The sequence below is a fragment of the Vibrio sp. sp1 genome, from assembly GCF_016920955.1.
In the GTDB taxonomy this organism is placed as follows: domain Bacteria; phylum Pseudomonadota; class Gammaproteobacteria; order Enterobacterales; family Vibrionaceae; genus Vibrio; species Vibrio alginolyticus.
Map to the genome: position 1 here is coordinate 1326170 of NZ_CP060589.1, position 922746 is coordinate 2248915.

Below are 922746 nucleotides of genomic sequence, written 5' to 3' on the forward strand. Positions count from 1 at the left end.
AGAGCTCATCTATTGAAGCGGATGGAAAATCTCGACGACTCACTAAGCCGCCGCATAGCGAGATAGAAAGATAATCTATTTCACGTAGGCCAATTGGCTCAAAATTAGTTTGTTCTACCGCGTCAGCAAAACGCGTAAAGTGCTGTTTGATGGTCTCGCTGCTTTGATCAGCTTTAAATATGAACGCCCATTCACCAACCCCAATACTATAAAGCTGCAAAGCCGTTGGCATGCCGAAACGCTTTCGTAGTCGATTCGTAAAGTGCATTGAGAGATCTTTGAGTAATTGATCTCCCACTCGGTAGCCGTATTTTTCGTTGATATGACTAAAGTTAAGTAGCTTTAGAGTCAACAAATGCTCATCCAAATCGATGTTACTCAGCCGCTCTTGCAATGCGACCCGGTTTTGTAATCCCGTGCGACTGTCGCGTCGATAGCTTTCTTGTAACTTGCGCGTTTGGCGATCGAGTTGATATCCCATATGCGCGTTCATATGGTTGAGATCGCCGATCGCATTTCGAATCAAGCTAAACAGCGGTGAAATAGAGGAGCTAACGGGCGACTTAGGCAAGTTCAATGTTTGCACTTCGTCTCCCTCTCGCATCGCTAAATACGTCAGGCTGTGATGAAGAATTTCGGGCTGACCAATACCACCATGCAGCTCCCCCATACAGTAACTACCAAACGTCGTCGCAATATCTTTGAATGCTTGGACTTCGTCGCTGCTGTCAATAAAGTCTAACCGTGACGCGCAGTTAAAAATCATCACGACTTCAGGTTGGTGCATGGCTAACTCAACCACACCATGCCGCACTTGCTCGAGCGTTAACGAGGGATGGTTATAGCAAAATTGCACTTCGTCACCAAGACACCAGGGCCTGTCGAAGCTCATACTGCCATCAGCGTGTAGCTCCGTTACCGTACAAACTTCCTTTCGCCCTAAGCTTTCTCGATATAAAGGAAAGCTGAGCAGTTGACTCAGCGTCACGTCATGGCCATCCGCCAAGTAACGCTTGTATACGTCCAGCGCTTTCTTCTCACCTAAACAATACAAGCGCGTTCCTTTTGCATGAGTGACTTTGTGTGGCATGCCAATCGGGTTCCATTCCGAATACGCATCAGTCCATAGCTTCAAAGTATCACTGTGCAAAGCTACGGCAACCACGGCATTATCGTAAACTCGGTTTTGATATAGCACCCAGCAGCCATCGTCAATACTCTGCGCCAACCCTCCAGAAATCACTACTTCTTCACTGGCGAAGGTTTGAAACAAGGGATAGTCACGTCGTTCAATTTGCACAGCAAAGCTGAGGATCACCTGTGAATTATGCTGCATTAGAAGAGAGCGCTTGAGCTCCCCGCCATCAATGTCAGGGGAGTAAGAGTATGTTTGTACCGCAGAAGTCAGCGTGGTTTGCTCAAATTCAATCACACTCACTAGGCAACCAGAGGTAAATATCTCCCCTTCCAGAATCACATTACGCGTACTATGCCCCATAACATGAGCATTCGGCAGCGACGACAAAACGGCGTCTGCAAGTGTGGTCGTAATTTCGCGCGATTGCGTCGACAATATTTGTACTAAATATTGTTTATCTGAGGAAGTCGGAAAAGTGACTAAAAAGTCATTCAGTTGACTGACATCGTGAACCAGTTTTGAAAAAGCTCGCATGGACCTACCACTGCCGTAACACTATCTTCACCACGACGTGTGGCGTTACTATTTTTATTTAATAGAGAATAATTTACGTGGCTTTGCGCTGCTTTTCTAGACACAAAATGAGATTAGAATGGATTAATGCGAAAGCAATTAAAAAAGTGTGAGTAACGGCTGCAAACTATTGATTTCAATATCAGGTAAAGTACGTGTTTTTGAATGGTTAATGACATTTTTATTCATATCATTAAACCAACAGGCTGCAAAACCAGCCAACTTTGCACCATGCACATCCGTGGTTAGATGATCACCGACATGCAGAATATTCTCCGCAGGGATATCCAAGAATCGCTTCGCTTTAGTAAACATATCGGTTGCGGGTTTCGCCAATCCATCTGGTCCTGCTTTAAGTACCTGTTGGAAATAAGGCGTAAGACCGATGCGGTCTAAATCCACATTACCGTTGGTGATTGCCACCAACGGGATGTGCTGCGTGAGTTCCTCCAGTACATCGAGGCTTTGCTGCGGCACTTCAAAACAGTTACGCCAGTCTAACGCAACGTCTACTGCGGCTTTCGCGGCGGCATGTGCTGCGTCTTCGTCGTAGCCTACTTGGGAGAAAGCTTGCTGAAGTTGCACTAAACGCCATAAAGTGACATCGCTCTTCAGCTCGGGTTGTTGTTGCACAACTCGCTGTTTGAGAGCAAACCAATCCGCTTTGTTCATATGAGCAACCGCTGGATGATGGTGCTTGAGCCAAGATAGCAACTCACGCTCCATGCGAACGATCACAGGATAGTTGTCATAGAGGGTATCATCTAGGTCAAAGGTCATTGCCTTAATAGGCTCGATACGGCGATAAAATTTCATACTTCGGCTCACTCCCCGTTTCTTTTGCGTGCGCGTGGGTGGGCTTGGTCGTAGGCTTGCGCCAAATGTTGGAAATCCAAGTGCGTGTAGATTTGGGTCGTCGAAATGTTCTCGTGCCCTAAAAGCTCCTGCACCGCACGTAAGTTATTGCTTGATTCGAGCATATGTGTCGCAAATGAGTGACGCAATTTATGCGGACTAATATGGCTTGCGACAGACTGTTTCTGCCCCCATTCAGCCATGCGCTTTTGCACGCTACGATGCGAAATACGCGTTCCGAGCTTAGATACAAACAAGGCGGGCTCACCTGGAGCGGCTAAATCACCACGAACGCGTAACCACTTCCCGACCCACTCGGTTGCCATCCCAGAGAACGGTACTTTACGTTCTTTATCGCCTTTACCAATAACACGAAGCTCACCACTACGCAGTTGTACATCACGTACATCCACACCCACCAACTCAGCCAAACGTAAGCCGGCGCCGTACATCAGCTCCATCATGGCGCGATCGCGCACAGCCAACGGGTCGTCCTCGTTGACTTCAAGTAATTGGCTCACTTCGTCAACATCGAGGTTTTTGGGCAACGGGCGTTTTTTGCGAGGTGCTGAAACCCCTTTGGCTGGGTTAGCCGACATCTCGCCACGCAGAATAAGGAAATCGAAAAAGCTACGCAGCGATGAGAGGCGCGTTGCCAAACTGCTGGCTTTCATGCCTTCTCGCATGCCCTTACCTGCTAATTGGCGCACCCAACCAGCATCCACTTGAGACCAATCTTTGAGCCCCATTTCAGCTAGGTGCTGCGCCATTGTTTCTAGCTGCTGTTTGTAATTGCGCTGAGTATGTAGGCTAAGCCCCTTTTCGCTTCGTAAGAATTCATAGAAGCGCTCAAGAGGCTTTTGCAGATTATTTGGCAGAGGAGTGTTGGGAGTTGTCGTCATCGTAACTTTGCCATACCAGTGTTTGAGCGAGATGTGCCACTACTAATGATAGGTGACGCAAAAACAAGGTATCCATATCTGGCTGAAAATGGCCGCCATCTTCACTAGAAAAAGCAAGCACGCCCAGTGTTTGCTGTTTCACGAGCGGTAGTACCACATAGGACCCCATTTCCGGCACTTCCATGTTGCCAAACAAAGCTTCACGATCCACTTTGCGAAGACGTCCTAAGTACGCATCTTTGCCATTTAAGTGAGTGGTCGCAAAGCGTTGATAACTTTCCTTACTCAATTGAATCGATGCGTCGCATTGACTAAACAATCGAACAAACGCACGTAAGCCCAATGCTTTGGCTTTCTCTTCGATAGAGTGAATGACTTGTTTAAAGTCACCACACTTTAGAATCTGCCCCTGCAAATCCATAAATTCGTAAAAGGTGCGATCATTGTTCGCCGCAAGCGACATTAGTGTAGTGATCTCTTCCTCTAACTCTTCAATGCGCTGACGTTGGCGATTCATTTGGATGTGTACCAAAGATACCGCGCCTAAGTCTGAGTGTGGGAAAGATAAACGATCCACAAGCTCTGGACGCTGCACAAAAAAATCGGGATGATCTTTGAGGTACTCGGCCACCACTTCAGCCGTTAAGGCATCTGCTTCTACTTGAGACAAACCGTTTCCTTTTTCTTCTACTAGCAAGACAATTGACCATCAAATACATGCGTTGTAGGTCCGGTCATAAACAACGGCTTACCCGGACCTTGCCACGCAATTCGCAGTTCACCACCTGGTAGAGAAACCTTAACGTTTTCATCCAACAAGCCCTGCAGAATCCCAACCGCTACCGCCGCGCAAGCGCCGCTACCACAAGCTTGTGTTTCACCTGCGCCTCGCTCGTAAACTCGAAGACGAATATGGTCACGACTCACCACCTGCATAAAGCCAGCGTTGACGCGCTCTGGGAAACGCTCGTGCGACTCAAGCAGCGGGCCTAATGTATCGACATCAGCAGTATCCACGTCATCGACCACCGTCACCACATGCGGGTTACCCATGCTTACCGCGCCACAGAACAGCGTTTTTTCACCAGCGCGCATGATGTAAGTTTTCTCTTTTTGCTTCGCTTTGAAAGGAATTTTGTTCGGTTCAAACTCTGGCACGCCCATGTTGACCGTCACTTCCCCATCATCTTCGATGTTGAGAATCATCTTTCCTTTCTTGGTGCTTACGCTGATGCTGTATTTATTGGTCAGCCCCTTCAAGCGAACAAAGCGGGCAAAACAGCGTGCACCGTTACCACACTGTTCAACTTCACTACCATCGGCATTAAAAATCCGATAATGGAAGTCGGTTTCAGGGTCGTAAGGGGCCTCTACCACAAGCAATTGGTCAAAACCAACGCCAGTATGACGATCCGCCAAGCGGCGGATCAGGTCTTGCGAGAAAAACACGTTCTGGGTAATACAGTCGACGACCATGAAGTCGTTGCCCAAACCGTGCATTTTGGAAAAGTGGAAATGCATTTGTTGTGTGTTACTCCGGTAGAATCTGTTCCAGCTGCCACAAACTGGTCAGCTCCTCACGCTGGCGAACTAAGTGGCTTTGTTTACCGTCCACCATCACTTCTGCCGCTCGGGTACGAGTATTGTAGTTCGAAGACATCACAAAACCATAGGCACCTGCTGAACGAACCGCGAGTAGATCACCTTCTTGCAAAACGAGTGCGCGATCTTTACCCAAGAAGTCGCCGGTTTCACAAATAGGACCAACCAAGTCGTAAGTCTGAGCTTCACCCTTTCGCGGTGAAACTGGCACAATATCTTGCCATGCTTGGTATAGCGCAGGACGCATCAAGTCGTTCATTGCAGCGTCGATAATCGCAAAGTTTTTATGCTCAGTATGTTTTAAAAACTCAACACGCGTTAGCAAGATACCTGCGTTCGCAGCAATTGCACGGCCTGGCTCAAAGATCAGCTCCAAGTCTTGGTGATTTTCAAGACGGCCTAGTAACGCTTTGGCGTAATCAGAAGGCTGAGGTGGTAATTCATCACGATAGACCACACCCAAACCGCCACCGACATCAAGATGGCGAATGTTAATGCCTTGCGCTTTTAAATCATCAATCAGAGCTAATAAACGGTCTGTCGCGTCGATAAATGGGTCTATATTGGTCAGCTGAGAACCAATGTGGCAGTCGATACCTTGCACATTCAAGTTAGGCAGGCTTTGCGCGAATTTATAAACATCTGGCGCACGATCAAACGCAATGCCGAATTTATTGTCGCGAAGACCAGTCGAAATGTAAGGGTGTGTTTTCGCGTCGACATCTGGATTGATACGAAGAGAAATTGGCGCAATCACACCAAGCTCACCCGCAACCTTGTTCAAACGTTCTAGCTCTGGCTCAGATTCAACGTTGAAACATTTGATACCTAGCTCAAGAGCGCGCTTCATCTCTGCCGATGTTTTACCAACACCAGAGAAAACGACTTTTTTCGGATCACCGCCTGCGGCAATCACACGCTCAAGTTCACCACCCGACACGATGTCAAAACCCGATCCCAAACGCGCTAGCGTGTTCAATACGCCTAAGTTTGAGTTGGCTTTCACCGCGTAGCAAACCAGGTGAGGATGCTGACCCACAGCACTATCAAACGCCTTCCAATGGCGCTCTAGCGTGGCTCGAGAATATACGTAAAGAGGAGTGCCATATTGCTCTGCAAGAGCTTGAAGTGGGACGTCTTCGGCCCAAAGCTGGCCATCATCCTGATAGTTGAAGTAATCCAAAATTCGCTTCCCTTATTTTATTCGACTGCTGAACCCTAATTTCACCCTAAGGTGCGGTTATTTATTGTGATTGCTCATTCTGTTGAGTGTCATCTGGAATGTATAGTGAGCCAGACTGACCACACCCCGCTAAGGTCGCGGCAACCATCACAAACAACACAGTAACTAATTTTTTCATTTCGCATATCGTGATTATTGAATCAATGCCCCCTATAATCGCACCACACTCAGGAAAAGCAATAGGATAGACGGATGAACGATACTGAATTTCATCAACTGGTGGATGCGCAGATGCAAATCATCGAAGAATCCATCGATGATTCAGGCGCAGACATTGATTACGAAGTCACTGGCAACGTAATGACATTGGAATTTGAAGACCGCAGCCAAATCATCATTAATCGCCAAGAGCCGATGCATGAGATCTGGCTAGCGTCCAAATCTGGTGGTTTCCACTTCAAACTTATTGAAGGTAAATGGACCTGCTCAAAAACGGGTATGGAGCTATTTGAAATGGTGAAGCAAGAATGTGAAAAGCACGCGGGCGAAGCCATTGATTGGGCATAATTCTGGTCAATCGTCACCAAAACAAAAAGAGCACCGAAGTGCTCTTTTTGTTTATTGATACGGGTTTAATTACGCGTTCACAGTTTTGGTCGGGCGACTCGGTGAACAACCGTCATTACGGTAAGGAATGATATACGCATTCCCCTCTTCAGGGTGAATAATTTGATAGTACTGAGGCAGGTTAAAGTTAATAAACTTAGACGCGACGCGACTATCGTCTTTTACCGACGTGTAGAAGCTGTTTACAGACGAAATCATTTCATCTTTAGAGCCGCTAAATTGGTGATACACTTCCACTTGATTTGACTCATCCAACACATAAATATTGAAGCCATCTTCGTTATCTTCAAAGAAGAACTGCACCAGACCTTCACTGGCAAACCCATCCACCGCTTCCGGCATTTGATATTCTTGCTCACGATCGAGCATTAACAGCGGCGAGCCTTTGAGTTTGTTAGTAGAAATGCTGCGGTAGAAATCGATGGAATTTTCTAGCTTCTGCACCGACACACCACGACGTTCAAAGAACAACCCATAAGTCTGGTTACCAAGACGCATCGCTTTAAAGCGGCGGCGTTTCTCTTGCTCTACTGGTTTCAAGCGTAAGTCGATACATTCAGCTAAAAGCTGGTAAACCATATTACGCATCACACCACGCATGTTCTTCGCATAGCAGAACACATCCACTGATTCTGGTGGCAACGCATCTTGGTGCATTTTGCCCAAAATGGTTTTCAGTGCATCCAGCATCGCCGTTTCCCCTTTGAAATGCAGCGTACGCACTTCATGCCAAGAGTTACGGTAAACAAGGTCAACACTGCCGACTAAATTTTTATGTTCTGGACCAAAGCTAAAAATATCGGTGTTCTTAACATCCACTTTCAGCGAACGACCAGAAAGTTCAGACGTCGGATCATTTTCGAAGTTGATGAACATCGCAAGCTGGCTTATTTCACAAGGACTCGCTAGCGCCTGCATAGATGGACGACGCTTACGCAACGCAAAAGTATTTCGTAAGTCACTCACCATTTGGTAAAACTTATCAATATCTAGCTGCGCTTCACGTACCACGGCATGTAAACGAGTCGATTCAGTGATCAAGCCATTGAAGAATGCCCAAGCAACCAACTTACTCAAGTATTCATGATGCTCTAGATATGGTTGCCCCAAAATGCGGTGCGCAATAAGCGGTTGTTTATAGAGGTACCAACCAGACTTGTTTACCCCCCCTTTTTTCACTTCGATAAAGCTCAAGTCAGGCTCGTGCAGATCAGGTGAAATCTGTGGGTTTAGTAACGTTACTTTGCCCGGCAATACTTCAAAAGCAGCGTAGAGTTTACGGGCCAAAATACTGATGTCTTGCGGACTGATAGCAGAAGTGATGTCGTTACGACGCGCAAATTGAATCAAGTTACGGTAGCTTTGCATCAACGCATCCAGCAATGCATGATGTACCACCTTTACTTGTTCAACCTTCCAATTACGGCGGTCATCGAGCTCTGCAACGACACTGGCATCCCAATTCCATTTTGCAATCATATCGCTCAGTGCTTCACGACGCCAAGCTACTGAGCCAATATTCGGCTCACGAGATAGTTTTTCATGGGTTTTGAGATAGAAACAGCGACGCACCAAATCCAAACGTGTATCGTCTTGAATTCGCTCTAAGTAACGGGTTACTTTTTCCAACATTAAGTAGTACGCATCCATGCCATAGAGGTCAGGCTCATGGGCAAAGAAACGACGCTTAGTGTCGATACTTAACAATTGAGTATGCGGGTATTCCCACGAGTAAGCTTCTAGCAAGATGGCTTTTAATACCGATTTGTAGGGAGAGTCGATGCTTTTGTATAACTGCCACAAGTTCGAGCCGAAGTATTCTTCAGCAGGAATGCAGTTCAATTTACCAAAGTCGATCCATTCACTACAGTCGATGTAACCATCACTGCACAGTTGAGAAACGTACTCGTCGTAACACTCTTCCATTTCTGGCGGCACGATTTGCCATAACAAACGCTGTCCGGCAATACGCACCGCACTACGATAGAATTCATCTAGCAAAAGTAAGTGCTGAGATGAACCACAGTTATCACCTGTCATCTCCTCAGAATGATTGCTTCTAAAGCGCTCTTTATCCATTAAGAAAAAGTTCGCTTCCACGCCTTTGCTTTGTGCCCAATCCGTGATGAGTAAGCATTTATTGGTCAATAACTCGCGTTCGTCACAATCCATCTCTGGTGAGATACACACCCAAATATCCAAATCACTGGAAGTACTTTGACCAATCGAGGAGGTACTGCCCATGGTGTACAAACCCAATATAGCGGGCTTTTCTACCGTCTTGAGCGGCTGACCAATGGCAAGTTGAATATCATCTATGAATTGTTGCTGAATGCTATTTAGTTCAAGCCCATGCACACCAAAAGGGACATCGGCATCATAATAGCCAGGAATTACAGGATGGTTGTAGTTCAACAAGGCAGGAATCAAATGGAAGACTTGCTGGCTTTGCGAATCCATAAGCGCCAGCGCGCGATCAACTCGCTGCTGATTCAAATTATCTAGTCGCTGGATGATTTTTTGGGTGTAAGCCTGCAAGGGGAATTCCTTGGTTGAACAATCACGAAAATCTGCTGACGTTTTAAACCAAAATGGTTTAAAAACGTGATCAATTTAACACTTTTATTGGTGCGGGTAAAGCTTCACGCCCGCGTATCACTCTGGATACAAAACCATACTTTAGTCACAAAATTAATCGCGCGGTAGTGTCGCTCTTATTACCTATTACTAATAATAGTCCTTAGTCTAATTGAGAATCCAGTCACACTATTTTCATAACGTCATGTAATTCCATTCATAGCCTTCAGAGATAACGAACTAACAGTAAGCATTTCTTGATGAGAATGGTAGGATAAACCCAAATCCAAACAGCATTGAGAAGATCATGACACAATCCACACCGATTCGCATTGCAACTCGAAAAAGCCCTCTTGCTTTATGGCAAGCTTACTTTGTTAAAGACGCCCTTCAAGCCGCTCACCCTGGCTTGGAAGTCGAGTTAGTAACCATGGTGACCAAAGGTGACGTGATTTTAGATACACCACTAGCAAAAGTTGGCGGCAAAGGCTTGTTCGTAAAAGAGCTTGAAGTCGCGATGCTAGAAGGACGCGCAGACCTCGCCGTTCACTCAATGAAAGACGTACCCGTCGATTTCCCAGAAGGCCTTGGCCTCGTGACCATTTGTGAGCGTGAAGATCCTCGTGATGCCTTCGTCTCTAATACCTATAGCCACATTGATGAGCTCCCTCAAGGTGCCGTGGTTGGTACTTGCAGTTTGCGCCGTCAATGCCAACTGAAAGAATATCGTCCGGACATCATCATCAAAGAGCTTCGCGGTAATGTGGGCACTCGCCTTGGTAAGTTAGATGCGGGTGAGTATGATGCAATCATTCTTGCTGCGGCTGGCCTCAAACGATTGAAGCTTGAAGAACGCATTCGTAGCTTTATCGAACCAGAGCAATCACTACCAGCGGTAGGCCAAGGTGCTGTCGGTATTGAGTGCCGCCTTGACGATGAAAGACTGCTTAAGCTGCTTGAGCCACTTAACCACCAAGACACCGTAGACCGCGTTTTGTGTGAGCGCGCAATGAACCTTACGCTAGAAGGCGGCTGTCAGGTACCTATCGGCAGCTATGCCCTGCTAGACGGCGACAACATTTGGCTACGCGCATTAGTTGGCGAACCAGATGGCAGCGAAATTGTGCGTGGTGAAATTCGTGGCCATCGTAAAGATGGCGAAGCATTAGGAGTGCAGCTAGCCAATGAGCTGCTAGATAACGGCGCTCGTGAAATCCTAACTAAGCTGTACGCAGATCACGAATAACCATGGCAGTGTTGGTCACTCGGCCGGGAGAGCAAGGCAACGCGCTTTGCTCTCTGCTCGAAAGGCACGGCATTTCCGCATATCACCATCCTCTGATCGACATTGTCGCCGATCTCACGGACACGCACCTCTCTAAACATCTACATCAAGCTCAAATTGTTATCGCTGTTAGTCGACATGCAGTGCAATGTGCACAGCAAATCTTAGCCAGCAACGGGATGTCATGGCCGAAACAAGCTATTTACCTTGCCGTTGGTCAAAAAACAGCACACTATTTAAGCAAATGTACCCAACAGAAAGTACACTATCCCCAAGTCAGTGATAGTGAACACTTATTGCGACTGCCAGAGCTCAACAATGTGGCACAACAACAAGTTCTTATCCTTCGTGGTAACGGCGGAAGAGAGCTGATCAAAGATGCATTGGTGAGGCGTGGCGCAAAAGTTCACTATAGTGAGACTTACAAGAGAGAATTCATCCCATTCGATCCAGTAAGCTGTATCTCACTATGGAAAAACCTACAAATTAACCAGATTATTGTCACCAGTGGTGAACAACTGGATTATTTGTGCAGCCAATTGACGTCGGAGCAATTGACTTGGCTTAATCAACAAGAGTTGTATATCCCCAGTCAGCGTATCGCTGACATCGCAATTCAAAGGGGGTTCACTCGCGTGAGATGCACGGGAAGCGCATCCAACCAAGAATTACTGGCGGCTCTCCAGCCCTAGCTACACAGGATATAGGCATGACAAGTAAAAATAACGACCAAAAAAATAACGATAAAAACCTTTCCGAAGAAACCTCATCGGCACCGCTAGTCGAAAAAACCACATCGCAGCAGGATGCGGACCTTAAAAAAGAGCAACCACAAGCGGCCGAGCCCCCAAAAACAGCAGAGCCAACCAAAGTCGAGTTTGAAGAAAAACAAGGTAAACGCGGTGTCAAACTAGGCACGGTCGCTATCATCTTATCGATTATTTTTGGCGGTGGCCTCGCGTACAAGCTGCATCAACAGCAAGCCGATTACCAAGCGCAGATCGCCCAACTAAAAAGTCAGCTAGAAAGCACTCAAGCTTCCATGAAGCAAGAGCTCAGCCGGGTACAAGAAGAAACCATCGAGAAAGCAACAACCGTGACACACAAAGCGGAAGTGGTACTTGGACAGCAACAGAAGAGCATTGAAAGCTTACAGCTCGCCGTTGCCGATGTGAAAGGTCGTCGACCAAACGACTGGCTATTGGCGGAAGCCGATTACCTCGTCAAATTAGCCGGCCGTAAATTGTTCTTAGAGCACGATGTAGAAAGCGCGACTCAACTGATGGAAAGTGCAGACCAACGCATTGCAGCGCTGAATGACCCTAGTCTCGTCAAACTACGTAAAGCAATGGCAAACGATATCACCAAACTTCGCACTATCCCGCTAATTGACCGTGATGGATTGGTACTACGCTTAACTGCCCTGCAACAGCAAGTAGACAAGCTCCCTCTCGCCAATGCACTGCTACCTGAAGCTGAAGCCGTAGAAAACACTGAAGTGTCTGAAGATATCGCAAACTGGCAAGATAACTTAATGACCTCTTTGAAGGACTTTTCAGAAAACTTCATTACCTTCCGCACGCGCGATGGTAACGTCATTCCACTGCTTTCTCCTGAGCAACACTTTTACCTGAAAGAAAACATCAAAGCCAAATTGGAAACGGCAATAAAAGCGGTGTACCAAGAACAAGGTGAAATTTACACCACATCTCTAAAAACAGCCGACAAATGGGCATTAGCTTTCTTCAACCAAGACGATAATTCCGTTAAAGAGTTCAACAAAACGGTTAACCTGCTAAGTCAGCAAAATATTCAAGTGGAATACCCAACAAAACTGCAAAGTCAGTCTCAACTATCAGATGTCATCCGTGAACGCCTACGTCGTGAAGTCACAACGATGACAGGCATGGAGGATAAGTAATGTTTCGTCTTATTTTCCTATTTGTTGTACTAGGCGCAGGACTATTTGTTGGCACCCAGTTTTCTGGTCAGCAAGGCTATGTACTCATCTCCATTGCCGAGAAAACGATCGAGATGAGCGTAACGACATTAGTGGTTTTCGTTATCGCAGCACTCGCAGGTCTTTTTCTGCTTGAGTACCTGATTAAGAAGTTAGTTTATGCTAGTTCTACAACATGGAACTACTTCAGTGTTCGCAAAATGCGCCATTCCCGCCGATACACCAATGAAGGCATTATTAAACTTCTAGAAGGTGACTGGAAAGGTGCTGAGAAAAAAGTAACTCGCTGGGCAAATCATCACGATATGCCGCTGCTTTGCTACTTAGTTGCCTCTGAAGCCGCACAAGGTCAAGGTGATAAAGCAAAACGAGATCACTATCTAGAGCTAGCGAGCCAACAAGAGAATGCCCATCTCGCAGTAGAGCTGACTCGAGCGAAACAATTTATCCGCGACAACGAGTTCGAGTCCGCTTTCGATACCTTGCAATCGTTAAAAAGTCAGTATGCGAGTAACTCTATTGTATTGAACTTGCTGAAAACAACGTACATGCAGCTAAAGTTGTGGCAACCTCTTATTGACCTCTTGCCACAACTAACCAAAGCAAAACTCATCTCGGACGAAGAACATGCAGAGCTGATTCAAAAGGCGCAGTGCGGCTTACTCCATGAAGTAGCGCAGCAACAGGGTAGCGAAGGGCTAATCTCCCATTGGAATAGCCTCTCACGTAAAGTGAAACAAGACACACACCTCGTTGCCTGTTTTGCTCGAGAACTCATCACACGAAAAGCTGATGCAGAAGCCTTTACCGTGCTAAAAGAAGCATTAAAAAAACAACCAGCCCCAGAGCTTTATCAACTACTGCCAGATCTAAATCTGCCAGATACCCACCCTGTCGTGGTCTTCTTAGAGGGAGTAGTGAAGAAAGAACCGGATAACGCCGCTGCCCATAGCGCATTAGCGCACTTCTATTTCCGTCAAGAGAAGTGGCAAGAAGCCCAGGATCACTTTGAGATCGCCTTAAAGCTTCGCTCTGACGTCTCTGACTATGCATTCCTAGCAGACACACTAGAGAAGCAAAATCTAACCAAAGCTGCTCACGAAGTCTCTCGTAAAGCTCTCACGCTCGTACAGAATGACTAACTTAAGATGACCTAACCAAGCCGACAGCTTACCTGTCGGCTTTTTTATTGCCTGCTATTAACCCTTCAGTCCTTAGTCATCAATATGTTTATCCAATTCATTGGCTCCCAAGTAGTTCTCAACTTCCTAGCAACTCACTATCGTTTCACTTTCCTCTTCTCTTTGACTACTCTGATCCTGTCATTCCAGCAGAATCCAAAACAATTTTAAAAAATGCAGGAATACGTAACTTTAGCCTGTTGATGTATGGTTTTAAGACGTAGCTAGATTTAGGCAATAGAGCACACGCGTCGCTAGACTGAGTAAAACAAAAAGATACATCAGTGAAACAGTGGCTATTTGAGTATGCTTATTTGTTCGGTCTATCCGGTAAAAGGGGCTAGAGAAGCAATGGTAGTGCTTTAAGAGAACGATAAGGCAATAGATGGTTCAACACCTTAACAAAGCATCTCCAACAACCTTATCGGGACAGCATGCAGTGATGAGGATGAACAGCTTTAGAGGCAACTGCACTTCTTAGCAAAAATCAAAACGTCACAACCAATACCAATACCGATACCGATACCGATACCGATACCGATACCGATGTTACTTAGTCCAAAAGTAGATCGCATATGGAATTGATTTTTGGCAAGCACAGATAGAGTAATAAAGATGTGCGGAAATGAAAAAAGCCTCGCTATTTCTAGCGAGGCTTCTTATTAGTGGCGGAGAGATAGGGATTTGAACCCTAGATACGCTATTAACGTATGCCGGTTTTCAAGACCGGTGCTTTCAACCACTCAGCCATCTCTCCACAAATTGTCATCAACAGATTAGTACACTGATGATGTTGTTACTTGTCTATGCAAATAACGATATTTAAAGCCTGGCGATGTCCTACTCTCACATGGGGAAGCCCCACACTACCATCGGCGCTATTTCGTTTCACTTCTGAGTTCGGCATGGAAATCAGGTGGGTCCAAAACGCTATGGTCGCCAAGCAAATTCTTTAATTCGGAAAGCTGTTTTTTTAATTCTCGTTCTTACACATTCAATGTTCTTTCATTGAGTCCATCAAAACCCCTTGGGTGTTGTATGGTTAAGCCTCACGGGCAATTAGTACAGGTTAGCTCAACGCCTCACAACGCTTACACACCCTGCCTATCAACGTCGTAGTCTACGACAACCCTTTAGGATACTTAAAGTATCAGGGAGAACTCATCTCAAGGCTCGCTTCCCGCTTAGATGCTTTCAGCGGTTATCGATCCCGAACTTAGCTACCGGGCAATGCGTCTGGCGACACAACCCGAACACCAGAGGTTCGTCCACTCCGGTCCTCTCGTACTAGGAGCAGCCCCTTTCAATTCTCCAACGCCCACGGCAGATAGGGACCGAACTGTCTCACGACGTTCTAAACCCAGCTCGCGTACCACTTTAAATGGCGAACAGCCATACCCTTGGGACCGACTTCAGCCCCAGGATGTGATGAGCCGACATCGAGGTGCCAAACACCGCCGTCGATATGAACTCTTGGGCGGTATCAGCCTGTTATCCCCGGAGTACCTTTTATCCGTTGAGCGATGGCCCTTCCATTCAGAACCACCGGATCACTATGACCTGCTTTCGCACCTGCTCGAATTGTCATTCTCGCAGTCAAGCGGGCTTATGCCATTGCACTAACCTCACGATGTCCAACCGTGATTAGCCCACCTTCGTGCTCCTCCGTTACGCTTTGGGAGGAGACCGCCCCAGTCAAACTACCCACCAGGCACTGTCCGCAACCCCGATAAGGGGTCGACGTTAGAACATCAACACTACAAGGGTGGTATTTCAAGGACGGCTCCACGCAATCTAGCGACTGCGTTTCAAAGCCTCCCACCTATCCTACACATGTAGGGTCAATGTTCAGTGCCAAGCTGTAGTAAAGGTTCACGGGGTCTTTCCGTCTAGCCGCGGGTACACTGCATCTTCACAGCGATTTCAATTTCACTGAGTCTCGGGTGGAGACAGCGTGGCCATCATTACGCCATTCGTGCAGGTCGGAACTTACCCGACAAGGAATTTCGCTACCTTAGGACCGTTATAGTTACGGCCGCCGTTTACCGGGGCTTCGATCAAGAGCTTCGACCGAAGTCTAACCCCATCAATTAACCTTCCGGCACCGGGCAGGCGTCACACCGTATACGTCATCTTGCGATTTTGCACAGTGCTGTGTTTTTAATAAACAGTTGCAGCCACCTGGTATCTGCGACTCTCAATAGCTCCATCCGCGAGGGACTTCACCGTCGAGAGCGTACCTTCTCCCGAAGTTACGGTACCATTTTGCCTAGTTCCTTCACCCGAGTTCTCTCAAGCGCCTTGGTATTCTCTACCCGACCACCTGTGTCGGTTTGGGGTACGATTCCTTACAATCTGAAGCTTAGAGGCTTTTCCTGGAAGCATGGCATCAATGACTTCACATCCGTAGATGCTCGACGTCGTGTCTCAGCCTTAAGAGAAACCGGATTTACCTAATTTCTCAGCCTACGCACTTGAACCTGGACAACCGTCGCCAGGCCCACCTAGCCTTCTCCGTCCCCCCATCGCAATTGTAAGAAGTACGGGAATATTAACCCGTTTCCCATCGACTACGCCTTTCGGCCTCGCCTTAGGGGTCGACTTACCCTGCCCCGATTAACGTTGGACAGGAACCCTTGGTCTTCCGGCGAGGAGGTTTTTCACCCCCTTTATCGTTACTCATGTCAGCATTCGCACTTCTGATACGTCCAGCATGCGTTACCACACACCTTCAACCGCTTACAGAACGCTCCCCTACCCAATATACAAAAGTATATTGCCGCAGCTTCGGTTTACTACTTAGCCCCGTTACATCTTCCGCGCAGGCCGACTCGACCAGTGAGCTATTACGCTTTCTTTAAATGATGGCTGCTTCTAAGCCAACATCCTGGCTGTCTGAGCCTTCCCACATCGTTTCCCACTTAGTAGTAATTTGGGACCTTAGCTGGCGGTCTGGGTTGTTTCCCTCTCCACGACGGACGTTAGCACCCGCCGTGTGTCTCCCGGATAGTACTTACTGGTATTCGGAGTTTGCAAAGGGTTGGTAAGTCGGGATGACCCCCTAGCCTTAACAGTGCTCTACCCCCAGTAGTATTCGTCCGAGGCGCTACCTAAATAGCTTTCGGGGAGAACCAGCTATCTCCAGGTTTGATTGGCCTTTCACCCCTAGCCACAAGTCATCCGCTAATTTTTCAACATTAGTCGGTTCGGTCCTCCAGTTGATGTTACTCAACCTTCAACCTGCCCATGGCTAGATCACCTGGTTTCGGGTCTATATCCAGAGACTGAACGCCCAGTTAAGACTCGGTTTCCCTACGGCTCCCCTAGATGGTTAACCTTGCCACTGAATATAAGTCGCTGACCCATTATACAAAAGGTACGCAGTCACAGGACAAAGCCTGCTCCTACTGCTTGTACGTACACGGTTTCAGGTTCTATTTCACTCCCCTCACAGGGGTTCTTTTCGCCTTTCCCTCACGGTACTGGTTCACTATCGGTCAGTCAGTAGTATTTAGCCTTGGAGGATGGTCCCCCCATATTCAGACAGGATATCACGTGTCCCGCCCTACTCGATTTCACTGAACACACGTCGTCAACTACGGGACTATCACCCTGTATCGTCGGCCTTTCCAGGCTGTTCGTCTAACGCGTGTAAAGCTTAAGGGCTAGTCCAATTTCGCTCGCCGCTACTTTCGGAATCTCGGTTGATTTCTTTTCCTCGGGGTACTTAGATGTTTCAGTTCCCCCGGTTCGCTCTGTTGAGCTATGTATTCACTCAACAGTAATACCTTATGGTATTGGGTTTCCCCATTCGGAAATCCCAGACTCAAATGGTTTTTACTACCTAATCTGGGCTTATCGCAAGTTAATACGTCCTTCATCGCCTCTGACTGCCAAGGCATCCACCGTGTACGCTTAGTCACTTAACCATACAACCCGAAGGAGTTTCGAGTTGATGTTCAAATCACCAAAGTTGTCTCTCATTATTTGAATGAGCGAGAGACATATCGATTTTGCCGGACTCATCTCTTTACCTTCATTTTTAGAAAAAATGAAAACAAAAAGCCAAGAACACTTGAATGTGTTTTTTGGTGTTTGTCTTAAAGACAAACATTGAGAACTTTACAAACAACAATAAATTGTTGTTTTGTCAGCTTTCCAAATTGTTAAAGAGCTAGATTTTCTGATGAAAACCATTTTTAAATATTCTTTTTTAAGAACACTTAAAGATGGTGGAGCTATGCGGGATCGAACCGCAGACCTCCTGCGTGCAAGGCAGGCGCTCTCCCAGCTGAGCTATAGCCCCATCAAGGTGTCGATACTGTCGCCAATTCCTTGGGAAAGAAATTGGTGGGTCTGAGTGGACTCGAACCACCGACCTCTCGCTTATCAGGCGAACGCTCTAACCACCTGAGCTACAGACCCAGTATCGTCTCTTTACTTTATAAACCGTATCAATCTGTGTGAACACTCATCGCAATAATCATCGTATAAGGAGGTGATCCAGCGCCAGGTTCCCCTAGCGCTACCTTGTTACGACTTCACCCCAGTCATGAACCACAAAGTGGTAAGCGTCCCCCCGAAGGTTAAACTACCTACTTCTTTTGCAGCCCACTCCCATGGTGTGACGGGCGGTGTGTACAAGGCCCGGGAACGTATTCACCGTGGCATTCTGATCCACGATTACTAGCGATTCCGACTTCATGGAGTCGAGTTGCAGACTCCAATCCGGACTACGACGCACTTTTTGGGATTCGCTCACTTTCGCAAGTTGGCCGCCCTCTGTATGCGCCATTGTAGCACGTGTGTAGCCCTACTCGTAAGGGCCATGATGACTTGACGTCGTCCCCACCTTCCTCCGGTTTATCACCGGCAGTCTCCCTGGAGTTCCCGACATTACTCGCTGGCAAACAAGGATAAGGGTTGCGCTCGTTGCGGGACTTAACCCAACATTTCACAACACGAGCTGACGACAGCCATGCAGCACCTGTCTCAGAGTTCCCGAAGGCACCAATCCATCTCTGGAAAGTTCTCTGGATGTCAAGAGTAGGTAAGGTTCTTCGCGTTGCATCGAATTAAACCACATGCTCCACCGCTTGTGCGGGCCCCCGTCAATTCATTTGAGTTTTAATCTTGCGACCGTACTCCCCAGGCGGTCTACTTAACGCGTTAGCTCCGAAAGCCACGGCTCAAGGCCACAACCTCCAAGTAGACATCGTTTACGGCGTGGACTACCAGGGTATCTAATCCTGTTTGCTCCCCACGCTTTCGCATCTGAGTGTCAGTATCTGTCCAGGGGGCCGCCTTCGCCACCGGTATTCCTTCAGATCTCTACGCATTTCACCGCTACACCTGAAATTCTACCCCCCTCTACAGTACTCTAGTCTGCCAGTTTCAAATGCTATTCCGAGGTTGAGCCCCGGGCTTTCACATCTGACTTAACAAACCACCTGCATGCGCTTTACGCCCAGTAATTCCGATTAACGCTCGCACCCTCCGTATTACCGCGGCTGCTGGCACGGAGTTAGCCGGTGCTTCTTCTGTCGCTAACGTCAAATGATAGTGCTATTAACACTACCACCTTCCTCACGACTGAAAGTGCTTTACAACCCGAAGGCCTTCTTCACACACGCGGCATGGCTGCATCAGGCTTGCGCCCATTGTGCAATATTCCCCACTGCTGCCTCCCGTAGGAGTCTGGACCGTGTCTCAGTTCCAGTGTGGCTGATCATCCTCTCAGACCAGCTAGGGATCGTCGCCTTGGTGAGCCCTTACCTCACCAACTAGCTAATCCCACCTAGGCATATCCTGACGCGAGAGGCCCGAAGGTCCCCCTCTTTGGCCCGTAGGCATCATGCGGTATTAGCCATCGTTTCCAATGGTTATCCCCCACATCAGGGCAATTTCCTAGGCATTACTCACCCGTCCGCCGCTCGACGCCGTTATCGTTCCCCGAAGGTTCAGATAACTCGTTTCCGCTCGACTTGCATGTGTTAGGCCTGCCGCCAGCGTTCAATCTGAGCCATGATCAAACTCTTCAATTTAAGATTTTGTTCGGCTCAATGAATACTGAACATTACATAACGTAATGTTTGAATTGACTGTGCTGAATCCGAAGATTCAATGGTCACTTCGTTTCATTGAAACCTAATTTGATACCGAGGTATCTAATTGGATTATCATCAACGAGTGCCCACACAGATTGATAGGTCTATATTGTTAAAGAGCTTGCTTTGCGAGAAGTTTTTCTCTCAAAGCGGAGGTGCATTCTAACGAGATAATTGAGAGTGTCAAACACTTTTTTTCAATTTTATTTTTCGTAGAAGCTTTCACCTCTCCGACCCTGCTGAAGCCTTATCGCGTCTGCCGTGTCGGTGGATGCGCATTATAGGGAACTCAGATCCGTTCGCAACCCTTTTTTGAAAAAAAATGGAAAAAAATGACTGTTCGATGACTATTTCATCAAAAAAGCAAAAAAGAGGGTAAAAAACCCTCTTTTTCTGCCTTAAAAGCCGTATTTAAATGAATGCGTACGCGTCTGCGAACATACGTTCGCTCTTCGCTTTCTTGTTCTGAGTGAACTGTTCACGTGCTGCGCCAGCCATTTCAAAACGACCTGCAATATAGATATCGTAGTTTTCTAAGCTTTCGAAATCTTCAGCTACAGCTTGTAGCACGTTACCAACTTTACCTTGCCAGTCTGCAGGAGCTTCTTCTACTACTGGCACAAAATGAACATTGGCAAACTTGTCGGCAATCTCGACCAGTTCGTCTTTAGCATAAAGCTGGCAGTTATCGCGCGCCCCCCAATATAAATAGATAGGATTGGTTTTATTCTGCGCTACGCAATGATCCAGAATCGAACGTACGTAACTAAAACCTGTACCACCAGCGATCAATAACAGCGGGCGTTCACTATCTTCTTGAACCCAAGCATCGCCATGTGGCGCATCAATTTCAATCTGACCATCAGTTTCAAGCGCCGCTTGCATTGCTTCGACAACTTCTTGTGCATAAGCGTTGTGTTCCGCCGCACCGATGTGCAGTTCAAGTTCACCTTCATGACGACAAGGACTGCTTGCGATAGAGAAAGGACGTTTGTCTTTTTCACCCATCACCACCATTAGGTACTGACCCGCTTTAAAAGGCACTGGTGATTCTGGATGAAGAAGGATTTGGTAAGTATTACAAGCTAACGGCTGAATAGACTTTACTTTACATTGGATGGTCATGGTGTTCCTCTCGCTTACTCGTCAAAAGTAAGCACTAAATTACTTTCTGTATAGGCTTGGCAAGGGAATATCCAACCTTGCTGTTGCTCTTTTTCGGTTAGCATAGGTTCGAGGTGATAGCTCACCTCGCCCGTTAGCTTTTTACACATGCACATGGCGCAAGCGCCAACTTGGCAACGGTGTGGGAAGCGAATATTGTTGTTGAGCGCAGCTTCTAACACCGTCTCCCCTTCTTTTACTTGGAATGTAACGTCCATTGGTAGAAGGTGGACTTGATGACTCATAGAATACCTAACTGGTCCCAAATCTCATCGACTTTAGCCACAAGTTTAGGATCTTTTTTGATAGGCGTACCCCACTCGCGCGTGACTTCAGATTCGAACTTGTTGGTCGCATCCAGTCCTAATTTGGATGAACTCTCAGTCTTACCAAGCACTTGAATCGTGTCTCTATCTGGGTCCATTCGAGTTGTCACCGCCCAAATGATGTCATTCCAATCTCGTGCATTAACGTCATCGTCGCACAAAATGATGAATTTGTTATCCGTGTACTGAGCAAAGAAGCCCCATAGATGTTCCATCAATTCTTGGGATTGACCAGCTTGGTCTTTCTTCATAGTCACGACAGCAAATTGGTTGTTTGCTGTAACTGGAAGATAGACGTCAACAATCTCAGGGCGTTGCTGTTTCAACTCATTTAGTTCTGCTTCGGTAATCGCTTTGCTGTCTCGCTCAGTGACCTCGGTTCGCGTCGCCAGCTCGGCATCCCATTTAATGGTCGCATCCAAGCCCATTTTGGAGCCAAGCCCAACCACTGGTGAAGCAAAGTCGAGCGAGTCGATTGGCGTGTTATCTATCATCAAGGTATCACGTACAGGATCCATATGCTCTGACATGGCTTTCACGACATCATTCCAATCTCGTGCGTTTACCGATTCATCGCACACAATAACAAACTTGGTATACATGAATTGACGTAAGAAAGACCACACGCCCATCATTACGCGCTTGGCATGTCCTGGGTACTGCTTCTTCATGGTGACGACGGCCATTCGGTACGAACAACCTTCTGGCGGTAGATAGAAGTCTTCAATCTCTGGGAATTGCTTTTGCAGAATAGGTACAAACACTTCGTTTAATGCCACACCCAATACAGCTGGTTCATCTGGCGGACGACCTGTGTAGGTGCTGTGATAAATAGGGTCTTTACGCATAGTAATGTGCGTAATAGTAAATACGTGGTGCTTTTCTTTTTCGTTATAGTAGCCAGTGTGGTCACCGTAAGGACCTTCATCAGCAAACTCGTTCGGGTCGATATAGCCTTCCATCACGATTTCCGCGCTCGCTGGCACTTCCAAATCGTTGCTGACTGACTTCACGACTTCCGTTTTGCTTCCACGTAGCAAACCTGCAAATGCGTATTCCGATAGCGTATCTGGCACTGGTGTTACTGCGCCAAGAATGGTTGCTGGGTCTGCACCAAACGCGACCGAAACTGGGAAAGGTTTACCTGGGTTGGTTTCCATCCAATCGCGCAGATCAAGCGCACCACCACGATGGGCTAACCAACGCATGATGATTTTGTTCTTGGCAATTTTCTGCTGACGGTAAATGCCTAGGTTCTGACGTTTCTTATTTGGACCTTTGGTTACGGTTAAGCCCCAAGTAAGCAGCGGCGCTACATCTTCTGCCCAGCAGCTCATTACCGGAATTTTATCCAAGTCGACTTCATCACCTTGCCAAACAATGTCTTGGCATGGTGCTTTACGTAAACGCTTAGCCGGCATGTTCAATACTTGTTTGAACACAGGCAGTTTTTCTAAAGCGTCTTTGAAGCCTTTTGGTGGCTCAGGTTCTTTTAAATAAGCCAGCAGCTTACCGACTTCTCTTAATTCTTTAACGTCTTCACGTCCCATACCGATTGCGACACGCTCTGGTGTACCAAACAGGTTAGTCAAAACAGGTACGTCGTAGCCGATTGGGTTCTCAAACAACAGCGCAGGTCCACCAGCACGCAAGGTGCGGTCGCTGATTTCTGTCATTTCATAAGCGGGATCGACAGGGTGAGTGATGCGTTTAAGTCGACCTTTCTGTTCTAGGTGGTCGATAAATTCGCGTAAATCCTTAAAACTCATAGGCCTTCATGCTGGCTGATTAAACTGTCCGCAGTATAACAAATAGGAGGACTCTAAGATCCTCCTATTTTGTGTGGGTATGTGAGCCAGATTACTTTAATACTTGTTCAATCTGCCGAGTCTTTATCTGATGGTTCGAAGATACTAACTCTTCCAACCAGGTTTGATGCCCTTGTTGAGCAAGCTCTCGAGCAACCATGGTTGCTTCTTCTGATAACGCCATTTTTCTAACTAGAAACTGCTTTACTTGCGGAGATAGAGGGTTAGATTTTGTAAGTAGACTAATAGCTTCTGGCTTGAGTGATGGGTTAACTGTGGCATTCATCAATTGCTGAATGGAAAAAACGTCTCCAACCGCAGCTAAACGCTCAAGTTCGGACTGGCTGTTGTAATCAGCTTTCATCCGCCAGAGTAAGTTGTACACTTCCTCATCCTGACTAACTTGTGCCAACCTGACTATCACGGCCGTCGATGGTAACCAACTGGTCACATTTGCTTTGGTTAACTGGGCCGCTAATGCAGCAAGCGCATTGGGTGATAAGCCGTCTAACTCTCGAATCAAAAGCGCTTCACGCGCTTGAGCTTGTTGAGATGGCCCTGCAAGCCATTGCTTTAAGTTAAGCTCTCTTCGTTCAGCTTGTAAGACAAAGTCCAAGGTACTTTGGTCTTGTTTCCAACGCTTAATCAAGCGACTCGCAATAACGGGAAAGTTAAAAGCGGGTACACTAAATTCATACCCATCACCTCGCTCTAACACTTGATAAGTCGGGGTCATACGGATCTGGGACTCAACAAACAGAGCCATTCGAGGCGTGAGAATCACATCTTGCTTTTCAAGCTTTTCCAATAATTGAAAGCGCACCACCTCTTGTTGAGGCAAAGCAAGTCGATCAAGGGCAAATTTAAGCGAGTCGACTTCATCTCTGACAGCGTAATCAAGCAGTTCAGAGACTTTAGCCTGTATTTGAGTATCCTGAAGCCACTGCTCTACTACAGACTCATGCATTTCCTTGGCAGATAATGTCGCAGGTAGAGTGATAAGTGACAAGCTCAGGAGTAATGACGACAACATTCCTTGTTGCATGTTAACCTCCCGATAACATTTCCTTCATTCTGATACTTCTATCGGGAGAAAGCAATAAAAAAGCCACCGATATACGGTGGCTTTTCGCAGAATGACTTATCTGAGACTATTGACGACGCATCGCATCGAAGAACTCATCGTTGGTCTTCGTCATCGCTAGCTTATCGATTAGGAATTCCATTGCGTCGATTTCGCCCATTGGGTGAACGATCTTACGCAGAATCCACATCTTCTGTAGTTCGTCAGTCTTCGTCAGTAGCTCTTCACGACGTGTACCTGAGCGGTTGAAGTCAATCGCAGGGAATACACGCTTCTCAGCAATCTTACGGTTCAAGTGCAGTTCCATGTTACCTGTACCCTTGAACTCTTCGTAGATAACTTCATCCATTTTAGAACCAGTATCTACTAGTGCCGTTGCGATGATAGTTAGGCTGCCGCCTTCTTCTACGTTACGTGCAGCACCGAAGAAACGCTTAGGACGATGTAATGCGTTTGCATCCACACCACCTGTTAGTACTTTACCTGATGAAGGCACTACGGTGTTGTAAGCACGAGCTAGGCGAGTGATAGAGTCAAGCAAGATAACCACGTCTTTCTTATGTTCAACAAGACGTTTTGCCTTCTCGATTACCATTTCCGCTACTTGTACGTGACGAGATGCTGGCTCATCGAAAGTCGACGCAACCACTTCACCTTTAACTAGGCGCTGCATCTCAGTTACTTCTTCTGGACGTTCGTCGATAAGAAGAACCATCAACTCACACTCTGGGTGGTTGTACGCGATGCTTTGCGCGATGTTTTGCAGAAGCATTGTTTTACCCGCTTTAGGCGGAGCAACAATCAGACCACGTTGACCTTTACCGATTGGCGATGCCAAGTCTAAAACACGTGCTGTAATGTCTTCTGTTGAACCGTTACCACGCTCCATAACCATGCGCTCATTCGCATGTAGAGGGGTAAGGTTTTCAAATAGGATCTTGTTACGGGCGTTGTCTGGTTTATCGTCGTTAACGGTATTGACTTTTAGAAGGGCAAAGTAACGTTCACCGTCTTTTGGTGGACGAATTTTGCCAGCTATAGAGTCACCAGTACGTAGGTTAAAGCGACGAATCTGACTTGGTGATACGTAGATATCGTCCGGACCCGCAAGGTATGAACTATCTGCACTGCGTAGGAAACCAAAGCCGTCTTGCAGAATTTCCAGAACCCCATCGCCAAAGATGTCTTCGCCGCCTTTAGCGTGCGCTTTTAAAATCGCGAAGATGATGTCTTGTTTTCTTAAGCGAGCTAGGTTCTCTAATCCTAAGCTTTCGCCCAGTTTTACAAGGTCAGACACAGGTCTGTTCTTCAGTTCGGTAAGGTTCATGGTGGTGGATTCTTGTTTAGTCAAAATAAGATCTGTTTTCTAGTTAAGATGGATTTGGTCTCAGGATCGACCAAGAAGAGAAATTTGTTCAATTAACGCGCGATAAGTTAGCACTAATTAGTATTCTAGTCCAGAGTTAGAAAAACAAAACCGTGCATTGTAACTTTGCACGGTTTTATCTGTAATCACTTGGTGATTATAAGTTTGCGTCTAGGAACTCTTTTAGTTGAGTTTTAGACAGAGCACCTACTTTCGTTGCCGCTACGTTACCATCTTTAAATAGTAATAGCGTTGGAATGCCGCGAATACCAAACTTAGGTGGTGTACCTGCGTTATGGTCGATGTTTAGTTTACCGATAGTGAGTTTGCCTTCGTACTCGTCTGCGATTTCGTCCAAAATAGGAGCGATCATTTTACAAGGACCACACCATTCTGCCCAAAAATCCACTAGAACCGGGCCTGCAGCGTTGATTACATCGTTTTCAAAACCGTCATCAGTTAGCTGCAAAATCTTATCACTCATCTTCCACTCCAATGTGTTTTTCGAAACTGGTTGGATGATAACCAGTAATTAGATGCCCTATTGGAATGTATTTACTTTCGTATTGCAAGCTTTAGCTGATATTCTATAGCCATGAAAAAGACGCATATCACAGAGCAAAAGTTCGCCGATTTGGGCTTAAAGCCCCAAGTTATTGAAGGATTGGACAAAAAAGGGTTCGAATTTTGTACCCCTATCCAAGCCTTGGCGTTGCCGGTCCTGCTCACCGGCCAAGACATCGCAGGCCAGGCCCAAACGGGTACTGGTAAAACGCTCGCGTTTCTTACTGCTACGTTCAACCACCTTCTGACGACTCCGGAACATGAAGGTCGTAAGCCTACACAGCCACGCGCAATTATTATGGCGCCAACACGTGAGCTCGCTATTCAGATTTACAATGATGCAGAATCATTAACTGAAAGCACAGGTCTAAAAACCGCTCTAGCTTACGGTGGTGAAAGCTACGACAAGCAACTTGCGAAACTGCAAGACGGCGTAGATATTCTGATCGGAACAACAGGCCGTATCATCGATTTCTACAAACAGCGCGTATTTAACCTCAACAACATTCAAGCTGTTGTTCTGGACGAAGCCGACCGCATGTTCGATCTTGGCTTTATTAAAGACATTCGCTTCTTGTTCCGTCGTATGCCTGAGCCAAAAGAGCGTTTGAACATGCTGTTCTCAGCAACGCTGTCTTACCGCGTTCAAGAACTGGCATTCGAACACATGAATACTCCTGAGCATGTCGTTGTCGAACCAGAACAAAAAACTGGCCACCGTATCCAGGAAGAGCTTTTCTATCCTTCGAATGAAGACAAAATGGCGCTGCTTCAAACACTAATTGAAGAAGAGTGGCCAGATCGCGCTATCATTTTTGCCAATACCAAGCATAAGTGTGAATCGGTTTGGGGACATTTGGCTGCCGATGGACACCGTGTAGGCCTTCTTACTGGCGATGTACCGCAGAAGAAGCGTGAGAAGATTCTTGAGCAATTCACCAAAGGTGATGTCGACATCTTAGTTGCAACTGACGTTGCAGCGCGTGGCCTGCATATTCCTCAGGTAACGCACGTTTTCAACTACGACCTTCCTGACGACTGTGAAGATTATGTTCACCGTATTGGCCGTACTGGTCGCGCTGGTGCGAGCGGCCATTCGATCAGTTTTGCTTGTGAAGAGTACGCGGTTAACCTACCAGCAATCGAAGAATACATTGAGCATACAATCCCAGTTTCAGAGTACGATTCGTCGGCACTGATTCAAGATCTACCGGCTCCGATTCGTATGCGTGCACCACGCAACCAACAGCGCCGCACGAATACTGGCGGTACCCGTTCTGGTTCTGGTAACCGTAAGCCGCAGGGACGTCGTCCACGCCAACCGCGTCAATCGGCACCAAAACAATCGTAATAGGAAACTGAGTTCGTTTATGAGTCAAGCAGGATCATCACCGCTATATGCCGCCATCGACCTCGGGTCGAACAGTTTTCACATGCTCGTTGTGCGTCACATCGATGGCAGCGTTCAAACAATGGCTAAAATTAAGCGCAAAGTTCGTCTAGCAGCGGGCTTAGATGAACATAATTCTCTTAGTATGGAAGCTATGCAGCGAGGATGGGACTGCTTAAGTCTATTTGCGGAACGCTTGCAGGACATTCCTAAACAAAACATTCGCATCGTCGGTACTGCAACATTACGTACCGCGACCAATGTAGATGTGTTTTTAGAAAAGGCTAACCAAATTCTAGGCCAGCCTATCGAAGTGATTACTGGTGAAGAAGAAGCTGCCACTATCTATAAAGGTGTCGCTCACACCTCTGGCGGTAGTGGTCGTCGCCTTGTAGTCGATATCGGTGGAGCAAGTACCGAACTGATTATCGGTGAAGGTTTCGAAGCCAAAGCACTGACCAGCTTAAAAATGGGCTGCGTGACTTGGCTTGAAAACTTCTTTAAAGATCGCCAATTGAATGCTCGTAACTTTGACGCGGCAATTGAAGGAGCGAAACAGACCATCCAGCCGATTTTAGAACGTTATACAGAAATTGGTTGGGATGTGTGCGTTGGTGCATCAGGCACTGTTCAGGCATTGCAAGAGATAATGCTGGCGCAAGGCATGGACGAAGTAATCACTCACTCCAAACTCAAGCGTCTACAGAAGCAAGCCATGTTGGCCGACCATTTAGAAGAGCTCGATATTGAAGGCTTAACACTTGAGCGCGCATTAGTGTTCCCTAGTGGCCTCTCTATTTTGATTGCCGTTTTTGAATTGCTTGAAATCGATGCTATGACACTGGCTGGCGGCGCACTACGCGAAGGCTTAGTGTATGAGATGGTTGAAGAGCTTCGTCAAGAAGACATTCGTGCCCGCACTATCGCTAGCGTACAAAATCGTTATCAGCTCGATCACCAATACGGTGAACAAGTCGCTACTCTGGCACACACGCTTTTACAGCAAGCTGGGGGCGATGAGTGGATTACAGAGCCTCAGGGCAAGATATTACTCGAGACCGCCGCAAAACTGCATGAAATTGGCTTAACTATCGATTTCAAAAAAGGCGGAGAGCATAGTGCTTACTTGCTGCAGAATTTGGATCTGCCTGGTTACACGCGCGCGCAGAAGTTCTTTATTGGTGAAGTGGCTCGTCGCTATCGCGAACAACTCACTTCTTTACCTGAGCAGCATGCATTATCAGGCTCAAGTGCCAAACGAGTATTGAGACTATTGCGTCTTGCGGTTCTGCTCAGCCATCGTCGCAATCCTGATCTAGAGCCAAATGTGACTCTAACGGTTGAAGGCGACAATCTAACGTTACACATTGATGCGCAATGGCTAGAGAAAAACCCACTGACTGCGGCTGAGTTGGAAATTGAATCCAACCGTCAGACAGACATCGGCTGGCCATTAAATATCGTAGCAAAATAAGCGAATATCACTGCCTTACAATACTAAAGCCCAGGCGTTCGCTTGGGCTTTTTTGCTTCTACTTCCCCTACAAAACGTGCTGCCCAGCAAAAATCTCAGCTTCTCCGCTCTACATCGAAAAACAGCCATGCTTTATTGATAAACACAATTTAGCCAACCAAGATGCACCATCATGAAAACCGTTTTAATGACTGGCTTAACTGGCACCCTCGCCCCAAAAGTCGCTCATCAGTTTCACCTACGCGGCTGGAACATATTGGAATGGAATCACCATCAAATCCCGCCAGATGATCCAGAGCAAAGTGAGCAATTTTGGCAGCAACACCCCATTGATGCGGCGTGCCATATGGCGATGGGGAGTGAAGCGTGGGCAGCGTGGCTTGGTGAGCACTGCAAACAACGCAACATTCCTTACCTCTTTGTCAGCACAGCAATGGTATTTGATGCCACAAAAAACGGGCCTTATGGCATCTTTGAAGAAAGAAACACCCAAGATGATTACGGCAAATACAAAGTTCGTTGTGAAGATGCAATCTGGCAAGCAAATCCAGATGCGATGATTGCTCGAATCGGTTGGCAACTCCATCACCAAGCAGAAGGCAATAACATGTTGGCGCATCTCGATCGCCAATATGAAGAGAATGGCGTTATTACCGCTAGCACGGCTTGGTATCCGGCGACTTCTCATATGGACGATACTGCACTCGCCTTTTTGCAGCTTATTGAGCGGAACGAAGCCGGTTTATACCATCTTGATAGCAACTTAAAGGATAAGTGGAACTTCTACGAACTCGTTTGTGCGCTCAAGCAGCATTACAACAAGCCATGGCAAGTACTGCCAAGCAACGACTATCACCATGACCAACGTCTAGCAGATGAACGAATCGCCTTGCCGCCATTGAGTGAACGTTTCAACAAGCCAGAGCAAATCCAGCAAGCCGGCATCATAGGGATCAACTGGGGACGCACGCACATTCCCCACTATCGAAACAATGGTGTATCGGTCACAACGTTATGCGCCAACCAAATAGAACCGCTTCAGCAAGCCTGCAGTGAAGAAGCAATCCCAAAGGCAGAAACGAACATCAGCGCACTCAAACAACTCGATGTCGTGACCATCGCGACACCTGCGCATACTCATGCAGAGATCATAAAGACGTTAGGTTCAACCAAGCTGATTTGTGAAAAGCCATTGGTGGGATTGAATTCCGACATCACTCACTGGCAGCAACCGAACTCCAACCTATTGGTTAATTACGCCTTTGCTCAGCTAGAGACCGCCAAGACGATAGAGAAATGGCTCACCTCGCAAACCCAACCTTGTGTGGTCAATCTAATCACCCAAGTTAACCTACCGGGCACCTTCACGCTCAAAGAGTGGTTTCTTGAAACGGCAAGTCACCCTATATCTTGGTTGCTGCACTGCTTCGGAGACTACTCTCAGTCAACACTGATTGAGGAAAACGGCCAACTGATCGTTGAGCTGCAATGTGGCGACCACCAGCTAATGTTTGTATTTGAATTAGCAGGTGAGCCGGGCATCGAGCACAATCTAACGATTCAATCCAACCAGACCTTAACCAGCAAAGGCTACTACCGTGTCGGCGAAAAATGGCGTTTCGAGCCCATTCTCGTTAATGGCAACGCGATAAATGATGGAGAGTACAGCGAATCTGATTGCTGGCAGGACGCCAATCAACGCAGTGTCGGTTTGATGCTGGCGATGTTCAATCAAAGCATCAGTTGGGAGAACGGCCTGCAACTTGGCGCCTTCGATGCGCAAAAAGCCATTTTGATTGAGAAGATGCTCCGTTAGCCATTTCACCAACTAGCTTCCTCTACGTTCCGTAACTTCGATAAAAAGGTCTCACTCGGGACTTTTTTATTGCTCATTTTTACCTTCGTACAGCTTAGGGAGCTTTTGGACACCCATGATCTAATTGCTCTCCACGCTGTACAAAACCCTCTAAATCCCAGTAAGCAGGTACAAAAAAGCCGCTTGATTTAAGCAAGCGGCTTTCGGGGTTCCCACTGATATTAAGACTGAACGCTTGTCGTCACCTTAAAGTCAGGGTTCACCGCAGTCAGCTTCTTAATTAGGTAATTCAGTAGTACGCCATACATAGGAACGAACAGACCAAGACTGATAATCAGTTTGAAGCCGTAATCCACCAGCGCGATTTCCGTCCAATGCTCCGCCATAAATGGATCTGGGCTTTGGTAGAACGCAATGGCGAAGAAAGCGATGGTATCAAGTGCATTACCGAAAAGCGTTGAACACGTTGGTGCCACCCACCATTGCTTCATTTGACGTAAGCGGTTGAACACGTGCACATCCATGATCTGACCAAGTAGGTACGCCATGAAACTAGCAATCGCGATACGAGCAACGAATAAGTTAAATTCCCCTAGGTGACCAAAACCTTGGAATTGACCTTCGAAGAACACCACCGATAAGAAGTAAGACACAGCCAACGCAGGCAACATCACTAAGAAGATGATCTTACGCGCCAACTGAGCTCCGAAAATACGCACAGTTAAGTCAGTCGCTAAGAAGATAAATGGGAAAGTGAATGCACCCCAAGTGGTATGGAAACCGAAAATAGTAAACGGTAGCTGAACTAGGTAATTGCTAGATGCAATAATGACTAGGTGGAATAGAACCAGATAGATAAGGGCGTTGCGCTGCTGCGCAGGGGTAAAGTTACTCATGCGATACCTTTTTAGTTTGGTTTGGGGGTGAGGGAACCCAAATCGAGTCACTGAATAAAGTGGCTCTTACCAACAATGTAAAATGAAAAATAAACTGGCTTGGCTCATTCTGAGCGAAGCGGTGGGCGATTATACATTAACCACTTTTCGCCGCAAGTCGTCTGTTTTACGCAAACGTTTGAGCATAAAAAAGGGTGTTTCATGTGAAACACCCTTTCAAGAAAAATTCTATTTTTAGAAACCGCGCTGGAACAATCCTGCAAGATAATCCAACTCTTCCCTGCTCTCTTCAATCGCTAAAGCTTCAAACCAAATCGCTTCGCTGTAATGCTCTGCTTTCATAAACAGTCGGCAACCTTCAAAATCGATCAGCCAAGAGTGAATGTCCGCATCCCACTGCTTTTCCACCACAGTAGCAGAAAGCAAGCCGACTAAACGCTCACCTAAGGCAGGAAAACTATCAAGGTCAAAGCTCGGCGCGGTAATGATTAAGCGCCCTTCTTGTGCCATGTAGTCCGCTAAGCCAAATTCCTTTTGCATCTTGGTTCCTTATCCGTGGTGAGTAATGTGTTCTTGAATCAAATCGAGGAATGGGTCGGCGTACTTCTCTAGTTTGCGCTGACCAACGCCGCTAACTGCCAGCATTTCGCCGTAAGACGTTGGCAGAATTTCCGCCATATCAATCAGAGTCGCATCACTAAAGACCACGTATGGTGGCAAACCATCTTCATCAGCAATCGACTTACGCAGCTTACGTAACTTAGCAAACAGCTTTTTGTCGTAGTTCTTGCTGGTCAGTTTATCTGATTTCGCCGCACGTGCTGCAGTGTCTAAACGTGGAACCGCTAACTCCAGAGTCACATCGCCACGTAGCAGCGGACGCGCTTCTTCGGTAAGTTGCAGCGTTGAGTTACGCGTGATGTTTTGGAACAACAGCCCTTTGTGGATTAATTGACGGAAGATACTCACCCAGTAATCGTGGCTGTGATCGCGCCCTATCGCGTAGGTAGAAATCTTATCGTGCCCGTTTTCACGTACACGAATATTTTGCATGCCACGTAGCACTTCTACCACGTAACCCATACCAAAGCTTTGATTAACACGGTACACACAAGACAACGCCTTACGTGCTTCTTCTGTTGCATCAAAGTGCTTCGGTGGATCTAAGCAAATATCGCAGTTGCCACATGGCTTCTCACGATACTCACCAAAGTAATTCAATAGCACCTGACGACGACAAGTCTGCGCCTCAGCAAAGGCACTCATCGCATTCAGTTTGTGGGTTTCCACCTGCTTCTGTGGACCATCGTCTTTCTCATCCAACATACGGCGCAGCCAACTGATGTCCGCTGGGTCATACAACATCATCGCTTCTGCAGGTAAACCATCACGCCCTGCACGACCCGTTTCCTGGTAGTAAGACTCGATGTTGCGCGGGATATCAAAGTGAACCACAAAACGCACGTTTGGTTTGTTGATGCCCATACCGAATGCCACGGTCGCCACTACAATTTGGATGTCATCACGTTGGAAAGCTTCTTGAACGTAAGCGCGCTCATCAGCGTCCATACCTGCGTGATAACCAGCAGCACGAATGTGGTTGTTGCACAGCTTCTCGGTCACCATCTCAACTTTCTTACGGCTACCACAATAGATGATGCCGCAGTTACCCTTTTGGGTTTCCAGATAACGAACGATTTGCGAAACCGGCTTGTGCTTCTCAACTAAGTTGTAGCGAATGTTAGGACGGTCGAAGCTGCCTAGGTAAACCTCTGGATTATTCAGTTGCAGACGCTCAAGAATATCTCGGCGCGTTGCATCATCCGCCGTCGCCGTCAGCGCCATAAATGGCACATGGGAAAACTGCTGCTTAAGTTGACCAAGCGCGGCATATTCTGGACGGAAATCGTGTCCCCACTGGGAAATACAATGCGCTTCATCGACAGCAATCATCGATAGCGGCAAGTTTTCCAAGCGCTCAATGAAATCACGCATCAATACGCGTTCTGGCGAGACGTACACCAACTTAAGATGACCAGTGTGCATGCGGTTATACACGCTGAGCAGCTCTTCACGAGGCATGGTCGAGTTAATGCACTCAGCCGCTACACCGTTGGCTTTAAGCTGGTCCACTTGGTCCTTCATCAGCGAGATAAGCGGAGAAATGACCAAAGTAATGCCAGAGCGAACCAAAGCAGGAATTTGATAACACAGCGACTTACCGCCACCCGTAGGCAGGATAACTAAGCTGTCGCGACCTTCTACCGCAGCATCAATCACCAACTGCTGACCATCACGGAACTCTTGGTAACCAAACACATCCTCCAACACACGTTGAGGCGTTACAGGCGAATCAGATTGTTCGGCTAACAAGGTCGAGGTCATGAAAAGTCTCAGATTGGGTCTTAAAAAAGAGGTGCTTATGCATACCACTGGCACACAAAGTGAGGGCACATTGTAATGGGGTTTCATGGTGAATAAAACCGCAAATTGTTAGGTGTTTCGCATCACGACTCGTATACTGATTTTCTGCTCTATAAAACACACAATTAGGTGACACTTCATGACACCAGAAGACGAACAACAACGCGCGCGGCAAGGCATCTTGCTAGCGATTGGTGCGTATACCATGTGGGGCATTGCGCCGATGTACTTTAAGTCCATCGCACAAGTATCTCCTTTGGAAATTCTAAGCCACCGAGTGATATGGTCTTTCTTTTTGCTTGCTGCACTCCTCCATTTTGGCCGTCACTGGCGCTCGGCTTACCACATCGCGAAAGACAAAACGAAAATCGCTTACCTGATCGCAAGTTCCATGTTAATTGGCGGCAATTGGTTGATTTTCATTTGGGCGGTAAACTCGAATCATATGCTCGACGCCAGCTTAGGTTATTACATTAACCCATTAATCAATGTCTTGCTCGGCATGGTATTTTTGGGAGAGCGACTGCGCAAATTACAGTGGTTCGCGGTTGTATTGGCAGGTTGTGGCGTACTCGTTCAACTGATTGTATTTGGCTCCGTACCTGTTGTTGCGATGGCGTTAGCAATGAGCTTCGGCTTTTATGGCTTATTAAGAAAGAAAGTCAGTGTCGATGCAAAAACTGGCTTGTTTATCGAGACATTACTTCTGCTGCCGGTGGCCGCTGTTTATTTGCTTTTTATTGCCGATACACCAACCTCAAATATGCTTACGAATCCACTTACGTTAAATAGTTTGTTGATCGCTGCTGGGGTTATAACAACCCTGCCACTGCTGTGCTTTACGGGTGCAGCAACAAGACTCAAATTATCGACTTTGGGCTTTTTCCAATATATAGGCCCAAGCTTAATGTTTTTACTTGCAGTATTGATGTATGGCGAACCCTTTACCATGGATAAAGCGATCACTTTCGTCTTTATTTGGGGAGCACTAGTCGTGTTTAGCTTTGATGGATTACGTAATAACCGTCGCTCACGCCGAATCGTTCAGCCACAGTGATCGTTTTTTACAAGACAAGTTAGAAATTGCCAGATAAGCTTGGTCATAATGTGACCAAGCTTTTTTATTTAATGGAACATATTCAGTACTACGCAACCGACCATGACAACTTGAGTCTAATAGAGGCGAAATACCAGAAATTTGCTTTTCAAAGGCATTACCATCTGGATTTTCATCTCGGCCTGATCACGCATGGTGCGCAGAAGTTCCAATATCAAGGTAACAACCACCAAGTTGGTCACGGGCAAATTGTGATTATGCCGCCGGATGAGCTGCACGACGGGCAATCTAAGCTCGAGAGTGGCTACGAAGTAAATGTGTTTGCGATCGAACCTCTCCTATTGAGCGATCTGGCTGATCTTAAGCAAAACGGTCAAATAATACACTTCAACGAACTGATCATCTCGGATCCCCAAATATTTTCACAACTTAGTAACTTACACGGGCTACTTCGTCGTGAAAACCTCAGCCAACTCACTAAAGATTGCCTTCCTTTTGAAGGATTTAACCAACTTTTTGATCGCTACGGATCGCTTGAGCGACAAAAAGTGGTGCCGCTAGGAAATCAATCACTTGGGACGTTAAAAGATTATCTAATGGCGAACCTCGACCAAGCAGTGCGTTTGGATTCACTTTCAGAGCTGTGCCAACTGAGCCCCACTCAGTTCCAGCGCCACTTTAAAGCGCAAACAGGCATGACGCCTTACGCATGGTTCGCGCGCCTGCGCCTTGAACAAGGCATGAAGTTACTGCAAGCTGGTCAATGTGGTACCGACGTCGCTCATCAAATCGGTTTCTACGATCAAGCGCATTTCAGCAAAGCGTTTAAACAGACCTACGGCGTTTCCCCTTCTCAAGTGGCTCGTTAATTTCATTTACCGAGAAAGCTGTCAGTTTTTTACAAGCGCCACAGGTGACTTACCACGACAATAGCCGCATTGGTTAAATTTGAGATGTGTTATGAATGAATCCACCATATTGCTGACACTCGCCAGCATTCACTTTATTGCCCTAATGAGTCCAGGTCCGGACTTTGCGCTGGTCGTACAAAACGCGACGCGTCATGGTCGTCAAACTGGCTTGTACATTGCGTTGGGATTGTCCGTCGGTATTTTGCTGCACTCTTTGTTCAGCCTGACAGGTGTGAGTTTTGTCGTCCACCAGCACCCCGTGCTGTATTCCGTGGTACAACTGCTCGGTGGTAGTTACCTGCTCTACTTAGGAATTGGCGCATTGCGTGCCGTGATCTCGATGATCCAAAACCCACTGACGGATCAACCTAAGAAGCAAAATAACCTAGTGATCAGCAATAAGCGTCAAGCGTTTGCTATAGGGTTTGCGACCAACATTCTTAACCCAAAAGCCCTGGTGTTCTTTGTCAGTTTGATGTCGAGTTTAGTCCCAGCAGGTATGTCGATTACTGGCAAAGGTATTGCACTGGTCATCCTGTTTGGCTTGTCGCTATTCTGGTTCTCTAGCCTTGCATGGATGCTGTCGACACAGCGCTTACAGCGTAAATTACAACAAGCAGGTATCTACATCGACGGTCTATGCGGCGTGGTATTTACTCTCGTGGGCGGCAGTATTCTATACCAAACTATCAATACTTTTATCGGATAAAGTACTGATTTAAAAGCGTAGCACAATCGACATTTCTAAGATTGCTGACTCGACGTGACTCTCCATAACTGCCAAGCTCAAAGCACAAAACTGGCAACATGGAGAGTCATCATGCATTGGACGTTCAACCGACTCGTGACCACGGGTCTTTTTCTTACTTCCCCACTAATCTTATCTACCTCAGTCTTTGCTAACCAAGCAGCAGATGCAGTTGCGCCGGAGCACAGCACTGGCTTCGAGCAAAAACAATTGATCAAAGCGAAAGATTATATGGTTACCGCAGCCAACCCACTTGCCACCCAAGCTGGGGCAGACGTTCTTGCACAAGGTGGTAATGCTATTGATGCTATGGTTGCCGTGCAGCTGATGCTGGGCTTAGTAGAACCCCAATCTTCAGGCATTGGTGGTGGCGCCTTCTTAGTGTATTGGGACAGTGAGAAACAAAAACTGACTACGTATGATGGACGCGAAACCGCACCGCTCGCCGCAACGCCGAAACTCTTCCTAGATGACAAAGGACAACCACTGCAATTTTACGATGCGGTTGTCGGTGGGCGTTCCGTTGCCACTCCTGGTACAGTGAAACTGCTGTGGGACACGCACCAGAAATACGGCAAGTTGGAATGGAAGAAGATAATCCAACCCGTGATTACCTTGGCTGAGCAAGGTTTCGAAGTCAGTCCTCGCCTCGCGAGTCTGATTGAAAAAGATGCCAAGCGCCTATCTCGCTTCCCTGCGACTAAGGCTTACTTCTTCAATCCAGATGGCTCACCAAAAGCCGAAGGCACGTTGTTGAAGAACCCTGAATACGCGCAAACTCTGACGGCAATTGCAGAGCAAGGAGCAAAAGCTTTCTATCAAGGCGATATCGCCACAGACATCATCAAGACAGTACAGAATGCACCGGGCAATCCTGGCGTATTGGCACAACCTGACTTTGATGCGTTCCAAATCAAGCAACGTGAGCCGGTTTGTGCGGCTTATCAAAGCTATGATATCTGCGGCATGGGACCACCTAGCTCTGGCGCATTGACGGTTGGACAGATTCTCGCGATCACCGAGCAATACGATCTTAAAGGTTGGGGAGCCGAAAGCGCGAAATCATGGCAAGTGATCGCCGATGCATCGCGCCTTGCGTTCGCGGATCGTGGTAAATACATGGCTGACCAAGATTATGTGCCAATGCCAACCGAAGGCTTGCTTGATAAAGATTATCTCAAACAACGTGCTGATCTCATTCAAGTCGGTAAAGCCTTGAGTAAGGCTGAAGCCGGTAATCCTCCTTGGTCGCACGCCATGAACTTAAGCATGGACCAATCGATCGAGCTGCCTTCCACCAGCCATTTCAATATCGTCGATAAGCAAGGCAATGTGGTTTCAATGACAACAACCATCGAGAATGCCTTTGGCTCACGCTTGATGGTACGCGGCTTCTTGCTCAATAACGAACTGACCGATTTCTCTTTCCGCACGCATCAAGATGGTGTGCCAATCGCAAACCGATTAGAACCGGGAAAACGCCCACGTTCATCTATGGCACCAACCATTATGATGAAGGATGACAAGCCTTACATGGCAATTGGCTCACCGGGTGGCAGCCGCATTATTGGTTACGTCGCACAAGCCATTATCGCCCACACGCAATGGGATATGGACATCCAAAGCGCGATTAATCAGCCACGATTGCTGAACCGTTTTGGCACCTTAGATATTGAGCAAGGTACCGCCGCAGAGGGCTTACAGCCTGCTCTGGAGAAGATGGGCTTTAAAACCGATGTTCGGGATTTGAACTCTGGTCTGCATGCGATACGAATAACAAAAGACGGTCTTGAAGGCGCTGCGGATCCAAGACGTGAAGGTGCCGCTATCGGGCAGTAAGAGTCTTTCGCTCGACCCCTTGTGCGAGATCTCTCACAAAGGGTTGAGCAAACCTCTCTTTTTTAATGGTAAAACCGTACAGAAAAGAGCATAAGCCATTGAATTTGATACTCATGTATCTTTTTTGAACGCTAAGAGAGTTAAAAAATGTGAGATTAGCCCGTTGTTGGAAATCGTTAAACACGTAATATTAAACCTGTCGGAAGGATGCTGACACGGAACAGGAAACACCACGGACTTGGTGAACTTCAGGAAGAAGAAACGGTTATTCAGGATGAATAGTCGGGCATGGATTGCAAAATTGGACATTGAACGGAATCAATAGTGACTAGGATGGTTGCTACTAAGGACGGGAAATGGACACCTCTGGACGAGGCAAGGATTTGAACATCAGGATGATGTCAGGGACACCGCTCAGGGAACAAGTGATGAGAGCTAACGAGGATAGTTAGCAGACCAGGATAAGGTCATTAAGGACACCGCTAGGAAGGCGACGTAAGGATTAAGCTGACGGATTCAGCACACTATCATGGATTAGATGCATGGAGCACTCTTAGTAGCCGGATTGCTGCGAGTAAGACTATAACCCCGATGGGCGCAAGCCCTCGGGGTTTTTCTTTGCCTAAAGTTTTTCTTAGCAGCTCTTCTGAAAGCAGACATTCACCCACAACGCCCACCTTTCACTTCAAACGGTATAGTTAAATCGCGCTTTCGAAATCCATTTATCATTCCATTTTTTCCTACGTTAGCGACACCAAAACTGCACAAACAAAAAGAGCCGCCGAAGCAGCTCTTAAGTTGATGATACCAATCACAGTAAATAAGTGATCAGAAATAGCGTAGGGAAAATGCTTGAGAACAAGGCGCAATTTTTCGATAAGTAGTTATTCTACAATCAAAAATTGCAACGCAGTTATCGAGTATTTTAACAAGCTAGAATGACCAGTTATTTACTACGATTGGTATGAGTTTTGGTCAAGCCTTACAGTTTCTCTAGTCGTGCGTAAGCAGTTACCAACCATTTGATGCCTTCACCGTTAAAGGCAATCTGTACACGGCTTTGTGGACCACTGCCTTCGAAGTTGATGATGGTGCCTTCACCAAACTTTGGATGCATCACACGAGAACCTAGCGTAAAGCCGGTTTCATTAAAGCTCTCTTTCACAACAGTTTGGCTAAATCGACCACTGCTTGAAGGACGGCTAACTTGCGCCTTCATTCGTACTTCATCTAAACAAGTTTCTGGCAGTTCACGGATAAAGCGAGACGGTTTATGGTATTTATCCTGACCGTACAAACGACGCATTTCAGCATAAGTGATGTACAGTTTCTGCATTGCACGGGTCATGCCTACGTAACACAGACGGCGTTCTTCTTCTAAGCGCCCTGCTTCTTCTGCCGACATTTGGCTTGGGAACATGCCTTCTTCCACACCGACCATAAACACCAATGGGAACTCTAGACCTTTCGCACTGTGTAATGTCATGAGCTGAACCGCATCTTCAAATTCGTCCGCTTGTCCTTCGCCCGCTTCTAGTGCTGCGTGGGTTAGGAATGCCGTCAGCAGTGACATGTCTTCGGCTTCTTCTGGTTTCTCGAATTGGCGAGTTGCGGTCACCAATTCCTCCAAGTTCTCAATACGTGCCTTAGACTTTTCACCCTTCTCTTGCTCGTACATCGCGAACAAGCCCGAGTATTTAATCACATGGTCAGTTTGGTGATGCAGCGGCATCTCTAAGGTGTCGTCTTCTAGCGCGGTGACAAGCTCGATAAAACGGCTCAGAGCACCAGCAGCGCGACCAGCAAGCACCTTCTCGTCCAACATTGCCACACTCGCTTCCCACATGGTGCAACCACGATCACGAGCCGCAAAGCGGATGGTTTCAAGCGTCTTATCGCCCAAACCACGCGTTGGCGTATTCACCACACGTTCAAACGCCGCATCATCGTTACGGTTGGCAATCAGACGCATGTAGCTCAAGGCATCTTTGATTTCCTGACGTTCGAAGAATCGCATGCCGCCGTAGATACGGTAAGGCAGACCGGCTTGAATTAACGCTTCTTCCAGAACACGCGACTGGGCGTTGTTACGGTAAAGCATCGCAGCGTCATTCAGAGCACCGCCCTTGTCTTGCCACTCTTTGATTTTGTTCACCGCAAAACGGGCTTCATCTAATTCGTTGTAAGCGCTGTAAACCGAGATAGGCTCACCGACCACGCCATCCGTCCACAACTCTTTACCCATACGCTCGGTGTTATTCGCAATCAGGGTGTTAGATGCTTCCAGAATGGTCTTAGTGGAACGGTAGTTTTGCTCAAGACGAATGGTATTTACGCTTGGGAATTCGAGTGTAAACTTCTCAATGTTCTCGACTTTTGCACCACGCCAGCCATAAATCGACTGGTCGTCATCACCTACGATCATCACGTGACACTCAGGACCCGCCATCATACGTAGCCAAGCATATTGAATGTTGTTGGTATCTTGGAACTCATCCACCAAGATGTGCTTAAAGCGTGCTTGGTAGTGTTCACGAACGAACTTGTTATCACGCAGTAGCTCATGTGCGCGCAGCAAGATTTCCGCAAAATCGACTAAACCAGCACGATCACACGCTTCTTGGTAAGCGGTGTACAACTGCAGATATGTCTTGGTTACTGGATCATGGTACGCATCAATGTGCGACGGACGCAGACCTTCGTCTTTCTTACCGTTAATCCACCATGCCACTTGGCGTGCAGGCCATTGCTTCTCATCGAGGTTTTGCGCTTTGATCAAACGCTTTAGCAGACGCTGCTGGTCGTCACTGTCAATGATTTGGAAATCTTCCGGTAGCTTGGCATCAAGATAGTGTGCACGCAGAATACGGTGACAAATGCCGTGGAAAGTACCATTCCACATACCGCCTGCACTGCCCATCATTAGCTCTTCGATACGTCCACGCATCTCTGCCGCCGCCTTATTGGTAAAGGTTACCGACATAATTGAGAACGGAGAAGCTTGCTCGACCGACATCAGCCAAGCGATACGGTGAACAAGAACGCGTGTCTTACCACTTCCTGCGCCAGCAAGAACGAGCAAGTTTTCTAGAGGTGCTGCAACGGCTTCACGCTGTTTATCGTTCAAACCGTCGAGTAATAGAGATGGATCCATCATGATGAGAGCTACTGGTTATTTATACATAAAAACCGATTATAACCTAAACAACCGGGTGCTGTTTAGACAAAACTTGATAAAAAAATCGATGTTTTTTTGCCCAACACATCAATTAGTTATACCTATTTGACCCTACAAACCCATTTACTTCAGAAATTTTTCTGAAAGTTTTTTAGCCAGTTTCCTATCTTTTAAGTTAAGCAAGTTGATAACAAAAACGCCAAAACAGGCGATTCATCTTGCCAACTTAAAGTAAAGGAAATCATTCAGAGGAATTTATTATGAAAAAGTCGAATCTAGCTGTTACTGCTGCTGTTACTGGTCTTCTAGCTCTTGGTGGCACAATGCTAACTGCAGCTCCAGCTGTCGCTGCTGAAAAAGAAAAGTGCTATGGCGTTTCTAAAGCAGGTAAAAACGACTGTGCAACAAAAAGCAGCTCATGCGCTGGTACTTCTAAAGAAGATAACCAAAAAGACGCATTCGTAGTCGTACCAAAAGGTCTTTGTGACAAACTCGCTGGCGGTAGCACTTCTTCTTCATAATCTTTTATCGCTAGCTATTGTGAGGATGCGTTGACGCTCAACCAACGCAAAGCCAAGACGCATCCTTCTCTTCCCGCACGATTTGAAAAGGAGTTTCACGTGAAACACCACACCTTCCACGACCTTGTTGGAGTTGGATTAAGAACCCCTCACCTCGATTACTTTAGCCAAAACCAACCCGAGTTGTCTTGGTTAGAAATCCACAGTGAAAACTATTTCCAACCCAATGCAACAGAGCGCCATCAGCTACAAACGCTTCGCGAGCAATATCAAATTAGCTGCCACGGTATTGGTTTGTCGCTAGGTTCGGTGGAACGTGTTAGTCAAAAGCATCTTGCGCAACTTAAAGCACTGATTGACTCAATCGACCCAATCCTTGTTTCTGACCATTTAAGTTGGAGTGAAAACGGCGGTCACTACTTTAATGACCTGCTTCCACTTCCGTATACGGAAGAAGCGCTCAACGTGTTCACTCGTAACGTGAATGAAGTGCAGGAATATTTGCAACGCGAGATCTTGATAGAGAACCCATCTAGTTATGTGAAGTTTCAACATTCGACCATCAGCGAATGGGAGTTTCTTACCGAAGTGCAAAAGCGCACTGACTGTCGTTTATTGCTCGATTTAAACAATGTTTATGTTTCGGCGTTCAACCACGGTTTTGATTGCGACACATACCTAGATGCGATTCCAGCCGACAAAGTGGATGAGATTCACTTGGCAGGTTTTACCATCAAACAACTCGACAAAGGTGAGATATGGATTGATACCCATAGCCGCCCGGTTAGCGATGAAGTTTGGCAGTTGTTTTCACAGTGGACAAAAAAACACGGTCCACGTCATACGTTGATTGAATGGGATTTGGATATCCCCGCGCCAGAAGTCTTGCTCGAAGAAGCGCAGAAAGCATCACAACTGCTGTTGCAAGGCACACTTCCAAGTGAACAAAGCGAACCAAGGAAGGCATCATGAATCTAGCCACCTTACAAAGCCAGTTTGCTAAAGCCCTGCACTATCAAGCGCTCGGTGAAGACTGCGATATTGCCAGTGATGAGTTTACCGCTGATGAACGCATACAAATTTACCGCAATAACTTTATCGTCAGCTTAAGCGAAGTGTTGTCCGCGACCTACCCGATGGTTGAAGCGCTGCTTGGTGAAGAATGCTTTGAACAGATAGCTCGCCAGCATGTTCTTTCTTACCCATTAGAAGAAGGAAATGTGGTGCATTATGGCGAAGGCTTTCAAGACACCATCATGCAGTTTAGTCAGGTGATCGCACAAGCACCTTACAGCCCTGAAGTCGCACGCTTCGAGTGGCATATCGACCTAGCTCGTCAAGCACAGTATGAACAGTCCAATGCAGCAGAATTAAAACCGCTTGCGTTACTTGGCGAAGTGAGTGAAGAGCAACAACCCGCTTTAGTCTTACACCTTAAAAAGGGCTGCCGCAACTTTGACTCCAACTACGCAGTATTCGATCTATTTAGCGCGATTCAAACTGGGCAATTCGAACAACTTAATATCAACCAATTACAGCAAGGTGTCATCTCGATTCAAGCCAATGGAGAAGCCTTGTGTCACGCACTCGATGCCGATGTGTTCCAACTGCTGCAATGTTTAGAGCAGAAGCAGAGTTTGAGCGAAATACCTGAAGTTTTACTCGCTCATCTCAATCGCATCATGGCACTCGATATTGTTGACGGCTTTACATTGCAATCAATCTAAGGAGCACTCTATGACGGACACGGTTAAAAACTTAGTGAATCGGTACGATGATTTAATCAGTACCTTACAAGCAAGCTTTGTCCCTTTACTACTTCTCTTTTGTCGCTTTTGGGTTGCTTGGGTGTTCTTCAATTCAGGACTAATCAAAATCTCATCTTGGGATAGCACGCTGTACTTATTTGAGCTGGAATACCAAGTGCCAATCTTGCCATGGGAATTGGCGGCTTATTTAGGTACGGCTGCGGAGTTGGTTCTACCGGTGTTCTTGGCACTAGGATTGATTACCCGCCCGATGGCAGCAATGCTGTTTGTGTTCAACATCATCGCAGTGATCTCTTACCCACTGTTGTGGGAGAAAGGTTTTTATGACCACCAACTTTGGGGATTGATGATTCTTATCGTAATCGTATGGGGGCCAGGACCGCTGTCTTTGGACCACATCCTGAAAAAGAAAATGACGAGCTAAAAAAATCCCCGCATCATGCGGGGATTTTTTATTATTTATTCAAGTAAGCCAGTAGCTCTTCTGCTGAGATACCTTGCTGAGCGAGGTCTTTTGCCATCTGCTCGACTTGTTCATCTTTGCGTGACTCAATCACTTGCTGAAATTGGTACACGATATCACGCAAAATTGGCAGAGGTACTTGTTTCGCCGCACTACGAATACGCTCGGAGCTTTGATTACCCAGCTCATTAAGCAACTTGCCAAACATCACCTTTTCTGGTGAATCTTCCATTTGCTCTAGAATACGAGCCATTTCATACGTGGTTAACGACATTACTTTTTGAGTTCCGTTATGGTGTCAGGAAAAGTCTGAGTGACAAATATACACGCCTTACTTACATTGGAAAATACTAAATTACACTGATTTACGCTTTCGCAAAGCTCGAGTGCCAGTTCTTCCCTGCTTTTGTAAACAGAACGACCAACGCAGGTAATAGGACCCACATATGAATTGCAATCAAGGTTTGCGGATCCAGAGATAAGCGTTGCAGCGTACCCACCAACAAACCAGAGCCACTCATTTGGAACAATCCAAGCAGTGCAGCTGCCGTGCCCGCCTTATCACCAAACGGTTCTAACGCTTTCCCTGCCGCTGCACCCAGAATGAATGCAAAACCTACAGAAGACATGAAGATAGGTAGCATGAAAGAAAGCGCGGTATTCTGACCATTCATCACTAGCATGATCACACCAGCGAGACCCAGAGTTGAGATCCCGGTGACCAAGGTGTTGTGAGTTCCAACGCGCTCCATAAACTTAGGCGCCAGCATACATGCCGCAATGTTTATCACCGCATTTACACCAAACCAGAAAGTGAATTCATTCATCGACAGCCCCATCCCCGTCATCAATACCGACGGTGCTGAGGTAACGTAAGCAAGAATAACCGCCATCGCCATCAAGCATAATGACGCATGGAAAACAAAAGATGGTGTGCTAAGCACTGCCCAATACCGACTAAGCTTAAACACGGCTTGCTTTTCTGTTGACGGGTTAGTCTCTTTCATCATGAAAAACATCAATGATCCAGACACCACAGCAAAACCAGCCATAAAGCTAAAGTTAGCACGCCAGTCAAATTGCTGAGTTAACCAGCTACCTAGAATTGGAGCTAAAGCCGGAATAAAACAAATCGCACCGTTAAGGTAGCTGATCATTTTGCCGCTTTTTTCCGGGCCAAAAATATCGCGAACTGTTGCAAAGGCTGCTACCGATGTCGCACACGCACCTAAGCCTTGTAGCAGTCGGGAAACCAACATCCACTCAATATTTTGAGCACTCCACGCCAATAAAGCGCTCATCGCGTAAATGGTGATACCGCCCAATGCAACAGTTCGACGTCCGAGTTTATCTGCTAAGGGACCTGCGAATAGCTGACCAACACCCATAGCAAATAAGAACCAAGTGATCGTGTCTTGTGCTAGCGCATTATCGACCTGAAAAGTGGAAGCAATAAGAGGTAAAGCAGGTAGATAAATATCAATCGCTAAAGGACTAAAAAGAACCAAAAGGGTCAATAACGCCATCTGTTTTTTACTATTAGAAAACTGGCTAGACACACAACACTCCGAATTGGATAAAGAACTTTGGGTAAAGCTTAATCATCTGATGATATGAATGGAAATGATGTATAATCATGAGCATTATTCCTCAGAGGAAATTCACTGTGAATGTCGAAAAACTGGCTCGTATCGATTTAAATCTATTGGTCTGCTTTAAAGTGCTGATTGAAGAGTTAAACGTTACTCGTGCGGCCCACCGATTGTGCTTAAGCCAATCTGCCGTAAGTAAATCACTGGCTAAACTGCGCATTCAATTTGATGACCCTCTTTTCACTCGAAACTCACATGGATTAACACCTACGCCGCGCGCATTGTTTCTTAAACCGAAACTGGATCTGTTGATAAATCAGTTAGAAGTGCTGACTCAACCCGAAGAGTTTTCTCCGCAAAGCAGTGAATACCGTTTTCAAATAGCAGCGGTAGAGAGTGTCTACCCTCTCATTCTACCCCATTTCTTACCGGCGATTTTTCAACAAGCACCTGGCGTGACAATTAGCACACACCCGTGGTCGGATAATACATTTAAAATGCTTCAACGCGGCGAACTGGATTTAGGCTTAACTGGAAAAGATATCGATATAAACGATGCCAAGCTGACTCTTCAACCACCCGATGACATTTGCGAGTTGGAAATTTATCGTGATTACCAAATGTGCATTATTCGCAAAAACCACCCTGCGCTAAAACAACCTTGGAATCTGGAAGCCTATCTCGCCCTACGCCATGTACAGGTGCGTTGTGATGGCAACGACCGTTGGTTGCTAGATTATCGCCTTGCAGATATTGGCGCCGACCGCGATATTGCCGTCACTGTGCCCGACTTTAACAGTGCCGCAAGTTTATGTTCATACACCGACTTTATCTTTACTGCGCCAAGTCATTTTGTGCAACTTGCGGCCAAACAGCTTGATTTGGTCGTGCTGCCACTACCGTTAGAATTCCCACCTATGGCTTACACTTTATTCTGGCACCGAGATAGAGAAAACGACCCTGCATTAGGCTGGCTACGTACGATGATCACACAAAAAACCGATCACCTTAGATAAAAACACCGCACTCAATTTGCGCTTAGCGGCTAAAATGAGTAGCTTAACTGTCGTAGTCCTTTTTGGCTCATCTATGGCCTAGTTGTACTCCGACTCTATTGAAGTGATTGCGAACCTCAATGGAATCGTAAACTGCATGAAGCAGATGGAAACAGCTCCCACACCTGAGCATGAAGGAGCGGTAATTTGAAGGAATAACACAGATGCACAACGATACCCAAAGCCGCGTGAATGCAATTCGCGAATGGCTAGCACAACATAATATTGATGCCCTACTTGTCCCTCATGAAGACGAGTACTTGGGTGAATACGTACCAGCGCACAACGAGCGTTTACATTGGCTAACTGGCTTTACTGGTTCTGCTGGTGCTGCGGTAATCACCAAAGACAAAGCCGCTATCTTTGTTGATGGTCGCTACACAGTACAAGTAACAAAGCAGGTTCCTGCTGATCTATTCGAATACCGTCACTTGATTGAAGAGCCTGCACTAGATTGGATTAAAGACCATCTTGCAAATGGCGCGTCTGTGGCAATCGACCCTCGCATGCACAACGCTGCTTGGCTAGACATGGCACAAGCAAAACTTGCTGGCGCACTTGAGCTTAAGATTCTCGATAGCAACCCAATTGATGAACTGTGGCACGACCGCCCTGCTCCTGTGGTTTCTGATGTTCGCCTAATGGCAACAGAAGCAGTTGGTCAGTCAAGTGAAAGCAAACGCCAAGAAATCGCAGAGCTCGTGAAAAAAGCCGGTGCAGACAGCGCAGTGATCACAGCACTTGATTCTATCTGTTGGTTACTCAACGTTCGTGGTCTTGATGTATCACGTCTACCAGTTCTGCTTTCTCACGCGATTCTGCACTCAGACTCAAGCGTGGAATACTTCCTAGATCCTGCTCGCCTACCTGCTGAGTTTGACGCTCATGTTGGTGCCGGCGTGACGGTTCATCACCCAGAAGCATTGCAAGCACGACTAGAAAACCTAACTGGCAAGAATGTACTGGTTGACCCTGCGACAAGTAACGCGTGGTTTAAGCTGGTGCTTCAAAACGCAGGCGCATCTGTGGTGAGTAAAGCTGACCCATGCCTAATGCCAAAAGCGGCGAAGAACTCAGTTGAAATCGCAGGCATGAAAGCATGTCATATCCGTGATGGCGTAGCGATGAGTAAGTTCCTATCTTGGTTAGATACTGAAGTGGCTGCTGGTAACCTGCATGATGAAGCGACACTGGCGGACAAACTGGAAGCATTTCGTAGCGAAGACCCGACACTTATGGATCTTAGCTTTGATACCATTTCAGCGGCAGGCGGCAACGCGGCCATGTGTCACTACAATCACGAAAACCAACCTGAACCTGGCAAGCTAGAACTGAACACGCTTTACCTAGTGGATTCAGGCGGTCAGTACCTAGATGGCACGACAGACATCACGCGTACAATTGCGATCGGTCAGCCTTCACAAGAGATGATTAAACAATTCACTCTCGCACTAAAAGGTCACATCGGTGTTGCTCGTGCACGCTTCCCGAAAGGCACACGTGGTTACCAAATCGATACGCTAGCTCGTCAGCACCTGTGGGCGGAAGGCTACGATTACGACCACGGTACTGGTCACGGTGTTGGTCACTTCCTAAGTGTTCATGAAGGTCCGGCGAGCATTTCGAAGAAGCAAATCGACGTGCCTCTAACAGAAGGTATGGTGCTATCCAACGAGCCAGGTTACTACCGTGCGGATGCGTTTGGTATCCGTATCGAGAACCTAGAGCTTGTTGTTGAAACCCCAACTAACGGTGACTTCCCTGTTCTGTCATTCGAGTCGCTAACACGCTGTCCAATCGACAAGCGCAACATCAATGTTGATATGCTAACTCGTCCAGAGCTTGCTTGGTTGAATGATTACCATCAGAAGGTATGGGATGAGATCAGCCCACTTGTTGAGGGTGATGTGAAAGAGTGGCTTCGTCAAGCAACGCTACCAGTAGCACACAGCTAGAAGCTAGAAGCTAGAAGCTAGAAAAAAGTAGAGGGTTGATGTTTTGCATCAACCCTCTTTTCTTTACTTATGTTTCACGTGAAACATAACGATGACCAGTGTCTTTATTTGCTGATTAACCAGAATACGCCGAGTGCCAATCTCGCCATACAGGGTCAAACCCTTTGGCTCGAATCATATCTTCCACAGAACCTGCGCTTCGCTCATCACTGATCTCAAACTGCTCGAGTTCAACATCATCCATCGCATAACCACCCGGCTGAGTTTTCGATGCAGCAGACATACTGGTAATGCCTAAAGGCAATGCGTTATCTCTAAACTTCGGTGACTCACGAGTCGATAATGACAACTCCACTTCTGGATTCAACAAACGATAAGCGCAAATCAGCTGAACAAGTTGCTTATCCGTCATGACTGATTTGGGTTGGAGCGCACCCTCACAAGGACGCAAACGCGGGAAAGAAATCGAGTAACGAGTCTGCCAATACGTGCGCTCAAGATAGTCCAAGTGCGCTGCCACATAAAAACAGTCGGTACGCCACTCTTCCAACCCTATTAAAGCACCAATACCGATCTTATCGATGCCCGCCTTTGCAAGACGATCGGGTGTATCCAATCGGTATTCGAAATCCATCTTGTTGCCACGCAAATGGTGCTCGGCGTAAGTCGAAGGATGATACGTTTCTTGATAGACCATCACCGCATCCAAACCCAATGTCTTGAGCTCAGCGTATTCGTCTTGATCAAGTGGCTGTACTTCCATCGCCAAATAGTTAAAGCGCTTCTTAATCATAGGCACCATTTCGCGGAAGTATTTCATACCCACTTTAGTTTCGTGCTCGCCAGTCACCAGCAATACGCTATCAAACTTCATGCGTTTAATGGCTTCAACCTCTGCAACCACTTCGTCCCGATTCAAGGTACGACGTTTGATTCTGTTCTCCATCGAGAAGCCACAATAAGTACAAACATTGGCGCACAAGTTAGAAAGGTACAATGGAATATAAAGCGACATGGTATTGCCAAAACGCTTGCGAGTTGCCGAGTATGACAACTGCGCCATTTGCTCTAAGTACGCTTCAGCCGCTGGTGAAATTAGCGCTTTAAAGTCTTCCAAATCACGCTTGGGTTTATTCAATGCTCGCTCGACGTCTTTTGCCGTTTTCGCATAGATCGACATCGAAATGTCATCCCAATTAAGCTGCTTAAATTGTTCAACGAAGCTCATGTTTTCCTCGCTTATTAGCTAAATCAATCTAGGGCTAAAGCTCATCTAGGAATGACGTCAGTGGACTCGACGCAACCGCATGAGAAACCTTACCAGCAAGTCCGGCTTCATAAGCCATACGCCCCGACTCTACCGCCAACTTAAATGCCTTCGCCATCGCAACAGGATCGCTCGAAGCTGCAATAGCAGTATTAACGAGAACGGCATCCGCGCCCATTTCCATCGCACGCGCGGCATGTGAAGGAGCACCGATACCCGCATCGACAACCACAGGAACATTAGCTTGGTCGATAATGATCTCTAGGAAATCGTGAGAAACTATCCCTTTGTTGGAACCGATCGGTGCACCTAATGGCATGACCGCAGCACAGCCCACTTCCTCCAATCGTTTACACAGAACTGGGTCAGCATGACAATAAGGAAGCACAATGAAGCCTTCACGAACCAGTTGTTCAGCGGCTGCAAGTGTCTCAATTGGATCGGGCATCAAGTACTTCGGGTCTGGATGAATTTCCAGTTTTAGCCAGTTTGTACCTAACGCTTCTCGCGCCAGTTGCGCAGCAAACACAGCATCTTTAGCATTCTTTGCACCTGAGGTGTTCGGCAATAAGTTCACACCCGATTGTACTAACGGCAGCAAAATATCGTCTTGTTGGTCGTTCACATCGACACGCTTCAACGCCATGGTCGCAAGTTGAGATCCCGACACTTGAATCGCTTCTGCCATTAATCGGCTGTTGGCAAACTTCCCTGTTCCCGTGAACAGTCTTGATTCGAATTGTTTATCACCAATTTTAAGCATCGACGTTAACCCCCTGCGATCGCTTGAAACAAAGAGATGCTATCTCCCTGTGAAAGAACTGTGCTAGCCCACTCACTGCGCGGCACAACATTGTTGTTAATTGCAAAAACACAGCCCATTTCAGGCAGCGCAAATTGACTAATGATTTGCTGTAGATTCGACTCACTAGCAACTTGATGTGACTGGTCATTGATGACAATAGTGATCACATCTAAGTCAGCAGCGATCATTTGTGTTGTTTGTTGTTCTGATAACGTCATTGCTTCCAACTCTCTTAATTCTGCCCATTGCTCGTAAGCTAAATCTGAGCACACACTTGGCACTGTTTGTCTTTGCTTATCGCCATGGTTTGCCATTGCATTTTCAACCCATCAAACAGATGCAACTTGGCAGTCTCGACATGAAACTTTCCCGTCGCCAGTTTTTGAATTGCCGCTATCGCTTGGTAGTTACCAAGTGTGCCCACCACCGGACCGACGACACCGCTCTCACTGCATTTTTGACTTTGTGGTAATTCGTCAAACGGATACAAACAGCGGTAACAGGCTTTACTCTGCGCTTCTTGTTCACTTGGTGTTTGGTAATCAAAGACAGCGAATTGTCCTTGCCAACCAATTGCTGCCGCCGAGATGAGCGGCGTATTTTGCTCGAAACAAACTTGGTTAATTAGCTGGCGCGTTGGCATGTTATCGGTGCAGTCGAGCACCACATCCGCTAGCATCACCTCAAGCTGCAGTTGTGCTTTGTCTAATCGCTTATTGAGAGCTCGAATTTGGACCATAGAATTAAGTTCGGCCAGTTGCTTTACAGTCGCTTTTGTTTTCGCAACTTGGAGGTCTTGTTCACGATAAATGATCTGACGTTGTAGGTTACTGCTATCAACGTCATCGTCATCAACCACAACCAATTTACCAACCCCCGCTGACGCCAAGTACAAACTCGCTGCGCTCCCCAATCCACCACAACCGATGATCAGAACATGCGATTTGCTCAAACGCTCTTGCCCAACTTCGGCAATTTCAGGCAGAGCGACTTGACGCTGATAGCGAAGGAACTGCTTATCCGTGAGCATGCTCGCCTCTCTTGCTATGCGCCAACTCACTATTCTGATCAGTAAACATTAGCTGTCTTTCGTTCATCAGTTGTGCGAAGAACTCGATGACGGATTGAGGTGATTCTGCCAACGTAATAGCACGCACTACTGCTAAGCTAGAAACACCTGTTTGCCAAACTTGGTCTGCATTAGATTGGTCAATACCACCAATCGCGACCGTCGGAAAGCCAAGCACATGGTCACTAACTGCTTTGTCTTTTGAAGGGCGGAAAGCAGCCTCTGTATTTGTATAAGGAATGCTATCAATCAGCTTTTGATACAGCGCCAAGCGCACCAAACCTTGTGGCTTCGATGGCATCTGTTTAGTGGTGGTTGGGAAAATATGCCCTAGTGCGATGTAGCTAGGATGAATTTGTACGATGCGCAGTAGTTCATAATAACCATGAGTAGAAAGACCAAGATGAATACCCGCTTTAGTTAGCTGAGCTAAATTCGATTCTTCTATGTCTTCTTGTCCTAGGTGAACACCATAAGCGCCATGCTTGATTGCCAACTGCCAATAGTCATTGATGAACACTTGTGCTTGATACTGACGACCTAGCTCAATTGCTCGAATGATCTGTTGTTCTAAATCGGCTTGTTGTGGGTTCTTGATTCGCAGTTGAATAGTGTTGATGCCTAGTGGCAGTAGACGCTCAATCCAAGCAACATCATCAACGACTGGATAGAGCCCTAGACTTTGCTTAGTTAGAGTTGGAAAGCTAACGCTCTCACCTTGTGCAGACCAACCAACTTGAATACCTAGTCGGTTATCCTCCAGTACAGGTGTGGGGAAATCATCAAATTGGGCAGCCCACTGAGTAGTTCGTCCCTCGTCAAGGTTGTCATTAAACAGTGTTTCACGTGAAACATTCGCTTGTTGAGTTAGCATTCCTCGAGCAAGTGTTAACGCATCTTCGATAGGAAAATCGAGTACTGTCAGCGTTACTATCCAAGCAAGATGATGTTCGGGATCGAACATTGCGTTGAATTTGGACTTAACGGAAAGCGCTCTCACTTCGTTGTTAATTGGGTGACGCCAGATATCAAGCTGAAGCACTTTCTCCTTTTCATCGGATACCTGCGTATCAGCAATGCCAATATAAATCGCTTTCGACGGTTGCTTAGCACACGCTTCTACCGACAAAGCAGAGCGGTAATAGAGCACAAATGAACTCTCATGCTCAGAGTCATAACCATCAATAAGGTCTGTCGTTATGTGCGTAGTCTGTTGGTCACGAACAAGCTGAATAGATTGAGTTGGGCTCACACCCAACTCAATGTCTTCAATGTTAAAACCCTGTTCTTTCGCCAACAACAAACATTGCTGAACTAAACCTGTCAGTTCAATCAATGATGACGGAATAAGGATTTTGCTCATTAGCCACTTACCTCGGCATGTGCTGCTGGGTGGTATAACTCAGAACCTGTATCTCTAAATTCTTGCGATTTCTGACGCATCCCCTCAAGAGGATCATCCAGCATTTTGATCGATATAGCTTGGTCCGCAGCAACTTGCTCAGTATCTTTTGCGTACTCTCGTACCTCTTGCGAAATCTTCATAGAGCAGAACTTTGGTCCGCACATCGAACAGAAGTGAGCAACTTTTCCAGACTCTTGAGGCAAGGTTTCATCATGGAAAGCACGCGCGGTATCTGGGTCGAGCGACAAGTTAAATTGGTCTTCCCAGCGGAACTCGAAGCGAGCTTTAGAAAGCGCGTTATCACGAACTTGTGCACCAGGGTGTCCTTTCGCCAAATCAGCGGCGTGCGCAGCAAGCTTGTAAGTGATCATGCCTACTTTCACGTCTTCTTTGTTTGGTAAACCAAGATGCTCTTTAGGAGTTACGTAGCAAAGCATTGCACAGCCATACCAACCAATCATGGCAGCGCCAATACCTGAAGTAATATGGTCGTAACCAGGAGCGACGTCTGTCGTCAATGGACCAAGAGTATAGAAAGGAGCCTCATGACAGTGCTCTAACTGCTCTTCCATGTTCTCTTTGATCATATGCATTGGAACATGACCAGGGCCTTCAATAATCACCTGTACGTCGTATTCCCACGCAACCTTGGTCAATTCGCCAAGAGTACGAAGCTCTGCAAATTGCGCTTCATCGTTAGCATCAGCAACCGAGCCAGGACGCAGACCATCACCAAGAGATAGTGCGACATCGTACTTAGCACAGATTTCACAGATCTCTCGGAAGTGAGTATATAAGAAGCTTTCTTGGTGATGCGCTAAACACCATTTCGCGATGATAGAACCACCACGAGAGACGATGCCAGTAACGCGTTTTGCCGTCATCGGTACATAGCGCAGTAGTAAACCGGCATGGATGGTGAAGTAATCAACGCCCTGCTCTGCTTGCTCGATCAGAGTATCGCGCATCACTTCCCAGTTAAGGTTTTCCGCCACACCATTCACTTTCTCAAGCGCTTGATACATTGGTACGGTACCGATCGGAACTGGACTGTTACGTAGAATCCACTCGCGAGTTTCGTGAATATTACGTCCAGTAGAGAGATCCATAACGGTATCTCCACCCCAGCGCGTTGCCCACACTAGTTTCTCTACTTCTTCTTCAATCGAAGAAGTGACCGATGAGTTACCGATGTTGGCGTTCACTTTGACCAAAAAGTTACGTCCAATGATCATTGGTTCGGATTCTGGGTGGTTGATATTGGAAGGGATAATCGCGCGACCTTCGGCGACTTCTTTACGCACAAACTCGGCGGTAATGTCTTTTGGAAGATTCGCTCCAAAGCTTTGACCCGGATGCTGTTGATTCAGCACTTCATCGCGGTATTGAGCACGCCCCATATTTTCACGCAGGGCGATGTATTCCATTTCTGGGGTGATTATACCTTTGCGAGCATAGTGCAATTGGGTCACACAATGGCCATCTTTGGCACGTCGAATACGTGGTAGATTACCGTAACGAAGATCGTCTAGTGTTTCGTCTTCTAAGCGTTCTTTGGTGTACACCGAGCTTACTTCATCAAGTAGCTCAGTATCGGCACGCTCTTCAATCCACCCTTCTCTCAGCTTAGGTAAGCCGCTATAGAGGTCTATGGTGTGCTCTGGATCTGTGTATACACCCGAGGTATCGTAAACGCGTACTGGCTCATTAGGCTCGAAAATAGGCGCTTCTTTTGTGCCTCCAATAAGGCTATCAGCGAGTGATATTTCACGCATTGGCACACGAATATCTGGACGTGAGCCTTCTACGTAGACTTTGCTTGAATTGGGGTACGGTTGTACCGAGAGTGTATCAATGAACTGTTTTGCTTCCAGTCTCGCTTGTTTGCGACTCGACATAGCATTTTTCCTTGCTTTGTTATACTAGATAAAAAGTAATTGGATAAAAATGCTTGGCGGATAGATGCGACAAGAGGAGTCAAATTAAGGCTAGTTAAAGCTTACGATATTTGCCTGTAACAACATTCGACTTTTGATAGATCAACCAGAAAGAGCTCCGGTGTGAATATCTTCTCTTGTTCCCTTCGCAGATTCTAATCTGATCAGGTTCAACGGATCCCGAATTAACGGTCTCAGCCTTATGGCACTCCGACAAGTGATGTCAGTATATAAAAACGGCTTGGTGAAACCAAGCCGACCTGTTCAATTTTTAACTACTTTGCTAGCTGCGCATCAATAATTGAAAGCCTATCCACGCCGCTGAAATACTTAACACGACATTCAACAATACGTTCAACCCCATCTTAAAGAAAGCGCCCTGCTGCATAAGCAAAACATTATCCATCGAGAAGGTGGAAAACGTCGTTAGTGCGCCTAAAAAACCCAAGCCAATCACTTGTCGCCAAGGTTCCGTTGCCAAAAGTTCATTATCGAAAGCTGCTATCAATAAGCCCATCATAAATGAGCCAACAACGTTAACGGTTAACGTACCATATGGAAAACCACGCCCCAATAAAATGACACAAAGTTCAGAAATTAAGTAACGAGAACATGCACCAAATGCACCACCCAATGCAATAAAACCCAAAACGGATAGTTGTCCCATAATTCCCCCAGAAAAGTTAATGGCGACATTGTAATCAAATTTACGGCAATAGTGATTATACAATCTTAGAATTCAGCAAATTATAGCGCTTAAAACTTATCAAGATTTAAAAAGTTACAGGAGTCACTTTACTTCAATATAACCCATCAACCCCGTCTTCATGTGTTCGATCACATGACAATGGTACATCCAACGTCCAGGGTTATCTGCAACAAATGCCGCTTTCGCACTGCCGTTTTTTCCAAGCAAGACCGTATCGGTATGAAACGGTTCGTCGAGTTTTTTTCCATCTAACTCAAGAACCGTAAATGTGTGTCCATGAAGGTGAATAGGATGATGATATTGGGTGACGTTCTTTAGGTTGAAGATATAGGTTTTTCCCATCTCCAATGTTGAAAGGGGCGCTGGAATATTATCTTTGCTCATTCCCTCCCAAGCCCGTTTGTTCATCAGCCAGAATTTAGGTATCGCTTTGCCCGATTTATCAGCAGGAGTGATCGCCCCCTCCCACTCAAACACATAATCGATTTGCTCTGCATTTTTCAAATCGAGAGCTGGCACAGGGTTGAGAGGTAATAAAGGCAGTTTCTAGTTGTTCGACAGGTCAGACTCAACAACGTCAAACTCGCACAAAGGGAATGGGAAGCGTCCTTTCATTTGACGCACATAAACACGTTTTCCAACCTTCGGAGCAATCAATCCGATATCTAACCTCATTCCTGGACCAATTTTGTGCTGAGTGAGCTTATAAGGCGTTTTAACAGGATTACCATCAATAGCAATAACCCAAGCCTCTGCACCTTCAATAGCGATCGGGTAAGTAATGGTATTATCGACATTAGCAATTCTTAATCGCGTAGTGGCATTCTGCTTCAGCGTATAAACAGGTTCATGCACACCATTGACGCTACTCCACTCTCCGGGAGTCCCCATACGAGCGCTCAAGCGCGGCACCATAAGGTTCTTCCACTGACCTAGTTTGTCTAAATGCCAATGCTTGAGGACGACCTCATGCTCTTCATCAAACTGAACCGGCTCTGCCTCTTCAACGACAATTAGCCCGACTAAGCCCATACCAAGCTGCTTCACACTATTCATATGTGGGTGATACCAAAATGTGCCCGCATCTGGTGGTGTAAATTCATAAACGAATGTTTCACCTGGCATGATAGGCTGCTGGCTCAAGAAAGGGACACCATCCATTTCAATAGGGATTCGCAAGCCATGCCAGTGGATTGTAGTCGGCTCTGAAAGCTTGTTAGTAAACCGAATTATAACTTTCTCGCCTTGGCGACAACGAATCACAGGCGCTGGAATCGAACCATTAAATGCGAGTACGTCTGTGTTAAACCCAGGGACCAATTCTGCAGTAGAAGGCTCTGCAGTGATATCGTATATATATTTCCCCTGCTTATTAGTGCTCCTAGATAGAGAACATGCAGGTAGAACGGCAAGCGCGGAGATTGCTAAGGATGATTGAAGAAAGCGTCGACGAGATATATCCATACATAGTTACTCATTAATCCAGATCGGTTGAGTGTAACTAAATATAAATAGTGATTCCCCTTTATTATTAAAATTTCGGGCCACTGATCATTACAGCTAACTGTAGTTTCGTTCGTTCAGTAGATTAAATGCTGCCAAAGTACAGCAGAAAGCCATACTTACGGGATAAGAGTAGAAATAAGCTGTAATAATGAGAAGAAACCAGATACAAAAAAGGCTCTGACCTAAGCCAGAGCCTGATATGTGGCAGGGGTGGAGAGATTCGAACTCCCAACACGCGGATTTGGAATCCGCTGCTCTGCCAATTGGAGCTACACCCCTATAGAATTTTCATATTCTAGATTTGACAAAACCTCGCATAAGCGAGGTTGTCGATATTAAGTGGCGGAGTGGACGGGACTCGAACCCGCGACCCCCGGCGTGACAGGCCGGTATTCTAACCAACTGAACTACCACTCCGCAGTGGTATCACTCGCTTTAATAAGCAAGTGTCCGCTTTTGTCTTCACTTTTCGAAAAAGTGAAAATAAAACTAAAGCCTGGCGATGTCCTACTCTCACATGGGGAAGCCCCACACTACCATCGGCGCTATTTCGTTTCACTTCTGAGTTCGGCATGGAAATCAGGTGGGTCCAAAACGCTATGGTCGCCAAGCAAATTCTTTAATCTGGAAAGCTGTTTTTAATTCTCGTTCTTACACATTCAATGTTCTTTCATTGAGTCCATCAAAACCCCTTGGGTGTTGTATGGTTAAGCCTCACGGGCAATTAGTACAGGTTAGCTCAACGCCTCACAACGCTTACACACCCTGCCTATCAACGTCGTAGTCTACGACAACCCTTTAGGATACTTAAAGTATCAGGGAGAACTCATCTCAAGGCTCGCTTCCCGCTTAGATGCTTTCAGCGGTTATCGATCCCGAACTTAGCTACCGGGCAATGCGTCTGGCGACACAACCCGAACACCAGAGGTTCGTCCACTCCGGTCCTCTCGTACTAGGAGCAGCCCCTTTCAATTCTCCAACGCCCACGGCAGATAGGGACCGAACTGTCTCACGACGTTCTAAACCCAGCTCGCGTACCACTTTAAATGGCGAACAGCCATACCCTTGGGACCGACTTCAGCCCCAGGATGTGATGAGCCGACATCGAGGTGCCAAACACCGCCGTCGATATGAACTCTTGGGCGGTATCAGCCTGTTATCCCCGGAGTACCTTTTATCCGTTGAGCGATGGCCCTTCCATTCAGAACCACCGGATCACTATGACCTGCTTTCGCACCTGCTCGAATTGTCATTCTCGCAGTCAAGCGGGCTTATGCCATTGCACTAACCTCACGATGTCCAACCGTGATTAGCCCACCTTCGTGCTCCTCCGTTACGCTTTGGGAGGAGACCGCCCCAGTCAAACTACCCACCAGGCACTGTCCGCAACCCCGATAAGGGGTCGACGTTAGAACATCAACACTACAAGGGTGGTATTTCAAGGACGGCTCCACGCAATCTAGCGACTGCGTTTCAAAGCCTCCCACCTATCCTACACATGTAGGGTCAATGTTCAGTGCCAAGCTGTAGTAAAGGTTCACGGGGTCTTTCCGTCTAGCCGCGGGTACACTGCATCTTCACAGCGATTTCAATTTCACTGAGTCTCGGGTGGAGACAGCGTGGCCATCATTACGCCATTCGTGCAGGTCGGAACTTACCCGACAAGGAATTTCGCTACCTTAGGACCGTTATAGTTACGGCCGCCGTTTACCGGGGCTTCGATCAAGAGCTTCGACCGAAGTCTAACCCCATCAATTAACCTTCCGGCACCGGGCAGGCGTCACACCGTATACGTCATCTTGCGATTTTGCACAGTGCTGTGTTTTTAATAAACAGTTGCAGCCACCTGGTATCTGCGACTCTCAATAGCTCCATCCGCGAGGGACTTCACCGTCGAGAGCGTACCTTCTCCCGAAGTTACGGTACCATTTTGCCTAGTTCCTTCACCCGAGTTCTCTCAAGCGCCTTGGTATTCTCTACCCGACCACCTGTGTCGGTTTGGGGTACGATTCCTTACAATCTGAAGCTTAGAGGCTTTTCCTGGAAGCATGGCATCAATGACTTCACATCCGTAGATGCTCGACGTCGTGTCTCAGCCTTAAGAGAAACCGGATTTACCTAATTTCTCAGCCTACGCACTTGAACCTGGACAACCGTCGCCAGGCCCACCTAGCCTTCTCCGTCCCCCCATCGCAATTGTAAGAAGTACGGGAATATTAACCCGTTTCCCATCGACTACGCCTTTCGGCCTCGCCTTAGGGGTCGACTTACCCTGCCCCGATTAACGTTGGACAGGAACCCTTGGTCTTCCGGCGAGGAGGTTTTTCACCCCCTTTATCGTTACTCATGTCAGCATTCGCACTTCTGATACGTCCACCATGCGTTACCACACACCTTCAACCGCTTACAGAACGCTCCCCTACCCAATATACAAAAGTATATTGCCGCAGCTTCGGTTTACTACTTAGCCCCGTTACATCTTCCGCGCAGGCCGACTCGACCAGTGAGCTATTACGCTTTCTTTAAATGATGGCTGCTTCTAAGCCAACATCCTGGCTGTCTGAGCCTTCCCACATCGTTTCCCACTTAGTAGTAATTTGGGACCTTAGCTGGCGGTCTGGGTTGTTTCCCTCTCCACGACGGACGTTAGCACCCGCCGTGTGTCTCCCGGATAGTACTTACTGGTATTCGGAGTTTGCAAAGGGTTGGTAAGTCGGGATGACCCCCTAGCCTTAACAGTGCTCTACCCCCAGTAGTATTCGTCCGAGGCGCTACCTAAATAGCTTTCGGGGAGAACCAGCTATCTCCAGGTTTGATTGGCCTTTCACCCCTAGCCACAAGTCATCCGCTAATTTTTCAACATTAGTCGGTTCGGTCCTCCAGTTGATGTTACTCAACCTTCAACCTGCCCATGGCTAGATCACCTGGTTTCGGGTCTATATCCAGAGACTGAACGCCCAGTTAAGACTCGGTTTCCCTACGGCTCCCCTAGATGGTTAACCTTGCCACTGAATATAAGTCGCTGACCCATTATACAAAAGGTACGCAGTCACAGGACAAGCCTGCTCCTACTGCTTGTACGTACACGGTTTCAGGTTCTATTTCACTCCCCTCACAGGGGTTCTTTTCGCCTTTCCCTCACGGTACTGGTTCACTATCGGTCAGTCAGTAGTATTTAGCCTTGGAGGATGGTCCCCCCATATTCAGACAGGATATCACGTGTCCCGCCCTACTCGATTTCACTGAACACACGTCGTCAACTACGGGACTATCACCCTGTATCGTCGGCCTTTCCAGGCTGTTCGTCTAACGCGTGTAAAGCTTAAGGGCTAGTCCAATTTCGCTCGCCGCTACTTTCGGAATCTCGGTTGATTTCTTTTCCTCGGGGTACTTAGATGTTTCAGTTCCCCCGGTTCGCCCTGTTGAGCTATGTATTCACTCAACAGTAATACCTTATGGTATTGGGTTTCCCCATTCGGAAATCCCAGACTCAAATGGTTTTTACTACCTAATCTGGGCTTATCGCAAGTTAATACGTCCTTCATCGCCTCTGACTGCCAAGGCATCCACCGTGTACGCTTAGTCACTTAACCATACAACCCGAAGGAGTTTCGAGTTGATGTTCAAATCACCAAAGTTGTCTCTCATTATTTGAATGAGCGAGAGACATTCGATTTTGCCGGACTCAATTTCGAATAATCACTGTAAAAGTGATATTCCCAAGAACACTTGAATGTGTTTTTTGGTGTTTGTCATAAAGACAAACATTGAGAACTTTACAAACAATCTTAAAGATTGTTTTGTCAGCTTTCCAAATTGTTAAAGAGCTATGTTGCTTCACAAGGAAGTTACATTTTCTAAAGACTTTCAGAGTCAAAAACACCAACCAGTATCAATTGCTTGTTCTGGTTTGGACGTTTTATTCCAAAAATACTTAGAGAATGGTGGGCGATACCGGGCTCGAACCAGTGACCCCCTGCTTGTAAGGCAGGTGCTCTCCCAACTGAGCTAATCGCCCACATTGTTTTGATTTCCGTGGAAGGAAATGGTGGGTCGTGCAGGATTCGAACCTGCGACCAATTGATTAAAAGTCAACTGCTCTACCAACTGAGCTAACGACCCAATGGTATCCCGTAGGGGAGTCGAACCCCTGTTACCGCCGTGAAAGGGCGGTGTCCTAGGCCTCTAGACGAACGGGACACTAAGTGAACATCTTGGGGGATGTTCTATCTCTTAAACTTCATAAACCGTATCAATCTGTGTGAACACTCATCGCAATAATCATCGTTTAAGGAGGTGATCCAGCGCCAGGTTCCCCTAGCGCTACCTTGTTACGACTTCACCCCAGTCATGAACCACAAAGTGGTAAGCGTCCCCCCGAAGGTTAAACTACCTACTTCTTTTGCAGCCCACTCCCATGGTGTGACGGGCGGTGTGTACAAGGCCCGGGAACGTATTCACCGTGGCATTCTGATCCACGATTACTAGCGATTCCGACTTCATGGAGTCGAGTTGCAGACTCCAATCCGGACTACGACGCACTTTTTGGGATTCGCTCACTCTCGCAAGTTGGCCGCCCTCTGTATGCGCCATTGTAGCACGTGTGTAGCCCTACTCGTAAGGGCCATGATGACTTGACGTCGTCCCCACCTTCCTCCGGTTTATCACCGGCAGTCTCCCTGGAGTTCCCGACATTACTCGCTGGCAAACAAGGATAAGGGTTGCGCTCGTTGCGGGACTTAACCCAACATTTCACAACACGAGCTGACGACAGCCATGCAGCACCTGTCTCAGAGTTCCCGAAGGCACCAATCCATCTCTGGAAAGTTCTCTGGATGTCAAGAGTAGGTAAGGTTCTTCGCGTTGCATCGAATTAAACCACATGCTCCACCGCTTGTGCGGGCCCCCGTCAATTCATTTGAGTTTTAATCTTGCGACCGTACTCCCCAGGCGGTCTACTTAACGCGTTAGCTCCGAAAGCCACGGCTCAAGGCCACAACCTCCAAGTAGACATCGTTTACGGCGTGGACTACCAGGGTATCTAATCCTGTTTGCTCCCCACGCTTTCGCATCTGAGTGTCAGTATCTGTCCAGGGGGCCGCCTTCGCCACCGGTATTCCTTCAGATCTCTACGCATTTCACCGCTACACCTGAAATTCTACCCCCTCTACAGTACTCTAGTCTGCCAGTTTCAAATGCTATTCCGAGGTTGAGCCCCGGGCTTTCACATCTGACTTAACAAACCACCTGCATGCGCTTTACGCCCAGTAATTCCGATTAACGCTCGCACCCTCCGTATTACCGCGGCTGCTGGCACGGAGTTAGCCGGTGCTTCTTCTGTCGCTAACGTCAAATGATAGTGCTATTAACACTACCACCTTCCTCACGACTGAAAGTGCTTTACAACCCGAAGGCCTTCTTCACACACGCGGCATGGCTGCATCAGGCTTGCGCCCATTGTGCAATATTCCCCACTGCTGCCTCCCGTAGGAGTCTGGACCGTGTCTCAGTTCCAGTGTGGCTGATCATCCTCTCAGACCAGCTAGGGATCGTCGCCTTGGTGAGCCCTTACCTCACCAACTAGCTAATCCCACCTAGGCATATCCTGACGCGAGAGGCCCGAAGGTCCCCCTCTTTGGCCCGTAGGCATCATGCGGTATTAGCCATCGTTTCCAATGGTTATCCCCCACATCAGGGCAATTTCCTAGGCATTACTCACCCGTCCGCCGCTCGACGCCGTTATCGTTCCCCGAAGGTTCAGATAACTCGTTTCCGCTCGACTTGCATGTGTTAGGCCTGCCGCCAGCGTTCAATCTGAGCCATGATCAAACTCTTCAATTTAAGATTTTGTTCGGCTCAATGAATACTGAACATTACATAACGTAATGTTTGAATTGACTGTGCTGAATCTTTCGATTCAATGGTCACTTCGTATCATTGAAACCTAAATTGTTTCCGAAGAAACTATTTGGATTATCATCAACGAGTGCCCACACAGATTGATAGGTCTATATTGTTAAAGAGCTTTCCTGTTGAGCTTCGCTCAAAACAGGACGGCCATTTTAGCGAGTTAAAGTTTAGTGTCAATCACTTTTTTCAAACTTTCTTCAAGCGTTTCCGCTTGGCTAATTTGGCTTGCTAACTTGGCTCTTACTTTCGAAACTTAAGCTTCGAAGCGTTGCCGTGTCAGCGAGGTGGCATTATAGAGATTGCGATCACATTGGCAAGCCCTTTTTCTCGTTTTTTTTGATTTTTTTATCGTTTGGGTGTTTTTTATTCTAAAAGGCGAGTTTTCACTACTATTCTACCTCCATACACCCTGTAATCGCCCTGAATAAGGAAAAAAGATGAGCTCAATGAGAAGCTACAAAGGTATAAAGCCTGAACTTGGTGAGCGTGTTTACGTTGACCCAACCTCTGTTTTAGTCGGTGATATCCGAATTGGCGATGATTCTAGCATTTGGCCATTGGTAGCAGCGCGAGGCGATGTAAACCACATTCACATTGGTGATCGAACGAATATTCAAGATGGCAGTGTTTTGCATGTCACCCATAAGAACGCTGAAAACCCAAACGGCTACCCATTGATTATTGGTAATGACGTTACGATTGGCCACAAAGTGATGCTGCACGGTTGTCAGATCCACGATCGTGTTTTGGTTGGTATGGGAGCTATTGTTTTAGATGCTGTTGTAATTGAGTCAGAGGTGATGATCGGAGCAGGCAGTTTAGTGCCACCTGGGAAAGTATTAGAAAGTGGCTACTTATATGTTGGAAGCCCAGTAAAACAAGCTCGCCCTCTATCAGAAAAAGAACGAGCTTTCTTGCAAAAGTCTGCCAACAACTATGTGCAAAACAAAAACGACTACTTAAATGAAGTAAAAGACTTGAACTAAAGCCCTGTTAACCGATGATGATATGGCCTTCTTCGTTGAAGGCTTCATCTTCTATTAGCTCTTCAGCCATTTCTTCTAGGTCGAATCGGTAATCAGTAAACACTTTAATTGCCGCTTGCTCAGTTTCAATCAGTGAACCACTGAGCTTTTCTAACTTTTGTTTCGTCACAAAGCACTCTATTAGTGCGCCTGATTGTTGCGCCGAAAAGTTTACCGATTGTGATACTTCATCCCATGATTGAATATCTGGGAATAAGATGGATTGATTCATCGCTTATTGACCTTCAAGGTTCTTTCTTAGTTCTCTGAGAATTTGTTTGGCACCAGGACGTAAGCCACGCCAGAGCATAAAGCTTTCCGCAGCCTGCCCAACTAACATTCCAAGACCATCATACGCATGAGCGGCGCCATTATCTTTTGCCCATAAGTTAAAGCTCGTCACCCCTTTGCCATAAATCATGTCATAGCTTGTACTGTTAGCGGCAAAGATGGAGGATGAAATAGTCGGCAGTTCACCACTAAGAGAAGCGGATGTGGAGTTAATGATGACATCATACTCTTCATCAATACTTGCCATCTCTTTGGCGAGGATAGGACCGTGAGAGACAAACAGCTCTGCGAGCTCTTGTGCTTTACTAAAGGTACGGTTGGTAATGGTTAAAGAGGTCGGCTTTTGATCGAGTAGTGGCTTAATAACACCACGAGCTGCACCACCAGCACCAATAATTAGGATTCGCGCACCTTCCAATACAACCTGATGCTGAAGCAGATCTTGCACTAAACCTGCACCATCAGTGTTGTCACCGATGATTTCACCATCGTCTAACTTCTTGAGGGTATTTACCGCGCCTGCTAACTGAGCCCGTTCTGTCAATCGACTAGCAAATTGATAAGCATCTTCTTTAAATGGCATAGTGATGTTGCACCCCTTGCCACCTTCAGCAAAAAACACCTTCGCCGCGTCAATAAAACCATCAACAGGTGCACTTTCTGCGGTATACACCAAAGATTGATTAGTTTGACGAGCAAACAAGGTGTGAATGAATGGCGACTTACTGTGTCCGATAGGATTACCAAACACGGCATAGCGATCGATTTGCTGGGTCATTTCCTTACCTTTGTTCCTTACTTAGATATAGAGAAAACAGGGCCACCTGATTACAGATGACCCTATCACTATCTATCTATATAGAAAAGGAGATTCCGTGCTTACCACTCTCGGGGCGTTAGGTATCGCTCGTAAAGTTCAGCTTCTGGCGATCCCGCTTCTGGCTCGTAGCAGTACTCCCAGCGAGCGAGCGGCGGCATTGACATCAGAATCGACTCAGTACGCCCACCACTTTGTAAACCAAATAAGGTGCCACGGTCATACACTAAGTTGAACTCTACGTAACGGCCGCGACGATATAGTTGGAATTCACGCTCACGCTCACCATACTTGAACTCTTTACGACGAGAAACGATCGGCAAGTAAGCCTGGCAATAGCCTTCACCCACTGCTTTGATGTAAGCAAAACACTTATCAAATTCCCACTGGTTTAGATCATCAAAGAACAAACCGCCAACACCGCGAGTTTCATTACGATGTGGTAGGAAGAAGTATTTGTCACACCATGCTTTATGCTCTTGGTAAACATCGTCACCAAATGGCGCACAAAGCAGTTTTGCAGTGTCGTGCCATGATTGGCAATCTTCTTCAAATGGATAGAACGGCGTTAGGTCAAAACCACCACCAAACCACCAAATTGGGTCTTCGCCATCTTTTTCTGCAATAAAGAAGCGGACATTGGCGTGTGAAGTCGGTACATAAGGGTTTTTAGGGTGAATAACCAAAGAAACACCCATCGCTTCAAAACGACGACCCGCTAGCTCTGGGCGATGCGCTGTCGCAGATGCTGGCATTTCTTTCCCTTCCACATGCGAGAAGTTCACGCCTCCCTGCTCGAAAACAAGGCCATCACGCAAAACACGTGAGCGACCACCGCCACCCAGACGCTCTCCTTTTTCACGTTGCCATGCATCTTCGACAAAGACGGCCTTTCCATCTTCTTGTTCTAACTGCTGACAAATGGAGTCCTGAAGTGACATCAAGAACTGCTTTACGGCGTGCTTATCGATCGCTGACATACGTTATTACCTATTACGTGAAACCTAATGATGGCTGGCTAGCAGGGTTAACCCTGTCTTAATATTTGTGAAGTTTTGGCGTCACGAATCTCGCTGGGTTTATCACGACCGCTGGTCTCGCCACGAAGAATGGCGACCAGCTTATCACCCAACTGCTCTTCGACTTCTTCCGTGGTCATACACGGTGGTAAGCTGGAGAGATTCGCGCTGGTAGAGGTTAACGGCTTTCCGAATGCATTACACATTTTTTGCACCAAAGGATGATCAGTCACACGAACCGCAATTGAATCAAACTGCCCTGAAACCCAGTTGGATACTTTATCGCTCGCTGGCATGATCCAAGTGTATGGGCCTGGCCAAGTGGCATGAACAGTCTGTAATTGTTCTTCAGTCAACTGAGATTCATCAATATAAGGCAAAAGCTGATCATAACTTGCCGCGATTAGAATCAGCCCTTTTTCTACCGGACGCTGCTTGAGCTCTAATAGCTTTTGAATTGCTTCTGGGTTATCTGGATCACATCCGACACCAAAAACCCCTTCTGTTGGATAGGCAATCACTTCGCCTTGCTTGAGTGCGTTGAGCACTTGTTCAAAGTTATCCACCGATTACTTCCTATTTGTTTGACTGTGTTGTTTTCACTAAGTGTACAAATATTCACTCTCAGACACTAAAGCAATTTTTTTATAAAATGTATCAATAGCGCCAACAACAAGACGCAAACGTTTGCTTGAGATAAAAATCCCCGTATAATGCGCACAAATTTATAGCTCACCTAATTTTTGCAGCTTAAAGGAGTTTGAGATGAAAGTCGGTATCATCATGGGTTCTAAATCCGATTGGCCAACCATGAAACTAGCAGCGGACATGCTAGATCAATTTGGCGTGCCTTACGAAACAAAAGTCGTGTCAGCACACCGAACTCCTCAATTACTGGCTGACTACGCTAGTGGCGCAAAAGAACGCGGCATCAAAGTTATCATCGCAGGCGCAGGTGGTGCAGCCCACCTACCAGGTATGGCGGCGGCGTTTACTAGTTTGCCAGTGCTTGGGGTTCCCGTTCAGTCTCGTGCACTGAAAGGTATGGATTCACTGCTCTCTATTGTACAGATGCCAAAGGGAGTTGCGGTTGGTACATTGGCGATTGGCGAAGCGGGCGCAGCAAACGCCGGTATCCTAGCAGCGCAAATCCTAGGCACTCATGATGAAAACATCATGGCGAAGGTAGAAGCATTCCGTAATGAGCAAACGGAAACAGTTCTCGCAAATCCAAACCCTGCAGAGGATTAATCAGATGCATGTACTGGTTCTTGGTGCGGGTCAGTTGGCTCGTATGATGTCTCTGGCTGGTGCGCCACTGAATATTCAAATTTCAGCTTACGATGTCAGCAGCGGTGATGTCGTTCACCCTTTAACTCAACAGGTACTTGGCCATGGCTTGGAAAATGCGATTACGCAAGTTGATGTGATTACTGCCGAGTTCGAGCATATTCCACATGACGTGCTAAAGGTTTGCGAAGCGAGCGGCAAGTTCCTACCAAGTACGCAAGCCATCAAAGCAGGTGGTGATCGCCGTATTGAAAAAGCACTGCTTGATGATGCTGGCGTGCGCAACGCGAAATACTACGTCATTGAAACTCGTGAAGACTTTGAGCGCGCAATTGAACACGTTGGTATGCCAATGGTTCTGAAAAGTGCATTGGGTGGCTACGATGGTAAAGGCCAATGGCGCTTAAAAGAAGCTTCTCAAGTCGACGACATTTGGACTGAGATGGCAGAGTGCATCGCGGCAACACCAACTCAAGCGATTGTTGCTGAAGAGTTTGTTCCTTTTAACCGCGAAGTATCACTAGTTGGTGCTCGAAGCAAAGATGGAAATGTGGAAGTGTACCCTCTGGCAGAGAATGTTCACACCAACGGTGTATTGAGTCTTTCTACTGCGATTGATGCGCCAGAGTTACAGGAACAAGCAAAGCAAATGTTCACGGCTGTCGCAGATAGCCTAGATTACGTTGGCGTATTAGCGCTTGAGTTCTTTGATGTCGATGGGGCACTTTTAGTGAATGAGATTGCTCCACGCGTGCACAACTCTGGTCACTGGACACAGCAAGGTGCAGAAACGTGTCAGTTTGAAAACCATCTGCGCGCAGTATGCGGCTTACCATTAGGTAGTACGAAATTGGTTCGTGAAACCTCAATGGTGAATATTCTTGGTGAAGATACGTTGCCAGAAACACTGCTCGCCATGGATGGTTGTCACATCCATTGGTACGGCAAAGAGAAGCGCGAAGGGCGCAAAATGGGTCACATCAACGTATGCGGTGACTACCCAGGAGAATTGCACCGTAGGTTGTGCGCTCTCGCGAAGGTCTTAGATCCAATGACATTCCCAGCCGTGCACGAGTTTGCGAAACAAGCACAACGCTAAAATCTAGCCCCAAAAACCACAAAGGGTCGCACGATGCGACCCTTTTTAATTCCTTTGATGTATTTACCCTTGTTGAGTGTGCTGGCACTTACGGTTGGCACATTGCAATTTCACACCACTGGCGAGTTTCTTCTCCACCAACAACGTAAAACCACATTCTTCGCACCTCCCCTTTACCGGAGGGAGATTCACTGCAAATTTGCATTTAGGGTAGTTATCACATGCGTAGAAAGTTTTACCAAAACGCGTCTTACGTTCAACTAAATGACCTTTACCGCATTCAGGACACGCGTGGTGCTCTTGCGACTGCTTTTCTGGCTCAGGTTGATTAATCGACTCAATATGATGACAAGCCGGGTAATGGCTACAACCAACGAACATACCGTAGCGCCCTTGGCGGAGAACCAACTCATTGCCACACTCAGGACAAGGCACACCCAACTCTTTCACGATGTGCCCATCATTGCTGTGTAGCGGTTTAATGTAATCACAGCTTGGGTAATGGTTACAGCCGAGAAATGGGCCATGTTTTCCGTGCTTGAGAGTCAGCTCACCACCACATTTTGGACACGGCTCGTGTTCCAAAGCGTGTTCATGGGCAGAGAAAAGGGTGTTGTCGATTTTACTACTCATACTTACCGTTTCGTGAAAAACACACAAAAAGACAAACTCGCGTTTATTCTAGCTAAACTCGAACTTGCCCAGATGGTTAGTGAAGAATCCCTTGTTCCTTGGTGTACAACAGCTCTTCCATTAGCGTGTAAGCGTTTTCGTTGCCAGGCACATTAAACAGCACCATCAGAATGATCCATTTGAGGTCTTCAAGCTCAAACTCACTCGTTTCTAATCCCATCACTCGGTCAATCACCATTTCGCGAGTTTCTGTGGTTAACACATTGATTTGCTCGAGAAACAATAGAAATCCTCGGCATTCCAAATCTAAACGCTGCGTCTCTTTCGCTGTGTAGATACGAGTTGATGACGAAGCCATGCAAGTCGAGATTGCAGAAGAGGTGTCACTTTGCTGCAATGCGGCAAGCTCTTCTAACCAGACAAGGGCTTTGTAGATATCTTTTTGTTGGAAGCCTGCACGAAGCAACTCTTCTTCCAACTCGTCTTGTTCGACCTGTAACTCTGCATCGCTATGGATGTAGGTTTCGAATAGATACATCAGTATATCCATCATCATAGCTAGCCCCTCCCCTTTCGAATATAGCCACCTGAAACCGCAACGACATGCCCAGAGAGTTCTAACTCTAAGAGCTGCATCATGACTTCTTGGACAGGTATATTGGTCCTGTTTGCAAGAATATCAACCGGTGTAGCTTCACTTCCTACGTTAGCTAACAGCTGAGGAAATGGCAATTCTTCTTCATCATTTAACGTAGAAAATAAATCGGTACTCTGATTAATAGACCAATCAAGCAAGGACTGTATTTCATCTAAGACATCTTTCGTCTTTTCTACGAGGCAAGCGCCATGACGTATCAACTGGTTTCCACCGCAGGCATTGGGGGCATTGATTGACGCTGGCAGCGCAAATACTTCTCGACCTTGCTCAAGCGCGTAACGAGCTGTAATTAACGAGCCGCTCTTTTTCGCCGCCTCGACGACCAGTACACCAAGCGATAATCCACTAATAATACGATTACGACGCGGGAAGTTTTCTGGGCGCGGCTTGGCATTAGGCCGAAACTCAGACACCAAAGCCCCATGTTCAATAACACGTTGCGCTAAACCACGATGACGTGCCGGATAAATATTTGCTAAGCCAGATCCTAGCACCGCAATCGTCTTACCACCCGCTTGCAACGCACCATCATGCGCATGACCATCAATGCCTAAAGCGAGACCACTGGTGACAATAAAATCGTGCTGAACAAACTCTGCAGCAAACTGACGTGCATGCTGTAATCCATCAAAACTCGCATTTCGACTGCCAACCATCGCGATTTGTGGCTGAGAGAGACAAGTAGGGTTTCCTTGAACAAAAAGTAGAGGTGGCGGTGCAACGATTTGTTTGAGTTGAGGTGGATAACGCGGGTCAGTCAGTGTCAGGATATGATGATTTGTAGAAGCCTCAAGCCAGCTTAAACAAGCATCGACTTCTTTATCTGTTGAAGCCCAAGCTTGAATTTGCTTAGTTGTTAACCCAAGTTGTTGTAGCTGTTCAGGAGAGAAGTTTACGATGTTACGTGGCGTGTCTCTTGCCAGTAGCTTATTCATTTTGACGCCGCCAATGCCTGGTAAACAACTCAGTTTTAACCAGGCAGCGAGATCATCGTTATTTCGTCGATTCATCGATGGTTAATTCGTCCGCCAACGGTGACACCACCGAAATATCTTGGTTAATGGGTTTAGTACTGTTAGTGATCAGTGCCAAGCTAAAGTACTCATAAGGACGAATGACCAGCAACTCACCAACTTTGCTTTGAGGCAAAGTAATTTTCTTATCAAGCACGCCAAACTCTTTCTTGAACTCATCGCCGTCTTTGTAAACTGGGTGCGCGTCTTCTTTTAAATCAAACACACTGCCTTGCTTCAGATTGTCTGACGTGCCTTTATCAATCACCACGACTTGGTTAGTTGAACTAAAGCGAATGCCTTCGATATTACCTAGCAACTTTGCAGAACTGCCTTGTGGCGACGGCAGCGGATAGAACGTAGTCGTGAAGTCAGTATTCTCAACCGATTGATTTGGCAACGCGATATCGTTACGTAGGATTTCTTGCATTTGCGATGTAAGCTTCAAACCTGAATAATCACTCGAAGCTTCAACGAGCTCGCCTTTGGCAATCAAACGCAGCGCGGTAATCTCTTCGGACACATCGTCACGCGAAAAGGTAGCTACTGGTCGGTAAATAGCCCAACCTGTCGCGGTCTGATTGCCATTGATATACAGCACATCTTCTGCAGTCAGATACTTACTGCCTTTGCTGCTACCCATCACTTTTGCTGCTCTGTTCAACGAATCTTTATCTAGCAACCGATCCGATTGAAGGTAAGGCATCACCAAACCTTCCGCAACGGTTGGTACGGCTTTCTTTTCTGTGATGCGAGCTTTCGGGCTCAGCTTCTTAACCGGTTTTAGGCTCAACACGGGCTGACCGTTAATCCACACCAAAGACAGCTTGTCTCCGGGATAAATTAAATGAGGGTTATCGATTTCCGGGTTTACTTGCCATAAACGAGGCCACAACCACGGGCTATCTAAGTACATGGCCGAAATATCCCATAGCGTATCGCCCTTCACGACTACATACGTTTGTGGCGCATCATCTTTAACAGTCAGTGGGTTCGCATCCACATTTGCTACAGCGTTGAAAGAGAAAAGTAGCGGCAACGTAACACTGGCAACGTTGCGGAAAATTCGATTCATGACCCTCGTCCTTGGTCTATTAAGCAGGAACCAGAATGGAAATTGGTGCAAGGATGCTGTCATTTAGGCTATAAAATGTCTAGAATTGAGCCAACAAGGTTTGTGCTGTTTCGGCACAGTTCAATATTTCGAGTGAATATGTCTGTATTACAAGTATTAACATTCCCGGATGATCGCCTGCGCACAGTCGCAAAGCCTGTTGAAGCGGTGACCCCTGAGATTCAAAAAATCGTCGATGACATGATTGAAACCATGTACGACGAAGAAGGTATTGGCCTTGCTGCAACGCAGGTTGATATCCACAAACGTATCGTAGTGATTGATATTTCAGAAACTCGCGATGAGCCGATGGTGCTAATCAACCCTGAGATTCTGGAAAAGCGTGGCGAAGATGGCATCGAAGAAGGCTGTCTGTCGGTACCAGGTGCGCGCGCACTTGTGCCTCGCGCTGCAGAAGTTACCGTTAAAGCACTGGATCGTGATGGCAAAGAGTTCACCTTTGAAGCCGACGACCTGCTAGCGATTTGTGTTCAACACGAGCTTGATCACCTACAAGGTAAGCTGTTCGTGGATTACCTATCGCCACTGAAACGCAAACGCATTCAGGACAAGCTAGCGAAAATCAAACGCTTTAACGAGAAGCAGCAAAACGCTTAATCTCGAACCATACCAATTAGAAGGAAGTCTACCTTGAGTCAGTCTTTACGAATTGTCTTTGCAGGTACTCCGGATTTCGCCGCCCGTCACTTGGCGGCGTTGTTGTCTTCGGAGCATGAAGTCATCGCGGTTTACACAAACCCAGATCGTCCAGCGGGTCGTGGCAAAAAATTGGCTGCGCCACCGGTAAAACAACTGGCGCTAGAACACAATATCCCGGTTTACCAACCTGAAAGCTTTAAGTCCGACGAAGCGAAACAAGAACTTGCCGATCTGAACGCCGACCTCATGGTTGTCGTGGCGTACGGTATGCTGCTGCCACAAGCGGTTCTTGATACCCCTAAACTGGGTTGTATCAACGTACATGGTTCTATCCTACCTCGTTGGCGTGGTGCGGCTCCAATCCAACGCTCTATTTGGGCGGGCGATGCAGAAACTGGCGTAACCATCATGCAGATGGACATCGGTCTCGACACTGGTGATATGCTGAAGATTGCAACTCTGCCAATCGAAGCGACAGATACCAGCGCTTCAATGTACGAAAAATTGGCTGAGCTTGGTCCAGAAGCCCTGATTGACTGCCTAGCAGACATTGCTGCGGGTAAAGCAGTGCCAGTGAAGCAAGACGATGAGCTAGCGAACTATGCGAAAAAACTCAGCAAAGAAGAAGCACGCATCAACTGGAACGACGATGCGGCGCACATTGAGCGCTGCGTTCGTGCATTTAACCCATGGCCAATGAGCCACTTTGAGGCGGCAGAAAACAGCATCAAAGTATGGCAAAGCCGTGTGGCAGAGCAAACCAGTGACAAGCCAGCCGGCACCATCGTGCAAGCAGATAAAACCGGTATTTATGTTGCGACAGGCAACGGCGTACTGGTGCTAGAGCAACTGCAAGTTCCTGGCAAAAAAGCCATGTCAGTTCAGGATATTCTGAATTCGCGTGCGGCTTGGTTTGAAGTTGGCACTCTGCTGGTTTAAGCCATACTAGGGGTTATTATCCCCAATTATACGAACTTTTAGAGGGCAGAGATGCCCTCCTTTACTTTAAGGTACTCATCATGAATGTTCGCGCTGCGGCTGCTAACGTCCTGTATCTTGTCGTCGACAAGGGCCACTCACTTTCAAGCGCTCTTCCAGCGGCTCAACAAACGGTACGACCTCGTGACCACGCTCTGTTACAAGAGATCTGTTACGGTGCGCTACGTTACCTACCTCGCCTAGAAATGATCGCAAACCAATTGATGGATAAGCCGCTAAAAGGCAAACAACGTGTATTCCATCACCTAATTCTGGTTGGTATTTACCAACTGAGCTTCATGCGCATTCCTGCGCACGCAGCTGTCGGTGAAACGGTTGAAGGCACTAAAGAGCTGAAAGGTCCTCGTCTGCGTGGTTTGATTAACGCTGTATTGCGTAACTACCAGCGCAACCAAGAAGAACTCGACCAAATGGCCGTCAGCAACAACGCTGGCAAGTACGGTCACCCAAGCTGGTTACTAAAACTGCTGCAAGAGGCCTACCCACAGCAATGGGAAAGCATAGTTGAAGCGAACAACCAAAAAGCACCAATGTGGCTCCGTGTAAATCACCAACACCACACTCGAAATGAATACCTTGCGCTGCTCAAAAATGAAAACATTGATAGCACGCCACACACAGAAGCAATGGACGCCATAAAATTGGCCGCACCATGTGACGTGATGAAGCTACCTGGTTTTGATAAAGGTTGGGTTTCGGTACAAGATGCGGCGGCGCAGCTTTCGATCAACTACCTAAAACCACAAGACGGCGAACTGATTTTAGATTGCTGTGCTGCGCCAGGTGGCAAGACTGCGCACATTCTAGAGCGCACGTCGGGCAGTGAAGTGGTCGCGATTGACTGCGACGACACACGCTTGAAACGTGTGCATGAAAACCTGAAGCGTCTCAACCTTCAGGCAAAAGTGGTTTGCGGTGATGCGCGTAATCCACAAGAATGGTGGCAAGGCGAGCAATTTGATCGCATTTTGCTGGATGCCCCATGTTCTGCGACTGGCGTGATTCGTCGTCACCCAGACATCAAATGGCTACGTCGTGCAGACGACATCGCCGCATTAGCAGAGCTGCAAAGTGAAATTTTTGATGCCATGTGGACGCAACTGAAGCCCGGCGGCACCATGGTTTACGCGACTTGTTCAATCACACCGCAAGAAAACGTGGAGCAAGTAAAAGCGTTTTTAGCACGTACCGCGGATGCGCAACTGCTGGATTCTGATCCCGACCAGCCTGGTCGTCAAATTCTACCAGGCGAAGAAGATATGGATGGTTTCTACTACGCAGTGCTAACTAAAACACACGCGTAACAGCATGCTAAATAGGGCGATTGAAGTGATTTCAATCGCCTTTTTCAGATACGAGAAAAGAGTATGAAGATCATTATTCTTGGTGCAGGTCAGGTTGGCGGCACACTGGCAGAAAACCTAGTGGGTGAAAACAACGACATCACCATCGTCGACAATAATGCCGACCGACTGCGTGAATTGCAGGACAAATACGACCTGCGTGTGGTCAATGGCCATGCGAGCCACCCAGACGTGCTGCATGAAGCTGGCGCGCAAGACGCCGATATGCTCGTCGCAGTAACCAACACTGATGAAACCAACATGGCTGCCTGTCAGGTCGCGTTCACTCTATTCAATACCCCAAACCGCGTTGCACGTATTCGCTCTCCAGAATACTTGGCAGAAAAAGAAGCCCTGTTTAAATCTGGCGCTATTCCTGTTGATCACCTTATCGCACCAGAAGAACTCGTCACGAGCTACATCGAACGTCTGATCCAATACCCAGGCGCGCTGCAAGTGGTGAGCTTTGCTGAACAGAAAGTCAGCCTAGTGGCGGTGAAAGCCTACTATGGTGGCCCGCTGGTGGGTAATGCGCTGTCTGCTTTGCGTGAGCACATGCCGCACATCGATACCCGTGTGGCGGCTATTTTCCGCCAGGGTCGCCCGATTCGCCCACAAGGCACCACGATTATTGAAGCCGACGATGAAGTGTTCTTCGTTGCAGCAAGTAATCATATTCGCTCAGTGATGAGTGAGCTTCAGCGCCTAGAAAAACCGTACCGCCGCATCATGATTGTTGGCGGGGGTAACATCGGCGCAAGCTTGGCTAAACGCCTAGAGCAAACTTACAGCGTGAAGCTGATTGAGCGTAACTACCAGCGTGCAGAAAAGCTCTCTGAGCAACTAGAAAACACCATCGTGTTCTGCGGTGATGCGGCAGACCAAGAGCTTCTCTCGGAAGAGAACATCGACCAAGTCGACGTTTTCATCGCGCTGACCAACGAAGATGAAACCAACATCATGTCTGCAATGTTGGCAAAACGCATGGGCGCTAAAAAAGTGATGGTGCTGATCCAACGTGGCGCTTATGTAGACCTGGTACAAGGCGGCGTAATTGATGTAGCAATCTCACCTCAGCAAGCCACTATTTCAGCCTTGCTAACGCACGTTCGTCGCGCTGATATCGTAAACGTATCCTCACTTCGCCGCGGCGCTGCGGAAGCGATTGAAGCCGTCGCTCACGGTGATGAAAGTACATCTAAAGTGGTTGGACGTGCGATTGGAGATATAAAGCTTCCACCTGGGACCACCATTGGTGCTATCGTTCGTGGCGAAGAAGTTCTTATTGCCCACGACCGTACGGTCATCGAGCAGGATGACCATGTGGTGATGTTCCTGGTCAACAAAAAATACGTATCAGACGTCGAAGCGCTATTCCAGCCGAGTCCATTCTTCCTCTAGGATTTTCCTATGGTCAACTTACGTCCCGTACTGTTTGTTATCGGGCTGGTTTTATCCAAACTGGCCCTGTTTATGTACGTGCCGACTTTGGTCGCTTTCTTTACCGGTACGGGGGGATTCCTCGATTTCGCCCAAGCCGTTGTGATCACGCACCTTGCCGCCTTCATCTGCCTAACGATAGGTCGAACCGCCAAGTTCAAACTCAGCGTACGCGATATGTTCCTCATCACCAGTTTGGTTTGGACCATCGCGAGTGCGTTTGCCGCTTTGCCATTTGTGTTTATCAACCACATCAGCTTCACCGACGCCTACTTCGAAACGATGTCGGGTATCACCACGACGGGCTCAACGGTGCTCAGTGGCCTAGACAACATGGCGCCGAGCATATTGTTGTGGCGCTCTATTTTACAGTGGCTTGGTGGCATTGGTTTTATCGTGATGGCGGTAGCAGTGCTACCTATGCTGAATGTCGGTGGTATGAAGCTATTCCAAACCGAATCATCAGATTGGTCGGATAAAAGTAGTCCAAGAGCGAAAACGGTCGCCAAAAACATCGTAGCGGTATATTTAATGCTAACAGGCCTATGTATTTTGGGCTACTTGATCACCGGCATGAACCTGTTCGAAGCAATCAACCATGCCTTTACTACGCTATCGACGGGTGGATACTCTACATCTGATGGGTCAATGAACCACTTCTCTAATGGCGCACATTGGGTGGCCACTACCTTTATGTTCTTAGGTGGTTTGCCGTTTTTGCTCTTTATCGCCGCATTACGTAAACGCCGTATTGATGTGTTGGTTAACGACGCTCAAGTTAGAGGATTTGCGTACCTGTTCGTATTCTCAAGCTTAGTGATTTCAGCTTGGCTAGTGATTCGAGATGGGTACACCATTTTGGATGCCCTGCGAGTGTCGATGTTTAATATTGTCTCTGTCGTCACCACAACTGGCTTTGGCTTAGAAGACTTCACCGCATGGGGCGCATTACCCACCACTCTTTTCGCATTCTTAATGATGGCGGGAGCATGCTCAGGATCAACGTCTGGCGGGATCAAAATCTTCCGCTTCCAAATTGCGATGACGCTGCTAAACAAACAAATGATGAAGTTGATTCACCCTTCAGGGGTGTTTGTACAGCGTTATAACCAGCGACCGGTGAATGATGATATTGTTCGCTCAGTGGTGGCATTTGGCTTGATGTTTTTTATCACCATTATCTTTATCGCAGGTTGTTTAAGTGCTCTTGGCCTCGACCCTGTGACCAGTATTTCTGGCTCAATCACCGCCGTTGCCAATGTTGGCCCTGGTATGGGTAGTGTGATTGGCCCGACAGGCAACTTCGCGCCTCTGCCCGATACTGCCAAATGGCTCTTAAGCTTTGGGATGTTAATGGGCCGCTTGGAAATTCTGACTATTCTTGTACTGTTCTTTCCTGCGTTTTGGCGCCGCTAAGCAGACTCTAATTAAAAGGTATAACAATGAAAACATGGATTACTCTGGCGACCCTACTTGCCGCCTCATCCACATACGCCGCCGAGGTCATCACTTTAGCCGATGGTCGAGAAGTGAAGTTGAACGATGACTTTACCTGGGAGTACGTCATGAAAAAACCGGCGCAGCAAGCGACGGAGACACAAACAACAGCAAGCGTAGTTGAAACAATCGCAGCTCCTGCGATTGCGACAATTCCTGTGGTAACGAAAACCGTTGGCACGACCGTGGTGGTAAACGCCAAAAAGCCAACCATGCAGCTATCAGATTCAGGTGTGGATGTATTGATTGGTTCAGCAAGCTATCAAAGCGGTGAGCTTATTTTGCCTACATCAATCACTAACCAAAGCTCTCAATCTGTCATTCAAGTAGAAGTTGAGGTGCAAGTGTTTGATATGTCTGGTCAGCAACTGGCAAAAGAAAACGTGACGGTTTGGCAATCCATCAAGCGCATGGCGGATACCTACCTGCGACCACAGCAAGCGGAACAAGGTAAGAGCATTAAATTGGCTGTACCGCAATCACAGCAATACCAGTTTTCTGCCAAAGTGCTAGAGGTAAAAACTCGCTAATACGTGTTTAATATTCTTTGTTGAGCCTATCGGCTAGATAGGCTCAACAAAGTAATAAATAGCAAAGAAATGGCACACGCAGCCAGCCAAAACAAAGCCGTGCCAAATCGCATGGTTAAAGGGAATGCGCTTCGCAACGTAGAAAATCACGCCCAGTGAATACACAACTCCACCAGCAGCAAGCAGTGTAAGTCCGCCGACATCCAAGTTGATCGCCAACTGATAAATCACAATCAACGATAACCATCCCATCACCAAATACGTCATCAAAGAAAGCTTTTTAAATCGATAGACGAACGCAACTTTCATGATGATGCCGATCAACGCAATGCTCCAAATAACGATCATCAACCCAAATGCTAGAGGTGTTCTTAAGCTGACTAACAAGAAAGGGGTATAGCTGCCTGCTATCAAAAGATAAATAGCACAGTGGTCGAAGGTTTTTAGCCAACGTTTCGCTTTGGGATGAGGGATCGCATGATAGAGCGTCGAGGCCAAAAATAGCACGATAATACTCGCACCATAAATCGCCATACTGGTAAGCGTTAAAGTGTCAGCTTGATGGTCTATGGCTTTAACTAACAGCAGTATCAAGCCAACAATACCAAAAATCATCCCTATACCGTGGGTGATGGTATTGGCCAGTTCTTCACGTTGACTGTATTGAGGTTTCTGCAGCTCGGACATCAATGCGCCTATACTAGAGTTTGAAATTTGCTCTAGTATGGCACATTAGGCTTACACGTGTAAGCTTAAATTAAGACTCATGAACGGCAGTAGTTTGATCGAGATAATTGAGTACCAGTTCGCCAACTTGATCTGGCTTAGTCGTGGCAGGAATGGTCAGCTCTCGCTTGAGTTTGCCACTACCCAGTAAGCTCGCGAGCATGCCACCTTGCCCCTTGCGTGTGCGGTCAACTTCAAACCATAACTTGAGCTCTTGCTCACTGCGGTGGGCAACAAATTCTAATTCGCGCCACACGCCGTGGTAAGGTCCGTCGGTTGGCACCAGCTCAAACTCTTGCACAAATGGTAGATCGAATCCTTTCACTTCCTCGCATTCCACCTGGCGAATTCGTAAACCTTGCGCTTCAAATGCAGATAGTACCGCATCCATCAGTGGATCAGGTCGAACGGTGAGGATGTCTTTATCAGTCGGATCCAAAGCAGCAGCAACGTCTAAGCCGGTTTCTAACCATACTTTGGCATCACCAATGGTGACAGGCGTGTTCCAAGGCACATCGAGCTTAACATCGAAGGTACGCTCTTCGCCGGAATGGATGGTAAATGCGTAAGGGAGACTCCACTTAGCAAGCACATGAGTTTGAGGTACTCGGCGCATGCTGTGTCCTTCTCGCGCACCACGGTCATCAGGGGCTTCTGCGATGTAGCGGCAACAGAGTTTTAAATCAATGTTGTCGATCGCTTGTTCAGTCGCACCACCATATACATGGATCGACACATCCACACTTTGACCTGGGTATAGCACGTCTTGGTTTAAGATTGAGTCGACCTTCGCGCTCCCAATCCCAAAACTGGCAAGTGTCTTCTTCAAAAATGACATAGGCACCTCCTTCATCGAGATCTCATACTACTACTGCTGATCGTGGGATCAAACAAAAATTGCCTCGAACATCGCGACAAAATGACAAAATCTAAACAATTCAATTGCTCAACTATCGACCAATTATTACAAGGATGCTAATCTTACACTTGATATGCATGCATATCGGTATTCCTGACTCATTAACTGGATTGGCGAGAGCCAGAAGAGTGATTCTTCAATCTTGTTGGAGCCTAGCTCATAATGATTCAGGCCATTACATCGGCAATGGATATGCCTGACAGTTAGGTAAATTAATGCGCCCAACAACAGTCAGGTTCGCACACACTAATACTAGTGCAATGCGCCGCCGCAGTGGCTTTACTACTGCACCAAAGGCAAAGCAAGTTGCGCCAGCAATGACATTGGTTGAGAAGATAGCAATGATGTCGAGTGTTCCGGCCAAAGTTATCAAAGCAGCTTAATCAAAAGCGCGGCGCTAGCTGCGCTTTTTTTTTTGCACGCGACTCATAAAGCTTCAAAGACTTAGAACAAACTACAGTGAAAGAGATAGTTTTTCCTATTTGGTCTTCGCAAAGCAATTTGGTACCTTTACTGCTAATTACACCTATAAATTCTGTGGAGAAAGAAATGAAGTGTCATCGCATTGAAGAGCTGCTTGAGCTACTAGAGCCTGAATGGCATAAAGATCAAGAGCTGAACCTCTTGCAGTTCATCGTTAAGCTGGCAAAAGAAGCAGGCTACAAAGGAAAGCTAGAAGATCTGACCGACGATGTACTGATCTACCACCTTAAAATGCGTAATAGCAGCAAAGATGAAATGATCCCTGGACTCAAAAAAGACCAAGAGGACGATTTTAAAACGGCGATCCTACGCGCTCGTGGCATCATCAAATAACCAGCTCAACAGCCAGTATTCTTTAAGCGACTCTCTCTGTGAGTCGCTTTTTTATAACCAAAGTTTTTAGTCCCACAATTGGTTATAACTGTTCAGCCAATTATCAGGTTAACTGTACTGATTTTTGTTGTTAAACATTGACTGCGTTAAAGAAACGGAATTGTTATTGATTGTATAATCGCCGTTCATCAGTATTTACTAAAATAATTATGTTCGGTCATCTTTATGACGGAACGAGCAGCAATGTCATCGAGCGACATCAATAGAAATGACGCCGTACATTATAAAAGCCTAAGAAGGATGAGTGCATGAGTCAGGACAAGATCGATATCAAAGATGTGACTCCTAAAACCTATAATCCCAAAACCCATAAAGGAAACGGGGATCGGTTTAACCCAAGTAATCGCATCTATGTACGCGAAAGCAAAGGGACTTACCAGAAACTACGTCGTTACGGTGGTTGGTTCTTACTACTTCTCTTCGCTTTGATACCGTGGATTCCTTACGGTGAACGTCAAGCGATCTTACTTGATATTGGCAACCAGCAGTTCAACTTTTTCGGTACCACCCTGTACCCACAAGATCTTACCCTACTCGCCTTGCTGTTTGTGATCGCGGCGTTTGGGTTGTTCTTTATTACCACCTTCTTAGGTCGGGTTTGGTGTGGCTATCTCTGCCCACAAACCGTCTGGACCTTCATGTATATCTGGTTTGAAGAGAAGCTCGAAGGTAGTGCCAATAAACGCCGTAAACAAGACTCCAATAAGCTGACGGCGAATTTAGCGATGCGTAAAACCGTCAAACATATAGCTTGGTTTGCCATTGCACTCGCCACTGGTTTTACTTTTGTTGGCTACTTCGTACCAATGAAGCAATTGGTTATCGACTTTTTCACCTTTAACGCCAACTTCTGGCCCGTCTTTTGGGTAATGTTCTTTGCCATTTGTACTTATGGTAATGCTGGTTGGATGCGTTCCATCATGTGTATTCACATGTGTCCTTACGCGCGCTTCCAGTCTGCCATGTTTGATAAAGACACCTTCATCGTTGGCTACGATGCAAAACGTGGGGAAAAACGTGGCCCACGTCCGCGTAAAGCCGATCCAAAGCAACTTGGTTTGGGTGATTGTATTGATTGTGATTTGTGTGTGCAGGTGTGCCCAACAGGTATCGATATTCGTGACGGCTTGCAGTATGAATGTATCAACTGTGGCGCCTGTATTGATGCGTGTGATAACACCATGGATCGCATGGGCTACGAGAAAGGCCTAATTAGTTATACCACCGAGCATCGCTTATCGGGTAAGAGTACCAAAGTCATGCGTCCGAAGCTGCTAGGCTATGGTGCCGTACTACTCGTCATGGTCGGTCTTTTCTTTGCCCAAATTGCAGCGGTAGACCCAGCCGGCATGAGTGTTATTCGCGACCGTAACCAACTGTTCCGCGTTAATGGCTCGGGAGAAGTAGAAAACACCTACACCCTCAAGGTGATCAACAAAACTCAGCAAGTGCAAGAGTACTCGTTGGATGTTGAAGGGCTATCCGATGTAAGCTGGTATGGTAAGCAGACAATTCAGGTCCAGCCAGGTGAGGTATTGAACCTGCCAATGAGTCTTGGTGCCGATCCTGACAAGCTAAACTCTGCGATTACGACAATTCAGTTTATACTCACCGATAAGAGCAACGAATTCACTATTGAAGTAGAAAGCCGTTTTATTAAAAAACTATAGCGCTACTTCAGTGACTAACGGAAAAAGGCTCAGTAATGAGCCTTTTTGTTTATATGTCCCAAAGTATGTTTAACTTTGACGCCCTTACCCCAGACTTTATGTGGTACGCGTTAGAAAGCATCGGCGTTCGCGCAGAATCAGGCTTTCTTCCCCTCAATAGCTACGAAAACCGTGTTTATCAATTCACTGACGAAGAGCGTCGTCGTTATGTCGTCAAGTTTTACCGTCCTGAACGTTGGAGCAATGAACAGATCCAAGAGGAACACGACTTTACTTTAGAACTGATTGGCAATGAGATCCCCGTCGCACCACCTGTGCGCATCAACGGTGAAACCCTGCATCACTATCAAGGCTATGCTTTTGCGCTGTTTGATAGCGTGGGTGGTCGCCAATACGAGGTTGACAATTTAGATCAGCTCGAAGGTGTAGGGCGTTTCCTTGGCCGAATCCATAAAGTCGGCAGCCGCCAAGCCTTCCAACATCGTCCTACTATTGGCTTACAAGAATACCTGTATCAACCAAGAGAGATTCTGCAAAACGCCAATATGATTCCAATGCACTTGGAGAACAGCTTCTTCAATGACTTGGATATGCTGATCAAATCAATTGAAAGCCACTGGCAAGAAGGCTTCAATATCATTCGTTTGCATGGCGATTGCCACCCAGGCAATATTTTGTGGCGAGATGGCCCTATGTTTGTTGATTTGGATGACGCTCGTGACGGCCCTGCAGTACAAGACTTATGGATGCTATTGAACGGTGAACGCCAAGACAAACTGATGCAGTTGGATATTGTTTTAGAGGCTTACCAAGAGTTTTGCGACTTTAATCCTGCAGAATTGAAACTAATCGAGCCACTTCGCGGTCTACGAATGGTGCACTATATGGCATGGCTAGCAAAACGTTGGCATGACCCTGCATTTCCTCTCGCTTTTCCATGGTTTAATGAGCCAAAATACTGGGAAGGTCAGGTCCTTGCATTTAAAGAGCAGATCGCCGCTTTAGAAGAAGCACCGCTGTCTTTAATGCCTCAATGGTAAGTCAGGCCAAAAATTCAAAAATGGAGATATTTCGATGAAAAAACTGTTCGCACTGTTTTCTATGCTGATATTAAGCCTGTCGGCACATGCAGCGCAATTCAAAGAAGGTGAACATTACAAAGTATTGGATCTTGAGGCATCAAAAAAACCTCTTGTGACGGAGTTTTTCTCTTTCTACTGCCCGCACTGTAATAGCTTTGAACCAGTTATCCAGCAACTGAAAAAGCAGTTGCCAGAAGGTACTAAGCTATTAAAAAACCACGTTTCTTTCATGGGTGGCAACATGGGCCCATCAATGAGCAAAGCCTACGCGACCATGGTTGCACTAAAAGTGGAAGACAAAATGGTGCCAGTGATGTTTAACCGCATCCACAATCTAAAGAAAGCACCACGTAATGATGAAGAACTTCGTCAAATCTTCCTTGATGAAGGTGTAGATGCGAAAAAATTCGATTCTGCATTCAAAGGCTTCGCGGTTGATTCAATGGTTCGCCGTATGGACAAGCAATTTGAAAACAGCGGTCTAACCGGCGTTCCTGCGGTTATCGTTAACAACAAATACCTAGTTCAAGCACAAAGCATCAAAACGATGGATGAGTACTTCTCTCTGGTGAACTACTTGCTGACACTAAAATAAGCACATCGATATCAATCAAAAGGGGAACACGTCGCTCCCCTTTTGTTTATTTGTAAATCTCTTGTAGCAACCGATCTTTTTCTTGCCACACATCCCCCAACCATTGCTGAAATTGTCGCTTATAGGGCTTATCGTTGAAGTAATCACCAAGCACTCTTTCATCAACGGGTAACACATTTACACGCACAACCACCTTGCTCATGCGGCCCATCAATAAATCCTTGAACGGTTTATGCGTATTTTCTGGGTACGCCAACGTAACGTCGATAATGCTCTCGAACTGCTCCCCCATCGCCGCTAACGTGTACGCAATCCCGCCCGACTTTGGTTGCAGCAAATATTGATAGTTTGCTTTACTCTTACGCTGCTTTTCTTCGGTAAATCGGGTTCCTTCGACATAGTTAACCACTGTGGTTGGAGTGTGTTTGAATTTAGCGCACGAGCGACGTGTCGTCTCTAAATCTTTACCTCGCTTATGAGGGTTGCGGATCAGATACTCTCGCGAATAGCGACGCATAAATGGCATATCGAGCGCCCAACACGCCATCCCGATGAAAGGCACATACAGCAGTTGTTGCTTGAGGAAAAACTTCGGCATGGGAATACGGTCTTTAAACACGCAGCAAAGCACAACAATATCTGTCCAACTGAGATGGTTACTGATCAGCAGATACCACCCGTCTTTTTTAAGCGCTTCACCGCCCTGAACATCCCACTCAACACGGTTAGATACCGCCAGAATGCACGCATTAACGGTAGCCCATAACCACATCACCTTATTGGCACAAACGGTCGCTAGTGCTTTTAGCTTTACGCCAGGAAGCAATATTTTAAATACAGCGATAACACAAATTGCGAGTGAACAAACCGCAGAATTGAGAATCACAAAAGAAGCGTTAAAAAAAAATAACAAATATGCCAACATGATAGTCAAACAACAGTGATAATGTGTGAAGAATAAAACAGCGTGTAATTATACTGCGCCTTTGCCACATTGGAACATGCGTGGAAATGGTCAGATTTGTTACCGCAACCAATATGTGCACCATTCATTCGACAACAAGGAGATAACGAATGAAACCAAGGCTACTTCTCTTGCCTTTGGCCTTTGTCGTCAGTTCTGCTCAGGCTCAACTCGCTGAAACCGCGGGTTTTGGCGGTGAAATTTCGCTGAATGCCGGATTCATATCATCAGAATCCAATTTCAATACAGAAAATAGTAACACCATCGATTCTCTCGATAAGCGTGCCGATAGTGACAGTTCCGTTATCGCTGCACCGCTAGGGAGTGTGACATACACCTTTGGTAGCCGACTCAACCACCAAGTTTACGCCGGTACCACACGCTCAGATGTCGCCGTAGGTACACTCGCTTTTCAGTTGGGCTATCAACACGAGCTACAATCTGGCACCGTGCTCGATGTTTCCTATCTGCCGACGGTACTCAAAGGCGAAACTTGGCGCAACCCTTATCAAGTAGGAACCGCACGTAAAGAGACGGATGTTGACGGCAATGCGTATCGCTTTCAGATCAAAGGGTTAATTGATAAGAACTTCAACCTTGATCTTGCTTATGCTGATAAAGACATCGAGCAGGAGGAAGTGACAGACCACTCACTTGCTCGCGATGCTAACCTTTACTATGTCAAAGGCGACTATCGCATTCCACTCAACCAAACGTCTATGTTGCAACCCGCTTTCACCTACATCAATCAAGATGCCGACGGTAAAGCGGAGTCATTTGATTCGTACGGATTGGACATTAGCTGGTTTAAATTTATCAACCGCCATCGATTGGCCCTTACCGCGGGTTATGCATGGAGAGACTATCAAGCCGCTAGCCAAACTTTTGCTAAAACACGAAATGACGACACCATTAGCCTATTTGCGGCCTACGAATATCAAAACGTATTTGACTGGCAAGACTGGTCGTTCATTTCTTTAGCCGGCTATAGCCAAACTGACTCGAATATCACGTTTTATGAGGAGAAAGAGTACCTATTGTCGCTTGGTCTCAACTACACCTTCTAACGTCCTTCATCGCAACAAGGCGCTCACAACACTTGTTGCGATGACATTTTGCATGTCTCTATACCGCTTGCGCCGTAAGCTGTTTCAGCAAACGGTCCATCGCTCGATACCCAAGTGCTTCAGCCAAGTGCGTTCGTTCAATTTGCTCCGCCCCATCCAGATCGGCGATTGTTCGCGCCACTTTGATAATACGATGATACGCACGAATCGAGAGTCCTAAACGATGCAAAGCGGTCTCAAGAAACTCAGCATCACTCTTATGCAAGGGACAAAACGCCTCAATTTCTCGACTACCTAGCAGTGCATTGACCTTACCACTGCGGTTTAGCATATTGTTACGCGCATGGCTCACACGCGCTTTTACGATAGCAGTCGGCTCACCGCGATCACCTCCTTCTGCTAATGTCCCTTTGGGCAAAGCTGGGATTTCTAAAGACATATCAAAGCGATCTAACAGTGGTCCAGATAATCGACCAAGGTAGCGCAAAATAGCTTGTGGATTGGTGCGCGCTTGATTGCCTTCGTAATATCCTGTCGGGCTTGGGTTCAATGCTCCAACTAATTGGAAACGAGCCGGAAAGCGTGTTTTACCTTGCGCTCGAGAGATAATGATCTCGCCAGATTCGAGCGGTTCGCGTAACGAGTCCAGAACTTTACGATCAAATTCGGGCATTTCATCGAGAAACAATAACCCGTTGTGGGCTAAAGAGATCTCCCCTGGTCTGGGTACCGAACCACCGCCGACTAATGCCGCCATTGAACTTGAATGATGCGGAGAACGAAACGGACGCGACTTCCAGTTATGCTCATTAATTTCACTCTGAGTCAACGATGCCACCGAAGCGGTTTCCATTGCTTCTTCGTCACTCATTTCCGGTAATAAGTCACACAAACGCGAAGCCAACATCGTTTTTCCAGTACCTGGCGGGCCAAGGAAAAGTAAGTTGTGGTTTCCAGCGGCAGCAATCTCCAGTGCTCGCTTACCTTGTTGTTGGCCAATAATATCTTGTAAGTCTCGACCATGTTTTTCGATCGTTTTTCGCTTAGGCGTTTGAAAAAGATTCAGTCGATGTTGACCACAAAGCTCGGCACATACTTCCAGTAATGATTGGGCCGATTTATGTTGTTCCTTCCCCACCAGCGCCGCCTGATCGCCATTCACATGTGGGACGACCAAATGACGTTGAATCTTACTGGCTTCCAGCGCAGCAGGCAGCACACCTTTTACAGGTCTCAGACCACCAGATAGTGCTAACTCACCCACAAATTCGTAGTTTTTGAGCTTATCTGTCGCGATTTGCTCCGAAGCGGCCAAAATTCCCAATGCAATAGGAAGATCAAAACGTCCTCCCTCCTTGGGTAGATCTGCCGGAGCCAAGTTCACGGTGATCCGCTTAGCAGGAAATTGAAAGTTAGAATTAATGATCGCACTGCGTACGCGATCTTTGGACTCTTTTACCGTTGTCTCTGGCAAGCCTACTAAGGTAATAGTCGGTAGCATTTACCTTTCTGCTTCACAACAAATAGTAATTGACCTACTCAACTCTATTTCTATAATGCCGGAAGCAGTCCAAGTTAACTAAAAGGTACTGCTATCATGAACACCATACGACCTCTCGTATCGCTACGCTCTCCAACCGCATACTCCTACATCCGTTTTTCCAGTGCAATCCAAGCACAAGGCGACAGCCTCAGAAGACAAACCAAGTTAGCCCAAGAGTATTGTCAGAAGCACTCTTTAACGCTCTCAGAACAATCTTTTACTGACCTTGGCGTATCTGCATTCAACTCAGCAAACACCAACGAAGACAATGGATTAGGGCAATTCCTTAAAGCCTTGGAACAAGGTGTCATCCCTAGTGGTTCGTTCTTGCTGGTGGAGTCATTAGACCGCCTTAGTCGCGCAAAAGTACAAACAGCACTACGCCAACTACTAAACATCATCGAATACGGAATCACAGTAGTAACTCTCATCGACAACCGTACTTACAGCAGCGAATCAGAAACTACAGACCTAATCATATCCCTCGCTGTAATGGAGCGTGCTCACAACGAATCTAAGACTAAATCAGAACGTATCAAAGCTGCTTGGGCAAACAAACGAGCAAACCCAACTACCACCAATAGGACTAGCCTTGCTCCTTTCTGGTTAAAGCTCAATAAGGACAAGCGCACATACACAGTCATTGAGAAAAATGCTGAAACAGTCCGTCGAATCTTCCAAATGTCGATTAATGGTCACGGGATTATCGGTATTGCAAGAAAACTCAACGAAGAAAAGATCCCCTCACCAAAAGGTGGCTCTTGGTCTAACACTTCAATCTGCCGTATTCTTAACTCTAAAGCTGTCATTGGAGAATACACACCGAACATTGGCAGAACTTCTACTAATACGCCCATCAGTGATTACTACCCATCAATAATTGATGAGAGTACATTCTATCTTTCTCAGAGCCGTAAAGCTGAACGTTCGAAACCAAAGTCAGCAGGAAGAAAGACAACCTTTCCCAACGTATTCAATCAAGTTGCAAAGTGTGGTGTGTGTGGGGCTACGATGTACTACGACAACAAAAGTCCTACCCTCAAATACTTAACTTGTCGTGAGTTCAAGAAGAAGAACTGCACAAATAGACCTATCCGCATTGAGTTCATGCACAAGTTCATCATTGAGCAGTATCTATTACCTAAAAACTTCCAACACCACATCAATATGACCACGGAAACTAGTAAACAGGGAGATTCAATTTCATCTATTGAGGAAAAAATCAAAGAAGAAGAACAAGCCCTAAACCAGTTAATGAAGATTGCGAAAAACCTTACCAGTCACATTGCCATTCAGCATATGGAAAACCGAGACAGGAAGATCATGCAATTAAAAGAAGAACTAGAAGAAACCAAAGCGCAACAAGCAGAAGTTACTTTAACTCCAAGAATCGGATTTAAGCAGGCACAGCAGCTTGTAGCTAACGCACTTCAAATGGAAGTTAACGACAAGAAACCTAATTGTACCGACCCAGAACTAATCCGCGAATACCGAGTAACTTTGAATAGGAGCCTTAAGGATGTATTCAACTTTCTGAGAATCCATAATTTGAAATCAGCCTCTGAGATAACAGTTGAATGCAACCAATTAACATATGCAATAGATAGAAAGAGCTTGAAACTTATCCACGAAAACTTATACTGGAAATCAAAAGTGTGATACAAATCACATTCCAATCAAGTTGGTAAAGTTTTTTTGACATCTCCTAAAACGCGCTGTATGCGATTTTAAGGGCTATAGTTTAATTTTTAATAGTTGGATTTAGGTTAGTGCATTTGTAACGTCTAATTGCGCTGTACACGTTATTTAATTATTTAATTTTTGGTATTGCAATGCCAAATCAAATCCGTATCATACGCGCCTCGTAAACTAGTTGACCTAAAGAACAACTCAAATTATTTTAGTTTCCGAGCGCTGTAGTAATAATGCTACACCAGCATATTCTCTGCGTTCCTCAGAACAATTAATTCTAATACGACACTCGGGATAGTCTACTATTTCAAGTGTACTAAGCATCAAGCTAGCCCCTTGATGTTTTAAGGTTAGTTACACGAATTAGCCCTTCGAGTAACAATGGATAACCAGTCGGATGAGTAGAAGCATTTCGACTTAAAATAAGCTAAGCCTGCCGTTCCCAAGTTCGGCGGGCTTTTTGCGTCCAAAAAAAACTTGACAAAGAACCCATACTTATGGCAAGCTATTAAGTATGAGCACTGCTATTCATATTTTTTGACGTGTATTTGGGCTAAATACATGGGGCTACTAAATGATATGAAGAACAAAACGCTTTGCTCTTAACAGGTGAGTGGCTCTCGCCTGACATTCACTTCTACCTAGACAAAAAGTCTAGAAACAAATTTGGGAGGGCTATTATGCCTTATTTAAACAGTGGTTCTGTGACTACCCTAAAGTCACAAACAATCCTATTGCCTGCTCACTATGGGTACACACCTAAGTTTTTGACCGACCAAGAAGAAGCAATTCTTCAAACCAAGGTCTCAAACCCTGCTTTCAAGACTATGATCTCTGCCATCCACAATCAGGCAGGTATCCAATCTGACAAGTTGTCCGAATTGACTGGTGTAACTAACATCGCTCAATATCGCGTACGCCTGAACAAGCAATTACAGAAATACGGGCTTGAAGCCAAATGTTTCAAAGTACCGGGTCTCCCGCGTAGCGCAGACTTTTTCCACTGGTACTTTGTCGAGTATATGCCTCTTTCGAATCAACAACCCGCTCAAAAGTTGGAGTTCGACCAGAAGCCTGCTAACGAAGATACGTTGCAGTAACACTCACCCCCTTTTAGTTCAAGCCCTATAAGATTAAGCACTACAACTAGCCATTGTGGTGCTTCCTTTCATCTTTACGGTTTAGCCTTAATGTTGTTCCATTTGCCTAGACGACTCTTACACTTCACATAACCCTTGTTGTCAGACTTTAATACTCGTCTCGTCATGATGTTACGTACAGCTTTAGTCCTTTGGTTCTGCTCATAATTTGGGTGATCTTCTAACTGAACCCACTCAGCACTTAGAGCAATATCTAGCTCAGCCAAAACATCTACGTTCTCATGTAAATCAAGCACTAATCGTAGCTGTTCAATAGCCGCTACCGCTTGTTTATTAGTTAACATTCATTACTCCCTGTAATTTCTTAAACGCTTCCTGCGTTTGTATATTTAGAATAGATAGAGCTATTTCAAAGCCCTATCCGAATTGTTTTCACCCCTTGTTCCCCAATGTAGATGTGCAGCAGCAAAACATCTTCCATTGTCGCATTTGTGCCTAGCTACACGCTGCTCACCTATTTGAATTGTCTCTTTGTTGACAGCCAAACATACCCAGCGATAAAGGGGCATACGCACCCCTTCATGACTCCACATTGGACGGTTTTCACCATTCCAGTGATTACAACCTGTGTACTCGCACTCATGGACTTCTGTACCATGAGCGTTGATAAAAGCGGCAACTGCATCGATGCCATCTTGAGGAGTGAGCACCGTCTCAGCCGACGAGCCGAGCAGCCGACCAGTTTCCAACCCACTGATTCCTTCATCTAAAGCATTAGAACGGTCGGTCATAATCTTCACCCCCATGCTCTCGGATAAGATTCGCCACATCTGGCGCACTCATTTCAGGACGGATACCGACCTCATATCCCCTTGGTGTAATCATCCAATCAGAGCCTCGACCTTGAGGTAACTTCCATTCTTTCTGAACTTCGGTGTAACCGTGACCCACCATTATTCGCATCTGTTCAGCCTTGCCGATTCTTTTACCTTCCCAGACAATCGAACGCTTAACCACAAGGCATTCACCAACATCGAAGCCTGTCTTGAACCAGTCCTCATTGTTACTAACGCTGCCTTTTTGAAGTAATAACTTCTCAGGCGTATCTGGTGCTGTGAATCGATCCCAGCCACTCAAATCTACTTTCTGTAATAACCACAGCAATTTGCTTTCAACCTTGCTGTCAGTTTCAATCCAATCCCTAACCCTCTGAACTAAATGACCTTGCTCACTGTTATCTGGATGGTCGCCATTCTGCCTAGGGTTGTTCCATTCAACATTGATACACATCCATCGCCTATCCCCTGCCTCAACCCAAATTGGCTGTGACCTGTTGCTGGTGGCAAGAATAGAAACATGATTATCAATCTTCTTGGCATCTTTACCCTTAGCTTCAACCCAGAAATTTGGTTCTGTTATCATCTGTTTTAGGTGATTGGCAAACCCAAAACCGTCATAGTAGACCTCATCAAAAACACACAATGTCTTACCTTCTAAGCCACTTTTGAACCGTCCAGTTACGAAGTTAACTGGGTCTTCTGGTTTCAATGTGTAGATGCCCAAAAGCTTATCCATAGCCAGTTGAAGCGTCCCTTTACCAGTGCCTTTGCTCTCGCCATACAGCAACATTGCAAACAAACTACGCTGCCTTGGAAATAGAACAGCATTAGCTACCCACCTCTCAATAAGCTCCCGTTTACTCTCACTGCCACCAGCTAGAAACAACAAGTATTCATCCCACATTGTCATTTCTTCTGGCAATGGCTCGATTGGTGCAAAAGCCACAGGTTGCCAGTAGTTCAGATAGTTGTAAGCGTTCTTGTTATGTATCAACCCTCTCTCTGGTTCAAAACAAAGATCATGTACAGACAAAAAGCCATCTTCTGTATTAGCTTTTTCTATCATTGTTTTTAAGACTGCATCGACTGGACGACACTCTTTACCAACAACAACAGACCAACCTGTACTTTCTACCCAGTGGTTTAAATCTGAACGCTGATAAGGTTTGTAATTGTCCTCTACATCCAGAAAACCACGATGTTCACGAGAATAGACATACTTACTCTGAAGCGCTTTGATTAGAGCCTTCTCAGGGGCATCATCTAACTTCAAAATAGTATTCCTAAGTAGCGATTGATTAATGGCTATTTGGTGTGTTGCTTCGCTTATTGCGCTTAGTAGTCTCATAGTTTGTGCCTCCCTTGGCATTCTGTTTTAGTTCCTTCTTAATTAAACGATTGATGAAAATTGTTGTGCTAACGCCTTGCGACTCAGCGGTATCAATCACATCCTGTTTGAACTCATCCCATACATGAACTCTCATTGTGTTTTACCTCCGTGTTTATGAACTGGCACTTTGTCACCAAATTCGTCTATCGTTACTCGCTGGTTAATTCCAACTTCTTTGTTTTTCAACAACTCACGATCACACTCTGCTTTCTTTTGCCGTGTATATCGGGTTGCTCTTGATGCTCTAATCATCCAACTGAACCTCCTATTTTCAGAGTTAAAGATTTAAGAGACAGAGAAAGAAGAAATGATTGTTTCTAATCAATATTTCTCTTATCCCTTATCTCTATATACAAAGTAAGCAGCTGATTTGTGACAGCTTTTTCTTACCTTTTCCTACTTCTTGTAAACGAAGTAACTAGCTAATCTGTGACACTTTTTCCTTACCTTTTCTGAATTTCAGGCACAAAAAAAGCGCCCACTAGGACGCCTTTATAGGGTTCTGGTTGTATTTGGCAAGACACTAAACTTGTTTGTGTGCCACAACTCCAGAGTACAATTTAACAACTTTTTGTGTGTTTATAGCCGACGAGCCGACCTACTTTTAATCCACTAACTTTCATCGGCTAAGGCTGGATTTCACGCTTAACTTTGTAGAAAGTAGTTTTACCAATACCAGTGATAGACATTATTTCAGAAGGCTTTGAGCCCTGTTCTAGCAGCTGTTTTACCTGATCTTTCACATCATCGCTGGTAGGTTTACGACCTTTGTATTTACCTTCTTTTTTCGCCTTAGCAATGCCTTCTCGTTGACGTTCTAGCATAACCTCACGCTCAAACTGAGCAACTGCACCAAACACATTCAACATTAGCTTGCCTTGTGGTGTTGCAGTATCTAGCCCCATATCAGCAATACGAAGTTCTACACCCTTGCTTTCCAGTTGCTTCTGAATGTCACAGAGATTAGCAACGCTACGAGCAAGACGGTCTAGCTTAGTGACAACTAAAGTATCTCCTTCACGACAGTAATCAATGCACTCTCGTAACACTTCCCTCTCAGCGACAGAGCTCACTTGCTCAGAGAAAGCTTTATCAACACCAAGTTTGTCTAGCTCTCTGATTTGAGCCTCTAGTCCTGCTTCTTGTTCAACTGTAGAAGTACGCGCATAACCAATTAACATGAGTTCACCAATGACGTTTAGTTCGTATTACATTTAAGATCTTAAACGAAATAAGTTCATAAATACAACACCCAACCCTAAACGAACTGTTTCGGTGTATTACAAAAAGGTTCAACTAGGGCAAGGTCTAAACGAACAATTCTAGGTGCAGAATCGTGCCTGATAGATTGCTTTGAAGGGGGGAGAGGGGGGATTCTAGATTGTAAGTTTAAATAGAAACACTCACTTCTACCGCGAGCATTTTCAAACGCTTTCCTTCAAAGAAAACTTAGTCCTTTTTGAAACTTGATGTATCTAATCTACTTTTCAGTGATTAACTCTTTTCCAATCCTTTTCTACCAGCTTCGATTGATTGATAACCAAGATAAAGACAAGCAATCAACAAACTACTTGAGTGATCATTGATAAATCTATTCTGTTTTTACAGGCTAATAACAGCGTTTTCAGTATGCGGGCTTCCCCCTTTTGGGAAACTAGTGTGTGTACATCCCCCACATACCCCGACACTGCATTTCAAATGTTTACCTACTTTTTCTACCGTAACTAAGGCTAAAAATAGGGAGTAACACCTACATTTTCTGGTTAGTAGATAGAGCACACACTCCCGATTAAAAGCCACAAAAGACGGTTAGTGGGAGCATGATGCTAACGTATCTATACTGCTGTTCGGGTAAGAACTCCAAAAATGACCAAGGTAAAAAATGCGAATCCGCCAATAACTATTTTTTCATCAGCCTTAAACTCTTCTTCGATGGTGCTAAACAAAGCCACTAACACTATCGAAACAATGCCAATAAGCAGAACCGATGAATGAGGTAACTTATGAGTAAAATATAGCATTTTAGCTACCATTAACCCTACGATACTGGTTATTAGGCTTTGTAACCCAGACATTAAATTGAATAGTCTCACCTTAGCCCAGCTCAATTTATTACAACTAGAACTGACCAGATAAGCTGCTGACGCAATGCCCAATAGAAATGGCACTATTAGAAGTGTTAACTCACCAATCGCTTCATTGAAGATTTTCGTTATATTTTGGTTTAGGTTAAGAGCATTATCCAAACATGCCAGCACCACCAATGAGCCCAAAATTAGAAAGACGGAGCTAAATACTGTATCAACAAGCGAGCCCCAAAAGTTACTTAACCACCTACATAGGAACTTTTTATTTGGAGAGCCATCCTTATCCGACCCGCTGTTTTGTGCTTTGTCATCATTCGTTGTTTCTGTCATTTATGAATTCCATATCTAATAATAAACCAGCATCATATCAGAGAATAAAAGCCAACCATATCATATAGATCCATCAATAAAGCCAAATCCATTCCTTTATGCAATAACTAAGGTAGTAATCCTCTGTATCCCAGTCTTGTAACTACGCCGTCTTGCCATAGTTGCCACTATTTCCATTGTTGCCACTTCTATATAGTCACTCATTATTGAACCCGAAGAGACCTTAAATTCATTACTTTATTAATAAGGTAAATGTTGCCAACAATAGTAAACCCTGGCATGCCGTTGCTGATATGAACTTCTACACTAACCGATGGCGCTTGCACCCCGACGCTTGCTCGACTATGAATGATTGCCAGCCCCATACGTTCCTCAATTTTTTTGAACACTCTGTAAACAAATGTTTTATCTAGTTGGTTATGTTATATACCGCGTCCCAATTGAGAGTTAATGTGAAAAAAGAATGACTTTTTGCTTGTCATGCAGCGGAATTGTGTGATACCACTAATGACGCAAACAATTTCGTAGAACATTACACAACATTTTTTAACGAAAAAAGAACGACAGACAGATGAACCTTTTCGCTCATATCAACGCACTGCTAGCCCTGATTATCGTGGTCATTATTGGCACCGCGCGGGGTATTGTGGGCGAAAGGTAACCACAAATTACAGAAAACCCCCGCACTGAAAAGTCCGGGGGTTTTTTTACAACTACAAGTTGTCATCTGTCTAACCCTCGGACAGTTTAACGGGAAGAATGGGAGTGCACATGAAGTGCAATAAATATGGCAATCGCTACGAGCCACAACGTAGCAAAGGAGGTTTACGATGACTGGTGCACAACTTGTCGTAGCCGCTTTAAGACAGCAAGGCATCGAAACCGTTTTTGGCTACCCCGGCGGGGCCATCATGCCAATCTATGATGCTTTGTATGACGGTGGGGTGGAACACATCCTATGCCGTCACGAGCAAGGGGCCGCTATGGCTGCTATCGGGATGGCTCGTTCCACTCAAGACGTTGCTGTGTGCATGGCAACTTCCGGCCCAGGAGCCACTAACCTTGTTACCGGCCTTGCCGACGCTTTCCTTGACTCCGTACCTCTAGTTGCCATCACAGGCCAGGTTGCTAGCTCTCATATCGGTACCGATGCATTCCAAGAAATGGATGTGATCGGAATGTCCCTAGCCTGTACTAAGCACAGCTATCTCGTGACTGAAATTGAAGATCTAGCTCCGACACTTGCCGAAGCCTTTGAGGTCGCAAAAACCGGTCGTCCGGGTCCTGTCATTGTCGATATCGCCAAAGACGTTCAACTCGCTCAAGCACCCACAGACCTTCTTCCTCCATACATAGCACCAGCAATCGAAGATGTCAGCGCTGAAGATATCAAACGTGCGCAAGATGTGCTGGCAGCATCAACTCGCCCAGTGTTGTATGTTGGTGGTGGCGTGCAACTTGCGAAAGCAACCGATGCAGTACGCGAATTTCTTCGCTTAAACCCAATGCCTGCAGTTAGCACATTAAAAGGCCTCGGTACCATTGAACGCCATGATCCTCACTATCTTGGTATGTTGGGTATGCACGGCACCAAAGCCGCCAATCTAGTGGTTCAAGAAGCTGATCTATTGATCGTGGTTGGCGCGCGTTTTGATGACCGTGTGACGGGTAAGCTCGACACGTTTGCACCAAATGCGAAAGTGATTCACATCGACATTGATGCTGCGGAGATTCATAAACTGCGCCACGCCAACGCACCATTACGTGGCGACATCAACACCATTCTTCCTCAGCTAGAGCTGACTCAAGATATTTCACCGTGGGTTCATCACAGTGAAAGTCTGCGCAGCGGCTTTAAGTGGCGTTACGACCACCCGGGCGAGTTAATCTACGCACCGCTATTGCTTAAACAACTGTCTGACATGATGCCAGATAGCTCAATTGTCTCGACCGACGTCGGTCAGCACCAGATGTGGGCAGCGCAACATATCCAGCCACGCGAACCACAAAATTTTATCACTTCTGCTGGCCTTGGCACCATGGGCTTTGGCTTGCCAGCGGCGATGGGTGCTGCAGTCGCACGTCCTGATGATCAGTCTATCCTTATTACAGGTGACGGTTCATTTATGATGAACGTTCAGGAATTGGGCACGCTGAAGCGTCGTCAGATTCCAGTGAAGATTGTCCTTCTTAATAACCAACGTCTTGGCATGGTTCGCCAATGGCAGTCATTGTTCTTTGACGGTCGCCACAGTGAAACCATTCTTGATGACAACCCAGATTTCGTGATGTTAGCAAAAGCGTTCGATATCCCGGGCAAAACCATCACCAAGAAAGAAGAAGTCGAACCTGCTCTCAAAGAGATGCTAGCGAGTGAAACTTCTTACATGCTTCACGTTTTGATTGATGAAGAAGAAAACGTGTGGCCATTGGTGCCACCTGGCGCATCAAACAGTGATATGTTGGAAAATACATAGGAGACAATCGCATGGACAGATATTTACTCGACATCAAAGCCGATGACAAACCGGTACTGTTGGAGCGCGTTCTACGTGTGATTCGTCACCGAGGTTTCGTGATCAAACAAGTCGCTGCTACGCAAAACCACGAAAGCAAAGTAGCCAGCGTCGAGATCATCGTCGACAGCGATCGACCAATCTCGTTTTTGATCAATCAAATAGAGAAGTTGTGGGACGTTCGTAAGGTTGAGGTGCTAAAAATCCGCAACGATGAACTGCCAAATCACAACTTACAACAACACGTAAGTGCATAAGGAAGGCAACAAATGGCAACGAAAACTGCAGATTTCATTTGGTTTAATGGTGAGATGGTTCCATGGGCAGAGGCGAACGTTCACGTTCTGACTCACGCAATGCACTATGGTACATCCGTGTTTGAAGGCGTGCGCTGTTACAACACACCAAAAGGCCCAATTGTCTTCCGTCACCGTGAGCATGCACAACGTCTAAAAGATTCTGCCAAGATTTACCGCTTTCCGATCCCTTTCTCTGTAGAGGAAATCATGGAAGCGACCCGCGAAACACTGCGCCAAAACAAACTCGACAGCGCTTACATTCGTCCATTGGGTTTTGTCGGTAATGTTGGCTTAGGCGTATGTCCACCAGTTGGCACTGAGATGGATCTAATCATTGCAGCATTTCCTTGGGGCTCTTACTTAGGCGAAGAAGCGCTAGAAAAAGGTGTCGATGCGATGATTTCAAGCTGGAATCGCGCTGCGCCAAACACCATCCCAACTGCGGCTAAAGCAGGCGGTAACTACCTATCTTCACTACTGGTTGGTGGTGAAGCGCGTCGTCACGGTTACGACGAAGGTATTGCGCTAAGCGTAGATGGTTACCTATCGGAAGGGGCTGGTGAAAACATCTTCGTTATCAAAGATGGCGTAATCGCCACACCACCAGCAACTAGCGCGATTCTACCGGGCATCACTCGTGACTCGATCATGACAATTGCACGCGATAAAGGCTACGAAGTACGTGAAGCGAACATTGCTCGTGAAGCCCTTTACCTTGCCGATGAAGTCTTCATGACAGGTACTGCGGCTGAGATTGTACCAGTGGCAACCATCGACAAGATTGAAGTGGGCACTGGTAAGCGCGGCCCTATCACTAAAGAACTACAAGCAGCCTACTTTGGCCTATTTGACGGCACCACGGAAGATAAGTGGGGCTGGTTAGACTATGTGTACCCAGAACAGAAGTAAGAAGGATTAGGAAATGCCAAAATATAGATCAGCAACCACCACACATGGTCGTAACATGGCGGGTGCACGAGCACTGTGGCGTGCAACGGGTGTGAAAGAAGAAGACTTCGGTAAACCAATCATCGCCGTTGTAAACTCGTTTACTCAATTTGTTCCGGGTCACGTACACCTGAAAGACATGGGTCAGCTTGTAGCACGTGAAATCGAAAAAGCTGGCGGTATTGCGAAAGAATTCAACACCATCGCGGTTGATGATGGTATCGCAATGGGTCACGGCGGCATGCTGTACTCACTGCCTTCACGCGAACTGATCGCAGACTCAGTAGAATACATGGTCAACGCGCACTGTGCCGATGCCATGGTATGTATCTCTAACTGTGACAAAATCACTCCAGGAATGTTGATGGCATCTATGCGTCTTAACATCCCTGTTATCTTTGTTTCTGGTGGTCCAATGGAAGCGGGTAAAACCAAGCTTTCTGATCAGATCATCAAACTAGACCTTGTAGATGCGATGATCCAAGGCGCGGATCCAAAAGTGTCTGATGAGCAAAGCGAGCAGATCGAACGCAGCGCATGTCCAACGTGTGGATCGTGTTCAGGCATGTTCACTGCAAACTCAATGAACTGTCTAACGGAAGCACTGGGTCTTTCTCAACCAGGTAACGGTTCTATGCTGGCAACGCACGCAGACCGTGAACAGCTGTTCCTTAATGCAGGTCGTCGCATCGTTGAACTGACTCGTCGTTACTACGAGCAAGATGACGAATCAGCACTGCCACGCAACATCGCTACGTTTGATGCGTTCGAAAATGCGATGGCACTGGATATTGCAATGGGTGGCTCAACCAACACCATTTTGCACCTGTTGGCTGCAGCGCAAGAAGGTGAAGTGGATTTCGATATGGAAGATATCGATCGCCTATCACGCCAAGTACCACACCTATGTAAAGTGGCACCATCTACCCAGAAATATCACATGGAAGACGTACACCGCGCTGGTGGCGTCATGGCAATTCTTGGTGAGTTAGATCGTGCAGGTCTTCTACACAATGATGCGCGCACCGTGCTTGGCCTTTCGATGAAAGAGCAGCTGGCGAAATACGACATCATCCAAACTGAAGACGAAGAAGTACTTAAGTTCTACCGCGCAGGTCCCGCGGGAATTCGTACTACTCAAGCGTTCTCACAAGATTGCCGCTGGGATCGCCTTGATGACGACCGTGCGGAAGGCTGTATTCGTACTATCGATCATGCCTTTAGCCAAGAAGGTGGCCTAGCCGTTCTATCAGGCAACATCGCATTAGATGGTTGTATCGTTAAGACTGCTGGTGTGGATGAGAGCATTCATAAATTCACTGGCCCAGCCGTAGTTTTCGAAAGCCAAGAAGACGCCGTAGAAGGCATCTTAGGCGGCAAAGTAAAAGCAGGCGACGTGGTTGTTATCCGTTACGAAGGCCCTAAAGGTGGTCCGGGCATGCAAGAAATGCTTTACCCAACCACTTATCTAAAATCGATGGGCCTTGGCAAAGAGTGTGCACTTCTGACTGACGGCCGTTTCTCTGGCGGCACATCAGGTCTGTCAATCGGTCACGCCTCTCCTGAAGCAGCAAACGGCGGTGCAATTGGCCTGGTAAAAGAAGGCGATATGATTGCAATTGATATTCCAAACCGTTCAATTTCACTCCAAGTGTCTGAACAAGAACTTGCTGAGCGCCGTGCAAAACAAGACGAACTAGGCTGGAAACCAGTTGACCGCCAACGTGAAGTTTCATTTGCACTCAAAGCGTACGCGAGTATGGCAACCAGTGCTGACAAGGGTGCAGTACGAGACAAGTCGAAGCTAGAGGGCTAGCAATGATGGAAGCTCAACCCGAAAAACAAGTGAACCAAACTGGCGCAGATTATCTGCGCCAAATCCTTCGCGCACCTGTTTATGAAGTAGCAACAGTGACGCCACTGCAAGAAATGCCTCGTTTATCTGCACGTATCGGGAATAACGTGCAGATCAAGCGTGAAGATCGCCAACCCGTACACTCGTTCAAATTGCGCGGTGCATACAACATGGTGGCGAGTTTATCTGAAGCACAAAAAGCCGCTGGTGTCATTGCAGCATCGGCAGGTAACCACGCTCAAGGCATGGCGCTCTCTGGTACTAAGCTAGGCATCAAAACCACCATCGTGATGCCTAAAACCACACCAGACATCAAAGTCGATGCGGTACGTGGCTTCGGTGGCAATGTAGTGCTGCACGGCAGCAACTTTGATGAGGCAAAAGCGGAAGCGGAACGCCTTTCTGATCTGCATGGGTACACATTTGTCCCTCCTTTCGATCACCCACTGGTGATTGCAGGTCAAGGCACCATCGGCATGGAAATGCTGCAGCAAAATGGTCACCTTGATTACATCTTCGTCCCTGTCGGTGGTGGCGGTTTGGCTGCCGGTGTTGCGGTACTCGTGAAGCAGCTCATGCCAGAAATCAAAGTGATTGCGGTCGAGCCAGAAGATTCTTCATGCCTCAAAGCGGCATTGGATGCAGGTGAACCAGTAGTATTAGACCAGGTCAGCATGTTTGCCGATGGCGTTGCAGTAAAACGCATTGGTGAAGAGACGTTTCGTCTATGCCAAAAGTACATTGATGGCCATATTGCAGTCTCTAGCGATGAAATCTGCGCAGCAGTAAAAGACATCTTTGAAGACACCCGTGCGATTGCAGAGCCTTCTGGCGCGCTTGCTCTGGCGGGTTTGAAGAAGTTTGCTGAACAGAACAAGCTGAAAGACAAAAACCTAGGTACGGTATTGTCTGGCGCAAACACCAACTTCCACGGTCTGCGTTATGTTTCTGAACGCTGCGAGCTTGGTGAAAAACGTGAAGGTCTGCTTGCCGTCACCATCCCTGAGCGTCAAGGTGCTTTCTTTGAGTTCTGTAATCTCATTGGCGGCCGTGCCGTGACAGAGTTTAACTACCGCTACAACGATGACGCATTGGCAAATATCTTTGTCGGTGTGCGTTTGCAAGGCGGTCAGGAAGAGCTAGAACATATCATTCACGACTTACGTGATGGTGGCTACCCAGTGGTTGACCTGTCTGATGATGAAATGGCGAAACTGCACGTGCGCTACATGATTGGTGGTAAGCCGTCTAAGCCGCTTAAAGAGCGCCTCTACAGCTTTGAATTCCCAGAGTACCCTGGGGCGCTACTTAAGTTCTTAAGCACACTCGGCACACACTGGAATATCAGTTTGTTCAACTACCGTAACCACGGCGCTGACTACGGACGTGTTTTATGTGGTTTCGAGTTAGATGAAAGCGATTTAGCTCAGTTTTCTGCACATTTACGTGAACTTGGCTATCAATGCAAAGACGAGACAGACAACCCATCGTATAAGTTTTTCTTGTCATAAAACGCCACATTTTAAACATATCAATGAAAACACCTCGCTAATGCGAGGTGTTTTTTATGACTGTAACCAATCTTTATGTAGCTGATTAGGCGACCCAAGATAGTCCACCATCCACTGGATCAATTTATGATTATCATCTTTGCGCCATACTAAGCAGCAGTGACTGAGCGGTTTATCATCCGGCATGACCTTCTCCACCAGCACACCATCATTGATTAAGGGTGTTGCAATATGACGTGGCATGTAACCCACGCCCACCCCATTTTTTAAACATTCAATCGCACTATACCAATTGGGCAATAATAATCGGCGCTGTTGCGGATAATGGCCAGTATGGCGTTTTGGCAGCACGTTCGAAGTATCATCAAGACAGATCGCCGGAAATTGACTCACAAACGCTTCAGTAAGCACTTGTTGTCGAACGCAAGGATGAGCGGGTGACATTACAAATGCCCAATCTAATACGCCCATATCTTTGACTTCAAAATCTCCCCCAACGGGAACCGCAGATGTCGCGCCAACGACAATGTCGGCTCGACCTTGTGCTATGGCTTCCCAAGAACCATTGAAGACCTCCATATTGATCTGCAATTCAGCAAATTCAAACTCGCGATAGAAATCTTCCACCAAAGGTTTGAGTTTTTCTAACTTCACCACGTTATCTAAGGTCAGCTTTAACGTGCTTTTCCATCCTTGAGCCGCTCGCCGCGTTTGTGCTTTCACCTCTTCCATTTGACGCAGCAAAGAGCGCGCCTCGGCCATAAAAAGTTCACCCGCTGGAGTTAGCTCGACTTTCCTTGGTAAACGTCGAAACAGCACCACATCTAAATCTTGCTCGACCTGCCTTACTCCATAGCTGATGGCTGAGGGGACTTTATGCAATACCTCAGCCGCAGCGGTGAAACTGCCTAAACGGGCAACCGTATCCAGCATTTCCAAAGACGCTTTAGAGAACATGATTTAACCTTTCAAAAAATTTGATTGATAACCAACAATTTTAGCGTTTTATTTTCTCAAAATCGAAAAATAGAATAATAAGGTAAATAAATCAGGGTTGGCGCCAACTGATGTTGATTAAAAAATGATTAAATAATTTGACTGGTTGAATCATGAAAATCTCAAAACTACAGCTCATTTATCTGGCAGCATTATCGATGCTTGGCTTCGTTGCTACCGATATGTATCTGCCAGCATTCAAAGCGATGGAAATCGACTTTGCAACAGGCCCTGAGCAAATTGCGCTCTCTTTAACGGTATTCCTCGTTGGTATGGCGATTGGCCAGCTAATGTGGGGATTGGCATCCGATAAATTTGGCCATCGTAATACACTCGCAGCCGGGTTGGTGCTATTTACTATCGCGTCATTCGGTTTGGCTTTCTGTGATCAAGTATGGCAACTACTCACACTGCGCTTTATCCAAGCTATCGGTGTGTGTGCACCAGCCGTGATCTGGCAGGCTATGGTCATTAAGCGCTACTCAAGCAGTAGCCAACAAATTTTTGCGACAATCATGCCACTCGTCGCGCTATCACCAGCACTAGCACCTCAATTAGGGGTTGTGTTGGCAGATAACTTCGGCTGGCACAGTATCTTTATTACGCTAACACTGGTTGGTGTCTTTTTGGTCTTTGCGACCATGGCACAAAAAGACGAGAAAGCAGAAATCAAACAAACCAGTATGTCTGCCGACATCAAAGCGCTACTGAGTTCTAAAAAATACCTTGGCAACGTGTTTATGTTTGCGACGGCTTCAGCTGCATTCTTTGCTTACCTAACTGGGATGCCAGAAATCATGGCGCAACTGGGCTACGAAGCAAAAGATATTGGTTTGAGCTTTATCCCACAAACCATCGCGTTTATGGCTGGTGGCTACTTAGGTAAAGTAGGCGTTCGAAAATTTGGTGATGAAAAGGTTCTGCGCCAACTGATTGGCCTATTTAGTGTCGCGGCATTAATGATTTTCATTGCTTCACAGTGGGAGCTGTCATCGATTTGGCCTATTCTTGCGCCATTCTGTTTGATTGCCGTCGCTAACGGCGCGCTGTACCCAATCGTGGTAAACCGTGCACTGGCCAGCGCACAACAGAGCCCTGCAACAGCAGCAGGTCTGCAAAACAGCCTGCAAATCTGTGTAAGTAGCTTCTCAAGTGCATTGGTAGCCGCAATGGCAAGCCAAGCTCAGATGGTTACTGGCATCGCAATCATCATCTGTATGGGTGGGCTGTGGATGGGATACATTCTGTCGAATCGCGAATTATCCAAGCACTTTACGACTCCTGACAACGCCCGAGTCGTGAGTGAAGACGAACTTTAATCGTTCAGATAATAAAAAGAGCCGTGCAATGCGGCTCTTTCTGTTTATAAGCTTTTCAACCCCCACTTCTTGGCAGTCTGCTTAAAAAAGCCTTGAGTCTTTTTCAACTCTACCCAGTGATTGATATAATTAATCCATACTTGATCGTCTTGCGGCAACAACATAGCAATTGGGGTTGGTTTACGCGGTGCGGTCACTGGCACTATCGCCAACTGTTTAAACTTATCCACCAACGTCGCTGCTTCCACATTGGACGTCACCGATACATCGGCCCTGCGAGCTAGTAGTTCTTGGAAGTCGCGCGCTGGCGCTTCAATAACAATATGTTGAGCAGACGGGAAGAATTCTTTCACCATTTTTTCTTGTACCGTACCTAACGTCGCCGCGACTTTTACTTCTGGTTTATTAAAATCCGCCCAATCAGAGAATTTGGCGAGATCTTTCTTTTGCACCACAGGTACAAAGGCAAGGTAGAAATACGGCTGGCTGTATCCAGCTACTTTCGCGCGCGACATGTTCAGAGATGCGCTGCCAGTAATATCGTATTTGTTGGCGGTAATGCCATTAACTAGCGTCTTCCAATCCGTGGGAACATACTCCACTTTTACACCGAGATCTTTAGCAAGTTCTGTTGTTACATCGATATCGAAGCCACGATAACTGTTTGTCGCAGGGTCTTTCATCGTCATCGGATTCCAATCTCCCGTCGTTCCAACTCGGAGTACGCCATTGTCTAAAATGGATTGAAGACGGCTTTCAGCGTGAGCGACTTGAGTCGCAGCAAGCAAACACATTCCTAGCACTAGTAAAATCTTTCTCATTTTTATTCCCTTAAAAATAATGACCTTATACGGTTTAATAATTAACCTTTATTAGAGCTCTACTGATAACATAGCAGCAACAAAGGAAGTTTTTTAGTTAATTCAGGGAGTAAATGTGACGTTTCGAACTCTATGGCTATTTTCATTGCTATTACTCACTGGTTGTTCAGATTATCAATGGGGCTGGTATGTACTTGACCCTTCGACGGATCAAGGGCTCACCAATCTAAAGTTTTTAATCGCTGGGTTTAATGACACCATTCAGGTATCACTCCTCAGTATGTTATTTGCGATGAGCTTGGGCCTGATCGTTGCGTTACCCGCTCTGTCGGACTCTGCCTATCTGAAGTGGATAAACCGTATTTATGTCGAGGTGATCCGTTCAGTGCCAGTTTTAGTCTTACTACTTTGGGTGTATTACGGCATGCCTACGCTATTGGATGTCTCACTCAATCACTTTTGGGCGGGTGTTATTGCACTGACTATCGCTGAGAGTGCGTTTATGGCGGAAGTGTTTCGCGGTGGGATACAAGCTATCAGCCGTGGCCAGCATGAAGCAGCTGAGTCTTTGGGCTTAAGCTATTGGCAAAAGATGCGCTTGGTAATTCTTCCCCAAGCGTTTCGACAAATCCTCCCTCCACTGGGCAATCAATTTGTCTACATCCTCAAGATGAGTTCTTTAGTCAGTGTGATTGGTTTAAGCGATCTCACTCGCCGTGCTAATGAGCTGGTGGTGAATGAGTACTTACCCCTAGAGATTTATACCTTCCTCGTTTTGGAGTACTTGTTACTCATCCTATTTGTATCTCAAGCCGTTCGTTGGCTCGAAAAACGTATTGCTATTCCTAGTTACTAACGATGAAGCCTGAGCTAGAAACAACAAAGCCGCACTTGTTGAGCGGCTTTGACAATATAGCGATAGAGTGCAGGTATTGCTTATTTCTGTTTTACAGGACGCTGCCAGCCAGTAATTTTGCGCTCTTTGACGCGAGTAATTACTAACTCACCTTCTTCAACATCTTTTGTTAGTGTCGTGCCTGCACCGATGGTTGCGCCATCAGCGATAGTGACAGGCGCCACCAGCTGGCTATCAGAACCAACAAAAACATCATTACCGATGATGGTTTTAAACTTGTTCGCACCATCGTAGTTACAAGTGATAGTACCTGCACCGATGTTAGTACGTTGACCGATCTCTGCATCACCTAAGTAAGTTAGGTGGTTCGCTTTTGAACCTTCTCCGATGCGCGCATTTTTCACTTCAACGAAGTTACCCACATGGGAATCGTTACGCATTTCAGCACCAGGACGAAGGCGAGTAAATGGACCAACCGTACATTCTTCACCAACCGTTGCACCTTCAATCACACTGTAAGGGCGAACGATGGTGTTGTCGTCGATTTCACAATCTTTCAGTACACAACCCGCACCGATAACCACGTTATCACCCAGTGAAACTTTACCTTCGACGATAACATTCACGTCGATTTCACAGTCCATACCGCACTGTAACTCACCACGCAAATCAAAGCGTGCTGGATCGCGTAGCATGACACCTTGCTCTAGTAGCTTCTGAGCTTGCATTGACTGGAAAGCACGCTCTAGACGAGCAAGCTGTGCGCGGTCGTTGACCCCTTCCACCTCAATGGCATTGACTGGGTGTACTGCCTCAACGGCACGACCTTCATCGTGTGCAGCTGCAATAACGTCAGTTAGGTAGTATTCGCCTTGTGCGTTGTTGTTGTTTAAGCCAGACAACCAACGCTTAAGATCCCCACCAGTCGCAACCATCACGCCAGTGTTGATCTCTTTAATTTGTTTTTGTTCTTCTGTTGCATCTTTTTGCTCAACGATCGCCACAACAGGACCATTCTTACGGATAATACGACCATAGCCTGTCGGGTTATCTAGAATCACTGTTAGTAGTGCAATACCGCCAGTTGGCTGTGCATCTAATAGGTTTTCAATCGTTTCAGCTGAAATCAGTGGAACATCACCGTAAAGCACCAGTACTTTTTCATCGTCTTCAAACTTCGGAGACGCTTGATCAACCGCATGACCTGTCCCTAACTGCTCCGCTTGAAGCACCCAATTTACAGGCTCTTCTGCAAGAGTGGTTTGCATTTGATCACCACCGTGACCAAAGACCAAGTGGATGTTTTGTGCGCCAAGACCTGTACATGTATCGATAACATGTTTTGCCATTGGCTTGCCTGCCAAAGTGTGTAGCACTTTAGGCATGTTCGAATGCATACGGGTACCTTTACCCGCTGCAAGAATCACAGCACTGAATTTCATTGATAACCTATTGACGTTTTATGTTAATTGGCCGTTATTTTAAACAGCTCTTTTAAAATAGTTAATGGAGTAAGGTAAATTTCCAACTAAAATTAATCAAAAAGGCGACCAATTGGCCGCCTTTTTTCATGCAACGTTGCTAATTGAGCTTAGCGACGCTTTTTTGTCAGCTCGATAACTCGTAGCTGAGCAATGGCTTTAGCCAGTTCACTGGCCGCTTGTGCGAAGTCCATGTCACCATGCTGATTCTGGATTTGCTCCTCAGCGCGGCGTTTGGCTTCTTCTGCCTTCGCTGCGTCTAGCTCTTCACCACGGATAGCTGTATCAGCTAGTACAGTCGCTGTACCAGGCTGAATCTCTACCATACCACCAGAAACATAAATAATTTCTTCGTGGCCGTGCTGTTTCACAATACGCACCATACCAGGCTTGATAGCGGTCAGCAGCGGTGTGTGACCATGGAAAATACCAAGTTCACCTTCGCTACCGGTCACCTGAAACGTTTCAACACGACCAGAGAAGATTTTCTTCTCAGCGCTTACTACGTCTAGGTGAAAGGTTATTGCTGCCATATCGCCTCCTAGTTAGCCTTATAGCTTCTTCGCATTCTCAATAGCATCGTCGATGCTACCGCAGTACATAAATGCCTGCTCAGGAATGTCGTCGTATTCACCAGCTAGTAGACCTTTAAAGCCACGTAGAGTCTCTTTTAGAGGTACGTAAATACCAGGGTCACCTGTAAATACTTCTGCTACGTGGTAAGGCTGAGTTAGGAAACGCTCAATCTTACGTGCACGAGATACAACTTGCTTATCTTCTTCAGATAGCTCGTCCATACCTAGGATAGCAATGATATCTTTCAGCTCTTTGTAGCGCTGAAGAGTCTGCTGAACACCACGAGCAACTTCGTAGTGATCTTGACCAACGACTAGTGGATCAAGCATACGAGATGTTGAATCTAGCGGGTCGATCGCAGGGTATAGACCCATTGCAGCGATGTTACGGTTAAGTACAACCGTTGCATCCAAGTGCGCGAACGTTGTTGCTGGAGACGGGTCAGTCAAGTCATCCGCTGGTACGTATACCGCCTGTACAGACGTGATAGAACCTGATTTCGTTGACGTGATACGCTCCTGAAGTACACCCATCTCTTCTGCAAGAGTTGGCTGGTAACCTACCGCAGAAGGCATACGACCTAGTAGTGCTGATACCTCTGTACCTGCAAGTGTGTAACGGTAGATGTTATCAATGAACAGTAGTACGTCACGACCTTCGTCACGGAAACGCTCTGCCATTGTTAGACCAGTCAGTGCAACACGTAGACGGTTACCTGGTGGCTCGTTCATCTGACCGTAAACCATCGCTACTTTTGATTCTTCAGGCTTCTCAACGTTTACAACGCCCGCTTCCTGCATCTCGTAGTAGAAATCGTTACCTTCACGAGTACGCTCACCAACACCAGCAAATACTGATAGACCTGAGTGCTGTAGTGCGATGTTGTTGATAAGTTCCATCATGTTAACGGTCTTACCTACACCTGCACCACCGAATAGACCGATTTTACCACCCTTAGCGAATGGACAAATTAGGTCGATTACTTTAACGCCCGTTTCTAGAAGTGCAATTTCGTTTGATTGCTCTTCGTAGCTTGGTGCACTACGGTGGATAGAGTAAACCTCTTCCGCACCCACTTCACCACGCTCGTCAATCGCGTCACCTAGGACGTTCATGATACGACCTAGAGTTTTAGTACCTACTGGTACTGAAATTGGAGCGCCAGTGTTAACCACTTCTACTCCACGACGTAAACCATCAGAGCTACCCATTACGATACAACGAACTACGCCACCGCCTAGCTGTTGTTGAACTTCAAGAACTAGACGCTCTTTTGAGTCCGTTACGTTTAGAGCGTCATATACACTAGGTACATTGCTCTGTGGGAACTCTACGTCGACTACCGCACCGATGATCTGTACGATCTTACCTGTAGCCATCGTTAATCCTCTAAACTATTTCGTTTTACCTAAGCTTAAACCGCAGCTGCACCACCAACGATTTCTGATAGTTCTTGTGTAATCGCAGCCTGACGGGCTTTGTTGTACACAAGTTCCAAATCGTCAATCAAACTGGTTGCGTTATCCGTTGCAGCCTTCATCGCAATCATTCGAGCCGCTTGCTCACAAGCAAGGTTCTCAACCACACCTTGGTATACCTGAGACTCTACGTAACGCACTAATAGCGTATCCAGTAGAGGTTTTGGTTCAGGCTCATAGATGTAGTCCCATGAATGCTCACGCTGCATCTCTTCGCTGTCCGATTTAGGCAAAGGTAGCAATTGATCGATCGTTGGTTGCTGAACCATAGTATTAACAAACTTGTTGAATACTACATATAGACGGTCCAGTTCACCTTCATCGTATTTCTTCAGCATTACGCCAACAGAGCCGATTAGGTCTTGTAGGCTTGGATTATCTCCAAGACCAGAAACCTGTGCCGCAACTTTTGCGCCACCATGTTTAAAGAAAGCTGTTGCTTTTGAGCCAACAACGGCTAGCTCAATCTCAGCACCTTTCTCTCTCCATGCTTGCATGTCTGTAACGGCTTTTTTGAACACGTTAATGTTCAAACCACCACACAGACCACGGTCTGTCGAAACGATGATGTAACCAACACGTTTAGCTTCACGCTCTTCTAGGTACGGATGACGGTACTCTAGGTTTGCGTTAGCCACATGACCGATCACTTTACGCATTGTTTCAGCGTATGGACGAGAAGCTTCCATTGCATCTTGAGAACGACGCATTTTTGAAGCTGCTACCATTTCCATCGCTTTCGTAATTTTCTGAGTGCTTTTAACACTACCGATTTTATTACGTATCTCTTTTGCGCCGGCCATCGTTACTCTCCGTTAGTTGGTGGCAGAAACTGCCACCGACCTAATTACCAAGTTTGGGTTGCTTTGAAGTCGTCAGTCAGTTTCTTCAACTGAGCTTCGATTTCATCGTTGTAAGCGCCAGACTTGTCGATCTCAGCTGCTAGTTCAGCGTATTGACCGCGAGCGTACGATAGTAGAGCCGCCTCGAAATCTAGAACTTTGTTAAGTTCTACATCATCAAGGTAACCGCGCTCTGCCGCGAAGATAGTTAGAGCTTGGTCAAATACAGACATTGGAGCGTACTGCTTCTGCTTCATTAGTTCTGTAACTTTTTGACCATGGTCTAGCTGTTTCTTCGTTGCGTCATCAAGGTCAGAAGAGAACTGAGCAAATGCCGCTAGTTCACGGTATGCAGCTAGTGCTGTACGGATACCACCTGATAGTTTCTTGATGATTTTCGTCTGAGCTGAACCACCTACACGAGATACTGAGATACCAGGGTCAACAGCAGGACGAACACCAGCGTTGAATAGCTCAGTTTGTAGGAAGATCTGACCATCGGTAATCGAGATTACGTTAGTCGGTACGAATGCTGAAACGTCACCTGCTTGAGTTTCGATGATAGGAAGAGCAGTCAAAGAACCAGTCTTACCTTTCACTTCACCGTTAGTGAAACGCTCTACGTACTCTTCGTTTACACGAGCTGCACGCTCTAGTAGACGCGAGTGTAAGTAGAATACGTCACCTGGGAATGCCTCACGGCCTGGTGGACGTTTAAGTAGTAGAGAGATCTGACGGTAAGCTACCGCTTGCTTAGATAGATCATCGTAAACAATCAGTGCGTCTTCACCGCGATCGCGGAAGTATTCACCCATCGCACAACCTGCGTAAGGCGCTAGGTATTGAAGCGCTGCAGATTCAGAAGCTGATGCAACTACAACGATAGTATTTTGTAGTGCGCCGTGCTCTTCTAGTTTGCGAACAACGTTAGCGATAGTCGATGCTTTCTGACCGATTGCTACGTAGATAGAGAAAATACCAGAGTCTTTCTGGTTGATGATCGCGTCGATCGCCAGTGCTGTTTTACCAATCTGACGGTCACCGATGATAAGCTCACGCTGACCACGACCGATTGGGATCATTGAGTCAACTGACTTATAACCAGTTTGCACAGGTTGGTCTACCGATTTACGGTCGATTACACCTGGTGCGATCACTTCTACAGGCGAAGTCATTTTCGCTTCGATTGGACCTTTACCATCGATAGGCTCACCCAGCGTATTTACTACGCGGCCTAGTAGTTCTGGACCAACTGGCACTTCAAGAATGCGGCCAGTACCTGTAACTTTCATGCCTTCCTTAAGGTCAGCATATGGGCCCATTACAACCGCACCAACCGAGTCACGCTCAAGGTTAAGTGCCAGTGCATAACGGCCACCCGGTAATTCAATCATTTCACCTTGCATCACGTCCGCTAGGCCGTGGATGCGGATGATACCATCGCTTACCGATACGATAGTACCCTCGTTGCGAGCTTCACTAACAACTTCGAAAGATTCGATACGTTGTTTGATCAGATCGCTAATTTCCGTGGAATTAAGTTGCATGCTCCAATCCCCATTAAGACTGCAATGCATCGCTCAGGCGGTTCAAACGACCACGCGCTGAGTCATCGATGACTAGGTCTCCGGCTCGAATAATAACCCCACCAAGTAGGGTCTCATCTACACTGCAATTCAGCTTCACTTTGCGTTCAAGACGCTTTTCAAGTTTGCTGCCAATGTTTGCAAGTTGTTCATCAGAAAGCTCTGTTGCTGAAATTACTTCAACATCAATTTCTTTCTCATGTTCTTTTTTCAGAGTAAAAAACTCCGTGCAAACATCAGGAAGGGCCGCTAAACGACCATTCTCAGCCATTACCTTCAAAAGGTTTTGACCGTGCGCATCAACTTGTTCGCCGCAAACTGCAACAAAAATTTCTGCCATTTTGTCAGCAGAAACCGAACCCGTTAGTAGTTCGTTCATTTGTTCGTTTTTGGCCACTTCAGCAGCAAAAGATAACATTTGGCCCCATTGGTCCAACTGGTCTTTCTCTAAAGCAAAGTCGAAGGCTGCTTTAGCATAGGGGCGTGCGATAGTAGTCAAATCAGACATATGCGCCCCCAGACTTAAAGTTTTGCAGTAATGTTGTCGAGAATATCTTTTTGCGCATCTTTATCGATAGAACGCTCAAGGATTTTCTCAGCACCAGCTACAGCCAGAGTAGCAACTTGTTTGCGCAGCTCATCGCGTGCACGATTGCGTTCAGCTTCAAGTTCTGCTTCTGCTTGCGCTAGGATTTTCTGGCGTTCTGCCTGAGCTTCCTCGCGAGCTTCATCAAGAATTTGAGACTTACGCTTGTTCGCTTGTTCGATGATCTCAGTTGCTGTGCGCTTCGCTTCTTTCAATTGATCAGAAGCGTTGGCTTGTGCTAGATCCAAGTCTTTCGCAGCACGTTCTGCTGCTTGAAGACCATCAGCAATTTTCTTCTGACGCTCTTCGATCGCTTGCATCAATGGTGGCCATACATACTTCATGCAGAACCACACAAATAGTGCGAACGAGATTGCTTGACCTAGCAGAGTTGCGTTTATGTTCACAACAGCTACTCCCTTTTAAGAATCAACTACAAAAATACAATTAACAGAGTTGTTAATTAGCCTGCTAGTTGACCCACAAATGGGTTTGCGAAAGTGAATAGTAGCGCGATTACGATACCGATCATTGGAACCGCATCAAGTAGACCCGCGATGATGAACATCTTAACTTGTAGCATAGGAGCCATTTCTGGTTGACGTGCAGCACCTTCTAGGAATTTACCACCTAGCAGTGCGAAACCAATCGCTGTACCAAGAGAAGCAAGACCGACGATAATACCTACGGCGATTGCAGAAAAGCTCAGTAAAGTTTCCATTACTATCTCCAATTTATAGTTGTTGGCTTAGTGCCCAAATAAAAAGCTTTAAAAAAATTAATGATCAGGATCTTCGTGTGCCATTGACAGGTAAACAATTGTCAACATCATGAATACGAAGGCTTGAATCGTAATAACCAAGATATGGAAGATTGCCCACGGTAGTGAACCCATCCATTGTAAGTACCATGGTAGCATTGCCGCACAAAGAATGAATACAACCTCACCCGCGAACATGTTACCGAATAGACGCATACCGAGTGATAGAGGTTTCGCTAATAGCGATACCACTTCAATTAGTAGGTTAAACGGAATCATCAGTGGGTGATTGAATGGATGTAGTGCAAGTTCTTTTGCGAATCCACCTAGACCTTTTACTTTGATGCTGTAGTAAATCATCAATGCAAAAACGCCTAGAGCCATAGCCATGGTGATATTCACATCAGCAGACGGTACAACCTTAAGGTAAGGGATACCTAGCCAATGCTCTGCTGGGTATGGTAAGAAGTCGATAGGAACTAAGTCCATCACGTTCATCAAAAATACCCAACAAAAGATAGTCAGTGCTAAAGGCGCGATCAGTGGGTTGCGTCCATGGAACGTGTCTTTGACGTTATCGGCGACAAATTCAACGATCATTTCTACAGCACACTGAAGCTTACCCGGTACACCCGCTGTTGTTCTCTTTGCTACTTTGTAAAAAATTCCGAGGAAAATTAAACCAGTAAACCAAGAAAAAAACAGGCTATCGATATGTACGTTCCAGAAACTTGTCTCCGACCCTACTAAACCCAACTTGTATAGCGATAGGTTAGAAAGGTGGTGGGCAATGTAACCGGACGATGTTAGCGCTTCACCTGGCGCAGCCATAACTCATCCTATTTTTTGTTGTTAATGAATAGCACTGGTGCACAGATATTAATACCTAGTACCAGCAAATAGGTTAGTTTGAGGGGAACAAGTTCCACCTGCATATACATGTAGGCAACATAGAACAGTGCAACCGTGATGAGAATTTTCAGTACTTCACCCGTATAGAAGGAAGCAGCGATGCGCTTGGCAGCGCGAGCTCCACTAAACATGAAAGCACACAGCGCGAATACTGCATTGGCAACAACAAAAATGCCTCCGCCAATCAGCGCTGAAAATCCCCAGTCAGGATTTATGGCTACCGCCATTCCTGCTGCCACAAAAATAACCGCGCCAGACTGGATCATTAACAATTGCCTTGCGAGCTCTCGTCCTGGTCTAGCTAACGCAGCTACCATGTATTCGTACCTCTAGTAATATCCACTTCGCACTTAACTCTCTGTGCTGGGAAATTGGCGAAAATTATACGTTCAGTTCAACGTAAAGCAATTCGATTGCATCAAAAACTTACAGTTTTGTTTACAAAACGACAACTTTCGCACAAAATTCGATTAATTAGATTAATTGACCTAAATCAATTATCTCATCTAGGCCTCAAGCTTGGCAATTAGTTGGTCCAATTTGTGAGGCTCATCAAGACTTATCGTCAATTTCGCTTTTCCGTTTGCAGAACGGGTAAGAGAAACTTTTGCATCAAGCAGCTGACTCAATTTATGCGACATTTGCTCGGCTTCGGTATCCTCTTGTTGCCCTTTTTGCTCATTTTGTGGGGCTAAGCACTTTTTTACTAACTGTTCGGTTTGGCGAACAGTCATTTGCTTCTTAGCCACTTGTTGAGCTACTTCGACTTGCTGTTCGCCTTCTAACGCTAACAGAGCTCGAGCATGACCCATTTCCAATTTTTTATCTGCAACCAGACCTTTTACATCAACTTCCAACTGATTCAGACGTAATAGGTTACTCACCGTCGTTCTTGATTTACCAATCACATCGGCCACTTGCTGATGTGTCAGCGTGAATTCATCTTGTAGACGCTCAAGCGCTTGGGCTTCCTCAATCACATTCAAGTCTTCACGTTGAATGTTTTCAATCAACGCCATAGCGATGGCGGCACGATCTTCAACTTTTTTCACCAAACACGGCACGCGCTTTAAACCCGCCTGCCTTGCAGCACGCCAGCGGCGCTCACCTGCGATGATCTCAAACTGACCATTTTCGACCTGGCGAACCACGATTGGTTGAATAATGCCTTGTGATTGAATCGAAGCCGCTAGTTCTTCTAGCGCTTCAGGCGCCATATCTTTACGCGGTTGGTATACGCCCGGCTGCAATTGACCAATCGCTAAATCGGTTAACTCACCGTCTGCCGATAATTCTTGGCTATGCGATGCAATATGCTGTTTTTCACGAGCAAACGAACTGGTCGACAATAACGCATCCAGTCCTTTTCCGAGACCACGCTTAGACATGGGATTGAATTCCTTAGGTTAGAGTTAAACTGGGATTTCTTCGCGGCGGAGCATTTCGCCCGCTAGAGCAAGATACGCTTTGGCACCTGCGGAGTACTTATCGTAGTACATTGCAGGCTTACCGTGACTTGGCGCTTCAGCCAAACGAACATTACGTGGAATGACAGTACGGTAAACTTTATTCCCAAAGTGTTTTTTAAGTTGATCGGATACTTCATTCGATAAGCGGTTGCGTGGGTCGTACATGGTACGCAATAAACCTTCGATTTTTAGGTTCTCATTGACCACGGCCGCTAACTTGCTGATTGTATCCATAAGAGCAGTTAAACCTTCTAACGCAAAGTATTCACATTGCATCGGCACCAGCACAGAGTCAGCTGCCGCCATCGCATTGATTGTAAGAAGGTTTAGAGAAGGAGGACAATCAATAAAGATGAAATCATAGTTATCGCGAACTGACGACAATGCATTTTTTAGACGCACTTCACGAGCGAAAACTTCCATCAATTTGATTTCTGCCGCGGTTACGTCTCCGTTCGCCGCGATCAAATCATACTTCCCTGTTGTTTGGGTACAAACGACTTGATCGAACGGTGTATCTTCGACCAAAAGATCGTATGCGGTGGCGTCGACCATATACTTATCCACGCCACTGGCCATCGTAGCATTGCCTTGCGGGTCGAGATCGATCACCAAAACCTTGCGCTTTGTTGCCGCCATCGAAGCCGCTAAGTTAATGCACGTTGTTGTTTTGCCGACCCCACCTTTCTGGTTGGCGATTGCTACAATTTTACCCACGATTACCTCGCTAATTTTCCTTGCGCGATAAGATTACTAGATGACGATCACCTTCCAACTCAGGAACAGCCAAAGATATGATCTCTGTCACACTGCACCATTCAGGAAGCTGATCCATTTCATCTTTAGGGTGCTGTCCTTTCAGCGCTAGAAACACCCCGTGCTCTTGTTTCGGCAAATGGTGGCACCATTCCACCATGTCTATCATTGAAGCAAAAGCTCGACTCAAAACGCCATCAAATTTTTCTTCAGGTTGGAATTCTTCGACACGACTTTGAATTGGTGTCACGTTTTTCAGCCCTAATGTGTGCACGACTTGCTTGATAAAACGGATGCGTTTGCCAAGACTATCGAGCAAAAAGAAGGTTTTCTCAGGGTTCATGATTGCCAAAGGGATGCCCGGTAACCCCGGACCAGTACCAACATCAATGAAGCGCTCACCGGACAGGTGTGCGCTTACAACGATACTATCAAGAATATGTTTCACTAACATATCAAGCGGATCACGTACCGATGTTAAATTGTACGCTTTGTTCCATTTGTCGAGCAGTTCAACATAACCAACTAACTGCTCTCGTTGCTGTTCTGACACTTCCAAATCGGTTTTCGCGATCAGTGAATCCAACTTTGTTCGCAATGCGCTCATTATTCTTCCTCACCTTTCTTCAGCAAACCATGCTTTTTCAAGTGAACAAGTAGAATAGAAATTGCAGCAGGCGTAATACCAGAAATGCGTGATGCAATACCGATGCTCTCTGGTTTGGCCTCGCTCAGTTTAGCAACGACTTCGTTTGATAAACCTTTTACATCGCGGTAATCCAAATCAGCAGGTAACTTGGTATTTTCGTGACGCAGTGATTTTTCGATCTCTTCCTGCTGACGCTTGATGTAACCATCGTATTTCACTTGAATTTCAACTTGCTCAGCCGCTTGCTGATCTTCAAGAGCAGGAGCAAACGCTTCAAGTTGCGTCAGTTGCGAATAAGTGATCTCTGGACGACGCAGAAGATCCTCACCACTCGCTTCACGGGCCATTGGGGTTTTCAGCAGCTTGTTCAACTCATCAACCCCCTCTGACTTCGGATTCATCCACGTTGCTTTCAAACGCTGACGCTCCGTTTCCATATTGTTGATTTTCTCGTTAAAGCGAGCCCAACGAACATCATCAATCAAGCCTAGCTCGCGCGCTTTTTCCGTTAAACGTAAATCGGCGTTATCTTCACGAAGTAGCAGGCGGTATTCCGCACGAGAAGTGAACATGCGGTACGGCTCTTTGGTACCCATGGTCGATAAGTCATCAATCAACACGCCCATGTAAGCTTGGTCACGACGTGGGCTCCAGCCTTCTTTGTCTTGGCTAAACAAGCTTGCGTTTAGGCCCGCCATCAAGCCTTGCGCTGCGGCTTCTTCGTAGCCAGTCGTACCATTAATCTGGCCAGCAAAGAACAAACCATGGATGAACTTCGTCTCGTACGTTTGCTTCAAATCACGTGGATCGAAGAAATCGTATTCAATCGCATAACCTGGGCGAACGATGTGTGCATTTTCAAACCCTTTCATTGAGCGCACGATTTGTACTTGCACATCAAATGGCAAGCTGGTCGAGATACCATTAGGGTATAACTCGTGCGTGGTTAGGCCTTCTGGCTCAATGAAGATTTGGTGGCTGTTTTTGTCAGCGAAACGCATCACTTTGTCTTCAATAGACGGACAGTAACGCGGACCAATACCTTCAATCACACCTGCGTACATTGGACTGCGATCCAAGTTACTACGGATCACATCGTGAGTTTGTTCATTGGTGTGGGTGATGAAACATGGAATCTGACGCGGATGCTGTTCACGTTTGCCCATGAACGAGAATACAGGAGTTGGGTTATCACCGTGCTGAGCTTCTAGCACTGAAAAATCAACAGTACGAGCATCAATGCGCGGTGGAGTACCTGTTTTTAAACGATCCACACGGAACGGCAGTTCACGCAGTCGATCCGCTAATGCGATCGATGGTGGATCCCCGGCACGACCACCAGACGAGCTTTCCATACCTATGTGGATCTTACCACCAAGGAAGGTACCCACGGTTAGCACAACGGCTTTCGCATGGAAGCGAAGTCCCATTTGAGTTACCACACCAACTGCGCGATCTTGTTCAACAATCAGATCATCAACTGATTGCTGGAACAACGTTAAGTTAGGCGCATTTTCTAATGCATTACGAACGTACGCTTTGTACAGAGCGCGATCGGCTTGAGCTCGAGTTGCTCGTACTGCAGGACCTTTGGAGGCATTTAGTGTACGAAACTGAATACCTGCATGGTCGATGGCTTCAGCCATCAAACCGCCCATAGCATCTACTTCTTTTACTAAGTGACCTTTACCAATACCACCGATCGCCGGATTACAAGACATCTGGCCTAATGTATCGATGTTATGGGTAAGGAGAAGCGTTTTTTGTCCTGTGCGTGCAGATGCGAGCGCGGCTTCCGTTCCTGCGTGTCCGCCACCGACAACAATGACGTCAAAGTTTTCGTGATAAAGCATGAACTGACCTCAGGTATTCAAAGGGATTTAATGGACAGATAAAGGAGCCGTATTTTACCTGCTTTATGCCAGAGAGAAAAACGTTTTCTCGTTTTATCCGTTTTAAGCTTCAAGATAAATATATATAAGATCTATATATATGATCTTTTATTAGATCTACTATTAGGATCGACCGTTTCTGTGGATAACCTAAAAATGATCAACAAGATCATGGATCTTCTTTGGATCATATCTTGTGATCATGATTGGATCAGATCGAGGATTACCTGGGATCAAAAGTGGTGGTTATACACAGGGGATAAAATTGATCAAAGTTGTTATTGGGATAACTAAAGGAAAATCACTGGATCTTATTGTAGTTATCCACAGTCTGTTTGGTTGGTTTTTGAGCGGTTAAACAAAATAATTTGGTGGGAGTTATTCACATGGGAGAAAACAGAGCCGAATTTCGACTCTGTTGAAGGGAAGTCGTGAGTTTAAAAACGTTCGATATTCTCTTTTAACCACATCTCTGCGGCGTCTTCTGGCACATCATGGCTCAGTACATCGATTTTAAAGCAATCTGCGAGAGGGGTTGCACCAATATCCTCTAATAAATCATAAGCGTGTTGACCAGCGGCACAGAACGTATCGTAGCTAGAGTCACCAATCGCAATCACCGCAAATTTTACATCAGTCATTTTTGGCGGTGTATTTTGTAATGCTGCGATAAAAGGTTGGATATTATCAGGATACTCACCAGCTCCATGTGTAGAGGTGATCACCAACCACGTACCTTGATTTTCGATATCACTGAGGGAAGGCTGGTTGTGGATCGTTGTTTCAAATCCATTCTCGTTGAGTAGATCACTCAGGTGATCCCCTACGTATTCTGCGCCACCTAACGTGCTGCCTGTAATAATGTGGATCATACTTCTTCCTTATTGAATGCGACGGCTAAAGCTCATGGATGGCTTGCCGTACAAAAAGAAACGCGGTGTGAGTTAAGCTCAGCACCGCGCGTTCGATTATTTACTTCCCGATACAGAATGAAGAGAAGATTCGTCCCAGTAAGTCGTCAGAACTGAACTCACCGGTAATCTCATTGAGATGTTGTTGGGTGATGCGTAGCTCTTCAGCCAATATTTCACCAGCCATATAGCCTTCAAGCTGCTCCTGGCCTATTTGAAGGTGCTGTGCGGCACGTTCTAATGCATCGAGATGACGACGACGAGCCATAAACCCACCTTCACTGTTGCCAGAGAAGCCCATACACTCCTTGAGATGATCGCGCAGAGCTTCAACCCCTGCACCAGTCTTCGCTGACAAACGGATAAGGGTAGGGTTATTGACGTGGCAGATCCCCATATCTTCACCCGTTTGATCCGCTTTATTACGGATCACAGTTATACCAATGTTGTCTGGTAGGCGATCCACAAAATCTGGCCAGATATCTTTCGGATCGGTGGCATCGGTTGTCGTGCCATCCACCATGAACAACACGCGGTCTGCTTGGGCTATTTCATCCCACGCGCGTTCGATACCGATTTTCTCTACTTCATCGGAAGCATCACGCAAACCTGCTGTATCAATGATGTGTAGTGGCATGCCATCAATATGGATATGCTCACGCAGTACATCACGCGTGGTTCCTGCGATGTCGGTTACGATTGCAGATTCTTTACCCGATAGCGCGTTCAGTAGGCTTGATTTGCCCGCATTTGGACGACCCGCAATCACGACTTTCATCCCTTCACGCATAATAGCGCCTTGGTTAGCTTCTTTGCGCACCGCATCTAGGTTGTCGATGATGGCTTGTAGGTCACCAGCCACTTTACCGTCGGCCAAAAAGTCGATCTCTTCTTCAGGGAAGTCGATGGCTGCTTCAACATAGATACGCAAATGAATCAGCGACTCAACTAAGGTATTAATGCGGCCTGAAAATGCGCCCTGTAAGGATTGCAGTGCCGATTTTGCTGCTTCTTCAGAACTGGCATCAATGAGGTCTGCGATCGCCTCGGCTTGAGCGAGGTCGAGTTTATCGTTCAGAAATGCGCGTTCAGAGAACTCACCAGGGCGAGCAGCTCGAATACCATCTATACCTAGAATGCGGTTTATCAGCATATCCATCACGACAGGGCCGCCATGGCCTTGCAGCTCAAGTACGTCTTCACCGGTAAATGAATGCGGGTTAGGGAAGTACAGTGCGATGCCCTGATCAAGCACAGTGCCATCTTCTGACTTAAACGGCAGGTACTCTGCGTAGCGGGGCTTTAGTGTTTTGCCAGTGACTTCTAACGCCACTTGGTTGGCTTTAGGGCCAGAAACTCGAATAATACCGACACCGCCACGACCAGGCGCGGTCGCTTGAGCGACAATCGTATCTGTAGTCATAATTTTGCCTTTTGAGCTGGGCTATAGGGAAGATACCTAGGGAGCCATCACAATTAATTAGCTGAATTGTAATCAGCCAAAAACAAAAAGGCGACCTTTTGGCCGCCTTTCTCAATCATTTCCTAAAAGGTTACTTGCTGTGTAAGCCTTTTTTCTCTAATCCTTTGTAGATCAGAGTTTGCTGGATAAGCGTTACGATGTTCGACACCAACCAGTATAGAACGAGACCTGATGGGAAGAACAAGAAGAAGAAGGTAAACATAACCGGCATAAAGGTCATGATCTTCTGCTGCATTGGATCCGTTACCGTTGTCGGGCTCATCTTCTGGATTAGGAACATAGACGCACCCATCAATAGCGGCAGGATGTAGTAAGGGTCCTGCGCTGAAAGGTCATGAATCCAACCGAAGAATGGTGAGTGACGTAGCTCTACCGATTCCATTAGCGCCCAGTATAGTGCGATGAAAATAGGCATCTGTAGGATAAGAGGTAAACAGCCACCTAGTGGGTTCACTTTCTCTTTCTTGTACAGTTCCATCATTTCTTGGCTCATGCGCTGACGGTCATCACCGATACGCTCACGCATTGCTTGCAGCTTAGGCTGTAGCATGCGCATTTTCGCCATAGACGTGTATTGCGCTTTTGTTAGTGGGTACATTGCACCACGAACGATGAAGGTCAGACAGATGATTGCCACACCCCAGTTACCAACAAAGCTCTGGATGAATGAAAGCAACATATGAAGAGGCTTCGCAATGAACCATAACCAGCCGTAGTCCACTACTAGGTCTAGGTTAGGTGCCACTTCTGCCATTTCATCTTGCAGTTTTGGACCAACCCAAAGTGTTGCTTCAAACTTAGCCTGATCGCCTGTTGCGATAGTTTTGTTTGGCATACGAACGCCGATGTCGCCTAGGTTGCCAATTACACGAGTGTATAGGTTAGTACCTGGTTCGTTACGTGGGATCCAAGCTGCGGCAAAGTAGTGCTGAATCATTGCTGCCCAACCTTGGCCATCGGCTAGGTTAAGAGACAGGTTGCGATCCTGCATATCATCAAAGCTGTACTTCTTGTAACGCGTATCTTCTGTTGAGTATGCGCCACCACGGTAAGTAGGCATTGTGATGCTACCACCATCGTCCATTAGGTTTTGACGTAGGTGAGCGTACATACCAAATGTTGCGTTGTTGCCTGAGTTGTTCACTACATCGTATTCAACATTAAGCGCGTAGCTGCCGCGTTTAAAGATGTAAGTTTTGGTGTATTCGATGCCGTTTGCAGTGAATGTCATCGGAACGCGAAGTTCATCTTGACCGTCAGCCATTGTGAAGCTGTCTGCACTTACGTTGTAGTGAGGGCGATTTGTGCTGCTCAAGTCGATACCTTGAGGACCCACTAGACCGCTTTGAGCGATAAATTGGTGACCTTGAGCGTCTTTAAGCAGAACAAAGGAATCTGATGAATCTAACTCAGCAGAGTATTCGTTAAGGTTGGCATGTACCACATCGCCACCAACGGTGTCGATCGACAGAGTTAAAACATCAGTCGTTACTGTGATAGTTTTTGCAGAAGCTTGCTGTTGACCAGGAACTGGGTCAAGTTCATCAGCAAAAGATGGTGCAGGTAGAGTGCTGCTTGATTGAGCCTGTTCAACTGCTTGAGGTTCTGGATTCTTTGCAACTTGCCATTGTTGAAACAGCAAAAAAGAAACCAGGGCCAAACCGATGAGCAGGATATTACGTTGAGAATCCATCGTTAGTTATCTCTGTCTTGTTTTTGGACTGGTGGAACGGGGTCATACCCCCCTTCATTCAAAGGGTGGCATTTTAATAGACGTTTGCCTGATAACCAACATCCTTTTACAAAACCGTGAGCTCTCAAAGCTTCTAGCGCGTAAGTGGAACAGGTTGGTGTGAACCGGCAACGAGGACCAATCAAAGGGCTGATAAACCAGCGATACAGATAAACGAGCCCAATGGCTATCCACGTGAAGGGCGAGACAGGCGTTGCCATAGCTTATCAAACAACTTAAAAATTTCCTCATTGCTTAAATCTTGCGCGCTTTTCTTCGCAATCACAACAAAATCTTTGTTTGGAAGCTGATGTTGATTGTTACGAAAGCTTTCACGAGCCAAACGCTTAAATCGGTTACGACCGACAGCCGTTTTGATTTGCTTTTTGGGAACCGCTAAACCTAATCGTGGGTGAGAAAGTTTGTTATTGCGAGCAATGATGGTGAAATGAGGCGAGCCAGCTCGATGAGCTTGCTGGAAGACGTTTTGATAATGCTCGGGAGTTAACAAACGTAACTCCCGATTAAACGCGTACGTGTTCAAAATAAACTAGCGATTATTTTGATAGGCGCGCACGGCCTTTTGCACGACGTGCGTTGATAACTTTACGACCGTTCTTAGTTGCCATGCGAGCACGGAAGCCGTGAGTACGCTTGCGCTTTAGAACTGTAGGTTGAAAAGTGCGTTTCATGATAATTACCTTTACTGATCAGTAGTTTTAGGTTCTTGTTAAACCCGGCGTGGGTATTTGCTTTCTTATATAAAGAAGCTCTTTATATAGAGAAGGACAACCGACGCCTCTCAACAAAGAGGCGGAATTGTAATCACACTCACATAATGTGTCAATGACTCAATGAGTACGAAATTCCGGCCGGGCGATTATACGTAGTGTGAGTAAAATCTCAAGGATCAATCGATCCTGATGCTTGATCGTTACTCTATTCCTACTTGGTTAAGGAATTTTTTCAAACGAGGATCTTGTGGATTATCGAAGATATCCTGTGGAGAACCTTGCTCAACGATATTGCCTTCCGCCATGAAGATCACTCTATCAGCTACTTCTTTCGCGAATTGCATCTCGTGCGTCACCACCAGCATGGTTTGATGCTGATTAGCTAACTTCTTCATTAATGAGAGAACTTCACCGACCCATTCAGGATCCAGCGCAGAAGTTGGTTCGTCAAACAACAGCAGTTCTGGTTGCAGCGCCATCGCTCGGCCGATACCCACACGTTGTTGTTGGCCGCCAGATAATGCCGCTGGATAACTATCGCCTTTATCCCCAAGGCCGATGTCATCCAGAATTTGTTGCGCTCGTTTGAGAGCATCGGCTTTTTTCCAACCTCGAACGGTCACTAGACCTTCGGCAATGTTCTGGCGCGCATTCATGTGGGCAAACAGGGCATAGTTTTGGAACACAAAGCCAGTTCGACGACGCAGCGCTAATACTTCGGCTTTAGTGTGTTTTTGAGTATCAACGGAGATGTCATCTATCGTGATACGACCTTCATCTGCTTGTTCTAGAAAGTTCACCGTACGCAGCAAGGTTGATTTACCCGTACCACTTGAGCCGATAATCACGATGATCTCACCTTGCTTAATATCGAGGTCGATGCCTTTCAGCACTTCAGTCTCACCAAAACGTTTGTGAATATTTTCTAACTTAATCATCGTACGTACGCCTTATTCAGTTTTGCTTCTGCCCAGATTTGTACGCGAGTCAGAATCACCACCACGCCCCAGTAAATAAGAGCAACCGCAAGGAAAGCTTCAAAGAAACGGAAACTTGATGAGGCTTCCATCTGTGCTTTCGCCATGATTTCGGCCACACCAAGCGTGAAAGCAAGAGACGTTGACTTGATCATATCGATGAAATAGTTCATCAATGAAGGCAGTGCGACACGCGTTGCTTGAGGTAAAATCACTCGGCGCATTGCTTGGGATGTCGTCATACCGACCGATAAGCTCGCTTCCATTTGGCTGCGATCAATGCCAATAATGGCGGCACGAATACTTTCCGCCATATAAGCGGCAAAGTGCAGCGTTAAACCGATAACCGCTGCTGAAAAGGCGTCGATACCGACCATCAATGGAAAAATTTGCGGTAAGCCGTAATAGAGCAGGAAAAGCTGAACCAACAGTGGGGTGCCACGGAAGAAGCTGATGTACAGTTGGCTTAATTGATCCAGAACTGGCAGTTTAAATACGCGAATATTGGCTAAAATGACGGATAAAATCAGCGAAAACACCAATCCCCATGTCGCCATTTCCATGGTTGTGCCAAGATATTTCAGCAATATCGGCAGCAGTTCCAACATGTAATTAAAGTCAAATCCCATACGGCTTACCTAAAGGCTAGAGAAAAGAAAAGGTGGAAAACAAGTTCCACCTTTACGTAAGTTTATTTTAGTCCGAGAGTGATACCACTTTGCGGCCTAAAGTACAAAGAGTTCTTATTTCGTGATGTCAGCGCCAAACCACTTCACGGAAATTTTCTCTACTGTACCATCTGCGCGCATCTCAGCCAGTGCTTTGTTTACTTCTTCTTGCAGCTTACGACCTTTCTCGTTGTCAACGAAAGGCCATGCGTTTTGAATGGTCTCAAACGGTTCGCCGGCCAATTCCAGAGGAAGGCCAGTTTTCTTAATCAGCTCTAACGCAGAAAGACGATCCATTACAAACGCGTCTGCACGACCGAGCGCCACGTCATGTTCGATACCTGTGTCGTACGTTTTAATGTTGATCTTGCCGTCTTTGTCGTATTGACGCAGCAGTTGCTCAAAGTTAGAGCCTAGGTTCACCGCAACGGTTTTGCCCGCAAGATCGTCAACATCTTTGATGCTGTCGTTGCCTTTACGCACGGTAATTTGTGCGCCATCTACAACGTAAGGGTCAGCAAATAGGTATTTAGCTTTACGCTCATCAGTCATGGTGATTTGGTTGGAGATCGTATCGATACGACCAGTTTCTAAAAGACCAAATAAACCAGAGAAGTTGGCTGTTACGTATTCGATTTTGTAATCGTTACGTTTACCGATTTCATCCCACATGTCGACTTCAAAGCCTTGTAGCTTGTCTTGCTTTACAAAAGTAAACGGGAAGTAGCGACCTGACATACCAACTTTGACTTCAGTAGCGGCTTGTACGGTTGCTGCCGACAGTGTAATGGCTGCAACGGCAACCTTAATCCAGTTTTTCATAATACATCTCCATAATTTTATGGTTGGAAATACTACTGTTAGTTAGCTCAATTAAATAAATAACCAAGAGCAATAACCTAGACCTGTGAGTTATTAGATAATAGAAGAAGAATGTTAAATGTGACGAAAATGCGAACTGAACCTAGCGAAATGATCGACAAAATCAGCATTGGGAATAAAATAATACACAGACTTATCACCAATCGCTCGATCTTGTGAATTTTGCCCAATTGTGGATCGTTGTGTGGGCAAATTTGGGGCAAGGTGTGTTGATCTCATCAAGTTTGCAGAAATAATTGTGAATAACTTGGATCTTATTCACTGGATCGTCGATCAATCGCTGGCGATCTTGGTTATCAACAGGTAAAATTGCCAGTCTTTTCCGATAATTCAATTACTCAGTGGGGGCACCGTGTCATCTTCGCTTTGGCTGCAATGTTTGCAGCAGCTTCAAGAAGAGCTACCAGCTACAGAATTCAGCATGTGGGTTCGTCCGCTACAAGCGGAGCTCAATGACAATACTCTCACTCTATTCGCGCCAAACCGCTTTGTGTTGGACTGGGTGCGTGATAAGTATCTGAACAATATTACTCGCTTACTGCAGGAATACTGCGGTGGCGATATTCCTAACTTACGTTTTGAAGTGGGGAGCCGACCTGTCTCTGCACCAAAACCAGCGCCGACACGTACGCCTGCAGATGTGGCTGCCGAGTCATCTGCACCTGCGCAATTACAGGCGCGTAAGCCAGTACACAAAACCTGGGATGACGACGCTCAAGCGATTGCGGCTATCAATCACCGCTCAAACATGAACCCAAAACACAAGTTCGATAACTTTGTTGAAGGTAAGTCGAACCAACTGGGTTTGGCTGCGGCGCGTCAGGTATCGGATAACCCAGGTGCAGCTTACAACCCACTATTCCTATACGGCGGCACGGGTTTGGGTAAAACCCACTTATTGCATGCGGTGGGTAACGCGATTGTGGATAACAACCCGAACGCAAAAGTGGTCTACATGCACTCAGAACGTTTTGTGCAAGACATGGTGAAAGCGCTGCAAAACAATGCGATTGAAGAATTCAAACGCTACTACCGCAGCGTGGATGCGCTCCTTATCGATGACATCCAATTCTTTGCTAATAAAGAACGTTCACAAGAAGAATTCTTCCATACCTTCAACGCACTATTGGAAGGTAATCAGCAGATCATTCTAACGTCTGACCGTTATCCTAAAGAAATTAATGGCGTTGAAGATCGTCTTAAATCTCGCTTTGGTTGGGGTCTTACTGTTGCGATCGAGCCGCCTGAGCTTGAAACGCGTGTGGCGATCTTGATGAAAAAAGCTGAAGATCACCAAATCCACCTTGCTGATGAAGTGGCATTCTTCATTGCCAAGCGTCTGCGTTCGAACGTTCGTGAGCTAGAAGGTGCACTGAACCGTGTTATTGCGAACGCGAACTTTACTGGCCGTCCAATTACGATTGATTTTGTTCGTGAAGCGCTGCGCGATCTGCTTGCTCTACAAGAGAAGCTTGTGACAATCGATAACATTCAAAAGACAGTGGCGGAATACTACAAGATTAAAGTAGCGGACTTGCTGTCTAAGCGTCGTTCTCGTTCTGTAGCGCGTCCTCGTCAGCTGGCTATGGCGTTAGCAAAAGAGCTAACCAACCACAGTTTGCCTGAAATTGGCGATGCGTTTGGGGGCCGCGATCATACGACCGTACTTCATGCTTGTCGCAAGATTGAGCAGCTGCGTGAAGAGAGCCACGACATTAAAGAAGATTACTCTAACTTGATTCGCACCCTGTCTTCGTAATCGGTTAGAATAACGGTATTCTAAGCAAATCATTTATTGAGCTGACAGCGTAAAGAGCCAAGCATGAAATTTACCATTGAACGTAGTCATTTAATCAAACCGCTACAGCAGGTTTCGGGCGCTTTAGGTGGCCGACCAACTCTGCCAATCCTGGGTAACCTACTTCTTAAAGTAGAAGAGAACGTATTGTCGATGACGGCAACCGATCTTGAAGTAGAGTTAGTAAGCAAAGTGACGCTAGAAGGTGATTTTGAAGCGGGCAGCATTACCGTTCCTTCTCGTAAGTTTCTCGATATCTGCCGTGGTTTACCGGACGATGCGATCATCACATTTGTATTAGAAGGTGATCGCGTACAAGTTCGCTCTGGTCGCAGCCGTTTCTCGTTGGCAACGCTTCCTGCGAACGATTTCCCTAATATTGAAGACTGGCAAAGCGAAGTGGAAGTATCACTGAGCCAAGCTGATTTACGTACGCTGATCGACAAAACTCAGTTCTCGATGGCGAATCAAGACGTTCGTTACTACCTCAACGGCATGTTGTTTGAAATTGACGGCACCACGCTACGCAGCGTGGCGACGGACGGCCACCGTATGGCGGTATCGCAAACTCAGCTAGGTGCGGACTTTGCGCAGAAGCAAATCATCGTGCCACGCAAAGGTGTGCAAGAATTAGTAAAGTTGATGGATGCGCCAGAGCAGCCCGTAGTACTTCAGATCGGTAGCTCCAATGTTCGTGCTGAGGTGAATAACTTTACTTTTACCTCTAAGTTGGTTGATGGTCGTTTCCCTGATTACCGCCGTGTATTGCCTCAGAGCACCAATAAGACCCTAATAGCAAGTTGTGACGAGTTGCGCCAAGCCTTCTCTCGTGCTGCGATTCTTTCCAACGAAAAATTCCGTGGCGTGCGTGTGAATCTGGCTGATACTGAAATGCGCATAACCGCGAATAACCCAGAACAAGAAGAAGCGGAAGAGATGCTTGATGTAACCTTTGAAGGTGACGCCATCGAAATCGGCTTTAACGTAAGCTATGTGCTTGATGTTCTGAACACGTTGCGTTGTGAAAATGTACGTGTGTCGATGTCGGATGCTAACGCTAGCGCGTTGATTGAAAATGCCGACGATGATAGTGCCATGTACGTGGTGATGCCAATTCGTCTATAAGCCAACTGAATGCCTCTTTCTCGTCTCATCATTCAGCAGTTTCGAAACATTAAAGCCTGTGATATTGAGTTATCAGCAGGCTTTAACTTTCTTATCGGGCCGAACGGCAGCGGTAAAACCAGTGTCTTAGAAGCGGTTTATCTGCTCGGGCATGGCCGCTCATTCAAGAGCTCTCTCACCGGACGAGTGATACAAAATGAGTGTGACGAACTGTTTGTTCATGGTCGTTTTTTGAACTCGGATCAATTTGAGCTACCTATCGGCATTAATAAGCAGCGTGATGGCTCAACAGAGGTTAAAATAGGCGGTCAATCTGGACAAAAATTAGCGCAGTTGGCACAAGTTCTGCCTCTGCAGTTGATACACCCAGAAGGGTTTGATTTACTGACAGATGGCCCTAAACATCGTCGTGCGTTTATTGATTGGGGCGTGTTTCATACCGAGCCCGCTTTTTATCAAGCATGGGGAAGGTTCAAGCGCCTGAACAAGCAGCGCAACGCGTTGTTGAAAACCGCCAATAGTTATCGTGAGCTCAGTTATTGGGATCAGGAAATGGCAGGGTTGGCTGAAAACATCAGCCAATGGCGAGCAAGTTACATCGAGCAGATGAAAACCGTCGCAGAAACTATCTGTCAGACATTTTTGCCAGAATTTGAGATCCAATTGAAGTATTATCGTGGCTGGGATAAAGACACTCCATACCACGAGATACTAGAAAAGAATTTTGAGCGTGATCAGGCATTGGGATACACCTTTAGTGGCCCAAACAAAGCTGATTTGCGCATTAAAGTGAACGGAACGCCCGTTGAAGATGTTCTGTCACGCGGTCAATTAAAACTCATGGTGTGTGCATTGCGTGTAGCGCAAGGGCAACACCTGACAGAGATGGCCGGTAAACAATGCATTTACCTAATTGATGACTTCGCGTCGGAATTAGATAGCCAACGTCGCAAGCGTCTTGCTGACTGCTTAAAAGAGACGGGCGCACAAGTATTTGTAAGCTCTATCACTGAAAGCCAAATCGCCGATATGTTGGACGATAACGGTAAATTGTTTCATGTGGAACATGGCAGGATAGAGTCAAACTAGAAGAGAGAAACTCATGTCTGAAAATTACGATTCATCGAGTATTAAGGTACTGAAGGGTCTGGATGCGGTACGTAAGCGTCCAGGAATGTACATCGGCGATACGGACGACGGCACCGGCCTTCACCACATGGTTTTCGAGGTGGTGGATAACTCAATTGATGAAGCGTTGGCAGGTCACTGTAAAGACATCGTTGTGACAATTCATGAGGATAACTCGGTTTCCGTTAGCGATGATGGTCGTGGCATTCCAACAGAAATCCACTCAGAGGAAAATGTCTCTGCAGCAGAAGTAATCATGACGGTTCTTCACGCGGGTGGTAAGTTCGACGATAACTCATACAAAGTATCGGGTGGTCTTCACGGGGTAGGTGTTTCAGTAGTAAACGCACTATCAGAGAAAGTTGAGCTAACGATTCATCGTGGTGGCCATATCCATACGCAAACCTACCGCCATGGTGAGCCTCAAGCGCCACTAGCCGTTGTGGGTGATACGGATAAAACCGGTACACAAATTCGTTTCTGGCCAAGTGCCGAGACGTTCTCTAACACAGAGTTCCACTATGACATTCTGGCGAAGCGCCTGCGTGAACTGTCATTCCTGAACTCTGGTGTGTCGATCAAATTGGTTGATGAACGTGAAGCAGACAAACATGATCACTTCATGTATGAAGGTGGTATTCAAGCGTTCGTTGATCACCTAAACACCAACAAAACGCCAATCATCGAAAAAATCTTCCACTTTAACTCTGAGCGTGAAGACGGCATTTCAGTTGAAGTGGCGATGCAATGGAACGATGGTTTCCAAGAGAACATCTTCTGCTTTACCAACAATATCCCACAGCGTGATGGTGGTACTCACCTTGCTGGTTTCCGTGCTGCGCTAACACGTACATTGAACAGCTTTATGGATAAAGAAGGTTTCTCGAAGAAAGCGAAAACAGCGACTTCAGGCGACGATGCGCGTGAAGGTCTAACTGCGGTTGTTTCGGTGAAAGTGCCTGATCCTAAGTTCTCAAGCCAAACAAAAGACAAACTGGTTTCTTCTGAAGTGAAATCAGCTGTTGAGTCTGCAATGGGTGAAAAACTGTCTGAGTTCCTGATTGAGAACCCGACAGAAGCGAAGATGGTTTGTTCGAAAATCATCGATGCAGCACGTGCTCGTGAAGCAGCGCGTAAAGCTCGTGAAATGACGCGCCGTAAAGGTGCGCTAGACCTAGCTGGCCTTCCAGGTAAACTTGCAGACTGTCAGGAAAAAGATCCGGCACTCTCTGAACTATACATAGTGGAGGGTGATTCGGCAGGCGGCTCCGCAAAACAAGGCCGTAACCGTAAGAACCAAGCAATCCTACCGCTAAAAGGTAAGATTCTTAACGTAGAAAAAGCACGTTTCGACAAGATGCTATCTTCTCAAGAAGTAGCAACACTGATCACCGCACTAGGTTGTGGTATCGGTCGTGACGAGTACAACCCGGACAAGCTTCGTTACCACAACATCATCATCATGACCGATGCCGATGTCGATGGTTCGCACATCCGTACGCTACTGTTGACCTTCTTCTACCGTCAAATGCCAGAGCTTATCGAGCGTGGTTACGTGTACATCGCTCAGCCACCACTATACAAAGTGAAAAAAGGCAAACAAGAGCAGTACATCAAAGATGAAGAAGCGATGAACCAATACCAAGTATCATTAGCTCTGGATAATGCATCGCTACACGTAAACGCAGAAGCACCTGCACTGGCTGGTGAAGCACTAGAGAAGCTTGTTCAACAGTACAATGCGGGTATTAAACTGGCGGAACGTATGAGCCGTCGCTACCCAAGTGCTTTGGTAAACGAGTTGATTTACACTCCTCGCCTAACGCCAGAGCAATGCCATGACGCATCAGTTGTGGAAGCTTGGACGAAGCAGCTTATTGAACAGCTGAATGCGAAAGAAGTGGGTGCAAGCCAGTACAGCTACGAAGTTGAGCAGCACGAAGAGCTAGGCTTAAACTTGCCTAAGATTGTGGTTCGTACTCACGGCGTGACGCACGAACATGCAATTAGCATCGACTTCCTAAACTCGAAAGAGTACGGCAAGTTGGCTGATCTATCAGAAGCACTTGATGGACTTCTGGAAGAAGGCGCGTACATCAAACGTGGTGAGCGTACTATGCCAGTGGCAAACTTTGCAGAAGCGCTTGACTGGTTAGTGAAAGAGTCAATGCGTGGCTTAAGCCGTCAGCGCTACAAAGGTCTAGGTGAGATGAACCCAGACCAACTTTGGGAAACCACCATGGACCCAGAAACTCGTCGTATGATGCAGGTAACGATTGAAGATGCGGTAGGTGCAGATCAACTGTTCACTACGCTAATGGGTGACCAAGTAGAACCTCGTCGTAACTTCATCGAAGAGAACGCACTGAAAGTAGCGAACCTAGACGTATAACGACACTGTTCGTGATAGTAAAAAGCAGCGAGAAATCGCTGCTTTTTTTGTTGTACCACCAGCTAAAATCGCCACTTTCTGCTAAAGCGGATGTTTTTCTGGTACTAACTGCCAACAACCCGATCAAGCCTGCCATTTTATTTCTGTTTTCTTTTTTTCTCGCCATTTTGTTCGCTTGAGCGTTTTTGCTTTCTTTTTTCTGCTCGCTATAGTGCTGAAGAGCTGATGAATAAGGAGACTAAGAAAATGGTGATGACTTTCCTGAACTAAGCCGGAAGTGATGCACTTCCGGTTCAATGCACTGAATTTATTTGTAAGACAAGGCATTAAGAAGGAAATAATCATGTTTGAACGCTGGTTCTCAGCGTACTGCTTGGCGCTGCGAACTTGGTGGTTAACCAGTCGCTTTTTAACCTATCAATCACCACTAAGGTTGTTATCGCTATTTGAAATCTGCGAGCAACAAGCCCATTGCCGTAACCGAGCTCGTATTGCGGTTGGGGACACGGTTCGCTTAGTGGATGTTGAACGCGCCTATCAATATCGCATGACATTGGTCAGCTCGCGTAAGGGGCAACCCATGACAGGTATGCTCGCGGTCGATTCTTATTTGGGGTCTCGACTGTTAGGTCGAGCTAAAAATGATGCGCTCGAAGTGGAAATTTTTAATCAGCGACGCTGCTTTGTGATTACTGAAATTGTTCATCAATCGCAGCCACCAGCTCAGAAAATGCTGTGTGGTTGTCTGTTGTGCCAATAAATAGAGGTGAAGTCATGAGTAAGAAAGAAAAGAAACAACCGCAGTTGAGTCTAAAAGAAAAGCGCAAACTAAAGCAGGAAAAGGCGGCAGAAAAGGACGTTGTAAAAGCGCGTAAATCCTCCCGCAAGTAAAGTGTAGATTGAGCCCCCCAGAACGGCGGGCTTTTTATCACAGATCGCGAAGTGATGAGGAACTAAGCTGTTCAAGGGGATAGTGGATGCTTTAAAAATTTTTTATTTTTTCCCTTGAAAGTCATTTTTGACGACCTTATATCTAGTTACGAAGAGGGTGACTGGCTTGCTAGAGACTAGAAGACCAGCCATCTGAAATCGCTAAAACGAGATCGCTCAGAAGAGGATATGGCGTTTTAGCACACAACTTAAACCTTTAGATTCAATATCATGTCTCCGAGCCAAACCAAGGCCAGTGGAATGATAAGAATCTCTTAGTTCGGCGTTGGTTTTTGCATAAACACGCCAGTAGGATGAAACTCATCTGAACTAAGACTATTGCTTAATTAAGAGGATAGATTTATGCGTAATGTAGATTTCTCACCACTATACCGTAATGCAATTGGCTTTGATCGTCTGCTAAACCTGATGGAAGCGAATACAGCGAAAAATACTTCTGGCGGTTACCCTCCATACAACATTGAGCAAAAAGACGAGCACAACTACCGTATTACTATGGCCGTTGCTGGCTTTGCTGAAGAACAGCTCGATCTGACTCAAAACGAAAACATGTTGATTGTAAAGGGCGAACGTAAAGCCGAAGAAGGCAAAAACTATGTTTACCAAGGTATTGCAGAACGTGATTTTGAACGTAAATTCCAGCTAGCGGATTACGTAAAAGTTGTCGGTGCATCAATGGAAAACGGTCTGCTTCATATCGATTTAGTTCGTGAAATCCCTGAAGCCATGCAACCACGTAAGATTGCTATCGGTGGTAACAACCTGATTGAGAACAACTAATCAGTTAACCACCCGGTTATAGAATGAGAAAGAGCGCCATATGGGCGCTCTTTTTAGTTTGGGGGTTTTCAAATCCGCTATTTCAAAGCCGTAATTTCAAAGAGAAGAACGGCTGAGTTCAATCCGTCTATTTACCTTCGCGGTAAGCCTTTTCCACTTCTTCAGCGATAATCGCAATGCCTTTTTGCATCATCTCATCATCTTGAACGTAGTTCATACGCAGGCATTGGTGCGCGTGATCCCACTCGTCTTGCTGACCAATAAAGAAATATTCACCAGGGACAATCAATACGCCACGCGCTTTCAAGCGTTGGTACAGTTCCATTGTTGTGATTGGCAGTTCATCAAACCATAACCACAAGAAGATAGCGCCTTCCGGCTTGTGGATGCGGAATCGCTCATCGGTAATTGCTTGTTGGAGCAGTTCAACCGCACGTTGTGATTTTTGCTTGTAGAACGGCTTAATCACCTCTGAACTCAGTTTAAGCAGATCACCTTTGCCAATTATATGGTTTGCCAGCGCTGGACCAACACTGCCCGGCGCTAGGCTGATGATGCCGTTCATATTGGTTAACGCTTGAGTGATTTCTTCACTCGCAATCACAATGCCACAACGCACACCTGGCAAGCCAAGTTTAGATAGGCTCATGCATAGGATGGTGTTTTCATTCCAGAACGGTTCGACATCTTCAAAGATGATGTTCGGGAAAGGTAGACCGTAGGCATTATCGATGATCAGCGGGATGTTGTTCTCACGTGCTAGCTTGTCCAGCTTACGTACTTCTTCGTCTGTCAGTACATTACCCGTTGGGTTGGTTGGACGAGATGCACAGATTGCCGCAACAGAGTCGTCGACGGTTAGCTGCTCAAAATCGACGTGGTATTTAAACAGACCGTTATCTAACAGCTCGATTTCTGGGTGGTAAGAGATAAAGATATCTTCATCAATGCCTGCATCACCATAACCGATATACTCAGGTGCGATAGGCAGTAGCACTTTCTTATGCGAACCATCTGGCTGTTTACCTGCCAACAAGTTGAACAAGTAGAAAAAGCCACTTTGGCTGCCGTTAGTTAGGCTGATGTTTTTTTCTGAAATATCCCAGCCGTAAGTTTCACGGAATAACTGAGCTAGCGCTTTGACGAACGCGTCTTTACCCTGCGGGCCATCGTAGTTGGCGAGGGCGGCGACGAGCTCCCCACTGGCGAGCATTTCCTCACTGGCTTGGTGAAAGTAATCGAGCATGGCAGGAATGGCGGCAGGATTACCTCCACCGAGCATGATGGCACCTGGTGTGCGCAGACCATCATTCAAATCGTCCATTAACTGCGTAATACCTGAATACTGATTAAATTTTTCACCAAACTTTGAGAACTGCATGCTGACTTATACCTAATTCATTGTGATTGCTTTGTGTATGTTTATGCCGATGTTTTATCGGCTTATCGAGTAATCCTTGACCTTACCTCAATGTGTAATTAACGCAAAGTGTGAATTAAGCCGAAAAAGAAAAAAGTGCGTCATCAGACCAGAGGAACGAGACAAAAGGGCAAAAAGAACAATAAAAAAGGGAAGCTTATGCTTCCCTTGCTGGTGGAGAGAGTGTGATTTACTCACCGGTGTAAACAATCAACACCTTGTCGTCTTGGTATTGGCGTTCAAACGCGTAGTAACCTTCTTGGTTGCGAGTGATGTGCTTACCTTGAGCAACTGCTGGGTGGCGTTTACGGAATTCACCCAACTTTTGCCAATGTTTCAGTAGATCTTCTCGCTCGCCATGAATCTTATCCCATGGCATATCTGAGCGTGTGCCTTGGTGGGCGTCTGAACCAGTAATGCCAAAATCACGAGCTATCTCATCACCGTAATAGATTTGTACTGCACCGGGAGCCAGCATCAGAGCATTCGCGGCACGTGCTTGGTCATCAAAGCTGCGACTGCGCGCTGACCAAAACAGCTGTGTATCGTGTGAAGATAGGTAGCTCAACACGTTGAACTCAGGATCGGTATTGATGCGTTCTGCATAGCGGCGGTAATCATTATCAAGTTGAGCGAAACACTTCAGCGCTTTTGGTGCTACGTCAGATTGGAACTCGAAGTTGATGATGGAATCGAAGCCGTTATCGAAATACGGGCTTTTCACCACGCTGTGTGCCCACACTTCACCCGTCATCCAGAAAGGTAAGTCATCCAAGGCTTTGTCCGGGTTGTTTTGCTTCCACTGGGCAAGCGCTTGGGTGGTGCTGGCTTTCAGCTCTGCCCACGCTTCCATTTCAACGTGTTTTGCGGTGTCGACACGGAAGCCGTCAATGCCGTAGTCACGTACCCAATCGGATAACCAGGTAATCAGGTGTTCACGTGGGGTTTGCAGCTCATCTTGCGCATTGGTGTCTTTATTGCGGAAGAAGTTTGGTAGTCCGGTTTTCTGAGTCGATTCGGTTTTTAGATCCGGTAGGTAGTTCAAAGACATGGTGATGTCGTTGTAGCCCGGAGCATCGTAGTCACCAATGTCGGTGCGGATCCAATCTTTGCCCCACCATTTATCCCACGCTTCGCTATCACCGTATTTGATGTAATCGTTGAAGCTGTGCCAGCTTTGTCCTGATTTTGGCTGCCAGTCGGTCCATTTTTCACCAAGGACTTCTTTGGCTTCTTGGTCATCAAGGTAAAGCTGACCAAATCCGAATTCCTGCATGTCTGCTAATGTTGCATAACCTGTGTGGTTCATGACCACATCCCAAATCACGCGGATACCTTTCTTGTGGGCGGTATCGACGAAGGTTCTGAGTTCATCTTCGGTACCCATGTTGGCATCAAGCTTGGTCCAGTCTTGATGGTAGTAGCCGTGGTAGCCGTAGTGCTTAAAGTCGCCTTTATCGCCGCCGCCAACCCAGCCGTGGATTTGTTCCAGTGGTGAGGTTATCCAGATAGCATTCACACCAAGTGATTCGATGTAATCGAGTTTTTTCGTCAGACCCGCTAAGTCACCACCGTGGAAGGTACCAATCTCATATTTTCCGTCTTTACTGCGACCGTAGCTGTTGTCGTTGTCAGGGTTGCCATTGTAGAAGCGGTCAGTCATGACGAAGTACACTGTTGCGTTATCCCAGCTGAACGGTTTGTCGGCTTGCTGTTCAACTTCTTCTAGCAGCAATAGACCTTGGCTCATAGGACCCGGTTGCATGGTGACGCTGCCATTGGCGACAGTGGTTTCTTGTTCGGTTAAGGCATCACGAACGACAGCGCCATCATTAAAGGTTTGAGCAACGTTGATGGTTTTTGGCGTGTCAGTTGCGACAGGGCAAGAGTAGGTGATGTCCTGACTTTGTTTTGGTTTAATTTTTACCGTCAGTTCGTTGGTGGTTGGATTGAGCGTAAATTGATAGGTATTGGCTTTGAAGATGCGCAGCGGCATTTGTGCATCAGTGGCGCAATTATCCATTTTTAATGGACGATTGAACTTAATGCGATCTTCTTCTGCTAGGGCAAAGCTACTTCCACAGCTTTGATTACTGTCGGCAATGGTAAAGGTGTAGCTGCCTTTTTCGAGTTTTTGCTCGGCGACAAGTAAGCCCTGTGAGTTTTCCTCAAAAACAGCGGTATCATCACCAACGCTTAATACGATGGCATTTTCTGGAATCTGGCTGCAGGCGCTCAGTAGACCGATAGAGAGTGCGAGAATTGTTTTTTTCATTGTGTCCTTCCCCCGAATAAACAGTCCAGTTATAGCAAAACTGTGCCTCTACAATCCGAGCTCTATACCAACAAGTTAAACGCGTCTCACCCTACAAATTTTAGTCTTGTTCACAAAATGAATAATAAGCGTCACCTTCATCGGTTTGAAGGCAACAAAAAAGGGAAGCATCTGCTTCCCTTTTACTTATTTCTTAATCACTTCGAAGAGTAATGAATTACTTTTGAAGCAAAGAAATGTCTGCGATCTGTAGGAACAGGTTACGCAGGTTGTTCAGTAGTGTCAGACGGTTCTTCTTAAGTGCTTCGTCGTCTGCCATTACCATTACGTTATCAAAGAACGCATCAACTGGTTCACGTAGGTCAGCTAGCTTGCTTAGGGCTTCTTGGTAGTTACCTGTAGCAAATGCTGGCTCTAGCGCTTCAGTCATTACTTCAACGCTTTCTGCTAGTGCTTTCTCTGCGTCTTCTTGTAGAAGTGCTAGGTCGATGTCTGCTGCTAGTTCGCCGTCGAATTTCGCTAGGATATTACCTACACGTTTGTTCGCTGCTGCTAGAGACTCTGCTGCTTCTAGTTCACGGAAGTGAGAAACCGCTTTAACTCGTTGGTCGAAGTCTGCTGGTTTCGTCGGACGACGAGCTAGAACCGCTTGAATGATGTCTACGCTGAAGCCTTCGTCTTGGTACCAAGCACGGAAACGACCAAGCATAAACTCGATAACGTCTTGTTCAACGTTGTCGTTGGTTAGGCGGTCGCCGAACAGTGACTTCGCTTTCGCTACTAGGTCAACAAGATCTAGGTTGTAGCCGTATTCAACGATGATACGTAGTACACCTAGAGATGCGCGGCGTAGTGCGAATGGATCGCTGCCTTTAGGCGCTTGACCAATACCGAAGATACCTACGATAGTGTCTAGCTTGTCTGCCATTGCAACTGCAGTTGAAACACCGTTTGATGGCAGTTCATCACCTGCGAAACGAGGCATGTATTGCTCGTTCAGTGCTACTGCAACTTCTTCTGCTTCACCGTCGTGGCGAGCGTAGTGCATACCCATAACGCCTTGAGTATCCGTGAATTCGAATACCATTGAGGTCATTAGGTCACATTTTGCTAGTAGACCAGCACGCTTTGACTTCTCAACGTCAGCACCGATTTGCTCAGCAATGTAGCCAGCAAGTTCAGTGATGCGGTCTGTTTTGTCTTTGATCGTACCCAGTTGCTTTTGGAAGATCGCTTGTTCTAGTTCTGGCAGACGGTCGATAAGCGGACGCTTACGGTCTGTGTTGAAGAAGAACTCTGCGTCAGCAAGACGAGGACGAACCACTTTCTCGTTACCTTCGATTACGTAACGAGGCTCTTTTGATTCGATGTTCGATACGAAGATGAAGTTAGGTAGTAGCTTCTTGTTTTCATCGTAGACAGGGAAGTACTTCTGGTCACCCTTCATGGTGTAAACCAACGCTTCAGAAGGCACTTTTAGGAACTCTTCTTCAAACTTCGCTGTTAGTACTACTGGCCATTCAACCAGAGACGTTACTTCTTCTACTAGGTCATCTTCTAGATCAGCGATACCGCCAACCGCTGCTGCCGCTTTTTGTGCGTCAGCTAGGATGATTGCTTTACGCGCTTCGTAATCTGCCATTACTTTACCGCGCTCTTCTAGAATCGCAGGGTATTGCTCAGCAGAATCGATAGTGAACTCTTGCTCACCCATGAAGCGGTGACCACGGATAGTGCGGTCTGAAGCGACACCAAGGATCTCGCCTTCGATTAGGTCGCTGCCCATTAGCATGGTTAGCGTCTTAACTGGACGGATAAATTGAGTCGTTTTGTTACCCCAACGCATTGGTTTTGCGATAGGTAGGTTTGCTAGTGCTTTCGCTGCAAGTTCAACTACGATCTCAGACGTTGGCTGACCTTTCACTTCTTGTTTGAACAGTAGCCATTCACCTTTGTCTGTTACCATGCGCTCTGCTCGGTCAACCGTGATGCCACAACCGCGTGCCCAGCCTTGAGCCGCTTTTGTTGGGTTGCCTTCCGCGTCAAATGCTGCAGAAACCGCAGGACCACGCTTCTCAACAACTTTGTCAGACTGGCTGTCTGCTAGTGCTGCCACTTTAAGTGCAAGACGACGAGGTGCCGCGAACCATTTCACGCCTTCGTGAGCAAGCTCAGCGCCTTTTAGTTCTGCTTCGAAGTTTGCTGCGAATGCTTCAGCTAGAGTGCGAAGTTGCGTTGGTGGTAGCTCTTCTGTACCTAGCTCGATTAGAAATTCTTTTGCCATGTTACTCTACCCCTTACGCTTGTTCTTTCTTACACATTGGGAAGCCAAGAGCTTCACGCGATGCGTAGTATGCTTCTGCAACTGCTTTCGTCAGGTTGCGGATGCGTAGGATGTAACGTTGGCGTTCAGTTACTGAGATCGCTTTACGTGCGTCTAGTAGGTTGAATGCGTGACCCGCTTTTAGAATGCGCTCGTAAGCAGGTAGTGGCAGTGGCTTTTCAAGCTCAAGCAGCTCTTTACACTCTTTTTCACACTGTTCGAAGAAGCCAAATAGGAATTCAACGTCTGCGTGCTCGAAGTTGTAAGTTGATTGCTCTACTTCGTTTTGGTGGAAGATGTCACCGTAAGTCACTTTGCTGCCGTCTGGTGCGATGTTCCAAACTAGGTCGTAAACAGAGTCTACTTCTTGGATGTACATTGCTAGACGTTCGATACCGTAAGTGATCTCACCAGTTACTGGCTTACACTCAAGACCACCAACTTGCTGGAAGTAAGTAAACTGAGTCACTTCCATGCCGTTTAGCCAAACTTCCCAGCCCAGACCCCATGCGCCTAGTGTTGGGTTTTCCCAGTTATCTTCTACGAAACGGATGTCGTGTACAAGAGGGTCAATACCAAGAACTTCAAGGGAGCCAAGGTACAACTCTTGAATATTGTCAGGCGATGGTTTTAGCGCTACTTGGAATTGGTAGTAGTGCTGAAGACGGTTAGGGTTTTCACCGTAACGGCCATCAGTAGGACGACGTGAAGGTTGTACGTAAGCTGTCGACATTGGCTCTGGGCCAAGCGCTCGTAGACAGGTCATTGGGTGAGAGGTACCCGCACCCACTTCCATATCTAGCGGTTGAACAATGGTACAACCATTTTGAGCCCAATAATCCTGCAGCGCGAGGATCATTCCCTGGAAGGTTTTGATATCGTATTTTTGCATAAGTCAGGTTCGCGCGATTCTCTTGTTACTCGTTAATTCGTCATCTATGCCGAGTTTTTCAACTCTAACAACGGCGATAAAGAGTAATTACGGTTGAATAAATTAACAATCTAGTATAACCAGATATTGAGCATGGGAGTAGAGCTAATCTTGATTAATTCGTGGGCGATTTTCTCCTTTAATGAATTTTTACCGCGTTATCTGCTGTATTTTTCCTAAAAGGGAGTTTTTGCCTGCTTTGGCTCTTGAGAAGCGCAACAAAGGTGGCTAGAATTGCGCCTGTCTTTGGGGAGTAGCTTACCTGATGAAGTTTCTGTTTCATCTGGTTCGTCCGTCAACATAATTGGTGCAAAATCACCATGGCGTTCGAGACTTGAAGCCTTTCAAGTTTAGCAAGACCTTAGACAAATCATCACGAACCGGGGTAGGGGCGTGAGGTTTGTCTTCGGTTAAAAATAATAATCCCTGCCCCAATGAGCATGTCGTGAGCGTTTTAGCTATTTCAATTACTACTGTAGCGTTAGCAGAAATTGGCGATAAGACCCAATTGCTATCTCTATTACTCGCAAGTCGTTACCGAAAACCAATCCCAATTATTGCAGCAATCTTTTTGGCAACTATTGCCAACCACGCTTTGGCTGCATGGTTAGGTGTGGTTGTCGCAGACTATCTATCACCTGAGATTTTAAAGTGGGTGCTGGTGGTCAGTTTTGTCGCGATGGCGGCTTGGGTTCTGATCCCGGACAAACTGGATGATGACGAACAGATTTCTAATCGAGGCCCATTTATTGCCAGCTTTATCGCGTTCTTCGTTGCGGAGATAGGCGATAAAACTCAGATCGCCACTTCCATCTTAGGGGCGCAATACGCGGATGCGTTAAGTTTGGTGATTATCGGTACCACAATCGGTATGCTGCTGGCGAATGTTCCTGTGGTCCTGATTGGTAAATTGTCGGCCGACAAGATGCCTTTAGGGCTGATCCGTAAAATCACCGCATTTTTGTTTATTGCTCTGGCAATAGGGGCTGCACTGTTCTGATTTTTTGCACGTGAAATGATGTGAGTTATCAATCATTAGTGGCGTGCTGCGCGAGTTCAAACTCTGACTCTAAATCGTTCCGTTGCGTGACGGATGACATATAAGTGTCATACTTGTCATGGTAGTTTAATGGTGTGAATGATAGCGAGAGGGCAAGTTTATGCTTACACGTTACATGGGGATGTCCCCGAAGAGTCAGAGTTATTTATTCACTTTTGGTTTAGCGCTGTGTTTACTAGCGATGGTGCTAACTGATATGTGGTTACCGATTGTAGCAGGATCGTTCGTTCTTACTGGATTGACAGTAGAAGCGTGGATTCGTGTCGCTCACATCATTCCTATGCATGAAGAGATGCGGGCAATGAAGAAACAACTTAACAAGCTCCAATCAGAAGTTCGCACACTCGAATACGACGAATAAACAAACGGCAGCCAATATAGGCTGCCGTTTTTAGTTCGACCAGATTATTCCAATCCTTTCTTGATCAGGTACTGATACGGAACTTGCTCCGTTTGCGCCGCAACTAATTGGTGGTCCATAAAGCGGCAGAAACTCGGAATGTCTCGAGTCGTGGATGGATCGTCTGCTTTGACCAGCAAAATCTCACCATCTTGCATGTTGCGAATTGTCTTCCTGACCATCATCACTGGCTCTGGGCAGCGCAGTCCTTCCGCCTCTAATGTCTTGTTTGCCAGTTCAGGATTAAAGCTCATAGTGTGATTCTCGTAACTAACTGAGCGTTGAATTTTACTTTCGTTGAAAAAATATTCAATAACCACTTGGCAAACCGAATTTTTTGTTTTACCTTGAATTAACAATTTGGTAACAACTGGCAAGGGAGAGGCAATGTTAACAGCGTTAGACAGACTTACGATTTACTCAGTGCTGTGTTTTATCTCGTTTTGTGCATTGGTACTCAGGACGCCAGCTGACACCTCTTTGACGCCTCTTGTAGGCATGGTTGCCACTATTATTGGGATTTGGATCGAGATGCGCAGATGGTCTGGTGCATCTGAGCAAGAAAATTAGCGCTTCTTGCTTGGATCAGAATGCTTTTAATAACGCTCACCTATTTTTTACCGACACTTCATTCCGACACTATCCCCATTTTTCTTGGGCTTCCCCGCTGAAAGGCGGGATTTTTTTTGCCTAAAGAGTACAATTTACCCAAACACATACAAAATAAGTGGCTAATTCGTGGAACTGGAAGACATCTATCGCCGAGATTTAAATTTACTGGTTGCGTTGCGAGTACTGATAGAAGAAAACAGTGTCAGTAAGGCGGCAACACGTCTGAACTTGAGTCAATCGGCAATGAGTCGTGTGCTTGGTCGTCTGCGTGACTTATTGGGAGATCCGCTGTTTACTCGTCAGGGACAGCATTTGATCCCAACTCAGAAAGCGTTAGAGATCGATCGCTCATTGGGCGAGCCATTAGAGTCTTTACGTCAGTTGTTATCTCCGGTTGAGTTTGACCCATTGCAATGCGTGCAGACTTTCAACATCGTGACCACCGACTATGCCATGCAAACGATCTTACCGTTCGCTTTGCCGAGAATTTACCAAGAAGCGCCGAATGTGTCGTTTAACTTCTTGCCACTGCAACACGACCGCTTATCTGATCAATTAACATATGAAGGTGCAGACTTAGCGATTTGTCGCCCGACAGGCCCAGTGGAGCCTCTACGCAGTGAAGTGTTGGGGCGAGTGGGGGTGCTGTGTATGCTTTCAAAACAGCATCCATTAGCGGATAAAGAAATGAGCTTGGATGATTATCTGAGTCATCCACATGCCATGATCGCCATCAGTGATGGTGTTAAGGCACTGATCGAACAAGCTTTGATGGAGAAACCTAAGCGTAAAATGGTTCTGCGGGCTTATCATTTAGAAGCCGCATTGGCGATCATGGATACCTTGCCAATTATCATCACAGTGCCAGCGGACTTGGCGTATCTGGTTGCCGAGCGTTATGACTTGGTGGTGAAACCGTTACCATTCCAATTCACGCCGTTTGAATACTCGATGATTTGGCATGCGCGTTGCGAGCATTCTCCCGCTCAAGAATGGTTAAGAACGATTGTGCGTGAAGAGTGTAGCCGTCTGATAGCTAAACGTATCGAAGATATGGGACTGAACTGCTAACAAAAAAGAGCCAGCAATGCCGGCTCTTCGTCTGTTTACACTGAGTCAGTGTTTATAGCTTGATAACCACACGACCCGTTACTTGACCGTTGGTGATGTCTTCTGCATATTTCGGTGCTTCAGCAAGAGCAACTTCAGTACACGCTTGCTCGAAGTAGCTGTCTGGTAGTAGCTCGACCAGCTTTTCCCATGCAGCGATACGTTTCTCTGTTGGGCACATTACTGAGTCCACACCTTGTAGGCGAACATTACGTAGGATGAACGGCATCACTGTGGTTGGTAGATCAAAACCACCTGCAAGACCACAAGCTGCAACTGCACTGTTGTAATCCATTTGCGCCAATACTTTAGCCAGTACTTTGCTGCCTACAGTATCAACCGCACCTGCCCATACTTGCTTTTCAAGTGGACGTGCTGGTTCTTCAAATTCAGTACGGTCGATGATGCGGCTAGCACCTAGTTTTTCAAGTAGCGGGCCATTTTTTTCTACACGACCTGTCACTGCAGCAACTTTGTAGCCAAGCTGTGCTAGAAGCGTTACTGCGACTGAGCCTACACCGCCACTTGCGCCAGTTACAAGGATTTCACCATTTTCAGGTTTGATGCCTGCATCAAGCAGTGCTTGAACACATAGCATGCCTGTGAAACCAGCAGTACCAACCATCATTGCTTTCTTGCTATCTAGACCTTTTGGTAGTGGTACTAGCCAATCTGCTTTTAGACGAGCACGCTGAGACATACCACCCCAGTGGTTTTCACCCACGCCCCAGCCAGTAAGGACAACTTTGTCACCAGCTTGGTAGCGGTCGTCTTCTGAGCTTACTACCGTACCTGCTAAGTCAATACCTGGCACCATCGGGAAGTTACGGATGATTTTACCTTTACCTGTGATCGCAAGGCCGTCTTTGTAGTTTAACGATGAGTAATCAACGTCAATCAGAACGTCGCCTTCAGGCAGTTGTGTTTCATCGATTTGCTCGATGTTAGCGATAGTACGTTTGTCTTCTTGATTTAGAACTAGAGCATTAAACATAAGGTTCTCCGATTGTGCGGTAGCATGACTCTGGGTCACATGCAGCAAGATATCAACTGGTCTAAGTGTATGTCTTCTTTGTCTATGAATAAAATGAAACTTGAGCATTTAATGTATGCTCTTCATGCATGTTTGATGTAAAACAAAAAGGGCGACATCAATTGTCGCCCTTAAGTGTAATACTAAAAATTTTAGTACTAGTTCATTTGCTTATGATTGTTGGCTCGATCACTACAACAACGTCTTGAACTGTTATGGTCGTTCAAATACTGTCGCAATGCCCTGACCCAAACCGATACACATGGTGGCCAGACCGTATTTCGCGTCTTTCGCTTCCATTAGGTTGATCAACGTTGTTGAGATACGTGAACCAGAACAGCCTAGTGGATGACCCAATGCTATCGCACCACCGTTAAGGTTGACCTTCTCATCCATAACATCAAGCAGGCCTAAGTCTTTAGCACACGGCAGAGACTGCGCGGCAAATGCTTCGTTTAGCTCAACCACATCCATGTCTTCAATTGAAAGACCGGCACGCTTGAGCGCTTTTTTCGTCGCAGGTACAGGACCGTAACCCATAATAGAAGGATCGCAGCCCGCAATGGCCATGCCTTTAATACGTGCACGAATCTTCAAGCCAAGTTCATTAGCTTTCTCTTCACTCATGATCAACATCGCTGATGCACCATCGGACAGAGCCGATGATGTACCGGCTGTTACTGTACCGTTTGCAGGGTCGAACACTGGGCGAAGTTGAGATAGACCTTCAACGGATGTTTCAGGGCGAATCACTTCATCGTAATCTAGAGTGAACAGGGTGCCGTCAGCGGCGTGGCCTTCAATTGGTAGAATTTCGTTTTTAAAACGACCCTCTACGGTTGCTGCGTGCGCACGAGCGTGAGAGCGAGCGGCAAACTCGTCTTGTTGCTCACGGCTAATGCCATGTAATTTACCAAGCATTTCAGCCGTTAAGCCCATCATGCCCGCAGCTTTTGCTACGTTCTTTGACATACCTGGGTGAAAGTCTACACCGTGGTTCATTGGCACATGCCCCATGTGCTCAACGCCACCAATTAGGCAGATTTCAGCATCGCCAGTCATGATGGCACGTGTACCGTCGTGAAGCGCTTGCATTGATGAACCACACAAGCGGTTCACCGTCACGGCGCCAATTTCAATCGGCAGGCCCGCGAGTAGCGCGGCATTACGTGCAACGTTAAAGCCTTGCTCTAGTGTTTGCTGTACACAGCCCCAGTAGATGTCTTCAATCTCGCTTGGGTTCACTTGTGGGTTACGCGCAAGAATGCCTTTCATTAGGCGCGCAGATAGATCTTCTGCTCGTGTATGACGGAAAGCACCACCTTTAGAGCGACCCATTGGAGTACGTAGACAATCGACTACGACAACATTTCTTGTTTGATTAGTCATTTTAGAATCCCTCCTTAGATAGAACCTTGCTGTTGTGCACCGTAAAAGCTTTCACCTTTCGCCGCCATATCAATCAGCATTTGCGGTACTTGGTACATCGCACCTAGCTCGGCGTGTTGTTTTGCCATTTCAACGTATTCAGCAATACCCACGCTGTCTAGATAGCGGAATACGCCACCGCGGAATGGAGGGAAACCAAGACCATAAACCAATGCCATATCTGCTTCCTGCGGAGTCGCGATGATGCCTTCTTGTAGGCACAGCACCACTTCGTTGATCATTGGAATCATCATACGTTGAATGATGGTCTGATCGTCAAAGTCCTGCTTATCGGCACAAACGTCAGCAAGTACCGGTAAGATCGCTTCGGAGAAGGTTTTCTTCGGCTTACCTTTTTTATCTATGGTGTAGCTGTAGAAGCCATTACCATTTTTCTGACCATATTTGTCTGCTTCGAACAGTGCATCAATCGCATCACGACCTTGTTTACCCATACGCTCAGGGAAACCGTCAGCCATCACAGCTTGTGCGTGGTGCGCGGTATCAATGCCGACTACGTCAAGCAAGTACGCCGGTCCCATCGGCCAGCCAAACTTACGCTCCATGACTTTGTCGATTTTCGTAAAGTCAGCACCATCACGAAGTAGCATGCTGAAGCCGCCAAAGTATGGGAACAATACGCGGTTAACGAAGAACCCTGGGCAGTCATTAACGACAATTGGTGATTTGCCCATTTTTGCAGCATACGCCACAACACGATTGATGGTTTCATCAGAGGTGTGCTCACCACGGATGATCTCAACAAGAGGCATACGATGCACTGGGTTGAAGAAGTGCATACCACAGAAGTTTTCTGGGCGTTTTAGTGATTTTGCCAATAGGTTGATAGGAATCGTCGAGGTGTTTGAGGTGATAACGGTGTCGTCACCGACATGGGATTCAACTTCACTTAAAACTGCTGCTTTTACTTTCGGGTTTTCAACGACAGCTTCAACAACCACATCAGAGTTTTCAATACCTGCGTAATGTAAGCTCGGTGTGATTGACGCTAAAATACCCGCCATCTTAAAGCCATCAATGCGACCGCGAGATAAGCGTTTATTCAGCAGCTTAGATGCTTCAGTCATGCCTAGGTCGAGCGACGCTTGTGCGATGTCTTTCATCAAGACTGGCACACCTTTTAGCGCTGATTGGTAAGCAATGCCGCCACCCATGATACCTGCACCTAATACGGCTGCACGTTGCGTGTCTTTACTTGCTGACTTCGCTGCTTTTTTCGCAATGCCTTTGATGTATTGATCATTAAGGAATAGGCCAACGAGTGATTTTGCTTCTTCCGATTTAGCCAATTTCACGAAGTGCTTACGTTCAATGTCTAACGCTTCATTACGTGCAAAGCGAGCACCTTCTTCAATCGTGATAACGGCTGTCATTGGGGCAGGGTAGTGAGGACCTGCTTTTTGTGCCACCAGACCCTTCGCCATGGTGAAGCTCATCATTGATTCAAGCTTACTCAGCGTTAGCGGAGATGTTTTCTGTGCTCGGCGTGCTTGCCAGTCAAGTTTCTCGTTAATTGCAGAGTTAAGAGTTTGTAGTGCTGATTCGTATAAAGCATCAGTCTCTACAACTGCATCGAGTAAGCCAATTTTCAATGCTTCATCAGCTCGGCATGCTTTACCTTGGGTGATGATTTCCATTGCGCTGTCTGCGCCAATAACGCGAGGTAAGCGTACACAACCACCAAAGCCTGGCATGATTCCCAGTTTCGTTTCTGGTAGGCCGATGCTGGTGGTTTTGTCACCAATACGCATGTCTGTTGCTAGCACACATTCACAACCGCCACCAAGAGCGTGGCCTTTGATCACTGAAATGGTCGGAACGGGTAAGTCTTCTAATTTGTTAAAGATGCTATTAGCAAATTGCAGCCATTGGTCGAGCTCGGCATCCGTTTTAGCAAACAGACCTAAAAACTCGGTAATGTCTGCGCCTACAATGAATGCGTCTTTATCTGAAGTGAGCAACAACCCCTTGAGGCCTTGATGGGCAATGAGCGCATCAAGAGCTTTATCTAGCGATTCCAATGTCGCTAGGTCGAGTTTGTTGACGGATTTTGGAGAGCAGAAGCTTAGCTCTGCAATACCATCTTGTATTTCCTTTACCTGTAGGGTTTCGGCTTGGTAAATCATTGTCTATCTCCATGACATACAATCGTGGATTGTCTGTATACCTATTTCAACGACGCCGTGTACCTCGGCAAATAGGTATCGAGGAAGTCGTTTTATTTTTGTTCTGGTTTGACCAGTAAAGTTAGTTTGGATCGTGGATTGTCTAATTTCAATACATTTTTTAAACAAGTGTTTAACATTGTGCGCTGTGGCAGATCTTATGCGACGGGTAAATCACACTCGTGATAGACTTCAGGCAAATAGACCTGAATCCATAATCCTATGAATGACAAGCCTTATCTGATTCCAGCAGAGCCCGCTCAATTTGAAGAAGAAATTAAAAAGAGCGTCTTCATTACTTATTTGGCACACACGCCAAGTATCGAAGCAGCAAAAGCATTTGTTGATCAAATCAAAGCTAAACACGCTGATGCCAGACATAACTGTTGGGGCTTTGTTGCTGGTCGCCCGGAAGATTCAATGAAATGGGGCTTTAGTGATGATGGGGAGCCGTCCGGAACAGCAGGCAAACCAATCCTGGCGCAGCTGTCTGGATCTGGGGTGGGGGAGATCACGGCTGTGGTCACGCGATACTCTGGTGGAATCAAGTTAGGTACAGGCGGCTTGGTTAAAGCGTATGGGGGTGGGGTTCAACAAGCGCTCAAGCTGCTTCAAACTATTGAGAAAAAAATAACCACAAAGCTCAGACTAACGTTAGACTATGGGTTTATGCCGATCGCACAATCAATCATGCCGCAATTTGGTGCGATAGAAGTCGAGGCTGAATACAGCGATCAGGTCGTATTAGTGGTGGAAATTGAGCTTCGAGAAGTGAGCGCGTTTACCCAAGCAATCATCAATAAAAGCGGGGCAAAGGCAATTGTCACTCCGCTAGACGGACAATAATGAAAAACAGGAAGCAACAGGGACAGCTTCGCTAGTCAATTTATCCATGCAATTTCGTTCAATTATTCGAATCGTCGGGCTACTGCTCGCACTCTTTAGTGTCACTATGCTTGCGCCAGCACTCGTTGCGCTGATCTATCGAGATGGTGCTGGTGTGCCTTTTGTCACGACATTTTTTGTTCTGCTGTTTTGTGGGGCCGTTTGTTGGTACCCAAACCGCAGGTATAAGCACGAGCTTAAAGCTCGAGATGGCTTTCTTATTGTCGTCTTATTCTGGACAGTACTTGGCAGTGCAGGCTCGATCCCCTTTCTCATTGCTGACAATCCGAACGTCTCAGTGACAGATGCGTTTTTTGAATCGTTTTCTGCTCTCACGACGACCGGGGCGACCGTTATTGTTGGTTTGGATGAGTTACCTAAAGCGATTCTATTCTATCGACAGTTACTGCAGTGGTTCGGCGGTATGGGAATCATCGTATTAGCGGTGGCGATTTTGCCAGTACTTGGCATCGGTGGTATGCAGCTTTACCGCGCCGAGATCCCAGGTCCAGTCAAGGATACTAAAGTGACGCCGCGCATAGCAGAAACTGCTAAGGCGCTTTGGTACATCTATTTGAGTCTGACTATCGCCTGTGCTTCGGCTTTTTGGTTAGCTGGTATGACGCCATTTGATGCCATCAGTCACAGCTTTTCCACCATTGCCATTGGTGGCTTCTCTACCCACGATGCCAGCATCGGATACTTTGATAGTTACGCGATTAACCTGATTACGGTGGTTTTTCTGCTTATATCTGCATGTAATTACACACTGCACTTTGCTGCATTTGCATCAGGTGGCGTACATCCCAAGTATTACTGGAAAGATCCTGAGTTTCGCGCCTTCTTGTTTATTCAAGTGCTGCTATTTATCATTTGCTTTCTATTATTACTGAAACATCACTCTTACACATCGACATACGATGCTTTCGATCAGGCTCTGTTCCAAACCGTATCAATATCCACAACAGCGGGCTTTACGACAACAGGTTTTGCGGATTGGCCGCTCTTCTTACCTGTGCTGTTATTGTTCTCTTCCTTTATAGGTGGTTGTGCTGGTTCAACAGGCGGCGGCATGAAAGTGATCCGTATCCTGCTTCTTACCTTACAAGGTGCGCGTGAACTAAAACGTTTAGTCCATCCACGCGCGGTTTACACCATCAAAGTAGGTGGCAGTGCCCTACCGCAACGTGTTGTCGATGCGGTTTGGGGCTTCTTCTCCGCATACGCATTGGTATTTGTGGTTTGTATGTTGGGGTTGATTGCAACAGGAATGGATGAGCTCAGTGCGTTCTCGGCGGTGGCTGCGACTCTGAACAACCTCGGTCCTGGCTTGGGAGAAGTAGCGCTGCACTTTGGTGATGTTAACGACAAAGCAAAATGGGTATTGATAGTTTCTATGCTGTTTGGTCGTTTGGAAATCTTTACCTTACTTATTCTACTTACGCCGACGTTTTGGCGTAGCTAAGGGGAAATCGTGGCAAAAGCATTATTTCTATACTCTTCCCGCGAAGGGCAGACTAAAAAAATTCTCCACTATATAGATGAACAACTTCCAGACTTCGATTGTGAGCTGGTGGATTTACATAATGTCGAGACGATTGACTTCAGCCAATACGACAGAGTATTGATAGGCGCCTCTATTCGCTATGGCCATCTTAATAAAAAGCTATACCAGTTTATTGAGCGAAACCTCAATCAATTGGAGCAAAATAAAGTGGCATTTTTCTGCGTAAACCTAACCGCTCGTAAAGAGGACCAAGGAAAGGATACACCTGAAGGTAGTGCTTACATTCGCAAGTTCCTAATTAAGTCGCCTTGGAAACCAACGCTAATCGGTGTTTTTGCTGGTGCACTTTATTACCCACGTTACAGCTGGTTCGACAGAACTATGATTAGGTTCATTATGTCGATGACGGGTGGCGAAACTGATACGACCAAAGAGGTGGAGTACACCAATTGGGAAAAAGTGGCTCTTTTCGCAGATAAATTCAGAGAACTGTAGAAATAACGTGCTCTTTTGACCGCTTTTGATGCAAATTTATCCGAACGATAAAAAAATCAAAAAAAACGAGAAAAAGGGCTTGCCAATGTGATCGCAATCTCTATAATGCCACCTCGCTGACACGGCAACGCTTCGAAGCTTAAGTTTCGAAAGTAAGAAGCCAAGTTAGCAAGCCAAATTAGCCAAGCGGAAACGCTTGAAGAAAGTTTGAAAAAGTGATTGACACTAAACTTTAACTCGCTAAAATGGCCGTCCTGTTTTGAGCAAAGCTCAACAGGAAAGCTCTTTAACAATATAGACCTATCAATCTGTGTGGGCACTCGTTGATGATAATCCAATTAGAAGCTTCGGCTTCAAATTAGGTTTCAATGAAACGAAGTGACCATTGAATCGAAAGATTCAGCACAGTCAATTCAAACATTACTTATGTAATGTTCAGTATTCATTGAGCCAAACAAAATCTTAAATTGAAGAGTTTGATCATGGCTCAGATTGAACGCTGGCGGCAGGCCTAACACATGCAAGTCGAGCGGAAACGAGTTATCTGAACCTTCGGGGAACGATAACGGCGTCGAGCGGCGGACGGGTGAGTAATGCCTAGGAAATTGCCCTGATGTGGGGGATAACCATTGGAAACGATGGCTAATACCGCATGATGCCTACGGGCCAAAGAGGGGGACCTTCGGGCCTCTCGCGTCAGGATATGCCTAGGTGGGATTAGCTAGTTGGTGAGGTAAGGGCTCACCAAGGCGACGATCCCTAGCTGGTCTGAGAGGATGATCAGCCACACTGGAACTGAGACACGGTCCAGACTCCTACGGGAGGCAGCAGTGGGGAATATTGCACAATGGGCGCAAGCCTGATGCAGCCATGCCGCGTGTGTGAAGAAGGCCTTCGGGTTGTAAAGCACTTTCAGTCGTGAGGAAGGTGGTAGTGTTAATAGCACTATCATTTGACGTTAGCGACAGAAGAAGCACCGGCTAACTCCGTGCCAGCAGCCGCGGTAATACGGAGGGTGCGAGCGTTAATCGGAATTACTGGGCGTAAAGCGCATGCAGGTGGTTTGTTAAGTCAGATGTGAAAGCCCGGGGCTCAACCTCGGAATAGCATTTGAAACTGGCAGACTAGAGTACTGTAGAGGGGGGTAGAATTTCAGGTGTAGCGGTGAAATGCGTAGAGATCTGAAGGAATACCGGTGGCGAAGGCGGCCCCCTGGACAGATACTGACACTCAGATGCGAAAGCGTGGGGAGCAAACAGGATTAGATACCCTGGTAGTCCACGCCGTAAACGATGTCTACTTGGAGGTTGTGGCCTTGAGCCGTGGCTTTCGGAGCTAACGCGTTAAGTAGACCGCCTGGGGAGTACGGTCGCAAGATTAAAACTCAAATGAATTGACGGGGGCCCGCACAAGCGGTGGAGCATGTGGTTTAATTCGATGCAACGCGAAGAACCTTACCTACTCTTGACATCCAGAGAACTTTCCAGAGATGGATTGGTGCCTTCGGGAACTCTGAGACAGGTGCTGCATGGCTGTCGTCAGCTCGTGTTGTGAAATGTTGGGTTAAGTCCCGCAACGAGCGCAACCCTTATCCTTGTTTGCCAGCGAGTAATGTCGGGAACTCCAGGGAGACTGCCGGTGATAAACCGGAGGAAGGTGGGGACGACGTCAAGTCATCATGGCCCTTACGAGTAGGGCTACACACGTGCTACAATGGCGCATACAGAGGGCGGCCAACTTGCGAGAGTGAGCGAATCCCAAAAAGTGCGTCGTAGTCCGGATTGGAGTCTGCAACTCGACTCCATGAAGTCGGAATCGCTAGTAATCGTGGATCAGAATGCCACGGTGAATACGTTCCCGGGCCTTGTACACACCGCCCGTCACACCATGGGAGTGGGCTGCAAAAGAAGTAGGTAGTTTAACCTTCGGGGGGACGCTTACCACTTTGTGGTTCATGACTGGGGTGAAGTCGTAACAAGGTAGCGCTAGGGGAACCTGGCGCTGGATCACCTCCTTATACGATGATTATTGCGATGAGTGTTCACACAGATTGATACGGTTTATGAAGTTTAAGAGATAGAACATCCCCCAAGATGTTCACTTAGTGTCCCGTTCGTCTAGAGGCCTAGGACACCGCCCTTTCACGGCGGTAACAGGGGTTCGACTCCCCTACGGGATACCATTGGGTCGTTAGCTCAGTTGGTAGAGCAGTTGACTTTTAATCAATTGGTCGCAGGTTCGAATCCTGCACGACCCACCATTTCCTTCCACGGAAATCAAAACAATGTGGGCGATTAGCTCAGTTGGGAGAGCACCTGCCTTACAAGCAGGGGGTCACTGGTTCGAGCCCGGTATCGCCCACCATTCTCTAAGTATTTTTGGAATAAAACGTCCAAACCAGAACAAGCAATTGATACTGGTTGGTATTTTTGATTCTGAAAGTCTTTAGAAAATGTAACTTCCTTGTGAAGCAACATAGCTCTTTAACAATTTGGAAAGCTGACAAAACAATCTTTAAGATTGTTTGTAAAGTTCTCAATGTTTGTCTTTAAGACAAACACCAAAAAACACATTCAAGTGTTCTTGGGAATATCACTTTACAGTGATTATTCGAAATTGAGTCCGGCAAAATCGAAATGTCTCTCGCTCATTCAAATAATGAGAGACAACTTTGGTGATTTGAACATCAACTCGAAACTCCTTCGGGTTGTATGGTTAAGTGACTAAGCGTACACGGTGGATGCCTTGGCAGTCAGAGGCGATGAAGGACGTATTAACTTGCGATAAGCCCAGATTAGGTAGTAAAAACCATTTGAGTCTGGGATTTCCGAATGGGGAAACCCAATACCATAAGGTATTACTGTTGAGTGAATACATAGCTCAACAGGGCGAACCGGGGGAACTGAAACATCTAAGTACCCCGAGGAAAAGAAATCAACCGAGATTCCGAAAGTAGCGGCGAGCGAAATTGGACTAGCCCTTAAGCTTTACACGCGTTAGACGAACAGCCTGGAAAGGCCGACGATACAGGGTGATAGTCCCGTAGTTGACGACGTGTGTTCAGTGAAATCGAGTAGGGCGGGACACGTGATATCCTGTCTGAATATGGGGGGACCATCCTCCAAGGCTAAATACTACTGACTGACCGATAGTGAACCAGTACCGTGAGGGAAAGGCGAAAAGAACCCCTGTGAGGGGAGTGAAATAGAACCTGAAACCGTGTACGTACAAGCAGTAGGAGCAGGCTTTGTCCTGTGACTGCGTACCTTTTGTATAATGGGTCAGCGACTTATATTCAGTGGCAAGGTTAACCATCTAGGGGAGCCGTAGGGAAACCGAGTCTTAACTGGGCGTTCAGTCTCTGGATATAGACCCGAAACCAGGTGATCTAGCCATGGGCAGGTTGAAGGTTGAGTAACATCAACTGGAGGACCGAACCGACTAATGTTGAAAAATTAGCGGATGACTTGTGGCTAGGGGTGAAAGGCCAATCAAACCTGGAGATAGCTGGTTCTCCCCGAAAGCTATTTAGGTAGCGCCTCGGACGAATACTACTGGGGGTAGAGCACTGTTAAGGCTAGGGGGTCATCCCGACTTACCAACCCTTTGCAAACTCCGAATACCAGTAAGTACTATCCGGGAGACACACGGCGGGTGCTAACGTCCGTCGTGGAGAGGGAAACAACCCAGACCGCCAGCTAAGGTCCCAAATTACTACTAAGTGGGAAACGATGTGGGAAGGCTCAGACAGCCAGGATGTTGGCTTAGAAGCAGCCATCATTTAAAGAAAGCGTAATAGCTCACTGGTCGAGTCGGCCTGCGCGGAAGATGTAACGGGGCTAAGTAGTAAACCGAAGCTGCGGCAATATACTTTTGTATATTGGGTAGGGGAGCGTTCTGTAAGCGGTTGAAGGTGTGTGGTAACGCATGCTGGACGTATCAGAAGTGCGAATGCTGACATGAGTAACGATAAAGGGGGTGAAAAACCTCCTCGCCGGAAGACCAAGGGTTCCTGTCCAACGTTAATCGGGGCAGGGTAAGTCGACCCCTAAGGCGAGGCCGAAAGGCGTAGTCGATGGGAAACGGGTTAATATTCCCGTACTTCTTACAATTGCGATGGGGGGACGGAGAAGGCTAGGTGGGCCTGGCGACGGTTGTCCAGGTTCAAGTGCGTAGGCTGAAGAGTTAGGTAAATCCGGCTCTTTCTAAGGCTGAGACACGACGTCGAGCTACTACGGTAGTGAAGTCATTGATGCCATGCTTCCAGGAAAAGCCTCTAAGCTTCAGATTGTAAGGAATCGTACCCCAAACCGACACAGGTGGTCGGGTAGAGAATACCAAGGCGCTTGAGAGAACTCGGGTGAAGGAACTAGGCAAAATGGTACCGTAACTTCGGGAGAAGGTACGCTCTCGACGGTGAAGTCCCTCGCGGATGGAGCTATTGAGAGTCGCAGATACCAGGTGGCTGCAACTGTTTATTAAAAACACAGCACTGTGCAAAATCGCAAGATGACGTATACGGTGTGACGCCTGCCCGGTGCCGGAAGGTTAATTGATGGGGTTAGACTTCGGTCGAAGCTCTTGATCGAAGCCCCGGTAAACGGCGGCCGTAACTATAACGGTCCTAAGGTAGCGAAATTCCTTGTCGGGTAAGTTCCGACCTGCACGAATGGCGTAATGATGGCCACGCTGTCTCCACCCGAGACTCAGTGAAATTGAAATCGCTGTGAAGATGCAGTGTACCCGCGGCTAGACGGAAAGACCCCGTGAACCTTTACTACAGCTTGGCACTGAACATTGACCCTACATGTGTAGGATAGGTGGGAGGCTTTGAAACGCAGTCGCTAGATTGCGTGGAGCCGTCCTTGAAATACCACCCTTGTAGTGTTGATGTTCTAACGTCGACCCCTTATCGGGGTTGCGGACAGTGCCTGGTGGGTAGTTTGACTGGGGCGGTCTCCTCCCAAAGCGTAACGGAGGAGCACGAAGGTGGGCTAATCACGGTTGGACATCGTGAGGTTAGTGCAATGGCATAAGCCCGCTTGACTGCGAGAATGACAATTCGAGCAGGTGCGAAAGCAGGTCATAGTGATCCGGTGGTTCTGAATGGAAGGGCCATCGCTCAACGGATAAAAGGTACTCCGGGGATAACAGGCTGATACCGCCCAAGAGTTCATATCGACGGCGGTGTTTGGCACCTCGATGTCGGCTCATCACATCCTGGGGCTGAAGTCGGTCCCAAGGGTATGGCTGTTCGCCATTTAAAGTGGTACGCGAGCTGGGTTTAGAACGTCGTGAGACAGTTCGGTCCCTATCTGCCGTGGGCGTTGGAGAATTGAAAGGGGCTGCTCCTAGTACGAGAGGACCGGAGTGGACGAACCTCTGGTGTTCGGGTTGTGTCGCCAGACGCATTGCCCGGTAGCTAAGTTCGGGATCGATAACCGCTGAAAGCATCTAAGCGGGAAGCGAGCCTTGAGATGAGTTCTCCCTGATACTTTAAGTATCCTAAAGGGTTGTCGTAGACTACGACGTTGATAGGCAGGGTGTGTAAGCGTTGTGAGGCGTTGAGCTAACCTGTACTAATTGCCCGTGAGGCTTAACCATACAACACCCAAGGGGTTTTGATGGACTCAATGAAAGAACATTGAATGTGTAAGAACGAGAATTAAAAAAACAGCTTTCCGAATTAAAGAATTTGCTTGGCGACCATAGCGTTTTGGACCCACCTGATTTCCATGCCGAACTCAGAAGTGAAACGAAATAGCGCCGATGGTAGTGTGGGGCTTCCCCATGTGAGAGTAGGACATCGCCAGGCTTTAAATTTAAGAAGCCCGCTCGAAAGAGCGGGCTTTTTTGCATCTATAGAGTTTTAAAATTAGCTCACTTTATACCTAAAAAGTGTTCATCTAAGGTGCGATATACTTGCTCTCTGCAACCTTCCAAAAGGCTTTAACAAGCGGATTCTCCAGCTGAGTTTTGTTGCAGCAAACACCAAGTTTAAAAGGTTTAATTGGTAAGACTTTTAAACGATTTATCTTTTCTCTTACCGGACTGTTGTTGATTACAACATCAGGTGCGATACCTACTCCACACCCCAATGCAACCATACTTACGATGGCTTCATGTCCGGAGGTTTGTGCGTAGATCTTTGGCTTTATTTTCATTTGTTTGAGCCAAGTATTGGCCCTGTCCCTTGCCGTTCCTGCTTCTGGGAGTATGAATGGAATGACCGACCAGTCTGGTTTTTCTTTTTGTAGCTCTTCAGCAAACGCACTAACCCCAACAGGTACGATGACAGAAAGTGGGATTTCACTGATCGTTTCAAATGCGATTTTATTTGGCATCTGTTCTGACTTGGCTGATATGGCAATATCGGCTTCATCTGCTAGTATTTTGTCGATCGCTTGAGCTGGATCGCCGGTTGATAGTTTGAACTCAATGAAAGGGTTCTGAATACGAAAGTCAGAGATTAGCTCCGGAAGATGGCTGTAGCTTGCAGTAACAGAACAAAAGAGACGGATTTCTCCTTTCAATTCATCCTCGGTTCCTTTCAGGTGACTCTGATACTGCTGCCATTCGCCAAGAATCTTTAAGGCAACTGGGACTAGCTTTTTACCTTGGATAGTTAAATCAACGCTACGGTTGTCGCGTAAAAACAATTGTTGGCTGGTTTCCTCCTCTAATTTTTGTATCTGTCGGCTTAAGGCTGAAGGGCTAATATGCATTGCCGCTGCGGTCTTGGCGAAACTTTTACTCTCACAGAGATGAATGAAAAGTTGCAGGCTTTTGATATTCATTAAATTTTCATTTCCATGTTGCATAAATTGCAATAACTAATTGTGAATATATCACTTTAAGCAATCTCATGTCTGTTTTAGTATGAAGTTATTCGGTAAGGCAATTACTGACCTCAATGGAAGAATCTCAAAGGAGCACCCAGATGGCTAATTATTTCAATACCCTAAACTTGCGCGAGCAGTTGGACCAATTAGGTCGTTGTCGTTTTATGGACCGCAGTGAGTTCGCTTCAGAAGCGGATTATCTGAAAGGTAAGAAAGTAGTCATTGTAGGTTGTGGTGCTCAAGGTCTTAACCAAGGTCTGAACATGCGCGACTCTGGTCTAGACGTTGCTTATGCGCTTCGCCAAGCCGCGATTGATGAGCAACGCCAGTCATTCAAAAACGCAAAAGACAACGGTTTTGAGGTAGGTAGCTACGAAACGCTAATTCCACAAGCTGATCTAGTAGTAAACCTTACTCCAGATAAGCAGCACACAAACGTTGTTGAGACGGTAATGCCGTTAATGAAAGAAGGCGCAGCACTAGGTTACTCTCACGGTTTCAACGTTGTTGAAGAAGGCATGCAAATCCGTAAAGACCTAACGGTAGTAATGGTTGCACCTAAATGTCCAGGTACGGAAGTTCGTGAAGAATACAAGCGCGGTTTCGGTGTACCGACTCTTATCGCTGTTCACCCAGAGAACGACCCAAAAGGTGAAGGTTGGGATATCGCGAAAGCTTGGGCTGCAGCAACAGGTGGTCACCGTGCAGGCTGTCTAGAGTCTTCTTTTGTTGCTGAGGTGAAATCTGACCTAATGGGTGAGCAAACTATCCTTTGTGGCATGCTACAGGCTGGCTCTATCGTATGTTACGAGAAGATGATTGCTGATGGTATCGATCCTGGCTACGCTGGTAAGCTTCTTCAATACGGTTGGGAAACCATCACTGAAGCACTGAAGTTTGGTGGTATCACTCACATGATGGATCGCCTAACTAACCCTGCAAAAGTGAAAGCATTTGAGCTTTCTGAAGAGCTAAAAGAACTGATGCGTCCGCTATACAACAAGCACATGGATGACATCATCACCGGTCACTTCTCTAGCACTATGATGGCTGACTGGGCAAACGACGATGCAAATCTACTAGGCTGGCGTGCAGAAACAGGTGAAACTGCTTTCGAAAACTACCCAGAAACTGACGTAGAAATCTCTGAGCAAGAGTACTTCGATAACGGTATCTTGATGGTTGCTATGGTTCGTGCGGGTGTTGAGCTAGCATTCGAAGCGATGACGGCATCTGGCATCATCGATGAGTCTGCTTACTACGAGTCTCTACACGAGCTGCCACTTATCGCAAACACTATCGCACGTAAGCGTTTATACGAGATGAACGTGGTTATCTCAGACACTGCGGAATACGGTAACTACCTGTTCGCTAACGTAGCAACGCCGCTTCTACGTGAGAAGTTTATGCCAGCCGTAAATACTGACGTAATTGGTAAAGGTTTAGGTGAAACGTCTAACCAAGTGGATAACGCGACTCTTATCGCTGTGAATGAAACAATCCGTAACCACCCTGTAGAGTACATCGGTGAAGAGCTACGTGGTTACATGACTGATATGAAGCGTATCGCGGTGGGCGGCTAAATGACTCCATTTCGGTGTCGAAGGTGCTCGTTTACTATCGTAAAGTCCGCGCCTTCTCCTAGAAATGAAACCTTAATACAGCGTAATTTACTTAGTCTCAAGTAACGCAGTAGATAAACTCCAGGCAGACTGGAGTGATAAATACAAAATAAAACACAACATCTAATCAAAAGGCTTGGTCGCCGTTGACCAAGCCTTTTTGTTTTTAGCCGATTTATCTGCGCGCCGATAAGAAAAACGCTCCTTTGTGAGGAGCGCTTTGATACTTATTTTTCAGCAAGCTTTTCTTCAAGTTGCGCCAACTTCTGTTCCATTTCTGTTAGCTTTTGACGTGTACGTAGTAAAACTTGAGTTTGAACATCAAACTCTTCGCGACTTACAACATCTAGCTTGTTTAGCTGGCCTTGGATTACTTGACGAACTTTCTGATCGACATCAGAGCCCAATTCTTTTACAGGTTGAGGCATTGAGTCGTGAATCTGTTTAGCAATTTGCTCTAATTTCTTTGGGTCAAACATAGTGGCTAAAACTCCTTTTGATTTGTCCTCATTTTAAGTAAATGATACGTGAAAGTCGCCACTTAGATGGCAAAAAAGAGAGCGGCAATAAAAAAGGCCACCGAAGTGACCTTTTTGAATGCCTTAATAGCTTATCTGTTATCCGCTAATTCACGATGAGCTGCTTTCGCTTCGTCAACTCGCGCTAACTTCTCCAAGTCTTTGTCTTCAACAAATACTGGCAGAGGTTTGTGTTTTTCAGCTAGGTAGCTGTAAATCACAGGTAGCACGAATAGTGTGAACAGTGTACCGATTGCAAGGCCAGCAACGATGACGATACCGATACTGAAACGTTGCGCGGCACCTGCACCTGTTGCGTACATCAGTGGGATCAGACCTGCGATCATCGCTGCAGTGGTCATTAGGATAGGGCGAAGACGCACTTTCGCAGCTTCCATCACCGCATCAATACGAGACCGTTTATTATGTAACTGCTCTTCTTTGGCGACTTCACAGATCAAGATACCGTGCTTGGTTATTAGGCCGACCAGCGTGATCAAACCAACCTGCGAGTAGATGTTCATCGAGGCTGTACCCCAGGCCAATGCGATCAAGGCACCACAGATTGCCAGAGGTACAGATACCATGATGACAATAGGATCGCGGAGTGATTCAAATTGAATCGCCAGAACGAGGAAGATGATCGCAAGTGCAAGACCAAAGGTTGCATACAAGGCACTACCTTCCGTTACAAACTGACGAGATTCGCCCATGTAATCATGGTTATACCCTGCAGGCAGTTTGGTTTGTGCAATATTTTCAAACCAATTAACTGCATCCCCCATCGAAACACCAGGGCCTGTAACAGCACCCACAGTTGCTGAGTTTAGCTGGTTGAAGTGTGGCAAAGAGCGAGGCTCTGCCACCACATCAATGGTAATCAGACTACCTAATGGAACCGCTTTACCATCCACAGAGCGTACATAGTAGTTCTTCATCGATTCTGGGTTTAGACGCCATTTACGCTCAACCTGAGGAATTACCTCATAAGAGCGGCCATTTAGGTCGATACGGTTTACATAACCATCTGCCATCATGGTGCTGAGGGTGATACCAATGTCTTGCATAGTCACACCGTAGGCACCTGCTTTGTCTTTATCGATCTTGATCTTCATCGTTGCAGAATCATATTTCAGATCCAGATCGGAATAGACAAACATTGGACTGCTTGCTACTTCCGACAGAATGTCATTTGCAACGGTAAACAAACTTTCAAAGTTGTTTGGCGTTGTAATTACGAACTGTACAGGAAGGCCTGAACCAGCACCTGGTAGCTCCGGCATTTCGTAGGCAGCAATAGACATTCCCGGAATGCTCGAAACAAGCCCGCCAACACGCTGTTTGATTTCTGCTTGGCTCGCTTCTCGTTCGCCCCATGGTTTGAGTGTAGCTAAACCAAACGCTTGGTTAGAATCCGGTACACCGTTAAATACCTGAGCGTATTCCACTTCTGGTTGATCAGAGAGAATCTTATTCACATCATCCATGGTGTTTTGGATGTAGTCCAAATTCGAATTTGATGGTGCGGTCCCTATGAGTACTACAACACCTTTATCTTCAGATGGAGCTAGCTCGCTAGGAATAAACTTGAATAGGACTGGTAAACTTGCGAATACAATTATCGCAAACACGATCACCACTGGTCGGCTAGCCATTATTGCTTTTAACATGCTTGCGTAGCGATTAGTCATGCCATCAAGTACATGGTGAACTTTTTGCTCAAACTTGCTTGGCTTCTCGTTCGCCTTCAGCATCTTCGAACACATCATTGGTGATAGTGTCAAAGCGATGATGCCGGATACGAATACTGAACCTGCCAGTGTCAAAGCGAACTCTTTGAACAATGAGCCGGTGATACCACCCATCAACGCGATCGGCGCGTACACTGCACCTAGCGTCAATGTCATCGCGATAACTGGAACCGCAATTTCACGCGTACCAATAATTGCAGCTCGGAATGGCGATTCCCCTTCTTTGATGTGACGGTCAACGTTTTCTAGTACAACGATCGCGTCATCCACCACCAGACCGATGGCAAGCACCATCGCCAGTAGCGTCATCAAGTTCCAAGAGAAACCCATTGCCTGCATCACCATTGCCACACCAATCAATGAAAGTGGAATGGTCACGATAGGAATGATTACCGCGCGGAATGAGCCCAGGAACAGTGTGATAACCACAAGTACGATTACTGCTGCTTCAAGAATCGTTTTCACTACTTCGTGAATCGATTCGTTGATGGCGATAGTTGAGTCGTACATTACGTTCATTTTGATGTTACTTGGTAGGTTGCGCTCAAGCTGAGGCAACAGTTCAAGTACGTCTGCTGCAATGTTGATTGGGTTAGCACTTGGCGCTGCATTGATCGCTGCAACCACAGCCTCTTGACCGTTTGCACTTGCGCGATAAACGTCGTGACTCTTCTCTAGCGTTACTTTAGCGATATCACCTAGGCGGATGACATCCCCTTCACCAGTTTTCACGACCAATGCTTCAAGTTCAGCAACGTTTGATACCTGAGTATCTGCGCTACCGTTATAAAGTACGAACTCACCCGTCGCTTGACCGGTTGCAGATTGGTAGTTGTTGGCGTTAAGAACGCTCATCACATCCGTAGCGGTCAACTTCAAAGCGCCCATTTTGGCAGGATCTAGCCATACGCGCAGTGCGTACTTCATACCACCATACAGGTCAACTTTGGATACACCGTTTACAGTGAACAACTGCGGGTTGATTACACGCTCAAGGTAGTCAGTGATCTGGCTTGAAGATAACTCGTCACTCGTAAAGCCGATGTACAGTACCGCCGTTGTCGAACCTGTCGACATGGTTACGGTTGGATCTTCGGCTTCTTTTGGAAGCTGAGAACGTACTGAGTTCGTTTTCGCTAAGATATCAGCCAATGCTGCATTCGGGTCAGTATTCAACTTCATGTTGACAGTAATGGTTGATTTACCTAGTACCGATTGCGAAGTCATGTAATCAATATTATCGGCTTGCGCCACCGCTTGCTCCAATGGCTGAGTAATAAAGCCTTGGATCAAGTTGGCACTTGCACCGTAGTAACTGGTGGTCACGGTGACCACCGTATTCGTCATTTCAGGGTACTCACGAACTTGCATTTTGAACACCGCTTGCAAACCAAGCAATGCAATCAAAAAGCTGATCGATACCGCTAAAACTGGACGTTTTATAAAAACATCTGTAAAGCGCATGATGCCTCCAACTTAAAGCATTGGTGTTTCAGCAGGTGGGGTAGTTGCATCGCTTTCGACAATGCTTACTTTCGCATGGTTACTCAAACGGACTTGACCCGATGTCACTACCACATCACCTGGCTTCACGCCTTCTAGAATGTGTGCGATATCTTTAGAGCGTTCGCCAACTTTTACCACATGCTGCTTAACGCGTTTTTCGCCATCTTCTTCTGTTACGATGTAAACATTGTCGCCATATAGCGTAAATGTGATCGCGGTTTGAGGTAGAGTGACCTGATTTTCTAACTTAGGCAGAATGATGTTTGCACGCGCGAACATACCACTACGCAGTTTGCCGTCACTGTTAGGGATATCCGCTTGAACTTGAATCAAACCACTTTGTACGTTTACAGCTGGTTCAATCGCAGAAATAGACCCTTTGAAAGGTTGGTCTGGATAAGCGTCAACAAAGATATCCACTTCTTGGTCGATATTGATACGTGAAATATCGGTTTGCGGCACGGTAAAGCGTAAACGCATCACGCTGGTGTCTTCCAGGCGAACAATATCGGTACCCGCTTGTAGGTACTGACCTAGGTACACGTTACGAATACCTACTACACCATCAAATGGCGCTTTGATTTCGCGTCGGTCGATGGTCGCTTTCAAGCTTTCAATGTCCGCTTTTAAGGAGAAGTAGTTCGCTTCTGCTTCGTCATACGCTTCTTTAGAAATAGAGCCTTTTTTAAATAGCCCTTGGTAGCGTTTGTATTTCGCTTCTGCTGCTGGCAACTTGGCTTGCGAGCTCTTTAAATTCGCTTTCTCAACGTCAGAGTCAAGCAGTACTAGTGGCTGACCTGCTTTGACTTGAGTACCGGAATCAAATGCGATTTTATCGATAACACCGCTCGTTTCGTTCGCTACCGTCACGCCTTGATTTGGCTCGATAAAACCAATTGCCTCGATGACTGGTACCCAATCCACCGCTTGCACTTCAGTTACGGTTACTGGGAATGCTGGTTCAGGGCGATTGGCAAACTGCTCCATTTTGTCTTTGATATCAATTAGTCTGTATGTAACAACGCTACCAAAAAGTAATAAAACAATTGATAGCATCAAAATCCACTTTTTCATTCTATTAAGAACTCCAAGTTAGTGTTTAATAATTGCATCCCAACTGGCTTCAATAGCGGCCTCTAATGCCGTCTTATCCAGTTGATAAAATCCCAAAGCGTGTTTCCGAGCAAGTGCAACACTTGCCTCAAAACTTAATCCAGAAAGTACTTCGTTATCGAGAAGCTTGAATACTCCCTCGTCTTTACCCTGATTAAAAAGAAGATCTACTTGGGCAAACATTTGTCTCTCAAGTTCCCGAGCTTTGCTACTATTTGAATAGGGTAAAGATTCATATTGGACTCGGTTGCTGATCGCACTTAAGTTCGAGCTCGCTAGATTCCAAATATTGAGCCACATGGTTCGATAACGCTGTTTTAAAGGCATCTCTTCACTAACACCTAGTTGCACCGCAGTAGCAACACGCTTAGCAACGTTAAGGCGTAGTTCCTCTAAAAGATGTTCTTTATCTGAGAAATAACGGTAAATCGTCCCTGCTGCGACACCTGCCTCATTGGCGAGCTTTTGCATGGAAAGCCCTTGAAAGCCAGATTCAGCAATGAGTTGTTCAGCAGCGACTAAGATTTGTTCTCGTTTATCTACAGCAGGGTTATCCTTCATAATGTCACCCTTTAGTGAATGAACGTTCATTCATTATAGCTTAAATACCCGCCATTTATGCAACAGAATATTGCACTTAATAGGTGTAAAAATTACAAGAAATCAGCATAGCTTTCACGAGGCCACCCCTTTATCATAGGCGCCACATTCATCACCCGCAGAGAATTTCTATGAAGCTGAACCCTAGTCAAGATGAAGCCGTGAAATACGTGTCTGGTCCATGCCTAGTGCTAGCTGGTGCTGGCTCGGGCAAAACTCGTGTTATTACCAATAAAATCGCTTATCTGGTTCAGCAATGTGGTTACAAAGCGCGTAACATTGCGGCGGTGACGTTTACCAACAAAGCAGCACGTGAAATGAAGGAGCGTGTAGGTCAAACGTTAGGGAAAGGTGAGTCTAAAGGTTTGATGGTATCAACATTCCACACTTTAGGATTGAACATCATCAAGCGTGAGTACAAGCATTTAGGGTTGAAAGCGGGCTTCTCACTGTTTGATGACCAAGACCAGCTAGCGCTGCTCAAAGAACTTACCGAAAAGCAGCTTGATGGTGATAAAGATCTGCTACGTCAGCTTCTGAGTTGTATTTCCAACTGGAAAAACGACATGTTGACGCCAGAGCAAGCCAAAGCGCGTGCGCAAGGTGAACAGCAACAATTGTTTGCGTTCTGTTTTGATATGTACCAAAAGCAAATGAAAGCCTATAACGCGCTCGATTTTGATGACCTAATTTTGATGCCCGTTTTACTCTTACGTAATCATGAAGACGTTCGTCAGCGTTGGCAGAATCGTATCCGTTACCTACTGGTTGACGAGTATCAAGATACCAACACGAGTCAGTATGAGCTGGTCAAATTAATTGTCGGTGAACGTGGGCGATTGACGGTCGTAGGGGATGACGATCAGTCTATTTATTCATGGCGTGGTGCGAAACCTCAGAACCTCGTGTTGCTGGGTGAAGATTATCCGAATTTGCGTTTGATAAAGCTAGAGCAAAACTACCGTTCAACGAGTCGAATCCTGCGTGCGGCCAACATTTTGATAGCTAACAACCCTCACGTCTATGAGAAGTCCCTGTTCTCTGAAATTCCTGACGGTGAAAAACTCAAAGTGTTGTTGGCTAAAAATGAAGAGCATGAAGCAGAGCGCGTAACGGGTGAACTAATTGCGCATAAGTTCCTAAACCGTACCGAATATAAAGATTATGCGATTCTATATCGTGGTAACCACCAATCACGTTTGATTGAAAAGTCTCTGATGCAAAACCGTGTACCGTATAAAATTTCTGGCGGCACCTCGTTTTTTGCGCGCGCAGAGATTAAAGACATCATGGCGTATTTGCGCGTTTTGGTTAATCCGGATGACGACAATGCATTTTTGCGCATTGTGAACACTCCACGACGTGAAATTGGCCCAGTGACGTTAGAGAAGTTAGGCAGTTATGCCAATATGCGAGGGAAGAGCCTGTTTGAGTCGAGCTTTGAAATGGGGCTCGAACAGCACCTAACGGGACGTGGCCTAGAAAACCTGCGTCGTTTCACCCAATGGCTAGTGGCGATTGCTGATCAAGCTGAGCGTGGTGATACCGTCGAAGCGGTTCGTTCGCTAGTTCGTGATATCCATTATGAAGATTGGCTATACGAAACTTCAGCAAGTCCGAAAGCCGCTGAAATGAGAATGAAGAACGTTTCTGATCTTTATTCATGGATAGTGGCGGACCTAGAGGGTGACAACTACGATCAAGAAGAGAAAACGTTAAAAGAAGTCGTTCAACGTTTGACCTTGCGTGACATGATGGAGCGCGGTGAAGAAGATGAAGACAGTGATGCAGTACAACTGATGACCTTGCACGCATCAAAAGGCCTTGAGTTCCCATATGTATACTTAATTGGGTCCGAAGAAGGTATTTTACCGCACCAAACCAGTATTGATGAAGATAACGTGGAAGAAGAGCGTCGCCTGATGTACGTTGGTATTACTCGCGCGCAACGTGAACTGACTTTCACTATGTGCAAAGAGCGTCGACAGTTCGGCGAGTTGATCAAACCGACTCAAAGCCGCTTTTTGGATGAGTTACCATTTGATGACGTTGAATGGGAAGTAAACAAAAAGCCAGTATCAGCGGAAGAACGTATGGCGAAAGGTCAAGCACACATTGCCAATATTCGAGCAATGTTTAAGAAGTAAAGTAACCTTGTTCTCACTGATTAAAAACAAAAAGGCTTGCCAACTGGCAAGCCTTTTTCGTTGATGTCTTTACTTATAGACCTTCAATCATGTGGTCAATTGCTGCGATGATTTCATCGTCAGAACAGTCCATACAGGTTCCTTTGGCTGGCATCGCATTGAAGCCTTCTAATGCGTGCTTCACTAACGTATCTTTGCCTTGTGCAATACGCGGTGCCCAATCATCGGCATTACCTGTTTTAGGTGCGCCGTTTACACCAGATGCGTGACAAGCAATACAAAAAGTACCATAAACTGTGGCGCCATCACGTGGACCGGTTGGTTCTTCTTTCACTGGCTCAGAACCTGCTAGATAAACATCACCGACAGGTTGGATGCGTTCTGCGATCGCATCGTATTCAGTTTGGCTGATGTCAGAAGCTAAAGCTGCCGTAGAAAACGTTAAGGCAGCGAACAAAACGCTAATCATTTGTCGAGACATATCCATTAAACCCACTTCACATTCCCGAGGTAAGTGACTTACCTATTTATATAGTTAGAGTATTAATGCCGAGCAGAGAAATCATTAAATTCCACTGAATGGCATAGAATGATTAGACAACTTGGTTGCAGCTGTTAAATCAATGTAAATAATGGGTGATTATATCCCGATAACTTGTTGCAATAAACAACAAGTTATCCATGACAGGGCGTGAATCACATCAAAAATCCACTTTAACGGAAGATAACTGTCGAAAAAGAGACCAAACGATAAAAAAAGTAAAAAAAGTACTAGACGGCATAGTGTGATATCCGTATTATTCCACTCCGCCGATAGGGCATGCGCCCGTAGCTCAGTTGGATAGAGCGTTGGCCTCCGGAGCCAAAGGTCGAAGGTTCGAATCCTTTCGGGCGTACCATTGCCTCGGAGGATACATCGGTAAAAATCAGTGGTGGCTATAGCTCAGTTGGTAGAGCCCCGGATTGTGATTCCGGTTGTCGCGAGTTCAAGTCTCGTTAGCCACCCCATTCTTTCTTTTTTAGATTGAATGCGGTAGCATTGCTCCCAATCTTGATTCAATCAAGATAAAACATCGTCGGTGAATAGCGCAGCTTGGTAGCGCATCTGGTTTGGGACCAGAGGGTCGGGGGTTCGAATCCCTCTTCACCGACCACTATTTAGTTTATGGCTCGAATAGAGCGGTAAACAGCAAAAATTGATGGTGGCTATAGCTCAGTTGGTAGAGCCCTGGATTGTGATTCCGGTGGTCGCGAGTTCGAATCTCGTTAGCCACCCCATTAATTAAGGTGACTTCTTAGTTGAAGTGTCCTGTCTGATTTGAGAAAATCAGAAAATACAGTTCGGTGAATAGCGCAGCTTGGTAGCGCATCTGGTTTGGGACCAGAGGGTCGGGGGTTCGAATCCCTCTTCACCGACCACTATTTAAAGCCTCAGTCGAAAGACTGGGGCTTTTTTACATTTAAAATTTAGAGTGTAGGGACCTGAGGGGCGTGGGCTAGAGCACCAGCCCGGTGTAACGTCAGTCCGCAGGGAGCCCTGCCGCGTCGAATCCTCTTTACCGACCACTATTAGAAAGCTTGCTTTTTAGCAGGCTTTCGTCGTTTTAGAGTTTATGATCTCGCTTGGACTGTATTAGTCGGTAATGTATGAATGGATTTGAACCCAAGTGGGGTTCGCCTGAAGTTAGAATTCGGCTCTTCACCGACCGCTATTTAGAGCCTCAGTCGAAAGACTGGGGCTTTTTTGCATCTCTCCTGAAAAGAATCGGCATTCCATTTCAATTTTCCCCAAAAGTGTACAGCTCTAGGGGCTTTTGACCACCTATGATCTAAATGCTTTTCGAGCTGACAAAATAAACCCCAGAGCAGTGTCTGGGGTTTGTAGTTTTCTAATCCGCTGCTTTTATTGGGCGAGTGTTTTAAGGATTTCTTTTACTTCTACCGTTTTTTGGATTTCAAAACTTGGCGTTATATCCGTTGAGTTACTTGCGCCTGTCGCATTCACCCACACACTCAAAATGCCCATATTGTTAGCGCCAGCAATGTCGGCAGGTAAAGAGTCGCCCACGTGTAGAGCCTCTTCTGGTTTTACTTCGACCAAGTCGAGCGCTTTTTGGAAAATACTTGTAGCAGGTTTCTCTTCTGGCTCTTCTCCTCCCACAATAATATGGTCCACCCAGTTGCTCATTTGTGTCGCGTTTAATTTAGGGTGTTGAGAAAAAATCGGGCCGTTAGTGATCACGACGAGTTTGTAATGTTGACGAAGGTCGCTGAGCATTTCTTTTACACCAGGGAAGAAGGTGAACGCGCCCATACGTGCAGAGTCAAAGTAGTCTTGAGCTTGTTGAGCCTCTTTTGCAGTGATGCTGACGCCTTGCTCCGCCAAGATGTTTTGGATCAGGCCACAACGGAAGGCATTTTCATCGGGTAGCAGAGCCACAAGGTGAGGGAACTCAGCATTCAGCTTTTTGTATACACCCTGTAAGTAGCGCTGCAAAAACGCTTTTGGCTCGGTAACTTGTGGGTAGGTCTTATGAATCCAAGTTGTAAACGCTTGTCCTGCAACTTTATCGGCTTGTGACGTTGCACATAAAGTCTCGTCCATATCAAAAAAAATCGCTTTAAGCACAGGGGCTCCTTTTATTTACGGCTTGGCTTTGACACTGTTTATCTATTATCCCACTCTCAATTGTGTCGTAAAGGGTTAAAACAGGCGAGTTTTCTTATGACGTACGAATGAGGATAGCGGTTTAGTCAATAAACCGCTTAAGTGGCGCATAATCTGCGTTGGAGCAGGATTTGTGTGGTTTTGCTGTTTTGTTCACGTTTTGACCTATCCTTTATCTTCCTAAGTTTGGCTTTTTGTATTTGCCGACTATTTTATTAATAGTTTTTTATGTTGAAAAAACACTTTTTGCATATGATATTGTTTGTTAAATGTTAATAAATGCACATGAATAATATGGTTAATGATCTTGTTTAGCTCATGTTTACTTTTAGAGCATTTTTCTAGTTTTATTGGTGCATGACGCACAAAAATAGTGTGATATGAAAATGGTTAAATACTTGTTAATGCATTTTTATTCGCTAATTGTGCGTTTATTTAATGTTTTTTCGGCGGAATATACTTTAATTGTTGCTTTTTTGTGTGATTTTTGCCAAATTATTTCCGCATTAAGATTTCAGAGTATTATTCTGAATTTGAACGGATTCATTCAGGTGATGAATGGTGCCTTTGGCGCGATTCGATACCACAGACAAGGCAGTAGAGGTCTGAAATGTCACTATTAGAAGTGAAAAACCTTCGTATTGAATACCCATCCCGACACGGCGTTCACGCTGCCGTGAAATCACTTTCTTTTCATATTGAACGTGGTGAAATCGTGGGTGTTGTTGGCGAATCAGGTGCGGGTAAATCCACCGTTGGTAACGCCGTTATTGATTTGCTTAGCCCTCCAGGTCGCGTTGCTAGCGGTGATGTATTCCTGGATGGAGAAAAAATTTCTGGCCTATCACCAGAAGCGATGCGTAAGGTTCGCGGCTCGAAAATAGGTTTTATTTTCCAAGATCCGATGACCTCGCTCAATCCACTTTTTACTGTTGAGCAACAGCTGAAAGAGACGATCCACGCCAACATGAAGGTCTCTGATGAAGAGGCGTATCAGCGCGCGCTTTCTCTTATGCAGCAGGTTGGTATTCCGCAACCAGAAAACCGCTTAAAACAGTACCCGCACCAATTCTCTGGTGGTATGCGTCAGCGTGTTGTCATTGCCATTGCTTTGGCTGGTGAGCCTGATCTCATCATTGCGGACGAACCAACTACGGCGTTAGACGTTTCTATCCAAGACCAAATCCTCAATTTGATCCGCGAGCTGTGTATCAAGAACAATGTCGGCTGTATGTTGGTTACTCACGATATGGGTGTCGTCTCCAACGTCACCGATCGCGTGGCGGTAATGTATCGTGGTGACTTGGTGGAGTTTGGACCAACAGCCAAAGTATTGGGCGATCCTGATCACTCTTATACTCGCAGTCTAATTTCAGCGGTACCACGTTCAGACAGAAAGCTAGATCGTTTCCCGTTAGTAAGCTATATCGAAGAAGCGGCGGAAATGGAGCCACTCGATATCAAGAACCACTGGTTAGGACAAAGCCAAGATGAGCGTGAGTACACTGGCCCGCTTTTGGACGTGAAGAACGTCAATCTTCGCTTTGTTACCAAAGACTCTTTGTTCGAGAGCCGCCGAGAATACGTGCAAGCATCTAATAATGTGAGCTTTGAAGTGCACGAAGGCGAAACCTTTGGTTTGGTGGGCGAGTCTGGTTCAGGTAAATCGACCATTGCACGTGTGATTGCTGGTTTATACCAACCTAACTCTGGTCAGGTGAAATTCGAGGGCATTGACCTGACCGCTTTAACCTCTGAGAAAGAGCGCCGCCCGATGCGTCGTCAAATGCAGATGGTGTTCCAAAACCCATATACTTCAATGAACCCTCGTATGAAGGTATTCGATATTATTGCTGAGCCAATCCGTTTCCATAAATTGACGAAAAACGAGTCGGAAACTCGCCAAATCGTGAATGACCTATTGGATCATGTTGGTTTGGGTCGAATGGCTGGGCTTAAGTACCCTCATGAATTCTCCGGTGGTCAGCGTCAGCGTATTTCTATTGCGCGTGCGTTGGCGACTCGTCCTCGACTTTTGATTTGTGATGAACCGACCTCAGCACTGGACGTATCGGTACAGGCACAAATTCTAAACTTGCTGAAAGATCTGCAAAGTGAGCTGAACTTGACTATGTTGTTTATCAGCCACGATTTACCTGTTATTCGTCAGATGTGTGACCGAGTAGGTGTGATGCAAATGGGTACACTTTTAGAAGTGGCACCAACAGAACAGTTATTCACGGCACCTCAACACGAATACAGCAAAAAATTGATTTCTCTGATGCCGGAGTTTACTGGCTTGCGAGAAGAGATCGAAACGGCATAAACCAAGCAATTCGCTTGGCTAACCTTTAGTCATAACAAAGACGCAAACACAACAACAAGGGATCCGTATCCCCGCATGAAGGAGTTATGCAAATGAAAACCATGAAAAGCAAATTAGCAGTGGCGCTAATGGCTGCGGGCCTAAGCTTTAACGCAATGGCAGCAGATATCAAAGTTGGCTATGCAGCTGACCCAGTATCGCTTGACCCACATGAGCAGCTATCAGGTGGCACACTGCAAATGTCACACATGGTATTTGATCCGTTGGTTCGCTTTACTCAAAAAATGGATTTCGAGCCTCGCCTAGCGGAAAGTTGGGAACGTATTAACGATACGACTGTTCGTTTCAAACTGCGTGAAGGTGTGAAATTCCATTCTGGCAATACTCTAACTGCTGACGACGTCGTGTGGACGTTCCAGCGTTTACAAAGCTCTCCTGACTTTAAAAACATCTTCGACCCGTACGAGAAAATCGTCAAAGTGGACGACAACACGTTCGATCTTGTAACTAAAGGTCCTTACCCACTAGTGCTGCAAACCGCAACGTACATTTTCCCAATGGACAGCAAGTTCTACACTGGCAAAACTGCGGACGGCAAAGACAAGTCTGAGCTAGTGAAGCACGGTAACTCATTTGCATCGACTAACGTATCTGGCACGGGTCCATTCATTGTGACTTCACGTGAACAGGGCGTAAAAGTGGAATTTGAACGCTTTAAAGATTACTGGGACAAAGAGTCGAAAGGTAACGTTGATAAGCTAACGCTTGTGCCAATCAAAGAAGACGCAACTCGTGTAGCAGCGCTGCTTTCTGGCGGTGTTGACATGATTCACCCTGTAGCGCCAAACGACCACAAACGCGTTGAAGATGCTGACGGCATCGACCTAGTTACGCTACCTGGTACTCGTATCATCACGTTCCAACTAAACCAAAACAGCAACGAAGCATTGAAAGACGTTCGCGTTCGCCAAGCGATTGTTCACGCAATCAATAACGAAGGTATCGTGAAGAAAATCATGAAAGGCTTCGCAACGGCCGCTGGTCAGCAAAGCCCGGCAGGTTACGTAGGTCACGATGACAAACTGGTTCCTCGCTACGATTTGAAGAAAGCGAAAGAACTGATGAAAGAAGCGGGTTACGAAAACGGCCTGACGCTAACGATGATCGCACCAAACAACCGTTACGTGAATGATGCGAAAGTAGCACAAGCGGCAGCGGCAATGTTGTCTAAGATCGGTATCAAGGTTGATCTGAAGACCATGCCAAAAGCGCAATACTGGCCAGAGTTCGACAAGTGTGCGGCAGACATGCTGATGATCGGTTGGCACTCAGATACAGAAGACTCAGCGAACTTCAACGAGTTCCTAACGATGACTCGTAACGAAGAAACCGGTCGTGGTCAGTACAACTGTGGTTACTACTCAAACCCAGAAATGGACAAAGTGGTTGAAGCTGCGAACGTAGAAACGGATCCTGCGAAACGTGCAGAAATGCTGAAAGGTGTAGAAGCAACACTATACAACGACGCAGCATTCGTACCGCTACACTGGCAAAGTGAAGCGTGGGGTGCGAAGTCTAACGTGAAAGCGGCAGACATCGTTAACCCAATGGTAATGCCTTACTTCGGTGACCTAGTGGTTGAATAATCACGGTTAGTCGACTTTGAGGAGGGATGGATTTCCCTCCTCAACTTAAAGCACTCGACTCAGTTTTGTTTCAGTCGGATTGAGTGGGTTATTTAGACTGAATTTTCTCTCTAATTTAGAGATCTATGGATAGTTAAGGGGCAAGGAATGTTTTCGTTTCTGGTCAAGCGCCTGTTTCAGGCACTGATAGTGATGTTTGTGATCAGTTTGGTGGCGTTTGCCATTCAGGACAACCTGGGTGATCCGCTGCGTGAGCTTGTAGGTCAGTCGGTTTCGGAATCGGAGCGTCAAGCGCTACGCGACGACTTGGGCCTGAACGATCCCTTTATCACAAAGTACACGCGCTTTGTGGGTAATGCACTGCAAGGTGATTTGGGTACCTCATATTTTTTCAAGCGACCTGCGGTTGAGGTGATCCTCGATAAGCTGGTGGCAACATTAGAGCTCGTGTTTGGCGCGACGCTCATCATTATCGTTTTCTCTATACCACTCGGGGTGTATTCCGCGATTCACCCGAAGAGTGTCTTTACCAAATTTGTTATGGCGATGAGTAGTGTCGGCATCTCGATTCCGGTGTTCCTAACCGCAATCATGCTGATGTACGTCTTCTCCATCGAACTCGGCTGGCTGCCTTCCTATGGGCGAGGTGAAACCGCTAACGTACTCGGTTGGGAATCTGGCTTCTTTACCATTGATGGTATCAAGCACCTCATCCTACCTTGTATTGCGCTAGCGTCTATCATGCTGCCGTTGTTCATCCGTTTGGTACGTTCAGAAATGCTGGAAGTACTGAGTTCGGAATACATTAAGTTCGCCAAAGCAAAAGGTTTGAACTTACAAAAGATTTATTACCAACATGCACTTAAGAACACCATGCTACCAGTATTGACGGTAGGTGGCGTGCAGATTGGTACCATGGTGGCCTACACCATTCTTACTGAAACCGTGTTCCAATGGCCGGGCACTGGCTTCCTTTTCCTAGAGGCAATCAACCGTGTAGATACACCGCTGATCACTGCCTACGTTATCTTTGTTGGTCTGATCTTCGTGGTAACCAATACCATCGTTGACTTGCTGTACGGCATCATCAACCCAACTGTGAACCTAACTGGAAAAGGAGCTTAATCATGAGCCAATCAAATTTAACACCAGCTCCTGCTCCATCAGCGTGGCAGCGTTTCAAAGAGTCAGATTTTCTGTATTACTTCAAACGCGACAAAGTGGCGATGGCGAGTTTTACCGTCTTTATGATGTTCTTAGTATTGGCATTGGCTGCACCGATTCTTGCGCCAACAGACCCGTACGATCTGACGTCTATCGACATCATGGATTCTGAGTTGCCACCTTCGTGGATGGAAGATGGCGATGAGCGCTTTGTGTTGGGTACTGACGAGCAAGGTCGCGATATTTTATCGACCATTCTTTACGGTTCTCGTTTGTCTTTGACGATCGGCTTTTTAGCCGTCGGTCTTCAGTTGATTCTGGGTATCATCATTGGTTTGTCGGCGGGTTACTTCGGTGGTCGTATCGATAGCTTCTTGATGCGCTTTGCGGATGTTCAACTATCGTTCTCGACCATGATGGTCGCGATCATCGTCTCTGCAATCTTTAAAGCCAGCTTTGGCAGTGATTTTTACAGCCAATATGCGGTGGTCATGCTGGTGGTGATCATCGGTGTGGCAGAATGGCCGCAATACGCACGGACTATTCGTGCCTCGGTATTGGCAGAGAAGAAGAAAGAATACGTCGAAGCGGCGCGTGTGATGGGCTTTAAAGCGCCGCGAATCATGTTCCGTCACATTCTGCCGAACTGTCTATCGCCAATCTTGGTTATCTCGACGGTACAGGTAGCGAACGCGATCATGTCGGAAGCGGCGCTGTCATTCCTAGGCTTAGGTCTGCCAGTCGATCAGCCTTCTCTGGGTGCGCTAATCAGCATCGGCTTTAACTACATCTTCTCTGGTGCATGGTGGATTACTGCTTTCCCTGGCATCGTGCTCGTAACATTGGTTTTGGTTATCAACCTGTTGGGCGACTGGCTACGTGATGTATTCAACCCGAAACTGTACAAAGGATAAGAATTTTCCCACCAAGCGTTGTAAATTCGCTTAATTCCTTCCTAAACTGAGAGCCGGATGCAAATTCCGGCTCTTTTTTTGCTAGTTATTCTTTGTTCACATTTTTTTGGCGCTTTTCCGCCATGATGACCTTACCCACTAATTTAGAGTGAAGTGTATGGAAATGAAGAAGGCACAACACCCATCTCGTATCTTCCAAGCAAGCCTAGCTTTCGGCTTGTTGCTGGTATGCGCCCAGTTTTCTAGCCCAGTATCGGCGGAGGAGTTCCTTTGCCAAGCCACTCAAGCCAGCGAGAAAGAATTACCGATGCTTGAGAAAACGTGCCCAATTGGTAACGGAGTATGGGGAAAGAAAGTGCCGCAGGGGGGCAACTACCTTTACTGGATTCAATGCGGATTGCTACCCAAGCCTATGTCTCTCGCGAAAGCTAAGCCTCTCTATAGTAAAATCACGACCGACGTATGGATGAAGCCTGAATCCAAAGGCTATCGCTGTTTGATTGGACCTTACAAGGCATTGTCTGATGCGAGGGATGACTTACGAGGAGTCAAAACCTTGTCGAATTACAAAGAGGCGTTCATCCGAGTGGTTGGGAAAGGGACGAAACAACCAGTAACACCACCTACACCTAAATCTACTGTATCGTCGAAATCAGCCGCATCTTCGGTTAAGCCAACACCGACGGTGACCCCGAAACCCGCGCCAGTTCCTGCTGTGCGAGCTGATACCGACGCCTTTAAAGCGCGGGCAGAGAAGCCAGATACCAAGGCAAAAAGTTCACGTGATAGCTCTTCGTCTACGCCTGTTGCTAAGACCAAAGCGAAGCCAATTGTCACTGGAAATGATGACATTGAAGTTCGGTTGAGAACTTCAGTACAGGGCAAAACGTACGTGGTCCCATATTTACTCGATCACCATAATCAGTTTTACATGGAACATGGTAAGCCGTGGAACCGCCTCAACTACGAAAACTCGCACAAAGTATGTCAGCAACTGGGTATGAGCTTAGCTAACCCTGCAGAGTTTAAAGCGCTGAGGGCGTCTGGGGTGATGGAAAAAAATCAATGGCCACTGCAACTGCCGTATTGGGGCAAAGATAAGAAAGGTTTGTTCGCCGATCGTGAGCCCAATCAGCTCACCGGGACCTCATTATTGAACGTGGTGTGCGTGAAATAACGACTCAGATATTGTGGTCAAAATATAGAAGAAAGCCCCGAGTTCGGGGCTTTTTTGCGGTCTCAAATATTATCGCTATTTGAGTGGCGTTTCTTTGTGATGCGTTTGCTAATACGCTCTACCACTGATATTCATCTCATTTTGCGAATTATTTTCACTGAACTTGTCGACAGAGAGTCTATTCGTCATAATGTTACTTGTAACATTACTGATAAATCACATATTTATGGCTCAACAGAATAAGAAAACTCGTACGACATTGCAGGATGTCGCAGACCAGGTTGGCGTCACGAAGATGACCGTTTCACGCTATATGCGTAACCCTGAATCGGTGGCAGAAAAGACTCGTGCTAAGATTGCGACTGCGATTGAAGAGATGGGTTACATCGAAAACCGTGCACCGGCGATGTTGTCAAAGTCCTCCAGTAAAGCCATTGGTATTTTACTGCCGTCTTTGTCCAACCAAATTTTTGCTTCCTTTGTTCAGGGCATAGAGATGGTGACCAAAGCCAATGGCTATGAGACGCTTTTAGCGCATTTTAGCTACGATGAGCTTGAAGAAGAGCGTAAGATCGCGTCATTACTCTCTTATCAAGTCGATGGACTTATTCTAACTGAAAGCCATCACACGCCGCGTACATTACAGATGATCAAAAATGCGGGCATTCCGGTGGTCGAAACCATGGAACTGCCATCGGAGCCGATTGATATGGCGGTTGGACTCGATCATGAAGATGCGTCGTACGCCGTGGTTAAGCAGATGCTAGATACGGGGAAGCGTACAATCGTCTATTTTGGCGCGCGTCTGGATACGCGAACCAAATTGCGGATGCAAGGTTACGATCGCGCGATGACAGAAGCAGGGCTAGAACCCAAACATGTATTAACTGGTGATCATTCTAGTTTTTCTTTAGCGCATGATTTGCTCGAACGCGCACTGGAAACGCACCCAACGCTCGATGGGGTGTTCTGTACCAACGATGACATCGCAATTGGCACCATGCTGAGTGCGCAGCAACGTGGCATTCAAGTTCCACAGAAATTGGCAGTGGCGGGCTATAACGCGCTGGATATCGGTCAAACCATCAGCCCGAAACTGACCAGCGTTGATACGCCGCGTTTCCAAATTGGTGTAAAGAGCGCAGAGCTATTAATTGCGCGCCTGAAAGGCGAAACGCAAGAAGAAAAAGTCTTCGATATGGGGTATCAGATCACGTCGGGAGAGAGTGTTTAACTAATTGTTAACTGCTCTTTGTATTCGCTCATCAATGGTATTGGTAGGTTAGGGTATGGCACATCAGCTGGATGCATTGGATCTCAACTTAATGCGTTTATTAAAAGCCGTGGTGGAAAACCGCAGCATCAAGCTGGCCGCAATGCAGCTTGGCATTTCTCAACCGAGCGCCAGCCGCGGTGTGATGAAGTTGAAGCAAGTGTTTGATGACCCGCTTTTTGTGCGTAAAGCACATGGGGTAGAGCCATCACCCATGGCGATTCGTCTCGCCGCCGAGTTCGACAATATGGTTGCGCCACTGGAAAAAGTGGTGCAAGAATTTGAAGTGTTCGACCCACTGCAATACCAAGGGCAGATTGCGATTGTAACTGATCCTTATTTGATGGATGAACAAGGGCAGCGACTGCTCACTGGTTGTCATCGAGCCTTTCCCAAAGCGCACTTTGCTTTTTCCAGCTGGAATACTTACTCGCACGATGAAATGTTAGAAGGCGAGCACGATTACTGCATTCTTGACCAAGAGACCGAGCTGTCGAAAGACATTTACATGCGCCCGTTATTCGTTGAAAAACGGGTGATTTTGGCGCGCAAAAATCACCCAACGTTGTCGAAAGTCAGCAATGATTGGGACACGGTGTCCAAACTACCACTCGTCTCTTTGCCTGCGCCAGCGTCATATAAACCGCTTTGTACCGTGGAGTCCGAGTATCGACGCATGGGTTATGAGCCAGTAGTGTTACTGAAGTCCTATAATTTGCGTTTGGCTTGCCAAATGTTGCAAGAAACCGACGCGATTATGTATGCCAGTCAAAGCTCGGCATTGTTGATGCCAGAACTCGCCTCTTACGCAATGCCACCCGTTAATCGTGAGTTTAGCCAGTTTGTTGTCTCTGGCGGTTTCCTTCAAACCAACCGCAACCATCCTTTGCACAGACACCTACATAAAGTGGTGCGACAAACCCTCAACACGCCTCTGATTTTTACGCAGTGATGTCACTTTATGGCATCGGCTGAATGAGAGTAGATGCTTTAACCTTATCAATATTGTGTGATTACATAGACAACTTACTTCTTAAGATATTCAAAAATGAATATCTCAATTACCTGTCTCTTTTTCCTACCCAGCGCTAACCTTATCTCAAATAGTCAGGAGAAGTGGCTCATTTTTATCTTTTTAACTTTTTGAATGTCGATACAGGTACGCGGCATTCACCATTCTCCGTTATGCATTTTTTTAATTTCTGATGGAGGATTAATCATGCTAGTTGCACGTCTATTTTTATTGCTCGCCATCGTTGCCGAAGTGGCTGGCACCAGCACTATGTCTCTTATCGGACAAGGGCACGGGTGGTGGGGCTACATCGTAATGTATGTGCTGATCGCAATCTCTTACTACTTTCTCGCGTTTGCCGCGAAGAAAATATCGATAGGTGTGGCATACGCTGTTTGGGAAGGGTTAGGTATCTCGTTGATCACCGTGGTGTCGATCATCGCCTTTGATGCCAACTTAAACCATCAAGAATTGTTTGGTTTGATGTTAGCCGTTGTTGGCATTGTGTGTGTGACCTTAGGGGAATCACATGGTCAACCTAACGCCAAGAAAAATGCCGATAAACCGGCAAAAGAACGTTCATTTTCTACTAGTACAAGGTGCGAATCATGAGTCAATTTTTTACGATGTCATTTGGATTTGTCGTGATGGCTGCCTTGGTCGATATCATGGCCAATATGGCGCTGACACGCTCAAAAGGTTTTAAATATAAAGGCTGGGGCATTGCGGCGATTGTGTTGGTACTGACAGCATTCACGCTGTTGGCACAAGCGGTGAAAGAGATCGACTTAGCCATTGCTTATGCCTCTTGGGGTGCGATCGGTATCTTGGGTACCGCAGTAGGTGGAGCCTTGCTGTTTAAGCAGAAACTCAAACCAATCGGCTGGTTTGGTATCTTTGTGGTGATTGCTGCGGTCGTAGTGATGAAGACCGCTTGATGTAATTTACTGAATGCTAGATATCGTCATTCTGAGCAGCAAGAGACGAGTGTGATTCAGAATCTACCAACACAAAAGTGTTTCGGCAGAGGTGTTTTCTCTGGATTCACAGCACCTTGATAGTAGATTCCTGATCTCGCCTAGGCTCGTCGGAATGACGGATTCATTTTTTTAGAAAGAGCAGTGACCAATCCTAAAGCTCGTGATTCAGAATCTACCAACAAAAAGTGCAGTGGCAGAGGAGTTTTCTCTAGCTTCACAACACGTTGATAGTAGATTCCTGATCTCGCCTAGGCTCGTCGGAATGACGAGGTCTTTCTTCTCGCCTTAAACAATAAAGCTTGCGCCTTCTTCTGCACTCGATACGTTTTGGCGGATCACGCTAAACAAGCCTCGTCCCCAAGTTTGTTGGGTCGATTCGGTATCGAAATGAATCAACTCGCGACCAGTGGTGTCGCTTAAGTTGTTCAGTTCGCCCGTTTGGCAATCAAGGCGAATCAAATCACCGTTGCGCACCAAACCAATCGCGCCACCACGAATGGCTTCTGGAGAAACGTGAATCGCAGACGGAATTTTACCGGATGCACCAGATAAACGACCGTCCGTCACTAGCGCGACTTTAAAGCCCGCTTTTTGCACGTTCCCTAAAATTGGCATCAGCTTGTGCAGTTCAGGCATGCCATTTGCCGCTGGGCCGTTGTGTGTGACCACAACGATGCAGTCTTTGTTCAGCTCGCCACGTTTGTACGCGGCCTCCACTTCGTGTTGGCATTGGAATACGATCGCAGGTGCCACAATCACGCGTTGCTCTTCTTTCACCGCAGACACTTTCACCACGGCTTTGCCCAAGTTACCGTGAAGTACGCGAGTGCCGCCGGTGTTTTGGAAAGTGGCGTCTGGTTTGGCGATCACGTCACCGTCTTGGCTGCCTTGGCACGGTGTCCAAGTCAGTTGGCCATCGACAAGGCTCGGCAGCGTCATTTGGTCTTCAAATTCACCAAACACGGGTTTCACATCGCGATGCAAAAGCTCGGATTGGTTCAAGCGGTGCAATAACGCGGGCACGCCCCCCGCGTCTTGGAACGCGTTCATATCGGCTGGGCCGTTCGGGTAAACGCGAGCTAACAAAGGAACCACATCCGACAGATCGCTGATGTCTTGCCACGTGAGCAAGATGCCAGCAGCACGCGCCACGGCGATCATATGAATGGTGTGATTGGTACTGCCGCCAGATGCGAGTAGAGCGATGATGCCGTTGACCAAGCTCTTTTCTGTGACCACTTCTGCCAACGGACGGAAGTGTGCAGAACCCGCCGTCATTGAGGCGATTTTCAGAGCCGCGTGATCGGTTAACGCTTTACGCAGTTGGGTATGGGGATGGATGAATGCCGAACCTGGCAGCATCAAGCCCATGGCTTCGAACACCAACTGGTTGGTGTTGGCTGTGCCGTAAAACGTACACGTCCCCGCAGAGTGGTAAGCGCGACACTCCATATCCAGCAGAGCGTCTTTGCCGACTTCACCCGCTGCGTATTTTTGGCGCACGTCGACTTTCTCTTCGTTGCTGATGCCTGTTGCCATCAGACCCGCTGGTACAAACGCAGTCGGTAGGTGCGCGTAAGACAGCGCGCCCATCAGTTGCCCCGGGGCGATTTTGTCACAGATGCCAAGCAGTAATGTGGCATCAAAGACATTGTGGCTCAAAGACAACGCCGTTGATTGCGCAATTAAGTCACGCGAAAACAGCGACATATCCATGCCTGCTTGACCTTGAGTCACCCCATCGCACATCGCTGGCACACAACCTGCGACTTGCGCTGTATGGCCGTAGTCCGCCAGTACTTGTTTGATTTGCGCTGGATAGTCTTGGTACGGCTGGTGGGCGCTCAACATGTCGTTGTAGGCGCTGATCAGCGCGAGATTGGCATGAGTAAAATCGAGAATATTTTTCTTTTCAGAAGAGCAAGAAGCGGCGACTGCATGGGCTAAGTTACCACAAGATAAACCAACACGGCCTTTGCCAGCTTCGGCTTGCACTTCGGTGCGAGCAAGAAAGGCAGCGCGCGCTTCGCGGCTGCGCTCGGTCAAGCGTTGTGTGACCTCAATAACAACAGAGTGAGTCATTACGCCACCTCGATCGCTTGCATTTTGATTAGCTCAGTAGCAGAGCGTTCCACCACGTCGCTGATGTCTCCGTCGATACTGACGATCAGAGTTTGAGGCTCGTTGTCTGGGCGCTCTAGTGTCTCGAATTGGCTCTTCACCATGTTTTCTTTCATGAAGTGGCCTTTGCGCATACGCATGCGATTAAGGATCAACTCCCTATCGCCATCAAGGAACAGGAAGGTCACGTTGTCGTTGCCTTCGCGGATCTGATCGCGGTAAATCTTTTTCAGTGCTGAACAGACAATAATGCCGTGTTCGTTTTTGCTTTCTAGGCTGTACGCCGCATCACGAATGCGTTCTAGCCATGGCTTGCGATCATCATCGTTCAGAGGCTGGCCCGATGCCATTTTCTGAATGTTCGCTCGTGGATGAAGATCATCACCATCAATGAATTTACGCCCTAGCTTTTTCGCTAGATGCTCACCAATTGTGCTTTTACCACTAGCACAAACGCCCATAACGATGACACTACTACCAGCCATAACTTATCCTCATAACCAAATTTGCGCGTGATCTCAATTTTTGAATTCACTTTAAAATATGGGTTTATCTTATTCATGTTATCGGTAACATGTTACCGGTAACTGAAATAAATGTGAACCATAACACAAACAATAATTCTTAAAGGTGAACCTATGGAGCAATTAACCCAAGCCCCAGATCCTACGTTCCTACTGACGATTGCAGGCCTTGCCATTGCAGCGTTACTCGTTCTGATCATTAAACTGAAAGTCCATGCTTTTGCTTCCCTTACTATGGTGAGTTTAGGCACAGCAATCGCCACTGGCGTTCCTTCTGAGAAAGTCGTATCGACCATGATGGGCGGCTTCGGCGGCACACTGGCTTCCGTAGCATTGCTGGTTGGTCTTGGTGCGATGATCGGTAAAATTCTTGAAGTGACTGGCGGTGCGAAAGTGCTGGCAGACACTTTGATTGGTCGCTTTGGTAAAGAGCGCGCACCATTTGCTTTGGGCGTCGCTTCATTACTGTTTGGCTTCCCAATCTTCTTCGATGCTGGCCTTGTAGTGATGATGCCAATCATCCTCAGTGTGGCGGCTCGTTTTGGTGGCTCACCAATTAAATACGCGTTGCCTGCAGCTGGTGCTTTTGCGGTTATGCACGCGTTTGTTCCACCACATCCAGGTCCGGTTGCAGCGGCCGAATTCCTTGGCGCAAACATCGGTCTGTTATTGGTGGTGGGTATTCTGGTAGCTATTCCAACTTGGTACCTTGGCGCTTACCTATTTGGTTTGTACGCGGGCAAAAAATTCGATATCCCACTATCTAAAGCCTTCTTTAATGGCGAAGCGATGGTGGATGAGCGCAACGCACCAAAATTTGGCACGGTTATGACCATCCTTGTGCTGCCAGTCCTGCTAATCTGTTTGGATACGGTATTGAACACACTGGCGGTTGCGGGTGTGATTGATGGTAAAACGGCACTGGTTGAGTTCCTACGTATGCTAGGTAAAACCCCAGTTGCGTTGCTGATCACTTTGATTGTCTGTCTGGCTGTGTTTGCCAAAGACTACGGCATGGCAAAACTAGAAAAATTATGTGGTGAGTCATTGGCTCCTATCTGTGGTGTTATCCTAGTAACGGGTGCAGGTGGCATGTTTGGCGGCGTACTGCGCTCAAGCGGTATTGGTGATGCACTGGCTGACGTTCTTACAGACACAGGTATGCCTGTGATTGTGGCGGCGTTTGTGATTTCAACTTGTCTGCGTGTTGCTCAAGGCTCGGCAACCGTAGCGCTAACCACTACGGCGGCTCTTATCGCGCCAGTAGTGGCAGCATCAACAGGTTTGAGTGAACTCGACCTTTGCTTTATCGTAATCGCGATTGCGGGTGGTGCAACGGTACTGTCTCACTTCAATGACTCTGGTTTCTGGTTGGTATCTCGTCTGCTTGAGATGGATGAGAAAACCACATTAAAAACTTGGACGGTAATGGAAACGTTACTTGGCGGTATCGCGTTTATTATCGTCGCAACATTAAGCTTTATTCTTTAGAGGTTCCCCATGACAACACTTGAACAACGATTAAGAGAAATCAAAATCGTCCCAGTTATCGCAATCAACGACGTAGCACACGCTCTGCCACTGGCAAAAGTGTTGGTAGAAAACGGTTTACCATGTGCGGAAGTGACATTCCGCACCGAAGCGGCGGCGGAGTCGATTCGCATCATGCGTGAAGCGTACCCAGAACTGTTGATTGGCGCGGGCACCGTTCTGACCACAGAACAAGTGGATATCGCAATCGAAGCGGGCGTGGACTTTATCGTTAGCCCAGGCTTCAACCCAACCACAGTGAAATACTGTCAGCAACGTGGTGTGACTATCGTACCGGGTGTAAACAACCCAAGCTTGGTTGAGCAAGCGATGGAAATGGGTCTGCGTACGTTGAAGTTCTTCCCTGCTGAGCCATCAGGCGGCGTAAACATGCTGAAAGCACTGACGGCGGTTTACCCAGTTGAATTCATGCCAACAGGTGGCGTAAGCCCATCCAACGTGGAAGATTACCTAGCGCTGAAATCGGTTGTAGCTTGTGGCGGTACGTGGATGGTGCCAACCGCAATGATGGACAACGGCGATTGGGAAGGCATTGCTGAATTGGTTCGCGCAGTTAAGTAAAACGCACAAACGGCTCCGAAATGCCCCCGAACGTTGGGAAACGTGATACGAAAAAGGGTCATCAAGTAACTTGATGACCCTTTTTCTTTTTGGGATGAAACGGCTTTAGAAGTGATGCTTCATAAAGCGCTTAATAAAGCGAATGAAATCGGCTTCGGCTAGCTTCGCGCACTTCAATGTTTGGGCGTGAGACAGTTCTACATCACCCAAACCTTCTGCCATGTTGGTGATCGCACACACTGCCAATACGGGTAAGCCGCAATGCGCCGCAGAAATCACTTCTGGCACGACCGACATGCCCACTACATCACCACCGATGATTTGCATCATGCGGATTTCGGCTGCGGTCTCAAAGTTGGGGCCTGTGTAAGAGACAAACACACCTTCATTCAGGTGAATGCCATTGGCTTTGCCGACTTCAAACGCTTCTGCGCGCAGGTCTTTGTCGTACGCATTGGCGAGGCTGAAGAACCTCGGGCCGTACTCTTCATCATTCGGACCGATCATTGGCGATTCAGGCATGGTATTGATGTGGTCATGAAATACCACCAGAGAACCGACGTCGATGCGTTCAGGGCGAAGTGAGCCTGCCGCGTTGGTGACGAGCAGAAACTCACAGCCCAGCTTTTTAAAGGTGCGCACGGGCGTGGTCATGACCTTCATTGAGCCGTGTTCGTAGTAGTGACCGCGACCTTTCATGCACACTACGTCTACGCCGCCCATGGTACCAAGCACCAACTCACCAGAGTGGCCTTGCACGGTACTAACCGGAAAGCCTTCGAGCTCTTCGTATGGAATGACCACTTTGTCTTGTAGTTCGTCTGCCAATACGCCTAAGCCAGAGCCTAAAATAAACGCCGCTTTAGGTTGGAAGTTTGGTTTGCGTTCGCGAATGGTTTGTAGCGCGCCGATTACTGGATCGTGATTCATGTTAGTCACCTTCTGGTTGTGTGTTGATTCCATTGTGTGACTTTCTGCGCTGGTTATCTTTGCTTTATTCGCTACTATCATCCTTAAAAAGAGGATGATGAAATTCGCTAGGACTCAATGCATGAAGTCAGAACCATTTGAGCGCGTGACGCTGAAGATGCTGCGTTACTTTTACGAGGTCGCACAAACCAAGTATTTCACTAAGGCGGCTGAGAATCTCAATATCACCAATTCGCCGTTGAGCAATCGCATCAAAGAGTTGGAAGAGGTGCTTAACGTCAAACTGTTTGAGCGCGATTCAAGAAATGTCATGCTGACGGAGGCCGGGCGATTGTTGGAGTCCAAATGCCAACTGATTTTTCAGACCTTGGATGTCTCGCTCAATCAAGTGCAGCAAGTGGGGTTGAACCAGAGAAATATCCTGCGAGTTGGTGTGGTAAGTAGCGCATTTTGGGGCGGATTTGATCGTCTGTTACAGCGCTTCCATGCTGAGCATGACACTTATCACGCCGACATTTTTGACCTTAACCCAGAGACGCAAAAGAAGCATCTGAGCGAGAAGAAAATCGATGTGGGCATTGTGCGTTTTGCTGATGCACTCAACATTTATCCGTATCAGTCGGTATCTTTGGGCAAAGATGTGTTTGTGGTGGCGGTGTCGGAGCAACATGAGTTAGCCAGCAAATCTTTGCTGCGGCTCCAAGATTTAAAGACGTGTGAGTTTGCGTTTATGAGTTTGGCGAATTCTGCCTCGGCAAACTTCATCATCAATGCCTGTCTGCAAGAAGGCTTTTCACCCCATATTGGCAAACAAGTGGTGGAGCCAAGCACCTTGATGGCATATGTAGCAAACAGCAATACCGTGACGTTGGTTCCGTCGACGTTTTCTCAGCATCATTGGCATGGGATTCGTTTTATCAAGCTGAAAGAGTCACTGCGTGCAGACTTGTGTCTGATTCATGATGGTAAGCAGGAGAGTGCTATTAAAGCCGAGTTTATTCGCACATTATTAGAGAATGCGAGTTAAGCATGGGATAACAAAAAAAGGTCATCCTAAGATGACCTTTTCAAATGATTCACTGAAATCAGCAATGCGATTAGAGCGTAATTAACGCATCGTTACGAACTCTTCAGAGCCCGTTGGGTGGATAGCCACAACAGAGTCGAAGTCTGCTTTGGTTGCGCCCATCTTCATTGCTACGCCGAAGCCTTGGATCATTTCATCTACCGTGAAACCGATGCCGTGTAGGCCAACAACCGTTTCTTCTTCGCCCGCACATACAAGCTTCATCTTACATGGTTGACGGTGCTTAGTAACAGCGGTGTACATCGCAGTAAAGCCAGATGTGTAGACTTTGATGTTGTCTTTGCCGTACTTCTCTTCTGCTTCTTGCGTTGTAAGACCGATAGTGCCGATTGGTGGGTGGCTAAATACCACAGTTGGTACCAAATCGTAGTCCATCTTCGCGTTTGGTTTGTTGTTGAACAAACGCTCAGAAAGTTGACGACCCGCTTTCACTGCTACTGGCGTTAGCTCGATACCGCCTTCCATGATGTCACCCACACAGTAGATGCCTTTCACGTTGGTTTCTTGGTATTCGTCTACCTTGATGTAGCCTTTTTCGTTCGTTGCCACACCGGTTGACGCTAGGTTGATTGCGTCTGTCGCAGGGTGACGACCGATTGCCCAAATCAGTTGGTCAACGTTTTGGCTTTCACCGTTTTCTAGGTGCAGAGTTAGGCTGCCATCGGCTTCTTTTACCACTTCTTTTGGTACAGAGTGGGTGTGCAGTTTTGGACCTTCTGCGTCCATCACTTCAACCAACGTATCGATGATCATTGGATCGAAGCTACGTAGTGGTGACTCTTTACGTACGAACAGGTGTGTTTCTGTACCTAGCGCGTGCAGTACGCCAGCAATTTCAACTGCGATGTAGCCTGCGCCCACAACCGCAACGCGTTTTGGTTGCTCTGCTAGGTCGAAGAAGCCGTTTGAATCGATGCCGTATTCAGCGCCTGGAATGTTTGGAATAGTAGGACGACCACCAACCGCGATCAGGATGTGATCTGCTGTGTAGTGTTCACCGTTTACTTCGACAGTTTTTTCGTCAACAAACTTAGCAAAGCCTTTAATCACGTTTACTTTATTGTTGCCAAGAACGCGATCGTAAGATTGGTGAATACGACCAATGTACGCCTGACGGCTCTCAACCAGTTTGCTCCAGTTGAAACCTTTGACGTCGACATCAAAACCGTAATCTTCTGCGTACAGGTTCATTGCTTCTGCGATTTGCGCGCCATGCCACATCACTTTTTTCGGTACACAACCTACGTTTACACAGGTACCGCCAAGGTCTTGAGCTTCGATTAGCGCAACTTTCGCGCCGTACATCGCCGCACGGTTTGCAGATGCGATGCCGCCACTGCCGCCACCGATACAGATATAGTCAAAATGAGTCGCCATTACTTTCTCCAAGAGCTTATAAATTTTATCTGGTACATAGATAGATTGGGATGACCTTGTCCGAACTCAATGCCACCGTTATCCCACTATCATAAATCGAATTCGACTAATTCCTAAATGGGAAAAAGCGACAATACTTATGACAAATAGCGATGAGAGGCACAAAAAGAAGAATAAGCACGACTGGAGGGAGAAGGTGAGAGCATAAAAAAGCGCAACGAGAATATCGTTGCGCTTGAAGATATCGGTACTGAAGTGCTTACTCTGGCACAATCCAGTCCACTTTCCAGTGGCCAGTTGCTGGTGCAATCGCGTCTTGCAGGAATGGCAGAATCTCTTTCATCTGGCTTTCCAGTTTCCATGGCGGGTTAATCACAATCATGCCGGATGCCGTCATGCCGCGCTCGTTGGTATCTGGTGCAACACCTAACTCGATTTGCAGAATTTTACGAATGCCCAGTGCTTCCAAGCCTTCGATCATATCTTCGATGTCGTGACGGTTTACCACTGGGTACCAAATCGCGTAGATACCGGTTGCCCAACGTTTATGGCTCTGATGAATCGCTCGTACCACATCGCGGTACTCTTTCGCGAGTTCGTATGGTGGGTCAATCAGCACCAAACCACGACGCTCTTGTGGCGGTAAGCTTGCTTTGAGGCGTTGGAATCCGTCTTCTTTGAAGATGCTCACTTGGCGATCACGATGGAATTCTTGCTCTAACAATGGGTGATCGGCCGGGTGCAACTCGGTCAGCACCATGCGATCTTGTGGGCGGATTTGCGCGCGCGCTACACGTGGTGAGCCTGGGTAGTAACGCAGCTTCTCGCCGTTGTTGAGCACTTTAATGGCATCGATGTAGCTTTTGATGTCTTCAGGAGTGCTTGGGTTATCCCAAATACGTGCGATGCCTTGTTTGTATTCGCCCGTTTTTTCAGACCATTCGTGAGTCAGATCGTAACGGCCCACACCCGAGTGGGTATCGTGATAAACGAATGGCTTATCTTTTTGTTTCAGCGCATCAAGAATGAGGCTTTGAACGATGTGTTTGACCACGTCGGCATGGTTGCCAGCGTGGAAGCTGTGGCGGTAACTTAACAAATTAAACTCTCGAAACACTCTTTGGCTGAGTGTGGTCTGTGATTTTCACTCTATGGCGGTATTATACTCAAGTAACTTAAAGATGTAGAACTTCCAATCAAATCTGTTCCTCTGATAAGGGGACGCTATTGAAATTTCTTTAAGTCACCCACACTTACTATTGGTAATCGAATTGAACTAGGTGAGTTTCTCGCACTCAAAAGGGTGTGAAATTTCATTTAGGTATAACAAGACTCAAGGACAGAGTAGCGCTGGTTGACTATATGATGGTCATCGCGGCATAGAGAAAGGGAACGGAGCTCCCCCAATCCATGTTGCTGGCTCGTCTGTACATTGAGTTGGCCTATCTACACAAAATAGACAGGCAATCACAGAGTCAAAACACAAAAGGAATTATTCATGTCTAATCCTCTTCTGACGTTTACGGACCTACCTCCGTTTTCTCAAATTAAACCAGAACACATCAAGCCAGCCGTTGAGCAAGCGATTGCTGACTGCCGAGCAAAAATCGATGAAGTTCTACAAGACAACGCTCACCCAACTTGGGACAGTGTGATTGCGCCAATTGAAGAAGCGGATGATCGCTTAAGCCGCATCTGGTCGCCAGTGGGTCACATGAACTCGGTAGTGAACAGCGAAGAGCTACGTGAAGCTTACGAAAGTTGCCTACCAATTTTGTCAGAGTACGGCACTTGGGTTGGTCAGCATAAAGGGTTGTACGAAGCGTACAAAACCATCAAAGCGAGCGAAGAATTTGCAACGTTAACTCGTGCCCAGCAGAAAACCATCACTGATGCACTGCGTGATTTCGAGTTATCAGGCATTGGTTTGCCATCCGATGAGCAGCACCGTTACGGCGAGATCAGCAAACGTATGTCTGAGCTGAGCTCTAAATTCTCTAACAATGTGCTGGATGCCACCATGGGTTGGACCAAGCACATCACAGACGAGAAAGACCTAGCAGGTATGCCAGAATCGGCGCTGGCAGCAGCGAAAGCTGCCGCAGAAGCAAAAGAGTTAGATGGTTACCTCATTACGCTAGATATCCCATCTTACCTACCTGTCATGACGTACTGCGATAACCAAGAGTTGCGTAAAGAAGTGTACGAAGCGTACGTGACGCGCGCTTCTGATCGAGGTCCAAACGCAGGCAAATGGGATAACTCAGAAATCATTACTGAGCAGCTAAAACTGCGCCATGAAATTTCACGTATGCTAGGTTTCAATACTTACAGTGAAAAGTCGTTAGCAACAAAGATGGCTGAAACGCCTGATCAAGTGCTGGGCTTCCTGAATGACCTAGCGACACGAGCGAAACCGCAAGGTGAACGTGAAGTCGAAGAGTTACGTCAGTTTGCGAAAAGTGAGTTTGGTGTTGAAGAGCTGAACGTTTGGGATATCGCTTACTACAGCGAGAAACAAAAGCAGCACCTGTTCCAAATTTCGGATGAAGAACTGCGCCCATACTTCCCAGAGTCAAAAGTCGTGAGCGGTCTGTTTGAAGTGCTAAACCGCGTGTTTGGCATGACCGTTACTGAGCGCGAAGGCGTAGACACTTGGCATGAGTCCGTGCGCTTTTTCGATATCTTTGATGCTGAAGGCACACTCCGTGGCAGTTTCTACCTAGATCTCTACGCTCGTGAACACAAACGTGGCGGCGCGTGGATGGATGATTGTCGTGGTCGTCGCGTTACGCTATCTGGCGAGCTGCAAACGCCGGTTGCGTATCTAACGTGTAACTTCAACCGTCCAGTGGGCGACAAACCAGCACTGTTCACGCACGATGAAGTCGTGACGCTATTCCATGAGTTTGGTCATGGAATCCACCACATGTTGACGCAAGTTGATACAGGTGCTGTTTCAGGTATTAATGGCGTGCCTTGGGATGCGGTTGAGCTACCAAGTCAGTTCCTAGAAAACTGGTGTTGGGAAGAGGATGCGCTGGCGTTCATTTCTGGTCACTATGAGACAGGTGAGCCGCTACCTAAAGCGATGCTAGACAAAATGCTCGCAGCGAAAAACTTCCAATCTGCGATGGGTATTTTGCGTCAGCTAGAATTCGGCTTGTTCGACTTCACGCTTCACACCGAATATGACCCAGAAGTGGGTGCGCGTGTACTGGAAACTCTGGCGAAAGTGAAAGAGAAAGTCGCGGTAGTTCCTGCGGTTGAGTGGGCGCGTTTCTCACACAGCTTCGGCCATATTTTTGCTGGTGGCTACAGTGCGGGTTACTACAGCTACCTGTGGGCTGAAGTGCTGTCGTCAGACGCGTATTCTCGCTTTGAAGAAGAAGGCATCTTCAACAAAGAGACGGGCCTAAGCTTCCTGAACAACATCCTAGAAATGGGGGGCAGTGAAGAGCCAATGGAGCTGTTTAAGCGCTTCCGTGGCCGCGAGCCACAAATCGATGCACTGTTGCGCCATTCGGGTATTGCGGCGTAAATTGAGCAAAAAACATCAAGGCCAACCGAACGGTTGGCCTTTTTTGTACATTTTTTATAAAAAATTTTACGGATTTACGTTTCGGTTGATCGGGTTCTGCAACGATATCAATGTCTCCGTGGACTGAACCTCATCAATGGCTTGCAGCTTGTCGATCAGTACAAATTGCAGCTCTTCAATCGATTTGCACATCAATTTGACGAATATGTTATACGCGCCCGTGGTGTAGTAAGCTTCAACGACTTCGTCGAGCGCGTTGAGTTTTTCTAACGCGGAGTGGTAATCACGAGCTGCATTGAGGTTAATACCAATAAAGCAGCACACATCATAGCCAAGCTTTTTAGTATTGATGATCACCTCCGTTCCTTCGATGATGTCCGCCGACTTCATCTTCTCGATACGCACATGGATAGTGGCAGGGCTGACATCGAACTGCTTTGCCATTTCTGCGTAGGGCGTTCTGGCGTCAGCCATCAGTGTTTTTAATATTGCGCGGTCAAGGTCGTCGAGTTTCGGTAGGCTCGCATTCATACTATGATTTCCGTTAGGGATAGAGTTTTACCTCCCTTTTATACTCATAGCGGATAGGATTCACAAGGTTTGGCAGGAGTAACTGCGGGTTAACTCCGAGCTATGGAGATAATGTGCAGCGTTTTCTGGTTATTGCCGCGCTATGTTGGAGCGCGTTTGCTACGGCCTCAGATCCGAAGGTGTTGGTCGTGCACTCCTATCATCAGGGTTTTTTCTGGACGGACTCCATACAGCGAGGCATCGAGCAACAGCTGGGCGATCGAGCGCTGGACATGCGTGTGCTCTATCTAGACTCGAAACGTAACCAGAGTGAGCAGTTTTTTGCACAACTAAAATCCTTATATCTTACGAAATTACGCAAAGAGCGATTCGATGCCATTTTAGTGAGCGATAACAATGCGCTTGAACTCATGCAGCGTTTAGCCCCAATCATCAAAGACACCCCAGTTATATTTAACGGCATTAATAACTACCATCCTTCTTTACATCGTTCTCTGAATGCAACCGGAGTCATGGAAGATGTCGATTTGGAAGCGAATCTCGCTCTTATTGAGCGCTTACATCCGAACTACACACAAGTTCTCATCGTCAGTGACCACTCGGTGACCGGTGAGGTGTTGCGTTATCAAATCGACAATTTTGTCCTCAAGTTCCCGCAATATCGAGACAAAATCGTACAACTTGTCCCAGACAGCATCATCGATCTAAAACAACAAGTCGCAAAACTGAGTTCCGATAAAGTCGTCTTGTTCTGGACCTATTACCGAGATAAACAAGGTATGGTTGGCAGCGAGCGTGACTGGGTTGGTGTCAACAAAGTCTCAAACGCGCCGCTGTTTATGGTGCATGACATTGGTTTGGGTCATGGCGCAGTTGGAGGGGTTATTCAAAGTGGTTATCGGCATGGTATTGAGAGCGCAGAGATGCTTGAGTTCGTTTTGGATAACCCTGATCAGCCTCTGCCTGCCGTGAAAAAAAGTGATTCTGAAATAAAGCTCGATTACCAAGCGGTAGCGCGTTGGGGATTGGGGGCTGAACAAGAGGTTTCTGCGGTATTTTTTAATAAGCCAATGAAGCTTTCTGAACGTTTTGCCAAGGAAATTCGCCTGTTTGGTAGCCTGTTTGTGGTGATGTCGGTGGTCATTTTGCTGATGGGTTATTATTTACAGCGGATGCGTCGAAGTGAGAGCGCTGCGCGAGAAAGCCAGGCTATTCTAGAATCGATTTTCGATCAGAGCATGCAGTATATGGGCATTTTGGATGCCAACGGTGTGCTTAAATCGGGCAACGATCACCTTCAATCCTTACTTTATCACAAAGGACTGCGTTTAGACCGACCACTTTGGTTTCATCCCAACTGGAGTGAGAAAGCCCAAGCGCTGCTAGAGGAGTATTTCCATGCGCCTCACCATCAAGTGTCGACGTTTGAAGCTGAAATTTGGAGTAAAGAACACGGCGCCTTGGTATTAGAAGTTTCGCTCAAGCCTTTTTCTCAGCAAGTAGGGAATCATAAGCAATACTTGTTTGAAGCGCGCGATATTACCAGTCGTAAATTGATGGAGGACAAGCTCTACCAACGTGAGTCAACTCTACGCAACTATTACGAGCAGCAGCCTGTGATGATGGTGACGCTTGATAGTAATAACCGAATTCAAGAAGTGAATCGATTTGCTCAACTACTTCTTGGCTACAAACCGATGGACATGCTCGGACATCGCCTGAGGGAGTTCTATTTTGATGACAAAGTGCTGTTCCCTCGCCAAGTGTTATTGCAACCCAACCAGCAAGTGCATGGTGTTTGGCGACGTGAAGTCGAGTATCGTCATGCAAATGGTCATCGTGTTTGGGTGCGCGAGAATATTCGTCCGCTGAGTGAATCTGAGCAACTGCTGATTGTGGGCGAAGATATTACCGAAACCAAACTGCTCTCCGAGAAATTGGAATACCAAGCTCGCTATGACTTACTGACGGGGACTTACAACAGAAACCATTTTGAACTAGAGCTTAAGACCGCACTGTGCGAAGTGGACAGCCATCGTCGAGTCCACGCCATGTTGTACCTCGACTTAGATCAACTAAAAGTCCTCAATGATACGGTTGGGCATGATGCAGGTGATGCGGCGATTCAATTCTGCGCCAGTATGCTGGAAGGCGTTCTGCCGTACAATTCCATCTTGGCTCGAATGGGAGGCGATGAGTTTGCGGTGTTACTCAAAGACTGTGACGAATATGGCGCCATCAATATTGCCAAACTGATCATCTCGACACTAAGCGAACACCTCTTTATTTGGGAAGACACACGCCTGTTCATCAGTTGCTCAATTGGTATCCGTATCATCGATCATACCGCTGATACGCCACAAATGGTGCATGCTCAAGCAGACTCTGCTTGTCACGCCGCTAAAGAGCAAGGCCGTAACCGCTATAATCTATTCAGCTTAGATAACGAAGAGTTGCAGCGTCGTCAGATGGAAATGCAGAGCGTCAATTTGGTGCATGAGGCATTGTCGAATCAACGTTTAGAACTGTTTGCTCAACCGATAAAAAGCTTACAAAAGCACGAGACTCAAATGTATTTTGAGATTTTGGTGCGTATTCGCAATGGGTACGGTGATTATGTTTCTCCTGCGCTGTTTATCCCTGCTTCCGAGCGCTACAACATTGCCCATTGGATTGATAAGCAGGTTATTACTCAAACGCTAGAGTGGTTTGAACAGCGTCCTGAGGTGGTTGAACAGCTTGGTCGCTGTTCGATAAACCTTTCAGGTCAATCTATGGGGAATCAAGAGTTTATTGACTTCTTATTGGAGCGATTGGAAAGTTCGACTCTGCCGTGTGAAAAAATCTGCTTAGAAATCACCGAGACAGCGGCGATGAGCAATCTGGATCAAGCCATTGAGCTGTTTACCAAGCTAAAGGCTTTGGGTTGTATGATTGCATTGGATGATTTCGGATCTGGATTGTCTTCATTTGGCTACTTAAAGAAACTTCCTGTCGATATCGTGAAAATTGATGGTCTTTTCGTGCAAGATATCAACGTAAATGAAATGGACCGCGTGATGGTTCGTTCAATCAATGACTTGGCGAAGCAACTAGGTAAAGTGACGGTGGCGGAGTTTGTCGAAAATGACCAGGTTATGCAGCATTTGATAGACCTCGGTGTGGACTACGGTCAAGGCTACGGTATTGGTCATCCTAAGCCGCTTTCTGAGCTAGTGGAGCAACTGACGGTTGTATAACCTCTGCGTAGCAAGCTCAACCTAGCATTAATAGGTAACTTAGGTATACACTCAGCGCCAGTTACCTCGATTTTTATTGGAGCCTCCTTTTGCAACTGCAATTGATCTGTGAAAACCCGTCTCAACAATCTCATCTTGATGAACTCGCTGCGCGTTGGCAGCTGTCACACACTGACGATAGCGATTTTGCTTTGGTGCTAACCACCGAGCGTTTGGAGCTACGTAAAGTGGATGAGCCAAAGCTGGGTGCAATCTTTGTGGATTTGATTGGTGGTGCGGTAGGTCATCGTCGCAAGTTCGGTGGTGGTAAAGGCCAAGCAATTGCGAAAGCTGCGGGGTTGAACAAAGGGGCAACGCCAACCGTGTTAGACGGCACGGCAGGTCTTGGTCGTGATGCGTTTGTGCTCGCCTCGCTAGGTTGTAAAGTGCAGATGGTCGAGCGTCATCCAGTCGTAGCGGCTTTGTTAGATGATGGCTTGGATCGAGCGAAACAAGACCCAGAAATCGGCACCTGGGTATCTGAGCGCATGTCGCTAATCCATGCTTCTAGCCATGATGCGCTGGAACAATTGGCGCAAGATAAAGACTTTGTCCAGCCAGATGTGGTGTATCTTGACCCGATGTATCCGCACCCAGAAAATAAAAAGAAGTCGGCGCTCGTAAAAAAAGAAATGCGCGTTTTCCAATCGTTGGTTGGCGCCGATTTGGACGCCGATGGTCTGCTAGAACCAGCCATGGCGTTAGCCACAAAGCGTGTAGTAGTTAAACGCCCAGACTATGCTAACTGGCTGAACGAGAAAAAACCGACCATGGCGATTGAAACGAAAAAAAATCGCTTCGATGTCTACGTTAAAGCATCGATGGCATAACTTCCTGACGGCTCAACTTTTCTTGTCACAGTACGGTGTGTCGTGCTGTGACTCAGCCTCTCTTTCCTCGTCTCTATTGATAGTTTTCTCTTGCTAATTCCCTTCCCTGACTGTATATCTAACTAAGAATTATTATTATTTCACTTGTTGTGATGCGGTCGATAACTGGGAAGCTGGAGTAGTAGAATGGCTAAACGTTTATGTAAAATGAGTCGCAAACAGATCGCGGCAGAACTTGGTGATATCCATCGTTTAGTTGTCGCACCAAAATTCGTTTGTCGTTCTTGCGCACGCTCTTCATCGGCCAAAGATACCCTTTGTAAGCCAGCCGCAATTCCTCCACAAAAATGCCAAGACAAGCCATTGAGTGAGCAACAAGCATGTGGCTTATTGGTTGAAGCTCTGCCAGCACAAGCGATTCCAGTGATCACTAAACAAAGCAACGAAAAAGCCGCGATTGTGAGGCGTGTTGTTGAGCGTGTGAAAGAGAAAAAACAAGCCGAAAAATCTCCGGAGCCAGTAAGAGCCGACGCACCAGTATGGTTTGATTTAGCGGATAAAAAATCGCTCAAGAAAGCGAAAAAAACACTGAAAAAGCACTATAAGCAGCAAAAGAAGTTGCTAAAAGTGGCGAAAAAACAACAAAAGTTACTTAAGCGTCAGCGCAAGCTTGAAGCGCGCAATGCGAAACTAGAAGTGTTGCTGCCAACGCCACCTAATGCTTTGATAAACGCAATCTCACAAGCCAAAGTGCATTAATCAAACAAAAAACGCTCTCCAGTCGGAGAGCGTTTTTTATTGCTGGAATATTTGTTAGTAGCGATGGCGTTACTTATTGGCGTAGCTCATTTCGACGCGCTTTTTCACCCAGGTTTCGTTAATCCATAGGGATAGCATGATGATCGCACCGCCAATGGCGAGTCGCATGACATCAACATCGCGGTTCCAAATCACAATGTTTACAATCAAGCCCGCCGGAACCAATGCATTGTTCATTACTGCCAGTGCACCTGCGTTCACCATAGTCGCGCCTTTGTTCCAAGCAAAGTAACCAAAACCAGAAGCAATCAACCCAAGGTATGTCAGAATGCCCCATTGCGTTGTAGTGGTTGGTAGTTTGTCGAGGTTACCCATGAGCGCGAAAGCCACGGTTGCTACACAAAGTGCACCTAAGTAGAAGTAGCCAAACACGGTGTGTTGTGGCAAATCGACGGGTTCACTCTCCATGATATATTTGTAGCCCACCTGACCGATGGCAAAGCAGAGGTTTGCTCCTTGTACGACCAAAAAGCCCAGTAGGAAATCTTCATTAATGCCTGCAAATTTAATCCAGGCGGCACCAAATACGGCTATTGCAGCGGTAACTAAGTACCAAGGTGAAAAGCGACCTTTCAAGAAGTCATAGATTAGCGTGACGTAAATGGGTGTGAATACGGTGAACAGCAATACTTCTGGCACGGAAAGGAGCAAAAAAGATTGGTAGTAGAAGCAATACATCAAACCGAGCTGGAAGCCACCGACGGTCATCAGTTTCGCGATTAGGGATTTGCTAACGCCACGGAATTTCAAAAAGGGAATGAAAACCAGGCTCGCCAGTGCCACGCGCATGAACACCGAGAACCAAGAATCAACCTGACCGGCGAGGTAAACGCCGATCAGGCTAAATGAGAATGCCCAAAGTAGGGTAACTGCGGATAGATAAGCCATGGATGAGAATCTTTATCAACAACAAATGTGCCCGCAGTCTAACCAAGTTTTATCGTTGCGCCAATCAGTCTTTTAGCGGTACGACCAGCATATCGACTGGTGAGCAGTTAATCAGCTGTCGAGTCGAAGATAGAATCTTGCTCCAGAAATCTTGGTGATGACCACAAACCACCAAATCGATACTGTAGTCTTGAATGGTATCGCACAGCTCATTACTCAAATCGCCACTACCGACTAAAGTATGGGCAATTGGGTATTGCGCATATTCAGCGAAGTTTGCCAATTGTGTGCGCGATGCTTCCATTGCTTGATGTTGCGCTTCTGCCATATTGATATCGATAAGCCCGGTGTAGAGTTCTGCGTAGTTCACGTCGATGTGAATAAAAGAGACTTTCGCATCCAGAGGTTTAGCCAGTGATACGGCTTTCTTAATCAACACTTTACTGTCGTCTGAAAGGTCGACTGCCACAAGTATGTGTTTGTAACTCATATTGCTATCTCCTTGTAAGGTCATAGTTTTAGATTAGCACCAACCCCAAAAAAAATTTGCTGAAGTGATCTCATATCGGTGCCGTAGGTACAAAGTCTTGTCTCAGTAATCATGTTATAGTGGCGTTGTACCCAAGTGACTTTGATATGCTGAAATAAGCGTAGTGTTACTGACTAGAGTTGAAGTGAAACTTCGCCGTGTCTGCCGGACCAAGCTATTCTCGCAGCGTCACTTATTTCGAGGTTACTTGGGTATATTGCATGCACAATAATAGGAGTTAACATGCTGTCTCAAACTATGGTCGAACAATTGAATGAGCAAATTAACCTAGAATTTTTCTCATCCAATCTATACTTACAAATGAGTGCTTGGTGTGAAGACAAAGGTTTTGAAGGTGCGGCTGAATTTTTACGCGCTCACGCCGTAGAAGAAATGGAGCACATGCAACGCCTATTCACTTACGTGAGTGAAACTGGCTCAATGCCAATCTTAGGCGCTATTGATGCGCCAAAGCATGACTTTGCGAGCCTAGGTGACGTTTTCCGCGAGACATTTGAACATGAGCAAATGATCACGGAAAAAATCAACAAACTGGCGCACGTTGCATTTACTAGCCAAGACTACTCAACGTTTAACTTCCTACAGTGGTACGTGTCAGAACAGCACGAAGAAGAGAAGTTGTTTAAAGGGATTTTAGATAAGATCGAACTGGTAGGTGAAGACGGTAAAGCGTTGTTCTTCATTGACAAAGATCTAGCACAAATGGCGAAAGAAGGTTCATCTTCAATCATGGATGCTCCAGCTGCGTAAACGCGTTTTGGGACGTTGTAAGTAGCGGGTAAAGACGAAGTGTTGGTCGTCTTTTTCTCTTGAGCATTGTTGAAGATGTAGGGAGGAAAAGATGATCAGTGGAGACACAATCTTATTTGCGCTAATGGTGGTAACTGGAGTTAATATGGTCCGGTATCTCACCGCTCTTCGTTCTCTAATTTATATCATGCGTGAAGCGCATCCGCTGTTATATCAGCAAGTTGATGGTAATGGTTTTTTTACCACTCATGGAAATGTCACCAAGCAGGTGAGGTTGTATCACTACATTAAAAGTAAAGAATATCATCATCACCACGATGAAATTTTTACTGGTAAGTGTGAAAGAGTGCGTGAATTGTTTGTTCTATCGACCGCGTTGCTCGGCGTGACGCTACTTGCGGCCTTCATTCTCTAAGAGTCAATAATCCAGAAGTTGTTCTGTCTGAGATTTTGCGGACATACAGAGCGCTTAGAGTTTAAGCGCTTTTCCCTTTCGGTATTTGTCGGTAGAATGTCGCGCCTAGAAAGCAAGGATGTGCAATGTGCACATCCTTTTTTATTTTGATTCGATACCAATCAGTCTAAGAGCTACCGATGAGTAAGAAATTTGATGTTGTTGTAATTGGCGCAGGCGCAGCAGGTTTAATGTGTGCTGCAGAAGCAGGCAAGCGAGGCCGCTGTGTTTTGGTGCTCGATCATGCTAAAAAGCCAGGACGTAAAATCCTTATCTCGGGCGGTGGTCGTTGTAACTTCACTAACTACGACGTTTCAGCTAATCACTATTTGTGTCAAAACCCGCACTTTGTTAAGTCGGCGCTCTCCCAATACACTAACTGGGATTTCATCTCGATGGTGTGTAAACATGGCATTGAGTTCGAAGAGCGTGATCACGGCCAGTTGTTTTGTGTCGATGCATTTACGGCCAAAGATATCGTGAAGATGTTGTTAGCTGAGTGTGACATGCCGAACATCGAACAGCGTTACCAATGCGATGTTCATTCGATTGAAAAAATTGATGAAGGCTTTCGTTTGCATGCTGGCACTGAGATTGTCGAATGTGAGTCTTTAGTTATCGCAACAGGTGGCTTGTCGATGCCAAAACTGGGGGCGACACCATTTGGTTATAAAGTCGCGGAACAATTTGGTCTTCGAGTTATCCCAACCACGGCAGGGCTTGTACCATTTACTCTGCATAAAGAAGACAAAGAAGACTTTGCTGAGTTATCTGGTATCGCGGTACCTGCGGAAATTACGGCTGAAGATGGCACCATGTTCAAAGAAGCCCTGTTGTTCACACATCGTGGGTTATCTGGTCCAGCAGTGTTACAGATTTCTTCATTCTGGCGGGCCGGACAAAAGGTGTTGATCAATCTTGTGCCAAACGATGATGTTGCTGAGTTATTAGAACGCAGTCGTGAGAAGCATCCAAATCAGTCACTCAAGAATACGCTTGCCAAAGTGCTGCCTAAGCGTCTGGTTGAAGTCTTAATTGAACGTAAAGAGCTAGTCGATAAACCGCTAAAACAGTTCAATCAAAAGGAGCTTGCGGCGATTGTGGAGCGTCTAGAGCATTGGGATATCGCCCCGAATGGCACTGAAGGCTACCGAACTGCGGAAGTGACACTCGGCGGTGTCGATACTGATCACTTATCCTCGAAAACCATGGAATGCAAAGACATTAAAGGGCTTTATTTTATTGGTGAAGTGATGGATGTGACTGGTTGGCTAGGGGGCTACAATTTTCAGTGGTGCTGGTCGAGCGGCTTTGTTGCGGGGCAGTGGGTTTAATCAAACACCAAACGCAGCCTAACTGCATAAAAGATAAGATACAAAAAGAGCACTGAATAAAAGTCAGTGCTCTTTTTGTATTCCCATAGCGAGTTACTCGTCTTGATACTTTTCGAGTTTGTTATAGAGCGTTTTCACGCTAATGCCTAACTCCTGCGCTGATTCCGTTTTATTGCCTTGATTCTCTTCAAGGGTATTGAGAATGGCGGCTTTTTCTAGCTCTTCTAGCGAAACGCCCGCCGGAACAAGGTCTTCGATGCTGGTGCCTGTCTCCAATGGTGGTGTGTCGAAGATAAGGTGTTCATCTCGGATGGTGTCATCAGCCAAAATAAATGCACGCTCGATCGTGTGTTTGAGCTCACGGACATTACCTGGCCAGTCGTGTGCAGCGATTTTTTGGATCGCAGAGTCAAGAATCGTTTTGGTTTTTGCCTCATTGGCGTTGCGGTGCGCGATAAAGTGCTTGGCCAGACCGACGATATCACCGCCTCGTTCTCGCAGTGGCGGTATCGTTAATGGGAAATGCGATAAGCGGAAAAACAGATCTTCACGCAGGAACTGCTCCTCAATGGCGATTTTAGGATCACGGTTTGTAGCAGCAATGATGCGAGTATTAGCGATATGAACCGTATTACTGCCAACTGGGCGATACTCTCCGGTTTCCAAAACACGCAATAGCTTCACTTGATGCTCGATAGGCATCTCGGTGATTTCATCTAAAAATAGGGTGCCGCCCTCTGCCTGCTTAAATACACCTTGGTGAGTTTTATTTGCTCCGGTAAAAGCGCCTTTCTCATGGCCAAACAGTTCGCTATCAACTAATTCAGGGCTAATGGCACCACAGTTAATCGCTATAAAGGGCTGTTGTTTACGCTCACTCGCTAAGTGGATGGTCTGCGCCACCAGTTCTTTGCCTGATCCACTTTCACCGACAATAAGGACGTTGGCTTCTGTTTTAGCAACGCGCCTGATCATACGATAGAGCTGATGCATCGGAGAGGAAGAGCCGACCAAAAGACCAAATTGGTCAAGATCGCTGGTGGACACTTTACGCCCTTGATCTTGTTTGTGTTGATAGTACTGGCTGACTTCACTCAGGGTGTCCGTCAGAATGGCAATATCAACGGGCTTTCTGTAGTGAAAAATAGCACCCAAGTTCATCAGCTTATCCAAGTTCTCGTTTGGAGCGCCAGAGCTAATGATGATCAAGTCCATATCGTAGATGTCTTCGATATTAGAAAGACGTTGATAATCTGCACTAGTAAAGTGGGCGACTTCAACAATCGCAACTTCCGGTTTGAGTTGTAGGAAATCTTCAATCCATTGGTCTGCGGCATCGATGTCATGCAGACGAAATTTGTTCAGTTCCTGGCAAGAAGCGATGGCATTTTTAAGTGATGGATCTTGTATTCTTAGAAACAGGCTTGGCATCGACATAGAAATGTCCTCTTTACTATGACAGAAACAATGTACGTGGATTATTCTCACTTCACAAGACAAAATATTGTCAGCATAGATTTAAGGATTTGTTCGGTATTTTTATGTTGTTAGCCCCTTTTTGATATATATCGGTGAGAGCCATCAGTAGATATTTCCTTTTGTTCAGATTTTTATTTTTAAAATAATAAGTTTGCTATTAATTGATTCTGGGGAAATAGCCTTTCTGTTTTATCAGGTTATTTAGGCACAAGTGACGGAGGCTTTATCACCGATTAAAAATTACATTTTTTACGTGTAAATAATTCATGCTTATACTTTATTGCTCATCTCATTTTTACCTCTTTCCTTTATTAGTCAATTAAAAACAATGAGTTATAAAGTTGGCACATGGTTTGCTCCTAGGGAAGTGCAACGTCAATAAAGGAGAATTACCATGAATAACATCGCAGCTAAAATTGTACTTACGTCAGTTCTTGCTACTTCATCTACAGCAGTCTTAGCGAGTGATAAATGGGAAAAAGAATCCATGGACGCTTGGCTAGATGGTAAAGCTGAAACCACACTACTGCTAAACAGCAATCTCAACTCTTTTGATATCAATACCGATGTAGAGAATCAGGTCGTTACCCTTTCTGGTTCGGTAAACAATGATCTTGAAAAATCACTTGCCGAAGAGCTTGTTACTGGTCTTGATGGTGTGAAAAAAGTAAACAACGAATTGTCAGTAGTGAATGAAGGCAAGAAAGAAACTGATTCAGAAGCTTTAGCTACACTGACCGATTCTAAAATCACGACTATAGTTAAAACGCGCCTACTAATGGATACCAATGTGAGTGGTACGGATATTGATGTAACGACAGAACGCAAAACGGTAACGTTGGCAGGTAAAGTTAATTCAGATGCGGAGCATGATCTTGCAATTTCAATTGCAAATAACACCAATGACGTAAATAAGGTGATTGATAAGCTAGAAGTGGTTCAATAATAGCGAGCCGAGTGATTTAACCCACTTTTATTAGGAGGTAACACTATGGTTCGTTGGATGTTTATTTTTCTGGCACTGGCACTAATTTCTGCACTATTAGGCTTTACCGGTATTGCAGGAGCTGCTGCCTCTATCGCGCAAGTGATATTTTACCTATTCCTATTGTCATTAATTGTATCAATAGTGATTGTTCTGCTGGGAAGAAAAAACGTAAATAGATAGGAGATTCCATGCGACTTACGTCATTTGTTTACCGTATCGCCGCAGTATTCGGTTTGGTGTTTGCGTTGGCAGCTTGTAGTGAAGAAGGGCCAATGGAACAGGCCGGCAAAAAGATAGATGAAGCCGCCGAAGAAACCCAAAATGCGATTGAAGATGAATGTGAAAACATTAAAGAAAATCTAAACGCTGAAGACCAAGACTGTTAGCCGAATCAGGTTAGGTTTTTTACGCATAGCTATGTAAGAGAGGGGCGGTCAATAACCGCCCTTCCTTTTGTCCCAATTGTTTACAATCAGATAAGGAGTCAAAGATGAAAAACATATTTGATGTACTGAAAGAGAGTCATGAAAAGCAACGCCTTTTACTCGATGCTCTGATGGAAACGTCTGGAGATTCCCCCGCTCGTGAAGAGTTTTATCACAACCTTAAAGAGGAACTCGAACAGCACGCAGCGGCAGAAGAGCGGTTTTTCTACGCGCCTTTAATAGATAGTGATAAGACCATTGATCTCACTCGCCATGGCATCGCAGAGCATCATGAAATTGATAAAGTGATTGCACAGCTTGATGCAACCGATATGAGCTCGCCAGCGTGGCTCAACCTAATGAAAACCTTGCGTCACAAAGTGTTGCACCATCTTGAGGAAGAAGAGCAGCGTTTCTTCCAGTTAGCCGGTAAGGTAATGACCGATAAGCAGAAAATGAAACTAGCGGATGGTTATGTTGAAGAGATGGTAAGCTAGGTAGAGTGTTGGACCTTTTCGTGCCATTTCGGCACGGGAAGGCACTCAATCAAGGCGTTTACTAAAGTTCATGTATCCAAGCTCAATCCCCCGCGTATTCTAACTTCCACTAAAAAGTGCACTCGCTGAAGGCAAGGAGAGCGAATGTTTATCATCAAATATTATATTCTTGGCGCTCTGATCAGTTTATTGGCCGCTATCTATACGCCTCAAATTATCGTTAGTTTGCTGTTCTTATGGATATCGCTTTCTTTAGCGTTGGTCAGCGTAGCCTACGTATTCGACATTCCCTCTATTTTTAGAAAAAACCAAGATGGCAAGATTGTCAGGTGGATTCGCTGGGCATTCATCCCATTTCTATTGGGGGCTAGAGCGTATAACGCCTGGGAAAGACGGCGTGATACAGTGCCTCCAATCCAAAAAGTCAGCGACAATTTATACCTATCTCGCCGTTTGTTTCAGAGTGACTTAGATTTTCTCGAATCCAATGAAATCTCTTGTATTGTCGATGTCACCGCAGAATTTGCAGGCCTTGAAAGTGCGATGACCGACAAGCAGTTTCATTACCTTTCGATTCCGGTACTCGACCACAAAGCCCCAACGCTAGAGCGCCTTCGCCATGCGATTAACTGGATTGATACTCAAATCTCGTGCTCGCGGGCAGTGGTTGTGCATTGTGCGTTAGGGCGTGGTCGTTCAGTGTTTGTTGTGGCGGCGTATTTACTGAGCAAAGACCCGTCACTGACGGTTGAATCCGTGATGAAAAAAATCAATGACGTACGCAGTACCGCGAGATTGAATAAATTACAGATTAGAACGTTACGAGCGATCAGTGAAAAAGGCGTACTAGGGCTGGATCAATCCACTTGGATGGTGGTTAACCCTGTTGCAGGTGGCGGAAAATGGGAGGAAAACGAACAGCACCTGATTCGTGAACTAACCAAAAAATATCGCTTGAGTATTCATCAAACCACCACAAACCTCAGCGCCGAGCAGCTAACACAACAGGCAAAAGAAAGTGGAGCTAAGCAAATCATCGTAGCTGGTGGCGATGGCACAGTAACAGAGGTGGCGAGCCAATTGGTGGATACCGACCTAAAACTCGGTATTGTTCCGCTCGGAACTGCCAATGCGTTATGTCATGTGCTCTATGGCGTTGGCGCAAAATTCTCACCGGTCGAAAAAGCGTGTGAAGCGTTGCTTGGCGGACACTGCCAACGTATTGATACTGCGGAATGTAATCAGCGGCTTATTTTATTGGTCTTAGGCATTGGGCTAGAACAGAAAATGATCGAGCACGCTCAGCGAGAAGAGAAAAATGTTTTTGGACAACTCGCTTACCTCACCGGCTTTTTTAATGCTGTAGTGGCGGAAGAAACGCAAGCTTTAACCGTATCGTTAGACGCTCCAACTGAAGATGGAAACCACGACAAGAATACACAAACGCTTGACGTCCATAGTTTTGTCGTTGCGAATATCGCTCCATTTAGTACGTTGCTTGCCCAAGGTGGTGATGCGCCGCAGCCTGATGATGGCAAGCTGCATATCACATATTTAGATAACACCGAGTCTTTAGGCGGACGTCTTATCGCCTTGTCGGATCTGACATTAACGAGCGTAGGCGCACAGGAAGAATCGACACATTTTCAATACGCGACGGCTCAGAGCGTCACTATTTCTGCGAATAAACCGATTGAATATGTGATTGATGGTGAACTGTATTCTGATGAGCAACTGGCAATCAAGCTGCGTCCAAAGTCATTGAACGTATTTGTTCCAAGCCAGAGACGTAAATCAGCTTCGCTTTAACACAGATAATCCGCGGATAACGCGCCATTTGCTTCGTATTCTACATGGCGCTTTTTCTGTGCTGTTTGATGATTTGGTGTGCGTCGTAAAAAGGCTATCAAGGTCGCTGCGTAGATGCAGCGGCTTTTGTCTATCTGCACCTTTTTATTAGGTTGATTGGGGATGAGGGTTAAACAAAGTGAAGAAAGAAGGGCGAGTATAATTACTCACCCTGAGGTAAGTGCTTTTCAATTTCATCGTTTTCAACTTGTAAAGCAGCTAACCAATAAGAAACAAGTGCGGTTAAGTTGGTGTCGTCAATGGCTCTAAGCAGGGCTTTTAAATCATCTAACAGTAATTTATTCATAAAATGCATTTCTTTGTAATTACCTAGCTCGGCAACGCCGTATTCGGTGGCATTTTCTGCAATGAATTGTTCACCATCTTGGTCGAAAAACAGCTTCGCCATCTTTTTGATCATCACTTTTTCTATTTTCACGAATCGATATGCCGCTCTTGCGAGTGTCATATGTGATTGCGGGTTAACGAGAGGCAAACACGTTTGGCGATGGTGTGTCATTTTTACGAGTAGCTCCCTTACTCGATTGTTATCCAATGTCATAGTGACCTCTTTATTTGTGATTATTGTCGTGGGACATTTCTCGTGACGGTTATGTTAATGCGCCTGTGGGCTTGTCAGAAATGGCCAAAGCAAGTTGGCCATTTCTTTGCTCAATACCGAGCTTTATTGCAAGGGCGACCACCAGGTTTTAGCTAATAAGGCTGATGCTGCTGAGTTTTTCTTTGCAACTTTTTATATCGCTACGAACTTTCAGCAGAACCGAGTTATCCGCCTGCTCTGGGTGGGAAGTAATCAAATTCTCAATCTCTTTGAGTACCTTGCTTTCGACACCTTCAAGCTGTTCTAAATACATTGACTCTTTGTCAGAGGACACTTCCTTCATCACGTCGCTGTAGACCTCACGCGCCTTGATGGTGTAGGAAACCGGAGTGTCGTCGGCAGATTCTTCATTGTTACTTGCTAGAGAGTAGGGAGTGAGCTCAATGACTGCACGCTCACGTACTCTGAGCAGTTCTACCAACACATTATTCAAGGAAGTGTTGTCGATGTTCTCGATGGCCTTGTTGTAAATTTCATTTCCGCTTTCGATAAGCTCAATGATTGAGGCGATGTTTTCATTTTTCATATGCCACTCCTTATTTACTGGTGATAGGGGTGTTTGAGTGTATGGAATACAAACACGATGTTTCGTCTTCAGTTGCAGGTTGTATGCCAATGAACTTTAAGTCTTATTAATCAGTGACTTAATATCTTGTTTTGCAATAACTTGCTAACAGTCGGTAAGGCGCTAAGAAAAAATTACAAGAATGGCGGGGAAAGCCTGGAAAGAATTACACGTACAGATACGGCTTTTTATCGAAATAAAAATAAAATCAATAAAAAACAATAGCTTAAAATTCTGGCATGGATATGGCTTTGTAGGGAGTAAGTGAGGTCAAACATTGTTTCACTTGATTCACTATTCAACTCATTAATGGAGGCTAGTTATGGCTACTACAAAAGAAAGCACAGTAAAACCTCAAGAGCAGTTAGAAGAAGCATATCACTTAGCGGAACAAGCCACGACGGAAGCCGTTGGCGCGATGAAAGACCAAGCCAAAGAGAAGCTGGATGTCGGTGCACAGCAAGTTCAGCAGGCGACTAAGTCGGCAGAAAATGTAATCAAGGAGCGCCCATTGCTGAGCATAGGCTGTGCCTTCCTTGCTGGTTGGGCGGTTTCGAAGCTGATCAAATAATAGTGGTTACCAAGGATTAAGCCACACAACAGAAAGGCGAGGCTTCACATGAATAACTCAGGGCAAGTTACCAATCAGCAATCAGGCTCGGCGGCTTCAGACAGCGGCCGAGCCCCTGATGGGGCAGAAGAACAGGATATCCAACAAACCATTAATGGTTTGAGCAGCATTCTTGCGCAATTGGACCAACTGACGAAATCGCTAAAAGCATGGTCAGGTTCAACGTTGGATTTGTTCCTCTTGGAGATGAAAGTTAACGTGTCCGCAGTGCGTCAGATTTTGCTGTGTACCGTTGTTTTTACCCTATTGTCGGTATTGTTCGTATTCAGTTTGTGCCTTGCCTCTGGGGTGGTGGCTTATCAGTTAACTGCCAACGTATATGTTGCCGTGGGTGTATTTATCACATCATTAGGCTTGGCATTATTTGCTTTAGCCTGGTGGCAGAAGCGTTTAGTTGGATTTCTTGGATTCAAAAATACGACAGAACAATTACAGGAGGGGTGGGATGCGCTCGCTACAAAAGCTCAATCGAGCCATGCGGATCAAGCGGATGGAAGGTAAAGCGTCTCTAGAGCAATGCTGTTTGTCGATGGAAATGTTCACGTTTACCACCAAGAAGTTTGTGAGAGAAAACCCTTGGACGACATTAGGCATTAGTGCTGTCGTTGCCGTTACCGCAGCAAAAGCAGGTCGATTGTCTCGACTGACTTCTTCTATTTCGTCAATGGGGCTATTGGTTAGCAGCGTGTCTGATATTACCGATTCGCTCACAAAGCCGGTCGCGGCAGCTTCTCTGGATGAGTCAGATGCGGAGCAAAATGGAAATGCAGCAACACAAGTAAGCAACGCTGCGACGACAGAGGGCGAACCACTCTAATAGCGGATTTCACCGCAAAATTTTCTTACCGATTCTGAGCTTATTATGACAGCGAAATTGAACATTCCTGCCAACACTGCGATTGGTGCAACGCTTCTCGTCCTGTTACTCGTCCCAGGGCTGTATTTTGCCAAGCCAATATTGTTACCTATTGTGCTTAGCACCTTTATTTCTCTGCTGTGCAGCCCTTTCATTAATTATCTTGAAGACAAAGGCTTACCACGTGCTATTACCGTCGTGTTGACGCTGTCATTCCTCGTTGGCGCTTCAATTATTGGTCTTGCCGCCATGTCGGAGCCCGCCAAGCAATGGTGGTCTGAGCTGCCCAGTATCGTGAAAAATGTGTCGCAAGAAGTAAGCGAAGTTACTAAAGTTTCGGCTGATCACCTTAATACTCCATTGAATATCGCCAACGATATGAGTATGGATGAGGTCGGGAACAACACCGTATTTTCTTTGGTAAAAACGCTCGCGACCACTACGCCGACGATTTTGACACAAGCGATGATCGTGCTGTTTATGGTTTACTTTATGCTCAATCATGGACGAAGCTTATTTCGAAAGTCAGTGTCTTACCTACATGGGTTCGCCAAACAGCGCCAAGCGATTGAGTTGGTCAAAGCGCTACAGAAAGACCTATCTCGATACATTGGCACCATCACTTTAGTGAATGCGGGGCTGGGGTTGAGTGTTGGGGCCGTGTTTTTTGTTCTAGGCCTTGAAGATCCATTTCTATGGGGCGCATTTGCAGGCGTGATGAATTTTGCGCCGTACCTCGGCCCTGTCATATCCATGGTGAGCTTTGGCTTTGTTGCTTATCTTCAGTTGGAGTCGGTCAGTTTTATGCTGACGGTGGTGTCTATCTATTTACTGCTCAATTTGATTGAAAGTCAGTTTGTTACACCAACACTATTGGGGAAAAGGTTTAACTTAAACCCGTTAGTGATTTTTGTTTGGCTTGTTTTTTGGGGCTGGCTTTGGGGCGGAATGGGACTATTGATCGGTGTGCCGTTGCTGGTTTGTATCAATATTTTGGTTGATCGTCTAGAGCTATGCCAATCAACCCAAAATCAAGCAAAACAAATCACCTCCGCGGACGTGGCACCGCGAGAGTGACTTGAGGATCAAGCTGGTTCAACGAAACAGTTTTTCAGCGCTCACTGGCTGACTAAACAAATATCCCTGACCATAAATACAGCCTTTTTCGAATAAATAATCGGCTTGTTCCCGAGTTTCTATCCCTTCCGCGACGACTTTCAACGACAGCGTTTTTCCCATGGCAATAATGGCATTCACAATCGCGTTGCTGTCGCTATTACTTGGGACATCACTGACAAATGAGCGGTCAATTTTCAGTTTGTTGATTGGCAAACCTTTCAAGTAAGACAAAGACGAATAGCCAGTTCCAAAGTCATCCAGAGAAATCTCAATACCCAGTTCTCGTAATTGATTTAACGATGCAATGGCTTGTTGAGGGTCGATCAGTAAAAAGCTCTCTGTGATCTCCAAATCTAACCGTTGGGCAGGGTATCCGGTGTTATCGAGGATAGTACTTAATCGCTGAATGAAATTTGACTGCTGAAGCTGCAACGCAGAAACATTGACGGCGATTTTGCCAAACTCGATGCCTTGGTCCAGCCAAGCATTACCTTGCAAACAAGCTTGTTGTAACACCCACTCACCAATGCTTTGAATCAGCCCTGTTTTTTCTGCAATTGGAATAAAGTCTGCTGGTGGTACAAGGCCAAACTCTGGATGCTGCCAGCGTAATAAAGCTTCCACGCCGACAATCGTATTTTGTTCCAAATTGTATTGCGGTTGGAATTCTAACCGGAGTTGTTGTTTTTCTATTGCTTGATGCAAAGCGGATTGAATGCGTACATGGGATACGGATTTATCGGTCAAATCCGGTGAGTAAAACGCGTAGCCGTTGCGTCCATTTTTCTTCGCTAAGTACATCGCAGTGTCTGCGTTTTTCAGTAAGGTTTCACTGTCTTGACCATCTCTTGGGTACAAGGCAATACCAATACTGGTCGAGACACGAAGTGAGTCGTGATTTGCTAAGTCGAATGGTTGCTGGAATACGCTTAGAATATCGCCGACGGTTTCCAGTAAGGCAACATCACTATGGATGTCTGGCAAAATAATCACAAATTCATCGCCGCCAATACGAGCCACATGCGCATTGAGGTGAAGCACATCTTGCAGACGAATCGCTAACTTAGACAGCAATTGGTCACCACAGAAGTGGCCCATGCTATCGTTGATGTGTTTGAAATGGTCGATATCTAAGAATAGGGTGGCAAACGTCTGCTGGTTTTTGTGTCCGGTTTCGATGTGTTGTTCGAGTAAGCTGAGTAAATGGGTGCGATTAGGTAGATTGGTTAATGGATCGTAAAAAGCCATGCGCTGCAGCTTTTCTTCGTGTGCCTTACGCACAGAGATATCTTCAAACACACAAATGTAGTTAATAAGGTGGTTTTTATCGTCCATTACGGCGCTAATGGTCGCTAATTGCGGATAAATGCTGCCATCTTTCTTTCTGTTGATGAATTCGCCTTTCCATTGGCCTTTGTTTTCGAGTTGATGCCACAACTGTTGATAGAAACCTTGATCATGATGGCCTGAGCGCAGAATTCGTGGGTTTTTTCCTATCACCTCTTCAGAGCGGTAGCCTGTAATTTGGGTAAAAGCCGTGTTTACATCAATGATGTTGGCATTGCGGTCTGTAATGACCATGCCTTCTTGCGAATTGTTGAAAATTTGGGACGCTAAGGAGAGCTGCGTTTCTACCATTTTTCGGCGGGTGATGTTACGTGTCATCCCCAGAATGCCGATTAAGTTTCCCGCATGATCACGGACAGGAGACTTAATGGTTTCTAGCCAAGTGGGGTTATTGTTTTCATCAATTTGACGGCATTCTTCAACAATATTTTGCGTGCCCGTGGCTACCACCAATTTATCGGCATCAATGAATTTTTCCGCACGTTCATGGCTAAACAGAGCAAAATCGTCTTTTCCAATGATTTCACTGTTGGTTTTTTGCCACGCATTTTCTACGCTTCGGTTGGTCATCGAATAAAGGCCATCCATGCCTTTTATCCATACGTGGTCTTCAAGGCAGTCGATAAACTCTTGTAGTGTTGGTGTTGGCTTTATTTCCGCGCTTTGATGTCGCGTTTGTTCTTGCTGCCAGTGCAAGTTGATATCAAAGCTGATCCGCCCCGCCATTGCGCTTAGCCATGCCGAAACAACCGTTGATTGATCATTAGGGTGAGTCAGTGTCAGTACGGCAAGCAATTCGCCATTAGGTAGCCAAATCGGTCCAATGCTCAAGGTTTGCTCTTCAAAGGGGGTATGGCTAACTGTAAAATCTGTCGGCGTAAAGTGATCGACAACTTGCGTTATCACATCGATGATAGCACGATGATTTTGGGTTGAGGTGGACACCTCAGTCGATAGCCACTGCTGAGTATCGCTCAGAGTATAAAGCTGTCCCTGAGCTTGAGTTACATCACAGCATTGTCGCAGAACGTGTTGCCAGTCTGCCATCAAAGGCGAAGGAATAGCGAAGCGAAACATAATTAATAACGAGTCCTAAATCGCCCAAAGGTAATTATATTAGAATCTAGCGTAAGCTATTGGGCTTTGTGAGTATCGTATCCAACGCGTAGCTAAATCCTAGCAGCGTAAAGTGCTTTCTATCATTAAAATGTTATCTATATCTCTTTTTTATCCAACTTATTGCATCGTTTTTTAGGGCTTTTGATAGGTGATTAAGAAGCGTTTACCGCTTTGGTTTTCTTGCCCCATGAGACTTGCTGAATGACTAAGCCACTGATGATCAATACCAGGCCAATCAAGGTTGAAGGATGAATTTCTTCGCCGATGATGGTAGCTAACAACATGAGTGAGATAAATGGAGAAGCAAAGATCAGATTACTGATACGCGCGGTGTTTTGCGTTGATTTGAGTGCGCTCAGCCACAAAACGAAAGTGATCCCCATTTCAAACAGTCCGACATACGTCACCGCTGCCCAGCCTTTAGCTGAGATCATCTGCCAGTCAGCACCTTCATAAAGACTTAAACCAATGGCGAATGGAATAGCGACCAAAAAGCCGAGCAGAACGCCAACCACAGGGTCGGCCTTATTTTTGGTATTTAAAATCCAGTAACCGGCCCACAGCAGTGTTGATAGCAGCGCAAGACCAACACCCAACGGGCTCTCAAATTCCATGCCTAAAAGATTGCCTTGTGTGGCAATCACTATCACGCCGACATAACTAAAACCGCAAGCCAGCCAGTCCTTACCACGGATCTTTTGTCCTAAGAAAACAGCGGCCATTAGCGTTAAGGTGATGGCCCAGCTGTAGTTGATCGCTTGAGCCTGAGATGCGGGCAGCAAGTCATATGCTTTGAACAGAATAACGTAATACGCCAAAGGGTTAATCAACCCAAGCAGTAGGTAATACCAAGGGTTTGAGAAAAATGTAGCGCTTAACTGGCCCAGTTTACCTTGCACACCACAGATTACTGTTAGTGCAATCGCAGAGACGATGCTGGCAATGCATAGCATTTGAATCGGCGTAAATTCTGCCAGCGTGAGTTTAAATGCGGTTGCAACGGTAGACCAAAGTAATACTGCTGAGAGCCCAAATCCTAGGGCGCGACGCTCGTTCATGATGCCTCTGCGTGATGATGTGCCGCTCGGTTTGGATAATTTGAGCGGAAGAAAGAATATTATAGGAAGGCCTAGTGTATGCGAGGATTTTTCATCCAACAAACTGGACATTTATCCAGTGTCTAAATACCATTGTTATAGATACAAAACACAGGCTAACTCGCTATTATGCAATGGATTCTTGAGTACCAATCTCTCATTCTCTCTTCTCTTTGTGCTGCCACGCTTAGTGGTGTCGCTGCCGGTTGGTGGGTGAAACAGCGTTTTATCACCCAAACTCAGCTTCTCGAGCAACAACTTGTTTCAGAAAAACAGCTTCATCAACAGCAACTTGAACAGGTCAAGCAAAGCCTTGCCGATGCTCAGCAAGAGTTGGATGAGTTAGATGATGAGCGCGATAAAGCCGCGTTTGAAGTGCGTCAAACGCACGGAAAGCTGATGGCAGCTATGGAAAAACTGCGTTACTTCGAGGCTGTAAAGCAAGAGCGCCAGCAATACTTTGATGAGCTTGGTCAAATGCGTGAACACAAATCACGTCTAGAAACGCAGCTGCGTGAACAGCAAGCTCGCCATGAGCAAATTAACCAAGCTAATGCCGAAAAACTGCAAATTTTAGAACAAGCGGAAGCACGCTTGAAACAACAATTTGAGCACTTGGCCAACCAATTGTTTGAAGAAAAAACCGCGAAGGTCGATTTGCAAAACCGTCAGAGTTTAGAAGGCTTGTTGTCACCGCTTAGAGAACAGTTAGAAGGGTTCAAAAAGCACGTTAATGACAGCTTTAGCCAAGAAGCTAAAGAGCGCCATACCTTAGTGCATGAGCTGAAAAACCTGCAACGTTTGAACGAGCAAATGACGCGCGAAGCGGTTAATTTGACCCAAGCGTTGAAAGGGGACAACAAACAGCAAGGTAACTGGGGCGAAGTGGTGCTCGCTAGGGTACTTGCCGAATCTGGCTTGCGTGAAGGGCACGAATATCAGACTCAGGTGAACTTACAAAATGAAGCAGGCAAGCGTTACCAACCTGATGTCATTGTTCATCTCCCACAAAACAAACAAGTGGTTGTGGATTCTAAAATGGCGCTGGTTGCCTATGAGCGCTACTTCAACGCTGAAACTGATGCTGAGCGCGATCAGGCTTTGAATGCGCATTTAGCCGCTCTACGTGCACATATCAAAGGGTTAAGCATGAAGGACTACCACAAACTCAAAGGTATTCAGAGTTTGGACTATGTTCTGATGTTTATCCCGGTTGAGCCGGCGTTCCAAGTCGCGATTCAAGCCGATCCAAGTTTGATCAAAGACGCGATGGAGCAAAACATCATTTTGGTGAGCCCAACAACGTTGCTGGTGGCACTGCGCACCATTGATAATCTATGGCGCAATGAACGCCAAAATGAAAACGCCAAAATGATTGCGCAGCGTGCGACAAAACTCTACGACAAATTACGATTGTTTGTAGACGACATGGAGGGGCTCGGTGGTGCGCTGGATAAGGCGAATCAAAGCTATCAAGGTGCGATGAACAAGCTTGCCACAGGGCGCGGAAATGTGATTCGCCAAGCCGAAAGCTTTAAACACTTGGGAGTTGAAATTAAACGACCGATTTCTTCCGACCTCGCGCAGTTAGCGCAGAGTGATGCATTTTCAGAAAATGACCCGTTAGTAGAAAGACATCCGGCTGAGGATAAAGTAAACTAATCGCCCGCAGTGCAGTGGGCGATTTTATTTGTCAACAAACGCCCCGTAGAGGAAAGCGCTGCCTAAGAGGAATTAGAATGACGGACACAAGTTTGCAATCCAATACAGCGTTAGAGAATGAAACCACTCACTTTGGTTTCTCTACAGTGGCAAAAGACGAAAAAGTGACTAAGGTTGCCGAAGTATTCCACTCCGTGGCAACAAAATACGACATCATGAATGACCTGATGTCTGGTGGTATTCACCGCCTTTGGAAGCGCTTCACTATCGATTGTAGTGGTGCTCGCCCTGGCCAACGTATTCTTGACCTAGGTGGTGGTACGGGTGATTTGACGGCGAAATTCTCGCGCATTGTTGGCGATGAAGGCCATGTCATCCTTGCCGATATCAATAACTCAATGCTTAACGTTGGTCGCGATAAACTGCGTGACAACGGTATTGTGGGTAACGTGCATTACGTTCAAGCCAACGCAGAAGAACTGCCGTTCCCTGATGATTATTTTGATGTCATCACCATCAGTTTTTGTTTGCGTAATGTGACAGACAAAGACAAAGCGCTTCGTTCAATGTTCCGCGTACTGAAGCCAGGCGGCCGTCTATTGGTGTTGGAATTTTCAAAACCAGTGCTAGAGCCGTTATCGAAAGTATACGACGCATATTCATTCCACTTGTTGCCGAGAATCGGTGAGCTAGTTGCGAATGACTCAGAGAGTTACCGCTACCTAGCGGAGTCAATCCGTATGCATCCAGACCAAGAAACGCTGGAAGGCATGATGCAAGACGCAGGTTTTGAAAACACCAAATACTACAACTTAACTGGTGGTATTGTGGCTTTGCATCGCGGTTATAAATTCTAAGGGTTAACGGCATGCCATTTGAACCACTTATCACCGCTGTGATTGAAACGTCACTGAATACACTGATCAAAGACGACCCTGCATTGGGCCGTCGTTTAGCGCGTCTAAAAGGTCAAGTTATTCAAGTTCACCTGAAAGAGATCAATAAAACACTGACATTTGTTTTTAGTCAGCAAATTGATGTGCTTGGTCATTACGAAGGGCAGCCTAACTGCTATCTATCGCTCAACTTGAGTGTGTTACCAGAGCTGCGCGATCAGGCCAACATCACTCGTCTTATTAAACAAGATAAACTTGAACTCGAAGGCGATATTCAATTGGCGCAGAAATTCTCTCAGTTGATGGTGGATTGCAAACCAGATGTTGAAGAGTGGTTGTCTCGCGTGACTGGCGATGTCGCCGCACATACCTTTGTGCAAGGCTCAAAAAACATCGGCAACTTTCTTGCGTCTCAAGCAGAAAAACACCAACGTCATCTTGCGCAAGTAGTGACTGAAGAATGGAAACTGGCTCCCGCTCCGTTAGAAGTGGCCTATTTCTGCGACCAAGTTGATGAGGTTCGCAGCCAGGCTTCTCGCATTGAAGCTCGTTTAACGGCTTTGCTGAATAAGCTGGATGCAGATAAGCCTGCATTGGAGAAACCATGACGCCAGCAGAACTAAAGCGCTTATACCACATCGCCAAAGTACAACTGGAATACGGCTTAGATGAGCTGCTTCCCGATCACCAACTGACCAAAGCGCCGCTTTTACTGCGCAAAAGCTTGTTTTGGATTAAGAACAAGCACCCAGAAAAACCACTCGGTGAACGTCTGCGTTTAGCACTGCAAGAGCTGGGGCCGGTTTGGATTAAGTTCGGTCAGATGATGTCGACGCGCCGTGACTTATTTCCTCCGCATATCGCTGATCCCCTAGCTTTACTTCAAGACCAAGTCGCGCCTTTTGATGGCGAGTTGGCAAAAAAGCAGATGGAGCAAGCATTAGGTGGTCCGTTAGAAAAATGGTTTACCGAGTTTGATATCAAACCACTGGCGTCTGCGTCGATTGCTCAGGTACATACTGCGCGCATAAAAGACACTAACCAAGAAGTGGTATTAAAGGTTATCCGCCCAGATATTCGCCCAGTCATTGATTCAGATCTAAAACTGATGCACCGAATGGCGCGTATAGTCGCCGGAGCGATGCCTGAAGCACGTCGTTTAAAACCAGTTGAAGTCGTGCGTGAGTACGAGAAAACCCTGCTTGATGAACTCGACTTGCGACGTGAGGCGGCGAATGCCATTCAGTTGCGCCGCAACTTTGAGGGCAGCGAAGAATTGTATGTTCCTGAAGTTTTTCCCGACTTCAGTAATGAAACTGTCATGGTTTCTGAGCGAATATATGGCATTCAAGTCTCTGATATTGAAGGCTTGAAAGCAAATGGCACCAATATGAAATTGCTCGCGGAACGCGGTGTGAGTGTGTTCTTCACTCAGGTGTTCCGAGACAGCTTTTTCCATGCCGATATGCATCCGGGTAATGTGTTCGTCAAACCCGAACATCCAGAGAACCCAATGTGGATAGGGCTAGATTGCGGAATCGTTGGTACACTTAATAGCGAAGACAAGCGTTATCTGGCGGAAAACTTCCTGGCGTTTTTCAATCGTGACTACCGCCGAGTGGCGGAGTTACATGTGGATTCAGGGTGGGTGCCTGCGGATACCAATGTCGATGAGTTTGAGTTCGCGATTCGCATTGTGTGTGAGCCTATTTTTGCTAAGCCATTGTGCGAAATCTCCTTTGGTCATGTGTTGTTGAATTTGTTCAACACGGCACGTCGATTCAATATGGAGGTTCAGCCACAGCTTGTACTGTTGCAAAAAACGCTGTTGTACGTGGAAGGGCTTGGTAGGCAGCTATATCCTCAACTTGATTTGTGGGAGACCGCAAAACCATTCCTGGAGGAATGGATGATGAATCAAGTTGGGCCGCAAGCTCTAGTGAATGCGATTAAAGACCGCGCACCATTTTGGGCAGAGAAATTACCTGAACTGCCAGAGCTACTTTACGATAGCCTGAAACAAGGTAAAGCGATGAATCAACGTATGGATCAGCTTTATCAAGGGTATCGCCAGAGCAAGCGCCAGCAGGCGACAGGAAAGTTTTTGTTTGGCGTTGGCGCGACTTTAGTCGTATGCTCGGCAATATTGGTGAACGATGCTTTTGAGCAGCTTTCGTTGGCCTGCGGTATCGCAGGTGTCACATTTTGGCTGCTTAGTTGGCGAGCTTATCGTCAATAGACGTTAAACTCTTGAAATATTTTTGTTTGTTTAAAGACCCGAGGTAAAGAGAATGGGTGGTATCAGTGTTTGGCAACTTCTAATCATTGCTGTAATTGTTGTATTGCTATTCGGAACAAAGAAACTACGCGGTATCGGTGGCGATCTGGGTGGTGCCGTTAAGGGCTTCAAAAAAGCGATGAGCGAAGATGAACCTGCGAAAAATGACAAAGACGCAGACTTCGAACCAAAAAGTCTAGAAGAGCAGCAGAAAAAAGAAGCTGCTCCTGAAACGAAAAAAGACAAAGAGCAGGCGTAAAACGTGTTTGATATCGGTTTTTGGGAACTGGTATTAATATCTGTTGTTGGTCTGGTCGTTCTTGGGCCGGAGCGTTTGCCTCATGCTATTCGCAGCGTGTCTCGCTTTATCGGTGCCGCTAAGAGTATGGCAAATAGCGTCAAAGACGAATTGTCACACGAGCTGAAAGTCCAAGAGCTGCAAGAAAACTTGCGCAAAGCAGAACAAATGGGGATGGATGATTTATCCCCTGAGTTGAAATCTTCAGTTGAAGAGTTGAAGAAGGCAGCGCAATCTGTAAATCGTCCTTACGCAAAGAACACCGATTCAGAGGCTGAGCCTGTAAAAACAGAGCCAGCAGCAGAAAAGGTAGAGAAAGCGGAAGAGAGCAAGGTTACAGCGGCAGATAAGAAAGCCGAATAGTCTCATTAGGAGGAGCTACTAGTGATTGGTAGCTCCTTTTTGATCTGGTTTTTAATAAGAGGTTTGCCATGTCTACCGTCGAGCAGACACAACCTTTAATTAGTCATTTGTTGGAGCTTCGCAACCGACTACTGCGCTCAATCCTCGCAGTGTTGGTCGTGTTTGTCGGACTAATTTATTTCTCTAACCACATTTACGAGTTTGTTTCCGCACCTTTAGTAGAACGTCTACCTGAAGGCGCGACCATGATTGCTACGGATGTAGCGTCACCTTTTTTTACGCCACTTAAGCTGACGTTAATTGCTTCGGTATTTATTGCGGTGCCGTTTATTTTGTATCAAGTTTGGGCCTTTGTAGCGCCAGGTTTGTACAAGCATGAACGTCGATTGATCATGCCACTGCTGTTCTCTAGTTCGCTATTGTTCTACTGTGGAGTGGCATTTGCCTACTTCGTGGTATTTCCATTGGTGTTTGGCTTCTTTACCGCCATCTCTCTTGGTGGAGTAGAGTTTGCAACTGATATCTCGAGTTATCTCGACTTTGTGCTGGCGCTATTTATGGCGTTTGGTATCGCATTTGAGGTGCCTGTTGCGATTATTTTGTTGTGTTGGACTGGGGCCACTACACCAGAAGATTTAAGACAGAAACGTCCTTATATTATAGTGGCTGCGTTTGTCGTAGGTATGGTGTTAACGCCACCAGACATGATCTCGCAAACCTTACTCGCTATTCCGATGTGTTTACTGTTTGAAGTCGGTTTGTTCTTCGCGCGTTTTTATACTCGTCGAAGCGAAGAAGTAGAAGCGGAAACCGAAGAATAAGGCTAATCTAGATGTGAAAAGCGGCTCAATTGAGCCGCTTTTTTTGCGGTTGGTTTTTTCTTGGGCTAATTACTTAACTTTCATGACGTAACCACATTTTGTGCATACGTATACTTCCTTGATGCCCAGCAGCTTTTGAAAAAAACTGCGCGGTACGCGTTGTAAGTAAGCACCATGTGTACACACTTCAACTTCCATATTCATGCTGTTTTACATTTGTGCTAATTAATGGGCGTAAATCAGTATAGAAAAATAATGTGTCGAGTTGTCGACAGTTTTGCAAAGCGGACGAAGTAAAGTGACGATATGAGAAGTAAGTAGAGTTGCTAGTTAATTATTATGTTTATCAATAATTTTGTATGGATTGTTCTACTATTTCAACGGGTTGAATCGTTCATTCAATAGTTTAGGTGATAAAAAAGCGACGTTGATTTCGTCGCTTTTTTCAATTCTCGTGTGCCGTCCTAAATAAGGTTGACACTTTCTACCCCCAAAATTGGAGAGTGTTATGAAATCAACAACTAAAAGAACTCAGCGCGATTACTCCCTCGCTTTTAAACTCACTGTAGTTGATGAGGTTGAAAAAGGAAGCCTCACTTACAAACAAGCCCAAGAGAAGTATGGCATCCAAGGTTGCTCTACGGTTTTGGTTTGGCTTCGTAAGCATGGTCGACTAGATTGGTCTAAAGGGACACCTAACTTTATGTCCAAAGGAGACTCTATGGCCGAGTTCAATTTACCTCCTACACCAGAGCAACGTATTAAAGAGCTTGAGAAGCAGCTCGAAGATGCTCAACTCAAAGCCGACTTCTTTGAAGCTGTCGTGAACGTTATGGAACGTGACTATGGTGTTAGAGTGACAAAAAAGCACAAAGAAGCGTTGTCCAAGAGAAAACCATAGTAGGTTTGAGCGTTACGAAGTTTTGTCAGTTAGTACAAATCTCTCGCCAAGCTTATTATAAGCAATGCCAAACTCAATCTCGTTGTGAACATCATGAGCATGCTGTCATTGGCTTTGTCCGTGAAGTCAGGCTGAAGCAGCCACGCATTGGCACGCGTAAACTGAAGTTCTTAGCAGCAACAAAGGGCATTCAAATAGGTCGCGATAAGCTCTTTGAACTTCTCAGAAAGCATCGGCTGTTAGTGAGAGCAAGACGAGCCTATCACCGAACGACTGACAGCCGTCATCGATTTTTCTGTCACCCAAACAAAGTGAAAGATGGGCTGACACCAACGAAGCCAGAACAACTGTGGGTTGCTGATATTACTTACTTGCCAACTCAAAATGGAGAGAGTTATCTCAGCTTGGTTACAGACGCTTATTCAAGGAAGATTGTTGGTTTTTATGTGGATGACAACATGAAAACTCAATCAGTTAAGCGGGCATTTATCTCAGCTCTCAGGCAACGGCAGAGTGAAGAAAAGCTAATACACCACTCAGATAGAGGCTCACAATACTGTTCGAAGGAATATCAAGATATCCATAAGAAACATAGAGTGACTTGCTCAATGACAGACGGGTATGACTGTTATCAGAATGCTTTAGCTGAGCGTGTAAATGGGATACTCAAAATGGAGCTCTTGCTGAAGAAACCGAAAGATCTGAAAGAAGCAAGGACGATGGTAGCAGAGTCCGTAGATATCTATAATCAAATGAGGCCTCATACGGCTTTAAAATACAAAACGCCCGATGAAGTACATCGAGCGTTTTAGTTAAAAAGTGTCAACCCATATCAGGACGGGTCATCGTGAATTAAATATTAAACAGCTTTTTGGCATTCTCAGTCGTTATGGCATCGATGGTTGCGATGTCGACATCACGCAAGTCGGCAACACGTTGTGCAACGAGAGAAGTGTAGGCTGGTTCATTACGTTTACCACGGTGTGGCACAGGCGCTAAATATGGACAGTCGGTTTCTAAAATGACCCACTGCATATCCAAATGTGGAATGACTTTATCCATCCCGCCATTCTTAAAGGTCGATACGCCACCCAAGCCTAAGTGGAAGCCTAGCTCATTGATTGCTTGCGCTTCTTCTAAGCTGCCTCCAAAACAGTGGAATACACCACGCAGACGACCATCTTGCTCTTGTCTTAGCAAAGTGAGTGTTTCTTCAATCGAATCACGAGTGTGGATAACGACTGGTAAGTCCATCTCTTTTGCCCAGTTAAGTTGAGCTACGAACGCCATTTCTTGCTCAGCACGATAGGTTTTATCCCAATACAGGTCGATACCGATTTCGCCCACCGCAATAAACTTGTGTTTCTCAAACCAACCGCGGATGATCTCCAACGTTTGTTCAACATTGCTGTCCACATAACAAGGGTGGAGTCCCATCATTGAGTGGCACACGTCAGGATATGCCGCTTCGGTTTGTAGCATGGGCTCAATAGAGTCCAGATCGATGTTTGGCAACAGGATTTTATTAATGCCTTGCGTTAAGGCGCGTTGTACTACTTCATCGCGGTCGTTATCAAATTCGCTAGCATAGATGTGCGCGTGGGTATCGATCATCGTTACTCTCTGTGCTTCATGGTTGGTTTCGTATTCGAAGTATACTTGAGTGTGAGTGCTGGGTCATTTTCAGTTTTTTTCATTACCTTTTTCCAGATTGTCACTCGCAACATGCATCAAGAGTGATATGATTTTGTTCACCAGATGATTTGATCATCATAACCGTCCAGACAAGGAGAAAATGGTGTCTGTATCAATTCAAGGTCCATTCCCTGCACGCCGTATGCGTCGTTTACGTAAGCACGATTTTAGTCGTCGTTTGATGGCTGAGAACCAACTTTCTGTTAATGATCTGATTTACCCAATGTTCATTCTTATGGGTAAAGATCGTCGTGAGAGCGTGGAGTCCATGCCGGGTGTAGAGCGTTTGTCGATTGATTTAATGCTAGAAGAAGCACAATACCTTGCAAATCTAGGCGTTCCAGCAATCGCGCTTTTCCCTGTCGTAAACCAAGACGCTAAAAGCTTATGTGCTACTGAAGCCTACAACCCAGAAGGTTTGGTTCAGCGAGCAGTACGAGCACTTAAAGAACACATTCCTCAAATTGGTGTAATCACAGACGTGGCACTCGACCCATTCACGACACATGGCCAAGACGGCATCATCGATGAAGATGGCTACGTAATGAATGATGAAACCACAGAAGTATTGGTTAAGCAGGCTTTGTCTCATGCAGAAGCGGGTGCTGACGTAGTCGCGCCTTCAGACATGATGGATGGCCGAATTGGTAAGATCCGCGAAGCATTAGAAAACGCGGGCTACATTCATACTCAAATCATGGCTTACTCGGCTAAGTACGCATCGAACTACTACGGACCATTCCGTGATGCGGTTGGCTCTTCTTCAAATCTAAAAGGCGGCAACAAGAAAAACTACCAAATGGACCCAGCAAACATTGATGAAGCGATTCACGAAGTGGCGCTAGACATCAATGAAGGTGCGGACATGGTGATGGTTAAACCTGGTATGCCATACTTAGATGTAGTTCGCCGAGTAAAAACTGAACTTCAAGTACCGACATTTGCTTATCAAGTCTCTGGCGAGTACGCGATGCATAAAGCGGCGATCATGAATGGCTGGCTCAAAGAGCGTGAAATTGTGATGGAATCACTATTGTGCTTCAAACGTGCAGGTGCAGATGGCATCTTAACGTACTTTGCGAAAGACGTTGCTGAGTGGTTGGCAGAAGAGAATGCACAAACTACTCAACACCTAAATCGTACTCCGGAAGCGACAGAAGAGTAATTATCGCTCAGTGAGAAATACCAGACCAACAAGAGTTGTTCGTCTGTATATACCCAAGTAACCTCAGGCGGATTACAACAGTAACAATCCAAGGTGCTTGGGTATTTTTATTTTGGAGAAGAGAATAATGACAATGCTGATTCGTGAAGGCACATTGGAAGAAGCACTTCAAGTTGTGGCGCGTGTTACCGAGTTTTCGAAAGGAGAAACGGTAGACTCCATGACTCAACGTTTAGAAGAGAAAAACAGTTTAATCCTCGTTGCAGAAAAAAATGGCACGATTGTCGGCTTCAAAATAGGTTACGAATTAGAGGATGGTGTTTTCTATAGCTGGTTAGGTGGTGTTGTCCCTGAAGCTCGAAATGAAGGCGTGGCACAACTGCTTTTGGAAGCTCAAGAGGATTGGGTGGCAGAACAAGGCTACAACACATTAAAAGTGAAATCTCGAAACCAGTTTCCGGCTATGCTTCGCTTGTTATTGAGAAATGGCTATATAATTGAAAATTTTGAAGAAAAAGTAAATCTTCGAGAATCTCGAGTGCATTTCATTAAAGCAATGTGAAAATAAATGAGATTTTTTCTCATTTAACTGTTGACTACGAAATGAGAATCATTATTATTAAATCTGTCTTAGGGAATGAGGAAAGTTCACAAGGACGTTGAGTGACTTATTAACAGAAGTTAATTAACTGAAAGTTGAGAAGTGATGAAACATTTTTCCGAGAACTTGCACGAATTCTTTTTGACACGACATTGCTCACATTGCTTCCAGTGTAATTTATAGCTTCTTGGTTAAGCTGCTCTATTTACAGAATTTGCTTTACCACTTCTGCTAGGCGACCCCATTCGGGTCGCTTTTTTCTTTTCTACGATTTCTATTTGACGTCACTATTAATATCTTTTCCACATGCGATGATCATTTTAGGATCGTTGATCTTCTCGCCGTTATGCGAATTTGTTGTTATTAATCAATGGTTTGGGTTGGTGTTTTCTTGTGTTTTTTGTTATTGGATAACCAGTGGATAATTTCTATAAACAGAGTTATCCACAGGAGGTGGTGTTTTCGTGAATAAAGTCGGAAAAATTTACGCGACCTAGATCGAGCGAACAAGATAGATTCAGATCAGCAGTCATGGCATCCTAGGCAGATCTCTCAAGTACTGAATTGGATACAGACAATTATGGCAAGTATTCCTGAAAATCCGTTGATCCTTATCGACGGCTCTTCTTACCTATATCGCGCTTTTCACGCCTACCCGGGCACCATGAGCAATGGTGAAATTCCAACTAATGCCGTTTACGGCGTCGTGAACATGTTACGCAGCATGATGCGTCAGTTTGCGTCTGAGCGCATCGCGGTGGTTTTCGATGCAAAGGGAAAAACCTTTCGTGATGATATGTATGCAGAATACAAAGCGAATCGTCCGCCAATGCCGGATGACCTGCGTTGTCAAATTGAACCATTACACAATGTTATTCGTGCAATGGGTTTGCCGCTGATCTGTGTTCCTGGCGTCGAGGCGGATGACGTCATCGGTACGTTAGCATACCAAGCATCACAAAAGGGCATGCCTGTATTGATCAGTACTGGTGATAAAGACATGGCGCAGCTAGTGGATGATAACATTACCTTGATCAACACCATGACGAACGTCGTAATGGATCGTGAAGGTGTGGTTGAAAAGTTTGGCATTCCACCTGAGTTGATCATCGACTACTTAGCACTGATGGGCGATAAAGTAGATAACATTCCTGGTGTACCGGGTGTCGGTGATAAAACAGCGACCGCACTACTGCAAGGTATTGGTGGTCTGACGAAGTTGTATGAAAACCTCGATGATATTGCAGGGCTTGGTTTCCGTGGTTCTAAAACCATGGCGAAAAAGCTCATCGACAACAAAGAAAATGCCATGCTTTCGTATGAGCTCGCGACCATCAAATTGGATGTTGAGCTTGAGGAAACGCCAGAATCATTGCTGAAAGCGGAACCAAATAAAGACGAATTAGTGAAGCTGTATGGCCAACTGACGTTTAAATCTTGGTTGAATGAACTACTTGAAGGCGGTTCTGGATCTGTGGAGGCCGTAGAGCTTGCAGGATCTTCACAAGCTTCTTCTTCTCAAGCCGAGATGGAAACTTCTGCGGTAACAATCGATCGCAGCCAATATGAAACAATTCTGGATAAAGAAACCTTCAATGCTTGGCTAGATAAACTTCAAACGGCTGAGCTGTTTGCATTTGATACGGAGACCGATAACCTAGATTACATGCTAGCGAATCTAGTTGGTTTGTCATTCGCTGTCGATGAAGGTATTGCGGCTTATGTGCCAGTTGCACATGACTATTTAGATGCGCCTGAACAGCTTGATCGTGATTGGGTACTAGAACAGCTGAAGCCAATTCTTGAAGATGCAGCGAAAGCAAAAGTCGGTCAAAACTTAAAGTATGATGCGTCTGTACTCGCTCGTTACGACATTGAGCTAAAAGGTATTAAGCACGACACGATGTTGGAATCGTATATCTACAACAGTGTCGGCGGTAAACACGATATGGACAGCTTGGCGCTTCGCTTCCTACAGCACAGCTGCATTTCTTTTGAGCAAATTGCAGGTAAAGGCAAAAATCAGCTTACGTTTAACCAAATCGAACTGGAACAAGCATCGCCATACGCGGCAGAAGATGCGGATGTGACCCTTCGTCTGCACAATCGCTTGTTTGCTAATATCGAGCAGGATGAAAGCCTGAAGACAGTTTACGAAGAGATTGAAATGCCGTTGGTGCCAGTTCTTTCGCGCATTGAACGCACTGGGGTCTTTATCGATGAAATGAAGCTGAGTGCGCAGTCGGTCGAGATTACCGCTCGCCTTGATGAGCTTGAAAAGAAAGCGTACGAAATTGCAGAGCAAGAGTTTAACATGAACTCGCCAAAGCAATTACAAGCCATCCTATTTGAAAAAATGGGTTTACCGGTTGTGAAGAAAACGCCATCAGGCACACCATCGACGAATGAAGAAGTTCTGCAAGAACTCGCGCTAGACTACCCACTACCAAAACTGATTTTGGAATACCGTGGTTTGGCGAAGCTAAAATCAACTTACACCGACAAACTGCCGAAGATGATCAACCCATCAACGGGGCGCGTGCATACTTCTTACCACCAAGCAGTGACTGCAACGGGTCGTCTATCTTCTACTGATCCGAACTTACAGAACATTCCAATTCGTAACGAAGCTGGCCGTCGTATTCGTCAAGCGTTTGTCGCGCCATCAGGGCATAAAATCTTAGCGGTCGACTACTCGCAAATCGAACTGCGCATCATGGCGCACCTTTCTGGCGACCAAGCTTTATTGAATGCATTCCGTGATGGCAAAGATATCCACGCGGCAACCGCAGCAGAAATCATGGGTGTTTCTATTGAGGACGTTTCAAGTGAGCAACGTCGTCGTGCGAAAGCGGTTAATTTCGGTCTTATTTACGGCATGAGTGCGTTTGGTTTGGCGAAGCAATTAGGCATTCCTCGTGGTGAGGCTCAAGCGTACATGGATACATACTTTGAACGTTACCCAGGCGTGATGCAGTACATGGAAGACACACGCAGCACAGCAGCAGATAAAGGGTATGTTGAAACGATTTTTGGTCGACGTTTGCATTTGCCAGAAATCAAATCGCGCAACGGGATGCGTCGTAAAGCTGCTGAACGTGCGGCAATCAACGCACCAATGCAAGGTACGGCAGCGGACATCATTAAGAAAGCGATGCTGTTGGTTGATCAGTGGATTCAGGAAGAAGGCAATGGTCGTGTGAAGTTATTAATGCAAGTACACGATGAATTGGTCTTTGAAGTTGAAGAGTCATCATTGTCCGAAATTGAAAGTAAAGTACAGAAATTGATGGAATCTGCAGCAGAGCTAAAAGTACCGTTGGTTGCAGAAGCAGGTCACGGTGATAACTGGGATCAAGCTCATTAGTCACTTTTAGACCAAAATAACCAATTAATTATGAGCCAGCGCACAAACGCTGGATTTTTTTTGAGATTAAAAAAGCTAGCGCAAAGTTAACTTTGATGTTGCTTAATAAAAATTTCATGAAAAAAAACTACAAAAATTCTTTGCAATTCTGACCAATTGTTGTACATTAATACTCGTAGGGTACAGAGGTAAGATGTTCTATCTTTCAGACCTTTTGTTTCACGTTATTGGATTAGGCTGATTCAGCCGCCCCAGTCAGTTTTTGACTGGGGCGTTTTTTATTGGGCGAAAGAAAATTATTCTTTTGGATCAGCAGCTTAAAGTTAGCCTTCAAAAACCTTCTTTTTTGACCTTTCTAAGTCACTGCAAAATCTCGATTTTTCCTTCAAATTTATTGCGTTATTCATCCTGTAAATTTACGCCAGTCACACTATTATTTTTTCTTGAAAGAAACTAAGTTACATCTTTTTGAAGATTTGCTTGGCTTAACTGTCTGAATTGTAACGCTATTGGGTGTTTTTGGAGTGAATGTTTGGTGATACACAGGAAACAAGAGCGCTTTTTAACCTATTGAAATCGAATCTCAGTTCAGCAATGCTTCGTCACATAACAATAATTACCAATTTTTCTCTCCCGTTATCCCTGCCAGGAAGGCGGGGATTTTTATTGCCTGTTATTTAGTTCAGATAAACAAAAGCCCCACCAAATGGCAGGGCCGTGTCGAAGAAATTTAACAAATATTGTTAATTATTCTTCATCGCTCGCTGGTATCTCTTGTTCGTCTTCTTCTATCAGGTGTGCTAGTGCTGGTGCAAACCAGGTATCCAGTTTTGCACGTAGCTGATCGACACCTAATCCTTTCAGTGAAGAGAACACATCAACAGAAACGTCACCACCGAAAGTTTCTACTTGCTTACGAACTTTCAGTAGAGTTTGTTTGCGTGCACCACTTTTTAGTTTATCTGCTTTGGTTAGCAAAACTTGCACAGGAATGTGGCTATCGATGGCCCAGAAAATCATTTGTTGGTCGAGATCTTTCATTGGATGACGAATGTCCATTAGAACCACTAAGCCTTTTAGGCACTCGCGTTTCTGTAGGTATTCACCCAAAGATTTCTGCCATTTGTTTTTCATCTCTACCGGTACTTGAGCAAAACCGTATCCAGGTAGATCGACAATGTGACAACCTTCTTCTACTTTGAAAAGGTTGATTAATTGCGTACGACCAGGTGTCTTTGATGTCTTGGCTAAGCTTTTTTGATTAGTTAGACGGTTAAGTGCACTCGATTTACCAGCGTTTGAGCGTCCTGCAAACGCAATTTCGACACCTTCGTCTTCCGGCAGGTGACGAATATCGGGTGCGCTGGTGATGAAATGCGTATTTTGGTAATGAATTTTTACGCTCACTGTTAACTCCATCTCGACTTTGTGTAGTCGATTGATTACTTTTTTGTGAAAATGTGTAAAATAACCGTGCTCGGCATAAGGTCGCCTATTGTACCATGAGTGTACGCGGTATGTTCACATTCCGTGGTACTGGAAGCTTGATAATTATAATGGAATGTCATGAAGAAATTAGCGCTAATTTTGAGTCTTTTAGCCAGTTGCTCAGTATGGGCCCAAGGTAATATTGAGGCTGGTAAAGCAAAATCACAAACCTGTGTCGCCTGTCACGGAGCAGATGGCAACAGTGCAATAACAACGTACCCGAAACTCGCAGGCCAACACGCTAAGTATCTTGAGAAGCAGTTAAAAGAACTTAAGCTAGGCATGACAAGTGGTGGTAAACAAGGTCGTTACGATCCTGTAATGAGTGGTATGGCAATGCCACTGAGCGATGAAGATATCGCAGACCTATCTGCTTACTACGCTTCGCTACCAGTTTCAGAAAACTCAACACCTGAAGATGTAGTAGCAAAAGGCAAAACGCTTTATACCGCTGGTGATGCCGAGCGTGGCCTAACCGCATGTATTGCATGTCATGGTCCTCGTGGCAATGGTACTGAGCTTTCAGGTTTCCCGAAAATTTCTGGTCAGCATGCTGACTACATCAAAGCTCAGCTAGAAAAATTCCGTGATGGCGACCGTGGTAATGATATGAATGCCATGATGCGCGACATCGCGAAGAAAATGACAGACGAAGATATCGAAGTGCTGTCTAAATACGTTGGCGGTCTGCACTAATATACCTAAATCGCTCAAGATCCTGCATCTTGAGCTGGTTGGGTAGATGTCCCTACATCGTTCGAGCAACTTGTACAAAAATGCCCTAGTAAATCCACTAGGGCATTTTTGTTCGTGATAGATATCACAGTCGAGTTTGGATACGAAAGCGATAGTTGGCTCGGCAGTTTGTGAGACATTTGCCATACTTGATGTTGACTTTTTCTTGTTAGTGTTTTTAAGTTTTTGATTAAATGATAATTTTGATTTTTTAGAAAAATAGGCGGATTTTTTTTCAACCCATTACTTGTGAGTATAACGGGATGGCGTAAAGTAGAAGTCGTTCACAGGGGGTGAATGTAAGGATTTAAGACCACGGTTTAGGTCTCCAAGGATGTAGCTCGGATGCTTGGTGATTTAGAAAGGGATTTAGATAGGTAGGGAGCCTATCAGATAAGGATGGTCATCTCGTCTGACGGTTAAGACAGTGAAACGGATCAGGCACAGGAAGTTGCTCAGTAGACAGGAAGTAAACGGATAGCCAAAATTCATCAGGAAGATGAAAAACAACTCTTTTTGGCAGGGAAAGCTCTAAAAACAAAGGGATCATTGGTGCACCAAATGTGTGCAACACAGTTTCGCCAATTGATGGCACTTAGAAAGCGACAGTCTGACTGTCGCTTTTTTTATATCCGTTGACTTGCTCAGTCGTAACTTGAATTGATATTACTGCACTTATTTAGCTTTATAGGTTGTAAACAAAGTTTTTTAACAAAAATTGCTGAAAAAATACTCAACAACACTCCAATCCGAGTTCACTTTCTGGTATGTTTCGCATCCCTGTTTGAGGAAGTCAGCATGCATACCTGTCCTTTATGCCAAAATCAGCGCACTCACCATTATTTTGAAGATAAGCGTCGTGAATATCTTCAATGTGAGCAGTGCAGCTTGGTATTCGTAAATCCAGACCAACGTTTGGATGCGGAAAGCGAAAAAGCTCACTATGATTTGCATGAGAACAACCCCGATGATTTGGGTTACCGACGCTTTTTGTCGCGTATTGCTGACCCGATCACAGAGCGAATTTCTCCACAATCAAATGGTATCGACTTTGGTTGTGGTCCTGGCCCAACGCTCTCCTTGATGCTGGAAGAGGCGGGGCACAACATGGCGTTGTACGATCTCTACTACCACCCTGATACGTCGGTTTTAGAAAAAACGTACGACTTCATGACAGCAACAGAGGTGATAGAGCACCTCTACCACCCAGATTTGGTGTGGAAGCAATGGTTGAATTTAGTTAAGCCAGGGGGCTGGATAGGCCTGATGACGAAAATGGTCATCGACGTGGAGGCTTTCAAATCATGGCATTATAAGAACGATCTCACTCACGTAGTGTTCTTTAGTCGTGACACGTTCCAGTTCCTAGCAGAGCGGGATAAGCTCGAACTCGAATTTATTGGTAATGATGTAATTTTACTGAGGAAACCCCAGTAATGAGCCGTAGTAAAAAATCTAGAAAACCGGGTGCCGCTGGTGCACCTGAGTTTGTTGTAACTCGTAACCGTACAGAATCTGATGTGGAAGGCCGCTTACGCAAGCGTGCTAAAAAGCGTAAAGGTCTGAAAACGGGTAACCGTAACTCAGAAGTTAACGAGCAGAAAAAGCAAGCTGCTGCACAAAATCGCGACCCGCGCTTAGGCAGCAAAAAGAAAATACCTCTGATTGTTGAACCTGCGAAGAAAATGACGAAGCAAGAGCGTCGTTTGTCGGCAGAGCAAGAACTAGAGATGCTAGAAAATGACGCGCAATTGAACGTGTTGCTAGACCGTATTGAAGCGGGTGAAAACCTGGGCACAGGTCTACAGAAATTCGTCGATGAGAAACTCGATCGCATTGAGAAGCTAATGGACCAACTAGGTTTGTTGGAACCTGAAGAAGAGGAAGACTTCACTGCACCTGCTGAGAAAAGCACGCGCAACGATGATGACTTGCTGGCAGATTTCGACGACATTAATTTCGACGACTATAAAGGATAATTAAGCTATGAATGTAACCTTATTAGCTATTGCTGGTGTTGTGATTATCATCGCACTCGCTTCTTATGCAGGTTACCTTCTGCTTCAATTGAAAAAGCAAAAGGAATTGCAGCTGAAGCATCAAAAATTGGCGATAGACAAACGTAACGCCAACATTTTTGAGAATGTGCATACCTTGTGTCAGGCGGGCATTCAAGGGCAGTGCGATTTATCTGAAATCAGTATCCGTGTGTATAACATCATGGATTATGTACAAGGTGAAGACCGCGTTGATTTCGATAAAACGTACCCTGCGATTTCTGAGCTTTACCACATAGTGAAAGATATGGCGCGTGGCGAAGAACGCCAACAACTTGCCAAGAAAGAGCGTATGCAACAGAACTTGACGCGTCATAAAGCGGAAAGCCGCCTCACTGATGCGATTATTGAGGAGCTCAAAGTGTTGCAGAAAAACGTCCAGCCACTGAATAATCAAATCAATATTCAGATGATTTAAGCGCGACCCCCAATAGTCTCCTTATGGCTAATGGGGGTATCGTGATCACGCTAGCACTTCTTTAGTTTTATACTTAAAAAGCCAGTCGGCGTTGCCACGCTTGTCATCGTCGTATGGCAAAATAGCGGCTCTGAATATCGGGTGACGGCTTTCGTTGCCCTAGCATTTAACGGAAAGTACCACCATGTCGAATCAACACACTGAATCGAAACAGCAAATAGTCTGGGATCAAGCGGTATTGGATAAGTACAACTATTCCGGGCCTCGTTATACGTCGTACCCAACGGCGCTGGAGTTTCATGAAGCGTTCACCATTTCTGATTATGATATGGCATGCACTCAATACCCAGAACGCCCATTATCGCTGTACGTACACATTCCGTTCTGTCACAAGCTTTGTTACTACTGTGGATGTAATAAAGTCATTACGCGCCACTCGCACAAAGCGGATGAATACCTCGACGTGCTTGAACACGAAATTCGTCAACGTGCTGCATTACTTGTTGGTCGCACCGTGACGCAATTGCATTTTGGTGGTGGTACACCGACGTTTCTCTCTGAAAAGCAAATCACGCGTGTAATGAGCCTGCTACGCCAAGAGTTTACTTTTAGTAGCGATGCTGAAATCAGTATCGAGGTTGACCCGCGTGAAATCGAGCTGATCATGCTGGATCATCTGCGTAGTGAAGGCTTCAATCGCTTGAGCATCGGTGTTCAGGACTTCAACAAAGAAGTGCAAAAACTGGTGAATCGTGAGCAAGATGAAGAGTTCATCGTTGCGATGGTTGCGCGCGCAAAAGAGTTAGGCTTTCGTTCGACGAACCTAGATTTGATTTACGGTTTACCGAAGCAGACCAAAGAATCTTTTGCCAAGACTCTAGAACAAGTGCTAGAGATGCAGCCGGGCCGTCTATCCGTGTTTAACTACGCGCACATGCCACAGCTATTTGCAGCGCAGCGTAAGATTAAAGACGAAGACCTGCCAAAGGCAGAAGAGAAGATGGCGATTCTGCAAGACACCATCGCGACACTGACCGGTGCTGGCTACCAATTTATCGGTATGGACCACTTTGCTTTGCCGGACGATGAACTTGCTGTTGCCCAGCGCGAAGGTATTTTGCATCGCAATTTCCAAGGCTACACCACACAAGGTGAATGTGACTTGGTTGGCTTTGGTGTTTCTGCAATCTCGATGATCGGCGATGCGTACGCGCAAAACCAGAAAGAGCTGAAGAAATACTACGCTCAAGTCAACGAACTTCGTCACGCTCTATGGAAAGGGGTCTCTCTGGACTCCGATGATTTGCTCCGTCGCGAAGTGATTAAGCAGCTGATTTGTAACTTCAAGTTAGACAAGAAAGCCATTGAGTCTGAGTTTAAAGTGAGGTTTGAACAGTACTTTAAAGAAGATTTGCAGCTACTTCAGACCTTTATTAACGATGAGCTGGTGGAAGTGGATGATAATGAAATTCGTGTGACGCTGCGAGGTCGTTTGTTGATCCGTAATATTTGTATGAGCTTCGATAAATACCTACGAGCAAAGGCACGTCAGCAACAGTTCTCTCGTGTTATTTAATCAGAGATACAGATTCAAGATATAAAAAATGCCAGCAGATGCTGGCATTTTTTTATGTTTTCGCTGGATTTAAGCGCGATCTTTTACTTTTTCTCTCAGTTCCGATTTTTCTGCTTCTGAAAGGAACGCAATCTCAAGGCCATTGATTTGCGCTTGGCGAATCTGGTCTTGGCTCAGGCCAGCGGCTGGTGCCGCTACTTCGTATTCGTATGGCAGTTCGATGCCTTCAACCGCTGGATCGTCAGTGTTCAAACACGCAAGAACGCCATGCTCTAGGAACTGCTTGAGAGGGTGGTTTTCTAGCGTTTCTACCGTACTTGTTTGGTAGTTTGACGTCAGGCAAGATTCAATACCAATGCGGTTTTCTGTTAGGTAATCCATCAGTTTTGGATCGTGAATCGCTTTTACGCCGTGACCGATACGAGTTGCGCCCAGCTCATTGATTGCTTGCCACATGCTCTCTGCACCTGCTGCTTCACCAGCATGGACCGTTACCCCAAGGCCAGCATCGCGTACTTGCTTGAAGTGAGACACAAAGCGATCACCCGGTTGGCCTAGCTCGTCACCCGCAAGGTCAACGGCAACGATGTGATCTTTCTGGCTCAGAATGCCGTCCAGTTCTTGTTGACATGCGTCAGTACCAAATGTACGACTCATGATACCGATCAGGTTGGCTTTCACGCCAAAATCGCGCATACCCGCTTGCACACCGTCCACGACGGCTTCAACAACCCCCGCTACTGGCAGTTTGTGTTTCATCGCCATGTAGTAAGGAGAGAAACGCAGCTCAGCGTAATCGATTTGTGCATTTAGCGCGTCTTCTACGTTTTCGTACGCGACACGACGACACGCATCTAGGTCGCCCAGTACCGCAACACCCCAGTCGAGCTTAGAAAGGAAAGCAACAAGAGAGGGTTCCGCTTCGACAATTTGAACGTGAGGAGTGAGAGACTCAATATCGTACGCTGGTAGGGCAATGCCAAACTTTTGGCCTAGCTCAAGAATCGTTTTAGTACGAATGTTACCGTCGAGGTGACGGTGCAAATCAGTAAGAGGAAGGTTCTTCGTTATCATTTTGTCGATCCGGATAGTTATGAACTGGAACAGGGCCCAAACATCATCTGTGACAATACATGGGTAAGATTTGCAGTTAAGTATAAATAACAGTTGGGTAGATTGTCAGTAGAGGATGACTAGGAAATCAACGATTCTCGCTCTTTTCTACTTCATGTTCACCAAATGTGTTGGCCATTCTTCTAGTGGCATAGGGCGGCTGTAGTAGAAGCCTTGCACCTGATTACAGCCTAAAGAGCGCAGTAATTGTGCTTGATTGCTATCCTCGACACCTTCCGCGACGACATTAGTTTTGAGACCTGCTGTGATATTGATGACGGCAGCGACGACTGAACTGTTTAAGTTTTCTTGTGTGAGTTGATTAATGAAGGTGCGATCAATCTTCAAGCAGGTAAACGGCAGAGAGTGGAGGTAACCCAGTGATGAGTAGCCGGTGCCAAAGTCATCTATCGCGATACCAATACCCATTTCACGTAGTTTAGTCATATTTTCTAGTGTGGTCGGTGCGCTATCAATGATACGTGATTCTGTGATCTCTAGTGTGAGGTTACTTGCTGGTAATTTCGTGATATCCAATACGCTTGTCACCGTATCAACAAAACTTGGGCAAGATAGTTGATTAACGGAGATATTCACATGCAGTTGGAAGTCCGACGGCCACTGTTTGCTTTCGATCGCTTGGTAAGTGTCGCGACAAGCTTGTAACAGAATCTGTTGGCCGATGGCTTTGATCATGCCGCTTTCTTCCGCGATTGGGATAAAATCTAATGGTGACACCATACCTGAGTCGCTATGCCAACGCGCAAGTGCTTCGGCGCCACACACTGTGCCACTGTCGAGATCCACAATCGGTTGGTAATGAGGAATAAACTCTCGGTTTTCAATGCCAGTTTGGATCTTGGTCAGCATTTGTGTACGAAACTTTGAAGCGCTCGCTAGTTCTGGGCTGTAGTGACAAACACCAGTCAGTGAGTCTTGTTTGGCGTAACTTAATGCGATGCTGGCGTTGCGTAACCATAAAGGCATGGTTTCGTTTGGCTGGGTTTGTACAATACCAAGTGAAATCTTCATCACTACATTCTCGCCTTCCACCATAAATGGGGTGGAAAAGAGTTGCTGTAATCGACGCTCGGTTTGTTTAATTTTGGTTTCCGTGTCGACATTTGAGAGAAACACCGCGAATTCGTCACCACCAATCCGAGCCAATAATGCGTTGTCACGAAACTGCTGTTTTAACCTTTTAGCGATGCTGACCAACAACTGGTCGCCGTTGTGATGACCCACACTGTCGTTGATATCTCTAAATTTGTTGATGCCAAGTAAAAATAAACTGCCGTGACAAAGATGAGACTGATTTTCACAGATTTCGACCAAACCCTGACGACTATATAAGCGTGTCAGAGAGTCATAAACCAACTGTTCACGCAATGCTTTGAATGACGCTCTTAGATTGTTCGCCATTTCATTAAAAGCATGGACCAGTACGGTTGTCTCATACACATAACCAGGCTTTGGCATGCCGCTATCCCAATCCCCATTTGCCAGGTGCTGAGCGGCGGCGGCCGTCGCGTTAATTGGTCTGGTAACTCGGTTGAAAATGATCCAACTGATGGCGATACCAAATAGGCTTACAATAATGCCAACGAGCCAGCTCTCTTGCTGGCTTTTTGGTAACAGGCCGAGAAGCTCAGACTCCGAAATGGAGGTGCCAATAAACCATGTTAAGCCATCTTGGTCTCGATACGGGGTTAGCCGACTGAAAATACGTTGGCCATCATGTTCAAATGAAAAAGTATAAGGTTGCTTGGTGTTGTTGAGATCGAAAGACCGGACGCGGCTCGCACTGATTTTGATGATCGGGTCTGCGTTTTCAGCGGCAAGCAAACGCTGCCCTTTATCCGAAAATTTTGTGCCCCATGAGATGACGCTTCCCGGGCCTGAGTGAGCGATTAAACGATGATCTGGGTCCATGATGTAGACCGACGCTTTAGTGTTGTATTTTAACTCGCGCAGGAATTCGTTGAATGTATTGATACGAATGTCTGTCACCAAAACACCAGCAAATTGGTCGTGTTTGTACACCGGCGTCATGGCTGATAGCGTAATATCCTGGCGTTCATCAGCATTGGTATAAATTTCAGACCAAGTGGCGTTTTGGCTCTCTGCAACGGGCTTATACCATGGGCGAGTGCGAGGATCGTATTGGGAGATAACCGTTCGAATGTTGTTACTCACATGGTTGGTTCCATAAATAACCAGATCACCATCGGTGTGGCGATCTTGCACCATTAAGGTGTAATCGTCGGAAAGTTCGCGGCGAAAGCCTGCAAAGTCGCCGTTTTCTGAACCAAATGCGATTACATCCAACTGCGGTATCGATTGGTAAAGATTTTTGAATGCACTTAGCAGGTAGTTTTGAATGTCTGAGGTATCGTGAGGGCGATAAAGGTTGTGATAGCTGACGTTGTGCGCGAGAGCCATAACCGCAGTAAAAGGCTTACGTAGATAGCTATTGAGGTGGTCGTGGACACTTTCGGTTAACACGGAAAGTTGCTTGTCACTGATATCCGTGACCACTTCTTCGTAACTTTGTTTTTGGACGTAGACAATGACACCGATCGCCAGTAAGAAGATCATGACAAATGGAATCAGAACAGCAGTACGCAGTGTAATTTGAGTCGTAGCAGTAGACATCGCCTAATCACATAGATGGTGGTGCGCCACAATTGTACTGATGTTTTTATTAATATCGAGTGACAAACGACGCTCGTTGTTAACGCACCACGTAAGTGATTGTCAGTACAATTCTTTTAATTTTCTGGTGAGTGTATTTCGCCCCCAGCCTAATACTTTAGCGGCATCTTGCTTATGACCTTTAGTGTGCTCTAAGGCTGCTTCTAATAAAATGCGTTCAAATTCTGGTAAAGCGTAAGAAAGTAGTTCTTTATCTCCTGCTGCGAGTGAATGCCGTGCCCAATCCGCCAATTGTTCTTGCCAACTACCATGTGCAGAGTCTGAAATGGATTTTTTCTCTTCGAGTAGTTCGCTTGGCAAGTCATTTGGTAACACCTCGCTACCACTGGCCATAACGGTTAACCAACGGCAAATATTCTCTAATTGACGCACGTTGCCAGGCCAATCAAGGCGGTTAAGAATCTCTACAGTCGACGGGTGGAGAGTTTTTGTTTCCACACCAAGCTCATCAGCCGCACGGATAAGAAAATGCTGTGTAAGCTTTTCAATGTCTTGCTTACGCTCACGCAGTGCCGGGATCTGAACGCGAATCACGTTTAAGCGATGAAATAGGTCCTCACGGAAGTCACCTTCGTGCACCAGCTTTTCTAAGTTCTGGTGTGTTGCCGCAACAATTCGTACATCGACACTGATCGGAGAGTGACCGCCCACTCGATAAAACTGCCCGTCAGCTAGAACGCGTAGTAAACGAGTTTGAATGTCTAATGGCATGTCGCCGATTTCGTCTAAAAATAGAGTGCCGCCATTGGCTTGTTCGAATCGTCCTTGACGAACATTGTTTGCTCCCGTAAATGCGCCTTTTTCGTGGCCAAACAGTTCTGATTCAATCAAGTCTTTGGGAATCGCCGCCATATTGAGCGCAATGAAAGGTTTGTTAGCACGTGGACTGTGACGGTGCAGTGCATGAGCAACGAGTTCTTTACCCGTGCCCGATTCACCGTTAATCAAGACTGAAATAGAGGAGCGAGAAAGACGACCAATGGCGCGAAACACCTCTTGCATCGCTGGTGCTTCACCGATAATTTCAGGCGTTTCTGCTGGAATGTCTTCTGGAGAGAGCTGCTCGCGTTTGTTTTCGTGGCTGTGTGCAATGGCTCGTTCAACCAGAGTTAAAGTTTCATCAATATCAAAAGGTTTTGGTAAATATTCAAAAGCACCTTTTTGGTACGCATTCACTGCTGCATCTAAATCTGAGTGCGCGGTCATGATAATCACGGGAAGGTCTGGGTAATCGCGCTGTACTTGTTTTAGTAGCTCCAACCCATCAATACCTGGCATGCGAATGTCTGATACTAGAACATCCGGCACTTCGCGTTCGAGCGCCATTAACACGCTTTCCCCATCGGCATAGGTTTCACATTTGATGTTGGCAGAGGAGAGCGTTTTCTCCATTACCCAGCGAATTGAACTGTCGTCATCAACGACCCAAACATATCCTTTACTCATGTAGTAATCCTTGCAGCAAACCGAAAAACTGACGCGACTTGAAGTCCATTAGCGCAATCAGATCGGCAGATAAATAGTAAATGTTGTGTGACCAGGCCAGCTTTCTACGTCTATTTTTCCATTGTGCTGGTCGATCAAATTTTGCGAAATAGATAGCCCTAATCCAGTTCCTCCCTCGCGGCCACTGACCATGGGATAGAACAGCGTGTCTTGTAGTTCCGGTGGAATACCTGGACCGTTGTCTGTGATTTCGACACGAGCAGCGAGTTTACAGCGTTTGCCGTGAATATTGGCTTGGTGCACCGTTCTGGTGCGAATGGTTATTTTCCCGTGTTCTTGATGGCTAAGAATTTGTGCGGCGTTGCTGACGATATTAAGCATTGCCTGTTCGATTTGGTCTGTATCCATCAAAATCTCTGGCAAGCTTGGGTCATAATCTCGTTCAATGATGATTGAGCGTTGTGACTCTAATTCAACCAGCTGGCGAACCTTTTCAAGAATTTGGTGCAGATTCTCTTGTGTCTTCTTACCTGGCTTCTGCGGTCCTAGTAATCGATCCACGAGCGCCCTTAAACGGTCTGCTTGCTCAATGATGATGTGTGTATATTCGGTGAGAGAGGGCTCTGGCAGCATTTTTTCTAACAATTGCGCCGCACCGCGTAAGCCGCCAAGCGGATTTTTGATCTCATGTGCAAGCCCTCGGACTAACAGCTTCGCCGCTTGTTGTTGGGCGTGTTGGTTCAGTTCTTGAGAGAGTCGGCGCTGCTGATCAATTTTGCGCATCTCGACCAGAAGCATCAACTGCTTTTGCCAAGTGATAGGGCTAACCGTCACCTCTAGCATTAAAGGGCGGCCATCAACAACGAAAGTGACGTCACTGTCGGTGATGCTTTGGCCACTTTGCAACGGTTGAGTGAGCAGCGCGAGATCCAGCGACGCATGCTGGATCAATTGAGAAAGTGATTGTTCAATAATTCGTTTGGCGCTTTGAGAAAATAGCAACTCGGCAGCCGGATTGGCATAACGGATGGCCAATCCATCATCAAGAATCAGCGTTGCTGTCACCATATTGTTGAGAATGGCACTAGGAAGACTGGTATCCACATTACGTCCTTGTTTTGCTTTAAGATTGTGCGATGCACAATAATGGTGCAATTGAACGTTAAGTATGGCGAATAAATCTTAGAAGAAAAAGTGAAAAGCATCGCTGTGATGTGATTTTTTTCACCAGATATTCTATTTTGCCCCTTTTACGGTCGGCTTAACACTTGCTCTATGTAAATGCACCGTTATAGGGCTAGTAGATGCAATAAGCTTGCCGCTTCTTTTCGCGTGCACAGCAAGTGTGTGAGTGCCTCGGTCAATATTGTTTAACCGCCACACTATATGGTTTTGTGGTGCACCATAAGGTTTTCCATCGAGTAACAATTGCAATTGCTCACCGATACCAAGCTTGCGATTGGTTTCTAATTGAATATTGATGATGCCTCGATTACTGCGGATGGTCTCGTTGTGCTTGGGAGTCAGCATCGAGAGTTGTAATGGGAGAGGCTGAACGGTTGTTTTCTCTGGCTTGTTTTGTGATGCAGTAGATGGCGTAGTCTGAGGTGCGAGCGATTCAGTACTTTCTACCTCAGGAGCTGGTGCGCTGGCTTCAAGGTTTGGCAGTGCGATCGCTTTTGCTCCTTTGTTTGGCGTATCACTAAAGTGAACCACGCCATTTTCATCTACCCACGTATACGCGACCTGCGCGAAGGCGATAGAGGCGATTAACAATCCGCTGAGTGCACACAGTGATGGAATAAGCTGAACTTTCATTGCTCACCTTCTCTTGTTCGATGATTTCACGTTTCAATGGCTTAGCTCTTTGACCTGTAAGGAAAAATTCTAAGCGTATTTTTATTATCCTCTTATGTTAAACGTCGAAGCTTGACTGGCGAATACAAAAAAGGCCCGCCTGCGAGGCGAGCCTAATATTTTATTGCTGTGCTTACATTTTACACAGTGTCGACCTTACACAGAGTAGTAAAGTTCGAACTCAACAGGGTGAGTTGTCATGTTCACACGCTCTACGTCCTGAGACTTAAGGTCGATGTATGAATCGATGAAGTCGTCAGAGAATACGCCGCCCGCTGTTAAGAACTCACGATCAGCATCTAGCTCTGCTAGTGCGTCTTTTAGTGAGTATGCAACAGTTGGGATTTCTGCTGCTTCTTCAGCTGGAAGATCGTAAAGGTCTTTATCCATCGCTTCGCCTGGGTGGATCTTATTCTTGATACCGTCAAGACCAGCCATAAGCATTGCTGCGAAACATAGGTATGGGTTCGCCGCTGGGTCACCGAAACGAACTTCGATACGACGTGCTTTCGGGCTTGGTACCACTGGGATACGGATTGAAGCAGAGCGGTTACGCGCTGAGTAAGCTAGCATTACTGGTGCTTCGAAGCCTGGTACAAGACGTTTGTACGAGTTTGTTGATGGGTTAGCGAATGCGTTGATTGCACGAGCGTGTTTGATGATACCACCGATGTAGTAAAGCGCCATTTCAGATAGACCGCCGTACTTGTCACCAGCAAATAGGTTTACGCCATCTTTTGCTAGAGACTGGTGAACGTGCATACCGCTGCCGTTGTCGCCAACAAGTGGTTTAGGCATAAACGTCGCTGTTTTACCAAACGCGTGAGCAACGTTGTGTACAACGTACTTGTAGATTTGGATTTCGTCAGCTTTGGTTGTTAGCGTGTTGAAACGAGTTGCGATTTCGTTTTGACCCGCCGTTGCCACTTCGTGGTGGTGCGCTTCAACAACAAGACCCATTTCTTCCATTACTAGACACATAGCAGAACGGATGTCTTGAGATGAATCTACTGGAGCTACTGGGAAGTAACCACCTTTAACGCCTGGACGGTGACCTTTGTTACCTTCTTCGTAGTCAGAACCTGTGTTCCATGCCGCTTCTACGTCGTCGATTTTGAAGAAAGAGCCTGACATGTCTGTCGAGAACTTCACGTCATCAAATAGGAAGAATTCTGGCTCAGGACCGATAAGTACAGTATCTGCAACACCTGTAGAACGCATGAAGTCTTCAGCGCGTTTTGCGATAGAGCGTGGGTCACGGTCGTAGCCTTGCATTGTTGCAGGCTCTAAGATGTCACAACGGATATTTAGTGTTGCGTCTTCCGTGAATGGGTCAAGCACAGCAGAAGATGCGTCAGGCATCATTACCATGTCTGATTCGTTGATACCTTTCCAGCCAGCAACTGATGAACCATCGAACATTTTACCTTCTTCGAAGAAGTCTGCGTCGATTTGGTGAGCAGGGATCGAAATGTGCTGCTCTTTACCTTTTGTATCAGTGAAGCGTAGGTCAACAAACTTAACTTCGTTTTCTTGGATCAGCGATAGAACGTTTTCTACTGACATCTTGGATAACCTCCAGTGTTAATAAGCGGTAAAAGCTCGATTTATGAATTATTCATGAAACCTGGCATTGATTAATCAATTTGACTTTTCATTAATCGATGCTGTTTTAACTAAAGCCAAAACCGTGCCAAAAAAAATATTCCATTAATTTCAAGCAATTGTGTTTTTGAATGCTAGTTTGGTGCACTTGCTTGCACCAAAATGATCTTTGCTTGCACTATTATGGTGCCAAAAATCATTGTTGCACCATAATGTGACAGGTACATTGCGTATTCAGCCCAGTTTTTGAGCAAGAGTCAATTTGAATTATGCATCGATTAGAATAAAGTTGCGTTTAATCAATTCGTTCTGAGGAAGAAAATGGGCATTAAGCGTAAAAATCGCAGAAATGCTCGGGAGTAGATCACATATTTCTAGGCTTTTTGCTAAAATCTGGTACATTATGGCCGTTTTTTTAATCAGCAAATGTCGCCAGAGAGCACCCGTTCTCAGCGTGGGGGCATTTCATCTATCTAAGTGAATCAATATCCATGGCTACTCCACAGATTGATAAATTAAGAAATATCGCGATCATCGCGCACGTTGACCACGGTAAAACCACGTTGGTTGACAAGCTGCTACAACAATCAGGCACGCTTGAGTCTCGCGGTGAAGCTGAAGAGCGAGTCATGGACTCGAACGACATCGAGAAAGAGCGCGGTATTACCATTCTTGCTAAAAACACAGCAATCGACTGGAACGATTACCGTATCAACATCGTAGATACTCCGGGACACGCGGACTTCGGTGGTGAAGTTGAGCGTATCATGTCGATGGTAGACTCTGTACTACTTATCGTTGACGCAGTTGATGGTCCAATGCCTCAAACGCGTTTCGTAACACAAAAAGCGTTTGCTCACGGTCTAAAACCAATCGTTGTAATCAACAAGATTGACCGCCCTGGCGCACGTCCTGATTGGGTTATGGACCAAGTGTTCGACCTGTTCGACAACCTAGGTGCAACTGATGACCAGCTAGACTTTAAAGTAGTTTACGCATCAGCACTTAACGGTTGGGCTTCTCTAGAAGAAGGCGAAACTGGCGAGAACATGGAACCACTATTCCAAACTATCGTTGATGTTGTTGACGCGCCAAATGTTGACCTTGATGGTCCACTACAGATGCAAGTTTCTCAGCTAGACTACAGCTCTTACGTTGGTGTTATCGGCGTGGCTCGCGTAACTCGTGGTAGCGTTAAACCAAACCAGCAGGTAACCATTATTGGTGCTGATGGTAAAACTCGCAACGGTAAAGTGGGTACAGTAATGGGCTACCTTGGCCTAGAGCGTCACGAAGTGGAACAAGCTAACGCGGGTGATATCATCGCAATCACTGGTCTTGGCGAGCTGAAAATTTCTGACACTATCTGTGCACAAAACGCAGTAGAAGCATTACCACCATTGTCTGTTGATGAACCAACAGTAACAATGACGTTCCAAGTAAACACGTCTCCATTCGCGGGTAAAGAAGGTAAGTTCGTAACGTCACGTAACATCCTTGAGCGTCTTGAGAAGGAACTGGTACACAACGTTGCACTACGCGTTGAGCAAACAGACGATCCAGATAAATTCCGCGTATCAGGTCGTGGTGAACTTCACCTTTCTATCCTGATCGAAAACATGCGTCGTGAAGGCTTCGAGCTAGCAGTATCTCGTCCAGAAGTAATCATCAAAGAAGAATATGGTCAGTTGATGGAACCGTTCGAAACGGTAACTATCGACGTAATGGAAGAGCACCAAGGCGGCATCATGGAGAACATCGGCCTACGTAAAGGTGAGCTGAAAGACATGTCTCCAGACGGTAAAGGTCGTGTGCGTATGGACTTCGTTATGCCATCACGTGGTCTGATCGGTTTCCAAACGGAATTCATGACACTGACTTCAGGTTCAGGTCTTCTTTACCATACGTTTGATCACTACGGCCCTCACAAAGGCGGTAACATCGGTCAACGTGTAAACGGTGTACTAATCGCGAACGCGATGGGTAAAGCGCTAACTAACGCACTGTTCAACCTTCAAGAGCGTGGTCGTCTATTTATCGGTCACGGTGTTGAAGTTTACGAAGGTATGGTTATCGGTATTCACAGCCGTGACAACGACCTAACGGTAAACGCACTGAAAGGTAAGCAGCTAACCAACGTTCGTGCATCTGGTACAGATGACGCACAGGTTCTTACTCCGCCTATCAAGATGACTCTTGAGCAAGCACTAGAATTCATCGATGACGACGAGCTAGTAGAAGTAACGCCTGAAAGCATCCGTATCCGTAAGAAGTTCCTAACGGAAAGCGACCGTAAGCGTGCTTCTCGTGGCGCGAAATAATTTTCGTTAAGCGATTCAATTAAGAAGAAGCCTCGAGTTATGCTCGGGGCTTTTTGTTTTCTGGAGTTGAATATGAACCCGATTATTATCACCGGTGGGCCTGGTGCGGGAAAAACAACACTGCTGAATGCGCTAGACGCGTGTGGTTATGCCACGTTTCCTGAAGGGTCTCGCGACTTGATTGAGCAGCAAAGCCAGTTAGAAAATGGTATTTTGCCGTGGACGAATTTACCTGAGTTTGCCAAGTTATGCCTTGGGTTGATGGACAAACAAAAGAGTGATGCGCGTTGTCATGATGTTGCGTTTGTTGATCGCGCCATCCCCGACATCATTGCATACCTACAAGTGGGCGGCTGTAAGGTTGACCAAGCTTTCTTAACCGAAAGCGCTGGGTACCATAGTCAGGTGTTTACTTGTCGACCTGAAGCATCCATTTACGTACAAGATGAAGTGCGTCCGCACAGCTTTGAAGAAGCATTGGAGATTCATCAGTCGTTAGTGAGTGTCTATACTGAGTTGGGTTATGAAGTGATAGAAGTACCATGGGGAACTGTGCCGGAGAGGGTAGGCTTTGTTCGAAGAGTCATCGGTTTACTCGGTAAGGTCGCCGACTAAAACCTCCTCGCTAGGAGGAGGTCTGAATCATTTACTTTTGATTGAGCTTTTGTAGGAATTTATCGGACTCTGCAATCGCTTCGTTCATTTGTTTGATCGCAAACTGAATGTCCTTCTCTAAGCTAGAGAACTCACCTTGCAAAGAACCAATCGCACTGGCGTTAAGGTTGTGTTTTAAGTACAGCGTGTTGTCACGTAGCGTATCCAGTACCGGTGTCATCTTTTTCTCTGCACGCTTCATAGCGCTAAGCATGGTTTTGTACGAGGCTTTGGTTTCACGTAGCTTTTGCTCGCTTGAACGACGCAGTTTCGCACTCGAGTACAGCTCTAGCTCATCTTGCCACTCATCAAACAGTGCGCCGGATACGTCTTCAATCGCAGCAATACGGTCACGTACGTCTTGAGCCGCTTTTTCGCTATCTTCGTATTTGTCATTGATGTTGTTGTAGACATTTTCTAGCTCACCACCATCAAAGTTGGTGATCGCAGACAAGGCTTCAAGTGCACTGGTGAATTCTTCTTGTGCATCTTGTTGAGATTCTTTGGCATCTTCGACGCGGTCGACCATAATATCTCGTTTATGATACCCAACCTGCTCCATTGCTGAGTAATAAGCAGATTGACACCCTGTTAAAGTGAAAATTGATAGTACAATTGCTAATAAATAAGGCATTCTTATGTCCTCGGCGCTAATTATGGGATGAACTATGAACCAGTTATCAGAGAGTTACAAGGCGAGATTAATCAATCTACTGCCAAGTTGCGTCGCGTTTTTTACGTACCTTCTTAAGCGATTAACGCATGACCGTGTGAATGTGAACGCGGGCTATCTTGCCTACATTACCTTGTTGTCTATTGTGCCAATGCTGACGGTATTGTTATCAATATTGTCGAAATTTCCCGTTTTTGCGAACGTTGGTGAGGTGCTGCAAGGCTACATTATTGAGAATTTTGTGCCGGCTTCTGGAGAAGCTGTACATACGGCATTACAGGAATTTGTGGCGAATACGGGCAAAATGAGCGCGGTTGGCGGTGGGTTTTTATTCATTGCCGCAGTCATGCTGATTTCCAACATTGATAAGAACTTAAACTACATTTGGCGAGTTAAAGACAAGCGCCGTTTAGTCTTTTCATTCTCTATGTATTGGATGGTACTCACGTTAGGGCCGATCATGGTCGGTGCGAGTATTGCGGCGACGTCGTACGTGACTTCGCTGCAAATTTTAGAGAACGAGACATTATCTGGTGCGTTTAATTTATTTCTGCGTTGGCTACCGTTGTTGCTGTCCTTTTTTGCTTTTCTTGGCTTGTATATTCTAGTGCCGAATAAAAAAGTACACCTCGCTCATGGTGCCATGGGGGCAGCAGTCGCCGCGATACTGTTCGAGTTGAGTAAAAAAGGCTTTGCACTCTACATCACTCAGTTTCCGTCTTATCAGCTCATCTACGGCGCGTTAGCGGCGATTCCTATCTTATTTGTTTGGGTGTATTTATGCTGGATGATCGTGTTATTGGGGGCGGAAGTTACGGCTGCGCTTGGTGAGCGAGAGCACTGGAGTGAAGATTTAGACATGATACACTCGACCGCTGAATCTCAGTTAACAGATGAAGGAAGCGAGAGTAGTGATAGCGCTAATTCAACGAGTCAGTGAAGCAGCCGTCCGTGTGGATGGTGAAGTCGTAGGAGAAATTGATCGTGGTCTGCTGGTCTTATTGGGCGTAGAGAAGGACGACGATGAAGCTAAAGCAAAGCGTTTAATGGAGCGTGTTACAACCTACCGTGTGTTCGAAGATGACGAAGGCAAGATGAACCTAAACGTTAAACAGGTGGAAGGTAAAGTGCTGGTGGTTTCTCAATTTACGCTGCCTGCGGATACAAAAAAAGGCACGCGAGCTGGCTTTTCTCGCGGTGCGCATCCTGTTGATGCAGAGCGCTTGTATGATTACTTTTCTGACTTGTGTGAAGAAGTCTTACCCACACAGCGTGGCCGCTTCGCTGCCGATATGAAAGTGTCTTTGGTGAATGACGGTCCAGTGACGTTTTGGTTGCAGGTCTAATCTGGTAACACAGGCGCCATAGTCTAAGCTTTAACTCCAAGATCATGGAATTGGCTTGGAGTAATTTTTCCGACACTGATTAGTGTTGTGCTTTCAAAGGATTGATATGTTCAAACTCATTACTCCCAAAACCGATAATCAGATAAACAAGTATTATCAGTTTCGCTGGCAACTGCTTCGTGAGCCATGGCGTATGCCGATCGGCTCAGAGCGCGATGAATACGACGAAATGAGCCATCACCGCATGATTGTTGATGGACGAGGTCGTCCTATGGCGATTGGCCGTTTATACATTACACCGGATAATGATGGCCAGATCCGCTACATGGCGGTTAAAAATAATCGCCGTAGCAAAGGAATGGGTTCGCTGGTTTTGGTTGCACTAGAGTCGTTAGCGCGCCAAGAAGGAGCGAAACGCTTGGTGTGTAATGCCCGTGAAGATGCCATCGCCTTTTATGAAAAAAATGGCTTTGAGCGTCGAGGCGAGCTAACCGATGAGCGTGGCCCTGTGCGCCATCAGCAAATGGTGAAGCAACTGGATCCGATGGCCAATGTGTTACGTCGCCCTGAATGGTGTACTGAGCTTCAACAGCGCTGGGAGCAACAAATCCCAATTAGCGACAAAATGGGGATCAAAATTAATCAGTACACGGGTTACCAGTTTGAATGCTGTGCGCAGCTTAATCCTAACCTTAATCCGCATAACACCATGTTCGCCGGGTCAGCTTTTACCTTAGCAACCTTGACAGGGTGGGGGATGACGTGGCTGCTGCTTAAAGAGCGTGGGTTGCACGGTGATATTGTGTTGGCCGACAGCTCTATTCGTTATCGTCAACCAGTCGAACAAAACCCCGTGGCGAGTACTTCGTTGGATGGGATCAGTGGTGACCTAGACCGATTGGAGTCGGGACGCAAAGCACGCATCGTTATTCACGTAGTGATTTATAGTGGTGACACGCCAGCTGTGGATTTTGTCGGTACCTATATGCTGATACCGAACTACTCGCAGTTACTCAGTTGCTGATGGGGTAAGCGCCGACTGATCTGCTGGGCGCTTATCTGTTTCACCTTCTTGCTCTGTCGGTGAGAGGGTTTGTTCTGCTGCGGAATTCGTGTCGGGTACTTCATCTTCTTCGATAACTTCTTCGTAAAGCTCTTCCTCTTGAGTCTCCAAATTGATGTTATCAATTACGATTGGCTGCTCGATGGAAGGTTCATTTTTCTGTGGAGTCTCAATATCAGTAGGCTCGGCCAGTTTTGATGCGTTCACGCACTCATTACGGTGGGTTTCGCCACTTAGTAGATCGCCTTCAATGTTTCCGCACGACTCTTCCAATTGATAAGTAATGCCACTTAGCGGGTTGTTGGCCATATCAAATGTTCCCCAAACCTTACCACTTATGGCTTTTCCTGAGATGGTGACCGGCGTTATGGCAACTTCCCCTCGTTGCGCGCTTAAACGCAGTGGACTTAAGGTAATGGCTTTGAGCGAATGATCCGCTTGGGACTTCAAGCGGGTATCTCGGAGATTGGCTTCCACTTCACCCGATAAGCTGTAGGCCAGCATGTTGCGATCACCTGATAACCCTTGTAGATCGAGGCTGAGATCGGAAAAACCATCAATAGCCAGTGTGTCGGGTAAAAAATAATCGTGGAAGAGCGATAAGGGAATACCATCAGCATTGACGTTGAGCGCCCAAGGTTGGCTCGGGGTACTCAAATCTATTTGTCCGATGCCTTCTACGTAGCCTTGCTCGAGTGGCGCAAAAAGGCGAGTCAATTGCCAAAAGCCATCTTTGCTTTGCATGGCAAGTGCTGCGTGAGATGTGAGTATTTGGTCATAGCTGGCGTTGACAACGCTGACTTCCAATTCGCCTTGCCAAAGGCCCCAACGTTGAGCAGACTGTTTAATATCAAGCTGTTGCCCTTCGATATTTAAACCGGAAAGTTGCCAATAAGGTTCGTGAGATAGCTGGATAATTTGGCTGCGCTCAATGTCGAGTCGTTCGATTGCAACATGCTCTAACTCGCTGGTGGCGGCGTGCCACCAATTTAGGTTGTCTTCTGGCTGTGTTGCCCACTTGAGGCCTTGAATAGAGGCTTCTTTGAGCTTCCATTGTGTTGGCGTGAACAATCCAGAAACTTGCACTCGACCTTGCTGCCAATCTAAGCTGAGCTCGTTGAGCTGGATTACTCCTGGCTCGATAGCGGCACTCAAACGTGGCTCTATTGCGGTTTGCTGCTGGAATCGAACGCTATCCGCCTGCAATGACACTTGAGCTTTTGTCTTCCAGAGAGACAGTGGCAGCGTGGCGTTTTCCACAGAAAGATCCAAGTTCTGCCAGTGCCAGTCGCCCCATTCAATATCGGCGTTAAGCAAATCTAAGCTATTAATATGATTAATGCTAAATGGTAGATCGTGCCAAGGTTTTGCAAGCAGTGATTGGCGCTGCGTATTACTCAGTTTCAGCTTGTTGATGGTCACATTTACTAAAGACCAGCCTTGAGGATACTGCTCCCCTTGCCCAGATATTTGACTGTTACGCCAGTTAAAAGAGGTGCCATAAAGCGTACTGTCTTGCGGTTTGTAGTCTATATCGACTAAGACTTGATTAAAGGCTTCGCCATTCCAATAGAGTTGGTCAGCTGCAAGTTGAACTTCGCCATATGGTATTAAATGACCATTCCATTGTGGTGATTGAATTTGAAGGTCAATGCCATTGGCAGAGAACTGCTCGTCGGCGTAATCAATATTTTTGAGCGCGATTTGATGGAATAAAACGTTGTCTAAAGGTGGGAGCTTTGGTGCGCCATACTGCAAGCTCATACCATCAATCAATAAACTATCAACGATCCATTTACCATCGCGATAAACATCGGGATTCATCCATAAATCGACTTGCTCGATGTAAGACGCATCGTCTCCGCTGGTGTTCACGCGTTGTAAAGTTAGGTGATAGGGAAAGCCATAACGCACGCTTCCGGCCCGGAAGGGAAGAGAAAAGGTGTTTGACAGCAAGCGCCAGGTTGCGTCCGCGTAAGATGTTGTTAGCAGCGCAATCGTAGCGGCTGGAATGGCAACTAAGATAACCAGTAACAGAAGTAGAACTCGACGCGCTGTTTTCATCTTTGCTAGAACCTACGTGTGTTATGAAATAAAACTAGATAGGCTTTAGCTTGTATCAATATTCTGTGGTATTCAATAAAAAGCCCCTCAAAAGAGGGGCTTGAAGCAATTTTTGTAACTTGGCCTACGTAAAGGTGATAAGTTAATGCCAACTTTTCACTGCGTTTACGCGACGTCGCTGTTACTCGATTTAATCAATCTGAGGACCAGCCGCAACCAGGGATTTACCTTCAGCGTTGTCTGTGTACTTATCAAAGTTATTGATAAAGCGCGCTGCTAAATCTTTCGCTTTGCTTTCCCACTGAAGTGGGTCAACGTACGTGTCGCGAGGGTCTAGAATGCTAGGATCCACACCTGGTAGTGACGTTGGTACTTCAAGGTTGAAGATTGGAATGTGCTTAGTTGGTGCTTCTTCAATCGAACCATCAAGAATGGCATCAATAATTCCGCGTGTATCTTGAATAGAGATACGTTTGCCAGTGCCGTTCCAACCTGTGTTCACTAGGTAAGCCTCAGCGCCTGCTGCTTCCATGCGTTTAACCAGTACTTCTGCGTATTTAGTTGGGTGAAGCGTTAGGAACGCCGCGCCGAAACAAGCAGAGAAAGTTGGTGTTGGCTCAGTAATACCGCGCTCTGTTCCCGCTAGTTTGGCGGTAAAGCCAGACAGGAAGTGGTACTTAGTTTGCTCAGGTGTCAATTTAGATACTGGAGGCAGTACGCCAAATGCATCGGCTGATAGGAAGATCACTTTATTCGCGTGACCGCCTTTTGATACTGGCTTAACGATATTATCGATATGGTAGATAGGGTAAGAAACACGTGTGTTTTCTGTTTTCGAACCATCATCAAAGTCGATAGAGCCATCGCCACGTACTGTTACGTTTTCTAGCAGTGCATCACGACGAATTGCGTTGTAGATGTCCGGCTCCGCTTCTTTCGAAAGTTTGATGGTTTTTGCGTAACAACCACCTTCGAAGTTGAAGACACCGTCATCATCCCAGCCGTGCTCATCATCACCAATTAGCGCACGTTTAGGATCAGTCGACAGGGTCGTTTTACCCGTACCAGATAGACCGAAGAATACCGCTACATCGCCATCTTTGCCCATGTTAGCGCTACAGTGCATTGATGCGATGTCTTTTAGTGGAAGGAAGTAGTTCATCATGGCGAACATACCTTTCTTCATTTCACCGCCGTACCAAGTACCACCGATAAGTTGCATGCGCTCGGTTAGGTTAAATACGGTGAAGTTTTCTGAGTTCAGGCCTTGCTCTTCCCATTTTGGATTAGTGCATTTTGCGCCATTCATTACTACGAAGTCTGGTTCAAATGTCGCTAACTCTTCTTCTGTCGGGCGAATAAACATGTTTTTAACGAAGTGCGCTTGCCATGCGACTTCTGTGATAACACGAATGCTCAAACGTGTATCTGGGTTTGCACCACAGTAACCGTCAACAACAAACAAGCGTTTGTTAGAAAGCTGGTTTGTGACCAGTTCTTTTAGCTCGTCCCACACTTCAGGAGTGATTGGCTTGTTATCATTTTTCACTTGATCAGACGTCCACCACATATGTTCTTCTGTCGTAGCGTCTTTGACGATGTATTTATCTTTTGGTGAGCGACCAGTAAAGATGCCAGTGTCAACGGCAACCGCACCTAGTTCAGTAACCACGCCGCGCTCATAACCGGTTAGGTCTTCACGCGTTTCTTCCTCAAACAACATTTCGTAGCTTGGGTTGCGAATAACCTCTTTTACGTTATGCAGTCCGTGCTTGGTTAGATCAAGTGTTGCAGCCTTAGTATGTTCCATAACGGTCATAGGTGCTCCTTATAAGGATTTTGTAGGGATTTTGTAAGAATGTTTTAATTTTAATCTGCTCACCATGCTAGCAACGGGGCGGGGAGAAAACAGGGAGATAGCTCAAAATTTACCCATGATTTCAATAAGGTTTTAGGTAACCCGTCACATATTGGTGGGAATAGTCTATCGTGCACGCAATCCTTTGCGCTAGGGCAAAATCATTATTAATTGTTTAAAATTAAGCAGTTGTTTTATTACGCTTGAGGCTAGTTATTACGAGGGGTTGATCACAAAAAGGCCAGCATTAAGCTGGCCTTTTGTAGGGTAAATTACGTGCTTGATAAGCTATGTAAATTAATGCAGGGTTTTCTTGTCCGTAGAAGCTTGTGCATACAGTTCAGTGACTTCAGATTCGTCGAACGTATAAGTTGTGCCACAGTAATCACAATGTAAAGAAACTGATCCAACTTCTGCCAAAATGTCATAAATTTCAGCTTTCTCAACGGTGATGATTGCGGCACCGCTACGCTCACGAGAACAGCCACAATGGAACTCGACAGGTTGCGGCTCGTACAGACGTACTTTGTCTTGGTTATATAGTCGATACAATAACTCGTTCGCTTCTAAACCAAACAATTCTTCATCTTTTACTGTGTCAGTGAGCTGCTCTAGATGTTCGAAATCATCTGGAGAGCCAGTGCCGTCAGGGATCACTTGAATCAACATACCTGCTGCGTGTGCTTTGCCTTCATGCTCACCAGTGCGGATCCATAGGCGCGTTTTTAACTGCTCTGAGTTTGCAAAGTAGCCTTCTAGCACTTCTGCTAAAGTGTCACCTTCTAGTCCAACGACGCCTTGGTAACGCTCGCCGTTTTTCGGTTCGATGGTGATCACAAGGTAGCCCTTACCCATTAGATCGTGAATGTTTGCGTCATCGGCAACATCGCCTTCCCAGCGAGCTACGCCACGAACACGTTGGTTATGGTCACCGTTGATAACGGCAAGAGACACAGGACCGTCGCCTTGTAGCTGGATGGTGATCGAACCTTCGAACTTAAGAGTGGCAGTTAAAAGAGTAGTTGAAACGAGTAGCTCACCCAGCAGTTTCTCTATTGCTGCCGGATATTCCTTGCTGGAGATAACACGTTGGTACGCTTCATCCAATTGTACCAACTCGCCACGTACTGAAAGATCTTCGAATAGGTAGCGGTTTAAAACATTATTTGCCATGGAGTGCTTTCCTCGTTGGTAATTCCGGCTTTTATTGGTGTTTGAACTTAATGATGTCTCGGCGCTGCTTTTTATCTGGGCGGCGTTCCGGACTTGGGTTGTGGGCATTAAGCTTACGTTGAGTCGCGTGTTCCTCACGTTTCGCGATACTCTCATTGGTTTCGCGATATAAGGTTTGTGCGATGGGAGCGCCTCGGCGTTGATCTGAGATTTGTTCGATGATCACGATTTTTTCTTCGTTGCCTTGACGAAGTCTGACTTCAGCGCCCACTTCAACGATTTTACTCGGCTTGCTTCGTTGGCCATTATAGTGGACTTTACCGCCATCGACCATGTTACGTGCGATGGAGCGGGTTTTGTAAAATCTTGCGGCCCATAGCCATTTATCTAGCCTAACGGCTTCATTTAGGGAACTCATAGAACACTACGCTATCTAATCACTGCCCGAATACGGCAATGAGTGATGGATTATTCACCTACAGATGGAGTCAAGGCGTATTTTTTTCAAGGGAGTTGGCAAAAACTGCATAAGAAAAAGGTATGAAAGACAACTTGTGATATAGTTCACTGCTCTTTGTTGAGTAATAATTTTATTGCAAATTTAGCAATTTAAAGTCGATAGCTATCGTTATAGCTTAAATGACGGACGTTAGAATAAAGGAATCCATTCAGTGAAACGTTTAGAGCTAAGTGCAGGATTATCAAGCAGACCGCTACTGGCTCAGATCAAGTCCAATCATTATACCATTCAAGCCAAACTTAGCTTGTTGCTTACCTGTCTGTTTATTGCGATAACCGGATGGATACTTGGCAAAATTGTGTGGTTAGCCATACCTCAATCGTCGGAAGTGCCGCAATGGCGTCCATCGGCGAGTAGCGTTGCTGCGAGCAATAAAGGCGACGCGATAGATTTTAATGCCCTTCAGAATGCCAACCTATTCGGTAAATACACTGAGCAAAAAGCGGCGGTTGTAGAACAGCCTATTGTTAAAGACGCCCCTAAGACGCGCCTTAACCTTACGCTGGTCGGTGCGGTTGCAAGTAGTGATGCCAACACCAGCCTTGCTGTTATTGCTAACCGAGGTAAGCAAGCTACGTACGGTTTGGGTGAAGAAATCGAAGGGACACGTGCGACACTAAAAGCGGTATTGGTGGATCGCGTCATCATTGATAACCAAGGTCGAGACGAGACCTTAATGATGGAAGGTATAGAATATAAGAAGCTATCTGAATCGCCGCAGGTAGCTAGGGCGCAAGCTCAGCGAGCAGAAGCAGCGACGTCTGACGTTGGAGAGAAATTAGAGCAAATCCGCGAGGAAATTGCGAAAGATCCACAAAGCGTTTTTAAATACATCACCATTTCACCCGTCAAAAAAGACGGAGACATTGTTGGTTATCGAGTATCACCTGGTCGTGATGCCGCATTATTTAATGATGTAGGGCTACAACCTGGCGATATTGCGGTTCAACTGAACGGGATCGATTTAAGTGACCCGTCTTCTTCAGTACAACTGATGCAAGTGATGAGCGATCCGCAAGAATTAAATTTAACTGTTGAGCGAGACGGCCAACAGTACGATATCTATATCCAATTGTAAGACTTAGGCAACCGGCGTAAGTTCAGGGAGACATACGTGAAACATTGGTTCAGCAAAAGTGCTTGGCTACTAGCAGGAAGTTTACTCTGCGTACCAGGTGCAATGGCAAACGAATTTAGTGCGAGCTTTAAAGGCACTGATATTCAAGAATTCATCAACATAGTTGGTCGTAACCTCGAAAAGACCATCATTGTTGATCCTTCAGTACGCGGTAAAATCGATGTCCGCAGCTATGACGTTCTTAACGAAGAGCAATACTACAGCTTTTTCCTTAATGTCCTTGAAGTATACGGTTACGCAGTCGTAGAAATGGACAATGGGGTACTTAAGGTTATCAAAGCAAAAGACTCAAAAACCTCAGCAATCCCTGTGTTAGGTGATGGCAGCGCGCAAGGCGATAGTGTTATCACTCGAGTTGTCGCGGTGCGTAATGTGTCGGTTCGAGAGTTGTCTCCTCTACTTCGTCAGCTGATTGATAACGCCGGTGCCGGTAACGTGGTTCATTATGATCCAGCGAATATTATCTTGATCACAGGTCGTGCGGCAGTAGTGAATCGCTTAGCAGAGATCATCAAGCGTGTTGACCAAGCCGGTGATAAAGAAATTGAATTGGTAGAGCTGCGTAATGCATCTGCTGCTGAAATGGTACGCATTGTTGAAGCACTGAATAAAAGTGCGAATCAGAAAAGCACGCCAGAGTTCCTTGAACCTAAAATTGTGGCCGATGAACGTACTAACGCGATTTTAATTTCTGGTGATCCAAAAGTAAGAGCCCGCTTGAAACGTTTGATTCGTCAACTTGATGTTGAAATGGCGACAAAAGGTAACAACCGAGTTGTGTACCTGAAAAATGCGAAAGCTGAAGATTTGGTGGATGTATTGAAAGGTGTTTCCGATAACCTGCAAGCTGAAAAACAAGCCGGTCAGAAAACATCAGGTGCATCGCGTGGTGAGGTCGTCATTGCTGCTCACGCTGCAACTAACTCGTTAGTTTTAACAGCGCCACCAGATATTATGATGGCATTACAAGACGTCATTTCTCAACTCGATATTCGTCGTGCTCAGGTTCTTATTGAAGCGTTAATTGTCGAAATGTCTGAAGGTGATGGTATTAACCTAGGTGTTCAGTGGGGTTCATTAGAAACGGGTGCTGTAATTCAGTACGGTAACTCAGGAGCCCCGATTGGTCAGGTGATGGTTGGGCTAGAAGAAGCAAAAGATCAAACCCGAACTGAATACTATACCAACTCTAATGGCGAACGAACGCCATATGATGTTACTGAATCAGGTGACTACTCTACGCTAGCGTCAGCACTTAGCGGAGTAAATGGTGCGGCAATGAGTATTGTCATGGGTGACTGGACAGCGCTAATTAGTGCTGTTGCTTCTGACTCCAACTCAAACATTCTATCTTCTCCGAGTATTACCGTAATGGATAATGGCGAAGCATCATTTATTGTGGGTGAAGAGGTTCCGGTTATTACGGGCTCTACGGCTGGCTCAAACAACGACAACCCATTCCAAACGGTTGACCGTAAAGAAGTCGGTATCAAACTCAAAGTAGTGCCACAAATTAACGAAGGTGACTCTGTACAGTTAAACATTGAACAAGAAGTTTCCAACGTATTAGGCGCAAACGGTGCGGTTGACGTTCGCTTTGCTAAACGACAGTTAAACACCTCTGTCATGATCCAAGATGGTCAGATGTTGGTTCTTGGTGGTTTGGTCGATGAACGCGCACTTGAAAGTGAGTCTAAAGTGCCGCTATTGGGTGACATTCCGGTACTGGGTCACCTGTTCAAGTCAACTAGCACGCAAACAGAAAAACGTAACTTGATGGTGTTCATCAAGCCGACGATTATTCGCGATGGTGTGACGGCTGACGGTATTACGCAGCGTAAATACAACTTTATTCGCGCAGAACAGCTTTATAAAGCGGATCAAGGGTTGAAGTTGATGGCAGACGAGAAGATCCCGGTTATGCCTGCCTTTGGCCAGGAGCGTCAGCACCCAACAGAGATTCAAGCGTTTATTGATCAAATGGAAAACAACTAATGGTTGATATGTTAGACACAGCGCCAAGTATGCGTCGTCTGCCATTCAGTTTTGCCAACCGCTTTAAACTGGTGCTGGAGACAGAGCATCCTGAGCGTCCACCTATTCTTTACTATGTCGAGCCGCTTAACCCTGCGGCTCTGGTTGAAGTCCGTCGTGTATTAAAGAAAAGCTTCGTACCGCAACCTATCGATAAAGAAGCCTTTGATAAAAAGCTGACTGAAGCATATCAACGCGACTCGTCTGAAGCGCGTCAGTTGATGGAAGATATTGGTGCTGATAGCGATGATTTCTTCTCTTTGGCTGAAGAACTGCCGCACGATGAAGACTTATTAGAATCGGAAGACGATGCGCCAATCATCAAATTGATCAACGCCATGTTGGGCGAAGCGATCAAAGAAGGTGCGTCGGATATTCATATTGAGACGTTCGAGAAAACCCTTTCGATTCGTTTCCGTGTCGATGGCGTATTGCGTGAAGTCCTGACTCCAAGCCGTAAGCTAGCGCCTTTGCTAGTTTCTCGTGTGAAGGTTATGGCTAAACTAGATATCGCAGAAAAGCGTGTGCCTCAAGATGGCCGTATTTCGTTGCGTATCGGTGGTCGTGCGGTGGACGTGCGTGTATCTACGATGCCGTCCTCACATGGTGAGCGCGTGGTAATGCGTTTGTTGGATAAAAACGCGACTCGTCTTGATTTACATAGTTTGGGCATGACACCTTCAGTGCATGACAACTTCCGTCACTTGATTGGCCGCCCTCACGGTATCATCTTGGTGACGGGCCCGACAGGTTCTGGTAAATCAACCACCTTGTATGCTGGCTTGCAAGAGATCAATAGCAACGAGCGCAACATTCTAACGGTTGAAGACCCGATCGAATTTGATATTGATGGCATCGGTCAAACTCAGGTGAACCCAAAGGTCGATATGACGTTTGCGCGCGGCTTGCGTGCCATTCTGCGTCAGGACCCGGATGTGGTGATGGTCGGTGAGATCCGTGACTTAGAAACCGCACAAATTGCAGTGCAAGCGTCCTTAACGGGTCACTTGGTAATGTCTACTCTCCACACCAACACCGCAGTGGGTGCGATTACGCGTCTACGTGATATGGGTATTGAGCCATTCCTTATTTCTTCTTCGTTATTAGGGGTGCTAGCGCAGCGCTTAGTTCGAACGCTTTGTCCAAGCTGTAAAGAGTCGTATGAAGCCGATGCGGAACAGAAAAAACTGTTTGGTATGGAAGCGCATGAACCGTTAGAACTGCACCGAGCAAAAGGCTGTGAAGCGTGTAACCAAAAAGGCTACCGAGGTCGAACAGGTATCCACGAGCTCATTATGGTTGATGAGCAAGTGCAAGAGTTGATTCATCGAGAGTCTGGTGAACAAGAAATTGAGAGAGCCGTTCGCGCCCATACGCCAAGTATTCGCAGTGATGGTTTAAGCAAAGTACGTCGTGGTATTACGTCACTTGAAGAAGTGATGCGAGTGACGAAGGAAACCTAATGGCGGCATTTGAGTACAAAGCGCTAGATGCAAAAGGCAAGCATAAAAAAGGCACGATAGAAGGGGACAACGCCCGACAAGTGCGCCAGCGACTCAAAGAGCAAGGGATGATCCCGATTGAAGTGGTCGAGACGAAAGCTAAATCGGCTAAGTCTTCAGGTTCAGTCAGCTTTAAGCGCGGCATCTCGACATCTGAGCTGGCACTCATCACACGGCAATTGTCTACGCTAGTCCAATCAGGAATGCCTTTGGAAGAGTGTTTGCGTGCGGTCTCTGAGCAGGCTGAAAAGCCGAGGATTCGTTCTATGTTGGCTGCGGTTCGCTCGAAAGTAACTGAGGGTTATCCGCTTGCCGACAGTTTTGCCGATTACCCACACGTGTTTGATGAACTGTACCGCTCCATGGTTGCGGCGGGTGAAAAATCAGGTCACCTCGATACCGTATTAGAGCGTTTGGCAGACTATGTCGAAAACCGCCAAAAGATGCGATCTAAATTGCTTCAAGCCATGATTTATCCTGTAGTTTTGGTGGTATTCGCGGTTGTCATCGTTTCGTTCTTATTGGCGACAGTGGTTCCTAAAATCATTGAACCCATCATTCAGATGGGCCAAGAGTTACCTCAATCGACGCAATTTTTACTGGCAGCCAGTGAGTTTGTGCAAGATTGGGGGCTGATTATTTTCGTTGTGCTGGTGGTGCTTTTCTATGGCCTCAAACTGGCGTTGCAAAAGCCAGACTTTCGCTTAGCTTGGGACAGAAAAATCTTGAGCTTACCGCTAATAGGTAAGATCTCTCGAGGTTTGAATACCGCACGATTCGCACGAACGCTTTCGATCTGTACTTCCAGTGCGATTCCAATTCTAGAGGGTATGCGCGTTGCGGTAGATGTTATGTCTAATCGTTATGTGAAGCAGCAAGTGTTGCTTGCAGCGGATAACGTTCGAGAGGGCGCTAGTTTGCGTAAGGCGTTGGACCAAACCCGCTTGTTTCCACCAATGATGCTACACATGATCGCCAGTGGTGAGCAAAGTGGTGAATTAGAGAGCATGTTGACGCGGGCAGCCGATAACCAAGATCAAAACTTTGAATCAACAGTCAATATTGCTCTGGGTGTGTTTACTCCTGCGCTGATTGCATTAATGGCTGGATTAGTGTTGTTCATTGTGATGGCGACCTTGATGCCAATGTTAGAAATGAATAACTTGATGAGCGGATAATTTCGAATTAAGACGTGTCTACTAACGGCATGGCTTTAATCTAACTTTCGGAGAAAAAAATGAAGTTTAAGCGTAGTAAACAACAGGGTTTTACACTTTTAGAAGTGATGGTTGTTGTGGTTATCCTAGGTATTTTGGCAAGTTTTGTTGTTCCAAACCTATTGGGTAACAAAGAGAAGGCTGACCAACAAAAAGCGATTACGGACATTGTCGCGTTGGAAAATGCCTTAGATATGTACAAGTTGGATAACAGCGTTTACCCAACAACGGACCAAGGTCTAGAAGCATTGGTTAGTAAGCCATCTAACCCAGAGCCACGCAACTACCGTGATGGTGGTTACATCAAACGTCTTCCTAATGACCCTTGGGGCAACCAGTACCAATACTTAAGCCCAGGTGATAACGGTACAATCGATATCTTCACTCTAGGCGCAGATGGCCAAGAGGGTGGAGAAGGCCCAGCTGCAGATATTGGCAACTGGAACATGCAAGACTTCCAATAATTGAGCCTAAGCCAGCACTAATGAAACAAATGCGAAAACATAACGGTTTTACATTGATAGAAATTCTATTGGTGCTGGTTTTGCTATCTCTTACGGCTGTGGCCGTGATCTCGACGTTACCGACTAGCCAAAAAGATCTTTCCAAACAGTATGCTCAAAGCTTTTTTCAGCGTTTACAGCTGCTCAATGAAGAAGCGGTGCTGAGCGGTAAAGATTTTGGCGTTCGAGTGGATGATGCCAAATCGACCTACGCTCTACTGAGTTTAACCTCAGAAGGTTGGCAGCCTCTGAAATTAAAGCAGATTCCGAGCAAAACCAAGCTAGAAGAAGATATTACGCTACAACTCGAACTCGGCGGTGGTGCTTGGGATAATGATGAGCGCTTATTCAAACCAGGTTCTCTTTTTGATGAAGACATGTTCGCAGAAGAAGAGGACGAAAAGAAAATTGAGCCACCGCAAGTGTTTATCTTTTCCAGCGCCGAAGTCACGCCATTTACCCTATCTTTTTTTCCGCAAAATGGTGATGCCTTTAATGACGGTTGGCGAGTCATTGGCAAAGAAAGTGGACAAATTTTGTTATTAGCTCCGGGCGAAGAAGTGAAAGAGGATGAGAATGCGCAATTTTAAGCAAGCTCGCCCCAATTTGAGTCATCGCCGGACGAGAGGCATGACCTTACTGGAAGTATTGGTCGCACTGGCCATTTTCGCCACCGCTGCCATCAGTGTCATTCGCTCTGTGAGCCAGCATATTAATACAATCAGTTATCTAGAAGAAAAAATGTTTGCAGCCATGGTTGTGGATAATCAGATGGCAAATGTGATGTTGAATACCGGAGAACTCAAAGCGAAAAACGGCACAGAAGAGCTGGCAGGACGCACTTGGTTCTGGAAAGTCACGCCAGTCGCCACGACGCAGCCATTGCTGAAAGCATTTGATGTAAGCGTCTCGGTAGAGAAAAGCGCGAGCCCTGTAGTAACGGTACGAAGCTATGTGGCGCAATAATCATCCCCGCGCAAACACGCGCCAAAGGGTAAAAGGTTTTACACTTATTGAAGTGTTGGTATCGATTGCCATCTTTGCCAGTTTAAGTGTCGCAGCGTACCAAGTGGTATCGCAAGTACAGCGTAGCAATGCGCTATCACAAGAACGAACCCAACGCTTAAACGAAATTCAGCGTGCCATGGTGATGATGGATAACGATTTTCGTCAAATGGCGATGCGTCAAACACGTACTAATGGTGAAGAGCCTGCTAGCCGGCTAATTTTTTGGTCCGATTACCTGTTGGACTCCGATACTAAAGGGCTGATGTTTGCCCGTTTAGGTTGGCACAACCCTCAGCAGCAGTTCCCTCGTGGAGAAGTAACCAAGGTTGGCTATCGCTTAAAAGAAGAAACACTGCAGCGAGTATGGTGGCGCTACCCTGATACGCCGGTTGGGCAACAAGGCACTGTTACTCCATTGCTAACGCAGGTCGAGTCATTTGATATGCGTTTCTATGATGGTAAGCAATGGAAAAAAGAGTGGGCTGAAGAAAAAGCGCTGCCGAAAGCGGTTTCTGTTGTTCTCACTCTCAAAGACTATGGAGAAATTGTCCGCACTTATCTCACTCCTGATGGCACATTGAGTCAGAAAGAGGAAAGTTCAGGAGACAGCAATAATGGTTAACCGTCAGCGCGGTGTTGCTTTGATTATAGTGTTGATGTTGCTGGCGATTATGGCGACGGTTGCTGCCAGTATGTCAGAACGTTTGTTCTTGCAGTTTCAGCGAGGTGCTAATCAAATCAATTACCAGCAAGCGTATTGGTACAGCCTTGGCGTCGAGGCGCTAGCAAAAGTGGGTATCGAGCAAAGTTATAAAGACACCGACACGATTAATATGAGTCAACCGTGGGCGATAAAAGAGCAAGTCTATCCGTTAGATTATGGTCAAGCGGCGGGACGAATTAGAGACAAGCAAGCGTGCTTTAATCTAAATGTATTGAGTCGTGTGCAACCAACGGGTCAGCAAATTACAAGACCATATTTAGTGAATGTATTGCAGCGCCTATTAGAAGAGTTGGATGTCGAGCCATATCAAGCAGAAATCATTGCAGACTCTACTTGGGAATACATTGATGCTGATGACTCTGTCCGTTCGACTACTGGGGTTGAAGACAGCACATATGAAGCGATGAAACCTTCCTATTTGGCATCAAATGGTTGGATGGCAGATGCTTCCGAGTTACGGGCTGTCTATCAGGTGAGTGGTGAAATTTTCCAAAAATTGGAGCCGTTGGTCTGTGCATTGCCAAGTGATGACTGGCGTTTAAACGTGAATACGATTGATGTTGAGCAAGCTCCGATTTTGGTGGCAATGTTCTCACCAAACTTAAGCAGTAGTGATGCGATTCAGCTAATTGAAAAACGCCCATTTGATGGGTGGGATAGCATTGATGAATTTTTAGCAGAGTCAGAAATGGCTGGCTTAAGTGAAGATGTAAAGAAAAACGCCAAAGGCTATTTGGGTGTAGATAGCGCCTTTTTTGAATTGGATGCACAAGTGTTGGTGGATGAATCACGTGTACGTATCCGAAGCCTTTTGCAAAGTACAAATAGAGAAACGGTGACCGTAGTTCGCCGTCGTTTTGGAGGGATCAGTGAGCGAGTTTCTGACCGTTCGGCTGAGTAGCGAACAACAAAGTACCATTCCTTGGGTGGTGTGGTCGACAGATCAACAGGAAGTGATTGCTAGCGGTGAAATCGCCGGGTGGGAACACTTAGATGAATTGGTCTCATATGCTGGTCAGCGCCAAGTTGTGGCGCTGTTGGCGAGTAATGATGTGGTCCTGACGCAAGTGGATATACCACCTGGTGCAACACGCCAATTCGAGGCGATGTTACCGTACTTAGTGGAAGACGAAGTTGCTCAGGACGTTGATGGCCTGCACTTTAGCGTGTTGGGTAAACAAGCGGATAAAGCGCAGATTTGCGCAGTTGAACGTGCTTGGATTCAGACTGTACTGCAACGTTTCTCAAGCCAAGGTATCGCCATTAAACGCATTTTACCCGATGTGCTTGCGTTACCGGTTCGTGGAGATCACAGCAGTGCTGCAATGATTGGCGAGCAATGGCTAATTCGTCACTCTGCGACAGAGGGCGCGGTTGTCGACGCTTCTTGGTTAGACCTTTACCTCTCTTCTTATCTACAAAATCATGAAGGTTGGAAGCTCGATTGCTTTAGCTCGGTCCCGGAATCTGCGTTACCTGAAATATGGGATCCGCAACCAGAAGAAATGACGATGGCTTTACTGGCGAAGGGGGTGACAGAAAGCAAAGTCAATTTGCTGACTGGGAGCTTCAAGCCGAAATCTTCTTGGGGTAAATACTGGAAGCTCTGGCAAAAAGCCACCATTGCTGCGGGGGTGCTTATCGTCGTTATGGTTGCGCAGCAGTTGCTCGTGGTCCATAAGTACGAAGCACAAGCTCAAGCGTATCGTGAGGAGAGTGAGCGTATTTTCCGCCAGGTGTTCCCAAATAAACGACGCATTCCTACCGTTAGTTACCTCAAACGACAAATGGATGATGAAGAGCGCCGCTTATCTGGTGGAAGTGGTCAGCAGGCAATGTTGTCATGGTTGGCGGCATTACCCGCGACGCTTGGTCAGGTCAGTGACTTGGAGATCACTAGCTTTAAATACGACGGACAACGTGGCGAAGTACGTATTCAGGCTCGTAGTTCAGACTTCCAACCTTTTGAGCAGGCTCGTGTGAAATTGGCAGAGAAGTTTAATGTTGAGCAAGGTCAGTTGAACCGTAGCGATAACGTTGTGGTTGGCAGCTTTGTTTTGAAGCGTTTGTGAGGTGATGATGAAAAATTTAATTTCTCAAGCTCAGGTTTGGTGGAGCAGCATCTCGCAGCGTGAGCAGCGTTTGGTCATGGGATGTGGCGCTATTGCCGTTATCGGTATTATTTATTGGGGTTTATTACAGCCAATGAGTCAACGTGCGGAGCTAGCTCAGTCACGTATTCAAAGTGAAAAGCAGTTGCTAGCTTGGGTACAAGATAAAGCGGATGGCATCACTGCACTGCGAAAAAGCAGCGGTGTGAGCTACTCTAGTCAACCGTTGAATCAGTTGGTTTCTTCTTCAGCTCGTCGTTATAAAGTTGAGTTGATTCGAGTACAACCTCGTAATGAGAGCGTTCAAGTGTGGATCAAACCACTCGCGTTTAATCAACTAGTGGATTGGTTACGTTACTTGAAAGAGCAACAGGGTATTGAAGTCGAATTTTTAGATATCGACCGAACAGAGCAAGCGGGCATGATCGATGTAAACCGCCTTCAGTTTAAGCGAGGTTAAGGTGAAGCGAGCAGTACTTTACGTTGTTATCTTTATCGTCTTTTTTTCAGTCAGTCTTTTAATGGGATTACCAGTCTCTTGGGTGTTACAACAAGCACCAACAGTGAGAGGCCTGGACATTCAAGGAGCCAACGGTTCGGTATGGCAAGGTCAAGCTTCTAGTATTCGTTGGCAGCGCCAGAACCTTGGAGAAGTTAATTGGGATTTCCAATGGTCGAGTCTACTGACAGGTAAAGCTGAGTTTGCTGTGCGCTTTGGTCGTGGTAGTGAAATGGACGTTCGTGGGCGCGGTTTTGTCGGCTATAGCTTAAGTGATGGCCCTTATGCCAAAAACTTAGTTGCCTCGATTCCGGCGGTAAAAGTTGTTGAGCAAGCGCGCCTCCCTGTGCCTGTTGGTGTTGATGGGCAGCTTGAGCTGAATATTCGTCATGCGACTTATGCTGTGCCTTGGTGTAAGAACGGTGAAGGCACTTTAGTATGGAATGCCAGTGGTATTCAAAGCCCCGTTGGCAGCTTAGATCTCGGTCCTGTGATTGCCGATATAAACTGTCAGGATAGTGTATTGACGGCAACTGGTGAGCAGAGCAGCAAACAAGTATCTGCGGCGTTTTCCGCTGAACTGATGCCTAATCAACGGTACTCAACCAAAGCGTGGTTCAAACCTGGTGCAGAGTTCCCATCCAGCATGGGGGAGCAACTGAAATGGTTGGGTAAGCCGAATGCTCAAGGTCAATATGAGTTTAATTACCAAGGGCGCTTCTAACCTATCGTGACAAAATCCAATATCTTAGAAGAGCTGCTAGTGCGCAGCTCTTTTTGCTTTTGGATCATCGTAAGCTAAAACCTCTATTCGCTGTACATTCGATCTTGATTGGGAATGAGTGAAAGTTTAAAGCCTTGATTTTTAATTGATTTTTAATTAATTTTTTCTTTCGTTCAGCTTTGCAAGCAGTTGGAACATAGTAGGCCAAATGCTCCAAGTGCTGTACAGAAGGTCAAAAAGAAAAGGCCACGAAGATATTCGTGGCCTTTCTATTGCTAGAACTTTGTGCTCTAAATTTTACCGATAAGGCGCTTAATCTTTGCGTTGTAAAATCTCATTCCAAGGTAAATCCGCATCACCAAGAACAATAAAGTTCGGGTTTTCTAGTGTTTCCCGCTCGTTATATGACAGCGGTTCTAATTGCGTGCTGAGAATACGTCCGCCAGCTTCTTCAACAATGCATTGTGTCGCAGCGGTGTCCCACTCACCTGTTGGACCTAGTCGGAGATAGCAATCTACCGCCCCTTCCGCGACGAGGCATGCTTTCAATGCTGCAGAACCGAGCGGTATTAAGTCGTAATTCCAGGCGCTGCTCATACGGTTAGTAATACGATTGATGTCTTGGCGACGACTAATAGCAATTGCGATGCTTTGCTCTGGCTGTTCGTGTTTGTGTGTATGGATTTTGACGCTGTCCGACATGTCGGGAATTTTCCAGGCGCCTTTGCCATTATAAGCGTAGTAAGTCACGCCAGATACAGGGCCGTAAACGACGCCCATGGTTGGTCGATTGTTGTCGACCAACGCAATAATAGTGGCAAAGTCACCACTGCGAGCGATGAATTCTTGAGTACCATCAAGAGGGTCGACTAACCAATAACGTTCCCACTGAGCGCGTTGCTCTAAGCTTATGTCTGCGTCTTCTTCTGACAACACGGGAATGTCAGGCGTCAGATCACTCAAGCGTTCAGTGATGAACTTGTGAGCTGCAATATCTGCACTTGTTACGGGAGTTTCGTCACTTTTGGTGTAGGCCTCGTATTGCTTCTTTTCATATATTTCGAGGATCATTTGCCCAGCACTGCGGGCAATCTCGATGACTTGAGGAAGTAGGTGAGATAGATCTTTTGTCATTGGCATAAGTGATAGTCCTTACTCACAGTGTTATTCGGTTCTAATGACCGTTATTGGTTATGCTTGTGAGTGGTGTTTGGTAAGTGTTTCAGTGCCAACATTAGCGCTGTGATGCTTCGTGCTTCACAGAAATCCATGTGAGTTAATAACTCTTCGGCTTGCGCAAGTGGCCAACGCACAATTTCCAGTGGTTCAGGCTCATCGCCTTCTTGCTTCTCTGGATAAAGCGCCTGTCCTAAAAATAGAGTCATTTTGCTCGAAAAGTAAGATGGCGCGAGGATAACTTGTTTCAACGGGGTTAACTGATTACAGCCAAAGCCGATTTCTTCTTTTAACTCACGATCCGCAGCTTGATGTGGTGTTTCTCCTGGGTCAATCAGCCCTTTTGGGAAACCTAACTCGTAACGTTCAGTTCCAGCGGCGTATTCACGCACCAGTAATAAATCGCCTTGTTCTGTTACAGGAACCACCATTACAGCATCTCGTCCACTTGGCTTCATACGCTCATAAGTACGATGCTCACCATTGGAAAAACGAAGGTCGAGCGCTTCCACAGCAAACAGTTTGGATTTTGCAACCGTCTGGCATGAGAGTATCTCTGGTGGGGTTCGTTTCGGCATGACGCTGGCTCCTTGGTGTCGTTGGCGTTTACGAGATGCGTAAGATTCTTAATATATGAGAACTCCGCCTGAGTTTCTAGCGGATTTTACGAGTCGAGCTAAGCATCTCAGCATCACCTCAGTATCGATACAAAAATGGGAGACCGAAGCCTCCCATTTTCTGACAGTGTTTACTCTTAGTAGTAAGAGTGATCACCACGGTCATGTTCTGTAGCATCACGAACTGCGGTTAGTTCACCAATGAACTGGTTTAGCAGCTCTTTCTCGATGCCTTCTTTTAGTGTTACGTCAACCATAGAACAGCCATTACAACCGCCACCAAATGCAACAATTGCAACACCGTCTTCAGTGATCTCAACCAAGTTTACGTGACCACCGTGGCCAGCAAGCTGTGGGTTGACTTGGGTTTGGATAACGTACTCAACGCGCTCAACCAGTGGTGCGTCGTCCGCAACTTTACGCATTTTAGCGTTAGGTGCTTTTAGCGTTAGCTGAGAGCCCATTTTATCGGTAACAAAATCGATTTCAGCGTCTTCAAGGAATGGCAGGCTCAGCTCATCCACGTAAGCTGAAAAACCGCTGTAAGAGAGTTCAGTGTCGGTCGATTCTACTGCTTCTGGTGGGCAGTAAGACACGCCACACTCAGCGTTTTGTGTACCTGGGTTCACAACGAAAATACGAATGTTAGTGCCTTCAGGTTGTTGACCTAAAAGGTTAGCGAAATGCGTTTGCGCAGTTTCTGTAATAGTAATATTTGACACGACGAATACCCGAGTAAATTTGTAGGTTACTGCTGCTATTCTACTCTTGTTGACGTATGGGTCTAGTCTTTTTGATGCTAAGGCATGGCGAAGCGATCTAGAGAGAACGAGGAGCAGGTGTTCTGCAGATGCAGTAAATATCGATGCTTTCTACGCCAACTTCAAGTAGTAAATGACATAATTGTCGGACGGTACTGCCTGTGGTGACTACATCATCGACGATGGCAACATGGGAAGAGTGAGGGCGCTTATTGAGAATAAACGCGCCTTTTAAGTTTTGTTCACGGCTTGTTTTGGTATTACCACGCTGTGATTGGGCGAGCCTTACTCGACGAAAGACCTTCGCATCAAAATTAGTCTGCAATTGCTTGGCGAGGTGTCGGGCTAAAACATCACTTTGATTAAAACCCCGGCGCAGGTAACGCTGCCAGTGCAATGGCACACTGGTAATGATTGGAGCTGGCGTGGTGATGCGCTGTGCCAGTTGCTCGGTTAATGCTTTTACATGCCAAGACTCTCCGTGATCTTTAAAGCGTTGTACTTCCCGTGAAAGGGGAAAGTCGTAATCGCCTAACGTGTATAGCCTTTGCCATGGCGGTGGCTTTGAAAGACATTCACCACAAATACTATCCGTACTCATTTCTTCTTTCTGTAATGATAAACCGCAGCGTTGACATCGTTTTACCGGAGTTAGGTATTTTAAACAGTGCTCGCACCAGCGCAGAGTATTTGTGTGGCTTGGTGTTTGAATAGGGAACCGACACAGGCCGCATTGACTGCTCAATACGCGGTGCATGATGTTTTGCCAGTGATGAGATAACATAGCGTTTATTCATGGTGATATTTTACTCAGCCTAACGCTTGGCTGAAGCCGTAGGGAATAAAATAAGTGGGAGAGATTGAGAGCATGAGCACGAAATTACACTGGCAGTCATTTGGTCAAGGACCAGATTTGGTGTTACTTCATGGTTGGGGCATGAATGGTGCGGTATGGCAGCAGACAGTCGAGTCTCTTCAACCTTATTTCCGAGTTCATGTGGTTGACCTTCCGGGGTACGGACATAGCGCCGAATCTCATGCTGAAGATTTAGACCATATTGCTAACTTGGTGGTGCAAGGTGCGCCAGAGAAAGCGATTTGGCTTGGTTGGTCCCTCGGAGGTTTAGTGGCGACGCATGTGGCATTAAATATGCCCGAGCGCGTGGCTAAGTTGATTACGGTTGCCAGCTCACCTAAATTTGCCGCAGAAAAACCGTGGCGCGGCATTCAACCGAATGTACTGAGTGCGTTTACCTCTCAGTTGCTAGAAGATTTCTCACTGACCATTGAGCGCTTTATGGCGTTGCAAGCGATGGGCAGCCCATCAGCGCGTAAAGACGTTAAACAGCTCAAGCAAGCGGTACTATCGCGCCCTCAGCCAAACCCTGAATCGCTGTTGGTTGGGCTAAACATCCTTGCTGATGTGGATCTGCGCGATGCGTTGACGTCTCTTTCTGTTCCAATGTTGCGTCTTTATGGCCGTTTAGATGGGTTGGTGCCAATTAAAGTAGCTAACGATTTAAGTGAACAGTTGCCTCATACCCAGCAGTTTGTTTTTAATCAGTCCTCTCATGCGCCTTTTATCACCGAACATGACGAATTTTGTGTTCAAATCCGAGAGTTTGCTCACGATTGAGCAAGTACGAGCGGAAATACCTCAAGTTGTTTAAAAAGTGGTCGATATAAAGACTGGTGAGGTTTTATTAGCCAATAAAGCTAAGCCATATTGACGAGTTGGGCGACTCTGAGGAGGGTTCGCAATGATTGTGTCACCGACCAACGTAAGTGTGCCACTGATCGCCCCATCCGTGAATGTGCAGACGGAACAAGCAGCTCGCGACAATAAAGTCCGAGAGCCTGTAACGCCAACGGTCGCATTGGCCAAAACCAATGCAGAGCGAAAAGTAAAAGGTGACGACAAGCGCCGACGTCAGTCTTCTTGGGATCCTTCAGAGCATCCTGATTATGATATGGAAACGGAAGTCGACACGCGTTATCAAGAAGAGCCGGAAGATACACTAGAACGGCTTTTTAGTTTGCTTGCGCTCAAATCGTATAGTGAAGACCAGGGGAAAGGCTACGCGATCCGCTTTCGCTTACCAAAGCGCATTTTGGATGCTGCGATCAATGAAGGATTAATGGAAAAGCGCAGGAAGGTGATCAAGTTTCATTATGGTCATGCAGTCGCTCCCCATACCCCGTCAGAAGTGATAGCAGTATTATGACGACTCAATATCCTACTCAAACAAAAACGCTCCAAGCAGGTTGACTGATTGGAGCGTTTTCTTTTTAGTTATGAAAGCTCGTTAGCGGTGAAGCCTAGGTAAGATTACTTTTTCGCTTTAGCAAACGCTGCAGCAAATGCACCGCCCATCGCGCTGTTCGATGACGAATCATCACGGCGAGGCTGACGACGCTGCGGTTGGTCATTACGACGCGGCGCTGCTGATGAGCGTTGGCTACGGTTGTCTTGACCCGGTTCGTCGTTCATACGCATCGATAGAGCAATACGTTTACGCTGCACGTCAACTTCCATCACTTTCACTTTGACGATGTCGCCCGCTTTCACCACTTCACGTGGGTCAGACACATAACGATCTGTCAGTGCAGAGATGTGTACGAGACCATCTTGGTGAACGCCGATATCAACGAAGGCACCGAAGTTGGCTACGTTCGATACCACACCTTCTAGAATCATGCCCGGTTCCAAGTCAGATACCGAGTTTACACCTTCTGCAAACGTCGCCGTTTTGAATTCTGGACGTGGGTCACGACCCGGCTTGTCTAACTCTTTGATGATGTCTGTAATGGTTGGAACGCCGAAGTTATCGTCGGTGTAATCGACCGCATGCAGACCTTTAAGGAAGCTTGAATCACCAATCAGTGCTTTGATATCTTTGTTGTTCTTCTCAGAAATCGCTTTGACCACTGGGTACGCTTCTGGGTGAACCGCAGACGCATCAAGTGGGTTCTTACCATCCATAATACGCAGGAAGCCCGCACACTGCTCGAACGCCTTAGGACCTAAACGAGGTACTTTCTTCAAGGTTGTACGTGCTTCGAAGCGGCCGTTCTCATCGCGGAAGTCGACAATGTTCTGCGCGATGGTGCTTGATAAGCCTGCTACGCGCGTCAGTAGCGCCGCAGAAGCAGTGTTCACATCAACACCAACCGCGTTTACACAGTCTTCCACAATCGCATCTAGGCGTTTTGCCAACATAGATTGGCTTACATCGTGCTGGTATTGACCCACACCAATAGATTTCGGATCAATTTTCACGAGTTCAGCCAATGGATCTTGCAAACGACGTGCAATCGACACTGCACCACGCAGTGATACGTCCATATTCGGGAACTCTTTTGCTGCAAGCTCAGACGCTGAGTAAACCGAAGCCCCCGCTTCACTTACTATGATCTTCTGAACTTTCAGGTTGCCACGTTTGATGACGTCTGCGACAAAGCTGTCGGTTTCACGTGAAGCCGTACCGTTACCAATCGCAATCAAATCCACGTTGTACTTACGCACCAACTGCTCAACGATTTGTGCTGACTTGTCGTATTGTTTTTGTGGTGGGTGAGGGTAGATGGTTTCGGTTGCAAGCACTTTACCTGTTGAGTCGACAACCGCGATTTTTGAACCTGTACGCAGACCCGGATCGAGACCAAGTGTTGCACGAGGGCCAGCCGGTGCTGCCATCAACAAGTCTTTTAGGTTAGTGGCGAATACTTCAATCGCTTCGATTTCAGCGCGCTCTTTCATTGCGCCCATTAGCTCGGTTTCCATGTGCATCGATACTTTGATGCGCCATGCCCAGCTGATCACTTGCTTACGCCAGGTATCCGCAGGTGCGCTGCTTAGCGTTACGCCATAATGGTCGGCGATAATCGTTTCGCAGTAAGACTGACGAGCGCCTTCTTCCTGTTCTGGATCAGCGTTCATCGCCAATGTCAGGAAGCCTTCGTTACGGCCACGCAACATCGCCAGTGCTCGGTGCGATGGCACTTTGCTTAGGGGCTCGTTGTGGTTGAAGTAATCTTTAAACTTCTCGCCTTCTTGCTCTTTGCCTTCAACGACTCGTGAGACCAGTTCCGCATTGCGATTTAAGTGGTTGCGAATTTTTTCCAGTAAGTTTGCGTCTTCTGCGATGCGCTCCATGATGATCGCGCGAGCGCCATCCAATGCAGCTTTGGTGTCTGCGATGCCTTTGTCTGCATCAAGGTATTTGCTTGCTTCGCTTTCTGGCTCGGTTTGTGGGTGATTCCAAAGCTGATCTGCGAGCGGCTCAAGACCAGCCTCAATCGCGATCTGACCTTTCGTACGACGCTTGGGTTTGTAAGGTAGGTATAAGTCTTCAAGACGAGTTTTGCTGTCTGCCTGCGCGATCTCTTGTTCTAGCTCTGGCGTCAGTTTGCCTTGCTCTTGGATTGATTTGAGGATGGTTTGACGGCGATCATCCATTTCACGAAGGTAAGACAGACGGCTGTCCAAAGTACGAAGCTGGGTATCATCAAGGCCCCCCGTCACCTCTTTGCGGTAACGTGCAATAAAAGGGACAGTGTTGCCATCATCAATTAGGGTGACAGCGGCGTTGACTTGCTCTGGGCGAACATTCAGTTCTTGAGCAATCATGCGACAGATAGCTTGGCTCATCCGTGTTTTCTCTTTTAATTCGGTTTTGGTTGTATAGAACATTGGGGTCGTTCGAAGAATTTGCAATGTTTTAAATTAACGAGGCAAAAATTTACCGGGCGCTGGTGGACATCAGTCAGATTTATGTCAAAACTGTAATTAAATTGAGAACTTATATCCGCAATTATCGACTAACCTAATTCCACGGTTGTTGATATCACTAAATGTACCTCGGCTTATACGGATAATCATGATGAAAAAAATGTCTTTGGCGTTAGCGCTTACGAGTGCCTTACTTGCCGCCCCGCTTAGTTGGGCGCAGTCTATCTCAGGAACCACACAAGCTCCCGTTTATCAACTCGATAACAAATTGGTACTAGGGCGTGTGGAGAGCGTCTATTACAGTGATATTCCGGAACTAAAAGCGGTGCCATTTATTGGCAAGATTGATACTGGTGCAGATACGACATCGATGCATGCGGAGAATATCCATGTCAGTAGCTCACACCCAGATTACCAAGATTTGAAAGATAACGAATTACTTTGGGCGATTGTCGATGACTTAGGTGGTACGAAGGCAAAGTGGGACGCCGACAGCTTTAAGCCATATCAAGTAAAGGTTAGTTTTACGGTTCCTCACCCTTATACAGGGAAGGAAATACAGATTACCGATGATCTGGAAAGAGTGAGCGCGATTCGCAGTCGAACAAGCAAAAAGCCCATCCTACGCCCGACAATAAAAATGCCGATGACAATCGCTGGTCACACCGTTGATACGGAAGTGAACCTGACCAAGCGTACGCAGTTCTCTTCTCCTATCTTGATTGGTAAAACCTATCTCGATGATAACGCATGGGTCTTCGCTGGTTACGATTACCTTCAAGAACAGCCAAGCGCAAAAATGATTGGCAAAAAAGAGACGGTTGAAGTCGAAGGTGTGCCATATAAGATCAGCATCTCAACTTCTAGCCGTTATACCAACGTCCATGCACTGGACATCAAGGTAGACAAAAAGCATAACGAAGTCTCTTTTATGTTAGAGGGCGAGAATGGCAAGCGTCATCCAATGACATTACCCTTGGTACGAATGTTGAAAACGACCAAAAGCGAGCGTCCTTTAGTCTATTTACCCGTCAAAGTCGGCGAAAATGAAACTCAACGTTGGTTGGTGTATCTGCGTGATCGCAGTAAGTTCAGTTCGCAAATTCGCTTAGGTCGGGACGTTGCGAGTCAGCACTTTGTTATTGATACGGACAGAGAAAATCTATTGGGTGGCGTAGAAAAAACGTTCAAAAGCGCACTCAAATCAAAACCTCTTGTCGTTTCACCAGAAGAACAGGTCACCATTGATGGTTATACCGTCCCTGCTTACCCCACTTTTACTGTGAAAACGCCATTACTGCGTGTAAATGGGTTTGAAGTAACAGAAAAAGGTAAGGATGAGTCCGTCACGTTTTATTTAATGAACGATGATGGGAAAGAAGAAAAAATCACCAAACCAGTGTTGAAAAAGCTCAAGGTTGGCAGCGCGGTTCGCCCTGTTGTTGAAGGAGACTTTCTTCTCGGTAGGAGAGACACATCAATGAAGTTTGCGCTCGATGTGCTTGATGAGGGTGACACTCAACCCTTTTTCGTCTTTGGTCATGACATAGCCAAGGGTGGTGTGTTGCTGAACACTCGCGCAGACCATCTACTAGATGCAAGGCCACTTTTCAAAGCTGGCCATATCGAAGTGGCGGAAGTTGAGGGGATGTCTTTCCCTGTGAAGTTAGACACGGGTGCAGATGTAAGCTCAATCAATGCTAAGAACATCAAGCAGTTTAAGAAAGACGGCAAAGACATGGTGAGCTTTACCTATGAGAACGATCTTGGCATGAAACAGGCGTTTACTAAGCCTGTTGTTGACGTCATGCGTATTAAAGCGAAGAAAGGCGAGAAAGCGAACGTACGCCCTGTGGTTGAAATGCATGTTAAGCTTGGCGAATTAGAGAAGAAGATCCGAGTCAACTTACAGGACCGAGGTCGCTTCCATTACAGCATGATTTTAGGTAAAAACTTCCTAAAACATGGCGCGGTTGTTTCGAGTGATACGAATTACATCGTGACGCAAAAACCGGATTACGAAAAGTAACACTCTGGCCGCCTTATCACCTTGATACCCAAAGCCTGAAAAACATTGGATCTTTGGGTATATCATCTCCTTAATGCTGCCAAAGAGCAGCATTTTTTAGTTGAGATAGGAGTTAATTTGAAAACTAAGCTGATTACACGAGAAGGTTACAACAAACTCAAACAAGAGCATGATTACCTTTGGAATGAAAAGCGCCCGGAAATCACCAAGATCGTCACTTGGGCGGCGAGCCTGGGCGATCGCTCAGAAAATGCGGATTACACCTTCAATAAACGTTTACTCCGTCAGATCGACCGTCGTGTCCGCTTCCTTCGTAAATTCCTGCCAGAAGTCACGATCGTTGACTATTCTCCGCAACAAGAAGGCAAAGTCTTTTTTGGTGCATGGGTGGAAATAGAAAATGAGGCAGGAGAAGTGAAAAAGTTTCGTATTGTCGGGCCTGAAGAGATTTATGGCGATGCGAAAGACTACATCTCTATCGATTCACCTATGGCGCGAGCGATGTTGAAAAAACAAGTGGATGAAGAGTTCACGGTACGCACCCCAGAAGGTGAAAAAGAGTGGTTCATCAACTCAATTGAATATATTCAACCGGCCTCGGAAGACTGAGGCTTTATCACCGATTCAAGTCTCATGAAGTTCACTAGGAGTGACTTGGGTCTCAACGTCAGAATATTTGGTATAAAGGCATGGTGCCTTTCTCGGAGAAGTAAAATGAACAAAGCAGTCATGTGTAGTGCTGCACTAACAATAGGTTTCTCACTTTCAGTTTTTGCTCAAGATGAAGTGAAAGGCTGTGACGCTAAAGAGTTAGCGGTAGAGCAGCAGCTCGAGTATGCAAAAGCGCAAGGTAATGAGCATCGCATTAAAGGCTTGGAGCAAGCACTTTCCGCTATCCAGAATGAATGCTCGGAAGGTGAGCTGCGCCAAGAGCTGCAAGCAGAAGTGGAAGAAAAGACTAAAGAAGTTGAGGAGCGAGAGGAAGAATTAGTCGAAGCTCAGCATTCAGGGAAAGCAGACAAAATTGAGAAAAAACGTCACAAGCTGGCTGAGGCACAGCAAGAGCTGCTTGAGGCCAAACGTGAACTGGAATGGAATTATGGTCAATAGTAGGTGCTGAAAATATCTGCTAGAGAGAGAATAAAGCGCTTAAGATAAAAAGAGTAACAATTTGCTTGAGCACGTTAGGAAAAACAGTGATACATTTTCGACAATAGACGCTTCTGAAAGGATGTTTCAATGCAAGAAAATCATAAAATTTTAGTGGTTGATGACGATGCTCGTTTACGTGCTCTATTGGAGCGTTACCTTTCTGAGCAAGGTTTTCAGGTACGAAGTGTCGCCAATGGCGAACAGATGGATCGCCTACTAACGCGCGAAAACTTTCACTTAATGGTGCTAGACCTAATGTTGCCAGGTGAAGACGGTTTGTCAATTTGTCGTCGTCTACGCCACGCGAACAATATGTTGCCAATCTTAATGCTCACCGCGAAAGGTGATGAAGTGGACCGCATCGTAGGTCTTGAGGTAGGGGCGGATGATTATTTGCCAAAACCGTTTAACCCACGCGAATTATTGGCTCGCATCAAGGCCGTATTACGCCGCCAAACCGTAGAGTTGCCGGGTGCACCAAGCACGGAAGAAAAAGTGGTGGAGTTCGGGGAGTTCCGACTCAATCTAGGCACTCGCGAGATGTTCCGCGGTGACGAGGCAATGCCACTCACCTCTGGAGAGTTTGCTGTTCTAAAGGCGCTCGTGATGAATGCACGTGAGCCAATGTCACGAGACAAATTGATGAACATGGCGCGTGGCCGTGAATATTCTGCAATGGAACGTTCTATTGACGTACAAATCTCACGTTTACGTCGCATGTTAGAAGACGATCCGAGCAAGCCGCGCTACATTCAAACCGTATGGGGCCTAGGTTATGTTTTCGTCCCAGACGGCAAAGAGGTGTAATCTCTTCACTCCATAGCCAGCACTTGGCTATAGCAACTTCAGCCTTCATTACCTTCCCTTTGAAGGCTGAAATTTCGCGATTAGGACCACTAGGAACGTTCCATGCGCATCCGAAGTTCACTGACACAATCTATTCTGCTGTTCATCTCTTTGCTTCTCGCGAGCCAAGTTTTCTCTTACTACGCCGTTTTTAACTACGCGTTGATGCCGAGTTTGCAGCAGTTCAATAAAATTCTCGCCCATGAGCTCAATTTGGTGCTTGATGATGAAGGACCTTTAAAGTCTGATGCACCGTTAAGGCGTCAATTGTTAGAAAGATTAGGGGTGACGGTTCATAGTCTCGATAGCGATAAGGCGATTGAATTTCATCACGCAATGTCGATTGATTTGATGTCTGAAGAAATGAGCCAAGAGCTGGGTTCGCCCACAGAAGTGCGCTTATTGCTTGGCGATGAAAGTTACATTTTGTGGATGCACATCGAAAAGTTGCCGAACTCCATCATTCGTATTCCGTTATCTGAGCTGCAAGAAGAAGATTTTGCCCCGCTGTTTCGTAACAGCTTGATTATGGCGCTGCTGATCATTGCAGGTGGTTGGTTGTTTATTCGTTTGCAAAACCGTCCACTTTTGGCTTTAGAGAGAGCCGCGAAAGACGTCGGTCGAGGTGAGATCCCGCCCCCCTTAGCAGAGAAAGGCGCATCGGAGATTCGCTCTGTAACTCGAGCCTTTAATCAAATGTCGAAAGGTATTCAAGAGCTAGAAGAAGACCGAGCCTTATTAATGGCAGGGATTAGCCATGACTTACGAACACCTCTGACGCGTATTCGCCTAGCGACAGAAATGATGTCTCCTGAGGACAGCTATCTTGCGGAGGGGATCATTAGCGATACGGAAGAATGTAATGAGATCATCAGTCAGTTTATGGATTACCTCAAACCGGTGAACCAAGAATCGTTTGAAGCGGTTGATATCAGTACGATTGCCAGTGACGTCGCCAGTTCTGAAGGTGGTTATGAGGTTGAAATTGAAACAGATCTTAATCTTAACTTGCCGCCAGCCAAAGGAAGCGCGATTGCGATTAAGCGGGCGATCAGTAACTTAGTTGTGAATGCGCTACGCTATGGCAATGGCTGGGTCAAAATCAGCACTGGTGTGACAGCAGATAAGCAGCTAGTGTGGATTTCAGTAGAGGACAACGGACCGGGTATCGAGCATTCTCAAATCGCGAGGTTATTTGAACCCTTTACGCGTGGTGACACCGCTCGCGGTAGTGAAGGCACTGGGCTAGGGTTGGCGATTGTGAAGCGTATAATCAGCCAACATTCAGGCTCTGTGGTGATGCGTAATCGCAGTGAAGGCGGTTTAATCGCTCAAATCAGCTTTCCTACCAAGTAAGTCGATGGCCCGCACCCTTTAAAACAAAAAGCCCAACCTAATTAGGTTGGGCTTTTCTTATTCTCAATAATCTTAAGACTCTTTCACTTCCTGAGGAAGTTCATCTTCGTCTTCCAGTTTCTCTGGCAGAAGTAGATTTAAAATGATCGCTGTGATGCCACCTGCTGCAACACCAGTTGAGAAAATACTCTTAATAAATTCTGGCATAAATTGCAGGATCTCTGGTTTTTGTGCGATACCAAGTCCCATTGAGAAGGATAAGGCCATGATCAGAATTGCGCGGCGATCGAGCTCAACACGAGAGATAATACGCACACCAGCGGCAGCAATCGTACCAAACATGACAATCGTTGCGCCGCCAAGTACTGGCTCAGGAATCAGCTGAACAAAGCTAGCGACGCCAGGAAACAAGCCAAGAATCACTAACATGCCAGAAATAAAGTAACCCACGTAGCGGCTCGCGACTCCTGTTAGCATGATGATGCCGTTATTCTGGCTAAACGTTGAGTTCGGGAAGCTGTTGAAAACGGCTGCGATTGCGGAGTTTAAGCCGTCTGCTAACACACCGCCCTTAATGCGTTTCATGTACACTGGGCCTTTTACTGGCTCACCAGACACTTCAGATGTTGCGGTAATATCACCGATGGCCTCTAGTGCGGTAATAAAGAAAATCAGTACCAGCGGAATGAACAGAGACCAGTCAAACGATAAGCCATATTGCATTGGTACGGGCAGTGCTACGATCTCGGTTGCGCCTAGCTGAGAAGTATCTACCATCCCCATAAAATACGCCATGATGTAGCCCACTAGCATCGCAATCACGATTGAAGCCACACGGATGTATGGGTTTTTCGAGCGGTTTAAAATCACAATTAATCCAAGTACCGTTCCAGCCAGAGCAAGTTTGTCTAAGCTGCCGAAGGTTCCTTCATTTAATGCTGCGTAGCCACCGCCCATTGATACTAAGCCGACTTGAATCAGTGTGAGACCGATAAGAGTGACGACGATGCCTGAAACGAGCGGAGTGATGATTCGGCGGGCATGCTCCAATACGCGAGATAGGAAAATTTCTGCAAATGATGCGACTAAAATCGTACCAAAAATGGCAGCCATCATGGTGCTGATGTCTGCTCCACCGGCTTTCAGCGATAGGCCTGCACCAATAATAGGACCTAAAAAGTTAAAGCTGGTGCCTTGAACAGAGAGCAAACCAGAGCCAATTGGGCCAACGGTGCGAATTTGAATAAACGAAGACACGCCTGACGCAAATAAAGACATGCTGATGATGGTGTTCGTTTGGTCTGCAGGTACACCCAAAGACTGACAGATGATCAGTGACGGAGTGATAACCGCGACGAACATCGCCAATAAGTGCTGAAGTGCGGCAAAAATGGTTTGAGGCAAAGGTGGTCGATCGTTGAGTTGATAGACCAGTTCCGAAGATCGGTTTGAAGTTGTCATTGTTTGTCTCGCTAGTCGCAATATTTCCCTAGTTCTCGCTGAATGGGAGAGCAGGGTGGAGTTGACGTCGTTACCTGTGATTGCTGTTAATCAGAGTCAACTCAGGTTGGTGGAGTGTGATCTAACACACTTAAAAATTTGTGCGCGATTATAGAGAGATTTACTCAAAAAGCAAACGTTTGCTTTGTTTTTGGCGTATTAAAAAACGAGCCATTTGGCTCGCTTTCAATCATTACGCTTTGGAGTAAATATCCCGCTCACCCAACCAGCGATCGATAATCGCTGTTGCGTTAGTCGGGTAATTGTCATGAATATGACGCGCAATACGCTGAACTTCGGGAATCAGGCGTTGATCTCGAACTAAGTCTGCGATTTTGAAATCAGCAAGACCTGTCTGCTTTGTACCCAATAGTTCTCCAGGGCCACGAATTTCTAGGTCTTTCTGCGCAATGACGAAGCCATCGTTACTTTCACGTAGTACTCCGAGACGTTTTTGCGCGGTTTTTGACAGCGGAGAGTGGTACAGCAGCACACAATGGCTAGCAACGGAACCTCGGCCCACGCGACCTCTTAACTGGTGTAATTGTGCCAAACCAAGACGTTCAGGGTTTTCTATGATCATCAAGCTAGAGTTTGGCACATCCACACCAACTTCAATCACTGTCGTTGCGACCAGCAAATGCAGTTTATTGTCTTTGAAATCTTGCATCACCGCTTGTTTCTCTGCCGGCTTCATTCGTCCGTGCACTAGACCAATTTTTACGTCCGGCAGTTTACGTTGAAGCTCTTCTGCGGTATCTGCCGCGGCTTGCGCTTCTAATACTTCCGACTCATCAATCAGGGTACACACCCAATATGCCTGCTTGCCTTCGTTTAAGCAGGCATTTCGGACACGCTCGACGATGTCGTCACGTTTTGTATCTGGAATGGCAACGGTTTGAATCGGCGTTCGACCCGGTGGTAGCTCGTCAATCACCGACGTTTCTAAGTCAGCATAAGCAGTCATGGCTAACGTTCGCGGAATCGGCGTTGCTGTCATGATGAGCTGATGTGGATAGGCGCCTTGTTTTGCGCCTTTTTCACGCAATTCTAATCGCTGATGGACACCGAAGCGGTGCTGTTCATCAATGATGACCAAAGCAAGGTGATGAAATTCAACGTGCTCTTGGAATAGCGCGTGAGTACCCACTACCATTTGCGCTTCACCACTGGCAATACGAGCCAGCTCGGCTTCCTTTGCCTTACCTTTGAGTTTGCCCGCTAACCAACCGACTTGAATGCCCATGGTTTCAAACCAGTTTGCGAAGTTGATAGCGTGTTGCTCGGCCAATAGTTCGGTTGGCGCCATGAGTGCCACCTGATGGCCATGCTCAATGGCTCTAACAGCGGCCAAGGCGGCAACCAATGTTTTCCCCGAACCAACATCGCCTTGCACTAATCGCATCATTGGGTGCGGTTTTTCTAGATCGGCTTCAATCTCTTGTACGACTCGGGTTTGAGCGTTTGTAGGAGAGAAAGGCAGTTGGGCTAAAAGCTGCGTTTTTAGTTTATTACAAGGACCGAGAGGTAGCGCTGAATCCTTCTGACCTTTGCTACGCACCGCCAGCATCGATAAGTTTTGTGCGAGCAATTCTTCCATGATCAAGCGGATTTGGGCAGGATGTTTGCCTTCGTCAAACTCATCTAAATTAATGGTTGGTGGTGGGCGATGAATGGTGTGCAGTGCTTGCGACATCGTGATTTGATGGTCATACAACCCCGCTGGAAGTAATTCCTGCACTGCGGTTTTATCAAGCAGGGCTAAAGCTTGTTCGGTAAGGTTGCGCAATGTGATTTGACGCAATCCATCGGTGGTGGGATAAACAGGGGTTAAGCTCTGTTCTACATCGGGCTTTTGCTCGCTGACGTAAAACTTGTAGTCAGGATGAACAATTTCCAAACCCATGCCACCGCGCTTAATTTCACCGTAAGCATGTACTAACTTACCTTGCGTGAAATTGTTCTTCATGGCTGCGGTAAAGTTGAAAAAGCGCAGCGTGATAGTGCCATTACCGTCGCTGATTTTTACCGTTAGCATTTTGCGCTTACCGAAGATGGTGTCGACTGCCATGACCTTACCTTGCACTGCCGCCCAAAGGCCAGCATGCAGTTTGGCAATAGGGTAAATACGAGTACGATCTTCGTAGCGTAACGGAAGGTGAAACAGCAAATCTTGAACGCTATGTAAGCCAACTTTGGCGAGTTTTTCTGCGACTTTCGCGCCAACTCCAGAAAGGGAGGTTAATGGGACGGCAGATAACATTTGGGCGGACATAGAGGGCTCAAGAAAATGGTTAACATAGCAGTATGTTAACCATGGAGCTGTGTTTTTGTACAGGAAAAAATAGTCATGCTTTAGTTAGTGTCATGATTTGACTGATAACCTATCATTCCGAGGAGCTTTAGCGACATCAGGATTCTATTTTCAACAAGTATGTCGCTGAAGTTAACACTATCAGCATCTGTATATTTGAGAATTAGATCCTGAACCACGCTCCTTCGCCGCCGTTCAGGATGACGAAAGTCTGTTACTTGCTTTGCATCTCTTGCCACCACGCGTCATCGGCGATGATTTGACCTTCTTCATCGAGTGGTGGGTAAACGAGCCCTTTTCGTTTCGCGACTTTTGCCAGCACTGGGTGACCACGTTCAAAGAGAATACGGTTGATTGTCTCTTTAGGCAGAGCGCTTTCTTCTCGGTCGTACATGCCTGCGGCTTCACGTTGACGTTGCGCTTCATACAAAATTACGGCACTGGCAACCGATACGTTTAGTGACTGCACCATGCCCACCATCGGGATAATAATGTCTTGATCGGCAAGCTGTTTGGCTTGCTCCGAAGCGCCAACTTTTTCACTGCCTAAAATGATTGCCGTTGGTCTGGTGTAGTCGATCTCGCGAAAATCGACGGCGGTGTCCGAAAGATTGGTCACCAAAACCTGCATACCTTGCGCTTTGAGTTCGGTAATCGCAGTTTCAATCGAATCGTGAGTATCCACTTCAACCCAGTTACGCGCGCCAGCTGAGGTATGGCTCAGCGTACGCATTTTGTCTGGCCAAATTGCGTGAACTTTGTGTAAGCCTGTCGCGTCAGCGGTGCGGATCACAGCAGAGACGTTGTTTGGCTTATGTACTTCTTCGAGACAAAGTGTCAGATCAGTTTGGCGAGTTTTTAGGACTTGGTGAATACGGTTGTAACGTTCTAGGTTCATATTTATTGAGGTATAAAAAATCGCCACCTAACAGAGTAGGTGGCGATAGAGGTTAGTTCTTTCTGCGTCTGACTCGGGTTGCTTGAGGCATTGCCTTAATCTTACGCATGATACCAGCAAGGTGGACACGATCTTTCGTCGTCAACAGCACAGTCACAGTGTATAGACGACCATCACGTTCTTCCGTTGAAAGGCCATGAATGTTTGATCCTGTTTTCGAGATCACGTTGGTCAGTTCTGCAAGAGCACCTTGGTTGTTAAGCATGTCGACTTTAAGTTCAGCAATGAACTCTTTATCGTAGTCTTCAGACCAAGCGACAGCCATATAACGGTCTGGCTCTTTCTGATAACCACGAACGTTCGGACATGTTTCTCGGTGAACAACCAAACCACGACCAGGCGATACGTGAGCAATAATGTGATCATCTGGGATAGGATGACAACAATTTGCAAACGTCAGCAATAAGCCTTCTGCGCCACGAATCGGAAGCTTCTTCTTCGAGTCCGTTGGGATTGAGCTTGTTGTCGTGAGCTCTTCGGTGTCACCAAGGAGCCGACGTGCGATCACAATGCTCATCAACTCACCCAATCCAATAGCAGCCAATAAATCATCAATGCTTTCTAGGCGAAGATCATTCAAGACTTCTTGGATATTTTCTGGATAAATTGAATCAATCGAGTGACGGCCAAGTGCGTGATTAAGTAGACGACGACCTAAAGTGATCGACTCTTCACGACGCATCGTTTTCAGTACTTGTCGAATCTTAGTGCGGGCACGAGAAGTCACGACATAGTTCAGCCATGCCGCATTCGGACGCGCACCAGGGGCACTGATAATTTCCACTGTCTGACCGTTTTTCAATGCCTTACTCAATGGGTAAGGGTTACGATCAACACGAGCACCAACACAAGAGTTGCCTACATCGGTATGTACGGCATAGGCAAAGTCGACAGCCGTTGCGCCTAAAGGTAGTTCAACGATACGACCTTTTGGTGTGAAGACGTAAATCTCATCTGGGAAAAGATCGGATTTTACGTTTTCAATGAATTCGAATGAGTTACCCGCGCTTTGTTGTAGCTCTAACAGGCTTTGCATCCAACGCTGAGCTTTCACTTGCGCAGTGGTACCAGACTTGTCGCCTTTGTCTTTGTAAGACCAGTGTGCCGCGACACCTTTGTCCGCCATTTGATCCATATCTTCAGTACGGATCTGAACTTCAACAGGTACGCCGTGTGGGCCAACCATGGAAGTGTGTAGCGATTGATAGCCGTTCGCCTTTGGTACCGCGATGTAATCTTTCATGCGACCAGGACGTGGCTTATACAAGCTGTGTACTTGGCCTAAAACGCGATAACAAGTATCAGCGGTATCAACAACGACTCGGAACGCATAGATATCCATGATGGTGTGAAAGCGCTGTTCTTTGGTTTTCATCTTGTTGTAGATAGAGAACAGGTTTTTCTCACGACCAACGACGCGAGCATTCAAGCCAAAATCTTGCAGACGGCCTTCTATTTCGCTGTGAATGCGTTGGATCATCTCTTTACGATTACCACGTGCGGCTTTAACCACTTCTTTCAGTACGCGGTAGCGGTTGGGATATAGCGCCTCAAAGCCCAACTCTTCGAGTTCGGTTTTGATATTGTGAATACCAAGACGATGAGCGAGGGGCGCGTAAATTTCTAACGTTTCACGAGCAATACGACGCTTTTTATCTGGTCGAAGCGCGCCAAGCGTACGCATGTTGTGCGTGCGGTCAGCCAGTTTGATCAGAATGACGCGGATATCTTGCACCATGGCCAGAACCATCTTACGAAAGTTCTCAGCCTGAGCCTCTTTCCTATCGCGGAATTTGAGTTTGTCCAGTTTAGATACACCATCAACCAATTCTGCGACAGTGTTGCCGAATTTCTCTTCGAGATCTTCTTTAGTTACATCACAGTCTTCAATGACGTCATGCAGCAAAGCAGCTTGGAGGGTTTCGATATCAAGGCGCATTTCGGCCAAGATACGAGCCACTGCGACAGGGTGGATGATGTATGGTTCACCGCTAGAGCGGGTTTGCCCTTCATGGGCATCTCTCGCTACCACATAAGATTGACGCAGAGCCTCAATCTGAGGCTCTGTTAGGTATTCTTGGGCAACGTCTTTGAGGCTATCGAATAGATACAAATTATAGGCCCGGGAGGTTGTTGAATTCTAAAGTCAGAATTAACGGTTGTGAGCGATGCTGCTTACTGCCGCTAGCTCTGCCGCTTCTTGCTCTTGCTGTTCTTGACGTTCACGAGCGTCTAGAACTTCTTTAGTAATTAAACCTTCTTCGATTTCGCGTAGAGCGATAACCGTTGGCTTATCGTTCTCTTCTGGCACTAGTGCATCTTTACCGCCAGTTTGCATTTGACGAGCGCGGCGAGCCGCAATCAGTACTAGGTCGAAACGGTTGCCAACTTTTTCAACAGCGTCTTGAACAGTTACGCGTGCCATGAGGACTCCAAATAGTTAACTAAAATTTTAGAATGACGAGAAAGTATACAACCTAACTACTTTATTTACTAGCAATTAGACAAGCCACCGTTTGTGGACTTTCTCAGGTAGTTTATTGTGTTTTTCGCACTGGGCAAAAAACGGGAAATTCTTTATGTTTTACAGCGTGACTTTTTTGAAGTTACTCTGCTAACAACGCGTCAAGCATACCTTTATATTTAGCAGCTTGCTTTTCTTCCTTCAATCTTTCAGCACGCAAGATAGCTTTAAAATCCATCAAAGCGGTATCAAAATCGTCGTTTACGATCACGTAGTCGTACTCGTTGTAATGAGAGATTTCCGACTTGGCTTCAGCCATACGCTTTGCGATCACTTCATCGCTATCTTGACCACGAGTGTTCAAGCGACGCTCTAACTCACCGTTTGATGGTGGCAGGATGAAGATGCTTTTGGCTTCTGGCATTTGTTCACGGATTTGGCGTGCGCCTTGCCAGTCGATATCTAGAAAAACGTCGATACCTTTATTTAGTGTTTCTTCAATCCATACACGAGATGTGCCGTAATAATTACCAAACACTTCTGCGTATTCTAGGAAGTCACCTTTAGCGATCAGGGCTTCAAACTCATCTTTCGCTACAAAATGGTAGTGGACACCATTTTCTTCACCAGGTCGCATGTTGCGCGTGGTGTGAGACACAGACACTTTCATTGCGTAGGTTGGGTTGCGTTCCAACATCGCTGAGATCAAGCTAGATTTACCTGCGCCGCTAGGTGCAGATACGATATAGAGAGTACCTTTGCCCATTGTACTGTTCCACTTTTGATTGGATTGATTGAGTGCCGAAGGAAAGTTCGACATTCTTATAACGATAGCACTGGCATTGAGAAATCAACCACCAAAGGGGTGGATATTGGTGATAATCCCGCCAGAAAAATGGAGGCGAAGAGTATCATGATCTCTATTTTGTTACCAGTTGATCTTTCTGTCTGTGATTGTCCCAGATGAAATAGTTACTTACGCCAGAGTGTTCCTAAACAGCGAAGAAGGAGCATGGTACAAGACTTACCATCCGCGCACTCTGTTATTAAAACCATTTCTACAACCGTTTAGTGTGCTGATTTTAGGTTTAGAGTCCCGATTTGGCTTGCGTGAGTGACTCTGGTTAAAAATAGGGGTTAATAAAGATAAAACGGAAAAAAGGGGAAGCTTTCACTTCCCCAGGCGTGCGACTGACTCACACTTAATCTTCGAATTATCCTTGAGACTCTAGGAAATTTATCCAAGGGCTAACGGTTGACCTGAATTTTGGCGATTGAGCAGCGCCTTTCATCGCCTGCAAGGCCTTTTGTGGCTGCTTAAGCTCGAAATAGGCCATCCCGCGAATGTATTCAAGTTCTGCCTTTTGCTCTTTAGAGGCACTGGATGCCGCGCTTTCTACAAAACGAGTTGCTTCAGAATACTGCTTGTCTTGTATCATTAAGCGAGCAATCTGAATTTGCGTTTTAGCAGAAGGAGCGAGGTTATATGACTTTTTATAAGCGAGAATTGATTTATCTAGCTCTTTAGCTTGCTGCCAGAAGCTGGCTAGGCGGTCATAGTTTTCCTTCGTCTTTTCAATGTTTCCAGCTGCCATTTCCTTTTCAAGAGTTTTGGCTGCTTTATATGGAATACCTTGATAAGCCAAGAAGTTTACAAAGCGCAAATATTCCTTCTCTCCTTCTAGTTTCCCCATTTTGTAAACCATTTCTAGGGTGGCTAGAGAGTTGCGCTCTTGACCTAGCTCCATGTAGACACCAGAAAGTTGCATCCAGTAACGCTTTTTCTGAGGGTACTTTGAAGTCAGAGTTTTGAGTACACTGGCAACGCTTTTCAGCTGGCCTAACTCGTAGTGAGATGCAACGAGAATTAAGTACCAAGACTCACTTGGGCTCTTGCTCATCGCGATGGCTTTTTTGGTTGGCGGGATTGCATTTTTGTAATCTTCCAACTGAACATAAGCGCTCGCTAACGTGATATAAGCATGAGCTTGAGGCTTCTCTTTGGTTGTTTCTGCAACCTTGAACCATTCCTTCATCGTTTTTACAGACAACGTATACTTTTCTTCAGCTAGGTAAAGCTGAGCCAAGCTGTAGCGAACTTGTTGAGCAACCGGAACGGGAAGTGCGTCGAGCTGTAATGCTTCGGCAAAGTATTTTGCTGCTTGCACATAATTGTCTTGTAGCGAATACAAAAAGCCAGTCTGCTGAAGTAAAACTGCTCGGTCGTATTTTTTCGAACTTGTGCTTTCTAAAGCGCTTGCTAGTTTTTCTTTCGCTGCTGAATATTTTTCAGTTGCGATCAACTCTTGCACTTTGTTAACGGTTCGAAATGTCCGATCTGATAACTGAGGAGCTTCTTTTGCCATCGTAGGAGCGGCCATTGCCACTCCTGCGAAGAGAATTAAAGAAGCCACTTTGCTTTTCCATAAACTTTTCATCGTGACTCCTTAATTGGTTGAGAACTCTATTTCTTGCGATAGGCGCGAGCTAACAGGTTTCCCGTCAACCAATTTTGGTTTAAATGTCCATTTAGAGACTGTTTTTCTTGCCGCTCGACCGAGGCCTAAGCGTCGTGGTTGCTCTTTAAGAACTTTGATGTCCTCTACGGCACCACGTGCGTTTACAGTAAACTCTAATAAGACGACCCCTTTTTCTATTCCTGCTTTCGCAGCCTTCCTAGGCATTTGAGGTTGGAATGTCGCTAGAGGTGTTGGACCTCCGCTACCCGCGAGTTGCGCACCTCCACCCTGGCTATAATGTCCAAGCACCGAACCACCTGTAACATTAACGGGTAGGTCAAGCTTTGGCATATCCATTGGGGTCTGCTCCATCACCGGTTTTACTGTCGCTGTCACTTTCATTTCTGGCGGCGGCGGCGGACGCTTAGGCGGTGGTGGCTTTGGAAGTTCGCGTTTTTTCTCCTGTATTTTTTCGTCTGGTTTAATGCGAATAAACTCTACCATACGCAGGTCATCATTCGACACTAACTCGTGGCGCTCTTTGTTTACTAGCTTGTCCATCCCCCAGAACAACCCGAGGGAGACAATGAGCGCCAGTGCAATTGAGGCCAGATACCGCATAAGCTTAATCCTTATTGGTTGCGGCAATGGAGATGCTTTCTACACCTGCCATTTTGATCTGGTCCATAACCTTCACGACTACGCCAGCATTTGCTTCTGTGTCGGCTTGGATAACAACTGCGCCATCAGGGCTTTCTGCACGAAGACGTTCAATATTCGCGCGAACCGCGTCCACTTCGATGCGGCGTTTATCAACCCAAACATCACCCGCCGCACCAACTGCGACCATGATGTTACCTTTTTTCACGGTTTGCGCAGAGCTTGCCGTCGGGCGGTTTACTTCTAGACCAGCTTCTTTTACGAACGATGTTGTTACGATAAAGAAGATCAACATGATGAATACGATGTCGAGCATCGGTGTCATATCGATAGCGGTTTCATCACTGCTATCACTGCTATAGCGTCTTTTCATGACCTATACCTCTAATTCCATTTACTCAGGCAATATGCTTTAGCTTATCTTCCAGCTTTTGCGTTGTGACTTTGGCTAAATGATCAAGACGTGAACTAAAGAACAGTCCTGATAGAGAAGCCACCATCCCGGCTAAAGTTGGGATTGTTGCCTTTGAGATCCCCGAGGCCATTGCTCGAGGGCTTCCTGTTCCTGTTACCGCTAAGATGTCGAATACTTGGATCATGCCAACAACGGTGCCGAGCAAACCCAGTAAGGGACAAAGCGCAATCAATACTTTCACGATTGGCAGGCCCTTTTTATTCTCAATGTCCTGACGAGAAACAATTTCTTGTCGGATCATCTTAGCGTTCCAGCTCTGGTGCTCTGATCGCCCCTGCCATGAGCCAACGGCTTTTTTCATGGCTTTTGGAGCGACGGCAGCAAAATAGAACCAACGTTCTAACAATACTGCCCAAAGCATAAAGCTGAGGATGAAGATGGCGACGAGTACATCGCCACCCATTCCCAAGAAGCGCCTAATTGATTCAAGTTCTCCAACTAACCACCACATAACGCCTCCTTAGCTTTCGGCTTTATGTAGTTTTTCCTGATAGCGAGCGATGAAGCCTGCACTCTGTTCTTCAAGAGTTTGAACCAAACGACGACCTTTACTGTGTACGATGGTGTACAGGAACAGTAGAGGAATTGCGACAACCAGACCAAGCATCGTAGTAACAAGTGCTTCAGAGATACCGCCAGCCATTAGCTTAGGATCACCTGTACCAAATAATGTGATTGCTTGGAACGTACCGATCATACCCATAACCGTACCCAGTAGACCTAGAAGTGGTGCTACAGAAGCGAACAGTTTGATTGAGCTGATAAAGCGTTCAATGCTCGGTGCGTTACGTAGGATGATTTCGTCCAGTTTCGCTTCAAGATCTTCAAGGTTGTCACCTTTGTGCTCTTGGTAAGCCTGGATAACTTCACCCAGAGGGTTACCAGGAATCACGGTTTCTGATTTCGCTTGCTTACGCATTTTACCGCCAATCACTTGAAGGCGTAGGAAGCAAACTAGAGCAATGATAGCGCCAACTGCACCCATACCAAGGATGACGTAACCTACAATGCCACCTTGATCAATACGTTCTTGAACGGTAGGGCTTTGTACAAGTAGAGACAGAATTACACCACGGGATGGGTCAATAAACAGTGGCTCATAGCTGTTTGACGCTGACTCAAAGCCCGCAACATGACGTGTAATATTGGTGCGAGGCTGTCGAGAGAGTTCTTCGAACTTACCTGTTTGAGGTACATAAGTAACGTACTTACCATCGGCAATCGCGTTAAATTCACCGACAAGAGTAACATCGCGAACCGCTTCTTTACCTTCGCCATAAACAACCGTTGCTTGGGTTGTTGCTGTCTCGCCTGAGGCAACCACTTGTTGAAGAATGGTATGCCAGAATGCTTCTAGCTCTTGTGTTGATGGCAGTTCTTTACTTTCAGCCAGTTTCGTTAGTAGAGCGTCACGCTCTGGGAACTGAACTGCGTTTTGAGAGGCTGCAAATAAGCCTTTAAACTCGCCCGCATATTGGCGGACCACACCAAACATTTCGCCCAAAGTACCAGAGCGAACACGTAAGGTTTCTGTTAGTTCAGTCAGCTGCTTATCGTTTTCATCAAATGTCGCTTTAAGTTGATCGCCCAGTGCTTGCTGTGAAGCTAGCTCTTCACGAGCCTGTTGCAATAATGCTGCTTGCTTATCTCGGTTGTTCTTGAACTCAGCTTCACGGGCTTTGTTCTCTTTTGACTCAACGATGCTTTCTGATTTTACGTTTTTGAGTAGTTCAGATAGGTTTTTAGGCGTTTCTGCTTGTACGCCTGAAGCCATAAATAAGCTCGCTAGTAGACCAGCGGCTAGAGTTTTGAATCCTTTCATCTCTTATTCCTCCCCAGCATATACAGGCAATTTGATTAGCGCTGGTGGCGCTTGCTTCTTCGCGATACGAAGGCCTTGCTGTACCGCTATGCGGTAGCTTTCCGGTAATGTTTCCCATTGACGTGTTTGTTGGTTCCACATACCTGTCTCACCACCGTCTGGAGATTGGAATAAAAGCGCCGTGCGACCAATACGTAGGAAGTCGTAAGTCACGGTTTCCCCATTTCTATCTAGGCTAGCTTTGTAAGATTCAATTGAGCGAGAGAAGCCTTCTTCAATTTGGTAGGCTTCCATCACTTTACGGAATTTCTCAGAAGTCGTTACGTCGGCGCGATCCATGAGACGACGCAGTTCTTGGACACGTTTATTACGTTCTTTTTTCTGGAAAGGTAGATCGAGAGTCACAAACTCATCGAGTGCATCGATCATTTTAAGTGTTAGTGGCACTACTTCTGTTGCCGTTTGATCGATCTGAGCAATTTGGTTATTTAATGAGTCCAATTCACCTTGCTGTGATTGAACCATACGGTTAATTTGCTCGTTGTAGACTTTCATGCTGTCGATTTGACGTAGTAAGCCTTTGTATTCTGCCAACATGCCTTCAGTACTTTCGGCATAATTGTCGATTTTTTGTTGCGAAGCTTCTGAAGATTGATTTGCTTTTGCTTGTGTGGAAACGACAGCACCAGAGTTGGCCGCTATAGAGCTACTACTGATAGTAAGCAATGCTGCAGCTATGGCACTGAGACCAAATTCCTTGAATTTCATGGTTGCATCCTTGTCAGTGTTTTAGTCAGTCGAAAAGGGCGCGGAAAACCCGCGCCAAATATTTTTTAGAAGTCGTATGATGCCTCGACGTATAGCTGACGTCCGATTGGATCGTCATACCCAGTTGCATAGAATGGAGAGGTATCGCTTAGAGGATCTGCAGGCGGTACTTTGTCAAACATGTTGATAGCACCAAGAGTTACACGACCACTCTCGTTGAATTGGTAAGAAGCCGTTAGGTTCCACGTTGTCATACTAGCGATTTCTGCTTTGTAACCCGCTTTTTTAGCAGAATCACAGTCATCAAAGTAGTAACGGTTTGCGTAGCTTGAACACATACGGTCGCGGTATTTACCAAATAGGTTGATAGCGACATCTTCATATGCCCAGCCAAGATTTAACGTTGCGGTGTATTCAGGCATGAAATCTCTTTCATCCGTTACAGGCTCGCTGTCGTTTTCTTGATATTCAGCAATCAAGATCTTCGTTACAGCAACACGCGTGTTAAATGAACCGAACTCATTAGTGTCGTATGCGTATTTGATCGCTAGGTCAATACCAGAACGCTCTTCATACGACTGGTTCACTGGACCATAGGATACCGACTTGATGGTGCCATCTGGGTTACGAACGACTTCAGTACCTGGGTATTTACCTGGATCGTTAATTACGTCTTGGTAAGTTGGTGCTGTTACGACGTCTTCCATCTTGATGTGGTACCAGTCAACAGTTACACCAAGATCATCCACAGGCTCCCACGCTAGGCCCAAGTTAATGTTTGTACTTGTTTCTTCTTTCAGCTCAGAGTTAGGGCCATTAAGCGTATCGAAGTACTGAGTATCACACTCTGGGTACTTGTCTTTATCTTGTGGGCCGCTACCACCAGCGTTGGCACAAAGCACAGGGTCAAAACCAGAACCAAAGCCTCGAGTTTGATCACCAAATAGTCGCTTCAAGTCTGGAGCTCGGAAGCCTAGACCGTAGCTACCACGTAGCAATAGGGTGTCAGTAGGACGGTATGCTAGGGCTACTTTAGGAGTGAATGCGCCGCCAGTTGCCGAGTCGTCGAAGTAGTGGTCGTAACGACCAGCGACAGTCATTTCTAAATCTTCAATGATAGGAATAAGAGCTTCAACACCAAGACCAATCTGATCGCGGTCACCGCCGCCTGATGTTCCACCTAGACCAGAGAAACCACCAGCTGCTGTTGTAGCATCAATCGTCTCATTGTAGTCAGTACGGTTCCATTCACCATAAACAGCAAAGCCAGACATACCTGCAGGAAGTTCAACCAAATCACCAGCCAGTGAGCCGTTAACAGAGTAAAGCTTTGAGTAGGCTTCTTTGCTTGAAGTGCCGCTGTATTTGTCTACAACGTCTTGAGAGATAGGCCCTAGAAGATCGACATCACCATTTTGTACAGCTTGGTCGAGAGTTAGGAAGATTGCTGGGTTGCTTGTTTCAACGCTTTGCTCAGAGTAACCAGCGGATAGGTCCCAATCATACGTATCAGCAAGCAGGCCGTTCAAGCCTAAGGTTAAGCCAAAAGAATCGGCTTCAGTGTTACTTTCGCGTGGTCCAAATTCGACCATACGGCGAGTGTATTCGCCTTCGCCGCGGAAGTGAGTGGCATCAACTTCAACGCTGTAAGGGTTAGGTTCGAATTCAGATTCTGTAGACTTGTAGCCAAAACGGGCTTCTGCCATGGCAGTGACATTGTCGTTAATGTCCATTTCACCACGTAAAAGTAGGTCTACTTGTTTGTTTTCTGGTTTTAATGTTCGGTATGCAGAGCGGTTAACACCACACTTTCCATCCGCTCGTTCAATCGCGGCATCACCAACGACTTCTTTACATGAAGAACCAGCATCAGCTGGTGTTAGAAGTGTTCCGTTGGCGCCTTCAAAGTTTGCACCGTAGCTAGAGTAGCCACTTAGCTGAGAACGGCTAGAACCGTCATCGCCAGCCCAATCATCTCGGTCAGATTGCTTTAGCATTTCGTTGCCCGCAAATTGGCCAACGAAGAGAATACGTTTGTCGTCAAAGTTTTTGCCAGCTACAACGTCTAAACGACCATTTTGGTAACCACCATCCGTCGCGTCACCCGCGCGTACTTTTACAGAAACGCCATCAAAGTCTTTCTTTAAAATGAAGTTTACGACACCACCGATTGCGTCGGAGCCGTAGATAGCAGAACCTGAGTCGGTCATTACTTCAACACGCTCAATAGCGGCGACAGGGATTTGGCCGATATCTTGGAAGTTAGATGTACCATCTTGTGCTAGCGGGTATTGAGGAAGACGACGGCCATCAATAAGAATCAATGTGCGTGACGCGCCAAGGCCACGTAAGTTGACTGACTGCGCTGCTGGTGTAAACGAGAAAGAGTCTGTTTGAGCCATTACACCACCTGTGTTTTGGGTCAAACTGTTCAATACGTCTTGCGCGCTGTTAAAGCCTTTAGACTCAATGTCTTTACTATTAATAACAGTAACTGGTGAAGGACCTTCCATATCCGTCGTGGAGATACGCGAACCAGTAACTTTCATCTTTTGAAGTTTTTCAACTTGCTGCTCTTCTGCCAGTGCTGTTGCTGGGGCTGCAACTGCTGCTGTCCCCAAAGCAAGGCTTATCGCAACAGATAAAGCGGTTGTGTTTTTATACATCCTTGTTGCTCCGATTATTATTATTTCCTATGTCTGGCCGCATAGCGGCCAAATGTGACGTTAATATTTCGTTAACGTTCGGCCAATGTATAACCGAGATGAAAAAAGGAAGTCAAACCAGTGGTAAACGGGGATGCTTAAATGTAAAAAAGATGTAAATAACCAAGCTTTGTTTAAAAGGCGGAATAAAAAACCGAATAAGGTTTATGAATCGAGATTAAATTTCAATAAAACACCGTATTTTGTGTTTCTTATAAACTTTAATGACTTATCTTGCCTATGGTTTTTTAGTGGGTAATTGAATCTGGAAAAAGATATTTTTCCAGTGAATTGTTCTGAGATGAGTTTTATATCGAATCCATACTTTGTTAGCTCGAACTTATTAGGTGGTATCAAAATATGATACCCATTGCTGTTAAAGGGCTCACTCGTATTTTTAGGTCAAATATAACCTTGGATTATGTGTCTATTTATGTGTGTAGGGTGCATTTTTATGTAGGGTTTTGGCTCTAAACAGCCTAGATTGATATTCTGTATGAATTATTTTTGTGGTTTTTTATAATTTTTTACAAAAACATTTCTGTTTTTCGACATCGAAGGAAGTTTGTCATGTTTTGGTTTCAAACACTTGAAGCTGATGTGGATTCAAGATAAATATGACGCTGAAATTATTGCAGTAGTAGAAAAGTCTAGCTCTTGAGGCGCAGGGAGTGTGCTTCAACAGTTTTAGTTACTACGAGATAAATATGCACCATTTTGGGCGGAAAATATCCTCTTTCACTCCGTTTGAACTGGACAGTAGACAAGGAGCAAGTTGTATATGCTGTCGTACTTTTTACGCCGTTTGGCGTTGGTTATCCCAACGTTTCTCGGGATAACTATTCTCATCTTTGCTATCACTCGTTTCGTGCCTGGCGGACCTGTTGAACGCATGTTGTCACAAATGCAGTCCCAGGGGGACGGCGCCGCATCAATGACGTCTGCGGGTGGTAATACGGCCCTTTCTGACGATCAAATCGCGGAGCTGAATGCGTTTTATGGCCTGGATAAACCAGTAACGGAAGCGTACGTCGAATGGTTAAGTCGTTTGGTAATGCTAGATCTTGGCGAGTCGACGCGTTACTACGAGCCTGTCTCGGACATGATCGCAGAGCGTTTGCCAGTGTCGTTGTTTTATGGCGGCATGACCTTCTTTATTAGTTATTTTATCTCGATTCCTCTTGGTTACTATAAGGCACTCAAGCACGGTTCTGTGTTTGATTCCGCTTCTTCAGTACTCATTTTCGTAGGCTACGCGCTACCAGGTTATGTGGTGGGTGTATTGCTGATCACGTTATTTAGTTATCACTTGGAATGGTTTCCGATGGGAGGCTTTGTCGGCGATGACTTCGACGATTACGAAACCTTCTTTGAACGCGCTAAAGACATTATGTGGCATGCGGTGTTGCCTTTGATCTGTTACCTCATTGGTGATTTTGCCACGCTGACGATGACAATGAAAAATAACCTGATGGAAAACCTTTCCTCAGATTACATCCGCACCGCAATTGCGAAAGGATTACCTTTCAAAAAAGCAGTTCGTAAGCACGCGTTGCGTAACAGCTTAATTCCAATCGCGAGTCACTTTGGTAACTCTTTGTTGTTCTTCATGACCGGTGCCTTCCTGATTGAAGTTATCTTCAATATTGATGGCATTGGCTTATTAGGTTACGAATCAATCATGGAGCGTGATTACCCTGTTGTTATGGGTATTGTCGCCATTAATGCGTTGTTACTGCTCATTGGTAACATCATTTCAGATATTTGTGTTGCTTTAGTCGACCCACGTGTGAAGTTTGGAGCGTAACATGATTAAAGTTAGTCCATTAACTCAAAAGAAAATTCGTCACTTTAAAGAGATCAAACGAGGCTATTGGTCGTTTGTTGCTCTTTCTATCATGTTGATCCTTTCTCTATTCGCCGAACTTTTGATCAACAGTAAAGCGCTAGTCGTCAAGTACGATGGTAGCTACTATTTTCCTGTTGTCAGTGACGTACGTTTAGGTAGCGAATTCGGCCAAGAGTCATCCAGTGAAGCCGATTATCGTGTACTGCAAAAAGCGTTTGAGGCTGAAGGGGGCGACAACTTTGTTATTTTGCCGCTTGTGCCGTGGAACCCATACGAACAAGATTTTAGTGGTGATTTCCCGCCAACAGCGCCTAGTGCCGAAAATAAGCATTATTTAGGTACAGATGTGATAGGTCGCGATATTTTGGCGCGACTCGTCTACGGATTCAGAACGGCGATGGGATTTGCGTTGCTTACGATGGCCATTTCCTACGCGATCGGTACTGCAGTCGGTTGTGCTATGGGTTTTTGGGGCGGTAAATTTGACTTGTTTGTACAGCGACTTATCGAAATCTGGTCAATGGTCCCGTTTTTGTACGTCATTATGATTCTTGTCTCAATCGTTCAGCCGACGTTCGCTCTCTTTGTCGCTATTAACGTGCTTTTCACTTGGATGGGGATGACATGGTACATGCGGACCATGACCTATAAAGAAGCGGCACGAGAATATGTAATGGCGGCTCGTGCTTTAGGGGCATCGACCGGACGTATCTTGTTTAATCACATCTTGCCAAATACGATGGTGATGATTGTAACCCTAGCGCCTTTCACTATTGCAGCTAACATCACAGCACTGACTGCTCTCGATTACCTAGGATTAGGCTTGATGCCACCAACGCCAAGTTGGGGTGAACTACTGCAACAAGGTAAGTCAAACTTAGATTCGCCATGGATTGTTGCGTCAGTAGTGACTTCTATTGTTCTGGTTCTGGTAATGGTGACCTTTATTGGTGAAGCCATTCGAGCGGCTTTCGACCCGAAAAAATTCACACGCTATGTTTAAGCGAGCATTGTGAGCAAAACATAAAAAAGGGAAGTTTTATGAAGAAATTATTTTTAGCGTCCACGCTGAGCGCCCTGAGTTTTGGTGCAATGTCAGCAACGCTTCCGACTGACTTAAACTGGCAAACAAACTGGGATGAGCCTCAATATGGTTCGCCAGAAGCGAAACGTGGAGGGACTTATCGCACCTTTATGTCAAGTTTCCCGCAGACGTTACGTAGTGTTGGCCCAGATGCTAATGCAGGGCTACGTTCTTTTATCTTAGATGAAACACCAGGCTTGGTGGTCCGCCACCCAGATACTTTAGAGTTCATACCTGAGCTTGCTAACGAGTGGGCGTTAGCAGGTGACAACAAAACGGTCTATTTTAAACTCAACCCTGAAGCCAAATGGTCGGACGGCAAACCTGTGACTGCCGACGATTTCGTGTTCATGCTGAAGTTTTATCGTTCCAAAGACATCTTGGAACCTTGGTACAACGATTACTACAACAAAACGATTGCGGATGTTATCAAGTACGACACTCACACGTTTGCTGTTAAGGCGGCGAAAGAGTTCAATCCGGAAGAATTGCTGTTACGAATGGGGGCTCTGCGCCCACGTCCCGCACATTTTTATGCTAACCCTTCAAAAGATGAAAATGGTGACGGTATACATGACAACTTTGTCCGCTACTACAATTTTAAAAGTGAACCAACGACCAGTGCATACTACCTAGATGACATTAAAAAAGGTAAAAGTGTTACCTTCAAGCATGTCGGTGAAGACTGGTGGGGTTACAGCAATAAGTATTATCAACATCGTTATAATGTCGACAAAATCCGCATCACAGTGATTCGCGACAGTGATATCGCGATGAAGCACTTTGAGAAAGGGAAGCTGGACGCATTTGGTCTTGTTTTACCAAGCTTATGGCATGATAAATCGAATACGGAACCTTACCAAAAGGGATACATTCAAAAGTTCTGGGGTTACAACCAATTTCCAGTTGGGGCTGGTGGTGTATGGATGAACACCGCGATGCCTTTGCTGGATGATTTAAACATTCGCAAGGGCATTACTTACGCGATTGACTTTGATGGCATGATAGAGAATGTCATGCGTGGCGACTACTCCCGTAAACCGAACCCGACCGGTTATGGTCATGGTAAATACACCCTACCAGATGCTAAGGCACCGAAGTTTGATCCCGCAAAAGCGGCCGAGGCATTCGAAGCCGCAGGTTTTAACAAAATTGGTTCTGATGGTATTCGTGTTAATGATAAAGGTGAGCGCTTAAGCTTCGAGCTGACCTACGGAACACCTGTTCATACTCCTCGTATTGCATTTTTGCGTGAGCAAGCCAAGCTAGCAGGGCTGGATGTTGAGCTCAAGTTAGTTGATGGCTCATCTATGTTCAAATACGTACGTGAGAAAAAGCACGATTTGGCTTTCTTAGATATGGGTACGTCTGAGATCCCAACGTATTGGGAGTACTTCCATTCAGTCAATGCGAACAAGCCGCAAACTAACTCTTTCACAAACTACAGCACGCCTGAACTGGATGAAAAGATCATCGAGTATCGTTTTGGCATGGATATGGATAAAAAGATCCAGCTAGGTCATGAGATTCAGCGTGACATCATTGATGCTCACGTTATCGTCCCAGGCTACATGGTTCCTTATGTCCGCTATGGTCACTGGCGCTGGTTAAAGTTTCCAGATAAGCCAATGAATCGCATGACAGAGGCGCTGTTCAGTGGTGCAATCATAGGCGATGGCACTTACTGGATTGATAGTGATATCAAAAAAGAAACGAAACAAGCGATGAAGTCAGACAAAGCTTTTGAACCTGTCGTTGTCGTAGATGACACTTATAAGCTGTAAGGATTGGTTATGGAAAACGATGTAATCCTAAGTGTTAAAGATCTCGAAGTTGAATTTACCACCGATGATGGGCCAGTGAAGGTTCTGCATGGTGTGAACTTTGATGTGAGAGCTGGACGTACACTCGGTCTGGTAGGAGAGTCAGGTAGTGGTAAGAGCGTAACCTCAATGTCGATCATGGGGCTATTACCTAAGCCATATGGCAACATTATCAAAGGTGAAGTGAATTATCGCGGCACCAACCTAGTTGATTTGCCTGCGGAAGAGATGTACGCCATGCGTGGCGATCGCATTTCGATCATCTTCCAAGACCCGATGACGGCGCTCAACCCAGTGCACACCATTGGTCGTCAAATATGTGAAGTGCTTGAGCTCCATCGACCTGAGCTCGACAAAAAGGAGCGGGAGGCGTACTCGATTGAAATGCTGGCAAAAGTAAAAATTCCAATGCCAGAGAAGCGATTGAATGAGTATCCCCATAACCTATCTGGTGGTATGCGCCAGCGTGTCATGATCGCGATGGCATTGGCCTGTAAGCCGGATATTCTGATTTGTGATGAACCGACTACAGCGTTGGATGTTACGGTTCAGGCGTCTATCCTTGAACTGATGAACGAGCTTCAGGAAGAAACGGGCATGGCGATGATCTTCATCACTCACGATCTCGGGGTTGTGGCAGAAGTGTGTGATGATGTTGCCGTGATGTATGGCGGACGTATTGTCGAAAAAGCAGAAATTTTTGAGTTGTTTGATAACCCGCAGCACCCATACACAGAGCGTTTAATGGGATTGATGCCGAGCTTAGATAATGAGCCGAAGCAGATGATCGATATCAAGCCTATTGATGCCAGTATGTTTGCCAGTTAACTGGGCAAAGTGAACCAGTCATAAAAGAGGATGTTATGGCAAAAGAAGTATTAAGAATTGAAAATCTTAAGCAGCACTTTGTTTCTGGTAAAGGGCTGTTCAAGAAAGGCTACACCATCAAAGCGGTAGACGGGGTTTCACTGTCTGTTTCTGAAGGTGAAACACTGGGGCTAGTTGGTGAGTCAGGTTGTGGTAAAAGCACCCTTGGTCGCACGATCTTAAAGTTATACGAGCCAACAGAAGGTAAGATTTTCTTTGAAGGTAAAGACATCACTAAATTGTCTGTGAAAGAGATGCGATCGCTGCGTAAAGACATGCAAATCGTCTTTCAAGACCCAATGGAGTCACTCAATCAGCGTCATACCATCGGTATGATTCTGGAAGAACCGTTTGTTATTCATAAAATTGGCACGCCAACAGAGCGTAAACAATGGGTAAAAGAGCTTTTAATCAAAGTGGGATTACCAGAAACGGCAGTAAACCGTTATCCACATGAATTTTCAGGCGGGCAACGGCAGCGTATCGGTATCGCTCGCGCGATTGCATTGAAGCCTAAACTGCTGATTTGTGATGAATCGGTATCTGCGTTAGATGTGTCGGTACAGGCGCAAATCTTGAACCTATTGCTACAACTGCAACAAGAAATGAACTTGGCGATCATATTTATCTCTCACGATCTCTCGGTGGTGAAACATGTTTCTGACAAAGTTGCCGTGATGTATTTTGGCAAAGTGGTAGAAGCAGGCAGTGCTAAAGAAATTTATGCAAACCCGCAAAACGAATACACCAAAAAACTCCTATCTGCGATTCCGATCACTCACCCTAAATATCGGAAGAAAAAGCGCGTAGCTGAAAAAAAGCAGCAAGTGGCGTAAGTGATGCCACAGGTCCTATAACACAAAAGCGCTCCGCCAAATAAGCGGAGCGTTTTTATAAGCAAATGCCAGGACTTGGAGTCGATTTACACTGATGTTTATTCTGATTGATTGAAGATCGTTGCATGCTAAACTCAAGGCCTATTTTCTTTGTTTGGATAATGGACCATGCCGTCGAATTTACCGAAATCCTTTAGTCGACCTTTCCTGAAAATCTTCCATATTTTGGAGGCGGTGTTATTAGTCTCTATTACCTTGGCGACGTTGTACGCCATGATGCAAGAGTTTGTGCACGTATTTGTAGAGAAGCGTGTCTTACTCACAGATATTCTTTTGATGTTTATCTATCTGGAAGTGCTCGCCATGGTGCAGCAGTTCGTGATGAACGGTAAAATTCCGGTACGCTATCCTATCTATATCGCGATGATGGCAATCGCCCGCTATATCACTCTCGGAATGAAAGAGCTGGATGCAGTTTTGGTTGTGTGGTTATCTCTGGCTGCGTTTATTTTGGCTGCGGCTACTTTGCTGATCAGAATTGGGCACCATTATTGGCCCTACGTTGATAACAGTACCTTGGAAAAAGACGAATAAAAGAAAGCCCCGTATTAGCGGGGCTTTTTTGTTTCAATACTCGATGACTTTTAGATCATTCAATGTTTTGGATCTGTTCGTTGAGTGTTTATTTTTTATTTTTTAAAAACAGTAATTTATGTTTTTTGTTTTGTGTGTTTCAGGATCTTACTACCCAATATACTACCCAGTTGGTTTAAATCATCGCGTTTTTACATTAACAATAGTTTTACTTTTGATGATTGAGTCTTCCAGTGCTAATCTAGGTAATATCACATTTTTTACGTACTGTCTTGAGATTCAGCCCCCCAGCCTTTGTCTACTACTGCGAATAGAGATGTCGCCGCATTTAACAGTTGGTGGATATCTAATGATTTACACATTATCCGCATAAATTACCATTTAGGTAGATTTTGGCATGATATAAATGTAAATGATATTCATTTTTATTAGCGTGTGGGTGTGGATAATCTTTGCACTCCAAGGTAAATCTATTGCCTTTGACGGATGTTAACCCTCTAGTACGATCTGTAAGATTTAGCAAGAAAACATACACTAATACAGGAATGTTTCATCTGTGTTTCTAGAGCAAAATGCGATAAGCGTGGACTTTAACTGCATCATCCACTTGTGGATCTCTTACCAGTTTCAACAGATTCACTTTCAGCGTGTATAACTGGTTTTGGTACCAGAAAAATCCCTCCTTACCATAAAGATAATAGTCAATGCTTGAAGTATTTGAGCTTTCATCTTTAGATGTATAGATGGACTCTTTTTTGGCGATGATACTCATTCTTTTTTGGTAATTTTTCTCACGATGAGTCGCCTTTTCTCCAGATTCTTCTTTTGTCTTATCCTCTACGAATAAAGATGTAAAAGTGAATAGAAATGTCCTTGTAGGTTCAATGAAGCACGGTAGAGTTACGCTGTCGATATCCGCTCTTTTCTTATGAAAAATGATTAGCTCCATCTTTACGAGCGATTTTATACAGTCAGTGATCTTTCGGCTATTGGTCCCTAAGCGAGCAGCGAGCCATTTTATACCCCTCGGAATACCTCCAAACTCAAATACATAGTTTTCCGCTAACAGGAAACACAGGCTAATCAGGGTTGATTTACGTTGCTGCCCAATGTCGTCTCTTTGTTCGAAAAAGTTGTAGATGTTTTTATATTCAACAAGATCTTTTGAGATAACATTTGAGCGAAACTTAGACTCGCTCAATGGACAAGAAGGAAGAAGGTAAGTATCAGCATAAGGAGTGAAGTATGGCAGTATTGACTTCAGTTCATGCCAATCTTTCATCATCAAATAACGAATAGGAGAGTAGGATTTCCTATCGATCTTTTCTTCTTTTGAATACCCTCCAGAAAACAAAATATATCCGCCTTCCCTATCGTACGGATTGATGAAATTGTGTAGCTGATGAGTGTCATTCTTTTCCAGATTTAGGTTTTCACTTTCTTCCATTATAAGGACCTCTAGCCGTTGTTTGTCTAGCAGATTATATTATATATTTTAGTGTAGTCCGATTAAAAATCAATAAGATAGATAAAATGGCTTTTTCGCTTTTTTATGTGAGTAAGCTCCAGAAGTAAAAACGTATGAACTGAAGTTTTTGACAATAAATGAGGATGCGTGGGGTTGTTTTGGAGTGATGGATTGCAGTTGAAGTCGTGGGCATTATGAGCTCTCTCTTAATTTACTAGCTCAACGGATTGTCATTTAACTTGTAACTTACTTGGATTCGAAAGTGGGGAGAGGACATCGATTTTCCACTGTTCAGTGCCTAGATGTTGATGGTTAACTAGCACTTGCCCCTTTAGATGGGCAGGAAATGTATACGTAGCAGTTTTTTACATTGTCTGTCTGGTTAGTATTATTACAGTCATATCTACCCTATCAATACACCCATTACATCGGCATAAGCTCATCAACTGAGTCATCCCTAGTGACTCACAGTACGCAATTAAAATTAACGACACAGACCTATCTATGAACCTAAACACAGGAGTAGATAGGAATGAATGTACGTTCTAGAAAAAACAAAAACCTCAGACTGACCAACAAGAAAACGTTTCTGGGTAGACCTATCCAGACCGAGCACGGTCCACTCTACATCGACTACTTAGAGAAAATGCACGATACGATTGATCTCGCATTGGGCGAGTATCCTCGGCTGATGGCTATTCGAGTGGATTTGAGGTTTCCTAAGCTAAGGAACAATGAAAAGAGCGGTAATGTCATGACCGACTTTCTACGCTCGTTACAGTCGCAGATTGATCACTCCGGAAAACGAAAGAAAAGAGAAGGGAGTGCTAGAGTGCATCCCTGCAAAGTGCGGATTGCTTGGGTGAGGGAGCGCTCTAGCTCGATAAACGACCACTATCACCTAGTACTCATGTTCAACAAAGATAGATTTAACTGGTTGGGTAAAACTCAAACACAACAGGAGAACTTAGGCTCTTTTATCGTAGAGGCATGGGCGAGGGTGGCTGGTGTCGACTACGAGGAAGCCAATGGACTGGTTCATTTTTCAAAGAGAAAGAATAGCGACAGTGTGGTCATCCACCGCTTGAATTGTAACTCTGATGACTTTGATGATGCGTTTGATGAGTTCTTTAAGCACATTAGCTATCTAGCAAAAGAGAACACTAAGCACTTTGGTAGCGGTAGACGAAATTTCGGTCATAGTCATAAGTAGCTTAAAAAGTAACGGTAGTACCAGTTCCTGTGGGAATCACAACAAACCACAGGAACCAATCATGATTCATCAACTCAACGAGGCTCATCAAAGAGTCCACACCATCACTCATGACCGAACCTTTAATGGAAAGCCACTCTACTACCACAAGGATGGTCTCGTTCTCGAATACCTAGAGGAGATAGACCGAGTGCTGACTGAAGCACTAAACCAATACCCAAGAATCTTTGTTGTTCACATCAACCTAAACCTACCGAGTGACTTCGGGGGAGATTACCTAACGGTGTTTGCCCATTTCTTTCGTATTTTAGAGTCGGAGACTAATGAGCTCTGTAAGGACAAATACACGGGCAGAACTTATCAATACCAGCAAACGGTCATTCGCTATATCTGGACGAAAGCCAGTGAATCCACCAGCGATCACCATCATCTTATCTTGCTCTTTGATAGGGATCTCTTTCAAAACTTCGGCACTGGACGAGAGGGTTGGGGACGTTTTCTCTACAAAAAAGTGAGGAAGACATGGGATAGGGTGGTTGAAGCTTATTACAGCCAACCATGCTCTGGATTAGCCTACTCTCCTACGAATGAAGGTTTTGAGCTGTTGTCTGACGCTGAAGTGTTCCCGTTACAGTTAAACGAGTTCTTTTATCGAATCAGTCGTCTAGCGAAGCCCACTGCCAACCGGAACGCTTACCCCAACAAGAGTTTTGGTTGCAGTCACGACTCACCTTAAAAAATACAGAGCGAGTAATGCCTATGTCATTCACACACTGAGAGGTATTACTCATGTCGAACACAACCCACCTTCCAACCATTACTCGTGCTAGAACATTTAAAGATTATCCATTGTTTTACAGCAATAAGGGACTTTATGAATCAGCGCTTACCACGATGGATAAGGTCTTTGATCAGGCTCTGACTCAGTATCAACGTACTCTTGCGATGCGTTTGGATTTATACCTGCCTAAAGATCATCAAGACACCGATCTCAGCATCCTCAATGATTACTTTGACATTCTGAAAGAGAAAATCGATGCCGATTCGTTGCCTTATGTATGGCGTAAGCGAGCTGATAAAACCCCTTCACATAACTACCGAGTAATGCTGTTTCTTGATGATAGTCAGTACTTCGGCCCTGCCATTTGTTGGGATAAAGGTAATCAGCTTGTGGATCATCTAAAAACAGCTTGGAAGGAAGCGATAGAAAAGCACTACAAAGGCAAAGAGCGATCAATGATCTTGTTTAACGACCGAGGGAACTATGGACTAGGAACACGCTGTAAGAGCAAAGATACCAATATAAAGCGTTGTGTCTTCCACCGTCTGAGTAGCTTTGCTGAAGCGTGGAAAGAAGAGCGTTACTGCTTTGGCTCTAGCCTAGATTAGATTAGGCCGACTGCACTTTTTTACCGTGGCGGCTTATCCATGGGTATATACAAGAGGAGACAATTCCCATGAGATTTCTACGACTTAAAGACGTAATGGCGATTACAGGGCTAGGCCGCTCCACTATCTACAAGTTCATGGCTGATGAAACCGATTTTCCGAAGAGTGTCCCACTCGGCGGACGTGCGGTGGCTTGGGTCGAAAGTGAAATAGAGGAATGGATGGAGTCGCGTCTGAGTATGCGAGACAACCAAGAATCCTTTCAGTAACACAAACATCAAATCACATCATCAACAGGGCGCTGGCTAAGCAAAGTCATGCGCCCTTTTTGCAATTAGAGAGAGATAAAAAATGAGTTATTCAATTTACGTAGACGGCGCTGCACCAAACAACCAACACGTCTGTATGCGAGGTGGTATAGGGCTGGTGGTCATGGATGAAGACAATGAGATAGTCCATGAAGAGAGCATCACCATTGACCGAGAGACGGATTGTGCGGAACTGGAGTTACTGGCGTTTATCGAAGGATTAGAGTATGCCGAAGACGGTGATGTCATCTATTCAGATAATGATTACTGTGTGAAAGGTTTCAATATCTGGATGGACGATTGGAAAGACCGAGGTTGGCGTAAAGCGAATAAAAAGCCAGTTAAGCATCGTCAGCTCTGGAAGCAAGTCGATGAACTGCGTTCTAGAAAGTATGTCGAGGTAGTTAAAGTCAAAGCGCATTCCGGCATTGAAGGAAATGAAAGAGCGGATACGTTGGCAGTTGATGCAGCGAGAAACGATATCGACTGACTCAACAATGCGGCTTGTGAAGGTGATGCCTGCAAGCCGCTATTACCTGTTATTTGCGTTTTTCTAGATAACATATAACTGAATGCAAATAGGTTGCGAAATTAGGCTACGTGTCTTGAGTCATCTCGGATTTATCGCTGATATATTCAATGTTTGATATTGGCCGTATTTATTCGTTACAATTCAGCTCGTTTAAGGGAGTAGCCTTCCACTACTGATTAGTAGTGGGGTGAATATCAACAGTCTCCAAGCCTCACGCTTGTGGTATTCACGTTCGACATGTTCTGGCAAGACTTAAGCTAAATCGCGATACGGGTAGGATCGCGATTTAGCTTTTGTTTTTTGCCTGCCCGAGATGACAAAAGGAAACCTGCTGTGGATGCATGGTACGCTTTGTTTTTAGGGATTGTGCAAGGAATTACCGAGTTTCTCCCCATTTCTAGCTCTGCTCATTTGATCTTAATGCCGACCTTCCTTGGTGTAGTCGATCAGGGTGTTAGCTTTGATCTCGCCACTCATATCGGTACGCTGCTCGCCGTGCTCGTCTACTTTCGACGAGATATTGTTCTATTGATCACTGAATGGGGTAAGTCGATCATTCATCGTCAATATTCCTCCGCCCACAGTCGCTTAGGCTGGGCGATTTTGTGGGGAACCTTTCCTGCGGCATTAGCTGGGTTATTTCTTCTTGACTTAATCGATGACCAGCTTCGCTCTGTTATGGTTATTCTGTTTACAACCGTTGCTTATGGCGTGATGCTGGGTTTAGCCGATATCTTTGGTCGAAAAGTTAGAGAGTTAGAATCTCTCGGTTGGAGAGATGTACTGATTGTCGGGTGTGCGCAAGCATTAGCCTTAATCCCTGGCACCTCTCGTTCAGGTGTAACCATCACCGCAGCATTGATACTAGGCTTTAATCGACAAGCAGCTTCTCGCCTGTCCTTTTTGCTTGCCATACCGATTACTGCTCTCGCGGCAGCAGCCAAAATCGCTGAAGTAGCGATGGATAGTTCGGTAACCGTAGATTGGCTGGCACTTTTAATTGGTAGCGTTACCTCTTTTCTCACCGCAATACTGGCGATCCACTACTTCCTCAAATTCCTGAATCAATTTGGGATGATGCCTTATGTCATCTACCGATTAATTTTGGCCGTTATTCTATACTTTTACGTTATTTAATAGGGATTAAACATGCTATTAGCTTCACTCGCGATTATCGCTGGCTTTGCACTGCTTGTCTGGAGTGCAGATAAATTTGTTGAAGGCGCAGCCGCTAGTGCCAACTATGCGGGAATGCCACCTTTATTAATTGGTATGCTGGTCGTCGGATTCGGTACATCTGCACCTGAAATGGTGGTTTCGGCTATGGCGGCTATGGATGGCAACTCTGCTCTGGCGCTCGGAAATGCTGTCGGTTCGAACATTGTCAACATTACCTTAATACTCGGTGTAACCGCGATCATTGCACCGATTGCTGTACATTCAAGCATCATCCGTAAAGAACTTCCCATTCTTTTGGTCGTCACGCTTGTCATTGGCGCAATGTTGTGGAATCACCATATAAGCACATTAGAAGCATGGGCGTTGATTGGTGGATTCATGCTTTTGATTGGTTGGTCAATCTGGAGCGCATTACGCTCAAAGGGAGACCACTTAGAACAAGAGATGGACGACGAACTATCTAGCCAAAGTATGTCACTGAAGTCATCCATTTTCTGGCTGATTACAGGGTTAGTGTTACTGATTATCAGCTCGCGTATTTTGGTGTGGGGAGCGGTGGAAATCGCACAACAACTCGGTGTCAGCGATTTATTGATTGGTCTAACTATTGTTGCCTTAGGAACGTCCTTACCCGAATTAGCAGCATCCATCGTGGCGGCTCGTAAAGGCGAGCATGATATAGCTGTGGGTAATGTGGTCGGCTCAAATATGTTTAACTCCTTAGCCGTCATCGGTATTGCTGGCACCATTGAACCTATTGCTAATATTGGTGCTGAAGTCTTCTGGCGTGACTGGACATCGATGCTTTTTGTCACGGGATTACTGCTGTTGACCGCCGCTCGTTTTGGCAAATCACAGACGATTTCTCGCAGTGAAGGCGCTGTTCTGTTGTTGTGTTATTTGGGGTACAACGGTTATCTCATCTATGGAACGCTGTAATACACAAATACTGAACGGTGAACTTATTGAGTCACGTAGTAACCATTATCAATCCGTACAAAAAGAGATAGAGGAGTAACCATGGAACATATCACGGGTTTTTACGATACGCATCAGGCGCTTATTATGCAGATCTTGCAAAATGCGCTCTTGACGATTTTTATTTTTATCTTGGCTTCTGTGATATCTAAGCTAGTCAATCGAGGGGTATTTAAAGCGACAGAGAAAGTCAGCGGTGGGGATGAAATTATCGCTCGCTTGCTTTCTCAAGTGGCTTCTTATGCGGTTTATTTAGTCGCGTTGGTCATCGTTTTAGACCTCTTTGGTGTGAATACCGCCAGCTTGGTTGCTTTAGTCGGTGCTGCGGGTTTAGCTATTGGCCTGGCTCTGAAAGACACACTGAGCAACATTGCCGCAGGTATCATGATTTTATTTCTGAAGCCGATCAAAAAAGGCGAGTTCGTTGAATTCGGAAGCTACTCTGGTAGCGTGGTCGATATTGGCCTATTCACTTCCGTGTTCGAGACGGCGGATGGCCTCTACATTTCCAGCCCGAACAGTGCCGTTTGGAATTCAACTATCCGTAATTTTAGCCGAAACAACAAACGTCGTATGGATATCACGGTTGGCATCTCTTACCAAGATTCAGTCGAGGTCGGATTGAATGTGCTTAAAGAACTGGCATTATCTCAGTCACACATTCTTAAAGATCCTGAGCCTCAAGTGATTGTCCACATGCTGGCTGATAGTTCCGTGAATCTCCAACTTCGCGCCTGGTGTCCAACAGATAAATACTGGGAAACCTATTGGTCAGTGCAGAAGCAAGTGAAAACGAATATCGAAGCGGCTGGGTTAACCATTCCTTTCCCACAGAGAGATCTCAATATGAAGTGGGTTGATGAAGGCTCGGCAAAACCTTAACCAATACATAAGTCGAGGAAGTTACGATGCTATTTGCAACTTCCTCTGATTGGAGATCTCGTTTCTAGGACTCACCATTTCTGTCCACCATTTTTTGATCTGCGCCAGAAGTTTTGGGCGAAGAGTTAAGGTTCTTTTCCATACCTTATGTAATTCATTAAATACTAATATTCTAGTTCCCGAAACACACAAATGCCTAAAAGCGTGTGTGGGTAGATATATCTTCCCCCTTTCAAAATAAGGTGTTGTGATAGTAAATCGCAATGGACTCGTCATGAGGGGCTGTATCGTATGTGGCGACAATTAGTGGACTTAGTCACTCAGTGCTATCTCACAGTTCTGTTTCAATAGTCTGGCTTCTAATTCACACATCGGCATATTGGATACCGTTGTGAATGAGTGATGGAGAGCCCATTAGAAAGGGAGCCGAAGCTCCCTTACATCAAATCAGTTTGTTGAATAGATGGGTTGCCCTTGATCTGCTTTGCCCGTTAATCCGGATATGATGGCGAGTACCAATGCACCTGCGGAAAGTAGCCCCCCACCCAGTTAGGGGAGTGAAGTCCCAAACCGGCAGTAATGACCAGCTCTCCAAACTAGGATCCGACTGCGTTACCCAGGTTAAAAAAACCAATGTTAACGGCTGAAGCCAAGCTTTTAAGCCTACATGACAGCATGACTATGGCGAATACGACTGATATGGCTAAGTTGCATGCTTTATTGCTGTATCTGAATGAGAGGTTGACGCTAAAGGCGCAAAAACGTCTTCAGGCTAAATCGCATAGTCTGGTGAAATGTCTTCAATTTTCACCAAATGAACATCGACTTCGGAGAGCCGAGCAAAGGTGGGCTCATCTGAGGGTTGTTCGACAATATGGACGATATTGGTCACCCGATAACACCCAGCGCTGGGTGCCTTGAAGAACACCGTTTCATCCAGTTTCGGCAATAGCGGAGTGGTATTGTCGACAGACGTAATTCGATTTCGGATAGATAGCGTGCCATCGGGCGCGACTTCATAAAAGTTAACAATCATGCGCTTCTCTGGGGTTGTTCAGTGAATGTCCTGTACTAAAACAAAGTGGCAGAATAATCAATGCCATGATTGTAAAACTGACAAGTAGGTCCTCTCGAACTACCCTTAAGTGGGTATGCTGCCTCTATTGCCCACCTCAGTATTACGGCCAACGTTGCGGCGGATTTTTAAAAAGTGCCCATGCAATGTGTGAGAGATTTCAGATGAAAGAAAGAGTCTACCATGAGGCGCTGCTGATTATTCAGGCGCTGGTTGTGCCTGACACTCGGTATCCCGCGGCTTTTTGCACGAGAGACTTTATCCAACAATGCCAGCTTTGTGGGATGTCCGGGAGCGTTAGCCTGTCCGATGCGAATCGGTTGTTGCGCGAACTGACTCAAAGATATGATGCGGTATGGCAAGGCTGCCAATTTGACCCTGACTGCAACTTAAGTTGGTACTATCGCCGCTGAACCAATTGACGAACCCATGTTCCGCGCGGTTTGTTTCACCAGAGTCATTAGGACATGAGTCACATTTCCGCATTTCCGTTCATCGTGTCATGCACGTTTGCCTATACTGAGGGAATAGAGGCCCTACCCAACCTCTATAATGTAAATATCACGATTGATAACCCTCAAAGCAGCCGCCGTTTGGCGGCTCTTTTTTTCAATGACTAAGCGCACAGTTCTCTCGCCATTCTTCCAAAATTGATTTACGAACAGAACGTCGTTCGTTTACAGTCAAGCATAACCACTCACGACCGACATGGATGTAAGAGGTGAACCATGATGCACAGCCATGCTGACAGTTGGGACCGATACCATGCTGCCTGCGAACGCCTGGCACTGCTCGAAGCCAGCTATAACCATACGCAGCACCGTTATCTTCAAGGTCAGGTTTCTCAGGAAGTGTATGAACTGGCGTGGAGTTTGAAACTCTCGGCAGAGCGACAAGTCCGAATTTTACGTCACCAGCTCGCGATGGAAGTTTGCGGCTGAGAGCAGAACGAAGGAGTCACTGATGGCCCCCTAGCTCTATATAGAGTGGTTGGAGAAGAGCCAATGTTGTTTGGCTCTTTAAATATGACTAAGTAAGTCGTGATATTTCTGCATGAATTTTTTGCGTAACGGATCTTTTGTGGGACACAGGCGTTTTCTTACTACTAAAATACTATACTGTGTTCTTTGAAAGCTTACATTGCTTCATGTGAATCCAGTTTACGAGCAAGTAGTTTATCTCAGGTGGAAGAATATTAAATCAACGTCAGTGAGACAATTTCGTATCGGCTCATTGATACCTTAATGTTTGTCACGCTTGATCACACTCTATTGTTCTGCACATAATTGCTCCTGTTGTTTTGGGAGGTAGATTGAGAAAGTTGTACCAACGTTGACTATAGAATCAACTAAGATAAAGCCATTGAGCTGGTCAACAATACTAGAGACAATGTTCAAACCAATACCTGCACCTTCTTGTTTATCGTTAGTCGTAAAAAATGGCATGAAAATCTTTTCCATGTTTTCACTTGGTATACCGATCCCATTATCTGTTACCTCTATGCATATGTAGTCACCTACACTAGCATTTTCATATTTTAGAATGTCGTTGTCATTACTTATAGTTACATTATAGCCAGTGATTAATATTCTAGGGTCTTTTAAATTTCTTGCTCGTTCTGAATTTGATAACAAATTTATTATTAATCTATTGAAATTAGAAATATCTATAAGTAAAGGCCAAATATCAATTGATATATCGAGAGTAATACGGCTTTTGAAATTAGGTGATGATTGTAATAAATTAGTGATCGAGCTTATCTCATTTTTAACATTTAACTGGTCGTTACAAAATGATTGACTATTACTAAAATTGAGCAAGGAAGTAGCAAGAGAGGCACTGTTTTTTGCTGCATAAATGATATGTTGTAAAATTTCATTATATCTATCATCTTGTTCGTTCAGCTGAATAAGCAAGTCAGTATTTCCTATAATAGCGGTGAGGTAATTTCTTAAATCATGGGCTATTCCAGATGATAAATAACCGATATCTTCAACTCTATTTTCGTTATGAGAAAATTCTGATTCTTCAGAAGGCGATACTTTAATAATCCAAAGGGTGGCCTTTTTGAATTCAGACGATTTAATTGGTGTTAAATCTAAGCTATAAATTTCTCGATTAGATTCTCCTAATTCAACGTTGAGTGTAAATGGTTTTCCATCTTGAAGGAGAGCTGCTAAATTATTATTAACGTTTCTCAGATCGAATATTTCAGATAAATATTTTTTTTCTTCAACTTTTGCAATGTGTTTCTTAATTAAATGATTCATTTTTATAATAGGATAATTACTGGTACTTTCAATTATTAGTGTCATTTCTTTACTAGCATTGAAGGCATCTTCAAGCATCCAGTTTTGATTATTTATTTTCTTAATTATAGAAACATCCTTAATGTATAAAGTAACATGATTGTCATGTCCAAAAAACGAACAATAATAATATGCATCTAATTCTTGATAGTGTATTTCAAAGGATAAGCACTCTCCATAAAAACATGATTTTACTTGACTAAAATATTTATTTCCAATTAGTTCTAGAAGTTTTCTTTTAATATTAAGTTGTTTATTGAAAATAAAGTCTGATTTTCGGTTAGCGTGAACTACGTTGTAATCTTTATCAAAAATTATGTAAATATCCGTTATACTATCAATACTGCTTTGAAAAAAACGTCTACTTTGATCAACTCTATAGATGAGGTTTTTGATTTCAGATATGTCTATTATCCTTCCAAGCCATACTAAATTATTATTTTCGTCCAGTCCTGGAGTAGCTTTTACTCTGTGCCAAATGTATTTTCCATCATGACGCTTAAGGCGAAACTCATGAAGATACTTTTGTTTATTATTAACGCAATACTCCCATTTCTCTTGGGTTTCTTTTTTGTCTTCTATATGTACAAAATCCAACCAATTATTCTTTATAGTTTTATAATCAAAACCAAAATAATCTTTAGTTTCATCACTTATATAAATAATCCTTCCATCTTTATCACCTATCCAAAAAAGAATAGAGATGTTATCCTCTATTAATTCAAGTTGTTTCTTCATTTATTTATCCTTCTGAATAGTTGTTAAGAGTTAAATTTGCAAGGTTCAAAATTTTCTCAAACTGCATCTTATCAGTATCATTCGATAACTGCATTATTACAGCGGAACATGAGTCTATAATTTCTTTGACTTGGAGCTTTCCATAACCAGTAGGCCAAATTTTACCTAGAAAATCTATTATTCTAAAAGATACACTTCTAAGTATAGGATACTCTTTATGAATATCTAATAAGATACTTAGTTTTTCCATATCGTCAGATAAACTTTCAATATGATTAAGCTTCTTCTCAAGCCATTCAATTTTTCTTTTGTTGTTATTATCAAGGCTCTCTGATAGTTTCAATTGGCTCTCCATGATTTTTGTATTCTCTGTTTTTTTTATTGAGTCAATTAATAAAGGATAGTATTTGGAAAATTCGGTGTCAAAGGACATTTGGTCTAAGATGAACAACCAATGATATAAATCATCAAAGTGAGTGAAATCATGATTTCGATAAATTGATGATAAAATGGTAATAGTATTTTTATATTCCCCTTTAATCATAGAAATATGTGCGACAATTAAATCAATAATGGGTTTTAGATCATTAATCTCAAGTAGATCGCTTATGATTTTTCCTGCTTCAAAAAGCTCTGGACATGAAGTGTTTATTTTGGATGGTATTGACATCAACAATCTCCTACAGAGATTGATGTTGATATAACTGTTATCTCTAAAAGTGTCTTTATTGATTGTTTTGTATAGCCTATATCTTTCTAAGGCTGATTGATAATCTCTTACACTTAAACATAAATTTGAGATAACTAATTCTCGCTCAGAATTTCCTGGAACAAGTTCAGAGACTAGTTTAAGATGTGATATAGCATTTGGAACGCTATTAACTGTTAGATGCCAGTTTGATAACTCTTTATGAAGATCTACTGAACGAGGGTTTTGTTTGAGTAAATCTGATAAAATTGTGTAACTTTCTTTTGTTTTTCCATTTGCTGTCAGAGTATTTGCTAAACCAAGTTTAATCCAGTCAAGATCTTTTTTATTGAGAGTTTCTCTATAGACTGTTTCAGCTTCTTCATATAGTTTCAATTTTTTTAAAAAATTAGCTTTATATCTTTGAATGATGAAATAATATTCAGGGTTAGAGTTTAACAGACGATCACAAACTAAAATACCTGATCTATAGTCATTTTCCCTATCTGCTTCAACAAGATTATTAAGTACGATTTTTCTTCGCATTGAATTGTTAATGCGAAGTTTTAAATCATTAAGATTAAAAGGTTTAAGTAAATATTCGTCTGGCTCCAATTCTATAACGGCTCTGACTGTTTGGACGCTAGAGTCACCAGTAATTATTATAAAAATAGTTTTATTCTTGATAAGTTTATAATGTTTTAGTTCCTCAAATACTTGTCTTCCATTCAAATTATTGCCAAAGTTATAATCACATATTATGATGTCAAAATCATATCTTTTACAGAGAGCTACAACAGTCTTAGGGTTACTTGTAAATTTGATGTTGTTATCATTAAATCCGATGTTTTTTAACATCAATTTTAGGCTTGATAAAACAATAGTGGAGTCATCCACAATAAGTACTTCATTGCTACTTTTTATTAGTTCACCCAAAGCAATAGTCTCCTGTCAATAACCCCAAAGTGGTGTTTTGAAATTTTTTGTATACTACTCTAATAATACTACATCAAAAAACAACTTCATCAATAAGTAGTTAATTGCTAAATTATAACAATTCCATGTATGCCAATGTTTTGACTGTTGTCGAGTTTGTGACTTCTGGTGATCTATGGTTGAAGTTTGAATAAAATTATTAGCTTCACCTAAAGTGGTGCTGACAATCTACTTGTCTGGTAGTATAATTTCTCGGCTATCCTTAACGGCCTTTGTTTTTTTGTGGTTAATTTTCTGTTTAAGTGCATCTATCTTTATCTTTATTTTTGGTTTTCTCCTTTTAGTAAGGGATCGTTATGCTTAAACCTCAAGTTCGTCTAAATAAAGTGATATTGTTTTCTTCACTTTATTTTTCTTTGAATAGCTTTGCATCTGATAGTGTATCGATAATAAAATATGTAGGCTCTAGGAACTATCCACCCTTAGAGTGGATAGATGATAATAACAATGTACACGGATTCTTACCTGAGGTTGTCAAACAGTTTGAAAGAAACTCTAATACAGTTACTTCTGTTAAACTTCAAAACTGGATAGATGCACAAAATAGTATTTTAAATGGTGATTCTAATCTAATTGCAATGATTGGGGCTGATTACAGAAGAGAATTCTATGAATTTTCTGATCCTATTTATTATGTGTCGCATGCCATATATACTTTGAAAGGTAGTGAAAGGTATACAACCCTCAACGAGTTGAACGGTAAAACTGTAGCGATAGTTAAGGGATCATATGCCGAGCATAAAGTACGCGAGTACCCTAAATTATTTCCCTTAGTTGTGGAGACAGAGTTGCAATGCCTTACATATGTTGTTAATAAGGTTGTGGACGCATGCATCGAAGTGACGGTCTCATCAAATTACTTGTCAGAATTACATAATCTTCCAGTGGAAATGTCCAGTTTGCCATTCTGGAATAATCCTTATGTCTTTGCAGTTAAAAAGAACAATATTGAGATAATTAATCAAGTTAATTCGAGGTTAAGAGATATTGTCGCCGACGGAAGCTATAGCGAAATTGTAGATAAATGGGAAAGTGATTTTAAATGGTATTCGTTGTCATTTTGGGAAAAATATGGTTTTTGGGTAACAATAGTTTCTTTTTTATTGTTTGTCTTTTTATTTGCCTTAGCTATGAATGGGATGCTGAAAAAGAAAGTTATTAAAAGAACCTGTGAATTGAAAAAGGAGCTGATGCTTACAAAGACTTTAAAATCACAACTTGCTCGTTCGGCAAAGTATGATGAACAAACCGAGTTACTGAATCGTAATGGATTTACAGTCCGTATGAAAAGAAAGTCTACTCTAGAGAGATATTTTCGTAATGAATCGTCACTGTTTGGTTATGTATATTTTGCTGTGCAAATAACAAATGTCGATACTTTAATAAGTCTTATGGGGTATACCTATGTATTAAGTGTAATAAAACATGTAGGACATAAAATAAAAGAATTTGGTAATGTAGATATAGCGCATTTAGGAAGAGGGGTTTTCATTGTATCATCCAGTAACTTGGATAAATTAAATGAAATTCTAGATTATATTCTTGGCTTACGCTATCCGCTCTTTGATTTAGAACCGGACATTTCGATTGGTTATGTATCTTTAGATAATGAAGAGGCAAAAAAAGACATGACCAATACAGATATTGATGAAATTATTAGAAAGGCTATTACGGCGTTATCATATGCCAAGAAGAAACAAGTTTCAGTTTGTGAATATGATGAAAATACAGAACCGAATTCATTAAATGAAAAATTATTAACAGATTTTAGAATCCATCAATGTAAAGATTTTTTGTTGCATTATCAGCCTCAAGTCTGTTTAAAAACAAACAAAGTGATTGGTTATGAAGCTTTATTAAGGTGGAACCATCCAGAACTTGGTATTCTTTCACCGAACATGTTTATTCCTTTATTTGAAAAAGCGAATAACATGTATGAAATTAGTACTTGGGTTCTTCGAGAAGTGGTTGAGTTTGTCAATAAAATTAATGACAGTAGAATTAAAGTAAGTATAAACATTACGGCTGAGGATATTATTAATGATAAATTTTTGGTGTGTGTAAAGGAAATTTTGCCAAAAATAGATCCTTCTCAACTTATTTTTGAAGTTACTGAGAGTTCAGTTCTTTCCAGTTTTGATATTGCAAAAAATAATATGGAGTATTTAAATCAACTTGGTGTGTCATTTTCAGTTGACGACTTTGGAACAGGATATTCTACACTTGCATATCTAAATGAGCTGCCAGTGAAAGAGGTAAAGCTGGATAGAAGCTTTACGAGTAAAATTCACTCATCATATAAATCGAGGATTATCACTGAATCAATAATAGGTTTGGCTCATGAATTAGGATTAGAAGTAGTTGCTGAGGGGATAGAGGACAAAAAAACTATAGAATATCTTGCTGATTTTGGTTGTGAACGAGGTCAAGGTTATTATTATAGCAAGCCTGTTAATGCTGAGGAAATAAGTGTTTTTACTAGAAAGTATAATATGAATAATTAGTTTTCTCAATTTGTCAATTTTGTTGTAATCAATGTTGTTTTTTTAATGAATTGTTTGATCTTTAGTTTAAACTTTACTAGCTGTTTCCTTCATCATCTGGAGATAAAACATGGATATCATGTTGAGTGAATTTGATACAAATGATTTGCAAAGTTTTTATATAGATTTGGGGCAGCGACTGGTTAGGCATCAAGATGCTAGGCTTAGTTTATTTTACCTTCTACATTACCGAGAGTCTCGAAATTGTAATTATGGCAATCAGTATCTTATTAAGTATAAAATGGATTTTTCTGACTTATTGATCAATGCATACACCAGATTTAACGACAATAGCAGGATTAAGTTTATTCATGATAACCTTAACAATTTGCTCAGTTTTGTGGATTATGTTTTTGAGCATAAGTGTGAAAATTATATTAACAAGGATAGCTATAGACACTTAATCTCTCTAATGAAAAAGTTAGATAGGAGTATTGAGTCTTTTAGAAAAGAAATTACACATACATTGACTTATACAGATGAGTTGACAGGATTATTTAATCGCTCGGCTCTCGAACAAGATATGGATGCAATTAAATTTGGAGATATAGGTCTAGACTTTAATCACTGTATCGCACTTATTGACATAGATAACTTTAAATGTGTCAACGATAATTATGGTCATTTAGCTGGAGATGATGTACTGGAATGTATAGCAGATATTATTCAGTCTTCGGTTCGGATAACTGATAAAGCTTATCGATACGGTGGAGAAGAAATTGCGATTATGTTCAAAGATTGCTCATTAATGGATGCTGTCTCCGTAGTTGAACGACTTAGAGTTGAAATTGGCGATTATACATTTATTTCTGATGAACTAGAGTTGAGAGTCACTGTTTCTATCGGCATTTCCAAAGTGGAGCGCAGTGATGTAACACTGAGAGATGCAATCGATAGAGCCGATAAGAATCTATATAAAGCAAAGAACTCTGGTAAAAATATTACCGTGTTCTAATTATAATCTATAGGATTTGAATATAACTAAAATTTGTATAGGGTACTAGAAAAAAGGGGTACCTCTAATTGAATATTTTATTAGACATAAAAATGGGGAGCGTAATTGCTCCCCACTGTCATTTTTTACCTTCGCTGGTGGTAGGTATTACTTTTCTTTGACTGCTTCACAGCCTTCAGGAACTGTGATGGTCGATATGTTCTTACCTTCCTGTTGCGCCGCTTTCACATCCATTTTGTATTGAGTGCATTTGCCTATACTGACGTTGACGGCTCCCGAATCTGCGGATGGGTTGCCGCCTAGTGTTCCACCAGCAAAGGCTGAAGAGGTAGAGAAAACTAACGCTGTAGTGATAAGTAGAGTTGACTTGTTCATGGTTGATCCTTACGAGTTGGTTGAGTGTGTTATTTGGGAATTGAAAGTTAGAAGGTGTAGACAAAGGTGCCAGCGCTGGAGGTGACTTCGATTTCTTTCACGCTGTCCACGGTGCAGTTGTTACTGTATCCGGTGTAGGTCTGGCCGAACTTTAATGAAACGTTTCTTGATAGCTCTGAGGTGGTGCCTGCGGGTAATCGGCAGTTGCCACGGTTAATCACTACATTGCTTACTACGGTGTTGTCGGTGATGGCTTGCAGGTCAAAGACCAATGTTCCCCAGTGAGGGTTAGCTGATATCGATACTTCAATGTCTGCTGTTGCTGCTTGAGCCTCTTCTTGGTCGCCACAAGCGGTGAGCCCGATAAACAGCACGCTCATAGCGGCGTATCGGAGTAGGGTGCTGGTTAATGTCATAACGGTGCTCTCCTTATCGGTGAGTGAAATTCAGGACGCACGGATTCCATCGTGTTCACGCATGAACCGCTCAAGATTGAAATCAGTGGGATAGGTAAAAGAAAACGTCGATACACTGGCCTCATCAATCAAAGGCAAGGCTAGGGTACGTATCGTGTGTTGGCCGGATAATCGAAAGAGCAGCAAGAGCGCGTCACACTGAACCGAGAGTCCCAGTGGCTCAATGAGCGCCTTCTCTTGCTGCAATACTTGGCTAGATATCTTGAGCATACGGTTGTGCAGTAATGCCGTGTGTACCGCATTCAACACGTTCCGTTGCTCGTCACTCCACTCGCGAATAGTGGGCAAAGCTACATGTACTTTGGCTAACCATGCTTGCTCTTTTGAATGTGCTGAACCTATATAGGACAAGGGTTTGTCTCTCTCCGAGGGGCGACCTTGCCCATAATTCAGTGCATCAGGAACCAGCGGCAGTAAGTACTTGTTGGTCAGTTGCCAATAGAGCATTTCCTGCTTGTTGAGCTTCAGTAATTGCTCTGAGGTTTTCCGATAAACATGGGGCATGCTCATCGAATCACACTCCACGTTAAACACGTCCACAATGATGTCATCTAGGTAGCGTTTAATGCTGCGTGTGGTGCGGTGGATATCGAGTAGGGCTAACTGCTGCTGCAACTCCTTAACGGTAATCCATCGATGTTGAGGAATAAGCATCAGCGTGTGCAGCAAAGCGGATAACCCTTCAATGCTGGTTTTATTGCTCATGACTACGCTCTCAATACATCAAAGCTCCACACCGGAGTCGGACATTTAATGTCGGGAGAATAGAGGTGGGTCAGACACATAATGTCCAACGGTGAAAACAGCATCAATCGGCATCACCAAAGCGTGAGCCGATTAACATTAACGAGGCTTATCCTTATCACTGAGCTCGGCAATCGCTGCCAATAACCCAATTAATAGCACCACCAGAAACCCTAAAGTGGATAGGGCTCCAATGGCACCGAAGAACGGGGAAAGGGAGAACAACGTGATGAGGGCAGTGACAAGTTTGATGATTTGCAGAAGAAGGGAAGTCATGAGTTATTGCGGAGTGACGGCTATCTCGTTGTAGGCGTCCATATCGACATAGGCAAGAAAGTTATTCTCCCATAGCCGATACAGCTCTTTCGCATCACGGCTACCTTGCATTGGTAGCCAACCACGATAAGCAACAAAGAACTGTCCAACCCGAAAATCAAAATCCAAGTTGCGCTCTAGCTCTGGGTAGTAGTTGCCCATATAAGCAAAGTCAGTGATGTACTCAATACTCCATTCCCCTGTTGAAGTTTGGCAAATCGCCATCTCAACCGGATGGAAGCCGCCTTCTTCCGCGCTGTAACTTTTATCACGAAAGTTAAACACCAGATAACGGCTGGTGGTCAGTGCTTCATTACTCAGCAAATGAGCGGTGAATCGCTCGCTTAGCAGCTTATGCAGTTTCTTCGATACAGGTAGTGTGGATGTTGTGAAGGTTAATTTGGACATAGTGAGTCCTCCTTGTTTCAGGATTCAAATAAGAAATGAGACAGATAGAATTATTGGAATGTGCCGACCATCGTCAGTTGCACGTCATCAAAGACGTTTCGAGATAGGTGACGAGCAAAGGCTTTCATCCATACCGAGAGCAGTTCTTGTACCTCTGGGTGAGATAAATCCGTGCTCCCTACATCGGGTTGATAGCACCAGCGATTAGCAAGGTGAAAGTACAACTCAGGCTCAACAGTTGTGCTGCTGTCATCGGGATAAGAGAAGCTAGCAAAGAACACCACCAGCCAAGGGCTTGAGGCTGACTCACGTTTAAGCTGTACCTCTATCGGATGCAAACCTTGTCGATGTCGGTAGTAACTCATTTGGCGGCAGTTCAATACGAGTCGCTCCGCATTGTCCGAGATGGTGTATCGATTCAAAAATGCTTCCAATGACGCATGTAACGCATCATCAATGCACAGCTCGCCATAATGTTGTTCAATCATAACCATCCCCTTTCAGCAAACGAGGTGCAGGTATCGCCTGTCACGATATGGTCGAGAACTCGTACATCCACCAGCGCTAAAGCGTCCTTGAGTCTTTCGGTTATGCGTCTGTCAGCTTGAGATGGTGTTGAGTCACCGGATGGATGGTTATGGGCAAATATCACCGCTGCGGCATTCACTTCCAACACCGCTTTCACCACTTCACGTGGATAGACACTGGCCGCATCCACCGTTCCTTGAAACAGCTCTTTAAATTCAATCAGACGGTTTTGGTTATCTAGTAGCAATAAGGCAAACACTTCACGCTCATGGCTGCCTAGCTTACAGCGCACATACTCTTTGGTGGCATCAGGGTTGATTAGAGCATCACCACGCACGTAGCGCGTAGCCAGTATCTCAGCGGCATGCTCTAGGATTTCATTTTCCTGATAGCGTTGCTGCTTTTGGTAATCGGAAGTTTTGGGATTCATGTCAGGCTCCTGTCGGAATCAATAGTGGTTATTCACATTGATGACATATGCCTGAATATTTTTGGATTTAGGGTGGAGGGCTATTGTAGGCAAGAAGAAGGAGGTTGCGAGCTCCTAATGAGAGCATATGGGCTGTTAGTTTTAAGGAGGAAAGCTGATGGCGTTAGAATGAGAGAGGGTAGGACAGAATCGCTTGTGATCACAATTTATTGATTCTTTACTCTAAATGATTTATGCCCCATTCCAAGTTAACGTTAATACTCAGTGCAGCTCGCGATACTGAGTTTTGACATACACAAACTAATGGAGAGCCCAAAGGCTCATTAGGTGGTTCATTGCCCAATAAGTAAAAATTGAATCTGACTAATGTAATGCGAGATATCGTTCGGATATGTGAATGATAACTTCTTAGAACTAAAAAAGTTTACAAAGTTTCTGTAAGATAGAAGCTGGAATATACTTTATAGAGATACCATGTATCTCAAAGGTTAAGTTTGAAAGAAAGCGGAATGTATTGTGGATGATAAAGAAATTATAAAATTAATTAAAAATAAAAGGTTTTCAAAATTATCATTTTTAGAGGATAAAGATCTACTTAAAGAGAATGAATACTATTATGGCTTTCTCTATTTTACGTTAGATGCTAGAGAGGAATCTAACGAAGAACTATTTAGTGAAATTGTGCAGGTCAATGGTAGTCTATCGAGCGCTTACGAATATCTTGGGACTGTAGCATCAAAGCTTTTTGATGGATTTGATGAGAGTTATATAGCAGCATCTTTCTTTAGATTGTCCATTACGCACGACAAGGATAACACAAATGCTTGGTGGAAATTGTTTTGGGTAGAAAGGAATCCTAAGTATTTACTCGGATCGTTAAAGATTGATTATAAGAATGAAAGTTTTGAAGACATCAGTAATAAAATTGGTCGTGCTAGAAATATTACCTATAACAATGTTGAATTTACAGAAAGCGAATGGGAATTATTTTTTGAAATCCTTACAGATGATAGACTGAAAAGGACTGAATCAATTACTGCATTTTTGATTGTCGTATATTATCACTTAAATCGTTATGAAGATGGAGTAAAACTGATAAAAGAACTCGACAAGGTTGATGTCGATATTATTAAAAAATATAGAGATTTAGGCAAGATTGATAATGAACTTGCAATATCTAAAGTTTACGAGTTTCAGCTTGATAAACTAATAAGCAAAGATTATGAAAGAATATATGAGGAATACATAAAAAGAAACACGAACGATAAACGACGAATAACGAAGTTAGGGCTTATTTCAAAAGCATTTGAAGCAAAAAGATATAATGATGTAATAGGAATATACCAAGAAAAATGGGAAGATGATAAGTTTTCACAACATGATGTTGGTCTAAGATTATATTACTTAATTTCTCAATTATGTCTAAATGAACCTCTGGATGAAAAGGTTTATAATTATGTGATAAAAAAGACAAGTAACGACATATTATTCAAGTTGTTCGAATGTAAACGAATTATTTGTCATTTAAGAAATAGATTGAAAAGTAATGATGAAATTGATTTTCCTTTAGCGGTATGGAGTGACTACCAAAAGGTTGAAAAGATACTTGAAGAGCCAGATGTAATTAATCATTACATGTATGTTGAAATTTATGACGAGTTAACTGCCCTAGAAGAGGAATGGGATAAAAGTTATTTTAAAAGAAAGTTAATTTCTATACAATCAGAACTTGAAAGCAAAGAATTTTCTTACGAAAATTTTGAAAATTTTTGTCATTATGGCATTGAAAATGGTCATTATGTCGAAGTTTTTGATAGAGTGAGCGATTTTCATAATGATAATATACCTACCATCACTACCCAAAATGTGTTGGGTGTTTGTTGTGAAAGAAGGGGAATGTATCAAGAAGCATTTGAACATTACCAGAAAGCAATAAAAATCATGGAAGATCATAACGACTTTAGTTATATCGTTATATCAAACTATTTAAGTGCATCCAAACTATCAGGCAATAAGTTGTCAAAAACTGTTTATGACCATTGGCGTGAGATGCTTAATATATTGCTTGTTAATTCATTTCAGTGGGATAGATTTCTGTGTTCTGAAAATGGAAGTCTCTATAAATATTCACCATTCAACTTGAATACGTTAGATTCACTTATTAACCAGTATTTTTATCTACCTCAGAAGAATCAATTAAATGACCCAATTGAAATGCCAGCTATTTCGAAAATCGGTTCAGAGCATTTAATAGATTCAGATTATAGAATATGTTCTTTTTCAAAGAACCCAAACTCCATGCTGATGTGGTCTCACTATACTGAAAATCATCAAGGTATCATGGTAGAGTATCAGTTCGGATCTGGTATTCCAAATGCTTGTGGCATTGGTAGAGTGAAGTATACGAATGGCGAAAAACGTAAGATAGAGCAAGATAAGTACATATTTAACCAATATTTACTTACTAAGAATGAGGAATGGTCATACGAGGAAGAAGTAAGGTTAATGTCGTATAAGCTTGATAAGGTCTATTATTCAAGTTATGAGTATCCAAACCCAGATAGAAGTAAGCTCAACGTTAGAATTGCCAGTATTACGTTAGGCTGTAATTTCCCGTCTTCAAAATTACAATTAATAACAAATCTAGTAGCAAGTATGAATGAGAAAAGGAAAGAATATGAACCCAAAATCAAACTGAAACGAGTTCGGATATCAGAAAACAACATGTTTGGTCTTGAGTACGTTCCAATTGAAATTTAAGTGATACTTTACAAGTATGTAAAGGGAAAAGGGTTCAGGCCTTGCCTTTTGATAGCTAAGTTTTGACTACCTCATCTAATCCTATCTTGACGAGCTAGCATAAAGAGTCTAGCTCGTTTCTGTCCAGAAACGTGTTACTGCTCACCAAGCGATTCTGTCGTACTACTAAATCAAAATTGTTAGATTATGTATGAGTCCGCACATTTAAAAAGAGGATGCCACTGGCATCCTCTTTTTTTGCTTATGTCTAAATGATAATATGACTCTTAACCAGATCTGTGACTTTTTCCAGTGCTTCTTTGCGCTCTTCCAAGTAGTCATATCTATCATAGATACCCTCGACTCCTTTCAGCTTATGATTTAAACAGCGCTCTGCGATATGGCTAGGAACTTTTACCGAAGCGAGTAGGCTACGGCATGTGCGGCGTAGATCATGAACCGCAAAATGTTTGATATCGCCCATTTTATTTGGTGGTTGTACCTTACGGCCGGGCTCTCGACCAAATAGCTTTGAAATAGCTCTGTTCAATGTGTCTTTGCCCATGTGCGGTACTTTGCTTTCTCTTCTGTTAGGGAAAACGTATTCTGAACCACAAGCTCGCATATACAGTTCTTTAAACCACTGTATGCACAGCTCCGGAAGCGGAATAGTGAAACCTGTCCCAGATTTGCTTCGCTCCGCTGGTAGGTGCCATAAAGCATTATCTAGATCGAACTCAGTCCACTTTGCTTCTGTTAGCTCTGATTTACGAACGCCAAGACAAAGAAGCAGAGCACAAGCTAGGTAGTTGTCTCGATTGAAGCTATAAATGTTTTGGTTGAAGACGGAAAAAACATGTTTAATCTCTTCCAGTTCTAAGACCCGATCTCGACTTTCTTCAATGCCACCAGCATCATAGTTAGAAAATGCTAGTGCAGGGTTAGATTCAATAACACCAATCTTCATACCGTGCTTAAAAAGCTGCTTACAATACATTAATGTGTCATTGGCTGTGGTTGGACGGCCACTGTCAGCGACTATTTGGATGATGTTACGGATGTCTAAAGGGGTGACACGTTTCAACGTGTATTGACCAATTTGCGGAGAGATCTCTTTCTGATAGATACGCTTAGGTATATTGGGGTGCTTGAGCCTTTTGGACAAATCCTTGTACCAGTCTTCGAAGAGGTCATCGATTATTTGTATATCGGCTTGCTTACTCCGTTTTCTTTCTGCAATTGGGTTAATCCCTTCGCTGATTTGCTTTCGAAGCTCAGATGCTTTCAACCTTGCATCTGCAAGAGAAAGTTCATCGACCTTGCCAATAGTCACCTCCTTTCTTTTCTTAAAAAGGGTGTACCTTAGCATCCAGTATGGTCGACCTATTCTAGGAATCATTAGATAGAAACCATCACCATCGGCATGACGACCCGTTTTTTGATCTTTTACTATCGCCTTAACTTGGTTGACAGTGAGATTGCCCATCTCTATCTCCTTGAATTTATAGCTCTAATCGAAGTTATCATTATATCACTCTCCAGAAGTGGGGAGTATGTTGTGATATTTATACTACGATGGGGAGTAAATAGCAAAGTGCTACCCACGATACTCCCCGTTTGTTCATGGCTGTTGATGAATTTTATGGATGTATATGGATGATGAAAATAGCAAGGCCCTTATAAATAAGGGCCTTGTGGAAGTGTGTGGAGTAGAGGGGAATCTATTCTATATTTTGGATCTGCTCACGCATCTGTTCAATTAGAACTTTCAGTTCAACGCCCGATGCGGTGATGTCGGTGCTGATGGATTTTGACGCTAGCGTGTTCGATTCACGGTTGAACTCTTGCATCATGAAGTCCAGACGACGACCGACTGCGCCACCTTTTTTCAGAATGTTTGTGGTTTCTTTTACGTGAGAATCAAGACGGTCTAGCTCTTCTGCTACGTCTGATTTCTGTGCCAGAAGGATAAGCTCTTGCTCAACGCGAGATGGGTCTAGCTCTACTTTCGCATCTTCAAATTTAGAGAACAGACGCTCACGTTGCCATTCTAAAATTTCTGGCATGCGCGCACGCACTTTTACGACTTCTGCAGAAATGGCGTTCAAACGCTGTTCAATCAGCGCCTTCATGTTCTCGCCTTCACGAGCGCGCGCTTCAATAAATTCATCCATTGCGCCATCAAACGCTTCTAGTAGCACTTTATTTACCGCATCCATGTCTTGCTCTGGCGTTTCCATTACCCCCGGCCATTGCATGACTTGAAATGGATTGATTCGGCTCAGTTCACCAGTCATGTGCATGACTTGTTCAGCGGCTTTAATTACCTGGCTAGCAAGCGCTTCATTGATGCTAAGCTCACCTTTTGCGGCAGGGTTTGCTTCAAAACGTAGATTACATTCTACTTTGCCTCGCGCTAAGCGCTTACGAAAACGCTCACGTAAAACGGGCTCTAACCCGCGAAATTGCTCTGGCATGCGGAAGTATGTTTCTAAATAACGCTGGTTCACGCTGCGGATTTCCCATACCGCAGAGCCCCAATCGCCTTTTACTTCTTTGCGTGCATACGCTGTCATACTGTAAATCATCGAATTTTCCTGTCTTCATTTTTTGAAAATTACTTCAAGAGTGTATCACGCTGCGTCGATAGGTGCGCGGGATGTATGGATTGTTTATGTTGTGCCAGATGCGTAACCTATGAATCCGGAATCTATTCCGTTATAATCTTCGCCCAACCAAATCGTCTTCTCCTCATATTTAAGGTAGATGCCCATGCGTCCAAACGATCGCAAGGCGGATCAAGTTCGCCCTATCAAAATTACTCGTAACTACACAGCTTACGCTGAAGGGTCAGTGCTAGTTGAGTTCGGTAACACCAAAGTGTTGTGTAATGCGACCGTCGAAGAATCTGTGCCACGTTGGCTAAAAGGTCAAGGTAAAGGCTGGGTTACAGCTGAATACGGCATGCTACCTCGAGCAACACATTCTCGTACTCGTCGTGAAGCGGCAAGTGGCAAACAAGGCGGCCGTACGATGGAAATTCAGCGTCTTATCGCGCGAAGCCTACGCGCTGTGGTCGATCTAAAAGCCATGGGTGAGTTCATGATCACCGTTGACTGTGACGTTATCCAAGCAGACGGCGGCACTCGCACTGCATCTATCAGCGGCGCAAGTGTTGCAATGGCCGATGCATTCCAACACCTAGTGGATAGCGGCAAGCTAAAAGCGAATCCAATGAAAGGCCACGTAGCGGCAGTTTCTGTCGGCTTACTAGGCGACGAAGTATTGTGTGATCTTGAATACGTTGAAGATTCAGCGGCAGACACAGACATGAACGTGGTAATGACCGAAGAAGGCAAGATGATTGAAATTCAGGGCACCGCAGAAGGTGAACCGTTCAGTCACGAACAGCTGATGGCATTGCTCGAGTCGGCGAAAGTCGGCATTACAGAAATTGTCGCAGCGCAGAAGGCGGCGTTAGCCAATTGATTTAGATAGCTCCCATTATGGGGGCTATTTTTTTATCTCGACAATAGAGAAATGAATGATTGTCGAGAAGAGACACGAGAAACCAAGGACATAGAGAGAAAATAATGAAAGCATACCAGCGTGAATTTATTGAGTTTGCACTTGAGAAAGAAGTTCTTAAGTTTGGTGAGTTTACTTTGAAATCTGGCCGTAAAAGCCCGTACTTCTTTAACGCTGGTCTTTTCAATACTGGTCGTGACCTAGCGCGTCTTGGTCGTTTTTACGCAGCAGCGCTTGCTGATTCTGGCATTGAGTTTGATGTGCTGTTTGGCCCGGCGTACAAAGGTATCCCAATCGCGACGACAACAGCAGTCGCGCTGGCGGATCATCATGACGTCGACACGCCTTACTGCTTCAACCGTAAAGAAGCGAAAGATCACGGCGAAGGCGGTAACCTTGTAGGCTCTGCGCTTGAAGGTCGTATCATGCTAGTAGATGACGTAATCACAGCAGGTACTGCGATTCGTGAATCGATGGAAATCATTCAAGCAAATGGCGCAGACCTTGCTGGTGTGTTGGTTGCGATTGACCGCCAAGAAAAAGGCAAAGGTGAGTTGTCTGCGATTCAAGAAGTGGAGCGTGACTTTGGTTGTGCAATCATCTCAATCATTAGCCTGACTGACCTTGTGACTTTCCTTGAAGAGAAAGGCACAGACAAAGAGCATCTAGAAGCAGTCAAAGCGTACCGCGCAGAATACGGCATTTAATTGGTTACTTTTTCTGAAAAAGTAAAAAGGGCAGATGGATATTCATCTGCCCTTTTTTGTTTTTGGATTCATCGCCTTGACCACTTACTTATAGCGAATGCCTTTCTCGACATGCTCATCTTGCATGGTTTTATAGCGTTTATGGAGCCACATCCATTGCTCTGGAGCGCGTAGAATGACTTCTTCCACATACTTGTTCATATAAGCGGCAGCGGCGACTTCGTCTTTTTGTGGATAGTCGGCTTCAATGCACTTATCGGCGATGATGTCGTATTTTCCTTCGTCATTGCGAAACCCTGAGCCTGGGATGATCGCACATTTTGAGGTATACGCCAGAATGCTCGTGCCTGTTGTCGTACACGCATCGTCTACGGCAAAGAAGGGCACAAATACTGATTTTTTGCGACCGTAATCGTGATCCGGCAAATAGAACAGACGCTCACCGCTGCGTAAAACACGAATCATCTTTTTTACATCTTTACGATCAATCAGTTTATTGCCGTTATGTGTCCGTCCCCAATACTGGATAAAGTTATAAGCAGGATTATTATGCGGACGAAACGCGCCGTACCCGGCCACGCCTAACACGGCGAAAGCACGCGCAGTGATCTCTAGATTTAGAGCATGGACACAACAAAGTAGGACGCCTTTACCTTCTTTGGCTTTTTCACGCAGTGCGCCGAGATCTTTCTCGACGATCAGGTTTTTAAAGCGCCAAGTCGGCCAGAACCAAGTGATTCCGGTTTCTATCAGTGCCATACCAGTATTTTTGAAGTTCTCTTCAACAATATGTTGAATCTCTTCAGGTGTTTTGTCTGGAAAGGCCAATTCTAAGTTACGCTGAGCAACGTGGACACGCTTTTTACCGTAGCGCATGCCAAGTTTACCGAGTGAACGACCTAATGAAAGCAGCAGCCGATAAGGAAGAATATTGACGAGGATGGCCAACAGACCAAAACCAAGCCATACGCCCCAGTTACGAGGGTGAAGAAGTGAAAGAGAAAACTCGGGCTGCGTGTATTTGTCTTTACTCATAGTCTTTTACTTTATTTGTGCACTCAAAAGCGCCCAGTACTCGTCAAAGTTTGCAGTCGGCTGGTATTTAAAGTCGCTACGCACAAAGCGGTTTAGGCTCCCCTCAACTTGTCCCAGAATTTGCGCGGCTAGGATGCGCTCTTCGACAGGGAAAGACTTCCCTTCACGAATCTTACGTTCACGCAGGATTTGGCGCAATTGTGTTTCTATACGCTCAAAGAGTTGATTGATGCGTTCACGTAGACGTTCATTTTCAAACATTAGAGCATGACCCGACAAAATGCGTGTCAGACCTGGGTTACGTTCAGAGAACGCCAAAATAAGGTGCATCACCATACGAATACGCTCTAGTGTATCTTTTTCGTCGTCTAGAATACGGTTGATACGTGTCATCAAGGCTTCTTCAATGAACTCAATCAACCCTTCGAACATGCGCGCTTTACTTGGGAAATGACGATACAGCGCGGCTTCTGAAACGCCGACTTGCTTGGCCAGTTTTGCCGTAGTAATGCGTGAAGCGCCATCTGTTGATTCAAGCATTTCTGCCAATGCTTGTAAGATCTCTTCACGACGGTTGGATTTTTTACTGCCGGCCATTAGTTACTTCCTTTCAAAATACAAAGTTGAGCGGAGGGGATTATAAGACGCTATTTCGCCTCAAACTAGACCACTAAGGGTGGAATGGGAGATTTAACACCCTTAGTTGTCATTTTTGTACCAAATTTATGCCAGCTTTTGTAAAAAATTGGCAGGGTTTTCAAACGTTAGTTACATCAATTGATGCATTTTTTCGAGAATTTTAAAGCTCAATGCTTCTTTTGATTCTAAAGCGAGCGCAAGTTCACCTTCAGGCCAGTAAAGGGTAATTGCGTTGTCGTTGCTGTTAAATCCTTGCCCTGCAACCGAAACGTCGTTTGCACAGATCATATCGAGGTTTTTCTTTGTTAACTTGCCTCGAGCATAGGTCTCTACATCATTGGTTTCAGCCGCAAAGCCGACGGTAAACGGACGCTTCTCCGTCATTGCTGCCACAGATGCAACAATATCAGTATTTTTAACCATATTAATGACCATTTCGTCGTTGTCTTCTGTCTTTTTCAACTTTTGAGACGCGATCGTTTGTGGGCGGTAGTCGGCAACGGCAGCGCAGCTAATAAAGGCATCATGCTGGTTTGCATGTGTCATAACGGCTTCGTGCATCTCTTGTGCACTGGAAACATTTATGCGCTCAACACCTACGGGCGTATTTAAACTGACAGGACCGCTCACGAGGGTGACTTTTGCTCCCATCTGCGCTGCGGCGCTCGCCAATGCATAGCCCATTTTCCCGGAGCTATGGTTTGTAATGTAACGCACTGGATCAATCGCTTCGCGAGTTGGTCCGGCGGTAATGAGTATCGACTTACCTTCTAGCAATTTTGGTTGAAAGAACTGTTCACATAGATGTACTAGCTGCATTGGTTCCAGCATTCGACCTGGTCCTACATCACCACAGGCTTGCTCTCCTGCCGCAGGGCCCCAGATGTGCATACCACGACGCGCTAACGTAGCGATGTTCTCTTGGGTTGCGATATTGCGATACATCTGTTGATTCATCGCAGGAGAAACAGCAACAGGGGAATCCGTCGCGAGCACGAGCGTAGTAAGTAAATCGTTCCCCATGCCTGCGGACATGCGCGCGATTAAGTCCGCGGTCGCGGGCGCTAATAGCACTAAATCTGCCCATTTGGCCAATTCAATATGGCCCATAGAGGCTTCCGCTGCTGGGTCTAGTAAACTGTCCGAGACAGGACGGCCCGAAACGGCTTGCATGGTTAAAGGGGTAATGAACTCTTTTGCGGCTTTCGTCATTACAACTTGAACTTGCGCTCCTCTCTCTATGAGGCGACGGGTTAGCTCCGCACATTTATACGCGGCAATACCGCCACTGATGCCGAGTAGAATTTTCTTTCCTGCTAGTGTTTGCATGTGAGATCTCCAATTTGATGACCGGATTTTAACACAATTCAAAGTCTGACCGCCCGAGCATATATAACGAGAAGATAATTCACATCAAACTCCAGAGTATTAATCTGACCGAGGAAGGGAAAATTCTCGCCTACCTCACAGACAAGTTGCGCGGAGTTTGCAAGTCTGAAAAGAAAAAGAGGTAGTGGAAACCATGGTGTTGAAAAGTCGAAACAAATTGCTGCTGATAACCCTAATTCCGCTGTTGTTGATCACCACGTTGATCTCAGTGGTGTATTACATCAACAGCAGTAAAAGTTTGGAAGCGGAGCTGGCAAGAGACAGGCAAGAGCTCATCGAAACGAAAAAGAAAGAGTTACAAGCCTATATGATGATGGGCGTGACGGCGATAAAACCGTTATACGACGCGGATGTAAATGGAAGTAATAAAGAGGCAGCAAAAGAAATTCTGAAAGCCATGCGCTTTGAAAGCGATGGTTACTTTTTTGCCTACGACTCTCAAGGTGTGAATACGTTGCACGCCATCAAACCTGCATTAGAGGGTAAAAACCTTTACGACTTAAAAGATGAAAATGGGGTCGCAGTTATTGCGGGCTTGATTGACGCTTCTCAAAAAGGGGATGGGTTCCTCTATTTCTCGTGGCACAAACCGACCATTGACGCACAAGCGCCTAAGTTGGGCTATGCAGAATATCTATCGAAATGGGACTGGGTTTTAGGTACTGGCGTTTATATTGATGACATCGACCAGCAAGTTGCGATGCACAGAGAGTTAAAGACTCAAGAGCTAAAAGAGCATACATTATCTGCCGTGTTGATTTCCGCTATTGGATTGATCATTACCAGTGTTCTCACCAGTATCGTGGTGTCTAAAGGCATTCAGCCGTTACAACATGTCGCGGCTTCATTAAAAGATGTTGCCGCAGGCGGCGGTGACTTAACGGCTCGTTTAAAAGTCGAAAGTCAGGATGAAGTCGGTGAAGTGGCGGCGGCGTTTAATGAGTTTATGGATAAGCTGCATCCACTGATGCAGGACATTCATCGCTCTGCGACGACAGTACAGACCGTTTCCCAAAGCCTGAACACTCAGACCAGCCAAGCGAGCGGTCAAATGCAGGATCACTGTTTAGAGACGGACAAAGTCGTGACGGCAGTGACGCAAATGAGCATGACTGCCAAAGAAGTAGCCAGCAATACTAATGCGACCGCGCAGGCAATTGACGATGCCAACAGTCAAGTCACCGCCGCTCAGCATGAGGTCGAGCAAGCAATAGAAGGCATTACCGAACTCGTGACGGAGATAGACAGCACGTCAGATGCAATTTCTGAGTTGAGTTTACAGACCGAAAAAATAACCAAAGTGCTGGATGTGATTGGCGAGATAGCCGAGCAAACGAATTTGTTGGCCCTAAATGCGGCGATTGAAGCGGCTAGAGCCGGTGAGCAAGGTCGAGGGTTTGCCGTCGTTGCGGATGAAGTGCGCTCGTTAGCCAGTCGTACACAAAATAGTACTCATGAAATTGGCGACATGCTCAAGCAGCTACAAAATGGTGTATCAAGAGCGGTCAGTACGATGTCGGTGAGCCAAAAACGAGGTGTAAAAACGGCGGAAGAGTCCGCGCTCATTCAGCAATCTCTTTCTGGTGTTCATCATTCTATCGGAACAATTCGAGATATGGGTATTCAAACCGCGTCTGCCGCAGAAGAACAAAGTGCGGTTGCAGAAGACATCAACCAAAACTTAGTGGCTATTCAACAGATCGTGAACAACATTAATGAGACGTTGCAGCATGCCGAGTCAATCAGCACGCAGTTATCACTGTCTGGAACAGAAATTCACGGCTTGGTTGGCAACTTTAAACTCTGATGAACTGTTAAGTTGCATGGAAAGCACTGATGGTACGAAGAAAGCGAAAGTCATACTCGACTTTCGCTTTTTGTTTTGTGGAATAGGGGCACTTTCCATATAAAGAGACATCAGATGATACTGAAAGCTATGCCAACTGAGTCCATGCCCAGAGAGAAGTTGTTGCAACGAGGACCGCAAGCATTGACCGATGCTGAGCTACTGGCCATCTTCTTGCGCACAGGCACCCGCGGAATGAACGTGATTGAACTTGCAGACTTCCTTATTCAAGACTTTGGTTCGCTCAGACAACTATTTTCAGCATCAGAGCAAGAGTTTTGTCGTCATAAAGGATTGGGGCAAGCCAAGTATGTTCAGTTGCAAGCGGTACTAGAAATGACGCAACGCTACTTGGCGGAGACGCTAAAGCGTGGTGATGCCTTAACCAGCCCCGACCAAACTAAGTTATATCTGTCTTCTATTTTAAGGGATCGGCAAAGAGAGGCTTTTTATATTCTTTTTCTCGATAACCAGCACCGAGTGATAAAAGATGAAATTTTATTTGAAGGAACGTTGGATGCCGCGTCGGTGTATCCGAGAGAAGTCGTTAAGCGTGCTCTGCATCATAACGCGGCGGCTTTGATTTTGGCGCACAATCATCCTTCAGGTGTTGCTGAGCCGAGCCAAGCTGACAGAAGGATTACAAGGCGTCTCACCGACGCATTAGCATTGGTGGATATTCGTATTTTGGACCATTTCGTCATCGGAGATGGGGAAAGTGTCTCTTTTGCTGAAAGAGGCTGGATATAACTGTGCGTTTTTTAGGTTGTTAGTTGCTAAAAATCTGCTATCATCCACGCCACTAAATTTTTAACTGAATTCAGCTTGGACTGCTAAAAAAATCTGCTGTCTAAAAAAAGATCACGAAAACCTGTAAAAAGGATCTGTTCGGGTCTTGAGCAATGCATATCAAGTTAGTATAATGCGCGACCTTTGATAGCCTTGTATGGATTTTCCATAGCGGTTCTTAACCTCTAACTTCTTTTCGAGAGATAGAGAGGTTCGGCCACCAAGGTTGATATCGAGCTGAAACGATTTTGGAGAAGACATTCATGTCACGAGTATGCCAAGTAACTGGTAAGCGTCCAGTAACGGGTAACAACCGTTCACACGCACGAAATGCTACTAAGCGTCGTTTTCTGCCGAACCTACAAACTCATCGTTTCTGGGTAGAGAGCGAAAAACGTTTTGTTAAACTACGTCTATCTGCTAAAGGTATGCGCATCATCGACAAGAAAGGTATTGATACTGTTCTTGCAGACATGCGTGCACGTGGCGAAAACGTTTAAGAGGAAATAAGCAATGGCAAAGAAAGGCGTTCGTGAGAAAATCCGTCTAGTATCTTCTGCAGGTACAGGCCACTTCTACACAACTGATAAGAACAAGCGTAACATGCCAGGCAAATTTGAGATCAAAAAGTTTGATCCAGTAGTTCGCCAGCACGTTATGTACAAAGAAGCAAAAATCAAATAATTGGTTTCAGTCTCTTTGATGAATTGAAAAACCCAACTTTCGAGTTGGGTTTTTTATTACCTGAATAAAAAGTGCTGAAAAAAGTGTTCAGTACGTTATCGGTATAAAGCACTGCTGAAGTCATTTTATCGGTCCGACGCTACACTAGAATTTCTGATTGATCGCTCTCTACCGCTTTGCCACCACTTCTCTACACACTTGCACACCATTGTTCTAGTCAACCTCAATACTCTTTGGTAGTTTACTCATAACTATAAGAGAGTAGAGATGGTTATGCGTGTGAGTCCGGCTCGTCGCCGCCGATGGAACAATATTCTTATTCTGGGCATTATCGCGTTTATAGTGATCTTAAATGCGCCGATGTGGATCAAAACTTACCTATTAACAGACCAAGCAGACCCTTACCCAAATGTACTTCGCTCCGACTATACGGTGGAGTCTTTGTACTATAGTGGCTGGGAGTTCGAGCTGCATGATGGACGGTGGCAATCCAACATCAAAGTCGATGCACCGATCAGTGAACTTGTATCACGCTGGCAATCATTGGAAGGGACCGAGCTCACCTCAGAACAGTACGATCATTTAAAACCTAACCTGGCGGTACCTGAAACGGTAGAAGTCTGGTATCAGGATCTCGAAGAGCCGCAGCGGGTGACTTTCTTTCGTTTACCTGATTTTTGGCTATTTAAAACCTGGCAAGACAAATGGGTCGCTATCTCCGTCGATGAAAACTACCTTATGCCAGAGTAGAGCTTTTTTGCGCCTATACCCCTAATAAGCTTCCCTATTTATCGTTTTTCTTTTCGATTATGCTAGCAGCGAGAACTATTAGCCGGTGAATTGGAGAATCTAATGCCTGAGTTGCCAGAAGTTGAAGTCAGCCGTATGGGGATTAGCCCCCACATGGTTGGACAAACGATCCAGTCGTTTACTTTTCGAACGCCTAAATTGCGCTGGGATATTCCTATAGAGCTTAAAAAATTGGAAGGGCAGGTGATCCGTGCGATTAGCCGTCGTGCGAAATACTTACTGATCGAGACAAACACAGGTACAGCCATTGTTCACTTGGGCATGTCTGGGTCTTTACGTGTCCTAGATGCCGACTTTCCGCCAGCAATGCACGATCATGTAGATCTCAAACTAAGCAGTGGAAAAATACTGCGTTATAACGATCCGCGTCGTTTTGGGGCATGGCTGTGGTGTGCTCCTGGCGAGTCACATGCTGTGCTAGCAAACATGGGGCCTGAGCCTTTAACTGAAGAGTTCAATGCGGAATATGTAGTAGAGAAAGCTAAAAATAAGCGTGTTGCCGTCAAGCAGTTCATCATGGACAACAAAGTCGTGGTTGGTGTAGGAAATATCTACGCGAATGAGTCGTTGTTTAAATCTCGAATTCACCCTTCAAGGCCTGCAGGTAAGCTAACTTCTCAAGAGTGGGGGTTACTTGTTGAAAATATCAAAATGACACTTGAGATTGCCATTACGCAAGGTGGGACTACTCTGAAAGACTTTGCGCAAGCCGATGGAAAGCCGGGTTACTTTGCACAAGAGTTATTAGTTTACGGAAAAGCCGGAGAGCCATGCCCAGAATGCGGCGAACGACTTCAAGAGCTAAAAATAGGGCAGCGTAATACCTTCTTTTGTGGTGAGTGTCAGAAGTGAAATATGGATTAGGGCAAATTACATTTGCCCTGATTTTTCAAAGTACTTCTTTGCCACTAATAGAGAGATTAATTTTTCTCGCTGAGGGTTTTTAAACTGTTCTACCCATTCGTGCGCATTATGGATGATGGCTTCTGCCTCTTCAGGATGAGCGATGTAGTATTCCATTTTCTCTATCAAATCAGAGTAATCGGCTTTCACCTCTACATAGTGAACACCTGCTTGCAAGCGGCCTTCCATAAACCAAGTCTCATACCTAGGCTTGGACATTATTACCAGTGAGTTTGAAGACATCGCCCACTTGAGGTTAGTCGCAACATCATTGCCTTCGATGGCGAGCAAAAACTTGTAATTAAGCTGTTCTTCAATCGACATAAATCCTTTTTCCCAAGGATCGCCGTTGACTGGCTGTGTCTGACCAATGTTACATTGAGGGTGGTTATAGAACTGCTCAATCACTTTTTTACGGTGTGGCTGGTATCCAACACCACGCCAAGCCGCCATGTTTTTCTTGCTTCTAAATGACAGTTTATCAGTAACAAACTGGAAGTGACGAATCTCATTTAACTTTAGTAAGACGGAGTTTTGATTGTCTTCCCCAATCGGTCGACTTTTAAGAAAGGATGGGTATTCTGGTACATAACGAATATCACCGTTCAAAAACTGGAAAAAGTATTGAGCTGGGAAGGACTTAACTACTTTGTGTAGGTCGAAGTAGTATGTTGTACCGCCTGTCTTTTTGTAGCCGCCAACACGTGTCGACTCGTTTTCAGGAAGTTCAAATGACTCGTTAACCTTGTTGTAGTAGTCTACTCGCTCTTGGATATAGGAATCCATCGGGTATTTATCGATAAGACGACGAGCTGATTTACTTCTAATGGAGTTAGGTACTAAGACTTGCAGACCATTTGAAGCGTAATACTTAAATTTCCTGAAACTCATTGTGCTACCTTTGTATTGATAGCGATATAAACACATTCAGGTACAAATTGCTTCACATCTCCACCATGAATGGCAACTTCACGAACAATAGTGGAAGAAAGGAAGGCGTATTCGTCGGCTGGAGTAAGGAACACGCTTTCCATGCCTGGCAACAGTTTGCGATACATGCTGGTAAGGCCGAACTCGTATTCAAAGTCTACCGTTGTTCTCAGGCCGCGTACCAATACGTTTGCTTCTTGCTCTCTGGCAAAATCAACAAGTAGACCACTAAAACCGGCTGTCGATACATTACTTAAATGTGCTGTTGATTCTTCAACCAGTTTTACGCGTTCTTCTAGGCTAAAAAGCGTATTTTTAGAAGGGCTTGCCGCGACACCAATAACAATTTGATCAAACATGTCTGCGGCACGAGTGATGATATCAAGGTGACCATTTGTGATTGGATCGAAAGTACCTGGGTATATGACTTTTTTCATCGTAAAACTGTCTCGTAAATGTCTACGTATTGATTAGCAGTGTAGTTGATATCAAACAATTTCAATTTCTCTTGCCCCTGAGCGATGAAGTGTTGCTTCAATTCATCATCTTGGGAAACCTTTACTATTGCATCTGCCAGTTCTTGTGAATTACCTGGCTCAACCAGTAATCCATTTGAGTTGTGGTCGATGATGTCAGGAATGCCTCCTGCGTTGGTACCAATAACAGGTAAACCAGAGCCCATACCTTCCAAAATGACAGAACCAAGCCCTTCGGTATACGATGGGTGTACTTGTAAGTCTGCCGCTGCAAACCAATCACCCATGTTGTTCTGTTTACCTTCAAAGCTAATGTTAGTCAGACCTTCTGCTTGTGCTTCAAGCGTTTGTCGCTCTGGACCATCGCCCAATAAACAGATGTGAGCAGAGGGCGCAATGTCTTTTAGTAGCCTTGCCGCTTCGATAGTGACATTGAAGCCTTTATGTTTGAGCATGTTTGCGGCATGAATCACCAAAAACTTACCCGTAAAGCGCTCTCTTAGGGCTTTAACTGCTTGTTTATCTACAGAGTATACCACCGGGGAGCTTGGTATTTTGTAAGTGGTAGACGTTGGGTAAGCGTCTTTGACTCTCTGAACTATGGCTGTGCTTAAGCCAACTACAGCACTCGCTTTCGTGTAGGCTAAATTTGCCAGCCACTTTTTCTTTAGAGGGTTATCTATACGGCGCGTGACGATATAAGGCTTACCATAAAGCATGTGCTGAATGAGAGCCCAATAAATTGCGCGTCCTTCATGAACATGAATGATTGAACAATTTTGAGTTACAGCTTTAGAGTGTGCCTTGGTAAAGTGAGTCGCCAGCACTAGCTTAACGTTCAGTTTACGGATGGCATCGGCAAAAGGGCTTTTAGGGTTAGCGACTACCGTAAGGTTATAACCCAATTTGACTTGTTGCTGGATGAGTTGAAGGGTTTGGTTTTCTCCTCCATGGTAGCCAGAAGCCAAATTCACATGGCAAATATTCATATTATTGCTCTTTATTGTGTTTTTTCACGTAGTCACGCAGCCACAGATCGGCATAACGGGTAAAAGTGGTGTTTGCGCTTAACACGGCTAGCAAAAATCCGTGTCGTCCATCTAAGAAGCCACGCTTGATGATATACATTTTAAAGAATCGAAAAAAACCGTGCGTAAATGCACTAAGTAGAGAAGCGGTTTTTTTTCCTTCTCTCTGGTCAGCCCAAGACTGCATATACAACTGAGTCTTGCGGGTATATTCACCTAGCCTTTCGTAGGTAAAATGCTTGAGACGCCCGTTCAATGACACGATGTTAAATCCATTTGGAATGACCACGCTTTCGTGCACCAATGCATCGTTGTATTGAGTTTGTGAAGTTTTATACAAACGGACTACCCAGTCAGGAGACCAGCCAGAGTGACGAATTTCTTTAGCAAAGGCAGTGGTTAGACGATTAACTTGGTAGATGTTTTTGTCTTTGTGCTGACTGATAGTATTCAGTATGTCTTGACGCAGTTCGCCAGTTACGCGCTCATCAGCATCTAGCCAAAGAACGAAATCGGACTCGATATAAGTTTGAGCAAGTTGGCGCTGTTTGCCGAACCCCTGCCAGTCTAAGTTAGAGTAAAACTTATCTGTGTATTGCCTTGCGATGGATTCAGTATTATCCGTACTGCCAGAATCTAGGATGACAATCTCATCGACCCAATCTCTCACAGTGTCTAGACAAGCTTTTAAGTGCTTCTCTTCATTTTTTACGATTAAGGCAACGGCTAAGGTTGGTTTGGACAAGGTCATTTCCTTCTTAACAAATCAAGACAGTAAGTTTACTGGTATTGAGGATACAAATCTTCTAAGACTTGATCGAACATGCTCATTACTTGAATGTTAGTAATGCGGTTCATTGCCGTTTCATCTTTAGCGCGAGTTCGCCAGCTTAACTCGTGACTGTTTTTGCCTGTTTCCGCAAAGATCGTTTCTTCATAAACCGAGACAACGTATTTTAGGTAGCGGTAAGGTCCCACTCGAAGCGGATTATGGTGTGCATAGAGCCCGATGATTGGCGTTTTCATGGCATTTGCCATGTGTGCTGGTCCGGTATCGGGGGCGATGACCATTTCAACCTTATCTATTAACGCAAGCATTTGCAGAATTGAGCTTTGTCCAACTAAATTTAGACACGGTTCTTCCAAGCGAGATTGAATGGCCTCTGCCAGGTCCAATTCTACCTGAGCAGGGCTGCCTGCCAGAATCACGTTCCAGCCTTTTGCTCTGGCGTGATGAATCACATCCACATAACCTTCCGCGTTCCAGTTTTTATAAGCTTTGCTCGCACCAGGCACAATCAGCAGGTTAGGTTTACTACGAGAAATATGAGACTCTGCCCAAGCTTGGTCGTGGTCTGAATAAGAAAGTACCCAGTCTAGTTCTGCCTTTGGTACCCCAATTTGATGGGCAAAGGCCATTAAGCCATCTGCGACATGCAGAGATTGCGGGGAAGGCACTTTGACATTGGTAAATAGTGTTTGAAAGTCCTGGCTTCTATCAGAAGAGAAACCAAGTTTGTATTTTGCTTTAATGCCCAACGTTGCGACACTTGCTCGAATCGCGTACTGCATATGCAATAGCGCATCAAACTCTCTGCCTTTCAGCTGTCGCCAAAGTGATTTGTAGCCATCAAGTCCCGCTTTTTTATCAAAAACAATCACTTCTACACCATCGATGGCGGCTAATAACTGGGCTTCAAGTTTACCCGTTATCCAAGTAATCTGGGTCGAAGGCCAGTGTTTCTGAATAGCTTGAATGGTGGCGATAGTATTGCAAACGTCTCCGATAGCGGACAAACGCAAGACGCATAGTGACGATGGGGCAGAAGTGAACATAATTATTGTCTGATTCGATGAATAGAGGCAGGTAAATTATGCAGACATCCCCAATAAATGTAAAATACACGGCTCGAATATAGCTAAGTACTGATAAGTGTTCTGCAATGTCAAAGACAACACCACATCAATCGCAAGAATCTGGCAAGCCGGGTAACACCGGACTAAAGCGCATCGTTAAAGCGACGGGTTATTCGATCCAAGGATTAAAAGCGGCTTTTAAGCATGAAGCTGCCATTCGACAAGAGTTGGCTCTGTTGAGTATTGCTGTGATTTTGGCTTGGCTAGTGGATGTCGGCATGGTTGAGCGTATCTTAATGATCGGGGTCGTGGTATTGGTCTTGATTGTAGAGCTTGTAAACTCAGCGATTGAGGCGGTAGTGGATCGTATCGGTATTGAACGGCATGAACTCAGTGGGCGAGCTAAAGATATAGGCTCTGCTGCCGTTATGGTTGCTTTGGCGTTTGCTGCATTTACTTGGTTGTATATATTAGCCAGCCGGTATTTAGGCTAGAGGGTGAGCGCATGACTCAACAGTATAAAAACAACAACCAAGGGATCTGGTTTGATGACGAGATCATTACAGACCCTAGCCAACCGATATTTGATGCGGAATACTGGCAGTCCTTAGACAAGGTGGTTGGCAGTGCGACGGGGCGAGGCACGACATGGTTTATCCAACTAGAGAACATGCAAGCGGCACTACGTCATTACCGTCGTGGCGGTTTGTTTGGGAAGTTAGTTAACGATCATTATTGGTTCTCTGGCTGGGATAACACCCGTTGTGCGCAAGAGTTTCAGCTTTTGTTGGCGCTAATTGAGGCTGGGGTGCACGTTCCTCGTCCTATTGCAGCAAGAGCCGTAAAGTCAGGACTCTTCTATCAAGCTGATTTATTAAGTGAGCGAATCCCAAACGCCAGAGATCTGGTTAGTATCTTGCAAGAACAGTCTTTATCGGTAGAAATGTATCAGAAAATAGGGCAAGAAATTGCCAAGATGCATCAGGTTGGCGTTAACCATACCGATTTGAATATCCACAATATCTTGATCGACGACAAAGATAAGGTATGGATTATCGATTTTGATAAGTGCCGTTTTGAGCGAAGCTCTGAGTGGCAAAGTGCCAATTTATCGCGACTGAAGCGTTCATTTTTGAAGGAGTTAGATAAACGCCGGATAAAGTGGCAAGAAATTAACTTTGAAGCCTTACGAGATGGTTATAACCAAAACACTACGCAATAATTTGAAGTGTCCACCTAACGCTACCAACAAATCTTTGATTGTGTGGTTAACTTGTTATAGTCAGTGTAAACTTGATTAGTTTAAGAAACTTTAGGATTGTGCGATGCTTGACGAGGTATAATCCTTAATACCAATCTAATATTTATACAGGTGATTAATGTGGATGTTGTAGCAGTAATAGTTGCTCGCGGTGGAAGCAAAAGAATTCCGAATAAAAATATTCTTCCAATCAATGGCGTTAGCCTCTTAGAGCGGAAAATTGATACTCTAAAGCAATGTCCCTCTATTAGCCGTGTTGTTGTCGGTTCTGAAGACGTAACGATTTTAGAACTAGCAAAAGCAAGAGGTGCAGAAGTAGTAAAGAGACCAGACTACTACTGTGATGAAGCACGAGCTAGTGCCAATGATATGATAGGAAACATGTGTAGTTTGATTTCCGCAGATGTTGTTGTTTGGGCTCACTGTACAAACCCATTAGTATCTGTCGATACTTATGAGAGTGCTGTTAACGCTTTTTTTGAGGCTGAACAAGAAGGGTATGACTCTTTGTTATCGGTATATGAATTGAAAGAGCACTTATGGGACTCTAATTTTCAAGTTTTAAATTATAACCCATATGCGGAAAGGCATACGCTAGCATCAGAGCTGGAGCCGCTTTATGCACAAGATGGTGCTATTTTTATTCAAAGGCACAAAAATATGTTGAAAAATAGTTACTTCTTCGGTGCTAAGCCTAAGCACTTTATAATGCCAGTAGAAGAAGTTTTTGATATCAATTTCCCTGTAGAGTTCAAAATCGCTGAGATATTACTATCTCGGTGTGAAGATGAATAGTTAACTACAAAGCTATTGAATACAAAAAATATGAAGCTAGTAGGCAATAAGGCTATTATCACAACGACTTTCGATTATTACTATCTAGTAATGCTATTTGTTCTTTCGTTTTATCTAATAATACACTGTTTGCATATTAGTGTCTTTAGCTACCTATAGTTTATATATTATTAAATAATTACTAAGTTATTGCGACATAGATTAAAAGTGCAGTTAAAGAATATAAGCAACGCTGTAAAATCTTAGTTTTAAGGTCAGGAAATGAAAAAAAAACTGCTAATGGTATGTTACGGTGGTGGGCACGTAACGATCATTGAGCCCCTTTACCAGCAGCTCAAAGATAAATACGAGATAACGGTCCTAGCTTTGACTTTGGCCGCTCCTTACTTAGCTGCTCGGGGCGTACCTTATGTGACATTCCGATCTTTCAAAGAACTCTTCGATCCGGAAGTCGTTACTACTGGTGAAGGCCTCCTTGCGAACCTCGAGCATAATGGTGAAGTACAATATGAAGATAGCTTATATTACATGGGTTGCTCATACTATGATCTTGTCGAGAGCGTAGGTCTGGAGGAGGCAAAGTCATTGTATGAAAGCAAAGGAAGAGCTGCTTTTTATCCAGAGCCCACGTTAATAAAAATTATTCAATCTCTTTCTCCTGATATGCTTATCACAACGAATGCAATCAGAGCAGAACGAGCGTCTTTGTCTGCGGCGAAGAAGTGTGGTGTACCGACGCTTTGTATCAACGATGGGTTATGGATTGAAGGTGGGCTTTCAGGAGTTTTAGATATCGCTAATGACGAGTTAGCTGATATTATTTGCGTCCTTTCCAGTGAAGTTAAATCTAACTTGGAAGCATCAAGAAAAAGTCGCTCAGCTCGAATTGTTGCCACCGGTACGCCAGTTTTTGATAGTATCAAATTGACAGAAAGAAGAAAAAAAACAAATCAGTTAACGCTTTTGTTCGCTGACTGCCACCTGCCTAAACATTTTCATTTATATCCTGATATTGTAGGTGACCCGGAGTTTGCATTTAGAGTCCGAGAAAAGCTCAATGTTCTTGCTCAAGAACATGATTGGAAAGTTATTGTAAGGCCGCATCCAAATCAAGTTATTGATTATTCAGACTACAGTAACTTGCATGTCTCAGGTAAGAATGATTCACTTCATGAGCAGTTAGCTCAGTCAGATATTGTTTTGACTAATATGAGTACTGTTGGCTTAGAGGGCAAAGCCATGGGGTTGGGATTAGTTACATTAGAAGGAACCGTTTTCAACCGCTACAATTCATTCTATAAGGCTGGTTTATCCACCCCCGTATTTCATGAAAGTGAGCTGTACAATGCCATTATTGAAGAGCTTGAAAGAGCCACTCACGGCATAAGTCTGTATGAAGGCTTAGCTACAGAAAATATTTCACGTGAAATTTCTAGATATCTAGGTTCCTAGCTATACCCATGAAGAAAATCTTCCTTAGTGCATTAATTGTTTCGCTGGGACTGTTTATCGGTCGTTTTAGTGGCTTTCTTCGTGAAATAATAATCGCAAATAATTTTGGGGCAACAGAAAACAGTGATTTTATTGTTTTATTGCTTACAACCCCAGACTTTTTAGTTAACTTACTCATGGGCGGTGCCATGAGTATGGCACTAGTTCCTGAGTTTAAGAAATTAAATGAAGAAGATAGTCAGTTACTTTACAAACAAGTAACTTCAGTAATGTTTCTTTTTGGTTTAACAGTTTGCTTGCTTTCTTATCCACTTAGGAGTGACTTAATATCATTTCTTGCTTTGGGAATGAATGAGAAATTTATAGAAACCAATCAAGATTACTTCTTCTTTAGCTTGATTGCATTGCCTTTTTCATTGGCAACTGGTGCTTCGTTAGCTTATCTAAATTCCAAAGAAAGGTTCACAATTACTTCTTTGAGTACGTTAATAGTTAATCTTACTATTATTGTATTTGTTTGCTTAACAGCCTTTTTAGATAGTGGGTTTATCTTAATATCGATTGGCTTGGTGTTAGCGTCTCTAATGAGGTGGCTGTCACAAGTACTTGCTATAGGGTTACCCCCATTTTTTATCAAACATGAAAGAAATTTAATAAGCAGAGATTTATTATCTAGATATTTTTATGCTTTGGCTGCAGGTGGTGTTATCTTCCTTTTACCAATAATTGTCCGTACCGTCGCTTCCATTGATGGGGGAGGGTCGTTGTCTTTAGTGAACTACACAATTAAGTTGGTAGAGCTGCCTTTAATTATCCTATCGACGGTATTTAGTATAATATTTCTTCCTAAACTATCGGGAATATACTCGAATGGTAATGAAGGTAAGTTCTTAAAACTAGCATCCAATATATTATGTTTTAGTCTTTTTATGTCCATACTTGTGACGACAGCAATGGTTCTTTATGCGGATACTATAGTTGAAACTATTTATGGTTGGGGGGCGTTAAGTCACCATCAGTTGATGAATATTTCTGAATATTTGAAAACGTATGCCATAAGTTTGCCGTTTCAGTGCGTGAACGGCATTATTCTGGCTGTTTTTTCATCAAGAAGGGATACTAAGCGACCTTTCATAGTTACTACCCTATTGGGTATTGTCGTCTTTTCTTTTTTAATATTGGTAAAACCACCAATTGAAGATTTGCTTTATTCTCTAATAACTTTTTACGCCACTACAGCAATATGTTTTTTGATTGCTCTTCGAGCCGGGCATAAGATTTTTCCATTCTATGTAGATATGAGAATACTTGTGCTTGGTATTTCCTTGCTATTGATGACGTTTGTTATTTTTTACTCTGCAAAGAACTTTGTTATTACATTAGAACCTATTATTGGAACCTTTACTATAGGAGTATACGTAACATCAGTTTTATTAGTGTTTGTTTTAATGTTTAGGTTTATGACTAGTAGGAGTTAGTATGAATTTAATGTATATAACTAATAATCCAGAGATTGCTTCTTATGCTAACAGTTGTGGTATTAGTCGTATTTTTGTTGACCTGGAAATTCTTGGTAAATATGAGCGTCAAGGACATTTAGATACTGTAATAAGTAATCATTCTGAGGAAGATATCAATAAGGTTAAAACGGCATCAGGTTCATCTGAAGTATTAGTTCGCATCAACCCTTTCAATAAAAACATTAGCAAAGAAGTCGATCGAGCTATTGCCGAGGGTGCTGATATCATTATGTTACCAATGTTTCACTCAAAAGAAGAGGTGAACAGTGTTGGTAAGATGATAAATGGCAGAGCCAAATTCATTCCTCTTATTGAGACAAAATCTGCAGCCGAGTCTCTAGAAACTTATGTTGATAGCCCGTATGTATCAGAGTTCTATATAGGGTTGAATGACTTGCATAGAGAGTTAGGTTTTCGTTTTATGTTCGAGATCATTTCAACGGGATACTTGGATCAATTAGTCGCGGCAATAAAAACTTCTGGAAAGCCATTTGGCTTTGGGGGCGTGGCTAGAGTCGGCGAAGGGACATTACCTGCTAGTTTGATTTTGGGGGAACATGCTCGTCTTGGTTCAAGTGCGGTTATATTGTCCAGAGCATTTCATCAGCGTTCTAAAAACCTTGAGGAACTAAAGAGTAAACTCGATCTAGAGCTAGAAGTATCGCGCTTGTATTCCGAGATAGAGAGATTGAAAAATAGGACTTATGAGCAGATTCAATATGATAAAAACGAACTAAAAAGAATTGTGGATGGCATTGTAGAAGGTGAGATGTGAAAACTATTTTTGATTGTTTAGCTTCGGCGTTGGCATTGATTTTACTCGCGCCACTTTTGTTTGTTGTTGCGATCATCATCTTCGTCGATGATCCAGGTTCACCATTTTTTAAACAAAAAAGAGTGGGGTTAGGAGGGAGAGAGTTTGGGATGTATAAATTTCGTAGTATGAAATGCAATGCATCCGAAGTAGGTCCTTATTTCACTCAACAAAATGATCCAAGAATCACTAGAGTTGGACGAGTGATCAGAAGAACAAGCATTGATGAATTACCGCAACTTATAAACGTGCTATTGGGTGATATGAGCATCGTTGGCCCTCGTCCTGACGTCCCCGTCCAAGAAAAAAACTATACGCCAGATGAGTGGCAATTACGTAATAGCGTCAAACCGGGAATCACGGGTTTGGCTCAAGCTACGGTGCGTTCAAATACGACACCAGAAGAGAGAACCCGATTAGATCTAGAATATGTAAAGACTCATAGCATTTATCTCGATCTTAAAATTATAGCGATGACAGTGAAGCAAGTTATTAGAAAAGGTGGGAATTAATATGTGCGGTATTTTCGGTTACTTCGACTTTTCTAATCGTTCTTTAAGCGAAGAAACGGTGCGTGCCATGGGGGAGGCGATTGTATATCGAGGACCTGATGGCATGGGGTATTACCACCGGGAAGGTAGAGCACTCGGAAACCAGAGATTAGCAATCTTAGATTTAGAGCACGGACAACAGCCTTTTTATTCTGATGAGCACGATATTGTTGTAGTTCAAAATGGTGAAATATTTAACCATGTTGAACTTGCTCAAAAACTTGCTGGGACCCCTTTCGAGTGTAAAACAACATGTGACACAGAAGTATTGTTAAGACTTTACCAAAAGTACGGTATTGACTTCATTTCAATGCTAAACGGTATGTTTGCAATCAGTATTTACGATAAGCGCATAGACACTATGTTTCTCATTCGTGATCGCGTTGGAGAAAAGCCACTATATTATGCAAATCACAACGGAATGTTGGCCTTTGGTTCGGAAATAAAATCAATCTTGAAGGTAGGTATTCCAAGAGAACTAAACAAGAAAGCATTAGATAGTTATATCTCTTACAATTATGTGGTACCACCCATGACAATGTTTTCTGGTGTGGAGCATGTCATGCCGGGAAGCTACCTCTCTATTTCTAATTCAGGCATTGAAGAAGTCTCTTGGTGGGATGTCGCTGATGTCAATCCAGAAGAAGCAAGTGAAGCGGCCTGGATTGAGCAATTGGACACGACTTTAGATGATGCAGTTCGACTTCGTTTAAGAGCTGATGTCCCGTTTGGTGCGTTCTTATCTGGAGGAGTAGATTCAAGCTCCGTTGTTGGGTATATGGCGAAGCATTTAGAACAACCAGTCAAAACATTTTCGATTGGGTTTCATGATAAAAAGTACGATGAATCCCCCTACGCAGAGGCTGCGGCCAACAGGTTCAATACTGAGCATGTTTGCGAAAAAGTAGAAGCAAACCTCCTGAACTTGTGGGGGAAATCAACATATCATTGCGATCAACCGCATGGTGATGTTTCATTTATGCCGACGTATAAAGTCGCAGAACTTGCTTCAAAAGAAGTGAAAATGGTTTTAACAGGCGATGGGGCTGATGAACTGTTTGCGGGATATGATAAATACAAAAACTTTTTTGATTCAGACACTGACTCGCTAAGTGACGAAGAGTTTCAGATTAAGTTTTTGGAAAGTATTTCGCTATTCCAACAAACATCGAAGAGTAAGCTATACAGCGATTCTATGATGGAAGCTTTGGCTGGGGTAGACAGTCACTACTTTGCGAAACAAGCATTTAAGAAAGTAAAGCATCAGGACAGAGTAAACCAAGCCTTATATATAGACACCAAGCTATTACTGCCTGGAAATAACTTGGTTAAACCGGACCGAATGGGAATGGCGGTCTCTATTGAAAACCGTGCTCCATTTCTAGACTTTAGAATGATTGAGCTAGCTTTTTCAATTCCAGGTGAATTAAAACTACACGATGGTGAGACGAAGTACATTTTCAAAAAGACTGTATCTAACCTGATAGGCGAGGAGTTAGCTTACCGTAAAAAGCAAATGTTCACAGTTCCAATTGGCGAATGGCTCAAAACGGACTTAAAGGACATGGTTTCCGAGCTCTTATTTAGCGAAAAAGCCAAATCAAGAGGAATTTTCAACCATGATTTTGTCCAAGAGCTTTATGAAAATCATTGTAAAGGCACCTCAAATAATACTCGAGAGATTCGAGCTTTAATGGCAGTTGAACTTTGGTTTAGAGAGTTTATTGATTAGTGTATTCAGTCATGGGTTTATACTCATGACTGATTAACAATATGTATTCTCATGTACGAAATGCATGAGTAAGCTCAAGTTGGTCGTAATGAAAGAGTTTTTTTTGAGACGTAGAGTGAAGGATACGTTAGTAGCCCTCTCCGATTTTAACTTTATATTACTGTCCTTTTGGATGGCAGTTTTCACAAGGTTTTATCAGCTAGAGTACTTGATAGATTACTCTAGCTACTTATACCTATCTATTTCATCCGCTACTCTCTTTGTCTTTATCTGTTGGATTCGAGGTGTTTACAAACACGTGCTAAGACATGCGATGAATAGTATTGCAAAGTTAATTGTAAGCTCATTATGTATTGTCGTACTTTTTTTAGGTTTTACCTCTTATTTTAATCAGGTAATGCTGCCGCGAACATTACCAATATTATTCTTTTGTTTTTCTTTCATTTTAACCTTCTTTTCGAGGTTTGTTGTTGTAAGTCTTATTGAAGGGGCTTCATCGAAAGGTAAAGAAAACATCATTGTTTATGGTGCAGGAAAAGCCGGACGGCAATTGGTTGTAATGTTGCAAAAAGGAGAGTTGTACAATGCTAAAGCATTTATTGATGATAACCCAACTCTAGTTGGAAGAACGATTGTTGGCGTTAAAGTTTACTCACCCAAGAATATTGCAGGCTTAAAGCGTAAGTACGGTATTCAAAAAGCGATCTTATCCATTCCTTCAGCGCCGAAAAAACAGAAAGCGGAAGCTGCTTCTCTGCTGTCTACAATGGGGATTGATGTTTTGACAATTCCAAACTTGGATGATCTTGTCTTAGGCATTGTAAAGATAGACGAGTTAAAAGAGGTAGCGATAGAGGATTTGCTTGGTCGTATACCAGTCGCACCAACCCAGAAACTGTTAGAAGCGAATATTAAAGGTAAAGTTGTAATGGTGACTGGGGCGGGAGGCTCTATTGGTTCTGAGTTATGTCGCCAGATTATTAAGAATAAACCAAGAAAGCTGGTTCTTTATGAGCTTTCAGAGTTTGCGTTGTATCAGATAGATAAAGAGTTAAATAGTTACATTGCGAATGAAGGCTTAGATTCAGAGGTGATACCTTTGCTTGGCTCCGTCCAACGCCAAAATCGTTTATCGGCTGTGATGAACGCGTTTAAAGTAAACACGGTGTACCATGCTGCAGCATACAAACATGTTCCATTAGTTGAGCACAACGTTGTAGAGGGCGTTAGAAACAACGTTTTTGGTACGTACTACACCGCCATGGCCGCAATCGAGAGTGGTGTCGAGTCTTTTGTATTGATATCAACCGATAAAGCTGTGAGGCCGACAAATGTTATGGGAGCCACGAAACGTTTAGCTGAGCTAGGCTTACAGGCACTCGCTGAGCAGCAACTTCATGACGCTAAAGGTACAAGGTTCTGTATGGTTCGCTTCGGCAATGTTCTCGGTTCATCCGGCTCTGTTGTGCCTTTGTTCAAGCAGCAAATTGAGCATGGAGGCCCGATCACTCTGACTCACCCAGAGATCACTCGATACTTTATGACCATTCCAGAAGCTGCACAGTTGGTTATTCAAGCTGGAGCAATGGGTAAAGGAGGGGACGTATTCGTACTTGATATGGGAGAGTCTGTGAAGATCATCGACTTAGCTAAAAACCTCATTAATCTTTCGGGGCTGGAGGTAAGAGATGATGAGAATCCTGATGGTGATATCGAAATACGCTGTACAGGCTTAAGACCTGGTGAAAAGCTCTATGAGGAGCTATTGATTGGAGATAATGTCAAGAAAACTAGCCATGAGCGTATTATGACCGCTCATGAGACCTACTTACCGCTTGATCAGTACCAAGACATACTCTGCAAGTTAGATGAAGCTTGTCATAACTTTGAGCATGATAAAATTCGGAGCATATTGCTTGAAGCTCCAACAGGTTTTAAGCCGACTGATGGAATATGCGATCTTGTTTGGAAAGCTAACCTGTAGAGGCTCGTAGGTTAAAAATGAAAGCGGCCTTCGAGTATCTCATGGGCCGTTTTTAGGTAAAAAATTTAGAACGTAGCGTTTTATAAACTTTCTCTTAGTGTTCACTCTATTCTTCTTTACTTTGTATCCAACATAAAGATATGAGTGCGATGAACATTATGAGTGGCTGAGCATGATTTATAGGTATGTCCGTAAAAGCTGAAACCCAGAAAACAGTTAATACACCAAGCACAATGCTTGCCGGCAGTGTGTCTAATTTTCGTACCTGTGATAAAGGGAAGAAAAATAATACGATAAGTAGTGCCAGCCCTACTAGGCCTTGTTTTACAAGAGTATTGATGTATTGATTGTGGTAGTGCCCCCATTGAGCTGTATCTTGCTCAATAATGCCTTTATTAGCTAACGTTTCTCGAAATGATTTCTCTTTACTGCCCAAACCGAATATCGGTTTCTCAAATATCGAATAGACACTTGAATGCCATAACTTTATTCTTGCTCCAATCGATGTGTCTGTTCCACCTTGTTTGATTGTTTCAATCGCATTTTCGGTGCTTTTTACTCTCTCGGAAACAAGAGAAGAATGAATTGTGAAAGATAAAATAGCGACAGTAATAATAGATAGCAACCTACCATATTTAAGGCATTTCTGTCTTTGAGTGAAAATAACAACAATAAATAAAGAGCAGAGTAAAGCTAAAAATGGTCCTCTTGAAAGGCTTATTACCAATGAATTAAAGCTAAATATAAAAGCTATTAGACTTATATTTCGAATTTCTTTTGTTTTAGTAGTTAAAAAGTAACATATCGAGGCAGTTGCCACAGCTGCGGAAATTGTTGTGTATGGTATAGGGTTTATATCCCATAGTGCTCTAGGATTGTTCCAAATATACATGTTAAGAGTGGTGTACGTTAACATGAATAAACTGGAAATAAGCAAAAGCCAGTGAAGATTGTGAAATAGTTTGTCCGATAGTTTATCTGGAAAAGAAACAAGGAAGACAAACATGCTTGCATAAGCACGCAAGGAGTCGTTGGAGATTGAACTATTGTATTCTTTATAAAATATAGTTGATAATAACATTATGCCAATAACTTGAGTCCACCTATTCTTGGTGATGTTATGGATGATTGTTTTGCAACCATAGTTCCAAACTGAACTAATTAGAGAAATTACTGACAGTACGATCATCGCTTTGTAAGAATCAGAGTTTACTAGTTGACCTGAAAAAGCCCATATTATTGGTGTGGATATTAGCCATTCGTGTGGGGATATCTTGCTTATACTTACTTTATCAATAAATTTCATTTTGACAGCTCTTTGAGAACTCAATGTGATGGCTTATTTGTTATCAAGGCACCACTTTATTACTAAGCTTTATGTGTATGCTCAATGCTTGGCTTAAATGTTAATTTTATATTATAAAATTTACTGACCATTTATAGCGTTAAGCTTCTGGATTGTGGATTTTAAAGCCCCACATCTTTTAGACGTAAATGCTTTTAACTTGCTACTTATTTCATTCCGTTGATTTTTGTTACTCATATAGAGTGCTGTATAAAGTGCAATTTCCTGAGAATTTTGGGCAATATCTATAACACCTTCTTTCTTCATGGTGACGACAATATCTTCAAAGTTGAAAAAACTAGGTCCGGTTATGGTTGGAACGCCCAAAACCGCTGGCTCTAACACATTGTGTCCACCGACTTTATCTCCGATTAGACTGCCACCCATAAAGCAGATGTCCGCAGCGCCCATCAAAGTTAGCATCTCGCCCATAGTATCGCCGAGATATACTTGAGTATTAGTCTCTACTGAATGTGTTGAAGTACGACGCACAGTGTTAAAGCCTTGCTGTTGGCAAAGCGTGAAGACATCATCAAATCGTTCTGGATGGCGAGGAACCAAAACGAGTAAAGCATTTGGATGAGATTTTAAAACTTGTCTATGTGCATCTAATACCTGTTCGTCCTCGCCTTTGTGGGTGCTAGCTGCAATCCAAATCGGACGATCGTTTCCAAGCTGGGCTCGAAGCTGTTGTCCTTGTTGTTTCACTTGCTCTGATATTTGAATATCGAACTTAATCGAGCCAGTAACGGATAGTTTCTTTTTCTCAACGCCTAAGCGTTCGAAGTGCTCTGCATCTGAATCCGTTTGGCAGAGTACTTGAGTTAGGCATGGATGAAGCTGGTTAAAAAGCCGCTGTATTTTGGCGTAGTTCTGACATGATTTTTCAGATAGGCGCGCATTCACGACAGTTATAGGGATACCCGCTTTGTGAATATTGTGAAGTGTGTTTGGCCACAGCTCAGTCTCAATGATCAACATCTGTTTTGGTTGCACTGCTTTAAGAAAGCCTTTGATAGCAAACCCAAAGTCAATTGGCATATAGCGGTGTTCAATTAAATCACCCAACTTAGCAATCTGTTCAGCTCCGGTACTTGTTGTTGTAGTAACTAGAATAGATTGTTCGGGGTTTTGTTCCTTAAGGGCTTTAATTAAAGGTGTTGCTGCTATGCTTTCACCAACAGATACGGCATGTATCCAAATAGGTTTGTCGTTGCTTTTTAGCTTGGGAGTGATACCAAAGTGCTCTTTCCAGCGAGAGCCGAACTTAGGCTTATTTGGTTTGCTCTTGTACAAACCAAATAAAAGCAGCGGTGACGCTAGAGCAAGTAGTAAGGTATAAACAATACGAACTAACATGAGCTTATCGTAATGGCGTCAAGTTTTTGAATGCTATCTAGCACTTGCTTAGGCGAAAGTTCTGTCAAGCACTTGAGGTGTTCGTATTGACATTCACGCTGGAAACAAGGGCGACAATCAATATCGGTATGAACAATCTCCACTTTTTCTGCGAGTGGGGGGGTGTACTTCGGTGAAGTTGAGCCATACACGGCAACAACATTACAACCAACCGCAGCTGCCGCATGCATTAAGCCTGAGTCATTCGCGACAACAGTCTTACATGCAGCAAGGAGATCGACTGCTTCAATTAAGCTGGTTTGGCCTGCCAGAACATGAATGTGCTCATGGAATTGCGTCGGAACAAGTGCGCGAATATTGTTACAAGTCTCTAAGTCCTTTTGAGAACCAAACAACCAGATTTGATGCCCAGATCGAGCCATTTGCGTCGCAACTTCAGCGTAGTGTGTTTCGGGCCATTTTTTGGCGGGACCAAACTCTGCTCCTGGGCATAGTCCAATGGTTGGTTGGTCTTGGGCTAAGTTGAACTTTTTGAGCGTGGCTTGTTGCTCTGCCGCGTTGATTGCAAGGCGAGGGCGAGGTAAGGTTTCAAGCCCGCCAAGAGAATTAGAGTCCACCATTTCTGCTTTTGGATAAGCTAACGCTACATAGCGCTCTACCATGTACTGAAAAGACTTCATGTTAGGGCGTAAGTCATTCAATAAACCATAGCGCATTTCTCCTTTCCAGCCAGTACGAAGAGGAATGTTGGCAAACCATGGGATCAGTGCTGATTTCGCTGATTTAGGCAAGATATAGGCGTGGTCATATTGCTTTTCACGTAATGATTTACCAATTTCCCTGCGGCCTAATAAGTTAAATTCACCATGACCGATAGGCATTTCAATCGCTTGGTGGATTTCTGGCATACGCTCAAGAATCGGTTTACACCATCCAGGAGCAATGACATCGATAGTGCAGTTTGGGTGTTGGTGTTTAATGACTTTGTATAGTGATTGTGACATCACCATATCGCCAACCCATGAAGGGCCAATAATGAGTATTTTCATGGTTTAATCCGGTGCTCTCATAGAAAAGTCTTTTATTTGTTCATAAAGCCTAAAAGACTCAATATAAAGCTTGTCGATAAGAGTTATACCTTGTTTGTTCTTCCTTGAGCTGCCAATAGTTGAGTCTATTTTTGCTCGAACAACTAAATCAGGTTTGAGACAGTATGTGAAAATACCGTGTTTATATGGTTTTTCCATATAATCATCGACAGGCTCGATAAACTGAGCAGCATTGTGAATGAATGACTGTGCAGCTTTTGGTGAAATGATATAGCCCATAATTCCACACGTTCTTCTGTAATAACGGATGATTTTTATTTTTGAATCAAAAGCTTTGATGTTTTTATACTTCTTTGGGCTTGTTGCGCATAGCTTTAAAAAATCGAACTCAACCGCGATCTTTGGCAGATGTTTAAAGTACTCAAAAAATTCATCAGTAAGATCACAGTTATCTTCTAATATCAACAAAGGAGCACTGGATTCAGCTGCGATCTGCCAAGCTTGAAGGTGGCTGGAAAAACAAGCAACTTCGCTATCAACAAGTTTATAACCAAATCTTTTTTTTGTTAGTTGATCGTTTCTACGTTCAGATAAAGGGAAGTTTCCTTGTTGAGCGTCAGCGGCATCCAAAAAGCTAAACTCTATTCCTGACGCTTCTAATTGTGATGCAATACGCTCTCTTCGTTCGACAGAGCGCTTTAAACTGATAACTATGACTTTCATTACACTTTCCAGTCGCTGTTATATCTTGGTTTAAACAAATTGTAATAGTTACTGCCGTCTTCTTGAGAGTGCAGCAACTGCAATACCCACATATATTGTTCGGGTTTATCACCGACAAAGTATTCAATGGCTTCATTACAGGTACGAGCGTCTTGCTCTTCGCCTTTATCCAGCTCAAACGCCGGTAAAATCTCAATATCAAACGTACCATCTTCAGTGTTCATCGACGCAAATAGAGGCAGTACTTTTGAGCGTGATAGTTTCGCAATTTTGCCTAAACCAGGTAGTGTTGCTTTACGTGTAGCAAAAAAATCTACAAACACACTATGCTCTGGGCCGTGATCTTGATCGGGTAGATAATACCCTACATAGCCATCTCGAATGGATTTCAGAAAAGGCTTAATGCCACCTGAGCGTTCATAAACACGACCACCGTATTGGACTCTTTGCTTGTGCATCAGCCAGTCAGCAACATCATTCTTTTGTTTCTTCGCCATTGCAGACACTGGCATTCCCATTGAAGCGAGCAAGATAGCAGGCACATCAATTGCCCAAGAGTGGGGAACCATTAAAATCACATTTTCGTTGTTATCAATGTGCTGTCGTAAAATGTCTAGGCCGCGAATTTGGCAACGGTTCTGAAGCCACTTTGGTGAGCGTAAACTTAGTAACCCGAAGCGAAAAAAGAACATGGCTGCTGTGTAGAGTGTTTTTTCTATCAAAGCTTCACGTTCTTGGAACGACTTTTCCGGAAAACACAGCTCAAAGTTCACCCTCGCTCGGTGAGCTGGACCTTTGTGGGATTTAGACAGTTTTTTGGCTATGGTTTTCGCCAACCACTTTTGTAAACCCAGTGGCATTAATGATAAAGGTAAAAATAAGATAACACCTAACCACGTGCCCCAGTACTTAGGCGACAGAAAGTGGCGCTTAAACTCAGGGTTATATGCTTTGGGGTCGAAGTCATCACGTTTTATGGTCATGGCGTGTCTAGTTACCTATTCGTGTACGGGCGAAGTGGTTTAAATGAGAAAAAGATAGTTAGGAATGATACAGGCTATTGCACTTGAGTAAAGGTGGCAGGTTATGGTTCTACCACCTTGTGGTGCTTAACTGTTTTGGATAGTTAAGTATTCGGCAACGCCTTCTGCAACTGTCTTGAATTCAACATCACAACCTGCGGTGCGCAGTTTGGTCAGATCCGCTTGTGTGAATTCTTGGTAAGCGCCTTTTAGGTGCTCAGGGAATGGGATGGTTTCAATTTGGCCTTTGCCATGATGCTTGATAACTGCTTTTGCTACCTCTTCAAAAGATTCAGCACGGCCAGTACCACAGTTAAAAATGCCTGATACGCCGTTTTCTAAGAACCACAGGTTAACTTTACATACATCACCAACGTAAACGAAGTCGCGTTTGAATGATTCGCTGCCCGCGAACAATTTAGGATTTTCACCTGCGTTAAGTTGGTTGTTTAGGTGGAACGCAACTGATGCCATGCTACCTTTGTGGTCTTCACGTGGGCCATATACGTTGAAGTAGCGGAAGCCAGTGATTTGAGAAAGGGTCTCACCATGTTCTTCAGCGTCTTGCCATAGGCGACGAACGTAGTTATCAAACTGCTGTTTCGAGTAACCGTATACATTCAGTGCGCCTTCGTATTCGCGTTCTTCAACGAAAGTCTCTGTATCGCCGTAAGTGGCTGCTGAAGAAGCGTATAGGAATGGAATCTCGCGATCTAAACAGTAATGCAGCAGCTCTTTAGAGTACTCGTAATTGTTTAGCATCATGTACTTACCATCCCACTCAGTCGTTGCAGAACAAGCACCTTCGTGGAAAATTGCCTCAATCGGACCAAAATCATCGCCCGCCATAATTTGGGTCAGAAAGTCGTCACGATCCATGTAGTCTGTGATGTCCAGATCAACTAAGTTCTTAAACTTTTTGCCATTTTTTAGGTTGTCGACAACCAGGATATCGTTAATACCAGTTTCGTTTAGTGCTTTAACAATGTTGCTGCCGATCATGCCAGCACCACCAGTTACGATGATCATAAGACTTCCACCATAGATTAAAATTTTCTCAGGAATTCTAGCAAGAAACAGAAATTAGCGCTATTGGAAGGAAAAGGAAAGGTATAGAGCACTTGGGGGAGGAATAAACAAAAGGGAGCCGAAGCTCCCTCAAGTAGGCTGTTATTTAGCGTTTGACGTATTTGGGCGTTGATACCAAGGATTACGCTCATCCGTCAGCTCAATCAAGCTGTACTTACGACCTAGCTTCTGACCGCCATCGCGAGTCAATGGTTGCCAGCTAAAGAACGCACGGTTGTTGCTTGGCTTAACGGTCATGATGTCGAATGGAATCGAAATGTAGAAGCCTTTAGTAAAGCTACCTTCACCGAATTCGTCAGCCGACAAATCACTGATTGATGCGAATGCACCTGCAATGACACCACTCTTGAACTGTTTAGATACATTCACTTGTGTACCGATATCACCCGCTAGGAACTGACCAACATCAACTTGAATCATCAAATCTTGTAGGAAATCCCATTGAGGGTAGTAATAACCCGACACAAAACCAGTAAAGCCTTTATCTACAACTTGGAACGGACGTCCATATTCTGGCACATTTTGCCATTTCTCATCGTAAACACCGAAGTAACTTTGTGGATCACGTTGAGAAATTAAGTTAACGTCAGCGCCAATCGCCCAGTTAGCTCCTTGTGGTCGGTAAAGAAACTCGGTACCGACTCCGGCAAACATGCTCTCCAGATAGCCCGCGTAGAATTGCTGGTCCATGGTATCTGAATACTCTTGGAACCAAGTTAACTGTAGGTTGGACATGGTTACCGCGTGTTCATTTTGATAAGCACGGAACATGGTACGTACACGAGGAATCGAAGTGCCGTCTGGTGGGGTGACGTAGTTAAACTTGTCGTAGTTGTTGTACCAATCCCAGTATAGCGAGCCACCAATTTCTAGGTTATCTGTCAGCCAGTAAGACGCGCTACCACTTAAACCGACACTGAACAGATAGAACTCTTCTGGGTTGCCTAAGGTCTGAGCCAGTTTTGGTGAAAAGCCCCAATCAAAGCGCTCAAAACCATCGTAAGCAGGTTTACCTTGCGGTTTATCGCTTGAGGTCGATGTTGCATCTTCGATATTTGGATTGATGTAGTTAACTTCTGCAAAGTCACGGTATTTCTCTTTGGAGATAACCGTTTGATCGCCGATCAGACCACGACTGCGTTCATTGATAGTAAAGGTATCAATGTTGTCTGGCATTTCGTTATAAAGGACTGCCGCCGCTTTTTCATGAGCTTCATTGCGATCACGATACTTTTTCTGCTCGCCAACAACCGAAACGGTATTATCTTCAACATAGAGTTGGGTATTTTGGTAGCCAGCAATTTTATCCAGCTCCTCGGTAACACGTTCCCAATCTACATCAGACAGTTGTTCTGGTTGCTTGTCTTCAACTTCTGGTGTTGGTGTATCACGCCAGAAAGACGGCATATCATTGAAGTTAGTGTAAAGACTCACGCCAGCAACTAACGTATCTCCGCGCTCGTAGCTCAAGCGCAAATCTGCCATATGTCCTAAACGATATAGAACACCAAAGTTCCAAGGCGTATGAGGTGTCATGTCTACACCACCACGTACCACTGGGAAATCTTCGCTGTAATCGTTGCTGTCGTATTCAAGCTTAAATCGCAGTGGCGCGTGCAAAGTTTGATACTCGACACCACCAAAGAGTGCAGCAGAACCTTTGAACCAACGTTCAAAATCCACACTACCACCATTACCTTTGTAATCAGAAGGGCGTTCACAGAAACTATCGGACAGCTTACATGCAGGGTTGCTGATGTTGTCGCGCGTACCTAAGTAGCCCCAGCCCATACCCAAAGTGAAATCAAAGGTACCAAGGTTTGGGTTAGAGTAACGCTTTGTCGCAGCAACAAACTCACCATCAAAAAGACCGGTGCCTGCAAAGTCACGCACACCAACCGAAAGCTCTGGCAGGTACTCGGATTCTTCTAACAAGCGAACTTTAAAGTCGATTCCCTTGTCGGTGTACTTGGTATCACCCGAAAAGCTCGGATCGTTGCTGTAGAAAAGATCGTTCACCATGGTGTAACGAATGGTCGTTTCTAGCCATGGCATCACTTGCAAAGTCACATTGTAAAATAGGTACTCGTCGCTACCGGTAATAGCAAAGTTAAACTCGCCTTCAGGTGCCATACGACCTGTAGGCATCTGCATTAAGCCGACACCACCAAAGTCCATTTGTGATGGTTGCAATGGCGGCACTTCAAAAGGTATGTCTTGAGCCCACACCAACGCTGGACCCATTAAAGAAAGGGATAAACTGGTTCTGATCAGGTTCATGTCTAGTTCTTCGATGAGGTTGGTTTACGTTGTGCAAGCAGAGCGACAATGTCTTTATCCATTTGTGATTTTTCGAACTCATCAAATGGGATATACACAATGGTAAGTGGCGGCAAGTAATATTGAGTGGTTAACCAACTGCCATGGTGAGGATGAATAACCTTGCCATCCGGGTAAATTAGAATTGGCGGATAGGCGAGCTCACCAATATCACCTGAACGTAGATTATCGACCTGTTCATGCAGAGCGATACCCGCTTGGTTTTCTACTGCGTAGACTTTTTCTAAGTTACCCACATACAACACTTTCTCTTTGCGTTTTGGTGCACTTAACGCAAGTTGACCTTGTAAAAGAGGGTTATCAAATTTATCCAGACGGATGCGATCAACATCAATGGCCGACAGCACGCGAGGTGCAAACTGGCTTCGTTGGATAAACTTGTAAAATGGGTGCGCAACTAAATTATGTTGAATCATTTGGTTTAACACCGAACTCTTTAAGGCAGTACTTCTTTGCACTGCTGATTCGGAATTATCAAATAGAGTCACAGCTAAAGGGTATTGCAGGGCGATTTGTTGTTCTTGTGCATGCTTAAGTACGCTCTCTAAACGTGCCGCTTGTTGGAATTGCAATGCTTTGCCCGTTCCGACAAGTTCTATATTGAGCGGTGGTGAGGTGTGATTTTGAGCTTGAACGGTAGTCGGTGTCGCCAGAATCGTTGCCGTTAAAGTTAGGCTTAATAAAGATAGCAGTCGCTTATTCATGATTTGCTATACCCTTTCAGAATCGTCAATTCAATAGGCACCATGTTTGGACCTAAGTGTTGACGTGTTTTCACTACTTCACCTTTACCGTTTACCCAGTATTGGTTCTCTACACTTTTTTCTAAGCTGGTAAACGTTACAACCTCGGTATAAACATCAGTAGAGGTAGATGAAATAGGGGTTATGACGGTTTCTTTACCTTGACGAGAACGTTGGACTATAGCCGGGAACCCATAACGGTATTTGTCAGCCCAATCGTAAGAAAGAAAATATTGCACAGAGAGCGCTGAGTAGGCAGGAACGTTGCCATAAATACCCGCTAGATTGGTCGTTTGTAAACCAATGGTTCTAACAATATGTCCGTTCTCTGTTACTACCATTGCTTTGTCTGCACTGACCCACTTTAGTTGTGTATTGCCGGTTAATGGATTTGGTTCGGCGAAAGCTAACACTACAAAAACCTGTTTTTGGTTACCAATTTTTAAGTAAGCACTGGCATAAGGTACTGCTTCAATTTCTTCTGGCGTTAGTTCAACATCGATGTAGTTACCATAAGCTTCTTGGACGGTAGCGGATACGTCATTGAATTTTTGTGTACAGCCAAAGATCGAGCTCAGTAATGGTAGGACAATAAGTAAGCGCATCCATTTTTGCGATAGAAGAGTGTTCATCATTCCCTCATTACAAATAAAATCGCCCTGAATAGATCAGGGCGATTGTTTCAACATCTACAAAACTAAAAAATTATTTAGTTACTGAAGTAGAAGTAGAAGTAGACGTTGAAGTTGAATCGCTGTCTGACGCTGCAACTGCTACTACAGTTACTGCTGCTGCTGCACCTACTGCTACTGCAGTTGTACCAGTTGCAGATGCTGCTGCTGTACTAGTAGTACCAGCTTCAGTCGCTGCAAATGCAGTTGATGCGCTTAAAGCCATAAGAATAGCTAGAGCTGTGTTCTTCATTATTTATTCCTATAATCCGGTTATTAAACATCGATGTTAGGAGTATTAAAATACTCCTGAATATATTTTAGGCTAGAAAATGAGTCTTTGTAAATAAGAGAAATTTTCAACTCATCTTGTCTAATTCACAAAATATAGGCATGATTCTAAGCAAAGACACTTATAGTTCGGTATGCACAATGTTAAGAGGCGCAGTGATCAATATGCCATTTTTAGAGCAGCGGAGCTCTAAGCGAAGTTGTTCATCAGATTCTATAATTACCCAGTAAACATCTTGTTCACAAACTGATAGCTTTGGTTCAGAAATTTCAGACAGGCCAAATAATGGAAAGCAAAATACATCGGATTCCGATAGTATATTCGCAATTAGTTCTTTAGCTTGAGACGTTGAGCGTGCACGAGATGCTTCCAGTGCTATAAAGTCTACGAAGGATTTCAGTGAAGTTTCATTAAACAAAGTAAACTAAATCTCCTGGCATGTTTTTGAAGTCGAGTTTCTGTATTTTCTTAATGTGGAAGTAATGCGCCAAATATATTTCATTATGAGCATGTAACCTACAAAGATTGTGACAAACAATAAAAGCATTAGGCTGTCATTAACATTATACACTTGTCCGAGAATACCTAGTGTTGATAAAAAGACACCAAGAAGAAATAAAAGGAGTAATGTTTGTCGTGAAGATAGGCCTAATCTCATGCAAATATGATGAAGGTGTAAGCGATCTGGTTTTAAAGGGGATTTACCTTTTTTCATTCTCCTCATCATAACCATCGCCATATCCATCAGTGGGATAGCAATAATCCACAACGCTGTTACTGGTTTCATAACGCGTGAAGAGGTGCCGCCTTCAATAGTTTGGGAACTATGAATAAGCAGCCAAATGATAGTAAATCCAATTAAGAAGCTGCCAGAGTCGCCCATAAACACTTTGAATGAGCGTCGTGGAATGAGTTCTAGATTGCAAAGGATGTAGGGCAGTAGAGAAATGACAAATATCAAACAAAATGAGGCGAGCTGCTCTTCTCCTGCAAGATAAAATAAGTAAGACAGAGCTCCAAAAGTAACAGAGGCTAAAGCTCCTAGAAGGCCGTCAATACCATCAACCATGTTAAAAGCTGATATACAACCGATAACGGCGGCTGCTGTTAATAAAGTGTCACCATGGCGAACGATTATGTCACCGTGAGCAAATAAATCGCCAAGATTACTTATGGATATATTCTTTGATTGAACGAGCCAAACAGAAAGAGTAGTTAGTACCAGTATACGCGCGGTCGCACTAATGTCTAGCTTGTCATCCAAGGTTCCAATCAGTGTTAAGATAAAACCACAAACCAAATAGTGATCTCTGTTCGGGATCAGGTTGGGGTATAGCAAAGAGACACAAAATAGCGTTATATATAACGCGATGCCACCAATAAATGGGACATCTCCCTTGTGCCGCTTACGATAGCTGGGTTTGTCGACTAAACCATAGTTCAAGGCGACTTTGCGCATAGAGAGCAAGCTGAAAATGGAAATCGCCAACGTTGCTGCTACGAGAATTAACACACTTTTTTACCTGTTATGTTTATTGGTGTTTCTGAGAAACCACTGACATAAAAACTATAGTCAAAAAAGAGCAAGTGTAAACCTACACTTGCTCTTTTGTTAGGCATATAAACCGTTAGATCTCAATACAACCCCATTCAGGGAAGTGTTTCCGTATATAGGCATTGAGTTCTTTCTCAGAAGAAGAGTACACACGTTTTGCTGCATCTTGTTCTGATGGAATCGCGTTCACCATACCAGCACCGACCGTCACGTTAGTATGTCTGTCGATGATAATAAACGCACCGGTTTGAGGCAAAACTTGGTATTTGTCGACTGCGACTTTATCCGTTAGTGAAACGTCAGCAAGGGCGATTTCGTTCAGCTCTAACGTCTCGGCATTTCCCGCGTGTTTGTTGAGCGTATTGACATCGATCTTGTGATTGATGTCGCTCACTCGACCAAAGCATGTTTTGGTGGCAAATTTGAAGGCGTACTCTTTGTGGGAACGCATTGGTGTTTCGTCCATCCAAACGACATGAGCTTTGAGTTTGTTGGTTACTTCGGGCTCATGGCCTGTGTGTACCAGCATATCCCCACGTGAGACATCAATTTCATCTTCGAGGGTAATGGTAATCGCCTGTCCTGGTTGAGCTTGTTGCCACTCGCCGTCAAACGTGTAGATCGACTGGATGCGAGATGTTTTACCAGAAGGCAGTGCGGTTACCTCATCGCCAACTTGAACAATACCTGAAGCCAGTGTGCCACAGAAGCCGCGGAAGTTCAGATTCGGTCGATTGACATATTGGACTGGGAAACGCATATGTTCCATGTCTTTGTCTTGAGCGACCTTAACGGTTTCCAATAGCTTCATCAGCGTTGCACCAGGGTACCAGTCCATGTTTTCGCTTGGTGTAACGACATTATCCCCTTTTAATGCCGAAATGGGCACAAAACGAATATCATCGATATTAAAATTCTTCGCCATTTCGCGATAGTCTGCTTTGATCTTTTGGTACACTTCTTGGTTGTAATCCATTAGATCCATTTTGTTGATGGCGACAATAATGTGCTTAATACCCAGTAGACTGCATATGTAACTATGACGGCGCGTTTGAGTTTGAATACCGTGTCGAGCATCAACCATTACAATAGCCAGTTCACAGGTCGATGCCCCAGTTACCATGTTGCGAGTGTATTGTTCATGTCCAGGAGTATCTGCGATGATGAACTTGCGTTTGTCAGTTGAGAAATAGCGGTACGCGACATCGATGGTAATACCTTGCTCTCTTTCTGACTGAAGTCCGTCAACCAGTAGCGCCAGATCAAAGGCTTCGTCAGTGGTGTTGAATTTTTGCGAATCTTTTTCGATTGCCGCCATCTGGTCTTCATAAATGAGTTTGCTATCAAACAACAGGCGACCGATGAGGGTTGACTTACCATCGTCAACGTTACCGCAGGTTAGAAAACGCAGGAGGTCCTTGTTTTCATGAACTTTCAGATACGCTTCAATATCTGTAGCGATCAATTCGGAAGAATGAGACATTTCAATATCCTTTTAGTAAAGAGCGTCTAGGCCACTCTTTAGAAATTTACTGGTAGAAGTTATTAAGTACTTCAATAAATTCGACTTTTTCTGCTGTGGGTAGTTTATTGATACCCGCTGCGGCTTTACGGCCACCTCCCGTAGGAAACGAGGAGCAGATTTCATCAGCACCAACACGATTACTGAGCGGGGCCCGAACACTCACCGTATAGTCTTGTTCACCCGGATTAAGCGTTAGTACTGCATGAGCAATATCAGGAGATTGATTGGCAAGCTCATTACCAAACACCCCACTGATGCGTCGAGCCCAAGCTTCTGCAGGTAATTCAAAGACACGGGCAGCATTGCTATCACTAATCGCAACTAGTTTTTCGACTTTCGCATGATCAGACTCATAACCTTTCTGTAGTGTATAGAACGGAGAGGACAGATCATCACGCAACTGAAGTGGGCATGGGTACTCAACCAACATTTTGTATAGCTCTGCTGGTGGTATGTGCAAGTCATCCAGATCGGCACCATAGCCGTTGTAGTTGATCAACGTACCGAGCTGTTTCAGAAAGTCGGTGTCTTCTGGGGATAGCCCTATCTCTGCGGCCAGTTTTTCAGCGCTGGTAAACAAATTGTCACCAAATGCACCGGCTACCGCCCATTTAGCATGCTTGCCATTTAGCTTGTTGTTGATCAGTAAACTGGTACAGACTTCAGCGTCTAGATCGATCAGAGTGGTGAGCTTACTGGATTGTGGAATCTCACCTGAACGATGATGATCGCAGTAAAAAACCTCAACCCCTTGTTCCAGCAACGCAGTAAGAGACGGAAGATTTTTTTCCATTGATATATCGAGTGTGGTGACCGATGTGACATCACCCTTATCGACAATCTTACTGAGTAACTTGATATCGCGTTTTACCCCAGTCACTAAGATGGATTCTTTGGGGTGTGCTAACCGAAGCTGAATCAGAGCGATAATGCCATCTGCATCACCGTTAAAAACGTCATAATGCATGGTCCACCTCTTGTGAAGTCAAATACCCTTTCTCCAACAAGTGCTTTACAACAAACTCAGCACACTCTTCGACCGTTTTATTGGCGGTTTTCACGTGGATCTCTGGGTTCAATGGAGCCTCATAAGAAGAATCAATCCCAGTAAAGTTCTTGATTTCGCCTGCTCGGGCTTTCTTGTATAACCCTTTTGGATCCCGCTGTTCGCAAATTTCCAGCGGAGTATCGATAAACACTTCGAGAAACTCGCTCTCTGCCATGAGCTGGCGAGCCTGTTCGCGATCTGAAATGAATGGCGAAATAAATGCTGTTAGTACGATAGTGCCAGAATCAACAAAGAGTTTGGCGACCTCACCGATGCGGCGAATGTTTTCAATCCTGTCTTGATCGCTGAAGCCGAGATCTTTATTCAAGCCGTGGCGGACATTATCGCCATCGAGTAAGTAACTATGCTTACCCAAGCTTAAGAGTTTGCTTTCTACAGCATTGGCTATGGTAGATTTCCCCGAGCCGCTTAGGCCCGTAAACCATAACACAGCGGGTCTTTGATGTTTTAGTTTGATACGGTCTTGAGGTGTAACGGTAGTGTTGTGCCACACAACATCATCGCTGACCGAATCATTTTCCTTTCTAATATACGGAGTCATAGATAAAGCCTAAAAAATCTGAGAGTTAAAGTTCCGCTTCATTTTAATATTGATAGAACGGAGCCTTTAGTTTTCATCTAAATTAGAAGTAGCCTTCTCGCTTCTTCTTCTCCATAGAGCCCGAGCTATCATGGTCGATCGCTCGCCCTTGACGCTCAGAAGTAGTAGTCAGTAGCATTTCCTGAATGATTTCTGGGAGAGTCATCGCTTCAGATTCAACAGCACCAGTGAGCGGATAACAACCAAGCGTACGGAAGCGGACCATTTTTTCCTCAACTTGTTCACCATCTTTCAGTTCCATGCGTTCATCATCGACCATGATTAGCATACCATCGCGCTCAATGACCGGACGCTTCTTCGCCAGGTACAGGCCAGGAATCTCAATGTTTTCCAGATAGATATATTGCCAAATATCGAGTTCTGTCCAGTTTGAAAGCGGGAACACTCGGATACTTTCGCCCTTGTTCACTTTACCGTTGTAGATGTTCCACAGCTCTGGGCGTTGGTTTTTGGGATCCCAGCGATGGTGCTCATCACGGAATGAATACACTCGCTCTTTGGCTCGGGACTTCTCTTCATCACGACGCGCTCCACCAAAAGCAGCATCGAAACCGTACTTGTCCAGGGCTTGTTTCAGGCCTTGGGTTTTCATGATGTCAGTGTGTTGAGAGCTGCCATGTACAAATGGGTTGATGTTCATGGCCAAACCTTCCGGGTTTTGGTGAACAATCAATTTCATTCCCAGTTTTTCTGCCATGTAGTCGCGGAATTGGATCATCTCTTTGAACTTCCACGTTGTGTCTACATGCATCAGCGGAAAAGGCGGTGTTGCCGGAGCGAAAGCCTTTTTAGCCAAGTGAAGCATTACTGACGAATCTTTACCAACTGAATAAAGCATGACTGGGTTATCGAACTCAGCCGCTACTTCACGCATGATGTGAATCGACTCAGCTTCAAGCTGTTTCAAGTGCGTCATACGCTCTGGAGAAATAGTCATTTATGATTTCCCTTTTTTAATAATGTGATGTGAGAACACGAAAGTTTTACACACCATAGAAGAATAGAATTGCGTTTATTACTATGCCCCCATAGAGCACGCTCATAGGGAGGCCAATTTTTATAAAATCATTGATTCGATATTGACCGGCATTATAAACCATCAAGTTAGTTTGATAGCCATAAGGGCTGACAAAACTTGCGCTCGCCCCAAAAGCGACCGCCATGATAAAACTGTGAGGATTACTGTCCAGGCTCACTGCCAGACCATATGCAATCGGAAAAATCAAAGCGGCAGCCGCATTATTGGTCACTAGCTCTGTTAACAACCACGTTAAAAGGTAAACGGTGATGAGTCCAATTAAAGGTGTAAAAGTTTGTTGATGATTGGCGATAAACACATTCAGGAAGTCGAGAGCATTGGTATTCATCAGAGCCTGAGAAAGCAGCAGCGCTGCCGATATAATCAACCAGATTTGACGTGGTAAGCGTGAAAGTATCTCTCCCGCATATAGGCACTTGGTCATTAGTAGTGCTCCCAACAGTAGCAGCATGCCCTGAAACAGCGGGATGACATCAAAAGCGGCGAGTAGAATAGCGGCAAAAAAGCCTGCAGTAGCCAGTAGCTCTTTTTTTCCATTCAGCAGATGTTCGGTTTCAACCCCGCTGATAAAAAAGAAATTCTTTGCAAGATTATGACGGGATTTAAAGTCTTCACCAACGGCAAGGACTAAATAGTCTCCGGGCTTTAGCTCAGTTTCGCCAAGTTTTCCTGAGACTGATTCGCCATCTCGCTTCATTGCAACCACGGCTGCATCAAACAGGGCTCGAAAGCCGGCTTTTTTGAGTGTTTTCCCTGCGAGAATGCTTTCCGGACGGATCACTACTTCCGTGAGATTGCTCAATGGCAAGCCATTTTCGTGGGCGAATAAGCTTAATCCATCAAAGTGATTGAGTAGGGTTACCTTTTTAATATCACCACTGAACAGCAAGCGATCATCCTCTTGGATGGTCTCATAAGGAGATACCGGTGAAATCAGCCGACCCTGGCGGACGATTTCGACTAAGAAAAGCGATTCTAAATTGCGTAAACCGTTGGCCTCAATGGTTTTGCCGATTAGCGTTGAGTCGGGGAGCACTTTTGCGTCAATAAAATAGTCAGTTGCAGTGTTCTCCGACTTGGGATGATAAGGAAGCCAGCGAGACAAAAAATACAGCAACGCGCCGCAACCAAGCACTAGCAAAGAGCCGATGAGTGTGAAATCAAAGAATCGCAGTGGAGGTAAACCAGTGTCGAGAACCATGCTGTTAACAATCAGGTTGGTCGACGTACCTACCAACGTCAGTGTACCACCAAGAATCGCGGCATAAGATAAAGGCAACAGCAGTTTGCTAGCAGCATGATGTGGGTTATTCCGTATCGGAGACAGCATCGTAGAAACGACCGCAGTGTTGTTCAAAAAACCGGAAGATAACGCTGTTAAGCCATATAAGCGTAGCCAGGTCAGTTTATAGGATGGTTTTACGACGAATGTGGTAATCAGGCGTAATAGTTTGGTTTTCTCTAGTGCCAGCGAACAAACCATGAGGAGTATCAGAGTCAACAAGCCTTTATTGGCAAAACTTGCGATCACCTGCTCGGTTGTGACTAAGTTCGTACCATAGAGTACGAGCATGATGACTCCAAAGACTTTCTCGGGTTGATTTTGAAAGCGTATTAACCCGACGATGGCGGAGAAGAAAAGAAAGATAACAAAGAGTGCAGGGTAATTAGCCATTTAACGTATTCATCGGTTTATTGACATCGTGTGTGCCAGAGTAACCGTCAGTGTAGTTATAGTTCTCGGTAAATTCGGAGAGCTTGCTCGAGATCATCAAAGTAACTCAGTTTCCCTTGATGGAGAATGATCGCGCTATCACAAAAATCACGGATTTCTTTTGGGTCATGACTGACCATGATGACGTTAGCGGAGCGGCTCTTATCCAACAGAGCTTGGCGGGCCTTGAGTCGAAAGCTTTGGTCGCCGACTGATGTTGCTTCGTCAATCAGGTAAATATCGAAATCAATAGAGATACAGCAACCAAAGGTCAACCGGGAGCGCATACCGCTTGAGTAGTTCTTCACGGGCAAATCGTATTTTACCCCAAGCTCGGCGAAGGCTTTGACCTTTTCTTCATAGACATCCAGATCGGCTACTCCATTGACACGTCCGATGAAGCGGGTGTTCTCTCTGCCGGTCATTTGAGGATGAATGCCAGTCGCAAGCGCGACTGGCCATGACAACGATTTGTCAGTCAGTACTTTTCCTTGGTTGGGGTACTCGCTCCCTGCCAGAATACGAAAAAGCGTTGATTTACCTGCGCCGTTGGAGCCTAACAAAGCAACATTGCGGTTCTCAGGAAAAGAGAAATTAAGATCTCTGAAAACATACTGATTGCCAAGTTCGGAAGGGTAAAACTTGGTAAGTTTTTTTAATTCTAACATATGCCCTAGTATTAGTCTCTATGCGTAACATTCAACTTAATCAATTAAATGATATCTTGCTTTGATAAGCTCTAGATCATGTAAGTAAGAATTTTTTACAACATCGCTTTGTAGCCGAGCTTTTGTATTAGATTGATATGCAGGTTTGTAATCAAAAGTTTTAAGCATTTCAATGAATCGCTCTCTATCTTTCGGGTTCAAGTTTACCCTATCAAAATGTCTGAGCATCGGGGCAACAGCCAGTGGAATAGAAGAATTTACTTCTTTGTTTTCAATGCCTAATCTATCCAGCTTGATAGAAAACTGCTTGAAAAATAACTCTAAAAAGCATGTTTTATGCTTATCGTAGTCGATGATATAAGTATTATGATCTCCAATATGTCGTGACCAGACATCTATCAATTGATTAAGTCGGATACTATTTAACTCTCTCTGGCTAAACAAAAATAAATTTTCATCACTTTTGATTCCCCAATTTACTTTAACTGCTTGTAAGAAAGCAGAAGTCAAATAATCGGTGTAATTTCGTATTGCGACAATAACTTTCACATTTAAACCTTGAGAGTAGCAATCCTCAATTAGTCGTTTAATATGTTGTGGGTTGTCACGAATCAGAAACTCAGTGGATATAATAGTACTAGAATTTCTTTGTTTCGCGTATGTTAGTAATTTCTTCCATTCTATCTCAAATGTTTCATGATCAAACAAGGGATGATTTGAAGCAAAAGCATTGTGTGCATCACCTAATACACCGTAGGGAGAGAAACAAGCTATATCAATGTCATCATTTGGTATAGCTAATCCAGCCAGTTGGATAGCACTAGTTGCTGTTTTTCCCATACCAGGGTGAAAGACTATAGTTTTAGGTTCATTTAGTTTTACAGTCATTTATTTATTCACCTAAAAATGGGTAGCGGCCAAATTGACTAATAAGCGGCCCCCATTTTTTTATATCTTGTTCGTTCAGTTCATTTTCACCGACAAGGGGATTACTCCAGCCGGCGGCTTGCCATTTGTCTGCGGGATTTAATATGTGCAAGTTGGCCAACCCAAAATCGCCGGGAATTTGGGCATCAGCGACGGCGTTATCACCCACATGAACAAAGCGGCTTTTATCTTGTAAGCGGTCACTCATGTATGACCACATGGTACCGTTATCTTTCCTTAAGCCTCGCTCAGAAGAGACAAACAGCTTATAACCATTGGTGACGCCGGCTTTACGCAGCATCAAAACAATCTGGTGCTCGGTATAGTAAGTGTCTGATATAATGTAAACTTGCTTTCCGTGGCCAATCAGGTTGTTGAGGATGTCCACCATCTCATCTTTTGACTCAATCATATCGAGATCGTATGAGAACTCTAGCTCTGCAAAACGACTAGCCCGATCTTCATCCCAGCCATATTCTTTGCCCAGCAAAGCGTAGGTTTCAAAGATGGTCACATCTCCCAGGAACTGCTTCGCCTGGCGAACGCTAAATTCTGCCTTGTTGCGTGCTTTTACAAAATCGAGTGGGGAAGGGAAGAACCCTTGCTCTGTCAGGTATTGGCCAAGTTTCAGTTTGGCATAATCTGGTACGTGATGACTTCTTCTTACCAGCGTATCAAATACGTCGAAAGAGATAATGTCAAACGGCAGCAGCTTATAAAATAGATCCTGTTGCGAGTTGACGTAGCTGGCAAAAATATAGCTTTGGTCGTGAGTAAAGCTGCCCAGTTCAGGGTAGTAAAACAGTTGAGAGTAATTGTTTTTTTCCGCCAACAGACCGATGCAGCGTTCCAGGGCATGCAGCTCTGAGCCGTCGTTAGGCAGCGGCTCTGCTGGAAAGTCGTCATATTGGTAAGGCTTTTCTAACAGCTGTTTCAGGGCCTTAGGCTTGGCCCAAAACATCCCGCCGACCGGGTAGGGTAAAAATTCCGAATGGGCATCTAAGCCCCAGTCCAGATAAAACTGCTGACGAAACGGTTTGTTCTTGAGCCAGTGGTTGACCCAATCCGGCATCATGTTAAAAGAAGTAGGGTAGTAAATGCCACACTCTTCATTTTCCACCATATAAGTCAGCATCTTGGCAATCACACAATGGTCATTGAGTAGGTATTCACCTAAGTAATCAGCCCATTGTGTTTGTGGTCGACCGGAGTAGAGCGATTTTTTGGAGTGTAAATGGCAGAACAAGTCATATTTTAACAGCTCTTGGCCAAACTCAACCAACATGGGGCCGAAATTACGTCCACGGTTAGGAACCTCGCGAACCAGAACTTTATTTACACAGCTCAGGCTTTCAAGTTTACGTGCTATTTCATCTTGATATTGAATGTCACTCACGCTGATAAACAGATCAACATTGACCGGAAAGTGCTCCAAACATTGCGCGTAGTAATCAATGAAATCTGCGTAAAAGATATGTAAGCAGACGGCAACATTCAGATGTTGAATGTTTTTGACATCGGGTTTGATGACGAGTTTATCTGTGGGAGTCCATTTCGGTGCGAAAGGTGTGACAACGCGCCCTTCATTCTTACCCGTTGTCAGGTAATGAGCCAGTGGGCTCACGCTTGCATGATAGACATCCAGGTTGTGCTTTTGATAGGCCAAGTTGTCAAAGCTCGGAGAAGGACTGACGGCAGAAAAGGTACTTTTGTGTAGGTAGTCCCGAAAAGCCAACGCTTCAGAGTCAAATCTTCGGTTCTGCACATCACTGTACCACTGACAATCAAACAAACCATGTTGTTTAGCTTCTTTGAGAAGCTCGGTTTCATTACTATCCAGGGTAGCAATAGAGCTATTTAATCCCTTGGTTGCTTTTTTCAGTTGGCGGCGTAATAGTGCTGATTCTACTTTGAACGCCATTTGCATCATTTTAGGGTTGCGTCTGAGTGCGTTTTCTACTAATGGAAAACGCTGTTTTATTATTGCTCTGTAGTTCATATTTTTAAGCCAAAAAAGTCTAATCCGTTTACCGTGCCTTCGCTTGCAATATCATCATCTATCGTGAATAAGGGCCAGCTATTGCGGGGAAGCATTCCTTTCTTCATAACAAAGGCGGTGTAAAGCTGTTCTATCTCCAGCGCAGTAAACTCGATCCCTTGCTGAGAGAACTCACGAAGTTGCTCCAGTGCACCTTCCATTACCTTCTCGATAAGGTGAAACTGATGCTGGCTGTCTACTTTTCTGCCATAGTAATAGTCGAATTTTCGGTGTGGCAAAGGGCTATGCCGGATGTCCTGAAATTGACCGACGGGGGCTGTTAACAGCGCTTCGAGAAACATTGAACGGTCAAGTGGCAAGTAACCATCGCCCATTTTAGGCCCTTCTTGTAAGTAGCCCTTCATCGTTGCAGTTACCGTACCCAGCGTTTTTGTTCCCGGCTTAGAGGCAATCAGGTAATGGCCTAGCGTGTTTTTGTGAAACATAATGCTTAGCAGGGTTTGTATTGTCCCGCTGTAGCCGAGGTCAACAATATTCAGTATGTCCTGTTTAAAAAAATCAAGCCCCTCAAGGTAACTGACGTATGCGTCATGAGAGGGGCGGACGATAGGTTCTAATACTGGTTGTTTGGCTTCTAAAACTGTAGCGACTTTCTTTAGATCGGCAGGCAGTAAGACTTTTTGCTGCTGTTGTTTCGAAGAAAATGCGCGATTAATACTGACATCACTCAGCATAAATCGTGTTCTCATGAGTTCATAGAGAGTGCCGGAGAACTTAAAATTCAGGGAATATGGATAAGTCTCTGGATTTAAAAGGCCAATTTTAAACAGAAAGGCTCGAGACACCAGTAAATAATGAGAGTTACGTTGTTGGCCCTGAGCGTGGGCAAACTGCTGGAAAGATTGTTCTAACCAATACCCTTCTCGCGCAAGAAAGTACAAGGGGCGTTCTGTCGATTGTTTAAGGAGTTGGTGGTTGAAAAAAGTGAGAGTGGGTGCAAGAAACACAGCTCCGAGCTGTCGCAGAGATTGGGTAGCCATTAAACTAAACGCCTAATTAATCAATTATTTATTTTTTTGCTCTGACTGGATTTCTCATAACGCAAAAACGCTACCGCCCTATGATATTTAGCGTTTTCCATAACACGCAAAATCCGAGGCGCAGCCGAGATCTATTAAGTTTCCAATTTTACTGCTTGGAACAATACCTGATGCGTATCGTTGTTTCAAGATAACTCATTCAAAGCGATCTGCTTTTAATATTATCTTAACAACTATGGACAACTCAATTTCTTGCCTGAAGGTGAGCAAAACGCATGCTAGCGAAAGGAATTCCAGTATGAGGTGGTATGCGTTTAATCATGGCCGGTATCCATGTCTCAGCATGTATTTTCCTTGCAGGAACGTTTGATATAGCCCATCAACTGAATGAATGCGGGAAACATGTTTTCTAAATCAACACCTCTCCCAACTCATTGTGCTTATAAAGCTCACCTTGTCCTTGTTGGTATCAATTATCGCAACCAATTTTAGTTGAACGGCAAGTTAAAGCAGGTGAGATGTACCCATATCATTGGGTACGGAAGCTTGCTCAACGTACACGTGTCTTTTTCAACAATTCAATTCTAATAACTTCAACCAATACGTCAATGCTCATGGCAAAAGTGACAGGTGTTGTATTCACTTTTACGTCGTTGATGTACATATCCGCTAGGGTGGGAGCAAGAGTATGTTGTGGTAGGTCTGGGCAGGTTTCGAAAGCACAGTTTGAGGTAGGAAGACCTGCTTGAGCTAGATCTTCTCTTGGTTGATCCGCCATGACCTCACAAAACAGCCTGTCTCCCTCTTTAAACGCTATATGTACAGGTGCTGAGGGATTAGCTTCATCATAGGCCCAACCACGGACTACATGATTGCAACTGGTATCCAAATGGAAAACAAAGTGATGTTCAACTTGTGTATCATCAGCTGAAACTTTAGCCTTTGTTGGTGAGAATAGTTTTTTTATCGACATGTATGTTGCCCTGTTTATCTTAATCTGCGCCAGCAGCAAACCGTATGCTGTTAGCATGGCACTATTTACTAAACAAACAAAATGAACATTAGCATTATGTGATATTTATTCACAAAATCATATGCTTGATGCGGTTGATTCTGTGACCGTTAATCGATTCAGCTATCACCGATAAATCATGAACACGCTCGCCAATAAAGGCTTCTCAGAGCCGTCACAAGGTACTCTAAATCCGTCGCACACATCGCTCTTTTGTGCTTGATTCTCGCTTTTTTTGCATCGTTAGTGCGCTCAGTGGTTTAAACGCTATTTCTGTACAACTGGGTAAAGGCCTTCAGTGAAGAGAGAAATCCAAATGGCGAAAAATTCTTTTCTCCCATTTCGAGAACGATCCACTTGCCATTGTAGAGTTGTTGAATTTCGTGACTGAGGACGACATTAAAGCCAGAGGGCTGAAAGAAAAAGCGCAAATCAGGCTCTGAAATATGTAGGTGCTTAGCAAAGGCTAGGGAGTGGCGATAGTTTGCGGATATCAGGTCGCTGGCAAGGAATTGGTTCGCGGTATCAAACTGCAATACCAAACTTCTCGAATTTACCTGTTCAACCAGATGCTTACATTGAGTTAGGTTGTGCAGGCAATCGGCACCGTAAGCTTTTGGGATTGGTTCCAGGGCTAAGGCCTTGCCTTTTTCTGCAAATATTTCGGCGACTTTAGCAAACAACGCTTCTAATTCCTGTTGTTCAGGGACTGGCGCTGAGCGCAATTTGGCTGCTCCGAATACAGCGTAATCCGCATCGAGATCAACTAATAATGACGCCACTGTTGAACAATGCTGAAGAAATATCCGGCTTTGCTCAGGATGCAGAGATAGCGAAGGAACGCCAAAGGTAATGCCCTGCAGTGAGCTTACCCTAAGGCCATATGCTTCAATATGACGCTGGAACCTCCTGATATTTTTGGCGGTGATGTTTTTCCAATCGCCAAAAGCTTTAGTTGGTGCCACTTCTATCGCACCTATATTGTGCTCGGCTAAGGCGTTATAGCACCAGTCTGCATTCTCTGCTGGCCAGGCAAAATTACTAACACTTAGCCTGCTTTTTATATTTTTCATCGTGATCTAAGAATTATTCCACAGTTTCTAGTTTTAAAGCCGTGTCTCTAATCAAATCCATTTGTGCTTGTGCTACGGTCATGAACGAATCTCATTAAAGTCGGCTATTTCTTTAACACTGCTCAAAAACTGGATGCCAGTGTTGCTCACAGCGTATTAGTAAATCTGACTCTGCGGCGGCGGTGGGGATAGTGTGCGTGACAGATGCCAACCAGGCAAATCTATCTTTATCAGCCAATTTCAACGCGACACTTTGCAAGTAAGCATCCAGCCCTGCTTGCACATCGTTCAACAAGGTTATGCGGCTTTGTAATGCAATGATCGCCGAGTGGCTTTGATCGGCCTGGTTGAGTATCACTTGCGCTTGCTCGATCTGTTGTTGGCTTAGCAGGCATTCTACATAATGTTGAATGAGCGGGATTTGCGGACCAAGTTGTTCTATAGCGTGGTGATAAACCGTTAATGCTGCTTCGGGCTCTGCTTTGGCCATGTGCCAACGCGCTTTACTAATATAAAAGTGCGGGTTGTTCGGGTTTTCTTCGAGCGCTTTATCTAAAAAATGCTGAGCTTGTGTATCTGCCCCGAGTGCCTGATAACAAAGCCCTATTTGCATGCTAACAAAAGGAAAATAGAACCCGAGTAGCTTAGCGTGACTGTAGTGTTCAATGGCTTTCTGATAAGCGCCATCTTGCTGATATAGCCTTGCTAACTCAGCGTATAACTTGCCGCTGAGCGGAAAGCGCTGTTGAAGCAGTTGTTCCAGAGAATGTGCGATAGTCGGGGTAAAGGCCTGCCCTGCGAGTTTAGCCAACAAGCTGTCTTCATCAAGTTGCGACAACTCCGATATATCGGCGGGTTGCTGAAATGTGTTTTGCTCATTCTGGACACCATCGTGCTCGGCTTGTTGTTTGCAGGCGCTTTGATAGGAACCAACAAATGTCTCTGATAGCGAAGCCGCTGGGTAATATATAGGCGCTTCTTCTTCGGCGCGAAAATCTGTTAAGGCCAAAAGCTGTTGCCAAACGGCTTCTAACTCTGCTTGCAGCGAGAAAGAGAGTGATTCTTTCACACTCATGCAAGCCTTGTCTCGCAATAAAGTTTGGTCAAAAGGGCTTACTGTTGAGGTATCTAATGTAAAGCCAAAGCGTTCGTTCAGAGTATCAATCAGTGGTGCACCTTGAAACAACCCGCGTTGTGTGGCTATCAAACAACGTGCTCGGTGCTGCTTGGCAAAGGAGAGCAAGCGACGATTGTAGGCCAGCCACATTTTGGCCGCTAGTTCAGGCTGTTGCCAAAAAGAGGCTGCAACTGCTGGAGATAAATTATGTGCAAGATCTCGGCTTTCGCGGTGTAATAGCGACTCTAAGCAACTGCTCCAGTGGCGAAGAACCAGCAAAAAGTAGCCATTCTCTCCCAACGCTTGTTGCCACTGGGGCAAAAATAAGCAGGCACGCGGGTCTTTGACTCCCCAATGGGTATTTTTGGAATGGCGCAGTTCGATATACTCATCGAGAAAACGAGAGTGAGAATGCAAAGCAACCTCGTCGTGGAACTGCCAAGAGGTGCCGGCGTTTGCTAATTGCTCATCATGTAAGCGTACCGCAGGCCAATCTTCATAGTGGCCGCGCACATTCCCCACTGTGTTTCCCATCAACTCATAGCCCATATTGAGACCAGCATGGTAAAGGTAACTGGCTGTCGCCGATGTGGCGCTGCGGTGAAATCCGGCGCAAATGAGCGTTTTATGCATGAGTACTCCTTTCTCGCATGGAAAGCTATTGAGGGTGGCAGATTGAAAATTTGAGAATGTATACTCAATTATCCATTTCTGTCAGATAATTAAAAGGTATTGAATGCGATTTCTCTTACTCTGGAGACATTTTCTTACCCACCCAGCGCGATATTAAGCTCTGCTTAAAATCTTGACCACCTAACCGGTAATAATACTCACCGTCAGCACTTATGGTGCGGGTAATTTCAATTACTAAGTTGGCATTCCGCAGCAAAGAGATAAATGTTTTTTGATTGTGAATGTCCAGTGCGTTCATTAGTTTTTGTTGGCTGATCGGGTAAGGGAATGCGTTCAGGCACACACGCAACAAATCATGTGGCCGGCCTGATGCTCGATCTACATATTTTGTCAAGATTTTCCGCTGTTCATCCAGTGAAAGATACCAATCCATCGCCGCTCACCTCTCTTGTTTTTGCGCAACAATGGCTTGGATGCGGGCCTCTATCGGGTGTTTGTTTTCTCGATTTTGGTAGTCAGCAAAACAGCGTTCGAGAATCTCTGGTCGTTTGCCATGATGATCTGGGAGAGCCACACGCTGCTTTATATGAACACGATTGGCATGACTTTTCGCCGCACCTCGCAGCCAACTGTTGATAAAATACTTGATGGTTTCTCGTGATCTGCGCTTTTTTTCATTGAGATAAAGCCACATGCGCATTGCTTGCAATTCTTGCTGTACATCCAACGCCGGATACGTTGCGACCAGCAGCTGATAAAACTCTTGGTCGATAGGGGTTTCTCCCTCCAGGGCGAGTAAGGTGATGACCGGAGGTTGCGAGTTGCCCTGCTCAAGATCATGTTTATTTTGTTTATTGGTTATGGGTGCAGTTAGTTCCTCATTGAGGGTAGGAGTGGAGGGTGGGGCCAACGAGCAAGGCCCGTTGCTCTGGGGTGAAAACTGCAACTGAAAAATGTTGCTCCGTTGCCGGCCATTGGCAAAGCGAGGCTGCTTTTGCACGTGACCTTGCTGTATCAATACCTTGATATGAGTTTTGATTGATCGAACCGACACATGACAACTCTTGGCTAAATAGTCGTACGAGGGGAAGCAACACCCGTGCGAATCGGCGAGATCCGCTAGAGAGATCAACAGCAGTTTAGTGATAGGGGAGCCCGTGTGAACAGAGAGGGCATGATGGAGGTAAGTTTGGCTCATGATTCGCTCCTTATGATAACCGGAGCTCTATCCAACCAGCCAAACGGTGAAACGGGACGTGTGTATAACACAAATCTGCAGAATTATTACGCGCGTTTCTACCCACTTAGCGCTTTATAAAAACAACTCATACTTTAGTTACTACTAATGTGCGAAGCAAATCTAATAAAATGATTTTATGGAAAATAAATGGCGTCAGCGTTATCCCATTTGGGCAATAACCCGCTAACGTACTCCCTGAGATGCAACTATCTAAAACCTGATTCCACTTTTCTCTCGCCTCATCAAATGCAACACGCCCTTAACTCCATTCTCAACCACATGATTTCCCCTAGGTGCATCTCGTTATTTGCGAAGAGGGGAGGGCAAAAGAGGCCAGTCGCCATCAATAAGGAGCCGCATGCACTCAGCACCATTAGAGGCATTGATTCAGCTTTACCACGCAAAAACCGCCAGTCAAGAAACGCAACATTCACCAGCAACACCAAACCATGAGGTGCTTATCGACATTGTCCGCCAAGCCGAGCGTGCTCATCCATTAGGGTTTGCCCTGTTTGAGTTGCGCTACCTTTGCTATAACGCGGCCAGTTATCAGCGGTTGTTGGCGTTTTGTCACCATGACCTAACAAAGGGAGAGAGCATGACGCAAGTTGGGCAATACGCGGAGCAGGAACTTGCTCACTTTTGTCAGCGCTTTGAAGAATACTGGTGGGCAGAGGGGCCCATGAAGAAACGTAGAGAAGGAAAGCAAGAGAGCAGAGAGAAAGGAAAACCACCAAGAAAAAAGAGAGGAGAATACTTGAAATACATCACTATTCATTGCTCGGCGACGTCACCGGAGCAGAACATAGGCGCTCGCGATGTCCGCACTTGGCACCGAGCTAAGGGGTGGCGGGATATTGGTTACCATTGGGTGATAACCCGTGAAGGCGAGCTGCAAGCGGGGCGCCCGATGACGCAGCAAGGCGCGCATGTTCGCGGCCATAACCAAGGCAACATCGGCATTTGTTTAGTTGGCGGGGTGAATGTGCAGCAGCAAGCGGAATGCAATTACACCGAGGCGCAATGGCGTACTTTGCGTGCGGTTATCGAACGCTTGCAACGCCAACGCAGTTACCCAATTGCCGATGTGTACATCCTCGGCCATCGAGATTGGCCAACCGGCCATCACAAAGCGTGTCCCTGCTTTGATGTACAGCGCTGGTGGCAAAGTCAAGCGCGTATCCTTGGCGCTTGTCGCCCCTAAACTTAGAGGCAATCCTAATCATGAACAAACTTGACAAAGGAGACATGCGATGTGGCAGCGAATTTTTGGCAGCCAAGAGCTACTCAAGCAAAGCCTAACCACTTTAAGCCAAGCCGGAGATGCGATGTTTTTTACTGATGAAGAGAAAGCTAAACACACCCTAGCGCTCTTAAAAGCCTACGAGCCATTTAAACTGGTGCAGCGTTGTATCGTACTGCTGTTTATCGTGCCCTATGTGAGTTTGCAAACCCTTGTGATTCCAGGGTGCATGCATGGACTAGAGTGGCAACCCATCAGTGAGATGATTAACGAGGCCTTTGGCTACCCGGTGCTCGCTGCTGTAGGGCTCTATTTAACGGGCGGGGTTTTACCGAAGCGTAAAGCTTAGCCAGAACACAAAGCATAAAAAAACGAGGCCAAAAGGCCTCGTCAATGTCGATAGAGTAAGTTGGATTAAATAGTGTAAGGTTATTCAGAAATAAACACTAAATTTCATAATTAAGAAGTTCTAGCTCTTTCCCGATATTATCTTTAAATATATTTAATATTTCTTTTGGGAGTTCTTTTTTCCATCTAAATAATGAGTCATTTACATTGTTGCTGGTGATGTGATCTTTGAATTGTTCACTTGGATTTGAAATTTTTGAGTAATCCAGTTCTAAATTTAACCATTCTGAAAGTTCCGATGTTCCTTCTATAGGAGAGCTCAAAAAGTCCTCATATTTAACTACAATTCGTCTATCGTCTTTTTGAACTGCGTTTAGATGAATTAGGAACTGTTTTCTCATTTGACATAGTTTTAAAGCGAAAGACTCGTCAGTATCATTTTCATTCCAACCAAAACCGTTAAAATTTCTCTTTTTATTAAAGCTTTTTATGGATAAAAACTCGTCTCTAGGATCACGAATCAAAAACAAGTTTTTTGCTGCCATATTAGAATTTACATCATTGCAAATGTCTTGCACTACTTTTTCAGCGTAGTAACATGGTTTGGAAGGGTCAACCGAATCATTGCTGTTAAGTAAGGCCTCTCTACTGAAAGCAGCCCATAGGTGTTTCAGATATCCCTCTTTCAAATTATCTCTTCGAATAATGTCTGTATTGGAGAAAGGGATACTTCCCAAACGATCAAGATTTTTGTCAAACAGGCTATCTTGGTTCCAATTTTTGTCATTGTTGAATGCTTGTGATGGCAGAGATGCTAATCTATATAGATAAGTCAAATGCCTTGTTTCACACGGATAATCACGGTCAAATATAACATTGTCGTTGGTCCCTAAAACTTGCATTAGGAGTGTAGAACCTGAACGACCAAAGCTTCGCAACATAATTGGCGTTAACATAAAAACCTCATGAAAATTTAATAAATTAGTTAAAATTGATATACAAAACTACCAAACAGTGTTTTTACTGTAAACTGTAATATAAGAATGGTCAGAGTTGTTCGCTATGTGTGGAATTAGCCTCTCAATAGCATGCATATAAGACCCATCATAAGGAAGAGGTTCCTCTTGAATAAAATGAGATAAGTTCAAATTAAATAATGGTTCTAGAGCTTCCGGTCTTGCCCAAAACATAGTGCCGAGTGGATAGATATGGGCGTGATTCATTCGACTGATGTTCATCGCGTCACAAAGCTCATCAGCAAAAGGTTTGTTAGTAGCAAAGTCAACCACATGACGATCTTCAGCAAAAACCAAACCGACTTGTTTATCTTCGAATAAACTTAGGATCTCATTTGCAGCATTTGGAGAGCCTATAAGATTTTGCAATAAATAAGTTCTCCAACGATTACCCATATTTCCATCAGTCTCAATGGATTTCTTACTATGGAAATGGCCAATTACATCATACCCAGATTGAGTTAGCTCTTCCTTAAGGTCAATAAACATTGGTGCCACATCTCGCCCGATATTTGAGACATGTTTAATGGTTAGTTTGTTTACACCACACGATGAAAAAGCCTCAGCGATATAATCATCAGATTGTGTATCACAGGTGGTCACATAAAGGTCAAACCCTGGTGGCAGACAGTTAAAATATAAAGCAAACTCGTCAGCTAAATCAGGATAGTAGAGATGTAAGTGTACTGCTGATTTTATTGTCGGCTTTCTGGTGCACGAGCCAGTAATGATTTGGCATTCGTGAGTATCTATACCATTATTTTCGACTATTGCTTGATACAAAGGAACTTGATATGGGTTGTTTGATTTAGTAATCCATTCGGCTTGAGAAAAACCTGGTTTAGGATTAACTGTAGAAATGCCTTTTAACGACATTTTAATGTAGAGTTCAAGTTCGAGTTCTTTTTTACTACTTAAAGACGTGTAATCACTGTCAAATAAGTTGCTTTGAGAAATGACGCGCTCAACTTTTGCACGTTCATCGACTAAAGTTTTAGCCTCTTCAATATAACTAAGTAGGGATGAAGTATAATTTTCAAAGCACAAGTTTTCTTTAACGATAGAAGAATTTACATTAGCAAAAGCATCTAGCTCGTGCTCAGGTAAAGTTAAATAATCACTAACCTTTTGCCCTAATTCTTCGCTATCTAAATAGGTTGCAATGCTTGCGTTGGCATTGTTTTCAAATAAAAATTCCGCACATCCGGTACTTTTATCGAAGCAAGCAACGTGAACATCCGCTTCCAAAGCGTCGATGACGACATTTGGAAAAGGATCTAAACGAGATGTAAGAACAAAACAATCCGTGATGGATAGAATATTATCTAAGTCTTTTTGATGCTCTAAGAATATAAAATCATCAGATAGTCCAGATGCTTCAACTTGGTTCTCTATCCATACTGAGTATTGTAAGTCTTTGTCTGGTTCATAACCAGCGCCAACCCAAACAAATTTACATTTTCCACGATAAGTTCTTTTAATTTTAGATGCGACAGAAACGAAAAGATCGACACCTTTGCGAATTTGTGTGTATCCGGCACCAATAATCACTTTGGTTTCAGAATCAATTTTTAGTTTTCGCTTTAACTCATCAACGGTGTAGTTTTTGCCATTGCCTTCTGGCATATAAGGAAGCTTTCCTTGTGGCAAAATGGAAATGTTGTTCGGTTCTATTTTGCAACCCATGTTATTTTTCAAATCGCGCAACATAGAGTTTTTTAGTAATTGAGCGGGAACGACAACCTTATCTGCCTGCACTACAGTAGCAGCAATTTTTCCTTTTGGTCGCGTGTATTCACTAAACTCATGCACTAAAGATACTGTGGGAATTTTAAACTCACTCGCGACTTCTAATACTGGATAAGTTTCTACAGAGTTACAAATGAAAGCTTCGATTGGATAGCGTGAAGAAATATTGGCAATGGTTTCACGAATGATTCCTTTTGCCTGCCCACGAAGGTTATCAATCAATTCAACACAGTTGTCTCTATAAGAAGCATGAACTGTAGATTCATGCATTGCAATATGAATGATATTATGAGTTTCTAGAAGTTGGTTTCCAATATTGAGTCCAACTAATGGTGCGCCAGTTGCGGAGGATTCGTGGCAAACAATCGCAATAGTTTTCTTGCTGCTATCAAAAGGCAAATTACCAGAATGAATATGATTTTCGAAATCGACTTTCAAAATACCTATTCTTCCTTCTTTGCTGCCATGTTCAAAGAAATGAAGAAGTGGATTAATGCCAATCGATTTTATATCTGGATAGGTTTCAAGATAAAACTCAGTATCAAATATATCTTTGATGACGAGATTTTCTTCCTGCCAGTTTTCTAGATAGTACTCAATGGGATCAAAATATTCATTGGGTGTTACTTGATTATATGAAAAGAAATTATCCCAAGGTAAATCAAGTTTTTCTATCCTATAATACTCATCAATAATTAATTTGTCGTATTGTCTTTGCGCAAATTCATTTAGGTTGATGATTATTTTGTCGTCAGGCTTAAGGGAATTAAACAAAAGTTCTTCTATTTCACTTTGTTTAATTTCCTTATGATTTAGACTAATTTTCTTTGCTGATTCTATTATCAAAGAAAAATCATCTTTTTCTGAAATGCTTTCTCCAATATGATTCTTAATTTTTTCCCAATTCACATTTGATTGGAAAATTTTCGTTACTAACTCCAACTCACTTTCAGTTAAATCATGAGTTTCTTCATCTTGGTTCCAAGTGTCGGAAATTTTAACGGAAAGTAATAAATTCTGATAGTCTTCTTCGCTAATTGAACCTCCCTTTAAATAAGGTTCACGCTGCTCATATATTCCTAGGCTTAAATAATGCAATAAAGGGTTTTTTCCAGAAAGAAGAACATCTCTATATTGTACTAGATATTCGAAAGTGTTAAATTCGCCTGGGATGATGAGATTTCCATTTCTCCAGTTTAATATGTAATGTAACAGAGGGTTTGTTTTCTGCTCTAGCACTCCATTAATAAACATATAGTCTTTAAAGTCTATATCGTATCCTTTTAGTATGGCATACTCTTTGATTTCTGACGCTTTTAAAATAGGCATTTTTTCTTCCGGAATTAATTTTATTTATTTAGACGACCATCTATATAGTCAAATACGCTCAAGCTGTTTTTATAAGAATTATTGCTTCTTATTTTATCTATACTCACACAGCTATTTATTACATCATAGGAAGGTCTTTTTAACTCTCTCTTGATGAGAGTAGAGGGATGTTTACTAGTTACGTAATTGACAATTTCCGAAAGATGTAAAATTTCACCTGAGCCAACATTATAAGTTCCAGTTTTATTCTCTGTCACTAGTTTCAATATTATTTCAGACATGTCTGGGGCGTAAATGAAATCCCTGCATGGGTCGCAATCAAAATAATAATTAAAATCGCTGCCTTCTATTACTGACTTTATTAATACATCTACAAATCCATGCTGTGTTTTTTCTTTGTTTCCATAAGGATTTGTTATTCGTAAGCAGAGGTAATCGTAATCTAATACGTTGGAGCAATGTCCGTAATGAATTTCTTCGAACATTTTTGCTTTACCGTACCATGATATCGGTTTAAGTATAGATTCTTCCGGATGAAGTATTGCTGACTCGGAGTCACCGTACACGGTTCCTGCAGAAGATAAATGAACGAGTTTTCTAATATTACTCCGTTCAAATACTTGGGTAAAATGTTCTACAGTTTTCCAAAATTTTTCTAAAGAGTCTTTTGTATTTTCTTCAAAATCTTTAGGTTTAAGAGATCCTGCTGCATTAATAACCGTCGGATATTCGTTGATAATCGACACTAAAGTATCTTGATCTGTCGGCTCTACAGTTACTATATTTTTTCTGTTAGACGGTTCAATAGAGATACCTATCCAAGGTATCTCTAGTCTGTCTAACTCATTAGCAATAGCTGAACCTAAGAATCCAGTAGCGCCTAGTAAAGTAATGCCTTTCGAAGTTGAGTTATACATAGATTATTAGCCAATAACGTTAGATTAATGCCTTCCACCAAGCATCGTTGGTTAAATACCATTCCACGGTTTTTTGGATACCCGTTTCAAACGATTCGGCAGGTTTATAACCTAACTCTTGATTGGTTTTTGTGGCGTCAATGGCATAACGGCGATCGTGCCCAGCGCGGTCGGTAACAAAGGTAATTAGCGCTTGCGCGTCACCTGCGGCTACTTTTGTCGCAAGTGGGTATTTGGCTTGTAATTCAAGGTGAGAAAGAGCAGGCAGTTCTGCTTCACCGGTAAAGTATTGGTTCATCAATTGACAGATGACGTTAACAATATCGATGTTCGCCCACTCGTTGTGGCCACCAATGTTGTAGTTTTCACCAATGCGGCCTTTTTCCAGTACCAGCTCAATGCCGCGAGCGTGATCTTCTACGTATAGCCAATCACGAATTTGTTGGCCGTCGCCATAAATTGGCAGAGGCTTGTCGTGCAAAATATTGGTGATTATCAGCGGAATCAGCTTCTCTGGGAAGTGATAAGGACCATAGTTGTTAGAGCAGTTTGAAGTGGTCACTTCCAGGCCGTAAGTGTGGTGGTAGGCACGCACCAGGTGGTCTGACGCGGCCTTTGATGCCGAATATGGTGAATTAGGCGCGTAGGCTGTCTCTTCGGTAAACGCTGGGTCGTTAGGCTCTAGTGTGCCGTATACTTCATCAGTCGAAACATGGTGGAAACGGTGTGGCAGCGGCGCTGAACCTTGTGCCTTTGGTTCATCGATCCATACTTTTTTGGCTGCTTTCAGTAGGCTGTAGGTACCTAGAATGTTGGTTTCAATAAACGCATCTGGTCCGGTGATGGAGCGGTCGACGTGTGATTCCGCTGCAAAATGGACAATAGTATCTAACTGATATGCTTTTAATAGCTCTTCAATGAGGTTAGTGTCGCAAATGTCGCCGTGAACAAAGGTGAAGTTTGGGTGGTCTTCTACAGAGCTTAAATTGGCTCGGTTGCCAGCATAAGTGAGAGCATCCAAAACTACGACTTTGTCTTGTGGATGATTCGCTAGCCAATAAAGTGCATAGTTAGCGCCAATAAAACCTGCGCCGCCAGTGACTAATAGATTACGTTGTTTCATAGTTTCTTACTGTTTTGTATTGGTTGTAACTTAAAAATGCGAGATGCGTTTATCTGGCATCTTGTGTTCTGAGTTGGTGTTTAGCCTTGAATTGCTGCTAATTCGTCCATCATCGCTGAGAGCTGTGTACGCCAATGAATGGTTTCTTTTCCGCTGGCTTTTTCTGTGCTGAATTTGTCAATCACGCTAAAGCTGGGCCTTCTGGCTGGGGTCGGGTAGTTGCTTGCTGGGATCGGACGTACTGGAATTTTCTTCTCCAACATGCCTTTTTCAACGGCAAGGTCTTGAATCGCAACAGCGAAGTCGTACCAAGAGGCAACGCCTGCATCAGTCCAATGAAGCAGGGTGGTTTCATCACTGGTATTTTGGTTGATTCCTTTTTGTTCAATCAAACACCAGATCATCTCGGCCAGTCCTTTAGCCCAAGTGGGGGTACCCACTTGGTCATAAACGATGCCAAGTTGTTCTTTTTCACTCATTAAGCGCAGCATGGTTTTGACAAAGTTGTTGCCATTCACCGAGTAGACCCAAGCGGTGCGAATAATGGTGGCATTGCCGCCAAGAACCTGGGCGATTTTCTCATCCCCCGCCAGTTTTGATGCGCCATAGACGTTAATCGGGTTGGGCTGGTCTTTGGTTTGGTAAGGGGTGTTTTTTGTGCCATCAAAAACAAAATCGGTTGAAACATGGATGAGTTGAGCATCAATCTCTTTACAGATATTGGCCAGGTTTGCTGAGCCGGTATCGTTAACGGCATAGGCCGTGGTTTGATCGGTTTCAGCTTTGTCTACGGCGGTGTAGGCGGCGGCGTTAATCACAATGTCTGGCGAAAACGCAATAAGTTGCTGGTTTACCTGGGCAGCATTGCTAATGTCAAGCTCGTCGAATCCCAGTGACAAGATATCTACGTTTTCTGGGTGAGTTCGCTCAAGCTCCCAAGCTAACTGACCGCCTTTACCGGTGATCAATACTTTCATCTTTTTTACCTTTTTTGCTTGTTATTCCATCCCATAAGCCTGTGGTCATTGCTGTGAAATGGTTTAAGCCATTGTTGTTGAATAGGCTATATAGTGTGAGCCTAATTGGCAATTTTAATAGTTCGTAAGTTTTCCAAATGAGTGGCACGTGAGCTTTTCGAAGCATCGCCACTAGGTTGCGACAGTAGTAATAGTGTCGTAGTGGCGAGTGGTTTACAATTCGCCGCCCCAAAAGAGATAAAGGTTCTACTCCCAAATGATGTTGAAGCTCAGCATTTGGATTCGTGAGCAATTGGTAGCCCAAACTGTTGGCTCTAAGCCCCCATTCAATATCCACAAAATCAATAAACAGTGACTCTTCATGTGGGCCAATCGCAGCGTAGTTCGCTAAGTTAATGAGGCTACCTGAAGTAATGGCATAAGAGACAGGGTAGAGTTTATCTTTGTGCAAATTTTGAGGTAACGTTCGCTTGATCTGCCATCTGTTTAATTGAATAAGAGCGCCGTAGTTTCCTAAGTTATTCGCATAATAGATCGGTACAATGCCAGCGGTGTTTTGATGCTTCAACGTTTCAGAGGCTTTTTGCATCGACTGAATAAAGGCTTCGTCGATTTGGCTATCTTGGTCAAACAAAAAGCACCACTGTATATTGTGTTGCTGCCAATAATCAATACCTTGATTAAGGGCGACAGCGACACCTAAGTTGTTACCATTGGCAATATAGACAATGTTGCTACTGCGCCATTTTGGTTTGTTAGGGTGTTCACTATTGTCAATCACTACCACTGGCAAGTAACGTGCAAGCCTCTCTGTATTGGCCAGAGCATCTTGGTCAGGGTGGTAGTAGACCACTACCGCTGCAAAGGATGATTTTTGCTCCATGGTTTCTACTATTGGCTTTTTTTAACTTTTGGGAAGAGTTTATCTTGTTTGCTATGCAAACAACTGCGGCTTTTATGTAGGTTAAGTAAAGCTAAGTTGTACTTAATAACACTATTTACATGGCGAAAGAAAGCACGAGACAAAAATTTATGGCTACATCGATGGCGAAAATGCACGGCAGTGACGTGGTAAAAAAAGGATATATCTTCTCCTTTCAGATTTGCTCTTCGACAAAAGTCCACATCTTCACAATACATATAGTAGCTTTCATCAAATCCTTGTAGCTCAAGATAAGTACCTGCCTTGACGATGATAAATGCACCACTTGCCCAAAACATCCCTTGAATGTGTTCTGGTGCCGATTTATCGATAACGGTACTACGGTCGTTAAAAAGATAGTTTTTTACAAAATTGATTAACGTTGGATAGCGGCGCAAATTATCGTCATAAAGCGAAAGTTTATGATCTAAATAAAGGTTAGGAGCCGCTATCTTGGGCTGCTTTTGGCGCAAAGTCTCAATAAGTTTGTTGAGATTTTCCTCGTCGATAAACACATCAGGGTTCAGCAGGATAAAGTAATCATCAGCTTGCATTCCTAACTCTATGGCATGCAGGAAATTGCGGTTGTTATTGGTTGAAAAACCAAATTCCCGATCATTGCTTAAGTAAACAACATTGTGTTTCCTACAATATTCTTCGAGTTGACTGTTGTTTTTATTGTCGCGGCAAATTACCGTCACTTTTTCATGTGATGCTAGGCGACGAATCGTGTTGAGCATGAAAATCACATTGTGATGTTGATGTGATACGACGGAAAAATAAAACTTCATAGAGCCTCTTGGCGCCTTAATCAATAAAGCACGTCTACCGGGTTAAAATTTTGGTGCTTCTACAAAGCTCAGGCCCGCTTCATCTTTTGCAGACAGTTTTGGTGGTTGTCCATCAACAAGTGGCCACTCAACGTTTAGACTTTCGTCATCCCACTTCACTGACACCTCTGCACTCGGGTTGTAATAATCGGTGCACTTGTAGACAAATTCTGCTTCGTCAGAAGTAACATAAAATCCGTGTGCGAAGCCTTCAGGAACCCAAAGTTGACGCTTATTTTCAGCAGAAAGCAGTACACCAACCCACTGGCCAAAGGTTGGTGAGTCCTGGCGCATATCCACGGCGACATCGTAAACTTCGCCTTTTACGACGCGCACCAGTTTTCCTTGGGTGTTCTCTGTTTGATAGTGCAGACCGCGTAAGATGCCATGCGCAGATTTGCTGTGGTTCTCCTGAACAAACTCACGCTCACCGCACTGCTCATTAAACAGTGTGGTACGGAAGGTTTCCATAAAGAAGCCCCGATCATCACCAAAAACTTGGGGTTCGATGATTTTGACGTCTGGAATAGTGGTGTCTATAAATTTCATGATTTTTTGATTTTTTGATTTTTTGATTTCTGATTGGATTGTCAATGACTTATAGTCGTGGTTGAATAAAGGATACTCTGTCTCTTTACGGGGGGGGGTTAAAATACTTTGTGCTCAAGAAGATCAAGTAAGTACCTACCGTAACCAGATTTGACCAGAGGCTGTGCAATGTCACGCAACTGAGCATCTTCTATATACCCCATACGGTAAGCGATTTCTTCCGGACAACTCACTTTCAAACCCTGACGCTTTTCAATTGCCCGAATAAATAACGCAGCGTCCAGCAAATCGTCTAATGTGCCAGTATCTAACCATGCAGTCCCCCGACCCATGACTTCGACCTGTAGTTCTTCTGCCTGAAGGTATTGATCGATAACATCGGTAATTTCTAGCTCACCACGAGGAGATGGCTTAACGTTCTTTGCAAATTCAACGACTTTATTATCAAAGAAATACAGGCCAGGAACCGCGTAATTGGATTTAGGCTGTGCAGGCTTCTCTTCGATTGAGATCGCTTTCCCATCGTCATCGAACTCGACGACACCATAAGAAGTTGGATTTGAAACGTGGTAACCAAAAACAGTCGCACCGCTTTGCTGCTGATTGGCATTTCGCAGTGATGCCGCAAGATCGTGGCCATAAAACAGGTTGTCACCCAGGACAAGTGCGGCTGGTGAGCCTGCTAAAAACTCTTCCGCGAGAATAAACGCTTGAGCTAGGCCATCAGGAGAATGTTGAACAACATATTCAAACTTCACACCCCAATTAGAACCGTCGCCTAACAGACGCTCAAAGCGGTGAACTTCTTCTGGTGTTGCGATGATCAAGATTTCAGTGATGCCAGCCATCATCAAGTTGGATACTGGATAATAGATCATCGGTTTATCGTAAACGGGCATTAGCTGTTTACTTACTACCTTGGTTAGTGGGTAGAGACGGGTGCCGGAGCCACCGGCAAGGATGATTCCTTTTCTATTTAATGGATTTAGCATTGTTACTTTAAGCCTTGTGTTGTGGTGCGATAGCCTTGAAAAAATAGGCTACCTTATTTTAGTTCGTGAATGGTGGAGATAATTATTTTGCCAATAGCAAAGAGCATTGAGGCAAGAATTGCGAAAAGGGTTATATTATAAAAGGTGTCCGGATATTTACTATCTTCGGGAACCGTGGCAGCTTCGACTACAATAAGATATTTCAGCTTGCGGTAGGCTTCTATCCGAGATTTTTCAAGCGATACCTGTGAAGACGTATAAGCCTTAAGCGCTAATTCAGTTGTGATTTTTAAATCGGTAAACTGGGCCAGAATTTCGCTTACAGACGTTTTTTCGTCTCCATTTTGAACTAGTTTGCTTCTCTCACTATCAAGCTGTGCACGTAAAGCCGACAGTTCATTATTCAGCGCGACGACTCGGGGGGCTTTGACACTCATAATCGATCTTAACCCCTTCAGCTCTGCTTCTTTTTGCGTGATCTTACCCTCTAACTCGTAAGCAATCTGTTGAACTGCCATGCCTTCTGCTGTGGGATCCAACAGATTATACTTTTGCTGGAAATTGAGTAACTTTGTTTGAGCTTGTTGGAGTTTATCCTCGACAAGGGCATGTTCACCTTGGATGAACTTGAGTTGAGCTTCGGCAAGTTGGTGCCCAATTGAGTTAATGTACCATTCCGAACGGTCTACAATGGTATTCGCCAGTTTTTGCGCGAACTCAGGGGTAAAGCCTTGCGCGTGGACACTGATGACACCGGATTTATCTTCTATCTCTGCCTTAACGCGCTTTCTGTAGTATTCAATTACGTCCTCTTTAGTGTCACTGTCATGTATTCGACTGAAGTAGTCTATATCACTGGAGCTAAAGTGAGCTCGCAAAGACAGCGCATCTTCAAGGTACAGCAGCATATCATTCGAGTAGATGTATGCCTTGACTAATTCTGTATCCGAACCGCCTTTGGTCGACACACCCAGACCACTCAGAATCGCCATGGAAGCGTCCATCGTTGCCGTGGCATCAGGTTGCTGAACAATGACCTTGGCTTGACTTTCATATCGCTCGGAAGCCCAAATGGTTTGGTAAAAAGCGAAGACCAATGTTGGAACAAGTACAAAAAGAGAAAATGGTGTTTTTAGCCACACTTTCAGTTTTTGGGTAAGGCGCTTGTTGTTTTCCAATGCTTCAGAGTCTGGTTTCTGGTCGCTGGTCTTTTCTTCTGCGATGGTCGTGTCGGGGGCATCTACTCGGCTTGTGATGGGGTGAGTCTGATTAGAGCGAGCTTCCAGAATTTTCAGGTTCTCTACTCTTTCGTAAATACGTTTAGACAACTCTGGATCACTTGATTCAAGTTGTTCTGCTTTAGCGCTTAAAAAGGCTGTGTTGCTTAGCTGTGCCTGAGTGTGCGAAGTCTTGAAAGCGTTAAAGCGTTTATTCAGTTTTTCTTGCTTAACACGAGTTATTCGCAGTTGAATGCGTTGTGCAAGGAGAGGCTCCGTACTTGATAGTTCATCCGCTTTGGCGGCTAAGAAGCCGAGGTCATCAAATTCTGCTTGGCTTATGCTTTTTTTGAATTGCTCAAACTTTTGTTCAATTTGTTTCTGGTTCATATTTCTCAATTCATTGTTGCTGCTTTGGCTATCCATGATTGTGTAGAGCATGGAGAACAATCATCATCGACTGATGGCCTGTTTCCAGCTTATTTGATAGCAAGCGAGCGCGAAAAACACGCAGGTGATGGTTGCTGCGTCGAGATAAAAGTAACTTATCCCGGTCTCACCGTAATTTGGATATGCCGCGTAACGAGACAATTCAACGGCGTGCAAAAGAGGGTTCCAGGTCAGAAATAGCCAGTAGTCCTGAGGGACATCCTGCAAACTGAAAAAGATGCCAGAGATAAAAAATATCGGTCGGGTTATCAGAGCTTGTAGCTTGTCCATTTCCGGAACGTAACACTTGGCTAACCCAAACAGTAAGCCAACAGAGGTCGCAATAAGCCATACTCTTAATACAATCAGTATCAGTTCCAGAGGATCCTGAATATTTGACTTTAACTGCAAAAAATAGCCGATAGTGATAAGCAGTAGTACGAGAAAAGCTTTTACCAGCAGCTCAAATCCAGCCAAGGCCAGTACCGAGCTTATTGGCTGGACTTGTCTGAATGCGTATAACGGTTTGTTTTTATTGATCGCAGCAGAAGATTTTTCTAGCACGCCTAAAAAAAACTGAACCAGGACAACGCCGAATGTCACGAAGAAGACGGTTGGCATACCATGGGTTTGTCCACTGTCTAGGGAGCCTCTAATGCCAACCAGCACCACCACCATGATCATTGGCGAAATTAGTGCCCAGCTCAATCCAAACTTATCGTTAAAAGAGCTTTTAATCTCTCGTAAAAAAATGGCGAAGATGACATCTCCCCAAACTTTTAGCGTACTACGTTTGCTTACTTGTGCCATATTGATTCATTGAAGTGGAGTTTGACTACTTGCCTATCTCCACTGTGTGTTGGTTTTATGCCGTTAGTATATTGCAATTAGTTTATTGCAACGTTAGCGGCCACTGCGATCTGATAGATAATTTGGGTGATATCTTTCACCGCCTGCATCGTTTTCTCATCAGCTTTCGGCAGTACAAGGATTTGATCGCCCTTTTTCAGCGGGTTCGGACTGTCAAACTCAACAAGTCCATTGGCGCGAACAATCGCTATGCGAGAGTCTTCTGCTCGTTCAGTGAAGCCGCCAGCCCAAGCAATATAATCATCAATTGACGCATCGGGGTTATACACTACGGCCTGTGGCATCAAGACTTCGCCTCCAATTTGAATGAGGTCGGTCTTGTATGGAATAACGATGGTATCTCCTTGCTCCAGCAAAATATTTGCTATGCGACTGCTATCAGAGACAACGACTTTACCCAGAGGTTGTACACGCCTTGCACGTTCAGTGAACTGCAATACCATTTGGGCTTCTTTGGCCCGAATGGCCGCTTCACCGTCTGAAGAGACTGGTGCGGTAAACACGCTACGCTCAAGACGATTGAGAGACTCTTCGATCATCTGTTTCTGGCGCTCAGCAACACTTTTACGCAAGATATAGATGGAGTCATGGTCCGCTAACTGCGGATCGATAGGGATGTGATTCAGTAAGTCATGCAGTTTGGCGCGTTTTTTGACCGCAAAATAAGACGGTCCCAAATAGCTACCGGATACCTGGATATCAATAACCTGTGCATGAAGGTCATCATTAAAGATAACCTTATCACCGTCCTGAAGTACAAATGACTGAAAGTCTTTGTAGGTCATGTACAAAGAGAACGGGCCGTCCTCGCGGTTGCCGATCACACCTACATGGCTGATTTTTGCCAAAGGTCTGGAGTACTCAACGAGCTTCGAGCCCGGAGTTTTGAGGTGTTCCAGTTCAAATCTGAACGGGTTGCGTACACTTCCGGATACCGTGACAGCTGATTGCTGTGGTTTTACTAAAATGACGTCACCATCTTTAAAGTTTACTTTTGGTAAAGTTCCGGAACGAATAAAGTCATACAGATCCACGGTTGTGACGATTTCACCATCTCTTAGAACGTCAATTGCACGATAGCTGCCGCGTTCAGGATCAATGCCTCCAGCACGCTTGAGGTAATAAAGCAAGCTGTCAGAAGCCATGCCTGCATATTGTCCGGGACGGATGACCGGGCCAGAAAGAAAAATACTTACAGGGGTCGAGGTGAGCAAGTTGACATAAACATTGACGTCTCTGGTATAGACGCTCTTAATCTTTGAGGACACAAGCGAGTTGACCTCGCTGGCTCGAACATCTAGCACTTTGATCGGGCCGACTTCGGGAATAAAAATGTTGCCCTGATTGTCGACGGTTAAGACATTACTAAAGTTAACAGCGCCCCAAAGCCAGATGTTAATTTTATCACCCGGAGCAATCAGGTAGTTGTCGTTTAGCCCATCTGTCCTTTCTGTTTCATAGCCACCGGCGAATAGATTTGCACCGTATGGCGGAGGAAGCGATTCACCGGAAGAGGGTAATAGTTGCCGAACGTCGGTTTCTCCCGGTAATAATAAGTTGCGTCTATTTTCTTTAGAAAACGTGCCAGCTTCTAACTGTTGATTTGGTGCGGCGGAGGCCTGTTCAAGTTGCCCTGGAACGGCAGTAGAAGCTTGATTGAGAGTCAGTTCGTTGGAGCTGACTGGAAAAGAAAATAGTGAAAAAATAGTTGTTAAACCTAACCATTTATTGAACGTATTACTCATAATATATTGTACTTATAGGTTCAAAAGCGAAGCGTCTTCAACAATATCTGGAGTGATGTACCACTGACCTGCTTGATCATCCATTGTCGTAAACAAACAGGCGATATGAACACTTTTTTGGTCGGCCTGAGTGACATCCAGTGTACGGCATTGATTACCTAGAGCTGATGTATATGGTTTACCAAGATAAATAGAAGCGGAGGAATGCTGCAGATAAGAAGCGGACGGATTTGATAATATTGGCCAGTATTTTTCGGAAATAATTTTTCCACTAACTTCAATCGAAGATTGGCTTACTAAAGGTATTTTTGCGTTTACTTCTCTGGGTTTACTGGTACAGGCAGTCAACACAAATGCGATTGATACTATCGATATCAATTTGGAAAGAGGAATCTTATATTTCATCTTTTGACACGCTACCGCCCTACGGTTTTGCGTTTTCCATAACACGCCGGGCGTCCATTTTTATCTTCCTTGAATAAAACAATGACTGTTCTTCAGCTATCGAAGGTGCAGAAATTTGCTCTTCCGTAAGAAGAAATGCTTTGATACAGGGACGTAGATTACTATGAAAGTCCTTGCCTCAGCAAGAGGGGAGATTGGGACTGAGAGAAGTAAATAGTGCCAAAGGGCGATTTTTGTTGATTATGCGTTCTATATGTGTCGATCTGATTGCTTTATTGTTATGAATGTGGCGAAGGCTATAACTGTCTCTGGCTCACAGGTGCCGGTCATTTGGCTAACCAGAGGTTAACTCGATGGATTACACTATGTTCCGTAGTTACTTTCACCGGGGGCATATGGCAGCGACTATTTTGAAGTCAATAAAATTCGTATGCGTAAAGCCTGTTGGCGTTACTTAGAATCACAATTGTAGTAATCAAAGGAGCGGTAGAATAAGCCGCCCTTTTTGTTTTCAATGGTTAAAATAATAAATTTTGTGGTTACGCTGCCAATGAAAAGAGAGTATTGCCAATACCTTCTCTACCGCGTAGTTTGATGTTTTGTTATGCTATGGCCAGTTTTAAATCTTCGGGATAACAGAATGAAAATAGCAGTTGCAGGTACTGGCTACGTAGGCTTATCTAACGCCATGCTGTTGGCACAACATCATCAAGTGGTTGCGGTTGATATTATTCAAGACAAAATCGATTTGCTGAATAAAAAGCAGTCACCGATTGTTGATGCAGAAATTGAACACTTTCTGGCAAATAAAGCGTTGAAATTTAAGGCCACACTGGATAAAGAAGAGGCGTATCAAGGTGCTGATTTTGTCATCATTGCGACCCCGACGGATTATGATCCAATCACCAATTACTTTAACACTTCTTCCGTGGAAGCGGTGGTCAAAGATGTGATGGCGATAAACCCAGAGGCGGTGATGGTGATTAAGTCGACCGTACCCGTGGGTTATACCGAGCGGGTTAAGCAAGAGTTAGGTTGTACCAATATATTGTTTTCACCAGAATTCTTGCGTGAAGGTAAAGCGCTTTACGATAACCTGCACCCATCACGCATTATCGTCGGTGAGCGTAGCGAGCGTGCGGAAACTTTTGCTGCCTTACTGGTGGAAGGTGCAGAGAAGCAAGACATTCAGGTGCTGTTTACCGATTCGACGGAAGCCGAAGCGGTTAAGTTGTTCTCTAACACCTATCTGGCGATGCGCGTAGCATACTTTAATGAACTGGACTCGTACGCCGAAGCACACGGTCTGGATGCTCGCCAGATCATTGAAGGTGTGGGCCTGGATCCGCGTATCGGCAATCACTACAACAACCCTTCATTTGGTTATGGTGGTTACTGTCTGCCGAAGGATACCAAACAGTTGCTGGCTAACTATCAGGATGTGCCGAACAACATCATTGGTGCAATTGTAGAAGCCAACCGTACGCGGAAAGATTTTGTCGCTGAGTCTATCATGAAGCGTAAACCGAAAGTGGTCGGCATTTACCGTTTGATCATGAAGGCTGGCTCCGATAACTTCCGCGCTTCGTCCATCCAGGGCATCATGAAACGTATCAAGGCCAAAGGGATTGAAGTGGTGGTATATGAGCCAGTATTGAAAGAGGAAGAGTTTTACAACTCTCGCGTGATTAGTGATTTAACCGAGTTCAAGCGGGCTGCGGATGTGATTGTGTCCAACCGTATGGTGGATGAGTTGGCAGATGTGGCAGACAAAGTTTATACCCGAGATCTGTTTGGCAGCGATTAAACCTGAGGTTTCTCTCTTTAATGTTTTTGAGGCTCCTATTAAGGAGCCTCTTTGTAGTTGGTGATGATAATAATTAACAATGCTTATGTCCTGCCGCGGGTAATGGGATCCGTTTCCTGCTTGCGCCCAACTACTGCTATGAAAACCTGTACCAAAAGCAGTCGAGTGCCGAACTGGCTAAAAAGCCGACCATGAAAGTATCTGAATCAGCATAAATCCATTTGGCTGGTTCTGCAGGGAGGCTTTGGCTTCCCTTTTTTGCATTACTCTAGCTGTATTCTGAAGTCGCTCGGAAGGCGTCAGGGGCAGGTTGGCTGGCCGAGTGCGCGGTGAGCAGGTGTCAGAAACTCGCAAGGACTCGTCGGTGAATGAAGAAAAACAAAAAGGGATGCCTAAGCATCCCTTTGTTATTTCTGCTTATTAAAAGCGAAATTAAGCTTTAGCTGCTGCCGCTGCTTTAGCGATGGCTGCAAAGCTCTTCGCATCCAGAGAAGCACCGCCAACTAGAGCGCCGTCGATGTCTGGCTGTGAGAAGTAAGCTTCTGCGTTTTCTGGCTTAACAGAGCCGCCGTATTGGATGATTACTTGTGCTGCAACTGCTTCGTCTTTCGCAGCGATAAGTGCGCGGATAGAAGCGTGGATGCGTTGTGCATCTTCAGCGGTTGCTGCTTTACCAGTACCGATAGCCCAGATTGGTTCGTAAGCGATTATTGCGCCGTTTAGAGCTTCAACACCGTAAGTGTCGATAACTGCGTTGATTTGGCGTGCGCATACAGCTTCAGTTTCGCCAGCTTCGTTTTGAGCTTCAGATTCACCGATACAGAAAACAGGAGTTAGACCGTTTTCTTTTAGGAAGTTGAATTTCTTAGCGATGAACTCGTCAGATTCGTTGTGGTATTCACGACGCTCTGAGTGACCGATGATGATGTGAGAAGCACCGAAGTCTTTCAGCATTTCTGGAGACATGTCGCCAGTGAACGCACCGCTGTTATTTAGGTCAGTGTTTTGAGCACCTAGGATGATCTTGTTACCGCCCTCAACAATTAGACGCTCAGCCAGATCTAGGTAAAGTGCAGGTGGAGCTACTGCTACGTCAACACCTTCAACGCCTTCAAGCTCAGCGTTAAGACCAGTTAGCAGCTCAGTTACCATTGCTTTGCTGCCGTTTAGTTTCCAGTTACCCATCACTACAGGACGACGCATAGGAATATCTCCCTTATTTTTAATGTAAATAGTCTATTAATGTAAAAAATCTACGTAGGAATATAACAGAATAATGTGAACAGATCATGATTGGCGTCATGTCTTGTCCGGCTTTCTTCACTGATTCGACCAAGCATCGAACCTGTTATTTTTGTTAAAAGCAATCGATTGGTGATCGCGTAGACAGAATGATAGTTCATTCCTCGGAAATTGCTGGCTAGATTGGTATTACTACGCACTGAATTTATTATGTTGTAGAAAGGAATCAAAATGCCAAACTTAGTTTTAGAGTATTCGAACTCAGTGGAAGAGCGAGTCAATGTACAAGGTTTGCTGGAAGACTTACATAAAGCTGCATTAGATAGTGGCCTTTTTGAACTCGCGTCTGTGAAATCTAGAACGCTCCGGTGCCACAATTGGTTAATAGGGGAGGAGGGAGATAGCCTCGACTTTATCCATATCAACTTTGATTTGTTATCTGGCCGCTCCCAAGAACAAAAGCGAGAACTGTCACGAGCCTTGATGGCGACACTTCAAGAGCAAGCCAGTCACGTACACAGTTTAACGGTCAATATCCGAGACATGGATATAGATAGCTTCCAAAAGGTAGTGAACTAGGTTGCGCTGAATTGCCCGAGAATAGCGAGGGGTTATTGTTACGAATTCTCAGCCTGGCTCTGCTTGTTATAAGGACGTTGTGGGCACCCAAGTTATCGGTGTCCTTTCCAAACTACATCGACTCGGCTAATCTATAACCTTTCTACTTTGGGGTAAATTTGATGTCGACTAAAGAGTTACTGTTTTCTTTTCAAGGACGTATAGACCGTAAAACCTACTGGATTTGGAACGTAATTTACTATGTGTCCATTCTAGGCTTTGGTGCCGGTATCAGCCAACTGCTTCCTACTCTCTCTTATGTGCTTCTTCCTATTTTCTTGGTGGTTCTGTTGATCCCTGATTTGACGATCACCGCCAAGCGTTGGCACGACCGCAACAAATCGATCTATTGGCTAGCACTGAATATTCCGTTGATTATAGGACGAATTGCCACGCCAATGACTAACCCTGCCGCGCAAGAGCCGTCTACCCCACAGATGTTCGTCGCTTCCATTTCTCTGAGTTGTGGTTTATGGATTCTAATTGAATGTGGTTTCTTAAAGGGGACATCAGGACCAAACCAATATGGCCCTGAGCCGGAGTAAGTATAGCTCTATGTTCTTTGAATAAGGCTCTAGGATTCTAGAGTCTTATTCCTCTCTTAGTAAAAATCATCCCTATCTTTAAACGCGTTTAAGCTAACCACATCCGCTTTTTGTGTCGGTGCAGCTTCCCCTTCTAGCGCTGCTTTGAACTTTACGACCTGTTTTCGCAACTCGTTCATCAATACCACATTGGTGTGATGAGGGTTTTTACACGTGCTGATGACTCTATCAATGTGGCTTTGTTGAGCCCGCAATCTTTCTTTCATATCTTCTGATGCGCTTTCGATCATCTCTTTCGCCATCTCATGACGAAATTGCTCAAAAGCTTCTGGGTCTCGCTCTGCCATTCGAACCATTTCATCGAATGGAGGAAGCGTTTGGGGTGGGATATGACGTAGAGTAGACATCGATGCTCTCCAAATCCTTATGGAAATTGCCTTTAGTTACTAAAAGCCTATACCACTAGAAAGAGGAGAGAGGATGAATTCTTCAGCTGTCTCACTTATAAGAGAAGCTTTCAGGCGTTAGATTGAATAAGTGCGGCATATCGATGTTTGGTTGTGGTGGTTACTGCTGTTGTTGGATGCGGTAAACGCAGCGCCTTTGGCCGCTAATGATGTGCTCGGTACGCTCTACTTTGGTGTCATGTCCAAGTAAAGACTGAAAGACACTTAATTCTGATTGGCACAAGCTTGGGCAGCGAGTTGCGGCTTTACAAATCGGACAGTGATTTTCGATCAAGATAAATCCGTTCTCATCTTTCTCGAGCTCTGCCATATAGCCTTCTTGCTCTCTTAATGTGACGAGTGTTTCTAGTTTGCTTTGCAGAGAGTCGCATTGCTTAAGATGCTGACGATAACTTTGTAACGTGAGTTTTTCCCTTTCTGATGTGACTTTTTCCAGTCCATCTTTGCCAAAGATATGTTCGACAGCTTCTATAAACTGAATGGTCAACTCACCGTGACGGTCAGCAAATTGCTCATGACCTTTTTGAGTGAGAGACCAATGACGAGCAGGGCGACCAACTTTTACTTTTACGTCATGGATAGAAAGAATGCCATCATCTTCTAAACTTTGCAGGTGCTGACGAGCCCCCATGGTTGTCATACCTAGCTCAGAGGAGAGTTGTTTTGCAGTGACGGAACCATCACGCTTAACGATTTGCAATATCCTATCTACGGTCTTCATATACCCACCATTTATACGTCAGTAGATATTATGCGCGATAGGGTTAGTAAAGAAAAGTGTTGACTTAATTTGAGTGTGGCTTTGTAGGTGCTATCTTTATGCGAACCAATATATACACTCTGAACAGTGAGAAACGAGTGTGATTCAGAATCTATTGCCCGGTTGTGCGGAAAGAAAGGCTCAAGCTCAGACTGAGCGAGAGCCTCGAGAAATGCTTAAAGAATAATATCGCGTACTTCTGGATCTTTACGATCTAAGTAGTGAGTCGATTTGATGCGGCGAATAGTTCGGCATCGACCGCGTACGAGCAGCGTTTCTGTGGTTGCAATATTGCCTTGACGAGAGATACCTTCCAGCAAGTCACCTTTCGTGATGCCTGTAGCTGAAAATACCACATTGTCGCTACGAGCCATGTCTTCCATTTTGAGGACAACATTCGCTTTTACGCCCATTTCATCGCAGCGTTTTAGTTCATCTACACCGTAAATGCGGTTTTCTTCAGTATCGCCTTTTACTTCGTGACGAGGAAGCAGACGACCGTGCATGTCACCGTCTAGCGCTCGAATTACCGCTGCTGATACTACCCCTTCTGGCGCGCCGCCAATACAGTACATCATGTCCACTTCACTGTCTGGCATACAAGTCAGAATAGAGGCAGCCACGTCACCATCAGGCACCGCAAAAACACGTACGCCCATTGCTTGCATTTCTGCAATAACGTTATCGTGGCGAGGTTTCGCAAGGGTAATAACGACTAGGGTATCAAGTGGCTTGTTCAGGGCTTTTGCTACGTTCTCTAGGTTTTCTTTTAACGGCTTTTCTAAGTCAATTACGCCTTTTGCACCAGGGCCAACAACCAGTTTTTCCATGTACATATCTGGCGCTTTAAGAAAGCTGCCTTTCTCACCTGCGGCAAGTACGGCTAGTGCGTTCGATTGTCCCATTGCCGTCATACGCGTTCCTTCAATCGGGTCGACTGCAATATCTACCTCATCACCACCAATACCCACTTGCTCACCAATGTACAGCATTGGCGCATCATCGATTTCACCCTCACCAATGACAATTTCACCACTGATATCTGTTTTGTTCAGTAGCGTGCGCATAACTTCAACAGCTGCGCCATCGGCTGCGTTTTTATCGCCACGGCCAAGCCATTTGTAACCAGCCAGAGCTGCACCTTCAGTCACACGGGAAAATGCCATTGCTAAATCGCGTTTCATGATGTCTCCAAGTAAGCAAGAGGGAAGAAGAATTTGCGCGGCGATTCTATCACAAGGTCGAGTAAACGTTTGCCTTTTTGCGAGGCTTTTACTTTATCTAACTTGAATTTGATCAATACTTAGGGCGATTTTCAGCGTAGCGAGACGCAAAATCCTTGCTCAAAAATGCTTCGGCGACAAGAAAAGTCAGCGTTTAGTGAGATTGCGCTGATTTTTTGACCGAATGATGCAAAATATCGAATATAGTGAGTGTTTCTCATCGCGACGCTGAGTAGAATGAACCTTATATAGGTTAGGTGTGCATCAATCTCGCACATCGTCCCAACGGAATAACATAGGTAGGCCAAGATGTCTTTTGAAGTACTAGAACAACTAGAATCTAAAATTCAAACTGCAGTTGACACAATCACTCTTCTTCAGATGGAAGTCGAAGAGCTGAAAGAAGATAAAGCTAAACTTGCGGAAGAAGCGAACGAGCTTCGCTCTCAACGTGAAGAGCTAGAGCAAAAAGCACAACAAGCACAGCAAGAGCACGCACAATGGCAAGAGCGCATTCGTGCACTACTTGGCAAAATGGACGAAGTGGAATAATTCGGCTTCTTCATTCCAAATTAAAAACACCCGCGTTAAGCGGGTGTTTGTGTTTTAGGGAAGTAGAAAATGTTAAGACAAGGCTAGGCGCTAAGAGCCAAGAGAAGACCCTATAACTTAGGCGCCTAAGACTCGTTATGCTTCTTCATCCAACTCTAAATCAATATTCAATGGTTCAGGCGACAGGATAATTCCGGTGCTATCAGCATAAATATAATCTTCAGGTAAGAAGCTGACGCCGCCAAAGTTGACTGGTACATCCAATTCACCAATACCCTGGCTGGTCGCTCCAACAGGAATAGAAGCGAGGGCTTGAATGCCTAAATTCATATCTTCAAGTTCATCGACTTCACGAACACAACCGTAAACGACAATGCCTTCCCACTCGTTTTCTTCCGCAATGGTTGCGATTTCTGCATCGATAAGGGCTTTACGTAGGGAACCGCCACCGTCAATTAACAAAACGCGACCAAGTCCATCTTGCTCTAATGTCTCGCGGATCAACGAATTATCTTCAAAACACTTGATGGTGGTGATTTGCCCGGCAAATGAAGCGCGACCGCCAAAGTTACTGAACATTGGTTCAACCACATCTACCTGGTCGAGGTAGATATCACAGAGTGCTGAGGTATTGTATTCCATAGCGTACCTTTCTAAACAGAAATTGGTTGTCTTTGAGTATATCTAGGCATTAAGTCAATGCAATGACAATCCTTTTTTAACTTACTAGAGTTTGAGCTACCACAATTGTTGCAAACAAAACGTTGGTGACTAGAGAGCATTTCACGATGACTGGCATCATTGGTGCTATCTGAGCGGGCTTTTGTGTATGCCAAACTGCTTTACCATGATCGGCCACGAAATAAATACTAAGTAAAAATGGCAAGCTAATCCAAACGGGTTTGTCTTGAATTAACAAGTAAGCCGCAAAGGCAAGGATAGCTCCGCCAAGTAAGATAAAGTGGTACTGCTTGGCTTTACGTTGACCTAAGCGTACCGCCACCGTGCGTTTACCACACTCTCGGTCGTTCTCTATATCACGCATATTGTTGATATTGAGTACTGCAACAGCGAGTAAACCGCAGCCTAAAGCAGGTAAGAATAGCGTGGTGTCTACGTGACCGGTATGCAAGAAGTAGGTACCGGATACGCCGAGTAAACCAAAAAACAAGAACACTGATATATCGCCAAGCCCCACGTAACCGTATGGTTTACTACCCATGGTATAAGCAATGGCTGCGAGAATGGCCAAAATTCCCAACCCGATAAAAGTGACAATGCTTTCCAGTGAACTTAGTGAATAGAAAACTAACACCAAGCCTGAGATAGCGGTCAGAACGATGTTAAAGATAATTGCCTGTTTCATCTGTTTCGCACTTACAGCGCCTGACTGCATCGCTCGTAATGGGCCGAGGCGTTTGTCGTTATCTGTACCTTGAACGGCATCGCCATAGTCGTTTGCCAGGTTGGACAGAATTTGCAGCAATGTCGCGGTTACGAAAGCCATGATGGCAATTGTCAGTGAAAAATGACCTGCCGAGTAGGCGAGTACGCTACCAGTTAAGATAGAGACCAATGCCAGAGGTAATGTTTTTGGACGAGCGGCTTCAAGCCAGATCTGTAGAGATTGTTTCATGGAAATTTCGTGCTAGTAACCAATGTGCCCAGTATAGACATAAATTTTTATGTATACCGAATCAACTTGAAGATGCTGGCTTGAGAACCTGAAAATTATCATTAATTCGAGATGTCAAAGAGCCTGCGATCTCTGGAAGAGTCACTGCAAAAAATTGGTCTATTGCCGCCTTGAAGTCCCGTTTTCTTTTGAAGTAAACGTTGTTCCTCGACTTCTCATTCATTACTTTCCATAGCCGCTCGATTGGGTTGAGGTTTGGACTGTAAGGTGGAAGATAATGCAGTTCAATATTCAGGACAAACGCCGCATCTTTGACTAAGTCACTGCGGTGATATCCCGCACCATCCAAGATGATATGAAGCTTATGAGCTAAGGGATAACTCTTTCTTAACTCACAGAAAAAGCGAACAATCGATTCACTGTTAATGCTCTCATAGTTGTGAACAATGGTTGCTCCAATATCCGACAAGTTCAGTGCGCCAATAATGTTCAATCGGCTACGATTACCCGTTGTTTCAATCACTTTATCCTGACCAGTTCGTATCCAGCCATGAGATATTTTTGTTGATAGTGTTGGGTGAACTGCGTCGATAAAGACTATCGATTCATCCTTGCCACAGCTTGCCTTTAACGCTTCATAAGCCTCTATAAATGCTTGCTGTTGTGCTTCATCAAACTTGTGTGGTACGCCTTTCGGTTGCTTGTAGCTAAAACCATTGTGGTGAAGCCATTTATTCATACCAGAAACCGTGTAATCCAGTCCAAATGTCTCTTTAACGTAAGTGACAATTTGATGCGTATGAGAATAGGTTTTCTCAGTCAAATGCTCGATTAGGTGCATGGTTTGAGTAGCAGAAAGCTTGCTTTGGCTTCCGCCATTTTCAGGCTTAAGTTTTTCAGAAAGAACGTAGTCGCTGAGATGACGAGCAACGGTCGATTCATGAATACGAAGAGCTTGTGAAATCATAGTCTGACTCCAGCCTTCAGAAGCCAGCAAAACAGCCTTAATACGGTCGCAAACTCGACTATCACGTTCAATGTCGTGCATTTGTTCGAGTTGCAGTTTCTGTTGAGGAGTCAGTGTAATTTTCATGGTTCGTAGCATGCTCCTGATTCTATCGAAAATCAAGCATCTTCAATGATCACGGGTATACACTATTAACTTAAATCAAATAGGAGACGATTAAGTAAACTAATATGAGTATTAAAAGCAATACAGCGAGGTTCCTATAGCCTTAAGTATTCATTATTTATGAGTGATTCTATAACTTTATTTCTTTTCATGTTTTTTGAAATTGATATAGCTTTAAGTTTTTCATTGCTGCTTTCAGATAAGTTTATACAATATTGCTTTTTAGATTGAACTTTATCTCTAAACTTCTTTTGATCCCATGCCTTTTTTATCCTTTTAATAGTGATTTCTCTTTTGTTCTCTTCAATTGCATCAAAAAAAGCGATAATGAAATCTTTCAGGTCTTGCGTTGAGTTTTTATTATTCCAAATGTATTTAATAACCAAAGGCTCATGTTTAAGTATGTAGCTCCATGCCCACTTTATTTTTTCTTCATCATCTTTCAACCATGAAATGATCTCAGTTTTATCAAGTGATAAATACCACTTTCTTACAATACCCCTCTCTAGTTCAATATGGCTATGTTTGCTTCTATTTACCTTTCTTATATATGATACTACCCAGTCTACTCTTTCTTTAAAACTGCTTCCATTTGGATTTAATGATAGTTTTCCGGATAGTTTTTTTTGAATGTAAAACCATGAAAAATTACAAAATCTTTCATTTTTTCGTATTTCATTTTTTATGTATAAAATTGAATTGTATTTTTCTTCTATTTTCCCGACAATCCTTTTGCAATCTTCAAATGAATATGATTTAAGAGCAGCATTTATTATACTTTCATTTTCTTTAATACTTAATGATTCTTCCCATACTGCTCTAATACCATGTGTTGATAGCTGGTTAGTATAGAACTTTCCCATGTTTTCATCTTTAATCATTACATCGTAATCTTCCATAATTAAACCCTCTTAAATAGTAATTTTTATCAGCCAGTATCTTACATTTACTACAATGTAGTTTCAATCTGCTCAACCTTTATCTTTCAAAACTACAATGTAGTTTTTTCAGTGATGTAAGTTAAAAGTTGATAGTCACTAATCATTCATGGTTGTAGCTAACTTCAGAGTCGCTCTGTCGCATGTGTTGTACAGGGGGCTTAGAATTAACGCTTACTAGATATGTTGGTATGGTTAATATACATAATTAAATATATAGTTAACCGTACATACTCACTTAACTAAGTACTTATATCCTATACACTCTACCTCAGTAGAATTGGTATGCTCTCCTTAAATACCATGTATTAAATAACACAGTAATTCATATCTTTGGATGAATACCAAAGAGAATGAATGATGACTTATACTTACAAATGTTTAGAGGTTCTTTATCCGGTCGATCAACTCAATACACACTATCTAGATCGTATTATATTAACCATGTCTAAAGTATTAAAAGACTATAAGAGAGTTCATGCGTTAAGACTGGATCTGAGACTTCCTGTTTCTGACAGTGAAAAAGACATACTTTTCAGAGATGAGATTTTGAACAATACATTTAATCAAAAAAATATCATTAAACGATTCTTTGAATCCTTGAAGGCAAAAATAAAAGCGCAAGAAAAAAGAATGAAAGCGAGTGGTAAAAGGGTATATCCATGTCACCTACGGTATGTTTGGTGTAGGGAAAAGGAATAAATCTACAAATGACCACTATCACCTTGTCCTGTTTTTTAATAAAGATAGATATTGGAGTAGCGGTTATAGAGATAATGAAGAAAGTTTAGCAAGACTCATTATGGATGCATGGAATAGCGCACTAGGAGAGTGTGTTGATAATGCAGATAGGTTGGTTCAACTTGTTTATAAAGGTACGCATTATTTAGAACAAAATAAATACGACTTCGAGAACAAATACCAGGCCCTCTTTACAAGACTCAGTTACTTTGCCAAAAATAGAACGAAGCATTATGGTGAAGGAAAACGTTGCTTTGGAACTAGTCAGGGATGATAGCTAATATTAATCTGCTCATCTGTTTAGTATTTCGAAACGTGATTGCTCTATAGATTGATTATAAGTGTAGAGATAACTGGAGAAGCATATGGTCTCTTAGGTTCAACTTGCCATTCGGGGTATGCTAAATAAGCACGCAGCATTCGGTGGTACGGTCATGCACTGTTGGTAGATTGGCCTCGACAATATCAGTAGTGTTAATGATATCCGTTCTCAGGACCCTACGTCTGTGTCAGTGTAAATGCCGCCTCACGTACTTAGTTATTCATATATTATTTCTGAATACGCTTCGTTGTGCTCCATAATGACATTGGGAGTCTGACAAAAAATAGGAAGCTAGGCCTCCTATTTTTTCGATCTGCTGAAGATTACTATTTGGTTAGAGTTACACATGCCTTCCATGGAAAGTTAGCAGGTGCAGGTTTTACTGTATTAACCGTAACGCAGTCTTCGAATGACTGACCTTCAAAGTCTACATCCGTTAGACGATACCAAATACTAACGCCAGTATCAGTGTATTCAATCGATGCGATTTCGCCGTGTTTGAATTCACCAATGACTTCGAATGTCATAGGACGACCTTGGTAGTCGATAGCACTAACGCCGGCAGGTACTTCTTGACCGATAGACTCTTCAGTTGCAGCAATTGATACACCTGAAGTATAAGCAAACACAGGCAAGTCTTTGTTAGGTAGCACGCCGTCACCATCGATGTCGATAAAGTAATCTACGTGTGGAATATCAAAGTCTAGACCGTTGTCTGCGTAGTACTTCTGAGTGTTCTCGTAAGCTGCTGTTTTGTACAGTGCTAGGCTGTACTTGGTCAGAGCTTGTTTCATTTCTTCAAACTGAACGGAGTTAGGCTCTAACAATACCTGACCAATTTTCTCGATTTGTTGCTCTAACGTGAGTCCATTTTCAGTTGCCATAGTTAAAGTACTTGCAGAGATCACGAGTAGCACAGTGCTGGTATCGCCAGCGTTAGAAAGGTTGACGTTATAGAAGTTAATGCCATCTGCCCATTGCTCAGGATCATAACTGTAAAGGCTTAGCAGCTCAGCGGTCGCCTCATGCACCGCCTCCTCAAAGGTCTGTCCGGCTTGTACCTTTGCCATGATACTTGCTTTCATGGCCGCTGTAGCAACATTGAAGTTCACTTGTGTCGTTGCGTTCATATCGACAAAAGCGCTCATGCGCATCTGCTCATCACTTTTTCCTGTCAGTTCATTAAAGTAATTCCCCTGTGCAACGAGCTCGACATAAGGCGTATTGAATCGCTCATTCATGTTGTAATTACCTTCATAGTCCTCTATTTGAGTGGTGTAAGAGATGTCGGTCTTTTCTAAGTTTTGGTTAAGTTCATAGGCGGTGACGACTGAACCAGGTTGTAGAGGACCTTTCTGTACTGCACCACCAAATTGATATGATTGCCCTGAGTCGTTATTGTCACGCCCGCCAGAAGAGCCGCCACATCCGATTAAGGCGAAAGGAATAGTAAAGAGAGCGATGGTAAGTAGGGGTTTAGATAGGTTCATTCTATTTCTCCATAATAAGTTTTAGAGGGTACTATTTTTTTTAATTCAAGATGAGAGTCAGCGATATCAAACAGCTCTTTAACTTCAGACGAGAGCAGAGTCGCATCTGTTTGAAGCTCAAAGCGAAAGCTCGACATCGTGGCCTCCTGGATGTTGCAAAGAGGTAAGGTGTTCAACTTGGTATGCGTGTGTGTACGCCAAACGAGATAAGGGCTGCCGTGATGGAGTACGAGACTTATTGGTTGAACGTTAGTTAGGCGTAGAGTGCCGTCTCCTTTGTTTATCTTTAATGAGATAAGACGTTGTTGAAGTGTCGCTAGACATACAATCTGAAAAATTTGGATATCGACTTGAGCGTGTTTACTCAATGGGGTTGGGGCTGTGATAGGAACTTTGGATGACCAATGATTTTGAATGTTATTGATGTCTTCAGGAGTTATGTTCGAAAGGAGGTCATCTAAGAGTGGAGCAAGGCTGCTAGGCAGATGATGCTTGGTTGACTCGATGAGCCAATAGATCAATACCGCTTCGTGAGCCGTCGTGCTCATCTTCAGAGTTTCGGTTTTTTGGTAACCAAAGGGTTTGTCTCTATCATCCACCATTACATTGGGAAACATGGCACAGATAGCGGACAGATTACGTTGGATAGTACGCAAGGAGCGCTCTAAACCAAGCGGGGAAAGTTGAGCTTGAATTTGCCTGGCGGTGACTTTCTTATTGTAAGGAATAAGGTTGTAAATCGCCAAGATAAGCTCAAGGTGATACTGAGTTTGGTTAGGTGGCGTCATGGTCAGTTCAACAAGGTTCGTTTTGTTGGGTATGACAATATCAAAAAGGCGCGACAAAGCTTGTCGTATCAATGCCTTAAGCAAAAATGATACGACGAAATTTGTCACACCTACGTCATGAAGTGTCGTGATTAAGGGGGCAGAGGCTTACTTTCCAACGATGGATAAATCGATTTCGTCAAAATCCATGCTTGAAAGATGCCGAGCGAACGTTTTCATCCATACCTGAAGAAGGTCGATTACTTCTGGATGTTCAAGGTTTACCGCCCCTGTATCGGGCTGATAACACCATCCCTTGGCAAGATGAAAGTACAGTTCAGGCTGAACGTTGAGCGCGCTCTCAAATGGGTAAGAAAAGCTGATAAAGAAGACAATCTGCCAGGGCTCTGAATTTGCAGTGCGTTGGAACTGCACTTCAACAGGGTGAATGCCTCGGCCATGGCGGTAGTAGCTTAATTGGCGGCAAGTCAAGAGCAACTGTTTGGCATTGTCAGGTAAAGAGTACCCCTTCAATAGCTTCTCCAACTGCTGACGCAATTGTGGCGCTAAAGAAACACCACCATAAATAGTGTTGATCATATCCACCCCTTTTCTGCAAACGAGACACTACTTTCTCCCACAACGATATGGTCAAGCACCCTTACATCCACTAACGCTAAAGCGTCGATAAGCTTGCGTGTGATACGCCTATCCGCTTGAGATGGGGAAGGGTCACCAGAAGGGTGGTTATGCGCCAGAATGACTGCCGCTGCATTCACTTCCAAGACGCTTTTGACGACCTCGCGCGGATAAACGCTGGCGGAGTCAATGGTGCCTTTAAAGAGTGATTTAAACTCGATGACACGGTGCTGGTTATCAAGTAGTAGCAGAGCGAAAACCTCGTGCTCCGCGCTGGCTAGTTTGAATCTAACATACTCTTTGGTTGCTTCAGGGTTACAAAGGGCATTACCTCGAACGTAGCGGTTAGCTAGGATTTCAGCAGCATGCTCTAGGATTTCATTTTCTTGGTGTTTCTTTTGTTTATGGTAGTGAAGGTTATCGGTCGGCATAGGTCCTCCAAGAGTGAAACGATAGGAACTTCACTAAGAGGACATATATCTGAAAATAATTGATTCCAAGGGAAGTTGGAAAGAATTCTAAATGTTTAACAACTAAGTAAGTTTTCAGAGAACATTTAATTTTGAGCTTAGACTATTTAGTTCTGGCTATGTTGAAATTGCTGTTACCTACTTTGACTTAGGAGACTGTTCAATAATGGAGAGATAAAAGTTGTGAAGTGAACGATAGAATTAAGTTCACCTAATAAGAGTACGGATGTTGGAAATTTATAAATATATATCATTTGATGCATACGGTGCTCTTGTTAGATAACGAGACGTTGCAAAGTTTGTTTTTCCATAAAAAGGGTTGCCGACGGCAACCCTTTTTCTACTTATTAATAATGGAGTTTTTATGTCTTTGTATCAAACGCTTGGTAGGGCTATTACTGGAACAGCGAGTGTTGCAGGTGTGATCGCTTCTGCGCCAGTATTTGGTCCGAAAGGAACTATTACATCTAGTGGTGTTGTTGTGTCTGTTTTGGTTGGAACATCAGCAGCATTGCTTGACCAAACAGTGCAATCCACATCTTTGCAAGACCTTACTGTCAAACCTAACGAGCATTGTGACGAACTATAAGCTACAAAATCTTAGGTAGATAAAGAAAGCCATTACACAGTGTCATCCCTATTAAAAGTGGCGTGACGGTAATGGCTTAAATGAACTTACATTAACCAAATGAAAGTTTCCAAGTGTGCACATTTACACAATGTAATTCACTAGGCTAATTGAATCTTACTATTTATAGGATAAATCGGCTTAGATCTTCATCTTCAATCGTATCGCCTAGGCGCGCTTTCACGTAAGCGGAATCAATAACGAATTTAGCGCCAGATTGCTCCGCTGCGTCGTAAGAGATTTCATCCATCAAGCGTTCCATTACGGTGTGTAAGCGACGAGCACCGATGTTTTCTGTGCTTTCGTTGACCGTCCATGCCGCTTCCGCGATTTGCGTGATGCCGTCTTCTGTGAACTCGATGTCCACATCTTCCGTTTTCATCAACGCAACGTACTGCTCTGTTAGAGAGGCTTTCGGCTCTGTTAGAATACGTTTGAAGTCGTTGCTGCTTAGTGCTTCTAGCTCAACACGAATTGGTAGACGACCTTGCAACTCTGGGATCAAGTCAGACGGTTTTGCCACTTGGAATGCACCAGATGCAACGAACAGAATGTGGTCTGTTTTTACCATGCCGTGCTTGGTTGATACTGTGCTGCCTTCAATTAATGGAAGTAGGTCGCGCTGAACACCTTCGCGTGAAACGTCTGGGCCTGAGCTCTCACCGCGTTTACAGATCTTGTCGATCTCATCGATAAATACGATGCCGTTGTTTTCAACGTTGAAAATCGCTGCTTCTTTTAGCTCTTCTTGGTTTACCAGTTTCGCCGCTTCTTCTTCCGCTAACGCTTTCATTGCGTCTTTGATTTTCAGCTTACGTTTTTTCTTTGTGTCGCCAGCGAGGTTTTGGAACATGCCTTGCAGCTGGTTAGTCATCTCTTCCATACCAGGAGGCGCCATGATCTCTACGCCCATTTGTGGTGCGGCTACGTCGAGTTCAATTTCTTTATCGTCTAGTTGGCCCTCACGCAGTTTCTTACGGAAGATCTGGCGAGTGTTAGAAGACTCTTCCGTTTGCTCTGCTTGACCCCAGCTATCACGTGCCGGTGGCAGTAGCGCATCAAGAATACGTTCTTCCGCTTGCTCTTCTGCGCGGAACTTCACTTTTTCCATCGCTTGTTGATGCGTCATTTTTACCGCGACATCTGTTAGATCACGGATGATGGTTTCAACTTCTTTACCAACGTAACCCACTTCGGTGAATTTTGTCGCTTCAACTTTGATGAAAGGGGCATTTGCCAGTTTTGCGAGGCGTCGTGCGATTTCGGTCTTACCAACACCAGTAGGACCAATCATCAAGATGTTTTTGGGCGTCACTTCGGCACGCAAGTTTTCTCCAAGCTGCATGCGGCGCCAGCGGTTACGAAGTGCAATCGCAACCGAACGTTTGGCTTTTTCTTGACCGATAATGTGGCGGTTCAATTCATGAACGATTTCGCGAGGCGTCATTTCAGACATATTCTTTCCTTACTTCGTTACGATTACGCGGTTGGTTTTTCAGGCTCTACTGTTGAGTCTAGCTCTTCTACCGTGTGGTGATGGTTAGTGAAGACACAAATATCACCCGCGATATTGAGAGCTTTTTCCGCGATCTCACGAGCATCTAGATCTGTGTTTTCTAGTAGGGCGGTTGCTGCTGCTTGTGCGTAAGCACCACCAGAGCCAATCGCAATCAGGTCGTGTTCTGGCTGTACGACATCACCATTACCGGTAATGATTAACGATGCGGTTTCGTCGGCAACGGCAAGTAAGGCTTCGAGCTTGCGCAGAGCACGATCGCTACGCCAGTCTTTGGCTAGCTCAACTGCTGCTTTGGTTAGGTGACCTTGGTGCATTTGCAGTTTGCTTTCGAAGCGCTCAAAAAGGGTGAAGGCATCCGCAGTACCGCCGGCAAAGCCCGCTAGTACTTGGTTGTTGTATAGGCGGCGAACTTTGCGCGCATTACCTTTCATTACGGTATTGCCTAGAGATACTTGGCCATCACCCGCGATGACGACTTTATTATTTCGACGTACAGATACAATGGTAGTCACAGTCGACCTCTTGATTATTTCTCTTTGGATTTAATTCAGTATATGGGGGAGGAGAAATGGGGATTCAAGGGGCAAAAAGAAAGGCCCTATACCCGTGATCATTGAAGATGCTTGATTTTCGATAGAATCAGGAGCATGCTACGAACCATGAAAATTACACTGACTCCTCAACAGAAACTGCAACTCGAACAAATGCACGACATTGAACGTGATAGTCGAGTTTGCGACCGTATTAAGGCTGTTTTGCTGGCTTCTGAAGGCTGGAGTCAGACTATGATTTCACAAGCTCTTCGTATTCATGAATCGACCGTTGCTCGTCATCTCAGCGACTACGTTCTTTCTGAAAAACTTAAGCCTGAAAATGGCGGAAGCCAAAGCAAGCTTTCTGCTACTCAAACCATGCACCTAATCGAGCATTTGACTGAGAAAACCTATTCTCATACGCATCAAATTGTCACTTACGTTAAAGAGACATTTGGACTGGATTACACGGTTTCTGGTATGAATAAATGGCTTCACCACAATGGTTTTAGCTACAAGCAACCGAAAGGCGTACCACACAAGTTTGATGAAGCACAACAGCAAGCATTTATAGAGGCTTATGAAGCGTTAAAGGCAAGCTGTGGCAAGGATGAATCGATAGTCTTTATCGACGCAGTTCACCCAACACTATCAACAAAAATATCTCATGGCTGGATACGAACTGGTCAGGATAAAGTGATTGAAACAACGGGTAATCGTAGCCGATTGAACATTATTGGCGCACTGAACTTGTCGGATATTGGAGCAACCATTGTTCACAACTATGAGAGCATTAACAGTGAATCGATTGTTCGCTTTTTCTGTGAGTTAAGAAAGAGTTATCCCTTAGCTCATAAGCTTCATATCATCTTGGATGGTGCGGGATATCACCGCAGTGACTTAGTCAAAGATGCGGCGTTTGTCCTGAATATTGAACTGCATTATCTTCCACCTTACAGTCCAAACCTCAACCCAATCGAGCGGCTATGGAAAGTAATGAATGAGAAGTCGAGGAACAACGTTTACTTCAAAAGAAAACGGGACTTCAAGGCGGCAATAGACCAATTTTTTGCAGTGACTCTTCCAGAGATCGCAGGCTCTTTGACATCTCGAATTAATGATAATTTTCAGGTTCTCAAGCCAGCATCTTCAAGTTGATTCGGTATAGGATCTTAGCTCCTAGGGCCTGAGTTTAAAGATTTTCTTTCCAAATAGCACACGGCTCGATTTTCGCGCGTTGCAGTTTATGACGGTCACGTTCTGCATCACGTTTGAACTTATACGGACCTAGCACTACGCGATACCATGAACTGCCTTCTTTCTTACGAATCTTGCTCGACATCCCTTGGAACGCGATTGCAAGCTTACGCTCTTCGGCTTGTGCCTGGGTTTTGTACGCGCCACACTGCATGATGTAAGGAATTTTAGAAACTTCAATTTCTTTGGCCACAACTTCAACTTCACGTTTCGGTAGTGACTCAACATATTCCCATTTTTCTTCTGGTGGTGGCGGCAAATCTTTTTTCGGTTTTGGTTTACTTACAGTGGTTGTTGGCTGTTTCACTACAGGCTGTTTAGGTTCTGGATCGCTACTCAAACGGTAAAGACCATAGCCAAAACTACCCACTAGCAAGATAGCGAGCAGACCACTACGCCAAGGCTTTTTTCTTATCGGCGGCTGTTTTTTTGTCGACTTTTTTGGGGCGCCTCGCCCCCGTCTTACATAATCTCTATTTGCCACGGTTATTTCTGGTCATCAAGGATTCTTGCAAATATGTTAATCCAGAACGAGTTGAGAAAACACCCTATTGATAGAATCTTGATAGTTAAAGCGCGACAACGCCCGAGTGTAGGGGTGTGTTTCAGTTCTCGCTTATATTTATTCAGGGATACACAAAAAGCAGGAGGGTAAATAAAAAGCGGCGCCTTAGCACCGCTTTAGGGATGAATACTAATCTTTAGGTTAAGGGCGCTGTGGTGGCGCTGCACTTCCGCGAATGACGAGATTAGTTTCAAGCAGACGCGAGCCTGAATGCACGTCGTGGCCTTTTAACATCTCGAGCATCATTAGCATTGCTTGTCGACCAATCTCATAGCGAGGCTGAGAGATAGTGGTCAACGGTGGATCGCAGTACTGAGCGAAGTTAATGTCATCAAAGCCCACAACAGAGAGATCTTGCGGGACTCGTAAGCCAAGCTTTTTCGCTTCTTGAATTGCGCCGATGGCCATTGTGTCACAGTGACAGAAAATAGCCGTTGGTGGCTCTGGCAATTCGAGCAGTTTACGAACGGCTTTTGCTCCGCCATCAAAAGAGAATTCAGTAATGACACTATATTGTGGATCTTTATTGATGCCGGCACGGCGCAGGGCTTGTTGGTAGCCTTGTTGGCGGAACTGACACAATATTGCTGTATCTGGTCCAGAGATTTGAGCAATGCTTTTATGACCTAATTGGGTCAGGTAATTCACCGCTTCAAATGCTGAGGTCAGGTTGTCAATATGTACTGTCGGAAGCTCGAGTTCAGGCGCAAATTCACACGCCATTACCATCGGAGGTAAGTTCTTTTGTTCTGGCTTACTGACATCGAATGGTAGATCTGTACCAAGCAGTAGCATTCCATCTGCCTGCTTAGTAAATACGAGATTAACGAAAGAGCTTTCGCGTTTCTTCTGTTGTCCGCTATCGCCCAGAAGGACTAGATAGCCATGTTCCATGGCTGCATCTTCAATACCGCGAATAATTTCAGAAAAATAAGGATCACAGATGTCGGGAACGATAGTAACAATGGTTTTTGATTCGTTTCTACGTAAGTTACGCGCTAATGAGTTTGGAGAATAACCCGCTTCAAGTACGGCTTCTTCTACTCTCTTTCTTGTAGAAGAAGAGACCTTCTCTGGATTCATTAAGGCTCGAGATACCGTAGCCGTAGACACTCCCGCAAGCTGGGCAACATCCTTCATTGTCGCCATAGTTTTTAACCTCTCATTTATTTTTTGCCAAGGTGACGTTATTCCGGTTTGAAATCAGAGTAATCAACCGAGTTAGAGCTGTGTTTGCTCTTCGCTCAGTTCGTGTTAACGAGTGGGAAAATGGATTCTTCACCGCGATATCAATTTATGGGAATAGTCATTGTTTTAATTTAAGCCTGTGCAAACAAGTCACTTTAGACTTTTCTAATTTGGATAGTCTATTCATTTCTAAAGTGAAAGTTACGGTCTGTTTAACAAAAATTGCAATCTCGGTGTGATTTTGGTCACATTAAATGGTAATTCATTACATAGTTAAACGTTTGCTAGCTGAGATCTTGTGGTTCTATGTCTAAATTCCAGCGTACTTTCTTAGCATTTGGCAACAACTCAATAGCAGGTTTGGCACTGGTTAATAACTTTTGCATCAATGAACGATGTTGAGTTTGTAGTAATAGTTGCCAGCGGTATTTACCAGCCCGCTTAGCCAAAGGTGAAGGAGTTGGGCCTAATACCATACAAGAATCATCGAACAGAGGGTGTGACTCTAACGTAAAACGAACCTGACGCAGGAAGTCTTCAACTACCTCACTTTGGTTTGCCTCTGCTTTGAAAAGAGTCAAGAAACTATAAGGCGGAAGCTGAGCCAGTTTGCGTTCTTCCAGAGCAGTCATAGCAAAGTGGCGATAGTCTTTTTGAAGCAGGGCCTGCAGCAAGCTGTGCTCAGGATGGTGGGTTTGCAGGATAACCTCGCCAGGTTTACTTGCGCGGCCGGCACGACCTGCGACCTGAATAAACAACTGCGCTAGTCTCTCGGAAGCGCGGAAGTCGCTACTATAGAGAGAGCCATCAACATCCAAAAGAGCAACGAGCGTTACATTTGGAAAATGGTGCCCCTTAGCCAGCATTTGGGTGCCAATCAGAATTTGATGTTCACCTTTACGAATTGATTCAAGGGCATCTTCCAAACTACCTTTGCGACGTGTGCTGTCTCTGTCGATGCGAATAGCGTTGTATTCTGGAAATAACTGAGCCAATTGTTGTTCGAGTTGTTCCGTTCCTACGCCGACGGTAACCAATTGAGTTGAACCACACCCCTGACATTGATGAATCACCGGTTGTTGTGATCCGCAGTGATGGCAGCGTATTTCGTTGCTGTAATGGTGGAACGTATAGTACGCATCACAGCGTTTACATTCTGCAATCCAACCGCATTCATGGCACATCAAAGCGGGCGAAAAGCCTCGACGGTTAAGAAACAACATCACTTGATTGCCTGCTTTTAAATGCTTGCGCATCTCGGCAATCAGTTGGGCAGATAAGCCACTTTCTAAATACTGACCTTTTACATCTAACACTTTATTGGTGGTTGGTACGGCAGAGCCAGCTCGTCGGGTTAGTGTTAAATGGTGATACTTGCCTGACAGGGCATTGTGCAATGTCTCCAGTGCAGGTGTGGCTGAGCCCAGGATAATCGGTACTTGCTCTTTATGGGCGCGCATGACAGCAACATCACGAGCGTGGTAACGCAAGCTGTCTTGTTGCTTATAAGAAGCGTCATGCTCTTCATCCACGATAATAATCCCCAAATCAGCAAAAGGTGTGAGCAGGGCTGAACGAGTGCCAATGATGATTCCCGCGGCTTTATCCCTGGCAGAAAGCCAAGCGTTAAGTCGCTCGGTTTCATTCAAACCTGAATGAATCACGTCTACCGGGACATTAAATCGATGCTTAAAGCGGTTGATGGTTTGGGGCGTTAGACCGATCTCAGGTACTAAAACTAATGCTTGTTTCCCTTGCTCTAAAACTGGCTTGATAAGGTTTAAGTAAACTTCTGTTTTACCAGAGCCAGTTACTCCCTCTAATAAATAGCAAGCAAAACCTGTTTGGCTATTTACACTCGCAATAGCCAGCGCTTGTTCGTGGTTGAGCTTTGGCTTCTCGACGTCGCATTCAACGTGCTGTCCCCACTGGGTGATTGCAGGCTTCTTCTCGATACGTTCAATCCAGCCTTTCTCTTCTAAAGACTTTAGTACTGTTGAGGCTATCTCTTGGTCGACAAATTCCTGGTGAGGCAAAGCGCAGTTAACCAACATTTGCAAGACCTTCTGTTGTTTGACCGCTCGACGATCAAGCCCTTGCATCAGCTTGTCTTTACCGGATTCGGTAATTTGCCACTCTTGTAGCGTCGCAAAATCTGCAGGCTTTCCTTTACGTAGAGCTGCTGGCATCGCATTGTGTAGCGTATCTCCAAGTGGGTATTGGTAGAACTGGCTGCACCAATTTAGCAGAGAATAAAGCGTCTCTGGCCATATCGGTTGGGAGTCTAATACCGCTTTGATTGGCTTAAGCTGATCTTTAGGAAAGTCGGAGTGGTTTACCATTGCGGTGACGATGCCAACTAACGTTTGACGTCCAAAAGGTACGGATACGCGCCCGCCAATGATCGGAAACAGGTGCCCCGGAATGGCGTAATCAAATTGTTTGTCGAGCGGAACGGGTAATGCCACTCTAGCAATGGTTGGGCGCATAAATTTTTAGCTATTAAAAAGAGGGAAAGGAAATGAGAGTCTATTAAAATCGGTATGGAAATTCGAGTAAAGCAATATGATTCAGCGTGAATCGTGCCTCTATGATTAGTCTGGCTAAAAAAGTGGCGAAAAAGTTGCCAAATGTGTTGATCCGAGCAATGTGATTCTTTACTATATCGCGCCTTGAGATATGGCTTCGGCAATTAGTTGATGCGGTATCCCATTTTATTATTAATTGCGTGTGGTGTGCGGCTTAGATTCGTATAGCGACACGGCCTACTATTGAGGTTATCCCATGAAAGCTGGTATCCACCCAGAATACAAAGCAGTAAAAGCGACTTGTTCTTGCGGCAACTCTTTTGAGTTCAACTCTACTCTAGGTAAAGAGTCTATCCACCTAGACGTATGTGACAAGTGTCACCCATTCTACACTGGTAAGCAACGTATCGTTGATACAGGCGGCCGTGTTGATCGCTTCAACAAGCGTTTCGGTGCACTATCAAGCGGTAAGAAATAATAGCAGCCGCTATTACGATTACAGTTTAGAAAAGGACGCTTCGGCGTCCTTTTTGTTTAATGGCTACCAAGCGAAGAGAGATGTATAGGGTTTGGAATATTCCCGATTATTTTTCACTCAGCGCTTGCAACCTAAAGTGTGATCTGTATAATGCAGCGCACTGGTTAAGCCAGTTGTGAACCAATGAGCAGTGAGGAGCGAGCAAATCTAAGGATTTGTGAGGTAATGTATACTCAGCTTATGTTCGCGGTTAATACAATTAGCTATCTTTTCTTCGGAAAAACTATCCTCAAAGGTGACTTTGGCATATAGGGATAGTTAATCGAAAATTAACTGACAATGCGTCCTAATCTTGGATGCTACGGTTTCACATAAATCAATCGGCATTCTCTCGTCTTGACGAGTTTGAGTGGCGATATTGTTTGTGTAATTTATTAAATTTGGAGCTCTGTCTCATGCAGAACCAACGTATCCGTATCCGCCTAAAAGCTTTCGATTACAAACTAATCGATGCTTCTACAGCGGAAATCGTTGAAACAGCTAAGCGCACTGGCGCACAGGTTCGTGGTCCAATCCCACTGCCAACTCGTAAAGAGCGTTTCACAGTTCTTATCTCTCCACACGTTAACAAGAAAGCACGTGACCAGTACGAAATCCGTACTCACAAGCGTCTAATCGACATCGTTGAGCCAACAGACAAGACTGTTGATGCTCTAATGCGTCTAGACCTTGCTGCGGGCGTTGACGTTCAAATTAGCCTAGGTTAAGGGAGATTAGAAGTATGATTGGTCTAATCGGTCGTAAAGTGGGCATGACCCGCGTATTTACTGAAGAAGGCGTTTCTATCCCAGTAACAGTTGTTGAGGTTGAAGCTAACCGTGTTTCTCAAGTGAAAACTCTTGAAACTGACGGCTACGCAGCAATCCAGGTTACAGCTGGTTCTAAGAAAGCTAACCGTGTAAACAAAGCTGAAGCAGGTCACTTTGCTAAAGCTGGCGTTGAAGCTGGTCGCGGTCTTTGGGAATTCCGTTTAGAAAACGGCGAAGAGTTCGAAGTTGGTTCAGAACTAACTGTTGAACTATTCAACGAAACTAAGAAAGTAGACGTTACTGGTACATCTAAGGGTAAAGGTTTCCAAGGCGCTGTTAAGCGTTGGAACTTCCGTACTCAAGATATGACTCACGGTAACTCATTGTCTCACCGTGCTCCTGGTTCTATCGGTCAATGTCAGACTCCAGGTCGCGTATTTAAAGGCAAGAAAATGGCAGGTCACATGGGTGCTGAGCGTGTAACGACTCAAAACCTAGAGATCGTACGTGTTGACGCTGAGCGCAACCTGCTTCTTATTAAAGGTGCAGTCCCAGGCGCAACTGGCGGCAACGTGATCGTTAAACCAGCTGTTAAAGCATAACGTCTCAGGAGTAAGTAATGGAACTAATGGTTAAAGGTGCCGATGCACTAACTGTTTCCGAAACTACTTTCGGACGTGAGTTTAACGAAGCTCTTGTACACCAAGTAGTTGTTGCGTACGCAGCAGGTGCTCGTCAAGGTACTCGTGCTCAAAAAACACGTTCAGAAGTTTCTGGCGGTGGCGCTAAGCCATGGCGTCAAAAAGGTACTGGCCGTGCGCGTGCTGGTACAATCCGTAGCCCAATCTGGCGTACAGGTGGTGTTACTTTTGCTGCGAAACCACAAGATCACAGCCAAAAAGTAAACAAAAAAATGTACCGTGGTGCTATGAAGAGCATTCTTTCTGAGCTTGTTCGTCAAGAGCGTCTAATCGTTGTTGATAACTTCTCAGTTGAAGCACCAAAGACTAAAGAGCTAGTTGCTAAGCTTAAAGAGCTTGAGCTAACTGACGCTCTAATCGTGACTAGCGAAGTAGATGAGAATCTATTCCTAGCTGCTCGTAACCTATACAAAGTTGACGCACGTGATGTTGCTGGTATCGATCCAGTATCTCTAATCGCGTTTGACAAAGTTGTAATGACTGCAGAAGCAGTTAAGCAAGTAGAGGAAATGCTAGCATGATCACTGAAGAGCGTATCCTAAAAGTTCTACGTGCACCGCACATCTCTGAAAAAGCAACTATGGCAGCTGAGAAAGCGAACACTATCGTTTTCAAAGTAGCTAAAGATGCGACTAAAAAAGAGATCAAAGCAGCTGTAGAAAAGCTATTTGAAGTTGAAGTTAAGTCTGTAAATACTCTTATCACTAAGGGTAAGACCAAACGTCAAGGTCTACGCCAAGGTCGCCGCAGCGACGTTAAGAAAGCGTACGTTACTTTGAAAGAAGGTCAAGATCTTGACTTCGTTGGCGGCGCGGAATAACAGGAGTAGTTAAAAATGGCTATTGTTAAATGTAAGCCGACTTCCCCTGGTCGTCGTCACGTTGTTAAAGTTGTTAACGCTGACCTACACAAGGGCAAGCCATACGCACCTCTTCTAGAGAAAAACTCTAAGAACGGTGGTCGTAACAACAAGGGTCGTATCACAGTACGTCACATCGGCGGTGGTCACAAGCATCACTACCGTGTAGTTGACTTCAAACGTACTAAAGATGGTATTCCAGCGACAGTTGAGCGTCTTGAATACGATCCAAACCGTAGCGCAAACATTGCTCTAGTTCTTTACAAAGACGGTGAGCGTCGCTACATCCTAGCACCTAAAGGTGTTGTAGCTGGTGATGTTATTCAGTCTGGTGTTGATGCACCAATCAAAGCTGGTAACACTCTACCAATGCGTAATATCCCAGTAGGTTCAACAGTACATAACGTTGAACTTAAGCCTGGTAAAGGTGGTCAGCTAGCTCGTTCGGCTGGTGCTTACGCTCAAATCGTTGCTCGCGACGGTGCGTACGTAACTATCCGTCTACGTTCTGGCGAGATGCGCAAAGTTCTTTCTGAAGGCCGTGCAACAATCGGTGAAGTTGGTAACTCTGAGCACATGCTACGTGAACTTGGTAAAGCAGGTGCATCACGTCATCGCGGTATCCGTCCAACGGTTCGTGGTGTTGTAATGAACCCGATTGACCACCCACATGGTGGTGGTGAAGGCCGTACTTCTGGTGGTCGTCACCCAGTATCTCCTTGGGGTATGCCTACTAAAGGCTTCAAGACTCGTAAGAACAAACGCACTGACAAGTACATCGTACGTCGTCGTAACAAGTAATCTATATAAAGAGGAATCGCCATGCCACGTTCTCTCAAGAAAGGTCCTTTTATTGACCTACACTTGCTGAAGAAGGTAGAGAAAGCGGTGGAAAGCGGAGACAAAAAGCCTATTAAGACTTGGTCCCGTCGTTCAATGATCATCCCTACGATGATCGGTTTGACCATCGCTGTCCATAATGGTCGTCAGCACGTACCAGTATTTGTAACTGATGAAATGATCGGTCACAAACTGGGTGAATTCGCACCAACACGCACTTACCGCGGTCACGCTGCGGATAAGAAAGCTAAGAAGCGCTAAGGAGTAGATAATGGAAGCAATTGCTAAACATAACTTTGCTCGCATTTCGCCTCAGAAAGCTCGCTTAGTTGCGGATCTAATCCGTGGTAAATCTGTTGACCAAGCTCTAGAAATCCTAACGTTCAGCAACAAAAAAGCTGCTGCACTAGTTAAGAAAGTTCTAGAGTCTGCTATCGCTAACGCGGAGCACAACGAAGGTGCAGATATTGACGATCTGAATGTCGCAAAAATCTTTGTAGATGAAGGCCCAACCATGAAGCGTATTATGCCTCGTGCTAAAGGTCGTGCGGATCGTATCTTGAAGCGTTCAAGCCACATCACTGTTGTTGTAGCAGATCGCTAGAGACTAGGAGAGTAAGCAATGGGTCAAAAAGTACATCCAAATGGTATTCGTCTAGGCATCGTTAAGCCTTGGAATGCTACATGGTTTGCTAACACCAAAGATTTCGCTGACAACCTAGACGGCGACTTCAAGGTACGTCAGTTCCTTACAAGTGAACTGAAAAAAGCGTCTCTATCACGTATCGTTATCGAGCGTCCTGCTAAGAGCATCCGTGTGACTATTCACACTGCTCGCCCAGGCGTTGTTATCGGTAAGAAAGGTGAAGACGTTGAGAAGCTACGCGCAGCTGTAGCTAAAATTGCAGGTGTACCAGCGCAAATTAACATCGCTGAAGTACGTAAGCCTGAACTAGATGCGCAACTTGTTGGTGACAGCATCGCGTCTCAGCTAGAGCGTCGTGTTATGTTCCGCCGTGCTATGAAGCGCGCAGTACAAAACGCAATGCGCCTAGGCGCTAAAGGTATCAAAGTGGAAGTAAGCGGTCGTCTAGGCGGCGCTGAAATCGCACGTTCAGAGTGGTACCGTGAAGGCCGTGTGCCTCTACACACTCTACGTGCTGACATTGATTACGCAACTTCTTCGGCTCACACTCAATACGGTGTGATCGGCATTAAAACTTGGATCTTCAAAGGTGAAATCCTAGGTGGTATGCCAGCAGCTAACGCTGTAGAGCCTAAAGGCGACAAGCCTAAGAAGCAGCGTAAAGGCCGTAAGTAAGGAGTCGACAGATGCTACAACCTAAACGTACTAAGTTCCGTAAGGTTCAGACTGGTCGTAACCGTGGTCTAGCTAAAGGTACTGATGTAAGCTTCGGCGAATTCGGTCTTAAAGCTGTTGGCCGTGGTCGTCTAACTGCTCGTCAAATCGAAGCGGCACGTCGTGCAATGACACGTCACGTTAAGCGTCAAGGTAAAATCTGGATCCGTGTGTTCCCAGACAAACCAATCACAGAAAAACCACTTGAAGTTCGTCAAGGTAAGGGTAAAGGTAACGTTGAGTACTGGGTAGCCCAAATCCAACCTGGTAAGGTTATGTACGAAATGGGTGGTGTACCTGAAGAATTGGCACGTGAAGCGTTCCGTCTTGCGGCACGTAAACTGCCTTTCAAAACTACATTTGTAACTAAGCAGGTGATGTGATGAAAGCACAAGATCTACGCGAGAAAAGCGTTGAAGAGCTTAACGCTGAGCTAATGAATTTGCTACGCGAACAGTTCAACTTGCGCATGCAAGCTGCGACTGGTCAACTACAGCAAACTCATACTCTGAAAGCTGTACGCCGTGATATCGCACGTGTGAAAACTGTTTTGACTGAGAAGGCAGGCGCATAATGAGCGAAGTAAAACGTACTCAACAAGGTCGTGTAATTAGCGACAAGATGGACAAGTCTATCACTGTTGCTATCGAACGTTTCGTAAAACACCCAATCTACGGTAAATACGTAAAACGTACGACTAAAGTACACGCACATGACGAGAACAACGAGTGTGGCCTAGGCGACACAGTTGAAATCGCAGAGTGTCGTCCACTGTCTAAGACTAAGTCTTGGACTTTGGTAAAAGTTCTAGAAAAGGCGAAGATTTAATCTCGTTAATTCTATGAAACTAAAGCGGCTCCAAAATATTTTTGGAGCCGTTTATTTTTTGACTACCCAATCACAAAAAAGGGTGGTACAATTCGCGTCCCTTTTAAAGAGGCAGCCCGACCCGTGATGGGTCTAGTTATTAATATTTAGCGGAGCACTAACATGATCCAAATGCAAAGTATGCTGGACGCAGCTGATAACTCAGGCGCACGCAGCGTAATGTGTATTAAGGTTCTGGGTGGCTCTCACCGCCGTTATGCACATATCGGTGACGTCATCAAAGTTACTGTGAAGGAAGCAATCCCTCGCGGTAAAGTTAAAAAAGGTGATGTTCTGAAGGCGGTGGTAGTGCGCACCCGTAAAGGCGTACGTCGTCCTGACGGTTCTGTCATTCGCTTCGACCGAAATGCTTGCGTATTGCTAAACGACAATACTGAGCAACCAATCGGTACACGTATCTTTGGTCCTGTGACACGCGAACTTCGTGGCGATAAGTTCATGAAGATCGTTTCACTGGCTCCAGAAGTTCTGTAAGGAGCACGTAGAAATGGCAGCTAAAATCCGTCGTAATGACGAAGTAATCGTTCTTGCTGGTAAAGACAAAGGCAAGAAAGGTAAAGTAACTAAGGTTCTAGCAACTGGTAAAGTTATCGTTGAAGGTATCAACCTAGTTAAGAAACATCAGAAACCTGTTCCAGCTATGGGTATCCAAGGCGGTATCGTAGAGCAAGAAGCAGCTATCGACGTTTCTAACGTGGCTATCTTTAACGCAGCTACTGGTAAAGCTGACCGTATCGGTTTCCGTTTTGAAGACGGCAAAAAAGTTCGTTTCTTCAAGTCTAACGGCGAAACCGTTTCTAACTAATAGAAGTAATTTGGAGTTCTACTATGGCGAAACTGCATGATTACTACAAGTCGTCTGTAGTCGCTGAACTGACCAAACAGTTCGGTTACACAAGCGTCATGCAAGTCCCTAGAATCGAGAAAATCACCCTAAACATGGGTGTTGGTGAAGCAATCAACGATAAGAAACTGCTAGAAAACGCAGCGTCTGATATGGCAACGATCTCTGGTCAAAAGCCACTTATCACAAAAGCGCGCAAATCTGTTGCAGGTTTCAAAATCCGTGAAGGCTACCCTATCGGTTGTAAAGTAACCTTGCGTGGCGAACGTATGTGGGATTTTCTTGAGCGTTTAATTAACATCGCTCTTCCACGTGTACGTGACTTCCGTGGTGTTAGCGCTAAGTCTTTTGACGGTCGCGGTAACTACAGCATGGGCGTTCGCGAGCAAATCATCTTCCCGGAAATCGACTTTGATAAAGTTGATCGAGTACGCGGTCTAGACATCACTATTACGACGTCTGCTGGTACTGATGAGGAAGGCCGTGCTCTGCTGGCTGCCTTTAACTTCCCATTCCGTAAGTAAGGTGAAGGGTTACTGTTATGGCTAAAAATTCAATGAAAGCACGTGAAGCAAAACGTGCGAAGCTAGTAGCTAAGTTCGCTGAAAAGCGTGCAGCGCTAAAAGCTATCATCAGCGATGTAAACGCATCTGAAGAAGATCGTTGGAACGCGGTTCTTACACTGCAATCTCTTCCACGTGATTCAAGTGCATCACGTCAGCGCAACCGTTGCAACCAAACTGGTCGTCCACACGGTTACCTACGTAAGTTCGGTCTAAGCCGTATTAAGGTTCGTGAAGCTTGCATGAAAGGCGAGATTCCGGGTCTTCGTAAGGCTAGCTGGTAATTGCCACTTAATCATTTGGAGTAAATCATATGAGCATGCAAGATCCGATTTCGGATATGCTGACCCGCGTTCGTAACGGTCAGGCAGCAAACAAAGTTGCTGTAAAAATGCCTTCTTCAAAGCTTAAAGTTGCAATTGCTGCACTACTAAAAGCTGAAGGTTACATCGTTGACTTCGCTGTTGAAGGCGAAGCAAAACCTGAGCTAGAAGTTACACTTAAGTACTTCCAAGCTAAACCAGTAATCGAGCAACTTAAACGTGTTTCTCGTCCAGGTCTACGTGTTTACAAGAAGAAAGATGAACTTCCTTCTGTAATGGGTGGTCTTGGTATTGCTATCGTTTCTACTTCCAAGGGTCTTATGTCAGACCGCGCTGCACGTAAAGCAGGTCTTGGTGGTGAAATCATCGCTTACGTAGCTTAATAAGGAGTAGACTATGTCTCGTGTTGCAAAAGCACCTGTCGCTATTCCAGCTGGCGTAGAGGTGAAACTAAACGGCCAAGAAATCACTGTAAAAGGTGCGAAAGGCGAACTAACTCGCGTTCTTAACAACGCAGTTGTAATCGCTCAGGAAGAAAATAACCTGACTTTCGGTCCTAAAGAAGGTGTTGCTAACGCATGGGCTCAAGCAGGTACTGCTCGCGCTCTAGTTAACAACATGGTTGTTGGTGTTACTGAAGGCTTTACTAAGAAGCTAACTCTTAAAGGTGTAGGTTACCGTGCTGCTATCAAAGGCAACGCTGTAGGTCTAACACTAGGCTTCTCACACCCAGTTGAGCACGAGTTGCCAGCGGGTATTAAAGCTGAATGTCCAAGCCAAACTGAAATCGTGATCACTGGTGCTGACAAGCAGCTAGTTGGTCAAGTTGCGGCTGACATTCGTTCTTACCGTGAGCCTGAGCCATACAAAGGCAAAGGTGTTCGTTACGCAGATGAAAATGTGCGTACTAAAGAAGCTAAGAAGAAGTAAGGTAACACTATGGATAAGAAAGCATCTCGCATCCGTCGTGCTACACGTGCACGTCGTAAGATTGCAGAACTGGGTGCGACTCGCCTAGTTGTACACCGTACTCCTCGTCACGTGTACGCACAGGTTATCGCGGCTAACGGCTCTGAGGTTATCGCAGCAGCTTCTACTGTAGAAAAAGCGATCCGTGAGCAAGTGAAATACACTGGTAACGTTGATGCAGCTAAAGCAGTGGGTAAAGCTATTGCTGAGCGCGCTCTAGAGAAGGGCGTAACTGCAGTTGCATTTGATCGTTCTGGTTTCCAATACCACGGTCGAGTAGCGGCGCTAGCAGAATCTGCTCGCGAAGCTGGTCTGAAATTCTAAGGTAGGGTTGGAAGATGGCTAAAGAACAACAAGTTCAAGCGAATGATTTGCAAGAAAAGCTAATCGCAGTTAACCGTGTTTCTAAAACGGTTAAAGGTGGTCGAATCATGAGCTTCACTGCACTAACAGTAGTTGGTGACGGTAACGGTCGTGTAGGTTTCGGTTACGGCAAAGCTCGTGAAGTACCTGCAGCGATTCAAAAAGCAATGGAAAAAGCGCGTCGTAACATGACTACGATCGCTCTAAACGAAGGCACTCTTCACCACCCAGTGAAAGGTCGCCATTCGGGCTCTAAAGTTTACATGCAGCCTGCTGCAGAAGGTACTGGTGTTATCGCAGGTGGTGCGATGCGTGCAGTACTAGAAGTTGCTGGTGTACACAACGTACTATCTAAAGCGTACGGTTCTACGAACCCTATCAACATCGTTCGTGCAACGATCGATGCACTAGGTAGCATGAAGTCACCAGAAATGGTTGCTGCTAAACGTGGTCTAACTGTTGAATCTATTTCGGAGTAAGAACACCATGGCAACTATTAAAGTAACTCAAACTAAAAGCTCAATTGGTCGTCTGCCAAAGCACAAAGCTACTTTGCGCGGTCTAGGTCTTCGTAAAATCAACCACACAGTAGAACTTGAAGATACTCCGTGTATTCGCGGTATGATCAACAAGGTTTACTACATGGTTAAAGTTGAGGAGTAATCAGAATGCGTTTGAATACTCTAGCACCGGCTGCTGGCGCGAAAACTTCTGCGAAGCGAGTAGGTCGTGGTATCGGTTCAGGCCTAGGTAAAACTGGTGGCCGTGGTCACAAAGGTCAAAAATCACGTTCTGGCGGCAGTGTTCGTCCAGGTTTCGAAGGCGGTCAGATGCCTCTGAAACAACGTCTACCAAAATTCGGTTTCACTTCTCGCAAGAGCCTAGTGTCTGCTGAAGTTCGTCTAGCTGAGCTAGCGAAAGTTTCTGGTGACGTAGTTGATCTAAACAGTCTTAAAGCTGCTAACATCATCACTAAGAACATCGAATTTGTAAAAGTTGTTCTTTCTGGTGAAATCAACAAAGCAGTGACTGTTAAAGGTCTACGTGTGACTAAAGGCGCTAAAGCTGCAATCGAAGCTGCAGGCGGTAAAATCGAGGAATAATCTCGAGGAACGAGGTACAGATGGCTAAGAAACCAGGACAAGATTTTCGTAGTGCTCAGAGCGGCTTAAGTGAACTAAAGTCGCGCTTGTTATTCGTAATTGGTGCACTTTTAGTATTCCGAGCCGGCTCTTTTGTGCCGATTCCTGGTATTGACGCTGCTGTACTTGCCGATTTGTTCGAACAGCAAAAAGGTACCATCGTTGAAATGTTTAACATGTTCTCCGGTGGTGCTCTGGAGCGTGCATCTATATTAGCATTGGGCATCATGCCGTATATTTCGGCATCTATTGTTGTCCAATTGCTAACTGTAGTTCATCCAGCGTTAGCTGAACTCAAAAAAGAGGGTGAAGCAGGCCGTCGTAAGATAAGCCAATACACACGCTACGGCACGCTTGTACTTGCAACCTTCCAAGCTATAGGTATTGCAACTGGCCTACCAAACATGGTCGACAATCTGGTTGTTATCAACCAAACCATGTTTACGCTAATTGCTACCGTAAGTTTAGTAACCGGTACCATGTTCTTGATGTGGTTAGGTGAACAAATTACAGAGCGCGGAATTGGTAATGGTATTTCGATACTAATTTTTGCAGGTATTGTTGCTGGATTGCCTTCTGCAATCGGTCAAACAATCGAGCAAGCGCGTCAAGGTGAATTGCATGTACTTCTTCTGTTGCTAATCGCGGTATTAGCTTTTGCAGTAATTTACTTCGTTGTTTTCATGGAACGTGGTCAACGCCGAATCGTCGTTAACTATGCGAAACGTCAACAAGGTCGTAAAGTATTTGCTGCGCAAAGCTCGCACTTGCCTCTTAAAATTAACATGGCAGGTGTAATTCCAGCGATTTTTGCATCAAGTATTATCTTGTTCCCAGGAACATTGGCTCAGTGGTTTGGTCAAAACGGTGAGAGCAGCGCGTTCGGTTGGTTAACTGACGTGTCTTTGGCTCTTAGCCCAGGTCAACCGTTGTATGTAATGCTTTATGCAGCAGCAATTATCTTCTTCTGTTTCTTCTACACTGCGTTGGTTTTCAACCCACGTGAAACAGCAGATAACTTGAAGAAGTCTGGTGCATTCGTACCCGGTATCCGCCCAGGTGAGCAGACAGCGAAATACATTGATAAAGTAATGACACGTCTAACCCTTGCTGGTGCACTGTACATTACCTTTATCTGTCTGATTCCCGAGTTCATGATGGTCGCGTGGAACGTACGTTTCTACTTCGGCGGTACATCGCTACTAATCGTAGTTGTTGTAATTATGGACTTTATGGCACAGGTACAGACTCATCTGATGTCTCAACAGTATGATTCTGTGTTGAAGAAAGCGAATCTGAAAGGCTACGGCCGTTAATCCGGCGGTAGACTCAGTTTCATTTACGGAGTTTAGCAATGAAAGTTCGTGCTTCCGTTAAAAAAATCTGCCGTAACTGTAAAGTAATCAAGCGTAACGGTGTCGTTCGCGTGATTTGCAGTGAGCCAAAGCACAAACAGCGCCAAGGCTAATTAGCAGAAATTTTTACTTGAAAATGAAGGTTGGGTCGAGTATATTCCTCGGCCTACCTTTTGCGTGCAAAAGAAGTAGTATTCCGCAGCGTATCCATAACGGGCTTTGCTGCGGCTAATTCTTTTATAGAAACACTTAGGAGTGAATAATGGCCCGTATAGCAGGCATTAACATTCCTGATCAGAAACATGCAGTAATCGCTCTAACAGCGATCTACGGCATCGGTAAAACTCGCTCTCAAGCTATCCTAGCTGAAGTGGGTATTGCTGAAAATGTTAAGATCAGTGAACTAACTGAAGAGCAGATCGATCAACTGCGTGATGGTGTAGCTAAGTACACTGTAGAAGGTGATCTACGTCGTGAAGTATCTATGAACATCAAGCGTCTTATGGACCTTGGCTGTTACCGTGGTCTTCGTCATCGTCGCAGTCTACCACTACGTGGACAGCGTACTAAAACCAACGCTCGCACCCGTAAGGGTCCGCGTAAGCCGATCAAGAAATAATCGGGAAGGTAGAGTACAATGGCTAAACAACCAACTCGCGCTCGTAAGCGCGTACGCAAGCAAGTTGCAGATGGCGTTGCGCACATCCATGCTTCTTTCAATAACACAATCGTAACCATTACTGACCGTCAAGGTAACGCTCTTGCATGGGCTACTGCAGGTGGTTCTGGTTTCCGTGGTTCTCGTAAGTCTACTCCGTTCGCTGCACAGGTTGCTGCTGAGCGTTGTGCTGAAATGGCTAAAGAATACGGCCTAAAGAACTTGGAAGTTATGGTTAAGGGTCCTGGTCCAGGTCGCGAATCTACTGTTCGTGCACTAAACGCCGCTGGTTTCCGCATCACAAACATCGTTGATGCTACACCAATCCCTCATAACGGTTGTCGTCCACCTAAGAAACGTCGCGTATAACGTTTCTAGGACAATTGGAGAAGAATCATGGCAAGATATTTGGGTCCTAAGCTGAAGCTTAGCCGTCGTGAAGGCACTGACTTATTCCTTAAGTCTGGTGTTCGCGCGATCGATACCAAGTGTAAAATTGATAACGCACCAGGTGTACACGGCGCTCGTCGCGGTCGTCTATCTGAGTATGGCGTTCAGCTTCGTGAGAAGCAAAAAGTACGTCGTATGTACGGCGTTTTAGAAAAACAATTCCGTAACTACTACAAAGAAGCTGCTCGCCTAAAAGGCAACACTGGTGAAAACCTACTTCAGCTTCTTGAAGGTCGTCTTGATAACGTAGTTTACCGCATGGGCTTTGGCGCAACTCGCGCAGAAGCACGCCAGCTAGTTAGCCACAAAGCTATCCTAGTAAACGGTAAAGTTGTAAACGTTCCTTCTTTCAAAGTAGCGGCTAATGACGTTGTTTCTATTCGCGAGAAAGCTAAACAGCAAGCTCGTATCAAAGCAGCTCTAGAAGTTGCTGAACAACGTGAAAAACCAACTTGGATTGAAGTAGATGGTGGCAAGATGGAAGGTACATTCAAGCGTATGCCTGAGCGTTCTGATCTATCAGCTGACATCAACGAACAATTGATCGTCGAGCTTTACTCTAAGTAAGGTTTAAACTAAAGAGAGGACACAATGCAGGGTTCTGTAACAGAATTTCTTAAGCCACGTCTAGTTGACATCGAACAAATCAGCTCGACTCACGCAAAAGTAACTCTTGAGCCATTAGAGCGTGGCTTTGGTCATACTCTGGGTAATGCACTTCGCCGCATCCTTCTATCTTCTATGCCAGGTTGTGCTGTAACAGAAGTAGAAATCGAAGGCGTACTTCATGAGTACAGCACGAAAGAAGGCGTTCAAGAAGATATTCTTGAAATTCTTCTAAACCTTAAAGGTTTGGCTGTGCGCGTTGCCGAAGGCAAAGATGAAGTGTTCATTACTTTGAACAAATCAGGCTCGGGCCCTGTGGTTGCAGGTGACATCACCCATGATGGTGATGTAGAGATCGCTAACCCTGAACACGTAATTTGTCACCTAACGGATGACAACGCTGAGATCGCAATGCGTATCAAAGTTGAACGTGGTCGTGGTTATGTTCCAGCTTCTGCGCGTATCCATAACGAAGAAGACGAGCGTCCTATCGGTCGCCTACTAGTAGATGCTACTTACAGCCCAGTAGACAAAATTGCCTACGCTGTAGAAGCAGCTCGTGTAGAACAGCGTACTGATCTAGACAAGCTTGTTATCGATATGGAAACAAACGGTACTCTAGAACCTGAGGAAGCAATCCGTCGTGCAGCTACAATCCTAGCTGAACAATTGGATGCATTCGTAGATCTTCGTGATGTACGAGTTCCTGAGGAGAAGGAAGAGAAGCCAGAATTCGATCCGATCCTACTGCGTCCTGTAGACGATCTTGAACTAACAGTTCGCTCTGCTAACTGTCTGAAAGCAGAAGCGATTCACTACATCGGTGATCTAGTACAACGTACTGAGGTTGAGCTACTTAAAACGCCTAACCTTGGTAAAAAATCTCTTACTGAGATTAAAGACGTACTTGCGTCACGTGGTCTGTCTCTGGGCATGCGCCTAGAAAACTGGCCACCTGCATCAATCGCTGAAGATTAATCGATACTAGTTAGAAGGATTAGGTCATGCGCCATCGTAAGAGTGGTCGTCAACTCAACCGCAACAGCTCACATCGCAAAGCGATGTTCAGCAACATGGCTAGCTCTCTAGTACGTCATGAAGTTATCAAGACTACTTTGCCAAAAGCAAAAGAGCTACGTCGCGTAGTTGAGCCTTTGATTACACTAGCTAAGACTGACAGTGTTGCTAACCGTCGTCTAGCATTTGCACGTACTCGTGACAACGAAGTAGTTGCAAAACTATTTAACGAACTAGGTCCACGTTTTGCTGCTCGTCAGGGCGGTTACACTCGTATCCTAAAAGCTGGCTTCCGTGCTGGTGATAAAGCTCCAATGGCTTACATTGAGCTTGTAGATCGCCCAGCTGCTGAAGAAGCTGCTGAGTAATCAGTTCGTAAGAACGAGAAAGCCGAGCATTAGCTCGGCTTTTTTGTATCTGTAATTCAGTAAACCTTTATATCCAGCCTGCATTTATTTCAAGCCATGCAGACTGGCAATTTAAAAAGTGATTATCACTTACGCTTATTTACTAGTATTCCACAACCCGCCCAACGAACTTAGAAGCCCTTCGCTAGCGCCTTGCTTGTTCAAGTAATCCAAGATTACTGGAGCAAACTGACTGATCATAGATGGGTCTAAACCTAACGTATCGAATGCACTTTTTACTGCACTGATATTCTCAATATTTCCTAGTAAGCTTTGTGCTCCTTGCAAGTTTGAAAGTCCAGGAATCAAAGACTGTAATTCACTACTATTTTCTTGCGAAAGCTGGCTTTGAGCCAAAGCGAGTAGCGCACCACTGCCTCCGGCTGCTTGCTCAGTGGATACTGGTAATTGGCTAGTTAGCATGTCTGTTAATGGAGATGACTCGGTGTTCAAGCTGCTGCCGACCATGTCCATCAGGCCACTTTCTTTACTTTTTTGAGTAACTGAATCTAAGAATGCGTGCGCACTACCAATGTTGATTGATAGGAGTGCTAGAGTTAGGAGTGTTTTACGCATAGTACCTCCAAAGGTTGAGCGTTTTTTAAAAGTGATTTTATTTTTAAAGGCTATCAGAGTGAAAGGTTCAGAGGTGAGAAAGTCTATTCAGTTTAGACAAAAAAACGGCGCTAGTGCGCCGTTTTATTTAATCATAATTGAAAATGGTTTCAATTAGATAATATCTAATAGTTCTACTTCGAAAACTAAAGCTGCAAATGGAGGGATAGCCGCACCAGCGCCACGCTCACCGTACGCAAGATCTTGTGGTACGTATAGCTTCCACTTAGAGCCAACAGGCATTAGTTGTAGTGCCTCTACCCAACCTTTGATTACGCCTGTAACAGGGAATTCAGCAGGTTGACCGCGAGATACAGAGCTATCGAATACAGTACCGTCAGTTAGCTCACCGTGGTAGTGAACGCGAACTGAGCTTTCTGCTGTAGGAACTGCACCAGTACCTTCAGAAATGATTTCGTACTGAAGACCAGAGTCTAGAACGTTAACTTCAGGTCGTAGAGCGTTGTCTTTTAGGAACGCTTCGCCTTCTGCTGCCGCAATTTTTGCTGCTTCTTGGCGAGCTGTTTCTGCACGAGTGTGAAGTTCTTGTAGTGCTTTGTTGATTTCATCAATTTCGATTGATGGCATGTCACCAGTTAGTGCTGTTGCAATACCCGCAGCGATAGCATCAACGCTAAGACCTTCAAGACCAGAGCCTGCAAGTTGCTGACCCATTTGCAGACCAATGCCGTAGCTTGCTTTTTGTTCTGCAGTTTCAAATTTAATTTCAGACATGAATGTCGCTCTTATTAGGAGTGATAAAGGCAACAGGATATCAGTTTCGAGCTTAGGTTTAAATGATTGCGACTGAATGCTTAATTGAGGCGGCCAGGTTGTGACTTATCTCTTACTCCAAGTGAAATTTCTGCTAATTTAATCCCAATTCCATTTTAGTTTGGTGAAAAATATATACTCTCCGCGTCGGTATTTTTATACTGGCCGTAGAAGTATTAAGGGACTCATTACAATGAATCGTCGCAGAAAGAAAAAGCAGCAAGTCGACTATGTCGAACTGGTTAAACAAAAATTCGCTGCTATCGACTGGAAGCAGCCGTTCAACAAAGAGCAATGGTTGGAGCGTACACAGCCTGTTAAGCAGTTTTGGTTGCGTCTGCCTAAATTTCATCAGCGTGCTTTGATGGTCTTAGTGCCATTGATTCTGGTACTCCTTGTTATTCCTTTGCCGAATAAAACAGACCAGCCAGTTGAGCAGACTGAGGTCGATCATCAACGCGTAGCGATTGAGCTGAACGCGCAGAGTTTAAGCCAGCAGAAAACCTCTCAGAACTCTGGACCGAAATCTGAAGACTGGAAAGAGTACACGGTTAAAAATGGTGATACATTAGCGCAGGTTTTCAGAAGTAATCAGCTCTCTATGGCGGATCTTAGCGCTCTGGTCAAAATAGAAGGCAGTGATAAGCCGCTAAGCCAAATAAAGCAGGGACAATTGATTCGCTTTAAGCTTAGTGACGAAGGTGAGTTAGATATGCTACAGCTGGAAAAAAGCGGGCGGTCCGTTATGTTTTTCCGTTTATCGGATGGGACCTTTGGACGTAACAAGTAAACGCTTCAAATGAAAAGACGCGAAGATATCGCGTCTTTTTAGTTAGTTTTTCATAGCGATTAGTTTTCATAGTAACCAATCGAGTTGAAGCTTATAGCGCTACGGATTCTTTCCGCATATCCACATGAGGGATACCATCTTCAAGATAGCACTCTGAGATAACCTTGAATCCATGACTAGCATAAAACTGGATGAGGTGTTCTTGAGCACCTATATCTATTGTCTGTCCTGGCCATAATGTTTCGCATTGTGCCAAGGCCTTGTCCAATAACTTATGACCTAAGCCACCGCCTCGCGCGGTCTGCTTTGTCACCACTCGACCAATACTCACATTGTCATACGTAGTGCCTGCGGGCAGTAATCTTGCGCAAGCAACCAGTTCGTCACCGTGATAGCCTATTAGATGATAAACACCTTCCAATGTGTCTTTGCCATCCAGTTCAGGATAAGGGCAGGTTTGTTCAACGACGAATACATCCACACGTAATTTCATCATTGTATACAATTGTGTGGTTGTCAGTTGAGCAAAGGGCAAAGTAATCCAAGTGAGCATGTTGTTATCCGTAATGAGAATAGAGTGACTGACTTTACTTTGTTTTGAGCTCATACTCATTAACAAAGGTTAATTAGCACTGGTTTTCCCACCAAATCTGGTGATAATGTGCCCTCTTTCCATCTCACCTGAGGATATCCCCGTGAGCAAACAAACATTCGATCAAGTTGGGCTGAACCCAGCGTTACTCGCCACACTTGATTCCCTGAACTATACCCACATGACGCCAATTCAAGCTTTGAGCTTGCCTGCAATCCTAAAACATCGTGATGTCATCGGGCAGGGTAAAACGGGCTCAGGTAAAACCGCTGCATTTGGTTTAGGGGTTTTATCGAACCTCAACGTCAAACGCTTTCGTGTCCAGTCATTAGTATTGTGTCCAACGCGTGAGCTTGCAGACCAAGTAGCGAAGGAAATTCGTACTTTAGGTCGCGGCATTCATAATATTAAAGTGCTTACTCTCTGCGGTGGGATGCCAATGGGGCCACAAATTGGTTCGTTAGAGCATGGTGCGCATATCCTAGTTGGTACACCTGGTCGTATTTTGGATCACCTTGAAAAAGGCCGAATTGATCTTAGCGAACTGAATACCTTGGTGCTAGATGAAGCTGATCGCATGTTGGACATGGGTTTCCAAGACGCATTAGATGCAATCATCGATGCAGCGCCAAAGCAGCGTCAAACTCTACTTTTCAGTGCTACTTTTCCAGAAAAAATTGAGCAAATTGCGCAGCGTATAATGCAGACACCGGAAGTGATTAAGGTGGAATCGACGCATGATACCTCAAGCATTGCGCAGTACTTCTATAAAGTTGAAGGCTCGGAAGCACGTGATGAAGCGTTGGCGAATTTGCTGCTGACTCACCAACCAGAGTCCGCGGTGGTTTTTTGTAATACCAAAAAAGAAGTTCAAAGTGTCGCAGATGAGTTGCATCACAAAGGATTCAGCGTTATCGATATCCATGGGGACTTAGAGCAGCGTGAACGCGACCAAGCATTGGTGCAGTTTGCTAACAAGAGTGTGTCTATCCTTGTTGCAACAGACGTTGCAGCGCGTGGTTTGGACGTTGATAATCTTGACGCAGTCTTTAACTTTGAGCTATCGCGCGATCCTGAGGTTCATGTGCACCGTATTGGTCGTACAGGTCGTGCGGGTAGTAAAGGTTTAGCGTTTAGCTTTTTTGGTGAGAAAGACGGTTTACGTGTAGCTCGTATTGAAGAATACCTAGAGATGGACGTGGTACCAGCAACATTGCCTGCCAAATCAAATCAGCAGCCATACCAAGCGAAAATGGTGACGATTAACATTGATGGCGGTAAGAAACAGAAAGTCCGACCGGGTGATATTTTAGGTTGTTTGACAGGAAAAAATGGTATTCCAGGCTCTCAAGTCGGAAAGATTCACCTATTCCCTGTGCGCGCTTATGTTGCCGTCGAAAAGTCTGTGGCTAAAAAGGCTCTACAGACCATTAGTAACGGCAAGATGAAAGGGCGCCAGTTCCGGGCGCGAATTCTTAAATAGCTAAAATAGCAGAGAAAAAGCTCTTCGTTTGAAGAGCTTTTTTCTTTTTTGAGTTTACTTGAGAGTGTGATCTTTAGTTAATCGCGCTTTGATTCGACTCAAACTGATTGGCGTAATGCCCAGGTAGGCCGCAACTTGACTATCGGTAATACGTTGCTTTAAATCTGGGTAATGAGCGCAAAATAATTGATATCGTTCTTCTGGAGAGTAGAGCAACATAAAGCGTTCTTTATTCTCTTTATTAACCAGTTGGTTTTCGAGTAGCTTTAAGTAAATGGCGTGCTTTTCTGCTCGCCAGTGATGCAACATTTCAATTGGCAAGCAAAATAGCTGACAAGCGCTCAGCGTTTCCAATAAGTAAGGCGAAGGTTGGTCCTTTATTATGCTCTCAAACCCGATAACCCAGTCCTTCTCCCAATAAAATTCTTTACTGAATTCTTTGCCGTGCTCCGTGAGATAGCTTGCGTGGCATAACCCCTCAATGATGAAGTAAAGGTGTGAGCTCAACTCCCCTTGGTGATTAAGAATGTGGCGTGTAGGCAGTTCGAGCAACTCACCATTTTCAATAAGTTGGTTTGCTTCTGTCTCTAAAAAGCCATGTTTGACTAAGTCTGAAAAAAGATCGCTGTGCATGTGATAACTCGGAAACGGTTTTCTTTATTTTAACGGGTTTTATTGATAACAAAAAAGCGGCTCATGAGAGCCGCTTAGTGTTGTTGTCAAATCAACCTTATTTATTCAGACCGATTTGATAAATTGCGAAACCAATGTCGTCTGTTGACACGCGTTTCATTGGGTATTGTCCTTTCTCTTTGATGAACTGCGCTGCTTTATCGCTAGGGGAGGTTTCGAAACGAATATCTAGCTTGTTATTGGACTTAATCGGTGCGAAAGACCAGTTGTTGTCAGCGCTTGGTGTCACTTCTCCTTTTTCTTCACTCACGCGAGAAATATAAGTGGCGACGACAGAGCGGTTTTCATCTGGTGCGTCAAATGCAATGAAATCTGGGCCTGTACCAGGGAAAGTATTGCTATATGCACGGTAGTTATTGGTTGCGATGATGAAATCTTGCTTCGGATTGACAGGCTTACCATTGAACGTCAGATTCACAATGCGCTGAGAATCTGGATTAATCACTTTACAATCCGCATCGTACTTCGGCGGTTGGGTAACGTCGATTTGGTAGTTAACCCCATCAATAACATCGAAGTTGTACGTACGGAAATTATCCCAATCAATCAAAGATTGCGGTTCAGGATTGTTGATGTCGATGTGGTTGAATTGACCCGCACTGCACTCTAGCCATTCGCGAACTTCTTTACCTTTCACTTTCATCGCAACCAAGGTGTTTGGATATAAGTAAAGATCGGCCGCATTACGGAAGGTGAGCTGACCGGATTCTACTTCTGTAAAGTTATTCGGATCGTTCTTACGACCGCCGACTTTAAATGGTGCTGCCGCACTCAGTACTGGAATGTCAGAAAGGTCTGGGTCGCCTTGAATAAAGCGTTCTACGTAGTCTTTCTGAGCAAGGTTAACGATTTGAATGGTGGGGTCGTCCTGCACTAATGCCAAGAAGCTGTACATGACATCATTTGCTTTGCCGATTGGTTGATTTACAAATTCACGAGTGCCTTTGTGATCTTCTTCTAACGCTTTCACAATATCTTCATCGGCTTTAGCTAATGACTTCTTATTTACTTTATCGAAGATAGGGCGTGCTTCTGCTTGGCCTTCGACGACTTGCCATCTGCCGTCTTTCTCTTTCAGCATCAAATCCATCACACCTACATGACTTCCCCAGCGACCCGGCATCACTGACGTCACACCATTGATGGTCCCTCTATCTATATCAACACCAGGTAGGTTTGCGAAGTCTTTCCCTGGGAAGACGGCGTGAGAGTGGCCAAAAGCAATCGCATCAATACCTTCAACTTCTGTGAGGTAGTAAACAGAGTTTTCTGCGCCTAGTTTGTATGGATCAGTAGAAATGCCCGAGTGTGGAATCGCCACAATCACGTCTGCGCCTTCTTTCTTCATTTGAGGAATCAGTTTCTCTGCTGTTTCCTTAATGTCTTTAGCAAAGACTTTGCCTTCTAAGTTTTTCTTATCCCACACCATAATTTGTGGTGGTACAAAGCCGATGTAACCCACTTTTATTTGATGCGCTTCGCCGTTTGTGTCTTTAAATGTGTGAGTTTTGATGAGGTAAGGCTTGAAGTAATGCTCACCGGTTTGTTTATCAAATACGTTTGCATTGATGTAAGGGAAGTTTGCACCCTTCAACGTCGTTTGTAGGAAATCTAAGCCATAGTTGAACTCATGATTGCCAATGTTGCCCACATCGTAGTCTAGCTTGTTCATCGCTTTGTAGACTGGGTGCACGTCGCCGGGATTAATCCCCTTTGCCGCCATGTAATCGCCCATTGGGCTGCCCTGAATTAAATCGCCGTTATCTACTAGTACCGTGTTTTCTGTCTCGGACTTAGCCTGTCTCACTATTGTCGCAGCGCGACTTAAACCGATTTGCTGTGATGGTTGGTCTTTGTAGTAATCGTAATCCATCACGTTGGTGTGAATGTCGGTGGTTTCGATAATACGAAGCTTGATGGTATCGGCCATTGCTGGGCCAGCAAGCGTTAGCATGCCACTTAATACTGCGAGGGAAATAGGATGAACTGCCACTTTCATTTGGTGCTCCAATTCAATGATAAGGGGAAATCGTACTGCGTAATGTATCAAACACAGGTGCAACTCGATGATAAAGATACAGAAAACTGTGAACATTAATCAGTTTACTGAACCTTATTCATATTAACCGCCGACTTTTTCACGCTTTTGAATGAGACCAAACAAAAACTTCTTAGCAGATTTTTGAATAAAAAATGAAATTTTAGAATTTCAGGTAATATAAACGCCCCGCCATAATGCTTGCATAACGATATCAATGGACGATGAGCAAGCACATGGCAACGAACGATTCAGTCACTTCTTTTCCTAAACCAAAGCCCCGGTTAGTTTCTGACAACCCAGTCGCTGGTGTTACTCGTTTTGCAAAGCAATCGCTACAGCCTGGTGAAGTCGCCTTAGTCGGTGCAGGACCAGGCGATCCTGAACTTCTGACGGTGAAAGCACTGAACTGCTTGCAGCAAGCTGATGTGGTTTTGTACGACTACTTGGTGTCTGAAGAAATCATGGCATTGATTCCAAGCGATACGATTTTGGTGTGCGTTGGGAAGAGAGCTGGGCATCACAGTGTGCCGCAGGAGAAGACGAATCAGCTTTTGGTGGATTTTGCCAAGCAGGGCTACAAAGTAGTGCGCATTAAAGGTGGTGATCCGTTTGTATTCGGTCGTGGTGGTGAAGAGTTAGAAGTGCTTGCTGATGCCGGCGTTCGTTTTCAAGTTGTCCCTGGCATTACCGCAGCAGCTGGCGCAACCGCTTATGCTGGTATTCCACTGACTCATCGTGATTATGCGCAATCGGCCATCTTTGTGACTGGCCACTTGAAAGAAGAAAGTGATGAGATGGATTGGTCCACGTTGGCGCGTGGGAATCAGACTTTAGTGATCTACATGGGGCTGATGAAATCACACTATATTCAGAATCAACTCATTAAGCATGGTCGTTCAGCGTCGACTCCGATTGCCATTATTGAGCGTGGCACGCAGATTCAACAAAAAGTATTTACGGGAGAACTCTCCCAACTCTCTGATTTATCGAAGGAAGCACAGTCGCCATCTTTGATTGTTGTCGGAGAGGTAGTGCGACTGTCTCAAAAGTTAGACTGGTTTTTGTCTAGTACTGAATTCAACAAAAGTGCTATTGCCAACTCCATATAATTTCAGACCAAAGATTAGAGACGTAATGCGCCTTCAAGCTTAAAAAGGAAATACAAAACATGGACCAACAACGTTTAACTCACCTTAAACAACTCGAAGCGGAGAGTATCCATATTATCCGTGAAGTTGCGGCTGAGTTTGATAACCCAGTCATGATGTATTCGATTGGTAAAGACTCATCAGTGATGCTGCACCTTGCGCGTAAAGCTTTTTACCCAGGTAAGATTCCATTTCCATTGCTGCATGTTGACACCGATTGGAAGTTCCGCGAGATGATTGAATTTCGTGATCGCACCGCGGCCAAATACGGTTTTGAGCTTTTGGTACATAAGAATCCAGAAGGTCTAGCCATGGGCTGTAGCCCGTTTGTTCATGGTTCTTCTAAGCACACTGACATCATGAAGACTCAAGGCTTAAAACAAGCGCTGAACAAGTACGGTTTTGATGCGGCCTTTGGTGGCGCGCGCCGCGACGAAGAGAAATCACGGGCGAAAGAGCGCGTGTATTCATTCCGCGATAAGAACCATACATGGGACCCTAAAAACCAACGTCCTGAGCTATGGAAGACGTACAACGGTCAGGTCAATAAGGGTGAGAGCATTCGTGTATTCCCACTGTCTAACTGGACTGAGCTTGATATCTGGCAATACATCTATTTAGAAAACATCGAGATCGTGCCGCTTTACCTCGCGGACAAACGCCCAGTTGTTGAACGCGATGGCATGCTGATCATGGTTGATGATGATCGTATGGAGCTTCAACCGGGTGAAGTGATTGAAGAGAAGAGTGTGCGCTTCCGTACCCTTGGCTGTTATCCATTGACCGGGGCCATCGAGTCTGAAGCAAACACTTTAACTGGCATTATCGAAGAGATGCTGGTGGCAACGTCGAGTGAGCGCCAAGGCCGAGCGATCGACCACGATCAGTCAGGATCGATGGAGCTCAAGAAACGTCAAGGTTACTTCTAAAGGATCTAAGGAAAGATAATGAACAGTGCAGTTGAAGCTCAATTAGCCGAGCTTGGTATCGAAGGCTATTTAACACAACACCAGTACAAGTCGTTACTTAGATTCTTGACTTGTGGCTCGGTGGATGACGGTAAAAGTACATTAATCGGTCGTTTACTCCATGACTCAAAACAAATTTATGAAGATCAGCTAGCGGCAGTGCACTCAGACAGCCAACGTGTGGGTACCACGGGTGAAAAGCCCGACCTTGCGTTGTTGGTCGATGGCTTACAAGCTGAGCGTGAGCAGGGGATCACGATTGATGTGGCTTACCGCTATTTCTCGACGCAGAAACGTAAATTCATAATTGCAGATACTCCTGGACACGAGCAGTACACACGTAACATGGCTACAGGTGCATCGACATGTGACTTAGCTGTGATTCTGGTTGATGCACGTAAGGGCATTCTCGATCAAACTCGTCGTCACTCTTTCATTTCCAACCTATTGGGCTTGAAGCACTTTGTTGTGGCGATCAACAAGATGGACTTAGTGGATTACTCCCAAGAGCGCTTTGAAGAGATCCGCGATGAGTATCTGAAGTTCTCTGAGAATCTGACAGGGGATATTGATATTCAAATCATCCCGATCTCAGCGCTTGAAGGGGACAATGTGGTGGATAAAGGCCAAAACCTGACTTGGTTTAAAGGCCCATCATTGCTTGAGCTTCTTGAAACGGTCGATGTGGATCAAGAAAAAGGCGCGGGTGAATTCCGCTTCCCTGTGCAATACGTTAATCGTCCTAACCTCGATTTCCGTGGTTTTGCGGGGACCATTTCTTCTGGTTCGATCAAAGTCGGTGATGCCATTAAAGCATTGCCATCGGGTAAAACGTCAACTGTGGCTCGTATTGTGACCTTTGATGGTGATATCGAAGAAGCTCGTGCCGGATTAGCTGTCACTCTGACGCTAAGCGATGAGATCGATATTAGCCGTGGCGACTTAATTGTTCTAGATAATGCTCAAGTGGAAACCACAAACCATTTGCTTGCCGATGTGGTGTGGATGACAGAGCAACCCCTGCAACCGGGTCGTGACTATGACATCAAAATCGCAGGTAAGAAAACCGTAGGTCATGTTGAAGCGATTCGTCATCAATATGACATTAATAATCTCTCGACTCATAGCTCGGCAGAGCTGCCATTGAATGGTATTGGTTTGTGTGAATGGTCTCTTAATGAGTCAGTCGCGCTGGACAATTATCAAGACTGTGCAGATACCGGTGGCTTTATCATTATCGATCGTCTGACAAACGTGACGGTTGGTGCTGGCATGGTTAAAGAGAGCCTCGCCGTGGTTGAGCGCGATTTGACGGACATCTCTGCGTTTGAAGTTGAGCTTAATGCGCTTGTCCGTAAACACTTCCCACACTGGGAAGCAAAAGACGTCAGCCAGTTTCTGAAAAAGTAACTGGCTTACCCAAGTACGATAATTTCAGGCTCTGTCTGCTGTTGTACTTGGGGCGTCGCTACCTAACTGAATTGCGAAATGTCGTTAGGTATTCTCCTAATACCAGAATGCTTCGGTGGAGCCCAAGAAAACCGAGCATTCTGATGTTCTTTTCGCTTGCGCTGATTTTTGTCTGTTTACTCGTTTGTCGGTGTTTCATGGATAAATGAGTCGTTGTTGTGCCCTTTGGGGCTATTTGGTAAGGAAAGGCTATGTGGGAACAAGGGTTTGTGTTAGCGATTTTGCTTGGCATTATCACTTGCTTGCTTGTCACGAAAATTAAGCCTAGTTACGTCTTTGCGGGTGCCGCTTTTATTGCATTCATGGCTGGGATGATGGATTCAGCCACCATCGCATCCAATTTTACCAACTCTTCATTGTTAACCCTGGTTCTATTGATTCTTGCATCCTGTGCTCTAGAAAAAACACTGTTGATCAGTTGGGTGAGCCGAAGTATCTCTGAGGGCCAGTTAGGCAGCGTGATTGCTAAGCTCGGTGTGTCGACCGCCTTGCTTTCTTCATTTACGAATAATACCGCTGTGGTTGTCTCATTGATTGGGGCGATTAAGCGTAATCAGCAGCATGCACCTTCGAAATTACTTATTCCCTTGTCTTACGCCGCCATTTTTGGTGGCACGTTAACTTTGATTGGTACGTCGACTAACTTAATCATCAACAGCTTTGTCGAAGACGCAGGCTTACCGAGCCTGAGCTTTTTTACACCTACGATGATAGGTTTGGCTGTGCTGGTGGGAGGGATGCTGATTCTTATCCCACTGAGCTACTTGCTACCGAATTATGATGATCAAAACCAAGAAGATTTACCTTACTTTCTTGAGTCTCGCGTTGAGCCTGGCTCACCGCTAGTTGGGCGTACGATCAGCGAGAATAATTTACGTGCGCTGCGCAAACTGTTTCTTGCAGAAGTGGTGCGCGATGGTGTTACTGTTTCTTCTGTGGGACCGGATTTTGTGCTCAATGCAAAAGACCGCCTGTTATTTTGTGGCGATGTTGAGAGCGTCGCGACCCTGCAAGAAATTCCGGGCCTCAAGTTGTTTGGTCAGCAGCACTTAAATGGGCAAAACTTTATCGAAGTTGTGGTGAGCTCGTCGGCGACGTTTTGCTACAAAACCCTCAAAGAGAGCCGATTCCGCGACCGATTCGATGCCGTTGTTGTGGCGATTCGCCGAGGCCACGAACGCCTAGAAGGTGGCTTGGGTAGTATTACCTTAGCGCCAGGAGACACGTTAGTTCTGGTTCCAGGAAAGCGTTTTGAGTCTGAACGCCGAGCTCATCGTAAAGAGTTTGTTTTAGTGCATGACTTGGACTCTAGCGCTCGGCTTGATACGAATAAGTCTTCCATTGTATTACTGGGCTTTGCAGCCGTAATTGGATGCGCTCTATTAGAGTTAGTGCCGATTATTAAAGGTCTAGCTGCGTACCTTATCGCGCTTATTGCGTTTGGTATTGTGCAGATTTCAGAACTGCGCCGCCGTTTTCCGATCGATATCGTCGTGATTGTCGGTTCCGCTTTGTCTATTGCTCAACTGATGATCTCTTCTGGATTGTCAGAACGAATGGGAGTGATGTTTATTGAAGCGTTTAATGGCTGGGGAGTATTTGGTGCCTTGGTGGCGACTTATATCATGACATTGGTACTCACTGAATTGGTGACAAACAATGCCGCGGCTGCGCTTTCTTTTCCTATCGGTTATAGCATGGCGGTGGGTTATGGCGTGGATCCGATGCCATTCATCATGGCGGTTTTGTTCGGCGCGAGTGCGAGCTTTATCTCTCCCTACGGTTACCAAACTAACCTGCTGGTGTACAGCGTAGGAAATTACAAATTGACCGACTACGTGAGAATTGGAGTGCCAATTTCGATTGTGTACTCTGTATTAGTACTTACTTTGATCCCGGTCTTTTTCCCGTTTTAATTCCGATATTTACAAGGATACGTTATGACTGCCGAAACGACGGTAAAAGATGAAAACATTGTTTGGCACCAGCATTCGGTTGATAAACAGTTTCGTGCTGAATTAAAGAAGCAAAAACCTGCCGTATTGTGGTTCACTGGTTTATCTGGAGCGGGTAAATCAACCGTAGCAGGGGCGTTGGAAAATCGCCTTGCAGCATTGGGTTACCACACCTATTTATTGGATGGTGACAATGTACGGCATGGTTTGTGTAGCGATTTAGGTTTTTCTGAACAGGACCGTCGCGAGAACATTCGTCGCATTGGTGAACTGGCGAAGTTGATGGCAGATGCGGGTTTAATTGTTCTGTCGGCGTTTATTTCACCGCATCGTGCAGAGCGGAAGTTAGTGCGCGATTTATTGCCAGAAGGCGAGTTTATCGAAGTGTATGTCAATGCATCTCTAGAGGTTTGCGAAGGTCGAGATCCTAAGGGTTTATACCGTAAAGCCCGTGCGGGAGAGATTCCTAATTTCACTGGTATTGATTCGGAATATCAAGCGCCAGAGAACCCTGAAATCGATTTGCCCGCGGGAGAAAAGAGTGTCGATGAGCTGGTGGATTTGTGCTTAATCGATCTTAAACAACGCGGTGTGATCCGATAAAAAAGCATTTAGATCATAGGTGACCTAAAGCTCTTTGAGCAGCTGGAGAAGTATTTGGATCATAGGTGGTCAAATGCTTCTCAAGCTGGCTAGACGGTATGATGAACCGTACTTTTAGCTTCACTATGGACACTAAATCTATGATTTAACAGTGCAAGCATTTGATCGTAGTATTTGGCATGTGGTTTGTTTCCGAGTAAGGTACAGAGCTCATTACCTGTGGGTGTGAAGCGGTAATATAAAAGGCGGACACCTTTACTGTTTACGTTCAGCGACAAGTTTTTACCTTGGTAGGTGAGGACCAACGGTGTCTCGATACTAATTTCGCCAGATTCAAGTTCGGCACTGTGCAGCAGCCCTAATTCAATTAAGAGCAACAAGCTTGAATACGGCAGTTGAAAACTTCCCATATTTAGGCTGTTGGCGACGTCTCGCTTGCCGAAGCTAAATATGCCTCCTTGGGCTTTGTAACCAATCAGCAGTTTTCTGCTGTGATCCCCTCCAAAACTGCATGCTAAAGAGGCGGCTCTTTGCAGAGTTTGTGCTTCCTTTGGTGACATGTCTTTGAGGGTTTTCAACGCTTTCATGGACGTTGAACCCGGATTGGTCACTTCACGCTTCATCACTTGAGCCCATAGCTTTTGCATCGCGCTGTTATGGATGTCTTGAGCCATCTCAAAAAATCGATGCAACCAATCTTGGTCTGGCTCTCCCGCTGTCTCATCTCGGCATGAACTGTGCGCTAATTTTAAAATCTGTTCTAAGTTTTTTTGTCGCTGTTCTTGGCGTCTTTGCTCTCGCAATTGGGCTCTTTCAAACGCAGATTTGGCTGGCGGTTCGGTTTGCAGTAAGGCGTCAAGACCGTGTATTTGGGCAATGGTTTTTACCTTACTAGCACTGTCTTTTATGTAGCCTTGTTTCTTTTCTTGTTGCGTATTTTTTTTTGTGTCTGACTGATGTTCGATGACAACAGGTTGCTTTGTCGGGTCTGCCATTCGTTTTCCTACCAAGAACTGCGCGGTTCGCACGTTTAAATTTACACCTTATCTGACCAAGCGACCAGACAGGAGTTCTCAGTTTTTGAACGAATAGGGCTATTCAAAATGATAATGAGTTGTTAAAATTGTTATCGTTATTTTGGAGGGGCTATGAAGTTCTCAGAAGCAGGTAAACTCAAAAAGCACCTGTCGATAGCGTTTCTTTTGGTTATTTATGTGGGCGTGTTAGCGTATTTATCTCGTTATATCGTGTAGCACAAAGCTAAAAAAGGCGCCAGTGTGACGCCTTAGGTGTAGCGAGGCTTATCGACGACTTAAATTACATATCGTCGTAGGCTTCTATTTCTGATCCCTCAATAACGTAAGCCGTTTCTGCCAGTTCGTGGTTTATCGTCTCGGTTTTCAACGTTCCAACCACATATATAACATCCCACAACTCTTGAACAGGCGCGCCTTTCGGAAACTTCACGTAAATGATCTGGTTTGGAGGCGGTGGTGGCACGTGAATACAAGCTCCAAAGTATGGCACTAATAAAAACTCGGTGACGGTATTGGCATCACCTTCAAGTGGGATAACAAACCCTGGAATTTTAACTTGGCTTCCGTTCAGTTCTGGTCGAACATTACCAATCTTGGACTGCTGCGCTGCGCCACCACTGTGATCAGATGCAGGCATGCCTATACTGTCGAACAATTTACGCTCTTTTTCTGGAACAAGGTCAATCCAGTCAAGCTTCAATGGTTCTTCGCTGGCCATAACAGGAGCTGTGAATGCGACGACCAGCAAGCAACTTGCGAGTATTTTTTTCCACATTTTATTAAATCCTTATTGTCATTCCGTCACTCAGTGACTGTCGGTAGGCGCGGAGTGCGGGAATGAAACCAATCACAATACCAGCGCATTGTACGAAACCTAATAGCATCCACTCATAAGTAGATAAGATGCTTAAGGTGAGATGTATTCCATAGTGCTGTTGGATGATCGGCTGCGCGATAGCAAGAATGGCATACAGCCCAGTAACGCCAGTAATAATACCAGCAGCAGTAAGCAAGCTAGCTTCACTAATTAAGAGTGAGAAAACATGACGAGGCCTTGCTCCCATGGCACGCAAAATCGCCATTTCACGGCGGCGTTCCTGTAGGCTAGTTAATAGACTGCTTAACATACCTAACAACCCTGCAATCACGACAAAACCAGATACTGCCATTAGGGCTTGCTCTGCAACCGACATCATTCCCCATAACTCATGCAACGCAACGCCGGGCATAATGGCGCTAAGCGGCTCTTTGGGGTAGGTGTTAATTTGTCTTTGCAGGGCGAAAGTTTGAATACGAGATTTCAAACCAACGAGCATAGCGGTAATTTGTTTGGGCTGAAAGTCTCTGTTTTTGAGATCTTGTGCCTTGGGTGTCGGGCCCAAACGCGCACCACTTTCCCACCCAACGTGAATGGCTTCGATGGCTTCCAATGATACATGGACAGTTTTGTCGACTGGTGTTCCTGTAGGAGCAAGGATACCGACAACTTTAAATGGCAGATTGTCATGACGGCTAAAGCCAACGTCGCTAATGCCGTGGGCAATGATGATTTCGCTACCGATATCATAACCAAGTTGTTTAGCGACATCAGAACCTAGCACGGTTTCAAATAAACCATTGAATTCTCTACCCTTGCCAAATGTTAGTGGTTGCTTACTTCCAAACTTGTAATGCTCAAAGTAACTGTGATTGGTTCCCATAACTCGGAAGCCTTTATGCGAGTCGCCAAGCGAGATTGGAATAGCCCAATCGACTGAACGATGATTGGCAAACTCTTGGTAGCTTTTCCAATCGATGTTGTTGGTCGCATTACCAATACGAAACACAGAATAGAGCAATAGGTTCACTTGCCCAGAACGTCCACCAATAATGAGGTCTGTGCCTGAAATTGTATTGGCGAAGCTATCCTTGGCTTGAGTTCGGATACGCTCGACGCCCAAGAGGAGTACTACTGAAATCGCAACGGTCATGATGGTTAGAATTGCCGTCGCTTTTCGGTTCATCAAGCTTTTCCAGGCGAGCTTTACAACAGCACTCATGATATGGCTCCTAGGCTAGATACTTGATTAATTTCGGGTAGATTGAGCGTGCGATCGAATAAGGGTTCGAGTGTTGGATCGTGGCTAACGAATACCAGTGTGGCATTGGCTTGATTCGCTTGCTCCATAAGGAGCTCAATAAATGCTTTACGATTGTCATAGTCTAAAGCTGAGGTTGGTTCGTCAGCGATCACTAACTCTGGATGTCCTATTAGAGCTCGAGCCGCAGCCACACGTTGTTGTTGACCAATACTCAAGTCAGAGACAGGGCGTGTATGAAGCTCGTTTGGCAAGTGCAGTCGTTCTAGTAGGGCCTGAGCCTGTTCATCTAACGTTTGAGATGAGGCACCTAAATGGGCACGGTCACGTCGTATTTTACTGAACTGACATGGCAATAATACGTTTTCAAGTACGTTAAGGTACGGCAATAAATTGAACTGTTGAAAGATGTAGCCAATATGATTGGCGCGAAAGCGGTCTCTCTGACTGGCACTTAAACTAGCAAGGTCAGTATCGAGTACAGATAGAGAGCCTGAAGTTAATGTGTTAATCCCCGTCAACAAAGCGAGCAAGGTCGATTTACCGCAGCCACTTGGACCTTTGATAAACACATGCTCGCCTTGTGTAATGTGTAATTTGGGGATGTGGATGGTTGGGTTGGTTGAACCGGGCCAGAAAAATTGGGCATCCTCTAGCTCGACAACATTTGGTGTGGTTTCAGTCATATTAAATCACCAAAGCTGTGGCGTGTAAGTGGGTACTCACACGCCACTCGTGTTATTTGATTACGATTTGGGTGTTATCTTTGCTTAATTTAATTGCTGATTGCATGGTATCAGTGAATATATTGACGCTGATGGACTCTGTAGTTGGGAATTGGTTAAACCAATCGGTTTGGATTTGGCTAAGCTGATTAACTTGTTCGCAACTGAAGCGATATTGCACCGAAAATTCACCGTGACCGCCATGATCGTGCGCCTCATCATGATCGTCATGGTGGTCATGTTTATCATGATGTTCATTATGATCATGGTGTTCGTGCCCTTCATGATCGTGATGTGCATGGTCATCATGGTCGTGCTCACTATGATCATGTTCCTCATGAGTTTCGCTTAGGTTGTGGCTCACGTAAGCTTCTTCAATATTACAATCAGCTTGTGAGTTAATAGCGAACAATGCGTTGCTGTCTTCGAGTGTAGCGACGGCTTGTTTAAGCGCTTGCTCTTGTTGCGCGTTTTCTGAAGCATGTTCGAAACCCACAACATCAGCTCCAGGAGCTGTAATCTCTACTAACAGATCTTTGCCATCTTGGGCGATATTAAACTCGACGTGACCATGCACATGAGCACCATGCTGGCGGTATTCGTTTGCATTCGCTGCTGTTGATAAAGTGAGGCCAATAGCAAGGGCTAAAACGTGTTTTGATGACATTGTATTTTTCCTAATTTTACTGGCATTAACCAAAGGCGGTATTGCTCAGATTCGAGTTTCACTAAGTTATTATTCCTGACACACTAGGTGCGGAAATGAACTCAATAATTTTGAGTGTGGAATAGTTTGGAAATTAAGCAAAATAAGGAGGGGCACGAGCAGCGCCAAGAACTTCTTCGCCGTACACGAGATGCAAAAAAACATGATGATGCTGGGCGCGCGTAAAAGTCGGTGTAGAGAGGGTAGGTTGTACCTTTGCTATACCGTGCTGAACACCAGAAAATAATTGGCAATGATGATGGGTATGATGGTCGGGCGTCAGATCGACTTGATGAAGTACAACCGCAAAGTTCCAAGCGATCAGCAACGCAACACTGAAAAATAAAGCAGTGCGATACCAATATCTTAGTATTTTTTGCTGGTGGTGGTACATCTGAGCTCCTCTTACCGACTGTTATAATATAACACCCATAATGAGTAAAAGTTCACTCTTTTGTTGGCTAGCAGAAAAATTTAACTCAACACATACGTGCCGAAAAATATTGGTAATACTCTCTGTGGAAGTGTCGCACTTATAAAGAGCAGAGTTGTCACTGCCCATGCTTCTAATCAAATTCATATAGCTCCTTACAACAAGAACAAGGAGCCATTCAATGAAGCTAGATGTTCTGTTTAATAAGCTCAATGACTTTTGTTATCTCATCTTGCTCAAGTGCGCCCTCTTTGACAAACAGAACTTTGCCCGTTTTGTCTTGAACAATAATGGCCGAGCTTTCTTCTTTCAGGTCCCAAGTATTAGCAACTACGCCATTTTCATCAAGAACCATGGATGACCAAGGAAACTCTTTTTTGCTATCTTGAGCTGAAGACTTCACGAAAGAGCCTGTCCCCCAAATTGCATCATCTTGGTTGATGATAGTCGTCGTCTGGTAGCTTTCTTGTGGAAAATTTGCCGCTGTTATTGCCGACATTAAAGGGGCATTCATCTCTTTTGAACTGCTACGGCCTGCGATGGCTTGAATAACACGAACTTTGCCTTGCATATGTTGAGTTGCCCAGGGTTGGTATGCAACGCCTTCGCCTTGTAAAACAATCTCGCCGTAAGCGGCAACATTGACAGGAGGAACGCTTTTTCCTACTGACAAGTTGTGTGCAAAGGTCAAGCTTGGCGTTAAGGCCAGTAGTAGAGGTAGGAGAGTCTTAGTTTTCATATTGTTATATTCCGTACGAGGTTTGGAAGCTTCCAGTATATATCCAGATCTTAGAAATTTGTAGGACCGTTGATAACATTTATTTAACGTATGGAGTGGTGTAATCTTGCGTTATATTTAGAATTTGCTAAAATGATTTCCGTCGCAAATTGCGCATTAAGATTGCAGAGGAAAAATAAGCAATCCGTGTTTTCTCAAAGGAATTGAGGTGAGTTATGCTACGTGAGTTTGCTGTATATCGACCATTACAAGTGGCCCGTTTTGTTAAAACGTTGTTCAAAGGTCAATTTTTTATTGTTGGGGTTGGCTGTTTTCAGTTCGACAATGGCAAAGTGTTACTACCTGACGTCAACGATCATAAAAGGCTCACCATCTTTAAAGAAGTCAACCAAGTGATAGCATCATTATCGGCTTAGTTAGCTTGGTACCCACTTAGATTTAGAAAAGAGCGACCATATCGGTCGCTCTTTTTGTTGCTGGTTAGGTTTATCCTTGGAGGCTTGGTGGGAAGCAAACTCCCGTTCCTCCGATGCCACAGTAACCATCAGGGTTTTTCGCCAAATATTGCTGGTGGTAGGTTTCCGCAAAGTAATACGGACCTGCTGGTTGTATTTCGGTGGTGATGTTCGCGCGCTGCTCTTCTTGCAGTGCTTGCTGATACAAGAGTTTCGATTTCTCTGCGCTCTCGAGCTGCTCCGTCGAATAAGTGTAAATTGCAGAACGATATTGAGTACCTAAGTCGTTACCTTGACGCATTCCCTGAGTTGGGTCGTGTTTTTCCCAAAAAACAGCCAGTAGCTTTTCTAATGAGATGACGCGTTCATCGAAAACGACTCGTACGACTTCTGTATGACCCGTTTTACCTGTACAGACCTCTTCATACGTGGGATTGGGTGTGTACCCCCCAGCGTAACCGACCGAAGTAGATACAACGCCGTCGAGTTGCCAAAATACGCGCTCAGCGCCCCAAAAACAGCCCATTCCGAGCAAAATCTGCTGTTGGTGTGACGCAAGAGGCGCCTTTAGGTTAGATTTATTTACAAAATGATGATCGTCAATCTGCATTGGTTGATCTCTACCTGGCAAGGCATCTTCTATACTGATCAATGTTTGTTTGTTGAGCATGGTATTTGTCCTTCAATACGTGTCTTAAATTTGCGAACTTTTTCATTTCGTCTGTATCTGATGCTGTGATGACATAGACCGCGTTAAACCTATTAATATTACAGACTTAGAATCTAATTGGCGTTATCATTATTTACGTTTACTTAACCTCATTCAGCCATAAAAGCATGATAAAAAAAGCTCTCCCCACCATTGTTGGCCTGTTTGCCTTTTCTCATGGTGCCTATGCCGATGTTTCTTTGACTTTGAAAGGCATTGATGGCGCTTTAGAAGAGAATGTCAGTGCGTATCTATCATCTATTCCAGAGAAGGATTACTCCACTTCTCTGCGTTTTCAAGCGAGATTAGATCAAAGTATCACTGAAGCGCTTAACGCGCTTGGGTATTATCATGCAAAAATTTCATACTCTATTCCTGAAGCGAATGATGAGTTAATTGTGCTCATCAAGCCGGGCTTGCCAGTGAAAGTGAAAGTCATGGATGTGGTCATCACTGGAGAGGCCAAGGACGATGAAGAGTTTGCAAAACTTATTGAGCGCTCTCCGCTCAAAGTTGGCCAAGTTTTGAATCAAGGCCAATACGACAGCCTTAAGTCAGGCATTCGTAACTTGGCGCTTCAGCGTGGTTACTTCAATGGTGAGTTTACGCTAAGTCGATTAGAGGTTATCCCTGATCTGAACGAAGCTAATGTCCGTTTGCACTACAGCAGTGGAATACGTTTCAATTTTGGCGACGTTTCTTTTATTGGCAACCACATCTGGGAAGACCGTGTCGCATCACTACAACCTTTTAAAGAAGGGGACCCATACAACGTTTCGAAGCTGGGCGAGTTTAACCAGAAGCTATCAAATACGGAGTGGTTTTCCTCAGTTTTTGTTGAGCCTGAATTGGATAGGCTTGATGATGGCCGAGACTTGCCAATTAAAGTGTCTTTATCTCCTGCTTCCAAGAATCAGATCGAGACGGGTATTGGTTACTCAACGGATGTCGGCGTTCGAGGAACGTTGAAGTGGAAGAAACCTTGGGTGAGCTCCCGAGGACACAGTTTCAACACTGCTTTATCCCTATCTAAGCCAGAGCAAACCGTGACTGCTTCTTACAAAATTCCTTTAGAAGATGTCGCTAACGATTATTATCAAGTTCAATATGGGCTTAAAAACCTAGACAACCGTGACACGCAGAGTATCGAGTCTAACCTTGCAGTGGAGCGTCATTGGTTAGCAGACGGTGGTTGGCATAATACCGTTTATGTTCGTCATTTGTACGAGAGCTTTACGCAAGGTTTACAAGATGATGAATTCAACTTCGTACTTCCAGGTGCGACATTTTCTCGGACTAGGGTTCGAGGGGGCAATATGCCAATGTGGGGAGACAAGCAAAGCATCACTATTGAGTATGGTGATACCGCTATGCTTTCTGAAACTAGAGTGCTCCGCTTAATTGGCTCGACTTCTTGGATTCGTGGTATTGGAGAGAATCATCGTGGTTTGTTCCGCTTAGAAGGTGGTGCGAATATTACCGATGAACTTGAAAAACTATCACCGTCGCTGCGTTTCTTCGCTGGTGGTGACAATAATATTCGTGGTTACGGCTATGAATCTATTTCACCTGTGGATGAGAGTGGCGCCCTGACGGGGGGTAAATACATTGTTAGCAGTACATTAGAATACCAATATCGTGTTTATGGAAACTGGTGGGCTGCAACGTTTTACGATATTGGTGATGCGTTTAATGAAACACCAGATTGGAAATCAGGTGCTGGTGTTGGTATCCGCTGGGCGTCTCCGGTGGGCCCTGTTAGTTTTGATTTTGCATGGGGGTTGGATGCAAAACCAGAACGAGAGTTTCGTATCCACTTCTCATTGGGGCCTGAGCTATGATCAAAATGATGTTTAAGTGGACCAAATGGCTGTCGCTCAGTTTGATTGGTCTATTGCTGTTGCTCATCATTATTGTCGCGACAGTTTTATTTACCCACCCAGGCCTCAAATTTGCCTTGTGGGGAGCCGAAAAAGCACTACCACAATTGCAGATTGAAAAAGTGCAGGGTTCATTGTTTCCTCGCTTCGAACTGCATAACGTCAGTTTTGTCGATGAGTCTTTGAATATCGATGCCAAAGTCGAGCGTTTAGCTTTGGCAGTGAACTTCCGCTGTTTCTTTGACCCTAAGGTTTGTGTCGATGAGTTAAGAATGCAGGGGCTTGACTTTAAGATGCCTGAGCTACCGCCAGCAAGCGAGGAGCAAGAGGAAACACCACCACTGCGTTCTATCAGTACGCCAGTGCCAATTTTTGTTAATAAAGTCAGCTTTAATGATATCAATGTCAATGTGCTGGGCAATCAAATTGATTGGCAAACATTCTCGACCGCTTTGTCGATGCAAGGCGATCGTTTGGTGATCGCACCTACCGCGTTGAAAGACATTAATGTGGCTTTAGCACCAAGTGAAGCTGAACCTGAAGCGGTTGTTGAAGAGCCGAAAGAAGCCGATGCTACGCCGCAAGATATTGTGTTACCCGAAGTATGGATTCCGCTGACGGTGGAAGCGCGTCGTCTTGATATTCACAATTTCAAACTGGCAGGTGAAACGCCAGTGATCGTCAATCATCTTGGTTTGGTTGCAAGAGCAGGCGGTGAGCGTGTTGATGTCAAAACGTTAGAGCTCGACATGCCAGAAGTGGAAGGCAAGTTGAGCACACAAGTGACGCTTTCTTCTGATTACCCTATCAAAGCGCAACTGGACGCGTTAGTGAAGCAAGCGGATGCGAAGGGACAAAAACTGTCGCTTTTGGTCTCGGGTTCGGTTGGTGATTTGTCACTAAATGCTACGCTTTCTGAGCTTGTACAAGGGGAGATCAAAGGTGATATTCAACTGCTTAAAACGCAGTTACCGTTTGATGTCGCGATTAAAAATGTACAGGCGCAATGGCCGCTATTTGGACAAAGCGATTACCAGGTTTCTGTACCAAGCTTGGCGGCAAAAGGCTCACTTGATGGCTACGAAGTCGCATTAGAAACCAAAGCGTCAGGCAAAGATATTCCCGCCGTTGATGTCGCACTAAACGGCAAAGGTACGTTAGAGCAAATTGACCTCGAAAGCCTTGTAGTGAAAACCTTAGGGGGCGAGCTCTCTGGGAAAGTCATGGCCAATTGGGCTGCGCCAATCAACTGGCAAGCTGACTTAAACCTGAAAAACATTCAACCAGGTTTACAATGGAAAGAAGCTGAAGGGGATATCAGCGGTAACCTTTCGACTTCGGGGTCGTTAACAGAACAAGGCGGTTGGCAAGTCAGTTTGCCTAAGTTAGACATTGACGGCATTTTGCGAGGGTATCCGCTGAATGTTGAAGGGCAGCTTGAAGCGTCTGATAAGAACGGCAAAGGTGAAGACATCCAACTTACCACTCAGGGTTTAGCGCTTTCTCATGGTCCAAACCAACTGAGTGCAAAGGGTAAGATCGATAAGCAAATTCTGATGGATGTTGAGGTTAACTTCCCTGATTTTGCAAAAAGTGTTCCGGACCTTGCAGGTAAAATGCAAGGTAAAGTCGCACTACGTGGTAGCTTGAAAGAACCAGACATCAATCTTGATCTCGCTTTAAATCAGATAAACTGGCAGCAACAGGCGAACGTAGAAACGATCACCTTAAAGGGTGATGTGAAGCCTCTGCCAGCACCAAAAGCGAACATAAGCCTAATTGCGAACAACATTACCTATGACGACATAAAAGTTGATAGTGCTGACCTTGAAGTTTCTGGGGATGAAAAACTGCATCAACTTACGCTCGATGTAGTGTCTGACCTAGTGTCGACCAGTTTAGAAATTGAAGGGACATTCCAGCAGAAACCAGAAATGATTTGGGATGGGGCGCTGCGCCGCTTGACGCTGAGCTCGCAACAAGGCCCGTGGGCGTTGCAAAAATCGACCGCGGTGAAGGTCAATATCGACAAACAGATCGCGAACGTTCAAGCGCATTGTTGGTTGCAAGCGGAGTCGAGCGTATGTCTAACCGAAGACATTAGTGTCGGTAAGAGTGGCCAGGCGAAGTTAGCCATCAATGATTTTGATTTTGACCAAATCAAACAATTCCTGCCGCCAGAAACCAAGCTGCAAGGCTCGGTTAATGCACAGGCTTTTGCTAAATGGGCACCAGAGAAAAAGCCTGAAGTAACCTTAAGTGTCAATATGCCAAAAGGCCAAGTTGAACAAGCGCTTGAACAGCCAATTAAAGTCGGTTGGGAAAGCTTCAACTTTAAAGCAGCATTAGCGAAAGACAAGCTTGATGCCGAGTGGCTATTTGATGTGAAAGATAACGGTGACTTGTCTGGTAAGGTTTCTTTACTGAATGTCTCGACTGAAAAGCCCACTATTGATGGTAAGGTTTCACTCTCTACGTTCCACTTGGATTTCTTGGCACCGTTGATTGGTGAGTACAGCTTGTTTAAAGCAAACATGAATACTGACCTAGCGATATCAGGTGACGTCATGCATCCGAAGGTGAATGGTCAGTTCTTGATTGACCAAATGAAGCTACAGGGTGAAGTCACACCGATAGATATAAACTCAGGGCAGGTCGTCATCAACTTTAAAGGCCATCAAGCGGACTTGGATGCCGGAATTCTAACCCCGGATGGTGAGTTGAACGTTACCGGTGATGCCGACTGGCAGGACTTACAGAACTGGCGCACTAAAGCGCGTGTATTTGCTAAAGAGCTCAATGTTGATTTGCCCCCAATGGTAAAAATCAAAGTTGAGCCTGACATGACAATAGATGTGACTCCTCAGCTTGCGAAAATTGAGGGTGATATTAATTTGCCATGGGGCAGAATTGTCGTCGAAGAGCTTCCACCAAGTGCGGTAGGCGTATCGAGTGATACCGTTATTCTCGATAAAAACTTGCAGCCAGTGGACGATGTCGCTGCAATGCCGTTTGATGTGGAAACGAACATCAACATTAAAATTGGTGATGACTTCCAACTTGCCGCTTTTGGTTTAAAAGGTGGGTTGAAAGGGAACCTAAACGTGACACAAAAAGACAAAGGTCCTTTCATCGTTGGTGAAGTGAATGTTGTCGACGGTTCTTATCGCTCGTTTGGTCAGGACTTATTGATTAAAGAAGGTAAGATTCTGATGAATGGTCCACCAGATCAACCTTACTTGTCTATCAAAGCGATTCGTAATCCAGACAATACCCAAGATGATGTCATTGCGGGGGTACAAGTGTCAGGCCCAGCATCTGATCCGAGTATAGAAATTTTCTCAGAGCCCGCGATGAACCAAGCCAATGCACTTTCTTATCTACTTCGTGGTCAAGATATTGATGGTGAAGCCGGTGGTAATGCAATGACGACTACCTTAATTGGTTTAAGCTTGGCGAAGAGTGGTCGTGTGGTTGGTGAAATCGGTGAAGCCTTTGGCGTACAGGATTTACAGCTGGACACTGCTGGGTCGGGCGATGATTCGCAAGTGACGGTGAGTGGTTATATTCTGCCAGGTTTGCAGGTGAAATATGGTGTCGGCATCTTTAACTCCCTAGGTGAGTTCACTGTGCGTTACCGATTGATGCAAGACTTGTATTTAGAAGCGGTATCTGGTGTAGATAGCGCCGTTGACCTACTCTATCAGTTTGAGTTCGATTAAAGTGCTTTAACCTAAGCATACACAGTCATGACTAAGGAGTGGTTATGCTGCATTTGATTTTTGTCTACGGCACGTTACGTAAGGGAGAGTACAACCATCAGTATTTGCGCTCGGCGCAGTTTCTTGGTTTACATGAAACGGATGCTCAATTTGCAATGTATGACTTAGGCCCTTATCCAGCGTTGTCTGTTGGGCAACGCTCGATTCAAGGTGAAGTGTATCTGATTGATGATGAAACCTTATCCGAGCTAGATAAGTTGGAAGATGTGCCAGTGGAATATCGCCGAGAGAGCATCGTTACGCCGTTTGGCCAAGCTTGGATCTACTTATATCAAGATACTGAGCAGCTAACCGAAGAAATCGCTTCCGGAGATTGGTGTCAAAAGGTGTGAGCTATACTGACATTATCAATAGCAACGAGCTAAACACTAAGGAGTCACGATGAAAGCATTCGTAATTGGAGTAATGGCGTTGCTTCTTGCTGCATGCGCACAAACAACACTACCGACTTCGAATAATGTGACCGATTGGCAAGTGTTTGGTAAGCAGTCAGCTTTAGATGGATTACGGGAGTTATCTGAGGAGCGAATTGCGAAGCTGGATGATGTTAACCATGCGACGCCAGAACTGATAATGGCTTATCAAGCGGGTTACCAGCAAGGCAAACAAGAGTATTGTGAGCAAAGTGCTTATATGCTCGGTGTTATCGGGCGGCCGTATTTTGGCATTTGTGATGATGTTGACCCCTTCTTTCAACATGACTACGACGCTGGACGAATGTCTTCAGCAGGCGCACCTATCTAGTTGACACAGGTAAGATGAAAGCAAAAGAGCTGCCCTAGAGCAGCTCTTTTTAATTTTGTATCAGCAGTGATGCTTATTTTTTCTGAGCTCGTTCGTAAGATTCTTGGATTTCAGCTTTGGCGGCAGCAACATCTGCCCAACCATCCACTTTCACCCATTTGCCTGCTTCAAGCTCTTTGTAACGCTCAAAGAATTGCGTGATCTGCGCTTTCAGTAGTTCTGGGATATCGTCCACATCTTGGATGTGATCGTACTCTTTCGAGATTTTTGAGTGGGGAACCGCAAACACTTTTGCATCTTCACCCGATTCATCTGTCATCTTCAAAACGCCAACAGGACGGCAGCGAATGACTGAACCTGGCATGAGTGGGTATGGTGTTGGTACCAATACGTCGACTGGGTCGCCATCAAGAGACAGGGTATTGTTCACGTAGCCATAGTTGCATGGGTAGAACATTGGTGCAGACATGAAACGGTCGACAAATACAGCACCAGAGCCTTTATCTACTTCGTACTTGATTGGATCTGCATTTGCAGGAATTTCGATCACGACATAGATATCTTCAGGCAGCGACTTGCCTGCTGGTACATGGTTTAAGCTCATTAGAATATTCCTTTTCATTAACGATGAGTCACACAAAAGCGGCTTCATCTGATGATAAATTCGCGTTTCACTTTAGCGACAAAAACGCGGCAGGTAAACACCTGCCGCGTTGGACAAAGGTCTGAAATTATTCTTCGTCGCGGTGCAGTTCAAGGAACTCTTCAACTTTGCGAACCATGTTCTTCGAACCCACAAAGAAAGGTACACGCTGGTGCAACTCAGTAGGCTTGATGTCCATAATGCGATTCACGCCGTCCGATGCAATGCCGCCAGCTTGCTCAATGAGGAATGCCATAGGGTTACATTCGTAAAGCAGGCGTAGCTTGCCTTGTGGGTGGCTTTGTGTGCTTGGGTAAAGGTAGATACCACCTTTCAGTAGGTTGCGGTGGAAATCAGCAACCAGCGAGCCAATGTAGCGAGAAGTGTATGGGCGACCGTCTTCTGGCACGTTTTCTTGGCAGTACTTGATGTACTTCTTCACCCCTTGAGGGAAACGAATGTAATTACCTTCGTTGATGGAGTAGATCTTACCATCATCAGGAATCATCATGTTTTCATGAGAAAGACAGAAGCTGCCGATAGATGGGTCGTAAGTAAAGCCGTTTACGCCGTTACCAGTTGTGTATACCAACATGGTGGAGGAGCCGTAAATTACGTAGCCCGCAGCCACTTGTTTGTGACCAGGTTGTAGGAAGTCTTCTTCAGTTGGTGGAGTACCGATTGGAGAAACACGACGGTAAATCGAGAAGATAGTACCAACAGAGACGTTCACATCGATGTTAGAAGAACCATCAAGTGGGTCCATCAGTACTACATATTTGGCGTTTTGGTTGAGTTCTTTATTGAACGCAACTGCTTCGTCTTCTTCTTCACTGGCAACGCCACACACTTGATCACGAGCTTCAAGCGCGGCTTTGAACTTATCGTTCGCGTAAACATCGAGCTTTTGCTGATCTTCACCTTGGACATTTTCCGTGCCTACAGCACCAGTGATATCACCGAGACCCGCTGCGTTGATTTCGCGGTTAACGATTTTTGCAGCTAAACGAATGGAGGCTAAAAGGGATGATAGATCACCGCTAGCGTGGGGGAAATCCGCTTGTTTTTCGACAATGAACTCGCCTAGGGTGCGCAGTCCTGACATGGTTAATCCTTACATTTTCATTTCATTGGGGGTAGTGCGCAAGTGAGCATCTCTTTATGGATGTTAAACGATTGCGCTGGATGTAAGTTTAAGTCGCAGATCTTTTTAATGGTAATGAAGTAACTGTTTGAGATCTCAATTTATTTGTAGACTTGTTTGAGGGATTCATCAGTAAGCAAGAGGTTGTACAGTCTGTGTTCAACCTTGTCATATTTGTGAAAGGGACTGCAAGAAGAAGGCTAAAGTCACTCGCTTTTCAGGCGGTAATCGCGATAATGAAAGCATTAAAAAACGCATTACAAGGTTTAGTTTATGCACATTCATATCTTGGGTATCTGTGGCACATTTATGGGCGGCGCAGCGATTCTAGCGCGCCAATTAGGACATAAAGTCACTGGTTCTGATGCCAACGTTTATCCGCCAATGAGCACACTGCTTGAGTCTCAAGGTATTGAAATTATTGAAGGCTTTGACCCGTCTCAACTCGACCCTCAACCAGATCTTGTGGTGATTGGTAATGCGATGAGCCGTGGCAACCCGTGTGTCGAGCATGTGCTCAACACTAACATGCGTTACACCTCTGGCCCGCAGTGGCTCAACGAGTTTTTGCTGCATGATCGGTGGGTATTGGCGGTATCGGGTACACATGGGAAAACGACCACATCGAGCATGCTTGCTTGGATACTTGAAGATTGTGGTTATCAACCGGGTTTCTTAGTCGGTGGGGTACTCGGTAACTTCGGAGTGTCTGCTCGTTTGGGTGAAAGTATGTTTTTTGTCGTTGAAGCGGACGAATATGACAGTGCTTTTTTCGATAAGCGTTCTAAGTTTGTGCATTACCATCCTCGCACTTTAATCATGAACAATCTTGAGTTTGATCATGCTGATATCTTCGATGATCTAGAAGCGATCAAGCGCCAATTCCATCATTTAGTGCGAACTGTACCGGGCAATGGATTGATCTTAGCGCCGAGAAAAGATCAGGCGTTAGCGGATGTATTAGAGCGTGGCTGCTGGACTGAAAAACAGTTCTCTGGTGAGAATGGTGACTGGCAAGCGCACAAATTAGTGCTTGATGGCTCAAAATTTGACGTTGCGTTGCAAGGCGAGAAGGTTGGTACCGTCGAATGGAATTTGGTGGGTGACCACAATGTGGATAATGCGCTGATGGCAATCGCTGCTGCACGACATGTTGGAGTCACTCCGGATCTTGCTTGCCAAGCATTAGGGCGTTTCATCAATACCAAGCGCCGTTTAGAGCTGAAAGGTGAAGAACAAGGTGTGACGGTTTACGATGATTTTGCGCATCACCCAACGGCAATTGAACTTACTGTCGGTGGTTTGCGTAACAAGGTAGGTGAAAAACGCATCCTAGCTGTGTTAGAGCCGCGTTCTGCCACCATGAAGCGTGGCGTACACAAAAACACACTTGCAGAGTCACTACACAGTGCAGATGAAGTCTTCTTGTTCCATCCAGATAATATCGAGTGGTCTGTGCAAGACATTGCTGATCAATGCAAGCAGCCAGCGTTTGTCGATGCCGATATAGATAACTTTGTAGCCAAGATCGTCGAACGTGCGCGACCAGGTGACCAAATTCTAGTCATGAGCAACGGTGGCTTTGGTGGTATTCACGGAAAACTTCTTGAGCAGTTAAAACAAAAAGCCTGATTGATATGCAAAACAAAACACAACCCTCTCATAAAAAAGCCATCACGTTGGCATTAACGGGGGCTTCTGGTGCTCCCTACGGCCTTCGTCTTTTAGAATGCTTGGTTGCGGCGGATTATCATGTCTACGTTCTGATTTCTTCGGCGGCTCGTGTTGTGATGGCAACCGAGCATAATCTTAAGCTACCAAGTGGCCCAGAAGCGGCGCAGCAAGCATTAGTAGAGCACCTGAACTGCAATCCAAATAACATCACCGTTTGCGGTAAAGACGATTGGTTCTCGCCGGTTGCGTCTGGTTCTGCTGCACCCAAGCAAATGGTGGTTTGCCCATGCTCTGCGGGAAGCGTTGCGGCCATAGCACACGGTATGTCGGACAACTTGATCGAACGGGCCGCTGATGTAGTAATGAAAGAGCGCGGGCAGCTGTTGCTCGTGGTTCGCGAAACACCATTTTCAACGCTACATCTCGAGAACATGCACAAACTGTCGCAAATGGGCGTCACCATCATGCCAGCGGCTCCGGGCTTCTATCATCAGCCAAAGAGCATTGAAGACTTAGTGGATTTTATGGTGGCGAGAATTCTCGACCACTTAGGTATTGAGCAAGGTTTGGTGCCTCGTTGGGGTTATGACCAGCGCTCGTGAGCTGATTGTGTAACCACTCAAATACCTTTACAATCCATCCAACTCATCGGGGAGCAAACCCATTTAGCATTGAGTCAATCAATGCATTGGGGCGCTGAGACCTAAGTGTTTAACTAGGGACCCGTATTACCTGAACCAGATAATGCTGGCGTAGGAATTGAGTCTGGATATTGGAAGTCCTTAATAGCCGCCTCAAACCCTGTGCCGCTCAACTTATTTCTCTGAAATACTCATGGAGAGCGAGCAGTGAAACCCACTCTAAATCTGATTGCCTTAGCTGCAATCACCTCTACTTCAGCGTTTGCCGCTGAAAACACATTAACCATCTATACCTACGACTCTTTTGCCGCAGATTGGGGCCCGGGTCCTAAAATCGAGCAAGCTTTTGAAGTAAAATGTGGCTGTGACGTTAACTTCGTAGCGTTGGACGATGGTGTGTCGATTCTGAATCGTCTTCGTCTTGAAGGCGGTAATAGCAAAGCGGACATCGTATTAGGTTTGGATAACAATCTGATGGCAGAAGCGAAGAAAACCGATCTGCTTGCCGAGCACAATGTGGATACGGCTAACACAGTGTTACCAAACGGTTGGAGTGACACGACGTTTGTACCGTACGATTACGGCTACTTCGCGTTTGTGTACAACAAAGAGAAACTGGCTAATCCGCCGAAAAGCATGAAAGAGCTGGTGGAAACGCGCGACGATCTGAAAGTGATTTACCAAGATCCGCGGACTTCAACGCCGGGCCAAGGCTTAATGCTATGGATGAAATCTATTTATGGCGACGATGTGACGCAAGCGTGGCAGAAGCTAGCGAGCAAAACCGTAACGGTCACGAAAGGTTGGTCTGAGGCGTATTCTATGTTCCTCAATGGTGAGTCCGATTTAGTGCTTTCTTACACCACTTCACCTGCGTACCACTTAATTGCGGAAAACGATTCGAAGTTTGCTACGGCGAATTTTGCTGAAGGCCACTACATGCAAGTTGAAGTAGCCGCTAAAGTGAAAGGGGCAAAAAATTCAGAACTTGCTGATCAATTTATGAGTTTCATTTTAAGTGATGAGTTCCAATCGGCGATGCCAACGGGTAACTGGATGTACCCAGTCACTGACGTTGAGTTACCTAAAGGTTTTGAAACTTTGAGTGTTCCAAGCAAGTCGTTGAGCTTTAGTGCTGATGAAGTGGCAAAAATGCGTAAGTCTTGGATTCGCGAATGGCAAAGCGCATTGACGTTTTAGCTGACGTTTCCATCCTCATCTGAATGAGATAGGTTTTACCTTTGAATTCTGTTCCAAAAATAGGTTTAGGGGTCGCGATGATCATCGCGACCTTTGTTATTTCTGCCCTAGGTGCTTTGATTGTTCAAGCCCCTTCACTTGATGTGTCTGTGGTATGGGGCGACCCGTACTATCAACATGTCACCAAGTTCAGTTTCTACCAAGCGTTTCTTTCCACATTGCTCAGTGTTGGCTTTGCCATTCCAGTAGCGCACGCACTTTCGCGTCGCCAATTTATTGGTAAATCATTACTGCTTAAGCTGTTTGCATCGACACTGGTTTTGCCGGTTTTGGTTGGTGTTTTTGGGCTGTTAGCGATTTATGGCAACAGTGGTTTGTTGGCGCAGTGGTTGCAAAGTTTCGACACTAAACTGCCATTCTCTATTTACGGTTTGAACGGCATTTTACTCGCCCATGTGTTCTTTAATTTACCTTACGCGGCACGATTGCTTCTGCAAGCCTTGGAGTCTATTCCTGCCGAGCAGCATAAGCTTTGCGCGCATCTTGGGATGAGCCATTGGGATAAGTTTCGCTGGGTAGAATGGCCGCGTTTAAGGCAGCAGCTTCCCCACGTTTGTGGGTTGGTGTTTATGTTGTGCTTTACCAGTTTTGCCACTGTAATGGCGTTGGGGGGCGGGCCAAAATCCACCACCATTGAATTGGCCATTTACCAAGCGATTAAGTTTGATTTTGATTTACAAGCTGGGGCGTTATTGGCGCTGTGGCAGATGCTGTTATGTGGACTGCTTGCTATTGGAGTGCAGAAGTTAACAAGGCCTGTTTCTATCAGTGCTGGAAGCACATCGGTACAGCAATATTTAACGAAGGATCATGGGTGGTCAAAAGCTTGGGATAGCTTTTGGATCATAGGTGCCTTTTTACTGGTAATACCGCCGTTATTGATGGTGTTACTGAGTGGCATCAACCAACAAGTTTGGACAGTATTAACCGATGAGCGTTTTTGGTCTGCGCTATTGAACTCCCTCAAAGTCGCCTGTGTCGCTAGCGCGCTTGCGGTCGCTGCAGGGGTGTCCATACTATTGACCAGTCGCCGTTGGCGGTTGCAGTACAAAAACACGCGAGCCGATCAGATTGAGTTAATCGGCACCGTTATTTTGGTGACTCCAGGTCTGGTGATTAGCACCGGTTTATTCTTACTACTGCGCGCATTTACCGATGTTTTTAGCTTGGCATTTTTTGTCGTGATTTTGGTGAACGGTTTGATGGCTTTGCCTTACGTGATCAAAACGCTAGCGCAGCCAATGCTGCACATTGAACAACAGTATCAGTATGTATGTGCCAGCTTAGGCATGCGTGGCTGGCAACGGTTTAAAGTGGTGGAGTGGCAGGCGCTACGCAAGCCGTTTGCACATGCGTTTGCGATCAGCTTTATGTTTGCGATTGGCGATTTAAGTGCTATTGCGTTGTTTGGCGGACAAGAGTTCCGCACTTTACCTCTGTATTTATTCCAGCTGCTTGGCAGCTATCAGATGGACGCAGCTGCGGTGGTATCGGTGACCCTATTGTTGTTGAGTGTGGGCTGTTTTGCCTTGATTGAGAAAGTATTGAAAACGAAGGAGAGAGCGTAATGTTAGTGTTGGATGATGTGCAGTACACCTACCAACGTGAACTGTTTCGTTTTGACTTAACGATTGAGCAAGGACAGATTGTGTCGCTGATGGGACCAAGTGGGGCAGGGAAGTCAACCTTGCTGGCGTTGGTGGCAGGATTCATCCATCCTGACCGTGGTGATATTTGTGTTGATGGTGAGTCCATTGTGCGTAAAGAGCCTTATCTGCGTCCGTTCTCTATGTTGTTCCAAGAGCACAATTTGTTTGCTCACTTATCGGTGCGTGACAACATCGGTTTGGGCTTACACCCAGGGCTAAAGCTTACGGTGGACCAAAATCGTCAGATTGAACAAGCCGCGCAGCAAGTTGGTGTTGCAGAGTACCTCGACCGTTTGCCAGAGCATCTTTCTGGTGGCCAGCGTCAACGTGTTGCCTTAGCGCGTTGTTTTGTTCAGCCTCATCCCATGTGGCTATTGGATGAGCCGTTCTCGGCGCTTGATCCGGTGTTGCGTGAAGAGATGCTGAGCTTGGTAAAAAAACTCGCAGCAGAGCGGGGAATAACCGTATTGATGGTCACGCACCATTTAAGCGATGCCAAAGCGATTGCCAGCCACTTTGTGTTTGTGGCAGATGGTAAAGTGGAAGCCGCGGGTGATATGTCTGCATTGAGTGAACAGCATGCTAGTGAGAAGCTTGCGGCATTTATCCGAGCAGCATGCTAGTGCCTGATAGTTGCTAGGTTATGCTTCTCCGCAACACAAACCATGCCGAGGGCCAAATTCAAATTGAGATCTTAAGCTCATGATATGGTCAATCATTGCTTGTACACGCCGTGGGCGGTTTGCTCCGGGACGATACACTAAATAAATAGGCATTGGTACCGTGTGCCATTGCGGTAACACTCTGACTAAGGTGCCACTTTCTAGCTCTTGCGTCATGTTCTGCACAGGTAAGTTAGCGATGCCTAGTCCTTTAAGTGCGCCTTTCAATATTGCTTCTACAGTTGTACTTGAGAAGTTACTGGTTATTGAAACATTGACGGTATTATCGTGTGAGATCAGCGTCCAAGGCCCTATTTCTGAAACATATTGATACCTCAAACAGTTGTGTTTTGTCAGATCTTCTGGCGTTTCAGGTACGCCGAACTCAGCTAAATACTCAGGGCTAGCAGCCAGGACTCGAGTGGTATAGCCTAATTTTTTTGCGATCAATCGATCATCAACTATCTGACCGACTCGAATTGCCATATCAAAGCCGTGTGAAAACAGATCAACAAAATCGTTCGATGCTTCTAACGCAATTTGTACTTTTGGCCATTGTTTTAAAAATGGCAAAAAGATGTGTTCCGCCATATACGCATCCAACGCTGGTGGCGCGGAAATACGCAGCCGGCCTTGGATCTGTTGTTCCATCTCCTGTACGTCATGGCCAATTGAGTGGAATTCCTCAACTAAGCTTGCAGCACGCTCTAAAACCATTTGGCCAGCTTCGGTGATCACTAACTTTCGGGTTGTGCGCTCTAGCAGTTTGGCTTCAAAGTGTTGTTCGAGTTTGGTTATGGCTTTACTAACAGTAGATTTTGGTAGGTTTAACTCCAGCGCGCACTTGGTTAAGCTCAGTAGTCGACAGCTTGTGACAAAGATAGAAAGCGTTCTAAAGTCAATTGTTTCTAAATTGCGAACAATCACTTTCAATTATCCATATTGTTTCAATATTAATCTGATTATAGTCTGGCACCTCATCCTTAGCCATCAAGTTATTGTCATTTGAGGTAAACACCATGTCCAACTCTGTAGACTTATTTTCTCCTATCGAACTCGGTCAATTAGCATTAGATAACCGTGCCATTATGGCGCCTTTAACGCGAGCTCGTGCTGGTGCGGACCATATTCCTAATGACCTTATGGTTGAATACTACGCTCAACGTGCGAGTGCCGGACTTATCATTGCTGAATGCACCATGGTGATGGAAGGTACGTCTGCTTTCATGGCAGAGCCGGGCATTTACAGCGAAGAGCAAATCGCAGCTTGGAAAAAGGTAACGGATGCGGTTCATGAGAGAGGCGGTAAGATTGTACTGCAAATTTGGCATGCGGGACGAGCTTGTCATCCTGATCTGAATGAAGGAAAAACACCTGTAGCGGCGAGCGCATTGGCCATTCGTGATGAATTAGTCCATACCCCTTCGGGTAAGCAAGCATATACGGTACCACGAGCACTCGAAGTGGATGAGATAGCTTCCATTGTTGCGGCGTTTAAACAAGGTGCAGAAAACGCCAAGAAAGCCGGCTTTGATGGGGTCGAGATACATGGCGCCAATGGTTATCTTATTGATAACTTCCTTCGTGACGGCTCAAATTTACGTACCGATGAATACGGTGGCTCGGTTGAAAATCGTGCTCGATTTTTACTTGAGATAGTGAAAGAAGTCGTTGAGGTGTGGGGACCTGGAAGAGTCGGTCTGCGCACATCTCCGCTAAATGGATTTAATGACATGAAAGACAGTGATCCAGTTGGCTTGATGCGTTACTTAGCAGAGCAACTTAATTCTTTCGATCTTGCTTATTGGCACGTGATGCGTGCGGATCTGAAAGGCGTACAAAAAGCAGATGTTCTCAAGCCAGCACGCGAAAACTATAAAGGTCACTTAATGGCGAACGTGGGCTACAGTGCACAAGAAGCGGCAACAGCAATTGCAGAAAACAAAGTTGATGTGGTCGCATTTGGCGTTCCCTTTATCGCAAACCCAGATTTAGTTGAGCGATTTAAGAAAAATGCACCTCTTAATGAGGCGAAACCAGAACACTTTTATTTGGGTGGAGCAGAAGGTTATACCGATTACCCAGTGATGGCATAACCCTTACTTGTTTAATATAAAAAGGACGCTAATGTTAGCGTCCTTTTTCGTTTCTGTATTTACTTAGCCTTGCGGTTTTACGACCATCACATTGATTGGAGAATATTCCACAACCTTACTCGCGACAGAGCCAAGCATTACTTTATTGATTTTAGAGCGCTTGTGACTTGGCATAATGATGAGATCTGCGCCTAAACGTTCTGCATAATCAAGAATGGTCGCGTAGGCCTTGCCTTCAGCAACATGCACTTGGTAAACCACATCTTCAGCAATATGCTCATTAGCGAAAGTTTTTAGTTGCTGCTTCACGTCTTGCTTCATTTTGGCCGCAGCATCTTTCGGAAAGTATGTGGCAACCATCGACATGTGAATACCAGGTAGTACCGTCAGAAGATGGATTTGAGCATTTGCTTGCTTTGCCTGCCAAACCGCTAGTTCAACCGCTCGGTCTGAAAAGCCTTGGTCATTTAGATCAACCGGAACAAGAATTTGTTTGTACATTCAATGTCTCTCATTAAGGCCCCTTTATCCTCGGGGCCAAATCGGTTATGCGCTCAATTGTTCCTTACGAGCACGACGTTTTTGGTTCATTGCAAGCACCAGCAAAATCATTAAGCATGGTACAAACACCCACTCTTTCATCGGACGGTCTGCATCCTGGATAACCCACTTGATTTCCCAATCAAAGTCGATACCTGCGGACTCTGCTGGACTACCAAATTCAACCATATCGACAATCATTTTGTTGTCACTTTCGGTCAGCATTAGACCCATAGATGAAATACGTGCGTCTGCTGTTGTCGCACTGTCTTCGAATGGAAGACGAACCGTTTTCTCAATGTAGTCGCCCTCAAGGTTTTCACCGGCAACACGTAACTCCAATGATTCTCCTACATTTAGTGTTTCCGTGATTTGAGCTACCTCAACGCCAGGAGAAAGAACTTTCGCTGGGTACAGCATGTCCCACCAAAAACCTGGACGGAAAAACGAAAACGTCAGTACTAATAATAGGACTGTTTCCCACCACTTGTTACGCGTGAACCACCACCCTTGAGTTGCCGCAGAGAATATCAGCATTGCAATGATCGATGAGATGACCGTGAGCGCCAAATGCCACCAAGAGTCGATCCCCATTAACAATAGCTGGGTATTGAACACAAACATGAACGGCAAAATAGCGGTTCGAATATCGTAAGTAAAACCTTGGATACCGGTACGAATTGGATCTGATTTCGCAATTGCGGCTGCTGCAAAAGCCGCAAGACCTACAGGTGGGGTATCGTCGGCCAAAATACCAAAGTAGAAAACGAACAAGTGCACCGCTATCAACGGAATAATCAAGCCATGCGCTGCGCCGAGCGTAACAATGACCGGCGCCATTAGCGTAGAGACCACGATGTAGTTCGCCGTTGTTGGCAGACCCATCCCCAGAACCAAGCTAATGATGGCGGTAAACAGCAGCATAAGAATGATACTGCCACCAGAGATAAACTCGACGAAGTCGGTCATCACTAGGCCGATACCCGTTAGTGTAACAACACCAACAACGGTGCCCGCTGCCGCGGTTGCAACGCCGATACCGATCATATTGCGCGCACCAGAAACTAAGCTCTCGGCAAGATCGACAAAGCCATCTTTGGTTTGCTGAAGCATATCACCTTGCTTTGACAGCAGTGCAATCAACGGACGTTGAGTAAGCAAAATGAAAATCATGAACACCGTTGCCCAGAATGCCGAAAGACCAGGTGAGAAACGTTCGACAGTCAAACACCAAACCAATACGACGATAGGGAGTAGGTAGTGCAAGCCTGACTTAACGGTTGGGCCAGGATCAGGTACTTCTGTTAATTCTGCATCAATCTCAATTGCGCCATCTTGCACGTGATTTGCTGAGACTTTCACCAACCCAACGTACGCGATTAATAGTGCGACGGTAACAATTGGTGTCGCGGCATCACCAAAGACGTCCTTTGTCCAACCCACTCCGTAGTAAACCAATGCGCTGATCACACACAATCCTAAGATTGTGCCAGTAAAGGACAGCAGACTTTGTACTAGTGTTGGGTTGTGGCGACGAGGAAGCCCTGTCATGCCTGCTTTACACGCTTCAAGGTGAACAATGTACATTAAAGCAATATAAGAGATTAGCGCTGGAAGTAGGGCGGCTTTAATCACCTCAACGTAGGAGATACCGACGTATTCCACCATCAAAAATGCTGCTGCACCCATGATTGGCGGTGTTAACTGACCATTGGTTGAAGCCGCTACCTCTACCGCACCCGCTTTTGTGCCGGGAAAGCCAACACGCTTCATCAGTGGAATCGTAAAGGTGCCAGTTGTTACTACGTTTGCGATTGAAGAACCAGAAACCAGACCAGATAAACCTGATGCAACAACGGCCGCTTTAGCTGGACCACCTTTCATATGGCCAAGTAACGAGAAGGCAACTTTAATGAAGTAAGCACCAGCACCAGCGCGTTCCAGCATTGCTCCAAACAATACAAACAAGAAGACAAAAGAGGTAGAAACACCTAGCGCAACTCCAAATACGCCTTCAGTTGTTAGCCACAAGTGAGACATGGCCTTGTTCAAGCTTGCCCCTTTGTGCGCGATAACGTCAGGCATGTAAGGGCCTGCAAAGGTGTAAGTAAGGAAAACAGCAGCCACGACCATTAATGGTGGACCAAGTGCTCGGCGTGTTGCTTCTAAAAGGAGGAGCATACCGATAACAGCAACAACGATATCAACTGTTGTCGGTGCGCCTGAGCGTCCTGCTAGCTCGGTATAAAAAAGGTATATATAGGCTGCTGAAAAGCTGCCAGCCAACGCGAGTATCCAATCAACAAGAGGGATATGATCGTGAGGAGAATTCTTCATCGCTGGATAAGCAGTGAAAGCCAAAAAGATCGCGAAAGTAAGGTGGATAGATCGCGCTTCCGTGTCGTTCAGTACGCCAAAATTGAAAATAAATGGTAACGGGGATGCGTACCATAATTGAAATAGTGACCAACACAGAGGAACAAACCAAAGGATTCGTCCTTGCATTCCCGAAGGGCTACGTGCACCTGTGTCTGCCTGAGCCACCATTTCTTGCACATCTTGTGACGGAGCTTGATTCGTCGCCATGTACTTTTTCCTTATTATTGATGGTCCTGTCTGATTTTTATCGAGAACCACACTTCGCCTCTATCAGTGTAGTGAATGGAGCGAAGTTTGCTTTCGAGTATTTTGCTGCCTGAACTCAAAGTGTTGATTGTTGGATACTCTGTTAGGCGGCGTTTAAGTTTTCTTGGGTATGAGCTCGCAGTTTTCAGAAGAAAACTGGCGAATGAAGCATACAGTTAGAACGTGCTACAACCTGTATGCTCAAACAGGCAGAAAATATTCTTTCCTGCCTGTATGTAGAGTCTGAGGAAATTACTTAATTAGACCCATTTCTTTGTAGTATTTTTCTGCACCTGGGTGAAGAGGAACAGAAAGACCAGCTTTCACCATGTCTTCTTTCTTCAAGTTTGCGAATGCAGGGTGTAGACGTTTGAAGGTATCAAAGTTTTCAAACACAGCTTTTGCCACGTTGTAAGCGACATCGTCTGAAACATCAGAGGTCGTTACCATTGTTGCTGCAACACCAAAGCTGTTTACGTCTTTGTCTGTACCGCGGTACATACCAGCCGGTACTGAGCTAAAGGCGTAGTATGGGTTGTCGGCAACAATTTTATCGATTTTAGGGCCTGTTGCTGAAACTAGCTTCGCATCACATGATGTGGTTGCTTCTTTGATTGAACCGTTCGGGTGGCCGACCATGTAAATGAAGGCGTCAATTTTGTTATCACAAAGTGCCTGAGAGCGTTCAGAGCCTTTTAGCTCAGACGCCAATTTGAAGCTGTCGTTTGTCCAACCCATCGCTTCCATGACAACGCCCATCGTTGCACGGTCACCAGAGCCTGGGTTACCGATGTTGACACGCTTACCTGCTAGGTCTTGAACGTTTTCAATACCTGAATCTGCACGCGCAATGATGTTGAAAGGTTCTGTGTGAAGAGAGAACATTGCGCGTAGCTTCTTGTACGGGCCTTGTTCTTCAAACTTGCTCGTACCGTTGTAGCCGTGGTACTGCCAATCCGATTGCACGATACCAAAATCTAATTCGCCTGCACGGATAGTGTTAACGTTGTAAATTGAGCCACCAGTCGATTCTACTGAACAACGGATGTTGTGGTCTTTACGACCTTTATTTACCAACTTACAGATAGCACCACCAGTTGGGTAGTAAACACCTGTCACAGAGCCAGTACCGATGGTAATAAACTCTTGAGCGTTAACTGCGCCTGCGCCCATTACGGCTGCAGCGATAGCGCCTACTTTGAGAAGTTTGTTAAATGCCATGAATTTCCCTTCCTTATATTCATTATTTACCCGGAAATAACCATAAATCACTTCTGGAGTTTCCTATTTGGAAACGGCACCTTTTTCAATCCAATCGTTTGAAAAAGCGAGCGAATCATAACAAAAAATTGGCAGAAAATTATCCAATTGTTAAATGTTATAGTTGATAAGTCTGAATTTTGTATTAGGAGATAGGATTCAATTTGTGATTTAATTCTTTTTATAACAATTACTTAATTAACGTTTAGTGACTGAAATGAAAAAGATCAATTGCGTGATGTTAATCACAAAATGGGTGGTTAAAGAATGAGCGGAGTAAGCAAAAAATTTACATAAATTATGGGCTACAAAATGAGACTTCTTTTATAACCCACAATGAGTTAGCTGATTGAAGCTTTATAGAACTTAACCAGTATATTCGAACAGCTCGCACACTGATTTGAAGAGTTGCTCAGTCGTAATTGCCATGGTTGGCGTAATGAAAATGGTATCGTCACCCGCGACAACGCCAAGAATACCTTCGGATTTACCGAGTGAATCAAGCAAGCGAGCAATCAACTGTGCTGCACCTGGGCCGGTGTGAATTACCACTAACGCTGCGTTACGATCGATGTCTAGTACCAGTTCACGCAGAGAGCTGCTGACTGTTGGGACACCTAGCTCAGCAGGAAGACAGTAAACCATTTCCATTTTTGCATTGCGCGTACGGACGGCGCCAAATTTAGTCAGCATACGTGAGACTTTAGATTGGTTGATACTCTCAAACCCTTGCTGTTTGAGTGCGTCAACAATCTCGCCCTGTGAGCCAAAGCTTTCTTCTTTTAACAGGGCTTTAAAGGCGCGAACTAAGTTGTCTTGTTTTTCTGAATTGCGCATAGTCATTACAAATCTCTTATTACGGGTCAGCAATTTTGCATATTCTCGCATATATATTCAGGCGGTGCCAAAGAGTCCCAGGATTATGTTAGATGCGTCACTGTAAACTATATACCACATAGAATTCTTTAGCGCGCTGAAGTAGGGCTGTATCTGTTTTCTTGAATTCCTTGTCATTTCAACAGAATAAAAGAATAATCCAAGCCCCATTTGTAGCACGGTAACAGCGAGTTGCGCGAGGTCGCAAAGCTAGCGTTAATTGATTGTAATCAAGTTGTGATTCCGATAGCTTTATTTAAGTTGGTTACAAACTACCCTACGAATACGTTTATAAGAGAAATACTCTCAAGGAGAACTACATGAAAGTAGCCGTTATTGGTGCCGCTGGTGGCATCGGTCAAGCCCTGGCCCTTCTACTTAAGAACCGTCTTCCTGCTGGTTCTGATCTAGCCCTATATGATATTGCTCCAGTAACTCCTGGTGTGGCCGCTGATCTTAGCCACATCCCTACGCCAGTTTCTATCAAAGGTTACGCTGGTGAAGATCCTACTCCAGCACTAGAAGGCGCGGATGTTGTGCTAATTTCTGCTGGTGTTGCGCGTAAGCCAGGTATGGATCGTGCGGATCTATTTAATGTAAACGCTGGTATCGTTAAATCGCTAGCGGAGAAGATTGCGGTTGTTTGTCCGAAAGCTTGTGTTGGTATCATCACAAACCCTGTAAATACAACAGTGCCAATTGCTGCTGAAGTTCTTAAAAAAGCGGGTGTTTATGATAAGCGTCGTCTATTTGGTGTAACAACGTTGGATGTTATCCGTTCAGAAACGTTTGTTGCTGAGCTAAAAGACAAAGATCCAGGTGACGTTCGCGTGCCAGTTATTGGTGGTCACTCTGGCGTAACGATCTTACCTCTACTGTCTCAAGTAGAAGGTGTTGAGTTTACAGCTGAAGAAGTAGAAGCATTAACGAAACGTATTCAAAATGCAGGTACTGAAGTTGTAGAAGCGAAAGCGGGTGGTGGTAGTGCAACACTATCAATGGGCCAAGCTGCATGTCGCTTTGGTCTGTCTCTGGTTCGTGCTCTTCAAGGTGAAGAAGGCGTAGTTGAGTGCGCTTACGTTGAAGGCGACGGCGAACACGCGACGTACTTCGCGCAACCTGTGAAACTGGGTAAAGAAGGCGTTGAAGAAGTACTAAGCTACGGCAAACTCAGCGATTACGAAAAGTCTGCATTAGACGGTATGCTAGAAACACTAAATGGCGACATCAACATTGGTGTTGAATTCGCAAAGTAATCTAGAAAGCCTATATAAGAAGAAAGCCGATCATTTTGATCGGCTTTTTTGATCCTTGATTTCTCAACTTCGTAAAAATGGTCGAATAAAACCACGTAGTGAAGGAGAAGATGATGGAAGCGAGTCGAATCCGTAAAGGCATGGTTGTTGAGTGCCAACAAGGCGTCGGTACGATATTAGTGGTCGACCATGAAGCAGAGACGGTATTGTTGTCCAAACAAGGGACTGAACAGCAGCTCGCCGTTAGCTTTGATGAAATAGAAGATGATCCACAACTGCATGGCGGTAGTGACAGATATTACTAGCGCCTCGGGCGTCGTCATTAGGTATCAAACGTAAAAAAGGAAGAGCATGCTCTTCCTTTTAGCTATAAGCCTTGCGTTATGGGTAGCTATTGATTACTTCGTGCGTTGTACAGCGACATGAGCCAGAGTAACAAGCGCTTGTTTGTATTCAGACTCTGGCAACACTGATAGTTCTGCGATTGCTTTGTCTGCTTCTTCTAGAGCTTTTTGCGTTGTGTATTCCAGAGAGCCTGCTTCTTTCATGACCGCAAGAATTTCTTCTAAGCGATCCATGCCATTCGCTTTCTCAATCGCTTCACGAATCATGATTGAGTTTTCTGGTGTGGTATTACGCATAGCATGGAGTAGAGGTAAAGTTGGCTTGCCTTCGGCCAAGTCATCACCCACATTTTTACCCATGTCTTCGCCATCAGAAGTGTAATCCATGACGTCATCAATGAGCTGAAACGCAGTGCCTAGATACTTACCGTAATTTTGCATTGCGATTTCCACATGCTCAGGAGCATCATTTAAGATTGCACCGATTTGAGTTGCGGATTCAAATAAGCGCGCAGTCTTAGAGTAGATGACTTGCATGTAGCTTTCTTCTGTCGTGTCAGGGTCGTTACAGTTCATCAACTGCTGTACTTCACCTTCGGCGATCACGTTTACGGCATTGCTCATTAGTTTAAGGATCTTCATGGATCCTAGTTCCGTCATCATCTGAAATGAGCGTGTATAGATAAAGTCCCCAACTAATACGCTAGCCGCATTGCCAAATGCTGCATTCGCAGTGGCTTTACCACGGCGCATGTCTGATTCATCTACCACGTCATCATGCAGCAAAGTCGCTGTATGGATGAACTCAATAAACGCAGCTGCCATTGTATGACCATTGCCTTGGTAACCAAGTGCACGGGCTGACAGTATCGCTAAAAGCGGTCTTAGACGTTTGCCTCCACCACTCACGATATAAAAACCGAGCTGGTTGATTAAAGAGACATCAGAATTAAGTTGGGCTTGAATTGTTTCATTCACTTTTGCCATGTCATCGGCAGTAAGCGCTTGGATAGTTTTAAAATCCATCGTATATCCGGCTGAAGTTAGACCCTGCAAGGCTTATTCGATTTATATAATTGTCGAATAATACACTAAAAAACGTTGATTAATACATTACTAAAGGGCATGATTGCCGCACTTTTCTTTGGCGATTAGCTTTTCGCCAATTTTTTCAAAATATGGCTTGTCATAGGAGCATCTATTCTGTAGAATCTGCGCCCTATTGATGATTAGTTTAGCGCACACCCTCAAGAAAGGCTGTGCGGAAAAAGCGGAGTAAAATATGTACGCTGTTTTCCAATCTGGTGGTAAACAACACCGTGTAAGCGAAGGTCAAACTCTTCGTTTAGAGAAATTAGACGTTGAAACTGGTGCAACTGTAGAATTTGATAAAGTTCTTCTTGTTGCTAACGGCGAAGACATCAAAGTTGGTGCTCCTCTTGTAGAGGGCGGCAAAATTGTTGCTGAAGTTGTACAACACGGTCGTGGCGATAAAGTTAAAATCGTTAAGTTCCGTCGTCGTAAGCACTCTCGTAAGCAACAGGGTCACCGTCAGTGGTTCACTGAAGTGAAGATCACTGGTATCAACGCTTAATCTATTAGGAGAGTTTAACAATGGCACACAAAAAAGCTGGTGGTTCTACTCGTAACGGCCGCGATTCAGAAAGCAAACGTCTAGGTGTTAAGCGTTTCGGTGGTGAATCTGTACTTGCAGGTAACATCATCGTTCGTCAACGTGGTACTAAGTTCCACGCTGGTAACAACGTAGGTATCGGTAAAGACCACACTCTATTCGCTCTTACTGAAGGTAAAGTGAAGTTCGAAGTGAAAGGTCCTAAGAACCGTAAGTTTGTAAGCATCGAAGCTGAGTAATTAGGTTTTTAACCAAATTACTTAATAGCTTTAAGCTGAATTCAAAAGCCCTGCCGAATCGGCGGGGTTTTTTATTTGTGGCAGTCGACATATCGAAGTTTCTCGCTAAGATCCTAAGTGATTTGAATCTGGGAGCTTAGATCTGTCATCTGCTAAAATTGTCGGATGACATAGTAAGATTTAATCCACGCACGAAGTAGTCGGAGTAAAAGATGAAGTTCGTAGATGAAGCGGTAGTAAAAGTTCAGGCTGGTGATGGCGGTAGTGGCGTTGTCAGTTTCTGGCGTGAAAAATTCATCACTAAAGGTGGCCCTGATGGCGGTGATGGCGGTGACGGTGGTGATGTTTATATCCAAGCCGATGAAAACCTAAATACCCTGATTGATTACCGTTTCCAGCGCTTCTACGAAGCTGAGCGTGGTGAAAACGGTCGCGGTGGTAACTGTACAGGTAAGCGTGGTAAAGACATTGTTCTTCGTGTACCTGTGGGTACGCGCGCTGTGGATATCCACACAAATGAAATCGTGGCGGAAGTTGCTGAACACGGTAAGAAAGTGATGATCGCAAAAGGCGGTTGGCACGGTCTAGGTAACACGCGTTTCAAATCTTCAGTAAACCGCGCGCCTCGTCAGAGAACATTGGGTACAAAGGGTGAAGTACGCGAAATTCGCCTTGAGCTATTGCTTCTTGCTGATGTGGGTATGCTTGGTCTACCTAATGCTGGTAAATCAACCTTTATCCGCGCAGTATCAGCAGCAAAACCGAAAGTCGCTGATTACCCATTCACGACTTTGATCCCAAGCTTGGGTGTCGTAAGTGTCGTACCAGAGAAAAGTTTTGTTGTTGCAGACATCCCTGGTTTGATCGAGGGTGCAGCAGATGGCGCTGGCCTTGGTATTCGATTCTTGAAGCACTTAGAGCGTTGTCGAGTGTTGCTGCACATGATCGATATTATGCCAATTGATCAGTCCGATCCGGTGCAAAATGCATTGACGATCATTGATGAACTAGAACAATACAGCGAAAAACTGGCAAGTAAGCCGCGTTGGTTAGTGTTCAACAAAGTTGATCTAATGCCTGAAGAAGAAGCGAATGAGAAGATCCAAGAAATCTTAGACGCACTAGGTTGGGAAGACGAGTACTTTAAGATCTCGGCGATCAATCGTAACGGTACTAAAGAGCTTTGTTACAAACTGGCTGACTTTATGGATAACCTACCTCGCGAAGAGGAAGAAGTGGCTGAAGAAGATAAAGTTAACTTCATGTGGGATGATTACCATAAAGATGCGATGGCGGGTAAAGACGTTATCACTGAAGATGACGACGACTGGGATGACTGGGACGATGAAGAAGATGACGGTCACGTTGTCTACGTTCGTGACTAATCAGAACGGTCAAACAATGCCTGTTTGCCTATAATTCATTAAGCCGCAATTATCTATTGCGGCTTTTTTTGTATCTAAATCATATTTAGGTGATGTGATTTACGGCACAATAACTGATACGTCGTGTTTTTTTGAGGGTTAGTTTGGCCCTCGCGCGTATGAATGAGTAACACCCTAAAAGGAATTAGACTTATTTATGACTCTAGAAACCATACCGCCTAGAGAGTTGGCGGTATCTACTCAACGATCGATTTCTCGTCTTGTCGCCCAAGCCGGACAAATGCTACTTGCTCATGGTGCTGAAAGTACTCTTGTGAGCGATATTATGCGTCGTATTGGCCTTGCTTGTGGGGTGAATGAAGTTGCGGTAGCACTATCAGCTAATGCATTGGTTGTGACGACGGTAATGGATGGGCATTGCATCACCACCACCCGAAGCTGCGCTGATCGTGGCATCAATATGCGCGTTATTACGCAAATTCAACGAATCTGTATCATGATGGAACGTGGTTTGCTCGATTCAACCATGGCGCAGAAAAAGCTGAACGCTATCAGTCCAGAGCGTTATAACCGCTGGTTGGTGGTGTTTATGATTGGCTTGTCTTGTGCGGCATTCAGTCATCTTGCTGGTGGTGATTGGGGAGTCTTCATCATGACCTTTTTAGCTTCAGCTAGTGGCATGATCGTTCGCCAAGAAATTGGTCATCGTCATTTCAACCCTCTATTGAACTTTGCTGCGACCGCTTTTGTGACTACCTTAATTTCAGCACAGGCGGAAATTTACCAAATCGGTAACCTACCTACCGTAGCAATGGCATCGTCAGTATTAATGCTTGTACCTGGTTTCCCACTCATTAACTCTGTCGCAGATATGTTGAAAGGCCACATTAATATGGGGATTGCTCGATTTGTGATGGCTAGTTTACTAACGTTGGCGACATGTTTGGGGATCGTTGCTGCGATGAGTGTAACTGGAATTTGGGGGTGGGCAATCTAATGAGTTTATTTGAATTGATGTTTGGCCTTTTGAATGACATGTTTTTTGCGGCGATTCCCGCTGTAGGATTTGCATTGGTTTTTAACGTACCACAAAGAGCTTTAGTGTATTGCGCTGTTGGTGGCGCGATTGGTCATGGTAGCCGCTACTTGATGATGCAGTTTGGCATTCCTATTGAGTGGGCAACCTTTTTTGCTGCGACGTTAGTTGGGATGATTGGTGTGTACTGGTCTCACCGTTTTCTCGCGCATCCAAAAGTGTTTACTGTGGCTGCTTTGATCCCGATGGTGCCGGGTGTGTTTGCGTACAAAGCAATGATCGCTATGGTAGAAATCAATCATGTTGGCTACTCACCCGAGCTTGTCGCAACCTGTATGGAAAACTTTCTTAAGGCCATGTTTATTATTGCAGGTTTAGCTGTTGGTCTTGCGGTTCCAGGGCTGTTATTCTATCGCCGCAGACCAATTGTATAAGGACCTAACATGATCATTAGTATGATTGCCGCTATGGCCGACAATCGCATCATTGGCAAAGACAATCAAATGCCTTGGCATCTTCCCGCCGATTTCGCTTGGTTTAAGCGTTGTACCATGGGAAAACCGGTTGTGATGGGACGCAAAACCTATGAGTCTATTGGTCGCCCTTTACCAGGTCGCTTGAATATTGTTATTAGCCGTGATGAGACACTAAAGATCGAAGGCGTCACTACCGTAACATCGATTGAGCAGGCTCTGGAAGTCGCAGGTGATGTGGAAGAAGTGATGATCATTGGTGGTGGTGCGATTTACACCACTTGTCTGCCTATGGCCAATAAACTGTATGTAACACACATTGAAGCGGCCATTGATGGTGATACTCAGTTCCCAGATTGGGGAGACGAGTTTAAGGAAACTTACTCAGAAATGTATCAAGCCGATGAGAAGAACGCCTACAACATGCGCTTTACTGTGTTAGAAAAGTAATTCGAGATTAACACCGCGTAGTTAATACGGTAATGCCGTTCGTATAACAGCGAGCGGCCATCCCAACCTACCGTCATCCTGAAAAGCGACGAAAGAGCGAGATTCAGGAGCCTCTATACGAGTACTTTGTTGTCAAAGGTATTTCTATCTATTCGCAGCGCGAGGATATTAGATTCCTAGTCTCGTTAAGGCTCGTTGACCCTACAGGAGGTGTTAAGTGACAGGTATTCCTCCTACTATGGATTATCGACTGTTATTCAGTGTTTAACTTAACGCATCCTGAGTAAAAATTTTCTTATCTTCCCAACGGATCATGGTCAGTCTTCCGCCCCAAACGCAGCCAGTATCTAGCCCGATGACTTCGTTGTTCATATAGCCTTGTAGTGCAGCCCAGTGCCCAAAGAGCACCGCTTTGTTTAAGTGGATACGTTTAGGCACATCAAACCATGGAATAAGTTCGTTACCGGAAACTTGTTGCGGTGGCAATTTACAATCCATATCCAAAAGACCATCAGGGAAACAAAAGCGCATCCGCGTAAAAGCATTGATAATATAACGGTATCGGTCCAAACCCTGTAGAGAGTCATCCCAGGAATCAGGTTGATTGCTGTACATGTTTTTTAATAGCCAAGGCAGCTCTTCACTTTGGATGATGCGCTCAACTTCACGGGCACACTTTCTCGCTGTTTTTAGATTCCACTGCGGTGATATGCCAGCGTGACACATCACGAACTCGTCATGCTCGGCCATTAGAGGTTGCTGAGCTAGCCATGTCAGTAGTTCCTCTTTGTCAGGGGCCGTGAAAATAGGTGCGGTTCTATCTTTGTCTTTGACCTTTTTTATCCCGTGAGCCACTGCAAGAAGGTGAAGGTCGTGATTACCAAGCACGACGATTGCGCTTGCGCCAAGTGACTTCACAAAGCGTAACGTTTCTAATGATTTAGGCCCTCTGGCGACCAAATCACCAGCAAGCCAAAGTTGGTCTTTTTTCGCAGAGAAAGATACTTTTTCTAGTAGTCGCTGCAATTCATCAAAACAGCCTTGGATGTCACCAACAATATAGGTAGCCACTGAATCTCCAATTTACTAATTTAAAACATTTGGAACAGCCAAGCGAAATGGTTCAATTTCGGTGATGAACTCTTGCCCTTTCTCATCCAGCATTTTGTAGTGTCCTTGCATAACGCCGACAGGGGTTTCTAACGCGGTTCCGCTACTGTACGTGTATTCATCATTGCTTGGAATAAAGGGCTGCTGGCCTACCACTCCGTCACCTTCAACCGTCATTTGCTTGCCATTCGAGTCTGTGATTAGCCAGCGGCGGCTCACTAACTGTACGGTTTGTTGGCTAAGGTTTTTGATGGTGATGATATAAGCGAAAACGTAGCGTTGTAGCTCTGGGTTGGACTGTTCTTCGATGTATTTGGTGTGAACTTGAATTTTGATGCAAGGTAGAATGACGTCCATGTGCACTCCTCAGAAACGTAATATCCCAATAATAATAAGCCAAACCTACAAGGGTTTGGCTCATTGTTTGAGTTCTTAGTGCTGCGGGTTATCCGCAAGCCAGTTCGCCATTGCGACGAATTGTTCTAGCGTCAGGTTCTCTGGACGCATGCTTGGATTAACACCTAGCTCTTCTAGTACTTCTGTGCTTAACAACGATTTGTAGCAGTTACGAACTGTTTTACGACGTTGGTTAAAGCCTTCACGACAAACGCGATCGAGCAAACGCAGATCTTTCGCCGGGCATGGCAGCTCTTCGTAAGGCACTAAACGAACAACGGCAGAATCCACTTTCGGTGGTGGAACGAATGCCGTTGGCGGTACTTCCAGTACTGGTACCACTTTACAGTAGTACTGAGCCATTACCGTCAAACGGCCGTAAGCTTTGCTGCCAGGGCCGGCGGCTAAGCGGTTTACCACTTCTTTTTGCAGCATAAAGTGCATGTCTTGAATGTCTTTATGGAACTCAAAAAGGTGGAACATCAATGGTGTAGAGATGTTGTACGGCAAGTTACCAAAAATGCGCAGCTTGTTGTTTGGCTTCACTAGTTGAGTGAAGTCAAAACGCATAGCGTCACCCTCATGGATGGTCAACTTATCTGCCAGTTCAGGGTGAGTACGTAGGCGTTCCGCCAGATCGCGGTCTAATTCGATAACTGTGAACTTATCTACTTCACGACCTACTGGCTCAGTAATTGCTCCAAGACCAGGACCGATTTCAACCAGGTTTTGACCTGGTTTTGGGTTAATCGCTGATACGATTCCATCAATAATGTATGGATCGTTCAGGAAGTTTTGACCAAAACGTTTACGCGCTTTGTGTCCTAAATGGACATCATTTCTCATTGTTTCTTCTCTACCAAATCTATCGCATGCGTGAGCGCTGTTCGGAAACTCCCTGTATCCGCTTGACCTGTCCCTGCCAGATCTAATGCAGTACCGTGGTCCACCGATGTTCTAATAAAAGGTAGACCAAGAGTAATGTTTACTGAACGACCAAAGCCTTTGTATTTTAATACTGGCAACACTTGATCATGGTACATGCCTAAAACAGCATCAGCATCATTTAAATATTTTTCATTGAAAATGGTATCAGCCGGCAGAGGGCCGATCAGGTTGATACCTTTTTCTTGTCGAATTTTTTCCAGTGTCGGAGTGATGGTTTCGATCTCTTCACGACCTAAGCAGCCATCTTCGCCAGCATGAGGGTTAAGCCCGCAAACGTAGATGTTTGGTTGTGCGATAGCAAACTTTTCTACAAGGTCTTTATGAAGAATATCGATGATTTTTTCTAATCGCTCTTCGGTGACAGCTTTGGACACATAAGCTAAAGGAATATGTGTTGTAACCAGCGCCACGCGTAGTCCTTCCGTTGCTAGCATCATTACGACTAGCGGCGTTTGTGACTTCTCGGCGAAAAATTCAGTATGACCACTGAATGCAACACCTGCGCGATTAATCACCCCCTTATGAACAGGGCCGGTGACAATAGCATCAAATTCATCATTCATACAGCCTAAAGCCGCTCTTTCTAGCGTTTTTAGTACATAGTGGCCATTCGCTTCATTGAGCTCGCCTGCGACCGCAGGTTCCGATATTTGGATATGGTCAACGATAAGCGTGCCCGCTTTTTGTGCTTTAGGTGCTTCTTCTGGATTGTAATCAGACAGTTGGACTTCGATGCCAAGCTGCTTGGCTCGCTCCGTCAGCATATTCTTATCGGCACAGACGACAATTTGGTGCGCCCAATCTTCTTTCGATAGGGCAAGCACTAAGTCTGGGCCGATACCCGCAGGTTCCCCTGCGGTTACGACAATTCTACGAATTGTATTAGTTGTCATTGTTGTCATCCACGATTTCAACAAACGCACTTGCGCGTAGCTCTTGCATCCATGCGCCCGCTTCTTCATTAAATTTACGGTTAAATAGAATACGGTAAGCTTTGTTCTTCATCGCTGAGTCAGTACGGTCAACTTGGCGACGATCCAACACTTCAACGATATGCCAGCCGTGAACGGTTTTGAACGGTTCGCTGATTGAGCCAACTGGCAGAGTTTCTACTTGGTGCTTGAATTCTGGCACGTAAAGATCTGGCGTTTGATAACCTAGTTCACCGTCTTGTGCTGCCGAGCCAGGATCTTGACTGTATTGTGTTGCCAATTGAGCGAACGTTGCTTCACCGGCTTTGATGCGGCGTACAAATTCATTCAGTTGCTTCTTCGCCCCTTCGTCGCTCAGAATCACGGTTGGTTTAATCAAAATATGACGCGCATTTACTTCCGTTACCGCAACCGTTTCTAGGCCTTTTACATCCTCTATTTTTAGGATGTGGAAACCAACGCCACTACGGAATGGACCAATAATGCTGCCTTTGTTTTGCATCTTGATCTGATCAGCAAAGATGGTTGGCATCTCTTCTTTACGCATCCAGCCCCAATCACCACCTTGTAAAGCTTTAGGACCTTTAGAGTAGGTGTAGGCCATCTCCGTAAAATCTGCACCTTCGTTTAGCTTTTTCGCGAGCGCTTTAGCTTCTGCTTCTACAGCAGATTTTTCTTTATCGTCAGAGAAGCGCAGTTGAATGTGTCCAATTTTGTATTGAACAGTCGCATTGGTTTCTTGTGATAGTTGCTCAGCAAGGCTATCGACCTCTGCTGGAAGGATATTAATACGGCGACGAACCAGTGCATTGCGGGCTTCTGATGCGGCGATTTCCTTACGAATTTGTTCGCGGAATTCTGGGTAACTTAAACCTTCACTTTCTACAGAAGCGGCGAGTTGTTCTACTGTTTGCTCATTATTACGTGCGATCTCTGCAATCGCTTGGTTTAAACGGTTGTCGTCAATACGCACACCAATACGGTCTGCTTCTTGGCCTTGCAACGTGTCAATAATAAGTTTTTCAACAACTTGTTCTTTTAATACGCTGGTAGAAGGTAAGCTCTTTCCACTTTGACGTGCGTTGGCTTGCAGCGTTTTCATCGCTGTTTCGATGTCGCTTTGTAGAACTACACCGTCGTTCACGATGACCGCAACCTTATCGATCTCTACTGGTGCTGCAACCGCTCCGCAAGAGAGTAGGGTCGTGAATAAGATTGATTTCCAAATTTTCATTTAAAATTCCGTCAGTATTTTTGAATAGGCGTCTTATTCATTTAAGACGCCTATTTTGATTAATTGTTCAGATAGAATGGGCGGCCGTACTTAATCGCGTTGTCAGAACCATCCAGTTCTTTGACAGCAGTGTCTTCACGCTGGTTGGTCGCAAAGCCTTGAATACCGAAGTTAACGCTGAAGTTATTTTCGTATTCAGGTGATGCCCCGGTGCTGCCGATAGCTTGGTCTTCCCAACCAAGCAATTGGTTTGAGTAAGTGACGCCAATGTACCAACAGTCAGATTGGTAACGTAGGCTCGCTAACCATTCTAGGTCCGCATTTTCATTGAGGTCGTAGTAGTATTGACCACTCGCAGACCAGTTCGGGTTGAACTCGTAGGCCGCTACAATACCTGCTTGAGAAATACCTTTACGAGTAATTGTGTCTAGGTTTTCGAGAATGATCGTATCTTCGATGTATTCACGCGTAACGTAGCGATAGTTACCCTGAATAAAGCCGCCGTTGAATTGGTATTCCAAGGTACTGTTTGCCAACTGCATGGAGCTCAAATCAATATCGTATTGAATTCCACCGTGATAGAACAAGTAATCGTTGTAGTTGAAATCAGCTTCAATTGCCCATGATGAGTAATTGGTTGTCTCATCCGGAAGATTTGGGCTGTTGCTCAGTTTGGTCTTTTTATCGAAGTAGTAAATCTGACCAAATGAAACGTTAAGACGCTCTTTATAGTCATCATCAAAGAAGCGAGTACTCGCACCGTAGCTTAACTGGTTCGCCGAGGCGATTTTATCAATGCCACTGTACTTACGACTGCGGAATAGCCCGTAGTAGTCGGTTTGTAGCAAGGTGGTATCGTAGTTGTAGATGTTGGTTTGATCTTCTTCAGGTACGTACAAGTACTGCAGCTGAGGCTCCAGTGTTTGGGTGTAGCCCTTGATCCAGCTTGTATCTCGCTCTAAGTAAAGTTGCGCATGCGTACGGAACTCAGGAATAACACGAGAAACTTCATCATCCAACTGGTTTTGCAAGTTTACATCTGTCAAACCCGTTAAGTCTTGAGAGTAATACGTAGAGAGCACACGCGCTTCTGTTGTCCACGTTGCCCATGAGTTTGAGAGTGGTAATGTAAGCCCTGGTTCAATGTGAACACGGGTCGCATTTGGTCGCGCAGCATCGCTGGTATCGAAGCGGCTGACTTGGCTCTTCACGTCAAAGTTAAGGTAGTCTCCCCACAACGGCGTGTAGTAGTTCAAGTCTAACTGAGGAAGCAGGCGATAAGGGCGGTTCTCTTCTTTCAATAAGATTTGGAAGTCACGAACGGTTAACGAGGCATCCCAGAAGTCAGAACGATATTGTACTTGACCTTCTTGAACCAGTTGACCATCTTCACGGTTACCAATGTCGGAGTCGAGATCGAGGAAGTAATCAATATCACTCACTTTTGAGTAATCGACTTTGACTATCCACTGTTTATTGATGATACCGTCGTGTTTAACTTGGTAGCCCCAACGAGACTCGTCCTGATATTTGCGATCACTATTGAGGTATTCGCCTTTGATTTCCCCATTTCCCCAACCATCTGTTAGGTAGCGGAAATCAGTATCGAGTTTTGTACCACGTTGCTGCATATAGAGCGTGGTGAGTGTCATGTCATATTGAGGCGCGATGTTCCAATAGAATGGCACCTCGACTTCCATACCATCACTAGAACCGTACGATAAAGAAGGGAAGAGGAAACCCGTTTTACGCGTATCTCCAATTGGCATGGTTAGATACGGCACATAGAAAACAGGCACATCTAACACTTCAAATCGAGGATGGTGCAGCGTCGCTGTCTCTTCATCTTGGTCAACATCGATGCCTGACGCAACCAATCGCCATGAATTATCGCCTTGAGGGCACGATGTGATAGAGCCGTCTTCGAGTTCATAAACCGACTGACCTGTGCGAGCGATATAGGCTGCAGTGCCTCGGCCTTGTTGGCAAAGGAACTGATAATCGGTGTTCTCAAGTGAAAACGTATCTTGATTAATGTCGTTAGTAACACGATCAGATCGAGCTTTGACTTGGCCGTCATTGAAAGTCACGTTGCCTTCGGCAACCACGACGTTGTCTTGTTGGTGCAGCGTTACGCTATCTGCGGTAATTTTCTTCTGGCCTTGGGTGACTTGTACATTACCTGAGTACTGAGCTTTGTCACCATTGATGGCTTGCAGGGTGTCAGCTTCTACCACTACTGGGGTATTAAGAGCGTCCTCCTCGCCACTTGTATCGACCAAACATTGATCTGTGGCGGGCATTTCCTGCACACTATCATGGATATTCGCTTCAGCTTGAGTGGTGGGTACAAACAAGGCGGTGCTGATAGAGGCCGCTAAAAATGTGCGGGAGAAATGTTGCATTGAATTGAACTTTCCTGTGTCACTACTACTCGATGGCTATAGGGCTTGTTGTACCCTAGCGTAATAGCCAAATGAATCAACTATAGTCGCATTTATCCCAGCGTATTGATTCACTGTGGCATAATGACGACAAAATAGCTGCAAAGATAAGCAGGCGAAATGGCCTAGCCGAAATAAAACTAATTCCATTATCATAAAGGAAATCGTTGCATCCGGCACTATAAGACCGCCGTCGTCGATAAAAATTCATTGATAGAGAACACATAATGCATATTTTTGGCAAAATTCTGGGTGCCTTTTTTGGCTTGTTACTTGGCGGGCCGCTAGGTTTACTCTTTGGCTTATTTATTGGCCATCAATTCGATAAAGCACGTCGCTTGAGTCAAGCCGGGTTCTCTACTGGCGGCTTTGGAAAAGGGCCAAGTCAAGCTCAGCGCCAAGAAGAGTTTTTTAAAGCGGCGTTTGCGGTAATGGGACATGTGGCAAAAGCGAAAGGCCAAGTCACCAAAGAGGAAATCCAACTGGCTTCAGCCATGATGGACCGCATGAATTTGCATGGCGAACAGCGTCGCGCAGCGCAAGACGCGTTTCGTGAAGGTAAAGACAGCGACTTTCCGTTAGAAGATGTTCTTGTTCGTGTGAAAATTTCGACAGCTGGTCGCTTTGACTTGTTGCAATTTTTCTTAGAGCTGCAAATCTCGGCGGCCTTTGCAGATGGCTCGATCCACCCGAGTGAACGAAATGTACTACACAAGATTGCACGTGGTTTGGGTTTCTCTTCTGAGCAATTAGAGCGTCGTTTGCAAATGCAAGAAGCCGCATTTCGTTTCCAAAGCCAGGGCGGTTTTCATGGTCAGCATCAAGGCCAATCTTCAGGTGGTAGCTGGCAACAAGCTTCACAAGCGGATCAGTTGGCTGATGCCTACAAAATCCTTGATGTCTCTTCAGATGCGGATGGCAAAACGGTCAAACGTGCTTACCGTAAATTAATGAATGAACATCACCCGGACAAATTGATGGCTAAAGGTTTACCACCAGAGATGATGAACGTCGCGAAAGAGAAATCTCAAGAGATTCAAAACGCTTACGATCTTATTAAGAAGGTTAAAGGCTTTAAGTAGTCGGACGTTTTCTATCAAACATTTGGATGTAAAAAAGGGCACTCAGTGCCCTTTTTTTTCATGTCTTAGTCTTTGAGTTGCCGGTGTCTTTAGCTTTTGGCCTATTATGTCCCTAATGCTAATTGACCTCACATCCCCCAGTTTAGTTGGCTTGATTCAAGTCCCAATCGTATTCGTATTTCACTTTGCCAGAGAAGTTTTTGTATTGCGGTGCGTACTTTGCGATGTGTTTGAAGATTTGTTTTTCTCCACCAAAGTCCGTTGCAAACCAATCATAAATAGAAGACAGCTGTGCCGTGTTACCTTGGATAGATACGCCTTTGCTGCTGTTGATAAATGTTTTGGCGGCACTATCCAGTAGAGCTTGCGTGTTGCCAGCAGTGAATGCTTGAGATTGCAGATTAGGGCATCCTAGGCTGGCACAGTTAACCGCGTAATGCGTTCTTGGGTCATTCCAAATTGGACGCAAAATTCGATGTTCAATATCGTTTAAAGTTAGATCCTTCCCATTGACCACGACCACATCGTCTTCCCAAGGACCAAAGCTAAATAAACCACCTAGCTTGGTGATTGATTCGACTGGATAGTTATCCAAAATAAGATCTACCGTGATGGCGTTGTAAAGGTTTACCCAATAGGCATATTGCTCTGCTTGGTTGTATTGTAGAGGGTCTAGTTTTGCCAAACGCTGGATGTATTGTTTCAGCTTAGTTTTATCGACAGAGGAGACTTGGCTATAACGAAACAAGGTATTCTCGCCTTGTTCAACTAAATAAGTATCGAGCAGTTGTTGCCATTCTTGATGAGAAATTTGGGTTTGGTTGGCTTGATTCGATTGTTTCCAATATGGCCATAAGTCGGATTTAGGCGCGGACAATGTCGAGAAAGAAACCAGAGCACACAACAGCAATAACAGACGCTTCATAGAGATACCTTTGAATGAGATATTGTTGATAGTGTAGACCAGTTTAGTGCTTGTTTTCTTTCAGTAATCAGTGGCCTTTATTCGCTGTCATTCCGAGGAGCATAAGCGATATCAGGAATCTAATATCCACAAACTCTTGAGTAAAGACAGTATGAATCTGTACAGTGCGCTCTGGTAGTCGATCCTGAATCACGCTCCTTCGTCGCTGTTCAGGATGACGAATTTCAACAGAGGCGTTCGGCATTCCGTAAGCAAAGCGATATAAAATCAGTTGTCTAAATAATTAAAAGGGCCGACAATTGCCAGCCCTTGATTTGTGTATTTACTAACGCGTCTTAACGCAAGAAGCTTGGAATATTCGCTTCGTACTCAGCAATCTTATCTTCGTGTTGAAGGGTTAGGCCAATGTTGTCCAAACCGTTTAGCAAGCAATGACGACGGAACGAATCGATTTCAAAACCATATTCTTTGCCGTTGGCACGAACGACATTCGCTTCTAGGTCGACCTCGACTTCTGCACCTTCATTTGCCTCAACAAACTGGAAGATTTCATCCACTTCTTGTTCAGTCAAACGAACTGGCACCATTTGGTTGTTGATCGAGTTGCCGTAAAAAATATCGGCAAAGCTTGGTGCGATCATCGCTTTGATGCCGTAATCCGCTAGTGCCCACGGTGCGTGCTCACGAGATGAGCCACAGCCGAAGTTTTCACGAGCCAGCAAGATAGACGCGCCTTGGTAGCGAGGTGCGTTCATCACGAACTCTGGATTTGGCTGTTCGCCAGCATCGTCTAGGAAGCGCCAGTCATGGAATAGGTGCTTACCAAACCCTAGGCGGGAGACCTTTTGTAGGAACTGCTTTGGAATGATGGCATCAGTATCAACGTTCGCTGCATCTAGAGGAGCAACTAAGCCTGTGTGTTGTTTAAAGCCTGACATTGGTTTGCTCCTTAGTCTAGTTCACGAATATCTACAAAGTGACCAGCAATTGCTGCTGCCGCTGCCATCGCAGGGCTCACTAGGTGGGTACGGCCATCACGACCTTGGCGGCCTTCAAAGTTACGGTTTGAAGTAGACGCACAACGTTCATGTGGGCCCAAACGGTCATTGTTCATTGCTAGACACATCGAGCAACCTGGTAGGCGCCACTCAAAGCCCGCTTCTTTAAAGATAACGTCCAAGCCTTCCGCTTCTGCTTGCGCTTTTACTTGCTCAGAGCCAGGAACGATCAGCGCTTGAACGTGAGGCGCGACTTTGCGACCTTTCGCTACTTCAGCGGCTGCGCGCATGTCTTCGATACGTGAGTTAGTACAAGAACCAACGAAGACTTTATCGACGTTGTAATCAGACAATGACTTGCCTGCCTCTAGGCCCATGTAAGCCAATGCTTTTTCTGCCGATGCCTTTTCTACTGGGTCGGCAAAGCTTTCTGGTGCTGGGATAGGTTGATCTACCGCGATCACTTGGCCTGGGTTAGTACCCCAAGTGACTTGTGGTTTAATGTCTGCTGCGTTTAGTGTCACGACTGCATCAAACTGAGCATCATCGTCAGTTTTTAATGTCTTCCAGTACTCTACTGCTGCATCAAAATCCGCACCTTGAGGTGAGAATTTACGGCCTTTGATGTATTCGAACGTGGTTTCATCTGGTGCAATCAAACCGGCTTTCGCTCCTAGCTCAATCGCCATGTTACATACGGTCATGCGGCCTTCCATTGAAAGGTCTGTGATCGCTTCACCGCAGAATTCAACTACGTAACCTGTACCGCCAGCAGCTGTGGTTTCACCGATGATGGCTAGCACGATATCTTTAGCCGTGATACCCGGAGCCACTTTGCCTTTTACTTCGATCTTCATCGTTTTAGCGCGCGCTTGTTTTAGCGTTTGAGTTGCTAATACGTGCTCAACTTCAGATGTACCAATACCAAAAGCGAGAGAACCGAACGCACCGTGTGTAGCCGTGTGCGAGTCACCACAAACAATGGTCATTCCCGGTAGGGTAATACCAAGCTCTGGGCCCATAACGTGCACAATACCTTGGTATTTGTGGTTAATGTCGTAAAGCGTAACACCAAACTCTTCACAGTTTTTCGATAGCGTTTCCATCTGGATACGTGCCATCTCACCGGATGCGTTGATGTCTTTGGTGGTTGTTGAAACGTTGTGGTCCATGGTGGCAAAAGTTTTGCTGACCTGACGCACTTTACGACCTTTTTCACGCAAGCCGTCAAATGCTTGCGGAGACGTCACTTCATGTACCAAGTGACGGTCGATGTACAAGATTGGGTTTTCCCCTTCTGCTGCGACGGCAACGTGTGCGTCGTAGACTTTTTCGTATAATGTTTTGCCCATTGTTTGCTTCCTTTCCTCGTCGCCTTTGCCGCAATAACTGCGTTAGCGACACCCATTTATCCAGTTATTTAGCGAACTAAACGCCTTAATATAAATAGACTTGCTGCCTTGCTATTGCACCAATGACTTAGAGGAAAGCCATTGGTTGACCGAGGATTTAGTATTTATTATGAATCTGTTTTGTATTAAGAGTTTAAGATGTACTCAGCGATCTTATCGCCCATCTCAGACGTCGAAAGTGCTGGGTTGTCACCAGCAAGGTCACCCGTTAGTTCCCCCGCTGATAGCGCTTTTGAAACTGCCGTTTCGATGTCTTGTGCCGCCGTTTCCTCACCTAGGCTATAACGTAGCATCAGTGCCGCAGACAGGATTTGTGCCACAGGGTTAGCGATGTTCTTACCTGCGATATCTGGTGCACTGCCACCTGCTGGCTCGTACAGACCGAATTTGCTTTCGTTTAGACTTGCTGATGGCAACATACCCATAGAGCCTGTGATCATCGCACATTCATCAGAAATGATGTCGCCGAAGATGTTTGAACATAGCATTACGTCGAACTGAGCAGGGTCTTTGATAAGCTGCATAGTCGCGTTATCAATGTACATGTGTGACAACTCGACATCTGGGTAGTCTTTTGCGATTTCTTCGACTACTTTACGCCATAAGATAGAGCTTTGTAGAACGTTCGCTTTGTCGATAGAGCACACTTTCTTGCGACGTAGACGAGCAGACTCAAAAGCGATTTTTGCAATACGTTCGATCTCAAAGCGGTGGTACACCTCAGTATCAAATGCTTTTTCTGTTGCGCCTTCACCTTCACGACCTTTCGGTTGGCCGAAGTAGATACCACCCGTCAGTTCACGGACTACCACGATGTCAAAGCCGCGACCCGAGATGTCTGCACGTAGCGGTGAGAAAGCTTCAAGACCTGAGTGAATTTGCGCTGGACGTAAGTTACAGAACAGTTGGAAGTGTTTACGTAGCGGCAGTAGGGCACCGCGTTCAGGTTGGTCGTTTGGTGGTAAGTGCTCCCACTTAGGGCCGCCAACCGAGCCGAATAGGACTGCATCAGACTCTTCACATGCTTTTATTGTGCTCTCTGGAAGTGGGCAACCGTGATTGTCGATCGCGATACCACCGACATCATGCTCGTCACGCTCAAACGCAATACCATGTTTCTTTTCGATTGCATCCAATACTTTATGTGCCTGCGCCATTACTTCCGGGCCAATGCCGTCACCGGGTAGGACGGCAATTTTGTACGATTTGTCTGTCATGTTAATCCTTTAAGTTTTCTAATTTTGAGCTTAATTATTTCAACGAGCGTGTTCTTTCCTGAGCCGTGTAGCCCGGTTGTTATTACACAGTCGCAATCTTTTTCTGCTTCATTTCTTCGATTTTATCTGCACGATGAATGCTGTTAATAACGTGCAATAATGCTTGGCCGGAAGCCTCAACGATGTCGGTGGAAACACCCGTACCGTGGTATTTGCGACCTTTGTAGTTGGCAATGATGTCTGCTTGACCCAAACCATCTTCACCTTCACCTTTCGCGGTTAGGTCGAATTTATCCAGAACGATGTCGTAGCCTGTCACGCGGTAGATACATTGGTATAGCGCATCAACTGGGCCATTACCGACCGCTGCTTCACACATTTCTTCATCACCGCATTGCATTTTGATGCTGGTGGTAGCCATTACGCTGCCAGACTGCACGCTTAGGTAGCTCAATTTGTAGAAGTCATCTTCTTCACGCAAGTTCGAGAAGTGCATTAGGGCTTCTAGGTCGTAATCGAACACTTGGCCTTTGCGATCAGCAAGTTTCAAGAAATCCGCATACAGCGCGTCTAGGTTGTACTCGTCTTCGTTGTAACCCATGGTATCCATATGGCTCTTCACGGCAGCGCGACCGCTGCGGCTGGTTAGGTTCAGAGCTTGGTTTTTTAGGCCAATAGACTCAGGGGTCATGATTTCGTAGGTATTCTTATTCTTCAACATGCCATCTTGGTGGATGCCTGAAGAGTGGCTAAATGCATTTGCACCCACAATTGCTTTGTTGCTTTGAATCGGCATATTGCATAGCTGGCTAACCAACTTACTGGTGCGGTGAATTTCATCATGCTTAATGCCAGTGTGAACGCCCAAAAACTCTTGACGCGTCTTGATGATCATTGCGATCTCTTCAAGTGAACAGTTACCCGCTCGCTCTCCAATGCCATTGATCGTGCCTTCTATCTGACGTGCGCCAGCTTGAACGGCGGCAATAGAGTTGGCAACTGACATCCCCAAATCGTCGTGACAGTGAACGGAGATGATCGCTTTATCAATGTTCGGAACGCGGTTAAATAGGGTTTCAATAATCCCACCAAACTCACTTGGTACGGTGTAGCCAACGGTATCTGGAATGTTGATTGTACTCGCACCTGCATTGATGGCGGCTTCTACCATGCGACATAGGTTGTCGATTGGAGTACGACCTGCATCTTCACAAGAAAACTCGACATCATCAGTGTAGTTACGTGCATGTTTAACGGCGTTGACTGCCATTTCTAGTACATCGTCGTAGCTGCGGCGTAGTTTGTCTTCTACGTGAATGGTGGAAGTGGCTAAAAACGTGTGAATACGGAATTGGTCAGCCACTTTTAATGCTTCAGCGGCAGCATCAATGTCTTTCGCAACGGCACGCGAAAGGGCACAAACTCGACTGTTTTTTATGTTTTTTGCGATGGTTTGTACAGACTCGAAATCACCTGGTGAAGAGATTGGGAAGCCAGCTTCGATAACATCAACGCCGAGTCTTTCCAGCGCATAGGCAATTTGCAGTTTTTCTTTAACCGTCAAGCTTGCTGACAACGCTTGCTCGCCATCACGCAATGTGGTGTCGAATATAATGACCTGATCGTTCATGTTTGCTTCCTTCCTGATTTCTGCACTTTCGCGCAAGTGAATCGTTTACTTCCAGTATTTAGATATAAAAAAACCCGCATTCTCATGCGGGTTCTTAGAAATTGGTGTGGTTATTTTTCTTCCACAGCCTACCCGCGCGAACTGGTCACGATCAGGAGGAGGCTAAGCAGGATAGAAAAATGAGCTGACATAGTTGTTAAGCTTTCCACATAATTAAGTTAACAAATTAGTACCGCACTCCATGAAGCGCGTCAACCCTAAAGTCGATTTTTTATTCATATCGGATGAGTCTTTTCGTTTGCTTGAAAAAAATGATGCACTAAGTGAAACGACATGATGCGATAGAAACGTGCTAGAAGAAGTAAGTTCTCATCAAGTTTGCGACGTTTCATTACCAAAACAAGCATCGGGATTGCGACTTGTCACACAAAGGTCCGAATTGTTTGGCAAAAGTTTTGAATGACCATTTATAGTAGTGCAGTTGCACTAGGTAAAAGAAATATAAGGGTTAGGGAAAGAATGAGGTTAACAAAACAATTTGGACGTTCAGCCATAGTACTTACTCTGGTCAGCTTGTCGGGTTGTCAGCTGTTTCAATCGCAGACCTATGTGGAAGTGGCTTCCCCCGTTGTTATGAATGATCACTCACAGAGCGTCATGGTCATCAATGATCAAATGGATCGATTTTTGAGTTATGAAGGACGCGAATCGTTCTTGAATCAGATGCTTGTTGCCCTTGAGTCTGACAGCCGAAATAAGTTTAAAGGTAAAGATCCGGAAACGTATTCTTGGTGGAAGATCCGTGTCCAGCCTAGTGAGAAACAGCAAGCGGAAGTTTTCCGACCAACCACTGAAGGTGTCGATACCTCAAACCCAGTAGAGTTTATGGATGTCTCTTACCGCTCTAAGACCACATTAAACCTACGCTCCAAACCGAGTCTTGAAGGGGCAAAGCTTGGCGTATTATCGAAAGGGGAAGTCTTTAATGTGCTAGCAAAAGTGGTTGATCAACCTTGGTTTCTCGTTGAACAGAAAGGAGTGATAAAAGGTTATGTCCATAAGGATTATGCGCGCAGCAATGTGATAAATCGTGACATTTTATCTACTCAGCCTAACCCTCTACTAGAGCCTAAATCGAGTAAAACGGAGCAAACGAGTATAGAGCATGAACTGTCGGGAAACTATACTTGCCGCTCACTGAGCTATGAGCTTACAAAAGATGGCGACATGACGACGGGCTCTTTGCGCGCCTGCCGCAAGAAGAGAAAAGTCTGGTATATAGACACCCCTCAACCGCAACCAGCAAACCCTTCTTAATGTTCTATTTTTATGGTTATGCCCAATAGATAAATCGTTGGGCATACCTTAATTTGGCCTTTGTCATTAATTGTCCAAACTCCCGTCATGCTGTTGTCACCTAAACCTCCTACTTTTCACAAAAAGGCGTTGTCAAAGTAAGGAAAGGTCACATGAGAACCATAGAGACAATTACACAGCCAATTGCAACCATTGCTAAGTTTGATTTAGCGCTCTCTAGTGTTTGTCTTAAGCACCGTTTTAATCAACAAGTCGCCAATATCAGTAAAGGAGTTTCCCACAGTGGTGACGGGCATCTTTACTTGGTGTTGGGGTTATTAGCTTGGTATTTAGATAAGGAGCAAGGAGTCTGGTTTTTACTGGCGGGTTTACTTGCTTTTGCTATCGAGCTACCAATTTATTGGACGCTGAAAAATAGTTTTAAGCGTCGTCGCCCTGAAGAGCTTAATGCACTCCTTCCTGCTTTTATTACCCCCTCTGATCGCTACAGTCTTCCTTCAGGACACACTGCCGCTGCGTTTGTCATGGCGACGCTGATTGACCATTTCTATCCGAGCCTAGGCGTTGCTGCATTCTTTTGGGCAAGTTTAATTGGAACCGCGCGAATCTTATTGGGTGTGCACTTTTTTACCGATGTCATCATTGGTGCACTGCTTGGCAGTCTTTGTGGTGGATTAGCGATTGCGATGTTAGGAGGCTAATTGATGAAAATCTTGTACGGTGTTCAAGGGACAGGAAACGGACATATTGCACGCGCAAGGGCGATGAGTCATGCGTTTAAAGAGCACGATGTTGAGGTCGACTTTTTGTTTTCTGGGCGAGCGCCGGAAAAATATTTTTCAATGGAAGCATTTGGCGATTACCAGACTCGCCGAGGCTTCACCTTTATTACCGAAAAAGGCTCTGTAAACTACGCGAAAACAGCATTGAATAACAATTTGGTGCAGTTTTTCAAAGAAGTTAAGCAACTCGATCTATCGTCCTACGATCTTATCATTAATGATTTCGAACCTGTGACTGCGTGGGCAGCCAGACAACAAAATAAGCCTTCTATTGGTATCAGCCACCAAAATGCTTTCCGTTATCCGGTGCCACTAAAGGGAGCAAGTTGGTTAGATAAATCCGTCATTGAATACTTTGCGCCTTCTCAACACCACCTTGGTTTGCATTGGCATCATTTTGATCAACCTTTGTTACCACCGATAGTGCATACCGTCGATAGCCAAGCAGAAAACGACGACTTCGTGTTGGTGTATCTACCGTTCGAATCGATTGAAGATATCTCGGACTTATTGTTCCACTTTAATCAACAAGCGTTTATCTGTTATCACCCGGATGTGATCGAATGTGAGCAGGTAGAAAACATAGAACTGCGCCCTTTATGCCACAGCAACTTCCAGCATCATTTGCATCGCTGTAGTGGTGTCATTGCTAATGGTGGGTTTGAGCTTCCTTCAGAAGCCTTGTCTTTGGGGAAAAAATTGTTACTAAAGCCACTCGCGGGTCAATTCGAGCAGCAGAGCAATGTTGCGACCTTAGAAGATTTAGGGCTTGCGATGTCGATGGAGAGCTTAGACATTTCCGCAGTACGCCAGTGGCTAAAGGAGCAACAAGCCGAAAGTGTGAAATACCCAGATGTTGCTCAGGCTATTGTTCATTGGGTACTGCAAGGTGCATGGGATTCAAAAGCAGAGTTATCCAGACAGCTGTGGGAGCAGGTTGATTTTCCAAGTTACGTGTCGAACATTTAAGTACGTTGTTCTAAGTACATTGTTCCTTCCATTTTTGACACGATTTTGTTGCAGCCTTTCTGTTTGGAAGGCTGCATTTTTATTCTTCCTCTCTCATTTCTATTCAGTGTGTATTTGCTGATAATTTGACTGATAAGTGCAAAATTCAATCAGAGATATAGCTGTCATCTGTTGTTCTTATTTCAACTAATAACTGAGCTAAATGCATGCTTGTGTTGACCGCCTGTCCTATCAATTTGCTAAATACGTCCTCAAAGAATGCATTTTTACGTGTTTTATAGTTTTTTATGTTTTTATCAAGCCTTTGTTATTTAACAAATAAATACCTAATTGGCTAAAATTTACTGATTAAATATCAATCTAGTTGCGAAACCGCAATCGATTAGTTGATAGTACAGTTCGAGCCGGAAGTATCCGGACGATAAATATAATAAAAAGTTAGGTTATCTATTCGTAAAATGATTCGAATCCAGCCGCCGTCTTTTGTGCGAGATGGGATTCTATTCGTTATGAATTTAATGAACAAAGTTGACGATTACAAAAGAGGCGCACTCAATGTTAGAGAAGAAAGACGCGATGAGCGCAATTGCTAGCTACCGTATGGAAAGCACTTTGCGTGGTGTAGATTTAAACCTACTGACAGTATTTGATGCTGTAATGCAAGAGCAAAATATTACTCGTGCAGCACATAACCTAGGCATGTCTCAACCGGCGGTAAGTAACGCCGTGGCACGCTTAAAAGTGATGTTTAACGACGAGCTATTCATGCGCCAAGGCCGTGGTATTCAGCCTACGCAACGAGCACGTCAACTGTTTGGTCCTATTCGCCAAGCACTGCAGCTGATTCGCAATGAACTTCCTAGCTCCGTATTCCAGCCAGAATCTTCGACTCGCTTATTCAAGCTTGCGATTTGCAGCCCTTGTGACATGCGTTTTGCTCCGAAGATCATGGCAAAAGTGAATCAACAAGCACCAAACGTTCAGCTTCATCTAGATGCAGAATTTGACCGTTTGTTGTCTGAGCGTATGCGCTACCAAGAAATTGATTTCGTGATCGACTACGCTCGTTTTGATGAGCAAGGTTTCTCAAGTACTGAAATCTTCAAAGATGAATTAGTGGTTATCGCATCAAAAACCCACCCACGCATTCAAGGTGGTGTGACGGCTGAGCAACTGCTTAACGAAAAGCATGCGAAGTTATCGAAAGTGCATGGCCAACGTAGTTTCTCAGAGCAAGCGTACCGTGAACTGGATTGCCAAGCGGCGTATGAAGGTTCTAGTTTAAGCAACCTACTATACGTGGTGGGTCAATCTGAGCTTGTGACTATTGCACCACGTTGGATGGCGGAAAATGCGGTAAACAGCGATCAACTGCAAATTCTTGATTTCCCATTTGCGAACAAAGAAATCAGCGGCTTCTTAAGCTGGCATGAATCAAGTGAAAAAGATAAAGGCCACATTTGGCTACGCGATCAACTGATGATCACTTGTGGTGAAGTCGTTGCCGCAAAATAAGATGACGTTTGGTCTTCTCGATTAGACCATATTGGTAATCATCAATTTTTACAATTCATTGGTCCCCGAGCGATTTTTGTCTCTCGGGGCTTTTTGTTTTCGTAATCAACAATCGAAACAGTAAGTTAAATAGAGTAATCATTCAGCAATTTGAGGTACGTTCGCGACGTATAAGTGATAGTTGTCTCTTATTAGTGATAAGTTTGATACTGGTCAGTTGCGTTTTAGCAAGCCGTGAGTACACTTGTTCGCTCAATTAGCTTACGCCTGTAAGCCAAAAGGTAAGTAAAAGAATGGCCAAGTTAGATTTTCATATCGTTAAACGTATTCGTGAACAAATTGCGAACGGTGGTACACGCGTTGCACTCAAGCATAAAGTGGGTGAGGAGTGGCAAGGTATTACGTGGACGCAATTTGGTCAGCAAGTTGATGCTTTATCACTTGCACTTTTGGCTCAGGGATTAGGAGTCCAAGATAAGATCGGCATTTTCTCGAACAACATGCCGCAATGGACGATCGCTGATATCGCAGCACTGCAATTACGCAGCGTGACAGTACCTATTTACCCAACCAATACTGCCGCTCAGTCGGCGTACATCATTAACAATGCAGACGTCAAAGTTCTGTTTGTTGGTGAACAGCCTCAATTTGATGCAGCAGTGAGCATTTTCGACCAGTGCGAACAGTTAGAGCTCATTGTTGCGATGTCTGATGATATAGAACTTGGCGATCATGATTTCGTTATCTCTTGGCAAGCATTTGTTGCCAAAGGCGACACTACATATCAAGTTGAATTGGACGCGCGTTTAGATCAGGCAAAAGAAGATGATCTACTCACGCTCATCTACACCTCGGGTACAACAGGACAGCCAAAAGGCGTTATGTTGGACTACGCAAACATTGCGGCGCAATTGGAAGGGCACGATCAGCGCTTGAGCCTTTCTCAAAGTGACGTGTCATTATGTTTCCTTCCGTTGTCACACGTATTTGAGCGCGCTTGGACCTTTTATGTATTGTACAAAGGGGCGACCAACTGCTATTTGCAAGACACCATGCAAGTACGTGATGCACTGAGCCAGGTGCGACCTACCGTGATGTGTGCCGTACCGCGTTTCTATGAGAAGATCTTCTCTGCGATTCATGAGAAAGTGTCTCGCGCGCCGATTCATCGTAAGATCATGTTTACTTGGGCAGTCAACATGGGCGCAAAAATGGCCGCTTGTCATCAAGAAAAACGTCAGCCATCGCTCTTGCTGCGTAAGTCATACGCTTTGGCGGATAAGTTGGTTCTGAGCAAACTGCGTGCGCTACTTGGCGGGCAAATCAACTTTATGCCTTGTGGTGGTGCAAAGCTGGATGAAACCATCGGTCGATTCTTCCATGCGATTGGTATCAACGTTAAGTTGGGCTACGGCATGACTGAAACCACGGCGACAGTATCGTGTTGGGATGATAAATGTTTTAACCCCGACTCTATTGGTATGTCGATGCCTGGCGCACAGGTTAAGATTGGCGAAAATAACGAGATTCTGGTTCGTGGTCCAATGGTGATGCGTGGCTATTACAAAATGCCAGAAGAGACGGAAAAGACCTTTGATGAGCACGGTTTCCTAAAAACGGGCGACGCTGGTTACATTGATGAAAATGGCAACTTGTTCATCACCGATCGTATCAAAGAGTTGATGAAAACTTCAGGTGGTAAATACATCGCTCCACAAATGATTGAAGGTGCGATTGGTAAAGACCACTTCATCGAGCAAATCGCAGTCATTGCGGATACTCGTAAGTTTGTTTCTGCGCTTATCGTGCCTTGTTATGACTCGCTAGAAGAGTACGCGAAAGAGCTGAATATCAAATATCACGATCGCGTTGAGTTGATTAAGCACCACCAGGTGGTCGAAATGCTTGAGAAGCGGGTGAACGATCTTCAAAAAGAGTTGGCAAAGTTTGAACAAGTGAAGAAGTTTAAACTGTTACCAAGAGCTTTCTCTATGGATGATGGTGAGTTAACGCCAACTCAAAAACTTCGTCGTAAAGTCATCAATGACAAATACCAAGATGAAATTGAAGAAATGTATAAGGAAAAGTCGGATAAAAAGTAACTTAAGCTGACTTAGATTTTATATTGATGAAAAAATCCCCAGTGATGTGATCGCGCATTGCTGGGGATTTTTGTTTGCATTGATTTTTTCTGCTTTGCTCGTCAAATAACGCTATTTCGCACCCTATAGCTAAAACCTTATGAAATAATGTTCTTTTTTTGAGCGTTAATTTTTTAGGTTGTACTGTGAAATAGGAGATGTGTGGCTGCTATTCCTACTAACATTCTAATTACTAGTATCTTGTTTAAAAAGTAGACCAATCTCTCATTAGACCCTTTGATAATAAAACGTTACATTTGTTGGGTAACCTTGCGGGATGTTATGACGAACGCAAGACATAGCCGAAAACGTGGAAGTATTTCGATTAGGCTACGAATAAGACCTAGACTATGTAAAACCAGACCAATCCGTTGACCTTACGGTGAGGAAACTGGCTAAGGAGAGCAATTATGACAGCAATGTTGTCAGGCGCAGAGATGGTGGTTCAATCTCTGATAGAAGAGCACGTAGAGCAGATCTTTGGCTACCCAGGTGGCTCTGTTTTGGATATCTACGATGCACTGCATGCCAAAACCGATCAAATCAAACACGTACTTGTAAGGCATGAGCAAGCCGCCACTCATATGGCAGATGGTTACGCTCGAGCTACCGGTAAACCGGGTGTCGTACTTGTGTGCTCGGGGCCGGGCGCGACCAATACCATTACGGGTATTGCAACAGCGTATATGGACTCTATCCCAATGATCGTTATCTCGGGTAACGTACCAAATAGCCTAATTGGTAATGATGCTTTCCAAGAGTGTGACATCGTCGGTGTCTCCCGCCCAGTGGTCAAACACAGCTTTTTAGTAAAAAAAGCGGAAGATATTCCTGAAACAATCAAAAAAGCGTTTTATATCGCGACTACAGGTCGACCTGGTCCAGTTGTGATTGATTTGCCAAAAGATGTAATGAACCCGCAAATCAAACTGCCTTATCAATATCCAGAAACGCTTTCAATGCGCTCTTACAAGCCGACAACTTCGGGCCATAAAGGCCAGATTAAAAAAGCGCTTAAATCGCTATTAGAAGCGAAAAAACCAGTGCTTTATATCGGTGGTGGTGCGGTGATTTCTGGCGCCCATGAACATATTTTAGAGCTTTCCGACAAACTGAACCTACCCGTTGTGAGTACTTTGATGGGCTTGGGGGCATTCCCGGGTACACATAAAAACTCACTGGGCATGTTGGGTATGCACGGCACTTACGAAGCTAATATGGCAATGCATGAAGCGGATCTTATTTTTGGTATCGGTGTGCGTTTTGATGACCGTACAACCAACAACCTTGAAAAGTACTGCCCAAACGCAAAAGTGATGCATATTGATATCGATCCGTCATCGATCTCGAAAAACGTGAAAGTGGATTTGCCGATCGTAGGTTCTGCGGAAAAAGTGCTGACAACCATGCTCGGGCTGCTTGCAGAGCAAGGTAGTGGAAATGATCAAGATGCTATCACTGCATGGTGGGATGACATTCAAGTATGGCGTGACCGCAACTGCTTGTCTTATGAAACGTCTCCAGAACGAATCAAGCCACAGCAAGTAATTGAAACGCTGCACAAGCTAACTAATGGTGACGCATATGTGGCGTCTGATGTGGGCCAGCATCAGATGTTTGCGGCGCTGTACTACCCATTCAATAAGCCGCGCCGTTGGATAAACTCTGGTGGTCTTGGCACCATGGGATTTGGTCTTCCGGCTGGCATGGGCGTGAAGTTTGCCATGCCACAAGAAGAGGTCGTGGTTGTGACTGGTGACGGCAGTATTCAGATGAATATTCAAGAATTGTCGACAGCCATGCAATACGACATTCCAGTGAAGATCATCAACCTGAACAACCGATTCTTAGGCATGGTAAAACAGTGGCAAGACATTATTTATCAAGGTCGTCACTCTAATTCTTACATGAGTTCTGTTCCTGACTTTGCAGCGATTGCAGAAGCTTATGGTCACGTCGGTATTCGTATCGAAACGCCTGATCAGCTCGAAGAAGGGCTACAAAAAGCGTTGGATATGAAAGATCGTCTGGTGTTTGTGGACATTAACGTAGACGAAACCGAACACGTATACCCGATGCAAATCAAAGGTGAGGGTATGGATAAAATGTGGCTAAGCAAAACGGAGAGAACTTAATATGAGACACATTATTTCATTGCTATTGGAAAACCAACCGGGTGCGTTGTCTCGTGTTGTTGGTTTGTTCTCTCAACGTGGTTACAACATTGAATCTTTGACGGTATCACCGACTGATGATGAAACCCTGTCGCGAATGAACATTACCACGACATCTGATGAGATGCAGTTGGAACAAATTCAGAAGCAGTTACACAAATTGATCGATGTGCTGAAAGTACAAGAAGTCACCGAGTATGAGCACATTGAGCGTGAACTGATGATGGTGAAAGTGAAAGCCAGTGGTTTTGCGCGAGCAGAAGTGAAGCGGACGGCAGACATCTTCCGTGGCCAGATCGTGGATGTCACGGCTTCCCAATACACCGTACAACTTGCGGGTACGAGTGAAAAGCTAGATGCCTTCATTCAAGCGATATCCGAAGTGACCGAAGTTGTCGAAGTTGCTCGTAGTGGTGTCGTTGGCATTGCGCGAGGAGAGCGAGCCCTCAAACCTTAACTCTCTGATTGCATATAGAAAAGCCACTTAATCTAAGTGGCTTTTTTGTTTAGAAAATAACAATTAATGATATAATTGTCGTTTTAGTAAGCATGATAGGCATTAGACGTGTGAAAGTACCTAAGCGAGTCGGCACCTTATTGGCGACAGCACTATTTTTTAGTGCACTCACTGCCGCTTACTACTATCAGAAATATCTGACGTTGTTAGAAAACAATGTTGAGAACACCGCTCAAGAAGCGTTACATCAATTGGCCTATACTGGCCGTGAATACAGCAATATTCAGGATCAAATCGAAACGATCAGTGACCTACTTGGTCACAGCCAAAGTCTGTATGAATATCTGCGCCAACCTAACCGGGTGAACCGTTCCATCTTAGAAGACATGTGGATCTCGGTCGCAATCAATCAAAAGTTGTATAAGCAAATTCGCTTTCTTGATGTTTCTGGTCGAGAAAAAGTGAGGATTAATTATGAGATTGAAACAGGCGCTGCGTTGCCCGCGATCAAATTGCAAAATAAGTCAGAGCGAGATTACTTTCAATTCGCTAAGAACTTAGACGATGGCGAAATCGCTTCGTGGGGGATAGGTTTAGAACGAGAGTATGGCGAGTTAGTCTATCCCTATAGCCCGTCACTGCGTATTTTGATGCCTATTTCGCTTAACGGAAAGCGCGAAGGGTATCTTGTGCTTAATGTTGATATTGACTATTTATCCTCTCGACTCAACTATTCGTCAGTGCTTGATTTCCATATTGAGCTGATTAAGAGTGACGGATTTTACATTGATAGCCCTAAATCAGCTCGTTTGTATGGCCATATAATTCCCGCTCGCTCTCAATTTAATTTTGGCCGGATGTACCCAAACATTTGGCGTAGTTTAAATTCAAAAGATTCGGGCTATGCTTACAATGGTTCGAATTTGGTCGCGTATCGCACCATCCAGTTTGTTTCTAGCGAACCTCTTCATCTGGTTATTGATCTTACCAATGAGCAGTTATTATCCCGAGCTCAGAGGGATATTGATGACTTAATCCAAGAAGCGTTTTTTGTTCTAAGTTTGGTGCTCGGCTTCACTTTGCCGACGGCAGCCCTTGCTCTGCATTATCGGCGTCATAGTATGGAATCGAAGTTGGCTCGAGCTGCTCTTGATGGTATGACTGCGGTGATGATCTCGGATGCTTCACATAGAATCATCATGGTTAATCAAGAGTTTGAAAACATGATGGGTTACTCAACCAAGCATGCCCAAGGTTGGAGTGCACATCATTTAATTCTCTTACCTGAAGATCTCGAAGCAAACCTGAGTATCTGGAAAACACTGAAGAGTGAACACGTATGGGAAGGGGAGATTCGTTGTCGAACTAAGTTTAATCAAGTCTTTACTGCAATAATGCGTATTCAGGCGAATTTAACCAAATCAGGTAAAGTGAGTTATTACATTACGTCGCTGGTGGATATCTCTGGGCAAAAAGAGTTAGAAGAAAAATTACGAAACCTAAGCGAAAAAGATGGCTTGACGGGGTTGTGGAACCGCCGAAAATTTGAAGAGCAATTGGCGCAATATGCGGGGATTATTGAACGCTATCCTGATAGCCCTCCTGCTTGTTTGGCGTTGTTTGATATTGACCACTTTAAACGTATTAATGACGAGCTTGGCCACGACGAAGGAGACAAGGTGATTTGTAGTGTCGCAGAAACCCTCCTAGAAGAAGTCCGCAGCACAGACTTTGTATCTCGTGTCGGTGGTGAGGAATTTGCAGTGATTATGCCGCATACAACTCTAGAAGAGGCTGAAATTGTATTGAACAGGCTACGTGTCGCGGTTCAAATGCGTAGTGATAGAGGCATTACTGTCAGTGCTGGGTATAGTGATTTAACCTCTGATCGTACAAGAACGTATAAATGTGCTGATATTGCTTTGTATGAGTCAAAAAGTGCAGGGCGTAACTGCGTATCGCTATGTCATAGTTATGATGATATTGCTTAGTGCTTTTACAAAAACGAAAAAACGGGGATAGACCCCCGCTTTTTAGTCTCAGCGTTATTCGCTAGCCAGTATGCGACATTGGTTGTCGATGGCGGCTTCGATACACTGTATTGACTGTCTCAAATAACGCTCTAGATAACCTAAAGCATCCTGACTCTTTTTGTCTAGCGATGCCTTCATCAGTATTTCTTGCTCATCGAGATTACAGTGCCCAGGGTTCCCTGTGCCTAAAATCTGCATCGCGAAGTATTGGTAGCGTTTAATTTGCGTGAGTAGATCGCGGAAAAACCCAAACATATTGACAGAGCCAGCACCTTCAAACAGCGCAGTAAGAAACTGATTTTGGCGCTCTTCCCATTCCCTCCAGCAAAAGCTTTCGCCAGGTTTTACTCGGGATAACTTGTGATAAGCAGTTAGTACATCCAGTTCCCATTTTTCATCGCCAATCGTAATTGCCTTACTGAGTAAGCATGCGGAGACCATTTGCAGGCTTTCGTACAAGTCATGTAACTCATCTTTACATATAGGTGCAACCCAGCAGCCTTTTTGCGGCTCGAGTTTGACGTATTTGCTCCAAGATAATTGCACCAATGCTTCTCGAATGGGTGACGCTCCTACGTTGTACTTCTCTTTGAGTTCGGCAACCACGAGTTTTTGACCTGGTTTAAGCTCGCCATCGAGAATATCCTGACGGATCATTCTTAATACTTTGTCGGTAAGAGTGGGACTAGACACATACACCTCATAGAAACTTTAATCGTGACGATAAAATTAAACAGTACGAAATTCTGATAGAGGTAAATAATACAATTAGCCTATTATGAGAGCAAGAAAGCCATATAAAAAAGGAGGGCATAAGCCCTCCTTCTCAAGAAACTGAAGTGTTAAAAGTTCAGTCTTATAGCACGTGTACAGAAGCTGTGTTCGTAGTACCTGAAGCAACTAGAGCGCCAGAAACCATAACAACGATATCGCCTTTGTTACCTAGACCTGATTCTAGAGCAAGTTCTTTACCCGCTACGTAGAATGCGTCAGTGCTTTCGATTGAATCAACAACTACAGGAGTAACACCTTTAGTTAGAACTAGCTGTGCAGCAGTTTTCTTGTTAGTTGTTAGCGCTAGAATGTTTGCAGTTGGGAAGTACTTACGTACTGAACGTGCAGACTTACCGCCTTCAGTTGCAACAACGATAAGTGGAGCAGCTAGTTTCTCAGCTGTGTCTACTGCACCTTTACATACTGCTTCAGTGATGCGTAGGCGTGGGCTGTCTAGACGAGAACCTAGTTCAGCTTTTAGCGCTGAGTCAGTACGGTTCGCGATTTGAGCCATGATAGTTACCGCTTCAACAGGGTATTTACCTTTCGCCGTTTCACCAGAAAGCATTACTGCGTCAGTACCGTCCATTACCGCGTTAGCAACGTCGCCTGCTTCCGCACGAGTAGGACGTGGGTTGTTGATCATAGAATCAAGCATTTGAGTTGCTGTGATAACCATCTTACGTGCACGGTTACACTTCTCGATCATCATTTTCTGAGCGAAGATTACTTCTTCAGCTGGGATTTCAACACCTAGGTCACCACGTGCAACCATGATGCCGTCAGAAAGCTCTAGGATCTCGTCGAAGTTATCAACACCTTCTTGGTTTTCGATCTTAGAGATGATGTGGATGTTCTCGCCGCCGTTTGCAGCAAGTACTTCACGGATTTCTTGAACGTCAGACGCTTTACGGATGAAAGAAGCTGCTACGAAGTCAACGCCTTGCTCACAACCAAACTTAAGGTCGTTCTTATCTTTTTCAGATAGTGCAGGTAGGTTTACAGAAACGCCAGGAAGGTTAACACCTTTGTTTTCGCCTAGTGCACCGTTGTTAAGAACTTTACATTTAACTTCAGTTTCAGTCTTAGAGATAACTTCCATCTCGATTAGACCGTCGTCTACTAGGATAGTGTTACCTACGTTTAGGTCGGCTGCGAAACCAGCGTAAGTTACTGCAACTTTATCTTTGTTACCTACAACTGAAGTGTCAGTTGTGAAAGTGAATTCTTGACCTGCTACTAGATCAACATCGTTACCGCCTTCTAGCTTGATAGTGCGGATTTCTGGACCTTTAGTATCTAGAAGAATTGCTAGTGGTTTGCCAGTAGCTTCCATTACTTTACGGAAGTTCGCGATACGAGTGCCGTGTTCTTCGTAGTCACCGTGAGAGAAGTTAAGGCGCATTACGTTCATGCCTGCGTTAACTAGTTCAGTTAGCTTCTCTACAGATTCTGTTTTAGGGCCAATCGTACATACGATTTTGGTCTTTTTCATGGAAGATACTCTCCGGTAAGTATAGTTACAATTTGAAAGTCGGTTATTTACTCTGAAGTCAGGACGTTTTTGATGACATTTAGTACCTGTCATCCACCGATTTTTCGTCTCATTATTAGAACTTCAGATTCTGAAAGTCTTTCACCAAGTTTAGTCATTTTATGACTAAAAGATCGGCGATTTTGGTTACCTTTTTGTGACTAATCCCACTTTATATGCAGAAAGTTGCAAAAAAATAGCCTTCAATTCTGTAATTTTTTTTCTTTTCGGTGGCGAATTCTACCACTGAATGAATCCAATATCACTGTTTAAGAATTGTCTTAGGACAAGGTTTTATCGAGAAATATTAATTTTTTGGATCGAAATAAATGGACTTGAAAGTTTCGGTTTGACTATAATAAGTTTCACATCGAAACTTAAAGTCAAAACTTAAATGTCGAAACGAAATACTCAATTAAGAAGACACGCCATTTCTAACTTGGTTTCTGAACTAGGAGAAGTCAGCGTTGATGAACTTGCTCAGAAATTCGAAACCTCAGAGGTCACGATTAGAAAGGATTTAGCTTCTTTAGAGAAAAACGGCCAACTTCTACGCCGCTATGGCGGTGCGATTGCTATCCCAAAGGAAGTCATTCACGAAGAATTGGGCGCTAATGTTTCGACTCGAAAGTTAAGCTTAGCAAAAGCAGCAGCATCATTGATTCGCGAGCATAATCGCATCGTGATCGACAGTGGCAGCACGACTGCCGCGCTGATTCAACAGTTGAATGACAAACGTGGCTTAGTGGTCATGACCAACTCGTTGCATGTTGCTAACGCCCTAAATGAATTAGAGAGCGAACCGACACTGCTGATGACTGGCGGTACTTGGGATACGCACTCAGAGTCCTTTCAAGGCAAAGTAGCCGAATCTGTATTACGAGCTTACGACTTTGACCAACTATTCATCGGTGCGGATGGCATCGATCTCGAGCGTGGAACCACGACATTTAATGAGTTGGTTGGCTTAAGTAAGGTAATGGCAGAAGCGTCACGTGAAGTGATCGTAATGATAGAGTCCGAAAAAATCGGCCGTAAGATCCCAAACTTAGAGCTCGCTTGGCATCAAGTTGATGTGTTGGTGACCGATGCAGATATCCAAGCAGAGCATAAAGTACAGATTGAACAACATGGCGTGAAAGTCATTTGCGCCTAATGATGTAATCAGTTTCATATTTCACTTCCCTCTGGATAAAGGCCTTTGCTTGCTGCCTCTATTTGAAATCATGGCTAGGGAAGAACAAAACTACAAACGGAGATAAACACATGTGTGGAATCGTAGGTGCAGTAGCACAACGAGATGTTGCAGAAATTTTGGTTGAAGGTCTACGCCGCTTAGAGTACCGCGGTTACGACTCTGCTGGCGTTGCGGTTGTTGATGGCGAATCAAACCTAACGCGCGTTCGTCGCTTGGGTAAAGTACAAGAATTGGCTGATGCAGTAGAAGAAGCAAAAGTGATCGGCGGAACTGGCATTGCGCACACTCGTTGGGCGACGCACGGTGAACCTTCTGAAATCAATGCTCACCCACACATGTCTGGTGATATCGCAGTTGTCCATAACGGCATCATCGAAAACCATGAAGAGCTGCGTGAGCTGCTTCAATCTCGTGGCTACGTGTTTGAATCGCAAACGGATACAGAAGTTATCGCACACATGGTTGAGTGGGAACTTCGTACTTCAGAAACGCTATTAGAAGCGGTACAAAAAACAGCAAAACAACTTGAAGGCGCATACGGCACGGTAGCGTTGGATCGCAAAGATCCTTCACGCATCGTAGTAGCGCGTTCAGGCAGCCCGATCGTGATCGGTTTTGGTGTAGGTGAAAACTTCCTAGCGTCTGACCAACTTGCATTACTTAACGTTACGCGCCGTTTCATGTACCTAGAAGAAGGGGACGTAGCAGAAATTACTCGCCGTGAAGTCACTGTGTTTGATGCAACGGGTGAGCCAGTTGAGCGTGAAATTGTTGAATCTAACGCAGAGCATGATGCAGGTGATAAAGGCCAATACCGTCACTTCATGCAAAAAGAAATCTATGAGCAACCTAAAGCGTTGATCAACACAATGGAAGGTCGTATCACGGCAGACTCTGTTGTGACAGACGCGATCGGTGTGCACGCGGCAGACATTCTAAGCAAAGTAGAACACGTACAAATCGTCGCGTGTGGTACGTCTTACAACGCAGGTATGACAGCGCGTTACTGGTTTGAAGACATTGCTGGCGTTAGCTGTGATGTAGAAATCGCGTCTGAGTTCCGTTACCGCAAGTTTGTGACTCGTCCAAACAGCCTTCTTATTACGTTGTCTCAGTCTGGTGAAACTGCAGATACGTTAGCAGCACTTCGTCTTGCGAAAGAGAAAGGTTATATGGCGGCGATGACCATTTGTAACGTAGCAGGCTCTTCTCTGGTTCGTGAATCAGATTTTGCATTCATGACTCGCGCTGGCGTCGAAATCGGCGTGGCTTCAACCAAAGCGTTCACGACTCAGCTTTCTGCACTACTTATGCTGGTAACAGCACTAGGTAAAGAGCAAGGCCGCATCAGCAAAGAGAAAGAAAAAGAGATTGTTGAAGCGCTGCATGCACTTCCTAAGCAAATCAACGCGGCACTTTCTTTCGAGAAAGAAATTGAAGCACTAGCAACGGATTTTGCAGACAAGCACCACACATTGTTCCTAGGCCGTGGCGAGTTCTACCCAATCGCGATGGAAGCGTCTCTAAAACTGAAAGAGATCTCTTACATCCACGCAGAAGCGTACGCGGCGGGTGAACTAAAACACGGTCCTCTTGCGCTGATTGATGCTGACATGCCTGTTGTTGTGGTTGCACCAAGCAACGACCTACTTGAAAAGCTAAAATCAAACGTTGAGGAAGTACGTGCGCGTGGCGGTCTTCTGTATGTATTCGCAGATGCAGACGCAGGCTTCGAAGGCGATGAAACAATGAAGATCATCACGATGCCTCACGTTAGTGAAATCACGGCGGCGATCTACTACACCATCCCAATGCAATTGCTGTCTTACTACGTAGCACTGATCAAAGGTACGGACGTAGACCAACCACGTAACCTGGCGAAAGCGGTAACGGTTGAGTAATTACGCTTAACAGCAAAAATCCAAGCGGCACATGCGAGAGTATGTGCCGCTTTTTTATTTAAGCCCACTTTAAGGGGGTGAGTTATTGACCCAACTGGTGAGCGGTTAGAATTGCAGAGTAGACATTTTCTGCCGTCACTGGGAATGGCATATTGTGGATGGTTTCTCCCTCGGCCGTTGAGGCTTCGGCGACCTCGCGCAACTTAGCGTGGTTAAGCTCTTTAACGCCCATATCAAATAAGTTGGTTGGTAGACCTACAGAGCGGCAGAATGCAAGAACCGTATTAATCTCTTCCATCGCTGCGTTTTCTAGTACCAGCTGAACTAGTGTGCCGAACGCGACTTTCTCACCATGATAGAGATGATGACACTCTTCAAGCTTAGTTAGGCCGTTATGAATAGCGTGAGCACCCGCTAGACCACTGCTTTCAAAACCGATACCGCTTAGGTATGTATTGGCTTCAATAATGTTTTCTACCGCTTTGGTGCTCACACCATTTTCTACCGCAGCTTTTGCTTTTACACCATCTTCAAGCAAGGTTTCATAGCAAAGTTTCGCAAGCGCTTGTGCTGAACGCGTCGCTAACCCACCAGCCATTGTTGCCTTACCAGAAGTCATGTTGGCACGAGCTTCAAAGTAGGTGGAAAGCGCGTCGCCCATCCCCGATACAAGTAAGCGAACAGGGGCTTTGGCGATGACTGACGTATCCATGATGACCATGTCTGGGTTTTTAGGGATCATCAAATATTCTGCAAATTCACCTTCAGGTGTGTATATCACCGCAAGCGCTGAGGTTGGTGCATCTGTCGAGGCAATCGTAGGAACCACCACGACAGGAATTTTTGTGTAAAACGCAACAGCCTTTGCTGTATCTAACGTTTTACCACCACCAATACCGACAATGACATCGTGTTTCTGAGTGGCACAAATGTCCGTGATGCGTTCAATCTCAACGCGCGAACATTCGCCACCAAAAATGTTCATAGTGAGTGGAAGCTTTTCGTCAGCAAAGCTTTGTTTGACGTCATCACCAACCAGGTTAGTCACGAACTCATCGGCAATTACTAACGGACGTTCACCTAATGTTTTCACATAGTGAGCGATAGATGTAAGTACTTGTTCACCTTGGACGTATTTGCTTGGGCTGATAATAATTTTGTCCATAATTCAAACCTTTAACCTTTTTTATGTGTGTTTTGGACTGCAATGAATATCCATTGTAGGGATAAGGTTTATATTAGGTTTGGTGTGGTAGGTGGTGAAGGATATCTCTGGTTTTGTTCCATGCTTTTATGACCTCTGTGTCAAACCGACTGTCAGAAGTAATAAGCATCAGCATGCTTTATGGCGCCGATCACTATTCAAGCGAATCTGTCGTTTTTCGTTTCATATTGAAACGAAAATACCGAAGTCGTTGTTTCAATATGAAACAGATTGATTTTTGTTGAGCACGTTTTTTCTCTGTTTAAGATGAATTCATACCCTACATAAAAATATAAATGGAATGAGATAGAACGATGAAAAAGTTAATTAACCAAGTCGATGATGTTGTATTGCAGCAAATGGAAGGCCTAGCATTGTCCCGCCCTGAGCTAAAAGCGAACTACGAACCTCGTTACATGTGGCATGAGGAAACGCCGGGGCAAGTGGCACTGGTTTCTGGTGGTGGCTGTGGTCATGAACCTTTGCACGCAGGTTTTATTGGTAAAGGCATGCTGACAGGCGCCTGCCCAGGAGAGGTATTTACTTCACCTACGCCTGATCAAATGTACGAATGTGGCAACCAAGTGAATACCGGTGAGGGCGTGCTGTTTATCATTAAAAACTACACCGGTGATGTGTTGAACTTTGAAACGGCTGTGGAGCTGCTTCATACCGATGGTATCAAAGTTGGGTCGGTGTTGGTGGATGACGATGTTGCAGTCAAAGACAGCCTATACACCGCTGGTCGCCGTGGCGTTGCTGGAACGGTATTGGTTGAAAAGTTAGTTGGGGCTGCCGCGAGCAAAGGTTATTCGTTGGAGCAATGTGAAGCGCTGGCTCGTCGCGTGAATAATCACTGTCGTTCATTTGGCGTGGCGCTTAATGCTTGTGTTGTACCCGCAGCAGGTAAACCATCTTTTGTTCTGGAAGATGATGAAGTGGAGTTTGGTGTTGGTATCCATGGTGAACCAGGTATCAAGCGAGTGAAATACACCGACGCCGATACGTTAGTGGATGAGATGTTTGCTGAAGTTGCTGAAAACACGCCTTATCAGCGCACATTGCGTATTTGGAATCGTGACGAAGGTGAATGGGATGAAGTGGAATCCAGCATTGAGCCTTTCGCCGCTGAGCACGACTACATCGTGATGGTGAATGGTATGGGTGGTACGCCAACTTCAGAGCTTTACGGAGTGTACCGCCGTCTTGCTCATAACTGCGAGCAAGCGGGGTTCCGTATCGTGCGGAATATGGTCGGTAACTTCTGTACGTCACTCGATATGGAAGGCGTTTCGATTACGTTTCTGAAGGCAGACAAAGAGATGTTGGAGCTGTTTGATGCTCCTGTCGATACGGCCGCGATCAAGTGGTAAGAGGGGGGAGCAAACATGCAAATTGAAAAACAACATATCGTTCACTGGCTAGAGTTATGTGCAAAAACGTATCAAGAGAATCAAGATTTTCTGACCGACCTTGATCGTGATATTGGTGACGCAGACCATGGTCTCAATATGAACCGTGGCTTTAAAAAAGTTGCTGAAAAACTGCCGCAATTTGCGGACCAAAATATCGGCAGCATTCTCAAGAATACGGGCATGACCTTACTTTCTAGTGTTGGTGGGGCAAGTGGTCCGCTGTATGGCACGCTGTTTATTCGCACGGCTGCCGCTGTCGGAACTCGAGAGCAATTAACATTTGAAGAGTTAGTGGATGCACTAAAAAGCGGTGTGGATGGCGTAGTGTCTCGTGGTAAAGCGGAACTGGGTGATAAAACCATGTGTGATGTTTGGTTACCCGTTTTAGTTAGCGTGAAGGCGTCGTTAGAAAATGGCATGAGCGCCGATCACTTACTGAATGAAATGGTTGAGCTAGCAGAAACGAGCGCGGTTGCCACGATTGAAATGTTGGCGAAAAAAGGGCGAGCAAGCTATTTAGGTGAACGTAGTATTGGCCATCAAGACCCCGGTGCAACCTCTTCTCTGTTAATGATTAAAGCACTATACCGAATCAACTTGAAGATGCTGGCTTGAGAACCTGAAAATTATCATTAATTCGAGATGTCAAAGAGCCTGCGATCTCTGGAAGAGTCACTGCAAAAAATTGGTCTATTGCCGCCTTGAAGTCCCGTTTTCTTTTGAAGTAAACGTTGTTCCTCGACTTCTCATTCATTACTTTCCATAGCCGCTCGATTGGGTTGAGGTTTGGACTGTAAGGTGGAAGATAATGCAGTTCAATATTCAGGACAAACGCCGCATCTTTGACTAAGTCACTGCGGTGATATCCCGCACCATCCAAGATGATATGAAGCTTATGAGCTAAGGGATAACTCTTTCTTAACTCACAGAAAAAGCGAACAATCGATTCACTGTTAATGCTCTCATAGTTGTGAACAATGGTTGCTCCAATATCCGACAAGTTCAGTGCGCCAATAATGTTCAATCGGCTACGATTACCCGTTGTTTCAATCACTTTATCCTGACCAGTTCGTATCCAGCCATGAGATATTTTTGTTGATAGTGTTGGGTGAACTGCGTCGATAAAGACTATCGATTCATCCTTGCCACAGCTTGCCTTTAACGCTTCATAAGCCTCTATAAATGCTTGCTGTTGTGCTTCATCAAACTTGTGTGGTACGCCTTTCGGTTGCTTGTAGCTAAAACCATTGTGGTGAAGCCATTTATTCATACCAGAAACCGTGTAATCCAGTCCAAATGTCTCTTTAACGTAAGTGACAATTTGATGCGTATGAGAATAGGTTTTCTCAGTCAAATGCTCGATTAGGTGCATGGTTTGAGTAGCAGAAAGCTTGCTTTGGCTTCCGCCATTTTCAGGCTTAAGTTTTTCAGAAAGAACGTAGTCGCTGAGATGACGAGCAACGGTCGATTCATGAATACGAAGAGCTTGTGAAATCATAGTCTGACTCCAGCCTTCAGAAGCCAGCAAAACAGCCTTAATACGGTCGCAAACTCGACTATCACGTTCAATGTCGTGCATTTGTTCGAGTTGCAGTTTCTGTTGAGGAGTCAGTGTAATTTTCATGGTTCGTAGCATGCTCCTGATTCTATCGAAAATCAAGCATCTTCAATGATCACGGGTATACAGCAGGCAATAGCAGGTAATTAAGATGGTGGGAATTGTAGTTGTATCTCATAGTCGTCGACTTGCAGAAGGGGTGGCAGAACTTGCTACCCAAATGACGCAAGGCAAAGCCAAGCTTGCGATTGCTGCTGGGATTGATGATCCAGAGAACCCGATCGGAACCGATGCCATTGCCGTGATGGAAGCGATTGAGCAGGTACAAGATCAACAAGGGGTTGTTGTGTTGATGGATCTTGGCAGCGCGTTGCTTAGCACGGAAATGGCTCTGGATCTGGTTGATGATCATGTGAGGGAAAATGTCACCCTTATCTCGGCACCTATTGTTGAAGGGACCATGGCGGCGTCGGTGGCTGCTGCTGCCGGGCTACCTTTATCGACGGTAGTCGAAGAGGCACAGAATGCGTTAAGCGTAAAACGAGAGCATCTTGGTGATCAGCCACTAACATCCGCTGAGATAGCGCCAGTATCAGAGAACTTTGAGCAAGAACGGACATTTGATTGGGTAGTGCAAAATCCGCATGGATTACATGCTCGTCCCGCTGCGGCCATTGTTGGTGCACTCGCGCCTTTCGACTGCCAATTATGGTTGAAAAAAGGCGAGCGCCGTGTGAACGCGAAAAGCTTGAACAGCATTGCGAAACTTGGCGTTCGTAGTCAAGAGACGATCACCTTATGCGCACTTGGACCTCAATCCAGTGAAGCAATCAAGGCATTTGAAGCCTTAGCTAGTGAGCACTTCGGAGAAAAAGAGGCGGTTGAGCAAGGCATTATCGAACCTGAAGAAAGCTCGGATACTCTGCTCGATGGCATGACCTCAAATCAGATTGAAGGTGCTGTTGTTGGTATTAGAGTCAATGACGGTATCGCTACTGCTCCTGCTGTCCTTTTTACTCATGAAATGCCAGCAGTGCCTGAACGTGATTTCCAAAGTGAACAAGATGAAATTGAACGGGTTAAGCGTGCGATAGGCGTGGTTGTTCAACATTTGCAGGAGCAAGCGAAGCAGCCGAAAGGGGAAATATTTTCCGCTCATAGCATGATGCTCAGTGACCCAGAATTATGGGCATCGGTCGAGTCGCGAATTCAAACGGGCATGATAGCCGAGCAAGCTTGGGTAGAATCACTGCAAACGTTGGCCAAAGAGTTTCGCCAGGCAGAAAGTCAGTACATGCGGGAACGCGAAGCAGATGTGCATGATATAGCACGCCAAGTTATGGTCGAAATGACAGGCGTAACGCCTAATGCCATCGACATTCAGGAACCGAGTATTTTGTTGGCCCGTGACCTTATGCCTTCTGATGTGGCCGGGCTTGATAAATCTAAAGTGCTTGGTATCTGTTTGAGTGAAGGAGGAAAAACCTCTCACAGTGCGATTCTTGCTCGTGCGATGGGGATTCCTGCCATCGTTAAAGCTCAGGGTTGTCTTGATGCTGTGCGTGCTGGGCAAGTGGTGACTATTGATGGCTTTCGAGGGCATTTATGGTTCTCTCCTTCAGATGCCATACAACAGGAATTAGAAGCGCAACAAATTGAGTGGCAAAGCACCCGACAAAGTGCACTAGCGAGTGCTCAGCAAGCCGCAGTCACCTGTGATGGTGTCCATATTCCAGTATTCGCCAATATTGGTGGACCGAAAGATATTGATGATGCACTAACATCAGGAGCTGAGGGCATTGGTCTATTTCGGACTGAGTTTCTATTTCAAAACAGTGATGAGTTGCCAACTGAGGAAGCGCAATATCAAGTCTATCGTGATATTGCCGCCGCACTTGGTGATAAGCCACTTACGATTAGAAGTTTAGATGTTGGCGGTGACAAGCCTTTAGCCGCTTATCCTATGCCATCGGAAGATAATCCATTTTTAGGTTTGAGAGGGGTGCGGTTGTGCCTTCAACATGAGTCATTGTTTACCGCCCAACTTCGAGCCATTCTGAGAGCCTTTCACGAGCAACCGAATATTCAATTGATGATACCGATGGTGGCCCAGGTTGAAGAAGTGAGAAAAGTAAAAGCGCTGTTGGCACATCAAGCAAACCAACTTGGCTTGGATGCGACTCATTTACCTGTCGGTATTATGATTGAAGTACCAGCCGCGGTGTTGAATGCTGATGCGTTAGCACAAGAAGTCGACTTTTTCTCTATCGGCACCAATGATTTGACTCAATATGTTATGGCCGCCGATCGAGGTAACGCCGCTGTTGCTGAATTGGTGAACTACTTTGAACCATCGGTACTAAAAGCCATTGAGCTCACGTGTGCAGCAGGCGATCGCGCGGGCATACCGGTTAGTATGTGTGGTGAGATGGCTAGCGATCCAAATGCCACAGAAACATTGCTTCGCGTGGGGTTGCGAAAATTCAGCGCCAGTTCGAGTATGCTCCCGGGACTAAAAGCGCAGATTCGTCAGTTGTCTGTCGATGTTTAATCGATACCTTATCGTTAGTACATCTGTACCGGCGTGCTTACGCCGGTTTTACTTTTGTTATAGGAACGCCAATTCACGACTTAATACAGCTTCATTTGCTCCTGCAGCCCAAACTTATTAATTTTTCTCCATAAGGTCGTGCGGCCAATTTGCAATGCTTTCGCCATATCATGCATTTTGCCATCACACTGATTCCAAGCCTGAACGATAGCTCTTCTCTCGGCTTCTTCTAACGTGATTACTGGCGTATTTTCTGCGGTATGGCGAGAATTCAGTTTAATGTCTTCAGGAATATCGTTCAGCTTGATTAAGTTGGAACTGCGGTTCAGCAAAATTCGCTCAGTTCGGTTTCTTAATTCAGAGTTGTTGCCTGACCAACGAAAATTCATCAACGCTTCCAGTGCGACTGGCTCTATCGAGATCGTCACATTGTGGCGGCGTTCATAATGGCTGATAAGCTGCTGGACGAGAAATTCAATGTCTTCTTTACGCTTTCGTAGTGGCGGAATATGCAGCTCGTTCGAGGAGATTTCATAATAAAGTTGCCGACCAAATGAGCGCTGAGTGACATACTCGCTGATCTCTGAAGCGGTGCTCGTAATAAGTTGAAAGTCTACGGGGATCAATCGCAAACTGTCGCTGCGGCTGACGAGCCCAGTTTTTAACAACTTAAGTAACACGGCTTGTAAATCGGGCGACAGATATTCCACCTTCTCTAAAAAGAGCGTACCGCCATGGGCGAGTTCAAACTTAGAAGGCATGCCTTGTCCTTCGTCGTAGCCTAGGGTTTCTTTGACCAGTTGCTCTGTATTGATGGAGCGGCAGTTGAGCGTAATGAACGGCCCTTCTTTGTAAGTGCTTTCGTTATGGATCGCCATGGCGAGAGTGGCTTTTCCTACACCTTCTTCACCTGTAATTAGAATCGGTGATTTGGACTTTATGGCCCGTTTTGCAACGGTAATGACATGCTTCATTTTTCGTGAAATGACAGGCAAAGTGCTGAACGTATAGCGCGCACTGCCACCTATTTGTTGTTGAGCAAGTTCGCGAATTTTATCGATAGGGTGCAAGAACAATAAGTGTGTGCCGTCGTTGAGTGGACGCAAGGTGATGATCGCCTCAACAAACTCGCCACGAACCTCTACCGTTGTGAGTTTTCGGTTGATGCTTGCACCCGACTCAATACTATTGAGGACATTTGGCGGGAAGCGTAAAACAGCAAAGACTTCTTTATCCAAGACCTGACTGGCTTCAATGTTTAACAAACGCTCGGACTGGTGATTTACCATGGTTATACGGCTTTCTTCATCCCAGGCCAGAAGGCCGTCATCCATGCATTCTAACGTTGCGTTGTGCGCACAAGTAAGGCGGTTCATGTTTTCTTGTTCCGACTGAATGTGGATTTGCAAACTGACTTCTTTCGCGCTCGACGCGATGATGACTAAGTCTTCTTTCTTATAGCTTTCCGTTTTTTTGAAAAGGCATGTTGTACCGCGTAATTTGCCAAATTGGTCGAAAACAGGCGCCGCTACAGAGGCATAAGAGTGCAAGTGGCGATTGAAATGTTCTGCAGCAAAAACTTCACATGGGATGTGAGTGTTGATACAGAGATTGACTGCATTTGTGCCAATTTTCCCTTCAGACAGAAAGCAGCCTTGTTTAATACCGAGTGCTTGCATCTCTTGTCGCATAGAGTCGTGCCCGACGGTGGAGAGAATACAGCCGTTGCCATCAGTCACCATCAATAGCAGGTCTTCGTCTCCTAGCATATCGTAAGTGTCTTCAAGTACGGTAGTGGCGCATTCGATGAGGTGCTCGTTGCGTTTCATCAGAGATGAGAAGGTAAAACCAGAGGCAATATGTGGTTTTGACCAGGTATAAGGGCTGCATTGCTTTATGCAACGCTCCCACGACTCGAGGACGGGAGTGCGGGAAAATTCTGGAGATACCCAGTGGTGTTTCTGGAAAAACTCCCACTTAGTTTTAGTGTCTTCGATTGAAAGCATGCGATCCCGTTTCAATACTAGCGATAGATTGGTCTGATGTTACAGAGACATCGGAATATGGACTGTGATGGCTTTCACGCACGTTGTATAGAAGAATGTGCAAAAAGAGGGGCGAGTTGAGGAGGCTTCCGTGCCAGTTTTTCGATTAAAAAGGGCTGTCTTTGCCGAGCTCATTGCAAATCTCGACAATGGCAAGTGAGAGCCCTGACTTAATGATTTGTTGTTGACGTTGCAGTTGTAGCTGATAAAACTCAAGGTCGATGTCGTCATCTGGTTCGCTGACTTCCAGTTGCACCATGCCCATTTTCTTCACCAAGTGCAGTTTCTTAATTGGTTCTAGAATATTCGGGTCAGTGAATTCGTAATCTGAAGCGTCACTATTGAGTTGGTTTTTGAGTTTGATGATGTCTTCGATGTCGTGGTAGATGTCATCGGGGAGCACTCCCAAGCCAAACAATAACTTCAAACGAACAGACAGATCGCCCAGCGGTCCAGAGTCTTGTAGCAGCGGACCGACAACCGATTGAACAGCGAAGTTATCTTTACGAAAGATTCTTTGCACCAACCCGTCGATCGAATCGTTAAAAACGTCGACTGCTGCAATGAAAAAGCCTCGTACCGATGGTGCGCTGTTTAATCGCTCAATGATCTCGGTTTCGTTGATGTTATCTGCCATATACTGAATACATTTCTAATTATTAGCTATCCCAACTCTTCAAGCAGAGAAGGACATAGAAGGGGAGCCGAGCTCCCCTAGGTAAATCAAAGTTGGTTGTAAAGTGTCTCGATTTGAGCCACTTCATCGCTGTCTTCTGCAAGACCTGTGTATGTCGCTAGCGTCTTCTTCACACCCACTTCTTTTAATGAGTTTTGTAGCTCTACGGCTTGTGGGTCAGTGTCGTTAGTGTACTTCAACGCAGCGGCAATGCCTTTCAAAAGTGTTTGATTTTCAGTGCCATACTCAATTGTACCGAGTAAAGGCTTCACTAATCTATCGTTTGCACCCAATTTTCGAATTGGTTGACGACCTACGCGGTCCACCTCATCCACTAAGTATGGGTTGGCAAAGCGTCCTAAAATCTTCTCGATGTAGGCGTTGTGCATGTCACGGTCGAAGCCGTAACGTTTGATCAGCACTTCACCACTTTCTTGCATCGCCTGTTTTACTTCAGCGTGAATGCTTGGGTCTTCAATTGCTTCACGAATGGTACGATGGCCTTTCAAGCAACCTAGGTAAGCGGTAATGCAGTGGCCTGTATTGAGAGTGAATAGCTTGCGTTCTACGAATGCCATTAGGTTGTTGGTTCTTTCCATGCCAGCTATGTCAGGGATTTCGCCCTTGAATTGCTGCTCATCCACAATCCATTCGCTAAAACTCTCTACAGTGACTTCTAGTGGGTCATCGTTCGCCGCTTCTGCTGGTGGTACGATACGGTCTACCGCTGAATCGACAAAGCCAACCAACTCGTCTGCTTTCGCGTGCAATGATTCATCCAAGTGTTTATACACTTCACCTTTTAGGTGTGTGGTGCCACGAACCATGTTTTCACACGCTATGATGTTCAATGGTTTATCGTTACCTGCTGCAAAGCGTTTAGCAATGCCGGTAGCGATGGTTTTTGCAATGATGTCCAGTACGTTAGGGCCAACCGCTGTTGTTACCAAGTCGGTTTTTACAATGCGGTCAATGACATCTTCACTGGCTGAGTTAACCGCGGTGACGTGAGTTACTGTGTCGATTTGGCACTCAGTACCGACCACTTTTACTTTGTATTCTTGCTTGTGACTCAGTTGGTCGACGAGTGGAGCGTCAACGTCTGCGAATGTCACCTCGACTTCTGCGTCTGCTAATAGTTTACCGATGAAGCCACGACCAATGTTACCTGCGCCAAAATGAACTGCGTTTTTCATAATTCTTACCTACCAATGTCTAAAATGTTGACTTACGAAACTAGGGGGAGGCCAACCGCATAGGGGGTGACAGCTGACCTCATTTGCCTCAGGAGCAAATTAAAGGGGTAATTAAGCCGCTTGTTGACCGCCAAGGATGTTTAGAATCTCTTCCACATCGTTGGTGCTGGTTAGCTTCTCAATTGCCTCCGGCTCATCGAGCGCGTTCGTAATGGTGGTAATCACCTGGATGTGCTCATCGTTCTTAGCGGCAATGCCGATAACCAGTTTCGCAACATCGTCGTCGTCTTCAGTAAATTGGATACCCGATGGGTATTGGCAGATTACAATGCCGGTTTTCTTCACGCGGTCTTTCGCTTCCACCGTACCGTGAGGCACTGCGATAGATTCGCCTAGGTAAGTTGGAACCAATGCTTCACGCTCAAACATCGCGTCTACGTATTCTGGTTCTGCGTAGCCAAGTTCGACCAACTTGTTGCCCGCGAAGCGAATCGCTTCTTCTTTGTTGGCAGCTTTCAAACCTAGGTGAATGTTTTCACGCTGGATTTGGAACACCGACGTTTGCTGTGGCTCGAAGTTGTCGTCGTTTGCTGCCACGAGCGAAACTTTTACCATTTGGTCGTCATTGGCTGCGGATTGGTTTTGCGCTGCTAGTAGTTTGGTGACTAGCTGGTTGTACATCTCGCTATCTAGGAAGTTAGTCAATGAAATGTGGTGTGCGTTTGGAGCATGCTTACGTGCACGATCCGTTAAGTCTTTATGAGTAATCACGATATCTGCACTCTCTGGTAAGCTGTTAATGGCAAGGTTGGTTACGTGGATGTTCAGACCTGCGTCTTGAACCTTTTTGCGTAGCATGCTCGCGCCCATTGCACTCGAGCCCATGCCCGCATCACAAGCGACAATGATGCTTTGTACTGTCGCTAGGTCTACGTCACCTTTGCTTTGGCTGTTTACCACCGCATCGTTTTTAGATGCAGATTTCATGTCTTTCATTTGTGATGTTGCTTTTTCTAGTGCTGCTTCATCACCGTCTTCTTCTGTTGACGTTTGAGTCTTCATTAGCAGTGCTGCTACGGCGAATGACACGCCTGTTGCTGCTGCGATAGACGCTAGAACACCAACGATTGAGCCTTTCTGAGTCATCAACAAGATTGCAAAGATTGAACCTGGTGATGCTGGAGAAACGATACCTGCGTTAAAGATAGTTAGAACGAATACGCCAGTCATACCACCTGCGATAGCCGCAAGGATTAGGCGAGGGTTCATTAGGATGTATGGGAAGTAAATCTCGTGGATACCGCCGAAGAAGTGGATGATTGATGCACCACCTGCCGTTTGACGAGCCGTACCTTTACCAAACACCATGTAAGCTAGCAGGATACCTAGACCAGGACCTGGGTTTGCTTCGATTAGGAAGAAGATCGACTGACCTGTTTCAGACGCTTGTTGGATACCCAGTGGAGAGAAAATACCGTGGTTGATCGCATTGTTTAGGAACAGGATCTTCGCAGGTTCAACGAAGATTGAAGTCAGTGGTAGTAGGTGAGCAGAAACTAGGAAGTTAACGCCAGCCGCCAAGCCACCAGAAAGAATTTTTACGAATGGACCGATAAAGATGAAGGCAAGGATCGCACATAGCATGCCGATGATGCCCGCAGAGAAGTTGTTAACCAACATCTCGAAGCCACTTTTTACTTTACCATCGATGTAGTTATCGAATTTCTTGATAGCCCAGCCGCCCATTGGGCCGACCATCATTGCCCCCATAAACATTGGGATGTCTGTGCCGACAATCACACCCATTGTTGTGATTGCACCGACTACCGCACCACGATCGCCACCAACTAATTTACCACCGGTGTAACCGATAAGTAGTGGCAGCAAGTAGGTAATCATTGGGCCAACCATAGAGGCTAACGTTTCGTTTGGTAGCCATCCAGTTGGGATAAATAGAGCAGTGATAAAGCCCCACGCGATAAACGCGCCGATGTTTGGCATTACCATGTTTGACAGAAAACGACCAAAATTTTGTATCTTGATCTTGGCATCTGGTGATATCATAACAATTCCCCGTTCGATGTTCTGATGAATCTTGTTGTAGTAAACGGTTCGCCAAAACCGTTTGTTTGATTGCTTAGTACCCAATCAATTTACCACACATTTTCCAATTGGAACTGACAACGGGTTTTTTGTGATCTACGCCCGCATTTCTTAGGCTGAGAAACGGTTTTTAAGTGACCAAGTTCAACTTATTAACTTGTAACTTAATAACAAAAAGCCACTTTCAAATCTGTCAATAAAAATCTTAGTGATCAATCCGATCTTCTGACAAATTTAAAATTAAAATACCTTGTGACTTTGATCACTTTTAATTTTTTTTGAAATTCGAATTAAATACTTGTGATGATCAATGTCACGTTTTGTGTTGAGTTGTGGTGAATTTAAAGTGTGACTTGGATCTGTTTTTGTTTTTTGTGAAAGTTTGTGACGGAATTGGTGAGATAAATGCTATCTAGATCTTTCGATAGATTGTATCTATAAGAGTCTTTTCGGCGCACTTCACGGAGCACGCCTAATTAGTTAATGAAAGGGTAAATAAAGAGAGTCGCCACACGGTTCTTCTTGTGATTCCCAACTCTCTATTTAATCACTGTTCTTAATCATCGTTGCTATTTAGTATGATAGACGAGGTAGTCATGAGCTTGCTCGCGTCCCATATACCTTGCCAACGTCTTTTCTTGAACATCGCGCAAATCCACCATAATCAATCCATCTAGAGCGTTATTGAATGCAGGGTCGACGTTGAAGCATACCAGCTTGCCATTGAGGCTTAAGTACTGACGCAGCAAAACGGGCACTCCTTTCCCTTCATCGATTCTGGCAATGACACGTGACAATAGCTGTAAATCACCCAGAGCAGTGAGCATGCTGGTGTTCCAGTCACGGTGGTGCTCAGGAAGTGGGTTAGAAGGTGTGACATACTCTGCGCAGTTGTTATCGTAGTGGTGAAGCGTCATTGATTGAGCCAGCAGTTGGCGTGCAGTATCACTATAGTCGTTGCTAATGCTTACCGGACCAAATAGGTGAGTGTAATCTGGGTTTTGATGAACGAACGTTGCGATGCCTTTCCACAGCAGCAGTAGCGCGCTCATGCTCTTTTGATATTGCTGTGCAATCACAGAGCGCCCCATCTCAATGGATTTACCCATTTGGTCGATAAAGCGTTGGTCATAGTTAAACAACGTTCGTGAATACAGACCTGCTACGCCGCGCTTTTCAATCAGTTGATCAACCAGACCTAAACGATACGCGCCCACCAAGCATTGGTTCTCTCTGTCCCACACAAACAGATGCAGGTAATCATGATCGAAATGGTCAATGTCTATTGCTAGTCCTGTCCCTTCGCCAACCTGTCGGAAATTGAGCTCACGTAGGCGACCAATTTCATGCAGTAGGGAAGGGATACTCTGCGACTCCGTGCAGTAAACATCGAACTCACCACTTGTTAGCAGCTTGGACTCTTTTGGTAAGTTGTTCAGCTCTTCAAGCAATTCGCCTACGGGTAACCCTGCCGCTATTGGAGAGAGCATTTCTGATGAAGAAGAAGGCTTCACTGAATGGGTTTCACGATTGAGCAAATAAGTGTTGAGCCGCAAATAGTTCACTACTTGATCATCGTTAAGCGTGTTGATCTCTTTGAATTTGATTGATTGGCCAAAAGATAAATCAATGGTTTGCGCCTGTTTGTTCAGCAGTTCTCGCCCAAGCAGTAGGGTGCGCAAAAGTGGATGGATTTTCCCTGCCATATAGAAGCGTTTCGAGTTCTGACCACTGATGAATACTGGAACTGTCGTTGCTTTGTTTTTGCGGATTAGGCTACTTACGCTTCGACTCCACGCTTTATCTTCCAAGCGTTGCTGTTTGGCATCGACTAACTGGGAAACCTCACCGGCAGGAAAGACAAGCAATAAGCCGCCACTTGCTAGGTGTTTATTAGCCGCTCTGAGGGCCTTCATATTCGATTTGACGGCGTCTTTGCCTTCAAACACATCGACACCAATGAAGAGCTGATCTAACTCCGGCACGGTTTTCAGGTATTGGTTGGCTAGAATTTGGATATCGTCTCGTACCATCAACAAGAGTTCGGCCAAGATGACGCCTTCCACACAACCAAGCGGATGGTTCGCCACAATGACGGTAGCACCTTGTTTAGGAACTGAATCGAGTGAACCATGAGCAATGCGATAGTCGATACCTAAGATATCCAGCGTGAAGCGGAGAAAAGTTTTGGTATCGGCATTAACGGGGCGTTGGGCGTAGAACTTATCAAGTTGGTTTAAACCGGTTGCCCATTCAGCAACGTTTTCACCAATGCCAAACGGCGTTTTACGAGGGAGACGAAAAGGGGTTGAACTATCCATATTTACCTCAGCGTACAAGTTGCTGATTGGATAGTAGAAATTACAGATGACAGTTCAGAGGCAAAAGCATGAGCCTTTGGTGACAAACTAATGAAGCTTTATTGACTAAAGAAAACGGTATATCACTGTGCTATGAATCAAAACTCGCGTTATGTCTCCCTCTTAAAACAAGAGATAGGCTATCTTATTTAGAACAAAGATTAAGCTAAGTTGATATTTATCAGGGGGAAGTAATGGAACGAGTTTCCAATAAAGCAGCACTTTGGATTGGGCTAAGTTTGATACTTGGTCTTGGCATCCTTGGCTATTTTATGCAGCAGACGGCGGTGAAATACCGAGCCTATGAAAGAGTCGTGACAGTAAAAGGTTTGTCGGAGCGTGAGTATCCTGCTGATACGGTGATTTGGCCGATTCAATTTACTCTAGCGAGTAATGATATGGGGGCCATGTTTGATGAAATTGACCAGCAAACCCGTTTGATTTTGGACTTTCTAAGTGCCAAAGGGCTTCCTGAAACCAGCGTTTCCCTTTCTTCCCCAGCGGTCATTGACAGAAAAGCACAGCAATATGGGAGCGAGCAAGACATTGAGTATCGTTATTTGGCCTCGCGAACCGTTACGGTTTACAGCCAGAGTGTTGATGTTGTTCGAGCGGCAATCAATGAAATAGGTGAGCTAGGAAAACAAGGCGTTTTGCTTAACCAAGATCCTTATGCAAATCGTGTTGAGTACAGCTTTACTAAGCTGAATGATGTGAAGCCAGACATGATCGAAGAAGCGACTAAGAATGCGCGTGAAGTGGCTGAGAAATTTGCGAAAGACTCACAGAGTTCACTGGGTAAGATCAAACGTGCAACTCAAGGGCAGTTCTCGATTTATGACCGAGACAGCAACACGCCTTACATTAAGAAAGTACGAGTGGTATCGACGGTTCAATATTACTTATCTGATTAAAGTTGCGCTCATATAGTCAATAGTTGGTCGTTCCATCACCTTCTATTTGTAGAGGTATCTATGCTCTGTGATAGGGAAATCAGTCTTCGCTGACGCTATATACAAGTACTTTTTTATAAAACTAAGTTCTTAACAGTGATGAGGTGAGTTTGATAATAATCAAGCTCACTTGTTTCTTATGAGCGTAAGTTAGTATGACTTATTGCTAGAAGGAATTAGTATCATGGCATACAAGCACTTTGTTAGAGAACTACTGGGTTTAGCGATTGTTGTCTCTGTCGTCTTTGGCGTATTAGGCGTGATGTTAGAGCTCTTCGCACTGACGGCACTTTGGGAGCATCAGCAAACGATAGCCGATGTTTTTTTCCATGAATCTCTCTACTTCATCGTATTTTTAATCCCACCATACTTCCTCTGGAAGTTGATTAACCGCCCTGAATTGGTTTCTGCTGATCAAGCTTATTTGGCAATGAAGTTAGAGGCTGAAAGTCGACAATGAGTCGATTTAGTGAGTAATGAAAAGAAGAGGCTATGAGAAAACATTAGCCTCTTTTCTATCTGATTCGTGGGGCAAAGTAGTCGCTGCTTTATTGATTAAAAAGCTGCTTCGATTGTGCCTTTGAAAGTGCGATCGAGATAATCACGAATCGCTTGAGATTGATAAATAGAAACGAACTTTTTATACGCTTCATTATTTTTGTCTGCGTCACGAGTGGCGATGACCATGACTGCTAATGGGGCGTCTTTTGCTTCAAGATAGATACTTTGTTTCTTCGGATCTAAACCAGAAGACATTACGTAGTTCATTGTAATCGCAGCCGCGTCCACATCATCTAATGTTCTTGGTAGCTGAGCGGCATCTACCTCGACAAATTCAAATGATTTTGCGTTTTTTGTGATATCAGTTAGGGCGGCTTTATGGCCAACACCCTGTTTCAGCTCAATTAAACCTGCATCGGCGAGTAGCAACAGACCACGACCACCGTTGGTAGGGTCATTTGGAAGCGCTATACGTGCATTGTTTGGAAGCTCTTGCAGTGAGCGATACTTATTGGAATAAAGCCCCATACGCATAAGAATGGACTGACCAATTGATACTAATTGGGCGTTATGGCTACTGTTGAAGTTGTCTAAAAATGGCTGGTGCTGATAGCTATTAATATCGATGCTACCATCGCTAAGAGCGGCATTAGGTGTCACGTAGTCAGAAAACTCAATGACTTCGACATTCAAACCTTGCTTCGCTGCCTCCTTCGCTACCGCCTCGACTACTTGTGCATGTGGTCCAACTGTCGCGCCCACTTTAATGACAGAGTCATCTTTTTCTCCACAAGCGCTTAAGCCGACTACTGCCGTGAGAATCAAAGCTAGTTTCTTTAAGTGACCAATACTTTTCATTGTAGCTCCATTTTTGCTTTAGACGTCCATACGTTTATATGTCCATGCTATCAGAAGTTGTCTGAGGGTCAATGGTTTAAATCACGAGCAGACATTTTGTTTCATTGCTACAAAAAATTTGTATGATGTTTTGGGTCTTAATTTTTGATCAAGCTGAGTGGAAGGTCAAAAAGTGTTACTGACGGGAAGTGTAGAGCCTCGAGAAGCTGCATTAGGCGTAGATATCATTACTCATTAGATAGTTGCTGCAGAGCTGAGCTTTTCGAATGTCATATCACCAACGCAGAAGTTCTCCTTAACTTGCTTAAGTAACCCAACAAGTGAAATTACACCGCCTCATCAATGAAATCTAAACCTGTTAGATCTTCTGAGAAACCGATACCTGTCAGCTTATGTTCGGTCACTAATTCTCGAAGTATATCTGTACAGAATAGGTTTACGGGGCCTTCCTCTACTGACTTGAAGATATATTTATCTTGAGTATCTTCTTCGTCGAAGACTAGTGTCTCCAATCCTATCAATTCACCGTATTCAACTTTGGGAATCGTTAACTGTTTGTTCTCTCTTGCGAATGTCAGTGCTGTATAGAAATACCAAGTTTCACTACCTACATTGATCGGCAAAAACTCTCCACATGTCGACAACTTGTTATGTAAGTAATTGAATGCTTTGGGTGAAAATATGAGGAATGTATTACACCAAATACTTATATCTGGAGTTTCCGAATCTTGCTTGAGAACATCTGCAAACTCCGAATTAACCTTACCCCATATCGGTTGGAGTGATGAATTGTGCGAAGGTTGATGCAGTATGTCTCTTACAAGCTCAAAGTCACCTAATTGTTCAGCTAGGTCACTAGGCAATAATGAAAGAGTTTTAAACTTAGCAGGATCTTCTGTGATTCTATAAACAGTCATGAGCCATTCCAACTTACATCTTTTTTCTGAGTAATCTTTGAAGGGTATTCTCCATCCTTCAGCTCATTTTAATCCTATTTAATTGAGCTACTACCATCTGTTTTGTCATACCACCAGTCACAAATATTCTTGCGATCCAGTTCTCATAGTTAAATCGATGTATTGAACAGTGTGCCGGTGATTTTGGGTCAACCCAATTCAAGTCGTTGTTCTTTTTGAAGTTAATCATCCAGACCCCATTTCTTGGATCATTTATACTTATTTGGTGCATGTGCAGCTCAAGTCGAGCTGCCTGAATTGCTGTTTGTTTGAACCGACCTTTTCCTGGAATAATGTGGTGGGCTTACGAATATTCTGGACCGGGTTAATTGCCAGGCCGATCCCCCACTCTTTAATCGCAATGTTGTACAGGTGACTGAGCAGGGCCAGGTCAATGTGCACGGTGTTAGGTGAGCGTGGCTTAGGGGCCGGGTTACCTCTGGCGTCGCAACTATCCAGGCCAGCTAACCGGTCGTCTCGATACTTGGCAATGATTTCGGGCGTCAGGGCGGCCAGGGAGTATTTTCCCAGGGCTTTGATGAGCGGTTTGGAATGTCTCGCGTCACAGGCAGCGGTCGCCGGTCGTTTGGTAGGTGAGATTTCTGCCAGGTAGCGTTTTAATGCTTCTTCAATGGTGAGGCGTTCTGACGAGGAACGTTTGATGTAGACGCCACGTACAATTTCATCTTCGGTACGTCTTGCCCAATCCTCTGCATCGCGTTTGAGACGAAAAGTTTTAGACGTCGTCGGCCAGCCAGTTTTTCGAATAACGGCTTTCCAGGTACCAGAAGAGGTTTTAACTAAAGTTGCCATGTGAGTACTCCCGAATGCGTACTGTACTGATTTTGTACCTCGGGACGGAATAAAAGGCAACATTCAAAGAAGGGTAAGCGAAGTGCTTGATTTGAATGGTGGCCCCTCGCAGACTTGAACTGCGGACCAATCGATTATGAGTCGACTGCTCTAACCACTGAGCTAAGGGGCCTTAATAGGACAACGATTATAGGGGAAGCGTTGCAAGGTGTCTAGATACCAACTAGGGCAATTGCGCTTAGTTTTTATCCACTTAGAACAGTAGATAATAAAAAAGGTGACCTAAAGTCACCTTTTTTGATTTCTAAAAGCTTGTATGCGCTGCGATTATTCGTCTAGGAAGCTGCGCAGAGTCTCTGAGCGGCTTGGATGGCGAAGTTTACGTAGTGCTTTTGCTTCGATCTGACGGATACGCTCACGAGTAACGTCGAACTGCTTACCAACTTCTTCTAGAGTATGGTCAGTGTTCATGTCAATACCAAAACGCATACGAAGTACTTTCGCTTCACGTGGCGTTAGACCTGCAAGCACGTCTTTTGTTGCCACCTTAAGGCTAGTTGCAGTTGCAGAATCTAGCGGAAGTTCTAGCGTTGTATCTTCGATAAAATCACCTAGATGCGAATCTTCGTCGTCACCGATTGGTGTCTCCATTGAGATAGGCTCTTTAGCGATTTTTAGAACTTTACGAATCTTGTCTTCTGGCATTTGCATACGCTCTGCCAGTTCTTCCGGTAGTGGCTCGCGACCCATCTCTTGCAACATTTGACGAGAAATACGGTTTAGCTTGTTGATCGTTTCGATCATGTGTACCGGGATACGAATCGTACGTGCTTGGTCCGCGATTGAACGAGTGATTGCCTGACGGATCCACCACGTTGCGTAAGTCGAGAACTTGTAACCACGACGATATTCGAACTTATCTACCGCTTTCATCAGACCGATGTTACCTTCTTGGATCAGATCCAAGAACTGTAGGCCACGGTTGGTGTATTTCTTCGCGATAGAAATTACAAGACGCAAGTTCGCTTCAACCATCTCTTTCTTCGCACGGCGAGCTTTTGCTTCACCGATAGACATACGACGGCTGATGTCTTTAATGTTCTGTACGTTTAGAGAAGTCTCTTCTTCAATCATTTTTAGCTTAGCGATTGAACGACGGATTTCTTCTTCGTTACGTTTGATCTTTTCAGCGTATGGCTTGTCTGAAGCAAGAACTTCATCCAGCCAAGCTTCACTTGATTCATTACCAGTGAACAGCGCGATGAATGATTTCTTCGGCATTTTGCCGTATTCAACCACTGACTTCATGATCAGACGCTCTTGAGTACGAACGCGATCCATAGCAGTACGCAGTTCATTCACTAGGTGATCAAACTGTTTAGGCGTTAGACGAAACTCGCGGAATACGTCTAGCATCATTTCATTAGCAACGGTTGCTTTCGGGCTGTTATAGCCGTATTCGTTGATTGCTAATTGAAGATTTTGATAGGTGCTGCGTAGTTGGTTGAATTTCTCTAGCGCTAATTCAGGATCGATACCTACATCTTCTTCAGAATCATCTGAATCGTCATCGCTATCTTCGTCGTCATCAACGTCTTCATCGTCTTCTTCTTCTAACTGAGATTCAGTCAGTTCAGAACCGATGTGTGTTGCCGTTGGTGCAGCGGTGTCGTCAGCATCTGGATCTACAAAACCTGAAATTAGGTCTGTAAGACGTAGTTCTTCAGCCTGAACTTTGTCAAATTGCTCAAGAATGTACGGAATTGTGCCTGGGTATTCAGCAACAGACGATTGAACTTGGTTAATACCTTCTTCAATACGTTTTGCGATGTCGATTTCGCCTTCGCGAGTTAGAAGTTCGACAGTACCCATCTCACGCATGTACATACGTACTGGGTCTGTTGTACGACCAATCTCACTCTCTACGCTAGAAAGTGCAGCGGCTGCAGCTTCGGCTGCATCTTCATCGGTAATATTTGTGTCATCGTTCAGTGCTAAATCATCAGCATCAGGAGCAGTTTCTACTACCTTAATGCCCATGTCGTTGATCATCTGAATGATGTCTTCTACCTGTTCTGAATCTACGATTTCAGCAGGTAGGTGGTCATTTACTTCGGCGTAGGTCAGATAGCCTTGTTCCTTGCCTTTAATAACAAGTGACTTTAGCTGTGACTGCGGATTGTGATCCATAGACGGTATCCAACTTCGTAATCTGGTGAAGGAATCAGTATGCGAAATGCAAACCACTTACTATAACAAATTAAATCGTTGCTGACTAATTAAACAGGGTTACGCTTTTAAATCTAGCATAAGTGCTAGCAGCTCCCTTTTCTCTTCGGCTGATAAACCGACACTTCTTGCTTTGGCCTGCAGGTTTTCAATTTGTTTTTCTACGCACTGGGCAATAATTTTATCCAGTGAGTCTAAAAAGATTTCTTCTTGGTTGTCCTCATCGAGTGGAATGTCCCAACTCGCGAGACGAGACAGAAGGGTCTCATTTTGGCTGTTTCGCCAATGCTCTAATAATTGGCCTGTGTTGATATGGGGATGCGCTTGGCATTTATCAAGTACATCAACAAATAAACTTAGACCAGGAATGGGCAAATCTCTAACGCTAGTTAGATCTGGCACCATACTTACGTATTGTGGGTTTTGAATCAGTAACGCGATCACTTCTCGCATCGGCGTTCGCTTGATTTCTTTATGAGGTTGAGGCCTTTTATCCTCTTTACCTTGTTTTGAAATTAGCTGCTGTAGTTGGCGTTCATCAACTAAACCCAAACGGCGGCCAAGCAATTCTCTCAAGTATAGTCTTAAAGTGCCGCCAGGGACTTTATCAATGAGAGGAACCGCAAGAGTACTCAGTTTTGCCATGCCTTCTTTCGTGCTCATATCGACCTGCTGAGTCAATGAGCTGAACATGAATTCAGACAAGGGCATCGCATTAGACACTTGCTGCTCAAATGCTTGTTTTCCGTTTTGTCGGATATAAGAGTCGGGATCTTCTCCATCCGGCAAAAACATGAATTTTAACTGGCGACCATCCGTTAGGTAAGGCAATGCATTTTCCATGGCACGCCACGCGGCTTCACGGCCTGCGCGGTCACCGTCATAACAACACACGACGGTGCTTGTTTGCCTGAATAACACTTGCAAGTGATCGCCCGTTGTCGAGGTTCCCAATGAGGCAACGGAATAATCTACGCCATATTGAGCAAGTGCGACAACATCCATATAGCCTTCAACCACTAAAATTTGTGGTGGCTCACGGTACGCTTGTAGTACTTCATAAAGGCCATACAACTCTTTACCTTTATGAAATATCGGGGTTTCGGGTGAGTTGAGATATTTTGGTGTCCCATCACCTAATACTCGACCACCAAAGCCTATTACTCGACCGCGTCTGTCTCGAATAGGAAACATCACTCGACCACGGAATCGGTCGTAGCGGTTGCCTTTATCGTTTTCAATCAACATGCCGCCAGTGACGAGCATGTCTTGGTTTTCTTTATTCTGGCCAAAGTTCTTACGAACTAAATCCCATTCATCAGCCACATAGCCGATGCCAAACTTCTGGACGATTTCACCAGACAGGCCACGATCTTTTAGATACTCAATCGCCACCTTACTTGCTGGCTGTTTGAGTTGGTTACGATAAAATTGAGCAATGCTGCCCATTAAGTCGTATAGGTTACGTTTTTCACTGCTGCTTGCTTGTGGGCCTGATTGAAACGAACCATTACCGCCGCTACGTTGTTCGCGAGGAACATCTAAACCCAAGTATGAAGCGAGTTCTTCAATGGCTTCGACGAATTCTAGTCGGTCGAATTCCATCAAAAAATCGATGGCATTTCCATGCGCGCCACAACCAAAACAATGGTAGAACTGCTTTTCTTGACTGACACTGAATGAGGGTGTCTTTTCGTTGTGGAACGGGCAGCATGCGCCGTAGTTTTTGCCTTTTTTCTTAAGTTTCACACGTGCGTCGATGATATCGACAATATCAAGTCGAGCTAGAAGGTCATCGATAAAACTGCGAGGGATGTGTCCAGCCATAAAACCTAACAAAAAAAGAAGATGATGAGTGGAGTGAATGCCTTCAAAGAATGAGCGTATTGCCCATTGATTTCATTCCATCCATCCAGATACAAACAAGCCGTGCGCTCCAAAGGATAGCACGGCTTGCTGCAATTGGGTGGGGTACCTTAAGCCAATTTAGCGCGAACTAAACCGCTTACTTTACCCATATCTGCACGCCCTTGAATTTGCGGTTTCAGAACGCCCATTACTTTGCCCATGTCTTGCATGCCAGCTGCGCCAGATTCAGCAATCGCGTTCTCGATGAGAGCTGCTACTTCTTCGTCTGTCAGTGGTTGAGGCATAAAGTCCTCAAGAACGGTAATTTCTGCTTGTTCCGCATCAGCAAGATCTTGACGACCCGCTGCTTCAAACTGCGCTACAGAATCGCGACGTTGTTTAACCATCTTGGTCAATACTGCAAGAATGTCGTCATCGTTCAGAGTAATCTGTTCGTCAACTTCACGTTGCTTGATTGCTGATAGGGCTAAACGAATAGTACCAAGGCGCAATTTGTCCTTGGCTTTCATCGCTAATTTTTGCTCTTCTTTGAGTTGATCAATCAGAGCCATAACTAAATTCCTTTTGGAGCTCAGTTATTAGTACAGGCGAACGCGACGAGCGTTTTCGCGAGCTAGCTTCTTAGCGTGACGCTTTTGAGCTGCTGCTTTAGCGCGTTTGCGAACTGTAGTTGGTTTTTCGTAGTGCTCACGACGACGCACTTCAGAAAGGATACCTGCTTTTTCGCAAGAGCGCTTAAAACGACGTAGAGCAACGTCGAACGGTTCGTTTTCACGTACTTTAACTACTGGCATATGCCTTTCACCTCAGGGGTTATTCGTTAACGCTGGTATTCAACAGACCAAATCACAATTGTTAGGTCTCTTACCAGCTTGATCAAAAATGGTGCGGAATTTTAATCCGATCACAACTACTTTGTAAAGCCTTTTGTCGATTATTGTCTGTACAAAATTTGTTTGCAGCACCAAGGCGAGGTAATATGACGCCCAAATTTCCTCTATACAGAAAGCATACTGAGAAAACCATGCGCATTATTGGTATTGAAACCTCTTGTGACGAGACTGGCATCGCAATTTATGACGATGAAAACGGTCTCTTGTCACACAAGCTATACAGCCAAGTAAAACTGCACGCAGATTACGGCGGTGTGGTGCCTGAGTTGGCTTCACGTGACCACGTAAAGAAAACCATTCCTCTTATTAAAGAGGCACTAAAAGAAGCGAACTTAACTTCAAAAGACATCGATGGTGTCGCGTATACCGCGGGGCCTGGTCTTGTTGGGGCGCTATTAGTGGGTGCGACTATCGGTCGCAGTATTGCTTATGCTTGGGGAGTGCCAGCGGTACCTGTTCATCATATGGAAGGTCACCTATTGGCCCCAATGTTGGAAGATAACCCTCCACCGTTCCCGTTTGTGGCGGTATTAGTATCGGGCGGTCACTCTATGATGGTGGAAGTGAGAGGCATCGGTGAGTACAAAATTCTAGGTGAGTCGATTGATGATGCGGCGGGCGAAGCGTTTGATAAAACAGCGAAGCTAATGGGTTTGGATTACCCAGGCGGTCCACTATTATCTAAACTGGCGGAAAAAGGTACACCGGGCCGCTTTAAGTTCCCGCGCCCAATGACGAATGTGCCAGGTTTGGACATGAGTTTCTCTGGTCTAAAAACCTTTACGGCTAACACGATTGCTGCAAACGGTGATGACGAGCAAACCCGCGCGGACATCGCATTGGCATTTGAAGAGGCTGTGTGTGCTACGTTGGCTATTAAATGTAAGCGCGCGCTTGAGCAAACAGGCATGAAACGCATTGTTATTGCTGGTGGTGTGAGTGCTAACCGTCGTTTGCGAGCTGAGTTAGAGAAGTTAGCGAAGAAAGTTGGCGGCGAAGTTTACTACCCACGTACTGAGTTCTGTACAGATAACGGTGCGATGATCGCTTACGCAGGCATGCAGCGCTTGAAGAATGGCGAAGTGGCTGATATGTCAGTAGAGGCTCGTCCACGTTGGCCAATTGATCAACTAACACCTGTCGCTTAGTCAAATTTATGCGGTAGGTTTGAAACCGGTTCTTTGTAATAAAGGTCTCTGCTCCTCAGAGGCCTTTATTTTTAATTATTCAATGAACCGCCTCGTTTTACATTCTGACTGATGCGATCAGTTCGCGATTGTTTCAGTGCTAGGATGACGTGGAAGAATAAGAAATGGATATAACAATGAATAAGTTTGAAATTGAAGGTCAGCAACTTGCTTATCTAGATAAAGGTGAGGGCCCTGTGCTTCTATTTGGTCATAGTTACCTTTGGGATAGCCAAATGTGGGCGCCACAAGTTGAGGTTTTAAGCCAGTCATTCCGTTGTATTGTGCCAGATCTTTGGGCACATGGTGAATCGGACGCTGCACCTGCATCGACACAGTCATTGGCCGACTATGCACAACATATGTTGGCATTGATGGATCATTTAGATATCGAAGAATTCTCGATAGTGGGCTTATCTGTTGGCGGCATGTGGGGAGCTGAGCTAACGGCTCAAGCGCCGCAACGTGTTAAGTCACTGGTATTGATGGATACCTTCATTGGCTGGGAGCCAGAAGTTACGTATAAAAAGTATTTTGCAATGCTTGATACCATCAGCCAAGTCCAAGCAGTGCCTGCGCCAATTATTGAAGCCGTTGTGCCGCTGTTCTTTGCCAACAACGTCAATCAGGATAACCCTAAACTTGTCGCTTCATTCAAACGCAGTTTAGAAGAGCTGAACGGTGAGCGTGCGGTGGAAGTAGCTCGCATGGGGCGCATGGTGTTTGGTCGCCGTGATGTGATTGAAGATTCGGAAAAATTCGCTCTGCCGACGTTAATTGCGGTGGGCTGTGAAGATAAGCCTCGCCCGGTTTTCGAATCGTATTTAATGAAAGACTGTATCACGGGCAGTGAGTTGGTAGAAATTCCGCAAGCGGGACACATCAGTTGTTTAGAACAGCCGGAGTTCGTCAACCAAATGTTGTTGAACTTCCTGAATCGAGTTCATGCGTAACCAATGCATCCCTCTTTAAACGAAAAACTCGGCATTAAGCCGAGTTTTTTTGTGTCAGTTTCTTCTCGCCGATTTTTGGCTCGTCGCCAGACAAAAGCCGACGAATATTTTGATGATGCTTAAATACGATTAAGCAACACAGCATAGCAACAGGTAACGTGTATTGCGGTTTAAACATCCAAGTATAAAACGGAGTGACCAAAACCGTGACGAGAGCCGCTAAGGATGAATAGCGGAATAGCGCGGCTACTGACAGCCAAGTTAACATCACCAATCCTGTTAAGTCCAAACCAATCGGAGCGATAGCGCCAAGCGCGGTTGCGACACCTTTTCCGCCTTTAAAGTGGAAAAAGATGGGGTACATGTGGCCAAGACAGGCAGCAATGGCGATGACGCCAAGAATGATAGGGTCGATACCAAGAAAGTATCCGCCCCACACGGGGATAGTGCCTTTGAGCATATCGCACAACAAGACTGAAACAGCGGCTCCTCGTCCGCCAATACGCAATACGTTCGTTGCTCCAGGATTGTTAGATCCCACACTGCGTGGGTCTGGCAGTTTTAAGAGTCGACAGATCAAAACCGCACTGGAAACCGAACCTAATAAATAGGCGGCCATTGTCATTATCAGTGCCAGTGCGTCCATAGAAGTCCTTGATGGATTGGAATTTAATGCTCGGTTCCCGCGTAGTTGCTATCATACCCCGAATTTACATAATGCAGAAATCCTCACTGTGATAGAGCTTGCATTATGTGATTTCTTGTATATAAAGATGCTTTCGCAGTTTATACCTAAGTAACATTGTGATGACCAAAGTAAATGTTACTTAGGTATAGAATACTACGATCAAATTACCCCTCACGGGTATCCGACCTCTGTAATAGAAGGACATAAGATGGCTCTGGATAAAGTTTTTATTGAACAGTTAGAAGTAATCACCACAATTGGCGTGTACGACTGGGAGCAACAAATCAAACAAAAGTTGGTTCTAGATATTGAAATGGCACACGATAATAAACCTGCGGGCAAAAGTGATGATGTGCAAGATGCACTGGATTATTCGCAGGTGAGTGAGGCGGTACTTAACCACATTGAAAATGGTCGTTTCTTACTGGTCGAGCGCGTGGCTGAAGAAGTAGCAGAGCTTATCATGCTGCGTTTCTCAGTGCCTTGGGTGAAAATCCGCCTAGCGAAGCCTGGCGCCGTGCCGCAAGCACGTGCTGTTGGTGTGGTAATTGAGCGAGGCCGAGCATGATCACCACCTATATCGGTGTTGGGACGAACGTAGAAAGAGAGCAACATGTGCTTGCTGCGTATCAGGAGCTGCAACGGCTTGGAGAAAATCTCCTCGTATCACCGATATATGAATGCGAACCTATTGGTTTTAGCAGCAAGAATTTCTACAACTTTGTCGTTGCAATGCGTACCGAGTTGTCATTAGAAGAGTTGAGCCATCAACTACGCGAGATTGAATTTAAGTGGGGACGCGAAGAAAACGCGCAAAAGTATCAGGATCGAACACTGGATCTCGATATAGTGTTGTTCGGTGAGCGCGTCTCCAAGAAAAAACCTGAGCTACCTCGCAGTGATATCTACAAATATCCTTTTGTCACAAAGCCGCTGTATGATCTCGAACCGCAATTAGTGATCCCAGGCGATGGACGCACAGTCGCAGACATTTGGCATGCTATGCAGCCAGTCGATTCGCTCAAACCCGTTTCCTTTCATTTTTAATTTGAGTTGTTTACATGAGTTATTTTGAAGCCTTTATTTTGGCTCTGATTCAGGGGCTGACAGAGTTTTTGCCTATTTCAAGCTCTGCCCATTTGATCCTGCCTTCCGCTATTTTAGGATGGGAAGACCAAGGTCTAGCCTTTGATGTTGCTGTTCACGTCGGTACATTAATGGCTGTCGTGATCTATTTTCGTCATGAAGTAATCACTTTGTTTCAAGCGTTATTTGCTTCGATCTTTAAAGGAGATCGCAGTAAAGAAGCTAAATTGGCTTGGATGATCGTGATTGCGACGATTCCAGCTTGTGTGTTCGGCTTATTGATGAAAGACATCATTGAAGTGTATCTACGTAGCGCTTACGTCATCGCGACTACTACGATCGTATTTGGCCTGTTGCTATGGTGGGTAGACAAAAACGCTAAACTCGTTGCCGATGAATACCAAACGGGTTGGAAGAAAGCTGTATTTATCGGTATTGCTCAAGCCTTAGCGATGATTCCTGGAACTTCACGTTCAGGGGCGACCATCACAGCAGCGCTTTACCTTGGCTTTACTCGAGAAGCGGCTGCCCGATTTTCGTTTTTAATGTCGATCCCAATCATTACATTAGCTGGTAGCTACTTAGGCATGAAGTTAGTGACCAGTGGTGAACCTGTCCATGTTGGTTTCTTAATGACTGGCATTATCACATCGTTTATCAGTGCGTACATCTGTATCCACTTCTTCTTGAAGATGATTTCACGAATGGGCATGACACCGTTTGTGATTTACCGTCTCATTTTGGGCGTCGGTTTGTTCGCTTTTCTATTAAGTGCATAATTGATGTTAACGAAAAACGCCCGCGAAATCCGCGGGCGTTTTTGTTTGTTCGTTACTTCTTAAGTGCTGCTTTCACTGCTTCAATACGTCGTTTTTCTTGCTCGTCACGAATCGCAGGGCCTTTAAAGCCCTCTTTGATAATGGCTTGAACGTCAACTGCCGCTGCTGCTTGGTAGGCTTGCCTAAAAATATCCGCCTGTGGATATGGTTGCGTTTCCAGTCCTTTACGACCAGCGTGATCCGCTTGGCAGCAAAGCAAGATATCTTGCAGACGTTCGGACTTACGCCACACATCAAGTTTATTGAGTATTTTAATTATGGTTTGTGGTTTAAGTTCAGCCGCGCGATGAATATTGGAGTGCTGTTCGCACACCATCAAGGCTAAATCACGAAACTCATTTGGTACCCGGACACGTTCGCACAGCTTTTTGATCAGTTTTAATCCTGTATGGCAATGCATTTTGTGGCTTGGCCATTCGCTCTCTGGCGTCACGCCCTTACCCAAGTCATGCACTTGGGCGGCAAACCTGACGGGGAGTGAGTTACTCAATTTTGCGGCTTGCTCTGCCACCATCAAAGTATGGATGCCAGTATCGATTTCTGGATGCCACTTCTCAGGTTGAGGTACGCCAAATAGTGCATCAATTTCAGGTAACACCACGGTTAATGCACCACAGTCTCGTAGAACCGATAAGAAAATATCAGGGCGAGGAGTAGAGAGAGATTTATGCCATTCTTGCCAAACACGCTCGGGAGTCAGTGTGCTCAGCTCTCCGGACTCTGCCATGTGACGCATTAACCGCATGGTTTCGTCGGCAACCGTAAAGTTTAGATCAGCAAGCTTCGCTGCGAAGCGAGCGACACGTAAAACGCGTAGAGGGTCTTCAATAAAGGCGTCTGATACATGGCGTAGCAGTTTATCGTTGAGATCTTGCTGGCCACCATATGGGTCATGGATCGTGCCATCACTCTCCATTGCCATCGCGTTAATGGTTAAATCACGACGTATCAAATCTTCTTCTAAGGTGACGTTTTGATCGAAGAAACATTCAAAACCAGTGTAACCAGAACCTGACTTTCTCTCTGTTCGTGCAAGGGCATATTCTTCTTTACTTTTGGGATGCAGAAATACAGGAAAGTCTTTACCAACGGCGGTGTATCCTTGGGACAGCATCATCTCGGGCGTCGCGCCTACGACCACCCAGTCGTTGTCATAACTATCAATTCCGAGCAATTTATCTCGAACTGCGCCACCTACTAAATAAACTTGCACGAATTACCTCTTAATTTATGGATATGCCGTTGGACATTGTAGCAAGCAATGGTACTTTTCTTTACTCCTAAGAATAGAAGAAGAGCGTTTATACCATGTCTGACTATTCCCAGGTGGTTTTTTAGCTGGAGAGCCTAATGTATAAGGACTTTTTTGGGTTTGTCGAACAACCATTTTCGATTGTTCCAAACTCACGTTATTTGTATTTAAGCCAACGTCACAAAGAGGCAATCACACATCTCCAAGCTGGGCTAGGCGATGGCGGTGGCTTTGCTATGCTTACTGGCGAAGTAGGTACAGGCAAAACGACCGTCGCAAAAGCGATGCTGGCGAATTTGGGTGATAACACCAAAGCGGGTCTTATTCTCAATCCCACGTTTTCGAGTAGAGACTTGCTCGAAGCCATTTGCGATGAGTTCAAAATCACCTATCCGCCAGATGCAAACCTCAAACAGCTAAACCAGGTTATCCATCAATATTTGCTGCGTAATTATCGTTCAGGCTGGCAGACATTGCTGGTCATTGATGAGGCTCAACACCTTGCCGCCGACGTTCTAGAGCAGTTGCGCTTGTTGACCAACTTGGAAACCGATACCAGAAAATTGCTCAAAGTGTTGTTGGTCGGGCAGCCTGAATTGCAGCGGTTATTACAAACAACACAACTACGCCAACTTGCCCAGCGTATTACCGGGCGTTATCACCTGTTGCCGTTGGATGAAAAAGAGACAGAAGATTACATCGCATTTCGACTACATACAGCAGGTGGCGACCAGCAACTGTTTAATCGTGCTTCTTGTAAACTTATAGCCAAATACAGTCACGGTATACCGCGGCTCATCAACCTTATCTGTGACAAATCCCTCAACATTAGTTATCACCAGGGTAATGTGGTGGTGGATAAGCAAACCGTTCAGCAGGCCTGTGAAGAGGTGATGCAGTTTCAGGCAGATATTTATCAGCAAGATAAAAAAGAGCGCCGGACTTTCCGTTGGCCTGCTTGGGGCTCTGTCACGGTAGGCCTTATTGCTGCATTAAGTACGGGGTGGGCGGTCGTGAATTATATGCCAGCTCAAGCGACGTCAGTGTTGACACAAGTGACGGAGCCAAGAGTAGAGCCAACACCAACCGTCGTCAGCCAACAGTTAACGGATGAGCAGCGTGCTTTATTGTTAACACAAAAACAGTCGAACCTCGCTGTAAATGATTTGTATCGTTTGTGGGGGTATCAAGCATCGGTTCGCGATAACCTTTGTTTGTCAGAACCGCAGTCGACTATGCGTTGTGAGCGTAAAATGGCGACTTGGCCGCTGTTGATGCAACAAAATCGCCCTGTGATCTTGGAGTTGAATTATCAAGGTGATGTTGGGTATGTCATTCTATATGCCGTCGGTAATGACCAAGCTGAAGTGCTCAATGGTAAGCAGCGTCTCCGTCTGCCAATTTCATGGTTAAAGCCGTTGTGGCAGGGCAATATTATCGAACTGTGGCATGCTCCGCTGAATGAAACATTACGTTTAGACATGGAAGGCCCTGCGATTGAAGTATTAGACCGATTATTAGCAGAAGCGGTGAGTGAGCCACTGCTTGAAACGTCTATTTTTGATGGTGCGATGAAAGAGCGAGTCGAGTTATTTCAACGCTGGCAAGGAATTGGTGTCGATGGTATTGCAGGTAAGCGAACGCTAGACCGACTTCAGCAAAATGTTCAGCCAGATGCGCCTCAACTGGCGAGAATAGAGAAGGAGGACGCATAATGTCAGCTGTGAAACATATAGGTCTGTTCTTGCTGCCAATCACTGCTTCTGCTATTGGAGTCGCTTGGTACTTAGATCTCTTTGCACCGAGTGTTGAAGTAGATACAACGTCCCCGATAGAAAAGGTCGAAGTGGTATCACCTTTCAAAGTATTAGACTATCCAGAGAACACCCAGTTGGCCCAATTGCCAAGAGAGTGGCCAAGTGCAGAGCTATCGCGTGATTTTGGTACATTTACCACCCCCGATGAATACACGAGCCATACACCAAGCAGAGATGAAACACGCAACTCAGCATCAACCCAAACGACTTCTCCTGCTGAAGAGGACCTCGGGTTGTCTTTGGATGATCTGGATTTATCCTCATTATCTCCTGATTTAGCTAGGAAGGTCGAAAATGCCTTATCCCGAGATGATGACAACTCTTCATCACAAACGGCACGCGTGAACGATTTAGAGCGCAACGCTCACCAGTGGCAAGGGCGTCTACCTGCGCTTAATTTGCAAACCCATATGTACGCTAGTGATGAAAATCGCCGTTGGGTGAAAATTAACAATGTTGAGTATCATCAAGGGGATGTCGTTGATGATCAGGTCACTCTAAGAGAAATACAACCGCAAGCTGTGATTGTTGAGTTCCAAGGTGAGCAAATTCGTATACCAGCGTTGTATGAGTGGAAAGGCTAACTCTTGTAGAAACACATCAAGCCAGCGAAATCATATCGCTGGCTTTTTATTTTTCAGAGCATCTTTTGCATCTATTCTGGTGATGATTTTTAGATACTCAAACAAGCAAAATATAGCTTTTCTCAGTCGTTTAAATAGCACCAATATCATTCATCTATTGATAGCGCGATTCCAGTCAGCGTTGTGTAAAAAGACACCATTTTCACGAACTTCGGAGTAATGACTTGGTCCACGTTAGACCCCATCACATAATAGGAGTCTAAACAGAGACACATGCGTATTCTGATTTTTTCTTTAAGCATTGTTGCATCGACAAGCTATGCAGCAAAGCCAGACCCATTCCCAGTTACACCAGATAGTCGCGGGCAAGATTTCATGGTCAGTGCGACGAATCCTTACGTGAGCAGTACCGGTTACTCAATATTGAAAGAAGGCGGTAACGCTGTTGATGCCATGGTCGCGATGCAGATGGTGATGTCTGTCGTTGAGCCAGATATGACCGGAATTGGCGGCGGGACTTTCGCGCTGTTTTATCAACATGACGAGAAAAAATTTCTGGCCCTTGATGGTCGAGATGAAGCGCCCTCTAGCGCGAACCCTGAAATGTTTGTTGAGAATGGGGAAGTACTCAGTCGCAACGAAATATTAGGCCCTCGTTCTGTTGCGGTTCCGGGCACGTTGCGGTTGCTTTACACCACTCATGAACAATACGGCAAGTTGCCATGGGCAGAGCTGATTAAGCCGGCGATTACATTGGCGAGCAATGGGTACGCGATGAACAGCTACACCTACGACATCGTAGTAAGAGAGCAAAGCCGACTTGAGCAAGATCCGGAAGTGAAAGCCTTGTATTGGCAAGGGGACGATATTAAGCCGACGGGAACCTTGATGAAGAACCCTAAGATGGCTGAGACGCTGAGGAAGATCGCGCAACAAGGCGATAGTTACCTTTATGGTGGTGAGCTTGGTCAGCACATCGTAGAGACGGTTAATAGTCGTATTGACGACCAACACGAGAAGTTGTCTTTAGAAGATTTTAAACATTACCAAGTGAAGCAGCGTGACATCATTGAGAGCGACTACCGTGGGAATAAAATCGTCTCTTTTGGTTACCCAGCTTCGGGCGGTGTGATGGTCGCTCAGAGTCTTGAACTGCTTGCACCCTATGACATTGCCCATATGGCGAAAACGGATGTGGAACCTTGGCGTCTCATGACTGAAGCGATGCGAATTGCAAAAGCCGATCGTATTGCGTATGCCGGAGATCCGGATTATGTGGAAGCGCCAGTTGAACAGTTGTTGTCTAAAGCCTATCTAGATCAGAGACGTGATTTAATCCCCGATAATGGCACTTCAAAAGAGGATCCAAAAGCAGGACAGATAACGCAAACTCAGTATGCGCAATATCAAGGCTTCGAGAGCAAAGATACAGGGCATATTTCTATCGTCGATAGAGATGGAAATGCAATAGCAATGACTAGTACGGTAGGAACGGGTATGGGCTCGGGTGTGATGGTCGATGGCGTTATCTTGAACGCGCAGATGGCTAACTTCTCACCTCTGCCAACGGTTAACGGCAAACCTACGCAAAACTCAATTGAAGCGGGCAAGCGTCCACGTTCGGCTATTACGCCATTAATGGTGATGGACAGTGATGATAATTTGCGTTTGGTGGTTGGGTCACCAGGTAGTTCACAAATCCCGGGGTATGTACTAAAAACCGTGGTTGGGGTGCTGGATTGGAACTTATCAGCGCAAGAGGCTATTGACTTACCAAACATCCAGTATGGCACTAAGATAGACCGCACCAAGTCTTATGACCCGACTGGTTTGCTGGTGGAAAAGAAAACGTTCGCAGAAATGTTGGTGCCTGAGTTTATGGAGCTTGGCTACCCAGTGCACGTTATTCCAGTGGTAAGCGGTTTGAATGCAATTGAGCTAAAAGATGGCAAGCTTTATGGCGCAACGGATCGTCGTCGAGCCTCTAGTTCAATGGGGGAGTAGTACTCACTTCTATCAAACGAAGCAAACTAAAAAGCCAGTCAATATCGACTGGCTTTTGCGTTCTTTTTAAAGATAAAAGCGTAAGGGTTTATGCCCAACCCGCAGGAGAGCGCTTTCTACGAGGCATGACATGCGGAAGAATCAAACCAAATAGTAAACCTAAACCTGCGACACCGCCGCCATAAGTGAAGTACTTAAGCAGCATGTCATCTTTTTGTGTATCCAGTTTTGCGCGTAGCTCGCGGTTTTCTGTTTCAACAGAAGTAAGCTGATCACTGATCTCAGAGTATTTATTTTCTAGATCTGAAATTTGTTGGTTACGTGTTTCGAGAGAGGTAACAAGACCGGCTTTCTCTGCATCAGAAGTTTGACGAGCATTAGCAAGCTGCTCTTTTACTTCGGCTAGCTCTTTCTCAATGCGAGGAAGGCGAATTGCCATGCTCTCTTGGTTTGTCACAAACTTGCTTTGTACCCAACCAGTGCGACCACGGTCATCACGAACTTGCGTATAGCCAGTATCTCGGTTGGTTTTAATCAGTTGTACTTTAGAACCGGCGTTAACACTACCGATAATACGGTAGGTGTTATTTGGACCTGAGTGCATAAAAGTGAAGAGGTCATCAGAAATATAACGGTCTGCTGCTAGGGCCGCTGGCGCTGCTAGCAAAGTAAACAAAACCGTGATGATTAGTTTTTTCACAGTAAATCCCTTAACGATTTTTCTTGGAGACAGCGTTGGCACCGAATGATTGGAGCCGGAAATAGACGAATAGTATGCAGTTTCAAACCTCGGTGCAACAAAGAAGGGAGGCAAAGCCTCCCTTTCTGTGCGTTTGAGTCAATAATGACAAAGCGCTTACATTCTATTGACGAGTGTCTTAAGCGAACATCGCTTGAAGTCCGTAGAAGAATACTACGGCCAATAACGCACCCGCTGGTAGTGTAACGATCCATGATGCCACGATGTTACGAACTACGCCTAGGTTCAGTGCTGCGATACCACGAGCAAAGCCAACACCGAGAACCGCACCAACCAATGTTTGAGTGGTTGAAATTGGCAGGCCTGTACCAGACGCTAGAACTACCGTACATGCTGTTGCTAGCTGTGCTGCAAAACCGCGGCTAGGCGTTAGCTCAGTGATGCCTGTACCAACGGTTGCCATTACTTTGTGACCCAGTGTTGCAAGACCGACCACGATACCAATACCACCAAGAGGTAGAATCCACCAAGCGATGGCGCTTTTCGTGCTGATTTCGCCCATGTGTTCAACAGTCGATACGACAGCAGACAGTGGACCAATGGCGTTTGCAACGTCGTTTGAACCGTGTGCAAATGCCATCGCACAAGCGGTGATAACCATCAGAACGCTGAAGATACCTTCCACGCCAGAAAAGCTGCGGTCCTCTTCGCGATTAGCGAATTTTTTCTGGATGTATACGTAGCCGCCAATCATCACAAGTGCTGAAACTGCTGCTGCCCACATCCAGGCTTCACCATTGGTCAGGTGAAGACCAACGTGTTTTAGACCTTTTTTGATGGTTACAAGTGCAATCACCATTGTTGTGATGAACATGTAAACAGGTACAAAACGTTTCGCGTTAAACAGAGGGTTCTCAGTATCAAAAATCAGGCGCTGTGCGCTGACAAAGATAACGTAAGCAAAGAAACCTGAAATCACTGGCGTAATAATCCAGCTACCAACAATGCCTTGAACGCTGCCCCAGTCAACCGCTTCAGTACCTACTGATACGCATGCAAAACCAATGATTGCACCGATGATTGAGTGAGTCGTTGATACTGGCCAGCCCATGTAAGAAGCAAGAAGCAGCCATGTACCTGCTGCTAAAAGCGCAGACATCATGCCGTAGACAAGAACATCTGGTTGACTAGCAAATAAAGAAGTTTCGATTACACCTTTACGGATAGTGTCGGTTACTTCACCGCCTGCAAGGTAAGCACCTGCAAATTCGAAGATCATCGCAATGATGATAGCTTGTTTTACAGTTAGCGCTTTTGAACCTACAGATGTACCCATCGCATTAGCAACGTCGTTCGCGCCAATACCAATCGCCATCATGAAACCAAAAATCGCTGCAACAATAATCAGGACAGTGCCGTAGTTCGCAAGGATATCCATCGTAATACCTAGTTGTTTTATAACAAGCGGAACAAAATTTTACGCGCGCCAAACCATAAGACGATGAAAATAGTCATCGTCCCTATGACACGTGTTAATTATGCTCTTCGTTATGTCGTTAACTTTATGTTTTAAGATCGAGATAGCATGACTTCCAAACGAGCACCTACGCGCTGCGCTTGGTCGGCAATACCACCTACCCATTCAAGAATCTTGTACAGGAACATGACATCGATAGGGTTCATGTCAGCTTCAATCACCATCAACTGTTGGCGAAGTTCAATCTGCATGGCATCGGTATCATCTTCGATAACGTCTAATTGATGAATCATTTCAGCGACGAGCGTCACTTCACGGCCTTTGAAGCCGGTTTCTAGCAATTCATCAAGTTCATTGATTACCTTTTGCGCCTGATCGGCAGCATCAAGACAACGTTGAACGTAAGCGAGGAAGTTTGGTTGGAGAGCCTCAGGGATGACAAGTTGACGACCATATACACGGCCAGCAATGTCTTTTGCCAGGTTTGCAAGTTTGTCCTGTTGAGTCAAAAGCTCAAGCATGTCAGTACGGTCGACTGGCATGAACAAACCGCGAGGCAGTTTTAGACGGATTTCACGTTTCAGCACATCCGCTTCTTTCTCTAGGTGAGAAATTTGTGCACGGATTTCTGCTGCTTTTTCCCAATCACCCTTTGAAGATACTTCAAAGAATTTCACCAAGTGTGAACAACATTCGTTGACACACACAACGTGGCGTTGCAAAGGCTTAATTGGGGACTTTGCAAATAACCCCATAATTGTATTTACTGGCATGGTCATTCAACCTAATAACTATAACCTTAAAAAAACATACACCATTTCTGAGTGCTTGGCGAAATGTTGAACGATGGCTATAAAGGCGCGCATGGTAACGCATTAAATCGCTCATTAAAACTGTTTTAGATCATCAATCCGGCGATATTTCTCTCTTGCCGTGTGAGAAATTACGCAATATCCTGTTTCTATCTGCTTTGAAAGGTATAGCTATGGAAACCGAAATAGAACTGAAGTTTTTTGTTTCTCCTGAATTTTCAGAAACTTTAAAAGAAAAAATTTCTGAGACAAAAGTACTTCAGCATAGTTGTCGTGACTTGGGTAACACCTATTTTGATACTGCCGATAAATGGCTTCGAAAGCACGACATTGGTTTAAGAATTCGCCGTTTTGATGATGTATTCGTCCAAACCGTAAAGACAGCAGGACGCGTCGTCGCAGGCTTACATCAAAGACCAGAATACAATGCTGAGCACACTAGCGACGAGCCTAATCTGTCGCTTCATCCTCTAGATATTTGGCCTCCAGGTAAAGATGCAGAAACGCTGCAATCCGAGCTTATGCCATTATTCTCGACCAACTTCACACGTGAACAATGGCTGATTGGCATGCCCGATGGCAGTCAGATTGAAGTTGCCTTTGACCAAGGCTTAGTTGTAGCCAAAGGTGAAGACGAAGAAGAGAAGCAAGAGCCGATTTGCGAAGTTGAACTGGAACTTAAGTCAGGCCAAACCGAAGCTTTATTCACGCTGGCACGCAGCTTTTGCGAGCAAGGCGGTATGCGTTTGGGTAACTTGAGCAAAGCGGCGAAAGGTTATCGACTTGCAAGCGGTTATGCGGGTGATGAAGTAAAATCATTGGCACTTGTGGACAGTAGTCCGACGGATACCGTTGAATTTTGCTTGATCAACTCTTTAGAGCACGCTTTGTCTCATTGGCATTATCACGAGCAAATTTATGCTGAGCGTGACAGCGTGGAAGCACTGCGTGAAATCAGTAATGCCATTCGTTTCATTCGTCAAACATTGACTATTTTTGGCGGGATTGTCCCTCGTCGCGCGAGTGCGATTCTGCGCCAAGAGCTTAAATGGTTGGAAGAAGAACTGAGTTGGTTAGATGAGCATGCACACCTTGAAGAGCTCTTAGATGACAAAGGCAATGTGCTGCGTAAGTTGGATGCGCGTAAGTTCTTAGTATCTGAGCTGACTCAGCAGTTACAAGAGTTGCCAAGCCGTGAAGAAGTGCTAGGGTTGCTCAATTCCGCGCGTTACACAGGGTTACTGCTGGATCTAAGCCGCTGGATCTTAGCACGCGGTTGGCAGCCATTTCTTGATGAAAAAGCACGTGAAAAAATGGCAAGTAACATCATGCCGTTTTCAGTTACTCAGCTCGATCGCACTTGGGCTGAGCTAATGGAAGCTTTCCCAGCAGAGCGCGATTTGACGGCGCAAGAGTACGTTGATCAGCGTTATCGCTTATTGCGTAACCTCTATACTGGTATTGGTTTCGCGAGTTTGTATAACTCGGATGAGCGTAACAGCTTCCGTTTACCATGGGCGGATCTAGTGCATGGTATCGATGATCTGCTAATGCTGAACCACTTACTCCCGTTGGTTGATATGCTGGAAGACGCAGAAAAAGAGCAGTTAGAACGCTGGTTGCACCGTCAAGAGCGCTCAATTTTGCATGCAATGGATCAAACCCGAGCGATCAGTGTGGAAGTTCAGCCTTATTGGCGTGAATGATCGTTCTGGTGATAAGAACAAAAAAATAGGACCGCATGGTCCTATTTTTTTGTCTCTGTTTTACGTTGTTGTAGCTCTTTTTCCATGAAATCGAGTCGTTCTAGTATTTGCGCTTGTTGGCTTAGGAGCTGCTCGAGCATACGTTCTTTATTGATTGAACTGTGCGTCTGTTGTTTCGTTGGGGCAGTAAGGATAGAGGTGATAAGACCCGAGATCATACCAAAGATACCCACCCCGCAAACAATGATGATGACAGCCAAAAACTTTCCTATGGAGGTCACTGGATAATGATCGCCGTAACCAACCGTTGAGATTGTTACAAATACCCACCACAAAGCATCGGCGCCAGTACGAATATTCGCTTCTGGGTTTTTCGCTTCGATAAACAGCATTGCACTAGAACCGAGTGTTATGAGGATAACCATCAATAGCAGTATAGAGGCGACCGTGGTTTCGCGGCGGTTTTCTTTGAGCTGATGCAAAATGAACTTTGACGAACGCAGTACTAATACCACTCGCATAATATGAAAAATACGAGCAAAGCGCAGGGGCTCTATCAATGGGATGCTCGCTACGAAATCTATCCAATGACGTTTAAGGAATAACCAGCGATCTGTGGACCGGATCAAATCAATGGTGAGCTGTAGTAGAAAAATACTACAGATTATGAAATCCAGACCGATAAGAACTTGACGGGTTTCGTGATCGATCGGGAAAAACAACAAGCCAGAGATCACAAATAGTGCCATAAAAGACAATATTAGTGACAACAGGCCCATCGGTCGTGTGCTGTCTTTGATATCATTGTTTTTCATACGAAGCTCAAAATAAATCGCGTAACCACGCAAAGCGCGAACATAACTATAAGTAATATAAAGATTATAGATAAAGACTATATAAGACTCGGTGGAGAACTGACAATGGAAAAGCTGGCATTTAAGCCATGGGAAAGGGTCATATCCGACATTCGACTGGTGCCTAAAATGGTCATGTTGATGGTCTTCAGTACTGTCCTGATCGTGGCAAAACAACTGTGGGACGCAAACACTTTTTACGACTCACTTTTAGCGGCGACACAAAACGCGCAAGTTGCCCAACAGCATTATGAAGCATATTTAACGCAAGTTGCTTGGCAAACCGCCTTATTGATTGTGGTTTTTGTCGTGCTCTTATTAGCGGCGGCTAGAGTGATGTTGCGTCAAACACAGTATCTGAGCGACGCGATCAAACTGATGGCGAGCAAGAACCTCTCTGTTCCATTTGGTATGGATTGTAAAGATGAATACGGAGACGTGGCACGTGAATTAGAAAAGACACGTCGACAATTGCACGATGTGATTCAAATGCAAATTAATGCGTCTGATGAATTATCAACGCTCACCGAAGTCATGACGCTGAGCATGTCGGAAACGAAGGAATCGGCGCAAGAAGAGTTTAACGAAATTGATCAACTTGCTACGGCGATGAGTGAAATGTCGTCGACGGTCCAAACGGTTGCGGAACATGCCCAGACGGCATCTTCTCTAACAGAGCAAGCTTCCGCACAAGCAATTTCTGGTCAGCAGTTCTTGCAAAGTACAATGGCGAAAATGAGTGAACTTTCGTCGGATATCGCTTCATCGGCACAAGCGGTTAACCAAGTTGAAGAACGTGTTGAAGCCATTGGTAGCGTTGTAGGGACGATTCAAGGCATTTCTGAACAAACCAACCTGCTTGCACTGAATGCGGCGATTGAAGCGGCGCGAGCTGGCGAGGCTGGGCGGGGTTTTGCTGTGGTTGCAGATGAAGTTCGTAACCTTGCCCAACGTACACAACAAGCGACGGTAGAAATTCAAGAGATGATCGCACAGCTGCAAACCAGTGCTGAATCTGCGGTAGAACTCATGGAAAAAAGCGTTGTAGAAGCGGCAGATGGAAACGAGCTGGTTTCTAATGCTGGATCTGAGCTCGATGGTATTGTTGGGCAAGTGACGCAAATCAATGACATGAACTTCCAGATCGCGACGGCGTCTGGTCAGCAAAGCAGTGTTGCAGAAGAGATGAGCCAAAACCTCACCAATGTACGTGAGTTGGTTGAAGCCTCAGTTGTTGTTGTTACCGAGCTGCTAGAAACCTCTGAAATGATGCAAAATAATGCAGGTGAGCTAGACAAGAAGATCAAATCTTTCCAAGTTTAATATTCGATCCCGAACTTTTGATAAAACGCCCACAAACCTTTTGTGGGCGTTTTTATTTGCTTTCAGTCTGGTATAAAGAATGAGTTACCGTGCTTTTCAAACAAGGAAGAAAAATGCAGCTGCCTTCGCCACTGATTTCTATCGCTGAATCTGCCGTACAAAACGCCCAAGACGCAGGTTATTTTCCCCTTTGGCCCGATGAGGTTGCGCAGCAATTTCGTTATGTGGCGGGCTTAAGCCAGTTTATAACTGAAGCCATTCATCGCGATGAAGTCCTAGCCCGTGAGTTGCCAAGTATGTTAGCGCAGCCAAGTCGTCAGGAGTCTTACCGCTCACGCCTTGCTGAACTGTTGGAACAATGTCCTGATGAGATGTCTGGTCATCGCGTATTGCGTCAGTTTCGCAACCGAGAAATGGTGTACATTGCGTGGAAGGATTTCACGCATGCATGGTCTCTAGAGACGTCTTTAAGCCACTTATCTGAGTTGGCAGAAGCGATGATTTTTGAAACCTATCAATGGCAATATCAAGTGTGTTGTCAGGAGTGGGGCACGCCAACAAGTGAGGACGGTGAAGTGCAGCCGATGTTAATTATCGGCATGGGGAAACTGGGTGGTGGCGAGCTAAACTTTTCTTCCGATATTGATCTAATTTTCACGTACCCAGAGAATGGCGAAACCCAAGGCGCACGCCGAAGCATTGCCAATGCCCAGTTCTTTACTCGTCTTGGTCAACGCATCATCAAAGCGCTCGACCAACAAACCTTCGATGGTTTTTGCTACCGCGTCGACATGCGACTTCGCCCATTTGGAGAAAGTGGCCCCTTGGTAATGAGCTATGCCGCACTTGAAGATTATTACCAAGAACAGGGGCGAGATTGGGAACGCTACGCGATGATCAAAGCTCGGGTGATGGGATGTGAGATGTACCCGCAGTATCAAGAGCTACGCCAAATGCTGCGCCCTTTTGTTTTTCGTCGTTATATTGATTTCAGTGCGATTCAATCTTTGCGACGAATGAAGTCGATGATCAGTAGCGAGGTTCGCCGCCGAGGGTTGAATAACAACATTAAGCTAGGTGCGGGTGGCATCCGAGAAATTGAATTTATCGCTCAAGTTTTTCAATTAATTCGAGGTGGTCGAGAGCCTTCTTTGCGTAATCGAGGGCTGTTGGAAACGCTGCAAGGCATTGAAGAGCTGGCATTGCTTACTCCACAAGAAGTCAGCGATCTAGAAGCCGCATACAAGTACTTGCGTCAATTAGAAAACTTGTTGCAAGCAATGGCGGATAAGCAAACCCAGACGCTGCCTGATTGCGAAACCGAACGCTTAAAGCTCGCCACCGCGATGAAAATGAGCTGTTGGGAGCAATTAATTGAGCAAACCCAGCAGCATATGGCAAATGTTCACCAAGTTTTTGAATCACTAATTGGTGATGATGAAGAAGACGAGGGGACTACCGTTGCTCGTCATTTTCATGAGCTATGGGATATGGCCGACAAACAAGACGTTCTTGAGCATATCTTGCAGCAGGATATTCAGATTGAAGACTTTGCTTCATGCGCGAAAACCATCATCAACTTTAAAACCGATCTGGCCAAAAAAACGTTAGGCCCACGTGGACGCGAAGTGCTCAATCGTTTGATGCCGAAAGTGTTTGATGCGGTCTTTGCCCATCCTGATGCACAGTTTGGTTTATCTCGTGTACTTCATTTGCTACACAACATCTGCACTCGCACAACTTACTTGGAATTATTGGATGAGCATCCAGCGGCTCTGGTGCAGCTCGTACGTTTGTGTACCGCAAGCCCAATGATTTCAGAGCAGCTGTCTCGTTATCCTATCTTGCTTGATGAGTTAATCGACCCTGCGCAGCTGTACAATCCCATTCCATTAGACAGTTACCGTACAGAGCTGCGTGATTATTTGGCGCGTATTCCTGAAGATGATATGGAACAGCAAATGGAAGCGTTGCGTCAGTTTAAGCAAATTTGTATTTTGCGTATTGCAGCGGCAGATATTGCTGGCGCATTGCCAGTGATGAAAGTGAGTGACCATTTAACTTATTTAGCGGAAGCTATCGTGGATGCGGTGATCTGTCAGGCTTGGTTGCAAGTATCTGAAAAGTATGGCGAGCCAACGCATGTGAAAGATCGTGAAGGCAAAGGCTTTGCTGTAATTGGCTATGGTAAAGTCGGAGGGTGGGAGCTCGGCTATAACTCCGACTTGGATATTGTCTTCATGCATGACTGCCCAGTCAATGTCTACACTGACGGCAAAAAAGAGATTGATGGTCGTCAGTTCTACCTTCGTTTAGCACAGCGTATCATTCATATTTTCTCCACTCGCACCGCTTCCGGTATTTTATACGAGGTCGATACCCGATTGCGTCCGTCCGGTGCATCGGGTTTGTTGGTTAGCCCAACGGACGCGTTCGACGACTATCAACATCAAGACGCGTGGACATGGGAGCATCAAGCACTTGTCCGCGCGCGCATGATTTATGGTGATGAACCACTGGCGATCGCATTTCACAATACGCGGCATGATGTGTTGTGCAAAGCACGCGATCAAGCTGAACTGAAAAAAGACGTTGTCGAAATGAGAGAAAAAATGCGCGGTCATCTTGGGGGGAAAAAGCCAGGCCGCTTTATGCTCAAGCAAGATGTGGGTGGGATTACCGATATCGAATTTCTCGCTCAGTACCTAGTGCTCAACTATAGTCACGATAAGCCGAAATTGACGCGTTGGTGTGATAATGTGCGCATCTTTGAAACGCTCATTGCGCAAAATGTCATGGACGAAGACCAAGCAATGCAGTTGATACGTGCTTACACGACAATGCGCAACGAAATACACCGACGAAATCTACTCAATTTAGACGCTGATGTGGTGGAAGACAAGTTTGTTGCCGAAAGGGAGTGGGTAAAACAGGCTTGGAATCAGTGGTTCAGTTAAGACCATATATTTAGCCTCGATAAGGGCTGTGATAAACTCACTTCGATTTAATTTTTGGAGACCAACAATGAAACCAATTCTACCTGATTACAACAGCGCTGGTGTGCTCATCATCGGTGATGTCATGCTAGATCGTTACTGGTATGGCCCAACCGGGCGCATTTCTCCTGAAGCGCCGGTTCCTGTTGTAAAAGTAGAAAACAATGAAGAGCGTCCTGGTGGTGCTGCGAACGTTGCGATGAACATCGCATCACTAGGTGGCCATGCTCACATTGTTGGTCTAACTGGGGAAGATGAGCCTGCAAAAGTGCTGACGGAGACGCTGAGCTCACTCAATGTGAAGTGCGATTTCGTTGCACTGCCTGATTACCCAACGATTACGAAGCTTCGTGTAATGAGCCGTGGACAACAGCTTATTCGTCTCGACTTCGAAGACAAGTTTGAAAACACAGATTCTGCGCCAGTGTTATCTCGAATGGATGCCGCACTGCCAAACGTTAAAGCCGTGATTATGTCTGACTATGCAAAAGGCTCGTTAGAGCATGTTCAGGCATACATTCAAAAAGCGCGCGCAGCAAATATTCCGGTTTTCATTGACCCGAAAGGTGCGGATTTTGAACGCTACCGTGGCGCAACACTTCTTACGCCAAACATGAAAGAGTTCGAAGACGTTGTAGGTAAAGTGAAATCTGACCAAGAGCTAGTAGAGAAAGCACTGGCTTTGGTTGAAGAGTTTGAATTTGAAGCGCTTTTGGTGACACGCAGCGAAAACGGAATGACCTTGATTCGTCGTGGTCAGGAACCGTTCCACCTTCCAACTCAAGCGAAAGAAGTGTACGACGTGACAGGTGCGGGCGACACGGTTATCTCTGTATTGGCAGCGTCTGTTGCCGCAGGCAAATCATTTGAAGAAGCGTGTGCACTAGCAAACGCAGCGGCAGGTGTTGTAGTTGGTAAACTAGGCACGTCAACGCTTTCTGAGATTGAATTAGCTGAAGCGGTACATGGCAGCCAAGACACGGATTACGGTGTTATTTCAGAAAAAGCACTGATCGAAGCGGTGAAAAAAGCACGTGCTCGTGGCGAGAAAGTCGTTATGACAAATGGCTGCTTTGATATTCTACACGCTGGCCATGTGTCTTACTTAAACCATGCTGCTGAACTGGGCGATCGCCTAATCGTTGCGGTAAATACCGATGAGTCAGTAAAACGCCTTAAAGGCCCTGGTCGTCCGGTAAACCCAACCGATCGCCGCATGGCGGTGTTGGCAGGTTTGGGCGCTGTGGATTGGGTTGTACCATTTAGTGAAGATACGCCGCAGCGTTTGATCTCAGAAGTTCTACCAAGCTTGCTAGTAAAAGGCGGTGACTACAAACCAGAAGATATTGCTGGTGGTAAAGAAGTCATTGCGGCGGGTGGTGAAGTTCGTGTATTGAACTTTGAAGATGGCTGCTCGACCAGTGAAATCATTAATGCAATCAAAGGCGGTAAGGGCTAAGCCTGCTGTTTGTTAGCATTGAAATGCTATTTGCTCATAAAGGTCGCTAAGTGCGGCCTTTATGATACTTGATGCTAAGAGACACTTTTAGGCTCTGAACTACAAGTAATAAAAAACGCCAGCTGATAACTCAACTGGCGTTTTTATTTATTAAGACCTGAAGTATTCAATTCGCGGTTATTTTGCCGCTTTCAAACCTGCATCAACGTCTAAGATGTCTTGTTCGCTTAGCGTACCAACTGCTTGGCGTAGCTGAAGAACACTTAAAATGTAGTCGTAACGAGCGTTCGATAGGTTTTTGTTCGCATCGTATAGACGACGAGTCGCGTCCAGTACATCAACGATAGTACGAGTACCTACATCAAAGCCAGCTTCTGTTGCTTCTAGTGCAGAGCGTGCAGAAATAACCGCTTGCTCATACGCACGTAATGCGCCGATAGAGGCGTTAATGTTGTTGTTTTGTGCGCGAACATCTTTGACTACGCTACGGTACTGTGCTTCAAGATCTTCGCTTGCTGCCACGTATGCGTATTCAGCTTGTTTGGTTTGAGAGGTTACGTTACCACCTGTATATAGCGGTACAGCAAGGTTCACACCGATATTGAAGTTGTCACTAGTACGGTCACTATTGGCATTGCGGTTTAGGCCACTATTGAATGTGTTGTCCGTTCCTGAGTAATCTCCGTAATTGTAACCACCATCTAGAGAGAGCGTTGGTAAGTGGCCAGAGCTTGCTAGTGAAATATTGTCACGCGCGATGTCTTGAAGAATACGTGAAGATAGCAAGGTCAGGTTTTTGGTTTTTGCTTCATCAATGAGTGATTCAGCTGGTACGGTCGATGGGCTAGCGGTGAAGCGGCCAGTATCCAAAATGTTGAGATCTTTGTGCTCTTGGCCTGTAATTTCACGCAGTGACTCGTAGCTATTAGTTAGCGCGTTTTCTGCCAACACTTCGTCCGCTAGCACTTGGTCGTACTGAGCTTGTGCGTCATGCACGTCAGTGATTGCAGACAAACCTACTTCAAAACGCTGTTTAGTTTGCTCTAATTGACGACCCACTGCGGCTTTTTCTGCTCGTACGAAAACAAGATTATCTTGCGCGCGTAGAACTTCAAAATATGCTTGTGACACGCGAAGGATCAGTGCCTGTTGCGTCGCTGCGTAAGTCGCGTCTGCTTGGCGAGCGCTTTTCTCAGCAGTATCTAGAGAGATCCAAGATGCGCGATTGTATAGAGTTTGTGAGAAACTTACCCCAGCAGTTAGAGCATCTTGATCATTCGATGATTTGCCCAGAGCGCCATCGTTATAATCGTTGTCACCACGAGTTAAATTGTAACCCGCAGTAAGGTTAATTTGTGGTAATAGAGCACTACGGCTTGAGGTGATTGCTTCGAAAGCTTGGTCACGTTGTGCTGCTACACTGAGCAATTGTGGATCATTTTGTTTTGCCAAGTCGTAGATTTCAGCCAAAGAGTCTGCGAACGCAGACGTACTCATGCTACCTAGCGCTGCACTGATAAATAGTGGAAGCAATTTTTTCATTTTCTATTCCCGCGGTCCATAGATTGGTTAATTCTCAGTAGTTTAACTCAATTTGCACGATATTTACTCTAAAGTTTGCACTTTTTTACACGTAATTATCCACTTGTGCAATAAATTTTTAGCAAAGACTTAAATTAATTTGTAACTATTATACAAAAAGTTGAGCCAAGTCCTTTGAGCAAGCGAATAACAATGAGTAAACTACAGGATTCACTCAGAGAGGTGTTGAATGCAACAGCGTGACAAACAACAACAAGATTTTACTTCGCGAGATGTAAAAGTCATCTCGAAAGAAACCTTATTTGAAGGTTTTTTCAAAATGGTGAAATACCGCTTTCAGCATAGGCTATTTGCTGGTGGTTGGAGTGAAGTTGTCGAACGAGAAATGTTCGAGCGTGGTCACGCAGCAGCGATGCTTCCTTATGATCCAAAGACGGACCAGGTCGTAATCATTGAACAGATTCGTATTGGCGCGTTGGAACATGAACACCCTTGGCAGCTAGAAATTGTCGCCGGTATGATTGACCGCGATGAATCTGCTGAAGCCGTAATTCGTCGAGAGGCTGTCGAAGAAGCGGGGATTCAGGTGGGGCGCGTTATACCTGTCACTTCTTATTATCCTTCGGCTGGTGGTTGCTCGGAAAAGCTAGACGTCTTTGTTGGTGAGGTGGATGCGTCTAAAGCGCACGGCATTCATGGTTTAGACTATGAGAATGAAGATATCCGAGTTCATGTCATGAGTCGTGAAACGGCGTATCAATGGGTGAAGGACGGAAAATTTGAAAATGGTGCGTCGATTATTGCGTTGCAATGGCTTCAATTACACCATCAAGAGTTAAAGTCAGAATGGGGACAATCCCAAACGGTGGAGAGTGAGTAATGGCACAATTGGCTGAAAAACAACAATATCATGTTGATTTAGCTGGTCTTATGAGAACCTATGAGACCAACTACGCTAAGTTGAACGCCTTATTGCCTGCTTCTGCCGAAGTTGGGGATGTACGTTGCTACCAAGCGGCGAACATGGTTTACCAATTGACCGTGAATGAAATCACAAAATACACCACAGTTGTTGAGATATGTCAGAGTGATGAAACGCCAGTGTTTCCTTTACCGACGATGTCTGTCAGGCTTTATCATGATGCGAGAGTAGCCGAAGTATGCTCAAGCGGAGAGTTCTCTCGCATAAAAGCTAAGTATGATTATCCCAATGACCAACTGATGCAGAAAGATGAAAAGCATCAATTAAACACATTCCTCGGTGAATGGCTGACGTTTTGTTTACGAAGTGGTATCAGTAGAACACCACTTGCCTTCAATTGATCGTCACGTCACTAAAGGAAAATAACAAATAACGATATAGTGGACGAATCAGGTTTTCATTTTGCAATCATCTAGTGACAGCATCAAACTTTTACAAATTACGGATACTCATCTGTTTGCTGCCGATGAGGGAAGTTTGCTAAGCGTAAAAACAGTCGATAGCTTTAATGCTGTTGTTGCTGATGTTTTACGCCGCAACGTGGCGTTTGATTACATCTTGGCGACGGGCGATATTTCCCAAGACCATAGTGCAGAATCTTATCAGCGCTTTGCCAACGGCATTGAACCGCTAGAGAAAGACTGCTTTTGGCTACCTGGTAATCATGATTACAAGCCTAATATGGGCAGTGTTTTGCCTTCGCCACAAATCAAAGCCGCAGAGCATGTGTTGCTTGGCGAGCATTGGCAGTTAATTCTTTTAGACTCGCAAGTTGTTGGCGTTCCTCATGGGCGCTTGAGTGATCAGCAATTAACGCTACTCGAAGAAAAGCTAGCCGAACACCCAGAAAGACACACACTTGTTTTGTTGCATCATCACCCGTTACTGGTGGGAAGCGCGTGGCTTGATCAACATACTTTAAAAGATGCCGAAGCGTTTTGGCAGGTTGTCGAGCGTTTTGATAACGTGAAAGGCATTCTCTGTGGTCATGTTCATCAAGATATGAATGTGCTTCACAAGGGCATTCGAGTGATGGCAACACCCTCAACTTGTGTTCAGTTTAAGCCTAACTCGGATGATTTTGCCCTTGATACCACTTCGCCTGGTTGGCGGGAGCTGCAACTACACGCTTGTGGCGATATTACGACCCAAGTAGGTCGGCTTCCTGATGGCCAGTTCCAACCAGACTTCTCTTCTAACGGCTACTAACGCGCCCGAGCTCTCTGTTCGGGCTCGCTTTTTTGTGCGAGATATCTATGAGTAAACCTTCACTTCTTCTCTATATTCATGGCTTTAATAGCTCTCCACTCTCCATGAAAGCGAATGTGATGAGAGCCTACTGCGAGCAACATAGGTCTGATATCAAGGTGATTGTTCCCCAGTTACCTTGTTATCCTCAGCAAGCGGCGAAAATGTTGTTGGATATTATCGAGCAATATAAAGATGACTATAAAATTGGTCTAGTGGGCAGCTCATTAGGCGGTTTTATGTCAACGTGGCTAAATGACAAGTTTGGGTTTAAAGCGGTAGTGGTTAACCCCGCAGTCAAGCCTTATGAGTTGCTAGTAGATTATTTGGGTAAGCAAACTAACCCATATACGAATGAAACCTATACACTTGAAGCTTGTCATATTGACGAGTTAAAAGCTCTTGATGTACAAAGCATCGCGTCGCCACATTCTTTTTGGTTATTGCAACAAACAGAAGATGAGGTTTTAGACTATCGACAAGCGGTAGATAAGTTTGCAGACGCTAAGCAAACAGTAGAACAAGGCGGTGATCACAGTTTTGTAGGCTTTGAGCGTTATCCTGCACAGATTATCGAGTTTCTAGAACTGTAATTCGAAAGCGATTGGAAAAGGCTCATAGTTTTTATTGATATATCCAACCGTTTCTTGACATGGGCGGTATGCTTTCCGACTATGTTTTGCCAAAAGATCTTAAGGGTCGAGGACCCTGGCTACTTTGTTATGCATCATGTTTACAAACTCTTAGTGATGTGAACAGGGTGGCTTTTTCGTTTCCTGAGTATGGGTACGCCCATTGGTGATACTCAGGCAACAAGTAAACTTTGAGAATAATTCCGTATTATGACTGAACAATATAATGCTGGTGCCATTGAAGTACTGAATGGCTTAGAGCCAGTACGTCGCCGACCAGGGATGTATACGGATACAGCGCGCCCAAACCATTTGGGCCAAGAAGTTATCGACAACAGTGTCGATGAAGCGCTAGCCGGACATGCCTCAAAAGTACAAGTCATCCTACATGCTGACCAATCACTCGAAGTGATCGATGATGGTCGAGGCATGCCTGTTGATATTCACCCAGAAGAGAAAGTATCAGGCGTAGAGCTAATTCTATGTAAGCTACATGCGGGTGGTAAGTTCTCTAACAAAAACTACCAATTCTCTGGTGGTTTGCACGGGGTAGGTATATCTGTAGTAAACGCGTTGTCAAAACGCGTTGAAGTAACAGTTCGTCGTGATGGTCAAGTGTATGAAATTGCATTTGAACACGGCGAGAAAGTGTCTGATCTGACCGTAACTGGCACATGTGGTCGTCGCAATCGCGGTACCAGCGTGCATTTCTGGCCTGATGCGAAGTACTTCGATTCGGCTAACTTCTCTGTGACGCGCTTAGTCAACAACCTGCGCGCAAAAGCGGTTTTGTGTCCGGGCTTAGAAATCACATTAACCGACAAAGTTAATGGCAAAGACTATAAGTGGTACTACGAAGACGGTCTTAAAGACTATCTTGCGGAAGGTGTAAAAGGCTATCCAGTTATTCCTGAAGAACCATTTACTGGTGAGTTCTTGGCGGATACTGAAGCGGCAAACTGGGCGGTAATTTGGCAGCCAGAAGGCGGTGAGATGATCACCGAAAGCTACGTTAACCTGATCCCAACCGCTCAAGGTGGTACGCACGTTAATGGTTTACGCCAAGGCTTGTTGGAAGCGATGCGCGAATTCTGTGAGTTCCGTAATCTATTACCTCGTGGTGTGAAGCTAACGGGTGATGACGTTTTCGACCGCTGTTCTTACGTGCTGTCGGTTAAAATTCAAGATCCACAATTTGCAGGCCAGACCAAGGAACGTCTCTCTTCTCGTCAAACCGCGGCATTTGTCTCTGGCGTTGTAAAAGATGCGTTCAGTCTTTGGTTGAACGAAAAGCCTCAGCTCGCAGAGCAATTGGCAGAAGTCTGTATCGCTAACGCGCACCGTCGTATGCGAGCGGCGAAAAAAGTCGTACGTAAGAAAGTGGCGTCCGGCCCGGCTCTGCCAGGCAAGTTGACCGACTGTTCAGCACAGGACTTAAGTCGCACTGAAATCTTCTTTGTGGAGGGTGACTCTGCGGGTGGCTCGGCAAAACAGGCACGTGACCGTGAATTCCAAGCTGTGATGCCACTGCGTGGTAAGATCTTGAACACGTGGGAAGTCTCTGCCGATCAAGTTCTTGCGTCTCAAGAAGTACACGATATCTCTGTTGCTTTGGGTATTGACCCAGATAGCGACAACCTCGAGAGTCTTCGTTACGGTAAGATCTGTATCCTTGCCGATGCGGACTCGGATGGTCTTCACATCGCAACGCTGCTTTGTGCTCTATTTACTCGCCACTTCCGCGCACTAGTGGAAGCGGGTCATATCTATGTGGCAATGCCGCCTCTGTATCGAATCGACTGCGGGAAAGAAGTGTTCTACGCCCTCGATGACGATGAAAAAGATGGCATTTTAGAGCGCTTGTCGAAGAAGAAAGCCAAAATCAACGTGCAACGATTCAAAGGTCTGGGTGAGATGAACCCACTTCAGTTGCGTGAAACCACCATGGATCCGAACACGCGTCGCTTAGTGCAGTTAACCATTGACGACTCTACGGCGACCATGGAAATGATGGACATGCTGCTAGGTAAAAAGCGTGCAGATGACCGTCGTTCTTGGCTACAAAACAACGGCGACTTGGCAGAGGTGTAACGGATGTCTACAGAAATTACCTACGATGGCGTCGAACAATTGCCAATGCGCAAGTTCACTGAAGACGCTTATCTGAACTACTCGATGTACGTAATCATGGACCGCGCCTTGCCATACATTGGTGATGGCTTAAAGCCGGTTCAACGACGCATCATTTATGCGATGTCAGAGCTTGGTCTCTCTGCATCAGCAAAATACAAAAAATCTGCACGTACCGTTGGTGACGTGCTAGGTAAATACCATCCGCACGGTGATTCAGCGTGTTACGAAGCGATGGTATTGATGGCTCAGCCATTCTCTTACCGCTATCCATTAGTGGATGGTCAAGGTAACTGGGGTGCGCCAGATGATCCGAAATCATTTGCGGCAATGCGTTATACCGAAGCAAAACTGTCTAAGTTTGCTGAAGTATTGCTTGGCGAACTTGGCCAGGGTACGGTTGAATGGCAACCTAACTTTGATGGCACAATGAAAGAGCCACAAATGTTGCCAGCACGTCTGCCTCACATCCTGCTTAACGGTGTAACCGGCATTGCCGTTGGTATGGCAACAGACATCCCACCGCACAACGTTCGTGAAATCGCAGATGCGACTATTCATTTGATCGACAACCCGAAAGCAGAACTGCCGGACGTGATGCAGTATGTCAAAGGTCCAGATTACCCAACAGAAGCAGAAATTATCTCGCCGCAAGCGGATATCGAGAAGATTTACCGCAACGGTCGTGGCAGCATCAAAATGCGCGCGGTTTGGCATAAAGAAGGTTCTGATATTGTTATCACTTCTTTGCCTCACCAAGTATCGGGTGCCAAACTGCTTGAGCAAATCGCTAACCAGATGCGTGCGAAGAAGCTGCCAATGGTTGACGATCTTCGTGACGAATCGGATCACGAGAACCCAACGCGTATCGTTGTGGTGCCTAAGTCAAACCGCGTCGATTGTGACTTGTTGATGAACCACTTGTTCGCATCAACGGATCTTGAGCGCAGTTACCGCGTTAACTTGAACATGATTGGTTTGGATAACCGTCCTCAAGTTAAAGGTCTGGTGCAAATTCTGTCTGAGTGGATCGAGTTTCGTCGTACGACTGTGCGTCGTCGTCTACAACACCGCCTAGACAAAGTAATGGCTCGTCTACACATCTTGGAAGGTTTGTTAGTTGCTTACCTCAACCTAGATGAAGTGATTGAGATCATCCGTACTGAAGACGATCCAAAAGCGGTGCTGATGGAACGCTTTGGTATTACCGATATCCAAGCGGATGCAATTTTAGATACCAAACTTCGTCATCTAGCAAAACTAGAAGAGATGAAGATCCGTGGTGAGCAAGACGAGCTAGAGAAAGAGCGTGAGAAGCTAGAACAGCTACTCGGTTCTGAGCGTCGTCTGAATACACTACTGAAAAAAGAAATCAAAGCAGACGCAGAGAAATACGGTGATGACCGTCGCTCTCCAATGGTTGAGCGTGCAGAAGCAAAAGCGCTGACTGAACGTGACCTCGTACCAAGTGAGCCAATCACGGTTGTGCTTTCTGAGAAAGGTTGGATTCGTCACGCGAAAGGCCATGACGTGGATGCCGAAGGCTTAAACTATAAGTCGGGTGATAAGTATTTAGCGCATGCTCGAGGTAAGAGTAATCAGCCTGCGGTATTCCTAGGTAGTGACGGTCGAAGTTACTCTCTGGAATCGCACTCACTGCCTTCTGCTCGTAGTCAAGGTGAGCCGATTACCGGTCGCTTGAATATTACGGCTGGTAGCAGTATTCGCCAAGTCATCATGAGTGAAGAAGATCAGCTGTGGCTGGTGGGCTCAGATGCAGGTTACGGCTTTGTATGTAAAGGCGCGGACTTGCTGTCTAAAAACCGCAGTGGTAAAGCGCTCGTCACTTTACCTGCCAACTCTGAGATCATGACGCCAAAAGAGATTGAAGATTTAGACTCTGATGAAATCTTAGCAATCACTAACCAAGGTCGCATGCTGCTGTTCCCAATCAAAGACTTGCCACAACTGGCGAAAGGTAAAGGGAATAAGATCATCAACATTCCTGCTGCTAAAGCAAAAGAGCGAGAAGAAGTACTATCTCACTTAATGTCTTTACCAAAAGGTGCATCGTTAACGCTGTACGCGGGTAAGCGAAAGTTGGGTCTTAAACCGTCTGACCTTGATAACTTCCGTGGCGAACGTGGTCGCCGAGGCGGGCTACTACCGAGAGGTTTGCAGCGAGTCACTCGCATTGAAGTTGAGCTAGATGATTCCGATACGACGGAAACACCGAGCGATAGCGAGTAACGCACAAATAAAAATCCCAGCCAATGGCTGGGATTTTTTATGCTTCTTGCTTGTCTTCGGCAATGGTGACTTTCAAGGTCATCTCTTTTCCTTTGCGAATGATACCGACGTCCACGGTGGTGCCAGGACGTAAATCGGTGACGATATCCATAACACTCTGACGCCCTTGCACTTTATTGCCATCAATACTGATAATGATGTCCTGCTTTTGGAAGCCTGCCGCATTGGCTGGACCATTTGGATCAATACCAAGTACGACAATACCACCTATGTGTTCATTTCCAAGTAGGCGAGCAGTGACCGCATTAATGTCTTGGCCGTCGATTCCAATATAACCACGAATCACGCGGCCATCAGCGATGATTTTCTGCATGATCTTACTCGCTAGCGGCGCAGGGATCGCAAAAGAAATACCGTAAGTTTCTAAGTCTGTCGCTTGCTGAAAAGAGGCGGTGTTAATGCCGACGAGCTCGCCTTGTGTGTTCACTAGGGCTCCACCAGAGTTACCTTCATTGATGGCGGCATCGGTTTGAATGAATGCTTGACGACCGTCGCTAATAGATGAACGACCTGTGGCAGAAATAATGCCGAACGTTGTGGTTTGTCCAAGGTTGTATGGGTTACCGATGGCTAGTACTACATCGCCCACTTGTGGTTTGTAATTAGAGTTCAGAGGGATTACGGGCAAATTCGAACCTTCGACACGCAGCACGGCTATATCAGTACGTTTATCTGTCCCTACGAGCTGAGCCGCTGCGGCTCTGCCGTCTTGTAATGCCACAACAATTTGATCAGCTTGAGCAACCACATGATAGTTAGTAATGATGTAGCCTTTCTCACTAACAATGACACCTGACCCCAGACCTTGAGTCGAGAGTTTACTGCGATCATTCTCAACATACTTACGGCTGTAGATGTTTACCACTGCAGGCGCTGCTCTTCGGACCGCTTGATTAAACGTCAATTCGACTGATGCGATATTAACAGGTTGAGGATCAAGCGCGGCAGGAATTACGTTGTTGCGCAAAGATGGAACCGCCAGTAATACCACTGCGGCAGTAGCCAAGCCTAAAAAGACAGAACGTAATAAAAAGCTGAGCATATCCTCTCCATGCGTGAGCGCCAAAATGGCATCGAAGATGAAGAATAGCATTACATTGAAAAATAACAAAAGGGCAGCACGTCATCGCGCTGCCCTTTTCATTAGTTATTGAGCGATAAGGAAAAGTGATCGAGCCTTATCACTCAGTACTATGCATCGAAAACCTTATTTCCTATCACTTTGAAAGTGGTTAACGAATGACAAGATAAATAGTACGTTCACCACGTTGAATATTAAGAGCCAGTACACCTTTGTGTTTCTCTACGATTGTACGAAGCTCGGCAAGGTTTTTCACTCGTTGACGGTTCACACCGATAATAATGTCACCTTGTTGTAATTGATATTGAGCCGCTGGAGAGTTATCTGCAACGCTCGATACTTTAACACCTTGGATTACATCACTTGGTGTTGTATTGCTTAACTCCGCACCTTTGAGTCCCTCATGTAATGTCTCCGCTTTAGCTTTCATATTCGTAGATTCGCCAAGCGTTACATCAAAGGTTTTATTCTTACCATCTCGAACCACACCTAATGTGATTTCTTTACCTGCGCCCAGTGTTGCCACTTTTGCGCGGAGCTCTGAGAAAGTATTAATCGCTTTGCCGTTCACCGATACAATTACGTCACCGGCTTTTAACCCTGCTTTATCGGCTGCGCTGTCCGGTACGACTTGACCAATAAAGGCCCCTTTACTTGACTCGTAACCCAATGCATCAGCTAGCTCAGAGGTTACTTCGCCACCTTGCACACCCAACATGCCGCGTTTGACTTCACCAAACTCTAGAATTTGATCAGTGAGGTTTTTCATCATGTTTGATGGAATCGCAAAGCCAATACCCACATTACCGCCGTTAGGGCCTAAAATCGCAGTATTAATACCGATCAGCTCACCATTAAGGTTGACCAATGCACCACCTGAGTTACCGCTGTTAATTGCGGCATCGGTTTGGATGAAGTTTTCGAAGTTTTCAACGTTTAAGCCACTACGACCAAGGGCTGAAACAATACCCGAAGTCACAGTTTGACCGAGTCCAAATGGGTTACCAATCGCAACCGTAAAGTCACCGACACGCAGTTTGTCGGAATCCGCGACTTTAATCTGCGTTAAGTTTTTCGCTTTCTCTAATTTAAGTAACGCAACATCGGCCATTTCATCACCGCCAACGAGCGTAGCGTCATACTCGCGCCCGTCAAAGAGGCGAACTCGAATCTCATCTGCCCCCTTGATCACGTGGTAGTTAGTGACAATATGGCCTTTCTTCGCATCAATAATGACACCAGACCCTAAACCTCTGAACGGGCGCTCTCGCCTTTGTTCCATAGGAAAGTCTGGGCCAAAGAAAAATTGAAATTGCTCGGGAATGCGGCTGGTTTGTACTTGTTTACCTTCTACAGCAATACTCACAACAGCTGGGGTCACCTTCTCAAGCATTGGTGCCAAGCTAGGTAACTGTTGGCCATCCACATTCAAAGGTAATGCGGCAGTGGCTTGAACTGGGGCAATAATCGAACCCAAACTCAGAGATAGAACGGTGAGCGCAAGCAGTGGTTTTTTCATCCAATAACTCCTCTTGAAACATGTCTGCCAAAAAGAAATATCCGAACGGTTAGTTCACTTTGTTAATAACTAATATAGGGTCTAGTTCGGACAATCAAAAGGGGAGGCAGTGCACATCCAAGTTAGAGCGAAGGTGAGGTGAAAAAGTTCAAAAAAGGGCCTAGACAATTGTATCGGCCCTCGATGGAAGTAAGAGAGGATTATGATGCTTTTGCGGTTACCGCTTCGGGAGCATTAATGATTTCTTTCTCTTGATCCTTCAAAAGACCGGTGGCGCCATTAGCGTAGTCTTTTGGTTGTTCGTTAAACTCTGGTTGATCTTCTGCAATGGTTTCAGACGACATTGCCGTTTTCTTATCAAACGGGTTGTCTTGTTCTGGTAAGTTTGGCAAAAGCTCAGAAGAGGTCTTGGCCATATGTTGGTATAGCTTGGTGTAATCTTTACCTAGGGTGTCCAACATTTCTGCGGTTTGTGCAAAATGATCGACGAGCTCTTGACGTTGTTGCTCTAATTCAAACTTGGCCGCTTCAAGTTCTTTCTGCACAGACTTTTGTTTCTTGTATTCAGGGGTGGTTAGTCTACTAATGACTACGCCTACGATTGTACCGACCAGCAAACCCACAATGGCATAAATCCAAGGCATAACTGCTCCTTATAGTTGTTTTAACAAGTCTTTTACTACTTAGTTACACGCGGTGCTCGTCCATGTTACTATGGCTTGAACAGCCGATAAAGAAAAATAGCAGTATGTCTTCGGGGACTGATAACTACTTCTCTCTATTCTCAAAGTTGACCCCGAGGTAACCCTTTTCTCTATACCTCTATACGACTTAATACGATGACACCACTACAACAATATCAAAAAGACATAGCAGAACACGGATTTCAGCGTGATGAAGCTCAGTATCAAGCGGTCGTTGCATTAGACAAGCTTTACCATGCTATCGTTGAATTTCAGTCAGCGCCTGTGCCTCAGCTTTCCAAATGGCAAAAGCTAATGGGGAAAAAAATCGACAAGCCTGAAACACCAAAAGGCCTTTACTTTTGGGGGGGCGTAGGTCGCGGTAAAACCTACCTTATGGATGCATTTTTTGATGCTTTACCGACCCAAAGAAAAATGCGCGTCCACTTCCATCGATTTATGTATCGAGTACATGATGAGTTGAAGCTGTTAGGTGATGTCGAAAATCCGCTATCAAAAGTGGCGGATAAATTTAAAGAAGAAGCCGATGTGGTTTGCTTTGATGAATTTTTTGTTTCCGACATTACTGATGCGATGATCCTTGCAACGCTACTTCAAGAAATGTTCAAGCGGCAGATGATCCTAGTCGCGACTTCAAACATTGAGCCGCAGAACTTATATCGTAACGGTTTGCAAAGAGCGCGCTTTTTGCCCGCGATCGATATGATTTTGGCGCGTTGTGAAGTGTTGAATGTCGATAGTGGCGTTGATTATCGCTTAAGAACGTTAGAACAGGCTGAAATATACCATTACCCGCTTGATGAGCAGGCTAGCATAAACCTTAACAAATATTATCAGCAGCTGACTGGAGAGCGTCAGTTTGTTGCTCATCAAATCGAAGTTAACCACCGTCAACTAGCGGTGATTGAAGCAAGCGACGGGGTGCTGCATGCGTCGTTTGCTCAGTTGTGTCAAACTGCTCGCAGTCAAAATGACTACATTGAATTGTCTCGTATTTACCACACGGTATTACTGGCAGATGTTCAACAAATGAACCGAAAAATCGATGATGCGGCGAGACGCTTTATCGCGCTGGTCGATGAGTTTTACGAGCGCAATGTTAAGTTGATTATTTCTGCTGAAGTGCCAATGGCCGACTTATATACTGATGGGCAGTTAGAGTTCGAATTTAAGCGCTGTTTGTCTCGGCTTACTGAGATGCAAAGTCATGAGTATCTCGCGCGTGAACATTTGGCCTAGATCCAATGGGTTCTTAAAAAAGTGAAGAAAAAATTAGTGATTTGGCGCAAAAAAAGGTGATTTTTTCTTCGCTCTTCTCTATAATCCTGCGACCCACCGTTACTGCAGACCTGATTATCGAAGTTATTTCGAAATTGAAGGTCGAGAGTACCAACGACTCGAAGGGGTGATGACTGGGCTCTTAGACAGTGTGGGAGCACTATTGGGTGTTCCTTTAAAGTTTAAAATTTAATTAACGGGTTATTGTTAGCATGAAAACTTTCGTTGCTAAACCAGAAACTGTAAAACGCGACTGGTACGTTGTAGACGCTGAAGGTAAAACTCTTGGCCGTCTAGCAAGTGAAATTGCATCTCGCCTACGTGGCAAACATAAAGCTGAATACACTCCTCACGTTGACACTGGTGATTACATCATCGTTATCAACGCTGAGAAAGTTGCTGTAACTGGTAACAAAGCTAAGAACAAAGTGTACTACCGTCACTCTGAATTCCCAGGTGGTCTAAAATCTATCACTTTTGAAAAGTTGATCGATCGTAAACCTGAGATGGCTCTTGAGCTTGCAGTTAAAGGCATGCTTCCACGTGGTCCTCTAGGCCGTGCTATGTACCGTAAGCTAAAAGTTTACGCGGGCGCTGAGCACAACCATGTTGCTCAACAACCACAAGTACTAGACATCTAATTGGGGATTTCGAAAATGGCAGAGAATCAATACTACGGCACTGGCCGTCGCAAAAGCTCAGCTGCACGTGTTTTCATTAAACCAGGCAGCGGTAACATTGTAGTAAACAAGCGTAACCTTGACGAATACTTCGGTCGTCCAACAGCACGTATGGTTGTACAACAACCTCTAGAGCTAGTTGAACTAACTGAAAAGCTAGACCTTTACGTAACAGTTAAAGGCGGCGGTATTTCTGGTCAAGCTGGTGCTATCCGTCACGGTATCACTCGCGCGCTTATGGAATACGATGAGTCTCTACGTCCTGCTCTACGCGCAGCTGGCTACGTTACTCGTGACGCTCGTTGCGTTGAACGTAAGAAAGTTGGTCTACGTAAAGCACGTCGTCGTCCACAGTTCTCTAAGCGTTAATTTCCTCTTATCGGGAATTATGCTTTTCAGAGTTACTCTGGAAACTGTGTACCAAAAGCTCGGCTCTATGCCGGGCTTTTTTGTATTTAAAGACATCATACTTGTCTTCAAGCAACGAACAGTCTTCATTTATCATCACATTCCGAGTAGGCCTTCTTATTCGTCCTCTTCGTCGAAAGGTTGCCAGTGCCGTTTTATATGTGTGCCTTATTTAATCGCGACTCACCACGCTTTCTCTTGCGATGCAGCATAGATGTATTCATCAGCAAGAATGTCTTTGTATCTTATTCTCCCTGTAACATGTTTTAAAATGACTCACGCTCCTTTTTGAGCATTCTGCGTGCTACAAAATTGAAAATATAAACACAGCAAGCTGAACGCGTAATACGAAATATTTCTCTGTGTAATTAACTGAAAACTACCAAGATAAAAGGTTTTATCCGCTTTCAGCGGGGCTTCTATGTGGTGCTTTCTTGTTACAAATCACATCAATTTTTTATAATTCTGCCGCTTTTGTGACGACGCGAGCGATTTGCCTCACAAATGTTACAAAAAGGTAGCTTTATCTTGTCAAAAAGTAGGGTTTTCTTTATCATTTCCCTCCAATAAATAGAACTAAATTCATTATTTGTTAGCCATGCTCTTATAAGCGGAATAATAACGATCCAAAGGGAGCAAATGGGAGAATGTTTGGATGAGCAACGCGCCTTTAAATAACGGTCGCAGGCGTTTTCTAACCGCTACAACGGCAGTTGTTGGTGGGTTAGGGGCAGTCGCCGTCGCCGTGCCTTTTATCAAATCATGGAATCCGAGTGCTAAAGCCAAAGCGGCGGGCGCACCGGTGGAAGTGGATATAAGTAAAATTGAACCAGGTCAGCTGGTTCGTGTTGAGTGGCAGGGAAAACCTGTATGGATTGTTCGCCGCACTCAAAGCGTTCTGGATAACTTAAAATCGATCGGTGATAAGCTTCGCGATCCACAATCTGAAATGGAGCAGCAGCCTGAGTACGCTCAGAATGAGTTTCGTTCGATTAAGGAAGAGTTTTTCGTCGCAGTTGGTTTCTGTACCCACTTAGGTTGTTCACCAACCTATCTACCTGACTCTTTCTCAGAGCAGGTGCAGGGCGTAAGATCTGGCTTCTTCTGTCCTTGTCATGGTTCTAAGTTCGACATGGCTGGTCGAGTGTTCCAAGGAGTACCTGCTCCGTTGAACCTTGTCGTTCCTAAGCACATGTATTTGAGCGATACCAAGCTCATTGTGGGTGTTGATGAGGGAGATGCATAATGCAAGCAATGTTAGATTGGGTTGAAAAGCGTATTCCTGCAATGAATGCTTATAAAAAGCATTTGTCTGAATACCCAATGCCTAAGAACTTCAACTTTTGGTACCTTTTCGGTTCTCTGGCGATGCTGGTTCTTGTTAACCAAATCCTAACGGGTATTTGGCTAACGATGAACTATGTTCCTTCAGGTGACGGTGCATTTGCGTCTATCGAATACATTATGCGTGATGTAGAGTACGGTTGGCTTCTGCGTTACATGCATTCCACTGGCGCGTCAGCGTTTTTCGTTGTTGTGTATCTTCACATGTTCCGTGGTTTGATCTACGGTTCATACCAAAAACCTCGTGAACTGTTGTGGATCTTCGGTATGTTGATCTTCCTTGTTCTCATGGCTGAAGCGTTCATGGGTTACCTACTTCCATGGGGTCAGATGTCATACTGGGGTGCGCAGGTAATCATTTCCCTGTTTGGTGCTATTCCTGTTATCGGTGATGACCTAACGCTTTGGATTCGTGGTGACTACATCATCTCTGGTGCAACGCTAAACCGTTTCTTCGCACTACACGTTATTGCCCTGCCTATCGTTTTGCTTCTTCTTGTTGTTTTGCACGTATTGGCGCTGCACGAAGTAGGCTCAAACAACCCGGATGGTATCGAAACTAAGCTGCCAAAAGGCTCAATGGGCGACGATTACAAAACGCAATTCAAGTTCCACGATTACTACACGAAGAAATATGACATCATTGATTCTATTCCTTTCCATCCGTACGGCACGGTTAAGGACTTGGTCGGTGTTGCTGGTTTCTTGTTCTTCTTCTGTTACGTGCTGTTCTTTAACCCAGAAATGGGTGGGTATTTCCTTGAGCCGCCTAACTTTGAAGCTGCAAACCCACTGAAGACACCAGAGCATATTGCTCCGGTATGGTACTTCACGCCGTTCTACGCAATCCTACGTGCGGTTCCAGACAAACTATTAGGTGTTATCCTAATGGGTGCGTCAATTGCAGTGCTGTTTGTTCTACCTTGGTTGGATCGTTGTAAAGTTCGTTCATACCGTTACCGTAGCAAACTTCATCTATTGAATATTGTACAGTTCACTATCGCCTTTATCGCTCTGGGTATTTTAGGTGCGTTACCTGCGACACCAACGTACACACTACTATCTCAGATCTTTAGCTTGTGTTACTTCATGTTCTTTGTGTTGCTGTTCTTCTACAGCAAAAATGAAGCAACCAAACCATTACCAGAGAGGGTGACATTCAAATGAAGAAGTGGATTGTAATTCTATTTGCTATGTTGCCATCACTAGCGATGGCAGCTGGGGCCAATGTTCCGCTGGATAAAGCGAATGTTGACCTTACGGATAAAGCTTCGCTACAAAACGGCGCGAAGTTGTTCATGAACTACTGTTTTGCTTGTCACTCTACGCAATACCAGCGTTACGAGCGTGTAGCAACAGACTTGGAAATTCCAACAGACTTAATGAAAGAAAACCTGATTTTCAATCCTGAAGCGAAAATCGGTGATCTAATGGTCAATGCTATGCCACCGAAGCAAGCGGCAAACTGGTTTGGTGCTCCACCACCAGATCTTACGTTGGTTGCACGAGTTCGTGGTGCTGATTGGTTATACACTTACTTACGCTCTTTCTATGTTGATCCATCTCGTCCATTCGGCGTGAACAACATCGTCTTCCCGAGTGTTGGTATGCCGCATGTGCTTGAAGAGCTGCAGGGCATCCCGACGCCGATTTACGATACGAAAATCGTAGATGGCGAAGAAGTACAAGTTGTTGTTGGTACTGAAACCGATGGCACCGGTGAGCTGAGTGAAGGCGAATATGACAAAGCGGTTGGCGATCTCGTTAACTTCTTAGTTTATTCAGGTGACCCAGTGCAGCTTGAGCGTCACGCTCTAGGCTGGTGGGTAATGGGCTTCTTAGTGCTTCTAACCATCGTTGTCGTGATGCTCAAGAAAGAGTATTGGCGCGATGTGCATTAATTGTGCTAAAATACCGTGCTAATTCCCAATTTTAATTGATGTACAATGGAGGCTTAGCCTCCATTGTTTTTATTTGTAAGTGTACTGGAGGGCTCCATGGCTGTAGCTGCCAATAAACGTTCTGTGATGACTCTTTTTTCAAGTGCATCAGATTTGTATAGCCATCAGGTTCGCATTGTACTAGCTGAAAAAGGTGTAAGTGTTGAAGTTGAGCTTGTTGACGAAGCAAACCTTCCTGCTGAGCTTGTTGAGCTAAACCCATATAAATCAGTGCCAACTCTTGTTGACCGTGAGCTAGCTCTTTACGATTCAAAAATCATCATGGAGTACTTGGACGAGCGCTTCCCTCATCCACCTCTAATGCCGGTTTACCCTGTTGCTCGTGGCAACAGCCGCTTGATGATGTACCGTATCGAACGCAATTGGTATTCACTCGCTGAAAAAGTGATGAAAGGTAATGCGGAAGAATCAGAAAAAGCACGCACAAAGCTGCGTAATGATCTTCTGACGTTAGCGCCAATTTTTGCTGAATATGAGTACTTCATGAGCGAAGAATTCAGCTTGATCGATTGTTACCTAGCTCCACTATTGTGGCGTTTGCCTCAACTTGGTATCGATCTTGTTGGCCCTGGTTCAAAAGAAATCAAGGTATACATGAACCGCGTATTTGAACGTGATTCGTTCCTTGCTTCTTTGACTGAAGCTGAACGTGAAATGCGCCTAGTTCGCTAAGCGATTTAAAACACGTTATGGATATTGCAAAAATGACTGCTCGCCGCCCGTATATGCTTCGCGCATTTTACGACTGGTTAGTAGACAATGACTTGACTCCTCACTTGGTTGTGGATGCAACAATGCCAGGGGTGCGTGTCCCGGTTGAATTTATTCAAGATGGTCAAATTATTTTGAATATTGCGCCACGTGCAGTGGGTAATCTTGAGTTAGGTAATGATGCGATTACCTTCCATGCTCGCTTTAGCGGTCGTCCGCACTCAGTGATCGTGCCTGTGCATGCTGTTCAAGCTATTTATGCACGTGAGAATGGTGCTGGTACTATGTTTGAACCAGAAGAAGCGTACACTCACATCGAAGAAGAAGCGATGACCGAGGAAGAATCATCCCCATCGTTCACAACGGTTAGCGATGAGCCTTCTGAGTTAGTTTCTGATTCAGATGCCGAAGAGGACGATGCTCCTCGACCAAAAGGCAAACCAAGCTTAAGAGTGATTAAATAATAAAAAAGCAGCGTTACGCTGCTTTTTTCTTTTTAACTTGTTGAAGATGATTTCAAGCCAGACTTTGGAAATTACTCACTAATCGTAAAGACTTCGACGTTCTCTTCACTTTCTGTACTTGCCTCACTTTCTATTGTTTGTACACCGTCACTCGGTAAGTCTACTTCAACAGGCTCCATTTCGCCGTATTGGAACCCTTTAATGACTTGTTTTACGCCTGAGATATTACGCGCGATTTCTGTCGCTCGATCGCCTTGCTCTGGCGTGACATAACCAAACAGAAAAACGTCGCCATCTTCGGTGATCACTTTAACCTTAACACCATTAAGCTCAGAATCAGTAAGCAAAGCTGACTTTACTTTGGTTGTGATCCAGCTGTCATTGCTAATCTGGGTAACAGTGAGTGGCTCTTTTTGTTTGATTTGATTGTGTATGACTTTTACACCACTAACTTCTCGAGCCCTTCGCTCTAAAGCAAGGATAAGGTCTTGTGTCGGAGCTTGTCCCATAAGGACTACAGTCCCATTATATGAACTGGCAACGACACGAACTTCACCTTTAAACGGTGCTTTATTGCCGATCGCCGCAACTTCGAATTCGATGTTATTGTCCTGCCAGATTTGTTTTGTCGTGCGTGTGTCCGTGACAATATTCGCTGTGGTTGCTGCACCTGCGATAAACAAACCTGCGCAACCACTTAAACTCAATGCTGTTAATAAGATAACAAGGCTACGTATCATAATTCTGACTCTCAGTCTTGGTTACTCTTCGTGAGCAGGGAAAAGCACTTGGTCAATAAGATCACAAAGACAATGGAGTGTTACCATATGTACTTCGTGAATACGTGCAGTGCGGTGTGATGGAATACGAATTTCGACGTCGTTCTCACCGAGCAGTCCTGCCATCTCTCCGCCATCTTTTCCTGTTAGCGCGATAATCGTCATGTCTCGAGTTACGGCTGCTTCCATCGCTTTGATAATATTTTTACTGTTACCGCTAGTCGACATGGCAAGCAAAATGTCGCCTGGTTGACCAAACGCTCGTACCTGTTTTGAGAAGATTTCCTGGTAGTGGTAATCGTTGGCCACTGCGGTTAGGGTGGTATTATCGGCGGTTAAGGCCATTGCTGGTAGGCTAGGGCGCTCAGTTTCAAAACGGTTTAAAAGACAAGAAACAAATTGTTGAGCGTTTGAAGCACTGCCGCCATTACCACAACATAAAATTTTATTGCCATTAAGCAGGCTCGACACCATCGCTTGAGCTGCATGAGTAATGGCATCAGGCAGCGCCTCTGCTGCTGCGATTTGAATTTGAATACTTTCTGTAAAGCTGTCTTTAATGCTGTCTAGCATCGCTTATCCTTCAGAGATTGCGTTTTCTATCCAGTTGATATCTCGCCCATTATCATGAATGGCGATGACATCAAATCGATAATCGATATTGTGTTTTAAGCGCTTTTGTTGGCTAAGCCAAACTTGTGCTGTTTTGACTAGCTTGCGCATTTTAGCGTGCGTCACCATTTCTGCTGCCGAGCCAAAGTGATTATTCTTACGGTATTTGACTTCAACAAACACAATAGTTTCACCTTGTTGGAAGATTAAATCAATCTCACCGACCTTAGTCAGAAAATTTTGTTCAATAAAGTTTAAGCCCTGGCGTTGTAAATATTGCTTCGCCAGAGCTTCATATTGATTTCCGATTTGGCGCTTGCTAAAGAGCCCCACGCTCAGCCCAGCTTAGCTCACGCTGTACAACACAATTATTGTCGATACTTAAAATACCGGTTTGGCCGCCAACTGAGTAGCCCGGAACGACCTTCATTTGTGGCAGCTCCCCAATCAATTTATACGCATCCATACCCAGTGCTTTCAAACGTTTTTCCATGTTAGATTGCTCTGACCACAGCTCGTTCATTTCAGCGGTCACGCTAGGGTCTGGGTCAATCAGTAATGGGATATCGCTGTAGATGATGCCTGTTAGATCTTCGTAAGTCGCGCCGCCACTGTTGCTACGCGAGCTAGAGAAAATTTGAGGAGCTTTGGCGTCTGGGTTAATCGCTACCTCAATAAATGGCTTGATCAAAGTCAGTTCCGTGCTTCTAGCAACAATATAAACCGCATCGACATCACGACGGCTACGTGGCTGTGTTTCAAGCTTGATACGCATTAGTGATTGCATCTGAGCAATACGTTGTTTGCTTTCTTGCAGACCAAATACTTCATTGATGTCTTTTTGAAGTTGGCGCTTGTCGCCAAAATAACTTGCTGCGACTTTATTAGAGCTGTACTTGCGCCATTCTTTGTTGAACGCTTCAGTTACGCGCTCACCAAAGCTGCCCTTTGGTGCCAGGATCAGAGGGAAGTTATAGCCTTCGCTGAACAAGTGTTTCGCTGCTTGTGCGGCTTCTTGTTCTGGTGATAATGCCAAGTAGCAAATATTGCTATCTGGTTGCACATCTTCGGGAATATTTAGCGCAAGGGCTGGAATCGTAGGACCATTTTCTGAGCCATCCATGGTTGTGTGCAATAGCTCAACGTTTTCTTTTTCTAGGGGACCAACAACAAAGTCGATGTTTTCATTGATCAAACGTTGTTTAATTTGGTCGGCGTTATACGCATTAGTGTCTATTACCGTGAGGGTAGCGCTTGGATCACGGTTACGATCATTCATCATCGCAAACACAAAACCATCACGAATTAATTGCGCTTGTGGCGAGAATTTACCAGTAAGCGGCAGTAACAAAGCGGTGTTGTTTGGTTTAACGATGTCTAGAGAGAGAATGTTTTGAATCTCTTCTGGTGTGTAGATAGCGGCTGGGTGCGATGGGTTCTCGTTTAACCAGCGTTCTAGGGTATTTTTTAGTTGAGATAAGTTGCCCGACAACGTTTTCGCATAAATAGCGAGTTGTAGCCAACCATCCAAAACATCTTCATTTGGCTCTGTTTCTAATGAGGTCAGTTCGTACTCGGAATAGCTGCCAAAGTTCATCCAAATACGGCTAGAAATCTCTCTCTGCTCCGCGGACGATGCATATTGGCCAAATGCAACCAGTTGGCGGTTTGCCTCAAACGCTTGGTTAAGACCTTGATAAGCGTCGGCACGCATCAAGTAATAGTCTTTCCATTGCTCATTTGGTAACTTCCACCAAGGTTTAAAATTCAACAATTGCAGCAACTGAGAGTAATTACCCTGTTTTTGCTGTATGGTCGCACGCGCTAGTTGCCACTCTGCTTGCTGAACTTCGGTTAACTGTTGACGAGCCAGGCGCTTGATCAACATTTCTGCTTGATCAAACTGGTTTGCTTGAATCGCGGCTTTGGTTGCCATGATCAACCAGTCATTTTGTAAACTGCCTTCCGTGCTATCAGCTTGGATCATATAGCTCTGAACAGACTGAGTAGGCTCAAGTGTTACATCAACGCCATCAGGCTGTCTTGGACCTGAAGAACAGGCGGCGAGCGTAATTGCTAGTGCAACAGGAGTAAGTATGCGTGGTACACTGAGTCTCTTATGGTTAATCATTGCCGTGAGTTCTCTATAATTTTGTACAAAATTGTCTCTATATTAATCGTTGAAGTGATGGTAAACAAATGACAGATAAAAATAAGTTGCCGAATGAGGGGCCAACTCTCTATATCGTACCGACTCCAATCGGAAATTTAGCGGATATCACCCAACGTGCTATCGAAATTCTGTCGACTGTGGACATCATTGCCGCTGAGGATACTCGACATACGGGCAAATTACTGTCTCACTTCAATATTCAAACCAAAACTTTTGCTCTACATGACCACAATGAGCAGCAAAAAGCACAAGTTTTGGTAGAAAAGCTGCTTTCCGGTCAGTCTATCGCATTAGTTTCTGACGCTGGTACGCCACTTATCAGCGACCCAGGATACCATTTGGTGACAAAATGTCGTCAAGCGGGCGTTAGAGTTGTGCCTCTTCCAGGTGCCTGTGCGGTCATTACGGCGTTAAGTGCCTCTGGCTTGCCATCTGATCGCTTTAGCTTCGAAGGTTTTTTACCACCGAAAAGCAAAGGTCGTAAGGATAAATTCCTAGAGATTGCTTCGGTAGAGCGTACGTGTATTTTTTACGAGTCACCGCACCGTATTTTAGACTCTCTACAAGACATGTTAGACGTTCTTGGCCCAGATAGAGAAGTTGTGTTGGCAAGAGAGCTAACAAAAACCTTTGAAACCATTCAAGGCATGCCGTTAGGTGAGCTGATTAAATGGGTGAAAAGTGACGATAACCAACAGCGTGGTGAAATGGTATTGTTGGTACATGGCCATCGTGAAACAACAGACGACTCACTACCTGAAGATGCTTTACGCACGTTAGGGATTTTGACCAAAGAGCTGCCTTTGAAAAAAGCAGCTGCTTTGGTGGCAGAAATACATAACTTGAAGAAGAATGCGCTATATAAATGGGGCTTAGAAAACTTAGACTAAGTGCCGCTAGCGAGATAAATGACCCGTCCTGATATGGGTTGACACTTTTTAACTAAAACGCTCGATGTACTTCATCGGGCGTTTTGTATTTTAAAGCCGTATGAGGCCTCATTTGATTATAGATATCTACGGACTCTGCTACCATCGTCCTTGCTTCTTTCAGATCTTTCGGTTTCTTCAGCAAGAGCTCCATTTTGAGTATCCCATTTACACGCTCAGCTAAAGCATTCTGATAACAGTCATACCCGTCAGTCATTGAGCAAGTCACTCTATGTTTCTTATGGATATCTTGATATTCCTTCGAACAGTATTGTGAGCCTCTATCTGAGTGGTGTATTAGCTTTTCTTCACTCTGCCGTTGCCTGAGAGCTGAGATAAATGCCCGCTTAACTGATTGAGTTTTCATGTTGTCATCCACATAAAAACCAACAATCTTCCTTGAATAAGCGTCTGTAACCAAGCTGAGATAACTCTCTCCATTTTGAGTTGGCAAGTAAGTAATATCAGCAACCCACAGTTGTTCTGGCTTCGTTGGTGTCAGCCCATCTTTCACTTTGTTTGGGTGACAGAAAAATCGATGACGGCTGTCAGTCGTTCGGTGATAGGCTCGTCTTGCTCTCACTAACAGCCGATGTTTTCTGAGAAGTTCAAAGAGCTTATCGCGACCTATTTGAATGCCCTTTGTTGCTGCTAAGAACTTCAGTTTACGCGTGCCAATGCGTGGCTGCTTCAGCCTGACTTCACGGACAAAGCCAATGACAGCATGCTCATGATGTTCACAACGAGATTGAGTTTGGCATTGCTTATAATAAGCTTGGCGAGAGATTTGTACTAACTGACAAAACTTCGTAACGCTCAAACCTACTATGGTTTTCTCTTGGACAACGCTTCTTTGTGCTTTTTTGTCACTCTAACACCATAGTCACGTTCCATAACGTTCACGACAGCTTCAAAGAAGTCGGCTTTGAGTTGAGCATCTTCGAGCTGCTTCTCAAGCTCTTTAATACGTTGCTCTGGTGTAGGAGGTGAATTGAACTCGGCCATAGAGTCTCCTTTGGACATAAAGTTAGGTGTCCCTTTAGACCAATCTAGTCGACCATGCTTACGAAGCCAAACCAAAACCGTAGAGCAACCTTGGATGCCATACTTCTCTTGGGCTTGTTTGTAAGTGAGGCTTCCTTTTTCAACCTCATCAACTACAGTGAGTTTAAAAGCGAGGGAGTAATCGCGCTGAGTTCTTTTAGTTGTTGATTTCATAACACTCTCCAATTTTGGGGGTGGAAAGTGTCAACCTTATTTAGGACGGCACAAAATGGTCAATGAGGGCTGATGTTTAGGAATCGGCCTTTTTATTATCTATTTTTGGCGCGCTGACTAAAAAGTCATCACTTAGTGCATTCATTTCATCATATCTGTGATCTAACTAGACTCTGAAGTGAGAACTCTATACAATCCGCCCTCGGAGCTGACTGGGTAGTCGCTGCTTTGTTGATGTCCTTCGGGAGACTGACGTCGAAGTCCCTTTGGGAGACTGACGTTGACGTCCTTCGGGAGACTGACAAAGGGGAGGAAAGTCCGGGCTTCATAGAGCAAGGTGCCAGGTAACGCCTGGGGGCGCAAGCCTACGACAAGTGCAGCAGAGAGAAGACCGCCGATGGCCCGTAAGGGTACAGGTAAGGGTGAAAGGGTGCGGTAAGAGCGCACCGGACGACTAGCAATAGTTCGTAGCAGGGTAAACTCCACCTGAAGCAAGACCAAATAGGCCTCCACATTGCGTTGCTCGCGTAAGGAGGCGGGTAGGTTGCTCGAGCCAGTGAGTGATTGCTGGCCTAGACGAATGGCTACCGCCGCGCAAGCGGAACAGAACCCGGCTTATGTGTCGGCTCCACCTATTCGAGACCCATCTCTACTTCGGTAGTGATGGGTTTTTTGCATTTAATTGACGCAAACTATGTCATTACCAATAAACTTGGCGTAAATCACGTCTAACTTTAGACTTGTGGTGGCGATGATGTAGGAAATCAGTACACTAAAGAATCGCTTCAAGATCATTCAACGAGAAAGCTATGACCGAAACCTTCCAACATATTTCCGTGTTATTAAATGAATCCATTGATGGCTTAGCTATCAAACCAGACGGCGTCTATATTGATGGAACATTTGGCCGTGGCGGTCACAGCCGGACAATTCTATCTAAACTCGGTGAAAATGGCCGACTGTACAGTATCGACCGTGACCCTCAAGCGATCGCTGAGGCAGGCAAAATCAATGACCCTCGCTTCACCATTATTCATGGTCCATTTTCTGGTATTGCTGAGTATGCTGAAGAGTATGGGCTAGTTGGAAAAGTGGATGGTGTTCTTCTGGATTTAGGCGTTTCTTCTCCTCAGTTAGACGACGCAGAGCGTGGCTTTAGCTTTATGAAAGATGGTCCGCTAGATATGCGTATGGACCCGACATCAGGTATTCCAGTATCTCAATGGTTGATGGAAGCAGACCTCGATGATATCACTTGGGTCATTCGCGAGTTCGGGGAAGATAAACATGCGCGCCGTATTGCAAAAGCGATTGTTGCCTACCGTGAAGATGAAGAAAATGAGCCAATGGTTCGCACTGGTCAGCTGGCAAAATTGATTTCAGATGCCGCACCGAAAAGTTTTAAAGAGAAAAAACATCCTGCGACTCGTGCTTTCCAGGCTTTTCGTATTTACATCAACAGTGAGTTAGAAGAAATTGATACGGCACTTAAAGGCGCGGCGAGCATTCTGGCTCCTGAAGGCCGTTTATCTGTGATTAGCTTCCACTCTCTGGAAGACCGTATGGTCAAACGTTTTATCCGTAAAGAGAGCAAAGGGCCTGAAGTGCCACACGGTATTCCAATGACGGAAGAGCAAATTCGTGCTCTTGGTAGTGCGAATATGAAAGCGGTGAGCAAAGCGATTAAGCCAAGCAAACAAGAAATTGAAATGAACCCTCGCTCGCGCAGCTCTGTGTTAAGAATTGCGGAAAAGCTTTAATTATTATGACGAAATCCACTCCTAATCTTGCTAAGTTGATTGCAACAGATCTCCTCACTGTTGGTCGCTGGCCATTACTGTTGTTGCTATTGATCGTGGCATCGGCAATGGGAGTGGTATTTGCTACCCACCATGCGCGTCAAGCGATCACCGAGAAAGACCATACGTTGGTTGAACGAGAACGATTAGATAGCGAATGGCGTAACTTAATGTTGGAAGAAACTGCCCTCGCGGAACACAGTCGTGTTCAAGACCTTGCCAAAAAAGAACTTGAAATGAAACGACCTGATGGCGATAAAGAAGTGGTTGTCACGCTCAAATGATTAGAAAAAAATCCAACACGAAACAAGCCAATAAGCGTAAACCTGTAGCAAAAGAGAAAGCGGCTACGGGGGATAAGAAAACCGATAATAAAGCAGTGAAAGTGGCGGTCGAAGAATCTTTCTTGATTCGTTGGCGCTTCCATCTATTACTGTTTTTTGTTTTTTGTGCATTTGCCCTTTTGGTGGCACGCGTAGCCTACATCCAAATCATTGAGCCAGATAACCTGATTAAACAAGGTGACCTACGTTCGGTTCGTGTTAAATCCATTCCTTCTGCTCGCGGTATTATTTCGGATCGAAATGGTGAGCCGCTTGCTGTCAGTGTACCGGTTGAGGCTGTTTGGGCAGATCCTGCCACGATATTTAAAGAAAACGCGTTAAGCCAGACCAAAAGTTGGCATGCATTAGCGGATGTTCTTGGTATTGACCGACAAGGGTTAATAGACAAAATCAAGCGCAATGAAAAACGCCGCTTTATCTACTTGCAGCGCCAGGTCAGTCCGGCCATGGCGAACTATATTCGTGAGTTAAAGCTGCCAGGTGTTGGCCTTAAGTCGGAATCTCGTCGTTATTATCCTGCAGGTGAGGTTAGTGCTCACTTAGTCGGTGTGACAGGCATTGACGGGCATGGCCTAGAAGGTGTGGAGCGTAGCTACGATGAGTGGCTCACTGGCGCGGCAGGTAAGAAAACTATTCGTAAAGACCGTTATGGTCGTGTTGTGGAAAACATTGCTTGGCAAGACAAGCAAGAAGGTAAATCACTTCAGTTAACCATCGATCAGCGCCTACAGGCGATTGCGTATCGTGCGATTAAGCAAGCCGTTGCGGACCACCGCGCCACTTCAGGTTCCGTTGTCATGTTGGATGTAAAAACGGGCGCCGTATTGGCCATGGTTAATGCTCCTTCTTACAACCCTAACAATCGTAGCGATTGGCAAAGCTATCAAATGCGTAACCGAGTGATCACGGACTCAATGGAGCCCGGTTCGACCATTAAACCTTTCGTTATTTTAGCCGCCTTAGAAAATGGGATAGCCGATAAAGATACCATCGTAGATACCGGTAATGGTGTCCTACGTTTAGGTGGTAGTCGAGTCAGAGATGTCTCTCGCGTAGGCAAAGCGAGCTTGACCACGATCCTTAAAAAGTCGAGTAATATCGGTGTGACGAAGCTAGCAATGCAAATGCCGGTAGAGGCGCTTCTTGGGCTGTACAGTTCAGTGGGTTTTGGTGAGCTTTCTGGCCTAAACCTAGTTGGGGAAGTGACGGGTATTTTTCCTACACGAACTCGTTGGTCGCCAATTGAACGCGCCACGATTGCGTTTGGTTATGGTCTATCGATTACACCAATCCAGCTAGCCCATGCTTATGCGACGCTTGGAAACCTTGGCAAATACGAGCCTATTCATATTATCGAAAGCAATGATCATGACATGTCACGTCAAGTGGTGAGTGCGAAGTATGCGCGTCAAGTATTAGACATGTTGGAAACCGTAACTCAAAAAGGGGGCTCGGCTCGCAGAGCGGCAGTTCCTGGTTATCGAGTAGGAGCGAAAACGGGTACATCACGTAAAGCTTCTGCCGGTGGGTACAGCGACGAGTACATCACCTACACGGCTGGGCTTGCTCCGGTTAGCGATCCGCGAATTGCTTTAGTAGTGATCGTAAACGAGCCTCAAGGCGATGACTACTATGGTGGCTCGGTAGCGTCTCCTGTCTTCTCTGAAATCATGAAAGGCGCGCTACAAATACTCAATGTTGCACCTGACGAAAACAAATTCCAACAGTAAGCCCTGTGGTTTACTGAGCAAACAAAATTAAGAAAACCTGAGCCAAAGCTCGGAGAACAAATATGACTAAAGCCATCAGTATGGACGTGCTGCTTTCCCCTTGGGTGGATTGCCCTAGCTTATCGTCCGTTCTTGTTTCTGAATTGGAGCTCGACAGCCGAAGAGTTCAACCTGGAACCACGTTTGTAGCAGTGATTGGCCATGTTGTGGATGGGCGTAAATTCATTGCCTCTGCAATTGAGCAAGGTGCAAATGCAGCCCTGGCGCAAGCCTGCGATGTCAAAACACATGGTACGGTGGAAATCATTGATGATGTTCCCGTCATTTACATTGATAGGTTGGACCAACGTTTATCCGCAATTGCTGGAAAGCTTTATGCTTACCCTGATATGGATTTGATTGGTGTCACCGGCACCAACGGCAAAACCACCATTACCCAGTTAATAGCGCAATGGCTAGAACTGCTTGACCATAAAGCGGCGGTAATGGGAACAACAGGAAATGGCTTCCTCAATAACTTGCAACAAGCTGCGAATACAACGGGGAATGCCGTTGAAATTCAGAAAACGCTCTCCTCTCTCGCAAATCAACAAGCCACATACACCGCGCTAGAAGTATCTTCCCATGGCCTGACGCAAGGTCGTGTCAAAGCATTATCATTTGCGGCGGGCGTGTTTACTAACTTAAGTCGTGACCATCTTGATTACCATGGCACGATGGAAGAGTATGCCAATGCAAAGCTTGGGTTGTTCACGCAACACCAATGTGAACGTGCCATTATCAATGTTGATGATGAAGTAGGTCATCAATGGGCGTCGCAGTTAAGTAATGCGGTCGCTGTTTCGCTCAAACCGAACACTGAATTTGAAAGCGCAATTTGGGCGACGGAAGTCAGTTACGCGGAGTCAGGGATTACTATTAAGTTCGATGGTAAATTTGGCTCAGGTGAATTGCACGCGCCATTGATTGGTGAGTTTAATGCAACCAACTTAATGCTCGCTTTTGCGACCTTATTAAGCTTAGGTAAAGAGAAACAAGCGTTACTCGAAACCGCAGGTCAACTGCAACCTGTACTCGGCCGAATGGAGTTATTCCAAACTGAGGATCGTGCCAAAGTCGTGGTTGATTATGCCCATACTCCTGATGCTTTAGAAAAAGCGCTGCAAGCTTTACGAGTTCATTGTGAAGGCCAGCTGTGGGCTATTTTTGGCTGCGGTGGCGATCGCGATGCAGGTAAGCGCCCAATGATGGCGGAAATTGCAGAGCGTCTAGGCGACAGAGTGGTGTTGACTGACGATAACCCACGCAGCGAAGACCCGGTTCAGATTGTGAAAGACATGTTAGCTGGGCTGTCAAAACCTGCTGAAGCGATTGTTCAGCATGACCGCTTCAAAGCACTGTCTTATGCCATTGAAAATGCTTCGCCAAACGACATTATCTTGTTAGCTGGGAAGGGTCATGAAGATTATCAGATTCGTAATGGCGAAACGATTCATTACTCCGACCGCGAGTCCGCAATGCAACTTTTAGGATTGACCTCATGATCAAAGTAACGTTATCTCAAATTGCAGACATCACTCGTGGTGAGCGATTCGGCGACGAGCTACTTATCGACGCGGTTTCTACTGATACACGAACGATTGAGCGTGGGGCTTTATTCGTCGCGTTAGTTGGGGAGCGCTTTGATGCGCACAACTTTTGCCAACAAGCGGTAGATGCAGGTGCCGGTGCTTTACTCGTAGAAAAACGCTTAGATGTGAATGTGCCGCAAATTGTGGTGTCGGATACCAAACTTGCATTGGGTGAGTTTGCTTCTTGGGTGCATCAAGCATGCAAAACACCTACCGTTGCCATCACCGGAAGTTGCGGTAAAACGACCGTAAAAGAAATGGTTGCGAGTATCCTGCAATTGAAAGGCAAAGTGTTATTCACGGCGGGTAACTTCAATAATGATATTGGTGTTCCGTTGACATTATTGCGCTCACAGCAGGATGATGATTATGCCGTGATTGAGCTTGGTGCTAATCATATAGGTGAAATTGCTTACACGACTCAGTTAGTAAAACCAGATATCGCGTTAGTGAACAATGTAGCCGCCGCTCACCTTGAAGGCTTTGGTTCTATCGATGGCGTGAAACAAGCCAAAGGTGAAATCTACCAAGGCCTTTCAGCTGGTGGTATTGCGATTGTTAACCTAGACAGCAATGGTGAAGCCAAGTGGGATGAAGTGTTAGCAGATAAGAAAGTCATTACTTTTTCACAAAGTAATACTGATGCAGACTTCTTCGCTTCTAACATCGTATTGAACGCCGCAGGTGAAGCAAGCTTTGACTTACATATCGCAGCAAGCTCACAAGAAATTGAACTGTCTCTGGGTATTATAGGTCAACACAACGTTGCGAATGCGATCGCTGCTTCTATTATTGCGTTACAAATGGGCGCCACATTAGAAGAGGTTCGCGCTGGCCTTAAACATTTGAACAAAGTGAAAGGTCGCGTCGAGGTTGAAGCGCTGAGCGAAAAGATAAAATTGATTGACGACAGCTACAACGCGAGCGTGCCAGCCATGAAAGCGGCAGTTGATTTATTGGCCGCTTTCCCAGGTCAACGCTGGCTGATTTTAGGTAATATGGCGGAATTGGGCGAGGAAAGTCTTGCACTTCATCGTCAAGTCGGGGAACATGCTGCCCCACAAAAATTTGAACATGTTCTCACATATGGTGCAGACGCCAAGGTGATCAGTGATCTTTGCCAAGGCATTCATTTTGAGACGCACCAAGAGATGATTGAATACATCAAGCAGCATCTAGACCAAGCCGTTCCTGAAAACCATACGATATTGGTGAAAGGAGCGAACGGTGCACGTATGTTTGAAGTCGCTGCTGCTTTGAAGGAGTATTATTAATGATTATTTGGCTTGCCGAGCTGCTACAGCCATACCTGTCTTTTTTCCGATTGTTTGAATACTTGTCTTTTCGAGCAATCCTAAGCGTATTAACCGCTCTAGGTCTGTCATTATGGATGGGACCAATCATGATCAAGCGTTTGCAAATGCTGCAAATTGGTCAGGTAGTGCGTAACGAAGGTCCTGAATCTCACTTTAGTAAGCGTGGTACCCCAACAATGGGCGGTATCATGATCTTAGCGGCCATCTCAATCACGATTTTGCTATGGACAGACTTATCCAACCCTTACGTATGGGCGGTACTGACAGTCTTACTTGGCTACGGTGCGGTCGGATTTGTTGATGATTATCGTAAAGTGGTGCGAAAAAATACCGATGGCTTGATCGCGCGTTGGAAGTACTTCTGGCAGTCGTTGATCGCGTTTGTCGTCGCTTTCGCATTGTATGCTTACGGTAAAGACACAGCAGCAACTCAGCTAGTGGTGCCATTCTTTAAAGACATCATGCCGCAGCTTGGTTTGATGTATATCATTCTGACTTACTTTGTCATTGTAGGTACAAGTAACGCGGTTAACCTGACTGATGGTCTAGACGGTTTGGCAATCATGCCAACGGTTCTTGTTGCAGCAGGCTTCGCGGTTATTGCATGGGCGACCGGTAACGTTAACTTCTCTGAATACCTTCATATACCATACTTACCACATGCTTCTGAGTTAGTTGTCGTATGTACAGCAATCGTAGGTGCAGGCCTTGGTTTCTTGTGGTTTAACACGTACCCAGCACAAGTGTTCATGGGCGATGTGGGCTCACTAGCGCTTGGCGGTGCATTGGGCACCATTGCTGTTCTAGTTCGTCAAGAGTTGGTGTTGGTGATCATGGGTGGCGTATTTGTAATGGAAACGCTATCAGTCATCCTGCAGGTAGGTTCTTACAAATTACGTGGTCAGCGCATTTTCCGTATGGCACCAATTCACCACCACTACGAATTGAAAGGTTGGCCAGAACCTCGCGTAATCGTGCGCTTCTGGATTATTTCTATGGTTCTTGTTCTGATTGGTCTTGCGACATTGAAAGTGCGTTAATCGCGCTTTCCAAGAACAAGATTTACAGTGTGATCAAATATGGAACGTTGGCAAAACATACATAGTGTTGTCGTCGTAGGGCTCGGTATTACCGGGCTCTCTGTCGTTAAACACCTAAGAAAAAATCAGCCACAACTTGTGGTCAAAGTCATTGATACTCGTGTAAACCCTCCAGGTGCAGAGCGCTTGCCGGAAAGTGTTCAACTGCATAGTGGTGGTTGGAATACAGACTGGCTTTCTGACGCGGATCTTATCGTGACCAACCCTGGTATTGCGCTAGCGACACCAGAGATCCAAGCCGTATTAGCAAAAGGTACGGCCGTAGTAGGTGATATCGAGTTATTCGCTTGGGCGGTGCAGAAACCGGTGATTGCGATTACGGGCTCAAACGGTAAGAGCACAGTAACCGACCTCACAGGTGTGATGGCTGAGGCTGCAGGTTTGGATGTTGGCGTTGGTGGTAACATCGGTGTGCCTGCACTGGATTTGTTAGAACAAGACGCAGACCTATATGTACTCGAACTCTCGAGCTTCCAGTTAGAAACGACGTCAAGCTTAAAGCTCAAAGCCGCTGCGTTTCTGAATCTTTCTGAAGATCATATGGATCGTTATCAAGGCATGTCTGACTATCGACAAGCTAAGTTGCGTATTTTTAACCATGCTGCTCTTGCAGTCGTGAACCGTGATGATCAAGAAACCTTCCCAGACGCAGAGATGCCATTGGTGACATTTGGCAGCGACAATCAGGACTTTGGTCTCGAGGTGGATGGCAACCGTACTTGGCTGCTCGATCACGGTCAACGAGTTGTCGCAAGTGATGAGCTTAAGTTGGTTGGTAAGCACAACTTATCTAACGCTCTGGTTGCTTTAGCGCTATTAAAAGCTGCGGACGTAAACTATCACAAAGCATTGAATGCACTTAAAAATTACACAGGACTGACACACCGATGCCAGGTGGTTGCGGATAATCAAGGCGTCAAATGGGTGAATGACTCTAAAGCAACTAATATTGCCAGCACTATGGCTGCGCTATCTGGTTTGGAATCGACAGGCAAGCTCTACTTACTCGTTGGTGGTGTTGGCAAAGGTGCTGACTTCTCGCCATTAAAACCGATCTTCGCGACGCTTAACTTGCAACTGTGTTGCTTTGGCGCTGATGGCGATGAATTTATGCCACTGCATGAATCTGCAATACGTTTCGACACTATGGAAGATGTGATTCAACAAGTATCTTCGCAGTTAAAACCAGGTGATATGGTGATGCTGTCTCCTGCATGTGCTAGCTTTGATCAATTCGACAACTTTATGGCAAGAGGTGATGCTTTCGCTGCTCTTGCTCAGAAATATGCATAATTAAAGGTTACACACTTCGTGGGTTTAGGTAACGTTAAACGCAGTATTGGCAATTGGCTCAAGCATCCAGCCCCAGAGGCGATGTTTGATCGTCAGTTAGTGTGGATTGCACTGGGTTTGATGTTGACTGGTTTGGTCATGGTAACCTCTGCATCATTTCCAATCAGCTCTCGATTAACGGAACAGCCGTTCCACTTTATGTTTCGTCATGCGACATTTCTCGTGCTGGCGTTAGGGACCTCCGCTGTTATTTTGCAAGTGCCTTTGCAAGAGTGGTTTAAGAAGAGCCATTACTTACTTTGGGCTTCTTTCGCACTGTTGATCATCGTGCTCTTGGCGGGTAAGTCGGTTAATGGTGCGTCTCGTTGGATTCCCCTCGGGCTGTTTAACCTTCAGCCAGCGGAAGTCGCGAAGCTATCGCTGTTTATCTTCATGTCTGGTTACTTAGTTCGAAAGCAAGACGAAGTACGACAAACGTTCTTTGGTGGCTTTATGAAGCCAATCATGGTGTTTGCCTTCTTCGCAGTATTACTACTTGGTCAGCCAGACTTGGGGACGGTGGTCGTGATGCTGGTCACGCTGTTTGGCATGCTTTTTATCGCAGGTGCAAAACTAACCCAGTTTCTCGCCTTGATGGTGGCAGGTATCGGCGCTGTAGTAGGTTTGATTCTCGTCGAGCCATACCGTATGCGACGAGTAACCTCCTTCCTTGACCCGTGGGAAGATCCATTTGGCAGTGGCTATCAGTTGACTCAGTCTTTGATGGCGTTTGGTCGTGGTGAATGGTTCGGACAAGGTCTCGGTAATTCAATTCAAAAACTGGAATATCTACCGGAAGCGCATACCGACTTTGTGTTTGCCGTACTTGCTGAAGAGCTTGGTTTCGTGGGCGTAGTGCTGGTCTTAATGCTGATTTTTAGCTTGGTGCTAAAAGCGGTTTACATCGGCAAGCGTGCATTTGAAGAAGGCGAAATGTTCGGAGGTTATCTGGCTTTCGGAATTGGTATTTGGTTTGCGTTTCAAACCTTGGTTAATGTTGGAGCTGCCGCCGGTATTGTTCCAACTAAAGGTTTAACACTTCCACTCATCAGTTATGGTGGTTCTAGTCTAATAATTATGTCCGTCGCAGTGTCCATACTACTGCGTATCGATTACGAATGCCGCTTGAAACGCGAGCAACAACAATCAGAACAACAAGCTAATGAAACAAAATAAACGTTTGATGGTGATGGCTGGTGGTACTGGCGGTCACGTATTCCCAGGTTTGGCGGTAGCAAAACAGCTTCAAGAGCAAGGTTGGGAGATCCGTTGGTTAGGTACGGCGGATCGAATGGAAGCGGATTTGGTGCCAAAACATGGCATTGAAATCGACTTTATCAAAGTGAAAGGGTTACGAGGTCAAGGCGTTAAACGTCTTCTTGCAGCACCATTTCAAATTATCAATGCCATTATGCAGGCTCGTGCTCACATGAAACGCTGGCAGCCAGACGCAGTGCTTGGTATGGGCGGTTATGTTAGCGGCCCGGGCGGTATTGCCGCTTGGATGAGTGGCATTCCTGTTGTTCTGCATGAACAAAATGCAGTAGCAGGTTTAACGAACCAATGGTTATCGAAAATCGCTAAGAAGGTTTTTCAGGCTTTCCCAGGCGCTTTTCCAAATGCCGAAGTGGTTGGGAACCCAGTTCGTGAAGACGTGACTCAATTAGCAGCGCCAACTGAGCGCATGCAAGAGCGCCAAGGTCCAATTCGCATTTTGGTGATGGGTGGCAGCCAAGGCGCACGTATTCTTAACCAAACTCTGCCAGACGTGATGTCGAAATTGGGCGAAGATTACTGTATTCGTCATCAAGCGGGCAAAGGTGCTGCCGAAGAAGTGAATGCAGCATACCAAGCTAAAGGTCTGGTAAATGCAGAAGTAATGGAATTCATTGATGACGTTGCAGAAGCTTACGCATGGGCTGACCTTTTAGTTTGTCGCTCTGGAGCGTTAACCGTTTCTGAAGTCTCGGCGGCAGGTGTAGGCGCTATTTTTGTTCCATTCATGCACAAAGACCGCCAGCAAGCACTTAATGCAGACCACTTGGTGGATTGCGGCGCGGCGAAAATGATTGAACAACCAGATTTAACCGTTGAGTCTCTGACTCAGCAGATCCAACAATTGGATCGCCAAGCTTTACTTACAATGGCTGAGCAAGCGCGTGGCGCTGCAAAATTGAATGCTGACCGAGTTGTCGCACAAGCCATTGTCGCTTTGACCGAAAAGCGTTAACCGAATTATTGAGAATAGAATTGATGACAATCCAACATACACAAGACTTAGTTCAGATTCGCGCAATGGTGCCAGAGATGCGCCGCGTGAAATCCATCCACTTCATCGGTATTGGTGGTGCGGGCATGAGCGGCATTGCAGAAGTGCTGTTGAACGAAGGCTACCAAATCACAGGTTCTGATCTATCAGAGAACGCTGTGACAGAGCGTTTGGTATCAAAAGGTGCGACGGTATTTATCGGTCATCAAGCCAGTAATGTAGAAAAAGCCAGTGTGGTTGTTGTGTCAACGGCGATCAACGAAGAAAACCCAGAAGTGATGGCGGCACGTGAATTACGCATCCCTATCGTACGCCGTGCAGAGATGTTGGCTGAATTGATGCGATTCCGTCACGGTATTGCCGTTGCGGGTACACACGGTAAAACCACGACGACCGCTCTTGTCACTCAAATCTATTCTGAAGCCGGTCTTGATCCAACGTTTGTGAATGGCGGTTTGGTGAAAAGCGCAGGTACAAATGCGCGTCTAGGCTCGAGTCGTATTCTAATTGCAGAGGCAGATGAAAGTGACGCGTCATTCCTGCACTTGCAACCAATGGTGAGCATTGTTACCAATATCGAAGCCGATCATATGGATACCTATGGTGGTGACTTTGAAACCTTAAAGCAAACCTTCATCGATTTCCTTCATAATCTACCGTTTTACGGCCAAGCAATTGTTTGCATTGACGATCCTGTGGTTCGAGAGTTAATCCCACGTATTAGTCGTCAAGTGATAACTTACGGTTTTTCTGAAGATGCCGACGTACGTATTGAAGATTATCGTCAAGAGGGGCAGCAAGGCAAATTTACGGTAGTACGTAAAGGGCGAGCTAACTTAGATATCACGCTGAATATTCCAGGTCGTCACAATGCATTGAATGCGTCTGCTGCGATTGCGGTTGCTACTGAAGATGACATTGAAGACGATGCGATCCTAAAGGCAATGGCTGGTACGCAAGGTACGGGAAGACGTTTTGATCACCTTGGCGAGTTTGATACTGGCAACGGCCATGCAATGCTTGTTGATGATTACGGCCATCATCCCACAGAAGTGGATGTAACCATTAATGCAGCACGCAGTGGTTGGCAAGACAAGCGTTTGGTGATGATTTTCCAACCGCACCGTTATAGCCGTACTCGTGATTTATACGATGATTTCGCGAATGTGCTTGAACAGGTAGATGTATTGATCATGCTGGATGTTTACGCAGCGGGTGAAAAGCCGATTGCAGGGGCTGATGGGCGCGCTTTATGTCGCACAATTCGCAGCCGAGGCAAGGTAGATCCGATTTTTGTTCCAGAAATCGAGCAATTACCTTCAGTTTTAGCTAACGTTATACAAGACGGCGACCTAATCTTAACGCAAGGTGCGGGTGATATTGGTAAAGTGGCGAAACAGCTGGCAGGTCTTAAATTGAATATAAACAAGATGCTTGGCTGACACATATTGTTGACGCGAAGGACAGATAAAGACTCAGATCTCGATTTTGCGTCAATATCATTGTGATTTATTGCTATCAGTGTTTGATAGTTTACAAGAGCTCAGTATAATCCCAAGGTTAAAGTCAAGACTTTTACCTCTGCGTAATTATATGGGTAAAAAGTACACGACAAAAGTCAGGAAACGAAGACGTTGTTGAATATTGCACTGAATGACGAGCGACCAAACACGGGTAACAACCGTGGTCGCCAAGAAAAAATCTTGGGTGCGTTATTTTTCGTTGTGGTTGTGACTTTAATTAGTTCTGTTTTGTACGCGGCGATCAGTTGGATGTGGGATGACCAAAGGTTACCTCTCTCCAAAATAGTACTTCAGGGGAAACTGGAGTATGTCCAAGCTGACGATGTGCAGGCTGCATTTAGTCGAATTGATCACATCGGTACATTTATGTCTCAGGATATTGATGTATTACAGCAAAGTGTCGAAGCTCTGCCATGGGTAGCGCATGCCGCAATCCGAAAGCAGTGGCCGGATACAGTAAAAGTTTTTTTGACGGAGCATCAACCAGAAGCCATTTGGAATGGCAACGAACTGTTAGATAAAAACGGGTTCGTTTTTGATGGAGATGTTGCTCTGTTGCAAGAAGAAAAAGTGAAGCTGTACGGACCCAAAGATAGCGGACCGGAAGTCTTACAGACTTACCGTGATTTGAGTCCTAAGTTTCAGCAATTGGGTTTAGCGATATCGTCTCTGGTATTAAACGAGCGACGAGCTTGGCAAATCATCCTTGATAACGGTATTCGATTAGAGCTCGGTAAAGAGTCTCTTCTTGAGCGTATAGAGCGCTTTTTTAAGCTCTATAATAAGCTTGGCAGTGACACGCAAAGAATCAGTTATATCGATCTTAGGTACGATACAGGAGCCGCAGTTGGTTGGTTTCCTGAACAAGAGTTAGAAGAGAGTACAGATGACTAAGGCCGCTGATGACAACATTATTGTTGGTCTTGATATAGGCACTGCAACCGTATCGGCTCTAGTGGGTGAGGTTTTACCAGACGGTCAAATTAATATTATTGGCGCAGGTAGTAGCCCCTCACGCGGCATGGATAAAGGTGGCGTGAATGATTTGGAGTCGGTTGTAAAATCAGTACAACGTGCAATTGATCAAGCTGAATTAATGGCAGAGTGCCAGATCAGCCGAGTCTTCATTTCGTTGTCTGGTAAGCATATCGCAAGCCGAATTGAAAAAGGTATGGGCACGATTTCTGATGAAGAGGTGTCTCAAGAAGACATGGATCGCGCTATCCATACCGCAAAATCGATTAAAATCGGTGATGAACAGCGAATTCTTCATGTGATCCCGCAAGAGTTCACCATTGATTACCAAGAAGGAATCAAAAATCCGCTTGGTTTATCTGGGGTAAGAATGGAAGTGAGTGTCCACCTTATCTCATGCCATAATGACATGGCACGCAACATTATTAAGGCGGTAGAACGCTGCGGCCTTAAAGTAGAACAACTCGTATTTTCTGGGCTTGCTGCTAGTAATGCAGTAATCACTGAGGATGAAAGAGAGCTTGGAGTTTGTGTGGTTGATATTGGCGCCGGCACGATGGATGTGGCCATCTGGACTGGCGGTGCGTTACGTCACACAGAAGTATTTTCGTACGCAGGAAATGCTGTAACCAGTGATATTGCTTTTGCTTTTGGCACGCCAGTGAGCGATGCTGAAGAAATAAAAGTCAAATATGGCTGTGCTTTGAGTGAACTGGTCAGTAAGGATGACACGGTTAATGTACCAAGCGTAGGTGGACGACCATCACGTAGCCTGCAACGTCAAACGTTGTCAGAAGTGATTGAGCCACGCTACTCTGAGCTTATGGGACTGGTTAACCAAACTATCGACTCTGTACAAGCAAAATTGCGCGAAGAGGGTATCAAGCACCATCTGGCTGCGGGAGTTGTACTCACCGGCGGTGCTGCGCAAATGGACGGAGTGGTAGAATGTGCGGAACGCGTATTCCGCAATCAAGTAAGGGTCGGCAAACCGCTCGAAGTCAGCGGATTAACTGACTATGTAAAAGAGCCGTACCATTCTACGGCAGTTGGATTACTTCATTACGCAAGAGACATGCAGTCTAGCGACGATAGCGATTATAATGAACCTAAACGCTCATCTGTAACTGGCTTTTTCGATAAATTGCGTAACTGGATACAAAAAGAGTTTTAACCTGAGTTGCAGGATAAACGGAGACAACACATGTTTGAACCGATGATGGAAATGTCTGACGATGCAGTAATCAAGGTCGTTGGGGTTGGTGGCGGCGGTGGTAACGCCGTTGAACACATGGTGCGTGAATCCATCGAAGGTGTGGAATTCATCAGCGTCAACACTGATGCGCAAGCACTTCGTAAGACAAGCGTTGGCAATGTTATTCAGATCGGTGGTGATATCACTAAAGGTCTGGGTGCAGGTGCTAATCCACAGGTTGGCCGTGACGCAGCTCTCGAAGACAGAGATCGAATTAAAGATTCCCTGACTGGCGCCGATATGGTGTTTATCGCAGCTGGTATGGGTGGCGGTACCGGTACTGGTGCAGCGCCTGTTATTGCTGAAGTGGCTAAAGAGCTTGGCATTCTAACAGTAGCGGTAGTAACTAAACCGTTTAGTTTTGAAGGTAAAAAGCGTTTGGCATTTGCTGAGCAAGGTATCGATGAGCTCTCTAAGCATGTTGACTCTTTGATCACGATTCCAAACGAAAAGCTACTTAAAGTACTTGGTCGTGGTGTAACACTACTAGAAGCTTTTGCAAGCGCTAACGATGTTCTTAAGAATGCCGTTCAAGGTATTGCTGAGCTAATTACTCGCCCTGGCATGATCAACGTCGACTTTGCGGACGTAAGAACTGTAATGTCTGAAATGGGTCACGCAATGATGGGTAGCGGCATCGCCAAAGGTGAAGACCGTGCTGAAGAAGCGGCTGAAATGGCAATTTCTAGCCCACTTCTGGAAGACATCGATCTAGCGGGCGCTCGTGGTGTTCTTGTCAATATTACTGCTGGTCTGGATATGCGTCTTGACGAGTTTGAGACGGTTGGTAATACAGTGAAGGCATTCGCTTCTGACAATGCGACTGTTGTTATCGGTACTTCTCTAGACCCTGATATGACTGACGAAATCCGCGTAACAGTTGTAGCGACAGGTATTGGTAATGAGAAAAAGCCAGATATCACGCTAGTTGCGGGTGGTAAAGCGAAAGTGGCACCGACGCCGCAAGCTCAACCACAGCAACAAGCAGCGGCAACGCAAGCTGAAGAAAAACCGGCACAGACCTTGCAAAATAATCAAGCGCAAGAGAAGCCACAGGTAACTCCTCAGCCGACAAACACTGCTCCTTCTTCTCCAGCTTCGTCGAGCCAAAGTTCTGCGGCTCCAAAGCAAGAAAAGGAAAGTGGTTATTTAGATATACCGGCATTTTTGCGTCGTCAGGCTGATTAATCTTTAACCCATAAATTTGACATGGCTCAAAATTATGGTAGCATTCACGGTCGACGTTACAGACGGCCGTGTTTTGTAGCAAATTTTTGAGAGGCAAGCAGATGATCAGACAACGTACTCTGAAAGAAATAGTGAAAACAACTGGTGTGGGTCTCCACTCTGGTCGTAAAGTCACACTTACTCTGCGCCCGGCTGCTGCAAATACAGGTATCATTTACCGTCGTACAGATGTAAATCCACCTGTAGATTTTCCAGCTGATCCAGCTTCGGTTCGTGACACCATGCTTTGTACTGCATTGGTAAACGATGAAGGTGTGCGTATTTCAACTGTTGAGCACTTGAATGCGGCACTTGCTGGTATGGGCATCGATAACATTGTTGTCGAAGTAGACGCACCTGAAATTCCGATCATGGATGGTAGTGCAAGCCCATTTGTATACTTGCTACAACAAGCAGGTATCGAAACGCAAAATGCGCCAAAACGCTTCATCCGCATCAAAAAGCCAGTTCGTTTTGAAGATGGTGATAAATGGGCAGAATTTGTACCATTTAACGGCTTCCGTATGGACTTCGAAATTGAGTTTAATCACCCAGCGATTGAATCAGACGAGCAACGTTTGCTGTTTGATTTCTCGTCAAAAGGCTTTGTTCGTGAGATTTCTCGAGCACGTACGTTTGGCTTTATGCGTGATATCGAATATCTACAATCTCAAAACCTAGTTTTGGGTGGTAGTTTTGACAATGCTATCGTTTTGGATGATTACCGTATTCTTAATGAAGAAGGTCTACGCTTTGAAAATGAGTTTGTGACTCACAAAGTGTTGGATGCGATTGGTGACCTTTACATGTGTGGCCACCCAATCATTGGTGAATTCCGTGCCTTTAAATCTGGCCACGGTTTAAATAACCAACTGTTACGTGCTGTTCTTGCAGATCAGGAAGCGTGGGAGTGGACTACATTCGAAGAAGAAGTCGGCTCACCAGTAGCATTCGCAGAACCAAATATGGTGCTTGCGTAAATACTTGGCATTAGAATTAATAAAAAACCAGGCTTATGCCTGGTTTTTTGCTATTTGGCTTTAATCCTGGATTTATCAATAACATTCAAGCTTTCAGCATATTGAAATAACGTTCACTTACGATCTTCCTTTTCTGCCATATCGGCTAATCGTTTTAAACGCTCTTGAATTTTCGGTGGCGCCATGTCGGCAATCGTCATTAATGACTTTGCTGCAGATTGGGTTAGTGGTGGACGCTTAGGTCTGTCGTCTTGTTGAAAGCGGTTTCGATATAGTGAAGGATTGATCCTCACTTCAACGCTCATCAGCTTGGCAAAGCCTTGAGTACGAAGTTTATTTAGGATCATGAGGCGATCGTAATCGATCTTCATTTTGATCGCGGCACTAGAGACATCGATCAATAGATGGCCGTTACGAACATTCGCTACTCGGCAATGATCGGCCGTCCCCGTGGGTAAGACCTCTTGCAAAGCTTGGTTAAGCTGTAAGATTTCTCCAGCATGTTCTTGAATCTGCTTGAACTGTGACTCAGCAATAACATCTTCAGTCGAGGTTGGACGGTGATCACGCATAGGTAAAATCTAATTTTGTTGAGATATAGCTATTCTAGAGCAGCTTTCTATCAAGGTATAGTTTACATTAACGTCTTTAGCTTCAGTTTTACAATGTAGCAAGGTAAAAAGCAAAGTTTGCTCTGGATGGATTACACATATTGCGGTATGCAATATCGGCTAATCAGTCACCACTTTAAGTAAAAACTTCAGAGTGCTTCAAACAAATACGTCTATTTATGGTTGTATCGATTAAAAATCCTTACACTAAGCCACATTGTTTCAAAACTTAGCCTTGAAATATGGATGTTTGAACTCAATATCTTTGATAAATGATTTATCTCAGTATTCTTAGTTCCAAACTGGCAGAGACTGAAGGCATTATGAGTAGATCGGGAACGGTCTGAATAAAGAGAGATTCACGAAAAATGATAACTAAGCTACTGACAAAAGTGATTGGCAGTCGCAACGACCGAACACTGCGCCGCCTTAGAAAAATTGTAAAAGAAATTAATAACTATGAGCCAACATTCGAGGCTCTAAGTGACGAAGAGTTAAAAGCAAAGACGGTTGAATTCCGTGAGCGCCTAGAGAAGGGTGAAACTCTTGATAAACTACTTCCAGAAGCTTTTGCTACGGTTCGTGAAGCATCTAAGCGTGTCTACGGTATGCGCCACTTCGACGTCCAGCTTATCGGTGGTATGGTTCTAAATGCGGGTCAAATCGCTGAAATGCGTACGGGTGAAGGTAAAACGCTGACGGCAACGCTTCCTGCTTACCTAAATGCCCTAGCTGGTAAAGGCGTTCATATTGTAACAGTGAACGATTATCTAGCTAAACGTGATGCAGAGACAAACCGCCCTCTATTTGAATTTTTAGGTATGACTGTTGGCGTAAACGTGCCAAACATGCCTCCTCAAGAGAAAAAAGAAGCGTACCAAGCTGACATCTTGTACGGAACGAACAATGAATTTGGTTTTGACTACCTTCGTGACAATATGGCTTTCCGTAGCGAAGATCGCGTACAACGTGAACGCTTCTTTGCAGTTGTCGATGAGGTGGACTCAATCCTAATTGATGAAGCTCGTACCCCTTTAATCATTTCTGGTCCTGCTGAAGATAGCTCTGAGCTATACACCCGAATCAACCTTTTGATCCCGCATCTTAAAAAGCAAGACAAAGAAGACTCTGAAGAATATCGTGGTGATGGTCACTACACTGTTGATGAGAAATCAAAGCAAGTATACCTCACAGAAACGGGCCAAGAGTACGTTGAAGAACTGTTGGTGAAAAATGGTCTTATGGAAGAGGGTGACACACTTTACTCTCCGACTAACATCAGCATGTTACATCACGTGAATGCCGCTTTGCGTGCTCATGTGTTGTTTGAGCGCAACGTTGATTACATCGTTACTGACGAAGGTGAAGTAGTAATTGTTGATGAACATACTGGTCGTACAATGCCAGGTCGTCGTTGGTCTGAAGGTCTTCACCAAGCAGTAGAAGCGAAAGAAGGCGTTAAGATTCAAAACGAAAACCAAACTTTGGCTTCGATTACCTTCCAGAACTACTTCCGCTTATACGAAAAACTGTCTGGTATGACAGGTACTGCGGATACTGAGGCGTTTGAGTTCCAATCTATTTATGGCTTGGAAACGGTGGTTATCCCAACCAACAAACCTATGATTCGTAACGATATGCCGGATGTGGTGTATCGCACCGAAGCTGAGAAGTTTGCTGCAATCATTGAAGATATCAAAGAGCGCGTTGCGAAAGGTCAGCCAACATTGGTTGGTACCGTATCGATTGAAAAATCAGAACTACTCTCCAACGCCTTGAAGAAAGCGAAGATCAAACACAACGTATTGAATGCGAAATTCCATGAGAAGGAAGCGGAAATTGTTGCTGAAGCGGGTATGCCGGGTGCGGTAACTATCGCGACCAACATGGCCGGTCGTGGTACGGATATTGTGCTTGGCGGTAGTTGGCAATCAAAAGTGGAAGCTTTGGAGAACCCAACTCAAGAACAAATCGATGCGATTAAAGCAGAGTGGAAAGTGGTACATGATCAAGTACTAGATGCTGGTGGTCTACACATCATTGGTACTGAGCGCCACGAATCTCGCCGTATTGATAACCAGCTACGTGGTCGTTCTGGTCGTCAAGGTGATGCGGGTTCATCGCGCTTCTACCTATCTATGGAAGACTCTTTGTTACGTATTTTCACTTCTGATCGTATGGCGAGCCTTATTCAAAGTGGTATGGAAGAAGGTGAAGCTATTGAATCGAAAATGCTTTCTCGCTCAATTGAAAAAGCACAGCGCAAAGTGGAAGGCCGTAACTTTGATATCCGTAAGCAGCTACTAGAATACGATGATGTGGCGAACGATCAGCGTAAGGTTGTCTACGAGCTGCGCGACGAATTGATGAACGTTGAAGACATCAGCGGTATGATCGAGCAAAACCGTGAAGATGTGCTAACAGCGGTTATTGATGAGTACATCCCGCCACAATCACTAGAAGATATGTGGGACGTTGAAGGTCTACAAGAGCGCTTGAAAGCAGACTTCGATCTTGATGCGCCAGTGAAGCAATGGCTTGAAGAAGACGATAAGCTTTACGAAGAGGCGCTACGCGAGAAGATCATCAATCTAGCCGTTGAAGTGTACAAAGAGAAAGAGGAAGTGGTGGGTGCGCAAGTACTTCGTAACTTCGAGAAATCGGTTATGCTTCAAACTCTGGATACGCTTTGGAAAGAGCACTTGGCAGCAATGGATCACTTGCGTCAGGGTATTCACTTACGCGGCTATGCGCAGAAGAACCCGAAACAGGAATACAAGCGTGAATCGTTTGAACTGTTTGAAGGTCTACTAGAAGCGCTGAAAACTGATGTGATTACTGTTCTATCTCGCGTTCGAGTTCAGCAACAAGAAGAAGTTGAACGTATGGAAGAGCAACGTCGTGCGCAAGCTGAAGAGGCCGCTCGTCGTGCTCAAGCGCAACACGCAGCAGCACAAAACCCTCTTTCTGAAGGTGAAGAATCTGAAGAAGGTTCAAGTCAGCCAATGGTACGTGATGAACGTAAAGTAGGTCGCAATGAGCCTTGCCCTTGTGGTAGTGGTAAGAAGTATAAACAGTGCCACGGCAAAATCGACTAACGTATTAGTCAGATAATGTTTTAAAGAGTCGCCTAGGCGGCTCTTTTTTTAAGCAAATTCTGTGGCTGTCGAATTTCATAAGTTTTGATAGCATCGGATAGTTTTAGAGATGCAAAGACCGTTGAAGTGTAACGGCTTGAGAGTTAGGAACCCCTATGAAAAGAATTCACATAGTCGCGGCTATTATTTTTAACCAAGACAAATCAAAAATTTTTATTACAAAGCGTCCAGACGACAAGCATAAAGGCGGGTTTTGGGAGTTTCCCGGCGGGAAAGTCGAGTCAGGAGAAAGTATTGAACATGCTCTAGCAAGAGAACTTGAAGAAGAGGTAGGAATTGAAGTTACTGAGCAAGCCCTTTTCGAGCATTTGGAATATGACTATCCAGACAAATCACTTAAGTTTGATTTTATTACGGTATCTAAGTTCAGTAATGAGCCTTACGGCCGAGAAGGTCAAGAAGGTCGCTGGGTTGAGATAAGAGAATTGGGTAACTATGCCTTTCCTGAAGCGAACGTGCCTATCTTGGAGCGTGTCGTAAAAGAGTTCGCTTAAGCCTGATGAACTTGCTTGTGGTAACCACGGTATGTTGTTAGTTTAAACAGATTAAGCGAAACGAGAGAACGAGAGCAAACCTCGTTATCCAGAGAAGGAGAGAAAGCGCAATGGTTCGTATTGCAATCGCAGGAGCAGCAGGCCGAATGGGCCGTAATTTGGTTAAAGCTTCACACCTTAACCCAGAGGCGACAGTGAGCGCGGGATCAGAACGACCTGAGTCCTCACTTGTCGGTGTCGATATCGGTGAACTTTGTGGTGAAGGCAAATTCGATGTGTTCTTAACGGATGATCTTGCTAAAGACGTCGATAATTTTGATGTAATCATCGATTTTACTGCCCCAGTAAGTACGTTGGCGAATCTTGAACTGTGTAAGAAGCATGGAAAGAGTATTGTGATTGGGACGACTGGTTTCAGTGATGCAGAGCGTGAACTGATTGACGAAGCCGCTAAGCAAGTGCCTGTTGTCATGGCTCCTAACTACTCTGTTGGTGTGAACCTAGTATTTAAGCTTCTTGAGAAAGCAGCCAAAGTGATGGGCGACTACTGTGATGTTGAGATTGTCGAAGCACATCATCGTCATAAAGTTGATGCTCCTTCTGGTACCGCTATCGGGATGGGCGAAGCCATTGCTGGTGCGATGGGCAACAAGCTGAATGATGTAGCTGTCTATGCGCGAGAAGGTATCACAGGTGAACGTACTAAAGATGAGATCGGCTTTGCTACAATTCGCGCTGGCGATATCGTCGGTGAGCACACAGCCATGTTTGCTGATATCGGGGAACGAGTGGAGATAACGCACAAAGCGACCGATCGTATGACGTTTGCTAATGGCGCCGTCAAGGCCGCTGTTTGGTTGAGTGCCAAACCAGCGGGCTTTTATACCATGACAGATGTTTTGGGATTGAATGAACTCTAAATACATAATTATTCGCCGGCGGTAGCCGGCTTTTTTATATCTATAGAATTATTTGTAAATGAAATGATTCTAACAGAAAGTATTTTGGTGCTTACTTTTGTCGTTGTTTTGGTTGTTTTGTGGGTGTTTTGGGTTTTGATGTCTAAAAACTAATGTCTTTTTTGTCGAGTGAACGTTTGCGTGAAAAATTCATACTTTTTTGTGATCTCTAAAAAGTTCAAATTTGTAAAATTCATTAAACCTCTATGCCTCTCTATGTAATAGCATGTAAAAGTTATCTTTTTGGGCCTTACTGATTCAAAATGACCTTACTCGCTAGAAATTAATCATTTATTTTTGATTGTAGGTTGACAGGTTTCGAGTCCAACTTTAGAATACCGCCAATTTGTCTGAAATACCTATTTATGTAGATTTTATAGGTAAAGGAAGGCATGTTTGCAGTTTGATTTATTTTTTTTGCATTTTTATTCTGGAGGTTGTCTTGGGTAAATTAGCACTGTTGGTCCTAGAAGATGGGACAGTGTTCCGCGGAGTGTCCATAGGGGCAGATGGTCTTTCCGTTGGTGAAGTCGTTTTTAATACCTCGATGACGGGGTATCAAGAAATCCTCACTGATCCTTCCTATTCTCAGCAAATCGTCACTCTCACTTATCCTCACATTGGCAATACCGGAACCACTTCCGAAGATGAAGAATCCTCTTCCATTCATGCACAAGGCCTTGTGATTCGCGATCTTCCTCTAATCGCTTCTAACTTCCGTAACGAACAATCCCTCTCTGATTATCTTAAGTCTCAAAATATCGTTGGCATCGCTGATATCGATACTCGTAAGCTCACTCGTATCCTGCGTGAAAAAGGTGCTCAAAACGGCTGTATTGTTGCGGGCAACAACCTAGACGAAGCTTTGGCACTAGCGAAAGCAAAAGAATTCCCAGGCTTAAAAGGAATGGACCTTGCGAAAGAAGTTACAACAAAAGAAGCGTATCAATGGAAGCAAGGTTCGTGGACGCTTGAAGGTGGACTTCCAGAGGCGAAAGATGACAGCGAGCTGCCATACCACGTTGTCGCTTACGACTTCGGCGCAAAACGCAACATCTTACGAATGTTGGTTGACCGTGGCTGCCGCTTAACGGTTGTACCTGCAGAAACGTCAGCGGAAGAAGTTCTGGCACTAAATCCAGATGGCGTATTCTTATCAAACGGCCCTGGTGACCCAGAACCATGTACTTACGCGATTGAAGCAACCAAAGTGTTCCTAGAAAAAGGCCTGCCAATTTTTGGTATTTGTCTAGGTCACCAAATTCTGGCGCTAGCATCAGGTGCGCAAACGGTGAAAATGAAGTTTGGTCACCACGGTGCAAACCACCCAGTAAAAGATTTAGAGCGTAACGTTGTGATGATTACCTCGCAAAACCACGGCTTTGCGGCAGATGAAGCAACATTACCGGAAAACTTACGTGCTACTCACGTATCGCTATTTGATGGCTCTTTGCAAGGTATCCACCGCACAGACAAGCCAGCATTTAGCTTCCAAGGTCACCCAGAAGCGAGCCCTGGTCCACATGACGCGGCACCGCTATTTGACCACTTTATCGAACTAATCAAAAAACACAGCGCTTAATTCGGAGTAGTAGATAATGCCAAAACGTACTGACATTCAAAGTATTCTAATTCTTGGTGCTGGTCCGATTGTTATCGGTCAGGCATGTGAGTTTGACTACTCTGGCGCACAAGCGTGTAAAGCTCTTCGCGAAGAAGGCTACCGAGTTATCCTAGTTAACTCTAATCCAGCAACGATTATGACTGACCCAGAGATGGCAGATGCGACTTACATCGAGCCGATTCAGTGGGAAGTTGTACGCAAGATCATCGAGAAAGAACGTCCTGATGCAGTTCTGCCAACTATGGGTGGTCAGACAGCACTTAACTGTGCGTTAGATTTAGAGAAGCACGGCGTTCTCGCAGAGTTTGGCGTAGAGATGATTGGTGCAACGGCTGATGCAATCGACAAAGCGGAAGACCGTTCTCGTTTTGATAAAGCGATGAAGTCTATCGGCCTTGAGTGTCCTCGCGCAGATACAGCGAAGAGCATGGAAGAAGCTTACAAAGTTTTAGATATGGTTGGCTTCCCTTGTATCATCCGTCCATCGTTCACCATGGGTGGCACTGGTGGTGGTATCGCGTACAACAAAGAAGAGTTCGAAGAAATCTGTCGTCGTGGTCTGGACTTATCTCCGACCAACGAACTTCTTATCGATGAGTCACTCATCGGTTGGAAAGAGTACGAAATGGAAGTCGTTCGTGACAAAGCGGACAACTGTATCATCGTATGTTCAATCGAGAACTTTGACCCAATGGGCATCCATACGGGTGACTCAATCACGGTTGCTCCAGCACAAACACTGACTGACAAAGAATACCAGCTTATGCGTAATGCATCGCTAGCTGTTCTGCGTGAAATCGGTGTTGAAACAGGTGGTTCAAACGTACAGTTTGGTATCAACCCGAAAGATGGTCGTATGGTCATCATCGAGATGAACCCGCGTGTATCTCGCTCTTCTGCGCTAGCATCAAAAGCAACAGGCTTCCCAATTGCGAAAATTGCCGCGAAACTGGCTGTTGGCTTTACGCTAGACGAACTACAAAACGACATCACAGGTGGTGCAACACCTGCGTCATTTGAACCAACTATCGACTACGTCGTAACTAAGATCCCTCGCTTTAACTTCGAGAAATTTGCTGGTGCAAACGATCGTCTGACAACTCAGATGAAATCGGTTGGTGAGGTAATGGCGATTGGTCGTAACCAACAAGAATCTCTTCACAAAGCACTGCGTGGCCTAGAAGTTGGCGCAACTGGTTTTGATGAGATGGTCGATCTGGAAGCGCCAGATGCACTGACTAAGATTCGTCACGAACTTAAAGAAGCAGGTGCAGAGCGTATCTGGTACATCGCCGATGCATTCCGAGCGGGTATGTCAGTCGACGGTGTGTTCAACTTGACTCAAATCGACCGCTGGTTCCTGGTTCAAATCGAAGAAATTGTAAAACTCGAAGAACAAGTCAAGGCGGGCGGCTACGCAGGTTTGACCAAAGAAGTGCTTCGTCAGATGAAACGCAAAGGCTTCTCTGATGCTCGCTTGTCTAAATTGCTTGGTGTCGCTGAAAGTGAAATTCGCCGTGCTCGTGAGCAGTTTGATATTCATCCGGTTTACAAACGTGTGGATACATGTGCAGCAGAGTTTTCTTCTGACACGGCTTACATGTACTCATCTTACGATGAAGAATGTGAAGCAAACCCAACAGACAAAGATAAGATCATGGTTCTTGGTGGCGGTCCAAACCGTATCGGCCAAGGTATCGAATTCGATTACTGTTGTGTTCATGCATCACTTGCGCTGCGTGAAGACGGTTACGAAACCATTATGGTTAACTGTAACCCAGAAACGGTATCTACTGACTACGATACGTCTGATCGTCTGTACTTCGAGCCAGTAACTCTGGAAGATGTACTGTCTATCGCTCGTGTTGAAAAACCAAAAGGTGTGATTGTTCAGTACGGTGGTCAAACGCCACTTAAACTGGCTCGTGCTCTAGAAGCGGCTGGTGTGCCAATCATTGGTACTAGCCCAGATGCTATCGACCGTGCGGAAGACCGCGAACGCTTCCAAGCCGCTGTTGACCGTTTAGGTCTACTTCAGCCAGAAAACGCGACAGTAACAACGATGGAGCAAGCGGTTGAGAAATCGAAAGAAATTGGCTTCCCATTAGTTGTTCGTCCATCTTATGTACTCGGTGGTCGTGCGATGGAAATCGTATACGACGAGCAAGACCTGCGTCGCTACTTCAACGAAGCAGTAAGCGTATCGAACGAGTCTCCAGTTCTGCTAGACCGTTTCTTGGATGATGCAACCGAAGTTGATATTGATGCTATCTGTGACGGTGAACGCGTCGTTATCGGCGGTATCATGGAGCACATCGAACAAGCGGGTGTTCACTCTGGTGACTCTGCATGTTCACTGCCTGCATACACGCTAAGTCAGGAAATTCAAGACAAGATGCGTGAGCAAGTTGAGAAGTTAGCATTCGAACTCGGTGTACGCGGTTTGATGAACACGCAGTTTGCTGTGAAAGATAACGACGTTTATCTAATTGAAGTGAACCCTCGTGCTGCTCGTACGGTACCATTCGTATCGAAAGCGACAGGCGCTCCTCTAGCGAAAATCGCTGCACGTGTAATGGCGGGTCAATCTCTAGAGTCACAAGGCTTTACTAAAGAGATTATCCCTCCTTACTACTCAGTGAAAGAAGTGGTTCTGCCGTTCAACAAATTCCCTGGGGTTGACCCTCTATTGGGCCCTGAAATGCGCTCAACAGGTGAAGTAATGGGTGTGGGTGCAACGTTCGCAGAAGCTTACGCGAAAGCAGAGCTAGGTTGTGGTGCGGTTTATCCTGAAGGTGGTCGTGCGCTACTGTCTGTACGTGAAGGTGATAAAGAGCGTGTTGTTGACCTAGCTTCTAAGTTAGTGAAACTGGGTTACCAGTTGGATGCGACACACGGTACTGCTGTAATTCTGGGCGAAGCGGGTATTAACCCACGTTTGGTAAACAAAGTACACGAAGGTCGTCCACACATTCTTGACCGCATCAAGAACAACGAATACACCTACATCGTAAACACGGCTGCTGGTCGTCAAGCGATTGAAGATTCGAAAGTTCTACGACGTGGTGCACTGGCAGAAAAAGTGAACTACACAACGACACTGAATGCAGCGTTCGCAACATGTATGTCTCATACTGCAGACGCAAAAGCGTCAGTAACTTCGGTTCAAGAGTTACACGCTAAAGTGAAAGCGAGTCTAGACGCGTAACAGATAAAAATCAGTAAGCTCATTAATCAGGGCTTACATGACAACCTCATTGCCCGCTCATTTGAGCGGGCTTTTTTATATCGAGGTTTTTCTAAAATGAAGAGCATTAAAGTGTGCTAGGAACGATTGGTATGCTTCGCTTTTGAAGATCATTAAGCTAATGATGGCAAGCAATGTACCCAAAGATGAAGAAATAGTACTACCATTTGCTACAACAAAATTAATGCTGCAAGTGAGAATGATAAAAGAGATAGTAAGTAAGTTTATTTTTGCAGCAACACTTAATCCTTTGCTTATTGTCAGAATGTTTGGAATGCATACAACAACAACCGTAATAGCTCCCAATGTAAGGAGGTAAGTATCTAGAGCAATGTGTTGAGTGAAAGAAAACCAGTCATTCCAAATGCTTAAGCTAATAGCCAGACCAATAGTCAATGCCAAGTATAAACATATACTTAGTGAGATGTTTGCTATGCTAATTGATTTAGTATTCAACTTTCAATTCCTCATAGATTCCAATAGCAAGATTTCTTAACTCTCCCGAATAACCGCTTCCTACTATGCTAATTGAGCCTCCAATTGCATCTAGAAGCTGATGAGAAATGGATGCGGATATTGTTGCTTGTGAATACCTCTTAGGAATTTCTCCTGACAACATTAGCTGTTTACGAGCTTTATTCGAAATGCTCGGAAGGTTTTTACGGATGATTTCTTTAGTTAATCTTGTTCTTTCTTGTCTGTTTAAGCCTTTTAGAATCTCGGGAACGCCTTTCTTAGTGGTTTGCTTAAGAGATTGAACCATTTTTATCGTTTGATATCCACTAGCGCCCGCTCCAGCTAAGGAGATGTAATCTAAAGCTTTAGTTGTATTTTGATACCACTCATTACTGTCTATATCCGATAATTTGTCTGGTGATTTAGATACCATACGGGTTCTTGCTACTCCAATAGCACATTGAGCTGTGGCAGCAACAGTAGCGGCGTGTGAGATATAGGACATAGTTACGCCCACAGGACCACTTACTGGTATTGTTAGCCCCGAACCAACTACCCCAATCCAGCCAATCGCTGCACCAATACAGCTAATGCTCGCTGATAGAAGCTCTTGATTGAATCTTGATTTTGACTCTTCCTGTTTTATTTTTTTTGCAAATTCTTGAGATGATTGTAATTTTATCGGTTCTCGTAGAATGATAAAGGTAGGATTGATATGGCATGTGGATTTAAAGTCTCTTAAGCGTACAACGGTGAATTTGTTATCAATATAAATTACACCCGCACCGCTAGTCTCTGGTTTAGCGTCAATAACGCTGAATAGCTGATTAATATTCACTATCTGTTCGATTTTTAAGCGTAATTGCTGTTCTTTTATTGATGGTCGAGTCAGTAAGGCTTCCATTATTTTCGTTTTTTATCAGATTAAATATTTCCTATTAAGACAGCATTTTCTTTTTCTATCAAAATATTAAGAGGCTCTTGAGGTGAGGCTCTATATTTGGATGTAATTGATATTTTTAATGTATCATTCTCTAGATTTATTAACTGATGAAAATTAGGAATAGATTGGTGTCTTGACTTTCCATTGGTAGTTTTGTGAATAAGTGCTACCGTTTCTTCCTCTTTGATACCTCTTCAAAAAGGAAGTGTAGTGGAAATCACGGTTGAAATTTTGTTGGCCTTATTTTTGGTTGCGACTGCCGCAGGCTTTATTGATGCGATGGCTGGTGGGGGAGGGCTCATTACGCTCCCTGCGCTTTTGGCTGCGGGGTTGAGTCCGACTCAAGCTCTAGCGACCAATAAGTTACAAAGTTCGTTTGGCAGTTTCTCTGCTAGCTGGTATTTCGTGCGTAACGGTATTGTTAGCTTAAAGGAAATGCGTTTTGCGATACTCTGCACTTTTATAGGCGCTGCAATCGGTGCCGAGGCTGTGCAGTTTATTGATGCTAGCGTACTCACCAGTTTGATCCCTGTTCTTTTGATAGCCATTTCCCTCTATTTTTTACTCGCGCCAAGTACGCGAAAAATCGATGGAGAACCAAAGTTATCTGAAGCGATGTTTGCGCTATGCATTGGTGGCGGGATCGGTTTCTATGATGGCTTTTTTGGCCCTGGGACTGGATCTATTTTTACTGTTTGTTTTGTTGCACTAGGTCACTTTTCTTTGGTCGAAGCCACTGCTAGAACCAAAATTCTCAATTTCACGTCAAACATTGCGGCACTACTCTTTTTTATCTTCGCTGGGTTGCCCGTGTGGAAGCTTGGCTTAACCATGGCTGTTGGCGGTTTTCTTGGTGCTCAGTTAGGAGCGAAGGTCGTGGTAAGTAAAGGACAAAAATGGATTCGTCCTCTAGTTATAGTGATGTCGATGCTTATGGCAACGAAACTTCTTTGGCAACAACATCAGCAATGGATTCTGTCAGTGCTTTAACTCGTTCGCTACGATATGTGCTGTGACGTAAGCAGATATGTATTGGTCGAACTAACTGATCTAGCTCTTCAAAGTCATAGCAGAACTTAGATGTGATATTAAGTGTCGTTAGGATAGATTTAGGGATTAAAGCGGGAGCCATACCTCCCAAAGCCAGTTGTGCTGCCGCAGTATACGAATCCATTTCCATCAAAGGTTCGATTCCGTGTTTGGATAAAATAGCTTGTTGATATGTGTTGGCAGGGTTAGTTAGGTCATTGGTCAAAATAGCTTTAGGTAGTTGTGAAAGTGAATGTCGACTGACAATTGAGAAAGGTTCATCGGCGAGGTGAAGGCTCATTAATCCATGATGAGGTGGTAGATAGCCAGCGCAAAATCCCAATGTTGCTTTGCCTGATTTCACATTCTCAATAATGCGTGGCGTATGATTGGTCGATATTCGTATGTACTGATCATGGGCAAAGTGTTCTGCCATGATCATGCTGAGGTATCCAGCGACTAAGGTTTCAGAGCAGTCTATCTTGATCAAAGAAGTATCTTCTATTTGTTGTTGATCATAGATCTGACCTCTTAACTCATTGAACGTTGGCTCGATCGTGTTGATGAGGGCAAGGCCATCGGAGGTCAGCTTTATGTGCCGACCATTCGGCTCTATCAATTTTTTTCCTAACTTCTTCTCTAGATTTGAAATACGTTTACTCACGGCAGATTGACTAATATAGAGTTGACTGCCTGTGCGGCTCATGGTTTTTTCTTTACTGAGGACAAGTAACGTTTCAATACCTTCAAGCAACATAATGATTAATGAAAGTTAGGAATGGTTGAGATAATTTAGCGAATTGCCCAAGAATTGGCGAATCAAATGAGCATAAATGAGAGGAGCCGACACTTGGTCGACTCCATGGTGAGTGATGTTGTTGGTGTTTAACGGTTAATGGCGAAAGTTGGCAGGGATAGATGCCAACGAATCGCACCGAGACGTATAATGAGCGTTGAGATTACACCAGCGAGTAAAGCCGTTGAGTGGTCATAACCCATGTTTACCGCCATCGTATGGAAGATGCCGCCAATAATACATGCCGTAGCATAGACTTCACTTCTTAATACCATAGGAACTTCGCGAGCCAGCACGTCTCGTATAATGCCACCGCCACAGCCAGTAATAACCCCCATTATCACCGCGACCATCCCAGATGCATTGTAGGCGAGTGCCTTTTCTACTCCTATTCCCACAAACACAGCGAGACCGATGGCATCACAAACGGGTAATACCCACCATGAGAGTCGCTTGGGTCTTCGAATAACAAGCATGGTTAGTAGACACGTAACAAATATCACCCATAAGTAAGTCGTATCTGTTATCCAAAATACGGGAGTGGCACCAAGCGCCATGTCTCGGATTGTTCCGCCACCTATAGCAGTCACACTGCCGAGCACGATAACGCCGAATGGATCCATTTTTAAACGGCCCGCCAGTAATACGCCAGAGATAGCGAAAACAGCGGTACCGAACAAATCGATCATATAAAGCAGCATGGAGTCCATGTTACTTAGTACCTTTAAATAGTGTGAGAAAAAATGGGCGGAAATTGTACGGTATTTGCCACGAAATCGTTAGCGTTTTTGACGAACGCTTTTAAAGTGCTCACACACTTCCTTGATCGCGTTCAATGTGCGTGGTGTCGGACGGTTAATCCAATCAGAGTTTAGGGACCAGATGTGTTTGTTTTTAAGAGCAAGAAGCTCATTACTCCACTCAGCCCACATACCATCGTTACTCATTGCGTGACGAGAAGTAAAAATAACCTCTGGCTGGCGAGTAATGACTTGCTCGATGCTAACTTGAGGATAAGGCGCGCTAGATGCGGCGAAAATGTTCTCACCACCGCAAAAAGTAAAGACTTCACTTGGCCAGTTCTTTCCGGCGACAGTGATGATAGGCTTTTCACTCAACTGATAAAAGTAACTAACTTTCTCGTTCGAGTTGTACTGTTCTTTTAGTGTACTCAGCTGCGTTCTAAAATCTTCAGCGGCTTTTTTTCCTATTTGTGGAGTTTCGCTGTATTGGCTGAGTTGCTCGATATTATTGGCGATATCTTCTAATGAACCTGTAGTGGAGTAATAGATAGGAATACCGAACTGTTTAATTTTCTCCAACTCTTTAGCGGGGTTTCCGGCTGGCCAAGCAATCACTAAGTCCGGCTGAAGAGCAATAATGCGCTCTAATTTAATTCCTTGATAATTTGAGACTCTTTCTAGCTGCTTTGCCTGTTCTGGATAATCGCTCATTTCGCTGACAGCAACAAGCTGCTCTCCTAGCCCTGCTGCAAAGGCAATTTCGGTGGCATGTGGAGCTAAACTTATAATGCGTTGAGCGGGTTGAGCGAAGGTCGCTGTCGAAACAAACAGCGTTAATGCGAAGCATAATTTATTCATCATAATCCTTGATAAATTATTCCTAAAAGCAAACTTTGGATTGCGATCCAAGCCAGGACGCGCCAAACGAGCAGCGTATGTATTTGTGAAAGGTGAATAGCCGATGGCGCAATGCGCCCACCGATTTTTGCGCGCTCTGCACGCACACCTTGATAGATAGCAGGGCCGCATAAAGACAGTTGTAGTTTGTGTCCGATAGTACATAACACCCAGCTAGGTCCTGGTAAGGGCCAAGACTTCGCTTGCTGTTGTATTCCAGAGAGCACATTACTTGTATTCTTTCCGGCAGCTAAAAGTATGGCAAAGAGACGAAGTGGAATAATATCCAGAGTAGCAACCAGTTGAATCACAGGTTTACCAAAGGGCAAATATTGGCGTCGGCTAGGGGACCACACTCGCGCTAATTCTGTTGTGAGTCGATACATTAACGCACCAATACCACCTGTTAGTGCGTACCAAAATAGCACGCCGATCACGTTGCGGCTGTATCCCATAATCAGGGTTTCTGAGCCAGCTTTACCTATGCCAACGATCGAGAGGCTACCAGTATCGCGATTAAGATATGGTCTCAGTAATGCTCGACACTGAGCTTTGTCTTCCGAAGAGATACTTGTGACGAGCTGTTTCGTTAACGTTTCGCTGTTGCGCCAGTCTAGCGCAATGATCAATAGAACCAGTTCATATAAAGGGATTTGCCAAACAAATGGCTTTACTGCAATCAGTAATATCAAGCAAGGAAACAGCATCAAGCCTAGTGCAAGACTGCCTGAGATTACACTCTGTGAGTAATTGTGATTATTGTTCACTTTGTTAGCTAGCTGCTCTGCTAGCTTTCGCCATAAAGTGATGGGGTGCGCTGAATGGGGGATTGGCACTAAAAGGTGCAAGATCAGTGCACCCCACATAATGAGGAGCGCACCGTTGGCATAAAATGACTGAAAAACTTCTTCCATGAATGAGTCGTTTACTTAATGAGTTCCAGCATTTTGAATACCATTTCGGAAGAGCTTTTTGCTGCTAGAGGCAGGAACTCATCAAAGCTCATTGGTGATTCTTTATCAGCGACATCAGAGATTGCACGCACAACAACAAACGGTGTGTTGAATTGGTGACAAGTTTGAGCGATAGCAGATGCTTCCATTTCTACAGCGATAATAGACGGAAAGTGTTTACGAATAAACTCTTGACGCTCAGCAGTACAAACAAACGCATCGCCAGTACAAATTAGGCCGCGAACCGCATGAGTGTTTTCCATTTGTGCTAGGGCTTTTTCTGCTAAGTCCATTAGCTTGTCATCCGCTTTGAATGCAGCTGGTTGACCGGCCATTTGGCCAATTTCATAACCAAAAGCGGTTACGTCTGCATCGTGATGACGAACTTCTGTAGAGATAACTACATCGCCAAGGTTTAAGCTTGAATCGAAACCGCCAGCAGAGCCTGTGTTAATCACAACGTCTGGTTGGTATTCATCAAGAAGGATTGTCGTGCCCACTGCCGCTGCAACTTTACCGATGCCCGATTGTAGTACGACGACTTCGACATCGTTAATTTGACCAGAGAAAAACGTACAACCTGCTTTATTTACAGTTTTGCAGTTTGTAATTGCTTGCTTCAGGATGGTCACTTCTTGTTCCATCGCACCGATGATACCAACTTTCATAACACTCTCTTTAGGTAAATATTTTAGTTGGCCGAGAGTATAGCACTCCCCGTTGGCAGTTTTCTATTTGATGAGCTTAGCTTGAGTGAGCTTTTCTCGTAATTGATCGGCGCGCTTTCTGTTTACGCCAAAGTCAGAGTAGCCCACACGAGATTCCGAGCGCACAATCAGTTGGTCTCCTGCTATTTTTAGTTCGAGGTCATCCACGAAGCGCATGATTTTAGATGTGCACTCGATACGAAGGTAGTTGCTTTCTTTCACCGCGGTTTTCGCGCCTGGCAGTTCAAGCGCAACTTGCTCAATAGCGTCGATGTTCGCTGAATCAACTAAGATAAATGGCGTTAGGTTGTATTTTTCTCGCGTGTCTTGGGTGGAGACGCAGTTTGGTTTGTCACCACAAGGTGATTGAGAACGATCCGTCATGGTTGTGACTCCTTGGCTACAAGCGGTTAAGCCGAGCAAAGTAATGGAAAGGAGAGCGGCTTTTTTCATTATATTTACTCTTATAATTTTGTTTCTAATTATATGGATACAAAAGAAAAAGGATCCAATAACAGGACCCTTTTTGTGAGGTTAGCTGAGATTAAACTTCGAGGTAATCGAGAATGCCTTCTGCCGCTTTTCGTCCTTCATCAATTGCGGTTACGACAAGATCAGAACCTCGTACCGCATCGCCGCCCGCGAAGATCTTTTCATTGCTGGTCTGGAATTGGAACTCTTGCTTCGCAGGGGCTTTGATACGACCCCATTGATCCAAATCGACATCAAACGGTGCTAACCAGTCCATTTTGTGCGGCTGGAAACCAAACGCCATGATAACAACGTCTGCTGGTAGAACGTGCTCGCTGCCTTCAACGGGCTCTGGGCGTCGGCGACCCGCTTCATCAGGTTCACCAAGTGCGGTTTTCACCACTTTGACCCCCGAGACTTTGCCTGACGCATCCACTTCAACTCCCAAAGGCTGAAGGTTGAACATGAACTTCACGCCTTCTTCCTTTGCGTTTTTTACCTCGCGACGAGAGCCCGGCATGTTGGCCTCATCACGACGATAAGCACAAACTACATTGGAGGCACCTTGGCGAATTGAGGTACGAACGCAGTCCATTGCTGTATCACCACCACCCAGTACGACGACTTTCTTTCCTGCCATATCGATAAAGGGTTGGTTACTCTCAAGATCCATGACTTTGTAGGTGTTCGAAACTAAAAATGGCAGCGCGTCATACACACCCGGCGCATCTTCATTATCTAGACCTGCACGCATGTATTTATAGGTGCCAACGCCCAAGAAAACAGCATCGTATTCATCAAGCAGTTCTTGCATTTGGACATCTTTGCCTACTTCCATGTTCATGCGGAACTCGACGCCCATTTCAGTGAACACACGGCGGCGGTTTTCCATCACGCCTTTTTCAAGCTTGAAGGAAGGAATACCGAAGGTCAGAAGGCCTCCAATTTCAGGGTAGCGGTCAAACACGACTGGCTTAACGCCATTGCGCACTAGGATATCCGCGGCAGCCAAGCCAGCTGGGCCTGCTCCAATGATTGCGACCTTTTTATCGGTCCACTCCACCTTGGACATATCTGGCTTCCAGCCCATTTCAAACGCTTTGTCGGTAATGTACTTTTCTATGTTACCGATGGTGACGGCACCAAAGTCATCATTAAGCGTGCATGAACCTTCACATAGGCGGTCTTGAGGACAAACGCGCCCACATACTTCCGGTAGGCTGTTGGTTTGATGCGATAGTTCAACCGCTTCAAGAATACGACCTTCATTGGCAAGTTTTAACCATTGAGGGATGTAGTTGTGGACTGGGCATTTCCATTCACAATATGGGTTGCCACAATCTAAGCAGCGATCCGCTTGTGCAGTCGCCTGTTGTTTAGTGAACGGTTCATAGATTTCAACGAACTCGATCTTACGAACTTTGATAGGCTTTTTCGCAGGATCTACACGCTGCACATCGATAAATTGATAAACGTTCTGGCTCATGATTCAAACATCCTCCATGATTACTGTGCTTGAACACGCAGCTCTGCGGCACTGCGGCTCTGGTGACCAAGTAGCGTGCGAAGATCTGCCGCTTGTGGTTTCACCAAATAGAACTTTGGAATCCATTCATCAAAGTTCGCCAAAATATTTTCAGCATGACTCGACCCTGTTTCTTCAAGGTGTTCCGCAATTAGGCCACGCAAATGTTCTTGGTGGATGTAAAGATCGGACAATGAGATGGCTTCGACAGACTCAGTATTAACTCGACCTTCAAAGCTTTGGTTCTCATCCAGAACATAGGCAAAGCCTCCAGTCATACCCGCGCCAAAGTTCACACCTGTCGCACCAAGAATGGCAACAATACCGCCAGTCATGTACTCACAAGCGTTATCGCCAGCACCTTCAATGACGGCTATCGTACCTGAGTTTCGTACGCCGAAACGCTCACCTGCTTTACCGGCTGCAAATAGTTTACCGCCGGTCGCGCCGTACAGACAGGTGTTACCAATGATGGTTGCTTCATTACACTTAAATGCAGTGCCAAGGTGAGGTTTGATAACCACTTTACCACCCGCCATGCCTTTGCCCACGTAGTCGTTCGCATCGCCCGTGAGGTAAAGCTCTACACCACCTGCGTTCCAAACACCAAAGGACTGGCCTGCGGTGCCGTCAAGATAGATTTTGATAGGGGAAGCCGCCAACCCTTGGTTGCCATAGCGTTTTGCTATTTCGCCAGATAAGCGTGCACCAACAGAACGATCAGTGTTGATGACATTGTAGAAGAAACTTGCCGATTGACCGTTTTCGACCGCATGCATGGCATCATCAATGATCTTTTGGTTGAGCTCAGCTTTATCAAACGGTTTGTTTGGCTCTGTCCAAAATAGCGGATGACCCTCAGGTGATACTGGAGCTTCTAGAATATTGGATAGATCCAGCTTGGTCTGTTTCGCTGTAAATCCCTCTACCGCCTCAAGTAAATCGGTACGACCAATCAAGTCCGTCAGCTTTTCAACGCCAAGTTCGGCGAGTAATCCGCGCACTTCGTCTGCCAAGCCGATGAAGTAATTCATCACCATTTCTGGTAGACCTTTGAAGTATTCTTTACGCAGTGTCTCGTCTTGAGTCGCAACCCCAGTTGCACAGTTGTTGAGGTGACAAATTCGTAGGAACTTACAACCCATAGCGACCATTGGCGCAGTACCAAAACCGAAGCTTTCTGCACCTAAAATTGCGGCTTTAACTACGTCTAAACCAGTCTTTAGACCACCGTCTACCTGTAAGCGGATCTTATGACGCAGACCATTAGCAACCAGAGCTTGTTGTGTCTCTGCCAACCCCAACTCCCAAGGGCTACCAGCGTATTTTACCGAAGTTAATGGGCTTGCTGCGGTACCACCGTCGTAACCCGAAATGGTAATAAGATCAGCGTAAGCCTTGGCTACACCCGTTGCGATGGTGCCGACACCTGGCTCGGAGACGAGTTTTACCGAAACCAGCGCATTCGGGTTGACTTGTTTAAGGTCGAAGATCAGCTGGGCCAAATCTTCAATCGAATAGATATCGTGGTGCGGAGGAGGGGAGATCAGAGTCACGCCTTGTACCGAATAACGCAGTTTTGCGATTTCTGCGGTGACTTTGTGTCCTGGTAGCTGTCCACCTTCACCCGGTTTCGCACCTTGTGCCACCTTGATTTGCAGTACATCCGCATTAGTCAGGTAATGCGGCGTTACACCAAATCGGCCAGAAGCAATCTGTTTGATACGTGAGTTACGCTCAGTACCGAAACGGCGAGGATCTTCACCGCCTTCACCCGAGTTAGAGTAACCACCAAGACGGTTCATCGCCGTTGCAAGTGCTTCATGCGCTTCTGGGCTAAGTGCGCCAATGGACATTGCCGCTGAGTCAAAGCGTTTGAACAGTTCAGTGCGTGGTTCTATTTGCTCAAGTGGCAGCGGTGAGTCTGATTTTTTCAGCGACATTAAGTCACGCAGCATGGCAACAGGGCGTTGGTTTACCTGCTTAGCAAAGCTCTGATAGTCGTTACTTTCGCCAGATTTAACGGCCTGTTGCAGCGTGCCGACGACATCCGGGTTGTAAGCATGATACTCACCTCCATGGACGTACTTTAACAAGCCGCCATGATCAATCGATTTGCGTTTCGCCCATGCTTTACGAGATAAGTTTGTAAGATCTTGCTGGAAGTCGTCAAAATTCGCGCCTTCAATTCGAGTTGTGACGCCTTTAAAACACAGATCGACCACATTTTGGCTCAAGCCAACTGCTTCAAACAGTTGTGAGCAGCGGTAAGAGGCGATGGTTGAGATCCCCATTTTCGACATGATCTTGTACAGGCCTTTGTTGATGCCGTATTGGTAGTTTTGCATCACATCGCGGTAGTCTTTCTCTAGTGCTTTATCATCAATCAGTTTACCTAACGCTTCATAAGCAAGGTATGGGTAAACCGCAGTGGCACCAAAACCAAGTAAGACGGCAAATTGGTGTGGATCACGGGCTGTTGCGGTTTCGACAACAATGTTGGCATCGCAACGTAAGTTCGCGTCAATCAGACGAGTTTGAACGGCGCCGACTGCCATTGCTGCCGGAATTGGTAACTTACCTTTGACCAAGGCTCTGTCCGAAAGAACCACTAAAACCGTGCCTTCACGAACGACTTGCTCTGCTTGCTCACACAGATCATTAATGGCTTGTTTAAGATCTTTTTGTTGTGGGTCGTAGTTGATATCGAGAATGGTATTACGGTAATGATCGTCACTCAGCTCTAGTAGTTGCTGCATGTCAGAATAGAGCAGTACTGGAGAATCAAAGGTTACACGATGCGCGTGGCCATCGGTTTCACAGAAGACATTCATTTCCTGACCGATGCTGGTCGCCAGCGACATGACGTGTTTCTCACGCAGTGGATCGATTGGTGGGTTGGTGACCTGCGCGAACTTCTGACGGAAGTAATCAGTCACCAAGCGCTCTTTCGAAGAAAGAACCGCCATCGGGGTGTCATCACCCATCGAACCGACGGCTTCTTGCCCCATATCACCGAGGACACGCAATACTTGATCGACTTCTTCATTGCTCATAGCAAACTGCTTTTGATAAGTCTTAAGCAAGTCTTCATCAAAGCTGCGCTCACCTACTTGATCTTCAGGCAGCTGAGAGAACGGTGTTAGTTTGCGAACGTTGTTCTCCATCCATTCGCGATAAGGGTGACGAGATTTCAGGTCATTATCGATCTCGCTAGATTGCCAAAGCTTACCTTTACGAGTGTCGATGACGAGCAATTCCCCCGGACCTACACGACCTTTTTTGGCAACTTCATCTGGGGCGTAATTCCAAATCCCTACCTCAGACGCCAGAGTGATCAACTTGTCTTTGGTAATTACATAACGCGCAGGACGTAGACCGTTTCGGTCTAGGTTACAAGCAGCATAACGACCATCGGACAGTACGATACCTGCTGGGCCATCCCATGGTTCCATGTGTTTGGAGTTGAAATCGTAAAACGCACGCAAATCCGGATCCATGTCAGGGTGGTTTTGCCATGCTGGCGGCACAAGCATACGCATGGCACGGAAGATATCCATGCCGCCAGCTAAAAAGAGATCTAGCATATTATCTAGGCTAGACGAGTCTGAGCCTGTCTCGTTCACAAACGGTGCTGCAGTTTGTAGGTCAGGCAGCAGTGGTGACGAGAACTTGTAAGCACGAGCGCGTGCCCATTGTCGGTTACCTTCAATGGTATTGATCTCACCATTATGAGCAAGGTAGCGGAACGGTTGAGCTAATGGCCAACGCGGTTGAGTGTTGGTAGAAAAACGCTGGTGGAACAGACAGATAGCAGATTCCATACGTAGATCGGCAAGATCAAGATAAAAGCGCGGTAAGTCCGCAGGCATGCATAGGCCTTTGTACACCAAAACTTGAGTCGATAAGCTACAGATGTAGAAATCCGGATCTTCGGTGATTTGTTTCTCGATGCGACGGCGTGCGATGTAGAGACGACGTTCAATGTCGCGTTCGCGCCAACCTGCCGGTGCAGAGACAAAGACTTGCTGAATATTTGGAAGCGAGTTGGCCGCAATTGGACCGAGTACTTCTGAATTAGTTGGTACTTCACGCCAACCAGCCACAGTTAGCGTCTCTTGCGCCAGTTCTTTGTTGACGATGTCTTTAGCGAGTTGAGCTTTGACTGGATCTTGGTTGAAGAAAATCATCCCTACGGCGTATTGCTTGCCAAGGTTGAAACCATTTTCTTCGGCAATAAGACGTAAATAGGAATCGGGCTTTTGTAATAGAAGACCACAACCATCACCAGTTTTACCATCGGCGGCGATACCACCACGGTGAGTCATGCGGTCAAGTGCAGAAATTGCTGTACGTACCAGCTTGTGGCTTTGTTCGCCTTCCATATGCGCGATCAAGCCAAATCCACAGTTGTCTTTCTCAAGACTTGGATCATAAAGAGCCATTGCAATTCTCCCTTTGCTTATCCGTCATCCCGACAGATATATCAACACTGCTTACGTTGATATCGATGACTAACTATGCGTCATCTTTATAGCTTTATGTATAATTATTCAGTAAAAGTTGTGAAATATTTAACATTTTTTGAGTGTTTTATTTTCATCAACTTCACAAGCTATAGCTTATTGTAAAAAAGGTCAAGTTATTAGTGGATCATCACGTGAATATACGATTTACCATTTAATAAGCTAAAATAGTTTAATAATTTCAAATAGATAGAAAATTGATTGTTACAAAAAAGTAACATTTGATTCTGTGGGAGATAAAAAAGACCAGCATAAAATGCTGGTCAAAATAGAAAGATTGGAAGGAATTGTTTTCTTTCTTCACCGATAGCCATCGATATTGCTGATGGCTATTAGGCAATTGAAAGAGAGAAGCATGACTGCTTCGTTAAGCAGAAAGCATCAGTGAATCTGCTTTTGCTTCTAGGTTTGTGCCACCCATTAGGTAATCATCGATAGCACGGGCACATTCGCGGCCTTCATTGATACAACGAACCACCAAAGATTGGCCTGTTCGCATATCACCAGCAGCAAATACGCCTTCTTGGTTAGTAGCAAAATCTTGAGTTGCTACGTTACCGCGATCGTCTAGTGCGATATCCAGTTGAGCAAGTACGCCTGTTGGTTCAGGGTGTAGGAATCCCATCGCTAGAAATGCCATATCACATGGAATCACACGCTCGCTGCCTTCTACTTCTTTGAAGCTTGGACGCTCGCCTGGTTTCGCATCTTGCCAAACGATATCAGCTAAACGAAGACCGGTAACTTCACCTTTGTCATTGCCGATGAACTCTTTGGTTAGGATATTCCAGTGACGATCAACGCCTTCTTCATGAGACGTCGAAGTACGTAGGATCATCGGGTACTGTGGCCATGGCATATTGGCAGGACGTTTCTCTGGTGGAATCGGCATGATTTCAACCTGAGTGATGCTTGCTGCACCGTGGCGGTTTGATGTACCTACACAGTCAGAACCCGTATCACCACCACCGATAACGACAACGTGTTTACCCGCGGCGTGAAGTTCTTCACCCTTAAGATCCATGTCGTTGGCACGGCGGTTATTTTGACCTAGGAATTCCATCGCGAAGTGAACGCCTTTTAGTTCACGACCCGGAACGGGCAAATCACGTGGAACCGTTGAGCCACCGGTTAGTAGAACCACATCGAACTCTTGACGCAATTGTTGAGCATTTACATCAACACCGACGTGTTGGTTTACTTTAAACTCAATGCCAGCTTCTGCCATTAGATTGATCTTGCGATCAATGACTTCCATGCTCAGTTTAAAGTCTGGGATACCAAAACGTAGCAGACCGCCCACTTTCTCGTCTCGCTCGAATACCGTCACAGTATGACCAGCGCTGTTTAGCTGCTCTGCTGCCGCAAGGCCAGCAGGACCTGAACCAATGATCGCAACGGTTTTGCCAGTGCGAGAGCGTGGTGTTTTTGGTTTGGCGTACCCTTCACGATACGCCGTTTCTACGATGGTTTTCTCGATATTACAGATAGTGATTGGATCTTGGTTGATGCCAAGTACACAAGCACTTTCACACGGAGCAGGGCAAACACGACCAGTGAACTCTGGGAAGTTATTGGTTGAGCTTAGAATGTTCCAAGCTTCTTCCCAGCTATCACGATAAACCGCATCGTTAAACTCTGGGATGATGTTACCGATAGGGCAGCCGTTATGACAAAACGGCACACCACAATCCATACAACGAGAAGCCTGAGTATTGATCTTGTCACCAAACTCCTCGTTCAGAACGAACTCTTTGTTGTTCTTGATGCGTTCAGCTGGGTCGATCTTCTGTGGTAGTTCACGACCATGCTCTAAAAATCCAGTAGGCTTACCCATTATACGGCCTCCACTTGAGTTTCGTTTCCTTGAGACTGTGCTTCAGCTTTACGCTTTTGAAGAACCGCTTTGTAGTCACGCGGCATTACCTTAACCATAGAGGCTAGGCTTGCTTCAAAGTTGTCTAGGAAAGACTGAGCGACTTCACTTCCTGTGAATTGAACATGCTTAGTTAGCATGTCGAGTAATAGATCTCTGTCTTCTTGCTCGATTGGATCTAGGTCTACTAACTCTGGGTTCAGTTTTGACTCAAAGTCACCTGATTTATCCCATATGTAAGCCACGCCACCACTCATACCTGCGGCAAAGTTACGACCTGTTGACCCAAGGATGATGGCTGCACCGCCAGTCATGTATTCACAACCGTGGTCACCGACGCCTTCTACTACTACTTTCGCGCCTGAGTTACGAACACAGAAACGTTCACCAGCCATACCACGAATGAAAGACTCACCCGAAGTTGCACCGTAGAAGCACACGTTACCAACCACGATGTTGTCTTCCGCGACAATGCTTGATTTCGCATCTGGATAAAGTACTAAAGTACCGCCGGATAAGCCTTTACCCCAGTAGTCGTTCGCGTCGCCTTCCACTTCGAACTTCACGCCCTTAGCTAGGAATGCGCCGAATGACTGACCTGCAGAACCTTTGAACTTCACGTTCATTGGCTGAGGTAGACCTGCATCTTTGTACACTTTCGAGATTTCGTTCGACAACATGGTACCTGCAGAGCGGTCCGTGTTGACGATAGGGAACTCGGCATTCACCGCTTCGCCTTTCTCTAGTGCAGGAATCGCTGCTTGAATCAGCTTACGGTCTAGCACTTCTTCTAGGTTGTGGTTCTGTTGAGCTTGGTTGAATACACCATCAGCTTCACGTGGTTGCTCAACGTGGAGAACAGGAGACAGATCTAGGTTCTTGTATTTCCAGTGAGAAATGTCTTGGCGGATCTTCAGTTTCTGACCTTGACCGACCATTTCATCGATAGTGCGGAAGCCAAGCTCAGCCATGATTTCACGTAGACCTTGTGCCATGTATTGGAAGAAGGTAACGACGTCTTCTACGCGGCCATCAAAGCGCTCGCGAAGCGTCTTGTTCTGAGTCGCGATACCAACAGGACAAGTGTTCTTATGACACTTACGCATCATGATACAACCTTCAACCACTAATGCTGCGGTTGCTACGCCCCATTCTTCTGCACCAAGTAGTGTTGCCACTGCAAGGTCGCGAGGTGTCTTCATCTGACCATCTGCTTGAACCACGATACGGTTACGTAGACCGTTCTTCAGTAGCGTTTGGTGCGTTTCTGCCAAGCCAAGTTCCCAAGGAAGACCGGTATGGCGGATTGAAGACATTGGTGATGCACCTGTGCCGCCGTCGAAACCTGCGATTAGTACAACGTCCGCTTTCGCTTTCGCTACACCAGAAGCGATCGTACCTACGCCTGCTTCTGATACCAGCTTCACGTTTACACGGCCTGCGCGGTTCGCGTTCTTCAAGTCGTAGATAAGCTGAGCCAAATCTTCGATTGAGTAGATATCGTGGTGTGGTGGTGGAGAGATAAGGCCAACGCCCGGAGTCGAGTGACGCGTTGCACCGATCCAGTCATCTACTTTATCGCCTGGTAGCTGACCACCTTCACCTGGCTTCGCACCTTGAGCCATTTTGATTTGCAGCTCTTCAGCGTTAGTTAGGTAGTAAGAGGTTACGCCGAAACGACCTGAAGCCACCTGCTTGATTGCAGAGCGTTCCCAATCGCCGTTCTCTTTGCGCTCGAAACGCATTGGGTCTTCACCACCTTCACCAGAGTTCGATTTCGCGCCAAGACGGTTCATCGCAACAGCCAGTGTGGAGTGTGCTTCGTAAGAAATAGAACCGAATGACATAGCACCCGTCGCGAAGCGTTTCACGATGCTGTCAATTGGCTCGACTTCGTCGATAGAGATAGAACCGGCTGGATTCTTAATGAATTCTAGCTGGCTACGCAGAGTTACCGCGTTGTCACCTTGTTTATCTACGGCTGTCGCGTATTGCTTGAACTGATCGTAGTTCTTGTTGCGCGTAGACTCTTGCAGTAGAGAAATAGTCTCTGGGTTGAATAGGTGCTTTTCACCACGCTGTTTCCATTGGTAAACACCACCAACATCCAGCATTTGAATTGGGATTTCGCGTTGTGGGTAACCGATGCGGTGACGGATCAGCACTTCTTTGGCGATATCATCAAGGGTGAGACCTTGGATACGAGAAACCGTACCAGTGAAGTATTTGTCTACCACGGATTTGTGGATGCCCAAGGCTTCGAAGATTTGTGCGCCATGGTACGACTGTAGCGTCGAGATACCCATCTTCGAGAAGATCTTCAGAAGACCGCCATTAATCGCTTTACGGTAGTTGTTGAACAGATCGCGCGGGTTCGCTTCTGGATCCAACTTCTTCGTACGTTGAAGTTCAATGATGGTTTCAATCACTAGGTAAGGGTTAACCGCATTCGCACCGTAACCAAGTAGCGTTGCAAAGTGGTGCGTTTCACGCGCGTCACCAGTTTCAACCACGATGTCACACTTCGCACGTAGACCTTTACGGATCAAGTGGTGGTGCACTGCGCCAACAGCCAGCATTGCTGGGATCGCCGCGTGGTTTGAATTCACTGCGCGGTCAGTGAGTAGGATGATTGAATAACCATCGATAACCGCGTCTTCTGCGTATTGGCAGATACGTTTTAATGCACGCTCAAGTTTGCCTTGATCTTCACTAGCTTGGAATACGATATCCAACGTTTTCGCTTGTAGGTGCTCGTTATCGATCGCACGCAGTTTTTCAAGCTCAGAGTTGGCTAGAACAGGCGATTCCAATTCTACTTTCTGACAGTGAAGTGGTGTTTCAGTCAGAAGGTTTTGGTCTTTACCCAAGTAAGTGTTCAGCGACATAACCATACGCTCACGGATCGGGTCGATCGGTGGGTTAGTTACCTGTGCGAACAGCTGCTTGAAGTAGTTTGAAAGATGTTGAGACTGATGAGATAGAACCGCAAGAGGCCAGTCGGCACCCATTGCTGATAATGGCTCTTTCGCATCATTCGCCATTGGAACGATGATTTCGTTCACTTCTTCAGTGCTTACGCCAAACGCTTGTTGGCGGTGTAGAAGGTGTTCTGGCTTAGGTTGGCTGAACTGGTTGCTCGCATCTGGCAGCTTCTTCAAGCTCAGTAGGTTTTCTTCTACCCACTTCTCGTAAGGCTGTGCCGTTGCGATGGTGTCTTTCACTTCTTCATCAGAGATGATTCGACCTTGTTCTAGGTCTGCAACGAAGATACGACCCGGTTGTAGACGACCACGGAACTCTACGTTCTCTGGTTCAATATCCACAACACCAGATTCAGATGCCATCACTAGGAAGTTATCTTTGGTCACTGTGTAGCGAGAAGGGCGCAAACCGTTACGGTCTAGTGTCGCACCAACTTGAACACCATCAGTAAAACATACTGAAGCAGGACCATCCCATGGTTCCATGATGTTCGCGTGGTACTGATAGAACGCGCGACGTTTAGGATCCATGTTTTTGTTTTCTTGCCATGCTTCCGGGATCATCATCATCAATGCGTGTGGCAGGCTGCGACCAGAAAGAACTAGGAGCTCAAGTGCCATATCGAAGTTAGATGAATCCGAGCTGCCTTCCTGACAGATTGGAAGAAGCATGTCGATTTCAGCCTGAGTAAACAGGTCTGATTCTAGGATTGCTTCACGGGCTTTCATCCAGTTCAAGTTACCGCGAACTGTATTGATTTCACCGTTGTGGGCAATGTAACGGAAAGGCTGTGCAAGACGCCATTTCGGGAAGGTATTGGTAGAGAAACGAGAGTGTACCAGCGCCAGTGCAGTCACCATGGTCGGGTTTTGTAGATCAAGGAAGTACTGAGGTACTTGCTCGGTCGTTAACTGACCTTTGTATACCAATGTCTTGTAAGACATGGAGTTAATGTAGAAGTCGTCACCAATGTTCGAAACGCTTTCTAGGCAAACACGTACAGTATAGTTACGAAGTACGTACAGTTTGCGCTCTAGCTCTTCAGGCGTGATGCCAGGGCCGCCGGAGATAAACACGTGCTCAAATTGAGGCTCTGTGCTTAGAGGGTCGGCACCAATCATGGAGTTGTCGGTTGGTAATACGCGGTAGCCGATAACTTCAAGGTCTAGACGCTGTGCGTTGCGTTCTAGAATGTCACGGCATTGTTCGCGTTTGTATTCGTCTTTCGGGAAAAGAACGACACCAACACCATACTTTTCAAACGAAGGCAGTTTAATGCCTAGCTTAACGGCTTCTTCTAATAGGAATTCATGAGGTTTTTGTAGCAAGATACCCGCACCGTCACCGCTGCATGGGTCACAACCTTGACCACCACGGTGTTCCATGCGAGCCAGCATATCCAATGCTTGAGTCACTACTTCATGAGATTTACGGTTTTTAAGGTGAGCAACAAAACCGATACCACAAGCGTCATGCTCCAGTTCCGGAGTGTACAGACCCTGTGGATTTTGCTCTCTATCTACCATAGATACATCCTTCCAGTTCAATGTCGACGCAAAAGTACCGGGCAGCAAATACTACCTAGACTATTGATTACGTCTTGTCCTTTATATTTATTATCGCCACCGATCTAGGTTGACCGGTCTTGATTCCTTTCCGTATCTCGCAGGAAAAGTTTTGCGAGAAAAACAATCCTTGGTGGTATCCCTTTATTTATTATCACTATCTAGTGATTTATATAGGTAGGAGTGGGATAACACCGACAAATCCCGCAGTGTGCTTTGTAATAAAAGTCACAAAAATAACGGGGTTGTGTAAGTATCCTACAATTTTGTCACTTCAGAATGCAATGAAAAAGTCGGCGTTGTGACCCAATTTTTTCGTTTAATTATGCATTTTTAGTTTAACATTTACGCAACGTGAACGGTTTTTGTCTTTAATTATGCAAGTTTATTGATTTTGACCTGCATGATGGGTGTTTGAATTGATTAATATTGTGTGTTTTTTCTTGCAGGGATGTAATTTATTTACATAGATCGTAGTGAGATTGATTACGATTTATTGTTGGTGAGAATTTATGCAGTTACATGAGTTGGTCAATACAATCGGCCAAGATCTTCAGCGTCGATACGGTGAAAAGGTTCATAAGTTAACATTGCACGGTGGATTTAGTTGCCCTAACCGCGATGGCACGATTGGGCGGGGAGGATGTACATTTTGCAATGTGGCTTCGTTTGCAGATGAAGAAGTCCAGATAAAAAGCATTCACGAACAGTTAAAAGATCGCGCAGGTGAAATTCACAGAGCGAAGAAGTATCTCGCTTATTTTCAGGCCTACACCAGTACCTATGCAGAAGTACAAGTTCTCAAAAACATGTATGAGGAAGCACTAAAGGCTGCAGACATGGTTGGTCTTTGTGTGGGGACGCGTCCTGATTGCGTCCCTGATGCGGTATTGGATTTACTGTCGGGCTATGTACAGCAAGGTTATGAAATTTGGCTAGAACTAGGTCTTCAAACCGCCAACAACGACACCCTCAAACGTATCAATCGTGGTCATGACTTTGAGTGTTATGCCGAAATCACTAAGCGTGCTCGAACACTCGGAATCAAGGTTTGTACTCACTTAATTGTGGGTTTACCCAAAGAAACCCGCGCCGAAAATATTGAAACGCTGCAAAAAGTGTTGGCCGTGGGAACGGATGGCATCAAGTTACATGGCTTGCATATTGTCGAAGGTAGCACCATGGCGAAAGCTTGGCGTGCTGGAAAGCTAGAAGCCCCTGAATTAGAAGAATATGTTGCGATCGCCAGTGAAATGATTCGTATGACACCACCAGATGTGATTTATCATCGCGTTTCATCAGCAGCCAGGAGGCCCACGTTATTATCGCCTCTGTGGTGTGAAAACCGTTGGCTAGCGATGACGGAAATTGGTCGAGATCTCAGTGCTCATGGTGCTCAAGGGAGCCTTACGGGGAATGCCTTTATCTATACTAAACCGGAATTAATAGCAGATCGCTCAATAAATAACTGATATATTTTAACCAGTGTTCTTTGAAGGTTTAAACGATGGATCAGTTACTCAATTGGCTTTGGGGTGGTCAAGGCGGTTATGGCTATGTCGTCTTGTTGTTAATCGCAGGCGTGTGCGCGTTAGCACTGATCTATTTGCACTTTCAGACATCACTTAAGCAACTAGTAACGGATTCTCCCTATCCAGTCATAGTGGTGGACACTAGCCATGCTCAGCTCTTGCTATCTAACCAGGCTGCGATGCAGTTGTTAGGCATTCGCTCTTTGGGAACGGGGTATTTGTATCCTGCTTTATTCGATATTCATGAGCTTGAGCAGTTTCTCGATCGCTTCTCTAGTCGTCATTTTCGTCAGCAGGCTTTTGACTGGCGACTATCTGATAGTGAATCTATTAAAGTGGAGCTGTCAGGCAGAAAGAGTTTATTGCGCAATCATCGAGTTTGGATTCTTTATGCTCAGCCATATCAAGCCACTCACCAAGAGCAGCAACAAGAACTTGCCCAATTAATCATCGCACGTTCGGCATTAGACTCACTTTCAGAGCTGATTTGTACCCAAGACCGCCAAGGCAATCTATTAACGACCAATCGAGCATTTGATCAATTCTGGCAAGGGCGAAGGGAAGAAGCTTGCGCATCCAAGGCCTTGGGTGAGATGACCAGAAAAAGCGAACGTAAATGGACAACGGATCCACAAGGTCGAAGTTGCTTATTGGAAGTCAATCAAAACTCTCTTGTTTCGCCGAGTGGTGAGCTTATCGGTACGCTGTCTATTAGTCATGACGTGACTGAATGGCACAAGATGCAACAGAATCTGCGAGATGAAATGGAGCGTCGCAAAGATACAGAGGTGGCGCTAGCGCAAAGAGATACTATCTTACAAACGATTCTGGATGCCAGTCCGGACTCTATTGGTATTTTCAATGAGAACATGGTCTATCAAGCGTGTAATCAGCCTTTTGTTAAGGCGTTAGGCATTTCAAAAATTTCTGATTTGATAGGTAAGCGCCTCCAAGACGTGATTCCTAAAGAGATGTACGCGCGCTTAGCAGACAGTGACTTAGAAGCATTACGCCAGTTAGAGCCAGTTCGATACATAGATAAAGTCGTGAGTAGTGATGGTAAAAGTACGTGGTTTGATGTGGTGAAATCGCCTTTTAAAGATAAAGCATCAGGAACGAATGGTGTGCTGATCATGGCGCGTGATATTTCTGAGCGTTATCTTGCAGAACAAAAGTTGGAAAAAGCCAACCTAGAGTTAGAAAAATTGAGCTTTATGGATAGCTTAACTCAAGTATCGAACCGACGCCGTTTCGACGAACAACTGCAGGTATTGTGGTACCACCACGCTCGAGAAAAGCTGCCGCTCACCATCATGTTATGTGACATCGACTTTTTCAAAGATTACAACGACTGTTACGGTCACCAACAAGGTGATGAAGCGTTAGTCAGTGTCGCTACCGTGTTTACACAAGTCATCAATCGTTCTTCGGATTGTGTTGCGCGTTATGGTGGCGAGGAGTTTGGTTTTATCTTGCCGAATACCACCACGGAAGGTGCGCGCAACGTAGCACAGCGTATTCATGAGAAAATTCTACAGCTTGATATGGAACACGACAGTTCAGAAGCATCTGAACGCCTTACCGTCAGTATCGGTCTGGTCTCTTACATTCCTCAGCATGGTGATGAACCCGAAATGGGCATCGCTATGGCTGACAGTGCGTTATACCAAGCTAAAGCTGATGGACGTAATCGCACCTGTATTCACCCCAGTTCTTGCTAACGCTTTGTGACCGCTTGCTCTAAGTTGATAGCTGATTGTTTAAATCACCGTATTAAACACGTTAAACTTACAGAAGCCTGTGCGCTCGTTGGTTTATCTTTCTATCTCGTGTCACAAGCGCAGATCGCACCGTGTGTTTTTCACTAATCAAACAGACCTAAATTGCGTTAGGTCGAGTGCATTTACCTGTTTTTCATCATCGAATGGCGCTATCTAGCCACCACCATGGAGTAGTTAATGAAACCCATGAAAAACCTCGCCCAGTATTATGTCGACTTGCTAGTCAAACTGGGGATTGTTCGCTTCTCTATTTTGCTAGCCCTTGCGCTGGTGGCATTAGCTGTTGTGGTGCAGGTAGGGATTACTTTAGCTCTTAAAGGGCGAGTAGATGATATCGACATTGTCCGTTCGGTGTTTTTTGGTCTATTGATCACCCCTTGGGCGGTTTACTTCCTCTCTGTGGTTGTCGATCAACTAGAAGAGTCTCGCCAGCGTTTAACTAAGCTGGTGTCCAAACTGAAGGACATGCGTTCGCGAGATCAAGAGTTGAATTACCAACTTCAACAAAACATTGAAAAGCTTAACCAAGAAATTGAAGAGCGTATTAAAGCGGAAGAAGCACGTGAAGAGGCGATGCAAGACCTCGAAAACGAGGTGTTCCAACGCGAACGTACTCAATTAGAGTTGGCAGAACGTACCGCATTACTGCGTTCATTTATTGATGCCTCACCAGACTTAATTTACTACCGCAATGCGGATGGTGTTTTCTCTGGCTGTAACCGCGCGATGGAAGAGCTAACGGGCAAGAAAGAGCACCAGTTAGTCGGATTAAGCCCTTGGGATGTGTATAGCAAAGAAATCGCCGAGCATATCGTTGATACTGACCAAAAGGTTTTTGCCGATAATCAAGCGATTACTTACGAGCAATGGCTCGAATACCCAGATGGTCGCAAGCATTACTTTGAGCTGCGTAAAGTGCCATTTTACAGCAAAGATGGCCGCCACCTTGGTCTCGTTGGGTTCGGTCGTGATATCACTGAACGTAAGCGCCATGAAGAGTCGTTAGAGAAAGCAAGCCGCGACAAAACTACCTTCATCTCAACCATCAGTCATGAGCTGCGAACGCCGCTGAATGGCATTGTAGGCTTAAGTCGTATGCTTCTAGATAGTCCGTTGACAGAAGAGCAGCGTAAACACATGCAGACCATCAATGTGAGTGCGATTACGCTAGGTAACATCTTCAACGATATTATCGATATGGATAAATTTGATCGCCGTAAGTTAGAACTATTACCTGCGCCACTTAACTTCGAAGACTTCGTCGCAGAGATTGAGAGTATCTCTGCTCTGATGGCGGAACAAAAAGGGTTACGCTTTGACTTAGAACGTTTAAGCGACTTGCCAAAAGCAATTGAAGTGGATGCAACCCGTCTACGTCAGGTGATTTGGAACTTGGTCAGCAACGCAATGAAGTTCACCAAAGAAGGTGGCGTTGTGATGACAGTGAGCGCGGATGTCGAAGACGATTTTGCGACCATTATTATGGAAGTGGAAGACACTGGTATTGGTATCCCAGACGAAGAGCTAGATAAGATCTTTGCGATGTACTACCAAGTGAAATCAGGCAAGGACAACCTGCATGCGGTCGGTACAGGTATTGGTTTGGCGGTATCTAAGCAACTGATCAATATGATGGATGGTGACATTACGGTTACCAGTGAGGAAGGCTTTGGTAGCACTTTTACTGTATCGATCCACGTTCCGATTGTTGAACTAGCTGAGCCAGTCATTGATGCGAAACGCGACAATGTGCGCCTCAACATATTTATGGTCGAAGACATCGAGCTTAACGTAACTGTGGCTAAATCGTTACTAGAGAGCCTAGGGCACTCTGTCACCGTGGCAATGACGGGCCAAGAAGCGTTAGTGAACTTTGTGCCAGAAAAATACGACTTAGCGTTGTTGGATATCCAACTGCCTGATATGACGGGCTTTGATGTCGCCAATTATTACCGCAAGCATTATAACAATCTTCCTCCATTGGTCGCCTTAACTGCTAATGTAATGAAAGATCGTCGTGAATACTTAGATAACGGCATGGATGATGCGATCAGTAAGCCGCTGGCAGTGAATGCTATTCAGTCAGTGATTGATAAATTCTTCGCTCACCAGTTAGAACAACCTAAGGAAGTGGTGAGCGGTCCCGAAACAGTGGAAGAGCCAGTGCCTTCTCCTGTGATTGAGACACATTTGCTCGATATGGATATGTTAGAGTCTTACGTCGACATTGTTGGTGCAAAACCTGTCTACGACAGCATAAAAATGTTTGAAGATATGATGCCAGACTATATCGATGTCTTAGATTCGAACATGACAGCGAAAGATCAAGATGGGATTGTTTCTGAAGCGCATAAAATCAAAGGTGCTGCAGGTTCAATTGGCCTGAAACGTATCCAAAGTGTGGCGCAAAAAGCGCAATCGCCCGATATGCCAGCATGGTGGGAAAACATTTCAGACTGGGTTGAAGAGATCAAAAATGAATACCAAAACGATATTCAAGTCCTCAAAAGTTGGTTGGAACAAAGGAAATAACATGAAAAGAATCGCACCATTGGCATTAGCCATGGCATTGATGGCAGGCTGTAGTTCCGTTCCAAATGTGAATTGGCAACAAAACAGTCAGATTACGATTAATGAGGTTAATGTTGAGCTCAAAAGTAATTTATGGGTGAACCTCATGCCGAATATTGGGGACGTGGAAGAGCAAAGTATTCAAGGTGCACTTTACCTCGAAGGAGATCAGTTACTTCCTGCAAATCTAACGGCAGAAGCTCTTATTATTAAACAGGGGCAAAAAGAGTGGTTGGTGGACAGTGCGTCTTTAGATACTCGAACGCACAGTGAAAGCCGATGGGAGGTGGCGTTCTCGTCTCACATTGATGTGAACACAGAAAAATCGGTTGATATCGCAGTGCTTCTAGACGATGCGGGTAAACAGCGTTGGTTAGTCGAAAAGTACGTGAAGATTAACAAGGTTTATTAACCGCAATGATGTTGCATTAGTCGTTAGACCTAAAACAAAAAGGGCTTGCTCAATGAGCAAGCCCTTTGCATATTAGCGGTTAAATCTAGTCTTCTAGATCGCCACAGAAGCGGTAACCTTCGCCGTGGATAGTGGCGATGATTTCTGGCGTACCTGAAACAGACTCAAAGTGCTTACGGATACGACGAATCGTTACGTCTACAGTACGGTCGTGTGGCTTAAGTTCACGACCAGTCATCTTCTTAAGAAGATCTGCACGAGTTTGAATCTTACCCGGGTTCTCACAGAAGTGCAGTAATGCGCGGAACTCAGAGCGAGGTAGCTTGTAGCTATCACCAGCAGGGCTTACTAGAGAGCGGCTGTTGATGTCTAGTACCCAACCGTTGAATTCATACTTTTCTACCGAGCGCTTCTCTTCTTGCACCGCGTTAGAGCTCATTGAGCGACTAAGTAGGTTACGTGCACGAATAGTTAGTTCACGTGGGTTGAATGGTTTAGTGATGTAGTCATCTGCACCAATCTCAAGACCTAGGATCTTGTCTACTTCATTGTCACGGCCTGTCAGGAACATTAAAGCAATGTTCGCTTGCTCGCGTAATTCACGCGCTAGTAGAAGGCCATTCTTGCCTGGAAGATTAATGTCCATAATAACCAAGTTGACTGAGTTATCAGACAACACTTGGTGCATCTCTTCACCGTCACTGGCTTCAAAAACAGCGTATCCCTCTGCTTCAAAAATACTCTTAAGAGTGTTACGAGTTACTTGCTCATCTTCAACGATAAGAATCTGCGGGGTTTGCATTGGCGGTACCTAAATTTGTGACAAAATTGTGCTAATAGAATAAATTCTAGGCAAAAATATAACATACAGGTAATGTGATTTTGATAATAAATCAAGTTGATCAAAAAAACACTTCTTTCAGTTATCCGCCCTCCATGGAATTTTGCCAACTCACCAGTATCCAATGGCGACGTTTATTCTAAAGGGCTTGTTTACCTTTCATTTCCTGCTTTCAGTGGGGCCTGAAACGTAAACACCCTAAGATATTGAGCGGATTTTATATTGTTAACAGCATGCTAACAATGCTCAAATGTTAATTCCATTCAGTTTGTTGATTTATATCAATTGATGAAATGTAACTGTTATTAATCGTTTAAGACTTATGATAGAAAAAAGTAATACGAACATAGACGCATCGTTATGGAATGCTTATTCAGAATCTTTTTTCAGATTCGAAGCCGAGTGGCGTGTTTCAAACTATGCTGTGATAACCGCTTGGAACCCATACAGTAACTTGAGGTCCAAAGAAGATAACAGCATAAACAATCACGCGTTAGAAAAACAGCTACAGCACGTTAATTACGCGCCTGTCACGGTAGGTGATAGCGCTTTTACATGGTATGAGGAAAGCTTTGCTGTCGAGTTGTCGCCAGAGGTAGCCGTTGAATTGGCGAATGACTTTCAACAAAACGCGATTTATTACGTCATTAATGACCAGCTTTATCTAATTGCGTGCTCGCAGCCGAAAGTTTTGCATATGTTAGGCTCCATTAAGCCTCGGCTCGTATAAAAGGTATAGAAAAGGATACTGCTCACTGAAGCAACGCTTGGGTGAGAAAATTCACGGAGGAAATATGAGAGACATTACACCCGATATTTGTGACCAATTTGAAGACCAAGTGAGCTTGCTTACTTTACCATTGCAGAACTTTGGTCAACGTAGCGCTTTTTACGGTGAAATCGTTACGGTGCGCTGCTATCACGATAACTCGAAAGTGCGTGAAGTACTGGGCGAAGATGGAACGGGTAAAGTATTGATTGTTGACGGGCATGGATCGTGTCAGAGAGCATTACTCGGCGATCAATTAGCGATACTCGGAATAGAAAATGGGTGGGAAGGCATCATTGTCTATGGTGCAATACGCGACGTAGCACAAATATCTCAAATGGACATTGGCGTTCAAGCTCTTGGCACCAACCCGTTTAAAACAGAGAAGCGTGGGATAGGAGAGGTAAACGTAACCTTAACGATGCAAAACCAAATCGTTCAACCTAAGCACTACGTTTACGCGGACTGGAACGGTGTATTGATTTCTAAGCAAAAGCTGGACTTCTAAAAACGAAAGCCTAGACCAACTTCAAAGCCTTGTTGCCAATCTTGGTAATCAAGAGTCGCGTGAAGATCCAGTTTATCGGTAATTTTTACGCGACTTGAGACTTCAGCCGCGAGGCTACTGTCGTCTTGGCGAATACCTTCCGCTGTTTCGTTCTTGTAAGAGCGAACTGTACTTTTCAGCGTGACACGATCATTAAAGTGATAGCTGATCCCACTCAAAAAACCACTTTGATTTTGGGTAGGAGAGTTATTGACTCGTGCACCGACATAAACGTCTACCGAATCAAAAAGTTCGTAAGCGTAACCCGTATCGATATTCCAAACATCAAAACTGTCAGACTGATAACTGTCGCTGGAAATGAACAGTTTATGAGGAGAAGGGGATGTTTTACCTGGAAGCGGCGGAAGCTCGTTGGCTAGACAAACACCAGGCACAAAAAACAGCAACAGAAAAAGCCCTCTTTTCATGTTCACCACTCCTTGTGTCAACTTTTTTATTAGTATGCGCCCAAAGCTTCTCACTATTAAAGCATAGAATATGAAAGCTAGCTCACCTATTTTCTAAATAATTCGATCCTATGAACATAAGTCACAGTTAAGTTGTTGTTATGTGTCACAACCCTCTCGAATTATTTGATCGTACGTTTTATGGCAAAGATCAGACTAGTTATTAGATAAAAAACCGAACTGGTGATGATGGTTAAGTCCTTTACAAAAACTAACTGTAGATTTTCAAATGATCAATAATGTGTAATTAACTATAAATATCAATGACATTGATTAGCAGAAATCTCTGAAAGATGGAAAAACAAACAATTTTTTGTTGACTATGTATCAGAAACTCGGTAAACGTAGAGTTAAGCAAACACAATTAACGTTGAATATTTATTTATGCCATCTAACAGCCTAGTAGTAATGACCACGACCATTATTATTACCGACACGACACATGTTGGGGCAGGCTGCTGAGCGAAAGAAATTCACAAAAAAGGCCTGTATCCAACAAGATACAGGCCTTTTTTTATGCTTTTTTTATCCAGAATTTAGACAAATTTAAGAAGATATACCGGAGGAAGGGATGCGAGTATTGAAGTTTGGCGGATCATCACTAGCTGATGCAGATCGCTTTTTGAGAGCGGCAGACATTATTGCCAATAACGCTCAACAAGAAGAAGTAGCGGTTGTTCTTTCCGCTCCTGGTAAAACAACAAACAAATTGGTTGCGGTCATTGAAGGCGCATTGCGCAATGGTGAAGCAGAACTACAAATCAAAGAGTTGGAGGAGTCGTTTAAAACGCTCTTCACTCAAATCCAAGCAGTACTACCCAATATCGATGGTTCAGCTTTCGATAACCAAGTGAAAACTTCTCTCTCTCAATTACGCCAATTCGTTCATGGCATCAATCTTCTTGGCATGTGCCCAAACAATGTTAATGCACGTATTATTAGCAAAGGCGAACGCGTTTCGATTCAATTGATGAAAGCGGTGTTAGAAGCCAAAGGCCAGCCAGCACATCTTATCGACCCAGTTGAATACCTATACGCAAAAGGTGATCACCTTGAAGCCATGGTTGATGTAGATGTTTCAACGCAAAACTTCCGCCAAAACCCTCTTCCTCTGGGCCATGTGAATATCATGCCTGGCTTTACCGCAGGTAACGAGAAAGGTGAATTGGTAACACTTGGTCGCAATGGCTCTGATTATTCGGCGGCGGTTCTTGCGGCGTGTCTGCGCGCAGATTGTTGTGAGATCTGGACTGACGTAGACGGTGTATACAACTGCGACCCTCGTTTAGTGGAAGATGCTCGCTTACTTAAATCTCTTAGCTACCAAGAAGCAATGGAGCTTTCTTACTTCGGTGCTTCCGTTTTGCATCCGAAGACCATTGCTCCTATCGCGCAGTTCCACATCCCATGTCTGATCAAAAACAGCTTTAACCCACAAGGTGCAGGTACCCTGATTGGGCAAGACACTGGTGAAGACAACCTGGCGATCAAAGGTATCACGACGCTAAACGACCTAACTATGGTTAACGTCTCCGGCCCAGGTATGAAGGGTATGGTTGGCATGGCAAGCCGCGTGTTTGGCGCAATGTCTTCCGCTGGTGTGTCTATTGTTCTTATTACTCAGTCTTCTTCTGAGTACAGCATTAGCTTCTGTATTGAGGCAGAAGATAAAGCAAAAGCGCAACAAGTACTGGCCGATGCGTTTGAGTTGGAACTGAAAGATAGCTTATTAGAGCCGGTCGAGTTTATTGATAATGTTTCAATCATAACGTTGGTTGGTGACGGCATGCGTACATCGCGCGGTGTTGCATCTCGCTTCTTCTCATCTCTTGCTGAAGTGAACGTAAACATTGTAGCCATCGCACAGGGCTCATCTGAGCGTGCTATCTCAGCCGTGATTCCTGAAGATAAAATCTCTGAAGCGATCAAAGCGTGTCACGAAAACCTATTCAACTCTAAGCACTTCTTAGACGTATTCGTGGTTGGTATTGGTGGCGTTGGTGGTGAGCTGGTGGATCAGATCGAGCGTCAACAGGCGAAGCTTGCGGAAAAAGGCATCGTTATTCGCGTGTGTGGCTTGGCAAACAGCAAAGGTCTTCTGCTTGATAGTGAAGGTCTGCCACTCGATCATTGGCGTGATCGTATGTCGGCAGCGACAGAAGAGTTCAGCCTAGCGCGTTTGATTTCTTTGGTTCAACGTAACCACATCATCAACCCAGTATTGGTTGACTGTACATCAAGTGAAGATATTGCGAATCAATACGCTGATTTCCTAGCTGCTGGTTTCCATGTCGTTACACCAAATAAAAAAGCAAATACAGCAAGCATGGCTTACTACCATCAGCTTCGCGATGTTGCGCGCAGCTCTCGTCGCAAGCTGATGTACGAAACAACTGTGGGGGCGGGTCTACCGGTAATCGAAAACCTGCAAAACCTAATCTCAGCGGGTGATGAGCTAGAGCGCTTCAGCGGTATTCTTTCTGGCTCTCTGTCATACATCTTCGGTAAGTTAGATGAAGGTATGAGCCTAAGTGAAGCAACTAATATCGCAAAAGAAAATGGTTTTACTGAACCGGATCCTCGTGATGACCTTTCTGGTATGGATGTTGCGCGTAAGCTTCTGATCCTGGCTCGTGAAGCAGGCATGTCTCTAGAACTAGAAGACGTTGTGGTTGATCAAGCACTGCCACCAGGTTTTGATGATTCTGGTAGCGTTGATGAATTTATGGCGCGTTTACCTGAAGCAGACGCTTACTTTAAAGAATTATCTGCAAAGGCAGCAGAAGAAGGCAAAGTACTGCGCTACGTTGGTGAGATTAATGAGGGCAAGTGCACAGTAAGCATCGCAGCGGTGGATGAAAACGATCCAATGTATAAAATCAAGGACGGTGAAAACGCACTGGCATTTTACAGCCGTTACTATCAGCCAATCCCACTAGTGTTACGTGGCTATGGTGCAGGCACCGAAGTAACGGCTGCGGGTGTATTTTCTGACGTGATGCGTACTTTAGGTTGGAAACTAGGGGTATAACAATAATGAGTTCAAGTGATATGGATGTAGTGGTTTATGCCCCAGCATCAATTGGTAATGTAAGCGTTGGCTTTGATGTGCTGGGGGCTGCCGTGTCTCCAGTGGATGGTACACTATTGGGTGACCGTGTATTGGTGAAATCTGGGGCTGATCCGTTCAGCCTTAAAACGGCGGGTGATTTTGTTGAGAAATTGCCAACTGAACCAAAAGAGAACATCGTTTACGACTGTTGGCTTGTGTTTGCTCGTGAGTTAGACAAAAAAGGTGTTGAGCTAAAACCACTTGAAATGACGCTAGAAAAGAACATGCCAATTGGCTCTGGTTTAGGCTCAAGTGCATGTTCTATCGTCGCTGCATTAGATGCATTGAACCGATTCCATGGACAGCCACTTAACGAGACAGAATTATTGGCGCTGATGGGAGAGATGGAAGGCAAGATCTCTGGTGGTATTCACTACGACAACGTTGCGCCATGTTACCTTGGTGGTGTGCAACTGATGCTTGAAGAGTTGGGTATCATCAGTCAAGAAGTGCCTTGCTTTGATGATTGGTACTGGGTGATGGCTTATCCGGGTATCAAGGTATCAACGGCGGAAGCGCGTGAGATCCTACCATCTCAATACCGCCGACAAGATATCATTGCTCATGGTCGCCACCTTGCGGGCTTTATTCATGCGTGTCATTCTGGTCAGCCAGAACTTGCTGCAAAAATGATCAAAGACGTGATCGCAGAACCGTATCGTGAGAAACTGCTTCCAGGTTTTGCGAATGCACGTCAATACGCAGCGTCTGCGGGTGCATTGGCAACCGGTATTTCTGGCAGTGGTCCGACACTGTTCAGTATTTGCAAAGAGAAAGATGTCGCTGAGCGAGTTGCTCGCTGGTTAGAACAAAACTACGTACAAAACGAAGAAGGATTCGTCCACGTTTGTCGTCTAGATAAGCAGGGTTCGAAAGTAACAGGAAGTGAGCTATGAAGCTTTACAATATAAAAGAAAATGATGAACAAGTTTCCTTTGGCCAAGCCGTTCGCCAAGGGTTAGGCCGTAACCAAGGTCTATTTTTCCCATCGGAATTACCAAAATTTGAAGATATCGATGCGCTGCTTGCAGAAGACTTTGTCTCTCGTAGCACTAAGATTTTATCGGCGTTAATTGGAGATGAACTTACAGAGGAGCAAGTGAATGCTCTTGTTGATGCTGCATTCCAATTCCCTGCGCCAATTAATCAGGTCAAAGACGGTGTTTACGCTCTGGAACTGTTCCATGGTCCAACGCTTGCATTTAAAGACTTTGGTGGTCGCTTTATGGCGCAATCTCTTGCTGCGGTTTCGGACGGCGGCAAGATCACTATTCTGACTGCAACTTCCGGCGATACTGGCGCAGCCGTTGCGCATGCTTTCTACGGTATGGAAGACATCAACGTTGTGATTCTTTACCCGAAAGGTAAGATCAGCCCACTGCAAGAGAAGCTATTCTGTACGCTTGGTAAGAACATCCATACTGTCGCGATCGATGGAGACTTCGATGCGTGTCAGGCACTGGTTAAGCAAGCTTTTGATGATTCTGCACTGCGTGAAGAGATCGGTCTGAACTCTGCAAACTCAATCAACATCAGCCGTTTGATGGCGCAAATCTGTTACTACTTTGAAGCAGCTGCGCAAATGAGCAAGCAAGAGCGTGAAAACCTAGTGGTATCAGTACCAAGCGGTAACTTCGGTAACCTAACTGCTGGTCTATTGGCAAAAGCGTTGGGCTTGCCTATCAAACGCTTTATCGCTGCAACTAATGCCAATGACACGGTTCCTCGCTACCTAGAAACAGGTAAGTGGGAGCCAAAACCAACAGTCGCAACAACATCGAACGCGATGGACGTGAGCCAACCAAACAACTGGCCTCGTATCGAAGAGCTGTGCCGTGTGAAAGAGTGGGGCTTGGAGACGTTAGGTAAAGGTGCAGTATCTGATGAGCAAAGCGCACAGTCAGTGAAAGACTTACATGCTCTAGGCTATCTATGCGAACCGCACGGTGCGATTGCTTACCGCGTTCTTGAAGAACAATTGCAAGACGGTGAAACCGGTCTGTTCCTATGTACTGCTCACCCTGCGAAGTTCAAAGAAGTCGTGGATGATATTCTAGAATCCGATATCGAGCTTCCTGCGCCACTAGCGAAGCACGCTGCGATGGAGCTGCTATCGGAAGAGCTCGACGCAGACTTTGACGCATTGAAACAAGTACTGCGCCGCGTGCAGTAAGCTTCAAAGTATAGTAAGTATCAAAAACAGAAATAACGAGAGGTGAATGAGTAATCATTCACCTTTTTTATTGTCGGTAAGTTGTGACTCTCTTTATGATTGAGAAACGAACTTAACTAAATGAGATGGAAAGAGAAGCATGCATTTTTTGATTTTTCTTGGCTCAGTGAGAGACAGCACGCCACCACGACCAGCCCGTTTAGGAATGCGAGTCAGTAAAGCGTGTGAAAAACTCATCGCGAGTCAACATTCGCAACATACGGTCGAAATCATCGACCCTTTGAATTACGACTTTGGTGATGTGTTTAAGCCCGAGTTTGCTTATCACCGCTCTAAAGTTCCGCAGCACCTAAGTGAGCTAGCAGACAAAATCAAACATGCGGATGGGTATGTGATGGTTAGCCCGGAATATAACCATTCGATGAGTCCTGCTTTGGCGAACATGCTTAACCATTTCGGCAGTTCGCTGTTTTCTTACAAGCCGAGTGCTATCGTGACCTACTCTGCAGGGCAATGGGGTGGCGCTCGTGCTGCAGTGTCGATGCGTACCTTCTTATCTGAACTTGGATGTCTACCTGTCTCTGCGATGATCCACATTCCGAAAGCGCAAGAAGTCTTTGATGAACAGGGCGTTGCTGCGGATGAGTCGGAGCAGACGCAGTGGGACAACTATATGAATCGCACGATGCATCAATTGATTTGGTGGGCAGAAGGGGCGTCACTGCAAAGAGATAGGCTTGATCCAACCTCTGTAGCGCAAGCGTTTCAGAAAGATCCTTCGCAAAGAAATGCACCTTAGAGGAGAGTTGCTTTCCATTATAGAAAGGGGTTAGAAGGATTCTGAAACAAAAAAGCTTGGTCATTGCTGACCAAGCTTTTTAAATTCTAGCGAGCTAGTTTACTGAGAGATTATAGAGTCTCAGTAAAAGTACGAGCGATTACATCACGTTGTTGCTCTGGAGTTAGCGAGTTAAAACGTACTGCGTAACCAGAAACACGAATAGTTAGTTGTGGGTATTTCTCTGGGTGTGCAACTGCATCTTCTAGTGTTTCGCGTTTAAGCACGTTCACGTTTAGGTGTTGGCCGCCTTCGATACGAGGAGCAGTTTCGATTGCAACTTCACGGCTTTCGTATTCACCTAGGTCGCTGATTGCGATAACTTGGTCTGCTTCGTAGCCAGCAGTTGCAGCAACACAACGAGCTTCATTTTTTTCGCTATCTAATAGCCAGATAGAGTTTAGTAGGTCGTCGTTTGCCGCTTTTGTAATTTGGATACCTTGGATCATCACTATCTCCTAGACCACTTACGTGGTGATTATTGGTGTTAATTTTCGAATTTTCGTTGAGCTGAGTATTATATAGCTAATATCCACTATTTTAATATTGATTTAAGTCAAAAAACAACCAAAAACATTATTTTTATTAAGGTGATTTTATTGAGTTAAATCAATAAAACCTTTGAAAACAAACCAATTACAATTTATTTGATAATATAAAAAATATTTAATAACTGGTTTTGTTGTAAATTTACTACAAATTGAGATTAAAGTTTAAACTGGTTAACGCAACTATCTGTATTTAGGTAGCAATACTGAAAGTCTAAAGTGATTAAATGACAAACATGAAAAACAAGCTTGGGAATAAACTCATTGGTGCACATGTCTCTGCTGCTGGTGGGGTCGATCAAGCTCCGTTGAGAGCTCGTGAAATTGGCGCGAATGCATTCGCACTATTTACAAAAAACCAACGCCAGTGGGTGGCGAAGCCTTTAGAAGCAAAAACCATCAGTGCGTTTAAAGCGAACTGTAAAATGCTGGGTTTCGGAGCAGAACATATTCTTCCCCATGATTCTTATCTGATTAACTTGGGTGCGCCGGAAGAAGAAAAGCTGAATAAATCCCGCGCGGCATTTATTGATGAAATGGAGCGTTGTAATCAGTTGGGGCTGACTTTGCTTAACTTCCATCCGGGTAGTCACCTAAAGAAAGTCTCTGAACAGGAGTGTCTCGCGACGATCGCCGAGTCGATCAATCTTGCGCATAAAGCGGTGCCGAATGTGATCGCTGTTATCGAGAATACGGCAGGTCAAGGCACTAACTTAGGCTGGAAGTTTGAGCACCTAGCTGAAATCATCGAGCAAGTGGAAGATAAAGATCGTGTCGGCGTTTGTATTGATACCTGCCATACCTTTACGGCTGGTTATGACTTACGTACAAAAGAAGATTGCGAGCGCACCTTTGCAGAGTTCGACCGTATCGTAGGTATGCACTATTTAAGAGCAATGCATCTAAATGATTCAAAAGTAGAGTTTGCCAGCAAAGTAGATCGCCACCATTCTCTTGGTAAAGGAGAGATCGGGTGGGATTGCTTTGAGTACATCGCGAAAGACCCTCGTTTTGATGGTATCCCTCTGATTTTAGAAACAATTGATCCAGATATTTGGCAGCAAGAGATCAACACGTTGCGTCAATTCCATTTAGCGGCCATTGACAGTTAATGGCGTAACCACAAAGTTGGCACCTTTCTTTCTTAGTCATTGAACATCAATCTCTGAATTAGCAAAGAAGGATGCCAACATGTCTCGACCACTCTCTTTTACTCCTTATGCTTATACTCGTCGCGTGCTTCGCTTACCGATGCCTAATCGTCACATTACCGGACAGGGGCACTTTCGAACGCCACAGAAGCATTAGTCTTTTATTACTTGTCTCAAGTTCGTGGTAAGTTTTTGTTTGTTTGAGTTTCGCTCGTTAGAATAGAAGCAAAATTTAGGACAGGAACTTTCCATGAATCAGTCACCCACTTGGCACGATGTGATCGGCGAAGAGAAAAAGCAGAGCTACTTTGTAGACACCTTGAATTTTGTTGAAGCCGAACGCGCCGCAGGCAAAGCTATTTTTCCTCCCGCAAAAGATGTCTTTAACGCGTTTCGTTTTACCGAGTTCAAAGACGTTAAGGTCGTGATTCTAGGACAAGACCCATACCACGGCCCAAATCAGGCGCATGGCCTGTGTTTCTCTGTACTTCCTGGCATTAAAACGCCACCGTCACTGGTTAATATGTATAAAGAGCTGGCGCAAGATATTGAAGGTTTCCAAATCCCTCAGCATGGTTTTTTGCAAAGCTGGGCTGAGCAAGGCGTATTGTTACTCAATACGGTATTAACGGTGGAGCAAGGTAAAGCGCATTCACATTCAAAGACAGGTTGGGAAACGTTTACTGATCGAGTTATTGAAGCCATTAATCAGCATCAAGAAGGTGTAGTGTTCTTGCTGTGGGGGTCACACGCGCAGAAGAAAGGGCGCTTTATCGATCGCAATAAACACCATGTCTTGGCAGCACCGCATCCATCGCCGTTATCGGCACATCGAGGCTTTTTCGGTTGTAAGCATTTCTCTCAAGCAAACCAGTTGCTTACATCACAAGAAAAAGCACCAATTAACTGGCATTTGCCATTAACGGTATAAATGAAGAGACAGCGATCATGGATGCTATGATCGCTGTTTTTTTGAGCACGCTCGAGGCTGATAGTAAATTTCTCATGTACACTTACTAAAAGTAGGTGTTAAGGAGAGACGCTATGATGATCGAAAGAATTCGACGCGAACATGGTTATATGGTTCGTCTGTTGGCGATACTGCGCCATAAGCTCAATGAGATAAAAAAAGAACGTGTAATCAACTATGCGTTAGTAAGCGAGATTGTTGATTACCTCTCTAATCATTCGGAGAAAGTACACCACCCGAAAGAAGATATCCTCTATCACCACTTTCTTGAACACTATGGTAAGCAACAAACCATGGAAAATTTAGAGAAAGAGCATCTAGAGTTAGCGAGTAAAACCAGAGAGTTTTCATCCGTGATAGAGATGATCCTTCAGGATGCTGTTGTGCCACAAGACATGTTTGTCGCTCACCTAGAAGATTTCATCGAATCGCAAAGGCACCACTTGGAGCTAGAAGAGCGAAAAATTTTGCCTCTCATTGAAGAGTTATTTACCACAGAAGATTGGCAGCATGTCGAGAGCTTATGGAGCGTCAGTGAGGATGATCCTGTGTTTGGTGACACGATTGCTGATCGTTATAAACAGTTGGCCGAACGTGTTCGTCAAAGTGATACTGAGTATGTTTAAGCCTGAATGATGAAACCTGAGCGAGCGAAAGTCGTATCTCGGGTTTGTGAGATATATTTCTTATTTATTGGGAATCAACCGAAAATTTCGTGTGCATATTTTTCGGCAAAAAGTACGGAAGATTCTCATTGAGTAATAATGGTATTCATACTTAAACCTTGGTACTAAACTCACGGTGTTTACGGTCACTGTAAACAAAAAACAAAAGGCACCTGTAAGGTGCCTTTTGTTTGAATTAGAGTTTAATGTCTTCCAAGTTATAATCGGTACAGACATCAAGTTCGCGCAGCTCTTTAAGCAAATTGCGTCTGTCGTTCATCTCTTCTATTTCACGCCACTTTCGCTTTACTGGTTTGGCACGAGATTTGGTTGTTGAGGTAGTATCCAGATTAAAAATGTCATCTAGTTGAAAGCCTTCCATAAGCCACCTTTACCTTTCTTAAGCTAAACTGTTGTAACCAGTCCTTGTGGAGTTTTTTAAGTACCACAATAGCCGTGAGAATAACCATGATATATTTCGCATTTGTGTCGGTAGCATGACATTTTCGTGCAAAAATATTCTCAAAATCACACTTTTTATTGCAACTATGTGGATAAAAAATGCACAAACGATCTCAAGAAAACGATTAAATAGAGAGATTTTCTATGTTAATTCGATTTGATGAATGGGTGCACTGCGCAAAGGTTAAAGTTGCATAAAATCAGTTTGATGAAATAGTGTTCAATTAGATGGTAAGTCACTAGCGTAAATTTATGTAACACCTTGTGAATACTAGCTTGTTCTTGTTTATACGGTTTACCATTCCATTTAATGAAGAATAATTATTTATGTTGGCGTTTGGTAATTGAAATGTTGCGCAGTTTGAGTGTTAAGTCTTCTATTTATGTTATTTTTTGGTGACTTTATAGTGAAAAATAACAATGTTATTCTTGTTGTTGCATATTGATTTTTGCGCTCCTAGGTTGCATTATCCGCCCGTCAAAAAATACGCTGGTACGTAAAATGGATGCATGAAGCGACGTTTACGATTCTAGATTGCCCATAAACATTACTTAAAAAGCTAAGCACACTTTGACACTTAGCAGGCAATTTGGTGGATGGCTAGGACGCATAGACTGGCGCAACTCACTTTGAGGTACACATGACAGACTTAATCAATTTGATGAACGATCTCCTCTGGGGCTCGATTCTGGTTTATCTTCTTGTTGGTGTTGGTATTTACTTCACCGTTCGATTAGGGTTCATTCAGTTCCGCCATTTCGGCCACATGTTCTCTGTTCTTAAGAACAGTCGTAAAGCAGACAAAGCTGGTATTTCCTCTTTCCAAGCGCTTTGTACTAGTCTTGCTGCACGTGTTGGTACAGGTAACATGGCGGGCGTTGCAGTTGCATTGACTGCGGGTGGTCCTGGTGCGATCTTCTGGATGTGGCTGATTGCAATGCTTGGTATGGCAACATCGTTTGCTGAGAGCACACTGGCGCAGCTATACAAAACCAAAGATGATGATGGCAACTACCGTGGTGGCCCTGCCTACTACATGGAAAAAGGCTTGGGCATGCGTTGGATGGGCGTGTTGTTCTCAGTTTTCCTAATCATCGCTTTTGGTTTGGTATTCAACGCCGTACAAGCTAACTCAATTGCCAATGCAATGAGCAACGCATTTGGTTGGAATAACCTGTATGTTGGTATTGCCGTTGTTTTACTGTCTGCAATTGTTATTTTCGGTGGCATCAAGCGTATCGCAAGAGTAGCTGAGATGATCGTTCCGATCATGGCACTACTTTATCTAGCCCTAGCGCTGTTCATCATGTTCTCTAACCTAGAGAAATTACCTGATGTATTGATGCTTATCTTTAAGAGTGCATTTGGTCTGCAAGAAGCAGCAGCAGGTGGTCTTGGCTACGCAATTGCACAGGCAATGATTAACGGTATCAAGCGCGGTCTATTCTCGAATGAAGCAGGTATGGGTTCTGCACCTAACGCGGCAGCTTCAGCAACACCTTACCCACCACACCCAGCGTCTCAAGGTTACGTACAGATGCTAGGCGTGTTCATGGATACGATCGTTATCTGTTCTGCAACAGTGGCTATCATCCTGATGTCTGGTGAGTATGTCGGTCAAGCAACAGAAGTGACGGGTATCGAGCTAACTCAGCGTGCATTGAGCTCACAAGTTGGCGATTGGGGCGGCATCTTTGTTGCTGTGGCAATCTTCTTCTTTGCGTTTACTTCAATCATTGCAAACTACTCGTATGCTGAAACGAACTTAATCTTCCTAGAGCACAATCATAAAGCGGGCTTAAGCATTTTCCGCGTTATTGTTCTTGGTATGGTGATGTTTGGTGCACTAGCTTCGTTACCAGTCGTATGGTCGCTTGCTGATGTCTCTATGGGTCTGATGGCGATAGTTAACTTAGTGGCTATCATCTTGCTATCTGGCATCGTGATTAAACTGGCCAAAGATTACAACCGCCAGCTTGGTGAAGGCAAAGTGCCAACATTTGATGCGAATGATTTCCCAGAGCTGAAATCTCAGCTTGAAGAAGGCATTTGGTACAACGATAAAAAAGACTAAGTGAGCTATCACTCATAGTTGAAAGCTATTAGTACGATGTAAAAAGCCATGCAGACAATGCATGGCTTTTTTTGTACCCTATTAAAAACAAAATTAGAGAAGGGAAAGTCATGCTTATCGTAGTTTCTCCAGCGAAGACTCTTGATTACGAGTCTCCGTTAGCGACAGAAAAATTTACTCAACCTGAGTTGGTCGAATACTCAAAAGAGCTTATCGATGTATGCCGCAAACTGACTCCTGCTGATGTTGCCTCTTTAATGAAAGTGAGCGACAAGATTGCCGATTTAAATGTGGGCCGATTTCAAGAGTGGAGTGAAACGTTTACCACGGAAAACTCACGACAAGCCATTCTTGCATTTAAAGGTGACGTTTACACAGGGCTAGACGCCGAAAGTTTATCTGAAGCGGACTTTGAATATGCTCAAGATCATCTGCGTATGCTATCGGGTCTCTATGGTTTACTAAAACCACTTGATTTGATGCAGCCATACCGTCTTGAAATGGGTACCAAGCTTGCAAACGACAAGGGTACGAACTTGTACCAGTTTTGGGGCAACGTTATTACGGACAAGCTTAACGAAGCGATTTCTGCTCAAGGTGATAATGTCCTTATCAACCTTGCATCAAATGAATACTTTAAAGCGGTTAAGTCAAAGAATTTAGATGCGCAAGTGATCACGCCAGTATTCAAAGATTGTAAGAATGGTCAATACAAGGTCATCAGTTTTTACGCGAAGAAAGCGCGCGGTATGATGGCGCGTTACATCATTGAAAACCGTGTTGAGAGCGTGGCAGACCTGACTAAGTTTGATACGGCGGGTTACTACTTTGTGGAAGATGAATCGACGCCAACAGAGTTAGTATTTAAACGCGAAGAGCAAAAATAAAGCTGATTGAGACGTAATCGACGTTAATCTCTATCAGCACAAACGAAAAAGGGTTGGCATTGCCAACCCTTTGTTATTTTCTAGCTTGAGCTACTTGGCCCCAACAAGATTACTTCTTCTTAGCGGTTTTCTTTTTCGCTACTTTTTTCTTGTCGTCTTTTTTCTTTTTCTTCTTAAACACAGGCTTTTTGTGTTTAGGACGCATCTCTTTCACGAAACGCTCTTTGATGTCTTCTTTCACGTAACGTGCAACGCGATCCATCATTGGTTGGTCGTGTGCTTCTACGATTGAGATAGCGTTACCTTTCTTACCTGCGCGAGCCGTACGGCCGATACGGTGAAGGTAAACATCAGCCGTGCGCGGCATATCGTAGTTGATAACGTGTGATACATCCGGAAGATCGATACCACGCGCAGCAACGTCCGTCGCGAGCAGCACATTCACAGTTCCATCGCGGAAGCGAGAAATCGCATTGTTACGACGATCTTGCGGCATTTCACCTTGAATCCAAGAACATGGAATCTGTGCGCTTTCAAGCTGCGCTCGTAGCTCAGCCAAACGCTCACGAGTCTTTAAAAAGACGATAGTGCGCTCAGCTTGCTGAGTAATAATGTGTTTTAGTAATTCTAGTTTGTGTTCAGCATCATCAGCTCGGTGGTACCACTGAGCAATTTTCTTACGCTCACGCAGCGGTGATTTTGCGTCGATCTCTGCAGGGTCATTCAACAGATCAGCGGTAAAGCCTTCTACGCCTTTCCCTTCTAACGTTGCTGAAAACAGAAGGGTTTGCTTACGCCAGCGACATTCGTTAGATAGGCGATCGACAGTAGGAGCAAAACCCATATCTAGCATACGGTCTGCTTCATCAAGGATTAACCATTCGATTGCACGACAATCAAAACGTTCTGCATCAATGTATTCTTTTAAACGGCCAGGTGTCGCAACCACAATGTCTTGCGTTGTTGCAAGGATGTCGGCGTGCTCTTGGTACTGAACACCACCAGTGATGGTGAAAATGTTGAGTTTGGTATTTTTTGCCAAAGCACGTGCTTGATCGGCAATTTGCATCGCCAGTTCGCGAGTAGGCGTTAGGATCAAAATACGCGCAGGTCCAGGCTTACGACGAGGGAAGTCTTGCAAGTATTGCAATGCTGGCAGGACGAAGGCGGCCGTTTTACCAGTTCCTGTTGGCGCTGACGCTAGAATGTCACGACCGTCCAACGCTTGTGGAATCGCTTCTGCCTGAATTTTTGTTGGGCGTTCGTAACCCATCTCTTCAATGGCTTCAAGTAGGTTTTGGTCTAGATCAAGTTCAGCAAAGGTTCTGATCACAATGAGTTCTCCACAAGCAAAGCTTGGTTAATGGTTCGCCACAACAGCATAGAATACAAAAAGGTCGCACATTATAAAGTGATTGGTGATAAGGATCACATGTTATTTCACATCTTAAGATAAAACTCGCGAGTTAACTGGATGAAATCATCACTATAGCCGTCATTTGAACGGATAATTAAATGTGACGTTTGCGAATCGCAAGGTCGTTTTGATAGTTCAAATAACAGTCGGTGTACTGGTTTCTTTTCTGATGGTTGCACACGACAGATCCGCGATAGATACCAACCTTGGTTTAATGCTAGCTCAATGAACTGCTCGCCTTCGGTGATTGGCAACACAAAACTAGCCCTCCCTTCGTCATCAAGCAAATGATAGCAACGCTGTAGCAATGTGTTATGGCCTAGCGTATCAGTGTGCCTCGCGGTTGCACGTTGACTGTGTTTCGATTGTTCGCCGCTGTTGAAGTAGGGCGGATTACAAATGATGCGTTGAAATGGATGTGTCGGCGTAAAGTGCAGTATGTCGGTGTGGTGCACACTTACACGATCTGACCAAGGAGACTGGGCCATATTTTTTTGCGCGGCAGCAACGGCTGTTAATTCGATATCGACCGCGGTTATTTGAGCTTCTGTAAAGCGTTGAGCACACATCAGGGCAAGCAGGCCAGTGCCAGTGCCAATATCGAGAATTTTAGCGTCGTTAGGGCTTTGAATCCAAGCACCAAGCATTACCCCATCTGTGCTGACTGGCATACCACTCTCGCCGCCCTCAATACAAAATTGCTTAAAATTGAAGCCTTTAGTTTTCAGTTTTTTGTTCTTCATGATTGTTTTATATTTGCTCAATAATTAAGTGGATTACTCTATTGTTTATTAATTGTATAGATTGTTGTTTTGTTGGTTATTAAATTGTATTGTTAATTGATCGAGATAAAGAACTGGTCTGTTATTTGGATCTGGTTATATCCACTGCTTTTAAGTTTGAAAACTAAATTAATATGGTGTTTTTTTCTTAAAGGTTGCCAAATGATGAGTCTTTCGTCATTATGCGGCGAAAATTTTATAGATTGAACCACGTGTACTTATTGACTTTAGGTATACAAAAAGTGGTCTAAGCATACACAACATTCATTAATTAAAAGACAAGGGTTATCTGTGAAGCAGACGTTAAAACTAACAGATATTATCGCAGTAGGCTTTATGCTATTTGCGTTCTTTTTAGGTGCGGGCAATATTATCTTTCCACCTCTAGCGGGTCAGTTAGCGGGTGAAAACTTAATGCCAGCTATGTTTGGTTTCTTGCTGACAGCGGTAGGTCTACCTCTTATTACTATCGTTGCTATTGCTGTTGCTGGTGGTTCTTGGGATCACTTAACGCAAGACCTTCCGAAAAAAGCGGCAGTTCTTATGGCTGCACTGATTTTCATCATCATTGGTCCTGCGTTTGCAGCGCCTCGTACTGGCCTAGTGGCTTACGAGATGGCGGTGAAACCTTTCTTCCTTGAGGCATCACAAACGCATCTGACAGCGTTCTCAGTGATCTTCTTTATCGCAGCGATGATGTTCTCATGGTTCCAAGGCCGTTTGATCGATCTTATCGGTAAAGTACTGACACCAGCATTGTTCGTTGGTTTGATCATTCTTGCTGTCGCTGTCTTCCTTGATCCTCAGGGCGATATGATTGGCGCGCACGGTGAATACCTAACGCAGCCTCTGACCAAAGGCTTCTTAGAAGGCTACAACACAATGGATACGTTCGCGTCATTGATGTTTGGTATGCTGATGGTTGATGCACTGCGCGGTAAAGGCATTACTGAGCGCTCTGCAACTACTAAATATCTGATCTATGCAGGTTGTATTGCTGCTGCTGGTCTTGCGTTTGTTTACATCTCACTATTTTACTTAGGTGCGACGAGTGCAACGGTTGCTGCTGGTGCTGATAATGGTGGCCTAGTGCTTAGCCAATACGTTCAAGCGTTGTTTGGTCCATACGGTCAAATCGTTCTGTCTGTCATCGTATTGCTAGCGTGTCTGACAACCGCGATTGGCTTGATTTCTGCGTGTTCAGATTTCTTCAGCTCGAAAACACCACTGTCATACAAGCAATGGGTACTGATTAATGGTTCTGTTTGTGCATTGGTTGCAAACGTTGGTCTTGCGCAGCTGATTTCTCTGTCAGTGCCAGTATTGTTTGCGCTGTACCCTGTGGCGATTGCGTTGGTTGCACTAACATTTGTGCGCAGCAAACTGCCGAATCCACGCTTTGCTTACCGTGCAGTACTGCTTGTATCTCTGCTGTTTGCGTTGGTTGATGCGGCAAAAGTATCGGGTATTGATGTTTCTGCGTTTAACATGTTGCCATTATTCGAAGTCGGCATGGGCTGGGTGCTTCCAACATTTGCGGCTATCGTGTGCATGTTCTTCATCGCGAAACCTCGCCCAGAGCTAGCACAAGAAACCGCGTAATCACTTCGCGTTATCAAGATAATAAAAAGCCCGATGAATTACTTCATCGGGCTTTTTACTTTTTAATGATGACGTGTTTGCGCTATTAAAGCGTGTCGTGGAATTCCACAAGAACTTGTTCACACCATTTTTCGATGCGTTCATCACTCAGTTCGTACTGTGAGTCTTCATCTAACGCAAGTCCAACAAACTTGCTGCCATCTTCGATCAATGCTTTCGATGCTTCAAATTCGTAGCCTTCATTTGGCCAGTAACCGATAAAGGTTGCGCCTGTGGCTTGCAATTCATCGTGAAGTAAGCCCATCGCATCTAAATACCACTCTCCGTAACCTTCTTGGTCACCCAGACCAAACAGCGCTACAACTTTGCCTTTCAGTGGTGTGGTCGCGATGTCTTGCCAAATCGCGTTCCAATCTTCTTGAATTTCACCAAAATCCCAAGTTGAGATGCCAAGGAGTAATAAGTCGTAGTCCGCCATTAGTGATAACGGTGTCTCTTTCACATTGTGAATGTCGACAAGGTCTTCACCAATAAGGGTACGAATTTTCTCTGCTGCCATTTCGGTGTAGCAGGTCGTTGAGCCGTAAAAGAGTCCGATTTTCATTATATTCGTCGTTATTTGTGTTGCTGTTGTGGAAGATTCTAACCATAAATTGAGGAAGATTGCAGCGAATATCCTATGTGGGATGATTTTTTATGGTATTGGATTGGCAGGTGCTTTAATCTAAATACTGTAAATATAAACAGATAAGGAAGCATTCATGACGGCACAACAGCCTGTCAATCAACAAGATTTTTCGCTTGTTGAGCAATTCTTAGATGCGATGTGGATGGAGCGTGGTCTATCAGAGAACACGTTGGCTTCCTACCGAAACGATTTAATGAAGCTGCTCGTGTGGATGGAAAAACATCGATACCGTCTTGATTTTATCAGTTTGTCTGGCTTGCAAGAATATCAAAGCCACCTTGTAGACTTAGATTACAAACAGACGTCCCGTGCGCGTATGTTGTCGGCTATTCGTCGTTTATTTCAATACCTGCATCGTGAGAAGGTGCGCGCTGATGACCCGAGTGCGCTCTTGGTTAGCCCTAAACTGCCACAACGTTTACCCAAAGATATTAGTGAAGAGCAAGTGGACGCGTTGCTCGAAGCGCCAGACCCGAATGACCCTATAGAATTGCGCGATAAAGCGATGCTAGAGCTACTCTACGCGACAGGGTTGCGTGTGACAGAGCTCGTCAGTTTGACCATGGAAAATGTTAGCTTGCGCCAAGGGGTGGTGCGCGTGACTGGTAAAGGTGGTAAAGAACGCCTGGTTCCTATGGGGGAAAACGCGGTCGATTGGATCGAGACGTTCATTCAACAAGGGCGCCCTGCGTTACTTGGTGATACATCATCTGATATTGTTTTTCCTAGTAAACGCGCAAGACAGATGACTCGTCAGACGTTTTGGCACCGTATTAAATACTATGCTTTGATAGCAGGGATTGATACTGATCAGCTGTCGCCGCACGTACTGCGTCATGCCTTTGCCACGCATTTATTGAACTATGGCGCAGATCTCAGGGTCGTACAGATGCTTTTAGGACATAGTGACTTATCGACCACGCAAATTTATACTCACGTGGCGACTGAACGATTGAAGCAGATCCACAGTCAACACCACCCAAGAGCATAACAATGGTTAGATTCATCCATGTCCTCTTGGAAAAACGATTTTACATTAAGGTGAATTTCATGAGCGTATTACGCCGACTAACTCTGCTGACTTTACCATTTTTTGTTACCGCTTGTGGTGCAGAAGAAAGTCAGGCTCAAACGGAGACTCCTGCGCAACAAGTGGCGCCAGCTGCACAAAGCGGCTTTGATGAAGCAGCATTAAAAACTAAGTTCTCAAAGCTTGGTTTATCTATCGTTGATATTCAACCATCAGACGTCGCTGGCTTATTGGAAATTCAAACCAATGGCGGGATCCTGTTTGCTTCAAATGATGGTAGCCATTTTATCGCCGGTACGCTTTATGCCATTAATGATGATGGCAGTTACAAAGATGTCATAGCAGAGCGTCAAGCGCCGCTTAACGCCGAGAAAATTGCGCAGTTCTCCGATAGCATGATCGAATACAAAGCCGACGATGAAAAGTACGTTGTGACCGTATTCACCGATATCACATGTGGTTACTGTGTGCGTCTGCATAGCCAAATGCAAGGCTATAATGATCTAGGTATTACAGTGCGTTACATGGCTTACCCTCGCCAAGGTGCAACTGGCCCTGTGGCAGAACAAATGGCAACGATTTGGTGTGCTGAAGATCCGGCGTCGGCAATGCACAACGCGAAAGTGAATCGTACATTTGATAACCCTGCGAAAGACCTGAAACAGTGTAAAGAAACCATCCAGGCGCATTACAATCTAGGTCGCCAATTGGGTATTTCTGGTACGCCAGCAATCTTCTTACCGAATGGCGAAATGGTTGGTGGCTACCTACCACCTGCAGAGCTATTGAAACGTTTAAAGCAACTATAATCCATTAGGAGCAGAGTCGGCAAAGTTGTCGGCTCTTTTAAGCATGATAGAAATTCAACGACGTCCTGAACCTGATCTTTCCCTTCTTCCTGATTCCATTCCTCCGATTCTTAAACGTATCTACATCAACCGTGGGATAACGGATCTTTCACAATTAGAAACGTCGGCCCGTGGGTTGCATTCATATCAAAAACTCGGGGGGATTGAGCAAGCTGTCGATCTTTTGTTTCAGGGGATAAAAGAACAAAAACGCATCATCGTTGTCGGTGATTTTGACGCTGATGGCGCGACAAGCTCAGCATTATCAGTACTCGCGCTGCGCATGCTTGGTAGTCACAATGTGGATTACCTAGTGCCAAATCGTTTTGAAGACGGTTATGGGTTAAGCCCAGAAGTCGTTGACCAAGCCTTAGAGCTTGGCGCTGAGATGATCATGACGGTGGATAACGGCGTCTCATCAATCGAAGGCGTGCGTTACGCAAAAGAAAATGGCATTACCGTGCTTGTTACCGATCACCACTTGCCAGGACAAGTGTTGCCTGATGTGGATGCAATGGTGAACCCAAACCTTGAGAGCTGTAGCTTTCCATCTAAAGCGCTTGCGGGTGTAGGGGTCGCGTTTTATCTCATGATGGCACTATGCGTTCATATGCGAAAACACAATTGGTTTGCAGAACAGGGGATGCAAGAGCCCAAGTTGATGGAACTGATTGACCTTGTTGCACTGGGTACCGTCGCCGACGTCGTTCCATTGGATGAAAACAACCGCATTCTTGTACACCAAGGCTTGCAACGTATTCGTGCGGGCAAAGCGCGTCCCGGCATCCAGGCATTAATTGAGGTCGCGAAGCGCGATGCGCGTCGTTTAGTTGCGTCTGACTTTGGCTTTGCTTTAGGTCCACGTATTAACGCAGCAGGCCGTCTTGATGACATGTCTTTCGGTGTTGAACTGCTGATGTGTAACAACATCCACGCTGCTCGTCGCATGGCAAGTGAATTGGATGGCTTGAACCAAACTCGTAAAGAGATTGAAGAAGGCATGAAGCAAGAAGCGATGGCTTTCTGTGAGCGCCTTCAGTTTGGTGAAGGCAATGAGCTTCCTTATGGCCTAGCCTTGTTCCAACGTGATTGGCATCAAGGTGTGATTGGTATTTTGGCTTCGCGTATTAAAGAGAAGTTTCACCGTCCAGTCATTGCATTTGCTGATGGCGGAGAAGGGACGATTAAAGGCTCGTGTCGTTCTATTCCGGGGCTACACATGCGCGATGCGTTGGATTTCATCGACACACAAAACCCGGGTTTGATCATCAAGTTTGGTGGACACGCTATGGCAGCAGGCTTAACGATTAAAGAGCAGGATTTTGAGCGTTTCAGTCGTTTGTTTGATGAAGTGGTAAAAAAGGAACTCGATGAAGCGGCGCTAAAAGGCGTGATCATGTCAGATGGTGAACTTAAGCCGGAAGAGTTCTCTATGCATGTTGCTGAACAGCTGCGATCGGGTGGCCCTTTTGGACAAGCTTTCCCAGAGCCAATCTTTGATGGTGAGTTTAAAGTACTGCATCAAAAGCTGGTGGGTGAGAAGCATCTTAAATTGATGTTAGAGCCGCTTTATAAAGGTCACCCTACCAATGTGATGATCGACGGCATTGCATTCAATGTTGATCTACGCCGATGGCCAGATGCATCGGTTAAAACAGTACGTCTCGCGTATAAGCTGGATGTGAATGAATTTCGTGGTAATCAATCATTGCAATTGATGATCGATCATATCGAAGCTAAGTAATACCTAGATTAACCTTTCTTATAGAGTACGGTTGCCCCTAAGTGGGTGTAAAATTTTATGACCGTGCTCTCTCTCACCGCAATCTGATTTCTCATCCGAAATTTTCCTGTATCTCGGTCACATTTTTCAGTAGAATTTCTCGGTTAAATTCTATTCTAAAATGTTGAGTAAACATGTTTGAAATCAATCCAATTAAAAACCGTCTGCAGGACGTGTCTCAGCGCACAAATGTCCTGAGGGGGTATCTTTGATTATGACGCGAAGAAAGAGCGTCTAGAAGAAGTCAACGCAGAACTTGAACAACCAGATGTATGGAACGAACCTGAGCGTGCGCAAGCACTGGGTAAAGAGCGTGCATCACTAGAAGCGGTTGTTGAAACCATTGATCAACTAGAGCAAGGTGTGGAAGATGTAGAAGGTCTTCTTGAGCTGGCTGTAGAAGAAGAAGATCAAGAAACATTTGACGAAATTGAACCAGAACTTGCTGAGTTGGAAGAGAAGCTAGAAAAGCTTGAATTCCGTCGTATGTTCTCTGGCGACCACGATAGCTCTGATTGTTACATCGATTTGCAAGCTGGCTCTGGTGGTACAGAAGCACAAGACTGGACTAACATGCTGCTGCGTATGTACCTACGTTGGGCAGAAGCGAAGGGCTTCAAAGCTGAAGTGATTGAAGTCTCTGAAGGTGAAGTCGCGGGTCTTAAGTCGGCAACAGTTCGCATCTCTGGTGAATATGCGTACGGTTGGTTACGTACTGAAACGGGCGTTCATCGTCTTGTTCGTAAATCTCCGTTCGATTCAGGCGGTCGTCGCCATACGTCATTTGCTTCTGCGTTCATCTATCCAGAGATTGATGAAAACATCGACATCGACATTAATCCTTCCGACCTACGTATTGACGTTTACCGTGCGTCAGGCGCAGGTGGTCAGCACGTAAACACCACAGAATCTGCGGTACGTATTACGCACGTACCTACGAACACAGTGGTTCAGTGTCAGAATGACCGTTCTCAACATAAGAACAAAGATCAGGCAATGAAACAGCTTCGAGCGAAGCTATTTGAGCTTGAATTGCAAAAGCAAAATGCGGAAAAACAAGCTAATGAAGACGCTAAGTCTGACATTGGCTGGGGTAGCCAGATCCGTTCTTACGTATTGGATGACTCACGTATTAAGGACCTCCGTACGGGCATTGAAAACCGTAATACTCAAGCGGTTCTTGATGGCGATCTGGACAAATTTATTGAAGCTAGCCTGAAATCAGGTCTATAAAGCTTTTCACCGACAAAAACAGGATACATCGAAAATGACTGATGCTGTTCAAAACGAAACTGTACTAGAAGAAAATAAGCTGATTGCTGAACGCCGCGCTAAACTGGATGCAATCCGAAAGAGCTGCAAAGCGAACGGCCATCCAAACGACTTCCGTCGTGACGCACTAGCGGGCGACCTTCAGAAAGAGTTCGGTGAAAAGACGAAGGAAGAGCTAGAAGAGCTTAACCACGTAGTAGCAATCGCAGGCCGTATCATGGCTAAACGTGGTCCATTCTTGGTAATTCAAGAAACTTCTGGCCGTATCCAAGCTTATGCTGACAAAGCGGTTCAAAAAGTACTTAAAGAAAAATACCAAGGTCTAGATATCGGTGACATCATCGGTGTTAAAGGTGCACTTCATAAGTCTGGTAAAGGTGACCTATACGTGAACATGGAAGAGTACGAGTTGCTAACCAAAGCACTACGTCCACTTCCAGAGAAGTTCCACGGTCTAACTGACCAAGAGATGCGTTACCGCCAACGTTACGTTGACCTGATCGTTAACGAAGACTCTCGTCAAGCGTTTGTAGTACGTTCTAAAGTAATGTCTGCAATCCGCAACTTCATGATCTCTAAGCAGTTCATGGAAGTTGAAACGCCAATGATGCATGTTATCCCTGGCGGTGCGAGTGCGCGTCCATTTATCACGCACCACAACGCACTAGACATGCCAATGTACCTACGTATCGCGCCAGAGCTATACCTGAAGCGTCTAGTTGTTGGTGGTTTTGATCGCGTATTCGAAATCAACCGTAACTTCCGTAACGAAGGCCTTTCTCCACGCCACAACCCAGAATTCACAATGATGGAATTCTACATGGCGTACGCAGACTACAAAGATCTGATGGACCTAACTGAAGAACTACTAAGCTCAGTGGCGCAAGAAGTTCTAGGTTCAACGTCAATGCCTTACGGTGATGAAACGGTTGAGTTTGGTGGTACTTACACTCGTATGAGCATGTTCGAAGCAATCAAGCACTACAACCCAGACCACGCGCAAATCCAAGCGCTAACAGAAGAAGACCTACAAAACCGTGATCTAATGGTTTCTATCGCGAAATCTGTTCACGTTGAAGTAGAACCTTTCTGGACATGTGGTCAGCTTCTTGAAGAGATCTTTGGTGAAACAGCAGAACCTAAGCTAATGCAGCCTACGTTCATCACTGGTTACCCAGCAGATATTTCTCCGTTGGCTCGTCGTAGCGACGATAACCCGTTCTTTACAGACCGCTTTGAGTTCTTTATCGGTGGCCGTGAAGTAGCGAACGGTTTCTCAGAGCTTAACGATGCTGAAGACCAAGATGCACGCTTTAAAGCACAGGTTGAAGCGAAAGAGTCTGGTGACGACGAAGCAATGTTCTACGATGCAGACTACATCACTGCTCTAGAGCACGGCCTACCGCCAACAGCAGGCCAAGGTATCGGTATCGACCGTTTGGTTATGCTACTGACTAACACGCACACTATCCGTGACGTGATCTTATTCCCTGCAATGCGCCCGCAAGCGTAATTCGATAGGATGAGTAAAAAAACCACCTTCGGGTGGTTTTTTTTTGCCTTTTAGTTAAGGTAATTCAAGTTGTTGCACTTGCCTTTTAATGGGATATGCAAATAAACATTCGCCAAATCTCAATCTATTGCATAGTCTTAATACTGAGACAGACGTGAGGGGGCGGAGTCTCGATAATGTTACCCGCTCGCAAAGATAAGTTTGTGGCACAAAATTTCTATTAACAATGAAAAAGAAAAAGGGTTAGAGAATGGCTGGGCAGTTTAAGATGGATTCCATCCCGGGATCGCTTGTGGTAGTTGGCGGTACTTATGAGCCTTGGTTATCGGTACTGGAGCAAGTGGGCTGGAAGTGTCACCAAGTCGGTGACTTACGCAAAGCTAATACGCTGTTAGAAGATATTGGTCCATGTATCGGTATTGTTGATCTCAGCCATGACGAGTTCAGCTTGAATGGCTTGGCGAACTTAGTCAGCTCTCACAAACACGTACGTTGGTTAGCGTTTATTCGTGAATCTCAGCTTGGCACTGACACCATATGCCAGTTCATTGTTAACTTTTGTATCGATTTTTTCACAGCGCCGATCCCAGATGCACAGTTATTAAGCACAATAGGTCACCAGCTTGGCATGCTTAAGTTGGAGAAAAAAGTTTGGCCTAGTTTTGGTAGCAGTTTAGATATGGGTTTGATCGGTGAATCTATCCCGATGAAACGTTTACGCGATCAAGTGAAGCGCATTGGTCCAACGGACGTCAGCATTCTGATTTCTGGGGAAAGTGGGACTGGTAAAGAGGCGGTTGCTAGGGCCATCCATAAAGTCTCTTCACGCTCTCATAAACCGTTTATGGCAATTAACTGTCGCGCACTCAATGAACAACGTTTCCAAGCTGAAGTATTTGGTATTAACGCCGATGAAGATATGGAAGCATGCCTGCTTGAACAAGCAGATGGTGGCACCGTGTTGTTTAATGACATTCTTACCATTTCAAAAGAGCAGCAAATGAATCTGCTGAGATTCTTGCAAGAAGGCACCATTGATACTAAAGATGGCGTAAAAGCGGTTAACGTGCGTATTCTTGCTGCTAACTCGTCGGATGTTGAAAAAGCTTTGATTGACGGTGACTTCAATGAAGAGCTTTACCATTACATCAACGTTCTGCGCATCAATGTCCCTAGCTTGAAAGAACGTGCGAGTGACATCGCATTGCTGGCTCGTTTCTACTTACAAGAGTTCTCAAAAGAGTACAACTCGCAAGCAAAAAGCTTTTCTGAGGATGCATTCAAGGCACTGACACGTTATTTCTGGCCTGGAAATGTGCGTGAGCTGATGAACCAAGTGAAGCGAGCGGTATTAATGTCCGACAGCGTAATGATTGAAGAGCATCACTTAGATTTACCTCAACGTAATGACTCAAAGCGCAGCTTGAAATCAATCCGAGAGAAGAGTGAACGTGATGCGTTGCTGGTTGTTTTGGAATCTCATTCTGGTCAAGTTTCAAATGCGGCGAAAGAGCTCGGAGTTTCGCGTGCAACCATGTATCGACTACTTAATAAACATAACTTGATTTCCGAACAAGCCATGTAGTTGGCCTTTCCCTGTGTCAAATAGGCGAATAAATACAATAAAAGAGAGTGGTCACAGAGCCGCTCTTTTTATTTTTTGTTTGGTTTGATTTATAAAATCCGCAAATTTATATATTCCTCAGGTGAATATGTTATACATAAAAGTATATGAAACTAAATTGCGGTGTATTGATTTGTTTTTAATCAAAAAGGCAAAAAATGTTTGATATATATTCATCAAAGCTTACAATTTAACCGTAACTCAGTGAGTTATACCTTTCATAAACGGATTAATTTTTAGCTAGGAGGCGCAAGATGAAACATTACGTTGTTAACACCACTGCTTGCGCTGATCGTATGCCTATCGCTCCGATAACCCTTAAATCGGATGATACCAATACCACTGGCTCACAAGATAAAAATTAATCCGTAACCTATCATATTTATTACTAGGCTGCGGAAAAGTAGCGGCTTAGTATCAACAGAATATTTCTGTTAATTTTACGCACTATTTTTCCCAGTCGAATACATCGATAATCGGAGAAAATATTATGCGTCACTCTATTTACCTACAATTGGCCACTTTGCTATTGAAAGCAGACCTTAAACGCGAAGAAAAGCAATGGCAGCGCACCATACGCCGAACTGCTCATGATATTCCATGGACGAATGTTCATCTATTGAGAGATATTGGTTTAGATCGCGATGGTCGTTCTACACGTGCCAATGTTCCGGATGCAGTTAAAGTTGAACGTCGAGTTCGTCACCTTCGTCGAGTTTTAACGTCGCGAATAATGACGTAATCGTTAGCGTGTTGGACTGACTGAGTTGCTAACGAGTCATTCAACACGCTTAACTTTTTATATGAAGTATGACTTCATTGGATAAACAGCTGATCTTGAAGATCAGCTGTTTTCGTTTGAAGGGAGCTTTACTGTTAAGGGCAAGGATTCGAGTAAGTTGTACCTATTGCTTGAATTTCAGTAAGTAGTTCGTCGCTAAGTTGCAAATCAATACTGTCGATATTGGCTTTTAATTGGTCTAGGTTTGTTGCTCCGATAATGTTAGAAGCAACAAATGGACGCTGATTGACAAACGCGAGCGCCATTTGTGCAGGGTTTAGACCATGCTCTTGAGCTAAATTGACGTAAGCTTCGGTCGCTTTAACACCTTGCGGAGTGAAGTAGCGCGCAAAACGCTCCCACTTAGTGCATCGAGCACCTTCAGGTTTTGCCCCGTTTAGGTATTTACCACTCAGGCAGCCAAATGCCAAAGGAGAGTAGGCAAGTAACTGAACGCCTTCGTAATGGCTGATTTCAGACAAGCCAACTTCGAAGCTGCGGTTCAATAAGTTATATGGGTTTTGAATGGAGACAATTCTTGGCAGATCGTGTTTTTCTGCCAAACGCAGTAGCGACATCACACCCCACGGCGTCTCGTTGGATACGCCGATATAGCGCACTTTACCTGCATTCACTAATTCAGTAAGCGCTTCCAACGTTTCAATTAACGTGACTTCTTCTTGTTTGTCAGGGTATGGGTAGTTGAGTTGACCAAAGCAGTTGGTTTGACGCTGCGGCCAATGTAGTTGGTACAAATCGACATAATCGGTTTGTAGACGATTAAGGCTGTCATCAATTGCTGTATGGATGTGGCGACGATTAAGGCTCATGTTGTCTCTAATGTGAGGAACATTGCGAGGGCCTGCCACTTTTGTTGCCAGTACTACTTTTTCTCTTTTGCCGCTTTTTGCTAACCAATTACCGATGTATTGCTCGGTAAGCCCTTGTGTTTCCGATCTTGGCGGTACAGGGTACATCTCTGCGGTATCGATGAAGTTCACCCCATGATCGAGGGCAAAGTCGAGCTGTTCAAAGGCGTCCTTTTCTGTGTTTTGCTCGCCAAACGTCATAGTGCCGAGGCAGATTTTACTGATCTCAAGTGATGAGTGCGGTAGTTTTGTGTATTGCATATCACGTCCTTGAAGAGTTACCGACTAAATAAGTGACTCCAATATAGGGGATTTTTAGCCGCAATCGCAAATGATTTACGTATAAAGGGAGAGCAAACTCGAAAGCTACAGTTAGCCTAACTACACTTAAATAATCGTGTGAAGGAGGTATGTTATGCAGAAGCATCAATTGGACATGTGGCTACATGGTCCACATAAAGATACTTATAAAACTCCCAAAGTATTTGTGATTGGGTGTTCTGATGTCTCTGACTATCTTTTAGCTGTGGAGTACAAGCATCAACTTGAGCCGATTAAAGACGGTGAAGACCCGATACATTTTGGCTCTCTAGACTTAGTAAAAGAAGAATTATTGAGGCTAGGGGTCGATAAAGCGTATTTAAGGCTGCGCAATGCGTATGACGAATGTGGCACTGAAGAGGCAGCCTCGTACTGCGATATTGAGTTATCGCTCGTGACGCACTAAATAGCTGATATGGTTTTATTCTGGTTGAGTGTTAATGTAGTGCTTGAGTAAGATCTGTTCAGTAAACTGTGTTCTAAGGTAAAAGCCTCGGGGCAGAGTTTTCATCGGCTTACCATTTGAGTTGTATGCTTCGGTGAGCGCTTTTGCATTTGCGGCTTTAGGGCGAAGATGCAGCGCTTCTCCGTGTCTGGCGGAAATTTGATCAAATCTTCCCAAGACGATCATCTCCATTAACTCTTCCCAGTCATTTCGCAAAATCCGTTCTTCTTCTTCATCTGGTGACCAAATGAGTGGACTGCCCACACGTCTTTCAGCGAGTGGGATTTCTCGTTCTCCTTCTACGGGTACCCAAAGCACACGAGATAGCTTGTTTCGAACATGACTTGTGTCCCATGTAAGACCATGAACACCAGTGAGGGGGGCCACAGAAACAAAGGTTGTTTCTAAAGGTTTGCCAGAGTAACTGATCGGAATACTTTTCAACTCGATCCCTAGTTTTGCGAAATCTTGTTGAGGTTTACTGCCAGCTGGAGCGCCCAAGTGCCATTCGAGTAATTGACCCACCCAACCTTTATCACGTTTTAAGTTTTCAGGAACAATCATATTCGCCTCGGCGGCCAACTCAGCAAAACTGAGTCCTGCCATATCATGCGCTCGTTCCAATAGCTCTGCTTCTGTTTGTGGTTCTGGTTTCATAGTTACAAGGTGGTATTACAAAAAATATAGTTTATCAAACTCCGACCAAATCTACTGTTTAAGATTTCACCGAGGCGGTGTAAGAACGATCAATCCATAACTTATCCACAGGCGGAGGAGGTATTGATAAGATCCTGACGGGGTCTGTATGAATAAACAGGGGTTAAAATGCATTTTTGGGGTTGATTTTGTTGTAATCATCTAAACGAATAGCAGGTGAGTGTGGATAAATAGCCTGTTGGTGGATCTTTGACCGATTTGAGTTTGGTGAAAAGATCATCAAGAAATTGAAGATCGAATTATCGTTATTTTTAAAAATAAATACTTTTTTATCAATGTCTTATGCTTGTTTTTTTGTTTCTTCATTTGTTTTGCTTTTGATGGGATTGAACTGAATTACTCATTTGAATTGAATTCTTCACAAAGTTATTCACAGAAAAGGTGAATAAATGTGGGCGATGTCTCACTCTTGTGTTGATAAGGTATGGTTTGATTAAAAGATATCCAAAAATGCTGAAAAGGTAATAAATCTTGCTCATATCACATCAGTAAGTTTGCTAGTAATGGGGATATGTGGAAAAATCACGGTAATAAAAAATTTATTCATAGAGGTTAGCCAGTGATAGATGGCGATGGTTACCGACTTAATGTTGGTATTGTGATATGTAATAACCATGGTCAGGTCTTCTGGGCTAAACGATACGGGCAACACTCATGGCAATTTCCACAAGGTGGGATTGACGAAGGTGAAACCCCTGAACAAGCCATGTTCAGGGAGTTATATGAAGAAGTCGGTTTAACGAAAAAAGACGTTAAGATCATTGCAACAAGTCGTCATTGGTTAAGATATAAGCTACCAAAGCGATTGGTGCGTTGGGACTCCAAGCCTGTTTGTATCGGCCAAAAACAGAAATGGTTTCTGCTGAGATTAGAATGCGATGAGTCTCGCATTAATATGCAACGCGGAAAATCCCCTGAATTTGATGGTTGGCGCTGGGTAAGTTACTGGTATCCAGTTAGGCAAGTTGTTTCTTTCAAGCGAGATGTTTATCGACGAGCGATGAAAGAATTTGCATCCTTAGCCATGCCTTTTCGAGAGAGAAAAGCGAAAGGGAAAAGAAAAAAGCAACGTAGAGGATAATCATGCTCAGTCAGCTAAGGGAAATAGTTGAGAAAGTCTCCAGGGTCGATGATGTGCATCTGGCACTCGATATATTGGTGAAAGAGACTTGTGCTGCCCTTAGTACTGAGTGCTGTACTATCTATCTTGCTAATGAAGAAATGCAGCGCCTTGAGTTAATGGCAACTCAAGGCCTTATTTTTGAAGGTGATAGTATTCATATCAACTTCAATGAAGGCTTGGTTGGGTTGGTAAAACGAAGCGCTGAACCCCTTAACCTTGCCGAAGCCTCAAAACACCCCGAGTTCAAATTCTTTCCTCAACTCGGCGAACAGATTTACCACTCTTTTTTAGCTACTCCAATCATTCATCGTAAACAAGTTTTAGGTGTGTTGGTGATCCAACAAAAAACGCCGCGCTTGTTTAGTGAAATGGAAGAATCGTTTCTTGTTACCTTATCCGCTCAGTTAGCGGTGCTCATTGCACATGCGCAGAATCTTGGGCATTGGCAGTTAGCATCTAAACCCACGGTATTAAAAGGTTTGCCTGCGTCTACTGGTGTCGCGATTGGAGAGTTTTGGTTCGACAATACCCAGCCGAGTTTATCGGATGTTTTCCCTTCGTCCACGTTAGATAAGGAACGCGAGCACGAGACACTACTGGTGGCCATAGAGCGAGCGTTAAATGACTTTCGCCGTATGCGGAAAAAGCTGGACAGTGAAATCAACAAAGATGCGCTGGCGATCTTCGATCTGTTTACTCACTTACTGAATGATCCGATGCTTCGCGGTGATTTGAAGAAGCAGATTGAAAAAGGAGATAGGGCAGACTGGGCGTTACGCCAAGTTGTAGAGTCATACTCGAATCGATTTGCCAGAATGTCGGATGTATACATGCGTGAAAGAGCGCAAGATATCCGAGAGTTAGGGCAAAGGCTGCTCTATTTTCTACACAACAGCGAGCAAGAAAATTCTGCAATTGATCGTCCCATTATTTTGGTGGCGAATGAACTCACTGCCACCTTGCTCGCTTCTGTACCTAAAGAGTTTTTGTTAGCTGTCGTATCATTAGAGGGAGGCGCTAACTCTCACGCTGCCATTTTATCTCGAGCTCTTGGGGTCCCTGCAGTCATGGGCGCCAACATTAATCCGGATGTGGTTAATGGCAAACTCGGGATAGTCGACGGCTATACGGGTGAGATCTTCTTAGAGCCAAACCGCCAGTTGTTGCGAGAGTATCGCAGCTTAGTAAGCGAAGAGTCTGAATTGTTTGCCATGGTAAACAAGGACCTCGCACTCCCTGCGGTTACGCAAGATAATCACCATATCGAAATTATGCTGAATGCGGGACTCAGTGCAGACAGTAATATTGCCATCAACACAGGTGTTGATGGTGTTGGGTTGTACCGAACTGAGATTGCATTTTTACTTCAGCATCACTTTCCTTCTGAAGATGAGCAGTATCATCAATACCAAGCAATACTTAACAGCTATCCGAATCAACGAGTAGTGATGCGTACTTTGGATATTGGTGGTGACAAACCTTTGCCGTATTTGCCCATCGAAGAAGATAATCCGTTTCTAGGCTGGCGTGGCATTCGTTTTACATTGGATCATCCAGACATTTTCTTGATCCAGCTGCGTGCAATGTTAAGAGCGAGTGCAGAAAGCGGAAACTTAAGTATCTTATTGCCAATGGTGTCAGGGGTAAAAGAGCTAGACGATGCCATTAGCTTGATTAATCAAGCTCACAGCGAAGCCGTTTTGCTTGATGATAGAATTCAATTCCCACAAATTGGGGTCATGATTGAAGTACCATCGATGGTGTATCTGTTGCCAACGATTGCTCACCGTGTTGATTTTGTTTCTGTCGGGACAAACGATTTAACTCAGTATTTATTAGCGGTAGATAGGAACAATTCGCGCGTAGCGGATGTCTATGAATCTATGCATCCTGCGGTACTGTTAGCGCTTAAGCAAATCCATGAGGTGTGTGATAAATATCAGGTGCCCGTGTGTATTTGTGGTGAGCTAGCGGGTGATCCATTTGGCGCTCTTCTCTTACTTGGGTTAGGGTATACCAGTTTGAGTATGAACACCTCCAACGTGGCTAAGGTGAAATATTTGATTCGTCATAGTCAACAAGAAGAATTAGAAAAATTAGCGGAGCAAGCAATGACAAAGTCCTATGGGGAGGACATTCATCAAATGATGCATGACTTCTTCATTCAACAGGGCTTTGCGGGCTTTATCCGTGCAGGTAAAAAGTAGGAAATCGTGACCGTCTCTTTATTTTTGTTATTGTTGGCGCTAGGCGCTTTTGTGGGTGTGATGGCGGGGTTACTCGGTATCGGTGGTGGTTTGATTGTTGTTCCTGCCTTGTTGTATTTGCTTCCTCTTGCTGGGATCTCTCCAGAAATGAGTATGCACATGGCCTTAGCCACTTCGTTAGCGAGTATTATTGTCACGTCTGGCTCATCGGCGATGAATCACCTTAAGCTCGGCAATGTCGATATGTTTGTCGTAAAATGGTTGATGCCTGGTGTGGTCATTGGTGGCTTTGTTGGTGCCAATATTGCTGAGTGGATCCCTACACACTATTTGCCGAAAGTGTTTGGTGTCATTGTTCTTTGCCTGTCAGTACAAATGTTTCGTTCCATTAAAGTTACGAGCAGTAAACCTATGCCGAGCAGCCCTGTGACTGTAGTTTACGGCACGGGAATTGGTGTCGTATCAAGCCTTGCTGGTATTGGTGGTGGCTCACTGTCGGTACCATTTTTAAATAAACATGGGATAGAGATGCGTAAAGCGGTGGGCTCATCCTCCGTTTGTGGTTGCGTGATTGCTATTTCTGGTATGATCGGCTTCATCTTACATGGCTATAAAGTGGAAGGCTTACCTTCATACAGTATTGGCTATGTTTATCTTCCCGCTTTATTAGCGATTGCTATGGCCTCGATGCTCACAACAAAAGTGGGTGCGAAGCTCGCAACTAGCCTTCCAACTGCGGTATTAAAAAAGATATTCGCGGTGTTCTTAATGTTTGTTGCAGCGACCATGCTGCTCTAAGTTTGTACCCAAGTCATTCTCGCTGAACCAAGCATCTAGAGGTTACTTGGGTATATTTATTTTGTTGTGATAAGAAGAGAATGATTTATGTCTCAGGGATATATTGAATTTCCCAATATTGATCCGGTTTTAATCTCTATTGGTCCTGTTTCGGTTCGTTGGTACGGTTTGATGTACCTTGTGGGCTTTATGTTTGCTCTATGGTTAGCGAACCGACGTGCAGATAAGCCTGGAAGTGGTTGGACACGAGAGCAGGTTTCTGATTTGTTGTTCGCAGGCTTCCTTGGCGTGGTGATTGGTGGCCGTGTAGGCTACGTGCTTTTCTACAATTTTGAGCTCTTCCTGGCTGACCCTTTGTATCTATTTAAAGTGTGGACCGGTGGTATGTCTTTCCACGGGGGCTTACTGGGTGTGATTACTGCGATGTTCTGGTATGCACACAAAAACGGGCGAACTTTCTTCGGTGTTGCTGACTTTATCGCGCCGCTTGTGCCATTTGGTTTGGGTATGGGGCGTTTAGGTAACTTCATGAACAGCGAGTTGTGGGGCCGAGTAACGGATGTGCCTTGGGCGATCGTTTTCCCAAATGGCGGTCCACTGCCACGTCATCCATCACAGCTTTATGAAATGGCGCTTGAAGGTATCGTACTTTTCTTCATCTTGAATTGGTTCATCAAGAAACCTCGTCCTCTAGGTTCTGTTTCAGGGCTATTTTTAGCTGGATATGGTACATTCCGCTTCTTAGTTGAGTACGTGCGCGAACCAGACGCTCATTTGGGTTTATTCGGTGGCTTTATTTCCATGGGACAGATTTTATCCCTGCCAATGGTGGTTATCGGTGTCCTCATGATGGTTTGGGCATACAAACGTGGTCATTACAAAGACGAATTACCACAAAAGACGAAGTAAGGTATTGGTGTGAAACAGTATTTAGATTTGTGTCAACGCATCGTTGACCAAGGTGTTTGGGTTGAAAATGAGCGTACAGGCAAGCGCTGCCTGACCGTAATCAACGCGGATTTAACCTACGATGTTGCGAACAATCAATTTCCGTTGGTCACCACACGTAAAAGTTTTTGGAAAGCGGCCGTTGCAGAGCTATTAGGGTATATTCGCGGTTACGATAATGCGGAAGATTTTCGTAAGCTGGGCACGAAAACCTGGGATGCCAATGCCAACCTAAATGATGCCTGGTTGAATAACCCATACCGTAAAGGTGAAGACGACATGGGCCGTGTCTATGGGGTTCAAGGGCGCGCCTGGGCGAAACCTGATGGTGGTCATGTTGACCAGCTACGTAAGATAGTGGATGACTTAACGCGTGGTGTTGATGACCGCGGTGAAATCTTGAACTTCTACAACCCGGGTGAGTTCCACATGGGGTGCTTGCGTCCTTGTATGTACAGTCACCATTTTTCATTGCTGGATGATACGCTTTACCTGAATAGTACTCAGCGTTCGTGTGATGTACCGCTTGGCTTAAACTTCAATATGGTTCAAGTTTACGTGTTCTTGGCGATTATGGCGCAAATTACGGGCAAGAAACCTGGTCAGGCATTTCATAAGATTGTGAATGCTCACATTTATGAAGACCAGCTTGAACTGATGCGCGATGTTCAGTTGAAGCGTGAGCCATTAAAAGCGCCGACGTTCCATATCAACCCAGAGATTAAATCTCTAGAAGATTTGGAAACATGGGTCACACTGGATGACTTTTGGGTTGAAGGGTACGAGCATCACGATCCTATTCGTTACCCATTCTCAGTGTAACGAGTATCGTTCTTCAAGATATAGAAAAAGCTCCGAATGGAGCTTTTTTCTTTTTTGTACTTAGAAGGTATTATTTTAGTGCACTGACAATATAACGGTGAATTGGGTTGGTCTGCATCGGTTTGGACAGTGCCGGGCTAATAAACTTAGGTTGAGTGAATATTTCTTTACTCACTAATGAACGGATAAGCTCAAAGTACTTCAGCTCCGTTTTCCCGCACAACAATAGTGAAAAGTCATCGCCCAATTTATCATAGGCATTGAGCACCTCTCGGAATCCTCTAAGATACAAGTAATCCTTCGTTAAACCTCCACCTCGATACACTCGGGCAGTCGTTGTAAATGCTTGAAGATCAGAAGCTTTATACTGTTCTTTTAATAGCATGAACGTATGGCGGAAATCGCGATCCTTGATCATCGACTCTACTGCCAGAACTCGTAAGGCTAAGGTTCTTAGGCGCTTGATACTGAAATGTCCTGACAGATACTCACATAATATAGCCAGCCCTTCTTGAGTGTTGGTATTGGCAGGACAACCTAAGCTCAGGACTTTTAGCGGTTGTTGACGACCGTTAAGCGTAGTCAGGAGATGTACTCCCATTTCATGATGTGCAAGAGCCTCCAGCTCATCAGTGGTGATGTACGCCGCGTGGTTAATTTTGACTCGAGACCCTGAAACTAGTGCGTTTGCTAACATCCCGTCCAACACCTGTATTTCACATGCATACCCATTGCGTTGAGCAAAATTTTGCATGAAACGTGCTATTGCACGGCTATCGTGCTGAGGTTCTTTTTCTTCTTCTGTAGGAAGGTGCAATATGAAATGGGCGTTGGCAATATCTTTGGCGCTCGGTTCCCCATAATAGCGTAAGGAGTTATAAAGAAACTCTTGCGTGCCGATGGTATTCACTTGATCCAGTTTATCTGCATAAGACTGAATTACATCCGCGTATAGCCTCTGCAGTTGGGTGTCTTGAATGTTTTCTAGAGGTAGCTCATATAGGCGTCGCTTTGCGCTGTGGGTATCTACGTTAGTAATTGAATATTGAAAATTAGGCTCTTGAGAATATTTGTTTTTAATGAAACGTTCTCTTTCTTGAGCATAATTAAGAGGATTCACGCTACTGAGGATATCAATATCAGCAACCAGTTGGGTTAGGTTTTCGTCTATTGCGAGTAGCTGATCAGAAATAGCGTCATTAAGCTGCGTCATGTTGTCGACTCCAAATGAGATAGCTCAGCATAAGCATGCTGATGTGGCTCAAATTATCACCGGACAATCGATTTGAACAGTTTAATTATCATAAAAAAGGCTCCACTATGTGGAGCCTAAACAATAAGCGATGGTATGTCGTTGTTGTTACGTTGTTAGGGCTAGAATTGCACCTGGTAGAATAACGAATACTGACATTAGGTAACCACCAACAACTGCTTTATTCTTAATAGCCATTTCAGAAATCATCTCAGCCCCTTTAACCGGAATCTCACGTAGGAATGGAATTCCAAAGATAAACAGCGTCGCCATGATGTTAAATACTAAGTGGACTAGAGCGATTTGTAGTGCGAATACTGCGAACTCTCCAGATACCGCTGTCGCTGCTAGTAGTGCTGTAATACAAGTACCAATGTTAGCACCCAGAGTGAAAGGGTAGATATCTCGTACTTTCAACACGCCAGTACCAACCAACGGAACCATTAAACTTGTCGTGGTTGAGGAAGATTGTACTAGAACAGTCACGATTGAGCCTGATACGATGCCGTGAATAGGACCACGACCGATGGCGTTTTTCAAAATTTCACGTGCGCGACCAACCATTAGGCTCTTCATCAATTTACCCATCACTGTGATTGCAACGAAGATAGTCGCAATACCCAAAGCAATAAGCATGACGCCGCCAACAGTATCACCGAAGGTAGAAAGTGGCTCTTTAATTGCGCCTACGACTGGCTTTGTAATTGGTTTAATAAAGTTGAAGCCCTTAATGCTCATATCACCAGTAGCAAGCAGTGGAGAAACAAGCCAGTGAGAAACTTTCTCTAAAATGCCGAACATCATTTCCAACGGAAGGAAAATAGCGACAGCAAGCAAGTTGAAGAAGTCGTGAATGGTTGCACTTGCAAATGCACGTTTGAACTCTTCTTTACAGCGCACGTGGCCAAGAGACACAAGCGTATTGGTCACTGTGGTACCAATGTTAGCACCCATCACCATAGGGATAGCGGTTTCTACAGGTAAGCCACCTGCAACCAAGCCTACAATAATAGACGTTACAGTACTTGAAGACTGAATTAAGGCTGTTGCCACCAAGCCGATCATTAGACCTGCAACTGGGTGTGCGGCAAATTCAAATAGCACCTTAGCTTGATCGCCAGTTGCCCATTTAAAGCCACTACCAACCATAGATACTGCTAGAAGAAGCAGATATAACATGAATGCCAAGTTAGCCCAGCGTAACCAACGAGCTGTGCTCGAAATTGGTGCCACTGTTGAAGTAGCTTGGTTCATCATAATTTTCTCCGTTGACCTTTCAGTTCATTTTTCGGTCTGTAGTTGAATCTGCGGGCGATGTTAGAGAACAAATATTTCAGTAATATTACAAATTTCTTGCTGTGAGAGATTTTTATTGTTCTTTTTGATAATGGCGTGAAAGAAGAAGAAAATTAATTTTTAACCTATTGATTTTAATGGTTAAATTTTGATTTCGTTTTGTTTGGTTTTTGCGCTTTTTTTGTAGAAAAAATGCGCATCAGTTCAACTTTTATGACAGTATTGACTTTATACTTTCGGTAAAACTTATGCTTTTGTAAGGTATTGTATGGTTTTGTCGAGTTTATTGTTTGTCTCTGTCACATTTGGTATAAAAAGTATCACTTTCTTTTCGGGACTCGATCATGTCACATCTAAACTACAACCATCTCTATTATTTCTGGATGGTGTGCAAACAGGGCTCTGTAACTAAGGCGGCTGACGCGCTCTTCCTGACACCGCAAACCGTGACAGGACAGATTAAAGCGCTTGAAGAGCGCATGAAAGGAAAGTTAACCAAGCGCAATGGTCGTACAGTTGAGCCCACTGAGTTAGGTCAGCTTGTGTTTAAGTACGCCGACCGGATGTTCGGTTTGAGCTATGAGATGTTAGATATCGTCAATTACAGCCAGCACTCGAACATTCTATTTGAAGTTGGTGTAGCCGATGCATTATCTAAACGCTTGGTCAGTAAAGTACTGATGACGACCGTCCCGGAAGATAACAGTATTCATTTACGCTGTTATGAATCGACCCACGAACTGCTACTTGAACGCCTTTCTCAGCACAAGCTAGATATGATCCTTTCGGATTGTCCCGTTGATTCTACTCAAAGTCCTGGCCTTTATAGCAAAAAGTTAGGTGAAAGTAGCATGAGCTTTTTTGCTTCTTCTGAAATTGAAAATGTGCGATTCCCTGAGATCTTGGAACAAAAAAAACTTCTGATTCCCGCGAGCCGAACGGCTATGGGGCGTAAAGTTATTCAATGGTTTGATCGTCAAGGCCTTCAACCCAATGTGCTGGGGGAGTTTGATGATGTTGCGTTGATGAAAGCTTTTGCTCGGTACCACGATGATGTGATTTTCTTGGCACCGACCGTATACATGTCGGAGATTGAAGACGACCGAAATTTACAGCTAATTGGCCATGTCGATGGGCTAAAAGAAGAGTACTACGTGATTTTTGCGGAACGAATGATCCAACACCCCGCGGTAAAAAATGTTTGTGATGCTGATTTCAGTCAAATGTTTGAGTAAACCCGTATCGTTGCGTAAATAAATAGATTACTATCAATAAAAATATAATTCTAAATAATATCTAAGTAAGCAAGATACTTGTTTTAGTGAGCAAAACTATTAATTATTGATGGCGCACCAATTAAAATCCTTGGTGGATAATATTGGTGTATCACTAACAACTAAATTAGAGGTTCTAATAATGAAGACTCTGGAAGTGTATCTTGATTTTCTTAGATATATAAATCAGTGCAACACAACAAGCTGGCCAGGGTTGGAATAAGTAAGTTGTAGCTAGAGGTCCAACACATGAATCTACAAGAAATGGAGCAGAACTCCGCAAAAGCCGTCGTGTTGCTCAAAGCGATGGCAAACGAGAGACGCCTACAAATCCTTTGTATGCTGCATAACCAAGAGCTGTCCGTGGGAGAGCTGTGTGCAAAGTTAGAGCTAAGCCAGTCGGCATTATCTCAGCATCTTGCTTGGCTTCGCCGTGATGAGTTAGTCACGACAAGGAAAGAAGCACAAACGGTGTACTACACATTAAAGAGTGATGAAGTGAAAGCGTTAATAAAAACACTGCATAGTCTTTATTGTGCTGAGAGTGCTCAACATTAATTAAATAGTCCTAATATACTGCTCATCTTAGAGTGTGAATCTAACTTGTTGGAATATTTGAGAGTGGCGTTAAACTTTTGATGATAGGGTACTACTCATCGATCAATTTGCTTTGTTCTCAAGTGTTTTATTAGTGCTTTCTAGTATGAGCGTTATATGGGTAATGAATAAGCTGATGTCTTTAAATGGGACATTCAGAAAAAGAAAAGCTGGCATTGCCAGCTTTTTTTATTAAGAAAATTTTGTAGATATAAAAAAACCGACACAAGGTCGGTTTTTTCTTCACTGTAAAATCAGGACTCTATTAAAGAGCTTTGATTTGTGCAGCGAAACGAGACTTATGGCGAGCTGCTTTATTCTTGTGAATAAGGCCTTTAGTTGCCATGCGGTCTAGGATAGGTGTAACTACAGCGAATGCAGCAGTTGCAGCTTCTTTGTCGCCTGCTTCGATAGCAGCAACAGTTTTCTTCATGTAAGTACGCATCATTGAGCGACGGCTAGCATTGTGCTGACGACGTTTCTCAGCTTGGATAGCGCGCTTCTTAGCAGATTTACTATTTGCCAAGGGTCTAACTCCCAAAAACTTAGTTCTGTGACAATTTAAGGGCGAGGAATATCCCTCATTTGCGCTTAAATGTCAAATGATTTGTGCAAAAACCGATCTAAGCCAAAACAAATTTTGGTAAGAGAGGTTATCGCGGTTAAGATGGCGGGGATTCTAACAGCATTTTTATACCAATGCTAATAATTATCCGCGAAAGGCACACTTATTCCTTACAACCCGCGGATAGATTTTTGACGTCTATTTGCAGCACCTGTCAGAGAAACAGTATAGGGTTAGCTGTCTTATGGTGATATTCCGAGGTTACAGTGAGTAAACGACTACTCAAGTCTGGCATGATCGTCAGTGCTATGACATTTATTTCCCGCGTTCTTGGCCTAGTTCGTGATGTTGTAGTGGCAAATTTAATGGGGGCAGGAGCAAGCGCAGACGTCTTTTTCTTCGCCAATAAAATTCCTAATTTTTTACGACGTTTGTTTGCTGAAGGTGCTTTTTCCCAAGCGTTTGTACCTGTTTTAACGGAAAGCCATGCTCAAGGCGACATGGATAAAACTCGGGAGCTCATTGCTCGTGCAGCGGGCACGTTGGGGGTGATAGTCTCAATTGTTACCATCTTAGGTATTCTAGGTTCCGGTGTGGTGACTGCACTGTTTGGTTTTGGTTGGTTCCTAGACTGGATGCATGGTGGTCCCGCGGCTGAGAAGTTCGAACTTGCTAGCGTGATGCTCAAGATTACCTTTCCTTATTTATGGTTCATCACTTTTGTTGCCCTATCGGGAGCCATTCTTAATACACTAGGTAAGTTTGCGGTTTCTTCGTTTACTCCCGTCTTCCTCAACGTAATGATCATTTTGGCAGCATGGTTTATCTCGCCGCAGATGTCACAGCCAGAGATTGGTCTTGCCATCGGTGTTTTCCTTGGTGGTTTGGTTCAGTTCTTATTTCAAATCCCTTTCCTTATTAAAGCGGGGGTTATGGTTAAGCCAAAATGGGGCTGGCGCGATCCGGGCGTGGTGAAGATCCGAACCTTAATGATTCCTGCTTTGTTCGGTGTGTCGGTAAGCCAAATCAACTTGTTGTTTGATACTTTTATTGCCAGCTTTCTGCAAACCGGTTCGATCAGTTGGTTGTACTATTCAGATCGCTTGTTGGAATTCCCGTTAGGTCTGTTTGGTATTGCTATTGCAACGGTGATTTTACCAGCATTATCACGCAAACATGTTGACGCACAAAATGAAGGATTCGCACAAACCATGGACTGGGGGGTGCGCATGGTGATCTTACTTGGCCTTCCTGCAATGCTTGGTTTGATGGTACTGGCAAAACCTATGTTGATGGTGTTATTCATGCGAGGTGAGTTTTCGCCACAAGACGTACATCAAGCATCATTGTCACTCTTTGCTTACGCTTCAGGCTTGTTGAACTTTATGCTGATTAAAGTGCTTGCTCCGGGTTATTACTCGCGTCAAGACACCAAAACTCCAGTGAAATACGGCATCATTGCGATGGTGACCAACATGGTATTTAATGCAATTTTTGCGTACTTCTATGGCTACGTTGGCTTGGCTATCGCGACAGCACTATCGGCATTTGTGAATATGGCACTGCTGTATCGTGGCCTGCACATCGCAGAGGTATACCAAATCACTAAGCGAACCGTCTTCTTTATTATACGTTTAGCTATTGCTGGCGCGGCGATGGTTGCGGCAATCTTATGGCAACTGGAAGATATGTCAGTATGGCTGGGCTGGAGCTTTGCTCACCGAAGCGCGGTGCTAGGGATGTTGATCGGTTTAGGAGCAGTAGTTTACCTAGTGGTTCTATTTTTAACTGGTGCGCGTTTAAAAGACCTAAAAGCTGGGACAGACTGAGGGTGATTAGTATATAATCCGTCAGTTTCACACAGTGTAAAGTAAAACAGAGGCAGAAAGCAGTATCCAATGGAACTGATTAGAGGCATTCACAATATCAACCCGCGACATCATGGTTGTGTGCTGACTATTGGCAATTTCGATGGTGTCCATAAAGGCCATCAACAAGTATTGCAGCAAGTGTCTGAGCAAGCGGACAGGCTATCCTTGCCTTCTGTTGTGATGACCTTTGAACCTCAGCCGATGGAGCTGTTTGCCAAAGACAAGGCACCTGCAAGGTTGACGCGATTACGCGATAAGTTCGTGCAATTGAGTAAGCTCGATATTGACCGCTTACTGTGTGTCAATTTCAATCGCCATTTTGCAAGTTTAACCGCGGAAGAGTTTATCCGTGACTTGTTGGTCGAGCGTTTGGGTGTTAAGTTTCTTGTCGTTGGTGATGATTTCTGCTTTGGCAAAGGCCGTACAGGTAACTTTGCAATGCTGCAGGAAGCAGGGGAAAAATACGGCTTTGATGTCGTAAGTACCCAGAGCTTTTGTTTACAACAATTACGTGTCAGCAGTACGGCTATCCGTCAAGCGCTGGCGCGTGACGATTTGCATTCCGCGCAACAGATGCTGGGAAGAAACTACAGCATCAGCGGTCGTGTTTCTCACGGAAGAAAGCTAGGTCGAACCATTGGGTTCCCTACTGCAAATATTCCTTTGAAACGCTGTGTTTCTCCGGTTTCCGGAGTCTATGTTGTTCAAGCGCTTGGCTTAGGAAATAAGCCAGTTGGTGGTGTTGCTAATATTGGTCAAAGACCAACCGTCAATGGTGTTCGCCAACAGTTAGAAGTGCACTTATTCGACTTTCATGCCAATTTATATGGCAAGCAACTAGAAGTGGAACTTTTGCATAAACTTCGAGATGAGCAAAAGTTTGAGTCGTTTGAAGCACTTAAACAACAAATCGAATTGGATGCTGAAGCAGCAAGGGTGTGGCTGCGTCAGCTTAAGCGTTGAGCGGTTTATTCCACCGTTCAACATAATGTCTAATTTTCGCCCAATATAACGGAATTAAGAATCGATGAGTGAGTATAAAGATACCCTGAACTTACCTGAAACAGGGTTTCCAATGCGCGGCAACCTGGCCAATCGTGAGCCAGAAATGCTTAAGCGTTGGTACAAAGAAGATCTTTACGGTGAAATCCGTAAAGCTAAGAAAGGCAAAAAGTCATTCGTATTGCACGATGGCCCTCCTTACGCAAATGGTGACATTCATATTGGTCACGCACTAAACAAGATTCTTAAAGACATTATTATTAAATCCAAAACACTTTCAGGTTTTGACGCACCTTACATCCCAGGCTGGGACTGCCACGGTCTACCAATCGAATTAATGGTAGAGAAGAAAGTAGGTAAGCCAGGCCAAAAAGTGACAGCAGCGGAATTCCGCGAGAAATGTCGTGAATACGCAGCAGGTCAGGTTGAAGGTCAGAAAGAGAGCTTCAAACGCCTTGGTATCATGGGTGAGTGGGACAAGCCATACCGCACTATGGATTTCGCAACTGAAGCGAACATTATTCGTGCTCTTGGTAAGATCGCAAGCAATGGTCACCTGCTAAAAGGTTTCAAACCTGTTCACTGGTGTACAGACTGTGGTTCTGCTCTTGCTGAAGCGGAAGTAGAATACAAAGATAAAGTATCGCCATCTATCGACGTTCGTTTTAAAGCGGCTGACGAAGCGGCACTGCTATCTAAATTTGAACTGACAGAAGGTCATGAAGGTCACGGTGACGTATCTATCGTTATCTGGACAACAACACCTTGGACACTGCCTGCAAACCGCGCAGTATGTCTACGTGATGATCTAGAGTACGTGCTTATCCAAACAGAAGGCGACAACGCTGAGCGTATCATCGTTGCTGCTGAGCTGGCGAAAGACGTAATGGACCGTGCTGGTATCGAGCACTTCCACAACCTAGGTTTTGCGAAAGGTGCGGATCTTGAGCTTTCTCAATTCCAACACCCATTCTACGATTTCACTGTACCGGCGATCCTTGGTGATCACGTTACAACTGATTCAGGTACTGGTGTTGTTCACACTGCACCTGGTCATGGTCAAGAAGACTTCGCGGTTGGTAATAAGTACAACCTAGAAGTAGCAAACCCAGTTGGCTCAAACGGTGTTTACCTACCAGATACAGAGCTATTTGCTGGTCAGCACGTATTTAAAGCGAACGATGCAGTAGTAGAAGTACTAAAAGAAAAAGGTGCACTACTACACCACCACGCTTACGAGCACAGCTACCCACACTGTTGGCGTCATAAGACTCCAATCATCTTCCGTGCTACACCTCAATGGTTCGTTTCTATGGACCAAGCTGGCCTACGTGCTAAAGCATTAGAGTCAATCAAGAATGTAGAGTGGATGCCTGAGTGGGGTCAAAGCCGCATCGAAGGTATGATCGAAGGTCGCCCTGAGTGGTGTATCTCTCGTCAACGTACTTGGGGTGTGCCAATTGCTCTGTTTGTTCATAAAGAAACAGCAGAACTTCATCCAAACACGCTAGAGCTGATCGAGAAAGTCGCTAAGCTGGTTGAAGAGAAAGGCATCCAAGCATGGTGGGATGTCGATGCAGCTGAACTACTAGGTGCTGACGCTGACCAATACGAAAAAGTGCTAGATACGCTAGACGTATGGTTCGATTCAGGTGTCACTCACTTCTCTGTTGTTGATGCTCGTGAAGAGTACAACGGCAACAGTGCAGACCTATACCTAGAAGGTTCTGACCAACACCGCGGTTGGTTCCAATCTTCTTTAATTTCATCTATTGCGATGAAAGACGAAGCACCTTACAAACAAGTACTGACACACGGTTTCGTGGTTGATGGTCAGGGTCGTAAGATGTCTAAATCTATCGGTAACGTGGTTGCGCCAAAAGACGTAACCAACAAGCTAGGTGCTGACATTCTTCGTCTATGGGTTGCTTCTACAGACTACACGGGTGAAGTTGCGGTTTCTGATGAAATCCTAAAACGCAGCGCAGATGCGTACCGTCGTATCCGTAACACAGCGCGTTTCTTCCTAGCTAACTTGAGCGGCTTCAACCCTGAAACAGACATCGTTCCTGTTGAAGAGATGGTTGCGCTAGATCGCTGGGCGGTTGGTCGTGCACTAGCAGCACAAGAAGAGATCGTTAAAGCATACGAAGAGTACAACACACACGGTGTGACTCAGCGTCTAATGCAATTCTGTTCGATCGAAATGGGCTCTTTCTACCTAGACGTAATTAAAGACCGTCAGTACACAGCAAAACGTGGCGGCAACGCTCAACGTAGCTGTCAGACTGCGCTTTACTACATTGTTGAAGCGCTTGTTCGTTGGATGGCTCCTATCATGTCGTTCACTGCAGATGAAATTTGGAACGAAATGCCAGGCGAGCGCGACAAGTTCGTATTCACTGGTGAGTGGTTTGACGGTCTATTCGGTCTTGCTGAAGGTGAAGAGCTGAACAACGAATTCTGGACTGAGATCCAAGCGGTTCGTGGTGCGGTTAACAAACTTCTAGAAGATGCGCGTAAAGAGAAAACCATTGGTGGTGCACTACAAGCTGAAGTGACTCTATTTGCTGATGACGCACTAGCGGCGAAGATCAACAAACTTGAAGATGAACTGCGCTTTGTTCTACTAACCTCTGCGGCGAAAGTTAAGCCTCTGGGTGAGAAGACTGATGCAGCACAAGCGACGGATATCGAAGGCTTGTTTGTTGAAGTAGCTGCAGCTGAAGGCGAGAAGTGTGACCGTTGTTGGCACCACACGCCAGACGTAGGCACAATCGAAGGTCACGAGAAGATCTGTGGTCGTTGTGTGTCTAACGTAGACGGCGAAGGTGAAGTACGTAAATTCGCGTAATTGCCTAGAACGACTGAACTTTTTTTAAAATTAACAGCCCCAGTATTTACTGGGGCTGTTTGTAGGTAAAGTAATGAGTGAAAAAGCACTGACGTTAAAGCAATCTGGAGTTCGCTGGCTGTGGTTAGCAATTCTGGTATTTATTGCAGATATTGGCATCAAATTGGTGGTGATGGACAACATGGGCTACGGATGGGCAAACCGAATTGAGGTGTTGCCATTCTTCAACCTACTTTACGTTCATAACTACGGTGCCGCTTTCAGCTTCTTGAGCGATCAAGCTGGTTGGCAGCGTTGGTTATTTACAGGTATCGCGTTTGTTGTGACGGGTCTTTTGACCTACTGGATGAGCAAGCTTCCAGCAAAAGAAAAATGGAACAACATTGCTTATGCACTGATTATTGGTGGTGCAGTGGGCAACGTGTTTGACCGCGTCGTTCATGGCTTTGTTGTTGATTACCTAGACTTCTTCTGGGGTAACTACCACTGGCCAGCATTCAACCTTGCTGACATGGCGATCTGTATTGGTGCCGCGATGATTATTCTTGACGGCTTTCGAAAGAAAGACGAGGCGAAAGCCTAAGTAGTGGCAGTGTATATAGCGAAAAGTTGAATAACCCTAAGCGTCGCCCGTTGATTCGAGCGACGCTTTTTATTATGTTGGAGCGCCAATCATCATATCAATGTATAAAAAGACCAAGCTGACAGCGTAATAACCCAAGAACAAGGAAGCAGTAACGTGACAACAATAACCAATGAATCGGTAGTAACCCTTCACTTTACGATTAAAATGAAAGACGGATCGGTTGCAGATAGTACTCATAACATGGGTAAACCAGCGAAGTTTGTTATGGGTGATGGAAGCTTGAGTGAAAACTTTGAGCAATGCTTGATCGGCCTCGAAACAGGCGCACAAAAAGCGATTGAGCTAAAGGCAGAAGACGCGTTTGGTATGCCAAACCCTGATCATATTCACTATATGGATCGCACTAAATTTGTAGGTGATGCAGAAGTGGAAGTTGGTACAATCATGGCCTTCAGTGGCCCTGATGGCATGGAAATCCCGGGCATTATTACAGAGATTGCAGGCGATTCAGTCACTGTGGACTTCAACCATCCTCTAGCGGGACAAGACGTGACTTTCGAAGTTGAAATTTTGTCAGTAGAATAGCGAACCCAATAAAGATAATTTCCATGAGCAATGAAATGAAAATCCTATTAGCTAACCCACGCGGCTTTTGTGCTGGTGTAGACCGTGCGATTAGCATCGTAGAGCGTGCGCTAGAGATGTATCAGCCACCGATTTATGTGCGTCATGAAGTGGTGCATAACCGTTTTGTGGTTGAAGGGCTAAAACAACGTGGTGCTATCTTCGTTGAAGAGCTGCATGAAGTGCCAGACAACAACATTGTGATTTTTTCTGCTCATGGTGTATCGCAGGCGGTTCGTCAGGAAGCCAAGCTGCGTGATTTGACCGTATTTGACGCAACGTGTCCTTTGGTAACCAAAGTGCATATGGAAGTGGCGCGTGCGAGCCGTCGTAATATGGAAGTGGTTCTGATTGGTCACGCAGGTCACCCTGAAGTCGAAGGTACGATGGGGCAATACGCCAGTGAAACCGGTGGTATGTACTTGGTTGAAACTCCAGCCGATGTTGAGAAACTGAAGGCGATTGTGAAAGATCCATCCGATCTTCATTACGTAAGCCAAACGACGCTTTCTGTCGATGAAACTGCCGATGTTATCGAAGAGCTACGCCGCGTGTTCCCAGATATCCAAGGTCCACGTAAAGACGATATCTGTTATGCGACACAAAACCGCCAAGATGCCGTGCGTGAATTAGCTGGTGACGTAGATGTGATGGTTGTGGTGGGTTCTAAAAACTCATCAAACTCTACACGTCTTAAAGAGCTAGCTGAAAAGCTAGGGACACCTGGCTACTTAACCGACTGTCCGGAAGATATCAAACCTGAGTGGTTCGAAGGCAAAACAAAGGTCGGCGTGACTGCGGGAGCATCTGCTCCGGAAGAGCTCGTTAATCAGATTCTAGAGCGAATCAAAGAACTCGTTGGTGCCGAAGCGGTTGATGAAGTACTTGGCCGTGAAGAGAATATGTTCTTTGAAGTACCTAAAGAATTGCAAATCAAGCAAGTGGATTAGTCTCCATTTATCGAATATTCAAAAGGCGACCTGTGGGTCGCCTTTTTTACATCTCTCTTAACTCATTTAGGTAATCACGAATTTGGTCTTTTCCTAAACCATCGATAATCATATCAGACATCTTCGTGATTCTTCGCTCAAGCGATTGAGCAACCTTTTCGCAATGTGCGTACATGTCTTCATCAGAACCATAGGTCGGAAAAGCATCAACTTGCCAGTTTACTCGAACGCCCCCCGCAAGCCACTGAGGAGCGGTTTCTTGATGTAAAGAATCACAGAGAATAATAACGATGTCGGGAAGAAACTGAGTTCGCTCCTCCCATGAATGTGTGTGGATATGCGGAATGGGGAGTTGGTGGTCATCTAAATATTTTTGCACCACTGGGTGCACCTTGCCTGTGGGATGTGAGCCTCCACTGGTGACACTAAAATCCGCTGACAGGATATTGGTTGCGATTGACTCCGCGAGGACGCTTCGTCCAGCGTTGTGCTTACATATGAATAAAACTTTATACATCATCGCCTCGTCTTTTCAGAGCGTCCTATTTATACGCTAGCGGAAACTCAGCGATGATGTGTGAAGTTTTTGTGTTAGTGGCTAATGCCGAGCATCTCTTTGAGCACCTTTAAGTAGCGGCGGCTTACTGGTATCTCAAAGCCTGTTTTGGTGATGATTTCCGCTAACCCATTTTCCAGTAACTTGATTTCGCTAATCGCTTTAATACTGACTAAGTATTGACGATGGCAGCGGACTAGAGGGGTTTTCTCTTCCAACGTTTTTAATGTCAGTTGGGTGCTCGCGGTTTGGCTGGTGGAGCGTACATGCACGCCGCTGATATCACTGTAAGCACATTCCACCGTGTCGGTGGCCATGATAACGATGCGGTTGTGTCCGATGCACGGTATCTGATCCAACGTGTCAGGTGTAATAGCAGACAGTTGTTGCGTTAGGGCGGATTGGCTAATGACTTTGTTTAGTCGTTTTACCGTTTTAGTTAGCCGGCATGGGTCGACAGGTTTGAGCAAGTAATCAAAGGCATTGTCTTCAAATGCTTGAATCGCATACTGATCATAAGCCGTGACAAAAACCACATAAGGCATGGTTTCTGGATCAAGCATCCCAAGTAGTTCAATCCCCGTGACTTGAGGCATTTGGATATCGAGAAACACCACATCAGGCTTAAGTTCATTGATTTTTTTTAGGCCGAGGATTGCGTTTGAGGCATCGCCCACGACCTCAACTTGGCCTGTTTCATCCAGTAACTCTGCTAGCTCTTCACGAGCAAACTGTTCATCATCAATGACGAGTGCGGTTAACATCCAACATTACCTTTATTGCTTCAGCGTGCTTTTATGATTTTGGGGGAATGATAAAGCTCATTTTAGTAAATTGATGTGGCTCGCACGTAATTTTTAGCGCTGCATCACGTCCAAATTGATTAGTGAGACGCTTGTCGACAATTTCTAAACCTAGCCCTGAGTGGTTTTCTTTTGGCGGCTCAAAACTGCCTGCGTTGTCTTCGACGGTAATCAAGTGACCTTGTGGGTGTGCTTCGCTGTATATATGAACTTTACCACCTTCAAGCATGTTTGAAATGCCATGCTTAATGGCATTCTCAACCAAAGGCTGGAGTGTAAAGCTTGGTAATTTGATGTCCAGCAATTCAGGTTGAATATCGATTTCAACCTCTAAGCGGTCCGTAAAACGCGCTTTTTCGATGCTCAAGTACGAGTTCACATGTGCAAGCTCTTCCTTTAGCGTCACGGTATTAATGTTCTGCTTTAAATTGCTGCGGAAGAAGTGCGATAGATTTTGGATTAGCTCGCGCGCTTTGTCAGGGTCACGACGAGTAATCGCACTAATAGTATTGAGTGCATTAAACAAAAAGTGTGGATTCACCTGAGCGTGAAGCAATTTTATTTCTGCTTGGGCGAGTAAGGCTTGTTGTTGTTGGTAATCGCCATAAAGGATTTGGCTAGATAGAAGCTGGGCTATTCCTTCCGCCATCGACATGTTGGCCGTCGAGAACAATTTACGCTTCGGTTCATACAGCTTTATGGTACCAATGACCTCTTTCCCTGCACGCAGTGGGATGATCAGCGCAGATCCGAGCTTGCAATCTTTTGCAATGGAGCATTGGTATGGACGCTCCGCACCATCAAGATAAATGATGTCGTTTTTCTCCATGGAGTCTAATGTGCTTTGCGATGAAATCGGCGTGTTTGGTTTATGGTGATCATCGCCAATGCCCACAAACGCTAAGATTTTTTCTTGGTCAGTAATCGCGACAGCGCCCACTTTGGTTTCTTCGTAAATAATACGTGCGATTTTCTCTGCGTTTTCGGTGTTGAAGCCGTTGCTTAGAATTCCCACTGAGCGATCAGCAATGGTGAGCGCTCGACGCGAAAACGTCGCAGAAAACTTTTCAAAGATTGCTTTTCTGTCTTGCAGGATACTCATGAACAACGCCGCACCAAATGAGTTCGCGATGATCATAGGCGCTGCAATAGCGGACACCAGTTCATAGGCTTGATCAAAAGGTTTCGCGACGGCGAGCAGCAAAATCATTTGCACCACTTCTGCAACAAACGTGACGCTGAATACAACGCTTGGATTAAACAGCAATGCACCTTTATTTCGCTTGATAAGGTAAACGTGGAGCAAACCACCAATTACGCCCTCGGCGGTGGTTGAAATTGCACAGGCTAGGTCGGTAAAACCACCAAGAGAGTATCGATGGATGCCACCAGTAAATCCGACGGCGAAACCTACAACAGGTCCACCAAACAGCCCGCCCATAACTGCGCCGATCGCACGAGTATTGGCAATAGCATCGTTGATGTGCAGACCGAAATAGGTGCCGAGAATACAAAAGCCAGAGAAGAGTACGTAACAAATTAGGCGGTGGCTTAAGCGCGAAGAAATACTCAGCAAAGGTAAGATGATTGGCGTTTTACTTAGCATGTAAGCCAAAACTAAGTACACACACATCTGTTGTAAAAGGGAGATGACCAGTTCCATAGTGAACCTAACCTAGAATCAATGTTGTTATTGTATACCTAAGTAACCTCAAGATGCTTGGCTCAGATAGATAAGAACAGCTAAGTAAATGATGCTGCGCTGTGCTTTCTGAGTCTTAAAGTGACTTGGGTATAAAACAAAAAGAGCCTGCAATTGGCAGGCTCCTATCTTAGTCACTCAGATGTGACGAGTATTACGCTGTTTCTAATACGGCTTGTGGTTTCTCTTCGTCAGCCAGTTCAGTTTCACCTTTACCCTTAGAGGTTTTGATAACGTAACCTGTCACAGCTAGGGCAAACACAATACCTACGATAGTTGATAGTTGCATTGGCAGACCAAAACCTAGCGAGCTGTTGTTTAAGATGAACGTGACACATACCGTGGTCATGAAGATAGCTGGGATAGTGGTAATCCAGTGCAGCTTGTTGTGACGCAGAAGGTAAGCGGACGCAGTCCAAAGCATCATTACCGCTGTTGTTTGGTTTGCAAAACCGAAGTAGCGCCAGATAATGCCGAAGTCTACTTGAGTTAAGATACCGCCGATAACAAACAGTGGAAGTGCCATCAGTAGACGGTTACGTAGCGTTTTTTGTTCCATGTTGAAGTATTCAGCAAGGATCAAGCGGCTTGAACGGAACGCTGTATCGCCAGACGTAATTGGTAGGATAACCACACCCAGGAACGCAAGGATACCACCGAACACACCTAGCAGACCAAATGATGCGCTGTATACCACGTTACCAGGGCCACCGTTTTTCACAGCTTCTGATAGAGCGTCTAGAGAGCCGAAGAAAGACAGAGCGATAGCACACCAAATTAGCGCGATAACACCTTCACCAATCATTGCACCGTAGAATACGAAGCGACCGTTTTTCTCATTTTCCATACAACGCGCCATCAGTGGAGACTGAGTTGCGTGGAAGCCAGAGATAGCGCCACATGCGATAGTGATGAACAATGCAGGCCATAACGGCATGTCATTTGGGTTGAGGTTAGAGAACATGTCCGAAACTTGGAAGTCACCCATTACAGTGTGTTCGCTAGAGAAAGCAACGGCTGTCATTAGGCCAACAGACATAAAGATAAGTAGGGCGCCAAACAGTGGGTAGAAACGACCAATGATTTTATCGACAGGAACAATCGTCGCAATGATGTAGTAAGCAAAGATAGCAATAACCATCGTCGTCATGCTTACACTCAAGCTTGTTTGATCATTGATGAGGTTAGTAATCATGCCAGCAGGGGCTGAAACGAACACTACGCCAACTAGAAGCAATAGGACAATGGCAAAAATATTCATAAAGTGTTTTGCGCCATTACCTAGGTAGCGACCTGTAATGGTAGGTACCGATGCACCGCCGTTACGCACTGAAAGCATGCCTGAGAAGTAATCGTGTACTGCACCAGCAAAAATACAACCGACTACAATCCAAAGCATCGCCGCAGGACCGTATAGTGCCCCCATGATCGGGCCAAAAATTGGACCCACACCTGCGATGTTAAGTAGTTGAACTAGGTAAACTTTCTTTGTTGACATTGGAACGAAGTCAACACCGTCCGATTTGGTGTGAGCTGGCGTTTGGCGTTTTTCATTGATGCCGAAAATCTTCTCGACGAAAGCGCCGTAGATGAAGTATCCGCCGATTAGGGCTGCGACACAGGTTAGAAACCACATCATAGCAATTGTCCTTGGTCTTAGTTGGGTAGGGTAATTTTTTAATCTCAGGATGCATGTTATGCGTCACTTGTGTTAAATGCATTCGGTTAGTAGATGAGTGGTCGAATAGAGCACTGAGTGGTCGATATGCTGCTTGAGCGGTTTTTAAAAATGGCGAAAGGTTGATGACAGTCTTGAGCGGCTGATTTGAGTCATCAGTGGTTAAATCTGCAAGCTCAGCGGCAAGCGCCAATAATTAGTGGTAAGCTTATTTTTGAAAACAATTACTTAAGGAAGAACCATGAAAAAGGTAACGGTAGGTCTGGCACTGGCTTTACTTGCAGGATGCACAGCAACGACAGCAGATCTTGCCAAGTCGGGAGATTGGCATCAGATCGGATATCAAGATGGCATAACCGGACACACATCGCGCACGATGAGCGAGCTTCGTGAGTTGGGTAGTGTTAAGCAAAGTGACTACGACCAAGGTTATTTAGAAGGTTTACGTGAGTACTGTAATCCTGCTTTTGCGTATCAAATGGGGTTATCTGGTCAGTATTACGAAGGGGTTTGTGAAGGTACTGAGCAAGCGCAAAAATTCCGCATGGAATGGCAACGTGGTTGGAATGAATACTCAAATTAATAGTCAATAAAGCCGTTGTTACACTGTCTGCATCACATAAATGTGGCAAAATCTTCCTTATTAAACTATGTTCATACTGCTTGATAGTGAGCACAGAAAAAAAGGAATCACATTATGTCAACGCAAATGGCTGGTGGCTGGAGTCCATTTCATGAACTCACAGCAGAGAATAAAGAAGTATTTGCTAAAGGTATCGAGGGGTTTGTCGGTGTCAAATACTCCCCTTTGGTTGTGGCTACTCAAGTCGTAGCCGGACAAAACTATGCGTTTTTCTGTAATGCAGAAGTTGTCTACCCTGGAGCACAACCATACCCAGCAATGGTTCATATGTTCAGTGACCTTGAAGGTAAAGTCGGTATTACTCACATTGAACGATTAAACTACTAAATTAAGCCATAAAAGGCGCCTGACTTTTAAATAAGTGAGGCGCTTTATTGATTAAGATTGATTAGTTTGCGCGATCACGACTTTTCTTAAATATCCTTGCTTGGCGTTCAGTTGCTCAGTCGCGCTTTCTCTATCCAGCCCGGTTAAAATCATCAAAATCGCTAACTTGGCGTCGTAGTCCGTTTCTTTGAGCGCCGTTTTAGCCTCTTGGTTAGTACAATCTGTTGCTTGCATAACAATACGAGCCGCTCTTGCAACTAGCTTTGCATTCGTCGCTTTCACATCTACCATTAAGTTCTGATAACTTTTGCCCAGGCGAATCATGCTTGCGGTAGTGAGCATGTTTAGTACGAGTTTTTGTGCCGTCCCTGATTTTAAGCGAGTGGACCCCGTTAACGCTTCAGGTCCAACAACGGGGCTAATCGCAATATCGGCAATATCTGCAATCGGAGAGTCAGGGTTACAAGATAGTGCTACAGTGGTGGCACCAAGCTCGTTCGCATACTCTAAGCCACCAATCACGTAAGGTGTTCGTCCACTTGCCGCAATACCAACGACGACATCGCGTTGTGTTAGCGTATTCTCTTTAAGATCTTGCTCGCCTAATGTAGGGTCGTCCTCCGCCCCTTCTTTTGCACGGAACATTGCCTCTTTTCCACCGGCAATAATACCAACGACCATCTCTGGATCTGTGCCAAAAGTTGGTGGGCATTCTGAAGCGTCCAAAACGCCAAGTCGACCACTGGTACCCGCACCGATGTAAAACAACCGACCTCCGACCTTAAATGCTTCCGTGATCTTATCAACGGCTTCAGCGATCTCAGGCAATACTTTTTCAACGGCAAGAGGAACGAGTTTGTCCTGTTGGTTGATGCGTTGAACAATATCGAGAGAAGGCAGCAAGTCGATGTCCATGGTGTCTGGATTTCGCCCTTCAGATACCAGATGGGATAAAGCTGCGATAAGTGCATCGTTCGTCATAATGAATTAAGCCTTTTTGTTTAGGATCTATTGCCCTTAATTTTTTGAATAGAGTACACCCAGTGAAGCGAGACGACTTGCCCCCGTAACTTCCGGTAAGTTGCTGGGGAGGCCGTGAATATGACGCTGCGCAAGCCAAGCAAACGCCATTGCTTCCATGTAATCGCCATCAACACCTTTTTCTGCCGTTGTCGCAACGCTCCATTGTGGCAATAACTTGGCCAGTCGTTGCATCAAAAGCGGGTTTCTTGCTCCACCGCCACAGACCAATAGTTGAGGTGTGATGCCATGAGAAAACTTGTCGACTTCGTTGGCAATGGTAATTGCAGAATACTCGCAAAGTGTACGTTGTACGTCTTCGATTGGTAACTTGTGATGGACCATTTGTTGATGCAGCCAGTCAATATTGAACAGTTCTCGTCCGGTACTTTTAGGGGCTGGCATGGTGAGGTAAGCTTCTTTGAGTAATTGAGTCAACAAAGTAGCGTTTACCGTTCCTTTAAGTGCAAATTGTGCATCTTCGTCGAAGCTTTGCCCTTTATGCAGCGCACACCATGCGTCCATCAACATATTGCCCGGGCCTGTGTCATAGCCAATGACTGGTTGTTCTGGATGCAGTACAGAGATATTGGCAATGCCTCCAATGTTAAGCACCACAGTTGTGGAATCCTGCATCGCAAAAATGCTTTTATGGAAAGCAGGGACGAGTGGGGCACCTTGTCCACCTAGCGCCATGTCTTTACGACGAAAATCCGCTACCGTATCAATGCCTGTCTTGACCGCGATAATGTTGGCATCGCCCAATTGAGTGGTAAACGGCAAGTTTCCGGTAGGCTGATGGAACACTGTTTGACCGTGATTACCAATCGCACGAATTTGCTCTGCGACGTAACCAGACTTATTGAGCAGCTGTAACACAGCATCTGCAAATAGGTGGCCGAGCTGATGGTCAAGTTCACCTATGGCTTTTAAATTTGTTGCTTGACCGGTACAAACAGATAACAGCATGTCTTTTAGTGCTGCGGGCATTGGGTAGTCGTCGTGCGCAATCAGGCGAACATGCTCATCGCTTATTTCAACTAGAGCGGTATCAACACCATCCATACTCGTTCCAGACATCACACCAATGTATAGTTCGTTAAATTTCATAGCCGATCTCGTCAATTCTTCATTCACTTATTGTAAAGCAAATCTGAAGCGAATAACCTCATCGAATACGAGATATTCAGCCGATTTTGAGGAGAAAACATGGGACCGTTATGGGTTGACGTTGCGGGGTATGAACTGACCGCTGAAGACAAAGAAATCTTGGAGCATCCTACGGTTGGTGGCTTAATTCTATTTGCTCGCAACTATCATGATAGCGAACAGCTTCAAGCACTTACTCAATCCATCCGAAAGGCGGCTAAGCGCCCGTTTTTGATCGGTGTGGATCAAGAAGGCGGCCGAGTGCAGCGCTTTCGTGAAGGTTTCTCATTAATTCCTGCTGCTGATGAGTACGCTAAACATCAAAATGGTGAAGAGCTTGCTCGTATGGGCGGTTGGTTAATGGCAGCAGAGCTGATTGCCCATGATATTGATTTAAGCTTTGCCCCGGTACTTGACCAAGGCCATCAATGTAAAGCGATCGGTAACCGCGCATTCGGTGAAGATGCCGATACCATTCTTCGCTATAGCACTGCATATATGCAGGGAATGAAGAGTGTTGGCATGGCAACGACAGGCAAGCACTTCCCTGGACATGGTGGCGTGATTGCAGACTCACATCTAGAAACACCATACGATGAGCGCAGTGATATTTTTGAACAAGATATGGCGATCTTCAAAGCGCAAATTGATGCCGGTATTTTAGATGCCATGATGCCTGCTCACGTGATTTTCCCACATTATGATGCTCAACCAGCCAGCGGTTCTGAATACTGGTTAAAACAGGTCCTGCGTCAGCAATTGGGTTTTAAAGGTTTGGTTTTTTCGGATGACTTGACCATGGAAGGCGCTGCGATTATGGGCAGCCCAGCCGAGCGAGGTGCTCAAGCATTGAGAGCTGGTTGCGATATGTTGTTAATGTGTAATAAACGAGAAGCGCACGTTGAGGTATTAGACAACTTACCGGTTTCAACCGTGCCACTCGCGGATGGATTACTGAAAAAACAGTCATTTTCTCCAAGCGAACTTAAGCTATCTCAAGAGTGGAAAGCGGCGAGTGAAGCGATGAAACGCTTGACTAGCTAAACCTCTTGTAAAAGATTCAAAACAGCGATGAGAAGCCAAAGTTAATTATACTTTGGCTTTTTATTTAACTGTAAACCTAGGTTTACACTAAATGTTTTTTATTCTGTACGCTTGTTTTTCTTTTTTAGCCTGTTATCTTGTCGTTAAAGCTTAGTTGTCTCACCAAAGGTTTGGTTGGGTGTAAAAATAAATATACAGGTTAGAGTTATGCAGAAAAGTGAGTTGAGCAATATTAATATTATCGAAGAACAGGTTCTTATTACTCCGGAGGAACTAAAAACCAAGCTTCCTTTGAGTGAAAAAGCACGTCGCTTTATTCAAGAGTCTCGTCAAACTATCGCTAATATTATTCACAAGAAGGATCACCGCCTGCTTGTTGTATGCGGTCCATGTTCTATCCACGACGTAGAAGCGGCGAAGGATTACGCAAAGCGACTTAAAGCACTCTCTGAACAACTAAGTGACCAACTGTATATTGTTATGCGTGTTTACTTTGAGAAGCCGCGCACCACGGTCGGCTGGAAAGGCCTGATCAATGACCCACACCTAGACGGCAGTTTCGATATTGAACACGGTCTGCATGTTGGACGCGAACTTCTGGTGGAGTTGGCAGAGATGGAAATCCCGCTCGCGACTGAGGCTCTAGACCCAATTAGCCCACAATACTTGGCGGATACTTTTAGCTGGGCAGCCATCGGTGCTCGTACGACGGAGTCACAAACTCACCGTGAAATGGCAAGCGGCCTGTCTATGCCAATCGGTTTTAAGAATGGCACCGATGGCAGTTTGGCAACCGCAATTAACGCGATGCAAGCTGCGTCCTCTAGCCACCGTTTTATGGGAATTAACCGTGAGGGACAAGTCGCACTGTTGACCACCCAGGGCAATGCTAATGGACATGTGATCTTACGTGGCGGCAAGCAAACTAACTACGATTCGGTATCAGTCACTGAGTGTGAGCAAGAGATGGCGAAATCTGGTCTTGATGCTTCATTAATGGTGGATTGCAGTCACGCCAACTCACGTAAAGATTACCGTCGCCAGCCATTAGTCGCGGAGGATGTGATTCATCAAATCCGTGAAGGCAATAAATCTATTATCGGTCTTATGATTGAAAGCCATATCAATGAAGGAAATCAATCTTCTGACTTAGCTCTTGAAGAGATGAAATACGGTGTATCTATCACTGACGCATGTATCAATTGGGATTCAACTGAGGCACTATTACGTCATGCACATGAAGAGCTAGTGCCTTTCTTAGAAAATCGTCTAAAGGCTAATTAATACAGGATTTAAGGAACATCAATGGCAGTTGAACTTAACGCATTACGCGATCAGATTGATGCAGTCGACAAGCAAATGTTGGAGCTATTGGCTCAGCGTTTAGCGCTCGTAGAGAAAGTTGGGGAAGTAAAAAGCGAACATGGTTTGCCAATTTATGCTCCAGACCGCGAAGCGGCGATGTTAGCTTCTCGTCGCGCTGAAGCTGAAAAAATGGGAATTCCTCCACAGCTTATTGAAGATATTCTGCGTCGAACAATGCGTGAGTCTTATGCCAGCGAGAAAGATTCCGGTTTTAAGTGTTTGAACCCTGATTTACGCTCAGTTGTTATTATTGGTGGTAATGGTCAATTGGGTGGCCTGTTTGGGCGTATGTTCAAATTGTCGGGCTACCAGGTCAAAGTTCTCGGCAGTAAAGACTGGGATCATGCGGATGAGATTCTAGACAACGCGGGTTTAGTCGTGGTCACGGTGCCGATTCATCTAACGGAAGGGGTGATCGAAAAACTGGGGAACTTGCCGCAAGACTGCATTCTGTGTGACCTGACTTCTATCAAGTCGAAGCCTCTGCAAGCAATGTTGAATGTGCACCAAGGTCCTGTGGTTGGTTTGCACCCAATGTTTGGCCCAGATGTTCCGAGCCTTGCCAAGCAGGTTATTGTGTACTGTGATGGCCGTGGTCACGAGCATTACCAATGGCTATTGCAACAGTTTGGGATTTGGGGCGCAAGCTTGTGCCAAATCGATGCACAAGAGCACGATCATGGCATGACGTTGATTCAGGCGCTGCGCCACTTCACGTCGTTTGCTTACGGTATGCACCTTAGCAAAGAGAATCCGAACATCGATCAGTTGTTGAAGTTAAGCTCGCCAATCTACCGCCTTGAATTGGCGATGGTGGGACGACTGTTTGGTCAGGATCCGAACTTGTACGGTGATATCATTTTCTCTTCTCAAGAGAATATCGATATGATCAAGCGATTCCATCAGCGTTTAGGTGATGCGGTAGCGATTCTGGATAGCAGAGACAAAGCGCGATTCATCGAAAGCTTTAAGCAGGTGAGTGATTGGTTTGGTACTTATTCTCAACAATTTATGAATGAGAGCCAAAACTTACTCAAACAGGCGAATGATAATATTCATCGCGGCTAATCACGGGTCATTTAGCCGTGCAGAGTCCGAAACAAAAAGAGCAGCGTAAGCTGCTCTTTTTCGTGTTGATGGACAAATCAGTTCGTCGCAGTATTACTCGTATCTTCACTTGATACTGTGTTGATACTGGTATCGCGATAGGGTGAATTGGTTAAATTGACTTGTAGACGTACAACGTTATCAATCAATTGAACCAAAGGTCCCCATTTCACTTTTTTCTCTTTTTCAAAGACGTCATTGAAGTTTTCTGGCGTCCACTCCATTAAGTATTGAGGGTTGAGTGCTCGTCCGAGGAAGCGTACTTCATAGTGCAAGTGTGGCCCTGTGGAGTTGCCAGAGTTACCGCATTGAGCAATGATGTCGCCTTTACTAACAAACTGACCGCTTTTCACTTTGAAGCGTTGTAGATGAGCAAAGGAGCTCATAAAGCCAAATGAGTGACGAATGGTGACATAGTTACCATAACCACGATTGCTCGGGCGAACGGTTTCCACCACACCGTCAGCCGGTGCCAGGATCTCTTCTCCTCTTTTACAAGTCAGATCGATACCAGTATGAACATGCCTCTTACCTGAAATCGGATTAATACGACTGCCGTAAGAAGAAGAAATACGTTGGTATGTGACTGGACTGTCATTTGGTATCAAACGGAACATCGTCGCTCGAACAGCAGAATCGATAGCGGCTGCGTCAATTCGCTCCTCTAACCCCATGCTGTTCTCATCGATCATCAACTCTTCGTCTGCGAGACCTAAAACCGATTCAACGTCGAATACCCGTTTGCCCAATAGCTGAATTTGATTGTTTTTGTCCGTCAAAGACTGGGAAAGCGAATGATTGGTATCAAGCTGTTCTTCGTAAAGAGCCGTCACTTCGGCCTTTTCACTTTCCAGTTTGGCGATGATTTGTGTTAGTTCGTCTTTATTGTGCATCTGCTGCTGATTAAGGTACCACGCGCCACCAACGACGGCGGGTAATGCCAATACTGAAGCAAATACTGCTAGGACCGAACTGCGGCCCAAATAGAACTGCTGATCGCCGTCTTTCGTCGGGATCTGCATGATGATTTTTTTAGACATAGTTATTGTTACTTAAATAGGCGTTCATTTATTTTTCTCCTAAAAACCAGAGAGGTGCTCTAACTCTCGATTCAGAAGGTCGTTATTGCCTACATTCAATTCTATAAATCGTTTTAGTTGGCTAATGCTTTCGATGTCTACCTTAGCGATCTTCAACCTAATCTCACACTTAGAAACATTCACAATTTGCGCTTTTAACGTAATCACTTGTTCGGATTGATCAAATGAAAAAGTCACATGGACTGGAAGGGTTGGATCCAAAGCCTCAGTCTCTTCCACTTTCATGAGTAAACCATGCAAGGAAAGATCTTGAATCCTAGCTTCAATTGCCAAATCACGTTGTTCTATCTTAGCTGGAGCTTGATGGAGAATACGTGAAAAGCGTCGTCTCTCTGTCATATGAATATTCTCGTCAGGTCGTCAAACAGAATTGAATAGTATATCAATACGAACAAAAAGTGTTCGATTGTTGTTTGAAAAGTGTCGAGGTCGCTACAGAGTGACGTAAGTGCAACGTCATGTTCTTAACGAACGAGACGGGCTAATGAGCTCTTTTTATAACAAAGAAAACAAAGGCCGCTATGATAGCGGCCTTTGTACAAATTACAATCAAACTTTGTGGGTTGCGATTACTTCGCAATACGCTTGTATTTGATACGGTGTGGTTCTGCGGCTTCAGGACCCAATGTTTTCTTCAACCAATCCATGTACTCTGTGTAGTTACCTTCGTAGAAGTTAACTTGGCCTTCGTCACGGTAGTCAATGATGTGGGTCGCGATACGGTCAAGGAACCAACGGTCGTGCGAGATAACCATTGCACAACCAGGGAACTCTAGTAATGCTTCTTCTAGAGCACGCAGTGTTTCAACGTCAAGGTCGTTGGTTGGTTCGTCGAGTAGCAACACGTTGCCGCCCGCTTTAAGAAGCTTCGCAAGGTGGACTCGGTTACGCTCACCACCCGATAGTTCACCAATAATCTTTTGTTGGTCACTGCCTTTAAAGTTAAAGCGTGAACAGTATGCACGAGCTGGGATTTCGAAGTTGTTGATCTTAATGATATCAGCACCTTCAGAGATCTCTTGGAATACGGTTTTAGAATCGTCCATGCTGTCACGGAACTGATCGACAGATGCTAGTTTTACTGTATCGCCCATCTCAATTGTGCCCGAGTCTGGTTGTTCAGTACCACTTAACATCTTGAATAGCGTCGATTTACCTGCGCCGTTCGCACCGATGATACCAACAATCGCACCTTTAGGGATGCTGAATGACAGGTCATCAATCAGAACACGACCGTCAAATGACTTAGTCAGGTTCTTCACTTCAATAACCTTATCACCTAGACGCTCACCAGGTGGGATAAACAGTTCATTGGTTTCATTACGTTTTTGGTGATCAGAGCTTTGCAGTTCTTCAAAGCGAGCCATACGTGCTTTTGACTTCGCTTGACGACCTTTAGGGTTTTTACGTACCCACTCAAGCTCTTTCTCGATAGTCTTTTGGCGAGCACTCTCTTGGGAGGCTTCTTGTTGTAGACGAGCGTCTTTTTGCTCCAGCCATGAGGTGTAGTTGCCTTCCCATGGGATACCTTCACCACGGTCCAGTTCTAAGATCCAGCCCGCAGCGTTATCTAGGAAGTAACGGTCGTGGGTGATGGCTACTACGGTACCTGTGTAATCCACTAAGAAGCGCTCTAGCCAAGCCACTGATTCTGCATCTAGGTGGTTGGTAGGTTCATCAAGCAATAGCATGTCTGGCTTAGAAAGTAGCAAGCGACAAATAGCCACACGGCGGCGTTCACCACCTGATAGGTGCGCAATTTTTTGGTCCCATTCAGGTAAACGAAGTGCGTTTGCCGCACGCTCAAGCGCATTTTCTAGGTTATGACCATCTTTCGCTTGGATAAGGGCTTCTAGCTCGCCTTGCTCTTTTGCAAGTGCGTCGAAGTCTGCATCTGGTTCAGCGTATGCTGCGTAGACTGCGTCCAAACGTTTCAGAGCGTCAGCAACGTCAGCAACCGCTTCTTCAACAACTTCACGAACGGTTTTTGATTCGTCTAATACTGGTTCCTGAGGTAGGTAACCTACGTTTAGACCAGGTTGTGGACGCGCTTCACCGTCGATATCCGTGTCGATACCTGCCATGATACGTAGCAGTGTGGATTTACCTGCACCGTTCAGACCTAAAACACCGATTTTCGCACCAGGGAAGAAGCTCAGAGAGATGTCTTTAAGAATTTGACGCTTAGGTGGCACAATTTTGCTCACCCGCGACATGGTATATACGTATTCAGCCATTGCCGATCGTTCCTAAATTAACTGTCATTCAAACCCATCATTTTATACCAAGTGCTTTGTTTTTGTTACCGCATTGCAAGAATTTCCCTAACGAATGGATTTCTTATTTTGAGCTGACCGGAAACTTACACGGTTAGGGTATACACTTTTGTTATTCGTTAAGAATGACGAAGTGTTTTCTATGCGAGTTAGAAACGCTTTGTCTCCATCGTCTTAAAAGTTTGACGAGTACAATTTTTAATACACTAAGTTGCTTTACATGGACATCTGCATTCTGTGTAAATAGATGCATGTGTGAAAATTGCCTTAACATCACATGAACTCTAACAAAACTAGGCTTTAGGGCAGTATATGTCTGGGGAAAATGACACAAATGAGATTCAACGTATCTGAATTGGCTAAAAACGTATGCTGCGCCGCCGCGTTGTGTGCTATGAGTTTGAGTGCTAATGCCGCGCTGAGTTTGGAAAAGCAGCGCGAAGTATATGAGCAAGCTCAAGATTTATTAGATAAAAATGACATCGACGGATACCTTTCGATTCGTCCTAAAATTTCTGACTATCCACTAACGCCTTATGTGGATTACCGCACTTTTATTAGACAGTTACCGGAAAAGTCACCACAACAGGTGAACGAGTTTATTTCTGAGCACGAGTCTTTTCCATTTTCTCGTCGAGTTCGCGCTCCATACCTCAATCATCTTTATAAGCAAAAAGATTGGAAAACCATTACTGAGTTTCAAAAAGTCATTCCTAGTGGTGAGCGTTACCAATGTATTTTCTACGTAGCTCAATTAAAGCAAGGCAAGAAAGTCGCGGCGTTTAAAGGGGCTGAACATATGTGGTTACGTGGCATCAGCATTGCTGATGAGTGTGACCCATTATTTGAAGCATGGGACAAGGCGGGTGAGCGTACCGATGAACTGATTCTACAGCGTATGTTACTGGCGTTTGATGCTCGTAATGGCGGTTTGATGAGTTACTTGCTCAAACTGCCTAAATCAGCGCAGGCAAAGCAACAAGCCAAAGAAATGAAAGCGTTGTTTGATAATCCTTCAAGTGTTGGGGAATTCGCGAAGAAAAAACCTGCGAATGATTTTAATCGAGCGCAAAGTGAATATGCGTTAGAAAAGTTGGCTCGCATGAACACTAGCCAAGCACAAGGTGCGTACGATGCCGTCATTAAAGGACAGAAGTTTTCTCCAGAAAAAGCGCAAGAACTTGCCGACTATATTGCATTTCGATTGACTCGTACGGAGTCTGAGTCATTAGCTAAATGGCGCGATGATAAAACGAAAACCAGTCAGTACTTACCGTTGATTGAAACGCGCATCCGCTTAGCGATTCAAAATGCAGATTGGAAAGGCGTACAAGAGTGGATTGCTGTTCTAAATAAAGAAGAACAAGCCACGCTACGCTGGCAATATTGGCTTGGAAGAAGTGAAATAGCGTTAGGTGATGACATCGCGGGGAAACAGCGTTTAGCAACTCTGCTTGGGCAACGAAACTTCTACAGTGTGGCTGCCGCCAATGCAATCGGGCAATCAATCAAATACCCAACGCATACGGTTAAGTTGGACAAGAAAGTTGTTCAACCCTATCAAGACTCGCTAGCTCGTATCGAAGAGTTGATCGCGACGGATAAAATCGCAGCAGCGAAGAGTGAATGGGCACACTTACTGCGCCGCGTAGGAAAAGATGAAAAGGCGATGTTGGCGGCTTATGCATCATTTAAACGTTGGCATAACCTAACGGTGACCGCGAGTATTCAAGCGCAGATGTGGGATAATATCGAACTTAGGTTCCCAATAGCACACCGCTGGTGGTTTAACTTTTATGCGAAAAAGCACAACATTGATCCCGTCACGATGATGTCTCTCGCTCGACAGGAAAGTGCGTTAGATGTTGAAGCCCGCTCTCCAGTTGGCGCTCGTGGTCTTATGCAGATCATGCCTGCGACGGCGAAGTACACGGCACGTAAATATAAGTTGAGTTATCAAGGTACGCAGGACCTCTACAATGTAGGAAAAAATATCGAAATTGGTAGCCATTATTTGCAAGGTTTATTAGAGGATTACGATAATAATCGTATTTTTGCTCTTGCTGCTTATAATGCAGGTCCTAACAGAGTAAAAACGTGGCGAGAGCGTACCCAAGGAAAAGTGGATGCTTATGCCTTTATTGAGGCAATTCCATTTAAAGAGACGCGCGGTTATGTACAAAACATCTTGATGTTTGAAACATACTATCGTGATCTTTTGGGTATCGATGGCGCGTTCTTGAATCAACATGAGATCAATACCAAGTATTGAGTGAGGTAACTTGATGTCGCACGAACCCGAGTACAAAGACTGGCAACAGATTATTGAGCTAATTCGAACAAGTATGGGCACCCAGCAAGATGACATGCTGTTAACTATGCTGATGTCACGTGATGAGAGAGAGTCATTAATATCACGCGTTAATATAATTAACGAACTTCTTAAAGGAGAATTATCTCAACGTCAGATCAGTCAGATGCTTGGTGTGGGCATTGCCACCATTACTCGTGGCTCTAATGAACTAAAGTCGAAATCTGATGAAGAAAAAGACAAGTTGAAAGTCTTGTTAGAACAAGTTGCAGTATCTAAGTAGACAGTATATCCAATTTGCTTTTAGGCCTTGGTGTTACAAGTGACTAAGATTACGTATTACAAAGGGCGGAAATATCCGCCCTTTTTGCGTATCTAGAGACTAGGCTGAGTGTTATAAATTTGAAGGAAAGTGCTCAGGGTTTGTGAATGGAATTAAAGCCAGAATCAAGGCTTGGTGATAGACCGAGCTTCGAGTTAGCTGGTTTTGGGTTAGCAGGCTAATAGCGCCACCTTTCTGTTTGATGTTATCAGTACCAAACACTTCGTCCATTACATCTCCCAATTCATTCGCATCCTTGAGTTTTTCCAAGACTTTTGGCGGCAACATTAAGCTTGCAGAACGAGATTCACCGCGGTGAGTCTCTGATTCAACCACCATCCAAGCAAACGTCACGTTTGCTTCAATTCCCGCTTCGAGACCGACATAGTAATCCGCGTTTGGCATCTCTACTTTTGCGTTTTTAACGCGGTTTAGCGCACCACGATGAGTTTCTTCATTCGTCATGGGCTGATCTGCGACCTCACTCGGTACACTGATGCCAACGAAGTTGAACTCTTGATGCGGAAATGCATTACGAAATGCACTTTGAACTGCATTAATTTTGGCTGGGTTTAGCGATGCGATTACGACTTTTTGGGTTGCCATGATCTTTTTACTCACTGGTGTCTATTAACTCAATTTTATTTGCGTAGGCTTTACGTTCTCACTCGGGTAACAGCCTAATACTTTCAAGTGCTTAGTGATTTTTGTTAGCTCTTCAAGTGCCTGTTGCATTTCTGTCGAAGCAAGATGTGATGTCAAGTCTACGTAGAACATCTCCTCCCACGGGTTCCCCATAATTGGGCGTGATTCTAGCTTGGTCATATTGATGCCGTAACGTTGCAGCACTAATAGTGTTTCAACCAATGAGCCTGCCTCTTGGGAGGTCGACATGATCAATGTGGTTTTTGCTGGAATCTGAGTAGAAACTTCAACCGGTTTACGAGCAACCACGATAAAGCGAGTATGATTTTCGGTTTGGTTTGCGATGTTGCCTTGAATTGCTTGCAAGCCATATAGCTTACCGCTTGATGCATTACCAATTGCAGCTACATCATCACGATCCATCTCTTGGACTTTCTGCATTGCATCTGCTGTGCTCGCGCAGGACTCCAGCTTTACCCCTTTCATACGGCTTAAAAACTCACTGCACTGTTGGTGTGGCTGAGGGTGAGAATACAGCGTTTTAATATCTTCCAGACGAATGTCTTTTTTCGCAACCAAGCAGTGTTCGATTGGTTGAGTTAGCTCTCCAACGATGTAAAGCGTCGTGTGTTGTAGTAAGTCATACACTTCATTAATAGAGCCTGAGCTGGTGTTTTCGATTGGCAGAACGCCATAATCAGCATGGCCAGATTCAACCGTTTGAGTCACTTCTTTAAAGTGCTCGCAGTTGAGCTCGATAAGCTCCGTATTTTTACGACTGAAGTATTCACGACTTGCCAAGTGCGAATAAGAGCCTTTGGCTCCTAAAAAAGCGACGCGAGCAAGTGGCTTACGGCTTTGCTGTGGGTTAACGAGATTTTGCAGATAACTTTGTTGAAGCAGAACTGAGTCTTCAATGATGGTATGGAAAAGTTTGGTGATGTACTGCGCGTCAAGTTCGTATTTATCTTGGCCATTAGAAATCAGCTTGACCAATAATTGCTGTTCACGGACGGCGTCGCGAACAGGCTTTGAGGTTTGTACTTTGCTTTTGGCTACTTCAATGCTGAGTTTACGGCGCTCAGACAATAAGCAGAGAAGTTGGTCATCCAACTCATTCAAGCGTAAACGAATTTCTTCGAGGGAAATAGGTTGGTCAGTCATCAATTCTTTCCTTATAAAAAAGCCTCCCGATTTGGGAGGCTTTCTGTTTGTTTTTGACTTTTCTTTCACAAACGAGTTCGCCCCTCCAACTATGGGAGGAAAAAGAAGTCAAAAATAAACAGTGAGGTTAAATGCATAAATAGTGCTTAATTTATGAGTGTTTAAACACAATAAGCAAGGCTGGGGAGAGCGTCAAGCAAAAAAATAGCGCCTTTCGGCGCTATTTCCTCAATCTGTTCAGTTTACTCTTCTTCTTCCACTAGCTCAGGCTTACTTGCACGTCGAGCTTCAGGTTTGTGGGTCAGCTTGTTCAATTGTCGTTCTAGTTTTTGCTCCACTTCGTTGATAGCTGCGTAAAGATCTTCGTGAGTTGCTGAGGCAATGAGCTGGCCTTTAGGAACTTTGATAACCGCTTCGAATTTCTTCTGTTTGTTTGGTTCCTCACTGAAAGTTGCTTGGCAACCAATTAGGTCTACTTGCCATTTCTCCAGTTTTTTAAATTTGCTCTCAATATGAGCTCGGATTGCAGAGGTGATTTCGATGTTTTTGCCAGTGATATTCATTGTCATAAGTGTTTTTCCTCTGTTGCATCCCTCATGGGTTGAGTTCAGATTACCGCTTTAAGCATAAAAAAATGTGATTCAGATCACTATTTTGCTCGGGTTTTTTATGATGAAAAATGAATGTGATCTCACTCAAGAACTTCTGAGATTTATCGTGAAATTGCTTGTTATCGGTTAGTAAATCCGTAGATTGGATAGAGTACTCAGCTGAAAACGGCCTCGTTTTTAGGGAAGTTTTACGGCCTAATATTTGAGGTGGTTAAAATTTAACTACACGTAAGGTGTGATGACGATCACTGAGTCTCTCCAATGAATCCATTTAAAAAGCCGCTTACTGTACAAGCGGCTTTTTACTGCCTGGCATTTGGCTGACTTTTCGTAGCGGTATCATGAAAATGGGGTCTTTTGGGGCTAGTGAAACCCTTTCTAGACTTTTGACTTGGTCCAAACTTTCTAGTTGTTTGTATATTATGTAGTAGCGATTAATGCTTGTGACGTACCCAACCGTTGAGCTTAAACTTTTCCGCATAACGACTTCCACGTTATTAAACCAAACATTAGGATCGTAACCTTGTTGGGCTGCACGCTTACGAATACGCTCTACATTGCCGGGGCCCGCATTGTAAGCCGCCAATGTAAAGTAGAGTTTATTTTGTGCAGTAATATCAGGATCACTGAAGTACTGCTTACGCAAAAAAGCTAAGTATTTCACTCCAGCATGAATGTTGTTTTCTAATTGTCGAACATTTTTGATATTGATATTCGGATCTTGAGCGGTGCTGGGTAGGACTTGCATTATGCCAACGGCACCTCGGCTTCCAACTAGGTCGTTATTAAATCCTGATTCCTTGTAAGCGATTGCAGCGATCAGTAAATAGTCGATATCGTATTTCTCACCATAGCGTGAAAATAGCGCTGCGAGTTTTTCTAGTTGAGCAATTTTCTTAGGGTTAAGAGCTCTGTTCAACCATCCCGTGTTATCGATGTATTTACCGTAAATAACGTTACCGAGTAGTGTCCCAGAGCGAGACTTCTGGATGAACTTATTCACGACGGCTTTTAATTTGGGACTATTTTCTCGCATTGCCCAAGCAATTTTGCCATTTTTGCGGATAGGGATTTTTTTGTGAACCCGAATATCATCCATCACTTTCAGCCAAAGCTTGGCTTTATGGCTATCGAGAACAATGGCTTTGACGTAACCATTGTTGAGCATTCCGACCAGCTCATAATCTTGAAGTGTTTCTTCAATAAAGTGCACGATAACAGGCGGTAAGCCTTTTTTGTTTAGTTTCTTATTTAGTGTCTGAATGCTTTCAAAGTAGCTAGAACTGGCGCGCACCCAAATCTCTTTGCCGCTCAATTGTTCGATTTTCGTCATCGCTGGTGTGCTTTTGTTTGTCACTACCCACTCTTGAATACCAGTGAGGATGGGTGAACTGAACTCCACTTTCTGTTTGCGCGTGTCGGTAATAGTCAGGTTGGCGACAACTAAGTCACCTGAACCGTTTTCTAAGGCTGGCAGTAGCTGGTCGCGGGCAACAGGAATAATTTGTACGTTAAGCTTTGGTTTGAGTTTACGAAGGTCTTTTTCGAAATGCGCCAGCAATTCCGCGCCTATGCCTTTTGGTGTGCCGCCCTCAATGTAGTAAAAGCCTAAATCAGCAGAAACTAAGACGCGCAGTACATTCTTCTCCTTGATGACATCGAGGTCTCCGGTATAAGGAGGCTGTTTGAGCGGCGAGATTTGCAGTGCGCAAACGGAAGCAGACAATAGGAGCAGCATAACTGCGCAAAGCTTAGATATCGTCACGTTCACATCCTTTTTATAAAGGGGGGAGGAGAACTTTAAGCATATGTGGAGCTAGGAAGATCATCAAGAAAGGGCTGAATACACTATTGAGAGTAATAAAAAACCGCCACGGTAAAAACGGTGGCGGTTCAGTTTAAAGCAAGTTCAATTACTTCACAGGGTTGAGCTCTATAAGCTTTTCAGTTCTTGCTACGGCGTCTTCCAAACCAAGTTGCTTGTAGGCCTCTAGCTGGATAGTCAGTGACTTACGTGCAGCTTCTGTGTCTGGATACGCTTTTTGTAGCTCTTGGCTGCGATTAATAGCAGCGACCCAAGCTTCACGGCGAAGGTAGAAGTCAGCAGTCGCTAAATCATAGTTCGCTAGACGGTTTTTCAGCGCGACCATACGTTTTTGTGAATCTTCTGCATATGGGCTATTCGGGTAACGTTGAAGTAGTTTTTTGAAGTCATCAAACGCTTTTTTTACCGGTTCAGGATCGCGATCGCTTCGATCTACGCTGAATAAATCATGCATAAAGTTACGATCTTGCGCCATGTGGCTTAGACCTCGCATGTACAGCACCCAATCCATCTTTTCATGGGTTGGGTTTAAACGCATAAAGCGAGAAATGGTTGCCAAGCCCAAAGCAAGGTCGTCGTTTTTGTAGTACGCATAGATTAGGTCAAGCTGCACCTGTTCAGAGTAGGCACCGAATGGGTAACGTGAGTCTAATGCTTCCAGTTTCTCAATTGCAGAAAGCCAATTACCACTTTGAAGAGAAATCTGTGCGTCTGCATACAGTTCCGAAGGCGGCACATCAGGAACGATTTCTTCTTTGCTTGCACATCCAAACAGAAGGGATACCGCTAAAAGGCCTGTTAAAGTCTGACGTTTCATATCAGGAGTCTGTTCCTTGAATCTAAATATTTCTTAAGCTGCCGTTACTTTCTTTCCAGTAACAGATACAATGACGTAATAGTCTATTTTTTCACAGTCGTGAGCATTAGTCTCACAGTTTTTAAAAAAGTTCGATATGGCTCAGCAGATTGTATTAACAAATACCGTAAAAGATAGCCAGTTAGGTCAACGTTTAGACCAAGCTATCGCCGAATTATTCGCGGACTTCTCTCGCTCGCGCCTAAAAGAGTGGCTGCTTGATGGGAAAGTTCAAGTTGATGGTGAAGTTGTCACTAAACCTCGTACCAAAGTAATGGGTGGCGAGGAAATTACATTGCAAGCCGAGTTAGAAGATGAAGAACGCTGGGAAGCGCAAGATATCCCGCTAGATATCGTCTATGAAGATGAAGATATTATCGTTATCAACAAACCTCGTGACTTTGTGGTTCATCCGGGCGCTGGTACGCCTGATGGCACTGTGCTTAATGCGTTGTTGCATCATTACCCTGATATTGCAGAAGTACCTCGTGCAGGTATCGTGCACCGTTTGGATAAAGACACAACGGGTTTGATGGTGGTGGCGAAAACCGTTCCTGCACAAACTCGTCTGGTTCGCGCACTGCAAAAACGTAATATTACTCGTGAGTACGAAGCGATCGCTATTGGTCGTATGACTGCGGGCGGTAAAGTGGATCAACCGATTGGTCGTCACTCTACTAAGCGCACGCTTATGGCGGTAGCACCAATGGGCAAACCAGCAGTAACGCACTACCGTGTTGCTGAACGCTTCCGCGAACACACGCGTATTCGCTTGCGTCTAGAAACGGGTCGTACGCACCAGATTCGTGTGCACATGTCTTACCTTCAGCATCCGTTGCTCGGTGATATTGCATATGGTGGACGTGCTCGCATCCCGACAGGTGCGTCTGAAGAGCTAACGGCAATGATCCGGGGTTTCGATCGCCAAGCATTGCACGCAGTAATGCTGCGCTTTGAGCACCCAATTACGGGCGAAGTTCTTGAGTTTCATGCTCCAGTGCCTGATGACATGGTTGTGATGACTGAAGCGCTTCGTCAAGATACAGAAGAGCACGGCTTACCGGAAGAATTCTAATATGAAGACGATCATTCCGAATTGGCCAGCGCCTAAAAATGTCAAAGCTTTCGCCTCAACACGCATAGGCGGATTTTCGACAGGCCCTTACCAAGGGCTAAATTTAGGTACTCACGTTGGGGATGATTTGTCTTTAGTAGAGAAGAACCGAGCTTGGTTGGCGCAACAGGCAAGCATGCCAAATGCGCCAATCTGGTTAAACCAAACGCATTCAACCGTTGTGGCTCAAGTAAATGAACCAACAACACAGGTGCTTGATGCGGATGGTGTATTTACTTCTTCAAGCCATGTTGTTTGTTCAGCGATGACCGCCGACTGTTTACCTGTATTATTGACTAATACACAAGGTACGCAAGTAGCCGCTGTTCACGCAGGTTGGCGTGGCTTAGCAAATGGCATTGTCGAAAATGCGTTAGCGTTGTTTTCTGGTGAAGTGATAGCGTGGCTTGGCCCCGCCATTGGCCCTCAAGCCTTCGAAGTGGGTGAAGATGTTCTGCAAGCTTTTGTTGATTTTGATTCACAGGCGAATCAAGCATTTGCTCCACGCGATATCGACGGTAAATGGTTTGCTGACATGTCGGTGCTGGCAACGCAACGTCTAAACCGGGCTGGTGTGACACAAGTGTTTGATTCTGGACTTTGTACTTACCAAGATAAAGCCTCTTTTTACTCTTATCGCCGTGATGGTAAGACTGGTCGACAAGCAACCTTTATTTGGATCGAAGACTAGCTATAAGCACCAAAGTGCTAAGATGCATACTACTATTTTTGCAAAGCTATCTTTATTCATTCACTCCCTTGAAATTCCCCACCCGAGTATCCATCTTTCTAACTGTCAAAAGAATTTCCTTTAGTTGAGGTTAGGAAGGTAGATATGCGTCTTGATCGATTCACAAGTAAGTTTCAAATCGCTATCTCTGATGCTCAATCACTAGCGTTAGGGCGCGATCATCAATATATCGAGCCAGTTCACCTCATGGTGGCTTTGCTTGATCAAAATGGCAGTCCAATTCGTCCATTGCTTACTATGCTGGATGTGGACGTAACGCATTTACGCTCTAAATTGAGTGAAATGTTAGATCGATTACCAAAAGTCAGTGGCATCGGTGGGGATGTTCAGCTCTCTAGTTCGATGGGCACATTGTTTAACCTGTGTGACAAAGTGGCGCAAAAGCGTCAAGACTCCTATATCTCGTCTGAAGTCTTCCTGCTTGCCGCTTTAGAAGATCGCGGACCATTGGGGCAATTGCTCAAAGAGATCGGCTTAACAGAGCAAAAAGTCAGCCAGGCAATCGAAAAGATCAGAGGTGGTCAAAAGGTCAATGATCCGAATGCAGAAGAGCTTCGTCAAGCATTGGAAAAGTTCACCATAGACCTTACCGAACGTGCAGAGCAAGGTAAATTGGATCCGGTTATCGGCCGTGATGATGAAATCCGTCGTACTATCCAGGTATTGCAGCGTCGTACTAAAAACAACCCTGTGATTATCGGTGAACCAGGCGTAGGTAAGACAGCAATTGTTGAAGGCTTAGCGCAGCGCATAGTTAACAATGAAGTACCTGAAGGTCTGCGTGGTCGCCGTGTGCTATCACTGGATATGGGCGCACTGGTTGCTGGCGCGAAATACCGTGGGGAATTTGAAGAGCGTTTAAAATCAGTATTGAATGAACTTGCTAAAGAAGAAGGCAACGTCATCCTCTTCATTGATGAACTACACACTATGGTCGGTGCTGGTAAAGGTGAAGGCTCAATGGATGCGGGCAACATGCTAAAACCGGCATTAGCTCGTGGTGAGCTGCACTGTGTTGGCGCAACAACATTGGATGAATATCGTCAGTACATCGAAAAAGATGCAGCATTAGAACGTCGTTTCCAAAAAGTGCTGGTGGATGAGCCGACCGTTGAGGATACCGTGGCGATTTTACGTGGCTTGAAGGAACGTTATGAGCTTCATCATCACGTCGAAATTACCGACCCAGCGATTGTTGCTGCGGCGAGTTTGTCACATCGCTATGTCTCCGACCGTCAGTTGCCGGATAAAGCGATCGACTTAATCGACGAAGCGGCTTCAAGCATTCGTTTACAAATTGACTCTAAGCCGGAGTCCTTGGATAAGCTTGAGCGTAAAATCATCCAACTCAAAATTGAGCAGCAAGCACTAAGTAACGAGCACGATGAAGCGAGTGAAAAGCGTTTGAAAGCGCTTAATGAAGAACTCAATGAAAAAGAACGTGAGTACGCTGAACTAGAAGAGGTTTGGAATACAGAAAAAGCAGCTCTTTCTGGTACTCAACATATTAAGTCTGAGCTTGAACAAGCTCGTATGGACATGGAGTTTGCTCGCCGAGCTGGCGATCTAAACCGTATGTCGGAGCTTCAATATGGTCGTATTCCTGAACTTGAGAAGCAGTTAGATCTTGCAACCCAAGCTGAAATGCAGGAAATGACGCTATTGCGTAATAAAGTAACCGACAACGAGATTGCAGAAGTACTTTCTAAGCAAACCGGTATTCCGGTATCCAAGATGCTAGAAGCGGAAAAAGAGAAACTACTTCGCATGGAAGACGTGCTGCATAATCGTGTGGTAGGTCAAAGCGAAGCGGTCTCTGTTGTATCGAATGCCATTCGTCGTAGTCGAGCTGGGCTTTCTGATCCAAACCGACCAATTGGCTCCTTCTTATTCTTAGGTCCAACTGGTGTGGGTAAAACAGAGCTTTGTAAGACACTTGCGAGCTTTATGTTCGACAGTGAAGATGCGATGGTCCGTATCGATATGTCTGAGTTCATGGAGAAACACTCAGTGGCAAGGTTGGTTGGTGCACCTCCAGGCTATGTCGGATATGAAGAGGGTGGTTACTTAACTGAAGCGGTTCGTCGCAAGCCGTATTCGGTAATTTTGTTAGACGAAGTAGAGAAAGCGCATCCGGATGTATTTAACATTCTGCTGCAAGTTCTCGATGATGGGCGTTTAACGGATGGTCAAGGTCGTACTGTTGACTTCCGTAATACGGTTGTGATCATGACATCTAACTTGGGTTCATCTCGTATCCAAGAGAATTTCGCAACATTAGACTATCAAGGTATCAAGAGTGAAGTGATGGATGTGGTTAGCAAACACTTCCGCCCAGAGTTCTTGAACCGTGTTGACGAAATCGTGGTGTTCCATCCACTTGGTCAAGAACACATTAAGTCCATTGCTTCTATTCAATTGGAACGTTTGGCGAAACGACTAGAGGAGAAAGGCTATCAACTAGAAGTTTCCGACAAAGCGCTCGATTTGATCGCTCAAGTTGGTTTCGATCCTGTGTATGGTGCGCGTCCTTTAAAACGTGCAATTCAGCAGAATGTCGAGAACCCGTTAGCCAAATCAATTCTTTCTGGTGAAATCGTTCCAGACAAGACAGTGCAGCTAATTGTTACTAATGACCAAATTTGTGCTCATCAATAATTGTATGGATACAGTAAAATTGAGATAAAAATCACACTAAAGGGGCCGTTTGGCCCCTTTTCTATAGTTTTTTAGAGTCTTTTGTCTGTTTTCTATACGAATAAACTAAAAAGGTGAGTTTTTTTAAAAAATGCACTTGTGTTCTTTAATGAACTCCCTATAATGCGCCTCCGTTGTCACGGGAAAGCAAGTGAAGCGGAACCTAAACAACTACGGTTAGTGAGTTAAAATTAACTCGCAGATAAATAACTTAAAAAAGTGTTTGACACGATAAGTTATCTAGCTAAAATAGCCGTCCACTTTGAAGAGAACTTCGAAGTGTGCTCTTTAAAAATATAGACCTATCAATCTGTGTGGGCACTCGTTGATGATAATCCAAATAGTTTCTTCGGAAACAATTTAGGTTTCAATGATACGAAGTGACCATTGAATCTTCGGATTCAGCACAGTCAATTCAAACATTACTTATGTAATGTTCAGTATTCATTGAGCCGAACAAAATCTTAAATTGAAGAGTTTGATCATGGCTCAGATTGAACGCTGGCGGCAGGCCTAACACATGCAAGTCGAGCGGAAACGAGTTATCTGAACCTTCGGGGAACGATAACGGCGTCGAGCGGCGGACGGGTGAGTAATGCCTAGGAAATTGCCCTGATGTGGGGGATAACCATTGGAAACGATGGCTAATACCGCATGATGCCTACGGGCCAAAGAGGGGGACCTTCGGGCCTCTCGCGTCAGGATATGCCTAGGTGGGATTAGCTAGTTGGTGAGGTAAGGGCTCACCAAGGCGACGATCCCTAGCTGGTCTGAGAGGATGATCAGCCACACTGGAACTGAGACACGGTCCAGACTCCTACGGGAGGCAGCAGTGGGGAATATTGCACAATGGGCGCAAGCCTGATGCAGCCATGCCGCGTGTATGAAGAAGGCCTTCGGGTTGTAAAGTACTTTCAGTCGTGAGGAAGGCGGCGTCGTTAATAGCGGCGTTGTTTGACGTTAGCGACAGAAGAAGCACCGGCTAACTCCGTGCCAGCAGCCGCGGTAATACGGAGGGTGCGAGCGTTAATCGGAATTACTGGGCGTAAAGCGCATGCAGGTGGTTTGTTAAGTCAGATGTGAAAGCCCGGGGCTCAACCTCGGAATAGCATTTGAAACTGGCAGACTAGAGTACTGTAGAGGGGGGTAGAATTTCAGGTGTAGCGGTGAAATGCGTAGAGATCTGAAGGAATACCGGTGGCGAAGGCGGCCCCCTGGACAGATACTGACACTCAGATGCGAAAGCGTGGGGAGCAAACAGGATTAGATACCCTGGTAGTCCACGCCGTAAACGATGTCTACTTGGAGGTTGTGGCCTTGAGCCGTGGCTTTCGGAGCTAACGCGTTAAGTAGACCGCCTGGGGAGTACGGTCGCAAGATTAAAACTCAAATGAATTGACGGGGGCCCGCACAAGCGGTGGAGCATGTGGTTTAATTCGATGCAACGCGAAGAACCTTACCTACTCTTGACATCCAGAGAACTTTCCAGAGATGGATTGGTGCCTTCGGGAACTCTGAGACAGGTGCTGCATGGCTGTCGTCAGCTCGTGTTGTGAAATGTTGGGTTAAGTCCCGCAACGAGCGCAACCCTTATCCTTGTTTGCCAGCGAGTAATGTCGGGAACTCCAGGGAGACTGCCGGTGATAAACCGGAGGAAGGTGGGGACGACGTCAAGTCATCATGGCCCTTACGAGTAGGGCTACACACGTGCTACAATGGCGCATACAGAGGGCGGCCAACTTGCGAAAGTGAGCGAATCCCAAAAAGTGCGTCGTAGTCCGGATTGGAGTCTGCAACTCGACTCCATGAAGTCGGAATCGCTAGTAATCGTGGATCAGAATGCCACGGTGAATACGTTCCCGGGCCTTGTACACACCGCCCGTCACACCATGGGAGTGGGCTGCAAAAGAAGTAGGTAGTTTAACCTTCGGGGGAACGCTTACCACTTTGTGGTTCATGACTGGGGTGAAGTCGTAACAAGGTAGCGCTAGGGGAACCTGGCGCTGGATCACCTCCTTAAACGATGATTATTGCGATGAGTGTCCACACAGATTGATATGGTTTAAATTTCAGAGCAAAATTGGTTCTGCATAAAATGCTGAAGCAATTTATGTGGGGCTATAGCTCAGCTGGGAGAGCGCTTCGCTGGCAGCGAAGAGGTCATCGGTTCGATCCCGATTAGCTCCACCACATACTCAGTGTCCCGTTCGTCTAGAGGCCTAGGACACCGCCCTTTCACGGCGGTAACAGGGGTTCGACTCCCCTACGGGATACCATCTTTAAGCGCATTCAATGAGTGCTTTTAAAAATGGTTACTTCATTAGAAGTGATTAGCTCTTTAACAATTTGGAAAGCTGACAAAACAAACTTTTAAGTTTGTTTGTAAAGTTCTCAATGTTTGTCTTTATGACAAACACCAAAAAACACATTCAAGTGTTCTTGGGAATATCACTTTTACAGTGATTATTCGAAATTGAGTCCGGCAAAATCGATATGTCTCTCGCTCATTCAAATAATGAGAGACAACTTTGGTGATTTGAACATCAACTCGAAACTCCTTCGGGTTGTATGGTTAAGTGACTAAGCGTACACGGTGGATGCCTTGGCAGTCAGAGGCGATGAAGGACGTATTAACTTGCGATAAGCCCAGATTAGGTAGTAAAAACCATTTGAGTCTGGGATTTCCGAATGGGGAAACCCAATACCATAAGGTATTACTGTTGAGTGAATACGTAGCTCAACAGGGCGAACCGGGGGAACTGAAACATCTAAGTACCCCGAGGAAAAGAAATCAACCGAGATTCCGAAAGTAGCGGCGAGCGAAATTGGACTAGCCCTTAAGCTTTACACGCGTTAGACGAACAGCCTGGAAAGGCCGACGATACAGGGTGATAGTCCCGTAGTTGACGACGTGTGTTCAGTGAAATCGAGTAGGGCGGGACACGTGATATCCTGTCTGAATATGGGGGGACCATCCTCCAAGGCTAAATACTACTGACTGACCGATAGTGAACCAGTACCGTGAGGGAAAGGCGAAAAGAACCCCTGTGAGGGGAGTGAAATAGAACCTGAAACCGTGTACGTACAAGCAGTAGGAGCAGGCTTTGTCCTGTGACTGCGTACCTTTTGTATAATGGGTCAGCGACTTATATTCAGTGGCAAGGTTAACCATCTAGGGGAGCCGTAGGGAAACCGAGTCTTAACTGGGCGTTCAGTCTCTGGATATAGACCCGAAACCAGGTGATCTAGCCATGGGCAGGTTGAAGGTTGAGTAACATCAACTGGAGGACCGAACCGACTAATGTTGAAAAATTAGCGGATGACTTGTGGCTAGGGGTGAAAGGCCAATCAAACCTGGAGATAGCTGGTTCTCCCCGAAAGCTATTTAGGTAGCGCCTCGGACGAATACTACTGGGGGTAGAGCACTGTTAAGGCTAGGGGGTCATCCCGACTTACCAACCCTTTGCAAACTCCGAATACCAGTAAGTACTATCCGGGAGACACACGGCGGGTGCTAACGTCCGTCGTGGAGAGGGAAACAACCCAGACCGCCAGCTAAGGTCCCAAATTACTACTAAGTGGGAAACGATGTGGGAAGGCTCAGACAGCCAGGATGTTGGCTTAGAAGCAGCCATCATTTAAAGAAAGCGTAATAGCTCACTGGTCGAGTCGGCCTGCGCGGAAGATGTAACGGGGCTAAGTAGTAAACCGAAGCTGCGGCAATATACTTTTGTATATTGGGTAGGGGAGCGTTCTGTAAGCGGTTGAAGGTGTGTGGTAACGCATGCTGGACGTATCAGAAGTGCGAATGCTGACATGAGTAACGATAAAGGGGGTGAAAAACCTCCTCGCCGGAAGACCAAGGGTTCCTGTCCAACGTTAATCGGGGCAGGGTAAGTCGACCCCTAAGGCGAGGCCGAAAGGCGTAGTCGATGGGAAACGGGTTAATATTCCCGTACTTCTTACAATTGCGATGGGGGGACGGAGAAGGCTAGGTGGGCCTGGCGACGGTTGTCCAGGTTCAAGTGCGTAGGCTGAGAAATTAGGTAAATCCGGTTTCTCTTAAGGCTGAGACACGACGTCGAGCATCTACGGATGTGAAGTCATTGATGCCATGCTTCCAGGAAAAGCCTCTAAGCTTCAGATTGTAAGGAATCGTACCCCAAACCGACACAGGTGGTCGGGTAGAGAATACCAAGGCGCTTGAGAGAACTCGGGTGAAGGAACTAGGCAAAATGGTACCGTAACTTCGGGAGAAGGTACGCTCTCGACGGTGAAGTCCCTCGCGGATGGAGCTATTGAGAGTCGCAGATACCAGGTGGCTGCAACTGTTTATTAAAAACACAGCACTGTGCAAAATCGCAAGATGACGTATACGGTGTGACGCCTGCCCGGTGCCGGAAGGTTAATTGATGGGGTTAGACTTCGGTCGAAGCTCTTGATCGAAGCCCCGGTAAACGGCGGCCGTAACTATAACGGTCCTAAGGTAGCGAAATTCCTTGTCGGGTAAGTTCCGACCTGCACGAATGGCGTAATGATGGCCACGCTGTCTCCACCCGAGACTCAGTGAAATTGAAATCGCTGTGAAGATGCAGTGTACCCGCGGCTAGACGGAAAGACCCCGTGAACCTTTACTACAGCTTGGCACTGAACATTGACCCTACATGTGTAGGATAGGTGGGAGGCTTTGAAACGCAGTCGCTAGATTGCGTGGAGCCGTACTTGAAATACCACCCTTGTAGTGTTGATGTTCTAACGTCGACCCCTTATCGGGGTTGCGGACAGTGCCTGGTGGGTAGTTTGACTGGGGCGGTCTCCTCCCAAAGCGTAACGGAGGAGCACGAAGGTGGGCTAATCACGGTTGGACATCGTGAGGTTAGTGCAATGGCATAAGCCCGCTTGACTGCGAGAATGACAATTCGAGCAGGTGCGAAAGCAGGTCATAGTGATCCGGTGGTTCTGAATGGAAGGGCCATCGCTCAACGGATAAAAGGTACTCCGGGGATAACAGGCTGATACCGCCCAAGAGTTCATATCGACGGCGGTGTTTGGCACCTCGATGTCGGCTCATCACATCCTGGGGCTGAAGTCGGTCCCAAGGGTATGGCTGTTCGCCATTTAAAGTGGTACGCGAGCTGGGTTTAGAACGTCGTGAGACAGTTCGGTCCCTATCTGCCGTGGGCGTTGGAGAATTGAAAGGGGCTGCTCCTAGTACGAGAGGACCGGAGTGGACGAACCTCTGGTGTTCGGGTTGTGTCGCCAGACGCATTGCCCGGTAGCTAAGTTCGGGATCGATAACCGCTGAAAGCATCTAAGCGGGAAGCGAGCCTTGAGATGAGTTCTCCCTGATACTTTAAGTATCCTAAAGGGTTGTCGTAGACTACGACGTTGATAGGCAGGGTGTGTAAGCGTTGTGAGGCGTTGAGCTAACCTGTACTAATTGCCCGTGAGGCTTAACCATACAACACCCAAGGGGTTTTGATGGACTCAATGAAAGAACATTGAATGTGTAAGAACGAGAATTAAACACAGCTTTCCGAATTAAAGAATTTGCTTGGCGACCATAGCGTTTTGGACCCACCTGATTTCCATGCCGAACTCAGAAGTGAAACGAAATAGCGCCGATGGTAGTGTGGGGCTTCCCCATGTGAGAGTAGGACATCGCCAGGCTTTAGTTTTATTTTCACTTTTTCGAAAAGTGAAGACAAAAGCGGACGCTTGCTTATTAAAGCGAGTGATACCACTGCGGAGTGGTAGTTCAGTTGGTTAGAATACCGGCCTGTCACGCCGGGGGTCGCGGGTTCGAGTCCCGTCCACTCCGCCACTTATTTGAGGGTCGTCTCAATAAACACGAATTACAGGGGTGTAGCTCCAATTGGCAGAGCAGCGGATTCCAAATCCGCGTGTTGGGAGTTCGAATCTCTCCACCCCTGCCATACTCTGAAGCCTCAGCAGTAATGCTGGGGCTTTTTTGCATCTGAAGAAAAGAGAAGCTGACTAGTTGGAAGAGTTGTCGACTCCTCTGATACCAAAGTATCGGGGGATTGAAAGCTCATATCTCCGGGATATTGGTCCACTTCACCTATCCCCCATGTTCATAAGCTCTGGCTTAGGTCAGGGGCTCTTTTATTTCTAACGAATATGTCTTTTATTTCTAACGTATAGTTCCGATGTCAGGTGTATGTTTATCCAGCGAATATGGCATACCTTTGCTTCAGGTAGATTTATTTTCTAGTAATGTAATTACTAAATGTTGATGTATCGCTTTGTTCTTTCTGGTTTACCTTCGAATTTCATAACACTTTTTCTTCGTTATCGAGCACATCTGATTCACAATTTATTGAAAAGTTACTGGTTACATTGACTTGGATGATTACTGACTTGGTTCCTGTTATCATCATGCATTAATGCTAATAATTAGGAAGTAAGTTTATGCCACATTTTCGATTCCGTGCTGTAGAGCCACAAGCTGTTCAGGCATTATCAAAACCCCTTACGGATGAACTTCAGCCTCTAATGGACTGTCCGCGTGAGGATTTTACTTTTGAGTATATCTACACTACGTTTTTCAATGAGGGTGAGGTGAGTGCTGCATATCCTTTTGTCGAAGTGCTTTGGTTCGACCGTGGTCAGGAAGTGCAAGATGAAGTTGCCAAGCTTATTACGCAACAAGTGCGCGGTATCGCTGGTGCCGATATTGATGTTGCAGTTATCTTTTCCGCCTTATCTCCTAAAGCTTATTACGATAATGGCGAACACTACTAAAGGTTAAAGGCTATGAGGCAGAGTTTCATTGTAACTTTGGGTTTATGTTTCTCAGCTTCAGTATGTTCTACTCCTTGGGAGTCTGCGGTTAATCCTACCCGAAACTCTTCCTCCTCTATTGGTAGTTATGCTAACGGTTGTTTAGATGGTGCATTACCCTTGCCTCTCGATGGCGTTGGTTATCAAGTCTTACGTAGTAAAACGAAGCGCTACTATGGGCACCCTAAAACGATAGAGTTTATTGAAAATCTGGCGCTTAAAGCTCACCAAAATCTCAACACCACTCTGCTGATTGGTGATTTGTCTTTACCTAGAGGTGGAAGGTTCTCCTCTGGTCATTCTAGTCATCAAACCGGGTTAGATATCGATATTTGGTTAAGACTTGCTGACCAACCGCTTTCTTATAACGAATTACAACTTCCTAAGCCCATGAGTGTGGTGGATTTAAAAGGTTATTCCATACTTAATCATCGCTGGGAAGAACGACACTTTAAACTAATTCGGTACGCTTCAAAAAGTAAGGATGTTGCACGAATTTTTGTACATCCTGTTATTAAGGAGCAACTTTGCTTGCAAGAAAACGGCAAAGATCGTTCTTGGTTACGTAAAGTGCGTCCATGGTGGGGGCATCATTACCACTTTCACGTCAGGTTGTCTTGTCCTGATTCGAGAGACTATTGTGTTGATCAATCACCACCTCCAGTAGGCGATGGCTGCGGTGCTGAGCTTGCAAGTTGGGCCCCGAAAGCGAAACCTATTGATATCCCTCCACGGGTAAAAACAACGTCTAAGCCCAAACGAAAAAAAGTCGTTCCACCTCAATGCTTGCCGCTTATCAATCCTAATTAGTGTTACTCTTCAGGTTTATCTGTACTTGGTGATCTCTTTTATGAAACTGGAGAAACATCATACTTTTGTCTACATTGAATAGTACCAATACAAAAACTAACCCAATTAGTTTTGGGGACATATTATAGAAATCTAAATTAAACAAAGAGTTGTAGTATGGGGAAGTTGTAACTTCTCTGTTTAGAAAAAGATCTTTCGTCGCGATACTCTGGTTTCTTAGCAATATGTCTGTCAGTTGGCTAAAAAGCGATAACAACGCAGACAAGTGTGTAAGGCAGGGATATGCCCTTTTCCTGTTAGAAGAGTAAATCAAGGACAAAACCATGACTATGATTTGTGCAAAAGAATTTGCAGAGTGGTTAAGACACAGATTTAGCAGTGATACTAAAGGAGTCTCTTTGACTCGAGAGGATGTGAATCACCTGACTGGGCGTCAACGCCTTGATCCGGGTTTTGTTAATGATGTGCATTATGAGCTGATGCAATATGGAATGGCTTTCGTTACTGATACGAGCCGAGAAAACTTTTATTTAATACCTGTTTCTCAAGCGGAAAATTGGCGTGAGAGACTAGAGTATCATTTTGAAAAAGAGCTATTCTGCAATATTATCCCTATTGAAAAATCAGGTTGAGAAAAGGTTCAACTTTGATGTCAAAGTTGAACCTAATTGCTCTTATGCTAACCCTTGAATAATCACGAATTTTTCAAGCAACTGCTCTTCAGTTTCGACATGGTTCGGATCAGTGATTATGCATTTTGTAATTGGACACACTGACTGACAGGTCGGCTTTTCGTAATGCCCCTTACACTCTGTACATAGCGCTGGATCAATTTCGAAAATGCTCTCTCCCATACTGATTGCCCCATTGGGGCATTCGGGATCACACATGTCGCAGTTAATGCATTTATCAGTAATGAGCAAGGCCATGGTTACTTACCAGTCGGGTTACGGGTGTCCTGCCCTGAGTTTAGATTACGCATTAATAGGCCATATTCTAAATCTAGCTCTGCTGGTACTGGAATGAATACAAAGTGACCGTTTCCTTTCGCGTCTTCAATAGACTCTGATTTGCGGTTTTCCATTGCCTCTAGCGTGAAAACAATATTGCCTTTTGGCGTCATTAGCTCAAGGCTATCACCGACAAGAAACTTATTTTTTACTTCTACTTCAGCCATGTCACCACGACGTTTGCCAGTGAATTCACCAACAAACTGTTGAGCATCAGAGACTGAGTAACCGTAATCGTAGTTTTGGTAAGTATCGTGTGTATGACGGCGTAGGAAGCCTTCAGTGTAGCCACGGTGAGCTAGGCTTTCTAGTGTACCCATTAGGCTTTCATCGAATGGTCGACCTGCTACAGCATCATCAATTGCTTTACGATAAACTTGAGCGGTACGTGCGCAGTAGTAGAACGATTTAGTACGACCTTCAATTTTCAATGAGTGAACACCCATCTTAGTTAAGCGTTCAACGTGCTGAACCGCTCGTAGGTCTTTAGAGTTCATGATGTAAGTACCATGCTCATCTTCGTAAGCCGCCATTTTTTCTTCTGGACGGTGCGCTTCAGAAAGCAGAACTACTTCATCTGTTGGTTTGCCGCGACCAATTGTGGTTTCAGGGCGCTCGTCTTGTACTTCGACAGGCTGTGCTTCAGTCGGGTCGAATTTCTCTACGATATCACCAGCGTCGTTTTCTTTACCCTCTTCAACTTTGTATTCCCAGCGGCATGCGTTAGTGCAAGTGCCTTGGTTAGGGTCACGTTTGTTGATATAGCCAGAAAGTAGGCAACGACCTGAGTAAGCCATGCATAATGCACCGTGAACGAATACTTCAAGCTCAGTTTCAGGGCAATGCTCACGAATTTCTTCGATTTCTTCTAGAGACAGCTCGCGAGAAACGATCACACGTTCCACGCCATTCGCTGCCCAGAACTTAACGGTCGCCCAGTTTACAGCGTTTGCTTGTACAGAAAGGTGAATTGGCATTTCTGGGAAAGCTTCACGAACCATCATAATTAGGCCTGGATCTGACATGATCAATGCGTCAGGACCCATCTCTACGATTGGCTTAAGATCACGGATGAACGTTTTTAGCTTCGAGTTGTGTGGTTGAATGTTACATACCACATAAAGCTTTTTGCCTAGGGTGTGGGCTTCATCGATACCGATTTTTAGGTTCTCGTGGTTAAACTCGTTGTTACGTACGCGAAGGCTGTAGCGAGGTTGGCCAGCGTAAACTGCATCTGCCCCGTAGGCGAATGCGTAACGCATGTTTTTCAGGCTGCCCGCTGGAGATAGTAGCTCAGGCACGAATGCTTTCTCAGTTGTCATTGCTCAATTCTCTTTTATCTGATCACAAGTCAGGCCAATTCCACCTAATGGAAATGGGGCGCAAATTTTACGTCAAAATGTGAACTGTGACTAGGGTAATTGTGCTTCAGATAGAAAAACACCCTCAAAAAAAGTGAGGGCGTTATGGTTAACCTTTATACAATATTATGCGTTAGGATTCGGTAAGCCGCCTAGCGCGTCGTATAGGTTGGGAAGGAAAGCACTGAACTCTCCACACATTAGAGAGAAGTCTGCATCAAATCGAGCTGCTTGATCTTCACGTGGAATATCATCGTTTTGATCTTTCAATTCATCAGAGAATTTTAGACGTTTGATGCCCGCATCTTCCGTCATAATGAACTCAATACGATCTTGCCAATTAAGCGCAAGTTTCGTCACGACTTTATCCGCAGCGATGTGGTTGCGGATTTCATCAGTGGTTAGCTCTTGCTTCTTACAGCGAATCACACCACCTTCTTCAAGTACGGATTTTAGCTCAGCTTCGTCCATTATGCTGATACCTTGAGGTGTGTCACCGCTTTTCACCCACTCGGTTAGCGTAGTTTCAATCGCCACTTCTGGAATAGCAGGAACAACAGGTAGACTACCCATGGTTTTACGAAGCAATGCTAATACATCTTCTGCTTTTTTATAGCTGCTTGCATCAACAAGGATAAAACCTTCTTTTGGCATGATGAGCACGTGAGTGTGGCTGCTGCGGCTGAATGCGCGCGGCAGTAAATCCATTACGATGTCATCTTTCAGATTGTCTTTCTCTTTCTTCTTCAGAGGACGACCTTCTTGCGCTTCCATTGCTTCTACTTTTGCATTCAATGATTCTTTGATCACAGAGGTAGGTAGCATTTTCTCTTCTTTCTTGGCGCAAATCAGAATGCGGTTTTCTGACACGTGAGTCATCATATCGCCATGTCTACCCATTGCACTGACCCAGCCAAATTTCTGTTTGTCTTGACTGCCACACGGGGTGAATCGGAATTCAGACAGCTGAGTTTCTAGTTGTTCGGCGTTAAAAGTAACCTCGCGGTTAACGCGGTATACCAGACAGTTTTTAAACCACATAAATCTTCTCTAGGCTTGATGACAAGGGACTAATCATAGGGAATTTTTGTGCTGATGTCTTAATAGAAATGAAAAATATCCGAATGAACCTCAAAAGAAAGTTATATGAAAATTTGTTTTCAAAGGTCACAAAAGTGTCATAATTGGTAGTGATAATGCTTATGCAAAGAGAGGCGCTTTGTCTCTTAAATTCATTAGCTCAACGAACATAAGGTTACTCAATTATGTCTAGAAGGATTCTGGTTGTTGAAGACGAAGCTCCTATTCGCGAAATGCTGTGCTTCGTACTTGAGCAGAAAGGTTACCAAGCGGTAGAAGCGGAAGATTACGATACTGCAGTAACCAAACTGGCTGAACCCTTCCCTGATTTAGTTTTACTGGATTGGATGTTACCAGGCGGTAGTGGCATTAACTTCATCAAACATATGAAGCGAGAGGAATTAACGCGCAACATTCCAGTTGTGATGCTTACCGCTCGTGGTGAAGAAGAAGATAAAGTGCGCGGTTTAGAAGTCGGTGCGGATGACTACATTACCAAGCCATTCTCTCCTAAAGAGTTGGTTGCACGCTTAAAAGCGGTGATTCGTCGCGTTACCCCGACTGCACTAGAAGATGTAATTGATGTACAGGGATTGAAGCTTGACCCTGTATCGCACCGTGTTACGGCTAATGATGCGCCATTAGACATGGGTCCAACAGAATTTAAGATGCTTCATTTTTTCATGACGCATCAAGAACGCGTATACAGCCGTGAGCAGCTATTAAACAATGTTTGGGGCACTAACGTGTATGTCGAAGACCGTACGGTCGATGTTCACATTCGCCGCCTGCGTAAAGCATTGGAAGCTGCAGGGCATGATAAGCTGATCCAAACTGTTCGTGGTGCTGGATACCGCTTCTCGACGAAGGCATAAATGAACACGCAGCTTATCGGTACCATTTCTGGAGTTATGAGTGGTTGAAAGATTAACGTGGAAAAAGCTGGCTTGGGAGCTGGCTTTTTTTTACACCCCATGGGTGATAGTAGGTTGGATATTCGGTTATATGCCGTGGTTGCTTTTGGCTGCTACGGCATTGCAGCTTGTGTGGCATTTGCATAACCAAGTACGTTTATCTTCTTGGTTATGGGATGAAAAACGCCTCACGCCACCGTCAGGTAGCGGTAACTGGGAATCTTTGTTCAATGGGTTGTATCGCTTACAACAGCGCCAACGCCGCAAACGAAAAGAACTTACTAATCTTATTCGTCGATTCCGAAATGGTGCAGAATCGCTACCCGATGCGGTAGTGGTATTCCGTGCTGAAGGAAATATTGTTTGGTGCAACAAGCTGGCTCAGCACTTACTGGGCTTCCATTGGCCAGAAGATTCAGGTCAACCTATCTCCAATCTCATTCGTACACCTGATTTTATCAAGTACCTCAACAAGAAAGACTTCTCAGAGCCATTAGAAATGCGTTCACCACTCAACGTCGAACGCATGCTGGAATTGCGTATCGTACCGTATACCGAGGGTGAGCACTTGATGGTAGTGCGTGATGTGAGCCAATTAAAACAACTTGAGGGAATGCGTCGCAACTTCTTTGCCAACGTATCTCATGAACTGCGTACACCAATGACGGTGCTACAAGGTTATTTGGAGATGACTGAAGACCCTGATATGGTCGTGGGTCCAATGTGGAGCAAAGCTCATGGTGTCATGACGGAGCAGCTTAACCGCATGAACAGTTTGGTGAACCAACTACTGACACTATCTAAAATTGAAGCGGCACCTATGCATGAGCTTGAGGAAGTCGTGAATGTGCCCGCGATGCTTGAAGTGTTAGAAAAAGAGGCGGTTAGCCTTAGTGGGGACAACCAACATCAATTGAAATTTGATGTTGATGCTAGCCTACGCGTGCTGGGCGATGATGACCAGTTACGTAGTGCTATCTCTAACCTCGTTTATAATGCCGTCAAATACACACCACCTGGTGCGAACATTAATGTTCGTTGGTTCCAGACCTCTCAAGGCGCATGCTTAGAGGTGGAAGATAGTGGTGATGGTATTGAACCTCAGCACCTACACCGACTTACCGAGCGCTTTTATCGAGTGGATAAAGCAAGATCACGTGATACTGGTGGAAGTGGTTTAGGGCTTGCCATTGTAAAACACGCGCTGAGTCACCATGACTCTCATTTAGAAATTCACAGTGAAGTAGGCGTGGGTAGTAAGTTTTCTTTCGTATTGCCTGAGCGTTTGGTGGTGAAATAATGGCTTTACGATTGGCAAAAACATTCAGTTTATTCGCGCTTGTTTGTTCCTGTATGGCTGGCGCTCAAGATAAACCATTGCCGACTTATCATAAAACGACGGGGATTGTCGGGAACTTGCTCTCTGTTGGCTCCGATACACTTGCGGGTATGACAACGCTTTGGGTTGAAGAGTTTAAATCCATTTACCCGAATATTAATGCGCAAGTCCAAGCGTCTGGCTCTTCTACTGCCCCTCCAGCATTGACTGAACAAACAGCTCAGTTTGGTCCCATGAGCCGCCCTATGCGTTTAAGAGAGGTTGAAGCGTTTGAACGTGAACATGGCTACAAGCCAACGGCGCTTAGGGTAGCCATCGATGCAATCGGTATTTTTGTTCATCAAGATAATCCAATTCAAGGGCTTAACTTTAGTCAATTAGATGCTTTGTTTTCTGCCACGCTACGCTGTGGTGAAAGTCAATTTGTAACAAACTGGCAGCAACTCGGTCTTGAATCACAGTGGGCAAAGCGAAACGTCCAGTTGTTTGGTCGTAACTCCGTTTCTGGAACTTATGGTTACTTCAAAAGTAATGCATTGTGTGGCGGCGATTTCAAGACTCGAGTTAACGAGCAGCCAGGCTCCGCGTCAGTTGTGCAAGCTGTAGCGTCAACCATCAGTGGAATTGGTTATTCCGGTGTCGGTTATCGAGTGGCAGGCGTGCGCTTAGTCCCTGTGGCTAAAATGGGAAATGACTACGTGACTCCAACGCGAGAACATATTGTTAGTGGTAAGTACCCACTATCACGTTACTTATATGTTTACGTGAATAAGCACCCTGATTACCCATTAACACCAATTGAAGCTGAGTTTATTCGCTTTATCTTTTCTGCTCAGGGACAAGCGTTGGTTGAGAAAGATGGTTATGTGCCCATTACGGCAGACTTTGCAGAAGAAGAGTTAAAAAAAGTCGGCCTGTAAGCCGACTTTTTATTTAGGTATGAAGAGTACGAGATCAGAAAGTGAGTGTCCACTTCGCGCTGTCCCAACGTTCTTGTTCTTCCTGTAAATCCGCGTGAAGTAATTTATTGTTTTCTAGCCATGCTTCATCTGTGCATGTGAGAATCCATTCGTCATTTTTGATAGATAAGGTGATATCAGGCAATGGATCTTCATTACGCTGCCCATTTAATACGATAGAAAGTCGTAATATTTTGATGAGGCTTATAACGTCACTCTGTTTATAGAGGTTGAAATCTGGTAGTTCTTGCAATTTGAGCGCTTTACGCTGGAAGCGAGCTAATGTTGCAAGCACTAATTGCTGCTCACGGTTGAAACCTTGTAGGGTGGAGTGCAACAGAATATAAAAAGAGTGGCGATGGAAACTACGCAAGTTGATACTTAATCCGACTTCATGAAGCAACGCTGCCCATTCTAGTAAGTCAAATAACTCACTCTTTTTCTTAATGCCTAGTTCAGAGCGTACCTGACATAACATCTCACGTGCATGCCCCTTAACACGAGCGGCATGCTCTAAGTCGACTCGGTGCTTGTTGGCTAAATTTTCTGTGGTGCGCATGCGAATATCGGAGCGTGCGAAACGTTCTTCCATTTCGTACAACAGGCCTTCGCGTAGAGCACCATCGGAGAAAAACATTTGCTCAATGCGAAGCGCTTTGAAAATCGCGGACAAAATCGCTACGCCTGCTGCGAATACGGGTTTACGTTCTTCTGTTAGACCCGCCAGCTCAATATCTTCAATGGAATCAAATTTACACAGAGTTTCGATAAGTGTATCCAGTCGACTCGCTGTGATCAGGCCATCTTCAAAACCTAATCCTACTAGCACTTCTTGAATCGCCTTGATGGTTCCTGATGAGCCGAGGGCAATATCCCAGCCCTTTTTACGATATGTTGAAGCGATGGACTCGAGTTTTTGTTCGGCAGCTAACATCGCCTTGCTGAAGTTTTTTCCTGACAGTTTGCCGTTTTTAAAGTATTGCTCTGTAAAACTGACACATCCCATCTGTTTACTGTTGAGAAGCTCAGGCTCAAATTCTTGTCCAATAATCATTTCGGTACTGCCGCCTCCGATATCGATGACTAGTTTGGAGTTGGATTCTACTTGAGTGTGCGCGACGCCTAAGTAAATCAGGCGGGCTTCTTCTTCTCCAGGGATAATTTCTATCGGGAAAGGCATCACTTCTTTCGCACGCTCGATGAAAAGGTGGGCATTTTTAGCGCGTCTTAGTGTGTGTGTGGCGGCGATACGTACATTTGACTCATCAAGCCCTTGCAGCCTCTCAGCGAACATGGCTAAGCATTCTAGCGCACGCTCCATTGCGGCGTGACTTAAGTTCATTTCACTGTCGAGTCCTGATGCTAAGCGAACACGTTGTTTATGACGACTAACCAGTTGTAGGTCACTGCCAACAACTTTGGCCACCACCATATGGAAACTGTTTGAGCCGAGGTCTATCGCGGCAATGTAGCGAGTATCTTGTTCAAGTATTTGAGGCATCTGAATTTTGTTTTCTAGTTTGCTTTTCTATATTTTTAAGATAGTCATAGATAGCGATTTGAGAGCGAACTTTTTTGCGATTACCTCGTGGTACGTAAGCGTTACTCATTTCTTTATCTATTAAACGAGCCTTTACTGTATCGGTAAAATGGATATTCGTTATATCAATAATTCTCTGTTTCAAACGTGGATCACGGACTGGTACTGCTACCTCGATACGGTGATCAATATTTCTTGTCATCCAGTCTGCGGAGGAGATATAAACTTGCGGATCGCCATCATTGTGGGTGATCACCACGCGAGGGTGCTCAAGAAAGCGGTCAACAATACTGATGATGCGAATATTGTCGCTGATCCCCTCAATGCCCGGTACTAATGAGCACATACCTCGAATGATCATGTTTATTTTTACACCGGAAGTACTTGCTCCATAAAGCTTATTGACGATGCCTTTATCGACTAGGTTATTGACCTTGATCGTAAGAGCGGCTTTTTTCCCTAGCTTGGCATTCGCAATTTCATTATCAATTAAGCGGTAGATTTGGGTTCGAGAATTACGAGGAGATACCATAAGGTGATTGAACTTCACTGGTCGGTATGGATTCTCAATGTAACCGAAGACATTACGGACTTCATTAGTGATTTCTTGATCTGCCGTAAGCAGGGAGAAGTCGGTATAAATTCGTGCCGTCTTCTCATGGAAGTTGCCTGTGCCGATGTGTGCGTAGCGAATAATTTCTTCACCTTCGCGGCGGCTAATCATCAGTAGCTTTGAGTGAATCTTAAGACCAGGCGCACCAAAGATGACGTGCACACCCGCTTCGGTTAATACTTTTGACCATTCGATATTGGCTTCTTCATCAAAGCGAGCTTGCAGTTCGACGACCACAGTGACATTTTTGCCGTTGTGCACCGCATCAATTAAAGAGTTCATCAAGCGAGAATCTTTCGCGACGCGATAAATGTTAATCTTGATACTAAGTACTTTGGGATCGAAGGAGGCTTGGCGCACTAACTCACTAATATGGTCAAAAGTGTGGTAGGGATAATAGAGCAGAATATCTTTCGCTTTAATCGCGTCAAAGCTGTTGGCATAACCTTCGAAATCGGCACATTTCATTGGCGGGAGAGGTTTATTTTCAAGATATTCTCGTCCAACATTTGGAAAGCCGATGAAGTCTTTAAAGTTGTGATAGCGTCCGCCGGGGATAAGGTTATCGTAGTTAGAGATATTAAGTTTGTTACACAGAAACTCTAACATTTGAGGCGGCATATCGCGTTCGTAGACGAAGCGAACGGGCTTTGCTGTCAGTCGCTGATTGACACCCTCTGACATTTGTTCAAGCAAGCTGTACTCGATTTCATTGCGTAAATCGTATTCAGCGTCACGCGTCATTTTCATCGCATAGCCGCTAAGCTCATCATAATCAAAAAAGCCTTTGAACAGCTCGTCCAAACAGTGGCGGATAATATTATCAAGTAAGATGATGGTTTTTCGACGCTTTCCTTTCTGTTCTGGTACCATCACAAAGCGGGGAAGGTGATCGGTCGGAATTTCGATCAGAGCGTACTGGTAATGTTCTTCTTTACGCAGTTCTACGGCGATGTAAGCGTACTCGTCTTTGAGAAATTGCAGAACATCGATCTCGTCTTTCATTAGGAGGGGAGTGATATGCGGCATTACCTCTCTACGGAAGTATTTTGCGATCCACTTTTGTTGCGATTCATCCAGTTGTTGTTCGTTGACCAAGAAAATGCGACGTCGTGCCATTTCTCGAATCAATTCGCTGTAAAGCTCATCAAATTGTTCGTTAAGCTTTAGTGCTTTCGACTGCATTTTGGTTAACAGTCGTTTAGGGCTATCACTGCCACCGCGCTCTTGGCTGATTAGGATTCTGCGCTTCACGTCCGCAAAGCGTACTTTGTAAAATTCATCTAAATTGTTGGAAAAGATCCCAAGAAAGCGAATACGTTCGATCAAAGGGACGGTTTTATCGGCAGCTTCTTGTAATACTCGTTCGTTGAAAGACAACCAACTCAGCTCTTTTTCTATATATAGTTTTTCTGCGCTCATAACCTTACCTAGCCAAAAGTGAAGTAATACGTACTCATCTTGGAAAAATGGATGAGTGAGAACATTATGAGATTTTCATTACAGATTTATTTCATACCACGCATTGCATAAGAGTTGTATTCTTTTCAGGTGTTTAATGTGATCTGTAATATAATTGTCATCTTAACGACATATTCTAGTACTAAGTCAAAAAAGGTAGAGATTTAAATGGCACAAGCCGAGTTTTCATTGCAGGAAAAAGATAAGAAACGACTGATAAAAGATCGTTTAGTTCGACTTGCAGTGACATCCGGTGGTGTCGGCGTACTCGCGGCGCTTATTTTGATCTTTGTCTACCTCGCCATGGTGATCATTCCGCTTTTTTCTGATGCGGAGATCAAAACCAACCAAGCCATTCGAGCCACTCATATTGAAACACCACTTGCGATTTCAGTGGATGATTACGCTCAGCTTGCGTTCGTCCTAACCCAAAGTGGTGAGATTCAATATTTGTCGATGGACGATCCTACGAAACCTGCGGTGTATAAACAGCAAATCGTCCAGAAACCCGTCGCTTTCTCTCAATCTGCTCCTGGGCTAGGTTGGTATGGATTTGTTGATGGGCAGGGTAAAGCGAACCTTTTCAAGCCAGAATTTAATGCCACATTGAGAGAAAATACACGTCCTCCGGAAGTGATTGAGCTAGACACCAGCATGGATCTGACACTAAGTACGCCTCAAGATCCTGTGACTCAGTTTGTATTTGCAGCTTCGACGCCCTTACCAACGGTTGTTTGGCAGACGCAAAGCGGTGAAGTGAAAGCTCGCTGGCAAGTGGCTTCGTCTTTGGGTACGTCTCCTACAACGATCGATTTTACGTTCTCTTCAGGCTTTAATACGCCTCAGCAAATGTTGTTGACACCTGACGGTGAAACGCTTTATTTGCGCGATGGCTCTGAGTTGATCGTGTTAAAGAAAACCGCACGTAAATTTGCTGTGCGAGAGGTGGTCGATCTCACTCAAGGTGATAAGAAGCATTCCGTTCGTACGATAGACTTATTGGCTGGTGCTTACTCGCTTTTGGTGACGCACAACGATGGTCGGGTGTCGCAATGGTTTGATACGCTGCAAGAAGAAAAACGCACGTTAACGCATATTCGTGATTTTAAATTGGCATCAGAGCTTAAGTATTTGTTGCCGGATTCTCATCGAAAAGGATTTTATAGCTTTTACACCAACGGCACGTTGCAAAGCCATTATACAACCAGTGAAAAACTGGTGTTGTTTAAGCGTGCGTACAATCAAGCGCCCGCAATCGCAGCAATGTCTAACAATGAACGCTACTTAATCACTTGGCAAAATAATGCGTTAAATGTTGCGGAAGTGGACAATGCCTATCCAGAAATTTCATTGTCCTCATTATGGCAAGAAGTGTGGTACGAAGGGTATCCTGAGCCTGAATTTGTGTGGCAATCGACTTCGGCGAGCGATAACTTTGAGGCTAAGTTCAGCCTAGTACCTATTGCGTTTGGGACGATAAAAGCGGCGATGTTTGCGATGCTGTTTTCAGTACCGCTCGCAGTGCTAGGTGCTATTTATACGGCTTACTTTATGTCGCCACGCATGCGTCGTGTCGTAAAACCGTCGATTGAGCTAATGGAAGCACTGCCGACGGTGATCATTGGCTTCCTCGCGGGGCTGTGGTTCGCGCCTATTGTCGAAGATCACCTGATTACGATCGTCGTTATGCTGTTTGTTTTGCCCTTGAGCACCATGATTATGGGCGGGCTATGGGCATTAATACCGCAACCTTTGCGGAATCGTCTGCCTAATGGTTGGCATGCTTTAGTGCTCATGCCTGTCATATTGGTACTGATTGGGCTTGGAGTGTGGATTTCGCCTACGATTGAGCAGACGTTCTTTGGTGGCGATATGCGCTTATTCTTAACCGAGCATGGTATTGGTTACGATCAACGCAATGCATTGGTGGTGGGGCTAGCGATGGGGTTTGCTGTTATCCCGACGATTTTTACCATTGCCGAAGATGCCATTTTCTCTGTACCGAAGCATTTATCGGATGGCTCTTTGGCATTAGGGGCCACGCCTTGGCAAACTTTAATCTATGTTGTCTTGCTTACTGCAAGCCCAGGTATTTTTTCTGCCATTATGATGGGCCTGGGACGCGCCGTTGGCGAAACCATGATTGTGTTAATGGCAACGGGCAATACGCCATTAATGGATTGGAATATTTTGGAAGGATTGCGCAGCCTGTCGGCGACCATCGCCGTTGAGTTGCCAGAGTCGGAAGTTGGAAGTTCGCATTATCGCCTGCTATTCCTAGCTGCATTGATTTTGTTTGTGTTTACGTTTGCAGTAAACGCGCTTGCGGAGTGGGTTCGTCAGAGACTGAGAGATAAGTACCGTGCGTTGTAACAATGGTTTGAATAAAGAGCGAGTAATAACGTGTTAAATTGGATTCGTTCTGGCGCACCGTGGATATGGCTAACAGGCGGTGCAGTCAGCATCAGTTTGTTGTCGGTATTAGGGTTGTTACTCCTTATCGGCTGGAAAGGCCTGACTTACTTTTGGCCAGCGCCCTTGTATCAGTGGAATGTTGCAGCGCTGACTCCTGTACAAGGTGAAGTGCTACATGAAAATACTATTCTGATTGGTCAAGTGTATGAGCGCAGCTTTGTACCGAAGAGTTATTTGCCTGAAAGCGCAGCACAACAGTTAGAAGACGATGAAGATTTTGCCACGCGACTCAACATCAAAATCGCTAACCGAGAGTTGTATCCCGCCGATTTTATCTCCGTATTGCAAATGCAGTTGGATGAGCCCACGACGCCAGAAGAGTGGGCGGTGATAGAGCGCAGTAGCGGTGGTTATTTCTTTGGTAAGCTGGTGGCGTTTCAAGATGGTGATAATATATACACCAGTGATATTCAATCGGTACTAAATAAAAAGCTTGATGATGCAGAAACTCTGCACCATGAGATTGATTCTTTGGTGGTCGATCAGCTTAAAGAGCTTGGTTGGAAGCTAGAGCAGTTGCGATTAGAAAAGCGCAAGCATGAATTGAATGACACGCTGACAGAAAGCTTCTTAAACGAAAACCAGACGAAAAAAGAGCAGATAGAAAAAGCGCTTGCGACGTTAGATTTGCAACTTGATGGTTTACGACTTCAGCTCTCTGACTATGCCTTGATTGTCGAGGATATGACGGGGTCACAAGTATCGATTCCGCTCGAAGACATTTTGGACTACTGGTATCCAAACCAAATGTCACTGCCTGATAAAGTCATGCATTGGGGAAAACAGGTTTGGAAGTTTTTATCTGAAGATCCAAGAGAGTCTAACTCCGAAGGAGGCGTGTTCCCTGCGATATTTGGTACGGTTTTCTTAGTACTCATCATGTCGATCATTGTGATGCCACTCGGGGTGATCGCCGCTATCTATCTACATGAATACGCTAAGAATAACGCTCTAACCAGAGTTATTCGTATTGCGGTTATAAACCTAGCGGGTGTTCCATCGATTGTTTATGGCGTGTTTGGTTTAGGTTTCTTCGTTTATACGATTGGTGCCTCTATCGACAACGTATTCTATGCGGAGAAGCTACCGGCACCAACCTTTGGTACGCCGGGTTTGTTATGGTCTGCACTAACTCTTGCCGTGCTGACGCTTCCAGTTGTGATTGTGACTACTGAAGAAGGTTTAACTCGTATTCCGAGCTCAGTACGACATGGTTCTCTGGCGCTTGGTGCAACTCAGTTCGAAACACTATGGCGTGTGGTTTTACCTATGGCGACGCCAGCTATTATCACAGGTTTGATCCTTGCGATTGCACGTGCAGCTGGCGAAGTAGCGCCACTGATGCTGGTGGGGGTCGTGAAATTGGCATCCAGTTTACCGGTTGACGGACAATTCCCTTATGTGCATTTGGATAGAAAGTTCATGCATTTAGGTTTTCACATTTACGATGTTGGCTTTCAAACCTCCAACATCGAAGCGGCGCGACCATTAGTTTATGCTACCTCTTTCTTACTCGTGACAGTGATTGTCGGGCTAAACTTAACAGCAATCAGTATTCGCAATAATTTACGAGAAAAATACAGAACGTTAGGACAAGATTAAGTATGTTTAATTTTGATAGTACATTAGGTTATGAGCCACCATTGGACGTTCATAATTTAACGGATGAACAAACAGCCATCTCAATCGAGAACCTTAATCTGTTCTATGGTCAAACTCAGGCGCTGCATGATATTTCGATGCGAATTCCCAAAGGGCGAGTCACCGCTTTTATCGGTCCTTCAGGGTGTGGAAAGTCGACGTTATTACGTTGCATCAATCGCATGAACGACTTAGTGGAAGGGTGTCGAGTCACAGGCAAAGTGCGTCTCCATGGCAAGAATGTTTATCATCCTAATGTCGATGTTGCGACACTTCGACGCCGAGTGGGGATGGTGTTTCAAAGACCCAATCCATTTCCTAAGTCTATTTATGAAAATGTAGTTTATGGCTTACGCTTACAAGGTGTAAAAAACAGCCGCAGTTTAGATGACGCAGTGGAGCGATCCTTGCGCTCGGCGGCGTTGTGGGATGAGGTAAAAGACCGCTTGCATGAGAACGCATTTGGTTTATCTGGTGGTCAGCAACAGCGCTTGGTCATTGCGCGTGCGGTGGCGATTGAGCCGGAAGTCCTGTTATTGGACGAGCCAACATCAGCGTTGGATCCAATCTCAACTTTAACTATTGAAGAGCTTATCAATGAGCTGAAGACTCAATATACTGTCGTTATCGTTACCCATAACATGCAACAAGCGGCGAGAGTGAGCGATCATACTGCATTCATTCATATGGGTAAGTTAATTGAATACTCTGACGCGGACTCGATCTTCACTTCGCCAATGAAGAAACAGACCGAAGATTACATTACGGGTCGCTACGGTTAAGTCGCGACTCTATACGGAATAAGGAACATCATGCACTTTGGACGTCATATTTCAGGACAATTTAACGTAGAGCTAGAATCGATTCGTACTCATGTATTAACCATGGGAGGCTTGGTAGAGCAGCAGCTTTCGTATGCTATTCAAGCCTTGCATAAAGAAGACATCGAACTGGCGCGTAAGGTTGTGCGTGACGATCATAAAGTGAATGCGATGGAAGTCTCGATCGATGACGCCTGTACACGCATTATTGCTAAGCGTCAGCCAACGGCAAAAGACTTGCGCTTAATCATGGCTATCATCAAAACGATCACGGATTTAGAACGCATCGGTGATGTGGCGACACGCATTGCTTACGTTGCCATTGAAAGCCCATCATCAAAAGAACGACAATTCCAAGTGTCGTTAGAGCCTCTCTGCCGTCAGGCAATTAATATGCTGCATCAGGTTTTAGACGCGTTTGCCCGTATGGATGTAGAAGCGGCAGCAGAGGTGCACAAACAAGATGACAAACTAGACGCCGAGTATGAAGCGGTGATTCGTCAGTTGATGACTTACATGATGGAAGATCCAAAAAATATCCCTAATATTCTGCAAGTGATGTGGTCGGCACGCGCGATTGAACGCGTGGGTGACCGCTGCCAGAACATCTGTGAATACATTATTTACTTCGTGAAAGGGAAAGATGTACGCCATCTAGGTGATCAAAGTATTGATGACGTACTGAAGTAACTGACTTCAATAAATAGACCAGCTTTTAGGCTGGTCTATTTATTAGAGAGAAGGAAAGCACGTCAATATTTATCAGGAACGAAGGTCTGATCATCAATGGGCGCTCTGACGTAACCTTCTTTATTGAGTTCAGGTAATTCGATGGGTGAGTACTCAAGTGCTTTGTAATCAATCTGGCTTAGTAAATGACTGATACAGTTCAAGCGCGCTTTCTTTTTGTCATCAGAAGGGACGACCCACCAAGGGCAGCTTTTCGTGTCTGTATAGGCAAACATCTTATCTTTTGCTTCCGAATACTCCGCCCAGCGATGACGTGACTCCAAATCCATGGGGCTGAATTTCCAACGTTTGATCGGCGTATTAATTCGACCTAGAAAACGTTTTTCCTGCTCTTCGTCTGAAACCGAAAACCAATACTTAATCAGAATAATCCCAGAGCGTTGCAACATTCTCTCGAATTCAGGGCAAGAGCGTAAAAACTCCTCGTATTCGTCTGGAGTACAGAACCCCATGACTTTTTCGACACCTGCTCGGTTATACCAACTTCGGTCAAATAAAACGATTTCACCAGCAGATGGTAAATGAGCGACGTAACGTTGGAAGTACCATTGCGTTTTTTCTTTTTCTGTCGGTGCAGGCAGAGCTACTACGCGACAAACACGCGGGTTTAGCTTTTCTGTAATTCGCTTTATCACTCCGCCTTTGCCCGCAGCATCACGGCCTTCAAACAGAACCACCACTTTTAACCCTTTGTGTTTGACCCACTCTTGAAGTTTTACGAGCTCAACTTGAAGGTTTTTGAGCTCCTTTTCGTATTCCTTTTTCTTCAATTTAGACATACACCTTTCCTCACTCCTTGATAAACAATATGTTAGCACTCAAAAGCTATGCGCGTGAGGTTACGGTCGTCTATTTGAGAGCTGCTACGACATCGGTAATGGCTTGTGTACTTGTGATGGGGATTAAAAAATCATCGACATCGGATGCGCCCATTTTGCTTTGTTCAGCAACAAAGGTCATTTGGCTAGGGCGTGTGGTTTTGCCTGACAGATGGATTTCAGGAACTTGAGTGTCTTCTACTAACGCACGTACGTTACTCGCATTAACGCCAGCACCCGCCATGATTGCTATGCGTCCTTGGGCTTGCTTAACCAAAGCTCTAAGCACATCGATCCCTTGCGGTGCTGAAGGCGCAAGACCGGAGGTTAAAATACGTTCACAACCTAAGCTGATCACTTCTTCCAAAGCTTTTTCAGCGTCACGACACTGGTCAAAGGAACGATGGAAGGTCACGCCTAAGCCAAGCGCTTGAGCAAATTCACACAGCGCAGCCGCGTAAGGCATATGAATATCACCGTCTTGAGTGAGCACGCCGAACACGACACCGCTCAAGCCTGATTGGTGAGCTGCTTCAATATCCCAACGCATCATTTCGATCTCTTCTTCATTGTAGAAGAAGTCACCTTGGCGTGGGCGGATCATGGCATAAACTGGAACACTAGAAAGCTTAGCCGCTTGCTGCATAAAGCCATAACTGGGTGTTAGTCCGCCTAAAGCCAAAGAGGAGCAAAGTTCAATCCGAGTGGCGCCGCCAGCAATGGCGTAGTGCAGAGATTCAATATTATCAATACAGACTTCTAGGTGAGTAACCACGTTCATTTATCCTGCTAACGTTACAAATAAGTGTTGTGGCTAAGATATTAACAGGGCCAGTAAGCAGAATCTGTATGGAGGGGATGATAAATAGAGGTAAAGTTTACGCTAAAGCGTTACCTCATTTTGGCGGTTTATCTGAAGGAAAAAGAAAGCCCAGAGCAGAGGCTCTGGGCTTTGATAGGACTTTACTTAGACTGATTGGCGTTTGCGGTTTTCCGCATTAGCTTATTGCTTTATATACATCCAACCATCACACCCGTTGAGCTAGGGTGAAGGTCTATTATTTTTTGCCTAGGTCAGCTGCGTGCTCAGATAGGAACGCTGCAACACCTTTTGGAGATGCGTCCATACCTGCTTTACCTTCTTCCCATTGTGCAGGACATACTTCGCCGTGCTTCTGGTGGAAGTTAAGAGCGTCAACCATGCGTAGCATTTCGTCGATGTTACGGCCTAGTGGTAGGTCGTTAACTACTTGGTGACGTACAACGCCTTCTTCGTCGATTAGGAAAGAACCACGGAAAGCAACGCCTGCTTCTGGGTGCTCAACGTCGTAAGCTTTACAGATTTCGTGCTTAACGTCAGCAACTAGTGGGTACTTAACTTGACCGATACCGCCATCTTCGATAGCAGTGTTACGCCATGCGTTGTGAGAGAACTGAGAATCGATAGAAACACCGATTACTTCAACACCTTTAGCTTGGAAGTCAGCTAGACGGTTGTCGAATGCGATTAGCTCAGATGGGCAAACGAAAGTGAAATCTAGTGGGTAGAAGAATACTACTGCTTTCTTACCTTTAGTGAACTCTGCAAAGTTGAAGTTTTCAACGATTTCACCGTTACCTAGAACAGCTGCTGCAGTAAAATCAGGGGCTTGACGACCTACTAGTACCATTTTTTTGCTCCTAAAAAGTATGGTTAGCTCCAAACCGAATTCAGTTGTGTCGGTTTGGTTCGTGTTTGTACGAGACAAACTATAGTACAGATTGTAGTATTGAAAAAAGCGAAATAAATAGATTGAGTTAATCGAAAAAAACGATAATAACAAAACTCTTAACTCGATCACTGGAACGGCGGTAGATACAAATACAATTATGAATAAATGGCCCAGTTTGAAGCAGTTACACTATTTAGTCACACTGCATGAAACAAGACATTTTAGTGACGCTGCAGAGCGTTGTTTTGTCAGTCAGTCGACTTTAAGTAAGGGTATTCAAAACTTAGAGGAGTTGATTGGCTGTCCATTATATGAAAAGAAAGACAAGAAAAGTCCACTGGTTTTTACCCAAACAGGAGAAATGGTAGTAAAGCAGGGGCGAGAGCTGTTAGCAAAAGGGCAAGATTTGGTCGAGCTTGGACGTATGTGCCAAGGCGACGATATGCAAGGCCAGCTAAAAGTAGGATGTATACCAACAATTGCTCCGTTTTTACTGTGTGATTTGGTACAAGAGGTGAACTACCGTTTTCCACAACTGAATCTTTTATTAAGAGAAGACACGACGACAAACTTACTTCAAGCGCTCAGACATGGTGAGCTGGATGTGCTTATTTTAGCGTTACCAGTCGAAATTGATGGGATGGAAAGCCGAGTAGTGGGTAAGGATCCGTTTCGAATGGTTATAAGCGCTAATCAAGCCCAATCGGTCCCTGTGCCGATTCGTTACGCGGATTTACCTGACGAATCCGTCTTTCTACTAGAGAAAGAACATTGCTTAACGGAACATGCGGTATCAGCGTGTAAATTAACAGACAAAGAAAAAATCAATCCGTTTACGGCAACCAGCCTCCATACACTGGTGCAAATGGTTGCGAATGGTTTGGGAACAACGTTCATTCCTCAAATGGCTATCGACCATGGCTTGCTGCATAACCAGAATTTAGTCGTGATCGATCCTCCTGGTAAACAAGCTTATCGCGAAATCGGCTTAGTTTGGCGTCCGAGCTCGTCAAGAACGAAAACATTTAATCAACTTGCAGAAGTCGTTTCAGAGCTGCTTTAGCTATTAGTATTAGCCCTTACTTCTCCATTATTTATCTAAAAGCGCACTGGAAACAGTGCGCTTTCTAGTATTTTATTCTGTTGGTAAACTTTGACTTGTAAAATTTTACAGCTCTTCTTTGATGAAGCTTTCATAAAATAGTGAAATTTCACAATGTTAATTTTACACAAAGCCCTGCATACCTTGTTTGACCCCTGTTTAAATCCATCTCTTCAGCCCTTGTGAATACAAGGTGTTTGTTTACCAGTCTATATTCATACGCTTGTTTGAAATGATAAAACGACTTTAAATTTAATGTAATTTTATTACGTAATAACTTACAAAATAAGGCGCTTGATAGATGGTTTTTACCTTGCGGAATAAAACTTTGAATTTTCTGTTTTGTTTATATTGGGGGTTTCACTAAACTCTTTGTTGATATAGCTTATTTAAAGGCCGATACGACTTATGTCTAGATTGAAAATACACGTAGCATTACGCAATCTATCGGCATGGCTAGACGAGTTGAACACAAAGTTAAAGGATGTAATTTGTTGTTCATAACTTACAAATGTAGCTTTACGCTGACTGCCCAAGATTGATAAAGCACGTTAAGGATGAATAATTATGCTTGCTCAGACAGAACAAAAAACACAACAACTAAAGCAAACCCAAGGCATGCTTGAGGTGAATGGAGTCGTTGCTCCAGAACATCAAGCAATTTTCCCTGTTGAAGCCCAAACCTTTTTATCTCTACTATGTGAAAAATTTGCCGGACGTGTTGAACAGTTGCTGGAAGCAAGAGAAGAGAAGCAAGCACGTATTGATGCTGGTGAGCTACCAGATTTTCTACCAGAGACACAAGACATCCGTGAAGGAAGTTGGAAGATCCTAGGAATCCCACAAGATCTGCAAGATCGCCGTGTGGAGATTACCGGACCAACTGACCGCAAGATGGTGATTAACGCACTGAATGCGAATGTAAAAGTGTTCATGGCAGACTTCGAAGATTCAATGTCTCCAGCATGGAGTAAAGTGCTGGATGGTCAAATTAACTTGCGCGATGCTGTTAATGGCACCATCAGTTACACCAATCCTGGCAATGGCAAACATTATCAGCTGGAAGATGACCCAGCGGTGTTGATCTGCCGTGTTCGCGGCCTTCATTTAAAAGAAAAACACGTTACGTGGCACGGTCAGATCATTCCAGGTGCGCTATTCGATTTCGCTCTGTATTTCTATAACAACTACAAAGCGTTACTTCAAAAAGGCAGCGGCCCTTATTTCTACCTTCCAAAACTGCAATCGCATCACGAAGCGAAGTGGTGGAGCGAAGTGTTCCATTTCACGGAAGACTATTTCGGTTTGGATACAGGCACCATCAAAGCGACTGTGCTGATTGAAACCTTACCAGCGGTATTCGAAATGGACGAGATTCTGTTCTCGCTTAAAGAACACATCGTTGGTTTGAACTGTGGTCGCTGGGATTACATCTTTAGCTATATCAAAACATTGAAAAAACACTCAGACCGAGTACTGCCAGATCGCCAAGTGGTAACGATGGACAAGCCATTCTTAAACGCTTACTCGCGATTATTGGTACGTACTTGCCATAAACGAGGTGCTTTCGCGATGGGAGGAATGGCAGCATTTATCCCAGCTAAAGACCCGAAAGAGAATCAAAAAGTATTAGACAAGATCCAGACTGACAAATCGTTAGAAGCTAACAACGGCCACGACGGTACTTGGGTGGCTCATCCAGGTTTGGCTGACACTGCTATGGAAGTCTTTAGTGCTGTGCTGGGTGAACGCACCAACCAGTTGGATGTGAGCCGTGCAGAGGATGCGCCTATTACAGCAGCTGAACTGCTTGAGCCTTGTGAAGGCGAGCGCACTGAAGGCGGAATGCGCCACAATATTCGCGTTGCGCTGCAATACATCGAAGCTTGGATTTCTGGCAATGGTTGTGTGCCGATTTACGGACTGATGGAAGACGCAGCAACGGCAGAAATCTCACGCGCCTCTATCTGGCAATGGATTCAACACGGCAAGTCGCTAGACAACGGATTAAAGGTCACTAAAGAGCTGTTCGAGCTCTATCTCAAAGAGGAGATTGAAGTCGTGAAGCAAGAAATTGGCGAGCAGCGCTACCATGCGGGTCGATTTGAAGAAGCAGCAGACTTAATGGCAAGGCTCACGACGAGCGATGAACTGACCAACTTTTTGACAGTTCCTGGTTATGACTACCTGGATTAATAAAGAATAACTGTAACACCAATAACGTGAAGGATTTTCAAGGCAGATAGGGAAGTACTGCCTGAGAACGGAAACTCAACGCACACGCATAAAGTGCAAATTATAAAGAGGGATAGACCAATGACTAACTTAACTCGCCGCCAACAAATTGAAGCTCTGGAAAAAGACTGGGCAACTAATCCACGCTGGAAAAATGTGAAGCGTACTTACACTGCCGAGGAAGTGGTGGAACTGCGTGGCTCTATGGTGCCTGCAAACACAATTGCACAACGTGGTGCAGACAAACTTTGGTCACTGGTCAACGGTAGTGCGAAAAAAGGTTACGTAAACTGTCTTGGTGCGCTAACGGGTGGTCAAGCCGTTCAACAAGCTAAGGCAGGTATTGAAGCGATCTATCTGTCAGGCTGGCAGGTAGCGGCGGATAACAACACCGCTTCGACGATGTATCCAGACCAATCTCTTTACCCAGTAGATTCTGTACCGTCAGTAGTAAAGCGTATCAACAACTCATTCCGTCGTGCAGACCAAATTCAGTGGGCTGCTGGTAAGACGCCTGAAGATGAAGGTGGTATTGATTACTTCCTACCTATCGTAGCGGATGCTGAAGCGGGCTTTGGTGGTGTGCTTAACGCTTACGAACTAATGAAATCGATGATCGAAGCCGGTGCCGCGGGCGTTCACTTTGAAGACCAGTTAGCATCGGTGAAAAAGTGTGGTCATATGGGGGGTAAGGTATTAGTTCCTACGCAAGAAGCGGTACAAAAGCTCGTTGCAGCTCGTTTGGCTGCTGACGTAGCGGGTACAACAACATTAGTTATTGCTCGTACTGATGCGAATGCGGCGGATCTCATTACTTCAGATTGCGACCCATATGATAAAGACTTCATCGAAGGTGAGCGTACTCAAGAAGGTTTCTACCGCGTTCGCGCGGGTATCGACCAAGCTATCTCTCGCGGCCTGGCTTACGCACCATATGCAGACTTGATTTGGTGTGAAACGGCTACGCCATGTTTGGAAGAAGCACGTAAGTTTGCAGAAGCAATTCACGCTGAATACCCAGATCAATTGTTGGCGTACAACTGCTCGCCTTCATTCAACTGGGAGAAAAACCTAGATGCAGAAACCATTGCTAAGTTCCAACAAGAGCTTGCAGACATGGGCTACAAGTATCAATTCATCACGCTAGCAGGCATTCACAACATGTGGTTCAACATGTTTGAACTGGCGCACGCTTACGCTCAAGGTGAAGGTATGCGTCATTATGTTGAGAAAGTTCAGCGTCCTGAATTCCAAGCAGCTGAAAAAGGCTATACGTTTGTTGCGCACCAACAAGAAGTAGGTACAGGTTACTTCGATAGAATGACCAATACTATCCAAGGTGGTAACTCTTCAGTGACAGCATTGACAGGTTCGACCGAAGAAGACCAATTCTAATTGGCAGAGAAACACTTCCTTAATCAGCGTCAGTAATGGCATTTTGAGCGGCAACCCTGCCGCTCTTTTTTCGTTTAACCGGTGTAAAAACGAAACTTACAACAAAGAGAATACGCTTGCGTACTACTCTTCCTGCTCGATTTCTTCAGGTTCCACTTCTTCTTGTAGTTCCAATAAGTTAATCGCAATCGTCACGAAGTCACTATCAGTAATAATGCCGACCAATCGACCTTTGGTGACAACAGGTAGACAGCCAACTTTATGCTTTTGCATATAGATAGCGCTCTCTTTGAGCCCCGCGATAGGCTCTGCCGTCATGATATTGGTGTGCATCATTTCGTAGAGCGGTGTGTCTAAAGTAAAAGATTGTTCAGCCTCATCTGGGTGCAAGCTCGATTCTTGAGCAGCAAGAATGTCGCGTTGAGTCACCAAGCCTTGTAAGTGGTTATTGGCATCAACAACCGGAATGTGTCGAATATCAAGCGCATCCATCATGCTTTTTGCATCACGCAAGGTGTGCGTGCGCAGTAAGGTATGAGGATTACGAGTCATCATGTCTTCAACCTTGATCATAGAGACCTCCAGCGGCATTGTCCTTCTCTTAAATATAGAGAATATTTTTCTGTATATCTGGGAGCTAACTCGTTTTTCATCAATTAAATAGCACAATGCTGATGGGCTGCGTAATCTGTGTTTTATTGGTGTTTTTATTAATTTGAATAAGTCGGTTTGTGTGCGAGTCAGTTGGCATTTTTAGTTGATATTGAATGTGTCCCCAAGGTAATCCAATGAATTGAATCGCACATTTTTATTCGCTGGATTTTCCAAGATTCTTCTCTCGAAGAAGATACGTCCAGGCTTACCAAATTGAAGACAGCAACCTAGATGAAACGAACAACGTGTAACAAACTTATTGCGCTGGCAGTGGCGGCATTCAGTGTGCCATCAACACAGGCGATTGTGTTAGGAGATGAACAAACCGATCCTGTTGACCGCGTTACTTTGCGAGCAAGTAATATGGCAGAGTTTCCGCTGTGTGGTGGAACGATGCTGACAGAGCAATGGGTACTGACTGCGGCGCACTGTGTGGTGATGGGACAAGGAACCAATGAAGCAACCTACTATGTGACCCCGCCGGGTGAGCTGTCGGTGAATGCGAATGTGTATGAACTTAATTCTGCAGGGCTTGATAACTTCTATCCGGTGTCTCACGTTGTGGTTCATCCGGATTACACCCGGATTTCAAAAGCTGAGACCGACAGTAATGGCAACGTGAAACCTATCCAAACCGGTTTAGATTCAGACATCGCGTTGCTGTATCTCACGCGCCCAGTGGCAAACGCGAGCTTTGCTGACCTAGCGAGTAAAGTTGACATGGAGAGTATCGAAGCACGTTTGGCGGCGGATTGGAACGATAATTACCTGACCAATCAACGTGTCGAAAATGTGCAAGTGTTTGGATGGGGGGCTACTCAGCCGGATGCTTCTGAACCTTCTAATACGCTCAAAACCACCATTAGCACATTTTTACCCATCGACAAATGTTATGAGCGTTTAGAAATTGGCAGCAGTTTTCCGGGGATCATTGATTCAAGAGACAACCAAACCAAAATTTGTACGCTACCAACACAAAACCATGTATTGGAGCCAGATAGCCATACTCAATATGGCAACTCTGCATGTAAAGGTGACAGTGGTGGCCCGTTGGTCGATGTGGCGACCGGCAAACAAATTGGTATTGTTAGTGGCGGCCCCCTTATTCTACCAACGTGTGGCTCTTTGACGATCCCAAGTTTCTACACCAAGGTGAGCCACTATTACGACTGGGTACAGTCTTACATCACTGCCGATGCGCCACCAAGTCGTTACATCATTGCGCCGAATTTTATCAAAAGTGCTAACAATGAAAGTGGTGACAATAAAGAGTGTCACGATGGCATTGCGACCAATAACTGTGATTTCAAAGGCTCAGATGATGAAGGTGGCAGTCTAGGGTTTTGGTTATTGGGTTTATTCGTGCCGTTATTCTTGTGGCGAAAGCGTGAGGTTTGATAGGGCGATTGGAATGCCAAACTAATAAGCAGCGGTATACGCTGCTTTGCTTTTTTCATGTTTTCTCTTTTGGGCTCAAATTAAAAATAGTGCCAAGTAATCGAGGCTTTTCACGTTTTATTACACTCTTCACCATGGCTTTTACTGCTATATTCTGGTGATTTGCTTGCTATTGCAGCATGTAAACATATACTAGTCTGCTGCGAAAAACTCGTCGCAATTTTATCGTCGCCTAGACGTGATTTGACCAATAGATAAGACAAGTAACATGCAAGTATCAGATTTCCATTTCGACCTTCCAGATGAACTCATCGCTCGCTACCCTCAACCAGAGCGTACCGCTAGCCGACTGCTGCAAATGGACGGCAATACCGGAGAGCTCATTGATGGCACATTTATTGATGTATTGGGCCAAGTTCAACCCGGTGACTTAGTGGTGTTTAATAATACTCGTGTTATTCCTGCTCGTCTTTTTGGCCGCAAGGAGTCGGGCGGTAAATTAGAAGTGCTAGTGGAGCGCATGTTGGATGAGAAAAGCATCCTCGCGCACGTTCGTTGCTCTAAATCACCAAAACCAGGTACAACCATTATTGTTGGCGAGAATGATGAATATTCAGCAGAAATGGTTGCACGCCATGATGCTTTATTTGAACTGAAATTTAGTTCTGATAAGACGGTACTAGAAATTCTGGAAGAAATCGGCCATATGCCGCTTCCTCCTTACATCGACCGTCCAGACGAAGATGCAGATAAAGAGCGTTACCAAACGGTATATAATCAAAAGCCAGGTGCGGTTGCGGCACCGACGGCGGGCCTTCACTTTGATGATGTTCTCTTGGAGAAAATCAAAGCGAAAGGTGCAGAGTTTGCTTACGTTACTTTGCACGTTGGGGCGGGTACATTCCAGCCAGTAAAAGTGGAAAATATCAACGATCACCACATGCATGCCGAGTACGTAGAAGTACCACAAGAAGTCGTCGAAGCAATTAAAGCGGCGAAAGCGCGTGGCGGACGAATTATTGCTGTTGGTACAACATCTGTGCGTTCACTTGAAAGTGCAGCGCAAGACGCATTGCAAAAAGGGACTGAGCTGGCCCCATTCTTTGGCGATACAGAAATCTTTATTTTCCCTGGTTACGAATATCAGTTGGTGGATTGCTTGATCACAAACTTCCACTTGCCTGAATCAACACTGATCATGTTGGTGAGTGCATTTGCTGGATACGAGAACACCATGAATGCTTACAAACATGCGGTGGAAAACAAATACCGTTTCTTCTCGTATGGCGATTCAATGTTCATCAAGAAGAAAACGGCGTAGTTAAAAATAGATTTACGAGTGCTAGCAGTAAGCTAGGAAATAAAGCATCCATTGCTTTGTCTCTCGCAAGGAAAAGCGACCGCTCCTTAAAGTAGGGTAGAGCCCTAAACACTCAGTCAGACTGTTTCTCTGACACCCGGAGGCATCGTGAAATTAAAATTCGATCTTAAGAAGAAAAACGGCAATGCACGTCGTGGTCAACTGACTTTCGAACGCGGCACTGTTCAAACTCCTGCGTTCATGCCAGTAGGTACTTACGGTACCGTTAAAGGTATGACACCAGAAGAAGTAAAAGGTACTGGTGCAGAAATTCTGCTAGGTAATACGTTCCACCTGTGGCTACGTCCTGGTCAAGAAGTGATGAAAATGCACGGTGACCTGCACGATTTTATGAACTGGCACGGTCCTATTCTTACTGATTCAGGCGGCTTCCAAGTATTCAGCCTTGGTAAGATGCGTACGATCACTGAAGAGGGTGTTCACTTTCGTAACCCAGTAAACGGTGACAAGATTTTCATGGACGCAGAAAAGTCGATGGAAATTCAAAAAGACCTGGGCTCTGACATCGTTATGATTTTTGACGAGTGTACGCCTTACCCAGCGACACACGATGAAGCGAAGAAATCGATGGAAATGTCATTACGCTGGGCACAGCGTTCACGTGACCACTTCGAGAAGCTAGAAAACCCGAACAACCTATTTGGTATTGTCCAAGGTGGTGTTTACGAAGATTTACGTGATGTGTCGGTAAAAGGTCTAACGGAAATCGGTTTTGACGGTTACGCGGTTGGTGGTTTGGCAGTAGGTGAGCCTAAAGAAGACATGCACCGTATTCTTGAGCATACTTGTCCTCAACTTCCTGAAGACAAACCTCGCTACTTGATGGGCGTAGGTAAGCCAGAAGACTTGGTTGAAGGTGTTCGTCGTGGTATCGACATGTTTGACTGTGTAATGCCAACGCGTAACGCACGTAATGGTCACTTATTTGTGACTGGTGGTGTGATCAAGATCCGTAATGCGAAACATAAAACGGATACAACACCATTGGATCCGCATTGTGACTGTTACACTTGTCAAAACTACAGCAAGTCGTACCTTCACCATTTAGAGCGTTGTAATGAAATCTTAGGCGCTCGCTTGAATACAATCCATAACCTGCGTTACTACCAGCGTCTGATGGAAAGCATTCGTAAAGCAATTGATGAAGATCGCTTCGATGAATTTGTTACTGAGTTCTATGAGCGTCGTGGCCGTGAAGTGCCACCACTAGCAAAAGAGCAGTAATTGAAAAACTAAAAGAATTAAAGCCTTTGGCATGTCGCCAGAGGCTTTTGCTAATAAAGTAGGCTAACGCACGTTATTTTTGAGAGAGCGATCTCTATTAGTTACTCTCAGACTTGAATCTAAAATGCGAAAGCCCAATTTGTTTGATTATCAATAAAATATAATGAGGATGTTTTAATGTTTATTTCTCAGGCTCACGCAGCAGCAGAAGGCGCGCCAGCAGGCGGTGGTTTTGAAATGCTAATCATGCTTGGCATGTTCGCAGTGATCTTTTACTTCATGATTTACCGCCCACAAGCGAAACGCGTAAAAGAACACAAAAACCTAATGGCTTCTATGGGCAAAGGCGACGAAGTTTTAACTAGCGGTGGCCTAGTGGGTAAAATCACTAAGATTGCTGAAGACAATGACTACATTTCAATTGAGCTTAACGCGAACAATGAAGTAGTAATCAAGAAAGACTTCATCACTGCAGTGCTACCAAAAGGTACGCTTAAGTCTCTATAAAACAGCTAAAGGATCCTCGCTGTGCTAAACCGTTATCCATTATGGAAGTACTTGATGGTGCTTTTTGCCATCATCACCGCTGCGTTATACGCACTTCCAAATATCTACGGTGAAGATCCGGCTATTCAAGTTACAGGGGCGCGTGGCGCCTCTGTAGATATGTCAACGCTGGATGCTGTCACTACTGCTCTTAACAAAGAGCAACTTTCTCATAAATCCATTGCTCTCGAAGATGGATCAATTCTTGTTCGTTTTAACGACACTGACACACAAATCAGTGCTCGTGATGTCATCAGCGAAGCGCTAGGCAAAGACACAATTGTTGCACTTAACCTTGCACCTTCTACACCCGATTGGCTAGAAGCGATTGGCGCGTCACCATTGAAGCTAGGTCTTGACCTTCGCGGTGGTGTTCACTTCTTAATGGAAGTGGATATGGATGCAGCGATGGAAAAGCTTATTGGTCAACAAGAAGAAGCTTTCCGTAGCGAACTTCGTGACGCCAAGATTCGTTACCGTGCAATCCGCCCTTCTGGAAAAGAAGCGGTAGAAGTGTTGTTGCGTAACGAAGAGCAATTAGCAGAAGCGAAAGCAACGCTAGAAAAGAATCACCCGGACATGATTTTTGTCGATTCTGATTCAAATGGCCGTTACGCTCTTACTGCAACCTTTACTGAGCAACGTTTACAAGAGATCCGTAACTATGCTGTTGAGCAAAACATTACGATTTTACGTAATCGTGTCAACGAACTAGGTGTTGCGGAACCATTGGTTCAACGTCAAGGTGCTAGTCGCATTGTAGTTGAACTGCCTGGTGTTCAAGACACTGCTCGTGCAAAAGAAATTCTCGGAGCTACGGCAACGCTTGAATTCCGTGAAGTTGATGATAAAGCTGACCTATCGGCAGCGGCAAATGGTCGTGCGCCAGCAGGTAGTGAAATCAAGATGGACCGTGATGGTCGCCCAGTTGTGCTTAAGAAGCGCGTTATTCTTGGCGGTCAAAGCATCACAGATGCAAGCTCAAGTGTTGATGAATATGGTCGTCCACAAGTTAACATCTCGCTAGACAGCGAAGGTGGTAATAAGATGTCTGCGTTCTCTAAGAAGAACATTGGTAAGCTAATGGCTACCGTGTTTGCAGAATACAAAGACAGTGGCCGTCGTACGCCTGAAGGCAAAGTTATTCTGGATAAGCATGAAGAAGTCATCAACCAAGCAACGATTCAATCGGCTCTTGGTCGTAACTTCCGTATCACAGGTATCGACTCTGCTGCAGAAGCACACAACCTAGCACTTTTACTACGTGCTGGTGCACTGATTGCACCTATCTCTATCGTTGAAGAACGTACCATTGGTCCATCAATGGGCCAGCAAAACATCGATATGGGTATCCAAGCATGTATCTGGGGTATGGTTGCCGTAATGCTATTTACGCTGCTTTACTACCGCGGCTTTGGTTTGATTGCAAACATCGCTCTAATGGCAAACTTGGTGCTTATCATTGGTGTTATGTCGATGATTCCAGGCGCTACCATGACGCTTCCGGGGATAGCCGGTATCGTGTTAACAGTCGGTATGGCGGTTGATGCGAACGTACTGATCTTCGAGCGTATCCGTGAAGAAATTCGTGATGGACGTAGTCCACAACAAGCGATTCACCAAGGTTACGCGAATGCATTCAGCACGATTGCTGATGCGAACATCACAACACTAATTACTGCAATCATTCTATTTGCGGTCGGTACAGGTGCGGTGAAAGGTTTCGCAGTTACTCTATCTATCGGTATCTTAACTTCAATGTTCACCGCCATTATTGGTACACGTTGTATCGTGAACCTGATCTACGGTGGCAAACGCGTTGATAAATTGTCGATCTAAGGCTGGGAATTAATATGTTTCAAATTCTAAAAGCAGAGAAGACGATCGGCTTTATGCGTTGGTCGAAAGTAGCATTCGTTTTTTCAATTATAATGATTGCTGCTTCTATCTTCACTTTGTCAACCAAGTGGCTTAATTGGGGTCTAGATTTCACTGGCGGTACGCTTATCGAGGTCGGTTTTGAACAGCCAGCAAACCTTGAAGAGATTCGTGCAGCACTAGATTCCAAAGGCTTTAGTGATGCGACAGTACAAAACTTCGGTAGTGCTCGTGAAGTCATGGTCCGTCTTCGTCCACGTGATGACGTTTCTGGTGAAACGCTAGGTAACCAAATCATTGGTGCTATCAAAGATGGTACTGGCGAAAGCGTAGAAATGCGTCGTATTGAGTTCGTAGGTCCCAACGTTGGTGATGAGCTAACAGAAGCTGGTGGTCTAGCGATCTTGGTATCGCTGATCTGTATCCTGCTTTATGTATCGATGCGATTTGAATGGCGTCTAGCGGCTGGTGCGGTAATGGCATTGGCTCACGATATAATTATCACGCTAGGTGTCTTCTCGTTTCTACAAATTGAAGTTGACCTGACTATCGTAGCTGCGCTACTGACGGTTGTGGGCTACTCACTCAACGATACCATCGTTGTATTTGACCGGATTCGTGAAAACTTCCGTAAGATGCGTAAGGGTGAACCTTCAGACATTATGGACGCCTCAATCACTCAAACGTTGAGCCGTACATTGATTACATCTGGTACGACGTTGTTCGTGGTAATTGCACTGTTCATGCAGGGTGGTGCTATGATTCACGGCTTTGCAACCGCACTTTTACTCGGTATCACTGTAGGTACTTACTCTTCTATCTACGTAGCATCAGCACTGGCTCTAAAACTGGGTATCCAGAAAGAGCACTTGATGCCACCTCAAGTAGAAAAAGAGGGTGCAGAGTTCGACGAAATGCCATAAGGCAGATTGAGAACCGAAAACAAAAACCGCTGAACAATCAGCGGTTTTTTTATGCCTGATAGATTTGAAAGTTTCATTTTTTTTTGAGGTACTTCCAGCTTGAATTGTAGTTTTTTGATTGAGTTGAATATCGGAAGTATGTTCAACAATTTCGGGAGGAAATAATGTCAAGGCAAGCTGAAATAAAAGTACAGTTACTGAAGTTTGTAGAGATTTCTTACAAGCACAATAAAGGTGTTACCACCAAGCTAGTTACTGGAGGGAAAAGGTTCAAGTTAGCAGTTGATGAGTCAGGTAAAGTAACTTTATCTGGTGAGCTTGGATTTACTAAGTTTGAAGTTTCAAAAGAAATGGTTGAAGAGCTGGGCATAAAATTAAAAGCCGTTTCTGTTACTTTTAAAACTACTCGTGATGGTGTTTTGACATACAGTGGGAGTGTTTCTCTTTTTGGTGTTGTTTCCTTTGGAGTTACTGGGCAGGTAAATGTCCGTGAGCTTTTAGAGCAGTGCGAGTGGGGGCTTTGTAAGTACAGATTTAAGCCGAGTAAAATTGATCAAGCGCTCCGTGAAGCTGGGGTTTAGTTGGTTATGCTAAATAGAATTCTACCTATTCCGGTTTTACTAAGTGTTTCAACGCCCTGCATCGCAAGTCCACTCCACGATACTTACCTTGATATACGTAATAATTTATACAAGATGCAGTATATAGAGGTGGTAGAAGCTATGGCAGGACCAAATCTATCGATTGAAGAGCTGAACAGTATTAAGTCTCACCCAATAAAATTTGGTCATCAATTTCCATTTTTATCATCTATCCCATCAAGTTTGGTTACAGAGCTGTCTTACTTTGAAGAGTACAGTGAGGATGGAGGAGTTGGATGTCTTTCTGTAAACGGCTTTGGTGATGTATACCAGCCAGTCACGGTTTCGCTGCAGTTTTTAATGAAGGAACAAATATGGAAGGTTAAGCACGTAAAAATAGACCACTTATCTGACTACGACCGTTTCTACAAACAGGCTGATTGTTCGAAATAAAAAAGCCCCGCTCAATGAGCGGGGCTTTCTAAAGTCATCAGCGTGACGGGCTATATATGACTTTCAAATCTTACTTAAGGATCGCGCTGTTACCGTTTTCGCGGATGTGCTTAAGGATAGATTTTACGCCACGAGCGCTTGAAGCAACGATGTTACCAGACTTCATGTAGTCAGTGCCGCCAGCAAAGTCTGTTAGGATTGCGCCAGCTTCACGAGCAATAAGCTCACCTGCTGCCATATCCCAAGGTTTTAGGCCTAGCTCGAAGTAACCATCAACACGGCCAGCAGCCACGTAACAAAGGTCAAGAGCAGCAGAGCCGCTACGACGGAAATCAGCACATTCAGTGAATAGCGCACCAACGATCTTGATGTAAGACTCAGCGTGTTGTTTCTGCTTGAATGGGAAGCCTGTTGCTAGAACAGTACCTTGAAGGTCTTTTAGTTGAGCAACACGAATACGTGCACTGTTTAGTTGAGCGCCGGCACCGCGTTGTGCAGTGAATAGCTCGTTTTGCATTGGATCGTAAACACAAGCAACTTCAGTTTTGCCCTTAATACGAACAGCGATAGAAACCGCGAAAGTTGGGTAACCTTTTACAAAGTTAGTGGTGCCATCCAGTGGGTCGATGATCCATTGTACGTCTTTATCTTTACCTTCGATAAGACCTTGTTCTTCAGCAACGATACAGTGCTCAGGGTAAGACTGCTTGATAGTATCGATGATGATGTATTCTGCTTCTTTGTCTACGTTAGTGACAAAGTCATTAGTGCCTTTAAGAGTAGATTCTACTTTATCAGTGTTTTCTAATGATTTAGCAATATGATTGCCTGCCTTTCGCGCAGCGCGAATAGCAATGTTTAGCATTGGATGCATACGAATTTCCCAACGGATGTTAAAGAACAAATGAAAGCGGCGGCGAGTATACCAGAGATAATCAAAAAGGGAAGTGGTTATTTTTTGCTCTAATTGCGGACGGCTGAGTGTACAGATCATACTGCGGACGACAACAATAACCAAGAATGAGAAGAGAGGTCTGCTTGCCTCTAGGGTGTCTTAAAAAACTATGATAACATTCTGCGGTTTTAATTTAGGTAGCAAACACAGATGTTGGATCAAGTAAAAATTGTACTCGTAGGTACCTCTCATTCAGGCAATATTGGCTCAGCAGCTCGAGCAATGAAAGTGATGGGTTTAAACCAACTAGTATTAGTCGATCCACAATGTGAAGTGGATGAACAAACTCTTGCTTTAGCTGCGGGTGCTGGTGATATTGCTCAAAATGCAAAGATTGTCGGCACATTAGAAGAAGCTGTTGAAGATTGTGGCCTTGTTGTGGGTTCTAGCGCCCGCTCTCGTACATTAGAATGGCCAATGCTCGAGCCACGTGAATGCGGTGAGAAATTTGCAGTTGAAGGCCGAAAGCATCCGGTTGCGCTCGTGTTTGGCCGAGAAAGAACTGGTTTGACAAACGAAGAGCTACAAAAGTGCCACTACCATGTTTGTATTCCCGCTAATCCTGAGTACAGCTCGCTTAACCTAGCGATGGCTGTACAAACTCTCAGTTACGAAGTGCGAGTTGCACACTTGAACTTAGAGCAAAGACAGTTTTCCCCAAATGAATCGGAAGAATACCCGCGTCATCGAGAACTCGAAATGTTCTTCGAGCATCTTGAAAAGGTGATGGTTGAGACCCAGTTTATTAACAAAGAGCAACCTGGACAGGTGATGAATAAGTTGCGCCGTTTGTTCTCTCGTGCTCGACCAGAAACCCAAGAACTTAATATTCTACGAGGCGTTTTGACTTCGATAGAAAAGAAGTTCTGAGTGAATAATAACCACTTTAGGTGTAAGGATGAATACCTGAGTAAAATGGTCAAATAAATACTTGACCAAATTACTCAGGTATGGAAAAATCTTAACCATTACAAACCATGTGGATACGGTGTGGTATGAAACTTACATCTAAAGGAAGATATGCGGTGACAGCCATGCTGGATGTGGCACTGCATTCGCAACAAAACCCTGTACCTCTGGCTGATATTTCAGAGCGTCAAGGGATCTCGCTCTCTTACTTAGAGCAGCTATTTTCAAAATTGCGTAAAGCAGGTCTCGTTGCCAGCGTTCGTGGTCCTGGTGGTGGTTACCGACTTGGTGCCGACGCTCACAGTATCGCTATTGGTACCGTGATTGCTGCCGTTGATGAGTCAGTAGATGCAACCAAATGCCAAGGTAAAGGAGATTGCCAAGGTGGAACACGTTGCCTTACTCACACGCTGTGGCGTGACCTAAGCTCTCGCATTAGTGACTTTTTGAATAACATCACTCTTGGTGAGTTGATGACAGACAATGAAGTACTCGAAATTTCTGATCGTCAGGACATTGATCTGGCGGTAACCCATGGGCTATCAAACAAAAATACAACCGCCGCGCCCATCGGTGTAAACGTCCGCTCTTAGCGGTCAGCTTTTTACATTGGAGTAGAGAATGAAACTGCCGATTTATCTTGATTATTCCGCTACATGTCCAGTTGATCCACGTGTTGCTGAAAAAATGGTTCAGTACATGACAATGGATGGCACATTTGGCAACCCAGCGTCGCGTTCGCACCGTTACGGCTGGCAGGCAGAAGAAGCGGTCGATACTGCTCGTGAGCAAATTGCTGACCTTCTAAATGCAGATCCTCGCGAAATCGTATTTACATCTGGTGCGACAGAATCAGACAACCTTGCTATTAAAGGTGCAGCGCACTTTTACTCGAAGAAAGGCAAGCACGTAATCACTTGTAAAACAGAGCACAAAGCCGTTCTTGACCCATGTCGTCAACTTGAGCGTGAAGGCTTTGAAGTGACTTACCTTGAGCCAGAATCAAATGGCTTGATCGATCTAGAGAAGCTTAAAGCGGCAATGCGTGATGACACAGTGCTTGTGTCTATTATGCACGTAAACAACGAGATTGGTGTGGTTCAAGACATTACAGCGATCGGCGAATTGTGTCGTGAGCGTAAAATTGTTTTCCACGTGGATGCAGCGCAATCTGCAGGTAAATTACCAATCGACGTTCAAGAGATGAAAGTTGACCTAATTTCGCTTTCTGCTCACAAAGTTTATGGCCCTAAAGGCATCGGTGCACTTTACGTTCGTCGTAAGCCTCGTATTCGTCTTGAAGCGCAAATGCACGGTGGCGGCCATGAGCGTGGTTTCCGCTCTGGTACACTACCTACTCACCAAATCGTAGGTATGGGTGAAGCATTCCGTATTGCAAAAGAAGACATGCAAAAAGATTACGATCATGCTTTAGCGCTTCGTAACCGTCTTTTTGATGGCGTGAAAGACTTAGAAGCAGTGACGGTAAACGGTGACTTTGAGCAGCGTGTACCACACAACCTAAACATCAGTTTCGCATTCGTAGAAGGTGAATCACTACTAATGTCGCTTAAAGATCTAGCGGTATCTTCTGGTAGTGCTTGTACGTCTGCAAGCCTTGAGCCTTCTTACGTTCTTCGTGCCCTAGGCATGGATGACGAATTGGCTCACAGCTCGGTTCGTTTCTCGTTTGGTCGTTTCACGACTGAAGAAGAAATTGATTACGCAATTGAACAAATCCGCGTTGCAGTGACTAAGCTACGCGACATGTCTCCTCTATGGGATATGTACAAAGAAGGGATTGATTTGAGCACTGTTGAATGGGCTCACCATTAATCTCAGGGATTGAAATAGAGGATTCGAGGTAATTTATCATGGCATACAGCGAAAAAGTAATTGATCACTACGAGAACCCACGTAACGTTGGTTCATTCGATAAAGAAGATCCATCAGTAGGTAGCGGCATGGTTGGCGCTCCTGCGTGTGGTGACGTAATGAAGCTTCAAATCAAAGTGACACCTGAAGGTATCATCGAAGATGCGAAGTTCAAAACATACGGTTGTGGTAGTGCAATCGCATCAAGCTCACTAGTAACTGAGTGGGTAAAAGGTAAGTCAGTTGATGAAGCGGCAGCAATTAAAAACTCTGAGATTGCTGAAGAGCTAGAGCTTCCACCAGTGAAAGTTCACTGTTCTATTCTTGCTGAAGATGCAATCAAAGCAGCGGTTGCTGACTACAAGAAAAAACACCAAGAATAATTATTCCGTAATATAATGGGAGCTTTGACGCTCCCATTCCAATCGAAATTTAGACAGACTAAGGTGCAGTATGGCCATCACAATGACAGAATCAGCGGCAAGTCGCGTAAGAGCATTCCTAGATAACCGAGGCAAAGGTATCGGTTTACGTCTTGGAGTGAAGACGACTGGTTGTTCCGGCATGGCATACGTACTTGAGTTTGTTGATGAGCTCAATGAAGAAGACGAAGTATTTGAACTCTCTGGAGTGAAAATTATCATCGATCAAAAGAGCTTAGTGTACCTAGATGGTACTGAATTGGATTACGTGAAAGAAGGGTTGAATGAAGGTTTTGAATTCAACAACCCTAACGCGAAAAGTGAATGTGGTTGTGGTGAAAGCTTCAACGTCTAATTGATTGTCCTTCTGGGCAAACGAGTCCGGAAGGCTTTACTAGGACCCGAACTTAATGAATCACTTTGAATTATTTGGGCTACCAAGTCAGTTTAAGCTGGATGGTAGCCTTCTTTCTTCTCAGTTCCGAGAACTACAAAAACGCTTCCACCCGGATAACTTTGCAACGGGCTCAGAACGTGACCGTTTGATGGCGGTGCAAAAGGCGGCGCAAATCAACGATGCCTATCAAGTTCTGAAAAATCCTATTTCTCGCGCCGAGTATATCCTCGCAGAGCAAGGTGTTGAGATCCGAGGTGAACAGCAAACGATGCAAGATCCGATGTTCTTAATGGAGCAAATGGAACTGCGCGAAGAACTGGAAGAGATTGCTGACAACTCCGATCCTGAATCGGCGCTTTTTGACTTCGACTCTAAGGTCAGCAAAATGTACAAACAGCATCTGGCAAGCGTCGAGCAAGAGCTTGATGATGGTCTATGGGCTGAAGCCGCAGACCGAGTTCGTAAGCTAAAATTCATTGCCAAACTAAAGAACGAAATTGAGCTAGTCGAAGACAAACTCCTCGGCTAGTAAGCGTGACAAGGACCTATCATGGCACTACTTCAAATCGCAGAACCGGGCCAAAGCTCGGCACCTCATGAGCATAAGTTAGCAGCGGGTATCGACTTAGGTACTACCAACTCTTTGGTTGCTTCTGTACGTAGCGGCGATGCAACTCCACTTGCGGACGAGCAGGGCCGTACTATTTTACCTTCAGTCGTTAATTACGCTGAGGAAACGTTAACGGTCGGCCACGAAGCCAAAGCCAAAGCAGAGTTTGAACCAGAGAACACGATTATCTCTGTAAAACGTTTGATCGGTCGTTCATTAAAGGACATTCAGTCCCGTTACTCTTCACTTCCTTATCGTTTTAAAGAGAGTGAAAACGGCCTGCCAATTCTGCAAACACCTCAAGGTGACAAAAACCCGATTGAAGTATCTGCGGACATCCTAAAAGTATTGGGTAAGCGAGCTGAAGATACGTTAGGTGGTGAGTTAGCAGGTGTCGTTATTACCGTTCCTGCTTACTTTGATGACGCGCAACGTGCAGGTACAAAAGATGCGGCGAAATTAGCTGGTCTTCATGTTCTCCGTCTACTTAATGAACCAACCGCTGCGGCAATTGCTTATGGCCTAGACTCTGGTCAAGAAGGTGTGATTGCGGTTTACGATCTAGGTGGCGGTACTTTTGATATCTCTATCCTACGTTTATCGAAAGGCGTATTTGAAGTATTAGCAACAGGTGGCGATTCTGCATTAGGCGGTGACGACTTCGACCATCTATTTGCCGATTATTTAATGGAGCAAGCGGGTCTAGAAGCGCCGCTTTCTGCAGAAAAGAACCGTACACTGTTGAACATTGCTACTGAAGCTAAGATTGCTTTCTCTGAGCAAGACAGTGTTGACGTTGACGTTTTTGGTTGGAAAGGCACCGTGACTCGCGAGCAGTTCGAAGATCTGATTCGTCCGCTAGTGAAGAAAACCCTGATGTCTTGTCGTCGCGCATTAAAAGATGCGGATGTCGACGCAGATGAAGTACTCGAGGTCGTCATGGTTGGTGGCTCAACACGCACATTGCTTGTACGAGAAATGGTTGGCGAATTCTTTGGCCGTACACCACTGACAAGCATTAACCCAGATGAAGTTGTTGCAATCGGTGCGGGTATTCAAGCTGATATCCTAGCGGGTAACAAACCTGACTCTGAAATGTTGCTTCTTGATGTGATTCCACTGTCGCTCGGTATTGAAACCATGGGTGGTTTGGTCGAGAAGATCATCCCCCGCAACACTACGATTCCCGTTGCGCGTGCGCAAGAATTTACCACATTCAAAGATGGCCAAACGGCGATGAGTGTTCATGTGGTACAAGGTGAACGTGAAATGGTTGATGACTGTCGTTCACTTGCTCGCTTCTCGTTAAAAGGTATTCCTCCGATGGCAGCGGGTGCGGCACATATTCGCGTGACTTACCAAGTTGACGCAGATGGCCTTCTTTCTGTTACGGCAATGGAGAAGAGCACTGGTGTTCAATCAGAGATTCAAGTAAAACCTTCTTACGGCTTAAGTGACAATGAAGTGGCGGATATGTTGCGTGATTCAATGACGCACGCAAAAGAAGACATGCAAGCTCGTGCCTTAGCTGAGCAGCGTGTTGAAGCCGACCGAGTGATAGAAGGTTTGATTGCAGCGATGCAAGCTGATGGTGATGACTTACTATCAGAACAAGAGAAACAAAACTTGATTAAAGCCATCGAAGCCTTGATTGAGCTGCGTAATGGTGATGATGCAGATGCGATAGAGCAAGGCATTAAAGATACCGATAAAGCGAGCCAAGATTTCGCATCACGCCGTATGGATAAATCGATTCGAGCTGCGTTGTCAGGTCAATCAGTAGACGATATATAAGAGATAAGTAGTTATGCCTAAGATTATTGTATTACCACACGACGATTTGTGCCCAGAAGGTGCAGTGTTGGAAGCAAACTCTGGTGACACCGTTCTAGACGTAGCGCTAAAAAACGGTATCGGTATTGAACATGCGTGTGAGAAGTCATGTGCGTGTACTACCTGCCACGTAATCATCCGTGAAGGTTTTGATTCACTAGAAGAAAGTGAAGAACTAGAAGACGACATGCTAGATAAAGCGTGGGGTCTAGAGCCTGAGTCACGCCTAGGGTGTCAGGCGAGAATCGCTGATGAAGACTTGGTGGTAGAAATTCCTAAATACACACTAAACCACGCTTCAGAAGATCACTAAAACTATCTTCCCAATATAGGGAAGAAGCAAAAGGAAGATGAGCAATGAAATGGACAGATTCTCGCGATATCGCGATTGAACTTTGTGACAAGTTTCCAGATGTCGATCCAAAAACAGTGCGTTTTACCGATCTTCATCAATGGATCATGGAGTTAGATGAGTTTGACGATGAGCCAAACCGTTCTAATGAAAAGATTCTAGAAGCCGTTATCATGTGCTGGATGGACGAAGCAGACTAAGTCTGTAAAACACAGCCTAGTTAACAATTCTTACTAAAAAAAGCGGACCTTTAGGTCCGTTTTTTTATCCAATTGACATTTTTGCCCTACATAATGCTAACATCCGTGAGTTATTAAAAAGAAGCAGCGTAGGCAACGCTGCTATAAGACAAGGAGAAACCATGTCTACACAGATGTCTGTATTTTTAAGTCAAGAGTCGGCAGCACCACATTGGGGTGAAAAAGCACTGCTTTCATTCGCTGAAAACGGCGCAACTATTCACTTAGGTGAAGGTTATGATCTCGGCGCAATTCAACGTGCAGCTCGTCAGCTAGATGGCCAAGGAATTCGTTCTATTTTTCTTTCTGGTGATAACTGGGATCTAGAGAGCGTATGGGCTTTCCACCAAGGGTTCCGTAACCCTAAAAAACATGGCTCAGTTGAGTGGGCTGCATTGTCTGATGAAGATCAAGCAGAGCTTCAAGCTCGTATTACTTCGACTGATTTTACCCGCGATATTATCAACAAAACGGCAGAAGAAGTTGCTCCTCGTCAGCTAGCGACAATGGCTGCTGAATTCATCAAATCTGTTGCGCCGAAAGGCACGGTGACAGCACGTATCGTCAAAGACAAAGACTTGTTGGCAGAAGGTTGGGAAGGTATTTACGCAGTAGGCCGTGGTTCTGAGCGTACTTCTGCGATGCTTCAGTTAGACTACAACCCAACTGGTGACGAAAACGCACCTGTATTCGCATGTCTTGTGGGTAAAGGCATCACCTTTGATTCCGGTGGTTACAGCTTGAAGCCTTCTACCTTCATGAGTGCAATGAAAGCAGATATGGGTGGCTCGGGTACTATCACTGGTGGCCTAGGATTAGCTATCTTGCGCGGTTTAAACAAGCGCGTAAAACTGATCTTGTGTTGTGCTGAGAACATGGTTTCTGGCCGTGCCCTTAAGCTTGGCGACATCATCACTTACAAAAACGGCAAAACCGTTGAGATTATGAATACCGACGCGGAAGGTCGCTTGGTGCTTGCAGACGGTCTTATCTACGCCAGTGAGCAAAAGCCTGAGTTAATCATTGACTGCGCGACGCTAACAGGCGCAGCGAAGAATGCGTTAGGTAACGATTACCATGCGCTAATGAGCTTTGATGATGAGCTATCGCATCAAGCGCTTACGGCGGCAAGCCAGGAAAAAGAAGGCTTGTGGCCGCTACCACTTGCTGATTTCCATCGAGAAATGCTGCCATCTAATTTTGCCGATTTATCGAATATCAGCTCTGGTGATTATTCTCCAGGTGCAAGTACTGCAGCTGCATTCTTGTCTTACTTCGTTGAGGACTACAAAAAAGGCTGGTTACATTTCGACTGTGCGGGTACGTATCGTAAAGCCGCTTCTGATAAATGGGCTGCGGGAGCAACGGGTATGGGTGTTCGTACACTTGCTCGTTTCCTCAATGAGCAAGCTGGAAAATAAGATTGATTGCAGCACTCTCTTGTTTGAGTGCTGCTCTTACCCAGTAAGTCACTTTAAAAGCACAACTATTATTACAAGTACAGAAAGGAAATTTTATGGCTCTAGAAAGAACATTTTCAATCATTAAGCCTGATGCTGTAGAGCGAAACCTAATTGGTGAAATCTACAATCGTATTGAAAAGGCTGGCCTACGTATCATCGCTGCCAAAATGGTTCACCTGACAGAAGATCAGGCAAGCGGCTTTTATGCAGAGCATGAAGGTAAAGAGTTTTTCCCTCCTCTAAAAGAGTTCATGACATCTGGTCCTATTATGGTTCAGGTATTGGAAGGCGAAAATGCGATTGCACGTTACCGCGAGCTAATGGGTAAAACCAACCCAGAGGACGCGGCATGTGGCACTTTGCGTGCTGATTACGCACTCAGCATGCGTCACAATTCAGTTCATGGTTCAGATAGCCCTGAGTCTGCCGCTCGTGAAATTGAGTTTTTCTTCCCTGAATCAGAAGTTTTCTCTCGCTAACTCGTTCATGCATCACTTTTGCGTGATGATCTAGTTCGTAATAACCTCGGAATTGTCCGAGGTTTTTTATTCCGCATTCTCCATTTCACCGGCGAGTTCATTCGTAATTATTCGCGAAGATGTTGGCTAATCTGAGCATCTTACAGGGGTGAAAGCTTAGTTACGTGTGTTTGTTCTCACTGTTTTCTCTGTACCACTTCTACGCTTTTGTTGTCGGTTGTCTAATCATTATTCTCACCGTAAAGCCTGATTAAAATTTAATCGTTTTTATTTTAATGCCTTAGCAAACTCAGGGTCTTACACCCCTTGTTGTAGCTGCATAAAGGCTGTACAATTCGCGCCCTTATTCTTGTTTCAGTCATTGAGAGGCAACATGACCACTGAAAAAATCAATCTACTCGACTTTGATCGCAAAGGCATGCGTCAGTTTTTCGCGGAAGAACTTGGCGAGAAAGCGTTTCGTGCCGATCAGGTTATGAAGTGGATCTACCATTTCGGTGTAGATGACTTCGAAAAAATGACAAACATCAACAAGAAGCTGCGCGAAAAGCTTTTACACAAGTGTGAAATTAAAGCACCAACTGTAGCAGAAGCTCAGCATTCTTCAGACGGCACGATCAAGTGGGCAATGAAGGTTGGTGATCAGGATGTAGAAACGGTTTACATTCCAGAAGATGATCGCGCAACGCTTTGTGTATCTTCTCAAGTAGGTTGTGCATTGGAATGTAAGTTCTGCTCAACAGCACAGCAGGGCTTTAACCGTAACTTGAAAGTTTCAGAGATCATCGGTCAGGTGTGGCGTGCTGCACGTGAAATTGGTCTTGAGAAAGAAACAGGCCGTCGCCCAATTACGAACGTCGTGATGATGGGTATGGGTGAGCCGCTTCTTAATATGAAGAACTTGATTCCAGCACTGGAGTTAATGTTGGATGACCTTGGCTTTGGTTTGTCGAAGCGTCGCGTAACCGTATCAACATCAGGTGTGGTTTCTGGTCTTGATCAGATGACGGGCAAAATCGACGTTGCGTTGGCGATCTCTCTTCATGCGCCAAACGATAAGCTGCGTAGTGAAATCATGCCAATTAACGATCGTTGGGATATTCAAGATTTCCTAGCATCCGTTCGTCGTTACATTGCTTCATCGAATGCAAACCGTGGCAAGGTAACAGTCGAGTACGTGTTGCTTGATCATGTGAACGATGACATGGACCATGCACGCGAGCTGGCTGAATTGATGAAAGACACACCATGTAAGATTAACTTGATTCCGTTTAACCCGTACCCAGGTTCACCTTACAAGAAACCAAGTAACTCACGTATTGATCGCTTCCAAAAAACATTGATGCAATACGAGCACACAGTTACGGTTCGTAAAACACGTGGTGATGACATTGATGCCGCATGTGGTCAGTTGGTCGGTGATGTAATTGACCGAACTAAACGTACGGCAATGCTGAAAGCGTCACGCGGTGCCGATACCATTGAAGTGAAAGCTGTATAAACGACCGGAATTCAAAAATAGCCAGAGCCATTCGCTCTGGCTATTTTGTTTATTGTTTAGGACATTTTCGCCAAGATTTGGGACTATCACTCTTCAACCTAAGGTTATTTGGGTATAATTTCGAATTCCTTTGTCAAAGTTTGGACAAAAGCTTGAGCTATCTGTTAGTTTGAGTGTAAAGAGTTTTTGTCTTCGTTGCGCATTCGCTTATCATGATATGTAACACTAACGATGACACCGATAATTCTCAGCACTTTCTCACATACGTTTTGCTGATTTTTGCAAAACGGGTATTCGCACTCAGATCGCTGAGAGTTTCTTAAAATTATTATTTTTGGTTAACGCGTTTTGGCTAGCTATCTTTAAAGAGGCTTAAGAAAAATAACGAAAATACATGACCACGTTAGCCACTAAAACAGATTAAATACCGCCATTATGACAGAACACGAAAATACGAATGAAGTGCCACTCTCTATTGAAGCTGGCACATTACTGAAAAACAAACGTGAATCCTTGGGAATGAGCCAAAAGCAAGTTGCCGACCGCCTGAGGCTTCGCATTTCTGTGATTGAAGATATTGAAAATAACCGATTTGAATCTCAACAAGTCGCGACATTTACGCGTGGTTACTTACGCTCTTACGCTAAATTCGTAGGTCTTGATGAGAAGGTGGTTTTGACGGCGTTAGAGCAGACTGCCGATGCTCAGCCTCAAGAGCAAGAAATTGAAATGCAAAGCTTCTCTCGTAAAACAAAAGACGAGAAGCACAATAGCCGTATTATGCTCCTTACTTGGGTTATCGGGCTAGTCATTATTGGCATTTCAGCTGCATGGTGGTGGCAAAACCAACAAGAGAATAGCCTAACTAAGGAAGTAACGGATTCAAGTGTTGAAGCGCCGCAGCCCACTGCTCAAGAATTAGCTGATATCGATTTGATGACGGCTGAAGAGTTAATCGCAAGCACTCCTGAAGAAGTTGCTTCAACTAATGAAGGTGTTGCTGAATTGACTGAAGCACCCGTTGAGCAAGGGGCGGATCCTTTGCTGACTGAAACTGAAAATACAACAAGCGTAGATTCTGAAGAACCTGTTGCCGTGATTGAAGCGGCGGAAGAGGAACAGCCTGCGCCAGTAGTACCTGAAGGCATGACACTTCTTACTATGAAGTTTAAAGCGGACTGTTGGATTCAAGTAAAAGACACCAATGGTAAAACGCTGGTAAGTGGTACTCATAAGCCAGGACAAGATGTAGAACTTACCGGAAAAGCGCCATTTAAAGTGATATTAGGCGCACCGGAAGGGGTTACAATGACATTTGCAAGTGAACCTGTCGACCTTTCTGGGTATACTTCAGGCAAAGTAGCTAGATTCACTCTACCGTTATAAAAAATTATGCAACACGAATCTCCAATTATTCGTCGTAAATCGACGCGTATTTATGTGGGTGATGTGCCAATTGGTGATGGTGCGCCAATTGCAGTACAGTCAATGACTAACACTCGCACGACTGACGTAGAAGCGACAGTCGCTCAAATCCGAGCACTAGAAAAAGTCGGCGCAGATATCGTTCGAGTTTCTGTACCTACGATGGACGCAGCAGAAGCTTTCAAACTGATTAAACAGCAAGTTTCTGTACCATTAGTGGCTGATATTCATTTCGACTATCGTATCGCGCTGAAAGTGGCGGAGTACGGAGTTGACTGTTTACGTATCAACCCAGGTAACATCGGCAATGAAGAGCGCATTCGCGCTGTTGTTGATTGCGCTCGCGATAAAAATATCCCGATCCGTATTGGTGTCAATGGTGGATCTTTGGAAAAAGATCTACAGATGAAATACGGTGAGCCTACGCCAGAAGCCTTGGTTGAATCGGCGATGCGTCACGTAGACCATCTCGATCGTCTTAACTTTGACCAATTTAAAGTTAGCGTGAAAGCTTCAGACGTTTTTCTTGCGGTGGATTCATATCGTCTGCTGGCGAAGAAAATCGATCAGCCTCTTCATTTAGGTATCACAGAGGCGGGTGGTGCTCGAGCTGGCGCTGTTAAGTCATCTGTTGGCTTAGGTATGCTGTTATCTGAAGGGATAGGCGATACGCTGCGTATCTCTTTGGCTGCCGATCCAGTTGAAGAAATCAAAGTCGGTTTCGACATCCTTAAATCTCTGCGCATTCGCTCTCGAGGCATCAACTTTATTGCGTGCCCAAGCTGCTCACGCCAAGAATTCGATGTGATTGGTACGGTGAATGCACTGGAGCAACGTTTAGAAGACATCATCACGCCAATGGATGTGTCTATCATCGGTTGTGTGGTAAACGGCCCTGGTGAAGCAGAAGTTTCTCACTTAGGTCTAGCAGGTAGTAACAAGAAGAGCGCATTCTACGAAGATGGTAAACGCCAGAAAGAGCGCTTTGATAACGATGACCTTGTGAATAAGCTAGAAGCTAAGATCCGTGCGAAAGCAGCTATGATGAATGGCGAAAACCGCATCGAAGTTAAAGTACAAGATTAATCTCAACGAGAATTACGGTAAGTATTGTGGCAAAAACAATTCAAGCAATTCGAGGCATGAACGATTGCCTCCCAACTCAGTCGCCACTGTGGCAAAAACTAGAAAACACAGTGAAAAATGTAATTAGCGCATACGGTTATAACGAAGTGCGCATGCCAATCGTTGAAGAAACAAACCTATTCAGCCGCGCTGTTGGTGAAGAAACAGACGTCGTTTCAAAAGAAATGTACACCTTTGATGACCGTAACGGCGACAGCCTAACACTTCGCCCTGAAGGTACGGCGGGTTGTGTACGTTCATGTATTCAAAACAGCCTTATCAACCGTGATGAACAGCGTCTGTGGTACATGGGGCCTATGTTCCGCCATGAACGTCCGCAGAAAGGTCGTTACCGTCAATTCCACCAGTGTGGTGTTGAGGTGTTTGGTCTAAATGGTCCAGATGTTGATGCAGAGCTTATCATGATGACGGCGCGTTTATGGCGTGAGCTAGGTATCAATGAACATGTTCGTCTTGAGCTGAACTCTATCGGTTCTCAAGAAGACCGCGCAGACTACCGTACTGCACTGGTTGCATTCCTTGAGCAACATATTGATGTGCTAGATGAAGATTGTAAGCGTCGCATGCACACGAACCCACTGCGTGTTCTGGATACGAAGAACCCAGACGTTCAAGCTATTTTAGGTGATGCGCCTCGCCTTTCAGATTACTTGGGTGAAGAATCTAAAGCACACTTCGCAGGTCTATGTGAACTTTTAGACGCTGCAGGTATCAAATACACAGTTAACGAATGTCTAGTTCGTGGTCTGGATTACTACAATCGCACGGTATTTGAGTGGATCACTGAGAGCCTAGGTGCTCAAGGCACTGTATGTGGCGGTGGTCGTTACGATGGTCTTGTAGAGCAATTAGGTGGTAAACCAACACCAGCGGTTGGCTTTGCAATGGGCCTAGAGCGTCTAGTACTGATGCTAGAAACGTTGGAACTGACAGACGTTCGTCGCAGTGTTGACGTGTACGTAGTCACAGCGGGTGAAGGCACCATGATGGCAGGAATGAAGCTAGCAGAACAGCTTCGCGAGTCTGTTCCAGGCGTTCGTGTGATGAATCACTTCGGTGGCGGTAACTTCAAGAAACAGTTTAAACGCGCAGACAAAGTTGGTGCTGTTGTAGCATTGGTTCTGGGCGAAAACGAAGTTGCGGATAATACCGTAGTACTGAAAGACTTAGCTGGTGGTGAGCAAGAGACTTACAACCAAGCAGAAGTTGCAGAAAAGATCGCAGCACTGATTTAAGTCTTTTAGTAATCTAACAAAATTACATCCTAGTTCGTAAGCTAAGGCTCCCAAATGTGGAGCCTTTAAACGAAATAGGAACAATGGCAGCTAAGCTGCCATTTACATGTTTTAAGAGGACAGGAAGTGGAACTTTACGATACTGAAGAACAACAAGTTGAAGCCATTAAAGACTGGTGGAAGGAAAACGGCAAAGCCGTCATCATCGGTGCGGTCGTTGGTTTAGGTGGTCTATTTGGCTGGCGTTACTACCAGGATTCTGTGATTCAGGCGAGTGAAGCAGCTTCTCAAAGCTACACGACAGCAATGAATGCTTTGCAAGACAAAGGCACTGATGCTCAAGCTGACGTGAAAGCTTTCATTGAGTCAAATGAAGTAAAAGAATACTCAGTATTGGCTGCGCTACAACTTGCTAAAGCACAAGTTGAAGCTCAAGACCTTTCTGCTGCATTGGAGCAACTGAAGTGGGCGCAAAGCAACATTCAAGATGCTGCGTTGTTACCATTGATTAGTTACCGCATTGCGCGTATTGAGACGGAAATGGGTAACTTCGACGCTGCAACGGCAGAGCTAAGTAACGTCACTGATACAGCATGGACAGGTCGTATTGCTGAACTTCGTGGCGATATTGCGATTCGCCAAGGTGACAAAGATGCTGCGTACGCTGCGTATACTGAAGCTCAGCAAGCGGCAGATGCAAGCCCGACACTACAAATGAAATTGGACGATCTGGCGAAATAAGGACCGCATTGGATGAAAAGAGTCTTTAAGAAAGCCTTGCTAGGGGCGTTAACAATGGGAGTACTTGCCGGTTGTGCAGGTGAGAAAGACACCATTGTAATGGCGCCACTACCTCAGGTAGACAGTCAGTTTACAACCAGTAGTGAGTGGAGCACATCGGTTGGCGATGGTGTCGGTCATTACTTTTCAAAGCTATCCCCTGTATTTGCGAATGATACATTGTTCGTGGCAAGTCGTGATGGCTTAGTAAAAGCGCTGGATCCTGAGAATGGTAAACAACGTTGGCAAACGGACCTAGAAGAAGATGTCATTGCTCGTCTCTCTGGTGGTATCACAGCGGCATACGGAAACCTTTACATTGGCTCTGAGAATGGTGAAGTCATCTCTCTTGACCAAGAAACAGGTGAAATTGTTTGGCGTGTAAAAGTTGGTGGTGAGGTACTGGCGAAGCCAGTTGCAGATTCAGGCCTTATTATCATCAATACTAGCCGAGGCATGTTGATTGCCCTTAATGAGAGTACAGGTGAGCAACGCTGGGCATTGAGTACAGAAGTGCCGAACTTAACTTTACGTGGCGACAGTACTCCAACTGCAATTGGCGGCGGTGTATTTTGGGGAACGGCAAATGGCCGACTCGCAGCTGCTATCGTTGAGCGTGGTCAGTTGATTTGGCAACAGCCTGTTGGTACGCCAAAAGGCGCGACAGAAATTGATCGTTTGGTTGACGTTGATTCATCGCCAATTGTGCTAGGCGGTACTCTTTTCACCATTGGATACAATGGTCAACTTATCGCCATTGACTTGCGTTCAGCGAACCCGATTTGGAAACGTAATTACTCATCTGCGACAGACATTTCTACAGATGGTAGTCGCATCTTTGTGATAACGGAAAAAGATCATGTTGTTGCCGTTGATTCACGAAGCGGGACTGAGTTGTGGGAAAACAGCTTGCTTGAGCACCGACAACTTACAGCGCCAGTTATTGTTGGCAATTATCTCGTTGTCGGTGACACGCTTGGTTACCTTCACTGGATGGATCGTTCAACGGGCGAATTTGTTGCGCAGCAGTTTGTCGATGATAGTGGCTTGGCAGTTGGCCCGACGTTATTGTCGGATGGTTATGTGATTACAACTCGCAACGGCGATGTAAAGAAACTAACCATTAACGAATAATATCGTGATATAATTCACATTCGGCTCCTGGCTGGTGACAGCTAGGAGCCGTTTTGTTGTTTGAATTTATTAACCCTGACGTGGTTATAGGTAAAAAGCTGGTTTGATTTGGCATCGAGCAAGTCGTTACCTATAACTACAGAAGAAAGATTATTGTAGAGGTTGTTATGGTACCTGTTGTAGCTCTAGTAGGGCGTCCGAACGTAGGTAAATCTACACTATTTAACCGATTGACTCGCACTCGTGACGCGTTGGTTGCGGACTTTCCAGGCCTAACGCGAGACCGTAAATATGGCCAGGCGAGACTTGGTGAAGAGCACGAATTCATTGTGATTGATACTGGTGGTATCGATGGCACAGAAGAAGGCGTGGAAACAAAGATGGCAGAACAGTCATTAGCCGCGATTGATGAGGCTGATGTTGTATTGTTCCTTGTTGACGGTCGTGCTGGTCTGACACCTTCAGATGAAGCAATTGCTGCGCATCTGCGTAAAATTGAAAAGCCAGCGATGCTGGTAGTAAACAAAATCGATGGTATTGATGCCGATGCGGCGTGTGCTGATTTTTGGCAGCTCGGCGTGGATGATATGTACCAGATTGCGGCTGCTCATGGCCGTGGTGTGACCGCTTTGCTTGAGCGTGCTTTATCTCCATTCTTTGATGATCTACTAACAAGTGAATCTGAAGAAGGTGAGATTGAAGACCTGACTGGATTCGAAGACGAAGAGCCTCTTGTTGAAGATTACACTGAAGAAGACGCAGAAGCTGAATTCAAACGCCTTCAAGAGCAGCCGATTAAGTTGGCGATCATCGGTCGTCCTAACGTAGGCAAATCGACACTGACTAACCGTATTCTGGGTGAAGAACGTGTGGTTGTATACGATATGCCTGGTACAACGCGCGATTCTATCTACATCCCGATGGAGCGTGATGGACGCGAATACGTACTAATTGATACCGCAGGTGTTCGTCGTCGTGGTCGTATCAATGAAACGGTTGAAAAGTTCTCTGTTGTTAAGACGCTGAAAGCGGTAGAAGATGCAAACGTCGTTCTACTGGTGATTGATGCACGTGAAAATATTTCAGACCAAGACCTAAGCTTGCTTGGTTTTGCACTGAATGCTGGCCGCTCAATTGTCATCGCCGTTAACAAGTGGGATGGTCTAGACAGTGACGTGAAAGAAAGCGTGAAGAAAGAACTGGACCGCCGTCTAGGATTCGTCGACTTCGCGCGTATCCACTTTATCTCTGCGCTGCACGGTACTGGCGTTGGTCACTTGTTTGAATCTATTCAAGAAGCATATAACTCGGCGACAACGCGTGTGGGTACGTCAGTACTGACGCGTATCATGAAGATGGCTGTGGATGATCACCAACCGCCAATGGTTCGTGGTCGTCGTATCAAACTCAAATACGCACACGCAGGTGGTTACAACCCACCGATCGTTGTTATCCACGGTAACATGGTTCGTGAATTGCCAGATTCGTATAAACGTTATCTGATGAACTACTTCCGTAAGTCTCTGGAAATTATGGGAACACCGATTCGCATTAACTTCCACAACAGTGATAACCCATACGAGAACCGTACGAATAAGCTTACGCTATCACAAGAGCGTAAACGCAAACGTATGATGTCGATGGTGAAAAACCGCAATAAATAATGAAATTCGAATACCCAAGTTTCTACTTGGGTATTTTTTTATCAAAAGTAATCGTAAAAATGACTATCACAGCAACAAAGACTCGTTTTTGTCATCAAACATGGCAATTAGAAGCACAAATACAGCTCGTTCAATCTACGGAAGAAGTGACTTACGTTATTACAGATGTCACGCCGTTCCATCCCGTTAGTCACATGTGGCCGGATCACCCTGCAGATAAAGGAACGTTGAAGGTGAATGGGTCTGAGCATGACGTAGTAGATTGCCAAGTTGGAGCAGTGGAGCAGGAGAGTGGTGCTTTGTATGTGGGTAGTGACATCCCTGTAAAGCGTGATGCTGAAGGTTGGGTGTTTGTCGTTGTGCATGTTTTATCACGTACGGAATCACTTGTTACTGATGATTTGGTGACATTGGCGGTAGATAAGGATTACCAACGCGCTTTGAGTCGAGGCCACACTGCAGGACACTTAGCGTATTTGGCGTTGAATAAAGTACTAGCGGAAGACTATTGGCGAAAAGACGCAGACCGCAAAGACCCACATGGTTATTATGACTTTAATAGCTATGCACAAGTTACGAGTTATGTTACTCCAGACAAGTGCCTCGATACGTACCGTTTAGGCAAAACACTCCGTAAAAGAGGATTAAACAGTGCAGATATGCTGAATGACCTCCAGGCGATTGCAAAAAAAGTGAATAGCCAACTTGTGGAATGGCTTCGACGAGATGCGATGATCACCATGGAATGCCACGGTGACAGATTAACGGATTCTCGCTATTGGAAGTGCGATTTAGGGGAAGGTCAATTAGCGGTAATCCCTTGTGGTGGAACGCATGCGAGCCATTTAAATGAGTTTGCTTTTATCCAAGTTAAACTCGTTAAGCTCGACGCTCAAACTATCGAAGTGCACACCAATGTAAACACTGCTTTTTGAATAAGATCTTTTTATTAAATTCTGATTTTTCGTTTAATTAAATCTTTTTAAGGTTTTTTATTCTTCCTTAAATTGGAATGCAGAATATGTAACTTATGCTTTCGGTGTGTGGTTATATAAATATTCTTTTAAGGGGTGATCGCTGATCAAGGAGTAAATATCAGACGATCAGTATAAGATCCTACGTATCAAGTATGGTTAACGCCTCGTGAAACTTGTTGGGGCGGTGATGAAGATCAACATACTTGTTCGTTATTTTGAGTAGCATGCGTTACTCGAAATTGCTTAGTTTAGAGAGAGGAACGGGATATGCAGCAGAACATTTGCCCGACTTGCAATGTCGAACTGGAATGGACAGGACAATACCATTGTGCACAGTGTGAATCGGATTTTAAAAAAGTAGGTTTTTGCCCTGATTGTGAGGCGGAGCTGGAGAAGCTGCAAGCATGCGGTGCTGCGAGTTACTTTTGTAATGTGTGTAATGAACTCAAATCAAAATCACGTGTCCGATTTGAGTTCCAGAAAATCAGTTAACCAGAGTTTGTATTCAGTTAACGGTAGAGCGAACGTCGCCTTCGGCTAATCGAGTAATCAATACATCTCCCGATTTTACATCTGAAGATTGAGTAATCACTTTACCTTGCTCAGTTTGAGTAATTGAGTAACCTCGTTTCAATGTCGCTAGTGGGCTGACGGTGTCTAATTTCTCTGCAGCAATCGCGAGTTGATGGCGCATAGTCAGTAATTTGCGATCCATTGCATCCATGAGCTTTTGCTCAACACGTTCTAGCTTCGACTTCTGCTCGGCAAGGCGTGTTACAGGAGAATTTAATTGCAGCCGATAATGTTGACGCTCGATTCGCTGTTGACGCAAGGCAATAAAACGACTCATCGCTCGCTGTAAGCGCATGTCCAACTCATCTAACTGTTGCGTCTGACGTTGCAAGCGATAGCTTGGGTGCTGTCTCTCTAGACGGTGCACTAATTGAGCAAATTGCTGCTTTTGTTGTGCTAGGTAGTAACGCATCGCGCTCGCTAACTTATGCTGGCGGGTAACTAAAGCTTGATCTTTGTGGCTGTTATCACGGCTTACTAGCTCAGCTGCTGCTGATGGAGTAGGCGCGCGTACGTCGGCGACAAAATCAGCTATTGTCACGTCGACTTCATGTCCAACGGCGCTAATTATAGGAATTTGGCTTGCTGCAATCGTGCGAGCTAATATCTCGTTGTTAAAGCACCATAAGTCTTCCAATGAACCACCACCTCGGCCCACAATTAGCACATCACATTCATCACGGCTGTTAGCGCGACCAATGGCTTGTGCGATTTGAATGGCTGCATCTTCACCTTGTACCACTGTCGGATAAATCACAACGGGTAGGGAAGGATCACGACGTTTCAATACGTCTAAGATATCGTAAAGCGCGGCACCAGTTTTCGATGTGATGACGCCAACACGTTTTGGGTGTTCAGGCAAAGGTTGCTTATTGGTTTGAGCGAACAACCCTTCTGCGGCAAGCTTCATTTTCAGCTCTTCAAACTCTTGCTGAAGACGGCCGTCACCTTCCGGTTGCATGCTTTCGATGATCAATTGGTAGTCACCGCGAGGCTCATAAAGAGAAAGACGAGCTTTTACTAGGACTTGATTACCGTTAGCGGGTTTGAAAGTAACGCGGCGATTGTTACCACGAAACATGGCACATTTAACTTGAGCGCGAGAGTCTTTAAGAGTGAGGTACCAGTGACCAGAGACAGGAGCTGAAAAGTTGGATATCTCTCCGACGAGCCAAACGATCCCCATTTCGTTTTCAAGGAGTAAACGAACTTCTGCGTTGAGACGAGAAACAGTAAAGATGTTTTGATTGGTCTTGGAGAGCACAGCTAATCTCTTAGACGTGAGTATGGAAATTAGCGGCAATATAATACATAGCAAGGGGGTAATTGCAAGAAAAAAATTAAAAAATTTGTGGTCAAGCGATTGCGTTAACCGTATAATCCCTCCGCAATATCTAATCCAAATGTAGCTTGTTGCTAACACAGGTTACCCTCATTATGCGAAACGATGAGATTGGATTGTTCTTTTTACTCCTCTAATTGTGAGATATTGCAAATGCTAAGAATTGCCAAAGAAGCGCTGACATTCGATGACGTACTACTTGTGCCAGCACACTCCACCGTTCTCCCAAACACAGCTGATCTTCGCACTCAGCTAACTAAGAACATCACCCTAAACATCCCAATGATTTCAGCGTCTATGGACACTGTTACTGAAGCTCGTCTAGCAATTGCGCTAGCGCAAGAGGGTGGCATTGGCTTTATCCACAAGAACATGTCTATTGAGCAGCAGGCAGCCGAAGTTCGTAAAGTTAAGAAGTTCGAAGCTGGTATGGTAACTGACGCGGTTACTGTAAACCCTGACGCGACCATCGCTGATGTTGTTGCACTCACTGAAAAGCATGGTTTTGCAGGTTTCCCTGTTGTCACTGAGAGCAATGAGCTTGTTGGTATTATCACTGGTCGTGACGTTCGTTTTGTGACGGACCTTTCTAAGAAAGTATCTTCAGTAATGACGCCAAAAGAGAAGTTGGCAGCAGTTAAAGAAGGTGCAACACGAGAAGAAGTGCAAGAGAAAATGCACGAAGCTCGTGTAGAGAAAGTATTGGTTGTGAATGATGAGTTCCAACTAACCGGTATGATTACTGCGAAAGACTTCCACAAAGCAGAACGTAAACCAAACGCATGTAAAGATGAGCGTGGTCGCCTACGTGTTGGCGCAGCCGTTGGTGCTGGCGCTGGTAACGAAGAGCGTGTTGCTGCTCTAGTTGAAGCAGGCGTTGACATTCTACTTATCGACTCTTCACACGGACATTCTGAAGGTGTACTAAACCGCATCCGCGAAACTCGCGCTGCTTACCCAGATCTAGACATCATCGGTGGTAACGTAGCAACAGGTGCTGGTGCTAAAGCACTAATCGAAGCTGGCGTAAGCGCAGTGAAAGTTGGTATCGGCCCTGGTTCTATCTGTACAACTCGTATTGTAACGGGTGTGGGAGTTCCACAAATCACTGCAATCGCAGATGCGGCAGAAGTGGCTAATGATTATGGTATTCCGGTTATTGCTGACGGTGGTATCCGTTTCTCAGGTGATATCTGTAAAGCAATCGTAGCTGGCGCATCATGTGTGATGGTTGGTTCTATGTTTGCTGGTACTGAAGAAGCGCCGGGTGAAGTGATTCTATACAATGGCCGTTCTTACAAGTCTTACCGCGGCATGGGTTCTCTTGGTGCTATGTCTCAAGGTTCTTCTGACCGTTACTTCCAGTCTGACAACGCAGCGGACAAGCTAGTACCAGAAGGCATTGAAGGTCGTATCGCATACAAAGGCCGTCTAAAAGAGATCGTACACCAACAAATGGGTGGTCTACGTTCAAGCATGGGTCTAACTGGTTCTGCAACTATCGAAGATATGCGTACGAAAGCTGAATTTGTACGTATCTCTGGTGCAGGTATGCAAGAGTCTCATGTACACGATGTTCAAATTACTAAGGAAGCGCCGAACTACCGTCTAGGGAACTAATTACCCAACGGAAACGTTTGCTTTTTCCTTGAAGCATTAAGAAGAGGCGAGTACACTCGCCTCGGTTTTAATCACTTAGCCTTAAAAAGACTGCTCAAAATGACTAAAAATATCCATGACCAACGTATTCTGATCTTGGACTTCGGTTCTCAGTACACTCAATTAGTAGCACGCCGCGTACGTGAAATCGGCGTTTACTGTGAACTATGGAGCTGGGATGTAGAAGAAGCGGATATTCGCGAATTCAACCCAGATGGCATTATCCTATCTGGCGGTCCAGAAAGCGTAACGGAAGAGAACTCTCCACGCGCGCCTCAATATGTGTTTGATTCTGGTGTTCCTTTGCTTGGCGTATGTTACGGCATGCAAACCATGGCGGAACAGCTAGGAGGCAAAGTAGCGGGCTCTAACGAACGTGAGTTTGGCTACGCTCAGGTTAAAGTTACTGGTGAATGTGCTCTATTTAAAGACCTTGAAGCAACTCAAGACGTTTGGATGAGCCATGGCGACAAAGTAGTAGAGATCCCAGCCGATTTCGTAAAAGTTGGTGAGACAGACACTTGTCCTTACGCTGCGATGGCGAATGAAGAGAAGAAATACTACGGTGTTCAGTTCCACCCAGAAGTGACACACACAAAAGGTGGCCTACAAATGCTTGAGAACTTTGTTCTTGGCGTATGTGGCTGTGAGCGTTTATGGACATCGGAATCTATCATCGAAGATGCGGTTGCTCGTATTAAAGAGCAAGTGGGTGACGACGAAGTTATCCTAGGTCTATCTGGTGGTGTTGATTCATCGGTAGTTGCGATGCTGGTTCACCGCGCAATCGGCGACAAGCTAACGTGTGTATTTGTTGATAACGGTCTACTTCGTCTAAACGAAGGTCAACAAGTTATGGATATGTTCGGCGACCAATTTGGTTTGAACATTATCAAAGTTGACGCTGAAGAACGCTTCCTCAAAGCACTTGAAGGCAAGTCTGACCCAGAAGAGAAGCGTAAGACTATCGGTCACGTATTCGTAGATGTATTCGATGAAGAGTCTAAGAAGCTGAAAAACGCGAAATGGCTAGCTCAAGGTACGATTTACCCTGATGTAATCGAGTCAGCTGCATCTAAGACTGGTAAAGCGCACGTGATCAAATCGCACCACAACGTGGGCGGTCTTCCAGATGACATGGAAATGGGTCTTGTTGAGCCACTACGTGAGCTGTTCAAAGATGAAGTACGTAAGATTGGTCTAGAGCTAGGCCTGCCTTATAACATGCTTTACCGCCACCCATTCCCAGGTCCAGGTCTAGGTGTTCGTGTTCTTGGTGAAATCAAGAAAGAATACTGTGACTTGCTACGTCGTGCTGATGCTATCTTTATTGAAGAGCTTCACGCTGCAGACCTATATGACAAAGTATCTCAAGCGTTCACGGTATTCCTACCAGTTCGTTCTGTTGGTGTAATGGGCGATGGCCGTAAGTACGATTGGGTTGTGTCTCTACGTGCGGTAGAAACTATCGACTTCATGACTGCTCATTGGGCACACCTACCATACGACTTCCTAGGTAAGGTTTCTAACCGTATTATCAACGAAGTTGATGGCATTTCTCGTGTTGTTTACGACATTTCTGGTAAGCCACCTGCGACAATCGAGTGGGAATAATCCCCCTTTAAGAAAGGTCTGGCATTAACAGGCACGAAATCATACTTAAGTCCGCGTAATTGCGGACTTTTTTTGTTTTTGGCTTAGTCATTTTTGGCAATGTCTGGCAACGCCAAGCACGGTTTGACCGTGGTATTTTGATGGGTATGATTCATCGGTAATGCCATGGATTACGCCCGATACCATGCTGAGTGTTTTTGATGGGGCATGGTATTAAATTTTTATATCTATCTGTTTTATAAAGATTAATCTCTAGTTTTTTAGAGGTTTTTCAGCATGGTATCAAACAATAATAATAGGTCGAAACATGCTGACTGATACCAAGCTACGCAATCTCAAACCCAAAGATAAACTTTACAAAGTCAATGACCGTGATGGCCTCTATGTTGCTGTGACCACTGCGGGCTCTATTTCTTTTCGCTACAATTACTCGATCAATGGTAGGCAAGAGACAATCACCTTTGGCCGCTACGGAGTAGGAGGTATCACGTTAGCAGAAGCGCGTGAGCGTCTCAATGAAGCGAAGAGAATGGTTACTGATGGAAAGTCACCGGCCAAAGAGAAAGCCCGTGCTAAGGCGAGAACCAAAGATGCTGAAACTTTTGGTGCCTGGGCTCAGAAATGGCTGCGTGGCTATCAGATGGCTGACTCTACCCGGGATATGCGTCGCTCAGTCTATGCCCGAGAGTTAGAGGGCAAATTTGGCAATCAGAAGCTGACAGAGATCACCCATGAAGATCTGCGAGCATTGACTGACGCGATAGTAGAGCGTGGCGCGCCCGCAACGGCTGTACATACGCGTGACATTGTACTCCAGGTGTATCGATGGGCGATTGAGAGAGGGCAGAAAGTTGAGAACCCGGCAGACCTAGTGAGGCCCGCAAGTATCGCGCGATTTGAACCAAGAGACCGAACGTTAACACCGGCTGAGATCGGTTTGATGTACCGCTACATGGAAAAAGTAGGAACGACGCCGTCGATTCGTGCCGCGGTAAAGTTACTGTTGCTGACTATGGTACGCAAAAGTGAGTTAACCAATGCGACTTGGAGCGAAATAAACTTTAGTGAAGCGTTGTGGACGATTCCGAAAGAGAGGATGAAACGACGTAACCCTCACCTGGTATTTTTGTCGCGCCAGGCGATGGACATTCTGATTGCCTTGAAGACATTTGCCGGTGGGTCTGATTACATTCTTCCTTCCCGTTATGACTCAGATGCCCCAATGAGTAGTGCAACGATGAATCGAGTATTGGCATTGACGTATAAAGCTGCTCAGAAAGATGGTCAGTCCTTAAGTAAGTTTGGGCCGCATGACCTGCGTCGAACTGCGAGCACTTTGCTGCATGAGGCTGGATACAACACGGATTGGATAGAAAAATGCCTGGCGCACGAACAGAAAGGGGTAAGGGCTGTTTACAACAAAGCCGAATACCGAGAACAGCGCGCGGCCATGTTGCAGGATTGGGCAGATATGATTGATGAGTGGACAATGAAAACATATTTATCTCATTGATTTGTATGTCACTTACTCTTTGCTAAGATGAGTTACTTTGCCGTATAAATTCAAGGTGAAAACTGTTATATTGAGCACTAAGTTTTTATAACTTAACCATTTTTTAAACGCATATGTTCTTAAAACAGACTTCGGCTAGAAAAATAAATGAATAGAACAGCATATTATAACTATATTGATGAAAAAATTCATACCTTAGCTTACAGAATCGAAACCAACGGTAAGCTAAATATGTTGCATTTGCATATGCACTCAGAAAGCTTCTACTTACATCTTTTGAATTTATTATACGGTTATGAACTTGAAAACCTCAACAAGGTTTTACAGAATGTTGAAGCTATTGACTTAATTGATCATAAAAACAAAATAATTATCCAAGTGTCTTCTACTTGCACAAAAAACAAAGTCGAGTCTGCTTTAGAAAAAGAAATAATAAAAAAATACTTAAGTTATAATTTTAAGTTTATTTCAATATCAAAAGATGCGTCAAATTTAAGGAAAAATAATTTTAAAAATCCACATGGAATTTCTTTTTCACCATCACGAGATATTATTGATATACCATCAATATTGAATGAGATTTTACAAAAAGATATAGCTGGACAAATGTCTGTTTATAATTTCATTAAAGGTGAGTTAGGCAATGGTGTTGATGTTGCGAAGTTAGACTCTAATCTTGCTATTATTATAAATATTCTAGCAAAAGAAAATTGGCATGGTAATGTGGGTGAGTCTACTATCAAACAGTTTGAAATAGAAAGAAAAATATCTCACAATGAATTAGATAGCGCTAAAGATTTGATAGAAGAATATAGCCTGTTCCATGGGAGAGTTGATTCTAAATATTCTGTTTTTGATAGTCAAGGTAGTAACAAAAGTAGTTCTGTTTTGGCGACAATTAAGAGAGAGTATATTAAGTCTAAGAAAGGAGCTTCTGATTCAGATGAAATATTCTTTAATGTCATTGAAGCGCTAAAGAATAAAGTTATTGAAAGTGCTAATTACAGTGAGATTCCTATAGATGAACTTGAGTTATGTATAGATATACTAGTTGTAGACGCATTTGTTAGATGTAAAATAATGGATAACCCGGAAGGATATAGTTATGCTGCTTCCTGATAATATTCATCCAGATAATAGTGTTTATTACAACGGAGCTATTGTTCTTAAAATTCTTCAAGAATATAAAAAAGTAGAGTTATTAGAACTTTATGAAAAAGTAAGAGAAGTAAAAACTATATCATTTCCATTGTTTATATTATGTCTAGATTGGTTATATTTGATTGATGTGGCGGTTTTAAACTCGGGTGACGTTGAATTATGTTTATAAAAAAAATTATTATAGCCACTCCATCTCATATTATTCGTGAGATACCTTTCCATAAGGGGTTAAATCTTGTTGTTGATGAGAGTGATGGTCAGGTAACTGGTAATAGTGTCGGAAAAACTACCGTATTGAAGTTGATTGATTTTTGTCTTGGAGCCAAGCCAAAAATCATATATGAAGACCCTGAGAATAGAAAAGAGATCTATTCACTAGTCAAAGACTACCTAGTGGATAATAATGTATCAATATTTCTCTATTTATCAGAAAATTTAGACGATGAGAACTCAAGAACAGTTGTTATAGAAAGGAATTTTCTCGCTAGAAGTAAAATTATAAGAAAAATAGATGGGGTTAAATATACCGAGAGCGAATTTGAAGATAAACTCACGGAAATATTTTTTCCTAGCCAAGTTGGGAAAAAACCAACATTTCGTCAAATTATATCACATAATATTCGCTATAGTGATCTCAGTGTATCTAATACATTAAAAACACTCGATAATTATACTAGTGATGCAGAATATGAAACTTTATATCTGTATTTATTAGGGTGTGATTTTTCTCAGGGAAGCTCTAAACAGAAGATTCTTCAAGATATACATCAAGAAAATGTGTTTAAAAATCGGTTGGAAAAAATACAAACAAAATCAGCGTACGAAGCTGCGCTTGCTATTGTTGAGACTGAAATTGATGAGTTAGACAGAAAAAAATCCTCATTAAACATTAACGAGAATTTTGAAAGAGATCTCAATAAACTAAACAAAGTTAGATATGAAATTAACCGTGTAAGTAATGATTTGGGTAACCTTAATTTAAGGAAAGATTTAATAGAAGAAACAAAATCAGAGTTATCTTCTACTGCTTCTTATATTGATCTATCTCAATTGGAATCAATATATAATCAAGCTTCTAATAATTTAGGTAAATTAAATAAGACTTTCGGTGAGTTAGTAAGTTACCATAATAAAATGGTGAATGAACGAATTTCTTATATTACAAAAGAACTTCCAATAATAGAAAGTAAAATAAAGTCAAAAAATCATGAATTAAATGATTTTTTGAAAGTGGAAAAAGATTTAGCAGAACTGGTGTCGAAGAGTTCCTCCTTTGAGGATCTTGAAGTGCTAATATCGAAACTTAATGATAAGTATCGTGATAAAGGCGAGTTTGAAAGTATTATAAGTCAATTGATAGAGGTTGAAGAAAATATACAAAATTATGAGTCACAATTAAGTGATATAGATAATGAATTGTTTTCTGATGAATTTGAGGCAGTGGTTAAACAGCAGGTTAACAGATTTAATAAGCATTTTTCAGCCACGTCCCAGAATCTCTATGGTGAGAAGTATGCTTTAAAATATGATAAAATAATAAATAAAAAAGGTCAGAGGTTATACAAGTTCTCTGCGTTTAATACTAATTTTAGCTCAGGAAAGAAACAGGGTGAAATTTCTTGTTTTGACATTGCTTATACTCTTTTTGCAGATGAAGAAAATATACCGTGTATGCATTTTTTATTAAATGATAAAAAAGAGCTAATGCATGATAATCAACTAGTAAAAATAGCTGATTTAGTTAATAAAAATAACGTTCAATTTGTTGCGTCAATTTTGAAAGATAAATTGCCAGATTCTCTAAATAATGAAGATTATTTTGTGGTAAAACTATCTGAGAGTGATAAATTATTTAGAATTGAATATTTAGAAGATTAAGTTTTTAACTATTGATATATACCCGTGATCATTGAAGATGCTTGATTTTCGATAGAATCAGGAGCATGCTACGAACCATGAAAATTACACTGACTCCTCAACAGAAACTGCAACTCGAACAAATGCACGACATTGAACGTGATAGTCGAGTTTGCGACCGTATTAAGGCTGTTTTGCTGGCTTCTGAAGGCTGGAGTCAGACTATGATTTCACAAGCTCTTCGTATTCATGAATCGACCGTTGCTCGTCATCTCAGCGACTACGTTCTTTCTGAAAAACTTAAGCCTGAAAATGGCGGAAGCCAAAGCAAGCTTTCTGCTACTCAAACCATGCACCTAATCGAGCATTTGACTGAGAAAACCTATTCTCATACGCATCAAATTGTCACTTACGTTAAAGAGACATTTGGACTGGATTACACGGTTTCTGGTATGAATAAATGGCTTCACCACAATGGTTTTAGCTACAAGCAACCGAAAGGCGTACCACACAAGTTTGATGAAGCACAACAGCAAGCATTTATAGAGGCTTATGAAGCGTTAAAGGCAAGCTGTGGCAAGGATGAATCGATAGTCTTTATCGACGCAGTTCACCCAACACTATCAACAAAAATATCTCATGGCTGGATACGAACTGGTCAGGATAAAGTGATTGAAACAACGGGTAATCGTAGCCGATTGAACATTATTGGCGCACTGAACTTGTCGGATATTGGAGCAACCATTGTTCACAACTATGAGAGCATTAACAGTGAATCGATTGTTCGCTTTTTCTGTGAGTTAAGAAAGAGTTATCCCTTAGCTCATAAGCTTCATATCATCTTGGATGGTGCGGGATATCACCGCAGTGACTTAGTCAAAGATGCGGCGTTTGTCCTGAATATTGAACTGCATTATCTTCCACCTTACAGTCCAAACCTCAACCCAATCGAGCGGCTATGGAAAGTAATGAATGAGAAGTCGAGGAACAACGTTTACTTCAAAAGAAAACGGGACTTCAAGGCGGCAATAGACCAATTTTTTGCAGTGACTCTTCCAGAGATCGCAGGCTCTTTGACATCTCGAATTAATGATAATTTTCAGGTTCTCAAGCCAGCATCTTCAAGTTGATTCGGTATAGTTACTAAGGATAAGATTAGTCGATGATCTTATCCTAACCTTACCTTCTAAGATTCTGACAGGTTTTGGATATTCATAGTTTAAACTCATCACGTATGGTTCCCAAGGCCTTAGACACAGCCTGGTTTGACAACGGCTTACCCGTGATCTTACCCAGCGTTATACCTATCTGTTTATTAGACATGTTTTGCCTACGAAGAACCAGCATGCGCTTTTTGTTGTCGGTCAGTCGAGAATCTACCATCTTTCGGGCTAAGTTGCGTAGTTCGGGCACATTAGTTGGATCCAGTGAAGAGTCCAGCATGAAGTGGTAAAAGTACTCATCAATTAATCTATCTCCGGACTTAGCGTTATGACGGTCTGGATGCGCGATTTGGCGTCGTAATCTCAAGACTTCTTGCTCAAATTGTTCTGCAGAGCGTTTGGCTTGCTTATATAGAGAATTCCAAGAACCATCATGAAGCTTGGGGCGATGGGGTAGACAGTAATTCGTACTCAGATCCGGCCGCTTTTTTTTCCCTTCTTTTTCATCATTGTCTTCAGCATTGTCATGATCATTGTTTTCTCTCTCAATATATCCGTGTTTTGTCCATGTGCGCATGAACTGTGAAAACTCTGTAGGGTTTCCACACAAGGCACACAGTCGTGTTTTTTTATCCGCTTTTAAACTGATATCAGGCGCTAGTTTTGATCTATTAGGTTTCTTTCCTTCACAAATCATAAACAATGATTTGAGCATATCTTGAGTCGATATGAATAGTATGTCTTGCTCTGTTTGGGAGCTCTTATCAACAAAGTCGCGTAAATAAAAGTGAATTTGGTCGGCCGTATAACGAAAACCTCTCAACTTGATGAGATCACTATAGTTACACTTTTCTCTTGAGATAGGGCAATAGGACAAATACTGGTTTGGAAGGCTACTCAAGTATTCCGATACCACGGGATCAATCACCTGTTTAATCAAGTTTATGATGCTGTGGCTTTTAGACTCTTCCGAGTATGAATGCCATTTCTCCCTAAAAATACGAATGGCATTTGCCACAGACTTGTCAGAATTCTCCCATACAGGGATATAAAACTGACCCAGTCGTTCTGACGCATCTACCTCAGTTTCAAATATTTTCATATCCAACTTTTTTGTCCAATGATTAATCTAATCTACAGGCAACTCCTGGCATTATCAACCCAAGAATGTTGAAAAGGAGAGGGTTATGAATCCATCAATGACAAACAAAACACTGATTAATCGCAAGACCTTACTCAGCATGATTCCTTTGTCTGATCGAACCATCTATAACCTGGAACAGCGTGGTGAGTTTCCTCGTCGTATTGTTCTGACCAGCCGAAGTGTTGCTTGGGACTTAGCTGAAGTGGAGAACTGGATAGAAGAAAAGCGCAGGTCTGCGTTAAAAGCCGCAAGACCCGGTTTTATTTGGTAAGTCTGAGTCCACATGACGCTTAAAGATGGAACGGATGTTCAGGCTAGGGGAACCACTCGGCAAAAAAGTGCCTCGGGTGCCAGCGGTAAGCTAGAGCTAAGCACGAAATATATTAACAACATCATAGCAATCCAGGAGTGCAGTGCTCAGGAGGCTAATGAACTCGGTTTTATCGCTCGGCTTTTGATTCAGGCGACCATACCGCATAGCAAACCCAAATCGAATGAGTGGAGTCGCAAGAATGGTAATTTCACAATGCACATGATGGCCCCCTCATCGGTAGGTTTGCCTTACGGTTGCTATGCACGTTTGCTTCTGGTTTGGGTAAGTACACAAGCGGTGAGAAATAAGTCAAGACTGGACAATGGTTTTATCACTGAACAGCAAGCGCGCAAGCTTGATCTGGGACACTCTCAAAGACGTTTTATGGAAGAGTTAGGGCTGCGTTCAACTGGCGGAAAAAGTGGGACTATAGGCCCATTTCGAGAACAGATGCGGCGGTTATTTAAAACGACGATTAGTGTCAGTTTTACAGAGCTAAACGATGAAAGTGGATATATTTGTGAAGATGAAACTGGAGCCAGAGTTGCTGATATTTCCCATATTTGGTGGAGTACGAAGCAGCCTGATCAAGATTCACTATGGGAATCTTGGGTGGAACTGTCGCCTAAGTTTTTTCAACTGATTACTGATAAACCTGTCCCTCTGGATATGAGAGTGTTGCGGTTGATTAAGCGTTCTCCGATGGCCTTAGACATATATTGCTGGGCGACTTATCGGGTGAGTTACTTAAAGAGAGCAACAATTATCCCGTGGTCAGGTTTGATGGAACAATTGGGCTCTAATTACGCCAATGTAAAAAGCTTTAGACGACGGTTTAATGATGGACTTGAAAAGGTGTTGCAGGCATGGCCAGAGCTAGATGCTACTCCAACTGAAAAAGGGCTACTTTTGAAACCAAGTGCTCCACAAGTACCTCGACGGACAAAACGATAGAGTGAGCGGGGTTATGTAGCGTGATGAAACAGATTGTATTCACCATTCTTGGCGTTAATAAGCCTGGGTATTTAGAAAGTTATCCACGCATGTTCTGTCCCGCTTTAAAGGGGATATTTTGCGCATGTTCTGTCCCGGCTTACGCATGTTTTGTCCCAGAGTGCGCATGTTCTGTCCCGCGAAGTGCCAAAAAGTTTTTTAATAACAGGTAGTTGTAGAGTCCCCTATAGTACTTTCCTGTAGGTATACCTATATAGAAAATAAACCTGTAGTTGAATAAACAAGTATTGTGGATAACTTTGATAAATAAGTTGCTCAAAACTGTCAATGAAATCAATTTTTGGAAATTTATTTTATTTTAACTATGTGAAAATAAAGTAATTGTTATTTTTGTTATCTTGGTTTTTAAACATTTATTGACACTTGAGGGGCGGTAAAATACGAAGGCTTTGAATTTAGCCTAGAGCGGAAAGTCTTAGGAAAGCTGTGCTTTTCTGTGTCGTGATATTTAGTAAAGTCAATAAACATAAATCGCTGTAAGACCGCTATTTTAGCGCTATTGAATCACTATAGGTGCGCTGTCATACCGCTATAAGCATTGGACTTATCGTGTAAACATGGTTTACACGGGAATAAACAGTTAAATGCAGAGAAATGCACAAGGGCATGCATAACTTTCCGTGATAAAACCAAGGTTGAAATGCGGGCAGGATGTGTGAAGTAGGCCCTCCATGCAAGCATGGCGAAGCCTCTTCACTTATGACTTATTCGCACCTTCGGTACTCAACGTTGATCCTGCCCTGCGGGGCCTGAAAGAGGAGACAAACATGGCGAACAATACGAACAAGAGCACTAGAAAGAACAGCCCACCGATTAAGGTTTACTGTCTGCCAGAAGAACGTGCGCTAATCGAATCCATGTCAGCACAGGCAGGGCTCAGTACTTCGACCTATTTGCGTGAAGTAGGCCAAGGTTATCGCATTCAAGGAGTTACTGATGTTGAACAGGTACGCGAACTGGTAAGAGTGAATGGTGACTTAGGGCGTTTGGGTGGTTTGCTTAAGTTATGGCTTAGTAATGATGCCAAGGTGGCACATGTTGGGGCCAATACGATCTTGGCAGTGCTTAATCGTATCGAGGCGACGCAAGATCAAATGAGTTCACTTATGGAGTCTATTCTTCGCCCGAGGGCGGACCAATGATCGCCAAGCATGTACCGATGCGTTCTCAGGGGAAATCTGACTTTGCAGGCTTGGTGAATTACATCACCGATCACCAGAGCAAAGAACATCGACTTGGTAGCGTTCGTTTAAATAACTGTGAAGCGGAAACCGTGCGCGATGCGATCAGTGAGGTGTTGGCGACTCAGTTTGCGAACACCCGAGCGAAGAGTGATAAAACCTATCATCTGATAGTGAGCTTCCCAAGTGGCGAACAGTTAGAAGCAAATACCTTGGCCGCGATAGAAGAGCGCATTTGCCAAGGGTTGGGTTATGGCGAGCATCAGCGTGTCAGTGCTGTACACAACGATACGGACAATCAACATATCCATATCGCAATTAACAAGATTCACCCTACTCGCAACACAATCCATGAGCCGTACTACCCGCATAAGAAGCTAGCGGAAATGTGCGAGGCCATCGAGCAGGACTTTGGTTTGCAGCCGGATAATCATATACCGCGCAAGCGCGGGGCCGAATCACGTGCGATGGATATGGAGCGGCATTCGGGTATTGAAAGCTTAGTGGGTTGGGTGAAGCGCGAATGCATGGACGAGATTAAATCAGCCAATAGCTGGCAGGCGTTGCACCAGGTCATGCAGGACAATGGTTTGCAGTTAAGAACCAGAGGAAATGGTCTAGTGATCGTTGCCGACGGTGAAGCGATCATCAAAGCGAGCACCTTGGGACGTGAGTTTTCTAAACCCAAACTCGAAGCGCGCCTTGGTCCCTTTGAAGCGACTGCATCGGATTCTGTTAAGCCGAGCCGCCAATATACACACCGACCTGTTCGCTTGAAGGTGAATACCACCGAGCTATATGCCCGTTATCAAGCAGAGCAGAAACGTGCCGCAGCGAGTAAGTCGCAAGCCCTTGAACAGGCTCGTCGTGATAAAGATCGACAGGTTGAAAACGCCAAGAGGAAAGGGCGTGGCCGTCGCGCAGCGATTAAGTTAACCGGTAGTAATAAGCTTACTAAAAAGCTTTTGTACAAACAGGCCAGCGATGCATTGAAAAGCGATCTTGAGCGCATTCACAAGCGTTACCAAGAGCAACGGCAAACGATATATCAAAGCAATAAACGCCAAGCCTGGGCGGATTGGTTAAAGAGCCAGGCATTGCAGGGAGATAGAGAAGCCCTCAAAGCGCTACGTAGCCGAGAGGCTGCACAAAAGCTTAAAGGCAATACCCTCAAAGGAGATGCCGTTCAGGCCGAGCCCAAAGCAACGGTCGATACGATTACGAAAAAAGGCACCATTATTTATCGAGTAGGTAACAGCGCTGTGCGTGATGATGGTGAGCGTCTACAAGTGTCGACGGCTTCCAACCAAACCAGTGTCTTAGCTGCGCTAAAGGTAGCAATGGATCGTTACGGTAATCGTATTTCCGTGAATGGTTCGCCTGAGTTTAAGGCGCGAGTAATCAAGGCGGCGGTAGATGGCAATCTGTCTATCAAATTTGCCGATCAAGGACTAGAACGCCGTCGTCAGGCATTAATGGCCCAGAATAAAAGGGCCAAGCGGTCTGATAAGCCTGGCGTGTTACCGATTGGCAAAGTGCCACCTTCACGCCGTGGCTGGTTGCAGAATCTATCTCAGTTAGAGGTTTTAGCTATTCAGTCAGCCCCTGTAACTGAAAAAGCGGTGGTCATGCCAGCATTAGAGCAGCGTAAAGCCAAGCTGCAAGCTGAGCAGGCAGCTAAAAAAGCGAAACGACAACATAAGAGCCGATCACGTTGATGTGATGGCAAAGGAATCGACGGAAGCCCTAACCGCTTCGGTTGGTAATGACACCGATGTTTAACCCTATTTGACCGCGCGTTTAACGGTGTCGCGCTGGTCGGGCGCCGAGATAGTAAGTGGCGAGCTAGCTCTGTACAGGCCCACATTCACCGCTGGTAACGGCAGGAGTAGAGATCAAGTTTCTACAGGTTGGTGAATGCAACTTTTAGTCATAACAACTAAGAGTAATTAACCATGCTAAAACGAAAAATTTTAGCGGCTAAAATTCCCGTGCTCGCCATTTACTTGGCGTTAAACATTTCTAATCCCGCTCATGCTGGTATTCCGGTTGCTGATGGTACGAATCTAGTTCAGAACATCATGTCGGCAATGGAAGCTGTTACACAGACTGCTAAACAAATTCAGCAGTATCAAACCCAGTTGCAGCAGTACGAAAATATGCTGCAAAACTCGATGGCCCCGGCTTCTTATATTTGGGACCAGGCGCAGCGCACCATCAACGATCTGAACCAGGCGACCAACACGCTCGCCTATTACCAGAACCAGCTTGGCAGCCTCGATGCTTACCTAGGCAAGTTCCAGGACGTGGCCTATTACCGCAGTTCGCCTTGCTTCTCGTCAGTGGGGTGCAGTGATGCTGAACGAGCCGCAATGACCGAGAACCGGCGCCTTGCGTCTGAATCGCAGAAAAAGGCCAATGACGCGCTGTTTAGGAGTCTGGAACAGCAGCAAGATAACTTAGAAGCCGATGCCCGTCAGCTTAACCGTCTGCAATCTGGTGCTCAGAGCGCGGACGGCCAACTGGCTGCGCTTGGTTATGCCAACCAGCTTGCTAGCAACCAAGCTAACCAGCTCCTGCAAATCCGTAGCCTGCTGATTGCTCAGCAGAATGCCGTTGGCACGAGAATGCAGGCAGATGCTGACCGAGAAGCGCAATATCAAGCGTCCCGTGAAAGGTTGTTCGATATGGGTGAACCAACCGACCGTTCAGAAAACAGGGGGTTTTAATTATGAAAAATATCACACGAGTTTTTATCGTTAGTGCGTTGGTCTCTTTTGTCCTGGTAGGGTGCGGTGAAGATGACGGGCCCAAGCCTGCAACGATCAACTGTGACAACCCAAACCTAACGAAAGAGCAGAAGGAAGAAGGACATTGCTTTTGGGATATGGGCGAACCCACTGACCGCTCCAAGAACAAGGGATTCTAATCATGAGCAAGGTATTCATTCGACTTCTCATGCTCCTAGCTTTTTTATTGACTTCACAAACTGCATCAGCGGCCATTGAGCCTAATGGTGTCTTGGATGAAGTGGCCGTACGTTTCATGACGGCCAGTGCTACTTGGGGCACGGTAATTACAAACTATGCCGCCTGGCTGTTCTGGACGCTGGGCACTATATCCCTTGTTTGGACTGGCGGGACCTTAATCCTTAAACAAGCGGATATAAGGGAGTTTTTTGCCGAGTTCGTGCGCTTCATCTTGACGTTTGGTTTCTTTCTCTGGTTACTCAGAAACGGCCCAGACTTTGCCACGTCAATTATCGATTCATTGAGAACGATCGGTGCTCAAGCCGGTGGCCTTTCGAGAGACCTAACCCCGTCAGAGCCTATTAGTATTGCGTTCGACATTATTGTGAAAGCTGGTAAGTCATACAGCATCACCAGCCCGATAGATAACTTGTCTATCTTCTTAATCACGTTGGCAATTTTGGCGTGTATGGCGGTAGTGGCGGCCAATGTGTTGTTGGCCTTGGTGACGGCTTGGATATTAGTCTATGCCGGTGTTTTCGTGCTGGGGTTTGGTGGTTCGCGTTGGACTTCGGATATAGCAATCAACTACTTCAAAAGCGTATTAGGCGTTGCTTTGAAGTTGATGACAATGACGTTGCTTATTGGCATTGCCATGTCGATCATGGATGGTTTCTATGCCGATCTATCCAATGATGCTCCCATGCGTGAATTGTTGGTGATCTTTGTCGTTTCACTGGTTCTCGTGATGCTCATTCACTCGGTTCCCAATGTGGTCGCTAGCCTGGTTCCTGGAGGCGGCGCGGCGGCAGGTGCTGGCAGCATCAGTGTCGGTGCGATGGCCGGAGCGGCTGTTGCCACTGGTGGTATGGCTGCCGGTGCCGCAATGGCTACCGCCGGCGGTGCGTCTGCTATTCAGGCTGCATTTGCAAAAGCGGGTGAGAACGTAGCGAATAATACTGACGTTATGTCGAGCCTGGGCGGTGCATTTAGTGGCAGTGGCGATTCTGATGAGGCTGGCTCCTTCTCTCAAGCTTCCGGTCAATCTTCTGGCGGCGGCTTTAAAGGTAGCGCTGTAAAAGCGGGGCGTATTGCAGCGGATACCGGTGCGAATTTGATGAAGGGAATGGGTGATATGGCCGGGGATAGAATCAGCGGCACTACCGGAGGTCGTCTAGCTAGTTCGATCCGAAACAGTACGAAAGATAACGGAGATGATGACGATAAGGAGGGCGACTGACGACGCTTCCCCTGCATTTGACAACGATAGCTTAGGCGGTGGCGGCACTGGCTGGATGAATCAAACCGGCGGCTTTGATGACCTATCCAGTGAGGACCAGGAAGAAGCCCGTCAAGCACACGCAGAATGGCAAGAGCGCGATCCGGAAAAGCACACCTTCGATGTTGAGGACTACGTTTCATATGCCCAGGAACGCCAGCAGGAGCGTAACGAAGAGGTTGCCAGCTTTGTTAAAAAAGGTCGCATGGCCTAACTAAATAAGGATTACTGATTATGGAGTTTAACTTTCCACCTCAAAACCTTGCGGAGGTATTTGGTTTCTTCGCAGTGATGTTCATTGTGATGCTTGCTTTCTATTTTTTTGGACAGTGGCTACACAGCATCGGACACGGTCCGAAGTTGAAAGCCATTGCCGACAAAATGGAGGTTTTCCAAAACAGGTTGGCCGGGCGTGCTTACAAGGACATGACGAGATCGGTCGATCAAATCGACAAAATGAGACGTTGGCCATTTGGCCGACGCAAGTAGTTAGAAAGCACACGTGCCGGTGATGGTGTTCCACTTTGTACTGCTGCCCCATCATTGAGACAGTATTAAGCCCCATAGAAAGAAACCACAACTAGGCTAATGTTGTGGTGGTGTGGTTAAATAAACCTAAATTATTGATATGTGAGGTTTTATTTGTTTTTTTTGTCATCATTATAAATATGCTTTTTAATTGATTTCTATTGTAATAAATGCTATAAATTTACAAGTGACACAACAATATTGTTGGGGAGTTTCTAAAGGAATGATACCAGAATTTAATGAGTCGGGTAATTTGCCAGAAGGAGTGCATTTAGCCACGATGGAAGAATTGATCGCACGATTTGGCTACAACCCAAAGCGTGCTTGGTTAATTGATGGACTAAAGCTTCTAATTTCAGCGCTCGAAAGTGCGAACTGTAATTTGGTTTACATCGATGGAAGTTTTGTTACATCAAAGGAAATCCCTGGTGACTATGATTTGTGTTGGAGTCTACATGGTGTCGATGAGTCGAAATTAGATCGTGCACTTATTGATTTTTCTCCATCAGGTAGAAAATACATGTTGCAGAAATATCGAGGCGATATATTTCCTGCAGAATTACCAGAAGGAGGGTCGGGAAAGCTATTTGTCGATTTTTTTCAAACTGATAAAAACACCCTTGAGAAAAAAGGCATTGTGGCAATTCAGATTGGAGGTTCATCATGATTAAAAATAATAAGCAGTTAGCTTTAACCAAAAAACGTATACAAGAGTTTTCTGAAGCAATTGAAAAACTTAATAGAGAAGAGTCTAAATTTTCTCCATTGTTAGCGAAAGCTCAGATTGATGCACTAATGTGTCAGCGTGATGAATTGGTTGAGCAAGCGGAAGAATACGAACTACTGCTATCTGGTGAACTTGCTATTTTTGATGTGAATAGTATTTCTGACCTCCCTAAAGCTCTTATTATGTCTCGTATTTCAATGGGGTTAACTCAAAAAGATCTGGCTGAAAGACTAGGGATGAAAGAGCAGCAAATACAAAGGTATGAAAACACGGAGTATAGCTCCGCAAGTTTTAGTACTCTTGTTTCAATTGTAGATGCTTTAGATTTAAAAATAACAGAAGATGTCTTTTTACCTAAAGATTCTAGAGAGAAAAATATATTAATATCAAAGCTAAATGATGCTGGTTTAGATAGAAACTTTATTGAAAAGAGAATTTCACCTCGTGATTTGATGCCTTTCGAATATGGCCTTTGGGTAGAAAAAACAGTAGAAAAACTTCAATCTATATTTGGATGGAATAAGGATCTTCTATTAGGTGATAGGCCGTTAGTTTTTGGGCGTGATGGATCAATGGTTGCAAGGTTTAAAATGCCAGTAGGTGCTAACGAGCTATATACAAGTGCTTATACGCAATATGCTTATACAATTGCAAATATTGTAGCTAAGTACTGTTCTTTAGAAAAGAAAGACATACCTCAGGATGCTAATGTAGTTAGAGGTGATATTCTAGATAAATATGGCGAGTTAACATTTGAATCAGTTTTATCTTACGCTACTGATCTGGGTGTTCCTGTTATTCCTTTGAACGATTCTGGAGCTTTTCATGGCGCGACTTGGCGTATAAATGGTAGAAATGTAGTTGTACTTAAGCAAAAATCTAGACATACATCAAAATGGATGTTTGATTTACTTCATGAGCTCTACCATGCATCCCAATCACCAGAGCTAGATGAGTTTATAATTGTTGAGCTTAGTGAGACAAGTGAAGAGCGGAGAAATGATCAGGAAGAAATTGATGCTAATAATTTTGCAGCAAGTGTTCTTCTCGGTGAAAAAGCCGGTAGTTATATTGAGCAATGCTTTAAAAATGCAAATGGTAATATTGCTTGGCTGAAAAATTCAGTTATTAAAGTCGCCGAAGAAAACGATTTAGATTGTGGTGTTTTAGCATATCAAGTAGCAAATAAATTGGACTCTATATCCAAACAGACTGGAAAGAAGGTCAATTGGTGGGGAGCTGCAAATAATCTGCAAAGGAATACTTGTGAGCCAAGTAATCTATGCTTTGATCAACTTTCAATAAGTATTAATTTTGACCAAATGGAAGAGTTTGAGAGAGAATTGATTGAGCAAGTATCTGCTGATTAAATATACTTGAAATTAAGGAACATGAAAATTTTCATGATGCGGCGAGAGAGTGACTCCATAACTAGTGGTTGTATAAACTCTTTCATTAGCATTCTCGTTGGAATAGGCAAGGCTATAAATATATAACCTGGTCTTTACTTAGAAAACATGATGCCAGTCAGTATCGCTGACTGGCATTTTTTATTGGGATAATTTTTTATTAGTCTGCTGAATTCGGGAATAAAGGTGAGTTATGTCAATGATGAGAGGCTAACAATTTTCAGCGTATTCACCAATTTGAACGATAACCTTTTCTAATATAGATAGATACTCATAGTTTGCAGTGTATTTAGTCTGAAAGCCATAATCTGCATGGAGTGCTTTAAGGTATTTTCGTTGCTCATTACAACGCTCAGCTATTACTTTATATAAGGTCTTTTGGTTTGTAATATACCGAATCAACTTGAAGATGCTGGCTTGAGAACCTGAAAATTATCATTAATTCGAGATGTCAAAGAGCCTGCGATCTCTGGAAGAGTCACTGCAAAAAATTGGTCTATTGCCGCCTTGAAGTCCCGTTTTCTTTTGAAGTAAACGTTGTTCCTCGACTTCTCATTCATTACTTTCCATAGCCGCTCGATTGGGTTGAGGTTTGGACTGTAAGGTGGAAGATAATGCAGTTCAATATTCAGGACAAACGCCGCATCTTTGACTAAGTCACTGCGGTGATATCCCGCACCATCCAAGATGATATGAAGCTTATGAGCTAAGGGATAACTCTTTCTTAACTCACAGAAAAAGCGAACAATCGATTCACTGTTAATGCTCTCATAGTTGTGAACAATGGTTGCTCCAATATCCGACAAGTTCAGTGCGCCAATAATGTTCAATCGGCTACGATTACCCGTTGTTTCAATCACTTTATCCTGACCAGTTCGTATCCAGCCATGAGATATTTTTGTTGATAGTGTTGGGTGAACTGCGTCGATAAAGACTATCGATTCATCCTTGCCACAGCTTGCCTTTAACGCTTCATAAGCCTCTATAAATGCTTGCTGTTGTGCTTCATCAAACTTGTGTGGTACGCCTTTCGGTTGCTTGTAGCTAAAACCATTGTGGTGAAGCCATTTATTCATACCAGAAACCGTGTAATCCAGTCCAAATGTCTCTTTAACGTAAGTGACAATTTGATGCGTATGAGAATAGGTTTTCTCAGTCAAATGCTCGATTAGGTGCATGGTTTGAGTAGCAGAAAGCTTGCTTTGGCTTCCGCCATTTTCAGGCTTAAGTTTTTCAGAAAGAACGTAGTCGCTGAGATGACGAGCAACGGTCGATTCATGAATACGAAGAGCTTGTGAAATCATAGTCTGACTCCAGCCTTCAGAAGCCAGCAAAACAGCCTTAATACGGTCGCAAACTCGACTATCACGTTCAATGTCGTGCATTTGTTCGAGTTGCAGTTTCTGTTGAGGAGTCAGTGTAATTTTCATGGTTCGTAGCATGCTCCTGATTCTATCGAAAATCAAGCATCTTCAATGATCACGGGTATAGATTTTTCGTATTGAACCTTTAACTCAGATAATTCGCTTTGTGCACTTTTCAATTCCCTAGATAGGTGCTTGTTATCGTTTTCAAATTGAATTTTATGCATTTCTAAGTTTTTAGTTGCTAACTCTAGATTTTTCTTATCCAATTCTGTTTGCACATTGTAGTAGGCTAAACCAAGACTGAAGACCACTGCTCCAACTACAAAGCCTCCAATCCAAAACTCTTTAGTACCAACTCCCTTCAAAACATCTTGAATAGTGGGCGCACTTACTGTCATCAGTTTTCCTTTTTAGTAAAGAGTCAGTGCGACTTAATCTGACTCTATATTGAGGTAGCGTTACTTGGTAGAGGATTTACTCGGCTTTAGGCCTGGAGTGTTGCCTGGCGTTTTTTTGTTATCACGTCGACGTTGATCTGGCTTGCCGGTCGACTTGGCTATTGGTTTTGGTCCTGGTTTCAAACCCATAATTTTATCCTTGTTTATGATGAGGTCATTCCTCACTGTACACTATTTGGTCAATGCTAATGGTTTTCAAGATGTGTATGAAAAATAATCTAAAAATACGCTTAAGGTTCCTTGCTGGTAACTCATGTTTTGATACGCTATCTAAAATGTACAACGACAAGTTGGAGTTACAAGGTGGATAGAGTTGCATCGAGCCCGCGAGTGCTTACTGATGAAGAGAAACAAGAGCTTCGTCGTGACATGGCAGAATCGTCAGCCTGGGCCAAAACTGAACTAAAACGTCGACGAACAGCAAAAAATCAAAAAAATTCTGTGCATGGTATAGATGATGGTATCGATAACGGGCGCTTTTCTAACTAGCTGTTATATAGATTGATTTTCTTGTCATTGATATTCGAGTGGGAGTGACGGGCACTGGCTGGCAATGTCTAGCAACGGCAGGCATTTCGGCTGAGGGTAAAAGAACTTTCCGCTAAGCGATAGACTGTATGTAAACACAGTATTGCAAGGACGCGGAACATGCCTCATGTGGCGGCCAGGACGGCCAGCCGGGATCGGGATACTGGTCGTTACCAGAGCCACCGACCCGAGCAAACCCTTCTCTATCAGATCGTTGACGAGTATTACCCGGCATTCGCTGCGCTTATGGCAGAGCAGGGAAAGGAATTGCCGGGCTATGTGCAACGGGAATTTGAAGAATTTCTCCAATGCGGGCGGCTGGAGCATGGCTTTCTACGGGTTCGCTGCGAGTCTTGCCACGCCGAGCACCTGGTCGCTTTCAGCTGTAAGCGTCGCGGTTTCTGCCCGAGCTGTGGGGCGCGGCGGATGGCCGAAAGTGCCGCCTTGCTGGTTGATGAAGTACTGCCTGAACAACCCATGCGTCAGTGGGTGTTGAGCTTCCCGTTTCAGCTGCGTTTCCTGTTTGCCAGCCGGCCCGAGATCATGGGGTGGGTGCTGGGCATCGTTTACCGCGTCATTGCCACGCACCTGGTCAAGAAAGCGGGCCATACCCACCAAGTGGCCAAGACGGGCGCGGTCACCCTGATCCAGCGTTTTGGATCGGCGCTCAATCTGAATGTTCACTTCCACATGCTGTTTCTCGACGGTGTGTATGTCGAGCAATCCCACGGCTCAGCGCGTTTCCGCTGGGTCAAGGCGCCGACCAGCCCAGAGCTCACCCAGCTGACGCACACCATCGCCCACCGGGTGGGTCGCTATCTGGAACGGCAAGGCCTGCTGGAACGGGATGTCGAAAACAGCTATCTGGCCTCGGATGCGGTGGATGACGACCCGATGACACCCCTGCTGGGGCACTCGATCACTTACCGTATCGCTGTCGGTTCACAGGCGGGGCGAAAGGTGTTCACTTTGCAAACTCTGCCGACCAGTGGTGATCCGTTCGGTGACGGGATTGGCAAGGTAGCCGGGTCCAGCCTGCACGCCGGCGTGGCGGCCAGGGCCGATGAACGCAAGAAGCTCGAACGGCTGTGCCGGTACATCAGCCGCCCGGCGGTATCCGAGAAGCGGCTGTCGTTAACACGAGGCGGCAACGTGCGCTACCAGCTCAAGACGCCGTACCGGGACGGCACCACGCACGTCATTTTCGAACCATTGGATTTCATTGCAAGGCTGGCCGCCCTGGTACCGAAGCCCAGAGTCAACCTAACCCGCTTCCACGGGGTGTTCGCACCCAACAGTCGGCACCGGGCGTTGGTCACGCCGGCAAAACGGGGCAGGGGCAACAAGGTCAGGGTGGCTGATGAACCGGCAACACCAGCACAACGGCGAGCGTCGATGACATGGGCGCAACGGCTCAAGCGTGTTTTCAATATCGACATCGAGACCTGCAGCGGCTGCGGCGGCGCCATGAAAGTCATCGCCTGCATTGAAGACCCTATAGTGATCAAGCAGATCCTTGATCACCTGAAGCACAAAGCCGAAACCAGCGGGACCAGGGCGTTACCCGAAAGCCGGGCGCCACCGGCTGAGCTGCTCCTGGGTCTGTTTGACTGACGAGCCTGAAGGCCAACGATACCAATCAAAATGCTGCGTTCACAGCGCCGCGGCAGGGATCCGCCGTGCTGGTTGTCGGAAAAGGAGCCGCTAGTGGGAAAGAGGAGGGTAAATTTTCAGCGTTGCTGGCTCCCCGTCAGCCGGATTGGGTTGCATCGCAGGGGTGTCGAAAGAGTCAACTGCGGTCCAAAGCTGTTGGACTTGGGTGAAAAGGGCGTTTATTCTTCCTATACGTATGATTCAAACTGCAGATGAGTTACATTTGAAAGAAAAGGTGAAAAAACCAATTGAGAAATTATTGCATGTGCTTAATGCCTCAAATAAAAAATTAATTATTCAATACCGATCATTATGAAACTATCATTAATTGTTGCCATGGATAAAAATTTTGGCATTGGTAAAGACAACGATTTGTTATGGAAATTGCCGGCTGATATGAAATTCTTTAAAGAAACTTCAACAGGTCATGTAGTAATAACCGGACGTAAAAATTATGAATCTATTCCTGAGAAATTTAGACCCTTGCCAAATCGTGAAAATGCCGTTTTAACTCACCAAATCGGCTATCAAGCACCAGGAGCTCATGTCTTTTTTTCACTTACTGAATGTTTAGAGTTCTATAAAAATGAAACCGAAAGAACTGTTTTCATCATTGGTGGGGGACAAATTTATGCAGAAGTTATGCAGCGAAACATCCTTCAAGAAATGTATATCACACAAGTAGATGGAGTGTTTGACGCAGATACTTTTTTTCCTAAATTTTCTGAATCTGAGTGGAATAGTGAAACTGTACTGAAACAGGGTATTGATGAAAAACACGCTTTTGCTTTTGAAATAAAAAAATATACACGTAAATAACTCTAAAACTTACTGTTTTTGTTGAAATGTTTTGTATGTAACGGTTTCAAAACTTCAACGACCTTACTAACTTTGCCTCCTTATGATTTTATGTATAGCTGAAAAACCTTCTGTGGCAAAAGATATTGCCGAAGTAATTGGTGCAAAACAACGCAACAACGGCTTTTATGAAGGAAATGGCTATTGGGTAACCTGGACTTTTGGCCATCTGTGTACATTGAATGAACCCCATGATTACAAAGAAAATTGGAAATACTGGAAATTGGAAGATCTGCCAATTGTACCTAAAAAATTTGGCATTAAACTAATTGATAACGATGGAGTAAAAAGGCAATTTGCTGTTATTGAAAAATTGGTAGCATCTTGTTCTGAAGTCATCAATTGCGGGGATGCCGGGCAGGAAGGGGAGTTGATACAAAGATGGGTATTGGCACCTGGTCAAGAAAGCGGGCCATACCCACCAAGTGGCCAAGACGGGCGCGGTCACCCTGATCCAGCGTTTTGGATCGGCGCTCAATCTGAATGTTCACTTCCACATGCTGTTTCTCGACGGTGTGTATGTCGAGCAATCCCACGGCTCAGCGCGTTTCCGCTGGGTCAAGGCGCCGACCAGCCCAGAGCTCACCCAGCTGACGCACACCATCGCCCACCGGGTGGGTCGCTATCTGGAACGGCAAGGCCTGCTGGAACGGGATGTCGAAAACAGCTATCTGGCCTCGGATGCGGTGGATGACGACCCGATGACACCCCTGCTGGGGCACTCGATCACTTACCGTATCGCTGTCGGTTCACAGGCGGGGCGAAAGGTGTTCACTTTGCAAACTCTGCCGACCAGTGGTGATCCGTTCGGTGACGGGATTGGCAAGGTAGCCGGGTCCAGCCTGCACGCCGGCGTGGCGGCCAGGGCCGATGAACGCAAGAAGCTCGAACGGCTGTGCCGGTACATCAGCCGCCCGGCGGTATCCGAGAAGCGGCTGTCGTTAACACGAGGCGGCAACGTGCGCTACCAGCTCAAGACGCCGTACCGGGACGGCACCACGCACGTCATTTTCGAACCATTGGATTTCATTGCAAGGCTGGCCGCCCTGGTACCGAAGCCCAGAGTCAACCTAACCCGCTTCCACGGGGTGTTCGCACCCAACAGTCGGCACCGGGCGTTGGTCACGCCGGCAAAACGGGGCAGGGGCAACAAGGTCAGGGTGGCTGATGAACCGGCAACACCAGCACAACGGCGAGCGTCGATGACATGGGCGCAACGGCTCAAGCGTGTTTTCAATATCGACATCGAGACCTGCAGCGGCTGCGGCGGCGCCATGAAAGTCATCGCCTGCATTGAAGACCCTATAGTGATCAAGCAGATCCTTGATCACCTGAAGCACAAAGCCGAAACCAGCGGGACCAGGGCGTTACCCGAAAGCCGGGCGCCACCGGCTGAGCTGCTCCTGGGTCTGTTTGACTGACGAGCCTGAAGGCCAACGATACCAATCAAAATGCTGCGTTCACAGCGCCGCGGCAGGGATCCGCCGTGCTGGTTGTCGGAAAAGGAGCCGCTAGTGGGAAAGAGGAGGGTAAATTTTCAGCGTTGCTGGCTCCCCGTCAGCCGGATTGGGTTGCATCGCAGGGGTGTCGAAAGAGTCAACTGCGGTCCAAAGCTGTTGGACTTGGGTGAAAAGGGCGTTTATTCTTCCTATACGTGCCGCGTTCCAGGCGGCGACTATGAGGGCTATGTCGATGCCCATGTGCGCCGGCTGGAGGCGCTACGCCGGGCCGGTATCGTCGAGCGGATCGACGCCGACCAATGGCGCATCCCCGATGATCTGGTCAGCCGTGCCGCCGCCCATGACGCCGGCCGAGACAGTCAGGCCAGCGTTCGCGTCCTTTCCCCGGTCGATCTGAACAAACAGATCGGATCGGACGGCGCGACCTGGCTGGACCGGCGGCTGATCCACGGCGAGACGGCCGACCTTGCGCCAACCGGCTTCGGGCAACAAGTCCGCGAAGCCATGGACCAGCGCCGCGAGCACCATATCGAACAGGGCGACGCCACCCGCAGCCGGGACAGCCGCGTCTTCTACCGGCGCAACCTTCTCGCCATCCTGCGGGAGCGCGAGGTAGCCGGCGTCGGATCGGATATGGCTTTGAGTAAGGGCCTGCCGTTCCGCGCCGCCACGGACGGCGAGAGCGTCAGCGGCAAGTTTACCGGAACCGTGCATCTATCGAGCGGCAAGTTCGCCGTGGTCGAGAAATCCCATGAGTTCACCCTTGTCCCGTGGCGGCCGATCATCGACCGCCAACTCGGCCGCGAGGTTATGGGCATCGTGCAGGGCGGGTCGGTGTCGTGGCAGTTAGGGCGGCAGAGGGGGCTGGAACGCTGAGTGCGCCCATGCCGCATTGCGAAGCAAAAGATAATCGGATAAAATGTAGCAATTCATATTCGTAAGCGTGGAGTAATCAGATGGGAAATTCCAAGTCAGCAGACAAGTAAGCCGCAACAACCAGTATTGTTGTTGCGGCGCTCTGTAAGGCTAGTCTCATCTGATTGCTGACGAGCAGACGTCGCCCGGTATTCCTTAATCGAGGGTTGATTCGTCATGACCACCACACGCCCCGCGTGGGCCTATACGCTGCCGGCAGCACTGCTGCTGATGGCTCCTTTCGACATCCTCGCTTCACTGGCGATGGATATTTATCTCCCTGTCGTTCCAGCGATGCCCGGCATCCTGAACACGACGCCCGCTATGATCCAACTCACGTTGAGCCTCTATATGGTGATGCTCGGCGTGGGCCAGGTGATTTTTGGTCCGCTCTCAGACAGAATCGGGCGACGGCCAATTCTACTTGCGGGCGCAACGGCTTTCGTCATTGCGTCTCTGGGAGCAGCTTGGTCTTCAACTGCACCGGCCTTTGTCGCTTTCCGTCTACTTCAAGCAGTGGGCGCGTCGGCCATGCTGGTGGCGACGTTCGCGACGGTTCGCGACGTTTATGCCAACCGTCCTGAGGGTGTCGTCATCTACGGCCTTTTCAGTTCGATGCTGGCGTTCGTGCCTGCGCTCGGCCCTATCGCCGGAGCATTGATCGGCGAGTTCTTGGGATGGCAGGCGATATTCATTACTTTGGCTATACTGGCGATGCTCGCACTCCTAAATGCGGGTTTCAGGTGGCACGAAACCCGCCCTCTGGATCAAGTCAAGACGCGCCGATCTGTCTTGCCGATCTTCGCGAGTCCGGCTTTTTGGGTTTACACTGTCGGCTTTAGCGCCGGTATGGGCACCTTCTTCGTCTTCTTCTCGACGGCTCCCCGTGTGCTCATAGGCCAAGCGGAATATTCCGAGATCGGATTCAGCTTTGCCTTCGCCACTGTCGCGCTTGTAATGATCGTGACAACCCGTTTCGCGAAGTCCTTTGTCGCCAGATGGGGCATCGCAGGATGCGTGGCGCGTGGGATGGCGTTGCTTGTTTGCGGAGCGGTCCTGTTGGGGATCGGCGAACTTTACGGCTCGCCGTCATTCCTCACCTTCATCCTACCGATGTGGGTTGTCGCGGTCGGTATTGTCTTCACGGTGTCCGTTACCGCGAACGGCGCTTTGGCAGAGTTCGACGACATCGCGGGATCAGCGGTCGCGTTCTACTTCTGCGTTCAAAGCCTGATAGTCAGCATTGTCGGGACATTGGCGGTGGCACTTTTAAACGGTGACACAGCGTGGCCCGTGATCTGTTACGCCACGGCGATGGCGGTACTGGTTTCGTTGGGGCTGGTGCTCCTTCGGCTCCGTGGGGCTGCCACCGAGAAGTCGCCAGTCGTCTAACCGACGACTGGTAGCAGGCCCGCTCCGATGCGGCGCACTAACCATCGAAACCTCGTGAATGTCGGTATCCTGTCTGGCAGGATACCGCTCATTTCCCTTGTTCAGTTCATCGCCGTCGCCGAGCATCTGAATTTTCGGCATGCGGCCAAGGCACTTGGTATCAGCCAGTCGAGCGTCAGCGCGCGTGTGAAAGCGCTGGAGGATAACCTTGGTGTCCTGCTATTTGAGCGCCATGCGCGGGGCGTTCGGCTAACAGACGCAGGCAGGCACTTCATGGAGCGTGTCACGGCGGGTGTCGATCAACTCGATCACGCAGTGAAGACCGCGGAGTGACGGGCACTGGCTGGCAATGTCTAGCAACGGCAGGCATTTCGGCTGAGGGTAAAAGAACTTTCCGCTAAGCGATAGACTGTATGTAAACACAGTATTGCAAGGACGCGGAACATGCCTCATGTGGCGGCCAGGACGGCCAGCCGGGATCGGGATACTGGTCGTTACCAGAGCCACCGACCCGAGCAAACCCTTCTCTATCAGATCGTTGACGAGTATTACCCGGCATTCGCTGCGCTTATGGCAGAGCAGGGAAAGGAATTGCCGGGCTATGTGCAACGGGAATTTGAAGAATTTCTCCAATGCGGGCGGCTGGAGCATGGCTTTCTACGGGTTCGCTGCGAGTCTTGCCACGCCGAGCACCTGGTCGCTTTCAGCTGTAAGCGTCGCGGTTTCTGCCCGAGCTGTGGGGCGCGGCGGATGGCCGAAAGTGCCGCCTTGCTGGTTGATGAAGTACTGCCTGAACAACCCATGCGTCAGTGGGTGTTGAGCTTCCCGTTTCAGCTGCGTTTCCTGTTTGGGGTCGTTTGCGGGAAGGGGCGGAATCCTACGCTAAGGCTTTGGCCAGCGATATTCTCCGGTGAGATTGATGTGTTCCCAGGGGATAGGAGAAGTCGCTTGATATCTAGTATGACGTCTGTCGCACCTGCTTGATCGCGGCCGCGATAGCTAGATCGCGTTGCTCCTCTTCTCCATCCGCGTTCCAAGCTGCGGAAAGGCACCCATAAGCGTACGCCTGGTCGAGCAGGCGACGCGGATCGACGTCCAGCGCACGAGAGAATGCGTCCGCCATCTGTGCAATGCGTCTAGGATCGAGACAAAGGTCGTCTCTGTCAGCCGGATCGTAGAACATATTGGCGGCGCCAAAGCCCACTTCACCGACCAGACCGACGGGATCTATCACCAGCCAGCCGCGACTGGAGAACATGATGTTTTCATGATGCAGATCGCCATGTAGCCCACGCAGTTCCGAGGCATTGCTCATCATTTGATCGGCTATAATCGCCGCGTGGACGTAGTCAGTTTGACAACCTGCGTTTTGATCATCGCGCGCCCGCTGAAACAAAGCTGCAAAGCGATCCCGGATCGGGAGAAGGGCAGAAGGCAGGGGTTCCTCAGATGCGGCATACAGCTTCGCCATTAGTTCCGCTGCAATTTCGGTCGCCTGGTAGTCGCCGTGCTCGGCAACGATGTGAGAGAGCATTCGCTCCCCGGCATATTCGAGCAACATCAGATTGTTCTCACGACCGAGCAACCGGACTGCTCCCCTCCCATTGCGCCATACCAGATAGTCGGCCCCGCGCAGTTCATCAGCAATGTCTTCTATAGGTTTCAATCCCTTGACGATTGCAGGAGTCCCGTCTGGCAATGAAACTTTCCAAACGAGGCTGGAAAAGGTGTCCGCAATGAGAACAGGTTGCGAAACGTGCCAATGAGCAGGAAAAACAGGCGGCATGAACATCAACCCCAAGTCAGAGGGTCCAATCGCAGATAGAAGGCAAGGCGTTCGCGGTCGGGGGCTTCGATCCCCAATACATTGAATAGGACAGCGAAGGCGCGCTCTGCTTCATCTGGCGCTGCCCAGTTCTCTTCGGCGTTAGCAATCATGAGTGCCAAATCGGCATAGCGATCTGCTGTTCCGAGCCGCCCAAGGTCGATCAGACCCGTGCATTGAAGAGTTTTAGGGTCCACCATGAAGTTCGGCATGCAGGGATCACCATGGCAAACAACCATATCGGTGCGCTCTTGGTCGAGCCGCACCGGTAGCTCTCGTTCGACACGAGCCAAAAGATCGAGCTGCGGCGTACTCTTGTCCTCGTCCGGTAAGAAGTCGGGATTGACGGCATTGCGGGACACCACATCAACGGCGCGTCCGAACATTCGCGACAGCCTGCGCTCAAACGGACATTGATCAACCGATAGGCTGTGAACAGCGCCAAGTTGCTGCCCCATTGACGGCCACGCTTTGAGCAAATCCGCTCCAGACAGATCAGCCGCCGGTACTCCCGGAATTGCCGTTATCACCAAGCATGCACCCTCCTGTTCCTCCTGCCAGTTGATGACCTCGGGGCAAGCCACACCTCGACCTTTGAGCCAAATGAGGCGGTCACGCTCTCCAGCGAGCTCACCGCGGCGGGAAGCAGGTGCGATTTTCGCGAAGGCATGCCCGTCACCACGTCGAAAAACAAAATCACCAGATTCTCCGCCTCTGACAGGCAACCAGTCAGAATGCGATTCACCAAAAAAAATATTAGTTCGATTCAATGGAGGTTCCTTCAGTTTTCTGATGAAGCGCGAATATAGAGAAATATCCCGAATGTGCAGTTAACGAATTCTTGCGGTTTCTTTCAGCGCCGCCAATACCGCCAGCCCGTCGCGCAAGGGGCGCGGCTCGTGTGTGCGGATGAAGTCAGCTCCACCTGCGGCGGCGGCAAGCTCTGCAGCGAGTGTCGCGGCCCCGACATCCCCCGGACCACGGCCTGTGAGCGCGCGCAGAAAGGATTTGCGCGAAACAGACAGAAGCACCGGCAAATCGAAGCGCAGCCGCAATTCATCGAACCGCGCCAGCACCGAGAGCGAGGTTTCGGGAGCAGCCCCCAGAAAAAACCCCATGCCGGGATCAAGGACAAGGCGGTTGCGTTTGATACCGGCACCCGTCAGCGCCGCGATGCGCGCGTCAAAGAACGCCGCAATGTGATCCATGATGTCGCCAGCGGGTGCCTCGCGCCGATCTGCCTGCCCGTCTTGCACCGAATGCATAACGACGAGTTTGGCAGATGATTTCGCCAATTGCGGATAGAACGCAGCGTCTGGAAAACCGCGAATATCATTGAGATAGGCCACACCACGCGACAAGGCATAGGCTTGCGTCGCGGGTTGATAACTGTCGAGCGAGACGGGAATGCCATCTGCCTTGAGCGCGTCCAGCACCGGCGCGATACGCGCGATTTCTGTGTCGGACGAAACAGGCGCGGCGTCGGGATTGCTGGATGCCGGACCGAGGTCGATCACATCTGCCCCCTCGGCCATCAGCTTACGCGCCTGCGCAATGGCTGCGTCTGGCGCCAGATACCGGCCTCCATCGGAGAAACTGTCCGAGGTTATGTTGACGATGCCGAAAATGATGAGCGATTTATTCATGGGGGCTTCTATAATAATAATAATCGAGCATGAGTCTCATACGGATGCTCGGGTCGAAAGGGAATCCCCAGGCGAGTAACCTGTTTGCGGTGATCCATTAGCTGCAGGAGCAGAATAGCATACATCTGGAAGCAAAGCCAGGAAAGCGGCCTATGGAGCTGTGCGGCAGCGCTCAGTAGGCAATTTTTCAAAATATTGTTAAGCCTTTTCTGAGCATGGTATTTTTCATGGTATTACCAATTAGCAGGAAAATAAGCCATTGAATATAAAAGATAAAAATGTCTTGTTTACAATAGAGTGGAATAATTTTCCTCTAGACAGTTGAGTTTATAAGAACCAGCCTTCGGGCTGGTTTTTTTGTACTTCAAGTTTGTGAAGAGGTGGCTCAACTTTTTTTTGAGAGATATATATGCGGTTAAATTAAATATATATTCATTTTAATTGTTTAATTATCATAAATGGTATTGCTATGGAACAGGCTGACGTTACCTCTCTCATTCCCATCCTTATTACTCTTTTCCTCGCGCTGACCACAAGAAATGTCGTTGTTGGTTTATTCGCCGGTGTGGTGAGTGGTGTCGCTATGCTTGAAGGGACATTTGTCGAAAAAGGGCCACTAGACTCGTTTAGTGCATTGATGAAAAGCTATCTACTGCCGCAATTAACTGACAGCTACAATGCGGGCGTCATTTTGCTCTTGGTCTTTATTGGTGGCTTTGTTGCCTTGATGGAGAAATCTGGCGGTGGTGTGGCGTTTGCTAAAAAGGTCACTCAATGGGTGGCGAGTAAGTGCCAAGCTCAACTGTCCGCTTGGTTCGGTGGTGTGGTTATTTTCTTCTCTGACCTTGGTACACCGTTGATTGTTGGTCCTGTTTTTCGCCCTTTATTTGATAAGTTAAAAGTATCACGCCAAAAATTAGCTTTTATTATCGACTCTACTTCCTCTCCCGTCGCAATCTTGATCCCTTTTATCGGATGGGGCGTTTACATCATGGGATTGATTCAAAAAGAGTTTACTGCCCTGAATGTCAGTATGAGTGATTGGGATGCTTTCATTGGCGCGATCCCGTATCAGTTTTACGCCTTTCTTGCGATCGCGATTGTGCCGATTGTCTCTTTCTTCAAATTAGATTTCGGACCGATGGCGAAGGCTGAGCAGTTAGCAGAACAGGGCTCCGACTTTGGGAAAGTACAGGAGTCTATGAATGTGTTTACGCATAAAAATGCAAAATCCAGTTTTGTATGGGCGCCTTTGCTCGTTATGCTGGTGGTTCTATGTACCATCCTCGTGCCACACGGTTTTCCATTTCAAAAAGTGGCAGGATCAACGTTTAGGGCTGCACTTTCTTCTGCATATTTCTTCGCGGCCTTCACTTTAATTGCGCTGATGGCGTTTTATGGCGTAAGAAAGCTTTCGGATGGTATTCAGGTTTATCTGAAAGGGATGTCAAACATGATGTCAGTGGCGGTGATTCTGGTATTGGCTTGGGCGCTTAGCTCGGTTGGGAAAGAATTAGGTGCAGCTGCATACATTGCTGAACAAGCTCAAGCCGGTTTCCCTTACTGGTTATTGCCAGCGGTTACGTTTTTACTGGCCGGTATTATCTCGTTCGCTACGGGATCATCTTGGGGGACGTTTGCCATCATGATGCCATTAGTGATCCCAACTGCCGTCGCGATTGATGCACCACTGTTGGTTTGTATTGGTGCGGTATTATCTGGTGGCTTGTTTGGCGATCACTGTTCTCCCATCTCTGAAACTACGATTTTGTCGTCGACAGGAGCGGGGTGTGAACAGTATGAGCACTTCCGTACACAATTACCTTACGCATTACTCAATGGAATGATCGCATTGGGGTGTTTTCTTTTAGCTGGAATCAACGCCTCACCAGTGATTGTGCTTGCCGTAATTATTTCTCAGTGTGTGGTTTATTTTGTGCTGTCTAAACAAAAGTCAACCGCGAAGCTAGAGGTGGTTTCGGCAGAACAATAAAGAGAGAAACATCACAAAGCGGAGGCTCACAGGGTCTCCGCTTTTCTTTTGAGTCAAGGTAACATTTTTCTTGTGACAAAATGTGTGTGAGGACCTATTTATTCATTTTGTCTCGCAGAATCAACGTACTTGGCTCGGTGTTTCGTATATATGATCCACTATATGTCTAGTTATTCCTCGTATATTGTATTGTTGAAATCCGGAGACTAGACATGTTTGCACTCAAACATCTTCCTCTTGCATTGAGTTGTGTCTTAGCAGCACAAGTGAATGCGAGTATGAATATTCAGCCCGATCCGCAAAATCCGAATGGTTATGTTATTGCTCGTGGTGACGTTCAAGCCGTAGAGCAAAGCAAAACTTCTGATCCTATGTATGCCATTTGGTCACAAGCATTAGAGACACGCCCGAACTCAGTAGTTGAAGCGATTGTTCCAGGGGCGACAACCAACCCAGAAAACGTGAAGCGTGTAGAGCGTGTATTCCCCGAAAGTGAGTGGGACTTCCTGACTCAAATGGCGGCACCTGAATACACTTACACGCGTTTCCTACGTGCAATTGGTAAGTTCCCTGCATTCTGTGGTGAGTACACAGACGGTCGTGATTCGGATGCAATTTGTAAAAAATCGATCATGACAGCGTTTGCTCACTTTGCACAAGAAACCGGTGGCCATATTTCGATCGATAACGTATCGGATAATCCGCTAGGGTTGGAAGAGTGGCAGCAAGCTTTGGTTCATGTGCGAGAAATGGGATGGTCTGAAGGGCAAGAAGGTTACACAACAGGTTGTGGTCAAAATGACTGGCAAAACAAACGCTGGCCATGTGAACCTGGACAAGGTTACTTTGGACGTGGTGCAAAACAGCTTTCTTACCATTTTAACTATGGCGCGTTCTCTGAAGTGATGTTTGATGGTGATGCATCTGTATTGCTAAAAAATCCAGGCTTGGTTGCGGATTCGTGGCTGAACTTAGCATCGGCTATCTGGTTCTTCCTAACCCCACAAGCACCGAAACCTGCAATGCTACATGTGATTGACCGTACTTGGGTGCCTTCACAGCGTGAGCTTGATGCTGGCATTGGTTACGGCTTTGGTACCACCATCAACGTGATCAATGGTGGTATTGAGTGTGGTGAGCAAAACAAGGATAAAGGTCAACCTGTTAACCGAATTCGTTATTGGGAAGGTCTTGCCGCCCATTATCAAATTCCAATTGAAGCCGATGAGACCAATACCTGTTGGCAGCAGACGCCTTACGGTAGCTTAAATCTGAATGGTGCGACAGACGTGTTGTACACCAACTGGGATGGAAACTGGAAATACTACTCAGATCGTCCGGGAGGCCACTCTTTTGAATGTGAACTTGTTGGTTTCCAAACGGCTTACTCTGCGCTAGTTGCGGGTGATTATGAGAAATGTGTAACTAACTTCTACCAATCTCATGCGGGTTGGCCAGAAGTTCGTGTAGTTGACAAGTTAGATCCAGTGGATCCGGTCGATCCGCCTGTAGGTGGTGTGGCAGCGTGGGATTCTGGCAAAGTATATAACACGGGGAAACAAGTCTCTTACCAAGGTGCTGTTTACGAAGCGAAATGGTGGTCACAAGGTAATGAGCCAACGAAAGGAGACCCGTGGAAGCTGGTTTCAGGCACTCCTACGGAGCCGCCTACAACGGAACCTGAACCACCGGTGACTGAGCCAGAGCCGCCCGTCACAGAACCTGAGCCGCCAGTAACCGAGCCAGAACCACCAGTGACAGGCAATTTTATTCAGTGGGAGCCGGGTGTAACGCAAGTCGCTAACGGCGATAAAGTGACGTACCAAAACAAATGTTTTGTTGCGAAAAATGGCCCAGGAGTGTGGGAAAGCCCAACGCAAAGCAACTGGTTCTGGGACGAGATTTCTTGTCAGTGATCGAGTAAAAAACAACCTAACCATCTATAAAGACTCTGCTTTTTTGCAGGGTCTTTTTTTATATATGTAGTGGTTTATTTATGGAATCTAAGTTTTCAATAACAGCTTTTCTCTTTTGTTCTGGAGCCCATTAAAATTCGCGCGCATTTTTTATCAACATTTTTGAAAAAAGGTATTTGTACATGTCGACAAAACTGGCTAACCCAGCACCGCTAGGTCTAATGGGTTTCGGTATGACCACTATTCTGCTCAATATTCATAATGCAGGATTTTTCCCAATTGACTCTATGATTCTAGCGATGGGCATCTTTTACGGTGGCCTTAGCCAAGTAATCGTTGGCATCATGTGTTTTAAACGCGGTGATACGTTCGGCACAACTGCGTTTACTTCTTACGGTCTATTTTGGCTAACATTGGTTGGTCTAATCGTAATGCCTCACATGGGTCTTCCTGCAAGCCCTGCAAGCTTTATGGGTTGGTACCTAGCGCTTTGGGGCATCTTCACTGGTTTCATGTTCATTGGTTCTCTATGTTACCCAACAGCGAAGCAAGTGGTATTTGGTTCTCTAACTATCCTGTTCTTCTTGCTTGCTGCTCGTGATTTCACTGGTAGCGAAGTGATCGGTGCTATCGCTGGCTTCGAGGGTATCTTCTGTGGCGCAAGTGCAATTTACTTTGCAATGGCGCAAGTACTGAACAACGAATTTGGTCGTGAAGTATTACCTGTCGGTAAAGCAAAAATCGCTCGTAAAGTTGAAGCGGTTATCGCCTAAGCTGTTACTCATAATGAAGAAAGGGGGATTAACCATTGGTTAATCCCCCTTTTTTATGTCCTCAATCGGACCACTGCTTTTTCTTATTTATGTGATAACGCTATGTTGATGGTTGCTCAACAGTTTCTGCGCTATTGCTGTCTGCCGTTGGTGCTTTACCCGTTTTACGTCGGTACTTATCTTCCCAGTAATCTGCGCCTTTAATGCCCAGTGCAACAGGGTTAAATGTAAAATCGGTCACACCACGTTTTTGTTGCTCTTCGTAGTCGTTCAATGCTTTGAGTGCAGGCTTCGACATAAAGAAGATGATCAAAATACCGATGATGTTTAGCCACGCCATCAGTCCTACGCCTACATCACCCATCGCCCATGCTAAGTTGGCGGTTTTCACGGTTCCGTAGAACACGGATGAAATAATGATGACTTTCAGAATAAACATCAGTCCATTTACTTTGAACGTACGACGAATGTAAGCAATGTTCGTTTCTGCAATGTAGTAGTAAGCCAGAATGGTCGTAAACGCGAAGAAGAATAGAGCGATTGCGATGAATGGCTTACCCACGCCAGGTAGTGCGCTTTCGATCGCCATCTGTGTAAACACAGGGCCATTTGCACCAATATCCGCTGGTAGGTTTTGAACCAGGAATGTACCCTCAATCGCACCATTTACGTTGTACGCGCCAGTGATAAGAATCATGAACGCGGTTGCTGAACACACAAGTAATGTATCGATGTAAATAGAGAAAGATTGAACAAGACCTTGCTGAGCTGGGTGATCAACACTCGCTGCTGCTGCTGCGTGAGGACCAGTACCTTGACCTGCTTCGTTGGAGTAGACACCACGTTTTACACCCCAGCCGATTGCTGCACCAACGCCTGCCATTGGTGTGAACGCGTCACCAATGATCATGCCGAAAATGCGTGGAACCTCACCAATGTTTAGAAGGATGATGACAAACGCAGTAATGATGTAAGCTAACGCCATAAATGGCACAACGACTTGGGTAAAGTTCGCGATACGCTTTACGCCACCAAAAATGATGAAAGCCAAAATGACACAAACAACCGTACCAGTGAAAATTTTAGCAAAACTGAAGGTACCAATAGCGGTTTCAATCATGTCACCTGAGCCAAATGCGGCTTCTACTGCGTTACCGATACTGTTCGATTGAACGCCAGGAAGTAGAACACCACAAGCAAAGATGGTCGCGATAGCAAAGATCCAAGCGTACCATTTTTGTCCCATTGCTTTCTCAATATAGTAAGCAGGGCCACCACGGAACTCGCCTTCGTCTTCTTCTTTATAAATTTGTGCAAGTGTTGATTCTGCGTATGCGGTTGCAGCGCCAAAGAAGGCTACGACCCACATCCAGAATACGGCGCCTGGGCCACCGAAACCGATAGCAGCAGCAACACCAGCAATGTTACCTGTACCTACACGGCCAGACAGTGAAACGGCAAGTGCCTGAAATGATGATATCCCTTTTGTTGAACTCTTCCCTGAAAGTAATAAGCGCCACATCTCAAAGAAGTGACGAATTTGTACAAAACGCGTCATGATTGAATAGAACAAACCTGCGCCAAGGCACAAATAGATCAGTACCGGGCTCCAAATAATTCCATTCAGAAAATCAACTAATGACTGCATGAGTATTTTCCCTGTTAGTTGTGTTTGTGGTTGTTTTTCACACAATACATTACCCTTTATGTAATGCAATTGTTAACTTTTTTAGCTACAAATCCTTTGTAGCGTGATGATGAACACAGAATGGAGAGCAGTTGTTAAAATTTGGTTCTTATTGCTTATTTGCTCCTTTTAGGTAGAAGATTTGTCTGATGATTAATTATGCAGCACATTGTCATTTAAATGTGCTGCGATTTTGATGAGTTAAAAATGCCAGTGGTTATGCATTTTGTGGAGTAAGTGTCTGCCTGTTTTTTGTTCAGTCATGTCCTCAGGAGTAACGACAAAGGTTAAGCTCCGCATTATCCATCACTTTTGCTTTTTCACCTTTCATTACGCTTGCTAGCAATTGACCTGAACCACAAGCCATCGTCCAGCCCAGAGTTCCGTGTCCGGTGTTAGTAAAAAGGTTATCGTATTTAGTCGCGCCGATAATTGGTGTGCCATCAGGCGTCATTGGCCTAAAGCCGCTCCAAAACTCAGCTTGGCTGAAGTCACCACAACGAGGAAAAAGATCACGGATGACCATTTCGATGGTGTTTTTGCGCTTTTGTGGAAGGGAAGTATCAAACCCTGCTAATTCTGCGGTGCCAGCTACGCGAATTCTGTCATCAAATCGAGTCATAGCGACTTTATAGGTTTCATCCATCACAGTAGATCGAGGAGAGAAGTGTTCATCTTCCATCGGGATGGTGAGTGAATAGCCTTTGACAGGGTAGACCGGAATATCAATATCGAGTTGCTTGAGTAGCGCTGTAGAGTAGCTGCCAGAGGCCACCACATATTGGTCTGCTTTAAATTGTCCTCGGTTCGTTTGGACACCTATGATCTTTTTACCTACTGTAACCCAATTGCTTACTTCAGTATCGAACTCAAATCGGACACCGTGTGCCTTAGCAAGCTCCGTTAGTTGTTGGCAAAATTGATGGCAATCGCCCGTTTCGTCATCAGGTAGATGCAAGCCACCAACCAGTTTGTCTTTCACAAGTGCAAGCCCTGGCTCTTGTTCAATACATTGTTCGACGTCCATTAGCTTAAATCGGGTTCCGCTTTGTTCAAGGAGCTGCATGTCCTTTTCAATAGCTTGCAGCTGTTGATGTGTTCGGAATACTTGCAAGGTCCCAAACTGACGTCCTTGATACTCAATGGCGTGTTCTTGGCGTAACTGTTCTAAGCAAATACGGCTGTGGTTAGCGATCGAAAGCATGCGAGCCTTGTTAACTTGATAGCGAGGTAGGGTGCAGTTCGCGACCATTTTACTCGCCCAGCGGATCATGTCGGCATTCAGAGTGGGTTTGATTTTAAGTGGAGCATGCTCCTCCATTAACCACTTAATGGCTTTAACAGGAACACCAGGCGCAGCCCAAGGCGAAGAATAGCCATATGAGATCTGCCCGGCATTGGCGAAGCTCGTTTCCATGGCACTGCTTGGTTGGCGGTCAATGACGGTAACTTGATAGCCTGCTTGAGATAAATACCAAGCAGAGGTTAAGCCGATAACGCCGCTGCCTAATACGATGACTTCCATTGATGCACTCCACACATTTATCAGAGTGCTCAGTTTCTTTTCTTTACCTTTTGTTAACAATCGATATAAATTACACACAGCGTTTAGAAAAACTATAGGCTCAAGGATGAAAAGTAATCTGATAAGTGGCTTGTGTCTATTTAGCCAAGTCGCGGAGTACAACAGCTTTACTGGTGCTGCAAGACATTTACACCTCACCACTGGTGCCATAAGCCAACAAATTATTCATTTGGAAGCGTTATTAGGTTTTACTTTATTTGAACGCCACTCTCGCGGTATTCGTTTAACCGTAAAAGGCACTCAGTTACACCAAGCGACGCAGTTTCACTTTTCGGAACTGAGCAAATTGCTTGATGAGCTCAAAGTAGAAAAGCAAACCAATGAAATTCGTTTGAAGTTGACGCCTTCTTTTGCTTTCAAATGGTTAGTCCCAAAGCTCGAAAGCTTCCATCATGATAATCCGGATATCCAAGTACAAATCTTTGCGGAAGGTGCGCTGGTAAATAGTGAGATAAAAGACTATGACGTCGCAATTGACTATGGTCTTCATCCTTATAGAAATGCTAACGCGGAGCTGATTTTGGATGAGCATCTGCTACCGGTGATGAGTCCAAAATACCTTGAGGATCATGGCTGGCTAAAAACGTTGTTTGGTGAGCAAAAAAACTCAATGCCAGTGAAGCAATGGCAAGAGGCGACGCTACTACACGATGCGATGCCATGGGAAAACGCGACGCGTGACTATGAGTGGCTATATTGGGCGTCAGCGATGGGGTTGGATTTTAAAACCGATATCGGACACTTTTTTAATCGAACGGATATGGCGATGTCTGCAGCCGAAGCAGGCGTTGGGATTGCGATGGCACGAATGGCACTGATTGAGGATGAATTGACGACAGAGCGTTTGGTTTCTCCATTCAAACCGATTCCTGCCAATGCAGGGTATTACTTGATCATGAACACACGTACGAATGCGACAGAAACGTTTCGTCACTGGTTACTTGGACAGTTGAATTAGCGTTTTATCTCTGTGATTCATCCCTACGTTATTTGTTGAAAAATTGGGCAATATAAGTTTTAAGCAAGGTAAGTGCTTTGCTTGCCGCTATTTGAGTGATGAAAGACAGGGAAGAACATGAAAGACGAAACGCTATCCATCCATTTTGGTTACGAAACTGACCCTACCACTAAATCTGTCGCGACGCCGATTTATCAAACAGTCGCGTACGAGTTTGACAACGCGCAGCACGGCGCTGATCTGTTTAACTTGGAAGTGCCGGGGAATATCTACACTCGCATCATGAATCCGACTAACGATGTTCTGGAAAAACGCATGGCGGCGTTAGAAGGCGGCATTGCTGGATTGGTCGTGAGTGCGGGGAGTGCAGCGATTAACTATGCAATTCTGACCTTAGCGCAAGCGGGCGATAACATCGTTTCTACGCCGCAACTTTATGGCGGTACTTATACCTTGTTTGCGCACATGCTCCCAAATCAAGGTATTCAGGTGAAGTTTGCTAAAGATGACAAGCCAGAAAGTTTGGCCGAATTAATTGATGAAAATACCAAAGCGGTGTACTGCGAGAGCATTGGTAACCCTGCGGGTAATATCATCGATTTAGAACGTGTGGCGGAGCTTGCCCATGCACAAGGCGTACCTGTGATTGTGGATAACACCGTTGCGACGCCAGTGCTTTGCAAACCCATCGAATTTGGTGCGGATATCGTAGTTCACTCTCTCACTAAATACGTTGGTGGGCATGGCACCACATTAGGTGGCGTGATTGTGGATTCAGGTAAATTCCCTTGGGCGCAGCACAAAGACCGCTTTCCTGTTTTCAACCAACCAGAACCTTCTTACCACGGCGTGGTGTATACCGAAGCGTTTGGTGAAGCGGCATTTATCGGGCGTGCGCGTACCGTACCACTGCGTAATACCGGAGCCGCATTATCACCGATGAATGCATTTATGCTTATGCAAGGGCTAGAAACGTTACCGCTGCGCATGGAGCGCCATACCGAGAACACACTCAAAGTGGCTGAATTCTTGGAACAGAATGACAAAGTCAGTTGGGTAAGTTATGCCGGATTGCCAAGTTCTGAACACTTCCATCTCGCCGAAAAATACATGAAAGGTAAGCCTTCTGCGATTTTGTCGTTTGGTTTAAAAGATGGTTATGACGCTGGTGTGCGTTTTTATGATGCTTTGAAAATCTTTAAGCGTTTGGTGAACATTGGCGATGCAAAATCATTGGCTTGCCATCCTGCATCGACGACTCATCGTCAATTGAGCGAAGCAGAACAAAAACAAGCTGGTGTGTCTCCAGAGATGATTCGTTTATCGGTGGGTATTGAACATATTGACGATATTCTAGCCGATTTAGAACAGGCACTAAACGCGTAAAACGATTCTGTTTTTAGCTTTGGGTTACCCATAGGCCAGCCTTTAAAAAAGCTGGCCTATTTTTATTTTATTGTTTAAATATCAAGGGTTTTAGTGTTTTTGGGTTGTGGTATTCCAAAAGCTCATGGTGGATGAAATTTATTCCCTTGTCGCATTTGGGGTTGTTCCTGATGATGTGTGCAAATCTTACACATTGGAAGGGACTCAAATGTCTTACGTATTTCACCGTCATTGCCATGCCACGTTGCCAATCATCGATAAAGGTGAAGGTGTTTATCTATTCGATAAACAAGGGAAACAGTATCTCGATGCTTGTGGCGGCGCTGCGGTATCAAACCTTGGCCACAGTCATCAAGCCGTTAAAAAAGCTATGTTGGAACAGCTCGAGCGAGTGCCGTTTGCTCATACTGGATTTTTTACTAGTGACAGCAGTGAGCGACTAGCGGAATTGATTTGTCAGCATATGCCTGAGCAGTTCAACCATGTGTATTTAGTCAGTGGCGGATCAGAAGCGGTGGAGTCGGCACTAAAAATGGCGCGGCAGTATTTTGTGGAATCAGGTAAGCCAGAGAAGAAGCAATTCATTGCGCGTCAGCAAAGTTATCACGGCAATACGTTGGGAGCTCTGGCGGTCGGTGGTAATGAATGGCGACGTGAACCGTTCAAACCTATCTTGCATCCGAGTCATCACATTGCCCCTTGCTATGCTTATCGTTGTCAGCAGAGTCATGAGTCGGAATTGGATTACTCATTGCGAGCGGCGAATGAACTAGAGGCAAAAATTCTTGAGTTGGGGGCTGAGAATGTCATGGCTTTTGTCGCTGAGCCCATTGTGGGAGCCACCGCTGGAGCTGTGCCTGCGACTCAAGGTTACTTCAAACGTATTCGCGAAATATGCGACCAATACGATGTGTTATTGATCTTGGATGAAGTCATGTGTGGCGTTGGACGCAGTGGCAGTTTTTTTGCGTTTGAGCAAGAAGAGGTAGAACCCGATCTGGTGTGTATGGCTAAAGGGCTTGGTGCGGGTTATCAACCTATTGGCGCGGTGGTTGCGAATGATCGAGTCTATCAAGCTATTGCTGATGGAAGCGGTTTTTTCCAACATGGTCATACTTTTATGGCGCACCCTGTGGCGTGCGCTGCTGCCGTGGCGACCATTCAAACCATCTTCCAAGATAATTTGTTAACGGCGGTGAATCGGCAAAGTGCTTTGCTGCGTAATGAGCTTACTTCTGCATTGGCCCATTTACCGTACATTGGCGACATTCGTGGTAAAGGTTTGTTTTTTGGCATTGAGCTGGTGGTGGATCAAGAAAGCAAGGCGCCTCTGAGTAAAGCCACATTGGCAGACAAACGCATCAAACAGCGAGCAATGGAAAATGGCTTAATGTGCTATCCAATGGGCGGAACGATTGATGGCGTTAATGGGCACCATATCTTGCTTGCGCCGCCATTCATTATTCAGCCTCACCATATTGATGAGCTAGTTGGCAAACTCTCATTAACGCTAAAAGAGGTAGCGAAGGAATGGAATTAGAAAATCGATGTATACGAGAGCCTATCGCTATTATCGTGGCCCCAAACGGTGCAAGAAAAACTAAGCACGATCACGCCAGCTTACCCATGACAAAAGACGAACTGGTTGCAGAGGCTATCGCTTGTCAAACGGCAGGGGCTGCCATGATCCATTTACATGCTAGAGACGCCAACGGACGTCATTCATTAGACATCGACGACAACATGGCAATTTACTATGCCGTGAAAGAAGCGGTGGGACAAAACATGATGGTACAGCTCACCACAGAGGCGGTGGGCTTGTATTCTCCGCCACAACAGATGGCGTTAGTTAAAGCTGTGAAACCAGAAGCGGCTTCTTTTGCATTGAGGGAGTTAATCCCTGATCGCGCAAGTGAGAAAGAAGGGCATGCCTTTTTCCATTGGGTGGCAGAACACAACATCGTGAGCCAAATTATTCTCTACGATGCAACCGACATTGAACGTTATTTCCAACTGCGTGATGCGGGCGTGTTACCTAAAACGCATCAGCATGCATTAGTGGTGTTAGGGCGTTATCACCAAGCTCAACAGTCTTCGCCATGGGATTTACGAGGTTTGAATTTGGCGCGTTTTGTCGAGGAAGAAATTCGATGTGCCATTTGTGCTTTTGGCGCGCGAGAGCAAGACTGTTTAGCGAGTGCGATGTTACTTGGATTCGATGTGAGAGTGGGGTTTGAGAATAACCACGTCGATGTGGCAGGCGAATTAGCAATCAGTAACGCGGCTCAGGTGGAAGCTCTACGCGATGTGGCGCATCGCTTTGCTATTCCTTTACACAGTGCGCAAAGTTTGCGTTCAGCTTTGAAGTAAATCTGCTCGCGGAAAAGAAAAAAAGAAGAAAGGAAAGTAAAAAGGCTCCATCGGAGCCTTTTCGGTATTTGTCGTTAGTTCTCAGTTTGCGCTACAGGTTGACGAGCGGGATGTTTGATAAACACCGCGACAACAGCCGCTATCGCTAATGCAAAACAGTAGTAAGAATTGGCAACTACTTCAAGTGGCGATAGGTTGAATACGGAACCTAGCAGCAGTACTTGAGCACCGTAAGGCAACACGCCTTGCACCACGCATGAGAAAATGTCTAACAAGCTTGCTGAGCGGCGAGGAGAGACATTATTCTCTTCCGCCAGTTGGCGAGCAACGCTGCCCGATACAATGATGGCAACGGTGTTGTTTGCCGTACAGCCATTGACCATTGATACCAAACCTGCAATACCTAGCTCGCTTGCACGACTGTTCGCATGCTTAGAGTGACTAGAGCCAAACGCGTGGATAAGGCTACTAACGAAATTTGTTAGAAAAGCAAGACCACCTTGGCGACGCATCAGTTCACTCAAACCACCAATCAGCATGGATAACAAGAAGATCTCTTGCATGTTACCAAAGCCTTTGTATACGTCTTGGGCTAGATTAGTTAGTCCGTAATTGTCAATCGATGCCAAGCTCACGCCGCCAGCCAAAAGAATGCCAATCGACAGAACCACAAACACATTCACACCAGATACCGCTAGGATCAAAATAGTGATGTACGGCAAGACTTTTAGCCACTCAATATCGCCAGTTTCAGGCACTTGAGTCGCGGTACTGTTGAAAGCGAACACTGCAATCGCGATCAACGCCGCAGGTAAAGCAATACGAATGTTCTCTTTAAACTTGTCTTTCATCTCACAACCTTGAGAGCGTGTCGCCGCGATGGTGGTGTCAGAGATGATAGAAAGGTTATCACCAAACATAGCGCCGCTCAGCACAACGCCTGCGGTTAACGGTAAGCTCATTCCTGCTGATTCAGCAATCCCCAACGCTACGGGGGCAACGGCTGCGATGGTACCCATCGAAGTCCCCATTGCTGTTGCGATAAAAGCAGAAATCAGAAAAATGCCCGGTAAAATCATGCTGGTTGGAATAGCGGATAAACCAAGGTTCACTGTTGCATCAACACCACCAGAGGCTTTTGCTACCGCAGCAAAGGCACCTGCAAGCAGATAGATCATACACATTGCGATGATGTCTGGGTGGCCAACACCACGCATGAAGTGTTCGATTGAGCGGTTAAGTTTCTCTTTACTTAAAAGAAACGCAATGATGATGGCTGGTAATACCGCGATGGGTGCAGGCAGCTGGTAGAAGGCAAATTCCACGCCTTGCAAAGATAAGTAAGTGCCTACGCCAATAAATAGCGCAAGGAATACAATTAATGGGATCAGTGCGACCGCAGACGGTGCAACTGTTTTAGTAGTTTGTTGGGAACCGGACATGTAAACGACAATGTTAATGATAAGAGAGAAGAGCAGACTAATATCACATTTCTACATTGTCAACGTCTAGACGTCTAAATGGCTGTTTAAATTTTACACGTAAAGAAAAAGATAAAAGCTCGTGTTGCGTATCTCACTGATACCACGAGCTTTAGTTATGCGCTAATGAAGAGACTGTCGTTATTGCATTGATTTGGCTTTTTTGCGTTTAACAATACCTAAAACCATCCACGTAAATAAGACAGCAGCAAATGCCCAAACCAGATATTTGTATTCGGTGTACAGGTTGCTCAACACGCTTAAATGTTCAAATGCAAAGTGAGTTAACAAGCTGAATACCAATACCCAAACCGTCGCCGCGAGGGCGTTACCGAGCAAAAACTCTCTACGTGGTATTTTCGCGATACCGCATGCAAGAGGCATAAATTGCTTCATTCCTTCAATAAAGCGGCTGACGACCAAGCACGTAGGGCCGTATTTCTGGATCGTCAATTGAAGCGTTTGCATCTTCGGGCCGGAAATGTAGCCTTTTTTATCTAACCACCCCTCAAAGTAATAACCGATTAAGTAGCCACAGGTATTACCAAAAAAGCAGCTCAGCCACGATACCATCATTACCATACTTAGGTTCATGACTTGTTCTGACGAGAGCAAAGATGCCGCGATCATCAGTGATTGACCAGGCATCGGGATACCTATCCCTTCTAGAAATATACTGACAATCAGCGCAACGTAGCCATATTGCTCAAGCAAAGGCTTCATTGACATGAGAAGTTCGTTAATATGTTCCAAAAGCTTTCCCCTAATAAAAGCGGAACGAAGTTGGAGTGATACTCCGAATGTCCTATTGGGTCAATTCTTGTTTCTCACCGTTGAGAAAAACTGACATGCCTCTGATAATTGCGCAGAATCAACCTGCAGCTGGCTTTACTCGCCGCCACGCTCTTTGGTAGCGGCGAACTAGGGAGATCCTTATGACTCTTTGGCTTTGGTGAATGCGCCATACAAATCAAGGCGGCGATGACGTAAGTTGGTGACAGAGCCTTCGGTATTAAGCTGTTTCAACTTAGTCAAATCAACATCAGCGAAGATTATCATTTCGGTGTTGGCGCTTGCTTCTGTCAAGGTCGCATCGTGTGGGAAATAGATATCCGACGGTGAGAATACGGCAGATTGTGCGTACTGGATATCGACATTATCAACACGAGGTAAGTTGCCGACACTGCCCCCAATTGCAACGTAGCATTCGTTTTCGATGGCTCGTGATTGGGAACAGATTCGTACTCGTTGGTAGCCATTTTTTGTGTCTGTCCAGAAAGGAACGAACACAATTTGTGCGCCTTGCTCGGCGAGCATTCTTCCCAATTCAGGGAATTCGCTGTCATAACAAATCAGTATGCCGACTTTGCCCGCATCGGTTTCGAACACTTGAACATTGTCACCACCGTCGATCACCCAGTCTTTTTGCTCATGGGGCGTGATGTGAATCTTATATTGAGCGTTTATTTCACCATCTCGTTGCAGTAAGTAGGCCACATTATACAACTTGCCATCTTCGATGACGGGCATACTGCCAGCAATAATGTTGATGTTGTAGGTGACTGCCATCTGCGAGAAACGGTTTTTGATCTCTTCCGTAAAGCTAGCCAAAAAGCGGATTGCTTCAACGGAATTTTTGTCGTTTTGCAAGCCCATCAGCGGTGCGTTAAAGAACTCAGGGAATAGGGCGAAATCGGCTTTATAGTTCGCAAGAGAAGAGATGAAGAACTCAGCCTGATCGAGCAAATCCTCCAGGTCATTCATCGCGCGCATTTGCCACTGGACGACACCAATCCGAATCAGTGTTTTTTCTACATCGTGTACGGATTGAATATCCTCTTCGTAGAAAAAGTTATCCCACTCCAGTAGAGTTGCGTAGCCTTTAGAAGCACTATCCTCTGGCAAGTAACCACGCATAATACGCTTTACATCGAAGTCATTTGCAAGCTGAAAAGACAAAATAGGATCGTGAAGCTCACGGCGTTTTATCTTGTCGATGTATTCAGCCACGCTCAATTCGTCAGCATATTTGTGGTAATTCGGGATGCGGCCACCGGCTAAAATTGCTTTGAAGTTTTTACTACGGCAAAGCTCTTTACGCGCATCATACAAACGTCGACCTAAACGTAGCCCTCGATAGTCCGGGTGGACAAATACATCGAGACCATACATTGCATCACCGGTTACTTGATTCTGTATGACGTTGTTTTCGGTAATGATGTCGGTATATAGATGAGGAAGAGAAAAGCGGTTGTAGTCCACTTTAATGGTTAATGCTGCACCGACTATTTTGCCGTTATCTTCAATACAGATTTGGCCATCAGGAAACTGATGAATGAGATCCATAATAGTCAGCCGTGGCCATGAGCCGCCAACATCAGGAAACACTAAGTCCATTAGTTCTGCAAGCTCAGGGTAATCCGTTGGCTCAATGGTACGTAATGAGAGTTTGGGCGAATTGCTGTCCATATCTTTCAATCCATTTATCCTTTTGAAACAGTGTTAATGAGAATGCCACAATTTGGAGCAGACAGATACTGAAGTCTTTGAGTTGTTTTGGTTTACCAAAAGCATTTCAAGAAAACAATATTAGCTTAGTTTGCTCTTCAACCATTCGTAAAACGCCGCCACTTTCTTAGCCGATAGGCGATAATTCGGGATCATCACGTAATAACCATAACCACTCTGTAAAGTTAGGTTGAGAATATGTTGGATATCCCCTCTTAAAATAGAATTCTGCGCCATAAAATCAGGAAGTAAGGCGAGTCCTTTTCCCATTTTGACGGCTTCGTAAGCTAGGTAAAAATGTTCAAAGCCTACAGAGTGATAGGTAACGGTTGATTCTACTGCATGTGCCGTTTTAAATTGCTCCCATAGCTGAGGGCGAGTGATTTGAGGTATAAACGGATAATTACTAACAGCGTGCACACTCTCAATTGCAGGAGCATTTGTGCAACCGACTAATAACAATGTTTCTTCGCACAGTAAGTGGCTGTATTCATAATGTGTGGATAATGGAAGGCAGCGAATATGTAAGTCACTTTCGTTGCTCGAATCTTTGACGTTCCCATCCCCGGTACAGACTCTTACTCGGATGTTAGGATGTTGCTGGTGGAAGTCATCAATATTAGGTATCAACCAAAGACTGGCAAAAGAAGGGGTTACGTCCACGGTGAGTAATTCTTGCTTTGAATCTGACTGGATTAAGTTGGCAGTTGCATGCTGAATAAGCTCCAAAGCTTCTGTGACTTGCGGCAGATAACGCTTGCCTTCTTCGGTTAACTCAATACCACTCGCCCTTCTTTGTATTAAAGGTAAACCCACCAATTGCTCCAGCGATGCGATTTGTTTGCTTACTGCGCTTTGCGTAATACATAGGGCATCCGCTGCTTTAGAGAAACTGAGGTAATTAGAGACCGCGACAAACGTCCTTAATGCTCGAATAGAAGGGTATTCACTGCCTTTTAACATACTTCAGTTCCATTAAACTCTGCTTAGGCAAAGAGTAGAGTATTCACGGCTTGAAGCAAAGTAAGATGCAACGTATGTGTGATTAGCTTCCTTTCTTATAAAAACTAGCTAAGCGTTTTTTGACTGATTAATCTACAAGAGTATTTTAGATGTTTATTTAATTTCTTTGAAAAATCTACAAATTAACAAGAATCTTTTTCACATCATCGATTAACCTCAATTTAGTATTGTTTATATAAAGTAAACAGACAGATCGTTTTTTCTGTTTTTGTTCGGCGTTCTTTAGAGGATTGTCAGTATTCTATAAAATTAAATATATTTTTCATTAATTTAAAGTTGGCATTGCATTTGCTCTTTACTATTCGAACCTTCAATGGAACTTATATTAGGAGAACGAAATGAAAAGCAATGTTGTTACTTTGATTAGCCTTTTTTCTTTAGCAACGTTTAGTACTTTATCACATGCTGCGGACTCCAACGATCATGGTGTATATGTTGGCGCCAACTACGGTTACTTAAAAGTTGATGGACAAGATGACTTTGATGATGACAGCGATGTTATTCAAGGTTTAGTTGGTTACCGTTTTAATCCTTACTTAGCGTTGGAAGGTGGTTACATTGATTTCGGTAGCTATGGTAATAACCTAGCAAATGCCGAAACGGACGGCTATACAGCGGCTCTAAAAGTTACCGCTCCCATTGCTGATCGTGTCGACCTTTACGCAAAAGGCGGTCAAATGTGGTACTCGACGGATTACAACGTTACGGGCTTCCAAGGCAACAAAGATGATGAAGGTGTATTCGCTGGTGCCGGTGTGGGTTTTAAAGTTACTGATAACTTCTTAGTTAACGCAGAATATATGTGGTACGACGTAGAACTCAATGCGGAGAATGTCGCGAACGGTGCAAACACGGAAACAGACTTTAACCAAGCATCACTAGGTGTGGAATATAGATTTTAATATTGTTAACAACTCTAAGCCCTAATAAAAAGCGAAGCCTAAATAGCTTCGCTTTTTCTGAACTCAATCTAGTTGAGGATAATAGAGCGTTTTTTAGAATAATTGTTCGTGCCTTTTACTGTCACTCTACTATATTTAGAGCATTTCTAACATGACTATCTAACCTTCTTACTAGTCTCGAAAAACAAAGTTTTATCACTCTATAAGTAATACTCGATAGGTCGATCGCTGCGCTACCTGACATTACATTCATGTGACCTAAAATACCGCGAACGTGTTCTGTATACTCGTTTTTTAGTTTTGAGATGTACGCCATAGCTTTAGCTAGTTGATCCCAAGCAGTAAGGCCTACAGTTGCTATTTGTTGTATTATATGACCCAGACCTGAAATTCTTAATAAGGTCAAAATTGAAGAGACTATTTTACTTACCCAACCATCAGTCATCCGAGCATTATATCTATTGTTGAAGTCAAGAAATACGTTGCGTTCTAGGTAAGCTTGAGATTTGGGTTGTAGTGCCGACCACTCATTACTTGTAGCGGTATTGACATAACCCGGAACAGATTTTTTTCCTAGTCCATGAGCGTGGAAGTCGATACCAGAACCTCCTGCTAACCGATACTCAATATCCCCCGTAAATAAATGGCCAAAGAGGAGACATAGGAACTGGAGTTGTATCATGAGTGCATTGTTTAATTTCCATATAAGTCAGAGTCTATATAACCAAATAAATTACATTGGCTGTTTACGTAGTAGTCATCGTTTTCTTCATCATCAATTGAAAAAGCAAAGTACTTAAGAGGGTTCTCAGTGTCACAAGCAAGGTTAGCCATGTTATTTTTTACGTAATCCTCTATTTTATAACCATCAAAGCTTCCTTCCCAAATAATAGTACTTTCATCATTGCTGAGTTCTGCGACTAAAACAATAGTTACATAGTGTTCAATAAGAGGAGTGCTTATGATGTTTTTATTTTCATAGACTGGAGAAAACTCAAAGCGACCAGTACTGTCTGTGAATGTTGATAAGTCTATTGATTTCCCTGACGTGCTTAAACCAATACTAAGGCTAACCTTCAGGCTACTAAGGGGTTTTCCTTTCTTTGTTAACACACCATTGATTTGCGGTGTGTATTGATTAACGTGTTCGTCATTCAATTTGCTTTCTTCAAAATTCATTACAATGCTCACTAATATGACTGTAATAATTCCAGTAACTTAATTTTTCACAACAATACTTTCATTTTGAAATTTAAAAATCTATATATGTTGTGTTTCTATTCAATATCTAAGGTTAACTTTGTGATTAGAATTACATTATTTTTTGGTAACTACTATTTGTAGTCATTACATCGATAGAGTTGTAATGAAACAAGCGAGTAGGGACTAACAATGAATGCATCAAGCAATTCATCGAGGGAGATGAGTATAGACTTTAGACTTAGATCTAGTTATCTCTTAGAAAGGATAGGTAAGCAGAAGACTTTTAAGTTGCAGGGCTTTTAGTACCATGCTCTCTGCCTTTTTGATTAGTACTTATGAACTTCTTGTTTACTGATTAATACTCAACGAGTTTGTAAACCTACATGGGCCAAAGGTATGCGGTAATCCATGTAGTAAGATTTCAGAAAGCATGAATGTTTGAAAAAAGAGACTATTTTAGTTGATACAAAAAAGGCCACCCGAAGGTGGCCTTTTCCAAACGTTTGGTGGAGCTGGCGGGACTCACCTTCAACTGCCTTAAAAAACAGTTACTTCAATAGGTTAGGGTGTTTGTGGTTTTTGAAAATAACCCTTTAGTACCTTATCTTAGTACCATATGAAGCCAGTATCAATATGGAAGCCTATTATCCTAAGTTAAGGACGCCAGTTCAGCTCCCTGTTTGGGAGTTGAACTGAGGTTTTTACTTTACATTTACACTTTCTTTTTCTTCTGTCTAGCAACACGCTCAGCCATTGCCACTTGAAATTTTTTCGTTTTCTCGACTTTTGTTATCAGCGTGCGTTTATAAGCTTGTATTTTACCTGCACTTTCAGACTTTCCTTCAAGAAAGGTTTTTATCATTGTGTCTGTCCAGTTCCGCTCTTCTTTCAGCCCTGTTTTTGATACCCACTTTTCGTGCCATGCTTGGCGGTAAATTTCTCTTTGTTGGCGACCATATTCGCGTCTTTCAGCTTCCGAATAGCGGTGCCATCTTCCATTGTAATAAGGCATAAGTTTTATTTTATTTTTTGTTTTATTTTTTCTAATTTTTCTTGTTGTAGAGGTGATAACTTTCTCAATTTCAACTCTTCATACGTTTTTAACAGTCGGTTTTTTTGTCGGTGTTGCTGCCTATTATTGTGCTCTTCTTTAGCCTTGAGCCATTTATCAAACTGACTTTGCATCTTCTTAATCAGTTTTTCGATTTCTAAAGCTTGATTGGCTTTTTCATATTGATACTGCCAAGTACTCAACCGTCGTCCTTTCTCTTTTTCAATTGGTTCATAGCTCCGGTAATCTATGCCGACATGTTGCAAAACCGCATGGTTGAAAGTTTGCTTCAAGAGTTTTGTCGCGCCCTTTTTTTGCAGCTCCATCAAAACGCGTCCACGAACCACTTTGCCAATGATTAGGTGGACATGATCACCAGTGCCTTTTTGCCCTTCTTGGTTTTGCTGGTGTAATACAGCGCGGATCTGCTGTCGATACTGTGCGAACTCAGCTTTTGTCAGCTTGCAGTATTTAGCCAGTTTGATGCAGCAATCGCTGGTAATGGATTGCCATTGCTCAATAGACGGTCTATGGCCTCTCGGCAGCGTCAAACAAAATTCCATGGCGTAGCTAGAGAGCGGCCGCCCGCCCTTGGGTTTGAGTTGTTGTTCAAGCCTAAACTTCTCGCCTGCTAGAGCAATTCGGTGGGATGTTTCAGCACAACCAATCAGTGAGATAAGTGCGTCACTATGTTTGTGATTAGCGTGTTGTTCGCTCAGTAGATAACGCTCGCGCATCATTACACCATCACTTTGGAGCTTCACAGGCTGACTGATAAGAGTGAAATTTTTAATCATCTGATGTGTTTTTTAGAAGGTTAGAAATAATTTCCATCACTTGCAAATAACTGAGCAAAAACATCAAAGATTTTTTGCGGTTCCAGATAGGACAACTCACTTCGTTCTTATGTTGTCCCACTGGCAAGAGTGGGTTCCCCTCTTGACTCCCCCTTTGAAAGCAGCCATAAATTTGCAGCAGCTTAAAATAGTTTTTATGCTTATAAAAAACACTATGGACAATCCTATCCCATCATCCGATCTTATCGGCTATGTCATTGAACTAGAAAAGTTCGAATCAACGACTCTTGAAGAACAAGTAATCAAAAAGGCAAAAAAAGCAGGCTTTTTAAGTGAGCATGATGAATCTTATGCTTATAAATCCAGCTGGATTAAGAAAGTCGCTAAGAATGCTGAAGAGGCATTTAATTTGGAGGCTGTTATTGAGAATGAGCCACTGGAGTTAACTATGGCAAATTTCAAACAATTAAGAGAAGAGAGAGAACAGCGAGTCAATGAGATTTTAGAGTTGCTATCTAAGTGCGTGCTTGACAGTGTTCCTCAGTATAAAGGCTAGATATTGTTCATAATTGTTCTGATCTTTAGCACCTGCAAAGGTGCTTTTTTGTTGTATGTCGCTGCGACTTGGAGAGTGGTGAGGTACAATCAGCACAATTTTTTCAATTGTGCTGTTTACAATGACTAACAACAACTTCTCCCAAACCGCTGCCTTTATCTGGTCGGTTGCTGACCTCCTTCGCGGTGATTTCAAACAATCTCAATATGGTCGCGTGATCCTGCCGTTTACTCTACTTCGTCGTCTTGAGTGTGTGCTTGAGCCAAGCAAAGATGCTGTGGTTGCTGAACATGAACGTATTAAAGCGATGAACTTGCCAGAAGAGGCACAGGAAAAGTTCTTGCTGCGTGCAACGCAATCACCAGTACAACCTGATGGTTTGTCATTCTTCAACACCTCGCCAATGAACCTTGGCAAGATGGGACAAAGCAACATCAAGGCGAACCTTGAGAAGTACGTGCAGTCATTCTCCAAAGATGCGCGTGAAATCTTTGAGCACTTCAAGTTCGATGAATTTGTTGGTTTACTGGAAGATGCCAACCTGCTTTACAAAGTGGTGAAGAAGTTTGCCACCACCGATCTTAGCCCAAACAGTATTTCTAACCACGATATGGGCTTGGTGTTTGAAGAGTTGATCCGTCGCTTTGCGGAAAGCTCGAATGAAACCGCTGGTGAGCATTTTACCCCGCGTGACATCGTGCGCCTGACCACCTCTTTGGTGTTTATGGAAGACGACGAAGCCCTAACCAAGGATGGTATCATCCGCACCATCTATGACCCAACAGCGGGTACAGGCGGCTTCCTTTCTTCTGGCATGGAATACGTGCACGAGCTTAACCCGAAAGCGGTGATGCGTGCGTTTGGTCAGGAGCTAAACCCAGAGTCCTATGCTATCTGTAAGGCAGATATGCTAATTAAAGGGCAAGATGTTAGCCGCATCAAACTGGGTAACACTCTGTCAAATGACCAACTGCCCGCCGACAAGTTTGACTACATGCTGTCTAACCCGCCGTTTGGTGTGGATTGGAAAAAGATTGAAGGTGAAATCAAAGACGAGCACCAGCAAAAAGGCTTTGATGGACGCTTTGGCGCAGGCTTGCCGCGTGTATCTGATAGCTCGCTGCTGTTCTTGATGCACCTTATCAGCAAGATGCGTGACAAGAAAAATGTTGATAACCAAGTCACTGATGGTGGTCGTATCGGCATTATCCTTAACGGCTCACCGCTGTTCACTGGTGGCGCAGGTAGCGGCGAAAGTGAAATTCGTCGTTATATCTTAGAAGCTGACCTACTTGAAGCCATTGTCGCGCTACCAAACGATATGTTCTACAACACAGGTATTGCGACTTACGTCTGGGTACTGACCAACAAGAAAGACCCAGAGCGCAAAGGCAAAGTGCAGCTTATCAATGGTGCCAACTTAAGCCACAAAATGCGTAAGTCACTTGGCTCTAAGCGTCACTTCCTGACAGATGATGAAATTCACGCCATCACCAAGAACTTTGGTGAGTTTGTTGAAACCGATATGCTGACAGAAAGCGGCAAACCACTAACAGCTAAGATTTTTGATACCCATGAGTTTGGCTACCGTCGCCTGACCATCGAACGCCCGCTGCGTTTGTCTGCGCAAATCACCGACGCTGCGGTGGAGTCACTACGTTTTGCCCCTAAGCCATTTAATGCCGTGATGCAGGCTGTCTTTGATCAGTTTGGCACTGAGTGGAATGACGACTCATACGGCTCACTAATTGAAGTGGAAGCCGAAGTACGAGCGCTGATCAAAGCAGACTTCCCAGATCTGAAAGAAAAGCAAATCAAAGATGTACTGGATAGCAAGCTGTGGCTCAATCAAAAAGTCCTGATGGATGCGGCGAAAGCCCTGCAAGTTGCGGTTGGTGACAAACTGGGTGGAAAGTCGCAGCAATCCGACGACTTTTACCAGTTTGAGTTGACTCTTAGAGGTGCGTTTGAGAGCACAGGCATCAATTTCAACGCCAAGCAGAAGAGACAACTTATTGATGCTATCACATGGAAAAACCAAACAGCGAAGCCTGTTATTAAGGGAGAGGTTAAACAAGCAGCACAACCTAAGTATGGCTCTTTCGCGTATAGCGGGGAAGTCAAAGAGTTACAAGGTAAATTTGTAGAGTTCAAACCAGATATAGAGCTTCGCGATCATGAAAATATGCCTCTAGACCCTAGCGTTAGCACCTCAGACATTATTGAACGCTATTATCAAACGGAGCTTCATCCCTCTGCGCCAGATGCTTGGATTAATACAGAATTTAAAGACGAGCAAGATCGAGAAGTTGGTGTGGTTGGCTACGAGATTAACTTTCGTTCTTATTTCCAAAGAAGCTATTCACGAGATGGACTGTTAAAAGGGAAGCTTGTTCGACTCAAAGATGTAGTACAAGTCAATGAAAAGGGACTCTATGTAGTTGATAGCACGTCTGGAAAGATTGTGGAGTATTCTAATCTTAACGAAAAGAGAAAAGCTTTAAGACCCACACGTTTTGATTTGCTGCCTAATACTCTCTTAGCGGATTTCTACAACATATTTCTACAGCAAGAAGAGGGTAATGACTGGCTCGATAGCAATTTCATGTCTTCGACCTCATTGAAATATGTATCTATGTCCTTGTGGTTAAACACGCGAATATCAGTACCGCAAATTGCAAACCAATCAGCATTGATTGACCTATGGTTCGAGTGTGACGCTGTGCTCACAAGGGTAGAGTTGCTGAAAAAGTCAGCATTCAGTGACCTTCAGACAGCACAAGAGCAAATACTGCCTTACCAAAGCGTTGCTAGTCGATATGAACAAGAATTTTCTTCTATGTTGCCAACCCCACTCGCTATCCTTTGGGAACTCGCTGAGTCAAAGTTTAATGAACGTGAAAGAGTTGAAGCATTTATCAAGTTTTATGAATACTTGGGCTTGTATTTGGTTTCGGTTGTTTTTGGATATAGATCACCACCCAAAAAGATTCTTTACAGTTCGAAAAGTCTAAAAAGCCTAACAATGGCTTTTAGTCACAATCGGTTGCGTGAACATGCTGTTTATTTTCCTGACTCGAAAACCTTAGTTGCTTCACTTTGTCATGATGAAATTACACAATTACTATCGAATGCTACAGACCTTAGAAATGATATCTCTCATCGAGGACTACCTTCAGCTAAGCTCGTACGCAAAGCTAAAGCAACAATACAGACGTTAAATGAGAAAATGCAAAGTGCGTTAAGATCATTCTTTGAAATTACAGCTCTAATTAAGCCTATTCAGGCAAAGTTTGATGGCAAAGTATTCATTTACGAAGTCGAAGTCCTAAAAGGTCTTGGTGTGAACCCTGCCAGAACCGCAAGAATTAAAACATCAGAGCCTATGATTGCTGACCAGCTTTATCTAGCTCAAGGCGACTTGAATCAGGAAGAAAGTATAACTGTCACAAAGCTGTTTCCGCTGTTAACAATGAGTGAGACGGTACAAAATAGTGAGATTATGGGGTTCTACTTCTATAGCGACACCGTTGAGGATAAACTTCGCTTTGTCTGCCCATATCCAAATGTTGAAACCTACAAATTTCTCCCAGAAGAACTAATTAGAGACTGTTTAAATGACTAACAACAACTTCTCCCAAACCGCGGCCTTTATCTGGTCGGTGGCTGACCTGCTTCGCGGTGATTTCAAACAATCTCAATATGGTCGCGTGATCCTGCCGTTTACTCTACTTCGTCGTCTTGAGTGTGTGCTCGAGCCAAGCAAAGGTGCTGTAGTTACAGAGTATGAGCGAATCAAAGCGATGAACTTGCCAGAAGAGGCGCAAGAAAAGTTTTTGCTGCGTGCAACGCAATTACCAGCACAACTTGATGGCTTGTCATTCTTCAACACTTCGCCAATGAACCTTGGCAAGATGGGGCAGAGCAACATCAAGGCGAACCTTGAGAAGTACGTACAGTCATTCTCTAAAGATGCGCGTGAGATCTTCGAGCATTTCAAGTTCGATGAATTTGTCGGGCTGCTGGAAGATGCCAACTTGCTTTACAAAGTGGTGAAGAAGTTTGCCACCACCGACCTTAGCCCAAATAGCATTTCTAACCACGATATGGGTTTGGTATTTGAAGAGTTGATCCGCCGCTTTGCGGAAAGCTCAAATGAAACTGCGGGTGAGCATTTTACCCCGCGTGACATCGTGCGCCTGACCACCTCTTTGGTGTTTATGGAAGACGACGAAGCCTTAACTAAAGATGGCATCATTCGCACCATCTATGACCCAACAGCGGGTACAGGCGGCTTCCTTTCTTCTGGTATGGAATACGTACACGAACTTAACCCGAAAGCGGTAATGCGTGCGTTTGGTCAGGAGCTAAACCCAGAGTCCTACGCTATTTGTAAGGCGGATATGCTGATCAAAGGGCAAGATGTTAGCCGTATCAAACTGGGTAACACCCTATCGAATGATCAGCTACCAGCCGATAAGTTTGACTACATGCTATCTAATCCGCCGTTTGGTGTTGATTGGAAAAAGATTGAAGGTGAAATCAAAGACGAGCACCAGCAAAAAGGCTTTGATGGACGCTTTGGCGCAGGCTTGCCGCGAGTCTCTGATGGTTCGTTGTTGTTCTTGATGCACCTTATCAGCAAGATGCGTGACAAGAAAAACGTTGATAACCAAGTCACGGATGGTGGTCGTATTGGCATCATCCTTAATGGTTCACCACTATTTACTGGTGGTGCAGGTAGTGGTGAGAGTGAAATTCGTCGCTACATCCTTGAATCTGATCTACTTGAAGCGATTGTTGCGCTGCCTACCGATATGTTCTACAACACAGGTATTGCGACCTACGTTTGGGTACTGAGCAATAAAAAAGACCCTGCACGTAAAGGCAAAGTGCAATTGATTAATGGCGCTAATTTAAGCACGAAAATGCGTAAGTCATTAGGTTCTAAGCGTCACTATTTAACTGATGACGAAATTCGCACTATCACGAAGAACTTTGGTGACTTTGAAGAAATCGACACCTTGACCAAAGATGGTGTGACGGACAACCAAAAACACTTCTCCAGCAAGATTTTTGATACTTATCAGTTTGGCTACCGCCGACTAACCATAGAACGTCCACTGCGCCTGTCTGCACAAATTACCGATGAAGCGGTGGAATCACTGCGCTTTGCACCTAAGCCATTTAATGCCGTAATGCAGACTGTATACGAGCAGTTTGGCTCAGAGTGGACGGAAGACTCGTACGGCTCACTAACTGATGTGGAAAAAGAAGTTCGTGTCTTGATCAAAGCCGACTTCCCAGAGATGAAAGAAAAGCAAATCAAAGATGTACTGGATAGCAAGCTGTGGCTAAGCCAAAAAGCGTTGATGGATAATGCCAAAGCCCTGCAAGTTGCGGTTGGCGACAAACTGGGTGGAAAGGCGCAGCAATCCGACGACTTTAACCAGTTTGAACTGACGCTGAAGGGCGCATTCAAGGCCACAGGCATAAAATTTGATGCGAAGCAGAAGAAACAATTTATTGATGCGGTAACGTGGAAGAACCAAGACGCCGAGCCTGTGATCAAGAAAGTGCTGAAAGAAGACGCACAGCCGCTTTACGGTGCTTTTGAGTACAAAGGTAAGGTCGTTGAGTTCCAACAGGATGGCGACCTGCGTGATAACGAGAACGTGCCGCTAGATCCAAGCGTCAGTACATCAACCTTGATTGAAAGCTACTTCAAGCGCGAAGTACAACCACATGTTGCCGATGCGTGGATTAACGCGGATAAGCGTGATGACAAAGACAGTGAAATTGGTGTGGTGGGCTATGAGATCCCGTTCAACCGCCATTTCTATGTTTATCAGCCACCGCGTGCGCTGGAAGCGATTGATGCCGATTTGGATGCAGTCAGTGCCGACATTATGAAGTTACTGCAAGAGGTGCATTCGTAATGGGCAAGTATCAGGCGTATCCAGAGTATAAAGATTCTGAAGTTGATTGGGTTGGATATATTCCCTTAGATTGGCAAGTGACGCGATTAAAGTATGTGGCATCGATTTTTGGCAGGATTGGTTTTCGAGGGTATACCGTAAATGACATCGTCGGTGAAGGTGAAGGAGCTATCGTTCTGAGTCCTTCAAACATAGTTGGTGATAAATTTACTTTAGCGAAGACATCTTTTTTAAGTTGGCAAAAGTATTACGAATCTCCAGAGATCATGGTGGAGAAGAATGATGTCCTTTTAGTCAAAACAGGGTCTACCTATGGTAAGTCAACAATTGTTACGGACGTAGATTCCCCTATGACAATTAACCCTCAAATGGCTTTAATTAAGAATACTACTATTGACTCAAGGTTCTTAGCTTATCTGTTTAACTCTTCACTGATAAAGGCAAAAATAGATGTAAATAACACTGGTAGTGGAATGCCAACCATGACTCAGGAAAATATCAATAACTTTCCAATTCCACGACCGAATAGCAAGTTAGATACCCAAATCGCCAACTTCCTCGATCACGAAACCGCCAAGATTGACACCTTGATCGAAAAGCAGCAGCAACTGATTAAGCTGCTGAAAGAGAAGCGCCAAGCGGTGATCAGCCATGCGGTAACCAAAGGATTTAACCCACACGCACCAATGAAAGATTCTGGTGTGGAGTGGTTAGGGGAAGTGCCCGAGCATTGGGTGACTAAAAGCTATCGTTATGCTTGTAAGATATATCGTGGAAAATTTGGGCATCGTCCTCGCAATGATCCTGCGTTTTATGATGGTGATTATCCTTTTATTCAAACAGGCGATGTTGCTAGAGCTGGCAAAATGATCACTAGCTATAGTCAAACGCTGAACGAGAAAGGTAAAGAAGTTAGCCAGTTGTTCCCTGCTGGCACCTTGATGATGGCTATTGCTGCAAATATTGGTGATACCGCAATACTGGGTTTTAAGGCTTATGCGCCTGATAGTGTTGTTGGTTTTAAGCCCTATGCCGACCTTGATATAGAGTTTCTTCGATATAGCTTTATGGCAGCACTGCCAGCACTAGAGCAGACATCGACGCAAAGCACGCAAGCAAACTTGAATGTGGATCGAATTGGTGCAGTAAAGGCGGTTTTCCCTGCGTACGATGAACAACGTGAGATTGTCCAATATCTGGATGGCTTACTTAATCAATATGATTCGATTGAGAAAAGATGCAAAGAGGCTATCGCGTTAATGCAAGAACGCCGAACCGCTCTAATTTCAGCCGCGGTCACAGGCAAAATTGACGTACGCAACTGGAAGGCAGCAAAACCTCAAGATCAAGCGTTGGAGCAAACCGCCTAAATTTATTGCCACTCTCGCTGAGAAAGCAGAGTGGCTTTTGCGAATTTGTTGGCAGAAAAAGAATAAGAAGAAAGGTTATGAAAGACACTACACAAGAACGGGTATTTCAGGACGACATCATCAGGCAGATGGTGGCTAATGGCTGGGTGCAAGGCACTGGAGAGGGCTATAACCGCGAATCGGCATTGTATGAAGCGGACGTGCTGACCTTTATCAAACAGACGCAGCCGAAAGAGTGGGAGAAGTTCTGCAAAGTCTTCCCGACCGACTCAGAGCGCCACTTTCTCGATGCCTTGGTGACTCAGCTAAAAAAAGCCGATGAGAACGCCACTGATCGTGCGTCACGTACCTTTGGCACTTTGGGCGTGTTACGTCATGGTTTGAAAATCCGCAATGCCCGTTTTGAATTGTGTCAGTTTAAGCCAGAGCATAACCTCAACCCTGAAACCTTGGCGCGTTATCAGCAAAACATCTGCCGTATTGTGCCAGAGCTGGTTTACAGCCCGTATGCAACGCAAGCGGAATTCGACGCGACAGGCAAGCAAGCTAAGAAATGGCGCATTGACTTGGTGTTGTTCGTTAACGGCTTGCCCGTCTCTACTCTTGAGCTGAAATCTGAGTTCAAACAAGCGGTAGAAAATGCCATTGCGCAGTACAAACTCACTCGTTTACCGAAAGACCCTGCCACTAAAAAGCCAGAGCCGCTTTTGAGCTTTAAACGCGGTGCCTTAGTGCATTTTGCGGTAAGTCAGTATGAAGTCTACATGGCAACTAAGCTGGCGGGTGAAAATACCTTCTTCCTACCATTTAACAAAGGTACACACGATGGCGGCAAGGGCAATGATATTCCTGAAGATGAAAGTCGCTACGCTACTGATTACCTGTGGAATGAGGTGTTAACCCCAGACAACCTGCTCAATATCATCGGGCGCTTTATCCACCTTCAAATTGAAGAAAAGGAAGATTGGGAGGGGCGTAAAACCAAGAAAGAAACCCTGATCTTCCCGCGTTACCACCAGTGGGATGTGGTAACCAAGCTGGTTAATGCCGCAATTGAAGAGGGCAATGGCAATAAGTACCTGATCCAACACAGTGCAGGTTCGGGTAAATCCAACTCGATTGCATGGACAGCGCACCAACTTTCGACCTTGCATGACGCTAACGGCAACAAGCAATTTGATTCGGTGATTGTGGTCACTGACCGCACCGTTCTGGATGATCAGCTACAAGATACCATCTATCAGTTTGAACATGCAGATGGCGTGGTGGGGCGCATCAACCGTAAAGAAGGTGATGGCTCGAAATCAGAGAAGCTGGCATCGGCACTGGAAACCTCTCAGCCTATCATCATCGTGACCATTCAAACGTTCCCGCATGTGTTAAAAGCGATTGAGAACTCAACGTCACTGAAAGAGCGTCGTTACGCCATTATTGCCGATGAAGCGCACTCGTCACAAACAGGTGCAACGGCTCGCCAGCTCAAAGAAGTGTTGATGACGGATGAAGCCGATGATGACACCGAGCTTTCCTCAGAGGATATTCTTGATGCTACCGTTGCGGCTCGTCGAGGCAGTGCCAACCTGAGTTACTACGCCTTTACCGCCACACCAAAGCCAAAAACTTTGGAGTTGTTTGGGCGCAGACCTGACCCAGAGCAACCAGCTTCTAAACGTAACTTGCCAGTGGCTTACCATATATATTCCATGCGTCAGGCGATTGAGGAAGGCTTTATCCTTGATGTTTTGAAAAACTACACTAACTACAAAGTTATCTATCAGCTCAAACAGAAGCTGGAAGCGGAAGATAAAGAGGTTGATGCAGGCAAAGCTAAGCTGAAACTCAACAACTGGGTGCGCCTGCATGATCACAACATCTCGCAGAAAGTGAAGGTGATTGTTGAGCACTTCAAAAAGAACGTGATGGGTTTATTAGGTGGTCAAGCTAAGGCGATGGTGGTTACTAGTTCTCGTAAAGAAGCAGTACGCTACAAGTTGGCTTTTGATAAATACGTGGCAGAAAATAGTTATGCGGGGATTCGTGCGATGGTCGCGTTCTCTGGAGAAGTGGAATTTAATGCCGCCGACCCAGACAGCACGGCGTTTATGGATCAGAAATTTACTGAGCACAACATGAACCCTGATCTTAAAGGTCGTGAGATGCGCAAAGCCTTCAACACCGATGACTATCAAGTGATGTTGGTTGCCAACAAGTTCCAGACAGGCTTTGACCAACCGAAACTCTGTGCAATGTATGTAGATAAGAAGCTCGCTGGTGTTGAGTGTGTGCAGACGCTTTCTCGCCTCAACCGTATCTATCCGGGGAAAGCAGAATGTGGCACTTTCGTGCTCGATTTCTACAACGACCCGCAAGATATTCTTGATGCTTTCCAGCCTTATTATCAAGTGGCAGAGCTTGAGGATGTCACTGACCCTGACAAGATTTTCGACCTATCAGAGAAACTGCGTGCTAGCGGTATTTTCTTATGGTCGGAGGTAGATCAATTCGTTGATGCCTTCTTTACTAAGAACAAATCTAATGCGGCTATCAGTAATATCTGCAAGCCAGCGATAGACCGTTGGCGCAAGCGTTATACTTCTTCGGTAGAAGCATACATTCACGCTAAAAACGTGTTTGAACGTACCAAGAAAACAGGCGATGCAGTGTTAATCGCTAATGCAGAAAACACCTTCAAAGAGTGCAAACAGGAGAAAGACCGCCTAGAGATCTTCAAGAAAGACTTAGGTAGTTTTGTGCGCTTCTATGAGTTTATGTCGCAGATTGTTGATTATGACGACAAAGAGCTAGAGAAACTGAGCCTGTATGCACGCCACCTTCGCCCAATGCTGCGCGAGAAGGTGATTGAAGAGGATGAACTTGACCTCGGTAATGTGGTGATGAGCCACTATCGTCTGTCGAAGATCCGTCAGCAGGACATTCAGCTTCAAGAGAATACGCCAGAGTACAAGTTGCACCCAAGCAACGATGTTGGCACTGCCAAGCCAAAGGATAAGAAAGAAGAGTTCCTCTCTCACATAATTGAGCGATTGAACGAGGTGTTTGTTACCGACAACCTAACCGACAAAGACATGATCAATTATGCCTTTACGGTGCGTGACAAGCTCACAGAGAACGAAACAGTTATGAGTCAAATCGCCAATAACACGCGTGAGCAAGCCATGCTGGGCGACTTCCCACGTGCGATTGATGATGCGATTTTGAATAGTAACGAAGCACATCAGGAGCAGATGATGCAGTTGTTGTCTGATCCGAACAAAACCAAGCAATTTGCGCGGGTTATCTTCGATATGTTGAGCGGAGTGAAGTGATGGTAAACGAGGTATTCGTTATCAAGGTTTAAATTGTCTCTTAGGATATTTATCTAAGATATCCGGAAAGGCTTCGTTTATTAAAGGGACGAAGCCTTTTTCTAGGGCTAAGCTAATTGCCTTTTGCGTTCTTCGTCGAAGAAGTCGTATACAGTATCTACATGTGTATATAGAGAGTGTTCTAGAACAAACTGCCTGAACCGACCTTCAGACCAAGTCGCCATCTCTTCATAGTCGGGAGTGGGTTCTAGGATTAGTACATTTTCTTCTGCATGTACTTCGCTCCAGTGTTCACTAGCTTGTTGCTGAATATCACCATCTAAATCCAAATTATCTTCTAAGTTGTTCACAAAACTGACCCAATCGTCATTGCTAAGCCAAGCTCCATCAACCATATCTATTTGCAAATGATAAATCTCAGAGCCAGCAATGTACGGAGTAGGATTGCTTAGATAAGGTGTTTCAAGGACTAAACCATCATTAGTGATTGCGACACAAAGGCCTCCGCTCAAAGGCGGGCAAAGCACATCGCATTTTAGTAGCCTTTCAAACCTTGCGGTATTAGTGGTTTTTGAAACAGGTAAGCCACAAGCGATCAATGCGTTAATAAATTCGCTGACTTTAATTAGAATAATCGACTGGCTCTTCATCGATTCAAGGCTATTGCACTGTGCGTGCTTTGCTAGGGCTTGGTAGCCTTGATTAAGAGATAATGTGCGATTGTCTTTGGCGATGGTTCTATACTCATCTTTAAAGACTGAAAGTAACTGTACTGGAGTGAGTTCTGAAAATTGAGAATAAGCATTAACGTTCATACGGCCTCGATATCATGCTGGATTTTTTGACACACCGCGTTTGATTTTGTTGGTTTGCCAATGACCAGCATCTAGTCGTAGCAATATTAAATGAAGCACTTAAAAATGATCTCAGTTTACAGCAAACGCACCATTAGCCTGAGAGGGCGGTACAGAACTATAAATAGTAAATGACTAAAGTTCAAGAACTTAATGACTATGTGAGACGTTTAGGAATGTAGGGTAAGGCAGTAAGAATAAATAGTTGAAGTCAGAGAGGGGGTGACAGATGACGCACATATATATGTGCGTCATCTGTCACCCCCTCATACAATCTAATTAAACGCGGGCTAGAAAAGCTCTAACTATTCCACGACGGTGATGATGTCGCTTCGATTAGCCATTGCTCCCTTTTGCTGAACTGAAACAAGGTCTTTTTCTACCAGTGCTGTGAGGGCACGTTTGAATTTTTGAGTGGTTGTATTGGCAGCCACACCGTCTTTCGGAGGAAAGCAATGTGTACGTAGTTCTTCCCTTGTACAGCTCCCCCCAAAAATATCACGAAGTGCTTTAAGCAGAGGGTTGTTTTCATCATTTGTACTGTTTTTTTGGTTTTTGAACGTTGCTGGCGTCAGCGATGCGAGAGAGGTGACTGGTTCACCTTGTTTATTAAAGATATCTAATTCTACAGGTTGAAAATTAAAAACCACGTCTGGTGCTTCTGGTGCATCTTTCTGTTTGGTATTTCTTAACGTTACCAAATTAGCTTTTTTATCATATGCAACACTAAACTCATAATCACATGCGCAATGAAGTGTTGAGCTACCGCGGCTGCCTTTGGATACATCTTTGCCAGAATGATGAACAACTAGAATTGATGCGTTAGTTGCTTCTTTTAACAGGTCACAACCTCGTATAAATTTACCCATTGCGTCTGGATTGTTTTCATCCCCCTCAAAATTACGAGCAAGAGTATCAAGAACAATCAACTCAATTTTGACCCCCCTCGTGCTTTCGAGGTCGTGAACTGCCTCCAGAATGTCATCCCTAACTGATTGTTTTGATACGAACGCACTTTTCCCCAGTTTATATACGTGTTCTGCATTTTTTCCTGTGGCAAATTCCCAAGCTTTAACTCGCCTCGATATCCCTCTCTTTCCTTCTGCTGCAACATACATAACGGCACCAGCAAGAGTGTCGTAACTATGCCATTGTGAACTTGTTGCGATGGCACAACTTATATCAATAGCAATGAATGACTTACGAGTACTTGATGGCCCGTAAATAACACCAAATGACTCAGTTGGAATGAAATCATCAATAAGCCACGAATCAGGGTCATCATAACCGTAAGAACCACTTGTAAATGGTAGTTTGCCAAAAATAAATTGATGTTCTGAAGAGGATGAAATAACAGTATTTTTCATAGATAAATTAATAAGTTGATAAATTTAGGGTGATCGAAACCACTCACCCAAAAGTTAAGGTGAATAATCGTGATTATTTAAGTGTTTAGACGGTTATTTAGATGTGTTTGGGAATTCTCTAAAACCATTATCTAAAATAAAGGCTGTATCAAGAGAGTTAAAAGCCCAGCGAGAACCTGCCTTCCACCATTTACCTTCTGAGTTTTTGTATTCAACAGAATAAATAAAGGCAAGAAAGTTATTATTTTGATCGCTATACAACCGCTCTATACAATAATTAGTACGGATATTTCTTCTAGAGTTATAGATATAACCATCAGATTCACGGTTTGTGTCATTGTTCATTCAATTACCTCTTAATTATTAATTTAAAAAAGAAAAATAAGGAAGCACATTCTCTGTATGAGATGTATCAATCATATTTACCACAGGAGCCAGAATGCTAGGACGGTATTGCTCACTGTAGGTATCAAACGACTCAGAATTATGTTTATGGCCAACAATGCACTCTATAATCTCTTTAGAAACACCTAACTGTTTCAACTCATTGATGAACGTGTGTCGGAAAGAGTGTGCATCTAACCCTTTACCTAAACCCAATGAATCCCTACGGCGTTGAAACCACTTCGAAGCATTGTGTGAGTAGTACCCTTTAATAAGTGGTAGCTCTGGGAAGAGGCGACCTTTGCTCTTTGAATTTACGAATGCTAAGAAGCCTTTTGCAATCAATTCATTATGAATAGGGATCAGCCTGATAGATGAAGTATTTTTGACACTCTGCCCTTCGACGTTATCCCAAATCTTTAGACACTGGACACCATCTACTTGCAGTATGTCATCAATGGTTAGTTGGCAGATTTCGTTCAGCCTTGCCCCTGTGTAGCGTCCCAATAGCGGCACCCAATAGTAATAAGGGTGAAGGTAGCTATGTGATTTGTAGTCCTTCATTTTGAAAATGGCAGCAAGGTGTTGGTCGGAAAAGCATAGGCGTTTCTTTCCACCTTTTTCACTCTTTTTTGGAAGTCGATAGAATACATTGTCCTTAACGTATCCATGAGCTTTGCTCCAGTTAAGAAAAGTAGAGAACTTTTCGATTATCCCTTTGACGGTTGTAAGGGAAAGGCATGGTTTAGGCTTTGGCAGGGCAGCATTTTTGAAGATTACGTCGTACCCTGTTAGTCCCGTAAACTCAGAATGTTTCTTTGCGTTTGTGGGATAGTGGCTCAAGGCGTCTCGAACGTTTTCAGCTCCTGAACGATCAAGCTCGTTTAAGTCATCAAAGCCGATGAGGTGCAATACTCTCGTAAGAAGTTCATGATCTTGCTGGATGTTTTTTAGCTTAGATTTGCCGAGTTTGATACGTGAATCTGTGTAAGCATCTAGTAGTTCGACACCTGTTAGTGGTTCTAGTGTCTTATGGCTGCGTTGCACTGGCATTTTAAGACTGAGGATAGCTTCGAGATTTACGTTATCTCTGAAATTTGAGCGTAAGCTTTGTGCCACAGAAGAGGATAAATTCATAATAGTTCCTAATTAATCAATTGCTTTCCAATCAATCTAAGAAGGTCTTTCATGCCCGTAAAGAAAAAAAACCAGCAACCTATCAATCACATACATGTATGCATGTTTAACTGCAACTTGTTTTTTAAGTTGTTGTTTTTAAGTTGTTTATTTGGTTACTTTGAGATAATTACTGAAATAATGAGCGAATGAGTTTATTTTTTTGGGGCGTGAAATCACGCCCAAAATTAAAGCCACATAACTGTTTAAGAGGTAGCTAGGGTCACTCAGTTGAATAGTTTGTCACCTTATCTAGGGGGCGGGGATCAATCAGGTTTACGACAGTCATTACTTGCTCAATGTTCAGATCCTTCCCGTATCGGTCGTAGGTAATGTTATTTTGGGCATGACCGAGAATTGCTCCAGCAGCAATATGGGACACCTGTTTCTGTTTAAGTTGTGTGGCAACGGTATGGCGGAATGAATGAAAGTCCTGTCCTTTCGCAAAACCTAACCGAGTCTTGAACCTGCCGAACCATTTTGAAGCAGCACTGCCGAAGCCATCCCTTGAGTCCTTAAGCTCCGGAAATAGTCGGTCATGTTGAACTGAGGTTACAAAATCAATAAACCCGATATCAATTAGTCGTTGATGGATTGGTACAATTCGGCGGCTGGTTAAGTTCTTCAGTTTTTGCCCTTCAAACCTATCATCAATTTGGATCACCCAAACTCCTTCCATTTTGTATATATCAGCTTTGTAAAGCTGACAAAGTTCATTGAGGCGGGCGCCAGTGAAGTATCCAAGTAATGGAAGCCAGTAGTAATGGGGGTGCCTAAAGTCTTTCTCACAATGAACAGGAGTGCTGAACAACTTATGTAAATCGGCAGTAGAGTACGCAGATTTGGCAGCACTATCCTTTCTTTGCTTCTTAAACCTGATGGCTTTGAATGGATTAATATCAGTTAGTTCATTGAGAACACACCATTCAAAAAAGCCAGACATCTTTTGGCTATAGTCCTTGACGGATTCTTCACTGAGTGTCGGTAATCCAAGCTCTTTGTTCAGTTTAATCGCCTGAGTACCTGATAGCCCGTTGAATTGGTGATGCTTTTTAAGGTTTGTAGGGTAGAGGCGCAGTAAGTCGATAACTTGCTCGGCATCTGTTCGCCTAATGAACGTAAGCCGCTTTTTATTAAGTAGTGTCAACGCCAGTTTAAATTTGACCCACTTATCGACGTTATCGCCGAAGTAAAACTGACCCACCCATGTAATTAACTTCTACTTTCAGATAGGTTTTCCAGAACCGTTGGTATGGTTCCAGCCGCCTTCTTTCCTTTTAATCGATAGCTTTCACCGCTGATTTGTACGATGTGCGAGTGATGAAGAAGCCTATCGAGTAAAGCTGCCGTCAAGGTCGTATCGTCGGCGAACGCATTTGACCATTGGGAGAACGGCAGATTACTAGTCACGATAATGCTGCCTTGCTCATAACGCTTGGCGATGACATTGAAGAACAAGTTCGCTTCCTCTCTGCCGAACGGTAGATACCCGATTTCATCGACGATAAGGAGCTTTGGAGCGAGAACACTGCGTCTCAAGTAGCTTTCAAGTTTACCTTGAGCTTTCGCAGTGGAGAGTTGAAGCATCAAGTCTGCTGCCGTGATGAACCTTGTCTTTAAACCCTTTTGAACCGCTATGTGACCCAAGCTTACCGCAAGGTGACTTTTGCCAACGCCACTTGGCCCAAGTAGCACCACGTTTTCCTTTCGCTCGATGAAGGCCAACCCTGTTAGCTCTTTGAGCTGCTTTCTCGGAGCGCCTGTTGCGAACTTGAAGTCGTAGTCATCGAACGTTTTTTTCATTGGAAAGCTGGCGAACTTAGTCAGTGTGGCTCTTGTGCGTTCCGCTCGTGCTTCCAACTCTGCGTTCAGAAGTGACTCTAAGTAATCGGCTAGACTTAGTTCACGATGGTTGGCGGCTTCTGCTAATCTCGGCCATTCCTGACCGATAGCTTGTAGCTTCAGCGCTGCACAGGCAGCTTCAATGCGATTCATTTGAAGGTTCATGGTCGCACCTCCAACAGTGCATCATACGTTGATAGTGGGTGCTGGAAGCTCTCCAGCGGCACCACATTATCACTCATTGTTAGGGTTGTGACTGGGCGCGTTGGCGATGGGAGTAGCTGAAGTATAAAGCGCTCTTCATCTAAGAGAACTTGAGGCTTTGCACCTGTCGTTCTATGAGTTCGTTGATGAGCGACGGTTTCTAGCCATGCGCCGATATGCCCATTAAGAACATCGACGGTGATTTTAAGACCGTGCTGCTTGAGTGTCGCCGCAAGCGGAGTGACGAAGCTATTCTTCAAGTAAGAGTTAAAGCGCTCCACTTTCCCTTTGGTCTTTGCGCGATATGGACGACAGGCTCTTGGTTTAAAACTGTATTTCTTGGCGGCGGTGAGCAGTGCTGGATTCCAGCGGTGTTCACCTTCACCATAAGCATCACGCTCTATCATGATGGCTTTCGCATTATCGAACAGAACTTCTTTAGGGACGCCGCCGAAGTATTCAAACGCTTCTTCAAGACCTTGTATCCAGTCTTCTTGGCGCTCTCGTTCACTAAAGCGAACGAAGGTCGCTCTGCTATAACCAAGCGTTGCCACGAAGGCTTTAACACGTACACCGTAATGGGTGATGGTCGTAAAGTCGACTTGCATCTGCTCACCTGGCAATGTCTCGAATCGAACGACAGGGTCGATTGGCGTACTCGGTTTGTACTGCCTGATGTGCTCTTTGAGCATCGTTATACCGCCTTCGTAACCGAGAGATTTCAGCTCACGTAGTAAGACAGTTGCGGGTATCCAATAAGGCTTTGCGGCTTCAATGCGGGTGCGCAAGTAGTCATGGTAAGGCTGCAGTTTGGTTGGTCGAGATTGCCGCTCGGGATACACAGGCGCTTTGCTTTTATCTCGAAGATAAGTGCGAACTGTATTCCTTGAGATACCCAGATCCTTTGCGATGCGGCGGATGCTTCGCCCTTGCTGATGTAAAACGTGTATTTCCACTAGTTGCTCCTGATTGATCATAATCCGCCGTTTTGTCCATTTACGAACGGATAGTTTGCCTCAGGTGGGCCAATTTTAAATCGGCGTTAGTGGGTCATTTTTACATCGGCGCTGACAGTAGATCTAAAACTACGTTGCATTTCGCTTTCAGCATTACCGCTGACTTGTCGGATAGGTGAGCACTCTTGTATTTAATGAATAGCTCTAGCGCATGTTGAGGTGTGCCGCTCGAACGTTGTTTGGGTCTTTGCACTGCAATAGAGTTAGGTGGTGTTTGAACCTCTAGTTTTTTATTTTTGTTACGGGGGAGAGGCGAAGTTAGGCTTTTCCGTATTTCTATCTCAAGCTGCAACGCATGAATTGTTGCAAGTTGTTTATCGGATGTTTTTAGTGAACGTTTGATTTCCCTGCGCCCATCGAATAGGTGTCGGTGCTCTGAGGGGATTTGAAAGCGAAACTGCCAAATGCCAGATTTAGAGATAGATAAATAGCGCATGTTTTAGTACCAAAATGTAGTACAAACAGCCTAATATCGAAGTGGTGAATACAAAAAGGGCGATAACTCAGAGAGTTACCGCCCTTTCCAAACGTTTGGTGGAGCTGGCGGGAGTTGAACCCGCGTCCGAAAACCGTTCATCATTGGTACTACATGCTTAGTCGATCTTTAATTTCGCCACCCACCTGCGAACCGACACGCTAATGAATGACTAGCCTGAATTAAAATTCGCCGTTCATCTCTCAGGCGGGAGAATCCGGGCTAGCGCGTTTGGGTTTGATCCCTCGTTGATCCCCGTCTTACGTGCGGAAGCTAGGGCGAGAGAGCTCTTAGCAGGTTATTAAGCTGCTAGTGCGTAGTTTTCGTCGTTTGCGACTATTTTTTTGCGGTTTGTTAACGAGGCCTACCGCACCTCGGCATGCACCTCAGACTTCTGAATTCCCGTCGAATCCTAAATCAGCCCCAGGTAATATTCGCATAGTAACAGAAAAGCATTGGCTGTCCAGTACTATGCGTTTAAGTGGTCAAGATTAACGCAGCGCGCTCTTCATTACGCGTGCTTTTTCTCTTGCCCAGTCTTTTTCTTTTAGATCCGTACGTTTATCGTGCAGCTTTTTACCTTTTGCTACGCCAATTTTTAGTTTCACCCAAGAGCGAGACCAGTACAGTGAGAGGGCCGTTAATGTCATACCTTCACGGTTTACACGTCCGAATAGATTATCCAGCTCACGACGACTCATTAGTAGTTTACGCACACGTGTAGGATTCGCCACAACGTGTGTCGATGCCTGATTTAAAGGAGTGATTGTCATGCCACTCACAAAGGCTTCACCGTCACGCATAAATACGTAACTTTCAGAAATATTGGCTTTACCTTGGCGAAGGGCTTTCACTTCCCAACCTTGGAGCTCCAAGCCAGCTTCGATTTCATCATCGATGAAATACTCGTGGCGAGCTTTTTTATTCAGCGCGATAGTATTGCTACCCGCTTTTTGTTTCGTTTTTTTCTTTGCCATAATAGCGTCATTATACGGGTTGGATATCGGATAGGAAATCCTTTTATTTGCGCAATCGTGGAATAAAAGTAAAATTGGCGAGTAGCTTTAAATCTGTACATGTATCGATAGGAGTATGTATGAAGCAAGTCAGCCGTTCTGCGCTTGTGTCTTTTAGCGCCGAACAGATGTTCAATCTGGTTAATGATGTTGCTAAATACCCTGAATTTCTGCCTGGTTGCTCGGGCTCTAGAATCATTGAGTCTTCGGGGAATGGTATGGTGGCTTCTGTCGATGTGGCGAAGGCTGGAATCAGCAAAACGTTTACGACTTCAAATGAGTTGATCCCCGGTCAGGCAATTATGATGAACTTGGTGGATGGCCCGTTTAAGACGTTGCGTGGTGGTTGGATTTTTACCGCGCTAGATGAGCAAGCTTGCAAGGTTGAACTAAAGCTTGAGTTTGAATTCTCAAGTAAAATGATTGAGATGGCCTTCGGTAAGATTTTTAACGAGCTTACTAGTAATATGGTAAATGCATTTACTAAACGCGCAAAACAGGTCTACGAGTGTTATGAGTATTGAGTCAGATATGATTCACGTTGAGGTTGTCTATGCTCTTCCTCATGAACAGCGTGTATTTAACTTAGTGGTAAATAATCACGCAACGGTAGAAGAGATCATTCGACAATCCGGTGTATTGGAGTTGTACCCTGAAATTGATTTGTCCAAGAACAAAGTGGGTGTGTTTAGTCGTAACGTGAAGTTGGATGCGACCGTTCGAGATCGAGACCGAATAGAGATTTATCGTCCGTTACTCGCCGATCCGAAAGAGATTCGCCGTAAAAGGGCGGAGCAGGCTAAAGCCGAGGGAAGTGCAGACCCAGTCACCGGTGGCAAGCCTAGTACTGTACGTAAAAATAAGCAGGATTAATATAAACCCAATAGCTCATGTGAGTTACTCAAAGTTTGACTAACGTGATTTCTATATAATAAAAAACCTCCCAAACGGGAGGTTTTTTTGCAAAAGTCAGTTTACTGAATTTGCTCGTAAAATGCGTCACTTTTTGGAAAGTCACCACTGATGTCTGCGAGTGTGCCTTGGTCATTAAAGTTTACAATCAGATCTTTCTGTACTGGTTCGCCATGGCCAGGAGTATGATGATAGATGTAATACCAAGTGTTTGGATAGCCGTTTTCAATAAGCATTGGCGACCCTAATACGAAGCGAACCTGTGCTTTAGTCATCCCAAACTTTAATTTATCAACCGCACTTTGTTCTACATAGTTGCCTTGGTTGATATCAATACGATAAACCAGTCTTTCCAATACCGAACATCCTGTCAGCAATGTCATTGCTAATGGTACGGCAACTAACCACTTCTTTAATTGCATAATAATTTCTTAGTAACCTTTAAAATACTGCGCTGATAATAAACAAGCTCGACGCAGATGTAAAAAGCTATGCGTCGTATGGTAGACAATCTGACAACGAATTTTGAGTTGAGTTGCATTTATTCACCGATATTAGGCGGTAAATGTCACCACATGACGTATTAGTTAGGTGACGAAGAGCAAATTTCAATCGGAAGTAGGGTGATGGACGCTTTCAGCGGTGAGCAAAGCCTAGTGACTCGTTAGTCGGTTTTGGCGAATTCGCGTAATGCATCACCTGAAAAACGATAATACTCTTTTTCATGAATTAGTGTTGCACCAATTGAGCGGTAAAACTGACCTGCGGTAGGGTTACTACTTTCAGCTGTCCAGTCCAACCTTTGGCATCTACACTTGATCGCCAAAGATGCCAGATACTTCATTAACTTGAGACCAACCCCTTTTCCTCGAACCTTCGAAGATACGAACAGATCTTTTAAGTACATCTGCCCTGAGAGTTTTGGGGCAGGGAACATGACGGTATAAGATGCAAAGCCTACGACGTCATCATTATCGTAAACCGCAATGATATTAACACCAGAATGTTCAGAGAAGACTTGGCTCTTTAGATAATGGACCAGATCGTGTTTTGATGAAGCTTTTTCTTTGAAGTAGTAATGTTCTAACTCAATAAAAATAGGGATGAGATCTAAGCAGTTGGTTTTGTGTATTGCTCTGATATCCATATCTCATCCCTTGTCGATCTATTAAGCGGCGATAAGCAGTTCTTTTGCGTTTGCCAACGTTGAGTCGGTTATTTGACTACCACCAAGTAAGCGAGCTAATTCTGCCACACGTTGTTGTTCATCTAATGCGTGCATTTGGGTTTCGGTTTGGCCTGCTTTGGTTTGCTTAGCAACAAACATTTGTTGATGGCCGCATCCGGCAACTTGAGGGAGGTGAGTGACACACAATACTTGAGTAGATTCGCCAAGCTTGCGTAGCATTTTGCCCACTACGGCAGCTGTTGGGCCACTAATACCTACATCCACTTCATCGAAGATTAAACTTGGTGTATCTACTTTCTGAGCGGTGATCACTTGGATAGCTAGAGATATACGTGATAGCTCACCGCCTGACGCAACTTTTGCTATAGGTTGCAATGGTTGTCCCGGGTTGGTCGATACTAAGAAGCACACGCTGTCCATGCCAAGCGGCGATGGGTGCGTGTTGTCATTGCTAACTTCGATACTGAATACTGCTTTCTCCATGCTCAATTCGTGCATGCTTTGTGTGATCAGTTTGTTCAGTTCTTTTGCGTAACGGCTGCGTGATTTGTGCAGTTTTTCTGCTTGTGTTAGAAAGCTTTGGTACTTGTGTTCTACTTCTTGAGCAAGCTCATCTAAACGTTCATCGGAGCAATCTAACGCTTCTACTTGGGCCAGAAGATCTTGATGATGTTGGTATAGTTCTTCTGGCATTACGTGGTGTTTACGAGCTACAGACATCACTTTAGAAAAACGTTCTTCTACATAAGCCATACGAGCAGGATCAACATCGATGCCATCTAAGTAGCTGCGTAATTCATTCTTCGTTTCTTCAAGTTGAATCATCGCTTCTGACAGCATGTTAGGTAGCTCAGATAGCTTTTCATCTAATTCGGCTAATTGAATTAGGGAGTGATTGGCCGATTGCAAAATACCAAGCGCATTGACTTCTTCACCTTCGTAAATAAGTTCGATGGCTTGCTGACAGGTAGTGGCGAGTTCACCACTGTTGGATAGTCGTTTGTGCTCTTGCTCGAGCTCTGCAAATTCTTCTTCACCTAGCGATAACTCATTCAGTTCTTTGATTTGGTATTCAAGCAACTGTTTTTGCGCCTGGTTTTGCTGGCTATTTTCTTTTAGCTGCTTGAGGTTATTATCCGCCTGACGCCAATGCTGGTAAGCACTTCGTGTGCTTTTTAGTAGGTTTAAATGCCCAGCATATTGGTCGAGCATGGCCATTTGGTGCTCACTTTTCATCAATTGATGATGAGCGTGCTGCCCATGGATATTGATAAGTAGCTGCCCTAGAGATTTGAGTTGTGATAGTGGAACAGGGCTGCCATTAATGAAGGCTCTTGAGCGGCCTTCTTTTGTGATAATACGACGCAAAATACACTCACTGCCATCTAGCAGATCGTTATCTTCTAACCAACGTGTTGCATGTAAGTTGTTGTCCAATAAAAAAGCGGCGCTAACTTCGGTTTTCTCTTCACCTTGTCGCACCATGCCGGCATCGGCTCGTCCGCCTAAGCAGAGCCCTAAAGCATCGATAGCAATGGATTTACCCGCGCCTGTTTCACCTGTAATGGTGGTCATGCCCTTAGAAAGCTCGAGTTGTAAAGACTTAACAATCGCAAAATTATTAACACTTAGATGAGCCAGCATTTTATTTACCTGTATAACTGAACAATACTGTATAAGAGAACAGTATATACTGTTTCTTTATACAGTAAAGTCGGGTAGGGAAAATTTTCTTTGTAGGCTGTTTTTTTGTGATGAAGTGGGAAAAATGAGCCGATGTGATTACAACGACTCATTAAAATTGAACAGGTTACGGACGAGTTGGGTTAATCGTTAGTGGTTCTAGTGTGACGACTGCATTCACACCTGCACCTGGGTGATCTACGTATGAAGTGTCTTGCATTAGAGTGTAGTAAACGTCGACGAAGTCATCATCATTCGTGAGTACACCATCGGGGATAGTGTCGATGATCTTGTTCGTGATTTGCGGAATAATCGCGTAAGCCTGAACTTCTGGATCTGGAATCGCTTTCAATACTTCTTCGGCAACTTGAACAAGGAGTTTTGCCAATTGTTTATAGTCTGTGCCGTCATCTTGCTCCATGAGCACAATGTCTGCCGCACCCCAGCGGTAACGAGACCAGTGAATAATGATCTGATTTGGATAGTAATCTTGGTTATCGTAGTCTAAGTATGGAAGCTCCACCAAATCGAGAGTAGGTTCATCACGACTTGGATTGACGCCCGTTACGATAGCGTAGATTTCTGCCTTGCCAGAGATCCAAGGTTCTTTGTCATCGGCTAGACGGATCTTTTTCAACTGCGTGGTTTGAATTGGAGCCGCTTCGCCCACTGCGCTACTTGACAATAGCGGTGTATTTTGGCGTTGTTCATCAGCAATATATGGTTGAACTAAAGCTGGTTGACCGAGTTTTTTCATCTCAGCTTGCATAGCTTGCAAGCCTGCTTTTAGCTCTGCAGAGCTATTGTTATCAACGACAAGTACAGGTACCTCAGGGAGCTGGTAAACATCGAGTTGATGGATGTTGCCATAAACATCAAATGCTTCGATGTATTGCCAATTCTCATCATCACCACTTGGTTCAAATGCAAATAATGGCTCGACCTCGCCACTTTGCCATGCTGTTATCATGGCTTCATTTGCCAAGCGAACTTCTAACAACTGATCAGAGTATTCAGAAATACCTTTCCAGCTACGAATTTGAGTGTCAGCTTGTACAAGCTGGCGGCTGAACTCTGAGTTAGGGTTTTGCTTAACAAATGCTGATACAGACACGTTAGTCTGTTGCGGAGTAATATCTCTTCTCAGCATGGGTTCAATGGCAGCATAGTTCTCACTCAATTGTTGAGCTAGGGCCCGTTTCGTCTTAGTGATATCTTCCGCTTTTGCATTGGACACACTGTTGACTTGCGTTTCCTCTGATTGGCAGCCAATAAGTGCTAATGTACTGAGAACAGACAGAATGATGGTTTTCTTCATAATATGTCCTTTATTGATTGTATGAAATAGAGTTAATACTCTATTCATGGTGAGAATATCACCGGACATAGATCATTGAATTTGCTTTTCTATCTTTTGTGTAAAGTTTGCCCACAGGATCAAAATTTATAAGCTTCTCTTTAATGATGACAAATATCGTGTCGCCTCACTACTTTGTGTCTATTTCTTGTCTAAGAAAGCCAAAAGCCAGTAGCAATTGAGCTGCTGGCTTTTTTATTGAAGTTATTACCCTGAGTAACAAGTGTTAGAACAATTTACTAGACCAGCCAAGCTTATTCCGTAAGACGTGATAGTAGCTGTAGTCTTTTGGATGGATGAGCTTTAGTACATTTGGACTTTGATAGATGTGAATTTCGTCGCCAGGGGTAACTGGAAGTGAGACTTGTCCATCACAGCTAACTTCTTGTGTTCCACGGTTTTCTGGTGATACCACCAATTTAATTCGACGTTTTCCATCAACCACCAAAGGTCGACTCGACAATGTATGCGGGAACATTGGCACGAGTGAAATGGCATTCAAGCTAGGAGAAAGAATTGGGCCGCCGCCAGAAAGTGAATATGCCGTCGAGCCAGTCGGAGTGGAGACAATCAAACCGTCGGCCCGTAAAGAGAAGGCGAAGCTTTCATCTATGTACACTTCAAATTCAATCATATGGGCAATTTGCCCTGGGTGAAGTACGGCTTCGTTTAGCGCAGCGTTATGACTCTTTATTTGTCCGTGGCGGTGTACTTCCGCCTCTAAAAGAAAACGCTCCTCTTCAATATACTCACCGTCGAGTACCGCTTGCAGAGACGCTTGGAAGTCGTCTGGGTTCAAGTCAGTTAAGAAGCCCAGATTTCCACGGTTCACGCCTATAACTGGTACATCAAATCGGGATAAAATTCTTGCTGCACCTAGCATGTTGCCATCGCCACCAACCACAATGGCTAGATCGGCATTTTTTCCTAGTTCAACTAAGCTAGCAAACTGACTCTGTGGGATATCATCCAGTATTGCGGCAAGGCGATCGTCAATGAATACTTTATAGCCCTCAGAGGTCAACCATTGGTACAACTCTTTATGAGTTTGAATTGCTTGTTGATCTCTTGGTTTTCCGATAATCGCGATCACGTTACATGGATTTTTCATAGCATTTCCGCATTAAAGAGGCTTGAATCAGGAATCTTCATCCCCATAATAATGGCAAGTCACCTAAATATGCGAATTTTTATGTGGTTAAAGCCCGCAAAAACGCGCATGGCTTTAAGGGCATTATGTTGAATTCTGGAGATATCATGAGCAACGAAGAAAACAAAGTTACAGAAGAAGAGCTTGATCAAATCATCGAAGAGGCTGAAAAAGTAGAAGCTGAAGCACAAGAAGTTGAAGCTGAGCTTGAAGAGCTTGGTGATGAGACAGACGCTAAGATTGCTCAACTAGAAGCGGCACTATTGTCTAGCGAGGCAAAAGTAAAAGAGCAACAAGATGCGGTGTTGCGTTCTAAAGCTGAAGTAGAAAACATGCGTCGTCGCACTGAGCAAGAGATCGATAAAGCACGTAAGTTTGCGTTGAACAAGTTTGCAGAAGAGCTGCTTCCTGTTATTGATAACCTAGAGCGTGCAATTCAAGCGGCAGATACAGAGAATGAAACTGTGAAGCCGTTCCTAGAAGGCGTTGAACTAACACATAAAACGTTTGTAGACGTTGTAGCGAAATTTGGCTTGAAAGCAATCAACCCTGAAGGTGAAGCATTCAATCCAGAGTTCCATCAAGCGATGTCGATTCAGGAGAGCCCTGATCATGAATCAAACACTGTTATGTTTGTTATGCAAAAAGGTTACGAACTAAACGGCCGTGTGATTCGTCCGGCAATGGTAATGGTTGCTAAGTAACTTTAACTGCCTGTTTTTTAAATATAAAAGCGCCCATCATTTTTGATGGGCGCTTTTTTGTTTTAAACATAAATGACTGCATCGAACTTCGTTGTATATCGATAAATGAAAATTTGATCCCCTTCATATTTTTTCCTATTGGTTAATTATTTTCCTATAGGAGATTTTCTCTCATCTCGCTGCGTGTTTATTAACGGAAAGGGCTATAAGTGATTGTAATCATTCGTTGTGTGAATGTTTGTTCTGCATAGGAATGTAAATATAGTCATTTTTTCTAAAACAATGTCGTTAACAAAAATGTAAATTATCACTTTATTTTGTAACTTCGGTGTGTATGATTTGCGACTAATGCTTTAAAAGTAAGCATATATAACTACAAAAATGTAAATAGTAAACACAACATATCGGAGATTTATAATGGATAAATCGCTTTCTAGTAAGATTTTTATAGGCTTGTTTGCCGGCCTTGTGCTGGGGACAGCAATTCAGTACTTATTTAGCGGTATTGCGATTTTTGATACATACCTACTTGGAGCAGCAGAAGGTGTTGGCGGCATGTTCGTCTCACTGATCAAATTGCTTGTTGTTCCTTTAGTTTACGTTTCAATCGTATGCGGCATTGTTGACTTGAAAGACATCAGTGCATTTGGTCGTCTTGGTGGAAAAACTTTTACCCTTTACATTCTTAACACCATCATTGCGATTACGGCGGCTTTGACTGTCGGCTTGATCTTCCAGCCAGGAGCGGGCGCTAATCTAGCAGGAACGGTATCTGAGGCTGTACAGCTGACAACGACAGAGACGCCGGACATTTTCTCTTTAGTTGTTAACATTGTTCCTAGCAATCCTGTACAAGCGTTTGCTAGCGGCGACATGCTGCAAATCATCTTTATGGCAATTTTGACGGGGCTTGCAATTCAAGCTTTGGATTCTCGTGGTGGCCCAGCTATTCGCACATTCAAAATGGCAAATGAAATCATGATGAAATTGGTTGGATTAGTGATGAGTCTTGCACCATATGGTGTGTTCGCACTAATGATTCAACTAGGTGCAACGCTAAACGCCAATACATTAATGTCCGTTGCCGGTTACGTGGCTTTGGTGGTTGCGATGTTGGTGTTCTGGATCTTCTTCTTCTACCCAATGGCAGTGAGTATTGCGACAGGAACTTCTCCAAAGACTTTCCTACGTGCAACTCGTGAGCAGATTCTTTTCTCTCTATCTACCGCGAGCTCAAACGCGACTATCCCGGTAACGATGCGCACACTGACAGAAAAGCTTCAGGTCTCTAAATCGGTTGCTGGCTTCGGTGTACCACTGGGCGCAACGATGAATATGTCTGGTGTGTCTATCTATATTGCTCTCGCAACGATGTTTGTTGCGAACGCTTTTGGCCAGCCAATTAACACCGCAGACATCTTTACACTTGGCTTAACTATTCTTCTGTTATCTATTGGTGCTGGCGGCGTTCCTGGGGGCGGCGTGGTAATGGTAGGCGTTTTGCTTCACCAGCTAGGTTTACCACCTGAAGGTTTGGCAATCATTGCAGCGGTCGACCGTATTAATGATATGTTCTGTACATCATCTAACGTTGTCGGCGACACGGCAGTGAACACCATTGTTGCAAAAACAGAAGGTGAGATAGGTAAAGAAGAAGGTGTTGATGCTGAGCCTGCTCAAGCGAACGCCTAATACCTTGAATAATTTATTTTAACCCTAATATTGAAGCGAGCTCTTATGAGCTCGTTTTTTATTTAGGAAGAGTCGGGCATAAATAAATTTATCTGGGAAATGACGTTTTGTTGCGCTACAGCAGTGTGACGAGTTCCCAACTAATCAGAAAGAAACACATAAATTTCGAAAAAAGACGCTTTTTTTTAATTCTGCCCTTGAAAAGCATTTTGCCGCCCTTATCTATGTGGCATAGAGAAGCAAACATTGATTATTTTTGTTTGTGAGCAAGGGTTGAAACCCGATTCTCCTCCCCCCACATTGGGGTTATAACCAAACGAAAATAGAATTTATTCGGAGATAGCCAGATGGGTAAAATCATTGGTATTGACTTAGGTACTACTAACTCATGTGTTGCTGTATTAGACGGCGACAAACCACGTGTAATTGAAAACGCAGAGGGCGAACGTACTACTGCATCGGTTATTGCTTACACTGACGGTGAGACGCTAGTAGGTCAACCAGCGAAACGTCAAGCAGTAACTAACCCAGAAAACACGCTATTTGCAATTAAGCGTCTAATCGGTCGTCGTTTTGAAGACGAAGAAGTTCAGCGTGACATCGAAATCATGCCTTACAAAATCGTTAAGGCTGACAACGGTGATGCTTGGGTAGAAGCGAAAGGCCAAAAAATGGCAGCTCCTCAGGTTTCTGCTGAAGTTCTTAAGAAAATGAAGAAAACTGCTGAAGATTTCCTTGGTGAGGAAGTAACTGGCGCAGTTATCACAGTACCTGCTTACTTTAACGATGCTCAGCGTCAAGCGACAAAAGATGCTGGCCGTATCGCAGGTCTAGAAGTTAAACGTATCATCAACGAACCAACAGCAGCTGCGCTAGCTTACGGTCTTGATAAGAAAGGCGGCGATCGCACTATCGCGGTATACGACCTTGGTGGTGGTACATTCGATATTTCAATCATCGAAATCGATGAAGTTGAAGGCGAGAAAACATTCGAAGTTCTAGCAACTAACGGTGATACTCACCTAGGTGGTGAAGACTTTGATAACCGTCTAATCAACTACTTGGTTGATGAGTTCAACAAAGAGCAAGGCATCAACCTTAAGAACGACCCACTAGCAATGCAGCGTGTTAAAGAAGCAGCAGAGAAAGCGAAAATCGAGCTTTCTTCTACTTCTCAAACAGACGTAAACCTACCTTACGTTACTGCAGATGCAACTGGTCCTAAGCACATGAACATTAAAGTGACTCGTGCAAAACTAGAATCTCTAGTTGAAGACCTAGTACAACGCTCTCTTGAGCCATTAAAAGTAGCTCTAGCTGACGCTGACCTATCAGTAAACGACATCACTGACGTAATCCTAGTTGGTGGTCAGACTCGTATGCCAATGGTTCAAGCGAAAGTTGCTGAGTTCTTTGGTAAAGAAGCGCGCCGTGACGTAAACCCTGACGAAGCAGTAGCAATGGGTGCTGCAGTTCAAGGTGGTGTACTTGCTGGTGACGTTAAAGACGTACTACTACTAGACGTAACTCCACTGTCTCTAGGTATCGAGACAATGGGTGGCGTGATGACTAAGTTAGTTGAGAAGAACACAACTATCCCAACTAAAGCGAACCAAGTTTTCTCTACAGCGGAAGACAACCAGAGCGCGGTAACTATCCACGTTCTACAAGGTGAGCGTAAGCAAGCGATGTACAACAAGTCTCTAGGCCAATTTAACCTAGAAGGCATCCAGCCTGCACCACGTGGTATGCCACAAATCGAGGTTACTTTTGACCTTGATGCGGATGGTATCCTACACGTGTCTGCGAAAGACAAGCAGACTGGTAAAGAGCAGAAGATCACTATCCAAGCTTCTGGCGGTCTAAGCGATGAAGACATCGAGAAAATGGTTCAAGAAGCAGAAGCTAACAAAGAAGCGGACAAGAAGTTCGAAGAGCTAGCGACTGCACGTAACCAAGCTGACCAAATGATTCACGGTACTCGTAAGCAAGTAGAAGAAGCTGGTGAAGCGCTACCTGCAGAAGAGAAAGAGAAGATTGAAGCAGCAATTTCTGAGCTAGAAACAGCACGTAAAGGCGAAGACAAAGAAGCTATCGATGCTAAAGTTCAAGCACTAATGACTGCTTCTCAAAAGCTGATGGAAATCGCTCAACAACAAGCTCAAGCGCAGCAAGCACAAGGTGCTGACGCAGGTGCACAGTCTAAAGAAGACGACGTTGTAGATGCTGAGTTCGAAGAAGTTAAAGACGACAAGAAATAATATTTCTTAACCAGATGGCTGCTTAGCCATCTGGGGTCGATAAGACTTCGTGTGCGGGCGTTTGGGGCAACTCTTACGCCCGTCTGTTTGTAAACGCTGTCTTTCTAGTTAAGTATGTTGCAGACAAGTGCACTTACCTAGAACGATACAAACACCAAGCGGTGAATCGATGCCGTTTGTAGTAATTAACTGGTGACGAAGAACATGTCAAAACGTGATTTTTACGAAGTATTAGGCGTAAGCCGTGATGCCTCAGAGCGCGATATCAAAAAGGCGTATAAGCGTCTAGCGATGAAATTCCACCCAGACCGAAACCAGGGTGATGATTCTGCGGCGGACAAGTTTAAAGAAGTAAAAGAAGCGTACGAAGTTCTGACCGACCCTCAAAAGAAAGCGGCGTACGACCAATACGGTCATGCTGCTTTTGAACAAGGCGGCGGTGGTTTCGGTGGCGGCGGCTTTGGCGGCGGCGGTGCTGATTTCGGCGACATCTTTGGCGATGTATTCGGTGACATCTTTGGTGGTGGTCGTCGTGGCGGTGGTGGCCACCGTGCCCAGCGAGGTGCTGACCTACGTTACAACATGGAATTGACGCTAGAAGAAGCGGTTCGTGGTGTAACGAAGGAGATCGAAGTACCGACACTAGTACACTGTGATACTTGTGATGGTAGTGGCGCGAAGAAAGGTTCATCTGCTGAAACATGTGGTACCTGTCATGGTCATGGTCAAGTACAGATGCGCCAAGGCTTCTTCGCAGTGCAGCAAACCTGTCCTACCTGTCACGGTAAAGGTAAAATCATTAAAGACCCTTGTAATGAGTGTCATGGTCAAGGTCGTAAGCAGAAAACAAAAACACTTAATGTTAAGATCCCTGCAGGTGTTGATACTGGCGACCGTATTCGTCTATCTGGCGAAGGTGAAGCGGGAGAAATGGGAGCACCTGCTGGCGACTTGTATGTACAAGTGCACGTGAAAGAGCACCATATCTTCGAGCGTGATGGCAACAACCTATACTGTGAAGTGCCAGTAAGCTTTGCGATGGCAGCTCTAGGTGGTGAAGTTGAAGTACCAACCCTAGATGGTCGCGTAAGCCTAAAAGTGCCTTCAGAAACGCAAACAGGTCGTATGTTCCGTATGCGTGGTAAAGGTGTGAAAGGCGTTCGCGGTGGCGGTGTTGGTGATCTTATTGTTAAGTTGGTTGTTGAAACACCAGTAAACCTAAGCTCACGCCAAAAAGAACTGCTCAAAGAGTTTGAAGAGTCTTGTGGTGGTGAAGCGGCGACAAAGCACAAGCCTAAATCAGAAGGCTTTTTCAACGGTGTGAAAAAGTTCTTTGATGATTTAACCAGCTAAGACGTTAGTGAAAAGCACAAATACAAAGGCCTGCTAAAATGCAGGCCTTTTTGCATCTCGGTGTTCTTCCTAATTCCAGCAATCACTTGGTTCTTCGACATTTGTTGACGTTAAAGTAATCGTTTTAGAACCAGTCAAGCACTCGTCGTCGTCTTGTCCCAGAGACGATTTTGCTGTTGCTGTAATGGTATAGGCCGTACTTGCAGAGCTCGCAATATCGAAAGAAAATCTATTTGTGTCTGAGTCACATAGAGTGCATGTTCCTCCAGAGAGAATATGACTCCAGTCGTACCCACCATCATAAGATGTCTCTAGCTCTAGCTGAATTCGATTAAGATCGCTCAAGGCAACCGTCCTATGAGACTTGATTACATGATTAGTGTAAGAAGGGTAGGCGATCGCAGCAATGATCCCGACAATCACGACAGCTATCAGTAATTCGATCAATGTCATCCCTCTCAATCCTTTTTTGTAGCCGTTACAACGAGAAATTCGAATCATCACGAGTAGTTTCCTTTTCACTTTTCCGCCTATTTTTGGCAGGTGATAGCATCTGTGCAAGATGAATTACGGCCCTTTTGCCGTTTACATAGGAATTTGGGAAATGCCTCGCGGGTTTACGTTGTTGGAGCTTCTTATTACTGTTGCTGTACTGAGTATTATATTGGCGTTTGCAGCTCCAAGCTTTAGCCGTGTTTCACAAACTGTGCAAATGCAGCGATTAGCAACTGAATTAGCTGGTTTTCTAAGCCAAAGTAAGTCCGAGGCGGTAATGAGAAATCAAAAGTTATATATACATTTCTCTATGGCTAAAAACGTCGTTGTCAGTCAAGGTGCATGGTCTCTACAGTTAACTAACTCGTCTAGCGGCTCTGGGGGCGTAATTTTAAGCCTTTCCGGCTCTGCCTACCCTGAATTATCTTTGAAGCACAGCTACGATAATCAAAAAATAAGCTTCGATGAGGTCCGTGGACGACCCCAAGGAGGAAATATAGAGTTTTTCCCAACCAATGCTCAAAACACAAAACTACAAGCAAAGCTCTCTAACCCTCCCGGAAGGATTAAAATTTGTAGTAACTCTGGAGCTAAGTTATATGATTACCGTCAGTGCTAACAAACGTTATCAAATAGGTAGCTCTTTAATCGAATTGATGATTAGTTCTTTAATTGGATTAATTGTCCTTAGTGTAGTGGGCTCTATATTCTTGAGTTTACAAAAAACAGCAAAGGAAAAAAGCTTAGAGCTAAATTTATTGCAAGGTCTGAATATCACTTTATCTGTTATGAAAGAAGATATTCAAAGGGCAGGTTATGATGGTGGGAACGGTAGTTCACTCAAATTATCCGGAGCTACAGGAACCATAATGCTGAGCGGCGCCTCTTCTGTAGGGCTTGTGTATTTTAAAGAGGACTCAGCTGCCAATGAAGACTATCGAAATATTAAGTATGAGAAGAGAGATACTCGGTTTTTTATATGTGAAAAAGGCGTTGTGTCTCAAACACAAATATTATCTTTTGATGGTATAGATTTTTGTCGTTCTCTATTTGATGATGATATTTTCCAAGTTACCCAATTCACCGTTAGTTCAGAAACAGTGACTAATGGAGGAAATGTAAGTTCGGTCACGAGCGTTAAGTTAGGTTTGAAAACGATTGATGGAGTCTTTAGTGAAGTTGCGGAGTTTTCTATCAAACAAAGGAATTGGCAATGACATCTAAATATAGCTATTCCGGTTATACCACTTTGCTTGTGACTTCTATACTTTTATTACTTGCTTTAATTGCATCATTAGCATCATCCAAAGGTGTATTTTTTCAAATAAAAGTTGCGCAAAACGAAATAAAATCTCGACAAGCACATTGGTTAGCGGAAGGAGGTGTTGAATGTGCATGGGCGCAATTTAGAGTTAATAATATTGTACCTGCCGTAATAACAGATTGTGGCTCAGGGCTTTGGACGATTCCGAATTTTACGAGTACTTCCAAGGGGTATTTGGTTACTTCTAATGTTGGATTTACAAGCATTAGTAAGGAGATTATTTTGGGAGGTAACTTGAGTTATGGTGCAATGCAGTCTAGTGCCGACATTTATTTTCATTCTAGTGCAACGTTCTCTACTCCAGACCCAGGGGAATTGAGCAGCGATGGGTGGGAGTGTATTGCGTTAAGGTATAAAAAGCGCTTTTACTCCTCTTCAGTTGATAATAAAGGCGTAATTTATGGAGAGTCTCCCTATGCCGATTTTAACAACCCTACAAATAAAGATTGTGCAAACACGACGGCAAACCGTCATCTCTCATCTAGTGTTGGCGGGGTTGGTGCTGGTGATGATTTTACTCAAGATACAGATTTAAAGCCATTTGAATCCTTCTTTGGAGTAAAGGCTGAAGAGCATAACGATGTCCGAGATAATGGTGTATTTCATGTTATGACGGGCTCAGTGGCTGATGGTATACCTAATTGTGGTGCTGCTTTAACAGCAGAAATTCAGTCAGGGAAGCATCATTTATGGGTGGAAGGGAGCTGTGAAATCAAGCAATCGGAATACAATGATTTAGTGAATGCTACATCATCGACCAATGGCGTAACAGTGCTCATTCATGATGGTCTTTTCTCCGTGATGGGACCACCGAGCTCCGGCGCTACATCAAATAAGTTTAAAGGGGTCTTGTTTCATTTCAATCATGATTATACCCCGACAACAGCGGATTGGGTTGGGTTCGAAGCCAATGCTCACCTAAATCATGTGCCAAGTGTTGTAGAAGACTCATACAGGACAATAGCTTCTTATTATCAGCATGGTTCTTTTACGGTATCTGGTGGTCAATATTTTGATAGTGAAGATCAGGCAGCGGTTTTCTTCGATTCTTTGGACTTTAGATACAATAAAGATGTGATAGACAATTCAAGGAATGCGCATGCAATTCCTAGATGGAAAAAAGGCTCCTGGAATGATCTCTAAACAAAAAGGTTTTAACCTTCTTGAAGTTCTAATTTCTTTTCTACTTATCGGTGTTGGGGCTCTAGGTTTAACGAAGCTAAACGTGTATCTAGAACGCGAATCCGAATATGCCATAAAAAGTATTGAAGCACTTCGTCTAGCAGAAAACCAGCTCGAATGGTTCCGGACGCGTGGTGCTTCTGCGGCGATGTCTACCATCACACCTGCAAATTTTGCTTCTATTGCAACAGGCTCTTCTGTTACTGGATCTTATGTCGTCGAGTGGGAAGTTCCAGCTGCCACGGTTTCAGGAACACTGAAAACTATCACCATTACCTCTAGCTGGAAGGATAGAATCGGCGAGACGCGATCAGTTCAGCTTAAAACGATGATCTCACAATACAGTGAATTCGAAAACTAAGTTCAATTGCATACATGGGCTGGGACAAATGCGGGTGTAATTCCTGTTTAATACCGGACTTGTCACGGTTAATAAATAGTTTTTGAACTGTTAATTGAGTTGATGTGCTACTGTTTTTATTATGTTTAATTGAAGTGGTGTTTTTGCAAAATATGTCTCCAATTATGAAAAAAAATCTAGAACCTTGTGCTTTCTCCATTAGTGTTTACTAGAATACTCGTTGGATAGTAGGTCGTTATAATTATTCAAATAGGCCTTGGCACCAACATCATTCACTATGGAGTTACCATGAGTAACCAAGCTGTAAATAAGGCACCATCATCGAAGCCGAGCGGGATGGAGCGCTTTTTAAACTTTATCGAGAGGACAGGTAACAAAATTCCTGATCCTGCGATTTTGTTCTTCTGGGCATTGATCATTACTTGGGCGGCGTCAGCACTTTTGTCGAATGTATCATTCGATCTTCCAAACCCTCGAACGGGCGAAGCTCTTACTATCACCAACTTACTTACGGGCGAAGCGCTAGCAAGTTTCCTTGCTAATATGGTGACGACGTTTACTGGCTTTGCGCCACTGGGTATCGTACTTGTCGCAATGCTAGGTGTGGGTGTTGCAGATTCTTCGGGTTTTATTACGACGGGTCTTAAGAAGATGCTGAACTTCACGCCAGCTAAGCTTCTTACTCCAATGCTTATTTTGGTTGCCATTGTATCGCATACTGCGGCAGATGCAGGCTATGTTCTGGTTATTCCTCTTGGCGGTATTATCTTCCATGCGGCAGGTCGTCACCCTCTAGCAGGTATTGCGGCAGCATTTGCAGGTGTATCTGGTGGCTTCTCTGCAAACTTTATCCCTTCAGGTATAGATCCACTACTAGCAGGCTTTACGCAAACTGCGGCGCAGGTTCTTGATCCTGAATACGTGGTTAACCCATTAGCGAACATCTTCTTTACTGGCCTATCTTCCATCATTATTGTAGCGATTGGTTGGTACGTGACAGAAAAAATCATTGAGCCTCGTTTGTCAAAAATGCCAATTGATGACGATGCGGAAACTGCGCCAAACCTAGGTTCATTTACTGAACTGGAATCAAAAGCATTCCGTTATGCAGGTTGGGCAATGATGGCGGGTATTGCTTTACTTGTTGCAGCGTTAATTCCAGAAACATCAGCACTACGCTCGCCTGAAGGTGAAATTACGGCCTTCTCAGCACCGATCATGAAGTCTATCGTTCCGCTGATCTTTATTCTGTTTATCATTCCTGGTTACGTTTACGGTAAAGTGTCTGGAACGTTCAAGACCAGCAACGACATTATCAAAGCGATGGCTGACACCATGTCAACCATGGGCGCATACATTGTAATGTCGTTCTTCTGTGCTCAGTTCTTATCTGCATTTGCTCAGTCAAACATCGGTACGATGCTAGCGTTGTATGGCGCAGAAGGCTTAAAAGCGATGAACCTACCAGGTGAAGTGACCATCATCGGTATGATCCTTCTAACCGCGTCTGTAAACCTACTTATTGGTTCGGCATCGGCAAAATGGGCTTTAATTGGTCCAATCTTAGTGCCAATGCTAATGGCGGTTGGTATCTCGCCTGAGCTGTCTCAAGCGGCTTACCGTGTGGGTGACTCTGTATCGAACATCATTTCGCCTCTAATGGTATTTTTCCCTCTTGTAGTGGTTTACTGTCAGCGTTATGTGAAGTCGGCTGGTATCGGTACGCTTGCGTCACTAATGATGCCATTCTCGATCGCAATGCTGATCGGTTGGTCTATCTTCCTAGTTGCTTATTGGATGGTAGGTATCCCGCTAGGCATTCAAGCTCCTTACACTTACACAATGTAAAAACGTGTAGGGTGTGAAAGCCGCTAATTGGCAGCCAAAAAGCGCAGGTCTTCGATCTGCGCTTTTTTGTTCTCGTAAAACGAACATCGATAGGTCTTGTAACTAGTTTTTGGAGTTGCAGACTTTGTCCCGTGATGTGTTGCTGTAGTGAAACCGAAGTTGGTGATAAAATTCCTGACTTCAATCGTTTTTTGTTTCTTTGGAGCCTCCTTTGTCTAACCATCCGTTTTCCCCTCAAGATGAATTGTTTATGCGCAGAGCGATGGAGCTTGCTGAGCAAGCAGAAGCTGAGGGGGAAGTACCTGTCGGCGCAGTGCTTGTCAAAGATGGTGAAATTATCGCTGAGGGCTGGAACCGCTCTATTGGCACCCATGACGCTACCGCACATGCTGAGATCCAAACACTGCGTAAAGCAGGCCAAAAGCTAGAAAATTACCGCCTTCTGGATACGACGTTATATGTAACACTTGAGCCATGCCCAATGTGTGCCGGAGCCTTATTGCATAGCCGCGTTAAGCGGGTTGTTTTTGGAGCGCCAGATTTAAAAGCTGGAGCTGCAGGAACAGTGCTCAATTTGTTTGAAAGCCAAGCCGCTTACCATTACGCCTTAGTTGAAAAGGGGCTGCTAGAAGATGAGTGCCGCACTCAGCTACAAGCGTTTTTTAAGCGTCGCCGAAAGGAAATTAAAGCGAAGAAGCAAGCACAAAAAGCATTAGAAAATCGAGAGAGCGAGCAAGGTAGTGGGAGTAGTGAGGGCTAGCAAACACCTACAACGTGGTAGATGTTTGCTTGGACGCACTAGTGATTGACTAAATGTACAAAAACACGATTACGTGAACTTACTTTCTTTTTCATACATGTCAGTTTACGTTTACGTCGGATAGCAGCTACTGTGTTATTTAAACGCTTTGACTGCACTCTACGTCTTCTCATATTCAAAACCTCCTGCAGACAAGACTTATACCAGTAAAGCGCGGCTCATCGATGTTTGGCAATAGGCTCGATAATCGCACTAAACATTGTATGGTTTAAACGTTCTTCATTTGACTTCTGCATTGCACAGAGCCAGCAAACAATTTCAATACGATGCTTAATAATAGGAGTGACGTTATTTCGGCAGAGTGTAGCCGAAGGCGCCGCTTCATCAAGTGAGCTAAACCATGTGGTTGTAAAGTCATCTGTTACAAAGCAATCAGTTTTACTAACGATGAAGAAAAGGCGACCAACCAAAGGAATGGTTGAGTGTGGTTGGTGTCACTCAGAATATTGGATTCTAGATAAGTTTTCGTTAGGACTCAATAAAAATGACGAGCTTCATAGGCTCGTCATTTTTTAGTTTACCGCGGGTTTATTCTTCAATGCTTTCTTGTTTGGTGTCTTCTTCAACCGTAACGCCAGAAGCGCCAGAGACTTGTTCTACGACGGTCTCTACTGCGCCCGATATCAAAATGTCGGGGTTGAGCGGCGGAATCACTTGCAAATCATCGCTATTCTCATCAATCGCTGGCTGTTGGCTGACATGACCAATGATGGATTGGTAGTAACGTCGAATATTTTCTACGTAATTACGCGCTTCATCGCCTCTGGCGTACCCATAGCGAGTTTGGCTGTAATAGCGCTTCTGACGCAGTAAAGGCAGCCTATCTTTTACATCGGCCCAAGCGTTCGGATCGCCACCTTGTGCTTTGGTGAGTCGTCGTGCGTCCATCATGTGGCCGTAACCAATATTGTATGAAGCTAACGCAAACCATATTTTTTCATGCTCGTTAATGCTATCAGGCACGCGACCTACAATGCGACGTAAGTACTCGACACCACCACGAACAGATTGCTCAGGGTCTAAACGGTTTGTTACCCCGACGCTTTTCGCTGTTGGCAGAGTAAGCATCATCATCCCCCTAACACCCGTTGGCGATTTTGCTGTTGGTTTCCAATGTGACTCTTGATAAGCCAATGCTGCAATTAAGCGCCAGTCGAACTCTTCGCTGTATTTTTGGAATAAAGGTGCCCATTTAGGCAATTTGTCATCCAGAGCTCGAATGAATGCGCGAGTATCAACGTAGTCAAATGCTTCAATATGACCAATGTACTTTTCTTCGAGGGTGGACAGTTCTCCTGATTGTTTGATGTTACCGAAAAACTCTATCAGCATCGCATACAAACTTTCGTCTTCAGAACGTCGAGTAAACCAAGATACTGGTTGATCTTCTGTAAGTTCAAACGCGAGCGCAAGATCGGGGTAAAGGCGTTGAGCAAGGGAAAGTTCCACCGAATCAGTCACAGTAAAACGTAACTCACCCGTCGATACGTATTTGAGTAAGTCTCTCGTGTCAGCATCACCAACAATTTCAAACTGAAGTTCTGGATACTGCTTCTTTAACGCTGTTAGGGTCGGAACATATTGCGATTGTTCAACGATCTTTAATGTTTGAGCGCCTGCATTTGTATCTTCGTCGGACTCGTCGTCTTTCGAGGCTTGGTATTCAATGAGTTGTTCGATATCACGTGGTCGAAGTTGCCCTTTTTTATATACCACTTGTTGGCTTACATAATAATAGGCAGGGCCTGGTCTAAATCGTTTGACTGCTTGTGACGTTTGATTTAAACCCGTAGCGATGATATCGATATCTCCTTTCTTAAGAGCAGGAAAAAGCTCAGCCTGGCGAAAGGCTGGTTTAATCTCGAGTTTGACGCCGAGCTGTTCCGCAAACTGACGCGCCAATTCGTAATCCAACCCTGCGGGACCATCGGGACCTATGTAGTAGGAAAGCTGATTGTTTAGCGTGCCAACACGAAGCACACCACGTTCTTGAATTTTTTCAAATTCACTTTTGGGCTCCGACTCAATCTGGCAAGCTGAGAGCAAAAGAACAGAAACTAAAATTAGAGCACTGCGCTTGAGCCGGTTGAAGTGACTTATTTGCATTAATAGGTACATCTTGGAAAATTTCTATTTGCCTTTATATCAAAGCGAGCTCATGGGGCAAAGTGAATCACACACTTATAACGTGACATTGTGTGTTTTATCGACATTTTAGTTGTAATTCAAATTTGACAAAAAAAATGACGCAAACGGTTGCTTTTAGTGTTACATCACAAAAACAATTACTATATAATGCGCTCGCAATGACGAGGTGGAATCGGCATAGGTTCGACAGGGCTTATCTTAAGTGTCTGAATTTATTCCAATATCACCTTAATCAATTGCATAAGAGACCTAAGCACATGAGAATTTTGCGTGGCTCCCCAGCTCTTTCTGAGTTTCGTGTTAATAAACTACTGGAACTTTGTCGTGAACAAGATCTGCCTGTAACTGGCATTTATGCCGAGTTTATGCACTTTGCCGATCTAAAGTCAGACCTTGATGACCAAGAGTTAGAAAAACTTGAAAAGTTACTAACTTACGGCCCAACCATCGAAGAGCATGAGCCTGAAGGTCTTCTACTTCTTGTCACGCCTCGTCCTGGCACTATCTCGCCTTGGTCTTCTAAATCTACCGATATCGCTGTTAACTGTGGTCTGGATAAAGTGAAACGTCTAGAGCGTGGTACGGCTTATTATGTCGAATCTTCAGTTGTTCTATCAGAAGCTCAAGCTGACGCTGTTAAAGCGTTAATTCACGACCGTATGATGGAAACAGTATTCACAGAATTTGAAGCCGCATCAGCATTATTTACTGTTGCAGAGCCTAAGCCTGTCGCACATGTTGATATCTTAGCTGGCGGTCGTCTTGCGCTTGAAGAGGCAAACGTTTCCCTTGGCTTGGCACTCGCAGAAGATGAAATTGATTACTTGGTAGAGAACTTTACTAAGCTTGGGCGTAACCCAAACGACATTGAATTGATGATGTTTGCTCAGGCGAACTCAGAGCATTGTCGCCACAAAATTTTTAACGCAGATTGGACTATCGACGGGGTAGATCAACCTAAGTCTTTGTTCAAAATGATCAAAAACACTTTTGAAACGACACCTGACTATGTGCTGTCTGCATACAAAGACAACGCAGCCGTTATGACAGGTTCTAAAGCGGGGCGTTTTTTCCCTGACCCTAAATCTCGTCAATACACGTACCACCATGAAGATACGCACATCTTGATGAAGGTAGAAACGCACAACCACCCAACGGCAATCTCTCCGTGGCCGGGCGCATCGACTGGCTCAGGCGGTGAAATTCGTGACGAAGGCGCGACGGGTATCGGCGGTAAGCCAAAAGCGGGTCTGGTTGGTTTTACAACCTCTAACTTACGTATTCCTGGTTTTGAACAGCCATGGGAAACCGACTTCGGCAAGCCGGGTCGTATTGTGAATGCGTTAGACATCATGCTTGAAGGTCCTCTTGGCGGCGCGGCATTCAACAACGAATTTGGTCGTCCAAATCTATTGGGTTACTTCCGTACTTACGAAGAAAAAGTCACTTCTCATGCGGGTGAAGAAATTCGTGGTTACCACAAACCAATCATGATTGCTGGTGGTATGGGTAACATCCGCGATGAACACGTACAGAAGAAAGAGATCCCTGTAGGTGCGAGCCTAATCGTACTTGGTGGTCCGGCAATGAACATCGGTCTTGGTGGTGGTGCGGCATCTTCCATGGCATCTGGTCAGTCAGCAGAAGATCTGGACTTCGCTTCGGTACAGCGTGAAAACCCAGAGATGGAACGTCGCTGTCAGGAAGTGATCGACCGTTGTTGGCAGTTAGGCGACGATAACCCAATCGCATTTATCCACGATGTGGGTGCAGGCGGTATCTCTAACGCATTGCCTGAACTTGTCGACGACGGTGAGCGTGGCGGTAAGTTCCAATTACGCGATGTACCAAACGATGAGCCGGGCATGAGCCCACTGGAAATCTGGTGTAACGAATCACAGGAACGTTACGTTCTAGCGGTAGCGCCAGAAAACATGGAAGCATTCGACGCCATCTGTAAGCGTGAACGCGCACCGTATGCAGTGGTGGGTGTGGCGACAGAAGAGCGTCATCTAACGCTAGAAGATTCTCACTTCGACAATACGCCAATCGATATGCCAATGGATATCCTGCTTGGTAAGCCACCGAAGATGCACCGTGACGCAACCACACTAAAAGTGGAAAGCCCTGCCATTGTTCGTGATGGTATTGAGCTTAATGAAGCGGTGGATCGCGTACTTCGTCTTCCTGCTGTTGCAGAAAAAACATTCCTAATTACTATCGGTGACCGAACAGTAACGGGTCTGGTTGCTCGTGATCAAATGGTTGGTCCTTGGCAGGTACCAGTAGCAAACTGCGCAGTAACAGCGGCAAGCTACGACACTTACCATGGCGAAGCAATGTCGATGGGTGAGCGCACGCCAGTGGCATTACTAGACTTTGGAGCATCGGCTCGCCTAGCCGTTGGTGAGTCACTAACGAACATTGCGGCAACAGACATCGGTGATATTAAACACATTAAACTGTCTGCGAACTGGATGTCTCCAGCGGGTCACCCAGGTGAAGATGCGGGTCTTTACGAAGCAGTGAAAGCGGTTGGTGAAGAATTGTGTCCTGCGTTAGGTTTGACTATCCCAGTTGGTAAAGACTCCATGTCGATGAAAACCAAGTGGGAAGAAAACGGCGAGAGCAAAGAAGTCACTTCTCCACTGTCGCTAGTTATCACGGCATTTGGTCGTGTGGAAGACGTACGTAAGACCGTGACTCCACAACTACGCACTGACAAAGGAGATACCTCTCTAGTTCTTGTTGACTTGGGTAACGGAAAAAACCGCTTAGGTGCGACAGCATTGGCACAAGTATACAAACAGCTGGGTGACAAACCTGCTGACGTAGATAATGCAGAGCAGCTAAAAGGCTTCTTTGATGCAATGCAAGCGTTAGTACGTGATGACAAGCTAGTGGCTTACCACGATAAAGGCGACGGCGGTCTTTTTGTTACACTGGCTGAGATGGCGTTCGCGGGTCACTGTGGCGTAAAAGCGAACATCGCAGAGCTGGGTGACGATGCGCTAGCCGTTCTATTTAACGAAGAGCTAGGTGCGGTTGTTCAAGTTAAGAATGATGATCTAGATTCAGTTCTATCTACTCTGGCGGCAAACGGCTTAGAGGCATGCTCACATGTGATTGGTTCTGTTGAAGCTTCAGACGACTTTGTTATCACTTCTGGTGATGCAGTTGTGCTTGAACGTTCACGTACCGAACTACGCGTTATCTGGGCTGAAACAACGCATAAGATGCAAAGTCTACGTGATAACCCAGCGTGTGCAGACCAAGAGCACGAAGCTAAGAAAGACAACTCTGACCCGGGTCTAAACGTTAAGCTCAGCTTCGACGTAAATGAAGACGTTGCAGCACCGTACATTGCGAAAGGTGCTAAACCTAAGATGGCAATCCTACGTGAGCAGGGCGTTAACTCCCACGTCGAAATGGCAGCAGCGTTTGACAGAGCAGGCTTTGAAGCAACCGACATCCATATGAGCGATATCCTAACGGGCCAAGCGGTACTGGATGAATACCATGGCCTAGTAGCTTGTGGTGGCTTCTCTTACGGCGACGTATTAGGTGCGGGTGAAGGTTGGGCTAAGTCTATCCTGTTTAACGCACAAGCTCGTGAACAGTTCCAAGCCTTCTTCAACCGTGAAGAGACGTTCTCTTTAGGTGTATGTAACGGTTGTCAGATGCTATCAAACCTGAAAGAGCTGATCCCAGGTGCGGACTTGTGGCCACGTTTTGTGCGCAACGAATCTGAGCGTTTTGAAGCGCGCTTTAGTCTAGTTGAAGTTCAGAAATCTGACTCTGTATTCTTCGACGGAATGGCTGGTTCGCGCATGCCAATCGCGGTTTCCCACGGTGAAGGGCGTGTAGAAGTACGTGATGCAGAGCACCTAGCAGCGGTTGAAGCATCAGGTACGGTTGCGGCTCGTTACGTGGATAACCTCGGTAACCCAACACAACAATACCCGAACAACCCGAATGGTTCGCCAAACGCGATTACCGGTTTAACAACAGCAGACGGTCGCGTAACTATCATGATGCCTCACCCAGAGCGCGTATTCCGCACAGTTGCAAATTCTTGGGCTCCGGAAGGTTGGGGTGAAAATGGCGCTTGGATGCGTATGTTCCAAAATGCCCGTAAGAATATCGGTTAATTAACCAAAAGTTAATCTAGCTTAAGTGAAGCGTTGGTTGAGAGACCAGCGCTTTCTTTTTTCTTATCACTCTTTTTTCTTCGTCGCTCTTTCTAGTGACTTGGCGAAACGTTGCTTTGTTCTGCCTCTTCTTTGTCATCTATTATCTAGCGTAAAAAACTTGCAGCGTTTAGATTACTTTTATGCTCTAATACCGCGCTTACCAAGGGATGGTGTTAAACAGCTCAGCTTAGATGGAGTTATCAAGTTGACCGAATCCCTGATTGATCCCTAAATCCCTTAGGAAATGAAAGAAATGTCTAAGAATCCAAAATTTGCTATCCGCGTCACTGAAAAACGTAACGGCTGGAGCGCAGAAATCACTCGCCAAGTGACATCTCGTAAGACTGTAGTATCAAAGCGTGAAACAGGCTTTGACAGCGAAGAGAAAGCACAAGCTTGGGCTGAACAAGAACTGGCTGGATTTATCCAAAACCAAGTGGTTCGTAACGAGCGTAAAGCAGCGCAACGTCAAGAGCGTGAAGCAGAACAACTAGCGGCAAAAGTTCGTAAAGAAGAAGCCCGCAAAGCACGTGAAACCGAAGTAGACACTGACGAAGAATAAGTTTAAATCGGTGAGATGGTGACGTTACCCATCAAACAAATAGTGAAAATGCCCTGAGTTTTGTCTCAGGGCATTTTTTATTTATATCGGCTAAAAACAATCCGATGATACGGACAGGCTAAACGTGCCGTCTTCAGGGGCTGCAAATTGTTTATTGCCAGGAAGAAGGTGAGGGTTATTAGCATAAGTGCGATGTGTCGATTTGACCTTTGCAGAATGTCTTTCCGGTAAATCAAAGTGTTGTAAGCCGTCAGATAGATCGTTTGCTTCACCGTAGTCGAAATGTGTTGCGACGTCTTTGGGCTGCTTGGCGTAACGACAGTGATCCGGCTTACCATCTTCGTGCCAAGTTAAAGAGTTAGTTTTTGCATCTAGATTCAGGTTATTTGCTGTTGGCTGTGCGTAAAAATCTTCTGAAACTTGGTGCTTGCTTTGTTCTTGTAAGTAGTCTGCAATGTTCTCAGAAGCTTGCGCTAGGCTACCTACAGGGAAGAAGCAAATCAGAAGAAGCCGTGTTTTTAGATTGTTCATAATGTGTATGCAAGCAAAAGGAAATGATAATACTGATAAATAAAACGGCGTGCAATTATGGCCATTGGATACGATATAACAGGGCAGTTAATGTCTGCCCTGCATCTTTTAGGTATGGTTAGTATTGATAAGTGAGGTGCAGTTTGACTTCGCGACCAGGCGAAGGCACGCCATTAGATAGGTATGCTTCGTAGTAACGATCGGTTAAGTTTTTCACAACCGCGCCAACGCTCAAGCCTTCGACTTGTTGTATTTCCCAAACCACGTAAGCGTTTTGTAGCGTGTATTGCTCACTTGGCGATTTCACTTTTAAATTATTACCGCTTGCCTTGGTTTTGGTTTGCGCATCATACCAACGGACTTCCCAGCCCGTACGTAAACCAGGAATCCATTCGTAACCTAAACCCAGATTAATGTTTAATGGCGGTACATCAGGATGATCATCATCTGAACCTGTAGAGTCAGATAGGCTACCTTTGTTTTTGCCGCGAATGTAACTTGCTGAGAAATTACTGTAGAAATCTTCAATCCGGTATTGTGAAATTAGCTCAAAGCCATAGTTTTTAAAGCCATCTAGGTTTGTATTCCAGCTTTGTAACTCAGTAGTATTTTTGTCGAGGTTTTCGCCCGTTCGTATATCAACTGTGTCGCTAACATCGTTATAGAACATAGTTAACTCTGTTGCGAGGTTATCGCGAGAGTTCACCAGCCCTTCCGTTAAGTTGATAACGCTTGCTTGATAAGCATGGATACGAGACACGTCCAGATTCAAAGCAGTAGCCGTAGCGGTAGCTCGCGCATATTGCACTGAGTAGATGTTATCAACGGTTGGTGCTTTTAAAGCGTAGGCGTAGGAGGCGTTTAAACGCGTATTATTGCTTGCATCAAAGTCGATATCCAAACGTGGGCTAAAGCCTTTATGCGTCGTTTCACCGTAGTCATGTCCGGCAGCTGGATCATTATAATCCGGCGCTGCGTTCCCTTTTCCTTCACTCTTGATGTATTCGTAACGCAGAGAAGGTGTGATTGTTAGGCGGTCTGTTGCTTGATAGTGATCAGCAATGTAAGCGGCATAAATTGACTGCGTGCCAGATGGTTCGTAGTAAGGGGTGTACCAACCGTAGTTTTTCGCTTCATTACTGTCGTATGATGCGTTGAATACTAACGAGTCTCTATCGGTTTTTTGATATTGAAGCCCAGTGACTAGAGTGTGGTCTCCGAATTGTGCTTGGTTAAACACATCAACGTAATCACGCTCGTAACTCAGCCATGACTCATGACCGTAACTGCCAACAGAAACGAACATTTTCTCGAATGCTACGTCAGGGCGAACCCAATGACGATCGTTTTCGGAACGTGCCATTTTGATATTGAAATCAATATACGGGTTAGTCGGCATGTAGCGGTAAGAGATGGTCGTGGTGTTGTCCGTGTATTTGTTATCGACGGTGTAAGCGTATTGGGCTTTTTCTAATGAGCCGTATTTCTTGATATTGTATTCGGTGATGTTAGGCATTTTTCCGCGGCGGTTAGCCCAAGGTTTACGACCTTCATCTTTGTAGCGAGTGTGGCTAATTTCAAACTCGTGATCGTTGTTTTCATAACCGACCTTTACGAGCATGTTTTCTTGCTCATAACCTGAGTAATCCAGCGTTTCACCACCTCCGACTTTAATGTCATCAGAATCTTTTACCGAGCCATTCGCTAGAAAATAAAAACCAGTATCGTTTTTACCATAGAGTGTTAGCGTGTAGGCGTTCTCATCGCCGTTGGTGTTGTATGCACTTGAGATGCGAGCACCAAAGTTTCTTTCGCCGTACAGGAGATCATCGACACTTTTGGTTTTAATGCGAATGGAGCCACCAAACTTCCCGTTGAGTGCTCGATAGTCGTGCGCGCCCTTGATAATTTCTGCTTCGCCAATTAAGAACGGATCAAAAAAGAAGGTACCGTAGCGGTATTGTTGAAAGCCAATTGGAGCGCCATCGACAAAGACGGCGATATCGCTTGGATCATCAAAACCACGAATGTTAATACGTTCGCCACCAGAACGACCGCCACCATCTATTGATGCACCGGGAACGGCATCGATCATTGAGGCAAAATTAGAGTACTGTTGCTCTTCAATCTCTGACCAATTAATGGTGGTTTGCGCAGGCTCAGCAATGGTAATGGGTTTGGCATAACGAACGCCTATGACTTCAAGCTCTTCATTTGGCGCTGTCTCGGCATATGAATAAAGAGGGAAGAGCAAAGCCAGTGAAATGAGATTTACTTTGAATGGATGACTTTTTAATCGTTTCATATTGATGATTTATAGTGTTTTTATGAAGCTCGGATTATAAGAACATTATTACGATTAATAAATGATAATGAGATTAATTATCAAATGTGTTTTTGCGACGGATTGTAAAGTTTTTTATCCATTCGTGGAAACTGCGATGAGTATCGTTAGCGTACATAAAACAAAAAGCCCAGCATCATGGATGCTGAGCTTATTGGCTTTAAACAAGATAGTGCGAGCACTGTTGCTCCTTTTGAGCTAATCAGGCGCCTACTTGATAGGAATTACTGAGTTTCTAACGGTATCTGTCCGGTTGTCAGCGGCTCGGCATCGAATTCAGTGAGGCCTTCAATATAGCTTTCGACTGCTTGCTCTAAAGCATTATCACCTTGGTTAAAATAGGCAAGGTGGAAAATTGCATCGCCTTCGTTCACCAATGGTAATGTTTGTTGACCGATAACCAAACCACGCTTCGGGGCTTTTAGTTCTATCTCATCATGACCAAGAGGAGAGCTAATATAAGCGAGCGTTTCACCTTGTTCTACTTTGTCTCCCAGATTAACGACAGTACGCAAAATGCCGTTACCTGACGCGCGAACCCAGCTGGTGGACTTCGCTATGATAGGCTCAGGCAGCTTTTTCCTGCTCGCACGCAACATACCAATGGCTTGCATTACGCGCCGAACCCCGAGTACACCAGCGCTGATCGAAAGTGGATCAAAGCGCAATGCTTCGCCAGCCTCGTAGGTGAGCACTGGAATATCACATTTTTCTGCTTCACTGCGTAAAGAGCCATCACGCAATGCTGAATCAACAATCACTGGCGTTGCAAATGCTTGAGCAATACGCAGAGTTTCTGGGTTGCTTAAGTTTGCGCGGATCTGTGGCAAGTTCGTGCGATGAATTGCCCCTGTGTGTAGATCCAAAATGTAGTCACAACGCTTGGCAATGTTGTTAAAGAACCCGTGTGCCATACGAGATGCAAGTGCGCCTTTTTCACTGCCAGGAAAGCAACGGTTGAGATCTCGTCGGTCGGGCAAGTAACGAGATTTATGGATGAAACCAAAAACGTTAACGATAGGTACTGCAATGACAGTGCCTTTCAGTTTTTGTGGATCCAGTTGGTTAATGATCTGACGAACGATTTCTACGCCATTAAGCTCATCACCATGGATAGCAGCATTCACCATTAACACTGGTCCTTCTTGTTTCCCATGGATGATTTCCACAGGAATAGATAAAGGCGAATGTGTATATAGCTTCGCTGCTTCAAATTCGATCTCTAATCGTTGTCCTGGTTGTATTTGATGTCCTAAGAGCTCAAACACTTTGCTTTTTTTACTTCTGGCCATAAACCATCTCTGTCAAATGCGTCACCAGCAATGTAACAATTGCTGCAAAATCGCACTAATCATTCTCATTAAGGACACGACAAATTACTTTAATCGTCATGCGTGAAATTTTGGTGTGTGTGAAGTTTTTGTTTTCAATATGATCTTTTCTATCAGTTTAATACATAACAAGACATAGAGAAGAGAGCGCAATAATAGTCTTAAAAAATGTGACTGTATTAAAAATAATACTGTTCGTGGAGGACAAAAAAACGGACTTTTAACCCTACTTTTTATCCGATAATATCCGCGCCGAATTTGAGGTTTCACACTTTATAACTAGAGGTTTTGATGAAAAAGGCAATTGCTAAAATTGGTGCATTGACTGCGGTAGCAGTTTCACTTTCAGGTTGCGTAGGTAGTAATGCCGTGACAGGTTATGTCATGGGATTTAACTTGAAAGCTGTTGACAACCGTTACGCTCGAGGTGGCCTAAATATGCTTTTAGCGCCTGTTTATGGTGTCGCGATCGCAGCGGATTATATCGTGTTTAACTCTCTAGAATTTTGGACGGGTAAGAACCCGTTAAATGGTAAGCCACATATCTTCGATACAAAGGTAGATACTTACATTGATGTCAATCACCAGTTAGATAAGTCGTTAACGACGGCACCAATCGCACCATTAGCGGATAACCGTGTCATTGAGCAGGGGCGAATGCAGCAAATCGATGAGAACACTGTTCAAATGGATATTACTTACAGTAACGGTGAAAAGGCGACACTCATGGGTGTACGCGATGGTGAGTTTGTCACTTACTACATTGATGGTGAAGTTGTTGCACAAACCTCAATGGATGAATTAGCCGCTTACGCGCAAAACCGTGTGTAGTTGGGTTCAACTAAACCAAAAAAAGGGTGCCGTATGGCACCCTTTGTCATTTTTCGTGATTGAATTATGCTTTCTCTGGAATCGCTTCTAAAAGCGCGACCATCTGATCCCAGTACAACTGAACAGTATCAATCTTCACTTTCTCATCTGGAGAGTGGGGGAATTTTATTGTTGGACCGAAAGAAACCATATCCATGTGTGGGTATGGTTCTTTAAATAGGCCACACTCAAGACCAGCATGGATGACCATGATGTTCGGCTTATGACCGTAAATGCCTTCATACATATCACGGAAAATTGCCATGATCTCGGAATCTGCATCTGGCTTCCAGCCAGGGTAAGCGCCTGAGAACTGAATTTGTGCGCCTGCTAGCTCAGTAATCGAGCGCAGCATGCTTTCCACTTGGCTACGGCCAGAGTCAATGAGAGAACGAATCAAGCAAAGCACGGTGACTTTATTTTCTTCTGTGCTGATCACACCAACGTTTAGAGAAGTTTCAACAACGCCTTCCACCTCATCACTCATACGGATTACGCCGTTTGGACAAGCGTTAAGTGCCGCAATGAATCGTTGCTGATCGGCGATTGAAAATACTTGCGCGTCAGTCGTGATCGCTTCATTAAAGGTTACGATACCTGTTTCGATTTTACCCAATTCAGTTTTAAGCAGCTCAGTGTAGTGGTTGAACAGCTCAGCAAGTTTGTCTTGGTTTTCGACAGGAAGCGCAACAGTAACAAACGCTTCGCGAGGGATTGCATTACGTAAGCTACCACCACGGAATTCGACTAAACGTAAATCAAGCTCTTGAGCATGACCGGCAAGGAAACGACCAAGTAATTTGTTGGCATTACCGCGACCTGTGTGAATGTCACAACCTGAGTGACCACCTTTTAGGCCTTTCAGCGTCAGTTGGCGTGTTACAAAACCTGCAGGCGTTGATTCTCGAGAAATATCGAAAGTCATGGTGCCATCAACGCCACCTGCACAACCCATGTAGACTTCGCCTTCTTGCTCAGAGTCTGTATTTAGAAGAATCTCACCCTCTAACCAACCAGCTTCAAGGCCAAATGCGCCAGTCATGCCTGCTTCTTCATCAATCGTCAGCAGAACTTCGAGTGGACCGTGCTTAATATCTTTAGATGCCAATACAGCAAGGCAAGAAGCCATACCAATACCGTTATCTGCACCAAGCGTCGTGCCTTTCGCAGTTACCCATTCGCCATCGATGTAAGGTTGGATTGGATCTTTGGTGAAGTCGTGTTCAGTGTCTTCGTTTTTCTGCGGCACCATGTCGATGTGTGCTTGAAGTACAACAGCCTTCTTATTTTCCATTCCTGGTGTCGCGGGCTTTTTGATGAACACGTTACCGGTTGGATCACGGCGAACGTCAAAGCCTTGCTCTGTTGCCCAGTTGATAATGTACTGTGCTAATGCTTCTTCATGTTTCGATGGATGAGGGATAGAACAAATCTTATCGAAAAACTGCCAAAGTGGAGCAGGTGATAAGGTACTGATCTCAGAATGGAACTCAGACACGGAGGACTCCTTTTGATGTGCTTTGCCAAATATATACCGTAAAAATGTTGTCAAGGTAGCATTAAATGCTAGACGATTTGGCCTTCAAATTGCCGTTAGCATACCACCAGATAAGGAGTACGAGTAGTCGCGATCACAAGGATTTCTCTCAGAACTGTCACAGTTTGTGAATACAATAACAAGCACTATGTGTTCTCTATCATACATTCTGAAAGTGGCTTTATTTTTTAATTCATAAAATTGTAATTTAATTACATATAAACTTTGATAAAGGTCAATTTATGTATTTTTTGTGATTCCAATCACTAAAATGCTTGTAATTAAATTTCTTGGTGGTATATTTGTAACCAGCTTCTGAGAGAAGAATGAAATGCTCAAAGGATGAGTCCGTTTTATCGCCTCCAAGGAACCGAGAAATCAACGAATGTTTAATTGATTTAAAAGGTGATAGTTATGAAAGGTTTACCAAGTACAATGTTCTGGAATAGCAAGTCTGTTTACACCGGTAACTTTGTATACCCAACAAGCTTTGGCTACTAAGTGAAGTCAACGCATGTGACTCGAACAGTTTGTTCACCCCTATAAATTGGAATTTTTTTTCAGTGATAGTGCTGACATGATTCACCGCCACCCAAATTGGGTGGCGTTTTTTTATCTCTATTTTCTCTTCCTGACTCACTTATTGCCATCAAAGCCTTCTTCTATTCCCCATTCTTCGGTTTTATCGACTTTTCCATCAAATCTGTTAGATACCATGTTTAAAATGGGCCTTTTTCATCTGAAAGTTTAGTACATTGCTCAGTTTTTATTCTCTTTTAGAGAACTGTGTTATCTGGGTTACCTATTGTTTTATAAGAATATATTTCTTTACTTGCTTTGATGGGTTAGAGAATGTGTTTCATATCCAAAGAAAAAAAACGCATTAGAGTGAAGATTCTATCTAGAATTTGCTATTTGATAACTTTATAATTCCCGCCAATCGATTACGCAACCGTTTACTTTTTACCTTTACAGGATTCGATCATGCTCGAGAGGCTTTTTAAACTCAGTGAAAATGGCACAAATGTGCGCACTGAGATCATTGCAGGTGTTACGACCTTCCTAACTATGGCTTACATTATTTTTGTAAACCCAGCGATCCTGTCGGATACCGGTATGGACCGTGGCGCCATTTTTGTCGCAACTTGTCTTGCTGCCGCAATCGGCTGTTTTATCATGGGATTTGTTGCCAATTACCCAATCGCACAGGCACCAGGAATGGGCCTGAACGCATTTTTTACTTACTCTGTTGTATTGGGAATGGGTTATACGTGGCAAGTTGCGTTGGCGGCTGTATTTGTTTCTGGCCTTCTGTTCATTCTTTTAAGCGTATTTAAGATCCGTGAGTGGATTATTAACTCGATCCCGCATTCTCTACGAACAGGTATTTCAGCTGGTATTGGTCTTTTCTTAGCGTTTATCGCATTAAAAAATGCAGGTATCGTCGTTGATAACCCAGCGACATTAGTTTCTATGGGAGAGATCACATCATTGCCATCTGTATTGGCCGCGATTGGCTTCTTTCTTACGATTGCACTGGTTCACCGTGGTGTGAAAGGTGCGGTGATGATCGCCATTCTTGGCGTTACAGCGCTTGGTCTTCTATTTGGTGATGTGCAGTGGGGCGGTATTATGTCAACGCCACCAAGCATTGCGCCAACTTTCATGCAACTGGATTTCTCTGGTTTGTTTGAAGTAGGCATGATTTCCGTCGTATTTGCTTTCCTATTTGTCGATTTATTTGACACCGCAGGTACGCTCGTTGGCGTTTCTCAAAAAGCTGGTCTAACTGACGAGAATGGCAACATCCCTCGTTTAAACAAAGCGTTACTTGCAGACTCAACAGCAACGTCAGTAGGTGCATTACTTGGTACCTCCAACACGACATCTTATATTGAAAGCGTTTCTGGTGTAGCTGCGGGTGGGCGTACTGGTCTAACAGCCGTGGTTGTTGGTGTACTCTTCCTACTTGCTCTATTGTTCTCACCACTTGCGGGTATGATCCCTGCTTATGCAACGTCAGGTGCGCTATTCTATGTGGCGATCTTGATGCTGTCTGGGCTAGTAAGCATTGATTGGCGTGACCTAACTGAAGCGTCCCCAGTTGTTGTGACTTGTTTAGTTATGCCGCTAACATTCTCGATTGCAGAAGGTATCACGTTAGGCTTTATCGCATACGCGGCGATCAAGTTATTCAGCGGTAAGGGCCGTGAAGTGTCGATGAGTGTATGGGTGATGTCAGCCATCTTCATCGTTAAATACCTCGTCGGTTAATTTCTCGAGCAAAAAGCCAGTGTGGATTTATTCACGCTGGCTTTTTCTTTTTTTACGTTGTTCACAGAAGACGGTTTTTCTGCGGAATAGGCAGAGAATTTTGATATCACCGTTGGTATTAGCGGTGTGTTTCGGTAGAATAATCGTTTGCGCAGCTTGAAATCCTCGTCTCCAAACATTTTGGAGAAGTTAGTGAGCATTCCGCTTTTGAGTGACTTCGCTAGATTTTGAGGATGCATATTTTCAAATTATTAGGTTATTACAATGAGTAAAAAATTCATTATCACTTGGGATGCAATGCAGACTTACTGCCGTGAACTGGCTGAAAAACAAATGCCAGCTGAGCAATGGAAAGGAATTTGGGCGGTAAGCCGCGGCGGTTTGGTTCCTGGCGCTATTTTGGCTCGTGAACTGGGTATTCGTTACGTTGATACAATCTGTATTTCAAGCTACGACCATGATCATCAGCGCGACATGACGGTACTAAAAGCACCTGAAGGTGATGGCGAAGGTTACCTAATCGTTGAAGACCTAGTAGACAGTGGTGATACAGCGCGCAAACTACGTGAGATGTATCCAAAAGCGAAAATGATCGCTGTGTGTGCGAAACCATCAGGCAAAGAGCTGCTGGATGATTACGTTGTAGATATTGCTCAAGACACTTGGATCGAGCAGCCTTGGGATATGTCAATCCAGTATGCTGAGCCAGTAAACCGCAAGCAAAAATAAACGCGGTTAAAGAATATTGAGAAATGCCCCTTTATAGGGGCATTTTTTTTATTATGATATTAAATCATGCTAATAGCCTAGGGTTCTTCCTATGTCTGAAGACGTCAGTAAAAATCTTTCCGAAACTTTGTTCGTGAAACATAAGCAAGCAAAAGAAACCTCCGCGCTTACCCAGTACATGCCGACCAGTAAAAAAATACTTGATGAACGAGAAGCGCAGGGTGATCGTGCTTGGTATCGTCATTTGCGTCGCTTGCAATGGGCTTGGCAAGGATTGTCTCCGATCGAAATGGAAGGCGTACTGTCCAAAATTGCTTCATCTTCTCACTCGCGAACCAATGATGATTGGTTGGACACTGTAATGGGTTATCACAGTGGTAACTGGACATTTGAGTGGATCAAGCTTGGTATGGCTCATCAGAAGCGAGCAAATGAAATGCAAGGAGAAGAGGCAGCGGATGAACTCTTCACTGCTTCTTTGTGTTTTAGTATTGCAGGCTACCCACATTTAAAAAATGACAACTTGGCATCGCAGGCTCAAGTACTGGCAAACAAAGCGTATTCTGACGGCGCAGAAAAAACTAAGTACACCATCAAGCAAATTGAAGTGCCTTACCAAAATCGCAAAATCATCGCGAACCTCCATTTACCAAGAACGGATAAACAGTTGCCTGTGGTCATGGTGAGCGCTGGTTTGGATACTCTACAAACCGACATGTGGCGTTTGTTCCGTAATCGTCTTGCACCGCGAGATATTGCGATGTTAACCGTAGACATGCCTTCAGTAGGGCATAGCTCTCATTGGCCCTTGACCGAGAATTCAAGTTGCCTACATCAAGCGGTATTGAATGAGCTTTACTCGCTACCTTGGGTTGATCATCACAAAGTGGGGTTAGTTGGGTTTCGTTTTGGTGGTAATGCCATGATCAGACTCTCTTTTGTTGAGCAAGAAAAGATCAAAGCTTGTGTCGCTCTAGGCGCACCCGTACATGATATTTTTACTTCCCCTCAGAAGTTACAAAAAATGCCGAAGATGTACCTAGATCTTTTGGCTTCCCGTTTGGGGAAAAATGCGGTTGATATTAATAGCATGGCTGGTCAGATGATGGCGTGGTCATTGAAGGTTCAGGGCTTCCTGAGCAGTCGAAAAACCAAAGTGCCTATTTTGGCTTTGAGTCTTGAGGGCGATCCAGTGTCGCCACACAGTGATAATCAACTTGTTGCTCTATTTAGCCAGTATGGTAGAGCGAAAAAAATCAGTTCCAAAACAATTACAAAAGGATATGAGCAATCCCTCGATTTAGCCATAAAGTGGCTAGAAGATGAATTATTAGGGTGACAATTCTCCTAAATTAGTTAAGAGTGATATATCTGAGCAAAAAATAAGCTCATGATAATTAAAAATAATAATCATTCTTGGGTGTTTACTTTTAACTATGAAAACGGAGATTCATATGTCAGAGACGACTCAGGGCCCGACTCACTTTCGCTTGATGTCAAAGTTGAAGGCGATAGGGCCTTACCTGCGCGAACCACAATCGCAAGAAGGGCGCTATTATTTTGATTGTTTATCTGTATGTGTAGACGACAAAAAATCGCCTGAGAAGCGTGAATTTTGGGGCTGGTGGATGGATTTGGAATCCATCGAGGGAGGCTTTACTGCTAAATATCATATTGGCAAGTACAACAAAGAAGGGCAATGGGTATCTGAAGCCCTTCCCAAAAAAGTGGTAGAGGAAGTGTATCTCACGCAGAGCACATTCCATCAAAAGCTGGTTGATACTTTAGAAGAACACTTCAAATTAGAAGTCGAATATCACACGGAGTCTTTCGATTTCGCTTAATTTGGTTGTTTTCATTTAATACCAAACAAAAAGGTGCGAAAACGCACCTTTTCTCTTGTTAATTCCCTATTTGATTGTTAAAACATCCTCTCTTTATTTGTTTTTCACTTCAGAAGACATCATGACAACGAATCAACAAAATGCAGTTGTTTCACAACCACAAACTGTCGTTGTGAAACTGGGTACAAGTGTGCTGACAGGCGGCACTCTGGCACTCGACCGTGCACACATGGTTGAGTTAGCACGCCAGTGTGCTGAGCTTAAAAAACAAGGCCATTCAATCGTAATGGTTTCGTCTGGTGCGATTGCAGCAGGCCGTGAGCATCTTGGTTACCCCGCATTGCCCAACGAGATGGCGAGTAAGCAGTTACTTGCCGCGGTGGGGCAGAGCCGCTTGATTCAAACATGGGAGTCTTTGTTTGGTATTTATGGTATCAAGATCGGCCAAATGTTACTAACCCGTGCCGATTTAGAAGATCGTGAGCGATTCCTTAACGCGCGTGACACTATTAATGCGCTCGTCGCGAACGATATTGTTCCTATCGTAAACGAAAATGATGCCGTTGCGACTAGCGAGATTAAAGTTGGCGATAACGACAACCTTTCCGCTTTGGTAGGCATTTTATGTGGTGCAGATAAGCTCTTGCTTTTAACGGACCAAAAAGGTCTGTTTACTGCTGACCCTCGTAAAGATCCGAACGCAGAGCTTATCAAGGAAGTAAAAACCATCGACGACACGCTGCGTAAAATCGCAGGTGGAAGCGGTACAACATTGGGTACTGGTGGTATGGCAACGAAGCTGCAAGCCGCAGACATCGCTCGCCGCGCAGGTATCGAGGTTATTATTGCTGCTGGTAGTGCGCCGAATGTTATCTTTGACTCTTTAAGTGCTGAACCTCAGGGCACGCGCTTCCTACCTTGCTCTGAAGCCTTAGAGAACCGTAAACGCTGGATTCTAGCGGGACCTGCGGCATCGGGCGACATCGTTATTGATGATGGTGCAGTCAATGCTGTGGTTGGCAAGGGCAGTAGCCTACTTGCTAAAGGGGTCATCAAAGTTAGTGGTGACTTCGCACGAGGCGAAGTGGCGCGTGTAACAAACACTCACGGTAAGTTGGTGGCTCGTGGCATCAGCGCCTACTCAAGTGATGACCTAACTAAAATTACGGGTAAGCACAGTAAAGATATCATCTCTATTTTGGGTCATGATTATGGCTCTGAGGTGATTCACCGCGATGATTTGGTCGTCATTCAGGAATAGAATTAGAGGGAAGCAAAGTGGATTTAACGAATATGGGTAAAGCTGCTAAAGATGCAGCTTTCGAATTAGCGACAGCGTCAACTGCGCAAAAGAACCAAGCATTAGCCATCATTGCTGATGAGCTAGAAGCAAGCTCTGCTGCTATTTTGGCGGCAAACGCTAAAGACATCGAACTTGGCCGTGAAGCGGGTTTAACCGATGCGCTGCTCGATCGCCTTTTGCTTAATGAAGAACGATTGACTGCAATTGCGAATGATGTTCGCAACGTCATTAGCTTGAACGATCCTGTAGGCAGCGAAATAGACAGTAAGGTACTGGAAAATGGGATGTCACTGTCTCGTCGTCGTGTGCCGCTTGGTGTCGTGGGCGTAATTTATGAAGCGCGTCCAAACGTAACCATTGATATTGCAGCGTTGTGCTTGAAAACCGGCAACGCAAGTATTTTACGTGGTGGCAAAGAGACCTTTTTCTCGAATATGGAATTAGTGAAGGTTATTCAGTCTGCGCTCGCAAAGGCGAACCTTCCAGCCGCTTCTGTGCAGTACATTGAAAAACCAGATCGTGAGCTTGTTTCTCAATTGCTTAAGTTGGACGATTACGTCGACATGATCATTCCACGCGGTGGTGCTGGCCTACACAAAATGTGTAAAGAAAACAGCACGATTCCGGTGATTATTGGTGGCTTTGGTATCAGCCATATCTTTGTCGACGAATCCGCTGATCTAGAGAAATCCCTGAATGTGGTTGAGAACTCTAAAGTTCAACGTCCATCTGCGTGTAACTCATTAGATACGCTGCTCGTGCATGAAAAAATTGCAGCGCAATTCCTACCAATGATCGTAGAGCGCATGAACGATAAAGTGACCTTCGTGACAGAGCCTAAGGCAAAAGCACTGATGGCTCAAGCAACACAAATTCGCGATGCTGTTGAAGGTGACTTTGATACGGAATGGTTGAGCTACACTCTTGGTGTAAAAGTTGTGTCTGATGTGAAAGATGCCATTGATCATATGCGTGTCCATAACGCGAGCCACTCAGATGCGATCATGACCAATAGTTTGGAAAACTCAGAACTGTTCATCAATTCTGTCGGTTCGGCGGCGGTTTATGTGAATGCTTCAACGCGCTTTACAGACGGTGCGCAATTTGGCCTTGGCGCAGAAGTCGCAGTATCTACGCAAAAGCTACATGCACGCGGTCCGATGGGCTTAGAAGAGCTAACTAGCTACAAGTGGGTTGGTAAAGCGAACTACTTAGCACGCAGTTAACACATTCGACGAGATCTTGAGTGAAAAAGGGGCCTTTGCGCCCCTTTTTGTTTTGTCTAACATACCAATTCCGCTACACTACATGAGCTTTTATTTCGGTTTGAAAGCGTTATACCCAAATAGCTTTAATAGAGTCCGTATAACCATGAACGCGTGGTTATCCGTGATTGCTCATGAGGTTATTTTGGTATAGATATGGAGGTGATATGCATTGTCCTTTTTGTTCCGAGAACGATACCAAAGTTATTGATTCCCGCTTAGTGGCTGATGGCCATCAAGTTCGACGTCGCCGTCAGTGCTTGGCGTGTAGCGAGCGTTTCACTACGTTTGAAAGCGCAGAGTTAGTGATGCCTAAAGTGATCAAATCGAATGGCAACCGTGAACCATTTGATGAAGATAAAATGGTTGGCGGTATTCAACGCGCTTTAGAGAAACGCCCAGTGAGTGCCGATTCTATAGAGTTAGCGATCAGTATGATCAAATCACAACTGCGTGCGACGGGTGAGCGAGAGGTTCCGAGTGAAATGATTGGTAATTTAGTCATGGACCAGCTCAAAGAGCTCGATAAGGTGGCTTACATTCGTTTCGCTTCCGTTTACCGCAGCTTTGAAGATATTCGCGAGTTTGGCGAAGAGATTGCCCGCCTAGAAGACTGAGTAGCTCATGACTCAACACACTCTTGAAAGAGCGTTTTCTGATTTAGATTTCGCCATGATGTCACGAGCTATTAAGTTAGCGAAACGTGGCATTTATACCACCGCCCCTAATCCAAATGTAGGGTGTGTCATCGTTCGTGATGAAGAAATTGTCGGTGAAGGCTATCACCATCGTGCTGGTGAGCCGCATGCCGAAGTGCACGCGATGCGCATGGCGGGTGAAAAAGCAGTTGGTGCAACCGCTTATGTGACGCTAGAACCTTGCTCTCATTACGGCCGTACACCGCCATGTGCCGAAGGGCTGATTAAAGCCAAAGTGGCACGTGTGGTTTGCGCCATGGTAGACCCAAACCCGAAAGTTGCAGGTCGCGGCATCCAGATGTTACGTGATGCAGGAATTGAAGTACAAATCGGCTTGTTAGAGCAAGATGCCCTTGCCCTTAACCCTGGTTTTATAAAGTACATGCGTACAGGCATGCCGTTTGTTCAATTAAAAATGGCAGCCAGTTTGGATGGGCAAAGCGCACTCAGTAATGGTCAGAGCCAATGGATCACCTCCCCTGCGGCCCGCCAAGATGTGCAGCGTTATCGAGCGATGAGTGGTGGTATTCTCTCTACCAGCAAAACGGTGATTGATGATAATGCGTCACTCAATGTGCGTTGGGATGACTTACCTACCAGTGTTCAAGCGCAGTATTTACGAGAAGAACTTCGTCAACCAGTACGTGTAATCTTAGACCGTCAGAACCATTTAACGGGTGCGCTCAAGCTGTTCCACACCGATGGAGAGCGAGTTATTATTCGCTCTGATGGAGACTGTATCCCTCTATTGGACAGCGCTGACCAAATTGACTTATCAACGACATTAAAACGTATCTCGGATGAGCACCACATCAATCACTTATGGGTTGAAGCTGGAGCTACGCTAGCGAGTGCGATGATAAAGGCTAATCTTGTAGATGAGCTCATTGTTTACCTTGCGCCAAAACTCATGGGCAGCGATGGTCGGGGGCTTATCGGTGCTTTAGGGTTAAGCGCTATGGCTGACGTCATAGATTTAAACATTACAGACGTTCGTATGGTTGGGGTAGACATTCGCATCACCGCCACCATAAAACGTAATGAAATTAGATAAGAAATAGTATGTTTACAGGAATAGTAGAAGCAGTTGGCAAGTTAGCTGCGATTACGCCGAAGGGCGAAGACATCACCGTCACGGTTGAAACGGGTACGCTTGATATGTCAGACGTTAAGTTAGGCGATAGCATTGCGACCAATGGTGTTTGCTTAACGGTAGTTGACTTCGGAAGCCACTATTACAGTGCTGATCTGTCATTAGAAACCTTGAAGAAAACTGGGTTTGCTGATTACCAAGTAGGCGATAAGGTGAATCTAGAAAAAGCCATGTTGCCAACAACGCGATTGGGTGGACATATCGTTTCTGGCCATGTCGATGGGGTTGGTGAAATTGTCGAACGCAATTCAGTTGGCCGTGCGATAGAGTTTTGGGTTGCAATGCCTGCGGAAATTAGCAAGTACGTTGCAGAGAAAGGCTCGATTACTGTTGATGGTATTAGCCTAACCGTCAACGACTTACGTAAAAATGCTTTTAAGCTGACGATCGTTCCTCATACGAGTGAAGAAACTACGATTGACCAGTTTCAAGTGGGGCGCAAAGTCAACTTAGAAGTTGATGTACTTGCGCGTTATATGGAGCGTTTACTGCAAGGACAACAAGAAGATAAGGCCGAGTCTCGTATCACGATGGACTTTTTACAGCAAAACGGTTTTGCATAAGTCTTGGGAGTGGCTGCGTGAGGCATGCGATAAAGAGCAGACTCACAGAACACCGCGAGATTCATTGACTTGCTTAATGCAAAGCTCAAACTATTGACCTAACTAGCATTCACTGCAACGTAATTTTTCATTGCTGTCGCAATAACAAATTTAGAATAACGGGATAACAGACTATGCCAATCAGTACGCCACAAGAAATTATTGATGATATTCGCGCAGGCAAAATGGTCATCCTAATGGATGATGAAGACCGCGAGAATGAAGGTGACTTGATCATGGCTGCCGAGCATATTACGCCGGAAGCCATCAACTTTATGGCAACCTATGGCCGTGGCCTGATTTGTTTAACCATGACCAAAGATCGTTGCGAAAGTCTAGGTCTGCCACCAATGGTGCAAGACAATAATGCGCAATACACCACCAACTTTACTGTTTCGATTGAGGCAGCAGAAGGGGTAACGACGGGTATTTCAGCCGCAGATCGCGCACGTACCGTTCAAGCAGCAGTCGCGCCAAACGCTAAAGCTGCGGATTTGGTGCAGCCTGGTCACATCTTCCCTCTCGCAGCTCAAGACGGCGGTGTACTGACTCGCGCAGGTCACACTGAAGCTGGCTGTGATTTGGCTCGTCTTGCTGGTTTAGAGCCAGCATCGGTGATTGTTGAGATCTTAAATGACGACGGCACGATGGCTCGTCGCCCAGATCTAGAGATCTTTGCAGAGAAGCACGGTATTAAATTGGGCACTATTGCCGACCTAATTGAGTACCGCAATAACACTGAGACAACGATTGAACGTGTGGCTGAGTGCAAGTTACCGACAGAGTTTGGCGAGTTCACGTTAGTCACGTACAAAGACACCATTGATAACCAAGTGCACTACGCAATGTGCAAGGGCGATTTGAAAGAAAAAGCGCCACTGGTTCGCGTACATCTTCAAGACGTTTTTACCGACTTACTACGTAGCGATCGTAATGCAGAGCGCAGTTGGACACTAGATAAGGCAATGAAACGCATTGGTGAAGAGGGCGGTGTGTTGGTTGTTCTTGGCCATGAAGAATCGACTGATCTACTTATTCATCGCGTGAAGATGTTCGAAGCGCAAGACAAAGGTGAAGCCCCAACGCTTGCTAAAAAACAAGGCACGTCTCGCCGTGTTGGCGTTGGTTCACAGATTCTTGCGGATCTCGGTGTACATGATATGCGCCTTCTGTCATCGACCAACAAAAAGTACCACGCGTTAGGTGGTTTTGGTCTGAATGTTGTTGAGTACGTCTGCGAGTAACAACCGAACAATAAGTTCCTAGTCTTTGACGTGCTTAACTCGTCAATGGCTAGGAACCGGTGATTTGCCTCCAATTTCCATTAGATATTGCTCACAAATTTGTGCTAGAATCCGGCGATTCTCACTTGATGAACATATTTCACTTATAAATAGAGTTAAAGGAAAGCTTATGAAAGTGATCGAGGGTGGCTTCCCAGCGCCAAATGCAAAAATTGCTATCGTTATTTCTCGTTTCAACAGTTTTATTAACGAAAGCCTACTTTCTGGTGCGATCGATACACTAAAGCGTCACGGACAAGTAAGCGAAGACAACATCACGGTTGTGCGTTGTCCAGGTGCCGTAGAACTACCTCTAGTAGCTCAGCGTGTTGCTAAAACTGGCAAATTCGACGCTATTGTTTCTCTAGGGTCTGTTATTCGCGGTGGAACGCCTCACTTTGACTATGTTTGTAGTGAAATGAACAAAGGTCTAGCACAAGTGTCTATGGAATTCAGCATTCCAGTAGCATTTGGTGTTTTGACTGTTGATACGATCGATCAAGCGATTGAACGCGCAGGAACCAAGGCTGGTAATAAAGGTGCAGAGGCTGCACTAAGCGCACTTGAAATGATTAATGTACTATCTGAAATTGATTCCTAATGGGGGCCAGTGTGAAACCAGCCGCACGTCGTAACGCACGTCAATTCGCTCTACAGGCGATCTACTCATGGCAAATTACTAAAGAGAATGTTGCCAAGATTGAAGAACAGTTTTTGTCTGGCGACAAATACGATGAAGAAGAACTTCATGCATCTGAGCCAGCGCTTGCTGCTCCAGAGACAGACGTAGCTTACTTCCGTGAACTATTAAGCGGTGTTGTACTTAGCCACGCTGAGCTAGATAGCAAAATTCGTCCATACATCTCTCGTCCTATGCAGGATTTAGATATGATGGAACTTGCTCTTCTTCGCCTTGCTATGTACGAGATGACTCGTCGCGAAGATGTTCCTTACAAAGTTGTTATCAATGAAGCGATTGAACTTGCAAAAGTTTTCGCAGCAGAAGATAGCCACAAGTTTGTGAATGGTGTACTTGATAAAGCAGCACCTCACATTCGTAAGAAATAACGATTTCTTCAATGAAAAGGTCAGCACATGCTGACCTTTTTTGTATCAAAAGCTTTTACATCAAAAAGTAAGTGAATTATGTCTGGTGAATTTAATCTGATAGACAAGTACTTCGTCGGTCGTCAGAGCCAACGTAAAGATGTCCATCTAGCCGCTGGTGATGATTGTGCTTTGGTCAAAGCGCCAGCTAATGTTCAGATTGCGATTAGCACGGATACATTGGTAGCTGGAACGCATTTCTTAGCCGACGCGAACCCAGCATGGGTCGCACACAAAGCATTGGCTTCTAACATAAGTGATTTGGCGGCGATGGGCGCAACGCCTGCATGGGTGAGCTTTGCATTAACGATGCCTGAGCCAGATGAAGAATGGCTTGCTCCTTTCTGTGATGCATTTTTCGAACTGGCTGATTACTATGGTATTCAGTTAATAGGCGGTGATACCACCAAAGGTCCATTGTGTCTGACACTCACGGTGCAAGGTTTTGTACCTGAAGACAAAGCGCTCACGCGATCCGGCGCAAGGCCTGGGGATTGGGTATATGTAACGGGAAACCTTGGCGATGCAAAAGCTGGCTTGGATGTGATTCTAGATGACTCTCTGCGCAGCAGAGCCGGCGCGGAAGCACTAGAGCGAGCTCATTACCTTAGTTCTCCGCGTGTGCTTGCTGGACAAGCTCTTGTTGGCTTAGCCTCTTCTGCGATAGATATTTCAGATGGTTTAATCTCTGATATTAAGCACATTTTACAGCGATCTCAGGTTGGGGTGAGTATTGATGTCTCTCAGCTACCGATCTCTTCAGAATTAGTCCAGTTTTTAGATGATAAGATCAGCGCGCAGCAGTATGCTTTAGCAAGTGGCGAAGAATACGAGTTGTGTTTTACCGTGCCGGAGCAAAATCGAGGCTCGTTACAAAGTGCTTTATCTCATACTGGCTGTAAGGTCACATGTATTGGTCAAATCCGACCAAATGGAACCTTCGAGCTGCATGATAACAATCAACCACTTGATTGGGACTTAAGTGGCTTCGACCACTTTAAATGATCTGAGCTAAGCTCTAGCCAAGAGCCTGTTACTATTGAGCAACTCACAGGCATGACGATTGAAACCAAACTAGCAGTATAGGTTTAAGGATATGACCAACCCTCTTTCTCTTATTTCATTAAAGAACCCGTGGCATCTATTGGCGACGGGTTTTGGCAGTGGATTATCCCCGTTTATCCCTGGAACAATGGGCACACTGGCGGCCGTGCCTTTCTTTTTGTTGTTGGCACAATTACCATTTACGGCGTATGTCATTGTTGTTCTGATTTCGTGTGTGATCGGCATTCAAATATGCCAAGTGACCTCTGCAGACATGAAAGTACATGATCATGGTTCAATCGTATGGGATGAGTTTGCAGGCTTTTGGATTACGATGAGCATTGTACCTGCACTGAATATTCCACTCACTGAATGGAAGTGGTTGATCACTGGCTTCATCTTATTTCGTTTTTTCGATATGGTAAAACCTTGGCCAATTGGGTGGCTAGATAAGCGAGTTCACGGTGGGCTGGGTATTATGGTTGATGATATCGTGGCGGGAGTTATGGCCGGTGTTGCCCTGTTTCTAGTCGCAAAATATGCGGGCTGGATGAATTAAACGTTGACCGTAAAAAAAGGGATGCTATGAGCATCCCTTTTTACATTCTATTTTGCTAAATAATCCAAGATGGATTTTTCAATTCCTTTTGCATCGAGACCAAGCTCTTCATGCAGTTCATCTTGTGTTCCCTGATGAATAAACTCATCTGGTAAACCTAGGTTCAACACAGGTTTAATGATTTTATCTTTCATCATGAACTCAACGACACCAGCACCAGCACCACCCGCGATAACATTTTCTTCTAACGTCACGAGCACGTCATGATCTGTGGCTAATTGACGAATTAATGCTTCATCGAGCGGCTTCACAAAGCGCATATCAGCAACAGTGGCGTTAAGGTATTCTGCCGCTTCTAGCGCGTTACCCAAGAAAGTACCAAAGTTCAGAATAGCAACTTTTTCACCTTGGCGAACCATGCGCCCTTTACCGATTTCTAACGCCGTAAACTCAGTTTCGATTTCTACGCCCATGCCGCTACCACGAGGGTATCGAACCGCACTCGGGCCAGAATGCTTATGGCCAGTGTAAAGCATTTGTCGGCACTCGTTTTCGTCGCTTGGCGCCATGATCACCATGTTCGGAATACAGCGCATAAAGCTTAGATCGAACGCACCTTGGTGAGTTTGACCATCTGCGCCAACGAGACCTGCGCGGTCGATCGCAAACATCACTGGTAAGTCCATGATCGCGATGTCGTGGATCAATTGGTCATAACCACGTTGCAAGAAAGTCGAATAGATAGCAACGATTGGATGATCGCCCGCAATTGCCATGCCTGTTGCCAGTGTCACTGCGTGCTGCTCAGCAATCGCCACATCAAAGTATTGGTCTGGGTACTCTTTTGAGAAACGCACCATACCTGATCCTTCGCGCATTGCTGGCGTAATTGCCATTAGCTTAGGATCTTGGGCCGCCATGTCACATAAAAAGTCACCGAAGATCTTTGAGTAAGTTGGCTTACCGCCACTGCTCTTCGGTAAGCTATTGTTTGCCGGTGCGAACTTCGGCACTGCATGGTAGCCGATAGGATCTTTCTCGGCAGGCTCATAACCTTTGCCTTTCTTGGTCATGATGTGTAGGAATTGAGGACCTTTGAGCTCACGCATATTTTTCAGCGTTTTGACGAGTTCATTGACGTCGTGCCCATCAACCGGGCCAATGTAATTAAAGCCGAACTCTTCGAACAGAGTACCAGGCACCACCATGCCTTTTAGGTGTTCTTCCGTACGGCGAACCAACTCTTTAATAGGTGGAACACCAGACAACACTTTTTTACCGCCTTCACGGATAGAAGTGTACAAGCTACCAGAAAGTACTTTTGCAAGGTGGTTATTCAGGGCGCCGACGTTTTCTGAAATAGACATTTCGTTGTCGTTCAAAATCACCAACATATCAGGATGAACGTCGCCAGCGTGGTTCATGGCTTCGAATGCCATGCCTGCTGTAATTGCGCCATCACCAATCACACTGACGATTTTGCGACCTTTACCTTCTTTTTGTGCGCTGATGGCCATGCCAAGACCTGCACTAATCGATGTCGAAGAGTGGCCGACAGATAAGGTGTCATATTCACTTTCTTCACGCCAAGGGAAAGGGTGTAGACCATCCTTTTGGCGAATTGTTGGCATTTTATCGCGACGTCCGGTGAGGATTTTGTGCGGGTAAGCCTGATGACCAACATCCCAGATCAATTTGTCGATAGGGGTGTTGTAAACATAATGCAGAGCGACAGTTAGCTCTACGGTGCCTAAGCCAGACGCTAAGTGTCCGCTAGATTGGCTCACTGAATTTAGCAGATACGTTCGCAGTTCATCACACAGATTTGGTAATGTTTCTTTCGGAAGAAGACGTAATTCTTCCGGTGTATTTGCTAACGCCAGTGTTGGGTACTTTGAAATATCAAGAGTCATATAAATGCGCGCTTATAGTGTTAATTTTTGCGCTCGATGACATATCGGGCGAACTCTTCGAGTAACTGAGTATTGTATGGGATAGCTTCCAATGCTTGAAGTGCTTCCTGTAACAGAGTGTGAGCTTTCTCTATGGCTCCCTCTAAACCCAGCAGGGAAGGATAAGTGCTCTTATTCAGACCTTGGTCGGAACCTTGAGGCTTACCCAGTGTTTCTGTGTCACTGATGATATCAAGAATATCGTCTTGAACCTGAAACGCCAAACCAATTGCTTTTGAGTAGCGCTCCAAGTGAGGTAGAACCTCGATACCTTTCTCACCAGCAGCTAATGCACCTAATTTTACCGCACAATCAATCAGAGCTCCGGTTTTTTTACGGTGTATCTCTTCCATTTCTTCAAGAGAAACTTGGCGATTTTCCGCGCCTAAATCTAAGGCTTGCCCTACACACATGCCGCTGGCACCAGAGGAATGCGCTAAGGCTTTGATCATGCTGATGCGTTGAGCTTCTGCCGCCGGGCTTAATTGACCATCAGCAATAATAGTGAAGGCAAGGGTTTGTAGTGCATCACCTGTCAGTATTGCGGTTGCTTCATCAAACTTAATATGACAAGTTGGTTGACCTCGACGCAGTTCATCATCGTCCATGGCTGGCAGATCATCATGAATGAGTGAGTAGGCATGTATACATTCGATAGCAGCGGCGGGGGTGTCTAAGTCTTCAGGTTTACAGCCGAGCATTTGACCTGTGATGTAAACAAGAAAAGGGCGAACGCGTTTCCCACCTAGCAAAAGGCCGTATTTCATTGCTTGAATCAATGGCTGCTCTTGATATGGAAGCTGATCGAGCCACAAATTCAATTGCTGATTGTTTCTTTGTTGAAAAGACGTCAATGTCTGTTGCATCACATTGCTCACTACTGATTGTTATTCTGAATCTGGTTTGAAGTCACTCAGTGGTGCTTCATCATCTTCACTAAGAAGAATGCTCACGCGCTGTTCGGCGTCGCTTAATTTAGTTTGGCCTGCACGAGCTAAGGCAATGCCTCGTTCAAACTTACGCAGGGCATCATCTAGAGCAAGATCGCCATTTTCTAATTGATCAACCAAGCTATCAAGCTCTTCAATGGTTGCTTCAAAGGTCATGTTTTCTGGTTTCTTGACCGCCATCTTTTTTCTGCCTTAATCAAGCCTCGGGTAAGATGCACGAAAGTTACCTTAGCCTAGTAACTTGGTCAAATTTAACCTTATATAATTGTCACAAAATTAGCGTTCAACGAGTCTAAGCGGTGAAACCCCATATTTTGGTTGAGGTTGTTAAGTGTAATTTGTGATCCATTAGCTAAGATTTTTCTAAAAATTCTGCGCGAGTTGTCGATACAGGTAATAATCCGCCCAATGGCAGTATTTGAGTATAGCGTGAGGAGTGCTTTGTGGATTTAGCAACCCTATTAGGTTTGATTGGTGGTTTTGCATTCGTCATTATGGCGATGGTGCTTGGTGGCAGCATCGGCATGTTTGTCGATGTCACGTCGATCCTTATTGTCGTTGGTGGCTCAATATTCGTCGTGTTGATGAAGTTCACAATGGGACAGTTTTTTGGTGCGACAAAGATTGCTGGCAAAGCCTTCATGTTTAAAGCGGATGAACCCGAAGACCTGATCGCAAAAATTGTGGAAATGGCCGATGCGGCGCGTAAAGGTGGTTTTCTTGCTCTTGAAGAGATGGAAATAAACAACACATTCATGCAGAAAGGCATTGATCTACTGGTTGATGGCCATGATGCCGACGTTGTGAGAGCGGCACTCAAAAAAGACATCGCGCTTACGGATGAACGACATACGCAAGGTACTGGTGTATTTCGCGCCTTTGGCGACGTTGCTCCTGCGATGGGAATGATTGGCACCTTGGTTGGTCTTGTTGCGATGCTTTCAAACATGGATGATCCAAAAGCGATTGGACCAGCAATGGCCGTTGCACTCTTGACCACATTGTATGGCGCGATCCTGTCCAATATGGTGTTTTTCCCTATTGCGGATAAGCTTTCTCTTCGTCGTGACCAAGAAACGCTAAATCGCCGTTTGATCATGGATGGCGTATTAGCGATTCAAGATGGCCAAAACCCGCGAGTGATCGATAGTTACTTGAAGAACTACCTCAATGAAGGTAAACGTGCCCTTGAGATTGACGAGTAACTTGGAGAGTCGTGATGGATGATGAAGATAACAAATGCGATTGTCCGCCACCTGGCCTCCCGTTATGGATGGGGACATTCGCAGATTTGATGTCGCTACTGATGTGTTTCTTTGTTCTTCTGCTCTCGTTTTCTGAGATGGATGTACTGAAGTTCAAACAAATTGCAGGATCAATGAAATTTGCTTTCGGTGTGCAAAATCAGCTTGAAGTGAAAGACATTCCCAAAGGTACTAGCATTATTGCCCAAGAGTTTCGACCGGGTCGGCCGGAACCAACTCCGATTGATGTCATCATGCAGCAAACCATGGACATCACTCAGCAGACGCTCGAATTTCATGAAGGGGAGTCTGATCGAGCTGGTGGCACAAAACGTGATGAAGGCAAGTTAACGGGTGGGCAATCGGCAGAAACGTCAACTCAAAACAATGAGTCTGCCGAAGCGGACATGCAACAACAGCAATCTAAAGAGATGTCGCAAGAGATGGAAACCTTGATGGAAAGCATCAAGAAAGCCTTAGAACGAGAGATTGAACAAGGCGCCATTGAAGTTGAAAATCTCGGTCAGCAGATTGTTATACGTATGCGTGAAAAAGGTGCATTCCCAGAAGGTTCGGCTTTCTTGCAGCCTAAGTTTCGTCCTTTAGTTCGTCAGATTGCAGAGCTAGTAAAAGACGTGCCAGGCATTGTTCGAGTATCTGGCCATACAGACAATCGACCGCTAGACTCGGAACTTTATCGTTCTAACTGGGATCTCTCTTCTCAGCGTGCAGTATCAGTCGCGCAAGAGATGGAGAAAGTGAGAGGCTTCTCTCATCAACGTTTGAGAGTGCGGGGTATGGCGGATACGGAGCCCTTGTTACCGAATGATTCTGATGAAAATCGTGCGCTTAACCGACGGGTTGAAATCAGCATTATGCAAGGCGAGCCTCTCTACAGTGAAGAAGTGCCAGTAATTCAATAACTAGGCTTTAGTTTTAAGTCAGTAAAGAGGTAAGAAAGCGAGCAGATTGCTCGCTTTTTTTGTTTTTCCAATCCGCTTGGGTGTATAATCTTGCGCCTTAAAAGTGAGCTCAGACTACTTTTTGTGACTGAAACGCGGTTTTACTGCGTATGAAGTATTGAAGTTGAGTGTCACTCTTTGTTGATTGCGAAACTAACCTGCGAATTAGACTATGAAATTTATTGTAAAGCCCCATCCAGAAATTTTTGTAAAAAGTGAATCTGTGCGTAAGCGCTTCACAAAGATTTTAGAGTGCAACATTCGTAACATCATTAAGAGCCGCACGGAGTCTGTCGCGGTATTTAACCGTCGTGATCACATTGAAGTGACCTCTGAGAGTAACGAATTCCACGCTGAAGTTCTTGAGGTTTTGACTCATACACCAGGCATTCACCACGTACTGGAAGTGAAGCAAACTGAATTTAAAGACTTGCACGATATCTTCGAGCAAGTGCTAGAACTCAACCGTGCTGCACTCGAAAATAAAACCTTTGTTGTACGTGCGAAGCGTCGTGGCAAGCATGACTTTACCTCTATTGAACTAGAGCGTTATGTAGGCGGTGGTTTAAATCAAGCGATTGAAAGCGCTAGTGTTAAGCTACGAAACCCAGACGTGACGATCAAGGTAGAAGTCTCGAACGACAAGCTAAACCAAGTATTGTCTCGTCATAAAGGCCTAGGTGGTTTCCCACTGGGTACGCAAGAAGACGTGTTAAGCCTGATCTCGGGTGGTTTCGATTCTGGTGTTTCAAGCTATCTTCATATCAAGCGTGGTTCAAAAGTACATTACTGCTTCTTTAACTTAGGTGGTCCAGCACACGAAATCGGCGTTAAGCAGGTTTCTCACTACCTATGGAACAAATACGGTTCTTCAGCAAAAGTACGTTTTATCTCAGTTGATTTCGAGCCTGTGGTTGCGGAAATCCTAGAGAAAGTCGATGACGGCCAAATGGGCGTGATCTTGAAGCGTATGTTTATGCGTGCAGCAGGCATGATCGCCCAGAAGATGAAGATCGAAGCATTGGTAACAGGTGAAGCGCTAGGTCAAGTATCGAGCCAAACGCTAACCAATCTACGCCACATCGATAACGTAACAGACACGCTGATTCTGCGTCCGCTTATCAACTGGGATAAAGAAGACATCATCAATCTAGCACGTGAAATCGGCACAGAAGATTTCGCAAAGACAATGCCAGAATACTGTGGTGTTATCTCTAAGAAGCCAACCGTGAAAGCGGTGAAAGGCAAGCTAGAAGCTGAAGAAGAGAAATTCGACTTTAGTATCCTTGAGCAAGTGGTTCAAGAAGCTCGCATGATGGACATTCGTGATATCGCGAAAGAGTCTGAGCAAGCCGCACCAGAAGTAGAGCAAGTTCAAGCGGTAGAAGAGCACGCGGTTGTGCTAGATATTCGTAGTCCTGAAGAGGAAGACGATAACCCACTTGAAATCGAAGGTGTGGATGTGAAACATATCCCTTTCTACAAGCTGGGTACACAGTTTGGTGACTTAGACCAGTCTAAGACATACCTACTTTACTGTGACCGCGGTGTGATGAGCCGTCTGCAAGCGCTTTACTTGCAAGAGCAAGGCTTCAGCAACGTAAAAGTTTACCGTCCATAGCTGACTGTTAAAATACGTTAAAAGGCGCAAATTGAGACATCAATTTGCGCCTTTTTTGTTTTTGATCGCGTTACAGACAACCATTACTTAGCATAATGTTGAGGCTCATCGCAAAGCCATACACTTTGTGTTGATATAACGATAATTAATCCGAAAGAAGAGTAATAAAGTGATATTGCTGCCAGATATGCGGATGAGATTTTTGATAGATAAAAAAACACCGCCTAATTTAGGCGGTGTAACAAATTTGACAGACAGGTCAAAAATAAATACAGGAAGTATATGTTTTGTCACAGGGAGTGTGGACAAAACATTATGGTAGAAATCTACCTAACTCGAAATACGAGTTTGCAAACACAACATCGCAACAACGAAGCCAATTGATTTCCAAAGAAATCAAGCCGTTCAGGCCCGTGTTGCGGGGTGAAATATAGAATTTATCTGGCTGTTCGACAACGGACATTTTATAATGTTTCAGATTAAAAAAACTAATCCTATTAGAGGTCCCATATGTCTCGCAGATTGCCTCCATTAAATTCGCTTCGAGTCTTCGAAGCGGCTGCTCGTCATCTCAGTTTTACACGAGCAGCAGAAGAGTTATTTGTTACTCAAGCCGCGGTCAGTCACCAGATTAAAGCGCTTGAAGAGTTCTTATCATTGAAGCTCTTCCGTCGACGTAATCGTTCTTTGTTGTTAACAGAAGAAGGCCAAAGTTACTTTCTCGATATCAAAGATATTTTCACCTCGATTGCGGAAGCGACAGATAAGGTGTTGGAACGTAGCGAAAAAGGGGCATTGACGATTAGCCTACCGCCGAGTTTTGCTATCCAATGGCTTGTACCTCGTTTGGCCGATTTTAATGCTCAAGAGCCCGATATCGATGTACGTATTAAAGCCGTAGATATGGATGAAGGCTCACTGACTGATGATGTTGATGTGGCGATCTACTATGGCCGTGGGAACTGGCCAGGTTTGCGAGCAGATAAATTGTACCAAGAGTTTTTGATCCCACTTTGTTCACCTTCATTACTTTTGGGTAACAAACCATTAGAATCTTTAAGTGACCTCAAATTACATACTTTGTTACACGATACTTCGCGTAAAGACTGGAAGCAGTTTGCTCGTCATTACAACATTGAAGGCATCAACGTAAACCACGGTCCTATTTTTAGTCACTCAACGATGGTGCTACAGGCTGCTGCGCACGGTCAGGGGGTCGCGCTCGGTAACAACGTACTCGCCAAACCTGAAATGGAAGCCGGACGACTCATTGCACCATTCGACGAGGTGTTGATATCTAAGAATGCATTCTATGTGGTGTGTCATGAACAGCAGGCAGATATGGGCCGAATCGCAACGTTTAGAGACTGGATGTTAGCAACCGCGAGAAAAGAACAAGAGGAAGTATTGGATGAATCACTGGATAGCTGAGGGGTCTGAAAACGGACCGCTGTTTATTTTTGCTCACGGCGCAGGTGCGGGGATGGAGCATGACTTCATGACAGCTGTCGCCAAAGGATTAGTGGAGCAAGGTATTCGTGTAGTGCGTTTTAATTTCCCTTACATGGTGAAACGTTCGGAAGATGGCAAAAAGCGTCCGCCCGATCGCGCGCCAAAGTTGCTCGAAGCATACAGCGAAGTGATCGCTCACTTTACTTCTTCTCCCGTGGTTATTGGTGGTAAGTCAATGGGCGGTCGTATGTCGAGCTTGTTGGCTGAAAATGAGCTGGTGGCGGGCATTGCCTGTTTAGGGTTTCCATTTCACCCGCCAGGAAAGCCAGAGAAATACAAAGGCGAGCACTTAGCAACCATTGAGAAACCTACGCTGATTCTGCAAGGGGAACGAGACACCTTTGGTAAGCGTGAGGAATTCGATGATTTCGTCCTTTCGTCACAAGTAACGGTGAGCTTTTTACCTGATGGTGACCACAGCTTCAAACCGCGCAAGATCTCAGGTCATACTGAAGTGGGTAACATTGCACTCGCGATAGAGCAGTTAGCGGCGTTTATAAAAGAGGTGTACAGTGAAAAGTAAGTGGTTACTCTCATTCTCTGCTCTGTCTGGGCTGATTTCGGTCGCTCTTGGAGCATTTGCTGCTCATGGGCTAAAAGCGACACTGGCCCCTTATTTGCTCGGTGTATTTGAGACCGGAGTTCTGTATCAATTTATTCACACGTTGGCGATTGTGTTTTGTGCCATTCTGCTTCTGCTCCATTTGGGACAAAAAGCACAAAAATATTTTTTCATTGCGGCGATTTGCTTTATTATCGGCATCTTTTGTTTTAGCGGCAGTCTTTACGCGCTGGCGCTGACGGGCATTAAGTGGTTTGGGCCAATTACTCCTGTGGGAGGATTACTGTTCATGATTGGTTGGTGTCTGTTCTTTTTTGCTGCGTTCAATATCAAAGAGGTCTCCAAGTGAAACAACTAATGCTCTATTGCCGTTCTGGCTTTGAGAAAGAGTGTGCTGGTGAAATTCAGGACAAAGCGACACAGTTGGAAGTGTATGGCTTCCCTCGTGTGAAGAGAAACTCAGGTTATGTTGTCTTCGAGTGTTACCAAGATGGAGATGCCGACAAACTTGCGAGAGGTTTAGACTTTAAGTCTTTAATTTTTGCTCGACAAATGTTTGCGGTAGCAGCTGAGTTTCAATCGTTGCCAAGTGATGACCGCATTAGTCCAATTTTGAATGAACTAGCAGACATTGAAGCATTCCCTCGTTGTGGTGATTTGAGAATTGAAACGCCAGATACAAATGAAGCGAAAGAGCTACTGAAATTCTGCCGTAAGTTTACCGTCCCAATGCGTCAAGCGTTGCGCGGCAAAGGCTTAATGCTGAACAAAGATAACGCGAAAAAACCAGTACTGCACATTTGCTTTGTTGAGCCTGGCCACTGTTACGTTGGTTACTCTTACACTGACAACAACTCACAGTTCTTCATGGGTATCCCTCGCCTTAAATTCCCAGCAGACGCTCCAAGTCGTTCAACACTTAAACTGGAAGAAGCATTTCATGTCTTTATTCCACGTGAAGAGTGGGATGAGCGTTTGGCACCAGGTATGTGGGGTGTGGATTTAGGTGCATGTCCAGGCGGTTGGACGTACCAATTAGTGAAGCGCTCAATGTTCGTTCACTGCGTTGATAACGGCATGATGGCAGACAGTTTGATGGAAACTGGCCAGATCAAACACCATATGGTGGATGGCTTTAAGTTCGAACCAGACCGCAAGAACGTAACATGGATTGTTTGTGACATGGTGGAAAAGCCAGCTCGTGTTGCTCACCTGATGGGACAGTGGCTGTTAAAAGGTTGGGCAAAAGAGGCCATCTTTAACCTTAAGCTGCCAATGAAAGGGCGTTATGACGAAGTGCTGCAAGACCTTGAAAATCTGAAGCAGTTCCTCATTGATAATAAGGTAAAGTTCAAGCTACAAGCTAAACATTTGTATCATGATCGTGAAGAGATCACGATTCATATCCAATGTCTGTCGAATATTTCACCTTACTAACTTTATTCCCTGAGTCTTTTAGGGATAGTGATTAGAATAGAAAAAGCGCCTTCAAATGGCGCTTTTTTAATATCTGAGGGTTTCATGGTGTGAAACTACCATCGGGCACTACTCCGCTTTGTTTGGCCCTAAAAAGCGAATATCTTGCAAGTTAAAGCCTAGTTCTATATCGCACTTTAAAGCGGCGACGCGTTTACATAAACGAGCAGACTCAATGTGCTCATCCAATTTTTTACGGTATTTCGGTACGAGATCTTCACTAGCGTAGGCAGCTTCAATACTCTCAAACTGAGTGAGAATCTCTTTCGCTGCTTTCGGGCCAATTCCAGGTACGCCCGGAACCTGGCTAGAGCTTATCCCTGTCAATCCCCAGTAATCCGCTAGTTGACTTGGTTTTACGCCGAACTCTTTTTCGATAAATGGTTCATCTAACCAACGATGTTGGAAATAATCACGGATTTGTAGGGTAGGGGAAAGTAGCTGGCAGTAACCTTTGTCAGTCGAAACGATGGTGACTTTTTCACCATGGCTGGCCACTTTCGTTGCGAGTGTAGCAACCAAATCATCTGCTTCATCGCCTTCAGACAGCAATGAATCAATACCTTGCTCCCACCACGCTTGTTGAATCGCATCTAACCCTTGCAGTAGTGGCAGAGGCATTGGTTTTCGGTTTTGCTTATAGTCAGGGAGAATTTCAGCGCGCCAACCTCTATCTTGTTCGTGGTGATCAAAAACTGCGATGATGTGTGTCGGGTTGGCCTCTGACAGAATGCGAGTGAGGGTTCTTTGCGTTGTGGTTATGGTTCTTGCTATGTCGGTTGGATCTGGTTGTGCTGAGTGCACTCGGCGGATCAGGTTTAGGGCATCAATGATAACAAGATGAATAGACATAATGACTTAGCAATAAAAAAGGGGCGTAATGCCCCTAGTGTAACGAATGCTAGCCTGACTATCGACCACCAATTTCCGGGTGAGCGATTCGATAACACGGTTCGTAGTCTGAACCGCCAGGTAATTTCATTCGGTGCTGTTCGACAAAGTCTTTTAGCAACTTATCGAGTTTTTTCATGAGGACTGCGTCGCCATGAATGGTGAAAGGCCCTCTACGTTCTATTTCTCGAATGCCTTCAGCCTTTACGTTACCTGCCACTATGCCAGAGAAGGCTTGACGCAAGTTGGCCGCTAAAACTTGCGGTTCTTGATCTAGGCTTAAATCCAATTGTTCCATCGACTCATGAGTAGGCTCGAATGGCAGTTGGAAGTTTGGCTCAATTTTCAATGACCAGTTAAAGCTGTACGCATCGCCTTTCTCTTTTCGGTGAAGGCGTACCGAGTCCATGGAGCGTTTCATAATACGAGCGACTTCTGCCGGGTCGTCAATGATGATCTCGTAGTGCTTTTGCCCTTCCTCACCAAGTGTGTCGCGAATGAACTCATCAATAGAGCGGAAGTACTCTTCACTCTCTTTTGGTCCTGTTAATACGATAGGCATTGGTTGATCGGCGTTATCCGGGTGCATCATGATGCCAAGAATGTACAGTAGCTCTTCCGCTGTGCCCGGGCCTCCTGGGAAAATAACGATACCATGAGCCATACGGACGAAAGCTTCCAAGCGCTTTTCGATGTCGGGCATGATGACCAGTTCATTTACTATTGGGTTTGGTGGCTCGGCCGCAATAATCGAGGGTTCGGTTAAACCAAGATAACGTTGCTGAGTATAACGTTGCTTTGCGTGCCCAATTGCTGCACCTTTCATCGGCCCTTCCATTGCGCCAGGGCCGCAACCTGTACAGATGTTAAGTTCACGCAGGCCCAGTTCGTTACCCACTTCACGTGTGTACTGATACTCCACTCCATTGATAGAGTGACCACCCCAACATACGACAAGATTCGGTGCGATACCTGGAGTTAATGCTCTGGCATTACGAAGAATGCCGAACACGAGGTTCGTAATGTGAATTGGGTTAGTAAGGTTGAGCCGTTGGGCGTCTGCCAAATGCATGTTTACGTAAACGATATCACGCAATACGGAGAACAGATGCTCTTGGATACCTTTAATTATTTCGCCGTCAACAAAAGCGTGCTCTGGCGGATTAGTCAGCTCAAGCTTAATACCACGCTCACGACGCACGACGTTGACATCAAACGATTGGTATTTATCGAGCAGTTCTTTCGAGTTATCGGTATGGCTACCGGAGTTCAACACCGCTAATGTGCAATTACGGTACAGCTGATAAAGTTCACTCGAGGCTGTGTTCTTTAAGCGCTCTACTTCTAGTTGAGATAGCAAGTCCATGCTACCAGCGGGGCTTATATGGGTAATCATAACGCCTCCTTGTGTTGCATTAATTTGAGGGAAAGTACCAACTTACCTTTTTGGTGTTATACGTATGGTTTGATGAAAGGTAGTTGGCCGATTTGGTTTTATGGTTATCAACTCCCAAGCAACCTCAAGATGATACATTTGCCTTTTATAAATACATCATCTTGAAGTGACTTGGGTTTTTACAGCTTAGCAGACTAAAAGGGAAGAAATGTGATAACTCGTTGAAAATGGGTGGTTATAAAGCGCAGATTGCACCAAACTTGGTTTGTTTGCTCGCTTTTTGTACGAATCTTAGCTCCAGTTAAGCTGGTTTGTTCCACGTTTTTTAGCGTCCGCAAGCATCTTGCCAAGACGATCGAGCACATACTCTGGCGTATCGGACTCTTTGAAAGACGTCGATACAGCAGCTAAGGTAATCATGATATTTTGCTCACGGAACTTAAAGGGTAATTGGCTAATATCACGCTGGATATGCTTAATCAGATCCAGTGTGTATTCTTCAGATTGTTCCGGGACGAGTAGAATGAACTCCTCGCCACCAAAGCGAGCCACTGTTTCCGTTTCTGATACGCGCTTGTTAATAGTACGAGCGATAATCTTCAGCGCTTTATCGCCAGCCGTATAACCATAGCTATCATTCACCGCTTTGAAATTGTCTACATCAAACAGCACAACACGAAGGTTTTGCTGAGAGCGAATCCAACGGCGATACTCTAGCTCTAGTCGATCGTTAAATGCAGTGCGGTTATAAACTTTAGTCAGCGGGTCGAGCAACATACGCTGAGCTTGGTCATCTAAGCGTCGACGATAATCTTGCGTAGTTTCAAATACCGCTTCGAGTTGGTTCTTACTGTAACTTAACCGTTCTTGCAGCGCTTGCTCTCGCTCTTCCGTCATTTTCAGTCGCTCTGTCAGCGACGCCATTTTTTCGAGAAGAGGCGTGATTTCTTTTTTCACAACCGCGATATCTTGAGCTTGATTAAGTGACTTTTGGCTTAATTCAACCAAGCTGTTCATTTCTGTGTTGAGCTCTTGGCGGTGTTCAAAGTAGGTATGATGCTGGTCGACGTTCTGATGAACGGTTTTTAGGTTACTTGCGAGAGAAGTGTTCAGCTGATCAAGGAATTGGCTAGACGCCTCGCGCTCGAACTTTGTTGCTTCGACAACCAATTTCAGCGTTGAGAGCGTAAGCTCAATGAGAGACTCGGCACTCACGCCAAGGAGCAACTTAGCGCGAATATCCAGCAATCTATCGCCTGATTCTCCCTCGAAATCCAGCTCTGTAATAGTATGTTGGAGGTCGCTGGCTAAGCACTCAAGCTGAGATCTGTCGGGATTGTTTTCAAATTCACTAAGATGTAGACGTGAATTAGACGTGATGATTTTCAGAGCGCGTTCGTAAATACTCAGTAGCTTAGTGGCTTGATCAGCTTTATTGCTGGCGTGAACTTCAGAGAAACTCATCAGGTTCCGTAGTTCACGTTTTAACTGCGCAGGTAAGCCCGTGACACGTTGCAGTGTTTCACCACTGTGCTTGATTTGTTCGTTAAGGTAACCGTTCTGTTTATCCATCGTCTTCGACTGCTGTTTGAGCATCCTCTCTAATACCGCTAAACGCGGGATAAGAGTGCTGATATCTTTTTGATGTTGCAGCTCTTGTTGGATTTCAAATAGGTAGTTGGATACCTGAGTATTCGAACCCTGGCAAGCTGAAGACAATGATGCCACAACGCGTTTAAGAACTTGTTGTTCACGTTTGAATTTGAGTGAAGTATCACGATGAGTCAGTCTGAGTTGGTCAAGTTGACAACTCAGCTGATGCAGCTGCGACTGAATATCGGATTCCAAGATTCCCATGAAGTGACTACGGTTAAGTCCATGTACTACTGACAATTATCTGATAATAACAAAAAACTTTATAGCGTCATTAGTTATTACGTTCAACAGGCGTTTAATTATCCATTTTTTAATATTTTCTTGATGTCGTCCTCATTCTTGTAGGACGAATGGATCTTGATCAGGCCTTGGCTAATGGCATGTTGACAGGCAGTTCTTATGTTACCTGTTGCAAAGCTAGCAGCAGGCGCATTATCGATGGCTTTTAAGAACACCCAGTGGCTTTGCTTATCCTTCAAGCTGACTTCTCGTGCGATGTGAGTCGCAAGCAACAACAGATCGAGTAATTCCTCATCGTTAATTGCAGTGTAGGCTCGGGGTAAGAACGGATAATCACTGATGCCCATACGAATAATACGATTGACGTTGTGCTGCTGTGCGAACTCATCCACCCAAGTCTGGAATTTTTCGAACATGACTTCGGCAGAAGCATCACGGTCAGCGTTCGGTTCTATGTAGAGTAAGTTCGCATCTGAGAAATGGTAAAGACGCGACGGTTTTTCTATTTTTTCCGCAAGGAAGTCGCCAAATGCCCGTTCTAGTTCTAGACCTGCCTTATAGCCGTTATGGACGTACATGCTTCGTAAGAATGGCAAATCGATCATAACAAAGCGTAGGCGATCATTAAGTGGTTCGTGGATCAATTCACCCATTTGCCATTGCTCGAAAGTTTCGCTCGACTTTTTCAATGAGCGAGAAAGCTTAACATTCAGCATACGCAAGTTACGTAAACGAGAGCGAGAGTGGGTGAAGAGGTCGTTACGCAGTTTTTCGATTTCACTTGCTTGGCGCTGCATAATGACACCACGGCGCATAATGAACAAAAACATGACCAAGACAGTAATAAACAATGCAAATGAGATTTTCTGGAATTTACGATGCTCTCTTTCCACTTGCTCTAAGCGTTCTGATTGACCGATGTAATGGATGGTTTGTTCGGCAAATTCTTTTTGCTGACGGAACGCATCCTCACTGATTTGGTTAAGCTGCTTTTGTTCTAGACGAACGAGGTTGGTGTATTTTTTATAAGCTTGCAGAGAAAGTTTGTATTCGCCTGCCTGCTCGTAACCCAACCCAAGTAAACGGTATGACTGCTGCTTAATGAAGTTGTTATTTTCAGGTGACTTTTCAGCAAGCGCTAACGCCAGCTTTGCATTAGTAATGACGTCTTTACTGTCATTTTGATGATAAGCCAGACCTGACTGAAGCAGGGCAGCCTTTGCTTCAAGCTTAGGAATATTGGTGTATTCTAAAAGCTCTTTAGAGCGGTCTAAGTACTGCTCTGCTAGCGCGTAGTTATAGAGTTGTAGGTAGGTAGCCGCCAAGCTTAAGCGAATTTTAATGATTCTATTGATGTTCTTACTGGTACTTTCATGGTCAAGCACGTTGAAGTAATGCACTAACGCAAGGTTAAACTTACCCTGATAAAAGTAGATGTCGCCCATTTGCTCTAGGACGTCCGCTAGGATCGGAGAGCTAGGGTAGGAGTCATAAAAATCTGCGGCTTGGGATAAGTATTCGATCGCTTTGTCGTACACTCGTCGCTCCTGGAAGAGCCTAGCCAAAAGGCGATTCACTTTTGCTAATCTTGCACCACTGTTACTTTCAATAGATTGCCAATAACCGTATAGCAGTTCTGACAAAGCCAAATTGTACTTCTTGCTATTGAGGTAAAACTCGCCGACGGCAGTGTAGTAGTCGATCAAGGCTAACTCAGAGCGGCTATCGTCAAGCATGGTCTTTGCTTCAGAGTACAAGTTTTCCGCTTTAATGATATCGCCACTATGTGAAGCGAGGAGTGCTCTTTGCATCACTAGTCGGTAGCGAACGCTGTCGGTGCGTTGTAATACGGCATCGGCTTCATCGAGCTGTTGTTCAATTTGGTTAAGCGTGTCTTCCGCTTTTGAGTAGTTTTCGTCGTACATCCAAATCATTTGGTTGCGCATCAGCTGGAGATCTAAGTCCATGTACGGCAATTGATATTCTTGCGCTAAGCGTTCCGCTTTATTTAGGTGCTCGATAGCCGAACGAACATTACCCATGGCGTAATCTGCCTGAGCGATAATCTTGTGCGCTTCGATGGTGCTGCTTGGTGTGCGAACGCTACGATCTGTTTCGTCGCGAGACATGGCTGAAGGGCTGTCACTTTCTTTGCGTTCTGTTAGTTCACGCTGTGACAAATAGTTGGTTGCCGCTTGTTTTGCTTGTGATGGCTCTATTTCCGCCAATTGTTGTGCTTCGTTGAGTAACGCGGACGATAAAATGGTAGCATGAAGTGGCTGTACAAACAGCAAGCAAAGAAAGCCAATCAACTTGAATAGACGCGAACTGTCCCAAAACATCCTTTCGTTCCCTCGAACTGTTTTTAGATATGGCGATAACGGTGAAAAGCCTCAATTAGCCGTTTAAATACGGGTTGAAGCCATTTGATATAGTAACATGCTTGGACAATAAAAACGTCCGGCAACCCTTTAGATTGCCGAACTTATTTCTGTTGCCTATGCGCTTACTGACGAGCCATACGGTGATTGTGAGCTGGCTTATCTTGTTCCGTTGAGCGGTAAGGGTTGATATCCAAGCCTCCACGGCGCGTATAGCGGGCAAATACGGTCAGTTTGCTTGGTTGGCAGTATTTCATTAGATCCGTAAAAATACGCTCTACACACTGTTCGTGGAACTCATTGTGCTCGCGGAAAGACACTAAGTAACGTAACAGCTTCTCACGATCTATTTTTGCGCCTTGGTAGCGAATTTCTACACTGCCCCAGTCGGGTTGGTTAGTGATCAAACAGTTTGATTTCAATAGGTGGCTATGTAGCACCTCTTCAACTTGTATTTTACCTGCCGCACCTTCAAGCAAATCGGCATCAAAATCGTAACTGGTGATGTCAATGTCTTGGTCATCTACACATTCACCGTCCATTGTCACGATAGGTTGATTGGTATAGTGGGTCACTGGATTCACCTCAACCAGCACCTTTTCACCTGCGCATTCAGAAAGGTCTTGTGTTAAACGCTCAGTCACTTCTTCCCAGCTTGCAAAGCGGGTTTGGTTATAGCTGTTTAAGTACAGTTTGAAAGACTTCGATTCAATCAAGTTTGCGCTGGTGGCTGGAATGTATACTTCGCCAACGGCCACTTGTGGTAAACCTTTACTATTTAACCAAGACAGTTCGTACAGCGTCCAAATGTCGTGCCCCATGAAAGGCAGAGTATCGCCTAACTGGAGGTCATCTCGGTTCAGGCTGCGAGGGACTGGTTGCAGCAAGCTTGGGTCATACTGGTTCGCATACTCGGTCGTTTTACCTAGTGTTAAGCCAGCAAGCTCTTTAGCGTCAGAATATTTGCTCATACTTTGTGGTCGTTTTCGATTAGAATGGCGAGAATTTTACTGAATCCGCTGGTCAATTGCCATCCGGCAAGAACGGCTATCTGATAAATAAGGAATGAGGAGACCTTCATGACCCAAAACGTTACTCAGGCGCTACAAGAGTTCAGCCTGCGCTACCAACAAGCTTGGCAAGCTAAGCACAATGAGTTGCCAAGCAGTGAAGAGCTTGCAGAGCTTGTTTCTCCTTGTGTCGAAGAGAAGCGTGATGGAAAGGTGCTTTGGAAAGCGGTCGCACGTGATGAAATGGCCGATTTCAGCAATGTGGAAAATGCGATTGAGTTGTCACTGCAAGATGATGTTAAAGCCTTTTATGGTTCTCAATACTGCGCCGATATGGAGGCAACTTGGCAAGGTAATTCGTTGACGCTGCTGCAAGTCTGGAGCGATGACGATTTCGTGCGTCTACAAGAAAATATTCTTGGTCATTTGGTGACGCAGCGCCGCTTGAAACTTAAACCAACAGTATTTATCGCAGCGACAGATGAGGAAATGGATGTGATTTCTATTTGTAACCTCACTGGCAATGTGATTCTAGAGCGTTTGGGCACCTCTAAACGTGATGTATTGGCAGATTCATTGGTTGAGTTCTTGAATAAGTTAGAGGCTGCCGTCTAAGTATGTATGTTGTTGAGTTGCAGTTTGAGTGTTTTGATAACACCACCGTCAGCGCGGTAGACAAAGCCATTAATGGCTTGATGGATGCACTACGTTACAACGGCCAAGTATTAGGTCGTGAATTCCCAATAGTGATGGGAGAAGGTGAATTTTTCGTTCGTGTTGTTTGCCCAGAACAAGACAGCTTGCATCCACGTTATCACTCAGATTTCGTCAAAGTGTGCATGAACCGTTTGTCGGATGCGTCTTTGCTTGCACCGAAAATGCGTATGCTGGGGCGTGATTTGAATTCAGAACAAGCAGCCGAAGAAGAGACACCTAGCTGGCAAGTGTTGTACACGACTTATGTTCATACGTGTTCGCCTTTGCGAAGTGGTGAAACCCTGTTGCCAATTCCTTTGTATCGTAATGAGCCAACACTTAATGGAGACCATAAAGCCGTCATTAAGTGGCAGACTGAGTGGCAAGCGTGTGATGAAATCCAAATGGCAGGGGGCTGCCGAGCGGAACATGCGGCGCTGCACGAAATTTGCGATGTGGATAGTGTGCTGTTTCGCCGAGGTTGGGACTTACGTGGCCGTATCGAATACATCACGAAGATCCCTACGTACTATTACCAGTATCGTGTCGGTGGTCAGTCGCTGGAGAGCGAGAAAGCGCGCAAGTGTCCAAAATGCGATGGCGAGTGGCTACTCGATGAGCCACTACATGACATATTTCATTTTAAGTGTGATGACTGCCGAATCGTGTCGAATATCTCTTGGGACCACCTTAAGTAGCGAATTGAAGCTACTTAAATGGTTAGATAGAGAAATAAAAAGGGCTGATGTTTTTACATCAGCCCTTTTAGGTTTAGAACGTTTACGTTTGGAACGTTGTTTTCGGTCATGTTTTGAAAAGTGGGATTACCAACCTTTCACAACACCACCTTTGAACAGCTCTTTTGCCGCTTCGTAAACTTCTTCCGTTTGGTAAGCTTTTACGAAGTTTTGTACGTTTTGCGCATTAACATTTTCTTCGCGAGCGACAATTAGGTTTACGTATGGTGAGTCTTTATCTTCAACGAACACGCCGTCACGCTCTGGCGATAGGTCGATAGAGCTTGCGTAAGTGGTGTTGATGATAGATAGCGTTACGTCATCCAGTGAACGTGGAAGCTGTGGGGCTTCTAGTTCAATGATTTCGATATTTTTAGGGTTGCCTACGATGTCACGTACTGTAGCGAGTAGACCAACGCCATCACGTAGCGTAATCAAACCTTGTTGCTCAAGAAGCAGTAGTGAGCGACCTAGGTTAGTTGGGTCGTTTGGTACTGCGATGCGTGCGCCATCTTGAATTTCATCAATTGATTTTACTTGCTTTGAGTAACCAGCAATAGGGTAAACGAATGAGTTACCCGCGATAGCCAGTTTGTAGCCGCGGTCTTTCACTTGTTGGTCTAGGTATGGTTTGTGCTGGAACGCATTCGCGTCTACTGAACCATCATCCAGAGCGGCGTTTGGTGTTACGTAATCGGTAAATGTTACTAGCTCAACGTCTAGGTTGTATTTCTCTTTTGCTACTTTAGCGGCAACTTCGGCTACTTGTGCTTCAGCACCAGCAATAACGCCAACTTTTACTTTGTTTACGTCTACTTCTTTGTCGCCGCAACCCGCTAGAGCAAGAGCAGAGGCGGCCGTTGCTACAGTCAAAAGACCTTTAAGGCTAAATTTCATCTTTATCTCCTTATAATTTGTATTTTTGATGCTTATCTGTGGTCTACACGGCGCACCACTGCGTCGCCGATAGACTGAATAATCTGTACTAGAACAATCAACATCACGACAGTCACGGCCATGATAGTTACATCGTAGCGGTGGAAACCGTAACGAATGGCTACGTCACCTAGGCCGCCGCCGCCTACCGTACCCGCCATAGCAGAGTAGCTAACGAGAGTGACCAAGGTAATCGTTACTGAGTTAACAATAGTCGGCATTGCTTCAGGTAGTAGAACTTTTGTGATGATCTGTGTTGGTGTCGCCCCCATTGACTGCGCTGCTTCCACCAAGCCTGTCGGTACTTCTAATAAAGCACCTTCAATAAGACGAGCGACAAAAGGAATGGCGCCAATAGTCAGTGGGACGATTGCTGCGGTTGTACCGATAAAGGTTCCAACCAGCATTTTTGTCACTGGAATAATCGCAACCATCAGTACGAGGAATGGCACAGAACGACCAATGTTAACGATAGCGCCTAAGCCGCTATTTAGTTTGGTGTTTTCAAGTAGGCCGCCTTTCTTAGTAATATGGAGGATTACGCCTAATGGAATACCCACAGCAAAGCCGACTAATCCGGCAACCGCAACCATGTAAAGCGTTTCCCACGTTGCACCTAAAAGTAGTTTGCTGTTTAAACTCAGCCATTCAGAAATCGTATTAAAGGACATAACCAAGTACCTCTACTTTTACGTTGTGCTTACGCAGGTATTCAAGAGCTGCGTTGTCATCTTCTTCGTTACCAAATAGCTCTGCGACCATCATGCCGAATTTCACGCCACCAGCGTAATCAAGGTCGGAACTCAAAATACTCACATCAATATTGTATTTACGAGAAATTTGCGACATTAACGGTGCATCGACGGTTGCGCCAGTAAACTCTAAGCGAACCAACGGGTAGCTGCCATCAACACGCTCTGCTTGCAGACGAGCTTGGTAATCTTCAGGAATGGAAAGATCCAGCGTTGAGCGAATGAATTGGTGTGCCAGCTCTGTCTTAGGGTGCGCAAAAATATCGCCAACGGTGCCTTTTTCCACCAGCTCACCACCACCGATGATTGCTACTTCGTGACAGATGCTTTTTACGACTTCCATTTCGTGAGTGATAAGTAAAATCGTGATGTTGAGTTTGCGGTTGATCTCTTTCAATAACTCAAGGATAGATTGAGTTGTTGCTGGATCTAGTGCACTAGTGGCCTCATCACAAAGCAGCACGCTAGGATCGGATGCCAATGCACGAGCAATTGCCACACGCTGTTTTTGTCCGCCACTTAAGTTAGATGGGTAGCTCTCGTGTTTGTCGGCTAAGCCTACAAGCTTTAGCAACTCAGTTACTTTTGCTGTGATTTGCGATTTGTCTTTACCTGCCAGTTCTAGTGGCAGTGCTACATTATCAAACACAGTACGAGACGAAAGCAGGTTAAAGTGCTGGAAGATCATGCCAATGTTACGGCGTGTTTCGACTAGTTGTTTTTTGCTGAGTTTGGTTAGATCCACACCATCAACGATGATGGAACCAGAGGTCGGCGCTTCTAACATGTTGACACAGCGGATCAGCGTACTTTTACCAGCACCTGATGAACCGATAACACCAAAGATGGTGCCTTTGTCGATGTGTAGGTTAATGTCTTTCAGGGCAAGGATTTCCTTACTGCCTTGGTAGAACACTTTATTGACGTTTTTTATTTCTATCATGTTTCAACCTGCCCAAAGATACGGGGAACTTCGCTGTCAAAAACGGCCTTTGACAGAACTTAATGTTGAGCTTTATCTCAATTTTCAGTTGATGCTATGGGTTAAGCAGAATGAAGTCAATAGATATTTTTACGTCTAGACGTCTAAATGTATGGATGTTCTGTTTTGAAACGAAGATGTATAGATAACAAGCGGGAGGTAGACGGCGGGGCACCCTCAGATTTACCGATTCTTGCCCAACAAATCAACCGTTTTGTCGAGGCCTAGAATGAATTAGATAGTGTTGAAGTTTATAAGGTATGTAATAATCTGATTAAACCGAGTTAATAGAGAAATACGTTTTGGCAAAACCTGCTGTTTTTATCGATCGTGATGGCGTGATAAACGTTGACCACGGCTACGTTCATGACGAACATGATTTTGAGTACATTGATGGTGTATTTGAAGCGACGAAAGCGCTAAAAGATAAAGGCTACCTTCTAGTGTTAGTGACGAATCAATCGGGCATCGCACGCGGTAAATTCAGTGAAGACCGTTTCTTGTCTCTGACTCAATGGATGGATTGGAACTTTGCTGATAATGGTGTTGAGTTCGATGGTATCTATTACTGTCCACATCATCCAGAACATGGCATTGGCGAGTACAAGCAAGATTGTGAGTGCCGTAAGCCAAAACCAGGCATGTTCATTTCTGCGCGTGACTTCTTGAAGATCGACATGGAGAAATCTGTGATGATCGGCGATAAAGCTGAAGACATGATGGCAGCAGAAGCGGCAGGCGTTGGCACTAAGATTTTGGTTCGCACTGGTAAGCCAGTAACGGAACAGGGCGAAGCCATTGCAACGGTAGTATTAGATAGCATTGCAGATGTGCCAGCGTACTTAAACAAGTAATCTTCATTACTGACTGAGATAAGGGAAGCCACTGCTTCCCTTTTGTTTGATTCCTTCTTTTAATCTGAACACTTATGAGCAAAAAACTCACCATTCTTGATATCGCAAAATTGGCAGGCGTGGGCAAATCGACAGTAAGCCGTGTGCTTACTAACGATCCAAAAGTGAAACCCCAAACGCGAGAGAAGGTTGAGCAAATCATTCGTGAATCTGGTTATGTGCCGTCCAAATCTGCGCAATCAATGCGTGGCGGCAGCCAAAAAGTTATTGGGGTTATCATCTCCCGTTTAGATTCACCATCAGAAAATCGCGCCGTTGGTACAATGCTCAATGCTTTGTATTCCGCTGGTTATGATGCGGTGATCATGGAGAGCCAATTCGATCGCGATAAAACCAATGAACATTTGGATGTGCTTAAACGTCGCAACGTCGATGGGGTGATCGTGTTTGGCTTTACTGGATGTGATGAGCGAGCATTGGCGGAGTGGGGGAATCGTATCGTCGTGATCGCGATGGACACGCAAATGGTTTCCTCGATCAACTACGATAACCAAGGTGTGATAGACATGGCTTTGTCTCACCTTGAGCAGCAATCTTTATCTCGCATTGCTTATATTGGTGTTGACCCTGAAGACAAAACCACTGGCTTAGCTCGTCTAAATGCTTATAAAGCTTGGTGTCAACGCAAACAAATTACACCTTGTTTCCAGACGGGTAAGTTGAGCCATGAAAGTGCTTATCAGTTGGTAGACAAAGTCCTTCAATCTGACACTCAGGCCATCGTGTGCGCCAGTGACACCATCGCGTTGGGCGTGATTAAGCGTCTTCAAGAGTTAGGACGTGAAGACGTGGTTGTGACAGGTGTTGGAGGTAATGAATTGCTCTCTTTCCTTTTCCCTAAAGTATTTAGTGTCGACCCAGGTTATACCCTTGCAGGTGAGAAGTCCGCTAACATGCTGATCAATCAATTAAATGGCGATGAGGAAGTGGTTCACTTTACTCAACAGCCTATCGTTTGTTAATCCACACTAAAACGATCTGCTCTAAAATTATACTGTGATCATTCTCAATTAATGGGACTGTTCCCATTTTGTTTTTTGTCTTCGAATGGCAATATTAAAATTAAGAAATGGGAATGTTCCCATTTATAAAAACAAAATGATGAATCGAATGTATCCAATACAGGGTGGACAAAGTTATGAGTAAGATTGCGCGTAAAGACGTGGAGCGTCTTATTGAGCTGGTCGGGGGGCCGGACAATATTGCCAGTGTAAGTCACTGTTTAACTCGCTTGCGTTTTGTTCTAAATGATACGGACAAAGCAGATACGAAACAGTTAGAAACATTACCGATGGTGAAGGGCTGTTTTACCAACGCAGGCCAGTTCCAAGTGGTTATCGGTACTGAAGTGGATGAAGTTTACAAGGTACTGATCGGACTGACGGGTAAAAGTGAAGCCAGCAAAGACGAAGCGAAGAACGCTGCTCGTCAAAACATGAATATCGTTGAGCGTGGTATTTCCCACCTTGCAGAAATCTTTGTACCACTGCTACCAGCGATCATCACCGGTGGTCTGATCCTTGGTTTCCGTAACGTGATTGGCGACATCAAGATGTTTGATGGTCAAACGCTAACGGAAATCAGCCAGTTTTGGGCAACTGTACACTCTTTCTTATGGCTGATTGGTGAGGCGATCTTCTTCTTCCTACCAGTTGGCGTGTGTTGGTCGACAGTGAAAAAGCTCGGCGGTACTCCGATTCTGGGTATCACGCTTGGTGTAACATTGGTTTCGCCGCAGTTGATGAACGCCTACCTGATTGGTAAGCAAGTACCCGAAGTGTGGGATTTTGGCTTATTCGCCATCGAAAAAGTGGGCTATCAGGCGCAAGTGATTCCAGCAATGCTTGCTGGTATGGCTCTGGCGTTTATTGAAACCAACTTAAAACGCATCATTCCGTCTTACCTTTACCTAGTGGTCGTGCCGTTTGTCTCTATCATCGTGTCTGTGATTCTTGCGCACTCTATCATTGGCCCATTCGGTCGTATGTTGGGTGATGGTGTTGCTTTCGCAGCAAAAGCAGCCATGACAGGTGACTTCGCAATGATTGGCTCAACCATCTTCGGCTTCCTATACGCGCCATTGGTTATTACTGGTATTCACCACACCACCAACGCGGTTGACCTTCAATTAATGCAAGAGCTAGGCGGCACGCCAATTTGGCCTCTGATTGCGCTTTCAAATATTGCTCAAGCGTCTGCGGTCGTCGGCATCATTATCATCAGTAAAAAACATGGCGAGCGTGATATCTCAGTACCTGCGGCTATCTCTGCTTACCTTGGTGTGACCGAGCCGGCGATGTACGGCATCAACTTGAAATACAAGTTCCCAATGCTGAGCGCGATGATCGGTAGTGCGTGTGCTGCTGCTATTTGTGGTAGTGCGGGCGTAATGGCGAACGGTATCGG

Annotated in this window: 817 protein-coding genes, 21 tRNA genes, 12 rRNA genes, 2 other RNA genes, 6 pseudogenes, 2 riboswitches and 2 other annotated features (2 of these 862 only partly in view); of the genes and pseudogenes, 476 read left to right on the top strand and 382 right to left on the bottom strand. The window is 45.1% G+C overall.

Annotation, left to right across the window (positions count from 1 at the left end; genetic code table 11):
- The 7 genes and pseudogenes from H9L11_RS06255 to H9L11_RS06285 all read right to left on the bottom strand — a co-directional run.
- Positions 1-1672, bottom strand: the 5' portion of a protein-coding gene (locus tag H9L11_RS06255) for an EAL domain-containing protein (RefSeq protein WP_033907274.1). 815 nt of this gene lie to the left of the window's left edge; 1672 of the gene's 2487 nt are visible here — the first part of the coding sequence; its start codon is at positions 1670-1672; its stop codon lies beyond the left edge, outside the window.
- A gap of 138 nt (positions 1673-1810) precedes the next feature.
- Positions 1811-2527 carry a 5-amino-6-(5-phospho-D-ribitylamino)uracil phosphatase YigB gene (gene yigB, locus H9L11_RS06260; RefSeq protein ID WP_033907278.1) on the bottom strand — a complete coding sequence of 239 codons (717 nt, stop codon included), beginning with the start codon at positions 2525-2527 and terminating at the stop codon, positions 1811-1813.
- 8 nt (positions 2528-2535) lie between these two features.
- Positions 2536-3468, bottom strand: coding sequence for a tyrosine recombinase XerC (xerC, locus tag H9L11_RS06265; RefSeq protein ID WP_033907275.1), 933 nt, complete (start codon positions 3466-3468; stop codon positions 2536-2538).
- The gene (locus tag H9L11_RS06270; protein WP_005383398.1) at positions 3434-4165 is read right to left on the bottom strand and encodes a DUF484 family protein; all 732 of its coding nucleotides are present in this window, start codon (positions 4163-4165) and stop codon (positions 3434-3436) included. Before H9L11_RS06270 ends, xerC begins: the two co-directional genes overlap by 35 nt.
- Positions 4159-4989 (bottom strand): diaminopimelate epimerase, encoded by an 831-nt coding sequence (gene dapF / locus H9L11_RS06275; protein ID WP_006743008.1) that lies wholly within the window; start codon positions 4987-4989, stop codon positions 4159-4161. Before dapF ends, H9L11_RS06270 begins: the two co-directional genes overlap by 7 nt.
- 10 nt (positions 4990-4999) lie before the next feature.
- On the bottom strand, positions 5000-6253 hold the full coding sequence (gene lysA / locus H9L11_RS06280; RefSeq protein ID WP_033907276.1) for a diaminopimelate decarboxylase: 1254 nt from the start codon (positions 6251-6253) through the stop codon (positions 5000-5002).
- Between the two features lie 61 nt (positions 6254-6314).
- A pseudogene (locus H9L11_RS06285) lies at positions 6315-6526 on the bottom strand (lipoprotein).
- On the opposite strand from H9L11_RS06285, the gene cyaY reads away from it, so the two are divergent.
- Positions 6506-6820, top strand: coding sequence for an iron donor protein CyaY (gene cyaY, locus H9L11_RS06290; RefSeq protein WP_005383391.1), 315 nt, complete (start codon positions 6506-6508; stop codon positions 6818-6820). The pseudogene H9L11_RS06285 and the gene cyaY sit on opposite strands and share 21 nt — an antisense overlap.
- A 69-nt stretch (positions 6821-6889) precedes the next feature.
- Here the strand turns inward: cyaY and H9L11_RS06295 are convergent, their stop codons facing one another.
- On the bottom strand, positions 6890-9418 hold the full coding sequence (locus H9L11_RS06295; protein ID WP_005378748.1) for a class I adenylate cyclase: 2529 nt from the start codon (positions 9416-9418) through the stop codon (positions 6890-6892).
- A gap of 346 nt (positions 9419-9764) precedes the next feature.
- On the opposite strand from H9L11_RS06295, the gene hemC reads away from it, so the two are divergent.
- The 4 genes from hemC to H9L11_RS06315 are packed head-to-tail and all read left to right on the top strand — an operon-like array spanning position 9765 to position 13844.
- Positions 9765-10703 carry a hydroxymethylbilane synthase gene (gene hemC / locus H9L11_RS06300; protein WP_033907277.1) on the top strand — a complete coding sequence of 313 codons (939 nt, stop codon included), beginning with the start codon at positions 9765-9767 and terminating at the stop codon, positions 10701-10703.
- Positions 10704-10705: 2 nt separating this feature from the next.
- On the top strand, positions 10706-11434 hold the full coding sequence (locus tag H9L11_RS06305; protein WP_005383386.1) for a uroporphyrinogen-III synthase: 729 nt from the start codon (positions 10706-10708) through the stop codon (positions 11432-11434).
- Between the two features lie 17 nt (positions 11435-11451).
- Complete coding sequence (locus H9L11_RS06310; RefSeq protein WP_005378751.1) at positions 11452-12663, top strand: uroporphyrinogen-III C-methyltransferase; 1212 nt, start codon at positions 11452-11454, stop codon at positions 12661-12663.
- Positions 12663-13844: a heme biosynthesis HemY N-terminal domain-containing protein gene (locus H9L11_RS06315; RefSeq protein ID WP_005383375.1), complete on the top strand. Its 1182-nt coding sequence runs from the start codon at positions 12663-12665 to the stop codon at positions 13842-13844. The genes H9L11_RS06310 and H9L11_RS06315 overlap by 1 nt, the downstream gene beginning before the upstream one ends.
- A 705-nt stretch (positions 13845-14549) precedes the next feature.
- Here the strand turns inward: H9L11_RS06315 and H9L11_RS06320 are convergent.
- The 12 genes from H9L11_RS06320 to trxA form a co-directional block, all read right to left on the bottom strand.
- Positions 14550-14640, bottom strand: a tRNA-Ser gene (locus tag H9L11_RS06320).
- A gap of 70 nt (positions 14641-14710) precedes the next feature.
- Positions 14711-14827, bottom strand: a 5S ribosomal RNA gene (rrf, locus tag H9L11_RS06325).
- Positions 14828-14921: 94 nt separating this feature from the next.
- Positions 14922-17812: ribosomal RNA gene (locus H9L11_RS06330) — 23S ribosomal RNA — on the bottom strand.
- Between the two features lie 301 nt (positions 17813-18113).
- Positions 18114-18189, bottom strand: a tRNA-Ala gene (locus H9L11_RS06335).
- A 42-nt stretch (positions 18190-18231) separates the two neighbouring features.
- Positions 18232-18308 (bottom strand) — tRNA-Ile (locus H9L11_RS06340).
- 66 nt (positions 18309-18374) lie between these two features.
- Positions 18375-19927, bottom strand: a 16S ribosomal RNA gene (locus H9L11_RS06345).
- A 474-nt stretch (positions 19928-20401) separates the two neighbouring features.
- A complete protein-coding gene (gene fre / locus H9L11_RS06350) occupies positions 20402-21115 on the bottom strand; it encodes an NAD(P)H-flavin reductase (RefSeq protein ID WP_033907312.1) in 714 nt (237 codons plus the stop codon).
- 14 nt (positions 21116-21129) lie between these two features.
- Positions 21130-21399: a 2Fe-2S iron-sulfur cluster-binding protein gene (locus H9L11_RS06355; RefSeq protein WP_009696789.1), complete on the bottom strand. Its 270-nt coding sequence runs from the start codon at positions 21397-21399 to the stop codon at positions 21130-21132.
- Positions 21396-23249 carry a 4-hydroxy-3-polyprenylbenzoate decarboxylase gene (ubiD, locus tag H9L11_RS06360; RefSeq protein ID WP_033907314.1) on the bottom strand — a complete coding sequence of 618 codons (1854 nt, stop codon included), beginning with the start codon at positions 23247-23249 and terminating at the stop codon, positions 21396-21398. Before ubiD ends, H9L11_RS06355 begins: the two co-directional genes overlap by 4 nt.
- 91 nt (positions 23250-23340) lie before the next feature.
- The gene (locus H9L11_RS06365; RefSeq protein ID WP_205391051.1) at positions 23341-24333 is read right to left on the bottom strand and encodes a hypothetical protein; all 993 of its coding nucleotides are present in this window, start codon (positions 24331-24333) and stop codon (positions 23341-23343) included.
- A 106-nt stretch (positions 24334-24439) separates the two neighbouring features.
- Positions 24440-25699, bottom strand: coding sequence for a transcription termination factor Rho (rho, locus tag H9L11_RS06370; RefSeq protein ID WP_005378757.1), 1260 nt, complete (start codon positions 25697-25699; stop codon positions 24440-24442).
- A gap of 196 nt (positions 25700-25895) precedes the next feature.
- A complete protein-coding gene (gene trxA, locus H9L11_RS06375; RefSeq protein WP_004745500.1) occupies positions 25896-26222 on the bottom strand; it encodes a thioredoxin TrxA in 327 nt (108 codons plus the stop codon).
- Between the two features lie 111 nt (positions 26223-26333).
- On the opposite strand from trxA, the gene rhlB reads away from it, so the two are divergent.
- The 3 genes from rhlB to H9L11_RS06390 all read left to right on the top strand — a co-directional run bounded on the left by rhlB (position 26334) and on the right by H9L11_RS06390 (position 30982).
- Positions 26334-27653, top strand: coding sequence for an ATP-dependent RNA helicase RhlB (gene rhlB, locus H9L11_RS06380; RefSeq protein WP_005378764.1), 1320 nt, complete (start codon positions 26334-26336; stop codon positions 27651-27653).
- Between the two features lie 19 nt (positions 27654-27672).
- On the top strand, positions 27673-29166 hold the full coding sequence (gppA, locus tag H9L11_RS06385; protein WP_005382885.1) for a guanosine-5'-triphosphate,3'-diphosphate diphosphatase: 1494 nt from the start codon (positions 27673-27675) through the stop codon (positions 29164-29166).
- Positions 29167-29338: 172 nt separating this feature from the next.
- The gene (locus H9L11_RS06390; protein ID WP_005382887.1) at positions 29339-30982 is read left to right on the top strand and encodes a sugar nucleotide-binding protein; all 1644 of its coding nucleotides are present in this window, start codon (positions 29339-29341) and stop codon (positions 30980-30982) included.
- 221 nt (positions 30983-31203) lie between these two features.
- On the opposite strand, the gene H9L11_RS06395 is transcribed toward H9L11_RS06390, so the two are convergent.
- The 3 genes from H9L11_RS06395 to recQ form a co-directional block, all read right to left on the bottom strand.
- The gene (locus H9L11_RS06395; protein ID WP_005378770.1) at positions 31204-31878 is read right to left on the bottom strand and encodes a 7-cyano-7-deazaguanine/7-aminomethyl-7-deazaguanine transporter; all 675 of its coding nucleotides are present in this window, start codon (positions 31876-31878) and stop codon (positions 31204-31206) included.
- A 234-nt stretch (positions 31879-32112) separates the two neighbouring features.
- A complete protein-coding gene (locus tag H9L11_RS06400) occupies positions 32113-32418 on the bottom strand; it encodes a DUF3630 family protein (RefSeq protein WP_005378772.1) in 306 nt (101 codons plus the stop codon).
- Positions 32419-32427: 9 nt separating this feature from the next.
- On the bottom strand, positions 32428-34263 hold the full coding sequence (gene recQ, locus H9L11_RS06405) for an ATP-dependent DNA helicase RecQ (RefSeq protein ID WP_005451195.1): 1836 nt from the start codon (positions 34261-34263) through the stop codon (positions 32428-32430).
- 178 nt (positions 34264-34441) lie between these two features.
- Here recQ and rarD point away from each other — a divergent pair, with 178 nt between their 5' ends.
- From rarD to ggt (H9L11_RS06425), 4 genes are all read left to right on the top strand, one after another.
- A complete protein-coding gene (rarD, locus tag H9L11_RS06410) occupies positions 34442-35359 on the top strand; it encodes an EamA family transporter RarD (RefSeq protein WP_005378774.1) in 918 nt (305 codons plus the stop codon).
- Positions 35360-35430: 71 nt separating this feature from the next.
- The gene (locus H9L11_RS06415; protein WP_130545184.1) at positions 35431-36228 is read left to right on the top strand and encodes an AraC family transcriptional regulator; all 798 of its coding nucleotides are present in this window, start codon (positions 35431-35433) and stop codon (positions 36226-36228) included.
- A gap of 91 nt (positions 36229-36319) precedes the next feature.
- On the top strand, positions 36320-36979 hold the full coding sequence (locus tag H9L11_RS06420) for a LysE family translocator (RefSeq protein WP_205391052.1): 660 nt from the start codon (positions 36320-36322) through the stop codon (positions 36977-36979).
- 111 nt (positions 36980-37090) lie between these two features.
- Positions 37091-38857 (top strand): gamma-glutamyltransferase, encoded by a 1767-nt coding sequence (gene ggt / locus H9L11_RS06425; protein WP_205391053.1) that lies wholly within the window; start codon positions 37091-37093, stop codon positions 38855-38857.
- Between the two features lie 982 nt (positions 38858-39839).
- Here ggt (H9L11_RS06425) and uvrD read toward each other — a convergent pair.
- On the bottom strand, positions 39840-42014 hold the full coding sequence (gene uvrD / locus H9L11_RS06430) for a DNA helicase II (RefSeq protein WP_005378778.1): 2175 nt from the start codon (positions 42012-42014) through the stop codon (positions 39840-39842).
- Between the two features lie 281 nt (positions 42015-42295).
- On the opposite strand from uvrD, the gene H9L11_RS06435 reads away from it, so the two are divergent.
- The 4 genes from H9L11_RS06435 to H9L11_RS06450 all read left to right on the top strand — a co-directional run bounded on the left by H9L11_RS06435 (position 42296) and on the right by H9L11_RS06450 (position 44749).
- Positions 42296-42556 carry a DUF2282 domain-containing protein gene (locus H9L11_RS06435; protein WP_005378779.1) on the top strand — a complete coding sequence of 87 codons (261 nt, stop codon included), beginning with the start codon at positions 42296-42298 and terminating at the stop codon, positions 42554-42556.
- Positions 42557-42655: 99 nt separating this feature from the next.
- On the top strand, positions 42656-43528 hold the full coding sequence (locus H9L11_RS06440) for a DUF692 domain-containing protein (RefSeq protein WP_017633509.1): 873 nt from the start codon (positions 42656-42658) through the stop codon (positions 43526-43528).
- Entirely contained in the window at positions 43525-44283 is a 759-nt protein-coding gene (locus tag H9L11_RS06445; RefSeq protein WP_205391054.1) for a DNA-binding domain-containing protein, read from the top strand. Before H9L11_RS06440 ends, H9L11_RS06445 begins: the two co-directional genes overlap by 4 nt.
- 10 nt (positions 44284-44293) lie before the next feature.
- Complete coding sequence (locus tag H9L11_RS06450; RefSeq protein ID WP_205391055.1) at positions 44294-44749, top strand: DoxX family protein; 456 nt, start codon at positions 44294-44296, stop codon at positions 44747-44749.
- A 31-nt stretch (positions 44750-44780) separates the two neighbouring features.
- Here the strand turns inward: H9L11_RS06450 and H9L11_RS06455 are convergent, their stop codons facing one another.
- Positions 44781-45062 carry a hypothetical protein gene (locus tag H9L11_RS06455; RefSeq protein WP_005378786.1) on the bottom strand — a complete coding sequence of 94 codons (282 nt, stop codon included), beginning with the start codon at positions 45060-45062 and terminating at the stop codon, positions 44781-44783.
- Positions 45063-45153: 91 nt separating this feature from the next.
- Positions 45154-46347, bottom strand: a complete 1194-nt coding sequence (locus H9L11_RS06460) for a multidrug effflux MFS transporter (protein ID WP_005382927.1) — start codon at positions 46345-46347, stop codon at positions 45154-45156.
- 107 nt (positions 46348-46454) lie between these two features.
- Here H9L11_RS06460 and H9L11_RS06465 point away from each other — a divergent pair, with 107 nt between their 5' ends.
- Complete coding sequence (locus H9L11_RS06465) at positions 46455-47396, top strand: LysR family transcriptional regulator (protein ID WP_005378791.1); 942 nt, start codon at positions 46455-46457, stop codon at positions 47394-47396.
- A gap of 203 nt (positions 47397-47599) precedes the next feature.
- On the top strand, positions 47600-49390 hold the full coding sequence (locus tag H9L11_RS06470) for an aminopeptidase P family protein (RefSeq protein WP_064368862.1): 1791 nt from the start codon (positions 47600-47602) through the stop codon (positions 49388-49390).
- A gap of 115 nt (positions 49391-49505) precedes the next feature.
- Here the strand turns inward: H9L11_RS06470 and thiH are convergent, their stop codons facing one another.
- From thiH to H9L11_RS06550, 16 genes and pseudogenes are all read right to left on the bottom strand, one after another.
- Complete coding sequence (gene thiH / locus H9L11_RS06475) at positions 49506-50618, bottom strand: 2-iminoacetate synthase ThiH (protein WP_033907324.1); 1113 nt, start codon at positions 50616-50618, stop codon at positions 49506-49508.
- Between the two features lie 34 nt (positions 50619-50652).
- Complete coding sequence (locus H9L11_RS06480) at positions 50653-51420, bottom strand: thiazole synthase (protein ID WP_045403455.1); 768 nt, start codon at positions 51418-51420, stop codon at positions 50653-50655.
- A 5-nt stretch (positions 51421-51425) separates the two neighbouring features.
- Positions 51426-51680 carry a sulfur carrier protein ThiS gene (gene thiS / locus H9L11_RS06485; RefSeq protein WP_045403475.1) on the bottom strand — a complete coding sequence of 85 codons (255 nt, stop codon included), beginning with the start codon at positions 51678-51680 and terminating at the stop codon, positions 51426-51428.
- 38 nt (positions 51681-51718) lie between these two features.
- Positions 51719-52492, bottom strand: a complete 774-nt coding sequence (locus H9L11_RS06490; protein WP_205391056.1) for a HesA/MoeB/ThiF family protein — start codon at positions 52490-52492, stop codon at positions 51719-51721.
- On the bottom strand, positions 52479-53894 hold the full coding sequence (locus H9L11_RS06495; protein ID WP_176311213.1) for a thiamine phosphate synthase: 1416 nt from the start codon (positions 53892-53894) through the stop codon (positions 52479-52481). Before H9L11_RS06495 ends, H9L11_RS06490 begins: the two co-directional genes overlap by 14 nt.
- The gene (gene thiC / locus H9L11_RS06500; protein WP_176311214.1) at positions 53894-55834 is read right to left on the bottom strand and encodes a phosphomethylpyrimidine synthase ThiC; all 1941 of its coding nucleotides are present in this window, start codon (positions 55832-55834) and stop codon (positions 53894-53896) included. The genes H9L11_RS06495 and thiC overlap by 1 nt, the downstream gene beginning before the upstream one ends.
- A 163-nt stretch (positions 55835-55997) precedes the next feature.
- Positions 55998-56096, bottom strand: a riboswitch (TPP riboswitch).
- A gap of 60 nt (positions 56097-56156) precedes the next feature.
- Positions 56157-56540 (bottom strand): fluoride efflux transporter CrcB, encoded by a 384-nt coding sequence (gene crcB / locus H9L11_RS06505; RefSeq protein ID WP_005378811.1) that lies wholly within the window; start codon positions 56538-56540, stop codon positions 56157-56159.
- A 123-nt stretch (positions 56541-56663) separates the two neighbouring features.
- Positions 56664-58046 (bottom strand): annotated as a pseudogene (locus tag H9L11_RS06510) (multicopper oxidase family protein).
- Between the two features lie 244 nt (positions 58047-58290).
- Positions 58291-58367, bottom strand: a tRNA-Trp gene (locus H9L11_RS06515).
- A 61-nt stretch (positions 58368-58428) separates the two neighbouring features.
- Positions 58429-58505 (bottom strand) — tRNA-Asp (locus H9L11_RS06520).
- A 77-nt stretch (positions 58506-58582) separates the two neighbouring features.
- A 5S ribosomal RNA gene (rrf, locus tag H9L11_RS06525) occupies positions 58583-58699 on the bottom strand.
- Positions 58700-58791: 92 nt separating this feature from the next.
- A 23S ribosomal RNA gene (locus H9L11_RS06530) occupies positions 58792-61681 on the bottom strand.
- 349 nt (positions 61682-62030) lie between these two features.
- Positions 62031-62106 (bottom strand) — tRNA-Val (locus H9L11_RS06535).
- Positions 62107-62134: 28 nt separating this feature from the next.
- Positions 62135-62210 (bottom strand) — tRNA-Lys (locus H9L11_RS06540).
- Between the two features lie 2 nt (positions 62211-62212).
- Positions 62213-62288, bottom strand: a tRNA-Glu gene (locus H9L11_RS06545).
- An 89-nt stretch (positions 62289-62377) separates the two neighbouring features.
- A 16S ribosomal RNA gene (locus H9L11_RS06550) occupies positions 62378-63929 on the bottom strand.
- Positions 63930-64435: 506 nt separating this feature from the next.
- On the opposite strand from H9L11_RS06550, the gene H9L11_RS06555 reads away from it, so the two are divergent.
- Entirely contained in the window at positions 64436-64984 is a 549-nt protein-coding gene (locus H9L11_RS06555; protein ID WP_033906568.1) for a gamma carbonic anhydrase family protein, read from the top strand.
- A 7-nt stretch (positions 64985-64991) separates the two neighbouring features.
- On the opposite strand, the gene H9L11_RS06560 is transcribed toward H9L11_RS06555, so the two are convergent.
- From H9L11_RS06560 to H9L11_RS06575, 4 genes are all read right to left on the bottom strand, one after another.
- Positions 64992-65255, bottom strand: coding sequence for a DUF1488 domain-containing protein (locus H9L11_RS06560; RefSeq protein WP_005379090.1), 264 nt, complete (start codon positions 65253-65255; stop codon positions 64992-64994).
- A gap of 3 nt (positions 65256-65258) precedes the next feature.
- Positions 65259-66092, bottom strand: coding sequence for a shikimate dehydrogenase (gene aroE / locus H9L11_RS06565; protein WP_033906569.1), 834 nt, complete (start codon positions 66090-66092; stop codon positions 65259-65261).
- Positions 66093-66193: 101 nt separating this feature from the next.
- Positions 66194-67111 carry an oxygen-dependent coproporphyrinogen oxidase gene (hemF, locus tag H9L11_RS06570; RefSeq protein ID WP_033906570.1) on the bottom strand — a complete coding sequence of 306 codons (918 nt, stop codon included), beginning with the start codon at positions 67109-67111 and terminating at the stop codon, positions 66194-66196.
- Between the two features lie 47 nt (positions 67112-67158).
- Positions 67159-67716, bottom strand: coding sequence for an L-threonylcarbamoyladenylate synthase (locus H9L11_RS06575; protein WP_033906571.1), 558 nt, complete (start codon positions 67714-67716; stop codon positions 67159-67161).
- Positions 67717-67915: 199 nt separating this feature from the next.
- On the opposite strand from H9L11_RS06575, the gene purE reads away from it, so the two are divergent.
- Positions 67916-68401 carry a 5-(carboxyamino)imidazole ribonucleotide mutase gene (gene purE / locus H9L11_RS06580; RefSeq protein WP_033906572.1) on the top strand — a complete coding sequence of 162 codons (486 nt, stop codon included), beginning with the start codon at positions 67916-67918 and terminating at the stop codon, positions 68399-68401.
- A gap of 4 nt (positions 68402-68405) precedes the next feature.
- Positions 68406-69539 (top strand): 5-(carboxyamino)imidazole ribonucleotide synthase, encoded by a 1134-nt coding sequence (locus tag H9L11_RS06585; protein WP_033906573.1) that lies wholly within the window; start codon positions 68406-68408, stop codon positions 69537-69539.
- A 63-nt stretch (positions 69540-69602) separates the two neighbouring features.
- Here H9L11_RS06585 and H9L11_RS06590 read toward each other — a convergent pair whose 3' ends face one another.
- The 4 genes from H9L11_RS06590 to H9L11_RS06605 form a co-directional block, all read right to left on the bottom strand.
- The gene (locus H9L11_RS06590; RefSeq protein ID WP_033906574.1) at positions 69603-70172 is read right to left on the bottom strand and encodes a topoisomerase DNA-binding C4 zinc finger domain-containing protein; all 570 of its coding nucleotides are present in this window, start codon (positions 70170-70172) and stop codon (positions 69603-69605) included.
- A gap of 76 nt (positions 70173-70248) precedes the next feature.
- Complete coding sequence (locus tag H9L11_RS06595; RefSeq protein ID WP_033906575.1) at positions 70249-70728, bottom strand: DUF494 family protein; 480 nt, start codon at positions 70726-70728, stop codon at positions 70249-70251.
- A 2-nt stretch (positions 70729-70730) separates the two neighbouring features.
- Positions 70731-71840, bottom strand: coding sequence for a DNA-processing protein DprA (gene dprA, locus H9L11_RS06600; protein WP_205391057.1), 1110 nt, complete (start codon positions 71838-71840; stop codon positions 70731-70733).
- Positions 71824-72918: a LysM peptidoglycan-binding domain-containing protein gene (locus H9L11_RS06605; RefSeq protein ID WP_033906576.1), complete on the bottom strand. Its 1095-nt coding sequence runs from the start codon at positions 72916-72918 to the stop codon at positions 71824-71826. Before H9L11_RS06605 ends, dprA begins: the two co-directional genes overlap by 17 nt.
- Before the next feature lie 138 nt (positions 72919-73056).
- On the opposite strand from H9L11_RS06605, the gene def reads away from it, so the two are divergent.
- From def to H9L11_RS06635, 6 genes are all read left to right on the top strand, one after another.
- Positions 73057-73575, top strand: a complete 519-nt coding sequence (gene def / locus H9L11_RS06610) for a peptide deformylase (RefSeq protein ID WP_005379068.1) — start codon at positions 73057-73059, stop codon at positions 73573-73575.
- 33 nt (positions 73576-73608) lie between these two features.
- Positions 73609-74556, top strand: a complete 948-nt coding sequence (fmt, locus tag H9L11_RS06615) for a methionyl-tRNA formyltransferase (protein WP_005461453.1) — start codon at positions 73609-73611, stop codon at positions 74554-74556.
- A gap of 80 nt (positions 74557-74636) precedes the next feature.
- On the top strand, positions 74637-75920 hold the full coding sequence (rsmB, locus tag H9L11_RS06620; protein ID WP_033906577.1) for a 16S rRNA (cytosine(967)-C(5))-methyltransferase RsmB: 1284 nt from the start codon (positions 74637-74639) through the stop codon (positions 75918-75920).
- Positions 75921-75983: 63 nt separating this feature from the next.
- The gene (gene trkA, locus H9L11_RS06625; RefSeq protein WP_005379062.1) at positions 75984-77360 is read left to right on the top strand and encodes a Trk system potassium transporter TrkA; all 1377 of its coding nucleotides are present in this window, start codon (positions 75984-75986) and stop codon (positions 77358-77360) included.
- A gap of 9 nt (positions 77361-77369) precedes the next feature.
- Complete coding sequence (locus H9L11_RS06630; RefSeq protein WP_017821575.1) at positions 77370-78815, top strand: TrkH family potassium uptake protein; 1446 nt, start codon at positions 77370-77372, stop codon at positions 78813-78815.
- A 26-nt stretch (positions 78816-78841) separates the two neighbouring features.
- The gene (locus tag H9L11_RS06635; RefSeq protein WP_005379050.1) at positions 78842-79426 is read left to right on the top strand and encodes a DUF3157 family protein; all 585 of its coding nucleotides are present in this window, start codon (positions 78842-78844) and stop codon (positions 79424-79426) included.
- A gap of 33 nt (positions 79427-79459) precedes the next feature.
- Here the strand turns inward: H9L11_RS06635 and H9L11_RS06640 are convergent, their stop codons facing one another.
- Complete coding sequence (locus tag H9L11_RS06640) at positions 79460-80113, bottom strand: hemolysin III family protein (protein WP_025768918.1); 654 nt, start codon at positions 80111-80113, stop codon at positions 79460-79462.
- 70 nt (positions 80114-80183) lie between these two features.
- Entirely contained in the window at positions 80184-80990 is an 807-nt protein-coding gene (locus tag H9L11_RS06645; protein WP_005379045.1) for a sporulation protein, read from the bottom strand.
- 296 nt (positions 80991-81286) lie between these two features.
- Here H9L11_RS06645 and H9L11_RS06650 point away from each other — a divergent pair, with 296 nt between their 5' ends.
- The 5 genes from H9L11_RS06650 to H9L11_RS06670 all read left to right on the top strand — a co-directional run bounded on the left by H9L11_RS06650 (position 81287) and on the right by H9L11_RS06670 (position 85294).
- Positions 81287-81454, top strand: coding sequence for a hypothetical protein (locus H9L11_RS06650; RefSeq protein WP_205391058.1), 168 nt, complete (start codon positions 81287-81289; stop codon positions 81452-81454).
- Positions 81455-81620: 166 nt separating this feature from the next.
- Positions 81621-81887 carry a DUF1040 family protein gene (locus tag H9L11_RS06655; protein ID WP_005379040.1) on the top strand — a complete coding sequence of 89 codons (267 nt, stop codon included), beginning with the start codon at positions 81621-81623 and terminating at the stop codon, positions 81885-81887.
- 308 nt (positions 81888-82195) lie between these two features.
- On the top strand, positions 82196-83617 hold the full coding sequence (ccoG, locus tag H9L11_RS06660) for a cytochrome c oxidase accessory protein CcoG (RefSeq protein ID WP_017821570.1): 1422 nt from the start codon (positions 82196-82198) through the stop codon (positions 83615-83617).
- Between the two features lie 53 nt (positions 83618-83670).
- A complete protein-coding gene (locus H9L11_RS06665; protein ID WP_205391059.1) occupies positions 83671-84657 on the top strand; it encodes a serine/threonine protein kinase in 987 nt (328 codons plus the stop codon).
- 34 nt (positions 84658-84691) lie between these two features.
- Positions 84692-85294, top strand: coding sequence for a thiol:disulfide interchange protein DsbA/DsbL (locus H9L11_RS06670; RefSeq protein WP_033906582.1), 603 nt, complete (start codon positions 84692-84694; stop codon positions 85292-85294).
- Positions 85295-85340: 46 nt separating this feature from the next.
- On the opposite strand, the gene H9L11_RS06675 is transcribed toward H9L11_RS06670, so the two are convergent.
- The gene (locus tag H9L11_RS06675; protein ID WP_033906583.1) at positions 85341-86219 is read right to left on the bottom strand and encodes an acyltransferase; all 879 of its coding nucleotides are present in this window, start codon (positions 86217-86219) and stop codon (positions 85341-85343) included.
- A gap of 149 nt (positions 86220-86368) precedes the next feature.
- Between H9L11_RS06675 and H9L11_RS06680 the strand changes: the two genes are divergently transcribed.
- On the top strand, positions 86369-87325 hold the full coding sequence (locus H9L11_RS06680) for a DUF2860 domain-containing protein (protein ID WP_172563441.1): 957 nt from the start codon (positions 86369-86371) through the stop codon (positions 87323-87325).
- 58 nt (positions 87326-87383) lie between these two features.
- Here the strand turns inward: H9L11_RS06680 and H9L11_RS06685 are convergent.
- Positions 87384-88811: pseudogene (locus H9L11_RS06685) on the bottom strand (YifB family Mg chelatase-like AAA ATPase); the annotation flags it as partial.
- A gap of 111 nt (positions 88812-88922) precedes the next feature.
- Between H9L11_RS06685 and H9L11_RS06690 the strand changes: the two are divergent.
- Together H9L11_RS06690 and H9L11_RS06695 are read left to right on the top strand one after the other, a co-directional pair.
- On the top strand, positions 88923-90527 hold the full coding sequence (locus H9L11_RS06690) for a recombinase family protein (protein ID WP_205391060.1): 1605 nt from the start codon (positions 88923-88925) through the stop codon (positions 90525-90527).
- Positions 90528-91240: 713 nt separating this feature from the next.
- On the top strand, positions 91241-91660 hold the full coding sequence (locus tag H9L11_RS06695; protein ID WP_025555715.1) for a hypothetical protein: 420 nt from the start codon (positions 91241-91243) through the stop codon (positions 91658-91660).
- A gap of 74 nt (positions 91661-91734) precedes the next feature.
- Here the strand turns inward: H9L11_RS06695 and H9L11_RS06700 are convergent, their stop codons facing one another.
- The 6 genes from H9L11_RS06700 to H9L11_RS06725 all read right to left on the bottom strand — a co-directional run bounded on the left by H9L11_RS06700 (position 91735) and on the right by H9L11_RS06725 (position 96306).
- On the bottom strand, positions 91735-92004 hold the full coding sequence (locus H9L11_RS06700; RefSeq protein WP_205391061.1) for a hypothetical protein: 270 nt from the start codon (positions 92002-92004) through the stop codon (positions 91735-91737).
- 60 nt (positions 92005-92064) lie between these two features.
- Positions 92065-92451: a hypothetical protein gene (locus H9L11_RS06705; protein ID WP_139047276.1), complete on the bottom strand. Its 387-nt coding sequence runs from the start codon at positions 92449-92451 to the stop codon at positions 92065-92067.
- Positions 92435-93772, bottom strand: coding sequence for a primase-helicase family protein (locus H9L11_RS06710; protein ID WP_205391062.1), 1338 nt, complete (start codon positions 93770-93772; stop codon positions 92435-92437). Before H9L11_RS06710 ends, H9L11_RS06705 begins: the two co-directional genes overlap by 17 nt.
- A gap of 25 nt (positions 93773-93797) precedes the next feature.
- The gene (locus H9L11_RS06715; protein ID WP_205391063.1) at positions 93798-93983 is read right to left on the bottom strand and encodes a hypothetical protein; all 186 of its coding nucleotides are present in this window, start codon (positions 93981-93983) and stop codon (positions 93798-93800) included.
- Positions 93984-94515: 532 nt separating this feature from the next.
- Positions 94516-95070 carry a recombinase family protein gene (locus tag H9L11_RS06720; protein ID WP_205391064.1) on the bottom strand — a complete coding sequence of 185 codons (555 nt, stop codon included), beginning with the start codon at positions 95068-95070 and terminating at the stop codon, positions 94516-94518.
- Between the two features lie 654 nt (positions 95071-95724).
- Complete coding sequence (locus H9L11_RS06725; protein ID WP_025555720.1) at positions 95725-96306, bottom strand: hypothetical protein; 582 nt, start codon at positions 96304-96306, stop codon at positions 95725-95727.
- An 830-nt stretch (positions 96307-97136) separates the two neighbouring features.
- Between H9L11_RS06725 and ilvG the strand changes: the two genes are divergently transcribed.
- Genes ilvG through ilvA form a run of 5 tightly spaced genes read left to right on the top strand, consistent with a single transcriptional unit; the run spans position 97137 to position 103435 of the window.
- Positions 97137-98783 (top strand): acetolactate synthase 2 catalytic subunit, encoded by a 1647-nt coding sequence (gene ilvG, locus H9L11_RS06730; protein WP_005378960.1) that lies wholly within the window; start codon positions 97137-97139, stop codon positions 98781-98783.
- An 11-nt stretch (positions 98784-98794) separates the two neighbouring features.
- The gene (ilvM, locus tag H9L11_RS06735; protein WP_005378958.1) at positions 98795-99079 is read left to right on the top strand and encodes an acetolactate synthase 2 small subunit; all 285 of its coding nucleotides are present in this window, start codon (positions 98795-98797) and stop codon (positions 99077-99079) included.
- Positions 99080-99091: 12 nt separating this feature from the next.
- Positions 99092-100030, top strand: a complete 939-nt coding sequence (gene ilvE / locus H9L11_RS06740) for a branched-chain-amino-acid transaminase (RefSeq protein ID WP_171345097.1) — start codon at positions 99092-99094, stop codon at positions 100028-100030.
- A 13-nt stretch (positions 100031-100043) separates the two neighbouring features.
- Positions 100044-101885: a dihydroxy-acid dehydratase gene (ilvD, locus tag H9L11_RS06745; protein ID WP_005383859.1), complete on the top strand. Its 1842-nt coding sequence runs from the start codon at positions 100044-100046 to the stop codon at positions 101883-101885.
- A gap of 2 nt (positions 101886-101887) precedes the next feature.
- Entirely contained in the window at positions 101888-103435 is a 1548-nt protein-coding gene (ilvA, locus tag H9L11_RS06750; RefSeq protein WP_053304042.1) for a threonine ammonia-lyase, biosynthetic, read from the top strand.
- A 54-nt stretch (positions 103436-103489) separates the two neighbouring features.
- Here the strand turns inward: ilvA and punR are convergent, their stop codons facing one another.
- Complete coding sequence (gene punR / locus H9L11_RS06755; RefSeq protein WP_005378948.1) at positions 103490-104392, bottom strand: DNA-binding transcriptional activator PunR; 903 nt, start codon at positions 104390-104392, stop codon at positions 103490-103492.
- Positions 104393-104544: 152 nt separating this feature from the next.
- Here punR and punC point away from each other — a divergent pair, with 152 nt between their 5' ends.
- Entirely contained in the window at positions 104545-105750 is a 1206-nt protein-coding gene (gene punC, locus H9L11_RS06760) for a purine nucleoside transporter PunC (protein ID WP_005378946.1), read from the top strand.
- 44 nt (positions 105751-105794) lie between these two features.
- On the opposite strand, the gene H9L11_RS06765 is transcribed toward punC, so the two are convergent.
- Positions 105795-106571, bottom strand: a complete 777-nt coding sequence (locus H9L11_RS06765; protein WP_005378944.1) for a transporter substrate-binding domain-containing protein — start codon at positions 106569-106571, stop codon at positions 105795-105797.
- Positions 106572-106686: 115 nt separating this feature from the next.
- Between H9L11_RS06765 and H9L11_RS06770 the strand changes: the two genes are divergently transcribed.
- The gene (locus tag H9L11_RS06770) at positions 106687-107427 is read left to right on the top strand and encodes an amino acid ABC transporter permease (protein ID WP_053304043.1); all 741 of its coding nucleotides are present in this window, start codon (positions 106687-106689) and stop codon (positions 107425-107427) included.
- A gap of 80 nt (positions 107428-107507) precedes the next feature.
- Here the strand turns inward: H9L11_RS06770 and glmU are convergent, their stop codons facing one another.
- From glmU to H9L11_RS06885, 23 genes are all read right to left on the bottom strand, one after another.
- Positions 107508-108869 (bottom strand): bifunctional UDP-N-acetylglucosamine diphosphorylase/glucosamine-1-phosphate N-acetyltransferase GlmU, encoded by a 1362-nt coding sequence (gene glmU / locus H9L11_RS06775; RefSeq protein ID WP_047102566.1) that lies wholly within the window; start codon positions 108867-108869, stop codon positions 107508-107510.
- Positions 108870-109018: 149 nt separating this feature from the next.
- Positions 109019-109441 carry a F0F1 ATP synthase subunit epsilon gene (locus H9L11_RS06780; RefSeq protein WP_005378937.1) on the bottom strand — a complete coding sequence of 141 codons (423 nt, stop codon included), beginning with the start codon at positions 109439-109441 and terminating at the stop codon, positions 109019-109021.
- Positions 109442-109459: 18 nt separating this feature from the next.
- Complete coding sequence (gene atpD, locus H9L11_RS06785) at positions 109460-110863, bottom strand: F0F1 ATP synthase subunit beta (protein ID WP_005383849.1); 1404 nt, start codon at positions 110861-110863, stop codon at positions 109460-109462.
- A 35-nt stretch (positions 110864-110898) separates the two neighbouring features.
- Positions 110899-111765, bottom strand: a complete 867-nt coding sequence (gene atpG / locus H9L11_RS06790; RefSeq protein ID WP_005378932.1) for a F0F1 ATP synthase subunit gamma — start codon at positions 111763-111765, stop codon at positions 110899-110901.
- 44 nt (positions 111766-111809) lie between these two features.
- On the bottom strand, positions 111810-113351 hold the full coding sequence (atpA, locus tag H9L11_RS06795; RefSeq protein WP_005378931.1) for a F0F1 ATP synthase subunit alpha: 1542 nt from the start codon (positions 113349-113351) through the stop codon (positions 111810-111812).
- 13 nt (positions 113352-113364) lie between these two features.
- Positions 113365-113898: a F0F1 ATP synthase subunit delta gene (gene atpH / locus H9L11_RS06800; protein ID WP_017635596.1), complete on the bottom strand. Its 534-nt coding sequence runs from the start codon at positions 113896-113898 to the stop codon at positions 113365-113367.
- 14 nt (positions 113899-113912) lie between these two features.
- Entirely contained in the window at positions 113913-114383 is a 471-nt protein-coding gene (atpF, locus tag H9L11_RS06805) for a F0F1 ATP synthase subunit B (protein ID WP_005378929.1), read from the bottom strand.
- A 56-nt stretch (positions 114384-114439) separates the two neighbouring features.
- On the bottom strand, positions 114440-114697 hold the full coding sequence (gene atpE / locus H9L11_RS06810) for a F0F1 ATP synthase subunit C (protein WP_005372317.1): 258 nt from the start codon (positions 114695-114697) through the stop codon (positions 114440-114442).
- Positions 114698-114754: 57 nt separating this feature from the next.
- A complete protein-coding gene (gene atpB, locus H9L11_RS06815; RefSeq protein ID WP_005378922.1) occupies positions 114755-115567 on the bottom strand; it encodes a F0F1 ATP synthase subunit A in 813 nt (270 codons plus the stop codon).
- Positions 115568-115575: 8 nt separating this feature from the next.
- Positions 115576-115965 carry a F0F1 ATP synthase subunit I gene (locus H9L11_RS06820; protein WP_005378921.1) on the bottom strand — a complete coding sequence of 130 codons (390 nt, stop codon included), beginning with the start codon at positions 115963-115965 and terminating at the stop codon, positions 115576-115578.
- A gap of 189 nt (positions 115966-116154) precedes the next feature.
- Positions 116155-117036, bottom strand: a complete 882-nt coding sequence (locus tag H9L11_RS06825; protein WP_005383840.1) for a ParB/RepB/Spo0J family partition protein — start codon at positions 117034-117036, stop codon at positions 116155-116157.
- A 24-nt stretch (positions 117037-117060) separates the two neighbouring features.
- The gene (locus H9L11_RS06830) at positions 117061-117834 is read right to left on the bottom strand and encodes a ParA family protein (protein WP_005383838.1); all 774 of its coding nucleotides are present in this window, start codon (positions 117832-117834) and stop codon (positions 117061-117063) included.
- A gap of 10 nt (positions 117835-117844) precedes the next feature.
- Positions 117845-118480 carry a 16S rRNA (guanine(527)-N(7))-methyltransferase RsmG gene (gene rsmG / locus H9L11_RS06835; protein ID WP_149192460.1) on the bottom strand — a complete coding sequence of 212 codons (636 nt, stop codon included), beginning with the start codon at positions 118478-118480 and terminating at the stop codon, positions 117845-117847.
- Positions 118480-120375 (bottom strand): tRNA uridine-5-carboxymethylaminomethyl(34) synthesis enzyme MnmG, encoded by a 1896-nt coding sequence (mnmG, locus tag H9L11_RS06840; protein ID WP_005378901.1) that lies wholly within the window; start codon positions 120373-120375, stop codon positions 118480-118482. The genes rsmG and mnmG overlap by 1 nt, the downstream gene beginning before the upstream one ends.
- A 476-nt stretch (positions 120376-120851) precedes the next feature.
- A complete protein-coding gene (mioC, locus tag H9L11_RS06845; RefSeq protein WP_005378900.1) occupies positions 120852-121286 on the bottom strand; it encodes an FMN-binding protein MioC in 435 nt (144 codons plus the stop codon).
- Positions 121287-121386: 100 nt separating this feature from the next.
- Positions 121387-122748 (bottom strand): tRNA uridine-5-carboxymethylaminomethyl(34) synthesis GTPase MnmE, encoded by a 1362-nt coding sequence (gene mnmE / locus H9L11_RS06850; protein ID WP_205391065.1) that lies wholly within the window; start codon positions 122746-122748, stop codon positions 121387-121389.
- A gap of 130 nt (positions 122749-122878) precedes the next feature.
- Positions 122879-124501 carry a membrane protein insertase YidC gene (gene yidC / locus H9L11_RS06855; protein ID WP_005383834.1) on the bottom strand — a complete coding sequence of 541 codons (1623 nt, stop codon included), beginning with the start codon at positions 124499-124501 and terminating at the stop codon, positions 122879-122881.
- Positions 124502-124503: 2 nt separating this feature from the next.
- Positions 124504-124761, bottom strand: coding sequence for a membrane protein insertion efficiency factor YidD (yidD, locus tag H9L11_RS06860; RefSeq protein ID WP_005378822.1), 258 nt, complete (start codon positions 124759-124761; stop codon positions 124504-124506).
- Entirely contained in the window at positions 124728-125051 is a 324-nt protein-coding gene (gene rnpA, locus H9L11_RS06865) for a ribonuclease P protein component (protein WP_005394102.1), read from the bottom strand. The genes yidD and rnpA overlap by 34 nt, the downstream gene beginning before the upstream one ends.
- A gap of 46 nt (positions 125052-125097) precedes the next feature.
- The gene (gene rpmH / locus H9L11_RS06870; RefSeq protein WP_005378825.1) at positions 125098-125232 is read right to left on the bottom strand and encodes a 50S ribosomal protein L34; all 135 of its coding nucleotides are present in this window, start codon (positions 125230-125232) and stop codon (positions 125098-125100) included.
- A 242-nt stretch (positions 125233-125474) separates the two neighbouring features.
- A complete protein-coding gene (locus H9L11_RS06875) occupies positions 125475-126212 on the bottom strand; it encodes an amino acid ABC transporter ATP-binding protein (RefSeq protein WP_005378827.1) in 738 nt (245 codons plus the stop codon).
- Positions 126209-126880 (bottom strand): amino acid ABC transporter permease, encoded by a 672-nt coding sequence (locus tag H9L11_RS06880; RefSeq protein ID WP_005378829.1) that lies wholly within the window; start codon positions 126878-126880, stop codon positions 126209-126211. The genes H9L11_RS06875 and H9L11_RS06880 overlap by 4 nt, the downstream gene beginning before the upstream one ends.
- 114 nt (positions 126881-126994) lie before the next feature.
- Complete coding sequence (locus tag H9L11_RS06885; RefSeq protein ID WP_205391066.1) at positions 126995-127741, bottom strand: amino acid ABC transporter substrate-binding protein; 747 nt, start codon at positions 127739-127741, stop codon at positions 126995-126997.
- A 412-nt stretch (positions 127742-128153) separates the two neighbouring features.
- Here H9L11_RS06885 and dnaA point away from each other — a divergent pair, with 412 nt between their 5' ends.
- From dnaA to H9L11_RS06915, 6 genes are all read left to right on the top strand, one after another.
- On the top strand, positions 128154-129560 hold the full coding sequence (gene dnaA / locus H9L11_RS06890; RefSeq protein WP_005378835.1) for a chromosomal replication initiator protein DnaA: 1407 nt from the start codon (positions 128154-128156) through the stop codon (positions 129558-129560).
- Positions 129561-129623: 63 nt separating this feature from the next.
- Positions 129624-130724 (top strand): DNA polymerase III subunit beta, encoded by a 1101-nt coding sequence (gene dnaN, locus H9L11_RS06895; protein WP_005394106.1) that lies wholly within the window; start codon positions 129624-129626, stop codon positions 130722-130724.
- Positions 130725-130733: 9 nt separating this feature from the next.
- Positions 130734-131813, top strand: a complete 1080-nt coding sequence (recF, locus tag H9L11_RS06900; protein WP_005378839.1) for a DNA replication/repair protein RecF — start codon at positions 130734-130736, stop codon at positions 131811-131813.
- A 13-nt stretch (positions 131814-131826) separates the two neighbouring features.
- A complete protein-coding gene (gene gyrB, locus H9L11_RS06905) occupies positions 131827-134244 on the top strand; it encodes a DNA topoisomerase (ATP-hydrolyzing) subunit B (RefSeq protein ID WP_005378841.1) in 2418 nt (805 codons plus the stop codon).
- A gap of 343 nt (positions 134245-134587) precedes the next feature.
- Positions 134588-135004, top strand: a complete 417-nt coding sequence (locus H9L11_RS06910) for a GreA/GreB family elongation factor (RefSeq protein ID WP_017635594.1) — start codon at positions 134588-134590, stop codon at positions 135002-135004.
- A 533-nt stretch (positions 135005-135537) separates the two neighbouring features.
- Entirely contained in the window at positions 135538-135975 is a 438-nt protein-coding gene (locus tag H9L11_RS06915) for an Hsp20 family protein (protein WP_005378857.1), read from the top strand.
- A 127-nt stretch (positions 135976-136102) separates the two neighbouring features.
- Here H9L11_RS06915 and H9L11_RS06920 read toward each other — a convergent pair whose 3' ends face one another.
- From H9L11_RS06920 to glyQ, 4 genes are all read right to left on the bottom strand, one after another.
- The gene (locus tag H9L11_RS06920; protein ID WP_025768941.1) at positions 136103-137356 is read right to left on the bottom strand and encodes a valine--pyruvate transaminase; all 1254 of its coding nucleotides are present in this window, start codon (positions 137354-137356) and stop codon (positions 136103-136105) included.
- A 229-nt stretch (positions 137357-137585) separates the two neighbouring features.
- Complete coding sequence (locus H9L11_RS06925; RefSeq protein ID WP_205391067.1) at positions 137586-139670, bottom strand: alpha-amylase; 2085 nt, start codon at positions 139668-139670, stop codon at positions 137586-137588.
- Positions 139671-139887: 217 nt separating this feature from the next.
- Positions 139888-141954: a glycine--tRNA ligase subunit beta gene (gene glyS / locus H9L11_RS06930; protein ID WP_205391068.1), complete on the bottom strand. Its 2067-nt coding sequence runs from the start codon at positions 141952-141954 to the stop codon at positions 139888-139890.
- A 13-nt stretch (positions 141955-141967) separates the two neighbouring features.
- A complete protein-coding gene (gene glyQ / locus H9L11_RS06935; protein ID WP_005383818.1) occupies positions 141968-142885 on the bottom strand; it encodes a glycine--tRNA ligase subunit alpha in 918 nt (305 codons plus the stop codon).
- A gap of 484 nt (positions 142886-143369) precedes the next feature.
- On the opposite strand from glyQ, the gene H9L11_RS06940 reads away from it, so the two are divergent.
- Complete coding sequence (locus H9L11_RS06940) at positions 143370-143924, top strand: TMEM165/GDT1 family protein (RefSeq protein WP_005378877.1); 555 nt, start codon at positions 143370-143372, stop codon at positions 143922-143924.
- A 160-nt stretch (positions 143925-144084) separates the two neighbouring features.
- Positions 144085-144345, top strand: coding sequence for a hypothetical protein (locus H9L11_RS06945; RefSeq protein WP_005378878.1), 261 nt, complete (start codon positions 144085-144087; stop codon positions 144343-144345).
- A 44-nt stretch (positions 144346-144389) separates the two neighbouring features.
- Here H9L11_RS06945 and tusA read toward each other — a convergent pair whose 3' ends face one another.
- Positions 144390-144638: a sulfurtransferase TusA gene (tusA, locus tag H9L11_RS06950; protein ID WP_005378879.1), complete on the bottom strand. Its 249-nt coding sequence runs from the start codon at positions 144636-144638 to the stop codon at positions 144390-144392.
- A 133-nt stretch (positions 144639-144771) separates the two neighbouring features.
- Between tusA and H9L11_RS06955 the strand changes: the two genes are divergently transcribed.
- Positions 144772-144954 carry a hypothetical protein gene (locus H9L11_RS06955; RefSeq protein ID WP_005378880.1) on the top strand — a complete coding sequence of 61 codons (183 nt, stop codon included), beginning with the start codon at positions 144772-144774 and terminating at the stop codon, positions 144952-144954.
- A gap of 168 nt (positions 144955-145122) precedes the next feature.
- Positions 145123-146067 (top strand): LysR substrate-binding domain-containing protein, encoded by a 945-nt coding sequence (locus H9L11_RS06960; protein ID WP_005378881.1) that lies wholly within the window; start codon positions 145123-145125, stop codon positions 146065-146067.
- A 52-nt stretch (positions 146068-146119) separates the two neighbouring features.
- On the opposite strand, the gene H9L11_RS06965 is transcribed toward H9L11_RS06960, so the two are convergent.
- From H9L11_RS06965 to fadB, 3 genes are all read right to left on the bottom strand, one after another.
- Positions 146120-147100 carry an MDR family oxidoreductase gene (locus tag H9L11_RS06965; RefSeq protein ID WP_005378882.1) on the bottom strand — a complete coding sequence of 327 codons (981 nt, stop codon included), beginning with the start codon at positions 147098-147100 and terminating at the stop codon, positions 146120-146122.
- Positions 147101-147352: 252 nt separating this feature from the next.
- Entirely contained in the window at positions 147353-148528 is a 1176-nt protein-coding gene (gene fadA, locus H9L11_RS06970) for an acetyl-CoA C-acyltransferase FadA (protein ID WP_006743176.1), read from the bottom strand.
- 14 nt (positions 148529-148542) lie between these two features.
- Entirely contained in the window at positions 148543-150714 is a 2172-nt protein-coding gene (fadB, locus tag H9L11_RS06975) for a fatty acid oxidation complex subunit alpha FadB (RefSeq protein ID WP_053304063.1), read from the bottom strand.
- A 261-nt stretch (positions 150715-150975) separates the two neighbouring features.
- Between fadB and H9L11_RS06980 the strand changes: the two genes are divergently transcribed.
- The 9 genes from H9L11_RS06980 (at position 150976) to rrf (H9L11_RS07020) (ending at position 159455) form a co-directional block, all read left to right on the top strand.
- Positions 150976-151599, top strand: coding sequence for a YigZ family protein (locus H9L11_RS06980; protein ID WP_005378891.1), 624 nt, complete (start codon positions 150976-150978; stop codon positions 151597-151599).
- A 46-nt stretch (positions 151600-151645) separates the two neighbouring features.
- Positions 151646-153103, top strand: a complete 1458-nt coding sequence (locus tag H9L11_RS06985) for a TrkH family potassium uptake protein (RefSeq protein WP_005378893.1) — start codon at positions 151646-151648, stop codon at positions 153101-153103.
- A gap of 9 nt (positions 153104-153112) precedes the next feature.
- Positions 153113-153640: a menaquinone-dependent protoporphyrinogen IX dehydrogenase gene (gene hemG, locus H9L11_RS06990; protein WP_005378894.1), complete on the top strand. Its 528-nt coding sequence runs from the start codon at positions 153113-153115 to the stop codon at positions 153638-153640.
- Positions 153641-154104: 464 nt separating this feature from the next.
- Positions 154105-155657 (top strand): 16S ribosomal RNA (locus tag H9L11_RS06995).
- An 89-nt stretch (positions 155658-155746) separates the two neighbouring features.
- A tRNA-Glu gene (locus tag H9L11_RS07000) sits at positions 155747-155822 on the top strand.
- A gap of 2 nt (positions 155823-155824) precedes the next feature.
- Positions 155825-155900, top strand: a tRNA-Lys gene (locus H9L11_RS07005).
- A gap of 28 nt (positions 155901-155928) precedes the next feature.
- Positions 155929-156004 (top strand) — tRNA-Val (locus H9L11_RS07010).
- Between the two features lie 349 nt (positions 156005-156353).
- Positions 156354-159244 (top strand): 23S ribosomal RNA (locus H9L11_RS07015).
- 94 nt (positions 159245-159338) lie between these two features.
- A 5S ribosomal RNA gene (gene rrf, locus H9L11_RS07020) occupies positions 159339-159455 on the top strand.
- Positions 159456-159546: 91 nt separating this feature from the next.
- On the opposite strand, the gene ilvY is transcribed toward rrf (H9L11_RS07020), so the two are convergent.
- Entirely contained in the window at positions 159547-160437 is an 891-nt protein-coding gene (gene ilvY, locus H9L11_RS07025) for an HTH-type transcriptional activator IlvY (RefSeq protein ID WP_005379097.1), read from the bottom strand.
- 143 nt (positions 160438-160580) lie between these two features.
- On the opposite strand from ilvY, the gene ilvC reads away from it, so the two are divergent.
- Complete coding sequence (gene ilvC / locus H9L11_RS07030) at positions 160581-162065, top strand: ketol-acid reductoisomerase (RefSeq protein WP_005379098.1); 1485 nt, start codon at positions 160581-160583, stop codon at positions 162063-162065.
- Positions 162066-162331: 266 nt separating this feature from the next.
- Here the strand turns inward: ilvC and H9L11_RS07035 are convergent, their stop codons facing one another.
- The 4 genes from H9L11_RS07035 to H9L11_RS07050 form a co-directional block, all read right to left on the bottom strand.
- On the bottom strand, positions 162332-162583 hold the full coding sequence (locus tag H9L11_RS07035; protein ID WP_005379099.1) for an accessory factor UbiK family protein: 252 nt from the start codon (positions 162581-162583) through the stop codon (positions 162332-162334).
- Positions 162584-162714: 131 nt separating this feature from the next.
- Entirely contained in the window at positions 162715-165837 is a 3123-nt protein-coding gene (gene vmeD, locus H9L11_RS07040) for a multidrug efflux RND transporter permease subunit VmeD (RefSeq protein WP_104975727.1), read from the bottom strand.
- A 12-nt stretch (positions 165838-165849) separates the two neighbouring features.
- A complete protein-coding gene (locus tag H9L11_RS07045) occupies positions 165850-166953 on the bottom strand; it encodes an efflux RND transporter periplasmic adaptor subunit (RefSeq protein ID WP_053349778.1) in 1104 nt (367 codons plus the stop codon).
- Positions 166954-166971: 18 nt separating this feature from the next.
- Positions 166972-167553: a TetR/AcrR family transcriptional regulator gene (locus H9L11_RS07050; protein ID WP_104975728.1), complete on the bottom strand. Its 582-nt coding sequence runs from the start codon at positions 167551-167553 to the stop codon at positions 166972-166974.
- Positions 167554-167723: 170 nt separating this feature from the next.
- On the opposite strand from H9L11_RS07050, the gene rep reads away from it, so the two are divergent.
- Complete coding sequence (gene rep, locus H9L11_RS07055; RefSeq protein WP_005379104.1) at positions 167724-169739, top strand: DNA helicase Rep; 2016 nt, start codon at positions 167724-167726, stop codon at positions 169737-169739.
- A gap of 73 nt (positions 169740-169812) precedes the next feature.
- On the opposite strand, the gene H9L11_RS07060 is transcribed toward rep, so the two are convergent.
- On the bottom strand, positions 169813-170226 hold the full coding sequence (locus H9L11_RS07060) for a cytochrome c5 family protein (protein WP_005384252.1): 414 nt from the start codon (positions 170224-170226) through the stop codon (positions 169813-169815).
- A gap of 335 nt (positions 170227-170561) precedes the next feature.
- On the opposite strand from H9L11_RS07060, the gene H9L11_RS07065 reads away from it, so the two are divergent.
- From H9L11_RS07065 to H9L11_RS07085, 5 genes are all read left to right on the top strand, one after another.
- Positions 170562-170638: transfer RNA gene (locus H9L11_RS07065), tRNA-Arg, on the top strand.
- Positions 170639-170671: 33 nt separating this feature from the next.
- Positions 170672-170747, top strand: a tRNA-His gene (locus H9L11_RS07070).
- Between the two features lie 69 nt (positions 170748-170816).
- Positions 170817-170893: transfer RNA gene (locus H9L11_RS07075), tRNA-Pro, on the top strand.
- A 48-nt stretch (positions 170894-170941) separates the two neighbouring features.
- Positions 170942-171017 (top strand) — tRNA-His (locus H9L11_RS07080).
- A gap of 64 nt (positions 171018-171081) precedes the next feature.
- Positions 171082-171158 (top strand) — tRNA-Pro (locus H9L11_RS07085).
- A 484-nt stretch (positions 171159-171642) separates the two neighbouring features.
- Here H9L11_RS07085 and H9L11_RS07090 read toward each other — a convergent pair.
- The gene (locus tag H9L11_RS07090) at positions 171643-172368 is read right to left on the bottom strand and encodes an HAD family hydrolase (RefSeq protein ID WP_033907401.1); all 726 of its coding nucleotides are present in this window, start codon (positions 172366-172368) and stop codon (positions 171643-171645) included.
- Positions 172369-173017: 649 nt separating this feature from the next.
- Here H9L11_RS07090 and H9L11_RS07095 point away from each other — a divergent pair.
- The 9 genes from H9L11_RS07095 (at position 173018) to H9L11_RS07135 (ending at position 182857) form a co-directional block, all read left to right on the top strand.
- Positions 173018-174733, top strand: a complete 1716-nt coding sequence (locus H9L11_RS07095; protein ID WP_005379108.1) for an ABC transporter ATP-binding protein — start codon at positions 173018-173020, stop codon at positions 174731-174733.
- A gap of 92 nt (positions 174734-174825) precedes the next feature.
- Positions 174826-176379 (top strand): ABC transporter substrate-binding protein, encoded by a 1554-nt coding sequence (locus H9L11_RS07100; protein WP_005379109.1) that lies wholly within the window; start codon positions 174826-174828, stop codon positions 176377-176379.
- 147 nt (positions 176380-176526) lie between these two features.
- Complete coding sequence (locus H9L11_RS07105) at positions 176527-177504, top strand: ABC transporter permease (protein ID WP_005379110.1); 978 nt, start codon at positions 176527-176529, stop codon at positions 177502-177504.
- 2 nt (positions 177505-177506) lie between these two features.
- Complete coding sequence (locus tag H9L11_RS07110) at positions 177507-178457, top strand: ABC transporter permease (protein ID WP_005384239.1); 951 nt, start codon at positions 177507-177509, stop codon at positions 178455-178457.
- 157 nt (positions 178458-178614) lie between these two features.
- On the top strand, positions 178615-179634 hold the full coding sequence (locus tag H9L11_RS07115; protein ID WP_104976033.1) for an SPOR domain-containing protein: 1020 nt from the start codon (positions 178615-178617) through the stop codon (positions 179632-179634).
- A 226-nt stretch (positions 179635-179860) separates the two neighbouring features.
- A complete protein-coding gene (locus H9L11_RS07120; protein ID WP_033907406.1) occupies positions 179861-180868 on the top strand; it encodes a substrate-binding domain-containing protein in 1008 nt (335 codons plus the stop codon).
- 55 nt (positions 180869-180923) lie between these two features.
- On the top strand, positions 180924-181859 hold the full coding sequence (locus H9L11_RS07125; RefSeq protein WP_005379132.1) for a LysR family transcriptional regulator: 936 nt from the start codon (positions 180924-180926) through the stop codon (positions 181857-181859).
- A 267-nt stretch (positions 181860-182126) separates the two neighbouring features.
- Positions 182127-182531 carry an SMR family transporter gene (locus H9L11_RS07130; protein ID WP_005379135.1) on the top strand — a complete coding sequence of 135 codons (405 nt, stop codon included), beginning with the start codon at positions 182127-182129 and terminating at the stop codon, positions 182529-182531.
- Complete coding sequence (locus H9L11_RS07135; RefSeq protein WP_005478614.1) at positions 182528-182857, top strand: SMR family transporter; 330 nt, start codon at positions 182528-182530, stop codon at positions 182855-182857. The genes H9L11_RS07130 and H9L11_RS07135 overlap by 4 nt, the downstream gene beginning before the upstream one ends.
- A 327-nt stretch (positions 182858-183184) precedes the next feature.
- Here H9L11_RS07135 and edd read toward each other — a convergent pair whose 3' ends face one another.
- A complete protein-coding gene (gene edd, locus H9L11_RS07140; RefSeq protein ID WP_033905870.1) occupies positions 183185-184981 on the bottom strand; it encodes a phosphogluconate dehydratase in 1797 nt (598 codons plus the stop codon).
- A complete protein-coding gene (locus H9L11_RS07145) occupies positions 184981-185505 on the bottom strand; it encodes a gluconokinase (protein ID WP_033905875.1) in 525 nt (174 codons plus the stop codon). Before H9L11_RS07145 ends, edd begins: the two co-directional genes overlap by 1 nt.
- A gap of 153 nt (positions 185506-185658) precedes the next feature.
- Between H9L11_RS07145 and H9L11_RS07150 the strand changes: the two genes are divergently transcribed.
- Both H9L11_RS07150 and H9L11_RS07155 read left to right on the top strand, forming a co-directional pair.
- Positions 185659-187035, top strand: coding sequence for a GntP family permease (locus H9L11_RS07150; protein WP_012841240.1), 1377 nt, complete (start codon positions 185659-185661; stop codon positions 187033-187035).
- A 9-nt stretch (positions 187036-187044) separates the two neighbouring features.
- Entirely contained in the window at positions 187045-187656 is a 612-nt protein-coding gene (locus H9L11_RS07155) for a bifunctional 4-hydroxy-2-oxoglutarate aldolase/2-dehydro-3-deoxy-phosphogluconate aldolase (RefSeq protein ID WP_005394384.1), read from the top strand.
- A 105-nt stretch (positions 187657-187761) separates the two neighbouring features.
- On the opposite strand, the gene xapA is transcribed toward H9L11_RS07155, so the two are convergent.
- Positions 187762-188586 (bottom strand): xanthosine phosphorylase, encoded by an 825-nt coding sequence (gene xapA / locus H9L11_RS07160; protein ID WP_005379149.1) that lies wholly within the window; start codon positions 188584-188586, stop codon positions 187762-187764.
- Between the two features lie 121 nt (positions 188587-188707).
- Here xapA and H9L11_RS07165 point away from each other — a divergent pair, with 121 nt between their 5' ends.
- Complete coding sequence (locus H9L11_RS07165; RefSeq protein ID WP_205391069.1) at positions 188708-189613, top strand: LysR family transcriptional regulator; 906 nt, start codon at positions 188708-188710, stop codon at positions 189611-189613.
- Between the two features lie 81 nt (positions 189614-189694).
- Here the strand turns inward: H9L11_RS07165 and gorA are convergent, their stop codons facing one another.
- Together gorA and H9L11_RS07175 are read right to left on the bottom strand one after the other, a co-directional pair.
- Positions 189695-191050, bottom strand: coding sequence for a glutathione-disulfide reductase (gene gorA, locus H9L11_RS07170; RefSeq protein WP_054579538.1), 1356 nt, complete (start codon positions 191048-191050; stop codon positions 189695-189697).
- Positions 191051-191309: 259 nt separating this feature from the next.
- On the bottom strand, positions 191310-192149 hold the full coding sequence (locus H9L11_RS07175; RefSeq protein WP_205391070.1) for a 23S rRNA (adenine(2030)-N(6))-methyltransferase RlmJ: 840 nt from the start codon (positions 192147-192149) through the stop codon (positions 191310-191312).
- A gap of 399 nt (positions 192150-192548) precedes the next feature.
- Here H9L11_RS07175 and prlC point away from each other — a divergent pair, with 399 nt between their 5' ends.
- Positions 192549-194591 (top strand): oligopeptidase A, encoded by a 2043-nt coding sequence (prlC, locus tag H9L11_RS07180; RefSeq protein ID WP_017635033.1) that lies wholly within the window; start codon positions 192549-192551, stop codon positions 194589-194591.
- 66 nt (positions 194592-194657) lie between these two features.
- Here prlC and asnC read toward each other — a convergent pair whose 3' ends face one another.
- Positions 194658-195122, bottom strand: coding sequence for a transcriptional regulator AsnC (gene asnC / locus H9L11_RS07185; RefSeq protein ID WP_005389595.1), 465 nt, complete (start codon positions 195120-195122; stop codon positions 194658-194660).
- Between the two features lie 113 nt (positions 195123-195235).
- Here asnC and H9L11_RS07190 point away from each other — a divergent pair, with 113 nt between their 5' ends.
- From H9L11_RS07190 to H9L11_RS07200, 3 genes are all read left to right on the top strand, one after another.
- Positions 195236-198361, top strand: a complete 3126-nt coding sequence (locus H9L11_RS07190; RefSeq protein WP_205391071.1) for an EAL domain-containing protein — start codon at positions 195236-195238, stop codon at positions 198359-198361.
- An 89-nt stretch (positions 198362-198450) separates the two neighbouring features.
- Entirely contained in the window at positions 198451-199230 is a 780-nt protein-coding gene (locus H9L11_RS07195; RefSeq protein ID WP_005379162.1) for a class I SAM-dependent methyltransferase, read from the top strand.
- Between the two features lie 186 nt (positions 199231-199416).
- Positions 199417-199989: a hypothetical protein gene (locus H9L11_RS07200; RefSeq protein ID WP_171343024.1), complete on the top strand. Its 573-nt coding sequence runs from the start codon at positions 199417-199419 to the stop codon at positions 199987-199989.
- 69 nt (positions 199990-200058) lie between these two features.
- Here H9L11_RS07200 and H9L11_RS07205 read toward each other — a convergent pair whose 3' ends face one another.
- Together H9L11_RS07205 and uspA are read right to left on the bottom strand one after the other, a co-directional pair.
- The gene (locus tag H9L11_RS07205; RefSeq protein ID WP_025768287.1) at positions 200059-200937 is read right to left on the bottom strand and encodes a carboxylate/amino acid/amine transporter; all 879 of its coding nucleotides are present in this window, start codon (positions 200935-200937) and stop codon (positions 200059-200061) included.
- Positions 200938-201001: 64 nt separating this feature from the next.
- Positions 201002-201427 carry a universal stress protein UspA gene (gene uspA / locus H9L11_RS07210; protein ID WP_005379165.1) on the bottom strand — a complete coding sequence of 142 codons (426 nt, stop codon included), beginning with the start codon at positions 201425-201427 and terminating at the stop codon, positions 201002-201004.
- A gap of 282 nt (positions 201428-201709) precedes the next feature.
- Here uspA and ftnA point away from each other — a divergent pair, with 282 nt between their 5' ends.
- The 3 genes from ftnA (at position 201710) to H9L11_RS07225 (ending at position 204025) form a co-directional block, all read left to right on the top strand.
- A complete protein-coding gene (ftnA, locus tag H9L11_RS07215) occupies positions 201710-202237 on the top strand; it encodes a non-heme ferritin (RefSeq protein ID WP_005379167.1) in 528 nt (175 codons plus the stop codon).
- A 91-nt stretch (positions 202238-202328) separates the two neighbouring features.
- Positions 202329-202652, top strand: a complete 324-nt coding sequence (uspB, locus tag H9L11_RS07220; RefSeq protein ID WP_005379169.1) for a universal stress protein UspB — start codon at positions 202329-202331, stop codon at positions 202650-202652.
- Between the two features lie 179 nt (positions 202653-202831).
- Positions 202832-204025 carry an NAD(P)/FAD-dependent oxidoreductase gene (locus H9L11_RS07225; protein WP_205391072.1) on the top strand — a complete coding sequence of 398 codons (1194 nt, stop codon included), beginning with the start codon at positions 202832-202834 and terminating at the stop codon, positions 204023-204025.
- 93 nt (positions 204026-204118) lie between these two features.
- Here H9L11_RS07225 and H9L11_RS07230 read toward each other — a convergent pair whose 3' ends face one another.
- A complete protein-coding gene (locus H9L11_RS07230) occupies positions 204119-205462 on the bottom strand; it encodes a sigma-54 dependent transcriptional regulator (RefSeq protein WP_005382945.1) in 1344 nt (447 codons plus the stop codon).
- Between the two features lie 436 nt (positions 205463-205898).
- Here H9L11_RS07230 and H9L11_RS07235 point away from each other — a divergent pair, with 436 nt between their 5' ends.
- The 5 genes from H9L11_RS07235 (at position 205899) to H9L11_RS07255 (ending at position 209223) form a co-directional block, all read left to right on the top strand.
- Positions 205899-206450 carry a BON domain-containing protein gene (locus tag H9L11_RS07235; protein ID WP_005379174.1) on the top strand — a complete coding sequence of 184 codons (552 nt, stop codon included), beginning with the start codon at positions 205899-205901 and terminating at the stop codon, positions 206448-206450.
- Between the two features lie 45 nt (positions 206451-206495).
- Positions 206496-206672 carry a DUF1328 family protein gene (locus H9L11_RS07240; RefSeq protein ID WP_005379177.1) on the top strand — a complete coding sequence of 59 codons (177 nt, stop codon included), beginning with the start codon at positions 206496-206498 and terminating at the stop codon, positions 206670-206672.
- Between the two features lie 8 nt (positions 206673-206680).
- Positions 206681-206878, top strand: coding sequence for a hypothetical protein (locus tag H9L11_RS07245; protein ID WP_017821108.1), 198 nt, complete (start codon positions 206681-206683; stop codon positions 206876-206878).
- 104 nt (positions 206879-206982) lie between these two features.
- Positions 206983-207414 (top strand): hemerythrin domain-containing protein, encoded by a 432-nt coding sequence (locus H9L11_RS07250; protein WP_017821107.1) that lies wholly within the window; start codon positions 206983-206985, stop codon positions 207412-207414.
- A gap of 144 nt (positions 207415-207558) precedes the next feature.
- Positions 207559-209223: a diacylglycerol kinase family protein gene (locus H9L11_RS07255; protein WP_053307270.1), complete on the top strand. Its 1665-nt coding sequence runs from the start codon at positions 207559-207561 to the stop codon at positions 209221-209223.
- Between the two features lie 202 nt (positions 209224-209425).
- On the opposite strand, the gene H9L11_RS07260 is transcribed toward H9L11_RS07255, so the two are convergent.
- Together H9L11_RS07260 and H9L11_RS07265 are read right to left on the bottom strand one after the other, a co-directional pair.
- Positions 209426-209824 carry a hypothetical protein gene (locus H9L11_RS07260; protein WP_005379193.1) on the bottom strand — a complete coding sequence of 133 codons (399 nt, stop codon included), beginning with the start codon at positions 209822-209824 and terminating at the stop codon, positions 209426-209428.
- Positions 209825-209972: 148 nt separating this feature from the next.
- Positions 209973-210410: a DUF2383 domain-containing protein gene (locus tag H9L11_RS07265; RefSeq protein WP_005379194.1), complete on the bottom strand. Its 438-nt coding sequence runs from the start codon at positions 210408-210410 to the stop codon at positions 209973-209975.
- A 361-nt stretch (positions 210411-210771) separates the two neighbouring features.
- Between H9L11_RS07265 and H9L11_RS07270 the strand changes: the two genes are divergently transcribed.
- From H9L11_RS07270 to H9L11_RS07285, 4 genes are read left to right on the top strand one after another with little or no spacing between them, the layout of a single operon-like run.
- A complete protein-coding gene (locus H9L11_RS07270) occupies positions 210772-211020 on the top strand; it encodes a hypothetical protein (protein WP_005379196.1) in 249 nt (82 codons plus the stop codon).
- Positions 211021-211068: 48 nt separating this feature from the next.
- Positions 211069-211581 carry a phage holin family protein gene (locus tag H9L11_RS07275; protein WP_005379198.1) on the top strand — a complete coding sequence of 171 codons (513 nt, stop codon included), beginning with the start codon at positions 211069-211071 and terminating at the stop codon, positions 211579-211581.
- Positions 211571-211897, top strand: coding sequence for a hypothetical protein (locus tag H9L11_RS07280; protein WP_005379200.1), 327 nt, complete (start codon positions 211571-211573; stop codon positions 211895-211897). Before H9L11_RS07275 ends, H9L11_RS07280 begins: the two co-directional genes overlap by 11 nt.
- Positions 211898-211942: 45 nt before the next feature.
- Positions 211943-213013: an AI-2E family transporter gene (locus H9L11_RS07285; RefSeq protein WP_158173551.1), complete on the top strand. Its 1071-nt coding sequence runs from the start codon at positions 211943-211945 to the stop codon at positions 213011-213013.
- 18 nt (positions 213014-213031) lie between these two features.
- On the opposite strand, the gene H9L11_RS07290 is transcribed toward H9L11_RS07285, so the two are convergent.
- Positions 213032-215479: an EAL domain-containing protein gene (locus H9L11_RS07290; protein ID WP_205391073.1), complete on the bottom strand. Its 2448-nt coding sequence runs from the start codon at positions 215477-215479 to the stop codon at positions 213032-213034.
- Between the two features lie 194 nt (positions 215480-215673).
- A complete protein-coding gene (locus H9L11_RS07295; protein WP_005379208.1) occupies positions 215674-216579 on the bottom strand; it encodes an EamA family transporter in 906 nt (301 codons plus the stop codon).
- Between the two features lie 168 nt (positions 216580-216747).
- Between H9L11_RS07295 and rmuC the strand changes: the two genes are divergently transcribed.
- The 8 genes from rmuC to H9L11_RS07335 all read left to right on the top strand — a co-directional run bounded on the left by rmuC (position 216748) and on the right by H9L11_RS07335 (position 224649).
- Complete coding sequence (rmuC, locus tag H9L11_RS07300; protein ID WP_005379209.1) at positions 216748-218280, top strand: DNA recombination protein RmuC; 1533 nt, start codon at positions 216748-216750, stop codon at positions 218278-218280.
- Positions 218281-218357: 77 nt separating this feature from the next.
- A complete protein-coding gene (ubiE, locus tag H9L11_RS07305; protein WP_005379210.1) occupies positions 218358-219137 on the top strand; it encodes a bifunctional demethylmenaquinone methyltransferase/2-methoxy-6-polyprenyl-1,4-benzoquinol methylase UbiE in 780 nt (259 codons plus the stop codon).
- A gap of 11 nt (positions 219138-219148) precedes the next feature.
- Complete coding sequence (locus tag H9L11_RS07310; RefSeq protein ID WP_005379213.1) at positions 219149-219784, top strand: SCP2 domain-containing protein; 636 nt, start codon at positions 219149-219151, stop codon at positions 219782-219784.
- Positions 219781-221415 (top strand): ubiquinone biosynthesis regulatory protein kinase UbiB, encoded by a 1635-nt coding sequence (gene ubiB / locus H9L11_RS07315; protein ID WP_005379226.1) that lies wholly within the window; start codon positions 219781-219783, stop codon positions 221413-221415. The genes H9L11_RS07310 and ubiB overlap by 4 nt, the downstream gene beginning before the upstream one ends.
- Before the next feature lie 52 nt (positions 221416-221467).
- Positions 221468-221713 (top strand): Sec-independent protein translocase subunit TatA, encoded by a 246-nt coding sequence (gene tatA, locus H9L11_RS07320; protein WP_005382958.1) that lies wholly within the window; start codon positions 221468-221470, stop codon positions 221711-221713.
- Positions 221714-221716: 3 nt separating this feature from the next.
- Positions 221717-222115 carry a Sec-independent protein translocase protein TatB gene (tatB, locus tag H9L11_RS07325; protein ID WP_005382959.1) on the top strand — a complete coding sequence of 133 codons (399 nt, stop codon included), beginning with the start codon at positions 221717-221719 and terminating at the stop codon, positions 222113-222115.
- 68 nt (positions 222116-222183) lie between these two features.
- Positions 222184-222936 (top strand): twin-arginine translocase subunit TatC, encoded by a 753-nt coding sequence (gene tatC / locus H9L11_RS07330; protein ID WP_005379234.1) that lies wholly within the window; start codon positions 222184-222186, stop codon positions 222934-222936.
- A gap of 508 nt (positions 222937-223444) precedes the next feature.
- Positions 223445-224649 (top strand): IS3 family transposase gene (locus tag H9L11_RS07335; RefSeq protein ID WP_104975737.1). Its coding sequence is split into 2 segments (ribosomal slippage): positions 223445-223796 and positions 223796-224649, totalling 1206 coding nucleotides; the frame shifts between segments, so codons are not numbered across the junction.
- 40 nt (positions 224650-224689) lie between these two features.
- Here the strand turns inward: H9L11_RS07335 and H9L11_RS07340 are convergent.
- Positions 224690-225451 carry a TatD family hydrolase gene (locus tag H9L11_RS07340; RefSeq protein WP_017821949.1) on the bottom strand — a complete coding sequence of 254 codons (762 nt, stop codon included), beginning with the start codon at positions 225449-225451 and terminating at the stop codon, positions 224690-224692.
- Positions 225452-225635: 184 nt separating this feature from the next.
- Between H9L11_RS07340 and hemB the strand changes: the two genes are divergently transcribed.
- The 3 genes from hemB to polA all read left to right on the top strand — a co-directional run bounded on the left by hemB (position 225636) and on the right by polA (position 230665).
- Positions 225636-226697, top strand: coding sequence for a porphobilinogen synthase (gene hemB, locus H9L11_RS07345; RefSeq protein WP_205391074.1), 1062 nt, complete (start codon positions 225636-225638; stop codon positions 226695-226697).
- Positions 226698-226824: 127 nt separating this feature from the next.
- Entirely contained in the window at positions 226825-227259 is a 435-nt protein-coding gene (locus tag H9L11_RS07350; protein WP_205391075.1) for a GNAT family N-acetyltransferase, read from the top strand.
- A gap of 619 nt (positions 227260-227878) precedes the next feature.
- Positions 227879-230665, top strand: coding sequence for a DNA polymerase I (gene polA / locus H9L11_RS07355; protein WP_053303417.1), 2787 nt, complete (start codon positions 227879-227881; stop codon positions 230663-230665).
- Positions 230666-231412: 747 nt separating this feature from the next.
- Here polA and yihA read toward each other — a convergent pair.
- The gene (yihA, locus tag H9L11_RS07360) at positions 231413-232072 is read right to left on the bottom strand and encodes a ribosome biogenesis GTP-binding protein YihA/YsxC (protein WP_017635019.1); all 660 of its coding nucleotides are present in this window, start codon (positions 232070-232072) and stop codon (positions 231413-231415) included.
- A 159-nt stretch (positions 232073-232231) separates the two neighbouring features.
- Here yihA and H9L11_RS07365 point away from each other — a divergent pair, with 159 nt between their 5' ends.
- The 5 genes from H9L11_RS07365 (at position 232232) to hemN (ending at position 236939) form a co-directional block, all read left to right on the top strand.
- On the top strand, positions 232232-232849 hold the full coding sequence (locus H9L11_RS07365; protein ID WP_005379248.1) for a c-type cytochrome: 618 nt from the start codon (positions 232232-232234) through the stop codon (positions 232847-232849).
- A gap of 837 nt (positions 232850-233686) precedes the next feature.
- Complete coding sequence (locus H9L11_RS07370; RefSeq protein WP_005379250.1) at positions 233687-234325, top strand: class I SAM-dependent methyltransferase; 639 nt, start codon at positions 233687-233689, stop codon at positions 234323-234325.
- Positions 234325-234867, top strand: coding sequence for a Der GTPase-activating protein YihI (yihI, locus tag H9L11_RS07375; protein ID WP_005379252.1), 543 nt, complete (start codon positions 234325-234327; stop codon positions 234865-234867). Before H9L11_RS07370 ends, yihI begins: the two co-directional genes overlap by 1 nt.
- Before the next feature lie 7 nt (positions 234868-234874).
- Positions 234875-235363, top strand: a complete 489-nt coding sequence (locus H9L11_RS07380; RefSeq protein ID WP_005379254.1) for a DUF2489 domain-containing protein — start codon at positions 234875-234877, stop codon at positions 235361-235363.
- A gap of 184 nt (positions 235364-235547) precedes the next feature.
- Entirely contained in the window at positions 235548-236939 is a 1392-nt protein-coding gene (gene hemN, locus H9L11_RS07385) for an oxygen-independent coproporphyrinogen III oxidase (protein ID WP_033905898.1), read from the top strand.
- A gap of 69 nt (positions 236940-237008) precedes the next feature.
- Here hemN and add read toward each other — a convergent pair whose 3' ends face one another.
- The 6 genes from add to glnA all read right to left on the bottom strand — a co-directional run bounded on the left by add (position 237009) and on the right by glnA (position 245636).
- Positions 237009-238013 carry an adenosine deaminase gene (add, locus tag H9L11_RS07390; RefSeq protein WP_033905900.1) on the bottom strand — a complete coding sequence of 335 codons (1005 nt, stop codon included), beginning with the start codon at positions 238011-238013 and terminating at the stop codon, positions 237009-237011.
- A gap of 147 nt (positions 238014-238160) precedes the next feature.
- Positions 238161-240707, bottom strand: coding sequence for an EAL domain-containing protein (locus tag H9L11_RS07395; RefSeq protein ID WP_064376870.1), 2547 nt, complete (start codon positions 240705-240707; stop codon positions 238161-238163).
- Between the two features lie 102 nt (positions 240708-240809).
- Positions 240810-242213, bottom strand: coding sequence for a nitrogen regulation protein NR(I) (gene glnG / locus H9L11_RS07400; protein ID WP_005379267.1), 1404 nt, complete (start codon positions 242211-242213; stop codon positions 240810-240812).
- A gap of 57 nt (positions 242214-242270) precedes the next feature.
- Complete coding sequence (gene glnL, locus H9L11_RS07405; RefSeq protein WP_005379271.1) at positions 242271-243281, bottom strand: nitrogen regulation protein NR(II); 1011 nt, start codon at positions 243279-243281, stop codon at positions 242271-242273.
- 168 nt (positions 243282-243449) lie between these two features.
- A complete protein-coding gene (locus tag H9L11_RS07410) occupies positions 243450-244031 on the bottom strand; it encodes a DUF4124 domain-containing protein (protein ID WP_205391076.1) in 582 nt (193 codons plus the stop codon).
- Positions 244032-244226: 195 nt separating this feature from the next.
- Entirely contained in the window at positions 244227-245636 is a 1410-nt protein-coding gene (gene glnA / locus H9L11_RS07415; RefSeq protein ID WP_005379275.1) for a glutamate--ammonia ligase, read from the bottom strand.
- Between the two features lie 530 nt (positions 245637-246166).
- Here glnA and typA point away from each other — a divergent pair.
- Positions 246167-247996 carry a translational GTPase TypA gene (typA, locus tag H9L11_RS07420; RefSeq protein ID WP_205391077.1) on the top strand — a complete coding sequence of 610 codons (1830 nt, stop codon included), beginning with the start codon at positions 246167-246169 and terminating at the stop codon, positions 247994-247996.
- Between the two features lie 72 nt (positions 247997-248068).
- A complete protein-coding gene (locus H9L11_RS07425) occupies positions 248069-248611 on the top strand; it encodes an AAA family ATPase (RefSeq protein WP_005382971.1) in 543 nt (180 codons plus the stop codon).
- Positions 248612-248642: 31 nt separating this feature from the next.
- Here H9L11_RS07425 and H9L11_RS07430 read toward each other — a convergent pair whose 3' ends face one another.
- Complete coding sequence (locus H9L11_RS07430; protein WP_005382972.1) at positions 248643-249284, bottom strand: DUF2959 domain-containing protein; 642 nt, start codon at positions 249282-249284, stop codon at positions 248643-248645.
- Between the two features lie 34 nt (positions 249285-249318).
- Here H9L11_RS07430 and H9L11_RS07435 point away from each other — a divergent pair, with 34 nt between their 5' ends.
- The 3 genes from H9L11_RS07435 (at position 249319) to H9L11_RS07445 (ending at position 251693) form a co-directional block, all read left to right on the top strand.
- Positions 249319-250263 carry a virulence factor BrkB family protein gene (locus tag H9L11_RS07435; protein WP_033905908.1) on the top strand — a complete coding sequence of 315 codons (945 nt, stop codon included), beginning with the start codon at positions 249319-249321 and terminating at the stop codon, positions 250261-250263.
- A complete protein-coding gene (gene dtd, locus H9L11_RS07440; protein WP_005379282.1) occupies positions 250235-250669 on the top strand; it encodes a D-aminoacyl-tRNA deacylase in 435 nt (144 codons plus the stop codon). The genes H9L11_RS07435 and dtd overlap by 29 nt, the downstream gene beginning before the upstream one ends.
- Positions 250670-250775: 106 nt before the next feature.
- A complete protein-coding gene (locus H9L11_RS07445) occupies positions 250776-251693 on the top strand; it encodes a bifunctional GNAT family N-acetyltransferase/hotdog fold thioesterase (protein WP_005379283.1) in 918 nt (305 codons plus the stop codon).
- Here the strand turns inward: H9L11_RS07445 and H9L11_RS07450 are convergent.
- The 4 genes from H9L11_RS07450 to hslR form a co-directional block, all read right to left on the bottom strand.
- On the bottom strand, positions 251679-253796 hold the full coding sequence (locus tag H9L11_RS07450) for an AsmA family protein (RefSeq protein WP_005379285.1): 2118 nt from the start codon (positions 253794-253796) through the stop codon (positions 251679-251681). The genes H9L11_RS07445 and H9L11_RS07450 overlap by 15 nt on opposite strands.
- A gap of 190 nt (positions 253797-253986) precedes the next feature.
- On the bottom strand, positions 253987-255615 hold the full coding sequence (gene pckA / locus H9L11_RS07455; RefSeq protein WP_005379288.1) for a phosphoenolpyruvate carboxykinase (ATP): 1629 nt from the start codon (positions 255613-255615) through the stop codon (positions 253987-253989).
- Positions 255616-255951: 336 nt separating this feature from the next.
- Positions 255952-256827 (bottom strand): Hsp33 family molecular chaperone HslO, encoded by an 876-nt coding sequence (hslO, locus tag H9L11_RS07460; RefSeq protein ID WP_005379290.1) that lies wholly within the window; start codon positions 256825-256827, stop codon positions 255952-255954.
- A 31-nt stretch (positions 256828-256858) separates the two neighbouring features.
- A complete protein-coding gene (gene hslR, locus H9L11_RS07465; RefSeq protein ID WP_005379292.1) occupies positions 256859-257245 on the bottom strand; it encodes a ribosome-associated heat shock protein Hsp15 in 387 nt (128 codons plus the stop codon).
- Positions 257246-257498: 253 nt separating this feature from the next.
- Between hslR and gspC the strand changes: the two genes are divergently transcribed.
- The 12 genes from gspC to H9L11_RS07525 are packed head-to-tail and all read left to right on the top strand — an operon-like array spanning position 257499 to position 268807.
- The gene (gspC, locus tag H9L11_RS07470; RefSeq protein ID WP_005379294.1) at positions 257499-258425 is read left to right on the top strand and encodes a type II secretion system protein GspC; all 927 of its coding nucleotides are present in this window, start codon (positions 257499-257501) and stop codon (positions 258423-258425) included.
- Between the two features lie 36 nt (positions 258426-258461).
- Entirely contained in the window at positions 258462-260480 is a 2019-nt protein-coding gene (gene gspD, locus H9L11_RS07475; RefSeq protein WP_005379295.1) for a type II secretion system secretin GspD, read from the top strand.
- On the top strand, positions 260480-261982 hold the full coding sequence (gene gspE / locus H9L11_RS07480; protein ID WP_033905909.1) for a type II secretion system ATPase GspE: 1503 nt from the start codon (positions 260480-260482) through the stop codon (positions 261980-261982). Before gspD ends, gspE begins: the two co-directional genes overlap by 1 nt.
- Positions 261982-263199, top strand: a complete 1218-nt coding sequence (gene gspF, locus H9L11_RS07485) for a type II secretion system inner membrane protein GspF (RefSeq protein WP_033905910.1) — start codon at positions 261982-261984, stop codon at positions 263197-263199. The genes gspE and gspF overlap by 1 nt, the downstream gene beginning before the upstream one ends.
- Before the next feature lie 59 nt (positions 263200-263258).
- Positions 263259-263702: a type II secretion system major pseudopilin GspG gene (gspG, locus tag H9L11_RS07490; RefSeq protein ID WP_005379298.1), complete on the top strand. Its 444-nt coding sequence runs from the start codon at positions 263259-263261 to the stop codon at positions 263700-263702.
- A gap of 29 nt (positions 263703-263731) precedes the next feature.
- The gene (locus H9L11_RS07495; RefSeq protein ID WP_017635010.1) at positions 263732-264331 is read left to right on the top strand and encodes a GspH/FimT family pseudopilin; all 600 of its coding nucleotides are present in this window, start codon (positions 263732-263734) and stop codon (positions 264329-264331) included.
- A complete protein-coding gene (gene gspI / locus H9L11_RS07500) occupies positions 264318-264707 on the top strand; it encodes a type II secretion system minor pseudopilin GspI (protein ID WP_017635009.1) in 390 nt (129 codons plus the stop codon). The genes H9L11_RS07495 and gspI overlap by 14 nt, the downstream gene beginning before the upstream one ends.
- Positions 264694-265371, top strand: coding sequence for a type II secretion system minor pseudopilin GspJ (gene gspJ, locus H9L11_RS07505; protein ID WP_005382998.1), 678 nt, complete (start codon positions 264694-264696; stop codon positions 265369-265371). Before gspI ends, gspJ begins: the two co-directional genes overlap by 14 nt.
- Positions 265364-266374, top strand: coding sequence for a type II secretion system minor pseudopilin GspK (gspK, locus tag H9L11_RS07510; protein WP_005379302.1), 1011 nt, complete (start codon positions 265364-265366; stop codon positions 266372-266374). The genes gspJ and gspK overlap by 8 nt, the downstream gene beginning before the upstream one ends.
- Positions 266343-267545, top strand: coding sequence for a type II secretion system protein GspL (gene gspL / locus H9L11_RS07515; RefSeq protein WP_033905912.1), 1203 nt, complete (start codon positions 266343-266345; stop codon positions 267543-267545). Before gspK ends, gspL begins: the two co-directional genes overlap by 32 nt.
- A gap of 7 nt (positions 267546-267552) precedes the next feature.
- A complete protein-coding gene (locus H9L11_RS07520; RefSeq protein ID WP_005383002.1) occupies positions 267553-268044 on the top strand; it encodes a type II secretion system protein M in 492 nt (163 codons plus the stop codon).
- A gap of 1 nt (position 268045) precedes the next feature.
- A complete protein-coding gene (locus H9L11_RS07525; RefSeq protein WP_033905913.1) occupies positions 268046-268807 on the top strand; it encodes a type II secretion system protein N in 762 nt (253 codons plus the stop codon).
- Positions 268808-269119: 312 nt separating this feature from the next.
- Here H9L11_RS07525 and cysQ read toward each other — a convergent pair whose 3' ends face one another.
- The 4 genes from cysQ to H9L11_RS07545 all read right to left on the bottom strand — a co-directional run bounded on the left by cysQ (position 269120) and on the right by H9L11_RS07545 (position 272145).
- Positions 269120-269947 carry a 3'(2'),5'-bisphosphate nucleotidase CysQ gene (cysQ, locus tag H9L11_RS07530; RefSeq protein WP_005379308.1) on the bottom strand — a complete coding sequence of 276 codons (828 nt, stop codon included), beginning with the start codon at positions 269945-269947 and terminating at the stop codon, positions 269120-269122.
- A 44-nt stretch (positions 269948-269991) separates the two neighbouring features.
- A complete protein-coding gene (nudE, locus tag H9L11_RS07535; protein WP_005379309.1) occupies positions 269992-270561 on the bottom strand; it encodes an ADP compounds hydrolase NudE in 570 nt (189 codons plus the stop codon).
- Positions 270562-270737: 176 nt separating this feature from the next.
- Entirely contained in the window at positions 270738-271322 is a 585-nt protein-coding gene (nfuA, locus tag H9L11_RS07540) for a Fe-S biogenesis protein NfuA (protein ID WP_005379313.1), read from the bottom strand.
- A 97-nt stretch (positions 271323-271419) separates the two neighbouring features.
- On the bottom strand, positions 271420-272145 hold the full coding sequence (locus H9L11_RS07545; RefSeq protein ID WP_033905914.1) for an amidophosphoribosyltransferase: 726 nt from the start codon (positions 272143-272145) through the stop codon (positions 271420-271422).
- Between the two features lie 84 nt (positions 272146-272229).
- On the opposite strand from H9L11_RS07545, the gene bioH reads away from it, so the two are divergent.
- Both bioH and H9L11_RS07555 read left to right on the top strand, forming a co-directional pair.
- A complete protein-coding gene (gene bioH, locus H9L11_RS07550) occupies positions 272230-272997 on the top strand; it encodes a pimeloyl-ACP methyl ester esterase BioH (RefSeq protein WP_005384724.1) in 768 nt (255 codons plus the stop codon).
- 124 nt (positions 272998-273121) lie between these two features.
- A complete protein-coding gene (locus H9L11_RS07555; RefSeq protein ID WP_005379316.1) occupies positions 273122-273586 on the top strand; it encodes a hypothetical protein in 465 nt (154 codons plus the stop codon).
- A gap of 104 nt (positions 273587-273690) precedes the next feature.
- Here the strand turns inward: H9L11_RS07555 and H9L11_RS07560 are convergent, their stop codons facing one another.
- A complete protein-coding gene (locus tag H9L11_RS07560) occupies positions 273691-276012 on the bottom strand; it encodes a Tex family protein (protein WP_205391078.1) in 2322 nt (773 codons plus the stop codon).
- Between the two features lie 229 nt (positions 276013-276241).
- Between H9L11_RS07560 and H9L11_RS07565 the strand changes: the two genes are divergently transcribed.
- From H9L11_RS07565 to envZ, 5 genes are all read left to right on the top strand, one after another.
- Entirely contained in the window at positions 276242-278122 is a 1881-nt protein-coding gene (locus H9L11_RS07565; protein WP_158157108.1) for a RimK/LysX family protein, read from the top strand.
- 117 nt (positions 278123-278239) lie between these two features.
- A complete protein-coding gene (gene greB / locus H9L11_RS07570) occupies positions 278240-278731 on the top strand; it encodes a transcription elongation factor GreB (RefSeq protein WP_053307281.1) in 492 nt (163 codons plus the stop codon).
- A gap of 105 nt (positions 278732-278836) precedes the next feature.
- The gene (locus tag H9L11_RS07575) at positions 278837-279232 is read left to right on the top strand and encodes a DUF1090 domain-containing protein (protein ID WP_017635004.1); all 396 of its coding nucleotides are present in this window, start codon (positions 278837-278839) and stop codon (positions 279230-279232) included.
- Positions 279233-279361: 129 nt separating this feature from the next.
- Positions 279362-280081: a two-component system response regulator OmpR gene (gene ompR, locus H9L11_RS07580; protein WP_005379333.1), complete on the top strand. Its 720-nt coding sequence runs from the start codon at positions 279362-279364 to the stop codon at positions 280079-280081.
- A gap of 102 nt (positions 280082-280183) precedes the next feature.
- A complete protein-coding gene (envZ, locus tag H9L11_RS07585; RefSeq protein ID WP_017820700.1) occupies positions 280184-281476 on the top strand; it encodes a two-component system sensor histidine kinase EnvZ in 1293 nt (430 codons plus the stop codon).
- A gap of 72 nt (positions 281477-281548) precedes the next feature.
- Here envZ and H9L11_RS07590 read toward each other — a convergent pair whose 3' ends face one another.
- The 13 genes from H9L11_RS07590 to H9L11_RS07650 all read right to left on the bottom strand — a co-directional run bounded on the left by H9L11_RS07590 (position 281549) and on the right by H9L11_RS07650 (position 297562).
- The gene (locus tag H9L11_RS07590) at positions 281549-282937 is read right to left on the bottom strand and encodes a uracil-xanthine permease family protein (RefSeq protein ID WP_005379335.1); all 1389 of its coding nucleotides are present in this window, start codon (positions 282935-282937) and stop codon (positions 281549-281551) included.
- Positions 282938-283169: 232 nt separating this feature from the next.
- Positions 283170-285251: an ATP-dependent DNA helicase RecG gene (gene recG / locus H9L11_RS07595; protein WP_205391079.1), complete on the bottom strand. Its 2082-nt coding sequence runs from the start codon at positions 285249-285251 to the stop codon at positions 283170-283172.
- Between the two features lie 253 nt (positions 285252-285504).
- Positions 285505-286188: a tRNA (guanosine(18)-2'-O)-methyltransferase TrmH gene (trmH, locus tag H9L11_RS07600; protein ID WP_017635001.1), complete on the bottom strand. Its 684-nt coding sequence runs from the start codon at positions 286186-286188 to the stop codon at positions 285505-285507.
- A 52-nt stretch (positions 286189-286240) separates the two neighbouring features.
- On the bottom strand, positions 286241-288361 hold the full coding sequence (gene spoT / locus H9L11_RS07605) for a bifunctional GTP diphosphokinase/guanosine-3',5'-bis pyrophosphate 3'-pyrophosphohydrolase (RefSeq protein ID WP_005379340.1): 2121 nt from the start codon (positions 288359-288361) through the stop codon (positions 286241-286243).
- Positions 288362-288400: 39 nt separating this feature from the next.
- Positions 288401-288673, bottom strand: a complete 273-nt coding sequence (rpoZ, locus tag H9L11_RS07610; protein WP_005379346.1) for a DNA-directed RNA polymerase subunit omega — start codon at positions 288671-288673, stop codon at positions 288401-288403.
- 181 nt (positions 288674-288854) lie between these two features.
- A complete protein-coding gene (gmk, locus tag H9L11_RS07615; protein ID WP_005379347.1) occupies positions 288855-289478 on the bottom strand; it encodes a guanylate kinase in 624 nt (207 codons plus the stop codon).
- Positions 289479-289926: 448 nt separating this feature from the next.
- A complete protein-coding gene (locus tag H9L11_RS07620; RefSeq protein WP_005379348.1) occupies positions 289927-291150 on the bottom strand; it encodes a hypothetical protein in 1224 nt (407 codons plus the stop codon).
- A 9-nt stretch (positions 291151-291159) separates the two neighbouring features.
- Positions 291160-291792, bottom strand: coding sequence for an energy transducer TonB (locus H9L11_RS07625; RefSeq protein ID WP_005379353.1), 633 nt, complete (start codon positions 291790-291792; stop codon positions 291160-291162).
- Positions 291793-291796: 4 nt separating this feature from the next.
- Positions 291797-292204, bottom strand: coding sequence for a biopolymer transporter ExbD (locus H9L11_RS07630; protein WP_005379359.1), 408 nt, complete (start codon positions 292202-292204; stop codon positions 291797-291799).
- 25 nt (positions 292205-292229) lie between these two features.
- Positions 292230-292757: a MotA/TolQ/ExbB proton channel family protein gene (locus tag H9L11_RS07635; RefSeq protein ID WP_005379363.1), complete on the bottom strand. Its 528-nt coding sequence runs from the start codon at positions 292755-292757 to the stop codon at positions 292230-292232.
- 9 nt (positions 292758-292766) lie between these two features.
- On the bottom strand, positions 292767-294128 hold the full coding sequence (locus H9L11_RS07640) for a MotA/TolQ/ExbB proton channel family protein (protein WP_017634999.1): 1362 nt from the start codon (positions 294126-294128) through the stop codon (positions 292767-292769).
- A gap of 3 nt (positions 294129-294131) precedes the next feature.
- On the bottom strand, positions 294132-294896 hold the full coding sequence (locus H9L11_RS07645; RefSeq protein WP_005379365.1) for a DUF3450 domain-containing protein: 765 nt from the start codon (positions 294894-294896) through the stop codon (positions 294132-294134).
- Positions 294897-294961: 65 nt separating this feature from the next.
- Positions 294962-297562 (bottom strand): TonB-dependent receptor, encoded by a 2601-nt coding sequence (locus H9L11_RS07650; RefSeq protein WP_017634998.1) that lies wholly within the window; start codon positions 297560-297562, stop codon positions 294962-294964.
- An 820-nt stretch (positions 297563-298382) separates the two neighbouring features.
- Here H9L11_RS07650 and H9L11_RS07655 point away from each other — a divergent pair.
- From H9L11_RS07655 to H9L11_RS07680, 6 genes are all read left to right on the top strand, one after another.
- Entirely contained in the window at positions 298383-299408 is a 1026-nt protein-coding gene (locus H9L11_RS07655) for an ABC transporter permease subunit (RefSeq protein ID WP_005384771.1), read from the top strand.
- Position 299409: 1 nt separating this feature from the next.
- Complete coding sequence (locus tag H9L11_RS07660) at positions 299410-300453, top strand: ABC transporter permease subunit (RefSeq protein WP_005379369.1); 1044 nt, start codon at positions 299410-299412, stop codon at positions 300451-300453.
- A gap of 38 nt (positions 300454-300491) precedes the next feature.
- Complete coding sequence (locus tag H9L11_RS07665) at positions 300492-302318, top strand: extracellular solute-binding protein (RefSeq protein WP_064368906.1); 1827 nt, start codon at positions 300492-300494, stop codon at positions 302316-302318.
- 9 nt (positions 302319-302327) lie between these two features.
- Positions 302328-303185, top strand: a complete 858-nt coding sequence (locus tag H9L11_RS07670; RefSeq protein ID WP_005379371.1) for an ABC transporter ATP-binding protein — start codon at positions 302328-302330, stop codon at positions 303183-303185.
- A gap of 35 nt (positions 303186-303220) precedes the next feature.
- Positions 303221-304060 carry an ABC transporter ATP-binding protein gene (locus H9L11_RS07675; RefSeq protein ID WP_005379372.1) on the top strand — a complete coding sequence of 280 codons (840 nt, stop codon included), beginning with the start codon at positions 303221-303223 and terminating at the stop codon, positions 304058-304060.
- 168 nt (positions 304061-304228) lie between these two features.
- Complete coding sequence (locus H9L11_RS07680) at positions 304229-304654, top strand: phosphate-starvation-inducible PsiE family protein (protein WP_025768316.1); 426 nt, start codon at positions 304229-304231, stop codon at positions 304652-304654.
- 562 nt (positions 304655-305216) lie between these two features.
- Here the strand turns inward: H9L11_RS07680 and H9L11_RS07685 are convergent.
- Positions 305217-306101 carry a hypothetical protein gene (locus tag H9L11_RS07685; RefSeq protein ID WP_071192534.1) on the bottom strand — a complete coding sequence of 295 codons (885 nt, stop codon included), beginning with the start codon at positions 306099-306101 and terminating at the stop codon, positions 305217-305219.
- Between the two features lie 553 nt (positions 306102-306654).
- Here H9L11_RS07685 and H9L11_RS07690 point away from each other — a divergent pair.
- The 8 genes from H9L11_RS07690 to H9L11_RS07725 all read left to right on the top strand — a co-directional run bounded on the left by H9L11_RS07690 (position 306655) and on the right by H9L11_RS07725 (position 312603).
- Positions 306655-307335, top strand: a complete 681-nt coding sequence (locus tag H9L11_RS07690; RefSeq protein WP_001102917.1) for an inovirus Gp2 family protein — start codon at positions 306655-306657, stop codon at positions 307333-307335.
- 61 nt (positions 307336-307396) lie between these two features.
- Complete coding sequence (locus H9L11_RS07695; protein ID WP_202663520.1) at positions 307397-308071, top strand: inovirus Gp2 family protein; 675 nt, start codon at positions 307397-307399, stop codon at positions 308069-308071.
- Positions 308072-308124: 53 nt separating this feature from the next.
- Positions 308125-308724 (top strand): inovirus Gp2 family protein, encoded by a 600-nt coding sequence (locus H9L11_RS07700; RefSeq protein WP_032477045.1) that lies wholly within the window; start codon positions 308125-308127, stop codon positions 308722-308724.
- A 68-nt stretch (positions 308725-308792) separates the two neighbouring features.
- Positions 308793-308993, top strand: a complete 201-nt coding sequence (locus tag H9L11_RS07705; RefSeq protein ID WP_039437545.1) for an AlpA family transcriptional regulator — start codon at positions 308793-308795, stop codon at positions 308991-308993.
- A gap of 82 nt (positions 308994-309075) precedes the next feature.
- On the top strand, positions 309076-309522 hold the full coding sequence (locus tag H9L11_RS07710) for a ribonuclease HI (protein WP_148520833.1): 447 nt from the start codon (positions 309076-309078) through the stop codon (positions 309520-309522).
- A gap of 375 nt (positions 309523-309897) precedes the next feature.
- Positions 309898-310701, top strand: coding sequence for an undecaprenyl-diphosphate phosphatase (locus tag H9L11_RS07715; RefSeq protein ID WP_148520834.1), 804 nt, complete (start codon positions 309898-309900; stop codon positions 310699-310701).
- Positions 310702-310713: 12 nt separating this feature from the next.
- The gene (locus H9L11_RS07720) at positions 310714-311682 is read left to right on the top strand and encodes a calcium/sodium antiporter (RefSeq protein ID WP_000922804.1); all 969 of its coding nucleotides are present in this window, start codon (positions 310714-310716) and stop codon (positions 311680-311682) included.
- A gap of 81 nt (positions 311683-311763) precedes the next feature.
- Positions 311764-312603 carry a mechanosensitive ion channel family protein gene (locus tag H9L11_RS07725; RefSeq protein ID WP_148520835.1) on the top strand — a complete coding sequence of 280 codons (840 nt, stop codon included), beginning with the start codon at positions 311764-311766 and terminating at the stop codon, positions 312601-312603.
- Between the two features lie 772 nt (positions 312604-313375).
- On the opposite strand, the gene H9L11_RS07730 is transcribed toward H9L11_RS07725, so the two are convergent.
- The gene (locus H9L11_RS07730; RefSeq protein ID WP_187371064.1) at positions 313376-313639 is read right to left on the bottom strand and encodes a hypothetical protein; all 264 of its coding nucleotides are present in this window, start codon (positions 313637-313639) and stop codon (positions 313376-313378) included.
- 767 nt (positions 313640-314406) lie between these two features.
- Here H9L11_RS07730 and H9L11_RS07735 point away from each other — a divergent pair.
- Complete coding sequence (locus H9L11_RS07735) at positions 314407-314619, top strand: hypothetical protein (protein WP_055453625.1); 213 nt, start codon at positions 314407-314409, stop codon at positions 314617-314619.
- A 327-nt stretch (positions 314620-314946) separates the two neighbouring features.
- Here the strand turns inward: H9L11_RS07735 and H9L11_RS07740 are convergent, their stop codons facing one another.
- Both H9L11_RS07740 and H9L11_RS07745 read right to left on the bottom strand, forming a co-directional pair.
- Positions 314947-316725 (bottom strand): PAS domain-containing sensor histidine kinase, encoded by a 1779-nt coding sequence (locus tag H9L11_RS07740; RefSeq protein WP_148520837.1) that lies wholly within the window; start codon positions 316723-316725, stop codon positions 314947-314949.
- Between the two features lie 4 nt (positions 316726-316729).
- The gene (locus H9L11_RS07745; protein ID WP_202663508.1) at positions 316730-318349 is read right to left on the bottom strand and encodes a response regulator; all 1620 of its coding nucleotides are present in this window, start codon (positions 318347-318349) and stop codon (positions 316730-316732) included.
- Positions 318350-318705: 356 nt separating this feature from the next.
- Here H9L11_RS07745 and H9L11_RS07750 point away from each other — a divergent pair, with 356 nt between their 5' ends.
- Positions 318706-320913: an EAL domain-containing protein gene (locus tag H9L11_RS07750; protein WP_205391080.1), complete on the top strand. Its 2208-nt coding sequence runs from the start codon at positions 318706-318708 to the stop codon at positions 320911-320913.
- A 109-nt stretch (positions 320914-321022) separates the two neighbouring features.
- Positions 321023-321907: a GGDEF domain-containing protein gene (locus H9L11_RS07755; protein WP_148520840.1), complete on the top strand. Its 885-nt coding sequence runs from the start codon at positions 321023-321025 to the stop codon at positions 321905-321907.
- A 147-nt stretch (positions 321908-322054) separates the two neighbouring features.
- On the opposite strand, the gene H9L11_RS07760 is transcribed toward H9L11_RS07755, so the two are convergent.
- From H9L11_RS07760 to radC (H9L11_RS07790), 7 genes are all read right to left on the bottom strand, one after another.
- Positions 322055-322282: a hypothetical protein gene (locus tag H9L11_RS07760; protein WP_148520841.1), complete on the bottom strand. Its 228-nt coding sequence runs from the start codon at positions 322280-322282 to the stop codon at positions 322055-322057.
- A 47-nt stretch (positions 322283-322329) separates the two neighbouring features.
- Complete coding sequence (locus H9L11_RS07765; protein ID WP_148520842.1) at positions 322330-322698, bottom strand: hypothetical protein; 369 nt, start codon at positions 322696-322698, stop codon at positions 322330-322332.
- 30 nt (positions 322699-322728) lie between these two features.
- The gene (locus tag H9L11_RS07770) at positions 322729-323463 is read right to left on the bottom strand and encodes a WYL domain-containing protein (protein ID WP_148520843.1); all 735 of its coding nucleotides are present in this window, start codon (positions 323461-323463) and stop codon (positions 322729-322731) included.
- A 138-nt stretch (positions 323464-323601) separates the two neighbouring features.
- A complete protein-coding gene (locus H9L11_RS07775; protein ID WP_142738664.1) occupies positions 323602-323778 on the bottom strand; it encodes a hypothetical protein in 177 nt (58 codons plus the stop codon).
- Positions 323779-323781: 3 nt separating this feature from the next.
- On the bottom strand, positions 323782-324225 hold the full coding sequence (locus tag H9L11_RS07780) for a DUF2787 domain-containing protein (RefSeq protein ID WP_025609978.1): 444 nt from the start codon (positions 324223-324225) through the stop codon (positions 323782-323784).
- A 50-nt stretch (positions 324226-324275) separates the two neighbouring features.
- Positions 324276-324713 carry a DUF2787 domain-containing protein gene (locus tag H9L11_RS07785; RefSeq protein WP_187371062.1) on the bottom strand — a complete coding sequence of 146 codons (438 nt, stop codon included), beginning with the start codon at positions 324711-324713 and terminating at the stop codon, positions 324276-324278.
- Complete coding sequence (radC, locus tag H9L11_RS07790; protein WP_001068473.1) at positions 324710-325183, bottom strand: DNA repair protein RadC; 474 nt, start codon at positions 325181-325183, stop codon at positions 324710-324712. The genes H9L11_RS07785 and radC (H9L11_RS07790) overlap by 4 nt, the downstream gene beginning before the upstream one ends.
- Positions 325184-325699: 516 nt before the next feature.
- Here radC (H9L11_RS07790) and H9L11_RS07795 point away from each other — a divergent pair.
- Positions 325700-327943 (top strand): tetratricopeptide repeat protein, encoded by a 2244-nt coding sequence (locus H9L11_RS07795; RefSeq protein ID WP_148520845.1) that lies wholly within the window; start codon positions 325700-325702, stop codon positions 327941-327943.
- A 247-nt stretch (positions 327944-328190) separates the two neighbouring features.
- On the opposite strand, the gene H9L11_RS07800 is transcribed toward H9L11_RS07795, so the two are convergent.
- Positions 328191-329408 carry a site-specific integrase gene (locus H9L11_RS07800; RefSeq protein WP_148520846.1) on the bottom strand — a complete coding sequence of 406 codons (1218 nt, stop codon included), beginning with the start codon at positions 329406-329408 and terminating at the stop codon, positions 328191-328193.
- A gap of 235 nt (positions 329409-329643) precedes the next feature.
- Positions 329644-330510 (bottom strand): YicC/YloC family endoribonuclease, encoded by an 867-nt coding sequence (locus tag H9L11_RS07805; RefSeq protein WP_047103771.1) that lies wholly within the window; start codon positions 330508-330510, stop codon positions 329644-329646.
- A gap of 184 nt (positions 330511-330694) precedes the next feature.
- On the opposite strand from H9L11_RS07805, the gene rph reads away from it, so the two are divergent.
- Both rph and pyrE read left to right on the top strand, forming a co-directional pair.
- Positions 330695-331411 (top strand): ribonuclease PH, encoded by a 717-nt coding sequence (gene rph, locus H9L11_RS07810; protein WP_031780917.1) that lies wholly within the window; start codon positions 330695-330697, stop codon positions 331409-331411.
- A 104-nt stretch (positions 331412-331515) separates the two neighbouring features.
- The gene (pyrE, locus tag H9L11_RS07815; RefSeq protein ID WP_005384778.1) at positions 331516-332157 is read left to right on the top strand and encodes an orotate phosphoribosyltransferase; all 642 of its coding nucleotides are present in this window, start codon (positions 331516-331518) and stop codon (positions 332155-332157) included.
- An 84-nt stretch (positions 332158-332241) separates the two neighbouring features.
- Here pyrE and H9L11_RS07820 read toward each other — a convergent pair whose 3' ends face one another.
- From H9L11_RS07820 to coaBC, 3 genes are all read right to left on the bottom strand, one after another.
- Positions 332242-333192, bottom strand: a complete 951-nt coding sequence (locus H9L11_RS07820; RefSeq protein ID WP_033905948.1) for a Kdo(2)-lipid IV(A) acyltransferase — start codon at positions 333190-333192, stop codon at positions 332242-332244.
- A gap of 6 nt (positions 333193-333198) precedes the next feature.
- Positions 333199-333789, bottom strand: coding sequence for a nucleoid occlusion factor SlmA (slmA, locus tag H9L11_RS07825; protein WP_005379386.1), 591 nt, complete (start codon positions 333787-333789; stop codon positions 333199-333201).
- Positions 333790-333960: 171 nt separating this feature from the next.
- A complete protein-coding gene (coaBC, locus tag H9L11_RS07830) occupies positions 333961-335160 on the bottom strand; it encodes a bifunctional phosphopantothenoylcysteine decarboxylase/phosphopantothenate--cysteine ligase CoaBC (protein ID WP_033905950.1) in 1200 nt (399 codons plus the stop codon).
- A gap of 193 nt (positions 335161-335353) precedes the next feature.
- Between coaBC and H9L11_RS07835 the strand changes: the two genes are divergently transcribed.
- The 6 genes from H9L11_RS07835 to mutM all read left to right on the top strand — a co-directional run bounded on the left by H9L11_RS07835 (position 335354) and on the right by mutM (position 340201).
- Entirely contained in the window at positions 335354-337027 is a 1674-nt protein-coding gene (locus tag H9L11_RS07835) for a methyl-accepting chemotaxis protein (protein WP_205391081.1), read from the top strand.
- A gap of 114 nt (positions 337028-337141) precedes the next feature.
- A complete protein-coding gene (radC, locus tag H9L11_RS07840) occupies positions 337142-337816 on the top strand; it encodes a DNA repair protein RadC (RefSeq protein WP_005395784.1) in 675 nt (224 codons plus the stop codon).
- A 302-nt stretch (positions 337817-338118) separates the two neighbouring features.
- Positions 338119-338355 (top strand): 50S ribosomal protein L28, encoded by a 237-nt coding sequence (gene rpmB, locus H9L11_RS07845; protein ID WP_005384783.1) that lies wholly within the window; start codon positions 338119-338121, stop codon positions 338353-338355.
- A 13-nt stretch (positions 338356-338368) separates the two neighbouring features.
- On the top strand, positions 338369-338539 hold the full coding sequence (gene rpmG / locus H9L11_RS07850; RefSeq protein WP_004410866.1) for a 50S ribosomal protein L33: 171 nt from the start codon (positions 338369-338371) through the stop codon (positions 338537-338539).
- Positions 338540-338812: 273 nt separating this feature from the next.
- Positions 338813-339289, top strand: coding sequence for a hypothetical protein (locus tag H9L11_RS07855; protein ID WP_025998646.1), 477 nt, complete (start codon positions 338813-338815; stop codon positions 339287-339289).
- Between the two features lie 102 nt (positions 339290-339391).
- Complete coding sequence (gene mutM / locus H9L11_RS07860) at positions 339392-340201, top strand: bifunctional DNA-formamidopyrimidine glycosylase/DNA-(apurinic or apyrimidinic site) lyase (RefSeq protein ID WP_205391082.1); 810 nt, start codon at positions 339392-339394, stop codon at positions 340199-340201.
- An 18-nt stretch (positions 340202-340219) separates the two neighbouring features.
- On the opposite strand, the gene H9L11_RS07865 is transcribed toward mutM, so the two are convergent.
- The 5 genes from H9L11_RS07865 to H9L11_RS07885 are packed head-to-tail and all read right to left on the bottom strand — an operon-like array spanning position 340220 to position 344522.
- Positions 340220-341143 (bottom strand): glycosyl transferase family 90, encoded by a 924-nt coding sequence (locus H9L11_RS07865; RefSeq protein WP_140367261.1) that lies wholly within the window; start codon positions 341141-341143, stop codon positions 340220-340222.
- Positions 341140-341619 carry a pantetheine-phosphate adenylyltransferase gene (gene coaD / locus H9L11_RS07870; RefSeq protein WP_074191918.1) on the bottom strand — a complete coding sequence of 160 codons (480 nt, stop codon included), beginning with the start codon at positions 341617-341619 and terminating at the stop codon, positions 341140-341142. The genes H9L11_RS07865 and coaD overlap by 4 nt, the downstream gene beginning before the upstream one ends.
- Positions 341616-342647 (bottom strand): glycosyltransferase family 4 protein, encoded by a 1032-nt coding sequence (locus H9L11_RS07875; protein ID WP_205391083.1) that lies wholly within the window; start codon positions 342645-342647, stop codon positions 341616-341618. The genes coaD and H9L11_RS07875 overlap by 4 nt, the downstream gene beginning before the upstream one ends.
- Before the next feature lies 1 nt (position 342648).
- Positions 342649-343431, bottom strand: a complete 783-nt coding sequence (locus tag H9L11_RS07880; RefSeq protein ID WP_205391084.1) for a glycosyltransferase family 2 protein — start codon at positions 343429-343431, stop codon at positions 342649-342651.
- A gap of 35 nt (positions 343432-343466) precedes the next feature.
- Positions 343467-344522 (bottom strand): glycosyltransferase family 9 protein, encoded by a 1056-nt coding sequence (locus H9L11_RS07885; protein WP_205391085.1) that lies wholly within the window; start codon positions 344520-344522, stop codon positions 343467-343469.
- A gap of 107 nt (positions 344523-344629) precedes the next feature.
- Between H9L11_RS07885 and H9L11_RS07890 the strand changes: the two genes are divergently transcribed.
- From H9L11_RS07890 to H9L11_RS07930, 9 genes are all read left to right on the top strand, one after another.
- Positions 344630-345037: a diacylglycerol kinase gene (locus tag H9L11_RS07890; RefSeq protein ID WP_005395798.1), complete on the top strand. Its 408-nt coding sequence runs from the start codon at positions 344630-344632 to the stop codon at positions 345035-345037.
- Positions 345038-345048: 11 nt separating this feature from the next.
- A complete protein-coding gene (locus tag H9L11_RS07895) occupies positions 345049-345765 on the top strand; it encodes a 3-deoxy-D-manno-octulosonic acid kinase (protein WP_205391086.1) in 717 nt (238 codons plus the stop codon).
- Positions 345766-345924: 159 nt separating this feature from the next.
- Positions 345925-346599, top strand: a complete 675-nt coding sequence (locus H9L11_RS07900; RefSeq protein ID WP_052499839.1) for an acylneuraminate cytidylyltransferase family protein — start codon at positions 345925-345927, stop codon at positions 346597-346599.
- 261 nt (positions 346600-346860) lie between these two features.
- Positions 346861-348051, top strand: a complete 1191-nt coding sequence (locus H9L11_RS07905; RefSeq protein ID WP_043035981.1) for a hypothetical protein — start codon at positions 346861-346863, stop codon at positions 348049-348051.
- An 8-nt stretch (positions 348052-348059) separates the two neighbouring features.
- Positions 348060-349529, top strand: coding sequence for a lipid II flippase MurJ (locus tag H9L11_RS07910; protein WP_205390641.1), 1470 nt, complete (start codon positions 348060-348062; stop codon positions 349527-349529).
- Position 349530: 1 nt separating this feature from the next.
- Positions 349531-350346 carry an aldolase/citrate lyase family protein gene (locus H9L11_RS07915; RefSeq protein WP_205390642.1) on the top strand — a complete coding sequence of 272 codons (816 nt, stop codon included), beginning with the start codon at positions 349531-349533 and terminating at the stop codon, positions 350344-350346.
- On the top strand, positions 350343-350897 hold the full coding sequence (locus H9L11_RS07920) for a sugar transferase (protein ID WP_205390643.1): 555 nt from the start codon (positions 350343-350345) through the stop codon (positions 350895-350897). Before H9L11_RS07915 ends, H9L11_RS07920 begins: the two co-directional genes overlap by 4 nt.
- Before the next feature lies 1 nt (position 350898).
- The gene (gene asnB / locus H9L11_RS07925; RefSeq protein WP_205390644.1) at positions 350899-352668 is read left to right on the top strand and encodes an asparagine synthase (glutamine-hydrolyzing); all 1770 of its coding nucleotides are present in this window, start codon (positions 350899-350901) and stop codon (positions 352666-352668) included.
- Positions 352669-352840: 172 nt separating this feature from the next.
- Complete coding sequence (locus H9L11_RS07930; protein ID WP_275890744.1) at positions 352841-354652, top strand: nucleoside-diphosphate sugar epimerase/dehydratase; 1812 nt, start codon at positions 352841-352843, stop codon at positions 354650-354652.
- A 106-nt stretch (positions 354653-354758) separates the two neighbouring features.
- On the opposite strand, the gene H9L11_RS07935 is transcribed toward H9L11_RS07930, so the two are convergent.
- From H9L11_RS07935 to H9L11_RS08055, 25 genes are all read right to left on the bottom strand, one after another.
- Entirely contained in the window at positions 354759-355958 is a 1200-nt protein-coding gene (locus H9L11_RS07935) for an O-antigen ligase family protein (RefSeq protein ID WP_205390646.1), read from the bottom strand.
- Positions 355959-356078: 120 nt separating this feature from the next.
- A complete protein-coding gene (gene waaA, locus H9L11_RS07940; RefSeq protein ID WP_064377033.1) occupies positions 356079-357356 on the bottom strand; it encodes a lipid IV(A) 3-deoxy-D-manno-octulosonic acid transferase in 1278 nt (425 codons plus the stop codon).
- Complete coding sequence (gene waaF / locus H9L11_RS07945) at positions 357350-358405, bottom strand: lipopolysaccharide heptosyltransferase II (RefSeq protein WP_205390647.1); 1056 nt, start codon at positions 358403-358405, stop codon at positions 357350-357352. The genes waaA and waaF overlap by 7 nt, the downstream gene beginning before the upstream one ends.
- Positions 358406-358408: 3 nt before the next feature.
- Positions 358409-359128: a glycosyltransferase family 25 protein gene (locus H9L11_RS07950; protein ID WP_043035972.1), complete on the bottom strand. Its 720-nt coding sequence runs from the start codon at positions 359126-359128 to the stop codon at positions 358409-358411.
- Positions 359128-360111, bottom strand: a complete 984-nt coding sequence (lpxM, locus tag H9L11_RS07955) for a lauroyl-Kdo(2)-lipid IV(A) myristoyltransferase (protein ID WP_115385687.1) — start codon at positions 360109-360111, stop codon at positions 359128-359130. Before lpxM ends, H9L11_RS07950 begins: the two co-directional genes overlap by 1 nt.
- A gap of 126 nt (positions 360112-360237) precedes the next feature.
- Positions 360238-361179, bottom strand: a complete 942-nt coding sequence (rfaD, locus tag H9L11_RS07960) for an ADP-glyceromanno-heptose 6-epimerase (protein ID WP_046874091.1) — start codon at positions 361177-361179, stop codon at positions 360238-360240.
- 141 nt (positions 361180-361320) lie between these two features.
- On the bottom strand, positions 361321-363519 hold the full coding sequence (locus tag H9L11_RS07965) for a YjbH domain-containing protein (RefSeq protein ID WP_205390648.1): 2199 nt from the start codon (positions 363517-363519) through the stop codon (positions 361321-361323).
- A 2-nt stretch (positions 363520-363521) separates the two neighbouring features.
- Positions 363522-364283 (bottom strand): capsule biosynthesis GfcC family protein, encoded by a 762-nt coding sequence (locus H9L11_RS07970; RefSeq protein WP_205390649.1) that lies wholly within the window; start codon positions 364281-364283, stop codon positions 363522-363524.
- On the bottom strand, positions 364280-364954 hold the full coding sequence (locus tag H9L11_RS07975) for a YjbF family lipoprotein (RefSeq protein WP_205390650.1): 675 nt from the start codon (positions 364952-364954) through the stop codon (positions 364280-364282). Before H9L11_RS07975 ends, H9L11_RS07970 begins: the two co-directional genes overlap by 4 nt.
- A gap of 73 nt (positions 364955-365027) precedes the next feature.
- Entirely contained in the window at positions 365028-365246 is a 219-nt protein-coding gene (locus H9L11_RS07980; protein WP_205390651.1) for a hypothetical protein, read from the bottom strand.
- Between the two features lie 463 nt (positions 365247-365709).
- A complete protein-coding gene (wecA, locus tag H9L11_RS07985) occupies positions 365710-366798 on the bottom strand; it encodes a UDP-N-acetylglucosamine--undecaprenyl-phosphate N-acetylglucosaminephosphotransferase (protein ID WP_205390652.1) in 1089 nt (362 codons plus the stop codon).
- A 115-nt stretch (positions 366799-366913) separates the two neighbouring features.
- Positions 366914-368323, bottom strand: coding sequence for a sulfate adenylyltransferase subunit CysN (gene cysN / locus H9L11_RS07990; RefSeq protein WP_205390653.1), 1410 nt, complete (start codon positions 368321-368323; stop codon positions 366914-366916).
- A 46-nt stretch (positions 368324-368369) separates the two neighbouring features.
- Complete coding sequence (locus H9L11_RS07995) at positions 368370-369332, bottom strand: DHH family phosphoesterase (RefSeq protein ID WP_205390654.1); 963 nt, start codon at positions 369330-369332, stop codon at positions 368370-368372.
- On the bottom strand, positions 369322-369975 hold the full coding sequence (cysC, locus tag H9L11_RS08000; RefSeq protein WP_205390655.1) for an adenylyl-sulfate kinase: 654 nt from the start codon (positions 369973-369975) through the stop codon (positions 369322-369324). The genes H9L11_RS07995 and cysC (H9L11_RS08000) overlap by 11 nt, the downstream gene beginning before the upstream one ends.
- Positions 369976-370057: 82 nt before the next feature.
- A complete protein-coding gene (gene cysD, locus H9L11_RS08005) occupies positions 370058-370966 on the bottom strand; it encodes a sulfate adenylyltransferase subunit CysD (RefSeq protein ID WP_205391093.1) in 909 nt (302 codons plus the stop codon).
- Between the two features lie 52 nt (positions 370967-371018).
- On the bottom strand, positions 371019-372749 hold the full coding sequence (locus tag H9L11_RS08010; protein WP_205390656.1) for an SLC13 family permease: 1731 nt from the start codon (positions 372747-372749) through the stop codon (positions 371019-371021).
- A gap of 56 nt (positions 372750-372805) precedes the next feature.
- Positions 372806-373456 (bottom strand): ABC transporter ATP-binding protein, encoded by a 651-nt coding sequence (locus tag H9L11_RS08015; protein ID WP_205390657.1) that lies wholly within the window; start codon positions 373454-373456, stop codon positions 372806-372808.
- A gap of 36 nt (positions 373457-373492) precedes the next feature.
- The gene (locus H9L11_RS08020) at positions 373493-374344 is read right to left on the bottom strand and encodes a hypothetical protein (protein WP_205390658.1); all 852 of its coding nucleotides are present in this window, start codon (positions 374342-374344) and stop codon (positions 373493-373495) included.
- Between the two features lie 4 nt (positions 374345-374348).
- Positions 374349-376382: an HAD-IA family hydrolase gene (locus H9L11_RS08025; protein WP_205390659.1), complete on the bottom strand. Its 2034-nt coding sequence runs from the start codon at positions 376380-376382 to the stop codon at positions 374349-374351.
- Positions 376379-377422, bottom strand: a complete 1044-nt coding sequence (locus H9L11_RS08030; RefSeq protein ID WP_205390660.1) for a hypothetical protein — start codon at positions 377420-377422, stop codon at positions 376379-376381. The genes H9L11_RS08025 and H9L11_RS08030 overlap by 4 nt, the downstream gene beginning before the upstream one ends.
- Before the next feature lie 550 nt (positions 377423-377972).
- Positions 377973-378395 carry a hypothetical protein gene (locus tag H9L11_RS08035; protein WP_205390661.1) on the bottom strand — a complete coding sequence of 141 codons (423 nt, stop codon included), beginning with the start codon at positions 378393-378395 and terminating at the stop codon, positions 377973-377975.
- Between the two features lie 299 nt (positions 378396-378694).
- Positions 378695-379507 carry a TIM barrel protein gene (locus H9L11_RS08040; protein WP_205390662.1) on the bottom strand — a complete coding sequence of 271 codons (813 nt, stop codon included), beginning with the start codon at positions 379505-379507 and terminating at the stop codon, positions 378695-378697.
- Positions 379508-379619: 112 nt separating this feature from the next.
- Positions 379620-381257 carry a hypothetical protein gene (locus H9L11_RS08045; protein ID WP_205390663.1) on the bottom strand — a complete coding sequence of 546 codons (1638 nt, stop codon included), beginning with the start codon at positions 381255-381257 and terminating at the stop codon, positions 379620-379622.
- Positions 381258-381372: 115 nt separating this feature from the next.
- On the bottom strand, positions 381373-381690 hold the full coding sequence (locus H9L11_RS08050; protein WP_205390664.1) for a hypothetical protein: 318 nt from the start codon (positions 381688-381690) through the stop codon (positions 381373-381375).
- Positions 381691-381696: 6 nt separating this feature from the next.
- Positions 381697-382455, bottom strand: a complete 759-nt coding sequence (locus H9L11_RS08055) for a helix-turn-helix domain-containing protein (RefSeq protein ID WP_205390665.1) — start codon at positions 382453-382455, stop codon at positions 381697-381699.
- A gap of 400 nt (positions 382456-382855) precedes the next feature.
- Here H9L11_RS08055 and H9L11_RS23520 point away from each other — a divergent pair, with 400 nt between their 5' ends.
- Both H9L11_RS23520 and H9L11_RS08065 read left to right on the top strand, forming a co-directional pair.
- Positions 382856-383701 carry an N-acetylmuramoyl-L-alanine amidase gene (locus H9L11_RS23520; RefSeq protein ID WP_240199922.1) on the top strand — a complete coding sequence of 282 codons (846 nt, stop codon included), beginning with the start codon at positions 382856-382858 and terminating at the stop codon, positions 383699-383701.
- Positions 383702-383750: 49 nt separating this feature from the next.
- On the top strand, positions 383751-384089 hold the full coding sequence (locus tag H9L11_RS08065) for a hypothetical protein (protein WP_205390666.1): 339 nt from the start codon (positions 383751-383753) through the stop codon (positions 384087-384089).
- Between the two features lie 97 nt (positions 384090-384186).
- Here the strand turns inward: H9L11_RS08065 and H9L11_RS08070 are convergent, their stop codons facing one another.
- From H9L11_RS08070 to H9L11_RS08130, 13 genes are all read right to left on the bottom strand, one after another.
- On the bottom strand, positions 384187-385044 hold the full coding sequence (locus tag H9L11_RS08070) for a hypothetical protein (protein WP_205390667.1): 858 nt from the start codon (positions 385042-385044) through the stop codon (positions 384187-384189).
- Positions 385045-385092: 48 nt separating this feature from the next.
- Positions 385093-388182: a rhamnan synthesis F family protein gene (locus tag H9L11_RS08075; RefSeq protein ID WP_205390668.1), complete on the bottom strand. Its 3090-nt coding sequence runs from the start codon at positions 388180-388182 to the stop codon at positions 385093-385095.
- Positions 388183-388202: 20 nt separating this feature from the next.
- A complete protein-coding gene (locus H9L11_RS08080; RefSeq protein WP_205390669.1) occupies positions 388203-389099 on the bottom strand; it encodes an NAD-dependent epimerase/dehydratase family protein in 897 nt (298 codons plus the stop codon).
- A gap of 19 nt (positions 389100-389118) precedes the next feature.
- The gene (gene rfbB / locus H9L11_RS08085) at positions 389119-390222 is read right to left on the bottom strand and encodes a dTDP-glucose 4,6-dehydratase (protein ID WP_205390670.1); all 1104 of its coding nucleotides are present in this window, start codon (positions 390220-390222) and stop codon (positions 389119-389121) included.
- Positions 390223-390302: 80 nt separating this feature from the next.
- On the bottom strand, positions 390303-391199 hold the full coding sequence (rfbD, locus tag H9L11_RS08090; RefSeq protein ID WP_205390671.1) for a dTDP-4-dehydrorhamnose reductase: 897 nt from the start codon (positions 391197-391199) through the stop codon (positions 390303-390305).
- Positions 391177-392082, bottom strand: a complete 906-nt coding sequence (locus H9L11_RS08095; protein ID WP_205390672.1) for a glycosyltransferase family 2 protein — start codon at positions 392080-392082, stop codon at positions 391177-391179. Before H9L11_RS08095 ends, rfbD begins: the two co-directional genes overlap by 23 nt.
- Positions 392083-392090: 8 nt before the next feature.
- Positions 392091-392912: a glycosyltransferase family 2 protein gene (locus H9L11_RS08100; RefSeq protein ID WP_205390673.1), complete on the bottom strand. Its 822-nt coding sequence runs from the start codon at positions 392910-392912 to the stop codon at positions 392091-392093.
- A 42-nt stretch (positions 392913-392954) separates the two neighbouring features.
- Positions 392955-393500 (bottom strand): dTDP-4-dehydrorhamnose 3,5-epimerase, encoded by a 546-nt coding sequence (gene rfbC / locus H9L11_RS08105; RefSeq protein WP_205390674.1) that lies wholly within the window; start codon positions 393498-393500, stop codon positions 392955-392957.
- A gap of 98 nt (positions 393501-393598) precedes the next feature.
- Complete coding sequence (rfbA, locus tag H9L11_RS08110) at positions 393599-394492, bottom strand: glucose-1-phosphate thymidylyltransferase RfbA (protein ID WP_205390675.1); 894 nt, start codon at positions 394490-394492, stop codon at positions 393599-393601.
- A gap of 53 nt (positions 394493-394545) precedes the next feature.
- On the bottom strand, positions 394546-396099 hold the full coding sequence (locus H9L11_RS08115) for a lipopolysaccharide biosynthesis protein (RefSeq protein ID WP_240199923.1): 1554 nt from the start codon (positions 396097-396099) through the stop codon (positions 394546-394548).
- Between the two features lie 63 nt (positions 396100-396162).
- Positions 396163-396948, bottom strand: a complete 786-nt coding sequence (locus tag H9L11_RS08120; RefSeq protein ID WP_205390676.1) for an ABC transporter permease — start codon at positions 396946-396948, stop codon at positions 396163-396165.
- Positions 396949-397025: 77 nt separating this feature from the next.
- Positions 397026-398753 (bottom strand): polysaccharide biosynthesis/export family protein, encoded by a 1728-nt coding sequence (locus H9L11_RS08125; protein WP_205390677.1) that lies wholly within the window; start codon positions 398751-398753, stop codon positions 397026-397028.
- Positions 398754-398765: 12 nt separating this feature from the next.
- The gene (locus H9L11_RS08130) at positions 398766-399158 is read right to left on the bottom strand and encodes a hypothetical protein (protein ID WP_205390678.1); all 393 of its coding nucleotides are present in this window, start codon (positions 399156-399158) and stop codon (positions 398766-398768) included.
- 640 nt (positions 399159-399798) lie between these two features.
- Between H9L11_RS08130 and H9L11_RS08135 the strand changes: the two genes are divergently transcribed.
- Positions 399799-400965 (top strand): nucleotide sugar dehydrogenase, encoded by a 1167-nt coding sequence (locus H9L11_RS08135; RefSeq protein WP_205390679.1) that lies wholly within the window; start codon positions 399799-399801, stop codon positions 400963-400965.
- 432 nt (positions 400966-401397) lie between these two features.
- Here the strand turns inward: H9L11_RS08135 and tpiA are convergent, their stop codons facing one another.
- A complete protein-coding gene (gene tpiA / locus H9L11_RS08140; RefSeq protein WP_205390680.1) occupies positions 401398-402168 on the bottom strand; it encodes a triose-phosphate isomerase in 771 nt (256 codons plus the stop codon).
- 270 nt (positions 402169-402438) lie between these two features.
- Between tpiA and H9L11_RS08145 the strand changes: the two genes are divergently transcribed.
- Both H9L11_RS08145 and H9L11_RS08150 read left to right on the top strand, forming a co-directional pair.
- Entirely contained in the window at positions 402439-402786 is a 348-nt protein-coding gene (locus H9L11_RS08145) for a tautomerase family protein (protein WP_017635986.1), read from the top strand.
- A 161-nt stretch (positions 402787-402947) separates the two neighbouring features.
- The gene (locus H9L11_RS08150; RefSeq protein WP_205390681.1) at positions 402948-403370 is read left to right on the top strand and encodes a DUF805 domain-containing protein; all 423 of its coding nucleotides are present in this window, start codon (positions 402948-402950) and stop codon (positions 403368-403370) included.
- Positions 403371-403426: 56 nt separating this feature from the next.
- Here H9L11_RS08150 and H9L11_RS08155 read toward each other — a convergent pair whose 3' ends face one another.
- The 3 genes from H9L11_RS08155 to glpX all read right to left on the bottom strand — a co-directional run bounded on the left by H9L11_RS08155 (position 403427) and on the right by glpX (position 405781).
- Positions 403427-403777 (bottom strand): DUF3135 domain-containing protein, encoded by a 351-nt coding sequence (locus H9L11_RS08155; protein WP_104975797.1) that lies wholly within the window; start codon positions 403775-403777, stop codon positions 403427-403429.
- Positions 403778-403937: 160 nt separating this feature from the next.
- Positions 403938-404558 carry a metalloregulator ArsR/SmtB family transcription factor gene (locus H9L11_RS08160; RefSeq protein ID WP_064377270.1) on the bottom strand — a complete coding sequence of 207 codons (621 nt, stop codon included), beginning with the start codon at positions 404556-404558 and terminating at the stop codon, positions 403938-403940.
- A gap of 215 nt (positions 404559-404773) precedes the next feature.
- A complete protein-coding gene (gene glpX / locus H9L11_RS08165; protein ID WP_205390682.1) occupies positions 404774-405781 on the bottom strand; it encodes a class II fructose-bisphosphatase in 1008 nt (335 codons plus the stop codon).
- Between the two features lie 348 nt (positions 405782-406129).
- Here glpX and zapB point away from each other — a divergent pair, with 348 nt between their 5' ends.
- Positions 406130-406372 carry a cell division protein ZapB gene (zapB, locus tag H9L11_RS08170; protein ID WP_005379536.1) on the top strand — a complete coding sequence of 81 codons (243 nt, stop codon included), beginning with the start codon at positions 406130-406132 and terminating at the stop codon, positions 406370-406372.
- A gap of 135 nt (positions 406373-406507) precedes the next feature.
- On the opposite strand, the gene rraA is transcribed toward zapB, so the two are convergent.
- The 4 genes from rraA to H9L11_RS08190 form a co-directional block, all read right to left on the bottom strand.
- Positions 406508-407014, bottom strand: a complete 507-nt coding sequence (gene rraA / locus H9L11_RS08175) for a ribonuclease E activity regulator RraA (RefSeq protein ID WP_005379537.1) — start codon at positions 407012-407014, stop codon at positions 406508-406510.
- A gap of 76 nt (positions 407015-407090) precedes the next feature.
- Entirely contained in the window at positions 407091-408008 is a 918-nt protein-coding gene (locus H9L11_RS08180) for a 1,4-dihydroxy-2-naphthoate polyprenyltransferase (RefSeq protein ID WP_005383178.1), read from the bottom strand.
- A gap of 61 nt (positions 408009-408069) precedes the next feature.
- On the bottom strand, positions 408070-409101 hold the full coding sequence (locus tag H9L11_RS08185) for an IS630 family transposase (protein WP_001927356.1): 1032 nt from the start codon (positions 409099-409101) through the stop codon (positions 408070-408072).
- Between the two features lie 134 nt (positions 409102-409235).
- A complete protein-coding gene (locus H9L11_RS08190) occupies positions 409236-410039 on the bottom strand; it encodes a hypothetical protein (protein WP_205390683.1) in 804 nt (267 codons plus the stop codon).
- Between the two features lie 483 nt (positions 410040-410522).
- Between H9L11_RS08190 and H9L11_RS23635 the strand changes: the two genes are divergently transcribed.
- Positions 410523-410780 (top strand): inovirus-type Gp2 protein, encoded by a 258-nt coding sequence (locus H9L11_RS23635; RefSeq protein ID WP_275890745.1) that lies wholly within the window; start codon positions 410523-410525, stop codon positions 410778-410780.
- Positions 410722-411093, top strand: a complete 372-nt coding sequence (locus H9L11_RS08195; protein ID WP_275890724.1) for an inovirus-type Gp2 protein — start codon at positions 410722-410724, stop codon at positions 411091-411093. The genes H9L11_RS23635 and H9L11_RS08195 overlap by 59 nt, the downstream gene beginning before the upstream one ends.
- A 374-nt stretch (positions 411094-411467) precedes the next feature.
- Here the strand turns inward: H9L11_RS08195 and H9L11_RS08200 are convergent, their stop codons facing one another.
- The 4 genes from H9L11_RS08200 to radC (H9L11_RS08215) form a co-directional block, all read right to left on the bottom strand.
- Positions 411468-412631 (bottom strand): hypothetical protein, encoded by a 1164-nt coding sequence (locus H9L11_RS08200; RefSeq protein WP_205390684.1) that lies wholly within the window; start codon positions 412629-412631, stop codon positions 411468-411470.
- Positions 412628-413452, bottom strand: coding sequence for a WYL domain-containing protein (locus tag H9L11_RS08205; protein ID WP_205391096.1), 825 nt, complete (start codon positions 413450-413452; stop codon positions 412628-412630). The genes H9L11_RS08200 and H9L11_RS08205 overlap by 4 nt, the downstream gene beginning before the upstream one ends.
- A gap of 114 nt (positions 413453-413566) precedes the next feature.
- A complete protein-coding gene (locus H9L11_RS08210) occupies positions 413567-413998 on the bottom strand; it encodes a DUF2787 family protein (RefSeq protein WP_017633432.1) in 432 nt (143 codons plus the stop codon).
- On the bottom strand, positions 413995-414468 hold the full coding sequence (gene radC, locus H9L11_RS08215; RefSeq protein ID WP_064353570.1) for a DNA repair protein RadC: 474 nt from the start codon (positions 414466-414468) through the stop codon (positions 413995-413997). Before radC (H9L11_RS08215) ends, H9L11_RS08210 begins: the two co-directional genes overlap by 4 nt.
- Before the next feature lie 403 nt (positions 414469-414871).
- On the opposite strand from radC (H9L11_RS08215), the gene H9L11_RS08220 reads away from it, so the two are divergent.
- Positions 414872-415096 carry a hypothetical protein gene (locus H9L11_RS08220; protein ID WP_064353571.1) on the top strand — a complete coding sequence of 75 codons (225 nt, stop codon included), beginning with the start codon at positions 414872-414874 and terminating at the stop codon, positions 415094-415096.
- A 163-nt stretch (positions 415097-415259) separates the two neighbouring features.
- Here H9L11_RS08220 and hslU read toward each other — a convergent pair whose 3' ends face one another.
- Positions 415260-416591, bottom strand: coding sequence for an HslU--HslV peptidase ATPase subunit (hslU, locus tag H9L11_RS08225; protein ID WP_205390685.1), 1332 nt, complete (start codon positions 416589-416591; stop codon positions 415260-415262).
- Positions 416592-416614: 23 nt separating this feature from the next.
- The gene (hslV, locus tag H9L11_RS08230) at positions 416615-417166 is read right to left on the bottom strand and encodes an ATP-dependent protease subunit HslV (protein WP_005383176.1); all 552 of its coding nucleotides are present in this window, start codon (positions 417164-417166) and stop codon (positions 416615-416617) included.
- Between the two features lie 147 nt (positions 417167-417313).
- On the opposite strand from hslV, the gene H9L11_RS08235 reads away from it, so the two are divergent.
- Positions 417314-418345: an IS630 family transposase gene (locus H9L11_RS08235; protein ID WP_001927356.1), complete on the top strand. Its 1032-nt coding sequence runs from the start codon at positions 417314-417316 to the stop codon at positions 418343-418345.
- Positions 418346-418379: 34 nt separating this feature from the next.
- On the opposite strand, the gene ftsN is transcribed toward H9L11_RS08235, so the two are convergent.
- The 3 genes from ftsN to priA all read right to left on the bottom strand — a co-directional run bounded on the left by ftsN (position 418380) and on the right by priA (position 422686).
- On the bottom strand, positions 418380-418928 hold the full coding sequence (ftsN, locus tag H9L11_RS08240; protein ID WP_205390686.1) for a cell division protein FtsN: 549 nt from the start codon (positions 418926-418928) through the stop codon (positions 418380-418382).
- A gap of 222 nt (positions 418929-419150) precedes the next feature.
- Complete coding sequence (gene cytR, locus H9L11_RS08245; protein WP_064376652.1) at positions 419151-420158, bottom strand: DNA-binding transcriptional regulator CytR; 1008 nt, start codon at positions 420156-420158, stop codon at positions 419151-419153.
- A 323-nt stretch (positions 420159-420481) separates the two neighbouring features.
- Positions 420482-422686 carry a primosomal protein N' gene (gene priA, locus H9L11_RS08250; protein ID WP_205390687.1) on the bottom strand — a complete coding sequence of 735 codons (2205 nt, stop codon included), beginning with the start codon at positions 422684-422686 and terminating at the stop codon, positions 420482-420484.
- A 295-nt stretch (positions 422687-422981) separates the two neighbouring features.
- Between priA and rpmE the strand changes: the two genes are divergently transcribed.
- The 29 genes from rpmE to rplQ all read left to right on the top strand — a co-directional run bounded on the left by rpmE (position 422982) and on the right by rplQ (position 437318).
- Positions 422982-423203 (top strand): 50S ribosomal protein L31, encoded by a 222-nt coding sequence (gene rpmE / locus H9L11_RS08255; protein WP_005379546.1) that lies wholly within the window; start codon positions 422982-422984, stop codon positions 423201-423203.
- Positions 423204-423658: 455 nt separating this feature from the next.
- Entirely contained in the window at positions 423659-423970 is a 312-nt protein-coding gene (gene rpsJ / locus H9L11_RS08260; protein ID WP_004410492.1) for a 30S ribosomal protein S10, read from the top strand.
- Positions 423971-423984: 14 nt separating this feature from the next.
- Entirely contained in the window at positions 423985-424614 is a 630-nt protein-coding gene (gene rplC, locus H9L11_RS08265) for a 50S ribosomal protein L3 (RefSeq protein ID WP_005379555.1), read from the top strand.
- A gap of 17 nt (positions 424615-424631) precedes the next feature.
- On the top strand, positions 424632-425234 hold the full coding sequence (gene rplD / locus H9L11_RS08270; protein WP_005379556.1) for a 50S ribosomal protein L4: 603 nt from the start codon (positions 424632-424634) through the stop codon (positions 425232-425234).
- Positions 425231-425533 carry a 50S ribosomal protein L23 gene (gene rplW, locus H9L11_RS08275; RefSeq protein WP_004398471.1) on the top strand — a complete coding sequence of 101 codons (303 nt, stop codon included), beginning with the start codon at positions 425231-425233 and terminating at the stop codon, positions 425531-425533. The genes rplD and rplW overlap by 4 nt, the downstream gene beginning before the upstream one ends.
- A 15-nt stretch (positions 425534-425548) precedes the next feature.
- Positions 425549-426373, top strand: coding sequence for a 50S ribosomal protein L2 (gene rplB, locus H9L11_RS08280; RefSeq protein ID WP_005383168.1), 825 nt, complete (start codon positions 425549-425551; stop codon positions 426371-426373).
- A 21-nt stretch (positions 426374-426394) separates the two neighbouring features.
- Positions 426395-426673: a 30S ribosomal protein S19 gene (gene rpsS / locus H9L11_RS08285; RefSeq protein ID WP_004394525.1), complete on the top strand. Its 279-nt coding sequence runs from the start codon at positions 426395-426397 to the stop codon at positions 426671-426673.
- Positions 426674-426683: 10 nt separating this feature from the next.
- Positions 426684-427016, top strand: coding sequence for a 50S ribosomal protein L22 (gene rplV, locus H9L11_RS08290; RefSeq protein WP_005383164.1), 333 nt, complete (start codon positions 426684-426686; stop codon positions 427014-427016).
- A gap of 18 nt (positions 427017-427034) precedes the next feature.
- Positions 427035-427733, top strand: a complete 699-nt coding sequence (gene rpsC / locus H9L11_RS08295; protein WP_005383161.1) for a 30S ribosomal protein S3 — start codon at positions 427035-427037, stop codon at positions 427731-427733.
- Positions 427734-427744: 11 nt separating this feature from the next.
- Positions 427745-428155, top strand: coding sequence for a 50S ribosomal protein L16 (rplP, locus tag H9L11_RS08300; protein WP_005379577.1), 411 nt, complete (start codon positions 427745-427747; stop codon positions 428153-428155).
- A complete protein-coding gene (gene rpmC / locus H9L11_RS08305) occupies positions 428155-428346 on the top strand; it encodes a 50S ribosomal protein L29 (RefSeq protein ID WP_005379576.1) in 192 nt (63 codons plus the stop codon). The genes rplP and rpmC overlap by 1 nt, the downstream gene beginning before the upstream one ends.
- On the top strand, positions 428346-428600 hold the full coding sequence (rpsQ, locus tag H9L11_RS08310; RefSeq protein ID WP_140367210.1) for a 30S ribosomal protein S17: 255 nt from the start codon (positions 428346-428348) through the stop codon (positions 428598-428600). The genes rpmC and rpsQ overlap by 1 nt, the downstream gene beginning before the upstream one ends.
- Before the next feature lie 162 nt (positions 428601-428762).
- The gene (rplN, locus tag H9L11_RS08315) at positions 428763-429134 is read left to right on the top strand and encodes a 50S ribosomal protein L14 (protein WP_004410450.1); all 372 of its coding nucleotides are present in this window, start codon (positions 428763-428765) and stop codon (positions 429132-429134) included.
- 13 nt (positions 429135-429147) lie between these two features.
- Entirely contained in the window at positions 429148-429465 is a 318-nt protein-coding gene (gene rplX / locus H9L11_RS08320) for a 50S ribosomal protein L24 (protein ID WP_005379574.1), read from the top strand.
- Positions 429466-429488: 23 nt separating this feature from the next.
- The gene (rplE, locus tag H9L11_RS08325; protein WP_005379573.1) at positions 429489-430028 is read left to right on the top strand and encodes a 50S ribosomal protein L5; all 540 of its coding nucleotides are present in this window, start codon (positions 429489-429491) and stop codon (positions 430026-430028) included.
- 17 nt (positions 430029-430045) lie between these two features.
- Complete coding sequence (gene rpsN, locus H9L11_RS08330) at positions 430046-430351, top strand: 30S ribosomal protein S14 (RefSeq protein ID WP_004410442.1); 306 nt, start codon at positions 430046-430048, stop codon at positions 430349-430351.
- A gap of 29 nt (positions 430352-430380) precedes the next feature.
- Positions 430381-430773: a 30S ribosomal protein S8 gene (gene rpsH, locus H9L11_RS08335; protein ID WP_005379572.1), complete on the top strand. Its 393-nt coding sequence runs from the start codon at positions 430381-430383 to the stop codon at positions 430771-430773.
- A gap of 13 nt (positions 430774-430786) precedes the next feature.
- Positions 430787-431320 (top strand): 50S ribosomal protein L6, encoded by a 534-nt coding sequence (gene rplF, locus H9L11_RS08340; protein WP_005379570.1) that lies wholly within the window; start codon positions 430787-430789, stop codon positions 431318-431320.
- Positions 431321-431329: 9 nt separating this feature from the next.
- A complete protein-coding gene (rplR, locus tag H9L11_RS08345) occupies positions 431330-431683 on the top strand; it encodes a 50S ribosomal protein L18 (RefSeq protein ID WP_005379568.1) in 354 nt (117 codons plus the stop codon).
- A 14-nt stretch (positions 431684-431697) separates the two neighbouring features.
- Positions 431698-432201 (top strand): 30S ribosomal protein S5, encoded by a 504-nt coding sequence (gene rpsE, locus H9L11_RS08350; RefSeq protein ID WP_004745894.1) that lies wholly within the window; start codon positions 431698-431700, stop codon positions 432199-432201.
- 7 nt (positions 432202-432208) lie between these two features.
- Positions 432209-432385 (top strand): 50S ribosomal protein L30, encoded by a 177-nt coding sequence (gene rpmD / locus H9L11_RS08355; protein WP_005379565.1) that lies wholly within the window; start codon positions 432209-432211, stop codon positions 432383-432385.
- A gap of 5 nt (positions 432386-432390) precedes the next feature.
- Complete coding sequence (gene rplO, locus H9L11_RS08360) at positions 432391-432825, top strand: 50S ribosomal protein L15 (protein WP_005383155.1); 435 nt, start codon at positions 432391-432393, stop codon at positions 432823-432825.
- Between the two features lie 20 nt (positions 432826-432845).
- Complete coding sequence (gene secY / locus H9L11_RS08365) at positions 432846-434180, top strand: preprotein translocase subunit SecY (protein WP_005379562.1); 1335 nt, start codon at positions 432846-432848, stop codon at positions 434178-434180.
- Positions 434181-434218: 38 nt separating this feature from the next.
- The gene (rpmJ, locus tag H9L11_RS08370) at positions 434219-434332 is read left to right on the top strand and encodes a 50S ribosomal protein L36 (protein ID WP_000868186.1); all 114 of its coding nucleotides are present in this window, start codon (positions 434219-434221) and stop codon (positions 434330-434332) included.
- A gap of 149 nt (positions 434333-434481) precedes the next feature.
- The gene (gene rpsM / locus H9L11_RS08375) at positions 434482-434838 is read left to right on the top strand and encodes a 30S ribosomal protein S13 (protein WP_005383154.1); all 357 of its coding nucleotides are present in this window, start codon (positions 434482-434484) and stop codon (positions 434836-434838) included.
- 18 nt (positions 434839-434856) lie between these two features.
- Positions 434857-435246, top strand: a complete 390-nt coding sequence (gene rpsK / locus H9L11_RS08380; protein ID WP_001118870.1) for a 30S ribosomal protein S11 — start codon at positions 434857-434859, stop codon at positions 435244-435246.
- Positions 435247-435273: 27 nt separating this feature from the next.
- The gene (gene rpsD / locus H9L11_RS08385; protein ID WP_005383146.1) at positions 435274-435894 is read left to right on the top strand and encodes a 30S ribosomal protein S4; all 621 of its coding nucleotides are present in this window, start codon (positions 435274-435276) and stop codon (positions 435892-435894) included.
- Between the two features lie 24 nt (positions 435895-435918).
- Positions 435919-436911, top strand: coding sequence for a DNA-directed RNA polymerase subunit alpha (gene rpoA / locus H9L11_RS08390; protein WP_005383143.1), 993 nt, complete (start codon positions 435919-435921; stop codon positions 436909-436911).
- A 26-nt stretch (positions 436912-436937) separates the two neighbouring features.
- The gene (rplQ, locus tag H9L11_RS08395; protein WP_005383141.1) at positions 436938-437318 is read left to right on the top strand and encodes a 50S ribosomal protein L17; all 381 of its coding nucleotides are present in this window, start codon (positions 436938-436940) and stop codon (positions 437316-437318) included.
- 135 nt (positions 437319-437453) lie between these two features.
- Here rplQ and H9L11_RS08400 read toward each other — a convergent pair whose 3' ends face one another.
- Together H9L11_RS08400 and H9L11_RS08405 are read right to left on the bottom strand one after the other, a co-directional pair.
- Entirely contained in the window at positions 437454-437933 is a 480-nt protein-coding gene (locus tag H9L11_RS08400) for a DUF2780 domain-containing protein (RefSeq protein WP_017820297.1), read from the bottom strand.
- A 153-nt stretch (positions 437934-438086) separates the two neighbouring features.
- Complete coding sequence (locus H9L11_RS08405; RefSeq protein WP_005383137.1) at positions 438087-438707, bottom strand: FKBP-type peptidyl-prolyl cis-trans isomerase; 621 nt, start codon at positions 438705-438707, stop codon at positions 438087-438089.
- Positions 438708-438939: 232 nt separating this feature from the next.
- Between H9L11_RS08405 and H9L11_RS08410 the strand changes: the two genes are divergently transcribed.
- Positions 438940-439536, top strand: coding sequence for a LysM-like peptidoglycan-binding domain-containing protein (locus H9L11_RS08410; RefSeq protein WP_140367209.1), 597 nt, complete (start codon positions 438940-438942; stop codon positions 439534-439536).
- Positions 439537-439627: 91 nt separating this feature from the next.
- Here H9L11_RS08410 and H9L11_RS08415 read toward each other — a convergent pair whose 3' ends face one another.
- Positions 439628-440089, bottom strand: a complete 462-nt coding sequence (locus H9L11_RS08415; protein WP_205391097.1) for a GNAT family N-acetyltransferase — start codon at positions 440087-440089, stop codon at positions 439628-439630.
- Between the two features lie 142 nt (positions 440090-440231).
- On the opposite strand from H9L11_RS08415, the gene dbpA reads away from it, so the two are divergent.
- Positions 440232-441611: an ATP-dependent RNA helicase DbpA gene (gene dbpA / locus H9L11_RS08420; RefSeq protein WP_005379583.1), complete on the top strand. Its 1380-nt coding sequence runs from the start codon at positions 440232-440234 to the stop codon at positions 441609-441611.
- Between the two features lie 54 nt (positions 441612-441665).
- Here dbpA and H9L11_RS08425 read toward each other — a convergent pair whose 3' ends face one another.
- On the bottom strand, positions 441666-442244 hold the full coding sequence (locus H9L11_RS08425) for a Crp/Fnr family transcriptional regulator (RefSeq protein WP_205390688.1): 579 nt from the start codon (positions 442242-442244) through the stop codon (positions 441666-441668).
- A gap of 97 nt (positions 442245-442341) precedes the next feature.
- Complete coding sequence (cpdB, locus tag H9L11_RS08430) at positions 442342-444303, bottom strand: 2',3'-cyclic-nucleotide 2'-phosphodiesterase (RefSeq protein WP_205390689.1); 1962 nt, start codon at positions 444301-444303, stop codon at positions 442342-442344.
- A gap of 275 nt (positions 444304-444578) precedes the next feature.
- Between cpdB and cobA the strand changes: the two genes are divergently transcribed.
- From cobA to cysC (H9L11_RS08455), 5 genes are all read left to right on the top strand, one after another.
- Positions 444579-445454 (top strand): uroporphyrinogen-III C-methyltransferase, encoded by an 876-nt coding sequence (cobA, locus tag H9L11_RS08435; protein ID WP_031780800.1) that lies wholly within the window; start codon positions 444579-444581, stop codon positions 445452-445454.
- A gap of 59 nt (positions 445455-445513) precedes the next feature.
- Positions 445514-446422, top strand: coding sequence for a sulfate adenylyltransferase subunit CysD (cysD, locus tag H9L11_RS08440; protein ID WP_005379592.1), 909 nt, complete (start codon positions 445514-445516; stop codon positions 446420-446422).
- Between the two features lie 18 nt (positions 446423-446440).
- The gene (cysN, locus tag H9L11_RS08445; RefSeq protein ID WP_017633444.1) at positions 446441-447871 is read left to right on the top strand and encodes a sulfate adenylyltransferase subunit CysN; all 1431 of its coding nucleotides are present in this window, start codon (positions 446441-446443) and stop codon (positions 447869-447871) included.
- Positions 447872-448122: 251 nt separating this feature from the next.
- Positions 448123-449847, top strand: a complete 1725-nt coding sequence (locus H9L11_RS08450) for an SLC13 family permease (RefSeq protein ID WP_005379596.1) — start codon at positions 448123-448125, stop codon at positions 449845-449847.
- 24 nt (positions 449848-449871) lie between these two features.
- The gene (cysC, locus tag H9L11_RS08455) at positions 449872-450489 is read left to right on the top strand and encodes an adenylyl-sulfate kinase (RefSeq protein ID WP_005379598.1); all 618 of its coding nucleotides are present in this window, start codon (positions 449872-449874) and stop codon (positions 450487-450489) included.
- 89 nt (positions 450490-450578) lie between these two features.
- On the opposite strand, the gene H9L11_RS08460 is transcribed toward cysC (H9L11_RS08455), so the two are convergent.
- The 7 genes from H9L11_RS08460 to H9L11_RS08490 form a co-directional block, all read right to left on the bottom strand.
- Positions 450579-451484 carry a TIGR03899 family protein gene (locus tag H9L11_RS08460; RefSeq protein ID WP_104975809.1) on the bottom strand — a complete coding sequence of 302 codons (906 nt, stop codon included), beginning with the start codon at positions 451482-451484 and terminating at the stop codon, positions 450579-450581.
- Between the two features lie 322 nt (positions 451485-451806).
- Positions 451807-452301 (bottom strand): DUF3299 domain-containing protein, encoded by a 495-nt coding sequence (locus H9L11_RS08465; RefSeq protein ID WP_064353581.1) that lies wholly within the window; start codon positions 452299-452301, stop codon positions 451807-451809.
- 4 nt (positions 452302-452305) lie between these two features.
- Complete coding sequence (locus H9L11_RS08470) at positions 452306-453565, bottom strand: ABC transporter permease (protein WP_053306844.1); 1260 nt, start codon at positions 453563-453565, stop codon at positions 452306-452308.
- Positions 453562-454290 carry an ABC transporter ATP-binding protein gene (locus tag H9L11_RS08475; RefSeq protein WP_205390690.1) on the bottom strand — a complete coding sequence of 243 codons (729 nt, stop codon included), beginning with the start codon at positions 454288-454290 and terminating at the stop codon, positions 453562-453564. The genes H9L11_RS08470 and H9L11_RS08475 overlap by 4 nt, the downstream gene beginning before the upstream one ends.
- Positions 454291-454342: 52 nt before the next feature.
- Positions 454343-454996, bottom strand: a complete 654-nt coding sequence (locus tag H9L11_RS08480) for a DUF2796 domain-containing protein (RefSeq protein ID WP_205390691.1) — start codon at positions 454994-454996, stop codon at positions 454343-454345.
- A gap of 133 nt (positions 454997-455129) precedes the next feature.
- Positions 455130-455429, bottom strand: a complete 300-nt coding sequence (locus tag H9L11_RS08485) for a DUF2607 family protein (RefSeq protein ID WP_080996158.1) — start codon at positions 455427-455429, stop codon at positions 455130-455132.
- 226 nt (positions 455430-455655) lie between these two features.
- Positions 455656-456207 (bottom strand): YtfJ family protein, encoded by a 552-nt coding sequence (locus H9L11_RS08490; protein ID WP_005383122.1) that lies wholly within the window; start codon positions 456205-456207, stop codon positions 455656-455658.
- Positions 456208-456422: 215 nt separating this feature from the next.
- Between H9L11_RS08490 and H9L11_RS08495 the strand changes: the two genes are divergently transcribed.
- Positions 456423-456623 carry a DUF1107 domain-containing protein gene (locus H9L11_RS08495; protein WP_005379612.1) on the top strand — a complete coding sequence of 67 codons (201 nt, stop codon included), beginning with the start codon at positions 456423-456425 and terminating at the stop codon, positions 456621-456623.
- A 70-nt stretch (positions 456624-456693) separates the two neighbouring features.
- Here the strand turns inward: H9L11_RS08495 and msrA are convergent, their stop codons facing one another.
- Positions 456694-457332, bottom strand: a complete 639-nt coding sequence (gene msrA / locus H9L11_RS08500) for a peptide-methionine (S)-S-oxide reductase MsrA (RefSeq protein ID WP_005379620.1) — start codon at positions 457330-457332, stop codon at positions 456694-456696.
- 167 nt (positions 457333-457499) lie between these two features.
- Here msrA and H9L11_RS08505 point away from each other — a divergent pair, with 167 nt between their 5' ends.
- From H9L11_RS08505 to H9L11_RS08520, 4 genes are read left to right on the top strand one after another with little or no spacing between them, the layout of a single operon-like run.
- A complete protein-coding gene (locus H9L11_RS08505) occupies positions 457500-459212 on the top strand; it encodes an autotransporter assembly complex family protein (RefSeq protein WP_005383121.1) in 1713 nt (570 codons plus the stop codon).
- Positions 459209-462973 (top strand): translocation/assembly module TamB domain-containing protein, encoded by a 3765-nt coding sequence (locus tag H9L11_RS08510; protein ID WP_205390692.1) that lies wholly within the window; start codon positions 459209-459211, stop codon positions 462971-462973. The genes H9L11_RS08505 and H9L11_RS08510 overlap by 4 nt, the downstream gene beginning before the upstream one ends.
- Before the next feature lie 44 nt (positions 462974-463017).
- Entirely contained in the window at positions 463018-463365 is a 348-nt protein-coding gene (locus tag H9L11_RS08515; RefSeq protein ID WP_205390693.1) for a gamma-glutamylcyclotransferase, read from the top strand.
- 49 nt (positions 463366-463414) lie between these two features.
- The gene (locus H9L11_RS08520) at positions 463415-463777 is read left to right on the top strand and encodes a DUF2799 domain-containing protein (protein ID WP_017633454.1); all 363 of its coding nucleotides are present in this window, start codon (positions 463415-463417) and stop codon (positions 463775-463777) included.
- 73 nt (positions 463778-463850) lie between these two features.
- On the opposite strand, the gene ppa is transcribed toward H9L11_RS08520, so the two are convergent.
- Together ppa and fbp are read right to left on the bottom strand one after the other, a co-directional pair.
- Positions 463851-464381, bottom strand: a complete 531-nt coding sequence (gene ppa / locus H9L11_RS08525) for an inorganic diphosphatase (RefSeq protein WP_205390694.1) — start codon at positions 464379-464381, stop codon at positions 463851-463853.
- Positions 464382-464508: 127 nt separating this feature from the next.
- A complete protein-coding gene (gene fbp / locus H9L11_RS08530) occupies positions 464509-465525 on the bottom strand; it encodes a class 1 fructose-bisphosphatase (protein WP_005383114.1) in 1017 nt (338 codons plus the stop codon).
- 312 nt (positions 465526-465837) lie between these two features.
- Between fbp and mpl the strand changes: the two genes are divergently transcribed.
- The 5 genes from mpl (at position 465838) to thiQ (ending at position 471411) form a co-directional block, all read left to right on the top strand.
- Entirely contained in the window at positions 465838-467196 is a 1359-nt protein-coding gene (gene mpl, locus H9L11_RS08535) for a UDP-N-acetylmuramate:L-alanyl-gamma-D-glutamyl-meso-diaminopimelate ligase (protein WP_205390695.1), read from the top strand.
- A gap of 5 nt (positions 467197-467201) precedes the next feature.
- Positions 467202-467840 (top strand): flavin prenyltransferase UbiX, encoded by a 639-nt coding sequence (locus tag H9L11_RS08540; protein ID WP_025768362.1) that lies wholly within the window; start codon positions 467202-467204, stop codon positions 467838-467840.
- A gap of 37 nt (positions 467841-467877) precedes the next feature.
- A riboswitch (TPP riboswitch) is annotated at positions 467878-468014 on the top strand.
- Between the two features lie 72 nt (positions 468015-468086).
- Positions 468087-469079: a thiamine ABC transporter substrate binding subunit gene (gene thiB, locus H9L11_RS08545; protein ID WP_193837533.1), complete on the top strand. Its 993-nt coding sequence runs from the start codon at positions 468087-468089 to the stop codon at positions 469077-469079.
- A gap of 41 nt (positions 469080-469120) precedes the next feature.
- Complete coding sequence (gene thiP, locus H9L11_RS08550; protein WP_017820277.1) at positions 469121-470707, top strand: thiamine/thiamine pyrophosphate ABC transporter permease ThiP; 1587 nt, start codon at positions 469121-469123, stop codon at positions 470705-470707.
- The gene (gene thiQ, locus H9L11_RS08555; protein ID WP_005379648.1) at positions 470707-471411 is read left to right on the top strand and encodes a thiamine ABC transporter ATP-binding protein; all 705 of its coding nucleotides are present in this window, start codon (positions 470707-470709) and stop codon (positions 471409-471411) included. The genes thiP and thiQ overlap by 1 nt, the downstream gene beginning before the upstream one ends.
- 18 nt (positions 471412-471429) lie before the next feature.
- On the opposite strand, the gene H9L11_RS08560 is transcribed toward thiQ, so the two are convergent.
- On the bottom strand, positions 471430-472377 hold the full coding sequence (locus tag H9L11_RS08560; RefSeq protein WP_005379650.1) for a LysR family transcriptional regulator: 948 nt from the start codon (positions 472375-472377) through the stop codon (positions 471430-471432).
- A gap of 92 nt (positions 472378-472469) precedes the next feature.
- Between H9L11_RS08560 and H9L11_RS08565 the strand changes: the two genes are divergently transcribed.
- A complete protein-coding gene (locus H9L11_RS08565; protein WP_047101924.1) occupies positions 472470-473546 on the top strand; it encodes an alkene reductase in 1077 nt (358 codons plus the stop codon).
- A gap of 63 nt (positions 473547-473609) precedes the next feature.
- Here H9L11_RS08565 and H9L11_RS08570 read toward each other — a convergent pair whose 3' ends face one another.
- The 4 genes from H9L11_RS08570 to argR all read right to left on the bottom strand — a co-directional run bounded on the left by H9L11_RS08570 (position 473610) and on the right by argR (position 478808).
- Positions 473610-474047 carry a universal stress protein gene (locus tag H9L11_RS08570; RefSeq protein ID WP_005379654.1) on the bottom strand — a complete coding sequence of 146 codons (438 nt, stop codon included), beginning with the start codon at positions 474045-474047 and terminating at the stop codon, positions 473610-473612.
- A 45-nt stretch (positions 474048-474092) separates the two neighbouring features.
- A complete protein-coding gene (locus tag H9L11_RS08575; RefSeq protein WP_205390696.1) occupies positions 474093-476672 on the bottom strand; it encodes a TRAP transporter permease in 2580 nt (859 codons plus the stop codon).
- A 291-nt stretch (positions 476673-476963) separates the two neighbouring features.
- Positions 476964-477932 carry a TAXI family TRAP transporter solute-binding subunit gene (locus H9L11_RS08580; RefSeq protein ID WP_064376671.1) on the bottom strand — a complete coding sequence of 323 codons (969 nt, stop codon included), beginning with the start codon at positions 477930-477932 and terminating at the stop codon, positions 476964-476966.
- 405 nt (positions 477933-478337) lie between these two features.
- Entirely contained in the window at positions 478338-478808 is a 471-nt protein-coding gene (gene argR / locus H9L11_RS08585) for a transcriptional regulator ArgR (protein ID WP_005379659.1), read from the bottom strand.
- A gap of 359 nt (positions 478809-479167) precedes the next feature.
- Between argR and mdh the strand changes: the two genes are divergently transcribed.
- Both mdh and H9L11_RS08595 read left to right on the top strand, forming a co-directional pair.
- On the top strand, positions 479168-480103 hold the full coding sequence (mdh, locus tag H9L11_RS08590; protein ID WP_005379660.1) for a malate dehydrogenase: 936 nt from the start codon (positions 479168-479170) through the stop codon (positions 480101-480103).
- Between the two features lie 113 nt (positions 480104-480216).
- On the top strand, positions 480217-480408 hold the full coding sequence (locus tag H9L11_RS08595; protein WP_005379661.1) for a hypothetical protein: 192 nt from the start codon (positions 480217-480219) through the stop codon (positions 480406-480408).
- A 93-nt stretch (positions 480409-480501) separates the two neighbouring features.
- On the opposite strand, the gene ispB is transcribed toward H9L11_RS08595, so the two are convergent.
- Positions 480502-481473 (bottom strand): octaprenyl diphosphate synthase, encoded by a 972-nt coding sequence (gene ispB, locus H9L11_RS08600; protein WP_025768368.1) that lies wholly within the window; start codon positions 481471-481473, stop codon positions 480502-480504.
- Positions 481474-481729: 256 nt separating this feature from the next.
- On the opposite strand from ispB, the gene rplU reads away from it, so the two are divergent.
- The 6 genes from rplU to folA all read left to right on the top strand — a co-directional run bounded on the left by rplU (position 481730) and on the right by folA (position 485663).
- Positions 481730-482041, top strand: coding sequence for a 50S ribosomal protein L21 (gene rplU, locus H9L11_RS08605; protein ID WP_005383096.1), 312 nt, complete (start codon positions 481730-481732; stop codon positions 482039-482041).
- A gap of 20 nt (positions 482042-482061) precedes the next feature.
- Positions 482062-482319 (top strand): 50S ribosomal protein L27, encoded by a 258-nt coding sequence (gene rpmA / locus H9L11_RS08610; protein WP_005383095.1) that lies wholly within the window; start codon positions 482062-482064, stop codon positions 482317-482319.
- A gap of 212 nt (positions 482320-482531) precedes the next feature.
- On the top strand, positions 482532-483704 hold the full coding sequence (cgtA, locus tag H9L11_RS08615) for an Obg family GTPase CgtA (protein WP_042522432.1): 1173 nt from the start codon (positions 482532-482534) through the stop codon (positions 483702-483704).
- A 196-nt stretch (positions 483705-483900) separates the two neighbouring features.
- Positions 483901-484701 carry a threonine/serine exporter family protein gene (locus H9L11_RS08620; RefSeq protein WP_205390697.1) on the top strand — a complete coding sequence of 267 codons (801 nt, stop codon included), beginning with the start codon at positions 483901-483903 and terminating at the stop codon, positions 484699-484701.
- Positions 484701-485174: a threonine/serine exporter family protein gene (locus tag H9L11_RS08625; RefSeq protein ID WP_053306852.1), complete on the top strand. Its 474-nt coding sequence runs from the start codon at positions 484701-484703 to the stop codon at positions 485172-485174. Before H9L11_RS08620 ends, H9L11_RS08625 begins: the two co-directional genes overlap by 1 nt.
- A 9-nt stretch (positions 485175-485183) precedes the next feature.
- Entirely contained in the window at positions 485184-485663 is a 480-nt protein-coding gene (gene folA / locus H9L11_RS08630; RefSeq protein WP_005379666.1) for a type 3 dihydrofolate reductase, read from the top strand.
- A gap of 264 nt (positions 485664-485927) precedes the next feature.
- On the opposite strand, the gene apaH is transcribed toward folA, so the two are convergent.
- The 6 genes from apaH to lptD form a co-directional block, all read right to left on the bottom strand.
- A complete protein-coding gene (gene apaH, locus H9L11_RS08635) occupies positions 485928-486734 on the bottom strand; it encodes a bis(5'-nucleosyl)-tetraphosphatase (symmetrical) ApaH (protein ID WP_205390698.1) in 807 nt (268 codons plus the stop codon).
- 15 nt (positions 486735-486749) lie between these two features.
- Positions 486750-487130, bottom strand: coding sequence for a Co2+/Mg2+ efflux protein ApaG (apaG, locus tag H9L11_RS08640; protein ID WP_205390699.1), 381 nt, complete (start codon positions 487128-487130; stop codon positions 486750-486752).
- A gap of 75 nt (positions 487131-487205) precedes the next feature.
- Entirely contained in the window at positions 487206-488015 is an 810-nt protein-coding gene (gene rsmA / locus H9L11_RS08645; protein WP_005379669.1) for a 16S rRNA (adenine(1518)-N(6)/adenine(1519)-N(6))-dimethyltransferase RsmA, read from the bottom strand.
- A complete protein-coding gene (gene pdxA / locus H9L11_RS08650; RefSeq protein ID WP_005383085.1) occupies positions 488012-489010 on the bottom strand; it encodes a 4-hydroxythreonine-4-phosphate dehydrogenase PdxA in 999 nt (332 codons plus the stop codon). Before pdxA ends, rsmA begins: the two co-directional genes overlap by 4 nt.
- On the bottom strand, positions 489000-490283 hold the full coding sequence (gene surA, locus H9L11_RS08655) for a peptidylprolyl isomerase SurA (protein WP_053306855.1): 1284 nt from the start codon (positions 490281-490283) through the stop codon (positions 489000-489002). The genes pdxA and surA overlap by 11 nt, the downstream gene beginning before the upstream one ends.
- Positions 490284-490342: 59 nt before the next feature.
- Entirely contained in the window at positions 490343-492688 is a 2346-nt protein-coding gene (lptD, locus tag H9L11_RS08660; protein WP_005379673.1) for an LPS assembly protein LptD, read from the bottom strand.
- 266 nt (positions 492689-492954) lie between these two features.
- Here lptD and djlA point away from each other — a divergent pair, with 266 nt between their 5' ends.
- The gene (gene djlA, locus H9L11_RS08665; protein ID WP_205390700.1) at positions 492955-493809 is read left to right on the top strand and encodes a co-chaperone DjlA; all 855 of its coding nucleotides are present in this window, start codon (positions 492955-492957) and stop codon (positions 493807-493809) included.
- A gap of 142 nt (positions 493810-493951) precedes the next feature.
- Here djlA and H9L11_RS08670 read toward each other — a convergent pair whose 3' ends face one another.
- The 5 genes from H9L11_RS08670 to leuA all read right to left on the bottom strand — a co-directional run bounded on the left by H9L11_RS08670 (position 493952) and on the right by leuA (position 499991).
- Complete coding sequence (locus H9L11_RS08670; protein WP_205390701.1) at positions 493952-494734, bottom strand: DUF547 domain-containing protein; 783 nt, start codon at positions 494732-494734, stop codon at positions 493952-493954.
- Between the two features lie 335 nt (positions 494735-495069).
- Positions 495070-495672: a 3-isopropylmalate dehydratase small subunit gene (gene leuD, locus H9L11_RS08675; protein ID WP_205390702.1), complete on the bottom strand. Its 603-nt coding sequence runs from the start codon at positions 495670-495672 to the stop codon at positions 495070-495072.
- Positions 495673-495683: 11 nt separating this feature from the next.
- Positions 495684-497084 (bottom strand): 3-isopropylmalate dehydratase large subunit, encoded by a 1401-nt coding sequence (gene leuC / locus H9L11_RS08680; protein WP_005379681.1) that lies wholly within the window; start codon positions 497082-497084, stop codon positions 495684-495686.
- 185 nt (positions 497085-497269) lie between these two features.
- Positions 497270-498361 (bottom strand): 3-isopropylmalate dehydrogenase, encoded by a 1092-nt coding sequence (gene leuB, locus H9L11_RS08685; RefSeq protein WP_205390703.1) that lies wholly within the window; start codon positions 498359-498361, stop codon positions 497270-497272.
- A gap of 82 nt (positions 498362-498443) precedes the next feature.
- The gene (leuA, locus tag H9L11_RS08690; RefSeq protein WP_005379685.1) at positions 498444-499991 is read right to left on the bottom strand and encodes a 2-isopropylmalate synthase; all 1548 of its coding nucleotides are present in this window, start codon (positions 499989-499991) and stop codon (positions 498444-498446) included.
- 519 nt (positions 499992-500510) lie between these two features.
- Here leuA and H9L11_RS08695 point away from each other — a divergent pair.
- From H9L11_RS08695 to H9L11_RS08730, 8 genes are all read left to right on the top strand, one after another.
- Positions 500511-501308 (top strand): SH3 domain-containing protein, encoded by a 798-nt coding sequence (locus H9L11_RS08695; protein ID WP_167415663.1) that lies wholly within the window; start codon positions 500511-500513, stop codon positions 501306-501308.
- A 152-nt stretch (positions 501309-501460) separates the two neighbouring features.
- Positions 501461-502009, top strand: coding sequence for a phosphatase PAP2 family protein (locus tag H9L11_RS08700; RefSeq protein WP_033906038.1), 549 nt, complete (start codon positions 501461-501463; stop codon positions 502007-502009).
- 3 nt (positions 502010-502012) lie between these two features.
- Entirely contained in the window at positions 502013-503059 is a 1047-nt protein-coding gene (locus H9L11_RS08705; protein ID WP_005379691.1) for an MJ1255/VC2487 family glycosyltransferase, read from the top strand.
- Positions 503060-503614: 555 nt separating this feature from the next.
- Entirely contained in the window at positions 503615-504574 is a 960-nt protein-coding gene (gene calR, locus H9L11_RS08710) for a LysR family transcriptional regulator CalR (protein ID WP_005379693.1), read from the top strand.
- Between the two features lie 293 nt (positions 504575-504867).
- Positions 504868-506676 (top strand): long-chain fatty acid--CoA ligase, encoded by a 1809-nt coding sequence (locus H9L11_RS08715; RefSeq protein WP_033906039.1) that lies wholly within the window; start codon positions 504868-504870, stop codon positions 506674-506676.
- A 449-nt stretch (positions 506677-507125) separates the two neighbouring features.
- Positions 507126-508850: an acetolactate synthase 3 large subunit gene (locus H9L11_RS08720; RefSeq protein WP_005379695.1), complete on the top strand. Its 1725-nt coding sequence runs from the start codon at positions 507126-507128 to the stop codon at positions 508848-508850.
- A gap of 1 nt (position 508851) precedes the next feature.
- A complete protein-coding gene (gene ilvN / locus H9L11_RS08725) occupies positions 508852-509346 on the top strand; it encodes an acetolactate synthase small subunit (protein WP_005379697.1) in 495 nt (164 codons plus the stop codon).
- A gap of 110 nt (positions 509347-509456) precedes the next feature.
- Positions 509457-511337: a diguanylate cyclase gene (locus tag H9L11_RS08730; protein WP_005379698.1), complete on the top strand. Its 1881-nt coding sequence runs from the start codon at positions 509457-509459 to the stop codon at positions 511335-511337.
- A gap of 54 nt (positions 511338-511391) precedes the next feature.
- Here the strand turns inward: H9L11_RS08730 and H9L11_RS08735 are convergent, their stop codons facing one another.
- Both H9L11_RS08735 and pykF read right to left on the bottom strand, forming a co-directional pair.
- A complete protein-coding gene (locus H9L11_RS08735; protein WP_033906044.1) occupies positions 511392-512036 on the bottom strand; it encodes a GntR family transcriptional regulator in 645 nt (214 codons plus the stop codon).
- Positions 512037-512235: 199 nt separating this feature from the next.
- Positions 512236-513648: a pyruvate kinase PykF gene (gene pykF, locus H9L11_RS08740; protein WP_005392243.1), complete on the bottom strand. Its 1413-nt coding sequence runs from the start codon at positions 513646-513648 to the stop codon at positions 512236-512238.
- Positions 513649-514081: 433 nt separating this feature from the next.
- Here pykF and H9L11_RS08745 point away from each other — a divergent pair, with 433 nt between their 5' ends.
- Positions 514082-514843 (top strand): DeoR family transcriptional regulator, encoded by a 762-nt coding sequence (locus tag H9L11_RS08745; RefSeq protein ID WP_033906045.1) that lies wholly within the window; start codon positions 514082-514084, stop codon positions 514841-514843.
- Between the two features lie 110 nt (positions 514844-514953).
- Complete coding sequence (gene glmS / locus H9L11_RS08750) at positions 514954-516786, top strand: glutamine--fructose-6-phosphate transaminase (isomerizing) (RefSeq protein WP_033906046.1); 1833 nt, start codon at positions 514954-514956, stop codon at positions 516784-516786.
- 82 nt (positions 516787-516868) lie between these two features.
- Here the strand turns inward: glmS and H9L11_RS08755 are convergent, their stop codons facing one another.
- A complete protein-coding gene (locus H9L11_RS08755; RefSeq protein ID WP_005379703.1) occupies positions 516869-517951 on the bottom strand; it encodes a glycerol dehydrogenase in 1083 nt (360 codons plus the stop codon).
- 353 nt (positions 517952-518304) lie between these two features.
- Between H9L11_RS08755 and dhaK the strand changes: the two genes are divergently transcribed.
- The gene (gene dhaK, locus H9L11_RS08760; protein WP_047101950.1) at positions 518305-519363 is read left to right on the top strand and encodes a dihydroxyacetone kinase subunit DhaK; all 1059 of its coding nucleotides are present in this window, start codon (positions 518305-518307) and stop codon (positions 519361-519363) included.
- A gap of 15 nt (positions 519364-519378) precedes the next feature.
- Complete coding sequence (gene dhaL / locus H9L11_RS08765; RefSeq protein WP_205390704.1) at positions 519379-520020, top strand: dihydroxyacetone kinase subunit DhaL; 642 nt, start codon at positions 519379-519381, stop codon at positions 520018-520020.
- Here the strand turns inward: dhaL and H9L11_RS08770 are convergent.
- Complete coding sequence (locus H9L11_RS08770; RefSeq protein WP_001927356.1) at positions 519998-521029, bottom strand: IS630 family transposase; 1032 nt, start codon at positions 521027-521029, stop codon at positions 519998-520000. The two genes, dhaL and H9L11_RS08770, sit on opposite strands and share 23 nt — an antisense overlap.
- An 85-nt stretch (positions 521030-521114) precedes the next feature.
- Here H9L11_RS08770 and ptsP (H9L11_RS08775) point away from each other — a divergent pair, with 85 nt between their 5' ends.
- The gene (gene ptsP / locus H9L11_RS08775; protein ID WP_205390705.1) at positions 521115-523514 is read left to right on the top strand and encodes a phosphoenolpyruvate--protein phosphotransferase; all 2400 of its coding nucleotides are present in this window, start codon (positions 521115-521117) and stop codon (positions 523512-523514) included.
- A gap of 80 nt (positions 523515-523594) precedes the next feature.
- On the opposite strand, the gene dhaR is transcribed toward ptsP (H9L11_RS08775), so the two are convergent.
- The 5 genes from dhaR to H9L11_RS08800 all read right to left on the bottom strand — a co-directional run bounded on the left by dhaR (position 523595) and on the right by H9L11_RS08800 (position 531855).
- A complete protein-coding gene (dhaR, locus tag H9L11_RS08780; RefSeq protein ID WP_054576652.1) occupies positions 523595-525520 on the bottom strand; it encodes a dihydroxyacetone kinase operon transcriptional regulator DhaR in 1926 nt (641 codons plus the stop codon).
- A gap of 145 nt (positions 525521-525665) precedes the next feature.
- Positions 525666-526196: an MltR family transcriptional regulator gene (locus H9L11_RS08785; RefSeq protein WP_005379708.1), complete on the bottom strand. Its 531-nt coding sequence runs from the start codon at positions 526194-526196 to the stop codon at positions 525666-525668.
- A gap of 86 nt (positions 526197-526282) precedes the next feature.
- Entirely contained in the window at positions 526283-527431 is a 1149-nt protein-coding gene (locus H9L11_RS08790) for a mannitol-1-phosphate 5-dehydrogenase (protein WP_005379709.1), read from the bottom strand.
- A gap of 111 nt (positions 527432-527542) precedes the next feature.
- Complete coding sequence (locus H9L11_RS08795) at positions 527543-529495, bottom strand: PTS mannitol transporter subunit IICBA (RefSeq protein ID WP_005379710.1); 1953 nt, start codon at positions 529493-529495, stop codon at positions 527543-527545.
- A 608-nt stretch (positions 529496-530103) separates the two neighbouring features.
- Positions 530104-531855 carry a GNAT family N-acyltransferase gene (locus tag H9L11_RS08800; protein WP_054576653.1) on the bottom strand — a complete coding sequence of 584 codons (1752 nt, stop codon included), beginning with the start codon at positions 531853-531855 and terminating at the stop codon, positions 530104-530106.
- A 233-nt stretch (positions 531856-532088) separates the two neighbouring features.
- Between H9L11_RS08800 and H9L11_RS08805 the strand changes: the two genes are divergently transcribed.
- The gene (locus H9L11_RS08805) at positions 532089-532808 is read left to right on the top strand and encodes an SIMPL domain-containing protein (RefSeq protein WP_005379714.1); all 720 of its coding nucleotides are present in this window, start codon (positions 532089-532091) and stop codon (positions 532806-532808) included.
- Between the two features lie 223 nt (positions 532809-533031).
- Positions 533032-533307, top strand: coding sequence for a hypothetical protein (locus H9L11_RS08810; RefSeq protein WP_005379716.1), 276 nt, complete (start codon positions 533032-533034; stop codon positions 533305-533307).
- A gap of 95 nt (positions 533308-533402) precedes the next feature.
- Here H9L11_RS08810 and H9L11_RS08815 read toward each other — a convergent pair whose 3' ends face one another.
- The 8 genes from H9L11_RS08815 to rpsU form a co-directional block, all read right to left on the bottom strand.
- Entirely contained in the window at positions 533403-534206 is an 804-nt protein-coding gene (locus H9L11_RS08815) for a MetQ/NlpA family ABC transporter substrate-binding protein (protein ID WP_017633488.1), read from the bottom strand.
- Between the two features lie 326 nt (positions 534207-534532).
- The gene (locus H9L11_RS08820; RefSeq protein ID WP_205390706.1) at positions 534533-535123 is read right to left on the bottom strand and encodes a hypothetical protein; all 591 of its coding nucleotides are present in this window, start codon (positions 535121-535123) and stop codon (positions 534533-534535) included.
- A 258-nt stretch (positions 535124-535381) separates the two neighbouring features.
- On the bottom strand, positions 535382-535975 hold the full coding sequence (locus tag H9L11_RS08830; protein WP_226083798.1) for a hypothetical protein: 594 nt from the start codon (positions 535973-535975) through the stop codon (positions 535382-535384).
- A gap of 96 nt (positions 535976-536071) precedes the next feature.
- Positions 536072-536147 (bottom strand) — tRNA-Ile (locus tag H9L11_RS08835).
- A gap of 155 nt (positions 536148-536302) precedes the next feature.
- Positions 536303-538165 (bottom strand): RNA polymerase sigma factor RpoD, encoded by a 1863-nt coding sequence (gene rpoD / locus H9L11_RS08840; protein WP_005395986.1) that lies wholly within the window; start codon positions 538163-538165, stop codon positions 536303-536305.
- Between the two features lie 99 nt (positions 538166-538264).
- Positions 538265-540031, bottom strand: coding sequence for a DNA primase (gene dnaG / locus H9L11_RS08845; RefSeq protein ID WP_005379719.1), 1767 nt, complete (start codon positions 540029-540031; stop codon positions 538265-538267).
- A gap of 149 nt (positions 540032-540180) precedes the next feature.
- Complete coding sequence (locus H9L11_RS08850) at positions 540181-540624, bottom strand: GatB/YqeY domain-containing protein (RefSeq protein WP_005379720.1); 444 nt, start codon at positions 540622-540624, stop codon at positions 540181-540183.
- Positions 540625-540651: 27 nt separating this feature from the next.
- Positions 540652-540867: a 30S ribosomal protein S21 gene (rpsU, locus tag H9L11_RS08855; RefSeq protein WP_001145625.1), complete on the bottom strand. Its 216-nt coding sequence runs from the start codon at positions 540865-540867 to the stop codon at positions 540652-540654.
- A gap of 230 nt (positions 540868-541097) precedes the next feature.
- Here rpsU and tsaD point away from each other — a divergent pair, with 230 nt between their 5' ends.
- On the top strand, positions 541098-542114 hold the full coding sequence (gene tsaD, locus H9L11_RS08860; RefSeq protein WP_005379854.1) for a tRNA (adenosine(37)-N6)-threonylcarbamoyltransferase complex transferase subunit TsaD: 1017 nt from the start codon (positions 541098-541100) through the stop codon (positions 542112-542114).
- A 176-nt stretch (positions 542115-542290) separates the two neighbouring features.
- Positions 542291-543106: an alpha/beta fold hydrolase gene (locus tag H9L11_RS08865; RefSeq protein WP_005379855.1), complete on the top strand. Its 816-nt coding sequence runs from the start codon at positions 542291-542293 to the stop codon at positions 543104-543106.
- Positions 543107-543140: 34 nt separating this feature from the next.
- Here the strand turns inward: H9L11_RS08865 and plsY are convergent, their stop codons facing one another.
- Positions 543141-543752 (bottom strand): glycerol-3-phosphate 1-O-acyltransferase PlsY, encoded by a 612-nt coding sequence (gene plsY, locus H9L11_RS08870; RefSeq protein ID WP_005379857.1) that lies wholly within the window; start codon positions 543750-543752, stop codon positions 543141-543143.
- Between the two features lie 250 nt (positions 543753-544002).
- Here plsY and folB point away from each other — a divergent pair, with 250 nt between their 5' ends.
- Genes folB through H9L11_RS08885 form a run of 3 tightly spaced genes read left to right on the top strand, consistent with a single transcriptional unit; the run spans position 544003 to position 545659 of the window.
- On the top strand, positions 544003-544362 hold the full coding sequence (gene folB / locus H9L11_RS08875) for a bifunctional dihydroneopterin aldolase/7,8-dihydroneopterin epimerase (protein ID WP_005379859.1): 360 nt from the start codon (positions 544003-544005) through the stop codon (positions 544360-544362).
- Positions 544359-544841, top strand: a complete 483-nt coding sequence (folK, locus tag H9L11_RS08880; protein ID WP_005387457.1) for a 2-amino-4-hydroxy-6-hydroxymethyldihydropteridine diphosphokinase — start codon at positions 544359-544361, stop codon at positions 544839-544841. The genes folB and folK overlap by 4 nt, the downstream gene beginning before the upstream one ends.
- Before the next feature lie 14 nt (positions 544842-544855).
- The gene (locus H9L11_RS08885) at positions 544856-545659 is read left to right on the top strand and encodes an undecaprenyl-diphosphate phosphatase (RefSeq protein WP_017820255.1); all 804 of its coding nucleotides are present in this window, start codon (positions 544856-544858) and stop codon (positions 545657-545659) included.
- 52 nt (positions 545660-545711) lie between these two features.
- Here H9L11_RS08885 and H9L11_RS08890 read toward each other — a convergent pair whose 3' ends face one another.
- A complete protein-coding gene (locus tag H9L11_RS08890) occupies positions 545712-546932 on the bottom strand; it encodes a multifunctional CCA addition/repair protein (RefSeq protein ID WP_005379907.1) in 1221 nt (406 codons plus the stop codon).
- 137 nt (positions 546933-547069) lie between these two features.
- On the opposite strand from H9L11_RS08890, the gene H9L11_RS08895 reads away from it, so the two are divergent.
- The 3 genes from H9L11_RS08895 (at position 547070) to ggt (H9L11_RS08905) (ending at position 551376) form a co-directional block, all read left to right on the top strand.
- On the top strand, positions 547070-548686 hold the full coding sequence (locus H9L11_RS08895; RefSeq protein ID WP_017820254.1) for an ExeA family protein: 1617 nt from the start codon (positions 547070-547072) through the stop codon (positions 548684-548686).
- Complete coding sequence (locus H9L11_RS08900) at positions 548686-549372, top strand: general secretion pathway protein GspB (protein WP_017820253.1); 687 nt, start codon at positions 548686-548688, stop codon at positions 549370-549372. The genes H9L11_RS08895 and H9L11_RS08900 overlap by 1 nt, the downstream gene beginning before the upstream one ends.
- A gap of 273 nt (positions 549373-549645) precedes the next feature.
- Positions 549646-551376 carry a gamma-glutamyltransferase gene (gene ggt, locus H9L11_RS08905; RefSeq protein ID WP_203345692.1) on the top strand — a complete coding sequence of 577 codons (1731 nt, stop codon included), beginning with the start codon at positions 549646-549648 and terminating at the stop codon, positions 551374-551376.
- Between the two features lie 88 nt (positions 551377-551464).
- On the opposite strand, the gene H9L11_RS08910 is transcribed toward ggt (H9L11_RS08905), so the two are convergent.
- The 3 genes from H9L11_RS08910 to H9L11_RS08920 form a co-directional block, all read right to left on the bottom strand.
- Positions 551465-552076, bottom strand: a complete 612-nt coding sequence (locus H9L11_RS08910) for a TIGR04211 family SH3 domain-containing protein (RefSeq protein ID WP_005379900.1) — start codon at positions 552074-552076, stop codon at positions 551465-551467.
- A 178-nt stretch (positions 552077-552254) separates the two neighbouring features.
- Positions 552255-553514, bottom strand: a complete 1260-nt coding sequence (locus tag H9L11_RS08915) for an inorganic phosphate transporter (protein ID WP_017820251.1) — start codon at positions 553512-553514, stop codon at positions 552255-552257.
- Between the two features lie 131 nt (positions 553515-553645).
- Entirely contained in the window at positions 553646-554326 is a 681-nt protein-coding gene (locus tag H9L11_RS08920; protein WP_005379896.1) for a TIGR00153 family protein, read from the bottom strand.
- Positions 554327-554538: 212 nt separating this feature from the next.
- Between H9L11_RS08920 and H9L11_RS08925 the strand changes: the two genes are divergently transcribed.
- Positions 554539-556071, top strand: a complete 1533-nt coding sequence (locus H9L11_RS08925; protein WP_005379894.1) for an inorganic triphosphatase — start codon at positions 554539-554541, stop codon at positions 556069-556071.
- A gap of 41 nt (positions 556072-556112) precedes the next feature.
- Here H9L11_RS08925 and H9L11_RS08930 read toward each other — a convergent pair whose 3' ends face one another.
- Positions 556113-556886 carry a potassium channel family protein gene (locus tag H9L11_RS08930; protein ID WP_005387432.1) on the bottom strand — a complete coding sequence of 258 codons (774 nt, stop codon included), beginning with the start codon at positions 556884-556886 and terminating at the stop codon, positions 556113-556115.
- A 105-nt stretch (positions 556887-556991) separates the two neighbouring features.
- On the opposite strand from H9L11_RS08930, the gene H9L11_RS08935 reads away from it, so the two are divergent.
- From H9L11_RS08935 to hldE, 3 genes are all read left to right on the top strand, one after another.
- Positions 556992-558248, top strand: a complete 1257-nt coding sequence (locus H9L11_RS08935) for a methyl-accepting chemotaxis protein (RefSeq protein ID WP_005379890.1) — start codon at positions 556992-556994, stop codon at positions 558246-558248.
- 113 nt (positions 558249-558361) lie between these two features.
- Complete coding sequence (gene glnE / locus H9L11_RS08940; RefSeq protein ID WP_149192029.1) at positions 558362-561205, top strand: bifunctional [glutamate--ammonia ligase]-adenylyl-L-tyrosine phosphorylase/[glutamate--ammonia-ligase] adenylyltransferase; 2844 nt, start codon at positions 558362-558364, stop codon at positions 561203-561205.
- Between the two features lie 67 nt (positions 561206-561272).
- Entirely contained in the window at positions 561273-562703 is a 1431-nt protein-coding gene (gene hldE, locus H9L11_RS08945; protein WP_017820249.1) for a bifunctional D-glycero-beta-D-manno-heptose-7-phosphate kinase/D-glycero-beta-D-manno-heptose 1-phosphate adenylyltransferase HldE, read from the top strand.
- Positions 562704-562880: 177 nt separating this feature from the next.
- Here the strand turns inward: hldE and tolC are convergent, their stop codons facing one another.
- A complete protein-coding gene (gene tolC, locus H9L11_RS08950) occupies positions 562881-564245 on the bottom strand; it encodes an outer membrane channel protein TolC (RefSeq protein ID WP_017820248.1) in 1365 nt (454 codons plus the stop codon).
- 229 nt (positions 564246-564474) lie between these two features.
- Between tolC and nudF the strand changes: the two genes are divergently transcribed.
- The 6 genes from nudF (at position 564475) to parC (ending at position 571487) form a co-directional block, all read left to right on the top strand.
- Positions 564475-565125 carry an ADP-ribose diphosphatase gene (nudF, locus tag H9L11_RS08955; RefSeq protein WP_205390707.1) on the top strand — a complete coding sequence of 217 codons (651 nt, stop codon included), beginning with the start codon at positions 564475-564477 and terminating at the stop codon, positions 565123-565125.
- The gene (locus H9L11_RS08960; protein WP_017633603.1) at positions 565125-565568 is read left to right on the top strand and encodes a DUF1249 family protein; all 444 of its coding nucleotides are present in this window, start codon (positions 565125-565127) and stop codon (positions 565566-565568) included. The genes nudF and H9L11_RS08960 overlap by 1 nt, the downstream gene beginning before the upstream one ends.
- A 61-nt stretch (positions 565569-565629) precedes the next feature.
- A complete protein-coding gene (gene cpdA, locus H9L11_RS08965) occupies positions 565630-566436 on the top strand; it encodes a 3',5'-cyclic-AMP phosphodiesterase (protein ID WP_005387419.1) in 807 nt (268 codons plus the stop codon).
- A 47-nt stretch (positions 566437-566483) separates the two neighbouring features.
- Positions 566484-567068: an esterase YqiA gene (gene yqiA, locus H9L11_RS08970; RefSeq protein WP_033906085.1), complete on the top strand. Its 585-nt coding sequence runs from the start codon at positions 566484-566486 to the stop codon at positions 567066-567068.
- A 249-nt stretch (positions 567069-567317) separates the two neighbouring features.
- On the top strand, positions 567318-569198 hold the full coding sequence (gene parE, locus H9L11_RS08975) for a DNA topoisomerase IV subunit B (protein WP_005387417.1): 1881 nt from the start codon (positions 567318-567320) through the stop codon (positions 569196-569198).
- A gap of 3 nt (positions 569199-569201) precedes the next feature.
- Complete coding sequence (gene parC / locus H9L11_RS08980; RefSeq protein ID WP_017633605.1) at positions 569202-571487, top strand: DNA topoisomerase IV subunit A; 2286 nt, start codon at positions 569202-569204, stop codon at positions 571485-571487.
- A gap of 37 nt (positions 571488-571524) precedes the next feature.
- Here the strand turns inward: parC and degS are convergent, their stop codons facing one another.
- The 3 genes from degS to zapG all read right to left on the bottom strand — a co-directional run bounded on the left by degS (position 571525) and on the right by zapG (position 574791).
- A complete protein-coding gene (degS, locus tag H9L11_RS08985; RefSeq protein WP_017633606.1) occupies positions 571525-572589 on the bottom strand; it encodes an outer membrane-stress sensor serine endopeptidase DegS in 1065 nt (354 codons plus the stop codon).
- 190 nt (positions 572590-572779) lie between these two features.
- Positions 572780-574147 carry a Do family serine endopeptidase gene (locus H9L11_RS08990; RefSeq protein WP_025768400.1) on the bottom strand — a complete coding sequence of 456 codons (1368 nt, stop codon included), beginning with the start codon at positions 574145-574147 and terminating at the stop codon, positions 572780-572782.
- Positions 574148-574347: 200 nt separating this feature from the next.
- Complete coding sequence (gene zapG / locus H9L11_RS08995) at positions 574348-574791, bottom strand: Z-ring associated protein ZapG (protein WP_005379861.1); 444 nt, start codon at positions 574789-574791, stop codon at positions 574348-574350.
- A 195-nt stretch (positions 574792-574986) separates the two neighbouring features.
- On the opposite strand from zapG, the gene zapE reads away from it, so the two are divergent.
- From zapE to sspB, 8 genes are all read left to right on the top strand, one after another.
- On the top strand, positions 574987-576090 hold the full coding sequence (zapE, locus tag H9L11_RS09000; protein WP_205390708.1) for a cell division protein ZapE: 1104 nt from the start codon (positions 574987-574989) through the stop codon (positions 576088-576090).
- 251 nt (positions 576091-576341) lie between these two features.
- On the top strand, positions 576342-576770 hold the full coding sequence (gene rplM, locus H9L11_RS09005; RefSeq protein ID WP_005372872.1) for a 50S ribosomal protein L13: 429 nt from the start codon (positions 576342-576344) through the stop codon (positions 576768-576770).
- 15 nt (positions 576771-576785) lie between these two features.
- The gene (gene rpsI, locus H9L11_RS09010) at positions 576786-577178 is read left to right on the top strand and encodes a 30S ribosomal protein S9 (RefSeq protein ID WP_005372876.1); all 393 of its coding nucleotides are present in this window, start codon (positions 576786-576788) and stop codon (positions 577176-577178) included.
- Between the two features lie 694 nt (positions 577179-577872).
- Entirely contained in the window at positions 577873-578463 is a 591-nt protein-coding gene (gene petA, locus H9L11_RS09015) for a ubiquinol-cytochrome c reductase iron-sulfur subunit (protein ID WP_005372877.1), read from the top strand.
- A complete protein-coding gene (locus H9L11_RS09020; protein ID WP_005372880.1) occupies positions 578463-579728 on the top strand; it encodes a cytochrome bc complex cytochrome b subunit in 1266 nt (421 codons plus the stop codon). The genes petA and H9L11_RS09020 overlap by 1 nt, the downstream gene beginning before the upstream one ends.
- On the top strand, positions 579725-580462 hold the full coding sequence (locus H9L11_RS09025; protein WP_005372881.1) for a cytochrome c1: 738 nt from the start codon (positions 579725-579727) through the stop codon (positions 580460-580462). The genes H9L11_RS09020 and H9L11_RS09025 overlap by 4 nt, the downstream gene beginning before the upstream one ends.
- A gap of 96 nt (positions 580463-580558) precedes the next feature.
- Positions 580559-581194, top strand: coding sequence for a stringent starvation protein SspA (gene sspA / locus H9L11_RS09030; protein WP_005372897.1), 636 nt, complete (start codon positions 580559-580561; stop codon positions 581192-581194).
- A gap of 17 nt (positions 581195-581211) precedes the next feature.
- Positions 581212-581697 carry a ClpXP protease specificity-enhancing factor gene (sspB, locus tag H9L11_RS09035; RefSeq protein WP_205390709.1) on the top strand — a complete coding sequence of 162 codons (486 nt, stop codon included), beginning with the start codon at positions 581212-581214 and terminating at the stop codon, positions 581695-581697.
- A gap of 71 nt (positions 581698-581768) precedes the next feature.
- Here sspB and H9L11_RS09040 read toward each other — a convergent pair whose 3' ends face one another.
- From H9L11_RS09040 to H9L11_RS09055, 4 genes are read right to left on the bottom strand one after another with little or no spacing between them, the layout of a single operon-like run.
- The gene (locus H9L11_RS09040; RefSeq protein WP_017633609.1) at positions 581769-582437 is read right to left on the bottom strand and encodes a BON domain-containing protein; all 669 of its coding nucleotides are present in this window, start codon (positions 582435-582437) and stop codon (positions 581769-581771) included.
- Between the two features lie 21 nt (positions 582438-582458).
- Positions 582459-583049, bottom strand: a complete 591-nt coding sequence (locus tag H9L11_RS09045; RefSeq protein WP_005372901.1) for a phosphoheptose isomerase — start codon at positions 583047-583049, stop codon at positions 582459-582461.
- A 3-nt stretch (positions 583050-583052) separates the two neighbouring features.
- Positions 583053-583421, bottom strand: coding sequence for a YraN family protein (locus H9L11_RS09050; RefSeq protein ID WP_005372903.1), 369 nt, complete (start codon positions 583419-583421; stop codon positions 583053-583055).
- Positions 583408-585219 (bottom strand): penicillin-binding protein activator, encoded by a 1812-nt coding sequence (locus tag H9L11_RS09055; protein ID WP_205390710.1) that lies wholly within the window; start codon positions 585217-585219, stop codon positions 583408-583410. The genes H9L11_RS09050 and H9L11_RS09055 overlap by 14 nt, the downstream gene beginning before the upstream one ends.
- Before the next feature lie 68 nt (positions 585220-585287).
- Between H9L11_RS09055 and rsmI the strand changes: the two genes are divergently transcribed.
- Positions 585288-586151: a 16S rRNA (cytidine(1402)-2'-O)-methyltransferase gene (gene rsmI, locus H9L11_RS09060; RefSeq protein WP_047101994.1), complete on the top strand. Its 864-nt coding sequence runs from the start codon at positions 585288-585290 to the stop codon at positions 586149-586151.
- A gap of 52 nt (positions 586152-586203) precedes the next feature.
- On the opposite strand, the gene H9L11_RS09065 is transcribed toward rsmI, so the two are convergent.
- Positions 586204-587408, bottom strand: a protein-coding gene (locus H9L11_RS09065; protein WP_151514398.1) for an IS3 family transposase whose coding sequence is annotated in 2 segments (ribosomal slippage) — positions 586204-587057 and positions 587057-587408 — 1206 coding nt in all. Because the reading frame shifts where the segments join, the coding sequence is not laid out codon by codon here.
- A gap of 204 nt (positions 587409-587612) precedes the next feature.
- On the opposite strand from H9L11_RS09065, the gene rnpB reads away from it, so the two are divergent.
- From rnpB to lpxC, 15 genes are all read left to right on the top strand, one after another.
- Positions 587613-588042: RNase P RNA component class A (rnpB, locus tag H9L11_RS09070), an RNA gene on the top strand.
- 175 nt (positions 588043-588217) lie between these two features.
- Positions 588218-589168, top strand: a complete 951-nt coding sequence (rsmH, locus tag H9L11_RS09075) for a 16S rRNA (cytosine(1402)-N(4))-methyltransferase RsmH (protein ID WP_017633610.1) — start codon at positions 588218-588220, stop codon at positions 589166-589168.
- Positions 589169-589173: 5 nt separating this feature from the next.
- Positions 589174-589491 (top strand): cell division protein FtsL, encoded by a 318-nt coding sequence (gene ftsL / locus H9L11_RS09080; protein WP_005372920.1) that lies wholly within the window; start codon positions 589174-589176, stop codon positions 589489-589491.
- A complete protein-coding gene (locus tag H9L11_RS09085; protein ID WP_086046525.1) occupies positions 589488-591281 on the top strand; it encodes a penicillin-binding transpeptidase domain-containing protein in 1794 nt (597 codons plus the stop codon). The genes ftsL and H9L11_RS09085 overlap by 4 nt, the downstream gene beginning before the upstream one ends.
- A 62-nt stretch (positions 591282-591343) precedes the next feature.
- Positions 591344-592825 (top strand): UDP-N-acetylmuramoyl-L-alanyl-D-glutamate--2,6-diaminopimelate ligase, encoded by a 1482-nt coding sequence (gene murE / locus H9L11_RS09090; RefSeq protein ID WP_054578500.1) that lies wholly within the window; start codon positions 591344-591346, stop codon positions 592823-592825.
- On the top strand, positions 592822-594186 hold the full coding sequence (murF, locus tag H9L11_RS09095; RefSeq protein ID WP_005372928.1) for a UDP-N-acetylmuramoyl-tripeptide--D-alanyl-D-alanine ligase: 1365 nt from the start codon (positions 592822-592824) through the stop codon (positions 594184-594186). Before murE ends, murF begins: the two co-directional genes overlap by 4 nt.
- Positions 594186-595268, top strand: a complete 1083-nt coding sequence (gene mraY / locus H9L11_RS09100; protein WP_005372931.1) for a phospho-N-acetylmuramoyl-pentapeptide-transferase — start codon at positions 594186-594188, stop codon at positions 595266-595268. Before murF ends, mraY begins: the two co-directional genes overlap by 1 nt.
- 39 nt (positions 595269-595307) lie before the next feature.
- Entirely contained in the window at positions 595308-596621 is a 1314-nt protein-coding gene (gene murD / locus H9L11_RS09105; RefSeq protein ID WP_053306876.1) for a UDP-N-acetylmuramoyl-L-alanine--D-glutamate ligase, read from the top strand.
- 18 nt (positions 596622-596639) lie between these two features.
- The gene (gene ftsW, locus H9L11_RS09110) at positions 596640-597836 is read left to right on the top strand and encodes a cell division protein FtsW (RefSeq protein WP_005372933.1); all 1197 of its coding nucleotides are present in this window, start codon (positions 596640-596642) and stop codon (positions 597834-597836) included.
- Positions 597823-598890, top strand: a complete 1068-nt coding sequence (gene murG / locus H9L11_RS09115; RefSeq protein ID WP_054578501.1) for an undecaprenyldiphospho-muramoylpentapeptide beta-N-acetylglucosaminyltransferase — start codon at positions 597823-597825, stop codon at positions 598888-598890. The genes ftsW and murG overlap by 14 nt, the downstream gene beginning before the upstream one ends.
- A gap of 23 nt (positions 598891-598913) precedes the next feature.
- Positions 598914-600371 (top strand): UDP-N-acetylmuramate--L-alanine ligase, encoded by a 1458-nt coding sequence (gene murC / locus H9L11_RS09120; protein ID WP_054578502.1) that lies wholly within the window; start codon positions 598914-598916, stop codon positions 600369-600371.
- Between the two features lie 192 nt (positions 600372-600563).
- Positions 600564-601346 (top strand): cell division protein FtsQ/DivIB, encoded by a 783-nt coding sequence (locus H9L11_RS09125; RefSeq protein WP_005387393.1) that lies wholly within the window; start codon positions 600564-600566, stop codon positions 601344-601346.
- On the top strand, positions 601339-602601 hold the full coding sequence (gene ftsA / locus H9L11_RS09130; protein WP_005372946.1) for a cell division protein FtsA: 1263 nt from the start codon (positions 601339-601341) through the stop codon (positions 602599-602601). Before H9L11_RS09125 ends, ftsA begins: the two co-directional genes overlap by 8 nt.
- Positions 602602-602631: 30 nt before the next feature.
- Positions 602632-603870, top strand: coding sequence for a cell division protein FtsZ (gene ftsZ, locus H9L11_RS09135; RefSeq protein WP_205390711.1), 1239 nt, complete (start codon positions 602632-602634; stop codon positions 603868-603870).
- A 101-nt stretch (positions 603871-603971) separates the two neighbouring features.
- Entirely contained in the window at positions 603972-604889 is a 918-nt protein-coding gene (gene lpxC / locus H9L11_RS09140; RefSeq protein ID WP_005381871.1) for a UDP-3-O-acyl-N-acetylglucosamine deacetylase, read from the top strand.
- Between the two features lie 113 nt (positions 604890-605002).
- On the opposite strand, the gene H9L11_RS09145 is transcribed toward lpxC, so the two are convergent.
- A complete protein-coding gene (locus H9L11_RS09145) occupies positions 605003-605461 on the bottom strand; it encodes a DciA family protein (protein WP_137281709.1) in 459 nt (152 codons plus the stop codon).
- A 407-nt stretch (positions 605462-605868) separates the two neighbouring features.
- Between H9L11_RS09145 and secA the strand changes: the two genes are divergently transcribed.
- From secA to carB, 5 genes are all read left to right on the top strand, one after another.
- Entirely contained in the window at positions 605869-608598 is a 2730-nt protein-coding gene (gene secA / locus H9L11_RS09150; protein WP_005387389.1) for a preprotein translocase subunit SecA, read from the top strand.
- 155 nt (positions 608599-608753) lie between these two features.
- Positions 608754-609152, top strand: a complete 399-nt coding sequence (mutT, locus tag H9L11_RS09155) for an 8-oxo-dGTP diphosphatase MutT (RefSeq protein ID WP_005387387.1) — start codon at positions 608754-608756, stop codon at positions 609150-609152.
- A gap of 110 nt (positions 609153-609262) precedes the next feature.
- A complete protein-coding gene (gene dapB / locus H9L11_RS09160) occupies positions 609263-610072 on the top strand; it encodes a 4-hydroxy-tetrahydrodipicolinate reductase (RefSeq protein ID WP_005381860.1) in 810 nt (269 codons plus the stop codon).
- A 481-nt stretch (positions 610073-610553) separates the two neighbouring features.
- Complete coding sequence (gene carA / locus H9L11_RS09165) at positions 610554-611693, top strand: glutamine-hydrolyzing carbamoyl-phosphate synthase small subunit (RefSeq protein WP_017821483.1); 1140 nt, start codon at positions 610554-610556, stop codon at positions 611691-611693.
- A gap of 16 nt (positions 611694-611709) precedes the next feature.
- The gene (gene carB / locus H9L11_RS09170) at positions 611710-614943 is read left to right on the top strand and encodes a carbamoyl-phosphate synthase large subunit (RefSeq protein ID WP_005381854.1); all 3234 of its coding nucleotides are present in this window, start codon (positions 611710-611712) and stop codon (positions 614941-614943) included.
- A 75-nt stretch (positions 614944-615018) separates the two neighbouring features.
- Here carB and H9L11_RS09175 read toward each other — a convergent pair whose 3' ends face one another.
- Positions 615019-615438 carry a hypothetical protein gene (locus tag H9L11_RS09175; RefSeq protein ID WP_155396149.1) on the bottom strand — a complete coding sequence of 140 codons (420 nt, stop codon included), beginning with the start codon at positions 615436-615438 and terminating at the stop codon, positions 615019-615021.
- Complete coding sequence (locus tag H9L11_RS09180; RefSeq protein WP_025768414.1) at positions 615428-616342, bottom strand: hypothetical protein; 915 nt, start codon at positions 616340-616342, stop codon at positions 615428-615430. The genes H9L11_RS09175 and H9L11_RS09180 overlap by 11 nt, the downstream gene beginning before the upstream one ends.
- 249 nt (positions 616343-616591) lie before the next feature.
- On the opposite strand from H9L11_RS09180, the gene H9L11_RS09185 reads away from it, so the two are divergent.
- Positions 616592-617371 (top strand): TSUP family transporter, encoded by a 780-nt coding sequence (locus H9L11_RS09185; protein WP_005381847.1) that lies wholly within the window; start codon positions 616592-616594, stop codon positions 617369-617371.
- Here H9L11_RS09185 and H9L11_RS09190 read toward each other — a convergent pair.
- The 10 genes from H9L11_RS09190 to gltB (H9L11_RS09235) all read right to left on the bottom strand — a co-directional run bounded on the left by H9L11_RS09190 (position 617313) and on the right by gltB (H9L11_RS09235) (position 634415).
- Positions 617313-618167, bottom strand: a complete 855-nt coding sequence (locus H9L11_RS09190; RefSeq protein ID WP_017821479.1) for a LysR family transcriptional regulator — start codon at positions 618165-618167, stop codon at positions 617313-617315. The two genes, H9L11_RS09185 and H9L11_RS09190, sit on opposite strands and share 59 nt — an antisense overlap.
- Before the next feature lie 128 nt (positions 618168-618295).
- Positions 618296-618916, bottom strand: coding sequence for a TRIC cation channel family protein (locus H9L11_RS09195; RefSeq protein ID WP_005387377.1), 621 nt, complete (start codon positions 618914-618916; stop codon positions 618296-618298).
- Between the two features lie 69 nt (positions 618917-618985).
- Positions 618986-619807 (bottom strand): vitamin B12 ABC transporter substrate-binding protein BtuF, encoded by an 822-nt coding sequence (btuF, locus tag H9L11_RS09200; protein ID WP_205390712.1) that lies wholly within the window; start codon positions 619805-619807, stop codon positions 618986-618988.
- Complete coding sequence (locus tag H9L11_RS09205; protein ID WP_005381839.1) at positions 619807-620760, bottom strand: cobalamin biosynthesis family protein; 954 nt, start codon at positions 620758-620760, stop codon at positions 619807-619809. Before H9L11_RS09205 ends, btuF begins: the two co-directional genes overlap by 1 nt.
- Positions 620761-620771: 11 nt before the next feature.
- Positions 620772-621467: a 5'-methylthioadenosine/S-adenosylhomocysteine nucleosidase gene (gene mtnN / locus H9L11_RS09210; RefSeq protein ID WP_205390713.1), complete on the bottom strand. Its 696-nt coding sequence runs from the start codon at positions 621465-621467 to the stop codon at positions 620772-620774.
- 63 nt (positions 621468-621530) lie between these two features.
- Positions 621531-621959, bottom strand: a complete 429-nt coding sequence (locus H9L11_RS09215; RefSeq protein WP_025768418.1) for a DUF1499 domain-containing protein — start codon at positions 621957-621959, stop codon at positions 621531-621533.
- A 91-nt stretch (positions 621960-622050) separates the two neighbouring features.
- Positions 622051-623463 carry an FAD-dependent oxidoreductase gene (locus H9L11_RS09220; RefSeq protein WP_005381833.1) on the bottom strand — a complete coding sequence of 471 codons (1413 nt, stop codon included), beginning with the start codon at positions 623461-623463 and terminating at the stop codon, positions 622051-622053.
- A 20-nt stretch (positions 623464-623483) separates the two neighbouring features.
- Positions 623484-627947, bottom strand: a complete 4464-nt coding sequence (gltB, locus tag H9L11_RS09225; RefSeq protein ID WP_205390714.1) for a glutamate synthase large subunit — start codon at positions 627945-627947, stop codon at positions 623484-623486.
- Between the two features lie 448 nt (positions 627948-628395).
- Positions 628396-629865, bottom strand: a complete 1470-nt coding sequence (locus H9L11_RS09230; RefSeq protein ID WP_104975856.1) for a glutamate synthase subunit beta — start codon at positions 629863-629865, stop codon at positions 628396-628398.
- Positions 629865-634415, bottom strand: a complete 4551-nt coding sequence (gene gltB, locus H9L11_RS09235; protein ID WP_205390715.1) for a glutamate synthase large subunit — start codon at positions 634413-634415, stop codon at positions 629865-629867. Before gltB (H9L11_RS09235) ends, H9L11_RS09230 begins: the two co-directional genes overlap by 1 nt.
- Positions 634416-634966: 551 nt before the next feature.
- Here gltB (H9L11_RS09235) and H9L11_RS09240 point away from each other — a divergent pair.
- The 4 genes from H9L11_RS09240 (at position 634967) to H9L11_RS09255 (ending at position 640750) form a co-directional block, all read left to right on the top strand.
- Positions 634967-635926: a TIGR01212 family radical SAM protein gene (locus H9L11_RS09240; protein WP_005381829.1), complete on the top strand. Its 960-nt coding sequence runs from the start codon at positions 634967-634969 to the stop codon at positions 635924-635926.
- A gap of 35 nt (positions 635927-635961) precedes the next feature.
- Complete coding sequence (locus H9L11_RS09245; protein WP_005381828.1) at positions 635962-637707, top strand: GGDEF domain-containing protein; 1746 nt, start codon at positions 635962-635964, stop codon at positions 637705-637707.
- Between the two features lie 237 nt (positions 637708-637944).
- Positions 637945-640299, top strand: a complete 2355-nt coding sequence (arcB, locus tag H9L11_RS09250) for an aerobic respiration two-component sensor histidine kinase ArcB (protein WP_005381826.1) — start codon at positions 637945-637947, stop codon at positions 640297-640299.
- Between the two features lies 1 nt (position 640300).
- Positions 640301-640750, top strand: a complete 450-nt coding sequence (locus H9L11_RS09255) for a hypothetical protein (protein WP_005381825.1) — start codon at positions 640301-640303, stop codon at positions 640748-640750.
- Positions 640751-640835: 85 nt separating this feature from the next.
- Here H9L11_RS09255 and arcA read toward each other — a convergent pair whose 3' ends face one another.
- Positions 640836-641552: a two-component system response regulator ArcA gene (gene arcA, locus H9L11_RS09260; RefSeq protein WP_005381824.1), complete on the bottom strand. Its 717-nt coding sequence runs from the start codon at positions 641550-641552 to the stop codon at positions 640836-640838.
- Between the two features lie 361 nt (positions 641553-641913).
- Between arcA and H9L11_RS09265 the strand changes: the two genes are divergently transcribed.
- Together H9L11_RS09265 and H9L11_RS09270 are read left to right on the top strand one after the other, a co-directional pair.
- Positions 641914-642321: a DUF3293 domain-containing protein gene (locus H9L11_RS09265; protein WP_065274186.1), complete on the top strand. Its 408-nt coding sequence runs from the start codon at positions 641914-641916 to the stop codon at positions 642319-642321.
- Between the two features lie 64 nt (positions 642322-642385).
- The gene (locus H9L11_RS09270; protein WP_005381822.1) at positions 642386-642868 is read left to right on the top strand and encodes a putative 4-hydroxy-4-methyl-2-oxoglutarate aldolase; all 483 of its coding nucleotides are present in this window, start codon (positions 642386-642388) and stop codon (positions 642866-642868) included.
- Here the strand turns inward: H9L11_RS09270 and H9L11_RS09275 are convergent.
- Complete coding sequence (locus H9L11_RS09275; RefSeq protein WP_167415017.1) at positions 642865-643335, bottom strand: ribonuclease regulator; 471 nt, start codon at positions 643333-643335, stop codon at positions 642865-642867. The two genes, H9L11_RS09270 and H9L11_RS09275, sit on opposite strands and share 4 nt — an antisense overlap.
- 436 nt (positions 643336-643771) lie before the next feature.
- Positions 643772-643891 (top strand) — a sequence feature (Thr leader region).
- Between H9L11_RS09275 and H9L11_RS09280 the strand changes: the two genes are divergently transcribed.
- The 5 genes from H9L11_RS09280 to H9L11_RS09300 all read left to right on the top strand — a co-directional run bounded on the left by H9L11_RS09280 (position 643783) and on the right by H9L11_RS09300 (position 649458).
- Positions 643783-643836, top strand: coding sequence for a hypothetical protein (locus H9L11_RS09280; protein WP_229601119.1), 54 nt, complete (start codon positions 643783-643785; stop codon positions 643834-643836). (Overlaps the previous feature by 54 nt.)
- Positions 643892-643945: 54 nt before the next feature.
- Complete coding sequence (thrA, locus tag H9L11_RS09285; RefSeq protein WP_065274188.1) at positions 643946-646405, top strand: bifunctional aspartate kinase/homoserine dehydrogenase I; 2460 nt, start codon at positions 643946-643948, stop codon at positions 646403-646405.
- 20 nt (positions 646406-646425) lie between these two features.
- Complete coding sequence (thrB, locus tag H9L11_RS09290; RefSeq protein ID WP_017635074.1) at positions 646426-647382, top strand: homoserine kinase; 957 nt, start codon at positions 646426-646428, stop codon at positions 647380-647382.
- The gene (thrC, locus tag H9L11_RS09295) at positions 647379-648659 is read left to right on the top strand and encodes a threonine synthase (RefSeq protein WP_005381818.1); all 1281 of its coding nucleotides are present in this window, start codon (positions 647379-647381) and stop codon (positions 648657-648659) included. Before thrB ends, thrC begins: the two co-directional genes overlap by 4 nt.
- A gap of 139 nt (positions 648660-648798) precedes the next feature.
- Positions 648799-649458 (top strand): NAD(P)H-dependent oxidoreductase, encoded by a 660-nt coding sequence (locus H9L11_RS09300; RefSeq protein ID WP_005382842.1) that lies wholly within the window; start codon positions 648799-648801, stop codon positions 649456-649458.
- Positions 649459-649568: 110 nt separating this feature from the next.
- On the opposite strand, the gene grcA is transcribed toward H9L11_RS09300, so the two are convergent.
- On the bottom strand, positions 649569-649946 hold the full coding sequence (gene grcA / locus H9L11_RS09305) for an autonomous glycyl radical cofactor GrcA (RefSeq protein ID WP_005381814.1): 378 nt from the start codon (positions 649944-649946) through the stop codon (positions 649569-649571).
- Between the two features lie 326 nt (positions 649947-650272).
- On the opposite strand from grcA, the gene nfo reads away from it, so the two are divergent.
- The 3 genes from nfo to H9L11_RS09320 all read left to right on the top strand — a co-directional run bounded on the left by nfo (position 650273) and on the right by H9L11_RS09320 (position 652792).
- The gene (gene nfo / locus H9L11_RS09310) at positions 650273-651157 is read left to right on the top strand and encodes a deoxyribonuclease IV (RefSeq protein WP_017821508.1); all 885 of its coding nucleotides are present in this window, start codon (positions 650273-650275) and stop codon (positions 651155-651157) included.
- Positions 651158-651446: 289 nt separating this feature from the next.
- On the top strand, positions 651447-652127 hold the full coding sequence (gene ung, locus H9L11_RS09315; protein WP_005382846.1) for a uracil-DNA glycosylase: 681 nt from the start codon (positions 651447-651449) through the stop codon (positions 652125-652127).
- 113 nt (positions 652128-652240) lie between these two features.
- Complete coding sequence (locus H9L11_RS09320) at positions 652241-652792, top strand: hemerythrin domain-containing protein (RefSeq protein WP_005381807.1); 552 nt, start codon at positions 652241-652243, stop codon at positions 652790-652792.
- A gap of 235 nt (positions 652793-653027) precedes the next feature.
- Here the strand turns inward: H9L11_RS09320 and H9L11_RS09325 are convergent, their stop codons facing one another.
- A complete protein-coding gene (locus tag H9L11_RS09325) occupies positions 653028-653213 on the bottom strand; it encodes a DUF3545 family protein (protein WP_005381805.1) in 186 nt (61 codons plus the stop codon).
- Between the two features lie 721 nt (positions 653214-653934).
- Between H9L11_RS09325 and H9L11_RS09330 the strand changes: the two genes are divergently transcribed.
- Together H9L11_RS09330 and yaaA are read left to right on the top strand one after the other, a co-directional pair.
- Positions 653935-655368 carry a sodium:alanine symporter family protein gene (locus H9L11_RS09330; protein ID WP_005381800.1) on the top strand — a complete coding sequence of 478 codons (1434 nt, stop codon included), beginning with the start codon at positions 653935-653937 and terminating at the stop codon, positions 655366-655368.
- Between the two features lie 110 nt (positions 655369-655478).
- A complete protein-coding gene (yaaA, locus tag H9L11_RS09335) occupies positions 655479-656255 on the top strand; it encodes a peroxide stress protein YaaA (protein ID WP_151514425.1) in 777 nt (258 codons plus the stop codon).
- Positions 656256-656364: 109 nt separating this feature from the next.
- Here yaaA and srmB read toward each other — a convergent pair whose 3' ends face one another.
- Both srmB and H9L11_RS09345 read right to left on the bottom strand, forming a co-directional pair.
- Positions 656365-657588 (bottom strand): ATP-dependent RNA helicase SrmB, encoded by a 1224-nt coding sequence (srmB, locus tag H9L11_RS09340; RefSeq protein ID WP_005381797.1) that lies wholly within the window; start codon positions 657586-657588, stop codon positions 656365-656367.
- 107 nt (positions 657589-657695) lie between these two features.
- Positions 657696-658415: a tRNA1(Val) (adenine(37)-N6)-methyltransferase gene (locus tag H9L11_RS09345; RefSeq protein ID WP_171345745.1), complete on the bottom strand. Its 720-nt coding sequence runs from the start codon at positions 658413-658415 to the stop codon at positions 657696-657698.
- Between the two features lie 330 nt (positions 658416-658745).
- On the opposite strand from H9L11_RS09345, the gene brnQ reads away from it, so the two are divergent.
- The gene (gene brnQ, locus H9L11_RS09350) at positions 658746-660056 is read left to right on the top strand and encodes a branched-chain amino acid transport system II carrier protein (protein ID WP_005381792.1); all 1311 of its coding nucleotides are present in this window, start codon (positions 658746-658748) and stop codon (positions 660054-660056) included.
- 85 nt (positions 660057-660141) lie between these two features.
- Here the strand turns inward: brnQ and fldB are convergent, their stop codons facing one another.
- Positions 660142-660660 (bottom strand): flavodoxin FldB, encoded by a 519-nt coding sequence (fldB, locus tag H9L11_RS09355; RefSeq protein WP_005381790.1) that lies wholly within the window; start codon positions 660658-660660, stop codon positions 660142-660144.
- Between the two features lie 157 nt (positions 660661-660817).
- Between fldB and xerD the strand changes: the two genes are divergently transcribed.
- The 7 genes from xerD to H9L11_RS09390 all read left to right on the top strand — a co-directional run bounded on the left by xerD (position 660818) and on the right by H9L11_RS09390 (position 669556).
- Positions 660818-661735, top strand: a complete 918-nt coding sequence (gene xerD, locus H9L11_RS09360) for a site-specific tyrosine recombinase XerD (protein ID WP_005381788.1) — start codon at positions 660818-660820, stop codon at positions 661733-661735.
- 59 nt (positions 661736-661794) lie between these two features.
- Positions 661795-662583, top strand: a complete 789-nt coding sequence (gene dsbC / locus H9L11_RS09365) for a bifunctional protein-disulfide isomerase/oxidoreductase DsbC (RefSeq protein WP_005381786.1) — start codon at positions 661795-661797, stop codon at positions 662581-662583.
- Between the two features lie 43 nt (positions 662584-662626).
- Positions 662627-664366 carry a single-stranded-DNA-specific exonuclease RecJ gene (gene recJ / locus H9L11_RS09370; protein ID WP_017635068.1) on the top strand — a complete coding sequence of 580 codons (1740 nt, stop codon included), beginning with the start codon at positions 662627-662629 and terminating at the stop codon, positions 664364-664366.
- A 173-nt stretch (positions 664367-664539) separates the two neighbouring features.
- A protein-coding gene (gene prfB, locus H9L11_RS09375) for a peptide chain release factor 2 (RefSeq protein ID WP_100068604.1) occupies positions 664540-665638 on the top strand; the annotation gives its coding sequence in 2 pieces (ribosomal slippage) (positions 664540-664614 and positions 664616-665638; 1098 coding nt in all).
- A gap of 34 nt (positions 665639-665672) precedes the next feature.
- Positions 665673-667190: a lysine--tRNA ligase gene (lysS, locus tag H9L11_RS09380; RefSeq protein ID WP_005382861.1), complete on the top strand. Its 1518-nt coding sequence runs from the start codon at positions 665673-665675 to the stop codon at positions 667188-667190.
- 250 nt (positions 667191-667440) lie between these two features.
- Positions 667441-668775, top strand: coding sequence for a cyclic-di-GMP-binding transcriptional regulator VpsR (vpsR, locus tag H9L11_RS09385; protein ID WP_017635067.1), 1335 nt, complete (start codon positions 667441-667443; stop codon positions 668773-668775).
- Between the two features lie 529 nt (positions 668776-669304).
- The gene (locus H9L11_RS09390) at positions 669305-669556 is read left to right on the top strand and encodes a hypothetical protein (protein ID WP_005381776.1); all 252 of its coding nucleotides are present in this window, start codon (positions 669305-669307) and stop codon (positions 669554-669556) included.
- Between the two features lie 134 nt (positions 669557-669690).
- On the opposite strand, the gene H9L11_RS09395 is transcribed toward H9L11_RS09390, so the two are convergent.
- Entirely contained in the window at positions 669691-670725 is a 1035-nt protein-coding gene (locus tag H9L11_RS09395) for an NADP(H)-dependent aldo-keto reductase (protein ID WP_017821502.1), read from the bottom strand.
- A 154-nt stretch (positions 670726-670879) separates the two neighbouring features.
- Here H9L11_RS09395 and H9L11_RS09400 point away from each other — a divergent pair, with 154 nt between their 5' ends.
- Positions 670880-671191 (top strand): DUF6482 family protein, encoded by a 312-nt coding sequence (locus H9L11_RS09400; RefSeq protein WP_005381772.1) that lies wholly within the window; start codon positions 670880-670882, stop codon positions 671189-671191.
- 15 nt (positions 671192-671206) lie between these two features.
- Here H9L11_RS09400 and mutH read toward each other — a convergent pair whose 3' ends face one another.
- Positions 671207-671887: a DNA mismatch repair endonuclease MutH gene (mutH, locus tag H9L11_RS09405; protein WP_205390716.1), complete on the bottom strand. Its 681-nt coding sequence runs from the start codon at positions 671885-671887 to the stop codon at positions 671207-671209.
- A 619-nt stretch (positions 671888-672506) separates the two neighbouring features.
- Here mutH and rppH point away from each other — a divergent pair.
- The 5 genes from rppH (at position 672507) to H9L11_RS09430 (ending at position 677845) form a co-directional block, all read left to right on the top strand.
- Complete coding sequence (gene rppH / locus H9L11_RS09410) at positions 672507-673028, top strand: RNA pyrophosphohydrolase (RefSeq protein ID WP_005381953.1); 522 nt, start codon at positions 672507-672509, stop codon at positions 673026-673028.
- Between the two features lie 2 nt (positions 673029-673030).
- A complete protein-coding gene (gene ptsP / locus H9L11_RS09415; protein WP_005385966.1) occupies positions 673031-675277 on the top strand; it encodes a phosphoenolpyruvate--protein phosphotransferase in 2247 nt (748 codons plus the stop codon).
- A gap of 6 nt (positions 675278-675283) precedes the next feature.
- Positions 675284-676075, top strand: coding sequence for a sulfite exporter TauE/SafE family protein (locus tag H9L11_RS09420; protein ID WP_005381949.1), 792 nt, complete (start codon positions 675284-675286; stop codon positions 676073-676075).
- 87 nt (positions 676076-676162) lie between these two features.
- Entirely contained in the window at positions 676163-676984 is an 822-nt protein-coding gene (gene lgt, locus H9L11_RS09425) for a prolipoprotein diacylglyceryl transferase (protein ID WP_005381948.1), read from the top strand.
- A gap of 9 nt (positions 676985-676993) precedes the next feature.
- Positions 676994-677845 carry a thymidylate synthase gene (locus H9L11_RS09430; RefSeq protein ID WP_005381947.1) on the top strand — a complete coding sequence of 284 codons (852 nt, stop codon included), beginning with the start codon at positions 676994-676996 and terminating at the stop codon, positions 677843-677845.
- 70 nt (positions 677846-677915) lie between these two features.
- On the opposite strand, the gene H9L11_RS09435 is transcribed toward H9L11_RS09430, so the two are convergent.
- Both H9L11_RS09435 and H9L11_RS09440 read right to left on the bottom strand, forming a co-directional pair.
- A complete protein-coding gene (locus H9L11_RS09435; protein WP_005381946.1) occupies positions 677916-679058 on the bottom strand; it encodes a flavohemoglobin expression-modulating QEGLA motif protein in 1143 nt (380 codons plus the stop codon).
- A 147-nt stretch (positions 679059-679205) separates the two neighbouring features.
- The gene (locus tag H9L11_RS09440; protein ID WP_025768431.1) at positions 679206-680351 is read right to left on the bottom strand and encodes a Na/Pi symporter; all 1146 of its coding nucleotides are present in this window, start codon (positions 680349-680351) and stop codon (positions 679206-679208) included.
- A gap of 386 nt (positions 680352-680737) precedes the next feature.
- On the opposite strand from H9L11_RS09440, the gene nhaR reads away from it, so the two are divergent.
- Positions 680738-681628, top strand: a complete 891-nt coding sequence (gene nhaR / locus H9L11_RS09445; protein WP_005381942.1) for a transcriptional activator NhaR — start codon at positions 680738-680740, stop codon at positions 681626-681628.
- A gap of 288 nt (positions 681629-681916) precedes the next feature.
- Positions 681917-682225: a metalloregulator ArsR/SmtB family transcription factor gene (locus H9L11_RS09450; protein ID WP_005381940.1), complete on the top strand. Its 309-nt coding sequence runs from the start codon at positions 681917-681919 to the stop codon at positions 682223-682225.
- 304 nt (positions 682226-682529) lie between these two features.
- On the opposite strand, the gene rpsT is transcribed toward H9L11_RS09450, so the two are convergent.
- Entirely contained in the window at positions 682530-682790 is a 261-nt protein-coding gene (gene rpsT, locus H9L11_RS09455; RefSeq protein WP_005381938.1) for a 30S ribosomal protein S20, read from the bottom strand.
- 305 nt (positions 682791-683095) lie between these two features.
- Here rpsT and murJ point away from each other — a divergent pair, with 305 nt between their 5' ends.
- From murJ to ispH, 6 genes are all read left to right on the top strand, one after another.
- Positions 683096-684658: a murein biosynthesis integral membrane protein MurJ gene (gene murJ / locus H9L11_RS09460; RefSeq protein WP_064353635.1), complete on the top strand. Its 1563-nt coding sequence runs from the start codon at positions 683096-683098 to the stop codon at positions 684656-684658.
- A gap of 69 nt (positions 684659-684727) precedes the next feature.
- Positions 684728-685663, top strand: a complete 936-nt coding sequence (gene ribF / locus H9L11_RS09465) for a bifunctional riboflavin kinase/FAD synthetase (protein WP_005381933.1) — start codon at positions 684728-684730, stop codon at positions 685661-685663.
- A 64-nt stretch (positions 685664-685727) separates the two neighbouring features.
- Positions 685728-688556 carry an isoleucine--tRNA ligase gene (gene ileS, locus H9L11_RS09470; RefSeq protein ID WP_167415020.1) on the top strand — a complete coding sequence of 943 codons (2829 nt, stop codon included), beginning with the start codon at positions 685728-685730 and terminating at the stop codon, positions 688554-688556.
- Between the two features lie 73 nt (positions 688557-688629).
- Positions 688630-689139 (top strand): signal peptidase II, encoded by a 510-nt coding sequence (lspA, locus tag H9L11_RS09475; protein WP_025768433.1) that lies wholly within the window; start codon positions 688630-688632, stop codon positions 689137-689139.
- 156 nt (positions 689140-689295) lie between these two features.
- Positions 689296-689727 carry an FKBP-type peptidyl-prolyl cis-trans isomerase gene (gene fkpB, locus H9L11_RS09480; RefSeq protein WP_005381922.1) on the top strand — a complete coding sequence of 144 codons (432 nt, stop codon included), beginning with the start codon at positions 689296-689298 and terminating at the stop codon, positions 689725-689727.
- Positions 689728-689750: 23 nt separating this feature from the next.
- Positions 689751-690716 carry a 4-hydroxy-3-methylbut-2-enyl diphosphate reductase gene (ispH, locus tag H9L11_RS09485; protein WP_017636164.1) on the top strand — a complete coding sequence of 322 codons (966 nt, stop codon included), beginning with the start codon at positions 689751-689753 and terminating at the stop codon, positions 690714-690716.
- Positions 690717-690762: 46 nt separating this feature from the next.
- Here the strand turns inward: ispH and H9L11_RS09490 are convergent, their stop codons facing one another.
- From H9L11_RS09490 to H9L11_RS09505, 4 genes are all read right to left on the bottom strand, one after another.
- Complete coding sequence (locus tag H9L11_RS09490) at positions 690763-691236, bottom strand: protein tyrosine phosphatase (protein WP_064377040.1); 474 nt, start codon at positions 691234-691236, stop codon at positions 690763-690765.
- 71 nt (positions 691237-691307) lie between these two features.
- The gene (gene btsR, locus H9L11_RS09495) at positions 691308-692036 is read right to left on the bottom strand and encodes a two-component system response regulator BtsR (RefSeq protein WP_005381917.1); all 729 of its coding nucleotides are present in this window, start codon (positions 692034-692036) and stop codon (positions 691308-691310) included.
- A 31-nt stretch (positions 692037-692067) separates the two neighbouring features.
- Positions 692068-693738, bottom strand: coding sequence for a sensor histidine kinase (locus tag H9L11_RS09500; RefSeq protein WP_005381915.1), 1671 nt, complete (start codon positions 693736-693738; stop codon positions 692068-692070).
- Between the two features lie 193 nt (positions 693739-693931).
- On the bottom strand, positions 693932-695416 hold the full coding sequence (locus H9L11_RS09505) for a carbon starvation protein A (protein WP_205390717.1): 1485 nt from the start codon (positions 695414-695416) through the stop codon (positions 693932-693934).
- 280 nt (positions 695417-695696) lie between these two features.
- On the opposite strand from H9L11_RS09505, the gene H9L11_RS09510 reads away from it, so the two are divergent.
- Both H9L11_RS09510 and H9L11_RS09515 read left to right on the top strand, forming a co-directional pair.
- Positions 695697-696038 (top strand): DUF2799 domain-containing protein, encoded by a 342-nt coding sequence (locus H9L11_RS09510; protein WP_005381912.1) that lies wholly within the window; start codon positions 695697-695699, stop codon positions 696036-696038.
- A gap of 114 nt (positions 696039-696152) precedes the next feature.
- A complete protein-coding gene (locus tag H9L11_RS09515) occupies positions 696153-696425 on the top strand; it encodes a hypothetical protein (RefSeq protein WP_005381911.1) in 273 nt (90 codons plus the stop codon).
- Between the two features lie 51 nt (positions 696426-696476).
- Here H9L11_RS09515 and murQ read toward each other — a convergent pair whose 3' ends face one another.
- Together murQ and H9L11_RS09525 are read right to left on the bottom strand one after the other, a co-directional pair.
- Positions 696477-697406 carry an N-acetylmuramic acid 6-phosphate etherase gene (gene murQ / locus H9L11_RS09520; RefSeq protein ID WP_005381910.1) on the bottom strand — a complete coding sequence of 310 codons (930 nt, stop codon included), beginning with the start codon at positions 697404-697406 and terminating at the stop codon, positions 696477-696479.
- Positions 697407-697442: 36 nt separating this feature from the next.
- Positions 697443-698555: an anhydro-N-acetylmuramic acid kinase gene (locus H9L11_RS09525; RefSeq protein ID WP_064377041.1), complete on the bottom strand. Its 1113-nt coding sequence runs from the start codon at positions 698553-698555 to the stop codon at positions 697443-697445.
- A 99-nt stretch (positions 698556-698654) separates the two neighbouring features.
- On the opposite strand from H9L11_RS09525, the gene nagZ reads away from it, so the two are divergent.
- From nagZ to tyrA, 3 genes are all read left to right on the top strand, one after another.
- Complete coding sequence (gene nagZ, locus H9L11_RS09530; protein WP_005381905.1) at positions 698655-699638, top strand: beta-N-acetylhexosaminidase; 984 nt, start codon at positions 698655-698657, stop codon at positions 699636-699638.
- Between the two features lie 207 nt (positions 699639-699845).
- Positions 699846-700922, top strand: coding sequence for a 3-deoxy-7-phosphoheptulonate synthase (locus H9L11_RS09535; RefSeq protein WP_005381904.1), 1077 nt, complete (start codon positions 699846-699848; stop codon positions 700920-700922).
- Positions 700923-700943: 21 nt separating this feature from the next.
- Positions 700944-702071, top strand: a complete 1128-nt coding sequence (gene tyrA / locus H9L11_RS09540) for a bifunctional chorismate mutase/prephenate dehydrogenase (protein ID WP_005381901.1) — start codon at positions 700944-700946, stop codon at positions 702069-702071.
- 77 nt (positions 702072-702148) lie between these two features.
- On the opposite strand, the gene H9L11_RS09545 is transcribed toward tyrA, so the two are convergent.
- From H9L11_RS09545 to ettA, 3 genes are all read right to left on the bottom strand, one after another.
- Positions 702149-703150 (bottom strand): M23 family metallopeptidase, encoded by a 1002-nt coding sequence (locus tag H9L11_RS09545; RefSeq protein ID WP_005381900.1) that lies wholly within the window; start codon positions 703148-703150, stop codon positions 702149-702151.
- A 39-nt stretch (positions 703151-703189) separates the two neighbouring features.
- Complete coding sequence (locus tag H9L11_RS09550; RefSeq protein ID WP_031781006.1) at positions 703190-703549, bottom strand: PilZ domain-containing protein; 360 nt, start codon at positions 703547-703549, stop codon at positions 703190-703192.
- 230 nt (positions 703550-703779) lie between these two features.
- The gene (gene ettA / locus H9L11_RS09555) at positions 703780-705447 is read right to left on the bottom strand and encodes an energy-dependent translational throttle protein EttA (RefSeq protein ID WP_005381894.1); all 1668 of its coding nucleotides are present in this window, start codon (positions 705445-705447) and stop codon (positions 703780-703782) included.
- A gap of 373 nt (positions 705448-705820) precedes the next feature.
- Between ettA and sltY the strand changes: the two genes are divergently transcribed.
- Both sltY and trpR read left to right on the top strand, forming a co-directional pair.
- Complete coding sequence (sltY, locus tag H9L11_RS09560) at positions 705821-707758, top strand: murein transglycosylase (protein WP_205390718.1); 1938 nt, start codon at positions 705821-705823, stop codon at positions 707756-707758.
- Between the two features lie 13 nt (positions 707759-707771).
- Positions 707772-708080: a trp operon repressor gene (gene trpR, locus H9L11_RS09565; protein WP_005381892.1), complete on the top strand. Its 309-nt coding sequence runs from the start codon at positions 707772-707774 to the stop codon at positions 708078-708080.
- Between the two features lie 111 nt (positions 708081-708191).
- Here the strand turns inward: trpR and yjjX are convergent, their stop codons facing one another.
- From yjjX to bamD, 5 genes are all read right to left on the bottom strand, one after another.
- Positions 708192-708725, bottom strand: a complete 534-nt coding sequence (yjjX, locus tag H9L11_RS09570; protein WP_005381891.1) for an inosine/xanthosine triphosphatase — start codon at positions 708723-708725, stop codon at positions 708192-708194.
- Between the two features lie 24 nt (positions 708726-708749).
- A complete protein-coding gene (gene pheA / locus H9L11_RS09575) occupies positions 708750-709928 on the bottom strand; it encodes a prephenate dehydratase (RefSeq protein WP_205390719.1) in 1179 nt (392 codons plus the stop codon).
- 12 nt (positions 709929-709940) lie between these two features.
- Positions 709941-710062: a sequence feature (Phe leader region), on the bottom strand.
- 108 nt (positions 710063-710170) lie between these two features.
- Positions 710171-710497, bottom strand: coding sequence for a ribosome-associated translation inhibitor RaiA (raiA, locus tag H9L11_RS09580; protein WP_005381889.1), 327 nt, complete (start codon positions 710495-710497; stop codon positions 710171-710173).
- Positions 710498-710822: 325 nt separating this feature from the next.
- Positions 710823-712304 carry a lytic transglycosylase F gene (locus tag H9L11_RS09585; protein ID WP_309474132.1) on the bottom strand — a complete coding sequence of 494 codons (1482 nt, stop codon included), beginning with the start codon at positions 712302-712304 and terminating at the stop codon, positions 710823-710825.
- 148 nt (positions 712305-712452) lie between these two features.
- Positions 712453-713181, bottom strand: coding sequence for an outer membrane protein assembly factor BamD (gene bamD / locus H9L11_RS09590; RefSeq protein WP_005381876.1), 729 nt, complete (start codon positions 713179-713181; stop codon positions 712453-712455).
- 136 nt (positions 713182-713317) lie between these two features.
- Between bamD and rluD the strand changes: the two genes are divergently transcribed.
- From rluD to H9L11_RS09655, 13 genes are all read left to right on the top strand, one after another.
- Positions 713318-714295, top strand: coding sequence for a 23S rRNA pseudouridine(1911/1915/1917) synthase RluD (rluD, locus tag H9L11_RS09595; protein WP_005381875.1), 978 nt, complete (start codon positions 713318-713320; stop codon positions 714293-714295).
- 1 nt (position 714296) lies between these two features.
- Entirely contained in the window at positions 714297-715025 is a 729-nt protein-coding gene (gene pgeF, locus H9L11_RS09600; protein WP_205390720.1) for a peptidoglycan editing factor PgeF, read from the top strand.
- A 144-nt stretch (positions 715026-715169) separates the two neighbouring features.
- On the top strand, positions 715170-717743 hold the full coding sequence (gene clpB, locus H9L11_RS09605; RefSeq protein WP_005381873.1) for an ATP-dependent chaperone ClpB: 2574 nt from the start codon (positions 715170-715172) through the stop codon (positions 717741-717743).
- A gap of 505 nt (positions 717744-718248) precedes the next feature.
- Positions 718249-719801 (top strand): 16S ribosomal RNA (locus tag H9L11_RS09610).
- 95 nt (positions 719802-719896) lie between these two features.
- Positions 719897-719972 (top strand) — tRNA-Ala (locus H9L11_RS09615).
- Between the two features lie 10 nt (positions 719973-719982).
- Positions 719983-720058 (top strand) — tRNA-Glu (locus H9L11_RS09620).
- A gap of 294 nt (positions 720059-720352) precedes the next feature.
- Positions 720353-723243: ribosomal RNA gene (locus tag H9L11_RS09625) — 23S ribosomal RNA — on the top strand.
- Between the two features lie 92 nt (positions 723244-723335).
- Positions 723336-723452, top strand: a 5S ribosomal RNA gene (rrf, locus tag H9L11_RS09630).
- A gap of 77 nt (positions 723453-723529) precedes the next feature.
- A tRNA-Asp gene (locus H9L11_RS09635) sits at positions 723530-723606 on the top strand.
- Positions 723607-723641: 35 nt separating this feature from the next.
- Positions 723642-723718: transfer RNA gene (locus H9L11_RS09640), tRNA-Trp, on the top strand.
- A 496-nt stretch (positions 723719-724214) separates the two neighbouring features.
- Positions 724215-724547, top strand: coding sequence for a DUF1904 domain-containing protein (locus H9L11_RS09645; RefSeq protein WP_005381768.1), 333 nt, complete (start codon positions 724215-724217; stop codon positions 724545-724547).
- 12 nt (positions 724548-724559) lie between these two features.
- Positions 724560-725396: a penicillin-insensitive murein endopeptidase gene (gene mepA / locus H9L11_RS09650; RefSeq protein ID WP_205390721.1), complete on the top strand. Its 837-nt coding sequence runs from the start codon at positions 724560-724562 to the stop codon at positions 725394-725396.
- Positions 725397-725719: 323 nt separating this feature from the next.
- A complete protein-coding gene (locus H9L11_RS09655; protein ID WP_005381765.1) occupies positions 725720-726028 on the top strand; it encodes a hypothetical protein in 309 nt (102 codons plus the stop codon).
- A gap of 42 nt (positions 726029-726070) precedes the next feature.
- Here H9L11_RS09655 and H9L11_RS09660 read toward each other — a convergent pair whose 3' ends face one another.
- From H9L11_RS09660 to rdgC, 3 genes are all read right to left on the bottom strand, one after another.
- Positions 726071-726325: a YfhL family 4Fe-4S dicluster ferredoxin gene (locus tag H9L11_RS09660; protein ID WP_005381763.1), complete on the bottom strand. Its 255-nt coding sequence runs from the start codon at positions 726323-726325 to the stop codon at positions 726071-726073.
- A gap of 2 nt (positions 726326-726327) precedes the next feature.
- Positions 726328-727728: a tRNA 5-hydroxyuridine modification protein YegQ gene (gene yegQ / locus H9L11_RS09665; protein WP_064376921.1), complete on the bottom strand. Its 1401-nt coding sequence runs from the start codon at positions 727726-727728 to the stop codon at positions 726328-726330.
- 165 nt (positions 727729-727893) lie between these two features.
- Entirely contained in the window at positions 727894-728808 is a 915-nt protein-coding gene (gene rdgC / locus H9L11_RS09670) for a recombination-associated protein RdgC (protein ID WP_064376920.1), read from the bottom strand.
- Positions 728809-729032: 224 nt separating this feature from the next.
- On the opposite strand from rdgC, the gene phoB reads away from it, so the two are divergent.
- Genes phoB through H9L11_RS09685 form a run of 3 tightly spaced genes read left to right on the top strand, consistent with a single transcriptional unit; the run spans position 729033 to position 732020 of the window.
- The gene (gene phoB, locus H9L11_RS09675) at positions 729033-729722 is read left to right on the top strand and encodes a phosphate regulon transcriptional regulator PhoB (RefSeq protein ID WP_005381752.1); all 690 of its coding nucleotides are present in this window, start codon (positions 729033-729035) and stop codon (positions 729720-729722) included.
- 40 nt (positions 729723-729762) lie between these two features.
- Positions 729763-731061: a phosphate regulon sensor histidine kinase PhoR gene (gene phoR, locus H9L11_RS09680; protein WP_172563366.1), complete on the top strand. Its 1299-nt coding sequence runs from the start codon at positions 729763-729765 to the stop codon at positions 731059-731061.
- Complete coding sequence (locus H9L11_RS09685; RefSeq protein ID WP_064376918.1) at positions 731061-732020, top strand: phosphate ABC transporter substrate-binding protein PstS family protein; 960 nt, start codon at positions 731061-731063, stop codon at positions 732018-732020. Before phoR ends, H9L11_RS09685 begins: the two co-directional genes overlap by 1 nt.
- A 34-nt stretch (positions 732021-732054) precedes the next feature.
- Here the strand turns inward: H9L11_RS09685 and ppx are convergent, their stop codons facing one another.
- Both ppx and ppk1 read right to left on the bottom strand, forming a co-directional pair.
- Positions 732055-733560, bottom strand: coding sequence for an exopolyphosphatase (gene ppx / locus H9L11_RS09690; RefSeq protein WP_064376917.1), 1506 nt, complete (start codon positions 733558-733560; stop codon positions 732055-732057).
- Positions 733544-735634: a polyphosphate kinase 1 gene (gene ppk1 / locus H9L11_RS09695; RefSeq protein WP_005381748.1), complete on the bottom strand. Its 2091-nt coding sequence runs from the start codon at positions 735632-735634 to the stop codon at positions 733544-733546. The genes ppx and ppk1 overlap by 17 nt, the downstream gene beginning before the upstream one ends.
- 207 nt (positions 735635-735841) lie before the next feature.
- On the opposite strand from ppk1, the gene H9L11_RS09700 reads away from it, so the two are divergent.
- From H9L11_RS09700 to phoU, 4 genes are read left to right on the top strand one after another with little or no spacing between them, the layout of a single operon-like run.
- Positions 735842-738046, top strand: a complete 2205-nt coding sequence (locus H9L11_RS09700; RefSeq protein ID WP_064376916.1) for an ABC transporter permease subunit — start codon at positions 735842-735844, stop codon at positions 738044-738046.
- A 30-nt stretch (positions 738047-738076) separates the two neighbouring features.
- Positions 738077-739750, top strand: a complete 1674-nt coding sequence (gene pstA, locus H9L11_RS09705; RefSeq protein WP_205390722.1) for a phosphate ABC transporter permease PstA — start codon at positions 738077-738079, stop codon at positions 739748-739750.
- 2 nt (positions 739751-739752) lie between these two features.
- Entirely contained in the window at positions 739753-740571 is an 819-nt protein-coding gene (pstB, locus tag H9L11_RS09710) for a phosphate ABC transporter ATP-binding protein PstB (RefSeq protein ID WP_005381745.1), read from the top strand.
- A 30-nt stretch (positions 740572-740601) separates the two neighbouring features.
- The gene (gene phoU, locus H9L11_RS09715) at positions 740602-741300 is read left to right on the top strand and encodes a phosphate signaling complex protein PhoU (RefSeq protein ID WP_005381744.1); all 699 of its coding nucleotides are present in this window, start codon (positions 740602-740604) and stop codon (positions 741298-741300) included.
- A 62-nt stretch (positions 741301-741362) separates the two neighbouring features.
- Here phoU and ppk2 read toward each other — a convergent pair whose 3' ends face one another.
- The 3 genes from ppk2 to H9L11_RS09730 all read right to left on the bottom strand — a co-directional run bounded on the left by ppk2 (position 741363) and on the right by H9L11_RS09730 (position 743848).
- Positions 741363-742139 (bottom strand): polyphosphate kinase 2, encoded by a 777-nt coding sequence (gene ppk2, locus H9L11_RS09720; RefSeq protein WP_047102160.1) that lies wholly within the window; start codon positions 742137-742139, stop codon positions 741363-741365.
- A gap of 70 nt (positions 742140-742209) precedes the next feature.
- Positions 742210-742959 (bottom strand): copper homeostasis protein CutC, encoded by a 750-nt coding sequence (locus H9L11_RS09725; RefSeq protein WP_064376914.1) that lies wholly within the window; start codon positions 742957-742959, stop codon positions 742210-742212.
- Between the two features lie 277 nt (positions 742960-743236).
- The gene (locus H9L11_RS09730) at positions 743237-743848 is read right to left on the bottom strand and encodes a peroxiredoxin C (RefSeq protein ID WP_005381738.1); all 612 of its coding nucleotides are present in this window, start codon (positions 743846-743848) and stop codon (positions 743237-743239) included.
- 199 nt (positions 743849-744047) lie between these two features.
- Between H9L11_RS09730 and H9L11_RS09735 the strand changes: the two genes are divergently transcribed.
- The 3 genes from H9L11_RS09735 (at position 744048) to aceA (ending at position 748622) form a co-directional block, all read left to right on the top strand.
- Positions 744048-744953: a hydrogen peroxide-inducible genes activator gene (locus H9L11_RS09735; RefSeq protein ID WP_005383681.1), complete on the top strand. Its 906-nt coding sequence runs from the start codon at positions 744048-744050 to the stop codon at positions 744951-744953.
- A 606-nt stretch (positions 744954-745559) separates the two neighbouring features.
- Positions 745560-747188: a malate synthase A gene (gene aceB / locus H9L11_RS09740; RefSeq protein WP_017820561.1), complete on the top strand. Its 1629-nt coding sequence runs from the start codon at positions 745560-745562 to the stop codon at positions 747186-747188.
- 120 nt (positions 747189-747308) lie between these two features.
- Complete coding sequence (gene aceA / locus H9L11_RS09745) at positions 747309-748622, top strand: isocitrate lyase (protein WP_005381733.1); 1314 nt, start codon at positions 747309-747311, stop codon at positions 748620-748622.
- A gap of 123 nt (positions 748623-748745) precedes the next feature.
- Here the strand turns inward: aceA and H9L11_RS09750 are convergent, their stop codons facing one another.
- Complete coding sequence (locus H9L11_RS09750) at positions 748746-749195, bottom strand: CBS domain-containing protein (RefSeq protein WP_017820562.1); 450 nt, start codon at positions 749193-749195, stop codon at positions 748746-748748.
- A gap of 312 nt (positions 749196-749507) precedes the next feature.
- Between H9L11_RS09750 and H9L11_RS09755 the strand changes: the two genes are divergently transcribed.
- The 8 genes from H9L11_RS09755 to H9L11_RS09790 all read left to right on the top strand — a co-directional run bounded on the left by H9L11_RS09755 (position 749508) and on the right by H9L11_RS09790 (position 757660).
- On the top strand, positions 749508-750674 hold the full coding sequence (locus H9L11_RS09755; RefSeq protein WP_042521159.1) for a trypsin-like serine protease: 1167 nt from the start codon (positions 749508-749510) through the stop codon (positions 750672-750674).
- A 268-nt stretch (positions 750675-750942) separates the two neighbouring features.
- Positions 750943-751995, top strand: coding sequence for a tRNA preQ1(34) S-adenosylmethionine ribosyltransferase-isomerase QueA (gene queA, locus H9L11_RS09760; RefSeq protein WP_047102150.1), 1053 nt, complete (start codon positions 750943-750945; stop codon positions 751993-751995).
- Between the two features lie 147 nt (positions 751996-752142).
- Positions 752143-753279, top strand: a complete 1137-nt coding sequence (gene tgt, locus H9L11_RS09765; RefSeq protein WP_005381727.1) for a tRNA guanosine(34) transglycosylase Tgt — start codon at positions 752143-752145, stop codon at positions 753277-753279.
- 177 nt (positions 753280-753456) lie between these two features.
- Complete coding sequence (yajC, locus tag H9L11_RS09770) at positions 753457-753786, top strand: preprotein translocase subunit YajC (protein ID WP_005381725.1); 330 nt, start codon at positions 753457-753459, stop codon at positions 753784-753786.
- Between the two features lie 21 nt (positions 753787-753807).
- The gene (gene secD, locus H9L11_RS09775; RefSeq protein ID WP_080960089.1) at positions 753808-755664 is read left to right on the top strand and encodes a protein translocase subunit SecD; all 1857 of its coding nucleotides are present in this window, start codon (positions 753808-753810) and stop codon (positions 755662-755664) included.
- Positions 755665-755678: 14 nt separating this feature from the next.
- Positions 755679-756626 (top strand): protein translocase subunit SecF, encoded by a 948-nt coding sequence (secF, locus tag H9L11_RS09780; protein ID WP_033905800.1) that lies wholly within the window; start codon positions 755679-755681, stop codon positions 756624-756626.
- A gap of 164 nt (positions 756627-756790) precedes the next feature.
- The gene (locus tag H9L11_RS09785) at positions 756791-757207 is read left to right on the top strand and encodes a hypothetical protein (protein WP_017633921.1); all 417 of its coding nucleotides are present in this window, start codon (positions 756791-756793) and stop codon (positions 757205-757207) included.
- Positions 757208-757348: 141 nt separating this feature from the next.
- Positions 757349-757660: a hypothetical protein gene (locus tag H9L11_RS09790; RefSeq protein ID WP_017633920.1), complete on the top strand. Its 312-nt coding sequence runs from the start codon at positions 757349-757351 to the stop codon at positions 757658-757660.
- A 70-nt stretch (positions 757661-757730) separates the two neighbouring features.
- Here H9L11_RS09790 and suhB read toward each other — a convergent pair whose 3' ends face one another.
- Positions 757731-758534, bottom strand: coding sequence for an inositol-1-monophosphatase (suhB, locus tag H9L11_RS09795; RefSeq protein WP_005381722.1), 804 nt, complete (start codon positions 758532-758534; stop codon positions 757731-757733).
- A 231-nt stretch (positions 758535-758765) separates the two neighbouring features.
- Here suhB and trmJ point away from each other — a divergent pair, with 231 nt between their 5' ends.
- From trmJ to H9L11_RS09895, 20 genes are all read left to right on the top strand, one after another.
- Positions 758766-759485: a tRNA (cytosine(32)/uridine(32)-2'-O)-methyltransferase TrmJ gene (gene trmJ / locus H9L11_RS09800; RefSeq protein WP_025768861.1), complete on the top strand. Its 720-nt coding sequence runs from the start codon at positions 758766-758768 to the stop codon at positions 759483-759485.
- Positions 759486-759610: 125 nt separating this feature from the next.
- On the top strand, positions 759611-760117 hold the full coding sequence (gene iscR / locus H9L11_RS09805) for a Fe-S cluster assembly transcriptional regulator IscR (protein WP_005381720.1): 507 nt from the start codon (positions 759611-759613) through the stop codon (positions 760115-760117).
- Between the two features lie 28 nt (positions 760118-760145).
- Entirely contained in the window at positions 760146-761360 is a 1215-nt protein-coding gene (locus H9L11_RS09810) for an IscS subfamily cysteine desulfurase (RefSeq protein ID WP_025768862.1), read from the top strand.
- A gap of 38 nt (positions 761361-761398) precedes the next feature.
- On the top strand, positions 761399-761782 hold the full coding sequence (gene iscU / locus H9L11_RS09815) for a Fe-S cluster assembly scaffold IscU (protein ID WP_005381718.1): 384 nt from the start codon (positions 761399-761401) through the stop codon (positions 761780-761782).
- Between the two features lie 70 nt (positions 761783-761852).
- On the top strand, positions 761853-762176 hold the full coding sequence (gene iscA, locus H9L11_RS09820) for an iron-sulfur cluster assembly protein IscA (RefSeq protein ID WP_005381717.1): 324 nt from the start codon (positions 761853-761855) through the stop codon (positions 762174-762176).
- A 55-nt stretch (positions 762177-762231) separates the two neighbouring features.
- The gene (gene hscB / locus H9L11_RS09825) at positions 762232-762747 is read left to right on the top strand and encodes a co-chaperone HscB (RefSeq protein WP_042521163.1); all 516 of its coding nucleotides are present in this window, start codon (positions 762232-762234) and stop codon (positions 762745-762747) included.
- Between the two features lie 21 nt (positions 762748-762768).
- Positions 762769-764622: a Fe-S protein assembly chaperone HscA gene (gene hscA / locus H9L11_RS09830; protein ID WP_017820567.1), complete on the top strand. Its 1854-nt coding sequence runs from the start codon at positions 762769-762771 to the stop codon at positions 764620-764622.
- A gap of 13 nt (positions 764623-764635) precedes the next feature.
- Positions 764636-764974, top strand: a complete 339-nt coding sequence (gene fdx / locus H9L11_RS09835) for an ISC system 2Fe-2S type ferredoxin (RefSeq protein WP_005381713.1) — start codon at positions 764636-764638, stop codon at positions 764972-764974.
- A gap of 44 nt (positions 764975-765018) precedes the next feature.
- On the top strand, positions 765019-765213 hold the full coding sequence (gene iscX, locus H9L11_RS09840) for a Fe-S cluster assembly protein IscX (protein ID WP_005381711.1): 195 nt from the start codon (positions 765019-765021) through the stop codon (positions 765211-765213).
- 161 nt (positions 765214-765374) lie between these two features.
- Entirely contained in the window at positions 765375-766673 is a 1299-nt protein-coding gene (gene pepB / locus H9L11_RS09845; protein WP_064376911.1) for an aminopeptidase PepB, read from the top strand.
- 95 nt (positions 766674-766768) lie between these two features.
- A complete protein-coding gene (ndk, locus tag H9L11_RS09850) occupies positions 766769-767194 on the top strand; it encodes a nucleoside-diphosphate kinase (RefSeq protein ID WP_005381702.1) in 426 nt (141 codons plus the stop codon).
- Positions 767195-767567: 373 nt separating this feature from the next.
- Positions 767568-768695, top strand: a complete 1128-nt coding sequence (locus tag H9L11_RS09855; protein WP_017633913.1) for a bifunctional tRNA (adenosine(37)-C2)-methyltransferase TrmG/ribosomal RNA large subunit methyltransferase RlmN — start codon at positions 767568-767570, stop codon at positions 768693-768695.
- A 435-nt stretch (positions 768696-769130) separates the two neighbouring features.
- Positions 769131-770081: a cytoskeleton protein RodZ gene (gene rodZ, locus H9L11_RS09860; protein WP_005383707.1), complete on the top strand. Its 951-nt coding sequence runs from the start codon at positions 769131-769133 to the stop codon at positions 770079-770081.
- 6 nt (positions 770082-770087) lie between these two features.
- Positions 770088-771206, top strand: coding sequence for a flavodoxin-dependent (E)-4-hydroxy-3-methylbut-2-enyl-diphosphate synthase (ispG, locus tag H9L11_RS09865; RefSeq protein ID WP_005381699.1), 1119 nt, complete (start codon positions 770088-770090; stop codon positions 771204-771206).
- A 26-nt stretch (positions 771207-771232) separates the two neighbouring features.
- Positions 771233-772501, top strand: a complete 1269-nt coding sequence (gene hisS / locus H9L11_RS09870; RefSeq protein WP_205390723.1) for a histidine--tRNA ligase — start codon at positions 771233-771235, stop codon at positions 772499-772501.
- A 126-nt stretch (positions 772502-772627) separates the two neighbouring features.
- The gene (locus H9L11_RS09875; RefSeq protein WP_064376909.1) at positions 772628-773242 is read left to right on the top strand and encodes a YfgM family protein; all 615 of its coding nucleotides are present in this window, start codon (positions 772628-772630) and stop codon (positions 773240-773242) included.
- A gap of 12 nt (positions 773243-773254) precedes the next feature.
- On the top strand, positions 773255-774415 hold the full coding sequence (gene bamB, locus H9L11_RS09880) for an outer membrane protein assembly factor BamB (protein ID WP_005381696.1): 1161 nt from the start codon (positions 773255-773257) through the stop codon (positions 774413-774415).
- A gap of 167 nt (positions 774416-774582) precedes the next feature.
- Complete coding sequence (gene der, locus H9L11_RS09885) at positions 774583-776079, top strand: ribosome biogenesis GTPase Der (protein ID WP_017820569.1); 1497 nt, start codon at positions 774583-774585, stop codon at positions 776077-776079.
- Positions 776080-776138: 59 nt separating this feature from the next.
- Entirely contained in the window at positions 776139-777014 is an 876-nt protein-coding gene (locus tag H9L11_RS09890) for an alanyl-tRNA editing protein (protein WP_205390724.1), read from the top strand.
- A gap of 309 nt (positions 777015-777323) precedes the next feature.
- Positions 777324-777548 carry a zinc ribbon domain-containing protein gene (locus tag H9L11_RS09895; protein ID WP_012842112.1) on the top strand — a complete coding sequence of 75 codons (225 nt, stop codon included), beginning with the start codon at positions 777324-777326 and terminating at the stop codon, positions 777546-777548.
- A 13-nt stretch (positions 777549-777561) separates the two neighbouring features.
- Here H9L11_RS09895 and xseA read toward each other — a convergent pair whose 3' ends face one another.
- Positions 777562-778893, bottom strand: a complete 1332-nt coding sequence (xseA, locus tag H9L11_RS09900; protein WP_205390725.1) for an exodeoxyribonuclease VII large subunit — start codon at positions 778891-778893, stop codon at positions 777562-777564.
- A gap of 231 nt (positions 778894-779124) precedes the next feature.
- Between xseA and guaB the strand changes: the two genes are divergently transcribed.
- From guaB to H9L11_RS09935, 7 genes are all read left to right on the top strand, one after another.
- Positions 779125-780591, top strand: coding sequence for an IMP dehydrogenase (gene guaB, locus H9L11_RS09905; RefSeq protein ID WP_017633908.1), 1467 nt, complete (start codon positions 779125-779127; stop codon positions 780589-780591).
- Positions 780592-780690: 99 nt separating this feature from the next.
- Entirely contained in the window at positions 780691-782244 is a 1554-nt protein-coding gene (gene guaA / locus H9L11_RS09910) for a glutamine-hydrolyzing GMP synthase (RefSeq protein WP_205390726.1), read from the top strand.
- A 307-nt stretch (positions 782245-782551) separates the two neighbouring features.
- Entirely contained in the window at positions 782552-783757 is a 1206-nt protein-coding gene (locus H9L11_RS09915; RefSeq protein WP_000954584.1) for a site-specific integrase, read from the top strand.
- 147 nt (positions 783758-783904) lie between these two features.
- On the top strand, positions 783905-784876 hold the full coding sequence (locus H9L11_RS09920) for an ABC-three component system protein (RefSeq protein ID WP_205390727.1): 972 nt from the start codon (positions 783905-783907) through the stop codon (positions 784874-784876).
- Positions 784863-785087 (top strand): ABC-three component system middle component 6, encoded by a 225-nt coding sequence (locus tag H9L11_RS09925; protein ID WP_000926259.1) that lies wholly within the window; start codon positions 784863-784865, stop codon positions 785085-785087. Before H9L11_RS09920 ends, H9L11_RS09925 begins: the two co-directional genes overlap by 14 nt.
- Positions 785078-786796, top strand: coding sequence for a DUF2326 domain-containing protein (locus H9L11_RS09930; protein ID WP_001985907.1), 1719 nt, complete (start codon positions 785078-785080; stop codon positions 786794-786796). The genes H9L11_RS09925 and H9L11_RS09930 overlap by 10 nt, the downstream gene beginning before the upstream one ends.
- 77 nt (positions 786797-786873) lie before the next feature.
- Positions 786874-787905: an IS630 family transposase gene (locus H9L11_RS09935; RefSeq protein WP_001927356.1), complete on the top strand. Its 1032-nt coding sequence runs from the start codon at positions 786874-786876 to the stop codon at positions 787903-787905.
- 82 nt (positions 787906-787987) lie between these two features.
- Here H9L11_RS09935 and H9L11_RS09940 read toward each other — a convergent pair whose 3' ends face one another.
- A complete protein-coding gene (locus H9L11_RS09940; protein ID WP_000688182.1) occupies positions 787988-789040 on the bottom strand; it encodes a hypothetical protein in 1053 nt (350 codons plus the stop codon).
- A gap of 97 nt (positions 789041-789137) precedes the next feature.
- Between H9L11_RS09940 and H9L11_RS09945 the strand changes: the two genes are divergently transcribed.
- The 11 genes from H9L11_RS09945 to H9L11_RS09990 all read left to right on the top strand — a co-directional run bounded on the left by H9L11_RS09945 (position 789138) and on the right by H9L11_RS09990 (position 798463).
- The gene (locus H9L11_RS09945) at positions 789138-789353 is read left to right on the top strand and encodes an AlpA family phage regulatory protein (protein WP_197712036.1); all 216 of its coding nucleotides are present in this window, start codon (positions 789138-789140) and stop codon (positions 789351-789353) included.
- A 12-nt stretch (positions 789354-789365) separates the two neighbouring features.
- Positions 789366-790349, top strand: coding sequence for a replication protein RepA (locus H9L11_RS09950; RefSeq protein WP_000172712.1), 984 nt, complete (start codon positions 789366-789368; stop codon positions 790347-790349).
- A gap of 827 nt (positions 790350-791176) precedes the next feature.
- Positions 791177-791551 carry a conjugal transfer transcriptional regulator TraJ gene (gene traJ, locus H9L11_RS09955; RefSeq protein WP_001985910.1) on the top strand — a complete coding sequence of 125 codons (375 nt, stop codon included), beginning with the start codon at positions 791177-791179 and terminating at the stop codon, positions 791549-791551.
- Entirely contained in the window at positions 791548-793308 is a 1761-nt protein-coding gene (gene traI, locus H9L11_RS09960) for a TraI/MobA(P) family conjugative relaxase (protein ID WP_000560769.1), read from the top strand. The genes traJ and traI overlap by 4 nt, the downstream gene beginning before the upstream one ends.
- Before the next feature lie 237 nt (positions 793309-793545).
- Positions 793546-794319, top strand: a complete 774-nt coding sequence (gene trbJ, locus H9L11_RS09965) for a P-type conjugative transfer protein TrbJ (RefSeq protein WP_032476924.1) — start codon at positions 793546-793548, stop codon at positions 794317-794319.
- Between the two features lie 2 nt (positions 794320-794321).
- Positions 794322-794519, top strand: coding sequence for a hypothetical protein (locus H9L11_RS09970; protein WP_000790454.1), 198 nt, complete (start codon positions 794322-794324; stop codon positions 794517-794519).
- A gap of 2 nt (positions 794520-794521) precedes the next feature.
- On the top strand, positions 794522-795799 hold the full coding sequence (gene trbL / locus H9L11_RS09975; RefSeq protein ID WP_001985912.1) for a P-type conjugative transfer protein TrbL: 1278 nt from the start codon (positions 794522-794524) through the stop codon (positions 795797-795799).
- 55 nt (positions 795800-795854) lie between these two features.
- On the top strand, positions 795855-796052 hold the full coding sequence (locus H9L11_RS23525) for a hypothetical protein (RefSeq protein ID WP_001927369.1): 198 nt from the start codon (positions 795855-795857) through the stop codon (positions 796050-796052).
- A gap of 20 nt (positions 796053-796072) precedes the next feature.
- Positions 796073-796327: a hypothetical protein gene (locus H9L11_RS09980; RefSeq protein ID WP_000395517.1), complete on the top strand. Its 255-nt coding sequence runs from the start codon at positions 796073-796075 to the stop codon at positions 796325-796327.
- A 190-nt stretch (positions 796328-796517) separates the two neighbouring features.
- The gene (locus tag H9L11_RS09985) at positions 796518-797033 is read left to right on the top strand and encodes a hypothetical protein (RefSeq protein ID WP_239834957.1); all 516 of its coding nucleotides are present in this window, start codon (positions 796518-796520) and stop codon (positions 797031-797033) included.
- Positions 797030-798463 carry an XRE family transcriptional regulator gene (locus H9L11_RS09990; protein WP_000594628.1) on the top strand — a complete coding sequence of 478 codons (1434 nt, stop codon included), beginning with the start codon at positions 797030-797032 and terminating at the stop codon, positions 798461-798463. The genes H9L11_RS09985 and H9L11_RS09990 overlap by 4 nt, the downstream gene beginning before the upstream one ends.
- Before the next feature lie 437 nt (positions 798464-798900).
- Here the strand turns inward: H9L11_RS09990 and H9L11_RS09995 are convergent, their stop codons facing one another.
- From H9L11_RS09995 to H9L11_RS23640, 3 genes are read right to left on the bottom strand one after another with little or no spacing between them, the layout of a single operon-like run.
- A complete protein-coding gene (locus H9L11_RS09995) occupies positions 798901-799932 on the bottom strand; it encodes an IS630 family transposase (RefSeq protein ID WP_001927356.1) in 1032 nt (343 codons plus the stop codon).
- A gap of 32 nt (positions 799933-799964) precedes the next feature.
- Positions 799965-800267 (bottom strand): hypothetical protein, encoded by a 303-nt coding sequence (locus tag H9L11_RS10000; RefSeq protein ID WP_240199925.1) that lies wholly within the window; start codon positions 800265-800267, stop codon positions 799965-799967.
- 60 nt (positions 800268-800327) lie between these two features.
- Positions 800328-800456, bottom strand: coding sequence for a hypothetical protein (locus H9L11_RS23640; protein WP_004395831.1), 129 nt, complete (start codon positions 800454-800456; stop codon positions 800328-800330).
- 174 nt (positions 800457-800630) lie between these two features.
- Between H9L11_RS23640 and H9L11_RS10005 the strand changes: the two genes are divergently transcribed.
- The 8 genes and pseudogenes from H9L11_RS10005 to H9L11_RS10040 form a co-directional block, all read left to right on the top strand.
- Positions 800631-800816 (top strand): hypothetical protein, encoded by a 186-nt coding sequence (locus tag H9L11_RS10005; RefSeq protein ID WP_000376300.1) that lies wholly within the window; start codon positions 800631-800633, stop codon positions 800814-800816.
- A 159-nt stretch (positions 800817-800975) separates the two neighbouring features.
- Complete coding sequence (locus H9L11_RS10010) at positions 800976-802469, top strand: IS91-like element ISVsa3 family transposase (protein ID WP_001120888.1); 1494 nt, start codon at positions 800976-800978, stop codon at positions 802467-802469.
- Positions 802470-802814: 345 nt separating this feature from the next.
- Positions 802815-803327, top strand: coding sequence for a dihydrofolate reductase (locus H9L11_RS10015; protein ID WP_086371372.1), 513 nt, complete (start codon positions 802815-802817; stop codon positions 803325-803327).
- Between the two features lie 431 nt (positions 803328-803758).
- A pseudogene (locus H9L11_RS10020) lies at positions 803759-804787 on the top strand (IS91-like element ISVsa3 family transposase); the annotation flags it as partial.
- 30 nt (positions 804788-804817) lie between these two features.
- Complete coding sequence (locus H9L11_RS23530; protein WP_001447541.1) at positions 804818-805702, top strand: DUF3363 domain-containing protein; 885 nt, start codon at positions 804818-804820, stop codon at positions 805700-805702.
- Positions 805703-805918: 216 nt separating this feature from the next.
- Positions 805919-807133, top strand: a complete 1215-nt coding sequence (floR, locus tag H9L11_RS10030; RefSeq protein ID WP_000214119.1) for a chloramphenicol/florfenicol efflux MFS transporter FloR — start codon at positions 805919-805921, stop codon at positions 807131-807133.
- Positions 807134-807160: 27 nt separating this feature from the next.
- Positions 807161-807466 carry a LysR family transcriptional regulator gene (locus H9L11_RS10035; protein WP_001255015.1) on the top strand — a complete coding sequence of 102 codons (306 nt, stop codon included), beginning with the start codon at positions 807161-807163 and terminating at the stop codon, positions 807464-807466.
- Positions 807467-807577: 111 nt separating this feature from the next.
- A pseudogene (locus tag H9L11_RS10040) lies at positions 807578-807982 on the top strand (IS91 family transposase); the annotation flags it as partial.
- 106 nt (positions 807983-808088) lie between these two features.
- On the opposite strand, the gene H9L11_RS10045 reads toward H9L11_RS10040, so the two are convergent.
- From H9L11_RS10045 to sul2, 3 genes are read right to left on the bottom strand one after another with little or no spacing between them, the layout of a single operon-like run.
- Positions 808089-808925, bottom strand: coding sequence for an aminoglycoside O-phosphotransferase APH(6)-Id (locus H9L11_RS10045; RefSeq protein WP_000480968.1), 837 nt, complete (start codon positions 808923-808925; stop codon positions 808089-808091).
- On the bottom strand, positions 808925-809728 hold the full coding sequence (aph(3'')-Ib, locus tag H9L11_RS10050) for an aminoglycoside O-phosphotransferase APH(3'')-Ib (protein ID WP_001082319.1): 804 nt from the start codon (positions 809726-809728) through the stop codon (positions 808925-808927). The genes H9L11_RS10045 and aph(3'')-Ib overlap by 1 nt, the downstream gene beginning before the upstream one ends.
- Before the next feature lie 60 nt (positions 809729-809788).
- Positions 809789-810604 (bottom strand): sulfonamide-resistant dihydropteroate synthase Sul2, encoded by an 816-nt coding sequence (gene sul2 / locus H9L11_RS10055; protein ID WP_001043260.1) that lies wholly within the window; start codon positions 810602-810604, stop codon positions 809789-809791.
- Between the two features lie 469 nt (positions 810605-811073).
- On the opposite strand from sul2, the gene H9L11_RS10060 reads away from it, so the two are divergent.
- The 3 genes from H9L11_RS10060 to H9L11_RS10070 all read left to right on the top strand — a co-directional run bounded on the left by H9L11_RS10060 (position 811074) and on the right by H9L11_RS10070 (position 815286).
- Positions 811074-812597, top strand: a complete 1524-nt coding sequence (locus H9L11_RS10060; RefSeq protein WP_205390728.1) for a Na+/H+ antiporter NhaC family protein — start codon at positions 811074-811076, stop codon at positions 812595-812597.
- Positions 812598-812809: 212 nt separating this feature from the next.
- Positions 812810-814513 (top strand): chitinase, encoded by a 1704-nt coding sequence (locus H9L11_RS10065; RefSeq protein ID WP_205390729.1) that lies wholly within the window; start codon positions 812810-812812, stop codon positions 814511-814513.
- A 182-nt stretch (positions 814514-814695) separates the two neighbouring features.
- Entirely contained in the window at positions 814696-815286 is a 591-nt protein-coding gene (locus H9L11_RS10070; protein ID WP_005381682.1) for a GPR1/FUN34/YaaH family transporter, read from the top strand.
- A gap of 100 nt (positions 815287-815386) precedes the next feature.
- Here H9L11_RS10070 and H9L11_RS10075 read toward each other — a convergent pair whose 3' ends face one another.
- Positions 815387-816934, bottom strand: a complete 1548-nt coding sequence (locus H9L11_RS10075) for an alanine/glycine:cation symporter family protein (protein WP_005381681.1) — start codon at positions 816932-816934, stop codon at positions 815387-815389.
- A gap of 307 nt (positions 816935-817241) precedes the next feature.
- The gene (locus tag H9L11_RS10080) at positions 817242-818498 is read right to left on the bottom strand and encodes a D-amino acid dehydrogenase (protein WP_205390730.1); all 1257 of its coding nucleotides are present in this window, start codon (positions 818496-818498) and stop codon (positions 817242-817244) included.
- Positions 818499-818604: 106 nt separating this feature from the next.
- Between H9L11_RS10080 and H9L11_RS10085 the strand changes: the two genes are divergently transcribed.
- The 4 genes from H9L11_RS10085 (at position 818605) to H9L11_RS10100 (ending at position 823272) form a co-directional block, all read left to right on the top strand.
- A complete protein-coding gene (locus H9L11_RS10085; protein WP_132937057.1) occupies positions 818605-819516 on the top strand; it encodes a LysR substrate-binding domain-containing protein in 912 nt (303 codons plus the stop codon).
- Between the two features lie 117 nt (positions 819517-819633).
- On the top strand, positions 819634-820902 hold the full coding sequence (locus H9L11_RS10090) for an O-acetylhomoserine aminocarboxypropyltransferase/cysteine synthase (RefSeq protein ID WP_005381677.1): 1269 nt from the start codon (positions 819634-819636) through the stop codon (positions 820900-820902).
- A 208-nt stretch (positions 820903-821110) separates the two neighbouring features.
- On the top strand, positions 821111-822442 hold the full coding sequence (locus H9L11_RS10095) for an aspartate aminotransferase family protein (protein ID WP_205390731.1): 1332 nt from the start codon (positions 821111-821113) through the stop codon (positions 822440-822442).
- The gene (locus H9L11_RS10100) at positions 822433-823272 is read left to right on the top strand and encodes a 3-keto-5-aminohexanoate cleavage protein (protein ID WP_205390732.1); all 840 of its coding nucleotides are present in this window, start codon (positions 822433-822435) and stop codon (positions 823270-823272) included. The genes H9L11_RS10095 and H9L11_RS10100 overlap by 10 nt, the downstream gene beginning before the upstream one ends.
- A gap of 74 nt (positions 823273-823346) precedes the next feature.
- On the opposite strand, the gene H9L11_RS10105 is transcribed toward H9L11_RS10100, so the two are convergent.
- The 4 genes from H9L11_RS10105 to H9L11_RS10120 all read right to left on the bottom strand — a co-directional run bounded on the left by H9L11_RS10105 (position 823347) and on the right by H9L11_RS10120 (position 828224).
- Positions 823347-824714, bottom strand: coding sequence for a Na+/H+ antiporter NhaC family protein (locus tag H9L11_RS10105; RefSeq protein WP_017635705.1), 1368 nt, complete (start codon positions 824712-824714; stop codon positions 823347-823349).
- 180 nt (positions 824715-824894) lie between these two features.
- Positions 824895-825482, bottom strand: coding sequence for a DedA family protein (locus H9L11_RS10110; RefSeq protein ID WP_205390733.1), 588 nt, complete (start codon positions 825480-825482; stop codon positions 824895-824897).
- A gap of 204 nt (positions 825483-825686) precedes the next feature.
- Positions 825687-827222 carry a bifunctional GNAT family N-acetyltransferase/carbon-nitrogen hydrolase family protein gene (locus H9L11_RS10115; protein WP_205390734.1) on the bottom strand — a complete coding sequence of 512 codons (1536 nt, stop codon included), beginning with the start codon at positions 827220-827222 and terminating at the stop codon, positions 825687-825689.
- A gap of 120 nt (positions 827223-827342) precedes the next feature.
- The gene (locus H9L11_RS10120; RefSeq protein WP_158173690.1) at positions 827343-828224 is read right to left on the bottom strand and encodes a LysR family transcriptional regulator; all 882 of its coding nucleotides are present in this window, start codon (positions 828222-828224) and stop codon (positions 827343-827345) included.
- A 398-nt stretch (positions 828225-828622) separates the two neighbouring features.
- Between H9L11_RS10120 and H9L11_RS10125 the strand changes: the two genes are divergently transcribed.
- Positions 828623-829186, top strand: coding sequence for a porin family protein (locus H9L11_RS10125; RefSeq protein WP_205390735.1), 564 nt, complete (start codon positions 828623-828625; stop codon positions 829184-829186).
- Between the two features lie 693 nt (positions 829187-829879).
- On the opposite strand, the gene H9L11_RS10130 is transcribed toward H9L11_RS10125, so the two are convergent.
- The 3 genes from H9L11_RS10130 to H9L11_RS10140 form a co-directional block, all read right to left on the bottom strand.
- Positions 829880-830365, bottom strand: a complete 486-nt coding sequence (locus H9L11_RS10130; RefSeq protein WP_064377308.1) for a DUF6795 domain-containing protein — start codon at positions 830363-830365, stop codon at positions 829880-829882.
- A gap of 736 nt (positions 830366-831101) precedes the next feature.
- Positions 831102-831401, bottom strand: coding sequence for a hypothetical protein (locus H9L11_RS10135; protein ID WP_205391106.1), 300 nt, complete (start codon positions 831399-831401; stop codon positions 831102-831104).
- A gap of 5 nt (positions 831402-831406) precedes the next feature.
- Positions 831407-832237: a hypothetical protein gene (locus H9L11_RS10140; protein ID WP_205390736.1), complete on the bottom strand. Its 831-nt coding sequence runs from the start codon at positions 832235-832237 to the stop codon at positions 831407-831409.
- Positions 832238-832391: 154 nt separating this feature from the next.
- Here H9L11_RS10140 and H9L11_RS10145 point away from each other — a divergent pair, with 154 nt between their 5' ends.
- The 5 genes and pseudogenes from H9L11_RS10145 to H9L11_RS10165 all read left to right on the top strand — a co-directional run bounded on the left by H9L11_RS10145 (position 832392) and on the right by H9L11_RS10165 (position 843428).
- Positions 832392-832793: a hypothetical protein gene (locus H9L11_RS10145; protein WP_240199926.1), complete on the top strand. Its 402-nt coding sequence runs from the start codon at positions 832392-832394 to the stop codon at positions 832791-832793.
- A gap of 121 nt (positions 832794-832914) precedes the next feature.
- A pseudogene (locus tag H9L11_RS10150) lies at positions 832915-835143 on the top strand (class I SAM-dependent DNA methyltransferase); the annotation flags it as partial.
- 1267 nt (positions 835144-836410) lie between these two features.
- Positions 836411-838732 (top strand): class I SAM-dependent DNA methyltransferase, encoded by a 2322-nt coding sequence (locus H9L11_RS10155; protein WP_140063069.1) that lies wholly within the window; start codon positions 836411-836413, stop codon positions 838730-838732.
- Positions 838732-840102, top strand: a complete 1371-nt coding sequence (locus H9L11_RS10160; protein ID WP_205390737.1) for a restriction endonuclease subunit S — start codon at positions 838732-838734, stop codon at positions 840100-840102. Before H9L11_RS10155 ends, H9L11_RS10160 begins: the two co-directional genes overlap by 1 nt.
- A gap of 77 nt (positions 840103-840179) precedes the next feature.
- Positions 840180-843428, top strand: a complete 3249-nt coding sequence (locus H9L11_RS10165) for a DEAD/DEAH box helicase family protein (RefSeq protein ID WP_140063070.1) — start codon at positions 840180-840182, stop codon at positions 843426-843428.
- A 107-nt stretch (positions 843429-843535) separates the two neighbouring features.
- On the opposite strand, the gene H9L11_RS10170 is transcribed toward H9L11_RS10165, so the two are convergent.
- The 10 genes from H9L11_RS10170 to smpB form a co-directional block, all read right to left on the bottom strand.
- On the bottom strand, positions 843536-844243 hold the full coding sequence (locus tag H9L11_RS10170; RefSeq protein ID WP_025501817.1) for a hypothetical protein: 708 nt from the start codon (positions 844241-844243) through the stop codon (positions 843536-843538).
- A gap of 344 nt (positions 844244-844587) precedes the next feature.
- A complete protein-coding gene (locus tag H9L11_RS10175) occupies positions 844588-845649 on the bottom strand; it encodes a helicase RepA family protein (protein ID WP_005398076.1) in 1062 nt (353 codons plus the stop codon).
- Between the two features lie 93 nt (positions 845650-845742).
- Positions 845743-845994 (bottom strand): hypothetical protein, encoded by a 252-nt coding sequence (locus H9L11_RS10180; protein WP_065768113.1) that lies wholly within the window; start codon positions 845992-845994, stop codon positions 845743-845745.
- A gap of 18 nt (positions 845995-846012) precedes the next feature.
- A complete protein-coding gene (locus H9L11_RS10185; protein WP_140063072.1) occupies positions 846013-847170 on the bottom strand; it encodes a site-specific integrase in 1158 nt (385 codons plus the stop codon).
- Positions 847171-847432: 262 nt separating this feature from the next.
- A complete protein-coding gene (locus H9L11_RS10190) occupies positions 847433-848413 on the bottom strand; it encodes a site-specific integrase (protein WP_240199927.1) in 981 nt (326 codons plus the stop codon).
- A gap of 8 nt (positions 848414-848421) precedes the next feature.
- Positions 848422-849216 carry an IS21-like element helper ATPase IstB gene (gene istB, locus H9L11_RS10195; protein ID WP_205390738.1) on the bottom strand — a complete coding sequence of 265 codons (795 nt, stop codon included), beginning with the start codon at positions 849214-849216 and terminating at the stop codon, positions 848422-848424.
- Positions 849213-850232, bottom strand: a complete 1020-nt coding sequence (gene istA / locus H9L11_RS10200; RefSeq protein ID WP_205390739.1) for an IS21 family transposase — start codon at positions 850230-850232, stop codon at positions 849213-849215. Before istA ends, istB begins: the two co-directional genes overlap by 4 nt.
- A gap of 79 nt (positions 850233-850311) precedes the next feature.
- Positions 850312-850707 (bottom strand): DUF6538 domain-containing protein, encoded by a 396-nt coding sequence (locus H9L11_RS10205; RefSeq protein ID WP_205390740.1) that lies wholly within the window; start codon positions 850705-850707, stop codon positions 850312-850314.
- A 96-nt stretch (positions 850708-850803) separates the two neighbouring features.
- Positions 850804-851171, bottom strand: a transfer-messenger RNA (tmRNA) gene (ssrA, locus tag H9L11_RS10210).
- A 66-nt stretch (positions 851172-851237) separates the two neighbouring features.
- Positions 851238-851723: an SsrA-binding protein SmpB gene (gene smpB, locus H9L11_RS10215; RefSeq protein ID WP_005381642.1), complete on the bottom strand. Its 486-nt coding sequence runs from the start codon at positions 851721-851723 to the stop codon at positions 851238-851240.
- A gap of 119 nt (positions 851724-851842) precedes the next feature.
- Between smpB and H9L11_RS10220 the strand changes: the two genes are divergently transcribed.
- On the top strand, positions 851843-852286 hold the full coding sequence (locus tag H9L11_RS10220) for an SRPBCC family protein (RefSeq protein WP_005381641.1): 444 nt from the start codon (positions 851843-851845) through the stop codon (positions 852284-852286).
- Positions 852276-852635, top strand: a complete 360-nt coding sequence (locus H9L11_RS10225) for an RnfH family protein (RefSeq protein ID WP_064376794.1) — start codon at positions 852276-852278, stop codon at positions 852633-852635. The genes H9L11_RS10220 and H9L11_RS10225 overlap by 11 nt, the downstream gene beginning before the upstream one ends.
- Positions 852636-852736: 101 nt before the next feature.
- Here H9L11_RS10225 and bamE read toward each other — a convergent pair whose 3' ends face one another.
- The 5 genes from bamE to nadK all read right to left on the bottom strand — a co-directional run bounded on the left by bamE (position 852737) and on the right by nadK (position 858014).
- Positions 852737-853096 carry an outer membrane protein assembly factor BamE gene (gene bamE, locus H9L11_RS10230; RefSeq protein ID WP_017820585.1) on the bottom strand — a complete coding sequence of 120 codons (360 nt, stop codon included), beginning with the start codon at positions 853094-853096 and terminating at the stop codon, positions 852737-852739.
- A gap of 242 nt (positions 853097-853338) precedes the next feature.
- Positions 853339-853821, bottom strand: coding sequence for a GNAT family N-acetyltransferase (locus tag H9L11_RS10235; RefSeq protein ID WP_064376795.1), 483 nt, complete (start codon positions 853819-853821; stop codon positions 853339-853341).
- A gap of 21 nt (positions 853822-853842) precedes the next feature.
- Positions 853843-855507: a DNA repair protein RecN gene (recN, locus tag H9L11_RS10240; protein ID WP_005383750.1), complete on the bottom strand. Its 1665-nt coding sequence runs from the start codon at positions 855505-855507 to the stop codon at positions 853843-853845.
- A gap of 166 nt (positions 855508-855673) precedes the next feature.
- Positions 855674-856864: a DUF3103 domain-containing protein gene (locus H9L11_RS10245; protein ID WP_005383752.1), complete on the bottom strand. Its 1191-nt coding sequence runs from the start codon at positions 856862-856864 to the stop codon at positions 855674-855676.
- A gap of 265 nt (positions 856865-857129) precedes the next feature.
- The gene (gene nadK / locus H9L11_RS10250; RefSeq protein ID WP_005381631.1) at positions 857130-858014 is read right to left on the bottom strand and encodes an NAD(+) kinase; all 885 of its coding nucleotides are present in this window, start codon (positions 858012-858014) and stop codon (positions 857130-857132) included.
- Positions 858015-858160: 146 nt separating this feature from the next.
- Between nadK and grpE the strand changes: the two genes are divergently transcribed.
- The 4 genes from grpE to dnaJ all read left to right on the top strand — a co-directional run bounded on the left by grpE (position 858161) and on the right by dnaJ (position 864063).
- Positions 858161-858757: a nucleotide exchange factor GrpE gene (gene grpE, locus H9L11_RS10255; RefSeq protein ID WP_021034134.1), complete on the top strand. Its 597-nt coding sequence runs from the start codon at positions 858161-858163 to the stop codon at positions 858755-858757.
- Positions 858758-859174: 417 nt separating this feature from the next.
- Positions 859175-860449, top strand: a complete 1275-nt coding sequence (locus H9L11_RS10260) for a dicarboxylate/amino acid:cation symporter (protein WP_005381625.1) — start codon at positions 859175-859177, stop codon at positions 860447-860449.
- 347 nt (positions 860450-860796) lie between these two features.
- Positions 860797-862710: a molecular chaperone DnaK gene (dnaK, locus tag H9L11_RS10265; RefSeq protein ID WP_005381623.1), complete on the top strand. Its 1914-nt coding sequence runs from the start codon at positions 860797-860799 to the stop codon at positions 862708-862710.
- A gap of 204 nt (positions 862711-862914) precedes the next feature.
- Positions 862915-864063: a molecular chaperone DnaJ gene (gene dnaJ, locus H9L11_RS10270; protein WP_005381620.1), complete on the top strand. Its 1149-nt coding sequence runs from the start codon at positions 862915-862917 to the stop codon at positions 864061-864063.
- A 69-nt stretch (positions 864064-864132) separates the two neighbouring features.
- Here the strand turns inward: dnaJ and H9L11_RS10275 are convergent, their stop codons facing one another.
- Positions 864133-864564, bottom strand: a complete 432-nt coding sequence (locus H9L11_RS10275) for a type IV pilin protein (protein WP_205391100.1) — start codon at positions 864562-864564, stop codon at positions 864133-864135.
- A gap of 103 nt (positions 864565-864667) precedes the next feature.
- Between H9L11_RS10275 and H9L11_RS10280 the strand changes: the two genes are divergently transcribed.
- The 6 genes from H9L11_RS10280 to tadA all read left to right on the top strand — a co-directional run bounded on the left by H9L11_RS10280 (position 864668) and on the right by tadA (position 870033).
- Complete coding sequence (locus H9L11_RS10280; protein WP_205390741.1) at positions 864668-865177, top strand: GspH/FimT family pseudopilin; 510 nt, start codon at positions 864668-864670, stop codon at positions 865175-865177.
- The gene (locus H9L11_RS10285) at positions 865158-865775 is read left to right on the top strand and encodes a hypothetical protein (protein WP_005381615.1); all 618 of its coding nucleotides are present in this window, start codon (positions 865158-865160) and stop codon (positions 865773-865775) included. Before H9L11_RS10280 ends, H9L11_RS10285 begins: the two co-directional genes overlap by 20 nt.
- The gene (locus H9L11_RS10290; RefSeq protein WP_205390742.1) at positions 865772-867025 is read left to right on the top strand and encodes a hypothetical protein; all 1254 of its coding nucleotides are present in this window, start codon (positions 865772-865774) and stop codon (positions 867023-867025) included. Before H9L11_RS10285 ends, H9L11_RS10290 begins: the two co-directional genes overlap by 4 nt.
- On the top strand, positions 867015-867425 hold the full coding sequence (locus tag H9L11_RS10295) for a prepilin-type N-terminal cleavage/methylation domain-containing protein (protein ID WP_005381606.1): 411 nt from the start codon (positions 867015-867017) through the stop codon (positions 867423-867425). Before H9L11_RS10290 ends, H9L11_RS10295 begins: the two co-directional genes overlap by 11 nt.
- A 288-nt stretch (positions 867426-867713) precedes the next feature.
- Entirely contained in the window at positions 867714-869273 is a 1560-nt protein-coding gene (locus H9L11_RS10300; protein ID WP_005383758.1) for an AbgT family transporter, read from the top strand.
- Between the two features lie 211 nt (positions 869274-869484).
- Positions 869485-870033 carry a tRNA adenosine(34) deaminase TadA gene (gene tadA, locus H9L11_RS10305; RefSeq protein WP_136976140.1) on the top strand — a complete coding sequence of 183 codons (549 nt, stop codon included), beginning with the start codon at positions 869485-869487 and terminating at the stop codon, positions 870031-870033.
- Positions 870034-870621: 588 nt separating this feature from the next.
- Here tadA and mltF read toward each other — a convergent pair.
- On the bottom strand, positions 870622-872199 hold the full coding sequence (gene mltF / locus H9L11_RS10310; RefSeq protein WP_205390743.1) for a membrane-bound lytic murein transglycosylase MltF: 1578 nt from the start codon (positions 872197-872199) through the stop codon (positions 870622-870624).
- 299 nt (positions 872200-872498) lie between these two features.
- On the opposite strand from mltF, the gene purL reads away from it, so the two are divergent.
- A complete protein-coding gene (gene purL / locus H9L11_RS10315; protein ID WP_205390744.1) occupies positions 872499-876392 on the top strand; it encodes a phosphoribosylformylglycinamidine synthase in 3894 nt (1297 codons plus the stop codon).
- 295 nt (positions 876393-876687) lie between these two features.
- Positions 876688-876996, top strand: coding sequence for a DUF3622 domain-containing protein (locus H9L11_RS10320; RefSeq protein ID WP_025998700.1), 309 nt, complete (start codon positions 876688-876690; stop codon positions 876994-876996).
- Between the two features lie 90 nt (positions 876997-877086).
- Here H9L11_RS10320 and H9L11_RS10325 read toward each other — a convergent pair whose 3' ends face one another.
- The 3 genes from H9L11_RS10325 to H9L11_RS10335 all read right to left on the bottom strand — a co-directional run bounded on the left by H9L11_RS10325 (position 877087) and on the right by H9L11_RS10335 (position 881163).
- The gene (locus tag H9L11_RS10325; RefSeq protein WP_005381599.1) at positions 877087-877527 is read right to left on the bottom strand and encodes a hypothetical protein; all 441 of its coding nucleotides are present in this window, start codon (positions 877525-877527) and stop codon (positions 877087-877089) included.
- Positions 877528-877645: 118 nt separating this feature from the next.
- Positions 877646-879832, bottom strand: a complete 2187-nt coding sequence (locus tag H9L11_RS10330; RefSeq protein WP_205390745.1) for a TonB-dependent receptor — start codon at positions 879830-879832, stop codon at positions 877646-877648.
- 263 nt (positions 879833-880095) lie between these two features.
- Entirely contained in the window at positions 880096-881163 is a 1068-nt protein-coding gene (locus H9L11_RS10335) for a succinylglutamate desuccinylase/aspartoacylase family protein (RefSeq protein WP_017820600.1), read from the bottom strand.
- Positions 881164-881493: 330 nt separating this feature from the next.
- On the opposite strand from H9L11_RS10335, the gene H9L11_RS10340 reads away from it, so the two are divergent.
- Positions 881494-882033, top strand: coding sequence for a DUF3332 domain-containing protein (locus tag H9L11_RS10340; RefSeq protein ID WP_005383765.1), 540 nt, complete (start codon positions 881494-881496; stop codon positions 882031-882033).
- Between the two features lie 64 nt (positions 882034-882097).
- Here H9L11_RS10340 and H9L11_RS10345 read toward each other — a convergent pair whose 3' ends face one another.
- On the bottom strand, positions 882098-883570 hold the full coding sequence (locus tag H9L11_RS10345) for an aminoacyl-histidine dipeptidase (protein WP_005381594.1): 1473 nt from the start codon (positions 883568-883570) through the stop codon (positions 882098-882100).
- Positions 883571-884593: 1023 nt separating this feature from the next.
- Here H9L11_RS10345 and H9L11_RS10350 point away from each other — a divergent pair.
- The 14 genes from H9L11_RS10350 (at position 884594) to pgpA (ending at position 897470) form a co-directional block, all read left to right on the top strand.
- Complete coding sequence (locus H9L11_RS10350; RefSeq protein WP_005381592.1) at positions 884594-885883, top strand: NCS2 family permease; 1290 nt, start codon at positions 884594-884596, stop codon at positions 885881-885883.
- A 264-nt stretch (positions 885884-886147) separates the two neighbouring features.
- Positions 886148-886612: an oxytetracycline resistance phosphoribosyltransferase domain-containing protein Tet(34) gene (tet(34), locus tag H9L11_RS10355; protein WP_005381590.1), complete on the top strand. Its 465-nt coding sequence runs from the start codon at positions 886148-886150 to the stop codon at positions 886610-886612.
- 91 nt (positions 886613-886703) lie between these two features.
- On the top strand, positions 886704-887951 hold the full coding sequence (gene frsA / locus H9L11_RS10360; RefSeq protein WP_033905834.1) for an esterase FrsA: 1248 nt from the start codon (positions 886704-886706) through the stop codon (positions 887949-887951).
- A 115-nt stretch (positions 887952-888066) separates the two neighbouring features.
- Positions 888067-888456, top strand: a complete 390-nt coding sequence (gene crl, locus H9L11_RS10365) for a sigma factor-binding protein Crl (RefSeq protein ID WP_005381584.1) — start codon at positions 888067-888069, stop codon at positions 888454-888456.
- A gap of 121 nt (positions 888457-888577) precedes the next feature.
- Positions 888578-889717: a glutamate 5-kinase gene (proB, locus tag H9L11_RS10370; RefSeq protein WP_033905836.1), complete on the top strand. Its 1140-nt coding sequence runs from the start codon at positions 888578-888580 to the stop codon at positions 889715-889717.
- A 17-nt stretch (positions 889718-889734) separates the two neighbouring features.
- Positions 889735-890985 (top strand): glutamate-5-semialdehyde dehydrogenase, encoded by a 1251-nt coding sequence (locus H9L11_RS10375; protein WP_033905839.1) that lies wholly within the window; start codon positions 889735-889737, stop codon positions 890983-890985.
- Positions 890986-891191: 206 nt separating this feature from the next.
- Positions 891192-891641 (top strand): transcriptional regulator NrdR, encoded by a 450-nt coding sequence (gene nrdR / locus H9L11_RS10380; RefSeq protein WP_005381578.1) that lies wholly within the window; start codon positions 891192-891194, stop codon positions 891639-891641.
- A 7-nt stretch (positions 891642-891648) separates the two neighbouring features.
- Positions 891649-892776 carry a bifunctional diaminohydroxyphosphoribosylaminopyrimidine deaminase/5-amino-6-(5-phosphoribosylamino)uracil reductase RibD gene (gene ribD, locus H9L11_RS10385; RefSeq protein ID WP_033905840.1) on the top strand — a complete coding sequence of 376 codons (1128 nt, stop codon included), beginning with the start codon at positions 891649-891651 and terminating at the stop codon, positions 892774-892776.
- Positions 892777-892784: 8 nt separating this feature from the next.
- A complete protein-coding gene (locus H9L11_RS10390) occupies positions 892785-893438 on the top strand; it encodes a riboflavin synthase (RefSeq protein ID WP_005383626.1) in 654 nt (217 codons plus the stop codon).
- Between the two features lie 173 nt (positions 893439-893611).
- Complete coding sequence (gene ribBA, locus H9L11_RS10395; protein ID WP_005381573.1) at positions 893612-894721, top strand: bifunctional 3,4-dihydroxy-2-butanone-4-phosphate synthase/GTP cyclohydrolase II; 1110 nt, start codon at positions 893612-893614, stop codon at positions 894719-894721.
- Positions 894722-894890: 169 nt separating this feature from the next.
- A complete protein-coding gene (gene ribE / locus H9L11_RS10400; protein WP_005381572.1) occupies positions 894891-895361 on the top strand; it encodes a 6,7-dimethyl-8-ribityllumazine synthase in 471 nt (156 codons plus the stop codon).
- On the top strand, positions 895361-895828 hold the full coding sequence (gene nusB, locus H9L11_RS10405; RefSeq protein ID WP_005381571.1) for a transcription antitermination factor NusB: 468 nt from the start codon (positions 895361-895363) through the stop codon (positions 895826-895828). The genes ribE and nusB overlap by 1 nt, the downstream gene beginning before the upstream one ends.
- 78 nt (positions 895829-895906) lie before the next feature.
- Positions 895907-896872: a thiamine-phosphate kinase gene (thiL, locus tag H9L11_RS10410; RefSeq protein WP_033905841.1), complete on the top strand. Its 966-nt coding sequence runs from the start codon at positions 895907-895909 to the stop codon at positions 896870-896872.
- A gap of 91 nt (positions 896873-896963) precedes the next feature.
- Positions 896964-897470 (top strand): phosphatidylglycerophosphatase A, encoded by a 507-nt coding sequence (pgpA, locus tag H9L11_RS10415; protein WP_031780838.1) that lies wholly within the window; start codon positions 896964-896966, stop codon positions 897468-897470.
- A 47-nt stretch (positions 897471-897517) separates the two neighbouring features.
- Here the strand turns inward: pgpA and dxs are convergent, their stop codons facing one another.
- Genes dxs through xseB form a run of 3 tightly spaced genes read right to left on the bottom strand, consistent with a single transcriptional unit; the run spans position 897518 to position 900552 of the window.
- A complete protein-coding gene (gene dxs, locus H9L11_RS10420) occupies positions 897518-899383 on the bottom strand; it encodes a 1-deoxy-D-xylulose-5-phosphate synthase (protein ID WP_033905842.1) in 1866 nt (621 codons plus the stop codon).
- A gap of 20 nt (positions 899384-899403) precedes the next feature.
- Entirely contained in the window at positions 899404-900288 is an 885-nt protein-coding gene (ispA, locus tag H9L11_RS10425; RefSeq protein WP_033905843.1) for a (2E,6E)-farnesyl diphosphate synthase, read from the bottom strand.
- A gap of 21 nt (positions 900289-900309) precedes the next feature.
- Complete coding sequence (xseB, locus tag H9L11_RS10430; RefSeq protein ID WP_005381566.1) at positions 900310-900552, bottom strand: exodeoxyribonuclease VII small subunit; 243 nt, start codon at positions 900550-900552, stop codon at positions 900310-900312.
- A 263-nt stretch (positions 900553-900815) separates the two neighbouring features.
- Here xseB and pomA point away from each other — a divergent pair, with 263 nt between their 5' ends.
- From pomA to rlmM, 7 genes are all read left to right on the top strand, one after another.
- On the top strand, positions 900816-901577 hold the full coding sequence (gene pomA, locus H9L11_RS10435; RefSeq protein ID WP_005381564.1) for a flagellar motor protein PomA: 762 nt from the start codon (positions 900816-900818) through the stop codon (positions 901575-901577).
- Positions 901578-901591: 14 nt separating this feature from the next.
- A complete protein-coding gene (locus H9L11_RS10440) occupies positions 901592-902539 on the top strand; it encodes a flagellar motor protein MotB (RefSeq protein WP_033905844.1) in 948 nt (315 codons plus the stop codon).
- Between the two features lie 211 nt (positions 902540-902750).
- The gene (thiI, locus tag H9L11_RS10445) at positions 902751-904199 is read left to right on the top strand and encodes a tRNA uracil 4-sulfurtransferase ThiI (RefSeq protein WP_005383617.1); all 1449 of its coding nucleotides are present in this window, start codon (positions 902751-902753) and stop codon (positions 904197-904199) included.
- A 510-nt stretch (positions 904200-904709) separates the two neighbouring features.
- Positions 904710-905630 (top strand): transcriptional regulator GcvA, encoded by a 921-nt coding sequence (locus tag H9L11_RS10450; protein ID WP_005383616.1) that lies wholly within the window; start codon positions 904710-904712, stop codon positions 905628-905630.
- On the top strand, positions 905611-906234 hold the full coding sequence (locus H9L11_RS10455; RefSeq protein ID WP_033905847.1) for an alpha/beta fold hydrolase: 624 nt from the start codon (positions 905611-905613) through the stop codon (positions 906232-906234). Before H9L11_RS10450 ends, H9L11_RS10455 begins: the two co-directional genes overlap by 20 nt.
- The gene (locus H9L11_RS10460) at positions 906224-906622 is read left to right on the top strand and encodes a DUF423 domain-containing protein (RefSeq protein WP_033905848.1); all 399 of its coding nucleotides are present in this window, start codon (positions 906224-906226) and stop codon (positions 906620-906622) included. The genes H9L11_RS10455 and H9L11_RS10460 overlap by 11 nt, the downstream gene beginning before the upstream one ends.
- Positions 906619-907710, top strand: coding sequence for a 23S rRNA (cytidine(2498)-2'-O)-methyltransferase RlmM (gene rlmM, locus H9L11_RS10465; protein WP_017820611.1), 1092 nt, complete (start codon positions 906619-906621; stop codon positions 907708-907710). Before H9L11_RS10460 ends, rlmM begins: the two co-directional genes overlap by 4 nt.
- 108 nt (positions 907711-907818) lie before the next feature.
- On the opposite strand, the gene xni is transcribed toward rlmM, so the two are convergent.
- The 5 genes from xni to queF form a co-directional block, all read right to left on the bottom strand.
- A complete protein-coding gene (gene xni, locus H9L11_RS10470) occupies positions 907819-908601 on the bottom strand; it encodes a flap endonuclease Xni (protein WP_005381982.1) in 783 nt (260 codons plus the stop codon).
- Positions 908602-908659: 58 nt separating this feature from the next.
- A complete protein-coding gene (gene ppnN / locus H9L11_RS10475) occupies positions 908660-910036 on the bottom strand; it encodes a nucleotide 5'-monophosphate nucleosidase PpnN (RefSeq protein WP_005383611.1) in 1377 nt (458 codons plus the stop codon).
- A gap of 291 nt (positions 910037-910327) precedes the next feature.
- Positions 910328-911893 (bottom strand): GGDEF domain-containing protein, encoded by a 1566-nt coding sequence (locus H9L11_RS10480; protein ID WP_033905849.1) that lies wholly within the window; start codon positions 911891-911893, stop codon positions 910328-910330.
- A gap of 98 nt (positions 911894-911991) precedes the next feature.
- Positions 911992-914274 carry a hypothetical protein gene (locus tag H9L11_RS10485; protein WP_017635678.1) on the bottom strand — a complete coding sequence of 761 codons (2283 nt, stop codon included), beginning with the start codon at positions 914272-914274 and terminating at the stop codon, positions 911992-911994.
- Between the two features lie 164 nt (positions 914275-914438).
- Positions 914439-915284, bottom strand: a complete 846-nt coding sequence (gene queF / locus H9L11_RS10490; protein WP_053306524.1) for an NADPH-dependent 7-cyano-7-deazaguanine reductase QueF — start codon at positions 915282-915284, stop codon at positions 914439-914441.
- Positions 915285-915392: 108 nt separating this feature from the next.
- Between queF and syd the strand changes: the two genes are divergently transcribed.
- Both syd and H9L11_RS10500 read left to right on the top strand, forming a co-directional pair.
- Positions 915393-915938 carry a SecY-interacting protein gene (syd, locus tag H9L11_RS10495; protein ID WP_205390746.1) on the top strand — a complete coding sequence of 182 codons (546 nt, stop codon included), beginning with the start codon at positions 915393-915395 and terminating at the stop codon, positions 915936-915938.
- 2 nt (positions 915939-915940) lie between these two features.
- The gene (locus tag H9L11_RS10500) at positions 915941-916717 is read left to right on the top strand and encodes a Zn-ribbon-containing protein (protein WP_005383605.1); all 777 of its coding nucleotides are present in this window, start codon (positions 915941-915943) and stop codon (positions 916715-916717) included.
- 126 nt (positions 916718-916843) lie between these two features.
- Here the strand turns inward: H9L11_RS10500 and H9L11_RS10505 are convergent, their stop codons facing one another.
- From H9L11_RS10505 to metN, 3 genes are read right to left on the bottom strand one after another with little or no spacing between them, the layout of a single operon-like run.
- Entirely contained in the window at positions 916844-917653 is an 810-nt protein-coding gene (locus H9L11_RS10505; protein ID WP_005381966.1) for a MetQ/NlpA family lipoprotein, read from the bottom strand.
- 32 nt (positions 917654-917685) lie between these two features.
- On the bottom strand, positions 917686-918363 hold the full coding sequence (locus H9L11_RS10510) for a methionine ABC transporter permease (RefSeq protein WP_005383604.1): 678 nt from the start codon (positions 918361-918363) through the stop codon (positions 917686-917688).
- Positions 918353-919387: a methionine ABC transporter ATP-binding protein MetN gene (gene metN, locus H9L11_RS10515; RefSeq protein WP_053306522.1), complete on the bottom strand. Its 1035-nt coding sequence runs from the start codon at positions 919385-919387 to the stop codon at positions 918353-918355. The genes H9L11_RS10510 and metN overlap by 11 nt, the downstream gene beginning before the upstream one ends.
- A 341-nt stretch (positions 919388-919728) precedes the next feature.
- On the opposite strand from metN, the gene gmhB reads away from it, so the two are divergent.
- The 3 genes from gmhB to treB form a co-directional block, all read left to right on the top strand.
- Positions 919729-920280 carry a D-glycero-beta-D-manno-heptose 1,7-bisphosphate 7-phosphatase gene (gmhB, locus tag H9L11_RS10520; RefSeq protein WP_005381961.1) on the top strand — a complete coding sequence of 184 codons (552 nt, stop codon included), beginning with the start codon at positions 919729-919731 and terminating at the stop codon, positions 920278-920280.
- Positions 920281-920354: 74 nt separating this feature from the next.
- On the top strand, positions 920355-921302 hold the full coding sequence (gene treR, locus H9L11_RS10525) for a trehalose operon repressor TreR (RefSeq protein ID WP_130545262.1): 948 nt from the start codon (positions 920355-920357) through the stop codon (positions 921300-921302).
- A 176-nt stretch (positions 921303-921478) separates the two neighbouring features.
- Positions 921479-922746, top strand: partial view of a PTS trehalose transporter subunit IIBC gene (gene treB, locus H9L11_RS10530; protein WP_005383602.1) — the 5' portion only. Its footprint extends 157 nt past the window's final position; the window shows 1268 of its 1425 coding nt (coding positions 1-1268); the start codon lies at positions 921479-921481; the stop codon falls past the right edge of the window.

Bases quoted from the DNA above. Each gene is read 5' to 3' on its own strand.
- H9L11_RS08130 (WP_205390678.1), bottom strand. From the start codon at position 399,158: ATGAAATATAAGATTCCTCTTTCCAAATTGATATCGATAGTATCAATC.
- H9L11_RS07995 (WP_205390654.1), bottom strand. From the start codon at position 369,332: ATGCATTATGACGTTTTTAACGGTGATGCAGATGGCATTATCGCTCTG.
- H9L11_RS10075 (WP_005381681.1), bottom strand. From the start codon at position 816,934: ATGCAGTCATTAGTTGATTTTCTGAATGGAATTATTTGGAGCCCGGTA.
- mdh (WP_005379660.1), top strand. From the start codon at position 479,168: ATGAAAGTAGCCGTTATTGGTGCCGCTGGTGGCATCGGTCAAGCCCTG.
- H9L11_RS06630 (WP_017821575.1), top strand. From the start codon at position 77,370: ATGGTCAACTTACGTCCCGTACTGTTTGTTATCGGGCTGGTTTTATCC.
- edd (WP_033905870.1), bottom strand. From the start codon at position 184,981: ATGACTCACTCTGTTGTTATTGAGGTCACACAACGCTTGACCGAGCGC.
- nrdR (WP_005381578.1), top strand. From the start codon at position 891,192: ATGCATTGTCCTTTTTGTTCCGAGAACGATACCAAAGTTATTGATTCC.
- btuF (WP_205390712.1), bottom strand. From the start codon at position 619,807: ATGAATAAATTATGCTTCGCATTAACGCTGTTTGTTTCGACAGCGACC.
- def (WP_005379068.1), top strand. From the start codon at position 73,057: ATGTCTGTATTACAAGTATTAACATTCCCGGATGATCGCCTGCGCACA.
- glmS (WP_033906046.1), top strand. From the start codon at position 514,954: ATGTGTGGAATCGTAGGTGCAGTAGCACAACGAGATGTTGCAGAAATT.
- dapB (WP_005381860.1), top strand. From the start codon at position 609,263: ATGGTTCGTATTGCAATCGCAGGAGCAGCAGGCCGAATGGGCCGTAAT.
- pgeF (WP_205390720.1), top strand. From the start codon at position 714,297: ATGAAGACGATCATTCCGAATTGGCCAGCGCCTAAAAATGTCAAAGCT.
- dapF (WP_006743008.1), bottom strand. From the start codon at position 4,989: ATGCATTTCCACTTTTCCAAAATGCACGGTTTGGGCAACGACTTCATG.
- punC (WP_005378946.1), top strand. From the start codon at position 104,545: ATGAAAATCTCAAAACTACAGCTCATTTATCTGGCAGCATTATCGATG.
- H9L11_RS09435 (WP_005381946.1), bottom strand. From the start codon at position 679,058: ATGACGCAGCTTAATGACGCTATTTCTGATCAGCTACTCGCAATAGAC.
- rodZ (WP_005383707.1), top strand. From the start codon at position 769,131: ATGACAGAACACGAAAATACGAATGAAGTGCCACTCTCTATTGAAGCT.
- H9L11_RS07865 (WP_140367261.1), bottom strand. From the start codon at position 341,143: ATGAGTTTCAGGAAATTTAAGTATTACGCTTCAAATGGTCTGCAAGTC.
- rpsD (WP_005383146.1), top strand. From the start codon at position 435,274: ATGGCAAGATATTTGGGTCCTAAGCTGAAGCTTAGCCGTCGTGAAGGC.
- istA (WP_205390739.1), bottom strand. From the start codon at position 850,232: ATGATCAATCAGGAGCAACTAGTGGAAATACACGTTTTACATCAGCAA.
- asnC (WP_005389595.1), bottom strand. From the start codon at position 195,122: ATGAATGCGAGCCTACCGAAACTCGACGACCTTGACCGCGCAATATTA.
- rph (WP_031780917.1), top strand. From the start codon at position 330,695: ATGCGTCCAAACGATCGCAAGGCGGATCAAGTTCGCCCTATCAAAATT.
- H9L11_RS07680 (WP_025768316.1), top strand. From the start codon at position 304,229: ATGCCGTCGAATTTACCGAAATCCTTTAGTCGACCTTTCCTGAAAATC.
- H9L11_RS09270 (WP_005381822.1), top strand. From the start codon at position 642,386: ATGAGAGACATTACACCCGATATTTGTGACCAATTTGAAGACCAAGTG.
- aceB (WP_017820561.1), top strand. From the start codon at position 745,560: ATGCTTGCTCAGACAGAACAAAAAACACAACAACTAAAGCAAACCCAA.
- rplU (WP_005383096.1), top strand. From the start codon at position 481,730: ATGTACGCTGTTTTCCAATCTGGTGGTAAACAACACCGTGTAAGCGAA.
- H9L11_RS07775 (WP_142738664.1), bottom strand. From the start codon at position 323,778: ATGACTTCCCTTCTTCTGCAAATCATCAAACTTGTCACTGCCCTCATC.
- leuC (WP_005379681.1), bottom strand. From the start codon at position 497,084: ATGGGCAAAACATTATACGAAAAAGTCTACGACGCACACGTTGCCGTC.
- H9L11_RS09730 (WP_005381738.1), bottom strand. From the start codon at position 743,848: ATGGTACTAGTAGGTCGTCAAGCCCCTGATTTTACTGCAGCAGCTGTT.
- crcB (WP_005378811.1), bottom strand. From the start codon at position 56,540: ATGGGACAACTATCCGTTTTGGGTTTTATTGCATTGGGTGGTGCATTT.
- H9L11_RS07730 (WP_187371064.1), bottom strand. From the start codon at position 313,639: ATGATTGTTAACTTTTATGAAGTCGCGCCCGATGGCACGCTATCTATC.
- nusB (WP_005381571.1), top strand. From the start codon at position 895,361: ATGGGGGCCAGTGTGAAACCAGCCGCACGTCGTAACGCACGTCAATTC.
- H9L11_RS07395 (WP_064376870.1), bottom strand. From the start codon at position 240,707: ATGTCTACTGCTACGACTCAAATTACACTGCGTACTGCTGTTCTGATT.
- H9L11_RS09785 (WP_017633921.1), top strand. From the start codon at position 756,791: ATGTCAAGGCAAGCTGAAATAAAAGTACAGTTACTGAAGTTTGTAGAG.
- leuB (WP_205390703.1), bottom strand. From the start codon at position 498,361: ATGACAGACAAATCGTACAAAATTGCCGTCCTACCCGGTGACGGCATT.
- dhaR (WP_054576652.1), bottom strand. From the start codon at position 525,520: ATGCTTTCAATCGAAGACACTAAAACTAAGTGGGAGTTTTTCCAGAAA.
- H9L11_RS09345 (WP_171345745.1), bottom strand. From the start codon at position 658,415: ATGAAGAACAAAAAACTGAAAACTAAAGGCTTCAATTTTAAGCAATTT.
- H9L11_RS07665 (WP_064368906.1), top strand. From the start codon at position 300,492: ATGAAGAAATTATTTTTAGCGTCCACGCTGAGCGCCCTGAGTTTTGGT.
- H9L11_RS07295 (WP_005379208.1), bottom strand. From the start codon at position 216,579: ATGAACGAGCGTCGCGCCCTAGGATTTGGGCTCTCAGCAGTATTACTT.
- H9L11_RS09750 (WP_017820562.1), bottom strand. From the start codon at position 749,195: ATGATCAAGGTTGAAGACATGATGACTCGTAATCCTCATACCTTACTG.
- H9L11_RS09925 (WP_000926259.1), top strand. From the start codon at position 784,863: ATGCTGCTTCCTGATAATATTCATCCAGATAATAGTGTTTATTACAAC.
- H9L11_RS10450 (WP_005383616.1), top strand. From the start codon at position 904,710: ATGTCTCGCAGATTGCCTCCATTAAATTCGCTTCGAGTCTTCGAAGCG.
- rpsU (WP_001145625.1), bottom strand. From the start codon at position 540,867: ATGCCAGTAGTTAAAGTACGTGAAAACGAACCGTTCGACGTTGCTCTA.
- H9L11_RS07685 (WP_071192534.1), bottom strand. From the start codon at position 306,101: ATGGAAGAAAGTGAAAACCTAAATCTGGAAAAGAATGACACTCATCAG.
- H9L11_RS07545 (WP_033905914.1), bottom strand. From the start codon at position 272,145: ATGTTATCTCATCACTGGCAAAACATCATGCACCGCGTATTGAGCAGT.
- H9L11_RS06310 (WP_005378751.1), top strand. From the start codon at position 11,452: ATGACAAGTAAAAATAACGACCAAAAAAATAACGATAAAAACCTTTCC.
- trbL (WP_001985912.1), top strand. From the start codon at position 794,522: ATGAGCAAGGTATTCATTCGACTTCTCATGCTCCTAGCTTTTTTATTG.
- H9L11_RS09920 (WP_205390727.1), top strand. From the start codon at position 783,905: ATGAATAGAACAGCATATTATAACTATATTGATGAAAAAATTCATACC.
- H9L11_RS07640 (WP_017634999.1), bottom strand. From the start codon at position 294,128: ATGAAAGGATTCAAAACTCTAGCCGCTGGTCTACTAGCGAGCTTATTT.
- H9L11_RS09450 (WP_005381940.1), top strand. From the start codon at position 681,917: ATGAATCTACAAGAAATGGAGCAGAACTCCGCAAAAGCCGTCGTGTTG.
- rdgC (WP_064376920.1), bottom strand. From the start codon at position 728,808: ATGTGGTTTAAAAACTGTCTGGTATACCGCGTTAACCGCGAGGTTACT.
- H9L11_RS07110 (WP_005384239.1), top strand. From the start codon at position 177,507: ATGAGCCAATCAAATTTAACACCAGCTCCTGCTCCATCAGCGTGGCAG.
- H9L11_RS09275 (WP_167415017.1), bottom strand. From the start codon at position 643,335: ATGAAAAGAGGGCTTTTTCTGTTGCTGTTTTTTGTGCCTGGTGTTTGT.
- add (WP_033905900.1), bottom strand. From the start codon at position 238,013: ATGATAACGAAGAACCTTCCTCTTACTGATTTGCACCGTCACCTCGAC.
- punR (WP_005378948.1), bottom strand. From the start codon at position 104,392: ATGTTCTCTAAAGCGTCTTTGGAAATGCTGGATACGGTTGCCCGTTTA.
- H9L11_RS09700 (WP_064376916.1), top strand. From the start codon at position 735,842: ATGGCACAAGCCGAGTTTTCATTGCAGGAAAAAGATAAGAAACGACTG.
- H9L11_RS07155 (WP_005394384.1), top strand. From the start codon at position 187,045: ATGACAACACTTGAACAACGATTAAGAGAAATCAAAATCGTCCCAGTT.
- H9L11_RS09940 (WP_000688182.1), bottom strand. From the start codon at position 789,040: ATGAAAATATTTGAAACTGAGGTAGATGCGTCAGAACGACTGGGTCAG.
- H9L11_RS06725 (WP_025555720.1), bottom strand. From the start codon at position 96,306: ATGACAGAAACAACGAATGATGACAAAGCACAAAACAGCGGGTCGGAT.
- dhaK (WP_047101950.1), top strand. From the start codon at position 518,305: ATGAAAAAGTTAATTAACCAAGTCGATGATGTTGTATTGCAGCAAATG.
- H9L11_RS08020 (WP_205390658.1), bottom strand. From the start codon at position 374,344: ATGACTGTAAAACTAAATGAACCTAAAACTATAGTCTTTCACCCTGGT.
- mutM (WP_205391082.1), top strand. From the start codon at position 339,392: ATGCCTGAGTTGCCAGAAGTTGAAGTCAGCCGTATGGGGATTAGCCCC.
- H9L11_RS09545 (WP_005381900.1), bottom strand. From the start codon at position 703,150: ATGTCTAAAAAAATCATCATGCAGATCCCGACGAAAGACGGCGATCAG.
- H9L11_RS07575 (WP_017635004.1), top strand. From the start codon at position 278,837: ATGAACAAAGCAGTCATGTGTAGTGCTGCACTAACAATAGGTTTCTCA.
- ilvN (WP_005379697.1), top strand. From the start codon at position 508,852: ATGAGACACATTATTTCATTGCTATTGGAAAACCAACCGGGTGCGTTG.
- djlA (WP_205390700.1), top strand. From the start codon at position 492,955: ATGCATATTTTTGGCAAAATTCTGGGTGCCTTTTTTGGCTTGTTACTT.
- H9L11_RS09515 (WP_005381911.1), top strand. From the start codon at position 696,153: ATGTCAACGCAAATGGCTGGTGGCTGGAGTCCATTTCATGAACTCACA.
- cytR (WP_064376652.1), bottom strand. From the start codon at position 420,158: ATGGCGACAATGAAGGATGTTGCCCAGCTTGCGGGAGTGTCTACGGCT.
- H9L11_RS06695 (WP_025555715.1), top strand. From the start codon at position 91,241: ATGCCTTATTTAAACAGTGGTTCTGTGACTACCCTAAAGTCACAAACA.
- H9L11_RS07930 (WP_275890744.1), top strand. From the start codon at position 352,841: ATGGCAGTTTTCACAAGGTTTTATCAGCTAGAGTACTTGATAGATTAC.
- ggt (WP_205391053.1), top strand. From the start codon at position 37,091: ATGCATTGGACGTTCAACCGACTCGTGACCACGGGTCTTTTTCTTACT.
- ptsP (WP_205390705.1), top strand. From the start codon at position 521,115: ATGGTGGGAATTGTAGTTGTATCTCATAGTCGTCGACTTGCAGAAGGG.
- cysD (WP_005379592.1), top strand. From the start codon at position 445,514: ATGGACCAACAACGTTTAACTCACCTTAAACAACTCGAAGCGGAGAGT.
- cysQ (WP_005379308.1), bottom strand. From the start codon at position 269,947: ATGCCAATGACAAAAGATCTATCTCACCTACTTCCTCAAGTCATCGAG.
- envZ (WP_017820700.1), top strand. From the start codon at position 280,184: ATGCGCATCCGAAGTTCACTGACACAATCTATTCTGCTGTTCATCTCT.
- fadA (WP_006743176.1), bottom strand. From the start codon at position 148,528: ATGACTAATCAAACAAGAAATGTTGTCGTAGTCGATTGTCTACGTACT.
- H9L11_RS10320 (WP_025998700.1), top strand. From the start codon at position 876,688: ATGTCTAAGAATCCAAAATTTGCTATCCGCGTCACTGAAAAACGTAAC.
- rsmG (WP_149192460.1), bottom strand. From the start codon at position 118,480: ATGAGCGCATTGCGAACAAAGTTGGATTCACTGATCGCGAAAACCGAT.
- thiI (WP_005383617.1), top strand. From the start codon at position 902,751: ATGAAATTTATTGTAAAGCCCCATCCAGAAATTTTTGTAAAAAGTGAA.
- gspF (WP_033905910.1), top strand. From the start codon at position 261,982: ATGGCGGCATTTGAGTACAAAGCGCTAGATGCAAAAGGCAAGCATAAA.
- H9L11_RS06650 (WP_205391058.1), top strand. From the start codon at position 81,287: ATGCGCCCAACAACAGTCAGGTTCGCACACACTAATACTAGTGCAATG.
- grcA (WP_005381814.1), bottom strand. From the start codon at position 649,946: ATGATCCAAGGTATCCAAATTACAAAAGCGGCAAACGACGACCTACTA.
- mutT (WP_005387387.1), top strand. From the start codon at position 608,754: ATGAAAAGAATTCACATAGTCGCGGCTATTATTTTTAACCAAGACAAA.
- ispB (WP_025768368.1), bottom strand. From the start codon at position 481,473: ATGGATTTTAAAACTATCCAAGCGCTTACTGCCGATGACATGGCAAAA.
- H9L11_RS06680 (WP_172563441.1), top strand. From the start codon at position 86,369: ATGAAACCAAGGCTACTTCTCTTGCCTTTGGCCTTTGTCGTCAGTTCT.
- H9L11_RS09935 (WP_001927356.1), top strand. From the start codon at position 786,874: ATGAAAATTACACTGACTCCTCAACAGAAACTGCAACTCGAACAAATG.
- H9L11_RS06490 (WP_205391056.1), bottom strand. From the start codon at position 52,492: ATGCTCACGGATAAGCAGTTCCTTCGCTATCAGCGTCAAGTCGCTCTG.
- H9L11_RS08495 (WP_005379612.1), top strand. From the start codon at position 456,423: ATGCTACGTGAGTTTGCTGTATATCGACCATTACAAGTGGCCCGTTTT.
- thiH (WP_033907324.1), bottom strand. From the start codon at position 50,618: ATGAGCTTCGTTGAACAATTTAAGCAGCTTAATTGGGATGACATTTCG.
- H9L11_RS07660 (WP_005379369.1), top strand. From the start codon at position 299,410: ATGATTAAAGTTAGTCCATTAACTCAAAAGAAAATTCGTCACTTTAAA.
- rplF (WP_005379570.1), top strand. From the start codon at position 430,787: ATGTCTCGTGTTGCAAAAGCACCTGTCGCTATTCCAGCTGGCGTAGAG.
- H9L11_RS08400 (WP_017820297.1), bottom strand. From the start codon at position 437,933: ATGCGTAAAACACTCCTAACTCTAGCACTCCTATCAATCAACATTGGT.
- H9L11_RS06455 (WP_005378786.1), bottom strand. From the start codon at position 45,062: ATGTCGTTAACCACGTATGAAATGGCTCGTATTCTAGAGCAAATGGAA.
- H9L11_RS06445 (WP_205391054.1), top strand. From the start codon at position 43,525: ATGAATCTAGCCACCTTACAAAGCCAGTTTGCTAAAGCCCTGCACTAT.
- H9L11_RS06655 (WP_005379040.1), top strand. From the start codon at position 81,621: ATGAAGTGTCATCGCATTGAAGAGCTGCTTGAGCTACTAGAGCCTGAA.
- atpG (WP_005378932.1), bottom strand. From the start codon at position 111,765: ATGGCCGGCGCAAAAGAGATACGTAATAAAATCGGTAGTGTTAAAAGC.
- rep (WP_005379104.1), top strand. From the start codon at position 167,724: ATGAAGCTGAACCCTAGTCAAGATGAAGCCGTGAAATACGTGTCTGGT.
- H9L11_RS08450 (WP_005379596.1), top strand. From the start codon at position 448,123: ATGTGGGAACAAGGGTTTGTGTTAGCGATTTTGCTTGGCATTATCACT.
- atpD (WP_005383849.1), bottom strand. From the start codon at position 110,863: ATGGCTACAGGTAAGATCGTACAGATCATCGGTGCGGTAGTCGACGTA.
- coaD (WP_074191918.1), bottom strand. From the start codon at position 341,619: ATGAAAAAAGTCATATACCCAGGTACTTTCGATCCAATCACAAATGGT.
- msrA (WP_005379620.1), bottom strand. From the start codon at position 457,332: ATGCTCAACAAACAAACATTGATCAGTATAGAAGATGCCTTGCCAGGT.
- H9L11_RS09855 (WP_017633913.1), top strand. From the start codon at position 767,568: ATGACCACTGAAAAAATCAATCTACTCGACTTTGATCGCAAAGGCATG.
- murE (WP_054578500.1), top strand. From the start codon at position 591,344: ATGACTAAAGCCATCAGTATGGACGTGCTGCTTTCCCCTTGGGTGGAT.
- H9L11_RS07520 (WP_005383002.1), top strand. From the start codon at position 267,553: ATGAAAAATTTAATTTCTCAAGCTCAGGTTTGGTGGAGCAGCATCTCG.
- glnE (WP_149192029.1), top strand. From the start codon at position 558,362: ATGCAGCTGCCTTCGCCACTGATTTCTATCGCTGAATCTGCCGTACAA.
- H9L11_RS09500 (WP_005381915.1), bottom strand. From the start codon at position 693,738: ATGGAACTGGTCATCTCCCTTTTACAACAGATGTGTGTGTACTTAGTT.
- rplX (WP_005379574.1), top strand. From the start codon at position 429,148: ATGGCAGCTAAAATCCGTCGTAATGACGAAGTAATCGTTCTTGCTGGT.
- H9L11_RS06780 (WP_005378937.1), bottom strand. From the start codon at position 109,441: ATGGCAGCAATAACCTTTCACCTAGACGTAGTAAGCGCTGAGAAGAAA.
- recG (WP_205391079.1), bottom strand. From the start codon at position 285,251: ATGTCCGCCCAAATGTTATCTGCCGTCCCATTAACCTCCCTTTCTGGA.
- H9L11_RS07800 (WP_148520846.1), bottom strand. From the start codon at position 329,408: ATGGGCAATCTCACTGTCAACCAAGTTAAGGCGATAGTAAAAGATCAA.
- H9L11_RS08035 (WP_205390661.1), bottom strand. From the start codon at position 378,395: ATGTCGATAAAAAAACTATTCTCACCAACAAAGGCTAAAGTTTCAGCT.
- H9L11_RS10175 (WP_005398076.1), bottom strand. From the start codon at position 845,649: ATGAAAAATACTGTTATTTCATCCTCTTCAGAACATCAATTTATTTTT.
- nagZ (WP_005381905.1), top strand. From the start codon at position 698,655: ATGGGACCGTTATGGGTTGACGTTGCGGGGTATGAACTGACCGCTGAA.
- trpR (WP_005381892.1), top strand. From the start codon at position 707,772: ATGTCGCACGAACCCGAGTACAAAGACTGGCAACAGATTATTGAGCTA.
- nadK (WP_005381631.1), bottom strand. From the start codon at position 858,014: ATGAAAAATCCATGTAACGTGATCGCGATTATCGGAAAACCAAGAGAT.
- H9L11_RS10290 (WP_205390742.1), top strand. From the start codon at position 865,772: ATGACATCTAAATATAGCTATTCCGGTTATACCACTTTGCTTGTGACT.
- H9L11_RS09255 (WP_005381825.1), top strand. From the start codon at position 640,301: ATGAAAAGAATCGCACCATTGGCATTAGCCATGGCATTGATGGCAGGC.
- H9L11_RS09045 (WP_005372901.1), bottom strand. From the start codon at position 583,049: ATGCTAGACAGCATTAAAGACAGCTTTACAGAAAGTATTCAAATTCAA.
- H9L11_RS08990 (WP_025768400.1), bottom strand. From the start codon at position 574,147: ATGAAAAAACCACTGCTTGCGCTCACCGTTCTATCTCTGAGTTTGGGT.
- H9L11_RS10295 (WP_005381606.1), top strand. From the start codon at position 867,015: ATGATCTCTAAACAAAAAGGTTTTAACCTTCTTGAAGTTCTAATTTCT.
- ilvY (WP_005379097.1), bottom strand. From the start codon at position 160,437: ATGAATATCAAAAGCCTGCAACTTTTCATTCATCTCTGTGAGAGTAAA.
- iscU (WP_005381718.1), top strand. From the start codon at position 761,399: ATGGCATACAGCGAAAAAGTAATTGATCACTACGAGAACCCACGTAAC.
- H9L11_RS06910 (WP_017635594.1), top strand. From the start codon at position 134,588: ATGTTTGAACGCTGGTTCTCAGCGTACTGCTTGGCGCTGCGAACTTGG.
- pgpA (WP_031780838.1), top strand. From the start codon at position 896,964: ATGACCAACCCTCTTTCTCTTATTTCATTAAAGAACCCGTGGCATCTA.
- H9L11_RS07095 (WP_005379108.1), top strand. From the start codon at position 173,018: ATGTCACTATTAGAAGTGAAAAACCTTCGTATTGAATACCCATCCCGA.
- H9L11_RS08930 (WP_005387432.1), bottom strand. From the start codon at position 556,886: ATGAAAAACAATGATATCAAAGACAGCACACGACCGATGGGCCTGTTG.
- H9L11_RS08480 (WP_205390691.1), bottom strand. From the start codon at position 454,996: ATGTCATCAAAACACGTTTTAGCCCTTGCTATTGGCCTCACTTTATCA.
- H9L11_RS10065 (WP_205390729.1), top strand. From the start codon at position 812,810: ATGTTTGCACTCAAACATCTTCCTCTTGCATTGAGTTGTGTCTTAGCA.
- H9L11_RS10180 (WP_065768113.1), bottom strand. From the start codon at position 845,994: ATGAACAATGACACAAACCGTGAATCTGATGGTTATATCTATAACTCT.
- thrA (WP_065274188.1), top strand. From the start codon at position 643,946: ATGCGAGTATTGAAGTTTGGCGGATCATCACTAGCTGATGCAGATCGC.
- H9L11_RS08410 (WP_140367209.1), top strand. From the start codon at position 438,940: ATGAATCGTCGCAGAAAGAAAAAGCAGCAAGTCGACTATGTCGAACTG.
- atpA (WP_005378931.1), bottom strand. From the start codon at position 113,351: ATGCAACTTAATTCCACGGAAATTAGCGATCTGATCAAACAACGTATC.
- H9L11_RS08210 (WP_017633432.1), bottom strand. From the start codon at position 413,998: ATGATCAACACTATTTATGGTGGTGTTTCTTTAGCGCCACAATTGCGT.
- H9L11_RS08510 (WP_205390692.1), top strand. From the start codon at position 459,209: ATGATCAAAATGATGTTTAAGTGGACCAAATGGCTGTCGCTCAGTTTG.
- hemC (WP_033907277.1), top strand. From the start codon at position 9,765: ATGACACAATCCACACCGATTCGCATTGCAACTCGAAAAAGCCCTCTT.
- H9L11_RS07350 (WP_205391075.1), top strand. From the start codon at position 226,825: ATGACAATGCTGATTCGTGAAGGCACATTGGAAGAAGCACTTCAAGTT.
- H9L11_RS08415 (WP_205391097.1), bottom strand. From the start codon at position 440,089: ATGCTCACTTGGATTACTTTGCCCTTTGCTCAACTGACAACCACACAA.
- traI (WP_000560769.1), top strand. From the start codon at position 791,548: ATGATCGCCAAGCATGTACCGATGCGTTCTCAGGGGAAATCTGACTTT.
- thiC (WP_176311214.1), bottom strand. From the start codon at position 55,834: ATGTCGAGTCGCAAACAAGCGAGACTGGAAGCAAAACAGTTCATTGAT.
- rpsC (WP_005383161.1), top strand. From the start codon at position 427,035: ATGGGTCAAAAAGTACATCCAAATGGTATTCGTCTAGGCATCGTTAAG.
- yajC (WP_005381725.1), top strand. From the start codon at position 753,457: ATGTTTATTTCTCAGGCTCACGCAGCAGCAGAAGGCGCGCCAGCAGGC.
- H9L11_RS09890 (WP_205390724.1), top strand. From the start codon at position 776,139: ATGACTATCACAGCAACAAAGACTCGTTTTTGTCATCAAACATGGCAA.
- mutH (WP_205390716.1), bottom strand. From the start codon at position 671,887: ATGAAACCAGAACCACAAACAGAAGCAGAGCTATTGGAACGAGCGCAT.
- H9L11_RS07120 (WP_033907406.1), top strand. From the start codon at position 179,861: ATGGCTCAACAGAATAAGAAAACTCGTACGACATTGCAGGATGTCGCA.
- H9L11_RS09180 (WP_025768414.1), bottom strand. From the start codon at position 616,342: ATGGAAGCCTTACTGACTCGACCATCAATAAAAGAACAGCAATTACGC.
- der (WP_017820569.1), top strand. From the start codon at position 774,583: ATGGTACCTGTTGTAGCTCTAGTAGGGCGTCCGAACGTAGGTAAATCT.
- H9L11_RS07855 (WP_025998646.1), top strand. From the start codon at position 338,813: ATGCGTGTGAGTCCGGCTCGTCGCCGCCGATGGAACAATATTCTTATT.
- dnaJ (WP_005381620.1), top strand. From the start codon at position 862,915: ATGTCAAAACGTGATTTTTACGAAGTATTAGGCGTAAGCCGTGATGCC.
- H9L11_RS07735 (WP_055453625.1), top strand. From the start codon at position 314,407: ATGATGCACAGCCATGCTGACAGTTGGGACCGATACCATGCTGCCTGC.
- nudE (WP_005379309.1), bottom strand. From the start codon at position 270,561: ATGCCGAAACGAACCCCACCAGAGATACTCTCATGCCAGACGGTTGCA.
- atpE (WP_005372317.1), bottom strand. From the start codon at position 114,697: ATGGAAACTTTACTGAGCTTTTCTGCAATCGCCGTAGGTATTATCGTC.
- H9L11_RS07765 (WP_148520842.1), bottom strand. From the start codon at position 322,698: ATGACATTAACCAGCACCCTACTCCGATACGCCGCTATGAGCGTGCTG.
- H9L11_RS08885 (WP_017820255.1), top strand. From the start codon at position 544,856: ATGAGTTATTTTGAAGCCTTTATTTTGGCTCTGATTCAGGGGCTGACA.
- H9L11_RS09895 (WP_012842112.1), top strand. From the start codon at position 777,324: ATGCAGCAGAACATTTGCCCGACTTGCAATGTCGAACTGGAATGGACA.
- H9L11_RS10330 (WP_205390745.1), bottom strand. From the start codon at position 879,832: ATGAAACGATTAAAAAGTCATCCATTCAAAGTAAATCTCATTTCACTG.
- xerD (WP_005381788.1), top strand. From the start codon at position 660,818: ATGACGGCACAACAGCCTGTCAATCAACAAGATTTTTCGCTTGTTGAG.
- parC (WP_017633605.1), top strand. From the start codon at position 569,202: ATGTCTACAGAAATTACCTACGATGGCGTCGAACAATTGCCAATGCGC.
- H9L11_RS09390 (WP_005381776.1), top strand. From the start codon at position 669,305: ATGCGTCACTCTATTTACCTACAATTGGCCACTTTGCTATTGAAAGCA.
- H9L11_RS09440 (WP_025768431.1), bottom strand. From the start codon at position 680,351: ATGAACCAAGCTACTTCAACAGTGGCACCAATTTCGAGCACAGCTCGT.
- rluD (WP_005381875.1), top strand. From the start codon at position 713,318: ATGGCTCAGCAGATTGTATTAACAAATACCGTAAAAGATAGCCAGTTA.
- H9L11_RS08935 (WP_005379890.1), top strand. From the start codon at position 556,992: ATGGAAAAGCTGGCATTTAAGCCATGGGAAAGGGTCATATCCGACATT.
- H9L11_RS10010 (WP_001120888.1), top strand. From the start codon at position 800,976: ATGCCTCATGTGGCGGCCAGGACGGCCAGCCGGGATCGGGATACTGGT.
- H9L11_RS08125 (WP_205390677.1), bottom strand. From the start codon at position 398,753: ATGAGTAATACGTTCAATAAATGGTTAGGTTTAACAACTATTTTTTCA.
- H9L11_RS09395 (WP_017821502.1), bottom strand. From the start codon at position 670,725: ATGCAATACACAAAACTACCGCACTCATCACTTGAGATCAGTAAAATC.
- cpdB (WP_205390689.1), bottom strand. From the start codon at position 444,303: ATGAAAGTGGCAGTTCATCCTATTTCCCTCGCAGTATTAAGTGGCATG.
- rplO (WP_005383155.1), top strand. From the start codon at position 432,391: ATGCGTTTGAATACTCTAGCACCGGCTGCTGGCGCGAAAACTTCTGCG.
- priA (WP_205390687.1), bottom strand. From the start codon at position 422,686: ATGCGCCCAACCATTGCTAGAGTGGCATTACCCGTTCCGCTCGACAAA.
- H9L11_RS23640 (WP_004395831.1), bottom strand. From the start codon at position 800,456: ATGGGTTTGAAACCAGGACCAAAACCAATAGCCAAGTCGACCGGCAAG.
- glnL (WP_005379271.1), bottom strand. From the start codon at position 243,281: ATGGTGACAGCAACGCTGATTCTTGATGATGGATTGGCCATCCGTTAT.
- H9L11_RS10485 (WP_017635678.1), bottom strand. From the start codon at position 914,274: ATGTTTTGGGACAGTTCGCGTCTATTCAAGTTGATTGGCTTTCTTTGC.
- H9L11_RS10325 (WP_005381599.1), bottom strand. From the start codon at position 877,527: ATGAACAATCTAAAAACACGGCTTCTTCTGATTTGCTTCTTCCCTGTA.
- rmuC (WP_005379209.1), top strand. From the start codon at position 216,748: ATGCAATGGATTCTTGAGTACCAATCTCTCATTCTCTCTTCTCTTTGT.
- H9L11_RS08580 (WP_064376671.1), bottom strand. From the start codon at position 477,932: ATGGCATTTAACAAACTTCTCAAAGTAGGCGCTATCGCTGCAGCCGTA.
- H9L11_RS10165 (WP_140063070.1), top strand. From the start codon at position 840,180: ATGAAAGACACTACACAAGAACGGGTATTTCAGGACGACATCATCAGG.
- asnB (WP_205390644.1), top strand. From the start codon at position 350,899: ATGTGCGGTATTTTCGGTTACTTCGACTTTTCTAATCGTTCTTTAAGC.
- ispH (WP_017636164.1), top strand. From the start codon at position 689,751: ATGAGCAATGAAATGAAAATCCTATTAGCTAACCCACGCGGCTTTTGT.
- aroE (WP_033906569.1), bottom strand. From the start codon at position 66,092: ATGACCCAGCAAATCGATCGCTATGCCGTGTTTGGTAATCCTATCGGA.
- gyrB (WP_005378841.1), top strand. From the start codon at position 131,827: ATGTCTGAAAATTACGATTCATCGAGTATTAAGGTACTGAAGGGTCTG.
- syd (WP_205390746.1), top strand. From the start codon at position 915,393: ATGACCCAAAACGTTACTCAGGCGCTACAAGAGTTCAGCCTGCGCTAC.
- secY (WP_005379562.1), top strand. From the start codon at position 432,846: ATGGCTAAGAAACCAGGACAAGATTTTCGTAGTGCTCAGAGCGGCTTA.
- gspG (WP_005379298.1), top strand. From the start codon at position 263,259: ATGAAGTTTAAGCGTAGTAAACAACAGGGTTTTACACTTTTAGAAGTG.
- thrB (WP_017635074.1), top strand. From the start codon at position 646,426: ATGGATGTAGTGGTTTATGCCCCAGCATCAATTGGTAATGTAAGCGTT.
- H9L11_RS09915 (WP_000954584.1), top strand. From the start codon at position 782,552: ATGCTGACTGATACCAAGCTACGCAATCTCAAACCCAAAGATAAACTT.
- gspJ (WP_005382998.1), top strand. From the start codon at position 264,694: ATGTGGCGCAATAATCATCCCCGCGCAAACACGCGCCAAAGGGTAAAA.
- H9L11_RS07645 (WP_005379365.1), bottom strand. From the start codon at position 294,896: ATGAAATTCAAGGAATTTGGTCTCAGTGCCATAGCTGCAGCATTGCTT.
- clpB (WP_005381873.1), top strand. From the start codon at position 715,170: ATGCGTCTTGATCGATTCACAAGTAAGTTTCAAATCGCTATCTCTGAT.
- H9L11_RS08190 (WP_205390683.1), bottom strand. From the start codon at position 410,039: ATGGAAGATTACGATGTAATGATTAAAGATGAAAACATGGGAAAGTTC.
- H9L11_RS09510 (WP_005381912.1), top strand. From the start codon at position 695,697: ATGAAAAAGGTAACGGTAGGTCTGGCACTGGCTTTACTTGCAGGATGC.
- carB (WP_005381854.1), top strand. From the start codon at position 611,710: ATGCCAAAACGTACTGACATTCAAAGTATTCTAATTCTTGGTGCTGGT.
- fre (WP_033907312.1), bottom strand. From the start codon at position 21,115: ATGACCATCCAATGTAAAGTAAAGTCTATTCAGCCGTTAGCTTGTAAT.
- H9L11_RS07700 (WP_032477045.1), top strand. From the start codon at position 308,125: ATGTCGAACACAACCCACCTTCCAACCATTACTCGTGCTAGAACATTT.
- rplV (WP_005383164.1), top strand. From the start codon at position 426,684: ATGGAAGCAATTGCTAAACATAACTTTGCTCGCATTTCGCCTCAGAAA.
- H9L11_RS09660 (WP_005381763.1), bottom strand. From the start codon at position 726,325: ATGGCCTTGCTCATTACTGATAAATGCATTAACTGCGACATGTGTGAT.
- purE (WP_033906572.1), top strand. From the start codon at position 67,916: ATGAAAGTCGGTATCATCATGGGTTCTAAATCCGATTGGCCAACCATG.
- ubiE (WP_005379210.1), top strand. From the start codon at position 218,358: ATGACGGACACAAGTTTGCAATCCAATACAGCGTTAGAGAATGAAACC.
- H9L11_RS07035 (WP_005379099.1), bottom strand. From the start codon at position 162,583: ATGTTTGACCCAAAGAAATTAGAGCAAATTGCTAAACAGATTCACGAC.
- H9L11_RS07755 (WP_148520840.1), top strand. From the start codon at position 321,023: ATGGATATCATGTTGAGTGAATTTGATACAAATGATTTGCAAAGTTTT.
- gspE (WP_033905909.1), top strand. From the start codon at position 260,480: ATGGTTGATATGTTAGACACAGCGCCAAGTATGCGTCGTCTGCCATTC.
- recJ (WP_017635068.1), top strand. From the start codon at position 662,627: ATGATAGAAATTCAACGACGTCCTGAACCTGATCTTTCCCTTCTTCCT.
- H9L11_RS08795 (WP_005379710.1), bottom strand. From the start codon at position 529,495: ATGATATCACCAGATGCCAAGATCAAGATACAAAATTTTGGTCGTTTT.
- plsY (WP_005379857.1), bottom strand. From the start codon at position 543,752: ATGGACGCACTGGCACTGATAATGACAATGGCCGCCTATTTATTAGGT.
- H9L11_RS08790 (WP_005379709.1), bottom strand. From the start codon at position 527,431: ATGAAAAACGCAGTTCATTTTGGCGCAGGTAACATTGGTCGTGGCTTC.
- H9L11_RS10085 (WP_132937057.1), top strand. From the start codon at position 818,605: ATGAAAAGTAATCTGATAAGTGGCTTGTGTCTATTTAGCCAAGTCGCG.
- parE (WP_005387417.1), top strand. From the start codon at position 567,318: ATGACTGAACAATATAATGCTGGTGCCATTGAAGTACTGAATGGCTTA.
- H9L11_RS07165 (WP_205391069.1), top strand. From the start codon at position 188,708: ATGAAGTCAGAACCATTTGAGCGCGTGACGCTGAAGATGCTGCGTTAC.
- yaaA (WP_151514425.1), top strand. From the start codon at position 655,479: ATGCTTATCGTAGTTTCTCCAGCGAAGACTCTTGATTACGAGTCTCCG.
- pdxA (WP_005383085.1), bottom strand. From the start codon at position 489,010: ATGACAACTAATACAATTCGTAGAATTGTCGTAACCGCAGGGGAACCT.
- H9L11_RS10205 (WP_205390740.1), bottom strand. From the start codon at position 850,707: ATGCGCTATTTATCTATCTCTAAATCTGGCATTTGGCAGTTTCGCTTT.
- murD (WP_053306876.1), top strand. From the start codon at position 595,308: ATGGAACGTTGGCAAAACATACATAGTGTTGTCGTCGTAGGGCTCGGT.
- gspI (WP_017635009.1), top strand. From the start codon at position 264,318: ATGCGCAATTTTAAGCAAGCTCGCCCCAATTTGAGTCATCGCCGGACG.
- rraA (WP_005379537.1), bottom strand. From the start codon at position 407,014: ATGGAATACAATACCTCAGCACTCTGTGATATCTACCTCGACCAGGTA.
- H9L11_RS07710 (WP_148520833.1), top strand. From the start codon at position 309,076: ATGAGTTATTCAATTTACGTAGACGGCGCTGCACCAAACAACCAACAC.
- H9L11_RS06635 (WP_005379050.1), top strand. From the start codon at position 78,842: ATGAAAACATGGATTACTCTGGCGACCCTACTTGCCGCCTCATCCACA.
- H9L11_RS07045 (WP_053349778.1), bottom strand. From the start codon at position 166,953: ATGAAAAAGTGGATTTTGATGCTATCAATTGTTTTATTACTTTTTGGT.
- glpX (WP_205390682.1), bottom strand. From the start codon at position 405,781: ATGAAACGCGATTTAGCAATGGCATTTTCCCGTGTGACTGAAGGTGCA.
- rplQ (WP_005383141.1), top strand. From the start codon at position 436,938: ATGCGCCATCGTAAGAGTGGTCGTCAACTCAACCGCAACAGCTCACAT.
- H9L11_RS08755 (WP_005379703.1), bottom strand. From the start codon at position 517,951: ATGGACAAAATTATTATCAGCCCAAGCAAATACGTCCAAGGTGAACAA.
- hemF (WP_033906570.1), bottom strand. From the start codon at position 67,111: ATGTCAGCGATCGATAAGCACGCCGTAAAGCAGTTCTTGATGTCACTT.
- glyQ (WP_005383818.1), bottom strand. From the start codon at position 142,885: ATGCAAAAATACGATATCAAAACCTTCCAGGGAATGATCCTCGCGCTG.
- murG (WP_054578501.1), top strand. From the start codon at position 597,823: ATGAAACAAAATAAACGTTTGATGGTGATGGCTGGTGGTACTGGCGGT.
- hemN (WP_033905898.1), top strand. From the start codon at position 235,548: ATGTCGAATCAACACACTGAATCGAAACAGCAAATAGTCTGGGATCAA.
- H9L11_RS06605 (WP_033906576.1), bottom strand. From the start codon at position 72,918: ATGAATCGAATTTTCCGCAACGTTGCCAGTGTTACGTTGCCGCTACTT.
- guaA (WP_205390726.1), top strand. From the start codon at position 780,691: ATGACTAAAAATATCCATGACCAACGTATTCTGATCTTGGACTTCGGT.
- ettA (WP_005381894.1), bottom strand. From the start codon at position 705,447: ATGGCTGAATACGTATATACCATGTCGCGGGTGAGCAAAATTGTGCCA.
- pyrE (WP_005384778.1), top strand. From the start codon at position 331,516: ATGAAAGCATACCAGCGTGAATTTATTGAGTTTGCACTTGAGAAAGAA.
- cysC (WP_005379598.1), top strand. From the start codon at position 449,872: ATGACTGCCGAAACGACGGTAAAAGATGAAAACATTGTTTGGCACCAG.
- ndk (WP_005381702.1), top strand. From the start codon at position 766,769: ATGGCTCTAGAAAGAACATTTTCAATCATTAAGCCTGATGCTGTAGAG.
- H9L11_RS08135 (WP_205390679.1), top strand. From the start codon at position 399,799: ATGAAAATAGCAGTTGCAGGTACTGGCTACGTAGGCTTATCTAACGCC.
- H9L11_RS09535 (WP_005381904.1), top strand. From the start codon at position 699,846: ATGCAGAAAAGTGAGTTGAGCAATATTAATATTATCGAAGAACAGGTT.
- H9L11_RS10115 (WP_205390734.1), bottom strand. From the start codon at position 827,222: ATGGACAGCAATTCGCCCAAACTCTCATTACGTACCATTGAGCCAACG.
- H9L11_RS06690 (WP_205391060.1), top strand. From the start codon at position 88,923: ATGAACACCATACGACCTCTCGTATCGCTACGCTCTCCAACCGCATAC.
- rpmD (WP_005379565.1), top strand. From the start codon at position 432,209: ATGGCAACTATTAAAGTAACTCAAACTAAAAGCTCAATTGGTCGTCTG.
- murF (WP_005372928.1), top strand. From the start codon at position 592,822: ATGATCAAAGTAACGTTATCTCAAATTGCAGACATCACTCGTGGTGAG.
- H9L11_RS06555 (WP_033906568.1), top strand. From the start codon at position 64,436: ATGAGCTCAATGAGAAGCTACAAAGGTATAAAGCCTGAACTTGGTGAG.
- rpmJ (WP_000868186.1), top strand. From the start codon at position 434,219: ATGAAAGTTCGTGCTTCCGTTAAAAAAATCTGCCGTAACTGTAAAGTA.
- frsA (WP_033905834.1), top strand. From the start codon at position 886,704: ATGTCTGAAGACGTCAGTAAAAATCTTTCCGAAACTTTGTTCGTGAAA.
- H9L11_RS10390 (WP_005383626.1), top strand. From the start codon at position 892,785: ATGTTTACAGGAATAGTAGAAGCAGTTGGCAAGTTAGCTGCGATTACG.
- H9L11_RS08920 (WP_005379896.1), bottom strand. From the start codon at position 554,326: ATGCCAGTAAATACAATTATGGGGTTATTTGCAAAGTCCCCAATTAAG.
- surA (WP_053306855.1), bottom strand. From the start codon at position 490,283: ATGAAAATTTGGAAATCAATCTTATTCACGACCCTACTCTCTTGCGGA.
- polA (WP_053303417.1), top strand. From the start codon at position 227,879: ATGGCAAGTATTCCTGAAAATCCGTTGATCCTTATCGACGGCTCTTCT.
- H9L11_RS09240 (WP_005381829.1), top strand. From the start codon at position 634,967: ATGCAGTTACATGAGTTGGTCAATACAATCGGCCAAGATCTTCAGCGT.
- recN (WP_005383750.1), bottom strand. From the start codon at position 855,507: ATGCTGGCTCATCTAAGTGTTAATAATTTTGCGATTGTTAAGTCTTTA.
- H9L11_RS07310 (WP_005379213.1), top strand. From the start codon at position 219,149: ATGCCATTTGAACCACTTATCACCGCTGTGATTGAAACGTCACTGAAT.
- H9L11_RS10455 (WP_033905847.1), top strand. From the start codon at position 905,611: ATGAATCACTGGATAGCTGAGGGGTCTGAAAACGGACCGCTGTTTATT.
- ilvG (WP_005378960.1), top strand. From the start codon at position 97,137: ATGACTGGTGCACAACTTGTCGTAGCCGCTTTAAGACAGCAAGGCATC.
- H9L11_RS06955 (WP_005378880.1), top strand. From the start codon at position 144,772: ATGTTAACAGCGTTAGACAGACTTACGATTTACTCAGTGCTGTGTTTT.
- H9L11_RS06715 (WP_205391063.1), bottom strand. From the start codon at position 93,983: ATGAGAGTTCATGTATGGGATGAGTTCAAACAGGATGTGATTGATACC.
- H9L11_RS06495 (WP_176311213.1), bottom strand. From the start codon at position 53,894: ATGAGCAAAATCCTTATTCCGTCATCATTGATTGAACTGACAGGTTTA.
- cgtA (WP_042522432.1), top strand. From the start codon at position 482,532: ATGAAGTTCGTAGATGAAGCGGTAGTAAAAGTTCAGGCTGGTGATGGC.
- H9L11_RS08470 (WP_053306844.1), bottom strand. From the start codon at position 453,565: ATGAGTGCTGTTGTAAAGCTCGCCTGGAAAAGCTTGATGAACCGAAAA.
- H9L11_RS09945 (WP_197712036.1), top strand. From the start codon at position 789,138: ATGACAAACAAAACACTGATTAATCGCAAGACCTTACTCAGCATGATT.
- H9L11_RS09970 (WP_000790454.1), top strand. From the start codon at position 794,322: ATGAAAAATATCACACGAGTTTTTATCGTTAGTGCGTTGGTCTCTTTT.
- dnaK (WP_005381623.1), top strand. From the start codon at position 860,797: ATGGGTAAAATCATTGGTATTGACTTAGGTACTACTAACTCATGTGTT.
- H9L11_RS07240 (WP_005379177.1), top strand. From the start codon at position 206,496: ATGGTTCGTTGGATGTTTATTTTTCTGGCACTGGCACTAATTTCTGCA.
- H9L11_RS09735 (WP_005383681.1), top strand. From the start codon at position 744,048: ATGAATAAATGGCCCAGTTTGAAGCAGTTACACTATTTAGTCACACTG.
- H9L11_RS08670 (WP_205390701.1), bottom strand. From the start codon at position 494,734: ATGAAGCGTCTGTTATTGCTGTTGTGTGCTCTGGTTTCTTTCTCGACA.
- iscA (WP_005381717.1), top strand. From the start codon at position 761,853: ATGGCCATCACAATGACAGAATCAGCGGCAAGTCGCGTAAGAGCATTC.
- calR (WP_005379693.1), top strand. From the start codon at position 503,615: ATGTTAGAGAAGAAAGACGCGATGAGCGCAATTGCTAGCTACCGTATG.
- H9L11_RS07250 (WP_017821107.1), top strand. From the start codon at position 206,983: ATGAAAAACATATTTGATGTACTGAAAGAGAGTCATGAAAAGCAACGC.
- waaA (WP_064377033.1), bottom strand. From the start codon at position 357,356: ATGTTAGTTCGTATTGTTTATACCTTACTACTTGCTCTAGCGTCACCG.
- petA (WP_005372877.1), top strand. From the start codon at position 577,873: ATGAGCAACGCGCCTTTAAATAACGGTCGCAGGCGTTTTCTAACCGCT.
- H9L11_RS10480 (WP_033905849.1), bottom strand. From the start codon at position 911,893: ATGGGAATCTTGGAATCCGATATTCAGTCGCAGCTGCATCAGCTGAGT.
- H9L11_RS07650 (WP_017634998.1), bottom strand. From the start codon at position 297,562: ATGTATAAAAACACAACCGCTTTATCTGTTGCGATAAGCCTTGCTTTG.
- ppk2 (WP_047102160.1), bottom strand. From the start codon at position 742,139: ATGTCTAAATTGAAGAAAAAGGAATACGAAAAGGAGCTCAAAAACCTT.
- H9L11_RS07695 (WP_202663520.1), top strand. From the start codon at position 307,397: ATGATTCATCAACTCAACGAGGCTCATCAAAGAGTCCACACCATCACT.
- H9L11_RS07655 (WP_005384771.1), top strand. From the start codon at position 298,383: ATGCTGTCGTACTTTTTACGCCGTTTGGCGTTGGTTATCCCAACGTTT.
- H9L11_RS08620 (WP_205390697.1), top strand. From the start codon at position 483,901: ATGACTCTAGAAACCATACCGCCTAGAGAGTTGGCGGTATCTACTCAA.
- H9L11_RS09230 (WP_104975856.1), bottom strand. From the start codon at position 629,865: ATGGGTAAGCCTACTGGATTTTTAGAGCATGGTCGTGAACTACCACAG.
- rpsI (WP_005372876.1), top strand. From the start codon at position 576,786: ATGGCAGAGAATCAATACTACGGCACTGGCCGTCGCAAAAGCTCAGCT.
- bamD (WP_005381876.1), bottom strand. From the start codon at position 713,181: ATGAAACGTCAGACTTTAACAGGCCTTTTAGCGGTATCCCTTCTGTTT.
- phoU (WP_005381744.1), top strand. From the start codon at position 740,602: ATGCACTTTGGACGTCATATTTCAGGACAATTTAACGTAGAGCTAGAA.
- H9L11_RS10090 (WP_005381677.1), top strand. From the start codon at position 819,634: ATGAAAGACGAAACGCTATCCATCCATTTTGGTTACGAAACTGACCCT.
- rpsE (WP_004745894.1), top strand. From the start codon at position 431,698: ATGGCTAAAGAACAACAAGTTCAAGCGAATGATTTGCAAGAAAAGCTA.
- H9L11_RS23530 (WP_001447541.1), top strand. From the start codon at position 804,818: ATGCTGCGTTCACAGCGCCGCGGCAGGGATCCGCCGTGCTGGTTGTCG.
- H9L11_RS10105 (WP_017635705.1), bottom strand. From the start codon at position 824,714: ATGTCCGGTTCCCAACAAACTACTAAAACAGTTGCACCGTCTGCGGTC.
- H9L11_RS09725 (WP_064376914.1), bottom strand. From the start codon at position 742,959: ATGAACGTGGTTACTCACCTAGAAGTCTGTATTGATAATATTGAATCT.
- rpsN (WP_004410442.1), top strand. From the start codon at position 430,046: ATGGCTAAAAATTCAATGAAAGCACGTGAAGCAAAACGTGCGAAGCTA.
- H9L11_RS09505 (WP_205390717.1), bottom strand. From the start codon at position 695,416: ATGATGTGGTTTCTAACCTGTGTCGCAGCCCTAATCGGCGGATACTTC.
- rsmH (WP_017633610.1), top strand. From the start codon at position 588,218: ATGACCGAAACCTTCCAACATATTTCCGTGTTATTAAATGAATCCATT.
- H9L11_RS07965 (WP_205390648.1), bottom strand. From the start codon at position 363,519: ATGAACCTGATCAGAACCAGTTTATCCCTTTCTTTAATGGGTCCAGCG.
- H9L11_RS09205 (WP_005381839.1), bottom strand. From the start codon at position 620,760: ATGGAAGAAGTTTTTCAGTCATTTTATGCCAACGGTGCGCTCCTCATT.
- H9L11_RS08865 (WP_005379855.1), top strand. From the start codon at position 542,291: ATGAATAAGTTTGAAATTGAAGGTCAGCAACTTGCTTATCTAGATAAA.
- ftnA (WP_005379167.1), top strand. From the start codon at position 201,710: ATGCTGTCTCAAACTATGGTCGAACAATTGAATGAGCAAATTAACCTA.
- H9L11_RS07725 (WP_148520835.1), top strand. From the start codon at position 311,764: ATGGAACATATCACGGGTTTTTACGATACGCATCAGGCGCTTATTATG.
- queF (WP_053306524.1), bottom strand. From the start codon at position 915,284: ATGAGCAAATATTCTGACGCTAAAGAGCTTGCTGGCTTAACACTAGGT.
- H9L11_RS10000 (WP_240199925.1), bottom strand. From the start codon at position 800,267: ATGACAGTAAGTGCGCCCACTATTCAAGATGTTTTGAAGGGAGTTGGT.
- purL (WP_205390744.1), top strand. From the start codon at position 872,499: ATGAGAATTTTGCGTGGCTCCCCAGCTCTTTCTGAGTTTCGTGTTAAT.
- rplC (WP_005379555.1), top strand. From the start codon at position 423,985: ATGATTGGTCTAATCGGTCGTAAAGTGGGCATGACCCGCGTATTTACT.
- H9L11_RS09995 (WP_001927356.1), bottom strand. From the start codon at position 799,932: ATGAAAATTACACTGACTCCTCAACAGAAACTGCAACTCGAACAAATG.
- H9L11_RS08160 (WP_064377270.1), bottom strand. From the start codon at position 404,558: ATGAAGACCGTAGATAGGATATTGCAAATCGTTAAGCGTGATGGTTCC.
- mepA (WP_205390721.1), top strand. From the start codon at position 724,560: ATGAGGCAGAGTTTCATTGTAACTTTGGGTTTATGTTTCTCAGCTTCA.
- rfbA (WP_205390675.1), bottom strand. From the start codon at position 394,492: ATGCTAAATCCATTAAATAGAAAAGGAATCATCCTTGCCGGTGGCTCC.
- H9L11_RS07675 (WP_005379372.1), top strand. From the start codon at position 303,221: ATGGCAAAAGAAGTATTAAGAATTGAAAATCTTAAGCAGCACTTTGTT.
- gltB (WP_205390714.1), bottom strand. From the start codon at position 627,947: ATGGCTCTTTATGATCCAAGTCTTGAGAAAGACAACTGTGGATTTGGC.
- H9L11_RS07060 (WP_005384252.1), bottom strand. From the start codon at position 170,226: ATGGATATGTCTCGACAAATGATTAGCGTTTTGTTCGCTGCCTTAACG.
- tolC (WP_017820248.1), bottom strand. From the start codon at position 564,245: ATGAAAAAATTGCTTCCACTATTTATCAGTGCAGCGCTAGGTAGCATG.
- H9L11_RS09190 (WP_017821479.1), bottom strand. From the start codon at position 618,167: ATGTTGCTTGAAGGTATTGAAACGTTACTTGTCCTCAGTAAAGAAAAA.
- tatA (WP_005382958.1), top strand. From the start codon at position 221,468: ATGGGTGGTATCAGTGTTTGGCAACTTCTAATCATTGCTGTAATTGTT.
- lgt (WP_005381948.1), top strand. From the start codon at position 676,163: ATGTCTCAGGGATATATTGAATTTCCCAATATTGATCCGGTTTTAATC.
- H9L11_RS08220 (WP_064353571.1), top strand. From the start codon at position 414,872: ATGTCTTTGTATCAAACGCTTGGTAGGGCTATTACTGGAACAGCGAGT.
- H9L11_RS07630 (WP_005379359.1), bottom strand. From the start codon at position 292,204: ATGAAAAGACGCTATAGCAGTGATAGCAGTGATGAAACCGCTATCGAT.
- thiL (WP_033905841.1), top strand. From the start codon at position 895,907: ATGTCTGGTGAATTTAATCTGATAGACAAGTACTTCGTCGGTCGTCAG.
- H9L11_RS06925 (WP_205391067.1), bottom strand. From the start codon at position 139,670: ATGAAAAAAACAATTCTCGCACTCTCTATCGGTCTACTGAGCGCCTGC.
- yidD (WP_005378822.1), bottom strand. From the start codon at position 124,761: ATGGCAACGCCTGTCTCGCCCTTCACGTGGATAGCCATTGGGCTCGTT.
- sspA (WP_005372897.1), top strand. From the start codon at position 580,559: ATGGCTGTAGCTGCCAATAAACGTTCTGTGATGACTCTTTTTTCAAGT.
- yigB (WP_033907278.1), bottom strand. From the start codon at position 2,527: ATGAAATTTTATCGCCGTATCGAGCCTATTAAGGCAATGACCTTTGAC.
- queA (WP_047102150.1), top strand. From the start codon at position 750,943: ATGCAAGTATCAGATTTCCATTTCGACCTTCCAGATGAACTCATCGCT.
- H9L11_RS09490 (WP_064377040.1), bottom strand. From the start codon at position 691,236: ATGATGTATAAAGTTTTATTCATATGTAAGCACAACGCTGGACGAAGC.
- mtnN (WP_205390713.1), bottom strand. From the start codon at position 621,467: ATGAAAGTTGGTATCATCGGTGCGATGGAACAAGAAGTGACCATCCTG.
- rsmB (WP_033906577.1), top strand. From the start codon at position 74,637: ATGAATGTTCGCGCTGCGGCTGCTAACGTCCTGTATCTTGTCGTCGAC.
- H9L11_RS07425 (WP_005382971.1), top strand. From the start codon at position 248,069: ATGAACCCGATTATTATCACCGGTGGGCCTGGTGCGGGAAAAACAACA.
- fbp (WP_005383114.1), bottom strand. From the start codon at position 465,525: ATGTCAGGACTGCGCACCCTAGGCGAGTTCATTGTCGAAAAACAAGCG.
- H9L11_RS08180 (WP_005383178.1), bottom strand. From the start codon at position 408,008: ATGAAACAATCTCTACAGATCTGGCTTGAAGCCGCTCGTCCAAAAACA.
- H9L11_RS07430 (WP_005382972.1), bottom strand. From the start codon at position 249,284: ATGCCTTATTTATTAGCAATTGTACTATCAATTTTCACTTTAACAGGG.
- yihI (WP_005379252.1), top strand. From the start codon at position 234,325: ATGAGCCGTAGTAAAAAATCTAGAAAACCGGGTGCCGCTGGTGCACCT.
- H9L11_RS07750 (WP_205391080.1), top strand. From the start codon at position 318,706: ATGCTTAAACCTCAAGTTCGTCTAAATAAAGTGATATTGTTTTCTTCA.
- suhB (WP_005381722.1), bottom strand. From the start codon at position 758,534: ATGCATCCAATGCTAAACATTGCTATTCGCGCTGCGCGAAAGGCAGGC.
- hldE (WP_017820249.1), top strand. From the start codon at position 561,273: ATGAAACCAATTCTACCTGATTACAACAGCGCTGGTGTGCTCATCATC.
- H9L11_RS07670 (WP_005379371.1), top strand. From the start codon at position 302,328: ATGGAAAACGATGTAATCCTAAGTGTTAAAGATCTCGAAGTTGAATTT.
- H9L11_RS07905 (WP_043035981.1), top strand. From the start codon at position 346,861: ATGAAAAAAAAACTGCTAATGGTATGTTACGGTGGTGGGCACGTAACG.
- H9L11_RS09810 (WP_025768862.1), top strand. From the start codon at position 760,146: ATGAAACTGCCGATTTATCTTGATTATTCCGCTACATGTCCAGTTGAT.
- bamE (WP_017820585.1), bottom strand. From the start codon at position 853,096: ATGCAATTAAAGAAGTGGTTAGTTGCCGTACCATTAGCAATGACATTG.
- rpoD (WP_005395986.1), bottom strand. From the start codon at position 538,165: ATGGATCACAATCCGCAGTCACAGCTAAAGTCACTTGTTATTAAAGGC.
- H9L11_RS08185 (WP_001927356.1), bottom strand. From the start codon at position 409,101: ATGAAAATTACACTGACTCCTCAACAGAAACTGCAACTCGAACAAATG.
- rpsH (WP_005379572.1), top strand. From the start codon at position 430,381: ATGAGCATGCAAGATCCGATTTCGGATATGCTGACCCGCGTTCGTAAC.
- H9L11_RS08485 (WP_080996158.1), bottom strand. From the start codon at position 455,429: ATGTACCACCACCAGCAAAAAATACTAAGATATTGGTATCGCACTGCT.
- H9L11_RS07635 (WP_005379363.1), bottom strand. From the start codon at position 292,757: ATGTGGTGGTTAGTTGGAGAACTTGAATCAATTAGGCGCTTCTTGGGA.
- H9L11_RS09550 (WP_031781006.1), bottom strand. From the start codon at position 703,549: ATGACAGAGAGACGACGCTTTTCACGTATTCTCCATCAAGCTCCAGCT.
- H9L11_RS07370 (WP_005379250.1), top strand. From the start codon at position 233,687: ATGCATACCTGTCCTTTATGCCAAAATCAGCGCACTCACCATTATTTT.
- smpB (WP_005381642.1), bottom strand. From the start codon at position 851,723: ATGGCAAAGAAAAAAACGAAACAAAAAGCGGGTAGCAATACTATCGCG.
- H9L11_RS08025 (WP_205390659.1), bottom strand. From the start codon at position 376,382: ATGAACTACAGAGCAATAATAAAACAGCGTTTTCCATTAGTAGAAAAC.
- folA (WP_005379666.1), top strand. From the start codon at position 485,184: ATGATCATTAGTATGATTGCCGCTATGGCCGACAATCGCATCATTGGC.
- glyS (WP_205391068.1), bottom strand. From the start codon at position 141,954: ATGGCAAAAGAATTTCTAATCGAGCTAGGTACAGAAGAGCTACCACCA.
- radC (WP_005395784.1), top strand. From the start codon at position 337,142: ATGATACTGAAAGCTATGCCAACTGAGTCCATGCCCAGAGAGAAGTTG.
- zapB (WP_005379536.1), top strand. From the start codon at position 406,130: ATGTCTTTTGAAGTACTAGAACAACTAGAATCTAAAATTCAAACTGCA.
- H9L11_RS07970 (WP_205390649.1), bottom strand. From the start codon at position 364,283: ATGAATAAGCGACTGCTATCTTTATTAAGCCTAACTTTAACGGCAACG.
- thiS (WP_045403475.1), bottom strand. From the start codon at position 51,680: ATGACGTTATCAGAACAACAAACAACACAAATGATCGCTGCTGACTTA.
- H9L11_RS10235 (WP_064376795.1), bottom strand. From the start codon at position 853,821: ATGGATATCAGAGCAATACACAAAACCAACTGCTTAGATCTCATCCCT.
- H9L11_RS07050 (WP_104975728.1), bottom strand. From the start codon at position 167,553: ATGAAGGATAACCCTGCTGTAGATAAACGAGAACAAATCTTAGTCGCT.
- H9L11_RS07280 (WP_005379200.1), top strand. From the start codon at position 211,571: ATGGAAGGTAAAGCGTCTCTAGAGCAATGCTGTTTGTCGATGGAAATG.
- H9L11_RS08425 (WP_205390688.1), bottom strand. From the start codon at position 442,244: ATGCACAGCGATCTTTTTTCAGACTTAGTCAAACATGGCTTTTTAGAG.
- H9L11_RS06920 (WP_025768941.1), bottom strand. From the start codon at position 137,356: ATGCAGTTCTCAAAGTTTGGTGAAAAATTTAATCAGTATTCAGGTATT.
- H9L11_RS06560 (WP_005379090.1), bottom strand. From the start codon at position 65,255: ATGAATCAATCCATCTTATTCCCAGATATTCAATCATGGGATGAAGTA.
- gspK (WP_005379302.1), top strand. From the start codon at position 265,364: ATGGTTAACCGTCAGCGCGGTGTTGCTTTGATTATAGTGTTGATGTTG.
- rpsS (WP_004394525.1), top strand. From the start codon at position 426,395: ATGCCACGTTCTCTCAAGAAAGGTCCTTTTATTGACCTACACTTGCTG.
- H9L11_RS10135 (WP_205391106.1), bottom strand. From the start codon at position 831,401: ATGCCTTATTACAATGGAAGATGGCACCGCTATTCGGAAGCTGAAAGA.
- rfaD (WP_046874091.1), bottom strand. From the start codon at position 361,179: ATGATCATCGTAACTGGTGGTGCTGGCATGATCGGCAGCAACATTGTT.
- H9L11_RS09245 (WP_005381828.1), top strand. From the start codon at position 635,962: ATGGATCAGTTACTCAATTGGCTTTGGGGTGGTCAAGGCGGTTATGGC.
- H9L11_RS10245 (WP_005383752.1), bottom strand. From the start codon at position 856,864: ATGAAGAAAACCATCATTCTGTCTGTTCTCAGTACATTAGCACTTATT.
- H9L11_RS06390 (WP_005382887.1), top strand. From the start codon at position 29,339: ATGAAAACCGTTTTAATGACTGGCTTAACTGGCACCCTCGCCCCAAAA.
- ribBA (WP_005381573.1), top strand. From the start codon at position 893,612: ATGCCAATCAGTACGCCACAAGAAATTATTGATGATATTCGCGCAGGC.
- H9L11_RS08570 (WP_005379654.1), bottom strand. From the start codon at position 474,047: ATGTACAAACAAATTCTTGTTCCGGTTGATCTAAATGACCAAGGCTTT.
- tpiA (WP_205390680.1), bottom strand. From the start codon at position 402,168: ATGCGTCGTCCTGTAGTGATGGGTAACTGGAAACTAAACGGCAGCAAA.
- radC (WP_001068473.1), bottom strand. From the start codon at position 325,183: ATGAATCCCAAAACTTCCGATTACCAAAAGCAGCAACGCTATCAGGAA.
- arcB (WP_005381826.1), top strand. From the start codon at position 637,945: ATGAAACCCATGAAAAACCTCGCCCAGTATTATGTCGACTTGCTAGTC.
- H9L11_RS07275 (WP_005379198.1), top strand. From the start codon at position 211,069: ATGAATAACTCAGGGCAAGTTACCAATCAGCAATCAGGCTCGGCGGCT.
- H9L11_RS06400 (WP_005378772.1), bottom strand. From the start codon at position 32,418: ATGCAAAAGGAATTTGGCTTAGCGGACTACATGGCACAAGAAGGGCGC.
- lptD (WP_005379673.1), bottom strand. From the start codon at position 492,688: ATGCAACATTTCTCCCGCACATTTTTAGCGGCCTCTATCAGCACCGCC.
- H9L11_RS10100 (WP_205390732.1), top strand. From the start codon at position 822,433: ATGGAATTAGAAAATCGATGTATACGAGAGCCTATCGCTATTATCGTG.
- rplP (WP_005379577.1), top strand. From the start codon at position 427,745: ATGCTACAACCTAAACGTACTAAGTTCCGTAAGGTTCAGACTGGTCGT.
- H9L11_RS09220 (WP_005381833.1), bottom strand. From the start codon at position 623,463: ATGAGCCAGAACGTTTATCAATTTATCGATGTGCAGCGTGTAGATCCT.
- H9L11_RS08155 (WP_104975797.1), bottom strand. From the start codon at position 403,777: ATGTCTACTCTACGTCATATCCCACCCCAAACGCTTCCTCCATTCGAT.
- H9L11_RS07205 (WP_025768287.1), bottom strand. From the start codon at position 200,937: ATGGCTTATCTATCCGCAGTTACCCTACTTTGGGCATTCTCATTTAGC.
- H9L11_RS10035 (WP_001255015.1), top strand. From the start codon at position 807,161: ATGCGGCGCACTAACCATCGAAACCTCGTGAATGTCGGTATCCTGTCT.
- slmA (WP_005379386.1), bottom strand. From the start codon at position 333,789: ATGGCCGGCAGTAAAAAATCCAACCGTCGTGAAGAGATCTTACAAGCA.
- H9L11_RS10505 (WP_005381966.1), bottom strand. From the start codon at position 917,653: ATGAAATTTAGCCTTAAAGGTCTTTTGACTGTAGCAACGGCCGCCTCT.
- H9L11_RS08575 (WP_205390696.1), bottom strand. From the start codon at position 476,672: ATGGCGACGAATCAAGCTCCGTCACAAGATGTGCAAGAAATGGTGGCT.
- H9L11_RS09085 (WP_086046525.1), top strand. From the start codon at position 589,488: ATGATTAGAAAAAAATCCAACACGAAACAAGCCAATAAGCGTAAACCT.
- ftsZ (WP_205390711.1), top strand. From the start codon at position 602,632: ATGTTTGAACCGATGATGGAAATGTCTGACGATGCAGTAATCAAGGTC.
- H9L11_RS06675 (WP_033906583.1), bottom strand. From the start codon at position 86,219: ATGTTGGCATATTTGTTATTTTTTTTTAACGCTTCTTTTGTGATTCTC.
- H9L11_RS08810 (WP_005379716.1), top strand. From the start codon at position 533,032: ATGGCATACAAGCACTTTGTTAGAGAACTACTGGGTTTAGCGATTGTT.
- H9L11_RS08015 (WP_205390657.1), bottom strand. From the start codon at position 373,456: ATGTTAGAATTAAAAAAACTTACCAAGTTTTACCCTTCCGAACTTGGC.
- H9L11_RS07365 (WP_005379248.1), top strand. From the start codon at position 232,232: ATGAAGAAATTAGCGCTAATTTTGAGTCTTTTAGCCAGTTGCTCAGTA.
- H9L11_RS09950 (WP_000172712.1), top strand. From the start codon at position 789,366: ATGACGCTTAAAGATGGAACGGATGTTCAGGCTAGGGGAACCACTCGG.
- H9L11_RS06420 (WP_205391052.1), top strand. From the start codon at position 36,320: ATGAATGAATCCACCATATTGCTGACACTCGCCAGCATTCACTTTATT.
- fldB (WP_005381790.1), bottom strand. From the start codon at position 660,660: ATGAAAATCGGACTCTTTTACGGCTCAACGACCTGCTACACCGAAATG.
- H9L11_RS07255 (WP_053307270.1), top strand. From the start codon at position 207,559: ATGTTTATCATCAAATATTATATTCTTGGCGCTCTGATCAGTTTATTG.
- H9L11_RS10260 (WP_005381625.1), top strand. From the start codon at position 859,175: ATGGATAAATCGCTTTCTAGTAAGATTTTTATAGGCTTGTTTGCCGGC.
- zapE (WP_205390708.1), top strand. From the start codon at position 574,987: ATGACACCACTACAACAATATCAAAAAGACATAGCAGAACACGGATTT.
- traJ (WP_001985910.1), top strand. From the start codon at position 791,177: ATGGCGAACAATACGAACAAGAGCACTAGAAAGAACAGCCCACCGATT.
- cysN (WP_205390653.1), bottom strand. From the start codon at position 368,323: ATGTCTCATTCTTCCGAATTGATCGCTACAGATATTGAAGCGTATCTG.
- dhaL (WP_205390704.1), top strand. From the start codon at position 519,379: ATGCAAATTGAAAAACAACATATCGTTCACTGGCTAGAGTTATGTGCA.
- H9L11_RS06415 (WP_130545184.1), top strand. From the start codon at position 35,431: ATGGAACATATTCAGTACTACGCAACCGACCATGACAACTTGAGTCTA.
- rpmB (WP_005384783.1), top strand. From the start codon at position 338,119: ATGTCACGAGTATGCCAAGTAACTGGTAAGCGTCCAGTAACGGGTAAC.
- H9L11_RS09040 (WP_017633609.1), bottom strand. From the start codon at position 582,437: ATGATACGTAGCCTTGTTATCTTATTAACAGCATTGAGTTTAAGTGGT.
- ilvE (WP_171345097.1), top strand. From the start codon at position 99,092: ATGGCAACGAAAACTGCAGATTTCATTTGGTTTAATGGTGAGATGGTT.
- thiQ (WP_005379648.1), top strand. From the start codon at position 470,707: ATGTTAGTGTTGGATGATGTGCAGTACACCTACCAACGTGAACTGTTT.
- H9L11_RS07410 (WP_205391076.1), bottom strand. From the start codon at position 244,031: ATGAAAGTTCAGCTTATTCCATCACTGTGTGCACTCAGCGGATTGTTA.
- H9L11_RS09300 (WP_005382842.1), top strand. From the start codon at position 648,799: ATGCATTTTTTGATTTTTCTTGGCTCAGTGAGAGACAGCACGCCACCA.
- H9L11_RS08815 (WP_017633488.1), bottom strand. From the start codon at position 534,206: ATGAAAAGTATTGGTCACTTAAAGAAACTAGCTTTGATTCTCACGGCA.
- H9L11_RS06450 (WP_205391055.1), top strand. From the start codon at position 44,294: ATGACGGACACGGTTAAAAACTTAGTGAATCGGTACGATGATTTAATC.
- H9L11_RS08960 (WP_017633603.1), top strand. From the start codon at position 565,125: ATGGCACAATTGGCTGAAAAACAACAATATCATGTTGATTTAGCTGGT.
- H9L11_RS08595 (WP_005379661.1), top strand. From the start codon at position 480,217: ATGGAAGCGAGTCGAATCCGTAAAGGCATGGTTGTTGAGTGCCAACAA.
- folK (WP_005387457.1), top strand. From the start codon at position 544,359: ATGATCACCACCTATATCGGTGTTGGGACGAACGTAGAAAGAGAGCAA.
- H9L11_RS08695 (WP_167415663.1), top strand. From the start codon at position 500,511: ATGAGGTTAACAAAACAATTTGGACGTTCAGCCATAGTACTTACTCTG.
- floR (WP_000214119.1), top strand. From the start codon at position 805,919: ATGACCACCACACGCCCCGCGTGGGCCTATACGCTGCCGGCAGCACTG.
- H9L11_RS08075 (WP_205390668.1), bottom strand. From the start codon at position 388,182: ATGCCTATTTTAAAAGCGTCAGAAATCAAAGAGTATGCCATACTAAAA.
- H9L11_RS08045 (WP_205390663.1), bottom strand. From the start codon at position 381,257: ATGCATAAAACGCTCATTTGCGCCGGATTTCACCGCAGCGCCACATCG.
- fdx (WP_005381713.1), top strand. From the start codon at position 764,636: ATGCCTAAGATTATTGTATTACCACACGACGATTTGTGCCCAGAAGGT.
- tyrA (WP_005381901.1), top strand. From the start codon at position 700,944: ATGGCAGTTGAACTTAACGCATTACGCGATCAGATTGATGCAGTCGAC.
- gmk (WP_005379347.1), bottom strand. From the start codon at position 289,478: ATGGGCAAAGGTACTCTCTATATCGTATCTGCACCTAGCGGCGCAGGT.
- H9L11_RS10095 (WP_205390731.1), top strand. From the start codon at position 821,111: ATGTCTTACGTATTTCACCGTCATTGCCATGCCACGTTGCCAATCATC.
- H9L11_RS06585 (WP_033906573.1), top strand. From the start codon at position 68,406: ATGCATGTACTGGTTCTTGGTGCGGGTCAGTTGGCTCGTATGATGTCT.
- ppk1 (WP_005381748.1), bottom strand. From the start codon at position 735,634: ATGAGCGCAGAAAAACTATATATAGAAAAAGAGCTGAGTTGGTTGTCT.
- rho (WP_005378757.1), bottom strand. From the start codon at position 25,699: ATGAACCTTACCGAACTGAAGAACAGACCTGTGTCTGACCTTGTAAAA.
- H9L11_RS06480 (WP_045403455.1), bottom strand. From the start codon at position 51,420: ATGCTTAAAATTGGTGATAAACAATTCGAATCAAGACTGTTCACGGGA.
- H9L11_RS06980 (WP_005378891.1), top strand. From the start codon at position 150,976: ATGAATGACAAGCCTTATCTGATTCCAGCAGAGCCCGCTCAATTTGAA.
- H9L11_RS08770 (WP_001927356.1), bottom strand. From the start codon at position 521,029: ATGAAAATTACACTGACTCCTCAACAGAAACTGCAACTCGAACAAATG.
- dxs (WP_033905842.1), bottom strand. From the start codon at position 899,383: ATGACTCTTGATATTTCAAAGTACCCAACACTGGCGTTAGCAAATACA.
- H9L11_RS08540 (WP_025768362.1), top strand. From the start codon at position 467,202: ATGCAAAACAAAACACAACCCTCTCATAAAAAAGCCATCACGTTGGCA.
- proB (WP_033905836.1), top strand. From the start codon at position 888,578: ATGACAACGAATCAACAAAATGCAGTTGTTTCACAACCACAAACTGTC.
- H9L11_RS09330 (WP_005381800.1), top strand. From the start codon at position 653,935: ATGACAGACTTAATCAATTTGATGAACGATCTCCTCTGGGGCTCGATT.
- H9L11_RS06470 (WP_064368862.1), top strand. From the start codon at position 47,600: ATGCACAACGATACCCAAAGCCGCGTGAATGCAATTCGCGAATGGCTA.
- H9L11_RS07690 (WP_001102917.1), top strand. From the start codon at position 306,655: ATGAATGTACGTTCTAGAAAAAACAAAAACCTCAGACTGACCAACAAG.
- H9L11_RS10500 (WP_005383605.1), top strand. From the start codon at position 915,941: ATGTATGTTGTTGAGTTGCAGTTTGAGTGTTTTGATAACACCACCGTC.
- H9L11_RS08065 (WP_205390666.1), top strand. From the start codon at position 383,751: ATGTGGCAGCGAATTTTTGGCAGCCAAGAGCTACTCAAGCAAAGCCTA.
- H9L11_RS07980 (WP_205390651.1), bottom strand. From the start codon at position 365,246: ATGAAGAACACAGCTCTAGCTATTCTTATGGCTTTAAGCGCATCAACT.
- H9L11_RS07340 (WP_017821949.1), bottom strand. From the start codon at position 225,451: ATGATCGATACCCACGCGCACATCTATGCTAGCGAATTTGATAACGAC.
- ribD (WP_033905840.1), top strand. From the start codon at position 891,649: ATGACTCAACACACTCTTGAAAGAGCGTTTTCTGATTTAGATTTCGCC.
- coaBC (WP_033905950.1), bottom strand. From the start codon at position 335,160: ATGCAAACACTAGCAGGAAAGAAAATTCTACTCGGCATCAGTGGCGGT.
- H9L11_RS07885 (WP_205391085.1), bottom strand. From the start codon at position 344,522: ATGTTCACTTCTGCCCCATCGTCACTATGCGTCTTGCGTTTGTCCGCT.
- H9L11_RS06720 (WP_205391064.1), bottom strand. From the start codon at position 95,070: ATGTTAATTGGTTATGCGCGTACTTCTACAGTTGAACAAGAAGCAGGA.
- H9L11_RS08520 (WP_017633454.1), top strand. From the start codon at position 463,415: ATGAAAGCATTCGTAATTGGAGTAATGGCGTTGCTTCTTGCTGCATGC.
- H9L11_RS07875 (WP_205391083.1), bottom strand. From the start codon at position 342,647: ATGAATATTTGCCATGTGAATTTGGCTTCTGGCTACCATGGAGGAGAA.
- tatC (WP_005379234.1), top strand. From the start codon at position 222,184: ATGTCTACCGTCGAGCAGACACAACCTTTAATTAGTCATTTGTTGGAG.
- H9L11_RS08820 (WP_205390706.1), bottom strand. From the start codon at position 535,123: ATGACTGTTTATAGAATCACAGAAGATCCTGCTAAGTTTAAAACTCTT.
- H9L11_RS08030 (WP_205390660.1), bottom strand. From the start codon at position 377,422: ATGGCTACCCAATCTCTGCGACAGCTCGGAGCTGTGTTTCTTGCACCC.
- gorA (WP_054579538.1), bottom strand. From the start codon at position 191,050: ATGGCGACTCATTTTGACTATATCTGTATCGGTGGCGGCAGTGGCGGC.
- grpE (WP_021034134.1), top strand. From the start codon at position 858,161: ATGAGCAACGAAGAAAACAAAGTTACAGAAGAAGAGCTTGATCAAATC.
- rplB (WP_005383168.1), top strand. From the start codon at position 425,549: ATGGCTATTGTTAAATGTAAGCCGACTTCCCCTGGTCGTCGTCACGTT.
- recF (WP_005378839.1), top strand. From the start codon at position 130,734: ATGCCTCTTTCTCGTCTCATCATTCAGCAGTTTCGAAACATTAAAGCC.
- H9L11_RS06640 (WP_025768918.1), bottom strand. From the start codon at position 80,113: ATGTCCGAGCTGCAGAAACCTCAATACAGTCAACGTGAAGAACTGGCC.
- lpxC (WP_005381871.1), top strand. From the start codon at position 603,972: ATGATCAGACAACGTACTCTGAAAGAAATAGTGAAAACAACTGGTGTG.
- H9L11_RS08145 (WP_017635986.1), top strand. From the start codon at position 402,439: ATGCCAAACTTAGTTTTAGAGTATTCGAACTCAGTGGAAGAGCGAGTC.
- H9L11_RS07125 (WP_005379132.1), top strand. From the start codon at position 180,924: ATGGCACATCAGCTGGATGCATTGGATCTCAACTTAATGCGTTTATTA.
- mraY (WP_005372931.1), top strand. From the start codon at position 594,186: ATGATTATTTGGCTTGCCGAGCTGCTACAGCCATACCTGTCTTTTTTC.
- H9L11_RS09990 (WP_000594628.1), top strand. From the start codon at position 797,030: ATGATTAAAAATAATAAGCAGTTAGCTTTAACCAAAAAACGTATACAA.
- bamB (WP_005381696.1), top strand. From the start codon at position 773,255: ATGAAAAGAGTCTTTAAGAAAGCCTTGCTAGGGGCGTTAACAATGGGA.
- atpH (WP_017635596.1), bottom strand. From the start codon at position 113,898: ATGTCTGATTTGACTACTATCGCACGCCCCTATGCTAAAGCAGCCTTC.
- H9L11_RS06765 (WP_005378944.1), bottom strand. From the start codon at position 106,571: ATGAGAAAGATTTTACTAGTGCTAGGAATGTGTTTGCTTGCTGCGACT.
- H9L11_RS06880 (WP_005378829.1), bottom strand. From the start codon at position 126,880: ATGGGATTTGACTTTAATTACATGTTGGAACTGCTGCCGATATTGCTG.
- rpsM (WP_005383154.1), top strand. From the start codon at position 434,482: ATGGCCCGTATAGCAGGCATTAACATTCCTGATCAGAAACATGCAGTA.
- H9L11_RS06825 (WP_005383840.1), bottom strand. From the start codon at position 117,036: ATGTCTAAGCGTGGTCTCGGAAAAGGACTGGATGCGTTATTGTCGACC.
- H9L11_RS10155 (WP_140063069.1), top strand. From the start codon at position 836,411: ATGACTAACAACAACTTCTCCCAAACCGCGGCCTTTATCTGGTCGGTG.
- aceA (WP_005381733.1), top strand. From the start codon at position 747,309: ATGACTAACTTAACTCGCCGCCAACAAATTGAAGCTCTGGAAAAAGAC.
- H9L11_RS06885 (WP_205391066.1), bottom strand. From the start codon at position 127,741: ATGAAAAACTGGATTAAGGTTGCCGTTGCAGCCATTACACTGTCGGCA.
- rpoZ (WP_005379346.1), bottom strand. From the start codon at position 288,673: ATGGCACGCGTAACTGTTCAAGACGCTGTTGAAAAAGTTGGCAACCGT.
- H9L11_RS06435 (WP_005378779.1), top strand. From the start codon at position 42,296: ATGAAAAAGTCGAATCTAGCTGTTACTGCTGCTGTTACTGGTCTTCTA.
- H9L11_RS08800 (WP_054576653.1), bottom strand. From the start codon at position 531,855: ATGGATAGTTCAACCCCTTTTCGTCTCCCTCGTAAAACGCCGTTTGGC.
- rsmI (WP_047101994.1), top strand. From the start codon at position 585,288: ATGACAGATAAAAATAAGTTGCCGAATGAGGGGCCAACTCTCTATATC.
- gppA (WP_005382885.1), top strand. From the start codon at position 27,673: ATGAGTCAAGCAGGATCATCACCGCTATATGCCGCCATCGACCTCGGG.
- H9L11_RS09055 (WP_205390710.1), bottom strand. From the start codon at position 585,219: ATGATTAACCATAAGAGACTCAGTGTACCACGCATACTTACTCCTGTT.
- ftsL (WP_005372920.1), top strand. From the start codon at position 589,174: ATGACGAAATCCACTCCTAATCTTGCTAAGTTGATTGCAACAGATCTC.
- H9L11_RS09525 (WP_064377041.1), bottom strand. From the start codon at position 698,555: ATGAAATTTAACGAACTATACATTGGTGTGATGTCTGGAACGAGTATG.
- H9L11_RS07100 (WP_005379109.1), top strand. From the start codon at position 174,826: ATGAAAACCATGAAAAGCAAATTAGCAGTGGCGCTAATGGCTGCGGGC.
- H9L11_RS07435 (WP_033905908.1), top strand. From the start codon at position 249,319: ATGAACCAGTTATCAGAGAGTTACAAGGCGAGATTAATCAATCTACTG.
- trmH (WP_017635001.1), bottom strand. From the start codon at position 286,188: ATGAACCTAGAACGTTACAACCGTATTCACCAAGTCCTAAAAACTCGC.
- nhaR (WP_005381942.1), top strand. From the start codon at position 680,738: ATGTCACATCTAAACTACAACCATCTCTATTATTTCTGGATGGTGTGC.
- nfo (WP_017821508.1), top strand. From the start codon at position 650,273: ATGACAAACATGAAAAACAAGCTTGGGAATAAACTCATTGGTGCACAT.
- ppx (WP_064376917.1), bottom strand. From the start codon at position 733,560: ATGCCTCAAATACTTGAACAAGATACTCGCTACATTGCCGCGATAGAC.
- mioC (WP_005378900.1), bottom strand. From the start codon at position 121,286: ATGATCCACATTATTACAGGCAGCACGTTAGGTGGCGCAGAATACGTA.
- murC (WP_054578502.1), top strand. From the start codon at position 598,914: ATGACAATCCAACATACACAAGACTTAGTTCAGATTCGCGCAATGGTG.
- thrC (WP_005381818.1), top strand. From the start codon at position 647,379: ATGAAGCTTTACAATATAAAAGAAAATGATGAACAAGTTTCCTTTGGC.
- H9L11_RS09265 (WP_065274186.1), top strand. From the start codon at position 641,914: ATGATAGAAAAAAGTAATACGAACATAGACGCATCGTTATGGAATGCT.
- metN (WP_053306522.1), bottom strand. From the start codon at position 919,387: ATGATAGAAATAAAAAACGTCAATAAAGTGTTCTACCAAGGCAGTAAG.
- glnG (WP_005379267.1), bottom strand. From the start codon at position 242,213: ATGAGTAAAGGATATGTTTGGGTCGTTGATGACGACAGTTCAATTCGC.
- H9L11_RS07895 (WP_205391086.1), top strand. From the start codon at position 345,049: ATGACTCAACAGTATAAAAACAACAACCAAGGGATCTGGTTTGATGAC.
- H9L11_RS07950 (WP_043035972.1), bottom strand. From the start codon at position 359,128: ATGAAAGTCATAGTTATCAGTTTAAAGCGCTCTGTCGAACGAAGAGAG.
- H9L11_RS10335 (WP_017820600.1), bottom strand. From the start codon at position 881,163: ATGGCCAGAAGTAAAAAAAGCAAAGTGTTTGAGCTCTTAGGACATCAA.
- yegQ (WP_064376921.1), bottom strand. From the start codon at position 727,728: ATGACAACTGAGAAAGCATTCGTGCCTGAGCTACTATCTCCAGCGGGC.
- H9L11_RS06915 (WP_005378857.1), top strand. From the start codon at position 135,538: ATGCGTAATGTAGATTTCTCACCACTATACCGTAATGCAATTGGCTTT.
- H9L11_RS10070 (WP_005381682.1), top strand. From the start codon at position 814,696: ATGTCGACAAAACTGGCTAACCCAGCACCGCTAGGTCTAATGGGTTTC.
- degS (WP_017633606.1), bottom strand. From the start codon at position 572,589: ATGCTCAGCTTTTTATTACGTTCTGTCTTTTTAGGCTTGGCTACTGCC.
- rplM (WP_005372872.1), top strand. From the start codon at position 576,342: ATGAAAACTTTCGTTGCTAAACCAGAAACTGTAAAACGCGACTGGTAC.
- mnmE (WP_205391065.1), bottom strand. From the start codon at position 122,748: ATGACTACAGATACGATTGTCGCTCAAGCGACCGCGCCTGGTCGTGGC.
- ilvA (WP_053304042.1), top strand. From the start codon at position 101,888: ATGATGGAAGCTCAACCCGAAAAACAAGTGAACCAAACTGGCGCAGAT.
- argR (WP_005379659.1), bottom strand. From the start codon at position 478,808: ATGCGCAATTCAGAAAAACAAGACAACTTAGTTCGCGCCTTTAAAGCC.
- ptsP (WP_005385966.1), top strand. From the start codon at position 673,031: ATGCTCAGTCAGCTAAGGGAAATAGTTGAGAAAGTCTCCAGGGTCGAT.
- H9L11_RS09685 (WP_064376918.1), top strand. From the start codon at position 731,061: ATGGCTTTACGATTGGCAAAAACATTCAGTTTATTCGCGCTTGTTTGT.
- H9L11_RS09195 (WP_005387377.1), bottom strand. From the start codon at position 618,916: ATGGACTCCATGCTGCTTTATATGATCGATTTGTTCGGTACCGCTGTT.
- rplN (WP_004410450.1), top strand. From the start codon at position 428,763: ATGATCCAAATGCAAAGTATGCTGGACGCAGCTGATAACTCAGGCGCA.
- ung (WP_005382846.1), top strand. From the start codon at position 651,447: ATGAATCAGTCACCCACTTGGCACGATGTGATCGGCGAAGAGAAAAAG.
- H9L11_RS08095 (WP_205390672.1), bottom strand. From the start codon at position 392,082: ATGGAGCAAAAATCATCCTTTGCAGCGGTAGTGGTCTACTACCACCCT.
- H9L11_RS08080 (WP_205390669.1), bottom strand. From the start codon at position 389,099: ATGTATAACTCAACTTCGAAAGGCATTACTTTACTAGGCGCTACTGGA.
- H9L11_RS08735 (WP_033906044.1), bottom strand. From the start codon at position 512,036: ATGATCCGTCAGGATATTCTCGATGGCGAGCTTAAACCAGGTCAAAAA.
- H9L11_RS08505 (WP_005383121.1), top strand. From the start codon at position 457,500: ATGATAAAAAAAGCTCTCCCCACCATTGTTGGCCTGTTTGCCTTTTCT.
- cysC (WP_205390655.1), bottom strand. From the start codon at position 369,975: ATGACTCCGTATATTAGAAAGGAAAATGATTCGGTCAGCGATGATGTT.
- H9L11_RS09145 (WP_137281709.1), bottom strand. From the start codon at position 605,461: ATGCGTGATCACCGTCCAACCTCGACTGAAGATGTTATTGCTGAGTCA.
- H9L11_RS10225 (WP_064376794.1), top strand. From the start codon at position 852,276: ATGAGTATTGAGTCAGATATGATTCACGTTGAGGTTGTCTATGCTCTT.
- ppnN (WP_005383611.1), bottom strand. From the start codon at position 910,036: ATGATTACCCATATAAGCCCCGCTGGTAGCATGGACTTGCTATCTCAA.
- H9L11_RS07130 (WP_005379135.1), top strand. From the start codon at position 182,127: ATGCTAGTTGCACGTCTATTTTTATTGCTCGCCATCGTTGCCGAAGTG.
- hscB (WP_042521163.1), top strand. From the start codon at position 762,232: ATGAATCACTTTGAATTATTTGGGCTACCAAGTCAGTTTAAGCTGGAT.
- treR (WP_130545262.1), top strand. From the start codon at position 920,355: ATGAGCAAAAAACTCACCATTCTTGATATCGCAAAATTGGCAGGCGTG.
- H9L11_RS07780 (WP_025609978.1), bottom strand. From the start codon at position 324,225: ATGTCCAAATTAACCTTCACAACATCCACACTACCTGTATCGAAGAAA.
- crl (WP_005381584.1), top strand. From the start codon at position 888,067: ATGTCAGAGACGACTCAGGGCCCGACTCACTTTCGCTTGATGTCAAAG.
- H9L11_RS09325 (WP_005381805.1), bottom strand. From the start codon at position 653,213: ATGGAAGGCTTTCAACTAGATGACATTTTTAATCTGGATACTACCTCA.
- H9L11_RS09025 (WP_005372881.1), top strand. From the start codon at position 579,725: ATGAAGAAGTGGATTGTAATTCTATTTGCTATGTTGCCATCACTAGCG.
- H9L11_RS07245 (WP_017821108.1), top strand. From the start codon at position 206,681: ATGCGACTTACGTCATTTGTTTACCGTATCGCCGCAGTATTCGGTTTG.
- H9L11_RS06315 (WP_005383375.1), top strand. From the start codon at position 12,663: ATGTTTCGTCTTATTTTCCTATTTGTTGTACTAGGCGCAGGACTATTT.
- H9L11_RS09645 (WP_005381768.1), top strand. From the start codon at position 724,215: ATGCCACATTTTCGATTCCGTGCTGTAGAGCCACAAGCTGTTCAGGCA.
- H9L11_RS10510 (WP_005383604.1), bottom strand. From the start codon at position 918,363: ATGTCCTTTAATACGATTTCTGAATGGCTGAGTTTAAACAGCAAACTA.
- rpsK (WP_001118870.1), top strand. From the start codon at position 434,857: ATGGCTAAACAACCAACTCGCGCTCGTAAGCGCGTACGCAAGCAAGTT.
- xni (WP_005381982.1), bottom strand. From the start codon at position 908,601: ATGTCTATTCATCTTGTTATCATTGATGCCCTAAACCTGATCCGCCGA.
- H9L11_RS07230 (WP_005382945.1), bottom strand. From the start codon at position 205,462: ATGTCGATGCCAAGCCTGTTTCTAAGAATACAAGATCCATCACTTAAA.
- guaB (WP_017633908.1), top strand. From the start codon at position 779,125: ATGCTAAGAATTGCCAAAGAAGCGCTGACATTCGATGACGTACTACTT.
- recQ (WP_005451195.1), bottom strand. From the start codon at position 34,263: ATGACCTCGACCTTGTTAGCCGAACAATCTGATTCGCCTGTAACGCCT.
- nudF (WP_205390707.1), top strand. From the start codon at position 564,475: ATGCAACAGCGTGACAAACAACAACAAGATTTTACTTCGCGAGATGTA.
- H9L11_RS07705 (WP_039437545.1), top strand. From the start codon at position 308,793: ATGAGATTTCTACGACTTAAAGACGTAATGGCGATTACAGGGCTAGGC.
- rpoA (WP_005383143.1), top strand. From the start codon at position 435,919: ATGCAGGGTTCTGTAACAGAATTTCTTAAGCCACGTCTAGTTGACATC.
- rpmH (WP_005378825.1), bottom strand. From the start codon at position 125,232: ATGAAACGCACTTTTCAACCTACAGTTCTAAAGCGCAAGCGTACTCAC.
- H9L11_RS10300 (WP_005383758.1), top strand. From the start codon at position 867,714: ATGAGTAACCAAGCTGTAAATAAGGCACCATCATCGAAGCCGAGCGGG.
- pykF (WP_005392243.1), bottom strand. From the start codon at position 513,648: ATGAAAAAGACCAAAATCGTATGTACGATTGGCCCTAAAACAGAATCT.
- H9L11_RS08925 (WP_005379894.1), top strand. From the start codon at position 554,539: ATGGAAACCGAAATAGAACTGAAGTTTTTTGTTTCTCCTGAATTTTCA.
- H9L11_RS08040 (WP_205390662.1), bottom strand. From the start codon at position 379,507: ATGAAAAATATAAAAAGCAGGCTAAGTGTTAGTAATTTTGCCTGGCCA.
- istB (WP_205390738.1), bottom strand. From the start codon at position 849,216: ATGAACCTTCAAATGAATCGCATTGAAGCTGCCTGTGCAGCGCTGAAG.
- leuA (WP_005379685.1), bottom strand. From the start codon at position 499,991: ATGAACGATCAGGTCATTATATTCGACACCACATTGCGTGATGGCGAG.
- ubiB (WP_005379226.1), top strand. From the start codon at position 219,781: ATGACGCCAGCAGAACTAAAGCGCTTATACCACATCGCCAAAGTACAA.
- trxA (WP_004745500.1), bottom strand. From the start codon at position 26,222: ATGAGTGATAAGATTTTGCAGCTAACTGATGACGGTTTTGAAAACGAT.
- H9L11_RS08235 (WP_001927356.1), top strand. From the start codon at position 417,314: ATGAAAATTACACTGACTCCTCAACAGAAACTGCAACTCGAACAAATG.
- pckA (WP_005379288.1), bottom strand. From the start codon at position 255,615: ATGACCGTTATGGAACATACTAAGGCTGCAACACTTGATCTAACCAAG.
- H9L11_RS10045 (WP_000480968.1), bottom strand. From the start codon at position 808,925: ATGTTCATGCCGCCTGTTTTTCCTGCTCATTGGCACGTTTCGCAACCT.
- H9L11_RS09755 (WP_042521159.1), top strand. From the start codon at position 749,508: ATGAAACGAACAACGTGTAACAAACTTATTGCGCTGGCAGTGGCGGCA.
- H9L11_RS10350 (WP_005381592.1), top strand. From the start codon at position 884,594: ATGCTCGAGAGGCTTTTTAAACTCAGTGAAAATGGCACAAATGTGCGC.
- hslO (WP_005379290.1), bottom strand. From the start codon at position 256,827: ATGGCAAATAATGTTTTAAACCGCTACCTATTCGAAGATCTTTCAGTA.
- waaF (WP_205390647.1), bottom strand. From the start codon at position 358,405: ATGAAAATACTCATTATTGGCCCTTCATGGGTTGGCGATATGGTGATG.
- H9L11_RS07975 (WP_205390650.1), bottom strand. From the start codon at position 364,954: ATGAACACTCTTCTATCGCAAAAATGGATGCGCTTACTTATTGTCCTA.
- typA (WP_205391077.1), top strand. From the start codon at position 246,167: ATGGCTACTCCACAGATTGATAAATTAAGAAATATCGCGATCATCGCG.
- H9L11_RS07265 (WP_005379194.1), bottom strand. From the start codon at position 210,410: ATGAAAAATGAAAACATCGCCTCAATCATTGAGCTTATCGAAAGCGGA.
- H9L11_RS08050 (WP_205390664.1), bottom strand. From the start codon at position 381,690: ATGGATTGGTATCTTTCACTGGATGAACAGCGGAAAATCTTGACAAAA.
- rfbB (WP_205390670.1), bottom strand. From the start codon at position 390,222: ATGAAACAACGTAATCTATTAGTCACTGGCGGCGCAGGTTTTATTGGC.
- H9L11_RS10440 (WP_033905844.1), top strand. From the start codon at position 901,592: ATGGATGATGAAGATAACAAATGCGATTGTCCGCCACCTGGCCTCCCG.
- H9L11_RS06965 (WP_005378882.1), bottom strand. From the start codon at position 147,100: ATGTTTAATGCTCTAGTTCTAAATCAAGAAGACAAACGTACTATCGCT.
- H9L11_RS07720 (WP_000922804.1), top strand. From the start codon at position 310,714: ATGCTATTAGCTTCACTCGCGATTATCGCTGGCTTTGCACTGCTTGTC.
- rfbC (WP_205390674.1), bottom strand. From the start codon at position 393,500: ATGAAATTTATAGACACCACTATTCCAGACGTCAAAATCATCGAACCC.
- H9L11_RS08490 (WP_005383122.1), bottom strand. From the start codon at position 456,207: ATGAAAACTAAGACTCTCCTACCTCTACTACTGGCCTTAACGCCAAGC.
- H9L11_RS23520 (WP_240199922.1), top strand. From the start codon at position 382,856: ATGCACTCAGCACCATTAGAGGCATTGATTCAGCTTTACCACGCAAAA.
- H9L11_RS10285 (WP_005381615.1), top strand. From the start codon at position 865,158: ATGATTACCGTCAGTGCTAACAAACGTTATCAAATAGGTAGCTCTTTA.
- lspA (WP_025768433.1), top strand. From the start codon at position 688,630: ATGAGTGAAAAAGCACTGACGTTAAAGCAATCTGGAGTTCGCTGGCTG.
- ribF (WP_005381933.1), top strand. From the start codon at position 684,728: ATGGAACTGATTAGAGGCATTCACAATATCAACCCGCGACATCATGGT.
- H9L11_RS07590 (WP_005379335.1), bottom strand. From the start codon at position 282,937: ATGACAACTTCAAACCGATCTTCGGAACTGGTCTATCAACTCAACGAT.
- secA (WP_005387389.1), top strand. From the start codon at position 605,869: ATGATAACTAAGCTACTGACAAAAGTGATTGGCAGTCGCAACGACCGA.
- H9L11_RS07225 (WP_205391072.1), top strand. From the start codon at position 202,832: ATGAGTAAGAAATTTGATGTTGTTGTAATTGGCGCAGGCGCAGCAGGT.
- rplW (WP_004398471.1), top strand. From the start codon at position 425,231: ATGATCACTGAAGAGCGTATCCTAAAAGTTCTACGTGCACCGCACATC.
- H9L11_RS07380 (WP_005379254.1), top strand. From the start codon at position 234,875: ATGAATGTAACCTTATTAGCTATTGCTGGTGTTGTGATTATCATCGCA.
- H9L11_RS06665 (WP_205391059.1), top strand. From the start codon at position 83,671: ATGTCCCAAAGTATGTTTAACTTTGACGCCCTTACCCCAGACTTTATG.
- H9L11_RS07285 (WP_158173551.1), top strand. From the start codon at position 211,943: ATGACAGCGAAATTGAACATTCCTGCCAACACTGCGATTGGTGCAACG.
- H9L11_RS08120 (WP_205390676.1), bottom strand. From the start codon at position 396,948: ATGGCACAAGTAAGCAAACGTAGTACGCTAAAAGTTTGGGGAGATGTC.
- H9L11_RS07200 (WP_171343024.1), top strand. From the start codon at position 199,417: ATGGCTAAACGTTTATGTAAAATGAGTCGCAAACAGATCGCGGCAGAA.
- yjjX (WP_005381891.1), bottom strand. From the start codon at position 708,725: ATGGCAACCCAAAAAGTCGTAATCGCATCGCTAAACCCAGCCAAAATT.
- H9L11_RS07805 (WP_047103771.1), bottom strand. From the start codon at position 330,510: ATGATTTACAGTATGACAGCGTATGCACGCAAAGAAGTAAAAGGCGAT.
- dnaG (WP_005379719.1), bottom strand. From the start codon at position 540,031: ATGGCTGGACACATCCCTCGCAGTTTTATCGATGACCTTCTAGCTCGA.
- iscX (WP_005381711.1), top strand. From the start codon at position 765,019: ATGAAATGGACAGATTCTCGCGATATCGCGATTGAACTTTGTGACAAG.
- H9L11_RS06395 (WP_005378770.1), bottom strand. From the start codon at position 31,878: ATGAGTAACTTTACCCCTGCGCAGCAGCGCAACGCCCTTATCTATCTG.
- ribE (WP_005381572.1), top strand. From the start codon at position 894,891: ATGAAAGTGATCGAGGGTGGCTTCCCAGCGCCAAATGCAAAAATTGCT.
- H9L11_RS09020 (WP_005372880.1), top strand. From the start codon at position 578,463: ATGCAAGCAATGTTAGATTGGGTTGAAAAGCGTATTCCTGCAATGAAT.
- H9L11_RS08465 (WP_064353581.1), bottom strand. From the start codon at position 452,301: ATGTGGAAAAAAATACTCGCAAGTTGCTTGCTGGTCGTCGCATTCACA.
- arcA (WP_005381824.1), bottom strand. From the start codon at position 641,552: ATGCAAACCCCGCAGATTCTTATCGTTGAAGATGAGCAAGTAACTCGT.
- H9L11_RS09400 (WP_005381772.1), top strand. From the start codon at position 670,880: ATGCAGAAGCATCAATTGGACATGTGGCTACATGGTCCACATAAAGAT.
- rpmA (WP_005383095.1), top strand. From the start codon at position 482,062: ATGGCACACAAAAAAGCTGGTGGTTCTACTCGTAACGGCCGCGATTCA.
- tusA (WP_005378879.1), bottom strand. From the start codon at position 144,638: ATGAGCTTTAATCCTGAACTGGCAAACAAGACATTAGAGGCGGAAGGA.
- pheA (WP_205390719.1), bottom strand. From the start codon at position 709,928: ATGACTGACCAACCTATTTCCCTCGAAGAAATTCGTTTACGCTTGAAT.
- sspB (WP_205390709.1), top strand. From the start codon at position 581,212: ATGGATATTGCAAAAATGACTGCTCGCCGCCCGTATATGCTTCGCGCA.
- H9L11_RS23635 (WP_275890745.1), top strand. From the start codon at position 410,523: ATGTCTAAAGTATTAAAAGACTATAAGAGAGTTCATGCGTTAAGACTG.
- ilvD (WP_005383859.1), top strand. From the start codon at position 100,044: ATGCCAAAATATAGATCAGCAACCACCACACATGGTCGTAACATGGCG.
- H9L11_RS07740 (WP_148520837.1), bottom strand. From the start codon at position 316,725: ATGAAGAAACAACTTGAATTAATAGAGGATAACATCTCTATTCTTTTT.
- trmJ (WP_025768861.1), top strand. From the start codon at position 758,766: ATGTTGGATCAAGTAAAAATTGTACTCGTAGGTACCTCTCATTCAGGC.
- lpxM (WP_115385687.1), bottom strand. From the start codon at position 360,111: ATGACCATAAAACGTGATGACTTCGACCCCAAAGCATATAACCCTGAG.
- dnaN (WP_005394106.1), top strand. From the start codon at position 129,624: ATGAAATTTACCATTGAACGTAGTCATTTAATCAAACCGCTACAGCAG.
- H9L11_RS10080 (WP_205390730.1), bottom strand. From the start codon at position 818,498: ATGGAAGTCATCGTATTAGGCAGCGGCGTTATCGGCTTAACCTCTGCT.
- leuD (WP_205390702.1), bottom strand. From the start codon at position 495,672: ATGTCAGGCTTTAAACAACACACAGGCTTAGTTGCTCCTCTAGATGCA.
- H9L11_RS08745 (WP_033906045.1), top strand. From the start codon at position 514,082: ATGTCGAAACGAAATACTCAATTAAGAAGACACGCCATTTCTAACTTG.
- ggt (WP_203345692.1), top strand. From the start codon at position 549,646: ATGCGTATTCTGATTTTTTCTTTAAGCATTGTTGCATCGACAAGCTAT.
- H9L11_RS06705 (WP_139047276.1), bottom strand. From the start codon at position 92,451: ATGACCGACCGTTCTAATGCTTTAGATGAAGGAATCAGTGGGTTGGAA.
- H9L11_RS08070 (WP_205390667.1), bottom strand. From the start codon at position 385,044: ATGTTAACGCCAATTATGTTGCGAAGCTTTGGTCGTTCAGGTTCTACA.
- H9L11_RS07770 (WP_148520843.1), bottom strand. From the start codon at position 323,463: ATGAGCAATAAAACCAGCATTGAAGGGTTATCCGCTTTGCTGCACACG.
- ubiD (WP_033907314.1), bottom strand. From the start codon at position 23,249: ATGAGTTTTAAGGATTTACGCGAATTTATCGACCACCTAGAACAGAAA.
- rpmG (WP_004410866.1), top strand. From the start codon at position 338,369: ATGGCAAAGAAAGGCGTTCGTGAGAAAATCCGTCTAGTATCTTCTGCA.
- H9L11_RS07235 (WP_005379174.1), top strand. From the start codon at position 205,899: ATGAATAACATCGCAGCTAAAATTGTACTTACGTCAGTTCTTGCTACT.
- H9L11_RS10220 (WP_005381641.1), top strand. From the start codon at position 851,843: ATGAAGCAAGTCAGCCGTTCTGCGCTTGTGTCTTTTAGCGCCGAACAG.
- rpmC (WP_005379576.1), top strand. From the start codon at position 428,155: ATGAAAGCACAAGATCTACGCGAGAAAAGCGTTGAAGAGCTTAACGCT.
- ileS (WP_167415020.1), top strand. From the start codon at position 685,728: ATGAGTGAGTATAAAGATACCCTGAACTTACCTGAAACAGGGTTTCCA.
- murQ (WP_005381910.1), bottom strand. From the start codon at position 697,406: ATGACGAACGATGCACTTATCGCAGCTTTATCCCATCTGGTATCTGAA.
- trbJ (WP_032476924.1), top strand. From the start codon at position 793,546: ATGCTAAAACGAAAAATTTTAGCGGCTAAAATTCCCGTGCTCGCCATT.
- H9L11_RS10185 (WP_140063072.1), bottom strand. From the start codon at position 847,170: ATGAATTTATCCTCTTCTGTGGCACAAAGCTTACGCTCAAATTTCAGA.
- H9L11_RS06700 (WP_205391061.1), bottom strand. From the start codon at position 92,004: ATGTTAACTAATAAACAAGCGGTAGCGGCTATTGAACAGCTACGATTA.
- mnmG (WP_005378901.1), bottom strand. From the start codon at position 120,375: ATGCTTTATCACGAAAACTTTGACGTCATTGTTGTCGGTGGCGGACAC.
- ilvM (WP_005378958.1), top strand. From the start codon at position 98,795: ATGGACAGATATTTACTCGACATCAAAGCCGATGACAAACCGGTACTG.
- ilvC (WP_005379098.1), top strand. From the start codon at position 160,581: ATGGCTAATTATTTCAATACCCTAAACTTGCGCGAGCAGTTGGACCAA.
- H9L11_RS07760 (WP_148520841.1), bottom strand. From the start codon at position 322,282: ATGAACAAGTCAACTCTACTTATCACTACAGCGTTAGTTTTCTCTACC.
- rpsJ (WP_004410492.1), top strand. From the start codon at position 423,659: ATGCAGAACCAACGTATCCGTATCCGCCTAAAAGCTTTCGATTACAAA.
- H9L11_RS06645 (WP_005379045.1), bottom strand. From the start codon at position 80,990: ATGTCATTTTTGAAGAAGACACTTGCCAGTTTTGGGATTGGGAGCGCG.
- H9L11_RS07835 (WP_205391081.1), top strand. From the start codon at position 335,354: ATGGTGTTGAAAAGTCGAAACAAATTGCTGCTGATAACCCTAATTCCG.
- rpsQ (WP_140367210.1), top strand. From the start codon at position 428,346: ATGAGCGAAGTAAAACGTACTCAACAAGGTCGTGTAATTAGCGACAAG.
- H9L11_RS07260 (WP_005379193.1), bottom strand. From the start codon at position 209,824: ATGACATTGGATAACAATCGAGTAAGGGAGCTACTCGTAAAAATGACA.
- ccoG (WP_017821570.1), top strand. From the start codon at position 82,196: ATGAGTCAGGACAAGATCGATATCAAAGATGTGACTCCTAAAACCTAT.
- yqiA (WP_033906085.1), top strand. From the start codon at position 566,484: ATGAGTAAACCTTCACTTCTTCTCTATATTCATGGCTTTAATAGCTCT.
- H9L11_RS07115 (WP_104976033.1), top strand. From the start codon at position 178,615: ATGGAAATGAAGAAGGCACAACACCCATCTCGTATCTTCCAAGCAAGC.
- H9L11_RS08115 (WP_240199923.1), bottom strand. From the start codon at position 396,099: ATGAACCAGAAACAAATTGAACAAAAGTTTGAGCAATTCAAAAAAAGC.
- H9L11_RS08405 (WP_005383137.1), bottom strand. From the start codon at position 438,707: ATGTCTGAAATTAAATTTGAAACTGCAGAACAAAAAGCAAGCTACGGC.
- H9L11_RS06595 (WP_033906575.1), bottom strand. From the start codon at position 70,728: ATGATGATGGATATACTGATGTATCTATTCGAAACCTACATCCATAGC.
- glnA (WP_005379275.1), bottom strand. From the start codon at position 245,636: ATGTCAGTAGAAAACGTTCTATCGCTGATCCAAGAAAACGAAGTTAAG.
- vpsR (WP_017635067.1), top strand. From the start codon at position 667,441: ATGGCTGGGCAGTTTAAGATGGATTCCATCCCGGGATCGCTTGTGGTA.
- H9L11_RS08625 (WP_053306852.1), top strand. From the start codon at position 484,701: ATGAGTTTATTTGAATTGATGTTTGGCCTTTTGAATGACATGTTTTTT.
- xapA (WP_005379149.1), bottom strand. From the start codon at position 188,586: ATGAATCACGATCCAGTAATCGGCGCGCTACAAACCATTCGCGAACGC.
- pstB (WP_005381745.1), top strand. From the start codon at position 739,753: ATGTTTAATTTTGATAGTACATTAGGTTATGAGCCACCATTGGACGTT.
- H9L11_RS06820 (WP_005378921.1), bottom strand. From the start codon at position 115,965: ATGGTAGCTGCGTTAGCTAGACCAGGACGAGAGCTCGCAAGGCAATTG.
- H9L11_RS10140 (WP_205390736.1), bottom strand. From the start codon at position 832,237: ATGATTAAAAATTTCACTCTTATCAGTCAGCCTGTGAAGCTCCAAAGT.
- H9L11_RS08010 (WP_205390656.1), bottom strand. From the start codon at position 372,749: ATGGCTAATTACCCTGCACTCTTTGTTATCTTTCTTTTCTTCTCCGCC.
- zapG (WP_005379861.1), bottom strand. From the start codon at position 574,791: ATGCCTTGGATTTATGCCATTGTGGGTTTGCTGGTCGGTACAATCGTA.
- H9L11_RS07620 (WP_005379348.1), bottom strand. From the start codon at position 291,150: ATGAAAAGTTTATGGAAAAGCAAAGTGGCTTCTTTAATTCTCTTCGCA.
- rsmA (WP_005379669.1), bottom strand. From the start codon at position 488,015: ATGAGAAATGATGTCCATTTAGGACACAAAGCGCGTAAACGTTTTGGT.
- H9L11_RS08700 (WP_033906038.1), top strand. From the start codon at position 501,461: ATGAGAACCATAGAGACAATTACACAGCCAATTGCAACCATTGCTAAG.
- H9L11_RS09930 (WP_001985907.1), top strand. From the start codon at position 785,078: ATGTTTATAAAAAAAATTATTATAGCCACTCCATCTCATATTATTCGT.
- H9L11_RS07560 (WP_205391078.1), bottom strand. From the start codon at position 276,012: ATGAGCCAAGCTATCTGTCGCATGATTGCTCAAGAACTGAATGTTCGC.
- hscA (WP_017820567.1), top strand. From the start codon at position 762,769: ATGGCACTACTTCAAATCGCAGAACCGGGCCAAAGCTCGGCACCTCAT.
- H9L11_RS07785 (WP_187371062.1), bottom strand. From the start codon at position 324,713: ATGATTGAACAACATTATGGCGAGCTGTGCATTGATGATGCGTTACAT.
- H9L11_RS08715 (WP_033906039.1), top strand. From the start codon at position 504,868: ATGGCCAAGTTAGATTTTCATATCGTTAAACGTATTCGTGAACAAATT.
- H9L11_RS08830 (WP_226083798.1), bottom strand. From the start codon at position 535,975: ATGGCAACTTTAGTTAAAACCTCTTCTGGTACCTGGAAAGCCGTTATT.
- H9L11_RS06875 (WP_005378827.1), bottom strand. From the start codon at position 126,212: ATGATTAAGTTAGAAAATATTCACAAACGTTTTGGTGAGACTGAAGTG.
- mltF (WP_205390743.1), bottom strand. From the start codon at position 872,199: ATGCAAATAAGTCACTTCAACCGGCTCAAGCGCAGTGCTCTAATTTTA.
- ispG (WP_005381699.1), top strand. From the start codon at position 770,088: ATGCAACACGAATCTCCAATTATTCGTCGTAAATCGACGCGTATTTAT.
- H9L11_RS10160 (WP_205390737.1), top strand. From the start codon at position 838,732: ATGGGCAAGTATCAGGCGTATCCAGAGTATAAAGATTCTGAAGTTGAT.
- H9L11_RS08895 (WP_017820254.1), top strand. From the start codon at position 547,070: ATGTATAAGGACTTTTTTGGGTTTGTCGAACAACCATTTTCGATTGTT.
- bioH (WP_005384724.1), top strand. From the start codon at position 272,230: ATGAGCACGAAATTACACTGGCAGTCATTTGGTCAAGGACCAGATTTG.
- H9L11_RS08150 (WP_205390681.1), top strand. From the start codon at position 402,948: ATGTCGACTAAAGAGTTACTGTTTTCTTTTCAAGGACGTATAGACCGT.
- H9L11_RS08515 (WP_205390693.1), top strand. From the start codon at position 463,018: ATGCTGCATTTGATTTTTGTCTACGGCACGTTACGTAAGGGAGAGTAC.
- H9L11_RS07270 (WP_005379196.1), top strand. From the start codon at position 210,772: ATGGCTACTACAAAAGAAAGCACAGTAAAACCTCAAGAGCAGTTAGAA.
- H9L11_RS07890 (WP_005395798.1), top strand. From the start codon at position 344,630: ATGTCAAAGACAACACCACATCAATCGCAAGAATCTGGCAAGCCGGGT.
- radC (WP_064353570.1), bottom strand. From the start codon at position 414,468: ATGCCGACCGATAACCTTCACTACCATAAACAAAAGAAACACCAAGAA.
- H9L11_RS08850 (WP_005379720.1), bottom strand. From the start codon at position 540,624: ATGGCTCTGATTGATCAACTCAAAGAAGAGCAAAAATTAGCGATGAAA.
- H9L11_RS10340 (WP_005383765.1), top strand. From the start codon at position 881,494: ATGAAAAAGGCAATTGCTAAAATTGGTGCATTGACTGCGGTAGCAGTT.
- H9L11_RS08200 (WP_205390684.1), bottom strand. From the start codon at position 412,631: ATGAACCTATCTAAACCCCTACTTACCATCGCTCTCTTTACTATTCCT.
- H9L11_RS07820 (WP_033905948.1), bottom strand. From the start codon at position 333,192: ATGAGTAAAGACAAATACACGCAGCCCGAGTTTTCTCTTTCACTTCTT.
- H9L11_RS07290 (WP_205391073.1), bottom strand. From the start codon at position 215,479: ATGTTTCGCTTCGCTATTCCTTCGCCTTTGATGGCAGACTGGCAACAC.
- H9L11_RS07105 (WP_005379110.1), top strand. From the start codon at position 176,527: ATGTTTTCGTTTCTGGTCAAGCGCCTGTTTCAGGCACTGATAGTGATG.
- H9L11_RS08460 (WP_104975809.1), bottom strand. From the start codon at position 451,484: ATGGCAGACCCGACAAAGCAACCTGTTGTCATCGAACATCAGTCAGAC.
- hslU (WP_205390685.1), bottom strand. From the start codon at position 416,591: ATGTCTGAAATGACGCCTCGCGAAATCGTTCATGAATTGAACCGCCAC.
- phoB (WP_005381752.1), top strand. From the start codon at position 729,033: ATGTCTAGAAGGATTCTGGTTGTTGAAGACGAAGCTCCTATTCGCGAA.
- H9L11_RS08100 (WP_205390673.1), bottom strand. From the start codon at position 392,912: ATGAAGTTTTATTTTTCCGTCGTATCACATCAACATCACAATGTGATT.
- cysN (WP_017633444.1), top strand. From the start codon at position 446,441: ATGAACAGTGCAGTTGAAGCTCAATTAGCCGAGCTTGGTATCGAAGGC.
- tsaD (WP_005379854.1), top strand. From the start codon at position 541,098: ATGCGCATTATTGGTATTGAAACCTCTTGTGACGAGACTGGCATCGCA.
- cobA (WP_031780800.1), top strand. From the start codon at position 444,579: ATGGCAACGAACGATTCAGTCACTTCTTTTCCTAAACCAAAGCCCCGG.
- H9L11_RS10060 (WP_205390728.1), top strand. From the start codon at position 811,074: ATGGAACAGGCTGACGTTACCTCTCTCATTCCCATCCTTATTACTCTT.
- H9L11_RS08720 (WP_005379695.1), top strand. From the start codon at position 507,126: ATGACAGCAATGTTGTCAGGCGCAGAGATGGTGGTTCAATCTCTGATA.
- folB (WP_005379859.1), top strand. From the start codon at position 544,003: ATGGCTCTGGATAAAGTTTTTATTGAACAGTTAGAAGTAATCACCACA.
- rpmE (WP_005379546.1), top strand. From the start codon at position 422,982: ATGAAAGCTGGTATCCACCCAGAATACAAAGCAGTAAAAGCGACTTGT.
- H9L11_RS06365 (WP_205391051.1), bottom strand. From the start codon at position 24,333: ATGCAACAAGGAATGTTGTCGTCATTACTCCTGAGCTTGTCACTTATC.
- H9L11_RS09655 (WP_005381765.1), top strand. From the start codon at position 725,720: ATGACTATGATTTGTGCAAAAGAATTTGCAGAGTGGTTAAGACACAGA.
- rplR (WP_005379568.1), top strand. From the start codon at position 431,330: ATGGATAAGAAAGCATCTCGCATCCGTCGTGCTACACGTGCACGTCGT.
- lysS (WP_005382861.1), top strand. From the start codon at position 665,673: ATGACTGATGCTGTTCAAAACGAAACTGTACTAGAAGAAAATAAGCTG.
- ispA (WP_033905843.1), bottom strand. From the start codon at position 900,288: ATGCAACAGACATTGACGTCTTTTCAACAAAGAAACAATCAGCAATTG.
- rarD (WP_005378774.1), top strand. From the start codon at position 34,442: ATGACACCAGAAGACGAACAACAACGCGCGCGGCAAGGCATCTTGCTA.
- H9L11_RS06670 (WP_033906582.1), top strand. From the start codon at position 84,692: ATGAAAAAACTGTTCGCACTGTTTTCTATGCTGATATTAAGCCTGTCG.
- cyaY (WP_005383391.1), top strand. From the start codon at position 6,506: ATGAACGATACTGAATTTCATCAACTGGTGGATGCGCAGATGCAAATC.
- rhlB (WP_005378764.1), top strand. From the start codon at position 26,334: ATGAAAAAGACGCATATCACAGAGCAAAAGTTCGCCGATTTGGGCTTA.
- ompR (WP_005379333.1), top strand. From the start codon at position 279,362: ATGCAAGAAAATCATAAAATTTTAGTGGTTGATGACGATGCTCGTTTA.
- xseB (WP_005381566.1), bottom strand. From the start codon at position 900,552: ATGGCGGTCAAGAAACCAGAAAACATGACCTTTGAAGCAACCATTGAA.
- H9L11_RS10280 (WP_205390741.1), top strand. From the start codon at position 864,668: ATGCCTCGCGGGTTTACGTTGTTGGAGCTTCTTATTACTGTTGCTGTA.
- ppa (WP_205390694.1), bottom strand. From the start codon at position 464,381: ATGAGCTTAAACCATGTACCAGCAGGCAAGTCGCTGCCTGAAGATATC.
- H9L11_RS07135 (WP_005478614.1), top strand. From the start codon at position 182,528: ATGAGTCAATTTTTTACGATGTCATTTGGATTTGTCGTGATGGCTGCC.
- rplE (WP_005379573.1), top strand. From the start codon at position 429,489: ATGGCGAAACTGCATGATTACTACAAGTCGTCTGTAGTCGCTGAACTG.
- H9L11_RS07495 (WP_017635010.1), top strand. From the start codon at position 263,732: ATGCGAAAACATAACGGTTTTACATTGATAGAAATTCTATTGGTGCTG.
- uvrD (WP_005378778.1), bottom strand. From the start codon at position 42,014: ATGATGGATCCATCTCTATTACTCGACGGTTTGAACGATAAACAGCGT.
- H9L11_RS08565 (WP_047101924.1), top strand. From the start codon at position 472,470: ATGTCCAACTCTGTAGACTTATTTTCTCCTATCGAACTCGGTCAATTA.
- H9L11_RS23525 (WP_001927369.1), top strand. From the start codon at position 795,855: ATGAATCAAACCGGCGGCTTTGATGACCTATCCAGTGAGGACCAGGAA.
- fadB (WP_053304063.1), bottom strand. From the start codon at position 150,714: ATGATTTACCAAGCCGAAACCCTACAGGTAAAGGAAATACAAGATGGT.
- uspA (WP_005379165.1), bottom strand. From the start codon at position 201,427: ATGAGTTACAAACACATACTTGTGGCAGTCGACCTTTCAGACGACAGT.
- H9L11_RS09320 (WP_005381807.1), top strand. From the start codon at position 652,241: ATGATGATCGAAAGAATTCGACGCGAACATGGTTATATGGTTCGTCTG.
- H9L11_RS09980 (WP_000395517.1), top strand. From the start codon at position 796,073: ATGGAGTTTAACTTTCCACCTCAAAACCTTGCGGAGGTATTTGGTTTC.
- H9L11_RS07145 (WP_033905875.1), bottom strand. From the start codon at position 185,505: ATGGCTGGTAGTAGTGTCATCGTTATGGGCGTTTGTGCTAGTGGTAAA.
- H9L11_RS07555 (WP_005379316.1), top strand. From the start codon at position 273,122: ATGATTGTGTCACCGACCAACGTAAGTGTGCCACTGATCGCCCCATCC.
- H9L11_RS07150 (WP_012841240.1), top strand. From the start codon at position 185,659: ATGGAGCAATTAACCCAAGCCCCAGATCCTACGTTCCTACTGACGATT.
- raiA (WP_005381889.1), bottom strand. From the start codon at position 710,497: ATGACAATGAATATCACTGGCAAAAACATCGAAATCACCTCTGCAATC.
- trkA (WP_005379062.1), top strand. From the start codon at position 75,984: ATGAAGATCATTATTCTTGGTGCAGGTCAGGTTGGCGGCACACTGGCA.
- ftsA (WP_005372946.1), top strand. From the start codon at position 601,339: ATGACTAAGGCCGCTGATGACAACATTATTGTTGGTCTTGATATAGGC.
- mpl (WP_205390695.1), top strand. From the start codon at position 465,838: ATGCACATTCATATCTTGGGTATCTGTGGCACATTTATGGGCGGCGCA.
- H9L11_RS07565 (WP_158157108.1), top strand. From the start codon at position 276,242: ATGATGAAAAAAATGTCTTTGGCGTTAGCGCTTACGAGTGCCTTACTT.
- sltY (WP_205390718.1), top strand. From the start codon at position 705,821: ATGAGATTCAACGTATCTGAATTGGCTAAAAACGTATGCTGCGCCGCC.
- H9L11_RS08915 (WP_017820251.1), bottom strand. From the start codon at position 553,514: ATGGATATCCTTGCGAACTACGGCACTGTCCTGATTATTGTTGCAGCG.
- gltB (WP_205390715.1), bottom strand. From the start codon at position 634,415: ATGGTAGATAGAGAGCAAAATCCACAGGGTCTGTACACTCCGGAACTG.
- H9L11_RS07915 (WP_205390642.1), top strand. From the start codon at position 349,531: ATGAATTTAATGTATATAACTAATAATCCAGAGATTGCTTCTTATGCT.
- dprA (WP_205391057.1), bottom strand. From the start codon at position 71,840: ATGAATCGACGAAATAACGATGATCTCGCTGCCTGGTTAAAACTGAGT.
- H9L11_RS07910 (WP_205390641.1), top strand. From the start codon at position 348,060: ATGAAGAAAATCTTCCTTAGTGCATTAATTGTTTCGCTGGGACTGTTT.
- rplD (WP_005379556.1), top strand. From the start codon at position 424,632: ATGGAACTAATGGTTAAAGGTGCCGATGCACTAACTGTTTCCGAAACT.
- H9L11_RS10170 (WP_025501817.1), bottom strand. From the start codon at position 844,243: ATGAACGTTAATGCTTATTCTCAATTTTCAGAACTCACTCCAGTACAG.
- secF (WP_033905800.1), top strand. From the start codon at position 755,679: ATGTTTCAAATTCTAAAAGCAGAGAAGACGATCGGCTTTATGCGTTGG.
- H9L11_RS10130 (WP_064377308.1), bottom strand. From the start codon at position 830,365: ATGAATTTTGAAGAAAGCAAATTGAATGACGAACACGTTAATCAATAC.
- H9L11_RS06985 (WP_005378893.1), top strand. From the start codon at position 151,646: ATGCAATTTCGTTCAATTATTCGAATCGTCGGGCTACTGCTCGCACTC.
- H9L11_RS08900 (WP_017820253.1), top strand. From the start codon at position 548,686: ATGTCAGCTGTGAAACATATAGGTCTGTTCTTGCTGCCAATCACTGCT.
- glmU (WP_047102566.1), bottom strand. From the start codon at position 108,869: ATGAAATTCAGTGCTGTGATTCTTGCAGCGGGTAAAGGTACCCGTATG.
- H9L11_RS06590 (WP_033906574.1), bottom strand. From the start codon at position 70,172: ATGAGTAGTAAAATCGACAACACCCTTTTCTCTGCCCATGAACACGCT.
- apaG (WP_205390699.1), bottom strand. From the start codon at position 487,130: ATGGACGTCATTCTACCTTGCATCAAAATTCAAGTTCACACCAAATAC.
- pepB (WP_064376911.1), top strand. From the start codon at position 765,375: ATGTCTACACAGATGTCTGTATTTTTAAGTCAAGAGTCGGCAGCACCA.
- H9L11_RS09215 (WP_025768418.1), bottom strand. From the start codon at position 621,959: ATGAAAAAAGCCGCTCTCCTTTCCATTACTTTGCTCGGCTTAACCGCT.
- H9L11_RS06305 (WP_005383386.1), top strand. From the start codon at position 10,706: ATGGCAGTGTTGGTCACTCGGCCGGGAGAGCAAGGCAACGCGCTTTGC.
- H9L11_RS07450 (WP_005379285.1), bottom strand. From the start codon at position 253,796: ATGAAAACAGCGCGTCGAGTTCTACTTCTGTTACTGGTTATCTTAGTT.
- hslR (WP_005379292.1), bottom strand. From the start codon at position 257,245: ATGAGTTCCCTAAATGAAGCCGTTAGGCTAGATAAATGGCTATGGGCC.
- btsR (WP_005381917.1), bottom strand. From the start codon at position 692,036: ATGTTAACCGCACTCGTCATTGATGATGAACAGTTTGCTCGTGAAGAG.
- rfbD (WP_205390671.1), bottom strand. From the start codon at position 391,199: ATGAAAGTATTGATCACCGGTAAAGGCGGTCAGTTAGCTTGGGAGCTT.
- H9L11_RS08785 (WP_005379708.1), bottom strand. From the start codon at position 526,196: ATGGCAGATAACATCAACGAAACCGAGATCATTGAGCGATTAAACAGC.
- H9L11_RS10125 (WP_205390735.1), top strand. From the start codon at position 828,623: ATGAAAAGCAATGTTGTTACTTTGATTAGCCTTTTTTCTTTAGCAACG.
- H9L11_RS09790 (WP_017633920.1), top strand. From the start codon at position 757,349: ATGGCAGGACCAAATCTATCGATTGAAGAGCTGAACAGTATTAAGTCT.
- uspB (WP_005379169.1), top strand. From the start codon at position 202,329: ATGATCAGTGGAGACACAATCTTATTTGCGCTAATGGTGGTAACTGGA.
- vmeD (WP_104975727.1), bottom strand. From the start codon at position 165,837: ATGCGCTTTACAGATGTTTTTATAAAACGTCCAGTTTTAGCGGTATCG.
- H9L11_RS06945 (WP_005378878.1), top strand. From the start codon at position 144,085: ATGCTTACACGTTACATGGGGATGTCCCCGAAGAGTCAGAGTTATTTA.
- H9L11_RS08805 (WP_005379714.1), top strand. From the start codon at position 532,089: ATGGAACGAGTTTCCAATAAAGCAGCACTTTGGATTGGGCTAAGTTTG.
- sul2 (WP_001043260.1), bottom strand. From the start codon at position 810,604: ATGAATAAATCGCTCATCATTTTCGGCATCGTCAACATAACCTCGGAC.
- H9L11_RS10110 (WP_205390733.1), bottom strand. From the start codon at position 825,482: ATGTCAATGAAGCCTTTGCTTGAGCAATATGGCTACGTTGCGCTGATT.
- H9L11_RS08475 (WP_205390690.1), bottom strand. From the start codon at position 454,290: ATGACTGAAACCACACCAAATGTTGTCGAGCTAGAGGATGCCCAATTT.
- H9L11_RS10275 (WP_205391100.1), bottom strand. From the start codon at position 864,564: ATGATTCGAATTTCTCGTTGTAACGGCTACAAAAAAGGATTGAGAGGG.
- H9L11_RS08705 (WP_005379691.1), top strand. From the start codon at position 502,013: ATGAAAATCTTGTACGGTGTTCAAGGGACAGGAAACGGACATATTGCA.
- H9L11_RS07445 (WP_005379283.1), top strand. From the start codon at position 250,776: ATGTTCAAACTCATTACTCCCAAAACCGATAATCAGATAAACAAGTAT.
- xerC (WP_033907275.1), bottom strand. From the start codon at position 3,468: ATGACGACAACTCCCAACACTCCTCTGCCAAATAATCTGCAAAAGCCT.
- H9L11_RS06355 (WP_009696789.1), bottom strand. From the start codon at position 21,399: ATGAGTCATCAAGTCCACCTTCTACCAATGGACGTTACATTCCAAGTA.
- H9L11_RS08055 (WP_205390665.1), bottom strand. From the start codon at position 382,455: ATGAGCCAAACTTACCTCCATCATGCCCTCTCTGTTCACACGGGCTCC.
- yidC (WP_005383834.1), bottom strand. From the start codon at position 124,501: ATGGATTCTCAACGTAATATCCTGCTCATCGGTTTGGCCCTGGTTTCT.
- prlC (WP_017635033.1), top strand. From the start codon at position 192,549: ATGTCTAATCCTCTTCTGACGTTTACGGACCTACCTCCGTTTTCTCAA.
- iscR (WP_005381720.1), top strand. From the start codon at position 759,611: ATGAAACTTACATCTAAAGGAAGATATGCGGTGACAGCCATGCTGGAT.
- H9L11_RS07625 (WP_005379353.1), bottom strand. From the start codon at position 291,792: ATGCGGTATCTGGCCTCAATTGCACTGGCGCTCATTGTCTCCCTCGGG.
- atpB (WP_005378922.1), bottom strand. From the start codon at position 115,567: ATGGCTGCGCCAGGTGAAGCGCTAACATCGTCCGGTTACATTGCCCAC.
- dsbC (WP_005381786.1), top strand. From the start codon at position 661,795: ATGAGCGTATTACGCCGACTAACTCTGCTGACTTTACCATTTTTTGTT.
- H9L11_RS07935 (WP_205390646.1), bottom strand. From the start codon at position 355,958: ATGAAATTTATTGATAAAGTAAGTATAAGCAAGATATCCCCACACGAA.
- H9L11_RS10120 (WP_158173690.1), bottom strand. From the start codon at position 828,224: ATGTTAAAAGGCAGTGAATACCCTTCTATTCGAGCATTAAGGACGTTT.